General features: G+C 48.9%; 780 protein-coding genes, 5 tRNA genes, 11 pseudogenes, 2 riboswitches and 1 other annotated feature (2 of these 799 running past the window's edge). Of the genes and pseudogenes, 654 read left to right on the top strand and 142 right to left on the bottom strand.

The features are described 5' to 3' along the window. Positions 1-1,837: the 3' portion of an efflux RND transporter permease subunit gene (locus tag M1L66_RS25280; RefSeq protein WP_434694329.1), read on the top strand. Its footprint begins 473 nt before the window's first position; only the last 1,837 of its 2,310 coding nucleotides appear in the window; the start codon falls outside the window, past its left edge; the stop codon is at positions 1,835-1,837. Beyond that, complete coding sequence (locus M1L66_RS25275) at positions 1,827-3,956, top strand: hypothetical protein (protein ID WP_434688731.1); 2,130 nt, start codon at positions 1,827-1,829, stop codon at positions 3,954-3,956. Before M1L66_RS25280 ends, M1L66_RS25275 begins: the two co-directional genes overlap by 11 nt. A gap of 498 nt (positions 3,957-4,454) precedes the next feature. Here the strand turns inward: M1L66_RS25275 and M1L66_RS25270 are convergent. Beyond that, positions 4,455-4,526: transfer RNA gene (locus tag M1L66_RS25270), tRNA-Arg, on the bottom strand. Between the two features lie 115 nt (positions 4,527-4,641). Between M1L66_RS25270 and M1L66_RS25265 the strand changes: the two genes are divergently transcribed. The 32 genes from M1L66_RS25265 (at position 4,642) to M1L66_RS25110 (ending at position 35,398) form a co-directional block, all read left to right on the top strand. Next, a complete protein-coding gene (locus tag M1L66_RS25265) occupies positions 4,642-5,511 on the top strand; it encodes a hypothetical protein (RefSeq protein WP_434688730.1) in 870 nt (289 codons plus the stop codon). 76 nt (positions 5,512-5,587) lie between these two features. Beyond that, positions 5,588-6,721 carry a tRNA preQ1(34) S-adenosylmethionine ribosyltransferase-isomerase QueA gene (queA, locus tag M1L66_RS25260; RefSeq protein WP_434688729.1) on the top strand — a complete coding sequence of 378 codons (1,134 nt, stop codon included), beginning with the start codon at positions 5,588-5,590 and terminating at the stop codon, positions 6,719-6,721. After that, a complete protein-coding gene (locus tag M1L66_RS25255; protein ID WP_434688728.1) occupies positions 6,718-8,427 on the top strand; it encodes an ABC-ATPase domain-containing protein in 1,710 nt (569 codons plus the stop codon). The genes queA and M1L66_RS25255 overlap by 4 nt, the downstream gene beginning before the upstream one ends. Positions 8,428-8,465: 38 nt before the next feature. After that, entirely contained in the window at positions 8,466-9,140 is a 675-nt protein-coding gene (locus M1L66_RS25250; protein ID WP_187023124.1) for a redox-sensing transcriptional repressor Rex, read from the top strand. Continuing rightward, positions 9,137-10,057, top strand: a complete 921-nt coding sequence (locus M1L66_RS25245; protein ID WP_187023125.1) for a LysR family transcriptional regulator — start codon at positions 9,137-9,139, stop codon at positions 10,055-10,057. The genes M1L66_RS25250 and M1L66_RS25245 overlap by 4 nt, the downstream gene beginning before the upstream one ends. A gap of 115 nt (positions 10,058-10,172) precedes the next feature. Continuing rightward, entirely contained in the window at positions 10,173-11,363 is a 1,191-nt protein-coding gene (locus tag M1L66_RS25240) for an iron-containing alcohol dehydrogenase (protein ID WP_434688727.1), read from the top strand. Between the two features lie 249 nt (positions 11,364-11,612). Next, a complete protein-coding gene (locus M1L66_RS25235; protein WP_187023127.1) occupies positions 11,613-12,413 on the top strand; it encodes a sirohydrochlorin cobaltochelatase in 801 nt (266 codons plus the stop codon). A gap of 68 nt (positions 12,414-12,481) precedes the next feature. Then, entirely contained in the window at positions 12,482-13,480 is a 999-nt protein-coding gene (locus M1L66_RS25230; protein ID WP_434694327.1) for an FAD:protein FMN transferase, read from the top strand. An 87-nt stretch (positions 13,481-13,567) separates the two neighbouring features. Further along, positions 13,568-13,993, top strand: a complete 426-nt coding sequence (locus tag M1L66_RS25225; protein WP_002602416.1) for a GtrA family protein — start codon at positions 13,568-13,570, stop codon at positions 13,991-13,993. Positions 13,994-14,083: 90 nt separating this feature from the next. Continuing rightward, positions 14,084-17,020 (top strand): YfhO family protein, encoded by a 2,937-nt coding sequence (locus M1L66_RS25220; protein WP_434688726.1) that lies wholly within the window; start codon positions 14,084-14,086, stop codon positions 17,018-17,020. A gap of 13 nt (positions 17,021-17,033) precedes the next feature. Continuing rightward, the gene (gene argH / locus M1L66_RS25215) at positions 17,034-18,407 is read left to right on the top strand and encodes an argininosuccinate lyase (RefSeq protein WP_187023130.1); all 1,374 of its coding nucleotides are present in this window, start codon (positions 17,034-17,036) and stop codon (positions 18,405-18,407) included. Between the two features lie 135 nt (positions 18,408-18,542). Then, the gene (locus M1L66_RS25210) at positions 18,543-19,400 is read left to right on the top strand and encodes a MerR family transcriptional regulator (RefSeq protein ID WP_187023131.1); all 858 of its coding nucleotides are present in this window, start codon (positions 18,543-18,545) and stop codon (positions 19,398-19,400) included. Positions 19,401-19,783: 383 nt separating this feature from the next. After that, complete coding sequence (eutM, locus tag M1L66_RS25205; RefSeq protein WP_002602420.1) at positions 19,784-20,071, top strand: ethanolamine utilization microcompartment protein EutM; 288 nt, start codon at positions 19,784-19,786, stop codon at positions 20,069-20,071. Positions 20,072-20,086: 15 nt separating this feature from the next. Next, a complete protein-coding gene (locus M1L66_RS25200) occupies positions 20,087-20,383 on the top strand; it encodes a BMC domain-containing protein (protein WP_006773243.1) in 297 nt (98 codons plus the stop codon). Positions 20,384-20,414: 31 nt separating this feature from the next. Continuing rightward, a complete protein-coding gene (locus M1L66_RS25195) occupies positions 20,415-20,723 on the top strand; it encodes a BMC domain-containing protein (RefSeq protein WP_002602422.1) in 309 nt (102 codons plus the stop codon). Positions 20,724-20,741: 18 nt separating this feature from the next. Next, entirely contained in the window at positions 20,742-22,265 is a 1,524-nt protein-coding gene (locus tag M1L66_RS25190; RefSeq protein ID WP_434688725.1) for an aldehyde dehydrogenase family protein, read from the top strand. A 23-nt stretch (positions 22,266-22,288) separates the two neighbouring features. Continuing rightward, positions 22,289-24,829 carry a choline trimethylamine-lyase gene (gene cutC / locus M1L66_RS25185; protein ID WP_434688724.1) on the top strand — a complete coding sequence of 847 codons (2,541 nt, stop codon included), beginning with the start codon at positions 22,289-22,291 and terminating at the stop codon, positions 24,827-24,829. A 27-nt stretch (positions 24,830-24,856) separates the two neighbouring features. Beyond that, entirely contained in the window at positions 24,857-25,810 is a 954-nt protein-coding gene (cutD, locus tag M1L66_RS25180) for a choline TMA-lyase-activating enzyme (protein ID WP_434688723.1), read from the top strand. A 31-nt stretch (positions 25,811-25,841) separates the two neighbouring features. Further along, positions 25,842-26,195 (top strand): BMC domain-containing protein, encoded by a 354-nt coding sequence (locus M1L66_RS25175; protein ID WP_434688722.1) that lies wholly within the window; start codon positions 25,842-25,844, stop codon positions 26,193-26,195. After that, entirely contained in the window at positions 26,192-26,629 is a 438-nt protein-coding gene (locus M1L66_RS25170) for a EutP/PduV family microcompartment system protein (RefSeq protein WP_187023135.1), read from the top strand. Before M1L66_RS25175 ends, M1L66_RS25170 begins: the two co-directional genes overlap by 4 nt. A gap of 28 nt (positions 26,630-26,657) precedes the next feature. Then, a complete protein-coding gene (locus tag M1L66_RS25165) occupies positions 26,658-27,797 on the top strand; it encodes a 1-propanol dehydrogenase PduQ (RefSeq protein WP_187023136.1) in 1,140 nt (379 codons plus the stop codon). Continuing rightward, entirely contained in the window at positions 27,797-28,555 is a 759-nt protein-coding gene (locus M1L66_RS25160) for a hypothetical protein (RefSeq protein ID WP_434688721.1), read from the top strand. The genes M1L66_RS25165 and M1L66_RS25160 overlap by 1 nt, the downstream gene beginning before the upstream one ends. Then, positions 28,537-29,382, top strand: a complete 846-nt coding sequence (gene eutJ, locus M1L66_RS25155; protein WP_117632920.1) for an ethanolamine utilization protein EutJ — start codon at positions 28,537-28,539, stop codon at positions 29,380-29,382. Before M1L66_RS25160 ends, eutJ begins: the two co-directional genes overlap by 19 nt. Positions 29,383-29,398: 16 nt before the next feature. Then, positions 29,399-29,704: a BMC domain-containing protein gene (locus M1L66_RS25150; RefSeq protein WP_187023138.1), complete on the top strand. Its 306-nt coding sequence runs from the start codon at positions 29,399-29,401 to the stop codon at positions 29,702-29,704. After that, on the top strand, positions 29,698-29,961 hold the full coding sequence (locus M1L66_RS25145) for a EutN/CcmL family microcompartment protein (protein ID WP_002602432.1): 264 nt from the start codon (positions 29,698-29,700) through the stop codon (positions 29,959-29,961). The genes M1L66_RS25150 and M1L66_RS25145 overlap by 7 nt, the downstream gene beginning before the upstream one ends. An 87-nt stretch (positions 29,962-30,048) precedes the next feature. Then, entirely contained in the window at positions 30,049-30,684 is a 636-nt protein-coding gene (locus tag M1L66_RS25140; protein WP_434688720.1) for a cupin domain-containing protein, read from the top strand. 11 nt (positions 30,685-30,695) lie between these two features. Beyond that, positions 30,696-31,319 carry a BMC domain-containing protein gene (locus M1L66_RS25135; protein ID WP_434688719.1) on the top strand — a complete coding sequence of 208 codons (624 nt, stop codon included), beginning with the start codon at positions 30,696-30,698 and terminating at the stop codon, positions 31,317-31,319. Between the two features lie 46 nt (positions 31,320-31,365). After that, positions 31,366-32,952 (top strand): acetaldehyde dehydrogenase (acetylating), encoded by a 1,587-nt coding sequence (locus tag M1L66_RS25130; protein ID WP_187023141.1) that lies wholly within the window; start codon positions 31,366-31,368, stop codon positions 32,950-32,952. 21 nt (positions 32,953-32,973) lie between these two features. Then, positions 32,974-33,636: a phosphate propanoyltransferase gene (locus M1L66_RS25125; RefSeq protein ID WP_434688718.1), complete on the top strand. Its 663-nt coding sequence runs from the start codon at positions 32,974-32,976 to the stop codon at positions 33,634-33,636. A 61-nt stretch (positions 33,637-33,697) separates the two neighbouring features. Beyond that, entirely contained in the window at positions 33,698-33,985 is a 288-nt protein-coding gene (gene eutM / locus M1L66_RS25120) for an ethanolamine utilization microcompartment protein EutM (protein ID WP_002602437.1), read from the top strand. Positions 33,986-34,047: 62 nt separating this feature from the next. Further along, complete coding sequence (locus M1L66_RS25115; protein WP_002602438.1) at positions 34,048-35,127, top strand: hypothetical protein; 1,080 nt, start codon at positions 34,048-34,050, stop codon at positions 35,125-35,127. Between the two features lie 4 nt (positions 35,128-35,131). After that, positions 35,132-35,398 (top strand): hypothetical protein, encoded by a 267-nt coding sequence (locus tag M1L66_RS25110; RefSeq protein WP_055654029.1) that lies wholly within the window; start codon positions 35,132-35,134, stop codon positions 35,396-35,398. A gap of 144 nt (positions 35,399-35,542) precedes the next feature. On the opposite strand, the gene M1L66_RS25105 is transcribed toward M1L66_RS25110, so the two are convergent. Further along, the gene (locus tag M1L66_RS25105) at positions 35,543-36,340 is read right to left on the bottom strand and encodes a histidinol-phosphatase HisJ family protein (protein ID WP_187023143.1); all 798 of its coding nucleotides are present in this window, start codon (positions 36,338-36,340) and stop codon (positions 35,543-35,545) included. Positions 36,341-36,598: 258 nt separating this feature from the next. Here M1L66_RS25105 and M1L66_RS25100 point away from each other — a divergent pair, with 258 nt between their 5' ends. The 9 genes from M1L66_RS25100 to M1L66_RS25060 all read left to right on the top strand — a co-directional run bounded on the left by M1L66_RS25100 (position 36,599) and on the right by M1L66_RS25060 (position 45,988). Next, positions 36,599-38,266, top strand: a complete 1,668-nt coding sequence (locus M1L66_RS25100; RefSeq protein WP_434688717.1) for a Na/Pi cotransporter family protein — start codon at positions 36,599-36,601, stop codon at positions 38,264-38,266. A 193-nt stretch (positions 38,267-38,459) separates the two neighbouring features. Continuing rightward, the gene (gene gap, locus M1L66_RS25095; protein WP_187023145.1) at positions 38,460-39,491 is read left to right on the top strand and encodes a type I glyceraldehyde-3-phosphate dehydrogenase; all 1,032 of its coding nucleotides are present in this window, start codon (positions 38,460-38,462) and stop codon (positions 39,489-39,491) included. Between the two features lie 175 nt (positions 39,492-39,666). Then, positions 39,667-40,878: a phosphoglycerate kinase gene (locus M1L66_RS25090; RefSeq protein ID WP_434688716.1), complete on the top strand. Its 1,212-nt coding sequence runs from the start codon at positions 39,667-39,669 to the stop codon at positions 40,876-40,878. Positions 40,879-40,903: 25 nt separating this feature from the next. After that, entirely contained in the window at positions 40,904-41,656 is a 753-nt protein-coding gene (gene tpiA / locus M1L66_RS25085; RefSeq protein ID WP_434688715.1) for a triose-phosphate isomerase, read from the top strand. A gap of 265 nt (positions 41,657-41,921) precedes the next feature. Further along, positions 41,922-42,395 (top strand): hypothetical protein, encoded by a 474-nt coding sequence (locus M1L66_RS25080; RefSeq protein ID WP_110324035.1) that lies wholly within the window; start codon positions 41,922-41,924, stop codon positions 42,393-42,395. A gap of 124 nt (positions 42,396-42,519) precedes the next feature. Continuing rightward, a complete protein-coding gene (gpmI, locus tag M1L66_RS25075; RefSeq protein WP_055654022.1) occupies positions 42,520-44,058 on the top strand; it encodes a 2,3-bisphosphoglycerate-independent phosphoglycerate mutase in 1,539 nt (512 codons plus the stop codon). A 255-nt stretch (positions 44,059-44,313) separates the two neighbouring features. After that, complete coding sequence (locus M1L66_RS25070; RefSeq protein WP_002602447.1) at positions 44,314-44,826, top strand: ferritin; 513 nt, start codon at positions 44,314-44,316, stop codon at positions 44,824-44,826. Then, positions 44,826-45,023, top strand: a complete 198-nt coding sequence (locus M1L66_RS25065; RefSeq protein ID WP_187023148.1) for a (2Fe-2S)-binding protein — start codon at positions 44,826-44,828, stop codon at positions 45,021-45,023. The genes M1L66_RS25070 and M1L66_RS25065 overlap by 1 nt, the downstream gene beginning before the upstream one ends. 104 nt (positions 45,024-45,127) lie before the next feature. Next, complete coding sequence (locus tag M1L66_RS25060; RefSeq protein WP_110324039.1) at positions 45,128-45,988, top strand: SAM hydrolase/SAM-dependent halogenase family protein; 861 nt, start codon at positions 45,128-45,130, stop codon at positions 45,986-45,988. A 148-nt stretch (positions 45,989-46,136) separates the two neighbouring features. Here the strand turns inward: M1L66_RS25060 and M1L66_RS25055 are convergent, their stop codons facing one another. Next, a complete protein-coding gene (locus M1L66_RS25055; protein ID WP_434694325.1) occupies positions 46,137-47,177 on the bottom strand; it encodes an alcohol dehydrogenase in 1,041 nt (346 codons plus the stop codon). Between the two features lie 332 nt (positions 47,178-47,509). Here M1L66_RS25055 and M1L66_RS25050 point away from each other — a divergent pair, with 332 nt between their 5' ends. The 5 genes from M1L66_RS25050 (at position 47,510) to M1L66_RS25030 (ending at position 53,102) form a co-directional block, all read left to right on the top strand. Beyond that, positions 47,510-49,030, top strand: coding sequence for a GntR family transcriptional regulator (locus tag M1L66_RS25050; protein WP_434688714.1), 1,521 nt, complete (start codon positions 47,510-47,512; stop codon positions 49,028-49,030). A 30-nt stretch (positions 49,031-49,060) separates the two neighbouring features. Next, entirely contained in the window at positions 49,061-50,776 is a 1,716-nt protein-coding gene (locus M1L66_RS25045) for an ABC transporter ATP-binding protein (RefSeq protein ID WP_434688713.1), read from the top strand. Continuing rightward, positions 50,773-51,609: an energy-coupling factor transporter transmembrane component T family protein gene (locus M1L66_RS25040; protein ID WP_187023152.1), complete on the top strand. Its 837-nt coding sequence runs from the start codon at positions 50,773-50,775 to the stop codon at positions 51,607-51,609. The genes M1L66_RS25045 and M1L66_RS25040 overlap by 4 nt, the downstream gene beginning before the upstream one ends. A 22-nt stretch (positions 51,610-51,631) precedes the next feature. Continuing rightward, positions 51,632-52,474 carry an SAM hydrolase/SAM-dependent halogenase family protein gene (locus M1L66_RS25035; RefSeq protein WP_002602454.1) on the top strand — a complete coding sequence of 281 codons (843 nt, stop codon included), beginning with the start codon at positions 51,632-51,634 and terminating at the stop codon, positions 52,472-52,474. Positions 52,475-52,544: 70 nt separating this feature from the next. Continuing rightward, complete coding sequence (locus M1L66_RS25030) at positions 52,545-53,102, top strand: ECF-type riboflavin transporter substrate-binding protein (protein WP_002602455.1); 558 nt, start codon at positions 52,545-52,547, stop codon at positions 53,100-53,102. A 68-nt stretch (positions 53,103-53,170) separates the two neighbouring features. Here M1L66_RS25030 and M1L66_RS25025 read toward each other — a convergent pair whose 3' ends face one another. Further along, positions 53,171-53,866 carry a hypothetical protein gene (locus M1L66_RS25025; protein WP_187023153.1) on the bottom strand — a complete coding sequence of 232 codons (696 nt, stop codon included), beginning with the start codon at positions 53,864-53,866 and terminating at the stop codon, positions 53,171-53,173. Positions 53,867-54,026: 160 nt separating this feature from the next. On the opposite strand from M1L66_RS25025, the gene M1L66_RS25020 reads away from it, so the two are divergent. The 7 genes from M1L66_RS25020 to holA all read left to right on the top strand — a co-directional run bounded on the left by M1L66_RS25020 (position 54,027) and on the right by holA (position 63,997). Then, a complete protein-coding gene (locus tag M1L66_RS25020; protein WP_187023154.1) occupies positions 54,027-55,277 on the top strand; it encodes a hypothetical protein in 1,251 nt (416 codons plus the stop codon). 8 nt (positions 55,278-55,285) lie between these two features. Then, entirely contained in the window at positions 55,286-57,052 is a 1,767-nt protein-coding gene (locus M1L66_RS25015) for an ABC transporter ATP-binding protein (protein WP_187023155.1), read from the top strand. Between the two features lie 95 nt (positions 57,053-57,147). Beyond that, the gene (locus M1L66_RS25010) at positions 57,148-58,014 is read left to right on the top strand and encodes a DegV family protein (protein ID WP_187023156.1); all 867 of its coding nucleotides are present in this window, start codon (positions 57,148-57,150) and stop codon (positions 58,012-58,014) included. A 28-nt stretch (positions 58,015-58,042) separates the two neighbouring features. Beyond that, entirely contained in the window at positions 58,043-59,488 is a 1,446-nt protein-coding gene (locus tag M1L66_RS25005) for a sensor histidine kinase (RefSeq protein WP_002602460.1), read from the top strand. A gap of 19 nt (positions 59,489-59,507) precedes the next feature. Continuing rightward, entirely contained in the window at positions 59,508-60,467 is a 960-nt protein-coding gene (locus tag M1L66_RS25000) for a GerMN domain-containing protein (protein ID WP_434688712.1), read from the top strand. Positions 60,468-60,484: 17 nt separating this feature from the next. Then, positions 60,485-62,908 carry a DNA internalization-related competence protein ComEC/Rec2 gene (locus M1L66_RS24995; RefSeq protein WP_434694324.1) on the top strand — a complete coding sequence of 808 codons (2,424 nt, stop codon included), beginning with the start codon at positions 60,485-60,487 and terminating at the stop codon, positions 62,906-62,908. Positions 62,909-63,025: 117 nt separating this feature from the next. Next, the gene (holA, locus tag M1L66_RS24990) at positions 63,026-63,997 is read left to right on the top strand and encodes a DNA polymerase III subunit delta (RefSeq protein ID WP_187023158.1); all 972 of its coding nucleotides are present in this window, start codon (positions 63,026-63,028) and stop codon (positions 63,995-63,997) included. Positions 63,998-64,102: 105 nt separating this feature from the next. On the opposite strand, the gene M1L66_RS24985 is transcribed toward holA, so the two are convergent. Next, a complete protein-coding gene (locus tag M1L66_RS24985; protein ID WP_187023159.1) occupies positions 64,103-64,744 on the bottom strand; it encodes a superoxide dismutase in 642 nt (213 codons plus the stop codon). A 551-nt stretch (positions 64,745-65,295) separates the two neighbouring features. On the opposite strand from M1L66_RS24985, the gene M1L66_RS24980 reads away from it, so the two are divergent. Continuing rightward, a complete protein-coding gene (locus M1L66_RS24980; protein ID WP_434688711.1) occupies positions 65,296-65,577 on the top strand; it encodes a hypothetical protein in 282 nt (93 codons plus the stop codon). 426 nt (positions 65,578-66,003) lie between these two features. Here M1L66_RS24980 and rpsT read toward each other — a convergent pair whose 3' ends face one another. Next, on the bottom strand, positions 66,004-66,267 hold the full coding sequence (gene rpsT, locus M1L66_RS24975; RefSeq protein ID WP_055653999.1) for a 30S ribosomal protein S20: 264 nt from the start codon (positions 66,265-66,267) through the stop codon (positions 66,004-66,006). Positions 66,268-66,544: 277 nt separating this feature from the next. Here rpsT and gpr point away from each other — a divergent pair, with 277 nt between their 5' ends. From gpr to M1L66_RS24950, 5 genes are all read left to right on the top strand, one after another. After that, on the top strand, positions 66,545-67,522 hold the full coding sequence (gene gpr, locus M1L66_RS24970) for a GPR endopeptidase (protein ID WP_055653997.1): 978 nt from the start codon (positions 66,545-66,547) through the stop codon (positions 67,520-67,522). A gap of 88 nt (positions 67,523-67,610) precedes the next feature. Continuing rightward, entirely contained in the window at positions 67,611-69,044 is a 1,434-nt protein-coding gene (gene spoIIP / locus M1L66_RS24965) for a stage II sporulation protein P (protein ID WP_187023161.1), read from the top strand. A gap of 92 nt (positions 69,045-69,136) precedes the next feature. Next, entirely contained in the window at positions 69,137-70,951 is a 1,815-nt protein-coding gene (gene lepA / locus M1L66_RS24960; RefSeq protein WP_187023162.1) for a translation elongation factor 4, read from the top strand. Continuing rightward, positions 70,941-72,158 carry a radical SAM family heme chaperone HemW gene (gene hemW / locus M1L66_RS24955; RefSeq protein ID WP_187023163.1) on the top strand — a complete coding sequence of 406 codons (1,218 nt, stop codon included), beginning with the start codon at positions 70,941-70,943 and terminating at the stop codon, positions 72,156-72,158. The genes lepA and hemW overlap by 11 nt, the downstream gene beginning before the upstream one ends. Before the next feature lie 304 nt (positions 72,159-72,462). Beyond that, positions 72,463-77,244, top strand: coding sequence for a bacterial Ig-like domain-containing protein (locus tag M1L66_RS24950; RefSeq protein WP_434688710.1), 4,782 nt, complete (start codon positions 72,463-72,465; stop codon positions 77,242-77,244). A gap of 169 nt (positions 77,245-77,413) precedes the next feature. Here the strand turns inward: M1L66_RS24950 and M1L66_RS24945 are convergent, their stop codons facing one another. Together M1L66_RS24945 and M1L66_RS24940 are read right to left on the bottom strand one after the other, a co-directional pair. Continuing rightward, positions 77,414-78,142 carry a 3D domain-containing protein gene (locus M1L66_RS24945; protein WP_434688709.1) on the bottom strand — a complete coding sequence of 243 codons (729 nt, stop codon included), beginning with the start codon at positions 78,140-78,142 and terminating at the stop codon, positions 77,414-77,416. Positions 78,143-78,371: 229 nt separating this feature from the next. Next, positions 78,372-79,175, bottom strand: coding sequence for a 3D domain-containing protein (locus tag M1L66_RS24940; protein ID WP_187023166.1), 804 nt, complete (start codon positions 79,173-79,175; stop codon positions 78,372-78,374). A gap of 312 nt (positions 79,176-79,487) precedes the next feature. Here M1L66_RS24940 and hrcA point away from each other — a divergent pair, with 312 nt between their 5' ends. The 11 genes from hrcA to thiI all read left to right on the top strand — a co-directional run bounded on the left by hrcA (position 79,488) and on the right by thiI (position 93,604). Continuing rightward, positions 79,488-80,537 carry a heat-inducible transcriptional repressor HrcA gene (gene hrcA / locus M1L66_RS24935; RefSeq protein ID WP_187023167.1) on the top strand — a complete coding sequence of 350 codons (1,050 nt, stop codon included), beginning with the start codon at positions 79,488-79,490 and terminating at the stop codon, positions 80,535-80,537. Between the two features lie 59 nt (positions 80,538-80,596). Then, positions 80,597-81,217, top strand: coding sequence for a nucleotide exchange factor GrpE (grpE, locus tag M1L66_RS24930; RefSeq protein ID WP_187023188.1), 621 nt, complete (start codon positions 80,597-80,599; stop codon positions 81,215-81,217). A gap of 146 nt (positions 81,218-81,363) precedes the next feature. Beyond that, complete coding sequence (gene dnaK, locus M1L66_RS24925; RefSeq protein ID WP_055653986.1) at positions 81,364-83,235, top strand: molecular chaperone DnaK; 1,872 nt, start codon at positions 81,364-81,366, stop codon at positions 83,233-83,235. Between the two features lie 139 nt (positions 83,236-83,374). Beyond that, positions 83,375-84,514, top strand: coding sequence for a molecular chaperone DnaJ (gene dnaJ / locus M1L66_RS24920; protein ID WP_434688708.1), 1,140 nt, complete (start codon positions 83,375-83,377; stop codon positions 84,512-84,514). 217 nt (positions 84,515-84,731) lie between these two features. Beyond that, positions 84,732-87,440 (top strand): diguanylate cyclase domain-containing protein, encoded by a 2,709-nt coding sequence (locus tag M1L66_RS24915; protein ID WP_187023168.1) that lies wholly within the window; start codon positions 84,732-84,734, stop codon positions 87,438-87,440. After that, entirely contained in the window at positions 87,437-88,006 is a 570-nt protein-coding gene (locus M1L66_RS24910) for a glucan-binding protein (protein WP_187023169.1), read from the top strand. Before M1L66_RS24915 ends, M1L66_RS24910 begins: the two co-directional genes overlap by 4 nt. 673 nt (positions 88,007-88,679) lie before the next feature. Further along, positions 88,680-89,426 (top strand): sulfite exporter TauE/SafE family protein, encoded by a 747-nt coding sequence (locus M1L66_RS24905; RefSeq protein ID WP_187023170.1) that lies wholly within the window; start codon positions 88,680-88,682, stop codon positions 89,424-89,426. Positions 89,427-89,435: 9 nt separating this feature from the next. After that, a complete protein-coding gene (prmA, locus tag M1L66_RS24900; RefSeq protein ID WP_187023171.1) occupies positions 89,436-90,392 on the top strand; it encodes a 50S ribosomal protein L11 methyltransferase in 957 nt (318 codons plus the stop codon). 8 nt (positions 90,393-90,400) lie between these two features. Then, positions 90,401-91,138 (top strand): 16S rRNA (uracil(1498)-N(3))-methyltransferase, encoded by a 738-nt coding sequence (locus tag M1L66_RS24895; RefSeq protein ID WP_434688707.1) that lies wholly within the window; start codon positions 90,401-90,403, stop codon positions 91,136-91,138. 34 nt (positions 91,139-91,172) lie between these two features. Beyond that, complete coding sequence (locus M1L66_RS24890; RefSeq protein WP_434688706.1) at positions 91,173-92,327, top strand: cysteine desulfurase family protein; 1,155 nt, start codon at positions 91,173-91,175, stop codon at positions 92,325-92,327. 98 nt (positions 92,328-92,425) lie between these two features. Next, positions 92,426-93,604, top strand: a complete 1,179-nt coding sequence (gene thiI, locus M1L66_RS24885) for a tRNA uracil 4-sulfurtransferase ThiI (RefSeq protein WP_434688705.1) — start codon at positions 92,426-92,428, stop codon at positions 93,602-93,604. 98 nt (positions 93,605-93,702) lie between these two features. Here the strand turns inward: thiI and M1L66_RS24880 are convergent, their stop codons facing one another. Next, positions 93,703-93,936, bottom strand: a complete 234-nt coding sequence (locus M1L66_RS24880) for a hypothetical protein (protein ID WP_002602483.1) — start codon at positions 93,934-93,936, stop codon at positions 93,703-93,705. 151 nt (positions 93,937-94,087) lie between these two features. Here M1L66_RS24880 and mtaB point away from each other — a divergent pair, with 151 nt between their 5' ends. The 9 genes from mtaB (at position 94,088) to M1L66_RS24835 (ending at position 101,510) form a co-directional block, all read left to right on the top strand. Next, the gene (gene mtaB, locus M1L66_RS24875) at positions 94,088-95,407 is read left to right on the top strand and encodes a tRNA (N(6)-L-threonylcarbamoyladenosine(37)-C(2))-methylthiotransferase MtaB (RefSeq protein WP_434688704.1); all 1,320 of its coding nucleotides are present in this window, start codon (positions 94,088-94,090) and stop codon (positions 95,405-95,407) included. Between the two features lie 371 nt (positions 95,408-95,778). Further along, the gene (locus tag M1L66_RS24870) at positions 95,779-96,039 is read left to right on the top strand and encodes an IreB family regulatory phosphoprotein (protein WP_002602485.1); all 261 of its coding nucleotides are present in this window, start codon (positions 95,779-95,781) and stop codon (positions 96,037-96,039) included. A 249-nt stretch (positions 96,040-96,288) separates the two neighbouring features. After that, positions 96,289-96,729, top strand: a complete 441-nt coding sequence (gene ruvX, locus M1L66_RS24865; protein WP_029466884.1) for a Holliday junction resolvase RuvX — start codon at positions 96,289-96,291, stop codon at positions 96,727-96,729. Positions 96,730-96,735: 6 nt separating this feature from the next. Next, complete coding sequence (locus M1L66_RS24860) at positions 96,736-97,017, top strand: DUF1292 domain-containing protein (protein ID WP_025530574.1); 282 nt, start codon at positions 96,736-96,738, stop codon at positions 97,015-97,017. Positions 97,018-97,025: 8 nt separating this feature from the next. Then, complete coding sequence (locus tag M1L66_RS24855; protein ID WP_187023176.1) at positions 97,026-97,490, top strand: Fur family transcriptional regulator; 465 nt, start codon at positions 97,026-97,028, stop codon at positions 97,488-97,490. Between the two features lie 72 nt (positions 97,491-97,562). Then, positions 97,563-99,179 carry a ribonuclease J gene (locus tag M1L66_RS24850; protein ID WP_432764198.1) on the top strand — a complete coding sequence of 539 codons (1,617 nt, stop codon included), beginning with the start codon at positions 97,563-97,565 and terminating at the stop codon, positions 99,177-99,179. A gap of 47 nt (positions 99,180-99,226) precedes the next feature. Next, complete coding sequence (locus M1L66_RS24845; RefSeq protein WP_187023178.1) at positions 99,227-99,622, top strand: endolytic transglycosylase MltG; 396 nt, start codon at positions 99,227-99,229, stop codon at positions 99,620-99,622. Further along, positions 99,619-100,278, top strand: coding sequence for an O-methyltransferase (locus tag M1L66_RS24840; protein WP_187023179.1), 660 nt, complete (start codon positions 99,619-99,621; stop codon positions 100,276-100,278). Before M1L66_RS24845 ends, M1L66_RS24840 begins: the two co-directional genes overlap by 4 nt. Beyond that, on the top strand, positions 100,275-101,510 hold the full coding sequence (locus M1L66_RS24835; protein WP_434688703.1) for a peptidase U32 family protein: 1,236 nt from the start codon (positions 100,275-100,277) through the stop codon (positions 101,508-101,510). The genes M1L66_RS24840 and M1L66_RS24835 overlap by 4 nt, the downstream gene beginning before the upstream one ends. A 98-nt stretch (positions 101,511-101,608) precedes the next feature. Here M1L66_RS24835 and M1L66_RS24830 read toward each other — a convergent pair whose 3' ends face one another. Next, positions 101,609-103,498 carry a sensor histidine kinase gene (locus tag M1L66_RS24830; RefSeq protein ID WP_434688702.1) on the bottom strand — a complete coding sequence of 630 codons (1,890 nt, stop codon included), beginning with the start codon at positions 103,496-103,498 and terminating at the stop codon, positions 101,609-101,611. A gap of 247 nt (positions 103,499-103,745) precedes the next feature. On the opposite strand from M1L66_RS24830, the gene M1L66_RS24825 reads away from it, so the two are divergent. Continuing rightward, entirely contained in the window at positions 103,746-104,801 is a 1,056-nt protein-coding gene (locus M1L66_RS24825) for an RNA-guided endonuclease TnpB family protein (protein ID WP_434694321.1), read from the top strand. Positions 104,802-104,959: 158 nt separating this feature from the next. Here M1L66_RS24825 and M1L66_RS24820 read toward each other — a convergent pair whose 3' ends face one another. Beyond that, positions 104,960-107,341: a hypothetical protein gene (locus M1L66_RS24820; RefSeq protein WP_434688701.1), complete on the bottom strand. Its 2,382-nt coding sequence runs from the start codon at positions 107,339-107,341 to the stop codon at positions 104,960-104,962. Beyond that, positions 107,338-108,060, bottom strand: coding sequence for a LytR/AlgR family response regulator transcription factor (locus tag M1L66_RS24815; RefSeq protein WP_434688700.1), 723 nt, complete (start codon positions 108,058-108,060; stop codon positions 107,338-107,340). Before M1L66_RS24815 ends, M1L66_RS24820 begins: the two co-directional genes overlap by 4 nt. A 255-nt stretch (positions 108,061-108,315) precedes the next feature. Between M1L66_RS24815 and M1L66_RS24810 the strand changes: the two genes are divergently transcribed. The 12 genes from M1L66_RS24810 to M1L66_RS24755 all read left to right on the top strand — a co-directional run bounded on the left by M1L66_RS24810 (position 108,316) and on the right by M1L66_RS24755 (position 123,067). Further along, entirely contained in the window at positions 108,316-109,029 is a 714-nt protein-coding gene (locus M1L66_RS24810) for a LytR/AlgR family response regulator transcription factor (protein ID WP_434688699.1), read from the top strand. Between the two features lie 322 nt (positions 109,030-109,351). Beyond that, complete coding sequence (locus tag M1L66_RS24805) at positions 109,352-110,176, top strand: YdcF family protein (protein WP_187024013.1); 825 nt, start codon at positions 109,352-109,354, stop codon at positions 110,174-110,176. A gap of 2 nt (positions 110,177-110,178) precedes the next feature. Continuing rightward, entirely contained in the window at positions 110,179-110,325 is a 147-nt protein-coding gene (locus M1L66_RS24800; RefSeq protein WP_434688698.1) for a hypothetical protein, read from the top strand. A gap of 175 nt (positions 110,326-110,500) precedes the next feature. Further along, complete coding sequence (locus tag M1L66_RS24795) at positions 110,501-113,425, top strand: insulinase family protein (RefSeq protein ID WP_434694320.1); 2,925 nt, start codon at positions 110,501-110,503, stop codon at positions 113,423-113,425. 62 nt (positions 113,426-113,487) lie between these two features. Then, positions 113,488-114,393 carry a GTPase Era gene (gene era / locus M1L66_RS24790; RefSeq protein ID WP_187024014.1) on the top strand — a complete coding sequence of 302 codons (906 nt, stop codon included), beginning with the start codon at positions 113,488-113,490 and terminating at the stop codon, positions 114,391-114,393. Positions 114,394-114,408: 15 nt separating this feature from the next. Continuing rightward, on the top strand, positions 114,409-115,071 hold the full coding sequence (gene recO, locus M1L66_RS24785) for a DNA repair protein RecO (protein ID WP_434694318.1): 663 nt from the start codon (positions 114,409-114,411) through the stop codon (positions 115,069-115,071). Positions 115,072-115,152: 81 nt separating this feature from the next. After that, a complete protein-coding gene (locus M1L66_RS24780; protein WP_434688697.1) occupies positions 115,153-116,568 on the top strand; it encodes an ATP-binding protein in 1,416 nt (471 codons plus the stop codon). A 73-nt stretch (positions 116,569-116,641) separates the two neighbouring features. Next, complete coding sequence (locus M1L66_RS24775) at positions 116,642-117,268, top strand: hypothetical protein (protein ID WP_187024016.1); 627 nt, start codon at positions 116,642-116,644, stop codon at positions 117,266-117,268. A 44-nt stretch (positions 117,269-117,312) separates the two neighbouring features. After that, a complete protein-coding gene (locus M1L66_RS24770) occupies positions 117,313-118,701 on the top strand; it encodes a glycine--tRNA ligase (protein ID WP_434688696.1) in 1,389 nt (462 codons plus the stop codon). A gap of 15 nt (positions 118,702-118,716) precedes the next feature. After that, entirely contained in the window at positions 118,717-119,610 is an 894-nt protein-coding gene (locus M1L66_RS24765; protein WP_187024018.1) for a MurR/RpiR family transcriptional regulator, read from the top strand. Positions 119,611-119,771: 161 nt separating this feature from the next. Further along, positions 119,772-121,649: a beta-glucoside-specific PTS transporter subunit IIABC gene (locus M1L66_RS24760; protein ID WP_434688695.1), complete on the top strand. Its 1,878-nt coding sequence runs from the start codon at positions 119,772-119,774 to the stop codon at positions 121,647-121,649. An 11-nt stretch (positions 121,650-121,660) separates the two neighbouring features. Next, positions 121,661-123,067, top strand: a complete 1,407-nt coding sequence (locus M1L66_RS24755; RefSeq protein ID WP_434688694.1) for a glycoside hydrolase family 1 protein — start codon at positions 121,661-121,663, stop codon at positions 123,065-123,067. Positions 123,068-123,175: 108 nt separating this feature from the next. Here M1L66_RS24755 and M1L66_RS24750 read toward each other — a convergent pair whose 3' ends face one another. Beyond that, the gene (locus M1L66_RS24750) at positions 123,176-123,724 is read right to left on the bottom strand and encodes a Fic family protein (protein WP_187024021.1); all 549 of its coding nucleotides are present in this window, start codon (positions 123,722-123,724) and stop codon (positions 123,176-123,178) included. A gap of 263 nt (positions 123,725-123,987) precedes the next feature. On the opposite strand from M1L66_RS24750, the gene M1L66_RS24745 reads away from it, so the two are divergent. The 8 genes from M1L66_RS24745 to M1L66_RS24710 all read left to right on the top strand — a co-directional run bounded on the left by M1L66_RS24745 (position 123,988) and on the right by M1L66_RS24710 (position 134,129). Then, positions 123,988-125,346 carry an ABC transporter substrate-binding protein gene (locus tag M1L66_RS24745; RefSeq protein WP_434688693.1) on the top strand — a complete coding sequence of 453 codons (1,359 nt, stop codon included), beginning with the start codon at positions 123,988-123,990 and terminating at the stop codon, positions 125,344-125,346. 169 nt (positions 125,347-125,515) lie between these two features. Next, complete coding sequence (locus M1L66_RS24740) at positions 125,516-126,391, top strand: carbohydrate ABC transporter permease (protein WP_434688692.1); 876 nt, start codon at positions 125,516-125,518, stop codon at positions 126,389-126,391. 46 nt (positions 126,392-126,437) lie between these two features. Further along, positions 126,438-127,250 carry a carbohydrate ABC transporter permease gene (locus M1L66_RS24735; RefSeq protein ID WP_320928623.1) on the top strand — a complete coding sequence of 271 codons (813 nt, stop codon included), beginning with the start codon at positions 126,438-126,440 and terminating at the stop codon, positions 127,248-127,250. Positions 127,251-127,263: 13 nt separating this feature from the next. Beyond that, positions 127,264-127,983 (top strand): GntR family transcriptional regulator, encoded by a 720-nt coding sequence (locus M1L66_RS24730; protein WP_187024025.1) that lies wholly within the window; start codon positions 127,264-127,266, stop codon positions 127,981-127,983. 33 nt (positions 127,984-128,016) lie between these two features. Then, positions 128,017-129,549, top strand: a complete 1,533-nt coding sequence (locus tag M1L66_RS24725; RefSeq protein WP_434688691.1) for a sulfatase-like hydrolase/transferase — start codon at positions 128,017-128,019, stop codon at positions 129,547-129,549. A 34-nt stretch (positions 129,550-129,583) separates the two neighbouring features. Continuing rightward, on the top strand, positions 129,584-132,049 hold the full coding sequence (locus M1L66_RS24720) for a glycoside hydrolase family 38 C-terminal domain-containing protein (protein WP_434688690.1): 2,466 nt from the start codon (positions 129,584-129,586) through the stop codon (positions 132,047-132,049). A 12-nt stretch (positions 132,050-132,061) separates the two neighbouring features. Then, complete coding sequence (locus M1L66_RS24715; RefSeq protein ID WP_434688689.1) at positions 132,062-132,652, top strand: hypothetical protein; 591 nt, start codon at positions 132,062-132,064, stop codon at positions 132,650-132,652. Beyond that, complete coding sequence (locus tag M1L66_RS24710; protein WP_434688688.1) at positions 132,567-134,129, top strand: DUF5054 domain-containing protein; 1,563 nt, start codon at positions 132,567-132,569, stop codon at positions 134,127-134,129. Before M1L66_RS24715 ends, M1L66_RS24710 begins: the two co-directional genes overlap by 86 nt. A 111-nt stretch (positions 134,130-134,240) precedes the next feature. On the opposite strand, the gene M1L66_RS24705 is transcribed toward M1L66_RS24710, so the two are convergent. The 4 genes from M1L66_RS24705 to M1L66_RS24690 form a co-directional block, all read right to left on the bottom strand. Continuing rightward, complete coding sequence (locus tag M1L66_RS24705) at positions 134,241-135,194, bottom strand: ABC transporter permease (protein WP_029466867.1); 954 nt, start codon at positions 135,192-135,194, stop codon at positions 134,241-134,243. After that, complete coding sequence (locus tag M1L66_RS24700) at positions 135,191-136,336, bottom strand: ABC transporter permease (protein ID WP_243270466.1); 1,146 nt, start codon at positions 136,334-136,336, stop codon at positions 135,191-135,193. Before M1L66_RS24700 ends, M1L66_RS24705 begins: the two co-directional genes overlap by 4 nt. Next, positions 136,333-137,871, bottom strand: coding sequence for an ABC transporter ATP-binding protein (locus M1L66_RS24695; protein WP_434688687.1), 1,539 nt, complete (start codon positions 137,869-137,871; stop codon positions 136,333-136,335). The genes M1L66_RS24700 and M1L66_RS24695 overlap by 4 nt, the downstream gene beginning before the upstream one ends. Before the next feature lie 100 nt (positions 137,872-137,971). Continuing rightward, positions 137,972-139,156, bottom strand: a complete 1,185-nt coding sequence (locus M1L66_RS24690; protein WP_434688686.1) for a BMP family lipoprotein — start codon at positions 139,154-139,156, stop codon at positions 137,972-137,974. 178 nt (positions 139,157-139,334) lie between these two features. Between M1L66_RS24690 and M1L66_RS24685 the strand changes: the two genes are divergently transcribed. Further along, complete coding sequence (locus tag M1L66_RS24685; protein WP_187024031.1) at positions 139,335-140,678, top strand: MATE family efflux transporter; 1,344 nt, start codon at positions 139,335-139,337, stop codon at positions 140,676-140,678. Here M1L66_RS24685 and M1L66_RS24680 read toward each other — a convergent pair. Continuing rightward, positions 140,656-142,038: a B12-binding domain-containing radical SAM protein gene (locus tag M1L66_RS24680; protein WP_434688685.1), complete on the bottom strand. Its 1,383-nt coding sequence runs from the start codon at positions 142,036-142,038 to the stop codon at positions 140,656-140,658. The two genes, M1L66_RS24685 and M1L66_RS24680, sit on opposite strands and share 23 nt — an antisense overlap. 79 nt (positions 142,039-142,117) lie before the next feature. Here M1L66_RS24680 and M1L66_RS24675 point away from each other — a divergent pair, with 79 nt between their 5' ends. The 6 genes from M1L66_RS24675 (at position 142,118) to M1L66_RS24650 (ending at position 150,332) form a co-directional block, all read left to right on the top strand. Further along, the gene (locus M1L66_RS24675) at positions 142,118-142,798 is read left to right on the top strand and encodes a hypothetical protein (RefSeq protein WP_434688684.1); all 681 of its coding nucleotides are present in this window, start codon (positions 142,118-142,120) and stop codon (positions 142,796-142,798) included. A gap of 278 nt (positions 142,799-143,076) precedes the next feature. Beyond that, positions 143,077-145,701: a pyruvate, phosphate dikinase gene (ppdK, locus tag M1L66_RS24670; RefSeq protein ID WP_187024034.1), complete on the top strand. Its 2,625-nt coding sequence runs from the start codon at positions 143,077-143,079 to the stop codon at positions 145,699-145,701. 707 nt (positions 145,702-146,408) lie between these two features. Then, the gene (locus tag M1L66_RS24665; RefSeq protein WP_243270468.1) at positions 146,409-147,062 is read left to right on the top strand and encodes a hypothetical protein; all 654 of its coding nucleotides are present in this window, start codon (positions 146,409-146,411) and stop codon (positions 147,060-147,062) included. 178 nt (positions 147,063-147,240) lie between these two features. Then, the gene (locus tag M1L66_RS24660) at positions 147,241-148,305 is read left to right on the top strand and encodes an LCP family protein (protein WP_434688683.1); all 1,065 of its coding nucleotides are present in this window, start codon (positions 147,241-147,243) and stop codon (positions 148,303-148,305) included. A gap of 9 nt (positions 148,306-148,314) precedes the next feature. Further along, the gene (locus tag M1L66_RS24655) at positions 148,315-149,031 is read left to right on the top strand and encodes a LytR/AlgR family response regulator transcription factor (RefSeq protein WP_117631912.1); all 717 of its coding nucleotides are present in this window, start codon (positions 148,315-148,317) and stop codon (positions 149,029-149,031) included. Then, on the top strand, positions 149,028-150,332 hold the full coding sequence (locus M1L66_RS24650) for a sensor histidine kinase (protein WP_187024037.1): 1,305 nt from the start codon (positions 149,028-149,030) through the stop codon (positions 150,330-150,332). The genes M1L66_RS24655 and M1L66_RS24650 overlap by 4 nt, the downstream gene beginning before the upstream one ends. Here M1L66_RS24650 and M1L66_RS24645 read toward each other — a convergent pair. The 5 genes from M1L66_RS24645 to M1L66_RS24625 form a co-directional block, all read right to left on the bottom strand. Further along, positions 150,286-151,203, bottom strand: a complete 918-nt coding sequence (locus M1L66_RS24645; protein ID WP_187024038.1) for a PHP domain-containing protein — start codon at positions 151,201-151,203, stop codon at positions 150,286-150,288. The genes M1L66_RS24650 and M1L66_RS24645 overlap by 47 nt on opposite strands. 81 nt (positions 151,204-151,284) lie before the next feature. After that, on the bottom strand, positions 151,285-152,607 hold the full coding sequence (locus tag M1L66_RS24640; RefSeq protein ID WP_434688682.1) for an MFS transporter: 1,323 nt from the start codon (positions 152,605-152,607) through the stop codon (positions 151,285-151,287). Continuing rightward, a complete protein-coding gene (locus M1L66_RS24635) occupies positions 152,604-153,650 on the bottom strand; it encodes an ROK family transcriptional regulator (RefSeq protein WP_187024040.1) in 1,047 nt (348 codons plus the stop codon). Before M1L66_RS24635 ends, M1L66_RS24640 begins: the two co-directional genes overlap by 4 nt. A gap of 145 nt (positions 153,651-153,795) precedes the next feature. Next, positions 153,796-155,061: a Gfo/Idh/MocA family oxidoreductase gene (locus M1L66_RS24630; protein ID WP_434688681.1), complete on the bottom strand. Its 1,266-nt coding sequence runs from the start codon at positions 155,059-155,061 to the stop codon at positions 153,796-153,798. A gap of 16 nt (positions 155,062-155,077) precedes the next feature. Next, entirely contained in the window at positions 155,078-156,781 is a 1,704-nt protein-coding gene (locus M1L66_RS24625) for a sensor histidine kinase (protein WP_187024042.1), read from the bottom strand. A 188-nt stretch (positions 156,782-156,969) separates the two neighbouring features. On the opposite strand from M1L66_RS24625, the gene M1L66_RS24620 reads away from it, so the two are divergent. From M1L66_RS24620 to M1L66_RS24485, 28 genes are all read left to right on the top strand, one after another. Further along, positions 156,970-158,328, top strand: a complete 1,359-nt coding sequence (locus tag M1L66_RS24620; RefSeq protein ID WP_434688680.1) for an ABC transporter substrate-binding protein — start codon at positions 156,970-156,972, stop codon at positions 158,326-158,328. Positions 158,329-158,407: 79 nt separating this feature from the next. Beyond that, complete coding sequence (locus M1L66_RS24615) at positions 158,408-159,286, top strand: carbohydrate ABC transporter permease (protein WP_002602529.1); 879 nt, start codon at positions 158,408-158,410, stop codon at positions 159,284-159,286. A gap of 23 nt (positions 159,287-159,309) precedes the next feature. Next, positions 159,310-160,140, top strand: coding sequence for a carbohydrate ABC transporter permease (locus M1L66_RS24610; protein WP_055653908.1), 831 nt, complete (start codon positions 159,310-159,312; stop codon positions 160,138-160,140). A gap of 12 nt (positions 160,141-160,152) precedes the next feature. Beyond that, complete coding sequence (locus M1L66_RS24605) at positions 160,153-160,929, top strand: response regulator transcription factor (protein ID WP_187024044.1); 777 nt, start codon at positions 160,153-160,155, stop codon at positions 160,927-160,929. Positions 160,930-161,138: 209 nt separating this feature from the next. Continuing rightward, positions 161,139-162,743, top strand: coding sequence for a phosphoenolpyruvate carboxykinase (ATP) (pckA, locus tag M1L66_RS24600; protein WP_187024045.1), 1,605 nt, complete (start codon positions 161,139-161,141; stop codon positions 162,741-162,743). A gap of 392 nt (positions 162,744-163,135) precedes the next feature. Continuing rightward, positions 163,136-163,930, top strand: a complete 795-nt coding sequence (locus M1L66_RS24595) for a transketolase (RefSeq protein ID WP_434694317.1) — start codon at positions 163,136-163,138, stop codon at positions 163,928-163,930. Position 163,931: 1 nt separating this feature from the next. Then, positions 163,932-164,867 carry a transketolase family protein gene (locus tag M1L66_RS24590; RefSeq protein WP_434688679.1) on the top strand — a complete coding sequence of 312 codons (936 nt, stop codon included), beginning with the start codon at positions 163,932-163,934 and terminating at the stop codon, positions 164,865-164,867. Then, positions 164,864-165,847, top strand: coding sequence for a nucleoside hydrolase (locus M1L66_RS24585; RefSeq protein ID WP_187024048.1), 984 nt, complete (start codon positions 164,864-164,866; stop codon positions 165,845-165,847). The genes M1L66_RS24590 and M1L66_RS24585 overlap by 4 nt, the downstream gene beginning before the upstream one ends. Beyond that, the gene (locus M1L66_RS24580) at positions 165,840-166,796 is read left to right on the top strand and encodes a nucleoside hydrolase (RefSeq protein WP_187024049.1); all 957 of its coding nucleotides are present in this window, start codon (positions 165,840-165,842) and stop codon (positions 166,794-166,796) included. Before M1L66_RS24585 ends, M1L66_RS24580 begins: the two co-directional genes overlap by 8 nt. Before the next feature lie 64 nt (positions 166,797-166,860). Beyond that, complete coding sequence (locus M1L66_RS24575) at positions 166,861-167,916, top strand: BMP family lipoprotein (protein WP_187024050.1); 1,056 nt, start codon at positions 166,861-166,863, stop codon at positions 167,914-167,916. Positions 167,917-168,005: 89 nt separating this feature from the next. Beyond that, on the top strand, positions 168,006-169,538 hold the full coding sequence (locus M1L66_RS24570) for an ABC transporter ATP-binding protein (RefSeq protein ID WP_187024051.1): 1,533 nt from the start codon (positions 168,006-168,008) through the stop codon (positions 169,536-169,538). Continuing rightward, a complete protein-coding gene (locus tag M1L66_RS24565; RefSeq protein ID WP_187024052.1) occupies positions 169,535-170,620 on the top strand; it encodes an ABC transporter permease in 1,086 nt (361 codons plus the stop codon). Before M1L66_RS24570 ends, M1L66_RS24565 begins: the two co-directional genes overlap by 4 nt. Beyond that, positions 170,617-171,546, top strand: a complete 930-nt coding sequence (locus M1L66_RS24560) for an ABC transporter permease (protein WP_187024053.1) — start codon at positions 170,617-170,619, stop codon at positions 171,544-171,546. The genes M1L66_RS24565 and M1L66_RS24560 overlap by 4 nt, the downstream gene beginning before the upstream one ends. 152 nt (positions 171,547-171,698) lie before the next feature. Then, positions 171,699-172,400, top strand: a complete 702-nt coding sequence (locus M1L66_RS24555) for a ribulose-phosphate 3-epimerase (protein ID WP_187024054.1) — start codon at positions 171,699-171,701, stop codon at positions 172,398-172,400. A gap of 48 nt (positions 172,401-172,448) precedes the next feature. Continuing rightward, positions 172,449-173,480: a LacI family DNA-binding transcriptional regulator gene (locus M1L66_RS24550; protein WP_187024055.1), complete on the top strand. Its 1,032-nt coding sequence runs from the start codon at positions 172,449-172,451 to the stop codon at positions 173,478-173,480. Between the two features lie 37 nt (positions 173,481-173,517). Then, positions 173,518-173,964 (top strand): ribose 5-phosphate isomerase B, encoded by a 447-nt coding sequence (gene rpiB, locus M1L66_RS24545; RefSeq protein ID WP_187024056.1) that lies wholly within the window; start codon positions 173,518-173,520, stop codon positions 173,962-173,964. 278 nt (positions 173,965-174,242) lie between these two features. After that, positions 174,243-175,145, top strand: a complete 903-nt coding sequence (locus M1L66_RS24540) for a carbohydrate ABC transporter permease (RefSeq protein WP_434688678.1) — start codon at positions 174,243-174,245, stop codon at positions 175,143-175,145. Positions 175,146-175,160: 15 nt separating this feature from the next. Beyond that, positions 175,161-176,036 carry a carbohydrate ABC transporter permease gene (locus tag M1L66_RS24535; RefSeq protein ID WP_187024057.1) on the top strand — a complete coding sequence of 292 codons (876 nt, stop codon included), beginning with the start codon at positions 175,161-175,163 and terminating at the stop codon, positions 176,034-176,036. Positions 176,037-176,071: 35 nt separating this feature from the next. Next, positions 176,072-177,361 carry an ABC transporter substrate-binding protein gene (locus M1L66_RS24530; protein WP_187024058.1) on the top strand — a complete coding sequence of 430 codons (1,290 nt, stop codon included), beginning with the start codon at positions 176,072-176,074 and terminating at the stop codon, positions 177,359-177,361. A gap of 33 nt (positions 177,362-177,394) precedes the next feature. Further along, on the top strand, positions 177,395-178,408 hold the full coding sequence (locus M1L66_RS24525; RefSeq protein ID WP_187024059.1) for a glycoside hydrolase family 76 protein: 1,014 nt from the start codon (positions 177,395-177,397) through the stop codon (positions 178,406-178,408). 83 nt (positions 178,409-178,491) lie between these two features. Continuing rightward, positions 178,492-179,592, top strand: a complete 1,101-nt coding sequence (locus M1L66_RS24520; protein ID WP_002602559.1) for a GntR family transcriptional regulator — start codon at positions 178,492-178,494, stop codon at positions 179,590-179,592. 76 nt (positions 179,593-179,668) lie between these two features. Further along, on the top strand, positions 179,669-180,961 hold the full coding sequence (locus M1L66_RS24515) for a glycoside hydrolase family 125 protein (RefSeq protein WP_187024060.1): 1,293 nt from the start codon (positions 179,669-179,671) through the stop codon (positions 180,959-180,961). Positions 180,962-181,051: 90 nt separating this feature from the next. Further along, positions 181,052-181,231 (top strand): hypothetical protein, encoded by a 180-nt coding sequence (locus M1L66_RS24510; protein WP_434688677.1) that lies wholly within the window; start codon positions 181,052-181,054, stop codon positions 181,229-181,231. Positions 181,232-181,262: 31 nt separating this feature from the next. After that, the gene (locus M1L66_RS24505; RefSeq protein ID WP_187024061.1) at positions 181,263-182,660 is read left to right on the top strand and encodes a sulfatase-like hydrolase/transferase; all 1,398 of its coding nucleotides are present in this window, start codon (positions 181,263-181,265) and stop codon (positions 182,658-182,660) included. Between the two features lie 78 nt (positions 182,661-182,738). Next, the gene (locus M1L66_RS24500; protein WP_187024062.1) at positions 182,739-184,118 is read left to right on the top strand and encodes an MATE family efflux transporter; all 1,380 of its coding nucleotides are present in this window, start codon (positions 182,739-182,741) and stop codon (positions 184,116-184,118) included. Positions 184,119-184,159: 41 nt separating this feature from the next. Next, positions 184,160-185,908 (top strand): hypothetical protein, encoded by a 1,749-nt coding sequence (locus M1L66_RS24495; RefSeq protein WP_434688676.1) that lies wholly within the window; start codon positions 184,160-184,162, stop codon positions 185,906-185,908. Positions 185,909-186,163: 255 nt separating this feature from the next. Next, complete coding sequence (locus tag M1L66_RS24490) at positions 186,164-186,709, top strand: PadR family transcriptional regulator (RefSeq protein WP_434688675.1); 546 nt, start codon at positions 186,164-186,166, stop codon at positions 186,707-186,709. A 43-nt stretch (positions 186,710-186,752) separates the two neighbouring features. Then, positions 186,753-187,121 carry a DUF4180 domain-containing protein gene (locus M1L66_RS24485; RefSeq protein WP_187024065.1) on the top strand — a complete coding sequence of 123 codons (369 nt, stop codon included), beginning with the start codon at positions 186,753-186,755 and terminating at the stop codon, positions 187,119-187,121. 17 nt (positions 187,122-187,138) lie between these two features. Here the strand turns inward: M1L66_RS24485 and M1L66_RS24480 are convergent, their stop codons facing one another. Beyond that, positions 187,139-187,348 (bottom strand): hypothetical protein, encoded by a 210-nt coding sequence (locus M1L66_RS24480; protein ID WP_434688674.1) that lies wholly within the window; start codon positions 187,346-187,348, stop codon positions 187,139-187,141. A 63-nt stretch (positions 187,349-187,411) separates the two neighbouring features. Here M1L66_RS24480 and M1L66_RS24475 point away from each other — a divergent pair, with 63 nt between their 5' ends. Both M1L66_RS24475 and M1L66_RS24470 read left to right on the top strand, forming a co-directional pair. Continuing rightward, positions 187,412-187,543, top strand: coding sequence for a hypothetical protein (locus tag M1L66_RS24475; protein ID WP_279288726.1), 132 nt, complete (start codon positions 187,412-187,414; stop codon positions 187,541-187,543). A gap of 61 nt (positions 187,544-187,604) precedes the next feature. Further along, positions 187,605-188,000, top strand: a complete 396-nt coding sequence (locus M1L66_RS24470; RefSeq protein WP_434688673.1) for a hypothetical protein — start codon at positions 187,605-187,607, stop codon at positions 187,998-188,000. Between the two features lie 183 nt (positions 188,001-188,183). Here the strand turns inward: M1L66_RS24470 and M1L66_RS24465 are convergent, their stop codons facing one another. The 3 genes from M1L66_RS24465 to M1L66_RS24455 all read right to left on the bottom strand — a co-directional run bounded on the left by M1L66_RS24465 (position 188,184) and on the right by M1L66_RS24455 (position 190,343). Next, the gene (locus M1L66_RS24465) at positions 188,184-188,372 is read right to left on the bottom strand and encodes a cysteine-rich KTR domain-containing protein (protein WP_432764203.1); all 189 of its coding nucleotides are present in this window, start codon (positions 188,370-188,372) and stop codon (positions 188,184-188,186) included. A 38-nt stretch (positions 188,373-188,410) separates the two neighbouring features. Next, positions 188,411-189,391, bottom strand: a complete 981-nt coding sequence (locus tag M1L66_RS24460; protein ID WP_434688672.1) for a serine hydrolase domain-containing protein — start codon at positions 189,389-189,391, stop codon at positions 188,411-188,413. 901 nt (positions 189,392-190,292) lie between these two features. Next, positions 190,293-190,343 carry a hypothetical protein gene (locus M1L66_RS24455; RefSeq protein WP_235622266.1) on the bottom strand — a complete coding sequence of 17 codons (51 nt, stop codon included), beginning with the start codon at positions 190,341-190,343 and terminating at the stop codon, positions 190,293-190,295. A gap of 541 nt (positions 190,344-190,884) precedes the next feature. Here M1L66_RS24455 and M1L66_RS24450 point away from each other — a divergent pair. The 21 genes and pseudogenes from M1L66_RS24450 to M1L66_RS24350 all read left to right on the top strand — a co-directional run bounded on the left by M1L66_RS24450 (position 190,885) and on the right by M1L66_RS24350 (position 222,559). Beyond that, a complete protein-coding gene (locus tag M1L66_RS24450; protein WP_434688671.1) occupies positions 190,885-191,478 on the top strand; it encodes a type IV toxin-antitoxin system AbiEi family antitoxin domain-containing protein in 594 nt (197 codons plus the stop codon). Positions 191,479-191,572: 94 nt separating this feature from the next. Then, a complete protein-coding gene (locus tag M1L66_RS24445; protein WP_434688670.1) occupies positions 191,573-191,818 on the top strand; it encodes a nucleotidyl transferase AbiEii/AbiGii toxin family protein in 246 nt (81 codons plus the stop codon). 31 nt (positions 191,819-191,849) lie between these two features. Then, positions 191,850-197,729 (top strand): hypothetical protein, encoded by a 5,880-nt coding sequence (locus M1L66_RS24440; RefSeq protein ID WP_434688669.1) that lies wholly within the window; start codon positions 191,850-191,852, stop codon positions 197,727-197,729. 170 nt (positions 197,730-197,899) lie between these two features. After that, positions 197,900-198,370 (top strand): low molecular weight protein-tyrosine-phosphatase, encoded by a 471-nt coding sequence (locus M1L66_RS24435; RefSeq protein WP_434688668.1) that lies wholly within the window; start codon positions 197,900-197,902, stop codon positions 198,368-198,370. A 168-nt stretch (positions 198,371-198,538) separates the two neighbouring features. Beyond that, entirely contained in the window at positions 198,539-200,143 is a 1,605-nt protein-coding gene (locus tag M1L66_RS24430; protein WP_434688667.1) for an FAD-dependent oxidoreductase, read from the top strand. Between the two features lie 85 nt (positions 200,144-200,228). Beyond that, complete coding sequence (locus M1L66_RS24425; protein WP_187024073.1) at positions 200,229-201,590, top strand: ABC transporter substrate-binding protein; 1,362 nt, start codon at positions 200,229-200,231, stop codon at positions 201,588-201,590. A gap of 181 nt (positions 201,591-201,771) precedes the next feature. After that, positions 201,772-202,638: a carbohydrate ABC transporter permease gene (locus M1L66_RS24420; RefSeq protein ID WP_002602583.1), complete on the top strand. Its 867-nt coding sequence runs from the start codon at positions 201,772-201,774 to the stop codon at positions 202,636-202,638. 11 nt (positions 202,639-202,649) lie between these two features. Continuing rightward, positions 202,650-203,489: a carbohydrate ABC transporter permease gene (locus tag M1L66_RS24415; RefSeq protein WP_002602584.1), complete on the top strand. Its 840-nt coding sequence runs from the start codon at positions 202,650-202,652 to the stop codon at positions 203,487-203,489. Positions 203,490-203,531: 42 nt separating this feature from the next. After that, a complete protein-coding gene (locus M1L66_RS24410; RefSeq protein ID WP_434688666.1) occupies positions 203,532-205,271 on the top strand; it encodes a glycoside hydrolase family 9 protein in 1,740 nt (579 codons plus the stop codon). Position 205,272: 1 nt separating this feature from the next. After that, positions 205,273-207,738, top strand: a complete 2,466-nt coding sequence (locus tag M1L66_RS24405; protein ID WP_434688665.1) for a LuxR C-terminal-related transcriptional regulator — start codon at positions 205,273-205,275, stop codon at positions 207,736-207,738. Positions 207,739-207,755: 17 nt separating this feature from the next. After that, positions 207,756-208,832, top strand: coding sequence for an SIS domain-containing protein (locus M1L66_RS24400; RefSeq protein WP_320928677.1), 1,077 nt, complete (start codon positions 207,756-207,758; stop codon positions 208,830-208,832). Between the two features lie 9 nt (positions 208,833-208,841). Further along, entirely contained in the window at positions 208,842-209,792 is a 951-nt protein-coding gene (locus M1L66_RS24395) for a BadF/BadG/BcrA/BcrD ATPase family protein (protein ID WP_002602589.1), read from the top strand. A gap of 9 nt (positions 209,793-209,801) precedes the next feature. Beyond that, positions 209,802-211,001 (top strand): MFS transporter, encoded by a 1,200-nt coding sequence (locus M1L66_RS24390; RefSeq protein ID WP_434688664.1) that lies wholly within the window; start codon positions 209,802-209,804, stop codon positions 210,999-211,001. Between the two features lie 253 nt (positions 211,002-211,254). Beyond that, on the top strand, positions 211,255-212,682 hold the full coding sequence (locus M1L66_RS24385) for a deoxyguanosinetriphosphate triphosphohydrolase (protein WP_187024077.1): 1,428 nt from the start codon (positions 211,255-211,257) through the stop codon (positions 212,680-212,682). A 189-nt stretch (positions 212,683-212,871) separates the two neighbouring features. Next, a pseudogene (locus M1L66_RS24380) lies at positions 212,872-213,267 on the top strand (GNAT family N-acetyltransferase). Positions 213,268-213,280: 13 nt separating this feature from the next. Further along, on the top strand, positions 213,281-214,402 hold the full coding sequence (locus tag M1L66_RS24375) for a hypothetical protein (RefSeq protein WP_187024078.1): 1,122 nt from the start codon (positions 213,281-213,283) through the stop codon (positions 214,400-214,402). 431 nt (positions 214,403-214,833) lie between these two features. Next, a complete protein-coding gene (rsgA, locus tag M1L66_RS24370; protein ID WP_434688663.1) occupies positions 214,834-216,579 on the top strand; it encodes a ribosome small subunit-dependent GTPase A in 1,746 nt (581 codons plus the stop codon). A gap of 155 nt (positions 216,580-216,734) precedes the next feature. Then, positions 216,735-217,589, top strand: coding sequence for a MerR family transcriptional regulator (locus M1L66_RS24365; protein ID WP_172683608.1), 855 nt, complete (start codon positions 216,735-216,737; stop codon positions 217,587-217,589). A 157-nt stretch (positions 217,590-217,746) separates the two neighbouring features. Continuing rightward, positions 217,747-218,787, top strand: coding sequence for an NAD(P)H-dependent amine dehydrogenase family protein (locus M1L66_RS24360; RefSeq protein WP_029466830.1), 1,041 nt, complete (start codon positions 217,747-217,749; stop codon positions 218,785-218,787). 183 nt (positions 218,788-218,970) lie between these two features. Next, the gene (locus M1L66_RS24355; protein WP_187024080.1) at positions 218,971-219,966 is read left to right on the top strand and encodes a DMT family transporter; all 996 of its coding nucleotides are present in this window, start codon (positions 218,971-218,973) and stop codon (positions 219,964-219,966) included. A 79-nt stretch (positions 219,967-220,045) separates the two neighbouring features. Beyond that, positions 220,046-222,559, top strand: a complete 2,514-nt coding sequence (locus M1L66_RS24350; protein ID WP_434688662.1) for an FAD-dependent oxidoreductase — start codon at positions 220,046-220,048, stop codon at positions 222,557-222,559. A 117-nt stretch (positions 222,560-222,676) separates the two neighbouring features. On the opposite strand, the gene M1L66_RS24345 is transcribed toward M1L66_RS24350, so the two are convergent. Next, positions 222,677-223,045: a YkvA family protein gene (locus tag M1L66_RS24345; RefSeq protein ID WP_187024082.1), complete on the bottom strand. Its 369-nt coding sequence runs from the start codon at positions 223,043-223,045 to the stop codon at positions 222,677-222,679. A 232-nt stretch (positions 223,046-223,277) separates the two neighbouring features. Here M1L66_RS24345 and M1L66_RS24340 point away from each other — a divergent pair, with 232 nt between their 5' ends. From M1L66_RS24340 to M1L66_RS24290, 11 genes are all read left to right on the top strand, one after another. Then, on the top strand, positions 223,278-223,964 hold the full coding sequence (locus M1L66_RS24340; protein ID WP_434688661.1) for a rubredoxin: 687 nt from the start codon (positions 223,278-223,280) through the stop codon (positions 223,962-223,964). 4 nt (positions 223,965-223,968) lie between these two features. Next, on the top strand, positions 223,969-224,460 hold the full coding sequence (locus tag M1L66_RS24335) for a 4Fe-4S binding protein (RefSeq protein WP_187024734.1): 492 nt from the start codon (positions 223,969-223,971) through the stop codon (positions 224,458-224,460). A 96-nt stretch (positions 224,461-224,556) separates the two neighbouring features. Continuing rightward, positions 224,557-225,579 carry an aldo/keto reductase gene (locus tag M1L66_RS24330; protein ID WP_434688660.1) on the top strand — a complete coding sequence of 341 codons (1,023 nt, stop codon included), beginning with the start codon at positions 224,557-224,559 and terminating at the stop codon, positions 225,577-225,579. Positions 225,580-225,671: 92 nt separating this feature from the next. Next, the gene (locus tag M1L66_RS24325) at positions 225,672-226,319 is read left to right on the top strand and encodes a peptidylprolyl isomerase (RefSeq protein ID WP_187024732.1); all 648 of its coding nucleotides are present in this window, start codon (positions 225,672-225,674) and stop codon (positions 226,317-226,319) included. A 314-nt stretch (positions 226,320-226,633) separates the two neighbouring features. Then, complete coding sequence (locus M1L66_RS24320; RefSeq protein WP_434688659.1) at positions 226,634-228,181, top strand: helix-turn-helix domain-containing protein; 1,548 nt, start codon at positions 226,634-226,636, stop codon at positions 228,179-228,181. A 135-nt stretch (positions 228,182-228,316) separates the two neighbouring features. Continuing rightward, complete coding sequence (locus tag M1L66_RS24315) at positions 228,317-229,729, top strand: L,D-transpeptidase family protein (protein WP_434688658.1); 1,413 nt, start codon at positions 228,317-228,319, stop codon at positions 229,727-229,729. Between the two features lie 319 nt (positions 229,730-230,048). Next, positions 230,049-230,813, top strand: coding sequence for a nucleoside phosphorylase (locus M1L66_RS24310; protein ID WP_187024729.1), 765 nt, complete (start codon positions 230,049-230,051; stop codon positions 230,811-230,813). Next, positions 230,806-231,408, top strand: a complete 603-nt coding sequence (locus M1L66_RS24305) for an ECF transporter S component (protein WP_187024728.1) — start codon at positions 230,806-230,808, stop codon at positions 231,406-231,408. Before M1L66_RS24310 ends, M1L66_RS24305 begins: the two co-directional genes overlap by 8 nt. A 33-nt stretch (positions 231,409-231,441) precedes the next feature. Next, positions 231,442-232,215, top strand: coding sequence for an energy-coupling factor transporter transmembrane component T family protein (locus M1L66_RS24300; RefSeq protein WP_025529967.1), 774 nt, complete (start codon positions 231,442-231,444; stop codon positions 232,213-232,215). Next, the gene (locus M1L66_RS24295; protein WP_434688657.1) at positions 232,206-233,927 is read left to right on the top strand and encodes an ABC transporter ATP-binding protein; all 1,722 of its coding nucleotides are present in this window, start codon (positions 232,206-232,208) and stop codon (positions 233,925-233,927) included. Before M1L66_RS24300 ends, M1L66_RS24295 begins: the two co-directional genes overlap by 10 nt. Continuing rightward, positions 233,927-234,454 carry a transcription repressor NadR gene (locus M1L66_RS24290; RefSeq protein WP_117632029.1) on the top strand — a complete coding sequence of 176 codons (528 nt, stop codon included), beginning with the start codon at positions 233,927-233,929 and terminating at the stop codon, positions 234,452-234,454. Before M1L66_RS24295 ends, M1L66_RS24290 begins: the two co-directional genes overlap by 1 nt. Positions 234,455-234,660: 206 nt before the next feature. On the opposite strand, the gene M1L66_RS24285 is transcribed toward M1L66_RS24290, so the two are convergent. Further along, positions 234,661-235,155: a hypothetical protein gene (locus M1L66_RS24285; protein WP_434688656.1), complete on the bottom strand. Its 495-nt coding sequence runs from the start codon at positions 235,153-235,155 to the stop codon at positions 234,661-234,663. Positions 235,156-235,424: 269 nt separating this feature from the next. Here M1L66_RS24285 and M1L66_RS24280 point away from each other — a divergent pair, with 269 nt between their 5' ends. The 5 genes from M1L66_RS24280 to M1L66_RS24260 all read left to right on the top strand — a co-directional run bounded on the left by M1L66_RS24280 (position 235,425) and on the right by M1L66_RS24260 (position 243,431). After that, on the top strand, positions 235,425-236,345 hold the full coding sequence (locus M1L66_RS24280; protein ID WP_187024726.1) for a DegV family protein: 921 nt from the start codon (positions 235,425-235,427) through the stop codon (positions 236,343-236,345). Continuing rightward, a complete protein-coding gene (locus M1L66_RS24275) occupies positions 236,342-236,932 on the top strand; it encodes a hypothetical protein (protein WP_434688655.1) in 591 nt (196 codons plus the stop codon). The genes M1L66_RS24280 and M1L66_RS24275 overlap by 4 nt, the downstream gene beginning before the upstream one ends. Further along, complete coding sequence (locus M1L66_RS24270; RefSeq protein WP_434688654.1) at positions 236,922-238,580, top strand: GH3 family domain-containing protein; 1,659 nt, start codon at positions 236,922-236,924, stop codon at positions 238,578-238,580. Before M1L66_RS24275 ends, M1L66_RS24270 begins: the two co-directional genes overlap by 11 nt. Continuing rightward, a complete protein-coding gene (locus tag M1L66_RS24265; protein WP_187024723.1) occupies positions 238,573-241,092 on the top strand; it encodes an HD domain-containing phosphohydrolase in 2,520 nt (839 codons plus the stop codon). The genes M1L66_RS24270 and M1L66_RS24265 overlap by 8 nt, the downstream gene beginning before the upstream one ends. Before the next feature lie 602 nt (positions 241,093-241,694). Next, on the top strand, positions 241,695-243,431 hold the full coding sequence (locus M1L66_RS24260) for a L,D-transpeptidase family protein (protein WP_434688653.1): 1,737 nt from the start codon (positions 241,695-241,697) through the stop codon (positions 243,429-243,431). A 188-nt stretch (positions 243,432-243,619) separates the two neighbouring features. On the opposite strand, the gene M1L66_RS24255 is transcribed toward M1L66_RS24260, so the two are convergent. After that, complete coding sequence (locus tag M1L66_RS24255) at positions 243,620-243,853, bottom strand: hypothetical protein (protein WP_434688652.1); 234 nt, start codon at positions 243,851-243,853, stop codon at positions 243,620-243,622. Between the two features lie 309 nt (positions 243,854-244,162). Beyond that, positions 244,163-245,470: a glutamine-hydrolyzing GMP synthase gene (gene guaA / locus M1L66_RS24250; RefSeq protein WP_434688651.1), complete on the bottom strand. Its 1,308-nt coding sequence runs from the start codon at positions 245,468-245,470 to the stop codon at positions 244,163-244,165. A gap of 242 nt (positions 245,471-245,712) precedes the next feature. Here guaA (M1L66_RS24250) and M1L66_RS24245 point away from each other — a divergent pair, with 242 nt between their 5' ends. The 8 genes from M1L66_RS24245 (at position 245,713) to M1L66_RS24210 (ending at position 256,076) form a co-directional block, all read left to right on the top strand. Beyond that, positions 245,713-247,440: an ABC transporter ATP-binding protein gene (locus M1L66_RS24245; protein WP_187024719.1), complete on the top strand. Its 1,728-nt coding sequence runs from the start codon at positions 245,713-245,715 to the stop codon at positions 247,438-247,440. After that, entirely contained in the window at positions 247,440-249,302 is a 1,863-nt protein-coding gene (locus tag M1L66_RS24240; RefSeq protein ID WP_434688650.1) for an ABC transporter ATP-binding protein, read from the top strand. The genes M1L66_RS24245 and M1L66_RS24240 overlap by 1 nt, the downstream gene beginning before the upstream one ends. An 82-nt stretch (positions 249,303-249,384) precedes the next feature. Beyond that, positions 249,385-249,828, top strand: a complete 444-nt coding sequence (locus M1L66_RS24235) for a MarR family winged helix-turn-helix transcriptional regulator (protein WP_002602621.1) — start codon at positions 249,385-249,387, stop codon at positions 249,826-249,828. A 3-nt stretch (positions 249,829-249,831) separates the two neighbouring features. Beyond that, on the top strand, positions 249,832-250,113 hold the full coding sequence (locus M1L66_RS24230; protein WP_025529961.1) for a hypothetical protein: 282 nt from the start codon (positions 249,832-249,834) through the stop codon (positions 250,111-250,113). A 437-nt stretch (positions 250,114-250,550) separates the two neighbouring features. Further along, on the top strand, positions 250,551-252,248 hold the full coding sequence (locus M1L66_RS24225) for a glutamine--tRNA ligase/YqeY domain fusion protein (protein WP_055653778.1): 1,698 nt from the start codon (positions 250,551-250,553) through the stop codon (positions 252,246-252,248). Between the two features lie 407 nt (positions 252,249-252,655). Further along, on the top strand, positions 252,656-254,113 hold the full coding sequence (locus M1L66_RS24220) for a PLP-dependent aminotransferase family protein (protein ID WP_187024716.1): 1,458 nt from the start codon (positions 252,656-252,658) through the stop codon (positions 254,111-254,113). A 3-nt stretch (positions 254,114-254,116) separates the two neighbouring features. Continuing rightward, positions 254,117-255,046 (top strand): hypothetical protein, encoded by a 930-nt coding sequence (locus M1L66_RS24215; RefSeq protein WP_187024715.1) that lies wholly within the window; start codon positions 254,117-254,119, stop codon positions 255,044-255,046. A gap of 25 nt (positions 255,047-255,071) precedes the next feature. Next, the gene (locus M1L66_RS24210) at positions 255,072-256,076 is read left to right on the top strand and encodes an AraC family transcriptional regulator (protein WP_434694315.1); all 1,005 of its coding nucleotides are present in this window, start codon (positions 255,072-255,074) and stop codon (positions 256,074-256,076) included. A gap of 10 nt (positions 256,077-256,086) precedes the next feature. On the opposite strand, the gene M1L66_RS24205 is transcribed toward M1L66_RS24210, so the two are convergent. The 8 genes from M1L66_RS24205 to M1L66_RS24170 all read right to left on the bottom strand — a co-directional run bounded on the left by M1L66_RS24205 (position 256,087) and on the right by M1L66_RS24170 (position 264,633). After that, complete coding sequence (locus tag M1L66_RS24205; protein WP_187024714.1) at positions 256,087-256,758, bottom strand: hypothetical protein; 672 nt, start codon at positions 256,756-256,758, stop codon at positions 256,087-256,089. Continuing rightward, positions 256,751-257,467, bottom strand: coding sequence for an ATP-binding cassette domain-containing protein (locus tag M1L66_RS24200; RefSeq protein WP_207729255.1), 717 nt, complete (start codon positions 257,465-257,467; stop codon positions 256,751-256,753). Before M1L66_RS24200 ends, M1L66_RS24205 begins: the two co-directional genes overlap by 8 nt. A gap of 56 nt (positions 257,468-257,523) precedes the next feature. Further along, positions 257,524-257,883 (bottom strand): GntR family transcriptional regulator, encoded by a 360-nt coding sequence (locus M1L66_RS24195; RefSeq protein ID WP_434688649.1) that lies wholly within the window; start codon positions 257,881-257,883, stop codon positions 257,524-257,526. A 243-nt stretch (positions 257,884-258,126) separates the two neighbouring features. Then, positions 258,127-259,782: an ABC transporter permease gene (locus tag M1L66_RS24190; RefSeq protein ID WP_002602631.1), complete on the bottom strand. Its 1,656-nt coding sequence runs from the start codon at positions 259,780-259,782 to the stop codon at positions 258,127-258,129. Next, positions 259,772-260,863, bottom strand: a complete 1,092-nt coding sequence (locus tag M1L66_RS24185) for an ABC transporter ATP-binding protein (protein ID WP_434688648.1) — start codon at positions 260,861-260,863, stop codon at positions 259,772-259,774. The genes M1L66_RS24190 and M1L66_RS24185 overlap by 11 nt, the downstream gene beginning before the upstream one ends. Before the next feature lie 27 nt (positions 260,864-260,890). Next, on the bottom strand, positions 260,891-261,997 hold the full coding sequence (locus M1L66_RS24180; protein ID WP_187024710.1) for an ABC transporter substrate-binding protein: 1,107 nt from the start codon (positions 261,995-261,997) through the stop codon (positions 260,891-260,893). A gap of 159 nt (positions 261,998-262,156) precedes the next feature. Then, complete coding sequence (locus M1L66_RS24175) at positions 262,157-262,933, bottom strand: response regulator transcription factor (protein ID WP_055653760.1); 777 nt, start codon at positions 262,931-262,933, stop codon at positions 262,157-262,159. Beyond that, positions 262,921-264,633, bottom strand: a complete 1,713-nt coding sequence (locus M1L66_RS24170) for a sensor histidine kinase (protein WP_187023923.1) — start codon at positions 264,631-264,633, stop codon at positions 262,921-262,923. The genes M1L66_RS24175 and M1L66_RS24170 overlap by 13 nt, the downstream gene beginning before the upstream one ends. Positions 264,634-264,805: 172 nt before the next feature. On the opposite strand from M1L66_RS24170, the gene rhaB reads away from it, so the two are divergent. The 4 genes from rhaB to rhaD are packed head-to-tail and all read left to right on the top strand — an operon-like array spanning position 264,806 to position 268,738. Further along, positions 264,806-266,260: a rhamnulokinase gene (gene rhaB / locus M1L66_RS24165; RefSeq protein WP_434688647.1), complete on the top strand. Its 1,455-nt coding sequence runs from the start codon at positions 264,806-264,808 to the stop codon at positions 266,258-266,260. A 14-nt stretch (positions 266,261-266,274) separates the two neighbouring features. Beyond that, positions 266,275-266,589 carry an L-rhamnose mutarotase gene (gene rhaM, locus M1L66_RS24160; protein ID WP_434688646.1) on the top strand — a complete coding sequence of 105 codons (315 nt, stop codon included), beginning with the start codon at positions 266,275-266,277 and terminating at the stop codon, positions 266,587-266,589. 40 nt (positions 266,590-266,629) lie between these two features. Further along, a complete protein-coding gene (locus M1L66_RS24155) occupies positions 266,630-267,880 on the top strand; it encodes an L-rhamnose isomerase (RefSeq protein ID WP_055653753.1) in 1,251 nt (416 codons plus the stop codon). 30 nt (positions 267,881-267,910) lie between these two features. Continuing rightward, positions 267,911-268,738 carry a rhamnulose-1-phosphate aldolase gene (gene rhaD, locus M1L66_RS24150; RefSeq protein WP_187023926.1) on the top strand — a complete coding sequence of 276 codons (828 nt, stop codon included), beginning with the start codon at positions 267,911-267,913 and terminating at the stop codon, positions 268,736-268,738. On the opposite strand, the gene M1L66_RS24145 is transcribed toward rhaD, so the two are convergent. Then, positions 268,698-269,612 carry an aldose 1-epimerase family protein gene (locus tag M1L66_RS24145; RefSeq protein WP_187023927.1) on the bottom strand — a complete coding sequence of 305 codons (915 nt, stop codon included), beginning with the start codon at positions 269,610-269,612 and terminating at the stop codon, positions 268,698-268,700. The two genes, rhaD and M1L66_RS24145, sit on opposite strands and share 41 nt — an antisense overlap. A 130-nt stretch (positions 269,613-269,742) precedes the next feature. Between M1L66_RS24145 and M1L66_RS24140 the strand changes: the two genes are divergently transcribed. The 5 genes from M1L66_RS24140 (at position 269,743) to M1L66_RS24120 (ending at position 275,675) form a co-directional block, all read left to right on the top strand. Continuing rightward, positions 269,743-270,906 (top strand): ROK family transcriptional regulator, encoded by a 1,164-nt coding sequence (locus tag M1L66_RS24140; protein ID WP_187023928.1) that lies wholly within the window; start codon positions 269,743-269,745, stop codon positions 270,904-270,906. A 135-nt stretch (positions 270,907-271,041) separates the two neighbouring features. Beyond that, positions 271,042-272,127: a tripartite tricarboxylate transporter substrate binding protein gene (locus M1L66_RS24135; protein ID WP_434688645.1), complete on the top strand. Its 1,086-nt coding sequence runs from the start codon at positions 271,042-271,044 to the stop codon at positions 272,125-272,127. Positions 272,128-272,147: 20 nt separating this feature from the next. Further along, entirely contained in the window at positions 272,148-272,591 is a 444-nt protein-coding gene (locus M1L66_RS24130) for a tripartite tricarboxylate transporter TctB family protein (protein ID WP_187023930.1), read from the top strand. Positions 272,592-272,601: 10 nt separating this feature from the next. After that, on the top strand, positions 272,602-274,131 hold the full coding sequence (locus M1L66_RS24125) for a tripartite tricarboxylate transporter permease (protein ID WP_187023931.1): 1,530 nt from the start codon (positions 272,602-272,604) through the stop codon (positions 274,129-274,131). A 14-nt stretch (positions 274,132-274,145) separates the two neighbouring features. Then, entirely contained in the window at positions 274,146-275,675 is a 1,530-nt protein-coding gene (locus M1L66_RS24120; protein WP_187023932.1) for a hypothetical protein, read from the top strand. Between the two features lie 216 nt (positions 275,676-275,891). Here M1L66_RS24120 and M1L66_RS24115 read toward each other — a convergent pair whose 3' ends face one another. Then, positions 275,892-276,506 (bottom strand): hypothetical protein, encoded by a 615-nt coding sequence (locus M1L66_RS24115; RefSeq protein ID WP_187023933.1) that lies wholly within the window; start codon positions 276,504-276,506, stop codon positions 275,892-275,894. A gap of 264 nt (positions 276,507-276,770) precedes the next feature. Here M1L66_RS24115 and M1L66_RS24110 point away from each other — a divergent pair, with 264 nt between their 5' ends. From M1L66_RS24110 to guaB, 6 genes are all read left to right on the top strand, one after another. Next, positions 276,771-277,061 carry a co-chaperone GroES gene (locus tag M1L66_RS24110; protein ID WP_055653743.1) on the top strand — a complete coding sequence of 97 codons (291 nt, stop codon included), beginning with the start codon at positions 276,771-276,773 and terminating at the stop codon, positions 277,059-277,061. 71 nt (positions 277,062-277,132) lie between these two features. Continuing rightward, positions 277,133-278,752, top strand: coding sequence for a chaperonin GroEL (gene groL, locus M1L66_RS24105; protein WP_187023934.1), 1,620 nt, complete (start codon positions 277,133-277,135; stop codon positions 278,750-278,752). 173 nt (positions 278,753-278,925) lie between these two features. Then, positions 278,926-279,435: a DUF6106 family protein gene (locus M1L66_RS24100; protein ID WP_187023935.1), complete on the top strand. Its 510-nt coding sequence runs from the start codon at positions 278,926-278,928 to the stop codon at positions 279,433-279,435. Positions 279,436-279,891: 456 nt separating this feature from the next. Then, on the top strand, positions 279,892-280,596 hold the full coding sequence (locus M1L66_RS24095) for a hypothetical protein (protein ID WP_434688644.1): 705 nt from the start codon (positions 279,892-279,894) through the stop codon (positions 280,594-280,596). A 476-nt stretch (positions 280,597-281,072) separates the two neighbouring features. Continuing rightward, positions 281,073-281,930, top strand: coding sequence for a CPBP family intramembrane glutamic endopeptidase (locus tag M1L66_RS24090; protein ID WP_187023937.1), 858 nt, complete (start codon positions 281,073-281,075; stop codon positions 281,928-281,930). 302 nt (positions 281,931-282,232) lie between these two features. Further along, complete coding sequence (gene guaB / locus M1L66_RS24085) at positions 282,233-283,687, top strand: IMP dehydrogenase (RefSeq protein ID WP_187023938.1); 1,455 nt, start codon at positions 282,233-282,235, stop codon at positions 283,685-283,687. A gap of 198 nt (positions 283,688-283,885) precedes the next feature. Here guaB and M1L66_RS24080 read toward each other — a convergent pair whose 3' ends face one another. Further along, on the bottom strand, positions 283,886-284,197 hold the full coding sequence (locus M1L66_RS24080; RefSeq protein ID WP_434688643.1) for a hypothetical protein: 312 nt from the start codon (positions 284,195-284,197) through the stop codon (positions 283,886-283,888). Positions 284,198-284,904: 707 nt separating this feature from the next. On the opposite strand from M1L66_RS24080, the gene M1L66_RS24075 reads away from it, so the two are divergent. The 3 genes from M1L66_RS24075 to M1L66_RS24065 all read left to right on the top strand — a co-directional run bounded on the left by M1L66_RS24075 (position 284,905) and on the right by M1L66_RS24065 (position 296,817). Then, complete coding sequence (locus tag M1L66_RS24075; RefSeq protein WP_434688642.1) at positions 284,905-285,795, top strand: hypothetical protein; 891 nt, start codon at positions 284,905-284,907, stop codon at positions 285,793-285,795. Between the two features lie 15 nt (positions 285,796-285,810). After that, entirely contained in the window at positions 285,811-288,705 is a 2,895-nt protein-coding gene (locus M1L66_RS24070) for an InlB B-repeat-containing protein (protein ID WP_434688641.1), read from the top strand. Positions 288,706-288,999: 294 nt separating this feature from the next. Continuing rightward, positions 289,000-296,817, top strand: a complete 7,818-nt coding sequence (locus M1L66_RS24065) for a doubled motif LPXTG anchor domain-containing protein (RefSeq protein WP_434688640.1) — start codon at positions 289,000-289,002, stop codon at positions 296,815-296,817. A 346-nt stretch (positions 296,818-297,163) separates the two neighbouring features. Here the strand turns inward: M1L66_RS24065 and M1L66_RS24060 are convergent, their stop codons facing one another. Next, positions 297,164-297,469, bottom strand: a complete 306-nt coding sequence (locus M1L66_RS24060; protein ID WP_434688639.1) for a transposase — start codon at positions 297,467-297,469, stop codon at positions 297,164-297,166. A gap of 1,232 nt (positions 297,470-298,701) precedes the next feature. On the opposite strand from M1L66_RS24060, the gene M1L66_RS24055 reads away from it, so the two are divergent. Both M1L66_RS24055 and M1L66_RS24050 read left to right on the top strand, forming a co-directional pair. Further along, positions 298,702-299,433, top strand: a complete 732-nt coding sequence (locus M1L66_RS24055) for a hypothetical protein (protein ID WP_434688638.1) — start codon at positions 298,702-298,704, stop codon at positions 299,431-299,433. A 15-nt stretch (positions 299,434-299,448) separates the two neighbouring features. Further along, positions 299,449-308,367, top strand: a complete 8,919-nt coding sequence (locus M1L66_RS24050) for a doubled motif LPXTG anchor domain-containing protein (RefSeq protein WP_434688637.1) — start codon at positions 299,449-299,451, stop codon at positions 308,365-308,367. A gap of 101 nt (positions 308,368-308,468) precedes the next feature. Here the strand turns inward: M1L66_RS24050 and M1L66_RS24045 are convergent, their stop codons facing one another. Further along, positions 308,469-308,879 (bottom strand): DUF3842 family protein, encoded by a 411-nt coding sequence (locus M1L66_RS24045; RefSeq protein WP_187023943.1) that lies wholly within the window; start codon positions 308,877-308,879, stop codon positions 308,469-308,471. Positions 308,880-309,047: 168 nt separating this feature from the next. On the opposite strand from M1L66_RS24045, the gene M1L66_RS24040 reads away from it, so the two are divergent. Next, the gene (locus tag M1L66_RS24040) at positions 309,048-309,374 is read left to right on the top strand and encodes a cupin domain-containing protein (protein WP_110322517.1); all 327 of its coding nucleotides are present in this window, start codon (positions 309,048-309,050) and stop codon (positions 309,372-309,374) included. Positions 309,375-309,726: 352 nt separating this feature from the next. Here the strand turns inward: M1L66_RS24040 and M1L66_RS24035 are convergent, their stop codons facing one another. Then, the gene (locus M1L66_RS24035) at positions 309,727-311,136 is read right to left on the bottom strand and encodes a spore germination protein (RefSeq protein ID WP_434688636.1); all 1,410 of its coding nucleotides are present in this window, start codon (positions 311,134-311,136) and stop codon (positions 309,727-309,729) included. A gap of 468 nt (positions 311,137-311,604) precedes the next feature. Between M1L66_RS24035 and M1L66_RS24030 the strand changes: the two genes are divergently transcribed. Further along, a complete protein-coding gene (locus M1L66_RS24030; RefSeq protein WP_434688635.1) occupies positions 311,605-312,570 on the top strand; it encodes a helix-turn-helix transcriptional regulator in 966 nt (321 codons plus the stop codon). A gap of 114 nt (positions 312,571-312,684) precedes the next feature. Here M1L66_RS24030 and M1L66_RS24025 read toward each other — a convergent pair. Then, positions 312,685-312,757, bottom strand: a tRNA-Val gene (locus M1L66_RS24025). Positions 312,758-312,898: 141 nt separating this feature from the next. Between M1L66_RS24025 and M1L66_RS24020 the strand changes: the two genes are divergently transcribed. Together M1L66_RS24020 and M1L66_RS24015 are read left to right on the top strand one after the other, a co-directional pair. After that, positions 312,899-313,771, top strand: coding sequence for a YitT family protein (locus M1L66_RS24020; protein ID WP_187023946.1), 873 nt, complete (start codon positions 312,899-312,901; stop codon positions 313,769-313,771). A gap of 81 nt (positions 313,772-313,852) precedes the next feature. Beyond that, positions 313,853-314,002, top strand: a pseudogene (locus M1L66_RS24015) (DUF6783 domain-containing protein); the annotation flags it as partial. On the opposite strand, the gene M1L66_RS24010 reads toward M1L66_RS24015, so the two are convergent. Both M1L66_RS24010 and M1L66_RS24005 read right to left on the bottom strand, forming a co-directional pair. Beyond that, complete coding sequence (locus M1L66_RS24010; protein WP_187023947.1) at positions 313,941-315,335, bottom strand: MATE family efflux transporter; 1,395 nt, start codon at positions 315,333-315,335, stop codon at positions 313,941-313,943. The pseudogene M1L66_RS24015 and the gene M1L66_RS24010 sit on opposite strands and share 62 nt — an antisense overlap. 88 nt (positions 315,336-315,423) lie before the next feature. Then, positions 315,424-315,864: an FMN-binding protein gene (locus M1L66_RS24005; protein WP_187023948.1), complete on the bottom strand. Its 441-nt coding sequence runs from the start codon at positions 315,862-315,864 to the stop codon at positions 315,424-315,426. 187 nt (positions 315,865-316,051) lie between these two features. Here M1L66_RS24005 and M1L66_RS24000 point away from each other — a divergent pair, with 187 nt between their 5' ends. The 19 genes from M1L66_RS24000 to M1L66_RS23910 all read left to right on the top strand — a co-directional run bounded on the left by M1L66_RS24000 (position 316,052) and on the right by M1L66_RS23910 (position 343,043). Further along, a complete protein-coding gene (locus tag M1L66_RS24000) occupies positions 316,052-319,594 on the top strand; it encodes a PD-(D/E)XK nuclease family protein (RefSeq protein WP_434688634.1) in 3,543 nt (1,180 codons plus the stop codon). Continuing rightward, positions 319,584-323,312 (top strand): helicase-exonuclease AddAB subunit AddA, encoded by a 3,729-nt coding sequence (addA, locus tag M1L66_RS23995; protein ID WP_434688633.1) that lies wholly within the window; start codon positions 319,584-319,586, stop codon positions 323,310-323,312. The genes M1L66_RS24000 and addA overlap by 11 nt, the downstream gene beginning before the upstream one ends. Positions 323,313-323,705: 393 nt before the next feature. Next, the gene (locus M1L66_RS23990; RefSeq protein WP_434688632.1) at positions 323,706-324,362 is read left to right on the top strand and encodes a TetR/AcrR family transcriptional regulator; all 657 of its coding nucleotides are present in this window, start codon (positions 323,706-323,708) and stop codon (positions 324,360-324,362) included. Positions 324,363-324,393: 31 nt separating this feature from the next. Further along, entirely contained in the window at positions 324,394-325,635 is a 1,242-nt protein-coding gene (locus M1L66_RS23985) for an MFS transporter (protein ID WP_434688631.1), read from the top strand. Between the two features lie 140 nt (positions 325,636-325,775). Further along, the gene (gene selD / locus M1L66_RS23980) at positions 325,776-326,822 is read left to right on the top strand and encodes a selenide, water dikinase SelD (protein WP_187023952.1); all 1,047 of its coding nucleotides are present in this window, start codon (positions 325,776-325,778) and stop codon (positions 326,820-326,822) included. A gap of 4 nt (positions 326,823-326,826) precedes the next feature. Beyond that, on the top strand, positions 326,827-327,960 hold the full coding sequence (locus tag M1L66_RS23975; protein WP_187023953.1) for an aminotransferase class V-fold PLP-dependent enzyme: 1,134 nt from the start codon (positions 326,827-326,829) through the stop codon (positions 327,958-327,960). Positions 327,961-328,058: 98 nt separating this feature from the next. Then, complete coding sequence (locus M1L66_RS23970; RefSeq protein ID WP_434688630.1) at positions 328,059-328,964, top strand: selenium metabolism-associated LysR family transcriptional regulator; 906 nt, start codon at positions 328,059-328,061, stop codon at positions 328,962-328,964. A gap of 250 nt (positions 328,965-329,214) precedes the next feature. Continuing rightward, entirely contained in the window at positions 329,215-330,312 is a 1,098-nt protein-coding gene (gene yedE / locus M1L66_RS23965; protein WP_187023955.1) for a YedE family putative selenium transporter, read from the top strand. Between the two features lie 55 nt (positions 330,313-330,367). Next, positions 330,368-330,577: a sulfurtransferase TusA family protein gene (locus M1L66_RS23960; protein ID WP_187023956.1), complete on the top strand. Its 210-nt coding sequence runs from the start codon at positions 330,368-330,370 to the stop codon at positions 330,575-330,577. 6 nt (positions 330,578-330,583) lie between these two features. Then, the gene (locus tag M1L66_RS23955; protein WP_002602677.1) at positions 330,584-330,820 is read left to right on the top strand and encodes a DUF3343 domain-containing protein; all 237 of its coding nucleotides are present in this window, start codon (positions 330,584-330,586) and stop codon (positions 330,818-330,820) included. 338 nt (positions 330,821-331,158) lie between these two features. Then, positions 331,159-331,254, top strand: a riboswitch (purine riboswitch). Between the two features lie 142 nt (positions 331,255-331,396). After that, positions 331,397-332,677, top strand: a complete 1,281-nt coding sequence (locus tag M1L66_RS23950; RefSeq protein WP_187023957.1) for an amidohydrolase family protein — start codon at positions 331,397-331,399, stop codon at positions 332,675-332,677. A 146-nt stretch (positions 332,678-332,823) separates the two neighbouring features. After that, positions 332,824-334,218 (top strand): NCS2 family permease, encoded by a 1,395-nt coding sequence (locus M1L66_RS23945; protein WP_110322504.1) that lies wholly within the window; start codon positions 332,824-332,826, stop codon positions 334,216-334,218. 201 nt (positions 334,219-334,419) lie between these two features. Continuing rightward, positions 334,420-336,708, top strand: coding sequence for a xanthine dehydrogenase subunit XdhA (gene xdhA / locus M1L66_RS23940; protein ID WP_434688629.1), 2,289 nt, complete (start codon positions 334,420-334,422; stop codon positions 336,706-336,708). Positions 336,709-336,726: 18 nt separating this feature from the next. Further along, entirely contained in the window at positions 336,727-337,614 is an 888-nt protein-coding gene (gene xdhB, locus M1L66_RS23935) for a xanthine dehydrogenase subunit XdhB (RefSeq protein ID WP_187023959.1), read from the top strand. Next, positions 337,607-338,098 (top strand): xanthine dehydrogenase subunit XdhC, encoded by a 492-nt coding sequence (xdhC, locus tag M1L66_RS23930; protein WP_002602682.1) that lies wholly within the window; start codon positions 337,607-337,609, stop codon positions 338,096-338,098. Before xdhB ends, xdhC begins: the two co-directional genes overlap by 8 nt. A gap of 272 nt (positions 338,099-338,370) precedes the next feature. Then, positions 338,371-339,081: a DUF6896 domain-containing protein gene (locus M1L66_RS23925; protein ID WP_434688628.1), complete on the top strand. Its 711-nt coding sequence runs from the start codon at positions 338,371-338,373 to the stop codon at positions 339,079-339,081. After that, positions 339,078-340,031 carry a ketopantoate reductase family protein gene (locus M1L66_RS23920; protein ID WP_434688627.1) on the top strand — a complete coding sequence of 318 codons (954 nt, stop codon included), beginning with the start codon at positions 339,078-339,080 and terminating at the stop codon, positions 340,029-340,031. Before M1L66_RS23925 ends, M1L66_RS23920 begins: the two co-directional genes overlap by 4 nt. Positions 340,032-340,327: 296 nt before the next feature. After that, a complete protein-coding gene (locus M1L66_RS23915) occupies positions 340,328-341,689 on the top strand; it encodes an 8-oxoguanine deaminase (RefSeq protein WP_434688626.1) in 1,362 nt (453 codons plus the stop codon). Between the two features lie 10 nt (positions 341,690-341,699). Further along, positions 341,700-343,043 carry a uracil-xanthine permease family protein gene (locus M1L66_RS23910; protein WP_434688625.1) on the top strand — a complete coding sequence of 448 codons (1,344 nt, stop codon included), beginning with the start codon at positions 341,700-341,702 and terminating at the stop codon, positions 343,041-343,043. 220 nt (positions 343,044-343,263) lie between these two features. On the opposite strand, the gene M1L66_RS23905 is transcribed toward M1L66_RS23910, so the two are convergent. Both M1L66_RS23905 and M1L66_RS23900 read right to left on the bottom strand, forming a co-directional pair. Further along, the gene (locus M1L66_RS23905) at positions 343,264-344,289 is read right to left on the bottom strand and encodes a PD-(D/E)XK nuclease family transposase (protein WP_187023964.1); all 1,026 of its coding nucleotides are present in this window, start codon (positions 344,287-344,289) and stop codon (positions 343,264-343,266) included. A gap of 288 nt (positions 344,290-344,577) precedes the next feature. Then, positions 344,578-345,570: a LacI family DNA-binding transcriptional regulator gene (locus M1L66_RS23900; RefSeq protein WP_434688624.1), complete on the bottom strand. Its 993-nt coding sequence runs from the start codon at positions 345,568-345,570 to the stop codon at positions 344,578-344,580. Positions 345,571-345,970: 400 nt separating this feature from the next. On the opposite strand from M1L66_RS23900, the gene M1L66_RS23895 reads away from it, so the two are divergent. The 8 genes from M1L66_RS23895 (at position 345,971) to M1L66_RS23860 (ending at position 357,957) form a co-directional block, all read left to right on the top strand. Continuing rightward, entirely contained in the window at positions 345,971-347,212 is a 1,242-nt protein-coding gene (locus tag M1L66_RS23895) for an extracellular solute-binding protein (RefSeq protein ID WP_434688623.1), read from the top strand. Between the two features lie 12 nt (positions 347,213-347,224). Beyond that, positions 347,225-348,601: a carbohydrate ABC transporter permease gene (locus M1L66_RS23890; RefSeq protein WP_434688622.1), complete on the top strand. Its 1,377-nt coding sequence runs from the start codon at positions 347,225-347,227 to the stop codon at positions 348,599-348,601. 1 nt (position 348,602) lies between these two features. Further along, positions 348,603-349,469 carry a sugar ABC transporter permease gene (locus M1L66_RS23885; RefSeq protein ID WP_055659361.1) on the top strand — a complete coding sequence of 289 codons (867 nt, stop codon included), beginning with the start codon at positions 348,603-348,605 and terminating at the stop codon, positions 349,467-349,469. Between the two features lie 29 nt (positions 349,470-349,498). Further along, positions 349,499-351,535 (top strand): type I pullulanase, encoded by a 2,037-nt coding sequence (gene pulA, locus M1L66_RS23880; protein ID WP_187023999.1) that lies wholly within the window; start codon positions 349,499-349,501, stop codon positions 351,533-351,535. Further along, on the top strand, positions 351,532-353,523 hold the full coding sequence (locus M1L66_RS23875) for an amylo-alpha-1,6-glucosidase (RefSeq protein WP_434688621.1): 1,992 nt from the start codon (positions 351,532-351,534) through the stop codon (positions 353,521-353,523). The genes pulA and M1L66_RS23875 overlap by 4 nt, the downstream gene beginning before the upstream one ends. Positions 353,524-353,543: 20 nt before the next feature. After that, complete coding sequence (locus M1L66_RS23870; protein WP_187024000.1) at positions 353,544-355,802, top strand: glycogen/starch/alpha-glucan phosphorylase; 2,259 nt, start codon at positions 353,544-353,546, stop codon at positions 355,800-355,802. A 69-nt stretch (positions 355,803-355,871) separates the two neighbouring features. Next, on the top strand, positions 355,872-357,497 hold the full coding sequence (locus M1L66_RS23865; RefSeq protein WP_434688620.1) for a glycoside hydrolase family 13 protein: 1,626 nt from the start codon (positions 355,872-355,874) through the stop codon (positions 357,495-357,497). Positions 357,498-357,603: 106 nt separating this feature from the next. Next, a complete protein-coding gene (locus M1L66_RS23860; RefSeq protein WP_187023969.1) occupies positions 357,604-357,957 on the top strand; it encodes a DUF1801 domain-containing protein in 354 nt (117 codons plus the stop codon). A gap of 55 nt (positions 357,958-358,012) precedes the next feature. Here the strand turns inward: M1L66_RS23860 and M1L66_RS23855 are convergent, their stop codons facing one another. Continuing rightward, on the bottom strand, positions 358,013-358,786 hold the full coding sequence (locus M1L66_RS23855; RefSeq protein WP_187023970.1) for a GNAT family N-acetyltransferase: 774 nt from the start codon (positions 358,784-358,786) through the stop codon (positions 358,013-358,015). A gap of 263 nt (positions 358,787-359,049) precedes the next feature. Between M1L66_RS23855 and M1L66_RS23850 the strand changes: the two genes are divergently transcribed. Together M1L66_RS23850 and M1L66_RS23845 are read left to right on the top strand one after the other, a co-directional pair. Further along, the gene (locus M1L66_RS23850) at positions 359,050-360,045 is read left to right on the top strand and encodes a Gfo/Idh/MocA family protein (RefSeq protein ID WP_187023971.1); all 996 of its coding nucleotides are present in this window, start codon (positions 359,050-359,052) and stop codon (positions 360,043-360,045) included. 27 nt (positions 360,046-360,072) lie between these two features. Beyond that, a complete protein-coding gene (locus tag M1L66_RS23845; protein ID WP_434688619.1) occupies positions 360,073-360,612 on the top strand; it encodes a methylated-DNA--[protein]-cysteine S-methyltransferase in 540 nt (179 codons plus the stop codon). A 57-nt stretch (positions 360,613-360,669) separates the two neighbouring features. Here M1L66_RS23845 and M1L66_RS23840 read toward each other — a convergent pair whose 3' ends face one another. Beyond that, a complete protein-coding gene (locus M1L66_RS23840; RefSeq protein ID WP_187023973.1) occupies positions 360,670-362,061 on the bottom strand; it encodes an MFS transporter in 1,392 nt (463 codons plus the stop codon). Positions 362,062-362,208: 147 nt separating this feature from the next. Further along, entirely contained in the window at positions 362,209-363,534 is a 1,326-nt protein-coding gene (locus tag M1L66_RS23835; protein WP_434688618.1) for a hypothetical protein, read from the bottom strand. Positions 363,535-363,703: 169 nt separating this feature from the next. On the opposite strand from M1L66_RS23835, the gene M1L66_RS23830 reads away from it, so the two are divergent. After that, positions 363,704-364,894: a M20 metallopeptidase family protein gene (locus M1L66_RS23830; RefSeq protein ID WP_434688617.1), complete on the top strand. Its 1,191-nt coding sequence runs from the start codon at positions 363,704-363,706 to the stop codon at positions 364,892-364,894. After that, positions 364,895-366,163, top strand: a complete 1,269-nt coding sequence (locus tag M1L66_RS23825; protein WP_187023976.1) for an MFS transporter — start codon at positions 364,895-364,897, stop codon at positions 366,161-366,163. It abuts the gene before it with no gap. A gap of 118 nt (positions 366,164-366,281) precedes the next feature. On the opposite strand, the gene M1L66_RS23820 is transcribed toward M1L66_RS23825, so the two are convergent. The 7 genes from M1L66_RS23820 to M1L66_RS23790 form a co-directional block, all read right to left on the bottom strand. After that, positions 366,282-366,830 carry a DUF6144 family protein gene (locus tag M1L66_RS23820; RefSeq protein WP_434688616.1) on the bottom strand — a complete coding sequence of 183 codons (549 nt, stop codon included), beginning with the start codon at positions 366,828-366,830 and terminating at the stop codon, positions 366,282-366,284. 136 nt (positions 366,831-366,966) lie between these two features. Then, entirely contained in the window at positions 366,967-368,307 is a 1,341-nt protein-coding gene (locus M1L66_RS23815; protein ID WP_187023977.1) for a uracil-xanthine permease family protein, read from the bottom strand. Positions 368,308-368,376: 69 nt separating this feature from the next. Beyond that, positions 368,377-369,321: a carbamate kinase gene (gene arcC, locus M1L66_RS23810; RefSeq protein ID WP_187023978.1), complete on the bottom strand. Its 945-nt coding sequence runs from the start codon at positions 369,319-369,321 to the stop codon at positions 368,377-368,379. A gap of 91 nt (positions 369,322-369,412) precedes the next feature. Further along, positions 369,413-370,606, bottom strand: coding sequence for a knotted carbamoyltransferase YgeW (ygeW, locus tag M1L66_RS23805; protein WP_055659345.1), 1,194 nt, complete (start codon positions 370,604-370,606; stop codon positions 369,413-369,415). Between the two features lie 192 nt (positions 370,607-370,798). Then, positions 370,799-372,112 carry a YgeY family selenium metabolism-linked hydrolase gene (locus M1L66_RS23800; protein ID WP_187023979.1) on the bottom strand — a complete coding sequence of 438 codons (1,314 nt, stop codon included), beginning with the start codon at positions 372,110-372,112 and terminating at the stop codon, positions 370,799-370,801. A gap of 47 nt (positions 372,113-372,159) precedes the next feature. Beyond that, positions 372,160-373,365 (bottom strand): diaminopropionate ammonia-lyase, encoded by a 1,206-nt coding sequence (dpaL, locus tag M1L66_RS23795; protein ID WP_187023980.1) that lies wholly within the window; start codon positions 373,363-373,365, stop codon positions 372,160-372,162. A 60-nt stretch (positions 373,366-373,425) separates the two neighbouring features. Next, positions 373,426-374,073, bottom strand: coding sequence for a helix-turn-helix transcriptional regulator (locus M1L66_RS23790; protein WP_187023981.1), 648 nt, complete (start codon positions 374,071-374,073; stop codon positions 373,426-373,428). 325 nt (positions 374,074-374,398) lie between these two features. Here M1L66_RS23790 and ssnA point away from each other — a divergent pair, with 325 nt between their 5' ends. The 18 genes from ssnA (at position 374,399) to M1L66_RS23700 (ending at position 393,274) form a co-directional block, all read left to right on the top strand. After that, complete coding sequence (gene ssnA, locus M1L66_RS23785; protein ID WP_187023982.1) at positions 374,399-375,733, top strand: putative aminohydrolase SsnA; 1,335 nt, start codon at positions 374,399-374,401, stop codon at positions 375,731-375,733. Between the two features lie 516 nt (positions 375,734-376,249). Continuing rightward, complete coding sequence (ygfK, locus tag M1L66_RS23780; protein WP_434694313.1) at positions 376,250-379,240, top strand: putative selenate reductase subunit YgfK; 2,991 nt, start codon at positions 376,250-376,252, stop codon at positions 379,238-379,240. 17 nt (positions 379,241-379,257) lie between these two features. Beyond that, positions 379,258-381,825, top strand: coding sequence for a selenium-dependent xanthine dehydrogenase (xdh, locus tag M1L66_RS23775; protein WP_434688615.1), 2,568 nt, complete (start codon positions 379,258-379,260; stop codon positions 381,823-381,825). Positions 381,826-382,023: 198 nt separating this feature from the next. Then, positions 382,024-382,533 carry a pyridoxamine 5'-phosphate oxidase family protein gene (locus M1L66_RS23770; protein ID WP_187023984.1) on the top strand — a complete coding sequence of 170 codons (510 nt, stop codon included), beginning with the start codon at positions 382,024-382,026 and terminating at the stop codon, positions 382,531-382,533. Between the two features lie 48 nt (positions 382,534-382,581). Next, positions 382,582-383,958, top strand: coding sequence for a dihydropyrimidinase (gene hydA / locus M1L66_RS23765; RefSeq protein WP_187023985.1), 1,377 nt, complete (start codon positions 382,582-382,584; stop codon positions 383,956-383,958). Between the two features lie 45 nt (positions 383,959-384,003). After that, positions 384,004-384,780, top strand: coding sequence for a selenium cofactor biosynthesis protein YqeC (gene yqeC, locus M1L66_RS23760; RefSeq protein WP_434688614.1), 777 nt, complete (start codon positions 384,004-384,006; stop codon positions 384,778-384,780). A 21-nt stretch (positions 384,781-384,801) separates the two neighbouring features. Continuing rightward, on the top strand, positions 384,802-385,146 hold the full coding sequence (locus M1L66_RS23755) for a winged helix-turn-helix domain-containing protein (protein ID WP_187023987.1): 345 nt from the start codon (positions 384,802-384,804) through the stop codon (positions 385,144-385,146). Positions 385,147-385,296: 150 nt separating this feature from the next. Beyond that, complete coding sequence (locus tag M1L66_RS23750) at positions 385,297-386,331, top strand: molybdopterin-binding protein (protein WP_187023988.1); 1,035 nt, start codon at positions 385,297-385,299, stop codon at positions 386,329-386,331. 1 nt (position 386,332) lies between these two features. Then, positions 386,333-386,821, top strand: coding sequence for a cyclic pyranopterin monophosphate synthase MoaC (gene moaC / locus M1L66_RS23745; RefSeq protein WP_434688613.1), 489 nt, complete (start codon positions 386,333-386,335; stop codon positions 386,819-386,821). Further along, on the top strand, positions 386,818-387,822 hold the full coding sequence (gene moaA, locus M1L66_RS23740; RefSeq protein ID WP_434688612.1) for a GTP 3',8-cyclase MoaA: 1,005 nt from the start codon (positions 386,818-386,820) through the stop codon (positions 387,820-387,822). The genes moaC and moaA overlap by 4 nt, the downstream gene beginning before the upstream one ends. Before the next feature lie 4 nt (positions 387,823-387,826). Beyond that, on the top strand, positions 387,827-388,270 hold the full coding sequence (locus M1L66_RS23735) for an MOSC domain-containing protein (RefSeq protein WP_002602720.1): 444 nt from the start codon (positions 387,827-387,829) through the stop codon (positions 388,268-388,270). Beyond that, a complete protein-coding gene (locus M1L66_RS23730) occupies positions 388,249-388,740 on the top strand; it encodes a MogA/MoaB family molybdenum cofactor biosynthesis protein (protein WP_187023991.1) in 492 nt (163 codons plus the stop codon). The genes M1L66_RS23735 and M1L66_RS23730 overlap by 22 nt, the downstream gene beginning before the upstream one ends. A gap of 30 nt (positions 388,741-388,770) precedes the next feature. Then, positions 388,771-389,571: a selenium-dependent molybdenum cofactor biosynthesis protein YqeB gene (yqeB, locus tag M1L66_RS23725; RefSeq protein WP_434688611.1), complete on the top strand. Its 801-nt coding sequence runs from the start codon at positions 388,771-388,773 to the stop codon at positions 389,569-389,571. Then, positions 389,571-390,407: a molybdate ABC transporter substrate-binding protein gene (modA, locus tag M1L66_RS23720; RefSeq protein WP_187023993.1), complete on the top strand. Its 837-nt coding sequence runs from the start codon at positions 389,571-389,573 to the stop codon at positions 390,405-390,407. The genes yqeB and modA overlap by 1 nt, the downstream gene beginning before the upstream one ends. A gap of 45 nt (positions 390,408-390,452) precedes the next feature. After that, complete coding sequence (gene modB / locus M1L66_RS23715; RefSeq protein WP_187023994.1) at positions 390,453-391,121, top strand: molybdate ABC transporter permease subunit; 669 nt, start codon at positions 390,453-390,455, stop codon at positions 391,119-391,121. Between the two features lie 9 nt (positions 391,122-391,130). Continuing rightward, positions 391,131-392,177: a sulfate/molybdate ABC transporter ATP-binding protein gene (locus M1L66_RS23710; RefSeq protein WP_187023995.1), complete on the top strand. Its 1,047-nt coding sequence runs from the start codon at positions 391,131-391,133 to the stop codon at positions 392,175-392,177. 17 nt (positions 392,178-392,194) lie between these two features. Then, a complete protein-coding gene (locus M1L66_RS23705; RefSeq protein ID WP_187023996.1) occupies positions 392,195-392,770 on the top strand; it encodes a nucleotidyltransferase family protein in 576 nt (191 codons plus the stop codon). A gap of 9 nt (positions 392,771-392,779) precedes the next feature. Continuing rightward, entirely contained in the window at positions 392,780-393,274 is a 495-nt protein-coding gene (locus tag M1L66_RS23700) for a hypothetical protein (RefSeq protein ID WP_434688610.1), read from the top strand. Here M1L66_RS23700 and M1L66_RS23695 read toward each other — a convergent pair. After that, complete coding sequence (locus M1L66_RS23695; RefSeq protein WP_434688609.1) at positions 393,193-395,001, bottom strand: bifunctional 3'-5' exonuclease/DNA polymerase; 1,809 nt, start codon at positions 394,999-395,001, stop codon at positions 393,193-393,195. The two genes, M1L66_RS23700 and M1L66_RS23695, sit on opposite strands and share 82 nt — an antisense overlap. A 343-nt stretch (positions 395,002-395,344) precedes the next feature. Here M1L66_RS23695 and M1L66_RS23690 point away from each other — a divergent pair, with 343 nt between their 5' ends. The 31 genes from M1L66_RS23690 (at position 395,345) to dgoD (M1L66_RS23540) (ending at position 429,366) form a co-directional block, all read left to right on the top strand. Continuing rightward, complete coding sequence (locus M1L66_RS23690; protein ID WP_434688608.1) at positions 395,345-395,674, top strand: HPr family phosphocarrier protein; 330 nt, start codon at positions 395,345-395,347, stop codon at positions 395,672-395,674. A gap of 405 nt (positions 395,675-396,079) precedes the next feature. Then, the gene (locus M1L66_RS23685) at positions 396,080-397,345 is read left to right on the top strand and encodes an HlyC/CorC family transporter (protein WP_110322459.1); all 1,266 of its coding nucleotides are present in this window, start codon (positions 396,080-396,082) and stop codon (positions 397,343-397,345) included. 129 nt (positions 397,346-397,474) lie between these two features. Next, on the top strand, positions 397,475-399,700 hold the full coding sequence (locus M1L66_RS23680; RefSeq protein ID WP_434688607.1) for an extracellular solute-binding protein: 2,226 nt from the start codon (positions 397,475-397,477) through the stop codon (positions 399,698-399,700). A gap of 431 nt (positions 399,701-400,131) precedes the next feature. Further along, positions 400,132-400,971, top strand: a complete 840-nt coding sequence (locus M1L66_RS23675) for a glycerophosphodiester phosphodiesterase family protein (RefSeq protein ID WP_434688606.1) — start codon at positions 400,132-400,134, stop codon at positions 400,969-400,971. 10 nt (positions 400,972-400,981) lie between these two features. Next, positions 400,982-402,121: an extracellular solute-binding protein gene (locus M1L66_RS23670; protein WP_434688605.1), complete on the top strand. Its 1,140-nt coding sequence runs from the start codon at positions 400,982-400,984 to the stop codon at positions 402,119-402,121. Between the two features lie 65 nt (positions 402,122-402,186). Further along, on the top strand, positions 402,187-403,191 hold the full coding sequence (locus M1L66_RS23665; protein ID WP_187024093.1) for an ABC transporter ATP-binding protein: 1,005 nt from the start codon (positions 402,187-402,189) through the stop codon (positions 403,189-403,191). Positions 403,192-403,206: 15 nt separating this feature from the next. After that, positions 403,207-404,955 carry an ABC transporter permease gene (locus tag M1L66_RS23660; RefSeq protein WP_187024094.1) on the top strand — a complete coding sequence of 583 codons (1,749 nt, stop codon included), beginning with the start codon at positions 403,207-403,209 and terminating at the stop codon, positions 404,953-404,955. A gap of 129 nt (positions 404,956-405,084) precedes the next feature. Further along, entirely contained in the window at positions 405,085-405,762 is a 678-nt protein-coding gene (locus tag M1L66_RS23655) for an MgtC/SapB family protein (RefSeq protein ID WP_187024095.1), read from the top strand. A gap of 35 nt (positions 405,763-405,797) precedes the next feature. Then, positions 405,798-406,490: an MgtC/SapB family protein gene (locus M1L66_RS23650; protein ID WP_243270482.1), complete on the top strand. Its 693-nt coding sequence runs from the start codon at positions 405,798-405,800 to the stop codon at positions 406,488-406,490. Positions 406,491-406,731: 241 nt separating this feature from the next. Further along, complete coding sequence (locus M1L66_RS23645) at positions 406,732-407,520, top strand: DeoR/GlpR family DNA-binding transcription regulator (protein ID WP_434688604.1); 789 nt, start codon at positions 406,732-406,734, stop codon at positions 407,518-407,520. A gap of 27 nt (positions 407,521-407,547) precedes the next feature. Beyond that, complete coding sequence (locus M1L66_RS23640; protein WP_279288729.1) at positions 407,548-408,354, top strand: BtpA/SgcQ family protein; 807 nt, start codon at positions 407,548-407,550, stop codon at positions 408,352-408,354. Positions 408,355-408,373: 19 nt separating this feature from the next. After that, positions 408,374-409,555, top strand: coding sequence for an ABC transporter substrate-binding protein (locus tag M1L66_RS23635; RefSeq protein WP_434688601.1), 1,182 nt, complete (start codon positions 408,374-408,376; stop codon positions 409,553-409,555). A gap of 12 nt (positions 409,556-409,567) precedes the next feature. Continuing rightward, on the top strand, positions 409,568-410,344 hold the full coding sequence (locus M1L66_RS23630) for an ABC transporter permease (RefSeq protein WP_187024098.1): 777 nt from the start codon (positions 409,568-409,570) through the stop codon (positions 410,342-410,344). Further along, positions 410,344-411,144, top strand: coding sequence for an ABC transporter permease (locus M1L66_RS23625; protein ID WP_187024099.1), 801 nt, complete (start codon positions 410,344-410,346; stop codon positions 411,142-411,144). The genes M1L66_RS23630 and M1L66_RS23625 overlap by 1 nt, the downstream gene beginning before the upstream one ends. After that, positions 411,117-411,884 (top strand): ABC transporter ATP-binding protein, encoded by a 768-nt coding sequence (locus M1L66_RS23620; protein ID WP_117623199.1) that lies wholly within the window; start codon positions 411,117-411,119, stop codon positions 411,882-411,884. Before M1L66_RS23625 ends, M1L66_RS23620 begins: the two co-directional genes overlap by 28 nt. Positions 411,885-411,900: 16 nt before the next feature. Beyond that, entirely contained in the window at positions 411,901-412,644 is a 744-nt protein-coding gene (locus M1L66_RS23615; protein ID WP_055659290.1) for an ABC transporter ATP-binding protein, read from the top strand. Between the two features lie 35 nt (positions 412,645-412,679). Then, the gene (locus tag M1L66_RS23610; RefSeq protein ID WP_187024100.1) at positions 412,680-413,312 is read left to right on the top strand and encodes a ribulose-phosphate 3-epimerase; all 633 of its coding nucleotides are present in this window, start codon (positions 412,680-412,682) and stop codon (positions 413,310-413,312) included. A gap of 1 nt (position 413,313) precedes the next feature. Further along, entirely contained in the window at positions 413,314-414,426 is a 1,113-nt protein-coding gene (locus M1L66_RS23605) for a M42 family metallopeptidase (RefSeq protein WP_434688597.1), read from the top strand. Between the two features lie 33 nt (positions 414,427-414,459). Then, positions 414,460-415,365: a sugar phosphate isomerase/epimerase family protein gene (locus M1L66_RS23600; protein ID WP_434688595.1), complete on the top strand. Its 906-nt coding sequence runs from the start codon at positions 414,460-414,462 to the stop codon at positions 415,363-415,365. Beyond that, positions 415,358-416,221 (top strand): transketolase, encoded by an 864-nt coding sequence (locus M1L66_RS23595; protein WP_187024103.1) that lies wholly within the window; start codon positions 415,358-415,360, stop codon positions 416,219-416,221. Before M1L66_RS23600 ends, M1L66_RS23595 begins: the two co-directional genes overlap by 8 nt. 12 nt (positions 416,222-416,233) lie before the next feature. Continuing rightward, complete coding sequence (locus tag M1L66_RS23590) at positions 416,234-417,157, top strand: transketolase family protein (protein WP_434688593.1); 924 nt, start codon at positions 416,234-416,236, stop codon at positions 417,155-417,157. Between the two features lie 212 nt (positions 417,158-417,369). Then, complete coding sequence (locus M1L66_RS23585) at positions 417,370-419,121, top strand: cache domain-containing sensor histidine kinase (RefSeq protein ID WP_434688591.1); 1,752 nt, start codon at positions 417,370-417,372, stop codon at positions 419,119-419,121. Next, positions 419,096-420,610 (top strand): response regulator transcription factor, encoded by a 1,515-nt coding sequence (locus tag M1L66_RS23580; RefSeq protein ID WP_434688589.1) that lies wholly within the window; start codon positions 419,096-419,098, stop codon positions 420,608-420,610. Before M1L66_RS23585 ends, M1L66_RS23580 begins: the two co-directional genes overlap by 26 nt. Positions 420,611-420,692: 82 nt before the next feature. Continuing rightward, positions 420,693-422,600: a hypothetical protein gene (locus tag M1L66_RS23575; RefSeq protein WP_434688587.1), complete on the top strand. Its 1,908-nt coding sequence runs from the start codon at positions 420,693-420,695 to the stop codon at positions 422,598-422,600. 80 nt (positions 422,601-422,680) lie between these two features. Beyond that, complete coding sequence (locus tag M1L66_RS23570) at positions 422,681-424,012, top strand: ABC transporter substrate-binding protein (protein WP_187024108.1); 1,332 nt, start codon at positions 422,681-422,683, stop codon at positions 424,010-424,012. Positions 424,013-424,098: 86 nt separating this feature from the next. Then, positions 424,099-424,980, top strand: coding sequence for a carbohydrate ABC transporter permease (locus M1L66_RS23565; protein WP_187024109.1), 882 nt, complete (start codon positions 424,099-424,101; stop codon positions 424,978-424,980). Beyond that, a complete protein-coding gene (locus M1L66_RS23560) occupies positions 424,974-425,801 on the top strand; it encodes a carbohydrate ABC transporter permease (RefSeq protein ID WP_187024110.1) in 828 nt (275 codons plus the stop codon). Before M1L66_RS23565 ends, M1L66_RS23560 begins: the two co-directional genes overlap by 7 nt. A gap of 7 nt (positions 425,802-425,808) precedes the next feature. Next, on the top strand, positions 425,809-426,960 hold the full coding sequence (gene dgoD / locus M1L66_RS23555) for a galactonate dehydratase (protein WP_434688584.1): 1,152 nt from the start codon (positions 425,809-425,811) through the stop codon (positions 426,958-426,960). A gap of 11 nt (positions 426,961-426,971) precedes the next feature. Then, on the top strand, positions 426,972-427,922 hold the full coding sequence (locus M1L66_RS23550) for a sugar kinase (RefSeq protein ID WP_187024112.1): 951 nt from the start codon (positions 426,972-426,974) through the stop codon (positions 427,920-427,922). A 23-nt stretch (positions 427,923-427,945) separates the two neighbouring features. Then, positions 427,946-428,221, top strand: a complete 276-nt coding sequence (locus tag M1L66_RS23545; RefSeq protein ID WP_434688582.1) for a hypothetical protein — start codon at positions 427,946-427,948, stop codon at positions 428,219-428,221. Between the two features lie 5 nt (positions 428,222-428,226). Next, positions 428,227-429,366, top strand: coding sequence for a galactonate dehydratase (dgoD, locus tag M1L66_RS23540; protein ID WP_432764205.1), 1,140 nt, complete (start codon positions 428,227-428,229; stop codon positions 429,364-429,366). Between the two features lie 118 nt (positions 429,367-429,484). Here dgoD (M1L66_RS23540) and mgtA read toward each other — a convergent pair whose 3' ends face one another. Then, on the bottom strand, positions 429,485-431,287 hold the full coding sequence (gene mgtA, locus M1L66_RS23535) for a magnesium-translocating P-type ATPase (RefSeq protein WP_434688580.1): 1,803 nt from the start codon (positions 431,285-431,287) through the stop codon (positions 429,485-429,487). Between the two features lie 48 nt (positions 431,288-431,335). Next, on the bottom strand, positions 431,336-431,929 hold the full coding sequence (locus tag M1L66_RS23530; protein WP_434688578.1) for an HAD-IC family P-type ATPase: 594 nt from the start codon (positions 431,927-431,929) through the stop codon (positions 431,336-431,338). A 195-nt stretch (positions 431,930-432,124) separates the two neighbouring features. Between M1L66_RS23530 and tnpA the strand changes: the two genes are divergently transcribed. From tnpA to M1L66_RS23500, 6 genes and pseudogenes are all read left to right on the top strand, one after another. Next, the gene (gene tnpA, locus M1L66_RS23525) at positions 432,125-432,553 is read left to right on the top strand and encodes an IS200/IS605 family transposase (protein WP_187022461.1); all 429 of its coding nucleotides are present in this window, start codon (positions 432,125-432,127) and stop codon (positions 432,551-432,553) included. A 13-nt stretch (positions 432,554-432,566) separates the two neighbouring features. Beyond that, the gene (locus M1L66_RS23520) at positions 432,567-433,682 is read left to right on the top strand and encodes an RNA-guided endonuclease TnpB family protein (RefSeq protein WP_434688576.1); all 1,116 of its coding nucleotides are present in this window, start codon (positions 432,567-432,569) and stop codon (positions 433,680-433,682) included. Positions 433,683-434,016: 334 nt separating this feature from the next. Beyond that, positions 434,017-436,743, top strand: coding sequence for a DEAD/DEAH box helicase (locus M1L66_RS23515; protein WP_434688574.1), 2,727 nt, complete (start codon positions 434,017-434,019; stop codon positions 436,741-436,743). Beyond that, positions 436,744-438,936 (top strand): ATP-dependent helicase, encoded by a 2,193-nt coding sequence (locus M1L66_RS23510; RefSeq protein ID WP_434688572.1) that lies wholly within the window; start codon positions 436,744-436,746, stop codon positions 438,934-438,936. Between the two features lie 13 nt (positions 438,937-438,949). Beyond that, complete coding sequence (locus M1L66_RS23505; protein ID WP_434688570.1) at positions 438,950-439,894, top strand: N-acetylglucosamine kinase; 945 nt, start codon at positions 438,950-438,952, stop codon at positions 439,892-439,894. Positions 439,895-439,903: 9 nt separating this feature from the next. Further along, positions 439,904-440,191, top strand: a pseudogene (locus M1L66_RS23500) (PDDEXK nuclease domain-containing protein); the annotation flags it as partial. A gap of 116 nt (positions 440,192-440,307) precedes the next feature. Here M1L66_RS23500 and M1L66_RS23495 read toward each other — a convergent pair. After that, entirely contained in the window at positions 440,308-442,671 is a 2,364-nt protein-coding gene (locus tag M1L66_RS23495; protein WP_434688568.1) for a glycoside hydrolase, read from the bottom strand. A 328-nt stretch (positions 442,672-442,999) separates the two neighbouring features. Here M1L66_RS23495 and M1L66_RS23490 point away from each other — a divergent pair, with 328 nt between their 5' ends. Then, positions 443,000-443,635 carry a helix-turn-helix domain-containing protein gene (locus M1L66_RS23490; protein ID WP_187024120.1) on the top strand — a complete coding sequence of 212 codons (636 nt, stop codon included), beginning with the start codon at positions 443,000-443,002 and terminating at the stop codon, positions 443,633-443,635. Between the two features lie 151 nt (positions 443,636-443,786). Continuing rightward, a complete protein-coding gene (locus M1L66_RS23485) occupies positions 443,787-444,485 on the top strand; it encodes a phosphatase PAP2 family protein (protein WP_002602746.1) in 699 nt (232 codons plus the stop codon). Here the strand turns inward: M1L66_RS23485 and M1L66_RS23480 are convergent. The 5 genes from M1L66_RS23480 to M1L66_RS23460 form a co-directional block, all read right to left on the bottom strand. Then, positions 444,475-445,863 carry a sensor histidine kinase gene (locus tag M1L66_RS23480; RefSeq protein WP_434688565.1) on the bottom strand — a complete coding sequence of 463 codons (1,389 nt, stop codon included), beginning with the start codon at positions 445,861-445,863 and terminating at the stop codon, positions 444,475-444,477. The genes M1L66_RS23485 and M1L66_RS23480 overlap by 11 nt on opposite strands. Next, positions 445,856-446,506: a response regulator transcription factor gene (locus M1L66_RS23475; RefSeq protein WP_434688563.1), complete on the bottom strand. Its 651-nt coding sequence runs from the start codon at positions 446,504-446,506 to the stop codon at positions 445,856-445,858. Before M1L66_RS23475 ends, M1L66_RS23480 begins: the two co-directional genes overlap by 8 nt. A 73-nt stretch (positions 446,507-446,579) precedes the next feature. After that, complete coding sequence (locus M1L66_RS23470; RefSeq protein WP_434688561.1) at positions 446,580-447,410, bottom strand: class I SAM-dependent methyltransferase; 831 nt, start codon at positions 447,408-447,410, stop codon at positions 446,580-446,582. Between the two features lie 12 nt (positions 447,411-447,422). Beyond that, positions 447,423-448,007 carry a TetR/AcrR family transcriptional regulator gene (locus M1L66_RS23465; protein WP_434688559.1) on the bottom strand — a complete coding sequence of 195 codons (585 nt, stop codon included), beginning with the start codon at positions 448,005-448,007 and terminating at the stop codon, positions 447,423-447,425. A gap of 142 nt (positions 448,008-448,149) precedes the next feature. Further along, entirely contained in the window at positions 448,150-448,989 is an 840-nt protein-coding gene (locus M1L66_RS23460; protein ID WP_156833618.1) for an AraC family transcriptional regulator, read from the bottom strand. 308 nt (positions 448,990-449,297) lie between these two features. Between M1L66_RS23460 and M1L66_RS23455 the strand changes: the two genes are divergently transcribed. From M1L66_RS23455 to M1L66_RS23335, 25 genes are all read left to right on the top strand, one after another. Beyond that, positions 449,298-450,638: an ABC transporter substrate-binding protein gene (locus tag M1L66_RS23455; protein WP_434688557.1), complete on the top strand. Its 1,341-nt coding sequence runs from the start codon at positions 449,298-449,300 to the stop codon at positions 450,636-450,638. Positions 450,639-450,706: 68 nt separating this feature from the next. Next, on the top strand, positions 450,707-451,594 hold the full coding sequence (locus M1L66_RS23450; RefSeq protein ID WP_002602754.1) for a carbohydrate ABC transporter permease: 888 nt from the start codon (positions 450,707-450,709) through the stop codon (positions 451,592-451,594). A 12-nt stretch (positions 451,595-451,606) separates the two neighbouring features. Then, complete coding sequence (locus M1L66_RS23445) at positions 451,607-452,437, top strand: carbohydrate ABC transporter permease (RefSeq protein ID WP_002602755.1); 831 nt, start codon at positions 451,607-451,609, stop codon at positions 452,435-452,437. Between the two features lie 15 nt (positions 452,438-452,452). Next, a complete protein-coding gene (locus M1L66_RS23440) occupies positions 452,453-454,531 on the top strand; it encodes a glycoside hydrolase family 36 protein (protein WP_434688554.1) in 2,079 nt (692 codons plus the stop codon). Positions 454,532-454,639: 108 nt separating this feature from the next. Next, the gene (locus M1L66_RS23435) at positions 454,640-455,929 is read left to right on the top strand and encodes an MFS transporter (RefSeq protein WP_434688552.1); all 1,290 of its coding nucleotides are present in this window, start codon (positions 454,640-454,642) and stop codon (positions 455,927-455,929) included. 350 nt (positions 455,930-456,279) lie between these two features. Further along, positions 456,280-457,173: a hypothetical protein gene (locus M1L66_RS23430; RefSeq protein ID WP_434688550.1), complete on the top strand. Its 894-nt coding sequence runs from the start codon at positions 456,280-456,282 to the stop codon at positions 457,171-457,173. Between the two features lie 161 nt (positions 457,174-457,334). Next, positions 457,335-457,763 carry a zeta toxin family protein gene (locus tag M1L66_RS23425; RefSeq protein WP_434688548.1) on the top strand — a complete coding sequence of 143 codons (429 nt, stop codon included), beginning with the start codon at positions 457,335-457,337 and terminating at the stop codon, positions 457,761-457,763. A 34-nt stretch (positions 457,764-457,797) separates the two neighbouring features. Next, on the top strand, positions 457,798-458,373 hold the full coding sequence (locus tag M1L66_RS23420; protein WP_434688546.1) for an aminoglycoside 6-adenylyltransferase: 576 nt from the start codon (positions 457,798-457,800) through the stop codon (positions 458,371-458,373). 174 nt (positions 458,374-458,547) lie between these two features. Next, complete coding sequence (locus M1L66_RS23415; RefSeq protein ID WP_187024133.1) at positions 458,548-459,555, top strand: LacI family DNA-binding transcriptional regulator; 1,008 nt, start codon at positions 458,548-458,550, stop codon at positions 459,553-459,555. Positions 459,556-459,719: 164 nt separating this feature from the next. Further along, a complete protein-coding gene (locus M1L66_RS23410; protein ID WP_187024134.1) occupies positions 459,720-460,889 on the top strand; it encodes an ABC transporter substrate-binding protein in 1,170 nt (389 codons plus the stop codon). Positions 460,890-461,087: 198 nt separating this feature from the next. Next, positions 461,088-461,876 (top strand): ABC transporter permease, encoded by a 789-nt coding sequence (locus M1L66_RS23405; protein WP_002602762.1) that lies wholly within the window; start codon positions 461,088-461,090, stop codon positions 461,874-461,876. Continuing rightward, positions 461,873-462,658 (top strand): ABC transporter permease, encoded by a 786-nt coding sequence (locus M1L66_RS23400; protein ID WP_002602763.1) that lies wholly within the window; start codon positions 461,873-461,875, stop codon positions 462,656-462,658. Before M1L66_RS23405 ends, M1L66_RS23400 begins: the two co-directional genes overlap by 4 nt. Beyond that, on the top strand, positions 462,637-463,410 hold the full coding sequence (locus M1L66_RS23395; protein ID WP_187024135.1) for an ABC transporter ATP-binding protein: 774 nt from the start codon (positions 462,637-462,639) through the stop codon (positions 463,408-463,410). The genes M1L66_RS23400 and M1L66_RS23395 overlap by 22 nt, the downstream gene beginning before the upstream one ends. Positions 463,411-463,412: 2 nt before the next feature. After that, positions 463,413-464,156, top strand: a complete 744-nt coding sequence (locus tag M1L66_RS23390; protein WP_055659243.1) for an ABC transporter ATP-binding protein — start codon at positions 463,413-463,415, stop codon at positions 464,154-464,156. A gap of 2 nt (positions 464,157-464,158) precedes the next feature. Continuing rightward, positions 464,159-465,640, top strand: coding sequence for a sulfatase family protein (locus tag M1L66_RS23385; protein WP_187024136.1), 1,482 nt, complete (start codon positions 464,159-464,161; stop codon positions 465,638-465,640). A gap of 16 nt (positions 465,641-465,656) precedes the next feature. Next, on the top strand, positions 465,657-467,138 hold the full coding sequence (locus M1L66_RS23380; RefSeq protein ID WP_187024137.1) for a sulfatase family protein: 1,482 nt from the start codon (positions 465,657-465,659) through the stop codon (positions 467,136-467,138). Positions 467,139-467,166: 28 nt separating this feature from the next. Then, entirely contained in the window at positions 467,167-468,777 is a 1,611-nt protein-coding gene (locus tag M1L66_RS23375; RefSeq protein ID WP_434688541.1) for a mannitol dehydrogenase family protein, read from the top strand. 173 nt (positions 468,778-468,950) lie between these two features. Further along, positions 468,951-469,358 (top strand): flavodoxin, encoded by a 408-nt coding sequence (locus tag M1L66_RS23370; protein WP_434688539.1) that lies wholly within the window; start codon positions 468,951-468,953, stop codon positions 469,356-469,358. Next, the gene (locus tag M1L66_RS23365; protein WP_434694312.1) at positions 469,264-469,995 is read left to right on the top strand and encodes a DUF362 domain-containing protein; all 732 of its coding nucleotides are present in this window, start codon (positions 469,264-469,266) and stop codon (positions 469,993-469,995) included. Before M1L66_RS23370 ends, M1L66_RS23365 begins: the two co-directional genes overlap by 95 nt. 18 nt (positions 469,996-470,013) lie before the next feature. Then, entirely contained in the window at positions 470,014-470,394 is a 381-nt protein-coding gene (locus M1L66_RS23360) for a MerR family transcriptional regulator (protein WP_187024139.1), read from the top strand. Positions 470,395-470,570: 176 nt separating this feature from the next. Beyond that, the gene (hcp, locus tag M1L66_RS23355; RefSeq protein ID WP_434688536.1) at positions 470,571-472,229 is read left to right on the top strand and encodes a hydroxylamine reductase; all 1,659 of its coding nucleotides are present in this window, start codon (positions 470,571-470,573) and stop codon (positions 472,227-472,229) included. A 412-nt stretch (positions 472,230-472,641) separates the two neighbouring features. Continuing rightward, a complete protein-coding gene (locus M1L66_RS23350; RefSeq protein WP_187024141.1) occupies positions 472,642-472,923 on the top strand; it encodes a hypothetical protein in 282 nt (93 codons plus the stop codon). Next, positions 472,920-475,379, top strand: coding sequence for a DNA helicase RecQ (gene recQ, locus M1L66_RS23345; RefSeq protein WP_434688534.1), 2,460 nt, complete (start codon positions 472,920-472,922; stop codon positions 475,377-475,379). Before M1L66_RS23350 ends, recQ begins: the two co-directional genes overlap by 4 nt. Before the next feature lie 158 nt (positions 475,380-475,537). Further along, positions 475,538-476,938, top strand: a complete 1,401-nt coding sequence (gene nhaC / locus M1L66_RS23340) for a Na+/H+ antiporter NhaC (protein WP_434688532.1) — start codon at positions 475,538-475,540, stop codon at positions 476,936-476,938. A gap of 192 nt (positions 476,939-477,130) precedes the next feature. After that, positions 477,131-477,667: a flavodoxin family protein gene (locus tag M1L66_RS23335; protein ID WP_117623676.1), complete on the top strand. Its 537-nt coding sequence runs from the start codon at positions 477,131-477,133 to the stop codon at positions 477,665-477,667. A 16-nt stretch (positions 477,668-477,683) separates the two neighbouring features. On the opposite strand, the gene M1L66_RS23330 is transcribed toward M1L66_RS23335, so the two are convergent. Beyond that, the gene (locus M1L66_RS23330; protein WP_434688530.1) at positions 477,684-478,340 is read right to left on the bottom strand and encodes a Crp/Fnr family transcriptional regulator; all 657 of its coding nucleotides are present in this window, start codon (positions 478,338-478,340) and stop codon (positions 477,684-477,686) included. Between the two features lie 181 nt (positions 478,341-478,521). Here M1L66_RS23330 and M1L66_RS23325 point away from each other — a divergent pair, with 181 nt between their 5' ends. Both M1L66_RS23325 and M1L66_RS23320 read left to right on the top strand, forming a co-directional pair. Further along, on the top strand, positions 478,522-480,408 hold the full coding sequence (locus M1L66_RS23325) for an aryl-sulfate sulfotransferase (protein ID WP_434688528.1): 1,887 nt from the start codon (positions 478,522-478,524) through the stop codon (positions 480,406-480,408). A 99-nt stretch (positions 480,409-480,507) separates the two neighbouring features. Then, complete coding sequence (locus M1L66_RS23320; RefSeq protein WP_002602798.1) at positions 480,508-481,359, top strand: YitT family protein; 852 nt, start codon at positions 480,508-480,510, stop codon at positions 481,357-481,359. 119 nt (positions 481,360-481,478) lie between these two features. Here the strand turns inward: M1L66_RS23320 and M1L66_RS23315 are convergent, their stop codons facing one another. From M1L66_RS23315 to M1L66_RS23305, 3 genes are all read right to left on the bottom strand, one after another. Further along, the gene (locus M1L66_RS23315; protein WP_434688525.1) at positions 481,479-482,516 is read right to left on the bottom strand and encodes a hypothetical protein; all 1,038 of its coding nucleotides are present in this window, start codon (positions 482,514-482,516) and stop codon (positions 481,479-481,481) included. Positions 482,517-482,557: 41 nt separating this feature from the next. Beyond that, the gene (locus M1L66_RS23310) at positions 482,558-483,763 is read right to left on the bottom strand and encodes an ROK family transcriptional regulator (RefSeq protein ID WP_187024146.1); all 1,206 of its coding nucleotides are present in this window, start codon (positions 483,761-483,763) and stop codon (positions 482,558-482,560) included. A gap of 109 nt (positions 483,764-483,872) precedes the next feature. Then, the gene (locus M1L66_RS23305; RefSeq protein WP_434688523.1) at positions 483,873-485,789 is read right to left on the bottom strand and encodes a DUF4838 domain-containing protein; all 1,917 of its coding nucleotides are present in this window, start codon (positions 485,787-485,789) and stop codon (positions 483,873-483,875) included. A gap of 247 nt (positions 485,790-486,036) precedes the next feature. Here M1L66_RS23305 and M1L66_RS23300 point away from each other — a divergent pair, with 247 nt between their 5' ends. The 13 genes and pseudogenes from M1L66_RS23300 to M1L66_RS23240 all read left to right on the top strand — a co-directional run. After that, positions 486,037-486,984 (top strand): carbohydrate ABC transporter permease, encoded by a 948-nt coding sequence (locus tag M1L66_RS23300; protein ID WP_187024148.1) that lies wholly within the window; start codon positions 486,037-486,039, stop codon positions 486,982-486,984. Between the two features lie 9 nt (positions 486,985-486,993). Then, positions 486,994-487,836: a carbohydrate ABC transporter permease gene (locus M1L66_RS23295; RefSeq protein ID WP_187024149.1), complete on the top strand. Its 843-nt coding sequence runs from the start codon at positions 486,994-486,996 to the stop codon at positions 487,834-487,836. A 27-nt stretch (positions 487,837-487,863) separates the two neighbouring features. Beyond that, on the top strand, positions 487,864-489,378 hold the full coding sequence (locus tag M1L66_RS23290; RefSeq protein ID WP_434688520.1) for an ABC transporter substrate-binding protein: 1,515 nt from the start codon (positions 487,864-487,866) through the stop codon (positions 489,376-489,378). Positions 489,379-489,475: 97 nt separating this feature from the next. Then, a complete protein-coding gene (locus M1L66_RS23285) occupies positions 489,476-490,474 on the top strand; it encodes a radical SAM protein (RefSeq protein WP_434688518.1) in 999 nt (332 codons plus the stop codon). Positions 490,475-490,741: 267 nt separating this feature from the next. Beyond that, positions 490,742-491,872, top strand: a complete 1,131-nt coding sequence (locus M1L66_RS23280) for a hypothetical protein (protein WP_187024152.1) — start codon at positions 490,742-490,744, stop codon at positions 491,870-491,872. A 54-nt stretch (positions 491,873-491,926) separates the two neighbouring features. Continuing rightward, positions 491,927-492,976 (top strand): 16S rRNA (cytosine(1402)-N(4))-methyltransferase RsmH, encoded by a 1,050-nt coding sequence (rsmH, locus tag M1L66_RS23275; RefSeq protein ID WP_002602807.1) that lies wholly within the window; start codon positions 491,927-491,929, stop codon positions 492,974-492,976. A gap of 275 nt (positions 492,977-493,251) precedes the next feature. Next, entirely contained in the window at positions 493,252-493,836 is a 585-nt protein-coding gene (locus M1L66_RS23270; RefSeq protein WP_187024158.1) for a sce7726 family protein, read from the top strand. A gap of 10 nt (positions 493,837-493,846) precedes the next feature. Beyond that, positions 493,847-494,110 (top strand): DUF3781 domain-containing protein, encoded by a 264-nt coding sequence (locus tag M1L66_RS23265; protein WP_434688515.1) that lies wholly within the window; start codon positions 493,847-493,849, stop codon positions 494,108-494,110. A 432-nt stretch (positions 494,111-494,542) separates the two neighbouring features. After that, positions 494,543-494,809 (top strand): hypothetical protein, encoded by a 267-nt coding sequence (locus tag M1L66_RS23260; RefSeq protein ID WP_187024160.1) that lies wholly within the window; start codon positions 494,543-494,545, stop codon positions 494,807-494,809. After that, a complete protein-coding gene (locus M1L66_RS23255; RefSeq protein ID WP_434688513.1) occupies positions 494,782-495,279 on the top strand; it encodes a MarR family winged helix-turn-helix transcriptional regulator in 498 nt (165 codons plus the stop codon). The genes M1L66_RS23260 and M1L66_RS23255 overlap by 28 nt, the downstream gene beginning before the upstream one ends. A gap of 138 nt (positions 495,280-495,417) precedes the next feature. Continuing rightward, positions 495,418-495,633: a protein pyrBI gene (locus M1L66_RS23250; protein ID WP_434688511.1), complete on the top strand. Its 216-nt coding sequence runs from the start codon at positions 495,418-495,420 to the stop codon at positions 495,631-495,633. 68 nt (positions 495,634-495,701) lie between these two features. Beyond that, positions 495,702-496,214, top strand: coding sequence for a CarD family transcriptional regulator (locus tag M1L66_RS23245; RefSeq protein ID WP_434688509.1), 513 nt, complete (start codon positions 495,702-495,704; stop codon positions 496,212-496,214). A gap of 318 nt (positions 496,215-496,532) precedes the next feature. Continuing rightward, a pseudogene (locus M1L66_RS23240) lies at positions 496,533-496,742 on the top strand (sigma factor); the annotation flags it as partial. Between the two features lie 270 nt (positions 496,743-497,012). On the opposite strand, the gene M1L66_RS23235 reads toward M1L66_RS23240, so the two are convergent. Both M1L66_RS23235 and M1L66_RS23230 read right to left on the bottom strand, forming a co-directional pair. Further along, positions 497,013-497,636 carry an AAA family ATPase gene (locus M1L66_RS23235; protein ID WP_187024164.1) on the bottom strand — a complete coding sequence of 208 codons (624 nt, stop codon included), beginning with the start codon at positions 497,634-497,636 and terminating at the stop codon, positions 497,013-497,015. Continuing rightward, on the bottom strand, positions 497,629-499,011 hold the full coding sequence (locus tag M1L66_RS23230) for an MATE family efflux transporter (protein WP_434688506.1): 1,383 nt from the start codon (positions 499,009-499,011) through the stop codon (positions 497,629-497,631). Before M1L66_RS23230 ends, M1L66_RS23235 begins: the two co-directional genes overlap by 8 nt. A gap of 498 nt (positions 499,012-499,509) precedes the next feature. Between M1L66_RS23230 and M1L66_RS23225 the strand changes: the two genes are divergently transcribed. The 4 genes from M1L66_RS23225 to M1L66_RS23210 all read left to right on the top strand — a co-directional run bounded on the left by M1L66_RS23225 (position 499,510) and on the right by M1L66_RS23210 (position 503,355). Continuing rightward, positions 499,510-499,632: a hypothetical protein gene (locus M1L66_RS23225; protein WP_434688505.1), complete on the top strand. Its 123-nt coding sequence runs from the start codon at positions 499,510-499,512 to the stop codon at positions 499,630-499,632. 249 nt (positions 499,633-499,881) lie between these two features. Beyond that, on the top strand, positions 499,882-500,946 hold the full coding sequence (gene uxuA, locus M1L66_RS23220; RefSeq protein ID WP_117623658.1) for a mannonate dehydratase: 1,065 nt from the start codon (positions 499,882-499,884) through the stop codon (positions 500,944-500,946). Further along, positions 500,939-501,712, top strand: coding sequence for a GntR family transcriptional regulator (locus M1L66_RS23215; RefSeq protein ID WP_434688503.1), 774 nt, complete (start codon positions 500,939-500,941; stop codon positions 501,710-501,712). The genes uxuA and M1L66_RS23215 overlap by 8 nt, the downstream gene beginning before the upstream one ends. A gap of 32 nt (positions 501,713-501,744) precedes the next feature. After that, a complete protein-coding gene (locus M1L66_RS23210; protein WP_434688501.1) occupies positions 501,745-503,355 on the top strand; it encodes a mannitol dehydrogenase family protein in 1,611 nt (536 codons plus the stop codon). 133 nt (positions 503,356-503,488) lie between these two features. On the opposite strand, the gene M1L66_RS23205 is transcribed toward M1L66_RS23210, so the two are convergent. Further along, positions 503,489-505,300 (bottom strand): sensor histidine kinase, encoded by a 1,812-nt coding sequence (locus M1L66_RS23205; RefSeq protein ID WP_434688499.1) that lies wholly within the window; start codon positions 505,298-505,300, stop codon positions 503,489-503,491. 2 nt (positions 505,301-505,302) lie between these two features. Then, the gene (locus M1L66_RS23200; protein ID WP_434688497.1) at positions 505,303-506,910 is read right to left on the bottom strand and encodes a response regulator; all 1,608 of its coding nucleotides are present in this window, start codon (positions 506,908-506,910) and stop codon (positions 505,303-505,305) included. Between the two features lie 231 nt (positions 506,911-507,141). Here M1L66_RS23200 and M1L66_RS23195 point away from each other — a divergent pair, with 231 nt between their 5' ends. The 4 genes from M1L66_RS23195 (at position 507,142) to M1L66_RS23180 (ending at position 513,120) form a co-directional block, all read left to right on the top strand. Next, positions 507,142-508,584: an ABC transporter substrate-binding protein gene (locus tag M1L66_RS23195; protein WP_117624529.1), complete on the top strand. Its 1,443-nt coding sequence runs from the start codon at positions 507,142-507,144 to the stop codon at positions 508,582-508,584. 84 nt (positions 508,585-508,668) lie between these two features. Continuing rightward, positions 508,669-509,598, top strand: coding sequence for a carbohydrate ABC transporter permease (locus M1L66_RS23190; RefSeq protein WP_187024171.1), 930 nt, complete (start codon positions 508,669-508,671; stop codon positions 509,596-509,598). 14 nt (positions 509,599-509,612) lie between these two features. Then, the gene (locus M1L66_RS23185) at positions 509,613-510,488 is read left to right on the top strand and encodes a carbohydrate ABC transporter permease (RefSeq protein ID WP_434688494.1); all 876 of its coding nucleotides are present in this window, start codon (positions 509,613-509,615) and stop codon (positions 510,486-510,488) included. A gap of 199 nt (positions 510,489-510,687) precedes the next feature. After that, positions 510,688-513,120 carry a hypothetical protein gene (locus M1L66_RS23180; protein WP_434688492.1) on the top strand — a complete coding sequence of 811 codons (2,433 nt, stop codon included), beginning with the start codon at positions 510,688-510,690 and terminating at the stop codon, positions 513,118-513,120. Between the two features lie 142 nt (positions 513,121-513,262). On the opposite strand, the gene thyA is transcribed toward M1L66_RS23180, so the two are convergent. Continuing rightward, positions 513,263-514,093: a thymidylate synthase gene (thyA, locus tag M1L66_RS23175; protein ID WP_434688490.1), complete on the bottom strand. Its 831-nt coding sequence runs from the start codon at positions 514,091-514,093 to the stop codon at positions 513,263-513,265. A gap of 392 nt (positions 514,094-514,485) precedes the next feature. Here thyA and M1L66_RS23170 point away from each other — a divergent pair, with 392 nt between their 5' ends. Next, complete coding sequence (locus M1L66_RS23170) at positions 514,486-515,367, top strand: hypothetical protein (protein ID WP_434688488.1); 882 nt, start codon at positions 514,486-514,488, stop codon at positions 515,365-515,367. 226 nt (positions 515,368-515,593) lie between these two features. Here the strand turns inward: M1L66_RS23170 and M1L66_RS23165 are convergent. Beyond that, positions 515,594-516,592: pseudogene (locus M1L66_RS23165) on the bottom strand (IS91 family transposase); the annotation flags it as partial. 119 nt (positions 516,593-516,711) lie between these two features. On the opposite strand from M1L66_RS23165, the gene M1L66_RS23160 reads away from it, so the two are divergent. The 12 genes from M1L66_RS23160 to M1L66_RS23105 all read left to right on the top strand — a co-directional run bounded on the left by M1L66_RS23160 (position 516,712) and on the right by M1L66_RS23105 (position 530,613). After that, positions 516,712-517,215, top strand: a complete 504-nt coding sequence (locus M1L66_RS23160; RefSeq protein WP_187018320.1) for a dihydrofolate reductase — start codon at positions 516,712-516,714, stop codon at positions 517,213-517,215. A gap of 27 nt (positions 517,216-517,242) precedes the next feature. Continuing rightward, on the top strand, positions 517,243-517,875 hold the full coding sequence (locus tag M1L66_RS23155; RefSeq protein ID WP_117632336.1) for a hypothetical protein: 633 nt from the start codon (positions 517,243-517,245) through the stop codon (positions 517,873-517,875). Positions 517,876-517,909: 34 nt separating this feature from the next. Continuing rightward, a complete protein-coding gene (locus M1L66_RS23150) occupies positions 517,910-518,398 on the top strand; it encodes a dihydrofolate reductase (protein ID WP_434688486.1) in 489 nt (162 codons plus the stop codon). A 175-nt stretch (positions 518,399-518,573) separates the two neighbouring features. Next, positions 518,574-519,464 (top strand): sulfide/dihydroorotate dehydrogenase-like FAD/NAD-binding protein, encoded by an 891-nt coding sequence (locus M1L66_RS23145; RefSeq protein WP_434688484.1) that lies wholly within the window; start codon positions 518,574-518,576, stop codon positions 519,462-519,464. Next, positions 519,464-520,858 carry an NADPH-dependent glutamate synthase gene (gene gltA / locus M1L66_RS23140; RefSeq protein WP_187018328.1) on the top strand — a complete coding sequence of 465 codons (1,395 nt, stop codon included), beginning with the start codon at positions 519,464-519,466 and terminating at the stop codon, positions 520,856-520,858. Before M1L66_RS23145 ends, gltA begins: the two co-directional genes overlap by 1 nt. A gap of 108 nt (positions 520,859-520,966) precedes the next feature. Next, the gene (locus M1L66_RS23135; RefSeq protein WP_187018330.1) at positions 520,967-522,331 is read left to right on the top strand and encodes an MATE family efflux transporter; all 1,365 of its coding nucleotides are present in this window, start codon (positions 520,967-520,969) and stop codon (positions 522,329-522,331) included. 22 nt (positions 522,332-522,353) lie between these two features. Further along, positions 522,354-523,736 carry an MATE family efflux transporter gene (locus M1L66_RS23130; RefSeq protein ID WP_187018332.1) on the top strand — a complete coding sequence of 461 codons (1,383 nt, stop codon included), beginning with the start codon at positions 522,354-522,356 and terminating at the stop codon, positions 523,734-523,736. Positions 523,737-523,839: 103 nt separating this feature from the next. Next, entirely contained in the window at positions 523,840-525,090 is a 1,251-nt protein-coding gene (locus M1L66_RS23125; RefSeq protein ID WP_434688481.1) for an NlpC/P60 family protein, read from the top strand. Positions 525,091-525,108: 18 nt separating this feature from the next. After that, positions 525,109-526,314, top strand: a complete 1,206-nt coding sequence (locus M1L66_RS23120) for a helix-turn-helix transcriptional regulator (RefSeq protein ID WP_434688479.1) — start codon at positions 525,109-525,111, stop codon at positions 526,312-526,314. 89 nt (positions 526,315-526,403) lie between these two features. Next, entirely contained in the window at positions 526,404-528,335 is a 1,932-nt protein-coding gene (baiCD, locus tag M1L66_RS23115) for a bile acid Fe-S flavoenzyme BaiCD (protein WP_434688477.1), read from the top strand. Positions 528,336-528,356: 21 nt separating this feature from the next. Further along, complete coding sequence (locus M1L66_RS23110) at positions 528,357-530,297, top strand: FAD-dependent oxidoreductase (protein ID WP_434688475.1); 1,941 nt, start codon at positions 528,357-528,359, stop codon at positions 530,295-530,297. Between the two features lie 79 nt (positions 530,298-530,376). Continuing rightward, positions 530,377-530,613, top strand: a complete 237-nt coding sequence (locus tag M1L66_RS23105) for a hypothetical protein (protein WP_187018341.1) — start codon at positions 530,377-530,379, stop codon at positions 530,611-530,613. Between the two features lie 161 nt (positions 530,614-530,774). Here M1L66_RS23105 and M1L66_RS23100 read toward each other — a convergent pair. Further along, positions 530,775-531,235 (bottom strand): annotated as a pseudogene (locus tag M1L66_RS23100) (TspO/MBR family protein). Between the two features lie 213 nt (positions 531,236-531,448). On the opposite strand from M1L66_RS23100, the gene M1L66_RS23095 reads away from it, so the two are divergent. The 14 genes from M1L66_RS23095 to M1L66_RS23030 all read left to right on the top strand — a co-directional run bounded on the left by M1L66_RS23095 (position 531,449) and on the right by M1L66_RS23030 (position 544,389). Next, positions 531,449-532,141 (top strand): iron-sulfur cluster assembly scaffold protein, encoded by a 693-nt coding sequence (locus tag M1L66_RS23095; protein WP_002602846.1) that lies wholly within the window; start codon positions 531,449-531,451, stop codon positions 532,139-532,141. 85 nt (positions 532,142-532,226) lie between these two features. Continuing rightward, on the top strand, positions 532,227-533,237 hold the full coding sequence (locus M1L66_RS23090) for a GGGtGRT protein (RefSeq protein ID WP_110322364.1): 1,011 nt from the start codon (positions 532,227-532,229) through the stop codon (positions 533,235-533,237). Positions 533,238-533,709: 472 nt separating this feature from the next. Further along, complete coding sequence (locus M1L66_RS23085; RefSeq protein WP_434688472.1) at positions 533,710-534,051, top strand: MurR/RpiR family transcriptional regulator; 342 nt, start codon at positions 533,710-533,712, stop codon at positions 534,049-534,051. Positions 534,052-534,055: 4 nt separating this feature from the next. Further along, positions 534,056-534,571 carry a MurR/RpiR family transcriptional regulator gene (locus M1L66_RS23080; RefSeq protein ID WP_434688470.1) on the top strand — a complete coding sequence of 172 codons (516 nt, stop codon included), beginning with the start codon at positions 534,056-534,058 and terminating at the stop codon, positions 534,569-534,571. A gap of 26 nt (positions 534,572-534,597) precedes the next feature. Then, complete coding sequence (locus M1L66_RS23075; RefSeq protein ID WP_434688468.1) at positions 534,598-536,460, top strand: class I mannose-6-phosphate isomerase; 1,863 nt, start codon at positions 534,598-534,600, stop codon at positions 536,458-536,460. 2 nt (positions 536,461-536,462) lie between these two features. Then, complete coding sequence (locus tag M1L66_RS23070; protein WP_187018349.1) at positions 536,463-537,035, top strand: glucose-6-phosphate isomerase family protein; 573 nt, start codon at positions 536,463-536,465, stop codon at positions 537,033-537,035. After that, complete coding sequence (locus M1L66_RS23065; RefSeq protein WP_187018352.1) at positions 537,017-537,940, top strand: class I mannose-6-phosphate isomerase; 924 nt, start codon at positions 537,017-537,019, stop codon at positions 537,938-537,940. Before M1L66_RS23070 ends, M1L66_RS23065 begins: the two co-directional genes overlap by 19 nt. A 41-nt stretch (positions 537,941-537,981) precedes the next feature. After that, the gene (locus M1L66_RS23060) at positions 537,982-539,079 is read left to right on the top strand and encodes a MupG family TIM beta-alpha barrel fold protein (protein ID WP_187018354.1); all 1,098 of its coding nucleotides are present in this window, start codon (positions 537,982-537,984) and stop codon (positions 539,077-539,079) included. 22 nt (positions 539,080-539,101) lie between these two features. Then, positions 539,102-540,001, top strand: a complete 900-nt coding sequence (gene murQ / locus M1L66_RS23055) for an N-acetylmuramic acid 6-phosphate etherase (RefSeq protein WP_187018356.1) — start codon at positions 539,102-539,104, stop codon at positions 539,999-540,001. An 18-nt stretch (positions 540,002-540,019) separates the two neighbouring features. Continuing rightward, the gene (locus M1L66_RS23050) at positions 540,020-540,433 is read left to right on the top strand and encodes a PTS sugar transporter subunit IIA (RefSeq protein WP_187018358.1); all 414 of its coding nucleotides are present in this window, start codon (positions 540,020-540,022) and stop codon (positions 540,431-540,433) included. 14 nt (positions 540,434-540,447) lie between these two features. Then, positions 540,448-541,497, top strand: a complete 1,050-nt coding sequence (locus M1L66_RS23045) for a serine hydrolase domain-containing protein (protein WP_187018363.1) — start codon at positions 540,448-540,450, stop codon at positions 541,495-541,497. A gap of 29 nt (positions 541,498-541,526) precedes the next feature. Further along, complete coding sequence (locus M1L66_RS23040; protein ID WP_187018365.1) at positions 541,527-542,003, top strand: PTS sugar transporter subunit IIB; 477 nt, start codon at positions 541,527-541,529, stop codon at positions 542,001-542,003. 73 nt (positions 542,004-542,076) lie between these two features. Further along, a complete protein-coding gene (locus M1L66_RS23035; protein WP_187018367.1) occupies positions 542,077-543,657 on the top strand; it encodes a PTS system mannose/fructose/sorbose family transporter subunit IID in 1,581 nt (526 codons plus the stop codon). Between the two features lie 18 nt (positions 543,658-543,675). Next, positions 543,676-544,389, top strand: coding sequence for an N-acetylmannosamine-6-phosphate 2-epimerase (locus M1L66_RS23030; protein ID WP_434688463.1), 714 nt, complete (start codon positions 543,676-543,678; stop codon positions 544,387-544,389). A gap of 50 nt (positions 544,390-544,439) precedes the next feature. Here the strand turns inward: M1L66_RS23030 and M1L66_RS23025 are convergent, their stop codons facing one another. Both M1L66_RS23025 and M1L66_RS23020 read right to left on the bottom strand, forming a co-directional pair. Next, a complete protein-coding gene (locus tag M1L66_RS23025) occupies positions 544,440-545,375 on the bottom strand; it encodes a GNAT family N-acetyltransferase (RefSeq protein ID WP_434688461.1) in 936 nt (311 codons plus the stop codon). Between the two features lie 331 nt (positions 545,376-545,706). Continuing rightward, a tRNA-Glu gene (locus tag M1L66_RS23020) sits at positions 545,707-545,778 on the bottom strand. Positions 545,779-546,293: 515 nt separating this feature from the next. Here M1L66_RS23020 and M1L66_RS23015 point away from each other — a divergent pair. The 4 genes from M1L66_RS23015 to guaA (M1L66_RS23000) all read left to right on the top strand — a co-directional run bounded on the left by M1L66_RS23015 (position 546,294) and on the right by guaA (M1L66_RS23000) (position 551,196). After that, positions 546,294-547,160 carry a MerR family transcriptional regulator gene (locus M1L66_RS23015; protein WP_187018373.1) on the top strand — a complete coding sequence of 289 codons (867 nt, stop codon included), beginning with the start codon at positions 546,294-546,296 and terminating at the stop codon, positions 547,158-547,160. 198 nt (positions 547,161-547,358) lie between these two features. Beyond that, positions 547,359-548,069 (top strand): hypothetical protein, encoded by a 711-nt coding sequence (locus tag M1L66_RS23010; RefSeq protein WP_434688459.1) that lies wholly within the window; start codon positions 547,359-547,361, stop codon positions 548,067-548,069. Positions 548,070-548,139: 70 nt separating this feature from the next. After that, positions 548,140-549,288 (top strand): M42 family metallopeptidase, encoded by a 1,149-nt coding sequence (locus M1L66_RS23005; RefSeq protein WP_434688457.1) that lies wholly within the window; start codon positions 548,140-548,142, stop codon positions 549,286-549,288. A gap of 366 nt (positions 549,289-549,654) precedes the next feature. Continuing rightward, the gene (gene guaA / locus M1L66_RS23000; RefSeq protein WP_349768838.1) at positions 549,655-551,196 is read left to right on the top strand and encodes a glutamine-hydrolyzing GMP synthase; all 1,542 of its coding nucleotides are present in this window, start codon (positions 549,655-549,657) and stop codon (positions 551,194-551,196) included. A gap of 477 nt (positions 551,197-551,673) precedes the next feature. Here guaA (M1L66_RS23000) and M1L66_RS22995 read toward each other — a convergent pair whose 3' ends face one another. Both M1L66_RS22995 and M1L66_RS22990 read right to left on the bottom strand, forming a co-directional pair. After that, positions 551,674-552,462, bottom strand: coding sequence for a nucleoside phosphorylase (locus tag M1L66_RS22995; protein ID WP_434688455.1), 789 nt, complete (start codon positions 552,460-552,462; stop codon positions 551,674-551,676). Then, on the bottom strand, positions 552,443-553,057 hold the full coding sequence (locus M1L66_RS22990; RefSeq protein ID WP_187018381.1) for a TetR/AcrR family transcriptional regulator: 615 nt from the start codon (positions 553,055-553,057) through the stop codon (positions 552,443-552,445). The genes M1L66_RS22995 and M1L66_RS22990 overlap by 20 nt, the downstream gene beginning before the upstream one ends. A gap of 258 nt (positions 553,058-553,315) precedes the next feature. Continuing rightward, positions 553,316-553,568, top strand: a binding site (T-box leader). A gap of 189 nt (positions 553,569-553,757) precedes the next feature. On the opposite strand from M1L66_RS22990, the gene M1L66_RS22985 reads away from it, so the two are divergent. The 3 genes from M1L66_RS22985 to M1L66_RS22975 all read left to right on the top strand — a co-directional run bounded on the left by M1L66_RS22985 (position 553,758) and on the right by M1L66_RS22975 (position 556,792). Then, positions 553,758-555,464 carry a proline--tRNA ligase gene (locus tag M1L66_RS22985; protein ID WP_434688453.1) on the top strand — a complete coding sequence of 569 codons (1,707 nt, stop codon included), beginning with the start codon at positions 553,758-553,760 and terminating at the stop codon, positions 555,462-555,464. 114 nt (positions 555,465-555,578) lie between these two features. Then, on the top strand, positions 555,579-556,106 hold the full coding sequence (locus M1L66_RS22980) for a GNAT family N-acetyltransferase (RefSeq protein WP_002602870.1): 528 nt from the start codon (positions 555,579-555,581) through the stop codon (positions 556,104-556,106). Between the two features lie 203 nt (positions 556,107-556,309). Next, positions 556,310-556,792 (top strand): RNA polymerase sigma factor, encoded by a 483-nt coding sequence (locus M1L66_RS22975; RefSeq protein ID WP_349768839.1) that lies wholly within the window; start codon positions 556,310-556,312, stop codon positions 556,790-556,792. A 75-nt stretch (positions 556,793-556,867) separates the two neighbouring features. Here the strand turns inward: M1L66_RS22975 and M1L66_RS22970 are convergent, their stop codons facing one another. From M1L66_RS22970 to M1L66_RS22960, 3 genes are all read right to left on the bottom strand, one after another. Then, positions 556,868-558,865 (bottom strand): FUSC family protein, encoded by a 1,998-nt coding sequence (locus M1L66_RS22970; protein WP_434688450.1) that lies wholly within the window; start codon positions 558,863-558,865, stop codon positions 556,868-556,870. Positions 558,866-559,031: 166 nt separating this feature from the next. Next, positions 559,032-560,621: a helix-turn-helix domain-containing protein gene (locus M1L66_RS22965; protein ID WP_434688448.1), complete on the bottom strand. Its 1,590-nt coding sequence runs from the start codon at positions 560,619-560,621 to the stop codon at positions 559,032-559,034. Then, a complete protein-coding gene (locus M1L66_RS22960) occupies positions 560,596-562,365 on the bottom strand; it encodes a sensor histidine kinase (protein WP_187018391.1) in 1,770 nt (589 codons plus the stop codon). The genes M1L66_RS22965 and M1L66_RS22960 overlap by 26 nt, the downstream gene beginning before the upstream one ends. 171 nt (positions 562,366-562,536) lie before the next feature. On the opposite strand from M1L66_RS22960, the gene M1L66_RS22955 reads away from it, so the two are divergent. The 9 genes from M1L66_RS22955 to M1L66_RS22915 all read left to right on the top strand — a co-directional run bounded on the left by M1L66_RS22955 (position 562,537) and on the right by M1L66_RS22915 (position 572,977). Beyond that, positions 562,537-563,472: an ABC transporter permease gene (locus M1L66_RS22955; RefSeq protein WP_243007924.1), complete on the top strand. Its 936-nt coding sequence runs from the start codon at positions 562,537-562,539 to the stop codon at positions 563,470-563,472. A gap of 17 nt (positions 563,473-563,489) precedes the next feature. Further along, positions 563,490-564,368, top strand: a complete 879-nt coding sequence (locus M1L66_RS22950) for a carbohydrate ABC transporter permease (RefSeq protein ID WP_434688445.1) — start codon at positions 563,490-563,492, stop codon at positions 564,366-564,368. A 23-nt stretch (positions 564,369-564,391) separates the two neighbouring features. Then, positions 564,392-566,014 carry an extracellular solute-binding protein gene (locus M1L66_RS22945; protein ID WP_434688443.1) on the top strand — a complete coding sequence of 541 codons (1,623 nt, stop codon included), beginning with the start codon at positions 564,392-564,394 and terminating at the stop codon, positions 566,012-566,014. 2 nt (positions 566,015-566,016) lie between these two features. Beyond that, positions 566,017-567,546 carry a sulfatase-like hydrolase/transferase gene (locus tag M1L66_RS22940; protein WP_434688441.1) on the top strand — a complete coding sequence of 510 codons (1,530 nt, stop codon included), beginning with the start codon at positions 566,017-566,019 and terminating at the stop codon, positions 567,544-567,546. Between the two features lie 315 nt (positions 567,547-567,861). After that, a complete protein-coding gene (locus tag M1L66_RS22935) occupies positions 567,862-568,608 on the top strand; it encodes a polyphosphate polymerase domain-containing protein (protein WP_187018399.1) in 747 nt (248 codons plus the stop codon). Continuing rightward, positions 568,601-569,278 (top strand): DUF4956 domain-containing protein, encoded by a 678-nt coding sequence (locus M1L66_RS22930; RefSeq protein WP_187018401.1) that lies wholly within the window; start codon positions 568,601-568,603, stop codon positions 569,276-569,278. Before M1L66_RS22935 ends, M1L66_RS22930 begins: the two co-directional genes overlap by 8 nt. Before the next feature lie 71 nt (positions 569,279-569,349). Next, positions 569,350-571,140: a carbohydrate-binding domain-containing protein gene (locus M1L66_RS22925; protein WP_434688438.1), complete on the top strand. Its 1,791-nt coding sequence runs from the start codon at positions 569,350-569,352 to the stop codon at positions 571,138-571,140. Positions 571,141-571,226: 86 nt separating this feature from the next. Then, complete coding sequence (locus tag M1L66_RS22920) at positions 571,227-571,748, top strand: GNAT family N-acetyltransferase (protein ID WP_434688436.1); 522 nt, start codon at positions 571,227-571,229, stop codon at positions 571,746-571,748. Beyond that, complete coding sequence (locus M1L66_RS22915) at positions 571,745-572,977, top strand: DUF4272 domain-containing protein (protein ID WP_434688434.1); 1,233 nt, start codon at positions 571,745-571,747, stop codon at positions 572,975-572,977. Before M1L66_RS22920 ends, M1L66_RS22915 begins: the two co-directional genes overlap by 4 nt. Positions 572,978-573,244: 267 nt before the next feature. On the opposite strand, the gene M1L66_RS22910 is transcribed toward M1L66_RS22915, so the two are convergent. Beyond that, positions 573,245-573,691 carry a helix-turn-helix transcriptional regulator gene (locus M1L66_RS22910; RefSeq protein WP_434694311.1) on the bottom strand — a complete coding sequence of 149 codons (447 nt, stop codon included), beginning with the start codon at positions 573,689-573,691 and terminating at the stop codon, positions 573,245-573,247. On the opposite strand from M1L66_RS22910, the gene M1L66_RS22905 reads away from it, so the two are divergent. After that, on the top strand, positions 573,649-573,792 hold the full coding sequence (locus tag M1L66_RS22905) for a hypothetical protein (RefSeq protein ID WP_434694369.1): 144 nt from the start codon (positions 573,649-573,651) through the stop codon (positions 573,790-573,792). The two genes, M1L66_RS22910 and M1L66_RS22905, sit on opposite strands and share 43 nt — an antisense overlap. A gap of 106 nt (positions 573,793-573,898) precedes the next feature. Here the strand turns inward: M1L66_RS22905 and M1L66_RS22900 are convergent. Next, a pseudogene (locus tag M1L66_RS22900) lies at positions 573,899-574,096 on the bottom strand (hypothetical protein); the annotation flags it as partial. Positions 574,097-574,391: 295 nt separating this feature from the next. On the opposite strand from M1L66_RS22900, the gene M1L66_RS22895 reads away from it, so the two are divergent. The 14 genes from M1L66_RS22895 (at position 574,392) to M1L66_RS22830 (ending at position 591,344) form a co-directional block, all read left to right on the top strand. Then, on the top strand, positions 574,392-575,750 hold the full coding sequence (locus M1L66_RS22895; protein ID WP_187018411.1) for an ABC transporter substrate-binding protein: 1,359 nt from the start codon (positions 574,392-574,394) through the stop codon (positions 575,748-575,750). Positions 575,751-575,884: 134 nt separating this feature from the next. Next, positions 575,885-576,790: a carbohydrate ABC transporter permease gene (locus M1L66_RS22890; protein ID WP_434688431.1), complete on the top strand. Its 906-nt coding sequence runs from the start codon at positions 575,885-575,887 to the stop codon at positions 576,788-576,790. A 2-nt stretch (positions 576,791-576,792) separates the two neighbouring features. Beyond that, complete coding sequence (locus M1L66_RS22885) at positions 576,793-577,650, top strand: carbohydrate ABC transporter permease (protein WP_187018415.1); 858 nt, start codon at positions 576,793-576,795, stop codon at positions 577,648-577,650. A gap of 65 nt (positions 577,651-577,715) precedes the next feature. Continuing rightward, entirely contained in the window at positions 577,716-579,380 is a 1,665-nt protein-coding gene (locus tag M1L66_RS22880; RefSeq protein ID WP_434688429.1) for a hypothetical protein, read from the top strand. Positions 579,381-579,395: 15 nt separating this feature from the next. Beyond that, on the top strand, positions 579,396-581,333 hold the full coding sequence (locus M1L66_RS22875; protein ID WP_187018420.1) for a glycoside hydrolase family 127 protein: 1,938 nt from the start codon (positions 579,396-579,398) through the stop codon (positions 581,331-581,333). 371 nt (positions 581,334-581,704) lie between these two features. After that, positions 581,705-582,907: a molybdopterin-guanine dinucleotide biosynthesis protein B gene (mobB, locus tag M1L66_RS22870; RefSeq protein WP_434688427.1), complete on the top strand. Its 1,203-nt coding sequence runs from the start codon at positions 581,705-581,707 to the stop codon at positions 582,905-582,907. Continuing rightward, positions 582,904-583,254: a cyclic nucleotide-binding domain-containing protein gene (locus M1L66_RS22865; protein WP_434688425.1), complete on the top strand. Its 351-nt coding sequence runs from the start codon at positions 582,904-582,906 to the stop codon at positions 583,252-583,254. The genes mobB and M1L66_RS22865 overlap by 4 nt, the downstream gene beginning before the upstream one ends. Then, positions 583,233-583,580, top strand: coding sequence for a Crp/Fnr family transcriptional regulator (locus M1L66_RS22860; RefSeq protein ID WP_434688423.1), 348 nt, complete (start codon positions 583,233-583,235; stop codon positions 583,578-583,580). Before M1L66_RS22865 ends, M1L66_RS22860 begins: the two co-directional genes overlap by 22 nt. Positions 583,581-583,657: 77 nt before the next feature. After that, complete coding sequence (locus M1L66_RS22855) at positions 583,658-585,763, top strand: molybdopterin oxidoreductase family protein (RefSeq protein ID WP_434688421.1); 2,106 nt, start codon at positions 583,658-583,660, stop codon at positions 585,761-585,763. Continuing rightward, the gene (locus M1L66_RS22850; protein WP_434688419.1) at positions 585,744-586,166 is read left to right on the top strand and encodes a 4Fe-4S dicluster domain-containing protein; all 423 of its coding nucleotides are present in this window, start codon (positions 585,744-585,746) and stop codon (positions 586,164-586,166) included. Before M1L66_RS22855 ends, M1L66_RS22850 begins: the two co-directional genes overlap by 20 nt. After that, complete coding sequence (locus tag M1L66_RS22845) at positions 586,163-587,395, top strand: NAD(P)/FAD-dependent oxidoreductase (protein ID WP_434688417.1); 1,233 nt, start codon at positions 586,163-586,165, stop codon at positions 587,393-587,395. Before M1L66_RS22850 ends, M1L66_RS22845 begins: the two co-directional genes overlap by 4 nt. A gap of 3 nt (positions 587,396-587,398) precedes the next feature. After that, positions 587,399-588,337, top strand: a complete 939-nt coding sequence (locus tag M1L66_RS22840) for a TDT family transporter (RefSeq protein ID WP_434688415.1) — start codon at positions 587,399-587,401, stop codon at positions 588,335-588,337. Between the two features lie 88 nt (positions 588,338-588,425). Continuing rightward, positions 588,426-589,676 carry a molybdopterin molybdotransferase MoeA gene (locus M1L66_RS22835; protein WP_434688413.1) on the top strand — a complete coding sequence of 417 codons (1,251 nt, stop codon included), beginning with the start codon at positions 588,426-588,428 and terminating at the stop codon, positions 589,674-589,676. Positions 589,677-589,826: 150 nt separating this feature from the next. Next, entirely contained in the window at positions 589,827-591,344 is a 1,518-nt protein-coding gene (locus M1L66_RS22830) for a Na+/H+ antiporter NhaC family protein (RefSeq protein WP_434688411.1), read from the top strand. A 96-nt stretch (positions 591,345-591,440) separates the two neighbouring features. Here M1L66_RS22830 and M1L66_RS22825 read toward each other — a convergent pair whose 3' ends face one another. Then, positions 591,441-591,950 carry a topology modulation protein gene (locus tag M1L66_RS22825; RefSeq protein ID WP_187018433.1) on the bottom strand — a complete coding sequence of 170 codons (510 nt, stop codon included), beginning with the start codon at positions 591,948-591,950 and terminating at the stop codon, positions 591,441-591,443. Between the two features lie 105 nt (positions 591,951-592,055). Beyond that, positions 592,056-592,580, bottom strand: coding sequence for a DUF4865 family protein (locus M1L66_RS22820; protein WP_002602904.1), 525 nt, complete (start codon positions 592,578-592,580; stop codon positions 592,056-592,058). Positions 592,581-592,718: 138 nt separating this feature from the next. On the opposite strand from M1L66_RS22820, the gene M1L66_RS22815 reads away from it, so the two are divergent. The 19 genes from M1L66_RS22815 (at position 592,719) to M1L66_RS22725 (ending at position 606,860) form a co-directional block, all read left to right on the top strand. Then, positions 592,719-592,946, top strand: coding sequence for a LysR family transcriptional regulator (locus M1L66_RS22815; protein ID WP_434694309.1), 228 nt, complete (start codon positions 592,719-592,721; stop codon positions 592,944-592,946). Next, positions 592,916-593,467, top strand: a complete 552-nt coding sequence (locus M1L66_RS22810; RefSeq protein WP_434694307.1) for a LysR substrate-binding domain-containing protein — start codon at positions 592,916-592,918, stop codon at positions 593,465-593,467. The genes M1L66_RS22815 and M1L66_RS22810 overlap by 31 nt, the downstream gene beginning before the upstream one ends. 266 nt (positions 593,468-593,733) lie before the next feature. After that, a complete protein-coding gene (locus M1L66_RS22805) occupies positions 593,734-594,132 on the top strand; it encodes an SRPBCC family protein (RefSeq protein WP_187018437.1) in 399 nt (132 codons plus the stop codon). 45 nt (positions 594,133-594,177) lie between these two features. Further along, a complete protein-coding gene (locus tag M1L66_RS22800; RefSeq protein ID WP_187018438.1) occupies positions 594,178-595,083 on the top strand; it encodes a helix-turn-helix transcriptional regulator in 906 nt (301 codons plus the stop codon). Positions 595,084-595,170: 87 nt separating this feature from the next. Further along, the gene (locus M1L66_RS22795) at positions 595,171-595,632 is read left to right on the top strand and encodes a GyrI-like domain-containing protein (protein ID WP_187018440.1); all 462 of its coding nucleotides are present in this window, start codon (positions 595,171-595,173) and stop codon (positions 595,630-595,632) included. A gap of 24 nt (positions 595,633-595,656) precedes the next feature. After that, positions 595,657-596,409, top strand: a complete 753-nt coding sequence (locus M1L66_RS22790) for an N-acetyltransferase (RefSeq protein WP_187019581.1) — start codon at positions 595,657-595,659, stop codon at positions 596,407-596,409. A 69-nt stretch (positions 596,410-596,478) separates the two neighbouring features. Continuing rightward, positions 596,479-596,763, top strand: coding sequence for a hypothetical protein (locus M1L66_RS22785; RefSeq protein ID WP_434688408.1), 285 nt, complete (start codon positions 596,479-596,481; stop codon positions 596,761-596,763). A 113-nt stretch (positions 596,764-596,876) separates the two neighbouring features. Beyond that, entirely contained in the window at positions 596,877-597,416 is a 540-nt protein-coding gene (locus M1L66_RS22780) for a DUF6323 family protein (protein WP_025531463.1), read from the top strand. Between the two features lie 9 nt (positions 597,417-597,425). Beyond that, positions 597,426-598,274 carry a DUF6179 domain-containing protein gene (locus M1L66_RS22775; protein WP_187018446.1) on the top strand — a complete coding sequence of 283 codons (849 nt, stop codon included), beginning with the start codon at positions 597,426-597,428 and terminating at the stop codon, positions 598,272-598,274. 86 nt (positions 598,275-598,360) lie between these two features. Continuing rightward, positions 598,361-598,774, top strand: coding sequence for a DUF3795 domain-containing protein (locus tag M1L66_RS22770; protein ID WP_434688406.1), 414 nt, complete (start codon positions 598,361-598,363; stop codon positions 598,772-598,774). Positions 598,775-598,903: 129 nt separating this feature from the next. Beyond that, positions 598,904-599,000, top strand: a riboswitch (purine riboswitch). A 117-nt stretch (positions 599,001-599,117) separates the two neighbouring features. After that, a complete protein-coding gene (locus M1L66_RS22765) occupies positions 599,118-600,548 on the top strand; it encodes an NCS2 family permease (RefSeq protein ID WP_349768840.1) in 1,431 nt (476 codons plus the stop codon). A gap of 256 nt (positions 600,549-600,804) precedes the next feature. Further along, positions 600,805-601,320: a MarR family transcriptional regulator gene (locus M1L66_RS22760; protein ID WP_434688404.1), complete on the top strand. Its 516-nt coding sequence runs from the start codon at positions 600,805-600,807 to the stop codon at positions 601,318-601,320. A 42-nt stretch (positions 601,321-601,362) separates the two neighbouring features. Next, positions 601,363-602,652 carry a patatin-like phospholipase family protein gene (locus tag M1L66_RS22755; protein WP_187018451.1) on the top strand — a complete coding sequence of 430 codons (1,290 nt, stop codon included), beginning with the start codon at positions 601,363-601,365 and terminating at the stop codon, positions 602,650-602,652. A 405-nt stretch (positions 602,653-603,057) separates the two neighbouring features. Then, entirely contained in the window at positions 603,058-603,474 is a 417-nt protein-coding gene (locus M1L66_RS22750; protein WP_187018453.1) for a YjdF family protein, read from the top strand. A 167-nt stretch (positions 603,475-603,641) separates the two neighbouring features. Continuing rightward, positions 603,642-604,124: an amidase domain-containing protein gene (locus tag M1L66_RS22745; protein WP_373264044.1), complete on the top strand. Its 483-nt coding sequence runs from the start codon at positions 603,642-603,644 to the stop codon at positions 604,122-604,124. Positions 604,125-604,225: 101 nt separating this feature from the next. Next, positions 604,226-604,708 (top strand): GNAT family N-acetyltransferase, encoded by a 483-nt coding sequence (locus M1L66_RS22740; protein ID WP_187018456.1) that lies wholly within the window; start codon positions 604,226-604,228, stop codon positions 604,706-604,708. A 241-nt stretch (positions 604,709-604,949) separates the two neighbouring features. Next, positions 604,950-605,372, top strand: coding sequence for a hypothetical protein (locus M1L66_RS22735; RefSeq protein WP_187018457.1), 423 nt, complete (start codon positions 604,950-604,952; stop codon positions 605,370-605,372). 202 nt (positions 605,373-605,574) lie between these two features. Further along, entirely contained in the window at positions 605,575-606,621 is a 1,047-nt protein-coding gene (locus M1L66_RS22730; RefSeq protein WP_434688401.1) for an acyltransferase, read from the top strand. Positions 606,622-606,680: 59 nt separating this feature from the next. Next, the gene (locus M1L66_RS22725) at positions 606,681-606,860 is read left to right on the top strand and encodes a DUF6472 family protein (RefSeq protein ID WP_187018461.1); all 180 of its coding nucleotides are present in this window, start codon (positions 606,681-606,683) and stop codon (positions 606,858-606,860) included. 365 nt (positions 606,861-607,225) lie between these two features. On the opposite strand, the gene M1L66_RS22720 is transcribed toward M1L66_RS22725, so the two are convergent. Further along, complete coding sequence (locus M1L66_RS22720) at positions 607,226-607,945, bottom strand: hypothetical protein (protein WP_002602927.1); 720 nt, start codon at positions 607,943-607,945, stop codon at positions 607,226-607,228. A gap of 82 nt (positions 607,946-608,027) precedes the next feature. Next, entirely contained in the window at positions 608,028-609,488 is a 1,461-nt protein-coding gene (locus M1L66_RS22715; RefSeq protein WP_434688398.1) for a nicotinate phosphoribosyltransferase, read from the bottom strand. Between the two features lie 1,005 nt (positions 609,489-610,493). Here M1L66_RS22715 and M1L66_RS22710 point away from each other — a divergent pair. From M1L66_RS22710 to M1L66_RS22650, 13 genes are all read left to right on the top strand, one after another. Next, the gene (locus tag M1L66_RS22710; protein WP_434688396.1) at positions 610,494-610,967 is read left to right on the top strand and encodes a rhodanese-like domain-containing protein; all 474 of its coding nucleotides are present in this window, start codon (positions 610,494-610,496) and stop codon (positions 610,965-610,967) included. Between the two features lie 29 nt (positions 610,968-610,996). After that, a complete protein-coding gene (locus tag M1L66_RS22705) occupies positions 610,997-612,373 on the top strand; it encodes an FAD-dependent oxidoreductase (RefSeq protein WP_434688394.1) in 1,377 nt (458 codons plus the stop codon). A 189-nt stretch (positions 612,374-612,562) separates the two neighbouring features. Beyond that, on the top strand, positions 612,563-613,414 hold the full coding sequence (gene licT, locus M1L66_RS22700) for a BglG family transcription antiterminator LicT (RefSeq protein ID WP_187018468.1): 852 nt from the start codon (positions 612,563-612,565) through the stop codon (positions 613,412-613,414). Between the two features lie 126 nt (positions 613,415-613,540). Continuing rightward, on the top strand, positions 613,541-615,493 hold the full coding sequence (locus tag M1L66_RS22695; RefSeq protein ID WP_434688392.1) for a beta-glucoside-specific PTS transporter subunit IIABC: 1,953 nt from the start codon (positions 613,541-613,543) through the stop codon (positions 615,491-615,493). 19 nt (positions 615,494-615,512) lie between these two features. Next, complete coding sequence (locus M1L66_RS22690) at positions 615,513-616,949, top strand: 6-phospho-beta-glucosidase (protein ID WP_434688390.1); 1,437 nt, start codon at positions 615,513-615,515, stop codon at positions 616,947-616,949. Between the two features lie 138 nt (positions 616,950-617,087). Then, positions 617,088-617,243, top strand: a complete 156-nt coding sequence (locus M1L66_RS22685; protein WP_187018473.1) for a hypothetical protein — start codon at positions 617,088-617,090, stop codon at positions 617,241-617,243. Positions 617,244-617,329: 86 nt separating this feature from the next. Beyond that, positions 617,330-620,443 (top strand): isoleucine--tRNA ligase, encoded by a 3,114-nt coding sequence (ileS, locus tag M1L66_RS22680; protein ID WP_434688388.1) that lies wholly within the window; start codon positions 617,330-617,332, stop codon positions 620,441-620,443. Between the two features lie 53 nt (positions 620,444-620,496). Then, entirely contained in the window at positions 620,497-622,962 is a 2,466-nt protein-coding gene (locus M1L66_RS22675) for a glycogen/starch/alpha-glucan phosphorylase (RefSeq protein ID WP_434688386.1), read from the top strand. A 4-nt stretch (positions 622,963-622,966) separates the two neighbouring features. Continuing rightward, positions 622,967-623,398 carry a rod shape-determining protein gene (locus tag M1L66_RS22670; protein ID WP_187018478.1) on the top strand — a complete coding sequence of 144 codons (432 nt, stop codon included), beginning with the start codon at positions 622,967-622,969 and terminating at the stop codon, positions 623,396-623,398. A gap of 31 nt (positions 623,399-623,429) precedes the next feature. Then, positions 623,430-624,350 carry a SpoIID/LytB domain-containing protein gene (locus tag M1L66_RS22665; RefSeq protein ID WP_434688383.1) on the top strand — a complete coding sequence of 307 codons (921 nt, stop codon included), beginning with the start codon at positions 623,430-623,432 and terminating at the stop codon, positions 624,348-624,350. Positions 624,351-624,390: 40 nt separating this feature from the next. Continuing rightward, complete coding sequence (locus M1L66_RS22660) at positions 624,391-625,158, top strand: peptidoglycan DD-metalloendopeptidase family protein (protein ID WP_187018479.1); 768 nt, start codon at positions 624,391-624,393, stop codon at positions 625,156-625,158. Positions 625,159-625,330: 172 nt separating this feature from the next. Further along, on the top strand, positions 625,331-625,927 hold the full coding sequence (locus M1L66_RS22655) for a lactate utilization protein (protein WP_434688381.1): 597 nt from the start codon (positions 625,331-625,333) through the stop codon (positions 625,925-625,927). A gap of 386 nt (positions 625,928-626,313) precedes the next feature. After that, positions 626,314-626,778, top strand: a complete 465-nt coding sequence (locus tag M1L66_RS22650; protein WP_187018483.1) for a CBS domain-containing protein — start codon at positions 626,314-626,316, stop codon at positions 626,776-626,778. Between the two features lie 112 nt (positions 626,779-626,890). Here the strand turns inward: M1L66_RS22650 and M1L66_RS22645 are convergent, their stop codons facing one another. The 3 genes from M1L66_RS22645 to M1L66_RS22635 form a co-directional block, all read right to left on the bottom strand. Continuing rightward, positions 626,891-628,267, bottom strand: a complete 1,377-nt coding sequence (locus tag M1L66_RS22645; protein WP_434688379.1) for an EAL domain-containing protein — start codon at positions 628,265-628,267, stop codon at positions 626,891-626,893. An 88-nt stretch (positions 628,268-628,355) separates the two neighbouring features. Then, positions 628,356-629,117: a sulfite exporter TauE/SafE family protein gene (locus M1L66_RS22640; protein ID WP_434688377.1), complete on the bottom strand. Its 762-nt coding sequence runs from the start codon at positions 629,115-629,117 to the stop codon at positions 628,356-628,358. A 130-nt stretch (positions 629,118-629,247) separates the two neighbouring features. Beyond that, positions 629,248-629,673, bottom strand: a complete 426-nt coding sequence (locus tag M1L66_RS22635; protein ID WP_434688375.1) for a MarR family winged helix-turn-helix transcriptional regulator — start codon at positions 629,671-629,673, stop codon at positions 629,248-629,250. Positions 629,674-630,031: 358 nt separating this feature from the next. On the opposite strand from M1L66_RS22635, the gene M1L66_RS22630 reads away from it, so the two are divergent. The 15 genes from M1L66_RS22630 (at position 630,032) to M1L66_RS22560 (ending at position 644,480) form a co-directional block, all read left to right on the top strand. Further along, entirely contained in the window at positions 630,032-631,366 is a 1,335-nt protein-coding gene (locus M1L66_RS22630) for an FAD-dependent oxidoreductase (RefSeq protein WP_187018489.1), read from the top strand. 39 nt (positions 631,367-631,405) lie between these two features. Next, complete coding sequence (locus M1L66_RS22625; RefSeq protein WP_434688373.1) at positions 631,406-632,461, top strand: spore coat associated protein CotJA; 1,056 nt, start codon at positions 631,406-631,408, stop codon at positions 632,459-632,461. Beyond that, the gene (locus tag M1L66_RS22620; protein WP_187018491.1) at positions 632,461-632,727 is read left to right on the top strand and encodes a spore coat protein CotJB; all 267 of its coding nucleotides are present in this window, start codon (positions 632,461-632,463) and stop codon (positions 632,725-632,727) included. Before M1L66_RS22625 ends, M1L66_RS22620 begins: the two co-directional genes overlap by 1 nt. Next, a complete protein-coding gene (locus tag M1L66_RS22615; RefSeq protein WP_187018493.1) occupies positions 632,727-633,335 on the top strand; it encodes a manganese catalase family protein in 609 nt (202 codons plus the stop codon). The genes M1L66_RS22620 and M1L66_RS22615 overlap by 1 nt, the downstream gene beginning before the upstream one ends. A 305-nt stretch (positions 633,336-633,640) precedes the next feature. After that, positions 633,641-635,707 (top strand): ribonucleoside triphosphate reductase, encoded by a 2,067-nt coding sequence (locus M1L66_RS22610; RefSeq protein WP_434688371.1) that lies wholly within the window; start codon positions 633,641-633,643, stop codon positions 635,705-635,707. A gap of 106 nt (positions 635,708-635,813) precedes the next feature. Next, a complete protein-coding gene (locus tag M1L66_RS22605) occupies positions 635,814-636,101 on the top strand; it encodes a hypothetical protein (RefSeq protein WP_002603014.1) in 288 nt (95 codons plus the stop codon). 123 nt (positions 636,102-636,224) lie between these two features. After that, positions 636,225-636,539, top strand: a complete 315-nt coding sequence (locus tag M1L66_RS22600; protein WP_349768841.1) for a DUF6783 domain-containing protein — start codon at positions 636,225-636,227, stop codon at positions 636,537-636,539. Positions 636,540-636,668: 129 nt separating this feature from the next. Continuing rightward, a complete protein-coding gene (locus M1L66_RS22595; RefSeq protein WP_055658310.1) occupies positions 636,669-637,475 on the top strand; it encodes a gluconate 5-dehydrogenase in 807 nt (268 codons plus the stop codon). A gap of 192 nt (positions 637,476-637,667) precedes the next feature. Further along, positions 637,668-638,360 carry a GntR family transcriptional regulator gene (locus M1L66_RS22590; protein WP_187018497.1) on the top strand — a complete coding sequence of 231 codons (693 nt, stop codon included), beginning with the start codon at positions 637,668-637,670 and terminating at the stop codon, positions 638,358-638,360. 3 nt (positions 638,361-638,363) lie between these two features. After that, complete coding sequence (locus M1L66_RS22585; protein ID WP_187018498.1) at positions 638,364-639,149, top strand: carbohydrate-binding protein; 786 nt, start codon at positions 638,364-638,366, stop codon at positions 639,147-639,149. A gap of 23 nt (positions 639,150-639,172) precedes the next feature. Further along, positions 639,173-639,370 (top strand): hypothetical protein, encoded by a 198-nt coding sequence (locus M1L66_RS22580; RefSeq protein ID WP_434688368.1) that lies wholly within the window; start codon positions 639,173-639,175, stop codon positions 639,368-639,370. A 135-nt stretch (positions 639,371-639,505) separates the two neighbouring features. Then, positions 639,506-640,450 (top strand): mannose-6-phosphate isomerase, class I, encoded by a 945-nt coding sequence (manA, locus tag M1L66_RS22575; protein WP_002603018.1) that lies wholly within the window; start codon positions 639,506-639,508, stop codon positions 640,448-640,450. A gap of 59 nt (positions 640,451-640,509) precedes the next feature. Then, positions 640,510-641,388 (top strand): ROK family protein, encoded by an 879-nt coding sequence (locus M1L66_RS22570; protein WP_187018502.1) that lies wholly within the window; start codon positions 640,510-640,512, stop codon positions 641,386-641,388. Between the two features lie 107 nt (positions 641,389-641,495). Further along, positions 641,496-641,930, top strand: a complete 435-nt coding sequence (locus M1L66_RS22565; protein ID WP_434688366.1) for a surface protein — start codon at positions 641,496-641,498, stop codon at positions 641,928-641,930. 378 nt (positions 641,931-642,308) lie between these two features. After that, positions 642,309-644,480, top strand: coding sequence for a YhgE/Pip domain-containing protein (locus M1L66_RS22560; protein WP_187018505.1), 2,172 nt, complete (start codon positions 642,309-642,311; stop codon positions 644,478-644,480). 2 nt (positions 644,481-644,482) lie between these two features. Here M1L66_RS22560 and M1L66_RS22555 read toward each other — a convergent pair whose 3' ends face one another. The 4 genes from M1L66_RS22555 to M1L66_RS22540 form a co-directional block, all read right to left on the bottom strand. Continuing rightward, complete coding sequence (locus tag M1L66_RS22555) at positions 644,483-645,712, bottom strand: MFS transporter (protein WP_187018507.1); 1,230 nt, start codon at positions 645,710-645,712, stop codon at positions 644,483-644,485. Continuing rightward, a complete protein-coding gene (locus tag M1L66_RS22550; RefSeq protein WP_434688363.1) occupies positions 645,709-646,293 on the bottom strand; it encodes a helix-turn-helix domain-containing protein in 585 nt (194 codons plus the stop codon). Before M1L66_RS22550 ends, M1L66_RS22555 begins: the two co-directional genes overlap by 4 nt. Before the next feature lie 292 nt (positions 646,294-646,585). Further along, a complete protein-coding gene (locus M1L66_RS22545) occupies positions 646,586-646,732 on the bottom strand; it encodes a hypothetical protein (RefSeq protein ID WP_022031632.1) in 147 nt (48 codons plus the stop codon). 186 nt (positions 646,733-646,918) lie between these two features. Beyond that, positions 646,919-647,173, bottom strand: a complete 255-nt coding sequence (locus tag M1L66_RS22540) for a hypothetical protein (RefSeq protein WP_002603026.1) — start codon at positions 647,171-647,173, stop codon at positions 646,919-646,921. Positions 647,174-647,414: 241 nt separating this feature from the next. On the opposite strand from M1L66_RS22540, the gene M1L66_RS22535 reads away from it, so the two are divergent. The 5 genes from M1L66_RS22535 (at position 647,415) to M1L66_RS22515 (ending at position 651,136) form a co-directional block, all read left to right on the top strand. Continuing rightward, complete coding sequence (locus M1L66_RS22535) at positions 647,415-648,191, top strand: hypothetical protein (protein ID WP_002603027.1); 777 nt, start codon at positions 647,415-647,417, stop codon at positions 648,189-648,191. A gap of 304 nt (positions 648,192-648,495) precedes the next feature. Continuing rightward, on the top strand, positions 648,496-649,251 hold the full coding sequence (locus M1L66_RS22530) for a TatD family hydrolase (protein WP_434688360.1): 756 nt from the start codon (positions 648,496-648,498) through the stop codon (positions 649,249-649,251). Between the two features lie 51 nt (positions 649,252-649,302). Beyond that, positions 649,303-649,719 (top strand): hypothetical protein, encoded by a 417-nt coding sequence (locus M1L66_RS22525; protein ID WP_187018512.1) that lies wholly within the window; start codon positions 649,303-649,305, stop codon positions 649,717-649,719. 5 nt (positions 649,720-649,724) lie between these two features. Beyond that, positions 649,725-649,907, top strand: a complete 183-nt coding sequence (locus M1L66_RS22520; RefSeq protein ID WP_321009171.1) for a hypothetical protein — start codon at positions 649,725-649,727, stop codon at positions 649,905-649,907. Between the two features lie 392 nt (positions 649,908-650,299). Then, entirely contained in the window at positions 650,300-651,136 is an 837-nt protein-coding gene (locus M1L66_RS22515) for a GNAT family N-acetyltransferase (RefSeq protein ID WP_434688358.1), read from the top strand. Positions 651,137-651,428: 292 nt separating this feature from the next. On the opposite strand, the gene M1L66_RS22510 is transcribed toward M1L66_RS22515, so the two are convergent. Next, a tRNA-Pro gene (locus M1L66_RS22510) sits at positions 651,429-651,502 on the bottom strand. Between the two features lie 103 nt (positions 651,503-651,605). Here M1L66_RS22510 and M1L66_RS22505 point away from each other — a divergent pair. The 3 genes from M1L66_RS22505 to M1L66_RS22495 are packed head-to-tail and all read left to right on the top strand — an operon-like array spanning position 651,606 to position 655,687. After that, entirely contained in the window at positions 651,606-652,421 is an 816-nt protein-coding gene (locus tag M1L66_RS22505; RefSeq protein WP_434688356.1) for a Cof-type HAD-IIB family hydrolase, read from the top strand. A 51-nt stretch (positions 652,422-652,472) separates the two neighbouring features. Next, positions 652,473-653,903, top strand: a complete 1,431-nt coding sequence (gene lpdA, locus M1L66_RS22500) for a dihydrolipoyl dehydrogenase (protein ID WP_434688354.1) — start codon at positions 652,473-652,475, stop codon at positions 653,901-653,903. Beyond that, a complete protein-coding gene (locus M1L66_RS22495; RefSeq protein ID WP_434688352.1) occupies positions 653,900-655,687 on the top strand; it encodes an aminopeptidase P family protein in 1,788 nt (595 codons plus the stop codon). Before lpdA ends, M1L66_RS22495 begins: the two co-directional genes overlap by 4 nt. A gap of 116 nt (positions 655,688-655,803) precedes the next feature. Here the strand turns inward: M1L66_RS22495 and M1L66_RS22490 are convergent, their stop codons facing one another. Then, positions 655,804-656,139 (bottom strand): helix-turn-helix transcriptional regulator, encoded by a 336-nt coding sequence (locus M1L66_RS22490; protein WP_025531950.1) that lies wholly within the window; start codon positions 656,137-656,139, stop codon positions 655,804-655,806. Positions 656,140-656,317: 178 nt separating this feature from the next. Here M1L66_RS22490 and M1L66_RS22485 point away from each other — a divergent pair, with 178 nt between their 5' ends. Beyond that, the gene (locus M1L66_RS22485) at positions 656,318-657,385 is read left to right on the top strand and encodes a GGDEF domain-containing protein (RefSeq protein WP_434688350.1); all 1,068 of its coding nucleotides are present in this window, start codon (positions 656,318-656,320) and stop codon (positions 657,383-657,385) included. 121 nt (positions 657,386-657,506) lie between these two features. On the opposite strand, the gene M1L66_RS22480 is transcribed toward M1L66_RS22485, so the two are convergent. Further along, on the bottom strand, positions 657,507-658,112 hold the full coding sequence (locus M1L66_RS22480; RefSeq protein WP_434688348.1) for a prolyl-tRNA synthetase associated domain-containing protein: 606 nt from the start codon (positions 658,110-658,112) through the stop codon (positions 657,507-657,509). Positions 658,113-658,500: 388 nt separating this feature from the next. On the opposite strand from M1L66_RS22480, the gene rlmD reads away from it, so the two are divergent. From rlmD to M1L66_RS22465, 3 genes are all read left to right on the top strand, one after another. Next, complete coding sequence (gene rlmD / locus M1L66_RS22475) at positions 658,501-659,985, top strand: 23S rRNA (uracil(1939)-C(5))-methyltransferase RlmD (RefSeq protein WP_434694304.1); 1,485 nt, start codon at positions 658,501-658,503, stop codon at positions 659,983-659,985. Positions 659,986-660,153: 168 nt separating this feature from the next. After that, positions 660,154-660,729, top strand: a complete 576-nt coding sequence (locus M1L66_RS22470; protein WP_434688346.1) for a hypothetical protein — start codon at positions 660,154-660,156, stop codon at positions 660,727-660,729. 316 nt (positions 660,730-661,045) lie between these two features. Next, on the top strand, positions 661,046-662,170 hold the full coding sequence (locus tag M1L66_RS22465) for a Fic family protein (RefSeq protein WP_434688344.1): 1,125 nt from the start codon (positions 661,046-661,048) through the stop codon (positions 662,168-662,170). An 891-nt stretch (positions 662,171-663,061) separates the two neighbouring features. Here the strand turns inward: M1L66_RS22465 and M1L66_RS22460 are convergent. Beyond that, a complete protein-coding gene (locus M1L66_RS22460; protein ID WP_434688342.1) occupies positions 663,062-663,628 on the bottom strand; it encodes a hypothetical protein in 567 nt (188 codons plus the stop codon). 433 nt (positions 663,629-664,061) lie between these two features. Here M1L66_RS22460 and M1L66_RS22455 point away from each other — a divergent pair, with 433 nt between their 5' ends. The 3 genes from M1L66_RS22455 to M1L66_RS22445 are packed head-to-tail and all read left to right on the top strand — an operon-like array spanning position 664,062 to position 665,951. Then, the gene (locus M1L66_RS22455) at positions 664,062-664,445 is read left to right on the top strand and encodes a GntR family transcriptional regulator (protein WP_434688340.1); all 384 of its coding nucleotides are present in this window, start codon (positions 664,062-664,064) and stop codon (positions 664,443-664,445) included. Next, on the top strand, positions 664,438-665,304 hold the full coding sequence (locus M1L66_RS22450) for an ABC transporter ATP-binding protein (protein ID WP_187018547.1): 867 nt from the start codon (positions 664,438-664,440) through the stop codon (positions 665,302-665,304). The genes M1L66_RS22455 and M1L66_RS22450 overlap by 8 nt, the downstream gene beginning before the upstream one ends. Continuing rightward, on the top strand, positions 665,301-665,951 hold the full coding sequence (locus M1L66_RS22445) for an ABC-2 transporter permease (RefSeq protein ID WP_434688338.1): 651 nt from the start codon (positions 665,301-665,303) through the stop codon (positions 665,949-665,951). The genes M1L66_RS22450 and M1L66_RS22445 overlap by 4 nt, the downstream gene beginning before the upstream one ends. A gap of 154 nt (positions 665,952-666,105) precedes the next feature. On the opposite strand, the gene M1L66_RS22440 is transcribed toward M1L66_RS22445, so the two are convergent. Beyond that, positions 666,106-666,417: a hypothetical protein gene (locus tag M1L66_RS22440; RefSeq protein ID WP_243270141.1), complete on the bottom strand. Its 312-nt coding sequence runs from the start codon at positions 666,415-666,417 to the stop codon at positions 666,106-666,108. Positions 666,418-666,531: 114 nt separating this feature from the next. After that, positions 666,532-667,008, bottom strand: coding sequence for a pyridoxamine 5'-phosphate oxidase family protein (locus M1L66_RS22435; RefSeq protein WP_187018550.1), 477 nt, complete (start codon positions 667,006-667,008; stop codon positions 666,532-666,534). A gap of 348 nt (positions 667,009-667,356) precedes the next feature. Between M1L66_RS22435 and M1L66_RS22430 the strand changes: the two genes are divergently transcribed. The 51 genes and pseudogenes from M1L66_RS22430 to M1L66_RS22180 all read left to right on the top strand — a co-directional run bounded on the left by M1L66_RS22430 (position 667,357) and on the right by M1L66_RS22180 (position 722,999). Further along, a complete protein-coding gene (locus tag M1L66_RS22430) occupies positions 667,357-668,040 on the top strand; it encodes a response regulator transcription factor (protein WP_187018552.1) in 684 nt (227 codons plus the stop codon). Next, on the top strand, positions 668,037-669,068 hold the full coding sequence (locus M1L66_RS22425; protein ID WP_187018553.1) for a sensor histidine kinase: 1,032 nt from the start codon (positions 668,037-668,039) through the stop codon (positions 669,066-669,068). The genes M1L66_RS22430 and M1L66_RS22425 overlap by 4 nt, the downstream gene beginning before the upstream one ends. Positions 669,069-669,185: 117 nt before the next feature. Continuing rightward, positions 669,186-669,851, top strand: a complete 666-nt coding sequence (locus M1L66_RS22420) for an ABC transporter ATP-binding protein (protein ID WP_187018555.1) — start codon at positions 669,186-669,188, stop codon at positions 669,849-669,851. Between the two features lie 12 nt (positions 669,852-669,863). Further along, a complete protein-coding gene (locus M1L66_RS22415) occupies positions 669,864-672,434 on the top strand; it encodes an FtsX-like permease family protein (protein WP_434688334.1) in 2,571 nt (856 codons plus the stop codon). Positions 672,435-672,832: 398 nt separating this feature from the next. Continuing rightward, on the top strand, positions 672,833-672,982 hold the full coding sequence (locus tag M1L66_RS22410; protein WP_187018558.1) for a hypothetical protein: 150 nt from the start codon (positions 672,833-672,835) through the stop codon (positions 672,980-672,982). Between the two features lie 4 nt (positions 672,983-672,986). Beyond that, positions 672,987-673,307, top strand: a complete 321-nt coding sequence (locus M1L66_RS22405; protein ID WP_187018559.1) for a TfoX/Sxy family protein — start codon at positions 672,987-672,989, stop codon at positions 673,305-673,307. Between the two features lie 74 nt (positions 673,308-673,381). Further along, positions 673,382-674,104, top strand: coding sequence for a DUF5131 family protein (locus M1L66_RS22400; protein WP_187018561.1), 723 nt, complete (start codon positions 673,382-673,384; stop codon positions 674,102-674,104). A gap of 21 nt (positions 674,105-674,125) precedes the next feature. Further along, a complete protein-coding gene (locus tag M1L66_RS22395) occupies positions 674,126-674,644 on the top strand; it encodes a GNAT family N-acetyltransferase (RefSeq protein WP_434688331.1) in 519 nt (172 codons plus the stop codon). 146 nt (positions 674,645-674,790) lie between these two features. After that, the gene (locus M1L66_RS22390; RefSeq protein WP_434688329.1) at positions 674,791-675,522 is read left to right on the top strand and encodes a hypothetical protein; all 732 of its coding nucleotides are present in this window, start codon (positions 674,791-674,793) and stop codon (positions 675,520-675,522) included. 12 nt (positions 675,523-675,534) lie between these two features. Then, on the top strand, positions 675,535-675,804 hold the full coding sequence (locus M1L66_RS22385) for a hypothetical protein (RefSeq protein WP_434688327.1): 270 nt from the start codon (positions 675,535-675,537) through the stop codon (positions 675,802-675,804). A gap of 167 nt (positions 675,805-675,971) precedes the next feature. Beyond that, positions 675,972-676,505: a DUF6709 family protein gene (locus M1L66_RS22380; protein ID WP_434688326.1), complete on the top strand. Its 534-nt coding sequence runs from the start codon at positions 675,972-675,974 to the stop codon at positions 676,503-676,505. A gap of 43 nt (positions 676,506-676,548) precedes the next feature. Further along, positions 676,549-677,004: a hypothetical protein gene (locus M1L66_RS22375; protein ID WP_434688324.1), complete on the top strand. Its 456-nt coding sequence runs from the start codon at positions 676,549-676,551 to the stop codon at positions 677,002-677,004. A 145-nt stretch (positions 677,005-677,149) separates the two neighbouring features. Further along, complete coding sequence (locus M1L66_RS22370) at positions 677,150-677,524, top strand: hypothetical protein (RefSeq protein WP_434688322.1); 375 nt, start codon at positions 677,150-677,152, stop codon at positions 677,522-677,524. Between the two features lie 88 nt (positions 677,525-677,612). Continuing rightward, positions 677,613-678,107, top strand: a complete 495-nt coding sequence (locus M1L66_RS22365) for a hypothetical protein (protein WP_434688321.1) — start codon at positions 677,613-677,615, stop codon at positions 678,105-678,107. A gap of 135 nt (positions 678,108-678,242) precedes the next feature. Continuing rightward, the gene (locus M1L66_RS22360) at positions 678,243-678,938 is read left to right on the top strand and encodes a response regulator transcription factor (protein ID WP_434688319.1); all 696 of its coding nucleotides are present in this window, start codon (positions 678,243-678,245) and stop codon (positions 678,936-678,938) included. After that, positions 678,935-679,972 (top strand): sensor histidine kinase, encoded by a 1,038-nt coding sequence (locus tag M1L66_RS22355; RefSeq protein ID WP_434688317.1) that lies wholly within the window; start codon positions 678,935-678,937, stop codon positions 679,970-679,972. The genes M1L66_RS22360 and M1L66_RS22355 overlap by 4 nt, the downstream gene beginning before the upstream one ends. Positions 679,973-680,109: 137 nt before the next feature. Next, positions 680,110-682,305 carry an ABC transporter permease gene (locus M1L66_RS22350; protein ID WP_434688315.1) on the top strand — a complete coding sequence of 732 codons (2,196 nt, stop codon included), beginning with the start codon at positions 680,110-680,112 and terminating at the stop codon, positions 682,303-682,305. 20 nt (positions 682,306-682,325) lie between these two features. Next, positions 682,326-682,796, top strand: coding sequence for a GNAT family N-acetyltransferase (locus tag M1L66_RS22345; RefSeq protein WP_434688313.1), 471 nt, complete (start codon positions 682,326-682,328; stop codon positions 682,794-682,796). A gap of 51 nt (positions 682,797-682,847) precedes the next feature. Further along, on the top strand, positions 682,848-683,312 hold the full coding sequence (locus M1L66_RS22340) for a VOC family protein (RefSeq protein ID WP_434688311.1): 465 nt from the start codon (positions 682,848-682,850) through the stop codon (positions 683,310-683,312). A gap of 48 nt (positions 683,313-683,360) precedes the next feature. Further along, positions 683,361-683,681, top strand: coding sequence for a DUF3784 domain-containing protein (locus M1L66_RS22335; RefSeq protein WP_434688309.1), 321 nt, complete (start codon positions 683,361-683,363; stop codon positions 683,679-683,681). Next, entirely contained in the window at positions 683,678-684,421 is a 744-nt protein-coding gene (locus M1L66_RS22330; RefSeq protein ID WP_434688307.1) for a class I SAM-dependent methyltransferase, read from the top strand. Before M1L66_RS22335 ends, M1L66_RS22330 begins: the two co-directional genes overlap by 4 nt. Positions 684,422-684,449: 28 nt before the next feature. After that, positions 684,450-684,935: a DUF3795 domain-containing protein gene (locus M1L66_RS22325; protein ID WP_434688305.1), complete on the top strand. Its 486-nt coding sequence runs from the start codon at positions 684,450-684,452 to the stop codon at positions 684,933-684,935. A 52-nt stretch (positions 684,936-684,987) separates the two neighbouring features. Beyond that, positions 684,988-685,605 (top strand): class I SAM-dependent methyltransferase, encoded by a 618-nt coding sequence (locus M1L66_RS22320; protein ID WP_434688303.1) that lies wholly within the window; start codon positions 684,988-684,990, stop codon positions 685,603-685,605. A 105-nt stretch (positions 685,606-685,710) separates the two neighbouring features. Continuing rightward, positions 685,711-686,385, top strand: a complete 675-nt coding sequence (locus M1L66_RS22315) for a response regulator transcription factor (protein ID WP_187018623.1) — start codon at positions 685,711-685,713, stop codon at positions 686,383-686,385. Positions 686,386-686,402: 17 nt separating this feature from the next. Then, the gene (locus M1L66_RS22310; protein WP_434688301.1) at positions 686,403-687,656 is read left to right on the top strand and encodes a HAMP domain-containing sensor histidine kinase; all 1,254 of its coding nucleotides are present in this window, start codon (positions 686,403-686,405) and stop codon (positions 687,654-687,656) included. 81 nt (positions 687,657-687,737) lie between these two features. Further along, a complete protein-coding gene (locus tag M1L66_RS22305) occupies positions 687,738-688,805 on the top strand; it encodes a hypothetical protein (RefSeq protein ID WP_434688299.1) in 1,068 nt (355 codons plus the stop codon). Then, entirely contained in the window at positions 688,802-690,034 is a 1,233-nt protein-coding gene (locus tag M1L66_RS22300) for a hypothetical protein (protein WP_434688297.1), read from the top strand. Before M1L66_RS22305 ends, M1L66_RS22300 begins: the two co-directional genes overlap by 4 nt. 39 nt (positions 690,035-690,073) lie before the next feature. Then, positions 690,074-690,940 (top strand): ABC transporter ATP-binding protein, encoded by an 867-nt coding sequence (locus M1L66_RS22295; protein WP_434694302.1) that lies wholly within the window; start codon positions 690,074-690,076, stop codon positions 690,938-690,940. Then, complete coding sequence (locus tag M1L66_RS22290; protein WP_434688295.1) at positions 690,934-692,202, top strand: hypothetical protein; 1,269 nt, start codon at positions 690,934-690,936, stop codon at positions 692,200-692,202. The genes M1L66_RS22295 and M1L66_RS22290 overlap by 7 nt, the downstream gene beginning before the upstream one ends. Continuing rightward, positions 692,178-694,244 carry a TolB family protein gene (locus M1L66_RS22285; RefSeq protein WP_434688293.1) on the top strand — a complete coding sequence of 689 codons (2,067 nt, stop codon included), beginning with the start codon at positions 692,178-692,180 and terminating at the stop codon, positions 694,242-694,244. The genes M1L66_RS22290 and M1L66_RS22285 overlap by 25 nt, the downstream gene beginning before the upstream one ends. Positions 694,245-694,285: 41 nt before the next feature. Further along, complete coding sequence (locus M1L66_RS22280) at positions 694,286-694,669, top strand: hypothetical protein (protein WP_434688291.1); 384 nt, start codon at positions 694,286-694,288, stop codon at positions 694,667-694,669. Between the two features lie 16 nt (positions 694,670-694,685). Beyond that, the gene (locus M1L66_RS22275; protein WP_434688289.1) at positions 694,686-694,835 is read left to right on the top strand and encodes a hypothetical protein; all 150 of its coding nucleotides are present in this window, start codon (positions 694,686-694,688) and stop codon (positions 694,833-694,835) included. 42 nt (positions 694,836-694,877) lie between these two features. Continuing rightward, the gene (gene mtnN / locus M1L66_RS22270) at positions 694,878-695,612 is read left to right on the top strand and encodes a 5'-methylthioadenosine/S-adenosylhomocysteine nucleosidase (protein WP_434694301.1); all 735 of its coding nucleotides are present in this window, start codon (positions 694,878-694,880) and stop codon (positions 695,610-695,612) included. A 67-nt stretch (positions 695,613-695,679) separates the two neighbouring features. After that, positions 695,680-696,315 (top strand): CatA-like O-acetyltransferase, encoded by a 636-nt coding sequence (locus M1L66_RS22265; protein WP_434688287.1) that lies wholly within the window; start codon positions 695,680-695,682, stop codon positions 696,313-696,315. An 82-nt stretch (positions 696,316-696,397) separates the two neighbouring features. Next, complete coding sequence (locus tag M1L66_RS22260; RefSeq protein ID WP_434688285.1) at positions 696,398-697,141, top strand: DUF5131 family protein; 744 nt, start codon at positions 696,398-696,400, stop codon at positions 697,139-697,141. Between the two features lie 31 nt (positions 697,142-697,172). Beyond that, positions 697,173-697,981: pseudogene (locus M1L66_RS22255) on the top strand (phosphoadenosine phosphosulfate reductase family protein). Positions 697,982-698,643: 662 nt separating this feature from the next. Next, positions 698,644-699,372 (top strand): hypothetical protein, encoded by a 729-nt coding sequence (locus M1L66_RS22250; protein WP_434688283.1) that lies wholly within the window; start codon positions 698,644-698,646, stop codon positions 699,370-699,372. Positions 699,373-699,484: 112 nt separating this feature from the next. After that, positions 699,485-699,793: a DUF1905 domain-containing protein gene (locus tag M1L66_RS22245; protein ID WP_187018654.1), complete on the top strand. Its 309-nt coding sequence runs from the start codon at positions 699,485-699,487 to the stop codon at positions 699,791-699,793. Positions 699,794-699,827: 34 nt separating this feature from the next. Then, a complete protein-coding gene (locus tag M1L66_RS22240; RefSeq protein ID WP_187018656.1) occupies positions 699,828-700,331 on the top strand; it encodes a GNAT family N-acetyltransferase in 504 nt (167 codons plus the stop codon). A gap of 960 nt (positions 700,332-701,291) precedes the next feature. Further along, positions 701,292-702,173 carry a tyrosine-type recombinase/integrase gene (locus tag M1L66_RS22235; RefSeq protein ID WP_434688280.1) on the top strand — a complete coding sequence of 294 codons (882 nt, stop codon included), beginning with the start codon at positions 701,292-701,294 and terminating at the stop codon, positions 702,171-702,173. A gap of 257 nt (positions 702,174-702,430) precedes the next feature. Continuing rightward, complete coding sequence (locus M1L66_RS22230; protein WP_434688278.1) at positions 702,431-703,219, top strand: transglutaminase domain-containing protein; 789 nt, start codon at positions 702,431-702,433, stop codon at positions 703,217-703,219. A 50-nt stretch (positions 703,220-703,269) separates the two neighbouring features. Continuing rightward, positions 703,270-703,827 (top strand): 3D domain-containing protein, encoded by a 558-nt coding sequence (locus M1L66_RS22225; protein WP_187018661.1) that lies wholly within the window; start codon positions 703,270-703,272, stop codon positions 703,825-703,827. A gap of 52 nt (positions 703,828-703,879) precedes the next feature. After that, on the top strand, positions 703,880-705,520 hold the full coding sequence (locus M1L66_RS22220; RefSeq protein WP_434688276.1) for a cell surface protein: 1,641 nt from the start codon (positions 703,880-703,882) through the stop codon (positions 705,518-705,520). 16 nt (positions 705,521-705,536) lie between these two features. Further along, a complete protein-coding gene (locus M1L66_RS22215; RefSeq protein WP_434688274.1) occupies positions 705,537-711,839 on the top strand; it encodes an InlB B-repeat-containing protein in 6,303 nt (2,100 codons plus the stop codon). 10 nt (positions 711,840-711,849) lie between these two features. Next, complete coding sequence (locus tag M1L66_RS22210) at positions 711,850-716,274, top strand: InlB B-repeat-containing protein (protein ID WP_434688273.1); 4,425 nt, start codon at positions 711,850-711,852, stop codon at positions 716,272-716,274. Positions 716,275-716,442: 168 nt separating this feature from the next. Further along, positions 716,443-717,030, top strand: a complete 588-nt coding sequence (locus tag M1L66_RS22205) for a tungsten formylmethanofuran dehydrogenase (protein ID WP_187018668.1) — start codon at positions 716,443-716,445, stop codon at positions 717,028-717,030. Next, the gene (locus M1L66_RS22200; protein ID WP_434688271.1) at positions 717,027-717,182 is read left to right on the top strand and encodes a hypothetical protein; all 156 of its coding nucleotides are present in this window, start codon (positions 717,027-717,029) and stop codon (positions 717,180-717,182) included. The genes M1L66_RS22205 and M1L66_RS22200 overlap by 4 nt, the downstream gene beginning before the upstream one ends. After that, complete coding sequence (locus M1L66_RS22195; RefSeq protein WP_349768844.1) at positions 717,179-717,847, top strand: PAS domain-containing protein; 669 nt, start codon at positions 717,179-717,181, stop codon at positions 717,845-717,847. The genes M1L66_RS22200 and M1L66_RS22195 overlap by 4 nt, the downstream gene beginning before the upstream one ends. Then, entirely contained in the window at positions 717,837-718,166 is a 330-nt protein-coding gene (locus tag M1L66_RS22190; RefSeq protein ID WP_187018671.1) for a helix-turn-helix domain-containing protein, read from the top strand. Before M1L66_RS22195 ends, M1L66_RS22190 begins: the two co-directional genes overlap by 11 nt. A gap of 462 nt (positions 718,167-718,628) precedes the next feature. Next, positions 718,629-721,085, top strand: coding sequence for a response regulator (locus tag M1L66_RS22185; protein ID WP_434688268.1), 2,457 nt, complete (start codon positions 718,629-718,631; stop codon positions 721,083-721,085). A 21-nt stretch (positions 721,086-721,106) separates the two neighbouring features. Next, a complete protein-coding gene (locus tag M1L66_RS22180; RefSeq protein ID WP_434688266.1) occupies positions 721,107-722,999 on the top strand; it encodes an extracellular solute-binding protein in 1,893 nt (630 codons plus the stop codon). 98 nt (positions 723,000-723,097) lie between these two features. Here M1L66_RS22180 and M1L66_RS22175 read toward each other — a convergent pair whose 3' ends face one another. Further along, entirely contained in the window at positions 723,098-724,372 is a 1,275-nt protein-coding gene (locus M1L66_RS22175; protein WP_434688264.1) for an EAL domain-containing protein, read from the bottom strand. Between the two features lie 434 nt (positions 724,373-724,806). Continuing rightward, entirely contained in the window at positions 724,807-727,524 is a 2,718-nt protein-coding gene (locus M1L66_RS22170) for a sensor domain-containing phosphodiesterase (RefSeq protein ID WP_434688262.1), read from the bottom strand. 188 nt (positions 727,525-727,712) lie between these two features. Here M1L66_RS22170 and M1L66_RS22165 point away from each other — a divergent pair, with 188 nt between their 5' ends. The 5 genes from M1L66_RS22165 to M1L66_RS22145 all read left to right on the top strand — a co-directional run bounded on the left by M1L66_RS22165 (position 727,713) and on the right by M1L66_RS22145 (position 735,181). Continuing rightward, the gene (locus M1L66_RS22165) at positions 727,713-728,639 is read left to right on the top strand and encodes an AraC family transcriptional regulator (protein WP_434688259.1); all 927 of its coding nucleotides are present in this window, start codon (positions 727,713-727,715) and stop codon (positions 728,637-728,639) included. Positions 728,640-728,826: 187 nt separating this feature from the next. Then, complete coding sequence (locus M1L66_RS22160; protein WP_434688257.1) at positions 728,827-730,152, top strand: MFS transporter; 1,326 nt, start codon at positions 728,827-728,829, stop codon at positions 730,150-730,152. Beyond that, on the top strand, positions 730,152-732,431 hold the full coding sequence (locus tag M1L66_RS22155) for a glycoside hydrolase family 3 protein (protein WP_187018682.1): 2,280 nt from the start codon (positions 730,152-730,154) through the stop codon (positions 732,429-732,431). Before M1L66_RS22160 ends, M1L66_RS22155 begins: the two co-directional genes overlap by 1 nt. After that, the gene (locus tag M1L66_RS22150) at positions 732,431-733,993 is read left to right on the top strand and encodes a carboxylesterase/lipase family protein (RefSeq protein WP_434688255.1); all 1,563 of its coding nucleotides are present in this window, start codon (positions 732,431-732,433) and stop codon (positions 733,991-733,993) included. Before M1L66_RS22155 ends, M1L66_RS22150 begins: the two co-directional genes overlap by 1 nt. A 363-nt stretch (positions 733,994-734,356) precedes the next feature. After that, positions 734,357-735,181 (top strand): MBL fold metallo-hydrolase, encoded by an 825-nt coding sequence (locus tag M1L66_RS22145; protein ID WP_434688253.1) that lies wholly within the window; start codon positions 734,357-734,359, stop codon positions 735,179-735,181. Here the strand turns inward: M1L66_RS22145 and M1L66_RS22140 are convergent. After that, positions 735,178-736,062 (bottom strand): AraC family transcriptional regulator, encoded by an 885-nt coding sequence (locus tag M1L66_RS22140; protein WP_434688251.1) that lies wholly within the window; start codon positions 736,060-736,062, stop codon positions 735,178-735,180. The genes M1L66_RS22145 and M1L66_RS22140 overlap by 4 nt on opposite strands. A 140-nt stretch (positions 736,063-736,202) precedes the next feature. On the opposite strand from M1L66_RS22140, the gene M1L66_RS22135 reads away from it, so the two are divergent. From M1L66_RS22135 to M1L66_RS22100, 8 genes are read left to right on the top strand one after another with little or no spacing between them, the layout of a single operon-like run. After that, positions 736,203-737,924, top strand: coding sequence for an ABC transporter substrate-binding protein (locus M1L66_RS22135; RefSeq protein ID WP_434688249.1), 1,722 nt, complete (start codon positions 736,203-736,205; stop codon positions 737,922-737,924). 56 nt (positions 737,925-737,980) lie between these two features. After that, on the top strand, positions 737,981-738,937 hold the full coding sequence (locus M1L66_RS22130) for an ABC transporter permease (protein WP_434688247.1): 957 nt from the start codon (positions 737,981-737,983) through the stop codon (positions 738,935-738,937). A gap of 21 nt (positions 738,938-738,958) precedes the next feature. Beyond that, entirely contained in the window at positions 738,959-739,822 is an 864-nt protein-coding gene (locus M1L66_RS22125; protein ID WP_434688245.1) for an ABC transporter permease, read from the top strand. 11 nt (positions 739,823-739,833) lie between these two features. Next, a complete protein-coding gene (locus M1L66_RS22120) occupies positions 739,834-740,853 on the top strand; it encodes an ABC transporter ATP-binding protein (RefSeq protein ID WP_434688243.1) in 1,020 nt (339 codons plus the stop codon). After that, positions 740,854-741,861, top strand: coding sequence for an ABC transporter ATP-binding protein (locus M1L66_RS22115; protein WP_434688241.1), 1,008 nt, complete (start codon positions 740,854-740,856; stop codon positions 741,859-741,861). It begins immediately after the preceding gene. Beyond that, complete coding sequence (locus tag M1L66_RS22110) at positions 741,858-742,670, top strand: glycerophosphodiester phosphodiesterase family protein (protein ID WP_434688239.1); 813 nt, start codon at positions 741,858-741,860, stop codon at positions 742,668-742,670. Before M1L66_RS22115 ends, M1L66_RS22110 begins: the two co-directional genes overlap by 4 nt. A 30-nt stretch (positions 742,671-742,700) precedes the next feature. Next, complete coding sequence (locus tag M1L66_RS22105; RefSeq protein ID WP_434688237.1) at positions 742,701-743,618, top strand: dihydrodipicolinate synthase family protein; 918 nt, start codon at positions 742,701-742,703, stop codon at positions 743,616-743,618. A gap of 40 nt (positions 743,619-743,658) precedes the next feature. Beyond that, the gene (locus M1L66_RS22100) at positions 743,659-744,330 is read left to right on the top strand and encodes an MgtC/SapB family protein (RefSeq protein ID WP_434694299.1); all 672 of its coding nucleotides are present in this window, start codon (positions 743,659-743,661) and stop codon (positions 744,328-744,330) included. A 269-nt stretch (positions 744,331-744,599) separates the two neighbouring features. On the opposite strand, the gene M1L66_RS22095 is transcribed toward M1L66_RS22100, so the two are convergent. Both M1L66_RS22095 and M1L66_RS22090 read right to left on the bottom strand, forming a co-directional pair. Next, positions 744,600-745,589 carry a rhodanese-like domain-containing protein gene (locus M1L66_RS22095; protein ID WP_320934710.1) on the bottom strand — a complete coding sequence of 330 codons (990 nt, stop codon included), beginning with the start codon at positions 745,587-745,589 and terminating at the stop codon, positions 744,600-744,602. A 19-nt stretch (positions 745,590-745,608) separates the two neighbouring features. Beyond that, positions 745,609-746,523, bottom strand: coding sequence for a sulfurtransferase (locus M1L66_RS22090; protein WP_002603110.1), 915 nt, complete (start codon positions 746,521-746,523; stop codon positions 745,609-745,611). 241 nt (positions 746,524-746,764) lie between these two features. On the opposite strand from M1L66_RS22090, the gene M1L66_RS22085 reads away from it, so the two are divergent. After that, complete coding sequence (locus M1L66_RS22085) at positions 746,765-748,423, top strand: ArnT family glycosyltransferase (RefSeq protein ID WP_434688234.1); 1,659 nt, start codon at positions 746,765-746,767, stop codon at positions 748,421-748,423. Between the two features lie 52 nt (positions 748,424-748,475). On the opposite strand, the gene M1L66_RS22080 is transcribed toward M1L66_RS22085, so the two are convergent. From M1L66_RS22080 to M1L66_RS22060, 5 genes are read right to left on the bottom strand one after another with little or no spacing between them, the layout of a single operon-like run. After that, positions 748,476-749,195 carry an ABC transporter ATP-binding protein gene (locus M1L66_RS22080; protein WP_434688232.1) on the bottom strand — a complete coding sequence of 240 codons (720 nt, stop codon included), beginning with the start codon at positions 749,193-749,195 and terminating at the stop codon, positions 748,476-748,478. A 14-nt stretch (positions 749,196-749,209) separates the two neighbouring features. Beyond that, a complete protein-coding gene (locus tag M1L66_RS22075) occupies positions 749,210-750,010 on the bottom strand; it encodes an ABC transporter permease (protein ID WP_187018695.1) in 801 nt (266 codons plus the stop codon). 25 nt (positions 750,011-750,035) lie between these two features. Further along, on the bottom strand, positions 750,036-751,094 hold the full coding sequence (locus M1L66_RS22070; protein ID WP_434688230.1) for an ABC transporter substrate-binding protein: 1,059 nt from the start codon (positions 751,092-751,094) through the stop codon (positions 750,036-750,038). Position 751,095: 1 nt separating this feature from the next. Continuing rightward, positions 751,096-753,138 carry a glycosyltransferase gene (locus M1L66_RS22065; protein ID WP_434688228.1) on the bottom strand — a complete coding sequence of 681 codons (2,043 nt, stop codon included), beginning with the start codon at positions 753,136-753,138 and terminating at the stop codon, positions 751,096-751,098. Between the two features lie 18 nt (positions 753,139-753,156). Then, on the bottom strand, positions 753,157-754,281 hold the full coding sequence (locus tag M1L66_RS22060; RefSeq protein ID WP_434688226.1) for an aminotransferase class I/II-fold pyridoxal phosphate-dependent enzyme: 1,125 nt from the start codon (positions 754,279-754,281) through the stop codon (positions 753,157-753,159). Positions 754,282-754,357: 76 nt separating this feature from the next. On the opposite strand from M1L66_RS22060, the gene M1L66_RS22055 reads away from it, so the two are divergent. Further along, the gene (locus M1L66_RS22055; RefSeq protein ID WP_002603117.1) at positions 754,358-754,573 is read left to right on the top strand and encodes a sulfurtransferase TusA family protein; all 216 of its coding nucleotides are present in this window, start codon (positions 754,358-754,360) and stop codon (positions 754,571-754,573) included. On the opposite strand, the gene M1L66_RS22050 is transcribed toward M1L66_RS22055, so the two are convergent. After that, positions 754,570-755,469 carry a LysR family transcriptional regulator gene (locus M1L66_RS22050; protein ID WP_187018703.1) on the bottom strand — a complete coding sequence of 300 codons (900 nt, stop codon included), beginning with the start codon at positions 755,467-755,469 and terminating at the stop codon, positions 754,570-754,572. The two genes, M1L66_RS22055 and M1L66_RS22050, sit on opposite strands and share 4 nt — an antisense overlap. 228 nt (positions 755,470-755,697) lie before the next feature. Between M1L66_RS22050 and M1L66_RS22045 the strand changes: the two genes are divergently transcribed. From M1L66_RS22045 to M1L66_RS22015, 7 genes are all read left to right on the top strand, one after another. Then, positions 755,698-756,408: a YeeE/YedE thiosulfate transporter family protein gene (locus M1L66_RS22045; RefSeq protein ID WP_029466629.1), complete on the top strand. Its 711-nt coding sequence runs from the start codon at positions 755,698-755,700 to the stop codon at positions 756,406-756,408. Positions 756,409-756,423: 15 nt separating this feature from the next. Beyond that, a complete protein-coding gene (locus tag M1L66_RS22040; protein ID WP_002603120.1) occupies positions 756,424-756,651 on the top strand; it encodes a sulfurtransferase TusA family protein in 228 nt (75 codons plus the stop codon). A 39-nt stretch (positions 756,652-756,690) separates the two neighbouring features. Then, complete coding sequence (locus tag M1L66_RS22035) at positions 756,691-757,218, top strand: YeeE/YedE thiosulfate transporter family protein (protein ID WP_034533379.1); 528 nt, start codon at positions 756,691-756,693, stop codon at positions 757,216-757,218. An 83-nt stretch (positions 757,219-757,301) separates the two neighbouring features. Continuing rightward, a complete protein-coding gene (locus M1L66_RS22030; protein WP_434688222.1) occupies positions 757,302-758,603 on the top strand; it encodes an FAD-dependent oxidoreductase in 1,302 nt (433 codons plus the stop codon). 213 nt (positions 758,604-758,816) lie between these two features. Beyond that, on the top strand, positions 758,817-759,806 hold the full coding sequence (locus tag M1L66_RS22025) for a hypothetical protein (protein WP_434688221.1): 990 nt from the start codon (positions 758,817-758,819) through the stop codon (positions 759,804-759,806). Positions 759,807-759,903: 97 nt separating this feature from the next. Further along, entirely contained in the window at positions 759,904-761,397 is a 1,494-nt protein-coding gene (locus M1L66_RS22020; protein ID WP_434688219.1) for an IMP dehydrogenase, read from the top strand. A gap of 29 nt (positions 761,398-761,426) precedes the next feature. Next, entirely contained in the window at positions 761,427-761,894 is a 468-nt protein-coding gene (locus M1L66_RS22015; RefSeq protein WP_117632503.1) for a GNAT family N-acetyltransferase, read from the top strand. A gap of 79 nt (positions 761,895-761,973) precedes the next feature. Here M1L66_RS22015 and M1L66_RS22010 read toward each other — a convergent pair whose 3' ends face one another. Continuing rightward, the gene (locus M1L66_RS22010; RefSeq protein WP_434688216.1) at positions 761,974-762,465 is read right to left on the bottom strand and encodes a cysteine hydrolase family protein; all 492 of its coding nucleotides are present in this window, start codon (positions 762,463-762,465) and stop codon (positions 761,974-761,976) included. 455 nt (positions 762,466-762,920) lie between these two features. Between M1L66_RS22010 and M1L66_RS22005 the strand changes: the two genes are divergently transcribed. From M1L66_RS22005 to M1L66_RS21995, 3 genes are all read left to right on the top strand, one after another. Continuing rightward, positions 762,921-763,853 (top strand): helix-turn-helix transcriptional regulator, encoded by a 933-nt coding sequence (locus M1L66_RS22005; RefSeq protein WP_187018714.1) that lies wholly within the window; start codon positions 762,921-762,923, stop codon positions 763,851-763,853. Between the two features lie 129 nt (positions 763,854-763,982). Then, positions 763,983-765,713: an ABC transporter ATP-binding protein gene (locus M1L66_RS22000; RefSeq protein ID WP_434688213.1), complete on the top strand. Its 1,731-nt coding sequence runs from the start codon at positions 763,983-763,985 to the stop codon at positions 765,711-765,713. Continuing rightward, positions 765,706-767,499: an ABC transporter ATP-binding protein gene (locus tag M1L66_RS21995; protein ID WP_187018718.1), complete on the top strand. Its 1,794-nt coding sequence runs from the start codon at positions 765,706-765,708 to the stop codon at positions 767,497-767,499. Before M1L66_RS22000 ends, M1L66_RS21995 begins: the two co-directional genes overlap by 8 nt. A gap of 247 nt (positions 767,500-767,746) precedes the next feature. Here the strand turns inward: M1L66_RS21995 and M1L66_RS21990 are convergent, their stop codons facing one another. Continuing rightward, a complete protein-coding gene (locus M1L66_RS21990; protein WP_434688211.1) occupies positions 767,747-768,007 on the bottom strand; it encodes a DUF11 domain-containing protein in 261 nt (86 codons plus the stop codon). Between the two features lie 194 nt (positions 768,008-768,201). Between M1L66_RS21990 and M1L66_RS21985 the strand changes: the two genes are divergently transcribed. The 7 genes from M1L66_RS21985 to M1L66_RS21955 all read left to right on the top strand — a co-directional run bounded on the left by M1L66_RS21985 (position 768,202) and on the right by M1L66_RS21955 (position 779,150). Then, the gene (locus M1L66_RS21985; RefSeq protein ID WP_434688209.1) at positions 768,202-769,335 is read left to right on the top strand and encodes an aldo/keto reductase; all 1,134 of its coding nucleotides are present in this window, start codon (positions 768,202-768,204) and stop codon (positions 769,333-769,335) included. A gap of 316 nt (positions 769,336-769,651) precedes the next feature. After that, positions 769,652-771,607: a 5'-nucleotidase C-terminal domain-containing protein gene (locus tag M1L66_RS21980; RefSeq protein WP_434688207.1), complete on the top strand. Its 1,956-nt coding sequence runs from the start codon at positions 769,652-769,654 to the stop codon at positions 771,605-771,607. A 22-nt stretch (positions 771,608-771,629) separates the two neighbouring features. Continuing rightward, the gene (locus tag M1L66_RS21975) at positions 771,630-774,236 is read left to right on the top strand and encodes an ATP-binding protein (RefSeq protein WP_434688205.1); all 2,607 of its coding nucleotides are present in this window, start codon (positions 771,630-771,632) and stop codon (positions 774,234-774,236) included. Next, complete coding sequence (locus M1L66_RS21970) at positions 774,199-775,674, top strand: GntR family transcriptional regulator (protein WP_434688203.1); 1,476 nt, start codon at positions 774,199-774,201, stop codon at positions 775,672-775,674. Before M1L66_RS21975 ends, M1L66_RS21970 begins: the two co-directional genes overlap by 38 nt. 148 nt (positions 775,675-775,822) lie before the next feature. Continuing rightward, positions 775,823-777,361: a DUF1538 domain-containing protein gene (locus tag M1L66_RS21965; RefSeq protein WP_432764168.1), complete on the top strand. Its 1,539-nt coding sequence runs from the start codon at positions 775,823-775,825 to the stop codon at positions 777,359-777,361. A gap of 58 nt (positions 777,362-777,419) precedes the next feature. Next, a complete protein-coding gene (locus M1L66_RS21960; RefSeq protein WP_434688201.1) occupies positions 777,420-778,115 on the top strand; it encodes a P-II family nitrogen regulator in 696 nt (231 codons plus the stop codon). An 18-nt stretch (positions 778,116-778,133) separates the two neighbouring features. Continuing rightward, positions 778,134-779,150 carry a transglutaminase domain-containing protein gene (locus M1L66_RS21955; RefSeq protein WP_187018737.1) on the top strand — a complete coding sequence of 339 codons (1,017 nt, stop codon included), beginning with the start codon at positions 778,134-778,136 and terminating at the stop codon, positions 779,148-779,150. On the opposite strand, the gene M1L66_RS21950 is transcribed toward M1L66_RS21955, so the two are convergent. Then, positions 779,147-779,902, bottom strand: a complete 756-nt coding sequence (locus tag M1L66_RS21950; RefSeq protein WP_187018739.1) for a GntR family transcriptional regulator — start codon at positions 779,900-779,902, stop codon at positions 779,147-779,149. The two genes, M1L66_RS21955 and M1L66_RS21950, sit on opposite strands and share 4 nt — an antisense overlap. A gap of 130 nt (positions 779,903-780,032) precedes the next feature. Next, positions 780,033-780,809: a GntR family transcriptional regulator gene (locus tag M1L66_RS21945; protein WP_434688198.1), complete on the bottom strand. Its 777-nt coding sequence runs from the start codon at positions 780,807-780,809 to the stop codon at positions 780,033-780,035. Between the two features lie 329 nt (positions 780,810-781,138). On the opposite strand from M1L66_RS21945, the gene M1L66_RS21940 reads away from it, so the two are divergent. From M1L66_RS21940 to M1L66_RS21785, 32 genes and pseudogenes are all read left to right on the top strand, one after another. Then, positions 781,139-782,794 (top strand): ABC transporter substrate-binding protein, encoded by a 1,656-nt coding sequence (locus M1L66_RS21940; RefSeq protein WP_434688196.1) that lies wholly within the window; start codon positions 781,139-781,141, stop codon positions 782,792-782,794. Positions 782,795-782,804: 10 nt separating this feature from the next. Next, entirely contained in the window at positions 782,805-783,773 is a 969-nt protein-coding gene (locus M1L66_RS21935) for an ABC transporter permease (RefSeq protein ID WP_187018745.1), read from the top strand. Then, the gene (locus M1L66_RS21930; RefSeq protein WP_187018747.1) at positions 783,754-784,611 is read left to right on the top strand and encodes an ABC transporter permease; all 858 of its coding nucleotides are present in this window, start codon (positions 783,754-783,756) and stop codon (positions 784,609-784,611) included. Before M1L66_RS21935 ends, M1L66_RS21930 begins: the two co-directional genes overlap by 20 nt. Positions 784,612-784,633: 22 nt before the next feature. After that, positions 784,634-785,635: an ABC transporter ATP-binding protein gene (locus tag M1L66_RS21925; RefSeq protein ID WP_187018749.1), complete on the top strand. Its 1,002-nt coding sequence runs from the start codon at positions 784,634-784,636 to the stop codon at positions 785,633-785,635. Between the two features lies 1 nt (position 785,636). Further along, positions 785,637-786,596, top strand: a pseudogene (locus tag M1L66_RS21920) (ABC transporter ATP-binding protein). 76 nt (positions 786,597-786,672) lie between these two features. Then, positions 786,673-787,893, top strand: a complete 1,221-nt coding sequence (locus tag M1L66_RS21915) for an MFS transporter (protein ID WP_434688193.1) — start codon at positions 786,673-786,675, stop codon at positions 787,891-787,893. Beyond that, entirely contained in the window at positions 787,893-789,125 is a 1,233-nt protein-coding gene (locus tag M1L66_RS21910) for a hypothetical protein (RefSeq protein ID WP_434688191.1), read from the top strand. The genes M1L66_RS21915 and M1L66_RS21910 overlap by 1 nt, the downstream gene beginning before the upstream one ends. Positions 789,126-789,490: 365 nt before the next feature. Next, positions 789,491-790,492, top strand: a complete 1,002-nt coding sequence (locus M1L66_RS21905) for a LacI family DNA-binding transcriptional regulator (protein WP_187018758.1) — start codon at positions 789,491-789,493, stop codon at positions 790,490-790,492. 53 nt (positions 790,493-790,545) lie between these two features. After that, positions 790,546-791,001: a ribose 5-phosphate isomerase B gene (rpiB, locus tag M1L66_RS21900; protein ID WP_187018760.1), complete on the top strand. Its 456-nt coding sequence runs from the start codon at positions 790,546-790,548 to the stop codon at positions 790,999-791,001. Between the two features lie 42 nt (positions 791,002-791,043). Beyond that, positions 791,044-791,862, top strand: a complete 819-nt coding sequence (locus tag M1L66_RS21895) for a sugar phosphate isomerase/epimerase family protein (RefSeq protein ID WP_187019604.1) — start codon at positions 791,044-791,046, stop codon at positions 791,860-791,862. Between the two features lie 22 nt (positions 791,863-791,884). Beyond that, positions 791,885-792,742 (top strand): transketolase, encoded by an 858-nt coding sequence (locus M1L66_RS21890; RefSeq protein ID WP_434688188.1) that lies wholly within the window; start codon positions 791,885-791,887, stop codon positions 792,740-792,742. Beyond that, positions 792,723-793,652: a transketolase family protein gene (locus tag M1L66_RS21885; RefSeq protein ID WP_434688186.1), complete on the top strand. Its 930-nt coding sequence runs from the start codon at positions 792,723-792,725 to the stop codon at positions 793,650-793,652. Before M1L66_RS21890 ends, M1L66_RS21885 begins: the two co-directional genes overlap by 20 nt. Positions 793,653-793,671: 19 nt before the next feature. After that, the gene (locus M1L66_RS21880) at positions 793,672-795,015 is read left to right on the top strand and encodes an ABC transporter substrate-binding protein (protein ID WP_434688184.1); all 1,344 of its coding nucleotides are present in this window, start codon (positions 793,672-793,674) and stop codon (positions 795,013-795,015) included. Between the two features lie 168 nt (positions 795,016-795,183). Continuing rightward, the gene (locus M1L66_RS21875) at positions 795,184-795,936 is read left to right on the top strand and encodes a carbohydrate ABC transporter permease (RefSeq protein WP_187018769.1); all 753 of its coding nucleotides are present in this window, start codon (positions 795,184-795,186) and stop codon (positions 795,934-795,936) included. Between the two features lie 16 nt (positions 795,937-795,952). Beyond that, a complete protein-coding gene (locus tag M1L66_RS21870; RefSeq protein WP_187018771.1) occupies positions 795,953-796,780 on the top strand; it encodes a carbohydrate ABC transporter permease in 828 nt (275 codons plus the stop codon). A gap of 57 nt (positions 796,781-796,837) precedes the next feature. Beyond that, on the top strand, positions 796,838-797,731 hold the full coding sequence (locus tag M1L66_RS21865; protein ID WP_187018773.1) for a nucleoside hydrolase: 894 nt from the start codon (positions 796,838-796,840) through the stop codon (positions 797,729-797,731). Then, positions 797,728-798,630, top strand: a complete 903-nt coding sequence (locus tag M1L66_RS21860; RefSeq protein WP_187018775.1) for a TIM barrel protein — start codon at positions 797,728-797,730, stop codon at positions 798,628-798,630. The genes M1L66_RS21865 and M1L66_RS21860 overlap by 4 nt, the downstream gene beginning before the upstream one ends. 5 nt (positions 798,631-798,635) lie before the next feature. After that, positions 798,636-799,622 carry a D-2-hydroxyacid dehydrogenase gene (locus M1L66_RS21855; protein ID WP_187018777.1) on the top strand — a complete coding sequence of 329 codons (987 nt, stop codon included), beginning with the start codon at positions 798,636-798,638 and terminating at the stop codon, positions 799,620-799,622. A gap of 246 nt (positions 799,623-799,868) precedes the next feature. Continuing rightward, on the top strand, positions 799,869-800,600 hold the full coding sequence (locus M1L66_RS21850) for a class I SAM-dependent methyltransferase (RefSeq protein ID WP_187018779.1): 732 nt from the start codon (positions 799,869-799,871) through the stop codon (positions 800,598-800,600). 144 nt (positions 800,601-800,744) lie between these two features. Next, positions 800,745-802,427: a bifunctional diguanylate cyclase/phosphodiesterase gene (locus M1L66_RS21845; protein WP_187018782.1), complete on the top strand. Its 1,683-nt coding sequence runs from the start codon at positions 800,745-800,747 to the stop codon at positions 802,425-802,427. Between the two features lie 206 nt (positions 802,428-802,633). Beyond that, complete coding sequence (locus tag M1L66_RS21840; RefSeq protein WP_187018784.1) at positions 802,634-804,151, top strand: efflux RND transporter periplasmic adaptor subunit; 1,518 nt, start codon at positions 802,634-802,636, stop codon at positions 804,149-804,151. A 13-nt stretch (positions 804,152-804,164) separates the two neighbouring features. After that, positions 804,165-804,959 carry an ABC transporter ATP-binding protein gene (locus M1L66_RS21835; protein WP_187018786.1) on the top strand — a complete coding sequence of 265 codons (795 nt, stop codon included), beginning with the start codon at positions 804,165-804,167 and terminating at the stop codon, positions 804,957-804,959. Continuing rightward, positions 804,950-806,159: pseudogene (locus tag M1L66_RS21830) on the top strand (ABC transporter permease). The gene M1L66_RS21835 and the pseudogene M1L66_RS21830 overlap by 10 nt, the downstream one beginning before the upstream one ends. Positions 806,160-806,176: 17 nt before the next feature. Beyond that, positions 806,177-807,394, top strand: coding sequence for an ABC transporter permease (locus M1L66_RS21825; protein WP_187018789.1), 1,218 nt, complete (start codon positions 806,177-806,179; stop codon positions 807,392-807,394). A 176-nt stretch (positions 807,395-807,570) separates the two neighbouring features. Further along, complete coding sequence (locus M1L66_RS21820; RefSeq protein WP_187018791.1) at positions 807,571-807,999, top strand: hypothetical protein; 429 nt, start codon at positions 807,571-807,573, stop codon at positions 807,997-807,999. Then, entirely contained in the window at positions 807,996-808,943 is a 948-nt protein-coding gene (locus M1L66_RS21815) for an ABC transporter permease (RefSeq protein WP_187018793.1), read from the top strand. The genes M1L66_RS21820 and M1L66_RS21815 overlap by 4 nt, the downstream gene beginning before the upstream one ends. A gap of 30 nt (positions 808,944-808,973) precedes the next feature. Further along, positions 808,974-809,846, top strand: coding sequence for a diadenylate cyclase CdaA (cdaA, locus tag M1L66_RS21810; RefSeq protein ID WP_187018795.1), 873 nt, complete (start codon positions 808,974-808,976; stop codon positions 809,844-809,846). Beyond that, positions 809,824-811,164 carry a CdaR family protein gene (locus tag M1L66_RS21805; protein ID WP_434688178.1) on the top strand — a complete coding sequence of 447 codons (1,341 nt, stop codon included), beginning with the start codon at positions 809,824-809,826 and terminating at the stop codon, positions 811,162-811,164. Before cdaA ends, M1L66_RS21805 begins: the two co-directional genes overlap by 23 nt. 31 nt (positions 811,165-811,195) lie before the next feature. Beyond that, a complete protein-coding gene (locus M1L66_RS21800) occupies positions 811,196-811,459 on the top strand; it encodes an HPr family phosphocarrier protein (RefSeq protein ID WP_002603149.1) in 264 nt (87 codons plus the stop codon). A gap of 32 nt (positions 811,460-811,491) precedes the next feature. Next, the gene (ptsP, locus tag M1L66_RS21795; protein WP_434688176.1) at positions 811,492-813,198 is read left to right on the top strand and encodes a phosphoenolpyruvate--protein phosphotransferase; all 1,707 of its coding nucleotides are present in this window, start codon (positions 811,492-811,494) and stop codon (positions 813,196-813,198) included. Positions 813,199-813,350: 152 nt separating this feature from the next. After that, positions 813,351-814,643: an O-antigen polymerase gene (locus M1L66_RS21790; RefSeq protein WP_187018801.1), complete on the top strand. Its 1,293-nt coding sequence runs from the start codon at positions 813,351-813,353 to the stop codon at positions 814,641-814,643. A 102-nt stretch (positions 814,644-814,745) separates the two neighbouring features. After that, positions 814,746-815,759: a nucleoid-associated protein gene (locus M1L66_RS21785; protein WP_187018803.1), complete on the top strand. Its 1,014-nt coding sequence runs from the start codon at positions 814,746-814,748 to the stop codon at positions 815,757-815,759. 40 nt (positions 815,760-815,799) lie between these two features. Here M1L66_RS21785 and M1L66_RS21780 read toward each other — a convergent pair whose 3' ends face one another. After that, a complete protein-coding gene (locus tag M1L66_RS21780) occupies positions 815,800-816,852 on the bottom strand; it encodes a DUF4349 domain-containing protein (protein WP_187018805.1) in 1,053 nt (350 codons plus the stop codon). Positions 816,853-817,168: 316 nt separating this feature from the next. Here M1L66_RS21780 and M1L66_RS21775 point away from each other — a divergent pair, with 316 nt between their 5' ends. Beyond that, positions 817,169-817,954: a choline-binding protein gene (locus M1L66_RS21775; RefSeq protein WP_434688173.1), complete on the top strand. Its 786-nt coding sequence runs from the start codon at positions 817,169-817,171 to the stop codon at positions 817,952-817,954. Positions 817,955-818,059: 105 nt separating this feature from the next. On the opposite strand, the gene M1L66_RS21770 is transcribed toward M1L66_RS21775, so the two are convergent. Next, on the bottom strand, positions 818,060-818,899 hold the full coding sequence (locus M1L66_RS21770; protein ID WP_002603155.1) for a helix-turn-helix domain-containing protein: 840 nt from the start codon (positions 818,897-818,899) through the stop codon (positions 818,060-818,062). Between the two features lie 144 nt (positions 818,900-819,043). On the opposite strand from M1L66_RS21770, the gene M1L66_RS21765 reads away from it, so the two are divergent. The 9 genes from M1L66_RS21765 (at position 819,044) to M1L66_RS21725 (ending at position 831,809) form a co-directional block, all read left to right on the top strand. Next, positions 819,044-820,069, top strand: a complete 1,026-nt coding sequence (locus tag M1L66_RS21765; protein ID WP_187018809.1) for a D-alanine--D-alanine ligase family protein — start codon at positions 819,044-819,046, stop codon at positions 820,067-820,069. Then, positions 820,066-820,923, top strand: a complete 858-nt coding sequence (gene dapF, locus M1L66_RS21760) for a diaminopimelate epimerase (RefSeq protein ID WP_187018811.1) — start codon at positions 820,066-820,068, stop codon at positions 820,921-820,923. Before M1L66_RS21765 ends, dapF (M1L66_RS21760) begins: the two co-directional genes overlap by 4 nt. A gap of 224 nt (positions 820,924-821,147) precedes the next feature. Then, complete coding sequence (locus tag M1L66_RS21755; protein ID WP_434688170.1) at positions 821,148-824,621, top strand: EAL domain-containing protein; 3,474 nt, start codon at positions 821,148-821,150, stop codon at positions 824,619-824,621. A 183-nt stretch (positions 824,622-824,804) separates the two neighbouring features. Continuing rightward, positions 824,805-825,995: a pyridoxal phosphate-dependent aminotransferase gene (locus M1L66_RS21750; RefSeq protein WP_187018815.1), complete on the top strand. Its 1,191-nt coding sequence runs from the start codon at positions 824,805-824,807 to the stop codon at positions 825,993-825,995. A gap of 14 nt (positions 825,996-826,009) precedes the next feature. After that, on the top strand, positions 826,010-827,062 hold the full coding sequence (gene hisC, locus M1L66_RS21745; protein WP_434688168.1) for a histidinol-phosphate transaminase: 1,053 nt from the start codon (positions 826,010-826,012) through the stop codon (positions 827,060-827,062). Between the two features lie 98 nt (positions 827,063-827,160). Beyond that, entirely contained in the window at positions 827,161-828,294 is a 1,134-nt protein-coding gene (ytvI, locus tag M1L66_RS21740; RefSeq protein ID WP_187018819.1) for a sporulation integral membrane protein YtvI, read from the top strand. Between the two features lie 190 nt (positions 828,295-828,484). Beyond that, positions 828,485-829,438 carry a GH25 family lysozyme gene (locus M1L66_RS21735; RefSeq protein WP_434688165.1) on the top strand — a complete coding sequence of 318 codons (954 nt, stop codon included), beginning with the start codon at positions 828,485-828,487 and terminating at the stop codon, positions 829,436-829,438. 37 nt (positions 829,439-829,475) lie between these two features. Next, on the top strand, positions 829,476-830,849 hold the full coding sequence (locus M1L66_RS21730; protein WP_434688163.1) for an MATE family efflux transporter: 1,374 nt from the start codon (positions 829,476-829,478) through the stop codon (positions 830,847-830,849). Positions 830,850-830,984: 135 nt separating this feature from the next. Continuing rightward, positions 830,985-831,809 (top strand): hypothetical protein, encoded by an 825-nt coding sequence (locus M1L66_RS21725; protein ID WP_434688161.1) that lies wholly within the window; start codon positions 830,985-830,987, stop codon positions 831,807-831,809. Positions 831,810-831,891: 82 nt separating this feature from the next. Here the strand turns inward: M1L66_RS21725 and M1L66_RS21720 are convergent, their stop codons facing one another. Continuing rightward, positions 831,892-832,122, bottom strand: a complete 231-nt coding sequence (locus M1L66_RS21720; RefSeq protein WP_110322177.1) for an HPr family phosphocarrier protein — start codon at positions 832,120-832,122, stop codon at positions 831,892-831,894. A gap of 253 nt (positions 832,123-832,375) precedes the next feature. Here M1L66_RS21720 and M1L66_RS21715 point away from each other — a divergent pair, with 253 nt between their 5' ends. Together M1L66_RS21715 and M1L66_RS21710 are read left to right on the top strand one after the other, a co-directional pair. Further along, a complete protein-coding gene (locus M1L66_RS21715; protein ID WP_434688159.1) occupies positions 832,376-832,786 on the top strand; it encodes a DUF134 domain-containing protein in 411 nt (136 codons plus the stop codon). Positions 832,787-832,932: 146 nt separating this feature from the next. Continuing rightward, positions 832,933-833,319, top strand: a complete 387-nt coding sequence (locus M1L66_RS21710) for a NifB/NifX family molybdenum-iron cluster-binding protein (protein ID WP_187018827.1) — start codon at positions 832,933-832,935, stop codon at positions 833,317-833,319. 47 nt (positions 833,320-833,366) lie between these two features. Here the strand turns inward: M1L66_RS21710 and M1L66_RS21705 are convergent, their stop codons facing one another. Continuing rightward, positions 833,367-835,238 (bottom strand): sensor histidine kinase, encoded by a 1,872-nt coding sequence (locus M1L66_RS21705; RefSeq protein ID WP_434688157.1) that lies wholly within the window; start codon positions 835,236-835,238, stop codon positions 833,367-833,369. After that, positions 835,235-836,785, bottom strand: coding sequence for a response regulator (locus M1L66_RS21700; protein WP_187018832.1), 1,551 nt, complete (start codon positions 836,783-836,785; stop codon positions 835,235-835,237). Before M1L66_RS21700 ends, M1L66_RS21705 begins: the two co-directional genes overlap by 4 nt. A 183-nt stretch (positions 836,786-836,968) precedes the next feature. Between M1L66_RS21700 and M1L66_RS21695 the strand changes: the two genes are divergently transcribed. Together M1L66_RS21695 and M1L66_RS21690 are read left to right on the top strand one after the other, a co-directional pair. Continuing rightward, positions 836,969-837,976, top strand: a complete 1,008-nt coding sequence (locus tag M1L66_RS21695; protein WP_434688155.1) for a substrate-binding domain-containing protein — start codon at positions 836,969-836,971, stop codon at positions 837,974-837,976. Between the two features lie 118 nt (positions 837,977-838,094). Beyond that, positions 838,095-838,331 (top strand): HPr family phosphocarrier protein, encoded by a 237-nt coding sequence (locus M1L66_RS21690; RefSeq protein WP_002603170.1) that lies wholly within the window; start codon positions 838,095-838,097, stop codon positions 838,329-838,331. 127 nt (positions 838,332-838,458) lie between these two features. On the opposite strand, the gene M1L66_RS21685 is transcribed toward M1L66_RS21690, so the two are convergent. From M1L66_RS21685 to M1L66_RS21675, 3 genes are read right to left on the bottom strand one after another with little or no spacing between them, the layout of a single operon-like run. Further along, positions 838,459-839,244: an ABC transporter permease gene (locus M1L66_RS21685; RefSeq protein ID WP_434688152.1), complete on the bottom strand. Its 786-nt coding sequence runs from the start codon at positions 839,242-839,244 to the stop codon at positions 838,459-838,461. 19 nt (positions 839,245-839,263) lie between these two features. Next, positions 839,264-840,067, bottom strand: coding sequence for an ABC transporter permease (locus M1L66_RS21680; protein ID WP_187018838.1), 804 nt, complete (start codon positions 840,065-840,067; stop codon positions 839,264-839,266). A 10-nt stretch (positions 840,068-840,077) separates the two neighbouring features. Next, entirely contained in the window at positions 840,078-840,878 is an 801-nt protein-coding gene (locus tag M1L66_RS21675) for an ABC transporter ATP-binding protein (RefSeq protein ID WP_434688149.1), read from the bottom strand. Positions 840,879-841,277: 399 nt separating this feature from the next. On the opposite strand from M1L66_RS21675, the gene M1L66_RS21670 reads away from it, so the two are divergent. The 13 genes from M1L66_RS21670 to M1L66_RS21610 all read left to right on the top strand — a co-directional run bounded on the left by M1L66_RS21670 (position 841,278) and on the right by M1L66_RS21610 (position 854,474). Beyond that, on the top strand, positions 841,278-841,643 hold the full coding sequence (locus M1L66_RS21670) for an ArsR/SmtB family transcription factor (protein WP_025531196.1): 366 nt from the start codon (positions 841,278-841,280) through the stop codon (positions 841,641-841,643). 27 nt (positions 841,644-841,670) lie between these two features. After that, complete coding sequence (locus tag M1L66_RS21665; RefSeq protein ID WP_002603175.1) at positions 841,671-841,895, top strand: cation transporter; 225 nt, start codon at positions 841,671-841,673, stop codon at positions 841,893-841,895. Positions 841,896-841,911: 16 nt separating this feature from the next. Continuing rightward, entirely contained in the window at positions 841,912-843,816 is a 1,905-nt protein-coding gene (locus tag M1L66_RS21660) for a heavy metal translocating P-type ATPase (RefSeq protein WP_434688145.1), read from the top strand. Positions 843,817-844,049: 233 nt separating this feature from the next. Beyond that, entirely contained in the window at positions 844,050-845,387 is a 1,338-nt protein-coding gene (gene glnA, locus M1L66_RS21655) for a type I glutamate--ammonia ligase (protein ID WP_187018845.1), read from the top strand. 45 nt (positions 845,388-845,432) lie between these two features. Continuing rightward, positions 845,433-845,981 carry an ANTAR domain-containing response regulator gene (locus M1L66_RS21650; RefSeq protein WP_187018847.1) on the top strand — a complete coding sequence of 183 codons (549 nt, stop codon included), beginning with the start codon at positions 845,433-845,435 and terminating at the stop codon, positions 845,979-845,981. 10 nt (positions 845,982-845,991) lie between these two features. Next, positions 845,992-846,801: a diaminopimelate epimerase gene (dapF, locus tag M1L66_RS21645; protein ID WP_434688141.1), complete on the top strand. Its 810-nt coding sequence runs from the start codon at positions 845,992-845,994 to the stop codon at positions 846,799-846,801. 21 nt (positions 846,802-846,822) lie between these two features. Then, positions 846,823-848,052: an LL-diaminopimelate aminotransferase gene (locus M1L66_RS21640; protein WP_187018852.1), complete on the top strand. Its 1,230-nt coding sequence runs from the start codon at positions 846,823-846,825 to the stop codon at positions 848,050-848,052. Positions 848,053-848,227: 175 nt separating this feature from the next. Next, positions 848,228-848,683 (top strand): Lrp/AsnC family transcriptional regulator, encoded by a 456-nt coding sequence (locus M1L66_RS21635; protein ID WP_434688137.1) that lies wholly within the window; start codon positions 848,228-848,230, stop codon positions 848,681-848,683. Positions 848,684-848,817: 134 nt separating this feature from the next. After that, positions 848,818-851,022: a glycoside hydrolase family 2 TIM barrel-domain containing protein gene (locus M1L66_RS21630; protein ID WP_434688134.1), complete on the top strand. Its 2,205-nt coding sequence runs from the start codon at positions 848,818-848,820 to the stop codon at positions 851,020-851,022. Positions 851,023-851,094: 72 nt separating this feature from the next. Continuing rightward, positions 851,095-851,877: an N-acetylmuramoyl-L-alanine amidase gene (locus M1L66_RS21625; protein WP_187018859.1), complete on the top strand. Its 783-nt coding sequence runs from the start codon at positions 851,095-851,097 to the stop codon at positions 851,875-851,877. A gap of 177 nt (positions 851,878-852,054) precedes the next feature. Continuing rightward, a complete protein-coding gene (locus M1L66_RS21620) occupies positions 852,055-852,693 on the top strand; it encodes an AAA family ATPase (RefSeq protein WP_117623608.1) in 639 nt (212 codons plus the stop codon). Between the two features lie 198 nt (positions 852,694-852,891). Then, on the top strand, positions 852,892-853,536 hold the full coding sequence (locus tag M1L66_RS21615) for an HAD family hydrolase (RefSeq protein ID WP_187018862.1): 645 nt from the start codon (positions 852,892-852,894) through the stop codon (positions 853,534-853,536). Positions 853,537-853,568: 32 nt separating this feature from the next. Beyond that, positions 853,569-854,474, top strand: coding sequence for a DUF368 domain-containing protein (locus M1L66_RS21610; RefSeq protein ID WP_434688129.1), 906 nt, complete (start codon positions 853,569-853,571; stop codon positions 854,472-854,474). A 113-nt stretch (positions 854,475-854,587) separates the two neighbouring features. On the opposite strand, the gene M1L66_RS21605 is transcribed toward M1L66_RS21610, so the two are convergent. Both M1L66_RS21605 and M1L66_RS21600 read right to left on the bottom strand, forming a co-directional pair. Beyond that, positions 854,588-855,859, bottom strand: coding sequence for a peptidoglycan-binding protein (locus tag M1L66_RS21605; protein ID WP_187018866.1), 1,272 nt, complete (start codon positions 855,857-855,859; stop codon positions 854,588-854,590). Positions 855,860-856,028: 169 nt separating this feature from the next. After that, positions 856,029-856,205: a hypothetical protein gene (locus M1L66_RS21600; protein ID WP_434688126.1), complete on the bottom strand. Its 177-nt coding sequence runs from the start codon at positions 856,203-856,205 to the stop codon at positions 856,029-856,031. Positions 856,206-856,520: 315 nt separating this feature from the next. On the opposite strand from M1L66_RS21600, the gene M1L66_RS21595 reads away from it, so the two are divergent. The 4 genes from M1L66_RS21595 (at position 856,521) to M1L66_RS21580 (ending at position 861,511) form a co-directional block, all read left to right on the top strand. Beyond that, a complete protein-coding gene (locus M1L66_RS21595; protein ID WP_187018870.1) occupies positions 856,521-857,594 on the top strand; it encodes a carbamoyl phosphate synthase small subunit in 1,074 nt (357 codons plus the stop codon). After that, positions 857,594-860,788: a carbamoyl-phosphate synthase large subunit gene (gene carB, locus M1L66_RS21590; RefSeq protein WP_187018872.1), complete on the top strand. Its 3,195-nt coding sequence runs from the start codon at positions 857,594-857,596 to the stop codon at positions 860,786-860,788. The genes M1L66_RS21595 and carB overlap by 1 nt, the downstream gene beginning before the upstream one ends. Positions 860,789-860,967: 179 nt before the next feature. After that, complete coding sequence (locus M1L66_RS21585; protein WP_055658726.1) at positions 860,968-861,318, top strand: DUF3796 domain-containing protein; 351 nt, start codon at positions 860,968-860,970, stop codon at positions 861,316-861,318. Next, entirely contained in the window at positions 861,311-861,511 is a 201-nt protein-coding gene (locus M1L66_RS21580) for a helix-turn-helix transcriptional regulator (RefSeq protein WP_434688122.1), read from the top strand. Before M1L66_RS21585 ends, M1L66_RS21580 begins: the two co-directional genes overlap by 8 nt. Before the next feature lie 22 nt (positions 861,512-861,533). On the opposite strand, the gene M1L66_RS21575 is transcribed toward M1L66_RS21580, so the two are convergent. Then, a complete protein-coding gene (locus tag M1L66_RS21575) occupies positions 861,534-862,076 on the bottom strand; it encodes a DJ-1/PfpI family protein (protein WP_434688120.1) in 543 nt (180 codons plus the stop codon). 604 nt (positions 862,077-862,680) lie between these two features. Between M1L66_RS21575 and M1L66_RS21570 the strand changes: the two genes are divergently transcribed. The 3 genes from M1L66_RS21570 (at position 862,681) to M1L66_RS21560 (ending at position 865,003) form a co-directional block, all read left to right on the top strand. Continuing rightward, positions 862,681-863,493 (top strand): RNA ligase family protein, encoded by an 813-nt coding sequence (locus tag M1L66_RS21570; protein ID WP_434688117.1) that lies wholly within the window; start codon positions 862,681-862,683, stop codon positions 863,491-863,493. A 2-nt stretch (positions 863,494-863,495) separates the two neighbouring features. Further along, complete coding sequence (locus M1L66_RS21565; protein ID WP_434688115.1) at positions 863,496-864,632, top strand: AAA family ATPase; 1,137 nt, start codon at positions 863,496-863,498, stop codon at positions 864,630-864,632. A 62-nt stretch (positions 864,633-864,694) separates the two neighbouring features. Then, a complete protein-coding gene (locus M1L66_RS21560) occupies positions 864,695-865,003 on the top strand; it encodes a DUF3837 family protein (protein ID WP_055658733.1) in 309 nt (102 codons plus the stop codon). A 184-nt stretch (positions 865,004-865,187) separates the two neighbouring features. Here M1L66_RS21560 and M1L66_RS21555 read toward each other — a convergent pair. From M1L66_RS21555 to M1L66_RS21540, 4 genes are all read right to left on the bottom strand, one after another. Further along, positions 865,188-865,260: transfer RNA gene (locus tag M1L66_RS21555), tRNA-Val, on the bottom strand. A gap of 128 nt (positions 865,261-865,388) precedes the next feature. Next, positions 865,389-866,000, bottom strand: a complete 612-nt coding sequence (locus M1L66_RS21550) for a manganese catalase family protein (RefSeq protein ID WP_055658735.1) — start codon at positions 865,998-866,000, stop codon at positions 865,389-865,391. Beyond that, the gene (locus M1L66_RS21545; RefSeq protein ID WP_002603201.1) at positions 866,000-866,296 is read right to left on the bottom strand and encodes a spore coat protein CotJB; all 297 of its coding nucleotides are present in this window, start codon (positions 866,294-866,296) and stop codon (positions 866,000-866,002) included. The genes M1L66_RS21550 and M1L66_RS21545 overlap by 1 nt, the downstream gene beginning before the upstream one ends. After that, positions 866,296-866,499, bottom strand: coding sequence for a spore coat associated protein CotJA (locus tag M1L66_RS21540; RefSeq protein ID WP_055658737.1), 204 nt, complete (start codon positions 866,497-866,499; stop codon positions 866,296-866,298). The genes M1L66_RS21545 and M1L66_RS21540 overlap by 1 nt, the downstream gene beginning before the upstream one ends. 170 nt (positions 866,500-866,669) lie before the next feature. Here M1L66_RS21540 and M1L66_RS21535 point away from each other — a divergent pair, with 170 nt between their 5' ends. From M1L66_RS21535 to M1L66_RS21525, 3 genes are read left to right on the top strand one after another with little or no spacing between them, the layout of a single operon-like run. Then, positions 866,670-867,590 (top strand): NYN domain-containing protein, encoded by a 921-nt coding sequence (locus M1L66_RS21535; protein ID WP_187018878.1) that lies wholly within the window; start codon positions 866,670-866,672, stop codon positions 867,588-867,590. Between the two features lie 24 nt (positions 867,591-867,614). Next, positions 867,615-868,586, top strand: coding sequence for a magnesium transporter CorA family protein (locus M1L66_RS21530; protein WP_187018880.1), 972 nt, complete (start codon positions 867,615-867,617; stop codon positions 868,584-868,586). Positions 868,587-868,595: 9 nt separating this feature from the next. Continuing rightward, the gene (locus M1L66_RS21525; RefSeq protein WP_187018882.1) at positions 868,596-869,360 is read left to right on the top strand and encodes a DUF4261 domain-containing protein; all 765 of its coding nucleotides are present in this window, start codon (positions 868,596-868,598) and stop codon (positions 869,358-869,360) included. Between the two features lie 126 nt (positions 869,361-869,486). On the opposite strand, the gene M1L66_RS21520 is transcribed toward M1L66_RS21525, so the two are convergent. Next, positions 869,487-870,485, bottom strand: a complete 999-nt coding sequence (locus M1L66_RS21520) for a YeiH family protein (RefSeq protein WP_055658744.1) — start codon at positions 870,483-870,485, stop codon at positions 869,487-869,489. A gap of 190 nt (positions 870,486-870,675) precedes the next feature. Here M1L66_RS21520 and M1L66_RS21515 point away from each other — a divergent pair, with 190 nt between their 5' ends. The 15 genes and pseudogenes from M1L66_RS21515 (at position 870,676) to M1L66_RS21445 (ending at position 891,244) form a co-directional block, all read left to right on the top strand. Next, positions 870,676-871,557 carry a LysR substrate-binding domain-containing protein gene (locus M1L66_RS21515; protein ID WP_434688108.1) on the top strand — a complete coding sequence of 294 codons (882 nt, stop codon included), beginning with the start codon at positions 870,676-870,678 and terminating at the stop codon, positions 871,555-871,557. A 126-nt stretch (positions 871,558-871,683) separates the two neighbouring features. Beyond that, positions 871,684-873,240 (top strand): VanW family protein, encoded by a 1,557-nt coding sequence (locus M1L66_RS21510; protein WP_187018885.1) that lies wholly within the window; start codon positions 871,684-871,686, stop codon positions 873,238-873,240. Between the two features lie 303 nt (positions 873,241-873,543). Further along, positions 873,544-874,857 (top strand): ABC transporter substrate-binding protein, encoded by a 1,314-nt coding sequence (locus tag M1L66_RS21505; RefSeq protein ID WP_434688105.1) that lies wholly within the window; start codon positions 873,544-873,546, stop codon positions 874,855-874,857. A 64-nt stretch (positions 874,858-874,921) separates the two neighbouring features. Next, positions 874,922-875,821: a carbohydrate ABC transporter permease gene (locus M1L66_RS21500; RefSeq protein ID WP_110322141.1), complete on the top strand. Its 900-nt coding sequence runs from the start codon at positions 874,922-874,924 to the stop codon at positions 875,819-875,821. Positions 875,822-875,832: 11 nt separating this feature from the next. Next, on the top strand, positions 875,833-876,699 hold the full coding sequence (locus tag M1L66_RS21495) for a carbohydrate ABC transporter permease (protein ID WP_187018889.1): 867 nt from the start codon (positions 875,833-875,835) through the stop codon (positions 876,697-876,699). 35 nt (positions 876,700-876,734) lie between these two features. Further along, positions 876,735-877,976 carry an AGE family epimerase/isomerase gene (locus M1L66_RS21490; protein ID WP_187018891.1) on the top strand — a complete coding sequence of 414 codons (1,242 nt, stop codon included), beginning with the start codon at positions 876,735-876,737 and terminating at the stop codon, positions 877,974-877,976. Next, positions 877,963-879,381 (top strand): sulfatase-like hydrolase/transferase, encoded by a 1,419-nt coding sequence (locus tag M1L66_RS21485; RefSeq protein WP_187018893.1) that lies wholly within the window; start codon positions 877,963-877,965, stop codon positions 879,379-879,381. The genes M1L66_RS21490 and M1L66_RS21485 overlap by 14 nt, the downstream gene beginning before the upstream one ends. 38 nt (positions 879,382-879,419) lie before the next feature. Further along, positions 879,420-880,589 carry an ROK family protein gene (locus M1L66_RS21480; RefSeq protein WP_187018895.1) on the top strand — a complete coding sequence of 390 codons (1,170 nt, stop codon included), beginning with the start codon at positions 879,420-879,422 and terminating at the stop codon, positions 880,587-880,589. Between the two features lie 664 nt (positions 880,590-881,253). Continuing rightward, a pseudogene (locus M1L66_RS21475) lies at positions 881,254-882,639 on the top strand (ABC transporter substrate-binding protein). A 16-nt stretch (positions 882,640-882,655) separates the two neighbouring features. Beyond that, positions 882,656-883,585, top strand: coding sequence for a carbohydrate ABC transporter permease (locus M1L66_RS21470; protein WP_198292966.1), 930 nt, complete (start codon positions 882,656-882,658; stop codon positions 883,583-883,585). 10 nt (positions 883,586-883,595) lie between these two features. After that, positions 883,596-884,438 (top strand): carbohydrate ABC transporter permease, encoded by an 843-nt coding sequence (locus M1L66_RS21465; RefSeq protein WP_434688099.1) that lies wholly within the window; start codon positions 883,596-883,598, stop codon positions 884,436-884,438. A 38-nt stretch (positions 884,439-884,476) separates the two neighbouring features. Next, on the top strand, positions 884,477-885,979 hold the full coding sequence (locus M1L66_RS21460; protein WP_434688097.1) for an alpha-N-arabinofuranosidase: 1,503 nt from the start codon (positions 884,477-884,479) through the stop codon (positions 885,977-885,979). Positions 885,980-886,141: 162 nt separating this feature from the next. After that, the gene (locus M1L66_RS21455) at positions 886,142-887,125 is read left to right on the top strand and encodes a LacI family DNA-binding transcriptional regulator (RefSeq protein ID WP_434688095.1); all 984 of its coding nucleotides are present in this window, start codon (positions 886,142-886,144) and stop codon (positions 887,123-887,125) included. A 15-nt stretch (positions 887,126-887,140) separates the two neighbouring features. Continuing rightward, positions 887,141-889,543 carry a family 43 glycosylhydrolase gene (locus M1L66_RS21450; protein ID WP_434688093.1) on the top strand — a complete coding sequence of 801 codons (2,403 nt, stop codon included), beginning with the start codon at positions 887,141-887,143 and terminating at the stop codon, positions 889,541-889,543. 258 nt (positions 889,544-889,801) lie between these two features. After that, entirely contained in the window at positions 889,802-891,244 is a 1,443-nt protein-coding gene (locus tag M1L66_RS21445; protein WP_434688091.1) for a D-alanyl-D-alanine carboxypeptidase family protein, read from the top strand. 92 nt (positions 891,245-891,336) lie between these two features. Here M1L66_RS21445 and M1L66_RS21440 read toward each other — a convergent pair whose 3' ends face one another. Continuing rightward, positions 891,337-891,756, bottom strand: coding sequence for a hypothetical protein (locus M1L66_RS21440; protein WP_187018911.1), 420 nt, complete (start codon positions 891,754-891,756; stop codon positions 891,337-891,339). Positions 891,757-892,034: 278 nt separating this feature from the next. On the opposite strand from M1L66_RS21440, the gene M1L66_RS21435 reads away from it, so the two are divergent. Then, positions 892,035-894,230: a penicillin-binding transpeptidase domain-containing protein gene (locus M1L66_RS21435; protein ID WP_434688088.1), complete on the top strand. Its 2,196-nt coding sequence runs from the start codon at positions 892,035-892,037 to the stop codon at positions 894,228-894,230. A gap of 154 nt (positions 894,231-894,384) precedes the next feature. After that, positions 894,385-894,741, top strand: a complete 357-nt coding sequence (locus tag M1L66_RS21430) for a hypothetical protein (protein WP_055660741.1) — start codon at positions 894,385-894,387, stop codon at positions 894,739-894,741. Positions 894,742-894,827: 86 nt separating this feature from the next. On the opposite strand, the gene M1L66_RS21425 is transcribed toward M1L66_RS21430, so the two are convergent. Together M1L66_RS21425 and M1L66_RS21420 are read right to left on the bottom strand one after the other, a co-directional pair. After that, entirely contained in the window at positions 894,828-896,621 is a 1,794-nt protein-coding gene (locus M1L66_RS21425) for a BlaR1 family beta-lactam sensor/signal transducer (RefSeq protein WP_434688086.1), read from the bottom strand. A 3-nt stretch (positions 896,622-896,624) separates the two neighbouring features. Continuing rightward, entirely contained in the window at positions 896,625-897,005 is a 381-nt protein-coding gene (locus M1L66_RS21420) for a BlaI/MecI/CopY family transcriptional regulator (RefSeq protein ID WP_055660737.1), read from the bottom strand. Between the two features lie 241 nt (positions 897,006-897,246). Here M1L66_RS21420 and M1L66_RS21415 point away from each other — a divergent pair, with 241 nt between their 5' ends. The 19 genes from M1L66_RS21415 to M1L66_RS21325 all read left to right on the top strand — a co-directional run bounded on the left by M1L66_RS21415 (position 897,247) and on the right by M1L66_RS21325 (position 916,194). After that, a complete protein-coding gene (locus tag M1L66_RS21415) occupies positions 897,247-898,485 on the top strand; it encodes an ROK family protein (protein ID WP_187018918.1) in 1,239 nt (412 codons plus the stop codon). A 70-nt stretch (positions 898,486-898,555) separates the two neighbouring features. After that, positions 898,556-898,900: a GIY-YIG nuclease family protein gene (locus tag M1L66_RS21410; RefSeq protein ID WP_187018920.1), complete on the top strand. Its 345-nt coding sequence runs from the start codon at positions 898,556-898,558 to the stop codon at positions 898,898-898,900. A gap of 245 nt (positions 898,901-899,145) precedes the next feature. Further along, entirely contained in the window at positions 899,146-899,907 is a 762-nt protein-coding gene (locus M1L66_RS21405; protein WP_187018922.1) for a response regulator transcription factor, read from the top strand. After that, a complete protein-coding gene (locus tag M1L66_RS21400; protein WP_187018924.1) occupies positions 899,888-901,624 on the top strand; it encodes a sensor histidine kinase in 1,737 nt (578 codons plus the stop codon). The genes M1L66_RS21405 and M1L66_RS21400 overlap by 20 nt, the downstream gene beginning before the upstream one ends. A gap of 115 nt (positions 901,625-901,739) precedes the next feature. Next, entirely contained in the window at positions 901,740-903,128 is a 1,389-nt protein-coding gene (locus M1L66_RS21395) for an ABC transporter substrate-binding protein (protein WP_434688081.1), read from the top strand. A 69-nt stretch (positions 903,129-903,197) separates the two neighbouring features. Next, entirely contained in the window at positions 903,198-904,097 is a 900-nt protein-coding gene (locus M1L66_RS21390) for a carbohydrate ABC transporter permease (RefSeq protein ID WP_055660730.1), read from the top strand. Next, positions 904,094-904,933 carry a carbohydrate ABC transporter permease gene (locus M1L66_RS21385; protein ID WP_187018930.1) on the top strand — a complete coding sequence of 280 codons (840 nt, stop codon included), beginning with the start codon at positions 904,094-904,096 and terminating at the stop codon, positions 904,931-904,933. Before M1L66_RS21390 ends, M1L66_RS21385 begins: the two co-directional genes overlap by 4 nt. A 28-nt stretch (positions 904,934-904,961) precedes the next feature. Next, on the top strand, positions 904,962-906,413 hold the full coding sequence (locus M1L66_RS21380) for a Sapep family Mn(2+)-dependent dipeptidase (protein ID WP_434688078.1): 1,452 nt from the start codon (positions 904,962-904,964) through the stop codon (positions 906,411-906,413). A gap of 48 nt (positions 906,414-906,461) precedes the next feature. Further along, positions 906,462-907,433, top strand: coding sequence for a uroporphyrinogen decarboxylase family protein (locus M1L66_RS21375; protein WP_434688076.1), 972 nt, complete (start codon positions 906,462-906,464; stop codon positions 907,431-907,433). Beyond that, on the top strand, positions 907,433-908,422 hold the full coding sequence (gene mgrA, locus M1L66_RS21370; protein WP_279288616.1) for an L-glyceraldehyde 3-phosphate reductase: 990 nt from the start codon (positions 907,433-907,435) through the stop codon (positions 908,420-908,422). The genes M1L66_RS21375 and mgrA overlap by 1 nt, the downstream gene beginning before the upstream one ends. Further along, the gene (locus M1L66_RS21365; RefSeq protein WP_434688074.1) at positions 908,403-909,524 is read left to right on the top strand and encodes a M24 family metallopeptidase; all 1,122 of its coding nucleotides are present in this window, start codon (positions 908,403-908,405) and stop codon (positions 909,522-909,524) included. Before mgrA ends, M1L66_RS21365 begins: the two co-directional genes overlap by 20 nt. A 73-nt stretch (positions 909,525-909,597) precedes the next feature. Beyond that, the gene (locus M1L66_RS21360) at positions 909,598-910,221 is read left to right on the top strand and encodes a helix-turn-helix domain-containing protein (protein WP_187018936.1); all 624 of its coding nucleotides are present in this window, start codon (positions 909,598-909,600) and stop codon (positions 910,219-910,221) included. 182 nt (positions 910,222-910,403) lie between these two features. Continuing rightward, a complete protein-coding gene (gene fsa, locus M1L66_RS21355) occupies positions 910,404-911,057 on the top strand; it encodes a fructose-6-phosphate aldolase (RefSeq protein ID WP_055660720.1) in 654 nt (217 codons plus the stop codon). Between the two features lie 15 nt (positions 911,058-911,072). Beyond that, positions 911,073-911,912 carry a transketolase gene (locus tag M1L66_RS21350; protein ID WP_117623571.1) on the top strand — a complete coding sequence of 280 codons (840 nt, stop codon included), beginning with the start codon at positions 911,073-911,075 and terminating at the stop codon, positions 911,910-911,912. Continuing rightward, positions 911,900-912,856, top strand: coding sequence for a transketolase family protein (locus M1L66_RS21345; RefSeq protein WP_187018938.1), 957 nt, complete (start codon positions 911,900-911,902; stop codon positions 912,854-912,856). The genes M1L66_RS21350 and M1L66_RS21345 overlap by 13 nt, the downstream gene beginning before the upstream one ends. A gap of 477 nt (positions 912,857-913,333) precedes the next feature. Then, positions 913,334-914,407 (top strand): RNA ligase RtcB family protein, encoded by a 1,074-nt coding sequence (locus M1L66_RS21340; RefSeq protein WP_187018940.1) that lies wholly within the window; start codon positions 913,334-913,336, stop codon positions 914,405-914,407. Between the two features lie 10 nt (positions 914,408-914,417). After that, entirely contained in the window at positions 914,418-915,023 is a 606-nt protein-coding gene (prfH, locus tag M1L66_RS21335) for a peptide chain release factor H (RefSeq protein ID WP_434688068.1), read from the top strand. Positions 915,024-915,028: 5 nt separating this feature from the next. After that, a complete protein-coding gene (locus M1L66_RS21330; RefSeq protein ID WP_187018943.1) occupies positions 915,029-915,622 on the top strand; it encodes a DNA-3-methyladenine glycosylase I in 594 nt (197 codons plus the stop codon). A 71-nt stretch (positions 915,623-915,693) separates the two neighbouring features. After that, the gene (locus M1L66_RS21325; protein ID WP_187018945.1) at positions 915,694-916,194 is read left to right on the top strand and encodes a nucleotidyltransferase domain-containing protein; all 501 of its coding nucleotides are present in this window, start codon (positions 915,694-915,696) and stop codon (positions 916,192-916,194) included. Positions 916,195-916,365: 171 nt separating this feature from the next. Here the strand turns inward: M1L66_RS21325 and M1L66_RS21320 are convergent, their stop codons facing one another. Further along, positions 916,366-917,508, bottom strand: coding sequence for a GNAT family N-acetyltransferase (locus tag M1L66_RS21320; protein ID WP_434688065.1), 1,143 nt, complete (start codon positions 917,506-917,508; stop codon positions 916,366-916,368). 78 nt (positions 917,509-917,586) lie between these two features. After that, positions 917,587-918,168, bottom strand: coding sequence for a TetR/AcrR family transcriptional regulator (locus tag M1L66_RS21315; protein WP_187018946.1), 582 nt, complete (start codon positions 918,166-918,168; stop codon positions 917,587-917,589). A 192-nt stretch (positions 918,169-918,360) separates the two neighbouring features. Here M1L66_RS21315 and M1L66_RS21310 point away from each other — a divergent pair, with 192 nt between their 5' ends. Together M1L66_RS21310 and M1L66_RS21305 are read left to right on the top strand one after the other, a co-directional pair. Further along, positions 918,361-920,730 carry an efflux RND transporter permease subunit gene (locus tag M1L66_RS21310; RefSeq protein ID WP_434688063.1) on the top strand — a complete coding sequence of 790 codons (2,370 nt, stop codon included), beginning with the start codon at positions 918,361-918,363 and terminating at the stop codon, positions 920,728-920,730. Then, positions 920,717-922,746, top strand: the 5' portion of a protein-coding gene (locus M1L66_RS21305) for a hypothetical protein (RefSeq protein ID WP_243270149.1). 214 nt of this gene lie beyond the right edge of the window; only the first 2,030 of its 2,244 coding nucleotides appear in the window; the start codon lies at positions 920,717-920,719; its stop codon lies off the right edge, out of view. Before M1L66_RS21310 ends, M1L66_RS21305 begins: the two co-directional genes overlap by 14 nt.

The following is a 922,746-nucleotide window of genomic DNA, read 5'->3' as shown; positions in this document are numbered from 1 at the left end:
CAATGAAATGCAGACCCTCACAGGAGACAAGGGCTATTTCATGGGCTCCGCAGTACAGAATAAGTCTTTAAATGAGACGCTGATGCGGGAAATCAGCATTGCCATGGCTCTCGGTGTGGTGATGATCGCGGTTATTTTATGCCTCACGACCACTTCGTGGTTTGAGCCGGTCATGTTTTTGATGGTCATGGGAATTGCCATTATCATCAATATGGGAACGAATCTGATTCTGGGGACCATATCATTTCTGACCTTCAGCGTGGCCTCGATTCTGCAGCTGGCCGTCGCCATGGATTACTCGGTGTTCCTGCTCGACATGTTTACAAAGGAGCGGGCCAAAGGAAATGATCCCGTTACCGCCATTACCAACGCAATACATAAGTCACTGCCCTCTATTCTTGCAAGCGGCGCCACCACCATTATCGGGTTCGTCGTACTGATGCTGATGCGTTTCAGTATTGGTAAAGACCTGGGATTCGTTCTGGCGAAGGGAATCGTGGTCAGTCTGATTACCGTGCTGTTTCTGATGCCGTCGCTCCTGCTTCGCTGGGGAGACCGGATTAAACGGACGGAGCATAAGTCCTTTATGCCTTCCTTCCATGGTCTGGGACAGGTGGTCTACAGAGTGCGGTATGTGGTTCTGGGAGTTGTGCTTCTATTTGTGGTTCCCGCATTTACAGCCCAGAATATGAACTCATTTACGTTTGGAAACAGCGCTCTCGGGTCCAGCCCCGGAACGAAGGTGTATGAGGATGAGCAGCAGATCAACGGGCGCTTCGGCAAGAGCAATCTGATTCTGGCCGTGGTTCCGAACACCAGCATGGTGAAAGAGAAGGATTTGACGGATGCGCTGGATGATCTGTATTACGTAAAATCGGTGACTTCCCTGGCAGGCACCATTCCGGAGGGAATACCGGAAAAAATCATTCCAAAGAGCGCAACGAGCCTGCTGCACACAGACAACTACAGCCGAATTATGATCTATGTAAAGACTTCGGATGAGAGCGATTTTGCTTTCCAGTGTGCCAATGAGATCACGTCCATTGTACGGAGCTATTATCCGGAGGACTCCTATATAACGGGAGTGATCCCTTCCACGCAGGATATCAAATCAATTATTACGGCGGACTACAATTTCGTCAACCTGTTGTCAATTCTCGGCGTGGGGTTGGTGGTTCTGATATCATTTAAATCGCTGATAATCCCGATTGTCGTCCTGATTCCTATCGAGGTGGCAGTCTTCTTCAACATGGCGGTTCCGTATTTTACAGGAGAAAGTATGCTGTATATGGGATATATTATCGTCAGCTGCCTGCAGTTGGGGGCTACGGTGGATTACTCGATTCTGATGACGAATAATTATATGGATGCGAGAAGAACGTATCCCGAAAAGGCACGGGCGATCAAGCATACAGTATCGCGAAGCGCCCTTTCCATACTAACATCGGGGACGATTCTGACAATTGCGGGGTACGGCCTGTATTTCGTTTCCTCGGTGGCTGCAATCGGCGGTCTGGGTCATCTGATCGGACGCGGGGCATTGATCAGCGTCCTGATGGTACTGTTCCTGCTTCCCGTGCTCCTTACCATGGCGGATCCGCTGCTGATGAAGGAAGAAGCTAAGAAAATTAAGATAGAGGAAACGCGCCATGCGGTGAAGCAGAAAAAACGGGATTTGAAGAAACAGATGAAGCAAAAAACGGTGCAGATGATGCCGGGGCAGCCAAAGAAGAAAATGGAAGCGGAGCAGATGGGGCCGGTGAAGCAAGATAAGAAAATAGAAGTGGTTCAGCCGTCAAAGAATATTGAGGATGAGGTGAAGGAAAATGAGAAATAGAAGAAAAATCAGATATAAAATTACCGCCGCCGCATTGATCAGCTCGATGCTCGGCATGTCCATGGCGGGCAGCGCCCTTGCGGGACTGCCCGCTGTTGCTACGGATGAGGCGCTGTATGTGAATCTGGATTATTACGGAAATCAGGTGGACAGCAGTGTAGTGAAGGGAGTTTCCTTAAACGGCCTTCGAACATTTACGGATTATGGAAATTATACAGATGTAACGAATATGTCCAATTACGCGGAACCAGTGATCAGCGGGGATGGAGTCACCTGGCAGCTGCCGGAGGACTCAAAGGAACGGTTTTACTACGAGTGCCAGCTGAACAACGACGAGGTGATTCTCCCATGGAATTTTGACGTGTCCTATAAATTAAATGGTATTCCAAAGGAAGCAAAGGAACTGGTCCATGCCAATGGACTGGTGGAAATGGATGTACACTGCATTCCCAATGAGAATGCAAAGGAGTACTACCGCAACAACATGCTTCTTCAGGTGGCGACCATGGTTAATATGGAAGATGTAAACGCTGTGGAGGCGCCAGGCTCTCAAACACAGGCATTAGGAACGTATAAGGTTGTGATTTTTGCCGCTGTCCCAGGGGAAGAGAAGACCTTTCACATCGGGATCAGCACGACGAATTTCGAGTCGATGGGCCTGATCATGATGATGATTCCCGGAACGCTGGACCAGATGAGCGAGATTACCGATATCAAAGAGGTAAAGGACACGGTAGGGGATTCCACCGATAAGCTGCTGGATGGTATGAATGAAATTCTGGATACCTTGGACCGGATCAGCGGCGGCATGAATGTGGCACAGGCGGGTCTGGAGGATTTGCAGAAGGCGAGAGCGGGGCTGGACGCGTCGAAGGACGAAATCATAGCCAACGCGGATAACAGCCTGGACAGTCTGGAAGCTGTCAATGAAAAAATCAGCCAGCTGGCTCCGGATATTAATACGAATAAGCAGTCCCTGGATGAAATCAACACGAGAATCAACGCCATCGTGAAGACCCTGAGAAGCTCCGGCAATGACTTCTTTGATCTGGCAGGAAAACTCAGTGATCTGGAGGACTCTCTGGGGGATTTGCGGGATGATTTGAATAATTCCAACAGGGACGAGATTCTGGATCATCTGCAGATTGTAGACGATCAGCTGGAACAGATCAATGAAGTACTTCAGAATATCATACAGACGGCCGGAGGTATCCCTGCAGAACTGGATGAGGAAGATCTGGCGGAGCAGCAGGAGACGCTGAGCGATTTGCTGGAGGAGACGTACGGAATTTTGGATGACATGGAGTCCGTTGTCGGCTCCGATGCCGTGGACCGCCTGCGCAGCCAGCTGGATGCGATTAACGGAAACGGCCTGGGAGACGCGGCCAGCCTTTCGAAGCTGGCGGCAGCGGCCAGGGCGCTTCTCCCTGTGGTTAATGGTCTTCAGGGCATGGTGAGCGATCTGGAGCGCACACTGTCTGGAATCCGCCTGGACGACGGCCTTGAGAGCGGCCAGGATGCGGCAGGGGAGATCAGCTCCATCATGGGCCGTATCGAGACTTTGATCGGAGATGTCAATGATTTAAACAGGACCATCAATGAAGATAAAGCCGGTTTTGACCTGATGCTTGATGACATGGCCGCCTCCCTCGATCAGATGAGTTCCGGCACGAGCCAGGTGATCGCGCTCTTGAGAAGTGTGCAGAACACGGCCAGGACCAACCGGAGCGCGGTGGAAAACGGTACGAAGCAGACCCTTGACGGCCTGATTGATATTCTGGAAAAGGCTGCGGATACCAAGGGCACCAGCGACAAATTAAAGGATGCCAACGAGGACTTGAGAGCCAGTGTAAAGGATGAGCTGGATAAGATCGAGGATGACACGAATCTGCTGGAAATGGACCCGTCTCAGTCCATGATTTCCTTCACCTCGGATAAGAATCCGTCTCCGGCCAGCATTCAGATTATTCTGCGCACAGAGGAGATCAGCGAAGACGATGTGAATACGAACGCGGTTGATATCGAACCGGTTCCGCAGAATGTCGGGCTGTGGCAGAGAATTGTAAATGTGTTTGTGAAGATATGGGATACGGTAACAGGATTTTTTACTGGAAAATAGTAACAGATACTCATGGTAGGCCGGATCTTTAATGGGTATCCGGTCCTGGCCTCCGGCAGAATCCAGGTTCTCTTTTCTGTTCATGCTTTTGCAGGCTGGGTACCAATACCGTAATATGGAATACGTACACGATTTCTGAAATTGGTTTTTCCGTTCACATTCCTTCCGATGTAACAACAAATGCATTTGATGGAAATACAGAGACGTTTGATATTACAGCTTCTAACCTGTTAATTAGTTTTTATTTTGAGAAAATACCTGAGAATCTAAATCCGGAAACCTTTGTAGCGTATTTTGAATTGGGCTTTTCCGAGAGTATGAAAGATGAGTTGACTTATGTCGACAAGTTTGAAGTACAATCTGAGAAAAATAACTGTCTCAAAAATTTAAAAATCAAAAGAAAAGTTTGCTGCTGCAGCAGCAAAAACATGGCAGTAAAAAAGCCTTATTTTAAGCAAGAGAAATCAAAACCGCTTAAAATAAGGCTTTCATTAGGAATGCACCTGATAGGAATCGAACCTACGCACGCAGCTCCGGAGGCCACTGCTCTATCCACTGAGCTACAGATGCATCTTTCATATTCTACTATATTTTCTTATGAATTGCAAGACTATTTTTATTGATTTTTATATCATAGTTTGTTAGAATAAAACGGAGATTGAATCTCCAGGAGGTTAAGGCCCATATGAAGGACTTGTTAGAAAACTTAAAAAAACGTCTTGCAGATGAAGAAACCATCCGATATTTAAAGTTTATGGTGATTCCGCTTGTTGTGATTATCCTGATTATTATTATCGTTGTGGCGGACAGGCCGCAGGGGGAAGAGGGAGAATCGACGGAAGATGTATCACAGATCGAAATCGGGACGGCGGAAGCGACAGAAGAGAAGACAGGGGATACGGAGGATACCGCATATCATCTGGAAGAGGCAGGGGAAGAGATCCGCAGCCTGATGGAGGCTTATTTTAAGGCGAGAAGGACCTGCGATATCAATGGTCTTGCAGAGGTATACGGAGACAGCGCTTCACCGGAGGAGCTGAGAGAAGAAGGCCTTCGTATGGAGGAAGAAGTAAAATACTATCAGAGTTATAACGATATTGCCTGCTACAGCGTGAACGGCCCTGAGGAAAATACCCTGGTGGTCTATACCAGGTTTCAGATCAAGTTCCGTCAGTCGGATACCATGGCACCGAGCCTGTTTGCCTGCTTTGTGAAGCGGGGAGCGGACGGAAGCTGGCATATGATGGCGGAAGTCACTCCAGAGGATGGGGCGTACATGGCTAAAGTAAACGAGTCGGAGGCCGTGCAGAGTATGGCGGAAGAAGTCAATGTCGGCCTGCGCGCCGCACTGGAAACGGATTCCAACCTTCTGGCTGTCTATCAGGCACTGATGAGCGGTGAAGAGGCAGAAGGCGTTGGGGAAAACGGTGAGAGCAGAGAAACCGGAGAAACCGGAGAATCCGTTCAGAGCGAAGGCGCCGACGGCGGAGACGAAGGAGAAGCTTCCGAAAATGAAGTGACGGTAAACGGAGACGAAATGTCCGGAAACGAATGACAAAACATACATAACAACAGATGCTTCTCTGCGTAGCACCGTGCAGGGAAGCATTTTGAGATTAAGGAGAAGAGACATGAATGTAAAAGATTTTGATTTCGAGCTGCCGCAGGAGCTGATTGCGCAGGACCCACTGGAGGACCGTTCGTCTTCCAGGCTTCTGGTTCTCGATAAAAAGACGGGAGAAATCGAACACCGGACGTTCCGGGATATCCTCTCTTATTTGAGGAAGGGGGATTGCCTTGTCATCAACGACACGAAAGTCATCCCGGCCAGACTGTTCGGCGTGAAGGAAGGAACCGAGGCGAAGATCGAGATCCTGCTCTTAAAAAGACGGGAGAATGACATCTGGGAGACGCTGGTGAAGCCTGGAAAAAAGGCGAAGATCGGCACGGTGATTACCTTTGGCGACGGGCTGCTGACGGGTACGGTGGTGGATATTATAGAGGAAGGAAACCGGCTGATACAGTTTTCCTACGAGGGGATTTTCGAGGAGATTCTCGACAGGCTGGGCCAGATGCCGCTTCCGCCGTATATCACTCACCAGCTTAAGGACCAGACCCGCTATCAGACCGTTTACGCAAAGCATGAGGGCTCGGCAGCAGCCCCCACGGCGGGACTCCACTTCACAAAGGAGCTGCTGGCAGAGATCGAGGCTATGGGAGTCGCGATCGCCCATGTAACGCTTCATGTAGGGCTCGGCACATTCCGGCCGGTCAAAGTGGATGAGATCGAGGAGCACCACATGCATTCCGAATTCTATATTGTGGACGAGGCGGAAGCGAAGAAGGTGAACGATGCGAAGAAGAACGGAGGACGGATCGTCTGCGTAGGAACCACCAGCTGCCGTACCGTCGAGTCTGCTTCCACGGACGACGGTGTGCTGAAGGCGGGGAGCGGCTGGACGGAGATCTTTATCTATCCGGGATACCGTTTTAAGACGCTGGACTGTCTGATAACCAATTTCCATCTTCCGGAATCCACACTCGTCATGCTGGTTTCGGCTCTGGCAGGCAGGGAGCACGTGTTGAACGCATATGAGGAAGCCATCAGAGAGCGCTATCGTTTCTTTAGTTTTGGAGACGCCATGTTTATCACCGATCTTCACGAGAAAGCGGTTCCCGATGGCGGAGAGCAGAACGGTGATGGAGATCAGGTCGGTGATGGAGATCAGGTCGGTAACGAGGCCGGAGAAAGGACGGAAAAATGAAATCAGCAGAAGATCTGAGACAATTTCTCCGCTCCGTTGACCGGAAGGAATATCCCGCCTACAAGGGAGCAAAGGGTGTTTACCAGTTTCCGGACTTTACCTTAAGCATCGACCATGTGCAGGGCGACCCGTTTGCGTCGCCATCCAGGGTCAGCATCCGGGTGGAGGGAAAGAAAGCATGTTTTCCGGCAGAGTCCTATCACCTGAGTCATAAGCGGGTGGCGCTGCAGGACCTGCTGCTTCGTAAATTCGCCGCCAGGGTGGAACGGTACAATTTTAAGGCGAGAGGTTCGGGAAAGAGCGGTTTGATCGCAGTCAGCCGGTGCGGCCAGGAGATTCTGGAGAGAACCGCGTGTGTGGCAGATCCGAAGGATGGAGGCATTTTGATCCGCATAGAAGTCGGATTTCCGGCGAACGGAAGGACAATCAATTCCGGGGAACTGATTAAGATTCTGTTTGAATTTCTGCCGGAGTGCGTGGCGGGCACGTGTTTTTACAAAACCTATCCGGCCGCAGAGAAGGAGAAGGTGAAAAAAGTCTCTGAACTGGCGGAGGACCAGGAGGAAGCGAGACGGCTGCTTTCTGCCATGGGACTCGTAGCGTTTGTGGCGAACGGATCCATTTTGCCGAGGGAATCCGGGGTATCGGACCGGCCGATGGCGAAGGCGGTTCCATTTACGTCCCCATCTTCGATGGAAGTGGTGATGAAGCTTCCTTATGCAGGGGCGATTAAGGGGATGGGTATCCCCTGCGGTGTGACTCTGATCGTGGGCGGAGGCTACCACGGTAAATCCACGCTTCTCTCTGCCCTCGAGTCGGGCGTGTACAATCATATCGCCGGAGATGGCAGGGAGTACGTCGTCACGGAGGCGTCGGCGGTGAAGCTGCGCGCAGAGGATGGACGGAGTGTTAAAAACGTGGATATCTCACTGTTCATAAAGAATCTCCCGGATCTAAGGGATACGAAACGGTTCTGCACCGAGGACGCCAGCGGAAGTACGTCTCAGGCGGCCGGTGTGGTGGAAGCGATGGAGAGCGGAGCAAAGACATTTCTGGTGGACGAGGATACCAGCGCGACCAATTTCATGATACGGGACGAGCTGATGCAGATGGTGGTGCACCGGGATCAGGAACCGATCACTCCATTTGTGGAGCGGGTCCGGGCGCTTTATGACGAGCAGGGAATCTCCACGATTCTGGTAGCCGGAAGCTCGGGCGCCTATTTCCATGTGGCGGACCGTGTCATACAGATGGACTGCTATGTGCCGAAGGAAGTGACCAAAGAGGCGAAGGAGGCCGCTGCCGGGTTCGGAGAAGGCGTCCAGTCGCTTAAATTAACGCCGGTTTCCTTTGAACGGGTACCGAAGAAGTTTAAGACCGGAGGCAGGGACGAACGGTTTAAGATGAAGGTTCTGGGCCGTGACAGCCTGCAGTTTGACCGGGATGTGGTGGAGCTTCGTTTTGTGGAACAGATTGCGGATACGGAGCAGATCGCGGCTCTGGGATATCTGTTAAAATATGCGGGAACGCATTTCATAGATGGCAGGCGGAATCTGATTCAGATCGTGGACCTGCTGGAAAAGAAGGTTGCGGCGGAAGGCCTTGCGGCACTGGCGGACGACGGATATCTGCCGGTCAATTTATGTATGCCGAGGCGTCAGGAGATATTTGCCTGTATCAATCGCTGCCGCAGTCTGATGTTTTAGGGAACAGGCGGTTAGCTGGATTAGCAAAGGGGTCAGTCATGGAAGAAAAAAAACATCTGGTTGGGGGGATTTCCAGAAAGACGCTGGAACGCCTTCCTGTGTATCATCATTACCTGGAGCGCAGAGATTCTGAGGGACTTGTCAATATCTCCGCACCGGTGATTGCGCTGGATCTGCAGCTGAATGAGGTTCAGGTCCGAAAGGATATCGCTATGGTGGCGCGTTCGGCGGGGAAGCCGAAGACGGGGTACGTAGTTAAGGATTTGATTGATGACATTGAGGAATTTCTGGGGTACCATAATACGAATCAGGCCGTCCTGGTGGGCGCGGGTTCCCTTGGAAAGGCGCTTTTATCGTACCGCGGGTTTGAGCAGTATGGCGTGGAGATCGTCATGGCTTTTGACGGAGACGCCAAAAAGGCAGAGCAGAAGGTCGGGGAAAAGATGATTCTTCCCATGGAGAAACTGGAAAATCTCTGCCGGAGAATGAATATCCATATTGGCATTATCACAGTTCCGGCGGACTCCGCGCAGGAGGTGTGTGACAGGCTGGTGGACGGAGGTGTGAGAGCCATCTGGAATTTCGCGCCGATTCATCTGAACGTACCGGATCATGTGCTGGTTCAGAATGAGAATATGGCCGTGTCTCTGGCAGCACTGTCAAAATATCTCTACGAAACGGATAAGGATGCAGCGAGGGGGAATGGTGTTTGAATACTGTATTGCTGCAATATGCCGTGGAGGTTGAAAAAACCGGATCCATCACTCAGGCGGCCGGAAATCTCTACATGGACCAGCCGAATTTGAGCAAGGCCATAAAGACGCTGGAGGAAAGCCTGGGAGCACCCATTTTCAAGCGGACGTCCAAGGGGGTCGTTCCTACGGCCAGAGGCAGGATCTTTCTGGAATATGCGAGAAATGTACTGGCTCAGTTAGAGGAGATGGAGGCGCTTTATAAGCCTGCGAAGACAGGCGGTGTGGAGTTCGCCCTGTCCATGCCCCGGGCCAGCTATATCAGCTATGCGTTTTCCATGTTTGTGAGGCGGATTGACCGGAAGGAAGGCATGAATCTGTGGCTTCGGGAGACGAATTCCGCCGACACTCTGCGTGATGTGGACCGTGGGGAGTATAAGCTGGGGATCATCCGATATAAGCCTTCAGCAGAGGCATATTACACCAAGCAGGCCGCGGAATGCGGGCTGAAGACGGAGCTTCTGCTGGAATACGATGAACGCCTCCTGATGTCGCAGGCCCATCCCCTGGCCTTAGCCGGCCACATAGAGCCAGGCGATCTGCTGCCCTACATCGAGATCACCCATGGAGACGGCAGCACTTCCGGCCATCGGGAATTTAAGGCCGCGGACAGCCCGCCGGCCAACAGGATCTATATCTTCGAGAGGGGAACCCAGATGGGGCTTCTCCATGAGAACAGCGACACCTATATGTGGGTATCCCCCATGCCGCCGTCTGTCTTAAGGCAGCACGGACTGACCGAGAAGCCGTGTGCAGACGGAAATCACCGGTACCGCGATGTCCTCGTCTACAGAAATGGTTATAAGATGGGGAAATGGGAACGGCTGTTTCTGGAAGAGCTGGAGCAGGTAAAGGCAGGCCTGATGGGTGAATTTTAATCAGTATCTATATATCGATATTTATATACTGATATATGGGAATTTACATTTGTATTTTTTCCTCCCTGAGTCTACAATAAGATCAGCATAAAAATATGGCGAGGAGGATTTTACTATGGCAAGATTCACATTACCAAGAGATCTGTATCATGGAAAAGGAGCCCTTGAAGAGCTTAAGAATTTAAAGGGAAATAAGGCAATCGTGGTAGTAGGCGGCGGCTCTATGAAGCGTTTTGGCTTTCTCGATAGAGTAATCGACTATTTAAAAGAAGCCGGCCTGGAAGTGAAATTATTTGAAGGTGTGGAACCGGATCCCAGCGTGGATACCGTTATGAAGGGCGCTGAGATGATGCGTGAGTTCGGTCCGGACTGGATCGTGGCGATCGGCGGAGGTTCTCCGATTGATGCGGCCAAGGCGATGTGGGCATTCTATGAATATCCGGATACCACATTCGAAGATCTGTGCATTCCGTTTAACTTCCCGACACTCCGTACAAAAGCAAGATTCTGTGCGATTCCGTCAACCTCCGGTACTGCTACTGAGGTAACGGCATTCAGCGTAATTACGGATTACGACAAGGGTATCAAATATCCGCTGGCTGATTTCAACATCACTCCGGACGTAGCGATTGTTGATCCGGATCTGGCTGAGACGATGCCGGCCAAGCTGACCGCGTTTACCGGTATGGATGCCATGACACACGCTATCGAAGCGTATGTGTCCACGCTCCACTGTGATTATACCGATCCGCTGGCGCTTCATGCCATCAAGATGATACATAACGATTTAATCGATTCCTATAATGGAGACATGGCTGCCCGTGACCGCATGCATAATGCACAATGTCTGGCAGGAATGGCATTCTCCAACGCGCTTCTGGGCATTGTTCATTCCATGGCCCATAAGACGGGCGCCGCATATTCCGGCGGCCATATCGTACATGGATGTGCCAATGCCATGTACCTTCCTAAAGTAATCAAGTTTAACGCGAAAGAACCGGAAGCAGCAAAGCGTTACGCTGAGATTGCACGTTTCATTGACCTCAAGGGTTCCACCGATGAGGAGCTTGTGGATGCGCTGATCACAGAACTCCGAGGGATGAATGAGAAGCTGAATATTCCAACCTGCATCAAAGAGTACGAAGGCGGAATCATCGACGAGACAGAATTCAATGAAAAATTACCGTCAGTAGCAGAGCTGGCAGTCGGTGATGCATGCACCGGGTCCAATCCGAGACCGATTACACCGGCCGAAATGGAGAAGCTGTTAACCTGTTGTTACTATGATAAAGAAGTTGATTTTTAACCTTTTATTCCCGTGAGCAACGAGCCAAACGGACACGCTGGCGCGTCCATTTGGCGACTGCCGCGAGGGTCACCCCCCCGCTGTTCACAGCGAGGGGTTGACTTAGCAATGCAATGTGTGCCGGGGGCGCAGGATCGTATGGTCCTGCGCCTCTGGTGCGTGAACTGAAACCGAAAAAGCTGTTTGACACCGTTTTTTATCTGTGTTATGGTATCAGGGAATCAAAAAAGAAGGGACAGGACGGAACGGATGAAAAAAGAGGATGCAGTGCTGGTGGTCAGCTTCGGAACCAGTTATAATGACAGCCGTAAGAAGACCATCGAGGAGATCGAGAAGACGATTGCCGGACATTTTCATGGTTACGAGTTCCACCGGGCGTTTACCAGCCGGGTGATTATTAATATTTTAAAGAAACGGGATTCCATTTCGATCGACGGAGTGTCGGAGGCAATGGAAAGACTTTTAAATCAGGGCATAAAAAGGGTTCTGGTCCAGCCCACCCATGTCATGAGCGGCGAGGAATTCGACGCTATGATGGAGGAGATGAGTCCCTATGAGGCTTCCTTTGAGGCAGTGGCCGTAGGCGCCCCGCTGCTCACTTCGAATGAGGACTATGAGCGGCTCGTCCGCATTCTGGCAGAGGATACGAAGGAATTTGACCAGGAGGGAACGGAGATCATTCTCATGGGCCATGGGACAGAACATGCGGCGAATGAGGTCTATGTGCGTCTTGCCGCGGAATTTAAGAAACAGGGATACGGCCGGTACCATGTCGGGACTGTGGAGGCGACGCCCTCGCTGGAAGATATGAAGCGCGAGGCGGATCAGACAGGTGCGCGCCGGGTGGTGCTTCAGCCGCTGATGATCGTGGCGGGAGACCATGCCAATAACGATATGGCAGGCGACGAAGAGGACTCCTGGAAGAGTGTATTTAAGGCGGACGGATACGAGGTGGTGTGCCGGCTGAAGGGGCTGGGAGAGCTGGAAGGGATTCGCAGAATGATTGTTGATCACGCGAAAATGGCGGTGCGGTCCTTGACTTTGAAATAGCGCTTTGCTAGAATGACACTATTCGTTATATAAGGAAAAGGACAGGTTATATGCAAAAAAGAAAGAGAATGGCGGCTGCCGCGGTTTGTCTTGCGGCTGCCGCTTCCATCTGGCTGCTGTCGGGATGCGCCAGAAAGATCGAACCAATTACAAAGTCCAGTTTTATGCTGAATACGTTTGTAACCGTGACTCTGTATGATACAGATGATCCGGATATCTTAAACGGCAGCCTGGAACTGTGCCGTTCCTATGAGAATATATTCAGCAGAACCATCGAGGGAAGCGAGATTTACAAGCTGAACCACCGTTCTGCGGATGAGCAGACCGTGACCGTCTCAGACGATGTGACGGCTCTGCTGGAAAAGGGAATTCATTACAGTGAAGTCTCGGATGGGGATTTTGATATTACCGTCGAGCCCCTCAGTTCCCTGTGGAATTTTTCGTCGGATGAACATATAGTTCCTTCGGATAGCGAGATCAGGGAAGCCAGGGACAAGGTGAACTGGAAGAATCTGGAGCTGGCTGGGAATACCCTTACGTTCGGCTCGCCGGATACGGCCATTGATTTGGGGGCTATAGCCAAGGGCTATATTGCGGACCGCATGAAAGACTATCTCGTTGGGAAGGGTGTGAAGAGTGCCGTGATCAATTTGGGCGGCAATGTGCTCTGTATCGGGAAAAGGCCCGATGGAACGCCGTTTAAGGTCGGCCTTCAGAAACCTTATGCAGACCGGAATGAGACGATTGCGACGCTGAACATCGACGGAATGTCAGTCGTTTCCTCCGGTGTCTATGAACGCCATTTTGAAAAGGATGGGGTGAATTACCACCATATATTAAATCCCAGAGACGGATATCCGTATCAGAACGGACTTATATCGGTTACCATCATCTCCGATCTGTCCGTGGATGGGGACGGCCTTTCCACGACCTGCTTTTCCATGGGACTGGAGAAGGGAAAGGACCTGCTCGATTCCATCGACGGCGCCTACGGCGTGTTTATCACCGACGACTATGAGATTGTATATTCGGAGGGAGCGAAGCAGTTCCTGGATAAAGAATCTTAAGGATTCCTTTATTCATGGGGATTTGCTTTACATTTTTCCGGCACTATACTACAATAGAAGAAATGTAATTTTGACAGGAGCAGTGTTATGATTAAAAAAATATGGGACAAGGTTATGAATCGAGAGGTCATTTCTTATCTGATCTTCGGGGTGCTGACCACACTGGTGAACTGGGTGGTCTATGCGGCCATGGTAAAGGTTCATATCGATTACCGCATAGCGACAGCGGTGGCATGGGCTGTATCTGTCTTGTTTGCGTTTATTGTGAATAAGATTTTCGTATTTCAGAGCTATAATATGCGCCCGGCCTTTGTTATGAAGGAGATCACGTCGTTTGTGGCGTGCAGAGCCGTGTCGGGTGTGATGGAGATGGTCTTTATGATTGTCATGGTATCATGGATTCATATGGACGAGTATATCAGCAAGATTGCAGTTTCTGTGATTGTTGTAATTGTAAACTACGTATTCAGTAAACTTTTTATATTCAGGAAGAGCGAAGAAAAATCCCTGTGAAAGGTTGGCCGAAGTACGGCCAGGTAACTGCATATGGAACGCGATGACGAGATTGAAAAGATTTCTAAAGAACTAGAGGACATACTAAGAATGACATCAGAGAAAAAACGGAGCAGTGGGGAAACTGAGACGGAGAAGAAAAATTTGATACCTTCGGAGAATGAGACGGACGAAAAAGAACCGTCCGCTTCCCTGGAGGATTTTTCACTTATACTGGATCTGGGCGAGGGCTATACGGTGTCGTCGGATTCTGTCGAGGAGGCGTCTGACCTTGAACATGGGGAAGCGGAAGTGAAGGCCGATGACAGCCTGGATTCCTTTGACCTGCTGGGCGGTCAGACGGCGGCAGAAGGGGATTACGAGGATTCTCTGGAACTTTTTCTGGAACCCGTGGAAGAGGAAGAATACGAATACGATGAAGACGCAGAATTTCCGGATCGGGAAGATACCGGGTATGCAGCCCGTGATGAGGGCCTGTATCCGGATCCGGAAAATCAGGTCCGTGGTGACAGTACCCGGAAACGGAGACGGGACGGCAGAGAGAGCATCAGCCTGATACGGCCATCGGATGGACTTGTGGCTGCATTTTTTGTGCCGATTATTATTATGATCATTATCTTTGCCCAGCGCGGAATCTTTCCGTTTGGGGAGGAGAGCTTCTTAAGAACGGATATGTACCACCAGTATGCGCCGTTCTTCTCCGAGTTTCAGCACAAGCTGACCCATGGCGGCAGCTTCCTGTACAGCTGGGATGTGGGAATGGGCGTGAATTTCGCAGCCCTCTACGCCTACTATCTGGCCAGCCCCTTAAACTGGCTTCTGGTGCTCTGTCCCAAGGCGTATATCATCGAATTCATGACCTATATGATCGTGTTCAAGATCGGTCTCAGCGGGTTAAGCTTCGCCTACTATCTGCGGAAGCACTGCAGAACCTCGGATTTCGGTATCGCATTTTTCGGCATTTTTTATGCGCTTTCCGGTTATATGGCAGCTTACAGCTGGAATATCATGTGGCTGGACTGCATCCTTTTGTTCCCTCTGATCATGCTGGGGCTGGAGCGCCTCGTACGGGAAAAGAAATGTTTTCTCTATTGCATTACTCTGGGGTTATCTATTCTGTCAAACTATTACATATCCATTATGATATGTATTTTCATGGTGCTGTACTTCATCGCCCTGCTTGTGATGGATGGAAAGAAATCGTGGAAGGACTACATGGTAAATATCAGTTCCTTCACGGTGTTCTCCCTTCTGGCAGGCGGTCTGGCCGCGGCAGTGCTCCTTCCGGAGATCTACGCGCTGCAGATGACTGCGTCCGGAGATTTTAACTTTCCGAAGACGGTGACCTCCTATTTTCCGATCTTTGACATGCTGGCGAGACACTTGCCGGATGTGGAGACGGAGATCGGACTGGATCACTGGCCGAATATCTACTGCGGCGTGGCGGTCCTTATGCTGTTTTTGCTGTATCTTGTAAACCGGAAGATCAAACGGCGGGAAAAAGTGGTGTACTGCGGTCTGCTGCTGTTCTTTTTTGCCAGCTTCTCGTTCAATGTACTTAACTTTATCTGGCACGGGTTCCATTATCCTAACAGCCTTCCGTGCCGCCAGTCCTTCATCTATATTTTTCTGGTGCTTCTGATGTGTTATGAGGCGTACAGCCATTTGAAGGAGACGCCGTGGAAGCATGTGGTGCTGGCGTTCTTTGCGGCAATCGTATTTGTGCTGATGGCTCAGAAGCTGATCACGGATGAAGCGTACCATTTTTCTGTGTTCTATGTGGCGATTCTATTCCTTTCCGCCTATACGGGGCTGATCTGTCTGTATCAGAAGGGGGCGAGCCGGAATCTCGTCATCCTGCTGGCGCTGGGCGTCGTTTCGGTGGAAGCGGCGGTCAATACGACGGTGACGAGCGTTACCACGACCAGCCGGACCAGCTACGTAAAGGATAATGACGCCAGCGTGAGGCTGACGGAAGGGATCAGCGATCCCTCCTTTTACCGGGTGGAAAAGGTCACCAGGAAGACGAAAAATGACGGCGCGTGGATGAATTTCCCGTCGGTTTCCCTGTTCTCGTCCACAGCCAACGCGGACTTATCAAAGTTCTTTAAAAAGCTGGGATGCGAGAGTTCCACCAACGCTTACAGCATTACCGGCAGCACGCCGCTGGTGGATTCGCTGTTTTCCGTAAAGTACGCGCTGTATTCAGAGACACCGGCTGATACCGGTCTCCTCACCCCGATGGAGGTGGAGGACCATACGTATCTCTACCGCAATGAATTTACGCTGCCGCTCGGAGTCATGGTCCCTTACGATCTTGAGGACAACTGGCAGTTAGACATCACCAACCCGGCGGATGTACAGAACGATCTTGCCGTGGTGCTGGGAGCCAGCCCTGTGCTGGAGGAGGTGCCGAGCGAGATCCTCGGAACCAGCTTTACCTTTACACCGGAGGTATCGGGCGATTATTACGTCTATGTGAGCAACAAGAAGGTGGAAAAGGTAAGCGCCCTGATGGGGGAAAATACGAAGAGCTTCGACAACATTAACCGCGGATACATGCTGGAGCTGGGATGGATTTCCGCAGGCGAGGAAGTGACGCTCCGCAACGATGACAACGAGCAGGATCTGGTGGCTATGGCCTATCGATTTATACCGGAAGGTCTGGAATCGGTATACAATGTGTTAAACAGAAATTCCATGGAGCTGACGAAGAAGACAGATACGGAAATCTCCGGAAGAATCGACGTTGAAAAGGCAGGTCTCCTCTATTTGAGCATTCCTTACGACAAGGGATGGTCTATATTGGTGGATGGAGAAGAGACGGAGCCGTATAAGCTGTTTGACACCTTCTTAAGCGTGCGGCTCACGGCCGGAACGCATATCGTGGAACTGCGCTATATGCCGCAGGGCTTAAAGACAGGTGGAATGATCACTGCGGGCAGCATCGCTGTGCTGCTTCTCATTGCAGGAATCACCGCAGGCCGCAGAAAGAAACCGGTCATGCGCAGAAGAATAAAATGCTAAGGAGAAATGAAATATGAAATTATGGGGCGGACGCTTCACAAAAGAGACGAACCAACTGGTACACAATTTCAATGCTTCCCTTTCCTTTGACCAGAAGTTTTACCATCAGGACATCGAAGGCAGCATTGCCCATGTAAAAATGCTGGCAAAGCAGGGAATTCTGACGACAGAAGACAGAGATGCGATCATAGAGGGGCTGGAAGGAATCCGCAGGGATTTAGAGAGCGGAGCACTTGCATTTACGGCGGAACACGAGGATATTCATTCTTTCGTGGAGGCGGTCTTAACGGAGCGCATCGGTGAGGCCGGTAAACGCCTTCATACAGGCAGAAGCCGCAACGACCAGGTGGCCCTGGACATGAAGCTGTATACGAGAGACGAGATCGATGAGATGGACGGTCTGGTCAAATCTCTTCTGGAAGAGCTGTTAAAGCTGATGGAGGAGAATCTGGACACGTATATGCCGGGCTTTACTCATTTGCAGAAGGCTCAGCCCATCACGCTGGCTCACCATATGGGGGCCTACTTTGAGATGTTTGACCGCGACCGTTCCCGCCTTTCTGATATCAGAAAACGGATGAACTACTGTCCGCTGGGATCCGGAGCGCTTGCAGGCACCACCTATCCCCTGGACCGGGAGTATACGGCGGAGCTTCTTGGATTTGACGGACCAACGTTAAACAGCATGGATTCCGTGGCGGATCGTGATTACATCATCGAGCTGCTCAGCGCGCTGTCGACGATTGCCATGCATTTGAGCCGCTTCTGCGAGGAGATTATCATCTGGAATACGAATGAGTATCAGTTCGTGGAGATCGATGATTCCTACAGTACTGGAAGCAGTATCATGCCTCAGAAAAAGAACCCTGATATCGCGGAGCTGATCCGTGGAAAGACAGGCCGGGTCTATGGCGCTCTCGTTTCCATTCTGACGACCATGAAGGGGATTCCGCTGGCCTATAACAAGGACATGCAGGAGGACAAGGAGCTGACCTTTGACGCCATCGATACGGTAAAGGGCTGCCTTGCGCTCTTTACCGGCATGATCTCCTCCATGACTTTCAGGAAGGATGCCATGGAAGCGAGTGCGAAGAACGGCTTTACCAATGCGACGGATGCCGCGGATTATCTGGTGAACCACGGTGTGGCGTTCCGTGACGCCCATGGAATCGTGGGACAGCTGGTATTATACTGTATTGAGAAGGGAATTGCACTGGACGATATGTCCCTGGAAGAGTTCCAGGCGATCAGCCCCGTGTTTGAGGAAGACATTTACGATGCCATCAGCATGCAGACGTGTGTGAAAAAGCGTATGACCATCGGCGCCCCGGGACAGGATGCGATGAAGAAAGTGATAGAAGCGTGCAGAGAGAGGCTGGAAAAGTAAAATCCATATACTGGAAATTTCCTCAGAAAAACTATTGCATTCCTCTATAGGGGAAGGTTTATACTAAAGTATATACTAGATGATTTATACGGAAAGGTAAACAAAATCTGATCAGAGGAGGCTGTCTGGTTTGCTATGGGGGAAAGGCAAAACGCTAAAAAATTATATTCTATCGGTGAAGTAAGCCGTATCTGCAATGTGTCGAAAAAGGCACTTCGTTTTTATGACCAGATCGGAGTGATCTCTCCGGATATGGTAAGCGAAGAGAACAATTACCGCTATTACAGCGAGGAGACACTGCTTCTGGTTCCGGTCGTCAAGTATTATAAACAGATGGGGTTCAGTCTGGAACAGATGCAGAGTCTGGTGGAAGGCAGTACGTATCAATGCCTGGAGCGAAGCTTTTTAAGCAAGAGTGAGGAACTGCAGACCGAACGGCAGGAGCTGCTATACCGCTATACCGCCGTGAAGGACTGGTATGAGCTCGTCCGTGAGGCGGAGCTTGTTTCTCAGCGCAAAGAACACGATGTGACCATAAAATATGTGAATTCTACGGTGTATTGCAGTAAAGAACAGGATTTTTCGTACAATTACATGGAGTCGATCATCAATATTCCGTGGGTGAACTATCTGGAAAGCATACATAATGAGATCACAGGGCCGGTTATCTTAAATTTCCCGTCATTTCGTGAGAAGCGGGATGGGACGTGCAGGCGGGCCAGGATTATGCAGATGCCGCTCCGCCCTCTGGTAAAGGAGGCGGAATTAAAGACGCTGGGCGGGACCATGATGGCTTCGGTCTATCACGTGGGATCCCTGGATTCAATCGGACGGGAATACGGGAAGATTGAGGAATGGGCGTCGAGAAAAGGATATATCTGCGGCGAGGAATCGTTTGAACGGTATGTGGTGGATTACTGGACGACGCGGGTGCCGTCGGAGTTTGTGACTGAAATACTGGTGCCGGTTACCCGGATGGAAGAGTGCAGATAATTTGTGAAAATTGAATAATATGATGCCAAAACCTTCCCCTCGAGGGGAAGGTTTGAAAGAGACAACCATAGCTTCGCAGGGAGATGGTTGTCTTTTTTTATGCAAAATTACGCTGTATCATGGTTTGACGGTATTGTTATTGTTTTAACATTACCCTAAGGGGAAGGTACATTATGCAGATTTACCTACACTATGCTAAAAAATATTTAGAAAATTGAATAATAATAAGCATAATATAAAAATATTTTAGAAAAATAGCGTAAAAAATGAGGCTTGACATTCCACATAGGGGGAAGGACTATACTAAATGCATATAAAAAAGATGGATTGAAGATGAAAATTAGATAATGTATCTAATTTCGAATCCAGAAGGAGGATATTTCATGAAGTACGATGCATTGGGAATGATTGAAACAAAAGGGCTGGTAGGATCGATTGAAGCGGCGGACGCCATGGTAAAGGCGGCTAATGTCACCTTAATCGGCAAGGAACACGTAGGCGGCGGTCTCGTTACCGTTATGGTGAGAGGTGATGTGGGAGCGGTAAAGGCTGCGACGGATGCAGGAGCGGCGGCAGCACAGCGCGTAGGCGAGCTGGTATCCGTTCATGTAATCCCACGTCCTCATGCAGAGGTGGAGTGCATACTTCCGGTCTGCAGAAAACCTGAATAGGAGGAGGGCGCGCAGGTGAGATATTACGGAGAAGAGGCACTGGGCCTGGTGGAGACCATTGGCCTGACACCCGCGCTGGAAGCGGCGGATAAGATGTTAAAGGCAGCGGACGTGGAACTCATATCCTACGAAAACGTAGGTTCCACCCTTGTGACCATTATGGTCAAGGGAGATGTGGCAGCGGTACGGTCCTCTGTGGAGGCCGGAGCGGCAGCTGCGGCAGCCATCGGAAAGCTGACGGCTAAGAATGTAATGCCGAGACCGATTCAGGGAGTAGGCGATATTGTATCCGTACACGATGTTGATGCGTAAGAACAGATAAACGGCAGGAAGGAAAAATTTTATGGAAAGATATGAAGCCATTGGTTCCATTGAAACATTTGGCCTGGTATTCGTTCTGGAAGCCGCGGATGCGATGTGCAAGGCGGCCGATGTGGAACTGATTGGATATGAGAATGTAGCTTCCGGATACATTTCCGTGCTGGTGCGCGGTGATGTGGGAGCATGTAAGACGGCAGTAGATGCCGGAGTAAAGGCAGTGGAAGCTATGGGAGCCGAGGTTTACAGCTCTGTCGTAATCCCCAGGCCTCATCCCGATCTGGAGAAGATCATCACACGTTACTCCTTAAAGAATCTTCTTCCGGCGGAGTAAGGAAAGGAAGCGTAGGCAATGCGTTTTGTTGATAAAGACTTGCTTTCTGTCCAGGAAGCCAGAATCCTGATGGAAAATGCCGGAGAGGCGAGAAAAGTGCTGGCTGGTTTTGAACAGGAAAGGCTGGACCGCATTGTAGTACATATGGCGCAGGCGGCGGCAAAACACGCCAGGGAGCTGGCGGTCATGTCCTGCGAGGAGACGGAATACGGAAACTGGCAGGATAAATACAGGAAAAACCGGTATATCTGCGAATACCTGCCCGAGAAGCTTAAGACCATGCGTTTTGTGGGAATCATTTCGGAGGACCGGGAAGAGAAAATGATGAAGGTCGGCGTACCGTTAGGAATTATCGCAGCGCTGACACCGTCTGCCAATCCGGTATCCACGGCCATCTATCAGGCGCTCATCGCGGTGAAATCAGGCAATGCCATCGTCTTCGCTCCCCATGAGCGGGCCGCGAAGACCACGGGCAGAGCGTTGGATATTCTGATGGAAGCGGCTGCTGAGGCGGGACTTCCGGACGGCGCGCTCTCTTACTTAGGCACCGTGACGCGTCAGGGAACGGAAGCGCTCATCGGCCATCCGGCCGTATCGCTGGTGATCGGCACCGGCGTTCCGGAGATGACAGAGGCCGCGAAGGCCGCGGGAAAACCGTTCATCTATGGAGGAACCGTAGGTTCCCCCGCGTTTATCGAGAGGACGGCGGACATACCGAAGGCGGTGAAGGCCATCGTGGCCAGCCGGAATTTTGATTACGGAATCGTACCGGCGGCGGAACAGTATATCGTTGCAGACAGCTGCATCGCCGGTGAGGCAAAAAGGGAATTTGAGAGAAACGGCGCCTACTTCATGTCGGGGGACGAGGAAAAACAGCTGATCGGGCTGCTTTGTCCCGAAAACGGCAGTCAGGACCCTGAGCTGGTGGGTAAACCGGCGCGGGAGCTGGCCAGGAGGGCGGGATTTTCCGTTCCGGATACGGTAAAGGTACTGGTCTCCGAACAGAAGTATATTTCAGACAGAAATCCATACGCCAGGGCGCTGCTGTGTCCGGTTCTGGTGTATTACATAGAAAATGACTGGGTTCACGCCTGTGAGAAATGCATCGAACTGCTGGCAAATGAAAGCCATGGACACACACTTGTGATTCATTCGAAGGATGAAGAGGTCATTCGCCAGTTCGCACTGAAGAAACCGGTCGCCAGGATGCTGGTGAACACCCCGGCTGTGTTTGGGAGCATGGGCGTGACGACGAATCTGTTTCCGGCCATGACGCTTGGAAGCATTACCGCCGGCGTCGGAATCACCTCGGACAGCGTTTCCCCCATGAACCTGATTTACATCAGAAATGTGGGATACGGAGTGCGGGAGATCGAAGACCGGATGACCGGAGACGCAGAGGAGAGAAACGGCCGCGCCGACGCCGCGGTTTTAAACACAGCCCGGCAGACGGCGGTTCCGGAATGCAGGGATGACAGCCTGGATGACGAGCTGGAGCGGGCCATGAAGAAGCTCCTGGAGTGGATGGCCGAAGAAGAATAAGCAGGAAAGAGGGGTAATACAAATTGGATATTCGTGAGTTTACAGATAAATTTGCAGATGCGACCAGAAACATGTCGCCGGAACAGCGGGAGGCGCTGGTAAAGATGCTGGAATCCGTTTCCGGCGATCTGCCAAAGGGCGCTCCGGAGAAAACGGGAGTGTGCAGCGGCGAGGGCACAGAGATTCCCGATGGGATCACCGAGCGTCTTCAGCTTCTGAAGGATAACTACTTAAAGCAGGTTCCTTCCATCACGACTTACCGTGCAAGAGCCATTACAAAGATCGCAAAAGAGAATCCGGGCATGCCGAAGATTCTTCTGCGCGCAAAATGCTTCCGTTACTGCTGTGAGACGGCGCCTCTGGTGATTCAGGACCACGAGCTGATCGTCGGAGCACCATGCGGAGCACCGAGAGCCGGAGCATTTTCACCGGATATTGCCTGGAGATGGATGGAAGATGAGATCGACACCATCGGGACGCGTGCCCAGGATCCATTCTACATTTCCGAGGAAGACAAGAAGATCATGAGAGAGGAGCTGTTCCCGTTCTGGAAGGGCAAATCTGTCGATGAGTACTGCGAGGACCAGTACCGGGAAGCCGGCGTATGGGAGCTCTCAGGCGAGTCCTTCGTATCAGACTGTTCCTACCACGCGTTAAACGGCGGCGGAGATTCCAACCCCGGATACGACGTAATCCTGATGAAAAAAGGAATGCTGGATATCCAGAGAGAAGCGAAAGAGCATTTGGAGCATCTGGATTATGAGAACCCGGATGATATCGAAAAAATCTATTTCTATAAATCCATCATCGATACCACAGAGGGCGTTATGATTTACGCAAAGCGTCTGTCTGATTACGCGGCGGAGCTGGCGGCAAAGGAGACGAATCCGAAGAGGAAAGCGGAGCTCTTAAAGATTTCCGAGGTCAACGCCCGTGTACCGGCCCATAAGCCGGAAACCTTCTGGGAAGCAGTCCAGGCGGTATGGACCATCGAGTCCCTGCTGGTCGTGGAAGAGAACCAGACCGGTATGTCCATCGGACGTGTGGACCAGTATATGTATCCGTATTATAAGAGCGATATCGAATCCGGACGGTTAAATGATTTCCAGGCCTTCGAGCTTGCCGGATGTATGCTGATTAAGATGTCAGAGATGATGTGGATCACCAGCGAGGGCGGTTCCAAATTCTTCGCCGGCTACCAGCCATTCGTCAATATGTGCGTGGGCGGCGTGACGAGAGACGGCCGTGACGCAACCAATGAACTGACGTATCTGCTGATGGATGCTGTCCGCCACGTGAAGATTTACCAGCCGTCCCTGGCCTGCCGGATCCACAACAAATCTCCTAAAAAATATATGAAAAAGATCGTGGACGTGATCCGTTCCGGCATGGGCTTCCCGGCCTGCCATTTCGACGACGCCCACATCAAGATGATGCTGGCAAAGGGCGTGAGCATCGAGGACGCCAGAGACTACTGTCTGATGGGCTGCGTGGAGCCGCAGAAATCAGGCCGTCTCTATCAGTGGACCTCCACCGCCTATACCCAGTGGCCGGTCTGCATCGAGCTGGTGTTAAACCACGGTGTTCCGCTCTGGTACGGCAAGCAGGTCTGCCCGGATATGGGAGATTTGAGCCGGTTCAAGACTTTTGAGGAATTTGACGCGGCTGTTAAGGAAGAGATCAAATACGTGACAAAATGGACCGACGTGGCCACGGTTATTTCCCAGAGAGTCCACAGAGACCTTGCTCCGAAGCCTCTTATGTCCATCATGTACGAGGGCTGTATGGAAAAGGGAAAAGACGTTTCCTCCGGCGGCGCGATGTACAATTACGGCCCTGGCGTGGTCTGGTCCGGACTGGCAACTTATACGGACTCCATGGCAGCGATCAAAAAGCTGGTGTTTGATGATAAGAAATATACACTGGAGCAGATAAATGAGGCGCTGAAGGCCGATTTTGTTGGATATGAGCAGATAAAGGCTGACTGTCTGAACGCTCCGAAATATGGCAACGACGATGATTATGCGGATTTGATTGCTTCGGATTTAGTTGACTTTACTGAGGCAGAACATAGAAAATATAAGACCCTGTACTCCCATTTAAGCCACGGTACCCTGTCCATTTCCAACAATACTCCGTTCGGACAGATGACAGGCGCTTCCGCCAATGGCCGCGGTGCATGGCTGCCGTTATCCGACGGCATCAGCCCAACCCAGGGAGCCGACTACAAGGGGCCGACTGCGATCATCAAGTCCGTGTCCAAGATGGCCAATGACAGCATGAATATCGGCCTGGTACATAACTTCAAGATCATGGCGGGACTCTTAGACACTCCGGAAGGAGAGGAGAGCCTGATCACCCTGCTTCGGACCGCCAGTATCTTTGGAAACGGCGAGATGCAGTTTAACTATCTGGATAACAACACGCTCTTAGAAGCGCAGAAGCACCCGGAGAAATACCGCGACTTAATCGTCCGTGTAGCCGGATACAGCGCCTTCTTCGTAGAACTTTGCAAGGATGTTCAGGATGAGATTATCAGCAGAACCATGCTGACCCATTTATAAAGAACCGTAAATTGGAGATGAATAACGATGAATCAGACACATGCAGGTTCCATTGAGCGCAAGGCACTGATATTCAATGTTCAGAAGTATAACATGTACGACGGGCCGGGCATCCGCACCATTGTGTTTTTCAAGGGCTGTCCGCTGCGCTGCAAATGGTGTTCCAATCCGGAGGGAATGGACCGGAGTTTTCAGGTCATGTTTAAGAAACGTTCCTGCGTGGACTGCGGGGCATGTGTAAATGCCTGCCCTGCGGGGATTCACGTGCTCTCCCCGGAGACCGGAAAACACGAAATCCGCAGAGACAGAGACTGCACCGGATGCAGAAAATGCATGGAGGTGTGCCCCCAGGAAGCGCTGACGATCTCAGGTGAATGTAAGACCATCTCGGAGCTGTTAAAGATTATTTCCGAGGATGAGGCCTTCTACGAGCAGTCGGGAGGGGGCGTGACACTGGGCGGCGGAGAAGTAACCGCGCAGCCGGAGGCGGCCTTAAACCTTCTGATGGCCTGTAAGCAGGAAGGCTATAACACGGCGATCGAGACGTGCGGCTTCACGAAAACAGAAACCATTTTAAAAATCGCGGAGTATGTGGACTTATTTCTGTTCGATATCAAGCATATGGACCCGGAACGCCACAACGAGCTGGTCGGTGTAAACAATGAGCTGATCCTGGAAAACTTAAAGGAGCTTCTTCACCGCCGTTACAACGTCAAGGTGAGAATGCCCATGCTAAAGGGGATCAACGACAGCAGGGAAGAGATCGACCGGGTAATCCAGTTTTTGATGCCGTTTCGTGATTATAAGAATTTCAAGGGAATTGATCTGCTCCCATACCACAAGATGGGGGTAAATAAATACAATCAGCTGGACCGGCCCTATCCCATCGACAGAGATCCCAGCCTGAGCGACGAGGACTTATCGCGGATCGAGGGCTGGCTGAAGGAGTATCAGTTCCCTGTCACTGTGGTAAGACATTAGCGGAGCCGGTATACAGCAGGAAAGGAGAGCCATGGCGGGAAAGGAACTTACCAGTGTAAGCCGGGTGATTGAGGAATCCGTACCCGGCAAACAGGTCACGATCGCCCATGTGATCGCATCACCGGTGCCGGAGGTGTACGAGTGCCTTGGAATCGACGCGGCGGGAGCCATCGGTATCCTGACGCTCTCCCCGTTTGAGACGGCCATCATCGCGGCGGATATCGCGGCTAAGGCGGCCGATGTGGAGGTTGGATTTTTAGACCGCTTCACGGGATCGGTGGTCATAGCCGGAGATGTCCAGAGCGTGGAGACGGCTCTTGTCTCCGTCTGCCGGACGCTGGAGACCGTGCTTGGCTTTGCCGTGCCCCCGGTGACGAGAACATGAGAACAAAGAGAATTATGGTAATGGGGGCTGGCGGGAGCGGGAAAACGACTCTGGCCCATGCACTGAATGGGGATCACTCTCCGGTAAAACGGACGCCCTGTCTGGTCTACGGAGCACGGACGATCGATGCTCCCGCCGCCTACTTAGAATCTCCCTGGATGGTACAGCACCTGATCGCGGAGGCCCAGAATGCGTCTCATGTTCTGATGCTGGTGGATCAGACAAAGACGAGGGAGGTATATTCCCCCGGTTTTGCCCTGGCCTTCCGTGCTCCGGTCATCGGAGTCATAACGAAGGAAGGAAAGAGCCGGGAGCAGCTGGCCCGGTGTGAAAAAGAGCTTTTAAAGGCCGGAGTCCAGCCTCCGTTTTACCGGGTGGTATTTCCTTCCGGGGAGGGGCTCCGTGAACTGGAAAAACGGCTGAGCAATGACTAAAATTCAGGAGAAAGGAGGCGGAAATAAAATGGAACAGTTTATTATGAAAACAAAAGTGTATCTCGGGGAAGCTTCTCTGGAAACTCTCCGGGATATGGGGATAAAAAAGGCGTTCGTGATCTGCGATCCGTTTATGAAGAGTTCTCATAAAGTGGATATGGTGACGGATCTGCTGGAGGAAGCGGGAGCGGAATTTTCTGTTTTTGCTGAGGTTGTACCGGATCCCACCATTGCGGTGGTGACTAAGGCCATCGAGCAGATGCTGGTATGCAGGCCGGACGCCGTGATTGCGCTGGGCGGCGGCTCAGCCATTGATACGGCAAAGGCGGCAGGACTGCTTTATTCCGGCATGAGCCAGTCGGAGCGTCCGGAACTGATCGCGATTCCGACCACGAGCGGAACGGGAAGCGAGGTTACCTCCTTTGCTGTGATCTCGGACCCGGAAAAACAGGCAAAATATCCCCTGGTGGACGATTCCATGGTGCCGGATACGGCGCTGTTGGACCCGCGTTTTACCGTTTCGGTACCACCCCATATTACGGCGGATACCGGCATGGATGTGCTGACACATGCGCTGGAGGCGTACGTTTCCACAGACGCCGGTGACTTTACGGATGCCTGTGCGGAGAAAGCGATCCGGCTGGTATGGCGCTACTTAAAAACTGCGGTGGAAGACGGAAGCAGCATGGAAGCCAGGGAGAAGATGCATAATGCGTCGTGCCTGGCCGGCGTGGCATTTAACGGGGCATCCCTGGGAATCTGTCACAGCCTGGCTCACGCGCTTGGCGGAAGATTTCATATTCCGCACGGAAGAAGCAATGCGATGCTGCTCTGCCATGTGATCGCTTACAATGCGGGGCTGGAAACTCCGGGAGAGACGGCGGCCCTGAAACGGTACGTGGAAGTGGCCAATATGCTGGGAATCTCGGCAGGAACCGACAAGGCGACCGTACACGGACTGATCCGTCAGATCAGGATTCTGATGAACCAGATCCATATTCCCCAGTATATAACGGAATGCGGTGTGGACAGGGAGGAATTCCTGGAGGCCGCAGACGGTATGGCACAGCTTGCTTTGGATGACAACTGCACGGTGACGAATCCCAGGAAGCCGTCTAAAGAAGAGCTGGAGAACTTATACCGGTGTCTGTGCAAAGGGGGATATTGATGAAATACATAACCGAAGCGGATTTGAGAAATTTATACCGCACCACCCCTTTTACAACGTATGAAACGGAACCGGGGACACGGCTGACGCCGGGAGCGAGGCAGTTCCTGGGGGATCGTGGAATCAGGGTTCCGGATGAGATACCTTCAGCGAAGCGGTTTGGGGACAGTGGAACCGGAGGAAAGAAGCCGCTGTACTTCTGGAGACAGGAGGAAAATAAGGCGGGGCATGATACGGACCGTATTGGTGCAGATGCAGAAGAAAACGCAGCAGCGACGGACAGCCGGGAAGGTGAGGAGCGATGTAAGGAGGATTTGAATTTCACTCCGGAAAAAATGGCGCTCTTAAACCGCCTGAAATCGGCGCAGGCCTTATTTTTGGAAACTGGGCTTCAGTTTAAGGAGCACGACGTGCTTCTGGCCCAGCGAATCTTCGTCATGGAGCGCTGCCTTGCGGGGCTGGCCGCAGAGGAGGAAATATGTCTGCTGCCGTGCCAGGCGTGTACCGGAATCTGCCCGGATAATTTTTCCGAGGATATGGAGGACTGTTTCGAGATTACCTCCTTCCACGTCCAGTCAGACCGGGGGATGGATCTGATCCGGCTTCACCGGCTGCGCTGTCTTCTGCGGGAAGTGAGCCCTTTCGTGGAGCAGGAGCTGGGAGACGGCAAAAAACGGGAGCTTCATCAGGTGATTAATGGTTTATCCCAGTTAATATGCCAGTTATTTGGAGGAAATACATGTCAAAAGAAGGAATAACATTTGAGGAATGCGACAGCCTGGTAAAGGAGTTTGAGCGAGTCGTTAAAAATCCGGTAACAAACGGTTCTTCCGTCTATTACACCGGAGTGGATTTAGGAACGGCCTGTGTCGTAGTGGCGGTTCTGGATGAAAACTTTAAGCCTGCTGCCGGCGCTTACCGGTATGCCGACGTGGTGCGGGACGGTATGGTAGTGGATTATATCGGTGCCATCCGGATCGTCCGGGAGATGAAGGAGGAACTGGAGGAAAAGCTGGGCTGTGAGCTTTTATATGCGGCCGCCGCCATTCCTCCCGGGACCGACGAGCTGGATTCGGGAGCCATCAAAAATGTGGTTCAGGGCGCGGGCTTTGAGATCACGGCTCTTCTCGACGAGCCAACCGCAGCCAACGCCGTGTTAAAGATTAAGAACGGCGCGGTCGTGGATATCGGAGGCGGAACCACTGGAATCTCCATCTTAAAAGACGGAAAGGTGGTTTATGTGGCGGATGAGGCTACCGGCGGAACGCATTTTTCACTCGTTATTTCCGGGGCGTATGGGCTTCCCTTCGGGGAGGCGGAACGCTATAAGCGGGACCCCTCGCACCATAAGGAGCTGCTGCCGGTCTTAAAGCCGGTGGTGGAAAAGATATCTTCTATCATCAACCGCCATTTAGAAGGCCATCAGGTGGAAGGCATCTACCTGGTGGGCGGAACCTGCTGCCTGGCGGGGATTGAGGATATTATTGAAAAGAGGACGGGAATTCCGACGTATAAACCGGATAATCCCATGTTTGTAACACCGCTGGGAATTGCGCGAAGCTGTACCCAGGAAGCCTGTGAATGAAATGAGGTAATGTGACATGGAAATCAGAATCATAAAATCACCGGCGCCCGGTACGCTTGATATTCTGTTAAGAAGAAAGGGGTCGGGAGCATCGACGCCCATCGAGTCGGTGGATGCCATCGGGCTGGTTCAGGGCCGGATGATTGAGATGGTGTGCGCCGCCGATGTGGCGGAAAAGGCTGTCGGCGTTACCGTGGAAGACATTCGCGGCAATTGTCCTCAGAATATGGTGCTGCTGGCTATTTTCGGGGATACCGCCTCCGTGGAAGCGGCCCTTGAGGAAATTAAGCGGAAAGAGAAAGAGGGGACACCGGAATGGTAACTGCAAAGCTGATCGGCAATGTCTGGGCGACCAGAAAAGCGGAATCCTTAAACGGATTTAAGTTTATGATGGCGGAGATCATCAGCGGGACGAGGACGGGAGAACGAATGATCGTGGTGGACACAATCAGCGCCGGAATCGGTGACCGGGTGATCGTCACGACCGGTTCTTCCGCGCGCCGCATGCTGGGTGACGACGGGATTCCGGTGGACGCCGTGGTAGTAGGAATTATTGATGAAGATTGTGAATTTATATAGAAGAAACCGGTGCAGCGCTGCACCAGTGCCGCCCGGCACTTGTGTTTCCAAATGGATAGATTCGCAGAGAAGAAGGGATGTGGTACCATGAAAAAGTTAGTTTGCGCCAGGGATATTGAAGAGTGCAGCAAACAGGGAAAGACCGAGTACTGCGTGGACGGCGATACGATTATCACACCTTCCGCAAAGGACGCGGCCGAGGCGTACGGGATCCGGTTTACGGATCGTATAAGCCAGCCGGAAGCGGTGTGTGCCAATGCATTTGCGGGAATGGATAAGATGGATGCGGCCGGACTCTGCCAGCTGTTAAAGACCATACTGGAGCAGGGCGGTTTACAGGCGCCGTCTAAGCCTTATGAAGAGGAGCGCCACGGAAATGGCTTAAAGGTAGTTCGGGGCAGAACGGTGAAAATGGATGTGTTTGATACCGGAAACCCTGATGCAACGGCGTATTTCCAGGAACTGGTAAGCAAGGATGAATCCCATATCAGCGCCGGGTTCCTGATTATTGAAAACTCGAAATTTGACTGGGAACTGACCTATGAAGAGATCGATTACGTTATCGAAGGCACACTGACGATCACCATCGACGGAAAGACGTATACCGCTCACGCCGGAGACGTGCTGTTCGTACCATCGAATACCAAAGTCGTATGGGGATCTCCAGACAGGGCGAGAGTGTTCTATGCCACTTATCCGGCCAACTGGGCAGATTTGCTGTAAGGAGGTAAGCCATGAAGGCACTTGGACTGATAGAGACAAAGGGCACTCTGGCGGCGGTGGAAGCCGCAGATGCCATGGTAAAAGCCGCGGATGTCACACTGGTTGAGAAAACACGAGTCGGCGGCGGCCTGGTGACCATAACGGTGACCGGCGATGTGGCCGCGGTACAGGCGGCTGTGGACGCCGGTGTGGCAGCAGTGGAACGGATCGCAGCCTCCAGCCTGGCGGCAAAACTGGTCATTCCACGGCCTCATGAGGAACTGGAAATCCTGTTTACACCGAAGGGGCCTGGCGGAAAGACGGATCCTGGTGTGAGGGACGAGGAAGAGCCGGAAGCAGAAGACGCAGCGGTTGGAGAAGTGGTTGAAGAAGTAGTTGAAGAAGTGGAAGACGTGGAAGAATCCCCCCACCCTGCCCTCCCGGAGAAGCTGGACCGGCAGACCTTAGATTCCATCATTGAAAAATACGGCATTGCCGAAGGTATGGCGATGGCGGACGGACTGAAAGTAACAGCGTTAAGGACACTGGCCCGCGAATACGGAGAATTGAAGATTTCCGGCAGGGAAGTGTCCAAAGCCAATAAACAACTGCTGCTGGAGGAATTAAAGAGCTATTACGAAGCTCGAAATGATTGACGCGGTTCTTCGCGGGAACAAAATAATAGAAAAGGAGATCCTGACAATGGAAAACTTTGATTTTGATTTACGTTCCATCCAGGAAGCCAGAGATTTAGCCAGAAAAGGAGAAATCGCGGCGAAAAAGATGGCTACCTACTCCCAGGAGCAGATAGAGGTTATATTACAGAATATGGTAAGAGCAGCAGAGGAACACGCGGTCTGTCTGGGTAAAATGGCAGCAGAGGAAACCGGGTTCGGTAAGGCGGAGGATAAAGCCTATAAGAATCACGCAGCGTCCACTCTGTTATATGAAGAGATAAAAGATATGAAGACCGTGGGAATCATCGACGAGGACCCGGTAAAACATACGATGGATGTGGCGGCGCCTGTGGGCCTGGTAATGGGAATCGTTCCATCGACCAACCCGACTTCCACCACAATCTTTAAATCCATTATTGCAGTGAAATCAGGAAATGCCATCGTCTTTTCCCCCCATCCGTCTGCGGCGAAATGTACACTGAAAGCAGCAGAACTGATGCGGGATGCAGCGGTGGAGGCGGGGGCGCCGGAGGACATTATCGGCTGTGTCACCATGCCGACCATGGGAGCCACCAATGAACTGATGAAATGCAAAGAGGTAAACTTAATTATTGCCACCGGAGGCCCAGGCATGGTGAAAGCAGCGTACAGCGCCGGAAAACCGGCTCTGGGCGTAGGCGCGGGCAACTCCCCGGCATACATAGAGCGGACCGCCGATATCAAACAGGCCGTAAGCAACATCATGGCCAGCAAGACCTTCGATTACGGAACGATCTGCGCTTCCGAGCAGTCGATCGTTGTGGAAGAATGCAATAGGGACGCGGTTGTCGCAGAGTTAAAGAGCCAGGGAGCCTATTTTATGACTCCAGAGGAGACTGAGAAGGTGTGTGCCCTGCTTTTCAAGAGCGGCAGCCATAACATGAATGCCAAATTCGTGGGAAGAAGCCCGCAGGTCATCGCGGAAGCGGCGAAGATAACCATTCCGGCAGGAACGAGAGTTCTGATCGGAGAGCAGGGCGGCGTTGGTGAGGGATACCCTTTATCCTATGAAAAACTGACAACCGTGCTTGCCTTCTATACAGTAAGAGACTGGCAGGAAGCCTGTGAGCTCAGCATCCGCCTGCTTCAGAACGGTATCGGCCACACCATGAGCATCCACACGGAAGACAGGGAGATGGTGAGAAGATTTGCGGCGAAGCCGGCTTCCCGTATTCTGGTCAACACCGGAGGAAGCATGGGAGGTACCGGAATCAGCACGGGATTGGCAACCTCCTTTACCTTAGGCTGCGGAACGTGCGGCGGAAGCTCTGTTTCTGAAAATGTCAGCCCGAAGCATTTAATTAATATTAAAAAAGTTGCGTTCGGTGTGAAAAATTGTGCTACACTGGTGCAGGAAGATAAATCGTTCCGTCATCCGGAACTGGCTTCACAGTCCTGCTGTCAGGGATCCTGCGGTACGGCTTCCAGCCCGGCTGATTTCGTTGCCTCCTTTGAGGAAAAACACTCTGCATCCGGTACGGCGAAGGCTGACACTGCGGTTTCCGCAGACTGCGGCAGCGATAAGCTGGCGGCACTCGTAAGAGAGCTGGTTATCGCCATGAAGAACCAGTAAAGCGGCAGAAGGAGGAGACCCATGGATCAGTATGAGGCAATGATCAAGCTTCTTTTGGAAGCGGTAAAAAATGAGGATGGCACAGTGGCGGGTAACGCTTCCGCGAACACCCCGGCAAATGCGGTGCCGGTCGGCGTATCCAACCGGCACGTACATTTATCCCAGGCCGATTTAGATACCCTGTTCGGCCGCGGGTACGAATTGACGAAGACGAAAGACTTATCCCAGCCGGGCCAGTTTGCCTGCAAAGAGACCGTAACGGTCTGCGGACCGAAGGGGGCCATTGAAAAGGTAAGAATTCTGGGACCTGTAAGGAGCCGGACACAGGTGGAGATTCTCGCAGGTGACTGCTTTAAACTGGGCGCCAAGGCGGAACCCAGGCTGTCCGGTGATCTGGACGGTACGCCGGGAATCACTCTTGTGGGACCGAAGGGATCTGTACAGACGAAGGAAGGTCTGATGGTGGCGCAGCGCCATATCCATATGCATCCGGATGACGCGGCCAGGTTTGGCGTTCATGACGGCCAGTCTGTTTCTATTGAGACAGATGGATTACGCGGAGGCGTTTACCGCAATGTATTAATCCGTGTAACGCCGGAATCCGCACTGGAGTGTCATGTGGATACAGAGGAAGCAAATGCGATGGGAATCGGTTGTTCCGCGGCTGTCACTCTGATAAAGTAAAAAGTCTGTTTATAAAAAGTATAGCATTTAAAATTAAAATAAAATTCAGGAGGATTTCACAATGAAATACGATGCATTAGGAATGATTGAGACAAAAGGTTTAGTTGGATCCATTGAGGCTGCAGATGCCATGGTTAAGGCTGCTAATGTTACATTAATCGGCAAGGAATTCGTAGGCGGCGGTCTCGTTACCGTCATGGTAAGAGGCGATGTCGGTGCGGTAAAGGCAGCGACTGACGCAGGCGCGGCAGCAGCTCAGAGAGTAGGCGAGCTTGTATCCGTTCATGTGATTCCGCGTCCTCACGCAGAGGTAGAGACCATTCTTCCGGCAGCTGCAAGAGAAGAGTAATCAGTCAGGGAGTGCTCTCGTTTCGGAGAGTGCTCCTTAACCAATAAGGAGGGCTTACAAGAATGAATGAAGGTGCAGGCGCAGCAGCTGTTGCTGCAAAGAAAAAATTATCTGCTCAGTTTTTTAAGAAGGGTGTATTTGTTGCAATCATGTCCGGTATCTGTTACGGGCTCTATTCCGCGTTTATGACGCTGGGAATGACAAAGGGAATATGGGCGGACTGGTATGGTCCTAATACGGCGGCTTTGTCTGCTTTTGTCATTACGTATCTGCTCGGCTCACTGGGAAGCGCGATCAACGATACGTGCAGCGCGGTATGGGCCCTGCTGATTGCCGGAGCAAAGGGAAAGCTGGGCGACTTTTTCCGCTGTTTAAAGACGAAACCGGGCTGGATCATGATCGCTGCCGCTCTGGTGGGCGGCCCTATCTCCAGTGCGGCCTATGTGGTTGGACTTCAGATGGCTGGTTCCATCGTTATTCCGATTTCGGCTCTCTGTCCTGCAATCGGTGCAATCTTAGGAAGAGTGCTCTACAAGCAGGAACTGAATAAGCGCATGGTTGCCGGTATCGGTATCTGCGTTCTTTCCAGCTTTATGATCGGAAGCACAAGCCTGGGCGGCGATGCTCCCGAAGGCCGACTCCTGGGAATCTGTATCGCGTTTATCGCGGCTCTGGGCTGGGGAATAGAAGGGTGCGTAGCCGGTTATGGTACGACCCTGATCGACTATGAGATTGGCATTACCATACGCCAGTGTACCTCCGGACTTTCCAACCTGTTTATCCTGGTTCCGATTTTTGGTATCATTGCCGGCAACATCGGCATTGCTCCTCATTTAACGGTTCAGGCATTTACCAGCGGTCCGGCCATGATCTTTTTCGTGATCAGCGGATTCTTCGCCCTGTTTGCATATAGTCTGTGGTATAAAGGAAACAGCATGTGCGGCGCGGCTCTCGGTATGGCGTGTAACGGAGCGTTTTCCTTCTGGGGACCGTTCTTCTGCTGGATTATCCTCGGCGTCATCTGCGGCATCGACGGCTGGTCACTTCCGCCGATCGTCTGGGCGGCAGCGATTCTGATGATATTCGGTATCCTGATGATCGCCATGAATCCGCTGGATTTATTTAAGAAAAAGGAGGACTAGGCAGATGAAACCACTGAGTTATGCGATTATCAAACACTTTACGAAGGTCCCCGAGGCCTGTGCGGAAGATGTAATCGACGCCTTAAAGGGAGATTACGGTAAGTTCAGGGGATTGACCCTTAAGTCAGTGATCGAGACCCTGATGACGGACGAGGCCAATGGTCTTCTTGAGGAGTCCAGATTTGAACTGGATGAAGTCGGAAATTTAAGGATTTACTACCGGGCGAATGAGGAGCAGAAGGCGACCATCAACCGGTATATCAAAGACTGACGGCGGGATACGGTATAACCGCTGAACAGCCATCGATTGGAGGCGGGCCTGGCCCTTCCAGTCGATGGCTGTTTTGTGTAATAGGAAGGCGCTCCGCACCCTTTACTACTCTGTGTATGGAATTTACTGCAGTGTATGAATTCACTACAATGGAAGAAACTGCGCTTTCCGCTGGCGGAACACCGTATAATACGAGAACCCGCATTCCTTCAGCAGTTCCCTTGTCCGCTCGAAATCGGCCCCTAAATCTTCGGGGATATGGGCATCCGAACCGATCGTCAGGATTTCTCCGCCTAACTCCCGGTAGCGTTTCAGCACGTCTGCTGCCGGGTTGGGCTGGCTGATGCCCTTCCGCAGTCCAGCCGTGTTGCATTCGATCCCCTTGCCGTGTTCGATGACAGCCTTGAGAATTCTGTCGAGGATGTCCCTGTACGCCTCATAGCTGTAGAAGGCGGCCTTGTTGGGACCGTAACGGACGATGTAGTCGATGTGGCCCGCCACGTCGTAATCGTCCAAATGGCTGACATTATCCAGCGTAGTCTCAAAATACTGGAGGTAGGCATTGGCCTCCCCCCTCTCTTCGAAAAACTCCGGGTAAGCGGGATCCTTTCTGTCTATGAAATGGGTGGAACCGATGACGAAATCAAAGGGATATCTGCGGGTCACTTCCTTAAAATATTCCTTTAGATGGACCTGCAGTCCCAGTTCAATTCCGATCCTCACATCAATCCGGTCTTTATATTCTTCCTGAAGCCTGGTGAGAGAACTCATATAGGGGTCCAAATCCAGGTTGAAGTCGATGATGGATTCCACGTCATAGTCGTGGTGGTCCGTGATGCACAGCGAATCCATTCCCAGTTGTATGGCACGCTCGATCTGCGCCCTTGGGGGAGTCGTGGAGTCGCCGGAAAAATCCGTGTGCAGATGGTAATCTGGCAGCATGACTGTCTCCTCTCTCTCTGAATGAAAGCTAGTACTAGAACCATTATAATCAATATCGTTGGGAAAAGCAACGCAGGATTCGTCAGGTTTACACACATTTTACCAAAAGTTTACAGAATTTATAAAAAGCGTTGAAAAGACATTCCGGTCTATGATATCATTAGAGATGCGCGCGGAGGAGGGAATCCATGCGGGTATGACGCCGGCGCTTAAAAAGAAAATGAATGCAGTTGAAAAAGGGGTTACAAGGAGGTAACTATGTCTGTCAATGACATATCAAGTCTGTTCAGTTTTATCGGTGGACTGGGGATGTTCCTGTATGGCATGAACATCATGGCCGACGGTATGCAGAAGACCGCCGGAAGTAAGATGAGCCAGTTTTTGGGAATGTTAACGAACAATCGTCTGATGGCGGTCCTTCTGGGCGCGCTGATCACGGCAATTATTCAGAGCAGCGGCGCTACGACGGTTATGGTAGTCGGTTTTGTAAGTGCCGGGGTCCTGAATCTGACGCAGGCGGTAGGCGTGATCATGGGTGCCAATATCGGTACGACGATTACGGCCTGGATTGTATCTATGAACCAGCTGGGAGATGCGTTTGCCGTATTCCAGCCGGCATTTTTTGCTCCGCTGTTGATCGGGATCGGAGCGATTTTCATGTTATTTGGTAAAAAACAGAGGATGAAAACGGCGGGAGAGATTCTGGTCGGCCTTGGCCTTCTGTTCATTGGTCTTGATTTTATGTCGAGTTCCATATCGCCATATACCGACGCGCCTGTTTTCTCTGAGGCATTCCGCCTGCTGGGAAGCAATCCATTCCTGGGAATGATCATCGGTGCTCTGGTTACGGCTCTTCTTCAGAGCTCCTCCGCCTCAGTCGGTATCTTACAGACGCTGGCGATGAACGGTGTGGTAACGACGAACGCGGCGATTTTTATCACGCTGGGACAGAATATCGGTTCCTGTGTGACCGCCATGATATCCAGTATTGGCGGGTCCAGAACCGCTAAGAGAGCAGCAGTTATCCACCTGACATTTAATGTGATGGGCGCTGTAATATTTGGAGTGATTTCGTTTATCCTGTTTTCCCTTCATCCGGTGCTTGCGGCCCATAACATTACATCTGTGCAGATATCGATTTTCCATACGATCTTTAACCTGACGAACACGGCGCTTCTGTTCCCGTTTGCCAATCAGCTGGTGAAGCTCTCCGGAGTCTTCGTTCCGGAGGATAAGAAGGAACCGGCTGTTACTGACGAAGAGTCCGAGACGATGAAGCATCTGGATGAGAGAATCTTTGAATCTCCCGCATTTGCCCTGGAGACGGCGGCCATGGAAGTGGTTCATATGGGACAGATCACCATGGAGAATGTCAGACGGGCCATGGACGCGGTTCTGACTAAGAATGCAAATGAAGTCGAAGATGTGTATAAAACGGAGCAGACCATCAATAATATGGAGAAGATGCTGACCGAATATCTCGTCAAGGTCAACAACCTGTCGCTGACGGAAAGACAGAAGCTGATTGTGAATGACTTATTCTACAGCATCAATGACATTGAGCGTGTGGGAGACCATGCAGAAAACCTGGCCGAGCAGGCGGAATACATGGTTCAGCATAATATCAGCTTTTCAGAAACAGGAGAGTCGGACCTTCATGTTATTTGTGAGACCGCGTTTAACTCTTTCAAGCACTCCATCAACGCCCGGCAGAAGGGTGACATGGACGATGTCAGAAAGGTAAGCCAGTACGAGGACGAGGTGGATACGTTGGAGGAGGAGCTGAGGGAGAAGCACATCGAACGGCTGTCTGCCGGTAAATGCGACCCTTCGGCAGGGGTGGTATTCCTGGATCTTATCAGCAATCTGGAACGTATTTCTGATCACGCATACAATCTTGCCGGTTATGTGAAGGACGAGATGTAGAAAATGTTAAAAAAGTAACAAAAACCAAAAAATGAAAAAAAGGACTTGCTATTTAATGGATTATTAGGTAAAATAATGGGTAGTTGATTTTATTTTAACAAAATCACAAGAAATCCACTCTTCATTACAGATAGTGGATATGTGAATTAAAAGGTACAATTAAATTAATTTTATTCTTAGGAGGAATTGAATTATGGCAGTAAAAGTAGCGATTAACGGTTTTGGTCGTATCGGTCGTCTTGCATTCAGACAGATGTTTGGTGCAGAAGGTTATGATGTAGTAGCTATCAACGATTTAACAGATCCGAAGATGTTAGCTCATTTATTAAAATATGACACCGCTCAGGGTGGATACACAGGACGCATCGGTGAAGGCCTTCACACAGTAGAAGCTGGAGAGGACTCCATTACTGTAGACGGCAAGACCATCAAGATTTACGCAGAAAAAGATGCTGCTAATCTTCCTTGGGGAGAAATTGGCGTAGATGTAGTATTAGAGTGTACAGGCTTCTACTGCTCTAAAGATAAATCTCAGGCACATATCAATGCAGGCGCTAAGAAAGTTGTTATCTCCGCACCGGCAGGCAATGATCTGCCAACCATCGTTTACAGCGTAAACGAGAAGGAATTAACTGCAGAAGATACCATCATCTCCGCAGCTTCCTGTACAACAAACTGCTTAGCTCCTATGGCTAAGGCTCTGAACGATTACGCGACCATCCAGTCCGGTATCATGAGCACAATCCACGCTTACACAGGCGATCAGATGATCCTTGACGGACCGCACAGAAAAGGCGATTTAAGAAGAGCAAGAGCTGGCGCTGCCAACATCGTTCCGAACTCCACAGGCGCTGCAAAAGCAATCGGTCTTGTTATTCCGGAATTAAACGGCAAGTTAATCGGTTCCGCTCAGCGTGTTCCGGTTCCGACAGGTTCCACAACAATCTTAGTTGCCGTAGTTAAGGGCAAAGACGTTACAAAAGAAGGCATCAACGCAGCTATGAAGGCAGCAGCTTCCGAGTCCTTTGGCTACGAAGAAGATCCAATCGTTTCTTCTGACGTTATCGGCATGAGATACGGTTCTCTGTTCGATGCTACTCAGACCATGGTTTCCAGCCTTGGTGATGACTTATATCAGGTACAGGTTGTTTCCTGGTATGACAACGAGAACTCCTATACAAGCCAGATGGTTCGTACAATTAAGTACTTCGCTGAATTAGGCTAATTTTTTAAGATCCATGGAGGGTCCGGTCGTTTGGACCGGACCCTTTTATCGTTCAAAGGATGGGGCGTTCCGGCGTGTCCTTTGAATTATAAAACAGGTTCATATCCTGTATCCATAACCATTTTGTTATGAATACAGCATCAAGTAGCGAAAATATGGAAAGGAGCATGAAATTATGCTTAACAAGAAAACAGTTGATGATTTAACCGGATTACAGGGAAAGAAAGTGCTCGTAAGATGTGACTTCAACGTTCCGTTAAAGGAAGGCGTGATTCAGAACTACAACCGTATCGACGGTGCAATTCCAACCATTAAGAAATTACTCGATCAGGGTGCAAAAGTGATCCTTTGCTCTCATTTAGGAAAGCCGAAGGGAGAGCCGCTTCCAGAGCTGTCCTTAGCTCCGGTAGCTCCGGCACTGAGCGAGAGACTTGGCGTAGAAGTAAAATTCGTGGATGATCCGAAGGTAACAGGACCGGAGACACAGAAGGTTGCTGCCGAATTAAAGGATGGCGAAGTTTTATTACTTCAGAATACCCGTTACAGAATCGAAGAGACAAAGTACGGAAAAGATGAGAACGCAGAAAGCTATGCGAAAGAACTGGCTGATCTCTGCGACGGCATCTTTGTTAACGACGCGTTCGGTACGGCCCACAGAGCTCACTGCTCCAACGTAGGCGTTACAAAATACACCAATACCAATGTAGTTGGATACTTAATGGAAAAAGAAATCAAGTTCTTAGGACAGGCTGTTGAGAATCCGGTTCGTCCGTTCGTTGCCATCTTAGGCGGAGCGAAGGTTTCTGATAAGATCAACGTAATCAACAACCTGCTTGACAAGGTAGATACCCTGATCATCGGCGGCGGTATGGCTTATACATTTGAGAAGGCACAGGGCGAGGAGATCGGCAATTCCTTATGTGAGGAAGACAAGCTGGATTACGCTCTGGAGATGATCAAGAAGGCCGAAGAAAAAGGTGTGAAGTTATTACTTCCGGTTGACCATGTAGAAGGTAAGGAATTCTCCAACGATACAGAACGCAAGGTCGTTGATGTTATCGATGCCGGCTGTTCAGGATTCGATATCGGACCGAAGACCATCGCCCTTTACAAGGCTGCTCTGGAAGGTGCTAAGACTGTTGTATGGAACGGACCGATGGGCGTATTCGAATTCTCCAATTTTGCGGAAGGTACTCTGGAAGTATGCCGCGCCGTTGCTGATTTACAGGACGCAACAACCGTAATCGGCGGCGGAGATTCCGTTAACGCTGTGAAGAGACTTGGTTTCGCTGACAAGATGACTCATATCTCCACAGGCGGCGGTGCATCCTTAGAGTTCCTGGAAGGCAAAGAGCTGCCAGGCGTAGCTGCTGCAGATAATAAATAAGTAAGTAAGAGGAGAATAAGATAAAATGGCAAGGAAAAAAATTATTGCTGGTAACTGGAAGATGAACATGACACCAACAGAGGCTGTAGAGCTGGTTAATACCTTAAAGCCGCTGGTTGTTAATGAGGATGTAGATGTAGTATTCTGTGTACCGGCCATTGATATCATTCCGGTTATGGAAGCAGCAAAGGGAACCAACATCTGCGTTGGTGCCGAGAATATGTACTATGAGGACAAGGGCGCCTACACCGGCGAGATTTCCCCTGCCATGTTAGTAGATGCTGGCGTTAAATACGTAGTAATCGGCCATTCTGAGAGAAGAGAGTACTTCGCTGAGAGTGACGATACTGTAAATAAAAAGGTCTTAAAGGCATTCGAATACGGCATTACACCGATCGTATGCTGCGGAGAGTCCTTAACGCAGAGAGAGCAGGGAATCACCATCGACTGGATCCGTCAGCAGATCAAGATCGCCTTCTTAAACGTACCGGCAGACAAGGCTGCAGAAGCTGTTATCGCTTATGAGCCGATCTGGGCAATCGGTACCGGCAAGGTCGCTACGACTGAGCAGGCTCAGGAAGTATGCGGAGCGATCCGTGCATGCATCGCTGAGATATATGACGAAGCCACAGCAGAAGCGATCCGTATCCAGTACGGCGGTTCTGTATCCGCTGGAAGCGCACCGGAACTGTTCGCACAGCCGGACATCGACGGCGGCTTAGTAGGCGGAGCTTCCCTGAAGCCAGACTTCGGAAAGATCGTTTGCTATAACAAATAAGTAATGAATAATACAGGATTATGAAGTGTCCTGTAATGAAAAAAGGTGGAGACAGTCGCAAACGCGGCTTCTCTGCCTTTTTATTGTTCTGTACACGGCCGGTATTTCGCGAAGCGTACTGCCGGTCGCAGCGTGTGCAGTAACTTTTTATTCCGCTGAAAAGCCCGTTTATGCGCATACGGTTGACAAGTGATGAGAAAAAGTAAATAATAGTAATGAATATACCGATATCAGGGTGCGCAGAATGGGTAAAGGAGGAGGAGTTATGGATACAAAAGAGCCGGGACTGATGCAGAGGAGTATTGAGATCGACATGGAGCAAATCCGGAAGGAACTGAGTGAACAGGAGCTGCTTCCGGGAGCGTACTGCCAGGAATACGAGATATTCAAAGTGATATACCGGTTTGTGGCGCGGAGGCTGAAGCGTACGAATGAGAGCGCCTATATCATCCTGCTGACCCTGACGGACCGGAAGGGAGAACTGCCCTGTCTCGAGAGCAGAAACGGGCAGATGGAGATTTTGAGGGAACTGATCCAGTATTCGATCCGCTGCGGGGATGTTTATACGAAATACAGCAGCTGTCAGTTTCTCATTATGGTGACAGACTTATCAGAGGCGGATGCCGATATGGTTGCGAAGAGAATTGCGGATGCATTTTACCAGAGACTGGGCGAGGGAGCGGACCAGGTGCTGCTGCACCACTGCTATCCCATGAAAGCCGTGGAAGAGCGGCCTTAAACCAGGGTTTATGATAAAAATTTATCATTCAGCAGTTGCAAGATATCCGCAAATCATGTAGAATATAGAGTTGTGAGAAGATAATTACCATTATATAGAAAAAACAAGATAAGGAGATTAAGTTATGAGTAAGAAACCTGTTGTACTTATGATACTTGATGGATATGGACTGAATGATAACTGTGACCATAACGCAGTCTGCGAAGGCAGAACACCGGTTATGGATCAGCTGATGAGTCAGTGCCCGTTTGTAAAGGGCAACGCCAGCGGCCTTGCCGTAGGACTTCCGGATGGCCAGATGGGAAATTCCGAGGTTGGCCACTTAAATATGGGTGCCGGCCGTATCGTTTATCAGGAACTGACCAGAATTACAAAATCGATTCAGGACGGAGATTTCTTCGATGTTCCTGAGTTTTTACAGGCTGTAGAGAACTGCAGGAAGAATGATTCTGCCCTTCATTTATGGGGACTTGTCTCCGACGGAGGCGTTCACAGCCACAATACCCATATCTACGGACTCCTGGAACTTGCCAGGAGAAATGGCCTCGACAAGGTTTATGTACACTGCTTTTTAGATGGCCGAGACACACCGCCGGCTTCCGGCAAGGGCTACGTGGAAGAGCTGGAAGCGAAGATGAAGGAACTCGGAGTGGGCAAAGTGGCTTCTGTGATGGGCCGTTATTATGCGATGGACCGTGACAACCGCTGGGATCGTGTGGAGCGTGCTTACAACGCTCTGACCAGGGGAGAAGGCGGTACTGCTGTCAGCGCTGCGGCAGGAATCCAGGCTTCATATGACGCGGAAGTAAACGACGAGTTCGTGGAGCCATTTGTCGTAGTGGAAGATGGAAAACCGGTTGCTACCGTAAAAGATAACGATTCCGTTATTTTCTTCAATTTCCGTCCTGACCGTGCAAGAGAGATAACGAGAGCGTTCTGTGATGACGATTTCAAAGGATTTGCCAGAGACAGACGCCTGAACTTAACGTATGTATGCTTTACCGATTATGATGACACCATTGCAAATAAGCTGGTTGCATTTAAGAAGGAAGCCATTGTGAATACCTTTGGCCAGTTCCTTGCAGACCACGACATGACCCAGGCCAGAATTGCCGAGACAGAGAAGTACGCACATGTGACATTCTTCTTTAACGGCGGTGTCGAGGAGCCGAATAAGGGTGAGGACAGAATTCTGGTTCCTTCTCCGAAGGTGGCTACCTACGACCTTCAGCCAGAGATGAGCGCCCCGGCTGTTTGTGACAAGCTGGTGGAAGCGATTAAGTCTGGAAAATACGATGTTGTTATCATCAACTTCGCGAACCCGGATATGGTTGGCCATACGGGAATTGAGGATGCTGCGATCAAGGCGATCGAGACCGTAGACGCCTGTGTGGGAAGAGCCGTAGACGCAGTCAAGGAGATGGACGGCGTACTGTTCATCTGCGCTGACCACGGAAATGCAGAGCAGCTGGTAGATTACGAGACAGGAACACCGTTCACCGCTCATACTACAAACCCGGTTCCGTTCATTCTTGTGAACGCAGATCCGTCCTATAAGCTGCGCGAAGGCGGCTGTCTGGCAGATATCGCTCCGACATTAATTGAATTAATGGGCATGGAACAGCCGAAAGAGATGACTGGAAAGTCATTATTAGTGAAGTAAGATATGGGAAATATCCTGTAAAAACGACAAAAATATAAAAGAAAAGTCATGTTATAATCTTAGACATAAAAAAATAGTTATGAAAAGTCGAAAAAGGGCCGCATATTTGAACCTTAGGAACCGCAGTGATCACCGGCGGGGAAGAGGGAACAGAGTGACGGCCTTTTTCCGGCTTCCGCGGGAACGAAAGGTGGTTGTTCGTCTGACCGGCGGATGATATAATACGGGAAGAAAACAAAAGAAAGGGGAATTACCATGTTGGATCAAAAAGTTGCAGAACTTATTAATGTGCAGGTGAATAAGGAATTTTACTCGGCGTATCTGTATCTCGATTTTGCCAATTACTATCGCGAAGCGGAGCTGAATGGATTTGCAAACTGGTATCAGGTGCAGGCGCAGGAGGAGAGAGACCATGCCATGCTGTTTATCCAGTATCTGCAGAATAACAGCGGCAAAGTGACTCTTGAGGCCATTGACAAGCCAGATAAAAAGTTTGAGGACTACGTAGGACCGTTAAAGGCAGGGCTGGAGCATGAGGTCTATGTGACCGGACTAATCCATGCGATCTATGATGCGGCATACTCCGTAAAGGATTTCCGTACCATGCAGTTTCTCGACTGGTTTGTGAAGGAGCAGGGCGAGGAAGAGAAAAATGCAGATAACCTGGTGAAGCGTTTCGAGCTCTTTGGCCATGATCCGAAGGGGTTATACATGCTGGATTCTGAGATGGCGGCCCGCGTATACACCGCTCCGTCCCTGGTGCTGTAATGGGAAAGAATGAATATCTCTGTCCGTGCCTGAAGATCACGAAAAAGGATATCAAGGAGGCGATCGCAGACGGCGCGGATTCCTTTAAAAAAGTGAAAAAGAAGACGGGAGCTTCCCTGAAATGCGGCCATTGTGAGTGCCGGGTGAAGAAGTATGCGAAAAAGCAGTTGAAGAAACAGAGCGAGAAAAAGGCCTGAGCTTAACCAGCAGACAGAGCCGCTTGACAAGCGCAGCAAAGAAATCTATACTAAAAGTGCAAGGGTTTCTAAACAACTCCCTTAGCACTAAAGGAAAGATGAATATGAGAAAACCACTTATTATTCAAACAGATTTTGGCACTGCGGACGGAGCTGTCTGCGCGATGTATGGAGTATCCTATGGGGTAGACCCGGAACTTCGGATTACAGACTTGACACACGATATTCCCCAGTATGATATCTGGGAAGCATCCTACCGGCTGATACAGACGGTAAACTACTGGCCGGAGGGCTCGGTATTTGTCAGCGTTGTGGATCCGGGAGTGGGATCGACGAGACGAAGCATTGTGGCGAAGACCACCACGGGACAGTACATAGTGACACCTGACAATGGAACACTGACCCATGTGAAGCGGATGTGCGGAATCACGGAAGCACGTATCATCGATGAGAATGTGAACCGTCTGCCGGGATCAGGAGAGAGTTATACGTTCCATGGCCGTGACATTTACGCTTATACCGGAGCGAGGCTGGCTGCCGGTGTCATCACCTTCGAGGGAGTAGGCCCTTCCGTGGAAGCGGAAAGCGTCATCGAACTTCCTGTTGTGGAAGCGGCTTATAACGGAGACAGAGTGAGCGGTACCATCGATGTGCTCGACGTCAGATTCGGAAGCCTGTGGACCAATATCTCCAGAGACCTGTTTTTAAAGATTGGTGTAAAACACGGACAGCGTGTGGAAATCAGTATTGAGAATGAGACGAGAACCCTGTACAAGAATATTCTGGTTTATGCAAAGAGCTTTGCCGACGTTTATGTAGGCGAACCGCTCATCTATGTGAACAGCCTGGACTGTATGGCGGTTGCCATCAATCAGGGCAGCTTTGCAAAGGCCTATAACATTGGAACAGGGAATAAGTGGCAGATTACGATGCGTAAGGCGCCTAAGATTATATACGAAGACTAAACACTTTATATAACTGAATAAATAAATGAATAGACATTGAAGACGGCTGTCCCGCCGCTCCGGAAGAAGGAGCGGGCGGGACAGCCGTCTTTACCGTGCAAAGGAAGTATGGCCGCTGAAGCGGCCGCGCTCCGGCGCGTGAGTCCGGTCAGATGGTAATCGCGTATTTTATGACATGATCGGCCTGCTTTTCAAATATCTCGTAAGCCTCCAGGATATGGGCTAAATCTGTCCGGTGCGTGATGAGGCAGCCGGTATCCAGCTTTCCTTCCTCAATCAGTTTCAAAATTTCACTGCAGGAATTGGCATCCACGCCTCCTGTCTTGAAAATCAGATTTTTCCCATACATAGCAGGCAGAGGAAGTACCTGTGGTTCCTCATAGAGTGCGACGACGCAGACAACCGCGTTGGGACGGGCGATCTGCCAGGCCATCTGGAAGGTGTCCTTCCCTCCTGCCACCTCGAGAACGGAGTCGGCGCCCCGGCCGGATGTGAGTTCCAGCACTCTTTCCAGGACATTTTCATTGCGTGGGTTTAGGGTGTAATCGGCAAGACCGCGGCGTTTGGCAAGCTCCAGGCGCTCCTGGGAGGTATCGATGGCGATCAGCTTACCCGGATGGTAGAGGCGGGCGCACATCATGGTGCATAAGCCGGTAGGGCCGGCTCCGATGACGGCCGCCGTGCCGCCCTCCCCGATCTCAGCAAGCCCCGCGCCCCAGTAGCCGGTGGATAGGATGTCCCCCGTAAAAAGGGCGGCTTCATCGGTCACAGAATCGGGAATTGGCGTGAGGCCGTTGTCTGCAAATGGAATGCGGACGTACTCCGACTGACCTCCGTCGATCCGGCAGCCGAGAGCCCAGCCGCCATGCTCATCAGTACAGTTATTGACATAGCCGCGCTGGCAGTAAAAGCACTCCCCGCAAAAGGTCTCCACATTGACGGCAACCCTGTCGCCTGGTTTTACCCGTGTCACCTCACTTCCGGCTTCTTCTACGATCCCCACAAATTCATGGCCCAGTATGGTGCCTGGAACGGCCCTGGGAACCGCGCCGTGCAGGATATGGATATCGCTGGAGCAGATGGTGGTGAGAGTAACTCTCACGACGGCATCCCTGGGGGTCATGAGATGAGGGATTGGCCGTTCCTCTAAACGCAGGAATCCATTGCCTTCGTAGACGACGGCCTTCATGGTCTCCTTATGGGGAAGGTCTTGTGAGGTATGGTTCTGTGATACCTGATTTTGTGACATAAGTTTCTCCTCTCCATACTTTAAAAGCGGTAAAAATACCTCTTACCATACTCTGTATAATAGTCTAGTCAATGTCATACCAATTGTCAATGCGCATGCCTCGAAAAATATCCGGCAGCTCGCAGCAGAGGCTGAACTGTTATCCGAAAGCATATCCGAAAGACTGAATAAAAAGTAAATGATTTTACCTGTAAACTTTGTAGAAATCTGTTGACAGAAGGAAATCTCTGTACTAAACTTAACTTGTTGAACAAGTTGGACGGGAGGCGCCTATGGTTAAGAGATGTACCGGGGAAGATGAGAGCCGGCTGCTGGATTTTTTGCAGAATGATGCGGTCTATCACACATTTCTGCTGGCAGATATCGGCAATTACGGATTCGATCAGGAGTTTCAGACCGTATACGCGGGGATGGAAGAAGACCGGATTACTCATGTTTATCTGAAGTTTTACGGGAACTTAATTGTGGCAGGTGAGGCAGGGAACATCGACGGGGAGTTTTTAAGAACGCTCACCGAAGAATGGAAGCCGGATGTGATCATGGGAAAGGCGGAGCTGACGAAAGCGGCCGGCAGATGGCTTCCCGGATATGAGCTGGCGGAGAAGAACCTCTATCTCCTGGAGGACAGTGCGCACCTCATCGGCGAGACCGGACTGCCGGAGGGCGTGACCATGAAAAAGGGCGTGCCGGGAGACGAGGATAAGATTCATGCATTTCTCATGACGATTCCGGAGATACGCGCGCTTTATGCTTCAAAAGAGATGATTGCGGACCGGTTAAAGAGCGGAGACGGGACCCACCTCTATCTGGAGCGGAACGGGGAAATGATCGCCCATGTGAACAGCGCGGCGAAGAGCCCGTTTACCGTCATGCTAGGCGGCGCGGCTGTGAAGGAAAAGGAACGGGGAAAGAACTTAGAGGCCCTGCTGGTCAGCCGGATAAGCCGCGATATTCTGGCGGAGGGGAAGAAACCGTGTCTCTTCTGCGACAGAGGGGAAGAACATAATCTATTCGTGCAGATCGGCTTTTTAAAGGCCGGAATCTGGGGAACGCTGACCCCTAAGAAGCCGGAAGAGGGAAAGAGCCGGCTGCCATCCTACATACCGGTTTATAATCGGCTGTTTCAGGATTTAATGGATGGCGTCTATGAGAAGGACAGCCTTCTTCCCAGTGAAAATGTGCTGGCGGCGGCCTATAAGGTGAGCCGGAACACGCTGAGGCAGGCGCTGACCATTCTGACACAGGACGGATTTATCTATAAACGGCAGGGAAAGGGAACCTTCGTATCCTACGACTGCCGCAGAAATGAAAAGAAGAACCTGTATAATTTTTTGAGAGAGTGTGCCAAGGAACCGGTGAGCCGGGTGACTATGGATTACAATATCGGACTTCCGACGAATATTGCAAAACAGAAGTTAAAGCTTAAGGACGGCGACGAAGTCCTGGCGAGCAATAACGTATACTGGGGCGAAGAAGGTCCCATCGGCCAGTCCTTTCTGCAGATTCCCATGGAGGTGATCATGGGGAGCGGCATAGATGGAAAGGAACCCGACGAGGAACAGCTTCTTCATTTTATGGACAGTTTGATTTATCAGAAGGCGGCGAAAGCCCACATGACGATTCAGGTAGTGGCCGCCGATGAACAGGTGATCTCCTATATGGATATACCGGAGGGAACTGTGCTTCTTCATATGGAACAGATTTTATACGGGCCGGATTATACACCCGCCGCCCGGATTAAATATTATTTCATTCCTGACAAATATCAGGTTGACTGTCAGCTGCAGGCGTAACCGCCGAATGCTCATAACTAGGAGGCATATATGGATACGAATAAGAAACCAATTATTCAGTTCAATTCATTCCAGTTTCACTATTTCAGCCAGGCGGAACCAACCCTTCATGATATCAATTTAACGATCTATGAAGGGGAAAAGGTTCTCATCGTCGGCCCCAGCGGAAGCGGTAAGAGCACCCTGGGAAACTGTTTAAACGGTCTGATCCCTTTTGCCTATAAGGGGGAGATTGAAGGAAGCCTTAAAATCAACGGCAGGGAGACGAGGGAGATGAATATCTTCGAACTGTCGAAAATGGTGGGCACCGTGCTTCAGGACGCAGATGGCCAGTTCATCGGACTGACGGTGGGCGAGGACATCGCGTTTGCACTGGAAAACGACTGTGTGGACCAGGGCAAGATGAAGGAAGCCGTTCAGAAGGTGGCGGACATGGTGGACATGGGAAATCTTTTGAAATCTTCTCCTTTCGAGCTGTCCGGGGGACAGAAGCAGAGAGTATCCTTCGCAGGCGTCATGGTTGATGATGTGGATATCCTGCTCTTTGACGAACCGCTGGCCAATTTAGACCCGGCCACGGGAAAGACGGCCATCGATCTGATCGATCACGTGTGGAAGGAACTGGGGAAGACGGTTGTGATTATCGAGCACCGTCTGGAGGATGTGCTTTACCGCGATGTGGACCGGATCGTGGTGGTAAATGATGGCCGGATTGCAGCAGACATGTCGCCGGATGAGCTGATCGCGGCGGACATCCTTCCGAAAATGGGAATCCGGGAGCCCCTCTATGCCACTGCACTGAAGTACGCGGGAGTCAGGGTGACGGCGGATATGCGCCCCGGCCGTATGGAGACACTGCGGATCGACATGGTAAAGGACGCGGTGCAGAAATGGGCTCTGAGCCGTGTGCCGGACCGGGAAGTTAATAACAGGCCCGATATTCTGGCGGCGGAACATTTAAGCTTCCAGTATACGAAGAGACGGAGAATTCTGAAGGACATCAATTTCCACATCAGGGAAGGGGAGATGGTCAGCATCGTGGGCACCAACGGCGCCGGCAAGAGCACCCTGGCCAAGGTAATCTGCGGATTTGTCACGGAGGACGAGGGACGTCTTCTGTACGAGGGCGAAGATTTGAAGGGGAAGACGATCAAGGAGCGTTCCCGGATGATCGGTTTCGTGATGCAGAATCCCAATCAGATGATTTGTAAGCCCATGATTTACGATGAAGTGGCGCTTGGACTGAGAATTCGGGGGGTAGATGAGGCGGAGACGGAAAAACGTGTGGAAAAAGCGCTGAAGATCTGCGGCCTGGCTCCATTTAAGAAGTGGCCTATCTCCGCGCTGAGCTTTGGGCAGAAGAAGCGTGTTACCATTGCCTCCGCGCTGGTTCTGGATCCGAAGATCCTGATTCTGGATGAACCCACGGCGGGCCAGGATTTCCACCACTATACGGAGATCATGGAATTTTTAAAGAGCCTGAACAGCGAGGGGGTCACCATTATCATGATTACCCATGACATGCATCTGATGCTGGAGTATACGCCTCACGCCATTGTGATCTCCGACGGGCAGAAGATCGGGGATGCGACCTCGGCGGAGATACTGACCAATGAGGCGATAACGGAGCAGGCGAACTTAAAGATCACCTCCCTCTATGAGCTGGCCGTGGCATGCGGGGTGGAGAATCCGGAGGGCTTCGTTCAGAACTTCATTGATTACGAAAGGGGGCTTCGTCACGCATGAAAAGCAAATTGTTTGACTACATAGACCGGGATAATTTAATCTTTAATTTATCGGGGCTTACGAAGCTGGTATGCTTCATCGGTATGACCTTCGCGGTCATGTTTTCCTACGATATCCGCTACATCCTGTTTGTCATGGTGTTGTCCGTCATCTTTTTTGCCATGTCGGGCCTGCAGTTTAAACAGATCAAGCTGATGGCAATTTACGTTGTCGTATTTCTTGCCATCAACTTTGTGCTGACCTATATCTTCAGTCCGCAGTACGGAACGGAAATTTACGGGACGACCCACGAGCTGTTTCGGTTCAACAGCCGCTACACGGTGACGGAAGAGCAGCTGCTCTATCAGGTGACGAAGGTGGCCAAATACGCCTCCGTGGTACCTCTGGGAATGATTTTCTTACTGACGACCAACCCCAGTGAGTTTGCGGCCTCCTTAAATCGTGTGGGCTGTAATTACAAGGCGGCCTACGCGCTGTCTCTGACGCTTCGGTATTTTCCGGACACGATCCGGAATTACCAGGATATCGCTCTGGCACAGCAGAGCAGAGGACTGGATTTATCCAGAAAGGAAAAGCTCGGAACGAGGGTGAAAAACGTGATGAATATCTGTGTGCCCCTGATCTTTTCCACGCTGGACCGGATTGAGCTGATCAGCAACGCCATGGATTTACGCGGCTTTGGAAAGAAGAGAAAACGGACATGGTACGTGGCAAAGCCGTTAAAGACTGTGGACTGGTGCGCGATGGCGGCAGCATTGGCGATTTTCCTGGGATCTCTGGCTATGACATTTTTTGTCAATGGAGGTACCAGATTCTATAACCCATTCATTTAAACAATCATAAAGGAGAAAAACTATGAAACCAATTTTAGTATTTCAGACAGATTTTACTTACAAAGAAGGAGCAGTCAGTTCCATGTACGGCGTGGTGAAGTGTGTGGACCGTGAACTGGAGATCATGGACGGCACCCATGAACTTCCGCAGTATGACACCTGGAGCGCCAGCTACCGCTTATATCAGAGCCTTCAGTTCTGGCCGGAAGGAACCGTTTACGTGTCTGTCGTGGATCCTGGAGTAGGAACGAAGCGCCGCGCCTGTGTGGCAAAGACTGTTGACGGATACTATATCGTAACGCCGGATAATGGTTCTCTGACACATGTAAAGAAGATGATCGGCATCGAAGCGGTGCGTGAGATCGACGAGACAGTAAACCGTCTGAGAGGAAAAGGCACGGAAGGCGTTGCCATCTTCCACGGCCGTGATTTATTCGGCTATACAGCGGCTCGTCTGGCCAGCGGAATCATCGATTTTGAGGGCGTAGGACCGGAATACCCGGTGGAGGAGATCGTGGAGCACCCGATTTTGGAACCGGAGATTACAGAAGGAAAGGCCTGCGGCGTATTCGAAATCAATGATCCTAACTTTGGAAACTTATGGACGAACATCAGACTGGAAGACTTTAACCGCGCGGGATTTGCTTACGGTGACTATGTCAATGTAACGGTAAAGCATGACGGAGAGGTGGCTTTCCAGCAGAAGGTATTATTCCATCAGAGCTTTGGTTTCGCTGAAAAGGGCGATCCGATGATTTATAACAATGAGCTTATGAAGGTGTCTCTGGCCGTCAGCCAGGGAAGCTTCTGTGACAAGTATAATCTGGGTTACGGGCCAGAATGGACGGTTGAGTTTACAAAGTAGAATTTACTTGACAAATTATGGGAATTTGAGTAGTCTTAACTCGTAATCTACCAACCAAAGGAGGGTAATCATGAAAAAGTTATTTGAGTTCAAAACAAAGACCATCGTTGCAACCGGACTTGGCGCGGCTTTATTCACCCTGTTATTTATGTACGTGAAGATTCCGACCGGAATTCCGGAAACCGACATTCAGACCGCATACGGCATCGGCGCGTTTTTCGCCGCGCTGTTCGGACCGATCGCAGGCGGACTGATTGCATTCATCGGACATGCGCTGTCTGACGGTATTCAGTATGGGTCTATATGGTGGAGCTGGGTAGTTGCCAGCGGCATTTCCTGCTTCATTATCGGTCTCGTATATCCGAAGCTTCATGTGGAAGACGGTGAATTTGGAAAGAAGGATATCGTTCTTTTCAACATTTACCAGATTATCGGCAACTTTGTTGCGTGGGTTATCGTAGCTCCGCTTCTGGATGTTGTAGTCTATGCAGAGCCGGCAAACCTGGTCGTGACACAGGGCGTCGTAGCTGCTATCAGCAATGCGATTTCTGCAGGCGTCATCGGTTCGATCCTGCTGGTACTCTACAGCAAGACACGTTCCAAGAAGGGCAGCCTGACAAAGGAATAAATCAGTATATAAGGAACCGCCGCCGGCAGGCAAGACCTGCAGGCGGCGGTTCCTTCGTTATTCACGCATTACTCGTCAAACAGCTTTGAATAGATATCTTCACACAGCGCATCCACGTAAGACTGGTTGGGAAGGTCCTTCGAGGTAATGAGGAGGTCAGAAATAAGCTCGAACCGCTTGAGATTCCTCTCATCCTCGCCCAAATCAGAAAAATCAGCATCGAGCCGCCCGTCAATATCTTCTCTGCGGTAGGCAGAGAGGAACCAGGAGATCAGCTCCTCCGTCTGTTTTTCTTCTTCCTCAATCTCACTGGCCATGCCCTTGGCGGAACGGAATGTCAGGATGGCGATGACCAGACAGCCAATTCCCATGACGGTCAGTGTACCCTGAATCAGGTACTTGGAAAAGCCCGCCATCGGCATGTCGAAAATGCCTGCCCAGCATAAGACGGCAAAGACGGTGATGGCTCCTCCAACCAGTAAAAATGCGGAGGCGCTGGATTTACGGTCTTCGTATTTCTGAGATTTCTTCACGTAGGCAGCGGGCGGGCGCACCGGCTTTTCCGCCTTTGGCATCGCCCCGGATGCCTCTCCGGAGGCCTCGCTGTTCATGTCTTCCTGCATCAGGGCGTCCGGCGCTTCCTCCAGCGCCGCCTTCTGCATGGCGAGGGCTTCCTCCTTTGATTCAAACAGAGGACCGCCGCAGTCGGAACAGACGGTAACTCCTTTGATAAATTCCATGTCACATTTAGGACAGTATGGCATGACGTTCTCCTTTGCATATGGTAATATAGGTAAATTATACCTCTCAATCACAATTTCGTCTATGAAGAAATGAAAATAGAAAAAAGTAAGGGCGTTTTATGCTTCCCTTTCTGAGCAAAATACGATAGAATAGAGAAAGACATATTAGGAAGGGTTTCAGATGAGTATTAGGATCAGGTTTGCGTTAAGGCCAAAGAACCGGCTGACCGGCTACCGTGAATGGACGCCGGATGCAGCGGAGACGATGATTAGGGAACTGGCTGGAGAGCAGGGCTATACATGCGAGTCTCTATCCGGATGTCTGCTTTGCAGGCTCTGTCCAGAGGGCTATATATGGTTCCACTGGGATAAACGGGTCCTTAAGGGGGAGTCCCAGACCAACATCGTGGGGCCCGGCTTTCATGTGGCTGTCATAGCATTTTTAGAGCAGCTGGCCGGGCAAGGAAAATTAAAATTAAAAGTTGATGACAAGACGGGCTATTACTGGAGAAGAGATTTTCTGACTATGCGGAGAAAGTATTTCTATCAGTGGTTTATGGATCTGATGAAACTGGTGTCCGGATGGGAGAATGGGCCGGAATATACATTTTGCTGGCCTTCCAGCTACTATATACCGGAGAAGCAGGAAGGAAAGCTGATTACACATATCCGCCCTTTTTCGTTTATGGAAATTCGCGGAGTCGTGAATTCAGGACTCAGTATGGCATTTGCCAGGGATTTTTTTATTTGGAATGAGATTGAAAAGGATGCCGTTTACTACAGAAACTGCGCACTGGTGCTTTTAAATCAGAGCTGCTTTTTTATGCCCTCCAGCAGGTGTGAGACGGATAAGAAGGTCAATGACAGGATTATCGAGTGCCTGGAAAAGGCGCTGGCCATGGATTCCAGTCTGCCGTTTCCATTAAAAGAATATCTGGAGATATGCCGCCTTGCAGAGCATGAACCAGTGGATGTAAGCCATGCGGAGCCGCTTTCGAGAGAGCTTTTCGTGGGCTGCCGGAGACATCTCATTTACCGGAAGCTGGGCAATATGAAATTCTGCCTGCCGGGATCTTTCATGTTCGATGAAAACTGCCGCAACGGCATGGATCATTACTACGACGGCGTGGAATACGGCGGTCATGATCTCTACATTTACGCGGTGGTCTTAGGTACAGGCGGCACATCCAAATTTAAAAAAGCATGGTTCGAACAGGGGACGCCGGAAGAGGAGTTCCTGTTTGATGTGGATAAAGGAAAGGGAAAAGCGGTCTTTTATGCGCCCGAAGAGAAGGACGGAGAGATGGTTTACAACATGTCCGCCCAGGTTCTCTACAAAGAACAGAGAACCAATATCAACATAACCTGCAGGAAGCCCGGGGAGATGGAGTGGGCTCTTGATCTGGTGAAAAAGATTACAATAACGGAATAGAGGATTTTATGGAACAGAAAGAGATGAAAACGGGAACACTCTTAAAACGGTTTGTTCCCTATTATAAGAAATACACACGGATTATGGTGTTTGACCTGCTGTGCGCCTCGCTGACCACGGTCTGTGAGCTGATCCTGCCGCTGATCCTGCGCTATATCACCAATCAGGGACTGAAGGATCTGGCCTCACTGACCGTTCAGACGATTGTGGGCATCGGTGTACTCTACTTTGCCCTCCGGATTGTGGACGGTCTGGCCAGCTTCTATATGGCGTACACAGGCCATGTGATGGGTGCCGCCATTGAGACGGATATGCGTCAGGATGCATTTGAACATCTGCAGAAGTTGTCGGATAATTATTTCAACAATACGAAGGTGGGACAGATCATGGCCAGGATCACCAGCGATTTGTTCGATGTGACCGAGTTCGCCCACCATTGTCCGGAAGAGTTTTTTATCGCCTTTTTGAAGACCGTTGTGTCCTTTGTCATACTGGCGGGAATCAATCTTCCCCTGACGGTGATCATATTTGTGTTTATCCCCGTGATGGCGGTCTCCTGCTCCTACTTCAACATTCAGGTGAAGAGGGCATTCAAGAAACAGCGTAACCATATAGGTGAGCTGAACGCCAGAATCGAGGACAGCTTACTCGGCAACAAGGTGGTCCGCGCCTTTGCCAACGAGGGTGTCGAGATCGAGAAGTTCAATCGCGACAATCAGGAATTTTTAAATATCAAGCGCCAGACCTATAAGTATATGGCGGCGTTCCAGAATACCATCCGCATGTTTGACGGACTGATGTACGTGGTAGTCATCGTTGCGGGCGGCATCTTTATGATTAAGGGGCTTATCGATCCCGGCGATTTAGTGGCCTATACCATGTATGTGACGACGCTTCTGGCGACAATCCGCAGAATTATCGAATTTGCGGAGCAGTTTCAGAGGGGAATGACGGGAATCGAGCGTTTCACGGAGCTGATGGACGCGTCGGTGGATATTTTCGATGAGGAAGGGGCGGTTCCCTTACGGGATGTACACGGAAGCATTACCTTTGACCGTGTGTCCTTTGAATATCCGGATGATCATAATCCGGTCCTTTCGAATATCGATTTAAAGATCAGGCCGGGGGAGAAGGTTGCCCTGGTGGGGCCGTCGGGCGGCGGAAAGACGACGCTGTGCAATCTGATCCCGCGTTTTTACGATCCTACCGAGGGACGGATTCTGCTGGACGGACAGGATATTAAGAATGTAACGCTGCAGAGCCTTCGCGGAAGCGTCGGCGTCGTGCAGCAGGATGTGTACTTATTCTCGGGTACGGTTTATGAGAACATCGAGTACGGCCATCCGGGTGCCTCCAGGGAAGAAATCCTTGCGGCGGCGAAGATGGCGGGAGCCCATGAATTCATCATGGGGCTGAAGGACGGCTACGACACGTATGTGGGCGAGCGCGGTGTGAAGCTTTCAGGCGGCCAGAAGCAGCGGATCAGCATAGCGAGGGTATTTTTAAAGAATCCGCCCGTCCTGATTCTGGATGAGGCCACATCTGCCCTGGACAACGAGAGCGAACATCTGGTATCGCAGTCTCTGGAACGTCTGGCGGCGGGCAGGACAACCCTTACGATTGCACACAGGCTGACAACCATCCGGAATGCGGACAGAATCCTTGTCCTGTCCGGCAGTAATATTATAGAAGAAGGAAATCACGAGGAACTGATTAAGAAGCAGGGAATCTATTACCAGCTGTACACCTCCGCAGGCGAAGCGGAGCAGAATTAGTGCGGTCCAGCGTATTTACGCCGGAAGGCACCAGTGCAGAATTCATCGGAACTTATGCAATGCTGTACTAGATGGAAAATGAAGGAGAATAGCAGATGAGAGTAGCGATTGTTACGGACAGTAACAGCGGAATTACACAGGAGCAGGGAAGACAGGCGGGAATCAATGTGGTTCCGATGCCCTTTATGATGGCTGGAGAGACGTATTTTGAGGATATCAGCCTTACACAGAAATCCTTTTATGAGAGGCTGGCGGAGGGCGCGGATATCTCCACGTCACAGCCGTCACCCGCGTCTCTGATCGACTTATGGAACGAGTTGTTAAAGGATCACGACTCTGTGATTCACATTCCCATGTCCAGCGGCTTAAGCAGCTCCTGCGAGACGGCCCACGCGCTGGCTGCCGACTTCGGCGGAAAGGTGCTGGTGGTCAATAACCAGAGAATTTCTGTTACACAGCGGCAGTCCGTTCTCGAGGCGAAGGCCATGGCGGATCAGGGAATGAGCGCGGAAGAGATTAAGAAGGTGCTGGAAGAGACGGCCTTCGATTCTACCATCTACATTACGGTGGACACCCTGGAGTATTTAAAAAAGGGCGGCCGGATTACGCCGGCAGCGGCACTGCTGGGAACATTTTTGAAGATTAAGCCAGTTTTGACGATTCAGGGAGAAAAACTGGATGCATTTGCCAAGGCGAGAACCATGAAGCAGGCGAAGAGTATGATGGTTACAGCCATTAAGAAGGATTTGGAGGAGCGCTTTTCCGATCCGGAGGGCGCGGCTGTCCATATGGCGGTGGCCCATACGGATAATGAGACGGCAGCTCTTGAATTTAAAAAGGAACTGATGGAGCTGTTCCCGAAGACCGGCGATATCTACGTGGACCACTTATCCTTAAGCGTGTCCTGCCACATCGGACCGGGAGCGCTGGCCGTCGCCTGTACGAAGAAGCTGTCTCTATGAGCGGAACAGACCGGGAGGTGTGCTTAAGATGTTCTTCCAGGTAAAACCGATTAAACTGAAACACACCGTAAGCTTAAGGCTGGTGCTGATCCTGTTCTTCCTGATCATCGGTCTGGCTCCCATGCTGATCCAGAATAAGATCATGCTGGGAACCTACAGGCAGAACCAGATCGACGCGCGGATACAGGATATTCAGAACCAGTGCTCGATCCTGAGCAATAAGATGACGCGGGGCGGCTACCTGGTGAATGAACCCAGGGATACGCTGTTAGACAATGAGATGTCCGTGAAAGCAGACATGTTCAATGGAAGAATTGTCATTGTCAATAAGAATTTCCGGATTGTTTCCGATACATTTTCATTGTCTCTTGGCAAGCTGAACGTATCGGAGGAGGTGATCCGATGCTTCAACGGGGAGAACAGCAGCAAGTATAATTCGGATAAGAATTACGCGGCTCTGACGATCCCGGTTTACTCCAACAGCGAGGACAAGGTAATCGACGGTGTCATGATCGTGACGGCGTCCACCGAGGATCTGCTGACGCGGCTGTCCTCCGTGTCGGAAAAGGGCAGCTTCCTGCACCTCATGATATTTTCCATCCTGGCGATTCTCGTCGTGCTTCTCGTCAAGCTTCTGATGAACCCGTTTAAGGAGCTGCAGTGGAAGCTGAAACGGGTGGAGGAAGGCAACTTGGATGAGGAACTCTCCTCCAACGCATATACGGAGACGCGGCAGATCACGGAATCGATCAGCAAGACGCTGAAAAAACTAAAGGCGGTGGACCAGTCGAGGGAAGAATTCGTATCGAATGTATCCCATGAGCTGAAGACGCCCATCACCTCCATCCGTGTTCTGGCAGATTCCCTGATGAGTATGGATGACGTACCGGTGGAGCTGTACCGGGAATTTATGACGGATATCTCGGACGAGATTGACCGGGAGAGCAAGATTATCGACGACCTTCTGTCTCTGGTCCGCATGGACAAGACGGCGGGGGCCGAGTTAAACATTGCGCAGGTGAATGTCAACGGCCTGCTGGAGCTGATTTTAAAGAGACTCCGTCCGATCGCCGGAAAACGCAATGTGGAGCTGACCTTTGAGAGCATCCGTGAGGTGACGGCGGACGTGGACGAGGTAAAACTGTCCCTGGCTCTCAACAATCTGGTGGAAAACGCCATTAAATATAACGTGGAAGGCGGATGGGTGCGCGTCACTCTCGACGCGGATCACAAGTTTTTTTACGTCAAGGTGGCAGACTCCGGAATCGGCATATCGGAGGAATTCCAGGAGCACATATTTGAACGATTTTACCGCGTGGACAAGGCACGTTCCAGGGAGACCGGGGGTACCGGCCTGGGCCTCGCCATCACGAAGAATATTATCCTGATGCATCAGGGAGCGATCCGGCTTACCAGCAAGGAAGGCGAGGGAACCACGTTTACCGTGAGAATCCCGCTCACCTATATTCCATAGAAACAGGAGGACGTAATTTATGAAACGATGGATATACAGTCTGCTCCTCCTGGTGCTTCTTGTCGTTCTGGCAGGCTGCCAGAGGAGAGACGGGAATGAGGAACAGACGGAGGAAGTGTACCAGATCTACTATATGAATTCCTCCATGACGAGGCTGGAACCACAGGACTATACGATGCCGCAGATGCCGGCGGATGGGACGGCCACAGAGGCGGACTGGAAGATCACCAATCTGATGGAGCAGCTTAAGACGGTGCCGCAGGATTTAGACCGCCAGTCGGCTGTCCCGGATAAAGTGGGATTTGAACGGTATAAGCTGGAGGATACGGTACTCTACCTCTATTTTGACAACAATTACGCCATGATGAATCCGACGAGGGAGATCTTATGCAGGGCCGCTCTCGTGCGGACACTGACCCAGGCGGAGGGCGTGGACTACGTGGCTATCTATACGGCGGAGCAGCCTTTGATGGACAGCACCGGCGTGCCGGTGGGCGCCATGACAGGAGCCGATTTTATCGATAATATCAGTAATGTCAACGCGTTTGAAAAGACGGAGCTGACCCTGTATTTTGCAGACAGCACCGGAGAAAAGCTGGTGAAAGAGCAGCGGGAGGTCGTACATAACGTGACCACATCACTGGAGAAGCTGGTGGTGGAACAGCTGATCGCCGGGCCGGACAGGCCGGGAATAGGCGCGACGCTTCCAAAGGATACGAAGCTGTTAAATGTATCGGTCAATGAAAACGTCTGTTATTTGAATTTTGACGCATCATTTTTAAATAATTCGCTGGATGTTAAGGAATATATCCCAGTCTATTCCATTGTGAATTCTCTGGCTGCCGTTTCATCTGTCAATAAAGTGCAGATCGCGGTCAATGGTTCCCAGGAGGTGATGTTCCGGGATTCCATATCCTTAAACCAGCTGTTTGAACGCAACTTGGATTACAACGCGGAGAACGAAGACAGTCCGCAGTAAACAGGAGGAAAGTATTTATAAAACGTCCATTATGTCTGATAGCAGGGGGATTCGTACTTGGAGAGACCGTCGTTCTGCTTTCTCTGACATCGGGACTTCTGATTCCGGCGATTTCAGCGCTTCTGGCGCTTCTGGCGGCGGGAACAGGTGCAGTATGCAAAAAAAGGAGGAGCAAAGGTGCCGTGTGGCTGCCTGTGTTCCTCCTTTTTGTGCTGCTCGGAATGGGGCGGGCAGGGGATACGAAGCAGAAATGGGAGGCGCGGGAACGGGCCTGTATGGAGATGGCTGGCATTTATTCGGAACTGCATGGACGGGTGAGCGCAGTGGAGGAGTCTGAGGGAAAGGTACAGATTACGCTTGAGGAAAATGTGGTGCGGCCGCTGGCTGGGGGCGGAGAGGGCCGGTCCTTCAGCATGAGCCGGCAGATTCCTTGTGTACTGATATCGTGGAAAACGGATGCGACGGAAGATATGCCGGACGCCCGGGACTTTAAGATTGGCAGTAATGTTACTGTGAGAGGTAAGCTGGAGTTATTTGCACGCGCCAGGAATCCGGGAGAGTTTGATTCCAGGAGTTATTACCGCGGACAGGGAGTGGACTGCCGTATGTATGGGGAAGAAGTGGAGATTTCAGGAGGAGATGTCTCCCCGCTTCCGGAGCTTTTGCGGCAAATCCGGGAAAAGGCGAAGCAGAATATTATGAGATCTGCGGCGGCGGAAGACGCGGGTATCTTTTCTGCGGCCGTTTTGGGGGATAAGAAAGCGCTGGACAGCGAGATTAAGGATTTATATCAGAAGAATGGTATCGCTCATCTGCTGGCCATCAGCGGCCTTCACTTATCAATTATCGGAATGGGAGGATATAAGCTGTTAAGAAAAGCCGGTTTAGGCTATAAAGGAGCCGGACTGGCCGGAACTGCTTTTATCTTCTGCTACGGTGCGATGACCAGCGGGTCACCTTCCGTGGTGCGGGCCGTCGTCATGATGAGTACCGGTTTCCTGGCTTCTTATCTGGGAAGGACCTACGATCTCCTGTCGGCGCTGTCCCTGGCGCTTCTGATGCTGGTATGGGAAACGCCGGAGCTTTTGACGCAGGGAGGTGTTCAACTGTCGTTCGGCGCTGTCTTTGCCGTGGGAGGCATGCTTCCTGTTATTCAGGATTATCTGGGGAAGGAACGAAAGATTCTGGGCGCGCTGATGGTGAGTGCTGCAATTCAGCTGGTGACGCTCCCGGTAATTCTGTGGGATTTCTTTCAGTTCCCTGTTTACGGAATTTTCCTGAATCTGCTGGTGATCCCGCTGATGGGAGGCGTCATATGCTCCGGGATCGGGACGGCTCTGCTGGGCGGGATTTCCTGTAAGGCGGGTGCGCTGGCTGCGGGAACCGGTCACTATATACTGCAGTTTTATGAATGGCTCTGCCATGGGACGGAACGCCTCCCGTATCATACGCTGGTGATGGGAAGGCCGGCTGCTGCGGCTGTGATTCTTTACTATATGGTGCTGCTGGTGGCGCTGATCGGGATGAAGAGAGCGGTAGGGAAGAGAGCAGAGGTCGAAAAATCCCGCCCAATATGGCTGAGAACAGTCCTGTTTTTCTGTATCTGCGTATTTCTGCCCTGTATTCTGATGCCGCGCCCTGTTGACGGGATGGAGATTCTGTTTCTGGACGTGGGACAGGGGGATGGAATTCTGCTTCGTTCCGGCCGCGGCGCCATGCTGATAGATGGGGGGAGTACTTCGGAGAAGAAGCTGGGAGAGTACCGGCTGGAGCCGTGTCTGAAGAGCTGTGGGGTATCGGTGATTGAGTATGCCTTTGTCAGTCATGGCGACCTGGACCATATAAGCGGTGTTCGCTATCTTCTGGAGTCCTGTGAGGAGATCGAGATACGCAATTTGCTTCTGCCCTGCCAGGGAAGGGAAGATGATGCGCTCCTAAGCCTTGCTGAACTGGCCAGGGCCAGGGGGACAAAAGTATCATTGATTGAAGCTGGAGAAAGCTTTTATATGGAAGGGATCGGCGTGACCTGTCTCTATCCGGGAATTTCTGATCTGCCTGCGGATAAGAACGAGGAGTCCGAGGTATTGAAGGTGGACTATGGAAACTGCCATATTTTATTTACCGGAGATATGAGCGGCGAGGGAGAACTGCGGCTTTTGTCTGCCTTATCCGAAAAACCGGGCGTACTTTCGGAGATTCAGATATTGAAGACCGCTCACCATGGTTCCCGGTTTTCTTCCGGAGAGACATTTTTAGACGCCCTGGGCGTTAATTGGGCGGTGATTTCCTATGCGGAAGGGAATTCCTACGGCCATCCTCATAAGGAGGTGCTGGAACGTCTGGATGACCGAAGCGTGAAAATCTATGGAACGGCGGAAAGGGGAGCGATTACGATGAAGACGGATGGGAAAATGGTGAGGTGGAAGGCGTTTTTGGATTGAGAGCGGTTTTTGTTCGTTGACGCATCGGAATTCCCTTAGTATAATGGTATAGTGTCTCCCAGCGTATATATGCTGGGAGGCACTAGTGACGAAAGGCAGGTAGAGAGGAAAGACATCATGCAGAATCTCACTCAGGATATTAAAAATCATAGCTTCAAACCGGTGTATTTGCTGTACGGCGATGAGGCATTTTTAAAAAACAGCTATAAAAACCAGATGAGAACCGCCATATCCGGCGATGATACCATGAATTATAACTATTTCGAGGGGAAGGGACTGGATTTGAATGAACTCATCAGCCTTGCAGACACAATGCCTTTCTTCTCGGAAAAACGTCTGATTATGGTCGAGGATAGTGGATTCTTCAAGGGTGCATCAGATGAGCTGGTCGCTTATTTGCCCCAGATGCCGGATACGACCTGCATCATTTTTGTGGAATCTGAAGTGGACAAGCGCAGCCGGATGTTCAAAAAGGTGAAGGAAATCGGCTATGCGGCGGAGATGGCCAGACAGGATTTTGCGCAGCTTTCCAGGTGGGCAGGAGGAATTCTGGCCAGAGAGGGGAAGAAGATTACCGGGCGCACCATGGAGCTTCTTTTAAATATGACCGGAGATGATATGGAAAATATCCGGATGGAGCTGGAAAAACTGGTAAGCTTCACTATGGGGCGCGACGTGATTACGGACGAGGATGTGGAAGCGATCTGTACGGTTCGTGTGACCAATAAGATATTTGATATGGTGACAGCCATTGTGAACCGTCAAACGAAAAAGGCCATGGATTTGTACGAAGATTTACTTACGCTCAAGGAACCGCCGATGAGAATTATGTTTCTGATTGCCAGACAGTTTAATCAGATTCTGCAGGTGAAGGAACTGATGGCAAAGGGAATGGATAAAGGGGCCATTGCTTCCCGAATCAAGGTGCCGCCGTTTGTGGCAGGCAAGATGATGCCCCAGGCCAAGACATTTACGCGGGAGCAGATCCTGTCCTGTGTGACTCAGTGCGTGGAAGCGGAAGAAGCGGTGAAGACCGGGCGGCTGAATGACCGGATGGCGGTCGAACTGCTGATTACAAGAAAATTTTAAGACGTTGAGAAGTCTTTATGGCAGAGTAAAAAAGAAAAAAAGGAAGGAAGATACCGTTGATGGTAAGCTTCCTTCCTTTTTCTATACAAATTCAGATATTGAATTTTATTGTATCTGAAAACATGCCATATAACGCTGGCCTGCCTGTTCCCAATTTATTACATGGAATAAATCGTCGATATAGTCGGCTCTGAGATTATAGTGCTTTAAATAGTAGGCGTGCTCCCAGACATCGAGATTGAAGACGGGGCATAAGCCCAGTGGGAGCGGAGTATCCTGATTTTTCGTGGTAGTAATCATGAGAGAACCATCTGCGGCGACTACCAGCCAGGCGTATCCGGAGCCGAAGACGGATAACGCAGCCTCCTTAAACTTCTTTAAAAAGGCGTCGAGACTTCCGTATTCCCTGCGGATGGCATCGGCCAGTGCACCGGTTGGCATTTGGTTCGAAGCGGGAGCCAGGCCGGTAAAGTAGAGCAGGTGGTTGTAAACTCCGCCGCCGTTATTTCGTACCGCTGTCTGGATCTCCTCAGGAAGGCTGGCAATATTGTAAATAAGCTGTTCCAGCGTCCAATTATGAAAACGGGAGTAATCGGCCAGCGCCTTGTTGAGATTGTCAACGTAAGTCTGAAGATGACGGTCGTGGTGAAGCTTCATGGTCTTTTCATCAATATAGGGTTCGAGTGCCTGATAGGCGTATGGCAGCGGGGGATTGGTGAATGGATAATGATAAGTAAGATTGGTCAAGGGTAACTTCCTTATGCGCTTTTTCTATCATATGCTGTCGGGAAGCGTGCCGTGAGAAGTGCTTTTCTTTTTTAAAGGGCGGAGGAGGAGAAGGATAACCTCCGCCCCTGGGGGGATGAGCTGCAAAATACAACTCACTTTAATAACGTATATAGTTTCTATTTGTGATGCATTTTTTTGAAATAGACAAAATGTTTTAAAAGTAGAGCAAGATTGTGATAAAATAGATTGAACTATAAGATAAATAAGGCGTTATAAGCCCTTTTCTCATGAGAGTGACCATTTTACCCGTGGGACCGGGCCGTTGCTCATGCCAGGCGCACAAGAATGGGCAAGAAGGTGTACAGCCCGGAAGGATGATCTGGCAACATATGGGGGCATTACTGGTTACGAATAATTTAAGACAGGGGAATCTCGTGGTACAGTGGACAGAATAATCACGACTTGTCACCTTTGTCCCCTCTCTGCATATAATAAATTATAATTTAACATATATAAAAAGGGGAAATAAATTATGTGTAATATATGTAGATGTCTCTGTGGTAACTGGTGTGGTTGTAGAAATAATAGCTGTAATAATAGCTGTAATAATAGCTGTAATAATTGCTGCAGATGCGTATGCAACAATCCCTGTGAAAATAATTGTAATAACAATTGGAATTGCAACTGCAGCAATAACAACAATAATTGCTGTTTCGATCCATGTGCCAGAGAAAGAAAAGAAGCTTATGAGGCCGGATTTAGAGACGGCTGTAACAATGCCTCCTGCAGGCAGGATAACTGTGGTTGCTAATGATATCTATAAAAAGGGCGGTCCGTTTGGGCCGCCTTAAGTATTCTTATATTTGTATTTGTGTTTGTATCAACCGTTTTCATGATAGAATGGTCTTCCCGCAGCCACACGTTTCCTTATAACAGTATTTACATCTGTTGATATCCGCATCGGGTGTGCAGATATTAGATATAAGCCAACTTAAATAAAAAAATGCCGCTGGCTGGAGTCAGTGGTCATATCTTTTAAATCGTTTTTCAAGCAGTCTGGTATCCATTCTTACGTGCCGGGCTATTAAAATATCTTATGCGCTTAAAAATAGAACATATGGAATTATATATCCTGTTTCTTCCTATTATAATTATTAGAATCTTTTTATAAACAACAACAAAGTAATAACAAATCAAAATATAATAAAACAAAAAAATCCCCATCCAGTGGGTTAAGCCGAACGGGGAATTCCTTTATTATCAGGTTTTTCTATGAATTAAGCCATTGCGTTAACAGCCTTAGAGATACGGGATACTTTTCTGGAAGCAGTATTCTTATGATATACTCCCTTAGTAGCAGCCTTATCGATTTCAGCGATTGCGCTTGTTAAACATGCCTGTGCAGCAGCCTTGTCACCGGCAGTAATAGCAGCGTCAACCTTCTTAATCGATGTTTTCACTCTGGATCTGATCGCTTTGTTTCTAGCAGCTTTAGTCTCGTTAACTAAAATTCTTTTTTTCGCGGATTTAATGTTAGCCAAATCTGTACACCTCCAATTTTAATTGATATATGGTTATTCTTTGTTTTGCATCAAAGCCTGGACACGGACAGTTCAATGTAAACATACCTTAGTATTTTAACGAATAAAGCTTCTATTGTCAATACATAATTCCTGATTTTTTGCAGAAAATACCAGAGAAAAGAAAAAAAGTCGCAGTTTATGCCCCGTCGGCACCTGCTGTCCGGTCTGCCCCGGCCGGGGCAGACCGGACAGCAGGTGCCGACGGGGCGTGATCTGTTAAAGAAAGGTGAGAAATATGGAAAATACATTCGAAGTTCGGACAGATCTTGCAGTAGAGGAGAAGGAAAGCTTTCCGGGAAATGGCGGAGAAATAAGTGGGGTATCCTTAAGAGAGTGGCATCGGGCGGACAGCCGGATCAAGATGACGGAAGTGAAAATACTGGATAAGAAGGGCGAAAAGGCCATGGGGAAACCGATGGGCTCCTATATAACACTGGAGGCTGACCAGTTATCCAGAAAAGATGAAAACTACCACAGAGAGGTCTCGGAAGAACTGGCACGGCAGATTGGGCAGCTTCTGGAGGGAGAAGACTACCGGGCCTCCGGCTTCCATGTTCTGGTGGTCGGCCTCGGCAACAGCTCTGTGACACCGGACTCTCTGGGGCCAAGAGTGCTTAACAATCTTCAGGTCACGAGACATTTGAAGGTGCAGTATGGGGATGAGTTCTGGAATGGGCGCAGTATGCCGGTCATCAGCGGTATTGTTCCAGGCGTCATGGCTCAGACCGGGATGGAGAGCGCGGAAATTTTAAAGGGGATTATTCATGAGACGAAGCCGAATCTGATTATTGCAATCGACGCGCTGGCAGCAAGGAGCGTGAAAAGGCTGGGAACCACCATTCAGCTGACCGATACGGGAATTCATCCGGGTTCCGGCGTTGGCAACCACCGTCACAGCTTAACAAAGGAAAGTCTGGGGATTCCGGTTATGGCGATCGGTGTTCCTACCGTGGTTGGAGCGGCAGCTATCGTTCATGACACCGTATCCGCCATGATTGCCGCCCTGTCTAAGGGGATGGAGACGAAAGGAATGGGGGATTTTGTGGGAAGCATGAGCTCTGACGAGCAGTATGATCTGATCCGGGAACTGCTGGAGCCGGAATTCGGCCCACTTTATGTGACTCCTCCGGATATTGATGAGACGGTTAAGGAATTGAGCTATACCATTTCCGAGGGAATTCATCTCGCTTTTATGGGAGAGGAAGAGGAGTAAGGGGTAAATGGTGATTTTCCTGCATAGTATATAAGCGAGGGACTTTTTTCTTTCCGGGGCGCCGTGAAAGAAATGCAGGAAGGTGTTTATGAAGGAGAAGGGCGGAAGGATTAACTGGCTCATCAGACATATGATGCTTATCACCGGCCTGGTACTTGCCGTCCTCCTCTTGATCAGGGGAGCAGCTGGAACCGGACGGGCGTCAGGCAGAGAGCGGCTTACTGCCTTGATAATTGGCCAGGCGGATACCGGGCTTGAGTGGATCTGGCGTATGAATTATCCGGCAGCCGGACGGGCAGAAGAAAATGAGACGAAAATGGTGAAAGCGGAAGAGGAAAGCATCAGCGGTCTTATCTGCCGCTTCATATTTGGGCAGTCACCCCTGTACCGGTATCTGGGCAGGGAAGAGGGCGGTGAAATAAACTACAAGGAAGAAGATCCGGCATTTGCAGGGTATCTGGAAAGCGGAAAATTCTATGAGGAACACCAATACCTGATGTATGACGGCGGTGAAGAGACCGGAGCCGGTACCATGGAGCAGGCCGGCACGACGGTGCTGGCCGCTAATGGCGATGGAGCCGCGGGAGACAGCGGAAATACAGGTAGTGGTGGAAACGCGGGAGACAGCGGAAATACAGGAAATGGCGAAAACACAGGTGTCAGCGAAAACGCGGGAATCAATGGAAACGCCGCAGCTCTCCCGAAAAAGGATGATAATATGACGTGTGCTGCCAGTGTCCTGCCTCTCATCGGCAAAACCTACAGGAAAGAGCAGCTGGCCGACTACGACTACATGATGAAGCATTTTTACAGCGTGCACACCTCGGCGACAGCGGGGCGTGATCTTATGAAGGCGGATGAATTTCTGGCAAAAGACTTTACGCTGGAGGGAAGTAACGACAAGCCGCAGATTTTAATTTACCATACCCATTCCCAGGAGGAATTCTCCGATTACGGGCCTGATAATAAGGAAGCAACCGTGATTGGGATCGGAAATTATCTGACGGAGCTTCTGACGGCCAAGGGATATCATGTAATCCATGACAAATCAGTCTATGACCTCCAGAACGGAAAGCTGGACCGGAATAAAGCGTATACATATGCCCTGGACGGAGTCACGAGGATTCTTCAGGAGAATCCCTCCATAGAGGTCATCCTGGATCTGCACCGGGATGGGGTCAATGAAAGCCTTCACATGGTCAATGAGGTGAATGGAAAACCGACGGCTCCTATCATGTTTTTCAATGGCGTCAGCCAGACTCCGGAGGGACCGATCGAGTATCTGCCCAATCCGTACCGGAGTGATAATCTGGCATTCAGTTTCCAGATGCAGCTGGATGCGGCGGCCTATTTCCCGGGACTGACCAGGAAAATTTATATCAAGGGTCTCCGGTATAATCTCCATCTCCGTCCGAGGTCCGTGTTAATTGAGGTCGGCGCACAGACAAATACATACCAGGAAGCACGAAATGCCATGGAACCGCTTGCGGAAGTTCTGAATATGGTGTTGCAAGGAAATTAAAAAAATGGTATATTTTTAAAGCAGGAACATCATTGCCGTGTCATTTTGTATTTGTATCATCAACTGCAGAAAAATGGAAAAGAGGAAAGTAAATGGCAACTGTTGACCAGAGTAAAATACGCAATTTTTGCATTATCGCCCATATTGATCATGGGAAGTCAACCCTTGCGGACAGAATCATAGAGAAGACCGGACTTTTGACAAGCCGGGAAATGCAGGCCCAGGTTTTAGACAACATGGATTTGGAGCGGGAACGCGGAATCACCATCAAGGCCCAGACCGTCCGTACCGTATACAAGGCGGAAGACGGAGAGGAATACATTTTCAATATGATCGATACGCCGGGGCATGTAGATTTTAACTATGAGGTGTCCCGGAGCCTGGCGGCCTGTGACGGCGCTGTGCTCGTGGTGGATTCATCTCAGGGAATCGAGGCCCAGACGCTGGCCAATGTCTATCTGGCGCTGGATCATGACCTGGACGTATTTCCGGTTCTGAATAAGATCGATTTACCGAGTGCGGAGCCGGAACGTGTGGTGGGAGAGATTGAGGATGTGATCGGAATCGAAGCCCAAGACGCTCCAAGGATCTCGGCTAAGACAGGCGAGAACATTGAGGAGGTTTTAGAGGCCATCGTGAAGAAGATTCCCGCACCCAGGGGGAATCCGGACGCACCGCTCCAGGCTCTGATCTTTGACTCTCTGTACGATTCCTACAAAGGCGTCATCGTATTCTGCCGTATCATGGAAGGCCGTGTGAAAAAGGGCGTCAGAATCCGTATGATGGCTACCGGAGCTGTGGAAGAGGTTGTGGAGGTCGGCTATTTCGGCGCGGGTCAGTTTATCCCCTGTGACGAACTGAGCGCGGGTATGGTTGGCTACGTGACAGCCAGTATCAAGAATGTGAAGGACACCGCCGTGGGTGATACGATTACGGACGCGGACAATCCCTGTGATAAGCCGCTTCCGGGTTATAAGAAAGTCACCTCCATGGTGTACTGCGGTATGTACCCGGCGGATGGCGCCAGATACAACGATTTAAGGGACGCGCTGGAGAAGCTTCAGCTTAATGATGCCTCCCTGTTCTTCGAGCCGGAGACGTCTCTGGCACTGGGCTTCGGCTTCCGGTGCGGTTTTCTGGGACTTCTGCATCTCGAGGTTATCCAGGAACGTCTGGAGAGAGAGTATAACCTGGACCTGGTAACCACGGCGCCCAGTGTTATTTACCGGGTCTATAAGAAGACCGGTGAGATGATACAGCTGACGAATCCGTCAAACCTCCCTGATCCGTCCGAAATCGAATACATGGAAGAGCCGATTGTCAGCGCGGAGATCATGGTGACCACCGAGTTTGTGGGAGCGATCATGAAGCTGTGCCAGGAGAGACGCGGCGTCTATCTGGGAATGGAATATATGGAAGCAACCCGTGCCCTTTTGAAGTACGAGCTTCCGCTCAATGAGATCATTTATGACTTCTTTGACGCTTTGAAATCACGTTCCAGAGGTTACGCCTCCTTCGATTACGACTTAAAGGGATACGAGCGTTCCGAACTGGTGAAACTGGATATCCTGGTGAATAAGGAAGAGGTGGATGCGCTGTCCTTTATCGTACACGCGGAATCCGCTTACGACCGGGGACGCCGGATGTGCGAAAAGCTGAAGGAGGAGATCCCGAGACAGCTGTTTGAGATTCCTATTCAGGCGGCCGTTGGAGGAAAGATTATTGCAAGAGAGACCGTCAAGGCCATGCGCAAGGATGTACTTGCCAAGTGCTACGGCGGTGACATAACCCGTAAGAAAAAACTCCTTGAAAAGCAGAAGGAAGGTAAAAAACGTATGCGCCAGATTGGTAACGTAGAGATACCACAGAAGGCATTTATGAGCGTACTGAAGTTAGATGATGAATAAAAAGAAATTGGAAATCTATGTGCACATTCCTTTCTGTGCAAAGAAATGCGCCTATTGCGATTTCCTGTCGTTTCCGGGTAATATGCGGATGCGCCGGGAGTATACGGACAAGCTGCTGGAAGAGATACGCATTCAGAGCAGCTTTGTACGGGAGTATCAGGTTGATACCATTTTTCTGGGAGGGGGAACGCCTTCTGTCCTGGATGTGACCGATATGACTGCCATCATGGGGACGCTTAAGGAACACTACGACATTGCGCCCGATGCGGAGATAACGATCGAGGTCAATCCGGGGACGGTGAAGATGGAAGGTCTCGTCGCCTACCGGGAAGCTGGAATCAACCGCGTCAGCATGGGACTTCAGTCGGCGGATGACACGGAGCTTCGCTATCTTGGGAGAATCCACACCTACGACGAATTCTTAAAGAGTTTCCAGAGGGTGCGCATGGCAGGATTTACGAACGTCAATGTGGACCTGATTTCCGCCATTCCGGGACAGACTCCGGAATCGTGGAGGAATACGCTGAAAAAGACGGCTATGCTGAAGCCGGAACACATATCTGCCTACAGTCTGATTGTAGAGGAAGGAACGCCTTTTTACGACCGTTACGGCGGCCATGTGGAGATGGAGAGCTATGAGATGTCTCCGGAGGAACGCCGCCGCTTAATGGCGCTTCCGGATCTTCCGGACGAGGATACCGAGCGGGAAATGTATTACATGACCAGGAACTGTCTGGCCGAACAGGGGTATGAGCGGTATGAGATATCCAACTATGCCAGACCCGGCTTCGAATGCCGCCACAATGTGGGATACTGGACCGGAACCGGGTATCTGGGACTGGGACTGGGGGCCTCCTCCTATTTGGAGGGATGCCGTTTCCACAACACGTCCGATTTCCAAAGCTACGTATCGGCCCATCTCGACGACGAGGCAGAGTTTTGTCAGGCACTCAGACAGGATATGGAGCAGCTGAGCGTAAAGTCCAAGATGGAAGAGTTCATGTTCCTGGGGCTTCGCCTGACACGGGGCGTATCGGCAGAAGGCTTTATCACCCGGTTCGGACAGAGTATACGAAACGTCTATGGCGGTGTGATCGACAAACTGGAGCGGGAGGGCCTGCTGGAACATAAAAACGGCTACTACCATCTGACCGAGCGGGGACTTGATTTGAGCAACTATGCGATGAGTTTGTTCCTGCTGGATTGATATGATTTTAATAATTATATAGAAGAGAAGAAAAACGCATAATTCGTTTTTTCTTCTCTTTTGTTATGTAAAAGCAAAATAATCCACCTTAATACAAAAAATATAGAGTATTTAATGCTTTGCTTTTAATTGTATAATTAATACAAAATTATAAACTGTGAAGTGTATAAAATTATAGCTAAATACTGTGAAAGGATGTGAGGCGCTAAAAGCCAGTAACGATAAGTTCAGGTTGAAAAGTTAAAAAACGTAAAGAAACGATGTTGTGAAATAAAGAAGGAAGCAAAAACAGGGGGATTTAAACATGAAAAAACTTTTCGTTTCAGCAATCAGTGTTTTAACTGGTATTGCAGTGGTAAGCACGTCGGTTATGGCCCAGCCATTGGGGGAACCGGATTCAGGTGCAGCGCTTCAACCGTCACAGGAATTATCTGTGACACAGCAGTACAAGACGGTATTGCCTGGCTCTGATCCAACTAACACAAAGAATTGGATTCTGGACGAAGCTCTGTCAGATGATTTTGATGGTTCAGAACTTGACAAGGAAAAATGGCAGCCTATACCGTATACATGGGCTGGTGCATGGCGTTGGCAGGATGACAATGTAAGTGTTAGTGATGGCAGCCTTCATCTTACGGCAAGACATGATAAAAACGATCTTCTGGACGAATCACCTAATGGCTGGGAGAGCCATAACATGTATGACGGCGACTCTGTAAACGGTGAGTATGTGACATCGCTTTACGGATCGCGCTCTGGAAAGTCTGCACTTGTATATGGTAATTTCTTTCCTATTTGGGTGAGAACAGATACAGTGATTCATAATTTGAATCCGGATAAAATGTATTCCTTTACAGCATACGTTAAAAAAACCGGTAATCAGCCGATTGCACAGATGTATGCAACCGATCCTTCCGACAATGAGATTCCCTTAAGGGGGCCGATCATGGAGTTTGCCGAAAGCGATGACTTTGCTGTATATACTATAGAAGGCATCCGTCCTTCTGATGACGGAACATGTAAAATTGGATTTGAGGTGAAGGCAGATCCTTACGCTATGACAATCATTGATGATGTCACTTTCCGGGAGGAAGGGAGTACGACTAATCTGGCGCCTAATCCGGGCTTTGAAGATATTACCGATATGAATTACTCATCCGGCGGAATCATAAGCAGACAATCTATGAAATATGGATACATGGAAACACGTGCGAAGGGAGCGCCTGCTCTGCCTGGTGCCTGCAGTGCCATCTGGCTTTTGGGAAGAACGGAGAAATGGGGAACAGAGATTGATGTTCTTGAGATCGGGCAGACACAGACTGTGAATGAGCTTGATTTTGCAGTCCACACGTTCAAGACTCCCACTTCGGTACAAAAACCGGCACAGGACAAGAATCCCCATGGAAGTGCAGGAATATGGGGAAGCGGGAATTCCTTTAATCCGTCAAACGAATACCATACATACGGACTGGAATGGGGACCCGGTTACCAGAATTTTTATGTGGATGGCATTTTAAGAGGCCGTTTCTATGCAGGTTCAGCTGGTGCCGTGCAGTCTGACACTATCTGGAAGCAGACCTCAACACAGCACGCCTCCAATATGGATGCGATTCCTCAGAATCTATTGTTATCACTGGGCTTGCGGCCTCCATACCGGGATGGAAACGTTGAAAATTTTAATACCGTTTTTGATGTAGATTATATCCGTGTATGGCGCAGCAATAATACAGAGGCAACCGGTATCATAAAAGAGGTTAATACGAAGGAAGGGAACATAGTCGTTCCCTATGGGACCACCAGAGAAGAATTGGAGTCCAGGTTGGATTCTACTGTGGCAGTTATGCTGAACCAGGCGGTTTCTCTGGCAGATCAACGAGACATTGAAGTGAAATGGGATACGAACGGGTTCGACGGTACGGCAGAAGGAACGATTTATACCCTGGAGGGAAGTTTGATAAATCTTCCGGATGGTGTGACAAACACGAATAATGTTACGGCAGAACTCTATGTTTATATTCAGTCCAAACCATACCGGATCGACAGAGAAGAACTTCAGAAGCTGGTAAACCGTGTATATCACGAAAATGAATATAAGGCGTCGGCGTGGGGGAATTATCTGCTCAAAAGGAAAGAAGCACAGACGGTTTTAGATAAGTCTGATGCAGGAGATCAGGAAATCGTTGATGCATACGAAAATTTGAAAACGGCAATACAGAATTTAGAACTTCTGCCGGATTTAAACGGACTGGTTATGCAGGAATACTATGCCGGGAATTATACATCACAGAGCTGGTGGTTCTATACGCAGGCCCTGAAAGCAGCAAAAAAGGTTCTGGCTGATCCGGAAGCGGCCAGCGGAGATATTGAAAAAGCCTATGACCGGCTAAAAAACGCAATTGATACTCTTGAGGCCGTGCCGATGGGGAAGAATCTACTTTTTGGCAAAATACCGGCATCGAACACGGCAATCAGCAACAATAGGCAGGCTGCTACAGATGGCAGTGTGGATACTGACATTGGCTGGGGCCCGTCAACAGATAAGAGTATTTATACGACTGTTAACGCCGGAAATGAAAACGGTGATGCGGATAACGGCTACTCAACCTGGGAAGGGGCATATCTTCAGTATGATTTTGGAGATGAGAGGCCTGTGAAACAGGTTGTAATCAACCGCTTTTGGTATTTAACAGACTTACGGTCAGTAACCTGGAAAGATTGCATGGTCCAGCTTAGCACATCACCGGATTTTACATCGGATACAACTACGACGATCTTCGGGAAAGCGGATGTGGTGATGGAAAGTGATACCGATATATCGGGCAATTTGCGGAAAGCGCCTCAGATCATCTCTCTCAATGAGCCGGTGTCTGCACGGTATCTGCGTGTATTTGGAAGAGGACATAAGGGGGGCTGGGGAAATTACAGTGCTCGAATGAGTTATTCGGAAATTCAGGCTTTTGAGGCTGCCTCTGTGAATTCCTATGGGATAGCCGGGCGTGTAACAGGAGAAAAAGGCGAGTGCATGGAAGATGTTTCCGTAAATCTGTATGAGGGCAGTGATATCAGCATGGCAAGCCCCTCCGATGCAGCAAAAACAACTGAAGAAGGAGCCTACAGCTTCTGGAATTTACCAGAAGGTAGATACAGCGTAGAGATTCCCGCCAAAAACGGATATAAGCAGGAAGTAAAGACCATTGAAATCAATGGCAGTAATGCGGAAGCTGTAGATTTCCAGCTGGTAAAGATGGAGGAAGAGCACGCTGACAGGGAACTTAGGATAAAAACGCTGCCTGTGAAGATAAAATACTGGATCGGGCAGCAACTGGATTTGACTGGCCTGGAGGTTTCTATCTGCAAAAATGGGGTGGAGGAAAGACAATTAGAGGCTGAAGAGTATACGGTAGGAGAGCTGGATCCATTAAAAACGGGAGCACAAAAAATTACGGTTTCGTACACGGACAGAAGCATAGCCGAGCCAATTACTTATGAAACGTCATTCTCTGTTATGGTTTATGAAACGAAACTGAATCAATCTATTAAAGTGGTTAAAAAGCCGAATCAGCTCATTTATACTGTTGGAGATGAGATTAATCCGGAGGGATTGGAAGTACGCGGACTTAACTTAACGGATGAAAATGTTGTAGTGCTAAAGGATGGAGATTATACATTAGAGTACAATACTAAAAAAGCAGGAACATCTACGGTTACAGTTACAGCAGCCATCACAGAAGGCGATGAACCGGCAGCAGAATTAAAGGATTATTTTGATATCCGAGTATTGGACGGGGATGAATCCATACGATCTGTGGAAAAGATCAATGTAACCCGAAAACCGTATAAGTTGACGTATGAGCCGGAAGACGACTTTGATGCAGATGGTATGATCGTGGAAAAGACAGTAAAGGTGTATGCAACTTCCAGTAATGCAACGTATACGGAACGGGTGCCGATGGAGGAATTGGAAGTAGAAATATCAGATTTATCGAAAACAGGAAACCGGAAAGTAAAAGTTTTTTATTACGAAGAAGGCGAGGCTGGCGAAGAACTCGTATTTTCTGACAGCTTTACAGTAAAGGTGAGTAAGGACAGGGAGAAGTTGATAAGCGGGGCGCTGTCCGCAGCACAGAACCGGCTGGAACAGGCTTTACAGTACGGAGAATATATGATGGACAGTGAAAAAGAAGCTGCATTCAGCCAAGCTCTTGATGAGGCGAAGGAGTGCCTGGATACGTACGGTAAAAATGGCAGAATAAGCGATAAATTATATTCCAAGCTTTTATTTCTTGACAGGTTGCTGACAAAGGCGTATCCGGATATCAAAGTCGTCATCGATACAAACGGCTTCTTTAAAAAAGTTAATACACAGGGGCTTATCTTCAGTGCTGACATAAGCTTGAGTCACTCCCAGCAGGTCCGGCTTAGAATTGGTAATACTACGGCGGATGAGATGGTATCTGAAATCTCAGAGGTGTTAGACAACCCGATCGCAGTCAATACATTTCTTACCGCAAATGAGGAAGAGATTCAGCCAGTGCTTCCCATTCGTTTTCAGATGGAGATACCGGCCGGTCTTACTAAAAAGAATCTGATGATTTATGAGTATCGCAATAACGGATGGAATACTCTAATTCCTACGGTCAAAGGAGATCAGATAAGCTTCCTGATATCAGATTCATCATTGTTTGTGTTGGGGAATAAAAAAGAAGAGATAATTCCACCAAGTGGAACTGACAGCAGCGACAGCGGCAGTATAGGGGAATCAGTCAATACGATTCCGGGAGCATGGAAGAAAGATGATATTGGCTGGTGGTATCAGAAAATTGCAGGCGGATATATCACTTCTTCTTGGGCGCAGATTGACGGCCTCTGGTACTATTTTGATGGAATGGGATATATGAATACTGGTTGGATTTTAGTAGATGGCCTCTGGTATTTTATGAATCCGAATGGAAGCATGGCGGAATCCTGCTGGATAAGCTGGGAAAATAGTTGGTACTATTTGGGGTGGAACGGAGCTATGGCAGTAAATACTGTGACACCGGATGGATTTACTGTCGGTAAGGATGGCGCCTGGATACAACAGTAAGCTGTCATACAAATTTGCAGGGAATATTCTGAAAATATAATATGAGACCGTATACCGTAAGATATGCAGATGTACAGGCAGCAGGCAGCTGCATATGGCAAAATGCCGTGTACATCATGGCATATACGGTATACGGTCTTAATTCCCGTTTTAGGGAAGCCTTATTGATTTACTGAACCAGGAACACTTCCGCACTTCTGGTACCATATGCCCTCGTCTCTCCGTGTGTATTAAAGAAGATATCAACATGGTTTCCTTTTACTGCACCGCCGCGGTCCTCTGCGGTATAGATCACGCCGTTGATCATAATCTTGCTTCCGTAAGGAATCACTCTCGGGTCAACCGCGATCGTGTGGTTGGCGGAGGCGATGGCTCCTGTGCTGGTGTGGCGTCCCCATCCCTCGGAGCAGGCGGAACATGGGCAGTAGCCGGTGGTCTTAAAGATACCGAGGGAGCGAAGCGTTCCTGCGCTTCCGTCAGAGCTCATGACCTGCATGTCGCCAACACTGTGTACCTTCGGGCAGGAGAGCTTCATTCCTGATGCGTAGGCTTCAACGAGATAGGAACCGTCCTCATATGATTCCCACGGTACGATTACTTCAAATCCGTAATTGCCGGTTCCGGTGCCTTTCCTGACCAGGTCTTCCCGATAGTCATCGGCGGGAGCCGTGTACTCGGCTTCTGTCTGTCCTGTCGCCTGATTGGTGACTGTGACCTTGACTTCTACCGCGGAAGCGGGATCGGAGCTGTTCCAGGCCCAGCCCCGGACGCTGTCGCCTTCCACACAATCCAGAACTCCGGGTGTCTGCCCTGCGAGAGCCGGGACAGCGGTACCTAATAAAAATGTCATCATAAGTAAAGTTCCGAAGAACAGTTGATTTCGTTTCAATCGTTTCATGTAATAAATACATCCTTTCTTTTTTACTAACTGTAACATATTTTAATATATTATATATATATGTAACAGTTTTGTAATAAATGAGGTACAAATACACATTTTACACTATTTTCCAGATTTGTCAAGGATATGAATAAAAAAATAGAGATGCCCGATGTTTCATAAGGCGTCTCTATTCGTTCTGATGTGTTGATTGAAAGGCTTTTCTTCTTATATTATAATTCAGGATCTACTCCGCAATTGCCTGAAATACTTCCTGTTTTTTTACTCCATAATCCAGTGCTTCCTGGTGGCTTGAGAAGTAGAGATCTACGGTATGGCCGTCCACTCCGCTTCCGATGTCCTCTACCGTGTAAACAGTTTCACCGATTATTACCTTTGTTCCCAGGGGAAGTACGGTGATGTCTGCTGATATGGTGTGATTTGCCTGCGGCACGGTACCGGAATAGGTGAGGCCGCTGCCGCCGGAACATTTACTGCATCCACAGTATCCGGTGGTCTTGAAGATCCCGAGGGACTCTCCTTTTTTATATCCTCCGAAGGTTTCTTCCACTGGTTTCTCCTCTTTTTTCGGGATTCCAGGGCCGATCTCCTCGCTGGTGCTTTCAGTTTTCTTTAAGGCTTCTGGTGCCGGTTTGTATTCCAGGGAGCCGGTAAGAAGTGTTTTTTCATCTCCGGTTACCAGGCAGGCTTCTACTTTATAAGCGCTTCCGCCTATTTCTTCCCAGTTGATCTTATAGTCAAATGCACGACAGCCGTCTCCATAGGACTTTCCTGCCTCTTCGCTGTAGCTTTCTTCCGGTACTGTGATGACCTTTGCCGCTTTGGCGGCTCCGTCTTTGTAAATATGCAGTTCAACCGCTGCCGTCTCGCCGGATTCCGCGTTGTCCTTCAGCCACCCTGTAATATGGTTTCCATCCACGGCTGTGAGAGCGCCTTTTTCTTCGGCAGCCAGAGCTGTTATGGATAAAAACAGGGTACAGAGGAGCGTCACACACAGCATCAGAAGAAGCTTTCCTGATTTCTTTTTCATGATTTACCTCGCAATATTATGATTTTTCCGTGAAATATGATAGAAAAATGCGTTGTTATGGTGTATCAATTTTCATTATATTACAAAAATGTTAAATGTCAAGGAAATACTGGCAATACGTTTGTAACATTTGTCTTACTTCATTAAAATGCTTTATAATTTATAAAGAAGAAGTTCACAGAAAATTCTCAAAAAATTTTCAATCGAATGTATTGACAAATGAGGGAAAAAAGAATATATTATGAAATGAAGATGTTAGCACTCCCAAACGTTGAGTGCTAACAGAAAGACTCAGAAAGGAAGTGTGGCGGGTTGAACGATAAGGACCAGTTGGACGGCCGTAAGGTTACGATCTTGAAGGCTATTATTAAAACGTACTTAGAAACTGGCGAACCGGTTGGTTCCAGAACTATTTCCAAGTACACCGATCTGAATTTGAGTTCAGCCACGATCCGGAATGAGATGTCTGATCTGGAGGAGCTGGGATACATTGTACAGCCGCATACGTCGGCCGGGCGGATTCCCTCCGATAAGGGATACCGTTTTTATGTGGATCAGATCATGCAGGAGAAAGAAGAAGAGTTTACTGAAATCAAGGACCTGATGCTAAAGCGTGTGGACCGGGTCGAGCTTCTGCTGAAGCAGATGGCAAGAATCCTGGCGCAGAACACGAATTACGCGGCTTTGATCAGCGCTCCCCAGTATCACAGAAACAAGCTGAAATTCATCCAGCTGTCCAAGGTTGATGATGGAAAGCTTCTGGTGGTCATCGTTGTAGAGGGAAACATGATTAAGAACACCATGATCCCCGTCAGCCAGCAGCTAAGCGATGAAGGGCTTTTAAATCTTAACATTCTTCTTAATAATGCCTTAAACGGGCTGACCATAGAGGAAATCAATCTGGACGTGATCAGCAGATTAAAGGAGCAGGCCGGCATACACAGCGAGGTGGTCGACCGGGTTCTGGGCGAGGTTGCGGAAGCAATCCGGGCGGACGACGATGATTTGCAGATTTACACCAGCGGCGCCACGAACATTTTCAAGTATCCGGAGTTAAGCGACGGAGAGATGGCAAGCCGTCTGATCGGTACGCTGGAACAGAAAGAACTTCTTCAGGAGCTGGTCGATGATGTGAACAGTTCAGAAAGCAGTTCGGGAATTCAGGTCTATATCGGCGAGGAAGCGCCGGTGCAGACGATGAGGGACTGCAGTATCGTCACAGCGAATTACGAGCTGGGCGAGGGCTTGAGGGGAACGATCGGTATCATCGGTCCAAAGCGTATGGACTATGAAAAGGTTTTGAATACGCTGCGGAATCTCATGACGCAGCTGGATTCAATCCTGAAAAAAGATGAAAGGTGAAGGGAAGAACAGTGAGCAGCGAAGAGACGAGAATAGAAGAGGAACTGGTAGAAGAGGCCATGAAGGCTGAAGACGCCGGTTCCGTTGAAAAGGAAATAGAAAAAGGCGAAAAAGAGGCCGCAGAGACAGACGCGTGTGCCGAGGATGCCGCTGAGGAAAAAAACGGAGAAGAAGAGCCGGTAGAAGAAAAGCAGACAGAACCGGAGAAAAAAGGATTTTTTGGAAAGAAGAAAGAGAAGAAAGATCCGAGAGACATCAAGATAGAGGAACTGACCGACCGTCTGCAGCGGAATATGGCCGAGTTCGATAACTACAGAAAGAGGACAGAAAAAGAAAAATCTGCCATGTTTGAAATCGGTGCCAGAGATATCATTGAAAAGATACTTCCGGTGGTCGACAATTTCGAGAGAGGCCTTGCAGCCGTTCCGGAGGAGGATAAGGGCGCTCCGTTTGCAGAAGGAATGGAAAAAATATATAGACAGCTTATGAAGACGCTGGAAGATGCAGGTGTAAAACCGATCGAAGCAGTGGGTCAGCCATTTGACCCGAATTTCCACAACGCAGTGATGCATATTGATGACGAATCCCTTGGCGAGAACACGATCGCCATGGAACTTCAGAAGGGTTATACCTACCGGGATACCGTGGTGAGACACTCCATGGTTCAGGTAGCCAATTGACTGTGAGCATTTAACGAGGTCTTTTCGGGTTTAGTGCGAACGTCGTTCACGAATCTTAGCGAGGTTCTTTCGAGCTTAGATGAGCTGAACATACCTTTATTAAATGATAAAATTGAGAGTAAAGACAATTATAGGAGGAAAAAACTATGGGCAAGATTATTGGTATTGACTTAGGTACTACTAACAGCTGTGTGGCTGTTATGGAAGGTGGAAAACCGGTTGTTATTCCGAACAGTGAGGGGGTAAGAACAACACCATCTATCGTAGCATTTACAAAAAACGGTGAGAGACTGGTAGGTGAGCCTGCAAAGCGTCAGGCGGTTACCAATGCGGACAGAACCATCTCTTCCATTAAGAGACATATGGGTACAGACTACAAGGTAGCGATCGACGGAAAGAACTACACACCGCAGGAAATCTCCGCGATGATTCTGCAGAAGTTAAAAGCTGACGCAGAGGCTTATCTGGGTGAGAAGGTAACAGAGGCCGTTATCACGGTTCCTGCATACTTCAACGACGCACAGCGTCAGGCAACCAAGGACGCAGGCAAGATTGCCGGCCTTGATGTAAAGCGTATTATCAACGAGCCGACGGCAGCAGCGCTGGCATACGGCCTTGACAATGAAAAAGAGCAGAAGATCATGGTATACGATTTAGGCGGCGGTACATTCGATGTTTCCATCATCGAAATCGGCGACGGCGTAATCGAAGTGCTTTCCACAAACGGCGACACCCGTCTGGGCGGCGATGATTTCGACAACCGCATCACCCAGTGGATGGTAGACGAATTCAAGAAGACAGAGGGCGTAGACTTATCTGGTGACAAGATGGCTATGCAGAGATTAAAAGAAGCTGCAGAGAAGGCTAAGAAGGAATTATCCTCCTCCACAACCACCAACATCAACTTACCGTTCATCACTGCTACGGCAGAAGGCCCGAAGCATCTCGATATGAACTTAACGAGAGCGAAATTTGACGAGCTGACACTCGATCTGATCGAGCGTACAGCTGTTCCGGTACAGAACGCATTAAGAGATGCCGGAATCACAGCTTCCGAGCTTGGAAAAGTTCTGCTGGTAGGCGGTTCCACCCGTATGCTGGCAGCACAGGAAAAAGTAAAACAGCTGACAGGAAAAGAACCGTCCAAGACCTTAAATCCTGACGAGTGTGTGGCGATCGGCGCCAGCATCCAGGGCGGTAAGCTGGCAGGCGATGCCGGCGCAGGCGATATCCTTCTTCTGGATGTTACTCCACTGTCCTTATCCATCGAGACCATGGGCGGCGTAGCGACAAGACTGATTGAGAGAAACACCACAATCCCGACAAAGAAGAGCCAGATCTTCTCCACAGCGGCTGACAACCAGACAGCGGTTGATATCCACGTTGTACAGGGCGAGAGACAGTTTGCAAGAGACAACAAGACACTCGGCCAGTTCCGTTTAGACGGAATTCCGCCTGCAAGAAGAGGCGTTCCGCAGATCGAGGTTACCTTTGATATCGATGCCAACGGTATCGTAAACGTATCCGCTAAGGATCTTGGAACAGGCAAGGAACAGCATATCACCATCACCTCCGGCTCTAACATGTCCGATGATGATATCGATAAGGCTGTAAAAGAAGCGGCTGAATTCGAGGCTCAGGATAAGAAGCGCAAGGAAGGCATTGATGCGAGAAATGACGCCGACTCCATGGTATTCCAGACAGAGAAGGCTTTACAGGAAGTAGGCGACAAGATTGACGCCAATGATAAGGCTGCCGTAGAAGCTGATTTAAACGCTTTAAAAGAAGCCATCAACAGAGCTCCGATCGAAGAGATGACAGACGCGCAGATCGAAGACATCAAGGCTGGCAGAGAGAAGCTGATGAACAGCGCTCAGGCACTGTTTGCAAAAGTATATGAGGCTGCCCAGGGTTCTGCAGGTGCCGGCCCAGATATGGGCGCTGGTGCGGATAACGCAGGCGGCGGAGCTTCCTATCAGGACAGCGATGTAGTTGACGGAGACTACAAAGAGGTGTAAGATAGTCTGGTCAGTTGACTGGGCTTTGGAAAAAGTGTTGTAGTGATACAGCACTTTTTCCGCAGTTTTCATATCTGGCTGTCCGGCAGGCATGAAGGGCCGGAAACAGGTAAAGCGATAAGTGAAAGGTAGACCTAAGATGGCAGAAAAGAGAGATTATTATGAAGTCCTCGGCATTCCCAAAGACGCAGACGATGCGGCGATTAAGAAGGCCTACAGGGCATTAGCAAAAAAATACCATCCTGATACGAACCCCGGCGACGCTGCCGCAGCGGAGAAGTTTAAAGAGGCTTCGGAGGCGTACAGCGTGCTCAGTGATCCCGATAAGAGACGCCAGTACGACCAGTTTGGTTCCGCTGCGTTTGACGGAAACGGCGGACCGGGCGGATTCGGCGGTTTCGATTTTTCCGGCGCAGATATGGGAGATATCTTTGGCGATATCTTCGGCGATATTTTTGGCGGCGGACGATCCAGAAGCGGTGCCCGTTATAATGGACCATCGAGGGGCGCCAATGTCAGGACCAGTGTCCGGATCACATTTGAAGATGCGATTTTCGGATGCGAAAAAGAGATCGAGCTTAATTATAAAGAGGAATGTGCGTCGTGTCACGGAAGCGGGGCGAAAGCGGGAACCTCACCCGTTACCTGTCCGAAGTGTAACGGAAAAGGTAAGATCATGTATACCCAGCAGTCCTTCTTTGGTCAGGTACAGAATGTCCAGACTTGTCCGGACTGCGGCGGAACAGGCCGTATCATAAAAGAAAAATGTCCGGATTGTTATGGAACCAGATATATTACGAAGCGTAAGAAGTTTAAGGTCACGATTCCTGCGGGCATCGATAACGGACAGAGCGTGCGTCTGGCCGGAGCCGGTGAACCTGGAACCAATGGCGGAGAGCGGGGCGACTTACTGGTCGAGGCCGTAGTATCCGGCCATCCGATCTTCAAACGTCAGGATACCAGCATTTTCTCCACCGTGCCGATTTCCTTTACCAGGGCGGCGCTGGGCGGTCCGATCCGTATCAAGACGGTGGATGGAGACGTGGAATACGAGGTGAAGGCCGGAACCCAGACAGACACCAAGGTTCGCTTAAAGGGCAAGGGCGTTCCGTCTCTGAGAAACAAGGCAGTCCGCGGCGACCATTATGTCACACTGGTTGTACAGGTGCCAGAGCGTATGAATGAAGCTCAGAAGGAGGCGCTGCGCAGGTTCGATGAGGCGATGGGCGGCGACAGCTCCGAGGGCGAGAAGCATAAGAAAAAAGGAATTTTTAAATAGCAGTTATCGATAAGGCCGTCATCAGGCAGTAATCCCTGATGGCGGCCTTTTCATTTACTGAAAATTCATATAAAAATTTATGAATCCTTACAATTTTATACAATACACAAAATATAATTGGTTCTATCTTGTAAAAAACAGTAAAAACCAGTAAAATAGGAATCAGTAAAAGAAACGTATCAGTTTCGGTTTTGGGGAAATCCGGAAAGGGTAAGGGATGACAGAAGAAGAGCGGCAGGTTTTAGAGTTTGTCAGGCGGTTTCACCAGGTCTGTCTGGAAGAGCAGGATATGGAACAGGTCGGTCAGATGATTTCTGACGATATCGAATGGACTGGTGCAGGAAGATACAATACAGTAAAGGGACGTGAGAACATCTTAAACGTCTTTAAGGCGGATCAGAACGGAAAGAAGTACGATTATCAGATTCTGAATGCGGATTATGCGGTATCGCTTCTCGCCGGACATATTTATTCCTTTTCAGGAAGCTGTTACGTCAGAGGAATCCGGGGGGGTCTGGAGGACGGCGAGCATGTGGTGCGCGCAACGGGCATCTGCCGGTTTGAGGACGGCGTCGGATATATGATGAGACTTCATCACTCTCTTCCGAACCGTGCGTGGGAATCCGACCTGCAGCGAATGACACAGGAAGATGTGCGGGTGCTGCGGAGTCTGGTCGGTTTGCAGTCAAAGGAACTGGAGGAGAAAAACTCTAACTTGGACGCGCTGATTCAGAATATCCCCGGCGGCGTTATCTGCTGCAGGGACGATGAGGACCTGGAGCTTATATTTTACAGCGATGGCTTTTTAAAGATGTTCGGCTATACAAGAGATGAGATGGAGATGGTCCTTGAGAATAAGTTTAGCCGGATGATCGTGCCGGAAGATTTACAGAGCACGCGTCTGGACGTGATCCGTCAGATGAAGAACGGAAACACCAAGGAGATCGAATACCGTGTGATTTGCAAGGACGGAAGTTATCTTGTCATTCAGGATAATGGACAGCTGGTCATGCGGGACGGACAGCCCGTCTTTTACTGCATTCTGATCGACATTACAGAGCGCAGAAAGGCGGATGAGGAGCTGAAGATGAGTCTGGAACGGTACCAGATTATCTTAAATCAGGCGACAGACATTATTTTCGAGTGGGATATCAAGAGCGATACACTGACCTGCTCGCCGAACTGGATCAAAAAATTCGGATATCAGGTGGTCCGTAATCACATATCGGAAGAGGTATTGAGACGGGGCAATTTACATAACGATGATAAAAAGATCTTTGTGCAGATGCAGAAAGAAGTCCTCTTAGGATCCCCCTACGGGGAAAATGAGATCCGGATAGCCACAAAGGATGGGCGCTTTATCTGGTGCAGGGTGCGCTACACGCTTCAGACGGACCAGGACAAGCGGCCGGCACGGGCCATCGGACTGATCGCGGACATCGACAAGGAGAAGCGGGAAAAGGAGCGGCTGCTGGAGCTGGCGGAACAGGACTCGCTGACCGGCCTCTACAACCGGGGCGCGGTTCAGACGCTGATCCAGCGGTATGTGGTGAAGGCGCTGCCGTCGGACCACTGTGCGCTGATGATTCTTGACGTGGATAATTTTAAAAAGGTCAATGATATTTACGGCCATTTAAGCGGTGATGCGATGTTAAAAGACATTGCGGACATGCTCTGCAGGCTGTTTCCGGAAAATGCGGTTCTGGCAAGAGTCGGCGGAGATGAGTTCGCGGTCCTTTTGTACCATGTGAAAACTTTGGGTGAGGTGGAGGAGAAAGCGGACGGGATTCTTAAAAATTTCCGGTCGATTTTAAGGCAGCAAAAAGATATTATATCCTGTTCGATCGGTATCTCCATTGCTCCCGAGAACGGCGATAACTTCGCAAGCATCTACAAAAACGCCGATACGGCGCTCTATCAGGCCAAACGGCAGGGGAAAAACAGATATGCCCTCTATGCGGAATCGCTGGAGGATGTCATGTCACCGGAGGGACAGACGGACGTGGCCGGAGCGGCGGTTATGGATCAGAAACTCGCTGACCAGAACCTGACAGGCTATGTGCTGGATATCCTGAGCCGCTCCCACAGCATGGAAAAATCCATCAATCAGCTGCTGGAGATTGTCGGAAGACAGGTGGATGTGTGCCGTGTCTACATTTTCGAGGATGACGAAGACGGAATCAGATCCTCCAACACGTTCGAGTGGTGCAAGGAGGGAGTCCAGCCCGAAAAGGAGAATCTGCAGAGCATAAATATGGAGGAGCTCGATCATTACTACGATAACTTTAATGAGGAAGGAATCTTTTTCTGCCGGGATGTTAGTACGCTTCTGACGCATCAGCGCATGATTCTGGAAAATCAGGGGATTAAGTCCGTGCTGCAGTGCCGGATCATAGACCAGGGGAAGCCGAAGGGATTCATCGGTTTCGACGAATGCATGGAAAACCGTTACTGGACCGGCAATCAGATCCGGCTGCTTCAGACCATTTCCAGGATTCTTGGTATCTTTTTAATGAAGGGAAGGGCGCAGGAGCAGCTTGGCAGGGCTATGAACGGATTTTCCGCAGCATTGGAGGAGCAGAGAGACTGGTTCTATATTCTGGACATGGAAACGTGTCAGTTTCTCTACACCAGCAGAAAGGTGCAGGAACAAGATCCGGCGGTCGTCTGCGGCGGTGTCTGTTACCGTGTGTTCTTCGGGGCGGACCGGATGTGCGAGGGATGTCCCATGCTGATGCTGGATTCCGTCAGGACCAGTGCGTCGAGTCTCGTCTGGAACCGGAATAGGAAATGCTACGTGCATACCCGCGCCCAGGCTGTATTGTGGCCGGGAGGAAGAGAGGCATGCATGATCAGCTGCCGCATTGTGGAAGGGCTGGAAAAACAGAGAGAGGAACCAGAAAATAGCTTGGAGGAAGAAAAATGAAAAAAATAAGAAGATTTATACAGACGTCGGCACTGGCATTCTGCGCAATCCTGTGGTTTTCCATGGCAGCGTTTGCGGATAATACGCAGGAGGTACGGGATTTTCCGGGATTTAACGGTTCCGGATCGAAGCAGGTCGGACCGATCGAGGGCAGCGTCTCCTATGACTGCTGGTACGATGACGACGACAGCGATGATGACGACGGCGGACCGGGCGCCTATACGTATAAGAGAGGATGGCGCTACAGCCCGGGCGGCTGGTGGTTCCAGAACAGTGATGGGAGCTGGCCTTCCAGCGGTTGGAAGCACATCGACGGCAGATGGTATATGTTTGACAATGGCGGTCACATGATGACCGGATGGTACACCGATGGAAACGGCAATAAATTTTATTTAAATCCGACTGACGACGGCACTCTGGGTTCCATGAGAATTGGCTGGCAGATCGTCGACGGAAAGGCCTACTATTTTAATACAATGTCCGATGGTACGCTGGGACGTCTCCTTGTGAATACGACAACGCCGGATGGCTACCATGTGGGTACCGACGGCATCATGGCACAGTAGCCGGGACGGAAGGGCGGGAGCCCCGTATTCTGAACAGCCTGGATACATGGATGACAGATAAGAAATAACAGATAAGAAATAACAGATGAGGCATATTAAATGAAACAGAAAAAGGCTGAACCTGCTTGCCGCGGGTTCAGCCTTTTTCATTTCGATTACAAACTCTAATTGCCGTTAGATTGTAATATGTGAAAATGCGTTCTGTGTCCGGTCCCTCATGACTCAGGGCGAGTGTGATGTGGTGTAATGCATCAAGGAATTTCGTTTTTCTTGATATTTTTTGCCCCTTGTGATCGGTATGGAACAGAAGTGATTTTCATCCGTTCAATAGATTAATGCAGGAGGATCGTGTTTTATTGCATCTATTTCAAAAAAAAATAAAAAAAAATTGTTTTTCTTTTTCGCTTCCATGCGTTATGATGGAACAGACAGACGTACAGGTCGAAAAATGGCGTAAATCCGCCGTTTTTGAAAGAAGAAGGCCCCGGTAAATACAGTTGCTGTTGCAGCGATATCAAAACTATGCTATGATATCATGTGGTTTATTTCCGTGAGCAGCGAGCCATACAGACATGTCTGCATGTGCAGTGGGCGATTTTCGCAGGCCGCGGATCAGGTCGGATTATCTGAATGACTGGAGCCAGTCACAGATGAAAGAGAGGAAACGAATATAATGCACCAGTATCTGATTGTATGTCCGCTGGTATTCTTAGCCGGTTTCGTAGATTCCATTGCAGGCGGCGGCGGTCTGATTTCACTTCCCGCTTATTTGGCAGCAGGGGTTCCGCCTCATTTGGCGCTGGGAACGAATAAGATGGGATCGACCATGGGAACGGTCATCTCCACGGCGAGGTTTGCGAAGAGCGGCTACATCAAATGGAAGCTGTCCTTATTTGCGGCGGCCTGCGCGATCGTCGGTTCCATCATCGGTTCAAATTTATCCCTGCTTGCCAGTGAGAAGTTTTTAAAGGGAATGATGCTGTTCGCTCTGCCGATTGTGGCTTTCTATGTTTTGAAAAATAAGGATATGGGCGATAATAAGAATACGGGAAGTCTTACGGAGAAGCAGATGATGCTGATCAGCATGGCTGCCGCGCTGGTGATCGGTACATATGACGGCTTCTACGGCCCGGGAACGGGTACCTTCCTTCTGTTAGTTTTAACAGGGGCGGCGAAGATGGACTTGAGAACCGCATCGGGAACGACAAAGGTGATCAACCTGTCTTCCAATATTGCCGCGCTGGTGACATTTTTAATAAATGGAAAAGTATTGCTTCCGCTGGGAATTACAGCGGGCGTCTTCTGTATCGCGGGCCATTATATCGGCTCCGGTATGGTGGTAAAGAGCGGCCAGAAGGTCGTGCGTCCGGTTGTTCTGGCGGTGCTGTTGTGTCTTTTTGTGAAAATTGTGAAAGGGTAAGGGATTGCTATGAAATGGAAGAAATTTACGCTGAAGACCACGACGCAGGCCGTGGATTTAGTCAGCAGCATGTTTGATGAGATCGGAATCGAGGGAATCGAGATCGAGGACAATATTCCACTTACGGCGGAGGAGACGAAAGGGATGTTCATTGATATCCTTCCAGAGCTGCCGCCGGACGAGGGCGTGGCGTTTGTCAGCTTCTATCTCGACGACAGCCAGGACATCGCCGGCATCCTGAAAAGTGTGGATGAGGGACTTGATGACCTTTCCATGTTTACGGATCTGGGAGAGCGGACCATCACCGAGAGCGAAACAGAGGATAAGGACTGGATCAACAACTGGAAACAGTATTTCAAGCCGTTTACAGTGGATGATATCCTGATCAAGCCTACCTGGGAGGAGATTCCGGAGGAACATAAGGACAAGCTTCTCATTCAGATCGATCCGGGAACAGCGTTCGGCACGGGCCAGCATGAGACGACTCAGCTCTGTATTCGTCAGCTCCGCAAATACGTGACGCCGGAGACAGTTCTTCTCGATGTGGGAACGGGAAGCGGAATTTTGGGAATCACGGCCTTAAAGCTTGGGGCGAAGACTGTGTTCGGCACGGATCTCGACGAGAACGCCATCACGGCGGTCGGTGAGAACCTGGAGGCAAATGGAATTAATTCAGAGAAATTCGCAGTCCTTCAGGGCAATATTATCGATGATAAAGCTGTTCAGGACGCGGCGGGATACGAAAAGTATGACGTGGCGGTGGCTAATATTCTGGCGGATGTCATTATTCTGCTTCAGAAGGAAGTTCCGGTACATTTAAAAAAGGGCGGAATCTTCATCACCTCCGGTATCATTAATATGAAGGAAGAGGCAGTGAGGGCGGCATTTGCGGCCAACGATGCCTTTGAGGTGATCGGGGTAACGTATCAGGGTGAGTGGCTGTCGGTTACGGCCAGGAAGAAATAGGGAAGAGTATGTATCATTTTTTCGTAAACCAGGATCAGATCGGGCCGGAGACAGTCACAGTCACAGGTCCGGACGTGAACCATATAAAAAATGTGCTGCGCATGAAGCCAGGAGAAGAAGTCCTGATCAGCAACGGTGTGGACAGGGACTATTTATGTAAATTTGAGACGATCGCGGCGGACAGCGTGACCGCGGCGATCGTCTCGGTTACGGAGGGCGGTACGGAGCTGCCTGTGAAATTTTACTTATTTCAGGGGCTTCCGAAGAGCGACAAGATGGAGCTGATCATCCAGAAGGCAGTTGAACTGGGGGTCTATCAGGTGATTCCGGTAGAGACGAGGCGAACCGTCGTGAAGCTGGACGCGAAGAAGGAAGACGCGAAGGTGCGCAGATGGAACGCCGTCTCGGAGAGCGCGGCGAAACAGTCGAAACGCCTGATTATTCCGGAGGTGACCGGTGTGATGTCATTTCGGGAGGCGCTCCAGTACGCTGGTGGATTCGATAAGAACATCATTCCGTTTGAGCATGCGGAAGGGATGGCGGACACAAAGGCGTATTTTACAGGAATCAGGCCGGGTATGAGCTGCGGAATCTTCATCGGCCCGGAGGGCGGATTTGAGGATGACGAGATCGCGATGGCCTCGAAGGCCGGAGTGAAGCCGGTGACACTTGGAAAACGGATTCTGCGCACGGAGACGGCCGGACTGGCAGTGCTGTCCGTCTTAATGTTCCAGATGGAGAATTGACGAGCCAAAAGTGCTCATAACGAGGAGAATTTAAATGGAAGTTTATTTTGATAATTCGGCAACGACGAAGGTGCTTCCGGCGGTGGCCGATCTTGTGCTTAAGGTGATGACGGAGGATTATGGAAATCCGTCCGCGAAGCATGGAAAGGGCATGCGCGCGGAACAGTATATCAAAGAAGCCGCGGAGATCATCGCCGGGACACTGAAGGTATCTCCCAAGGAGATTATATTCACCTCCGGCGGCTCAGAATCCAACAATATGGCGCTGACCCGGACGGCCATAGCCAATAAACGGGCCGGTAAACATATCATCAGCACCTCCATCGAACACGCCTCGGTCTACAATCCGCTGGCGTATTTGGAGGAACAGGGCTTTGAGGTGACGTATCTGCCGGTGGATCATGACGGCCATATCAGCCTGGAGGATTTGGAAAACGCCATCCGCGAGGATACTATCCTTGTATCCATCATGTATGTGAACAATGAGATCGGCGCGGTGGAGCCGGTGGAAGAGATCGCAAAGCGGATCAAAAAAAAGAATCCGGCGATTCTGTTCCACGTAGATGGTATTCAGGCGTACGGAAAGTTTGTCATCCGGCCGAAACGGCAGGGAATCGATTTACTCTCGGTCAGCGGCCATAAGATTCATGCTCCGAAAGGAATCGGTTTTCTGTATGTGGACAGCCGGGTTAAGATAAAGCCTCTCATCTACGGCGGCGGCCAGCAGCGGGGCATGCGCTCCGGCACGGAAAACGTACCGGGGATCGCCGGACTCGGTGAGGCGGCCAGGGAGATGTATCAGAACCATGGCGAGAAGATGAAACAGCTCTATGAGTTAAAGGATTACATGATAAAACGGCTGGATGAGGTCGAGGGAACCACGGTCAACAGCCTTCCGGGAGAGTTGTCCGCGCCTCAGATCGTGAGCGCCAGCTTTTCCGGAGTGAGGAGCGAGGTGCTGCTTCACGCGCTCGAGGACAAGGGAATCTATGTTTCGTCCGGATCCGCGTGCTCCTCCAACCATCCGGCGGTCAGCGGAACCTTAAAGGGAATCGGTGTAAAACAGGAGCTGCTGGATTCCACACTGCGGTTCAGCTTCGGTGTATTTAATACGAAGGACGAGGTGGATATCTGTATCGCAGCGCTTAAGGAGCTGCTTCCAGTGCTCCGGAGGTATCAGAGAGGCTGACAGCCATGAACAATCAGAACGGCTGACCTGGCAGAAGGCCGCAATGCTTAACTGGGCTTTCAGAATGGAATGCCTGGCAGAGAAAAGAAAGGATCAATATGCAGTATAAATCATTTTTGATAAAGTATGCCGAGATCGGCGTAAAGGGAAAAAACCGTTTTATGTTTGAGGACGCTCTGGTGACACAGATCCGGCACGCGTTAAAGGATATCGATGGAGATTTTATGGTGGTGAAGGAGTCGGGAAGAATCTACGCCACAGCGGAATCTGAGTACGATTTTGACGAGGCAGCCCAGACGCTTAAGCGTATTTTCGGCATCGCCGCCATTTGTCCCATGGTTCAGGTGGACGACAATGGATATGAGGATTTAAAGAAACAGGTGCTCACCTATGTGGATGAGGTTTATGAGGATAAGAATTTTACCTTCAAGGTAAATGCAAGACGCGGCAATAAAAAATATCCGGTAAATTCCGACCAGATCAACAGGGATTTAGGGGAAGTGATTCTGGATGCATTTCCCGAGACGAAGGTGGATGTTCATCATCCCGAGGTCATGCTCCATGTGGAGGTGAGAAACCGGATCAACATTTACTCCATCGTCATTCCGGGACCGGGCGGTATGCCGGTGGGAACCAATGGAAAGGCCATGCTGCTCTTAAGCGGCGGTATCGACAGCCCGGTGGCCGGTTACATGATCTCAAAGCGCGGTGTGAAGATTGACGCCGTTTATTTCCATGCTCCGCCTTATACGAGTGAGCGCGCAAAGCAGAAGGTGGTCGATTTAGCGAAGCTGGTATCGAGGTATTCGGGACCAGTCCATCTTCATATCGTGAATTTTACGGATATCCAGCTCTATATCTATGATCAGTGTCCTCATGAGGAACTGACCATTATTATGAGACGTTACATGATGCGGATCGCCGAGAGACTGGCCGTGGATGCCGGAGCACAGGCTCTGATTACAGGGGAGAGCATCGGCCAGGTGGCTTCCCAGACAATGCAGTCCTTAGCCGCCACGGACGCGGCCTGTACGATGCCGGTATTCCGTCCGGTTATCGGATTTGATAAACAGGAAATTGTGGATGTTGCCGAGAAGATCGGAACGTACGAGACATCGATTCTGCCCTTTGAAGACTGCTGTACCATCTTTGTGGCAAAGCATCCGGCTACAAAGCCGAATTTGAAGATGATTGAGCGTTCGGAAGAAAAGTTGAAAGAAAAAATCGATGAAATGGTGGAGACGGCCATCAATACAGTGGAAGAGGTATGGTGCTGATTCAAGCACGCTGTCCTGCCCGGAGAGCTTTTTATGTAATAGGCTATTACATAAAAAGCTTCAACCGTGGGACACGGTTGAAGCGCTTACTTGTCCGATTAATCAACGATATATGGCTTTAAGATGTTTACGATCTCATCCACGCTGCTCTCAGAATGAATGTTTAAATCGATCGGCTTGGATAAGTCTAAACTGAAGATGCCCATAATGGACTTGGCATCAATAACGTATCTTCCAGATACCAGATCGAAATCGGTATCGAACTTGGTTAAGTCATTTACAAAAGATTTTACTTTGTCGATGGAGTTTAAAGATATACGCACTGTTTTCATGTGAAAAAACCTCCTTGAGATTGTTCTTTTTTTGATCAGGGAATCCCCGCTTGTTCAAGTTCAATACTACTGGCATATGGGTTAAAAGTCAATGGTAATTTTACATGAAAATAAACTTCGCATACTGTTTATTTAGATAGGAGAAAATAAAATGAGAAAGGCAGCCCTGCATAACCTTGGATGCAAGGTAAATTCATACGAAACGGAGGCTATGCAGCAGCTTCTGGAAGAGGCGGGATATGAGATTGTTCCATTTGCCGAAGGCGCGGATGTGTACATCATCAACACCTGTTCAGTAACCAATATAGCCGACCGCAAATCGCGGCAGATGCTTCACCGGGCAAAGAAGATGAACCCGCAGGCCGTGGTAGTGGCAGCAGGCTGCTACGTGCAGTCGGCAGGAGAGGCGCTTAAACTGGACGAAGCGGTGGACCTGGTCATAGGAAACAACAAGAAGACTGAGCTTGTGAGAATCCTGGATGACTACTTTGCAAGCGAAGATCACACCGTGGAAGAGACGGTAATCGATATCGGGGCGGCAAAGGATTACGAGGCCCTGACCATCAAACGGATCGCCGACCACACCAGGGCGTTCATCAAGGTCACAGACGGATGCAACCAGTTCTGCAGCTACTGCATCATCCCTTATACGAGAGGCCGGGTGCGTTCCAGAAAGCTGGAGGACGTGCGCGCCGAGGTAGAACGGCTGGTGGAAGCCGGATATAAGGAAATTGTGCTGACAGGGATTCATTTGAGTTCCTACGGCGTGGATTTTGAAGAAGGAGGGAAGAAGACGCTTCTCGACTTAATCGTGTGTCTCCATGAGGTAGAGGGACTCTTAAGAATCCGTCTGGGCTCTTTAGAACCGCGGATCATCACAAAAGAGTTCGCAGAAGCGCTGGCGTCCCTTTCCAAAATCTGTCCTCATTTCCATCTGTCCCTTCAGAGCGGCTGTGATGCGACGCTTGCGCGGATGAACCGCCACTACACGACAGAAGACTATTTAAGCCGCTGTGAGATCCTGCGTGCGGCGTTTGACTGTCCGGCGATCACCACCGATGTCATCGTAGGCTTCCCGGGGGAGACAGAAGAAGAGTTCCAGACAACAGAGGCGTTTTTAAAGAAGGTTCATTTTTACGAAATGCACGTCTTCAAATACTCCAAACGCGAAGGCACCCGCGCAGCCGTCATGCCCTCCCAGATCCCGGAGCTGGTAAAGACCGAACGAAGCGGAGTCCTCCTTTCGCTGGAAAAAGAAATGTCCTTGGAATACCGAAAGCAGCATCTCGGAAAAACCACCGAGGTACTGATGGAAGAAGAGTACGAGTGGGAAGGAAAGCGATACATGATCGGCCATACAAAAGAGTATATCAAGGCCGCAGTACCGTTTAGAGAAGACCTGAAAGGAAGAATGATTTCCGGTATACTTGAGACCCTGCTAAACGACGAAGTATTTCTCCTAAAAAACTAAGAAGATCCATTCAGCCTCCACCCTCCGCCGCTTTCCATCTTTTTTATCGCAGCGGAGCCAGTACACAGCCGAAATTCCGCAGGGGGTGAGGGCGCATGTGTATTCCGTGTCCGTCTTGCTTCCTACTCGCCATAAGAAAGTCCGGACCAGGCGAACACGCCCTGGTTTGGCGTGTACGCCTGGTCCGGACTTTCTTATGGCGAGTAGGAAGCAAGACGGACACGGAATACACATGCGCCCTCACCCCCTGCGGAATTTCGGCGTAACTTATCCCTAGAAAATTCAGGAAAATCAGGAATTTTTATTTTTTTCTTGCCGAAACAGCAAATATGGTTTAGAATAGAGAAGAACAGTTAAAGGACGTGAGCGTAATGGGCGATATTCATAATACACAATTTTTTGGTTCAGTACAGGAAAACAAGCTGGATGTAAGCCAGGTTCTGGAGCAGGTCTATATTGCCCTTTCAGAGAAAGGGTATAATCCGGTCAACCAGATCGTGGGTTATATCATGTCTGGAGATCCTACTTATATAACCAGTCATAAGAACGCCAGAAGTCTCATCATGAAGGTAGAACGGGATGAGATCCTGGAGGAGCTTATGAGGGTCTATATCGATACGATGCTTAAGTAATTTTACGTGGTAAAGAGAATCTGTAATTTGACTGTCAGATGAAGGAATAAACGGACTCTGGCAGTTGTTTTTTCGTGTTGAAAAAATACCGGTTTTATTTCCAGCGGCGGCGGTCAGAGAGACATGCGGGCTTTTATTTCCGCAGGCAATGAGTCAGGCGGACATGCCCGCATGTCTGTCCGGCGGCCGTGAGGGCCAGGGATTCTGCCGTCAGCGGCGGGAGGTTTGACAAATATGGAGAAAATAAATATGAGAATAATGGGCCTTGACTACGGTTCCAAGACTGTTGGCGTCGCTGTATCCGATTCCCTTGGCATTACTGCCCAGGCGGTGGAGACGATTACGAGAGAAGACGAGAACAAATTAAGAAAGACTTGCGCCCGAATTGAGGAATTGATTCGGGAATATGAGATTGAAACCATTGTTTTGGGTTATCCTAAGAATATGAACAATACTCTGGGAGACCGTGCAGAGAAAACAGAGAGCTTTAAAGCCATGCTGGAGCGCAGGACCGGACTGCCGGTGGTACTCTGGGATGAGAGGCTTACAACCGTTCAGTCGGAACGGATTTTACAGGAGAGCGGAGTCAGACGGGAAAACCGGAAGGCGGTCATCGACAAAGTGGCGGCTGGATTGATTCTGCAGGGCTATTTGGACAGTCTGCCAGGCGGCACGACCAGAGGAGAATGACGAACCATGAGCAACGAAGAAAAGAAAATAACATTGGTGACAGATGACGGCGGAGCCGTAGATTTTTACGTTCTGGAAGAGACCAGAATTAATGGAATGAGTTATCTGCTGGTGACAGATGCGGCGGATGATGACGAAGAGGGAGAATGTTACATTCTGAAGGACTTATCAGAGAGCGACGATGCGGATGCTCTTTACGAGTTCGTAGAGGATGATAACGAGATAGATTATTTATTTAAAATATTTTCCGAACTGCTGGAAGACGCGGACGTGGATATTGAAAAGTGATGAAGAATATGGAACAGGAAGTTTTTAAAGACATGCTTCGTAAAAAGGGACTCAAAGTGACAAATCAGCGCATGCTGGTACTGGAAATCATGGCGGAGCGCCCGGGTGAACATTTAACGGCGGAGGACATCTATGACCTCGCGAAAAAGAAATGCCCGGAGATCGGACTGGCCACGATATACAGGACCGTGCAGGTACTGGTGGATCTGTCGGTAATCGATAAGGTGAGCTTTGACGACGGTTTTGCCCGCTATGAATTAGGGGGCCTTGAAAGTGAGTCCAGACATCACCATCATCACGCAATATGCAGCCGCTGCGGCAGAGTATTTTCATTTGAAGGAGACCTCCTTGATACGCTGGAGCAGGCCATTTCCGATACCATGGGATTTAAGGTGACGGATCATGAGGTAAAGCTCTACGGGTACTGCAGGGATTGTCAGAAAATCATGGAAGAAGAACAGGACGGAAAATAATAGAAAGATGGAGGTAACAGATTGAAGAAACAGGACAGTAATGCAAAAATTAAGATCATTCCCCTTGGTGGAATGGAACAGATTGGTATGAATATTACCGCGTTTGAATACGAGGACAGCATTATCGTAGTGGACTGCGGACTTGCTTTCCCCAGCGACGACATGCTGGGCATCGACTTAGTCATTCCGGATGTAACATATTTAAAACAGAACATCGACAAGGTGAAGGGATTTGTGATCACCCACGGCCACGAGGACCATATCGGAGCCCTGCCGTACATTTTAAAAGAGGTCAACGTGCCGGTCTACGGTACGAAGCTGACCATTGCACTGATCGAGAATAAGTTAAAAGAGCACAATTTATTAAAGAATACGAAGAGGAAAGTAATCAAGCACGGACAGTCCATCAACCTTGGATGCTTCCGTATTGAATTTATAAAGACAAACCACAGTATCGCAGACGCTTCCGCACTGGCCATCTATTCACCGGCGGGCGTGATTCTGCACACCGGCGACTTTAAGATCGACTATACGCCGGTCTTCGGCGAACCGGCCGATTTAGAGCGTTTCGCAGAGCTGGGCAAGAAGGGCGTTCTGGCCCTGATGTGCGACAGCACCAACGCCATCCGCCCGGGATTTACCCCATCGGAAAAGACGGTGGGAAAGACATTTGACAATATCTTTGCAGATCATAAATTTAACCGTATCATCGTTGCCTCTTTTGCCTCCAATGTGGACCGGGTGCAGCAGGTGATCAACTCAGCGGCCAAGTACGGACGCAAGGTCGTGGTAGAGGGACGAAGCATGGTGAACGTCATCGGAACAGCCAGCGAACTGGGCTATATCGACATCCCGGAGGGAACCTTAATTGATATCGACCAGCTGAAGAATTATCCGGATGAGCAGACCGTGCTCATCACCACAGGAAGCCAGGGAGAATCCATGGCGGCCCTTTCCCGTATGGCGGGAAGCACCCACAAAAAGGTATCGATTAAACCGACTGATGTGATAGTGCTCAGCTCCACTCCGATTCCGGGCAATGAGAAGGCGGTGTCCAAGGTTATCAACGAACTGGCCATGAAGGGCGCCGAAGTAATCAATCAGGATACCCACGTATCCGGCCATGCGTGTCAGGAAGAGATCAAGCTGATCTACGCTCTGGTGCGTCCGAAATACGCGATCCCGGTTCATGGAGAGTACCGCCATTTAATGGCTCAGAAGAATCTGGTACAGGCTATGGGCATTCCGAAGGACAACATCGTTATCATGTCATCAGGAGACGTGGTGGAACTGGGACAGGAGTCCTGGGGCATCGTGGATCACGTTTCAGCAGGCGGAATCCTGGTAGACGGACTGGGCGTCGGCGACGTCGGCAATATCGTGCTGCGTGACAGACAGAATCTGGCTCAGAACGGAATCATCATCGTCGTGCTGACGCTGGAGAAATACAGCAATCAGCTGCTGGCAGGCCCGGACATCGTGTCCAGAGGCTTCGTCTATGTGAGAGAATCCGAGGATCTGATGGAGGACGCAAGAGCGGTCGTGAATGACGCTGTGCTGGACTGCCTCGACCGCCATGTCAACGACTGGGGCAAGATCAAGAATATTATCCGCGACAGCTTAAGCGATTTCTTATGGAAACGGATGAAGCGGAATCCGATGATTCTGCCGATTATTATGGAAGTATAGGATAAGCATCAAAGAATCAGGACTTTCGTGTTGAAAGGGATGACAGTATGAGCCGTGCTACAAAAGAGATCAACAGAATAACGGGAGCCATCATCGGGATATCCGGAAGGCTGATTGTCTGCGCATTGGTCGTGCTGCTTCTTTACGAAGGCGTGACAAAGGGCTATGAATTCGGCCATGAAATTTTTTACGCCACGTCTGTGGAAGCCGCGCCGGGAAGAGACAGGAGTATCACCGTGGAGGAGGGAACCTCCATCACGGATGCAGCGAAGCTCCTTAAGTCGTACGGGCTGATTGCGAATGAATATTCATTTGTCATACAGGCCATCTTCTTCGACTACGAAGTGAACCCCGGGACGTACACTGTGAACACCTCTATGACCTCCAGGGAGATTCTTCAGATGATGAACGAAAATACCGGAGAAGAGGAAGAGAAGGAATGACAGGGAACGACAGAGTCACGGACTACATTAATTCGCTGGAGAGAAGCCGGGGAACGCTCCTTTCGGAGATTGCGTCAAAGGCCCGGAAGGAACGGGTGCCGGTCATCCGCGAGGAGACCGCCTCATTCCTGATTTCTCTGGTGGCGGCGAAGCGGCCGGCGGCTATCCTGGAGGTTGGCACCGCAGTGGGCTACTCGACGCTTTTAATGGCGGGGGCCATGCCGGAGAACTGCCGCATAACAACGATTGAAAAATATGAAAAACGGATACCAGAAGCCCTGGAAAACTTCGAGAGAGCGGGGGAGAGTGAACGAATCACTCTGCTCCCCGGCGATGCCGGAGAGATCCTTAAGAAACTTACCGGTCCCTATGATTTTATATTCATGGACGCGGCGAAGGGCCAGTATCTTGTATGGCTTCCCGAAATCATGAGACTCATGGTTCCGGGAAGTATGCTTGTCTCGGACAATGTGCTGCAGGATGGCGATATCATCGAATCGCGCTATGCGGTGGAACGGCGCAACAGGACGATCCATGCGCGCATGCGGGAATATTTATACGAATTGAAACATACGGACAGCCTGGCCACGTCGATCATACCCATCGGGGACGGCGTTGCATTAAGCGTTTTTAGAGAAAGAGATGTAAAAAGATGAGAAAGACAGAACTGCTTATTCCGGCTGGAAGTCTCGAGGTGCTGAAGACCGCCGTGATTTACGGTGCGGATGCGGTCTATATCGGCGGTGAGGCCTTCGGTCTGAGAGCGAAAGCAAAGAATTTTACGAATGAAGAGATCAAAGAGGGAATCGCCTTTGCCCATGAACACGGTGTAAAGGTCTATATAACGGCCAATATTCTGGCTCACAACGATGATTTAGCGGGTGTGGAGGCGTATTTCGGAGAACTGAAGGAGATCGGTCCGGATGCGCTGATTATCTCAGATCCGGGAGTATTCGCCATTGCCAGGCGGGTGATACCCGATATGGAGATCCATATCAGCACCCAGGCTAATAATACGAACTACGGAACGTACCGTTTTTGGTATGATCTGGGGGCAAAGCGCGTGGTAACGGCGCGTGAGCTTTCTTTAAAGGAGATTAAGGAGATCAGAGACCACATTCCGGAGGATATGGAGATCGAGAGCTTCATTCACGGAGCCATGTGCATCTCCTACTCAGGGCGGTGTCTTCTGAGCAATTTTATGACGGGACGGGACGCCAACCAGGGGGCCTGTACCCATCCCTGCCGCTGGAAGTATTCCATCGTCGAGGAGAAGCGTCCGGGTGAGTACATGCCGGTTTATGAGAATGAGCGGGGCACGTTTATCTTTAACTCCAAGGATTTATGTATGGTCGATCACATACCGGAGATGATCGATGCCGGGATCGACAGCTTTAAGATCGAAGGGCGTATGAAGACGGCGCTCTATGTGGCGACAGTGGCAAGGGCTTACCGAAGGGCCATCGATGATTACCAGAAGGACCCGAAGCTTTATGAGGCGAATTTAGACTGGTATCGGGAAGAGATCGCCAAGTGTGTCAACCGGGAGTTTACCACAGGCTTCTATTTCGGAAAGCCGGACGCATCGTCCCAGATATACGAGAACAGCACGTATGTGAAGGATTACACGTATTTGGGAACGGTTGCTTCGGTGGATGACCGGGGCTATGCGAGAATCGAACAGAAGAATAAGTTTTCGGTGGGGGAAACCATCGAGGTGATGAAGCCGGACGGAACGAACAGCGAGGTAGTCGTCAAAGCGATTTACGCGGAAGACGGAGCCCCGCAGGAGAGCGCACCCCATGCGCGCCAGATGGTTGATGTGGATCTGGGGATTGCGATGGATCCGTATGATATACTCCGGCGTTGTGAGGTTGGAGGGGAATAGTCAGAAGCGGACAAAGCAATGGCAAAAGCGTATCAGTAAGATGTGACGCTTTTGCCATTTTTGCTGTCCAAGAAAGCGCATAAACCTGCTATATACTCTTAGACCTGCTTCCACAACACAAGAGAAACTTCAAATTCATCTTTATCAGGAGTCAGATAGAACTGGCCCCCGTTTGCCTCTGCCATGCTGCGGACACTGGAGAGGCCGATTCCGGCTCCTTCGTGTTTGGTAGAGTAAATCCGGTCTTCAAGGACGGTAAATTCTCCATTCCAGTGGTTTTTCACGGTGATCAGCAGGTTGCCCTTTGCAATCTTTGCGTATATTTTTACGGAGCGGAGCTCCTGGGGCAGCTTTTCAGAGGCTTCGAAGGCATTTTCCAGGAGATTGCCAAGCAGAACTCCGAGGTTCCAGGCTTCCAGCTTTAATTCCGCCGGGAGAGAAACATGAATGGAAAGTGGTATCTGCTTCTGTAATGCGCGCTGCCGGTAGTAGGTGAGAACCGCGTTAGCTGCGTGGTTATCGCAGAGAACCGGCCATTCGGTCTGCTCAGAACTGTTCTCGTAGCCTTCCAGATAGTCCTCCAGCGCATCATACTGCTTCTGGTTGGTAAGTTCCTTGATTGCCGTGATATGGTGGCGCAGGTCATGCCGCATCTTACGTGTCTCTTCTATGCTTTTTGACAGGATCCGATAGTTTTCTTCCTGGAGGGCGAACTGTCCCTTCATCAGCCGCATATTCTCAGCGAGTGCGGTACGTTCCGCATAGGCTCGGATCGTATCAAACCAGAGTCCGCCGGCCAGGAGAAGGATAAAGAGGAATCCTGCATTTTCTGTCTGCCATCCAAAACGCACTGGCTCAAAGACCGGAGCGGCCGCCTGAAGCAGAAGGGCGACGGCGATTGTACAGAGACCCGCCAGGAGCAGGCTTCGCATGGTCTCCGTCTGTTCTCTGTTAAAGAATGCAGTGGTAATGAGCCAGCTGAAAAGAACGAGTTTGAAGCCGTCCAAGAAGACTGAGTAGAGCAGCATAGCAGTTAAGCTTCCATTTAACAGCAGAGCGGGAACCACAAGAGAAGCCAGAGCTGCAGCTGCGCAGACGAAAACGGCAAATCGTTGTGGCCTGCCTTTGATACCGCAGAGACTGCAGTGCAGCGCACAGATTGCGGTAAGAAACAGGTAAAAGCTTAAATCCTCCAGATAATAGGTCCAGTATCCGGCGCCAAATAAATGAAAGAGCGGATACATGACATGCATGGTGAAGAACAGGCATACAAGAGAAAACAGTATCATGCGTCTCCGTTCCCCGCCGGTTTTGATGCCAATGAAAAGATACATGATTCCGATGGTCAGTGATGCAATGACCATAATACACGTGCGCAGAAATCGGAGGGAAATTAAATCGGATACTGCATCTGTTGATCCGAACGCCGGAGGATAGACCATGCCGCTGTAATAGTGACGTGTATCCGCGGCCTGTACGACCAGCTCTGCTTTTCCAGCCGCGGAGAAGGTAATCATACCTGTGCGGATGGAGGGGGACGGATTGACGGAGGTTACATCACCTAAGATGCTGACAGGCCGGCCATTTACCCAGATTCGTGAGGCGGAATAGATTTCAGGCAGTTCCAGCGCATATTCGTTTACTTCCGGAGGAAGCAGGATGGTCAGCCGATACGTGGCGCAGCCATGAGGATTGCCGTTTTGATCACCGGCTTCAAAACCTCCGTACTGTCCCAGATAGATAAAATGAGGCTTCTGCCCGTTAAATTCGCCGGGGGCAATCAGCTTTTGCGGATAGATTTCCCAGCCATAGGTCAGAACAGATAATGGCTGCCTGTCTGACCGCAGATCAAGAATCCCCTGCTCCCCCTGTATTCCGGGAAAATGGTATTTGTTGTCATACCGGTATTGCAGGAAAAACAGAAGGATCGTGCATAGTACGACGAGCAGAAGCAGGCAGAGCCGCTTAAGGTAAATGTTTTTCTTCATAAACTGCACATGGAGACTCGTGCCTTTAGACATGAGAGGAATTGTGCCCCTCCTGACTCTTTCGCAAGCTCCTTCTCCTTTTTGTTTTTTAACTTCTCGAACATTTGTTTGGTTTTTTGCTTCTGATTGTGGTAAAATATATTCAGTCCATAATCTATTATGAGGTATAAAATCTATGAAATCTATTACTATTACTATTACTATTACTATTACTGCTAAAGTTAAACTATACCCTACATCAGAGCAGATGATTATTTTGAATAAGACACTGTCCGTTATCCGGGATGTGCTGAACTTTGTCTCCGCATTCGTTTTTGGACAGGAAGGCATCCGCTATCTCGAATTAAACCATGCCTTATACTACCCGGTCAGACAACAGTTTGGACTCCGCTCTCAGATGACACAGAGTGTATTTAAGACCGTCCTTGCAAAATATAAATCCATGAAAAGCAATGGACACCCCTTTTCGAAAGTATCTTTTCGAAACTTCGAGTATGATCTGGTCTGGAACCGGGATTACTCCATATCGTATCAGTCCGTCAGCTTAAAACCCCTTTCCGGCAGATTACATATCCCCTTTGAATCGAAAGGGATGGAACACTGGTTTTGTTCCGGAGGACGCTTTGGCACTGCCAAACTGATTCGAAAAAACAGGAAATATTATCTGCATATACCGGTCACCCTGGAAGTTGAGAACAGGAATATCTTAAACCATATCGTTGGAATTGATCTCGGCGTGAACCATTTGGCAGTTTCCTTTGATGATGAAGGGAACACCAGATTCTTTCCCGGCCGCGCAATCAAGGAAAAACGTGCAAAAGCCCTTGCCCTGCGCAAGCGCCTGCAGACATGTGGAACAAAATCAGCAAAGCGTAAGCTTAAAAAGCTCCGTGAGAAAGAAAACCGTTACGTAACTGCGGTAAATCACGCGGTTACGAAGGCACTTATCTCACAGTATGGAGCAGGTACGCTTTTTATTATAGAAGATTTAACCGGGATTCGTACTGTCACGGAGCACGTCCGTTTCAAATCCAGATACGTAATAGTCTCCTGGGCGTTTTACCAGTTCCGAGAGATGCTGGAATACAAAGCAGCGCTGTCGTATTCAGAAGTCCTTGCGATAGACCCGAAGTACACCAGCCAGAGCTGTCCGGTCTGCGGTAATACAACAAAGGCTAACCGTAACAGAAAGAAGCATGAATTTTGCTGCACTGTCTGTGGTTACCGGAGTAATGACGACCGTACCGGAGCCATAAACATTTACCGTAAAGGATGTAACACTCTGTTCGCAGAGGCCTGTTAGGCAGAACCGAAGCAGGCGGGCTGCCGTCAATCAGCCTATTGTAGCCAATGTTTGAGGTAGGAGACATGAATCACATGTCGTACTACGTGTAGTTGAGTTACAAGCCCGTGCCTGGGCCTGCCCCGCTTTATCGGGCATTAGACATGGGTAATTGACGATTATCTTTTCCTTATCATTCGCAGGCCTGCGAATGCACCGCCTGAGACTGCCGCGATTCCCACGAGCAGACGCAGAGGGAGAAAGAGAGAACGCGGTGACGCGGTATGAATTTCATCTGTTTTGTCAGGAACCGTCTCTTTCACCGTGTTAGCCGGGGCATTAGCCGGTATATCGGAGACGGATTCAGTAGGATCAGACACGTTCTCCGACTGGGAAACTGGTGCTGGGGGCTTGAGTACGGCAGTTTGGTATGGATTGTCGTCATGTTTGTTTGGAACAGTGAAGATGGTGCCGGATTCTGAAGTATTATCTTTTCCGCCCCCGGATTTGGAGGCATTCCTTTCGGTAGTTTTCGTGGGTGGAACCGTCGGTGTTCCGTTAGGTGGATCAGGCGGTGTATTCGTGGGTGGAATCGTTGGTGCTTCAGTGGAAGGAGCAGCCGATGTATTCGTGGGTGGAACCGTCGGTGTTCCGTTGGGAGGAGCAGTCGGTGTATTCGTGGGAGGAGCAGTCGGTGCTTCCGTGGGTGGAATTGTCGGTGCTTCCGTGGGAGGAACCGTCGGTGCTTCCGTCGTCGGCTCTGTTGGATTGGAATCAGGTCTATCCCCCTCATCGTTCTTGTCAAACAATCCTTCCGGTGGTTTCTCAAACCGCTTTCCGCCGCCGCGGTCACCTCCAATATCGGTAGAGTATTCAAACCGCCCTGTTGCCGCATTGCGGGTAACCGTTACGTAAGCAGAGTAGCGCTCCAGATCGGAAGCCTCCGCCTGCTCAATTTGAAAGGAATAGCCCATATGATCCAAGGAGACGGACAAAGAATCGTTACGAAGCGCCGTGCTGCTGTTGTCTGTAATGTCATACCAATTTTCGCCCCAGTCGGTGGAACACCAGACAGTCAGACTGGTAAGATCGTCAAATGTCAGAGGGATTGTGTCTTTCTCAGTCACGGAGAAGAAATTCAGCTTCACCTGATTCTTTCCCTCGGGAGTATCTTCCGATGGGGATAAAACAAAATCACAGTTTTCCGAATAAATCGAAATCGTCAGCGTAAGTTCAGGCATGGATTCAAACTTCAGAAGATAACCGTACTCCTCTTTTATTTCGTCAGAGAACTCTCCATGTATGATCGTATCGCCTTTCCGATTCCAATCAACGGCGTCCAGCTCATCCTGATTCCATTCCACCGGAATCAATTTTTTTGCTTTCCACAGGCCGTTTGGTTTGTCCCCATAGAAAACCGAGATTGTATTATAAAAGCCCCAGGCGATATCTTCCTGGCAGCCGATGGCAGCCCGGGCGATGAGCGGCAGGGGATCGTAAACATAAGGGTTGCCAATCCGGTAATCCAGAATCTGGTAAGGACCGTTTTCGATGGGATCGTCCTCCCAGTTACTGTTTCCCCAGTCCGCTCCGCCCATTTCGCCGTCAGACGGAATGATGGAGACGGTTTCAATCAGTCCGTCGCCTCCGATATCGGCCTTCACAATGTCGGAATGGTATGACAAAACACCGCCAAGGCGAAGGTCCGTGACCTGGAATAAGCTGTCTTCCTCCACACCGGAAATCGTAAGATGGTCTTCCTCCGCCCATACCCGGATGTCTCTGGTAATATTGCGCCAGTTTGTTCCGCCGTCACGGCTTTCGTAAAGCTCATAGTTTAAATCTGATATGGTATAGGGATGTCCATTCATGACATAGGAGAGCGTCAGGATATTCCCGTCTGTTTCAGGAGTAAAGCTCAGCGTGCCTCCCTGGTCTACTTTGATGATAAACGAAAGGAGCGGCGCATGATCCCAGTCGACCGGAACTTCACAGGAAGCGGTATCCAGAATGCCCGTTACCCTGTATTCTCCCTCACTGTTAAAATCCACGCCAGACAGGTCCCAATCTACAGCCAGCCAGAGTGGATCATAAAGAAAACCGTCAGGCCCCTCTAAGTATACGTCGATACAGATTGGAAGCTGTTCTGCATCAGGATTAAATTCAGCCCCCATTTTGACAAGCATCGGCTGAGATAAGCACCAAAAATCATAGGAAGAGACGGTGTAGAGGATGTCGTCTGATTCTGCGGGTGATTCCGCTCCCTTTCCGTCTCCCCGGTCTGGGGCGGAGGCCGCGTTACCTGGAGTGGCCCGATTCTGGTCAGTACTGTCTCCGGTTTCCGTTTCCGTCCCTTTCTCTGTATCTGATGCGGTTTCTGTATCTGAGGAGGCGTTGCCTGTATCTGAGGAGGCGTTGCCTGGAGTAGCCGGATTACCGTTTACTGTAGTATGTTTGACTTCAGCCGAGTTGGCGAGAGCACTTACAAAAGTTCCCGCCATGGCGGAGAACAGTACGGTGGCGGTCATTACGGTGTATACTGCAAAACGATGCTTTCTCATGTTTTATCCCCTGTTATAGTAACGGTCAGGTAACGGCCGTATTCTCTCTCAAATGTTTTTTCACAGGTCCGGCTTAAGGGGACCTTATCACCTGAACTTAAGTACAGATCATTTCCATTCCTTTTTGTAATGTAATCCATGTTTACCAGATAACTGCGGTGGGTGCGCAGAAAACGGCTGTCAGAGAGCTGATGCATCACTGCATCCAGTGTGGAGCGGAGCGTGATGTCGGAATCAGCATGAATCACGGTTTGATTCCGGAATACTTCTACAAATCGGATTTCTCTGAGGGGGAGGCGAATTTCTTTCCCTCCCGCAGAAAAGAAGACAAATTTAGATGAAGCTGTCAGCACTTGGTGACACCGGTCCAGAGCCATTTTCACCCGGTCATAGGTGACCGGTTTTACCAGGTAATGCGCGGCATCGACCTCGTAGCTTCTGGCGTAATGGTCGGTACTGACAGTGACGAAGATAATAGCGCAGTCATTACCATTTGCCCTCAGAATTTCTGCTAAATCCATGCCGGACAGAGGAGACATATAGATATCCAGAAATAGTATTTTGATATCCGGATCCTGACTGGCCGCTTCCAAAAGCCTCTCACTTTTACTAAATTCTAAAATTGTATAATCGAAAAGATTATCAAGAGCATATTGATTGATGAATTTGCGCAATTGATTGAGAACAGGCTGCTCATCGTCACATATTGCTATTTTCATACAAAAATCCCCTCTCTGTTTCCACATATTACAGTCTATTTAATCATAGTAGCAGGATTGCCGCAAGATAAAAATTACCAATTGTCCCTTTTTCACGCCAATTATCCCATTTTTATTTCTAAAAAAGTAATTTGGATCTATTTTTAAAGAAATATTATAAAAATATGTTTAAAACAAGTATATAAAATATGTTTTAAACGATAAAACAAAGGAATTTGATAAGACCTGAAAACGGACAGGTATGGAGGGGCAGCTATGCAGGTGGCAATTTGCGATGATGATGTGACAGACCGCGTAAAGGTCGGGGAGTTGCTGGCACAAAAGATGAGGAAACGGGGAGAACCGTTGGAGATCACCTATTTTGACTGTGGAGAGGATTTGGTGGATCAGTTTGAGAGCGGAGAAAGGCGTTACGACCTGATATTTTTGGATATTTATATGAAATTTATGAATGGTATGGAGGCGGCACGGCAGATTCGGCGCTGGGACCAGCGGGTTGCACTTATATTTCTCACAGCCAGCCGGGAGTTTGCCGTTGAGGGGTATTCTGTCGGTGCCAGCGGCTATCTGCTCAAACCGGTCGAGCAGGAAACGTTTGAGGAAGCCCTCAACCGGTTCTTTGCAGAACGGTATCCCAGGCTGCGTAGGAGCCTTCTGGTGGTCAACGGAAGCGCAGGCAGACGAATTGCCTATGATGATATCATGTATATTGAAAGCCGGAGGATGAATGTACGGATAGTGTGCTGCCATGGTACAGAGCATTCAATACGGAAGAAACTGGATGAAGTGCAGGAAGAACTGTCCGGCTGCCGGTTTTTAAGATGCAACAGGAGTTATATAGTCAACATGGATTACATTACTGATGCCGATGAAGATTTTACGATGGAAAACGGGGACAGGATTCCGATTAAGGTGAGGGAGAAGAAGCAGATTAGAAAGCGGTATTTTGACTATATGATGAAAAATTGAAAAGGATTTTTCTGTTAATGGAGCCTGGAGCTACAGGCTCCATTGAGTTAAAAGAGGGCTGTGACATAACTATGGAAATGGTCGGAGGAATCTATGCAGCCATCCGTAAATAAAAGAAGGACTGAATCTGATGAGAAGTATTTTGTCGGGTTCGGTCCTTTTACTTTTCTGGTCTCTTACAATCAATTCTTTTTGCAGGAAGCCGAACATGAAACTGCTTTTTCTTGTAGAAAATCTTCGGTTATGGTATACTATGAGCACTTAGTGAGGTATTACACGAACTTAGCGGGTTCTGAACTCTGATGAAGCGGAGGTTTCAATCATGACATGGATTTTATGGCTTTTGGCGGCTGCCTGTGTCATATACTATGTAGTTATCGTCATTTATTCGGGTTTTACCACTTCATTTTCCTTTATCTGGATGGTATTTGCAGCAGCCTGTCTGCTGCTGGCGCTGGGCTGGGAATACTATATGAAGCATAAGGACCGGGTGCCGCTCTGGCTGCCCGTGTCGGTTATCACAGTCTGCTGTACGGGGATTCTGGTGTTTTCCATGGTGGAGATTCTGATCTTTACCGGTGTGGCCAGCCGGGATACGTCGCATCTCGACTATCTTATCGTGCTGGGAGCCAGAGTAAAAGAAGACGGGCTCAGCAGATCGTTAAAGAGCCGTCTCGATAAAGCGATTGATTATCTGGAGGAGAATCCGGGAACCGTGCTCGTACTCTCCGGCGGGCAGGGCGAGGATGAGCCGGTCAGCGAAGCGGCTGCGATGCGGGATTATCTCCTGTTTAACGGTGTGAACGAGCGTCAGATGATTCTGGAGTCGCGTTCCTTCAGTACGGTGGAGAATATTGCCTACAGCAGAGTCGCGATCGAGGAAGATCAGTTGAGGAGAAAAGCACGTCATGCCAGGTCAGACATCTCAATGGATCCGGGAACCTATGAGGTGATCGAGGATAAGCCATTGAAGATTGGCGTACTGACCAGTGATTTCCACGTATTCCGCGCCGAACAGATTGCAAAGAAATGGGGCATTCCGGATATCTATGGAATTTCCTGTGAATCCGACCCGGTTCTGCTGGTGCATTTCTGTGTCCGGGAATGTGCGGCGATATTAAAAGACAAACTGGTAGGCAACATGTAATTATGGAAAAAAGAACAGAAGAGTATGGAATTTGTACCGGGCGGAAGCACCGGCTGCCGCAGGCGGGGATATTTCCCCGCTGTTTTGCTACAGTTAAGGGGTGCACACCGCCCGTCATTTTATACGATATGGATGGAAAATTCTGGTAATATGTCTGCAGAACGCCATATTTCCATTCTGTTGTAGAACCGCCCTACTTGTGGTATGCTATATTGGACTGGAAAAGTAAAGTTCCGTTCTTCTTTTACACATAATAATGAAAACGCCAGAGAATGGGCAAGATGGTAATAAAGAGAATATGTTAAGGAAGGAATGAAGAAATATATGAGACAGTTAGAGAATTTGACAGCCTATGAGGTTGTGGAAGAAAGACAGTTGGACGAGATGAAAGCCATGGGAACCGTGCTGCGCCACAAGAAAAGCGGAGCGCGGATTTTTGCTGTATCATGTGACGATGAGAATAAGGTATTTTCCATTGGGTTCCGCACGCCGCCGGAGGACAGCACCGGCGTGGCCCATATTCTGGAGCACAGCACCTTATGCGGTTCTGAGAAGTTTCCGGTAAAGGATCCGTTTGTGGAACTGGTAAAGGGATCCTTAAACACGTTTTTAAATGCCATGACGTATCCCGATAAGACGGTTTATCCTGTGGCGAGCTGCAATGAAAAGGACTTCCAGAATCTGATGAATGTCTATATGGATGCCGTTTTTAATCCTAATATTTATAAGGAACCGAATATTTTCATGCAGGAGGGCTGGCATTACGAGCTGGAGAGTCCGGAGGCAGATTTAATCTATAACGGCGTCGTCTATAATGAGATGAAGGGAGCGTTCTCCTCACCGGAGGAGGTCCTGGACCGTTATACGAGAAAGGTTCTGTTCCCGGATAACTGTTATGGGCAGGAATCGGGCGGAGATCCCGCGTTTATTCCGGATCTGACGTACGATCAGTTCCTGAATTTTCATAAGAGATATTACCATCCTTCCAACAGCTATATCTATCTGTACGGTGACATGGATATGGCGGAGAAGCTGGAATGGCTGAATGACCAGTATCTCTCCAAATACGATATCGCTGAGATCGACTCTAGGATTCTGCCGCAGGAGCCGTTTGACCGGCCGGTGGAGGAAGAGACCCATTACTCTATTACTGACGGAGAGTCCGAGGAGCAGGCCACCTATCTTTCCATCAATACCGTGGTTGGCAATGACTTGGACCCGCAGCTTTACGTGGCGTTCCAGGTTCTGGAATACACTCTTCTGGATGCGCCGGGAGCACCGCTTAAGCAGGCGCTCATTGATGCCGGAATCGGCCAGGATATTCTGGGCGGATATCAGAACGGCATCCTTCAGCCCTATTTTTCCGTAATCGCAAAGAATGCGGATAAGGAGCAGAAAGGGGAGTTCCTCGCCGTAGTAAAGGGAACACTCCGCAAGCTGGCGGATCAGGGAATCAACAAAAAGAGCTTAAAGGCCGGATTGAATTTCTATGAATTCCGTTACCGTGAGGCAGACTACGGTTCCGCGCCCAAAGGGCTGATGTACGGCCTTCAGTGCATGGACAGCTGGCTCTATGACGGAGATCCGATGATGCACCTGACCTATCAGAAGACCTTCAGTTATTTGAAAACTGTGGTTGATGAGGGCTATTTCGAGCAGCTGATCCGCGATTATCTGCTGGATAATCCATTTGAAGCCGTATTGGTGGTCAGTCCGGAGAAGAATCTGACGGCAAAGGAAGACGAGAAGACGGCCAGACGCCTGGCTGCCTACAAGGCCTCGCTTTCGGAGGAAGAGATCGATGCTCTCGTCGAGCAGACCAGGGCGCTTCGGGAGTACCAGGAGACACCGTCTCCTCAGGAGGAACTAAAGAAGATACCCATGCTTTCCAGAGAGGACATCGGCAGAGAGCCGGAGGAGATTATCTGGGAAGAGAAAGAGGTCGAAGGCGTGAAGGTGATTCATCACGAGATGTTTACCTCGGGCATCGGCTATCTGAAACTTCTGTTTGACACCTCCCGTGTGCCGGAAGAAGACTTATGTTATGTCGGCCTGCTCAAATCCGTGCTGGGATTCGTAGACACAGAGCATTACACGTATGGGGATCTGACGAGTGAGATCCATTTAAACAGCGGCGGTATTAATTTAAGCGTTACGTCCTATCCGAATTTAAAGAACAGCGCTGATTTCAAAGGCGTATTTATCGCCAGCGTCAGAGTGCTGTATGACAAGCTGGACTTCGGTTTCTCCATTCTCGGTGAGATTCTGAAGAATTCCATTTTGGACGATGAGAAGCGGCTGGGAGAGGTAATCAGCGAGACCAGATCCAGAGGCAGGATGAAGCTGGAGGGAGCATGCCATTCGGCGGCTGTAGCCAGAGCAACCTCCTATTTCTCACCGACCTCCTATTATAATGACAACACCGGAGGAATCGGATATTACCAGTTCTTAGAACAGTTAGACCGGGATTACGCGGATCGTAAGAAGGAGATTATCGCCAGGTTAAAGCAGGTGATGGAGCGCCTTTTCACCGTGGAAAACCTGCTGGTCAGCTACACGGCTGATGAGGAAGGCTTCCGGCAGCTTCCCGCGGCGCTTCGGAAATTAAAGGAAATGCTTCCGGAAGGCAGCAAAGAGACGTATCCATTTACGTTTCCTGCCGGCAACCGTAACGAAGGCTTTAAGACGGCCTCCCAGGTCAATTACGTGGCCAGATGCGGAACCTTTGCCGGAAGCGGATACGCCTATACAGGCGCGCTGCGCATCTTAAAGGTCATCTTAAGCTATGATTACCTGTGGATCAATTTAAGGGTAAAGGGCGGTGCCTACGGCTGTATGAGCGGCTTCGGGCGTTCCGGTGAAGGGTATCTCACCTCCTACCGTGACCCGAACTTAAAAGAGACGAATGAGATCTATGAGGGCATTGTGGAGTATCTGGAGCATTTCGACGTAGATGACCGTGACATGACGAAGTATGTCATCGGCACCATCAGCGATATGGATGTACCGTATCCGCCTTCCACGAAGGGAAGCCGCGGCCTGTCCGCATACTTATCCGGCGTGGATGATGGTATGATGCAGCAGGAGCGGGATGAGATATTAAACGCAACAAAGGACGATATCCGTGCGCTGGCTCCGATCGTGAAGGCGGTTCTTGCCACCGGAAGCTTATGCGTGATCGGCAACGAGGAGAAGATAGAAGCGAATAAGGCGATGTTCTACGAGACAGAGACCTTGTTCCACTCATAAAGATGAGCCGTCTCAACTGTTGCAAAAGAATAAAAATTGACATCGACTACGAAGGAGAATGAATGGACAATCAATATAAATCGGGTTTTGTAACACTGATCGGACGCCCCAATGTGGGAAAATCCACGCTGATGAACCATCTGATCGGCCAGAAGATCGCCATCACGTCAGATAAGCCCCAGACCACCAGAAACCGCATTCAGACCGTCTTTACGGACGAGAGGGGACAGATCATCTTTCTGGACACTCCGGGGATCCACAAGGCCAAGAACAAGCTTGGCGAGTATATGGTGAGTGTGGCGGAGCATACCCTGAAGGAAGTGGATGTGGTGCTGTGGCTGGTGGAGCCGACCACGTTTATCGGAGCGGGAGAGCGCCATATCGCGGAGCAGCTTCAGAACGTGAAGACACCCGTGATCCTGGTTATCAACAAGATCGACACCATAAAGAATCAGGACGAGATTCTGGAATTTATCTCCGCCTACAAGGATGTATGCAGCTTTGCGGAGATCGTTCCGGTGTCGGCGCTGAAGGATAAAAACACGGATCTGATGCTGGATTTAATCTACAAGTATCTGCCCTGCGGACCTCAGTACTACGATGAGGACACCGTTACGGACCAGCCCATGCGCCAGATCGCTGCGGAGCTGATCCGTGAAAAAGCGCTGCGGCTGCTGAGTGACGAGATTCCCCATGGAATCGCCGTCACCATCGAGAAGATGACAGAGCGGAAAAACGGTATGATGGACATCGAGGCCACGATTATCTGTGAGCGCGACTCCCACAAGGGAATCATCATAGGCAAGGGCGGCGCCATGTTAAAGAGAATCGGCAGCGCGGCGCGCCGGGAGATCGAGGATCTGATGGACACCCAGGTGAACTTACAGATATGGGTCAAGGTCCGGAAGGAATGGCGTGACAGCGAACTGTATATGAAAAACTACGGATACAATGGAAAAGAAATTTAGAAACGGGTGATCGATGTGAGAGAGGCTGTCAGGCTTACAGGGATGGTGTTAAAGGCCGTTCCGTCCGGGGAGATGGACAAACGTCTGGTGATCCTTACGAAGGAGCGCGGTAAAATCACGGCGTTTGCCAGGGGTGCCAGAAGGCCGGGCAGCATGCTCATGGCCTGCGGCCGTCCCTTTGCCTTCGGGCAGTTTACGTTATATGAAGGGCGGGATTCCTATTCCCTGCAGTCGGCGGAAATCTCCAATTACTTTGATGAGCTTTCCATGGACGTGGAGGGAACGTGCTACGGCTCCTATTTCCTGGAATTTACGGACTACTACACCAGGGAGAATATGGACGGTACGGCCATGCTGAAGCTGTTATACCAGTCGGTGAGGGCCCTTTTAAAGCCGGCGGTTCCCAATGAGCTGGTCCGGCGCGTGTACGAACTGAAGGCCATGGCCATCAACGGGGAGTACACGGAAAAGCCCCCCAGGGAGGTCAGCGACTCGGCCAATTACGCATGGGAATTCGTCGTGCTGTCGCCGATCGAGCATCTCTATACCTTTGCGCTGACCGACGCCGTCTCCCAGGAATTCGGGAGGTGCGTGGAGATTAATAAGAAGCGCTTTATCGACCGGGAATTTCATTCCCTGGATATTCTGGAGGCGATGACGGGGCGGCGGCCTCTGTGAAAAGTGCTGTCTGATCTATTGGAAAGGTATGGCGGAGGGACTCGGCTGTGCCTTTTCTTTAAAAAGAAAAGGGGAATGCGGGTGAATATAAAAGAACTGATAGGTGAGACAAATGTTTATGATAAAAAGCAGGCATTAGAGGAACGCAGACCTAAAAGCTGGTGTAAAAGTGTCAGTGCATTTGCAAATGGAAATGGCGGTAAGCTGATTTTTGGTGTTGCAGATGATGACACTATTACAGGGCTTGGTGATGTGAGGCACGATTCGGAAGTAATCAGCGAACAAATAAAAAGCAGGATAGACCCAATCCCCAAGTTTGATCTGGTTATTCAAACTGTAGACAATAAAGAAATTATCATTCTGGAAATCAGCAGAGGACTGGAGACTCCTTATTATTATGTGAGTGAAGGGACCCGCACTGCGTATCAGAGGGTGGGAAATGAGAGTATACCGGTTGATGCCAGGGGTCTTAAGGAACTGATATTACGAGGAATTGATTCTACTTATGACAGCAGCATTTCACGATACGAATTTGAAAATTATTCGTTTACTAAACTGAAGGCGGCCTATAAACAAAGAACTGGAGAAAACTTTGACGAGGACGATTTTATTTCTTTTGGCATTGTTTCGGAGGATGGAAAATTGACAAATGCCGGGGCATTGCTGGCGGATGAATCCCCGATCAGACACTCTCGCTTATTCTGTACGAGATGGAACGGAGTGGATAAAGCGGCAGGAACTATGGATGCGCTGGATGATAAGGAATTTACAGGAAGTCTGGTGGTGCTCCTGGAAAATGGGCTGGACTTTGTAAGGACTAATTCAAAAGTGAAATGGAAAAAGACTGGGGAAGAGAGAATTGAACTGCCGGACTATCCAAGAAGAAGTGTTTTGGAGGGACTGGTAAACGCATTGATTCATCGCCAGTATTTGGATTTGGGGAGTGAAGTACACATTGATATTTTTGATGACCGGCTGGAAATTTACTCGCCGGGTGGAATGTGCGATGGTTCGTTTATACAGGAGCGGGATATTAATAAAATTCCATCAAAGCGCAGAAATCCGGTTATTGCAGATATTTTTAACCGTTTGAAGTATATGGAAAGAAGAGGAAGTGGATTTAAGAAAATCCAAAGTGTATATCAGTCTCAATATTTATATACGGATAGGCTGAGTCCCCAATTTTATTCAGATAAAGAAAATTTTATTCTGACGTTGAAGAATCTTAATTATGAAGGAGCCGAAAAAGGAGCCGAAAAAGGAGCCGAAAAAGGAGCCGAAAAAGGAGCCGAAAAAATGAAGATTCAAAAAATGGAGGAGCGAAAAGAAAAAATACTGTCATTGATAAAAGCAAATCCCAGTATCACACAGGGTGAAATTATGGAAAAATTAAATCTGTCCAGAAAGCAGGTACAAAGTTTAATGAAATTATTAAACAATCAGGGGCAGATCCGAAGGATTGGCTCTAACAGGAATGGTTATTGGGAGGTTTCTTGACTATAAACTATTGAAATGACGGAATGCATTTGGTATAATGCTTTCATATGCGCCAAATGCAGGAGGATGATGAATGAAAAAAATGAAAGCGGTCCTGGCGGTTCTCATCACAGCGGGGATACTCGCCGGATGTGCCGGAAGAGGGGGAACAAGTACCTTTGAGCCTAAGAGCAGCGGCATTTTCGTGACGGATGCGGGAACATTTTCGACGGCTACCGTTGAGACGTACGACAACCAGGATTATTATAATGAAGAGGAATGGAAGACCTTCCTTGAAGAAAACGTGGCGGCGTATAACGCGGAACACGGAGAGGGAGCGGTTACCTTACAGACATGCAGTTTAAAGGAAGGCACTGCCAGCATGATCTTTGATTATGCGACAGGAAGCGACTTAGCCCAGTTTACGGCCCTTTACGAGGACACAGCCAATTTAGTGAACTCCATCGATATCATTCCCGTGGCTCAGGCCCTGGAAGAAGCGGGGGCGGCCGGAACGATATTTGTCAAGACGGCGGACGGCAAGACGGCATCTACGGATGAGATTGCAAAGAAGACCGATTACCACGTCGTAGCCGTGGACGGCGGACCGATAAAGCTTCAGACAGAAGGAAAGATTATGTACACCTCCGACGGAGTAAAATTAAACAGCAGCTTCATCGCAGAGATCTCCGAAGGAAAGAATTACATCATATTCAAATAAAGAATCCGGATGCGGATGGAATAAAAGAAGAGAGGTTTGAGGACATGGAAAAGACAATGGAAAAAATTGTAGCGCTGGCAAAATCGAGAGGATTCGTTTATCCGGGTTCTGAGATTTACGGCGGCCTTGCAAATACCTGGGATTACGGCAACTTGGGTGTGGAACTGAAGAATAATGTAAAGAAGGCATGGTGGCAGAAATTTGTCCAGGAAAGCCCGTACAACGTGGGTGTGGACTGTGCGATCTTAATGAACTCACAGACCTGGGTGGCTTCCGGCCATTTAGGCGGCTTCTCCGATCCGTTAATGGACTGCAAGGCCTGCAAGGAGCGTTTCCGCGCAGATAAGCTGATTGAGGATTACATCGCCGAGCACGGCATCACGATCGAAGGCTCTGTAGATGCCTGGTCTCAGGAAGAGATGAAAAAGTACATTGATGACAACAACATCTGCTGTCCCAGCTGCGGAAAGCATGATTTCACCGACATCCGCCAGTTCAACTTAATGTTTAAGACCTTCCAGGGCGTTACGGAAGACGCCAAGAACACAGTTTACTTAAGACCTGAGACAGCACAGGGAATCTTTGTAAACTTTAAGAACGTTCAGAGAACCTCCAGAAAGAAAATTCCGTTCGGCATCGGACAGGTCGGTAAATCCTTCCGCAACGAGATTACGCCGGGCAACTTTACCTTCCGTACCAGAGAGTTTGAGCAGATGGAGCTGGAATTCTTCTGTGAGCCGGGTACCGACTTAGAGTGGTTCTCCTACTGGAAACAGTTCTGTATCGACTGGCTGAAGGCGCTGGGCATGAAGGAAGACGAGATGCGCGCCCGTGACCACGCTCCGGAAGAGCTCTGCTTCTACAGCAAGGCCACCACGGACATCGAGTTCCTGTTCCCATTTGGCTGGGGCGAGCTTTGGGGTGTTGCGGACAGAACGGATTACGACTTGACGCAGCATCAGAACACATCCGGCCAGGATATGTCCTATTTTGATGATGAGAAGAAAGAAAAATATATTCCATACGTAATCGAGCCGTCTCTCGGCGCCGACCGTGTGACACTGGCATTCTTATGTTCTGCATACGATGAGGAAGAGATTGGCGAGGGCGATGTGCGTACCGTTCTCCATTTCCACCCGGCTATCGCGCCGGTGAAGATCGGTGTGCTACCGCTTTCCAAGAAGCTGAACGAGGGCGCAGAGAAAATTTACGCCGAGCTTTCCAAGTACTACAACTGTGAATTCGACGACAGAGGAAACATCGGCAAGCGTTACAGAAGACAGGATGAGATCGGAACACCGTTCTGTGTAACGTACGATTTTGATTCCGAGGATGACCATGCGGTTACGGTCCGTGACCGCGATACCATGGAGCAGGTGAGAGTTCCGATCACCGAACTGAAGAACTATTTTGAGGATAAATTCCGTTTTTAATGCGGGAGTGATCGGATGATTCTGGAAAAATTAAAACGTATGGAAGGCTTTACCCACCAGGAGCAGGCGGTGGCGCGGTACATTCTGGACCACGTAGAGGAAATCCAGCAGATGTCCACCGAGGAGTTAGCCAGGGTATCCTTTACCAGCAAAGCCACGGTTGTCCGGCTGTGCAAAAAGCTGGAGGTGGAGGGCTATCAGGAACTGAAATTAAAGCTGGTCTCGGAGATGGTGCAGAACATCCGGGTCAATCAGCTCTTAAGCAAGGAGCCGATCACGGAGAAAAGCACATTTTCGGATATCCTCCATACGCTGCCGAAGCTGTATGACAAGGCCATCACCGACACGGAGCTGTGCATGGACAGGAACGTCATGATCCGCGTCTGCAACCGGATTAAGGCGGCGGACCGGATCGATATCTATGGCAGCGGGATCAGCTATATCCTGGCCCAATCGGCAGCATTTAAGTTCGCCACCCTCGGTATGGAGTGCGCGGCATATGAGAGCGTCAACGCGCATTATCTGTCCGCGGGAAAAAAGAAGAAAACGGTGTCCTTTGTGATCACATATACCGGAGCCAACAAGAACATGATCGAAGCCGCCCGGTATTTGAAGGAAACGACGGAAACGTTCGTTGTGGGGATCGTAGGCCGTCACAATGAAGAGATCCGTAAATGGTGTCACGAGATCGTGGAAATCCCTTCCAGAGATTCCCTGCTCAGCCTAAAGGTGATCACCTCCTTTACTGCGGCCACCTATGTGCTGGATATCTTCTTTTCTATGCTTCTGGCCCAGACGTATGAAAAGCATGTGAAATCCTCTCTTGAGATGGTTTGCCATGAGACGCTCCGGATCGGTGTGGACTACTGGAATCTGAAGGAACCGCCGGAGGACGGGGAAAGCTCTTGATGATAGGCACAATAAGAATCTGTTTTGAACCGCTGTTTCAAAAAAACAGCGGTTTTTTTGATGATTTTTGAAACGGTGAACCATTTCCCGTTTTCCGTAGTGAAGAAATGGGTATGATGTGTTACGATGAGTCCATCAAAAGAAAAGAGGGGACCGAGTAAATGGATTATAAAAAACTTGCAGAAGAAATCCTTATAAAAATCGGCGGAGAAGAGAATATCTCCGGGCTTACCCATTGTGCCACCAGACTCCGTTTTAATTTAAAAGACGAGGGAAAGGCGCAGACGGAGGCCTTAAAGAAAGTGAACGGCGTCATGGGCGTCATCAGCAAAGGCGGCCAGTATCAGGTGGTCATCGGCAGCGACGTGGCCAGCGTATACAAGCCGCTGACGGAGATGTGCGAGCACACAGCGGAAGACGAAAGCGGCTCAGGGAAAGACAAGAAGGATGACAGGAAGATCGTAGCGCGGATGGTGGACACACTTTCCGGCATCTTCACACCGATTCTTCCGGCTATTACCGCCGCCGGTATGATCAAGGCGATCCTGGCGCTTTTAACGGCGTTCAGCCTCGTGGACAAGACGGGCACCACCTACCAGACCCTGAATTTTATGGCGGACGCGGCGTTCTATTTCCTGCCGATTCTGCTGGCAAATTCCGCAGCTAAAAAGTTCAAATGCAATCCTTACCTGGCGATGATGCTGGGCGGTATGCTGCTCCATCCGGATTTTATCAATATGGTGGCGGCCTCGAAGGAGAGCGGGGAAGCGATCCGAATCTTCCTGCTTCCAATCACTAATGCGGGATATTCATCCTCCGTACTTCCGATTATCCTGATCGTATGGTTCATGTCCTATGTAGAGCCGATCGCAGACCGGATTTCTCCGAAACCTGTGAAATTCTTTACGAAGCCTCTGATCACAGCCATCGTGACGGGAATCGTTGGCCTGGTGGTCATCGGACCGATCGGGACCATTATCAGTAACTTAATCGCTTCCGGCGTACACAGCTTAAACAATTACTGCAGCTGGCTGGTACCGGCTCTGGTAGGTGCATTTACACCGCTTTTAGTCATGACAGGAACCCATTACGGACTGATCCCTATCGGCATCAACAACCGTATGACCATGGGCTACGATACCCTGATCTATCCGGGTATGCTTGGCTCCAATGTGGCGCAGGGCGGCGCGGCTCTGGCGGTAGCATTCAAGAGTAAAAAATCTGAGATCAAGCAGCTGGCATCCTCGGCCGGAATCACGGCAGTCTGCGGAATTACAGAGCCTGCACTTTACGGTATCAACATTCGCTTCAAGACACCACTGTACGCGTCCATGATCGGCGGCGGTGTGGGCGGCTTCCTGATGGGAATCTTAAATGTTAAGAACTATTCAGGCGGTTCCCCGGGATTTTTAACACTGCCCAGCTATTTAGGCGGCGACACACTCACCAGCTTTTACTTTGCCTGTGCAGGCGCGGCGGTCAGTGTCGTGATTGCGTTCATTATTTCCTATGTACTGTATAAGGATCCGCAGGACGAGGACGGTAAAATGAGTGCCAAAGACCAGCTTAAGGATTCCACAAATACGAAGACGATTTTTGTCGCTGCTCCGCTTACCGGCGAGGCCGTATCCCTGGAAACAGTCAATGATCCCACATTTGCGGAAGGCATTCTGGGAAAAGGCATTGCGATACAGCCGTCGGAGGGACGCGTGGTATCTCCGGTGAACGGAACCATTGCCACGATCTTTGAGACCGGCCACGCCATGGGGCTTGTGTCGGAGGACGGGGCGGAGATTCTGATCCACGTAGGCCTGGACACAGTAAATTTAAATGGAAAACATTTCCATGTAAAAATGAAGTCCGGCGACACGGTAAAAGTGGGAGACTGCATTCTGGAATTTGATTTAGAAGCGATAAAAGCAGAAGGATACGATGTGATCACACCTGTCATCATATCCAATCATTTTAACTACAGTTCTGTCGACGCGGCGGCTGAAGGCCATGTGAAGACAGGAGAACCGCTTTTGAGGCTGCATTGATGGAGGGACGAATGATGACATTTCCGGAAAACTTTTTATGGGGCGGCGCGGTTTCCGCCAATCAGTGTGAGGGAGCGTATAACGAAGACGGGAAAGGTCTTTCTGTCCAGGATGTTCTTCCCCACGGCCTGCGGGGAGAACGGACAGAGGGTCCCACCGCAGACAATCTGAAGCTGGAAGCGATCGATTTCTACCACAGCTACGAAGAAGACATCCGTCTTTTTGCAGAGATGGGATTCAAGGTATTCCGAACCTCTATCGCCTGGTCGAGAATCTTTCCTGAGGGAGACGAGGAGACGCCCAATGAGAAAGGGCTGGAATTTTATGACCGCCTGTTTGACGAATGCTTAAAATACGGGATAGAACCGCTGGTTACGATATCCCATTATGAGACTCCGCTGGGGCTGGCGGAAAAGTATGACGGCTGGAGAAGCCGGAAACTGATCGGATTTTTCGCGCGGTACTGCCGCACCATTTTCACCAGATATAAGGATAAGGTGAAGTACTGGCTGACATTTAACGAGATCAATTCCCTTCTTCACGCCCCGTTTATGAGCGGGGGCATTAAAACGCCGGCGGAACAGCTGACGGAACAGGATTTGTACCAGGCCATGCACCACGAGCTGGTAGCCAGCGCCCTGGCTGTAAAGCTGGGCCATGAGCTGATGCCCGGTGCGAAGATCGGCTGTATGATTCTGGGAATTACGGTCTATCCCCTGACTCCCGATCCGGACGATATCATTGCGACCATGGAGAAAGACAGGGAAACGCTCCTGTTCGCAGATATTCACGCCCGCGGAACGTATCCGAAGTATCTCTTAAACTATTTTAAGGATCATGGAATTGAGATCCGTATGGAGCCGGAGGATCAGGAAATCCTGAAAAACACAGTGGATTTCATCTCCTTCAGCTACTATTCCAGCATCTGCGCCACCACCCATAAAGAGCTTGGCGAGCCGACCGGCGGCAACTTGTCAAAGGGGTATAAGAATCCGTATTTAAAGGCTACCGCCTGGGGCTGGCAGATCGATCCCAAGGGGCTTCGCTACACGCTGAACCGGCTCTATGACAGGTATCAGCTTCCGCTGTTTATCGTGGAAAACGGCATCGGTGCAGAGGATCAGCTGGTGACTCTGGAAAATGGGGAAAAGACGGTGCTCGACGACTACCGGATCGACTATCTGCAGCAGCATCTGATCCAGGTGCGCGAAGCCATATGCGACGGTGTGGAGATTATGGGCTATACATCCTGGGGCTGTATCGACCTGGTGAGCGCCTCCACGGCGGAGATGAGAAAACGGTATGGCTACATCTACGTGGACCGGAATGATGACGGCACCGGAAGCTTGAAGCGGTACCGCAAGAAGTCATTCTGGTGGTATCGGGACGTGATCGCAGGCAACGGTGCCAGTTTATAGATCAGAGAAACAAAAAACGTACTATAGCAAGGAACCGGTTCGGGAATGACAGCATCGTATCATTTCCGAACCGGTTCCTTGTTTTTGTTTAAGCTGTGTGGTTATTTATTATCGTATTTCCTGACACGGCCTGTCGGGCTGTGGAACACGTTTCTGCCCTTCCTCCAGGACGCATTCTGCGATCAGACGGGAGAATGGCTCCATATTGTATTCTTTTCTGGATATAGTGAGTGCATGGTGATACGCTTCCTGACGCTCTGGGCCGATAGAGATGGGGAGGTAGCCGGCAGAAATCAGAATCTGGTTCATGAGCAGTAATGCAGTCTCTTCATTTGCATCGTCAAAGGGCTGAATATCAATCAGTCGTTTACCAGCCATGGCCGCCAGTTCAATGGGATGGAGCGAAGACTTTGAGGACTGGATCTGATCCGCCAGGTGACCTGTTAGTCTTTTAATATCTTCCGGATGAGGCGGATGATACCTGTCTGCGAAATTGGTGGGCATACCGGTACGGTATGCATCAGACGGCAGGGCACTGCTGCCCGCCATGGCCGTTCTGTGAAGTTCCTTAATAGTGTCTTCCGTAACTGTGAAAGCTTCAGGAGAGCTGCATTGACAGCTGTCTGCCTGCTGTAAAAGATCCTTTAATTGTATCATGATAGATTCCTCCTGAACTTATTATACCATAAGTTAATAAAAGGGGGCAATGGGGAACGGTCAATACATTTCCACCGGTGAGACGTATTAAAAACAGTTGAAATTCAATACAACCCTCACGAATGTTCTATACATAATATATGAAAAACTGCTTAAAAAAACAGCGTAATCATGAAAAATAAATACATAATAGACAATAAATATGAATTATGATATTATAATGTTATAACATTATACACCTTAAAGAGGGAGGTTCAATCATAATGAGGAAAAGAACATTAGCGGTATTATTGAGTGCAGCGATGATAGCATGTTCCATCACAGGCTGCGGCGGAAACGGTGGTAAGGAAACAGAAGGACCGACGGCACAACAGGAGGAAGCAGCGGGAAAGAAGACAGAGAATAAAGAAGCAGAAGCGGCAAAGACAGAGGCCGGGGGAGACGGCGGTATTACAGGTAAGACAGAGTTTGCCAATGACAAGCTTCTCAACCTTGATTTAAGTATCATTCAGGGATATGAAGAGAGTGCCAAAAATGTGACAGGAATTGATGTGACAATAGTAACATCACCTGATGTGGCCGCTTATAAAACATCGATTCAGCAAAGTATTCATGATAAGAGTGCACCGGGGTTATTTACCTGGTGGGGCGGCTATCAGCTGCAGACTCTGGTAGATAACGGGCTGGTAGAAGATTTGACGGATCTATGGAAGGACTATATTACGCCTGCAGGTGTTTCCGCTGATATTGCAGACGCATTTACATATGACGGTAAGATTTATGCAGCTCCTTACAGTATACTTTATAATGTGATTCTTTACAACAAAGAGGTATTTGATAAAGCGGGGGTGAAGGAACCGGAGACTTTCGATGAATTTCTGACAGTATGTGAAACGCTGAAAGCGGCTGGAGTAACCCCGATCGCGTTTAAGAATGACTCATGGGCGGGCTTTATCTGGTTTCAGTCTCTGATTGCGGCCTATGAACCGCAGCTGTATCAGGATCTGTGTGACGGAACCGCCAAATACACCGATGAGCGTGTTGTAGAGGTAATGAATATCTGGAAAGAAATGATAGATAAGGGGTATTTTACAAAACCGATCTCCATAACCGATATGGAGAAGCAGATAGCAGGTGGTGAGATTGCCATGATTCTGGAGCCAAACCGTGAAATTAGTCCGCTGGTAAAAGATTATGGTATGGTTTCCGGAGAAAATCTGGATTCGTTTGTACTGCCATCCATGAATGGAGGCAAAAAAATAATCTTCTTTGAGACTGCTCCGATCTGTGTTGCCAAAGCAAGTGCGGACAGGGGGTCTGCGATGAAGGCTCTGGAAAAATGGTACGATAAAGATCATCAGAACTATATTTATCAGAACATAGGTTTAGCCAATACCAGCACAGTAGATGTAACTGATCCCGCATATGCGAAGACGCTGGAATACTCTGCCAGGCCGGATGAAATCTCCCTGATGCTGAGATATTACGAGAATACGCCCGAGGATATCAGAAATGTTGCTTTAGATGAACTGATGCGTTTTGAACTCGGTAACGGCACGATCGAGGATGTACTGGCTGTTATTCAGGCCAAGGCAGATGAATACTGGACCAGCACAAAATAGGACATGACAGCAAATAAGGCTGCGGCAGTAAGACAGCGGCAGCGAGGCGGTAAAAAAGGGTCCGGCGCTGCAAAGGATATGCGGTGCCGGGCCAGAGCCACCTGGCCTGAATATATCGTTTACAGCACCGCTCTCTGCGTTGGAGAATGATTACAATTGGAGGTTTATCATGAAGGAGAGGAACAAAAACAGAAAGGTAAAAATCAATACCGACTATCTCTATCTGGCACCTGCGGTACTGTTTGTCGGCTGCTTTTTTATCAGTTCTATTCTTTTTACCATAAATTTGAGCTTTTTTGAGTGGGATGGCTTTTCGCCCATGGAATTCACTGGCTTTTCTAACTATATCAAACTGTTTCAGGATCCTAATTTCAGAATCTCCTGTATGAATACAATTATCTGGGTTGTTTGCTCTCTGGTGGTTTCTTTAGTGATTCCGCTTCTTTTTGCAATTCTGATAACCAACAGTTTCTGGCCGTCAGGCTTAAAGAATGTATTTTATTTTCCGACTGCGTTGTCGGGTACGGTTGGAGGTCTGGTGATTTTTACAATTCTTTCTCTGTCCGGCCTTCCCCAGATATTTAAGTATATGGGTATGGATGATCTGGTTTATGACTGGCTCTCCATTCCATATGTGAATACGTTTATTATGATTGCCACCGGATTGTGGCAGGGAATAGGGCTCAATATTCTTCTCTTCATATCTGGTTTACACAATATTGACAGAAGCCCCATCGAGGCGGCTCAAATCGAAGGCGCGGGAACTATAAAAATGTATCAGAAGGTAATTCTTCCGCTGCTTAAGCCTACGATCATCGTAGTACTTTTAATGTCATTGGTGAACAGCTTCAAGGTGTTTGACAGTATCTGGGTTATGACCAAGGGCGGTCCATACCGGACCAGTGAAACGCTGGCACTTACCATGTATCTGGAATCCTTTGCATACGGAAGACTGGGAGCAGGTGCAGCAGTAGCTGTGGTGCTTACCGTTGTAATTCTGATTGTTTCGTATTTTAATATCAGAAATACATTCCGGGAAGACTGAACCAGATTTATGGTATCACAACAGCGATACAGAAATGGAGGAAGACATGAAGAACAAAAAAAACTGGCTGATTAACGGTATTTTATGCCTGCTTACCTGCGTGTGGCTTGCACCGATAGTCTTCGTACTGTTAAATACATTAAAGGGTAAGCAGGAGTATAATCTGGGAAGTCTCTGGGAACTGCCGGAGGGGAATCAGCTGTTTGCCAATTTTAAATATATTATAGACAGTAAGGTTATTTTCAGCGGGATGACCAGCAGTTTTATTTATGCGGTATTAGGAGCAGGCGGGGCGCTTATTATGGCAATTCTGGCGGCATATGCAATCGCCCATTTACGAATCAGGCATCGGCTGTTCTGGTTCCTGTTTATCTACAGCGGAACTATTTTCCCATTTCAAATCTATTTAATTCCGATCTATAAGGCATATTCAAAGGTCGGGCTTTACGATACGAGATTTGGGATGATCCTATTTTATATGGCGATCTGCATCCCATTCTGTATGTTCGTTCTGCGCAATTTCTTCATGGGAATAGATAAGGAAATCAGTGAATCAGCCAGGGTAGACGGCGCTTCGAAATTTCAGGTTTTGACAAGAATTTTTCTTCCTATGGCTAAAGCGCCGATTGCGATTTTATTCATGTCTCAATTTAACTGGTCATGGAACGATCTGATGTTTGGCCTGACATTCACGAAGACCCAGGGGATCCGTACCGTTATGGCGACGGTATCTTTAATGGACAGGGGAAATGTACCGGTGCTGTTCCTGGCCTGTCTCATCGTTTCTCTGCCGACGATTATTCTATTTGTTCTGCTCCAGAAAAATTTTGACAGCGGCTTTGTCTATACGACAAAGTGAAGGAGGGACATCAATGCTTAATAGAGAAAAGGGTTCGCCGCCTCTGTACTATCAGTTGAAGGAGGTATTGAAACAGGAGATTGAAGAAGAAAAATACAAGAAGGGAGACACCTTTCTAACAGAGCGGCAGCTGCAGGAGAAGTTCGGAGTAAGCCGCGTTACAGTGCGCCAGGCAGTCAGTGAATTGACAAATGAAGGGTATCTTCAGTGTTCCAGAGGTATTGGAACTGTTGTGGTATTCAATAAGATTAACGAGAACTTAAAGCAGGTCATAAGCTTTTCCGAGGAAATGGCGCACCATGGTATTACTATGAAAACAAGCCACTGCGTTATGGGCCGGGAAAAGGCGGGGAAGACGGTGGCGCTGAATCTTGGAATCCCGGAGGGCAGTTACTGCTATAAGCTGGAGCGCGTACGCTGTGCACAGAATATTCCGATTGTATACTCCATTACCTGGCTGACCAACAAATACCGGCTCCCTATTGACGATGACCTGTATCGTAATTCCTTATATGAGCTGTTAAAAGAAGAGTATGGTATCGTAATAGCACGCGGGTGCGATTCCTTTGAGGCGGCGCTGGCAACAGCCGTGACAGGAAAGTTTTTAAACATAGAGCAGGGCCAGCCTGTGTTTAAGCGTATTCGCAATACCTATGACCAGGACGGAGATATTCTGGAATATACCATATGTTATTATGCGGGAGAGCGGTATAAATATACCATAGAACTCTGATGACCGGTTCCGGAAGACAGAATGGAGAACAGGATGGAAAAGAAGAAAAATATAGTATTTATCTGTACGGACCAGCACCGTACGGACACATTATCGGTATATCAGAAGGATACGGTGTGCCGTACACCCAATTTAGAAGCTCTCGCGTCAGAGTGCGTGGTGTTTGATAACGCCTACACCAGCAATCCGGTCTGCTCCCCGGCCAGGTGTTCTATGCAGACGGGGTTGTATCCCTCTAAGACAGGGATGGAGACAAATTTATACCAGACCGGAACCAGAACCCATGAACTGCAGGATACGGATTTTTTGCTTAGCAGAAGACTGACACGTGCCGGCTATGCTGCGGCTTATACAGGGAAATGGCATCTGGGATTTGGGAAAGAAAAGGCTTCTTCGACGGAGGGCAGAATTCTGCTGGACCGGATGAGACAGGGGTACATGGAAGGCGCCGCCTATGTGGGATATGGAACGCTTCCCACAGATATCGGATATATTGGAGACGATTTTCCGGGGCACGGCAACGGAGGGTGGGCCTATCCCCAGTTTCAAGAGTATCTGAGAAAAAACGGGCTGACACTGGAGATTGTCAACCAGGGACCACAACGGCGGGCAGGCGACCATTCGTATATGGGAGAGGTGGTTTCTCCAATCGAAACAACCATTGAATACTATGTTGCCGGGCGTGCCATGGAACTGACAGAGGAGATGGCAGAACAAGGAAAACCATTCTTTATGAATCTTAATTTCTGGGGCCCTCATGAGCCGTTTTTTGCACCTTCGGCCTTTTTGGACATGTACCGTAATATAGAGCTGAAGCCATGGCCCAGCTTTGAGGAGCCGGCCGAAAATATGCCGAGGATTTATGAGATGCTTCGCCGGCCGGAAGCAGAATGGCCGTTTTTCCAGGAGACGCTGCGCCACTATTATGCGTGTGTCAGCCATATTGATGCTCAGATTGGGAGATATATCACTTATTTAAAAGAGAAAGGATTGTATGAGAACACCGTCGTCATCGTGTCAGCCGATCACGGAGATAACCAGGGCTGTCATGGAAAGCTGGAAAATAAATCGTATGGCATGTATGATGACACGGCGAAGGTACCACTTATGATCAAGCCTGCGGCCTCCAAATATGAGGGGTATCATCAGCCTGCGCTGGTCGGTACCTGTGATATTTATGCTACGATTTTAAACCAGGCGGGTTTTGTGCCGGAGGATTCTCATGGCTTCGGGGATGGGCGTGATTTGAGTGGATTCTTTACAGATCAGACACTGCCCTGGCCTGATGAGATAGTGACGGAGGGGATGGGAGCCCTGGATATCGTGGCGACACAACGGATGTTCCGGAAAGGAAAGTATAAATACGTCTTCACCGCAGGGGATATGGATCAGCTGTTTGACTTGGAGTCAGATCCTGCTGAGATGGAGAATCTGGCATACAGGGAAGACTTTGATTCGGTTCTTGCAGAAATGAAAAACAGCTTCGCGGACTGGATGAGGCGGCATAAGGATCCGGCCCGAGCCGGCTTCTGCAAGATCAACAGGATCAAAGAATGGACGGTTTAACTGGCACAGCAGCATCGAGGACTGGAGGACTAACATGGCATTAAAGAAAACATGGACGGTATATCTCATTCATCACTCCCACACAGATATAGGTTATACGGAGCGTCAGGATAAAATTATGAGATACCATTGTGATTTTATCATTCAGGCTATTGATATCCTGAATAGGATTCATGCAGGAGAGGAGAAGAAGGCAGAAGGCTTCGTCTGGCAGTGTGAGAATTTCTGGCAGGTAAAAAACTTCTATGAAAATGCTTCAGAAGAGTACATACGGGATTTCGAGAGGTATGTGAGGACCGGAGAGATCGGGTTATCCGGCAATTACTTAAATATGACGGAGCTGGTATCCGCGGAGGTGCTGGACAGCAGAATCCGCATGGCAAAAGAGTATGGGGAACGAATCGGCCATCCTGTCACCAGTGGTATGTGTGCGGATGTCAATGGGATGGCATGGGGCTATGGCGATGCCTTGTATGAGAATGGCGTTACCAGTTTTTTTACCTGTATTCATCCGCATCACGGCATGTTTCCTCTGTATAAGAAGCAGCAGCCGTTCTATTGGGAGACACCGAAGGGAAAGCGGATTCTGGTCTGGAATGGAGATTACTACCATCTGGGCAATGAGCTGTTCATCGCTCCTCACGGCGGTAATACGTATCAAATCAGGGATGAGTATCATGAACCCTTTATCAGCCATATGATTTTAAACCGGTCATCTGAGAATACGGATCAAATGGAGTGGGAGATCGGGCAGAAGCGTCTGGAACGATATCTGGAAAATCTGCAAGAAGAATCGTATTCGTGGAATTTTATTCCGTTTATGGTATCGGGGTGTATTACGGATAACGCGCCGCCCAGCGCCGCGGTAGCAGAGCGGGTGAATGAGATGAACCAGAGGTACAATGGGCAAATCACATGTAAAATGGTGAATTTAGAGCAGTTCTTTGACTCTGTAAAGGAGCAGTGCAAAGAGATACCCTGTTATCGGGGTGACTGGAATGACTGGTGGGCTGACGGAGTCGGTTCTACACCTGCGGCAGTAAAAGTTTATCTCGATGGAAGGCGAAAGTATGACATCTGCGAGAAATTGGGGGAAGAGGAAGGCGAGCGTGAAAAGGCGCTGAAAGAAGAGGCTGCGGAAAATATGATGCTGTATGCGGAGCATACCTGGGGGTACTCCTCTTCCGTAATTGAGCCGTGGGAATCACTGGTGGGAAGCCTGGAATGGAAAAAGGCGTCGTATGCTGTGAATGGTAACAGCGCGGCATCTAAGTGGCTGGACCGCCTCCTGGCAAAAAAAGGGGAGATCAGTATCTGCAGGGACAAAGGGCAGCGATACCGGATCATAAATCCTCATAACGTAGCGGTGAAGGATGGAGTATGCCTGTATATTGAACTGTGGGAGTACGTGGAAGGTATCCGTTATGATACAGAGATTCCGATTGAGGTGAGGGACTGCGTAACGGGCCAAATCATTCCCAGCCAGATTCACATGACTGCCAGGGCGACAGCAGTGGAAATCATATTGACTATGAAGCCGAAAGAAGAGCGGATTGTGGAAATTCGCCTGGCCAGCCAGAGAAAAACCGTAACATATGAAAACAGAGCGCACGTGGGAGCCGAAGGCGTTGCCGACCTGCTGGAAGACGGAATGCGCAAGGATGATGGCTGTGTGGAAACACAGTATTACCAGGTTTTGTTTGATCAGGAAAAGGGTATTTGCTCTGTGAAAGATAAGCTATGGGGAAGAGAACTTTTAAGAAATGGTATGGAAGACGCTCCATTTTCCGGAATCTATGAGGTGACCGGAATGAATGGGGATGCCCGTGAAATCAGAAGAAGCATGGGAAGAAACCGTAAGTCGACTGCGACGAAGCGGTATCACAGTGTTTTAGAGAACATCGGGATCGTGGAACGGGGAGACGTCTATACTGCGGTCCAACTTAGCTACAGCCTTGAGGGTTGCCGCTTCTATACCGTTTACTTGAAAATCTATGAAGAAATGAGAAAGATAGAGGCCAGAATACGCATCCATAAGGACAGCGTGTGGGAACCTGAGAATCTCTATATTGCACTTCCGTTTACTGCCGGAGAAGCCAGTGTGAGCTATCTGGATAAGACTGGCTGCGTAATCCGTCCGGGAATCGACCAGCTTCCGGGAAGCTGCCAGGATTTCTATCTGCTGCAGAATGGTGTGGTATGGGAACAGGAGGGCAGAATTGTAACGGCTGCCTTTAAGGATGCGCCTATGGCGGTCTTTGGAGATTTGAAGGCTGCTCCGGTCAGGCTTTGCAGCGGAGAGAATGGAGACAGAAATCGTGCGCCTCTGTATTCCTGGGTGATGAATAACTTTTGGGAAACAAATTTTAAGGCGGATTTAGGCGGCTTTTATGAGTTCACTTATACGGTCAGAACTATGGAAGGAAAAAATCCGGCAGAGGCGCTTGAAATCTGTGAAGCAGATAATGAGGGGCTGCTGGCATTCTATATTGAAAAATAAGGAGTTGGAAGTATGGATTATCAGAAAATTAAAAAAGTTCATGTAGTATATAAGACGCATCTGGATATAGGATTCACGGATATGGGGCAGAACGTGCTGGACAGGTATATGAAGGAGCATATTCCACATTCCGTCCGTCTTGCGAGGGAGATGAATACCAGAGAACAAAAGAAGTTTATCTGGACAGTGGGATCCTATCTGATCGATTACTATTTCCGGCATGCGGATGCTGCTGCCCAAAAGGAGCTTAAGGAGGCGATTGAGGCCGGAGATATCTGCTGGCATGGCATAGCCGGTACGACCCACACCGAACTTCTGGATATGGATCTGTTTTGCTATGATTTAGAAATTGGCCGCAGACTGGATGACCAGTATGGAAAACACACGATTGCGGCGAAGATGACAGATGTTCCTGGTCACACGATTGCCGTTGTGGATGCACTTGCTGACCATGGAATCCATTTTCTGCATATCGGTGTTAACGCATCTTCCATGGTACCGGAGGTGCCGCAGACATTTGTATGGAAACATGGAAACAAACGGGGTGATCGTTCAGTATTCTGCCCAGTACGGGGCGCCTGGTTATGTGGAAGGTATGGATGAGGTTCTGGAGTTCGCCCACACCGGAGATAATTTGGGACCCCAGTCCGAGGGAGAGGTGGAGACTGAATTTGAGCGGATTCAGAGCTTGTATCCTAACGCAAAGGTAGAAGCCTCCACTTTGGATGCATATGCTGAGAGTCTTCTTTCCGTGGAAGAGAGGCTGCCCGTAATCGAGGAAGAGATAGGGGATACATGGATCCATGGAATCGCCTCAGACCCATGGAAGGTCAGCCGTTACCGGACGCTCATTCAGCTTAAGAATCAGTGGAAAAGGGAAGGCAGATTTTTTGAAGGTACCAGGGGATACGATGCGTTTATGATGAATCTGATGCTGATCGCGGAGCATACCTGGGGATTGGATTATAAAAAGTACCTGGCGGACTTTAAAAACTGGACTAAGGAAGATTTTCAGAAGGCAAGAGAGCAGGATACGACGACTCTGGAATTTTTAACGAACCGCAACGCACAGATGCGGGAAGTGTTGGATATTGATTTCAAACGGTACCGGGGCGGTGTCTTTACCGGATCTTACCGGCAGTACGAAAGCTCTCATGAGGAACAGAGAGAATATTTGAAAAAGGCGGTTGAGGAGCTTCCGGCGGAGCTGAAAGAAGAGGCCATGCGTGCCCTGGATGGCTGTGTCCCGGAAAAAGAGAAGCGAAACGGTCAAGCCGCCGGAGTAGGGGAAATGCTGCAGATTGGTGGCTGGAAAGTCTCCGTGGATGGGAGCGGAGCACTCCGAAAGCTGGAAAGAAACGGAAGGGACTGGGCCAGATATGGTGTTTTGGGACGTCTGGGTTATGAAACCTTTAACGCTTTAAACTGTGTACAGAATTATTACCGTTATAACCGGGCGTTTTATGAAAATGGCTGCTGGTCTGAGGGAGATTTCTCCAAGCCTGGTCTGGAGTTTGTAGAGGATTTAGAGAACCGGTATTATGAGTTTGGCGTCAGAGGAATACAGGCAGCAGGCAATGAACTTGTTCTGAATCTGGCAGGCGACGAAGAGGCATCAGAAAAATACGGATGTCCGAGGGCGGCACAGATAAAATATACATTTACGGAATCCATTACTTGCAGTCTGGCGTGGTTTGAAAAGGATGCGAACCGAATGCCGGAGGCGCTGTGGTTTGATTTTGTACCAAATGTGGAGAATCCAAACCGGTGGCTGTTGGAAAAGATGGGAACGCAGGTTTCACCACTTAATGTGTTAAGAGGAGGCAACCGTCTGCAGCACTGTGTGGAGAAGCTGGCTTATGAAGGCGCGGATGGAAGTATGGAAATAGAAAGCCTTCATGCGCCGCTGGTCAGCGTGGGAGGCAGAAATCTCTATGATGACTACCGGGAACTGCCTGATCTGAAAAAGGGGTTTGCCTTTAACTTATTCAATAATAAATGGGGAACTAACTTCAGAATGTGGTGTGAGGATGATTGTAAGTTTGAATTCAGAATTGCCATATCGGAAAAGTATTCATAAAATAGCCAATACTATTAACCATAAAAATGACCGGGAATGGCGAACACATGTATTTTGTGTCCGACACTCCCGGATATTTTTATGGCGGGCAGGATGCGGGGCGGTATGACTTTATCTCTGTCCCTTGTCGTAAGGCACGCCTTCCGCCTTCGGAGCCTGGGAATTCTTCGATGTGAATACCAGCACGATCAATGTGATGATATACGGCACCATCTTGTAAAAATAACTGGGAATTCCGAGGCTGCTTAAGAACGGGATTCCGGAGTAGGCAGCGGCCACTGCCTTCATCAGTCCGAAGAACAGGGAGGCCAGCATGATTTTCACCGGTTTCCACTGGCCGAAAATCAGAACGGCCAAAGCCAGGAAGCCGTATCCGGCCACATCGGCGTTAAAGTTGGTGGAGGTCGGAACGACGAATACCAGTCCGCCTAAGCCTCCGAGAGCTCCTGAGATCAGGACGCCCGCGTACTGCATATGGTAGACGTTGATGCCCGCCGCGTCGGCCGCCTGGGGATGCTCGCCGCAGGAGCGCAGGCGCAGTCCAAACCGCGTCTTGTAGAGTACAACGGTGGAAAGCACGAAGATTGCGATTCCAATGTAGGTGGTAATGTAGGCGTTCTGGAACAGCAGCGGTCCGATAAACGGTATTCTGCCAAGTATGGGAACCGAGGTGATCCGGAAGGTATTGGTAAACTGTACCTGCTGTACGCCCTGAATGACGCGGGCCACGAAGATGGCAAACGCGGGGGCGAACATGTTTAAGGCGGTACCGCTGATAACCTGGTTCGCCTTCATATTGATGGAGGCGTATCCATGGAACAGGGAGAAGAACATGCCCGTCGCCATGGAGATTAAGACTGCCAGAATCAGCTGCATCTGGCCGCTCATGGTGCCTCCCGTGAAATGGATAAACAGGATCCCTGTAAATGCGCCCATGGTCATGATTCCTTCCAGCGCGATATTGATAATACCGCTCCGTTCCGAGAACATGGCGCCCAGAGCCACGATCATAAGAGGAATCATGAAATACATGGTCTGCTGAAAGATAAAATAAATAACACTCATGCGTCTCCTCCCCCTTTCGTCTGTGCCTCTTCTTTTTCATGGCGCGCCTTCTGCACCTTTCCGATCAGCATCTTTACCATGAGGGCAAAGGCGCTGAAGTAGATGATAACCGCGACAATGATATCGATGATTTCTGTTGAAAATTCAAACAGCTGCAGATAAAATCCGCCCGCCGTTAAGTAAGCTATAAAGATGCCGGAGAACAGTACCCCGATCGGATTGCTTAAGCCCAGCAGGGCTACGGAGATACCGGTAAAGCCTTCGGAAGCCAGAACATCCTTGATCTCGATGTGCTTTCCGGTTCCGGCCAGATAGAGGAGGCCGCCGGCCAGTCCGGCGATGGCGCCTGCAATCATCATGGACATGATGATGCTTTTCTTTTCATTGATTCCGGCGTACTTGCTGGCATCGCGGTTGAAGCCAACCGCCTTCAGCTCATAACCGAAGGTGGTCTTGTTTAACAGCAGATAAATCAGGATAACGACGATAATGGCAATGATGATGCCTCCGTTGACGCTGGAGCCGGGGAAAATCTTATCCAGTCCCATCTTCGGGATATTTGCAGTAGCCGCCACGTTTCTCGATTCATTTCTCAGATTGTTAAACAGGGGCTTGCTGCTCTTTACGATCCAGTTGACGAGATACATGCCGATGTAATTCATCATGATGGAAGCGATAACCTCATTGACGTTATAGTATGCCTTTAAGAGGCCGGGAACGAGGCCCCATATGGCGCCCATGACGACGCTGGCCAGCAGCGCCACAAACCAGTGCGCCGGCCCCAGGGAGGTCCACAGGATCCCTACGTAGACGGCTCCGAAGCCGCCCATGATGAACTGTCCCGGTGTCCCGATGTTGAAGAGTCCCGTCTTAAAGGCGAAACCAACAGAGAGACCGGTTAATATGATGGGTGTTGCATAGTAGAATACCTGTCCGATGCCCTTTGCCCCGTGAGTAAATGCACCCGTCAGGATGGTTGCAAACCCGGGCAGAGCCTGGGCCGGATTACAGAGAAACAGGATGATCAGGCCGACGATCAGTCCCAGCACGATGGCAAAGACGGAAGACAGGATGCCATCATAGGAAAGTCCCGCTCTCTTACGCTCGGCGGAAAGTAAATCCCGTGGTTGTTTCTGTTTCATGATTTGCCACCTTCTTTCTTCGAACCGGCCATGTAAAGACCTAATTCCTGTACCGTAACTTTCTTGGGATCTAAATCAGCCACAATGGAGCCCTCGAACATGACGAGAATCCGGTCGCTTAAGTTCATGACCTCGTCCAGCTCCAGCGATACCAGCAGTATCGCGGCTCCCGCGTCACGCTGCTTGATTAACTCCCTGTGGATATATTCAATGGCGCCCACGTCGAGACCTCTCGTAGGCTGTACTGCCAGCAGGATGTCGTGATCTCTGGAAACTTCCCGGGCCACGATCGCCTTCTGCTGGTTGCCGCCGGACATGCTTCTGGCGCTGGTGTAAGCCCCCTCACTGCTTCGGATGTCGTAATCTTCAATCAGCTTATCCGAATAGTCGTAGATGCTGTCATTCTTTAAGAAGGAATACTTCTGGAAGTCCTTCTCAAAGTACTGCTGGAGCACCAGATTGTAGCCAAGATTATAGTCCAGCACCAGTCCGTGTTTGTGGCGGTCCTCCGGAATATGGGAGAGACCGTGGGTGTTTTTATAGCGGATGCTCTTTTTCGTCACATCCTCACCGTTTAACAGTACGGTTCCCTCACTCATCCCGGCCAGGCCGGTGATGGCGTGGATCAGCTCTGTCTGGCCGTTTCCGTCGATACCGGCGACACAGACGATCTCACCCTTCCGGACCTGGAAGGTGACATTGCTTACGAGATTCTTCGTGTGGCCCTCTTTGGTGGCCTTGACGGACAGATTCTTTACCTCCAGCACCACGTCCCTGGGGGTGGCGGGGCCTTTTTCCACGGTCAGATTCACCTTGCGGCCTACCATCATCTCGGACATTTCCTCCGGCGTGGTGTCCTTTACCTCTACGGTTCCGATATATTTTCCACGGCGCAGGACCGTACACCGGTCGGCGACCGCCTTGATTTCGTTAAGCTTATGCGTGATAAAGAGGATGGATTTCCCCTCCTTCACCAGATCCCTCATGATCTGCATCAGTTCGTCGATTTCCTGAGGCGTTAAGACGGCCGTGGGCTCATCGAAGATCATGATCTCATTGTCGCGGTAAAGCATCTTCAGAATCTCGACTCTCTGCTGCATGCCGACCGTGATGTCGGAGATGAGCGCGTCGGGATCGATGGTGAGCTGGTATTTCTCACTCAAATCCATGATTTTTTTCCGTGCGTCGTCCATTTTTAAAAAGCCGTGTTTTGTGGTCTCCATGCCGAGGACGATATTCTGGAGAACCGTAAAATTATGTACCAGTTTGAAATGCTGATGTACCATGCCGATGCCCAGCGCGTTGGCATCCAGCGGCCCGGTAATCTTTTCTTCTTTTCCTCTGACTTTAATGACGCCAGCTTCCGGCTGATAGAGGCCGAACAGCACGCTCATGAGCGTCGATTTCCCTGCGCCGTTTTCGCCGAGAAGGGCGTGAATCTCACCCTTTTTCAGCTGCAGAGTGACGTTGTCGTTAGCGATGATGCCGGGAAATTCCTTCGTAATATTCAGCATCTCGATAATATAATCATCCATGAGAACCCCCTTGCAGTGCAAAAAAGGAGATGCCGTAAGATACCCGTCTTCAGTTGTGACTGGGGAATCAAACGACATCTCCTTTCTTATGTAGATTCGATTATTCTACGAAGTTGATAGTTGTCTTTTCAAGCTTTAAATCCTTGGTGGGATCGTTGTTGTCTTCAGACGGCTGTACGAGAGTAATCTTGCCATCCTTTAACTGAGCATAGACAGCGTCGTAATCTGCCTGTGTGAATGTCGTAAACTTGGAGGTCTCCATCGGAAGGCCGATGCCGTCATTCTTCGCGGAGAAGATACTGGTCTTGCCGCCCGGGAAACTGCCTGCATAGAAATCTCTTACGCCGTCGTAAACAGATACGGAAAGCTGTTTCATAGCGGAGGTGACCACGGTGTCGGATTCGTAACTCTGGTCAACGTCCACGCCGATTACCTTGGCGCTCTTTTCTTCTGCCGCCGCCATAACGGAGTTTCCAACTGCGCCGCCGCATCCGAAGATGACTTCCGTACCGTTCTGATACCAGGATGCAGCCATGGACTGCGCTTCCGGTGTCGCGGCAAATGCGCCTGTGTAGTTGTACATAATCTCGATGCCGTCCACGCCCATCTCCTTGGCCGCGTAGTCAGCGCCTTCTGCAAAGCCGTAGCCGTAACGGATTACGGCCGGAACTGCCATACCGCCTAAGAATCCCAGCTTGGTATAGCCGTCTTTTACTGCCGCATACCCTGCGAGGAAACCAGGCTCATCTTCCTGGAACAGAATCGGCATTACATTGGCCTCGGTTCTGTATTCCGAGTAGTCGCCGCTGTGAGGCTCGCCATCCAGAAGAATGAAATGTACGTCCTTGTACTGGTCCTGTGCCAGATAAACAGGCTCTTCAAATAAGAATCCAGGGCATACGACCAGTTTTGCACCGCCTTCAATTGCCAGACCGATGGTCTCTAAATAAGAGTCCGTCGTTCCTTCCTGAGGCTGGTAGTACTTGTAGGAAATACCATTCTCTTCCGCGTATTTCTTCATGCCTTCCCATGCGCCCTGGTTGAAGGATTTGTCGTCGATAGTACCGAGGTCGGTAACAAGAGCCAGTTCATAACCATCGGAAGTTTCCGATTTCACTGCGGTACCGGCTGTAGTCTCGGCCTCTGCCGCTTTGGCTTCTGCGGCAGTTGTGGTCTCGGCGGGAGCGGCTGTCGTGCTGCCCGAACCGGAATTCGAAGAACCGCATGCACTTAAGGATGCAGCCATCATGACCGCCAGTGTTACTGCTAATGCTCTCTTTTTCATAATACGTAATTCCTCCTATCGTTTGAAAGATTGTTATTAGAGCTAATTCTACTTTACCATATTTTGGTATCAGAAACAATGTAAAGTAGGGCAATTTTACAGAATTATTATAAAGCAGCTTGTTATTTAAAGAAAAAATGGTAAACTGATAAAGGATTTCAACAGAAGGAGGAATATTGTGCAGAAACTAAATCTCTTGGAAGAACCGGTACAAAAGCTGTTTATCAAGTATCTGATGCCGTCCATCAGTGCTACGCTGGTTACTTCTATTTATATTTTGGCCGATACGCTGATGATCGGCCGGGGCGTGGGGCCTGTGGGAATCGCGGCCTTGAACCTGCTGCTTCCCTTATTCAGCCTGTTCTTTGGAACGGGCATGCTCTTCGGCGTCGGAGGAGGCGTCCTCCTCTCGATCTCGAAGGGACGCCGGGACGAGCAGGCGGCAAAGGAGTATTTTACGGTGGCTCTCTGGCTGGCCGTGGCCTTTGCGGTCTTCTACATTGCAGGCGGGCACCTGCTTTTTAAGCCTGTGACGGAATTTCTGGGCAGAAATGATACTATGGGAAATTATGTCGACGAGTACGGCCGCGTTCTGGTTACAGGCGCTCCGGTCTTCCTGTTCTCGGCCTTTTTACAGGCATTTGTCAGGAACGACAGGGCGCCAAAGGTATCCATGGCGGCGGTTGTGTCCGGCGGTGTGACCAATGTGGTACTGGATTATATATTTATATTTCCAATGAAAATGGGGATGGCCGGGGCAGCGATCGCCTCGGTGATCGGTTCCCTCCTGACGGTTGGAATCCTGCTGACCCATCTTTCCTCGCCGGACAACACGCTGAAGGTGGTGGCCCGCCCCGAGTGGAAGAAGGCGTGGGAGGTCGTGGTCAACGGATTTGCCAGCTTCCTGCTGGAGATGTGCAATGGCGTAGTGACATTCTTATTCAACCGCCAGCTCCTTGTCTACGTGGGCGATTTGGGTGTGGTCGTATACGGAATTATCTCCAACAGCGCGCTGATCGTGGCGTCCATCAGCAACGGCATCTCCCAGGCCGTACAGCCGATACTCGCTACCAATTACGGTGCGGGAAGAAAGTCCAGATTAAAAGAGACGCGCCATATGGGAGAGATGGCGGTGACCATATCGGGCATTCTGTTTACGGGAATCGGCCTTCTTCTGCCGGCCCTGGTGACCGCGGCCTTCGTGAAGCCGACGGCGGAGATCCTGGCCATGTCGGTCCCGGCCGTGCGGATCTATTTCCTGTCATTCTTCGCCATGGGCTTTAATATCCTTTACGGCACCTATTTCCAGTCCGTGATGAAGCCGGGATACTCCCTGTTCATCTGTATGATGAGAGGGATGGTGATAAATGGAATTCTCGTGTTCCTTCTGCCGGTCGCTTTCGGCGTTACCGGAATCTGGTCCGTCATGCCTGTGACGGAATTTGTAACGCTGATCATCTGCCGGTTTCTGCTGGCAGGCCAGAATAAAAAACTGCCGTCTACCGGCGTGTCCAGGGCTTAAAGCTGTCTGTAAAGAGCAGCTTCAGAAAAATATTCTTATAGTCTTCTAATCGCAGAAAGCTGTATATCCCGGCTCTCTGCGCAATTCGGAACAAATCCATAACGAGAAGATAGTATTCAAAATAAAAATGGAAGCGGCTCATGCATTCCGGTTTGACCACCAGATGCATGAAGTCCCATTTTTCACAGTTATCCGTGGTCAGTCTGTCCCGGTATTCGTTAAACAGCGCCGTGCCCGGTATGGGCGTGAAAATGGAGACTCCCGTATAGGTGATCCGGTGTGCGTGGATAAAACGCCGCATTTTCCGGAAATCCTCTTTCTTGAAACGGCTGTCGATGATGAAGAGCCCCACCAGATGAATGCTGTATTTTTGAAGCATCCGGATGGTCTTAATGTTGAGAGACTGGGAGGAATGCTTCTGATAGGAGTCCAGAAAGCTGTCGGAAACCGCCTCCAGGCCGACCATGATGTAACGGAAGCCGGCCTCCGCCAGTTCCCGGATTAAGTCCTCATGAACGGCGATAAAATCCGAGCGTCCGTAGCAGATAAAGGTCTTTCTGATATTCCGCTCCCGGAGCAGCCGCATAAATTCTTTCAGCCTTGGGACATCGAACAGGAAGTCGTCATCGGTGATCTGGATATTGCTGCAGGGGATGGTCTCCAGCTCCTCGATGATCTTTTCCAAGTCCCGCTGGCAGTAGGTGCCGCAGTTGAGCTCCCGGCCATAGCAGAAGGCACAGTGGTAGGGACAGGAAGATGAGGTCTTTAAAAGGGCTACAGGGGAGACGTCTAAGTAGCGGTAGTGGTCCTGATAGGTGGAAAAGGTGCTTCGGTCGGGGATTGGGAGTTTATTTAAATCAAACGGTTTCATGGGATTTTTGTGCCAGCCCCCATTTTCCGGATAACAAAGTCCGTCAATCACAGACAGCTCCGGCGGACAAAAACCATTTTCCGGCGGAATAAGCCCCTCCGCCCTCAGTGCCTCCGCAATCGCATAAATATTGTCGGAACGGCATATGTAGGACACGGCGGGATCGAAGAAACGCTCCGGGTTCAGCTGGGCATGGGAGCCGCCGATGATGGTGACGCAGCCGGGGAGAAGCGCCTTCGCACGCCGGGCGTAGGAGAGCATTAATTTTTCCTGCGTGATATAGCCGGTGACGGCCACCGCGACGGGGGTGTATTCGTTAAAAATCTCATCAAAACTGCGCCTGTCGAAGGAGGCTTCATAGATCATGCTTTCCACATCATATTCCTTCAGCATGGCTTTTATATACTCCAGTTCCAGCGGCTCCGTCTTAAGGGCCATATCCAGGCTGAAGCCGCTGTCTGCGGCCTCCGGTTTTACCAGCAGAATCATACCATTCCTCCTTTCAATTGCGCTGTCCTCTGATCAAATTATATGGTAGAATAGGGAAAAAGGCAAGAAAGGAACTACGATGGAATACATTTATATACTTCTGCTCTACCTCCCCTCCGGCTTCGGCCGCCTGACACAGCGGGCGACGGGCTACCGGTACACCCATGCGGCGGTGTCGCTGGACGATACGTACACCCATTTTTATGCATTTTCCAGGCTTCGGGCCAAGACGCCTCCCATCTCCGGATATATTGAGGAGAAGAGAATCTATTATACGCTGGGGGAGGATGTGCCCATTTACACGAAGATTTTCCGGGTACCGGTCACCAGGGAGGGATACCGGAACGCCATCCGATATATGGAAGACGTGAAAAATGATCCCGAGATCATGTACAACTTAATCCATATGCTTCTGATCCCGGTCTTCGGAGGTCATTCGCTCTATAAGGCGTTTCACTGCGGCGAGTTTGTCGCGAAGGTTCTGGAGGCGGCGGGAATCAAACTCCACCAGCCTTATTACCGTTATACGCCAAAGCTGTTTTCCGAACTGCTGGAGCCGTATTTCTTATACGAGGGGACTCTGGATAATTCCAGCCGTGAAGGAATGGAGGACGACTTTTTCCGGGAAACGCCGAAAAAGGAATACCTTGCGAAAACGCTGTATATTATAAAGGAACTGCTTTTCCGCCAGGTCTTTCACCGCGCCTCCGGACACTTCCGCCCTGAAAAGGTGCGTTTTCGTGTCACGGACAAAATGTGAGATAATATAAGAGGAAGAAATGGGATATCTGATAATAAGCAGAACCTGTCAGATAATGGAAAATCGTATATACGAACGAAAATCGCATATCAGAAAATGACAGAATTTGAAAGCACTTTCATAAAATTGTACTGAAAAAAGAGCGAATTTTTGCCGGTAAATCAAGAAAACCTCTTTACTAGAAATTGAATTATGATATAATATTGACAGGTCTTTTGCGCGTTTTTTTATTATGGCGCGAAAGCGAACCGATAACTTTATTTGAGGAGGAAATACTTATGGCAACAAAATGGGTTTATTTGTTCAAAGAAGGCAGTGCCGACATGAAGAACCTGTTAGGCGGTAAGGGAGCTAACTTAGCGGAGATGACTAATTTAGGTCTTCCGATTCCACAGGGCTTTACTGTAACGACAGAAGCTTGTACAGACTATTATACCAGCGGCAAGAAGATTACTGATGAGATTCAGGGACAGATTTTTGACGCTCTGAAGACATTAGAGGAAATTCAGGGTAAAAAATTCGGTGATACCGAAGATCCGTTATTAGTATCTGTACGTTCCGGTGCAAGAGCATCCATGCCTGGTATGATGGATACAATCTTAAACCTGGGACTTAACGACGTTGCAGTGGAAGGCTTTGCCAAGAAGACAGGCAACCCAAGATTTGCATACGATTCTTACAGAAGATTTATCCAGATGTTCTCCGACGTTGTTATGGAGATGAGCAAGACTTTCTTCGAAGGCATCCTTGATGAAGTAAAGGAAGCTAAGGGCGCTAAGTACGATACAGACTTAACTGCCGATGATTTAAAGGAAGTTATCGCAAAATACAAATCCATTTACAAAGAGAAAATGGGCGAAGAGTTCCCGCAGGATCCGAAGGTTCAGTTAATGGAAGCTGTTAAGGCTGTTTTCCGTTCCTGGGACAACCCTCGTGCGATCGTTTACAGACGTATGAACGATATTCCTGGCGACTGGGGCACCGCTGTCAACGTACAGGCCATGGTATTCGGTAACATGGGCAATACCTCCGGTACAGGCGTTGCATTTACACGTAACCCATCTACTGGTGAGAACGGCATCTACGGCGAGTATTTAATCAATGCTCAGGGTGAGGACGTTGTTGCAGGTATCCGTACACCACAGCCGATCACAAAGCTGGAGCAGGATTTACCGGAATGCTACAAAGAATTCATGGCAATCGCTCATAAGCTGGAAGACCATTACCGCGATATGCAGGATATGGAATTCACGATCCAGGAAGGCAAATTATACTTCTTACAGACACGTAACGGCAAGAGAACTGCTCCGGCAGCCATCAAGATTGCCTGTGATTTAGTAGACGAAGGAAAGATTACACCACAGGAAGCAGTTTTAAGAATCGAAGCAAAATCCCTCGATCAGTTACTGCATCCGACATTCGATACCGCTGCATTAAAGGCAGGCGAAGTAATCGGTTCCGCTCTTCCGGCATCTCCTGGTGCTGCAGCTGGTAAGGTTTACTTCACAGCTGAGGATGCAAAGGCTCATCATGAGGCAGGCGAGAGAGTGATTCTCGTTCGTCTTGAGACCTCTCCTGAGGACATCGAAGGAATGCACGCAGCAGAAGGTATCTTAACCGTTCGCGGCGGCATGACCTCTCACGCAGCAGTAGTTGCACGTGGTATGGGTACCGCTTGTGTATCCGGCTGCGGCGAGATCAAGATTGATGAAGCAGCTAAGTACTTCGAACTTGGCGGACATACCATCAAAGAAGGCGATTACATCTCCTTAGACGGTTCCACAGGTAAGATCTACCTTGGCGATATCGCTACAGTAGAAGCTACCGTAAGCGGTGACTTCGGCAGAATCATGGGATGGGCTGATGAGTTCAGAACACTCCATGTAAGAACAAACGCGGATACTCCTGCGGATACATTAAACGCAGTGAAGTTAGGCGCAGAAGGTATCGGCCTCTGCCGTACCGAGCATATGTTCTTCGAAGAAGACAGAATCCCGAAGATCAGAAAGATGATCCTTTCCGATACGGTTGAAGCAAGAGAAGAAGCATTAAATGAACTGATTCCGTTCCAGAAGGGTGACTTCAAGGCGATGTACAAGGCTCTGGAAGGCAGACCAATGACAGTTCGTTACTTAGATCCGCCGTTACATGAGTTCCTTCCGACAAAGGAAGAGGACATCGAAGCTTTAGCTGCTGATATGGGAATTACTGTAGAAGCAATTAAAGAAAAATGCGATGGCTTACATGAATTCAACCCAATGATGGGCCACAGAGGCTGCCGTCTGGCAGTTACTTATCCTGAGATTGCCAAGATGCAGACAAGAGCCGTTATGGAAGCTGCAATCGAAGTAAAGGCAGAAGAAGGATACGACATCATTCCTGAGATCATGATCCCGCTCGTAGGCGAGAAGAAGGAATTAAAGTTTGTAAAAGATATCGTAGTTGAGACTGCAGAAGCAGTTAAGGCAGAAAAAGGCTCTGACATCCAGTACCACATCGGTACCATGATCGAGATCCCGAGAGCTGCATTAACAGCAGACGCTGTTGCGGAAGAAGCAGAATTCTTCTCATTCGGTACAAACGACTTAACACAGATGACATTCGGATTCTCCCGTGATGACGCTGGCAAGTTCTTAGATTCTTACTACAAGGCTAAGATCTACGAGTCTGATCCATTCGCAAGACTTGACCAGACCGGTGTTGGACAGCTTGTTGCTATGGCTGCTGAAAAGGGCAGAAAGACAAGACCTGACATCAAGCTTGGTATCTGCGGCGAGCATGGCGGCGATCCGTCCTCCATCGAGTTCTGCCACAAGGTAGGCTTAAACTACGTATCCTGTTCTCCATTCCGTGTGCCGATCGCAAGACTGGCTGCGGCTCAGGCGGCGTTAAACAACAAATAATAGTTGAAACTGTTTTGAATATGTGATATATTTTCACTAAGCAAAAAGAGAGCAAATCTTTTATGTAGGCATCAAGAGAAAACCCCGGGAGTGCAAGTCCTGGGGTTTTCATTTGGGTTAATTGTCGCTGTTATCTCCTATCTGGCCATTTGCAAATAAAGTAAGCAACAATACTTGCTGCGATAGAGAGAATAAAAGTGAATATATCCATTATGTAAGCCCCCCCTTCCTGTTGCCAGAATGGGTGCGACAAGTTTTATTGTGCGTGATTAACAGTAGAATACGAGAGATTCTGATTGTTGAATATTAAATAAATTTAGGTTCTGAATAAAAGTGAAAACCTCAGAGGCGCTGATCTGAGGTTTTCTTTTAATACCGTTTTAAACTTGAAACATATCCGTATGATATTCAAGATCAGGAACAGGTATAAAATCAGAGAGAGTTCGAAAAATGTTACCGTAACAAGTTAAATGTATGGTAAATAGTGGAAAATATATTTGCTTACAGGAAGCAAAATAACGGAAAAGCTGCCTGAAACCATGGAAATACCGAAGGATGAAGGCCCATGGCATACCTTTTCAGCGATTGGACCGGGATACCGGGGACTGTGTTGGCGGTTGTGTAATACCATTTAATCGAGTATAATAGTTTAGAAGAAGCAGTATAACAAATGAGGCAGCGATGCCGGAAAACGGGGGATAAAGAGGATGAGGAGAAGAGTGGCAAGGCGTTTGGTATTGAGATATGGAATCGTTGGTCTTCTGGCTGCGGGGCTGCTTTCCGGGTGCTCCGGCACGGGGGAACTGGAGGCTCAGAACCAGGAGCTGAAGTCGCAGGTGGAGAGCCTGTCAGCGGTAATGGAGAGTCTCGAAGGCGAGAAGGAAAGCCTTTCTTCCGAACTGGCATCGGCGAAGGAGCAGAAGGAAGAGGCCGGGAAGAAAGCCGCGGCGCTGCAGGCGACGATCGATGAGATGGCTAAGGAAGCGGAAATCCAGGATGGAGATGTCGTCGTCAGACTGATTGGGAAAGAGGATGTGGAGAAAGACTCCTCCAAATGGATATTTAACAGCTACAGCAATTTGAAGTTTGAGATTACAAACAATACGGACAAAGATATACAGGGAATCGAGGGAAAATTAAAGATCATGGATCTGTTCGGCAAAGAGATTTTAACAGCCGGATGTGATTTTACCGGACATACCATACCGGCGGGGGAGACTGTGGTCAACGATGATCTGAGCTTTGAAATCAATGAGTTTATCAACGAGCATATGAAGCTGTATACGACAGCGTATGAAGACTTAAAATCAGAGTATAAGGTGACACAGATCGTATTTACAGACGGGACAGTAAAGGAATAAGTGAGCAGCTGCACTGGTGTCTGCGCGATTACATAGAAAACCTCGGGCTGGTCCTGAGGTTTTTCGCTGTCTGCATAAATTACGGCAAAAAAATGGTCATTCGCGGTCAGATCATACGGCCCGGGCCGGAAAAGACTATAATAAAACCATCAAATGACCCGGAAAGGAATGACAGTTTATGTATGAACTCAGAGAAAAGAAAGAAGAAGGAACGAAGAAACCCGTATGGAAGAAGGCGGCGGCATGTATTCTGGCGCTGTTGTTATTTTTTGCCTGCTCCGCGCTGCTTTATGTGACGAAGCTGGCGACATCCACACAGAAAATCCCGGATGCGGACATCAAGGCGATCAGCAATGATTATCTGAATGAAGCGACGGAGAAGCAGATGGACGATTACTGGACAGTGGCTATTTTCGGCGTGGACAGCCGCAACGGCAACATTGGAAAAGGAACCAGCGCGGACACGCAGATGCTTCTCACGCTTAACCGCGCCAATGGAGAAATCCGGCTGGTATCCGTTTACCGCGATACGCTGCTGATGAGCAATGTGAAGGAAGGAAAGTGCCGGAAGATAAACTCCAGTTATTCGGAAGGCGGGCCGGAGCAGGCCGTCACGGCATTAAATGAAAACCTGGATTTGAAAATCGGGGATTACGTTTCCTTTTCCTGGAAGGCGGCTGCCGACGCGGTCAACCTGCTGGGGGGAATCGATATGGATATCACAAAGGCGGAGTATGCGTATATCAATGCCTTTATCACAGAAACCGTGGATAGTACGGGAATCCCTTCGGTACATTTAACGGGCCCGGGGCCGACTCATCTCGATGGAGTCCAGGCCGTCGCCTACAGCCGGCTGCGTCTGATGGACACCGACATGAACCGGACGGAGAGACAGCGGAAGGTGATCGAGGCCGTATTGGAGAAGCTGAAGCAGGCGGATCTTCCGACGATCAACCGTCTTCTGGAGACGGTGCTGCCACAGGTTGCAACCAGCATAGACGCAGGCGACTTTCTGGAACTGGGAAAGAACGCCGGAAATTACCATATTGTAAAAACCGAAGGCTTTCCGACCGTATACAAGGCGGCCACGCTTGGAAAGCTGGGAAGCTGTCTGATTCCCAACACGCTGGAATCCAATGTGACGGCGCTTCATGAATTCCTGTACGAAGATCATGACTATCAGAACTCAGACCGGGTGAAAGAGATCGGGGGAGAAATTATTAAACAGGCATTGGGAGAGTGAGGTGACACTATGATTCGGATAGCAGTTTGTGATGATGAGCCTGCGTTTGCAGAGCGGGTGAAGACGCTCATTGAAGCAGAGTGCCGCGCGCTTTCCGTTTCGTCGGAGACGGTTCTCTATACCGACAGCGGCATGCTGGCCTATGACATCGGGGAGAAGCGGTATTTCGATATGCTTTTCCTCGATATCGAGATGCCTGGTTTCTCCGGCATGGAGCTGGCGGATTTAATAAAGGATTCGCTGCCCCAGGCGCTTGTCTCCTTTATAACCTCCCATACAAAGTACGCGGTCAAGTCCTTTGAGCTCTCCATCTTCCGCTATATACCGAAGGCGGAGGTGGAAAGCTGCTTATCTATGGCGGTTTCGGATGGGATCCGGCTGCTTTCCTGGAAGGTGAAGGAGTGTTACGTGGTGGAAACACCGCGCCAGATCATGAAGGTGGCGATGAGCGACATTCTCTATATCTATAAAAAACAGAAATACTCTTGTCTGGTTCTGCCTGGGGAGGAGGTGCCGGTCCGAAAGGCGCTGGGACAGGTAAAAGAGGAGCTTGGCAGAGAGGAGTTCCTGACGATTGAGAGAGGCTACATGATTAACCTTTACCATGTCAGAAAAATGGAAGGCACATCCGTGGTTATGGACGATGGGACTGTGCTGCCGGTGAGCCAGAGCCATGTAAAAGAAGTGAGAGAGACCATTACCGGTTTCTTCCGGAGGCATCTATGAATACCATATTTCAGCTTTGTGAACTTGCGGCCTATTTTTTGGAGGCATTGATCTGCTATTTTTTTATCCAGCTGTTTTTCCCTGAGAAAGCAAAGGGAAAACTCAGCTTTTTCCTGTTGTCAGGTGTTCTGCTTCTGACGCTGCAGCTTGCGGATTCTCTCCATGTGTATCCATTTCTGGTTACCCTGTGGTTTGTCTTTTATATCTGTATGACGACGGTTCTCATTTTCCACGTGGATGTGTTTTATGCCGTCTCCCTGGTGAGCTTCTATATTCTGTGTGTCTATATTATTGATTTCTTCTGTATATCGGTGATGGGGGTATTTTTGAAGAACCAGCAGTTCGCACAGATGGTCATCGCACAGCTGTCGCAGTGGCGTCTGGTGTATCAGGCTGCGGACAAGCTGCTGCTGACCGGAGCGTATTTTCTGGCGAGGAAAGCATTTCGCCGGGAACTGGCCTATAATCCCCGGATGATGTTCCTGACCTCGGGGCTGGGGCTGTGCGGCGTCGGATTTCTGTCTTGGCTCACGATTCAGGAGACGAGCCTTCATGCGCTGTTCGGGTGGAGCATGTGCATTATCTTGCTGTTTCTCATCTATTTCCTTCTGTTGTTTTACTCGAAATACGTGGGAGAGCAGAAGCAGCGGCTCGCCCTGGAAATGAAGGAGCAGATGATCGACAGGGAGTACGATCTGATGGTCCGGCAGCAGCAGGAGCAGGAAGAACTGTCACATGACATGAAAAATCATTTGCTTGTGCTTTCTTCCATGATCGGAGAGGGGAAAATGACAGAGGCGGAAACGTATCTGGAGCGAATGGGAGAGCCTCTGCGCCAGCTGGAGATGATGGTGTGGACAGGCAATCCGGTGCTGGATGTGCTGTTGAACAATGCCAGAAACAGCGCGGCAAAGAAAAAAATCCGCTTTACCATTCAGGCGGATGCGCTAACGCTGGGAGATATGGAAGACCGGGAGACGTGCAGCCTGTTTTCCAATCTTCTGGACAACGCCGTGGAGGCAGCAGACCGGGTCGAGAAGGGAGATCGCTGGATTACCGTTAAAATGCGAAAGGCGGGAGACATGATATTCATCGAACTGTCCAACTCCATGACCGGCAGGCCCTCCGTCAAGGACAACCGCCTGGTGACGACGAAACGGGAGGGAACCGGCCATGGGCTGGGACTTAAGAGCGCGGAGCGCGTGGTGGAAAAGTACGGCGGCAGTCTGGTCTGCGAATACGGAGACGGTGTTTTTACGGTTCTGGTGTCCTTCCTGGAAGGGCTGCGAGACCTCTCATAATCCGGCCGTCATCCCAGAAGGCGCCGTGGCCGCCGAGACGGATTGCAGGCTTGTGTCTGCCGTGAAAGTCACTGCCGCAGGTGATAAGAAGACGGTTTTTCTCAGCAACATCCACGTAATAGGCCGCTGTCTCCTCATCGTGATAGGAGGAAAATGCCTCGATTCCGTCAATTTCGCGAAAGAGCAGACTCTCCAGCAGCTCGGTTTCGCCGCGGTCGAGATTCTGACCGGGGTGGGCCAGGACGCTGATTCCTCCGGCATCGTGGATCAGAGACACGGCGTCGGCAAGGGAGATGTAGTGGACCGGTACATAGGCGGCCTTACCTTCTGAGAAGAAATCCCAATAAAACCGCACATTTGGCATGTCGCTTTTTGCTCCGCCCGGAAGATATGGGCGGAGTATTTCATATTGCGGGGCCTCTTTTTTGGCGAGGAGAATATCCGCGATCAATTCGCCTGGAACGACGCCGTCGCTGGAGGCTGCCAGGACCTCAGCCTCATCGACCGGGATTCCTGTGGCGCTCTGAAATAATCGGATTTTCTCTCTGGCCGCCATTTTCTCCTGCTCCAGAATATCCTGTTCAATCTGCGCGAACTCCTTTCGCGTATGGTCGAAGCAGTATCCAAGCAGGTGGAAGTTCCTGCCTTTATGGGTGCAGTCCAGCTCGACTCCGGAGATGACGCGAAGGCCGGAGGCGGCACAGGCCGAAAGGGCTTCTGACTGGGCCGCGGCGACGCTGCGTACCGAGTTGTGATCCGTTATGGCGATTAACTCCATGCCCTGTGCCCTGGACATTGCAACGATTTCCTGTGGTGTGTATTCTCCGTCGTCACTGGCGGCTGAATGGATGTGTAAATCAAGCTTTGACATTGAAGATCTCCCTTCTGTTTCTTTGATGGATGTATGATCTGGTATGGCTGGGACTCTGTGAAGGATGAAAACCAGGGCGGTTTAATGTTTCTGTGATTCCCGAATTTTCTGCCGCCTGCGGAAATAAAAGTAAGTAAACTGCAGGAGAAGAATTCCTGCGGTTGAAATCAGATAGAGAACCCGGATACCGGTAAATGCGGCGGAACCGGCCACTGCGGATCCAATCGCAGCAGAACCGGCCGCAGCGGTGCGGGCGTCGATCAATCCTTTGACTGCGCCTCCGGTCAGCGGGCCGAGGATGGAGCCAAGACCGATGGCGGCCGTATAAAAATTATCGTAGACAATCCGGTTATCTGCTGGCATCAGTTCGTATCTGCGATTAAATACGGAGATCACAAATCCGGCGTTGGCAGCCGAGGATATGAGAAACGTGGCCGGAATGAAAAGGTACCAGTTCTGAGCGGTGGCGAAGGACATGAACAGAGTCTCACCTGCAAAGAACCAGATGGACATTTTTAAGGTGAATTCATGGCCGCTACGGTCACTTAACCTTCCCCAAAAACTGAGCAGAACGATCTGCGGAAGAGAGATGATCATGTATAGTCCGGTCACGATCTGATAGGGAAGCGCCAGATATTTCATCATGTAAACCATGGTATAGCTGTCGGAAATGGTAAGCAGCAGGTAAAAGATAAAGATGTAAGCCACGAAGCCTGTAAAGCATCGGTTTTTGAGAGGCAGTCCGGCGATGTCACGGAAGCGGCAGCCTCTGCTGGAGGACTGGTACGGTTCTCCGTCGGGTGTTCCTGCCAGGAGAATCACTTCAAAGATTCCCATCAGGGCTGCGGCGGCAAACAGGATGGCGAAACCGATGTATTTCCCTCCCATGAGATCCATAAAACGGCCTCCAGCCAGCGACAGAACCACTGTGACCGTGAGTGTCAGCGTCTGTCTTAGGGAAATGTACCGGCCGCTCCTTTTTTCATCGATGAAACCCAGCATCCACTGGTTCAGCACCACTGTCGTCTGGGCCTGAAGTGCGAAGGCAGCGACGACGGTGGGAACGAATACGTAAAGCTGTATCCTGGCTGGAAACAGAACGGGTATGGTGACAAGGAAAAGTGTTGCCAGGCGGGAGAGGACCGTGAGTGCTACCGTCAATTTTTTGCGGCTGGTAAATCGCTCCAGAAATGCCGGGAATACGAGGATCAGCACGCCGCAGATATTGACGATGACGCTTAAATAACTGACCAGAATGTCACCGGCTCCCATAAGAATCGCGAGGCCGCTTAAAAAAACACCGCTGGTCAGATACGTGAACGCTGTGCCGAATCCGGCCTGGACGAGAAAGCAGGTACGGGGCCGGGAGTCCGGCAGGCCCTTACCTCCGGGCCGGGGGGTCATGGCTGCTCCTTTATAAACTGAACGTCGTCAAAGATTTTCCCGGCTGTTAAGTATGCCATGCCGTCGTGATAATCGTGCCAGAGATCGGCCGAATACAGAATCTCTGCGGACATGTGTCTCGGAAGAAGAGCGGAGAAGCCGTCGCTGATGGGACCGATACAGTCTTTGCGCAGATCGGGGCCGCCCAGAACGACATACTGGGGATTTAAAATGCCGCAGATCCAGCCGATGATACGGATCATCAGATTGGTGTAAGCTTTGTCATCCACTGCTTCCATCAGCCACTCGTCGAGAATCCGGCCATCCTCCATGGGAACCAGTCCCAGCTCCCCGGCGAAATTGCGAAAGCCGCGGACGACCCGCCCGCCGACGATGAAACCGGCGCTGACACACGTTTTTTCCAGGTGAAGATACGCCATATTCGTGAGATCCGGGGCCTCGCAGGGAAATTCCCTGGCATAGCAGCGGCCGAAGCCGATGGCTGTGGCATTTAAGTCATTCTCCATAACAATGGGAATGTGGTACCGCCCGGCGAGGCGGTCTCCTAAGTCATAGCGGCATAATTCGTCGCTGCAGCCACTCCCTTTCCAGAACGAACCGTCTTCGACGATGCCCGGAACGCCGATTCCGATGGACTTGATATCCTTTCGCGCCATGAGTTTATCGAGGTACGCGGTGATGGCCGGCTCGTAGTCCTCGCCCGTAAACTCCAGTCGGCAAGTCTCTAAAATCTCTCCACAGATTCCTACAAGCAGTCCGTGCATTTCACTGCCCGAGATGCAGATCGCCGCGCCGTAGTACTTATCCGGCTTGAAGCGGTACCGTTCCGCCTTTCGTCCACCGCTGGATTCGTCGTGTCCAATGCTTTCGATTTCCCCGTTTTCCATCATCTCGGCCAGGAGAGAGCGTACCGTCGTAGAGCTGATCTGCGTCTCACCGGCGATTTCCGCCCTGGTCGCAGTGCCTCTGTTTTTGATCACTCTGCGGATCAGTGAAAGATTCGCCTGTTTTAAAAGCCGTGGTCTGGCGGTTAATGTATCCATAAGAATGCCTCCTTAAAACTTTTGTTGGAAACTTTTATAAGTTTATAATAAAAGTATATGCGGGAACAAAAGAACTGTCAATAGAGAAATAATATTTTTCTCTGTTGACAGTTCTGGAGATCAGTAAAATACTGAGGTTATTCTTCTAAATTTCAATCACTTTCCCCTTGGAAAGTCTTGACTCCTCCGCCGCAAATGCGACGAGGTGGCTGTTGATAGACTGCTCCAGCGAGGTGATCCCCTCCGGTTCCTTTCCGGTCTGAAGCATGTCGAGGAATTCTTCCAGCATGCGGTTGTCGCCGCCGGCGTGGCCGCTGAAATCCTCGGCCAGCCGGGAGATGTCGATAATCTGACGCGGTTTTCCAAAGAGACCGATCTCGATGGTGTTTTTGTACATGTCGCCGGTGAGATCGCCTTTGGTGCCCATGATCTTGCAGTATCGGGAAGCGCCGTCGCTGGTAAAGCCGCTCATGGTGAAATTAATGGTGCTCCCGTCAGTGTTTTCGATGTTGGTCACCTGATGGTCCACCACATTGTTGTCACAGTGGTAGACACAGCGGCCGTAGGGGCCTGTCTTTATGGCTTCGTAGATCGTGTCTGTCGTCGGATGGAGGGCTAAAATGTCCACCGGCCATTCGGTGTGGCCGCAGGCGATTCCGGTCTTTTCGTTGGTAACGTAGATTTTTTCCGCATCAAAGGGACAGGAGTTTTTGGCAGCGCAGCCGTCGAGGCAGCGATGCGCAGCGCCTTCCGGAGCGCAGGATTCCTTGAATAAATAGGTGTTGCCCATGGACGTAACGCGGAGCGGCGTCTTGTCCGCCAGCCATAAGTAGAGGTCGAAATCGTGGCACGTCTTCTGAAGGCACATGGGACTGGTCGTCTCGCTGTTTCTCCAGTTTCCGCGGACAAAGCTGTGCGCCTGATGCCAGTAGCCCACGTTCTCGATGGCCTGGATGGTGACGACGTCGCCGATGATGCCGGAAGCAATCAGTTCCTTTATCTTCGAGAATAATGGCGTATAGCGGAGCACGTGACAGACAACAATTTTCCGGTCGTATTTTTTCGACGCTTCCAGGAGCTGACGGCACTCAGTGGGATCGGGGGAGATGGGTTTTTCCATCAAAATGTGGTATCCTCTTTCCAGAGCGGTAAGCGCCTGGGAGACGTGATCGCGGTCCTGGGTGCAGATAAAGACGGCATCGGCCATCTTGGGCTGGGCCAGCAGCAGCTCAGCACTGGCAAAGCAGCGCTCCTCCGGAATGTGGTACGTCTCGGCGGTCTCCCGAAGAGCGCCGGGATCGATATCCGCGGCTGCGGTAATCTCCATTTTGTCCGGGTGAAGCGAGGCAAATGGCGCATAGGTGATTCTTCCCCGGCTTCCAAGGCCGACGATGGCTACGGTTGTTTTCATGTGAATTCCTCCTGTTTTATGATAAATTGTTTGTATGAATACGCATGGTTACGGTGGTACGGCGGCTTCCCGGTTCAGACTCGATGGTGAGCTCCGACGACTTTTCAAAATAGAGCTTGATCCGCTTATAGAGGTTGGCCAGGCCGTAGCTCCCCGAGACCGAGCCTACCGGATTCGTCTTTTTAAAGGATTCCTGGATCCGCTCCATGGTCTCCTGATCGATGCCGGGGCCGTTGTCGGTGACAGATATGACACAGCCGTCGCCATTTTCCACAATGCGAATGACGATGTGAACCGGTGAAGAGGTGGTTTCTACCGCGTATTTCATGGAATTTTCTACTAACGGGTGAATAAGCAGCTTGGGAATCTGTATGGAGCGCACCTCCGGCTCCACCTGGTATTCCCAGGTCAGACGGTCCCCGAACCGGAACTTCTCCACCTGCAAGTACTGTTCCACAAATGTCAGCTCCTGATCGATGGTGATGCGGTCGCTCCCCTTTAAAATGTACTGGAACAGCTTGGCCATGGCCATGAGAATTCCGGCGTTGTCCATGTCATTTTTCTGGATCAGGCTCCAGTAGACCGATTCCAGGGCATTGATGATGAAATGAGGGTTGACCTGGGACTGCAGCGCGGTGATTTCCGCTTTGGTCCGCAAAAGCTCTTTTTCAAATACCTGCTCGATCAGACGGTTGTTCTTTTCCACCAGAGCATTGTAATGGATGTTCAGTTCGTTGATGTCAGAATTGGAGTAATGCCGGTCGTTGGCCTGCAGCTTTCCGTCGGCGATCACCATGGATTTTCTCATGTCCGACAATGGCTTTGAGATCATACGCGCAATGAAGAGACTGCAGATCAGGAATACGCCGGTTCCGATGAGAAAGCCGTAGATCACGATGCCGCTCATCCAGGAGATATCATTGGAGGTCAGTTCCTTCGGAATATAGATGGAAAATGTCCAGCCGGAGTACGAGGAAGTGGAATCGGCCAGCTGGTAATTCCGTTCGAAGGCTTCCGGGTTCATGTCCTTTAGCGTCTTTCCATAGGAAACACGGGCGCCGGCGCAGTCGGTCAGCTCCAGCGTGCAGTCGCCCAGCGCGTTTAAATCCTGGGCGATAGAGTCCATTAAATCCGGTTTCAAATGAACCACGACGTATCCGCCGTGTTCAAAGGCGTAGTCCGCCAGGAGAATCCGCTTGACCGCCATGATGGTATGGCCGCCTCCGGACTCCGATTCTGACAGCAGCCATACGGCCTTACCGTTGTATTCGTCGGCCAGGGCGAGGGCGGTCTCCGGGATGGCGTCAGAGAGCGGCTCCTTGGTGTAAGGATAGATCTGGGCCTTTTTACTGTAGAGTTCGATGGATTCTAAGTTGTCCGCGTAATTGATTGTATTCATGGTCTTTAACCGGAGAGTGGAAAAACTCTCCGAGGAAAATGACGCGTTCTGATTATAGTCGTTTAAAATGGTCTGGACCGCCAGGTCGTTGCAGAGACGCTGAAGAGATGAATCCATCTCGGTCAGCGAGGAGTTAAAACGCTCCTGAGCCTGCTTGACTGTGATTTCTATATATTTGGATGACTGCTGAAGGATATAGCCGGACATATTTTTATATAAGTAACCGCCGATGCAGAGAAAGGCGATGGCCATCACCAGCATGGAGGAGATGAATATCTGCCCCGACGTGGTGTTTCCCAATAATTTCAGTTTCTGTTTCATGGCACCTCCGGTTGCGTATGGACCATCGTATGTTTGTGTTACAGCATCATCATACCAAATTCATATGGTAAAATCAAAAGATATGCATCAAGAAGAAAAAATAGTGGAATTTTACAAAAAAATAGTGTGGTTTCTTTCTTTGTTGTCTATTATATACTAAATGTATCTTATAAAGGAGGGATTTACAGATGAAAAAAAGATTAGCAGCAATCGTCTGTGCAGCCGCGCTGGGAGTTACATCACTCACTGGCTGTGCATCAGGAAAGCAGGAGACTGCAGCAGGTACGGAGACGGCCGCAGCGGCGGCCACGGAGAAGGCGGCAGGCGAGGAGAGTAAGGCGGAGACGGGCGGGGAAACAGCGGCCAGCCAGGAAGCCGCGGAGATCACATACTGGGATACGGTTGGCAGCGTGTCGGATCGTGAGGCCAAGCTGGCCATGATCGAGCGGTTCGAAGCAGAAAACCCGGGAATCACGGTAAAATATGAGGGAATGGAAGGCGAGGCCTACAAGACTAAGATTAAGACTGTGGTAAGCGCCAACAATCTGCCGGATATTTTCGGATACTGGGTGGGAGAGCAGTTTAAGACGCTTGTAAACTCCGGAAATGTGGAAGATTTGTCTTCCGTCTTTGAGGAGGACACGGCATTTCGCGATACCTTTGTGCCGGGCAGCTTAGATGCGGTTTCCTATGACGGCAAGGTCTACGGCGCGCCGACCTCCATCACGTGTATGGCTGTCTGGTATAACAAGGCTATCTTCGAGGAGAACGGAGTGGAAGTGCCGAAGACATTTGAGGACTTAAAGGGCGTGATCAATACACTGTCCGATAAGGGCGTGACACCGATCATCGTGGGAGCCAAGGACCGCTGGCCGCTTCTCGGCTGGTATTCCTACCTGGCACAGAGAATCGGCGGTGTCGATCTGTACAATGAGGTGTGTTCCGGAGATAAGAATTTCACGGAAGACGCATATGTACAGGCTGGCGAGGAAATCAAGGCTCTGGCGAAGAAAGGTTTTATCAATGGATGCATGTCCGTAGATGCTACGACGGCGGAAGCCTTGTTCGCGGCAGGTAAGGGCGCAATCTTAATTACCGGTTCCTGGTCGATTCCGACCTTTACGGAAGACCCGGAGCGCGCAAAGGATTTCTCCTATTTCCCGTTCCCTGTGGTGGAGGGCAGAAAAGAGGACGAGGCCGGCTACTTATACGGCGGCGTTGCCAATACCCTGGCGATCAGCAGGTCAACGAAGAATAAAGACGCGGTTGTGAAGTTTTTAAAGTACATGATGAGTGAGGAAGAGCAGACCTTAAGTGTAGAGCGCACAGGAACCTTCTCGACCGTGAAGGTATCCCCGAAGGAAGAGAACATGGATCCGCTGGCATACCAGTTCAGCCAGTACGTATCCGACGGTGTGGAAGGCTTCATTCCGTATACGGATCAGGCCCTGCCTCCGGAACAGGCGGAGAACTTATTAAACGCTTTAACCGCTATCGTTGCGGAAGACGACGCCGACGTTAAGGCGGAGCTTGCAAAGATCAAATAAATTTCACTAATTGGTACAACATTGGGGCCGCGCACGGAACACCTCCGAATACGCGGCCCCGAAAGGAATAGGTAAGAGTATGAAAAAAATTCATCCCGCGGTGCGGTGCCTCTTCATATTGCCTGCGGTTCTGTGGTTTTTTGCGGCGGTGATCGTGCCGGTCCTGATGGCGGTCTATTACAGCTTCTTCAGCTGGGACGGGGTGACCGCCAAGGTGTTTATCCGCTTCGATAATTACAGGGAACTGTTTAAGGATCCGGTCGTCTGGAAGTCCCTTACCAATTCCCTGAAGATGGCATTCTGGTGCGTTCTGCTTCAGCTGCCCATCGGCATGGCGTTTTCCGTCATTCTTTTTAACCGGAAGTTGAAGGGACGGGGATTTTTCCGGACCGTGTACTTCCTTCCGGTGGTGCTGTCCTCCTCCATGATCGGTATCTTATGGGGGCAGATCTACGATCCCAACTTCGGACTGTTAAACGGTCTTCTGGAGGCGGTGGGATTAAAACAGCTGCAGCAGATCTGGCTGGGGGACATGAAGCTGGCGCTGGGCTGTATCATTGCGGTGGTGGTCTGGCAGTTTATCGGCAATTATATTTTGATCTACTATACGGCCCTGCATAACATTTCCGAGGATGTGCTGGAATCGGCCAGGCTGGATGGAGCCGGTGTTCTAAAGCTGTTCCGTTACATTGAACTGCCTCTGATGTGGCCGGTGATCCGTCTGACCCTGATACTGGCCACGGTCAACTCCTTAAAATACTTTGACTTAGTCTACATTATGTCAAACGGAGGACCGAACCATGCCAGCGAGGTTCTGGCTTCCTATGTGGTAAAGAATGCGTTCAATTCCATGAGGATCGGCTATGCGAACACGGTGGCGGTGCTTCTGCTGGTTCTGGGAATCTTCTTTATTGTTCTCTATAACAAGATACTGGCTCCGTCATCGGCCAGCGATTAAATATCACCGAAGGAGGTTTCCGAATGAAAAAACGCAGTATATCACCAGGTAAATGGATTCTGTATCTCATTCTGGCAATTCAGGCGGCAGTCACCACGTATCCGCTGATCTGGATGGTCGTGTCCTCTTTAAAGGACAATGTATCCTTTTTTGCAGATCCGTGGTCCATACCCAAGAATCCTCAGTTTGTCAATTACGTGACGGCCTGGAAAGAAGGAATCCAGGACTACATGATAAACAGCATTGTGATCACCATCGCAACGCTTTTTATCGTCATTATTCTAAGCTGTGCGTTCTCCTTCATGGTCGCCCGTTTTCCGTTTAAAGGGGGCGGACTTCTGGTTGGAATGTTTTTTGCAGGCATGATGATTCCGGTTCACTGTACTCTCGTTCCTCTATACAGCATGATGAACGGACTGGGATGGCTGGACAGCTTATGGGCCCTGCTCTTTCCCTATGTGGCGTCGGGACTGCCGCTGGCCATCTTCCTGACTTACGGCCACTACCAACAGATTCCCATGGAACTGGAGGAGGCGGCGAGAATGGATGGATGCGGTGTCATCCGGATGTTTCTCTACATCTTTCTGCCGCTGGCCAAGCCGGTGATTTCCACCATTGGGATACTGACGGCAATCAGTGTGTGGAACGAGTTCATATTTGCCAATATCATCATCTCTGACCCGCTTAAGAAGACACTGCCGGTAGGCCTTCTGGCGTTAAAGGGAACGTACAATACGAACTACGCTGCGGTCAGCGCGGCGTTGACTATTTCTGCGATACCGATTATCATAGTCTATATCCTGATGTCAGGAAAGATTCAGGCTGGTATGGTGTCGGGCGCGGTGAAGAGCTGAACGGGGGAAACCATGGAACGGACCTATACACTAATGCTGGTGGAGGATGAGCGGAATATTCTGTATGGCATGAAGAATGCCATCCTCTGCCACAAGCCCCAGGTTACTGATATTCTGACCGCTGAAAATGGACGGGAGGCGCTGGAGCTTTTGGAGGAACGGGTTCCGGATATCATCATTACGGATATCCGCATGCCGGAGGTAGACGGCACCGAGCTGGTCCGCCGGATTCGTGAACAGGGGTACGAGATGCCTGTGATCATTCTGACGGCCATGACGGACTTTGCCATTGCCAGGGATTTGATCCATTATCAGATTCAGAATTACATCGTGAAGCCATTTTCGATTGAGGAGATCTTAAAGGAGACGGAGGTGGCCATCGGAGAGCTGAAGAAGCGCAGCCAGATGAAGATGGCGCAGAAGATCGTGAAGGAGTTCCCGGAACTGGTGGAAACTCCGCCCTCCAGCGAGAACCAGCTGATATCCCAGGCCGTGGAATACATAAGCAGCCACTTGGACGGCGCGGCCTCTTTAAATGACATTTCAGGGGCGCTCCATGTGAGCAAGGCGTATCTGTCCACGCTGTTTAAGCGGGAGATGAATACGACCGTGACGGATTTTGTGACGAAGCAGCGGATGAAGGAGGCGAAAAAGCTTCTTCTGGAGACCGATATGCTGGTATCAGAGATCTATTTGAAGGTGGGCTACCAGAGCGATAAGTACTTTATCAAGGTGTTTAAGGAGATAGAGGGGGTGACGCCTCTGGCCTACCGGAAACGGTGGAAATGAAAATCACTATCAGATTCGTCTTATTTGTGCGGCTGAATCTGGAAGATTGTAAAAAAAATAACAAAAGAAATGAAATGGATTATTGACTATTTCGATTATTTGTAATAAAGTAAGTATTAGCCTATGGCGTGTAACTTACAAGGTATAGGTAATATCAAATAAACTATTTGGTTACTATACACTAATACAGAAAAGAGAGGTTGAATAAAATGGCAGAAATCGATTTAAGTCAGTATGGTATCAACGGAACAACAGAAATCGTCTACAACCCTTCATTTGAAACATTATTTGAAGAAGAGACGAAACCAGAACTGGAAGGCTATGAAAAAGGCCAGGTAAGTGAACTTGGTGCAGTTAATGTTATGACGGGTATTTATACAGGACGTTCACCTAAAGATAAGTACATTGTCATGGATGAGAATTCAAAGGACACTGTATGGTGGACTTCTGATGAATATAAGAATGATAATCACCCGGCCAGCCAGGAAGCCTGGGATACAGTAAAGAAAATTGCGCAGGAAGAACTTTCCGGCAAGAGACTTTTCGTTGTAGACGCATTCTGCGGAGCGAATAAAGATACCCGTATGGCAATCCGTTTCATCGTTGAGGTTGCATGGCAGGCTCATTTCGTAAAGAACATGTTCATCCAGCCTACAGCAGAAGAACTTGAGAACTTTACTCCGGATTTCGTTGTATACAATGCTTCCAAAGCAAAAGTAGAGAATTACAAAGAGTTAGGTCTGAACTCTGAGACAACTTCCATGTTCAACATCACCAGCCGCGAGCAGGTAATCGTAAATACATGGTACGGCGGAGAGATGAAGAAGGGTATGTTCTCCATGATGAACTACTATCTGCCGTTAAAGGGCATTGCTTCCATGCACTGTTCTGCCAACACAGATTTAAACGGCGAGAATACCGCTATCTTCTTCGGACTTTCCGGAACAGGCAAGACCACACTTTCCACAGACCCGAAGCGTCTCCTGATCGGTGATGACGAGCACGGCTGGGATGACAACGGCGTATTCAACTTCGAAGGCGGCTGCTACGCTAAGGTTATCAACCTGGATAAAGAATCCGAGCCGGATATCTACAATGCAATTAAGCGCAACGCTCTGTTAGAGAACGTTACCCTTGATTCTGAAGGCAAGATTGATTTCGACGATAAGAGCGTGACAGAGAATACACGTGTATCCTACCCGATCGACCATATCGAGAAGATCGTTCGCCCGGTTTCCGCAGCTCCTGCAGCAAAAGATGTAATCTTCCTGTCAGCAGATGCGTTCGGCGTACTTCCTCCAGTATCCATCCTGACACCAGAGCAGACTCAGTATTACTTCCTGTCTGGATTTACAGCAAAGCTTGCTGGTACAGAGCGTGGAATTACAGAGCCTACACCTACCTTCTCCGCTTGCTTCGGCCAGGCTTTCTTAGAGCTGCACCCGACAAAGTATGCAGAGGAGCTTGTTAAGAAGATGGAGAAGAGCGGCGCAAAGGCTTACCTTGTCAACACCGGATGGAACGGTACCGGCAAGCGTATCTCTATCAAGGATACCCGCGGCATCATCGACGCGATCCTGGATGGTTCTATTGCAAACGCACCGACAAAGCAGCTTCCGTACTTCAACTTTGAGATTCCGACAGAGCTTCCGGGCGTAGATCCTAAGATCCTTGATCCTCGCGATACATATGCTGAAGTTTCCGAGTGGGAGACAAAGGCAAAAGATCTGTCCCAGCGTTTCATTAAGAACTTTGCAAAATATGAGGGTAATGAAGCAGGAAAAGCTTTAGTTTCCGCAGGTCCTCAAGTTTAAGAATAAGATGTGTCAGATTGGCCCCCGGCAGTTGCTGCCGGGGGTTTTTGTGCATCAGAGAGGTGGTCAGACTACACAAAGAGCTTTTTGGACAGAAAGGCGTGCCCGCATTAGCGAAGCAGAAAATGGGTTTTACAGGTTTAAAAGAAAATATTGTCTGACGTAGCTGATTAGAAGCATATTAAAATAAAAATATACAAAGTGCATAAATAATACCCCTGTATACGCTTTAAAAAAGGGAATATATCTGTCATGATTTACAAAAAAAATATTACCTATTGATTTAAACGTATAAACAAACTATAATGTGTCCATAGGATAGCAGCAGTTAGATGAAAACAGATAATGCAGCATATTTTTGAGGAGGTCGTGATTTGAAATCTTATGAAGCAATGGAAGAAGAGGCTCTGGCAGTCCGCAGAGACATCATTGAGATGCTTTACCAGGCGGGAAGCGGTCATCCCGGCGGTTCCCTGTCAGTGACGGATATTCTGGTGTGTCTTTACAACAGGATCCGGGTGGATGAAAAGCAGCCGGACATGGAAGACCGGGACCGGGTGGTACTCAGCAAGGGACATGCAGCCCCCGCGTTGTATGCCGTGCTCGCGAAACACGGTTTTTTTTCAAAAGATGCATTTAAACGTTTAAGAAGACTGGGTGGCATGCTTCAGGGCCATCCGGATATGAATAAAACGCCGGGTGTCGATGTGTGCACCGGTTCTCTGGGACTTGGGATATCGACCGCCTGTGGGATCGCATTGGCCGGAAAAGTAAGAAAGAAGGACTACCATATTTATGCGGTTCTGGGAGACGGTGAGCTGCAGGAAGGAATTGTGTGGGAAGCTATGACTGCCGCGGTTCACCATAAACTGGATAACATGACGGTAATTGTGGATTTAAACGGACTGCAGATCGACGGTCCGGTGGAAAAAGTAATGGGGCTTGGCAATTTGAAGGGGAAACTCCTGGATTACGGTTTTAAAGTGGTGGAAGTGGATGGCCATGATTTTGAAGCGCTGGATGCGGCCATTGCGGTGAGAGAAGCAGGCGTTCCGATCTGCATACTGGCTAAGACGGTTAAGGGAAAAGGTGTTTCCTTTATGGAAAATCAGGCCGGATGGCATGGACAGAAGGTAAATGAAGAAGATTATAAGGCTGCTATGGAAGAACTGAAAGGAGGGAGATAAGATGACTGAACCAGCAATGAGAGAGGCTTACGGAGACGCCCTGCTTAAGATGGGAGAGGACGAAAGCGTTGTGGTTCTGGATGCGGATCTGGCGAAAGCGACATCCTCCGGCAAATTTGCCGCGAAGTATCCCGATCGGTTCTTCGATATGGGGATCGCGGAGCAGAATCTGATGGGAACGGCAGCAGGGATGGCGATAAGCGGGCTGAAGCCATTTGCATCGACCTTTGCCCTGTTTGCAGCGGGACGTGCCTATGAACCGATCCGCAATGCAATCTGCTATGCAAAGGCGCCGGTGAAGATCGTGGCTACACATGCGGGACTTTCTCCGAATTCTGATGGTGGAAGCCATGAGACAATCGAGGATATTGCCCTGATGCGGGTGCTTCCGGGCATGACGGTTTTAAGCCCCTGTGATTACAGGCAGGCTCTTGACATGGTGTTACAGATGAAAGATATGGATCAACCGGCTTATATCCGGATGTCGAGGCACCCGGTGGAGACGGTGACCAAAGAGGGAAGCCATACGGAGATCGGTAAGATCGACGTGCTCCGCGAAGGCGGAGATGTGTGCTTTACAGCCACGGGGGTTATGGTGGCACAAGCGCTGCATGCGGCAGAGGCTCTGGAAGAAAAGGGAATACACGCTGCGGTTTTAAATGTACATACCATCAAGCCTCTGGATAAGGAGACACTGATCCGCTACGGTAAATCATGCGGATGTATGGTGACGGCTGAGGAACACTCGGTAATCGGAGGATTGGGATCAGCGGTGGCGGAAGTTCTTTCAGAATGCGGCGGATGCCGTTTGAAACGCGTCGGTATTCAGGATAAATTCGGACAGTCCGGTGATCTGGGGGAATTGATGGAGAGCTATGGACTGACGGCAGAAAATCTTATTGAGACCGCATTAAAACTGATGGAGGAAGACAAATGAATAAGATCCCGGTAATCATTGACTGCGATACAGGAATCGACGATATGATCTCCTTTGCTGTGACACTCACTTCGGATAAGCTTAACATTCTGGGAATCACCACGGCAGCAGGAAATCAGGTAGTGGATATCACCACACAGAATACATTAAACGGAGTCACTATCATGGGAAGAACCGACATTCCGGTGGCAAGAGGTGCAGAAAAGCCGCTTTCGAGACCGCTTCGGGATGCCGGATACATACATGGCGAAAACGGTCTGGGAACGTACCGGTTCGCTGAAATGACGGCAAAACAGCCGGAAGATGTGGACGCAGTGGAACTGATGAGAAGCCTGCTGGCCGCATCAGAAGAAAAGGTTGTGATTCTTGCGATCGCACCGCTTACCAATGTGGCAAGGCTGCTGATGGATCATCCGGAGGCAGGAGAAAAGATAGATAAGATTGTGTTTATGGGAGGTTCTTTGAGAACCGGCAATCCGACTCCGGTATCCACCTTCAATGTGCTGGCGGATCCGGAAGCAGCAAGATATGTGATGAAGAGCGGCGTTCCTTTCCACATGTGTCCTCTGGATACAACCAGGGAGTTATATCTGACAGCAGAGGATATCGAATCCATCGGGAAAATCAGCAATCCGGTTGCTCAGATGAACTATGAGATGTGCCGTTTTTACAATGATGCTGTGAATAAGAACAACAACGCAGATAAGCGGTTTAAGGGCCTGTGTATCCACGATCTCTGTGCAGCAGCGTATGTAACGGATCCCCAGCTTTTCACGACCGTGAAATATCAGGGAGATGTGGAGACGGAGGGAGAACTGACTCTGGGATTTACAGTTCTGGATTATGAAAATATCAGACAGGTGCCGGAGGAAGAGAGGAATGTCACCTTTATCCGTTCCGTTGACAGGGAAGGTGTCTTGAAGATCTATTTCGAAGCACTGAAAAGCTTTGAAGAACAGGGGGAAGAAATCAATGGATAAAATACCGGTAATCATAGACTGCGATACAGGAATTGATGATATGATATCCTTTGTACTGACACTTTCGTCGAAGCAGCTGGATATCCGGGGAGTCACCACCGTGGCGGGAAATGTGTCTCTGCCGTACACAACGTATAATACCATCAATGGTCTGGCCTATATGGGCAGAGGCGAGATTCCGGTGGCGGCCGGAGAAGCAGCGCCCCTTGAGCGTTCGTACCGTGATGCCAGTGAGATTCACGGGGACAGCGGATTGGGAGAATTTACATTTGACAATCCCGTGGATTACGGCCCTGTGGAGACCGGAGGGGTGGAATTTTTATATGAGAAGCTGATGGAATCAAAAGAGAAGATCACGATACTGGCGCTGGCGCCGCTTACCAATATTGCAAAGCTTTATCTGGAGCACCCGGACTGTAAGGAAAAGATCGAGAAGATCGTATTTATGGGAGGATCTGTTTTCAGCGGAAATCCGACTCCGGTTGCGACATTCAACGTGTGGGTGGACCCTGAGGCGGCAAGGATCGTTATGAAGGGCGGCGTTCCGTTCTTTATGTGTCCGCTGGATACCACCAGGGAAGCTTATCTGACAGAGGAGGAGCTGGAAATCGTCGGAACCATCGAAAATCCAGTGGCAGAAATGGTCTATACCATGTGCAGCTTCTACTGGAGCCAGGAGAAAAAGAATGTAAACGGCCATAAGCGTTTTAAAGGGTTATGCATCCATGACCTGTGCACGGCGGCGTATGTGACGAATCCGGAACTGTTTCACTCCACGAGATACTACGGAGACGTGGAGACGAAGGGACCGCTTACGGAAGGCTTTACCATGATTGACTATGAGGATATCTTGAGTAAGAGCGAGGAAGAGAAGAACATCGACTATATTGATTCTGTTGACAGAGACGGAGTGATGAAGGTTTTCTTTGAGGCGCTTAAATCTTATTGAACATTCTGAAAGAGATTTCGCTGCCTTTAAGGCGGATGAACCTAGAGTAAAAGGAGAAGATAAAATGAAAAAAGTATTAGCAGCGGTACTGGCGGGAGTTATGGCATTTTCTTTGACAGCATGCGGAGGCGGAGCAGCGAATGACGCGGGAAGCAGTGGAAAGACGGAAGGAACAGGGGAGAAGACATACAAGGTCGCACTGATGGCGGACGGCGCCGGCTTCGGTTCCCAAAGCTTCAACGACGTTGCGCTGGAAGGACTGGAGAAGGCGAAGACAGATTTTGGGATCGAGCTGACGACACTGGAGGTTAAGGAAGTAGCAGACTTTGCAAACAGCTTGAGAAGCCTGGCACAGCAGGGCTGTGATCTGATCATTACACCGAGTTCCACGATCAAGGACGCGGTGACGGAAGTAGCCGCAGAGTATCCGGATACATTTTTCGGACTTCTGGATGTTCAGGTGGAGGGCGTATCAAATGTGGTTTCGTCCAGTTACCGTGAGCATGAGGCGGCATTTTTACTCGGCGCTCTTGGCGGATATTTGACAAAGACAAACCAGATCGGCTTTATCGGCGGTGTCAGCGGCGTGATTCAGGACCGTTTCCAGTATGGATATATGGCCGGGGCATGGTATTCCAACCCGGAGGTAAAGGTTACTTCCTCCTATACCGGAAGCTTCAGCGACGTGGGTAAGGGAAAAGAGATCGCTACCATGATGTTCAGCGATGGCTGCGACTATGTGGCGCCGTCCGCAGGCGCATGCAACTTAGGCGTGTTCCAGGCATCTAAGGAAGCCGGCGCCGACAAGTGGAGCTTTGGCGCAGCCAACGGACAGTTTAACCAGATGCCTGACAAGATCGTGGCTTCCCAGGTAAAGCGTGTGGACAATGTCGCTTATTCCATGGTGGAAAAAATGGTAAACGGAACGCTGAAGGGCGAGCAGAGCGAATACGGCTTAAAGGATGGCGGCGTGGATTTAATGTACTCCACTGAGGAGGCCATGAAGACGTCAGTTCCCGAGGATATCAGGGATAAAGTAGAAGAGATTAAAAAACAGATTGTAGATGGAACCATTAAAGTTCCGGCTACTCAGGACGAATATAACGCATATGTAAAATAGAACCCGTATCGAGATGAAATGACATGCATCGCACGTAAGCGTCTGATAGACGGGCGCTAAATGCTCATAGCCAGGAGAGGGGTAGCGATATGGAATATGCAATTGAATTAAAGGAACTGACGAAACGGTTCAACCAGTTTACGGCCAACGATAAGATTTCTTTTTCCGTAGAAAAGGGAGAGATCCATGCGCTGGCAGGGGAAAACGGCGCGGGTAAGACGACTCTGATGAATATGATCTACGGTCTCTATACGCCGACCTCAGGAGAATTACGGATCAACGGGGAGCAGGTTAAATTCACCAGCTCAAGAGATTCCATTGCCAAAGGCATTGGCATGGTGCATCAGCATTTCATGCTGGTTCCAAAGCTTACGGTGGCGGAAAACATCATCGCGGGCCAGGAGACCGGATCGGCGCTTAAGCTGGACCGGAAGACGGCGGAAAAGCAGATTGCCGAGCTGTCCGATCAGTACGGTCTGAAGATTGATCCGGCGGTGAAGGTCGGCGATCTGTCAGTGACCATGCAGCAGAGGGTGGAGATTTTGAAGGTATTATACCGCCGCGCGGAAATTCTCATCTTTGACGAGCCCACGGCCGTGCTGACACCACAGGAGATCGATGAGTTCTGCGATATTCTGTTAAAGCTCAAACAGCAGGGAAAGACGATTCTTTTCATCAGTCATAAGTTAAACGAGGTCATGAAGATATCGGATCAGGTAACAGTAATCCGGCTTGGCAAGGTGATCGGAACGGTGAAGACCAGTGAGACCACGCCGGAGGAACTGACCCGGATGATGGTGGGACGAGATATCTCCCTGGGAGGAGGCGCCCGCGAGGAGATGAAGGCACCGAGGGAGATATTAAAGATTGACCATGTGTCTTATAAGAACAGCAAAAACATTAAGAAGGTGGATAACTTAAGCCTTTCCGTGAAAGCTGGAGAGATTTTGGGAATCGCCGGAGTGGACGGCAACGGCCAGGAGGAACTGGTGGAGATGATCTGCGGACTGCGGAATATGGATGAAGGCGATATCCGCCTCGACGGAGAATCCATTAAAAACCGTCCTACGGGAATGGTTCAGGATATGGGAATCGGATATATCCCGGAGGACCGCCACAAAGACGGACTGGTACTGGATTTCTCCATTGCGGAAAATGTGATTCTCGGACAGCACAGGAAACCTTTGTTTGCGAAGCACGGGCTGATCATGAAGAAAAAGGAGATCGGGGAGACGGCGGAGAGTTTAAGGGAACAGTTTGATATCCGGTGCTCCGGTGTAGATTCGGCAGCGTCCACGCTGTCCGGCGGAAACCAGCAGAAGATCGTAATTGCAAGAGCTATTTTCCGAGGACCGAAGGCAATCCTGGCGGTTCAGCCCACCAGAGGCCTGGACGTAGGAGCGATAGAATACATACACAAGGCGCTGGTGGAGCAGAGAAACCAGGGAAAGGCCGTGCTGCTTTTATCATTGGAGCTGGATGAGATTCTGTCCTTAAGCGACCGGATTGCGGTTATTCATAAAGGAAAAATTGTGGGAATCGTAGATGCCCATAAGACAACGAGAGAAGAACTGGGGCTCATGATGCTGGGGCATGTGACCGGAAAGGAGGAGGAAGCATGACGAAGGAGAAGAAGAACGAAAAAAAGAAAGATGGCTTAAACGGTGTGCTGATGCAGGTCGCCATTTCCATTATTTCGATCGTATTTGCTTTTCTGGTAGGAGGAATTATCATAGCAGCCATGGGCGAGAACCCATTTAAAGCGTATTCTGTGCTGATTAAGGGCGCCGTGGGAACACCGGTGGCGCTGACGGTTTCCTTAACCAAGACAGTGCCGTTAATCTTAACCGGTCTCGCCGTGGCGGTAGCTCAGAAGAGCCGCGTGTTCAATATCGGTGCCGAGGGGCAGCTCCTGGTGGGCGCGTTTGCCGCCGGCTACGTAGGCTTCACCTTCCACCTGCCTGCGCCTCTTCACATTCTGCTCTGTCTGGCGGCAGCCGTGATTGCAGGCATGTTCTGGGCGTTTATTGCTGCATTTTTAAAGTATTCGAGAAATGTTCATGTGGTGATCGCAACCATAATGCTGAACTATATTGCGACTTCTCTGGTTCAGTATTTTGTCTGCGGACCGTTCAAGGAGCCGGGGGCTACCTTTAATGCGACATCGGCGATTGCCGAGACGGCGAAGCTGCCGCAGATTCTGCCGCGGCCGCTGTCTTTAAACCTGGGATTTGTCATTGCGCTGGTAATGATTGCCGCATGCTGGTTTTTGCTTAATAAGACGACTACCGGATATGAGATGAGAGCGGTCGGTTCCAATCCAAACGCCAGCCGCGTGGGTGGAATCAATATTAAGAAAAACATGTTCATGGCTCTGGTTTTAAGCGGCGCGCTGGCCGGACTGGCAGGCGGAATCGAGGTATCGGGAAGTTTATACCGTGTGATGGAGGGCTTTTCTCCGGGATACGGCTTCAATGGAATTCCCGTTGCCATGATGGCAAACGGCAATCCCATTGCAATTTTCTTCTCAGCCTTTCTCCTGGGAGCCATGAGAAACGGTGCGCTGGCTATGCAGATTCAGCTGGGAATCTCCCAGGATATCGTGGATATTATTCAGGGTCTGGTTATTATCTTCCTGGGCTGTGATTATATGATCCGTTACTACATAAACCATGTACGTCTCGAAAGGAGGAAACTGGCATGACAGGAATGATCTCGATTCTACTGTTGTCAACCCTTCGGATGGGGACGCCTCTCGCCCTTACTGCTCTCGGCGGTACGATGTCCGAGCGTTCCGGTGTTACCAACATTGGTCTGGAAGGAATTTTAACCGCCGGCGCCTTTGCCGCGGTCGTGGGCAGTTATTTCACCGGAAATCCCTGGATCGGCGTTCTCTGCGCGGTCGTTATGGGGATTGCCATTTCAGCGATTCACTCGTTTATCGCGGTAACAGCCGGCGGCGCCCAGAATATCAGCGCCATGGCCCTCGTCATGCTGGCCAACGGTTTTTCCGCAGTGGGATTAAATGCCATCTTTAAGAGTGCAGGCAACTCGGCCCAGGTAAACGCCCTGCCGACCACGCCGATCCTGGCGTACATACCGGTCGTGGGAGAGTTTTTAGCCAAGCTTTCACCTTTCGTTTATATTGCATTTATTATGCTGTTTGTGGTCTGGTATATTTTGAAGCACACGCCGCTGGGACTTCGCATCACCATGGTGGGCGAGCAGCCGAAGGCGGCGGAGACAGCGGGAATCAGCGTTGCGAAGATACGGTACTTCTCCGTACTGGCGTCAGGCTTCTTAGGCGGATTGGGCGGTGCTTACCTGTCTCTCGGGCAGATGAATCTCTATCAGGACGGAATGGTTTCTGGTCGTGGTTATCTGGCGCTGGGTGCAGTAATCATGGGGAAATGGAACCCGGTGGGAGCATTTTTCTCTGCTATGTTCTTCGGTTTATTTGAGGCAATCCAGATATATGTTCAGATGATACCGAATTTCCCGGTGCCTCACGAGTTTATTGAAATGATTCCGTATGTAGCCAGTCTTATCGTTCTGGCCGGCTTCATCGGAAAGGCGGAGGGACCGGCCGCCAACGGCAAACCGTATTCCCGGTTCGTAAATTTAAGGTAAAGAATCAGCCGTGCGGCAGTTTGCATGGAAAAGTGTGTTATCCGTGCTTCTTGTTTTCGTGTTGTTTGAAAACATGAAGATGCACGGCTGAACAGGTACGAAAGCGGGCCGGCAGTGCCCGCTTAAGTGCTTATAAGAAGGAGGGAAAAACAATGAGACAAGGGGATCTGATCGTTAATCCTACACTGGCCTGCGGGAATCCCTTGAATTTTAAGGAAGATTTAGATATACTTGAGAAAACAGGAATTAAGATTCTGCATATCGACATTATGGATGGCCATTACGTGCCGAATCTCTGCTTCGATACCGGGATGGTTGGGCGAATCCGGAAAAACTACTCGTTTCTTCTGGATGTCCACTTAATGGTGACGAATCCGGAGGCCTATATCCAGCCGCTTGCGGCGGCCGGAGCGGATTATGTAAGCTTTCATTTTGATGCGACCCATTTTCCGATCCGAATGCTGAATCAGATACGGGAAAACGGCATGAAGGGCGGCGTGGTGCTGAATCCTGCTCAGTCACCTGAGCTGCTTGCAGGGACGCTTCCTTACCTGGATTTTGTACTGGTGATGGGCGTGGAACCCGGATTTTCCGGTCAGAAGTTCCTGGAGGGAACCGTGGAAAAGGTGAGAAAGCTTAAGAGTATGCGGGAGCAAATGGGGCTTTCCTATCTGATCGAAGCCGACGGCGGCGTGGATCGGGAGAATACCGTTACCCTGTTAAAGCAGGGGGCGGATATCCTGGTGTCGGGGGCGTTTGGTGTGTTTGAAGGAAGAAATGGGCTCGAACAGGACTGCAGGGAGTACCAGGAACTGGCGCTTAGGGCAGCCGGAGAGAAGCAGATGGATTTATAAGTAACGGAATTTATCATAAGCAGCAGACAGACGAAGGGGGGAAATGGTGTGGCGACAATTAAAGATATTGCAAGAGTAGCGGGCGTGTCTACAGCGACCGTGTCCATGGTCTTAAACGGAAAGGACTGCATTACCAAAAAGACGAAAGAGAAGGTGATGGCGGCCGCCAGGGAAGTGGACTATATCCCGAGTATTGCGGCCAAATCGCTGAAGACGAATCGCAGCTATACCATAGCCCTTTTTGTAGGAGATATCGCAAACCCGTTTTTCCCGGAGATTATAAAGGGGGTGGAGGCGGCAGCCAAGGACCGGAATTACAGCGTCATAATCTATGACCTGTCCGGGCAGGATCAGGACTTTGTGGAGCAGATCGATAAGGCGGCCAGCCAGAAGGTGGATGGCTTTTTTATCACCGGCAGTACGCGGATCTCAGAGGAAGCAAAGAAGAGACTTTTAATGATCGCGGACTCGGGCATCAAGATGATATCCTGCAACCGGTTTATGGAATGGGGCGAATTCCCGTTAATCTATACCTCCGAGGGAGAACAGGTGGACGGCCTGCTGAGCAAGCTGGCGGCGCTGGGCCATAAGCATATTGGCTGTATCTCCGGCTATCCGGAATACTGGGTGGCGGAGCGAAGGGAAGATTTCTACCGGAAGACGCTGGAGCAGTACGGTTTATACCATCCGGAGTATATCGTGAACGGCGGTTTCTTCATAGAAGATGGTATCCGCAGCACAAAGAAGCTCTTAAAGGAACAGCCTCAGATTACGGCTGTGATGTGCGTAAATGATACCCTGGCAATTGGCTGTAATGCGGCCGCCAGAGAACTGGGACTTAAGGTTCCGGAGGACTTGTCCATATTCGGCGTGGATGGCGTGGAGTGTCTGAAATATTTTGCGCCGCAGATTACAACAGTGGATACCCATCGGTATGAGTATGGCTACAAGGGAACCGTCAGGCTGATCGAGCTGATCGAGGACGACGGGAGCAGGAAGCAGGAACTGCTGGAGACCATGGTATGTTCCTGTTCCATTCAGCAGGGAGATACGATTGCCCCTCCGAGAAAAGAAAATTAGAGAATCGTAAATCGATAAAGAAAGGCTGGATTAAAGCATGAGAATAGGAATTGGATGTGACCACGGCGGTTATGAGATGAAGGAAGAACTGAAAAAAAGGCTGACTGCCGCCGGCCACACAGTTGCAGATAAAGGAATTTACAGTGTCACCGAAGTGGATTATCCGGACATAGCCGTGGAGACGGCCAGGGGAGTTGTGGACAAGGAGTATGACTGCGCGGTTCTGGTGTGCGGAACAGGGATTGGTATGAGCATTGCGGCCAACAAGGTGGATGGTATCCGCGCCGCGCTTGTGACCGATACGTTTTCGGCCAGGATGGCGAAGGAGCATAACAATGCCAACATCATCACGCTGGGAGCCAGAACGGTGGGAATCGAGCTGGCGTGGGAGCTGGTAAACGCGTATCTGGGAGCGGAGTTCCTTGGGGGCAAGCATCTGGTGCGGGTTGAGAAGATTATGGGGCTGGAAGGAAAAGCAGAATAAAGAATAATTGTCTGAAAAATCAGGTAAAGAATGCACTGCAGGCCAGACTGCGGCAGCTTTTTTACCTGATTTTTTTTAATTTTAATTTTGGATAAAGTGCGAGGTCAGAATTCATAAATTTATTTTAAATGATATGAATGATATAAAAAATATAAACGATATAATAAATATTGACTTTGATATATGACAATGCTATATTATATTTAAATGAAACAGCTGCTGTATAGAAATATACCATCTATTTGGAACATTTTACCATGAGAGAAGGGGGAGGTATTTTGAATTACATAAAAAATGATGAAAGAAGAAGGAACAGGCACGGATTTGGAAATCAGAATGTTATGGGAAGAGTCTTTACTGCACCGCCGGTTCTTCTGTTTTTCTTATTCACCTTTATTCCGATTATTATGGCGGTGGTGATCAGCTTTACCGACTACGATATTGTGAACGCGCCCCGGTTTGTGGGGCTGTACAATTACAGGAAGATGATAAATGATGAATTTTTCTGGATTGCCCTCAAGAACACGTGCGTATATACGCTGCTGTATGTGCCGGGCGGCCTGCTCCTTTCTCTGGGAGCGGCCCTGTACTTAAATGTAAACCGGAAGTTCGTGAGTGTCTTCCGGACGTTTTTTTATCTGCCGGTGCTTTCCTCCACGGTGGCGACCGCCACACTGTGGTTCTGGATTCTGAATCCGCAGCTGGGCCTGTTGAACGGAGTTCTGGAGCTGTTTGGCATTTCGGGGCCTGCCTGGCGCTACGACAGCCGGTGGGCCATGCTGGCCGTGGTTATGATGAGTCTCTGGGCGGGATTCGGGACAAATATGATGATCTTCTTATCCGGTTTGAAAGGGGTATCCCAGTCTCTGTATGAGGCCGCCAGAGTAGAAGGCGCCAACCGGTGGCAGATTTTTACGCACATCACATGGCCGTCCATCTCCAAGACCACGTTTCTGGTGACGACGATGCTGATTATCTCCAGCTTTCAGGTGTTTGACCAGGCGTTTATCCTGACGAGAGGAGGCCCTGGCAACGCCACGATCACACTGGTCTATTACATTTATAACAATGGCTTCAATAATCTGAATATGGGCTACGCCTCCAGCATTTCCATGGTCCTGTTTCTGATTATCCTGGTGTTTTCCGTATTGAATACCAGGCTGAACAATGCGGATATTTAAGAGAGGAGGAAGAAGATGAACAGCCGTGAAGTGAAAAGACGTACAAAGAGTATTTTATGGTATACGGGAGCGGTCCTGATATCTCTTGCCACCGTGTATCCGTTCCTGTGGATGGTATCCACATCGTTTAAGCCGGAGGCGGAGATTTACTCCAACTCCCTGTCCCTGCTGTCCTCGAAATTTACACTGTCCAATTATGCGAAGGTATTCAGAACCATGCCGTTTGCCAGGTATTTTATGAATTCCTTTATCCTGGCGGCCAGCGGTGTGGCGACAAACTTATTCTTCGGTGCGCTGGCGGGATACGGGTTTGCAAAGCTTAAATTTCAGGGTAGAAAGGTGTCGTTTCTGATCCTGCTGTCGTCGATGATGATCCCGGCGGTCGCCACCATGATTCCTCAGTTCCTTGTTTTAAAATTCTTTCCTCTGGTGGGAGGCAACAACTTATTCGGACAAGGCGGAAACGGTTTTATCAACAGCTACTTTGCCATCATCATTCCGGGAGCGGTAGGGGCATTTGCAGTATTTTTTATGAAGCAGTTCTTCGAGACTCTGCCGGACGAGCTGGCCGAGGCTGCCAGAGTCGATGGCTGCGGAGAGTTTAAGATATTCACGAAGATTTACTTTCCGCTGATCAAGCCTGCGGCCATTACGCTGGCGATCATGACATTCCAGTCGGGCTGGAACAGCTTTATGTGGCCTCTCATCGTGCTGAACTCCGATAAGATGAAGACGGTTCAGGTGGGGCTGGCCACGTTTCAGTACCAGTATGATACCCAGTACGGCCCGCTGATGGCAGGCACGGTGATCGCCACCCTGCCCATGGTCCTGCTGTTCTTATTTGCGCAGAAATACTACGTGGAAGGAATTGCCTTCAGCGGAGGAAAATAAATAATATTCAAACCAGAAAAAAGGAGAAAACGAATATGAAAAAGTTAATGGCGGCCGTTTTGACGGCCACGGTAGCGACAGGTCTGCTGGCCGGATGCAGCACGGGCAACGGCGGAAATGGTGAGAAGGGCTCTGAGGCGGCTGGAAAGCAGGAAGTGACCATGTGGGGCTCCATGAGCGGCGACGCAGTGGAGTACATCAACCAGATGACTGAGAACTACAACAATTCCCAGGAGAAGTACCACGTGACATACGCAGTACAGGACAGTATGGAGGAGAAGTTAGTAACCGCCATCGCCGGAGGGGACGTGCCGGACATCGTTATGTGGGATCGTTTTACCACGGCAACATACGCCGCAAAGGGAGCGTTTATGCCGCTGGATGACTACATAGCCGGCGACAAGGTGGATATGGATCAGTTTTACCAGCCCACAGTCGAAGAAATGAAGGGAAACGACGGCAAACAGTATGGCGTTCCCCTGACGGTGGATACGAGAATTCTCTTCTATAATAAGGACCTCTTAAAGGAAGCCGGAGTGAATCCGGAGGAAATCAGTACGTGGGATGCCTTAAAGACCGCCGCAGCGGCACTTACAAAGAGAGATGCAGGCGGAAAGCTGGAGCAGTCCGGTTTTTCCCTGTCGGATCCGGGGCTTTTCAATAACTGGATTCTCCAGGCGGGCGGAAAGATGGTGGATGATACGGTGACGCCACCGGTTACCGCATTCAATTCCGAGGCGGGACTGGCTGTGCTGAATTACTGGGATGAACTGCTGAATCAGGAGAAGGTCTATGATCTGGGCTTCGAGGATGGCTTCGGGGGTAACGGCTTTAAGGCAGGCAAGGTAGCCATCTGCTTCAACGGGCCGTGGGCGCTCAAATCCTTAGATGAGTCGGGAATCTCCTACGGTGTACTGGAACAGCCCGAGGGACCCGGAGGAGTGCGGTCCGCGATTATGGGCGGATTCGGCCTGGTAATTCCGAGCAAGGCAAAGAATCCGGATGCCGCCTGGGACTTCATCAAATGGTGGACGACACAGCCGGAAAACGGCGTGGAATTTGCGAAGCTCAGTGCCAATCTTCCAGCCAATAAAAACGCGGCGGCAGACGATTACTTCATGAACGACGAGATTTTATCCGTATTTTCCAGGACCATGCTGTATGCTACGACGAGAATGCCGGTTCCGGGATACTCCGATGTGGAAGGTCTGGCACTTCGGCCGCAGCTGGATCTGTTTGTGGGCGGAACGCTCTCCGCAGAAGAGGCTCTGGCCACGGCTCAGAAACAGGGCGATAAGATTTTGGCGGAAGCAGCTTCTAAATAACGCTTCCCGCGAGAATAAAGAGGAGACAGAACGATGGCAAACTTAAACGATGCATTAAACCTGGCCCAGGAAGCGCTGGAGCGCTGTTACTGGGATGAAGAGAAGCAGTATTATGAGCACCATTTTCCGAGAAAAGAGGAGGAAGCCTTTGTATACTGGTGGCATGCCCATACGGTAGACGCCCTGCTGGACGGATACTTACGCACCGGGGATGGCGTATACATGGAACGGATCAGGAAGGAGCTGACCGGCACCTGGAACGCCAATCACCAGACCTTTCTCCACAACTGGTATGACGACATGGAGTGGATCGCCCTGGCGCTTCTGCGTCTCTGGGATGTGACAGAAAACGACGCATGCAGAGACCAGGTATTTACGATCTGGGAAGATGTGAAGACGGCCTGGAACGATCATATGGGCGGCGGACTGGCCTGGCAGAAAAAGCAGCTGGATTATAAAAATACGCCTGCCAACGCACCTGCGGCGATCCTGGCATTCCGTTTATATCAGAGATTTGGAAGGCCAGAGGATTTGGAGTGGGGCGAGCGGATATTTCAGTGGAATTTACGCCATCTGGTGGATCCTGACAATGGATTTGTCTGGGACGGAATCAACCGGCTGGGCGACGGAAAAGTAGATTATGAGTGGGAGTTTACGTACTGTCAGGGCGTATTTATGCAGGCAGCTTTGGAGTACTACCATATCACAAAGGATGAGGCGTATTACGAGATGGCGCTTGCCACCTTTCGGGAGGCAAAACGGAGGCTGGCCGACAGCCACGGCGGTTTAATCCCATATGAGGGACCGGATGACTGCGGGCTGTTCCGGGGGATTTTCTTCCGTTACTGCTGTGAACTCTATGGGGAGAAGAAAAATGAGCCTGAGATCCGGGAGATGATTCACTTCCACGCGGAGACCGTGGCGAGCCGGGGAATGAACCGGGAGGGGCTGGTCGGCGGCAGCTGGGATGAGCCGAAGACAGGAACTGTGGATCTGGCCCAGCATCTGAGCGGAATCATGGTGATGGAGATGGCGGCAAGGTGCTGACCAGGGAGCGGGAGCCGTTTGACTCCTGTAAGGACACATGGTATTATATAAATGATATATCATTGTGAAGAATGGAGGAAGTCATGAAGGGAAAGCCATTATATGAAAGAATTTATCTGGAGATATTAAATGACATACGGTCAGGGAAGTATGAGACCGGTGTGCGGCTCCCTTCTGAGAAAGAACTGTGTGGAATCTATAATGTGAGCAGGATAACAGGAAAAAAGGCGATGGATATGCTGGCGGAGCGGAACATTATCATTCGGATGCCGGGGAAGGGATCGTTTGTCAATGACTCCTGGGAGCAGGCGGCAGAGTCGCTTCCACAGGAGACAAAGACGGATTCTCCGGTGATCGGTGTGATCATGGACGGTTTTGGCGGCAGCTACGGGTATAAGCTGATTCTGGGAATTGAGAAGACCTGCAGGGAACTGGGATATTACATGGTGCTTCACTGTACCAATGGCAGCAGGGAAGAGGAGAGCCGGGCAGTGGACCGGATGCTTTCCCTGGGCGCACAGGGAATCATCATCATGTGTGTGCACGGAGAGAATTTTAACTCGACTGTGCTGAAACTGGCGGTGGAGGAGTACCCCATCGTACTTTTAGACCGGAGGCTGAAAGGCGTTCCGGTATCGTACGTGGGGACGGACAACCAGAAAGCGGCCAGGGAACTGACGGACTGGCTCCTGGACCAGGGCCATCGGAATATCTGCTTTGCGTCCCACTGCGGAGTGGACACCCCTACGATCGCAGACCGTCATCTGGGCTTTCTGGACAGCCATTTAGAACACGGTCTGACCACGAATGAGTCCATGTGGCTGACGGATTTAAAGGCGACGCTGCCGTCCCACCGCACGGAGGAATCGCTCCGCGAGGACTATGATAAGGTGAAGGCATTTATCGGAAGCCATCCGGATATCACGGCATTTTTCGCGGTGGAATACGATATTGCCAGAATCATCCGGAGTTCTCTCGTGCAGCTGGGCGTGGAGGAGAAGTATACGATTGTATGCTTCGACGGCTATGACAATATAACCGGGGAAGAGGAATTTACCCATATCAGCCAGGACGAGATCGCCATGGGACAGACGAGTGTATCCCTTGTGAGAGATCAGTTAAATGGCAGCCGGAATATCGAGCCGGTGCTGATTCCGTATAAGATTATACCCGCGAGCAATTAGACTGAGACAGTTTTGCAGCCACTAAGATGGGGGGAAGAAAATTTTCAAGAGCACTCACAGGCTGAATGGAGGAAAAATGATAGAGAGACCGGAAATACTGACAGAGACAGCTGACGAGCTGGAAAATTACTATAGTAAAGCGTACCCGCCGCTGGCGCCGCTTGTGAAACCATGTTTTTTAAATACCATTGATACGACAGTAAAGAAGCTGGGGGAAGAGGAGTATTTCGTAATCACCGGAGATATCGAGGCCATGTGGCTCCGCGACTCTTCTTTTCAGGTGATGCACTACGTGCCGTTTGCAGCAAAGGACGAGAAGCTGCGGGCAATTCTGCGTGGCATTATAGGAAAACAGGCGAGTCAGATTTTGACGGATCCGTATGCCAATGCGTTTAACGAGGTTCCGGACGGCAGAGGCCACCAGGATAAAACGCAGTTAAACGACTGGGTATGGGAGCGGAAATACGAGCTGGATTCCCTCTGTGCGCCCCTTTATCTGGCGCATGCCTACTGGAAGGAGACGGGCTGTGCCGATATCTTTACAGAAGAATTTGAACGGATGATGGCCGTACTACTGACGGTGGTAAAAACCGAGCAGGATCATGATAATTCAGCCTATACCTTTGAGCGGTCCGACTGCCCGGAGACCGACACACTTCCGTGCGGCGGACAGGGGAATCCGGTGGGGCGTACGGGAATGTCCTGGTCTGGCTTTCGCCCATCCGATGACTGCTGCACGTATGGCTATCTGATTCCTTCCAATATGATGGCAGTGGTTGCGCTGGGGTATGGTGAGGAGATACTCCGGAAGGTATTAAAGAACATTTCCCTGGCAGAGGAATATGCGAAGACGAGGAAGCAGATCCAGGAGGGAATTGAAGCGTTTGGAATGGTGGAGCATCCGCGCTGCGGGAAGATGTACGCCTACGAGACAGACGGACTGGGCCATTATAATCTGATGGATGACGCCAACTCTCCCAGCCTTTTAGCCATGCCGTACTTACATTACTGCGGCTGTGAGGATGAATTCTATGTCAATACGAGAAAATTCATACTGTCCGGGGATAACCCGTTTTACTATCGCGGCGCCTGTGCGGATGGTGTGGGAAGCCCCCATACGCCGCAGGATTACATATGGCATATCGCGATTGTCATGCGCGCGCTGACCTCGGCTGACCGGGAGGAGATACTGGCCTGCTTAGAGCAGCTGGCCGGAACGCACGCGGGGTTTTACTTCATGCATGAGAGCTTCCACAAAGATGATCCCACCCGGTTTACCCGCTCCTGGTTTGCCTGGGCCAACAGCCTGTTTTCCGCGTTGATGCTGAAACTGAAGGAAGAAGAGTTTTTCGTGTTTGGAGAGAAATAGGATGGTAATATCAACAGAGTTAGTTCGTAAATGAATTGACACGCAGTTTCCCCGGGGAATCTTCTGGTAAAGGACGGAAGCCTTTGCGGTGTGATTGATTTCGGTATAATAGGGACAGGCGATTCTGCCTGTGATTACGCAATGGCCTGGGAGGCAGAACAGAATTTTGCGGCGAAGGCGTACAGATTTCAGCAATGGCTGGAAACGAAATCTGTGCGCTTTTCTGATTGCCGCGGCGGCTTGTGCAGAGCGTGTGCGGGAGAGCGTTAAAACTGTTTGACACTATTTATGGAGGGGAAAGATGGGATTATCAGTTGGAGAGGAAACGAGATTCGGAATGAATCACGCGGCCGAAGAGGGGCCGAAGGAGAGACGGAAAAATGTTATCTGGTTCATCAGCGACCAGCACAGGGGGCAGGCGATGGGAATTCACGGTGATCCCAATGTGTCAACGCCCAACATGGACTGGCTGGCCCGCACCGGCTGTGACTTTGAAATGGCGTATTCCGGCATGCCGCTGTGCAGCCCGTTTCGGGGGTCCATGCTGACAAGCCGCTATCCGCACCACTGTGTGCCGGGCCATGAATATCCGCTGGATCCGAAGCTGCCGACGGTTGCCAGTGTATTCCGGGAACATGGTTACGAGACTCTTTACCTGGGGAAATGGCATCTGGATGGATTTCACGAGAGCGAGGGCAGGGCGGCATTCCATCTCATCCCGAAAGAGCGGAGAGGCGGTTTTGAAAAGTGGCTGGGATATGAGAATAACAACAGTCCATGGGATTCCTATGTACACGGAGCCATGGGTGAGGGCGAGGTGATGAAGAAGCTGGAGGGCTATGAGACCGACGCCCTTACGGCTCTTTTGCTCCAATATCTGGACGAAGACAGGGAACGGCCATTTTTTGCAGTGATCTCGGTTCAGCCGCCCCACGATCCGTTTATTGCGCCGCCTGAATTTATGGGAGGCAGGAGCAGAGGAAGCGTTGAATTCAGGCAGAATGTACCGTCGCTGCAAAAGGTCAGGGACCGGGCGGCCGAAGATCTGGCCGGGTACTATGGAATTATTGAAAATGTGGACTGGAATCTGGGACGGGTGATCGGTAAGCTTCGTGACAGGAAGCTGCTGGAACAGACACATGTCATGTACTTCAGCGATCACGGAGACATGATGGGTTCTCACGGACAGTTCCGAAAGATGACGCCTTACGAGGAAGCGGTGAGAATTCCGTTTTTGATTGGTGGAGAGATTCCGATGGATTACGGTGCAAGGGGCTGCAAGGCGGTGAAGCGGGTGATGATAAACCATGTGGATATCGCCCCGACCACGCTGGGATTGTGCGGCATTGAGAAGCCAGACTGGATGGAGGGCTTTGATTACTCCTTCTGCCGGTTAAACCGGAGCGAAACGCACGACGAAATTCCGGATTCCGTATATCTCCAGTCGGTGGCGCCCAACGGGGGACCGGACAGCGTGGATCAGCCGTGGCGTGGAATCGTGACCCTGGATGGCTGGAAGTATGTGAGATTTCACGGAATGCCGTGGCTTCTGTACCACTTAACGGAAGATCCGCTGGAAGAGGTGAACCTGGCACACAACGGGGAATTTCGGGAAAAACGTCTGGAGCTGGAGGCACGGCTCCGGGAGTGGGAGGAAAAAACCGGGGATTTCGAGAGCTCCCGCATTGTAAGAGATTAAAAAGTATGATATACTTTGGAGACAATTAAGAGACTGTTATAAGGGGGACTGCGGACTCGGATTCCGCAGCATATACAGATGAAAAAATATATTGGAAACAAGGCTTTTTATCGGATGATACTTGCGATCGCGGTGCCGATTATGGTTCAGAACGGCATCACGAACTTTGTGGGGCTTCTGGATAATATTATGGTCGGAATGGTGGGAACGGAGCAGATGTCCGGCGTGGCCATCGTGAATCAACTGATGTTTGTGTTTAATATCAGCATTTTCGGGGCGATTTCCGGCGCGGGTATTTTCAGCGCGCAGTTTTATGGCAGTGGAAATCATGAGGGCGTGCGCCATACGTTCCGTTTTAAGCTTATTTTCAGCGTCCTGATTATCGGCGTGGCGGGCCTTCTGTTTCTGGTATGGGGAGAAAGTTTTATATCTATGTATCTTCACGGTGAAGAGGATGCGGCGGGGCTGGCTCTGGCGCTGGATCAGGGGCGCAAGTACATGCTGGTCATGATTCTGGGGATGATTCCATTTGGCATCGAGCAGGTTTACACCAGCACCTTAAGGGAGTGCGGAGAGACGGTTATCCCCATGAAAGCGGGAATCGTGGCCGTTCTTGTGAATCTCGTCTTAAACTATATCCTTATTTTTGGAAAGTTCGGCGCACCGGTGCTGGGCGTAGTAGGCGCGGCGGTAGCTACCGTGATATCCAGATTTATCGAGGCAGGGATTGTCATTCGATGGACGCACTGCCATAAAAAGAAGAATCCATTTATCACAGGGGCGTATCGCAGCCTGTACATACCCGGAAGTCTGGTGAGGCAGATCGTTATCAAGGGGATGCCCCTGATGGTCAACGAGGTTCTGTGGGCCGGCGGCATGGCGACGTTAATGCAGTGTTACTCTGTGCGCGGACTGGCGGCAGTGGCGGGAATCAATATTTCCTCCACCATCGGAAATGTATTCAATGTGGTGTATCTCGCCTTAGGCAACTCGGTGGCCATCATCATCGGCCAGCTGCTGGGGGCAGGAAAGATGGACGAAGCACGGGATACGGATACGAAGCTGATTGCATTTTCCGTGTGTCTCTGCCTTGGAATCGGCGCTGTGCTGGCGCTTCTGGCCCCTCTGTTCCCGATGATTTACAATACGACGGATGAAGTGAAGGCGCTGGCGACGGCATTTATCCGGGTGATTGCGCTGTATATGCCGATGGGGGCATTTCTGCACGCGTCGTATTTTACCCTGCGTTCCGGCGGGAAGACGATTGTGACCTTTGTCTTTGACAGCGTGTTCATGTGGGTGGTCAGCATTCCGTGCGCCTACGTGCTGAGCCGCTACACGGCGGTGCCGATCGTTCCCCTCTATTTCGCATGCCAGATGATCGAGATTATTAAATGCGTGATCGGGTATGCGCTGGTGAAAAAGGGGATATGGCTGCAGAATATTGTGGAGGCGTAGTACTGCAGCCGGAAACAAGAGAATGGGAGGGGGGAGGTGAATTGAAAAAACTCAGGATCATATTTTCTATACTCATACTTTCAACAGTACTGTCAGCCAGCAGTCAAAATGTATTGGAAAAAGACGACTATTTTTGGAATAAAGCGGAAAAAAGCAGGGATGAATTTTATAATTCTTTAGAGGACAACGAAGAATGCCAATTGTGGGAAGATGCTGTGGCCAAGGTGCAGCAATATCTGGTCCCGGGCGAATCTCTGGAAATTGATTGGATCAAAGAGAGAGATGACACGTTTCCACAGTCCGGTTCTGCGGTTCTTGACTGCACCAGATGGACTCCCAACGGAAATTTCCTGATTTTTCAGGTCTGGGTTACCGTGAAAGAAGACCGGGAAATAGTCTGTTCCAATAACTATCTTAATGAGCTTTTTCGACAGTATGCCTATATGCAGGAGTTGGAAATCAGCAGCCCGGAAGTACGCAGCCCTTATGGTGCGTCTGATTATATCGACAGATATGCCAGTGATCTATTCATTACTTATAAGAATCAGGGAGATTTGCCCACATGTATGGAAGCGTTCTCATCTGCCTGCCTGGAGCTAAAAGAGTTTTTTACTGTTTTGCCGCAGGAGATCAGCCTGAATGTGAGGTTTGTGCAAGGGGACAATGAGACAGGGCTGTTTTATTTTTGTAATTATTATCCTGTTTATACGATTAATTTTTCATCTGTTACAAAAGAGTCGCTGCGGGAATTGTCTGATCAGGTTCAACGTGAGAATCTTAAGGTAATGAAAACTTTGCGGCCGAAGCTGTATCAGAGTGTTCAGACAGGCAGTGAGGCGGCCTGGGCGGATTATATTGAACCATACCGAACACCGGGATTTACATATTGTACCGTTTACATGGGCCTGCCGGAATCCTATTGGTCATGGTCTTACAGGGAAGCCCATCAGAACAGTGTGTTGGAATATGATGAATTTTATAAACAGTATAGAAAACAGCTTGAGGAGAATGGCGGGGCGGTTTCTGCGTTTACTTCAGAGAGTTACCAGAAATACAATTTTGTCAGTTCCGACTCAGTGAGAACGCGTTTTGCTGATCATATGTTCCAGGGCGGCAGGGCCATCAGCACGGATATGTACACGATCAGACAGCCTTATGGCTTTCTTTACGCATACGAGGAATCCGTATCGATGGATATGATTCTCCCGGATATTCGTAAGTCTCCCTGTCAGGATATGGAGATTCCGGAAATTCGGGAAGCGGACAGAGGCCGTTTTTATCTCCTGTTTCTCAGAAGGCCGGCAGGGGAAGAGGACTCGCTGGAAGAACTGTTAAAACAGGAGCGTGTAAAGGCACGTCTGGCGCCAATCCTGAGGGAGGATGTTCTCTGGGATGAAACCGGAAGCCATCAGAGTGATTATCACAAATTCAACTATGCAAAAGGAGAAACCAGGCTCCGCTACACTTCGGTTTACATGCCTCAGATGGAAAGGGATGAGAACTTTGTATATCTGCTGGTATTTGAGGAGTTTAAGGACAGCGAAGTTTCTCAGAGCCTTTATAAAATGGGGGAACAGATGGTGGACACCTTTGTGATGCTTCCTTACCGGTATCAATGCAGGAAGGGAGATACGCTGGAACGCATTTCCCGGCTTTATACGGGAAGCGGCAAACATGTTCTGGATTTATGTAATAATCCTCTGAATCAGATTACAGACCCGGATCTTATATTGGAGGATGCATATATAGAGATTCCGTTATATCTGCTTCTGAAGCGGAGCGTGTATTAATTAGGGAGCGGAGGGAAAGCAGCAGGACGGTTTTCTGTCATTAGGATGGAAGACGTTTGGCTGCTTTTTTCGTGATGCGTGTGGGGAGAGTAGGAGATAAAAATAAAAGGCGTTGACATACTAAGTAATTGTATGTTATAAATAACATATGAAAATAATAACATATAAAATCATTGATGTGTGAACCTAATCAATAATACTTAAAGGCAATAACACCTAAATGCCGTTTCATCATCAAAAAGGAGGATTATTATCATGGTAACAATCGATTACACAATTTTAGGAATGCTGAGCTGGAAGCCAATGACGGGTTACGACATGAAGCGCATGATGCAGGATTCGCCGGTCATGTACTGGTCGGGGAATAACAATCAGATATATAAAGCATTGGTACAGCTTCTTAATATGGGCTACGTTACAAACGAGGTACAGTACCAGGAAAGCGCGCCCAATAAGAAGGTTTATTCAATCACGGACAGTGGAAAGGCGGCACTGGAAGAATGGATTCTGGAGACAGAGCCGGAAATTCCGGAGTTTAAAAAAGCGTTTCTGATTCAGATTTCCTGGGCCGGACTGATGGAAAATGAAAAGATTGACCAACTGCTTGACCGGTATGAGGTCCAGGTCAGAAAGCAGATTGCAATGCGGCAGGAGGAGAAGAGGCGTCAGAAATATTTTCCAAACCGGTCTGAGCAGGAGAAGTATGTATGGGACCAGATCTATGATAATCTGTGCCAGTCCTATGAAGCCGAACTTCAATGGACTGTCCGGTTTCGCAAAGGACTGAAGGCATTGAAATGACGACTGAAAAATGCGTGAAAAGGTGGAAAGGGAGAAATATGGTATGCAGACAGAAATTATAACGATGAATCATGTAAAAGCCGCAGTTATTTACAGCGGGGAATGTATTCTCAGGGACTCACAGTCGGCGCTGGATTTCATTATGAGCATGAAATATGAGACTGGTTGTGAAAGGATTGCGCTAAATAAGAAGGCGATCGCAGAAGAATTTTTCATTCTCAGCACAGGGCTGGCAGGCGAAATCTTGCAGAAGTTTATAAATTATGGGATAAAGTTCGCGGTCTACGGAGATTTTTCCAGATATACAAGCAAGCCCCTGAAGGATTTCATCTACGAGAGTAATCATGGAAAGGATGTGTTCTTTACCACTGACCGGGAAGAGGCGGTAAAAAGGCTTACCGAAATACGGTAAGCCCAGAGAAGCCAGGTCTATCGGATTGCCTTTGCCGGAACGCCTGCGACAACCGCATGATCCGGAATATCCCGGATGACAACGGCGCCGGCCCCCACTATGGTTTCGGCCCCAACCCTGATATCGTCGATGATCGTACATCCGATCCCTAAATATGCTTTTCGGCCGATCTCTGTGTGGCCTGCCATGGCGGCCCTGGGACAGATATTGACAAAGTCTCCGATCACACAGTCACCCGGTATTTAAGCTATCTGCGCGAGCTGGAAGCCTTAGAGAAGAGCCTCAGTCATATGGATCATCTCGACAGCTGTTACTATAAAATGTCGACTCTTTATTACGGAATAAGTGTTACGGAGAAGACTATCGAGTGGTGCCGCCATATACGGGAAGGGAAAGTGCTGAAGGAACTGACTGCGAAATAGGAGCAGGCCAGTATGAATAAGCGAAAGTCCGGTGAGGCGGATCGGGAAATGGGGGAAACTTATGTCAGGAAAGTCACCGAGCGGTGCTTTAAGCCCTTACTATTACAAGGGCGGTTATTTTCACGGAATCCATTATGGAAGCTATTTTGATGATGCGGAGTCTCTGTATAGAATGATTGAGAAAGAGGAGCGTTTTATACTGGAATCTCCGGAACGGCGCAGAATTATGATCGATCTCTATGAGACTTCTTTAACGCCTGAAGTGCTGGAGGCTGTGATGCGGTACATAGGCCGGCTGAGTCCCAGAATCGTAAAACTATCCATTGCCGCGGACAGGAAAAGTCTGAGAGTCTTACGCTGTGCCATGAAAAAGGCGGGAGTATTGGACGACGGGCGATATTATCTGTGCACGGATATGGAAGAAGGGAAGACCTGGCTTGTCAGCGACCATTCATGAACAGAAGGATAGATGGAAGCACTGTGTAAAACGCCGGGGCAGCCATCTGAAGTTTGCAGTAAACTGCATGGATGATTTTGAGAAGGCAATAGGCTGGCTTTTATGATAACCAGATGGCCTGCTCCGGCGGCTGGAGTGCAAAATAGAAAGAGCCGGTAATTCGAAGTTTTATAAACTTCTGAATTATCGGCTCTGCGTCTTTGCGTCTGGCTCTTTTATGATTGTTATTTGAAGCTGTTTTAGATCAATCAGACTTTCCTGTCTGCATTTGGGGCAGTACAGGGGGAAATTCTTTAGTTCGGTGTCATCTCTTACTTTCATTCGTGTCTTGTTCCCACAAATCGGACACAGTAACCACATGGCGTTCGGCATTTACTATCACACTCCTAATCGGAAATTCCATGTCCGGATTATGCAAACATGGGTTCCACACATTCTTTTATGAAGTCCATTCTGTCACCGGTATTTTCTTTGAAAAGAGAAGCGATGGCGATGACAAGCTTTTTCTCCCGGTTGACGTAAATTGTATTACCGCTGTCTCCCATGGCTGCAAATGCATTCTCATCTGCGATCCACCACAGATATCCGTAGGGCAGATTTAACTCCTCCCACCGGCTGTGCTCCCTTGTACTTTCGGCAATCCACTGGGCAGAGACGATCTGCTTCCCCTCCCATTTGCCGCCGTCTAAGTAAAGCTGGCCGATTTTCGCCATGTCCCTGGCCGTGAGTGTCAGCCCCCATCCCGCCGCATGAATTCCCTTCGAGTCCATCACCCAGCCGCTTACGTCTCTGGCATTCATAAAGGCGTAGTGTGCTTCTTCATTTTCCAGGGTTACATTGCCTTTCACCGTAATACCGAGCGGGGCGAAGAGATGTTCCGACGCAAAATCGAGCACGGTTTGTCCGGTTGCCTTTACCAGAATGCCGGACAGGATATCCGGGCCAATAAAGGGTGTATAGCGGAATTTCCCTGCCTTCTCCGGCCCTCCCAATAATTCCAGCGCGGTGCTTACCCAGTCATCCCTTGTAAAATATTCCAGATACGGCTCTTTCTGATGTTTGTACGGGGCAGTCATTGTCATCAGATCCCGAAGCGTTATATCCCGTATCGTTGTTTCCCCTTTGTTGTAATTTTCAACCGGGAAATCCGGGAAAAAGTCCAGCACCTTCTGGTTGACGCTCTGAATTTCCCCTCTGTCGGCGGCGATGCCGATCAGGATAGAAATAATACTTTTTGTTACCGAAAAAATGTTGATGCAGCTGGCGACCGTGCATCCGTTAAAATAGCCCTCGTACTGTGTTTCTCCATTCGTTAGAACAATCATGCCGGCAGTATTACTGTAACGATTATCGATGATCTCTTCCAATGCAGCGATTTTTTCCTGATTCATATTGTTCGTCTCCTTTGTCATTAGGCGCCGTTGTCGGGCAGCCATGATTAAGCACCTTTTATTAGATACCCATTCGTTGTTGTCGTTTCAGCCTGGTTCTGCCTCCTCAAATGATGGGATTACCTCCTCATATCTATAGGGTAAATGCATTAAAAATGTTTTTCAACAACTTTTTTAAAAATTTTATGTTTAGTATCGTGAATAAAGAGGAAAAGGGCACACTTAGCTTTTTAACAGCAGGCATAAAGCCTGCTTCTAAAGAGGGCCGTTTCCCCCACCGTCTGATACCATTTGACACGTATTCCTTCAAATGTTCAGGAGGAAACTGCGTCCCTCAAACGCCGATGATATCCGGCTGGAGGTTCGAAAGAACCAGGGAGATATGCGTCTGCTCCATATTCCAGACCAGGAGAGAGTATGAAATCTATACAGACAAAATTTATTACATTAATATTCAAGCCCGGTAGATGAATTACGGCTGTAGCGAGCCGGCGTACGATGCGGAGGTCATGTTCTCCAGGATTGAACAGTCGGTCAAAACCCTGGCGGGCCGGAATTCACGGTTGTGGTGCTGGATATTAATAACCTGAAAATAATCAATGACCGCTAAGGCCATGAGGACGAAACGCGTCACGGTAGAACCGGAAAGAGAGATATGATTGTTATGGAAAATTTCAACATGAAAGAGATGTCCAAGCCGCTATTGTAGAAGGAGAGTGATTTTATGGCGAAGAAAGCCAATGAATTAAAAGTCAAGAAAAGCACTGAAAAATCGTGATTGACAGATAAATCAAAATTGGTTTATAATAAAGGTACAAAAAAGGCAGTTCACTCCAGCGAGTGGCTTCCAAAAAGTTATGTTTCTACAAAAATAGTCACATTTGCTTTGGACGGCGGGTGACTATTTTTTTGTACCTATAATCATAACGATAAGTACCCCAAACGCAATCATCAAAGAAAGTGTCTCGTCTCATATGTACTCATGTTATACCACCCCCTTTCGGAGATGGAAGTCACCCAGCAGTAGGAACTGCCTGCGTTTATTATACTAAATGGAAATCCGCTTGTAAATGGTATAAGTACAAAGCTATACTTGTTCATGCTATATATTTATAGTAAGATTAACATATCAAAATTAAACGGAGATTTTATCAATGACTAACAAAAATGTTAATACTATCAAAATACTTTTCGTCTGCCACGGCAATATCTTGAAAAGTCCCGGAAAAACCTGTAAAATCAATAGTTTCATGGCAGAGAAAGGCGTTTACTACACCACTACTACACCATTTTTGAAAGAGCCTTGAATGACAAAATAGCAAAAGATGAATGAATTTAATAATTTTGTAGAAATCTAAAATATACTGGATTATACTGCGAATTGGGTGGACATCGTCTACCCAATTTGACAAGAAGATGTATACTTGTTGACTTTCACGCTTTGAAAACGTATAATAATAAGCATAAAAGTCAATAGAAAGTAGAGGATTATTGTGGGAGCAACTGAAGAGATTATTAAGATGGCAAAAGGGAATAATGGAACAGTTACTACTGCAATGGTGGTTGCAGCAGGGTTTTCACGTGGGAATATTAAATACCTTGTTGATAAGGGAATGATAGAGAAATCCTCCCGAGGTATTTACATTTTGCCGGAAGTTTGGGATGATGAAATTTTTAATTTACAGAATCGTTTTAAAAGAGGAGTTTATTCCCACGAAACAGCATTGTTTCTATGGAATTTAACAGATCGAACACCGAACAAATATCACATGACTTTTCCAATGAATTACAATTTGACAAACCCAAAGAAAGAGAATATTCGCTGTGTGCAGTGTAAGAAAGAGATATATGATTTGGGAATACAAGAAGTGACTACACCGGGTGGAAATGCTGTAAGAGCGTATAGTGTAGAACGAACGCTCTGTGATATTTTAAAGCCTCATAGCCATGTGGACATTCAGGTGGTAACAGAAGCTTTTAAGCGTTATGCAGCTAATTCGGATAAAAATATTCCTGTTTTATCTCAACTAGCAAAACTTTTAAAGGTTGAAATAAAACTCAGGTCATATTTGGAGGTACTGTTGTGAAAAATGCAATGCAGTTAAAGGCAAGGTGATAGGATAACTCCAAAAGAAATAGAATATCGGTTTAAACTTCTTGTTAGAAGACAGAAGCATTTCAGTGCTTGCATATAACTTAGAAACAATAATTGCAGAGAAGTTGGAAACTGTGATATCCAGAGGCGATCAAAACACAAGGCCAAGGGATTATTATGATATATACATATTGGCTAAGCTGCAGTATTCCAATATAAAACTTGATCGATTAAAAGAGGCCTTAAGTGCAACAACGGAGAAACGCGGTTCATCAATAGTGGTTAAAGATTATCGTAGAATTGACAGATATTTAAATTGTTTCATTGTTTAAAAGGATTCTTTTTATAAAGGGGAATTAGGAAATGAATTATTCCGAGAAAACAAAGCCTGGAATGGGAGATCCATATTGGTATGAATGGTCTGTAGGACAGCAGTATATCATAGATATGCTTAATCCGGATAACAACATAAAATGCGTAGAGTTACAAGCTGACATAGGACTAGGCCTGGATGATGTGGTGGTAACATACGAGGCTGGAGAAAAATTGTTTATTCAGGTAAAGCATACAAGAGCTGATGATACATTGACCTTTGGAAATCTTATTGCGATTGATAATTCAAAAAAAGATGAGAAAAACAAGTATTCACTTCTGGGAGAACTTGCGAAATCCTGGATTGATGAAAAGGATAAGTATCAAAGAACAAGAGTCTGTTTATTTACAAACAGGAAAGCAGGAAATAGAGTATCTTTTGCTGGGCAGGGCAGAAGTGTTAAGCGTCCAGCATTAAAGACATTTTGGGAGGAACTAAAAGAGCAAATTATAGGTGCAAAAACATTTAATGAGATAGTATTTCCGGAATACGAATCAGCATGGAATGAATGGAAATCACAGCTGAAGTATATTGAAAAGGATGAGGATAAACTATCATTTTTGCGTTGCCTTGAAATAGAAACAAATCAAGTGGGCCTAATTGAAATAGAGGAAGATTTGTTAAAAAAATTGCAGATGGCATTTAATGCGAAGCCAGATGTGGCGAAAACCTTATTGATGAAACTGGATCACGCATTAAGAAATTGGACAACCTCTATAAGAATAGCTTCATGCATTACGGCAGAAGATGTTTATGCAGCTCTTGCTGTAGACGAAGATACAGTTTGTTACAACCATGATTTAATTCCGTCAGAACCATTTTTTCAAAGTCGAAATGATTTGGTAAATAAACTGGAAACAGAACTGTTAGATGGGAACAGTAGGGTTGTTTTCTTATCAGGAATTCCAGGTACTGGAAAGACAAATATTGTAAGTAAAATCAGTGGAAAAAGAAATAGTATAGTTGATATCAGGTATTATGCATATGAGCCTATAGATCCATCAAAGGAATATCTTCCTATGGATGTTTCAAAACGTGTTGACAAGACGAATTTCTGGAATGAACTTTTTAATCAGCTTAGAAAACTTTTAAAAGGCAAATTACAAAAGTATAATGTTCCTGTTGTTAATGGATTAATGACACTGGAAGAAATGAAAGAGCAATTTTTTAAAATAGCATCTAGGTATGCGGAAGATAATGAAAGAACATTTATTATTGCAATAGATGGAATAGATCATGCAGCAAGAGCTGGTTTTTTGGAAGAAACTTTTTTAGCTACGCTCCCAGATCCAGAATATATTCCGTCAAATGTGAAGATTCTTCTGGCAGGCCAGCCGAAGGAAGACTATAAGAATTATCCGCTGTGGCTATTTGAAGAATTAAAGAACGTAAAAGAAATAATTGTACCACCATTACAGGTATCGGATATTTTAACGCTTGTAGAAGATAAAATGCCAGAGAAAAATGCAGTTAATAAACAGCAGATATCAAATCTTATAGGAAAATATGCGCAGGGGAATACGCTTGCAGCAATTTTTGCAGTACATGAAGCTATGCAGCAGTCTGATCCGGTGAAACTCGAGGAACAGTTGAAAAATAGAAAATTAAGTGGAAACATTCAAGAGTATTATAAATCCATATGGGATGCGGCAAAGAAAAATATGCAAATTCCGTTTGTGGATTATAAAATGGCGGGAGTGTTTGCTTTTTTTAATGAACCTATTAATGCAGTAAAAATGCAGGCATTTTTTCCGGAAGAAAACATTTCTGTATCAGGATGGAAAAATGTGTTGATGGCACTAAGACCGCTGCTGATTGCAAATGGTGAAAATTATACGTTATTACATAATGATATAAGACTGTATTTATCTGGAATCATAGGACAGGATATAGATCACGTCAGGGAGGTATACACTGGGCTTTCGGATTATTACTTGAACTTGAAAGAGAAGAGTCTGGCTTATTATAGCGATATTTTACGCTTTCTAAAGCTGGCGGGGCGAGAAAAAGAATTTACAAAGGTCTATTCTGCAGATTACATTATTTCAGCATATGTTCATGGTGTTGAAATAAGTGAACTTAGAGAAATCTCCAAAGACATTTTAAAAGGTATAATTGCTCATAATCCGATTGATTGGACGAATATGAGATGTTTGGCTTTGGGATATATGACTATTGATCAAATTGAAAAAAGCAGTTATGAAATTGAAGGATCGAATTTTAGAAAAAGTTTGACATCAATAAATATTCACCCATATGAATGTTATGTACAGCCGGAATCTGTATGGAATTTTGATATACTGGATACAGTTATAAGTTTAGTAAAGCGTCTGTATGATGGGGGAGAATTAAATAGAGCCAAGAGCCTATTTAAAAATTGGTTTTCTGAAATAGACATTGCACAAATATACACGTACATGGTATCTGAGGATGATGACAAGGAATTCTTTTCTTCAGGATTTCAGAATGTCGCAGATAATTTGGCTGAATGTGTGTGTCGTTCAGGAGAATTTTCAATTTTGTATGGTATGAGAGAGTTAGCAGAAATTAATAATAGAGTTGCATATCATTTGGCAGAATCTGTTTTAAAAAATATTTTTTTATTTTTATCAGGCGAAGAACTTTCAAGTGCATTAGATACATTAGAATTGGTATATATAGATCCGCTTGTTGAAGGTGTAAAGAAGTTAATCGAGCAAAATCGATATGAAGATATCAAACATGTAGATAATGTTTTACGTGATAGGTTGTCACGAAATAGTATGGGAAAATTAATATCTACATTTATGCAGATTGTAGCGAATCCTCAACAGTGGTCTAATGTTTATAAAGAGGAAATATGGAATCAGATTAAAAATGTCGATTTACCAGACAACCATGTTGAAAATTTAATGACATATTATAGTATTTATGCAATTGTAGCAGCATATTTGCAGCCAAAAACAAGAAGTGAATTGGCGCCATCCATAACGGATACTTTCATGGAAAAGCATAGTCATTACAATCGTTCTTATTTTGGGATGTATTTTAATAATATTTGCTTTATAGGGAAATGGTTATCTGCAAAACATGCAGGAAAGAAGTTCTTTGAAAATGTAGTGGAAATGAAGCAGCTCATGACTACATTATTAATAAAACACTGGAATCCAAATGACAGAGATTTTGAGACCATTCATTTAAGACCATTTATACTTAAAGCGTATATTGTGTTGTCAAGAAATGAAGCTGAAGAGTTTAAAGGTACCGTGGATGATATATGTGAGACTGTATTTTCTATAAATCCGGTTAATCAATTATTGGATACTGGTATATTTTATTATCGAAATAATAAAAATCGGATACATGACTGGTTTAATGAATGGCTGGAAGAAGATGGCAAAGTTTGGAATGAAAGCATAGGGGATCGCAATCGAATTATTCAAGATTTTTGTACAGTTAAAGAGCGGTATGATATTGATACAATTGATATGAATAATGTGTTGGAAAAAGCTCGGTGGTCAGTTGTTGGATATGTATCTCATAAAGAGTACGCTGGAGATTATTTGCTAAGCTGGTATAATACACTTGTTGAATATAATGATAAGTTCATATATGAATATGCGGAAACAGTGAAAGAAATTTCGGATAAAATGGAATTAGTAGGAGATAATCGTCTTGAGTATACGTTAAATAGCAAAATATTTGCAGACATATTCAGTGGCGGATATCCGAAAATAGAAGGAATTTTGCAAAATAACCATTATCTTGCGCAGGGATTTAAGATGCCTTCTTATTTGGTGGATGGTCTGATTGGATATTTGAAAAATGTGAAATTGAAAGAAGCCGAGTTGCTTTCTATATGGGCAATAGGTATGGGACTCCTTGACTGGCGAAATGAAGATAATCATGCGACTATTCATTCGCTTCAGAGAGCAGTTGAATTGTGTGCGGAAAAAAGTGAAATTAAGTCTATATATCACAGACTTAAAGAATATGGAGCTGCATACATCAATTTATGTTCAGATCCTGTTAAATATATAATTCCGAACAGGTGGTGTGATTCCGTAAATTCAGTTTCCATTAGTGAGATATCAATTGAAACTATTGAGAAATACCTTTTAGGTGATGAAAGCACTGTAAAAAAGGCCGAATTAAAAGAAGTGATTCAGGAGTTGATAGATAGACATGAAATGCCAGAAGAAATTTTTAAAGAACTGTTAAGATATGAATTTGGAAAAGATTCTTATAGTATCAGCCATAATAGCATTTTAGAGTATTTAGTTGAGCAGTCCACACCAGATCTTTCTGATCAGGCAATTTGCGATTATCTGAATGATGTAGTACAACGGGAAAGTAATTATTTGGAATTAGATTTACCAGAAATAGTTCGATGGAAGATGCATCAACAGGGGGAACAATATTGCAAAGAAGGAATGGATGAAATTATAAAAATGCAGAGGAGCTGGATGACAGCAGCTGGACATTTTCAAGAACCGGAGATAGAGGAAGACAATGATTATTATAATCTGATTAACTGGGACTATGCAGATAAAATAGAGACGTTGTTTTATCAGATAATGAAGCTGCTGATTTTATCAGAGGATGCAGATGCCGCGCGGACAGCATTGACAGGGGTGTTTGCAATGTTAAGATGCGATAATAGGTATCTGAAAAATATCGAGATGGACTGGAATAGCTATCATTATCGAGCTAAAGAGTGGTTGCTGATGATATATGAGTTGTTATGGTGTTTTGATGAAAATAGTAGATCTGTGCTCTATGAGATTGTTCAAAAACACTGTAACGATGATGATTTCAATGTTGCACTATATTCAAATATTATGCTGGAAACATTGTGGCCAAAGCAGTTTGAAAAATATTTGAGGGAAGATAAAAAATTTTTTTCAATAATTCCAGAATGCGGAATAAAAAAGCTGATAAAAACAACAAGAGATACCCCATGGATCAATGGATATGATTGTGTCATAGAAATGAAGGAGAGAATTGAAAAAAGCCTGGAAATAAATTTGGATGATGTTGAAAGAAGAACAGCTGATTATGCGGAACAACTGCCAGAAATTCCAAAACTTATAAAACTAAATCGTTCCTCATCAAATTGCCGAGTTGTTTGTGATAAAGTAAATATTGCATTCTTCCGAGTATTGTATAAAGATTGGGTATCTGGTAGATGGGATGGAGTAGAGAATGAATTGGCACGTATTATTTTGTCAGCATCAGAGCCATATACATTGTTAGTTACGCCATCATATTGGTGTGAGAATAAAGGAATACTAATCAGTAATGTTGATAAATTTTCAGAACTTAGCAGAGAAAAACAGTTGTTACAAATTCGGGAAATATTGGAAACGAATGTACCAGATGAGAATGTAGTACTTGCGGGCGCTGTTGTTGATTACACTTATAAACAAGAAATATTTGGCTTTATGCTGACTTATTTAAATATTCCTGGTATGAAATCAAAATATGCAGCTTGTGCGTATGAGAGAAATTCAAAATTGGTATTGCAGAGAAGAGATGATTTCTATGAGGAGCCACATTATAATATTACCATGCATCATAATGGCATAGAGAGTTTTAAGCAAAGCAATATTATGTGTGGTTTTAGTAAAGAAGCATTGTTGGCTTTTGGATGGAACATATCAATTGATGCTGGTGGTGTTAAATTATTTGATGAAGATGGTTCCCAGATTGGAAAACTTGAATGTTATTATGGAAATAGAATTAGTCTTGGAAACCGGTATCATAGCAATCAACCATACATGCAAAGGTGGATTGTAGATAGAACTGAGTTGGAAAAGAAATTACTTCAAGCGGAAATTCCAAACGTATTAAAAGATGTAGTGGATGTAGTGATTCGAGAATATGAGTAAGAAGTTATATTGTGTGTGTCAGTTACTGATCCACTTACTACACCATTTGCCCGGTAATTTACGCAGATTTATGTAGATATGCGTAGAGAGAGGCAAAACCAAAAAATAAAAAAATGCTGGAAAGCCAGTAATTACAGGCATTTAAAGGCTTATGAAGGGATATAAAAGATATGATAAAAATACTTTTCGTCTGCCACGGCAACATCTGCCGCTCCCCCATGGCCGAGTTCGTCATGAAGGACATGGTAGAAAAACGCCGTCAGGCCGACCGTTTTTACATTGCGTCCGCGGCTACCAGCCGTGAGGAAATCGGCAATCCGGTTCATCACGGAACGAGGAACAAACTGCGCCAGTACGGTATTTCCACAGAGGGAAAACGGGCAGTGCAGATGACGAAGGCCGATTATGACAAGTACGATTATCTCATCGGGATGGAGCAGTGGAACATTACCAACATGATGAGAATTCTGGGAAGCGACCCGGAGAGAAAAGTCTCGAGGCTTTTGGATTTTGGGTCGAATCCGAGGGATATCGACGACCCGTGGTATACCGGAGATTTTGATTCTACCTACCGGGATATCTGTGAAGGATGTGAGGCGCTGCTTGACTATATTGACAGATGTGAGCCTTTAAACCGCTGAAAATAGCAAGCCTCCTGTTTTCCGGAACTAAGCGGAAGGGAGACTTTTTATGAAGAGGGGATGCAAAATACCCCTCTATTTTCTTGTGAAAATATACTATCAGTTGTGATAGTTGTGGATATAAATTGTGCATTATATAATAAGAAAAAAGAAACGGAGTGAACAGCCTTGAATCAATATAAAGGGGAAGCGTGGCTGGGAGAAGAGCCACGGATCAGGGAAGAAACCATAACCGAAACAGTGTCCGCGGATATCATTGTGGTAGGCGGCGGTCTGGCCGGAGTGGCGGCCGTCAGGCAGGCGGCGGAGATGGGACAAAAGGTTCTTCTCTTTGAAAAATGCAGATGCGTTCAGGCCAGATCCGGAGACTTCGCCGTCATGGACAGCAAGGTGGCGAAACGCTGGGGACGGGATGATCTGAATAAAACAGAGATTGTCAACAATCTGATGCACGACATGGCCTATAAGGCCAGTCAGAATATTTTGAAACGCTGGTCGGAGGAAGCTGGAAAGGCATTCGACTGGTATCTGGAGGGGCTGGAAGATATTGCGGTACTGGATCGTACCGATCAGGTCCCCCCAAAGGGTGTAAAATGCTATGTACAGCCGAGGCGTCTGCCTCTCCCGGAAGGTTTTGACAACGCCCGGGAGAATTTCAAATGCTACCAGGTGACTGCATGGATTCGTCCATCCCATATCGCCCTGTGCCGCGGTAATTTTGAACTGGCGGAGAAGACGGGAAATGTGACCTCCTTCTTCAATACACGGGTAAAAAAGCTATTGAAAAACGGTGACGGCCGGGTGAAAGGCGTGATCGCCGGGACCAGGGAAGGCGGCCTTATAAAGGCTTACGCCTCAAAGGGGGTCATTCTGGCCACGGGAGATTACATGAGCGATGAAGCAATGCTGAGACGGTTCCTGCCTGGAATGATGGAGACGCCGAAGCAGTGGACCAGCTACGACATGGACCGGCAGCCATCCAACACGGGTGACGGTCATAAGATGGCGCTCTGGGCGGGGGCGAAGCTCCAGGACAGCCCGCACGCGCCCTGCGCTCATCATATGGGGAGTGTGTTCGGCGTAGCGGATTTCCTGCTTCTAAATACCCGTGGAAAGCGGTTCGTCAATGAGGACGCGCCGGGACAGCAGTTGGGAAGCCAGATTGAGAACCTGCCGGATAAGACGGCGTGGCAGATCGTGGACGGGAACTGGAGAAGCTATATACCGAAGGAGTATCCGAACCACGGCTCTGTGTGCTCCGTCATGGAAGATGAGGAGCTGGAGAGCGGGATGGTTTATGATAAGCTTTGCTTTATCGACAACTACATCGCACCGAAGTATGTCCGGAAAGCGGTGGAGGATGGCGTTCTTCTGGAAGCGGAGACGCTGGAGGAGCTGATTGTGAAAACGGGTCTTCCTGCGGATACGGCGCTTGCGTCGGTGGAACAGTACAACCGTCTCTGTGAGAAGGGGGAGGACACGGACTACGGCAAGAGAAAGGACCGGCTGTTTGCAGTAAAACAGGGGCCATTTTATGCAGCAAAATTTACACCGGCAGTCATGATCGCGGCTATGGGAGGAATCCAGAGTGATGAGGAGGCCCACTGTTACGACACAGAAGGAGCGATCATTCCCGGTCTATACGTTGCGGGAAATGTGCAGGGAAACCGGGTAGCCGTGGATTATCCTCTGACCGTGCCTGGCCTGAGCCATTCGCTGGCTCTGGTATACGGAAGAATCGCTGTGGAAAGCGCAGTGAGGGAGAGCCGGTAAAGCTCCAAATAAATAAGGCAGACAATAAATCAATATAAATAGCAAAAACTGCGCAGCTGCGCATGAAAATGGAGGAAAAGAAATCATGAAAAAAGCAGGAAAAGCTGTGGTACTGATGACGGCTCTGGCGGTAACCGGAGCACTGCTGGGGGGCTGTGCGGGCGGCACGGCGGACAGCAGGACGGAAGCGGGGCAGACTGAAGCGGGAAAGACGGAAGCCGGTAAGGGCGCAGAGGATTCCGCAAAGACGGAAGCAGCCGGGGGAGATGCTTCAGAAGGGACTGTAAAAGAAGATATTCGTGTCGTAACATATTTCGCAGGTTCCGATGCCTACGCGCCGGTCTGGAAAGAGGTGTGTGCCGATTACATGAAGGACCATCCGGGCATCACCATCGTTGACGAGTCCCAGCCGACTTCTGGAAGCAACGATTTATTCAAGACGAAGGTTCAGGCCGATCTGGCAGCAGGCAATCCGGCGGACTTGGTTCTTTACTATACGGGCGAGGCTTATACGAAGACCTTCGAGGACTCAGGGCTGTTCGTGGATTTTGGAGACATTTTGAAGGCAGACCCGGAATGGGCAGGAAACTTCAAGGAGTCCCCGCTGGAAAATGTTCAGTATCAGGGAAAGCAGTACGCGCTCCCATTCATCGGATATTATGAAGGTTTGTTCTATAACAAAGCGCTGTTTGAACAGTACGGACTGGAAGAGCCGACCACATGGGAAAATATCATGAAGGCAAACGAAGTATTTTCCCAGAACGATATCGTAACGCTGTCCATGTCCCTTGGAATGCCGTATATCACCACGGAAAACTTCATTATGGGCGCTTCGGGCAAGGAAAACCACAGAAATTACTTTGATGACAGCTGGGGCATTGCCATCGACTGCATCGCAGAGCTTTACCAGAAAGGCGGACTGCCGAAGGACACCTTCACCATCTCAGAGGATGATGTAAGACTGCTCTTTTCAGAAGGAAAAGCGGCTATGATGATCAATGGTTCCTGGTGTACAGAGAGCCTTCAGGGCAATCCGGACATGAGAATCATCTCCATGCCGACGCTTCCGGGCGGTACAGGCGGCGAAAACTGTGCGATTGCAGGATTTTCCTCCGGATGGCATATGACAAAAGCGGCCAATGAGAGAAGCGGAGAGACTTTAAAATTCTTAAAATATATGACATCACCGGAGACCATGGCCAGATTCATCGCCTACGGCGGAAGCCCTGCCATCGTCTGCGACGCACCGGAGAATTCCAGCGAACTCTTAAAGAGCGCAGTAACCATGCTGGAGAAGGCGCAGTACCAGGATGCAGCTCTTGACTCTCAGGTGAATCATGAGGCGTATGAGACCTTAAACAATGGAATCCAGTACGTCTGCGAAGGCCAGATGACGAGCGCGGAGGTGCTCAAACAGGCCAAACAGCTGAATGAGTCCGGTCAGTAAGGCGGCCGGGAAAGACAGTGATGAAAGCCGGGGGTTGTGCTCGAACGGGTACAGCCTCCGTGTGCTCATAACAAGTCACTCCACTAAGCTCGTGAGAGACCTCGCTAAGTGGAGATGACATGTATCGCACGTAAGCGGCCAAAGGACGCCCGCTAAGTGCTCATAACAAGGAGGAAAAAACGTGGCACTGAAAGGTAAAAAATATGTTTGGATCTGTATCGCGCCGGCCATGATCCTGATTATGGCGTTTTTGATCTATCCACTCATAAAGACGGTAATATACAGCTTTTCTTCCTGGTATAATTTTGCGCTTACCAGTGAATGGATTGGTCTCGACAATTATAAGCGGATATTCTCGGACATGGTCATGCCCGTGGCATTTAAAAATACGGCGATTCTGATCGCGGGTGTGCTGATTTTCCAGGTGGGATTTGCGCTTTTGCTGGCGATCATGGTGGACAGCGCCCATCACGGATTTAAACTGTTCCGGACGGTTTACTTCTTCCCGATCGTCATTTCCGGTACGGCGATCGGCTTGATGTTCACTCTGATTTACAAGTATGAATACGGACTTTTAAATTACTTTGTCACACTTCTGGGATATGACAAGCAGGTGTGGATCACGCCGAAGACCGCGATCTATCTGGCCCTGATCCCTGTTTTGTGGCAGTATATCGGCTTCTATTTCGTTATTTTCTTAACCGGTATCTCCAAGATTCCGGAGGACATCTATGAATCCGCCATGCTGGATGGCATTACCCCGGTGAAGAAGATTTTCTATATTACGATCCCGATGTTGAAAGATGTGCTGGTTTCCACCGTAGTGCTCGTCGTATCCGGATGTTTCCGCGTATTTGACACCATCTACGTGATCACCAAGGGCGGCCCCATGAATTCCAGCCAGCTGCTAAGCACCTATATGTACCAGACTGCTTTTGAGAAATACAACGGCGGATACGCCAGCGCCATCGCGGTGGTGATGATCATCATCGGCGTATTGCTGACCATCGGGCTTCGGAAGCTTTTGAAGGCCGATGTCGAAGAGTAAGGAGAGACGGCATGGGAAATAAAAAACTAAAAATCAGCAGTATCCTGTTATACGCGGTTCTCATTTTCTGGCTTCTGATAACCGTGATTCCCATTCTGTGGGTATTTGAAAATTCGTTTAAGCCTTCGGAAGAAATTCTGTTAAATGGAGTAGCCTTTCCGAAAAGCCTGGATTTTTCCAATTACCGTTCCATCTTTTCGTATCCGGATGTGAACATGTTCCGCTCCTTCTTTAACAGCTTCCTGATATCCGGAGGCGTGGTGGCGGGAGTGGTCTGTTTCGGAGGCCTGGCTGCATTCGGTCTGGGACGGTTCGATTCGGGAGTCGGAAAGGTGGTGGAGGCCGGCATGGTAGCCTGTCTTCTGGTTCCGGCATTTGCAACTATGATCCCCAACTTCGTTACGGTAAGCCGCCTTCCGATCCGGGAAACGTACCTGGCGGTTATCGTCCCCCAGGTGGCGGGTAATCTCTGCTTCGCCATCATGCTTCTGTCGTCCTATATGCGCTCCCTTCCAAACGAACTGGATGAGGCGGCCATTATCGACGGCGCAGGACCGTTTCAGGTCTTAAAGCATATCACGGTGCCGCTGTCGAAGCCCATGTTTGCTACCGTAGGGATCATGGTATTTATCTGGTCCTACAATGATCTGATTACCTCCCTGGTCTACATATCCGATCAGAAGCTGAAGCCTGTCTGCGTAATACTGACCATGGTCAGCAACATGCACGGCACGGATTACGGCGCCATGATGGCGGCTATCTTTATCACGGTGATCCCGGTTCTCATCCTCTATATGATGTCCCAGGAAATGGTCATCAAGGGGCTGACCGCGGGAGCGGTGAAAGGTTAAGCTGGTACTGTGCTGCGGCAGTGAAAAAAAAGGAGAGTTTGGATGAGAGTATTTGTCAATCACATTGGATTCGACGGGACGGATTATAAAACAGCGGTTCTGGAGCTGGAACAGGAGGCGGCGGAGATAAGCGCCTGGCTGGAAGCGGATAACGGGGAACGATATCACGTGGCGGTGAGCAGTCCGGAACGGATTCCGGACTGGTCGGAGGGCTGCTACTACGTCCTGGACTTTTCCGATGTCAGACGGGAGGGGACGTACCGGCTTGCCGGATATGCCGATGGGAAGGCATTTCGATCGGAGATCATCACGGTCACCGGCGATTTCCTGAACCTTCGCATGGTGAATGCATCCAGAGCTTATCTAAAAGGGGAGCGGTCTTCCGGTGAGTGGCTGAAGGCCGACCGGAACGTGGCGTTTACGGGGGCGAGAGAGGGGACTCTGGATTTACACGGAGGCTGGTATGACGCCACCGGTGACTTTGGAATCCATCTGACCCAGCTGTCTCACACGGCTGTCTATAACCCCATGCAGTCCCTTCTGCCTTCCTATGTCTGTTTCGATATTGCGGACCGGATGGAAAAAGAGGAGTTAAGAGACTGCAGAATCTTAAAGAAGGAGCTTCTCGACGAGGCGTACTGGGGCGCGGATTATGCGATGAGACTTCACCGCGAAGGCGGCGGATTTATCCGATCGGTGGACCGGGGGGAGGCGTTTTCCGAGGAACAGTGCCGTTCGGTGGACTATGAGTATTTCCGGTTCAGCGGGCATGAGGAGGATGAAAGCTACTTAGCAGAGACCATTGAAGAGAAGCATTATGAGACGTGTATGCGAAGCGGAGCCGGACTGGCGGCCGCGGTATTGGCCTCCGCTGCCCGGCATAACGGTGCTTCGGGGGAGTATCCCTGCGGCCGGTATCTGCAGGCGGCGGAAGAGTCCTTTCAGTATATGACGGAGCACAACGAACAGTATTCCAGCGACGGAACCTGGAATTTCCTGGACCAGTACTGTGCCCTGGCGGCGGCAGCCGAGCTGTATGAGACTACGGGCTCTGAGAAATACTTAGAGGCGTGCAGACGATTTTTCCGCGGGATGAAGGACAGTGCTGTCGCTATGGAGCAGGGCGTCTGGTTCACGGCCAGGGAGGGAGAACTGTATTTCCATCCTTCCGATGAGGGATTTCCTCTCATTGCCATGATGAAATACGGCAGTCTGGAACCGGATGATATGCGGAGAAAAGAGGCGATGGACCTGGTGGCACAGGCGTTTGTCCATGTGCTTTCCATCAGCGGAAAACCGTTCGGATACGCGGCATTTACACAGAAGATGGGGGAGACAGAGACCAGCCGGTACTTCTTTCCTCATGATACGAAGGCGGCGCCCTGGTGGCAGGGGGAAAATGCCAGAATCGCATCTCTGGCCGCGGCGGCACTCCGTTTTTCCTGGCAGAAGGAAGCGGGGGAAATGTCGGGGGCGCTCCGTAAGTTTGCCGGGCACCAGCTGGACTGGATCATGGGATGCAATCCCTTTGACAGCTGTATGATCGACGGCTTCGGCAGAAACAACATTCAGTATTTCTTCCGGAACCAGTATGATTTCATGAACAGTCCGGGGGGAATCTGCAACGGAATCACGTCGCGGGAAGCGGATGACAAGGGGCTTGAATTTATCATGGTCCCCACCGCGGAATGTGACGACAACTGGAGATGGGCGGAGCAGTGGCTTCCCCATGCCTGCTGGTATTTAAATGCCATGGGCTGGAAACTGAAACGGGTGAAATGATATGGCTTCCAAATATATTGAACGCAAACGAATATTAGTGAAAATGGAGAATATCGAGCGGTATCCTCTTTCCATCGTTCACGCCCCCATGGGATATGGAAAGACTGTGGCGGTGCGGGAGTATTTAGACACCACTGAGGCGGACTGCGTCTGGGTCTCCCTGGCAGGCTCGGAGGGGGAAGCCGACTATTTGTGGGCGAGGCTGTGCGATGCCTTAAACGAGGTGAATGAGGACCTGGCGGCGCGGTTTTCTGCCATCGGATTTCCCTATGACTGCTTTAAAACCGACGCGCTCTTAGACGTTCTCATGGACTATGATTATAAAAACCATCTGATTCTCGTATTCGATGATTTTCACACGATTGAGGAAAACAACGTGTTTGAGCTGATAAAGGCTATCGTCCGGGAGCGGCTTTCCGGCCTTCATATCGTGCTTATCACCAGGGAACTGGCAAAACTGGATGCGGCGGATTTATACCAGAAGCAGCTGTGCTTCACTATCACGGAGAAATCCTTAAAATTCAACCGGGAAGAGGTGTTCCAGTACCTGGATTTCATGGAATGCCGGATGAGCGAGGAAGAACGGGAGCGGGTCTACCAGATCACCGACGGATGGGAATCCATGCTTTATATCACCGCAAAGGGAATCAAGCAGGGACTTCCCGTGGGCAAGAGTGCCACTGCCGATGACATCATTGAACAGAACTTCTACCATGACTTAAGCCCGGCGGAAAAGGAGGTTCTGTGGCGGCTGTCGGTCCTGTCATCCTTTACGAAGCGCATGGCGGCCGCAGTGTTGGATAATTCGGAGCTTTACGACGCCTTCGAAATTCTCATCAGCAAGAGTGTATTTTTCGTCTTTCATGAACCCGGCCACACGTACCGGCTGAGAAATATATTAAGAGACTACATCTACGAGCGCGCCCTGATCGACCGGGTGGATTTTACGGAGGTTTACAGAAAGAGCGGGCAGTGGCTGCTGGCCGACGGCCAGTACTCCAAAGCCTTTGAATGCCTGTACCGGGCGGGAGAACTGGAGGAGATTCTCTCCATTTTAAACCAGGATACCCAGAACGACAAGGGAATCTGGAGCAGCGGAAATATCCGCCAGGTGTTTGAAAAGGCCGGCAAGGAGCTGTGCTACCGGTATCCGTTCGCCTATTTAAAATACCTGCTGGCCTGTGCCATGGACAGGAAGCGCAACTATATTCCCCGGGTAAAGCTCTGCCTCGACCGGCTGGAGGAATACTGCCGCGGTTCTGAGTGCAGGGATGAGATGCGGGAAATGGTTTTGGGAGAAATCTGCATGGTGCGGAGCCGGATTTCCTTTAACGACATTGCGGTCATGGCGGAATATGCCAGAAAGGGCGCGGAATATTTCGGCGGCGGCTGTTCCTGCATCGTGACCAAGGAGACGGAATTTACCTACGGCCTTCCCTGTATGCTGATGGGATACGTGAAGGAGCAGGGAAGTGTGGCGGAGGTGCGGGACGCCTTTTGCACCCAGGGGATGAGCTTTGCGGAATCCACCGACGGCTGCGGAATTGGCTGCGACTCCCTGGCTGCGTCCGAAGCGGCGCTGGAGACGGGAGCATGGGAGCAGGCGGAGCTTCACGCCTATAAGGCGTATTTTAAGGCGAAGGCGGCGGAGCAGCTGGGCATCATGATTTCTTCCAAGCTGGTGCTGGACCGTCTGAATCTGATACAGGGGAGCAGCAGGGACCGGATCCTTTCGAACAGTACGTTAAAGGACGAGGTGATCGCGGCCAACAACCCGGTTTTAAACACCACCTTTGATTTGTGCGGCGCCTATATTAACGGATGCTTAGGAAGGGTGGACAGCATTCCGGAGTGGATCAGGAAAGGGGATATCGAAAAGGGAAATTTCCTCTTTCAGGGAACCGGATTTTTCTATGTGGTCTATGGAAAATGCCTCCTGCTGGGAAAAAAATACATTGAACTGGACTCCCTCTGCGAATCCTTTTCCACCTTCCTAAAGCCGTTCCAGTACCATCTGATCCGGATTTATTTCATGATTTATGAGTCTGTGACGAAGAGCTATTTAGAGAGCCGCCCCAGGGGCGGGGAGATCTTGAAAGAAGCGCTTAAGCTGGCGGAGAAAGACCATCTCATCATGCCTTTTGCCGAGAATACGGGCCATGTCAGGCTGATGCTGGAGGCGCTGTTAAAACGGGAAGAGAACCCCTATATCCGGGAGGTGCTGGAGGCCTGCAGGCGGTACAGCAGCCAGCTGAAGCTTTTTCACGCCTGCGAGGTATCGCTGACGGACCGGGAGCTGGAGATTTTAAAGCTGCTGGACGAGGGCTATACCCACGAGGAAATCGCCGGTGAGATCTATATTTCCATCGCCACGGTGCGGTACCACGTCAAAAATATCTACCAGAAAATGGATGTGAACAACAAAATACTGGCGTTAAGAAAAGCAAAAGATCTTAATCTTATTTAATAAAGGAGAAACCCATTATGGAGAGCAATGCGCATATTGTAGAATACTGGAAGACACAGCCGGAGGTCCTGGAGGCGTGTTTAAAGAACAGCCTGCCGCTTACGGAGAACTTCGTAAAGCTGTATAAGGAGGTCAGCCCGACCCACTTATATCTGGTGGGAAGCGGCACTTCCTTAAATGCGGAGGAAACGGCAGTCTCCTTTATGAAAGAGATGCTGGATATCGATGTGATTTCCATGCCGTCTTCCTACGTACATAATATCCGCGGAGAACGGCCGCTGCTGGTGTTTCTGTCTCAGGGCGGTTCCTCGACCAACACCTTAAAGGCGATGGAGGAGATGGCGGCATATCCGTATATTACGGTTACGGGGGAAGAGACGTGTGAGATCGCGGCGCGAAGCCCTCACCACATGATTATCGGATGCGGGGAAGAGCCGGTAGGACCGAAGACCGTGGGCTATACGGCGTCGGTCATGATCCTGTACTTGATGGCCATGGAGGCGGCGAGGGCCGTCGGGATCATCGGGGAAGAGAGATACGCTGCTGTCCGCGCCGGACTTTTAGCAGGGATATCCCATATGCGGTATAATATGGAGGCCATTTCCGGATGGGCGGCCGATCATAAGGAGAAGCTTAAGGAGATTGAAAAATACATCTTTATCGGCCATGGAACGGGAGCGGCCGCATTAAAGGAAGGCTGCTTAAAGGTTCTGGAAACCATTAAATATCCCGCATTCAGCTATGAGTTTGAGGAGTATTTACACGGCCCGATCCTCGCGGTGGACGATCACACGGGAGCATTTCTCTTTCTCTCAGGAAAGCTGGGAGAACGGGAGCGTTTCAAGCGGCTGGCAGAGTGTCAGAGCAAGTACTCCGAATACACCTTCCTGATTACCGACGAGGAGGGGGATTCAGACGAAAAGACGTTAAGGATCAGAAAGACGGGAGCCATGTATACGGAAGTCTTCGAAATCGTGGTGATTCCCCAGTACCTTGCCGCTGTGGTCCAGGGATATCTAGGCATCGTGGATGGGTCGCCCCTGTACGACGAGTATACAGCGCTCTGTCCAACAAAATACAGGAATGGTAAATAAGGTGACGATATGGATTACGTATTAGGAATTGACTCTGGGGGAACAAAATTTCTCGTGAAAGCGGTGGGAATGGACGGAAAGGAACTGGCGGAGTACGAAGGGCATCCGGCGGGGCTGTACCGTTTTTCCAGAAATGAGGCGGTTCGCACCATTCAGGACAATTTGGAATGGTGCATCGGTCAGGCCGGGCTGGCGAAAGCGGACTGCCGGGCGATCGTCTGCGGGACCACCGGCATTGACAGCGAAGAGGACCGGCAGGAGGTGGAGGAGATCTACCGGCTGCTTCCGGGATTTTCCTGTCCAGCCCTGTGTGTCAATGATGCCGAGGTGGCCCTCTATGCGGTGACCGGAGGAACGGGCGTCGTAGTGATCTCAGGAACCGGCTCCATCGCATTTGGGCGAAATGGCGGCGGCAGGACGGAGCGCAGCGGCGGATGGCCTCCCTGCATCTTCGGGGACGAGGGCTCCGGCGCATGGCTGAATCTGAAAGCGCTGGAGTACATGAGCCGCGTCCTGGATGGGAGGAAAGAGCGAACGCTGCTCTACGACCTGTTGAATCAGGAGCTTGGAATCAGCGGGCCCAAGGATTTAATCCGCATCTGCCAGAGAATCGAACGGGAGAACACCGGCTTTTTAAAACTGGGACCGGTCGTGATGAAGGCACTGCGGGAAGGCGATGAAAATGCCGGGGAAATCACCCGCACCGAGGCGGAGCTGACCTTTGAACTGGCGGATTCGGTGGTGCAGAAGCTTGAAATCTGGCGGGAACCGGAGTTCACAGTCGGAGCATGGGGGAGCGCTATCGTGAAAAATCCGTATCATTTTGAACTCTTTAAGGAACGGTTTCTGGAGAAATACTCTAATGTGACGGTGACTGTGGCGGTTCGGGACGCGGCATACGGGGCATGCAGGATCGCCCTTGATATTCTGGGCGGTGAAACCGGAATCTACCGGTTTTAGGAGGCGGCTATGAAGAAGAATCCATGGTTTCGTTTTCTGATCCTCCAGTGCTGCGCCGTGACCGTCAGCGTGTCCCAGCTAAAGGTCTCGGCAGTTATGGAGCAGGTGGCCCAGGGCTTTTCCATCTCCATGGGCGCTGCCGCCGGACTGATGTCATTTTTCACGGTCGCCGGCATCGTGCTGGCGATACCCGGAGCGGCTCTGATGGAGCGGATGGGAGCAAATCGTCTCCTGCTCCTTTTAATGGCCTGTCTGTTTGCCGGAAATGCAGTGGGGGCCGTGGCTGGGGCCTATCCCCTGCTGATGGCCGGAAGGCTGCTGGAAGGTGTGGCTTACGCCATGATTATCATGGTTGGCATCGATCTGATCAACACCTGGTTTCCCCACGGCGGCGCAGGAACCGCCACGGGAATTTTCAATACGTTTGCAGCAGTAGGTAATTTTATCACACTGAACGGCGCTCTGATAGTAGTTAAGAGATGGAATGTAAGGACGCTGTGGTGGATCGGCGCGGCGCTGGCGGCTGTGGATCTTATTCTGGTTTTGGCGTTTATGACTCCGGAGGAAAAGCCAATTCCGGACCGAAGCAGGAACCGGGAGAACGACGGTAATACGGCCGTGCCTTCCACGGGAGCTATGGTGCGTGAAGCGTTTCGGGACAAGCGTCTCATGAGCCTGGGTGCGGCTCAGATGCTTATGGCGTTTATCCTGTTTGGATTTATCACCTGTTATCCGCTGCTTTTTACCGGCTACTACCATCTGGCGCCGGAGAAGGCCAACTTCTATTCCAGCCTGAATGGCCTGTTTGGCATTCCGGCCTGTATCGTATGCGGAATTCTGGCGGAAAAGACCGGAAATCCCTGCCGTGCGGCCATGGTTGGAGCCGTGGGAACCGTTATTGCCGGACTCACCATGCTGATCCTGACACCCGGAACGTACGTGGTTCATGTGCTGGCCAGCGCTGTATTCCCGGGCGGACTTGTGATGACCTCCATCTTCTGCATGGTGCCCGCCATCGCAAAGCGAAAGGAGTCAGTTGGCTACTATATGGCGGTTGTAAACCTGCTGTACTACACGGGGGTGTTCTTTGCAACGCCGGTCATGGTGAAACTCATGGAAATATCATGGCCGGCGGCAGCCGGAACCGTTGCGGTCATGGCGGCGGCATCGCTCGTTTTTTTATTTCATAGTAAGGTACAGCCTGCGTAATAAAAATACTCCGGGGGAGGCGCACTCCGCGCTGTGCGGCGGAAGAAAGGGCGGCAGGAAAATCCTGAAATAGAGTTGACAGCTGATTCTGTATACGATTATAATAAGTGCAGAAAAAGGTTCATTTCGGAAACGTGAAATGAAGTTGGAAATTGTAACAGTTCAGACGGCGGATGTCTGAACTGTTACGGAAAATCAACAAAAATAGTCACTGAGCCTGCCGGCGGGTGGCTATTTTTTTAGGAGGTATACCATGGAATGGAGCACACTGTTATGTGAGGACAGAATCAGGAGCCTGGTGAAGAGACCGACGGGAACGGATTTAAGGACGGAGTTTGAAAAGGATTACCACCGTATCATTGGAAGCGCGTCATTTCGTCGCCTGCAGGATAAGACGCAGGTATTTCCGCTGGACCGCAGCGACTTTATCAGGACCAGACTGACACATTCGCTGGAGGTATCGTCATTTGCAAAGTCTTTGGGGCAGAACATATCCGCCAGCATCCGGACCGTGATTAAGGACGAGTCCTTTCTGCCGGAGCACGCACTGGCCATGTGCGATATTTTACAGTGTGCCGGGCTGATTCACGATATTGGAAATCCGCCTTTCGGTCACTTTGGAGAGACCGCCATTCAGGATTGGTTTAAGAGGAGACTTCCCGAGCTGCGCTTTCAGAGGAGCGGAGAGAGGGAGGCGCGGCCGCTTGATGAGGTGCTGAACCGCCAGATGGTGGAAGATTTCTATCATTTTGAGGGAAATACCCAGGCGCTCCGGGTGGTGACCAAGCTGCATTTCCTGGTGGACGAGCACGGCATGAATTTAACGAAGGCGCTTCTGGCTTCTATCATTAAGTATCCGGGATCGTCTCTGGAGGTGGATAAGCACAGCGGAAACATCAAGACGAAGAAGATGGGGTATTTCTATGCTGACCGGGAGGCATTTGACGATATTCAGGCTTCCTGCGGGACGAACGGGGCCAGACATCCGCTGGCATTTATTCTGGAGGCGGCCGACGATATCGCCTATGCCACCGCGGATATTGAGGATGCGGTGAAGAAGAACTGCCTGACCTTCGAGCAGCTGGTCCGGGAGCTGACGGAGTATAAAAAAGAGTGTCAGAATGAACGGTACCGCGATATGGTGTCATGGCTGACGGACAAATACAACCGTGCCGTGAGTAAGGGCTACAGCCGCCCGGATTTATATGCGGTCCAGAACTGGGTGGTCACCATGCAGGGGCAGATGATCGGCGGGGCCACGGAAGGCTTTACCAACAATTATCAAGAGATTATGGCGGGAACGTATAAGAAGGAGCTGACCGCGGGTACGGATGCGCAGCTTCTCATGGAGGCGCTGGGAGAGATCGCCTACCGGTATGCGTTCGTGTCCAAACCGATCCTGAAGCTGGAAATTGCGGCGGAGACTATTTTCAATTTCCTCCTGGATAAGTTCGTGGATGCAGTGCTTTATTTTGATACGGGAAGAAAGCAGAGCGCGGTACAGGAGAAACTGGTCTCGCTCATTTCCGATAATTACAAGAAGCTGTATTTTATCTGTTCGAAAGGGAAGAGCGAGGAGGAGAAGCTGTATCTGAGACTTCTGCTGGTTACCGATTATGTGTGCGGGATGACGGACAGTTATGCGAAGGACTTGTATCAGGAGTTGAATGGGATTGCCTGAGTATTTGATGGGAGCAGAACGGCAAATCGGGAAACCATATCAAAAAACATCACCGTTGAGAATTTGAAATTATAGAGCTTTTGCTTGAGAATGGAGCCAATCCAAATCGAAAAACAGGAAGAATGGCTTAATCAAAACTTTTGGGGAGTATCAAATAAAGTTCATTTCTTTCAGGAAAACATGTATATAATGGATTATAGAATTAGACCAATATTAGAGGGAGAAGATAGCTTGCTTGAAGATTTTTTATACGAAGCTGTCTTTGTGCCAGAGGGAATGTCTGCACCTCCCAAATCAATTATCAATCAGCCGGAATTGCAGATATATATAACTGATTTTGGAAAGAAAAAAGACGATATAGGTTTGGTTGCGGAAGTTGATAAAAAGGCTGTCGGCGCCGTCTGAGGATTTGGAATAGGTACTGCTTTGATGAAAGAAATGCTTCGTATTCTGAAAGACAGAGGGTATAAACAAGCGTCACTTGCTGTACAAAAAGCAAACTATGCTGTAAGAATGTATCAAAAAACAGGATTTGAAATTGTAGATCAAAACGAAGAAGAATATATTATGCTTTGCCGTTTGTGATGAAAGGAAACCCATGATGAACCTGTCCAAATCAATTGACTTCCTTCTTGAAAATGCCGGAGCGGTCATCCAGTACCGGCTGCGCAAGGAGATTTTATGTGGTTTAACTGCGGCGGAAGAAGAAAAACTGCTGGGGCAAATTTATCAGACATCGCATTTCAGGCTCGTGCAGGGCTATGCCAAACCGGACGGCTATATTGGAAGCGGTATGCACAGCTGGGATAACTGGCGCGGTGTTACGCTGCACGAAACGCCTTTGCAGGACGGCGAAGCAGCGGCGCGTCTTCTGTCTTATTACGCGGTTCCCAAAGACCACCCGCTTGTTAAAAACTTTGTCGCCGCCATGCGCGACGAGGACACTTTAAGAGAGGAGTTTTCCTATATCCCGCCGGAAGTCCACCGTTATGAAACCCGCTTTGACGGACTGAACAGCGGCTTTTGTCTGATGACATTGATTTTTGCCATGCAAGCCATGCTGGGATACGGTGACGACGAATACGTTAAGCCGTTTCAAAACACCTCGCTCGAAGCTTTTAAGAGAATACTGCCGCTCTCATCCATCAATGACATTACGAAAACGCGCAAAAGCAAGGCGAAATACAATTATCCGTATATTGAGGCTGATACCTGTTATCCGTGCCAGTATCACCTGGAAACTTTGGCATATACAAGCGCGTGGCGAACGCCGGAAAACAGAAAGCTGATGGCTGACGCGTTAAACCACTATAATGATATTACACAGGGGGTAAACCCGATACACGTTAAAATCGGGAACCGATATTACGTACCGTTTCCACTCCAAATGGAGAACAGCCCAATCAGACCGTTCCGCACGGATTTGATCGATACGATCACATATCGCCGTTTACTAACGGAAATCGCCATGCTCGGCGTGGGTGAAAGCGTCGGTGTGCTCTGTGAAACCGCAGTCAATATTGAGGAGGCGATGAGCCATGACGGAATACTGCGGATGCGGCTAGATTTGCCGCACAACAAGCGGTATTCGCCAAAAAGTATAGATTATCCGACGCCATATACCGATGTGCGGCTGGAGCCGGACTATAGACGCAAGTATGCACTTGAATGTGACTTGACGTTTTGGGCAGTACAGTTTTTACATTTGATGAACATTTGATGCACATCAAAAAAGTCCTTGCTTTTTCCCATTATATCATGTATGATAAAAAAATAATTCTTATGAAAGAAGATTAGAAGGAGTGTAGTGTATGTTATCGGTAGAAAAGGCAGCTTTCCTCTAAAACAGAATACTGCGGAGCGCAGCAGGAAACCGGAGAGAATACCGGTGTCTTTGTGGCGTGATCCACTACCTTTCGTGAATACTGTCGCGCTGTGCGCTTTGCAGGACACGTCTGGCGTGTCTTTTTTTGTACCCATTTTTAAACGGGCGGCATGACAGAATAATCCCGCGGAGACAGACTGGAAGGTTTGTTTCCGCGGGATTTTTGCGTCTGTTTTGAGGAAAGTTATGAGCATCAGAAGGAGAAAAAACAATGAGAGAGAATGGATTTTTTTATGAGAAACGAAGTAATACGGAGGCTGACAGAAATGAATATAGAAAAATATGGATACCAGAAAGCGGATACGATTGACTGCGGGACAGGAATTCCCGCCAGAGTGACGGCAGTTCACCGCTCCCATTTTGAAATCGTCTGTGACAGGGGAACGGGACTGGCTCGTTTAAAGACGGGAGAATACTACGGCGGTAATGAGAATGTCCCCGCCGCAGGGGATTTTGTGCTCGTAAACTGGCAGGAGGGCAGTGAAAGTCTGATATTAAAGACGCTTCCGCGAAAGACGTATTTTGCGCGTCTGGATCCGTCCTCGTCGGGATACGGGGAACAGGCCGTTGCAGCGAACTTTGATTATGTCTTTATCATGCAGGCTTTGGACCGGGATTTTAATCCGCGAAGGCTGGAGCGGTATTTGACACTGGCGTGGCAGTCGGGAGCGTCCCCTGCGGTGATTCTCACGAAGGCGGACGAAGTAAAAGACCCCGCTGCCCATGTACTTGCGGCTGAAAAAATAGCAGCCGGTGTCGATGTATATGCGGTCAGTGCGAAAACCGGCCAGGGGATTTCCGAACTTTCAAAATATATGAAGCCGGGCCGGACCACAGTCTTCCTTGGTTCCTCCGGGGTGGGAAAGTCGACGCTGGTCAATGCTCTTGCCGGAGAATCGATTATGGAGACGGGAGCGATCCGGGAAAAAGACGGGCGCGGCAGACATACGACCAGCCGCCGGCAGCTGGTCCTTTTAAAGAATGGAGCTATGATTATTGATACACCGGGGATGCGGGAACTTGGCATGTGGGATGTCAGCGAAGGGCTGGAGCAGAGCTTCGCCGATGTGGAACAGTATCTCGGGCGATGCAGATTCAATGACTGCCGCCATCAAAGGGAACCGGGCTGTGCTGTCAAGGCGGCCATCCAAAGCGGCGAGCTTCCTGCAAAACGGTGGGAAAGCTATTTGAAGCTGCTTACGGAAGCGAGGTTTGCCGACGATAAGGCCGGCTATCTGAAGGAAAAACGCCAGTGGCACAAGAGCATCTCGAAAATGCAGAAGTCAGGAAGAAACGCAGATTACAGAATCGAACCGTGCACGGAGACATTTACCTGCCGGGCCTGCGGAAGGCTGATCGCGCCGGAAGACGCGGGAAGCAGCCACCGCAACCACTGTCCGCACTGCCTGACCAGCATTCATGCCGATAACCTGCCGGGAGACAGGGCGTCGCTCTGTAAGGGAATGATGGAGCCAGTCAGTGTGTGGGTGAAAAAGAACGGCGAATGGGCGGTCATTCACAAATGCAAATCCTGCGGAACCCTAAGCTCGAACCGTATAGCCGCGGATGATAACATGTATCTGCTGATGGAGATTGCAATGAAGCCATTGCATGCGCCGCTCTGCCGGCCGGGCGAGGCGGAAGAAGAGGGAACGAGACGCGCAGAATCGGCAGCAAAGGCAAACAGCCGCTGTCAGGTATGCGGCTCCCCAGTGAACCTGGACGGAGAAAAACGCAGGCATTGTCCTGACTGCCTGTCCGGCGTTCACACCGATGAGGACCGGCAGGGAGATGGGACATCGCTATGCAGAGGTGTTCTGGAGCCAGTCGGTGTGTGGGCGAGAGAGGAGGGACAGTGGGAGATCATTCACCGCTGCCGATCCTGTGGAACCTTATCATCTGATCCGGTGGCCGCCGCCGATAACACAACGCTGCTCCTGTCCATCGCAATGCGGCCGCTGGCGTCGCCGCCGTTTCCTTTATGGCAGCTGAGAAAAGAACCGGCGGACTGACCGGAGGCTGAACTGTTACTAGGATTCCGATCCATGCAGATATAGATATGATTGAGATTGTCAGGAAAATATCAAAAACATTATTGCAGGTATAAGGTTTATTTTGTATAATAAAGATAGATTATGGCATAATTTTTAAATAAGGATTGTGAAAAATGATAAAACTGACAAATCTGGATGTGAAAAAAATGACGATTGGCCAGATGGCCAGAATGAACCATATTTCGGAGCAGACGCTGCGGCTTTACGACCGGGAGGGCCTGCTTTCCCCTCTGGGACGGGACGAAAAAAACGGCTACCGCTATTATGACATCCGCCAGAGCGCCCAGCTGGATATGATCCAGTATATGAAGGCTCTGGGGATGCCGCTGAAGGAAATCCGGGTCCATATGAAAAAATGGGACACCGGGCGATTAAAACAGCTGCTGGTGGAAAACAGGGATGCCATCGACCGCAGAATCGAGGAGCTGAATTTACAGAAAAGGGCGATCGAGCGGACTCTGGACAGTTACGAGCGGTATGAGGCGGCTCCGCCGGACGGTTCGATCGTGCTGGAATATATTCCAAAGCGCCAGATGTACGTAAAAAACACGAATGTGAACTTTTATGACTATGAAATTGACGAGTATGAGCGGATTCTTCGGGATTTGAAAGAGGATATGGCTGCACACGCCATCTCGCCGTTCTTCTTCGCCAACGCGGGTACCATCCTGCGGAGAGAAAATTTCATGAAGCGGCGTCTCTATTCCGCGGAGGTATTCGTGTTTGTAGACCGGGAGTACGTGGACGAGGAACTCATAACGGTGATCCCGCCCAGCCCCTATCTCTGCATCTACTGTGACCGGTTTGAGAAGGAAAAGGAGTACATCGACCGGCTGCTGGCGGAGATCGAAGAGAAGCATTATACCGTGACTGGAGACTATATCTGCGAGGTGATTGTGGAAATGCCTCTGGATTACACGGAGCGCGGGATGTTTCTGCGCCTCCAGGTGCCCATCCGTATGGGGTAAGACCGCGGAAACTGCGCATGAATCCGGCATTTCAGCCAGATCCGATTTGGTGATACTGCTCAATTGACCTGATACCGTATATAAGCTTTATAATAAAAACAGCAAATGGGGCATGGCCCTGAAACTGTCGACTTTTTATAAGAAAGGAAGCGTTTTTATGATGAATTATGAGAAGATTCGTGTAGTACAGTATGGCTGCGGCAAGATGGCAAAATACATCCTGCGTTATTTATACGAGAAGGGCGCGGAAATCGTAGGTGCTATCGACGTGAATCCGGCAGTAGTTGGAATGGATGTCGGCGAATTCGCAGAACTGGGATTTAAGATTGGTGTGACAATCAGAGACGATGCGGATGCGGTTTTAGACGAGTGCGACGCTGATATCGCGGTAGTGACGCTTTTCAGTTTCATGGATGACTGTTATTCTCATTTTGAAAAGTGTGTTTCCAGAGGCATTAACGTTGTGACTACGTGTGAAGAAGCGATCTATCCGTGGACAACCGCTTCCTCCATTACCAATAAACTGGACCTGCTTGCAAAAGAAAACGGCTGCACCATCGTAGGTGCCGGTATGCAGGATATTTACTGGATCAACATGATCGGCTGTGTAGCAGGCGGCGTGCACCGCATCGATAAGATCGAGGGCGCGGTAAGCTATAACGTAGAAGATTACGGTCTGGCCCTGGCGGAAGCTCACGGAGCAGGACTCACACCGGAAGAGTTTGAAGCCCAGATCGCACACCCGACGACTCTGGAACCGGCTTACGTATGGAACTCCAACGAGGCGCTGTGCAACAAGATGGGCTGGACCATCAAATCCCAGAGCCAGAAATGTGTACCGTATTTCTATGATACCGACCTTTATTCCGCAACACTTGGAAAGACGATTCCGAAGGGCAACTGCATCGGCATGAGCGCAGTCGTTACCACGGAAACCTTCCAGGGACCGGTGATCGAGACACAGTGTATCGGCAAGGTTTACGGACCAGATGACGGAGATATGTGTGACTGGAAGATCATCGGTGAGCCGGATACCACATTCTATGTAACAAAACCGGCAACTGTGGAGCATACGTGTGCAACTGTGGTCAACAGAATTCCTACTATATTAAATGCACCGGCTGGATATGTAACGGTGGAGAAGCTGGAAGAATTACGGTATCTTTCCTATCCGATGCAGATGTATCTTGATAATTAACATAGAAACCGTTTGCAGGTGTGGGGCTGAAATCTATTATTGATTTCAGCCCCTTTTATGTGAGCAGAAAAGCCACGGATTTGTTGACGGCAGACCAGCGAAAGACCATACAATACTTGACGAAATCATGAATTCCGTTTAAGGTAGTAAGAAGCATACGGTTTGATACAAAGGAGAATAAAAATGAAGTTTTTAGAGAAGCATCCCATGATTATGATTGTGATCGGCATCATCGGCATATCCCTGTCGGCGATCTTTGTAAAATATTCGGAGGCACCGTCGGTGGTGACAGCGGCTTACCGGCTGCTCTGGACGGTGGTGCTTATGACACCGGTGGTATTGGGAAAGAAGGAGATCAGGCGGGAACTGGCGGGATCGGATAAGAAGACGGTGGCACTCTGCGCGGTCAGCGGTATTTTCCTGGCACTGCATTTTACATCCTGGTTCGAGTCGTTAAACCAGACGTCGGTAGCCAGTTCCACGGCGATCGTCTGCACCGAGGTCATATGGGTGGCACTCGGCTTCTGCGTGTTCTTAAAAGGCCGGCTTTCAAAGACCGCGGTGGGAAGTATTGCGGTTACGGTAGCGGGAAGCCTGCTCATTGCACTGTCTGATTATTCCGCAGGCGGAAATCATTTGGCCGGCGACGGGCTGGCTCTGGCGGCGGCCGTGTTCTCCGCTGTCTATACACTGATCGGCAGAGAGGCGAGAAAGCATATGTCTACGACCGTTTATACGTATATTGTATACGTGTTCTGTGCGCTGGCGCTCTGCATTTCCACGGCGGTCAGCGGCCTTTCCTTTACGGGTTACGGCGCGGCTTCCGTGGTGGTGGGACTTTTACTGGCGGTATTTTCCACGCTTCTTGGGCACAGTATTTTCAGCTGGTGTCTAAAATTCCTGTCCCCGTCCTTCGTATCAGCCTCCAAGCTGTGTGAACCGGTGGTGGCGGCCGTATTTGCAGCGATTTTATTTGCCGAGATTCCGGCGATTCTGGCTGTGGCAGGCGGATTCGTGACGATTGGCGGTGTGCTGCTTTATTCCCGCGAGCAACGAGCCCAACGGACACGCTGGCGCCTCCATTTGGCGACTGCCGCGAGGGTCAAAAACCCCGCCGCTTGCGGCGGAGTTTTTGACTCGAGAGTTGAATCGCACAGTGAAGCACAGGAGAAAAGGTGATATGTGACTTTATCACGGAAATGATTTTTCATCCCCGCTATAATTACCTCATGATAAATACAGAGAGGTGAACCATGCGATGGGAAATAAAACAGTAATTATCGGAGGTGTGGCGGGCGGAGCCACGACGGCGGCCCGCTTAAGAAGGCGTGATGAAAAGCGGCAGATCATTCTGCTGGAGCGCGGGGAGTACATCTCTTACGCGAACTGCGGACTTCCTTACTATATAGGCGATGTGATAAAAAACAGGGATTCCCTTCTTTTACAGAAGCCGGAGGTCATGAAAGCCCGGTTCGATATCGATGTGAGGACTTCGAGCGAGGTGACGGCCATCCATACAGACAGAAAATCCGTTGAAATCAAGGATAAGAAGACAGGGGAGGCGTACGAGGAATCGTACGATGATCTTGTCATAGCCACAGGATCATCACCGCTGGTACCGTCTATTCCGGGGATTGACGGACCGGATATTCACACTCTGTGGACCATACCGGACACGGATCAGATCAAGCAGGTGCTGGTGGAAAAGAAGCCGCGGCGTGCCGCTGTCATCGGAGGAGGCTTTATCGGCCTGGAGATGGCGGAAAACCTGGTCCATGCAGGGGTGGAAGTGACGCTGATCGAGATGCAGAACCAGGTGATGGCGCCTCTCGACCCTGAGATGGCGGAACTGCTTCATGAGAATCTGACCGCAAACGGTGTCAGACTGGTTCTGGGAGACGGTGTGTCCTCGTTTGAGCGGGAAAACGGCCATACGGTCATCAGACTGGGAAGCGGCAAAACCGTAGAAGCGGATATGGTGCTTTTATCCATCGGTGTACGCCCCAACAGCAGCCTGGCGAAAGAGGCCGGGATTACCTTAAATCCGCGCGGCGGCATTGTGGTGGACTCTCATTTGAGAACTTCTGCGGATCATGTCTATGCAGTGGGAGATGTGATCGAGGTGGAGCACTACGTTCTCGGAACAAAGACGATGATTCCGTTAGCGGGGCCGGCCAACAAGGAAGCGAGAATCTGCGCCGATATTCTGGTGGGAGACGAGAAGGAATACAAAGGAACCATGGGAACCTCGGTCGCCAGAATCTTTGACTATACGGCGGCGCTCACCGGCGTGAACGAAAAGACGCTTAGATCCATGGGAAAGGTGAAAGGGACGGATTATGAAACCGTGCTGATTAACCAGAAATCTCATGCGGGCTACTATCCGGGAGCCGTTTCCCTGATCCTGAAGCTGATATTTGGCATGAACGGAGAGATTTACGGCGCGCAGATCGTGGGGCAGGATGGGGCCGACAAGCGGATTGATACCATTGCCTCGGTCATGAGGATGAAAGGATCTGTCAGCGATTTAGAGGAACTGGAGCTGGCCTACGCTCCGCCCTATTCTTCGGCCAAGGATCCAGTCAACATGCTGGGATTCACAGCAGAAAATGTTTTAAATCATTACGTATCATTTATGAGCTGTGACGATCTGGACCGCCTATCAGCCTCTGGGACGGAGGGAGATCGTCCGCTGGTCCTCGACGTAACCGAAGAGGTGGAGCGGATGGTGTACCATATACCGGGTTCGTACCACATTCCTCTGGGACAGCTTCGGAAACGCCTGGGAGAGCTGGACCGGGAGAAGCAGATTGTCGTATACTGCGCCATTGGAGTCAGATCGTATAACGCGGCAAGAATCCTTTCACAGAATGGATTTGAAAATGTGAAGGTTTTGGAAGGCGGTATTTCCTTCTATAAGTCCATGCATCACCGCGATTTCGAGGAAAAGGACCGGGTAGAACCGGATCAGGGAGCGCTGATGGGGAAACAGGTGGCAGAGCAGGTGGAAGAGAGGGAAGTGATGAGAAAATCCGTGAAAATTGTAGACTGCTGCGGCCTTCAATGCCCAGGCCCGATCATGAAGGTTCATGAATCGATCGGTAAAATGGAAGATGGCGATATTCTGGAGGTCTCCGCCACAGATATGGGATTTTCCCGCGATATCGCATCCTGGTGCAGACAGACCGGCAACACCCTGGTGGGGACAGAACGGAAGGGGCAGGAGAGCATCGTTCTGATCCGTAAGGGAATGGAGAACCGGGACGCCGAACAGGAGACGAATCCCGCCGCTTTTCCCGCACCTAAGGGAAAAACGATGGTAGTATTTGACGGCGATATGGATAAGGCGCTGGCTGCATTTATCATTGCCAACGGCGCAGTCGCCATGGGAAGTCCGGTCACCATGTTCTTTACCTTTTGGGGGCTCAATATCTTAAGAAAACCGGAGAAACGCAAAGTGGAGAAGTCTCTGATTGAAAAGATGTTCGGAGCCATGATGCCGCAGGGCGCCGGAAAGCTGAAGCTTTCTAAGATGAACATGGGAGGTATGGGAACCAGAATGATGAAGAAGGTCATGGCAGATAAAAACGTGGATTCCCTTGAAAAACTGATGAACCAGGCCATGAAAAACGGTGTAAAGCTGGTGGCGTGCACCATGTCCATGGATGTCATGGGAATCCGGAAGGAAGAAATCATCGACGGCGTGGAGTTTGCCGGTGTGGCGACGTATTTGGGGGATGCGGAAAATTCGAATGTAAACCTTTTTATTTAACCTGTTTATTCTCGCGGGGCAGCGGGCCAAACGGACACAATGGCGTGTCCGTTTGACCCGCTGTTCGGCGATCTTCTCAAATATATGTTTATTGTCTGTGAGTGACAGCTTATTGGCTTAAAGCCAAAATAATTGGATTATTAACCATAATATTATAATCCAAAGCAGAATAATAGGTATTGAATAATACCATTTTTCAGGCTTCCCATCTTTCCACATATCTTTTGCCATATCAGTATTTCTTTCCCACACATTTTGAGGAATTAGTTTAATCGTTAATAGAATCAATGCAGGCAAAATAATAATATCATCGAGATATCCAATCATTGGAATAAAATCGGGAATCAAATCAATGGGCGAAAGAGCGTATACAACTGTGATACCGGCAAAAATCTTTGCAAGTATAGGCGTCTCCTTATCTTTCAAACTCAAAAAAACAATTGGAATATCCTGTTTTAACTTCTTTGCCCGCTCTTTTAATGTCATATTATCTCCCATACCAATTCTAAACAACCGAATCTTTTTTGCTGCTTCAAATTTATAAGGTTGATTATACAACATTATGTCCATAGATGAAAGCAGGATATGAAAGAAAGTGTTGTAAATAGTAATAGTTACTAATATTGTGACAAAGTCACATACCACGCTGTAAAAAAATGGTATACTTATCCCATATAAGGCAGACAGCAAAGCCTGAAAAGAAAAGGGGGTCATGCGAATGAAGAAATTCATATGTAATGTGTGCGGCTACGTATACGACGAAGCCGCTGGTATTCCCGACCGGGGGATTGCGCCGGGGACGAGATGGGAGGAACTGCCATCGGACTGGGTCTGTCCGTTGTGCGGCGCTCCGAAATCCGCCTTCCGTGAAAAGAAAGAGGAAGAGCCAAAGGCAGCTGCACCGGAGCCGGCTGAGAAAACCGGCGATGACGATGGGGAAGGGGCCGATGAACTCAGGGAACTGTCGTTTGGAGAGCTGAGCGCGATTTGTTCGAATCTGGCAAAAGGCTGTGAGAAACAGTATCTTACCGAGGAAATGGAGCTCTTTTTAAAACTGGCCGGCTATTTCAGATTGAAGGCGGCGCCGGCAGATGCGGAGAATACGGGAGAGCTGCTGACAATGGTTTCAAAGGATCTGGAGACGGAATATCCTCACGCGGAAGCGGCCGCGGGGGAGAGTGGGGACCGCGGTGCCAAGAGGGCTCTTGTCTGGAGCGGGAAGGTCACCAGAATGCTGGAATCCCTGCTGGAGCGTTTTGAAAACGGGCAGGGAGCATTTTTAGAGCATACGAAAGTCTTTGTCTGCGATATCTGCGGATTTGTCTACATTGGCGACGAGGCTCCGGCGATATGTCCCGTGTGCAAGGTCCCGAGCTTAAAAATCATGGAAGTACAAAGGAGGTAAGTATATGCATGCAGTAAGAAATATCAGATTATGTACAAAAGACTGTCTCTGCCTTTACGTCTGTCCGACCGGGGCAACCGATACGGAGACCGGCCAGGTGGATGCCTCCAAATGCATCGGATGCGGAATCTGCGCCAATGCCTGTCCGTCGGGAGCCATTTCCATGGTGCCGGAGAAATATCCCCCTCAGCAGAAGAAAGAAGAGAGGACAAGAGAACAATTAAATAAGCTGGCGGTCAGCAAGGTGAAGCAGGAAGCTATGGCCGCGGCAATTGGCCGCAAGACACCGGATCCGATAGTGAAGCAGTTTGCCGCAGCTTTGGAGCGGTCCAACCGGCTGATGGCAGAGGACTTATACCGCGAGGCGGGATATATGCTTCCTCAGAGCCGGAATACCCATGAGCTGCTTTCGTCCATGGTGTCAGATAAGCTCCCGGCAGACTTCCCGAAGGACGCGGCGGAGAGGCTGCTGGAACTGCTTAATGTGAATGATTGAGATTTTATCCTGAAAAATGTACCCTTGGCCATAACAGTGTGATACAATTTATAGAAATGAAACAGAATCTATTTGTATACAAAGGAGAGAGTGGATATGGTGGAGGTAACACTGGGAAGAACCATGATTACGGTGAACAAGAACGGCTTCGGTGCGCTACCGGTTCAGAGGGTTTCGGTGGAAGAGGCGGGGAGGCTGTTAAAAAAGGCGTTTGATCATGGAATTACATTTTTCGATACGGCCAGGGCCTACAGTGACAGTGAGGAAAAGCTGGGACTGGCTTTTGAGGGGATTCGTGAAAAGATATTCATTGCCACGAAGACAGCGGCAAAAACGGCGGAGGAGTTCCGGCGGGATTTAGAGGAGAGTCTGCGGCTTCTGAAGACGGATTACATAGATCTTTACCAGTTTCATAATCCGGCAGTCTGTCCGAAGCCGGGAGACGGCAGCGGTCTTTACGAGGCGATGCTGGAGGCAAGGGAGAACGGGAAGATCCGTCACATCGGCATTACCAACCACAGGCTGAATGTGGCGGCCGAGGCTGTCGCATCGGGTCTTTATGAGACGCTGCAGTTTCCATTTTCCTATCTGGCGTCTGAAAAGGAACTGGAGCTGGTGGAAGCGTGCAGGAAGGCGGACATGGGATTTATCGCGATGAAGGCGCTGTCAGGAGGACTCATCACCAATTCCGCCGCGGCCTATGCCTATCTGGCAAAGTTCGATCATGTGCTGCCTATCTGGGGAATCCAGCGGGAAAATGAACTCGATGAATTTCTGTCCTACATCGGGAATCCGCCAGTAATGACAGCGGAACTGGAGGCGGTAATCGAACACGACAGAAAGGAACTGCTCGGGGAGTTCTGCCGCGGCTGCGGATACTGTATGCCGTGTCCCGCCGAGATCGAGATCAACACATGCGCCCGGATGTCGCTCCTGATCCGCCGGTCGCCTTCTGCGGGCCATTTAACGGAGGCGTCACAGAATATGATGATGAAGATCAAGGACTGCCTGCACTGCGGCCAATGCAGCAGCAAATGTCCCTATGGCCTGGATACGCCGTCCCTTCTGGAGCGGAATCTAAAGGATTATGAGGAGATTCTGGGCGGAAAGGCTTACTAGGACACAAGAAATTCATTTGATATTTTTCCTATACGGCTTTATAATATGATACGTTAGCAGAGAACACGATATTATGACAGGAGAGATGAATTATGAAAAAACGTATCATGCTGCTTATGGTTCTGGCAGCGGCCGTACTGGCCGGATGTTCCGGAAAAGCGGGCGCGGCAGACCAGACAAAATCCGCCGCCGCCGCAGAGACATCTGCGGAGGAGACAAAAACAGACGAAGGTACTGCGGAAGCAGCGAAGCATCATGTAAAGATTCAGGTAAAGGACTACGGTACCATTTCAGTGGAACTCGACCCGACGTACGCCCCGATTACCGTCGAGAATTTTCTGTCTCTGGCAAAGTCCGGCTTCTATGACGGACTTACGTTTCACCGCATCATCGACGGCTTTATGATTCAGGGAGGAGATCCGCTGGGTACAGGGCTGGGCGGTTCCGATACCACCATTAAGGGTGAATTTTCCAGCAATGGAGTGGATAACCCGCTTTCCCATACACGCGGAGCCATTTCCATGGCGCGTTCCCAGGATAAGAACAGCGCAAGCTCCCAGTTCTTTATCGTACATCAGGACAGCCCCCACCTCGACGGTGATTACGCGGTGTTCGGCTACGTGACGGACGGGATGGATATCGTTGATAAGATCTGTGAGGACACGAAAGTGACAGACAGCAACGGAACGGTGGCAAAGGAAAATCAGCCGGTGATTGAGAGCATTGAAGTCGTAGACTGAGACGTAATTGGCAGAGTGAGACTCAAGCAGCAGGGAAGCCTTAAATTTGATTGGCTAACCTGCTGCTTTTTCAGATGAATACTCCCTTTAGAGTCATTTAATTGTCTGGATTCCATGGTTTCATATCAAATTCGGGTACACAGCAGGCGAAAATCCGTAATTCTACTGACAGTCGGTTGCTATATTTCCCCAAATTTTGTACACTGCACTTGCTGAATCACGACTGGAAAATGGTTCAGGCCTGTTGCACTCCACGAATCTGGCGTACAGCATTGTTCAGGCATGTTCTGATAAAGCAGGAAAAGAGGGAATTTATGGATAATGAGAAATTTGGGCAGTTTGTACGGTCCATGCGAAAAGAGAGACAGATGACACAGCAGCAGTTAGCAGAACGCCTCCATCTGACGGATAAAGCGGTATCTAAATGGGAGCGGGGGCTGAGCCTTCCGGATATATCAATGCTGGAGCATCTGGCAAGGGAGCTTGACGTCAGCGTGGTGGAACTTCTATGCGGGGAGAGGAAGGAGGAGAATATCCGGAAAGACGCCGTGGAAGAGCTTCTGGTGGACACTATGAGCGATTCCCTGAGAAAAGAGAAAAGGGTGCGAAGGCGCTGTTTGATACTTTTAGCCACCGTGATGGTTCTGGCTGTTCTGACTGTTTTCTATGGAAGGACCGTGATTAACTTTGCGCTGGACCGGTTTTCAGAAAAATTCGAGACGTCGTACCATACCAGCGAGTTCGAGATTGTGAGGAAGAGAGACCAGAAACCGGAGGGCTGTTTCATTTATAAAGAGCCTGCCGGACAGTTCAGGAACAACTATCATGTGATGGAGATCACAAGCGACGGAAGTATCCGGGAGTTGTTTATATTGGAAGAGACGGGGATGGATTTGGACCGGTCGCCTCTTCTTAAAATGGAAGATGACTGCCTTTACGTCCTGTTTGACGGCATGGACAACGAGGACCGGACGGAGCGGGTCTATCAGGGGTCTATCGGGGCGGATCCCCAGGGATTTCTGCCGCGTCTGTTCCGGTACGATTTTCAGTCGGGGCAGGTGAAGGCGGTGCCTTTGCCCGATGAGAAGCACTCACTTCTCATAGATGCATTTACGTATCAAGGAGAACCTGCGGCCGTCACGCAGAAGTTCAAGGGGCTGCTGTTCGGCATCAATCTGGGATTTTATAAAGGAGACCGGCTCTGTATATCGGCAATGGATGCCGCGGATGGGCAGCAGGGGACTTCTGTGCAGTGGAACCGATACTTTGAAAATCTGACAAAGGACGGCGGGATCCGGTCAGCCGGATGGCTGGATGGGGACTCCTACTATCTCGCAGCTCCAGACGGAATCAGGGAGCTGGATCTCAAGTCAGGAGGCACAAAACTGGTGAAGGAGATGAATCTGCGGCTCTGCGGGCGCGCGGAGCTTAAGAAGACGGCGCTGCCGGAAGGCCCGGAATGGGCGGTAGTATGTTCCATGGCGGAAACGGTGGGGGAGTATGGCTATCCGCAGGAATGGAAGACGGTTGTCCTGGGGTTGGACGAGTCTTTTGAATCTATGGGCCAAGTGGAACTGCCTCTGTATGCGTCTGCCGTGGAATGGGGGAAAACCAGCGTTATGATATCCGACGGGGGAGAGGAGTTTCAGAGTATACTGGTGGACTTAAAGTCCATGACGGGCCAGGAGGCGGTCCGCGCCGGACGCGGGGAACTGAAGAGCAGCCTGTATGGAGCATCCTGGCAGCAGAGGAATCCGTACCGGACAGATGCGCTGGAGGAAAGTACCATTCAGTGGGTCTATTTGGAGGGCAGCGGGGAGTACCGTCTGTCCGGGACGGAAAAGGGAATAAAAGAGAAATAAAATATTAAGTAATTCTTACATTTAAAAAAGGGGTTGTACTTTTACCCCATATGGTGTTAAGGTATAGAAAGAGCAGACGGCGGTAGTTTTTAACCGGACGGCGCTCAATTCTTAAAAGGTTTTAAGGTAAGGTGAATGAGTATCAGAATGAAGAAAACAGGAATGCTTGTAAGAGGTGCCCTGCTGGCGGCAGTATTTATCGTAATGTCGGCACAGGCTGTACTGGCAGATGACACGACCAGATTCGTACCGGGAACAAAGGTAAACGGCATCGGGATCGGCGGACTTACCGTGGATGAAGCGAAAACACAGATAGAAGGCTTTTACAGTGCAGATTACAAGTTGACGATAAAGGAGAAGGATGGTAAGACTGAGACTTTAAAGGGCGGCGACGTCGGATACAAGGCGGCGGCCCCGGAAGGACTCTCGGACATTCTCGACGAACAGAACGCCTCGGGGCGTGTGTCCGGACCTTCGGCGGACAATTCCCACAGCGTGAATATGAGCGTACAGTTTGATGAAGGAACTCTGACGAATGCGGTGAATGGACTTTCCTGTATCAGCGGGTCAGATATCGTAGTGACGCAGAATGCCCATATTACGGCATATCAGGAGGGAACTCCCTTTACGATTATCCCGGAGGTGCAGGGGAACAACGTGGATAAGGAAAAGGTTCTGGCTCTTATCAGGGAAGCTGTGAAATCAGGCAGCAGTGAATTGGATTTAGTTGCAACCGGCTGTTATGTGACTGTCAGTGTAACCGCGGAGGACGCGGCGCTTAAGGATCTCTGCGACACCATGAACCGATGCAGGGACATGGTTATTACGTATCAGTTTGGAGAGCAGACAATAAAGCTCGAAGGTGAAACCATCTGTACCTGGATTCTCGGAAGCACCCAGGAGGGGCTTGTGGATGTGAATTACGATATGGCTGCGGCGTTTGTAAAATCCATGGCAGATCAGTTTGATACGGCCGGAAAGACGCGGGCATTCCATACGACAACGGGAAAAGATTTGAATCTTACCGGCCCCTATGGATGGCAGATTGACCAGGCGGGCGAGACGGCATCGCTGATCGCCATGATCCGGACCGGACAGAGCCAGTTAAGGGAACCATTATACAGCAAGAAGGCCCAGGACAGGACCACGGACTGGGGAAAGACGTATGTGGAGATTGATTTGACGAACCAGCATGTCTACATGTATCAGGATGGGAATCTGGCCTGGGATGCGCCCTGTGTGACGGGGAATGTATCCAAGAATTATACGACTCCGGAGGGGATCTACAGTCTGACCTATAAGCAGACGGACAGAGTGCTCCGCGGCGAGAAGAAGGCAGATGGCACATACGAGTATGAGAGCCATGTGGATTACTGGATGCCGTTTAACGGAGGCATCGGACTCCATGATGCCAGCTGGCGAAGCAAATTCGGCGGCACTATTTACCAGTACGGCGGAAGCCATGGCTGTATCAATCTGCCTTCGGGAAAGGCTAAGACTCTTTACGATATGGTTTACACCGGTATACCGGTTATCTGTTATAATTAGTTGAGTAGAATATTTTTTATAATATTAAAAAAAGTCCGGGCCTGCCGGACACGCTGACGGTCGGCGTGTTTGGCAGGCCCGGACTCTTTATTCTGCCTCGCGGCATTCCGCCGAACGCAGGTAAGAGAATCTCAAAGAATGAACTGTCTTGTCAGCTGCCATTTTGATTGACAAGACAGATGGATTATGGTAAATTTAAACAAAAGGGCAGTACTGTTTTTGGCGAAAGTGTCAGAGTGATGAAGGAAGTACAGCCATTTCCGAACGTGATAACAGATAACAGATAACAGAAATGAGAAATAAGAAGGGAGATGGGAACATGGATGAGATCATGCCTCATATCAGGCTGTCAAGGGAACAGGCCGCGGACTATGTGCTTCTGCCCGGGGACCCGCAGAGGCTGGACCGGATTGCGGAGTGCCTTGAAGAGGCGGAAGAACTGGCTTATAACAGGGAATACCGGAGCCTGAGAGGCGTCTACAAGGGCGTTTCGGTTATGGCGGTATCCACGGGGATCGGCGGAGCGTCCACCACCATAGCGGTGGAGGAGCTGGCGAGAATCGGTGCGAAGGCGATGATCAGGATCGGAAGCTGCGGTGCTTTAAAAAAGGGGATCCGGCTGGGGGACTTAATTCTCGTAAACGGCGCCGTGCGGGATGACGGTGCCTCGGTCACGTATGTGGACAGTATTTACCCGGCCATACCGGACACGGAACTGTTAGTGGCATGTATGGAGAGCGCAGAGGAGCTGGGAGCGAAGACCCATGTGGGAATCGCCAGGAGCCATGACAGCTTTTATATCGATGACGAGGAGGCGGTCAGCACCTACTGGGGAGAGAGGGGCGTGCTCGGCTCCGATATGGAGACGGCGGCGCTGTTTGTCGTCGGAAGGCTGCGGGGCGTGAGGACGGCCTCTATCTTAAACACGGTCGTGGAGTGGGAGGATTCTCTGGAGGAGAACATTAACAGCTATACAGGCGGAGAGTCCGCCATGATGCAGGGGGAACGGATGGAGATTCTTACAGCGCTTGAAGCGTTTGTACGAATAGATAAAAACAAACAGGGAGGCAATTCGTATGAGTAATATTTTTAAGACCAAATTGAATGCAGCATGTATCGTTCTGATTCCGGCCTGTATCGGAATCAACTATTTAGGGAAGCTGTTCGCGTCAGTCCTAAAGCTGCCGTTATGGCTGGATTCCATCGGAACCTGTATCGGCGCGGTGCTGGGAGGTCCGATCATCGGAGGAATCTGCGGCGCGGCGAACAACTTAATCTACGGCTTTACCACAGGCGATTCCATCACCCTGGTCTATGCGCTGACCAGCCTCGGTATCGGCGTTTCTGTCGGAATCATGGCAAGGCTCGGACGCATGAAGAAGCTTTCCGGCGCTGTTTTAACGGCATGCGTGGCCGGATTTGTGGCAGTTCTCATCTCCACACCGCTCAACATCCTGTTCTGGGGCGGTACTACCGGCAACCTCTGGGGCGACGCGGTATTCGCATGGTCTCAGGCTTCCGGCCTTCCGGTAGCTCTGGGCTCCTTCCTGGACGAGGTGATTGTCGATGTTCCGGATAAGCTGATCACACTGCTAATTGTGTTTGCCATTATCAAGGGACTGCCGAAGAAGCTGACCTCCCTCTATGAGATGGGCGATGAGGTGGAAAGCCTCGATTAATCATGAAATTTTAAATGAAGGATGGAGCGTTTTATGAAAAGTATCAGCCTTTTTGTGGACAAAGATACGTATTTGACCAGGCTGCATCCCTTTGCCAAGATGCTTTACATCGTGGCGGCCATCAGTGTGCCCTTAATCACGGGCACACTGTGGATGTTCGGCGTGTTTATCGCAGTCAGCCTGGGACTGCTCATCAGCGGAAAAATCATTAAAAAGGTCTTTCCGCTGATTGCTTTTTCGTTTACCATCATTATCACGGTCTTTCTGATCCACGGTCTGTTCAACCGGGAGAATCAGAATGTCCTGGCGGCCTTAGGGCCGCTTAAGTTCTATAAGGAAGGGCTTCTCTACGCTTCCAGGATCGGGCTTAACATCTTAAACATGCTTCTGGCGTTCGCCATGTTTGTGCTGACTACGAAGCCGGCCACCCTGGTGGATGATTTAGAGCAGGCGGGCTTTTCCCCGCGTTTCGGATATATGATCAGTTCCGTGTTTCAAATTATTCCGCAGATGATGGGAACGATGAATACCATCATGGATGCACAGCGGAGCAGAGGGATGGAGACGGAAGGAAGCCTGTTCGTGAGGGCGAAGGCATTTATCCCGCTGATCTCTCCGGTGGTAAGCAGCTCTCTCATCAATACCAGGGAGAGGGCCATCGCGCTGGAGGTGCGGGGCTTTGATTCGAAGACAAAGAAGACATTTTTAAGCGATCACAAGATCAAGGGGCGCGACAGGGCATTTATGGTTCTGATGGTCCTCCTGATTGCAGGTTCTATCGTATGGAGGGTGATAAGATGGCTCTGATTGAAGTGACAAATTTGAAATACCGTTACCCTCATACGGAAAAGCTGGCGCTGGACGGCCTTGAATTTCAGGTCGAAAAGGGCAGCTTTATCGGGATTGTCGGTGAAAACAAGGCTGGCAAGAGCACACTCTGTCAGGCTCTTGTTGGCCTTGTACCCACGATGTTCAAGGGCGCTTATGGCGGTAAGATCGTGATCGACGGGCAGGAAGCGGCCAAAACACCGGTGGCGCTGCTGTGTCAGAAGGTGGGACTGATCTTTCAGAATCCATTTAACCAGCTTTCCGGGGCGAAGGATACGGTATTTGGAGAAATTGCCTTCGGCCTGCAGAATTTAGGCGTGCCGCGGGAGGAGATCGTGTGCCGGGTGGAAGAGAATTTAAGGCTGCTCGACATCGAACAGTACCGCGACAGGAACCCCTTCGATTTATCGGGAGGACAGACGCAGAGAGTCGCGATCGCCAGCATTCTGGCCATGCAGCCGGAGATTATCGTGCTCGACGAACCGACCTCCCAGCTGGACCCTCAGGGAAGCGAGGAGGTGTTCCGGGTGGTGGATAAGCTGTCCAAAACCGGAATTACCATCATTATGGTGGAGCATAAGATGGAAAAACTGGCCTCCTACTGCGATAAAATCCTGCTTCTCCACGATGGGAAACAAGTTGCGTACGATACGCCGGAGAAGATATTCTCCAGAGATGACTTAGAAGAACTGGGCGTGGAAGCGCCGGTGTTTACAAGAGTCTGCCGGAAGCTTTCCGTGTGCAGAAAAGAGGAGGGAAAGCGCCTCTATCCGGTGACGATGGAGCAGACCATGGCCTTGCGGGATCAGTTTCCGGCGGGGTTAAGCGGAAAGAGAGTGGGGGCAGAAAGACTGCCGGCTGCCGCCGAAAGAATGTCCGGGGAAATCTTCCGTATAAAGGACCTGTCGTTCCACTATCTGGAGCATGTGCCTGTTTTGGAAGGCCTTGCCATGGAACTGGATACGAGACCCACGGCGGTGATTGGCCAGAACGGTGCCGGCAAGACGACGCTGGTCAAGTTGTTAAAGGGGCTTTTGAAGCCGGTTTCCGGGTCAATCCTGTTTGGTAATGAGGATATCTCGGAGCGGACGGTGGCGCAGCTGGCCAGCAGTGTGGGGTATGTATTCCAGAATCCGGATGACCAGATCTTTAAAAACCGTGTGAGGGACGAAGTCATGGTGGGCCCCCTTAATATCGGCATGAGCCGGGAGGCGGCGGAAAAGCGGGCCAGAGAAGCCCTTTCCATGGTAGGACTCTTAGATGCGGCGGAAGAAAATCCCTATGATCTGGATTTATCAGAGCGGAAGATGGTGGCAATCGCCTCGGTTGTGGCCATGGATACACAGGTCCTGATTCTGGATGAGCCGACCATTGCCCAGGATGCCAGAGGACGCGCAGTCATAGGATCAATTGTAAGAAAACTGAGTGATTCCGGAAAGTTTGTGCTGGCGATTCTCCATGATATGGATTTCGTGGCGGAGTATTTTGAGCGGGTTATCGTGATGGCACACGGAAAGGTGCTGGCCGATGGACCGAAGGAGTCCGTATTTTATGAGGTAGACGCCCTGGCGGCTGCAAAGCTGGAACAGCCCCACACAGCGGCCCTCTGCCGGAAACTGGGGTATGAGGGGGCATTTATGACAGTGAATGATATAAACGACAGAAAAGATGGGACTGCGGAACAGGAGTGATGGATCGAGTGGACGGAGATAAGAGAAGACAGCAGATCATGGAGATACTGAATCAGGAGACGTCTCCCGTGTCCGGAGCGGAGCTGGCGAAGCGGGCGGGAGTGAGCCGTCAGGTCGTGGTTCAGGATATCGCCCTTCTGCGGGCCGAGAATAAGGAGATCATGTCCACAAATAAGGGATATGTTCTCTATAAACCCCAGCAGGGGGCAGAGAAGGCGCGCGTCCGCGTCTTCCGGGTGAATCACGATACGGAGCATATGCTGGACGAGCTTCAGACGATCGTGGATTACGGAGGAAGAATTCTGGACGTATCTATTGAACACGCACTCTACGGCCAGATCAGTGTGGATTTAATTATCAACAACCGGCTGGATGCGCTGGAATTCGTGAATCAGATGGCGATGAGCAGGGATCAGCCGTTAAAGGCCCTGACCGGCGGCTGCCATTACCACACGGTGGCCGCGGATTCGGAAAAGAATCTGGATATGATAGAGATGGAGCTCCAAAGAAAGGGATATCTGGTCTAGACCGGATATCCCTTTTTGACAGCCGGCGGCAGCCTTCAGGCTACTAGTACAGCATTGCGCAATTAACAGTGAATATAGCACCCGCTATCTGCGTCAGGAGCACGCCCACGAAGCTAACCGTAGGGTCCACTACGCCGTCGCTTCGTGGACGCACACCTGACGCAGATATCAGGCACTCTATTCACCATTAATTACGCAATGCTGTACTAGCTGCAGAATACAATGATCTTTTCCGGCGTGGTCATGGCCGGGATACTGCGCGTGGTGGTACTGTAGAGTACCAGCAGGTAGTGATTCGCCGGTGTGCCGTAGTAGATCTGTCCGTTGGCCATAAGTACTTCGGTCCCGCCTCTTTCCGACAGGTTTAATTTGAGTGTCGCATCTGAATTAACCAGATTTTCGTCAAAATAGTCGAAGGCGGCAAAGAGGCCGTCATCCGTCTCTGCAATCAGGACTGCGTGATAGCGGGGCGGATAAATGAGTGGGGTGGGGACCGAACTGTCATAGAATGCGACAATGGGGTCTCCGGGCTTTAACGTCTCCTGGCCTTCCACATAGGTGAGGGGGGTGACAGTAAAGGTAACAGGGCCGATATCCTGCGTCATGACGAAAAATAAAAGGGTGCAGTCCTGCGTGCCGTCTGCTGTCTGCATGGGGGTGATGGAGGTGATGGTTCCATAAACCGGTGTAAACTGTGCCATGTGATATTCCTTATGCATACACTTTCTATTTATCATATGAAAGGGGACGGCGATGCGTGAAACGGAATAAATATGAAAAAATTTCAGGTTACAAAAATATTTAGAAAATATCTAAAAATAGCGAAATGTGACTAAAATTTTGTCAGATATCGAGTAAATTACAATGGACAGGTTGTGATAGGTTTAGTATAATGGAAGTGTCGCGTAAATATTTTCAGTCTTTTTGTGAGATGCGTGACAGCTGTATACGGAGGAGAGGAGAATCAGACATGGAAAACAGCAGGTTTGCAGTGATCAGTGACAGCTCCTGTGATTTACCCGATGAGCTGACTGCAGCGAAGGAGATCACGGTGGTGCCGTTCTATGTTTCTTTTGACGGAGAAACCTATAAAAAAGAGGGAACGGAAATCGGCATCCGCGAATTTTACCGGGAGATGGTGGAGCAGCCCGGTGTATATCCCAAATCTTCCATGCCGTCGATCCAGGATTATGTCGACGTATTTCAGCCGTTTGCACAGGCGCACATTCCTGTTCTGTGTATCTGCATCACGACGAAATTCAGCGGTTCCATGCAGTCCGCGCTGAATGCGAAGGAGATGGTGCTGAGCCAGTATGAGGATGCGCAGATTGAAGTGATAGACGCAACCGTGAACACCGTACTTCAGGGGCTTTTTGTGCTGGAGGCCGTCTCGATGAGAGAGGAAGGGATGACCCTTTCGGAGGCCGTGGCGGCACTCGACGAGATCAAGGAGAGCGGCCGGATTTTCTTTACGATCGGAAGCATGGATTATCTGCAGCACGGCGGAAGAATTGGGAAAGTGGCCGGAGCTGCGGCTTCTGTGCTGGGGATCAGGCCCATCATTACCCTGAAGCAGGGAGAGATATTTCCAAGCGGAATATCGAGGAGCAGGAGAAAATCGATCGATAAGGTGATCGTTCTTTTGCTCGATTATTTGAAGGAAAACGGGCGGCCCATAAGCAGCTACCGGTTTACCATAGGCTTTGGCTATGACCGTGAAGAGGCGGTTTTATTTAAGGAACAGGTGCTTTCAGCGCTCAGAACCGGGGGGTATGAGATGGAAGATGCCTGGATCAACCAGATTGGTGCGACGATTGCCGTTCACACGGGGCCGTATCCGCTGGGAATCGGAATTATCAGACGTCATAAAAAAGAAAGGCAGGGAGAATGAGTTATCTTGCAGCAGGCGTGATTGCTTTTGGTATGTTTTTACTCTATGATCTGAACAGCTTTACCTGGAAAAACCGCATTCTGCACACCTTTTTCCTGATCGGGAACGTGATTCTGCTGGCGTCTACGGCAGCCTGTTTCATCACACTGATCCGGGCGTACGGAGCGCCGGTCTGGAGAATTGTGATTTTTGGTGCGCTGGCCGTGAGCCAGGCAGCACTGCTGATCTACACACTGTTTTTTGCATTGCCGTTTGAGAAAACGTATACCAGGCTGGAAGAAAACCCGCCAGTGTACACAGAGGGCGTTTATTCCCTCTGCAGACACCCGGGGGTGGTGTGGTTTTTCTTTCTGTATCTCTTTCTCGCCCTCTTAACCGGGCAGAGACTGATGATGGCTGTGTGTATCTGTTACAGTGGGCTCAATGTTTTGTATGTCTGGTTTCAGGACCGGGTTACATTTAAAAGAACGCTTTCAGGCTATGAGGCGTATCAGAGGGAAACGCCATTTCTGATACCCACCGGAAAGAGTATCAGCAAATGTGCCGGGTACTTCCGGACAATGGAGGAGGACGGGGATGAAATTTGAAGAAAAACTGAAGGAGCGTAAGGATTGGGAGCTCTGGAAGGAATACTGCGGTTTTCTGGATTTAACCATAGATGAGTTTATGGCGATTCAGAACCGGCTTATGCTGGAACAAATTCGTAAATGGAGGACCAGCGGGATCGGTAAGACGATTTTGAAGGGCAGGAATCCGGAGACGATCGAAGAGTTCCGGAAAATGGTGCCATTAACCTCTTATGAAGACTATGCGGACAGTCTGTCCTTAAAGGACAAATCCATACTTCCGGACGATCCTGTGGTTTGGATTCAGACGACGTGGGAGGGCGGAAGGCATACGATCAAGCTGGCTCCCTATACCCGGAGCATGCTGGAGACGTACCAGAATAACATGCTTGGCTGTCTGATGCTGTCCACCAGCAGCGGGCGGGGAGACTTCGATGTCAATCCGAAGGATACCATTCTCTACGCGCTTGCACCACTTCCCTATGCGACGGGAATCTTCCCTCTGCTTCTCAACGATGCGATCAGCATCGAATTTCTTCCACCGGTCAAGGAAGCCCAGAAGATGTCGTTCAGTGAACGGAATAAAAAGGGCTTTAAAAAGGGCTTAAAGAAAGGGATTGACTTCTTTTTTGGCGTCGGAAGCGTCACGTATTACGTCAGTCTCAGCATCGCGTCTCTCGGTTCCGGTCATAAAAGCGGAAGCGGTTCGAGAGGCGGAGACGGAAAAAAGAAGATTTCCATCAGTCCTGCTATGGTGGTCCGGCTGCTTAAGGCGAAGCATCTATGCAGGAAAGAGGGGAGAGACTTACTTCCAAAGGATTTGTTCCGTCTGAAGGGTTTTATGTGCGCCGGAACGGACAACCGCCTCTACCGTGACGATTTGGAGAAGCTGTGGGGCGTGCGCCCCATGGAGATATTTGCCGGAACGGAGCCGACGTGTATCGGAACGGAGATCTGGAGCCGGGACGGCATGTACTTTTTCCCGGATGCCTGCTTTTATGAGTTCATCCCGGAAAAGGAGATGGAGCGGAGTCTGGCGGATCCCTCCTATGAACCGCGTACCTGCCTCATGAACGAGGTGGAGGAGGGCGAGAAGTACGAGCTTGTGATCTCGGTGCTGAAGGGCGGCGTCTTCATGCGTTACCGTGTGGGGGATGTCTATCGATGCATCGCCCTGGAAAATGAGCGGGATCAGGTTCGATTCCCCAGATTCGAATACATAGACCGGATTCCAACGGTGATTGATATCGCCGGATTTACAAGAATCACGGAGAATTCCATTGGCCGGGTCATCGGCCTGTCCGGACTGAAGGTGAAGGACTGGGCGGCGGCCAAGGAGATTACGGAGAATAAGCGGCCATTTCTGCACATGTATGTGGAGATGGAGCCGGAGTGCCTGTTTTCATCTGCCGTAACCGTCAACATATTAAAGGAGCACATGGGGGTCTATTTCAAATACGTCGACGAGGACTATAAGGACTTGAAGAAGATACTCGGAATCGACCCTCTGGAGATCACGATCCTGCGGTGCGGTACGTTTGATACGTATTACCGCGGGGGCAAGGAGAAGATGCGGCGGATCAATCCTACCCAGTATGAGATCGGAGAGCTTTTAAAGAGTCAGGAACTGGTTTCCGCTTTTGGAAGGAGGCCTGAGAGAAGTGTATAACTACTCATTTATCTCTGTGACGGCTCTGTTTTGCTACATGATCTTATTTGTGGCGTTCATGGCCGCGCAGAAGACGAAAATCATCCACTCATTTCTGGTAGTGCTGGCCGCGTTTTTACTGTGGACAGGCGGTTCTCTCGCCATGCGTATGGAGCTGTGGCCGGGAGTGGAATTCTGGTTCCATTTTTCCATAGTGGGCCTGATTATTCTGCCCTTTACGTTTTTTAACTTTATCTATGCGCTGGTGGATTCGGATGACACCATCCTGTGGTGGTCGTGGTTCATACTGGCGGTGATTAATAATGTGGCCAACATCAAATGGGGCTTCTATATTCCATGCCCGGAGGTGATAAGGCTGGCTAACGGATCTGCCGGATTCGTGTACCATATCGGCTGGCCCATTATTATCCTGTTTATCACCATGTCGTTTCCGATCATCCATATGTTTTACCTGGTGCATAAGTCGTACAGGAAGAACACGGTGGAACGAAATCAGCTGAAGCCAATCTTTGCAGGAATCGTAATTCTGTTTATCGGCCATGCCGGAACTCTGGTGCCGGTGTTCCGCGGATTCCCGACAGATGTCCTTTCAGGCATCATTAACGCAGGATTCATGTTCTATGCATTATATAAAAAGCATTTATTCCGGCTGACACTCCTGGTTTCCAGAGGAGTGGTTTACGGAATCAGTACGTTGCTGGTGGCACTGCTGTTTGCCAATTACATCAATCCGCTCCAGGAGTTTATTCAGAGGAAGATGCCAGTATTTGCGGGAAGCAGCCTTCTGATCGTGGCGGTGTGCTTCGCGCTGGTTACGTTCTTGCTTTCATCGGTGGTGAAGACATTTATCGATATTCTGTTTACTAAGGGGGAACTGGTCCAGACGGAGAATTTAAAGAAATTCAGCACAGCAGTGTCAAAGAGCCTTGAGGTGGCAGATATCGTGGAGGAGATTTCGACGGTTATCCAGGAGACGCTGGCGGTAGAGACTATCTATATCTGTCTGGCCGACCAGGCGGGAAAGGATTATGAGACGGCGCACCGGTCCCGTCCCATCAGCGGCGTAAACATTACCATACGGGGGGACAACCCGATGGTGGAGTGGATGCGCCAGAACAGGCGGTGTATCCAGATATCGGAATTCCGCAGGACCGTGCTTTTTAAGTCCATGTGGGAGGAGGAGAAGCAGCTGATCCGGGAACTGGGAATCCAGTGCATGCTTCCGCTGCAGGATGAGGAAAGCCTGGCTGGAATCGTGCTTCTGGCCTCTAAAAAGAAGGGGAAATCCTACGGCTACGATGATTTGAATTTCCTGGAATCAGTCAGTTCCATAGCGTCTATCGCGGTCCGCAACTCCAGGCTGTATGAGAAGGCCTGCATGGAAGCCCGGACGGATGAGCTGACCGGGCTTTTAAACAGGAAGTATTTCTATGAGCTTTTGAATCAGCAGTATGAGAAGAAGCCGAACAGGGAGCTGGCTCTGATCATCATTAACATCGATGATTTTAAGCTGTATAACCAGCTCTACGGCATGAAGGAGGGGGACGCTGCCCTTCAGAATGCGGCGAAGATTATCAGCGCCACAGTGGGAGAGCGCGGTTATGTGGCCCGCTACAGCGGAAAGGAATTCGCGGCTGCGCTGCCTGATTTCGATGTGCTGGCGGCCAGGAATATCGCAGAATCTATACGGATGCAGATTTTAAATATGAACAAGAGGGCCACGGATTACGCCTTAAAGGTGTTGACTGTGAGCTGCGGGATCTGTACCATCCCATATTCAGCCAGCAATATCAAGCAGCTGGTGGAGAACGCGGACATGGCTGTATTTTCCGTGAAGCGGAAGGGGAAAAACGGCGTCATGGTCTATGACATCGGATCCCACATCGACGGAAATGCAAAGGGCGGTGAACCGCTGGTGAGAGAGGAGGTCTATACCTCGTACCAGTCTACCATCTATGCGCTGACCGCCGCTATTGACGCCAAGGACCATTATACCTTCAGCCATTCAAGGCATGTGGCGGAGTACGCGGGGATTCTGGCGGAAGAGTACGGCATGAGTGAAGACTTTATCGAGCTGGTGAGGGAGGCCGGGCTTCTCCACGATATCGGAAAGATCGGGATCCCGGAACATATTTTAAACAAGCCCGGAAGGCTGGAGCCGGAGGAGTATGAGACCATGAAGGGACATGTGGAAGCGGCTATTGGCATCATCCGGAACCTTCCGTCTCTGGATTACGTAATACCGGCTGTTATCGGCCACCATGAGCGGTATGACGGCAAGGGTTATCCAAGGGGAATCGCGGGAGAAGATATACCGCTCTCCGCAAGAATTCTCTGCATTGCGGATTCTTTTGACGCCATGGTGTCAAAAAGGTCCTACAAGGACCGCTGCTCCCTGGAATTTGCCATGGAGGAGATATTGAAACAGGCCGGAAGGCAGTTTGATCCGCAGCTGGCGCCGCTGTTCGTGGAGGCGGTCCAGAAGGGGAAAATCAAACCCGAAGAGGAGTAAGGGTGGCTTCGCGCACAGAAAGGTTCTTCCCCGCCTCCAGGTGCGTCCTGGCACAGGGGGAGTTGATATCCCGCGTCTGCCTTGCTTCCTGCTTGCCATAAAAATGAACGTGACTGTCGGACACATAATGCGTGTGTTCGCCAGTCACGTTCATTTTTATGACTAGTGCCTCCCGGCGTAAATATGTCGGTATATAGCATCTGATATCCGCGTCAGGTGTGCGTCTGCGAAGCGACGGCGTAGTGGGCGCTGCGACTAGCTTCGCAGGCGTGCACCTGGCGTGGAGAGCGGGTGCTATATGCTGGCGTATTTACGTCGGGAGGCACTGGTATTCAGATGGCGGCACACTGGGATATCAACTCCCCCTGTGCCGGGACGCACCCGGAGGTGGGGAAGAACCTTTCTGTGCGCGATGCTTTGAATTTAGAAAAAGCGAAAAGGTAAAAGTTGTAAGCGGGGGATTGAAAAAAATTTGTTTTTATATGAGAGAGGATCGTAATAAAAATGTCATAAAATCTTATCAGAAAAGGGTTGGACATCATGCATGGCCATGCGTTATAATAAACACATTAACTAATTGCTAGTAAAGAGGTAGGAATTAAATGGAAAGAGAAAAACCACGCAGCAGAAAGAAAAAGCGGCTGGGCGTAAAGTTCTGGGCAGCTGTCTGCGGCGGTATCGCAGTGGCGGCGGCCGCCACGGTTACCGTGTTGTACATACAGACGGGAAAGCAGTATCGTACTGTGTTTTTCCCAAATACGACTATTAACGGCATTGATGCGTCGAAGAAGACTGTGGATGAAGTGAAGCAGCTGATCGCTTCGGGCATCGACGGATATACGTTGACCATCAAGGAGCGGGGCGGCGCAGAGGAAGTGATATCGGGCGATGAGATCGGCCTGGAATCGGTGTTTGACGGCAGCCTTGAGAGGCTTCTGGAGGAACAGGAGCCCAACGACTGGTTCCGCCATCGGAAGGCGACTCAGACTTTTGAGATCGATACTATGATCCAGTTTAGTGATGAGAAGCTTACGGGCGTGGTGGATGCGCTGAACTGCTTTGATGAGACGCAGGTGGTGAAACCACAGGATGCTGTGATGTCAGAGTATGTGTCAGGCCAGGGATATAGTGTGATTCCTGCAGTAGAGGGAAGCGAACTGGATAGAGACAAGGTGATGGCCGGTATCGCGGAGGCGGTAAACGGCTTACAGAGAGAGCTGTCCCTGGAGGAACTGGAGGCCTACGTGAAGCCGGGAGTTCCCAGTGACGACGCAGAGCTCCTCGCCCGCGTGCAGGCGCTTAATAAATTTGTGAATGTCAGAGTGACATATACCTTTGGAGACAGTCGGGAGGTGCTGAGCGGCGATACTATCAAGGACTGGATCGGCATCGGTGACGATGGAAACGCTTATGTCAGCAGCGGAGCGGTCACGGAGTATGTGAAGAGTCTGGCCTCCAAATACGATACCTATAATAAGGCAAAAACTCTTAATACCTCCTACGGAAAGACCGTTAGGATTACGGGTGGAAGCTATGGCTGGAGAATCGACCAGTCCGCGGAGGCGGATGAACTGGCAGCTATAATCCGTTCAGGCGAGAGTCAGACGAGAGAACCGGTCTACAAGCAGAAGGCGGTCAGCCATGGGGCCAATGATTATGGCAGCACCTATGTGGAGATCAACTTGACGGCGCAGCACCTTTTCTATTATAAGGACGGCAGTCTTGTGGTGGAATCTGACTTTGTGTCGGGTAATGAAGCCAAGGGCTGGGCGACTCCGGCGGGAGTTTATCCCCTGACCTATAAGCAGAAGGACGCGGTTTTAAAGGGCGAAGATTATAAGACGCCGGTGGATTACTGGATGCCGTTTAACGGCGGGATCGGTCTCCATGATGCGACATGGCGTTCCAGCTTTGGAGGCACGCTGTATAAGAACGGCGGATCTCACGGCTGCGTCAACCTGCCTCATTCCGTAGCACAGAAGATATTTGAGAACATCTCGGCGGGGACTCCGGTACTCTGTTACCATCTGGAGGGAACCGAGTCGAAGACCACCTCAACACCGGCGGGCAAGCCAATACAGCCGACGACCGCGGCCCCGGAGACAACGGCGGCCACCACTCCGGCGGCTACTACCCCGGCAGCTACAACGGCGTCTCCCGAGACCACGGCCCCGTCTGAAGCTCCTGCGCCCAAGCCAACAGAGAGCCAGACCGCGGCCCCTACAAAGGCCCCGGAGACGGAAGCTTCGACTACGGCGGCTTCACCGGAGAGCGGAGAGAAGGGACCTGGAGTACCAACTGGGAGTTCAGGGAATAAAGAGATTGGACCGGGCGTTTGATGACGCCTAGCGGAAGATGCGACAAAGGGATTTATGCTGTGAAAACTTTCAGAGCATGAAGAAAGGACCTGTCAAAATCTGTCTCAAATTGAGACAGATTCCGGCCGGTCCTTTCTTATGTTATCGATCGGTTCACATCATCAACAATAAAACCATTTCGATACATGTGATTACAGTCTTGGGCGTAATTATCCTGGAGTATAAAAAAGGTCTTGCAGCAGCTTTCCTCTGCGGTAAACGTGCTTACAATCTTTAATAAAATCGTGGTTTACAATCTCCATTGTATCAATATCAATGTTTTTGACTAGATGAAATATATTTTCGTTCGATTGCTGCTTCGGCATATAGGCGACTTCACCATCATATTTACGATAGCCCGACGGGTCTCCATTGCCATCTTTGAGAACACGAGCAAATCCCATTATCTCCTCCTAAGACGTATCCACTTTGGTGTTTTGATAAAGTATAGCACAAAACAGTACATAAATCTATTCGTTATACAAGGTATTATAGCTGAATGTGCAGGACTGCCATCCAATGGCGAAAAACAAAGTAAGGACAAACAAAAAGGCGCCCTGCTGAATTTGTCGTTCAGCAGGGCGCCTTTTTGTTTGTGCCTTTGCGATTATTCTCTTGAATACCAGGCGGACACAAATAGTATTATTCCATTGTCAAGAGGCAAAGCGGCAGGTAAAAAAACGGTATTCTTGCGGGGCGCGCCGTCTCCGGCATTACTCCCACTCAATCGTAGCCGTAGGCTTCGGACTCAGATCATAGCACACACGGTTTACATTCTTCACTTCTTTTAAGATCCTGTCTGTAATCTTTAACAGCACGGCGTAGTCGATCTGTTCAATCGATGCGCTCATGGCGTCGATGGTGTTGACGGCGCGGAGGATGACCGGATAATCGAAGCATCTGGCGTTGTCGCGGACACCGACGGATTTGAAATCAGGCACGACGGTGAAATACTGCCATACGGTCTTGTCCAGTCCGGCATTGGCAAATTCTTCGCGCAGGATGGCGTCGGATTCGCGGACTGCTTCCAGACGTTCTTTTGTGATGGCTCCGAGACAGCGCACACCCAGACCAGGACCCGGGAACGGCTGGCGGTATACCATCTCTGCTGGAAGTCCCAGTTCTACGCCGCAGGCGCGGACCTCATCCTTGAACAGCTGACGCAGCGGTTCTACCAGCTGGAACTGTAAATCTTCCGGGAGACCGCCTACGTTGTGATGGGATTTGACCATCTTCGCCGTCTTGGTTCCGCTCTCCACGATATCGGGATAGATCGTTCCCTGTGCCAGGAATTCGATTCCCTCCAGTTTTCTGGCTTCTTCCTCGAAAACGCGGATAAATTCCGCACCGATAATCTTTCTTTTCTGCTCCGGATCGGCAACACCGGCCAGCTTGCCAAGGAAACGATCGACAGCGTCCACGTAGACTAAATTAGCGTCAAGCTGATGCTTGAATACGTCGATAACGGACTCAGACTCTCCCTTGCGCATCAGGCCGTGATTGACATGGACGCAGGTGAGCTGTTTGCCGATGGCCTTGATTAAAAGGGCGGCTACAACGGAGCTGTCCACACCGCCGGAGAGTGCAAGAAGAACCTTCTTATCGCCTACCTGGCTGCGGATCAGTTCTACCTGGTCGGCAATGAAATTCGTCATGTTCCAGTTGGCCTGCGCATGGCAGGTATCAAATACAAATTCTCTTACCAGTGATACTCTTGTCTCTTCGTCCTCTGGCCATTCGGTTACGCTGTACTCACAGGCTGCCGGTTCGTGGCCGGCGGCCATGACTGGATAACCCGCCTCGTAGATCTCCGGCAGTACGTCGATCCGCACGCCGTCCACGATATGGTTAGGTCCTCCGTTTATGATCACGCCCTTGACATTGGGAAGTTTTTTGAGCTCTTCCGCGGTAATGTCATGGGGATAAATTTCGCTGTAGACGCCGACCGCACGGATTTCCCGCGCCAGCCTTGTATTATCTGTACTTCCCAAATCCAGAATGACTATCATATCCTGTTTCATAAGTGCCTCCTTTGACCTTCTCTGATGTATTCCTTTTCATAACATAACTTGTAATGCTGTGATTGTAATTCTGTAATTGCAACCCTGTAATATAGTGTAGCAGAAAATGAATCGAAGGTAAATGAATTTTTCATGATTTTGGCAGACTTTCAGTAGACAAATGCAGAAATTAGCCGTATAGTATATGATGGATTGTTGCGATTGCAACAGTTGAAACTGCAAGTGAAGAGATGGAGGCAGACATGTTTCGAAGATTCTACGGTTACATGAAGGATTACCGGAAATACGGGCTTTTCAGCTGTGCCTGTGTGGCGCTGGAGGTCATGTTCGAACTGGTGATTCCGCTCGTTATGGCGGATATCATCGACGTCGGCGTGGCAAACGGAGACAGAAGGTATATTATTACAAAGGGAATCGAGATGTGCATACTGGCGCTTATGGCGCTGGGGCTTGGCGCCGCGTATTCCAGATTTGCGGCGCTGTGCGGCCAGGGGCTGGGAGCGGAGCTTCGGAAGGCGGAATATCAGAAGATCCAGAGCTTCTCTTTTTCCAATACAGATCATTTCACCACATCGTCTCTCGTTACGAGGCTTACCAGCGATGTGACGGTGATTCAGAACGCGGTAACTACCGGCCTCCGGCCCATTGTGCGTGCACCTGTGATGATGGTGACGGCTCTCTGCCTGTCATTTTCCATCAATGCCAGGCTGGCGCTGATTTTCCTGGTGGCGGCTCCGCTTCTGGGGGTTATCCTGTTTCTTATCATCAGCCATGTGAGGCCCCTGTATTCCCGGCTGCAGAAGAGCATCGACCTGGTCAACCGGATCGTGCAGGAGAATTTAATGGCGGTCCGCGTGGTCAAGGCCTATGTCAGGGAAGGCCACGAGATGGAGAAATTCGACGCGGTCAACTCGGAACTGCAGACCGTATCGGAGAAGGCCTTCGGCCTGGCATGTATGAACATGCCCGCCATGCAGTACGTGATGTATGCGACCATCGTGTCCATTCTGTGGTTTGGCGGCAATCTGATTTTTATCGGAGGAATGCAGGTAGGGGAACTTACCGGATTCTTAAGCTATGTGCTTCAGGTCCTCAATTCCCTGATGATGATCTCCAATGTCTTCATGATGGTGACCCGGTCCATGGCCTCCGGAAAACGTATTCTGGAAGTCCTGGATGAGGAAATTGAGATTCAGGATGAGAGCAGAGAATCACTTACCGTGGAAGAAGGCGGAATTACCTTCGATCACGTGTCATTTAAATATAAGAAGAATGCGAAGGAGTACGTCCTGTCCGATGTCAGTCTCGACATCAAACCGGGGCAGACCGTGGGGATTATCGGCGGCACCGGTTCGGCCAAGACGACGCTGGTCCAGCTGATTCCGAGGCTTTATGAAGCCACGGAGGGGGAAGTACTCATCGATGGAAAGCCGGTGAAAGCGTATCCGCTGGAGCATCTGCGGGACGCGGTAGCCGTGGTATTGCAGAAAAACACCCTGTTTACCGGGACGATTGAAGATAATCTGCGATGGGGAAAAGAGGATGCCACGAAAGAGGAAATCGCGTGGGCGTGTGATATCGCAGGGGCGGCCGAGTTCGTGGAACGTTTCCCGGAGGGTTACGATACGTATCTCGATCAGGGCGGCGTGAACTTATCGGGAGGCCAGAAGCAGCGTCTCTGTATCGCAAGGGCTGTCTTAAAGCGGCCGAAGATCCTGATTCTCGACGATTCTACCAGCGCCGTGGACACGGCTACTGAGGCGGGAATCAGGAGCGGTCTTAAGGAGAGCCTTCCTGACATGACGAAGATCATCATAGCCCAGCGGATCACCTCCGTCTCGGGAGCAGATCAGATCATTATCATGGACGACGGAAAGGTACACGCATCAGGCAGTCACGAGGAGCTGCTGGCGAAAGATCCCATTTACCAGGAAATCTATTATTCTCAGCAGGAAGGGGTGGGCTTATAATGGCGAAATACATCGGTTACAAGAAACCGAGGAACACGAAAAGGACGCTGCTGCGGCTCATTTCCTATATGGGAAGACATAAATTTTCCATGTTTGTCGTGGGAATCCTGGTGATTGTCAGCAGTCTTGCCAGCGTATTCGGTACGTATATGCTGAAGCCGATTATCAACCAGTACATCATACCGAAGGATATTCCGGGACTTGTGAAGGCACTGCTCTTCATGGGGATCCTGTATGCGGTGGGAGCATCGGCCACGCTGGGGTATAACCGGCTGATGGTGAAAACGTCACAGAAGATTGTAAAGGAGATACGAAAGGATCTTTTCAATCACACGCAGACGCTGCCGCTGGCGTATTTTGATGCCCATACTCATGGAGAGCTGATGAGCCATTTCACCAACGATGTGGATACGATTGCCGAGGCGCTGAACAACAGCTTCACACTGCTGATCCAGAGTTTTATCACGACGGTCGGCACCATGGTGATGATCGTGATCTTAAGCTTCCGTCTGTCGCTTATCGTGCTGGGCTGTATGGCGCTCATGTTCCTGTTTATCCGGTTCAATGGGAAACGGAGCCGGAAATATTTCATGGAACAGCAGAAGTATTTGGGCGAGATCAACGGATTTATCGAGGAGATGGTGGCAGGACAGAAGGTGGAGAAGGTCTTCAACCATGAGAAGAAGGATTTTGAAGAATTCTGCAGGAGAAATGAGCGGCTTCGTCAGGCGTCCACCAATGCGATGGCGTATTCCGGCCTGATGGTGCCGGTAGTCGTCAGTATTTCCTATTTAAACTATGCTGTGTCGGCCTGCGTGGGCGGTTTATTCGCACTGGCAGGACTCATGGACATCGGAAGCCTGGCTTCCTACCTGGTCTATGTCCGGCAGAGCGCCATGCCGATCAATCAATGCACCCAGCAGGTGAATTTCATCCTGGCCGCATTGTCCGGCGCGGAGCGCATCTTTGAAATGATGGACGAAGAGCCGGAGGTGGATGAGGGAACCGTGACGCTGTGCCGTGTGGAGGAGAAGCCGGATGGCAGCCTCTGCGAATGCAGCCGGAAGAGCGGCCTCTGGGCCTGGAAGATGCCGGACGAAGAAGGAAGAGACAACACCCTTATCCCCTTGACGGGCGACGTTCGTTTTGAGCATGTGGTGTTCGGCTACAATTATAAGAAAAAGATTCTTGATGACATCAGCCTCTTTGCCAAGCCGGGGCAGAAGATCGCATTTGTGGGTTCCACGGGAGCCGGGAAGACGACCATTATCAATCTGATCAACCGGTTTTATGAGATTTCAGGTGGCGTGATCACCTATGACGGAATCGATATCACAAAGATCCGGAAGGCGGACCTGCGCCGCTCCCTGGGATTTGTCCTCCAGGATACCCACTTATTTACCGGGACCATCGAGGAGAATATCCGCTACGGAAACCTGGAAGCTGCAGAGGAGGACGTGATCAATGCGGCGAAGATTGCCAATGCGCATTCCTTTATCCGGCGTCTGCCCGAGGGGTACCAGACGGTTCTGGAAAGTGACGGCGCGAATCTGTCCCAGGGCCAGAGGCAGCTTCTGGCTATCGCCCGGGCCGCGGTGGCTTCTCCGCCTGTGCTGGTACTGGATGAGGCAACCAGCTCCATCGACACGAGGACGGAGCACCTGATTGAGAAGGGCATGGACGCGCTGATGGAAGACAGAACGGTGTTCGTCATCGCGCACCGCCTTTCCACGGTGCGTAATTCCAAGGCTATCATGGTTCTGGAGCACGGGCAGATCATGGAGCGCGGAAGCCACGAGGAGCTGTTGGAACAGGGCGGACGGTATTACCGGCTCTATACGGGCCAGTTTGAACTGGAATGAAAAACACTTGAAATCCGGCGAGAAAAAAGGCATAATAAGTGGCGTTGGATTGTGATCGATAAGAAAGGCGGTAACAGAGAAAATGGACCGAAAGCAGGAGGTCAGGGACTTAATGTTCCGTACCGAGATGGCCAGGAAGAGGCGGATCCATCCGGTATGGACCGATATGGGGCTGATCGCGGGACAGCCCAGGGTGTTAAGCCAGCTGTTCATCAAAGATAAAATCACACAGAAAGAGCTTGCAGAGGCGTGCTGTATCGAGCCGGCCACGCTGTCACGTGCGCTGGACCGTCTGGAAGCCATGGGATATATTATCAGAAACGACAATCCGCAGTGCCGTCGTTCCTTCTTAATTTCCCTGACAGAGGCTGGGAAGAAGATGGCGGTAAAGGTAAAAGAGACCTTCGAGGGACTGGAGGAAGAGATGATGGAAGGCATTTCCGATGAAGAGATGGATACGATCATCTCCCTGGTCTCCAGAATTTACGATAATCTGCGAAATGAAGAAGAAAGCGGGGGTATCTAACGTATGGGAGCATTAAAAAAGGAAACATTTGTGCCGATGGCCTTCTTCAAGAAAGAGGCCTACACAGGCAGCTTTAAGGGAATGCGTTACCGCGTAGTAAAAGCCGAAGACCAGTTCGAGGCAGTCGTCTACCCGGAACCCTACTGTTTCGAAGCAACCCCGGACGAGAACAAGGTAAAGAACACCTTCCCCTTTACCGAAGAAGGCAGAGAATCCGTCGTAAACTGGTTAAACGACCAATACGACTCCCGCAAATCAGAATGGGACGCTGCCGCCCGCTATTGATTAGAGGCAGTAGAACACGCTGCAGCCTTTCTCCCATATAAAGCCAGTACACAGCCCCAGTGATTGCGGAGAGGGCGAGGCGGCCGGGGAGGAGGCGCGTACAGCTTCCTTTTCCGAGGTTCGCAGGAACTTAAGCGGGAAGGCAGGAAAAATGGGTGGCGAAAGTTGGCCTCCAAGCCGACTTTCGAGGGCACACGGAGGAAAAATCCTTCAGGATTTCTTCCGTAGTTTGCCCGATCCGCCCATTTTTCCTGTCTTCCCGCTTTAGTTCCTGCCACCGAGGAAACAAGAAGCTGTACGCGCCTCCTCCCCGGCCTCCTCGCCCTCTCCGCAATCACTGGGGCGTACCCCCACAAAATTCTCATTCCCCCTTTCCTATTTCTCCCAAATATGATATGATACCATATTATTGGGACTATTTATATGGAGGAAACAAGATGGAAGAAAACAGAGAAGTATTAGAAACTGCGGAAAAAGAAGAAGTTGTTTCTAAAAACTTTATTGAGCAGGAGATAGATAAGGATCTGGCAGAGGGCGTTTATAATCATGTTCAGACCAGATTTCCACCGGAACCAAACGGATATCTGCATATCGGACATGCAAAGTCCATTCTTTTAAACTACGGACTGGCTAAAAAGTATGGCGGACAGTTTAACCTTCGTTTTGATGATACGAATCCGACGAAAGAGAAGACGGAATTCGTGGAGTCCATTATTGAGGATGTGAAGTGGCTGGGCGCTGATTTTGAGGACAGGCTGTTTTTTGCCTCCAATTACTTCGAGCAGATGTATGAGTGTGCGGTCTTCTTAATCAAGAAGGGCAAAGCATTTGTCTGTGATTTAACCGCAGATGAGATTCGGGAATACCGCGGCGATTTTAAAACACCGGGTAAGGAAAGCCCTTACCGGAACCGGAGCATTGAAGAGAACTTAAAGCTCTTTGAGGAGATGAAGGAAGGAAAGTATCAGGACGGAGAGAAGGTGCTCCGCGCCAAGATCGATATGGCTTCCCCGAATATCAACATGCGTGATCCGGTTATCTACCGGGTGGCCCGTATGAGCCATCACAACACAGGCGATAAGTGGTGCATCTATCCGATGTATGATTTTGCCCATCCGATCGAGGATGCGGTGGAGCACATCACACATTCGATCTGTACGCTGGAATTTGAGGATCACAGACCGCTGTATGACTGGGTAGTGAGAGAATGTGAATTTGAGAACCCGCCCCGCCAGATTGAGTTTGCCAAGCTGTACTTGACGAATGTGGTTACCGGCAAGCGCTATATCAAGAAGCTGGTGGAAGACAGGATTGTGGACGGCTGGGATGACCCGCGTCTCGTATCCATCGCCGCTCTGAGAAGAAGAGGCTATACACCGGAAGCCATCCGCATGTTTGTGGATCTGGTAGGTGTGTCCAAGGCGAACAGCTCCGTGGATTACGCCATGCTGGAATACTGTATCCGCGAGGACTTAAAGCTGAAGAAGCCGAGAATGATGGCTATTTTAGATCCGGTGAAGCTGGTAATCGATAACTATCCGGAAGACACGATAGAATATCTGGACGCTCCTAACAATTTAGAGAATCCGGAGCTGGGAGAGAGAAAACTGCCCTTTGGAAAAGAACTCTACATCGAGCGGGAAGATTTCATGGAAGAGCCGGTTAAGAAGTATTTCCGTCTGTTCCCGGGCAACGAGGTCCGTCTGATGAACGCCTATTTCGTGACCTGTACCGGATGCGAGAAGGATGAGAACGGTAATGTAACCGTGGTTCACTGTACGTACGACCCGGAGACGAAGAGCGGTTCCGGATTCACAGCCAGAAAGGTAAAGGGAACCATTCACTGGGTAGCCGCTAGGACTGCCGTTACAGTAGAGTGCCGTCTCTATGAGAACATCGTGGATGAGGAAAAAGGCAAGTTAAATGAGGACGGAAGTCTGAATCTGAATCCGAATTCTCTTACCATTATAAAGAACTGCTATGTGGAACCGGCGCTGGCCGAGGCGAAGCCGTACGACAGCTACCAGTTTGTGAGAAATGGCTTTTTCTGTGCCGACTGCAAGGACAGCACTCCGGAGCATCTGGTATTTAACCGGATCGTGTCCTTAAAGAGTTCTTTTAAGATTGCGAAATAAAAAGGTTTCGCCGTTTTGTACCATTTTGATAAACAGGCAATTAGAGATGCCGCGGGGGATATGATGTTTGACCTGGCCGGACCGTACTGCGGTGACGGGCTGGAAGAACCTGATCCTGCGGCACTTTTTTTACCTCGATATGCTTTACCAGTACGCTGGGGTGTGTTTGATCCTAGTGCAGAATTCACCGGAACTTATGCAACGCTGTACTAGTACTCCATCCAGCCAGTAATCATAGTTCCAGCACTGCCTATTTTGCCATCTGCCGCGTTGTCGTCGGTCAGCGGAGGAACCACTCCGCTTCCTTCCTCCGCCTTGCAGACTGACAAAATATTCAGCACTGGAATTATGATTACTGGCTGGATGGAGCACTAGTGTCCGCACACCAGTCTTAAGGAGGCGGAGATGTGGAACTGATGATCCCTCTGGACAGCCATTCAGAGATGCCTTATTATGAACAGATATACGAATATATCAGAGAAGAGATTAAGAAGGGGAATTTAAAGTCCTCCGCCCGTATTCCCTCGACCCGCCTTCTGGCGGAGCATTTAAAGGTCAGCAGGAGCACGACGCAGATGGCCTATGAGCAGCTGCTGTCGGAAGGGTATATCGAATCGGTACCGTGCAAAGGATACTTTGTGTCGCGCATCGAGGAGCTGGTGATCACGGGGCAGGAGAACGGGGGAGAAAGTCCATTTTTCGGCACGTATCCGTGGGAAGTACCGGGGGACAGTCGCCCGGCGGCCGGAGAGGCGGAATACAAGGTGGATTTCTCACCGCGCGGAGTCGATCTGGACAGTTTTCCCTTTAATACATGGAGAAAGATCACGAAGACTACGCTGGTGGACGACAACAAGGAGATGTTTGCGACCGGAGATCCCCAGGGGGAGCCGGCTTTCCGTGAGGCGATCCGGAGCTATCTCCATTCGGCCAGAGGCGTGAACTGCACTGCGGAGCAGATCGTCGTCGGTGCAGGAACGGAATACTTATTGATGCTGCTTTCACGTATTTTGGGGCCGGATCACACCATAGCCATGGAAAATCCCACATACAAGCAGGCGTACCGCGTCTTTAAGAGCCTGGGATATCCGGTAGTGCCCGTGGAGATGGATGGCTCCGGTCTGGAGACTTCCCTGCTCGAGAGAAGCGGGGCGGATATCGCCTATGTGATGCCGTCTCACCAGTATCCGACCGGAATCGTGATGCCGGTAAAACGGCGGCAGGAGCTGCTCTCCTGGGCCTGCAAAAAAGAGGGACGTTATCTGATTGAGGATGATTACGACAGTGAGTTCCGCTATAAGGGAAAACCGATTCCGGCCCTGCAGGGAATGGATGGAAGGGAACGGGTTATTTACAGCGGAACATTTTCAAAGTCCGTAGCGCCGGCTATCCGTGTCAGCTATTTGGTGCTGCCGAAACCGTTGCTGGCGGTCTACCGGGAGCGGGTGAATTTTTATACATCCACGGTTTCGAGAATCGACCAGAATATCCTGTACCAGTTTATGATGGGCGGTTATTATGAGCGCCATTTAAACCGGATGCGGGCCGTGTACAAGGCGAAGCACGATACGCTGATTGGGGCGCTGAAGCCATTTGAAAAACAATTTACGATAAAAGGAGAGTATGCAGGCCTCCATCTGCTTCTGACGGATAAGAAAAACAGGACGGAGGAGTGGCTGGTAGAGTCTGCGAAACAGGCGGGGGTAAAGGTCTACGGCCTGTCTTCCTATCTGATCAGGGAGGGGAAGGCCGTGGTGGTGCCTACTGTAATCCTGGGGTATGCGATGCTCAGTGAAGATGCGATTAAAGAGGGAATCCGGCTGCTTAAGACAGCCTGGTCATCAGATGGAGAACAGGAGGAGTAATATATGAAGAATAATAGGGACCTTCCGCTAAGGACCGCCGGAGTTGCCGCCGTAATTGCGGTGTTGCTGCTTGTTTTAAGCATTCTTGGAAATGTCCGGATATCCGGTTACTTAAAGGCCAGCATGGAGGAATCCATCCATCAGGTCGAAAGTGAGATTGCCAGCAAAGAGGTACAGGAATCCATCGAGGAATCGAAGATGGAAGAGACTGCGGTTCACGAGATTTCGCTCACTTATACAGAGGAGCAGCTTTTAAATCTGCTGGAGGGGAAGATGCACGCCAATGATTTGGAGGGCGCGGCGAGAGTACTGAACGAGAATGATACGGCATTTCAGGATTTGTTTTTTGGAAAGCTGGCGGATGAGACGTGTCTGTATTCCTCGCCGGTCGACGCCCAGGGGGCTGATCCGCATACCGGCGGTGTGATGAAGGACGAGGCGGATGGCCACGGCCTCGTGTTTCAGCGTGCGGGAACCATCTTCTACGGCGATTTTAAGGACGGTAAGCCGTCTGGCCAGTGTGTGGCCCTTCAGGCGATTACGCTGGATGAGGGAGTCCGCTACGATTATTCCGTCGGCACGTGGACGGATGGTGTCATGGACGGCGCCGGAGAGTGCGGATACGATTACTATGAAGGCGTGACCGGAGACGGGGCGAAAAAAACGGTGAAGAAAGGAAACTTTGCAGACGACCTGATGGAGGGAGAGATCTCCTATACCAGCGTCAACGGGGATGGGGAATCGACTTCGTGGACCATGACAGTGGAAAATGGGGTGATTGTTCCGGACGCAAGGTGGATTTCCGATACATCCGATGATGGAACGCCTGTCTTTCGGCTGATGGCCGATACGGACGATGTCCACGCCTATGTGGTGGAGGCCGATGCCATGGAGGAAGTGCGCTGGAAGAATATGATTGAGTGGGGAGAGTAGCGGAAGAGAAGAGAGGGGCGGTGCAGTGAATCAGGAAATGCTGGAACGTCTCAGTGTGATCACGGAAGAAGAGCGGGAAATCTTAAACGGGCGCACAGAGATTGACAGGACAAGGTACACAAAGGGCGATGAGCTTATTACATCCCGCCGAACGGAGGTGAGGGAGGCTTTCCATATTGACAGCGGGAAGATGCTGGAGCACGGCAAGCTGATCCGAATCCGGCCTCATACCCGGTTCGTTCACTTCCCGAAACACAAACACAACTACATTGAAGTGATCTATATGTGCAAGGGGGAGACGACCCACATGATCGACGAGGAGACGGTTATCTTAAGGACCGGCGAGCTGCTCTTTTTAAACCAGCATGCCACCCAGGAGATTCTGCCTGCCGGAGAGGGCGATGTCGCTGTAAACTTCATCATTTTGCCGGAGTTTTTTGATACCGCCTTTGAGATGATGGGGGAGGAGGAAAATCTGCTGCGGGATTTCCTGGTGGGCTGCTTGTGCAATGACACCCGGTACGCCAGCTTTCTGCATTTCAAGGTGGCAGATGTGCTCCCGGTACAGAATCTGGTGGAAAACATGGTCTGGACACTGCTCAATGACCAGCCTAATAAGCGGAGCATCAACCAGGTCACCATGGGGCTCCTGTTTCTTCAGCTGATGCACTATACAGATAAGATCAGCCACACCCGGGAGGGCTTCGATCAGAGGCTGATCTTCCAGGTGCTGGGATATATCGACGAGAACTACCGGGACGGAGAACTGACGGAGCTGTCCTCCATGCTGGGATATGATATCTACTGGCTGAGCCGGATGGTGAAACGGCTGACCGGAAGGACGTACAAGGAACTTTTGCAGATCAAACGGCTGAACCAGGCCGCGTTCCTGCTTTTAAATACGAGACTGGCAGTGGCGGATGTGGCTCTGGCGGTGGGATATGACAATACCAGTTATTTCTACCGGATTTTTAAGGTGCGGTACCAGATGTCGCCGAAGGAGTATCGGAAGAATAACAGGGCGCTTTGAGGATACGGTATTATGGCACATCTCTCTCCTCCTCCAGCTTACCGGACTGCCAGAGCAGGAAGAAAAGAAGCGCAATTCCTGCCGGGACACCGGCTATGACGGGGAGGCTCTTTAACGCATCGCTTACCATCTGGCCGATGAACAGTGCGGCGATCAGCGTAAGGGCTTTTCCGTGGCCATTCTGCCTCCTGCTGGAAAACAGTGTCAAAAAGAGATAAAGGAGCGGAAGCAGCAGCGCGAATTGCAGGAAAGCGCCGGGAATATCATCCTTCATCTGCATTCTGAAATAGGAATGATTTGCGTCCGCGAATTTCTGCATCAGGATGGTGCCGGCCTGCCCATTGAAAAAGGAAAACGCCATGACCGCCGCGACCGCGGTCAGGCGCGAGAATATCCGCAGCCACGGATTGGGCTCGGCCAGGCGCCAGAGCTCATTCTGCCGGACGTCCGGTTTTTCCAGCATATGGTTCATCCCGTAAAACAGTCCCAAAAGCAGGGAAGCTGCGTAACAGATACTGATGAGCAGGACGAGTAATCCCGCTTTTTTATCGATGACACGGCAGGCGGAAAGCGGGAGAATCAAAAGCAGCCCATTCAGAATGATGAAAAATGCCGCCGCTGTCCATATCTCATGAAATACTGCCTGAAGCTGCCATTTTATGGATTTCCATACTCTAATCATGTTTGATCTCCTCCAGATAATACTGTTCCACGGATTTGCGGTGCCTCGTTCTTATTTCTTCCGTTTCCATCTGCCAGACACGCCCTTCAGCGAGGAATATGACCTCATCGAACAGAGACTCCAGATCCTTCAGCAGATGAGTCGCCATGACGACGGAGCTGTTGTCTGCCATATTCTCCAGGAGGAAGCGCTTCATATCTTTCTTGAAATACGGGTCGATTCCATCAAATGGCTCGTCGAAAAGATAGAGGCGGCTTTTCCTGCACAGCCCCAGAATCATGCAGAGCCTTTCCTGGTTTCCTCTGGAAAGGCGGCAGAGCCGTGTCCTGCGGTCGATCTTCGACTGCTCCAGCAGCTTCAGGGCGCGTTCCCGATCAAAGTCGGGATAAAAATCCCGATAGAAGCCTGCACAGTCGTCCGCGGTCATCCATTCGTAAAAGTGGCTCCCTGAAAGAATGTAGGAAGGGGTTGCTTCCTCGCGGATGATCTGCCCGCCATCCGGCCGGAGCAGACCAGCCATCAATTTTAAAAGCGTGGACTTTCCGATTCCGTTGTCACCCACGACTCCGATAATCCGGTTCTCCCGGACCGTGACGGAGGCGTGATCCAAGACCCTCCAGCCATTTCGTTTTTTTATGACATTCTGCAAACGCAGCAGACAGGTAGATGCCGCTGTTATATCTTCAGTTCTTATATCATCTTTTCTCATATCCTCAGTCCTCATATCCCTAGTCCTCATATCCTCAGCCCTTCTATCCTCAGCCCTCATTTCGGGCCTCCCTCCAGTTCCTGTGAAACCGCGGCTTTGATCTGGTCATCTGTCAGCCCGCAGTTTCTCATGCGGCCTATAAAATCCTGTATCAATCCAGTTACCGTGTCTTCCGACAGCTTCTCCTGGATCTCAGCCCGGACAAAGCTGCCGATGCCCTTGCGGGTCACGATGATTCCCTCCGCCTCCAGATACTGGATAGTCCGGTGGATCGTGAGGGGGGAGACCTCGAAAAGCACTGCGTATTCCCTCACGGAAGGCAGTTTCTCTCCGGGCTGTATGGTTCCGTTTATGATTTGTTCTTTTATGAAGGTTCCAATCTGGATATAGATCGGCTGGTCATTTTGAAAATCCATGGAGAGGCCTCCTGTTATACTGTTATATATATGTATAACAGTATAACGAAAAAAGATGGAGCTGTCAAGTTTAGAACAGGTTCAAAGTTTGCAGGAAATATGGCGGAAGCAAAAATAATCCTTCTGTTTCCATAGCAGAGGGGCAAAAAAATAGTTCCCGGCCAGCGCATCACATTTTCGTGAGCCGGCCGGGAAACTATATGGTTTTGTCATGGTATTAGTTTTTTTACATCAGGTTGTTATCTACAGGCTCAGATCCTTTCCGCCATTTACCCGGTTGAAGATCAGCAATGAAACGACCGTCAGGACCGTCAGTATGGTGGACAGCGCTGCTGCTATGCCGTAGTTGCCTCGTACCACCTCCGTGTAAACGGCGACCGTCAGTGTCTTTGTCTTGCCTGTATACAGGATGATGGCCGTGGACAGCTCGCTGATCATGGTAACCCAGCTTAATATTGCGCCGGAGACGATTCCAGCCGTCATCATGGGTACGGTAACCTTGAAAAATGATTTCATCTTCGATGCGCCGAGGGAGATGGCCGCTTCCTCGATGCTCATCGGAATCTGCTGCAGGATGGCCACCGAGGAGCGGATCGTATATGGAAGCCGCCGGATTACGAGGGCGACGACCATGATCAGCATGGTACCGCTTAACATAACAGGCTTTTTATTGAAGCCGGTAAGAAGCGCAATACCGAGAACGGTGCCGGGCACGATATAAGGAATCATGGAGATGATATCCACCGTGCTGGTGAGCGCGTTCTTTCTGCGGACGACTAAGTAGGCGATCATGATCGCCAGAAGTACAATAATGACTAGCGCACAGATCGGTATGATGATGGTGTTCTGAATACTCCGTCCCAGCTTTCCAAACGCGGAAGCGTAGCTTTCCAGCGAGTAGCCGGGGACGAAGATCTTTCCTTCCGTTTTCTTGAAGGAGGTGTAGCTGACGTATATCTGGGGCAGAATCGCGATTCCCACGACCAGATAGGAGGCCGCGTGAGCCAGGAAGCCGGCCAGCCCTTTCGGCGCCTTCTCCTCGATGGGATGCAGGGCGTTTAAGGAAAATGCGTTCTTATTGGACACGTATTTCTGCGCCAGGAAGACGACAGTGGTGACGACGATGGCGATAACCGCGATGGCCGCCGCAAATCCGTCGTTGCCGCCCACCTCGTTGATGAACTCCGTATAGAGGACGACCGGGAAGGTCCGGTACCCTTCGCCGATCAGCATCGGTGTTCCGAAGTCCGCGAAGGAACGCATGAATACCAGCAGGGCCGCGGCCAGAAGCGTTGGCATGATTAACGGAATGACAACCTTAAAAAAGCACTTAATGCCGGAACAGCCCAGGTTGTTAGCCGCCTCCACCAGGGAATTGTCGATATTTTTGAGCGCGCCCTTGGCGTAGAGGAATACCAGCGGGAACAGCTGCAGCGTCATGACGAGCACGATCCCGCCGAAGCCGTAGATATCCGGTATGGTGATTCCGATATTCTTGAAAAATGTAGTGATGACACCGCTTCTGCCCAACAGTAGGATCCAGGAGTAAGCGCCGATAAACGGTGCGGACATGGATGCCACGATGATCAGGATGTTCAGCAGAGATTTTCCTTTTATCTTATAAATGGAGAAGATATAGGCTAACGGCGTTCCAATCGCAATGGAAAGAACCGTCGCCGCGATGGACACCTTAAAGCTGTTGAACAGGGTGTTGAAATAGTAACTCTTAGAAAAGAATTTGGTAAAGTTGGCCATGGAGAACTGGCCTGTTTCGGCATCTATGACAGACTGCTGAATTAAGTGGGCCATAGGATAAATCAGAAACAGGGCATAAACTGCGATGGTGCACAGCGTGATGATTCCCCATATGTCCAGCCGGAATTTGCTATTATCCTTCATAGAATGCCTCACTCCTTACGAGATTTACACTGCCTTCCTTGTTAAAGACATTGATTTTATGCTTTTTCACCTGGAGCAGTACCCTCTGTCCCGGTTTCAGTTCGTCTTCGATGGAAGACTCCTCGACGATCTCCACTGTCTTCTGCCCGTCGTCAGTCTCCACAAAATAGTGTGTATTTAAACCGAGATACGTATATTCCTTTACGACGCCGGAGATGCCCTCTGTTCCATTCGGGGAGATGACGAATTCTTCCGGGCGCACGGAGCATAAGACCTCCTGGCCGGCCGTCTGTTTTAAGCAGTCCATCTCCACCCGGTATCCGTTGCCGAAAACGATAGAGCCGTTCTCCACCCGGGCGGGAATGATGTTGGTTCTGCCGATAAAGGTGGCGACGAAGACATTCTTTGGTCTCTGGTATATGTCCTTGGGAGTGCCGACGTGCTGAATGACGCCGTCCTTCATGACTGCGATGGTATCGCTGATGGCCATCGCCTCCTCCTGATCATGGGTGACATAGACGGTAGTGATGCCGACATCCTTCTGGGTGTGGCGGATCACGCTTCTCATCTCCAGACGAAGCTTGGCATCCAGATTTGACAGTGGTTCATCCATCAGCAGAACGTCCGGGGTGATGACCAGCGCCCGGGCCAGCGCGACACGCTGCTGCTGGCCGCCGGAGAGCTGGTTGGGCATACGCTCGGCAAACTGCATGATCTGCATCAGATTTAAGTATTTATCTGTCTCAGTCTTAATCTTTTCTTTTTCAATCTTTCTGTTTTTTAAACCAAAAGCAACGTTGTCGCGTACCGTCATATTGGGGAATATGGCATAGTTCTGAAAAACCATGCCGATATTCCGCTTGCTGGGGTCCATATCATTGATACGGGTGTTATTGAAATAGATATCACCACCCTCAATGGAGTTGAATCCCGCGATCATACGAAGAAGTGTGGTCTTGCCGCAGCCGGAAGGCCCAAGGAGGGTAAAGAGTTCCCCGTCCCTGATGGTGGCATTTAAGTCAGGGATGACCGTGTTATTACCATACTTCTTAACTGCGTCTTTTATAATAATTTTACTCATCTTTAACCTCCGGCCCTCTCATTTGCTCTACTTGGATGACTCTATGCTTGTGAAAATATCGGTATACTTGTTCACGAGCTCTTTCTTATGAGCGCTCACATACGGGATATCCTCTTCGATTACATAGATGTCAGACATTGGTGTCATGAAATCACTGGTTTTCGCGTCTTTTAATACCGGACGGTTGGTCAGGGTTGTTCCCCAGATATTCTGAACTTCCTCGCTGATGATGAAGTCGATAAACAGCTTTGCATTATCCATGTTCTTCGCACCTTTTACGATGGTTGCGGATGCTGGAAGATAAACACTGCCTTCCTTTGGATAGATGATCTTGACCGGAGCGCCGTCCTTTACAAGCTGCGCGCACGGATCTTCATAGGAAAGGCCCACCAGATACTCGCCGTCCGCGACTCCCTTGTATACACCTGAGGAGCTCTCGATGATCTTTCCGTCGATATTGGTAAAGAGATCTTCCACGTATTTCCAGGCTGCGTCGTCCTCATATCCGCCCATAGCCAGCAGAATGTTGGTCAGCTGCGCAAATGCGGAGGAGGAGTTGGCCGGGTCAGCCGTTGCGATCTTGCCCTTTAATTCCGGATTTAACAGATCGGCATAGCCCTCGACCTTGATATCCCCGATTAAGTCGGTGTTGACGATTAAGCAGCTGCCGTCGAGTACGTTGCCGGTGATGAAGCCGCAGGTATTCTTGTAGGCGTCGAGTACGCCGGAATCGTTAGGAGATACGTATGGTTCCCAGAGGTCCTCATTGTCAAAGGCCAGGGACCAGGAGCCGCCGAAGAGTACGTCGGCGTACGGATCATTTTTCTCGGACTGGATTCTCTTGACCAGTTCTCCGGTGCCAGCCTGGATCACTTCCACGTCAACGCCGTACTTTTCTTCAAACAGCGGGATTGTCGCGTTCATGAGTCCTTCGGAGTTGGGAGAGTAAACCACCAGCTTGCCGCCGCCTTTTTTTGCTTCCGGCTCTGCCGTCTTTGTATCGCCCGCTGCCTCGGTGCCTGCCTCTGCCTTCGGAGCCGCCGTTGTCGCCGGTGTGGAAGAGGAAGAAGAACAGCCCGCCAGAGCCGCTGTTGTCATCGTGAGCGCCATTGCCAATGCAATTGTTTTTTTCATAGTAAATCCTCCTTCAATTGTTGTTTGTATCTCTATTTTAGTGAATATGCATAAAATATAATACCTGAATTTCCGAACAAACAGCAAAAATACCGAACACATCAGTGAGATTTGTTCGGTATTTTCGTATTTATCCGCTGTGTACAAGTTTAAAAGCCTTTATATAATCTTTGTACGGTATTCTTTTGGGGAACAACCCATATATTTCTTGAAGACGTAGCTGAAGTACTTATAGTCCCCGATCCCGCATTTCCATCCGATATCGGAAATGGCATTCCCCTCGTCCCTCAGCATGGCCAGGGCCTTCTGGATGCGGTACCGGTTCAGATACTCGATTACGGTGGTGCCTAACGCCTTCTGAAACCGCTGGTTTAAATAGCGCTCCGAGTAATGCAGCTCTTCTTCTAAGTCGGCCAGCGCGATCTTCTGATCGTAGTTTCTGGCGATGAAATCGAGAATCTGAGAGGCAACCGGGTCCATGCCGCCCATGGAGTCCGGCTCCGGTATCAGAACGGAATGCTTCAGCTTTTCCCGGTCCTCCATCTCCCGGCGGAGAATTCCGATGTTTTTCAGTTCCAGGGCAGCCCGTTCCAGCGCTTCCTTCATTTCCTCCATATCCAGGGGTTTTAAAACGTAGTAGGAGACGCCGTTTCGGATGGCTTCCCTGGCATACTCAAAGTCGGAGTAGCCGGTCAGGATGATGGCGACGTAATCATAGGCACATTTCGTCCTGGCGATCATCTGGAGTCCGTCCTCTACCGGCATGTTGATATCGGTTATGACGATGTCCGGGTTCCTCTCTGCGATCAGAGCGCCGCCCTCTTCCCCGTTTCGTGCCTCCCCGACGACACTGCAGTTAAATTCCTCCCACGGTACGGAGTTTTTGATTCCTCTTCGGATGATGTCCTCATCCTCTACCAATATTACACTGTACAAGGTTTCTTCTCCTTATTTTTTAATCTGATATCCACCCGGAAATATTCCCCTTCCCGGCTGTCTATGGTCATCTCGCTGTTGTCCCCGTATTCCAGCACAATGCGCCGGGCCAGATTCTGGAGGCCGTTGTGCTCGGTTTTCAATTCTTCCGATTTTAACATGGCCCGCAGGGTCTCCAGCGTGGAGCGGGGAACGCCTGGGCCGTCGTCCTCGACGCTCAGACAGAGGTAGTCTTCCTCACACCATCCGCGTATGGCGACACGGATTTCCATCTTCTTCTTAAAACCGTATTTAATGCTGTTCTCAATGAGGGGCTGTAAAAGCAGCTTCGGAACACGGTATCTCATGCACTCGTCCGTGAGGGCGGTCTCGCAGAGAAAACGGTCTCCGAACCGGGTACGCTGGATATAGAGGTAGTCTTCTATGTATCGCATATCCTCAAGCAATATGACATCCTGCTTCGTGTTATTGATGCTGTAGCGCAGAATATGCGTGAATTTCTCGATGAGGTGAGCGGCTTTATCGGGCTCCGACATGATCAGGTACTTGATGGTGTCCAGTGTGTTATAGATAAAATGAGGATTGATCTGGGTCTGTAGGTTGCTGATCTCGATCATGCTGTTTAAACGGATTAAATCGGTGTTGCGCGTGTTCAGATCGTTGATGCTCTTAACCATACGGTTGATCTGGCTGGCGATCTCCTCGAATTCATCTCCGGTATGGATTTCGATCACATGGCCGCTGTCGCCGTGGCGTATGATTCTCATCTCATCGGCCAGCATGCCGACCGACCGGGCATTCTTTTCCGCCATGAGTTTGGAGAGCCTCAAGGTCATGATAAACCAGATCACGCCCAGAAACACGATGGTCAGGATACCGATGGTAAGATAGAGCACATTTTTCGGGTAATAGATAAAGGAATAGAGAAACACGCCCTCGTCCTTCATAAAATGGGACGAAAGCAGATACCGGTTTCCGTGAAGGAAGACCATGCGCTCCTGTGATTCATTTCTGAATTTATTGGTATTCCGCTCCGGCAGAAATCCCTCGCGGGAGCAGAAGATGATATCCCCGTTTGCGGTGGTGATGATGTTGTCGTACTGATAATCGGAAAACAGCCGGGCCCAGTCATGGCCGTTTAAATAGGCGCCCACAAACCCGATAAGTTCGCCGCTGCGGTAAAGGGGCTTGGAGAAGACGTATTCCGAGGTGTCCCCGGTAAAATAGTAGACGGTGTGATAGAGGTCCGGGCCATTTTCGGCTGCGTTGTCACAGACAATGCCGTTAAATGCGATCCGGTGCAGGTTCATATCATCGGCGCCGTAGCTGGTATAGACGATATTCCGGTCCCGGTCTGCCAGAATTAAGTTCAGGCGGATCGGGCTGTCTACATTGTACTTACTTAAGGAGTAATGTACCTCGCTGCCATCCGTCCCATCCTCGATGCACCGCGTAAAAACGGAGTCATTTTCCGTGTCGTTTAAGTAGGAATCCGTGGCGTAATAAGCCGTTTGAAAGGTGCTGGTTAAAAATTCAATGTGTTCCTGCACATTAAACCTGGTGTTTAAATAGTTAATCCCGAAAATGGCGGCTGAAAAAAACAGGCATCCGATGAAAACCAGGAAAACAATATTTCTGGTTGCCGCTTTTTCCAGCTGTTTTTGAAAAATAGTCTGTTCCCGTTTCTGTTTTAATGCCATGACGGCCTCCCATCGAAGGGCCTGCGGACAGTAATGGTCCGCAGACAGATATTTATACATGCAGTATAGCACAAGACTGCAAATAAGGACACATTTTTTAATAAACCGAGACCTTTTTTTCTGCCTGATAATTCGATAAAATATGATTAGAAAATATCGGAGGGTGATACAAATGGAGAACTATTACCTTGCAGTGGACATCGGCGCCTCCAGCGGCCGCCATATCCTCGGCACAGTGAAGGACGGAACAATCAGCCTGGAAGAGATCTATCGTTTTGAAAACGGCATGGAGAAGAGAAACGGCCATCTCTGCTGGGATGTGGAATCCCTGTTTCACGAGATCAAGATGGGAATGAAGCAGTGTGCGGCGCTGGGAAAGATTCCGTGCAGTATGGGAATCGATACCTGGGCGGTGGATTTTGTCCTGCTGGACAGAGACGGACGGAGGCTGGGAGACGCGGTCGGCTACCGGGATGACAGGACGAAGGGCATGGACGAAAAAGTATACGAAGTCATTTCTCAGGAGGCCCTGTATGAAAGGACCGGAATCCAGAAGCAGATATTCAACACCATCTATCAGCTGATGGCGGTGAAAGAGGAACAGCCGGAGGCACTTTCCGGCGCGGAGTCCCTGCTGATGATCCCGGATTACTTCCATTACATGCTGACCGGCGTGAAGAGACAGGAATATACCAACGCGACGACCACCCAGCTGGTCAGTCCGGTGACGAAGACGTGGGACTATGAGCTGATTCGTCAGCTCGGATATCCTGAAAAACTGTTTACCGAGCTGTCCATGCCGGGAACCGTGGTAGGGACGCTGACGAAAGCCGTGCAGGATGAGGTCGGCTTTAACTGCAAGGTGGTTCTTCCTGCGACCCATGACACAGGCTCCGCGGTTATGGCGGTCCCGGTTCCGGAGAAAGGGGAAAGAAAAGGCCATGAGACTGAAAAAACACATGATACGGACGGCGATCTGTTATACATCAGTTCCGGCACCTGGTCCCTGATGGGCACCGAGTTAAGCGAGGCCGACTGTTCTGCAGAAAGCCGGAAGGCTAATCTGACAAACGAAGGCGGTTACGAGTATCGTTTCCGTTATTTGAAGAACATCATGGGCCTGTGGATGATTCAGTCTGTAAAAAAGGAGCTAGCCGCGGCCGGAGAAGAATATTCTTTCGCTGAACTTTGCCGCATGGCGTCCCATGAGACCATAAAGTCCATTGTGCCCTGCAACGACGATGTATTTCTCGCGCCGAAGAGCATGACGGAAGCGGTAAACGCGTATTTAAGAGAAGCCGGCCAGGAAGTACCGGAGACGGCCGGTGCGCTGGCGGCGGTTATCTACAACAGCCTGGCTCAGTGTTACAAGGAGACGGTGGAGGAACTGGAAGCCATCACAGGCAGAACGTATCAGGCTGTGAATATTGTGGGAGGCGGTTCCAACGCAGAGTATTTAAACCAGCTGACTGCAAAGGCCACGGGGAAAACGGTATACGCGGGTCCGGGCGAGGCAACCGCCATCGGCAATCTTCTGGCTCAGATGATCAGAGCCGGAGAATTTCAGGGGCTTACGGAAGCGAGAGCGGCCGTATACCATTCATTTGAGATCAGCACATACGAATAACGGAGGAACTGAGGATGATACATAAATCATTTAAAATGCATCTGTATGAAGGCATGGCCGAAGAGTATGAGAGGCGGCACAACCTTTTATGGCCGGAGATGAAGGACATGATCCATGAGTATGGCGGCCATAACTATTCTATTTTTCTGGACAGCGAGACGAATGTGCTCTATGGCTATATAGAGATTGAAGAGGAAGCAAAATGGGCGAAATCAGCAGACACGGCCATTAACCGCAAATGGTGGGATTATATGGCCGACATCATGGATACAAACCCGGACAACAGCCCGGTGAGTATGGATTTAAAGCCGGTATTCCATCTGGACTGACCGGCGGTACAGATAAAATCAGAAAGAGGAGAATGATATCATGACAGTAAAAGAGAGATATGAAGCCGCAAAGGAAATTTACCGTGCAGTCGGTGTGGATACGGACGCCGCCCTGGAGGCCCTGAAAAATATTCCGGTTTCCATGCACTGCTGGCAGGGAGACGATGTAATTGGATTTGACGGGGCAGGCGCACTTTCCGGCGGGATTCAGGCGACCGGAAACTACCCGGGACGCGCAAGAACACCGGAAGAGCTGATGGCCGATATGGACGAGGCGCTCAGCCTGATTCCGGGAACACACAGAATCAACCTTCATGCAAGCTATGCCGTATTTGAAGAGGGTGAATGGGCAGACAGAGACAAGCTGGAGCCGAAGCATTTTGCAAAATGGGTGGAATTTGCAAAGGAAAGGGGCCTCGGAATCGACTTTAACCCGACCTTATTCTCCCACGCGAAGGCGGAAAATGCCACATTATCCAGTGAAGTTTTAGAGATCCGCAAATTCTGGATCGACCATGTGAAGGCATGCATCCGCATTTCCGAGTATTTTGCAAAGGAGCTGGGGACGCCATGTACCATGAATATCTGGATTCCCGACGGATTCAAGGACATTCCGGCGGACCGTACGGCTCCGAGAGCGAGACTGAAGGATTCCCTGGATCAGATCCTTTCCATCGATTACGACAAGTCCAGCGTGTTTGTGGCGGTTGAGTCCAAGGTGTTCGGAATTGGTATGGAAAGCTGCACGGTCGGTTCCCATGAGTTCTATATGAATTACGCTTCCAAGAATGATATTTTATGCCTGCTGGACAGCGGTCACTATCACCCGACAGAGGTTGTTTCCGACAAGATTTCTTCCATGCTTCTGTTCTTTGACAAGGTGGCTCTTCACGTGACGAGACCGGTGCGCTGGGACAGCGACCATGTAGTCTTATTTGACGATGAGACGAGAGCGATCGCGGGGGAAATCATCCGCGGCGGCGCAGACCGCGTCTTACTGGCCCTCGATTTCTTTGATGCCAGCATCAACCGCATCAGTGCCTGGGTTGTAGGCATGCGCAATATGCAGAAAGCGCTGTTAAACGCATTGCTTCTTCCGAACGCCAGGATGGCGGAACTTCAGAACAACAGGCAGTTTACGGAATTAATGATGCTTTCCGAGGAAATGAAGACCTATCCGTTAGGCGATGTATGGGATTACTTCTGCGAGCAGAACGGCGCCCCGGTTAAGGAAGCGTGGTTTGAGGAAGTAAAGAGGTATGAGGCCGACGTTCTGGCAAAGAGAAGTTAAATAAAAACAGAAAGAACAGGTGTATATAAAATGAAAGTAACAGAAGCAGAATTTGTAAAAGGCTTTATCCGTCTCTGTGACGACGGTTTCAAACAGAACTGGCATGAAAGAAACGGCGGCAACTTGAGCTACCGCATCAAACCGGAAGAAGTGGAATCCGTGAAGGAAGAATTAACAGACACGAATCCATGGCAGCCGATCGGAACCAGCGTTCCGAAGCTGGCCGGCGAGTATTTTATGGTAACGGGAAGCGGAAAATACTTCCGCAATGTAATCCTTGATCCGGCGGCCAACAGCTGCATCATCGAGGTAGATGAGGCGGGAGAGAACTACCGCATCTGCTGGGGCCTGGTGAATGGCGGACGCCCAACCAGCGAGCTCCCATCCCATCTGATGAACCATGAAGTGAAGAAAGAAGTTACTAATGGAAAGCACCGCGTTATTTACCATGCGCATCCGACCAATGTCATCGCCCTGACCTTCGTTCTTCCGCTGGAAGACAAGGTATTTACGAGAGAATTATGGGAAATGGCTACCGAGTGTCCGGTCGTATTTCCGGATGGCGTCGGCGTAGTAGGCTGGATGGTTCCGGGCGGACGCGACATCGCCGTGGCTACCAGCGAACTGATGAAGAAGTATGACGTTGCCGTATGGGCTCACCACGGCCTGTTTGCCTCCGGCGAAGATTTTGATCTGACCTTCGGCCTGATGCATACTGTGGAGAAGTCTGCCGAAATTCTCGTGAAGGTGCTCTCCATCCGCCCCGACAAGCTTCGGACGATTACCCCGCAGAATTTTAGGGATCTGGCAAAGGATTTTAAGGTAACACTTCCGGAAGAGTTTCTGTACGAGAAATAAGAGGCCTTACTGCCATGGAGAGGTCGTGGGAGGCGCCTGGTTCCAGTCTTCGGACATGATTTTTATGAATCAGCTCGTCCCCTTCTCCTGTGCGGGCTCCGGAACCGTTCCAGGGCTCGATGCAGAGAAACGGCGCCCTGTCCGGGTACACGGTCCAAAATGCAATCGTCTCAAAGTCCGGATAGGAAACCTCGACGCCACGGCCGCTTTCCCGATGGACGAGAGAGACACGGCGTGAGGCGATTTCGGGAAAATAGAGGGCATTGTCCTGGAAGAGTTCCCTGGAAAGGGGAATGATACGGCCATGCAGTTCGTATCCGATTGCGCCGGAGAGATATTCTCCCAGGAAACGGTCAAAGGGCATGGCATAAGTGGACTCCTCTTTCTCAAATAAAAGACTGTAATCCTCGAAGACAGCGTCTTCCTCTATAGGACAGCAGAAGCCAGGATGGGCTCCGATGCAGTAATACAGGGCAGAGGAGTCCTTGTTGGCGACCCGGTATTTCAGGAGAAGGCTCTCATACTGCAGCTCATAAGTCAGCGACAGGCAGAAGGACCAGGGATACATGGTTTTTGTGTATTCACTGTCCTGAAGAAGGAAGGACACGCTGCAGTTAGTCCGTGTGGTCCTCTGAAACTCCATATCCTTGCAGAAACCGTGCTTTGGCAGGCTGTATTCGCTTCCGTCTATCACGATCCGGTTATCCCGGCAGCCTCCAACCACGGGAAAGAGGAGCGGAGAACAGCGGTCCCAGAAGCGCGGATCCCGCTGCCAGATGTATTCTTTCCCTCTGCGGTCTTTTAAAGAAACAAGCTGTGCTCCTGCGCTGTCAATCACCGCGGTCAATTCTGAATTTCTAATTGTAGTCAACATAAATCTTCCCCATTTCTGTAAATTGATACGGATACTATACCATCCTTTTTGCTTGCCGGAAACAGGAATATCGAGTATGATAGTGATAGTGCTCCGGGGAGTACTTTAGTCAGGAAAGGAGGCTTGTCCTATGCTTCGCATTGAAAACACCGGTAAATCTCAGATGAAATCCAGAAACAGGGTTCGCATATTTCGCGAAATTTTAAATCATGAAGGCATTTCCAGAAAACAGCTGGAGAAGCGCCTGGGCCTTTCTGCGCCGTCCGTCACGCGGGTAGTGGAGGAGCTGCTGCGGGAGGGGCTTATATGTGAGGAAGGCACTGAACAGACCCATATGGGACGCAGGCCGGTTATGCTCTGTGTCAAAAAGAATGCCTATTACAGCGTCGGAATGAATTTAAGCAGATCGAGGCTTTACTACTGTATCAGGAACCTGGGAGGAGAGCCGGTGCATTCCGGTGAGATAAGGCTTTTAGGGAAAACGAAGGGGGATCAGCTCTTAAGTCTGATGGAACATGCCGTCCAGGACTGCTTAGAGACTGCAGGCATTGAGAAGAAACACCTTCTTGCCATTGGTATTGCCTCCCGCGGAACGGTAAACGAAGGAAAGGGAAGCGTAATCTATTCACCCGACTCAGGAGAGGAGATCCATGTAAAGGAATACATGGGAGCGCGGTATGACTGTGAGATTCTCGTGGAAAACAACGTGATTGCCGACTTAAAAGGGCAGTATCTGGACTTGAGCGGTACCAACCGGAATCTGGTGTATCTTTACATTTCCGACGGCGTCGGAGGCAGCATTATCTGCAATGGCCAGGTGATCGACGGCGAGAACAGCATGGCAGGTAAGTTCGCCCACATCCTCGTGGAGAGCGGAGGAAGACGGTGCGCCTGCGGAAAAAGAGGACATTTGGAATCGTATGTGTCAAAGCCGGCCATGGAAGAGGCGTACTTTGAAGCCAGCGGGAAACGGCTGGAACTGCCGGAGATCTGCAGGCAGGCTAATGAGGGCGAGACGGCCGCGGCTGCAGTCCTGACGGATGTCATCGACAAGCTGGCGGTTGGAATCAATCAGATTCTTCTGGTTGTGAACCCCGGAACGCTTGTGTTGTATGGTGATCTGTTCGAGAGTGTCGATGGGATTCTGGAGCGTTTGAAGCAGAAGACGAAGGAACTGGCCTTTACGGAGGAGATTGCCGACAACTGCTGGATGGTGAGAGAGACGAAAAATGTCCGCATTGAGGATAGCATTGCCAGACTGTCTGTGGAACGGGCTCTGGAGATTATTGTCTAAACTTAATAAAAAAATATAATTTCATATTGAAATAATATAGAGATGTGATATAATGATAAAAAGACAACGGGGTGTGTCTTAAAAATTTAACTAATTAATTTCAAAATGAAATTATATGAAAAGGAGAGGCAGCAAATGAAAAGAAGAAATTTGATGGCATTGGTACTTGCGGGAGTTATGGCGGCGTCGGTTATGGGATGCGCCAGCCAGAGCGGAGCGAAGAATCCGTCTGAGACACAGAAGGAGGCCGCCAAAGAGGAAGCATCCAATGAGAGTGTGTCCAAGGACAATGAGAGTGGAGCCGCCGACAGCGCCGTCGTGCCGGCTGGCAGCTGGAAGCCGGACCATGACATTACGATCCGTGTTCCCAATGCAGCAGGGGGAACCATGGACACGATCACGAGGATTTTGGGACAGGGAATTCAGCAGAGCACGGGAACGACGGTTATGATTAATAATCTGACCGGAGCGTCCGGTGCCATTGCAGCCAATGATCTTCTTGCCAAGGACGCAGATCCCTGCGAGCTGATGACGTCTGGAATCGCGCTCTTTACACTGGCGCCTCTCTTTAATCAGGATATTAAGGTCAGCCTTGACGATTTCGCCATTGTATCCGGCATGGTATCTGAGGATTTTGTACTCTGTGTGAACCCGGAAAAGAGCGGCATCCATAACTGGGAGGAACTGAAGGCCTATGGAGAGAAGGAGCGGATTCTGTTCGGCTCCAATACACCTGGAGGAACGACTCATATGCTGGGCACTGCGCTGTTCGGAGAAGCGGGCTTAAACGCGGAGGCTGTAACATCGGACGGAACGAATAAGGATATGCTGGCCCTGACCTCCGGTGACGTAGTCTGCGCCATCGGCAATGCCAGCGCCTGTCAGCAGTTTATCGAAGAGGGAACGGCCGTTCCCATCGTGGTATTTTCAGCGGACGCCTATGAAGGATTCGAAGGTTTTACCGTTCCGTCCGTCGTGGATTTGGGATATGATATTCAGTTCAAATCCTGCAACTTCCTGATGGCGAAAAAGGGAGCGGACCAGGCGGCTCTGGATCAGATTCATGACATGATTCAGGCCTATACGGAAACCGAGGAATGTAAGAAACTGGCCGAGAGCGCAAAATACGTCCCGGATATTGCCGACGGCGAGACCGTCCGTGCCATGATTGAGGATTCCGCTAACATGTGTCAGGAAATCTACGAAAAATATTATCACTAATAAGGCAGGGAGAAAGCGATATGAAAGTGAAGTACAGGACAAATCTGTGGGCCGGAATCGTAAGCGTGATCTTCGGCCTGGCAGTCCTCTGGCTGATTCCGGCTCAGATAGGTACAGAATATTCGTCAGGAAACAGCCTGACTTCCAGGGCCGTTCCCGGTGGAGCAGCCATTCTGTTTATCGTATGCGGCGCGGCGCTGATCGTCCAGAGCCTTATTTTAAAGAAGGACACGGTCCGGGAACTGGATCTGGCAAAAGAAGGCAAGGCGTTCCTTTACATGGCGGTGTTTGGGATCTATGTGATCCTGTTTGAATACAGCTTTATTGTGGCTTCCATATTCCTGGGAGCCGCAACCCTGCTTTTTACAAAGAGTAAAAAGCAGCTGTATTATATGATCGTAATTATCACGGTTTTCGTCCTGTATCTGCTGTTTACGCAGGTACTTCACGTGAGACTGAAGTAGGAGGCCGCAAATGAAGGAAATTATATTTCAGGCACTGCCCCAGCTGTTTACTCTGGAGAACTTTGTATTTGTAAACCTGGGGATTTTTATCGGAATCATTTTCGGCTCCATACCAGGGCTGAATGGCAATCTGGCCATTACCGTTCTGATTCCATTTACGTTTAAATTAGGCAGTGTTCCAGCCCTGCTGATGCTGACTGCCATCTTTTTTGGCTCGAATTTCGGAGGCTCCATAACGGCGATTCTGATCAATACGCCGGGAACGAACGCAGCGGCAGCCACCCTGCTGGACGGATATCCCCTGTCGAAAAAGGGAAAGACCAGGAAGGCCCTGGACATGGCCCTGGCGGCGTCCACCTTTGGCGGACTGGTAAGTGCGTTGTGCCTCCTGTTTTTCGCACCCCAGATCAGCAAGATCGCCGTCTATTTCGGAGCCCCGGAGTATTTTGCCCTGGCGGTGTTCGGGCTGTCCGTAATCGCCTCAGTCAGCGGACGGAGCATTTTAAAGGGAGTGATCAGCGGGGCCTTCGGCGTACTGATCGCCACGGTGGGAATTGATGCTGTCAGCGGCGTTACCCGTTTTACCTTCGGTAGTCTTCAGATGTATAACGGAATCAAAATGCTGGCGGTTTTACTGGGCGTTTACGCGATTGCACAGATGATCAGCCGTGTAAACGGCACGGAAGAGGAGGAAGCGGGGACAGAGCTGAAGAAGGCAGATCCCTCGGACCGCCTGACGCTCGGCGAATTAAAGAGTACCGTTCCCACCATGCTGAAATCCTCCGCGATCGGAGCGTTTATCGGAGCCATTCCGGGCACAGGCGGGGCGATCGCCTCCTATATCGCTTATAACGAGGCCAAACGCTGCGCGAAACCGGGCGAGAAGTTCGGTGAGGGAGAATTAAAGGGAATCGCTGCGCCGGAGTCCGCCAACAATGGGGCGACCGCGGCCACGCTGATTCCGCTGCTTACACTGGGAATTCCGGGAGATGCGGTGGCGGCCACGCTGTTGGGCGCATTCACCATGCATGGGCTGGTGGTTGGTCCGAAGCTGTTTTCCACTTCGGGTCCGGTCGTTTATGCCATTTTGATCGGATGTGTGATTTCTCAGATTGTGATGTTTTTACAGGGAAAATATCTGCTTCCCCTGTTCGTAAAAATCACACACATTCCGCAGGAGCTTTTAACGGCGCTTCTGGTTGTTATCTGCTGTACGGGAGCATTTTCACTGGCGAATTCTTCCTTTGACGTGAGGGTCATGCTGATTTTCGGCTGTATCGCTTATTTCATGCAGAAGGTGGAGCTGCCTCCCGTTCCGATTATTCTCGGAATCGTTCTTGGCCCCATCGCAGAGGCCAACTTAAGAAATTCCCTGGTCCTTTCAGACGGCTCCTGGACCATATTCTTAAAACGCCCAATCTGTCTGGCGTTTATTATTCTGACCTTTGTTCTGATCTGGCTTTTAAAGAAGAACGACAAAAAGCAGCGGAGCATGGAAGCAGAATTTCTGAAAAAATACGGAGAAAATACGGAGAAGTAAGGAAAGGAACCACTATGCATTACAAAAAACTATGGACGGATTTACACAGCAATATTCATCATAATCAGATGGGAGAGCTGAACCAATGGATTGAACACGCAAAAAAGACTGTTGATTTCTGGCCGGTTGCCTACTATCCCTTTTATATGAAGCGTACCGAAACAGGGGCAGGCCTGGAGGATTTATATGACAGGGAACAGATCGAACAGGACTGGGAACAGCTTCGCGATGCGGTAAAACAGCAAAACGAAGCCGGTTATCCGATGTTTATGGGCTATGAGTGGCAGGGCTCCGGAGAGGACGGAGACCATAATGTGTTCTTTTTGGATAATGATCAGCCGATGCTCCATCCCATGCGGTACGAGGAACTCTACCAGGCGTATAAGGACAGGTCGGCGATAGCCATCCCCCACCACGTGGCCTACCAGCTGGGCAGCAGGGGAAAAAACTGGGAGACGCACCGGGAAGCTTTCTCTCCCTTTGCTGAGATATATTCCAGCCATGGCTGCAGTGAAAATGATACAGGCCCTTTTGATATGGAGCGCCATCTCCACATGGGGCCGAGAACCGGAGAGACCTGCTATGAGAGGGGTATCGAGAAGGGGTATCTGGTCGGCATGATTGCCTCTGGAGACAACCACAATGTACCGGCAGTTCACGATCATGGAACCATGTGCGTGCTGGCAGCGGACGGCTCAAAGGAGGCGATCTGGGAAGGCCTGTTAAACCGCCGGGTATATGGCGTCAGCAGAAGCCGTATGGATATTGATTTTACCATAAACGGAAGCCCGATGGGGTCTGTGGTGAAGCCGGGAGAGGGAACGCTTGCATTTGCCATTGAGGCGGCGGACGCCATTGACCGGGTAGAGATCCTTCGGGACAATGTTCTGGATACCATGGCGGTTCATGCGGGAACCTGGGAAGAGACTGAGTATACCGGAGTAAGAAATTATAAGTTTGCAGTGGAGTTTGGCTGGGGGCCGAATCCCAAGTTTTATAAGGACCGTCTGACGAAAACATGGGATGGGTCTCTGGAGGTTCCGGGCCGTCTCTGCTCGGTGCAGAAATGCTTTAACAGCTTTGGTCAGGAGCTTTGCAATGTGACGGAGAAATCCTGTGAATTCCATATGACTACCTATATGAGCACCACTACAGGCCACTGGATGGGACCAAGTACGGTCGTGAAGGAAGGCTTTGTGTTTGAAGTGGAGGGAAAGCCGGAGGACGAGATCGTGCTGAAGGTGGACCGCTACGTCTACCGCTTTACGCTTAAGGAATTGATGAAATCCTCGAGAATTCTCGCCCAGTATCAGGAGAGCATGGATTTGGCCGCAGAGGTCTTTGGAAATGTGGAACACTACCGCGATGATTTCTACTGGCACAACGCCTATAAGACCAGAATTCGTCAGGCAGTGCCGGAAGAGGCGTATACGATGAAGTATGAAAAGAAGGTGACACTGGAGGCGGGAAGCTGCTACCGGCTTCGGGTACACTTGAGAAATGGAGACACCGCCTGGGTTTCCCCGATTTTTGTGCGGGAATAACAGACAAAAAGAGTTCCGAAGAGTGAAGGCGTGTGCCTGGAAATGGAATCGTGAGAGCGGCATTCACTTTTCGGGACTCTTTCTTATTAATATGTAAACTTTAAAATGTAAACTTAAATTGTAATCCTAAAATGTAAACTTAAAATGTAAATTTAATGGCGCAGAATGGAATACCACTCTGCGCCGTCTGATTACCGGTTGGCTGATTCTAATTCATTATGGTTCGTCTGCCGTGTCTTCCACAATGGTAGTGGATTCCTCTGCGGCAAATTTCTTCAGTGCATCTCCGGTTCCCTCATATATCTCTTCGACTTCTTCTGAGTCTGCTTGTTTATCTTCTGTATCTGCGGCCTGCTCCGGTTCTTCTTTGAACCCTTCTGTGGCGCCGGCTGCGTAGTCGAGCCCGCCGTCTTCGGTAATATCTTCTTCTTCCTCGTCGTCCTCTGAACGGTCCATAGCGGAATCAAGCATATCCTTGGCAGTATCGGCAACTGCGGAAGCGGCTTCCCTGGCCGTACTGTTCACGATGCTGGCTGCGTCTTTCACGAGGTTCTTCGCGGCAGAAGCTGCATCCTTGGCTGCGTCGGCCATATCGGCGGCGGCTACCTTGAATTCATCTTTGTCTGCGTGAAGGGATACGTAGTTCCTGTTCATTGTGCTGTCAATCTTGGAAATGTCATCATTCCCGTCATCTTCAAAATCATGAAAATCTTCTTCCAGTTCTTTATGGAAAGATTTATATTTCGTAAAATAAGAGATACCGGCCGCAACGGCACCCGCGATGGTGGCGAAAGCCACTAACTTCCCAAAACCATTACCCTTTTTTGCCATGTGAAACACTCCTTTCATTTGATTCTTATTGTAATACTTATAAAGAAAAAAATAAAGGTATATAATAAGAAAATTTCTATAAACTATGTAGGAACGGGAAAATGCTCTCAGTTATGGAATGAAATTGTAAAAAAAATATAAAATTAGCACTCAACTATTGACAGTGCTAATAATGAGTGATATAACTTAGTATGTGAATAAAAGAAGTTTCCATTGCGAAACAAAAAGAAAGAATCAATAGAAACAGTATGAGGAGGAATTGCAATGAAATTAGTACCATTATTTGACAGGGTAGTATTAAAACCATTGGTTGCAGAGGAAACGACGAAATCCGGTATCGTTTTACCGGGTCAGGCAAAAGAAAAACCGCAGCAGGCGGAAGTAATCGCAGTTGGACCAGGCGGCCTGGTTGATGGCAAGGAAGTAACCATGCAGGTAAAGGTCGGCGATAAAGTAATCTTTTCCAAGTATTCAGGAACCGAAGTGGAAGGCGAAAGCGAAAATGACAAGCTGGTTATCGTAAAGCAGAACGATATCCTGGCTGTGATCGAATAAACCGTATCCCTAAGGCAATACCGAAATCATAACAAAAACGATAGATAGAAAGAAACTGGAGGAATGAAATCATGGCAAAGCAGATTAAATATGGTGTAGACGCCAGAAAAGCACTGGAAGCCGGCGTAAATCAGTTAGCAGACACAGTTCGTGTAACATTGGGACCGAAAGGAAGAAACGTTGTTCTTGACAAATCCTTTGGCGCTCCGCTGATCACCAACGATGGTGTGACCATTGCAAAAGAGATCGAGCTGGAAGATCCATATGAGAACATGGGCGCACAGCTTGTGAAAGAAGTAGCGACAAAGACCAACGACGTAGCAGGTGATGGTACCACTACAGCGACGGTACTGGCTCAGGCGATGATCAATGAAGGCATGAAGAACGTGGCTGCAGGCGCTAACCCGATTGAATTAAGAAAGGGTATGAGAAAAGCCACTGAGGCAGCGGTAGATGCAATCGCAAAGATGAGCGAGCCGATCAAGGGCAAAGCTTCCATCGCCAGAGTAGCGGCAATCTCTGCAGCAGATGACGGTGTCGGCGAGATGGTAGCCGATGCGATGGAGAAGGTTTCCAACAACGGTGTCATTACCATTGAAGAATCCAAGACCATGAAGACTGAGTTAGACTTAGTAGAAGGTATGCAGTTTGACAGAGGATACGTTTCCGCTTATATGTGCACCGACATGGAGAAGATGGAAGCCAACTTAGACGATCCGTATATCCTCATTACAGATAAGAAGATTTCCAACATTCAGGAGATCCTTCCTTTGTTAGAGCAGGTTGTACAGTCCGGCGCAAGACTCTTAATCATTGCAGAGGATATCGAGGGTGAGGCCCTGACCACTTTAATTGTAAACAAATTAAGAGGTACCTTTAATGTAGTAGCTGTTAAGGCTCCTGGCTACGGCGACAGAAGAAAAGAGATGCTTCAGGATATCGCTATCTTAACAGGCGGCAAGGTAATTTCTGAAGAATTAGGCTATGAATTAAAGAGCACCACAATGGATATGCTTGGACGCGCTAAATCCGTTAAAGTTCAGAAGGAAAATACGATCATCGTAGACGGCGAAGGCAGCAAAGATGAGATCGAAGCAAGAATCGGCCAGATCAAGGGGCAGATCGAAGAGACCACATCTGATTTTGATAAAGAAAAATTACAGGAAAGACTTGCGAAGTTATCCGGTGGTGTCGCTGTTATCCGCGTAGGCGCGGCTACTGAGACTGAAATGAAGGAAGCAAAGCTTCGAATGGAAGATGCTTTATCCGCGGCAAGAGCGGCCGTAGAAGAGGGCGTTATCGCCGGCGGCGGTTCCGCTTATATCCATGCTATGAAGGACGTTCAGAAGGTGATTGACAGTCTGGAAGGTGAAGAAAAGACAGGTGCTAAGATTATCTTAAAGGCTTTGGAGGCTCCGTTATACCACATTGTGGCAAACGCAGGTCTGGAAGGCGCCGTTATTATCAGCAAAGTAAAAGAGGCACCGGCTGGCACAGGCTTTGATGCTTATAAGGAAGAATATGTTGATATGATCGAGGCCGGTATCTTAGATCCGACCAAGGTTACAAGAAGCGCGTTACAGAATGCGAACAGTGTTGCATCTACCTTATTGACAACTGAATCAGTTGTTGCTAATATAAAAGAAAAAACACCTGCAGCTCCGGCTCCAGGCGGAATGGATATGATGTAATAACGGAAGCAAAAGCGACGCATGCGTAATGAAAAGAGGGTTTGCAGTGCTTGCATTGCAGATCCTCTTTATTTTGTCTCATAGGAGAGTTCATCCTGTGAAACAAAAAACCTCCGGGTGACGTGGACCGTGAATTATATCATCTCCCTTCACAGAAGAAAGGACATCAGTCTATGAATGAAATGTATGCAGAATGGCTCGTAAAACGAAAAGCACCAGCTTATATGATGCTTGTCAAGGTATTGATGGTTCTGGTATGTGTGGTGGCATTCTTTATTGCTGTATCCCCGCTGCTCGGAATTTTCGGAATCCTGGTTCTCTTTGCGGCAGCAGCGGCAGCCTACTTTGTCTTCCGCAACAGCGAAGTTGAATTTGAATACCTTTATGTAGGCAATCAGTTGACAATCGACCGGATTTACGGAAGGACCAAGAGAAAAAAGGCCTGGGAAGGTTCCATGGATGAGATTCAGATCGTCGCGCCTACCGGTTCCACGGAAGCGAAAGATCACGAGAGAAATAATATGAAGGTTTTGGATTTCTCTTCCCACACCCCGGACGCCAAGACATTTACATTGATCAGCCAGTCCGGCAGTGAATCCGTGAAGATTATTTTCGAGCCGAACGATAAGCTTCTTCACTGCATGAAGATGACGGCTCCACGAAAGATCGTGGACCGCGTTTAAGGAGATGCCTTGAACGTCGTTTGAGGATTTGTTTCAGGATAAGTTTTATAAGGGTAAAAGGAAAAGGACAGATACATGATGCGTATTAGGACGCGGCGTGTGTTTGGCCTTTTTTGTGCTCTTTGGGAATGGGGGAGGAGTGAAGCTAAAACGGCTGGATTGGTGGGGAGTGAACTGTTACGATTTTTATAGGAATTTTTGTAAAACCTAACATCGATGCTTGACAGGTGTGATTCGAATATAGTAAGATAGAAAACAAGTTCCACAGCATTTTCTTGCCTGTGAAATTCTAAAATTCTTTGTTTCAATGCGGTTTCCGCAAAAAAATCCTATGTTTAGCTTCAGGAGAGTTGGTGATGTGTATGAATGATTGAGAAAAAGTCTTGTAATGGCAAAGCTTTTACAGTATAATAAAAACATCTGAGAGACGTAAAAACCAAATTCAGGAGGAGTGAAATGACAATAGATGAAAAGTTGGATTTACTCTGTGGAAATGTTCAGAGTATAAATGATAATGTAATTGTGATGAAAAATGATATGGCTGTGATGAAGGGCGATATCGTGGAATTAAAAGGCGATGTAGCAGAGCTGAAGAGCGATATGGCTGAGGTAAAGAGCGATATCGTGGAGTTAAAGAGTGACGTAGCAGAGCTGAAGAGTGATATGGCTGAGGTAAAGAGCGATATCGTGGAGTTAAAGAGTGACGTAGCAGAGCTGAAGAGTGATATGGCTGAGGTAAAGAGCGATATCGTGGAGTTAAAGAGTGATGTAGCAGAGCTGAAAAGTGATATGGCTGTGGTAAAGAGCGATATCGTAGAATTAAAGAGCGATATGACCGTGGTAAAGACTGATATCGTAGAATTAAAGTACGATATGACCGTGGTAAAGACTGATATCATAGACCTGAGAAATAATATGAACACCATGGAAGGCAGAATTGATGCTAAGATGGAACAGTTAAATGAAAATGTGAAGGGGATTCGTTTTACCATTGAAAATGAAATCCGCCCGAGTATTGCTCTTATTGCAGAATCACATTTCATTCTGAACAGAAAACTGGATGAGGCGATAAGAGTAGCGGGAAGTATCGAAATGACAAGAATTCGAGTCAGCACACTGGAAGATGATGTAAAGAAGCTGAAAAGAGCAGTAAATATGTGATCTATATCATAAGATACGAGAAATTAGTAGATTTTGAAGAGAATATCAGTTATACAACAGAGCTTACTATAATTAGAAAAGAAAACAGTAAATAAATGAATGCAGCTTACTTCAGCAAATGTGCCGAAATAGGCTGCATTTTTGATTATAAGCTTCTATTTTTAATTTGGATCTTAAAGGCATAAAATAAAGACCAGCAATATACAATAACAGGAGATTTCTAAATAAATCAGATACAAATGATAAATAATAAAATGTTATTACGTGTTAACATTTACTGATATGTAAATAAGGGGGATGAAATATAGATCGAATGTGTTAACAGCATCTCCTGTAATTTCATAAATACAAACCAAGCGTTAGAAAGACCGCTTGACAGGCTCCATATTAACATATAAAGTATAAGAAACATATCGTTTTAAAATCAGGTGAGACGGCTAAATAAATCCAAAGTCGAACGACAGAAGGAGCTCTACATGAAAAAACTAAGAAGTCCCTTGTTATCGGTGCTCGCAATTTACATACTGTGTTTTATCTTTCGAATGATAGAATATTTTATCATTCGTACAGATCAGACCTTATTGGGAGAAGCGATTATACATAAGATTGCTGGCATCATAATTCTCTGGATTGCAATAAAAATGCTATCTACTGATTTCGAGTATATTGGATTTAAGCGTAAAGGTATATTCAAAAATTTTACTTTCGGTTTACTGTTTGGTATTTCTGTGTTTGCGGCCGCATATGGGGCGGAAATCCTGATTGCAGTTTCGCAGGGAAATTTCCAGTCCCTTCAATTTTATGTCAGCAGCTATGCTGTGGATAAAAATATAGGAAATCAGACCGGTATCCTGTTCTTCCTTATTTGTATAGTTGGTAACATCGTTAATGTACTGATGGAGGAAGGCGTATATCGAGGGCTTTTTCAAAAAATTCTTCAACAAAAATACAGATTTATTGCAGCGGCAATTATTTGTTCCATTTTATTCGGTGCGTGGCATGTCATAGGCCCGATTCGCAATTATTATGACGGTCTGAGCAGCATGGGAGGGATGGCGGCCAACATTTTCATGTTGGTAATCACAAGCGGTCTTGTTGGTTTTAAAGCGGCTATGATAACAAAATTGACTGGCTCACTTTACATGGCTATGGGGGATCATTTTGTCAATAATACAATCGTAAATATTTTACACGTTACTTCCTATACTGGCGCTGATGAATTGATGTTTGTGCGAATTACAATTGCTCAAAGTCTCTCATTTCTGTTGGTTCTTATTTTCTATATCTGGAAACAGAAGAAGACTGATTCAGACAGTTCTCCCTCCGGAAATTAGTCAGCCGTATCGAATCGGGAATGGCATCACTAAACGATAAATTTTGATTGCGGGCAGTGCATTTGTTTACATACTTATGCATTGCCCGCTTAATGATTATGCGCATTCGGACAGGAAGAATATGTACATTTATAAGCCACGATGAATATATTAAATACGCTGGAAATTATGTCTTTCACACACGGAAAACAGATTGAAATTGTCCGTTGACAAGTGACGCAAAATTTGTTAAACTATGTAACTAACAAGCAAAAATATATTAGTTACATTAATAAAAAGGACAAGAAAGAGAGGAAAATTTAATGGGTACAATTATTGGCGACGGCATTACTTTTGACGACGTACTTTTAGTTCCAGCTTATTCAGAAGTAATCCCCAATCAGGTTGATTTGACGACCTGCCTCACGAAAACCATCAAGCTGAACATTCCCCTGATGAGTGCTGGTATGGATACGGTTACCGAGCACCGTATGGCAATTGCCATGGCAAGACAGGGAGGTATCGGTATTATCCACAAGAACATGTCGATTCAGGCGCAGGCAGATGAGGTTGATAAGGTAAAGAGGTCGGAGAATGGCGTCATTACGGATCCATTTTATCTTTCCCCAGAACATACATTAAAGGATGCGGACGAGCTGATGGCGAAGTTCCGTATTTCCGGTGTGCCAATTACAGAAGGCAAAAAGCTGGTTGGTATCATTACCAACCGTGATTTAAAATTTGAGGAAGATTTTTCCCGCAAAATTAAAGAGTGTATGACTTCCAAAAACCTGGTGACGGCGAAGGAAGGCATTACCATGACAGAAGCGAAGAAGATTCTTGCCAAGGCGAGAGTAGAAAAGCTTCCGATCGTTGATGATGATTTTAATTTAAAGGGACTCATTACAATTAAGGATATTGAAAAGCAGATCAAATATCCGTTGTCTGCAAAAGACAGCCAGGGAAGACTTCTGTGTGGTGCTGCTATCGGAATTACTGCTAATGTTCTGGATCGTGTGGCCGCTTTGGTCGCTTCCAAGGTCGATGTGATTGTCCTGGATTCCGCTCATGGCCATTCCGCCAACGTTTTAAACTGTGTACGCATGATTAAGGAAGCATACCCGGATCTTCCGGTTATCGCTGGAAACATAGCGACCGGAGACGCGGCAAGGGCCCTGATTGAGGCCGGTGCAGATGCTATTAAGGTCGGTATCGGACCTGGTTCTATCTGTACAACCCGTGTGGTTGCCGGTATCGGTGTGCCGCAGATCACAGCGGTTATGGATTGCTATGCGGTAGCGAAAGAATATGGAATTCCGGTTATCGCAGATGGTGGTATCAAGTATTCCGGAGATTTAACAAAGGCTATCGCAGCGGGCGGTAATGTCTGCATGATGGGGAGTATGTTTGCCGGATGCGATGAGAGCCCGGGAACATTTGAACTGTATCAGGGAAGAAAGTATAAGGTATATCGTGGCATGGGCTCTATTGCAGCCATGGAGAACGGAAGCAAGGACCGTTACTTCCAGTCTGATGCCAAAAAACTGGTTCCGGAAGGCGTGGAAGGCCGTGTTGCATACAAAGGTCTCGTCGAAGATACCGTATTCCAGATGCTGGGCGGACTCAGAGCAGGAATGGGCTATTGTGGTGCTTCTGATATTAAGACACTTCAGGAAACAGCTAAATTTGTAAAGATTACCGCAGCATCCCTGAAGGAAAGTCACCCGCATGATATTCATATTACGAAAGAGGCTCCGAACTATAGTATTGATGAGTAGACGGGTCCGCAGATCTGGGATGCAGCAGAGTGATCGGTGGCTGAGGGCTGATTTTAGTAATAAATGTATTTGACGAGACGCTGAAGCAATGTCTGATGATCTTTATATAAGAGTTTTTATAAGCCGGTATAACCCGTAGTTTTGGGTTTTACCGGTTTTTTCTATACCGGAAGAGTTTCACAGATTCTCTCATGGCTTTTATCCCGCGGCAGCCACTAACGCCCGCATTGGCCGCATTGGAACCGAAATCACTGTACTCAGATAACATAAAATATTATTCGTCGGCAATAAATCGGTAATATTTGTCGCAGTCCTTTTTGGAAGCTGATTTCCAAAATAATTTTTATTATTATTCCAAAATTTTATAATTTGTCCATTTGGCAAAGCATATTCATTGTTGATGAGAAATTCTTTCAGTGCGTGAAATTCTGTGATTTCTTCCATATCTTCTATATTAAATGAATAAAATGCTGCCTTTAAATTTCTATTGAATTCACATAGCTCATTCATTACCTTTTCTAAGCATAGCGCAAATATGCACTCTGTGCCAAAAGGCCGGCCTTTCTTTCCATGCAACGGTTACGAATTATGTAGCCATTTTTGTTTTTTTCCTCCATAATTTAGATTTTATGCTTGCTCCATACGTTCGATACAACGAAGTGTCTTATACCTTTTGAACTGGTCCGATATACTCCCAAACCTTTTTTAATATAAAAAACCAGTTTTTTTTGCCGCAGATCTTCACTGAATTGCATCAAGCGGTGGCTTGATTTTACTTGCTGTTATTCTAAAGAGAGCAGGTTTTCTTTTTTTATTGGAATGGAGCGTGAATTTTGACTATTGATAAAATAGGAAATTGTAGTATTTGATTTATTGAAGAATGTAATAAAAAATGTAATATAAAGTATATAAACGATAATATAACTGTCTATAAACAAAAACATATTAAAAGAACTGATAAAATAGTTCTTATAATCTGCTTTATCTACCAATTTAAAAACAAAATCCAGCATTTTAAATAAAAAAAAGTAAAAAATTACAAAGAAAGAAATGGAAAAAAGTTGAAATGTAACCATTATGTTACCATGAAGATGTATAATGCATCTATAATTAATTTTTTTATAAGGAAAATAAAATGAATTGTAAATTTTTTTGAAGGAATAGGAAATTTAGATTAATGTGGATTACTTAAAGCAGATTATAAGAAGGTGAGAAAATTGTCGATAGCAAAAATGAGCATGCTTGATAACTCATATCGCTATTTTACCATAACAGTAGACCGGTACGAGAGGCAGTGTATGGAGGGAATTATCAGTCACGCGGGAGAAACACCCGGTATCCGTTATGGTAACTTTCTTGAATTAGTACTCCAGATGGACCAAATATTCAACCGGATGTTGTGTCCGAAACAGACCATGGAATTTCGGGGTTTTTCCGGTACTGAGTATCCGGCACCGAAAGTGAAAGAATGCAAGAAGGTATGTAATGGAAAATTAGCAACATTTCAGATATACGTAAAATTCCGATATGACGCCAGTTGGCAGGGAGATATTACCTGGCTGGAGGAAGAACGGACGGAGCAATTTGAAAGCATATTACAGATGATCCAGCTGATAGACGAAATTCTTACCGGAAGATATAGAATAAAAGATTCGGGAAAAGGCGCAAGAACATGTCAGGTAGCTGTAAACTCCTATGACAGCGGACTGTTGGAAGGAAGTGTTCAGAACGCATTTATCAATCATCTGGAGGATTTCAAAGGAACCATTGGCCTGGCTGATGCTATGGTCCATTTATTTGAGGTTGGAGTCAGCAGAAGTGCTTCCGGGATAGTACCGGGAGAATGCAAGATCATTTCAGAAGAGACCTGGGATACCTACCGGAAAGGCGGCAGAAAAGCCACCTTTGTAATAAAGATCCTGTACAGGGAACACTCAACCTGGCAGGGCGTGATATGCTGGCGGGAAACCGGCGAAAAACAGGCTTTCAGAAGCTTTCTGGAAATGATAATTCTGATGGCCTCCGCTTTGGAAATCGGAAGCGGGGAAAAAGAGTGTGAAGATAGATACTATACTGACAATAGACATAAGACCATAAAGGAAGGGTAAGGAAGGAGAGAAAGTATGAAAGGACTAAGAAGAAAGTTCAGGCGAGGGCTGGCAGGTTTTCTGGCATTCGTGCTGACGATGACATCATTTAATATGGTGTCGTGGGCGGATGTGGCGAATGCGTTTGAGACAGAAAAGGCCACATTTGTCATGAGTGGAGAGGAGATCAGGGAAACTGCTCAGGCTGCTGTTGATAGCGGCAGTACATTCCATTTTGAGGATTTAGGCATTGAAGAATCGGAAGATAATGCGAAAGATTATCAAAAATTATTCGGCAGTGGATCAGTGTATGAGATTGCTCCGTCATATAATATGTCCGATGATGAAGATGCAGATGGTGCTGATCTCAGAGTATTTGTCCGAATAAAGGATGATTATGAGGGGTATCGCCTGACTGGAAAAGAGGAGATTATTTTTCTCTATATTAATGACTCAGAAGGGAAAATATCATTTCGTACAATTGTTGATGGATATGCAACTGAAAGGATTGCAGTTAAAGGAAATTCGAAACTGGTAGAAGCAGAAGTACCAGGTAACGTAAATGGAACACTGGAAGGTGAAGTAACAACACCGGAAGAAAATGGAACGCCGGAAGGAGAAGTGACAACACCGGAGGAAAGCGGGACACCGGAAGGAGAAGTGACAACACCGGAGGAAAGCGAGACACCGGAAGGAGAAGTGACAACACCGGAAGAAAACGGAACCCCGGAAAGTGAAGTGGCAGTACCGGAAGAAAGTGGAACCCCGGAAAGTGAAGTGGCAGGACCGGAAGAAAGTGGAACCCCGGAAAGTGAAGTGACAACCCCGGAAGAAAACGGGACACCGGAAGAGAGTGGAAGGCCGGAAGGTGAAGTGATAACACCGGAAGAAAACGGGACACCGGAAAGTGAAGTGGCAGCACCGGAAGAAAGCGGAACGCCGGAAAGCGAAGTGACAACACCGGAAGAAAACGGAACACCGGAAGTAGAAGTGACAACACCAGAAGAAAACAGAACGCCGGAAGTTGAAGTGGTAACACCGGAAGAAAACGGAACATCAAAAGGTGAATCGGATAATGAAGACGCGGCAATGTCGGAAGAGAATACCGTAGTTTCAATTAGTCGTAATTCATCGGCTGTGTTGATGGCGGCAGATTCAACCGTGACAGTGTTAGAGTCAGCTAATGAGAAAAACGAAAAAATTACACTGGCAACTGCCAGTAACTCTGAATACAGCAATTCCGGGAAGTCAGATCCGAAGGAATCATCTTCCGTAGCCAATTTAGTAAACGGGAAAGTATATGGCAATGTAATTTTGGATGAATCTTCTTATGCCAGGGCATATGTTATTACACTGGATGCTTTAAATATTGAGCAACCACTGAATGAGTACCAAATTACAGTAACTCATCGGCTTCATGGTGATAACTGGATTGATTATGAAAAAATAGAGACTGTAACAATTACTGATAATGATTTTGACAACGGAGAATATAATACTGATAAACTGGAATTCAAGCGTGAGGGAATTGTATTAACTAGCCAGAGCTTAGTTTTGACAAAAGATGCTTTTAAATCAGGGACTGAAGCTGAAATTACTCTGGAGTATGCAGTTGCAGATGGATACAGGATTTATGATAACAGAGCGAATTTGAGATCTATTTTTGTCGGAGAGTTGGATGATGATGACCCAGTTATTAAACCTGTAGGCCAGGCAGTCGTCAATATTAAATATGTATATGAAAACGGAACGATTGCGAAGGATACAGAGAGTGTAGCTGCTTTATATGATGAAAACACAAAGAAGTATAAGTTAACCTATGAGTTAGGTGATTTAGATGGTTATAAGCCGGTACTGGATACGATGGATTCGGCATCTGGAATTACCCTTGATGGAAATATTTTGACAGCAAATCTCTCTGAAGATAAGGAATACCTGGCTGTAATTGTTTATATGGCAGATACAGTTGAATATGTGGTAAGGCATAATTATCAGAAATTGGATGGATCTTATGAGGTGAAAGAGTCTGAAACAAAATCAGGGAAAGCCGGAGAATTGAGTGCGGCAGTTGCCCAAAATGTTACAGGCTTTACTCCGAAGCAAATTAGCCAGAAAGAACTGTCTGCTACAGAAGAGAATATTGTTGATATTTTCTACGATCGAAATATATATGATCTGACATATAGTACTGATGGCGGAGAATATGTTGAACGACAGACTGGATTGTATGGAGAGAGTCTGACGGTAGCGAAGAGCACAACCAAGGCTGGGTATGTGTTTGATGGCTGGTATACAGATAAGAATTTCTCTCAGGGCACCAGGGTATCCGGTAATATAATATTAGAAGATAATACGATATTATATGCAAAATGGAATCCGGGAATAGTTGGGTATAAGGTGGTTTATCTGATTGAAAATGCAGATGATAATAATTATTCGCTGCTGTGTACAGATGCAAAAACTGGTAAAACAGGAGATAATGTGCAGATAACAGCAAAAACTGCTAATCCAACAAATTGGGGCGAACTGGAGAAAAATGCCTTTACTTTTAAGGATTCAACAAGTGAAGCTTTAAAGGCAGATGGGACATCAATCGTTACTGTAAGATATTCCAGAAATATTTATACGATTAGGTTCCAGGATAAATCTCCTACTTTATGCAGGAAGAATAATCACACGCATAAATTAAGCAATTGTTATGAACGTACATGTAATAGATGGCATAGTCATGACGAAAGTTGCTATGATATGTCACACACAATTTGTGGTTTAACTGAACATCAGCATGACAGTACTTGTTATACTCGAGATATAAGTGCTAAATATCAGGCTAATATCAGAGAACAGTGGTTGGAAAATTATGGCGGACATTATTGGCTGTGGAATCGTAGTGAAAGTAAGTACACAGGATTGCAGGATATCATGCCTTAAACTAAAGGTGGAGTAAAGGTACTTGATTATTATAAGGATGGGGATACAGAAAGAGTACTTGAATATTATGTAGAAGATCCATCTGGTAATATATCTGATCCTTTGCATAAAGGCTATAAATTTTCACTTTATACAAAAACCACTATATATGTTTCGTCAACTATGAGCCCAACTTTGGATGAAGAGTATTATGTTATTGATGGATATGAGCGGTATTATAGTAATATAGACTTTGATTATAATCGTAAATTTAAAAACCCATCTAAGTTTTATTACACACGAGCTAAATATGATTTGACACTTATAAATGGAACGAATGAAACCACAAAGAAAGATATTCCTTATAAATCTGATATAAGCAAATATCTTGGAGCTCCGACGGTTAAGCCTACGTCAGATGCAACTTTTGATGCATGGTATGTAGATTCCAGCTTTACAGAAAAGTATACATCGGGTTCCATGCCAAAAGGAAATCTCGTTCTATATGCACACTGGAACAATGCTGCTTATGATGTGACTTTTAAAGATGGTCAGGAGGTATTAGATACAGTAGAAGTAAACAGCGGGGAGCTGGTTTCGCCGATTTCCACACCAGAAAAAGCTGGTTATAGCTTTACTGGCTGGTATATAGATGAAACATGTACACAGCGATATGATTTCCAGAGAAAAGTGGAAGCAGATTTTGATCTTTATGCAGGTTGGAGCATGCATTCAACTACCAGCTATCAGATATTATACGTCACAAGCGAAGGTGATCCGGTAGCGGATTCTGTAACGGGCAATGGAGTCATAGGAGATACAATTCAGGCCAATGCGGTTGTTCCAACGATAGCCGGATATGAAGATTATATTGTTGATAAGGCTACAGCTTCCATAAGCTTAGATGCCGATCCCAATAAAAATGTTATAAGATTTATCTATTCAAGTCCGGAATCATTGAGGTATACAGTACAGTATTGGTATGAAGATAAAATGGTTGCCGAAGAAGCAAATATTGCATCGAAATTCAGTTCTTTCCGTTGTTATCCGAACACTGACTTAGAGCAGCTGACAGGATATAAAGTAAAGGAAGCGTACAAAAATGTTAAGTTAACTACAGGTGAAAATATAATTAAGTTTACTTTGACCTTAAATGAGTACACAATTACATATGAAAATGTAGATTATAATGATATTGTTTGGGAAAATGGCAATACAAATCCTACAAAATACAATATTTGTACCAATTCCTTTGCTCTTAAAAATCCAGGCCGTGTTGGATATACATTTATGGGCTGGAAATTGGTTAAAGGAAGCGTTGAAAGCGGAGAATATGACTCTAAAAATGTAGTAATTGAAACAGGTTCCCGTGGAAATCTTACCTTTAAGGCTGAGTGGACAGTAGATGTAAACCAGAAGTTAAATTATAGTATAAAATACTACAAGAGCGAACAGCCGGATAAGGAAATAGGGAATCTGAATAAGAGTGTTCTTGTTGCTTCTCCTACAGTTAAGTATGCAGATGTAAATAAAACATATAGTAAGCCAAGTGGTTATATTCTGGATAAGGTAGAGTTTGGCGGCCAGACTGTAAGCGATGGTGAAATGACAATCACAGATACAGATAATATTATTAAGGTGTATTATAAAGTAGATGAGACGCAAAAACTAAAATACAGCGTTGAGTACTATATAGATGGAAAAGATACACCTTTTGATAAACTGGATAATCAGGAAGTATTGGTTGCCGATCCGGTAGTCAGTGAGGTGGCGGACAGCAGTAAAGTGCCTGCCGGCTATACGAGAGACCGCGTATTACCGGAGCTGCCTGCAACGATCAGCGAGACAGCTAAGGTTATCAAGGTATATTACAAAGTAGATGAAACACAGAAGCTGAAATACAGTGTTGAGTACTATGTAAATGGAAATGACACACCATTCGATAAGCTTGAGAACCAGGAAGTGCTGGTAGCCGATCCAGTAGTCAGTGAGGTAGCGGACAGCAGTAAAGTGCCTGCCGGCTATACGAGAGACCGCGTATTGTCAGAACTTCCGACAACAATTAGCGTTTCTAACAACATCATCCAGGTATACTACAAAGTAGACGAGACGCAGAAGCTGAAATACAGTGTCGAGTACTATGTAACCGGAAATGACACAGCATTCGATAAGCTTGAGAACCAGGAAGTGCTGGTAGCGGATCCGGTAGTCAGAGCAGTAGCGGACAGCAGTAAGATGCCTGTCGGTTATACAAGAGACAGCGTATTACCGGAGCTGCCTGCAACGATCAGCGAGACAGCTAATGTCATTAAGGTATATTACAGAGTAGATGAAACACAGAAGCTGAAATACAGTGTCGAGTACTATGTAAATGGAAATGACACAGCATTCGATAAACTTGAGAATCAGGAAGTGCTGGTAGCGGATCCGGTAGTCAAAGCAGTAGCGGACAGCAGTAAAGTACCGGCTGGTTATACAAGAGATTATGTATCTCCGGAACTGCCGGCAACGATCACAGAAAGCAGTAATATCATAAAAGTATATTACCGTATTGATACTGCTCAAAAATTGAAGTTTGATGTAGAGTATTATCTTATTGGTGAGAAGGAAGCATTTGATGCAGTCAGAAATCAGACAGTTTTTGTGGCAAATCCTGTGATCAATGCAGTGGCAGACAGCGGTAAGGTGCCTGCAGGCTACGAGAGAGCCTATGTAACGCCGCAGCTGCCGACAATAATCAGCAAGACTAATAATGTAATCAGGGTATACTATAAAGTAGATGAGACACAGAAACTGAAATACAGCATCGAATACTATGTAAATGGAAATGACACAGCGTTTGATAAGCTTGAAAACCAGGAAGTGCTGGTAGCCGATCCGGTAGTCAAAGCAGTAGCGGACAGCAGTAAGGTACCGGCTGGTTATATGAGAGATTCTGTATCTCCGGGGCTGCCGGTAACGATCAGCAGTTCCAACAACGTCATCCGGGTATACTACAAAGTAGACGAGAAGCAGAAACTGAAATACAGTGTAGAATACTATGTAAATGGAAATGACACAGCATTCGATAAGCTTGAGAATCAGGAAGTGCTGGTAGCCGATCCAGTAGTCAAAGCAGTTGCGGACAGCGGTAAAGTACCTGTCGGCTATACGAGAGATTATGTATCTCCGGAGCTGCCGATGACGATCAGCAGTTCCAACAATGTAATCAAGGTATACTACAAAGTAGACGAGACGCAGAAGCTGAAATACAGTGTGGAATATTATGTAACCGGAAATGACACAGCATTCGATAAGCTTGAGAACCAGGAAGTACTGGTAGCGGATCCGGTAGTCAAAGCAGTAACAGACAGCAGCAAGGTGGCGGCCGGCTACGAGAGAGCTTCTGTAATACCGCAGCTGCCGACAATAATCAGCAAGACTAATAACGTCATCAGGGTATACTATAAAGTAGATGAGACACAGAAACTGAAATACAGCATCGAGTACTATGTAAATGGGAATGACACAGCGTTTGATAAGCTTGAGAACCAGGAAGTGCTGGTAGCCAATCCGGTAGTCAGTACAGTGGCAGACAGCAGTAAAGTGCCGGCCGGCTATACGAGAGACCGTGTATTGCCAGAACTGCCGACAACAATCAGCGAATCTAACAAAGTTATCCGTGTATATTATAAAGTAGACGAGATGCAGAAACTGAAATACAGTGTCGAGTATTACTTGAACGGAAATGACACAGCATTCGATAAGCTTGAGAACCAGGAAGTACTGGTAGCCGATCCAGTAGTCAAAACAGTAGGGGACAGCAGCAAGGTGCCAGTTGGCTATACAAGAGACCGTATATTACCGGAGCTGCCTGCAACGATCAGCGAGACATCTAATGTCATTAAGGTATACTACAGAGTAGATGAAACACAGAAGCTGAAATACAGTGTCGAGTACTATGTAACTGGAAATGATACAGCATTTGATAAGCTTGAGAACCAGGAAGTGCTGGTAGCGGATCCGGTAGTCAAAGCAGTAGCAGACAGCAGTAAAGTACCGGCTGGTCATACGAGAGATTCTGTATCTCCGAAGCTGCCGACAACGATCAGCAGTTCCAACAACGTTATCAGGGTATACTACAAAGTAGACGAGATGCAGAAGCTGAAATACAGTGTGGAGTACTATGTAACCGGAAATGACACAGCATTTGATAAGCTTGAGAACCAGGAAGTACTGGTAGCTGATCCGGTAGTCAAAGCAGTAGCGGACAGCAGCAAGGTGCCAGTTGGCTATACAAGAGACCGTATATTACCGGAACTGCCTGCAACGATCAGCGAGACGGCTAACGTCATTAAGGTATACTACAGAGTAGATGAAACACAGAAGCTGAAATATAGCGTTGAGTACTATGTAAATGGAAATGACACGGCATTCGATAAGCTTGAGAACCAGGAAGTGCTGGTAGCGGATCCGGTAGTTAAAGCAGTAGCGGACAGCAGTAAAGTACCAGTTGGTTATACAAGAGATTATGTATCTCCTAAGCTTCCAACAGCGATTAACAGTTCCAACAACGTGATCAAGGTATACTACAAAGTAGACGAGACGCAGAAGCTGAAATACAGTGTGGAGTACTATGTAACCGGAAATGACACAGCATTCGATAAGCTAGAGAACCAGGAAGTGCTGGTAGCGGATCCGGTAGTCAAAGCAGTAGCAGACAGCAATAAAGTACCGGCGGGTTATAGAAGAGATTCTGTATCTCCAGAGCTGCCGGCAACGATAACAGAAAGCAGTAATATCATAAAAGTATATTACCGTATTGATACTGCTCAAAAATTGAAGTTTGATGTAGAGTATTATCTTGTTGGTGAGATGGAAGCATTTGATGCAGTCAGAAACCAAACAGTCCTTGTAGCGAATCCTGTGATCAATGCAGTAGCAGACAGCAGTAAGGTGCCGGCCGGCTACGAGAGAGCTTCTGTAACACCGCAGCTGCCGACAATAATCAGCAAGACTAATAACGTCATCAGGGTATACTATAAAGTAGATGAGACACAGAAACTGAAATACAGCATCGAGTACTATGTAAATGGGAATGACACAGCGTTTGATAAGCTAGAGAACCAGGAAGTGCTGGTAGCCAATCCGGTAGTCAGTACAGTGGCAGACAGCAGTAAAGTGCCGGCCGGCTATACGAGAGACCGTGTATTGCCAGAACTGCCGACAACAATCAGCGAATCTAACAAAGTTATCCGTGTATATTATAAAGTAGACGAGATGCAGAAACTGAAATACAGTGTCGAGTATTACTTGAACGGAAATAACACGGCATTCGATAAGCTTGAGAACCAGGAAGTACTGGTAGCCGATCCAGTAGTCAAAGCAGTAGCGGACAGCAGCAAGGTGCCGGCCGGCTATACAAGAGACCGTGTATTACCGGAGCTGCCTGCAACGATCAGTGAGACATCTAAAGTCATTAAGGTGTACTACAGAGTAGATGAAACGCAGAAGCTGAAATACAGTGTCGAGTACTATGTAACTGGAAATGATACAGCATTTGATAAGCTTGGGAACCAGGAAGTGCTGGTAGCGGATCCGGTAGTCAAAGCAGTAGCAGACAGCAGTAAAGTACCGGCTGGTTATACGAGGGATTCTGTATCTCCGAAGCTGCCGACAACGATCAGCAGTTCCAACAACATTATCCGGGTATACTATAAAGTAGACGAGACGCAGAAACTGAAATACAGTGTTGAGTACTATGTAACTGGAAATGACACAGCATTCGATAAGCTTGATAACCAGGAAGTGCTGGTAGCGGATCCGGTAGTCAGAGCAGTAGCGGACAGCAGCAAGATGCCTGCCGGCTATACAAGAGACAGCATATTACCAGAGCTGCCTGCAACGATCAGCGAGACGGCTAACGTTATTAAGGTTTACTACAGAGTAGATGAAACTCAGAAGCTGAAATACAGTGTTGAGTACTATGTAACCGGAAATGACACAGCATTTGATAAGCTTGATAACCAGGAAGTACTGTTAGCGGATCCGGTAGTCAAAGCAGTAGTGGACAGTAGTAAAGTACCGGCCGGCTATACAAGAGACAGCGTATTACCGAAGCTGCCGACAATGATCAGTGAGACCGCTAACGTTATTAAGGTTTACTACAGAGTAGATGAAACACAGAAGCTGAAATACAGTGTCGAGTATTATGTAACCGGAAATGACACAGCATTCGATAAACTTGAGAATCAGGAAGTGTTGGTAGCGGATCCGGTAATCAAAGCAGTAGTGGACAGCAGTAAAGTACCGGCTGGTTATACGAGAGATTCTGTATCTCCGAAGCTTCCGACAGCGATCAGCAGTTCCAATAACATCATCAGGGTATACTACAAAGTTGACGAGACGCAGAATCTGAAATATAGTGTTGAGTACTATGTAACTGGAAATGACACAGCATTTGATAAGCTGGATAATCAGGAAGTACTCGTGGCGAATCCTGTAGTCAATACAGTGGCGGATAGCAGTAAAGTGCCGGCCGGCTACACAAGAAACCGTGTATTGCCGGAACTTCCGACAATGATCAGCGAGTCTAACAACATTATTAAAGTATATTACAGTGTAGATGAGACGCAGAAATTGAAATACAACGTAGAGTACTATATAAATGGCAGTGCTACGGCATTTGATAAGCTTGAGAATCAGGAAGTATTAGTAGCCGATCCTTACGTCTTATTTGTAAAAGATAGTACACTTGTTTCGGCGGGATATGTCAGGGATAGAGTAGAACCGTTATTACCGGCAAAAATAGTACATGATGGAGATATTATAAAAGTGTATTACAGAGCCAGAACTGATTTGTACTCAGAAATAAACTATTATTATGATGACAGAAAGACAGATACCCAAAAAGACAATAATGCAGTATTTGGTACTGGTATACTTGATGGTGTTAAGGTAGAGACGGAGGTCACTCATACTGATGGCAAACATTATGTTTTAGACAGAATCGAAGGCAAGGAGAAAAAAGTAACAGTTAACCCGGCTGAGAACATTGTTAATATTTACTATGCACTTGACGAGAAGGGAACTGGTACAGATCCAAATAAGCCGGATAATATTCCAGATAAATATCAGATAACTTTTACGTATGTTGCTGGTGAAAATGGTAATGTAGATGGCCTAAAAGAGGAAGTAATTACCAGAGAACTGGATGCTGATGGAAGTTTTAGTTCAATAAATCCTGCTTATCCAGGAGCACTAGTAAAAGCAAAAGCAAATAACGGTTATAGCTTCCAAAACTGGACATCGGATGAAGTGGGGCTGATGGCAGGAAAGCCAGTAAGTACATTTGCTGATGAAGCAGCTATTAGAGAGGCAGGGTTTATAACTGATACAGTGTTTACTGCACACTTCAATGCGAAAGAAGATACTTCATACAGAATTGAGTATTATTATGAAGTTCAGGGACAGTATCCAGCAACTACAAATAACTACGAAGTCAGAACAGGTAAGACTGATACAACCGTGTCTGCGACCGATAACGACAAAATAAAAGCTGGATATAAGTATGACACTGAGGCAGCTAACGTTGTGAGCGGGGTTGTTAAAGGTGATAATAGTCTGGTCTTAAGACTGTACTTTAAACAACAGTTTACAGTAACGTATCAGTCAGGTAATCATGATTTCTTTGAAGAACAGGTAATTGGCGAGAATTCTTATGGTGATAAGACACCAGTATTTACCGGAGAGATGAATATAAGAGGCAATTATGTATTCAATGGCTGGCTGCCAGTTATCGCTGAAAAAGTAACAGAAAATGCAATTTATGTAGCACAGTGGCGATATACGGGAAGTAGTGGCGGAGACACCGGCGGTGGTAATACTCCAAGCGATAACAAACCATATGTACCGAATGGACCTGGTGAAACAGTGACTATCGAACCAGGTGATGTACCATTAGCAAATGTGCCGGAAAGTGGTCCTGCAGATAATCTGATGCTGATTGATGATGGTAATGTACCGCTTGCAGGTTTGCCTAAGACTGGCGACCGTTTTGGAACAAATACAGGTTTAGTAGCTTTACTTACCGGGTTCTTGTTAGCAGCATTTACAGCGCTGAATAATAAGAGACGGGAAGAAGAAAGTAAGTAGGGTAATCAAAGTTTTTGAGGGTTTGGATTGAGGGTCTGGTACATGAACCAGGCCCTCTGTTATTAACCGTAGAGTTGATTTGAAAGGTCTTTGTAAGCCGCAAGTAGTACCTCGTTTTCTTGCTGTAGCTCAAAGATGGTTTTCTGATAATGCCAAATGGTTTCAATGGTATCATTGTATTTTAGGTTGTATTTGATATGGAATAAGGCATCTTCGTAATCGTATGTATTCATAAGGCAGCGAAAATGGGGATCGATGCGTGGATCACTGCGGTACTTGATATTAGACTGGTTGGAAAGAACCAGCCATCTGTGCTTCCATCGAAAGCTTATGCTGATATTCCCTGTCACGTTGCCGGATTTTTTAACAGCTGCCGTATGTAATTATTGATTATACGGACAATCCATCGAATAACATGGAAGGAATCAACAACAGGAACCGCATTCGGGAAATACTTCCCCACATAGGAAATGTAAGGATTGTACATATCCAGATGTACCTCATCGACAGATATGACATCGGTCAGAGGCAAATGGTCCAGTTTTACATAGCGATCGAAAACATCGTGGGCATATGAATCCGAAACGTGCAACCGTTTGGAAATCGATACAGAGGTCTCCAAAAAGTTTTTGCAGGCTTCGATGATCAGCATGTCGGTTGCGTTGGTGGGCCTGTTTTTTTACTTCTTTTGCATGCATCCGGAATCCGCAAGATGGACAGAAATGAGCGGTTGGCGAAGTCTCAAGAGTGAGGGGCTTGGTCTGACACTGAATCTGAATCCCGCTGCTGATGATATCTGCATCTTTAAAGCCTAACAAATCTGTGACATGATTTATATATCCTCCTTTAGTAGATTAGTTTGTGCAAAAAACATCATACGTAAAAGAGGATAGAAGGATAAGATAAAATCGCCTTCAAAAAAGAAAATTAGAGTCAATCAGGCCGAAAATCGAACCAATTGCTCTGGTTTCCTATTAAAATGTGAGCAGCCTCCAACCAGAACCCTCAAACCAACCCTTTATGAAAGCCCCTCAAATAAAACCCTCAAACTAGCTCCTCACAAAAACAGACCTTCAAAAACTTTGAATACCCAAAATGATTAAAAAGGCGAAGGCCCGGCAGAAGTAATAATCTGTCAGGCCTTCGCCTTTTCATGGTGAAAATCTTTTGAAAAGTCAAATATTCTATTATAAATAGGTAGATTTCTATAATTTACGCTATAACTAAGTCTCTAATTTCTACCATCTTAAGTATTTCGGTATACTTTCTTTCAGGCAAAGTTATGTCCGCTTAAATTTTTCGCGCAGTTAATTTATTACCTTTTTTTCGCTTATGTAATAAAAAATTATGAAAATTACGATAATTACACAAAATTGGACACAGTGAACAACAAAAATTTAAAAATATAAGGGTTAATATAGAAGATACAGATTAGAAAATAAAGACGATATTGTATAGACTAAAGCCTATCTATATGATATGAATACTAAACAAATAGAAAAAAGTAAAAAATAGTACATATAATTTATTTTATTATACAGTTTTTTTTATTTTTTTTATTTCTATATCTTACAAAAACATTAATTATAAAAGCATTATACAGCGTCATGGTCACAAAACGGTTACATTTCAAGATTTTTCCATAATTTATTTTTGTTCTTTTTACTTTTTTTATGCCAGGTTGGCTGAATTAAAACTCATAAAATAAATTATAGGAAGGTGAATAAATTGTCGATAGCAAAAATGAGCATGATTCATAATTCATATCGTTATTTTACCGTTTCCGTAGATAAATACGAAGATCGATGTATGAAGGGAGTTATCTATCATGCGGGAAAAACTCCGGGAATCCGATATGATAATTTTCTTGAAATGATAACTCAAATGAATCGTATTTTTGACAGCATGTCATGTCCCAAACAGGCTATGGAACTGCGGCGATTTACAGGAATAGAGTATCCGGAACCGGTAATACGGGAATGCAATCGCTATCAGAATGGCAGAATGGCGACGTTTCAGATTTATGTGAAATTTCGCTATAACGCCAGTTGGCAGGGAGATATTACCTGGCTGGAAGGTGAACAGACAGAAAGCTTTGAAAGTCTTTTGCAGATGCTTCAGATGATTGATCGAATCTTTACCGGTCAATCGGAGGAGAGAGGAACGAGGGTCACAAAGATCTGCCAGATTGCGATTAATTCCTGCGAAAAAGGATTGGTGACAGGAAGAGTACAAAACGCTTTTATCAATCATCTGGAGCGATTTAAAGGAACCATTGGTCTGGCTGATGCAATGGTGCGTCTGTTTGAAGCAGGCGTTGGAGAAAATGATTCCGGAAAATCTCTGGAAGGAAAAATTATTTCAGAGGAAACCTGGGATTCCTATCGTTTAGGCGGGAAGGAAGCGACCTTCCTGATCAAGATCCTGTTCAGGGAACACTCAACCTGGCAGGGAGTAATTTACTGGCGTGAAACCGGTGAAAAACAGGCTTTCAGAAGCTTTTTGGAAATGATCATGCTGATAGCCTCTGCATTGGAAAGCGGTAAGGAAGAGCGTGAGTTTGAAGATAGATTTACAACAACTAATAATAGAGAAAAAGCCCGGATGGAAGGGTAAGGAAGGAGAGAAAGTATGAAAGGACTTAGAAAAAAGTTCAGACGAGGGCTTGCCGCGTTCCTGGCATTTGTTCTGACCATGACCTCCGTGAACACGGTGTCACTGGCAGATGTATCAAATGCACTGGAAACAGAAAAAGCTACCTTTGTCATGAGCGGAGAAGATATAGTGGAATCCGCTCAGGCTGCTATTGATAATGGCAGTACCTTTACTTACGAGGATCTCGGAATCGAGGAGACAGGAAGTACAGCGAAAGAGTATCAGAAGTTATTTACAAATGGCACAGTATATGAAATCGCCCCTTCTTATGACCTGGACGAAGAGGAAAACGCAGACGGAGCGAATCTCCGGATGTTTATCCGAGTAAAAGGTGAAACAGAAGGATATCAGATAACTGGTGAGGAGGAAATTATTTTCCTTTATATCAATGATTCTGAATCCAAAATTGCATTTCGTTCCAGAGTTGATGATTATGTAACGGATAAGGTTACGGTTAAAGGAAATTCTTATTTGGCAGAAACCGAAAAGCCGGTACTCGACGAGAAGGGAAATGCAATAGAAGGCGATAAGCCGGCACAAACCCCGGAAGAATCCACTGTACCCAGTGGGGAAAACGGAAGCGTAGAAGAGACGAAGGAGCCGGAGACTGAGGCACCGGCACTGGTACCGGAAGAATCGATGCAGGAACCGGAGTCGGAGGTACCTACGCAGGAACCGGAAACAACAGCAGCGGCAGAAGAGCCAAAGACAGAGGCTCCTACGCAGGCAGAAACCGAAAAGCCAACACAGGCCCCGGTACAAGAACCGGAAACAGAGGCCCCAGTGCAGGAGCCAGAAACACAGGCACCGGAAACTGATGCGGCAACACAGGCACCGGAAGTGCAGGAACCAGATACAGAAGCTCCCGCACAGGAACCGGAACCAGAAGCACCGGCACAGGAACCAGAGGCGGCAGATACAGGAAATGAAACCGCGTCTATAATAAGAAACAACACCTACGTATTGACAACTGCAATTGAGCCGACTTCAGAAGAGTCAGACGTATCAATTGTAGATGAAGAGGTTCCGAAAGCAGATAGTCCGAAAGAGGATACAGAAGCAAATACGCCTGCCGATAATTCGGTTACAGTAAGCACAGGAAGTAATGCGGATAAAGGTGATCATGCCGATCATGAAGAGAGTAAACCTTCAGAGAAAATCGAAGGCAAGACCTATGGCCATGTATTACTCAATGAAGAAAGTTATGCGAAAGCATATGTAACGACCCTTGATAAAATGGGGATATCTGTTGAAGCAGCAGAAGGGTTAACTCTTACGATTCATCATAATGCATTTTATAATGATAAAGATATATCAGAGGATGAAGTGATTAGAGGTCTGAAGGAAGGGGATGTGATTAATCCGGCGGATTATGCCTGGGAAAAGGACACTCTTACTTACTTAGGCAGTATACCAGAGGAGATAACAATCAGTGCTGAGTCTGATAATAAAATTGAATTGTTTTATGATGAGACTCCGGTGGAAAGAGAAGAAGACGAAATACAAATTCTGAATGCAGTCACAAGAAATTATTATCGATCGAGACTAGCCGATGATAATACGACACCTGGTAAAGTATTTCCTACCAAAACAGCAGAATGGGTAGACGAAGAAAATGGTTTAGCCAAAATTAATTTTACCATTTATGGAAATCCGGTCCGTAGGGGCAGTGATGTAATATTAATTGTCGATAGTTCTGGTAGTATGTCAGGAACAAAATGGTCCACAGCTAAAAGTGGAGCAAAAGGATTCGTAGATAATTTATATGAATCAGTTGATGGTGTTCCATCAGACAATCGAATTGCTATCGTTGATTTTGATAGCAGTGCAACAGCTTATCCGGGTATCAATAATTCGACAGAAACATTTTTAAAAGCGGATGATACAGTTAGGGTTGGAAATAAAAGACCTGTAACCTATTCTGCGACAGATTATTTTAAGGACTATGTTATAGACAGCCAGATGAAAGATTCTGGAGGAACTAACTACGATTATGCTTTTCAGGCGGCTCAAAAAATAATAGATAATCGATCTGATGATACCAGGCCTGTATATATTGTATTTATGAGTGATGGTGAGCCTCGTAATAATTCCATTTCACCATATCATGACGGCCAGGCTGAGGCAGCTGAGTTAAGAGGTCAAGGGGTAACAATTTATTCAATCGGTTTAAATATAGGAGATAAAAAATTTAACGATTTTATCGTTCCGTTAGCCTCTTCCCCTAAATCAACCTATGCTATCAATATCGAAAAAACAAGCGATCTGGTAGGCATCTACGACGCCATCGCCAGCTCCATCAAAATCGCCGGAACAGAAGCGACAATTACAGATGTCATCAACACAGAAGCGTTTGAGATTGCAACGGATTACAACGATGGCATGTGGTATGAAGCAAGCACAGGCACCGTAAGCAAGAGTTCCGATAATAAGACAATTACATGGGATTTCGGTAATATTTCTGCCAATAAGGAAACCCTTACTATCTATATTAAAGTAAAGGATACCGTACAAGGCGGCACTGCACCGGATACCAACAAAGAAGCAAAAGTAGATTACACGGATCCGAATGAACAGTCCCAGACTCAGGATATACCGAGTCCCAACCTGGCAGTTGGAGATGTGGGTACCATCACATTAAACTATTACCTGGTTAATGAAGACGGCATTACAATCAACGGAACCGGCGAAGCGATTGATTTCGCGCGCCGCCAGCAGCTGGGAACCAAACTTTACGGGGATGCACCTCAGGAGTTTGGCAGCTATACCGTGAATGCACCATCGACCATTGAGTACAATGGTATCAAATATCAGTATGTAGCGGCAAGTGCATCGAAGGATGGAAGTGCAAATCCTGCAAATGTAGAGCTGAGCCCTGCCAAGAAGGCAGTCAATCTGTACTATGGCTATCAGGAAATCAAAGATGTAACAGTAACCTTTCATGGCAACGGAGGCACGCCAAGCGTTAGCAGCGTGACCGTGCCAAAGGATACCGCTTTAGGCGGCCAGATAGCAACCGCAGTAAGAGAGGATCATAATTTCCTTGGATGGAATACAGCGATGGATGGATCTGGCAGCGCGTTCACTTCCAACACGATCGTTACAGATAACATGACTGTATACGCACAGTGGCAGAAAAAACAGGCGCTGACCATCAAAGCAGCCGACACAGAAAAAGTTTATAATGGTGAAATACAGTATGCATCGGAAACAGGATACGAATCGACTGGTTTAAAAGCGGGTCACAGAATTACAAACATAAAAGCCAGTGGTTCCGGACGTGATGTTCAGGAAGATGGCTATCCAATCACCATTACAGGTAGTGTAAAAGTTGTAAATGAATCGGGTGTCGATGTAACACATGAATACACGATTACAAAAGAACCGGGAACTTTGACAATTAAACCAAAAGAAGTGACAATTACGGTAGATAACAGTTCAAAGGCTTATGGTTCCCCGGACCCGAAGTTCACCGGTAAAGTAGAAGGCCTTGTAAACGAAACAGACCTTGGCACCGTATCATTTGTGAGAACAAATGAGGCTGAGGAAGTCGATGTTTACAAGGAAGTACTCGCTGCAAAGTATAAAGCAAATAAAAACTATACTGTAACAGAGCACAGAGGCGACTTTGAAATCAAGGTAGCTACGATGCCGGGAGCGTCTTTATCGGCTAAGGGCGGCAGCTGGGAATACGATGGAAATGCACATTATGCAGCAGCAACTCTTAATAAGGCGGATGGCTATACCGTATATTACAAAGTAAATGACGGTGACTGGACAGTAAATCCGCCGAGTGTAACAGAGGTATCAGAAGGTATTGTAACGGTATCTGTAAAAGCAACGAAACATGGCTATGTAGACCTGGGGACTGAGAATGTCACGCTGCAAATAACACCGAAGCCAGCAACAATTACAGTAAAAAATGCAGAAAAGACCTTTGGGGAAAGCGATCCAACCTTTGAGGGAACCGTACAGGGACTTGTTAATAGTACAGATCTTGGAACGGTTACTTATAAACGATCGAATGATACCGAAAATGTAGGAACATATTTTGACGTACTGATTCCAGAATACACAGAAAACACCAATTATAAGGTAACTGTAAAACCAGGTGATTTCAAAATTAAACCGGCAAAGGATCCTGAGGCGGACTTAAAGATTGCCGGAGGCAGCTGGCCGTATGACGGAAAAGAGCATAAAGTAAAGCTGAATGTCATAGATTCTGCACTGGCTGCGCTGAAGAGATATACGATCGAATACAGTACGGACGGAGGCCAGACCTGGTCTAAAAATGTACCGGGAGTGACCAATGTATCCGACGGAACGCTCACAGTCATTGCAAGAGGTACTCGTGAAGGATATGAAACGCTGGAATCGAATGAAGCTACGATTTCAATTACTCCGGCGCCGGTAACGATTGTTGTTGACAATGCAGAAAAGTTCTATAATGACCCGGATCCGGCATTTACAGGAAAGATAAACGGACTTGTAAAAGCGGGAGATCTTGGAAACGTAACCTACAGCAGAACCAATGATGATGAAGAAGTAGGCGTATATCAGAACGTATTAACTGCAAACTTTTATATAAATAACAACTATACAGTAGAGATAGAAAAGGGCGATTTCCAAATTAAGAGCGCATCACTCGAAGGCGCAGTGCTGACCGCGAAAGGCGGAGAGTGGACTTATGATGGAAATGCACATGCCGCCACAGCTGCATTGGAAAATGCACCCGGCTATACAATCTATTATAAGACCGGAAACGGCGACTGGACTACAGAAGCACCAAGTGTGACAAACGTAGCAGATGGGCTTGTAACCGTATCGGTTAAAGCAGAACGCTATGGATACGAAGCCCTGGAGGCAGAAGATGTAACGCTCAAAATACTGCCGAAGGAAGTCATTATCCAGGTAAAGAATGCAGAGAAGTTCTTTGATGAGCCGGATCCAAAATTCGAAGGAACCGTGTCAGCGTTAGTAAACCAGGAAGACCTTGGTACGGTAACGTACACCAGAGAGAATACGGAAGAAGCTGTTGGTAAGTACACGCAAGTATTGACAGCAAACTATACTTCAAATGGTAACTATGAAGTTACCATTAAAAAGGGCGATTTTGAAATCAAGACAGCGACTTTGGAAGGTGCTTCTCTAAGTGCGACTGGCGGAAGCTGGCCGTATGATGGAAAAACGCATTACGCCAACGCAGAACTTACAAAAGCGGATAACTACACCATCTATTATCGTGTAGGAGATGGTGAATGGACGACGGAAAAACCAGGTGTCACCAATGTATCAGAAGGCGAATTGACGGTATCTGTGAAGGCAACGAGAACTGGCTACGTGGATCTTGTGACAGAAGATGTCAAACTTGTCATTACACCAAGAAAGGCGACTATCACTGTAAATGATGCAGAAAAATTCTACGACGAAAAAGATCCGTCATTTACAGGAACAGAGACTAATCTGGTAAAGGCGGGAGATCTGGGAACGGTTACTTACCGCAGGACTAACGATGCCGAGGAAGTAGGCATTTATACAGATGTATTAACGGCAGATTATACCGCCAACGACAACTACAATGTAACTGTAGTAAATGCAGACTTTACGATTAAAGTTGCATCTATCGCAGGTGCGAAATTGACTGCGGCAGGCGGAAGCTGGATCTACGATGGCGAGGCCCATGCGGCAGCCGGAAGAGTTGAGAACGCAGACGGCTACACTGTATACTACAAAGTCGGAGACGGCGGGTGGACCACAGAGGCCCCGAGTGTAACCAATGTACTGGACGGAACCGTGACAGTATCCGTAAAGGCAACAAGAACGGGTTATGAAGAACTGACGACTGACGCGGTTACTCTGGAGATCATTCCGAAAGACGCAGCCATTGTCGTAGACGATGCAGAGAAGTTCTTTGATGAAGCAGATCCGAAGTTTACAGGAACCGTGACAGGACTTGTAAAGGAAGGCGATTTAACAGGGCTGACCTACATCAGAACAAACTCTGACGAGGCAGTCGGCATTTATCCGGAAGTACTGGCAGCAGCCTATATTGAAAATCCGAACTACAATGTAACCGAGCACAAGGGAACGTTTGAAATCAAGACAGCGACCATGAAGGATGCCAAAGTGACGGCAGACGGCGGAAGCTGGGTATACGATGGAGCGGCACATGCGGCGACCGCATCTCTTAAGAACGCAGACGGCTATACCGTATATTACAAGGCTGGAGACGGCGAATGGACCACGACAGCACCGAGCGTTACCAACGTGGCAGAAGGGATCGTAACCGTATCCGTCAAGGCAACGAAAACCGGCTATATAGATTTAACGGCTGAAGACGTAACCATTCAGATTACAAAGAAGCCGGTAACGATCACGGTAAACAATGCGGAGAAGTTCTTTAACGAGGCAGATCCGGCATTTACCGGAACCGTAACAAAACTGGTAGCAGACGGCGATCTCGGAACGATAACCTATGTGAGAACCAATGACGCAGCAGGTGTGGGAACGTATGAGAAGGTGCTGGATGCAGTTTACACAGACAACACAAACTACGAAGTAACCGTAAAACGCGGCGACTTTAAGATTAAAGAAGCGAAGGACCCGGAGGCAGAGCTTAAGATTGTCGGAGGAAGCTGGGTATATGACGGAGATGAGCACAGAGTAAAACTGGATGTCATCGATTCCGTTCTGGCAGCACTGAAGAAGTATAAGATCGAATACAGTACGGACGGAGGAAATACCTGGTCTGAGACTGTACCGGGAGTCACCAATGTGGCAGATGGAACCGTAACTGTGATTGCAAGAGGTACCCGTGAAGCTTATGAGACCCTGGTATCCAATGAGACAACAATCCAGATCACAGCCAGAACCGCAGCGATCCGGGTACATGACGCGGAGAAGTTCTTCGATGAATCTGACCCGGCATTTACGGGAACAGAAGAGAACCTGGTAAAAGCAGGGGATCTCGGAACCGTAACCTACAGAAGAACAAACGCAGACGAAGCAGTAGGAACCTATCCGGAAGTACTGACCGCGGACTACACGGCAAACAGCAACTATATTGTAAATGTAGTAAACGGAGACTTCGAAATCAAGACCGCATCCATAAAAGATGCAAAGCTGGAAGCAGCCGGCGGAAGCTGGATCTATGACGGAGCAGCCCACGCGGCCTCCGGAAATGTAACGAACGCAGACGGCTACACAGTATACTACAAAGCAGGCAATGGCGAGTGGACCACCGAGGCCCCGAGCGTAACCAATGTACTGGAAGGAACCGTAACCGTATCCGTGAAGGCTGTGAGAAGCGGCTATGCAGATTTAACGACAGAGGATGTAACCCTTAAGATTACACCAAGGGAAGCAGCCATCACAGTGGATCATGCGGAGAAGTACTTTGATGAGCAGGATCCGGAGTTTACCGGAACGGCAGCAAACCTTGTGGCGTCCGGAGATCTTGGAACCATTACCTACAGAAGAACCAACACAGAAGAGGCAGTAGGAACCTATCCGAAGGTACTGACAGCGGATTATGAGTCAAACAGCAACTACATTGTAACCGTAGTGAAGGGAGACTTTGCTATTAAGACCGCGTTCCTTGAAGACGCAGTGCTGACAGCAGCCGGAGGAAGCTGGGTCTATGACGGAGCCGCCCACGAGGCAGCCGCTAAGCTTGAGCATGCACCTGGTTACACGATTTATTATAAGGCTGGAAACGGTGAATGGAGTACCGAAGCACCAAGCGTTACCAATGTAGCAGATGGAACCGTAACGGTATCTGTGAAGGCGACGAAAACCGGTTATGAGGACTTAACGGCTGAAGATGTAACGATTCGCATAACAGCAAGGCCGGCAACCATTGTTGTAGATAACAAATCCGAATCTTATAGTGACATTGACCCATTATTTACGGGTCAGATACAGGGATTGATATCCGACGGAGATTTAGGGACTGTAGTTTACCACAGACTTGACGCGGATAAGAACAAAGAGGCGGTTGGCGCTGACATTACACTGACTGCAGGCTACAGTGATAATTCCAACTATAAGGTAGAGGTGAAGAACGGTAAGCTGGATATCATTGCATTAAATACGAATACCGTTAATGTAACCGGAGAAACCGTAACGTATGATGGAAAGACACATGGACTGAGAGAAGTAACCGCACTGAAGGAAGGCTCCACGATTCTTTACTCCGTGGATAATCAGAACTTTAGTGAGACAGTGCCTGTCTTTACAGAAGCGGGCAACCACACCGTCTATGTGAAGGCTGTCAATCCGAATTATCACGACACAGCCGTTGTAACAGGTATTGTAGTCATTCAGAAACGTGCATTATCCATTACAGCAGCCAGTGCGGAAAGAAAATACAACGGAACAGAATTAACCGCACCGACCGCGTCGATCACAGATGGAACGCTTGCAGACGGCCAGACACTGACGGCAGTTAAAGTGACAGGTTCACAGACCTCAGTTGGCAGCAGCGAGAATATAGCCAGTGATGCAGTGATCATGGCAGATAATGCAGAAGTTACCTCCAACTATAATATCACTTATTTAGCAGGCACCCTTAGAGTAACCTCAGGCAGCAGCGGAGGCGGTGGAGGCGGAGGCGGCAATACTCCGAATCCTGATAAGCCATACGTGCCGGGGGGACCTGGAACTGATCCGGGAACAGTAACGATTGAACCGGGTGAGGTACCGTTGGCAAACTTACCGGAAAGCAGTTCGTCTGATAACTTAATACTGATTGATGACGGCAATGTACCACTTGCAGGTCTTCCGAAGACCGGTGATCGTGCAGGTGCACACGCAGGATTAGCAGCACTGCTGTCCGGATTCCTGCTGGCAGCATTTACAGCGCTGAGCAGCAAGAAGAGGGAAGAAGAGAAGTAAAGATTCGATACGAAATGTGTTATTACGCAAATGGCGGCGGCCTGGCAGATGTTATGATCTGTCAGGCCGCCGCCGTTTGTATGAAGGAATTGCCGAACTACTTATTTTCCCGTCAGAAACTCCACCTGCGCTACTACCTGTCCGATGTACACGCTCAGCGGCAGTTCCTCACAGCCAACTACGTAGTGATTGCATTTGTTCACCGGAATCAGGATTTTCTTAGCCTGGCTGGAGCCGATGGCTTCCGCCATGACCGGAGTGATCTCACCGAGCAGCGAGTTCGGGATTACGATGCCGATAGGTCCGATAATAATGTCCGCGCTGCGGCTGGCCACTACCACGGGATTTTCACCGGTTGCACCGGCGTCCGCACCGGCTTTCAGCATGGAGGAGGTGGCGATGGAGTTGGTTCCGATTGCGGTTATTTCAAGTTCCGGATGGGACTTTTTTAACTGGACAATAACGGCGTGTCCCATCTTGCCGCCCTGCCCGTCGATTACGATAATTTTCATTTGTAGGTTCCTTTTCAATGATATATAATTTTCTTATTTATTATAAAGCATTCCTGCCGGGTTTACAAGAAAAGGGTATGAATTTTGAAGTGGCTCCCTTTTCCCTGTTTACGGAAGGGCTTACTTTGTAGTATAATATGGAATTACAAAAAACAGGAGGAATACATCATGTATGTAGAAAACAAAAATGTTCCGCTTACAGACTTAGGCGGCGGTGTTGTGCGGAAGGTACTGGCCTACAGCGAGAATTTAATGAATGTGGAGCTGAAGTTTGAAAAGGGAGCGATCGGTGCAAAACACAGCCATCCTCATGAGCAGATCGGTTATATTATATCCGGTTCCCTGTTATTTCAGGAGGAAGGCAAGGAAGACAAAGTTCTGGTAACAGGAGACAGCTATTACGTTGAGCCGGATGTGGTGCACGGTGTGGTAGCGTTGGAAGAGACCATGCTGCTGGATATCTTTACACCAATGAGAAAAGATTTCGTGGAATAAAAGTAACAGTTCAGCCTTCGCTTCCGGCTGCCGCTGTCCGGCCCCGCGCTTTCGTTTCCCGGACCTTTCCAGTTCCGGTTTCGGGCATAAGCATTTCTAAATGTGCAGGATTTTTCTAAAAACCAGTGAAAATCCCCAAACTCGCTGCGCTCAGACAGGTGGGGATTTCCCCTGAACGAAAAATTCTGCACATTTAGAAATGCTAATGCCCTGCAAAGTCACAGTAAAGGTCCGGGAAACGAAAGCGCGGGGCCGGACAGCGGCAGCCGGAAGCGAAGGCTGAACTGTTACGAATAAAGAACCATAACAAGAGAGAAGTCCGGAAAACAGTTTTATTTCCCGGACTTCTTCCTTATTTCTCCTTATGAGGCAGTCTGCCGCGTAAGAAACGTTTCTTTAATTTACTCCAGTTAAACGGTATCACCGGATAGATATAGCTCTTGCCTGCGATCGTCTTGTTAAATACGACAGCGCAGACGGATAGTATGACTCCGATGGCAAATCCCCAGTAATTAAAGAGGGCGGTGAGCACAAGCAGGATCATTCGCATGAATTTGAATGCGTAGCCCAGCTCGAAGCTGGCCTGGGAGTAATTGGCAATAGTCACGAAGGCCATATAGAGCATGGTTTCACTGTTAAACCAGCCGGATTTTACGGAGTATTCACCCAGGACGATACCGGCGATAACACTGAGCGGTGTGGTCAGCATGCTGGGCGTATTAACAGCGGCCAGCCTCAGACCATCGATGGCAAATTCCAGTATGAGTAGCTGGAAGATGAGCGGTACATGAGGCGGTTCTGACAATTGAATGAACTCCAGCCAGGAAGGGATGACATTGGGATTCTGCATCAGCAGAAGCCACAGCGGCGTTAAATAAAGGGTCAGCACAGAGATTGCCATACGCGAAAGCCGCAGGTATGATCCCGTTACCGGCGGGAAATAGTAATCGTCGGCTTCTTCAATAATGTCGAAGACAGACGAAGGCAGAATCATGGCGGCAGGAGAGTTATCCACCAGAATGATGATGTTTCCCTCCAGGATCGAGGCGGCCGCAGTGTCGGGACGCTCGGAAAATTTAAACTTCGGAAATGGATTGTACCATTTATGTGGATAAAGGCACTCCGCAAGGCTTTCCTGGTTCATGGTCAAAGCGTCGACCTCCAGCTTGTTGATCCGGTCTTTGATCATGGCGAGGAGATTTTCATCGATCCGGCCCTGCATGTAGCAGAGGGCGATGTCCGTGTGGGAGCTTTCCCCGGCGCTGGTGATCTCCATGGTGAGCTTTGGATCACGGATTCGGCGGCGGATCAGGGCCGTGTTGAAAATAAGGGTTTCCACAAACCCGTCACGGGAACCGCGAAGTACCTTGTCTTTTTCAGGCTCAGACACGCCGCGGGCCGGATAGGTGCGGCAGTCGATGGTGAAGCAGCTGTCATACCCGTCGATGAACAGACACGACACGCCCATGAGGAGCTGGCCGATCATCTCGGTATCACTCTTTACCAGTCCAACCTCTCCGTAGGGAAGGTATTTCTTGGAAAATGCGTGAGCGTCTTCCGGCATGGAGTCTTCCTTCAGCGTTGAAAATGCCTGGAGTATTTTGAGCCATACCTCATCTTTGGTGAAGCCATCTATAAAATAGAGACAGGCCTCCCGCCCACCCACATGGATGACTCGGTAGACTACGTCGAAATTCGTGTCCACATTCAATTTTTCTTTCAGATAAGACATGTTATCAGAAAGTTTACTGGAAAAGTCCATATTATGGTCTCCTTTTTTACTGTTTTGGTAGTCCGCGGATTAAGCGGCAATGAAAGGGAATTAGCGATATAGAAAGTATGCGCATTTTTTGTGAAAATATGTTTCATGAAAGCATGTACGCATGACTAAGACGTTTTTGCATGCATTGTATAAAAAATTGCGATAATCATTCTTCCATTCCGGCCCATTTTTGGTGAAATACACTAAAATGATTGACTTTTTCCATTATTGATGTTATGATTGTCCATGTGAGAAGCACAAAGGGGTGCCTTGCGTGTATGATTTCAGGCATGGGGATGCCAGAATTATAAGAACTTAATAATGTGACGGTTTTAGATCGTGACGAAGAACTGCTTTCTGTGGGGGATAAGCAGTTCTTTTTTTATTTCACAGCAAGTAAAATCAAGCATAAAATTCTCCGTGGCTTTATAATAACGGCAGGGCGGTTGAAACAAGGAGAACAGACGAATGTACGAGTGGCAGAAACAGATCCAAATCTTTGTCGATGAAATTGACAAATGCATCAAAAATTATAACGATGAAGCTTTGACACTGAGCTTTCTTTCCCGCAGTCTCGGTTATTCCGAATTTTATACGACGAGAAAATTTAAAGAGATATCGGGTATGCAGTTTCGGGAATACTTAAGGCTGAGGAAATTAGCCTTTGCACTAAAAGAGGTCCGGGACAGTGATAAGAGCTTTTTGGATATTGCGCTGGATTATGGTTTTTCGTCAAATGAAGCCTTTACCAGGGCCTTTAAAGGGACTTATGGCATGACGCCCAGTGAATACCGCAAAAAACCGAAGCCAGTTGTTCTGCGTACAAAAATAAACCCTTTCGACCGCTACTTATTAGGATTAGGAGAAATTGGCATGATGAAATCTACCGATGATATTAAAATTTATTTTGTAACCATACCCGCACACAAATTTCTGCACATTAAAAATTATGAGAGTAATGGGTACTGGGATTTCTGGCAGAAACAGAATCTGATTCCGGGCCAGGATTACGAAACCATTTGCGGTTTACTGGACAGCATTAAGGGGAAATTAGACGATGAGGGCGGAAGTGAACCTAACTGTGGAAGCGGCCAGATCATGGCCTATATTAACGACCCGGAGGGCAGACTCTGCGACTGGGGAATCCCGCGCACCGAGTGTCACGGCGTACGGCTTCCTTATGATTATAAAGGTGAGATACCGTCGCAGATGCTGCTCATTGATGTCCCTGAAGCCGAGTATATCGTCTTTGAACACGGTCCCTTCGATTATGAACAGGAAAACCGCAGTGTTGAGGAAAAGATTGAAGCGGCAATGGCGGCCTTTGATTATTCCGGCACCGGCTACAGTTTTGATGCCACACCGGGCAGAATCACATACTTTTACTTCAATCCGGAACAGTATTTTAAGTATATCAGACCGGTGAAAAGGTAGAGGTACCTCCTCATTGTGCCTGCAGTGAAGTTCGCAGAGCCTAATGGCAGTGTGCCTTCAGAAATTGAAAAAAACCGCCGGAACCTAATCGATTAGGTTCCGGCGGTTTCGCCATGGAGACAACAGGGCTCGAACCTGCGACCTTCTACACGTCAAGCAGATGCTCTCCCAGCTGAGCTATATCTCCATATCGCTATTTTAATCGAAAGGAGCAAAAAAATCAATAGTTAGAATAAAATTTTTTAAGTTGTCTTAATTTGTATTGATGGAAGTGAGAATTTTACATATAATAGCATTAATGCGTACTTAAGGAGGGGAGTTTTTTACTATGTGGAGGAAGTTAAGAAAGAACAGGCATTTTCGGACATTTATAACGACAGTGGCGGTCATCGGTTCGGCGCTGCTTCAGACATTTGTTATTCAGGCGTTCATAAGGCCGGCTGGGCTGCTGTCCGGCGGATTTACCGGAATTGCGATCCTGATTGACCGCGTGACGTCCCTGTTCGGAATCAATCTGTCAACTTCCCTGGCCATGGTGATTTTGAATATTCCGGTGGCCTGGGCCTGCAGCAAGAGTATCAGCCGGCGGTTTACATTTTTCTCACTGCTCCAGGTATTACTGGCCAGTTTATTTTTGAAAATCTTTCATTTCTCACCGATCTTCGAGGACGTGATCCTGAATGTGATCTACGGAGGCGTTCTGTATGGTTTCTGCATCGTCCTGGCGCTGAGAGGCAATGCCTCCACAGGCGGAACGGACTTTATCGCCCTCTACGTATCCAATAAGACGGGAAATTCCATCTGGACGTCTGTATTTGTGGGAAATGTGGTGCTTTTATGTATCTTCGGAGCTATCTTCGGATGGGATTACGCGGGATATTCGATTCTGTTTCAATTTGTGTCCACGATGATCGTATCCACCTTCCATCACCGTTATGAGCGGGTGACACTGCAGATTACGACCTCCAAAGGCCTGGAGATGACGGACGCCTATGTAAAGACCTTCCGGCACGGCATATCCTGTGTGGATGCCATCGGCGGATACAGCAAAAAACACATGTATCTGCTTCACACCGTGGTGTCTTCCTACGAGGTGGCGGATATCATCACCCTGCTTCATGAGGTGGATGAGCATGTGATCGTCAATATGTTCCGGACCCAGCAGTTCTACGGTGGCTTTTACCGTGCTCCGATGGAGTAGGCGGAGCCTGGAGCGTGTTTGAGAATTCATTCCTGCCATCTGCACGCCCCACTTTGCGGTATATTTACCCCTCATTCGGTCAACGTAGCCCACTACGCTTTCCTCATTCGGGGCAAATCTCCCACAAAGTGTGACGCACATCTGTCAGAAAGCAATTTTCAAACACGCTCTAACGGTTCCGCCTCCGAAACCCATACCAGTGGTGTTTCTTCAGCTTGGAAAACCAGTTAAAATAGAAGAAGAACAGGATCGAAGTGATGACCCATGTCAGCGGATAGCTGAAAATAACGGTCTGAATCGTCGGACGGAGCGGTACTGCAGCCCAGATCCAGACGACACGGAGTGCACAGACGCCCAGACAGGTGATAATCATAGGAATCCAGCAGTCGCCGACGCCTCGCAGGGAACCGGAATAAATCTCGATGCAGACGTAGGTGAAGAAGGTCGGAACCAGATACTGCAAGATCTCGGTTCCTTTTTCGATAACCGCCGCGTCCGTGGTAAACAGCAGATAGATATAGCTGCCGCCGCAGTAGAGCAGGACGCTTAACAGGAAGGTGGCGGCAAAGCTCATGGCCAGACACACGCGAACCCCCTTGTGAACCCTGTCCTTTTTCCCGGCGCCGTAGTTCTGTCCAACAAATGTGGTAACGGAGATGCCGAAGGCGTTGATGATCATCCAGAACACGCTGTCGATCTTTCCGTATGCGGTCCAGGCAGCAATGGTATCGGTTCCCAGCGCATTGACGCTGGACTGGATAATCACGTTGGAAGCGGAGTACATGACGGACTGAAGACCCGCGGGGAATCCGATCTGGATAATCCGCTTCAGCATGTCCAGATCCAGCCGAACAGACCGGGGGATCAGATGGTACGACTCCTTTGTCTTCATCAGCACGATGATGACCAGTACGGCGCTGACCAGCTGGGAGATGATGGTAGCCAGCGCGGCTCCCATGACGCCCATATGCAGGTAGACGACGAAAACGATATCCAGTACAATGTTGGTAAAACAGCTGGCAATCAGGAAGTACAGCGGCCGTTTCGAGTCCCCGATCGCCCGCAGGATACCGGCTCCCATGTTATAGATCAGGTTGCCGATGACTCCCAGAAAATAGATTCGCATATACAAAACCGCGTGATTTAATATATCATCCGGTGTTCCCATGGCGGATAAGGCCCAAGGTGCGCCTGCCACACCGATGACCATGAGGACAATGCCTCCCACGATGGAAAATGCAATCGACGTATGTACTGCCCTGCTCACCCGGTCCGGCTGTTTCGCACCGTAAAACTGGGAGATAATTACGGTGGCACCGGAAGAAAGTCCTACGAAGAACCCCACAAGAAGATTGATCAGGGTTCCCGTAGGACCTCCTACGGCTGCCAGCGCTTCCTTTCCAACGAACCGCCCTACAATCACGGCATCGGCGGTGTTATAGAGCTGCTGGAAAAATGTTCCAAATAAAATTGGAAAGAAAAACAGAAGAAGCTGTTTCCAGATCACTCCTTCTGTAATTTGATTCTGCCCCATGACACTCTGTGTCCTGCTTTTCTGACTCATATCCCGTTCCTCTTACTGTAAAATAATTATGTATTCTGAACTCATTATACAGGGAGAAAAGAGAAAACACAATCCCCATACCATATTCTTATTTTGCAGTTTCGGCTTTGGTCAGCGCCGTGTCGACTGCTTTTAAGAGGACGGTGGATGTGTAGCGTGTCTCATCGGAGTAGGAGATGTTTTTGGTGGACTGATTTTTTACAATCTGCTCCGAGAGAGTGTCCATGGCCGGCTGCATCAGCGGATACATGGTTGTGACCGCTTCGCTTAAGGGAACGAGGGTGACCGATGTAATTTTATCCGCATCCACGGTTACCTGTACGTTGACATCCTGGTTATTCAGCGTGATCGCGGAAGAGTAAACTCCGGGCACATAAGTGGCCACTTCTCCGGAAGTGGGAACGGTATCTTTTTTCGGCCGGAACATGATGAGAAACAGGGTGATTAACAGTATTCCGAGGCCGACAAAGATGGCGGTGTAGATGATTTCTTTCATCCGCAGTACAACAATTTTTGTTTTAGAGCTCATATTAAAATAAGGTCCTCCGAACGGGTTTTGTTATAGTGTATTCTGCTTGGGGGCGGTTTATGAATAGACGGCAGAAGAGAACTGTTGTTCTGAAAACGATGGACTTGTACATCAACATATAGTAAAATATAGTTGGATAGCCATTAAAATGTGAAAGGCTTGAGAGGGAAGGAGCAACACGAAAGATATGTCCATACAGTTATTAACAGGCGGTTCCGGTTCCGGAAAGACACACCGCCTGTATACCGATTTGATCAGGGATTCCATTGAGAATCCGGACACGAAGTATTTTGCCATTGTTCCGGAGCAGTTTACCATGCAGACACAGAAGGAGATTGTGACGCTGCATCCGAACCACGGCGTGATGAATATTGATATTGTCAGCTTCCAGCGTCTGGCGTATCGTGTTTTCGAGGAGCTTGCCATCGTAAACCCGGACGTCCTGGACGATATGGGAAAATCCATGATTCTGAGAAAGGTGACAGGAGGTAAACAGAAGGAACTGCCGCTGTACCAGTCCCATCTGAATCAGAACGGCTTTATCGGCCAGTTAAAATCCATGCTTTCAGAGCTTTACCAGTACGGCATTACGCCGGAAATGCTGGACGCGAAGATCCCGGAGACCACCAGCCCCATGCTCCGCCAGAAGCTGGAGGATATTTCCGTCATTTACAAGGCGTTTAAGGAGTATATCAAGGACCGCTATATTACGACGGAGGAGATTCTGGATGTGCTTTGTAAGCACCTGCCGGAATCGAGGCTGATCAAAGACAGTGTGATCACTCTGGACGGCTACACGGGCTTTACTCCGGTCCAGTACCGCCTGCTGGACCTTTTTCTCCGTTACAGCCGCCGGGTGATCGTGACTGTGACCATCGATCCAACCGTGGCGGAACGGGGGAATAGGGGCGTGCAGGACTTATTTCACATGAGCAGTGAGATGATGGATAAGTTAAACGCACTGGCCCGCCAGAATCACGTAAAGCGGGAACCGGATATCGTTCTCGACGACCATCCGGCTGTCCGGTACCGCAGCGGAGTAAAGCAGCGGGTAGAGATGCCGGTAGAGCTGCAGAGGAGACAGCAGGGGAGACAGCAGGCAGAGAAGCTGGCAAAGCAGCAGGAAGAGCAGCAGATGGAGCAGCCGGCAGCGGACACGCCGTCCCATTCGGCGCTTGATTTTCTGGAGCAGAACTTATACCGCTACAGCGGCCGTGTGTATTCCGGCAAAGCGGAGGAGATCCGCCTGGTGCAGGCGGTGAATCCGGCCGGGGAGATCTCCCACGTGGTCCGTCAGATCGGAAAACTGCTGCGCGAGGGATACCGGTACCGTGACATGGCCGTTATCACCGGTGACATCGGAAGCTTTGCAGGAGAGCTGATCCATCAGTTTGATGCGTCGGAGATTCCGTACTTCCTGGATGACAAAAAGAGCATCCTGAAAAATCCCATGGTCGAGCTGGTGCGCGCGGCGCTGGAGACGATTCAGAAGGATTTTTCCTACGAAACCGTGTTCCGCTACTTAAGAACCGGTCTTGTGACGAAGCCGGAGGATGAGCGCAGGCTGGACCGCCTGGAGAACTACGTGATCGCCATGGGAATCCGGGGATTAAAGCGGTGGAATACCACCTGGGAGGGCTGGTACCGCGGTGGCAAGGACTTAAATTTAGAGGAATTAAACCAGCTCCGGGAAGAGATTATGGCGCCTCTCACGGCGTTTATCGAGGCGTTCCGGGAAGAGGGAAGGACGGTGCGCACCATGACGGAGGCCGTGGTCCGGCTTCTGGAGGCGCTCTCGGTGGAGGAGAAGATGCTGGCCAGAGAGGCCTCATTTCGGGAACAGGGAGAATTTGGGCTTGCCAAAGAATACGGTCAGGTGTACGGCCTCGTCGTCGATCTGATGGACCGTCTCGCCAGGCTCTTAGGGGACGAGAAGGTGAGCCGCAGGGAGTATGCGGAGATTCTGGACGCGGGCTTTTCCGAAATCAAGGTAGGTCTGATCCCGGCGGCTGTGGACCGGATCGTGGTGGGCGATATTACGAGAACGCGTCTCGACCATATCAAGATTCTGTTTTTTATCGGTGTAAACGATGGAATCGTGCCGCAGAAGAAGGAAAACAGCAGCCTGTTTACGGATAAGGAGCGGGAATTTTTAGGCAGCCATCACATTGAGCTGGCGCCCACCGTACGTGTGGAGAGCTTCCGTCAGCGGTTCTATCTGTATCTCGCTTTAACGAAGCCGGCGGAACGGCTTTATCTCTCCTTCTCGGCCATGGATGCGTCGGGAAAGAGCCTGCGGCCATCGATATTGCTGGGAGAGTTAAGAAAGCTGTTTCCGCAGCTGACCGTTGTGGCCGCATCGGATGAAGCGGCCGGCGTGCCGCTTTCCATCCGGGAAGCCAGGGATAAGTTGACCCACGGCCTTCGGAACTTCGAGATGACCCGGGAGGATTCGGAATTCTTGGAGCTGTTCCGCCATTTTATGATGGATGAGGGGCAGAGAGAGAACGTAAAAAGACTGGTAGATGCGGCATTTTACGCCTATGAGGAGCGTGGAATCGGGAAAATGGCGGCGAAGGCGCTGTACGGCACGGTGCTGGGCGGCAGTGTCACGAGGCTGGAACAGTACGCATCCTGTGCCTATGCCCATTTCCTGAATTACGGTCTGGAGCTGGCAGAGCGCCAGCAGTATGAGCTGGCGGCTATGGACATCGGTAATCTGTTTCACGATTCCATCGACCTCTGTTTTAAGAAGATGAAGGAACAGGGAGGCGACTGGAAGACGATCGGGGAAGACGAGAGAAAGGCCCTGGTGCATACCGCCGTGACCGAGGTGACCGAGGAATATGGGAATACGATTTTAAAGAGCTCCGCCAGAAATGCCTATCTGGCCCGCAAGGTAGAGAAGATCACGGACCGTACCATATGGGCGCTGGCGGAGCAGCTGAAGAAAGGCGATTTCACGCCGGTAGGATTCGAGGTGTCCTTCTCGGCCGCCGATAATCTGAAGGCCATGAAAATCGCTCTCTCCGAGGAGGAAGCGCTTCATTTGAGGGGCCGTATCGACCGTATGGACTTGTGCGAGGATGAGGAACACGTCTATGTGAAGATTATCGATTATAAATCCGGCGGGACTTCCTTCGATCTGACTGCGCTTTATTACGGTCTGCAGCTGCAGCTGGTGGTCTACATGGACGCGGCCCTGGAGATGGAGGAACGCCGTAATCCGGACAAGGCTGTGATCCCGGCCGGTATTTTCTATTATAATATCAACGACCCGGTGATCGACCGGGAAGGAGACATGACCCCGGAGGCCATCGACAGGCGGATTCTAAAGGAACTGCGCATGAACGGTCTGGTAAACAGCGAGCTGGAGGTCATCAGCCATCTGGACCACGAGATTGAGACGGAATCCGATGTCATCCCGGTGGCGATGAAGAACGGCCTGATCCAGGAGGCGAAGTCATCCGTAGCGGGAGGAAACCGGTTCTCGGCCTTAAAACGCTATGTCAATGAGAAGCTGAAGACCGAGGGACGCGAGATTCTGGAAGGGGCCGTGGCGGTGAACCCGTACAAGCAGGGAAATAAGACGGCCTGCGACTACTGCCCGTACCATGCGGTGTGCGGCTTCGATTTAAAAACCTCCGGGTTTGGCTTCCGCAAATTCAAACCACTGAAATCAGAAGAAATATGGCCGGAGATAGAAGGAGAGCAGCAGGATGGCGATTAACTGGACAAAAGAACAGAAGGCGGTCATTGAAAGCAGAAACCGCAATCTTCTCGTTTCCGCGGCAGCGGGCAGCGGAAAGACAGCGGTTCTGGTGGAGCGGATTATCCGCATGATCACGGAGGGAGAGAATCCCCTGGACATCGATCAGCTTCTGGTTATGACATTTACGAAGGCGGCGGCGGATGAGATGCGGGAGCGCGTACTTCTGGCCGTCGATGAAAAATTGAAGGAGGACCCTGAAAACGGTCATCTGCAGATGCAGGCGGCCATGATTCCTTACGCCCGGATTACGACCATTGACAGCTTCTGTCTGGGAATCATCCGGGAGCACTATAACCAGCTGGACATCGATCCGGCTTTTCGTGTGGGGGATGAAGGGGAACTCCTCCTGCTTCGCGGCTCCGTGATGGAACAGCTGCTGGAGGACTATTATGAGGCCGGGGATGAGGAATTTTCCCGGTTTGTGGAGACGTATGCCACCGGCAAATCGGACCGGGGCATCGAGGATCATATTATGGCTGTCTATAACTTTTCCGGAAGCAATCCGTGGCCGGAAAAATGGCTGGAGGCCTGCGAAAAGGAACTGGAGGACTACGAGGAGGGAAGCGGCGACAGGCTTATGGAGACGGAGTGGATGCGTTTCCTGATGTGGGATGTCGCCATGCAGACAGGGGAATTCTGCGCCCAGCTGAAGGAGGCGCTTGCCGTCTGTGACGAGGAAAACGGGCCTGCGGCCTATATCCCCATGCTGACATCGGATTTGCGCATGCTGCAGGCGATCGGGAACGCAAAGGATTACGGCTGCCTTAATGAACTGTTAGGCAGCGCCTCCTTCGACCGCCTGGCCTCCATCCGGAGCAAGGAGATCGACGCGGATAAAAAATCGTTTGTGACCGGATGCAGGGACCGGATAAAGAAGGCGGTCGGAAAACTCCGTGATTTATACTGCTTTGAATCCATTGAGACCGTGGTGCGTGACTTAAGGGGTACCGCGGGGGCGGTGCGGATGCTGCTGAGACTGGCCGGAGAATTTCACGACCGTTACCAGGAAGCCAAGCAGGAAAAGAACCTGGTGGATTTCGGGGATCTGGAGCATTACGCGCTGGAGGTGCTTTTGGAAGAGACGGATGAAGAGGATACGGGGAGTGTGGAGAATCCCGCCAAAGTACATGGCCGAAGACCGTCTGCCGCAGCCGACGAGCTGAGCCGCCAGTTTGAAGAAATTCTGGTGGATGAGTACCAGGACAGCAACGACGTGCAGGAGGCGCTGATCCACGCCATTTCCAGAGAGCGGTTCGGGACGCCCAACGTGTTTATGGTGGGCGACGTGAAACAGAGCATCTACAAATTCCGTCTGGCCAGGCCGGAATTGTTCTTAAAGAAATACGAATCTTATCCCAGAGAAGACGGTCTGTATCAGACCATTGAGCTGCACCAGAATTTCCGAAGCCGGGACAGCGTGCTTTCCGGCATCAATGAGGTATTCTATCAGATCATGACGAAAGGTCTGGGAGGTATTCTTTATACGGAAGACGCCGCTCTCCATCCCGGCGCGGTATTTGAACCGACGGAAGAGACGGTAGGAGGAAAACTGGAACTTCACATGGTCAACACGGGAGGCGGCCTGTTAAAACAGCTGGAGGCGGATCCTGCGGACGATTTTACGGCCCGCGAGATGGAGGCCAAGCTGATCGCTGCCCGGATGAAGGAACTGATAAACCCCGAGACCGGGTTAAAGGTCTGGGATAAGAAGGAAAAGCGCTACAGGACCGCCTGTTACGGCGATATGGTTATCCTTCTGCGCAGCTTAAGCGGATTTGCTGAGGATTTCGTCAACATCTTAATGAATGAGGGAATACCGGCCTATGCGGAGCGGAGAACCGGCTACTTTACGGCGATTGAGGTCGAAACGGTGCTGTGCTTCTTAAGCATTATCGATAATCCGATGCAGGATATTCCGCTGGCTGCGGTCTTAAAGTCCCCCATCGTGGGAGCCACGGACGAAGAATTGGCCCGCCTTATGGCCGTGTTCAAGAGAACGGCGAAAAAGGGACAGGACAGGGGAATCTACGGGGCGTGGATGTATTATCTGGAAAACTGTCCGGAGGGTGAACGAGATGGAGAGCTTTACGGAAAGCTTGCGGCGTTATCCGATGAACTGGCAGAGTACCGCCGCATAGCCGGCTATCTGTCCATTCATGAGCTTCTGTATACCATCTATGAAAATACCGGATATTACGATTACATCGCGGCCATGCCAGCGGGAGAGGCGAGACAGGCAAACTTAGACATGCTGGTGGAAAAGGCGTCAGCCTATGAAAAGACCAGCTATTCGGGGCTGTTTCATTTTATCCGCTATATCGAGAACTTAAAAAAATATGACACGGACTTCGGAGAGGCCGCCCTGGCCGGAGACGAGAATACCGTGCGGATTCTGAGCATTCATAAGAGCAAGGGACTGGAATTCCCGGTAGTCTTTCTGGCGGGCATGGGCAAGAAGTTTAATAAACAGGATTTATATGGAAAGATCCTCATTGACCCGGATCTGGGAATCGCAACGGATTACCTGGACTTAGAGCTGAGAGTCAAGACACCGACATTAAAGAAGAATGTCCTCAGACGCCGTCTGGAGCTGGAAGCATTGGGAGAAGAACTGCGTGTTCTCTACGTGGCTATGACCAGAGCGAAGGAAAAGCTGATTATGACGGGCACGGACCGCTATCTGGATAAGAAACTGGAGCGTTTTTCTGATATTAAGAGAACGGCCGGACAGATTCCGTTCACCATCCTGTCAACGGCGGATTCGTTTTTGGACTGGCTGCTCATGAGCCTTTCCGGAAAACTGTCGGAGTCAGCGCTTTTGTCTGACGCGGGAGCGGAAACTGGTCTGATGACGGTAAGGTCTTATTCCGTTGCCGATCTGGTAGGCGTGGAGATCGAACATCAGGCGGAAAAAAAGCTGTCTAAGGAAGAACTGCTGAACTTTGACTGCGCCCGTATTTACGATGAAGCGTATGCCGCAGGCATATCCGCGGCCTTTGCATACCGTTATCCCCATACCGCGGATATCGGCCTCCATACGAAGCTTTCCGTATCGGAGCTTAAGAAACAGGGCCAGCTGATCGATGAGGAGGAGAGCACCTTCCTGCCTACGATTCCGGCCTTTCTGCTGGAAGAAAGCGGGAAAAAGGATCAGGGCGGTGGCGCATTCCGCGGAACCGCCTATCACCGTGCACTGGAACTGTTAAACTTCCCAGGTATGAAAACCATTACCGATGTGGAGATGGCACTGGATACATTCCGCAGGGAGAAGTACATGGACGAAGAGAGCCTGTCCCTTCTGGATGCCGGGATTTTATGGAATTTTTTAAGTTCCCCCCTTGGCCGGCGCATGAGTGCCGCACAGGCCAAAGGCCTGCTTTACAAGGAGCAGCAATTCGTCATCGGAATTCCGGCCCGCGAGATGGAGGTCTGCAATTCCGATGAGCTCGTCCTGATCCAGGGAATTATCGATGCATATATGGAAGAGGAAGATGGCCTCGTCCTGATCGATTACAAGACCGACCACGTGGTGAGAGGCCGCGAATCCCTGCTGACAGAGCGGTACGGGATCCAGCTGGAGTACTATAAGCGTGCGCTGGAACAGATGACAGGGAAAAAGGTGACGGAGAAGATTATTTATTCGCTGACACTGCAGGAGGAGATTGTGCTTGAGTAGGGGAGGAATTTATGCAATGCTGTACTAGCGGCAGTCAGTCGATGGGAAGATCGAAAGGGAAAGCACTTTGTATAAACAGATCGATTTTATGGTGAAAAGGGCATAACAAAACAACTGAAAACACAGGGGCCAACCTACAACAAAACGCCGCCATTGGAGACAATGGGCGGTGTTTTTGCGTACATGGGAAAATTGTGGTTAATACGATATGGGAAAGGTAGGATTGTCCTGCCAATAGCTTAACCCCTGCTTGCCATTAGCGCGCAATCCAATATTTTAACCTGTATGCTGGTTTTTTAGACCCAGACCACCAAAAAATTGATAATTGACATGTGCGGATGTCTATGGTAATATAATTATACCGCGTTCGGTTTAAGAATAAGGAGGGTTATTATGTCACGTACTCGGAAAGACTTTGCGCCACGTAAAGAAAAACTGATTCAAATTGCTTTGGATCAGTTTCTCGAAAAAGGTTATGAAAATACAACCATCACCGACTTGCAAAAAGCGTTTGGGCTCACGAAAGGCGGTATGTATCATTACTTCTCTGGCAAAGAAGAAATACTTGATACTGTGATTGAAAAGGGGCTCGGTGATTTAATTGATGAATGGCGCAATCAGATTAAGAAGTTACCAGAGAAAGACAGATTGATGTTTGTATTTTTTACAAACTCAGCAAACAGTTTCTCAAGTCGTCTAATTCAATATGGCAAGTCGGGAGAAAGCTCAATCGTAACCTATAAGCTGCGGGAACAGCGTATGAAGATGCTGGTTCCTCTGGTGACAGAAATTATTAAACAGTACATGGACAGTGGGTTTTACACCTGTGAGTATCCTGAAGAAATCGCCGAAATCGCTTTGCTGCTGGCTATCTCCATCGGCGATCAATTATTTGGCATATCCACAGATTTGGCCAAGCGGAAGAGACGCATCGACACTATGATAACATTGTGGAGAAATTGCGTACACCCTCCTGAAAGCCATTTGGAGGAATTGCGGGATAACTTGAACCGTTTTTATGAGGACCGCATGACAGACAGTAACCCGTAAGAGTATTGCTCATAAAAAAGGAGAATGTCACATGAAACAAACGAAAGCAAAACTTTGGAACAAGGATTTTACACTGGTCATAATAGGACAAATTATCTCGCTGTTCGGTAACGCTGTTCTTCGCTTTGCGCTGCCGCTCTATATCTTGGAGCAAAGCGGTTCCCCCGCCCTGTTTGGGCAAGTTTCCGCACTGGCTTTTTTACCTATGATTCTGCTTTCGCCAGTGGGAGGCATTATCGCTGACCGTGTGAATAAACAACGTATCATGGTTGTCTTAGACTTTATTACCTCCGCTTTGGTTTTTGGCTATATTGCCATAAGTGGTTATTTTTCAGACATAGCCATTGTAGTCGTGCTGATGATGGCACTCTATGCCATTCAAGGGGCGTATAGCCCGGCGGTGCAAGCCAGCATCCCATTGCTGGTGCAAGATGAAAAGTTGATTTCAGCAAATGCCGCCGTAAACCTTGTAAATTCACTATCTAATATGCTGGGACCGGTCATAGGCGGCATACTTTATGGAACGTTTGGACTTCCCATAGTGCTTATTGTGAGCGCTATATGTTTTTTTCTATCCGCGGTCATGGAATTATTTATTAGAATACCGCACAAAAAGCAAGAGTCCACCGGAAATATGTGGACTACAGTGAAAAAGGATATAGGCAGCAGCCTTCACTTTATGTTCGAGACAAAACCAATTTTAGCAAAAATTATCTTTATCATGACATTGTTTGAACTGTTTGCCAGTTCAGTACTTATTATCGGTGTGCCAGTGTTGATTACACAAACATATGCGTTTTCCAGCCAATGGCTAGGTGTGACACAAGGCATTATGATGGGTGGGGGATTAGTAGGAGGAGTGCTGGCTGGAGTGCTGGCGAAAAAATTATCCATAAAAAAAATACACCGATTGCTGTTCCTGATAGCTCTGTGCTTTGTACCGATTGTGTTAGGGCTACTGTCAGGCGTTTCCGCCATAATTGGCTATGGTATCATTACTGCGGCTTGCTTTTTTGCGATGATTGCCGGTGTACTTATGCGCGTGCAGTTGTTTGCGTTCATCCAGCAGGCAGTTCCGGAAGAAATGATGGGCAAGGTATTTTCCTGTTTGATGGCAATTATTCTTTGTGCTCAACCCGTTGGTCAATGGCTTGCTGGCTGGTGTTTTGAGCGTTTTGCAGAGTTGCCGTGGATCGTGTTTTTGGTGGCTGTCGTACTATCCAGCTTAGTATCCGTCTATTCCCGCAGTTGTTTCCACAAAATCGAAGTATAGTGTATCTCATCCCACCGAAAGTCTCGGCTGGTGTGACAAGTTTCAGCTTATATTATCTAAAAACTATTTAGTATTGCTAAAATATTTTTATGTGCTACAATGATAATAGATAAAATCTATAAATAAGGGAGCGGGGAAACATGATACCAGACAACGAAGTAAGGCTGACACAAATGACAAAGACAGCGGGCTGTGCTGCCAAGATTGGTCCAGGGACTCTGGCGGGAGTACTGGAGAATCTTCCCAAGGCTGAGGATCCGAATCTGCTGGTGGGAATCGAGACCTCCGATGATGGAGCCGTATACCGGGTGAACGATGAGCTGGCGTTCATACAGACGCTGGATTTCTTTACACCGGTGGTGGACGACCCCTATACGTTCGGCCAGGTAGCGGCGGCCAACGCATTAAGCGATATTTATGCCATGGGCGGAGAACCGAAGGTGGCGCTCAATATCGTGGCCTGGCCCAACTGTGTCAATCCGGCATTTCTCGGTAAGATTCTGGAGGGCGGCGCCTCAAAGGTCGCGGAAGCGGGAGCGGTCCTGGCAGGCGGCCATTCCGTTCAGGATGATGAGCCGAAGTACGGTTTAAGCGTGACGGGATTTGTCCATCCGGACCGGATTTTTAAAAACTGCGGCGCAAGACCAGGCGATGTGCTGATTCTGACGAAGCCACTGGGAACAGGTATCGTCAATACGGCGGTGAAGGCGGATATGGCTTCCGAGGAGGCGAAGGCGGAGGTAATCCGGGTTATGACCTCCTTAAACAAGACGGCCAAGCGCGTGATCGAACTGTTTGACGTGCACAGCTGTACCGATGTGACCGGGTTCGGCTTAGCCGGTCACAGCGTCGAGATGGCGGAAGGAAGCGGTGTGACTCTGGAAATCCATATGTCGGATTTACCGCTTCAGAAGGAAGCTCCGGATCTGGCAAAGATGGGGCTGATACCGGCGGGAGCTTACAGAAACCGTTTGTTTGTTGAGAATAAGGTTGATTTCGGGGATACAGAGGAGTTTCTGTGTGATATTTTCTGTGATCCTCAGACCTCGGGGGGACTTTTAGTCAGCGTAACACCGGAGGATGGAGAAAAGATAACGGCCGGGCTGCGGGAAGCCGGTTTGGAGACTGCGTTTGCGGTGATTGGCTGTGTGAAGGAACTGGAAGATAAATTCGTGAAACTGAGGTGAGATTATGATCTATCTCGATAATGCCGCCACCTCGTACCAAAAGCCGGAGGCGGTATATCAGGCGGTACAGGAGGCCATGCACCATATGGGAAACTCCGGCAGAGGGGCTCACGGCGCATCCCTGGATGCGTCCAGGCAGATCTATTCTGCCAGAGAGCTGCTTGCGGAGCTGTTCCATGCGGGAGACCCATCCCGGGTGGCGTTTACGGCCAATTCCACCGAAAGCCTGAATATGGCAGTCTTCGGCCTGTTCGGACCGGGAGATCACGTAATCACCACAATGCTGGAACATAACTCCGTTCTGCGTCCGCTCTATCTTCTGGAAGAAGCCGGACTGGAGCTGACGATTCTTCCCGCCGATCAAAATGGCTGCATCTGCTACGAGAATATTGAAAAGGCAGTCAGGCCCAATACGAAAGGAATTATCTGTACCCATGCCTCCAACCTCACCGGAAATATGGTGGATATCGGACGGATTGGGCGCTTCTGCAGAAAGAAAGGCCTGCTTTTCGTTGTGGATGCTTCCCAGACCGCAGGCGTGTTCGACATTAATATGGAAGAAATGGGAATTGATGTTCTCTGCTTCACCGGACACAAAGGCCTGCTCGGCCCCCAGGGAACGGGAGGAATCTGCGTACGCCAGGGTGTTGCTGTGAGACCTCTCATCGTGGGCGGAAGCGGAGTCCACAGCTATTCAAAGGCTCATCCGGAGGATATGCCGACTGCATTGGAGGCCGGAACTTTAAACGGTCACGGAATTGCCGGACTTTACGCGGCTTTACGCTATATTAAGGAAACTGGCATGGAGCAGATCAGGGAAAGAGAGCTTTCTCTGATGAGGCAGTTTTACGATGGAGTGAGAACCATTCCGGGAGTGACCATTTACGGCGATTTTACGGGACAGAGGGCGCCTATTGTGTCACTGAATATCCGGGATTACGATTCCGGTGAGGTGGCGGACGAGCTGGCGTATCACTATGAGATTTATACCAGGGCAGGCGCCCACTGTGCGCCTCTGATGCATCGGGCGCTGGGGACGGAGGGCACCGGAGCCGTCCGTTTTTCCATGTCACACTTTAATACGGAAGCCGAGATCGACGAGGCCGTCCGGGCGGTACATGAAATTGCAGAAGGCTAGTACAGCGTTGCACTATTACCGCGTTATTCATGCAATGAAGTACTAGTACTGCTTTGCATAAATTCCTAAGTAATAGCACCTGCTAGGGGGAAATGTCTATGAATCTGAAACAACTGGAGGCCTTTGTCTGCGTGGCAGAGGTGAAAAGCTTTTCTCAGGCCGCCAAGAAACTGTATCTGACCCAGCCTACGGTCAGTGCCCATGTCCATTCGCTGGAAAAGGAGCTGGGGGCCAGGCTGTTTATCCGCACGACGAAGGACGTGGAATTATCGCCGTCCGGGGAACTCCTGTACGACAATGCCAGAAAAATGCTGCAGCTGGAAAAAAATATTCTCCGCAATTTTACGAGGACCGATACGCCGGGCGTTCAAAAGATAACGGTGGGAGCCTCCACTGTTCCAGGGCAGTACATTCTTCCCCAGATCCTTTCCCTGTTTTCCAGGACGTATCCCGGTAATAAGCTGGAATTAATGGAGGCGGACAGTCTGGAAGTAGTGCGCATGGTGTTGGATGGGAAGGTGGAGATCGGCTTTACCGGCACGCGGCTGGAGGATCCGACCTGTGTGTTTGAGCCATTTTATTACGACCGCCTTGTGGTGATTACGCCAAATGTGGAGACATACCGGCAATATGAGAAGACCGGCTTTCCCATGGAACGTTTCTATGAGGAGAAATGGATTGTCCGGGAGGACGGATCCGGAACGCGAAAGGAAACGGAACAGTATTTGAAGGAACACGGCGTAGATTTAAAACGCATGAACGTGGTGGCCACAATAAGCAATCAGGAGACCATTAAAAAATCGGTCAGCGCCGCCATGGGAATTGCCATTATCTCCAGTGCCGCGGTGGAAGATTATGTGGCTCAGGGGCAGCTTCTGCGTTTCCCTCTGGCAGAGGGCGATATTTACCGAAAACTTTACATGGTCTGGAGTAAGAGCAATAAGCCTGGTAAGGCGGCCCGGCTGTTCATACAGTTTGTTAGGGAACTGTATGCTTACTTATAGATGAAATCTATAAGCGTAATACGATTATCAATTAGACAGAGGCCCCTTTCTTTGCTACACTGATTTCATAAAATCTGTGACAGTTCAGCCATGCGGCAGTTTGTACAGAAAAGTGTGTTACAAGCTGGCTTGTATAAGCGCTTTTCTGTACAAACTGACATAGGGCGGAACGCCTGGGCTTCTTGTTTTCTGTTTTTGAAAACAAGAAGATGCATGGCTGAACTGTTATTTATGAAAAAAGGGGGACAACATGAATTTGACGGAATCAAAAAAAACACTGGCGTTATCAGGGGCAGCGCTGGGTATCGTTGCGGCGGCGCTGGCTTTCTTCGGAAACCCGAAGAACATGGCGATCTGCATCGCCTGCTTTATCCGTGACACGGCGGGGGCCATGAAATTACACCAGGCGGCGTTGGTGCAGTATGTACGGCCTGAGATTGTCGGAATTGTGGTGGGCGCGTTTTTCATATCTCTGATCACAAAAGAATACCGCTCCACGGCCGGCTCTTCACCGATGATACGGTTTGTGCTGGGGATGATCATGATGATCGGCGCCCTTGTATTTCTGGGATGTCCGCTGCGTATGCTGATCCGTATGTCGGCAGGTGATTTGAACGCCTACGTGGCTCTGATTGGTTTTGTGGGCGGCGTCTTTACCGGAACAGCCGCACTTAAGAAGGGCTTCAGTCTTGGAAGATCTTATGAATCAAAAAGCGTCAGCGGATACGTTCTGCCGGTCCTTTTGGTTATCGTACTGATCTTGAGCGTGACGACGACCCTGATGGCAGTCAGCGAGAAGGGGCCGGGAAGTATGCACGCGCCGGTTCTCATTGCACTCGTGGGCGGGCTGGTATTCGGAGCGGTCTCACAGAAATGCCGGACCTGCTTTGCCGGAAGCTTTCGAGATGTGATTTTAATGAAAAACTTTGATTTGATTACGATTATCGGAGCATTTTTCGTAGTAATGCTTATCTTTAATATTGCAACCGGAGGGTTTAAGCTTTCCTTTGATGGTCAGCCGGTAGCCCATGCACAGCATTTGTGGAATATACTCGGTATGTATGTGGTTGGATTTGCAGCTGTCCTTGCAGGCGGGTGTCCCTTAAGACAGATGGTGCTGGCGGGACAGGGATCTTCCGATTCCGCTGTTACCTTCCTGGGAATGTTCATAGGCGCGGCTCTCTGCCATAACTTTGGACTTGCCGGCGCGGCAGCTGCGGCAGCGACGGACGCTTCACCAGCGGTAGCCGGAGGCCCGGGAATGGCTGGAAAAGCAGCGGTTATCATCTGTATCGCAGCGCTGTTTGTGATTGGTTTTCTTCCGGGAATTCAGCGGGAGAAAAAATAGATGAACAGAGATTAGAGTTCAGAGTGTGCAGAGAACAGATCAGGAGGAAACCCACATGTACGAAGTAGACGCAAGAGGCTTATCGTGTCCGGAACCGTTAATACTGGTGTCGGATGCATTGAAATCCCATCCGGGAGAGAAATTGAAAGTTTTGGTGAGCGAGCCGCATTCCAGAACGAATATAGAGAAATTTGTTAAGAGCAGAGGACTCACCGTGCTGGTAAAAGAGACTGGTTCGGAGTTCGAACTGACAATAGAAGGATAGAAATTAATGAGGCAAAAGGAAAATAAAGTGATCGTGACTTTCCACACAACTGCGGAAGCGATTGCGATGGAGAAAGCATGTTTAAACGGCGGAATCCCGGGTCGTCTTATTCCGGTCCCGCGTCAGATTTCCTCCGGATGCGGATTGGCCTACTGTGCCGCCGCAGAACTGGAGGAAATGGTTTTAAAATATATGAAGCAAAACGATATGCATTATGAAGCGGTTGGAGTGTATTTGATCTGACCGCTTTTTTGTTTTTCATAGGAAAGTTCATCCCATGAAACAAAAACCCTCCGGGGGACAGCGTGCCCCGCTTTATCGGGTATGCGCACTCCGTGCTAAGGAAATATGGCCGCTGAAGCGACCGTGCTCCGGCGCGCGAGTCCGGCTCGCCGGACTCTTTATTACTAATAATTTTTTAGATTTATAGAAAAAAACTATAAGTATCCTCTCCGAATTGTATTCAAAATATCGACCAAGAAGACAGAAATAAAGAAAAATGCACAAAAATGAAAATGGTATTGACAAATAGTTGTACAATATGGTAGACTCAAACTGTCAGAGGTCAGAAAATTTAATAGAGATAAGTATTCAAAGAAACTTATATATGCTCATAATTGGTTGAGCGTTTCTACCAGCTACCGTAATAGTTGTCTATAAGTTTTTGCATGACTGTCAGCACGATCAGTAAAGACTGCAAAAGACACCAGTCATGTGAAAATTATAGGGGTGACGGTGGTTTTTTTTTGAGGTGGAAGTCGTCCGGACGCGATTTTACAGCTGTCTCTCCTATAACTGGAATACGGAATAGGAGGGAAAATGGCCGGAGATAAGAATTTTGTACTGAAGGGAAACATCTGTTACAGCGAAGATGCAAAGAACTTAAAACTGGTAGAAGCCGGATGGCTCGTCTGCAGGGAGGGGCTGTGTGCCGGAGTTTTTGAGACACTGCCGGAGGAATACGCATCGTATCCGGTGACGGACTGCGGTGATCAGATCATCACACCAGGACTGGTAGACTTACATGTCCACGCACCGCAGTATGCGTTCCGCGGTCTTGGAATGGATTTAGAGCTTCTGGACTGGCTGAATACCAACACATTTCCGGAGGAGTCCAAGTACCGGGATTTAGAGTACGCGAAGAGCGCCTATGGAATTTTTGCTGATTCCATGAGGAGCAGTGCGACAACGAGAGCCTGTATTTTCGCAACCATCCATAATCAGGCGACAAAGCTTCTCATGGATCTCATGGAGGAAACTGGATTAAAGACCATGATCGGCAAGGTCAACATGGACCGGAACTCACCGGAATACTTATGTGAAGAGAGTGCGGAGCAGTCCGTGGCCGACACGGTGAAGTGGCTGGAGGACACGGCGGATCAGTATAAGAATGTCCGTCCGATCCTGACACCAAGGTTCATTCCATCCTGTACGGATGAGCTGATGAGGAAGCTAAAAGAGGTTCAGAAAAAGTATGACCTTCCGGTCCAGTCTCATTTGTCGGAGAATCAGGGCGAGATCGCATGGGTACAGGAGTTGTGCCCGGAGTCACGCTTCTACGGAGATGCTTACGATCAGTTTGGCCTGTTCGGCGGAGATGTGAAGACCATTATGGCCCACTGTGTATCCTCGACTGAAGAGGAAATCGAATTAATGAGAGAACGCGGCGTATACGTCGCCCACTGCCCGGAATCCAATACGAACCTGTCATCCGGTGTTGCACCGGTGAGAACCTATCTGGACAAAGGCGTCAACGTGGGGCTTGGCTCTGACGTAGCCGGCGGAAGCAAGGAATCCATATTTTACGCCATGGCACACGCAGTCCAGGTATCCAAGCTGAGATGGAGATTACAGGATACCAGCTTAAAACCGCTTACCGTGGAAGAAGCATTCTATTTGGGAACCATGGGCGGCGGATCATTCTTCGGAAAGGTTGGAAGCTTCATGGAAGGTTATGAGTTTGACGCTTTGATTCTCGACGACAGTGATATCCGCCATCCGCAGCCGCTTTCCCTGAAGGAAAGACTGGAGCGTTTCATCTATTTGTCTGATGAGAGGCATATAAAAGGGAAGATCGTAGCGGGAAACAGAATTTTTTGATATAATGAAAGCAAAGTGTAAATTTAAAACTGAATATAGAATTTCGAGAAGTTACCATATACGAAAGAAACCCATATATACTGAGCTGCGTGGGGCTGCTCTGCTATATAAATGAAAATCATTCAACTATCAAGGAGGTAGGAAGTATGGAAACGAAGGGAAATGAGAACTTTTTTGAGAAAGTGTTCCACTTGTCGGAAAACCACACGGACGTCAAAACCGAAGTTGTAGCCGGTATTACCACATTTATGACCATGGCATACATACTTGCAGTAAACCCGAGCATCTTAAGTGCGACTGGTATGGACAGCGGCGCCATATTCACCGCGACTGCACTGGCAGCACTGGTAGCGACTCTGTTAATGGCAGCATTTGCAAACTATCCGTTTGTACTTGCACCAGGTATGGGATTAAATGCGTACTTTGCATACACCGTTGTTTTGAACATGGGTTACACCTGGGAGATGGCTCTGGCAGCTGTATTCGTAGAAGGTCTTATCTTCATTCTTCTGTCACTGACCAATGTGCGGGAAGCGATCTTTAACGCAATCCCGATGAACTTAAAACACGCGGTATCCGTAGGTATCGGTCTGTTCATCGCATTTATCGGCCTTCAGAACGCGAAAATCGTTGTGGACGGCGCCACACTTGTTTCTGTTTACTCCTTCAAGGGTGCTTTAACGGATGGAACCTTCAATTCCGTAGGAATTACAGTTTTATTAGCAATCATCGGTATTCTCATTACCGCAATTTTAGTTGTTAAGAATGTAAAGGGCAATATCTTATGGGGAATCCTGGCAACCTGGATTCTTGGCATGATCTGCCAGGCGGTCGGCTTATATCAGCCGAATCCGGAACTTGGCATGTACAGCGTATTCCCGGATTTATCTTCCGGTTTCGGTATCAAGAGCATGGCTCCGACGTTCTTCAAACTGGACTTCTCAAGAGTATTATCCCTTGACTTCCTGGTAGTTATGTTCGCTTTCTTATTCGTCGATATGTTCGATACGCTGGGAACGTTAATCGGTGTAGCTTCCAAGGCCGACATGCTTGATAAAGACGGAAAGCTTCCGCATATCAAGGGCGCTTTGATGGCAGACGCTGTTGGTACATCCGTAGGCGCATTATTCGGTACTTCCACCACCACCACCTTCGTAGAGAGCGCTTCCGGCGTTTCCGAAGGCGGCAGAACAGGTTTAACGGCAGTAGTAGCAGCCATTTTATTCGGCTTATCCTTATTCCTGTCCCCGATCTTCTTAGCGATTCCGTCCTTTGCAACGGCACCGGCTCTGGTAGTAGTAGGATTCTTAATGCTTACTTCCATTACGAAGATCGACTTCAACGATTTTACAGAAGCAATTCCATGCTACATTGCAATCATCGCCATGCCGTTTATGTACAGCATTTCTGAAGGTATTGCCATGGGCGTTATCTCCTATGTAGTCATCAATCTGGTTACAGGTCACGCAAAGGAGAAGAAGATCAGTACGCTGATGTATGTTCTGGCGGTACTGTTTGTACTAAAATATATATTGATTTAATAATATATAGAGCAACTGAAAATAGCAACCTGAGCAAATCAGGAGAACCGGTCAGGTAGACATTGTCAAACGGGCTGGCGGCGACATCACTTTGATGGATGAAATTGTCCTGAAAAAGTCTCGTCGCTGCCAGCCTTTCTTATTTTTTAAGAACCGGGGCCTGATTAGCAGGAGAATAAAAGAAACAGGAGGTAGGATACCATGGGAGTTGGTAATAACATGGTCCGCGTTGACGCCATCGAGAAAGTGACCGGCGGCGCCAAATATACGGCGGATTTGGAACCAAAAGGACTTCTTGTGGCTAAGGTCGTAAGAAGCACAATTGCCAATGGTGTAGTAAAAAGCTTTGATTTGGAGGCAGCTCTGGCTGTGCCGGGAGTCGTCAAGATCGTTACGTGTTTTGACGTTCCGGATATTCAGTTCCCGACACCGGGACATCCCTGGTCTGTGGAAACCGCGCACCAGGATATTGCAGACAGAAAGCTGTTAAATACCAGAGTCCGTGTCTACGGTGACGACATCGCTGCAGTAATCGCAGAGGATGAGATCGCGGCAAACCGTGCGGCGCGTCTGGTGAAGGTGGAGTATGAGGAGTACGAACCCATGCTTACCGTCGAGGCTGCCATGGCGGAAGGAGCCACGGTTCTTCACAAGGAGAAGCCGGGCAATGTAATCGCCCATTCCAGCTTTGTAGTAGGGGAAGGAACCTATCAGGAGGCTGTGGAAGGAGAGGACGTGGTAGAGATCGATCATGTCTATGCGACGCAGAGCGTTCAGCACTGCCATATCGAGACTCCGATTTCCTTTGCCTACATGGAAAAAGGAAGGATTGTTGTGACGACTTCTACACAGATTCCTCATATCGTACGCCGTGTCATCAGCCAGGCGCTGGGGATTCCGGCCGGTGAAATCCGCGTGATCAAGCCGTACATCGGCGGCGGATTCGGCAACAAGCAGGACGTCCTTTATGAACCGTTAAATGCGTTCCTCTGCACCCAGGTGGGCGGAAGAGGCGTCCGCATGGAGATTTCCAGGGAAGAGACGCTGGCCTGTACGAGAGTGCGCCATGCGATTAAGTGCCATGTTAAGGCGGCTGTCAAAAAGGATGGAACGTTGGTAGCGAGAAAATTTGAGGCGTATTCCAATCAGGGCGGTTACGCTTCTCACGCCCACGCCATTGTGGCAAACACATCCAATGAGTTCAAGCAGATTTACCACGATGAGAAGACGCTGGAATCCGACGCTTACACCGTCTATACGAATATTGCCACGGGCGGCGCCATGAGAGGTTACGGAATTCCGCAGGCTGCATTTGCGGCGGAGTGTATGGCCGATGATCTGGCGGTGGCCGTTCATATGGACCCGTTGGAATTCAGAATGAAAAACTGTATGCCGGAGGGCTATGTGGATCCCCATACCCACGTTGCATGTAATACATACGGCTTAAAGGAATGTATGGAAAAAGGCCGGAGCTATATTCATTGGGATGAAAAACGGAAAGAGTATGAGAACCAGACCGGTCCTGTCAGAAAAGGAATCGGTATGGCGATCTTCTGCTATAAGACAGGCGTTTACCCGATCTCTCTGGAGACCGCTTCCTGCCGTATGGTTTTAAATCAGGACGGCTCCATGCAGCTGCAGATGGGGGCTACGGAGATCGGACAGGGCGCGGATACCGTATTTACCCAGATGGCCGCGGAGACCACCGGTATTACGGAGGACAAAGTTCATATTCTCTCCACGCAGGATACCGATATTACACCGTTTGATACGGGCGCTTACGCATCCCGCCAGACGTATGTCAGCGGTATGGCCGTGAAGAAGGCCGGACTTATTTTCAAGGACAGAATCCTGGATTATGCGGCATATATGCTGGATAAAGAGAAAGACACCATGGATATCCAGAATAATGTGGTAGTCGATAAGGAGAGCAAGGAGAAGCTTCTTGATATGGCGGAGCTTGCGACGACGGCGTTCTACAGCCTCGACCGCTCGATCCACATCACTGCGGAGGCGACCAGCCACTGCAAGGATAATACATTTGCAACGGGCGCCTGTTTCGCAGAGGTGGAAGTGGATATGCCTCTCGGCAAGGTGAAGGTGACCAACATTGTCAATGTTCACGACAGCGGCAAGCTGATCAACCCGAAGCTGGCTGAAGCACAGGTTCACGGCGGCATGAGCATGGGACTTGGATACGCGCTCAGTGAAGAACTCCTCTTTGATAAGAGCGGCAGGCCGTTAAATGACAACCTGCTGGATTACAAACTGCCTACCTCCATGGACACGCCGGATCTCCACGTGCAATTTGTGGAACTGGACGATCCGACGGGTCCATTTGGAAATAAAGCGTTAGGTGAGCCGCCGGCTATTCCGGTCGCACCGGCCATCCGGAACGCAGTGTTAAACGCAACTGGTGTAGCGGTAGATTCCCTGCCTCTTGACCCGCAGAAGCTTGTGGCTCATTTTAAGGCAGCGGAACTGATTTAGAAGGGACGGTGATATTCCATGTATGATATTGAAAAATTATACCAGGCAAAAGATATAGGGGATGCGATCCGTGCCTTAAAGGAAGACCCCGAGGCCGTCGTCATTTCCGGCGGCAGCGACGTGCTCATTAAGGTCAGGGAAGGCAAGCTTGCCGGATGTTCCCTGGTCAGCATTCACGGAATCAAAGAACTGGAAGGTGTGAGAATGGAAGAGGACGGCACCATCGTCATCGGCCCGGCGACCACATTTTCCCATGTAACCAATAACAGGATTATTCAGAAATATATTCCGATTTTAGGGGATGCCGTGGACCAGGCAGGCGGACCGCAGCTGCGCAACATCGGTACGGTGGGCGGCAATGTCTGTAACGGTGTGACCAGTGCGGACAGCGCCTCATCCTTCTGCTGTCTCGACGCGATTTTAGTCGTCGAAGGACCAGAGGGAGTGCGGGAGATTCCGATCCGCGAGTGGTATACCGGCCCTGGAAAGACGGTAAGGCAGCACGACGAGATATTGACTGCCATCCGGATCCGCAAGGAGTCCTACGAGGGCTTTGGCGGCCATTACATCAAGTACGGCAAGAGAAACGCCATGGAGATCGCTACCATGGGCTGCGCGGTTACAGTAAAACTGACCGAAGATAAGAAGCACATCGAAGAAATGCACATCGGCTACGGCGTCGCCGCTCCGACCCCGATCCGCTGCTTTAAGGCAGAGGAAAAGGTGAAAGGCATGGAAATCGGAAATGAGCTGTTTGAGACGCTGGGCAAGAGCGTTCTGGAGGAAGTGAATCCGCGTACCAGCTGGAGAGCTTCCAAGGAATTCCGTTTACAGCTCATCGAAGAGATGGCAAAACGTGCCCTGAAACAGGCGATTATAAATGCAGGGGGTGAATGCGATGCTTAAGATTGTTCATATGATTGTCAACGATAAAGAGGTCGAGGTGGCGGTAGACGACAGGGAATCCTTACTGGAGACGCTGAGGGACCGTCTGGGCCTTACCAGCGTGAAGAAAGGCTGTGAGGTCGGAGAGTGCGGCGCCTGTACCGTCTTGGTGGACGGCGAGGCCATCGACAGCTGTATCTACTTAACCATGTGGGCGGAAGGACGCCGGATCATGACGGTAGAGGGCTTAAAAGGTCCTAACGGCGAACTGAGTACGATCCAGAAGGCGTTTGTGGAAGAAGCGGCCGTACAGTGCGGCTTCTGTACGCCGGGTCTGATCATGACCGCGGTGGAGATCGTGGGAACCGGAAAACGGTACAACCGCGAGGAATTGAGAAAGATGATATCCGGCCATCTCTGCCGGTGTACGGGATATGAAAATATCTTAAACGCCATGGAGAGAATCGTGGAAGAGACTTATAAGGTGGTTGGCAAAGAGGATTAAAGGGAGAAGCGTGTTACTGTTTTCATAGAGCTTCATTATGTTTTGGATTGTTTCGAAGAGAGAAAAAGCCGGAGCGGCGACATTTGGGAGAGTGTCGCCGCTCCAGCTTTTTTTGTGAGGTGCGGGGCGGAGAAGGGGAAAAATGGACGGCTGGTGTGATGTTTAGACTTGTTTCGGAAAAATGATGCGGAAGCATACTGTCAGACGCGGCATTTCTATGGTATGATAGATGAAACGTAAGTGACACATCTAAGAAAACGAGGACAGAGCGTATGGAAGACGGGCTGAGAACCGTGATGAAAGAATACATCGATCAGGTAAACGACGTTTGCCTCCGTTTGCTGGCTGGCCTCTGCCTGAAATCCAAAGCGGATTTTCTGTGCAGCAGAAAGCTGCGCTGGGGCATCGAGTATGAGATCAACGGAACGAAGTATCTGCTTCATGGGGCCGGATGCCGGGCCTGTGACGGGGAACGGTATCTGGACTGGAACTTTGGCTATGGAAGCAGATGGTGTGGAATAGACCCGTGGCTTCTCGCCAGGACGCTGGAATATAACCGGGATCCGCATACAGAATACTACGACGGAAACCGAGTGAAAGCGGAATGTGAACATGCGGTATCGCTTGGCGAAATGTATCAGAAGCACAATCTCTATTACTTCACAATTCCTGTCAGCGAAACCTTTGAACCACAGTTTCCCAAAGAATTTGATACTCTGATCGTGGAACATTTTGAGGACCGGTGGGTGATCCCGAGGAACCGGATGGTTGAGCGCTTCTTGAGAAAGAGCAGAAGGGTGTACAAGGAAATCGGCAGCAGCCTGAATAAATATACACTGAGATTCATGCTGGACGGGAAAGAGACCGGTACATTTCTGTACGATGATATCTGTTATCCGGAGCGTGCGGTGACGATTATGAGAGAAATTCTGATAAACCTCGGGAGCGGTACAGACAAACCACAGAAAATGGAGAACAGATGAAATACTTAATATATGGAGCAGGAACGATCGGAATAACCTATGGATGGCTGCTGTCTCAGAACCACGAGATCGACCTGCTGGTGAAGCCGGAGCACTATGAAGAACTGTCTGGAGGAGTGGTTTTATCCGTTAAGGACTTGAGGAAGAAGGCCTCCTCTTACGAGAACGTGACTTTTTATCCCAGCTGTGTGACGGAAGTGACAGACCATTACGACGGGATCCTGGTAACTGTTAACCGGTGTCAGCTGGCGGGCGTTCTGCCCCGGCTTTCAGAGCTGGCTGAATATACAAAATATTTTGCATTTATGCAGAATAACTGGAATATTCAGGCGGAGATCGAGGCGTACTTATCGGCGGATCAGTATCTGATTGCGTTCCCTTCCAGCATGGGAGGCGGCCGCGATGAAGCCGGTTTAAAGGTCATCCTCTTCGATGAGGCAGTAAGGCTGGGCGGAAAATGCCGGGCCGGGCTTGGCGACATACAGACAGCGCTGAATCAGTCCGGGATTCGTACGGTTTTCGATAAAAATATCTTTGACTGGATGAAGGTCCACTATTTGCAGCAGTCTGTTACGGCGGGCGCTGTGCTGGAGTGCGGGGGTTACGGCTCATTTGCGAGTGACTATCAGGCCGTCAAAAAGGTGGTCAAGGCGTTTCGGGAGGGGATCGGTGTGTGCCGGATGCAGGGAGTCGATACGAATAAGACATTTCCGGCCGGTCTGTTCAAGCTCCCGACGTTTGTGGCAGCCCATATCATGCAGAACATGTTTTTAGAGGCCAACACCAGGGAGATGGTGGAAAACCATATGAAGAAGGGGCTTCCGGAATGGGCGGCGGGCTATCAGGAGATCTTAAACGCCGGAACGTGCTGCGGCCTGCCTATGACGGTATGGAGATCGTACGATGAGGCGGTGGAAAAGTACTGCCTGGAACAGACATTGAAATGTTAAAAATGCACAAAAAACAGACGAATTTTTTATTAGTTTATACAGATTGCAGGAAATGAGACTGTCTGCTATACTAACACACAGTAAGAATTGCACCTTGATAAGTACATCTCTATATGGCTGTTTAAAACATAGCTGGGTTCACGCGGCATATTTTCTCCCAATTTATATTCGGTGACATTAGTCTTGACGATATGAAGGGACGAATCGTGAGCGTCCCTGTCCGCCAGCAGTATACCAGAAGTATAGTTGTATGAAACAATGCATATTTTTACGTAAAAAATTCAGGAGGAATTGAAATGGCAGAAACTCTATTGATGAAAAACGTAAAGTATCTTGTGACATGTGACGACAACGACAGGTTTATGACGGATATTAACATGCTGGTGACAGATGGGGTAATTACCTACATTGGAACAGAAGAAAAAACAGCTGATAAAATAATTGATGCGTCCCGGATGGTTGTCTATCCGGGACTTATTAATTCCCATCATCATTTATATCAAACCTTCACAAGAAATCTTCCACAGGTACAAAACATGGAACTCTTTCCATGGCTGAAAACTTTATATGAGATATGGAAGGGCATCGACGGCGACAGTGTCTATTACAGCTCCTTAACTGGAATGGGGGAGCTGTTAAAGACTGGCTGCACGACGTGCTTAGACCATCACTACGTGTTTCCGGAGCACAGCGCCGGAGCACTTCTTGACGCGCAGTTTGCGGCGGCGGACGCCCTGGGAATTCGGATGGCGGCCACGCGGGGCAGCATGGATTTGAGTGTGAAGGACGGGGGACTGCCTCCGGACAGCGTGGTTCAGACGATCGATGAGATTTTAAAGGATTCGCAGGCGGTGGTTGAGAAGTATCATGATTCTTCCAGGTATTCCATGCATACCGTTGCGCTGGCGCCTTGTTCGCCGTTCAGCGTGACCGGCGGTCTCTTAAGAGAATCAGCGGCCCTGGCCCGCAGCCTGGGAGTCCGCCTCCATACGCACCTGGCGGAGACGAAGGACGAGGAGGCGTTCACCCTGGAGCATTACGGCATGCGTCCGCTGGCCTATATGGAGAGCCTGGGATGGATCGGAGACGACGTCTGGTATGCTCATGGAATCCATTTTAACACAGAGGAACTGGAACTTCTGGCAGCGACGGGGACTGGAGTGGCCCACTGCCCTGTCTCCAACATGAAGCTTTCCTCAGGCATTGCCAGAATCCCGGAAATGCTGCGGATGGGAGTAAAAACCGGACTGGCCGTAGACGGAAGCGCCAGTAACGACGGCTCCAATATGCTGGAGGAGATGCGGGTGGCCTATCTGCTTCACCGCCTGAATTCCAGCAGTGGGGCTCCAGCCGGTTACGATATCTTAAAGATGGCTTCGAGAGGGAGCGCATCGATTCTCGGGCGAGAGGAACTGGGACATTTAGCCGAGGGGATGGCGGCGGATTTCTTTGCCATAGCCCTGGACCGCATCGAACTGGTCGGCGGACAATACGACCCGAAATCACTGCTGTCCTGCATCGGATTCAAAGGTGCTGTGGATTACACGGTTGTGAACGGGAAGGTCGTGGTAGAGCAGGGCCGTCTCGTCAATGTGGAAGAGGAAAAGATCGTATCGAAGGCCAACGCGGCTGTGGAAAAACTTCTGAATATAAAGTGAGGATCGTGAGATGAATGAGAAAAGAAATGCTTCGGTTTTTGATTTAAATGGAATACCCAAAATGTCCCAGACACTGCCCCTGGCGCTCCAGCATGTGGTTGCCATGATCGTAGGCTGTGTGACGCCGGCCATCATCGTCGCGGGAGTGACAGGCGCCAGCCGGGAGGACCAGATTATCCTGATCCAGGCGGCGCTGCTCATATCCGCGGTTGCGACGCTGATCCAGGTGTTTCCTGTCCATAAATACTGCGGCTCCGGCCTTCCCGTCATTATGGGCGCCAGCTTTGCATACATACCCATGCTGATATCGCTGGGAAGCAGGTTTGACCTGCCCACCATTTTCGGGGCGCAGCTGGTGGGCGGCGCGGTTGCGATCCTGGTCGGTGTCTTCTATAAGAAGATCAACGCGCTGTTTCCACCCATTGTGACGGGGACAGTGGTCTTTACGATTGGTCTTTCCCTGTATCCGACGGCGGTGAATTACATGGCCGGCGGCACGGGAGCGGCGGACTTTGGAAGCCCTCTTAACTGGGCAATCGCACTTTTTACGCTGGGCGTCGTACTTTTCTGCAATCACTTTACGAAAGGGATCACGAAAATGGCATCGATCCTGATCGGGATGGCCTGCGGCTACGTTCTGGCCCTTGTGCTGGGAAAGGTTTCCTTCGCCCCTGTAGCGGAGGCGGGATGGTTTCAGATTACGACACCGCTGCATTTTGGCATTAAATTTGAACTCACCTCGATCATATCGATGACAATCATGTGTATTGTGGGATCGGTAGAGGCAATCGGGGACTTTACCTCCACAGCGGGAGGCGGCCTGGACCGGGAGGCCACGGAGAATGAGATGTGCGGAGGGATAATCGGGAATGGAATCGCCTGCATACTGGGCGGTCTGTTTGGCGGAATCCCCACGGCGACATTCAGCCAGAATGTGGGAATTGTCATTATGACAAAGGTGGTAAACCGGTTTGTGATCGGTACGGCAGCTGTTATCATCCTTCTGGCCGGATTTATTCCGAAGTTCGCCTCGCTGCTGACGACCATCCCCTCCTGCGTGCTGGGCGGCGCGACGGTGTCCGTCTTCGCCATGATCGCCATGACAGGAATTAAGCTGATCGTGAAGGAAGAACTGACCGCCCGCACCATCTCGATCGTGGGCCTGTCCGTTGCCGTCGGTATCGGCGTGATCCAGGCTCCGGACTGTCTGGGACTGTTCCCGGACTGGGCCAGAACCATATTTGGGGAATCGGCGGTCGTGATGTCCAGTATCATGTCGATTGCACTGAATCTGATCCTTCCGAGGGAAGAGGCGGAAGCGGAAGAGATGGTGTATGAGGCGGAGCGTGTTTAAGGAGCTTTCGTTTTGCTTGGAAAATGTGATTTTTTTCTTTGAGTAGTGTGGTATAAAGACATAACGTATAAAGCCGTCTTGTATTGACAAGGCGGCTTTATACAGTTCTCATCGGCAGCAAACGTGGATTCGAGGGCCTGGAGCGTTGCATAATTCACCGAAACTTACGCCCTAGTATGCCCCAATGCAATAAGCTTGTATGCGATCGATAGAGATTCCTTTACTTCTCGATATTACCGTTCAGCCTGATGATTTCCTGACGCAGGCGCTCCAGCTCATCATCTTTCCGTTCCAGCTCATCATCTTTCCGTTCAAGTTCATTATCTTTCCGTTCCAACGCTTCTGCAAGTCTTCTGATCTCTTCCTGCTGTTCTTCAATCATCAGTTCCACTGTGTTCTTATCATACATGGCCAGCGTCTCATTGTACATCGCAATCAACTCCTCCGGTTCCCTCTGAAATGCAGCTATTTCTTTGTATAGTTCCAGAAAAGCGGGATACGTCTCAATCACTCGTTTTATGTCTTCTGGTTTATCCGTGCTCAAAAAATACAGCCACGCATCCAGCTCTTTATCTATATTGTGAGTGATTTCCTTAAAAATGTCAAGCGCTATAAAGATATATTCCTGCAGCAGATTCAGCTCCAGTCCTGTGTCAAATTTTTGACTGGAGCGATGGATGTACTGGTCCGGAACCTTATGAAATTCAGACGAACTGTTCTCCACCAATACGATCGTATAGACCTTCTGGAGGTCGCGGTATGAAAACTTTTTCTTTTTCCTGCTCTTTTGCCGGTCATATTGACGAATGACCAGATCCGAGGAATAGCAGGCGCTTCTCTGTCCAGGAAAGTGGTATCCCACCTTCTGAATCTCCACATTGGCCAACGCACCGTTTTCCAGTTCCACAACGATATCCATGATAATTAACGACGCCTCGGCCGCCAGACGCCTGGACTGAGAAGGCAGAACCTGTTTTACCGTTACTTTCTGTCCAATAATAACCGTCAGCAGGCGGGACAATCGTTCCCCGTGAAGTACGGGATCAAATATGTGTTTAAAAAACGGGTCATATGTGATCTTTACCCCTTTTGCGCCCCTGACAATGTCAAAAATCTCCCTTTTGTAGTCTTCGGTCAGGTTTAAATACTCTTCATAGGCCGGCGACGTCTCCAGAATTCTCCGAGCCTCCTTTTCGGGCAGCACAATACCGCCCATACCGTTAGACAGATACTCTGTGTTTTTCATACGCATGATCTCCTTTTTCAGGTGTGTTTGAGTGAATAGATTGGCGAAATGCCAGATAATCAGAATGAACGGAAGAGGTTCCGCTCATAAAGTGAATGTATTTATTATAGCAGAGTAACAGGGAAAATGGAACAGAAAGATTAGAAATAATGCCCCATACAATCCGGCTGTTACAATTCACAGCACCAGGCGGCAGAGGCTCGCGGTGGGGCCGTGAATTGTAACAGCCAGCTGCCCCGATAAAAAGGAGGAACAAATGGAATGCATGTGGCCTGCGTACTGCCTGCCTTATTTCCCTGCTCCGCATGAACTTCTCAAAATCAACTGCGGATGCAGCAGGATCGTGCCGATCGGAACGCCGTTTAACAGGCTGTCCAGCGCGTAGTATCCGCACTTTCCCAGCTGAGGGCGGTCCTGGCGGATTGTGGTTAAGGGGGGCGCCATGTAGGGACTCATCGGCAGATCATCGAAGCCGATGATGCTTAAGTCCTCGGGGATCTTCTTTCCCAGCTCCTGGCACTGGACCATGGCCGCGTTGGCCAGCTGGTCGTGGCTGCAGATGATGGCAGTCACGCCGCGTTCCAGAAGCCGCGGCAGATGCTTCTGAATGCATTCGGAAATGTAATAGGAGCTTCCTGACAGCTGAGGATCGGCTGGAAGGCCGTTTGCCTTAAGCGCTGCAAAGAAAGCCCGGTGGCGTACTAAAAAGACGTGGGAGCCCAGCGCCCCGCTTAAGTATCCAATCTTCTTGTGGCCCAGGCTCTTTAAATGGTTCACCGCCAGTTCCATCCCCTCATCGTTATCCACGGCGACGCTGGCGACGGAGGGATTCCCCATGACATAGTTGTCAAACAGAACCGCGGGAGTGCGGCTCGTCTTAAAATCCGCGATCCAGGGTTCGCTTAAGGAGATACCCATGACCAGGGAGCCGATGTAATCGTTTTCCAGCATGAACACGTCGTAGGGTGTGGTCTTCTGCAGGCTTTTGGTAATGGGAATCACGTCCACGGTTAAGCCGGCCGGCTCGGCCATCTGGCGAAATCCCATAATGATGTCGTAGCCGAAGTGCCCGGGCGAGGTGTATTCCATATTATAAATAAGGACGCAGACCTTCTTGGAAACATTTCTTTTTCTGCGAAGTTTTGTGTATCCCATCTCGACTGCTGTCTCTAAAATTGTTTTTCGTAAAGTTTCGCTTATGTCGGGGGCATCACTCAGGGCTTTGGATACCGTACCCTTGGAAATCCCCAATTTATCAGCAATATCCGCTATCGTTACCATATTCTTCTCCAGTTCTTTCCGATAATTCAGACAGTCATTCCGGCTGCTTTCCAGTCCATTATATATAAAATAATAAAAAAATGCAATAAAATATACAAAATCAAAATAAGAATTTTCGGCTTGTTTCGTCTGAATGTCAAAATGCAAAAACAAATAAATCGTTCTTTCGTTGAAAAAGAGAAGGATGAAGAGGAGAAAGTTAGATAAAATTCCTTAAAATAGTCTTGACGTACGGAAAAAGATGGAGTATGATACAAATATACGAAACTAAACGAAACTTTTTTGAGAAAGTCACTGCACCTCAGCTTGAAATAATCTCGACACACGCGGGTGACACGTATCGCATGCAGAAGACAGAAAGGCTGGTCTCTGCGAACTCATAACAAGGAGGAAGATGGGAATGAAGAGAGAGTTGGGATTAACGCTCACCCTGGCGGCGGCAGCCGTGATGACCGCCGGAATGCTTGGCGGCTGTGGAAAGGCATCATCGGGACAGGGAGGAAGGGAAGAGGTCAGACTGATGGTGTGGTCGCCTTCCGAGGATCAGTCGAAGGACAGCGGCCAGTGGCTGCAGACGAGCTGTGAACAGTTTGCCAAGCTGCATCCGGAATGGGATATCACGTTCGTGTATGGAGTCGCTGACGAGGCTACGGCCGCCAACCAGGTGGCGCAGGATGCGGAGGCCAGCGCAGACGTGTTCATGTATGCCAACGACACCTTGACGATCATGACAGACGCCGGTGCATTGGTGAAGTTCGGCGGAAAGTACCGGGAAGAGATCGAATCGACAAACTCGAAGGAAGTCATCGATTCTGTGACCATGGACGGTGAGTTGTACGGTGTTCCGTTTACTACCAACACCTGGTTTATGTATTACGACAAGAGCGTGTTTTCCGAGGATGACATTAAGAACCTGGATCAGATGCTGACTAAAGGCGTGGTTTCCTTTCCCTTTACCAACTCCTGGTATTTACCTTCCTTTTATATAGGAAACGGCTGCTCCCTGTTCGGGGACGGAACCGATGAGTCGCAGGGTGTCGATTTCGGCGGAGAGAAGGCACTGGAGGTCACCAACTACTTAGTTGATTTAATCGCCAATCCGAATTTCCGGGTGGACGCGGATGGATCGGGAATGGCCGGTCTCCGGGACGGAAGCATACAGGCCATCTTCTCCGGCTCCTGGGATATGGCGTCAGTGAAAGAGATCCTCGGCGACAACATGGGCGTGTCGGCCCTTCCTGCCTATACGTTAAACGGCGAAGAGCGGCAGATGACGGCGTATGCCGGTTCCAAGGCGATCGGAGTGAATCCGGAGTCGTCCAATATGGTCCCTGCGGTCCAGCTTGCCGTGTACTTAGGCTCTGCGGAGGCACAGAAGCTTCACTATGAACTGAGAAATGTGGTTCCGTGTAACTTAGAGCTGATGGAAGAACCGGACATTGCCAGCGATGCGCTGGTAGCGGCACAGAATGACACCTTCAACCGTACGTCAATCCTTCAGCCGTTCGTCGCAGCCATGAATAACTGCTGGGTTCCGGTGGAGAACATGGGCAAGGGAATCCGGAATGGGAACGTAACCCACGAGAATGCAGGGGAACAGACGGAAGCCATGAATGCTGCGATGAACAGCAATGGAATTTAGGGGGATGAATCTATGGGAAAGTTAACGGGTAAATTAGAATTTGCAGCAGCCTGGTCCTTCCGGGAGGCGCTTAAAAACGGCGGCGCAGAGACGAAGCTGTCCATGGTTTTGATGGGTCTGGGAAATATTGTACATAAACAGGTCGCCAAGGGCCTGATTTACATGGCAATCGAAGCGGCTTACGTGGTATTTATGATTATGACCGGCTTTCACTGCATCTCCATGCTGGGAAGTCTTGGAACCGTGGGGCAGCAGGTGGTCTGGGACGAGGTGAACCAGGTCTACTTATACACGAAGGGAGACCAGTCTGTGCTGATCCTGCTCTATGGAGTGGCGGTGCTGTTTCTGACCGTACTCATGGCGGCCGCATGGTACGGCGCAGTGAAGAGCGCCTATAAGGCGGAATGCCTCGATAAGGCGGGAAAGCATGTGAACAATTTCGCGGAAGATTTAAAGAGTCTGCTCCACGAAAATTTATACCGCCTCTTCATGACGCCGCCGCTGACCTTTATCTTCAGTTTTACCGTGCTGCCGCTGATCTTCATGATCTGCATGGCGTTTACCAATTACAGCAAAATCGACAACCATCTGGTCCTGTTTGACTGGGTCGGCCTCGATAATTTCCGGGCGCTGTTTGATTCCGGCAGTATCCTGGGAAGTACCTTCTGGTCAGTCCTGTCATGGACTCTGGTGTGGGCGTTTTTTGCCACCTTCACAAACTATATCTTCGGTATGATCCTTGCGATCGCCATCAACCGGAAGGAGACGAAGGCCAAAGGCTTCTGGCGGTTCTGTTTCGTCCTTTCCTGCGCGGTTCCCATGTTCGTATCGCTGCTGATTATGAGAACGATGCTGCAGCCTAACGGCGCCGTTAATGTGCTCCTGAGAAATATCGGGCTGATTGGAGCTGATGCCAGCCTGCCGTTTTTTACCAATCCAACCTGGGCCCGCGTAACCATTATCGTCATCAACATCTGGGTGGGAGTTCCCTATACGCTGCTTCAGCTGACCGGTGTCCTTCAGAGCATCCCGGCCGACGTATACGAGGCAGCGAGAGTGGACGGCGCCAATGCCTTCCAGACCTTCTTTAAGATCACGCTTCCATATATGCTTTACATCACCACGCCGTACCTGATTGCCACATTTACCGGCAATGTCAATAACTTCAATGTCATCTACTTATTATCCGGCGGCGATCCGGTGACGGATTTAGCCTCTACGGCGGGCAAGACGGACCTTCTCGTCACCTGGCTCTATAAGCTGACGATTGATAAACAGTATTACAACATCGGCGCAGTCATCGGTATCCTGACGTTTATCATTCTGGCCGTGGGAGCGCTGCTCACGTACCGCAACAGCAAATCCTATAAAGATGAGGAGGCATTCTAATATGAAGAAAATGAGATCGGCAAAGCAGGTTAAGACGGTAAATAATATCCTGGTTCACACGGCTCTTGCCATTCTGGCGGCAGTCTGGGTGTTTCCCATCATCTGGGTGGTGCTCACCAGCTTCCGTGCGGAAAAGGGCTCCTATGTGTCCACCTTCTTTCCCAAGGCGTATACGCTGGCAAACTATACCAGGCTTTTCACGGATACGACAATTTTAAACTTCCCGCGTATGTTCGCCAATACGCTGTTCATCGCGGTGTGTTCCTGCATTTTGTCCACGTTCTATGTGCTGGCGGTATCCTACTGTCTCTCCCGGCTTAAGTTCCGTATGAGAAAGCCGTACATGAACATGGCGATGATTCTGGGTCTGTTTCCTGGCTTCATGTCCATGGTGGCGGTGTATTTTATCCTGAAGGCTCTTGGACTGACGGAAGGTAATCTGATCCGCCTGGCGCTCATACTCTGTTACTCCGGAGGCGCGGGACTGACATTTCAGATTGCCAAGGGCTTCTTTGACACAGTACCGCGTGCCATTGACGAGGCGGCTTTAATCGACGGCTGCAACCGCTGGCAGATATTTTCAAAGATTACACTGCCATTAAGCAAACCGATTATCATCTACACGGTGCTGACCTCCTTTATCTCGCCGTGGGTGGATTTTATCTTTGCAAAGGTAATCTGCCGCGCCAATTCGGACCAGTATACGATAGCGATCGGCTTATGGAGAATGCTGGAAAAGGAATATATTGACAACTGGTACACCAGCTTTGCGGCCAGCGCGGTGCTGATATCCATACCGATTGCGATCCTGTTTCTGTGTATGCAGAAGTATTATGTGAATGGCATGTCCGGTGCAGTGAAAGGGTAACGCAGCATCAGGAAGGCTGAGGAATGACTATGACGAAGAAAATGACAGCAAGAGAGCTGAAACGCTTCTATGCAGACAGCACATTTAAGAAAAATTACATCTATGACGGCCATGATCTGGGCGCTGCCTGCGGCAGTGACGGGACTGTGTTTAAGCTGTGGAGTCCGGTCGCGGACCGGGTGGAGCTCCATCTCTACCCGGATGGGGACGAGAGCGGCTGTATTCGCTCCGTCTCCATGGAACGGGGAGAGAAAGGCGTATGGATGTACCGGACGGAGGAATGTCTTCACGGTACGTATTACGATTATGATGTGAGCATTGGCCATGAGACGCGCCGGACCGGGGACCCGTATGCAAGAGCCTGCGGAATCAACAGCAGGCGCAGTATGGCGGTAGAGCTTGGAAAGACAGACCCGGAAGGCTGGGAGTCGGACCAGGCTCCGAAAAGGCAGCGTGAGGACATTATCTACGAGCTTCATGTGAAGGAGTTTTCCTGGGACGGGAGCGCGGGATTTCCGGAGGAGTTGAGGGGAACGTACCGGGCGTTTACAGTGGAGGATACCACCCTGTTCGGGGATGGCGTCCACCCAACCGGAATCCGGTATTTAAAGGAGCTGGGCGTTACCCATATCCAGCTGATGCCGGTCTATGATTTCGGCTCCGTCGATGAGGCCGGAGACCGGGACCAGTTTAACTGGGGCTATGATCCGGTCTGCTACAATGTGCCGGAAGGCTCCTATTCTACCGATCCGGCCCGCGGGGAGGTGCGGATAAAGGAACTGAAGGAGCTGGTGCAGACGCTGCACCGGAACGGTTTTCGGGTCATCATGGACGTGGTTTATAACCACACCTACTCGGCGGATTCTTCCTTCCAGCGGGTTGTGCCATGGTATTACTACCGCCAGGAGGAAGACGGAACGCTTTCCGACGGCTCCGGATGCGGCAATGATTTTGCCGCCGAGAGGGAGATGGCTGCGTCATTTATCCTGGACTCGGTCCTTTACTGGACAGAGGAATACCATATGGACGGCTTTCGGTTTGATTTAATGGGGCTGCTCCCGACGGAACTGATGAACCGGATCCAGGAAGAGCTGGATAAGCGGTACGGCATGGGTGAGAAGCTGATCTACGGGGAGCCGTGGGCTGCGAACGAGACGCCCATGGAACCCGGCTTTCATCAGGCCTTGAAAGAAAATGAAAAGAGACTGAATCCCCGCGTCGCCATGTTCTGCGACAACACGAGGGATGCGGTTAAGGGCCACGTGTTCGAAGCCATGGAACCCGGTTTTGTAAATGGCGGGGAAGGACTGGAGCGGGAGATCATGCACGCGGCTTCAGCCTGGTGCGACAGGGGAGGGGCATTCCACGCTGGTTCGCCGGAACGTGTCTTAAGCTACGTTTCGGCCCACGATAACCTGACGCTCTGGGATAAACTGATCCTTTCCATGACCCGCAACGATCACTCGCTGGCACTGCACATGAGCCGCTGTGACAGGAAAGGCTTTTATGAAAGACCGGAGGAGGTCATGCGGGCGTATAAGCTGGCGGTTTCTGTGTATTTTACATGCCAGGGACGCTTATTCTTCCTTTCGGGCGAAGAGTTTGCGCGGACAAAAGAGGGAGATGACAACAGCTTTGAAGCTCCCATTTCCTTGAACCGCCTGGACTATAAACGGGCGTATGAATTCGAAGAACTGGTTCATTTTTATAAAGACCTGATTGCGCTGAGAAAATGCCTTCCGGGCCTCTGCGATAAATCGGAGGAAGCCGGAAAACGCATTTTTAAGAAGAATGCAAACCGAAAGGGCGTCGTCAGCTTCCAGGTGGATAACCGATACAGGGGAGAGGGGCTCTGTGACACGCTCTTTATCGCCTACAACAGCCGCCGCCGTCCGGTGAAGGTGACACTTCCGGAAGGGGAGTGGGAAGCATTTTTAAAGGATGGAGACAGCGGGATGTGGAGACGGCCGCAGAGAGAGACGTATTCGGGCCTTCTGATTCTGCCGCCGGTTTCCGCGGTTATCATGGGACGGAAAACAGAGATGAAACAGGAGGCAGCGCGATGAAGCTTGTATATGGAAAACAGGATTTTAAAACACTGGAGCGCGGCCAGGAGAACTGTTATCTGCTGACCAACGGGCTCGGCGGCTTTTCATCGGAAACCGTGATCGGCTCAGCTGCCCGCAACGACCATGCGTTTTTTATGGCCTGCACGAAGGCACCGAATCACAGGTATCACATGATTCACAGGCTGCGTGAGAGGCTGGTTACGGCAGAGGGCGCGGAATATCTCTCCAGCCAGGAGTTTGCAGACGGAAAGGAACCGGAAGACGGATACCTCCGCCTGTCCTCCTTTCAGTTTGAGGATTGCCCCGTGTGGATGTACCACACGGCCGGAGTCGAAGTTAGAAAGACCGCGGCCATGAAACAGGGGGAGAATACAATTGCCGTCCGGTATGAGATTCAGAATCACAGGAGAGAGGCGTGTACTCTTTTAGTAGTTCCTTTTCTGCAGTTTGTAAAGAAGGGGGACGATCTGGACATGGATCAGGCGTTTTCCTGTTCTGACGGCCGGGTCAGTTCGGCGGGATTGGACCTCTATTTTTCTACAGACGGCATTGTGACTGCCTTCGAACCGGTTTATGAGACGTACTACTACGCTTATGACGCCTGTGACGGACGGAGGGAGACCGGGAGGGCTCTGGCCAACCATGGGGTCAGCTTAACGGCTGGCGCCGGGGCGTGTTCCAGTCTGGAAATCGTTTACTCTCTCAAACCGGTGACGGAAACGGCGGAGGCCATACTGGAAGGCGCGGTCCGATATCGCCGGGAACTGGAGAGACAGGCCGGTTTTCAGTCTGAGGCAGCTTCCATGCTGGCTAAGAGCGCGGCACAGTTTATCGCCCGCCGGGAATCCACAGGGGGAGATACGATTCTGGCCGGATATCCTTTTTTCGAGGACTGGGGCCGGGATACCATGATCGCGCTGGGCGGATGCGCTCTGGCGACGGGGCGGTTCGAGACGGTAAAGAGCATTTTAAGGACATTTTTGAAGGCGGAGAAGAACGGGCTGATGCCGAATCTCTTCCCCGAAGGCGGCAGCGAGCCCATGTATAACACGGTGGATGCGGCGCTTCTTTTTATCAACAGCGTTTATCTGTATTTTGAGAGGACAAATGACATATCCTTTGTAAGAGAGTGCTATCCGGTCATGGAGCATATCGTGAAGCGGTATGAGGAAGGGACGGAGTTCGGTATTCACATGGATGAAGACGGGCTGATCGCAGCGGGAAAGGGCTTCGACCAGGTAACCTGGATGGATGTGCGGATTGGCGACATACTTCCCACACCACGCCACGGGAAACCGGTAGAGATTAACGCTTACTGGTATAATGCGCTGCGGATTATGGAGAGATTGGGCGGGATCGCCGCGTCGTCCGATGACACAGCGGCCGCCGGTACAGCCGCTTCCGCCGTTCGCTGCGGCCGTCTGGCGGAGCTTGTAAAACAGTCTTTTAATGAAAAATTCTGGCTGGAGGAAAAACACTGCTTAAAAGATGTGATCTCCGGGACAGAAGACGGCGGCAGAGCGGCCGCTGACAATCAAATCCGCTGTAACCAGATCTGGGCGGTCTCCATGACTTTTTCCATGCTTTCACCGGAAAAAGAGAAACAGGTGGTGGAAACTGTGGCGGAAAAGTTGTATACTCCTTATGGACTGAGAACTCTCTCTGAGGATGAGAAGGAGTTCAGACCATTTTACGGAGGCAGTCAGCTTGACAGGGATTTGGCGTATCATCAGGGTACGGTCTGGATGTTTCCGCTGGGCGGATACTACCTCGCATATCTGAAGGTACATGGGTACAGCAGGGAGGCGAAGGCGGAAGTATGCCGCCAGCTGGAGGTTTTGGAAGGCGCCATGCGGGAAGGATGCGCCGGGCAGCTTCCTGAGATTTATGACGGGAAAAATCCCGTTTCTTCGAAGGGCTGTTTTGCCCAGGCGTGGAGTGTGGGTGAAATCCTCCGTGTATATGAAGCTTTGGAAAAAGTATAAGTAAAGGAGAATCGATGATGATGGAACAGGAATTAAATAAAGTTCTGGGCGAAAGATTTGGAAAAACTCTTGAGGAAGCCTGTATGGAGGAAATCTACCATGCGCTTCTTACCATTGTAAAGGGCAGGATGAAGGATCTAAAAAAGAATGCGGGCAGCAGGAAGCTCTATTATATTTCGGCGGAATTTTTAATTGGAAAGCTGCTTTCCAACAACTTGATCAACCTCGGCCTGTTTGATGAGACGGCGGAAGTCTTAAAGAAGCACGGAATCGATATTGCGGATATCGAAGAGGCGGAGACAGAGCCATCGCTGGGAAATGGCGGCCTCGGAAGGCTGGCGGCCTGCTTCCTCGACTCGATTGCGACGCTTGAGCTGCCGGGCGACGGCGTGGGCTTAAATTACCATGACGGCCTCTTTAAACAGACCTTTGCAGACCATAAGCAGAGGGAAGAGAAGAACCCGTGGATGACCGGGGACGACTGGCTGACAAGGACGGATGTTCGGTTTGAAGTGCCGTTTAAGGATCTTACCGTGACCTCCACCATGTATGACATTGACGTGCCAGGCTACAAAGGCGGAAAGAATTCCCTCCATTTATTCGATTTAGACTCGGTGGACGAATCCATCATCCATGACGGAATCGAGTTCGATAAAGAAGATATCCGGCGGGGCTTAACCCTCTTCCTCTATCCGGACGACAGCGACGAGAAGGGACAGCTTCTGCGCATCTACCAGCAGTATTTCATGGTGAGCAACGCGGCTCAGCTGATTTTAAAAGAGACGGAAGAGCGCGGATTTGATCTCTACCATCTCCATGAGCATGTAGTTATTCAGATCAATGATACCCATCCGACCATGGTGATTCCGGAACTGGTCCGCCTCCTGATGGCAAGAGGCTTTAACATCGACACAGCCATCGATGTGGTGAGAAAGACGTGTGCGTACACCAACCACACCATCTTGGCAGAGGCTCTGGAAAAATGGCCGGCTTCCTATTTGGAAAAAGTGGTTCCGCAGCTGATGCCGATTATCCGGGAGCTGGATAAGAGGGTGAGACGCGATTTCCACGATGAGAAGGTCTATATCATCGACGAGCAGGAACGCGTTCATATGGCTCATATCGATATCCATTACGGGCAGAGCGTCAACGGCGTTGCGGCTCTTCATACACAGATTCTCGAGGAATCAGAGCTGAAGCCGTTTTACGATATTTACCCGGAAAAATTCAATAATAAGACGAACGGCATCACGTTCCGCAGATGGCTGCTGCACTGCAACCATGAGCTGGCTTCCTATGTTGAGGAGCTGATCGGATCCGGCTATAAGATTCACGCGGAGGAGCTGGAAAAACTCCTTGTGTATCAGGAGGACGAGGCAGTTCTGGACCGTCTCCGCCAGATTAAGCAGAATGCAAAGCTGGACTTAAAGAAGTATTTGAAGAGTACCCAGGGAGTCGAGATTGACGAAAATTCCATTTACGATATCCAGGTGAAGCGTCTCCACGAATACAAGCGCCAGCAGATGAACGCGCTTTACGCAATTTATAAGTATCTGGAGATTAAGAAGGGCAATCTGCCGAAGCGTCCCATTACCATGATTTTCGGAGCTAAGGCTGCCCCGGCCTATACGATTGCCAAGGATATTATCCATTTAATTCTCTGTCTGCAGGAGCTGATCGACAGCGATCCGGAAGTGAGCCCGTACTTAAAGGTCGTGATGGTGGAAAATTACAATGTGAGCAAAGCTGCGAAGCTGATTCCGGCCTGCGACATTTCCGAGCAGATTTCCCTGGCTTCCAAGGAGGCGTCCGGAACCGGCAACATGAAGTTTATGTTAAACGGCGCGGTGACTCTGGGAACCGAGGATGGCGCCAATGTGGAGATTCATCAGCTTGTGGGCGACGATAACATCTATATTTTCGGAAAATCCTCCGATGAGGTTATTAAGCTCTATGAAACCAGCGGTTACTGCTCCAGAAAGATTTATGAGAGCGACAGCCTCGTGGAGGAGCTGGTGGACTTTATCATCAGCAAAAAGATGATCTTAACCGGTGATCCGGTTAATTTAGGAAGGCTTTATAAAGAACTGGTTTCCAAAGACTGGTTTATGACACTTCTGGATTTGAGAGAATACATTGCGGTGAAAGAGCAGATGCTGGCGGATTACGAGGATGAGCGTTCCTGGGCCCGCAAGTCCCTGGTTAATATTGCGAAGGCCGGATACTTCTCTTCAGACAGAACCATCGAGGAGTACAATAAGGATATCTGGCACCTGTAAAACGGAGGGTTTACGCTGCAAAGTGAGTGTGAATGGAAGTAATGATACGCTGGAGGAAATGGAAAGACTATGGCAGACAGAAATGAGCAAAAATGGTGGAAAACATCGGTGATCTATCAGATATATCCCAGAAGCTTTAAGGACAGCGACGGGGACGGAATCGGAGACTTGAACGGAATCATAGAAAAACTGGATTACCTGGAGGAACTGGGGATCGATGCCGTCTGGCTTTCACCTGTGTGTAAGTCACCTCAGGACGACAACGGGTATGATATCTCAGATTATCAGGATATTGATCCGCTGTTCGGCAGCCTCCAGGACATGGAACGCCTGATTAAAGAGGCGGGAGAGCATGGGATTAAGATCATCATGGATCTGGTCTTAAACCATACATCGGATGAACACCGGTGGTTTTTAGAGGCGAAGAAGAGTAAGGATAATCCATACCATGACTACTACGTCTGGCGCGACGGTGAGGAGGGCGTTCTTCCCAATGACATGAGAGCCTGCTTCGGCGGTCCGGCATGGGAGTGGGTACCGGAACTGTCACAGTACTATTTTCATCAGTTCTCCGTCAAACAGCCGGATTTAAACTGGGAAAATGAAGCAGTACGGAGGGAAATCTACGAGATGATCCGCTGGTGGATGGACAAAGGCGTGGGCGGCTTCCGCTTAGACGTCATCGATCAGATCGCCAAGGAACCGGACTTAAAGATTACGGGCAATGGACCGCGCCTTCATGAATTTATCCGGGAATTGAGCCGGGAGACGTTCCAGAAAGGGGATTGTGTCACCGTAGGCGAGTGCTGGGGCGCCGATACGGAGCGTGCAAAGCTCTACAGTGCGCCGGATGGAAGCGAGTTCTCCATGGTGTTCCAGTTTGAGCACATTATGCTGGATTCCGTACCGGGCAGGGAGAAATGGGATCTGGCGCCCCTTCCTTTCGTAAAACTCAAGGAAGTTTTAAACAAATGGCAGTGTGAGCTGCAGGGGAGCGGCTGGAACAGCCTTTTCTGGGACAATCACGATCTGCCGCGGATCGTATCGCGGTGGGGTAATGACAAGGAGTACCGTGTGGAGTCGGCTAAGATGCTGGCCACGGTTCTCCACGGTATGCAGGGAACGCCCTATATCTACCAGGGAGAGGAACTGGGCATGACGAACACGGACTATGAGATCGGAGAGTATCGGGACATCGAGACGCTTCATATGTATGAGGAACGTCTGGAAGCCGGGTATTCCGAGGAGGAGATCATGCGGTCTATCCACGCCAAAGGGCGGGACAATGCCAGAACGCCGATGCAGTGGAACTGCGGCGAGGGAGCCGGATTTACAGATGGAACTCCCTGGATCCGGATCAATGGGAATTACGGGGAAATCAACGCGGAAGGAGAACTGGCGGATCCTCAATCGGTCTTCCATTATTATAAGAGACTGATTCGTTTAAGGAAAGAGTATCCTGTCTTTGTACATGGAAGCTTCCAACTGCTTCTGGAGGACGATCCGAATATATTTGCATACGTGAGAGAATGGGAAGGCGTCCGCCTGCTGGTACTCTGCAATTTCTTCGGCAGTGAAACCTGGTGCCCTTTAAAGGAGATGTGGGAAGGAAAAAAAAGGCTCCTGTGCAATTATCAGGATGGAGAGAATGACGAGATTTTAAGACCGTATGAGGCCCGGATGATTCTGCTTTAAGAAAGAAACGCTTTGGCCCGGCGGCTGAAACTGTGGAGGAAAACTGCGGGGGAGGCGCCGGGCTTTTGCATAATCATAAAATACATTCCAAAATGGAGGTCTGCCCATGAGCGCCAGTTCGGTAACAGAATACACAGATAACTTAAGTGAAAATGGAAAAAAGTATGTCAGCGATTTCATCGGATTCATGCGCGAACAGTATCCGCAGATCGATTCTAAAATATGCTTTTCAATGCCAATGTGGCTGGCGGGTGAAAAAATGAAGGACGGATATATTGCTGTCTCCGCAGCCAAAAATCATTTTTCTATCCATTTTTCAGAGGAAGGATATGTAACCAACATAGCCAGAATGGTACCTGCCTGTAAAACCGGAAGGCAGTGTATCAATATCAAATATGGAGATGACGAGTCCTATCAGATTGTGAAGGATCATGTCAGGGATTTTTTGCTGCGCCAGTAACGGCTCATGGGGACTGTGCCCGCCGGAGTGTTCCGGCGCACACGGTCCCCATGGTTTATTTCAGGCCATTTATGTTGTCCACGAATTCACTGTTTCTGGCAGTCAGTTCTACCCAGGCCGGCCGAAAACCGCATTTTATTGCGTTGCGGACGGACTTTAAGTTGGACCATGCGGCACAATAAAAGGGAACTTTCCCCAAAGCGATGATTTCCAGCGCCAGTTTGCTGGTCAATGCGGCCGCGATCCCTTTTCGTCTGTAAGCGGGAAGAACGTCGATCCCGATCTGGTACATGGTTTCACAGTCGGCAGAGCAGCCGGCGAGTCCGATTAGCCTGCCGTGATCGTAGGCTCCCACGCCAAGAACATCGAACCCTCTGTTTTCGCTGGATAGGGCGTTGCTCCATTCCTCCGTATACAGATCAGAAAAATCGCCTTTATGCAGGACTCTTGTCTCGAATTCACAGGGCAGCTCCTTCAGTTGTGTCAGATCAGGCAGAAAGTATTCTGCCATAAAGCATACCTTTAAATCGTAAGCGGCCAGAGAGTCGTTTAAAGCGTTTATATTAGGCGTCTCAAAACAATGCTCAACTGGATATTTTTCTATGTAGACGCTAACAATGCCGGCCAGCCGTTCACTCACCTGAGCTACAATGTTATTGCCGTAGGATACTAGGTCACATTCCAGCGGCAGAGGCAGATATTTTCTCGCGTTTCTGTGCGGTTTCGACAGTACAACCCGGTTTTCTGCCTGCAAAAAATCTTCCGCGCTGCAGCTGCAGTCGACTGCGGATTGTTCTAATGCTATTTCCAGTATTTCCTTATTTGTCATAAATAATCTCCTCAAAGTAAAGCATATCAATTGAATGAAAGTAACTTCTTCCCGCATTTATGCCACATGATATCCCTCCCTTTTTCTTTCAGACTTTATACAGCCGGACGAAGCTCTCCGGCCATAATCCTGTGAATCCATTGTACCATAGGCCAAAGATTCGTGAAAGACTTTGCCGTGCGGTTATTGTAATCCGTTCGCATTGCAATTGTCCCTCTCTTTCGCTATAATGGATGAATAGAAATGGCAGGAGGAATTGACATATGATACGATGTGCAACCATAGGAACAAATTTTGTGGCGGACTGGTTTATGAAGGCGGTCCAGGCGTGTGACGGGATCAACTGCAGCCTGGTTTATTCCAGAAACAGGGGGACGGCGGAGGCGTTTTGCATGAAACACGGAGCGGAGCGGTGGTGTACGGATTTAATGGAGGTTGCGGAAGCGGAGGATGTAGATGCAGTCTATATCGCCAGCCCTAACAGCCTTCATTACGAACAGGCGGCGCTGATGCTGTCCCATGGAAAACATGTGCTCTGTGAGAAGACCATAACCTCCAATGAGGCGGAGCTTAAGGAACTGGTCCGGATTGCGGGAGAGAACCGCGCAGTTCTTATGGAAGCCATGCGTTCGGTCCATGAGGAAGGATTTTTGCGGCTGAGAGAGGTGCTTCCGATGGTGGGGACGATCCGGAGGGCCAGCTTCCAGTATGCGAAATATTCCTCTCGATACGATAAGTTTAAGGAAGGAATCATTGAAAATGCATTCAACCCGGTGTTTTCCAACGGCGCTCTGATGGACATCGGAGTCTACTGCGTCCATCCGCTGGTACGGCTGTTTGGTATGCCGAAGAAGATTATCGCAGATTCCCTGCTTCTCTCCAACGGTGTGGAAGGAGCGGGTACCATCCTGGCCTCCTACGATGGCATGCAGGCGGAACTTCTCTACTCCAAAATAACCAATAACCGTCTTCCAAGTCAGATTCAGGGCGAAGACGGGACTCTGGTGATCGACAATATTACGAATATCTGCAGCGTGGTTTTCTATGACAGAAAAGGCAATGCGGAAACGGTTATTGATCTTCCTCCGGAGCACAGCCTGGATGGAGAAGTAAAGGACTGGCTCCGCATGATTGAGACCGGGGAAGGAGTTCGGGAAGACAACGAATGTTCCCTGATGGAACTGCGTGTGATGGATGAGGCGAGACGCCAGGCGGGAATCGTCTTCCCGGCCGATCTCCGTAAAATTACCGGATGTTGATTATATGAAAACAAAGGGGGATTACCTATGTATTATTCGACGGCCTGTCCGTCACCTGTGGGAGTGATAACCCTGGCCTCCGATGGAGAGAAGCTGACCGGTCTGTGGCTGGAGGGACAGAAGTATTATGGCGGTGCGATTGCAGGCAGCATGACAGAAAATGATGATGTGCCGGTGTTCAGCGCCGCGAAACAGTGGCTGAACCGGTATTTTTCAGGGGAGAAACCGTTGGCCTCGGAACTGCCCCTGGCGCCTGTGGGCAGCGAATTCCGGCAGAAGGTATGGGAGATTCTCTGCGAAATTCCGTATGGCAGCGTGATCACCTACGGAGATATCGCGAAACGAATGGCGGTGAAATTAAACAGGCCCACCATGTCGGGACAGGCGGTGGGCGGAGCGGTCGGGCACAATCCCATCTCGATTATCATCCCGTGCCACCGTGTCGTGGGATCGAACGGAAGTCTGACGGGATACGCAGGCGGAATTGATGCGAAGATAAAGCTGCTGGAGCTGGAAGGCGCAGACATGTCTTCGCTGTTTGTTCCATCTAAGGGGAGCGCACTCTGAACTTGACAGAATCAGTAAAAGAAGGGTTTTGCAGCAGCATCTGCAAAACCCTTCTTTTTATCCGCGTTGCTTGTTTTCGAGGCAGTGCTTTTTCTTCAGCACTTTTCTCATTTTGACGGCATATCCGGCTGTTATGGGGTAAAAACAGGACAAAACCAGGACTGCCAGCAGAGTCAGTATGGGAATGGCTATTTTTATGGCAAGAATCATATGGACGCTTTTTACTGAAACTGGAACGTTGGCGGCATATCCTGTGAACGCCAGCAGGCTGCCGACGATCAGAGTAGAGAAGGAACCGCAGAATTTCCGAACAAAGGTGCTGGAAGCATTGATAAAACCGGCCTGTGCACAGCCGAAATGGAGTTCGGTATAATCGGTGCAGTCAGGAATCATTGCAAAACAGCAGATATTGGAAAAGGTCAGCCCGGTTGTGGTGAAGAGGCTCATGATTACCACCTGCCATAAGACTGCGTTTTCACGCAGCACAAGCAGAATCACCGCGGAGATAAACTGGAGAAGCATACTGATTCTCAGCATGGCGATCTTCCCGAAGCGTCTCATGAGAGAGGGAAGAAATGGAACCAGAACCAGGTTGACGCATATCTGTATGGCGGAGATGACGGCCAGGATCGAAAGACTGCCAACCACATATTTTATGTAGTACAGACTGATTGTTGCATTGATCGAGATTCCGAGATTGACCATGCCCAGCATCAGGCTGTTGCAGAGAACAGCGGGATTTTTAAAGACAACGTTGGACTGTCTGCGCCAGCTGAGCTTTGGAGGCGTTGCAATGGACATGTAATAATCCTTCTTTTTTGCTGCATTCGCTGCGAGAAAAGCCGTAATGACGCACAGAATGGCCACGATGGCAGCGGAACAGAACCATCCAGCAGAGGCATTTTTAAAATGTGTAATAACGGGAATTGTGAAGAGTCCAACTGCGGAAGTGGCTACCGCTCCGGAAAGCTGTCTTGAGGTGAGGAGCAGATTCCGCTCATGAGCGTCATGGGACAGCACGCTGTTCAGTGCCTGCCACGGCACGGTAAACTGAGTAAAAAAGACGGAGAGCAGCATCATGACGGCGCAGTAATAGATGATTAGTCCGCGGGAGGACAGCGGAGGGACGGAAAACTGCAGCAGAATCATGACGGCCAGGCCGATGGCGCCGAAGATCATGTGAGGACGGTATTTGCCCCACCGTCTGGTGTTGGTGTTGTCCACAATTTTACCGATCAATGGATCGTTCACTGCATCCCATATGGACATTAACATGGAGCAGGTGCCCACCAGTCCAATCGGCAGGCCTGCCATGTCTGTCATAAAATTCATTCCGAACTGGGTGCGGAACTGGTTGGGAAGCGTGCTTGCAAAGCCGCCGACCCCATAGGCGATAATATCTTTCTTTTGCAGCTTCTCCTGATCAGCTCCTGTTTTTTCTGTAGCCATAATTGTTTCCCCCTTAGTACATTTGAAAATATTTTAATATATTTATTAAATAAAATCAAGGGTATTTTATAAAATAAATAATAAATATAAATAAAAAACCAGGAATCTCTATTTTTTAAACAGAGATTCCTGGTTAGAAGAAATGTTCTAAAGTTCGATACGGTAGACCCGGGTGGGACGTCCGCGCAGCGGCGCCTTCTTTTCTCCGACTACCTCCGCATAGCCTGCGGACAGAAGATGATTGACGAAACGGTTTGCATTGGCTACAGTGACCTGCAGGGTGCCTGCCAGGTTCTGCGTTGTGATGTCAGAATCTCCCTGGAGATTTATTGCAGAACGTATACGCTGCAGCGTCATCACGGACAGTCCTGTATCCTGAGACGCTTTTTTCAGCTTTTCGGAAACCTCCTCTTCGGCAGGAACGCCGGCATCTTCCAACGCTCTTGGCACACTGCCTGAGCAGCCGATCACATAGCTTTTTCCGCTTTTCACTGAGAGATTGTATGCCTCTAAAGCGTGGGTGCGGGCGCTCATGACGTCGCGGCCGATACCGTATCCTACGGACAGCTCCATTCCCAGCCTTCCAAGCATGTAGGTGCAGAGCCGGCACTGGGTGAAGTTATCGGTGATCCTCTGAAGCGTACGTCTGGTCGTGTAGAGTTCAAATCCTCCCAGGGCCTTTTTCATCATCAGTCCAGTCGTATATTCCTGATCGAAGTCCAACAGACACTTCTGAAGCTCAATGCTCTCCGGAATGATGTCCTCCGCGGAAGCAGACTGCATGGAGGGGCTGGTTAAATAGACGACGCCAGGCAGATTATCGTTCATCTGCATCAGGCTCAGCTCATCCTGTAAGTGAACCAGCGAATCGATCACATTATCCGGCGTGGGATACGCGAATTTACACGGGATGCCGTTATCCTTTAAAAATGCGTAGGCATAGCTGTGACGGCAGATGATAAGATCAAAGGCGCCGTCTGCCCACCGTGCCTTAGCATTTTCCACAATGATGCGGTCCACGTCCAGAAGCTCTTCGAGAGAAAAGCGGGCCAGAAATTCCATGCGCTTTTTATCGTCGAACCGCGCGCTGCCCTTTGCATAATCGAGGGCTGTAATGACCTCAAGCCCGGGAATCCAGAGAGAGTGGTCAAATACAATCCTGGAAAGATCACAGGTACGGTCTTCATATAGAAGATGAAACAGGATCTGATAGAATTCGGCGGGCGATTCGGAAATGCTGACGAAGGGCTTCTCTGCCGCGCCGTGTGTCCGCAGGATTGCTTCTCTCGCAAATGCTCCCGTCGTGCAGAATGCGTCATACTGATTCTGAATCTCTGCAAAAACCTTTGGCAGATCCTGAAAGGAAGGACATACTACGTAATCTAATTCATAATTCAATTCGATATTTTTCATAATTCCGCGGATGTAGTCACAGTGTTCCGCGGAAGAAATTAAGGCTGCTTTACAGCTCATGATTGATCACCACCTTGACCGCTTTATTATATCAGGCGGAGATTTTAAACGCAAGGATATTTATTCAATCATCATAATAAAATAATAAATATTAAAAATATTTACTTGACATTTAATAAATAATATGCATAATAAATATTAAAATATTGAATAAATGGAGGGGAAGAAAATGTCTTATATGGATAGAGCGAAAGAACTCGCTCCCGTTATTGTGAAAGACAGAAGAGTGCTGCATTCAAAGCCGGAAGTGGGGATGAATCAGGAGCATACGGTGGATTACGTGTATAACCGGCTGAAAGAGATGGGGTATGAGCCGCAGAGAATGGGCGGCGGCGTATGCGCGTTGGCAGGCATTCCGGGAAAGACGCTGCTTCTGCGGGCCGATATGGATGCGCTGCCCATGGAAGAGGAGAGCGGGCTGCCGTTTGCATCACAGAATCCGGGAGCAGCCCACTGCTGCGGCCATGACTTACATACTGCCATGCTGCTGGGAGCCGCACAGATCTTAAAGGAGCACGAGGACGAGTTAAAAGGTACGGTAAAACTTATGTTCCAGCCAGGGGAAGAGACCTTATGCGGGGCGCGGGCCATGATTGATGCCGGAATTCTTGAGAATCCCGGCGTGGGCGCGGCGCTGGCATTTCATGTGAATTCCGGGGTTCCGGCAGGCGCTGTTCTGGCATTTCAGGGACCGACGGCCGCTTCCAGCGATTCCTTCACTATCACGGTGACGGGGAAAGGCTGCCACGGAAGCCGTCCTGATGAAGGCGTTGATCCGATCGCCATTGCATGTCATATCCATACTGCTCTTCAGGAACTTCAGGCGCGTGAGCTGAAGGCAGGAGAGATTGGAGTCATGACCATCGGCAGCATTCATGGAGGAACTACCTTCAACGTGATTCCGGAAGAGGTGAAGATGCAGGGAACCATCAGAACTTTCGACAATGAGGTCAGAGAGAAGCTGCGCGCCAGAATGCAGGAAATCTGTGAAGGCGTTGCTGGCGCGTTCCGGGGCAGTGCAAAGGTCAGCTTTGAGCCGGCCTACGCTGTGCCCATGGTCTGTGACAGGGAACTGGCTGCAGAGATAAAGGACAGTCTTTGTCAGCTGTTTTCAGAGAAACAGGTTCGTTTTGTAGACAAATCTTTCCCCGGATCGGAAGATTTCTCGTTCATTGCACAGCAGGTTCCGGCGTCATTCCTTGTGCTGGGGGCAAGAATCGAGGAAAAAGAGGTGTACGGCCAGCACCATCCAAAGGTACAGTTTAATGAAAAATGTCTGCCTGTCGGTGCGGCGGCGTATGCGTATGCCGCTGTCAGCTGGCTGGAGAAACAGAGCAGAAAGACACAGGAGGAAGGGTAAATGGAAAATCAGGCTTCGAAGAAAAAGATTCATTACGCATGGTATATTTTAGTGGTTTGTTTTTTGATGAACATGACGGTGCATGTGCTGGTGATGCAGGTCGCCTCTCTCTATATGGTGCCCATGTATCAGGAACTGGAGGTTCCCCGTGTTATGCTTTCACTGCAGAGCGTTCTCATGGCGGTCGGAGCGGTGCTGACTGCTCCGTTCTGGGGAAAGATGTATAAGAAGTACGACGCCAGAGTCGTATTGACAATCTGTACCGCCATGACGGCGCTCTGCACCATCGGCCGCGGTTTCATGCCGAACATGGTATCTATTCTGGTTCTGGCGGCCGTAAAGGGCGTCTTCTTCACTGGAAATACAGTACTGCCAAACTCCATCCTGCTGACGGCCTGGTTTAAAAAACGCCGCGGATTTGCAGTCAGCACGGCTTCTCTCGGAATCAGCGTCGGCGGCGTTATATTCAGCCCGATCGTGGAACGCCTGATTTCCAGCATGGGATGGCGTATGTCGGACAAAATTGTAGGCCTTATTATGCTGGCTGTCATGATTCCGTGTACTATCTTCATCGTGCGTTCCACACCGGCGGACAAGAATCTCCAGCCACTGGGCGCTGACGAGCCGGTAGGGGAACAGGCCGCGGCAAAGAAGCCGGCGCCGGTCGGTTTTACTCTGGCGGAAGCACGCAGAAGTCCTGCTTTCTATATCTTTATGCTTTCCATATTTGCGATGACCTTTGCTACAGGCGCCGCATTACAGCTGCCGGCGTATTTAACTGATATCGGGTATGGAAGCGCAGTTGCCGCTAAAGTACTGTCCGCTTACATGGCGGTGGCTATTGGCGGTAAGCTTTTACTGGGATATATTATAGACCGGTTCGGTGAAAAAATCGGAAGCATTTATATCTGTGTCGTCGGGGTACTGGCCTTCCTGTGCTTCATTATGGCGGGCAATAAGACGTTCATCTACTTACTGATCGTTCTCTATGGACTGGCCTCCGGTATAACATCGGTTCTCCCGGCTCTGCTGACCAGTAAAATATTCGGAACCAGGGACTATGGCCCGATTTACGGAACGGTGGTTTCCGTCAACCGGTTCGGCGGAGTGATCGGTACGGTTTTAGTATCGCTCCTCTTTGATATCACAGGCGATTACAGTATCATCTGGCCTCTGTGCGCAATATGCATGGCCGCTACCCTTGTGGCGATTGTGTACTGCATGAACGATTCGGAAAAAAAGATGAAGGCTGCGAAAACAGCCGTTTAATTGAGAAAAATAATTGAAAACAGCGGTACGCCGGACGGAAACCAGCCAACTATTATACGGTGGGGCTTCCATTCGGCGTATCGTTATTTACATATCATAGGAAAGCGCGCCTGTGATATTAAAAGACAGGGTCATGGAGAATGATTTTCATAAGGCATATGCTATCGCCCATTTTAATACTTTTCAGTAATTCCACGTCAGCCTTACAGGCAAACGCTCGTTCAAAAAGGATTTTGCTGTACCCTGTCGTACACTGGCACCATGTATTTGTCTCTAACCTATCCACCTCCGCAAGCATGGGACAGGGACAGTAATGAAATTGCAGAAACAGTTCGCCGTGAACCGGTATGGACTGTTTAAATATCGTGGGGGAGGTATGAAGGCGCTTTTTAAATACCGTGCTGTAATTGGATGAACTGTATCCATAATCTAAGCCGATATCTGTAATTGCTTTCTTTGGATTCAATTTCATATCGACAGCACTCTGGTCCACCTTACAGCGTTTGATAAACGAGTAAACACTTTCACCGGTTTCTTCCTTGAATATCCGGCTGAAATGGTATTTTGACAGAAAGAAATGAGCTGCTACGGTATCAAGCGATAAATCCTCATCCAAATGCTGTATGATATAGTCAATGCTTTGATTGATAAATTTTTTTCTATCCATATGTCTCCGGTCTTTGTTTCAATCACATGGGGGATGGTGTGTTTGCCTTCGTAAAACTGCTTTCATACTGCGTGTTTCAGTGACGAAAACCCCCTGTGGCCATTTACTGGTCACAGGGGGGCTGATATCAATGATTTTATTTCTGGTTCGCTTTTTTCCCTTCTCTCGGAAGGATAATATTCAGCAGGACCGCCACGATGGTAGCGACTACGACCGGTGAACGGCCGAAGATGGTGACTACCCAGCTGGGGAATGTGGAAAGTGCTGCGGTGGCCTGGGAAATACCCATGCCGAGCGCTGCGGCAAGTCCTACGATAGAAGAGTTGCGGTAAGTCATCTCTTCTGACATAACGAGCTTCATACCGGTCATGGCGATAGAAGCAAAAACCGATACGGTTGCGCCGCCCAGAACACATTGGGGAATGGTGGTGAGCAATGCGGAGAACTTCGGAATTAAACCGGCTGCAAGGAGAATGACAGCGGTAAGACCCAGGACACAGCGGTTGACAACCTTTGTCGTCGTAACGATACCGACGTTCTGGCTGTAGGTTGCGGTGGGGAGGCCGCCGAGCAGGGCGCCGAGAATATTGGTGACGCCGTAGCCCATGATGCCGCCCTGAAGTTCCTTATCGGTTGGTTCACGGTCGATAGAACCGCTGGTAGTTGCCGTAAAGTCGCCGATCGCCTGTATGGAGTTGATGGCGAACAGGATTGCAATGGCAATACAGGAAGACGGTTCAAACATGATTCCAAAATGAAGAGGCTGGGGAACCTGGAAGGCTGCCGCGGAACCGATGCTGGCGAAATCGACCATGCCAAAGAAGAGTGAGACAACATAGCCGACGATGATGCCGATCAGGATCGAAGCGAGCTTAAAGATTCCTTTGCCGAAATGGTTCAGTATAGTAACCACGGCAAGTGTTAAAAATGCTATCGCCCAGTTCTGCCAGGAACCGTATGTAGGGCTGGAGGTACCTCCGGCCATGTAATTGATTGCCGTCGGATATAAGGATAAGCCGATGGTGAAGACCACGGTACCCGTAATAAGCGGCGGGAAAAACTTACGGATCTGCATGACAAAAGCACCCACAATGAAGGCGACAACGCCGCCGACGATCTGAGCGCCTAAAATAGCAGGAACGCCGTAGTCCGCTGCGATCGACTGCATGCTGGGCACGTAAGCGAAGCTGATGCCCATGATAACCGGCAGAGCGGCTCCGAGATGGATCCCGTTCTTTTTACCGATGGGGAAAAGCTGCAGTAATGTGGAAAGTGCGGATACGACAAGAGCAGCCTGGATTAAGATAACCCGGTCTGCGGTGGAAAGGTTTGCAACGTTGGATACGATAATGGCTGGAGTAACGCAGCCAACGATCATGGCTACCACGTGCTGAAGTGCTAACGGCAGTGCCTGGGAGAATTTTGGGATGCCGTCCAACTGAAATATAGAAGCGTATTCTTTACTTGACTGTTTCATAGAGAGAGTTCCTCCTTAGGTTATTGGAAGTACTCCGGGAAACCGGATCGCGGTTTCCCGGCAGAAAATTTACTGATGAATGCGAGTACCGGTTTTCCCCAGGATTCCCTCTTTTGCTTTTTCAAGCAGAGTGATGAGTGCGTTGCGCCCATCTTTGGAATCTGCGAATTTCACAGCAGCCTGCACTTTCGGAAGCATGGAGCCCGGCGCAAAATGGCCTTCGTCCATATATTTTCTGGCATCGTCTGTTGTGATATCGTCCAACCATTTCTCTTCCGGTTTTCCGAAGTTGATAGCGACCTTTTCTACTGCGGTTAAGATGATTAAGAAATCAGCGTCCAGTTCTTCCGCCAGCAGTTCACTTGCAAAGTCTTTGTCAATTACGGCGCTTGCGCCTTTTAAATGGTTTCCGATTAAAGTAACCGGGATACCGCCTCCGCCGCAGGCGATGACCAGCTGTCCGGAGTCCACGAGGGAGCGGATCGCACCGATCTCAATGATTTCGGCGGGCTTTGGAGATGCAACGACACGGCGGTAGCCGCGGCCTGCGTCTTCCTTCATGATATATCCGTACTTTTCTTCCGCAATCTTAGCCTGTTCCTCTGTCATGAAATGGCCGATCGGTTTGGAAGGTGCGTTAAATGCAGGATCCTCCGCATCTACACGGATCTGTGTGATCATGGTAGTGACCGGAATATCCGTTAGTTTTCTGTTTAACAGCTCTTCTCTCAGTGCGTTCTGCAGGTCATAGCCGATGTAAGCCTGGCTCATGGCAACACAGACGGAGAGAGGAGTATTAGGCTGAGACGGATCTTCACGGCTCAGCGCGCTCATAGCGTTGTTGATCATGCCGACCTGAGGTCCGTTGCCGTGTGCAACGACGACCTCGCAGCCTTCCTCGATCAGGTCTACGATCGCTTTCGCGGTGATTTTAACTGCCGTCATCTGTTCTGGCAGTGTGTTGCCTAAGGCGTTGCCGCCCAGGGCAATGACAATTCTTTTCTTCTTATCCATTGAATAAACCCTCCACCGGTTTTATATAAAATCCAAAAAAGGACGCACCTGCTACTCGCTGGCAGCGGGTGCGCCCGGATTCATATTCTTCTTATTTGAATACGCGTGGCGTGTTTCTTTCTTCCAGCTTCTTTAAGATTTCCTGTGGATTCTCAAACTTGGCAAGGAAGATCATAGCGGCGATTACGTATGGCTTGAAGCTTGCTTCTTTGTATAACGGATCGCGGTAACGATCGAATACGGAAGCTTCTACTTCACCATCTACACAGCTTACGTCGTTGATATCAGCCGGTAAGCAGTGTAAGTACAGGGCCTTGCCATCCTTTGTAGTCTTCATAAGCTCTTCTGTACAGCACCAGTCTTTGTGGTCTGCATTCTGGGCCAGTAATTCTTTCTCCAGAGCTTTGATGCCTTCTGTATCGCCTTCGCCGTAAAGGTTCGTTCTCTTTTCCATTGCTGCGAATGGAGCCCAGCTCTTCGGGTAAACGATATCAGCGTCTTTAAATGCGTCAGCCATGTCGTGAGATACACGGAAGGAACCGCCGGACTTCTCTGCGTTCTTTCTGGCAACTTCCTCAACCTCCGGCATTACTTCGTAGCCTTCCGGATGAGCCAGGACAACTTCCATGCCCATACGCGTCATCAGACCGATTACACCCTGAGGAACGGATAATGGCTTTCCGTAGGAAGGAGAGTAAGCCCATGTCATAGCCAGTTTTTTGCCCTTTAAGTTCTCAAGGCCGCCGAACTCATGGATAATATGTAACATATCAGCCATACACTGTGTCGGATGGTCGATATCGCACTGTAAGTTTACTAAGGTTGGCTTCTGCTCTAAGATTCCGTCCTTGTGGCCCTGTGTTACAGAGTCAACAACTTCGTGCATATAAGCGTTGCCCTTGCCGATGTACATGTCATCACGGATACCGATCACGTCAGCCATGAAGGAGATCATGTTGGCTGTTTCACGAACGGTCTCGCCGTGAGCAACCTGAGACTTGCCCTCATCTAAGTCCTGAACTTCCAGGCCGAGTAAGTTACATGCGGAAGCGAAGGAGAAACGGGTACGTGTGGAGTTGTCACGGAATAAGGAGATTCCGAGGCCGCTCTCGAATACCTTTGTGGAAATGTTGTTTTCTCTCATGAAACGGAGAGCGTCAGCTACGGTCCAGACAGCTTCCAGTTCTTCGTCTGTCTTTTCCCATGTTAAGAAGAAATCATTGTTGTACATTTCCTTGAAATTTAAAGCGTTTAACTTGTCGATGTAATCCTGTAAGGTTTTCATATTGGTATAAAGCCTCCTGAAATAAATGTAATGTTATTTGGTATCTATCCTGCATGCTGTCCAGCCCGTCATAGATTTGGGGAAGGAATGAGGGCCGACGGCAAGAGTGATTGTTTTAGGGGTGGCTGCAGGTTTTAAGGAGACCTGCAGCCGGCATATATGGTTACAAAATGGCAACTGATTGGCTAAGTATTATTTCTCGCAGTAGATAGAAGGCAGCGCTGCGTAAACTGCTGCACATGTTACTAAATCCTGCTTCCATGTCTTCTCGTTCGGAGCGTGAGCCTGAGCCTCTGCGCCAGGTCCGAAGCCGATACAAGGAATTCCGTTGCGTCCCATGATGGAAACGCCGTTGGTGGAGAATGTCCATTTGTCTGTCAATGGACGGGCAGTTCTCATGGCAAGTGTTTCTTCTGCGCCGATACGGGTATCGCCGTATAAGTTCTTGTAAGCTTCTTCCAGAGATGCGGTTACTTTGTGATCCTCCGGAATAACCCAGGTCGGGAAGTAGCACTCGATCGGATAGGTAAGTCCTTTATAGGAAGGACGGGAATATTCATACATGGATACGGTTACGTCTCCGCCGTACTTCTTTACACTCGGTAAGTTACGGATTTCCTCTAAGCAGCTTTCCCAGGTCTCACCGGCTGTCATACGACGGTCTAAGGATACCGCGCAGGAGTCAGCAACCGCACAGCGGCTCGGTGATGTGAAGAAGATTTCGGAAACAGTGACAGTGCCGCGGCCTAAGAAGTTTGCTTCTTTCCATTCTGCGTTGTAGCTCTCGTCTAACATCTTAACGAGACCTTTTACTTCTTTGTCATCGGCTGCGTCGTTTTCATTTAAGGCACGTACATCCTGAAGGATATCGGCCATCTTGTAGATCGCGTTGTCACCGCGCTCCGGAGCGGAGCCGTGACAGGAAACACCCTTTACGTCTACACGGATTTCCATACGTCCTCTCTGGCCGCGGTAGATTCCGCCGTCAGTAGGCTCTGTGGATACAACGAATTCCGGACGAACCTTATCTTCGTTGATGATGTACTGCCAGCAGAGACCGTCACAGTCCTCTTCCTGAACAGTACCGGTTACCAGAACGGTGTATTTGTCGCTTAAAAGTCCTAAATCCTTCATGATTCTGGCTCCGTAAACGGCTGATACAATACCGCCGCACTGATCGGAAACGCCGCGGCCGCCGATTTCGGTGTCATTCTCGTAGCCTTCGTATGGATCGAAGTTCCAGTTGTTCTTGTTGCCGATACCAACAGTATCGATATGAGCGTCAAAACCGATTAAGGTTGCGCCGGTTCCCATGTAACCAAGAACGTTGCCCATATCATCGATAACAACCTTGTCAAATTCAAGCTTTCTCATCTCTTCTGCGATGCGGTCGATATGAGCTTTCTCGTCACAGCTCTCGCCTGGGAATTTTACGATGTCTCTTAAAAATCTGGTCATGTCAGCTTCGTAATTTTTTGCTGCCTCTTTGATTTTTGCGTAATCCATGATTTTAATACCCTCCGTTTTTTTATTTTATAATGAAGTTCAATTGCCTAACGTTCTTTTCCTTCCCAAACAATCGCTTTGTAGCGTTCCGGGTCGGTGTCGCCCTCCGTAGAGAAGAGGAGAACTTTTGAATCCTGATTCAGTCCTAAATGCTCTCTTAAATCCTTGTACTCATCCATGGTCATGATGCAGGCTAGAATACCGAATGGAGCTGCACCGGACTCACCGGACGTGACTGATACGTCTCCCTTAATCGGAGCTGCCAGCATTCTCATGCCTTTTGCTGCTGCCCAGTCAGGAGCAGAGACGAAGGTGTCAACGTGGTTCTTTAAGATATCCCAGGAGATGGTGTTCGGCTCGCCGCAGGCTAAACCTGCCATGATGGTCTGCATATCGCCGTCCACGATCTGAATGCCGCCGTCGCCGGCTTTCGCACCCTTGTAGAGACAGGCTGCAACATCAGCTTCCACAACGACAACCTTTGGCGGGTTTTCTGGATAACGATTTGCGAAGTAGCCCTGTACAGCTCCGGCAAGAGAACCAACGCCTGCCTGAACGAATACGTGAGTCGGTCTGTCGCATCCGTATTCCTCTAACTGTTCGCCGGCTTCCATCGCCATGGTTCCGTATCCCTGCATGATCCATGCCGGAATCTCTTCGTAGCCGTCCCATGCGGTATCCTGTACGACAACGCCGTGCTCTGTCTTAGAAGCGGCATCGGCTGCCATGCGGACACATTCGTCGTAGTTGACTTCCTCGATGGTAACGTCAGCGCCTTCCGCCTTAATATTATTGAAACGGGTGATGGTGGAGCCCTTTGGCATGAAGACAACTGCCTTCTGTCCTAACCGGTTAGCCGCCCATGCAACACCTCGTCCATGGTTTCCGTCTGTGGCTGTAAAGAAGGTAGCCTGGCCGAATTCCTCGCGGAGTGCTTCGGAAGTCAGAACACTGTATGGAAGATCGGAGACGTCTTTACCTGTCTGCTGTGCTATGTACTTCGCAATCGCGAAGGAACCGCCCAAAACTTTGAAAGCGTTTAAACCGAAGCGGTAGGATTCGTCCTTCACATAAACCTGGCCGAGTCCTAAATATTCAGCCATATGGTCGAGCTTTGCAAGCGGTGTTTTGCTGTACTGCGGGAAGCTCTCATGGAATTTCCTTGCCTTTCCGATTTCTTCCAGCGCCATGACAGGTAAATTCTTGTCATCTGTCTTCGGCATGGTGTTAACCACCCATTCGATTGGATTCATGATGTTTGATTCTCCTTCTTATTTTAATAATAAATTTAAAATGGAAATTTTATTGAAAACTTATTTATTCTCTTTTCCGGCATCCATGTAGCTGTAAAGCGTGAACTTGGATATTCCGAAAAAGTTGGAAACCTTGTCGCCGGATTTTGTAATCAGGAATGCCCCGGCATCGTTTAAATACTGAATCGCTGTGATCTTGTCATCCTTGCTCATCAGTGCCACCGGTTTGCCGACCAGCTGTACGGACTGTTCGATGAGCGTATCTAAAAGGTCGTTGACGTTGTGCGTGATCTTTCTTGGCTGCCGGTCTTCACTGGACATCTCCGCGGTGGAGATGAGAGAGCGGATCGAGTTGTCAACAGTGAGCAATCCTGTGATGTCATAATTTAAGGAAAAGATATAATCAATGGTACCGTCCTTTCCTCTTATATACATGGTACTGGATTTTAAAATCCTTCCGTCATCTGTCTTCGTTAAATAAGACAGCCGGTCTTTTAAGCATTCAGGATTCCGGTTCAGCGTTTCAAGAACGATTTCCGAAGGTCCGTCTCCCAGTTTTCGGTTGCTTACGTGACCGTTTTCGATATAGACGATGGAGCTTTCTATATCCTGCTTTTTTAAGTCGTGGATGACTACCTCACAGGCGTTTCCAAAATGGGATGCCACACCGTGTGCAATCTGAGTCAGTTGTTCGAGCTTTGAATCCATCTTGTAACCCCCCTTACTTGAATTCTTATACTCCCATCATAACATAAAAAAATGAAAAATCAATACTTTTTCTAAAAATTTTTTAGGCAAACTAATTTTTTTTGTATTTTCATCTTGCATTTCTTACTTTTAGATGATACACTGTACCTATAAAGATATTTATGGTACAAACTGCATAAAAATGATGAGAAGGAAAAAGTTCTCAGGGACAATATGCAAGAACAACGCACGGGAGGCGGGGAAGGTCCCATGTGCACACTGTATACTCAAAATTTTTAAGATTTTGACGAAAAATTAGGAAAAAGAGAGAAAAGGAGATGGAGACATGCTGATTATCGGTAATGGAAGAATGATCACAAGAAACCCGGAGGCTCCGTTTTTGGAAGATGGAGCAGTGGCGATGGATGGATCCACTATTATGAAAGTAGGAACGACAAAAGAGATAAAAGAAGCATATCCCGATGCAGAATATATCGACGCCAAAGGCGGCGTCATCATGCCGGCGTTTATCAACGCGCATGAGCACATTTACAGCGCATTTGCAAGAGGCTTAAGCATCAATGGCTACGATCCCCACGGTTTCCTGGATATCCTGGACGGAATGTGGTGGACGATCGACCGCAATTTAACACTGGAGGAGACAAGGCTTTCCGCCATGGCAACCTATATCGATTCCATTAAGAATGGTATTACCACCACCTTCGATCACCATGCAAGCTTCGGCCACATACGCGATTCCCTGTTTAAAATAGAAGAAGCGGCTAAAGAGACCGGCGTTCGTTCCTGCTTATGTTATGAGATTTCCGACCGTGACGGCATGGATAAGGCCAGGGAAGCGGTAATGGAGAACGCGGCATTTATCAAACACGCCCTGGCGGACGACAGCGACATGATCGCCGGAATGATGGGTATGCACGCCCAGTTCACAATCTCCGACGAGACCATGGCCCTGGCGGCAGCCAACAAACCGGATGAAGTCGGCTACCACATTCACGTGGCCGAAGGCATCGAAGACCTTCACGACTGCTTAAAGAAATACGGCAAGCGCATCGTAGACCGTCTTATGGACTGCAATATCCTTGGCCCGAAGACACTGCTTGGCCACTGTATTTACGTAAATCCTCACGAGATGGAATTAATTAAGGAAACAGATACCATGGTCGTACATAATCCGGAATCCAACATGGGCAACGCCTGCGGATGTCCTCCAACCATGGAGATCGTTCACAGAGGAATCTTAACCGGTCTCGGCACCGACGGATACACACATGACATGACGGAATCCTACAAGGTTGCCAACGTACTTCACAAACACCATCTCTGCGATCCAAACGCCGCCTGGGGCGAGGTTCCGCAGATGCTGTTCGAAGGAAACGCAAAAATAGCCAACCGTTACTTTAAGAAGCCTCTCGGCGTATTAAAAGAAGGCGCCGCCGCCGATGTCATCGTAACCGATTACATCCCGCTGACCCCGATGAACGCAGGCAACGTAAACAGCCATATTCTTTTCGGCATGACCGGCAGAAGCGTGACAACGACAGTCGGAAACGGAAAAGTCCTGATGAAAGACAGAATTCTTACGAATATTGATGAAGAGAAAGTCATGGCTGACTGCAGGCAGGCGGCAAAGGAACTGGCTGACCGAATCAATAGTAGATAGAGGGAAATTTTGACGAGGGAGTGAGGGTGGCTGACGGTTACGTCCTTTCTGCGGGAGACGAAATTTTATATAAATCTAAAGCATGATTTAATAAAATTTGTTCCCGCAGAAAGGACTGTGTACGGGCAGGCTGAATACTCCCTCGCAAAAGTTGCTGGTGGAATAGAGGGGCTGGCCGATGGGATTGGCGGAATAAATGCAGAAAATGCAGGTAGAAGATTCCAGAGAGAAAGTCTTTTGTTTGATGTAAAATGAAGGCAGCAATTGTAATTTTAAAGAGATATCTAAATAGCAATCACAATACCAATAAAGCAGAAAGAAAATATTAGAAAATTCACAGCGAGGTGTTTTCTTTTTTCAGCGGCAGCCAGGGAAGCAGCGGGTTTTGGAGGGAAACAAATTTTATTAAATCATGCTTTAGATTTATATAAAATTTCGTCTTCCCTCCAAAAACCGCGGACCCGGCAGCCAACAAATTCAAAAAAAGATAAACACCCGCGAATCAGGAGGTTAATGATGGGAGACAGAATGACACCAATGCCATTTCCGCAGTTAGTGGAGTGGGTAATGAAGGAACATGACGATAAGGGGACTGTGTTTGGGGTTTACAGACCTTATCAGGCGAAGGCGGAGAATGACAGGAAAATCTTTGGAAGGACTCTGGAGACTCCGGTTGGTCCGGCGGCGGGTCCTCATACCCAGCTGACCCAGAATATTGCAGCAGCTTACTATGCGGGAAGCCGGTTCTTTGAGCTTAAGACGGTTCAGATCATCGACGGCGAGGATCTTCCGGTGAGTAAGCCCTGTATCAAGGCTGATGATGAGTGCTATAACTGTGAGTGGTCAACGGAGCTTTACGTTCCGCAGGCACAGGAAGAGTACATAAAGGCATGGTTTTTACTGAGCGTTATGGCGAAAGAGTATGGACTCGGCGCCATGGACGGATTCCAGTTCAATATGAGCGTGGGATACGATCTGGAGGGAATCAAGTCTCCGAAGATTGATTTGTTTATCGAGTCCATGAAGGATGCAAAGGATACGGAGACTTATAAGAACTGCAGAGAGTATCTGCTGGAAAACGTCTCCATGTTTAAGCATGTGACGAAGGAGGATATTGAAGGGATTTCTTCTAATATCTGTAATTCCGTTACTCTTTCCACGCTGCATGGATGCCCGCCTCAGGAGATCGAGCGGATCGCTACGTATTTGATCGAGGTGAAGGGACTTCATACCTTTATCAAGTGCAATCCGACACTTCTGGGATATGAATTTGCAAGAAAGACCATGGATGAGATGGGATACGATTACGTCGCTTTCGGCGATTTCCATTTCCTCGATGATTTACAGTATAAAGACGCGATTCCGATGCTTCAGAGGCTGATGAAGCTGGCCGGAGAGAAGAATCTGGAGTTTGGCGTGAAGATCACCAATACGTTCCCGGTTGATGTGAAGCAGAATGAACTTCCCAGCGAAGAGATGTACATGTCAGGAAAATCGTTGTATCCGCTGTCTATTTCACTGGCTGCGAAGCTGGCGAAGGAATTTGACGGACAGTTAAGAATCTCTTACTCGGGCGGTGCTGATTACCATAATATCAAGAGCATTGTAGATGCGGGAATCTGGCCGGTAACGGTGGCTACCACTCTGTTAAAGCCGGGCGGATATCAGAGACTGGATCAGATGGCGAGTGAACTGGAATGCGGAAGCGTGGAGTTTGCCGGAGTGGATGCAGAGAAGGCCGCGAAGCTGGCGGAAGCTGCGATTACGGACGAACACCATGTAAAGGCAGTAAAGCCGCTTCCATCCAGAAAGATGAACAAACCGGTTCCGCTTACCGACTGCTATGTGGCGCCGTGTAAGGAAGGATGTCCGATCCACCAGGATGTGACCACGTATTTACAGCTTTCCGGAGCAGGCAGGTATGAGGAAGCCATGAAGGTGATTGCAGAGAAGAATCCGCTTCCATTTATTACGGGTACTATCTGTGCACATAACTGTATGAGCAAATGTAACCGTAACTTCTATGAGGATCCGGTCAATATCCGCGGCGTCAAGCTGGTGTGTGCGGAAGGCGGCTACGACGCCCTGATGAAGGAAATCAAGGCTGGGGAGTTAAAAGGAAAAAAGACTGCTGTTGTAGGCGGCGGCCCGGCTGGTCTGGCGGCTGCGTATTTTCTGACAAAGAACGGCTGTCCGGCGACGATCTATGAGGCGGGCGACAGCCTTGGCGGCGTAGTAAAGCACGTGATTCCGGGATTCCGTATTTCTGATGAAGCGATTGCAAAGGATGTGGCTCTGGCTACGGCTTACGGCGCTGAGGTGAAGCTGAACACGAGAGTGGAGAGTCTGGAAGACTTAAAGAAGGCCGGATATGACTACATCATTCTGGCGACTGGCGCTTCAACGCCGGGAGTTTTAAAACTGGAAGCAGGAGAGGCTATGAATGCACTCGATTTCCTGGCACAGTTTAAGGCCAACGACGGAAATGTAAATATCGGCAAAAATGTCGTTGTCATCGGCGGCGGAAATACCGCCATGGATACGGCCAGAGCCGTAAAGAAAACAAAAGGGGTGGAACACTCCTATCTGGTATACAGAAGAACGAAACGCTTCATGCCGGCCGACGAGGAAGAACTCGTAATGGCAGTGGAAGACGGCGTGGAGTTCAAAGAACTCTTATCTCCTGTGAAGCTGGAAAATGGAAAGCTGATCTGCAGTGTGATGAAGCTTTCTGATTACGATGCTTCCGGCAGAAGAGGCGTGTCCGAGACAGGTGAGACGGTGGAAATCCCGGCGGATACCGTGATTGCAGCTGTCGGCGAGCAGGTTCCGACCGATTTCTTAAAGGCCAACGGAATCAATGTGAACGACAGAGGAAGAGCCATGGTAAACGAGGAGACACTGGAGACCAGCGTATCCGGCGTTTATGCAATCGGTGACGGTTTATACGGACCAAAGACAGTTGTAGAAGCTATGCGTGACGCCAGAATGGCTGCGGAGGCAATCATCGGTGCAAAGGCGGCAAGAGACTTTGATGATACGGTGGAGGATCTTGGAAAACTCTACGACAGACGCGGAGTGCTGGCTGAAACGAAGGAATTTAAGGAAGACAGCACACGCTGCCTCGGCTGCTCCAATATCTGCGAGAACTGTGCAGAGGTATGTCCGAACCGTGCCAACATTGCGATCCATGTACCTGGAATGGCGAAACACCAGATTATCCATGTGGATTATATGTGTAATGAGTGCGGTAACTGTAAGAGCTTCTGCCCATACGACAGCGCTCCGTACTTAGATAAATTTACCCTGTTTGCCAATGAAGCGGACATGGAAAACAGTAAGAATCAGGGCTTTGTCGTCCTCGATCGGGCTGTGGTTTCCTGTAAGGTGCGCTATCTTGGAAACATGTATACCTGGAATGCCGCGGACAGCGACAGCGTAATTCCGGAAGGCTTGCGCAACGTAATGGAAACTGTCTGCAAAGATTATGATTACCTATTAGCATAGGGAAAGCGGGTGAACTTATGTATACCTTACTGGTGAATGGAACGAACGTTACCGTGGAAGAGGACCGAAAGCTGATCGATGTGCTGAGAAATGATCTGGGGCTTAAATCCGTTAAGGATGGCTGCAGCGAAGGCGCCTGTGGAACGTGTACGGTTCTGATTGATGGAAAGGCCACCAAGGCCTGTGTCCAGAAGGTTTCAAAGATGGAAGGAAAATCCATCGTAACAGTAGAAGGGCTCAGTGAAAGAGAAAAAGAAGTATTTGTCTATGCCTTTGGAGAAGCGGGAGCCGTGCAGTGCGGCTTCTGCATCCCCGGCATGGTTATGTGTGCAAAGGGACTGATCGACCAGAATCCGGATCCAACCCGCGATGAGGCGGCCTTTGCAATCCGCGGCAATATCTGCCGCTGTACAGGATATAAGAAGATCATCGACGCGATTCTGCTTGCGGCAAAGCTGTTCCGTGAGGACGCGAAGGATTTAAAAGCCCCGGTGGTAGATCATATCGGACAACGCGCGCATCGCGTGGATGTACCGGAAAAGGTGCTCGGTTACGGGGAGTACGTGGATGATATGGAAGTGGAGGGTATGATATACGGAAGTGCCATCCGCACACCGTATCCGAGGGCAAGGGTCCTGTCCATCGATAAATCCGAAGCGCTTGCGCTGCCGGGAGTCCGTGCGGTCCTAACCGCCGATGACGTTCCGGGAGGCAATAAAGTAGGTCATTTAAAGAAGGACTGGGACACCATGATCCCGGTGGGTGAGATCACCCGTTACGTGGGAGATGCGGTCTGCCTGGTGGCGGCCGATACGCCGGAGATTCTGGAAGAAGCCAAAAAGCTGGTGAAAATCGAATATGAGGAGCTGCCGGGTGTGTTCAGCCCGCAGGAAGCCTTAAAACCGGATGCGCCGCTGGTTCACGAGACAGGCAACGTGCTGGCTCATGAGCATCTGGTACGGGGCGACGCGAAGAAGGCTATCGAGAACTCCAAATATGTGGTGACAAAGGAATACTATACTCCTTTTACAGAGCATGCGTTCCTGGAACCGGAATGTTCCATCGCTATCGTAGATCGGGAGAAGGAAGAGGCTCTGATCTATTCGTCAGACCAGGGAACGTATGATACACAGCATGAATGTTCCGGAATGCTGGGCTGGGAGCGTTCTAAAGTCCATGTCATCAACAAGCTTGTAGGCGGCGGATTCGGCGGCAAGGAAGATATGTCGGTACAGCATCATGCTGCTCTTCTTGCTTACCATACAGGAAAACCGGTCAAGGTGAAGCTGACGAGAAAAGAAAGCATTATGATTCATCCGAAACGCCATCCGGCGTGGATGGAATTCACCACGGCCTGTGATGAAAACGGATATTTAACCGGTATGACGGCAAAGGTGATCACGGATACAGGCGCCTACGCTTCCCTGGGAGGACCTGTGCTCCAGAGGCTCTGTACCCATGCGGCAGGCCCTTACAATTATCAGAATATCGATATCGACGGCACTGCCGTCTATACGAATAATCCGCCTGCGGGTGCGTTCCGCGGGTTCGGCGTAACCCAGAGCTGCTTTGCTACGGAGTGCAACTTAAACCTCCTGGCAGAGATGGTGGGGATTACCCCGTGGGAAATCCGCTACCGCAACGCCATACGGCCGGGGCAGGAACTTCCCAACGGTCAGATCGCCTCTCAGGGCACAGCCCTTGCAGAGACGCTGGAGGCGGTGAAAGAAATCTATGACAGCCACCCGTATGTGGGAATCGGCTGTGCCATGAAGAATGCCGGCGTCGGTGTCGGTCTCCCGGACTGGGGCCGCTGCCGTATGACTATCGAGGGCGGAAAGGTGCATGTCCGTTCTGGAGCTTCCTGTATCGGCCAGGGACTGGGAACCGTGCTGGAGCAGGTGGTCTGCGAGGCGTTGGGTGTCACAGGAGACCGTGTGGTCTATGTGGCAGCTGAGACGAACCTGGCGCCCGATTCCGGTACGACCTCCGGTTCACGCCAGACCCTGGTGACAGGCGAGGCGGCCAGAAGAGCCTGTATGGATATTCTGGAAGATTTAAAGGGCGGAAAGACCCTGGAGGATTTAAATGGAAAAGAGTATTACGGCGAATACTTAGCCGCTACTGATCCTATGGGATGCGGCAAGAAGAATCCGGTATCCCACGTGGCCTACGGCTATGCGACCCAGGTGGTGTGCCTGAATGAAGACGGCACCATTGAAAAAGTGGTTGCGGCCCACGACGTCGGAAAAGCCATTAATCCGCTGTCCGTAGAAGGGCAGATCGAGGGCGGCGTAGTGATGTCCCTGGGATACGCCCTGACAGAGGATTTCCCACTGGATCACGGAAAACCTCTGGCTAAGTTTGGTACGCTCGGCTTATTCCGCGCGGATAAGACTCCGCCGGTTGAGAGCATCATTGTAGAAGAAAACAAGGATCCGCTGGCATACGGAGCAGTGGGAATCGGAGAAATCACCTCCATCCCAACGGCGCCGGCAGTCCAGGGCGCCTACTACAAATTCGACGGAAAATTCCGTACTACACTGCCTCTGGAAGATACTGCATACAGAAAGAGTAAAAAGTAAAAAGCAAAACCTTGATAAGGGCGCAGAGGGCCGGGCAGTATGGTCCTGCGCCCTTAAAGTAAAAATACGTTTCTCCGCCTGAAACGGTTGTATGCAAAAGAAAAATAAGGTATACTGAAAATAAGTTATTTCATTGAACATTCACAGAAACTTATGCAGTGTTGTGCTTATGCATGCGAGCGGAGAATGGAGGCCGTCATGTTCAGAGAATTGAGAAGAAAAAATCAGCAGTTATCGGAAACGGAAGCCAGGAGTATTTTGAAGAACGGAACCCATGGAGTGCTGTCTGTCCAGGGAGACGACGGTTATCCGTATGGTGTTCCGATGAATTATGTGTACGGGGACGACGCAATCTATTTCCACTGTGCAAAGGAAGGCCATAAGATGGAGGGCTTTCGGCGCTCCGATAAGGTTTCTTTTTGTGTTGTGGGAGAAGATGAGGTGATACCGGAAGCATTTTCGACCGCTTATACCAGCGTGATTGTGTTTGGCAGAGCCGTGATTGTGACGGATGAGAAAGAGAAGCGGGAGGCATTAAAGCTTCTGGCGGAACGATTTTCCCCGGATTTCGGGGAAGAGGGCGAGGCAGCGATCCAAAGCGATTGGAACAATGTCTGCGTTGTACGGCTGAATATCGAACATTCGGTGGGAAAAGCAGGCGTGGAACGGATTAAGCAGGAGGAAGCCCGATACGCTTCTTTCCTTTAACTGACAGCGCTGCGGGTATTCAGACAGCAGAAAGGAAGGATTTATCCCATGAAAAAAGTATTAAAAGGCGGTACCGTGGTATCGGGTGATGGCTGTAAAAAAGCTGACGTTCTGGTAGAGGATGGGAAGATCGGAGCCGTGGCTCCGGAGATTACGGACGAGGAAGCGGAAGTGGTCGATGTGTCGGGGAAGCTTTTATTTCCGGGATTTATCGATGCTCATACCCATTTTGATCTGCATGTATCGGGAACGGTCACTGCGGATAATTTTGAGACTGGAACGAAGGCGGCCTTATCCGGCGGCACAACCATGATTATTGACTTCGCAACACAGTACAAGGGAGAAAGCTTACATAAGGCTCTGGAGCACTGGCATGAAAAGGCCGACGGCAACGCGTCCTGTGACTACGGCTTCCATCTGGCCATATCCGACTGGAATGCCGAAATCAGCGAGGAACTGAAACAGATCGTGGACGAGGGAGTGACTTCCTTTAAGATCTATATGACCTATGACGATATGGTGCTGGATGACAAGTCCATCTACCAGGTCTTAAAGCGGCTGAAGGAGGTCGGCGGAATCGCCGGCGTTCACTGCGAAAACAAGGGAATCATCGAAGCTTTGACAGAGGAAGAGAAGGCGAAAGGCCACCTCACCACCGACGCGCATCCGAAGACGAGACCGGCCGTGGTGGAGGCGGAGGCGATCAGCCGTCTGCTCAAAATCGCGGATCTGGTACATACGCCGGTTATCATCGTGCACTTAAGCTCGGGAGCCGGTTATCAGGAAGTGAAGTATGCGAGGGAACGGGGCCAGGAAGTGATACTGGAGACGTGCCCGCAGTACCTCGTTCTGAATGAAAGTGTCTACAGCTTACCGGATTTTGAGGGAAGCAAGTACGTGATCGCTCCTACCATCAAGAAGGAGACGGACAGCACAAGGCTGTGGAACGCCATCAGAAAAGACCATATTCAGACGATTTCGACCGATCACTGCAGCTTCACCACCGGCCAGAAGGCGGCGGGAAAAGACGACTTTACGAAGATCCCCTGCGGCATGCCCGGAGTGGAGTCGAGGCCGGCTCTGATCTACAGCTTCGGCGTTCTGGAACGCGATTTGAAGCTGGAGCAGATGTGCCGTCTGCTCTCCGAGAACCCGGCGAAGCTTTACGGGGTATACCCGCAGAAGGGAGCCATTGCTCCCGGAAGTGACGCGGATATCGTTGTCTGGAACCCGGATACCGAATGGACCATGTCCGTGGAGAATCAGGTAGCCAATGTAGACTACTGTCCGTTCGAGGGCATGAAGGTGAAGGGAAAGGCGGAGCAGGTTTACTTGAAAGGTGAACTGGCCGCCAGGGACGGAAACGTGGTACTGGAGAAGAAGGGAAGCTACGTTCCGAGACAGCGCCGGATGGAACTGGATTAGGGAAGCGAGGGCTGAACTGCTGCTGAATCGAAAGGAAAAAGAAGTATGATCGTTTACAGTTGGGAACATGACGGACTTCGGGAGCGCCCTACTCTGTGGGAGGCGTTAAAGCTTTCCGCGGAACGCCACAGGGGGATTGCCCTGACCGGCGGAGGCGGAAAGACGAGCGTCATGTTCCGGCTGGCGGACGAACTGGCGAATATGGGAAAGACGGTCATTGTGACGACGACGACCCATATTTTTCATCCGCCGGGCCGGAATGTGGTGGACACTGACTGCGCAGAGGACGCGGCGAAGCGGTTGGAGAGAAATGGTTCAATCCTCGTGGTCGGTGTTCCTGGGGCTGACGGTAAGCTTAAAAGCCTGCCCTTAGCCGAGGCTGCCAGGCTGAAGGAACTGGCCGACGTCCTGCTGTATGAAGCTGATGGGGCCAAGCAGCTTCCCATAAAGGTTCCAAAGGACGGAGAGCCTGTGATACTGGAGTGTACCGACGCCGTTATCGGCTGTATGGGACTGGACTGCATCGGCGGTGAGCTGGAGGAATTCTGTTTCCGCACAGAACAGGCTGCCGAACTGCTGGGTCTGCAGAAAGAACCGGATGGATATTGCAGTCACCGGATCACATGCGGCGACGCGGCGAAGATTCTCACCAGTGAATCCGGTACGAGAAAGCTGGTGGGAGAAAGAGACTACCGGGTAGTGATGAACAAGGCGGATAATGAGGAACTTATAGCGAAGGCAGTCAGGATAGCAGGAGATATGGAACGGCTGCATCCGGTACCATGCGCGGTGTCCTGTTTTCTGCGCGGGGACCATTTGTAGCAAAAGAGAAAGGCGGCGAAGATGGAGCAGGAGAAAATACTGCGTTTCCATATGAAACTCAGGCTTTACTATGAGGAACGGAACTTTGGGCCGGGAGTCGCGGGCCTGATGCAGCTTGTGCGGGAACGCGGTTCCTTATCGGCCGCGTGCCAGGAGATGCATATGGCATATTCCAAGGCCTGGAAGATCATACACAAGGCGGAGGAGGACTTAGGCTTCCCACTTATGGAAGGAAAACGCGGCGGCGAAAATGGCGGAACCACGGTTTTGACCGAAGAGGGAGAAGCGTTTTTAAATAAGTACTTACGGTTTGTGAACGAAGCAGAAAATGCGGTTGCAGAGTTGTTTGAAAAGTATTACAGTTAGACAGGAGTATGGGGACGGGCAATATCCCATTTTAATTTTATTATGGATATTCTCGCTTGAGAATATCGCTGCGGCATGGAGGGGCTGCCTGCAGCGATAAAGTAAGGATTAAACCGAGATTAAAAAATCAAGGATAAAGGAGCAGGAGTCATGAGAGAAATCAGGACAGAAGATGCGGTTGGTCACGTACTGTGCCACGACATAACGCAGATCATCCCGGGGGTGATCAAAGATGCGAAGTTTAGGAAGGGTCATGTGGTAAGGTCGGAAGATATTCCGGTGCTGCTCTCGCTGGGCAAGGAGCATTTATACGTCTGGGAAAAGGACGAGTCGAAATACCATGAAAATGAGGCGGCTGAGATACTTTGCGGCCTGTGCAGAGGCGATTATATGGAACGAAGCGGAGTGAAGGAAGGAAAGATTGAACTGACCTCCACGGTCCGCGGGCTTCTTAAGATCGATACAGAACTGCTGGACAGAATCAACGGACTGGGGGAGATGATGATCGCTTCCAGGCACAACAACACCCCGGTAGAGCCGGGAGACAAGCTGTGCGGAACCCGTATTATACCGCTGGTCATCGAAAAAGAGAAGATGGAGAAAGCCGTGGAGGTCTGCGGCGGAAAGAAGATATTTACCATACTTCCGTATCAGGACAAGAAGGTGGGAATCGTGACGACGGGAAGTGAAGTCTATCACGGACGGATCAAAGACGCGTTCGGCCCTGTCCTGAAGGAAAAGGTGAGGGAATTCGGCGGGGAAGTGATGGGACAGACGATTACGGATGACAATCCGGAGCATACGAGGAAGGCGACCCTGGAATTTATCGCACAGGGAGCCGACATGGTATTGGTGAGCGGCGGAATGAGTGTGGATCCTGACGATAAGACGCCACTCGCTATCCGCAGCACTGGAGCGCGTGTCGTATCGTACGGAGCGCCTGTGCTTCCGGGGGCCATGTTCCTGCTTGCCTACTATGAAAAGGATGGCCGCCAGATACCGGTGGCAGGCCTTCCGGGCTGCGTCATGTACGCCAGGCGCACGGTGTTTGACCTGGTGCTGCCGCGCCTCATGGCGGATGATCCCGTGACGAAGGCAGAGCTGGACAAACTGGGAAGAGGCGGACTCTGCCTGTCCTGCGAGGTCTGTCATTATCCCAACTGCGGATTTGGAAAGGGCTGGTAAGATGGAAGGACTGACACATTTTGATGAACAAGGCAACGCCCGCATGGTGGACGTAGGAGAGAAGGCCGTGACGGACAGAATCGCAGCGGCGCATGGCTTTATTCACGTAAACCGTGAGGTCTATGAGGCTATAAAACAGGGAACAGCCAAAAAGGGAGACGTGCTGGGCGTGGCGCGCGTGGCCGGAATCATGGGGGCGAAGAGAACTTCTGATCTTATACCGCTCTGCCACGTGCTGATGCTGACGAAGTGTACGGTGGATTTTATTCTCCATGATGACAGGTTGGCAGTGGAAGCCGTCTGTACCGTCAAGACCAGCGGAAAGACCGGCGTGGAAATGGAAGCCCTGACCGGTGTAAATGTGGCTCTGCTCACGATCTACGACATGTGCAAGGCCATGGACAGGGGCATGACCATGACGGATATCACTCTCCTGCTGAAGGATGGCGGGAAGAGCGGCCTCTACCGGAAAGATGGAGAGCGCCTATGAGAGACGGCAATGGAAGAAAGATCGATTATATCCGCATTTCTGTGACGGATCGGTGCAATTTGCGCTGCCGCTACTGTATGCCGGAGGAAGGCATCGACTTAATGCGCCACGAAGACATTCTCACCTACCAGGAGATTTTAAAGATCGCAGAGACTGGGGCAAGACTCGGGATCAGACGCGTGAAGGTGACAGGCGGGGAGCCGCTGGTGAGAAAGGGTGTCTCCCAGCTGATCCGGGAACTGAATGCGATCGAGGGAATGGAAGACGTGACGTTGACCACGAACGGCCTTCTGCTGGGGGACATGGCTCCGGAGCTTGCGGAGGCAGGACTTTCCAGCGTCAATGTCAGCCTGGATACGCTGGATCCGGAACGCTTCAGTCAGATTACCAGGCGGGACCGGTTCGCGGATGTCATGAAAGGGATTGAATCCGCTGTCAGGAGCGGACTGAAGGTGAAGATAAACTGTGCGGTGATGGAGCATTTGAGCAGGGAGGATGTGCTCGCCTTCACCGAATATTCGGTGAAAAGCGGGATTCCTGTCCGCTTTATCGAGATGATGCCCATCGGACAGGGAAGAAAGTACCACGCCATGGATAATGAGGAACTGCTCAAAATCCTTTCTGAGGAATACGGCGATTTAAGGGAAAGCACGGAGCCGAGGGGAAATGGACCGGCGGTCTATTACACCTATGCATCGGGAGCGGGCTGTATCGGACTGATCAGCGCCGTTCACCATAAATTCTGCGGAAGCTGCAACCGGGTGAGACTGACGTCGGATGGGTTTTTAAAGCTCTGCCTCGACAGTCCGGCCGGAGTCGATTTGAGGACACCGCTGCGCAGCGGCTTATCTAATGAGGAATTAAGATGCCTGATGGAACAGTGGATCAGAGTGAAGCCGGAAAGCCATCACTTCCTTTCCCCGGAGGGACGTGAGGGAGAACTGCCGCTTTCCGACGGTACAAGGGAAAAATGTTTAAATATGAATCAAATCGGAGGATAAAAACATGGGTCAGGTTATGGCTGTCTGCATCAGCGAGAAAAAAGGGACACAGAAAAAGGGAATTTCAGAGGGACATTTTATAGAGGAATTCGGTATTGAAAATGATGCACATGCGGGAAAATGGCACCGCCAGGTGAGTCTGCTGTCCTATGAGACCATCGAGGCATTTAAGGAGCGGGGAGCCGAGATCGGCGATGGCGCCTTCGGTGAAAATGTGATTGTGAAGGGGATCGATCTGGTCCGCCTTCCTGTGGGCACCAGGCTGTCCTGCGGCGATATCCTTCTGGAGGTGACGCAGATTGGCAAGGAGTGCCACAGCCACTGCGAGATTTTCAAGAAGATGGGAGAATGCATTATGCCTGCCAACGGAATTTTTACCCGGGTGCTGCATGGAGGCGTGATGAAGGAAGGGGATGAAATAAACGTATGTACAGAGCAGGAATCGTAACGCTCAGCGATAAAGGCGCGGCAGGCGAGAGAGAAGATAAGAGCGGAGCCGTGATAAAGGAAATTCTGGAGTCAGCGGGCTATGAGGTGGTGGCTCAGAGTCTGCTTCCAGATGAGGGAGAGGCGCTGAAGGCGGAGCTCATCCGCCTGAGTGACCAGGTGCAGTGTGATCTGGTGCTGACGACGGGCGGAACCGGATTTTCCAGGCGGGATGTGACGCCGGAGGCCACGATGGCGGTAGCAGAGCGGAATGCTCCGGGAATCGCGGAGGGGATTCGTGCCTACAGCATGACCGTGACGAAACGTGCCATGCTGAGCCGCGGTGTGAGCGTCATCCGCGGAGGCACGCTGATTGTCAATCTTCCGGGAAGCCCGAAGGCGGTTCGGGAGAGCCTGGAATACGTGCTGGATACGCTGCCGCATGGTTTGGACATCCTGTCGGGACGCGGCGGAGAGTGCGCCAGGAAGTAGAAAGAGATTGAGTGAAAGGAAGAGAGTGTTGTGGAAAAAGTCTTGATAAAAGGGGCCGGAGATCTGGCAACGGGAATAGCCTGCCGCCTGCATCGCTGTGGATTTTCCGTAGCGATGACTGAAATTGCGGTTCCCACAACCGTGCGGAGAACAGTCGCATTTTCCCGGGCGGTTTATGAAGGAAATGCCCTGGTGGAAGATATTGAAGGGGTACTTTGCCGAAATACGGAGGAAATAGATAACACTGTAAATCAGGACAAGGTAGCGGTAATTGTCGATCCGTCGTGTGAGACGTTAAAATCCTGGAGACCGGATATCGTGGTGGACGCTATCTTAGCCAAGGTGAATCTGGGATCAAAAATGTCGGATGCGGATATTGTCATCGGTGTCGGCCCTGGATTTACGGCAGGTGAGGACTGTCACGTGGTGGTGGAGACGAAACGCGGCCACAATCTGGGACGCTGTATCTGGGAAGGCAGTGCATTTCCGAATACGGGTGTCCCCGGAATGATTGGAGGATACGATAAGGAGCGCATTATTCGCGCCGAATCTGACGGTATATTTACGGGAGATGTGAAGATCGGAACGTTGGTTAAAAAGGGTGACGTGGTAGGACACAGCGGAGAAACTCCCATATACGCAGAGGTGGGAGGCGTTGTACGAGGACTGCTTCAGGATGGTGTGGCAGTGACAGAGGGAATGAAATCGGGAGATATCGATCCAAGGGGTGTCGTCGAACACTGCTGGACCATTTCCGATAAGGCAACCGCCATAGGGGGCGGAGTGCTGGAAGGCATCTTTCATATAAAGAAGAAAAGGGGAGTAAAATAGTGAAAAAAGCAATCTTATTAGCAGGTGCATTAACAGTGGCGATGGCGGCGCTTACCGCTTGTGGAGGAACAGGAAAGGCTGAACCGGAGACGACAACACAGGCAGCTTCAGAGGCAGCAACAAAAGCACAGACCGTGACCATCGCAGCGGCAGCAAGTCTGGAAACCTGTTTGAGAGATGAACTGATTCCATTATTTGAAAAGCAGAACCCTGGTTTTACAATCGAGGGAACGTATGACAGTTCAGGAAAACTTCAGACCCAAATTGAAGAGGGGGCCGGTATCGACGTATTCTTTTCGGCGGCGACGAAACAGATGGATGCTTTAGATGACGAAGGCATGATTCAGGGCGGAAGCGTCAGGAATCTTCTGGAAAACAAGATCGTTTTCATCGTACCAACCGGTGACGAAGGAAACTACTCCTCTTTCGAGGATATTGCAAAGGCCGAAAACGCAGCGCTCGGAGATCCGGACAGCGTGCCGGTAGGCCAGTATTCGAAGGAAGCGCTGACCAACCTGGGACTCTGGGATGAGGTGCTTGCTAAGGCCAGTCTGGGAACGAACGTAACCGAGGTTTTAAACTGGGTTGCAGAGGGAAGTGCAAAGGCCGGAATCGTATATGCAACAGACGCAGCGCAGACCGATAAAGTAACGATCGTGGCGGAAGCACCGGAAGGAAGCGTTAAGAAGGCGATTTATCCAGCAGGCATCATCAAAGACTGTGAAAATCCGGAGGGCGCAAAGAAATTTATCGATTTCCTGGCCAGCAGCGAAGCTATGGATATCTTTTTAAAGAACGGATTCGCAGCGGCAGACGGGGCCGTGAATGGTAACTAAAACGCCGAGGGTTCATAATGTGCCAGAGATAAGGAGGAGAAGCAAGTGGATTTGTCACCGGTTCTCATTTCACTAAAGACATCAGTTATATCGATTATTTTCACATTTTTTCTGGGAATATGGGCGGCCAGAGCGGTGATTGCCCTGAAATCAGAACGGGCAAAGGCTATACTGGACGGAGTACTCACACTCCCTCTCGTTCTTCCTCCAACAGTGGCCGGGTTCTTTCTGCTTTACATATTTGGAGTGAAGCGTCCGATCGGAAAGCTGCTTCTTGCTGTATTCAGCTATAAAATCGTGTTTACCTGGCAGGCAACGGTGCTTGCGGCGGTGGTGATATCATTTCCGCTTATGTACCGTTCTGCAAGGGGCGCGTTCGAACTGGTCGATGAAAATGTCTTAAATGCGGCGAGAACCCTGGGGATACCGGAACGGAAGGTTTTCTGGAAGATTCTTATGCCGATGGCCATGCCGGGAGTTCTCTCGGGCGGTGTTCTGGCTTTTGCCAGAGGACTGGGAGAATTTGGAGCAACGGCCATGATCGCCGGAAATATTGCGGGAAAGACGCGGACGCTGCCCCTTGCCATCTATTCAGAGGTGGCGGCGGGAGACATGGAGGGAGCGGGGAAATACGTGATTATTATTGTTGCCATATCCCTTCTCATCGTGGCAGGCATGAATACGGCCGCCGCAGGCAAAAAGAAATTTTCGTAGGAGTGAGCCATGAGCCTGAAGGTAGAGATCAAGAAAAAATTGAGGGATATGACTTTAAATGTCGCCTTCGACACGGAGAGAGATTCCGGAATCACAGGGATCTTAGGCGCTTCGGGATGCGGCAAGAGCATGACCTTAAAGTGCGTTGCGGGAATCTTCACACCGGACGAGGGAAGAATCGAGTTAAATGGCCGTGTGCTGTTTGATTCGGCAAAAGGGGTCAACGTAAAAATTCAGGACAGAGGAGTCGGTTATCTGTTTCAGAACTATGCATTGTTCCCCCACATGACCATACGGGAAAATGTGGAGATGGCCCTATCCTGCCCCAAGTCAGAGCGGCGCGAAGCCGCCATGCGGTATCTGGACATGTATCATATCGGAGAACTGGCGGACCGGTATCCTTCCAGACTATCGGGCGGCCAGCAGCAGAGAGCTGCCCTGGCCAGGATTATGGCATCGAAGCCGGAGGTGCTGATGCTGGACGAACCATTTTCCGCTCTGGACTACTATCTGAAGGAGAAGCTTCAGTTGGAACAGCTGGAGGAACTGAGAAACTATGACGGTGATGTACTCCTTGTTACGCACAGCAGAGATGAGATCTATCGTTTCTGCAGTACAATCCACGTGATCAACGAGGGTGAAATTGTGGTGTCGGGGGCCGTAAAGGATGTCTTTAAAGAGCCTGAGACCGTGTCGGCGGCCAAGCTGACCGGCTGTAAAAACATTCTGGACATCAAATATGTGGATGCCCACACATTTTACGTGCCAAATTGGGATATTCAGGTTATAATGAGAGACAGAGAAGTCCCAAAGGACAGGCCGTTTATCGGAATACGCGCCCATTACTTTACCGCCGCCCATGAAGCGGAAAAGGAAAATGTGATGGAGTGCCGCTTAAAGCAGATTCTGGATGACCCCTTTGAGGTTACACTTATTTTGGAAAATGATCTCTGGTGGAAAATACCGAAAGGGCGCTGGAAGGATGATATGAAAGAGCGGGTGCCGGAGCGCCTGGTAGTTCCGGAGGAGAGTATTTTCTTTTTAAAGGACAGGTAGAATGGAGGATTTGGCGGATGAAACTGACTCTTATACTGCTGGCAGCAGGAAACAGCAGGCGGTTTGATGGAAACAAGCTGCTTACCCCGTTTCACGGGAAGCCAATGTATCAGTATATCGTGGAGGAGGTGGAAAAACTGCCGGATGGCCTTTTCGATGATAAAATCGTAGTAACACAGTATCAGGAGATTATGGAAGACCTGGAAAAAAGGGGGTATGTGGTGGTAGAGAACGTACAGAGCAGTCTGGGAATCTCTCATTCGATCCACCTGGCCCTGGAAGCCGCGGCATCACCGGGCGGTGAAGAAGCCTCGTACTGCTTCGCGGTCTGTGACCAGCCGTATCTGAAGGCGGCCACCATAGAGGGCCTGATCGAAGGCTGGAAAAACAGCAAAAGAGGAATTGGCTGTCTGTGCAATATGGGTGAGTTCGGAAACCCCGCGATTTTTTCGGAGGCATACAGGAATGAGCTTCTGGCGCTGGAAGGCGATGTGGGAGGAAAACGGGTTCTGCGCAGGCATATAGACGACCTCTATCTGCATGAAGTGGATGATGGCCTGGAACTTGTGGATATTGATGTGAGACCTCTATAAGGAAGGGGCATGCTTCTTACGCTTCCGGGGCTTTTGGAAGCCGGAGGCAGGGACATCTGGGGGAAAATGAGAGAGAAGTATCTCCTCTCGTTCCGGTCACAGCAGGTTGCGGAATTCGGCAATGCGGTCTCGTGTGTCGGGAAGATTCTGAAGGTCTGTCCGGAAGAGGAAACGGCGATCATTCCCCTTCTTTTGAATATAGATGGTCATACGTTTCTCCATCACGGTGTGCCGTCTCCGGAATGCCGGAATGTTGCAAAGGGACATATTCTGGAATGCTTTCTGGAACAATTTCCAGGTTCTGCCTATAGAGAGGAAATGGCAGCCTTTGCAGAATGTAACCTGGAAAATGACAGAAAACAGGTGTGTGCCAGGGCGCGTCCATTTGGCGACTGCCGCGAGGGTCAAAACCCCGTAGCCTGCTACGGGGTTTTTGACTTGCCTGCCCAGGAATCAGCGGCCTTTGCATCCGCTTCACAGGGAACATCAGGGAGTATCGCATGAGCGGCTTCTTCCATCGTATTTTTTAACAGAACAACCGCATCGTCCACTTCCTCTTCCGGGACTTCCATCAGGATTTCGTCGTGGACGATGCCTACGATTTTCTTGTCACTTTCCCGGATCCGGGAGGCCAGAAGGCCGAGGGCAGATTTCAGAATATCGGCGGCCGTGCCCTGAACCGGAGTGTTGGCCAGATCGGCCAGACCTGTGTTTGGAGAAAACAGGAACCTGCGTCCTGTGAGCGTCCGGCCTTCCAGGGGATGGCTCTCTCTTAAGTCATGGTGCCACCAGTTGATCCCGTGGTAATTCTGAAAGAAGGCACTGCGAAACTGTTCTGCTTCTTCTAATGTCATATCTACGCCATAGGACTGACTCGAGTACTGTCTGAGTCCTTCCGCGCCCATACCGAATATCAGACCGAAATTCACAGCCTTTGCAGCCTGACGCTGCGCTTTTGTTACCTGACTGATCGGAACATTGGAAATCAGGGAAGCGGTGAGGGCATGGAGATCCTCGCCTTTCTGACAGGCACTTTTCATTCTGGAATCACCGGAAATCTGTGCCGCTACGCGCAGCTCGATTTGGGAGTAATCGGCAAGAACCAGTTTTCTTCCATGGGGTGCTGTAAAGCAGCTGCGAAAATCGGCTTCCCGCGGAATCTGCTGAATATTGGGATTGTAACAGCTCATTCTTCCGCTCCAGGCGCCGATCTGCATGTATTTCGGATGGAGCCGGCCTGTCTCGGGATGAATCTGGGCCGGAATGGGATGGAGGAAGGAAGAGAGGGATTTGGAGTGCCTTCTGTATTCGGTCAGCGCCTGTACCAAAGGCTGGTTATGGTAGAGAGCCAGGCTTCTTCGCGATGTGGAGTTGACCGGGATTCCGTACCGGTTCAGTAGTTTGAGCACATAGGGATTACTCTCAAAGTTTACGTCCAGGGCTTCCTCGCCGCCCCACAGGGTAAGCTGGTACGCGGGAGTGCCGCTGTAGGTATAGAGGGTTTCCAGAGCATCGTTATACTGTTTCTCGGTCTTCCTGCAAAGCGAATCCCACTGTTCCAGATCGAGATTGATTCCGTCATATTCTGTATGGGCGATGGCGGAAGCGCAGGCAAATTCAATGGAGGCAATCCGGTCGAGACCGTGATGAGCCAGGAGCGGCTTCATCACACCGTACAGCTTCAGCAGAATCCCTGCATCCAACGCGGCATAGGCCAGCTGGGATCTGGTCAGAGAAGTGCTGTCCCAGGGGCCTGTCTGCTCTGTCTTATCCATCCTGATGCCGAGATAGTGGTCCGCCACCGCCGCCAGGCCCGCCCGCAAAGGACCGCCGCACGGCCGGAGTAATTGAGCGGCCAGCATGGTATCGAAGACTGGAAAGCATTCGATTCCAATACCCATGAGAAACTGTAAGTCAAACTTGGCATTGTGGAACAGCTTTTCCGAAGGGGTGTCCAGAAGCTCTCTTAAACAGGAAATTCCATCAGGGAGAAATACCGCACAGTCAAAGATAAGCACAGGAATACCAGGAGCGCTTATCTGGATCAGACGGAGCCGGTCGCTGTGCGGGTCGAGCCCGGTAGTCTCTGTGTCTATGGCGAGGAGCGGCGCTTCTTTTATTGCCTTCTGGTAGGGAAGCGTGTCGGAGGGGGAAGAAATAACCAGGTAGTCAATGGATAATCCGGTATTATCTGTCGGTGTGGCTTCGGGTGGCGTGATTTTATTTTCCATTGACGGCTCCTCTCTGTTTCGTTATAATAGAACGTACGTTCTTGCTTCTTCCAGTATACTATATTGTGGGCGGAAATGCAATTAATAATGTGGTATTTTACTATATTAGGATTGTGAACGGTAACCGATGGAAAAAAATACAAATGCAGAAAGCCTGGATATAAGGTAAAATAGACAAAGTTTTAAAAGGCAGATCAAATTCGCTTACAAAAATATAATTTTAAAGATAAAATGGAAGAAGAAAGGCAGTATTGAACGAAACAGATTTGGAGAAAATGATCAGACGTAAAAGAAGTAGGACATTATATAGAATGATCACAGGGAAAGGACTGGATACAGATTAATGAAAAGCAGAGAGTACAATCTGGCGCCAGAAGAAAAAATGGCCAGGGAACAGATGATGGAACTGATTTTGATATCCAGCCGTTTTACAAGCAGTATTACGGTTGAAAATGAAGAGAAACATTTTAATGGAAAGAGCATACTGAAGGCGGGAGAGCTGAAAAAGGGAGAGCGTTTTTATGTGGTGGCAGACGGCAGTGACGCTAAGGAGGCGATCGAAGCGCTTGACCGGTTATTTCCGTGTGCAGTGAACCAGCCGGACGTGCAGCCCTATCCATCTGGTGACTTCCGTCAGGGAAAAATAACCGGTCGTAAGCGGCAGGGGACTTGACTGGCGAAAAAGGTACAGAAACAAAGGCGATAAGAAAGCGTTAAGGAATTCGAACGCTTCTTGACAATGACACTGGGGTTCTTTATAATTTCTTTCATATTAACGCTTTATGCAGAAAGGAATTTACTCATTTCATGGACGACGCCGACAGTGACGCTGAACCTGACACACACCGGGCAAACTCAAATACGACAGTTACATACCGGTTGATAAAAAAGAACATGATAATTGAAATGAAATGTTGATATAGGAGCATAACCTGCGTTTCCCTCGGGAAAGGCGGGCTATGCTTTTTTGCGTAGTAGAAAAGCATTTTTTTGCTGCAAAAGCAGCCGCGCCCTGGTATGAGAGTCCGTCAAGCCGGACTCTGTGTGTCAAAAAAGAAGAAAGAGGAAGGAAAAAATTATGGAAGAACAGAGTATCTCATTGATTATTATTATTGGATGTATCATTATGTCCGCGTATTTCTCGGCGACGGAAACGGCGTTTTCCTCGCTGAACCGGATTCGAATCAAGAATATGGCGGAAAAGGGAAATAAGAGGGCAGGGCTGGTGTTAAAGCTGTCCGAAAACTATGACGGGCTGCTGTCCACGATCCTGATTGGAAATAATATCGTCAACATTGCAAGTGCATCGCTGGCCACGGTCATATTTGTGAAGCTCCTGGGCGATGAGGCGGGCGCCAGTATATCAACCGTGGTGACGACGATTGTGGTGCTGATCTTCGGTGAAGTTTCCCCGAAGAGTATTGCCAAGGAGTCCCCAGAGCAGTTTGCCATGTTTTCAGCCCCGTTTTTAAATGCGTTTATGGTGCTGCTGACACCCGCTAATTACTTATTTAAACAGTGGAAAAAGCTGCTGTCAGTCCTGATCCGGACTTCGGGAGATTCCGGCATTACGGAGGAGGAGCTGCTTGCTATCGTGGAGGAGGCGAAACAGGATGGCGGGATTGATGAACAGGAAGGAAGCCTGATCAAGAGCGCCATTGAATTTACAGAGCTGGAAGCCATGGATATCGCAACCCCGCGTGTCGATGTGACAGGAATTCCCGTCGATGCGGATAAAGAGGAGATAGCGGCGGTGTTTGGCGAGACCGGATACTCCCGTCTCCCCGTCTATAAGGATAAGATCGACGACATTATAGGGATCATTTACCAGAAGGACTTTTATAATCAGGTGTATCGCGGTGTGTGCGGCGTGGAGGCCATTGTCCGACCGGCGCTGTATGTGGCTAAGAGTAAGAAAATCAACGTCCTCCTGAAGGAACTTCAGAAAAATAAGATGCATATTGCGGTGGTAATCGATGAGTTTGGAGGAACCATGGGCATTGTAACTCTGGAAGATATTCTGGAGGAGCTGGTGGGGGAAATCTGGGATGAACACGATGTGGTGGTTCAGGAAATTGAGAAGATATCTGATCAGGAATATCTGGTTTTAGGCAATACCAGCGTGGAAAAGCTGTTTGAGGAGCTGGGCGGTGAGGAAGAGTTTGAATCGTTTACCGTAAGCGGATGGGTGATGGAACTGGCGGAGCGGATACCGGAAGAAGGGGATGTGCTCTATTATGAAAATATGACCATAACTGTCATGAAGATGAAAGACAGGAGGGTGGAGCAGGTGAGGATCGTGCTGGAGGCGGAAGTCATGGAACCGTGTGCGGCCTCGTTTTAGAACCGCGTACGAAAGTCCCGCTCTAGTGTCCTGCACAAAGTCCTCGCAAAAAACAGATAGAAAACTCTCTGCCCTCGTGCTATAATGAAAATAATAAAATTTGAACGAACCAAAAACGAGGTGCAGCCTATGCCAACGATCAAAGATATTGCCGCCAAAGCAGGGGTATCCCACGGCACAGTTTCCAATGTGTTAAACAAAAGGGGGAACGTCAGCGCTGAAAAAATCCAGCTGGTGGAGCGGATTGCCAAAGAGATGGGATATAAAATGAACGTCCAGGCCCAGCAGCTGCGGGCCGGTACGGCACGGAGAGTCTGCGTCATTGTGCCTAAGATCAGCTTAAAATGCTATAACGATTTATATAACGGGCTGGAACAGTACCTGCGGGAGTACGAGATCAGCATAGAACTCATATCCACCAATAACTTAGAGTGCGACGAGGAAAAAGCGGTTAAGAAGGCTCTCTCCTTAAATCCCATGGCGGTGGTGGTGGTCAGCTCGCTTCTTAAGAACAGGGGATTATACACTTCAGATACCAGGTTTTTCTTTGCCGAAAGAAAGGTAAAGGGAATGCCGGACGCGTCTGTCTACGTATCCTTTGGATTTGAGCAGGCGGGACGGGATATCGCGGTTAAGTGTATCGAGGATGGCCATCAGAATGTGGCTTTGCTCTGTGAGAACAGCATCTATTCCAACAATAAAAGCTTTATTAACGGTGTGGTGGATGTGCTGGAGGACGATAATTGCTCCTGCAAAATATTTCCCAGCGACGACAGCATGTGGTTTAACAAGGCCTTTGATATTCTGGGTTCGAAAGAGGAATTCGACGCGGTGATTGCCATGAGCCAGGAGGACGCCGATTATTTGAGGATGGCCCATCAGTATAATCCGGATAAGAAAATGCCGGTTATATATGCGCTGACCAGCAAGAGCATTGGAATCGATCCGGCCGTGTGCAGATATGAGCTGAATTATAAGCTCATGGGAAGAAACATAGCGGATCAGATCGTAAATGCCGGCGGGGAAGAAGCGGAGACGGCTCCTGCGCAGAAACAGCAGATGATCATGGAAAATGACGGATTCTACGGTAATCCCCTTCCGGCCGCTGTTAAGAAAGACAGCATCTGCTTTTTGACCATCCAGAATTTGACCAGCAAGGCCATCGGCATGCTGCTTCCTTCCTTTACCAGGGAGACCGGAATCAAGGTCAATATGATCGAGGTTTCCTACGATGAGCATTACAAGATGGCGCAGGCCTGCGTGCAGAACAGTCCCTACGATCTGGTCCGCATCGACATGGCGTGGATGACGGAGCTGGGCGATAAGATTTATCAGCCCTTCGACAGCTCCAGCTCTTCGGTTAAGTGGCTGCGGCAGCAGATTCTTCCCTCCCTCTCGGAAAACTATTCCATGGTTCATGGTGTCCAGTACGCGTTTCCGTTGGATGCCTGCGTGCAGATGCTGTTCTATAGGAAGGATTTATTCGAGGATGAGCTGATCAAAAGGGAATTTTTTGAAAAATACAAACGACGTCTGGAGATTCCTATGACGTTTGAAGAATACAATGAAGTGGCCAGATTTTTTACGAGAAAAGAGAATCCCGATTCCAGAACCAGGTATGGAGCAGTTACCGCTTACGGAAGAACATTCCTGGCGGCGTGCGATTTTCTGCCGCGTTTCCGGGAACTGAAGAAGGATATCTTCGATGCACGGGGAAATGTAAATATCCTCATCCCCGAGATGAAACAGGCGATCCGCAATTATCTGGATACCTGCAAGTATGCGGGCAGTGATATCTATCAGTGGTGGGGGGAACCCACCCGCCAGTTTTCGGAGGGGAATACGGCGATGCATATCGTGTTTTCCAACTATGCCTCCGAGATGATTCACAATCCGGAATCGAAGGTGCTGGGACGAATCGCCTGCGACACCGTTCCGGGCGGGCAGCCATTGTCGGGCGGAGGCTCGGTGGGAATCTCCAGATTCAGCAAAAAGTATGACGCGTGCATGAGCTTCTTAAAGTGGCTGTACCGGAAGGATATCGCGGAGACCATCACGTATCTTGGCGGATACGTCTGTAACCGCCAGATCAGCAGGAATATGGATATCCTGGAACGCTATCCGTGGTTGGAGAACATGGAGAAATCCTTCGAACCCGGCTGGAGGCTTTATAAACATGACAGAAATCCTGATTTCAATGAGTTCCTGTTTGAGGATATCCTGGGGAAGGCGATCCGGTCCATCGCATCGGGAATCGAAGAGATGGATGACGCGCTTGAGAAGGCGCAGGAGGAATGTGATCGGGCATTTAACGAAACAAGCACTGACATGAAGTCAAACTGCGCATCGATATAAGAGGTAGCCGCACTCTGCGAAATTACGGAGCATGGATAAAAAGAAATAACCGCCAGCAATGGAAATAAAAAGTATGGAAGGCGCCGCGCAATAAGTTTTAGGTAAGTAATAAGACACCTGAAATTTGTTGCGCGACGTTTTTTTTTGCTTTTATGAGACAAGGATAGACTTTCGTTAAAAGGTGAAAGCTAAACAGAAGTAAAAACTTTTAAAGTCGAATGTAGCACAGAAAACAAATGTATTAATTTGAACGTGCCAAATAAAATGGGGATTTTAACTGCGAAAAACAAAAGGTAACATAATAAAATGCACAAAAAAATGTAAAATCCATGTTATAACTATGTAAAATAAACAAAATAATTCGGAAACACTATTGACACGTTCCAATAAATGGTGTATAAAATAGATATAGAGACAAGGAGGTACGGAAAATGTACACAAAGAATCAGTCAATCAGAGAACTCATCGATAAGAACCGGATTTTGATTGCGGCTCATCGCGGTACGTGCGGCGGGAACGTGGTGCAGAATACCTGTCTGGCATATAAGAACGCACTGCTTCATGGAGCGGATATGATCGAGGTGGATGCATCCATGACTACGGACAAAGTATTTTACGCATTCCATAATGGGGAAGAGCCTCTTGAGCTGGGAATTGACCGTGATATCCGAACCATGTCATCGGAGGAAGTGGAGAAGCTCTTTACGCTGAATTCCTTACGGCAGGTATGCGGACAGAAGCTGGAACATTTAGAAGATGTGCTGGAGCATTTTCGCGGAAAGTGCCTGATCAATATCGACAGGTCCTGGTTTTACTGGAAGGAGATTATCGCTCTTTTAGACCGCATGAATATGAAGGACCAGATTCTTTTAAAGTCCGGTGTGGAGGAGGAGCTCTTAAAGGAACTGGAAGAGAGCGGCACCGGCATCATGTATATGCCGATCATGAAGAGCCCGGAAGAATGGGATATCATTCAGAAGTACGATATCAATGTGGCCGCGGCAGAACTTATCTTTACCGATCTGGACAGTGAATTCTTAAGCCCGGAATTCATGGACCGTTTGAAAAAAGCGGGGATCGCTCCCTGGGTGAACGCGATTACCCTAAATGATGAGATCATTCTCTCAGGGCTGTTAGATGATAATAATGCCATTAAGATTGGTTTTGATGAGACATGGGGAAAGCTGATAGACTTGGGATTCGAGATTATCCAAACTGATTGGCCGGCGTTGTTAAAGGGATACATATCAAATAAATCAAATGAAAAGTAGGAGGAGAATTATGAAGAACTTAAAGAAATTTGCGGCACTCGGATTATCTGCAGCTATGGTACTGTCACTGGCAGCCTGCGGATCAGGAACAAAGAATACGACAACGGACACGACAGCCGCAGGGACGGAGGAAGCTGCGAAAACAGAAGCGGCAGGAGATACTGAGGCTGCGGGAGATAAGGCAGCGGCCGGCGGAGATGTGGACAAGAGCCAGAAGCTGATTATTTACACAAACTCCGGTTCCAACGGCAGAGATGCATGGCTGAAGGAGAAGGCGGGAACAGCCGGATATAATGTAGAGGTGGTACAGATTCAGGGCGGCGATCTGGCGAACAGAATTATCGCGGAGAAGAACAATCCGCAGGCAGATATGGTATTTGGACTGAACTCCATTGAGTATGAGAAACTGAAAGCGGAGAGCGTACTGGATCAATGGGAGCCTTCCTGGGCCGGCGACGTGGATATGACACTGGGCGACAAGGACGGATACTATTATCCGATCGTGATCCAGCCTCTTGTCAATATGATGAACGCCGATCTCCAGAATCCGCCAAAGGACTACACCGACCTGGTAAATCCGGAGTGGAAGGATAAATACACCATCTTAAACTTCGGCGGCGGCACCGGTAAGACCATACTTGCCAGCCTGCTTGTTCGGTACAGAGATGATAATGGGGAGTATGGCATATCCGATGAAGGATGGGATTTTGTGAAAAGCTGGATTCAGAACGGTCACATGGAAGTACAGGGCGAGGACTACGTAGGAAATGCAATCTCCGGTACAGTTCCGATCACAGAGATGTGGGGAAGCGGCGTTCTTCAGAATCAGACAGAGAGAGATTATAAGTTCCAGATTATGGTTCCGGAAGTTGGCGTTCCATACGTAACCGAGCAGGTAGCCATGATTACAGGTTCTAAGAAGCGTGATCTTGCCATTGATTTCGCCAACTGGTTCGGTTCCGCTGACGTTCAGGCAGAGTGGATGAAACAGTTCGGCACCATTCCGTGCCAGCCCAAGGCAGTGGAGGAAGCACCGGCCGATATCAAGGAATTCATGGATCAGGTACATCCGCAGGATATGGATTGGGGATTTGTAGCAGCAAATATAGATCAGTGGGTTGAAAAATGTGAGCTTGAGTTCTTACAGTAGGTGACGGAGGGCGGTATGGTTTATGAATATAAATGATACCGCCTCTTTGCAAGGAGAGGAAAAGGATGATTGAGTTTAAGAATATTGAGATTAAATATGGGGATTTTGTAGCCATCAAGGATCTGAATTTAACGGTTGGAGATGGGGAGTTCTTTACATTTCTGGGACCGTCGGGCTGCGGCAAGACGACGACACTGAGGGCTCTCGTGGGCTTTATCGAACCCAGTGCCGGACAGATATTAATCGATGGAAAGGATGTTACCCACACTCCGGTAGAGAAAAGAAATATCGGGATGGTATTTCAGAGCTACGCCCTGTTTCCGACGATGACCGTCTATGAGAACCTGGCTTTTGGCCTGAAGGTGAAGAAGCTTTCAGCGGCGGAGATCGACCGGAAGGTCAAGGATGTAGCGAAGGTCATCGAGATCAAGTCAGAGCAGCTGGTGAGAAATGTATCTGAATTATCCGGAGGGCAGCAGCAGAGAGTGGCGTTAGCCAGGGCGATCGTTCTGGAACCGAAGATCCTGTGCCTCGATGAGCCGCTTTCCAACCTGGATGCCAAGCTGAGAGTGGGCCTTCGGAGCGAGCTTAAAAAGCTGCAGAAGAACCTGGGGATCACTACCTTATACGTTACCCACGATCAGGAGGAGGCCCTTACCCTGTCTGACCGGATCGCTGTGTTTAACAACGGATTTGTGGAGCAGGTGGATAAGCCTTACAACATCTATAACCATTCCGGATCGGAATTTGTCTGCGATTTTATCGGTGAGATTAACCGGCTGAACGCTGCTGTCTTAAGCGAGGTCGAGACCCAGACCGGCCATGCGCTGGATGGGAATAAGAGCGGCTATGTGCGTTTGGAGAGAATCAGTTTAAAGGAAATTCCAGGCTATGCGAAGATGCATGGAGTGATCCGGGATTACGATTATAACGGAGTCATGACGAAATACCGCGTTGAAGTCTTGGGGTGTGAGGTCCGCGTGATCCACGTTAATGACGGACAGCCGTTCATGGAAATCGGCCGGGAACTGGATATCTATATGAATCCCAGGGATATCATGCAATTTTAAAAGGAGGGAGTTTGTGTGAAACAGAGAAGCAAAAGTAAGTCTTTCAGTATACAGACCCTGCTTTTAAAGATTGTTATTGTATGGGCCATTGTTGCATTTGTCATCTACCCGAACTTAAATCTGCTGGTCAGTGTCTTCTATAAAAATGGACAGTTTTCCACGGAAGTGTTCGGAAAGGTCTTCGGCTCCGCCAGAGCCATGAAGAGCCTGGTGAACAGCTTCATTCTGGCGTTCACCCTGGTGGTTACGGTCAATATCGTGGGGACGCTTAGCGTTCTTCTGACGGAATACTGGGATATCAAGGGTGCCAGGGTATTAAAACTTGCATATATGAGCTCGCTGATCTACGGCGGAGTCGTGCTGGTATCCGGCTATAAATACGTCTACGGCGCCAACGGACTGCTGACAAAGCTTTTGGTGTCACTATTCCCGGGCATGAACCCGAACTGGTTTGTGGGATACGGGGCAGTCGTGTTCGTTATGACATTTTCCTGTACACAGAATCATATGATGTTTTTAAAGAATGCAATTCATGGACTGGATTACCACACCATTGAGGCGGCGAAAAATATGGGGGCGTCAGGAAGCAGAATCTTCTTCCAGATCGTCATGCCGGTGTTAAAGCCTACGTTTTTTGCAATCACCATCCTGACGTTCCTTACCGGACTGGGAGCCATGTCCGCACCTCTGATTGTCGGCGGAGAGAATTTCCAGACCATCAACCCCATGATTATTACATTTGCAAAATCCAGCTTTTCCAGGGAGGTTGCGGCATTTCTTGCGGTTCTTTTAGGAATTGCCACGATGATTCTGCTGGCAGTATTCAGCAGGATTGAAAAGGGCGGAAACTACATATCCGTGTCGAAGACGAAGGCAAAGCTAAAGAAGCAGAAGATCAGCAATCCGGTATTCAACGTGGCAGCCCATGTGGTCGCTTACGCCATGTTTGCCATCTATGTGATACCGATTATCCTGGTTATCGTATACTCGTTCTGTGATTCACTGACTATTAAGACGGGCAATCTGACTCTGAATTCGTTCACTCTGGCGAATTACCAGAAGCTGTTTACGAGCGCAGAGGCGATCAAGCCGTATATCGTCAGCATTGTATACTCCCTGCTGGCTGCGGTTCTGGCTGTACTGATGGCTGTGATCTGCGCCCGGTTTGTGCGCACGGCAAAGCATAAATACGACGTATTCTTCGAATGGGGCATGCTGATTCCGTGGCTTCTTCCGGCAACCCTGATCGCGCTGGGACTGACCACGACTTACGGGGAGCGGCAGCCGATCCTGTTTAACTATGTTATGGTAGGAACGCTGGTACTGATGCTCGTGGGCTATACGGTCGTCAAACTGCCTTTCTCTTACCGGATGGTGAAGGCGGCGTTCTTCAGCATCGACAATGATCTGGAAGAAGCGGCGAAATGTATGGGTGCGGGTACGCTCTATACGATGATAAAAGTAATTCTTCCGGTTATTTTCCCGGCGATTATGTCCATCATCATCCTGAATTTCAACGGGATGTTATCAGACTACGATCTGTCTGTATTCCTGTACCATCCGCTGTTCCAGCCTCTCGGCATCGTCGTGAAGGCCGCTTCGGATGAGTCGGCATCTATCGATGCCAGGGCCATGGGCTTTGTATACACGGTCGTTCTGATGATTCTCTCTTCTGTCGCACTGTATTTTGGCCAGGGAGATGGAATGGAACGCATCAGAAGATGGAAGCAGAGACGGTTTGAGAAGAGAGTGGCGAAGGGATGAGGAAGAGATCAATAGGGTAAGAATAAGAGCAGAAGGTAAAAAAGAAATCAACAGGCAAAAAAGAGATCATTACAGGGCGCCGCATGAAAGATATCATGCGGTATTCCTGTTTTTCAGGAGGCGGATTAGTTGAATGAATTTATAATGGAACAATGGATTTTTGTAGCCCGGCTCCTTGGGGCGGCTGTATGCGGCGGGCTGATCGGTTATGAACGGCAGAGCAGGAAGAAGACGGCGGGCGTCAGAACACACGTTATCATTTCGGTTGCGGCCGCGACCATGATGATTATCTCCAAGTATGGCTTCAATGATGTTCTCGGCGAATACGTCCGACTTGACCCGTCCCGGGTTGCGGCCGGTATCGTGACAGCTGTCGGATTTATCGGCTCAGGAATTATCTTTTTCCGCAACAACAATGTGAGCGGAATCACCACCTCCGCCGGTATCTGGGCCACGGTGGGAGTGGGTATGGCCATGGGCTGCGGCATGTATGTGCTGGGCGCTGTGTCCACGATTATTGTGATGGTTTCCGAAGTGTTTTTAGGGAGAAGGGGATATTTTTCCAGAAAGGCTGGAGAAGAGCGGGAGCTGGAGATCGAGTATAAGGACACCGACAAAGAAGATATCTTCTACTATATTAATAAGACCATAGAGGACGCAGGCTGCAAAATGGAGAATATAAAGCTGGCTGACGAGGACTCCCTCTGTGTACTGAGTGCGGTTTTAAAAGCGCCTGATGAGCTGGATGCTGCCCTCCTGGTGGGGGAACTCAAAAAGAAAAAATCAGTGAAACGGGTATCTGTCTGAACAGGTTGTAAAACACAGGGATGAGAGGGGAATACATGGAGACAGTGACAGCGGCAGTGGAGTATCTGGAAGGCATCAATCTGGCTTCCATCACCATGCGGATCGTGATGTCCATGGTCTGCGGCGGTGTAATCGGAATTGAGCGGGGCAAAGCGCATCAGCCGGCTGGAATGCGGACGTACATGCTGGTCTGCATGGGCGCGGCCATGGTCATGCTGACCGGACAGTATATGTACTATCATTTCCAGACCGGTGATCCGGCGCGGCTGGGCGCACAGGTGGTCAGCGGAATCGGTTTTCTGGGCGCAGGGAGCATCATTATATCGGGCAAGACGAAGATTAAGGGGCTGACAACGGCAGCAGGCCTGTGGACTGCTGCGTGCATTGGTCTGAGCATTGGGATTGGTTTCTATGAGGCCGGGATCATTGCTACCCTGGCCGTATCGCTTATCATGACACAACTGAAGAAACTGGAATACCATCTGATTTTTGATGACGTTTGGCTCAGCGTGTATGTGGAACTGGACGACGCGGTCAAAATGACGGATCTGGTCCGGGAATTTTCACCTGCCGGCCTGGTGATCGGCGAGGTGCAGATTGAAAAGAAGAGAAAAGGCTTCCAGAAGGCGGTGATCAGCTTAAAGAATACGGAACATAAGAGTCGGGAGGCGGTGCTCCAGTTTCTGGAAGATGTGGAAGGGATTCAGTTTGTGAAGTATACGGCTTAAAAAAATCGATTTGTAAAAAAATACTAAAATCTTGGTTGTAGACTATATTGTCTGTAACCAAGATATTTTTTTTGATAGAATTTGCAAACTAAAATGTTAAAATGTCAATTTTGTAAAAATTATTGACATTATTCGACACATATGTGATAATAAAATGTGAAATATAGCAGAAAGTTACAAAATATTTCAAAAACAATCAAAAAATACAAAAGAGAAAAAAAGACCAGGAAAGGAAAGAAACATGGAACAAAAAACTTCTATTATTCCAGCCGGCCGGCTGCAAAAGATAATGGAATACATGAAGGAACATGGCAGCGTTCAAATTAAGGAACTGGCAGACTACCTCGACGTATCAGATGCGACGGTACGCCGGGACCTGGATGATTTAGACACTCAGGGGCTTTTAGTCAGGACTCATGGGGGAGCAGTCAGAAAGAATGATAACACTTCTTCATTTGAATGGCAGCATAATGAGAAACTGACAATCATGCTGCATGAAAAAAAGCAAATTGCTAAATTGGCGGCGTCCTTTGTGCACGAGGGCGACACTATTCTGTTGGATTCAGGAACGACAACCTATTACCTGGCAAGTGAATTATCCGATATTCCTAATTTGACAGTAATTACTTATGACTTGTTTATTGGAGGAAATTTAGTTCTCCACCCAACCTCCACTATGATTGTAACAGGAGGAATCCGTCGTCAGGGGTATAATAATGTGCTTTTGGGAAGTATGGTAGAAGATTACGTTCGTAATATTCGTGTGGACAAGGCTTTTCTGGGAGCAGATGCTATTGATGTGGATTTCGGCATTTCCAATACAAATGTGATGGAGGCCAGTATTAAGCGATTACTGGTTCAGGCTGGAAAGCAGGTAATATTGATTGGTGATCACAGTAAGATGGGAAGAATGGCGTTAATTAAAGTCTGTGATCTCACAGATATTGATGGAGTGATTATTGATAAGGCTATCGATGAAAACAGCCTGCACAGAATGAAAGAAAAAGTAAAGAATGTATATTTGGCATAATGCGTATGCCTGAAAAGAAAGGGGTTTATGATGAATTGGTTAAAAGAAGTATTCAAAACTGAAAAGCCTGTTATTGCAATGTGTCATCTTCAGGCAATGCCGGGAGACAGTGGCTATGATCAGGAAAAGGGAATGGAGTGGGTGATAGAGAAGGCTCGTGAAGATCTGCATGCGCTTCAGGATGGAGGGGTGGATGCAGTTATGTTTTCTAATGAATTCAGCCTTCCTTACCTTACTGATGTAAAGAAAGAAACACTTGCTGCAATGGGACGCGTAATCGGGGAGATAAAATCAGAAATTACAGTTCCTTTTGGGGTAAATGTTTTATGGGATGCCAAGGCATCTTTGGATCTGGCAGTCGCTACCGGGGCTTGTTTTGTGAGAGAGATTTTTACTGGCGTCTATGCCAGCGATTTTGGATTATGGAATACGAATTGTGGTGAGACGGTGCGCCACCAACATGCGGTTGGCGCACAGAATGTTAAGTTACTGTTTAATATAGTTCCGGAAGCGGCTGTTTACGTAGAGCAGCGCAATATCAGAGAAGTGGCAAAGACAACCGTGTTTAACTGCAGGCCGGATGCTTTATGTGTTTCCGGACTGACAGCAGGGGAAAGCACAGATACCCAGATTTTGAATGAAGTGAAATCGGCTGTGCCGGATACTGTGGTGCTGGCGAATACGGGGTGCAGAATAGAGAATATTACAACTCAGTTATCTGTGGCAGATGGCGCCATCGTAGGAACAACGTTTAAAAAAGATGGAAAATTTGAAAATGGAGTTGATTATAACCGAGTGAAGGCGTTTATGGATCTTGTTAAGGAATTTCGATAAGAAGGGGAAGGTGTATCTTATGAGGAGAAGGTTACGGAAATGGTTTTGTCTTATATTAAGTCTGTTATTAGTTTTGGGAACTCTTACTGCATGTAGTCAAAGTCCAGAGAAGACAGGTAATAATGGTGTTGCAGGAAATAGCGGGAAAGAAGAGGCAGGAATTTATGATGGAATTGAGCCCTTAGAAACAGAGACTGAGCTGAATTTCGGATATTTGACTGGCTCCCATCATGGAATGATTATCTATATGATTGATAAAATGGGGGGATATGAAAAGGCAGGAATACGAGCCAATATAGAGACATTTGGTAATGGACCGGTTATGGTGGAGGCGATGGCTTCTGATTCCTGGGACTGCGGAACGATAGGGTTAGGAGGGGTTCTGACAGGCGTAATCAGCCAGGATATGGTCGTGATCGGAGCTGCGGCAAGAGATTACGATTCCCTGCGCATTTTTGCAAAAAATGATTCAGATGTTGTTTCAGCAGGAAATACGCTAAAAGATTACCCAGGCATCTATGGGACGGCAGATACGTGGAAAGGAAAAGAAATTTTGATTCCGACAGGGTCTACACTTCATTATGTTTTATCTACAGGCCTAAGCAAATTCGGCTTGTCTGATACTGACGTAGCAATGACTCATATGGATGTTCCAGGCATCAATACGGCGCTTCGGGCAAATAAAGGGGAGATTGGAGCACTTTGGGGCAGTTTTACATATGCGGATGAAATGAAGGAAAACTACACTGTGGTTATGAGTGCAAATGATCTGGGAATTGAATTGCCTACGGTTATGTGTGCGAATCCCAGAAGTTATGAAGATCCGGCCAAATATAAAGCGATAAAAAAATGGATGGAACTTTATTTTGCCACCGTTGATTGGATTTACAGCAGTGAGGAACATTTTGACAAGGCGGTTGAAATGTTTACGGAAATTAATGAGGAAGCGGGAGCTACAGGTACATTGGAAGAGAACCGGACAGTTCTTGAAAACAATCGCCATTACAGCCTGTCAGACAACGTAAAACTTTTTAATGAAAAAACGGAAGATGGATCGATGTTGTTAATAGAAGCGATGCATAACGACCCATTGTTATTCTATATCAAGAACGGCAGCTATCAGAAAGGTGATGATACCAAATTGTTGGGCGGTTATTTTAAAGCAGATATCATCAATGAAATTGCGGCAATGAAGGAGTAAAGGTGGCAGATTATGAAAAAAATCTTAGACCGGTATGCGGTAATCTCCGTACTCAGCGTTCTGACTTTTCTGCTCATCTGGCAGGGCCTTGTTACTGCCGGGATACTATCAGATAAAATTCTGCCTGCGCCGACAAAGGTATTTGCGGCTTTGTTTGATAAACTGAATAATAAAAGCCCGGATGGTTCTCTGCTGCAGACGAATATCCTGGTCAGCTTAAAGGTTGCATGCAGTGGGCTGCTTCTCGCAATTGTGATTGGGGTTCCTTTGGGCTGGCTTATGGGCTGGTATAGGACAGTCAGCCGTTTTGTTCGCCCTATATTTGAGATAATGCGCCCAATCCCCCCAATTGCGTGGATTCCCCTGACCATTCTGTGGGTTGGGATTGGCCTTGAGGCCAAAGCGATGATTATATTTTTTGCATCTTTTGTCCCATGTGTAATTAATGCCACAGCGGGAATCAAAAGTACTAATCGGACTTTGATTAATGTTGCGAAAACGTATGGGGCATCAGACTTTACGATATTTCTGAAAATAGGGATTCCCTCTTCTCTGCCCATGACTTTTGCAGGAATACGAATTGCACTTAACTCCGCATGGAGCACATTGGTAGCGGCAGAGCTGCTGGCTGCTAATGCCGGACTTGGTTATATGATTAATATGGGACGGCAGTTTGGGAGAGTTGATATCATTGTATTAGGAATGGTTACAATTGGAATCCTGGGTTTTTCGTTCTCATGGATATTCACAAAGCTGGAGCATATTTTTGTGAAATGGAGGACTGTCTGATGAAAAAAGTTACAGGTTGGAAAAAGAGTTTCGGACATATTGTTTATACGATAGCGCCTGCATTGTCATTGGTTTTGTTATTTCTCTTATGGGTTCAGATTTCCAGAGGGAATTCGGATCTTGTACCTGGGCCAGATCTGGTAATGAAACGATTTGTTAAAACTTTCGAAAAGCCAATTAATGGATATCTGATCTTTGGGCATATTTTAGCGAGTTTAAAACGTATTTTTTTAGCATTGATATTTTCTCTGGGGATTGGGATACCGTTCGGTATATTAATCGGATGGAATAAAACCTTTAATGCTATTTTCGGTACTCTTTTTGAATTTATTCGCCCCATTCCGCCGATCGCATGGCTTCCTTTGATTGTTATGTGGTTTGGTATTGGGGAGTTTCCCAAAGTTATTATTGTATTTATTGGGACCTTTACACCGGTGGTAGTCAATACCGCGACCGGGATTCGTTTAGTGGAGCCATTATACCTTGACGTAGGAAGAATGTTCCATGCGAATGATAGAAAACTGCTTACCGAAATTGCGCTGCCATCGGCTATGCAGTCGATATTTGCAGGCTTTAGAACTGCTACAAGTGGCGGACTAATGGTCGTTCTTGCGGCTGAGATGATAGGGGCTAAGGCAGGACTGGGATTTTTGATTACCAGAGGACAGGATGCCTTTGATGTTCCGCTTATTATGGTTGGCATGATTGTTATCGCTATTGTTGGAACTGTAATTTCTATTTTCACGGATCTTCTTGAAAGGCGGATATGTCCATGGAGCGAGAATATAAAATCAGATTAGATATACAGAATATAAGCAAATGCTTTTCCATGGAAAACGGAAAGAACCATGAGGTGGTGAGGGAACTGTCACTTACGGTACGGGATAATGAGTTTCTGATCCTGCTGGGACCTGGTCACTGCGGGAAGACGGTCATTTTAAATATGATTGCCGGTCTAATGCAGCCCGATTACGGAAATATTTGTTTAGACGGTAAGAATGTGGTGGGACCAAATCCAGATATGGGAATGGTATTTCAAAAGATTGGGACACTTCCGTGGAAAACCGTTATGGAAAATGTAGAACTGGGACCTAAAATGCGTGGAATACCGAAGCGTGAACGACGGGAAAAGGCTCAGCATTACATTGATCTGGTGGGGCTGCATGGCTTTGAAGAGCATCTGCCAAAGCATTTATCCGGTGGTATGAAGCAGAGAGTCGGAATTGCGAGAGCTTATGCAAATGACCCACAGATATTGCTTTTAGATGAACCGTTTGGACAGTTGGATGCACAGACCCGATATAATATGGAAGAGGAAATTGCGCGAATCTGGGAGCAGGAGAAGAGAACTATTTTATTTGTCACAAATAATATTGAGGAGGCATTGATGCTGGGAGACCGGATTATCCTTCTTACGGAGTGTCCAGCAAGAGTGAAGCAGGTGTATCAAGTTGATTTACCGCGCCCCAGAGACATGATGGACTGTAGGTTTTTGCAGATGCGCCGTGAGATTTCAGAAAACACGGATTTGTCAATATAGAAAAAGGGTGCAGTATATGACAGAAAATTATAAAATTGAAGTGAAAGAGCTTACCAAAAACTTCGGAGATTTAAAGGTTCTGGATCATATTTCATTTAAAGTAAAGAAAGGAGAATTTATCTGTGTAGTAGGGCCTACAGGCTGCGGAAAGACAACATTTTTAAATTTACTAACACAGCTTATTGAACCAACATCGGGAGAAATTTTAATTGACGGGAAAACGGCGGATCCAAGGATACATAATATTTCCTTTGCATTTCAGGAGCCATCTGCTATTCCCTGGCTTACCGTGGAAGAGAATATCATGTTTGGTATGAAATTGAAAAAGCTCCCTAAAGAGGAAATCTATCGAAGAACAGAAGAAATTCTTTCATTGGTAGGGCTTACCAAGTTCCGAAAACAATATCCTCATCAATTATCTACCAGTAGTGAACAGCGAATCGTAATCGGGCGAAGTTTTGCCCTGTATCCGGATCTGCTCTTGATGGACGAGCCTTATGGACAGATGGATATTAAAATGCGCTATTATCTGGAAGATGAAGTGATCAGGTTATGGAAAAAATTTGAAAGTACGGTTCTTTTTATCACTCATAATATTGAAGAAGCGGTCTATCTTGCAGACAGGATTATTATCCTGACCAATAAGCCGGCTGCGATTAAAGAAGAACTGATTGTTGACTTAGCGAGGCCGAGAGACTTTACGGATCCCCAATTTGTTGAGTTAAGAAAATATGTGACTGAGCAGATCAGATGGTGGTAAGTGGGAAAAGGCATATCAATAAGGAGGACAAAGTAATGAAACTGATGCCATCAATTGCATCAGCCGATCCTTTGGCAGCAGGGGAGGTCTTAAAGAATCTGGAGGCATGGCCTTATCTGCATATAGATATCGAGGATGGAAACTTCGTTCCCAATATTACGTTTGGAATGAAGACTGTCAGGGCGATATGTAAAGAAGCAGGGAAAAGGTATATTCAGGTACATTTAATGGTCACTCATCCAGAATCGTATTTAGACGGTCTCGCCGCCTGCGGAGTGGATTCTGTGATAGCCCACTTGGAAGCGCTTGACTATCCACTTTATTTTCTCAATCACTGCCGTGCACTTGGATTGGAGACGGGGCTGGCTGTCAATATAAAAACGCCAGTAGAAGCAGTAAATCCCTTTCTGGAAAATATGGATCAGCTGCTCCTCATGACATCGGAGCCTGATTATTTAGAAGAAAAAGTATATGGACCTGCAGTGGAACGCTTAATCCGCTTAGCAGGAACTATTCCGGCAGGAGTAGAATTGTATGCAGATGGAGGCGTGACCAGGGAAACACTTCAGGAACTTGAAAGAGCAGGTGTTCATGGGGCAGTCTTAGGCCGCCTGGTATTTCAGAGCCCTGATCCGCTGGAAATGCTTAAGGAACTTAAGGAGGAATAGAATGAATGCAGAAGAGGTGTTAAAAGAACTTTGTCTGGCACCGGCTCCATCCGGTTACGAAAAACGAGCTGCAGAGGTATTTTCCAGTAAAATACGCCCGTTTGTTGACCGTATCATGTTAGACCGTATGGGGAATGTGATGGCCACGCTAGACGGTACAGATCCAGAATCACCTTCGGTGATGATGTACGCCCATTTAGACCAACTGGGATTTATTGTAAGAAGAATTGAACCGGATGGCTATATCCAGTTGGACAGATTAGGGGGGATACCGGAAAAGGTGTTGCCTGCACTGCGTTTATGGATACGTACGGTGCATGGTGATTTCATACCTGGTTTGATTGGAAACAAAGCACATCATGCGGCTTCAGCAGAAGAAAAATACAAGGTCGATATGGTGACGAATCTTTATGTCGATATTGGAGCCGCATCAGAGCAGGAGGTAAGGGCGCTGGGAGTGGATGTTGGTTGTCCTGCCATTTATGAACCGTCTTTTCAACCTCTTGCAGGAGATAAAGTAAGTGGTACTGCTTTAGATGACCGTGGCGGGCTGACCGCACTGGTTCTTGCCGCCGAGAGTTTATGGGAAGACAGGCCGTCCTCAACTGTGCATTTCGTCGGTACCGTTTGGGAGGAGTTTAATATTCGAGGCGCTGCATTTGCAGCCAGAAGGTTAAAACCGGAGGTGGCTATGGGGCTGGATGTGGTTCTTGCAGGAGATACTCCGGATTTAAAAACGAAATATCAGAATGCACTTGGCAAAGGGCCGACAATTAATTTTTATAATTTTCATGGGAGAGGAACTTTAAATGGGATGATTCCCCATGAAGGTCTGGCCAGAATTGCTGAGGAGTGTGCTTTGAGAGAAAATATCCCCCATCAGCGGTTTGCATCTCTTGGAATTATAACGGAATCAGCCTACGTACAGATGGAAAATGAGGGAGTGGCTTGTCTGGATCTCGGCTACCCAGCCAGATATACTCACTCACCTGTGGAGACGTGCTCCTTAAGCGATATTAAGAATCTTGGCTTGTTAGCAGCAGCCTCCGCAAAGGCGATAACGCCGGAGTTTTCAATAAATCGCTATTCTATTGATTGCTGCAGTGATTCGTGATTAAGTGTATTCATGGCTGATAGGGAGGGGCATATGAAAAAAGGCATCCATTACTGGGCGCTTCCACATACGTTGAATTTAAGGGAGAAGATGGAATTTGCAAAGAGATTGGGATTTGAGGGAATAGAACTTGTAATTGTTGAAAAAGGGGAACTGCAGCCGGATTGCAGGAAAGAAGAATTGATGACGATCCGGCAGGCGGCGAAGGAGACCGGGATAGGTATTATTTCAGTAAGCAGCAGTTTAAACTGGAAATGCTCTTTCACCAGCGATGATGCTCAGATACGAAAAAAAGCCGGAGAGATGCTGCGAAAACAGCTTTATATAGCAGCTGAGCTTAATTCCGAGGTGGCATTAGCCCTGCCGGGCTTCGTAACAGCAGACTTTATTTCTGACGAAATTCACCCTTCCTTCCGAACTCATAAAGAAGAGGACTATCATCCGGGTCTGGAAATCATTGATTATAATACAGCATATGAACGTTCCCTACGGGCATTTGAGGAGATTGCTCCTATCGCTGAGAGGGTGGGAGTGACGGTGGGAATTGAAAATGTCTGGAACCATTTTTTAATGTCACCGTTAGAAATGCGGCAGTTTATTGATGAGATAGGTTCCAACTATGTACAGGTGTATTTTGACGTTGGCAATGTACAGCCCTCCGGGTATCCGGAACAATGGATCCGGATTCTGGGGTCCCGCATTAAACGGGTTCACGTAAAAGATTTTAGAAAAGGCTGCTTCTCGGTTCAGGGGTTTGTGAATTTGCTTAGCGGAGACATTGATTTTGTGAAAGTGATGCAGGCCTTGCACGAGATTGGATATAATGGCTGGATTACCGCAGAGGTAAATGAAAAATGGGATTATCCGGAATTTGCTGCAAAAGCAAGTGCACTGGCTTTAGAGCAATTGCTGGAGGAAAGGAGTAACAGCGATGTATGATATGATGAAATTAAAAACAATTGCAAATCAGCTCAGAATAGAAACAATTGAATCTGTATACAGGGCGAAATCCGGTCATATTGGAGGCTGTCTATCTGCTGCCGAAATAATAGCAGTTCTCTATTTTTATAAAATGCGATTAGATCCAGAACGGCCTGGGTGGGAGGATCGGGATCGCTTTGTACTGAGTAAGGGGCACTCGGCACCGATCTTGTACGCTGCTTTGGCAAAAAGAGGATTTTTTTCCGTGGAAGAGATGAGTCATCTGCGCCAGGCAGACAGCCATCTTCAGGGAGCCCCCAATCCTAAGACGCCGGGAATTGATATGTCATCGGGGCCTTTGGGACAGGGACTGTCGGCCGCAGTAGGTATGGCTCTTGCTGCAAGGACGATGAAAAAAGATTTTTTTGTGTATTGTATGCTGGGAGACGGTGAAATTGAAGAAGGACAGATATGGGAAGCTGCTATGGCTGCTTCAAAGTACCGATTAAATCGTTTGATTACGATTCTGGACCATAATGAGGTGCAGATGAGCGGTACAAATGAAGAGATTATGCCCCTGGGGGATATAAAAGATAAGTTCGACTCGTTTGGCTGGAAAACCTACGAGATAAACGGTCATTCGATTTCCGAAATTATTGAGATACTGGATCATGTTACACAAGAAAGCCAAGTAGAGAAGAGTGAACCGGATAAACCGGTTATGATTATTGCCAATACGGTTAAGGGAAAAGGAGTTTCTTTTATGGAAGGAAAAGCGGAGTGGCACGGAGCTGTACCGACAGAAGAACAGTACGACGCTGCGTTGGCTGAACTGGGAAAGGGAGGAACTAATTTCAATAACTTACGCACTTAAGGAGGTGAAAATATGATAGCTAACAGAGTTGCTTATGGGAATATGGTACACAAGCTGGCGATGGAGGATGAACGGATTACGGTTGTAGATTCTGACTGCATAAATGTACTAAATTATGGTGAGTTCATTAAGGATTTTCCGGATCGTTTTTTTGAATGTGGGATTGCAGAGCAAAATATGGTATCCATAGCTGCTGGATTAGCGAGCTGCGGTATGATTCCGTTTGTGGCTTCCTTTGCAGTATTTACAAGTATGAGGGCGCTTGATCAGGTAAGAAATATGATTTGTTATAATGGTTATAGCGTAAAAATAGTGGGAACTCATGCAGGGCTCGAAACTGGTTTTGACGGCGCGACACATCAGGCTATAGAAGATATGGCGATTATGCGCGCAATACCAGGGCTTAGAGTTCTGGCTCCGTCCACTCCAAATATGACTGCAAAACTTACGCGTTTGATGGCGGAGACAGATGGGCCATTTTATATGAGATTCGGGCGGGAAATCAATCAGGAATATTACCCGGAGGATATGGAATTTACACTGGGAGGAAGCAGACTGCTTCGAGATGGGGACCGTTTGACTGTTATGGCTTGTGGCCGCATGGTGGATTTTGCAGTTCGCGCAGCAGATCAGCTAACAAAAGAGGGGATCAGGGTAAGGGTTGTTGATATGTATTCCATCAAACCGATTGACGGGAAAGCGATAGAGGCTGCGGTGTCAGATACAGCATGTATTCTTACTGTAGAGGATCATAACACGATAGGCGGCCTTGGCGGGGCGGTCAGCGAATACGTCACAGAACACTGTCCGTGCAAAGTTCTAAAGATGGGAATGAGAGATGAGTTTGGACGATCCGGCCCCAGCGCTGATTTATTTGAGATGTATGGCTTGACAGCAGATAGTATTGCTGCCAGGATTCGTGAATTCTTGGAGTGAGCAGAAATTGAATGGAATATGAATACAAATAGAGAAAAAGCTGTAATCCAGCCAAAACTCCAGGTCTATGGAATTTGGCTGAATTACAGCTTTTTTCGTATAACCGCTGGTTCTGTCAGATTATTATCAAGGAATAATATGGAAAATTATGTCTAGAAATTGCGAAACACATCAATTTGGTTTACAATGGAATGGAATTGGGGGTGTCACAAATGAAAAAAAACAGTCTGCAGTTTGAACTGAGTTTAAAAATCAGTCTGTTCTTTATCATGATTATGTTGGCTGTCAGCAGCGGAACGATCGCGTATTTGTCCAACCGTTATAATAAAATTATTATCGATGACATGAACAGTAACCTGGTAAATGCGGTAAATACCATCGATTATTACTTTGACGATGTAAAAACACCTATGGTCATGATTTCCAGAAACAGCAGTATTCAAAGGGTTTTGAAGAATTATCAGGGGATGACTAATCGGGAAAAGCTGGATACAGTAAACCAGCTGGAAGATTTTGTGCAGAATATTACGACTTTCAAATCTTTTATTAATGATATTATTGTGGTGGGAGTAAATGGTTATCTCTATAATATTTATAGGGAAAGTCCTGATAAGTATATTGGCGATTATGATTTCCTTAACAGCAGATATTTAGCAGACAGCAGTGCAGGACCAGTCGGACTTACCTTTACGGGGCAGCATCCTACGGATTATTATATGTCTGCTTCCTTTTCCGAGGTTTATTCCGTGGTGCTTCCGATTAGATCCGGACAGAACCGGATTGGTTATGTGATCTGTGATTTAAAATCTGAAACTATCAATAATATCTTGAATAACAATTTAAAGGAAGAACAGGCCAAGATACTCATACGGGACGAAAAGGGGGAAATTCTGTATGAGGAGGGAAATGAGAAGATTTTGGCAGGGGAGGTTGTGGACGATAAAAACAGATCCAGAGGAAATTATGTAACCAGTGTCACGTCTGAAGTGACAGGATGGACTTATTATTATGCAGAATCCTATGAAACCATTAACAGTTTTTTAAAAAAGGTATTTATGGTTCATATCGTAATTATCGCAGGAATGCTGGCCGTTATCACATTCTTTTCTAATCAGCTGTCCAGACTGATATTGAAACCTCTTAAAAACATTGCATTTATGATCAGAGAGATGAAGATCAACCAGGGAGATTACAGAAAGAACAGCTACAATGCAGGCGGACAGAATGTGAATGAACTCAGCATTGAGATTGAACAGATGATTACGCGCCTGGAATCTCTGATTAATGAAAATTATTTATATGAACTGAAAGCTAAGGATGCACAGATCCAGGTTTTGACAAATCAGCTGTCGCCGCATTTCCTGTATAATACACTACAGCTGATCGAGTACCAGTCTTATCATCATCAAACAGAAAATATTACGACGATTATCAATGGACTCAGCTATATCCTGCGATATTCTTTTCGAAGTGAGAGTACGGTGCGGCTTGGAGATGAGCTTCAATATATCAAATGTTACTTAGATATTTACAGTTTAAGATATGAGAACAGGCTGACCTATGAGATCGATGCCGATGAAGATAGTCTTCAGGCAGAGATTCCCAGAATGATTTTAGAACCGGTGGTAGAGAACTGCATTAAGCATGGATTTGCAGGAGAACTTATGAAGGCGGTCATCGGAATTCAAGCAGTAGTGGAGAACCAGGAACTGTATATTCGCGTGACGGATAACGGAAAGGGAATGAATGGAGCGCGTTTGGAGGAACTGCGAAGATGTCTGGAGCAGATGTCTGTAGTCAGTGAACATATAGGACTGAATAATGTGTACTCTATTCTGAAACTGCGTTACGGAGATCGTTATGGACTTGGCATAGACAGTGAACTGGGGCAGTTTACGACGGTGACGTTACATATGCCTAAAACGGGGGGAAGGAACTGTGACAAAGGTATTACTGGTAGATGATGAACGTTATATGATTGAAATGTTAAAGGAGATCATAGACTGGGAGTTTTATGGCTTTTCCATTGTAGGAACTGCGGAAAATGCCAGAGATGGTATGAACTTATATTACAGGGAACAGCCGGATATCATTATTACGGATATCTGTATGGATCAGATATCGGGGATTGAATTTATAACCAGAATCCGTCTGAACAACGCATCTGTGAAAATCATGATTCTCAGTGCATACGATAAGTTTGAATATGCACAAAAGGCTGTGAAGCTTGATGTGGATGGTTATTTACTGAAGCCTGTTAACAGGGATGAGCTGTTAAGCAGTTTGTTGGAACTGCAGAAAAAGCTGGAATCAGGAAGCCAGTATCAGGAACAGATCAGGGATTTAAAGCATTCACTTGACAGTCTTCAGCGGAAGTATGTTGAAGAACAGCTGATTCGGATCTATGAGCATGGAGGGGAAACGGCAAGAAAGGAGCTGGAAGAGGATTCTTACTGGGCGGTAGCCAGTATCCAGGCGGTAGTTCGTAATGAAATCGTGTTTTTGGAACAGGACATGAAGACTTATGATGATTTAGAGGTTTTTCTGCTGTTTGTAGGAGATGGACTGTTTGCCCTTTTTCTTTGCAGCGATCTGGGGAACAGGAAAACAGTGAAAAAGGCTTTAGAGCAAATACGCCAGAAGTACTGTGAACGCGACAGGACGCTGCTTTGTGGTGTCAGCACCGTGGAGGAGGCCGGGTCTCTGTCAGAAGCCTGCAGAGACAGTAAAGGTTTTCTGAATTTGTTGTTTTATACTGAAGAAGGGGTTTATCTTTCTCATGGAATTATGAGGGAATGCAGAGAAATTGCCCGGGGGATGGAGATAAACCAGGAACAGATTCTGTTATGGCTGGCAGCGCAGGAAACAGAACGTCTGAAGGAAATGTTCAGGGGATGGCTTGATTCCTGTGCAAAGAATAATGCTGACTGCAGTGAGGTTATACATATTTTTTTGCAGTGTATTTCTACGATGAAAACCTATGTTCAGGGAAGTCCTAAGGAAAAGCTGTTAGAAACGATAATAGAGGAGCAGAAACAGATCATCCGCAGCAGTCAGCTTTCAGCTCTTTTTGAAAGATGCTTAAGCGAACTGGATGAGGAGGAACTCCACAGAAATAAGGCGGCTCTTCTCATTGCGAATGCACAGAATTTGATCAGAAATAACTGCTTTGATGAATCATTTTCCATTGAGGTGCTGGCCGATTCTCTTAATATTTCGAAAAGTTATCTTTCCAGGCTGTACAAGGACGAGACAGGTGAGTCGGTATGGAACTATGTGATCCGTGTCAGGATTGCCAGGGCGAAGGAATTGTTGATACACACGGATAATACGAATTATGGTATCGCTAAGGCCATTGGCTATTCAAGTGAGTACCATTTTTCCAGGGCGTTCAGCAAGATTGTAGGTGTGTCTCCTTCCGCTTATAAAAAACTTTATATGGAAATACAATAAGATAAGGCAAGAAAAAGTTGTTTTCATCATTTCCTGCCGAAGGCTCATTTCTTATACTCTTCTTAAAAGGAGGAAGACAGAAATGAGCTTATTTTATGTAGAAAAACAGAAGATTTATTGTGAGGGAAGGGTAGTGGCTGTGGCAGAGCCGCTTTCCGGATTTCATTATCGGGATGACTGGGAAGAAAAGGAGGAGGGGGTCCTTTGCTGGACCAGAACAGTATTTAGCGGGGAATGCGACAGGGAGGATTTTGAAACCATACATATGGCTCTTAAGCTGGTGGAGCCGGTGGGATTTTATATGATACCAGGAGTCCTTTATCACGGTAATTCCTGGGGAGATGGTCTGGAACCAAAAGGACTGGTTCATGAAGGAGAGCCGTGGGTGTTTGCCTCGCATAGAGCCGGGATACCGGCGGGACTGTATTGTCAGAGCGAGAAGACTGCATTTGGAATGTGGGCAGAGCCTTCCAGTAATTTAACTGCCTCATGCTCCTTTACAGAAGAAAAAGGACAGATGACTGCCAGGCTGTTATTTCCGGAACAGGAGGGGCCGGTCATTTACTGTGCGAGAGATACTTATGAAGACCGGAACTATATCGATCCTTATGTAAATAAGAGTGGTAACATCAGAGTGAGTGCAGTAGTGGTACTGAAAAAACGTTCATCTGCAGAGGGGTATGATTATGATGTATATGTACAAAAAGCGTGGGAGTATTTTAAAAGAGAAAGCCAGATTGTAATGGACAGGCGAAGTGTGTGGGATCTGGGATTTTCCTTTATAAAGGACAGCGCTTATTTTGAAGAGAATGGATTGGCTGGTTTCGCTATGGGGCTGACCTGGCAAAATGGAGGCTGGAAGCAGAAACGAGATTATCTGGAGATTGGCTGGGTGGGACAGCATGCGTCACTGGCCGTATCCCTAATCTGCAAAGCTTTGATTGACGGAGACAACTCCGATCTTATAAAGGGGTTAAAGGTACTGGATTGCTGGGCTGATAAGGCTGTACTGCCAAATGGGCTGTTCCGATGCAGATATGACCGCGTTTTACAATATAAAGACGATACGGAAAACAGGGATGAAAGACATGATGCAGCTAATTTGTACAGTGTCATAGAGGAATATCTGGAAGCTTATCATGTACTTTTGGAAGCCGGAATTGACAGAAAAAGCTATCTGACAATAGTGCAGCGGCTCTGCGATTTCATTACGTCAGTTCAGCGAAAGGACGGAAAGCTGGGGAAGGCCTGGTATAATGATGGTACATGTTCAGATCAGGATGGAACCGTAGGATGTTATCTGGCAAGCGGGTTGTGCGGTGCTTACATGGAATTTAAGAAGCCGGAATATCTGGCAGCGGCAAGAAAGGCATTTGAGTTTTATTACAGGGAGTTTATGGAACATGGATATACTACAGCGGGGGCTTTGGATACCTGCTGTGTAGATAAGGAATCAGCGATACCGCTGCTGGAGACTGCGGTCCGGCTCTATGAAATAGAGGGAAATGAACTGGATTTGGAGCGTGCGGTGGTGGTGAGCCGTTATCTGGCCACCTGGCAGTACCATTATGATGTGGTATTTCCTGAAAATTCTATACTGGGGCAGTTGGGCTATCTTACAAGAGGTGGGACCGCAGTATCTGTACAGCACCACCATATTGACTGTTATGGGCTTGTTTTCTATGAAATATGGCTGAAATTAAGCAGCCTGACAGGAGATCTGGTATGGAGAGAGCGCGCAGAAGCTGTTTGGAATAACAGCTTATATAACATGTCGGACGGGCGAATGGTGATTAAAGGACAGAGAAGACCAAGGGGAGCGCAGGATGAGGGTTTTTTACAGACCAGATGGCATACGAAAAAGGGAGAATACTTTGGCGTATCAGAATGGCTGGTAGTATGGCATCATGCATTCAGGCTGAAAATATTGAGAAAAGAGTTTTTAGCAAAGAGAGTAGGATATGACAAAGAGGAAAAGAATATTTGCTAAAGAGTTAAAGTATCAGTCATGTTCATACAGAAATCGTTATGCTAAAATTTAATCAGAAAACAAAAGAAAGAAGGTATGTTATGAAAAAAAGATTTTTTGGTTTACTGCTGGCGGCATCCTTACTTGGCGGGTTGACAGGATGTGCAGGAAATCAGGGGGAAACAACCGCAACACAGGGGACAGAAGCGACACAGGCAGTGACAGAGGCTGTAAAGGAAAGTCAGAACACTGAGACTAAAAAGGCAGAAATGGACCCCTGTACCCTGACATTCTTATCCTGGTATCCACAGGAAAAGTTCCAGCCGATTTTAGACGCTTTTGAGAAGGAGTATCCTGATATTAAAGTGGAATTCCAATATGCGGCTCCTGTGGCCGATTATCTGGAAAAGATGCAGGTACTGACTTCTACAGGTGAGATTCCGGATGTGTTCTATATTGCAGCAGAGAACAAATCTGAGATGATTAAAAATGGGTATTGTGCTGATATATCTGGAACAGAGGCAGTATCCAAACTGGTAGAGGTTAATAAGAATACTTACGAAGAAGGCGGTAAGGTTTATGGTTTTGCGCCGACAACCTGGGTAGGTGGATATTTTTACAATAAGGATATTTTTGAGAAGCTTGGGTTAAAAGCTCCTGCAACATGGGATGAGTTTCTGACGGTATGCGAAGCTTTAAAGGCAGATGGTACAAGACCGATCATTGAACGGGGTGAGTGGTTCTGGGATAGCTTTCTCGGGCCGTTTATGAATGATTATCTGGCAAATGATTTGGATTATCATCAGGAAGTAATTGATGGAACGAAGACATTTGCTGACGGCTGGGGTCCCTACATCGAAAAATGGTATCAGGATCTGATTCTTCCAGGTTACATCGACGAAGATCTGGTCAGTGTCAGCTCTCAGGAGTTTTTCAGCGAGTTTGCTACTGGAAATGCCGGTATGCTGGCAGGACATGCAGGACATCTGAAGGAGGTACAGAAGTTAAATCCTGAATTTGAGATTGGATTCTTCCCTATGCCTGGAACTGGCACAGATATTTCAGTGGTGTACGGTGCAGTAGACTGTGCCATGGCCATCAGTTCAGAGACAAAGTATCAGAAGCAGTCGGAGTTGTTCTTAAATTTCATTTCAAGAGACGATATTGTACAGTTGTATCAGGACATGAATGGATATGTGATTGGCATGAATGGAGTAGAGTCAAATGTTGATCCGATTCTCAAGGATGTTGCTGGTTTATACTCTGATGGCAAGATCAATGTATATATTCCTCAGGGCAACTGGGATACCTATGGAACAGGACTTCAGCAGCAGCTGATTGCAGGAAGCCAGCAGTTGTTGTTAAAGGAAATTGACTGCAATACCTTTATTCAGGAAATGCAGGACAAGTTAAAAGAGTTGAAGGACGAATAAGCGCTGTAGTAATGCTGCGGATGGAGATAATCTTTGCAGTTTAAGATGCTCCGCCGCAGCATTATCTGCAATATGGAGGAATAGATATGCTTAATCCCAGATTTTTTAAGAAATTTACTTATTTTATTATCGGCGCATTTTTGCTGTATACTGTTATTCTCATCGTGCCCATTGTGCTGAGCTTTGCGTATTCTTTTACAAACTGGGATGGGTACTCAAAACAGATTGATTTTGTGGGTTTGAAAAATTATATCAGGATATTTCAGTCAGAGGCTATGATGGCAGCTCTTGGAAATTCCTTTGTATTCTGTTTCTTTAATGCGGTGATCATCACGGCGTTGGCTATACCGTTGTCACTGGTTTTTCATGCAGGATTTCGAATCCGAAATTTCCTGCGTTCTGCTTTTTTCTTTGCATCAGTTCCCAGTGTACTGATTATTGGTTATATCTTTCAGCTGTTTTTCGGTCCTACAAAAAACGGTGTACTGAATGCATTGTTGGGTAATTTGGGTTTAGAACCTGTAAAATGGCTTTCTAAGGGGCTTCTTCCTATGGTATCCATTATTATAGCCAATGTCTGGAGGCTTACCGGCTGGCACGCCTGCATTTATCTGGCCAGGCTTCAGGGGATTTCAGAAGAGTATTATGAGGCGGCAAAGATAGACGGTGCATCAGGCTTTGCTATATTCCGTTATGTAACATTTCCGCTTTTGGCCCCTGCGATGACCATCAGTATGATGCTGATTATTATAGATGGGCTGAAGATCTATGCGCTGCCTTATGCACTGACAGGAGGCGGTCCCGGTTACAGGACAACATTTATGACACAGCTCATTATCCAGACAGGAATTGGGGAAAAAATGGTAGGAAAATCTTCTGCCATGGCAGTTGTCTTTTTTGCAGTGATTCTTGTGGTTGCAGTAATTCAGCTGCGGGTTTCCAGAAAGAGAGAGGAAAATTTATGCTGAATAAGAAAAAATGGTCTTCGGCAGTTTGGCAGATCCTGCTTGTTCTCTTTACACTGGTGTTTTTGAGTCCCATGATTTATATGGTGCTTAACTCTTTTAAGCCATACAGCCAGATGCTAAAGGATCCCTGGGGACTTCCGGACACCTTGTTTTTAGATAATTACATAAAAGCTTTTACGCAAATGAAATTTTTTCAGTCCCTTTATAATTCGGCAGTTATTACAATCGTATCGGTTTTTTTAATCGTAGTTTTAGGGGGGCTTGCGGCTTATCCAATTACCAGATTCGATAATCGGCTCACCAGATTCTTATCGGTTTATTTTCTCATCGGTTATATGGTACCCACCCAGGTGCTTATTGTTCAGATATTTTCTGTTATGAAGAAAATGCATCTGATCAATACGAAGACGGGACTCATCCTGGTATATGCGGCAGGGGTATCCTTTGCAGTATTTATGTATCAGGGCTTCATCCGTTCCATGCCGGTAGATATGGAGGAATCAGCGCTGATCGACGGGGCAAGGCCGTGGCAGATGTTCTGGAAGGTGGTTTTTCCACTTTTGAAGCCTGCCAGCGCGACACTCATCATATTTCAGACCATGTGGATCTGGAATGATTTCGTGCTTTCCAGCCTGTTCTTAAGTTCCAGAAAGAATCTGACGCTGCTGTTGGAACTTCACCAGTGTATCGGGGAATTCAGCCTGGACTGGTCCGTGATGCTGGCCATTATGTGCATCGTTATGTTCCCTATGTTAGTATTCTATCTGCTGATGCAAAAACAGATTATAGCTGGTATGACAGCCGGAGCAGTGAAGGGATGAGTGAAGAATGAAAATTACAAATGTTGAGATTTATCAGGTTCGTCCGAGGTGGATGCTGGTGAAAATCAGTACGGATGAAGGGATCACCGGTTGGGGAGAGCCTACGCTGGAGGGGAAAGCAACTGTGGTGGAGGAAATGATCCATGTATTTTCCACATGGCTGATTGGAGAAGATCCAGACAATATCGAGGCGCTTTATAACAGGATGTACAGAGGCGGTTTCTATCGGGGAGGCGGTGTCTTATGCAGTGCCATCAGTGGGATCGAGCAGGCACTCTGGGATATAAAGGGGAAAAAACTGGGAGTGCCGATCTGGCAGCTTTTAGGCGGCAGATGCAGGGACCGAGTTCGAATGTATGCCCATGCAGTGCCGTTTAAGGACGATCCCTCAAGAGAGGAACTGCAGTATTGGGTGAAAAAAAGAGTAGATGACGGTTTTACAGCATTAAAAACATCTATGGTAAATCCTCCTATCAGACATGTAGATACCTGGAAGAAGGTGGAAGAGATCGTCAGCCGAATAGCAGTAATGAGAGAGACCGCCGGAAATTGTGTGGATATAGCCATTGATTTCCATGGCAGAGTCAGTCCTGCTATGGCTCCAGTGCTGATGAAGGAGCTGGAGCCATATCATCCTATGTTTGTGGAAGAACCTGTTCTTCCGGAAAATGTGGATGTAATGAAAGAAGTAAGCCAGAAAACCGTTATCCCTATCGCAGCAGGAGAACGGCTGTTTACCACTTTTGGTTTCCGGGAATTGATTGACAAAAGGGCAGTGCATATTATTCAGCCGGATCTCTGCCATTGCGGAGGAATCTTACAGGGGCTTAAGATTGCGGCCATGGCGGCTAATCAGTATATATCTGTAGCACCCCATAATCCCCTTGGACCGGTAGCTCTCGCAGCATGTCTTCAGCTGGACACAGCGATATCCAATTTTACAGCACAGGAGCACCCTACGCATGAAGAAAAGCTGGACTTAGGGGTAGGGCTGTTAAAAAATCCATTTGTGATACAGGAGGGGTATATCGATGTGCCGAAAGGTCCCGGACTTGGAATTGATGTGGATGAGTATGCTGTGAAAGAACTGCAGTATGATGGTAACTGGGCAAATCCGGTTCTTTATTTTGAGGATGACCATTCTATGGGAGAGTGGTAGAAGGAGGGGCTATGAGCCGATTTGTGACAGTTGGAGAGACTATGGTATCTCTGGTTCCAAAAGAGCAGGGACTTTTGCGCTATGGTCCCGATTTTTCTATGCGAATTGCAGGTGCGGAGAGTAATACTGCCATAGGGATAAGCCGCCTGGGACATTCCGCTTCTTTTATTACCAGAACGGGAGCTGACGGATTTGGAGAGTTTTTGATCCGTATGGTCAGGGCGGAAGGTGTGGATACATCTGGAGTTATTGTGGACGAGAATCATAGAACAGGGGTGATGTTTAAAGAAATGCGTCCTGGTTTGGAAACAGCAGTTCATTATTACCGGGATCGTTCTGCCGCCTCCTGTCTGTGCACCGAAGATGTGGATGAGACGGTGATCCAAACAGCAGATATCGTACATCTGACGGGTATCACGCCATTACTCAGCAAAACCTGCAGGCAGATGGTATATGATATCATGGATATGGCGGATGATGGAAAAGCTCTGATCTGTTTTGATCCTAATATCAGAAAGAAACTTTGGAAAGATGAAGAATTCAGGCCTATGATGAAAGACCTGATCAGTAAAAGTTCATGCGTGATGATGGGAATGGAAGAAGGAGCATTTTTATATGGAATCGAAGATGTGAAGCGGCTGGCTGATCTGCTTTTTAAAGGAGGAAAGCTTCGGTATCTGGCTGTGAAAAACGGAGCAGAAGGCGCCTGGGTTTGTGACGATAAACAACTGTCTCATATTTCGCCGTTTGCTTGCCGTCCTGTTGATCCGGTTGGGGCAGGAGATGCCTTTAATGCGGGATTTATCGCCGGAATTCTTCAACGGGAAGGTCTTGAACAATGTGGAAAAATGGGCGCTGTTGCAGGTGCCATGGCTACACAGACCCATGGAGATATTGAAGGACTTATATCTGCAAAGGATCTGGAACTGATATTAAATCATGAAACATGTATACTTAGATAGAGGAAGAGGATGAGGAAAAAAATATGGATATTATGAAAGCAATAGTATCGAAGCATAAAATCGTAGCAATCCTGCGCAATGTTCCTGAGAAAGAACTTCAGGCGGCGGGGGCAGATTTTGTTGCAGTGGGAGGTGTCAGTCTAAAAAATGCGGCTGAATATCTAAAAAATGGCTTTGTGGGTGTTGGAATAGGCAGTTCTTTGGTGAAGGAAGAGTTATTTCTGCAAAAGAAATGGGAGCTGATTTCCACTGATATAAAAGAGCAGCTTGATGTTTTGAAAAAGGAGGGACTGTTTTGAAGATTGTGGGGATACATACCTGGCTGGTAAGGCCAAGGTGGTGTTTTGTTGAAGTACTCACAGATGAAGGAATATCCGGCTGGGGGGAAGCTGTAATAGAGGGAAAAGCTGCCACAGTAAAGGCCTGCGTCGAGGAAATGGCAGAGTATATAACAGGATTGAATCCTCTGCATATAGAAGATATCTGGAATCTGCTATACCGTGGTGCATTCTACCGTGGAGGTCCTGTGCTTATGAGCGCCATAGCGGGTATAGACCAGGCTTTATGGGATATCAAAGGAAAATACCATGGAGTTCCTGCTTATGAACTTATGGGAGGTCCCTGCCGCCATAGCATGAAGGTGTATTCCTGGATTGGGGGAGACCGGCCTGCGGAGGTGGGAAAGGCGGCCAGAGAGCGTAAAGAAGCGGGATTTACAGCAGTGAAGATGAATGCGACTGAGGAACTGCAGTACATTGACAGCTATAAAAAAGTGGATGCAGTATTGGAGCGGGTAGCTTCAATCCGGGAACAGACCGATAAATATTTTGGTATTGCTATTGATTTTCATGGTAGAGTCCATAAACCTATGGCCAAGGTACTGGCAAAAAAACTGGAGGAATTCGATCCTATGTTTCTAGAGGAGCCAGTACTTTGTGAGCAGATGGAGGATTTCAAGGAAATTGCAGCCTGCTGCAGCATCCCTATCGCGACTGGTGAACGTCTCTATAGCAGATGGGATTACAAACGGTTGTTTAAGGCCGGCGGTATTTCTATCATTCAGCCGGATCTGTCACATGCTGGAGGGCTGACAGAGGTAAAAAAAGTAGCGTCCATGGCAGAAGCCTACGATGTGGCACTTGCCCCTCACTGTCCGCTTGGGCCTATTGCACTGTCTGCATGTCTGCAGGTGGATGCGGTATGTTATAATGCAGTGATTCAGGAGCAGAGCATAGGAATCCATTATAATGTGGGGAAAAGTGTTTTGGATTATGTGCATAATCGGGATGATTTTACATTTGATAACGGATATGTGAAGCTGCCACAAAAGCCTGGATTGGGAGTTGTGGTGAACCGGGAACTGGTTGTGGAAGAAAATGGGGCTCCTCATCATTGGAAAAATCCGGTGTGGCATCATCAGGATGGCAGTGTGGCAGAATGGTAACCGATACTGGGGACAAAGAGAAAACAGAGATGAAAAGGGAGTGCGGCTCTATTGGTAAATAAATAACCATAGAGCCGCACTTCTTATACGTTGCCTGTATAAAGATATGTCTTTCAATTTACAGCCACTCCCCAAACCTTCGAATATAAATTGCTTTAAAAAACTGCGTTGACAGACAGTAACCTGCAAGAAGGAGTAACAGCCATGGCAGGAATCCAAGCGGCAGGGGAGCCATATCCAGACCGGAGGCCAGAGCAGAGAATCCTACCAGAACGGCTGCCAAGGCGACGATCGTGGTTGACAGGAGCAGCGGCTTCGCGGCCATGCTCTGTACAAATGGTACTTTCCCGCTGCGGATCATGTGAATGACCAGGACCTGGGATACGGTGCCGAAAACGAACCAGCCGCACTGAAACAGAGGGGCCATAGCCGGCGTATTTGCTTTGATGATCCACCACATGACCGCAAAACAGAGGATGTCGAAGACCGAGCTCAGCGGCCCCATAAAGGCCATGAAGGATTTAATGGACCGGGTTTCCCATTTCCGCGGCTTTTGTAAGTATTCTAGGTCTACGTTGTCAAATGGAATACCCATCTGTGAAAAATCACAAAGCAGGTTTTGGGTCAGTATTTGAACTGGCAGCATGGGAAGGAAGGGGAGGAACAGGGAGGCGACAATCACCGATATCATATTTCCGAAATTGCCGGAAGCCGCCATTTTAATGTATTTGACGATATTCCCAAAGGTCCGCCGGCCGGCCGCCACGCCTTTCTCCAATACCATCAGGTCTTTCTTCAACAGGATAATATCCGCGGTTTCCTTCGCAATATCTACAGCGGTGTCCACGGAAATACCTACGTCCGCCTGGTGAAGCGGCGGGGCATCATTAATTCCGTCACCCATATAACCGACCGTGTGTCCATTGGTCTGAAGCGCTTTCACTACCCGCTCTTTTTGGGAAGGGGACAGCTTCGCAAAAATACTGCAGCGTTCCACAGACTCTGACAGTGCGGCATCATCCATGGACTCCACTTCTTTTCCCGTGAGATAGCAGGAAGTCTCCACGCCCACCTTACTGCATACTTTGACCGCAACGCCTTCACTGTCGCCTGTCAGAACAACAGTCCGCACGCCGTGGCTATCCAGGGCGGTGACTGCCGCCTTTGCACTTTCCTTGGGCGGGTCCAGAAAACCTACGAAACCAATCAGTACCAGGTCCCGCTCATCGTCCACGCTTAATTCCCCGCCTGCCACATCATTTTTCTGCGCCACCGCAATCATCCGGAGTCCGTCCCTGTTGTGCTGTTCGTAAACAGACCGAACCTTCTGTAAAAGTGTTTCATCCAGCTTAAGGATTTTGCCGTTCCATTCTGCGTAGGTGCAGATTGCCAGCATCTCCTCCACGGCTCCCTTGGTTACCAGCTGCTGCTTGCCGTTCTGATCTTCCAGGAGTACGCTCATCCTGCGCCGGGAGAAATCAAAGGGGATCTCATCCAACCGGGTGTAGCTGTTTAAGATGGCTTCAATGCCGTTTTCATGAGCACGGTTTATGATGGCCAGATCAAGCAGATTTTTAAGGCCCGTCTGGAAATAGCTGTTGAGAAATGCGTGACGCAGGGTCCGGTTATCGTCATCCCCCACTACGTTCATGTATTTTTCCAGAATAATTCTGTCTTCCGTTAAGGTGCCGGTTTTGTCGGTGCAGAGTACATCCATTTCGCCAAAGGTCTGTATGGCTCCCAGGGTTTTGACGATAACCTGATGCTTTGACATGAGAACAGCTCCTTTTGCCAGCGTGGAGGTCATGATGACCGGCAGCATCTCCGGAGTCAGGCCTACGGCGATCGTGATGGAGAACAGAAGCGCGTCGCCCCAATCTCCCTTTGTAAAGCCGTTAATGAGCAGTACGACTGGCACCATGACCAGCATGAGCCGGATTAAAAGGCTGCTGACAGAGTCGACACCCCGTTAAAAGCTTTTTTTTGCCCGGTCTCCGGACAGGGATTTCGCCATGGAGCCAAAATAGGTTTCGTTGTTTGTGGCCAGGACGATGCCGGTTGCACTGCCGCTTACCATGTTGGTACCCATAAAACCGATGTTTTGAAGGTCGGTCAGCGCGTCTTCCCTGTCTGAACGGATATCCGCATATTTTTCTACCGGATTCGATTCCCCGGTAAGGGAGCCTTGAGCGACAAATGCATCTTTCGTGAAAACAAAGCGGATATCGGCCGGAATCATATCGCCGGCGGAAAGCCGTACCATATCTCCGGGAACGACGTCTTCGATGGGAATTTCCGTCTGCACGCCATCACGCAGGACGTCGGCCTTGTTGGAAATCATCTTCGAAAGCTTTTCCGCCGCCGAGTTAGAGCGTTCTCCCTGGATAAATGCGACCAGGCTGGAGACGATTACCAAAAACAGGATAATGCATACCGTAACGTAATCCGGGTGCTGGGAGTAAATGACATCTGTAAACAGTGTGATAACGGCGATGATAAGCAGCACAATATTGAAAATTTTACCGGTGCATTCTCGTGATTTTAATCGTGAGTTAACCGGCAAGGTTTGTTCCGGATTCGCTTTTGCAACATGTAAATATATGTGTCTGTCGACACGGTTCTTAAAAAATCCATTGTCAGTTTTCTGACTGTAACATAGTAAATCATCTTAAATAGCCAGACATATTTTTACACAAAAACAGAACACACATTCGAGAATCCTGTTGCATAATTCACATACATATGGTATAATTGATTTATGGAAAAAGTATATGAAATATCAGAGAAAACAAAATTAACATATGGTCGTGGATATGTATATTCTTTACAGTACCATCTTATCTGGTGTACCAAATATCGGAAGAAGGTATTAACAGATGGAATCGATATTCAATGTAAGGAGATGCTGACAGAACTGGCGGACCAGTATTCTTTTCAGATCCTGGCGATGGAGGTTATGCCGGATCACATTCATCTGCTCCTGGACTGCCGCCCGCAGTTCATGATATCAGACATGGTCAAAATCATGAAGGGAAATCTGGCCAGAAGGCTGTTTTTAGACCATCCGGAATTAAAGAAACAGCTGTGGGGAGGACATCTCTGGAATCCATCTTACTGCGCAGTGACTGTCAGTGACCGAAGCCATGAACAGGTAAAGTGCTATATTGATTCACAAAAAGAACGGTAATAGGAGAAATAGGATGAACAGGGCTTATAAGTATCGTGTCTATCCGACCGCAGAGCAGGAACAGCTTTTGACAGATACGTTCGGAAGCTGCCGGTTTGTTTATAATCATTATCTCGCCCTGCAGTCGGAAAACCATCAGCAGGGTAAGGCTTATATGAATAAAACTGCCTGTAATAACGACTGCAATCGAATCCTTAAGCAGGAGCAGCCATGGCTTAAGCAGGTGGATAAATTTGCCCTGACCAATGCCATCTATGCGCTGGATGCTGCTTACCAGAGATTTTTCAGGAAACAGGGCGGCTATCCCAGATTCAAGAGCAGGCATCACAGCCGTATGTCCTACACTACGAACTATACGAATGGAAATATTGCCATACTGGATGGAGCAGTCAGGCTGCCAAAGCTCGGAAAGGTCAAAGCAATTGTCCACAGGGCAGCACCGGAAGACTGGCGTCTGAAACAGGCCACGGTATCAAGGGAAGGTGACGGCAGTTATTATGTGTCAGTCCTTTACGGGTATGAGGCCGTGATTATGCCGCAGGCAGTTAATCCGGAGCAGGTGATTGGTCTGGACTATAAATCGGACGGATTATATATGGATTCAGAAGGCAGGTGCTGCGGTATGCCTCATTATTATAGAAAGAACCAGAAGAAGCTGACAAAGGCGCAGAGGAAGCTGAAAGCGAAGCAGCTGCAGTCAGTAAATTACCGGAAACAGCAGAAAAAAATTGCCCGGGTTGCAAAAAAGGCAGCCAATCAGAGAAAGGATTATCTGCACAAAAAATCAACTGAGATAGCCAAACAGTACGATTTAGTGTGTGTGGAAGACTTAAATATGAGGGCGCTGGCAAATAGAAAGTTCGGAAACGGAAAAGCGACCATGGATAACGGGTATGGATCATTTCTTATCATGCTAAAGTACAAACTTGAGTCCAGAGGAAAGCGTCTGATCCGCATCGAAAAGTGGTATGCGTCCTCGAAGACCTGCAGCAGTTGTGGAAAGGTAAAGATGATGCCGTTATCGGTACGCCGTTATGAATGCAGCTGTGGAATGAGCATGGACAGAGATGTAAATGCAGCAATCAACATCAGAAACAGAGGGTATGAGATATATCGAAAAGCAGCATAGAAATAATCAAAAACTGTAGGGCCGGGACGGTCCGAACAGTATAATCAACGCCTGTGGAGCTGGCATAAGACCTGTTAATAGAAGGGCAATCGGCACTGAAACAGGAAGCTCGTGTATTTATACATGAGTAAGTTCACGACGTTTTTACGACTTCGAGGGTTGCCGTCCATTGTTTCACCTCCTTGTAACATAGACTGGACATTTTAAAGTGACTACGCCCATCATAGCATTCGTGGCGTGATGTGTCAACTGTAAGCATCCGATAAGAAAAATGATGCCAAACATCCGTTCTTGCGTTATAATGGTATTTAGGTAATGCAGGAGGAAGATAACTATGGATATCAATGATCTGATTATTTACAGAAGAACCATGCCGGAGCGGAGTGCCCGTTATGCCGGCTTCCCGGCGGAGCTTCCGGAGGAACTGCGGGAATATCTGCAGAAAAACGGGGTGAGAGGGCTTTATATCCATCAGGCGGAGATGTTTTTAAGGTCGTTGAAACGGGAGAACGTGGTGATTACCACATCTACGGCCAGCGGAAAGACGCTGGGCTTTCTGCTTCCTGTTATCGAGGAGATTTTAAGGAATCCGCTGGCGCGGGCGGTCTTCATCTATCCGACGAAGGCGCTGGCCAGTGATCAGTACCGCGCGATTCAGCCATTCATTGAATATTTCGGAAAGAGCCGCATTTCAGCGGGAGTTTACGACGGCGACACGCCTGCGGGCGAGAGGAGCCGGATCCGGAAAGAAGCGAATATTATTCTGACCAACCCGGAGATGGTGAATGGGGCATTTTTGCCGAATCACAGTAAATTCGGATTCGATTTTATTTTTACAAATCTGAAGTTTGTCGTCATTGATGAGCTTCACACCTATAGAGGTGTGTTTGGGTCCCATCTGGCCAATGTATTCCGCCGGCTTCACCGGGTGTGCCGCTACTACGGTTCATCACCGGTCTTTCTGTGCAGTTCGGCCACCATTGCCAATCCCGTCGAACTGGCGGAGGAGATCTGCGGAAGAAAATTCGTGCGGATCGAGCGGGATGGCTCTCCTGCGGCAGAGCGGACCTACCTTCTGATAAAGCCTCCGAAGATTCTGGGGCACGATAAAAAGTACTATGGACAGGTGCAGGCCACGGCGGTGGCGGCGGAGCTGATCCCGGAACTGGTGGAACAGAGAAAGAATTTTATCGCATTTGCCCGTTCCCGAAGAAATGTGGAGGTAATTCTAAAGGAGGCCAGGGACCGTCTCGAAGCGGAAAGTCCGGCCAGTGCGTCCCAGGCAGATAAAATATCCGGTTACCGGGGCGGTTACACGCCTGCGGAGCGTAAGGAGATCGAGCACAAGATGGTGACAGGAGCGCTGTGCGGGCTGGTGTCAACCAATGCGCTGGAGCTTGGTATCGATATTGGTAAGATTGATGCCGCTGTGCTGGCCGGATATCCGGGAACGAGGGCTTCCTTCTGGCAGCAGACGGGCCGGGCCGGAAGAAGCGGCCGGGCGTGCACCAACTATCTGATTCTTGACAGCCAGCCTTTCGATCAATACATCGGAACGAACCCGGGATGGCTGTTCGAAAACAGCAGTGAGAGCGCCGTCGTAGACAAGAACAACCTTTTAATTGAACTTTCCCACATCAGGGCGGCTGCGGCAGAGATTCCCCTGACGCTTGATGATGCCTCTGTCTTTCCGGATCTGGGCGAGACGATTCCGGTCCTGATGCGGGCAAAGGAGCTGACCGGACAGAACGGCAAATTCGTGTGGTCGGGCGGTTCCTTCCCGGCCGGAGATTACAGCCTGCGTAATATTGACCCCAACCGGTACAAGCTGCTCTTAAAGGACAGCGGAAAAGAGATTACGGAGATGGACGAAATGCAGGCGTTCCGCGAGATTCACCCCGGAGCTGTCTATTTACACAGCGGCGTTCAGTACCAGGTTGTGACGCTGGATCTGGAGACAAGGACAGCCCGTGCCGTGCCGTTTAATGGAAATTACTATACGACGCCCATGGGGAATACGGATATCACGATCATTCACGGCAGGAAAGAGAAGCCGTGGAAACGAATAGATGCGGTGTTCGGTGATGTAAATGTCAACGCGCAGGTTTCCTTGTACCGCAAGCTGCAGTTTCATAATCATCAGAATCTGGGGTATGAACAGATTAATCCTTCGTTATCCAGAGAATTTGAAACGGAGAGCGTCTGGCTGAAGCTTCCGGGTAATGTGGTAACGGCCTACCGCCGTCTGCTGCAGGAGAGTTCAAACGGGCAGATGATCCGAAACAATCATTTTGAGGGGCTGTGCTGCGCCATCCGAAACGCAGCGCGCCTGGTAACGATGACGGAGCAGGAGGACATCGGCACGACTGTCAGCACTAACGCCGTTTATGCAGAAAAAAGCGTTGAGGAGTCCGTATATCTCTTTCTCTACGATCAGTATACGGGCGGTCTTGGATATGCCGAGAAAGCGTACGAGCTGATTCCGGAGATTATAGAAAATGGTATCGCCATGGTGAGCGGCTGTCCCTGCGAGGACGGCTGTGCCGCCTGTGTCGGTGACTACCATCTCGATAAAAGTATGGTTTTGTGGGGGCTTAGGAATATGCTGGAGGAGTCTAAAGTGCCGAAACATGTGAAAATGGCACCGTACGGTCCTTCGACATTTATACAGAAGCCATTTCGGTTTGACGAGCTGGAAACGCAGTGGAAGGCATTTACCGCCATGCTGCTGAAAAACGGGGAGCCGTTTGCGTCCTTTTTAAATACGATGAATGCGGTCAGAACGGAGGGGAGGAGACTCGCTTTGATTACGGATCAGCCATTTTACCGTGAGTGGATCATGGAGGAGACAAACCGAAAGGCCCTTAATAATCTGGTTTCCTATTATACGGACGCACCGAAAGGATTTGAACTGGAGGTGGAGGTTCGAAAAAAAGGGGAAAACAGAGAGAACCGGGACGATGGCTGTGGTGAAAACAGCGGGGACAGAAGCGGAGACAACAGCGATATGCGGAAAAAGCTTGAACAGAGGCTTAATAAGCTTAAGAAAAAGGAGAATTAGGTGGACTGGGAAAGAGAATGGGAGAGGCTGAACCCCTATCAGAGGGAAGCGGTCACCGATGAAAATAAAGCCTGCCTCGTGAGTGCGAATGTGGGGAGCGGAAAAACGACGGTGCTGACCGCGAAGATTCTCTATCTCCATGAGGTGAAGCATGTGAGTTACCGGGATATGGTGGTGCTTACATTCACAAACAAGGCGGCTTCTGAAATACGGGAGCGGCTTGTGCGTGCAGACCCGTCAGTGACGCCGGAGGAGACGGAAAACTTCGGGACGTTTCATGGCGTGGCTCTGGGACTCCTGAAAAAAAGTCTCCCGGTGGAGACCCTGGGATATACGAAGGACTTTATGGTGATGGAGCCGGATGAGGAACTGGAACTGGAACTGGCCCATGCGCTGATAGCGGAGAAAAAGCTGAAGATAAAATACAAGAACCGGCTGAGAAAGCGGCTGGCGGAAGCGGAGCGCGTATCGGCAGCGGGCGATTTCGGAGTGGCCGGCGGCCAGGATGATCTGGAAATCCTGGCAGGGCTTCTCACGGAGGAAAAACTCAGGCGAAATAAGATGACATTTTCGGATCTGATGAAAAATGCCTGCCTCCTGATGGCGAAAGAGGAAGGGGAGGAAGAGAGAGCTGCGAATATTCAATGGGTAATTGTTGACGAAGTACAGGACTGCGATGGAAAACAGCTGGAATTTATCGATTGCTTTATGGCAGAGGGAGCGAAGCTGTTTGCGGTTGGAGATCCCAATCAGGTGATCTACAGCTGGCGTGGGAGCGCGTTTCATTTGTTTTATACTTTGAAGACGCGGTATCAGGCGGCAGAGCTTTCGCTCCCGGTCAATTACCGGTCCTGCAACGAGATTCTGGAGGCAGCCCGGTGTTTTCAGCAGAATGGCGGGGCTCTGGAAGGGATAAGAGGAAGCGGGGAAAAGATTGTGGTGAAGAACCACTACGATTCCTTTCAGGAAGCGTGTTATCTGACTGACCGGATCCGTGAACTGCAGAAACAGGGGATTCCTTTTGACGAGATCGCCATATTTTACCGCTTGCAGAGCCAGTCTAAGGTGCTGGAGGATGTATTTTCAAAGAATGGAATTCCATATGAGGTGGCCGTAAAGACGGGGATTCATGAAATCCCGGTGCTGGAATGGCTCCTGCGGCTTCTGCGATTCCTGGCGGACCCTGCTGACCGCGCTGCTGCGGTTTTCGTTTTGAGCAGCCGGGAATACGGCGTGGAAATTTCTGCGAAGAAGGCGGAAAAACTGGCAGAGGAAGGCTGGGCGGGAGTATGCGGCCGAAAGGAAGCTTCTGAGAGTGGATCAGAAAAAGCTGCGGTGCCCGGGCTTTTCGAAAGAATGGTTTCGTTTGAACGAAATAGCGCTGAGATAAAGGATACGAATGCATTTTATGAGTATTTTGATCTGGATTGTTCACTGAAACCCAATGCAGCATCTTATGGGGACGATAAGGCAAATGTCCGGCATTTTCTGGACCGCATGTTTGCATTTATGAATGCAAAAGACCTTAAGCTTCCGGAAGGGCTTCGGGAATTCTTGAATTCAGCGGCGCTTTATGGAACTTCTCGGGAATTGCTTCCTGAGGCGGACGGCGCCGGAGAGGCATGCGTGAAAATGATGACACTCCATGCTTCAAAGGGACTGGAGTTTTCCCATGTCTTTATCATTGGTGTGAATTATGGCCTGATTCCGCTGCGGACGAAAGGGATAGACGGGGAAGATGAGGAGAGGCGGCTGTTTTTCGTGGGAATTACACGGGCCAGAAATTATCTGGAGCTTTCCTGGTATACCAATCCCGACACCTTCGGTGTGATGGCCGGGGAAAGCCGTTATATCCGGATGATTCCGTCAGAACTGGTGCAGGTACAGGAGCCGGAGAGGCAGACGGGAACTGCCAGCTTACAGGAACTGCGGAGACAGGTACAGATGGCGAAGGAAAACGGGGAGAGGTTGGAAGAAAAGGATGTGGAGAAAGCAGATGGGATGAAGGAAATGGAGGAGAAAACGCCAAACATCGAATCTGCATCTGCCGAAATACTGGTTCGCCACGAAACATACGGATGCGGCAAAGTTGTTGAAGAAGATGACACGATGATTACCGTAGAATTTGATGGATACGGAAGAAAAGAATTTATCAAGGCATTTAGCTGCCTGGAAATATTGAATGGACAATAAGGGAGGAATTTTTATGAACTATTATGCTGGAATGGACATAGGCGGGACGAATGGAAGATTAAAACTGAAAGACGGAGACGGGAATATCCTCGGGGAATTCACTGGGCCGGGCTGCAGTATCAATACGGACGGATACGATAAGAGCCGGAGCCGCTGCCGGGAACTGGTGCTTCCGGCACTGAAGGAGCTGGAACTGAATCCATCGGACTGTATGGGGATTTGTGTGGCGGCAAGCGGAATTGATTCACCGGGATATGAGAAGATGTGCCGGGATATCTTCGAGGAAATGGGATTTAAGTCCGACTGTATCCGGGCAGTCAATGACTGTGAAGTCTTTCTGTATTTGAAGGAGGGGCCGTCGATGGTAGTGGTATCCGGTACCGGTTCCATCTGCTATGGAATCGATGCGAAGGGTACTAAATACAGGACTGGAGGCTGGAATCATATCTTAAGCGATGAGGGCAGCGCATTTTATCTGGGTATGCAGACTATGAGACTTGCAGCAGAGGATCTGGACGAGAGGACCAAATGCCCGTATCTTACCCGGAGGTTTATGGAAAAGAGCGGCCTGGATACGCTGGAAAAGATTGATTTGTTCGTGAATGAGCATTTGTTTGATAAGTCGGAAATCGCCCGCTTTTCCATGATTGCCTATGAGGCCGCCAAACAGGGAGATTTACAGGCGGAAGGAATCCTTAAGGACTGTGCGGAGAAAATATGGAAACTCATTGAAGATACTGCCCGTAAGGCCGGCTGGATTGAACAGAGCCAGGTATCCCCTGCGAGCGGGAAGGAGAAACCTCATCTGTGGCTGTGGGGCAGTGTTCTGGTTAAAAACGAGATAATCAGAGATGAAGTGGTAAAAAGGGTGGGACAGGTCATGCCGGAAATCGCTGTCGCTGTTCCGGAGACGAGTGCGCTTGATCTGGCTTTGATGCTTGCGGGAAAGATCAGATAAAAGAGCTTTGTGTTTTTTAACAGGCTTCTTCGCTGTTTTGTTCTATTTGATTTGAAAATAGGCGAATTAAAACATCAGGATATTGGTCAGATGCAGATGTATGTAAATTACTATGATCGAAAGGTTAAATTACCAGAGGAGAATCATACGATTGGCATAATACTATGCAAAAATAAGAAGCAATCTATTGTGGAAATGACTTTGCCGGAAAGTAATAATCAAATATTTGCAAGTAAATATGAGACAATATTACCGAGTAAAGAGGACTTAAAATTGTTATTGGAACAGCAATCGTAAATACAGCGAATAAAAAATCGGTTCCCTGCAGTAGTTTTGCAGGAAACCGATTTTTATGGTACTAACGAAAGACATTGAAAATGTGGTTCGCGATCATCAATATATCATTTGTATTCTCATACGTGCTCCGGATCCAGAGAAGGCGTGTAGACCTCCCGGCTCTCATTCATCTCTATAAGCACAGAGTGAGCCGGGATTTCAATATTCTCATACTGATAAGAGGAATCACCGAAATTAGCAACCGCAACCGCGGCTGCCTCCCCGCCGCCTCCGAATACGGTTTTCTGCACGCTGCCGTCCTCGCTCTTATATTCAAAACCGGTCATTTCCCGGGTGACAGCCGTTTGGCTGAAGTCCGACCAGACGGTTTGGTGGCGGAGAATGTCTTCTTTATACTTTGACCATTCCACCGCATCGAGGTGATAGAGCGGAGGGACGTTGTAAAGGATTTCCCGTATCATACGGTCTGCAGTCGCGCCCTTGATTTTGAAGGTCGACCAGTCCCAGTGGTAGCTTGTGATGACAGAATCATTGTAGACGAGCTTGAACAGCGGAATATCGTATTTCGGGTCCACAAAGGTGGTACGGTACTGTTCTTTTACCGGAATCCGATTGGAGAAATGTTCCGCGACGCCACCGTTAGGATTGTAGTACTTTCCGATATAATAGTCGCTGTCCTGATTTCTTTTCATGTCCTCATCCATCCAGGCAAATGTCTTCAGTTCTATTCCATGGGCGTATGCGATATCAGAGGCTGCGAAATCATTGCCGCCCTCCGAGCCGATGACGAGATGGTACTGGTCTCTGATGTAAGACATACGTTCCAGTCTGGCGGCAAGATCTTCCTCCTGTGTGGTAATGTGAGAAGGTGTGTAATCGTCATAGATCTCTCCGGTTGCGTCACAGTCGATAAACCAGGAGTTAAACGGGAGCTGGCTGGACATAATGGTTTCCATACGATTTTTGACGGCAGGAAGCGACAGGGCGGGATTTAATTTGCGGCCAACGTTCTGAAAGCCGCTTTCCGGTTTGCCGTTCTGATCCGTTATGACTGCGTTTTCATACAGGGATGGATCGTCAAACTGAGCGGTAATCCACTGCTCTCTGCCGGGCTCGTGAATCGAATGGTAGGAGTCGTAGCTGGCGATGAGATAATCCTGGCTGACCGCAGTTTCGACCAGCTCCGGTTTTCCATACGCCTGTTCCCAGCTGTTAAGGCCGATCCATGCGTGTTCGATTCCGCCTTCCTTCATTTCCTGAAGCAGAGTAACCGTCTGGAAATCCATCCACTGTCCGGCATCGGCAAATACTTCCGGTAAATTTGATGCGACGGCATATTTGTGAACCTGAATCCGGTCCGTTTCACTTAAGCTACCATATCCTTTTGCCAGGAGAACCTCTAACTCTGAAGAGCGCTGCGTAAAGACAGATGGTTCCCAGAAATCATCCCGTTTCAAAAGCTGGCTGATGTAGCTGCAGATTACATTTTTCTGATACTCTGCCACGTAGTCCTGACCCTGTATTTCTTTCAGGACAGATGTAAATTCCTGACCATTTTCCAGGCGTTCGGCAAATGACAGAAAATATTCCATAACCGGCGAGGAAAGAGACGTTCGAAATGCCTGCCAGTTGATATCATCCGCTGATACGGCGAAATCACCCCAAAGATAGATGAAAGGAGCTCCGTACAGCTTACGGATATTGGGATTTGCCTCTGCTTTCTGTTCCAGGGTGGTAAACTGTCCCTGCTCGATTACGTAATTGCGATACAGCTTGGCCGCGCTGACAGGATCTTTGTCTGTGATGTAAATTCGAAATTTATTTGTCCGGTTATCGTCGATCGCCGGAAACTGATGGGAGACAGAGAACGCGATGGGGGAATCTGAAGTAAAATTCATCTCTGTCCGGTAAGGATCTTCCATAACGAACAGGAGGTTGTAGCTTCCGGCAGATGAGATCCAGAACGGCATGGAAAGCTGCTCCATCACCTGGAATTCCTGGCCATTTAAATAATCGAACCAGGCCGGATCGTCCGCAGGTACCCGCTTGCCTTCGCCAAAGGGAAAATAGTAGGTATCTGCGGAGATAACGGGCCATGTAAAGGAATTGTCGTTCTCATTTTCCGAGGTAATCTCCACACTTAAATAGTCCTTTTCGGGAGACAGGGATACTGATATCTGCTCATCGGGATAGCGCCAGCTGATGGTATCGCCGACTTTTCCATAGTCCAGTACGGTTCTCCGTTCCCCCTTAGCAGCTGCCGTTATAAGCGTCTGTTCCACCTCGAAGGACAGGGTGAATTCTTCCGGCTCTACCTCAAAATCAAAGGGAAGTCCGGTATCATGAGATTCAGAGACCTCCATTTCCTCCGGGACGGCTGCAGATGACGGTTCCGGATTCTGGCTGTTGGACACACAGCCGGTTAAAGCCAGGGTCAATGGCAGAAGCAGGCCCAGCTTTTTAGATAGTAAATTTTTCATTATATACTCCTTTTCTGATTTTTCATTTTGCGCGCAGGGAATCGGGCGGACAGGAATGCGTATCCGGCCGATGACTGCTGTATATCGGGCATTTGATTCATACAAAAGGGATTATAAGGCTCGGTTGTTACATTCATGTGACAAAATAGACATGGATTGACAATTTACATGACTGGAATGATATGGAAAAAGGAAAGCAGGATGGCCGGTTGCTTTTCTTCCAGAGTCCGCTTATAATAAATCAGCAGGCCGTAAAGGCAAATGCCAACAGATACAGAAAGATTACGATACCAGACTAACAGACCAATTACCATATCAGGAGACCACAATGGAGTTTAACGAAAAGCTGCAGCAGCTCAGAAAAAAGAATAATCTCACCCAGGAACAGCTTGCAGAGCAGCTGTTCGTATCGAGGACAGCTGTATCGAAATGGGAGAGCGGTAAAGGATATCCCAACATAGAATCGCTGAAGAGCATTTCAAAATTATTTTCCGTTTCCATAGATGATCTGTTATCCGGTGACGAACTGATCAGTCTGGCAGAATGTGAAAATCGTTCCAATATAAAAAAGGTATACGGACTGATGGGCGGAATCATCGATGTAATGGCGGCCGCCTTCATTTTTTTACCGCTTTACGGAAAGCCGGAGGGCGGACATATCTACCATGTGAATCTATTGTCCTTTACGGATACAACAAAAATAAATTTCTGGATATACTGGGGTATTTTTTGCCTTTTGATAGTTTTAGGAATCATGAGGCTGATTTTGATTCATTATGATAAAGAGGCGTGGCTGAGCAGGGTCACCAACGGTTCGGTCGCATTGAGCGCGGCGGCAATCTGTCTTTTTGCTGTGGCGAGGGAACCATATGTGACAGTTCTGATGTTTCTGTTTTTTATATGGAAGATTACGTTGCTGTATTACATAATGAATCGTAAACAGCATCAGGCGAAAACTTCGTAAAAACGTGATAAAAAGGCCTCTGACACGATACGTGTCGGGGCCTTTTTACCATTGTGAGAGTAAGTTTCTTGTCTTTTCTCAGTGGAAAGCAGATAATCTCAATACAGCCTGCAGGCAGCAATCTCGTAATGAAAAGAAAGGATACATGATAATGCTTAAGAAATCAAAACAATCTCTCATCATGGCAGCAAGTCTGTTTTTACTCTTTATAATTTTTACGGTTATGGTTAAAACAATTGATGTAAGACCGATCGGACCGGAACAGTCGTCCGTCGGTTTCGCGTCAGTCAACAAATTCGTATTTGAACTGTTCGGTGTGAATCCGCTGTGGTATAACGTAAGCGAATGGATGGGCGCCGCCGCCATGGCGACTGCGTTCGGGTTTGCCATGGCGGGACTGTTCCAGCTTGTAACACGCAGAAGCATCCGGAAGGTCGATGTCCCGATTCTGGTGCTGGGTGCATTTTACGGCATCCTTGCGGCCTGTTATGTGTTCTTCGAGGTCGTTGTCATCAATTACAGACCCGTTATTCTCACACAGGGGTCAGTACTGGAGGCGTCTTTCCCATCTTCCCATACGATGGCCTCCATCTGCATTATGGCTACGGCGATGATCGAATTTCATGATTATCTGCGAAAGCGGCGAGGGTGGCTGATGGCAGCGGATACCGCGGCTGTTCTGATCCTTGTATTAACGGTAGTCGGGAGAATGCTCTCTGGCGTACACTGGTTTACTGATATTGTGGCCGGTGTGATCCTTTCGGCGGCGCTGATCGCTTTGTTCTGTCTGGCTCTGCAATATACAGAGGAACGATACGGCAGAGCAGGAACGGCAGATTCTAGAAAATGACTTCAAATGTAATAACATGGCCTTCCCGTATACAGCGGACCTGATATCCGAACGTATCAGCGATTTTTTTGACGATCGGCAGACCGAGTCCGGTACCGGACAGCGCCTTGTTGCGGGAGGGCTCTCCGACATAGAACGGTTCCCAGATCCGTTCCGTGTCCAGATCGTCATTTCCAAGTTCGTTTGTGATCCGAAAACAGCACTGCCCATCGTTTTTGCCGAGTACTGCATGTACGGTGCCGGAGGCGGCGTATTTTACCGCGTTGGAGAGCAGGTTGGAAAACAGTTCCGTGACCAGCTCTGCATTTCCCGTGATTTCCAGATTCGGTGTGACGGCTGTGTTTAGGCTAAGCCCCCGCTTGGAAAGAAAGAGCTTCTGCTCCCCGATGCATTCAGAAAGCAGCAGATCCAGCCTGATGGTGGTCAGCGGATGTTCTTTCCGCTCGATTCCCGACAGGTTCAGAAGCCGTTCTGCCATCTGCGACATCCGGTTGTTCTGCTGGATGATGGTTTCTAAAAAGGTGCCGTCATCCAGCCCATCCTGGATTCCGGAGGAATACATGCCGATCAGGGAGATGGGAGTCTTTAAGTCGTGGGCCACGTCGTTTAAAAGCTGTTCCATCTGCTGATTTTTGGCCTGAAGCATTTTCTGATACTGCTGTATGGAAATGCTCATCTGGTTCATGCTGTCCGCAACGTGCTCCAGCTCATCGCGGGTGCTGATATGCAGGGAACCGTACTCCTGACGGGCGATCTCCTGCGAGAAACGCTCTATGCGGCGCAGCGGATTGGTGATATGTTTTACCAGTAAATACAGCAGTACCACGGCGACAATCAGGGAAATGACATGAAGCAGGATGCTGAAACGGTTGATAATCCCGATGAAGTCCGCCGTATTGGGAACAATGGCGGCGACCGCATACAAATTGGAGCCCACCGGGATATACTCGACTAAAATACCGTAGTTTAACTTGTCCTGCTGGTAAAGGCGGAACTGGGAACCCTTCTGGACGGCGGACAGATAATCCTGATCCCATAGCCAGAATTTTTGAAAACCAAGACCCTTCTCGCGGAATTTGTCCCGCAGACTGGTGCTTAACGCATCGTAATCGGAAGTATTGGCGGCGTAAGTGATCAGCACATTATCAGAGCTTTCCAGGCTGGCGACAGCTTCGTCCGGTGACATTCCAGCGTCTAAATATTCCCTGATGCGGCTGCCGGCCTGGCTGACATACTCTGTCTGCTGACGCAGATAGTACCGCGCCGCCACCTTCGAGTTGACGAAAAGTGTGGCGGCCAGGATCAGGGCCAGAATCGCTGCCGTACCGCAGATGAACTTGGTGGACAGCCGGTGGAAGCGTCGCTTTCCATTAGTCATGGCCGCCTCCCATCACGTAGCCCATGCCGATACGCGTCCGGATGAGGTCCTCGCCGATCTTTTTTCGAAGACGGCGGATATTACTATCGACGGTGCGGGGGTCTCCCTCAAAATCCATCCCCCACACGTGGTTCAAAAGCTGTTCCCGTGACAATACGATGTTTGGATTGGAGAGAAAATATTTTAAAAGTTCAAACTCTGTTTTGGTGAGGACCATCTTCTGATGGTCTTTTGTCACTTCCATTGTGACCGGATTCAGGCGGATATCATGGAACTGCAGGACATCAGCCGCATTGCACAGTTTTTTTATGCGAAGTAAAAGAACCTGTATGTCAAACGGTTTTCGCAGGTAATCATCGGCGCCGCAGGAAAGTCCGGCTATCTCGCTTTCACTTTCTCCCTTTGCCGTCAGCATGAGAACCTTTACGGGGATGTTTAAAAGACGGATCTCTTTTAAGGTCTGAATTCCATCCTGAACCGGCATCATCCAGTCCAGCAGTACCAGATCAACCGGGTGCTCTGTCAGGAAATCAACGGCGGAACGGCCGTCGGAAACCACGTTTACCAGATAGCCTTCACGCTGGAGATAGAGCTTTAGGATTTTCTGCATTTCAGGATCGTCTTCTGCGATTAATAATTTCATGGAGGCCTCCTTTGCCGGTAATTGGCAGGCGTATCCGGAACGGAAGCCTGCCGTAGCCATGATGGCTGTTGTATCAGGATAATATAGATTGAGAATTTGTGCAAGGAGTGTCTGACTTTTTTACTATGTCAATGGCATGACTCGTAATGCCCGCTAAATCCTCGCGTTCACAGACCGCAAAATGGTATTTTAAATACAGTTCAAACGCGTCATGGTCCATGGCATCTACGGCTTCGCGCATAAATAAGGCACAGCCATCCGCTGCGACGTAATGCAGACGGGTTACAGGAAGGGCAGAGATCAGATCATCGATGTCCTCTTTTCTGACAAGCTCAAATAAATCCTTTGGCTCTGACTTAGCGGCGAATGTCCGGGAATCAAGCAGGCCCTTTTCTATATATTCGGCGACGTTAATGCTGCCGCGGTGGAAGCCCTCATCAAGGAGGCAGCCGTCGGATATCACATACGCAGCAAAGATCACGCCGCCTGGTTTTGTAACGCGAATCGCCTCGCGCAGAGCCTGCAGCTTATCCTCTTTAGTGTAAAGGTGATACAGCGGCCCCAACAGCAGTGTGATATCATATCCGTTGTCCGGAAATGCGGACAGGTCCATGGCGTTGCCCTGGGTGATCGTTATGTTTTCTCCTGCCTGGGTGTTTTTACGGAAAACATCTATGTTATGGCCGACCAGTTCCACCGCGTCCACGGCACAGCCCTGACGGGCCAGAGCGTGAGAATACCGGCCGGTTCCGGCTCCGATTTCAAGCACCCGGTCCCCTGGCTTTCTATATTTTTCAATGTAGCGCATCGTGGTGAGAAATTCAACCGATCCATGCTTTAAGGCCAGCCGGCTGTCTTCGTCATATTGATTGTAAAAATCGATTAAGTATTGGTTTTCTGTCATAGGGGACTCCTTCTAGCGCTGGGGTGCGTCTGGTTTTTCCTGATGAATGAGGGCGGATAACAGGTTCATCAACATCTTTTCCGCATGGTTCCTGTCAAATGAGATCTTTTTGGCCGCTGTCAGAACCGCTATGCCGTGAGTATAAAGAAACAGATCCAAAAAGATTACCTTTGCACGTTCTAACTCTACGCCGATGGTTTCGGAAAAGAGTGCAGCCCTTTTTTCATTATCGGCTTCGTGATAAAAATCCTTTGCCTCAGTCATATTCAAATCCATATCGTTGATAAATAACAGTTTAAATAAGTTTGTTTCTTCCTCGGCAAATGCAAGGTACGAAAGAGGCAGTACTAAGCAGGGATTTACATCTTCAGTATGACTGAAATCGATCACATACCGGTTATAGTATTCGTATGCAAAATCAAGAAATTCCTTTTTTAATTCCTCCATATTCTCGTGGCAGGTGAAGATCGGACGGGTAGAACACTGCAGTCTGCCGGCGATGCTCCTTGCGTTTACTGTTTCGAAGCCTGTTTCTTTCGTGATCTCGAGGACCGTGTTTAATATCATTTCTTTTGTGATCTTTGCTTTTGGCGGCATAAGCGACTGCCTTTCTGTTTTAGAATTGATGTATCACAAGCGTTGTGTAACTATTGTTACATATTGGAAAGACAATGTCAAGAGAGAAAATTATTTGTATCTTGCAACAGTTCAGGACGGCGGGAAAAACTGCTGCCGTATTTTATTTAAATCTCTTCCGATACTCCGAAGGCGACATCCCATACTGCTTCTTAAACAACAGATAAAAGTTCTGCCTGGAGTTTATCCCCACAAGCTCATCGATATCGCTGATCGGAGTATCGGAGTGGAGAAGAAAGTACACGGCCTTTTCCATGCGGTACTTAGTCAGATAATTCCAGATCGTAAGCCCCGTCTTTTCGCGAAAGATTTTTTGAAGATAGACCTTGTTAAGCGCTACATACGCTGCAATCTCATCGATATTCTCAATGGAAAAAAAGTGATAATTGATATAGTTTTTGATTTGTTCCACATAAGTATCGGTGGGGCTTTTTTCGGCGGAAAGAAGGCGGACGACCTCAATCAAAGCCTTATTGACAAGAATATTTAAGTAGTAAGGGTCTTTTTTGTTATTGGTCTCATTGCAGATCTCCTCCAGCAGGTGAAAGATATTTCGCGCATTCTGAATCACCAGGCCGGTATTCAAGTGCTGAAAAAATGTGCCGAGGCAGGGATAGGCTTTGACAAGGGCGGAAAGCGTGCCGATGGAAGGAGTAAGCTCAGACTGATAGTAATTAATACTCATATTGATGCAGGAATCAGGGGAAATCAGCTTGTGCGGCGTATTTCCGTTGACGATCATCAGGTTTCGTTTCTTCAGATTATAAATTTCACCTGCAATATCGTAATAGCAGGTTCCCTCTACAATGTAATTAAACTCAATGGATCCGGCCGGATGCTGATGGTAGTCCATATAGTATTTCTGCCAGTTCATATAGCAGATCTCTTCGGGCAGAAGGACGCAGTCCGGATTCGTAATTTGATAAGCGTTTTCGTATGCCATAGCAGTTTCTCCTTTTCATTTCGATTGTCCGTATAACCGTCTCTTCCTATCCTACCGCATAAAATCCCCACTGTCAAAAAAATGTAATAAATAATAGCTTCTTAATAAAAAAAGACCTTATTTTAAACGGTAGAAACATCTATGAAATCCGTGTATATTAATACATGTAAAGCAGTGAACCAAAGTAGTCAATCACCCGTTTGAAGCGGGGATTCTGACTCTCGCGGCCGCCGTTGGATGGACATGTGGGCATGTCTGACTGGCTCGTTGACCGCGGTAATAAATAAAAAAATTGGAGGGCAGTTACTATGAAGAAAAATTTGGCAGGACTTTTTGTTGCAGCGGCAATGGTGGTATCCTTATGCGCATGCGGGTCAGGGGGAAGCGGCAGTACAACTGCAGAGAAGACCAGCGAGGCGGCAGCGGGGGCAGCGACAGAGGCAGCGGCGGGGGCAGCGGCCGGCAGGGGAGATGCAGTTACACTCACCTATGTGACATGGAATGAGAATCAGCGGGGGCAGATTCAGGATACCATCGACGGATTTCAGAAGCTTTACCCGAATATCAAAGTAGATTTACAGATCACCCCATGGGGGGAGTACTGGACGAAACTGGAGGCCGCGGCAACCAGCGGAAATATGGCCGATATCGTGACCATGCATACCAACGTAGTCGCAAAGTATGTAAACGGCGGCAAGCTGGCGCAGCTCGATGATTTAACTCAGTACGATGATACCTTCAGCTACGATAATTATCCGGAGGGAGTAACGAAGCTGTATACATTCGGCGATGCCCATTACGGAGTGCCGAAGGACAAGGACTGTGTCGTGCTCGTATACAATAAAGAGCTGTTTGATAAAGCGGGCGTAGAGTATCCCAACGCGGACTGGAGCTGGAACGACGTGGAGGAAGCCGCGAAGAAGCTGACCGATAAGGAAAAGGGCGTCTATGGATTTGCCGCATACAATCACGATCAGGAAGGCTGGGGAAACTTCCTGTATGAAAACGGCGGCAGCATCATCGACGAGACAACACACCAGTCCGGGCTGGACAAGCCGGAATCCATTGAGGCGATGGAGTGGTATATGAATATGAATGCCAACTATTCACCTTCCAATGAAATGATGGCGGAAGTCAACTATATTGAGTTATTTGCAACGGGAACGGTTGCCATGCAGACCTTTGGCAACTGGGAACTGAGCTATTTCACGGAAAATGAGCTTGTAAAAGATAAGTTTGCCATTACAGAGCTTCCGGCAGGGCCTACCGGCATCAAGGCCACACAGATGAACGGCCTGGCGCTGTCTGTTCCCAGCGACTGTAAGAATATGGAAGCAGCAAAGAAGTTTGTTGCCTATGCAGGATCCAAACAGGGGATGCTGGATTCTGTTAACGGCCCGGCCATTCCGGCATTTACGGGGGTAGATGCCGACTGGGCAAAGGCACATGACGATTTATATGATACCGGCGCTATTTTGAAGAGCATGGATTACGGGGTACAGTTTGTAGGAACGGAGAGCAAGACAAAATGGTCCGAGGTCATGAATACTTACGTGGCGAAAATATTTAACGGGGAAGCGAGCGTAGAAGAGGCATTTACCCAGGCTGCGAAAGAGATCAATGAAATTCTGGCAACGGAGAAGAAATAACAGGAATCCGTGAACCAGGGGGCTGCTGCGAGTTTTTAGCAGCCCTTTCTTTCCCAGGGAGAGATAAGATGAACAAACGAAAATATAAAAACTATCTATGGGGCTACTTCTTTGTTGCGCCGACAATCATAGGGTTGCTGATTCTCAACATCTATCCGATCTTTAAAACACTTCTGCTGAGCTTTTCGGCCAGCACAGGCTTTGAAGAGTATGTGTTCAGCGGCCTGAATAATTTCACACGGGTCCTAAAGGACCGGGAGGTCTGGATCGGACTTAGAAATACGCTTATTTTCTCCGCTGTTTCCGTACCGGGAGGTATCTTTATCAGCCTGCTTCTGGCATGGCTCATGAGCAAGGAGATCAGGGGAAGAAGCGTTTACCGTGTTATTTATTTTACGCCCATGGTGGCTGCGCCTGCGGCCGTCACCATGGTATGGGCATGGCTTTACAACTCGGAATTCGGCTTTTTGAATTATGTGATCAAGAGTCTGGGCGGCGCGACGCATTCCTGGCTGCACGATCCGAAATACGCGCTGATGTCGGTGATTATTATCGCCATATGGGGCGGTCTGGGACAGCAGATTATCATACTGATCGTGGCCATCACTAATGTGCCGAGAGTCTACTATGAGGCGGCGGAGATCGACGGGGCGGGTGGCTTTGTGAAGCTGTTTAAGATAACCGTCCCGCTCATTTCTCCCAGCGTATTCTTCCTGACGATAACGGGCTTTATCGGCTCTCTGACGCAGTTTGACTTGATTTATATGCTTTATAACGCCAATACGTCAAAGGCCATGGACTCGGTCCGCACAATTATGTACCAGTACTACAGGCAGGCATTTGTCGTACAGGATAAGCCGTATGCCTCGGCAATTTCAATTGTCGCACTGTGTCTGATTCTGATTTTCACCGGACTTCAGTTTGTGGCGCAGAAGAAAATCGTCCATTACGAATAGGAGGGGAGTAAAGTGGAAGCAAACAATAGTAAAAAACACGTGGTAACCCATCTCCTTCTGATTCTGGGCAGTATTGTGATGCTGTTTCCGTTCCTGTGGATGATTTTATCTTCCTTCAAAACGGTTGGAGAGCAGATGTCCATTCCCATGAAGATTCTTCCCGGGAGCTTCGGATATCTGGAAAATTATAAGCAGGCACTGGAGGCAGTTCCGTTTCTGCGCCTGTATCTGAATACGATTCTGATGATTTTGGGGCGCGTGATCTGCGCGGTCATATTTTCCAGTATGGCCGGATATGGATTTGCCAGGATGGAATTTCCGTTTAAGAGGCTGCTGTTCACACTGGTATTGATGCAGATGATGGTACCGGGACAGATTTTTATTGTACCTCAGTATATGATGTTATCGAAGATCAAGCTGTTAAATACGGTATTTGCACTGATATTCCCGGCACTGGTCAGCGCATTTGGCACGTTCCTTCTGCGCCAGCAGTATATGGCGCTGCCGAAGGAGCTGGAGGAGGCTGCCGTGATTGACGGGTGTAATCCGTGGCAGGTGTTTACTAAGATCATGGTGCCGGTGACCCGGTCCAGCCTGGCTTCGCTGGCGATTTTTACCGCCCTGTTTGCATGGAAGGACCTGATGTGGCCGCTTATCGCCAACAATGATTTAAACCGGATGCCTCTGGCGCCCGGACTGACCGTCCTGCAGGGAATCTGCAACAACAATAAGGGCGCACTGATGGCAGGCAGTGTGATCGCTACGGTTCCCATGCTGCTGTTATATATTGCGTGCCAGAAGCAGTTTATTGAAGGAATTGCGCAGACCGGTATTAAAGGGTAAAGGAGAAAATTGGATATGAACATTGCTGAAAATGGAATTTACTTAAATCTGGGGTTGAAAAAGGGAGAAGCGGTCAGGCTGCTGCATTTTTCCTCTCATCCTCAGGAAATGGAGATTGGAGATGACGACGTCTCTGTGTACACTCTGGCGGAGCTTCAGGCCAGCGGTTTCAATCAGAATGACCACCATGGTCTGAAGCATACAGGCAGCAGCCCGTCCCTGCTCATGACGTATGAGGACCACCGGGATTACCGGAATGATTACGGAAGAAAACTGGAAGTAATTCAGAAATACAAAGGACTGGAGCTGATTACGCATATCCAGTTCTACGACGGAATTTCTGTTGTCAATTTTGTCAATGAGGTCGTAAACCATTCTGAGGATGAGTATGCGCTGGAGTATGTATCTTCGTTTGCCTTAACCGGGCTCACGGAACTGGCCAAGGGGGCGAGAGATAAAAACGGAATTCTCTATATTCCGCACAATACCTGGTTTGGCGAGGCCCAGTGGAAAAAGTACACCTTAAATGAACTGGGATATGACGCGGTAAATTCCTTTTCCATGAAACGGATCGCTGTCTCCAATACGGGAAGCTGGGCGTGTGTGGAACATCTGCCCATGGGCTGCTACTATAATACAGAGCTGGATCAGTCCCTGATGTGGCAGATCGAAACGAGCGGGTCGTGGCACTGGGAGGTCAGCGATATCCGCGGAACTCTTTATGTCCAGGCGGGGGGGCCGACTTACCAGGAAAATGGATTTTTGAAGCTTTTAAAACCGGATGAGCACTTTTTCTCAGTACCGTGTACGGTATCGGCGGCAGAGGGAGAATTTCAGAAGGCAGTCGCAGAGCTGACGAAGTACAGGCGCAGAATCCGCAGGAAAAATGAGGACAACGAGAAGCTGCCGGTCATCTTTAACGATTATATGAACTGTCTGATGGGTGATCCGACCACAGAGGTCTTAAAGCCGCTGATCGATTCGGCCGCGGAATCTGGCTGCGAATATTTCTGTGTGGACTGCGGCTGGTATTCCGACGGACACTGGTGGGATGGAGTCGGAGAGTGGCTGCCCAGCGACAGGCGTTTTCCGGGAGGAATCGAGGACGTGATCCGTTATATCCGGGATAAAGGTATGGTTCCGGGACTATGGCTGGAGCTGGAGGTGATGGGGATCAACTGTCCTATGGCCTCCAGAGTCAGCAGGGACTGGTTTTTCCAGAGAAATGGCAGGCCCATCATTGACCACTGCAGGTATCAGCTGGACTTCAGAAATAAAGAGGTGCGGGACTATGCCACCGGAGTCATCAAACGGCTGGTAGAGGAATACGGCGTTGGCTATATCAAGATGGATTACAATATTGATACCGGTGTTGGAACCGATTACCATGCGGATTCAGCGGGAGAGGGACTGCTTTCTCATACCAGGGCGTATTTGGGATGGCTGGATGAGATTTTCGAGGCGTATCCCGACCTGATTATTGAAAACTGCAGCAGCGGCGGCATGAGAATGGAGTATTCCATGCTGGCACGCCAGAGCATCCAGTCTGTAACCGACCAGACGGATTACATCAAAATGGCGGCGATCGCGGCAAACTGTGCGACGGCATGCGCCCCGGAGCAGGCGGCAATCTGGTCCTATCCGCTGGTGGAAGGAACCGAGGAGGAGACGATCTTTAACATGGTAAATGCCATGCTGTTCCGCATTCACCAGAGCGGTTATTTAGGGCAGATCGGAGAGCAGCGCATGCAGTATGTGCGGGAGGGTATCGCCTGCTATAAAAAGATTCGGGAAGATATCCGGGAAGGAATTCCCTGCTGGCCGACCGGTCTTGCCTCCATGTCTGACGAATACATAAGCTATGGTTTGATAAATGGCGGAAAACAGTATCTGGCAGTTTGGAGAACCGGCGGTGAAGGGGAGAAATCATTTGAGATCCCTCTGGAAGGAAAATCCGGTGCGGCAGCCGAAGTCTTCTGTATCTATCCGGAAAAGAAGGAGACCTCATTTACCGTCAATGGGAACTGTTTAACGGTCAGCCTGGCGCCCAAAAGCGCACGCCTGTTTTTGGTTGTCACGGAACCTCGTGAATAAAGTTAGTACAGCGTTGCGTAAGTGCAGTACTGGTGCTGCCCGGCGTATTTACGCCGGGCGGCAATAGTAAGCGGTCAATAACCGGAAAGGTTAAGTGAGGTTGAAGATGTGACTGAACAGACGGTAAATAGGAAAAGCGGTATCAAATGGAAAGTAAAGTGCATTCTCGGGGGAACGATGCTCAGCCATAATTACTATCTGTTTTTGCTGGTACATACGCTTTTCCTGGTATTTACGAGGATTCCTGCTATTTTTATCAATACCCTTCTGATGAACCAGACCGGAAATGTAAACTCCACCCTGTTTTATAATGGGGCGATCTTCGCGGCATGTGCGCTGACGATGTCCGTCTCGGCGCAGATTATGCACAAGACGGGATGCCGTGTGACGGCCACTGTCGGAATCATTGGTTATAATATCCTTTATCTCTGCTATATCCTGTTTCAGCCTTATGTGGGAACCTGCTATATGCTTTTCGGGCTGTTTAATGGAATGGCAGATGGCTTTTATTATATCAGCTATGGACATATGATTCTGGACTATACGGATGTCACCAACCGCGACAGCGGAATGGGAATCATCAGTACACTGAGCGCGGGAGTGAACTTAACCGTACCGTTTCTGGCAGGCAGCATTCTGTCTGCGATCGGCGGCGTGAAGGGGTATGTGGCAATCTTTGTACTGGCTTTTGCCATTGCGTTTCTTGCTATGGCCGCTGTATTTAAACTGCCGGGGGAGGTAAAAAAGGAAAAGAGAAATGTGCGGTATGGGGCATTTATCCGGCTGATGGGAGAGAACCGTCAGATTCTCTATGGACTGCTGGGAGAGACCTTAAAGGGAGTTCGGGAAGGAACCTTTATGTTCATTCTGAACATTATTCTGTATCAGCTCATTAAGAGCGAGTTTTTGATTGGGTGTAATTCTCTGCTGACGGGGCTTGTGTCGATCCTGTCCTTCTGGTTCATGAGCCATACCTTCCGGCCGGATAACCGGCGCAGGTTTATGCTTCTGGCCGTTACCGGACTGACTGGAATTACCATTGTCTGCTACTGGTTTTTGAATCCGGTTATGGTGATTCTGTTTGCGGCGGTAAATGCATTTCTGGCCGGTATGATTGAAATATCCTGCTATACCACATTTTTCGATGTTTCACAGAGTGTGAAGGAGATCGAAGATTTTTCACCGGAACTTCTGGCGTTTCACGAGATATTCGTGGTGACCGGGCGGTGTATCGGCCTTGGAGCGTTCGCGTTAATCAATACGGTGTCGGGGGCAACCTTAAAAGCCCAGATATTCAGTCTGCTGCTGTTGACGCTGGCGCAGTTTGGAACGGTGTTTATGTGCAGGACAGCGGTAAGGGCGGCTGTAAGGTTTAAAATGAGTGTGAAAATAGATTGATTTATATGAGCGAAAAAGGACTGATCGGTGTTTGGGTGAATGGCATTCAAATACAGTCGGTCCTTTTTGGTATGGAGTAAAACTTTCGTTTGAGTGTGTGGCGGAACTGTTACTGTGTGGTCGATAAATACGGTTTTTTATTGTTTTTTTGTAATAACCATGTTATACTCTTGTTACGCATTTTCTTATGCGTCACGATATCTTATGCCATATTAATGGCATCACGGCAAGTCTGCCAAAGCATTCACAATTGTTTGGAAATAGAAAGCGGGAGGAGTGGTCTGTCTATGGAATGAATGTAAAAATCTATTGTAAAGTACCAGCTATTTGAGTATAATGGAGGTAGAAACGTGGTAAAAGTTAATAAAAAGTATAAAGACAGATTATTTCGCATGGTATTTAACCGGAAAGAGGAGCTGCTTTCGCTGTATAATGCTGTCAGCCATTCCGAGTATACAAATCCTGAAGATTTGGAGATTCATACGCTTGATGATGTCATCTATATGAAAATGAAGAATGATCTCGCATTTTTAATTGACGACGTTCTGAATCTGTGGGAGCACCGGTCTACATGGAATCCAAACATGCCGGTCCGGGGAGCGTTTTATATCGTAGAGGAATACAGAAAGTATATTGAGCAGAAGGGGCTGAACCTGTATGGAAGCCGTTTGATTACGCTTCCCATTCCTCAATTCTATGTATTTTACAATGGCTTGAAGGAAGAGCCGGACAATGTAGAACTGAAGTTATCCAATGCATTTTCCACGCTTCATCCGGAACTGGAACCGTGTATGGAATTTAAAGCGGTCATGGTGAACATTAACCGGGGACATAATAAAAGCCTGATGGAGCAGTGTTCTGCATTAAGGGAGTATGCAGAATTCGTGGCGCGAATCAGAGAATGGATGAAAGCAGGGGCAGATCTTTTGGAGGCAATCGGAGAAGTGATCGATTCCTGCATCCGGGATGGAATACTGGCGGAATTTTTGTCATCACACAGAGTGGAGGTGTTCGAGGTGCTGCTGACAGAGTATGATGAGCAGAGGCATATAGCGAGTGAGAAGGAAGCGAGCAGGGAAGAGGGGATGCAGGCTGGCATAAGGAAAGGTCACCGCGAAGCGGCCATAAATTTATTTGAGAGAGGTTTGTGCATAAAAGATATCGCAGTGATTTGCAAGGAAACTTACTGTCTTATAGCAGAATGGTATGAGGAATGGAAAATTTCCAAAGGCGTTAGCCGTTAGGATCGAAGCAGAATGCAGCAACCGCGCAGAAAATCACTTATTTCTAATTGAAAGTCAGAAATAGGTGATTTTTTGCTATAATCCTAAACCGATAGCCAGCAAAGCATTTTGTTGAGTCCTTGCGGTTCCTTATAAGGAAAAGTATTATAACCAGAAAAAATATGGAGATGCTGCTGAATTATAATGAATTGAATAAGAATAGGGTTTATGATACACTTGATTTATGCAACGGCATTCATTTTAACGCAATTGGACAAGGTTATATTTTTGATTCGGAGGATAGAATGGCAGCGAGAATTGTGATTATTTCAGGGGCGTGTGGAACAGGCAAGTCCAGCAGCTCCAGGTTGCTGGCTGAAAAATCACCGTACGATTGTGCGGTTCATATTCACAGTGACGATTTCTATCAGTACATACGTAAGGGATATATTGCCCCCTGGCTGGAGGGCAGCGGGAAACAGAATGAAGTCATAAAAAATAGTAGGGGCAGATTCCACATTCGTCTGCACAGAAAATCGCCGATAAATCCCTCAAAATCCCGCCTGGAGCGCATAAAGAGCTTTAATAAATTATGGGACGTTTGGGCTTAACCCGTCAGACGAGTTTTCTGATCTTGATGTCATTATGATTGTCGATAATCCCGACCTTTTCCTGCAATCTAATCAATGGCTTGAGCAAATTGGGTGTTTCTATATTTCTTTTATTGAAAATACGATTGGTGGTGCGAAAGAAAGAAGAATACTTTTTGACGATGCGCTGGACGTTGATTTCGTTATTCTTTCAAAGGGAAATTTTGAAAATGCGGTAAAGAATGGCGGGATTGATATATTAAAACGAGGCTATCGCATTTTGGTTGACAAGATTGATCTTGAGCATACGTTGACGACGTTCTCCATAGGAAATTTGCCTTACTCGCTGTTATCAGAACACGAATTTATCAATATAGTAAACGATTTTTGGTATCATACTATTTGGACAGCAAAGAAAATAATGCGAGGCGAACTATGGGCGGAGGATTGGATTATTCAAAAACTATCGAATTGCTATGCTCATTACGAAAAAAATGACATTAAAAAAGCATTATCATCAACCATGGAGTTATTCAGACTGGTAGCTGTGGAGGTTGCAGGTAAGCTGAATTATAAATACCCAACAAAAGCTGATGAGTATTCGACCGAATGGATTAAAAAAAGCCTATAGTATAAAGCGTTACTTCCACCCTCTTAGTAAAATACACAGAAACAAATACAGGCCTATACAATAGTGGCAGGCAGTGTATGAGTGTACACACTCATACGTATGCATAAAGGGCTATGAAAAATAGTAAAACAGTGATATAATTCTATCAAAAATTATCATTAGGAGGTCAATCACGTGACATCAAAAGAATTCGCTGAAATTATAGGGGTATCACAGTCCACCATATCGAGAGCGTTAAACAACAGCAGCCAGATTTCTGTGGAGCGGCGCGAGTTTATTCAGAAGAAAGCGGAGGAGTACGGTTTCGTTTTGAACAGTCAGGCGAGAAGTCTAAAGACAAACCGCACAGGCACGGTGGGGATCCTGTTTCCGAAGCATTTTATCGGAATGAGCTCTAATCTTGGGCTTGCGCATTTATATGATCTGGTGCAGGCGGAGCTGAGTAAATATGATTATGATGTGATGGTCGTCTATGATGGGGAAAAACAGAATGGTCTCTCCACCTTTGAAAGAATGATTAAGATCGGGAAAGTGGACGGATTTATCATTTTTCGAATGGAATCCAGCAAAAAAGACCTGGAACTGATAAAAAAGTATAAGGTTCCCTGCGTTTATCTGCTTCATGCAGAAAAGGCCGGCTCCTATGGCAGCTGCCTCTCAGACTGTGAATACAGCGGATATCTGATCGGAAAACTGTTCGGAAAATATAAGGAATATAAAAGCTTTTACATCAACGTAAAAACCTCCGCGGAATCGAAAACGAGACTGGCCGGATTTAGACGCGGTCTGAAAGAACGCGGCGTTGTTATGGATAAGGATGCTGTATGGCAGAGCGAGTTGTCGGTAAAGTCCGCATACGAATGCATCATCGATAATCAGGAGACGATTAAATCGAGAAAATGTGCGATCCTGGCATTCAATGATACGGTTGCCCTCGGCGTTTTAAATGCATGCAGGGATTTGGGACTAAAAGTGCCGGAAGACGTGCAGATATCAGGCGTTGGAGGTCTGCCGATCATTGCTGAAATTGCGCCGGATCTTACCACTGTGAATGTGTTCCATGAGAGAATCGCCTCCATGGGGTGCGAGATGCTTCGCTCTGCGATTGTTCATGGTGTCCAGGAACCGATTCATACTGTGATCAGGCCGGAACTCGTACTGAGGGGAACTACTCTACGGTAATTCTTTGTGCTATTCGCATAAAACATCACAATAAAATGTATTAACTGTAACAAAAGTGAATAAAGGTATTGACAATGACTTTACCGGGAGCTATAATTTAACCATGCAACAAACGCATACGTATGCGTAAACTCACACAAACCCAAAGGAGAGGGAGGATTACAATGGTTAGATTCGGAAAGAAAGTATTGGCGGCAACATTATCGGCTTCTATGGTTCTGGCGATGACAGCTTGCGGTTCCGGCAGTTCAAGTAAGACCACAGAGAAGGCGGCGGAGACCACAGCCGCAGCTGAGAGTGCAAAAGAAACCACAGCAGAGGCTAAAGAGGAGTCAGCGGAGGAGACTGCGGGGGCGGTCATGCCGAAAGCGTCAGGCGAGAAGCTGGTGATCGGCACTCTGGCAAACTGGGTGGGACTTCCAGCATGGTATGCCTATGCGGAAGGATATTATGAAGAGGTAGGACTTGATGTTGAAATCGTAAACTTTGGTTCTCAGGGGACCCTCGTCAATGAAGCGATGGCAGCCGACGAATGTGATATTGCCGTATCCGGTATGGCTTCTGTATATGCTCTGTCTACCGGCATGTATAAGTATATCGGGGACGGATGTCTGACGATCAGCGGTGAGACGCTTTACGGCCGCCCGGATGATGCGATCTACAAGGCCGGCGCAGATGCGAATGGTGTCTATGGAAGTGCAGATGCATTAAAAGATGCGGTTATCCTTGGGCCGATGAATACAACTGCTCAGATGAACGCTATCGCATATATGCAGTATTTCGGCATTGATGCAAATTCCTTTACCTTTACGAACCTGGATTACTCCTCTGCACTGGCTGCATTTGAATCCGGTCAGGGCAATTTAATTGCGGTGAATCCTACTTATGCCGCTATTCTTGCAGCAGATGGTTATGTACAGGTCTCTGATTTTACACAGGTGTCGCCCCAGGATATTATTGACGCGGTTTATTGCCAGAATGAGGTGGCCGAGGAGCGCCCGGAGGATGTGGAGCTTTTCCTGTACTGCTACTATAAAGCATGTCAGGATATGTTAAACAATCAGGATAACAGAGTTGCGGTAGCTTATAAATGGTATGTAGATGAGGGGCTTGATTATAAAGAGCAGGATGTCATCGATGAGTGCAGTCTTAAGAGCTATTTTACTCTGGATACGGTGGACAGCGGCGACTATCTGCTGGGAAGCTTTATGAATTACGCTGCAGAGTTCCTTCTTACCAACGAAAAGGTAACAGAAGATGATGTGACTAATGTAAAGGCAAGTATTGATAACAGCTTCATTACTTCCATAAAAAAGTGGGCGGCAGCTGAGTAGTCAGGCAGCCCGCTGCTCGCGGAAATAATTATTGAGAATCCCGGTCCTTTTGTTTTGTAATATTTTTGCGATAACTAAATCTTACATTAAAAGGGCCGGGATTTCTTTGTAATATCGGCAGAGCCGATGGAGTACTGACGGGATAAAACCGCAGAAACTTGAGAAGTAATACGATTGATTTAAAATGGAGAAAGTTCAATGAAAACGAAGAAGAAAATCAGCAAATATACAATTATTTCCTGCTGCACGGTTCTGTTCGTGCTGGCAGCCTGGTATGTCTGCATTAATGTTCTGCATTTAAAACAGGAAACCGTCTTTCCAGGACCGCTCACTGTTGCCAAAACATTTGTGCAGAAAATGACTTCGAAAGTACCGGATGGGGCGACGCTTCCGACCCATCTGATGGGAAGCCTGAAAGTAGCGCTGTTCGGATACTCTCTGGGAGTGCTGTTCGGGGTTCCGATGGGGATCATGATGGCCTGGTTTAAGTGGGTAGACCGTCTTGCAAGACCGCTGTTTGACTTAATCCGGCCGGTTCCGGGCCTTGCCTGGATTCCGATGTTTATTCTACTTTTCGGTATCGGCATTTTACCAAAGGCCGCTGTTATTTTTCTCAGCACCTCGGTTGCATGCATCGTAAACAGCTACACCGGAATTAAACAGACGAAACAGGAACATCTCTGGGTTGGAGATGTCTTCGGATTTTCAAATTTGCAAAAGTTATTTAAAATAGCGATTCCCACTGCACTGCCGATGATCTTTACCGGGCTGAGAGTGGCGATGGGAGCGGCCTGGATGGCTCTCGTTGCGGCTGAACTCCTTGCCTCCTCCGTAGGCCTCGGATATATGATTCAGCAGGGCAGGTACGCTTCAAAACCGGCGCTTGTATTTGTCGGTATGATCATGATCGGAATTGTCGGATTACTATTCGATACAATTCTGCACTGGCTTGAAGTAAAAGTTGCGAAAGGAATGAATGCAGAATGAATGAAAATACAAAAGAAAAATTATTATCAGTCATATGTGCGGTTATTTCGATTGGAGCATTTTTGCTTCTCTGGTGGTTCGTGACGCATTACACAGACTTGTCGAAGCTTCTGCCGGACCCCGTAGTGGTGCTGAAGGCGACCTTCGAGTACTGTATCGGCGTGGTGGGCAAATACAGTCTTATCATTCACATGCTGAGCAGTCTGAGACGAGTACTGATCGGCTTCTGCCTGGGATCTCTGGCCGGTGTAATACTTGGCTTGCTGATGGGAAGATATCTCCTCGCCAGGGCAATTTTTAATCCGATTTTCAGATTTATACGTCCGATTCCTCCGATTGCCTGGATTCCGATTTCTATTATATGGTTTGGACTTGGAGAAGAAGCTAAAATATTCCTTATTTTCCTGGCGGCATTTGCCAATACCACATTGAATGCGATGACTGGGGCCATGAATGTCGATCCTGAAGTGATTCATGCAGCCCGGATGCTTGGGGCAAAGGAACGTCAGATTTTTACCACTGTCGTAATTCCAGCATCGGTTCCTGCTATTTTTGCAGGACTTCAGGTCGGAATATCGTCTGCGTGGGCAAGTGTGGTGGCAGCCGAGATGATCAAGGCAGAGAACGGCCTGGGATGGATTATTCAGGCCGGTATGGATAACAACAATATGACCCAGATTCTGGCCGGAATCATTATGATTGGCGTTGTTGGTTTTTTACTGGCTTATATTATGCGTAAAGCTGAAGAGGTGATGTGTCGATGGAACAAGAGCGGAAGATAAATACAGTAATAGAATGCAAAGGCGTCTGTAAGACATTTGATACGCCGGAGGGGAAACACGAAGTCGTGCGCGTGCTGAATTTTGCCGCCAGAGAAAATGAATTCCTGGTCCTTTTTGGCCCCGGCCAGTGCGGAAAAACAACCATTATCAACATGATTGCCGGTTTTGAACCGGCCACAGAGGGAAGCATAACCGCTTCCGGCAAGAAGGTTGACCGGCCGGATGTCTCCAGGGGAGTGGTGTTTCAGTCCATTTCACTTTTTCCCTGGATGACAACCATGGGCAATGTCGAATATGGACCTAAAATAGCCGGAGTGAATAAGGAAGAACGGAAAAAACGGGCGCAGAAATATATCGACCTGGTAGGGCTTCAGGGCTTTGAAAATTCCTATCCCGTTCAGCTCTCCGGAGGTATGAGGCAGCGTGTCGGCATCGCGAGAGCATACTGCAACGAGCCTGATGTAATGCTGATGGATGAGCCGTTTGGCGCGCTGGATGCGCAAACCAGATATTTAATGCAGGAGGAACTGCAGAGAATATGGAGCGCAGAGAAACGTACGGTTATTTTTGTAACCAATAATATTGAAGAAGCACTGTATCTTGCAGATCGAATTATTGTTCTTACCAATTGCCCTGCAACAGTAAAGAAGGAATATGTCATCGATCTTCCCAGACCCAGAAATTTGGTTTCGAAACAATTCCTGGCGCTTCGTAAGGAAATAACCGGCATCTTGGATAGATGGGAGGATTAGGTATGAGTGATCAGATAAAAGTACAGGTCAGACACCTGACGAAGAAATTTGGGGATCTGCTGGTTCTGAGCGATGTGTCTTTTGACGTAATGGATGGCGATTTACTTTGCGTCGTGGGTCCCACGGGCTGCGGAAAAACAACCTTTCTGAACAGTTTGGTAAATATTTACGATACTACCTCCGGCGAAATCCTGTTGGATGGACAGAAGGTGGATACGAAAAAGCAGAATATAGCGTATATCTTTCAGGGAAATTCAACCATGCCCTGGCTGACCGTAGAAGAAAATGTGGGCTTTGGACTGCTGTATAAGCCGCTTTCCGATGCAGAAAAGAAGGAGCGGACAGAGAAGTATCTGGAAATCGTGGGATTAACCAAATACAGGAAATACTATCCCAAACAGCTTTCTGCCAGTATGCTGCAGAGGGTGAGCATCGCAAGAGCATTCGCCACGGAGCCGGAACTGCTGCTGATGGATGAGCCGTATGGGCAGCTGGATATTGAGCTTCGCTTCCGGCTGGAGGATGAGCTGGTGAAGCTGTGGCAGATGACGAAAACTACGGTATTATTTATCACACATAATATCGAAGAGGCGGTCTACCTGGGCAATAAAATTATGATTCTGACGAACAAGCCGACAACAGTTAAAACAACATTGATCAACGAGCTTCCGCGTCCGCGTGATATTGCGGATCCGCAGTTTATTGAGCTTCGGAATAAAGTGACTGAACTTATTAAATGGTGGTAAATATGGAAAAGAAGAAAAAGAATATTGTCTGGTTCTGTACGGACCAGCAGAGGTGGGATACCATTCACAGCCTTGGCAATCCCTATATACATACGCCGAATATTGACCGGCTGGTGGAGGAAGGCGTTGCATTTACCAGGGCCTATACGCAGGCGCCGATCTGCACGCCCAGCCGCGCCTGCTTTTTAACGGGACGTTATCCCAGAACGACGAAGACGATCTTTAATGGAAATGAAGAGTTCTCAAAAGATGAAAAACTGGTGACGAAGCTGCTGGCTGATGAAGGGTATACGTGCGGCCTGGCAGGCAAGCTTCATCTGACATCTGCGGAAGGCAGAGTGGAGAAGCGGTGCGATGACGGGTATTCCTATTTCCAGTACAGTCACCACCCTCATAATGACTGGAAGGATGGAGGAAATGATTATCAAAACTGGCTGAATGAAAAAGGCGTCCACTGGGAAGAAATCTACGGCGGTAAGTTTATGACTATGGCTACGTGGCCGCCGCAGGCAAATCCCGCATTTTCGGGGAAGCAGGTGGGCGTTCCCGCACAGTACCACCAGACTACATGGTGTGTGGAGAAGACGATCGATTTTATTGAGAGCAGGAGAAATACCGGAGAACCGTGGCTGATCAGCGTGAATCCCTTCGATCCCCATCCGCCGCTGGATCCGCCGCAGGAATACAAAGACCAGCTGAGCATAGGAGATATGCCGCTGCCTCTCTGGGAAGACGGTGAGATGGAGGGGAAGCCCCCCCATCAGCAGAAGGATGTGATTCAAGGTGGACAGGATGGCCAGGCGGAGCCCATAGGCTCGCTTACAGATGAAGAAAAACGGGAGCATTTCAGAGATTACTATGCGGAAATAGAGCTGATCGATGACCAGTTTGGAAGACTGCTTACGTACCTTGACCGAACCGGGCAGCGTGAGGATACGATTGTTATTTTCATGAGTGATCACGGTGAAATGAGCGGCGATCATGGGTTGTATTGGAAGGGCGCCTATTTCTATGAGGGCCTCGTGCACGTACCCTTAATCATTTCCTGCCCGTCCGTCTTCAAACAGGGATTACAGTGCGACGCGCTGGTGGAACTCGTAGACATCGCTCCGACACTGATGGAAGCTGCAGGACTGGAAGTTCCTTATTTTATGCAGGGAAAGAGTTTTTATGGTATACTGACAGGAGAGGCGGATCCCCATCATTTCAAAGATGCAGTTTACAGTGAGTTTTATCACTGCCTGAGAGGAACTCATGAAGACATTAATGCAACAATGTATTATAATGGGAGATATAAGCTGGTAATTTACCATGGAAAAGAGTTCGGAGAGTTGTATGACCATGAGACGGATCCGAATGAATTCCATAATCTGTGGGATAAACCGGAATATGAGACGTTGAAAACAGAACTGGTGAGGAAGAGTTTCGATCATACCGTACTCTGCAATATGGATAATTCCATGCACCGAGTCTATGGTTTCTGATAAAGGAGATGGAGAGATGAGTCAGAAACCGGTAAATATTGTTTGGTTTTGTACGGATCAGCAGCGCTATGATACGATTCATGCGCTGGGAAATCCATATATTCATACACCAAACATCGATCAATTGATAGAAGAAGGGGTTGCATTTACCCGGGCCTATACCCAGGCGCCGGTTTGTACACCCAGCCGTTCCTGTTTTTTAACCGGAAGATATCCCCGAACTACAAAAGCATTTTATAATGGCAATGACAATTATTCAAAAGACGAAAAGCTGGTGACAAAGCTTCTGGCTGATTCCGGATACGTTTGCGGCTTATCCGGAAAGCTTCATTTGACTTCTGCACAGGGGCGGATGGAAAAGCGCACGGACGATGGCTACAGCTATGTTCAATGGAGTGAACATCCTAACGACGACTGGCCGGGCGGCGAAAATGATTATCAAAACTGGCTGAAAGAGAAAGGCCTTCGCTGGGAAGATATCTACGGGGGAAAATATACCAGTATGGCAACGTGGCCGCCGAAACCGAATCCTCATTTTACAGGTAAAACAGTTGGTGTGCCGGCCGAGTACCATCAAACAACCTGGTGTGTTGAAAAAGCGATTGAGTTTATCGAACAGAACCGCAGCAGCGGGAAACCGTGGCTGATCAGCATGAACCCTTACGATCCGCATCCACCCCTGGATCCGCCTCAGGCCTACAAGGACAGACTAAACATTGAGGATATGCCGCTGCCTTTGTGGAAGGCTGGGGAGCTGGACAGCAAACCTCCGCACCAGCAGAAGGATTATATGCAGGGCGGCCAGGATGGGCAGGCGGAACCGTATCCGACTCTGACGGAGGATGACAGAAGAGAACGTTTTCGTGATTATTATGCAGAGATAGAGTTGATTGACGATCAGTTTGGCCGTCTGATGAATTACCTGGAGGAGACGGGGCAAAGGGAGCAGACGCTCGTGATTTTTATGAGTGATCACGGCGAGATGAATGGAGACCATGGCCTTTATTGGAAAGGCGCCTATTTCTATGAGGCGCTGGTTCATGTTCCGCTTATTATGTCGTGTCCGTCCCTGTTTAAGAGCGGCCTAAAAAGTGATGCGCTGGTTGAACTTGTGGATCTGGCTCCGACCCTGATGGAGCTTACCGGACAGGAAGTTCCTTACTATATGCAGGGGAAGAGTCTCCTCCCTATTCTGACCGGACAGGCGGATCCCCATCATCATAAAGATTCGGTTTATTCAGAATTCTATCACTGTCTCCTGGGATCGCATGATAATATTTATGCGACCATGTATTATGACGGCAGATATAAGATTGTAAATTACCATGGAATGGAGTATGGAGAACTTTACGACCATGAAACGGATCCGGAGGAGTTCTGCAATCTGTGGGATAAGCCAGAGTACGCCTTGAAAAAAGCTGAGTTGATCAAGAAGAATTTTGACAGTGCCATTATAAAAAATATGGACCGGTCTATGCATATGATTAATGAATACTGACAGGATATGCAGACCAAAGGAGATGCTGATGAAACTTACTTTAGAAGGAATAAAAGACAAACAACTATGGAATCAGGCAGGAATCGAACTGCCATCCTATGATTTGGAAGAACTGGCACAGCGGACAAAAGAAGCGCCAGTCTGGGTTCATTTTGGTATTGGGAATATTTTTCGTATTTTTATTGGCAGCATTGCGGATCGTCTGATCACAGACGGATTGATGGACCGCGGGATTGTCTGTGTGGAGACATTTGACTATGAAACCATTGACCGGATCTATAAGCCCTACGACAATCTTTCCCTGTCGGTGATCTTAAATAACGATGGAACGACAGAAAAAAGGGTATTTGGCTGTTTCACGGAAGCACTAAAGGGGCTGCCTGACGGGACGGAAGACAGACAGCGCTTAAGAGAGATCTTTGCCAATCCGAGTCTGCAGATGGTTTCCTTTACGATCACGGAAAAGGGATATGCGCTGCGCGGTGCGGACGGACAGTATTACCGCTTTATTCTGGACGATATTGACTATGGCCCGGACCGGGCAGCAGGGGCTGTTGCGATCATAGCCGCCATGCTCCTTGAGCGGTATCAGGCGGGGGCGAAGCCGCTGGCGCTTGTCTCCATGGATAACTGCTCCCATAATGGGGAGAAGCTTCGCAGCGCAGTGCTGGAAATCGGACAGGAATGGAAAAAGAAGGGCTTTGTCGATGAGGAATTTTTAAGCTATATCAGTGACGAGGAGAAGATTGCATTTCCATGGTCCATGATAGATAAGATCACGCCGAGGCCGAGTGAAGCGGTGAGAGCGATGCTTCAGGACGCCGGAGTGGAGGACATGGATATTGTGGTCACCGATAAGCAGACGTACATAGCGCCCTTTGTAAATGCCGAAGAACCGCAGTATCTGGTGGTGGAGGACCATTTCCCCAATGGACGTCCGGCTCTCGAGAAGGCCGGGGTCTATATGACAAGCCGCGAAACCGTGAACAAGGCGGAGCGGATGAAGGTTACGGTCTGCTTAAACCCGATCCATACCGCTCTGGCGCCTTACGGGTGTATGCTGGGCTTCAACCTCTTTTCTGATCAGATGAGTGATCCAGAGCTGGTTAAGCTGGCTGAAAAGGTGGGGCTGCAGGAAGGCATGGAGTTTGTGGAGGATCCCGGTATTATTTCTCCGAAAGCGTTTATTGACGAATGCATCAATGTGCGTTTTTCCAATCCTTATCTTGGGGATACACCGCAGCGTATCGCAGTGGATACTTCACAGATGGTTGGAATCCGCTTTGGGGAAAATATCAAGGCCTGTGTTCTCAAATACGGTGACGCGAAAAAGCTGAAAGGGATTCAGCTGGCCATTGCCGGCTGGCTTCGGTATCTGCTTGCTGTCGATGACGACGGCAAAACGTTTGTGCTTTCCCCGGATCCCATGATCCTTAAGCTGCAGGAGCAGATGGCCGGAATCGCATGGGGCGATCCGGACAGCTTAAAAGACCAGCTCCGGCCGATTCTGGGAAACGCGAATATTTTCGGTATCGATCTGTATGAGGCGGGAATCGGAGACGATATTACGGAGATGGTACGGGAAGAGATCGCGGGTAAGGGGGCGGTCAGAGAGGTGCTGAGAAAGTATTTGAAATAAGAGTAAGTGAAGTGAGGAGGCAGTCAGATTAATTCTGGCTGCCTTTTTGATCTTCTTGGGGGTTTTGTAGTAACTGCTCATTTGACTTACAAAAATCTGCAAAAATCTTAAAAACCTCTTGACTTAGAGTTAACTCCAGGTAGTACAGTGGAAATACGAAAAAGATTGCGGAAATGGTACAGCGCGAGACGGGATTTAGGACGGCAGAGCTGAGAACCGTGGTGCCCTATTCAGAGAACTATGATGTGGTGGCGGATCAGGGGCAGGACGAAGTGAAGCGGGGATTTATGCCGGAGATCCTGCCGCTGGAAGTGGATCCTGAGGAGTATGGCACCGTATTTCTGGGAACGCCGGTATGGTGGTATACGTTTGCCCCGGCGGTAAAGACATTTTTGGCACAGTATAAGCTGGATGGAAAGACGATTCTGCCATTTGCCACAAACGGCGGTGAAGATATCCAGCGGAGAGCCGGGAGGCCATCATTTCCTGTCATTCAAGCTGATAGAGCCACTGGTAAAAGAGATAAACGGCACGATTGTGGAATGCAACACGGCATACGGCGGAAGAAGGGCCGATACTAAATCTCATTGTAAAGTAATGGAGGAGCATGGCTTTTCAACTATCGCGCCTTATGATATTATGGATACAGATGGTTCCATTGCTATTCCGGTGGCGGGCGGTGTTCATTTAAAAGAGGACATGGTGGGCTCGCATCTGGCAAACTATGATTTTATCGTAAATCTGGCTCATTTTAAGGGGCATGCCATGGGCGGCTTCGGCGGCGTGCTCAAAAATATGTCCATTGGTATTGCATCAGCTATGGGAAAGAGTCTGATTCACAGTGCGGGAAAGGAAACGACCGGATTTGGAATCGACACACTTCAGGATGATTTCCTGGAGTCCATGGCGGAAGCGGCCAAGGCGGTGGCCGATTACAGGAACGGTTCCATCCTCTATATCAATGTGATGAACCATCTCTCGGTGGACTGCGGCTGTGATTCCCACCCGGCTCCGCCGGAAATGAACGATATCGGAATCTTAGCTTCCTTAGACCCGGTGGCCTTAGACCAGGCCTGCGTGGACCAGGTCTATGATGCTCCCGACGGATCGGCACTCATTGAGCGAATCGAGTCACGCCACGGAATCCATACCGTGGAGCACGCGGAAGCAATCGGAGTCGGAACGAGGAACTATGTCTTGTATACACTGGATGAGTGAAACAGAAGGAGAGATAAAATGACCATAGCAGAGGTGAGCAAAAAATATGATATCACTGCGGATACACTGCGCTATTACGAGCGGATTGGTCTGATTCCGCCCGTTCCGCGGACGAAAAGCGGAATTCGTGATTATGACGACGTTTCTTGCGGATGGATTGAGCTAATGATCTGCATGAGGAAGGCGGGAGTTCAGATTGAGGCTCTGATCGAGTATGTAGCCCTGTTTCATCAGGGAGACTTAACAATTGATGCCAGGAAGAATCTTCTGATTGAACAGAGGGAACAGCTGGCCCAGCGGATGAAGGCCATGCAGGTCTCGTTAGACCGGTTGAACGACAAGATCGACCGCTACGAAAAGGGGCTTATGGTGACGGAGAAAAGGCTGCAAAAGCTGTGAAGTTTCATTTCAATTTCATAAATAAAGAAATAAAGAAATAAAAATATAAAAAAGGCCGCAGTCCGTTGCAATTGCAACATACTGCGGCCGCTTTTTATGATAAGCTGATTACGAATTCAAAAGAAACTGATTGTAGATATTAAAAAGCAGGAAATATAGAATGGAGGAAGTACAATATGGAGAACAAGATGTTTTGCTATCAGTGCCAGGAGACGGCGGGATGCGCCGGATGTACAAAATCAGGTGTCTGTGGAAAGGGGCCCCGTACGGCCGCTTTACAGGATATGCTGGTGTGGGTGACAAAAGGGCTTTCAGAAGTGGCGGTACGCATGCGGGAGGAGAATCAGAACGTTCCGGATGAGGTAAACAGCCAGGTGGTGGAAAACCTCTTTATCACGATTACCAATGCCAATTTTGACGATGAGGCGATTATCGGGAAAATAAAGGAAACGCTGGAAATGAAAAGAGAGTTAGCAAAAAGCCTGTCAGGAACGGAACCCATGTCTCCAGCGGCTCTCTGGGATGACGCAGAGCATATGGAAGAGAAGGCGAAAAGCGTCGGTGTGTTATCCACGGAAGATGAGGATATCCGCAGTCTCCGGGAACTGATTACCTATGGTCTTAAGGGAATGGCAGCCTACTTAAAGCATGCCGCGGCTCTGGAAGCAAAGGCGGAAAACAGGAACACGGCAGACGGCAAAAGAGACACGGCGGTATTTTTAGAGAAGGCGCTGGCGGCGACTCTGAATCCGGCGCTGACCGCGGAGGAACTGACAGCGCTCGCCCTTGAGACCGGAGAGTACGGAGTGACAGCCATGGCGCTTCTCGATGAGGCAAATACCTCCTCATATGGCCATCCGGAGATTACGGAGGTCAGCATCGGGGTCAGAAAGAATCCGGGAATTCTCGTATCCGGCCATGATTTATACGATCTGGAACAGCTTCTGGAGCAGACGGATGGAACCGGCATCGATGTGTACACTCATTCAGAGATGCTTCCGGCTCACTATTATCCGGCCTTTAAGAAATACTCTCATTTTGTGGGAAATTACGGGAATGCATGGTGGAAACAGAAGGAAGAGTTTGAGGCGTTCGGCGGGCCGATTCTGCTGACTACCAACTGCCTGGTTCCGCCGAGAGACAGCTATAAGGAACGGCTCTACACGACCGGAGCGGTTGGATATCCGGGATGCAGGCATATAGAAGCGGGCGAAGATGGAAAGAAAGATTTCTCGCAGATGATCAATCAGGCGAAACAATGTCCGTCGCCGGTGGAACTGGAAACGGGCAGTATTGTCGGCGGATTCGCCCATAATCAGGTTCTTGCTCTGGCAGAGCCGATTGTAGAAGCAGTGAAAAGCGGAGCCATTAAAAAATTCGTTGTGATGGCAGGCTGCGACGGCCGGGCGCCATCGAGAAATTATTATACGGATTTTGCCAAAGCGCTTCCAAAGGACGCGGTCATTTTAACCGCCGGATGTGCGAAGTATAAGTATAACAAGCTGAATCTCGGCGACATCGGAGGAATTCCCCGCGTGTTGGATGCCGGACAGTGCAACGACAGCTACTCCCTGGCCGTGATCGCTCTGAAGTTAAAGGAAGTATTCGGCCTGGAGGATATCAACGACCTGCCAATCATCTACAACATCGCATGGTATGAGCAGAAGGCGGTTATCGTTCTGCTGGCCCTGCTTTCCCTCGGCGTGAAGAATATCCACCTGGGACCGACGCTGCCGGCCTTCTTATCGCCGAATGTGGCGAAGGTTCTGGTTCAGCAGTTCGGAATTGCAGGAATTGGAACGGTGGAAGATGATATGAAGTTGTTTTTTAAGTAGCAAATAAAGTTTTCGATTAGCGAATAAAGTGTTGCAGTTGAAATATGGAATTGAGTGTGGGCGGAGCAAAGGCTTCGCCCATTGTTTTTAATATAGGAAGGTGAAGTGCAACGGCTGTGAACTGCAATTGATGCATAGGACACAGGAATATTTGCCGATAGTTTCAATTGCGTTTTCCAAACCTTTGTGGTAGAATTATCTCAGGTTTTTATGATATTCTGTTTCTAACTTCTATAGAGCAGGCAATTCAGAAATTTCTTTCATACATCCCATAGTGACAGGCGGCATTGGCTTCAAAATTGTGTTATGACAAAAAACAAAAACATTGAGGGCGGTTTGTAGGCGCATGTCATGCAGGGGCATGTGCTGAATGAGGGAGACGAAATTTACAAAAGGGGAAGTATAATTTAATATGGCATATAAAGCAGAGTTATGGGCAGAAGCAAAAAAGAAATGCAGACTGGGAGAAGAAGAAATTCGCATGGCGAAAGAAATGGGCCTTAATCCGAAAAGCCTGATAAAAAACATCCCGAGCCCAAAACAACAGTGGAAGGCGCCTGTAAAAGTCTGGATTCGTGAAATGTATGCGGAACGGCAGAGAAAAGCAGAGAACAAAAAGAGAATAAAAGCAGATAGATTAGCTGAAACGGTTGAGAACTGCAGGGAAGAGGAGCACGAGAAGAGGGACATATGAATAAACATCAAGTGTTAAAACAATACTTTGGTTACGACGAGTTCCGTGACGGACAGGAGACGCTGATCGACAGCATTTTAAGCGGCAGGGACACATTGGGGATTATGCCTACCGGGGCAGGTAAATCGCTGTGTTTTCAAATCCCGGCACTTATGATGGATGGAATTACACTGGTCATCTCTCCATTAATCTCACTGATGAAGGATCAGGTGGAGGCGTTAAACCAGGCGGGGGTTCACGCCGCCTATTTAAACAGTTCCCTGACGGCTTCCCAGTATTACAGGGCGCTGGCCTATGCCAGAGAGGGGCGTTATCCCATCATTTACGTCGCTCCGGAGCGGCTCGTGACGGAGGAATTCCTGGATTTTGCGCGAAATACGAAGATTTCCATGGTGGCGATCGATGAGGCCCACTGTGTATCCCAATGGGGACAGGATTTCCGTCCCAGCTACTTAAAGATTGTAGAGTTTATCGAACGGATGGAGGTACGCCCTGTGGTCAGTGCCTTTACTGCTACGGCCACAAAGGAGGTAAGGGATGATATCAGCGATATCCTGATGCTGCGGGAGCCGACAGTTCTGACCACGGGATTTGACCGGCCTAATCTATATTTCGGCGTCCAGGCGCCGAAAGACAAGTATGAGACGATGAAGAATTTTCTGGAGCTTCATCCGGGGCAGAGCGGAGTGATCTACTGCCTGACCAGGAAAAACGTGGAAGAGGTCTGCGAGAAGCTGCGGGCAGATGGATTCTCTGTTACCAGGTATCACGCGGGATTGAGCGATTCGGAGCGGCAGAAAAATCAGGAGGACTTCATTTACGACAGGGCGGCTATCGTTGTTGCGACCAACGCGTTCGGCATGGGAATTGATAAATCCAATGTCCGGTTTGTCATCCATTACAACATGCCGAAGAATATGGAGAGCTATTACCAGGAAGCGGGCAGAGCAGGCAGAGACGGGGAACCGGCGGAGTGTATCCTGTTGTACGGCGGCCAGGATGTGATTACAAATCAGCTGTTTATCGATAATAACCGGGATAATCAGGAACTGGATGCCGTGACCCGTGCCATCGTCCAGGAGAGAGACCGGGAACGGCTGCGTAAGATGACATTTTACTGCTTTACCAATGAGTGTCTGAGAGATTATATCCTTCGGTATTTCGGAGAATATGGAGAGAATTACTGCGGAAACTGTTCCAACTGTCTGAGTCAGTTCGAGACGGTGGACGTGACGGAGATTGCCGTGGAACTCATCGGATGCGTGGGGAGCAGCAGGCAGCGGTATGGGACCAACGTGATTATCGATACGGTCCACGGCGCCAATACGGCAAAGATCCGTCAGTACCGTATGGACGAAAATCCCCATTATGCAAAGCTTTCCAAAGTGCCGACCTATAAACTCCGCCAGGTGATGAATTACCTTCAGCTCAAGGAGTATCTGGGCGTGACCAATGACGAATACGCCATCGTAAAGCTGACGGAGAAGTCGAAGGCGGTTCTGGAAGAGGAAGAGCCGGTTGTCATGAAGATGGCGAAGGAGCAGGAACACCCGGCAAAGGTGAAGAGCGAAAAAGGAAAGAAGAGCCGGAAGGGGCTGGCGGCCGGCCTCGGCGGCGCTCAGTTTACAGAGCGCGAGGAAGCGCTGTTTGAGAAGCTGCGGACTCTGCGCGCGGAGATTGCGAAGGAGGAAAAAGTTCCGCCGTATATCGTATTCTCTGATAAGACACTGACCCACATGTGCGTGGTGAAGCCGGGGACGAAGGAAGAGATGCTTAAGGTAACCGGGGTAGGGGAATTTAAGTATTCGAAATACGGAGAGCGGTTCCTTGCATGTGTAAAGGAGGAGACCCCGGCAGAGGCTGGGGCAGAGACTGGTGTAACGGCCGGGACAGCGGCAGCGGTTCCCGATTACAGCGGATACGACGACGGTGATGATCTGTACTTTTTCAGCGAGGAAGAGGATTTGCCGGACTACTCGCTGGAGGCGGCTCTTACGGCGTGGGAAAACGGAAGTCCGGAAAAAGCGGATCTGCCGGGAGATACATTACCGAAGAAGGTGGCTTCGGCGGAGGGAAAGGGAACTAAGAAAAGGTCATCGAAAACGAAATCAGAATTTGTAATGACAGAGGAACTGGCAGACCAGATTCACTATTCGGACCGGGTAACGCTAAGTGATTTTGTGGGACAGATTAACGATTTAAGGGACGATGAGACCATGAAGCGTCTGACTATAAAATCCGTGGAGCAGAAGCTGATGGAGGAGAAGTGCTGGGAGATACAGTTTTTCAACGGAATGGGCAGAAAAAAGCTGACGGAAGAGGGCGGAAACTTTGGAATTGAGGCGGAGAAACGGCTCAGTGAAAAAGGGAATGAATATGAGGTCATGTACTATACGGAGAAGGCTCAGCGCGGAATCGTAACATGGCTTCTGGCTGGGGATCAGAACTTATCCTGAAATCAGAATTTGTCCTAAAATCAGACTTTCTTCCAGTATCAGTAAAAATATATCTTTTTCAACAAAATCCTAGCGTGAGTTATTTTTTTAACACAGTGTTTGAGCTATGATAGGATACGAGCTGTGTTAAAAAAATAACTATTGGAGGGTAACACTGTATGGGAACAAAAGAGAAGGAGCAAAAGACGCTTAACGGGATTCAGTCGGCGGTGCTTCTGCTGTTAATTGTGGCGGCAGTAGCGGTCTGTATTCGTTTTAAGGTCGGCGGACCGATGATCGGGCTGTTTTTCAGCTGGCTGATTATCTATGTATTCTGTATTGTATTGAAGATAGACTATGAGCATGTAAAAGAAGGAGCCTTCGACGCGTTGAAGGTGGTTCTGCCTACGATGACCATTTTGATGGCGATCGGCGTTCTGATCGGCACCTGGATGGCGTCAGGAACGATTCCTACCATCATTGTGTACGGTTTGAAATCCATCAATCCGGCATTTTTACTGACATTTACTCTCATTTTTACGGCGGTATTAAGCCTGGTGACAGGAACGTCATACGGCTCCGCGGGCAGCGCCGGTGTGGCCATGATGGCGATCGGCAATGCTATGGGAATCAATCCGGGAATGGTCGCTGGAGCGGTAATCTGCGGCGCCATGTTCGGTGATAAGTTAAGCCCGTTTTCCGACACGACCAATCTGGCTCCTGCCGTTGCGGGGGCGAAGCTGGGAGACCACATCAAGAGTATGCTGTGGACGACGCTTCCTCCGATGATTATCAGCATTATTTTCTTTACCATAGTGGGGATACAGCAGACAGGCGGCGGCTATGATCCGGGGGATTTGAATATTTACATTGATTACTTACAGGGCGCGTTTCACATCGGATGGACCACTCTGATCCCGGCTATTTTGATTATTGCACTCCTGATGTTCCGGGTAGGCGCGTTTGAAGCGCTGGGAATCGGTGCGATTGCGGGAGCGCTTGTGGCAATCTTCGTCCAGGGCGTTGATGTGCGGTCGATCCTTAAGGTCTGTTATGACGGATTTACCAGCGATACAGACATTGCTGTGCTGAAATCTATCTTAAACAGAGGCGGTATGGCGAGCATGCTTCAGTATGTGGCTATTATCACTTTTGCAGTAGGAATGGGCGGTATGCTGGACCGCCTGGGTGTTCTTAACAATATTCTTTCCGTCTTTATCAAGCGGATCAACAGCGACGGTTCCCTGGTGCTGGCAACGCTTTTAACCGGATATGTAACCAGTATTGTCAGCTGCTCCAGCCCGATGTCCCATGTACTGACCGGACGTCTGATGCAGCCCCTCTTTAAAGAGCGCGGTGTTGCGCCGAGAATTCTTTCCCGGTGTCTGGAGGACAGCGGCACACTGGCAGGACCTATGATTCCATGGCATGGCTATGGTATTTACATGGCGGGAACACTGGGGGTTACATGGGCGCAGTATATCGGATTCGTTCCGCTGTTGTGGCTGACGCCGGTATTCTCGATTCTGTATGGATTTACGGGAATTTCCATTAAGCATGTGAACGATGAAAAAAAATAGAACGCAGGCAGAATACGCCGGAGGAAAGAGGGTGCGGAGCAAACCGCGCCCTTTTCTTTTGGCGTATTCTGCTTTTTAAGGGGCAGGAATGACTGTGAACAGCTGACGGATATTTCTCAAAGGAGTTGCTGAATGATTCTCTGCGTGCTACAATCGAATCAACAATTATAAAATAGAATTGGAGTATGTGCAGTGAGTAAGATCGTAATATTGACAGGAAGTAAAAGAAAGGGCGGCAACACGGAGCTGCTGGCGCGCGCATTTGCAGACGGTGCGGGGGAGCACCATGAGGTGGAGATTATTCCGGCGGCTGATTATAAGGTCAATCCGTGTATTGGCTGTAATTCGTGTTTTACGAGGGAAGGGAATCAATGCTTTCAGGAAGACGATATGCAGCTGATTTACGAGAAATTGACAGATGCAGAGATTCTGGTAATCGCATCGCCGGTCTATTTTTACGGAATCAGTGCGCAGCTGAAGGCGGTCGTTGACCGCTTACATACACCGATGAGAAATAAGTTTAAAATCAAGAAGATGGTACTGCTTTTGGTCGCAGGTGCTGCTTTGCCCTCCGTTTTTGACGCGATAAAAGTACAGTATCAGCTGATCCTTGACTTCTTTAAATTGGAGAATGCGGGGATGGTTCTGGTAAGGGAAGTGAGAGAGAAAGGGGAAATCAAGGGGAATCCCGCACTGGAAGAGGCGCGCGAATTGGGCAGGTCGCTTTGATGGAAAGCGGCCGGTCTCAGCACCGCGCCTGTGCCATCGCCGTCAGCTGTTCCATGTCCTGGATTACCGTCTGATGCCCTCGTTTGCTCACGATCCCCATGTCCTTTAACTTTCCCATGAGCCGTGTTACCGTGATCGTATGGATTCCCAGGTAGCCCGCCAGCTCGCTGTAGGAAAAATCCTTATGTATGACGTAATGCGTGTCCTCGTAGATAGCCAGTTCGGTCAGGGCACAGCAGAGGCTGACGAAATTATCGCCATCCTGGAGCGCATAGCAATGCTTTAACGCGTTATCATAATGGGCGATCGCTGTCTCAAAAAGCCAGCGGTAGAAATCAGGATGCGCCTCTACAAATTCCCGGAAGGTAGAATAGGGGATCTGATAGAGTGTGCAGGCGGATTTGGCCGTAATGGAAAATGCGTAAAAGGTATCGTCGGGATAGGTACGGGCATAGGCCGGTATAAAGCCGACAAAATCACCAGGAAGAAAATACTGATGGATCCGTTCTCTGCCGCCTGGAGAGACGCTGTGCAGGGCGCAGAGTCCTTCTTCGAGGCAGTATACGTATTTGTCCATATGGGCACGATTGTACAGACAGTCGTGCTTTTTTTTATGGGTCAGAGTACCAAGGCCGCGCAGGGCGTTCATGTAATTCATATTGGATTCCATCATAAGGGATACCTTTCATAAGGACTACTAGTGCCGCCCGGCACTAGTTCGTGAAAAACTTCACTAAGTGTTCCTATTATACCACAGCACCAGGCAAATAAAAAGTAAAATCATAGCAACTGATATTTTTTTGACCGTGAAGACAGTGTTATAATTTTAACAAAATAACAGGAGGGGAATTACTATGGAACGAAAAACAATCGGCTATGAGCGAATCAGCCACTTAGTGGAGCGTCAGTACGAGCAGGAAACGGCTATGATAAAAGAACTCGAGGGAGGAAATTATACCGCAGAGCATCCGTATGTGGTGGTAAATCCTTATTTTGTCAATCCGCTGACAGCCCTGTTTTTATTCAATACAGAGAAGGAAGAGGCGGTAACACTGACCGTTAAGGGAAAGGAAGCTGCGGGCGATATCACCCACACATTTCCGAAGGCAAAGGAACAGATTCTCCCTGTGCTGGGGCTTTATCCCGAGTATGACAATACGGTTGTGGTCACGCTGGAAGACGGAACTGCTTATGACGTGACTGTGACAACAGAAAAAATTGAAAATATGCCGTATCAGGCAGATTACATCAATACGACGAGTGACTACATGAATGGGCAGCTCATGTTTGTGACACCGGCGGGGGACTCGCTGGCGGGCGGCTACGACTACCGCGGCGACTGCCGCTGGCATCTGGTGGAGCCGTTTATCTTCGATATGAAGCCCGCGGCAAACGGCCGCATTCTTATAGGCTCCAACCGGCTCTTGAACATGCCTTACTACACGGCGGGAGTCTGCGAAATGGACCTGGTCGGTAAAATATACACGGAGTACCGCATTCCCGGCGGATATCACCACGACCAGTTCGAGATGGAGGATGGAAATCTCCTGATTCTGACTCAGGAGAAAAATGCCGCCACAGCGGAAGATATGTGCGTGCTGGTGGACCGCGGAAGCGGGGAAATCATCAAGTCCTGGGATTACAAAAAAGTACTTCCGCAGGAAGCAGCGAAATCCGGAAGCTGGTCCGAACACGACTGGTTCCACAACAATGCGGTGTGGTATGACAAACGAACCAACTCTCTGACGCTGTCCGGCAGACACCAGGACGCGGTTATCAATATTGACTTCGAGACGGGAGCGCTCAACTGGATCATCGGAGATCCTGAAGGGTGGCCGGAAGACATGGTGAGCCGTTATTTCTTTACACCGGCAGGCGAAGGCGATTTCGACTGGCAGTATGAGCAGCACGCCTGTATGATGCTTCCGGATGGTGATATCATGATGTTTGATAATGGCCACTGGAGATCCAAAAATAAGGAACATTACAGACTCAACCGGGACAATTTTTCCAGGGGAGTCCGCTACCATATCGATACCGAGAAGATGACGATCGAGCAGGTATGGCAGTTTGGAAAGGAACGGAAAAATGATTTCTTCTCCTCCTACATTTCCAATGTAGAATACTACCGTGATGGTTACTATCTGGTACATTCTGGCGGAATGGGGTATAATCATGGTGTTACATGCGAGGAACTTCCGGTTTATATGAATCTGGAGGATCCGGAATGCGTATTAAAGAGCATTACTGTGGAGATCATGGACGGAGAGCTGATGTATGAAATGCATCTGCCATCCAATTATTACCGTGCCGAGAAGATGAGCCTTTACCGGGAGGGAAAGAGTCTCGATTTGGGAAAGGGAAGAGTCGTAGGAAAACTGGGCGTTACGGGCGAATTTGATACGGAGGTTCCGGCAGAAAGCACCGGAGAACTGCTTCCGGAATCCTGTGAGGCGGTGCTCACGGAAGAAGACGACCGCATCATTTTCAAGGCCAAGTTTAAGAAGGGGCAGCTTGTCATGTTCCAGCTGGAAAAAGAGGATGATCCGGCGGAAATCCACCGTTACTTCATCTCAACCAGCGCACAGAAATTCCTGGCCATGTGTTCCGGTACCTTCCTGCCAAAGGACGACAGGGAAGTGACCTTAAATGTGGACAAGGAAGGACTAAACGGCACATTTGATGTGCGCGTGATTATCGACGACGTCAAGTATGAGACCGGACTGAAGCTGGAATTCTAAAGGATAAAGGATAAAGGATAAAGGATGAGTCTGGAATACCGGCTTCCAATGACAGATCATATTAACGGACTATAATTACAAAGGGGAAGTGAGCTGACAATGAGTAAGAAAATAGGAAAGATACTTGGAATTGTGGTGGGAAATGGGATTTTTGCGCTGGGGCTCTCGGCGTTTTCCATGCCCAATCATTTCCTGGTGGGAGGCGCCACGGGAATTGCCAGAAGCGTGCAGCATTTTGCACATCTGGACGTATCGGTGACGGTGGCAGCCCTCAATGTGGTCATGTTTTTGCTGGGATTCTACATTCTGGGAAAGCGGTTTGCGCTGACCACTATTGTCAGCACACTTGTATTTCCCGTGTTTCTGAATCAGTTTCTGAAGATCGAGGCATTCAGCCATCTGACGAATGACCGCCTACTGGCGGCCCTGTTCGGCGGTATGCTGACCGGACTGGGCCTGGGGATCGTCATGCGTCTGGGCGGTTCCACCGGAGGTATGGATATTCCTCCGCTGATTCTCAACAAGAAGTTCCGGATTCCGGTGGCGGTGTCCATGTACTTCTTTGACATTTTCATTTTGCTGTCTCAGATGATATTTTCCAATACGGAAGAGATTCTTTACGGCATCATGTCTGTACTGCTGACCTCCATCGTATTAAACCAGGTGCTGGTATTCGGCGCGGGCGATGTGCAGGTGCTGATCATCAGCCGGGAGTATGAACGGATTAATGAGATTATCCAGAAGGATTTGGACCGGGGGTCCACCTTCCTGCCAATCCAGACTGGATTCGAGAAGCTGGACCAGAAGGCAGTTCTCTGTGTGCTCCCGAACCGGGAAATGAGCCACTTGAACCACTGTGTGCAGGAGATCGATCCGAAGGCATTTATCATTATCAACGGCGTGCGCGAGGTGAGAGGGCGGGGATTTACGCTGGATAAGCATCTGGTGTGATATTGCAGTGAGAACAGAGAGAGCAGAAGCAAAACGCATAAATCAAACAGAAAGCCGGGAGTTTAAGACGTTATCTTAAACTCCCGGCTTTCTGCCTTCTGTTTTCAATCTCTGTCATTCTACAGCCACCGGTTCCGAGATTCATAATCCGTATTTACTCCCGTCCCTGCCTCCTCGAAGAGAAGACGGTTTGCGAAGTGATACGTTACAGTGCCTTCGCCAAGATACGTCCCATCCTTCCTGCAGAGGTTAAAATAAGCCGGAATGGGAAGGTCCCTTGTTTTCATGGAAGGGCTGAAGAGCATGACCTCATAAACCATTTTTCCGGATATCATGTTTTCCAGAATGTCTGAGGCGATTGGGATCAGGTGAAATGGTACATCTCCCTCGGGAAGTATCATAACGGCCCTGTAATACTCGTGTTTGTCCGGTGTGAAATCTGCGTTTGTAAAAGTAAACTCTGCCTGAAAGAGACCGGCCCTCTGGTCCAACGGCCGCATGGTGACTCCATTTGTCTCGTAATCCCCGGCAAACAGCCGAAATTCGGTGCCGGGATTCTTAAGGCACTCCGGTGTGTTCTCATCGGTCTCAATAAAGACCTCGGTAACGTCTTCCCTCATATGAATAGTGACTTCCAGAACGTCAGAGGGAGAAAAGTCCTTCTGGTTTAGAAGCTGTATCTTCATTCTGCTGTGGTAGAAGGAGGGGGTGCCCCGGCCTTCCAGAAATATATAAGTCCCCTTCTGAGCTGCCCCAACGCTCTCCGCTTCTCCATTTCCCAGGTTCGCTTCATTTTCTGATACTCCGTACTCTTTTTCGGATTCGGCCTCCTTAAGTGAGACCTTAGCCAGATAGACCTTCGGCCGTCGAAACAGGAAAAACGTTCCGTAAAGGACGACAAATACGATGCTAATAAAATCAATACCGGATCTGCGTAGACTGTTTCTGACCGCAATGTACAAAAACATCAGGAACGTGATGATATAAAAGGCATATGCCTGCAGCAGAGGAACCTCGCTTCGCCGGGTACGGTACCGGTTATAGAGCAAAATGACCGGGCGGTACGGCTTGCTGCAGTGTTCGCAGGTTCCGCGGGTTAAATGAGGACTCTCTATTTCCTGCCCACACCAGGGACAGGGCTCAGATTTTATCAGCATGGCGCCTCCTTATAGATAAAACGCAAGGGAAAGGTCCACATTTATTCCCCCATAGCCGGCCGGATGAAGAACCGCAGAATGGCCAGCGCGCTGGCACCCACGGCCCCGTCCACGGCTGCATACGGCAGGATTTCCACGTTCCCTGCGTAGGTGCGGTCCACGAAGATCAGCTGGCGTTCGATGTAATCCATCAGTTCGTTCTGAATGTCCTGGTTGTCAAAGAGTTGGCCATGCAGAAAAATCTTACCAGGGTTGGTGATGATGGCGATATTGGAAATGGTGATGCCAAGGTATTTTAACGCCTCCGCGATATACATTCCGATTACAGGATCACCCATGGAATAGGCGGTGGTGATTGTCTCGATGGTGATCAGGGAATCGTCGGGGACGAGGCTTCTCAATATGGTGTTCGGCGTGTTTTTGTACAGCAGTCTTGCGTTGCGGATCAGGTGGTTTTCGCTGGCGTACGTCTGGAGACAGCCGTATTTGCCGCACTCACAGCGGCGGCCGCCCTCGCTGACGATGGTATGACCGATCTCGCCGGCCACGTAGTTCTCGCCGAGGAACATCTCACCATCCACGACGTTGGCGCAGAACATTCCCATGCCCACATGGAAAAAGGCGAAGCTGTCAGGGCTCTCCTGCGGGGAAAAAAGATATTCGCCAAGAGCCATGCAGCGTGCGTTGTTTTCATAGACAATGGGAAGCGGAAGCTCCTTCTCAATCCGTTTCGGGTCGAAATTCTGCCATGTCTTCCGGTTGGTCACGAGACTGGAGGCGCTCCCGTTCATATGGCCCGGAACCGCGGCTCCGATTCCAACGATTTCGTCCCAGGAAATACCGGACTCTGCGACCAGGCCCTTGACACCATCGATAATGGCGTCTGTGATCCGGCTGGCCAGCTCCTCGTTAAACGGTTCCGCGTGCTGAAAACGGATTCGGCCTTTTAAGTCCGTGATACAGATGACCAGGGCCTTCTGGGTAAACTCCAGACCGATACTGTAAGCCCTGTCGGGTATGATATCGATCAGAACCCGCTTGCGGCCCGAGGAGCCCTCGTCCGTGGAGGCTTCTCCCAGCTCCCTTACAAATCCTTCCGAAATCAGTGTGGTAACGTTCATGGTTACCGTTGCGGGTGTGATTTCGGTCTCTTCTGCGATATCGGTTCGGGCAATGGGCGCGTTCCGGTAAATACACTCCAATATCCGGCTCCGGTTGGAGGCTTTCTTCTTTTTTCCCTTATACATGGCTGCAGCAACCTCATTCTTCCATCGTTATAATATTACCAGAGCATGTGGAAAGCTAGTACAGCATTCACCAGAACTTATGCAATGCTGTACTAGTTTCAAACAAGCTCTAAAGTGTGCTGACGAGCGGTTCTTCCAGCCGGAAACCGGTGTATTTGGTGGAAACTTCGGTGACACGGTAAACATCGAGGCAATCCTGGAATTCCGTTTCCCGTTCGCAGACCATATTCTGGAACTGCCGCCAGCATTCCTGTGCCTCCGATTCGTTTCCCTCGGCCAGCTTCATCAGCGCTTTCCCTAATCGTAAACTATATTCTCGGTGGTAGTCAAGATATTTCCAAAATAAATTTTGCACGGCCGTGCGGCCCTTTGCACTGTCTGTCCCGGACACGAGACTACAATCCACGTATTTGATCAATTCCCTCATGGCTGCCGCCTCTTTCGGATCCTTTCGGTTTTCTTTTCCGTTGAAGTAGTCGCAGCTGCACAGGGAAGACAGTTTTGTTAAATAGGAAAGAACCCGTTCCCAGCCCGGCCCGTAGGCGGCGCTGAAGTACTCTTCCTTCAGCTCTTCAAACGTCACATCCTCATCAAAGAGCATACGGCCCATGACGTAGCCTGGAAATGCGTTAGGGAGACATTCCCGAAGCTCCTGGCAGCTGATATAACCGTCCATGCCCATCTGTTTCAGTTTCCGGATGTCCTGACCGATGATTTCGGCGATGTGGATATAGCCGAAATCACCGTAGTGTGCCCGGCCCAGCGGATAATCGTATACGAAGCTTTCCCCGTGGAAATAGTTCTGCCACGATCTCAAGAACACCATATTCTCATCGAGTCCCACTGGAAGGGTGATCCGGTTCCGCTCATAGGCCGGAATGGGACCGTAGCTGTCCCTCAGCTGGTAGGATTGCTCGAAGGTGCGGCTGATAGGGGCAAACATCAGGAGAAAACGGTCCGGATTGCGGAAGGCTTCCTCTGCTGGCGGCCACAGAAGCTCCTGATAGAGCAGAAAGACGATTTTTGTGTCGAGGTGCAGACTGGTCAGCTTCTCGTCGATCCGGTTCAGCAGCCGTATATACTGGTCTGTGGGAAGCTGGGCACGGCAGGCCTCACATTCACAGATATTGTTAAATTCATCCGCCAGCCACACGTGGAGGCAGGAAACGGCTGGATGCTGTACACAGTATTCCGCAACCCGGTCGGAAAACCTTTCGATAACGGTTTCATTGGAGTAGCAGAGGTTTGTGTTCATGGGCACTCCGTGAAATAATTCCCGCTTTCCATTCACGCAGGCGGCGAGGGAGCTGGTCTCCGGCAGCAGCGGTTCGGTAATGGCTTTCCAGTCTGCACAGGGGAAGCCGAGCACATCTCCGGTCCAGCCGTGGCCCGCCTGATGGAGCAGAAGACCACGCGTTTGAAGCGCCTCCTCGATCTTTTCCGTGAAGGAGGCGGCAGTCTCTCTCGTAAATTCCTCCGGTTTTAAGAGCGGGTTCATCTCGTGGTGATACCAGCGGGCCATAAAGGTATAGGGAAGCTGAAACTGTAGAAAGAAGCTGTTGTATCCCATTTTCGGCAGCCAGTCGATGAAGTCCAGAATATTCTCCAGTGAGTTGGCTCCCTCGATACAGACACCCCGGTGGCGCAGCGCGGCTTTCTTCCGGCAGCAGGCGGAGAGCTGTTCTTTCTTATATAAGGAAGGTATGTATTCATGCTTCTGACCGGGAGCGGGAAAACGGCAGCCAAGGAGCCATAAGTATTTGTAGACGCCGAGAAGGACACTGCGGTCATTGCTTCCCGAGATGATTCCTCCGGATGAGTTGACGTCAATGGAGTAAGCGTCCTCGCTGTTTTTCGGGTTTCCCAGCGATTCGAGCCGCAGCGTGACGTCAGCCGGTCTGCAATTCTGATTATTAAGTATAATTATTGAATCCGCAACTATTTCCGCCAGGCACCGGGACAGCTCCTGTGCTGCAAAGGCGACAGGCGAACCGGAATGTGAGGAATATAAAATGTTGATCGTCATGGAAATCCTCCTGTAATGTATCTGGTTAATTAATTATATTTTATAACTATTATATCAAAAAGAAAGAATAAAAATATATGTGTAAAATGCACAATAATATTTCTTGAAAAGTGATATAATAAACAAAAACACTTTATTTTTTGATTTTATATTGCACGACATGCGGAAAAGTGTTATATTGTAACCAACAAAAGCAATGCCAAATTAATTATAAAATATAATTAAAGGAAGAAAGAGAGGGCTTTCCATGAAAGGACAGTTTTCAGCCGCTTCGCCGGCCAGAACAGTGGACCGCAGAAAGAAGCAGAGAAGGCGCATAAACATGTGGTGCTGGATTTTTATGATTCCCACACTGATACTATACATATTGTTTCAGGGGTATCCGATACTCTCCAGTATTTTTTATTCGACTCTGGACTGGTCGGGAATGACATCAAGCGCCCTGTTCATCGGACTGGACAACTTTAAAGAGCTGTTACAGGACAAATACTTTTTTAATGCGGTGGCTAACAGCTTCAAGTACATGCTCATGGCCGTTCCGCTGCAGCTGGTGATTTCTCTGGCCCTGGCCTATATCTTTAACAGTATATTAAAGAAGGGCGCCACATTTTTCAGAACTGTGTTCTTCCTGCCAGTCATTACAACGGCTTCCATTGTGGGAATTATTATGATGTTCATCTTCGGCGGAACCGGCTCCATTAACCAGTTTCTGTCTCTCTTCGGAGTGAGGGGATTAAACTGGCTGGGCAATGCCAATACGGCGCTGATTGTGGTAGTGCTCATCGGTGTCTGGAAGGATTCCGGAACCTTTATGATCTACTGGCTGGCGGCGCTGCAGAGCGTATCCCAGGACGTATATGAGGCGGCGACCATCGACGGTGCGAACAAGTGGCAGACATTTCTCCATGTGGTATTTCCCCTGATCATTCCGATCGGCGGCGTGATTACCGTACTCTGTATCATCAGCTCCTTAAAGGTATTCGACCTGATTCAGACCATGACCAATGGCGGACCGTTTTACTCCACTGATGTGGCGGCTACCTTCGTATACCGGACGGCCTATGCCAGCAGCAGCGGAATGCCCCGGCTGGGTTACGCCAGTGCCGCAGCCATGACCTTTGGAATTATTGTCGTGGTGATCGGAACGGTGGGCAATGTGGTGAAGACGGCGTTTCAGAAGAAAAACGCGATATAGGAGGGGCATATGGAAAAAACATCGATTTTAAACAAGGTGGGGAAGATGGTCCTCTACGCAGTCCTGGCGGTGGCTTCATTTCTGTGGGTCTACCCATTTCTCTGGATGATTTCGGCTTCCTTCAAGACGCAGAATGAATTTTTCGCCAGCGGGTTGAATCTGATTCCCCAGTCCTTAAACCTGGACAATTTTATCCGCGCATGGAATAACGCGAATTTCGGCATATACTTTAAAAACTCCATCATCGTAACGGTATCGGTTGTGGTGATCGTACTTTTAAGCACCTCCCTGGCCGGATACGTCATGGGCCGTTACTCCTTTGTGGGAAAGGGCTTAATCATGAAGATATTCATGGCCAGCATCACCATCCCCCTGGTATTTACCGTGATCCCGATCTACGAGCTGTTAAAAAATATCGGCCTTTCCCAGAGCCTGGTGGGGCTGATCCTGGCGGAGTCGGGCGGCGGCCACGTCATCTTCCTGATGCTGTTTTCCAGCTTCTACGCCTCAATACCGAATGAGATGGAAGAGGCGGCCACCATTGACGGCGCAAATTTCGTTCAAACCTATGGAAGCGTCATGTTTCCGCTGGCCAAACCCATCATGGTAACCGTGGTGATCATGCAGTTTATCTGGACATGGAACTCCTTTTTACTGCCACTTATCATTACGCTTAACAATCCGTCCCTGCGTACGCTCGCTGTGGGACTCTACGCCTTACGAGGCGAAAATGTCGTTGACTGGACCGGCATCGCTGCCGGCGCCAGCATTGCAATCGTACCGGTTATCTGCGTGTTCATCGCACTGCAGAAGTATTTTGTAGATGGTATCGCCGGAGCTGTAAAGAGTTAAGAAAATCAAATAAAGGAGGATATATTTATGAGAAAAGTGAAGAGAGCCCTTGCGGCGGTGCTGGCGGTGCTTATGGCCGGATCCTTAAGCGCCTGCGGAGTCAAGGTGCAGACAAAGGATGACGCGAATACGACGGCAGCCGTGACAGAGGCAAAGGAAGAGTCTGAAGCCGTGGATACGCCGACAGACGAAAAGGTGACATTAAAGATCATCGACTGGAGTGACAGTACGAAAGAGCGCAGGGAGGCTTTCCACAAGAAATTTATGGAGGAGAACCCCAACGTCACGATCGAGTACACGGTTCTGACTGCGGATCAGTTCAAGGAGACCGTTATTTCCGCCATCAAGGCGGGGAACGCACCTGATTTATTCCCGCTTCCCTCTGGCATGAAGCTGAGCGCGGCCCTGAAGGAAAACTGGTTTATGCCAATGAACGATTACGTATCCGATGATTTCCTGAATACGTTCGCGGATGGCGCTCTGAATGAAGGAATAACGACCATTGACGGCAAGACGTATGTGCTTCCGGAATCGGCAAATATCATCAATACCCTTGTATTTTACAATAAGAATGTGTTAAAAGAGGCAGGCATCGATGAGAGCCAGCTCCCGAAGACTCGCAGCGAGTTTATCGACGTGTGCAAGAAGATAAGCGACGCTGGAAAGGGCAAGTATTTTGGAATCATCGACAGCGGCGCACAGGCGAACCGTCTGGAGCTGGCGCTTCGCTCCCTGGCCAGCTTAGATGGCGGCAAGTGCAGCGACATTTCCCAGATGATTCTGGTGGATGGGCAGAATACGCTGAATTCCGAGGCAATGCAGAGTGCCTTTGATTTCTATGATACACTGGTGAAAGAGGGATGCTTCCATCCGGATACCGTTTCCATCAAAGCACCGGAGGCCCGCGCACTGTTTGCACAGAATCAGGCGGCGTTTATCATTCAGGGCGCATGGTGTATCTCCACATGGCGCAAGGATAACCCGGATCTGGATTTCGGTGTCATGGCGCTTCCGGCACCGGACGATGGAATGAAGGGCAAGCTTCCTTATATCGGAGCGCAGCCGTGGATGGGAATTTCCGCAAATTGCAAGCATCCGGATGTGGCGGCCAAGTATTTAACCGCGCTCTATTCTGAGGATTATCAGGCGGGCCTCGTGGAAGACGGTGGATTTGTATCGGTAATCGACGCGGCCAACAAGGCTCATATGACTGACGACGTTATGCTTCAGTATTACAATTTAAACAACGAGGAAGCGGCGCTGGCACCAGATCCGATCGTGGGAAATCCGGCCACAGCTGACGTTTATGCAGAAGTTTCCGCGATCACTCCGGGACTCGGGGAAATCGCCCAGGGTATTCTGGCGCAGAACATCGATTATAAGACGGAGTTAAAGACACTTTCCGACAAGACACAGGAAGAGTGGCTGAGAGCCATCGATGCCGCTAAGGCGAAGGGCGCCGATGTGTCCGCCGATGACTTTGAATTCAAAAACTGGAATCCGATGGAGAATTATACGGCCGATCTTTATAAGAGCAGATAGAGGCCGGATGCCATAAAAAAAGAATAATTTTTTGCCATTGCTGCATACTGTTAGAAAACGTTCTGGTGGGAAGTGAGCCGGAGGAAACGGAGACGGTATGCAGCATTTTAATGAAGTTTATTATGAGCCGGAGATCTTGAATTACCAGTTGGGAAAGGAGTTAAAGGAACAGTTTAAAGAACTGCCGTGGATTCCCATAGAAAGCCACAACCGAATTCCCGAGATGCAGGAGAAGTCCAATAAGGAATTTGGGCGGATGAAGCGGAACCTGATTATTGGAATCAGGAAGACGCATAAGTATGTGGAGAACCATAAGGTATCCGACTATCTGGTTCCCTATACCTCTTCCGGATGCAGCGCCATGTGCCTGTACTGCTACCTGGTCTGCAATTACAATAAGTGCTCGTATCTGCGGCTTTTTGTCAACCGGGAGCAGATGATGGACCGGCTGATCAAGGTGTCCTTCATCAGCGATACTGAGAAAACCTTCGAGATCGGCAGCAACAGCGACCTTGTGCTGGAAAATACCATTACGGGGAATCTGGAGTGGACGATCACACAGTTTGCTGAAAGAGGACGCGGCCATATTACATTTCCGACGAAATTTCACATGGTGGACCCGCTGCTGAACCTGGATCACAGGGGAAAGGTGATTTTCCGCATGAGTGTGAATCCGCAGCCCATCATCAGCAGAATCGAGCTGGGGACATCATCTCTGATGCAGCGGATCGACGCGGTAAACCGGATGTGTGACGCCGGTTATCCCTGTGGCCTGCTGATCGCCCCGGTCATCATCATGGAAGGCTGGAAAGAGGAGTACCGGACGCTGCTTGAGACGCTGAGAGACCGCCTCTCGCCCAAAATGAAGCAGGAGATGTTTCTGGAGGTTATCCTGATGACATACAGCTTTGTGCATCGGGCGATCAACGGAGAGGCATTTCCGGCTGCGCCGGAGCTCTACGACAAGGAACTCATGACGGGACGCGGCCGGGGAAAGTACTGCTACCGTCCGGAGGTGAGGGCTGATGCGGAGAAATTCCTGCGGGAGGAGATAAAGAGAACGCTGGGCGATGCGGAGATTTTATATATTGCGTAAAATGAAACGTGTGAAATGGCGGAGGCGTGCTGGCCTCCGCTGTTTTTGTGCTGAGAAAGTTTCACTGCTGAGGCAACCGCAGACCGGACGGCAGGACGGACAAAGGGGCCGTGAACTGTAACGCGTTCCGGTACGGAGACAGGGGAAATTTCACAACAGGATTGCTGACATGGTTTGGCTGTGTTATACTACATGGGATAAAAGAAAGCCCGTTTTGGCGGGGGATCGAATGACAGGATGCAGGACTGGAAGGGAATTTTGATAAGGATGAAACGAAAAAATAAGATAAAATACGTGATTATGGCAGGTGCAGTGTCGGCAGTGGTTCTGTCGGCCTGCTCCCATGGCCAAACGGCAGATATCACTGCAGCGGAGCAGTCGGCCGCAGAGGAAACGCAGACCACGGAGCCGTTGACGGTCTCTGCGTCTGAGGCCGCTGCTGCCGGTGGAGAAGCGGAAGAGGGCGGAGAACATACGCTGGATGGCAGCCGGATTATTGCCGGACAGAGCTTTGATGTCACCTGGAAGAACTGGGGAGATGTCCGTTTCGTTTCCTATGCGCCGCCTGCCGGTCGTGTTCATGATGATGCCGCGTTCTATTTGACGAAAAATGATGAGATATTATATGAATTTCCTCAGGCATGGGATGAGGGCTGTGTACCGTGGACCTTCGAATCGGTGGATATGGTATCCTTTCGTGATATTGACGGTAATGGAAATGAAGATGTAATCGCTATTCTTTCGTATATAACGGGAGCGGGTCCGCAGGCGGCGGTTCCATTTCCCACTACGCGAATCTTTATGGGCGACGGAACGAAATTTGTGATTGACACCGAACTGTCCGAAGCGGTCGATGAGGCACACGCCAACGAGAATATCAGCACGATCATGGATTTTATAAAAAACCGGACATCACCCGTCAAGGGGGAAGGGGCCGATAAAACGGCGGAAGCCGGAACCGGCGCAAAAACGGACTCCGCCAGTCCGGAGAGCGGAGCCGGTGAGGACAAGATGTATGAGATAACCGGGATTCGGGAAAAGGACGCGAGGGCCTTTCTAAAGAAATTTGTAGGCCATGTAAAGGCGGGAGAGAAGGCGGAAGCCTCCCGGATGATCGCATTTCCGAGGAAAGTGATTCTGCCGGACCAGGAAGTGACGGTAGAGAGTCCGGAGGCATTTTTAACGTATTACGATGAGATTTTCACGGAAGACTTTAAGGAGCGCCTCAGTCAGTTTATGGATGAGGATTCTATCTGGTGGAACTATAGGGGAGTAGCCGTGGGAAATGGCGAGATCTGGCTGAATGAAAGCGATGGCGCCCTGTGGATTGTAACGTTAAACAGCGCGGAGGACCGGACGGTTCTGTATCCGGGAGAAACGGGGATTCAGGCCGGATAAGGGCGCTGGAGCGGCAGTTTTGATAAGAGAATATGAGGAGAGAGGAAGGAACAAATGGAGAATCAGGAGCAGACACATAAACGCAGGGTCCGGTATAAAGGGACTCATCCGAGAAATTATAAGGAAAAATATAAGGAGCTTCAGCCGGAGAAATACGCCGATACCGTGGCGAAGGTGGTGAGCAAGGGAAGTACGCCGGCTGGGATGCATATCTCGATATGTGTGCAGGAAATCCTCGATTTCCTTCAGATCAAGCCGGGGCAGAAGGGGCTTGACGCCACGCTTGGCTACGGCGGCCATACCCGGGAAATGTTAAAGTGCCTGCAGTCGGAGGGCCATCTCTACGCCCTTGATATCGATCCCATCGAGCTTGTAAAGACACGGGAACGCTTACAGAGCCAGGGCTTCGGCCCTGAAATACTGACGATAATTCAGGAGAATTTTGCGAATGTCGGCCGCGTGGGGGCCGAGGTGGGACCGTTCGATTTTGTGCTGGCGGATCTTGGCGTATCTTCCATGCAGATCGACAATCCCGACCGCGGATTTTCTTATAAAACCGAAGGCCCGCTGGATCTGCGGCTGAATCCGGAGAAGGGAATCACGGCCGCGGAGCGCCTGCGTACAATCGACGAGGAAGAGCTGCGGGGTATGCTTCTGGAAAATGCGGACGAGCCATACGCGGAGGAGATTGCCAGAGCGGTCGTCCTGGAGATTAAAAAGGGCAATCCGATCGATACGACGACGCATCTCCGCCAGGTCATTGAGAAGGCTCTCTCGGCAGTACCGGAAGCAGACCGGAAGGAAGCGGTGAAAAAATCGTGTCAGAGGACATTTCAGGCGCTGCGGATCGATGTGAACAGCGAGTTTGAAGTGCTCTACTCATTCTTAGAGGCGCTTCCGGGCGTGCTGGCGCCGGGAGGCCGTGTGGCGATCCTGACCTTCCACTCCGGCGAGGACAGGCTGGTGAAGAAGTCCTTTAAACGCCTGAAGAAGGAAGGCGTTTACAGTGAGATCGCGGATGAGGTGATACGGCCGTCGGCGGAGGAGTGCTTGAGGAACGGACGGGCACGGTCGACGAAGATGAGATGGGCTGTGAAGGCGTGAGGAAGGCAGTTGAATTCGAATCAGCAGCTAAAGTTTAAAAGTATGTTATAATACGCGCAGGGGTATCAGGGGATAGTCCTGCGCTTTTATTTTGTAACGGTTCACAGCCCATGGATTACGTCTGCCGCCCGGCCCGCTCTGCCGGAGGATGTGATTCGTGGGCTGCGAACCGTTATGCATTTTTCAGGAAAAAGAGGGGAGAAGCCGACTGTTCTTGACAGGGAAAGAGCCAGAACCTATAATTTCTGTAGGACAAAACGACGAGGTTATGGGATATGGAAAGAATGGATGCACTGCTGTACGACTGCGATATCAGGGAGCCCCTGTTTGACTACCTGGAAGAGCGGTTCGGGAAAGCAAGGATGTTTGAGGAGAAAATCATCGGAAAATCGAGGGCTGACGTCTTGATGGTGACGGAGGGCAGAATCACGGGGCTGGAGATTAAGAGTGATGCGGATACGTACGAGCGTCTGAAGAGGCAGATCCGTGACTACGACAAATACTGTGACGAGAATTACGTCGTGATCGGCAGATCGCACGCAAAACACGTAGAAGAGCATATTCCGGCCTATTGGGGAGTGCTGGTCGTGTCTGTGAACGGCAGAGAGATCGTGATTGAGGAAATGCGTCCCGCGCAGCAGAATCCTAAAATGAAGCGGGAATTGCAGCTTGCCATTCTGTGGCGGGCGGAGCTCCAGAACATTATCGAACAGAATCATTTGCCTCATTACAGGCAGAGGAGCAAACGGTTTGTGAGGGAAAAGCTGTTGGAGAAGTTGGAGTGGAACCGGCTGAAGCTGGAGGTCTGTGAGGAATTATTCGAACGGGATTATACGCTTCTGGAGGACGTGGAGGAATGAAAGAGGGAAGATGGATTGTGTTAATAGAAATGAACTGCTTGTGAACATACATAAACTGCATACCACAGATTTGGGGGTGGTGCGGATTAAGAAGAATCTGACATTGGATACGGATGATGTGGTGGCGTGGTGCAGAGCGGTGATTGAAAACGTAAACACTGGTATAACCAGAAAGGGAAAGAACTGGTATGCGGAGAATGAAGCCTGTATCATAACAGTCAATGCGTTCAGCTATACGATTATTACAGCTCATAAGCGCAGGAAAATGTTGTAATCTACACGATATTGGTTAGGAGCATTTATAGGGGAAATTGGGATGAAAACTGGAAACTCGGAGGAATAAACGGTTAGTCCTGATTTGATGTTGTGTTATAAAGCAAGGATATCGGATTTATTGGGAGAATCTGAAGCAGTTATGGTGGAAGAGACGGCAGCGATGCCTTGAGGACAGCGGATTTCGATGATTGTATGAAAGTCAGATGATACTTATCGTCAATTGCATGTATGTGATTGGCGGTATTTTTTTGCGGCAAAGAAGATTTATTTAAATAAATGTATTCTAAAAAAATAAATTACAAGGTACCTTGACAAATGGACGGCGGAGGTGTAAGATGAGATTACAAGGTACCTAGCTAATTGAAACATACCTAACAAATTAAAACGTAACGAACGAATAAACAAACAAAACAGGAGGATTTCTATATGGATGAAAATAAAACAACATGCCCATGCTGTCCAAATCAATGCGAGGCCGGAGCACTGCAGTGCGGAAAAGGGAGGGCGTACTTCCGTAATGAAGACAATGGCGGAAGCGAGCGAAGCAATCGAAACGAGAGTGAGCATAACCACCACCAGGGTGAGGGGCGGCAGAATCATGGCGGCAGGAGAGAACTGGGGGAACACAGAAGAGGCAGATCCATGGAAGCCCATGGAAGGAACTGTAAAATGGGAGTGCGCCGTCACGGCTTTGTAATAGAAGAAAAGCTTCAGGGCCAGCTGCGCGCCTGCGGCCACTTCCTTCATTATAATATGGGGCAGAAAGTGGGGCAGGCCAGAATCTTATCTGTGCTTTTAGAGCGTGGAACCATTACCCAGCGGGAGCTTCAGGATATTCTGGAGGTGCGGTCCGGATCACTGAGCGAGATTTTAAATAAAGTGGAAGACGACGGATTCATTGAGAGGAGCCAGAGTGAGAATGACCGGCGGCAGATGGAGGTAAAACTGACGGAAGCGGGAACGGAGGCTGCCTCCAGACTGGAAGAGGAACGCGTAGATATGACGTCCGGACTGTTTTCCTGTTTGAGCGGTGAGGAGAAGAAGACACTGGCGGAACTGCTGGATAAGCTGTTGGACGGCTGGGAAGGCCCGGAGCGTGAACGAGGCTGCAGAGGCAGGGGACACGGTCGGCGGATGCATGGCCGGGAAGCTGGCCAGCCACTGTAAAACCATAGTAAATCTGCATAATATACAGGCGATTGTGAATGGATAGTTTTTAACAAACTTTTCCCGGACAGTAAAAAAACGCTGACAATTTATTTCCCAAAATGTTAAAATAAACCTATAGGAAAGGGAGGTTTTAACATGAGACGAATTGTAAGCGCATGTTTACTGCAGACCATGAGATTTGATACGACGAAGGAGGCTGATCCGGAACAGGATTTTACCATCTTTTGCAAAAAGCTGGAAAAGAGCAGTGTCAAATATGTCATTGAAAAGAAGTCAAAGGAAGCGGACGGCTCCCTGGTGGTGAAGATCAGGAAGCAGTATAACTCCTACAGTACGGACGGATATCTGTAGTAACAAACGTTGATGCTTTGGAATCAATGAGATTCCAAAGCATCTATTTTAATTTCAGGAGGGAAACTATGTTTTCGGTAAATGATCATGTTGTATTTGGAAATCATGGAATCTGTGTGATAAAAGCGATCGGTCCTCTGGATCTCAGCATTGCGGAACGGGGACGGCTTTATTACACGCTGGAACCGCTCTATGCACAGAAAAATACCATTTATACGCCGGTGGATAACGAAAAAAGCTCCCTGCGCAGAGCGATTACAAGGGAAGATGCGCTGGAACTGATTGACAGGATTCCACAGGTGGAAACTGTTTGGGTCCTGGATGAAAAACAGCGTGAGGAAAAATACAAGGAAATCATGAAGCAGAATGACTGTATGGGCTGGATGCAGATTATCAAGACCCTGTATTTAAAGAAGCAGAAACGTTTGGCAGAGGGACGGAAGAATACAGCGCGCGACGACTTATATCTCAAACTGGCGGAAGACTTTTTATACGGCGAATTTGCCGCGGCTCTCGGAGTGGAAAAAGATCAGGTGGAAGAGCTGATCGGCCGGAGAGTAAGGGAAATGGAATCCGCTTAAAGACCAGGTACGACTGTATCAGAGAAGAGAGGAGGCGGCCGTAAATTGGATGGTCCTGAAAAACATGAAGCAGTAAATGCGGAGAAACACACAGAACATCCGGAAGAATGCACAGTAGAACACACAGCAGAACTCAGGGAAATACTCACGGAAGAACAGGCAGAGTCGTTAGACGACTGCTTTGCAGATGCTCTGGCAGACTGCCGGCTGGAAGAGGCGGAATCTTTCGATTTCGAAGACGAAGGATCGGAGCTGCCTGCGTTTAGCGAGGAAGACGAATATCTCCATGAGGACTCCGTCCATATCTATTTGAAAGAAATAGGAGGCGTGCGGCTTCTGAGCCCGGAGGAGGAGACGGAACTCGCCCTGAAGGTAGAGCAGGGAGACGACGACGCGAGAGACCGCATGGTGCGCGCCAATCTCCGTCTGGTGGTCAGCGTTGCCAGGCGATATGTGGAGGGCAGCGGTATGTCCTTCCTGGACCTGATTCAGGAAGGGAACATTGGCCTGGTGAAGGCGGTGGAGAAAGCCCTGGGCCATTTAAGCAAGCGGGAGCAGGAGATTTTAAAGCTGCGTTTTGGTTTTGTGGATGGGCGGATCTGGACGCTGGAAAAATGCGGGAAGTGTCCTGGCTCTCGGCTGCGGAAGCCGTGAGGAGATAAAGGAAAGCGAATATTTAAGCCAGGCAGAAGTGCTTGGAAGGTCAGTTTAACCGAAGAAGAAGCCGCTGTATCAGCAGATAAAAATACTGATACAGCGGCTTCTTCTGTTCTGTGCCGGTTGCAGTGCTCCGGTGTATTACCCTTTTGCGTCCTCCTGGCGGAGATTCGTGAGCCCGGTAATGAGCTCCACACACCGGTCCAGGCCCAGCTTTCCGCTGTCCAGGGAGATGGCGTAATTTTTTGCCATGCCCCATACCTGCCCGGTGTAGTATTTGTAATAGACTTCTCTCTTCTTATCCTTTTCCTCCAGGCGTTTCGCAGGACTTTTTTCCGTTTCCCCGTAAAGGCGGACAATGCGTTCGGCCCGTGTTTCGGCTTCGGCGTGAACGAAGACATTGAGGCAGTCTGTCCGTTCCTTTAAAATATAGTCTGCACACCTTCCAACGATGACGCAGGGGCCTTTTTCCGCCAGGTCCAGAATGACATTTCTCTGGATTACCCAAAGGAAATCGTCGGCCGACATCCCGTTCATGGCTCCATTCATTCCTCTGGCGGCGAAGGCGTATCCGAAGATGCTTTTCGAGGGAGCATCCTCGCCCTGTTTTTCGATATAGGATTCATCAAAGCCCGTTTCCACGGCCACTTTTTTGACCAGATCCTTGTCGTAGTAGGGGACTCCCAGTTTATCAGCTGTCATTTTTCCTATGGTACGTCCGCCGCTGCCGAATTCACGGCTGATGGTGATGATTCGATTATCCATGTGTTCTGACCTCCATTTGCTTTAAACATTTATATTCGTGAGAGACAAGAATAATTGTAAGAATCAGAGAAAGCACATCGGCAATGGGGGCCGCCCACAGCATTCCCGTGACGCCGAAAGCCATCGAGAGCAGGATGACGCCCGGAACTAAGAAGACGATGTCCCTGGACAGGGAAAGGATAGTTGCCTTCACCGGTTTTCCAATCGACTGCAGAAAAATACTGCTGGCCTTCTGTACGCAGCAGAGCAGGATGCCTCCCAGGAAAATACGGAAGCACATATTTGCGTATTCATTATACAGACTGCTCTCGCTGCCGAACAGGCTGACAATGACCTGCGGACAGAATTCAAAGAGCAGTGTGGCAATGATGCCGACTACCGCGGTGGCGGCAATAATATGACGATACGTATCGAAGACCCGTTTAAAATTACCGGCGCCGTAATTATATCCTGCGATAGGTTGGCCGCCGACAGCAATACCCACTGAAAATGCAATGACGATGCCGAAGACCTTCATAACGATTCCAACAACGGAAAGAGGAATATCAGCTCCGTAAATGGACTGGGAGCCCTTGATTACAATCATATTGTTGGACACACTCATGACGATGACAATGGCAATCTGTGTGATAAAGCTGGAGATGCCCAATTGGCCGATCTGCCTCAGCAGATGGCCATCCGGAAGAAAACTGGCCTTCGAGAGGCGAAAGGATTTCGGCTTCTGGAAATAAAGGATGGTGACGAAACAGGAAACAACCTGGCCGATGACTGTGGCAATGGCTGCACCCCGTACACCCATGTGAAATACGAAGATGGCGACCGGATCCAGAATCAGGTTCAGAACGGCCCCGATTACGTTGGAGAACATGGAATAAGCAGGGGAGCCGTCAGCCCGGATTGCCGCATTCATGCCGGAGGCGAAAATATAGAAGGGGATTCCCAGCAGAATGACCTCCATGTATTCTTTGGCATAGGGATAGCTGGCCTCCGTCACTCCAAACAAGCGGAGAATCTGATCCGTAAACAGAAATCCGATTACGGTCAGCAGGATGCCAATGAATACTGTAGCCAGGATTCCATTGCCGATACATTTGTGGCTGGTTTTTTTGTCGCCGCTTCCCAGGGAAAGGCTTAATTTGGAGGCGCTTCCGTCCCCGATCAGCAGGGCCATAGCCAGAGCAGCTACAGTGAACGGGTAGACGACGTTAGTTGCCGCGTTTCCTAGGTAACCGACACTCTGACCGATAAAGATCTGATCCACGATGTTATAGAGGGCGCTGACCAGCATGGAAAGTACGCAGGGAACTGAAAATTTCATCAGCAGCCTGCCGATGGGTTCTGATGCAAGATAGGCATTTTGTTTTGTTTCTGTCATAGATAAACACTCCTTATAAATAAAACCTGCGCGCAATCAATTCGGAAGGTTCCCGCTTATAGATTACACGCAGATATTGCTGGATTTACATCTATTCAGATTAACGCACACGGTTGAAACGGAAATGGTAAAATTTTTCCGCCGTGAATCATTATAACTGTTTGGACGGTGCTAATGTAAGAAGAAAATTTAATTTTTAGCATTTTTGTGTAAAATGCGCATATTAAAATAGAATGCAAACGCGTAAACCGGTAGGCACGAAAACCAGAACACAGTTTTATAATAGAATTTTCTCAAACCAGACACAGTCCGGCTGAGAAGGCAGCGGTTATCTCTTTTCTTTTGATATCGGCCGCATTTTTGATGGCGGAGATTGGACTGATGGATATTTCTTAACTAAAGGCCCCGGAACTGATCCAGTGGATCTATGATAAAGTAATACTGCCGGAGAATCTGCTTTTTATCAGCCATTTTAAGGGGCTGTTTGGATTTTTGGTGATGGTGATCAGTTGTCTGCCGGCACTGGCATTCATGGGGATCACAGGTATGGTGATGTCGAAGATTGCGGATAAACAGCAGGAGTCTGATAGAAGGCGGGAAAATGTGCATGGCAGACGGTAAATGCCGTGAGAGATAAGCAGCCCGTCTCCCGCATTGAGCGGCTTTTGCAGTAAAACGTATAAAATTCCTGAAAAACAAGCTTCTATACATATCCGGCGGGCAATTGGCGAAAGCTATTTAGACATATTTCATAAAAAAACAGATGGAATTCCGTTAAAAATCCTCTGTACAAACTGATATATTAGTACTAATATATTAGCATAGTGGAAGCTGTAAACCAATCTTATTTATCATCAGGAGGAAAATCATATGAATATGTCACTTCGCTGGTATGGACCAGGCTATGACACCGTAACTCTGGAACAGATCCGTCAGATTCCGGGCGTGAGAGGCGTCATAACGACACTCTACGGAACGCAGCCGGGAGAGGTCTGGGAAAGGGAAGAGATCAGAAGCTTAAAGAAGACCGTCGAGGATGCGGGGCTTTCCATTCTTGGAATCGAATCGGTCAACGTCCATGACGACATCAAGACAGGGGCAAAGGACAGAGACCGCTATATTGACAACTACATCACGACGCTGGAACGCCTGGGCGAGGAAGACATTCATATGGTGTGTTATAACTTTATGCCTGTGTTTGACTGGACCCGTTCCGAGCTGGCCAGAAAGAGGGCGGACGGCTCTACGGTTCTCGCTTACAATCAGGATATCATCGACAAGATTGACCCGGAGCATATGAGGGAATCCATCGAAGCCATGTCAGCCGGTTATGTCATGCCGGGATGGGAACCGGAGCGTATGGGCAGGCTGGCAGATTTATTTGCGATGTACCGGGAGGTCGATGAGGAGAAGCTGTTCTCCAATCTCGTTTATTTCCTGGAAGCCATCGGGCCGGTCTGCGAGAAATACGACATCCGCATGGGAATCCATCCGGACGATCCGGCGTGGCCGATATTTGGACTTCCGAGAATCATTACGGATAAGGCTCACATTGAAAAATTCTTAAAGGCAGTTGATAAGCCGTACAACGGTCTGACGCTCTGCACCGGATCCCTGGGTTCCAATCAGAACAATGATATTCCGGGCATCATCGAGGCAGCAAAGGGAAGAATAGCCTTTGCCCATGTCAGGAACTTAAAATACAATTCCGACCGGGACTTCGAGGAGGCCGCGCATCTGTCTTCCGACGGCTCCATGGATATGTATAAAATCATGAAGACGCTTTACGACACCGGCTTTGACGGCTGTATACGTCCGGATCACGGCCGTGCCATCTGGGGCGAGGATGCGATGCCTGGCTACGGCCTGTACGACCGTGCATTGGGCGCGATGTATTTACAGGGCTTATGGGAAGCGATCAGGAAGAATGGGTAGCCGGGAAGACCTCATGTATGACGTGCTCAGAACGGATATCCTGGATTTGAAGCTGAGACCCGGCCTGGTTTTCAGCATAAAAGACGTCTGTGATGCGTACGGGACGGGGCGAACCCCAGTCAGGGAAGCGCTGATCCGGCTTTCCAAGGAGGACCTCATCACATTTCTGCCGCAGAAGGGAACGATGGTATCGAAGATCGATTTCCAGAGGGCCGACAATGAACGCTTTCTGAGAAGCTGTGTGGAAGAACAGGTAATGCTGGAATTCATGGCTTTGAATGACCATGACCGGGCTTCGGAGGCTGCCGCGGCCTTAAAGGCGTCTCTGGACCGGCAGGAAAGAATCGTGAAGGACAGGGACTGTCGCGGATTTCTGGAGGAGGATATCGTGTTTCACTCCGTATTTTACCAGGCAGTAAACCGGGATACCTGCGCTCACATCATCCATGCGAACTCAGGCGATTACCGTCGTATCCGGCTGCTTTCCCTGACGGAGACCGGAATCAGCGACGGAGTGGTGCAGCAGCACAAAGAGCTGATGGAGGCCGTTCTGGAGCGTGACGAAGAACGGATGCACCGGCAGCTGGCCCTTCATTTAAATAAAATGGTGAACGAGGAGCGGTTCCTGGTAGAGAAATACGCAGAGCTGTTTACCAGCGGCGAGGTGGAGGAAAAACGGAAGAATGACGGCTTTGCCGAGGATTTTCTGGTCAGCACTGCATTGCGTGAGGGGGAAACACCCCGCCGCAGGCAACGGGGGATTTAACCCTTGCGGGAATAAATGAGAGAGGTGTAAAGATGAATTTAACAGATACAGGATTACAGGAAAGACAGGCATGGGAGAAGGCGGGGATTGAGATTCCTTCCTATGACAGGGCGGCAATGGTTAAAAAGACAAAGGAGGCGCCGGGCTGGGTACATTTCGGCGCGGGTAATATCTTCCGCGGCTTCATTGCGGGTCTTCAGGATATGCTTCTGGAGGAAGGTCTTGCCGACACGGGGATCATTGCGGCAGAAACCTTTGATTTTGACATCATGGACAAGATCTATGAGCCGTTCGACGATCTGGCTCTTTTAATTACCTTAAAGGCGGACGGGAGCACGGAGAAGAAGGTGATCGCCTCAATCGCGGAAGGCGTGAAGGCGGATTCTGCTGATGCACAGGAATGGGAACGCCTGCGCACCATCTTTATAAGCCCATCTCTTCAGATGGTATCCTTTACCATCACGGAAAAGGGCTATGCACTGAAGGGGGCGGATGGGGCGTATTTCCCATTCGTTCAGAGCGATATCGACAATGGACCGGAGCATCCGGCCGGCGCCATGGCTGTCGTCTGCTCCCTTTTACTGGAACGGTACAGACAGGGCGCCGCGCCGCTGGCCGTTGTCAGTATGGACAACTGCTCCCATAACGGAGAGAAGCTTCAAAATTCCATTCTCACCATGGCGGAGGAATGGAAGAAAAAAGGCTTTGCGGACGATGGTTTCCTGGAATATTTAAAGAACGAAGAAAAGATAGCGTTCCCCTGGTCCATGATCGATAAAATTACGCCAAGACCAAGCGTTTCCCTGGCAGAGCAGCTGGAGGCCGACGGAGTCGCCGCCATGCTGCCGGTGATCACGTCTAAGAGGACGTATATCGCACCGTTTGTCAATGCGGAGGGGCCGCAGTATCTGGTGATTGAGGATAAGTTCCCGGCAGGAAGGCCAGCGCTTGAAAAAGCGGGAGTCTATATGACAGACAGAGATACGGTAAACAGGGTGGAGCGCATGAAGGTAACCACCTGCTTAAATCCGCTGCACACGGCGCTGGCTGTATACGGCTGTATTCTCGGTTACACCTCGATCGCGGAGGAGATGAAGGATCCCGAGCTCAAGGCGCTGGTGGAGAAAATCGGTTTGACAGAAGGTATGCCGGTGGTGACCGATCCGAAGATTCTTTCCCCGGAGGCTTTTGTGAACGAAGTCATCTATGACAGGCTTCCGAATCCATTTATCCCGGACGCGCCGCAGAGAATCGCAAGTGACACCTCCCAGAAGGTGGGAATCCGGTACGGCGAGACGATCAAATCGTATGTGGAACGGTACGGCGACGCTAAGAAGCTGACCTTTATTCCGCTGGCGATAGCCGGATGGTGCCGTTATCTGCTGGCTGTAGATGATGAGCTGAACCCGTTTGAGCTCTCGGCTGATCCGATGGTTCCGGAACTGAAAGGCTGGCTGCATGGCGTTGAGGCGGGAAAGCCGGAGACGTATGCAGGGCAGCTGAAGCCGATTCTTTCCAATGAGAATATTTTTGGTGTTAATTTGTATGACGCCGGGATTGGCAGCCTGACAGAAGCGATGTTCCTGGAGGAAATAGCCGGAGCCGGTGCGGTGAGAGAGACACTTAGAAAATATCTGAATTAAATATTGAATAAAATGAATGGACAGAGCGGTTCCGAACTTTTGCAATATTTACAGCGTTTCACACGATCTTAGAATCAGGAACAGGCTTCTATATCCCCCCCGGTCTCGACAGACCCGGGGGGATTTTTGTGCATTAGGGTGAGTTTGAAAATTCATTCCTGTCATACGGAATAGTAACGATGACGCTGTTCTTCAAATACGGAATACTGACAAAGGAAATATTGGCTTCTGTGCCGTAGCACGCCATGAGTCTGCGATAAATATTGTTCAGACCAAAGTGATCTCTGCCTTCCGGCTGTTCCTCGGTCAGACAGGCTGTGGCCCTGGGGATATCAATCCCTTTCCCGTTGTCGGACACCTCGATGACCATGTGGGTGTGAGTCTGATCTAAGGTGATGGATATTGTGATCTGCGGTGCAACGGGCCATGTCTCCAGACTCATGTTTCCAAAGCCGTGCTTTAAGCAGTTCTCAGCAAGCGGCTGAAGAAGTACCTTCATAATTTTGCAGTTTTTCAGATGCGAATCGATATGACAGGTAAAATGAACGCCCTCTCTGGAATGACGGTTCATGATCTCCATATAGGAGGTAACGTGTTCTGCCTCCTTTTCGACAGAGATGAAGGTTTGTCCCACACTTAACGTGATCCGCAGATAGCGTCCCAGGCTTTCCAGCATACTTCCCGCCGTATCGGAGTGTCCGTTTAATATTTGAAAATGAATACATTCCAGTGTATTATACAGAAAGTGCGGATTGATCTGTTCCGACATCATCTGAATCTCCGCCCTGGCTTTTTTCTGTTCCTCTTCTTTAATCTGAAGTAACTGGAGCTGAATCGTATCATACATCTGGTTCAATTGTATTCCCAGCAGGCTGATCTCATCAGAGCGGGGAAATACGACCTTTGTCTGGTAGGAACGGCGGTTGATTTGAGCAATAATATCTCCCAGCGTTTTAATATCCCTTGTCAGGAAATGGGACAGGCCGAAGGCCAGCAGGGCTGCTGCGGCAGAACAGAACAGCCATACCATAAAAAAGAAAGAACGGAATTCCTGAATATCGCCGGTGAGTGCGGATTTTCTGCTGATATGGACTACCTTAAGATCACAAAAACGGATAGCAGCCGTTGAAACCACCAGCTCGTCCCGGTCTGTGGCCAGATGCTCTCCGCGGAGATTATCCGTCTGTGCTACCAATGCTTCCAGACTGGTCCCAAAGGCATCGGGATACATCTCTTCCTGTATATCCAGGGGAATTCCATTGGAGTCGGCCAGATACATGCAGTAAGTATAGCCGTTTGACATCTGGTCAAAGTATGACCGGATCTGTCCCGTATCCATCAAAATAATGACCCGCGCCTTATATTTGCCTTCTGTATCGCGATATGCAAAGGTGCCGGTTCCCCTGCTGTAGGAGACCGGATAGGAGACGGGGATAGCGCCTCCCTGTCGGAATAGTAAATTCTGACGGGTTGGAAATACGGTAATAAGAGGATATTCCCAGATGTTTTCTGTAAAAAGCGTTTCAAAGCTGCCGCCGAATCCGAGAGAATAGGGACTGAAGAGAAAGCCATTTTCTCCGCAGATCAGAATGTTGTTGACCTGGGCATGGTTTTGGAAGAAGGAAGCCATCTCATCGGAAGCCGCCTGATAATAACCGGAGTAACCGTCAAAGCTGTTATTGGCAATATCGGCAATCATATCGGGAAACGGCTTTCTTACCAGAAGATTGTTCGTAGCGGCGGAGAGGGACTGAAACTGGGAGGAAAGTACGGCGCCGGCAGTTTCCACCGATTGTTCTGCTTTTTTCAGAACCTCCCTGGTGTTTCGCTTGTAAAAATAGGAGTAGGACAGCTGACTGATCAGCAGCAGGGCTGCCGTGGTGATGGCGATCATGCCGATCAGCAGTTTGTACCGAAATTTTAGATTAGAAAACCAGTTTCTCATAGTCAGCGCCTTCCTTCTCCGGTATACTGCTTCTGATAATCGGAAGGCGTCAGGCCGGTACGTGTTTTAAATGCGCGGCTGAAAGACCGGTAATCCTCGTATCCGAGAAGGATTGCCACATCGCCTGCTGTAATATCAGGGTGTTTTAACTGTTCCTGGGCGTAGCTGATTTTTAAATCCAGCAGATAATCACGGAAATTTAAAGAGGTCTTATTTTTAAAATACGTGCTGAAGTAGCTTTTGCTTAATCCCAGATAACTGCAGACCTCCTCCGTATGCGGATTCTTAAGCAGATTGGCATGGAGGTAGGCGATGGCCTTTTCAATCAGAGGCTCGTTCTTGGTGGCCCGGCTGACGGCGAGTTCGTTGGCAAAACCGTTTAAAATCTCACACATCCAGCTTCTGACCTCTTCCAGGGAAGAGAGATTTGACAGCGCGGCATAGGAGTTGCCGGTAAAGCTGATCGGGTGGCCGCCCAGATAATCAGCCAGCTGGCTTTGAATTGTAATGATGATATAATTGCACATACTGTAGAGATAAGAGGGCGGCGGAAGCGGGGCGGTGATAAGGCTGTCAAAATAAGAGGTAAACTGCAGCCGGATGTCCTTCAGATCATTTCTTAAAACTGCCTGAAGGATATCATCGCCGGGCATGATGACCGGCGGCGGAAGGCAGTTTGTCACTTCCGGTTCTATGACAAGACCGGCTTCCGGATAGATATGCCATGTGATGGCCTGTCGGGCATTCTGGTACGAGGCGGGAATTTCGGACAGTGATGGTACCGGTTTTCCGATGGCGGCCGCCAGATTATCCCCTCGCCAGGAGGCCAGGCAGCGGTTCAGCAGTTTTGAAAGAGACTCCTGCGTGTGATGATGAAAAGGCAGATTGACAACGAGAATCAGTCCATCCGGTGGATATTCGGAGATGAGAACGGGACTGTCAGCCAGTTCATTCTCCAGGATTTTCTTTAATGCAACGAGACTTTGATTCAGCTCCACATTCTCATCCGGATCGAAGCGGGTTCGGAACGTCTGGATCAGTACCACGCAGGATTGTGTGTTCCGGATGAGCAGTCCGTATTTGGAAGAAATACTTCCCAGCTCTTCCTCTGCCAGCTCCCCTCTTAACAGCTGGGGAATCAGGTTCTGCCTGTGAAGCGATACTTCGGCTTTCCTCAATTTGTGAAGTGTTGACAATTGATCGGTATGAAGATTTCTTTTATCCACAATAGATTCTTTCAGCTTACAGATCAGATTGGTCAGTTCCTTTATGGAGATCGGTTTCAGAAGATAATCTTCAATGCCGTACCGGATGGCAGTTCTTGCGTACTCAAAATCATCGTAACCGCTTAAGATAATGAAGGAGCACTCAAACTGTTCCTCCCTGGCCCGGCGGACAAGCTCCAGTCCATTCATTCCAGGCATCTGAATGTCGGTAATTACAATATTCGGTTCATAATAACGTATCTTGTCAAGCGCCTCTGCACCGCTTGCAGCTGTCCCGATGACAGTGACAGAATAATCTTCCCAGGGAATGATGCTGCGAAGTCCGGTACGGATCTCGGCCTCGTCATCCACGATGAGAAGGGTGATAGCTGATATCGAATTCATAGGATTCTCCTCAAAACAAGGTTAAAATTTTAAAGCAAGGCCATTATAGCATTGTGAATAATGGAAAGCAATAAATTGGCGTGAGATTTGTACAGTTCGAAAAAAATGCCGCATAGACAGTAAAAAATGCCATGTGAGTTATGGGAAATATGCAGTAATATGTGAGCACAGACAAACAAAAACAGTACAAAACGAACAGATCACAAAGCAAACGGAAAGGGAGTAAAAACTATGAGAAAAGGAAAGAAGATAGCGGCGCTGAGTCTGGCGGGATTAATGGCTGTTTCAGCTCTTACGGCATGCTCACAGGGGGAAACGAAAGAGAATACAGCAGATCTTACATCTGGAGCCTTGGCGGCAGAGGGGACCGGGGCAAATGAGGCAGGAAGCAGTGCGGCTTCGGGAGACCGAGTTAAGATTACTGTATGGACAGAGAACCGCCATGACCTGGATTATATGAATAAGATAGTCGAGGAGTTCAACAACACGAATGACCATATTGAGATTGAGTATGTGGTGCAGACGGAAAACTACGTGAATTTACTGAGTATGGCTGCCAATTCCGGGCAGTCACCCGATATATTTACTCAGGTGAACATCACGGATTTTAAGAATTTCGTGGATAACGGAATCGTACAGCCCATCAATGATTTTATAACCGATGAATTCAGAACAATTAATGAAGTAGATGACCACTTATACGAAGGGGCCAATGTGATGGGAGATGAGATCTACTGGGTTCCATGCGGGAAGAGAAGCGGTTCCAGATTTATTTACAACAAGGAAATATTTGACGGGCTGGGTCTGGAAATTCCCAAATCTATCGGCGAGCTTCCTGAACTGGTTAAGAAGATCACAGAGGCGGGAAACGGAGAGTACTATGGAATCATATTCCCCGGTATGAGCGGTCCGTTTGAGCGCTGGCTGGAACACTCTGCGGAGATGAGCGGTGTCACACCCTACGACTATAAGACGGGGACCTTTGATTTTACAGGCTTTAAGCCATGGCTGGAAGTGACCCGCCAGATGTTTGAGGATAACAGTGTCTTCCCCGGATCGGCCTCCATGAAGATTGATCCGGCCCGTGTACAGTTCTCCGAGGGGCATGCGGCAATCCACGCAAATGCTTCCCAGGAAGCAACCGTGCTGACGGAGCAGTTTCCGGCACAGATTGAATGGGCGGTAGCAGACCTTCCCACATTAAACGGCAGGATCGAAGGCTGCGAATACGCCAACCCCAATACTGGCTGGCTGATGAGCGCGTTTACGGAGCATCCGCAGGAGGCTTGGGAGGTGATCGAATACTTTGGATCAGAGGAAGTTTTAAAGGGATACTTTGAGAACGGCTATTCTCTTCCGATTTCTCAGTATATGGACGAAAAAATCGATAAATCCAAGATCGGCCGCATGGCAGACTTTACCGGCGCAGATTATGAAGCGGTACTTCCGGTAGCACCGTCGGTAACACCGGAGGGAGAGAATTACCGCGATGCGTTGTGGAATGCTTGTCTGCAGGGCGGTCCAGACATCGATGAGACGATTGATAATTTAAATAAGACGTATAACGCTGCTCTCGATAAAGAAGTAAAGATGGGTAAGACAAAACGGCTCGTGATTAAGGATTACGATCCTCTTCATCCGGGAGACGGAACCATAGAGTATCTGGACAATTAATAAAAACTCAGTAAATTGAAAGGAACCGGCTGCTGCAAATAGACTGTTGCAGCAGCCGGTTTCCATTTGGAAGGAGTAAAGGTTATGAATACGAAAAAATCATTGGGGCAGCGGATGAAAAAGAGCTGGCAAAAAGGTGACATTACCATGTGGATTATGCTGCTTCCGACCATCTTTTTTATTCTGGTCATGTCCGTGTATCCATTTCTCTGGCTGATCCGGTACGTGTTTTATGATTATAACGGATTCAAGGCATATTTTGTCGGCCTGGACAATTTTAAACGGGTGCTTACGGATAAGATATACTGGAACAGCGTCCTGCATACTTTTGAATACGCGGTTATGAAGCTGCTGTTTGTGATTCCCCTGTCCCTGGTGACCGCCGTTTTGCTTCAGAGAAAGCGGTTTGGGAGCGGGTTGTTTCAGGGAATATTTTTCCTGCCGACGGTCATCAGTTCTGCGGTATACAGCCTGATCTGGTACTTCATATTTGCCACCTACAATGGGGTGCTAAACGGTTATCTTCAGGCAGCGGGTGTTATCGGTGCCCCTGTTGACTGGCTCGGAAGTTCCAGGACCGCCATGGCAGCGGTGGTTATCGTGGCTATCTGGGGGGCTTTCGGCAACTATATGATACTGTTGATCTCGGGATTGACCGGAATTCCTGCGGATGTCTATGAGAGTGCCCAGATCGATGGGGCAAATGGAGTGCAGACCTTCTTCCGTATCACGCTTCCCATGCTGGGGCCCGTGCTGAAGGTGGTTATTATGCTGGCCATCACCACGGCATTTAAGGATTACCAGTCCATTCTGGTACTCACAGGCGGCGGTCCCAATAACCGTACCCACGTGATGTTCTCTTACATATTTGAAATGGTATTCGGGACTTCCGGCAAGGCCTCTCAGCTCCAGATCGGCTATGGTTCTGTTTTAAGTATCATTTCCGCCGTGATCGTGGGCCTCATCACGATTGTTTACTTGAAATTCAGCAAAAAGATGGATGAAATATCATAGAGGGGGGAGCGGTGATGGCAAGAGAAAAAACAATTCATGCAGTGGAATCCAAAAAGACGAAGATGATCAATGCGGTGATTTTCATTCTGTTGTTGATTCTGGCCGTTTTGACGGTCTATCCGGTGGTTTATATTATTCTTGGATCTTTTAAGACAAACAGTGAGCTTGTAAGCGGCGGGTTAAATATTCTTCCTGAGAAATTCGTTCTTGATAACTACATTCAGGCGTGGAACATGGGGAATTTTTCCCGGTATACCGCAAACAGCCTCGTATTGAGCTTCGGTGTCATGTTCGTCTCTCTGGCAGTCAGCAGTATGGCGGGATACGTATTTTCAAGGCGGGATTTTCGTTTCAAAAGCCTGATCTACAATGCGATGGTCATGTTTATGTTTATTAATGTGGGCAGTGCTTCCCTGCGTCCGCTGTTTGAACTGGCAGTTAAGCTGAATATGAATAAATCCATGCTTTCCATAATCCTGATTTCGGCAGGAGGTGGTCAGGCCACCTATGTGTTCCTGATTCATGGTTTTATGAACAGCGTGCCGAAGGAGCTGGACGAAGCGGCCAAGATGGACGGCTGCAGCTTCTTCGGTATCTACAGCCGGGTTATTCTTCCGATATTAAAGCCGGCGCTGGCCAGCGTTGCGCTGCTGTCCTTCCGCGGAGGCTGGAATGAATATATTCTGCCCTTGATTTTTACCATGACCAATGAAAAACTGCGGCCCTTGACGGTAGGCGTCGTAGCTCTTCAGAATGCAGGAGACGGCGCGGCGGCATGGAACATTCTGTTTGCCGGATCTGCCATAGCGGTGATACCGATCATTCTGGTATATCTGTTTGCCAGCAGACAGTTTATGGGCGGCATGACCGCCGGAGCGGTGAAGGGATAAGCTAGTACAGCATTGCATAAATTCCTAAGTAATAGCACTCGCTATCTACGCCAGGAGCACGTCTGCGAAGCTAGCCGTAGGGTCCACTACGCCGTCGCTTCGCAGACGCACACCTGACGCAGATATCAAGCACTATTACTCAGTTATTTATGCAACGCTGTACTAGTACAGCGTTGGAGAGGAAAAGAGGAGAGAAAACATGAAATATCAGTTAAATGAATACGGCTTTATTACAAATTATCTGGTGAGCGGGAGAAAAGAGACGGACTTCTCAAGCAGTGCGGCGGATAAAAACCAGCTTGCCTGTGAAAAAATGATGCGGTCCGAGGCAGCGGATCACGATCCGGTTATGCCGGCTGGTCCCGTCGTTCTGGGGGCTTTGAGCGCCCTGGGACTGCCCTGGGAGTACGAGTACACGTATGGAAGCTGGTTTGTGGACCGGTCTTCCTTCTATCCGCTGCTGACCAGGGTGGAGCTTCACGCTGCTACGATACTGAATGCCCGGGAGGACATGGAGGCGGAGGTCTGGCTCTGGAGCTACGCTGCGGTGGATCTCTGGGTGAATGGGGTGTTTGTGGGGGGGATTGAGACTCCCGTATATAAACCCATCAGCCGGAAGATCATGAAGCTGCCTTTAAAAAAGGGGGACAATACCATCTATATAAGGCTGGTGAACTTAGGCGTCCGGGACACGAGAACCCTGTTTGGAATCCAGATTCCCGGGCAGGAAAGGGAAATGCTTTCAGTGATGCTGCCGGATGCAGAGAAGGCCGCGCTCTGTTCGAAAGCAGCAGACTGGCTGTCAGGAATCATGATCAGAGAAAAAACGATGGTATTTCCCGCTCCGGCGCCGGAAGGAAGCCGCCTGATCTACGATGCCAGGCCGGTGGATTTTACGGAGTACCGTAACCGTTATACCGGGATAACGCTGAGGGGAGAGACAGAGCTGGCTCTGGCACCGGATAAGCCCTATCTGAAGGTTGTGGTTACCGTATCAGGCCAGACCCTGTCAAGAAGCTTTGAACGACAGGAGCTGCTGACCATTCAAAAGGGAGAAACCATAGACCCGGAAGAGAACAAAAGGCGCGTCTTTGAGAGAATTGCCGGTGTGAAACAGATTCCAAGGGGAGATTCAGAAAGCTTTTCCATGTATCCGATTCTGGCACGTTTCGCCTTAGGCAGAGTGGATCCGGAAGATGAGCGGGAGATATATAAGTCTTTTGACCAGATTGAAAGCAGACGGGATTGTTCGGACTTTCTTACCTGCGCCATGGTCCGTTTTATGAAGCTGTATCCCATGGATGAAGCCATGGCAGCACGGTGCAAAGAAGTCATGATAAACTACCGTTACTGGATGGATGAGGCGGGCAGTGACGGCATGTGCTTCTGGAGTGAGAATCATTCTCTGATGTTTTTTGTCAGCGCTTATGTGGCAGGTGACATTTATCCGGAGGAATTATTTATCCGTTCCGGAAAGACCGGACGGGAGATGAAAGAGACTGCGCGGCAGAGAATCCGTGACTGGATGGTTCGAACAGAAAAAGAGGGCTTCGATGAATTCCACAGCGGCGGCTACACCCCTATCACCTTTGCCGCTATTTTAAATGTGGTTGATTTCTGCGATGGGGAGTTGTCGGCTCTTGCATGGAAGGCGGCGGACCGGCTATTAAAGGATCTGGCAGTCCAGACCTTTCAGGGCGTCTCCATTTCACCTATGGGACGGGTATACCGGGAGGTGCTGTACCCGTATACGCAGGATATTCAGTGTCTGATCAATTTAATAGATCCGGAGGCGCCGGACCAGTTCAGTGAGTGGATCATTTTCCTGGCTACCAGTAAGTACCGGCTGCCGGAAGGACTTAAGGAGATGATGTACAGCCCGGCGTCTCTCGTCTATGAGGAGAGCAATGCCAGAATCTGTGTGGAAAAACAGGAGGATTACATGCTGACCTCCGTGGAATCTCCAAGACGCGACGGCAGGGTGCGGAAATGGAAAAATATAAGTGAACAGCCGGATGCCGATACCGGAAGCTTCTCGTATGTGAAATCATTAAATGAATGTTTTCACGGAACAACCCAGTTTGAGCCTGGTGTATACGGCTATCAGCAGCATATGTGGTATGCCGCTCTCGATCCCGCTGCGGTGGTGTTCGTAAACCATCCGGGGGGAAGCTGCGAAAGCTGTACCACAAGGCCGGGGTACTGGTTTGGCAACGGAATCATGCCGGCTTTAAAACAGGTAAAAGAGGTTCTCTGTGCAATTTACCGGATTCCGGAGACCCATCCGATTCCATTTACCCATGTATATTGGCCATCCTCCAGATTTTCATATGAAATAATAGAAGATACGTGGCTGGCCGGCAGCGCCGGCGGCGGATACGTGGCTCTTTGGTGCAGCGACCCGTTTACGGCTTATGATGACCTGATGTTTCACTGTGAATACAGGGTGAAAAGCAGGGATGCGGCTTACGTCTGTATCTGCGGAAGCCGGAAAGATTATGGAAGTCTGGAAGAATTTCTGCTGGCATGTAAAGAGAGGAAGCCTGCCTATGATAGAGAGAAGGGACGGTTAAGGGCAGGGAATGAGGAGATTACTTATAGAAAATATGAAAATATGACCCAGTATATTTAAAAACAGAAGATCAGTATTCAGATGCCTGCCGTTTTTTGCTGTACAGACACCGCAATACTGATCTTCTTCCTGTATACTTCTTTCTGGTATTCTTTTTCTGCGATTCTAGTACAGCATTCACTGGAACTTATGCAACGCTGTACTAGATGGCAACCGGAATCTTATCCGTAAACGTATGGTATTGATAATCCTCCAGCCGGAAATGGTCTTTCGTAAACTGATAGAAATCCTTAACCTCCCGGTCCATAAGGAACGTCGGCGCCTCATAGGGCACTTTTTCAATCATTTCCTTAACAATCGGCACATGTCTGTCGTAAATATGGGCGTCTGCGATGACATGGACCAGTTCTCCGGCCTCTAAGCCGCTGACCTGGGCGAACATGTGAAGCAGAACCGCGTACTGGGTGACATTCCAGTTGTTTGCGGTCAGCATGTCCTGGGAGCGCTGGTTTAAAATCCCATTCAGCACATTCCCGGATACGTTGAATGTCATGCTGTAGGCGCAGGGATAGAGATTCATCTCGTGAAGATCCTGATGATTATACAGGCTGGTAATGATCCGGCGGCTTAGTGGGTTGTGCTTCAGATCATAGAGAACCCGGTCCACCTGATCGAACTCGCCCTCTTTGTATTTATGCTTAATTCCCAGCTGGTAGCCGTATGCCTTTCCGATGCTTCCGTTCTCATCGGCCCAGGAGTCCCAGATATGGCTGTTTAAGTCGTGAATGTTGCTGGTTTTTTTCTGCCAGATCCAAAGCAGCTCACCGACTGCGGATTTAAACGCGGTCCGGCGGAGCGTCAGGATGGGAAACTCCTTTGACAGATCGTAACGGTTGATGATGCCGAATTTCTTTATGGTATGGGCGGGAGCGCCGTCCTCCCAGACCGGACGCACCTCGCTGTCCGTATCCCATACGCCGTCTGATAAGATTTCTCTGCAATTCTGTATGAATAAAGTATCTGCGTAACTCATGATATTCCTCCATGATCCTGTAAGTAATTCAGTAACCGGCGGCAGGGCGCGTATATTTAATCCGCCTGCGGCCGTTTCAATTATACCAGATAGCGCTCGATTCGAACAGGTATCTCCTGAAAATAATCAGAATCCTGTTTGTAACGTGTGATAATTTTCTCACGCACCGTTTTTCATATTGACATACCGGCTGTGATCGGGTAATATGAAAGAGTTCCGCAGGGAGTTCTTTCCTGTGCGAAAATGATTCTTAATCTCTTTGTGGTCTCCACGAAAAACTCCGTTATGTTGTATTGCGAAAGAGAACAAATAAGGAAGCTGGTGATGCGGTTGTAGTCGTATTTTGTTGAAGTTACCCATTGATTAAAGTATAATAGAAGAAAGGAAGAAATATGGGAGATATTGCATACCAGAATAAGGATGTAACCGCTAAGGTTATGGCGGAGGCGCTTAAGGGAAAATCACTGGCTCCCTTTGGAATTCACCAGTTAAAAATCGTAGATATTCTGCCTACGAATTTACCGGTGATCGAAAGCAATGAGCTGCGGCTTGACAATTTATTTCTGCTGAGTGACGGCTCGATCGGGATCATGGATTATGAATCAGCCTATAATCAGGAAAATTTTGTGAAATACATAAATTATATTGCGAGAGTGATAAAGCGTTATGCAATAAACCATGAGCTGGATCGTATCAAACAGATAAAAATGATCGTTATCTACACGGCCGATGTGGACCATGCGGAAGCGGTTTATGATCTGGGAGGCATTGTGTTGAAGATTGAACCCACCTTTTTAGTGGAAGCAGACTCAAAGGCACAGTACGACAGGATCAGGAAGCGGATAGATGCAGGAGAACGTTTGACCGATGAGGAATTAATGGAGCTGATGATTCTGCCGCTAACCGTAAAGGGAAAGAAGGAAAAACAGCCGGTGATCATCTCGGCAGTAGAACTGGCGAAGAGAATTGCAGACCGAAAACAGGCTCTGGAAGCGCTTGCAGGTATTTTGACGTTTTCTGACAAGCTGATAGACGAAGCCTATAAAAGGCAGATCAAGGAGGAAATGCGGATGACACAGATTGGACAGATGCTGATTGATGAGGGCATGGAGAAAGGAATTGAAAAAGGAATGGAAAAAGGAATTCAGGCATTGATTGAGGATAACAGAGAAGGTGGTGTTTCAGATGAAAGAATCATCGAAAAGCTGCAGAAACGTTTTTCCATGGACAGAGGGAAAGCGGAATCGTATTTGGAGCGTTTTACACAGAAGTAGAACGGACCGTTGATTTACATGTAAAACCGGGGCTTGAGGGACCTGGTTTTATTTCTTTCTAGGAAACTTCGCAAATCGGCCAAGATAGTGTATAATGGACTTGAAATAAAAAATCACATAACAAAAGAGCGAATGTAGTGATTCGCCACGACGTTGATTATGTAGTTTTTTGTTTTTGGTTTAGACTGCGCTGTCTGACGGCAAAGAAAGAATAAGGGGCATGGAACTATCCATAACCCATTACCTTTCGGAATCGTTCAAACAGCGCAGTTTTTTTGTAGTAAACTTCTAAAACCAACATAGAAGTACCACACTTCGGACATTTGAGTGGGTCATATCCAAACGTCAGAATAATCGAGTTACGCCAATCCAGAAGACTGGAAAGATAGCGTTGTTTCTGAGGGGATAAACATTGCCGAAGATTTTTATCCTGTTTATGATGTTTTGCATAAATCCCATAGTAACGAACCATTTTGAAGTGCTTGTCAGGGATATGAATAATCAGGCGTTTTATAAAGTCAATGACGGGGAGGCATTCTGTAACCGTCTTGTGATCCTCATGCCTGGTGTAATGAAACGTCACGGAGTCACCATCGTAAGAATCAATTCTGGAGGCAGCAATAACCGGTCGTCCGAGATATCGGCTGATATACTTAATGGTGATATCTGGAGAGCAGAGATTGGGTTTGGCACGGACGTAAAAACCATCCGGGTGATCCTTATAAATCTGATTTTTAAGTTTAAGGAAAGAAGAACCGAGTTTATGCGCAAGTTTTTCTAAAAGAACCTTACGGAAAGCGAAGCGTAAAAATCTGAAATCAAAATGTTTGTTTGGACGCCAGGAGGTAATATTACCGGCACCGCCCTCGGAGATGAGCGCATGGATATGAGGGTTCCATTTGAGGTCTCTACCGAAAGAGTGAAGGACACAAATAAACCCAGGAGTAAAGTTTTCAGTTTTATTAAGTTTAGAAAACATACGAAGGACGACATCTCGGACGGCATGAAAAAGACAATTCAAAAGAGAATGATCCTTAAGAAAGTAGATGCGAAGTTCCTCTGGAATCGTAAAGACACAGTGTCTGTGGTTACAGGAAATGAGCTTGCAGGACATACGAAAAGCCCGTTTCTGATTATACATGTTACCACAAGATGGACAGAAACGGCTTTTGCAGGAAAAAGGTACAGATTTAAGTTTCCCACAATGGGGACAGCCGTAGACAGCTTGTTCTGGCTTAGACGGACGCCAATTGGAAAATGAGATTTACGAACCATCGAAAATAATTTGCAAAAAAGAAATATTTGTATATAATGATGTTTAGAAACAGGACAGGAGGATACTACATGAAAGCGATTGTTGCGGTAGACGAAGCGTGGGGGATCGGGAAAGACGGAAAATTATTGACCCATCTCCCCGAAGATATGAAATTTTTCAGAACGGTTACAAAAGGGAAAGTGGTCGTTATGGGCAGAAAAACGCTGCAGAGCTTTCCGGATGCGAAGCCATTGAAAAACAGGATTAACATCGTTTTGACATCGGACGATACCATGAACGGCGAGGGACTCATTGTCTGCCGCAGTGTGGCTGACGCCTTAAATCAGCTGAAGGAGTATGACAGCGACGATGTCTATATTATTGGAGGTCAGAGCGTCTATGAGCAGTTTCTTCCATATTGTGATACCGCGTATGTGACCAGGATGAAACGGGATTTCGGTGCTGACACCTGGTTTGTGAATCTCGACAGTCAGGAAGGCTGGGAAGAGACGGAAACAGGGGAAGAGAAAGAGTACGAGGGGCTGCATTTTGCTTTCTGTACTTACAAAAACAGGAATTGCCCGAATCGATAAAATCAGACCAGGACGGAGGACAAAAGAATGTTAAACTGCGAGAGAACAAGCGTAATGAATTTTGAAAATGCCATCCGGGGCGCGAGAAATCCCATGAACAGCTGGGGGCGTATGGACAGTGGCTACGACGAAGACGGTAATTTTGTGCTGGGACCCAATGATATGAGCCTGGCCAGACGGTTAAGAAATGCAGGCAGTGACCACCGCAAATACATCCGGCAGATTTTCGTATCCGTGGATATCACTGCACCGCTGTACTGGTGGAAGGAGTACGATACCTATAAAGTTTCCACCGTGGCAAACTCTACCAGCACGATGCACAAGATTCACAGCAAACCATTTTCCATAGATGATTTCAGCCACGACCACATGACTCCGGAGACCCTGGAATTCATGAATCAGATGGTGGAGTATTTAGAGAAGGTGCGGAACCGCTATCTGGAGACGAAGAGCAAGGACGACTGGTACGATATGATCCAGCTGCTCCCGTCCAGCTACAACCAGATGAGGACGTGTACCATGAATTATGAATCCTTAATTAATATGTACTTTGCGAGAAGAAACCACAAGCTTGCCGAGTGGCACACCTTCTGCGACTGGATCATGACGCTTCCTTATGCAAAGGAGCTGATAGCGGCGGAAGAAGACGAAGAAGCATGATCCGCTTCGCGGAAAAACAGGAAAAGAGGTTATCATGAACATATTAGTAACCGTTGACAAAAACTGGGCGATCGGAAACCAGGACCAACTCCTGGTCTCCATCCCGGAGGACCAGCGCCTTTTGCGGGAGGAGACTCAGGGGGGAATTATCGTGATGGGACGAAAAACCTTTGAGACCCTTCCGGGAAAGCAGCCGCTGTACGGCCGAATCAACGTGATTTTGTCAAAAGACCGGAATTACCAGGTAAAAGGCGCGGTCGTCTGCCACTCTCTGGAAGAGACGCTTGAATTTTTGAAGCAGTACTCCCAGGCCTCCGTATTCATCATCGGCGGCAGCAGTATCTATGATCAATTCCTGCCTTACTGTGACACCGTCCACGCAACCTTTATCGATTACGAATACAGCGCCGATACCCATTTTCCCGACTTAGACAAGTCCGGGGAGTGGAGCCTTACCGCTGAGAGTGATGAGCATACCTACTTTAATTTGTGTTACAGTTTCCGGATGTATCAGAGGAAATGAGCCAAACCAGGCCGCAGGAACAGCAGTAAGTTTATCCTTTATTTTTAAGAATTCATATTGTCAGGTTGGAAATTAGATGGTAAGATGGTAAGAGTACCATTTCTCCTGATTGTTGGGGAAGGCTATCAGGAAAGGCGTACAGGTATAATTCACCAAAAGAATTAGGAGGATGAAGATGTATAAGATTTTAAAAGCAGAGAAATTAGCTGACAAGATCTATCTGATGGACGTAGAAGCGCCCAGGATTGCTAAAGCCTGCCAGCCGGGAGAATTTGTAATTGTCAGGATGGACGAGAGGGGAGAGCGTATTCCTCTCACAATCTGTGACTATGATAGAGAAAAGGGAACCGTTACCATCGTGTTCCAGATCGTCGGAGCCAGCACAGAGAGAATGGCTGGTTTAAAGACGGGAGATTCCTTCATCGATGTCGTGGGACCTCTGGGTAATCCGTCGGAGTTCGTTCATGACGACTTGGAAGAAGTGAAAAACAGAAAGTATTTATTCGTAGCCGGCGGCGTTGGAACTGCTCCGGTATATCCACAGGTAAAATGGTTAAAAGAACACGGCGTTTCCGTTGATGTCATTATGGGTTCCAAAACAAAGGATTTACTGATTCTGGAAGACGAGATGCGGACGGTAGCCGGCAATTTGTACGTCACCACAGACGATGGTTCCTATGAGAGAAAAGGCATGGTTACAGAAGTGATTAAGGATCTGGTTGTAAATCAGGGCAAGAAGTACGATGTCTGCGTAGCCATCGGACCGATGATCATGATGAAATTCACCTGCCTGATGACAAAGGAACTGGGTATTCCGACAATCGTAAGCTTAAATCCGGTCATGGTGGATGGAACAGGCATGTGCGGTGCCTGCCGTGTATCCGTGGGCGGAGAAGTGAAGTTCGCCTGCGTAGATGGACCTGAATTTGACGGCCATCTCGTGAATTTCGACGAGGCGATGAAGAGACAGCAGATGTATAAGACGGAAGAAGGCCGTGCGCTGTTAAGACTTCATGAGGGTGCGACCCATCATGGCGGATGCGGCCATCGTGGAGGTGACGAGTAATGGATATGATGAAGAAAGTGCCTGTCAGAGAGCAGGATCCGAAGGTCAGAGCGACAAATTTCGAAGAGGTTTGTCTTGGATATAATGAAGAAGAGGCGAGAGCGGAAGCCAGCCGCTGTTTAAAGTGCAAGAATCCGAAGTGCGTGGGCGGATGTCCCGTTTCCATCGACATTCCGGGCTTTATCAAAGAGGTTCAGGAAGGCAACTACGAGGAAGCCGCAAAGGTAATAGCAAAATCCTCCGCACTTCCGGCGGTCTGCGGCCGTGTGTGCCCGCAGGAGAGCCAGTGTGAAGGCCAGTGTATCCGCGGAATCAAGGGCGAGCCGATCTCCATCGGTAAGCTGGAGCGTTTCGTTGCAGACTGGTCCAGAGAGAATGGCTTCGTTCCGGCGGCTCCGGAAAAGACCAACGGCAGGAAGGTAGCCGTGATCGGTTCCGGCCCCTCCGGCGTGACATGTGCAGGCGATTTGGCGAAGATGGGATATGAGGTGACGATTTTTGAAGCCCTCCACGAGCCGGGCGGCGTACTGACATACGGTATTCCGGAATTCCGTCTCCCGAAGGAAGGCGTCGTACAGCCGGAGATCGATAACGTGAGAAAGTTAGGCGTTAAGATCGAGACAGACGTCATCATCGGCAAATCGGTGACCATCGACGAGCTTCTGGATGAAGAAGGCTTCGAGGCCGTATTCATCGGTTCCGGCGCCGGACTTCCGATGTTCATGGGAATCCCTGGTGAGAACGCCAACGGCGTATTCTCAGCTAATGAGTATTTAACGAGAAGCAATTTAATGAAAGCGTTCCGTGATGATTACGATACGCCGATCGTTGCAGGTAAGAAGGTAGCGGTTGTCGGCGGCGGAAACGTGGCGATGGATGCTGCGAGAACGGCTCTTCGTCTCGGCGCAGATGTACATATTGTATACAGAAGAAGCGAGGCAGAACTTCCGGCCAGAGCGGAGGAAGTACACCACGCGAAGGAAGAGGGAATCATCTTTAATCTCCTGACAAATCCGATTGAGATTCTCACCGATGACAACGGATGGGTGAATGGTATGAAGTGTATCAAGATGGAACTGGGGGAACCGGATGCTTCCGGCAGAAGAAGACCGGTTGCCATTGAAGGTTCCGAATTTGTCATCGAAGTGGACACGGTTATCATGTCTCTCGGAACTTCACCGAACCCGCTGATCTCCGCCACTACCAAGGGTCTCGAAACTAACCGCAGAAAATGTATCGTAGCGGAAGAGTCAAACGGTAAGACTACAAAGGAAGGCGTATACGCAGGCGGCGACGCCGTTACGGGCGCTGCCACAGTAATTCTCGCCATGGAGGCGGGACGCGCCGGAGCGAGAGGAATCCACGAATACTTATCCGGACAGGAAGAAGCATAAGAAGTATTATAACAGACAGTATTATTCAGATAGTATCATAACAGGATGCAGAGGGGCTGCCAGCAAGGCAGCCCTTCCTGATGATATATCGTTTTGTTTGAGGTGTATATGAGTAAGAAGATAGATTTGCTGCATGGCCATATTTTTACGTCTCTGACGGGACTGGCCCTGCCGATTATGGCGACGGCGCTGGTCCAGACGGCATACAGCCTGACGGATATGGCGTGGATCGGCCTGGTGGGGTCTCCCGCAGTGGCGGCAGTGGGCGCGGCCAGCATGTATACATGGCTTTCCCAGGGAGTTGTGGCGCTGGCCAAGATGGGAGGCCAGGTGAAGGTGGCCCATTCTCTCGGCAGCGGGAGACCGGAGGAGGCCGCCAAGTATGCGGCCGGAGCGATCCAGATGGGCGTTCTGTTTGCCCTGGTATTTGCCGCTGTTACGGTGTTTGGAGCCCGTCCGCTCATCGGATTTTTCGGCTTGAGTGACGGCGCCATTATTCACAATGCCCAGGTGTATTTGAAGATTACCTGCGGCCTGATCTTGTTCTCCTTTTTAAATGCGATAATTACCGGAATACTGACGGCGATGGGGGACAGCAAAACACCGTTTATCGCCAATGTTATCGGGCTTATCATGAATATGATACTCGATCCGGTTTTAATATTCGGTGTCGGACCGTTTCCCGTAATGGGTGTCGCCGGTGCGGCGGTGGCCACGGTCACGGCCCAGATGATTGTAACGATTGTATTTCTCGTGGTAGTGAAAAAGGACAGACTGGTGTTCGATAAGGTCCGTTTCCTGGAGCGGATCCCCAGGGATTATTTCCGGGTGATGGTCCGCATCGGCCTTCCGGCTGCGGTCCAGAATCTGATCTATACCAGCATTTCCATGGTTCTGACCAGATTTGTGGCAGGCTTCGGCGACGCGGCCGTGGCGGTGCAGAGAGTGGGAAGCCAGATCGAATCCATCTCCTGGATGACGGCGGATGGGTTTGCGGCGGCCATCAATTCTTTTATCGGCCAGAACTACGGAGGACGCCAGTACCGACGGGTGAAGAAAGGCTATATGACGGCTATCGGCGTCATGTTCGTATGGGGGCTTTTCTGTTCGGGCGTGCTGATCGGATTTCCGAGGCAGATCTTCGGACTGTTTATCCATGAGGCAGATATTATTCCCCTGGGCATCAGCTATCTCGTCGTCCTCGGTTTCTCACAAATGTTCATGTGTGTGGAGCTGACGACGGTCGGCGCGCTGTCCGGTCTCGGAAAGACACTGCTCTGTTCCGTTATAAGCGTTGTGTTTACCTCGGCAAGAATACCGCTCGCCATGATTTTAAGCAGCACGCCGCTGGCGCTTGACGGTATCTGGTGGGCATATACGATATCCAGCGTGATCAAGGGAATCCTGTTCTTTATCTGTTTTCTGTATGTATCCGGGAAGCTTCCGGAGGATGGCGCGCAGGCGTCATGGTAAGTTTAGAAGGGGGAGTTTGCAAATGAAGAAACCGATGACACAGGAAGAACGTTTTGTACAGATGATCGAAACGCCGGTTTCCACACTGATTCCGCGGCTGGCGGTTCCAACGATTATCAGCATGCTGGTGACCGCTATCTATAATATGGCGGATACCTTTTTCGTCAGCCAGATCGGAACCAGCGCATCCGGCGCGGTGGGCGTCATGTTCTCCGCCATGGCCATGATACAGGCTATCGGCTTTACGCTGGGAATGGGGAGCGGGAATTACATCTCGCGTTCGCTGGGGGACAGAAACGGCGGGGAAGCGGAAAAATCGGCGGCGACCGCATTTTTCACGGCCCTGATCATTGGTGCCCTGATCTCGGTTTTCGGGCTCATCTGCCTGCGGCCGCTCGTATTTCTTTTAGGGGCTACGGAAACCATCGCTCCATACGCCATGGACTATGGCAAATATATTCTGATCGCAGCCCCCTTCATGATGTCTTCCTTTGTCATGAACAATATTCTGCGCGCCCAGGGAAATGCCATGTATTCCATGATCGGTATTACCACGGGCGGTGTCCTGAATATGATTCTCGATCCTATTCTTATCTTCGGTTTTGATATGGGGATTGCAGGAGCGGCCATTGCGACGATGATGAGTCAGATGATCAGCTTCGTAATCCTGTTTTACCAGTGTAATTTCAGAGAAGGAAGCATTCGGATGAGGCTGTCCAAATTTACGCCTACCGGGAAAATGTACGGAGAGATTCTGCACGCAGGACTTCCCTCCTTCTGCCGCCAGGGACTGGCCAGCGTGGCGACGGTGATCCTGAACTTTGCGGCCGGACCATTCGGCGATTCCGCTATTGCGGCCATGTCGATTGTCTCCAGGTTTATGATGTTTATTAACTCGGCGCTGATCGGCTTCGGCCAGGGCTTCCAGCCGGTATGCGGTTTTAATTTCGGGGCGAAGCGGTACGACCGTGTGCTGGAGGCGTTCTGGTTCTGCGTAAAGGTGGCGATTACGATGCTGACCTGTTTCGGCATCATCGCATTTGTGATCAGCCGTCCGATCATTACCGCATTCCGCCGGGAAGATTTAGAGGTGATCCGGATCGGTACGCTGGCGCTGCGGCTGCAGATCCTGACGCTGCCGCTTCAGGCGTGGGTGATCATGGTCAACATGCTGACCCAGTCCATCGGATACGGGTTCCGCGCTTCGCTGGTAGCCATGGGACGCCAGGGACTGTTCCTCATTCCCTCGCTCCTCATTCTGCCGAACATCTGCGGCATTCTGGGCGTACAGCTGGCCCAGCCGGTGGCCGATGTCTTTACCTTTGCGCTGGCGACCTTTATTGTGGTGAGAGTGCTGGAGGAATTGAAAACCATGCGGGAGGGGCAGAAAATAAAAAAATCATAAAAAATATAAAAAAGGGTTGAATTTTACCTATGGTTTCGGTTAACATAAGAGATAGAGTATTTCTACATAAAATTCCAGATGAAAATAGAGCGAAGGACCAGCGATGAATATAAAAATACAGTTAAGAAGCAATCATTTTCGGAAGTGGCTGAGGAGACTTGGCTGCAGCCTGTTAATCGGAAGTATGTTATGTACACAGACAGTTCCCGCGTGGGCCACATCCAAGGCGGAAAAAGAGAAGAAAGAGGCTCAGCAGAAGCTGGATGACGCCAAGAAGAAGGCGGAAGCGGCAGAAGCCAACAAGAACGCCGCCAACGCCCAGGTGTCAAAGCTGACCTCGGATTTAACGGCGCTTCTTACCGATATTCAGTTCCTCGAGACGGATATCGCCAACAAGGAGGCCGACATCAAGCAGGCGGAAATCGATTACGAGGCAGCAAAAAAAGAAGAAGAAAAGCAGTATGCTGCTATGAAAAAGCGGATTCAGTATATGTATGAAAAGGGTGATACGGAGTACCTTGATATCTTTCTTCAGGTAAAGAGTATGGCGGACCTGTTAAACAAAGCGGAGTATGTGGAGAGTATCTATTCCTATGACCGGAAGATGCTGGATACGTATCAGGAGACAAAGCAGCAGGTGGCTGACAACAAGGCGCAGCTGGAGAATGACAAGGCCGAGATGGAGGTAATGGAGCTGGAGCTTCAGGGCCAGAAATCCCAGTTGGAGACGACGATTGCCAAAAAGAAGAAGGAAGTCAGCAATTTTGACTCCCAGTTAGCCCAGGCAAAGAATGATGCGGCAGCCTATGCCAAGACCGTAGAGAAGAAGAACCAGGAGATTCAGAAGGCGAAAGAGGAAGAGGCCAGAAAGAAGAGGGAGGCCGAGGAAGCAAGAAAGAAAGCGGAAGCGGAAGCAGCAAAGAAAAAGAGTTCGGCTACGAGTACTTCGAAGAAGACATCGGCCAACGACAAGTACACCGGCCCGGCTGCGGTAAAGAGCAGCGGCGGATCGGCACAGGGCCGCGCGGTAGCGGATTATGGCCTTCAGTTTGTGGGTAATCCCTACGTTTACGGAGGGACAAGCTTAACGAACGGAGCCGACTGTTCCGGTTTCGTGCAGCAGGTATACAAGCATTTCGGCTACTCACTGCCGAGAAGCTCTTCGGAGCAGCGTTCCGCGGGACGTGAAGTCTCTTATTCGGAGGCGCAGCCAGGTGATTTAATCTGCTACGCCGGCCATGTTGCGATCTATATCGGAAACGGACAGATTGTTCACGCCAGCACGCCTACGACTGGTATCAAGGTAGGTACGGCTACATACAGGACGATTTTATCGGTCAGAAGAATCGTATAAGGTGAGATTATAAAAATTATGAAACAGCAGAATGACTGGTACACGGGGATCAACCATTACGACAACTATGTGGAGAAGGAGATCGGGATCGAGCGCAGAATCATCGACGGGCCCACCGATCCGTATCTCCACGAGCGTGTGGAGATATTCTATGTGTTGTCCGGAAAGGGCGCCATATCGGTAAACGGATATGCCTACGACGCGGTGCCGGGCAGTCTGTTCTGCATGTATTCCCACCACTTCCACCATGTGGAAGCGGTGGAGGAAAAGCTCGATGTGGCGGTGATCCGGTTCCACATCGGGCTTTTTATGTATATGAGCTGGGAGAAGCACCCGAAGCACGCCAATGCCAGGCTGGTGTACGATACGAAGCCCATGGTGAGACTTTCCGGGGAAGAGAAGGAAGAGGTGGAGGCGCTGGTGCGCAGCCTTCTTCGTGAGGCAAAGGAAGCGCGATTTGAGCGGCTTAACATGATCGAGTACAAGACGCTCGAGCTGCACGCCTATTACTGCCGGTATGCCTATGAGGAAATCGGTAAGGCGTCCCGGAAGGAACGGACGGTATGGAGCATCATCGAGAAAGTGATTCTGGCAACGGGAGAGGATATCACGCTGGAGGACATGACAGAGGAGGGGATAAGCCCTGAGACGATGAACCGGAGGATCAAGGAAGCCTGCGGATTCACATTTTTCCAGCTCAAGCAGTTTGGAAAGGTGATCAATGCCTGCGCGCTGCTGCATTTTCCGGAATTATCCATGGAGTATATCGGCGATCAGCTGAATTTCTCTTCTGCCGCGGCATTTTACAAGGTGTTCAAACAGTACTGCGGGGTGACTTCGCGGGAGTATCAGACGGAGTATATCGGAACCATGGTTCCGGGAAGCGGCGCCGGTTCGGCAATGCAGTTTCTTCAGTATATCCATATCCATTTTTCCGAGGATATACGGCTGGAGGATTTATGTGAGAAGTTCTGTATGAAGCCGTATACGGTGAAGCAGATCTTTAAGCAGGTCTTTGGAAATCCCTTTGAAGAGCTGCTGGCCCAGGTCCGCATCTCCTATGCCTGCTCATTTCTGCGGACAGGGGACAGGACGGTTCTGGAAATCGCCTCTCTGTGCGGCTTTAACTCACAGTCTACCTTTCAGCGGCATTTTAAACGGTGGATGAACCAGACGCCGGAGGAGTACCGGGAAGTGATGAGAGAAAAGCCTGACAAAAAATGATAATAAAACTTCATAATGTGAATATAAGGAGAAGCCCTTCTTTGCTATAATGAAAGTATCATGTTCAATATGCGAAGGAGGTTTTTTCTATGTATGACAGATTATTTTCTCCGATTCAAATCAGGGGTCTGGAGCTGAAAAACAGGGTGGTCCTGCCTGCAATGGGAACCCGTATGGCGGGGGAAAAGGGGGAGATCACTCCGAGGCTTGTGGCCTATCACGCGGCCAGAGCGGCCGGCGGCTGCGGCTTAAACATCGTGGAGGTGGCCGCGGTACATACGCCCAGCGCTCCCGCACACTTTGTATCCATCAGTGACGACAGCCTGATCGGGGGGCATAAGAAGCTGACGGATGCCATCCACCAGAACGGCGGAAAGGCGGCGATTCAGCTGTGGCAGGGCTCTATCGCCACGACGTTTGACCCCAGGGCAGAAATGCTGGTGGTTAATGATATGGAGTTTGCAGGTAAGAAGCTTAAGGCTATTACAACAGACAGGATACAGGAGATTGTGGAGTGTTACGGAAAGGCCGCGGCGCGCTGTGTCGAGGCTGGATACGACTGTCTGGAATTCCACTGCGCGCACAATTATCTGCCACATTCCTTCTTAAGCGGAGGATTAAATCACAGGACGGATGAGTACGGAGGAAGCTTTGAGAACCGGTCGAGATTCCCGCTTGAATGTATCCGGGCGATTCGGAATGCCATACCGGAGGAAATGCCGCTGTTCATGCGTATTGATGCTCACGATGATTATCTGCCGGGCGGGCTTACTATCGAAGAAATCATCGAATTCTGCCGCATAGCCGGGGAAAATGGAGTAGATGTACTGGATGTATCCAGGGGAAATATCATCACGGCCGGATCCGTTTATGAGGTTCCGCCCATCGATATTCCGAGAGGCTTTAATGTGGAGAACGCCGCACGGATCAGAAGAGAGACGAAGATGGCGACGATCGCCGTGGGAAGAATCAACACCGCGGAGCAGGCGGAAGCCATCCTCGAAGAGGATAAGGCCGATATGGTCGTCATGGGAAGAGCCCAGCTGGCTGATCCGGAGTTCTGCAATAAGGCGAGGGAGGGCAGGACAGAGGACATCATCCACTGTGTCGGCTGCAACCAGGGCTGCTACGACGGATTCTGCGATTTAAGGAACAGACCGTTTATCACATGTTTGAGAAATCCGTGTCTGGGTCACGAGGAGGAGTGGAAGCTTACAAAGGCGGAGACTCCGAAACAGGTCTATATCGCAGGCGGCGGAATGGCCGGCCTGGAGGCGGCCAGGGTGCTGCTCATGAGGGGCCATCATCCGGTGATCTTTGAGGCGGGAGACCGTCTGGGCGGCCAGTTTATCACGGCGGGCCAGGCTCCGGGCAAGGAAGAGATGAAACAGGCAGCCATTTCCTTTGGACGGCTGGTGGAGCGGTCGGGTGCGGAGGTGCGCTTCCATACGCCGCTTACACCGGAGATTATCACGGAGGAGAAACCGGACGCGGTGATCGCGGCCGTAGGCTCCGCGCCGATCGAGCTGAAGCTTCCGGGAAGCGGGAAGAAAATGGTCTGTCAGGCCCACGCCGTGCTGGAGCATGAAGTGGAGCCGGAGGGCAGCGTCTGTGTGATCGGAGGCGGGCTGGTCGGTCTCGAGGCCGCGGATGCGCTGGCGGCGGCCGGGCATCCGGTGAAGGTGCTGGAAATGAAGGATACGGCGGGAGAAGATCTGGGAATGCTACGGAAAATCGCCGTGATGCAGAAGCTGGTTGGTGAGTCGGTCGGGATCATCACAAGTGCCCGATGTCTCGAAATCTATGAGACCGGTGTGGTGGTTGAGACACCGGAAGGGAAGGAGACCGTGGCCTGTGACAGCGTGGTTCTGGCTGTGGGGTCTGCTTCGAGAGACAGCAGTGCGCTGAAAGAAGCCAGTGAGAAGGCTGGGGCGGATTTCTTTGTTATCGGAGATGCGAAGCGGGCAAGGCGTGCGATTGATGCGATTGCGGAAGGATTTGATACTGCAAGGCTGGTATAGGGGAAGGAGGAGGAATTATTAATGAAATCCAGATTATTAGAAGCGTTAAAGATCGGTTCCATGACCGTAAAAAACGGCGTTTTCATGGCGCCCATGTCCCTGGGATATGAGAGCCCGGACGGAACGGTCAATGAGACCATGCAGGAATACTGGCTGGCAAGGGCGAGAGGCGGCGTGGGCTGTATCATCACCGATGCGCTCTCGGTAGATTCCGATGTGCCGTATCTGGGCAACACGCTGTGTTTCAGAAATGAAGAGAGTATTGCGTCCTACCGCCGTTTCACGGACAAAATCCACGAGTGCGGCGCCAGGGTGATCCCGCAGATCACCCACCCGGGACCGGAGAGTGTCAGCGCGTTCCGCGGCATTCCGCCCATGGCCAGCAGCGTGTACTTAAATTCTATGGCTCAGAAGACCAGGGCTGTCACTCTGGAGGAAATTCCAGGGATCATACAGAAATACGCAAAAGGCGCATACGATGCCAAGCGCGCCGGCTTTGACGGAATCGAGCTGCACTGTGCCCACGCGTATATGCTGCTGGGATCATTTTTATCACCTATGAGGAACAAACGGACGGACCGTTACGGCGGCAGTCTCGACAATCGGGCACGCCTGCTGTGTGAAGTCCTGGATGCGATTCGGGAGTCCTGCGGCCCCGATTTCCCGATTATTCTTCGCATGTCGGGAAGTGAACGGGACGAACAGGGCAATACGCTGGAAGATATGAAGTACCTCGTTCCGATCCTGGAACGTCACGGCGTGGATGCATTTGAAATCAGCGGCGGTACCCAGTATGAGCGATGCAATAAGATTATTCCGTGCCACGGGGAGGTGCAGGGCGTCAACGTTCCGGAGGCGGAAGCGCTGAAGCAGGCGGCGGCAGTGCCGGTACTTGTGGTCGGGAAAATAGGCGAGCCGCGATATGCGGAATATCTGGTCGATTCGGGCAAGGTGGATGGCGTCGTGCTGGGCCGCGTCCTGATTGCGGATCCCGACTTCGTAAAGAAGATGGAAGCCGGAGATTACGACGGAATCGCACCGTGCGCGGCCTGCGCCATTGGATGTGTGGGAGAACAGACGAAACGTCATCCGGCCTCCTGCGTGATCAATCCGGCGGCAGGCAGGGAGAAAGAGCTGGAGCTTACGAAAACGGAAAGGCCGGAACGTGTGGTGATCGTGGGCGGCGGAATCGGCGGCATGGCCTGTGCCAGGGCCTGTGCGGTGCGCGGCCACAAAGTCGTTCTCCTGGAGCGGGAAAATGAACTGGGAGGCCAGATGCGGCTTGCCTGTATTCCGCCCCATAAGCAGGAACTGAGCAAATGGATTGTCTATCTGGAGCATGAACTGGAACGGCTGTCTGTAGACGTACGGCGGAACACGGCCGCGGACAGGGACGTTATTGACCGTCTTTCTCCTGATACGCTGGTTATCGCTACCGGAGCGGGAGAGATGCTCCCGCCAGTACCGGGAATCGATCCGGAGCAGGCGATAACCGCATGGAAGGTATTGAGAGGAGAGACAGCCATCCCAGGCGGAAATGTCCTGGTAGTCGGCGGCGGTATGGTTGGCTGTGAGGTCTGTGAGTACCTGATGCATCAGAAGCGCGGATTCTGTCATATTACCATGATCGAGATGGCAGATGAGATCGGCGCGGGAATGGTGGTGAACAACAGAGTGCCGGCCATGATACGGCTGAACCGGCCGGAGATTACCATGATGACAGGCACAAAGCTGGTATCCGTAAACGGCGGAGAGGTGACAGTGGAAAGGCGCGGCACACAGGAAGTTTTAAGCGGCTTTACCCATATCATCTATGCCTGCGGGGCACGCCCGGTCAGAGGTCTTTATGAGGAACTGAAAGAGGCTTATCCGGAGGCGGTTCTGATCGGAGACGCGCAGCAGCCCGCACAGGCGCTGGAAGCGGTAAGGCAGGCGGTGGAGACTGCGGTGCGGATCGGTTAATCCAGGAAAAAACATTGGATTATGGCTGTTCCTGATGATATAATGGAAATATAAGAAATACATGAAGGAGGACACGCTGATGAAACAATGGCTGGATACTGCGGACGAATATATAAAGTCCTGGAAAATCCGTGATGTGGCGTTCTTAAAGCTCTGCGTCTGTGCTGCCGGTTTTCTGTTTGGAATGGGAATCCCAAAACGGCACCGGAACAAAGCGTCAATCGCTGCAAGTATTATTTTCTCTGTGACCTATGTGCTGGTGATGCTCCCATTTTTAAAGCTGCTGGACAGAAACTTGAAAGAGGGAGCGGCCTGAATGTGGGCCTGAATGTGAGCCTGAACATTGACCTGACTGGAGATGCGGAAGCTTCGAAGGAAATGCTGCAGGAAGAAAGGGGAGCTGTCATACCTGTGATTTACCATCACTGGCGGGGCAGTTTCCCTTTTCTCACGTTTTCGTAACCGGCAAAACACGGGTCATCGATTCAGAAGGTAAATAGACAGATTCAGATATGCGGCGAACAGACACCATAACAGGTATGGAATCTGTAAGCAGGCTGCCAGAGGGGAGATTTTATAAAACTGGTAAATCATCGCGGCTATGAGGAGGATCAGTGCAATAAGCCAGATAAATGACAGCAGATATTGGGAGAGACCAAAAAACAGGATGCTCCATCCAAAATTGAAAAGAAGCTGTAATGCATAGTATTTAAGCGCTTTTCCTGTGTTTGGATCCCCCGAGACATAGATTATGTAGGAGGAGATCCCCATTAACAGGTACAGAATTGTCCAGACAACTGGAAACAGAAAGGCCGGCGGTGATAAGGGCGGCCTGATCAATGTCTGGTAGGCCATCGTATTACCGCTGATAAGAGCGGAAATAGAGCCGACAGGATCATGATTGAAATGAGCAGAGCGCTGATATTTTTCGATTTCATAGATGCTCCTTTGACAGGTGGTTAGTAATTATATGCGTAAGAGGGAAGGAAAAATGATAAATCAGGAGATTTCCCAACCCCCTTGAGTTTACAGGGAAACCCAAAAAATACTTGCGAAATTCGACATTCTGTGAGAGAATATAACTAAGTATGATGTGATATATTTAACAAAGTACTTTTCACAATTATTACTTATTCGAAAGGAGTTTTAACATGATTTATTCACAGGAAGTAGAAGAGATGTGCACAGTGGCACAGGGCGTTCATCACGGCGCTGCTCCAATCCCAGAAGAAGCAAAATGGGTAAAATCTAAAGAAGTTAAAGATATCTCCGGTTTAACACATGGCGTTGGCTGGTGTGCTCCTCAGCAGGGTGCATGTAAGCTGACTTTAAATGTCAAAGAAGGCATCATTCAGGAAGCACTGGTAGAGACCATCGGATGTTCCGGTATGACTCACTCCGCTGCCATGGCTGCAGAGATTCTGCCAGGTTTAACCGTTTTAGAAGCATTGAACACAGACCTTGTTTGTGACGCAATCAATACAGCAATGAGAGAATTATTCTTACAGATCGCATACGGCAGAACCCAGAGTGCGTTCTCAGAGGATGGACTTCCTGTCGGTGCGGGACTGGAAGACTTAGGAAAGGGACTTCGTTCTCAGGTTGGTACCATGTACGGAACCTTAAAGAAAGGTCCTCGTTACCTTGAAATGGCTGAAGGTTATGTAACCGGTATTGCACTGGATGCTGACGATCAGATCATCGGCTATCAGTTCGTAAGCCTTGGAAAGATGACAGATTTCATCAAGAAGGGCGACGATCCGAATACTGCATGGGAGAAAGCAAAAGGACAGTACGGCCGTGTTGCTGACGCTGTTAAGATCATCGACCCAAGACATGAATAATGGGACAGGACGATAAGTCTACATAGAAATATCGGATTTCCATTTGCAGAATTTGACATAGCCTAATAACAAGGAGGACAAGATAATGGCTTTATTTGAATCATATGAGAGAAGAATTGACAAAATCAATTCCGTATTAAACAGCTATGGCATCGCTTCGATCGAAGAAGCTGAGAAGATCACGAAAGATGCTGGTTTAGATGTATACAAGCAGGTAGAGGCAATTCAGCCGATCTGTTTTGAGAATGCAAAATGGGCTTACACGGTAGGCGCAGCCATTGCAATTAAAAAGGGCTGCAGGAAAGCTGCTGACGCTGCTGCAGCTATCGGCGAAGGCCTTCAGTCTTTCTGTATCCCGGGTTCCGTTGCTGATCAGCGTAAAGTTGGCTTAGGCCATGGTAACTTAGGAAAGATGTTACTGGAAGAGACCACAGACTGCTTCTGCTTCCTGGCAGGTCATGAGTCCTTCGCAGCAGCAGAAGGCGCAATCGGTATCGCAGAGAAGGCAAACAAGGTTCGTGAGAAACCATTAAGAGTTATCTTAAATGGTTTAGGAAAAGATGCCGCTCAGGTTATCTCCAGAATCAACGGCTTTACCTACGTAGAGACCGAGATGGATTACTACACAGGCGAAGTAAAAGAACTGTGGAGAAAGTCCTATTCTGAAGGCTTAAGAGCAAAAGTTAACTGCTATGGCTCCAACGATGTAACAGAAGGCGTTGCAATCATGTGGAAGGAAGGCGTTGACGTTTCCATCACTGGTAACTCCACCAACCCAACCAGATTCCAGCATCCGGTTGCAGGTACTTACAAGAAAGAATGTAATGAGAAGGGCAAAAAGTACTTCTCTGTTGCTTCCGGCGGTGGTACAGGACGTACACTTCACCCGGACAACATGGCAGCAGGTCCTGCTTCCTACGGTATGACAGATACTATGGGACGTATGCACTCTGACGCACAGTTCGCAGGTTCTTCCTCCGTTCCGGCTCACGTTGAGATGATGGGTCTGATCGGTGCAGGAAATAACCCGATGGTTGGTATGACTGTTGCTGTGGCTGTTTCGATCGAGGAAGCGGCGAAGGCAGGGAAGTTCTAAGAAAAGGCTTAATGCCAGCAAAGAAAAGCAGATGTGTCCATTGGGCACAAAGCGATCCCCCAAGGAGTTGCAACTCCTTGGGGGATCGCTTTTCCTTTTGAAGAAGAATAACTTATGCTGGCCGTTGGCTATTTTATCTCCATTCTATCATTTCTTGGAGCGTTCCTGTGATAGGGGGGGCTCGGTTTATTTTTATTATTTCCATCTCTGAGCGGAGCTATTTAAGAGCTCGTTCAGTGTATGTGTTTTCATCACTTTTTTCAAATAAACACTTATATAATAACTACTAACTATCAGTACGAAGTTGGTAGTTTTTTTATTACTATAAATTAGATAAAAGTTACAAAACTTATTCATGACTTTATAAAAACAAGTGCATAATATCCAAAATATGAAATAAAAAATCAATAAAAAGCAAAATAGTTGACAATAACATATCTCATGTTATTATGAAAATAAAGGGGGGAAGCAGATGAAAAGTGTACTGGTACGTTTGGAAGAATATCTGCCAAGAGCGAGTGGAGCGGAAAAAGGCGCCTTAAAGCTTCTGCTTGAAAGTCCGGAGACTGCAGTCAACTGCAGTATTCAGCAGCTTGCAAACAAATCCTTTACTTCGGCTTCCACAGTTATCCGGCTATGCCGTAAAATGGGATTTGACGGTTATAAGGAATTTCATAAGGCTCTTCTCTGTGAAGTAGCGGTGCGAAAGGATACGAGGGGAGAAGAAACACGTGAAATAGAGAGAGGATGGACTGGAGAACATAGTACAGAAGGTCACATACAGAAATATACAGTCTCTCGAAAACACATGTAAACTGATGGATTTAAATACGCTAAGCAACTGTGTGAATCTGATCAATTCCGCAGATAGCCTGCTTCTGTTTGGGATGGGAGCGTCTCTGTTGGTGGCCAGGGATGTATACTTGAAATTTACCCGTGTTAATAAAACGTGTTATTTCTGTGATGACTGGCATATGCAGCTCCTGCATGCCAAGAATTCAACACCAAAGGATGTAGCACTTGCGATCAGCTATTCTGGAGTAACGGAGGAAGTAGTTCGGTGTGCAAAAGAAGCTAAAAGCAATAAGACGCCAGTTATTGCTATCACCAGGTTTGAGGCGTCTATCCTTGCGAAGCTGGCAGACTATAACCTGTATGTTGCCACGACAGAGGTATTTTCCAGAATCGGAGCCATGTCCTCCAGAATATCGCAGTTTAATGTGGTGGATATCTTGTACAGCGCGTATGTGAACCAGAATTATGATGAGTGTGTTCCGAGAATTGTAAAAACGCGGTTTGCAAGAGAAGGGGAAGATATTACCTGGCGTATTTAATAGAAAAGATAGAAGGGAGGAAGCACATGAGCTTTATGTTTAAGCCTTTGGCTTATGATGATCCAAAAGCTGTCAATCACATCACATTGCCGGAATCACTTGTGAGTGATGTATCGTCAGAAATTGGAGAAATTGCAGGTCGCTTGGCAGCCGCCTGTATGGGGAGAGAGGGAAAGGCCCCTGTAGTTCTTGGTATTGACGGGTATGTCAGTGCAATATTTGATCCGTTGGTCTCAGCAGTCGAGGCAGAACTGGAAAGTAAGGGAAAGAAGGTACTCTGTCTGCCTATGGAAGCGCTTTATAAGACGGAGGAGGAGATTCATGCGGTAACGGCGGAGAGCCTGCCTCTCAACTATGAGGAAGATCCGGTACTGCTCTTTGGCAGGCTGTATTGCGGAACGATCGATGACTTGATCGATCAGGAGAAGGTCTGTTCCGCATTTTCAGAGAAAAATGACGATATTGTGCTTGTGTATGGACTGGGCAGCTTGAGCGCCACGCTGCGTTCTCATATTACCGTAAGTGCTTATGTAGACGTTACCCCGAAAACAGCGGCAATTCGCGCCAGAGAGAAAAAATTTGCTAATATTGGGGACAGGGAGCCTCAACCGTTTCCACTGCTGATGAGGAGAAATTACTACGTAGATTTTGAAGTGGTGGTAAAACTTAGAAAAGAGCTGCTTACAAAAAATCTGCTTGACTTTTATCTGCTTGGAAATGAAGAAGACAGTTATCTCATGATGTCAGGGAGCACCATGGAGGGAATTTTAGATACGTTGGTGCTGTATCCGTTTCGGGCTAAGCCTGTATATCTGGAGGGAATCTGGGGAGGTGAATTTATAAGAAAGGTGCGGGGGATCCCTCTGGAAATTGCAGATAATGTGGCCTGGATTTTCGATATGATCCCCATGGAAGTCAGTATTGTGGTGAAAGCGGGGGAGCGTCTGCTTGATTTTCCATTTTCCACATTTGTTCAGAAGAAGGGCCTGGAAATGATGGGAGAACGCTGTGTGAAGGAGTTTGAGGGCTATTTTCCAATCCGTTTTAACTATGATGATACATGGCACAGCAATGGCAATATGTCTGTTCAGGTCCATCCGGATGAAGATTTTACGATTAGCCAGTATGATGAATTTGGCCGTCAGGATGAAGCGTACTACGTGATTGCGACCGGACATGATGCGAAGACGTACTGTGGATTTAAGGGAGATGGGAGAAAATTCCTTGAACTGGCAAGAGAGTCTGAGCAGACGCATGAAAGTTTCCCTTATCAGGATTATATCAATGCCATAGACAGTGTACCGGGCCGTCAGATTATGCTTCCGGCTGGCACAATCCATGCGTCCGGAAGAAATCAGCTGATTCTTGAGCTGGGGAGCTTGACGATCGGTTCTTATACCTACAAAGTTTATGACTATAACCGGAGGGATAAGGAGGGGAAGCCCCGTCCCATTCATGTGGATAACGCAGCCAGTGTTCTGCACTTTGAGAGAAACTCAGAATGGGTTCAGAAACATGCAGCTATCCAGCCGGTGCTTCTGGAGAAGACGGAAGAGTATCAGGAACTGGTGGTGGGGAAAACTGAACTGATGTACTATGAGGCCCGACGCATTGAACTTAAGACGCACGGCAGATATGAGGGACGAAATCTCGGACAGTTTACTGTGGTCACAGTGGTAGATGGAGAACGAGCCAGGATCTATTCCAGGAGTAATCCGGAATTTTCCTTTACGGCGGAGTTCCTGGATATTGTGACGATTCCCGCCACCATTGAGGATTATGTGATTGAGGCTGGTGGCTATCAGCCGGTTGTCATTCATAAGGTTATTCTGAGAAGTGGGTATACGAGATATAAGAATCCTGTATATTATGACCGTAAGAGGGAGTGATCATGGAAAATTTTGTAAGGGAACCTAAGGGAATTCAGGAATTTACAGCCGGATGCCGGCTGATGGGGCGTGAGGTGGCCGACAGACAGAAGCTGGTAAAAGAATGTACCGGCGTCTATAAGAATGAAAATGCTTTAAAGGAGCACGGGGAGGAACTGGCCTACTGGGTTTCCAACCAAAATTTTAACAGAGAAAATTTTGTTAAGGGGAATTTACAGTGGGGGATTACATATATTAACCCATTTACTGTTGATGGGGAATGTGCCATGACGAGCGGACACTTTCATGGCGATCCGGACTGCGATGAATATTACTATGGTCTTAAGGGAAGCGGTTTTCTTCTGTTCTGGGATGGGGCTGATGATTTCTATGTGGAAAAGATCTATCCCGGTTCTCTTCATTATATTAATGGTCATTACGCTCACCGGATCATTAATTCAGGAGAAGAGATTCTGGCTGTAGCAGCCTGCAGCCTTCCAGCCAGTAGGCAGGACCATCAGTCGATTCGTGAACACGGTTTTCCATATCGTTGTTATAAAAGAAATGGAGAAATTATATGGGAGAAACAGGAATGAGCCTGATAAAGCTGGAACCGGTCTATAAAAAGAGTATCTGGGCTGGGGAGCGGTTAAGGAAAATCCGTGGACTCACAGCATCTGGAATTGGTATAAGCAGGGAAGTGTGCGCCTATCAGGGCTCGGAAAATGTGATTGCAGCAGGGCCGATGAAGGGGGAATCGGTCGGTCGGCTGATCGCAGATTACCACAGGGAACTGATGGGAGAGGATGACAGTAACCAGCTTGTCAGGGTGGCATTTATGGATACAGCTGAAGATTTGTCAATTCAGGTTCATCCGGATGAAGTACAGGCAGCCATAGTTGGAGATTACGAGAAGAGCGAGTCGTGGTATATTTTGGAGGCCGGAGAGGACGCGTATATAACGGCAGGTGTGAACTGCGGCGATTCGAGAGTGCTGCGTAAGGCAGCAGAAGAGAGTCATCTGGAAGAATATCTGATACGTCATCCAGTAAAAAAGGGTGACTTCGCCATGATTCCAGCGAAAATGATTCATGCGTGCGGAGGCGATATGCTGGTATTGGAAATCGGCAGCTTTGGAGGTATTACTTACCGGCTTTACGACTACGGACGGGGAAGGCCGCTTGATCTCGAGAGGAGCCTTGAAATTATGGATCCGACTCTGGCTTGCTTAATGGTTCACTGCCAGGAAAAACATGACAATGAGCTGTGGACGGTAGGAACCCATAGATTGTTCCAGGTGGATATTCTGGATGTAAGAGAGCATTATTATCTGAAAGGAAATGGAAAGTACCGTATTTTAACGTGTGTGGAAGGATTTTGCAGACTTCAGTGTGAAGGTGAAGTATTCATTCTGGGCTATACAGAGACAATTTTAGTTCCAGCGGCCAGTGAGCAGGTAGAAATTGCAGGAACATGCAGGCTTATTATAGCAGAACGTTAGCTGTTTCGTGTAGTTTACCGGAATACCGGAAGGAGCCAATTATGAAGCTGAGCATTGCCGTTTATCCGTCAAATAACCGACCCGGGGCGGGGGAGCAGGAAGACGCCTATTTGGATATGGCAGGACAGTATGGTTATACAGAAGTATTTACGTCACTTCATTTGCCGGAGATTCACGATAACCGGCAAATAGATAATCTGGAATCTCTGGCAAAGCGTGTGAAAAAGAGGGGGATGGAGCTGACTGTCGATGTGGGAGGCAGTGGAATTGCCAGACTTTTAGCCAGCGAGGAAGTCGGGAGCAGGATAAAGGAGGCGGAAATTGATTTTATCCGGCTGGATTATGGCTTTCTAGTATCTCAGGCAGCCGAAATGGTTCGTCAGTGGAATATACGCGGCCTGGTGGTGAATGCTTCTATTTACAGCGAGGAGGAGGTACACAGCCTCCTGGCTGAGTTGCGGTCCATTCGGCCGCAAATAGAGATACGGGCGTGTCATAATTTCTATCCGCGTCCGGAAACAGGAGAGGATGAGCAGTTTTTCGACAGGCAAAATTCGGCTTTTACAGGAGAAGGAGTTCCGGTATATGCCTGTCTGCCCTCCCTTACGAATCCGCGGCCGCCATTGAGGCTGGGGCTCCCCACACTGGAGAAGCATCGGTATATGGAACTCAGCCGGGCAGCCTGTGAGCTTAAGTGCAGTCTGGGTATCGGGGGTATTATGGCTGCAGACGAATTTTTTTCAGAAGTAGAACTGCAGACAATCACTTCTGTGGTAAACTTAGACCCCTGGAAAATAGAGGTGAAGAAGCGACGAGATATAACAATGCTGGAAGAGGAAATCTTAGAAGGAAGCAGCCATCATTTTCGTTATGACAGCAATTCCAGAATTCTCCGATCTGCTTCCTCCAGAGAGATGGCGGAGTATGCGAAGCGTGTACCGGCCAGAAACATGGAGCTGCGTCCGCGTGGTACCGTGACCATAGACAATGAAAACTATGTGAGATACAGCGGTGAACTGCAGGTGGTTCTGGAAGATATGCCGGCAGATGAGAGAGTGAATAGTATCGGACAAATTCAGGAAAAAGATATGTGGAAATTTGAGTATTTCAGAAAGGGATATGATTACTGTTTCCTGTAAGCGGAGAGAGGATTATTCTTATATGGTAAATTTGGAGCATCTAATAACGGAAAACAGAAATCCGGAGACGGTGGATTTAGATTCCATGACTCCTATGGAGATCGTGACAATCATGAACCGTGAGGACGAAGGCGTGATAAAGGCGGTTAAGAAGGTCTTGCCGGATGTGGCTCGTCTTATTGAGGTTTGTACGAAAAAGCTGGAGGAAGGAGGAAGGATGATCTATATCGGAGCAGGTACCAGCGGGAGAATTGGTGTCCTGGACGCGGTGGAGTGTCCCCCCACCTTTGGCGTATCCGACCAGGTTGTCATGGGACTCATCGCAGGGGGAGAAGGTGCATTTGTAAAGGCCGTCGAAGGGGCCGAGGATGATGGTTTGCTGGCGGAAAAGGAACTGAAAGAAAAGATGCTTTCACCAAGGGATATTGTAATCGGTCTTGCGGCCAGCGGCCGCACTCCGTATGTTGTTGGTGGACTGAATTATGCAAAGAAGCTGGGATGCGTTACCGCCTCGATTGCCTGTAACCACAATGCGGCTATTTCGAGGGAGGCGGATTATCCCATAGAAGTTGAAACAGGTCCCGAAATTCTTACGGGCTCAACGAGGCTGAAGGCTGGCACGGCCCAAAAGATGATTCTTAATATGGTGTCAACAGCTACGATGGTAGGAATTGGAAAGGTTTATGAGAACCTGATGGTCGATCTGGTTCGTACCAATGAAAAATTGGAAGCCAGGTTGTGCAACATTGTTATGGAGGCAGCCGGATGTGACAGGGCGCGGGCGGTGCAGGCGCTGAGTGAGGCCGAAGGCAATGGAAAAGTAGCAATTATCATGATTCTTTCTGAATGCGGCAGACTTAAGGCCGAAGAAAAACTAAAGGAAGCCAGGGGACATGTCAGAAGAGCGGTTATGCAGATGTAGAAAGGAGCAGTTGATTCCATGGTTGGGATTGTGATTACTGGGCATAACGGAATTGCCGGGGGGATGCAGGAGGCTCTGCGTCTGTTGGCGGGAGAGTATCCTTGGTTATGTGCCGTCGATTTTATGGCCGGTGAGGGAGAGGAGGAATTAAAACAGAAACTGATGAAGGCAAAAGAGGATATGAGAGATTGTAGTCAGTTTCTGATACTTTGCGATATTATGGGAGGATCACCATTTAAAAATGCATTTACCCTGTTTTACCGTGATCCTGCTGTTAAGCTTTTTTATGGGGTAAATCTCCCTATGGCGGTGGAACTGGTATTCAGGGCTATGGAGAATCAGGAGGAATGGGATCTTGAGGCAATATCGAAAGAGGTGCTTGATATGTTGAAAGAACAGCAGGGAAGCATTTTATGGCCGGAGTACGGATGAAGGAGGAAGGAGTGATGGAAGATTATTTAAAACCGGCTGTAAAGTTGTTGTCCAGGTATGCAGCCGAAGGAAAGATTCCAGGCGCAGCCCTTGCGCTGGTGACCAGGGAAGGAGTAACGTCAGCCTGCGTCGGCAATGCATCGCTTCTTCCGGAAAACGTTCCGCTTACGGCGGACCGGCTGTTTGATCTGGCAAGTGTTACGAAAGTTCTGGCTACGACAACACTGGCACTCCAGTGTCTCGAGGAGGGACTGTTTACTCTGTCAACGCCAGTGTCTGCTATACTTCCAGATTTTCCGCACCAGCAGGTTACCATTGGTCATTTACTGACCCATACCTCGGGAGTTTGTTCGGATGATAAGGCATATAAGAAACGGAAGGACAGAGCAGATCTGACTCGTTTTTTCTATGAGAAACCACTGGATTTTACACCTGGAAGCAGAGTTCTGTATTCTGATTTTGGTTATATTACTCTGGGGTATGCCATCGAAGCCGTTTATGGAAAATTAGACGAGCGTTTTCAGACGTGTATTGCCAAGCCATTGGAAATGAGGGACAGCGGATATCTTCCATCTGAACGTGGACTGGTGGGTCGCTGTGTTCCTACTGAACTGACGGAGGAGAGAGGCCTGATCTGTGGGACGGTCCATGATGGAAAGGCATTTCTGCTCGGAGGCGTCAGTGGAAATGCAGGACTCTTCAGTACGCTGGAGGATATGACACATTACGTGAGGATGATTCTGGATGACGGTGAGTATAGAGGGCGGAGCGTTTTAAAACGTGCGACAGTCAGACTGCTAAAGCACTGTTATACGGAAGGATTAAACGAACGGAGAACACTGGGCTGGTGGTCCAATGAGAGATCTATGAGTTTTGGTGACTATTACAGTGAAAGTTGTATCTATCATACGGGATTTACAGGAACATCTGTGTATATTGATTTTATGAGACAGTGCGGAATTATCCTTCTGACGAACCGTATTCATCCGGCCAGAGATAACCCTTGGATCGGCGAAATACGTAATACAGTTCATAACGTGATTTTATCACAAATTACCTGTTGAATGGGATTCTTATAAGGGGGCATAAAAATATGGGCGTTATACTGGGACGAATTGATGAGAGGCTGATTCATGGTCAGATGGCGCTGGCATGGCTGCGCCAGTATCCAGCGGAAGTAGTTATTGTGGTAGACGATCAGAGTGCGAAAGATCCGCTGCAGACTATGCTGCTGCAGATGGCGGTGTCGGGTACTGTGATATGTGAAGTAGTATCAGTCGCCGATGCAAAAGCAGCCGTAGAATTAAAGTCCAGCAAAAAAATCTTTCTCTGTGCCAGAACGCCTGATGTTTATGTAAGACTGCTTGAGATGGGGGTAAAAATTCCACAGATTAATGTCGGCGGTCTTTACAGTGCAGTGGGGAGGACTCAGTATTATAAAACTATTTTCCTCGATGAAAAGTTGAAAGAAGATATTTTAAAGCTGGGAGATTATCCAGTGAAGGTAGAGCACCGCATGGTACCCCAGGATGCAGAGACAGACATTATTGCCGAACTGAAAAAACAGTAATCTACCGTTAAAACTTAAAGTTGGCAGGCGCCGCCACACTGTAAGGTCGTATAAAAATGAAAGGGGTAACAGTATGGAAATGAATGTGATTCAGGTTTTACTACTCAGTTTGTTTATCGCATTTATGGCAGTAGAAACGTATTGGTGGGGCGGTGCAATCTACATAGCCCGTCCAGTTTTTGCAGGTCCTTTGATTGGACTTATCATGGGAGACTTACAGACAGGCCTATTAGTTGGCGGCAGCGTGGAAATGGTATTTTTAGGCGGTCTTGCTATGGGCGCCTATTCTCCGCCAAACTCATATATCGGAGGAATGGTGGGAACCGCGCTGGCAATCATGTCGGGCGGCAACATGGAGGTGGGAATCGCGCTGGCCTATCCGATCGGCGTTATGGTGCAGATGCTCAATTATGTTGTGACCAATATCAATATTGTATGGGTGGAACAGGCAGAAAAATCGTATAAAGCCGGTAATATAAAGGCAGCCGAAGGCTATCACTATGCGTCAATCATTACGCGTATGCTGATTCAGTATTTTCTGCCAACCTTCCTTGCACTGCTCATTGGTTCCAAGGCTATAGAAGGTCTGTATAATAGTATTCCTCTGTGGTTCTCCGGCGGACTAAAGATCTCCGCGGGTATCCTTCCAGCAGTTGGTATGGCTTCTATTTTAAGGACGCTTGGAATAAAGAAAGGCTGGCCTTATTTCCTGGCTGGTTTCGTTCTGGCAACATATTTAAAGATGGACATCATGTCGATCGCTCTGCTGGCTTTGGCCGGAGCTGTTATTGTCTGTACGCGCGGAGAGAACAGCATGTCTCTGGGATTTGACAAGAAAGAGATGCAAAGGGGGAAGTTGGATAATAAACTGCTCCGAAGGGTGTTCTTCCGTTCCTTTACCAGCATGGGAAGTTTTAACTATAAAGGGTACAATAATATTGGATATGTATATTCCATTACACCAGCCCTGAAGAAAATCTATGAAAATGATCCGGAAGGCTATGAAGAGGCATTGGTGCGAAATTGCGAATTCTTCAACAGCCATCCTTATTTCTCTAACCTGATCATGGGAGCCTCTCTGGCTTTGGAAGAGCAGAAGGAAAAAGACGGAAGTGTAGATGGTGCGGCGATAACAGCCACAAAGGCAGCCCTCATGGGACCACTTGCAGGTATTGGAGATTCCGTGTTCCAGGGGACATATCGAACGATCTTTTCTGCAATCGGAGCCGGTATGTGTATGAATGGAAATGTACTTGGCTGTTTCGTTTATTTGATTCCACAGATAGTGTTGTCCTGGGGAACGAGATGGGGATTCTTAAAGTATGCGTATATTTATGGAACCGAGCTGGTGGTGAAATTAAAAACCTCCAATCTTTTTGAGACGTTTGTAAAGGGTGCAAATATTGTTGGTATGATGGTAATTGCGGCTATGACCAGCAGCTTTGTGTCATTATCATTAAAACCAAGCTGGACAATTGGAGAAAGTACGATAGCGCTTCAGTCGGTCTTCGACGCAGTTATACCCAAATTCCTTCCGCTGCTCTGTGTACTCCTGTTTTATCAAATCATGGGAAAGAAGAAAAACGGAATATATATTTGTCTGGCAGGCAGTTTCATTGCCGGTTTCGCAGGTGTTTTGATTGGCCTTCTGTGAAAAGTATGGGAGGCATTCATGGGTGATAAAAAAGAAGTGCTGGAGAAAATCCATCATAAGTTGATTGTTTCCTGCCAGGCTCGAAAAGGCTGGGCTATGTATGGGTCAGAGATTATGGCGGCATTTGCAACCGCCGCTATGGAAGGGGGAGCTGGAGGTATCCGTGCAAATGGAGTTAAGGATATTACGGCAATTCGTAAAAAAGTGAAGCTTCCGATGATCGGAATACAGAAAATATGGACAGAGGGCTGCGAAGTCTATATCACGCCTACCTACGAAAGCGCTATCCCCATCCTGGAGACTGGTGTGGAGATTATTGCTCTTGACGGGACTGGCAGGAAGAGACCAAACGGAGAGACATATGATTCCATCGTGTATCAGATACGGGAGCATTTTCCCGATGTGCTGATTATGGGAGAGATATCCACGCCAAAGGAGGCGGAAGCGCTTCAAAAGAGCGGGACAGATATCATATCCACGACGCTGTCCGGTTATACCAGGGAAACTGCAGGTGTAACGGTCTTTAAACCGGAATTGGTACGGGAGATTACCTCTGCGACAGATTTACCGGTTATTGCCGAAGGTCGGATTCATACGGTAGAAGAGCTGACAGCGGCCTATGCCGCAGGCGCCCACGCGGTTGTGGTGGGAACAGCGATCACGAGGCCGGAGATTATTACGGAAAGATATGTCCGCGGCCTGGAAACTTATTTTGAAACTGTGAATCAGTAAAGCCATAGAAAAAAGACAACTGCCCAGTGGAATTAGTTGTCTTTTTTTCGTCAATATTCTTTTTCATAATGATAAAAAGTTCTTTTTACTGTCATAGCCTGGCGCTCATAAAAACGTCTGCCCGGTTCGTCGGTTGACTGAAAGAATATGTGATTGATTCCCTGCCTGTACATGGAGGACCACATCTCATAAAGAAGTACAGTTCCGACGCCGCCGTTCCGATGAGCGGCAGACACTCCAAAGGGGCCGAGGCGAGCTGGATTGCCATCCATAGCTCTCTGGATATAACCAACAAGAGTATTTTGAAAGAAGCAGAGGCAGATAAGAGATTCTGCTTGTCCATTCATCATGGCCTGTTTTAGATGGTGATACCAGCCGGGACTGAAAGAATGATGGGCAAATTCCAGAATTGCCGGTGCATCCGTCCATTGAAACGAACGGAAGCGATATCCGTCGGCCTCTTTTGCTGTCTTAAGCGCTTCTATGGATTCAGGAATGTAAAAGTCGGTCAGATACCGTTCCATAAAGAATGCAGGAGCAAGGCAATGATACTCGTGAAACTCGAAAAAGGAGATAGCCGCCTTATTTTTTTCATCGATTCCCGGAAAGAAATAATAAGGGCTGAACGAGGCTAAAATTATGTGTTTTACTCCCATTGTCCTCCAATGCGACTCTATAGTATGAAGGAGCCGGGTACCTATTTTCCTTTTCCGGAACCGGGGAGAAACTGCCATGGCAAGAATCCAGGCCTTATCCTTTTCCAGACCGCGGTCCAGATAGGGATAACTGCGTTTCATTCCAATGAGAAAGCCGCAGACCGTATTCCCCTCTTTGGCTACCAAAAGATTGGAAGCAGCAAAATTGTCGTTACAGAAAACAGTTTTTACCATAGTTTCTTCTGTAACAGGATCATCAGGAAAACATTCGCTCCACAGCGATAAAATCTGTGGAAGATCATGAGAATCAAAGTTCGCAATCTCGACCATACGGTACCTCCAGTCTGTGCCAGTCGCAAGGATATCTCTGTTTTCAGTATAGAGAACTTATGATAGAAAAACAAGAGAATTAATCAAAGATGGTATTTTGTTTCGGAGGATGGCAGGAATTGTGCGGAATCTTAATTTCTTACAGAATGAAGGGGGCCGGCAAGCCGTATTCGTGCGTCAAACCGCAGTCCCTTCAGCTGACACATTTCCTTAGGGAGGAGTGTGCATACCCGATTAAGCGGGGGAAGCTATCTGCCGAAGTTTTTTTGTATCATATTATAAACCTTTCTGAGAAACAAAAAAACCTTCCTGCTATTCAGGAAGGTTTTCATGACCTATCCGGGAATCGAACCCGGGTTTCCGCCGTGAGAGGGCGGCGTCTTAGCCGCTTGACCAATAGGCCGTATCTGTCGTTTCCGACAACTTCCTTATAATACCATAGGAAGTTGGATTTGTCCAGATAAATTTCAAAAAAATATAAAAAAATTTTAAACTATAAAAAATACCCCATAAATTAGGTTGAGCCGGCAAGGTGACATTACGTCAACCCCGCCGACTTAGTGGAAACATATGTAGGAAGCGCTCTGACTGCTTAATTCGATTTCCTATGTTTATAATATTATTATACTGAAAAAATGTAACAGAAATTTGGCCGCAACGTAAAAAGATTATGAAATTTATTAAGGGTTTCTAACGAATTATGAAGTTTGTATCTTTTTGGCATAAAACAGAGGGGGATATCGTCAATTTTCCCGCCGTCTGAACTGTTACAATTTAATAAGAAAATTTAAAAAAAGTATTGACTATCACGCATGGTGATAGTGTAAAGTGAGAGTCAGAGATGAGGTCCCCGGTTCCTTCCAACGCCGGCAGGAGGGGCAGGAGAACCGAACCGGGCGGTAAAGGAAGGTGAGAATTATGATGACTGTTAAACAGGTTTCCACATTGACGGGTGTCAGTGTTCGGACGCTCCAGTTTTACGACGAAATCGGCCTGTTTCAGCCGACGGAAATGACGGAAGCCGGATACAGGCTGTATGATGAACATGCATTGGAAGTACTGCAGCAGATCCTGTTTTTTAAGGAACTGGACTTTACGCTGAAGGAAATCAAAGCGATTATGGAAAACCCGCATTTTAATAAAGCAGCCGCATTCGAAAAGCAGAGGGAACTGATTCAGCTAAAACGCGACAGATTGAATGGTATGCTGGAGTTACTCGATAAATTAATTCATGGAGAAATGTGTATGGACTTTAAAGAGTTTGATATGAGCGAATATTTTCAGGCTTTAAGTGAGTTTAAAGCAACACATACGGATGAGATTATAAAACAGCTTGGAAGTATGGAGCAGTTTGACGAAATGCTAAGCACGCTGCAGTCGCATGAAGATGAGATTGCCAGCCAGGCAGTCAGGCAGTATGGCAGCATTGAGAATTATACAAAGGCAATGAAGGAAGGTTTTCAGAAATATTTGTCTGAAGGACCGGCTGTTTCAGAGACAGAAGTGAATGGAATTATGGAGCAAACGGAGCTGTTGACGAAATGCCTTACAGCCGACTTAAGCAGAGATACTGCATCTCCGGAAGTACAGGAGGCGGTAAGCAATTTAATTGCTTTTTGCGAAGAAACCAATAAAGGAATCGATATGGGAGAGAATTACTGGTCTTTTACGGCGGAATCCTATCAATCCAATCCCATATATATCGAGGTGAACGACCGGAAATACGGGGTGGGAGCCTCAAAATTTATCGGAAATGCAATTAAAGAGTATTTGGACAGAAGATAGATCAGAGGAATGTTAAAACAGATTAAACGTTATTTCAAATGCTGCCTTTGGAGGAGTTCGTCTCTGCCTGGGGTGGCATTTGTTCTGTATTTACATATACGGAGCAGCAGCTTTACGTGCAAGATAGGAAAATTATTCGTTTCATGTTATAATTTTTCCATAGATACAGACGAATTTTATGAGGAGAGAGGGAATTTAATGGAGACAATCATCTGCGGACATTGCGCTGCACCGGTGTTTTACGACGACGGGCTGGGGTATGGAGTTTGTGAATACTGCGGTTCTATCATAAAAGACAGGGAAGACGCGGGCGAAAACCGGACGAATCTGGACAGGGAAGTCAACTATATTATGGAAGTGAAGCCGTATGCATGGGAATACAAACTGCTTTTTGCAGTTCTGGACTCTGGTCTGCAGAAGGCCGGCAGCCTCAAACAGGAAATGTTCCGTCCTCTGTTCCTTACCGATGAGGCCGCAAAAGAGGAGATCCTGCGGTATGTGAAGTGGATCACTGGCAAGATGGAGAAGCTTCAGGAGTATACAGATCCGCTCCAACGCATTTTTAAGGTTGAATTACCGGAGGCAATGGGGCCGCCCGGACAGCCTGGCGATGAAACAAAGCTGGTAAATACCGCAAATCGTATCGGGAGCGTTTATACAGGCCTTATTTACTGGGGATTGGAATTCCAGACCGACGCAACACCCATTAATCTGAAGGGGTTAGCGTTGGAGGCGAGGGGCATGGCCGTATCAATTCTGGAAAATATCGAACAATTTTGCTACCAGGGCAGGAAGCATTTTGCTGGTCTTCAGCCTGGCATGAAGGTGCCGCAGGATACCAGTCTTGTCCTGCGGGAACTGAAGATGGATCAATTTATGGGTGAGCTTAAGAAACTGGGCGTTTTGTAGCAATGAGCTAATCAGATGGAAAGATAGAAAAATGGAAAGATAGAGTAATAGAGGAAAGAGGAGAAACAGCATGATTGATTTAAAGATTCTGGAAGAACTGTCCAATGCGTTCGGTCCCAGCGGTTTTGAGGAAGACGTGGTTAGAGTGATAAAAAAATATTGCAGTGGAATGGCCTTTCGAAATGATGCAATGCACAATGTATACACAGAGATGAAGCCAACGGCTCTCACGGCCGGGACTGGGGATAACAATGAGATTCATGAGAAGCCTGCATTTTCAGCCGACAGACGTCCGGTGCTGATGCTGGATGCCCATCTCGATGAATGCGGATTCATGATTCAGTCTATTATGGAAAATGGTCTTATGAGCATCGTAACACTCGGCGGTTTTCACCTTACCAGCCTTCCGGCCCACTCGGTTATTGTGAGAACGGCAGAGGGGAAAATGCACAGAGGTATTACCACGTCGAAACCGGTTCATTTTCTGACACCGGAGCAGAAGGCGGACAACAGCCTGAGGATCGAGGATATCCTGATTGATGTGGGCGCGTGCAGCCGGGAAGAGGTGCTCACTGTGTACGGAATCCGTCCGGGCGATCCCGTTGTTCCGGATGTGGCGTATGAATATCATGAGGAAAACGGCATCTGCTTTGGAAAGGCATTTGATAACCGCCTGGGATGCTTCTGTATTATAGAGACCATGAAGGCCCTGATGGCGGAGGAAGACCGCCTGACGGCCAGAGTCGTGGGTGCGTTTGCAGCCCAGGAAGAGGTGGGAACCAGGGGGGCTGTGGTGACTGCTCAGCAGGTGAGGCCTGATCTGGCAATCGTGTTTGAGGGCTCACCTGCCGATGATCCCTATTTCCAGGCGGGAATCGCGCAGGGAGTGATGAGAGGCGGTGTACAGATCCGCCATCTGGATAACAGCTACGTATCGAATCCGGCGTTTATCCGGTACGCGCATGAGATCGGAGAGAAATTTGGAATTCCCTGTCAGGATGCTGTTCGGAGAGGTGGCATCACAAACGCAGGGAAGATCAGTCTGACCGGTCAGGCGGTTCCGGTTCTGGTGCTGGGAATTCCTTCCCGATACGTGCACAGCCATTATAATTTCTGCGCGAAATCAGATATTGAGGCGGCCGTATCCATGGCAGTGGAAGTGATCCGCGGCCTGAATGTGGAAAATATGAAGCGGATTTTCAGACAGGACGTGATTTGATAGTATGGTGCCGTATGCGTACCTAATCGGGAAAATGTACGCCATGGGCGGAGAAAAGCGTGTCAAACGATTGGATTTTGTGTCAAAGAAACGGGATTTTGGGGAGTGAGAGTCGTTTATTTTTCACAGCTTTTTCTGAGGACACGAGAAAATACTTGTCAAGGCTTTTCCAATAGAATATAATATCATGGAAAGAGCTGTTGCAGAAATCGGTTAAGATGCATGCAACAGCCTTTCCTCTTCATTTGCAATTTTTGTTTTTTATTGCAGGAATGCGGGAATGCTAAAGATAAAGCGGCTTATGTCCGGTTTTTTTCATTTCCGGCATTCGTGATACCGTACATGATTATTATAGGAGGAATACCCGTGGAAAGAGAAATGATTATTGTTCTGGATTTCGGTGGTCAGTACAACCAGCTGATTGCCAGACGAGTCAGAGAATGCAATGTTTACTGTGAGGTTCATCCATACACACTGGGGCTGGATAAGATCAGGGAAATGAATCCGAAGGGAATCATTTTCACCGGAGGCCCTAATAGTGTATACAAGGAGGAGTCCCCGCATTGTGAAAAAGAAATCTTTGAGATGGGAATTCCGATCCTTGGAATCTGTTATGGTTCCCAGTTGATGGCTCATATGCTGGGCGGAAGCGTTGCGACGGCTCCAGTCAGCGAATATGGCAAGACGGAAGTGGATGCAGAGTCGGATAGCCGGATCCTCGATTCCGTGAGCCCGAAGACAGTCTGCTGGATGAGTCATACAGATTATATAGAAAAAGCCCCGGAAGGCTTCAAGGTTACCGCTCATACGCCGGTCTGCCCGGTGGCAGGCATGGAATGTGAGGAGCGCGGCCTCTATGCGGTTCAGTTCCATCCGGAGGTTATGCACACACAGGAAGGCATGAAGATGCTGTCCAATTTCGTATACAATGTCTGTAAATGTTCCGGGGACTGGAAAATGGATTCCTTCGTTGAATCTTCCATACAGTCTATCCGAGAAAAAGTCGGCAGCGGCAAGGTGCTCTGCGCTCTGTCCGGCGGAGTGGATTCTTCCGTAGCAGCTGTTATGCTGGCGAAAGCAGTTGGAAAACAGCTGACCTGTGTATTTGTAGACCACGGTCTTCTGCGCAAGGATGAAGGCGACGAGGTGGAGGCTGTCTTTGGTCCAAATGGTCCTTATGATTTGAATTTTATCCGTGTCAACGCCCAGGAACGTTTCTATGAGAAACTGAAAGGGGCGGAGGAGCCGGAGCAGAAGAGAAAGATCATAGGAGAAGAGTTTATCCGTGTATTTGAAGACGAAGCAAAGAAGATCGGCACGGTGGATTATTTCGTGCAGGGTACCATTTACCCGGATGTTATCGAGTCAGGACTTGGAAAGTCAGCCGTGATCAAGTCTCACCACAACGTGGGCGGACTTCCGGAGCATGTGGATTTTAAGGAGATCATCGAGCCGCTGCGCCTTCTGTTTAAGGATGAGGTGAGAAAGGCCGGTTTGGAACTTGGAATTCCGGAGTATTTGGTTTACCGCCAGCCGTTCCCGGGCCCGGGCCTGGGCGTGCGCATCATCGGCGAGATCACACCGGACAAGGTAAGAATCGTTCAGGAAGCTGATGCAATCTACCGCGAGGAGATTGCAAAAGCTGGAGTCGATAAGGGACTCGGCCAGTATTTCGCGGCGCTGACGAATATGCGGTCGGTTGGCTGCATGGGTGATGAGAGAACGTACGATTATGCCGTTGCACTGAGAGCTGTGCTTACATCAGATTTTATGACTGCGGAGTCGGCAGAACTTCCGTGGGAGGTCCTGGGAACTGTGACCAGGAGAATTGTCAATGAAGTGAAGGGCGTGAACCGGGTGCTGTATGATTGTACGGGGAAGCCGCCGGCTACGATTGAGTTTGAATAATAGATATGTTCCCGGGAACCCAGTAAAATCAAGGGCTCCCGGGATTTTTTTGCCCATCCGGTACGAAAACGGTACGCATTATTCCGGAAACTAATATAGTCTTAAAGAAGTCAGGCAGAGCAGAAAAAAGACGATATAATATGCCTATCTGCGCATTACCCCCATCAGTCTCTATCTAAGTTTGAGGAGCGCTCCCGGAAACGTTAATAGAATGACTATTCTAATATATTTTTAAACGTGTATCACTATTTTGCACCGTACAACTTCATAAATCTGAGTTTATGAAAATAGCATACCGGCATTAAAGTCTCAATATGTCGACGCGATCCATATGCCAGCATAATCCAGACACCAGATCAGTAAATCATAAACTTCCCCTATATCAAAGATTAACCAGAATTGGCACAACCTTATATCCCATTTCAGATAAATAGATAATTCTAAAAATAATTTTTTTCTGTCCTAAACCTCACACCATCATTTTACCATATCGCAATCCCCATAAAGTGCCAATCCGCACTCTAGAGCCAGCATAAAATATTTCTCAGCACTATCCACTCCATAGTCGGTCAAATCTCTTTCTTCCCATTCCCCATGATCCAGGCTGTCTGCACTATAAAAAAACTGAACAAACGGAATATGCCTGTATTTCGCAGCGGCCAATAAAGCCGAGTATTCCATATCAACAGCGATACAGCCAGCTTCTTTGCGCTCCGTAATTGTGTTCAAGGTTTCTCGGTAGATACCATCTGTTGTCCATATTTTTCCTGTAGTATAAGGACAGCCACACCTTTTCAGACTTTCTATTAAATGTTTTGTTATTTCCTGGTCCGGGGCTATTTCCTCGCTCGGTGCTAAATAATGGTAACTCGTTCCTTCATCTCGTACTGCCCCGGTAGGGACGATTAAATTGTGCTGGACGGTATCGTCATCCAATACACCACAGCAGCCGAAGAAAACAAATTTTTTTGCCCCGGAAGCAATTACTTCTTCAAAACAGCTTACACTGGCAGGTGCACCGACTAATGAAAGGTAGAATGCAAACTCCTTTCCTCCATACGTAATTTTATAGACTGGATTTTCTCCATTTGCAGTAATTAAATTGGTAATTACTTCAGCATTGCTCTGAGTAGAAACTCTGTTTATAATTCGCTTTGAAAATGTAGATATACAGACTTCCGGGAAATTTTCGATCGGCTTTACCGTATCAGTCGGATTTAAAATAGCACGATCCATTGTACGATTACTATAAAATACTGTTTTCATATGGTATCTCCTCACTTTCTGGTAATAATAAAAGCTTTATCTGCTCAATAATTCTTTTTGGAATATTTGTATCAATAGCCATCATGACACCATACATTCTCACTCCCTGGTAGGAAAATACAATCAAATCAAAGATTGCCTCCGGATTTACCGTCTTAAATTCCTTACGTTTCATACCGTACTGGATAAAGTCAACCCACATTTTTTTCGAATCGAGATATTGCTGAGTAATGGAATTATCACTTTTGGATATATTCGGATTGCTGAAGAATTCATAGATTGCAATACTTAAAGAGGAACTTTGGTCTAACATTTCTTTTTCGTATCTCGTTAAAACATCACAAAGAATTTCTGCTGCTGATGTACCTTTCTGCATTTTTTCGGAAAATTCGTTTTGCTGATTTCCCATAAGAAAATTTACAATTTCAAGAAAAATTTGTTCGGTACTTTCATAATGGCGATACAGTCCCCCACGGCTAAGTCCTGTTTTTTCGCAAATATCTTTCATAGTCACATCTTTGTAGCCTTTTTCAGTAAAAAGTTTAAATGCCTCCATACAGATGAGCTGCTTGGTTTGATCTCCCTTAATTCCCATTTTCAGTATTCTCCTTTGCGACATACATGTCTCTTTTTGTATTATGCGACATATGTGTCGCTTTGTCAATGAGAATTTGTTATAAATTTAAGAAGCAATTAACAGTTTGCCGCTTTTAAAATAGTAATCATACGATTCTAAATAGCAATGACATATCCTGAATAACAATCCGGAATACTTTCATTTCGTACAGAACATAAAACACCATCAGGTCTTGACACCTCCCTTCATTTGTGCTATTGTGCATATAATCAAATACAAAAAGCGATGATAAGAAATAGTAGGTATTCCGGACTTTACAGAGAGAAAGCGGTTGGTGCGAGCTTTCATTGAAGGAGTAGCGAACCGGTCTTTGAGCTGTGGGCTGAACGGAACGTAGATTTCCCAGTAGGTTTCGCCGGGTTCTCCCGTCACAGAGAAAGAGTATCAGGCAGTCTGCCCCGTACTCGCGAGCGCGGATTTATTCCGAATTTAGGTGGTACCACGGACTTTTGTACAGTTCGCCCTAAGCTGATGAGCGTCAGCTTGGGGCGTTTTTTATTTCATAGGAAAGTTCGTCCTATGAAATAAAAACCCTCCGGGAGGATGCGCACTCCGCGCTAAGGAAGTATGGCCGCTGAAGCGACCGCGCTCCGGCGCGAGAGTCCGGCTCGCCGGACTCTTTCCTGGTTTGTGGAAAATGAAAAAGGGAGGAAATCATATGAAACTGGAAAAACTTGTAGGGGATCGTTTTAAAGAACGTCCCGCGGACTGTGTCGTGGACAGCCATGCGCTGATGATCCGCGGTGGCTATATGAAGTATGTGGCAAATGGTATTTATTCGTCGTATACGCCTTTAAAGAGGATTACTCGTAAGATTGAACAGATTATGCGGGAAGAAATGGACGCAATCGATGGGCAGGAGGTACAGTTTCCTGTTGTGATGCCGGCCTCTTTATGGCAGGAGTCCGGCCGGTATGAGAGCATTGGAAAAGAACTGCTCCGGTTTGCCGACCGGGGCGGCAGCCCTCTGGTTCTCGGTATGACCCACGAGGAGGCGGCGGTTCAGCTTGTGAGGGAGTATGGACAGAGCTATTTGAAATATCCTTTTATGATTTATCAGATTCAGACAAAATTTCGTGATGAGGCGCGTCCGAGAGCGGGACTGATCCGGGTCCGCGAGTTTACAATGAAGGACGCCTACTCGTTCCACACAAGCCAGGAGGATTTAGAAGCGTATTATGACAGGTGTTATAAGGCCTATGAGCGGATTTATAAGAGGGTGGGAGTTCCTGAGGTCATATCCGTGGCATCGGATTCCGGCATGATGGGCGGCAGCATTTCCCATGAATTTATGCTTTTGATACCCATCGGAGAGGACTCCATCGCGATCTGCGGGGAGTGCGGATACCGGGCCAATATGGAAGCGGCGGAAACCATTGTGTGCAGTGCCAGGGATGAAATTTCAGATGAACTGACGCTGGTTCATACGCCGGATATACACACGATTGAGGATATCTGTCATTTCCTTGAAACCGGGAAGGAACACTCCTGTAAGGCAGTGGTTTACCAGCGGAATTCTGACGACAGGTATATTGTCCTGTTTATTCGGGGCGATCTGGAAGTAAATGAAACAAAGCTGACCAATTATCTGGGTTATGAGATTCACCCGGCAGTCATCACTGAGGAAAGCGGCCTGACGGCTGGATATATTGGTCCGTACAACTTAAAGGGGGATTTTACGGTTCTGTTTGACCGTTCGCTGGAAGAGGCAAATAATTTATCCTGCGGCGCCAATATCTGCGAATACCACTATACCGGGCTGGATATGAAACGGGATGCGGGCAGCGCAGAATACCATGACTTTGCGAAGATCACCGAAGGCGGAATCTGTCCTCACTGCGGGAAGGCGGCAATTAAGATTTCACGCGGTATTGAGGTCGGAAATATTTTCCAGTTAGGTACAAAGTATACAAAAGCCATGGATATGACGTATGTGGCAAAGGACGGAAGTATGCAGTATCCGGTGATGGGATGCTACGGGATCGGTGTGGGACGGCTTGCTGCCGCTGTATGTGAGGCGCACCATGATGAATTTGGACCGATTTGGCCAAAGGAAATTGCACCGTGGCAGATTCATTTATGTGCTGTCCGGCCGGACCATGAAGAAGTCAGAGCGTATGCGGACCGCCTGTATGAGGAATTGCAGAGCAGGGGGGTGGAGGTGATCTATGACGACCGCCAGGTAAGCGCCGGCATTATGTTTTCCGATGCGGATCTGCTGGGAGTTCCGCTGCGAGTCATTGTCAGCCCGAGGAATCTGAAACAGAATATTCTGGAGGTAGCTTCCAGGGATAAGCGCTTTTCAGAGAAAATAGCGATGGAGCATGCGGTGGAAACGTTACTGCAGCTCGTAAATGATCGCTAAAAGGCCTGGTGACTAATCAATACGCTTATAGAGATAGTAAAAAGGGCCTGCGTGTGTTAAAATGAGCGAAACGGTGAAAGGGCTTTATATGGAAGCCCAGGGGAGGAAAATAGGATGAAAACACCTGTATTAGAGACGGAAAGGCTGCTTTTGCGGCCATTTTGCGAAGCAGATGCACAGCGGGTCTTCGATTGCTGGGAAAGCGATCCGGATGTGGCGCGGTATATGTTTTGGAGCAGTCATAATGATGTTGAGAAGACCAGGCAGTGGACTGCCTTCGAAGTCTCTCAGATACCATCGGATCAGTGGTACCGCTGGGCCGTGGTGCTAAAAGCGACTGGAGACCTGATCGGAACCGGACTTGTTTATTACGAAGAGGAATACCATTTATTTGAAATAGGTTATAATTTCGGTAAAGAATACTGGGGACATGGATTTGCGACAGAAACGATGGAAGCAATTGTGGATTTTGCAAAGAATGTCCTGAAGGTAAAGGAGCTGGTGGGCAGGTACGCAAAGGAGAATCCGGCGTCGGGCCGTGTGATGGATAAACTGGGATTCCGGTATTTCAGAGAGATTCCTTATGAGGCGAACGAAGGAAAACACCGTTACAATGGGGTGGAGTGCAGGCTGAAGTTCTAAAAGGATATAAAATCATGAAAAAATATTTGTCCGCTGCAACATTTTATCAGGCTCATCTGTATAGAAGACAGAACGGCTAAGAAAGCTGTTAAAATTCCAAAAACAGAAAGGATAAATATTATGAAAAAGATGATGACTCTATCTATTACACAATGATTGCCAATCCTTTCGTGGATTGCCAGACTATGGAGGCTGCCGCCGAGGTGGCTGGATTTGAGTATCGCACGCCGGAACAGGTGGAAGTCTGCTCAGAAAATAAGATACAGGCCGTGGATCAGGAGATGATCCAGGTCATCTATTCAGCGGATGAAAATCAGATTTTGATCCGCAAGGCACTGGGAACAAGGAATATAAGTGGGGATTATAACAACTATCAGAAAGAAGAAACCATCACGGTGGATGAAATGCAGGTGACTTTAAAAGGAACTTTTGTATGGGAGGCGGTGAAAGCTCTGCCTGACAAATACCGTGAGGTCATACACCTGTTTCATTATGAAGGATACTCTACGGCACAGATTGGAAAAATGCTCAAAAGAAAAGAAGCAACCGTTCGGTCGGATCTGCGGCGTGGAAGGCAGAAATTAAAGGATATTTTGAAGGAGGCATACTCTTATTTCCTGCATTTTACAGAAACAGTGACAGAAGAAGCGGTTAAACAGATCGTAGAGGAGATAGACGCAAGATGACGTTCGGGGCGGAGATATTATTTTAACCTGGTGATAGATCCACCACTGCAGGCATCATCACCGCCCCTCATCGCCTCACCCGTTATGACTGCAGACACAACGATACATCTCAGACAATTGTTTGGAATACTGTTCCATCAACACAGATAACCGGGGTTCCCCTTCCATCGTCCGTTTATAGATGATCTCCGGGGATACGGTGCGATTCCTGTCAGCTTTCATATGAAGCATCTCCTGGATTTCGCTTAAAATACAGGCGGTAAAGGCCAGATAGTCTTCCATCTGTGCGGAATTAACCGCTCTGGCTTTTCTGTTGTTGATTAAGAAAAGTATTTGTTCTGCCTCGGATATCATGTGCCAGGAAATCCATAGAAGTTTTTTGATAAAGGCCGAATCCTCATTTCCCGCCTTTTTCAAATACTGGATAATCTGGTCGTGAATCAGATGGTAATGGATCTGGACATCGCAGATGACGCCATAATCCAGAGGCGCGGTCAGGCTGCTCTCCAGCAGGCGAAGGTAAACGTGGTGTGTGTGGAACAGCTGGTACAGGTTGTAGCGGTACTGTCCCTTCTGGTGTGTTGGAAATACAAAACGGTTTACGAGAAGTACCAGCACCATCGCAGCGACGACATATAGGATACGGAGCTCAGCGGCCAGCATCTGTGGGAGTGCCAGCGTGGTAAGGGTCAGGGCAAAGCAGGTGGAGAACAGAGCCTGCTGCCAGGTTCCGGCCGTTTCCATATAAAGCCCTGTTGCCATAACGGTCGCCAGTACAAAATGCCAGCCGGTTCCATGGAACAGCGGGAGGAGAAACTGCAGGATAAGACAGCCCGCCAGTGTGCCGATAAAGCGGGTCTTGATGCGCGTGGCGCTTTCCTCATACATGGGGCGGAGCAGCAGGAAGGCGTTCAGCACGAGCCAGTAACCATGATTTGCCTGGCTGATCGTACTGTAAGTAAAGCCAACTGTCAAAACTACGCTGAGACGAAGCGCAAAACGCGTCTCAAATGCATCCGCTTTTATCTGGCCAAACAGTTTTCTTAAGGGGCGGCGGTAGCTGGGGAGTCTCCAACAGGGAGGACTCTGTTTTTCACCTGTCTGTCGGATGTTTTCCAGGATCAGCAGGAAGAGACGGAGAAAATTCTGAACAAAAATGCAGGGGATTTCATCGCGTTCCTCCGCTTCGGCCAGAAGGTTATTTCCTGTACTGACCAGTTCTTTCCGTTCAAAACCGCCGTTTCCTGCGGCCTCCATATATCGGGCCAGGCGTTCCAACAAGTCATGGCAGGTCTGGTCAGAGAGCGTGGCTGCCTGGTACGGATTTGTCAGAAAATACACGGCACGCTGAAACAGCAGCGCAAACATATACTGAATTTTCCCCTGGGGGCTTACCACATAGGTGAGGCCCCTGCTTTTGTAGGCTTCTCCGTAAAGTCCCTGGAGGATTGGAAAGATGGTATCCATCTGTCCGGAAGCCAGACTGTCGGAGGGGGCTGTTTGTTCTGCGTTGGGGGACATCTGCTCAATCTGAGCGCGCAGCGCGGCTGCCAGGAGCAGGAGACCCTTTTTGGCAGCAGCAAAATGGTCATTTTTTCTATTCTGAAACGAACAGAAGAACAGTATGATGGTCAGAACCGCCAGACCGTAGGCCAGCGCCCCCATCTGCATGGCCAGTCCATCCCATCCGACAGGCCGCAGCTGAAGAAAGACAAAGCACATGGCATTCGCAAAATATCCCAGCGGATTAAACTGCGAGGTCTGGAGAAAAACCAGCAGAAAGGGAACGGTCAGATTGAGAAGAATGCAGAGCGCAACGTTGAGGGACGCGAAAAAGCTGAGAAGAGCCATCAAAAACTGCGTCCCCACCAGAACAATCAGCTGCCGGACTGTTAGATATTTCCGATAATTGACCTTGAACAGGATTGTAACCACCGATACGAGGATTGAATAGGAAATGCCGAATAATAGGATCGTAGAGTAAAATAAAAAAAGGAAAAAAAGGATAATTGGCAGGGCGGCCGCGAATTTGGAGCGGAAAGCTGCCAATACTGATTTTGTTTTGTTTTTCATGGGTGAAGTCATCTCCTTTAAGGAAATATTATAACTCTAATGGGGACGGCTGTCATCTTTTTTGTGAAGAGGGCATGAACCTGCCCTATATCAGAAGGATACTGTACTGCAGAACGGACGTTAAACAGTTTGCCTGATTAGCGTCCGTTCTGTGGCTTCATAAGTATTAGTCAGTGGAAGTATCCGGTGGTTTTTCCCGATACTGCACTGGCGTAACCCCCATATATGTCTTAAAAACAGTCAAAAAATAATTATAACTCTGAAATCCGGACTCTTCGGCTATCTTTTTAAGGGAATCATTGGACTGCCGGAGGAGGTGTGAGGCGATTCTGACCCGGTATGCGTTTAAATATTTCGTAAAAGGGAGGCCAAGCGCGTCTTTGAATGCCCTGGAAAAGTAGACCTCCGACACTCCGCAGTGGCGGCTGATATCCGACAGAGAGAGATCCAGATGATAGTTTTGATAGATGTAATTCAGCGCCTTCTGGATCAGCGGCGGGTATTGGGAGACCGAGGCGGACGCAAGCCGTTCCAGGCCCTGGCGGTAATAAAGGAGAAACTGTTTTTTCAGCGTCTCAATATCCAGGATATTGTTGACAGCCGGCGGCGGTACCGTGATGGTCTCACGATCCTGGGCGGCTGTTCGGAGAGCCAGCTGCATGATCTCCGTCAGACGCAGGATGAGGCGCTGAAGTCCAAGAAGAGAGACGTGCGTCTGTCCGACTGTATCAAAAATATGAGTGACGATTTCAGTCACTTTTTTTTCGTTCAGGTGAAGAAGAGATTCTGACAGCTCATTTTCCTCCTGCAGGGAGAGCAGCAGGACGGAATTACCTTCCTTTTCTACAGGACGTTCCGAATCGCTGTTAAAAGGCTTTACCTGAAGACGATGGTGAATTTTCAGGTAGTAGGGGCGCAAATGTTCCACGGAGTCGAAGACGGGCATGGACTCGGCAAAAGTATGGATAGAGAGATAACGCCGCAGGTTGTTCTTCAACAGGCTGATATCCTGGGAGGCCGTCTGAAGGATGGCAGCTTCGCTGGTGAGATCCGGAAAGGACAGCAGGACCAGGAATTCACCGTAGTTGATATGTGTGATAATTCCCCTCTGAAGCGAGGTGAAAAATGTATCACAAAAGTGGAGAACCGTATTGACAACCTTCTGATGGCGTTCATCCGGTATGCTCTGATAAATACTGGAGAAATTGGTGATCTGCAGGCAAGCCGCAACGTGCCGCCGGCCGCAGAGCAGCGGATCGGAGGCGAAAAAGTGACGGCTTTCATCCGGAATATCATAATTTAAGACGAGATTCCGGAGGTATTGCTGTTTTGACAGCTGGCACATCTGGTCCCACTGCTTCTGATGAAGCTGCTGTTTATCAATATAAAGCCGTATTTCGGACAATTTCGTTTCGAGAAGAGTCCGGGACAGCTCATGCTTTAGGAGGTAATCGTAAGCCCCGGCCTGGAGAATCGGTTTTACGTACTCGAAATTATCGTAATTGCTTATGACAAGGATTGTAATGGGAAGCTGATGTTTGCTGATAAACCTGGCGACCTCTAATCCGCTCGCCCCAGGCATCTCCATATCGAGGATCACGATGTCGATGGAATCGCCATGGGCGTTCAGATATTCGATGGCGCCTGTTCCGTCCAGCAACTGCCCGCAGACATGGATGAAATCGAGGTCTGCCAGAAAGGTCTGCATCTTATTTAAAGAAAGTATGTCGTCATCGACGAGAAGCGTCTGAAGCATGCGGGTCCTCCTTTACAGGATAGCTCAAAGAGATTCGGGTGAAGCTCTGTCCGTCGCTGTCGATGGAAAATGTGCAGCGGTTCCCATACTGGAGGCGAAGGCGTTCGATACAGGACCGTATTCCGATATTTGAATAGTCCTCCTCCGTTTGACAGGACAGATTAAGGATCTGTTCGATCTGATCGTTTCTGATTCCGGAACCGTTATCTTCAATGATGATATGGAGCTGTTCTTCTTCCAGATAGGCGTAGAGAAAGATGATTCCATCCTCTTCGAAATTGCGGAAACCATGCTTTATGCAGTTCTCAATAAATGGCTGCAGAAGAAGCTTTAAAACAGGCAGTTCCATGAGGGGGGCGGCAACGTCACACTGAAGCGTAAGGTTCTGGAAATTATTATATTTTTTAATGGAAATATAGTCTTTGATAAAACCGATTTCCTGGCGCAGCGTGACGAAATTCTCCGTATTTTTGGAGACGAGTTTCAGCATTCTTGTGAATGCCAGAGATACCTCCTCGATATTTTTAACGCCCTGAAGGCTGGCCAGCTGTGTAATGGTATTCAGAGCATTGTAAATCATATGGGGATTCAGCTGCTGCTGCAGCGTCTGCAGTTCAAGCCGGCGCTGTTTTTCTGCGTTTGCCTGAATTTCCTCCAGCATCTTGTCAATTTCATTTTCCAGATACACAATCCCGTCTGATATTTCCTTCAGTTCGTCGTTATTCTTATGGTGAAAGACACTCTTCTCCCTGGTAGTGATAAAACGGAGCAGCTCATTCTTAATCAGGAGGATCTTTCTGGAGAGCGATTTGGATATGATTCTGGAAAATGCGATGGTCTGCATGAAAACCAGAATCAGGATAATGACAAACAAAACTCTTATATTTCCGGAATCTTTGTAAATATACGTGTGCGGAACCAGCACATAGGTATGGTAGTTTGTTAAAAGGGAACTGGCGTGCGCCATCTCATAGCGTTCATTTTCCAGAATTACCGTTGTTCCCTGGGCGGAGAGGAGATGCTCCATAATTTCCGGTTTACTGAGGAGGTGAACCGCATTGGTGTAGATCAGTTCGTTATTGGGGTTAGCGATGAATACCTGATAGTTGTTCCCATCATAATCTCCCAGAATGGAATGAAGCAGCTCCGGGCTGATATCCACAAGAATGACAGCGAGTATTTCCCCCTCTTCCTTTAATACACGGCCGTAGGTCAGCGCCTTCTCACTATCGGTACTGTATAGATTCCGCTCCGTGTAGTAGGTGCCGGGGGAGGCCAGCTTCACACTCTCGCACAGCGGACTGTGAAAGCTTTGGAGCCGATTGATATTGGAGCCGTTGGTGTATATGCGGTTATAGCGGTCGATGATCGTGTAGGAACAGGCAAATTCGCCGTAATTAGAGATGGACTTCAGGAAATTCTCAATCAGGACATGCTTCTTATGCCCTTCGACCGTGATTTCATCGTAATCCTCCTTCAAATAACTGCGAATATCTTCATTGGAAAAAATGTGGGTAATATTCTGTTCAATATCAGTGGTCAGGGAATCCAGGGCCTGATTGATGGTGGAAATTCTGCTGTATGTAAAGGTGAGTTCCTTCGAACGCATGGTGCGGAACCAGAATGGATATGTGGTGAGGCTGATGAGTAAAACGGGAACAATCCCATTGAATAGAAAGATCAGAACAAGCCGGGCATTAAAATGGGATTTAAAGTAATGGATTAATTTCGGGTGTTTTTCCAACTTCTGTGCCTCCTGATTGAGTATACTCGAATTATACTATCAGAAAAATTCACTTACAATAAAAGATTAAAAATTTGTAGTAACTGGTAAAAAATACAAAGCTTTCCGCCGGATGTGAGTCAGTATAATAAAGTCATGAACAAGGTCACAGGACAGAAAGGAAAATGAATTGTGAAAAACAGTATAAGCAGGATTGAACAAAAACGAAGATTCATGAAAAACTTCAGGGCAACGAAAACACTGTATTTGTTTGTAATACCCGGGCTGGTGTATTACGCATTATTTAAATACTGGCCGATCTACGGGTCGCAGATTGCATTCCGGGATTACTCTCCATTCCTGGGATTTACGAAAAGCCCGTGGGTGGGACTTGAAAATTTCGAGAGATTTTTCCGGTCTCCGGATTTTTTCCTGATACTCAAAAATACATTGCTGATCAATGTGACGAACCTGATCCTGGGATTTCCTTTTCCGATTATACTCGCCATTCTGCTGAACCAGGTCAGAAACAAAGCATTTAAAAAGCTGGTTCAGACTGCGACGTATGCACCGTATTTTATCTCCGTTGTCGTTCTCGTCGGTATGATGTACACCATGCTTTCTCCGTACAGCGGTGTGGTAAATGCGGTAATCCGCTTTTTTGGCGGAGACCCTGTCCATTTCATGGGAAAACCCGGAATGTATGTCATGATCTATGTCTTATCGGGGATCTGGCAGACGTGCGGGTGGTCTGCAATTGTCTACATAGCGGCGCTGGCATCGGTTTCCCCTGATCTGCATGAGTCGGCAATCGTCGATGGGGCCGGAAGATTACAGAGAATCTGGCATATCGATCTGCCGGGAATCATGCCGACGATCATTACCATGCTGATTCTGACTGCGGGACAGCTTTTAACGATCGGCTTTGAAAAATCGTACTTAATGCAGAATTCCATGAATCTGGGGGTATCGGAGGTCATATCGACGTATACCTACAAGCGGGGACTGGTAGATGGTGATTTCAGTTACGCGTCTGCGGTCGAGATGATGCAGTCCGTGGTGAATTTCGTGATTTTGATTTCAGTCAATAAATTCAGTAAAAGGTTCAGTGATACTTCTTTATGGTAGAATGGGGGGATATGTGAATGAAAGCGGGAAAAAAAGACAGAGTCTTTGTAATTGTCACGACGGTGCTGCTGGTCATGATCTTAATCGTTGCGTTATATCCACTGTATTTCAGTCTGATTGCCTCCATCAGCAGCCCGAGAGCCGTTTATCAGGGAAGGGTTTTGTTTCTGCCGGCGGATGTCACCCTGGATGGCTACCGGAAGATATTTGCGGATGAATCGATATGGACAGGCTTTGGCAACGGTCTGCTCTATACGATAGTCGGAACCCTGTTAAATGTGGTATTTACCATTCCGCTCGCCTATGCCCTCTCCAGAAAAGAGTTTCCGTTTGGCGGCATATTCATGAAAGTAATGGTCTTTACCATGTATTTTTACGGAGGTATCATTCCGCTGTATTTCGTGGTAAAGCAGATGGGGATGCTGGATCGTCTCTGGTCAATTGTTCTGCCGACGCTGATCAGCACTTACAATATGATAATCGCCAGGTCTTACTTTATGGGAAGTATACCGGAAGAACTGAAGGAAGCAGCATTTTTAGACGGATGCGGATACGTGGGATTCTTCTTTCGTGTGGCTCTGCCTCTGTCAAAATCGCTGATTGCAGTCATGGTACTTTTTTATGCGGCGAAGCAGTGGAATTCCTATTTCGAGCCCATGATCTATTTGAGCTCCGAAAGCCGTTTCCCGCTGCAGCTGGTGCTTCGGACCATTCTGATCGACAGCCAGAATTCACTGGCCTCGGCGGATGCATCTACTGTGGCGGATATGCAGCAGCTGGTTGATTTGCTGAAATATGGCTGCGTTGTCGTCTCAAGTATTCCAATGCTGGTATTTTATCCCTTTGTTCAGAAGCATTTCGTAAAAGGCGTGATGCTGGGGGCGGTAAAGGGATGAGGATAAATGAAAGGAGAAGCAGAATGAAAAAAAGAAGATTTGCAGCACTGTGTACAGCAGCAGCCGTAGTGGCAGGCTGTGTGGCATGCGGAGGGACAGCACAGTCCAAGGGGCAGGACAGCAGTCAGGCCGGCGCGGGGGAAAAAGGGAAAGAGAAAATCAAGGTGACCTTTATCAAGAATGAGTGGCACGGTGACCCGAATGACATGGAAATCTATAAGATTCTGGAGGAAAAGACCGGAGTCGAGGTGGAATGGCAGGTTTACTCAGCGGCGACATGGGAGGATAAGAAGAATCTGATCTTATCCAGCGGGGATATTCCGGATGTCTTTTACATGAATGCCGTCAATGTCAACGATGTAACGAAATACGCTCCTCAGGGAATGTTTCTGGATCTGACGGATTACATCGAGGAATACTGCCCGAATCTCAAGAAAGCATTTGAGGAAATGCCGGGATATAAGAATATCTGTATCAATCCGGATGACGGGAAAATCTACAGCATCGGGCGTGCGGTGGAGAGAGAGGTAATGTATACGTCAGGCCTGCTCTACATCAACAAGAAGTGGCTGGATCAGCTGGGACTCCCTGTCCCGAAGACCGTTGATGAGTATTATGATGCACTGAAGGCATTTAAAGAAAATGATATGAACGGCAATGGCGATAAGGGGGATGAGATTCCATTCATTTTCCATTATAATTCGTCCGTGCCGGATACTGTATACAGCTACCATCAGCTGTTCGGCTCTTTTGGATATGTGGATCCGGTTTTGACCGTGGGCGCCCATTTCATAGAAGATGAGAACGGTGAGATCGTCTATACGGCAGAACAGGAGGAGTACAAGGATGCAATCCAGTATTACCATAAGTTTGTGAAAGAGGGGTTATGGGATTCTGAAGGCTTCACCACACCGGACACCTCAGTCATGAATGCCAAGGGAAATAACGATCCGGAAATTGTAGGCTCTTTTATGGCATATGATTCCACATTTGTCGTTCCTGAAAAATACAAAGAAGATTATGTGATTGTTGAGCCGCTGGAAGGTCCGACAGGCAAGCGAATCTGGCAGAACAGCGCCAACAGCAACGGTAATGTCAATGGAACCCAGTTTGTCATGACTGCATCGGCAAAGGGTAAGGAAGAGGCAATTATGAAATGGCTGGACGCCCATTTTGAACCGGAAATTTCGGCACAGCTGTTTTTAGGGCCGATTGGGACCACCCTGGAGAAGACAGACAGCGGAATGCTGGATTATGTACCTACTCCTGACGGGATGTCCTACAGTGAATTCCGGTATAAGAATGCCCCTGTACACGTACCCTGTAAGATTGCTTCCGAGGATTGGGGAAAGCTGGTCCAGGTCATGGATGAAGATATCAATAAGCTGCAGATCGCCAAAGAGCACTACGCTCCGTATGCCACGCAGTCCTCTCTGTTCCTGCTGCCGAATAAGGAGGAGAGTAAGTACTTTACCACGACAGCAAAGGATATCGACGACTATGTCAACAAGATGCAGGTAAAATGGCTAACGGAAGGCGGGATTGAAGCAGAATGGGATACCTATTTAGAGCAGCTGAATAAGCTGGGGATCGATAAATACAAAGAAACGGTAAAGGGGATACGGGAAAGGATGGCGAAGCAGTAGACGTGGACAGCGGAAAGAGAAAAAGTAATTTCCTGATATTTATGACAGACCAGCAGCTGGGGACGACCCAACAGAGTAAGGGACCGGCGTACATGCCGAATCTGGAGCGGCTAAAGCGCCATGGTGTGACTTTTCAGGAGGCGTATTGTCCATCTCCCCACTGCTGCCCCAGCCGTGCCAGCTTTTTTTCCGGGTTGTATCCCTCAGAGCACGGCATATGGAACAATATTGATCTGGCGGATGCATTTTCCCACGGTTTAAATGACGGGATCAAGCTGTTTTCAGAAGATTTGAAGGAAGCGGGATATCAGATGTATTTCAGTGGGAAATGGCATGTCAGCGCGGAAGAAGGGCCGGGCGATCGAGGATTTGGTCCCTGGATCTATCCGCCGCAGGAGGGCCGGTATAAGCCATGGAAGAGGACTCCCTTTATGGGAGACTGGGATTGGCTTTTAGAGGAAGACGACATTGCTCTAGAAGAGGGGCGCAGAGAAGGGGGAATCTCCAGAATTGGATTTCCTCAGTACAGCCAGTACGGTGTGACGGAAAATCCCTTCGGTGACGGTGATGTTGTATCCTGTGCAGAAGGCTGGCTGGAGAATGTGAGCAACGATGAGCCATTCTGTATGTATGTCGGAACACTGGGGCCTCACGATCCGTACTTTGTCCCACAGCAGTATCTGGATCTCTATCCGGATGAATCGATAGTGCTCCCGGAGTCCTGGAAGGACCAGATGCTCGATAAACCAAATCTCTACAGAAGGACGAGAGAAAGGTTTGACCAACTCGGCGAGGCGGAACAGAAACGTTCCCTGAAGCATTACCTGGCCTTCTGCTCCTATGAGGATGCGCTGTTTGGAAGACTTCTCGACGTGCTGGAGCGGAGAGAGCTTCTTGAAGATACTGTGATCCTATACGTATCGGATCACGGAGATTATGCCGGCGCCCATGGATTATGGACGAAAGGCCTTCCGTGTTTTAAGGAGGCGTACCACATCTGTTCTGTCATGGGGTATGGCGGTATTAAGGCGGAGGGGACCGTGATCAGCCAGAGGGTATCGCTTCTGGATTATGCGCCGACATTTTTAGAACTGGCCGGTATCCTGGAAGCGGATAATATGGAAACGGATAATGGGGAAGTGAAATGGCGGTTTTCAGGCCGCTCCTTAAAGCCGTTTCTGGAGGGGAGCATTCCGGAACGATGGCGCTCGGAGACTTATACACAGAGCAATGGAAACGAGTGCTATGGAATCCAGAGGAGTATTTTTACAGACGAATACCATCTCGTTTTTAATGGATTTGATTTCGATGAACTGTATGATTTGAAAAAAGACCCGGACTGCATGATAAATGTGATGGAGGAACCTGGATACGAGGCAGTTATCTATGACCTGTATAAGAAATTGTGGAAATTTGCATATCTGCATCGGGACGCATTGGGGGACCCCTATATTACGACCGCGCTGGCGCGGTATGGCCCTGGGATCATCAGGACGGCGAAACGGAAAATGAAAGGATTTCCTTCTGCTTAAAATCACACCGCCGGCACTGAGCCAGAGTATTTTCACTGTCACAGCCCTCCCGGTGACAGGCGCCCGACCAACGGCAGATGCTTGGCAGGATTAAGATTTACAGTGCTGCCTGATAGAAAAAAAGGAATCCGTACAGCCGGGAGTTGTGCGGGTTTCTTTTTTGATGCGCAAAATGTCCTGTATGACTATTTCACAGAAAAATCATCAAATCCTGTCTGTCCTTTCAGCTTTCTTTCAGCTTTACATGCTAGGATAAAAACACCTTAAGAAAACAAAGAACAGGTAATCACACAGAGAAAAGGAGGCAGGACCGATATGGCACAGGAAATTTTTGAACGTTATGAAAAGAAATATCTGCTGACAGAAGTACAGTACCTCGGTCTGAAACGGTTGTTTGAGGACAGGATGGCAGCCGATGCATATGGAGTACATACCATTTCCAATATTTATTTTGACACAAAGGATTTTGAACTGATCAGAACGTCCCTGGATGGGCCTGTATACAAAGAAAAACTTCGTCTGCGGGCTTATGGGGCGGTGAACGAAAAGAGTACGGTATTTCTGGAAATGAAGAAGAAATACAGCGGTGTGGTATATAAAAGACGTGTACCAATGGAACTTGTGTCTGCCATTTTATATTTAAATAACGGGATTCTTCCAGAGTCGGAAAATCAGATTTTCCGGGAAATACAGTACATGAAACAGAGGTATCATCTGGAACCGGCGGCATATGTGGCTTATGACCGCGTGGCGTGTTACTGTAAAACCGATGAAGAACTGCGGGTAACCTTTGACTGGAATATACGATGCAGAAACGAAGCGTTAGATCTGCGGGCCGGGGCATATGGGACTTCCCTGCTTGATGCAGGCTGTGTCCTGATGGAAGTAAAGATACCGGGAGCAATGCCGGTCTGGATGAGCCGGGCATTTTCGGAGCTTTCCATCTATCCCGTGTCATTCTCGAAGTATGGGCGTTACTACAGGGAGTATCTGCTGAGAGAGGAAGGGGCGGAACCCGAATACAAACAAAACACTATAAAAGGAGGGCGTGTCTGTGCTTAACAGTATTTTGACGGAAACAGTCAGCTCTGGGATTACATTGCCGCAGCTGGTTATATGTACCTTGACTTCACTGGGACTTGGGCTTGCTCTGGCATTCCTTCATACATATAGAAATACAAGCTCAAGAAATTTTGTGATGACGTTAGCGATTCTCCCGGCTGTGGTACAGGCGGTGATTATGCTGGTCAACGGAAATCTGGGAACAGGTGTCGCGGTAATGGGCGCGTTCGGGCTGGTGCGTTTCCGGTCTGCGCCGGGAAATGCCAGAGAAATTGGAAGCGTGTTTCTTGCCATGGCCATCGGCCTGGCGACAGGAATGGGGTATCTGGGAATCGCTGTTCTCCTGCTTATCATAATCGGGGCGGCAATTCTAGTTTTGGCGGCGGTTACTTTTGGCAGCCAGTCATATGCGCAGAAAGAACTGAAAGTCACCATACCGGAAAATCTGGATTATGCCGGAATTTTCGATGACTTATTCGAAACGTATACGAAGCGTGCGGTGCTCATGAAGGTACGCACAACAAATATGGGAAGTCTTTATGAGCTTTGCTACCGGATCGAACTGAAAAAGGAAGAGGAGGAGAAGGCGATGCTCGACGATATTCGGTGCAGAAATGGAAATCTGACGATTGTGTGCGGCCGAATAGCAGAGAACAGAGAGGAATTGTAAATGAGAAATATACATTTGAGGCTCCATTTTTTTACAGGGACTGATGTTACAAGCGTGAAAGGAGAGATGGGATGAATCAATTATTGAGACGCGGTCTGTTTCTCGTTATGACTGGAGCGATTCTGATGACCGGATGCCAGAGCAAAAACGGAGATCAGGCCTTCGAAGATACTGAGGCAGAAGGCAATGGAAGCGCCGTAGGAGCAGAAACCGTGATAACCGGAAAGGGAGATTCTGTCTCAGTGACCGGAACGGGAGCCGCGGTAGATCAACGTATCGTGACGATTACGGCGGCGGGAACGTACCGGCTCAGCGGAGAGATTACAGACGGCCAGATTGCAGTAAATGCAGGCAAGGAGGACGAGATCCGCCTGATTCTGGATGGCTTTACAATATCCAATGCCAGCTCGTCCGCTGTCTATGGAATAAAAAGCGGCAGTATCACAATTACCACGGAAGAGGGAACAGATAATTATATTTCCGATGGAACCCAGTACCAGTATGAGGAAGAAGGCGCCGATGAACCGGATGCAGCCGTATTCAGCAAGGACGATATCATTCTGGAGGGCAGCGGGACGCTGACGGTCACAGGAAATTACGGTTGTGGGATCCGAAGCAAGGACGATCTGACAGTGAAGTCGGGAACGTACGTGATTGACGCGGTTCAGGACGCCATGAAGGGAAAAGATTCAGTAGAAATAGAAGGAGGCACGTTTACCTTAAATGCTGGGGAAGACGGCATTCAGGCCAGCAATGACGAGGAAGAGGACAAGGGATATGTGAAGATTTCCGATGGTACGTTTTCCATTACGGCGGCCGCCAAGGGAATTAAGGCGGAGACGCTCCTGGAGGTAACAGGAGGTACCATTGAAATTGATTCGGAGGATGATGCAGTCCACTGCAACGGTGACGTGAACATCACCGGAGGAACTTTTACGATTGCCACCGGAGATTATGGAATCCATGCGGATAATCAGGTGGTGATCGACGATGGAACAATTACTATTATAGAGAGTTATGAGGGGATCGAAGGGCTGACGATTGATATCAATGGCGGCGTGATCGACGTTACCTCGGAAGATGACGGTTTAAACGCGGCCGGGGGAAATGACGGTTCTGGAAATGACGGTTCCGGAAATGACGGCTCCGGTAATCTGGAGTCCGGCATGGAAGGAAGGCCGGGAGGTCCAGGCGGCGCTTTTGGTTCAACGGAAGGCGCCTATATCAAAATTACCGGAGGTGAGATAAAGGTCAGCGCCTCTGGAGACGGCATTGACTCGAACGGTGATTTCTATATGGAAGGCGGCACCGTGATCGTAGAGGGCCCGACAGACAATGGAAATGGGACGCTGGATTACGATGGAACCGGAACGATCAGCGGAGGAACATTTATGGGAACCGGCAGTTCCGGGATGCTACAGTCATTTTCCAGTGACTCCACTCAAAATGTGATTGTCGTGTATTTTGCTGATATGAAAACAGCCGGCACGGAGTGGACGCTTACGAGCGGTGATGAAACGGTAATGCTGTCAGGGAATCCGGATAAGGAGTATTCTTCTCTGATTATAAGTTCCCCGGAATTAAAGGACGGGGAGATGTATCAGCTGGCTGCGGGAGAAGAATCTAAGGAAATCACTGTCTCGGGAATCATCACCCAGTCCGGCACACGGTCCGGAATGGAGGGCGGACCGGGATCCGGAATGGACGGTTTTAAGAACAACGGCCCTCGGAATCGTGGATCCGGTGATAATGCTCCAGAGAAAGGCGGAGAAAGTGGCATAACAGATAATCCTCAGCAGGGAGGCGGCATGCGTGGGAAACACGGCGCTGATGGCAGCGGAGGAGGGGAAGCGGAGAACTGAAGTAATAATTAAATGATATTGGATTCCAATTCTCACTTTTTATGGTAAAATAGCCATAGAGAGTGGAAATTGGAGGTTGAAAGACTTTGGAAAAGAAAATTTGGCTGGACAAATTAAGGGCAGAAGACAGGGATACGGTATTTTCCATGACTTCCGACCCGGAGATCGTAAAATATATGCGTTTTGATACCCATGAGAAGCCGGAGGAGGCAGAAGAACTCATCCGGCATTATACGGAAGGAGGAAATTACGGCTTTCTCATACGAATTGCAGACAGCAAAGAACCGGTAGGAGTCGCCGCCCTGAAACAGGATGAGGAGAACTGCGGAGAGTATTCGGTGTCTCTGTTCAGTTTTCAGAGATTCTGGAACAAGGGATACAATACCGCCGCGGTGGAACTGCTGAAGACATTTGCACAGGAACAGGGAATCAGAGCTCTGAAAGCTTATGTGGTGGAAGAAAATTACGGTTCACGAAAGGTGATGGAGAAATGCGGATTTCAGATACAGGAGATCCTTCATTTTGATGATTTTCCCTCTGGATTATACGTTTACGCTCTGCCAATGGAATCAAGCGTTGTACCGGATATAGAAAGGATAATACCATGAAACTGTTTGGAAAGAAGGCTCAGCCTAAAAAGGAAGAACCAAAGACGCAGGAAGCAGTCCTGACACTGTATGCCTGCAGAAAAGATGGGAAGGCCGTGCCGGATATTGCATGCCGTCTGTTTGCTGATGTGATGGACAAGATCTTTTATACGGACGAAGATGAATTTCAGATTCGTTTTAAGGATGGCACAACATCGGTTTTCCATCTGGTAACGGACGCCGGGGAGACAAAGGTGCAGTCCAATGGAATGGCCAATTTCTTTTCCCAGGCCCCTCTTGCGAATGAGGAGGTGAAGGAAGCGGCCCTCTGCCAGATGCGTCTGTTTAATTGTATCATAGGAATCCGGTTCGAAATCGACGGGGACAGCGACAGGACAAACGGTATCATACACTCCATTTATGGCATGGCGGAAGAACTCAGCGCCTTTGTGCTGTATCCCAATATGTATCTGTATCACTGGGATGGCCGCCTGCTGCTGTCGATTGACGGAAAGAGTGATTTTGAAGAGTTTTATCCGCAGGCCAGTACCACGATTCTGGATCGCGAGGTGAATGAGAAAGAGGCAGACAGAGAACGGAAAATGCGTTCCATCACCATTTTAAAGGAGAAGGGGATTCCCTTTCTTGAGCATTTAAAGGCGTCGGTGTTCGAATCGGAATGTAAAATTCCGGACAAGGAAGTGATCATTCATCGCCTTGCCTGTATTTTTACCGCTTGTGTCCAGTCTGAGATTTATGCCAGCGGGCAGTTTAAAAACTGCAGGGAAATGGCGGCGGAAGAGATCGCACAGATGGAGGAACGCTATCAGATCTCGGAGTGGCTCTCACCGGAAGAACGGGACTATCTCGAAAATCCGGACAAGGATCCGGCGCTCCATAACCGGTTTGGATGGCGGTACGAGTGCTGCTCTGTACTTTTGTGGGCACTGTCCATGATGGAGTTGAAGGAACCGACAGAAATATGCGATGCCTCTGAGCTTGGAGCAGTCATGTGGAACCATACTTTTGACAGTCTGATGGAAACTGCGGTTCTTCGCAGCAGGGACGAGATTCTCGACATGCAGGATCTGGTGCTGCGGTATGACTGGGCCTGCGTTGATGCGAGAGTCCACCACAAGGAGGTTCCGATGCTGAACAGTGATATTGTTTTCGAGTGGCATTATGCGCTCAACTGGCTAGTGCAGGCTGATGGAATCGCAGACTGGGACCGGGTGACAACGACGACGTAGGCGCAGAGAGACGGAGGTATTTATGGATTACTGTCTGAAACACAAGCCGGAGTATGAGTGCGAAGAAAGCATATTATCGGCAGCTGGTGGATTTTCCAGGAGATATGTAAAGAAAGAGGACAGGACACAGTATGTATAGAAGAAAATTGATGATAAATGGTAAGAGTGGGAGGCCAGCCGGAGCAGTTGGCCTTCCTTTTCTTTCTTTCAGATTCTGTCACCTAGACGTAACAGTGTCTTGGTATGTCTAAGGGTTATGAAGCCATTCTATTGGGACACCTCTTTCTTCTTAAAAAACGCTCCCTTAAACTCTGAAGGGGTCATATCTTCATATTGCCTGAACACTTTAAAAAAGTACTTTTCATCCGAAAATCCACAGTAAAACGCTATTTCTTTCAGATTAAAGTCTGTTGTAGTCAGCAAATTTTTTGCAGATTCTATCCTTACAGAATTAATATACTGTGTCAGCGTTTTCCCAGTCAGTTTTCTGTAATTGCTGGAAAGATAATCCGGATTATAATGAAAGATTTCTGCAATTTGTCCAACCGTAAGAGACTGCTGAAAATTTCTGCGTATCCAATCCTGGATTTTGTAAATATGAAGCGGATCTTCTTTAGAATCCAGAAGCCTGGAAGAGAATTCTCCGGCAAGTTCTAAAAGGAGGGCTGTTAGTGAATAGTGGAGCAGATATTCGGAAGCCGGATAACGACGCATGGAAATATCAAGCAGCTGTGAAAAAAGTACAGGGACCCGTTTCCCATGAGTTAGTGTTCCTGTTTCAGGAACAATGTATTTTTCCGGAAGCGCTTGACTGATATCTGTCGGATACTGTTCCTGGCTGATATAGACTGGGGAAACAGGAATGTGAAAGTGCACCCAGTAGTAGTGCACGTATTCAGAGGATTCCCGCCAGCCATAATGTTCAGTATCCGCGTGAAGCAGAATAAAATGAGTCGGATTCAATTCATACTGAATACCATACTGTGCAATATTCAGAGTGCCTTTTAAGACATAAATTAATACAAAAGAATCCAGACAACGTTTTGGATGTAGAAAATTCTTATTTTTCACCAGTTGTCCACTGGATAAAAACGTAAGTGGCTGGCTGCAAGGAAGCATGAGATGGCGCATAACAATCCTCCTGTTCGTGAAGTATTACTTATTTAGTATAACAGATTTTAGCTGAAATTTAAATGTAATGAAAGCATGATATAAGATATTTACACCTTATATAGAGTAAAAACGGTTGTGCATAAAGTATATAAAATATATAATTAAATCATAAAACTTGTGCATTAATTTAGTATAAACTGGAAAATATGCACGGGGGGAAAGGCTTCCAAATACGCGCGATTGGAAATTTATACCAGAACAACAGCCTGTGAGTGTTAAAAACAAAAAAGGAGAGAACGCTATGAAGAAAATGAAATGGATGTTTACGGCTGCATGTGTGTTTTTTGCATTAGCTGGATGCAGTGCAAAAACCACAGAAACAGAAGCTCCGAAAGAAGAGACAGCTGCGAAGAATTCTGTCGATCAAGCGACAGAGACCACAAAGTCGTCTCGGGGAGATCAGATCACTTTGCGATTCGCATGGTGGGGTGGGGATGACCGCCATACGGCCACATTAGAAGCGATTGAAGCGTATGAAAAACTAAATCCAAATGTAAAAATTGAAGCAGAATATCAGGGATATGATGGATACAATGATAAGTTATTAACTCAGCTGGCAGGAGGAACCCAGCCGGATATTATGCAGACCATAGCAACCGCGGCAGCAGAATATCAGGCGTCATTCCCGGAATCATTTGTACGATTGGATCAGCAGGATATTTTCCAGTTAAGTGTATTCGATCAGAATTTCCTGGACAGCTTCTGTAAATCCAATGATGGAAGTACTGTTGCAGTGCCTTCCGGTGTCAGCTCCTATAACTTTGTGGTGAATAAAACAGTTACTGATGCTGCGGGAGTGGAACTAAAGGACAATATGACATGGGACGAGTTCGTAGAGTATGGAAAAAAGGTACATGCAGCAAATCCGGATTACTACTTAGTTACATTGTCAGATGACGACTGTAATCATCTCATGCGCTCCTATGTTCGCCAGTTATGCGGAAAATGGACAATTTCTGATAAGTATGAAGTTATAACAGATAAAGATGCTCTGGTAAAGGCATTTACACTTCTTCAGAGCCTTTATAAAGAAGGAATTGCTGAGCCAATGGATACAGCATTTGCTTATAATGGAGACAAAGATGCCAATAAAAAACTTTTAAATAATGAAATTGCCTGTTCTTACAGAGCATCATCGTCAATTATTAATCTTGATACAAGCGGAGGTATGGCTCTTGATGTAGTCAATATACCGGTTGATCCGGAGGCAAAAGAAAGTGGTATCATTACTCAGCCGTCTCAGCTGTTTATGGTATCGGAAAGTCCGAACAAAGAAGAAGCTTTGAAATTTATGCAGTGGATGTATACTGATGAAGAAGCAATCCGCATCTTAAGCGATTGCCGTGGTGTTCCTCCGACAGAGATGGGACGTAACCAGCTGGAAAAAGAGAATTTGTTGAACCCGGTTGTCAATAAGGCTGTTTCACTGGCTCTGGAAAAGACTGATGGTGCGGTTCCACCGGTCAATGAAAATTCGGAGGTCTATGGTTATCTGTTTCCTCTCATGCAGGAACTTTGTTACGATACAATTACTCCAGAAAAGGCTGCAGACGAGCTGATTACTAATCTTGCAGAGATCGTAGAAACATTAAAGCCATAAATAAAGCAGGTAGAATTACTTCGTGATTCTCAGCAGTAAATTGGGCCGCCTGTTATGGCGGCCTGATTTGAAACGGACTGCTTGCGGAAACGGATTTTTCAGGATCCGGATTTATTAGGGGGAGAGGACAACGGATGAATAAAAAGAGACATACAACGAGGTTGGAGAAAAGAAATAATCTTGGGTATTTATATCTGCTGCCCTGGATCATTGGATTCCTTATTTTTCAATTGTATCCGATAGCCATGTCACTGTACTATTCGTTTACGGATTACAGCTTTGGCAGCCAGTATGACTTTGTCGGATTGGCCAATTATTTACAGATATTTACGAAAGACCGGGAAGTGAAAAATTCCCTTGCTGTCACTTTTAAATTTGTCTTCATGTCAGTGCCGATGAAACTGCTCAGCGCTCTCTTGATAGCAATGATCCTGAACCAGACTTTAAAGGGGATCGGGCTGTTTCGAACCATTTACTATCTTCCGTCTATTCTGGGAGGAAGCGTGGCGATAGCCATTCTTTGGAGACACCTGTTTGATTTAAATGGAGTAGTCAATGTCTTTTTAAACAAATTTGGGATCAAGAGCATTGGTTTTCTGACCGATCCCCAAATAGCCTTGACCACCATCAGTATGCTGTCAGTCTGGCAGTTTGGTTCTTCCATGCTGTTTTTCCTGGCTGCATTAAAACAGGTTCCTCAATCACTTTATGAAGCTGCAAAGATCGACGGGGCGGGCCCGGTTCGGTCCTTCTTTAAGATTACCATACCCATGATCAGTCCCATGACGCTGTTTAATATTATCATGCAGATGATCAACGCGTTTCAGGAGTATACAGCGCCGGCGGTAATCACAGGAGGCGGTCCTGTGAAAAAGACACAGGTACTGGCAATGACTCTTTATCAGAATGCCTTTACGTATAGGAAAATGGGATATGCGTCGGCTATTTCCTGGATCATGTTTATTATCATTATTATATTTACCATATTTATTTTTTCAACCAGTGCAAAATGGACGTTTTATGGGGACGAGGAGGGGTGATTATGAATAAAAAGAAAGAAAAGATTCGAAAAATAGTCTTGAAGTCTATGTCGTATCTAATATTGATCACGCTGGGAATTGTTTTTCTATATCCGCTTTTGTTTATGGTATCTGCATCATTTAAAACGAATCAGGAACTGATGACTTCTATGAGTCTTATTCCTAAGCGTATTTCTTTTGACAGTTATGTGTCAGGCTGGAATGGAGTTGGATCCTATACTTTTGGACATTTTATGAAAAACTCAGGACTTTTGGTGGTTCCGGTGGTGCTCTTTACCGTGATGTCCTCCTCTTTGGTGGCCTATGGGTTTGCGCGGTTTAAATTTAAAGGACACAGTCTTCTATTTGGTGCGATGCTGTCCACTATGATGCTTCCGAACGCGGTTGTTATTGTTCCACGCTATATTATGTTTCGACAAATGGGCTGGCTAAATACATACGTGCCGTTTTACGCACTGTCGCTGTTTGCCTGCTATCCCTTCTTTATCTTTTCAATGGTACAGTTTATCAGAGGGATACCAAAGGATATCGACGAGTCAGCATTTATGGATGGCTGTTCTACCTTTGGAATATTTGTTTATATGATACTTCCTTTGGCAAAGCCGTGTCTGTTTTCTATGGCAATATTCCAGTTTATCTGGACCTGGAATGATTACTTTAATCCTTTGATTTTTATAAATAGTGTAAATAAATATACGGTTATGCAGGGACTTCGGATGTGTATGGACAGTTCCAGCGGCATTTCATGGGGACCAATTATGGCACTGTCCCTGATTGCAATCCTGCCGTGTGTCATAATTTTCTTTGCTGCCCAGAAATATTTTGTGGAAGGTGTTGCGACCACAGGACTGAAAGGATGAGAACGATGAACGATACCATAACAAATAATATCTATCCTAAATGGAATTCCTTTGGAGACAGGTCAATGGAAAAAATGCTCCTGCTGTTTGCAGATACCAGAAAAGCGCATGCAGCAGCAGGCGATACAGAGGAACTGGAAAAATATTTTTCTTTCGCAGAAGCGGCGGGAAGCAGCTTTGATTGGGTGCAGCTTCACAGCGGTTACTTTTTTAACCATGCGCCATTTGAGAATTATCCGGACTCCGGGGTTGAAATAGATGAGAAAACGAATGTGTTTCTTGATAAGGCAATTAAAATTTGTAAGCGGAATGGTAAGAAAGTTTCCTATATGATGGGAGATTATTCCCCGTTGGATTGCTTGCTGGAAAGATATCCTCAGGTCCGTAATTTAAATAATGGTCTTTTCTGGGACCTTATGTACGATGCAGCATGTGGTATATTGAAACGTTTTCCCGATTTAGATGAACTGGCTATGTACTTTTTTGAATCTAAGAATCTGCTGCATTATAATAATTTTTTTGGCTGTATGAATTACGGACTGAATTTTAATGAAGATACACTAACCGGGCATCCAGAACTGGTTATGGAGCAGGAAGGAAAATCTTTCCCATATTTAAGCTTTGGAGACCATCTGCGAATGATGCTTCAGGCGGTGGCAAGAGCGTGCAGAGATTGCGGGAAGAGTTTTACACTGCTTACCCATGTCTGGTTTCCATATCAGGAAGAGGTACTCTATGAAGCACTGAGGGATTTTCCCGCTGATCTGCCTCTACTGCTGGAACATAATTACACGACAGGAGATTTTAATCCGGCACTGCCGGCACCAGGGCTGATTAAACGACTGCCACATTTGAAACATGGTATTTGTTTCTGTTGCGGAATGGAGTACCATGGACTGTCCCTGGTTCCGTGTTGTTTCCCGGAAGCAATGGAGGCCACGATTCATGATGCTATGGAATCAACTTTAAATCTGGAACGTATTACAGTAAGGCCCATTTGGGACGGCCAAAGCCTTCTTGGGTCACCCAACGAGATCAACCTGTATTATCTGCTTAAAATGGCGGATCAGCCGGATATTGATCCTGAAGAAATCTGGAAGGAATGGATTCAGGGCAAATACGATCTTTGTGATGAGGAGTCGGCGGAACTGTTGGCCTCTGCATTCCGAAAATCGTATAAGGTAGTACAGAATGTGTTTTTTGAATTTGGAGTGAGAACCAATGATCATTCTCATATACCTGATTTTGCACATTTGGAGTCCAGGTTCTTTAATTATGGAAAAGCATTGATCAAATGGTCCCCTACGCCGGAAAACAAACAGAATATTTATGACCTTTTGATTCATCCGGGAGATAAGATACTCAGGCTGCACAGGGAATTACATGAAGAATCGCTGGAACTAATTGAACATGCACTGGAACAGATAAAATCATTGGAAGGCTGTATGCGATGGAAAGACTACGAGGATGTAGTTCGCCGTTACGAAGATATGAGAATTTGGGTTCTGCTGCATCAGGATGAATATGAGTCTTATATCCGGCTTCTGATTCAAAGAAGAAATCCCACAGAGCGCAACCGGAAACTGGCGGAATGTGCACTGAGCAGTCTGGAAGAAAAGACGAAAAAAATCAGGAATGGAGAAATTCGAGACTGTTATCTGTTTTCGATAGATCATATTGAATCTTTTATAGAGGAATGCAGATCCAATTTCAGTATAAACAGACGATAAAGGATGGACAAAATTATGAATCAAAAACAATTTTCAGAAGCCGTATCATCGGTTACAGTAAAGGATAACTTTTGGGATCCGGTAATGGAGGTGACCAGAACTCAGATGATCCCATACCAGTGGAAGGCACTGAATGATGAACTTCCTGATATAGAGCCCAGCCACTGTATTCGGAATTTTAAGGTTGCAGCCGGACTTATGGAGGCAGAATTTGATGGGAGAGTCTTTCAGGACAGTGATGTGGCAAAATGGATTGAAGCAGCATCTTATTCGCTGAAATGGCATCCGGATGAAACTTTAGAAAAAGAAATCGATGATACGGTAGAATTAATTATACAGTCACAGCAGCCAGATGGTTATATTGGAACATATTATTCGATCAACGGACTGGAAAAACGGTGGACCAATATTATGAGGCATCATGAACTTTACTGTGCAGGACATATGCTGGAAGCGGCAGTAGCTTATTACAATGTTACTGGAAAAGACAAATTTTTACAGGCTATGATCCGCTTTATAGATTATATTGACAGTGTTTTTGGTCCGGAAGAAGGGAAAATTCATGCTTATCCTGGCCATGAAGTGATTGAAATGGCTTTGATGCGGTTATACGAAATTACAAAGGAGGAGAAGCATTTACGGCTGGCCAGGTATTTTATCGATGAGCGGGGGAAGCAACCCTGTTATTTTGAAAATGAGATAGAGACTTATCATAATGAATATCCCTGGAAGGACAGTTTTTTTCAATTTCACTATTATCAGGCGGGAGCTCCTGTAAGAGAGATGAAAGAGGCCGTTGGCCATGCAGTGCGCGCTGTTTATTTATACTCGGGAATGGCGGATGTCGCAAGGGAAACGCTGGACGATTCACTTTATGAAGCTTGTCAGGCTATGTGGGACAGTATCGTGGAAAGGCGCATGTACATTACGGGCTCCATCGGGGCTTCGGCCTATGGAGAAGCGTTTACCATTGATTACGACCTGCCGGGGGATCTGGTATATGGAGAAACGTGTGCCGCTGTAGGGATGGTGTTCTTCGCCCATCGAATGCTGAAATTAAGCCAGCGCGGCGAGTACGCGGATATTATGGAACGTCTGCTGTATAATGGTACAATCAGTGGTATGGCATTGGATGGAAAGAGCTTTTTTTATGTAAATCCACTGGAAGTTTATCCAAAAAAGAATGAAGAGATTCAGGCTTTCCGTCATGTAAAGGTAGAACGGCAAAAATGGTTTGCCTGTGCCTGTTGTCCACCGAATTTAGCGAGACTGGTGGAATCTGTAGGTTCCTATATTTACACACAGCGTGAGGACCAGCTTTTTATTAATCTGTTTATAGGGAGTGAGGCTCTAGTGTTTTCTGGAGAGAATTCTGTGTATATCACTCTGGAAACCGGATATCCATGGAATGGAAATGTAAAGCTGGTTATGGAATGTGAAAGCAGCAGAGAATGGGAGGTGGCTCTTCATTTGCCGGACTGGTGTCGGGAATTTGAACTGCATGTTGATGGAAAATCAGCCTGGTATATGCAGAGAGAAGGTTATCTTTATTTGAGGCAGTGCTGGAGAGGAAGGCACGAAATATCTTTCAACATGAAAATGGAAGTACGGGAAGTTCGTTCTAATCCTAAGGTACGGGATAACATCGGAAAGGTTGCAGTGATGAGGGGACCAGTGGTTTATTGCCTGGAGGAGGAAGACAATGGGGCTGATTTACACTGTATAGAAATTCCATCCCATGCGCAGTTTGAAGAAACGTACCGCCCCGATCTTTTGGGCGGTGTGGTTACAATTGAGTCTATTGGACGGAAGATGATGCCGGAGGAAGGGAGTGCACTTTATTTGGAAGACGGCTGGGAGCGTTACGAGGAGAAGAAACTTTTATGGATCCCTTATTATAGTTGGGCCAATCGTGAAGCAGGAGAGATGATAGTCTGGGTAAGGAAACGCTGACAGGTATCAAAAGCTAAATTTATTAACATTTTACAGGAATGAATTTCAGAGAGAGAACTTAGTGGTAATTTACCCCTGCGTTTTCTCTCTGATTCTTGCCATACTATGGATTGAGAGATTCTACCGCCCCTACAGGGGAGGTCTCCTGACATAACCCGCACCGGAGACAATGGTCTCCCGCAATCTGACAAGGCTCCCATGGCATGATGCATTGTTGCGGACATGCCTCCGCGCAAAGCTTGTATCTGATACAACCGTCAGTGATGGAAAATCCGCTCATTTCCTCATCCATCCACCTATTTCTCATTTGCAACCCGTTTTATTCTGTGATATGATAAAAAGATACGATTAAGCAAACGAGGTGGCAGCGGATGAAAGAGAACTGTGGTATCGTCATCCTCTCCGGCGGTTCCGGCCGCCGCATGGGGTACGTCAATAAGGCCGACCTGGACTATCACGGAAGGAGCTTTGCCGGGCAGATTATGGAGGAGCTGTCAGGCTTGGGGCTGCCATTCTTTCTGTCCACGGGAGTTTACGGGAATCCAACCGAAATTCCTGATAACTGCACTGCAATTTTGGATATTCCGGTCGATGGACAACAGGGACACATCGGTCCCATGGGCGGCATCCGCTCCTGCTTTTTAGAGACGGACGCGGACGGCCTTCTGTTTGTGCCGTGCGACATGCCTCTGATCCGGGCTGAGATGGGACGCCGCCTGATGGAACGGTGGACGCCGGAATACGATGCGGTGATCTGGAAGACGCGCGATGGCCGGATCCAGCCGCTTTGTGGTTTTTACTCCAGAACGTGTCTGACTGCGCTTGACGGATGCATCGGAGAAGGAAACTACCGCATGATGGAATTCCTGTCCCGAATCTCGTGCCTCGTTATGGAAACCGGCCGGGAGCACCTCCCGGACCGCTGGTTTTTAAACGTCAACGACCGTGATGACTACGGAAGACTGGAACGGACAGCCTGTCCCGTGCTGGCGGTGAGCGGAAGCAAGAATACAGGAAAGACAACGCTTCTCGAGCGGCTGGTTTCGGCACTGGCTTCCAGGGGAATCCGTGCTGCGGTAATCAAACACGATGGTCACGAGTTTGAGGCGGATGTGCCGGGAACGGACAGCTTTCGCATGAAGCAGGCCGGCGCGTATGGCACGGTGGTGTACTCCGGCAGTAAGTTTTCCATGGTAAAGGAACAGCCGGGTTTACAGGCAGACGCCTTCTTTTCCTTCTTTCCGGAGGCGGATTTAATTTTACTGGAGGGGCAGAAGCATTCGGATTATCCAAAGATCGAAGTGCTGCGGCAGGAGGTCTCGAGAAAGCCCGTCTGTGACTGTTCGACCGTGCTGGCCTATGTGACAGACGGCGGCTGGGAACCGGATATGGGTGAATCTGCGTCCAGGACAGAAACGCCAGAACATAGCAAAGTACCAGAAACGATCGCTTCAAACAATCTGGATGCTATATTAGAAGTAATCATTCATCTTCTCGATTCCGCAGACCCGGATAACAGCGGCAGCCCCAAAGCCGCAAAAGCCCATCACAACAGCGGAGGACATGCCGTATGACCATGGAAGAAGCATTTGAAATATCCAATATTTTGAGATGTGCCAGCCCGGTCAGCCGGACGGAGATCGCTTCCTTCGCTTATATGAAGCGGTATGAGAAAGGGCAGCACGTATTCTACGACCGTGAGGATCTGACCTGCTTCTATATCCTTCTGGAGGGAATGGTTTCGCTCTATAAGCTGAACACTCTGGGAGAGAAGAAAGTGATATTCGTCTACGGCCCGGGAAACCTTTTGAATGAAGTCCTGTTCGAGGATATTCCGGCTTCCATCAACTGCGAGGTCCGGGAGGACTCCAGTGTTCTCGTCCTTCCGAAGGACAGGCTGTGGCATGTGATGGCGAGCTGACAAAGGCCGCCTTCAATTCCATGGCCATAAGAATCCGCCGCCTGTACCGCCAGATGAAGAACACCACCAACGCGCTGAAGGGAGAAAAACGCCTCGCCGCCAAGCTCTACATGCTGGCCAGGGATTATGGAAAGGAGACGGAGAGAGGGATATCCATCGAAATGCAGTTAAGCATCACCTATCTTTCCGAAATGCTGGGCTCCAAGCGGGAAACGGTATCGAGGCAGGTGAAGAAACTCTGCGACTCGGGCCTGATCCTTATGGAAAAGAATCATTTCTGGATTCCCAACCTGGAGAATTTGAGCAATTATTTTAAACAGCCATGATGAAAATCACGGCGTTTTTTGTACATTTCTGCTATAGTTAAAATATTAACGAAAAGAGTACGGGAAGGAAGGAACGCATGAAAAAAGTACAATCAACCTGCAACTACTGTGCCCTGGACTGCAACCTGGATTTTTACGTGGAGGACGAGAAGATCGTCAGGGTGCTTCCGACAAAGGGGTACCCGGTCAACGACGGCTTCTGCTGCATCAAGGGACTGTCCCTGGATAAACAGCAGACTGTGGTGAAGACCTCGCCGCTTCCGAAGATCCGGCAGGCGGACGGTTCCATGAAGGAAGTTTCCTGGGACGAGGGATTTCAGTATGTGGCGGATCAGTTACAGGAGCTTCAGGCAAAATACGGCCGGGAAAGCGTGGCGGGCATCAGTACCGGACAGCTGACCATGGAGGAATTTGCCATTTTCGGCCACGTCATGAGAAATTACTTAAAGACCAATGTGGACGGCAATACCCGTCTCTGCATGGCGACCGCGGTCGTGGCCCACAAGCAGAGCTATGGCTTCGATGCCCCGGGATACACACTTAAGGATCTGGAGCTTTCCGATACGATTATCTTCATCGGAGCCAATCCGGTCGTTGCCCATCCCATCCTCTGGAAACGGGTGCGCCAGAATCCCGATAAAAAGGTGATTGTCATCGACCCGAGAAAATCGGAGACAGCCATGAACGCGGATTACTGGTACCCGGTAAAATGCAGGGGAGACTTATATCTTCTCTATACGCTGGCCAACGTTCTCATCGAAAAAGGCTGGATCGATCAGAACTACATCGAGGGACACACGGAAGGCTACGGGGAATTCAAAGAATTTGTGAAACCATTTACCCTGGACCAGGCTCAGGAGACCGCGGGACTTTCCCCAGAGCAGATTCTTAAGCTGGCGCAGCTGATTTACGAAGGAAAGCGGGTCTCCTTCTGGTGGACCATGGGCGTGAACCAGGGCTATGAGGCGGTCCGCACCGCGCAGGCCATCATCAATCTGGCGCTGATGACAGGCAATATCGGCCGTCCGGGAACCGGGGCCAATTCCATTACGGGCCAGTGCAACGCCATGGGCTCCAGGTCCTACAGCAATACGGCGGTTCTCTACGCCGGCGGTGATTTCACGAATCCGGCCAGACGGGCTAAGGTGGCGGAAGCGCTCGGCGTGGACGAGAGTGTGCTGGCTGAGAAGCCGACGGCGACCTATAACCAGATCATCGAGGGCATCAATGAAGGACGGATCAAGGGGCTGTGGATTCTCTGCACCAATCCGCGCCACAGCTGGACCAACAACGAGACATTTGCAAGCGCGGTGAAGAAGCTGGAGCTGTTTGTGGTTCAGGATATCTACGACACCATCGAGAGTGCCGAGGAGTGCACGGTCTTCTTCCCCGTAGTTTCGGGAATCAAGAAGGAAGGCACCTATATCAATCTGGAGCGCCGCCTTTCCGCCATGCGCCCCTGCCTTGCGAAGAAGGAGAATGAGATTACGGACTACGAAGCCATATTAGGCGTGGGTAAGGCGCTGGGAATGGGCGGTCTGCTGAAGGGCTGGGAGATGCCGAAGGACTGTTTTGAACTGATGAAGAAGTGTTCCAAAGGAATGCCGGGCGACATTACCGGCGTCACATGGGAGATGCTGGAGAATTCCAACGGAGTCCAGTGGCCGTTTCGGGAGGGAGAGACGCTGGAGGACGATGAACGACGCCTGTATGAGGACGGCAATTTCTTCACTCCCAGCAGGAGAGCCCAGTTCAAATTTGAGGCGCCCATGGAAAATCCTCTGCCGCTCACGGAGGAGTATCCGTACCTGTTCAACACCGGAAGAGGCTCGGTCGGCCAGTGGCATACCCAGTCGAGAACCAGTGAGGTTCAGTTCATCGGCGACGTATCGGCCAGGGAAGCGTATCTCTTTATGAATCCCGGGACGGCCGCCGCGTATGATCTGGAGGAAAATGACCGCATCCTGGTCCACTCCGTCAACGGAGAAAAGGCCGGTTTTCAGGTGCGGATCTCGGATCAGGTGCGGGAAAAAGAGCTGTACGCCCCGATCCACTATATTGAGTGCAATAAGCTGACGCCTTCCGTCTACGACCCGTATTCGAAGGAGCCATCCTACAAGGCGACGCCAGTCTGGTTTGAGAAAATGGAAGGAGGTAACGCGGATGTACCGGATAAAAATTGACAGAAGCCGCTGCATCGGCTGTCTGACGTGTGTGACAGCCTGTGTCGTCAGCCATGAGAGCTGCGACGCCAGAAACCGGGTGGTGATTGACAGCGAGTCAAAATGCGCACCCATTTTCTGCCGCCACTGCGAAAAGCCGGAATGTGTATACACCTGTATGACGGGAGCTATGCACAAGAATCCCGATACCGGGTTTGTGGAATACGATAAGGAAAAATGCGCCAGCTGTTACATGTGCATCATGGCCTGTCCCTACGGCGTGCTGAAGAGCGACCGGGTCGAGCATAAGGAAATTATGAAATGCAACACGTGTGTCCACCGTACCCAGGATGGTTCCCCCGCGCCGATGTGTGTGGAAATCTGTCCCATGGGAGCGATTACTCTGGAGGAGGTGAAGGGATGAGATACGTGGTATTAGGCGCTTCCGCAGCCGGAGTCAACGGCGTGCGGCAGCTTAGAAAACACTGTCCGGAGGCGGAGATCGTGCTGGTGTCAAAGGATGACGCCGTTTATTCCAGATGTATTCTTCACCATTATCTGGGAGGAATCAGGACGAAGGAGGAGCTTTGCTTCGCAGAGTCCGATTTTGAGACAAAGTACCGGGTGGACTGGAGAAAGGGCGTTGTCTGTTCTGCGCTTCGGGAAGCAGAAAAAAAGGTGGTTCTGTCCGACGGAACGGAGCTTTCCTACGACCGTCTTTTAATTGCGACCGGTTCCCATACCTTCTTTCCGCCTGTAGAAGGCTTGAGAGAGGCAAAGGGCGTCTTTGGATTTCATAATTTAGACGAGGTGGAGCAGATTCGGGACGAGGCGGCGAAGGCGGAGCACATCGTTGTCATGGGCGGCGGCCTGGCAGGCATCGACGCAGCGGTGGGATTTCTCCATAGCGGCAGACGGGTGACGCTGGTAGAGATGGAGGACCATATACTGGCGAAGCAGCTGGACCGCCGCAGTGCGAAAACGTACGAGGAGGCCATGGAGAAAGAAGGCATCCAGTTTTATCTGGGCCGGGGCGTAAAGGAAGTGCGCATGGGAGACGGCGGAGAAGTCACTTCCCTGCTGCTGACCGATGGGACGGAAATCCCCTGTGACATGGTTGTGGTCACCGCCGGCGTGCGTCCCAACGTCGAATTTCTAAAGGATCCCGGAGTGGAAATGGACCGGTTCGGACTGGTGATCGACCATCACGGTCAGACCAGCGTACCGGACATTTACGGCGCGGGCGACGTGACGGGGCGTTCCCCCATCTGGCCGGCTGCAGTGAAGCAGGGCATGACCGCAGCGGATAACATGGCAGGCGTTCAGACCTCCATGGATGATTTCTTTGCAAGCAAAGCCACGATGAATTTCCTGGGAATTCCCACCATGTCCCTGGGAGTTCCGGAGATACCGGATGAGACGTATACCGTGGTCATGGAGGACAACGGAGAGCAGTACCGGAAAATCATTCATAAAAATGGGAAAATATACGGCGCAATTCTTCAGGGAGACTTGTCCTACGGCGGCGTACTGACCCAGCTGATTGCCAAAAGAATTGATGTGTCACGGGTAAAGAAACCGCTGTTTGAGATTGACTATTCCGATTTCTTCCATACAAAGGAAAACTTTGAATTCTATTATGAGGAGACGTAATCTATGAAAGAACGTTTGAAAAATATGCCGATTCCGGTTGTAGCCACCATGCTCGGCGCCGCCACCTTAAGCAACATCTATCAGGGACTCGGATACGACTGGATCCGCCACGTGACCATGTGGGCCTCCACCGTTGTGCTTCTGTTTTACATTGCAAAGATTGTCCTCTATCCTTCCATAGTAAAAGGAGAGTATAAAAATACGGTCCCGGCCAGTCTCTATGCAGGTATCACTATGGTTACCATGATTCTGTGCAGCTACTATAAGGACTGGTTTCCCGGTGCGGCCAGAGTGGTTTTAATCGCCGCTGTCTGTATCCACGCGGTTCACATCGCCGTGTTCCTGTTTAACAATGTCTTCCATGGCGTGAAGCTGGATACCTTTGTTCCCAGCTGGTTTGTCACCTTTAACGGAATCATGGTTTCCACAGTGGTCGGAGCCGCCATGCTTCCGCCGGTTATGGCGAAAGCGGTATTAATCTGGGGACTCTGTATCTATACGGTAACTATCCCGTTTATGATCTGGAGACTGGCGGCGAAGGAAGTGAAACCGGCCGTCTGGCATACCCAGGCCATCGTGCTGGCCCCCTGCAGCCTCTGTCTTGCCAGCTATTTGAATCTGGCTGCGGAGCCGAGTATGATCCTGGTGAGCGTCCTTTTCCTCTGCGTATTTTTATCCCTGGCGTTCATTATCGTGAAGCTTCCGTCCTTCTTTGCCGTGCCGTTTGCACCGGGATTTGCGGGACTTACGTTCCCCATGGCAATCGGTATCGTAGCCTCCAATAAGGCAGCCGCGTTCTTCACGGGAGCGGGTCAGGAGACTCTGGGCTATGTGGTAAAACAGATTGCCGGAGTGCAGATTTACTTAACGACGGCCATCATCGGGATGGTGCTGTTCGGATTCATGAAATTGCTCTGCTCCCCTGCGAAGAAGCAGGCGTAACATGATTTGAGGCGCGCTTCCTGGCTCGCCTCTTTCGTCAGATCTAAGGGAAAACAAAAAGAAATCGAATGACAGGATGGGAAGAGAGATGGATACCAGGAAAACGGGAAGTGAAGGAGAAGAGCGGGTGACATTGGAACGGGCAGTCCGGCTGCTTTTGGACCACTGCAGTATCATAACGGAGACCGAACGATGTTCTGTGCTCGACTGTACAGGGAGGATTCTGGCGGATGATGTGTATGCAAAGGGGGATCAGCCGCCCTTTGACCGTTCGCCGGTAGATGGCTACGCCTGCCGCAGCTGTGATATCACGGATGCAACAAGGGAAAATCCGGTTTATTTAGAGGTGGTGGAGGAGATCGCCGCCGGCAGCTGGCCCACGCGCGCCGTAGGCTCCGGCCAGGCCGCCCGTATTATGACGGGCGCTCCGATTCCTGCGGGTGCGGACTGCTGTATTTATCAGGAAAAGACCGATTACGGGGAGACGTGCGTGGCGGTCTTTCAGGGCTGTCAGCAGCATGGCAATTACTGCTTTCGCGGTGAAGATATTCAGGCGGGCACTGCGGTCCTTAAGAGGGGCACACGCCTGACCTATGTGGAAGCGGGAATTCTGGCCGGGCTGGGGCTTTGCGAGGTAACGGTTTACCGGAAGATCCGGGCGGCTGTGCTGGCCTCCGGCGATGAACTGACGGAGCCGGGCCAGCCCTTACAGCCGGGGAAAATATACGACAGCAACTTATATTTCCTGGCTGTCCGTTTAAGAGAGCTGGGGATCGAGGTCCGCGTCTGCCGCCGTGTCCCGGACAGCGAGGCTGAGATGGCAGAAGCGCTTGGCGATGCGTGCCAAAAAGCGGATCTGGTCATAACGACAGGCGGTGTGTCTGTCGGAAAACGGGATATCATGCACCAGGCCCTCGCCATGGCCGGGGCCAGAAGGCTGTTCTGGAAAATCCTCATGAAGCCGGGAATGCCCACCATCGGCTCCGTATTAAACGGAACTCCGGTGATCAGCCTTTCCGGAAATCCCTTTGGAGCACTGGCAGACTTTGAACTCCTGTGCCGGCCTGCGTTTGAATCCATGACGGGGGATTCCTTCTATGCCCCCCGGATGAGGAAAGCCATCCTATCCCGGGGATTCTTAAAATCCAGCCCATCCCGCCGTTTTTTAAGGGGCCGTTTCGAGAACGGGGAGGTCTGGATTCCCGAGGTCAAAAAACACGCTTCCGGGATCCTCAGTTCCATGGCGGGCTGTAACTGTCTGGTGGACATTTCAGCCGGAACGGAGCGGATAGAGGCCGGAGAGAGCGTGACGATCTGCGATCTTTCCCTTGACAGATAAAAAATATACCTGTTCAGCAAGATAATGCTTGTAAAATTCCTCCGTATCGGATAATATTATCTGGTATTTATACATGGAAATGCATAATAATAAATTGAAGGCTCATCAGAAATCGGGTTAGGCCTTCGTAAGATACTCAGGAGGAAAGTAATGAATTACGGTATTTTAAGCCTGCTTCCGCCCATTATCGCGGTCATACTGGCAATTAAGAGCAAGAATGTAATCCTGTCCCTTTTTTGCGGCGGTTTTGCAGGCGTGATGATTTTCAGCCACGGGAATCCGTTTCTGGCTGTGAAATCGATGATTGGAGATTATTTATTCGTACAGCTGACGGACAGCTATAACGCGGGAGTGATTGTCCTGATCGTCTTTATCGGCGGTTTCATCAAGCTGATGGAGAAATCGGGAGGTGCCCAGGCATTCAGCCAGAGTGTTTACCGCTACGTGAATACGAAGCTGAAGGCCCAGCTCTGCGCCTGGGCGGGCGGCATCGTAATCTTTTTCTCAGATCTGGGCACACCGCTTCTGGTAGGACCGGTGTTTCGCCCCCTGTTTGACAAACTGAAGATTTCCAGAGAAAAGCTTGCCTGGATTCTGGATTCGACCTCCTCGCCGGTAGCCATTCTGATTCCGTTTATCGGATGGGGCGTCTATATTATGGGTCTGATCCAGTCCGAATTTGACAATCTGGGAGTAATGGATTCCGACTATACGACGTTTGTTCAGGCGATTCCATTTCAGATTTACGCAATTCTGGCAATTATCATGATTCCGCTGGTTGCCTTTACGAAGCTGGATTTTTCCCAGATGAAGAAGGCGGAACTCCGTGCCGGGAAGTCCAACGAGACGTTTTCCTTCATGCAGGAGGACGAGGAGAAGGGCAGCGCGGAAACGGGATATTCCCGGAAGAACGCAAAGCCGGTTATGGTGGTTCTGCCGATACTTGTGGTGTTTGTGACGCTGTTCGGCACGCTGGCCCCGGCCGGTTTCCCGTTTAAGAAGGTGGACGGCAATGAGTTCCGGGTTGCCCTGACTATGGGATACTTCTTCGGTGCAATTGTGCTGATGGCATTTATCTGTATTTTTAAGGTTATGCGGTTTAAGGATACCTTCAAGGTGTATGTGGAAGGCATGAAGGGCATGACGGATGTAGCGGTCACCCTGGTTCTGGCCTGGTCTCTGGGGAAAATGATCAGCGGTCTTGGCACCGCGGAATTTATCGTGGAATTCCTCCAGGCCATGCGCTTTTCCGCGGCTCTGGTACCAGCCTGCATCTTCCTGTTTGGCGCGTTTGTGTCATTCTCCACAGGGAGCTCCTGGGGAACCTTTGCGATCATGATGCCGCTGGCAATTCCCATGGCACAGGCGTTCGGTATACCGTTTGCCATCGCGGTGGGCGCGGTCTTATCCGGCGGACTGTTCGGCGACCACTGTTCCCCTATTTCAGACACTACGATTCTCTCCTCAACCGGCGCGGAGTGTGATCTGGTGGAACACATCAGGACGCAGCTGCCGTATGCGGTGGTGAACGGAATCATAGCATTTGCCGCCTATATTATCGCGGGAGTGACGAAGAGCCCTGCTGCGCTGCTCTTTGCGGTTGCCGCGCTGGTGGCGGTTATGATCGTCTTTAACCGCCTGCCTGATAAGATGGGAAAAAGGGCATAAAAAGAAGCTGTCAGTTATGCCGCGCAAGCCGCAAAACCCCCGTATTTCCATGTATAACCGGAAATACGGGGGTTTTAATTTATCATAACTAAACGTTTATAATTCCGACAGAAACTGATCTGTTTCCCGCCGGTTTTTTAATATGACGGTTTTCACATCATCCGCTTCGCTCATCATATCGTAGAAACGCCTGCGGGTTTCCTTGTGATGAGTCCAAACACTCTTGATAAAACGTATCTTTTCCGCATTCAGTTTTTCCGGGCAGTTTCCTCCCATATCCGTGCGGCTTTTACCATAGTTTTTCACAAATCGTCCAACCACTCCGCTCAGACATCTGATCCGGGAAAAATCCATGAAAATGACGGCGTCACAGTACTGCAGCCGGAGCGGGATTGTGCGCGAAATATTGCCGTCGATAATCCATCTGGGCTGAACCAGTTCCGACAACAAAAGCCGGTCAAATTCTTCATCGGACACAGGCTTCCAGTTATCGTTCCAATACAGTGCGTCCAGATGGATCAAAGGCAGGCTTAACTTATTCGCCAGCTTATTTGAAAGGGTGGTTTTTCCGCAGCCATTGCCGCCGATAATCAGTATTCTTTCCAATCGTAAATCCCCCGTGATCAATCAATGATTATCTAACAGTATAAGGCAGCGGACTTCCAGTTGTCAATGGCCGCGGCAGACTGTAAAAAAATAATAGCATTGCTGTCACACCGACAGATGGAGCACTTCATAAACCGTTCCTTCTACAGACGAGTCCGGTTTTTTGCCGAAAAAAGAATACTCCTTCTGCACCCATTGTTCCGGATCGCAGAGCAGCACCTTCCCGGTACAGCCATTTCCAACTGCGGAAAAATGCGGCCGCACCATTTTCCGGGACGCTGGAAGAACCTGTTCTGTTTCCAGCATAAACCGCGAAGTTAAAAATTCTTTTTCAAGTTCCACAAAAACGGGAATTCCCAGTTTTATGCGCTGTCTCCCAAACGAGGACACAATATTATCGTAGTACCCATCCCATATAAAATGGATCATTCCGGGACTGTCCTTCCAGAGATACAGCGGGGAATATTCGTTGCCGCCTTCTGATCCGCCTTGATTTTCCCGTATCAGATAAGCCTTAAACAGCAAATCTTCAAAACCATCTGTCTTCGTCCCGTTATGTCTTACGCGCTGGCGTATGAGATTCATGTCGTAATGATCCGGCAGCGCTATCTGATACTGCATTGCAATCATGGGAAGCTCCTTCTTTCTGTATCATTCAGTACCGGGCCCGGCGGTGATGTTTTTACTATTTAATTATACAGAACTGCCGCCGTCGTGTATAATAGTTGGTAATGATGTCTGGTATCATTTTAAATGATGGAGGGAACTATGGAAAGTCAGGAACTCAGAATATTCCGGGAGGTTGCCCGCGCAGGCTCCATCTCGAAGGCGGCCGGTCAGCTGGGATACGTACAGTCGAATGTGACGGCAAGAATCAAGAAACTGGAGGAAGAGTTAAACGCCGTTCTGCTAATCCGGCACAGCAAAGGGGTCACTCTGACCGCGGAAGGGGAGCGCCTCATACGCTGTCGATATCCAGACTGCCGCTGTGGCTGACCGCATTTCAGGAACAGCTTCCAGAAATGAATCTTTCTGTGGTCACGGACAGTCAGGATCATCTGGCCCAATATCTGGCCGAAGGAAAGGCTGACTGTGCCTTTCTGGAGGCGCAGTACGTGACAGAGGAGATGGAGACACTGGCTTCCTTTCAGGAAACACTCTGTATCATCGCCCCATTCGGCTGCGCGGAACGGGAGATGATTCAGATGCCGGCCATAGTAAATAAAATAGCTGCGTGCCCTTACCGTGCCCGTCTGCTTGCATGGTTTCAATCCCATGGTGTGCCTGCTCCACGGATCATCGAGATGGACACGGTCGAGGCCATACTCCGCTCCGTCGAACTGGGAATGGGGATTTCCCTTCTTCCCGCCAGCGTCCTGTCAGAACGGCAAAATATTGCGGTATCAGGTGAACTAAAAATGGACCCTGTCCGGATTTTTCTGTCCGTCTGCAAAGGCAGCTCCGGCAGGGCCGCCGAAATTCTCCGGGAAATTATCATAAATGGGGCGAAATCATAAAATAAAAAATATTTTCTTATCATTAATCACGACATACAGATGTCCTGTTTATTTGCTATAATAGAGAAAAAAGCATCGAAAAGAAGGCTAGTACAGCATTGCATAAGTTCCAGTGAATTCTGTACTCGCTATTCACGCCAGAACCACGCCCACGAAGCTAGACGTAGGGTCCACTACGCCGTCGCTTCGTGGACGCGCCCCTGACGCAAATATCAAGCACATAATTCACCGAAACTTACGCAACGATGTACTAGAAGGAGAAGGATATGACAGAATCAAAGAAAAAGGCAGTACTAAAGAGCAGGATCGAGCAGGTATGGGAGGTTGTGACAGATCTAAGCGACTGCAGCTGGCGCAGCGATCTTCAGAGAATCGATGTACTGGAGCCTGGGAAAACGTTTGTGGAATACACGAAGGAGGGCTTTCCGACCACGTTTGTGATCACCCGGTTCGAGCCGCCGTACCGGTATGAATTTACCATGGACAACGCCAATATGACAGGTACGTGGACCGGTCTGTTCCGCCGGACGGACGAAGGCTGTGAAGCGGATTTTACAGAGCGGGTGGACGTGAAGAAGTGGATTATGAAGCCGTTTGTCCCGGGTTACCTAAAGAAGCAGCAGGAGCAGTATTTTCATGATCTGAAGGCGGCGCTGGGCGAGTGAGCGCAATTGGGAAGATTGACCTATCATGAGTAACAGGAGGCGTTTATGAAAATTGACCGACTAATCGGAATCCTGTCCATTCTTTTGCAGCAGGAAAAGGTGACGGCGCCATACCTTGCCGGGAAGTTTGAAGTATCACGGAGAACGATCAACCGGGATATCGAAGATATCTGTAAAGCAGGCATTCCGCTCGTAACCACACAGGGACCCAATGGAGGGATTTCCATCATGGAGGGATACCGGATCGACCGGACTGTACTGACTTCATCGGAGATGCAGTCGATTCTGACCGGACTTCGCAGCCTGGACAGCGTATCCGGCACCAACAAATACCAGCAGCTTATGGACAAGCTGGCCATGGGGAATTCTTCGATTCTGACCTCAAACAGTCATATCCTGATTGATTTATCGTCCTGGTACAAATCCTGCCTTGCGCCGAAGATCGAACTGATACAGGCTGCGATCGGCGCCAGAGAATACATCACCTTTGCGTACTTTGGTCCTTCCGGCGAGAGCAGAAGGAAGCTGGAGCCGTATCTTCTGGTCTTTCAGTGGTCCTCCTGGTATGTGTGGGGATACTGTACCGATCGTGAGGATTACCGGCTGTTCAAGTTAAACCGGATGCTGGAGCTGAGGGCGCTGGATGAACGCTTTGAGGAGCGGAAGGTTCCTGCGTATGATATGTCACCGGACAAGGCATTTCCGCCGCGGATTTCCGTCACAGCGGTCTGCGAGGCAGATATGAAGTGGCGGCTGATTGAGGAGAGCGGGCGGGAGAGCTTTCAGGAGAGGGAAGACGGAAAACTGGTATTCAGCTCCTGCTTTTCCGATCCCGGAAGCGTATTTAGCTGGCTGCTCAGCATGGGAGACCGTGTGGAACTGGTGGAACCGGAAGAACTCCGGGTGGAATTTGCCGCCATGGCAGAGAAAATTTGTCGTATTTACCGTTAATGATGACATACAGTTGTCGTGATTAAAGTGTTATCCTGTAAGCGTACATGAGAAAACCACAGAAGTGGTGGAAAAGAGGACAACTGGATGAATTACGAAATCGTGACACTGCCTGAAAAGAAGGCGGCAGGAATAACAGCAAGGACGAATAACCATGCGTCTGATATGGGAAGCGTCATAGGCGGGCTATGGGAAAGCTTTTACGCGAAAGGGGTTTACGACAGTATCCCCGAAGACAGAAGAGGCTGCGTCCTCGGAATTTATTCAGACTACGAGAGTGATGAGAACGGCGATTATGATATGACGGCAGCCTGTGAGGTGGCGGATGATGCCGGGCTTTTAGAGAACTTAAGGATCCGCACGATCCCGGCAGGCAGATATGCGAAGTTTGTCGTCAGGGGAGATGTGCAGCAGGCCCTGGTTCAGTTCTGGATGGAACTGTGGAGTATGAACTTGAATCGTGCGTTTCAGGCTGATTTTGAAGAGTATCACGGGATGACCGGTGAAGAGGCGGAGATCCATGTCTATATAGGATTGAAAGAGGAGTGAACAACAGGAGAGGGAATGATGAGTATGGAATTCAAACGGGTAACTTTGGAGAATATCGAAGAAGAGCACATCTGCTGTGCCATATCGGATAAAAAGGGAGAGACCTGCGTGGCCTCCAAGAAGGCATGGATGAAGGAACGGCTGAAAGAGGGACTTGTGTTCGAAAAACTGGATGTGCGCGGAAAGGTATTTATCGAGTACCTGCCGGCGGAGTACGCCTGGGTGCCTGTCGATGCAGATGGATACTACTATATCGATTGTCTGTGGGTTTCCGGCCAGTATAAAGGACAGGGCTATAGCAGCCAGCTGCTGGAGCACTGTATCGCTGTGGCCAGGGCGAACGGGAAGAAGGGGCTTGTTATACTTTCCTCTAAGAAGAAGATGCCGTTTCTGTCGGATGGCTCCTACTTAAAGCATAAAGGATTTGTGACAGCCGATACTGCTGCGCCGTACTTTGAGCTTATGGCACTCCCATTTGAAGAAGGGACAGCCCTGCCGCGATTTTTAGAGTGTGCAAAGACCGGTGAGACCGATGAAAAGGGATGGGTTCTGTACTACACAGCGCAATGTCCCCACACGTCGAAATACGTTCCGATTCTGGCGGAATACGCCAGGACTCAGGGCATTGAGATCAAGACAGTAAAGCTGGAATCCCGGGAAGCTGCAAGGCGCGCGCCAAGCCCATTTACAACATACTCGTTATTCTATGACGGGAAATTTGTGACAAACGAGATTTTATCAGAGAAAAGCTTTGAGAAATACAGGAAGAAAGTGTAACGTGCTGCGCAAAACGCAGATCAATTCACACTTTCCCTAGTCTGAGAAAAGAAAAAGGAGACCGATGATATGTCTGATATTGCAGCAGATTATGAGCTTCAGGCAGACAGGCTGCGCAGATTACTAAAGGCGAAAAAGACCTTTGAACCGGCTATGGAATTGGCACTTGTCCTTCCTGCGGTCACACATACGGGGGTGGTTTCAGGAAGCAGCAGCCCCACGTTTTGCGATCATGTGCTGGAGGGTCTGGCAGAAGGGGATTACAGTGTGATGCTGACTGAGAAAGATGAAACCATAGCCTGGCATTTTTTCCATAAAAAGCAAAAAAATGTGGACTCCGGCGATCCTGACTGAAATCGCTTTTTCCACACCTATATCATACCATAAAAATCTCTTTTTTTCAAGACTTGTAATGAAAGTCTGAAAGGCGTAGAATCAGTACTTACCAAATACGGGGAGGAAAAGAGATGCAGGAGAACTGGTATGAACTGATGGAAACAGTACAGCGGAAGCAGGAACTGGAAAGAGTGCTGGCTTGCAACGAGAAGACAAAATCCTTCGGACTTACACTCACTGAGGAAGATGCTGGGAGACTGATGGCAGGCCGGCGTGATTCCTTAAGGACGCAGATGCGGGTCGAATTCGGAAAGGGGGTATTGCCGGAGATTATAGAGACTTTCTGTGATTCTCCCTATTTGCAGCAGGAAAACTATGCTGATGTGATTGCGGAGCTGCAGGAAATCTTCTATCTCTATAAGAACGAATCAGAGGACAACTTAACGGATGAGGAACTGCTGACATTTATGAAAGAACAGTTTGACGGCGTCTGTTACGGTTCCGTCGCCTATTTGGAGGAAACGTGCCTGGAACGTTTTGCGAGGGCGATTCGCGCCGGATACCGGGATTACGTGGAGGACGGTGGAAAAGGAGAGTACGAGAAATTTTCACAGGAAGCACGTTGGGACAGGGATCTCTTTTTGGAGACACTCTTTGACCTGCTCAGTTAGGAGGCGGACATGGACTATACGATGGAAGAACTGCTGCCTGTTGTCGGAAAACTTACGGAAAAGTATACCAGTCTTTCCAGCACCTCCGTCACCTATGAGACGGCACAGCAGCTGATGGGAGCGGTGCTTTACTGCCTGCGGGAAGCAGAATATGAAGCGGTGAAGACAGGAAAGAACAGCGTAGCCACCGCCTCAGACACGGATTTATGGAGGTTTTACCAGCAGGGGTATGAGGTGGTTCTGGAGAAGACCGCCAGGGCCAAGAAGGTCTACGATCAGGTCATTGCGAATTTTCGTTCCTTCGGAAACCGCTGTTATGAGGATACGGTTATCAAAGGGATGCCGGAATTCTTTGTCCATTACGATGCCAGATTCCGGCCCCAGGATCATCTGCTCACTCTGGATTACCCGATTTTACGGCCTGTCGGGAAGCGAAAGGGAATAGACGCCATCTACTTTTATTTATCCTGTGTTCTCCTGGAACAGAGATTCCTGGGCAAGATTCCGGAAGCGTACGGAAAGGCGGTCCTGGAACACTACCATGGGGATTATGAGGAGCTGGTTCTGAATGTGGCTTCTGTCATTATGAGGAATCTGGTGATTCATATGATGATGGGGAAAAAGCTGTCCGGGGATACGGTGACAGCAGACGATACGAAGCGGTTTTGCAGCCGTGTGAAGATCTGTGAACCACTGAAACTCGAGGAAGCCATAAATCAGCTGATGGAGCAGATGACAGGCGGCCCGGAGGGGGACAGAGCCATGCTTTCCTATCTGTCCTGCGACAGGAAGGATTTTGCAGCAGAACTTAGGAATGCCGCGGAGTATGGATGTATGGACCGTATGATTGTTTATTAGAATTACGCAGAGAACACATTTTAAGCATAGTTACGGCACTATAATAACACAGGAGTCTGCAGTTCAGGAAAAGGAGGCGGTTTTTATTGAAGATGCCTGAAGCAATTGGCAGTCAGATGTTTGCACCATGCGGAATGAACTGTATGGTGTGTTTTACACACTGCAGTACCAAGAAGGCCTGCGGAGGCTGCCTGGGAAACGATGAGAGCAAGCCCGGACACTGCCGGACTTGTCTGCGAAAAAACTGTGCAGCTGAAAGAGAGCTATCCTACTGCTATGAATGCAGCGATTTCCCATGCAGAAGGATACGGGATCTGGACAGAAGCTATCGCAAACGGTATGGCGTCAGCCTCATAGAACAGTCCCTGTTTGTGAAGGAAAACGGCATGGAATTATTTCTGAGAAATGAGCGGAAACGCTATACCTGTACGGCCTGCGGGGGTGTAATCTCTCTCCATGACCATCGGTGCAGTGAATGCGGGAGGGTAACTTCCGGATAATTATTTATACTGAGGAAAACGGTTTAAGAGAATAACAAAATATACATAATGCACAAAAAAATAAAGATTTATTGATAAAAAGGCGAATAGACTAAAAAACTTTTAGCGTATATAATAAATTTTGTGATTAAATATTGGTGCTATTCATTATGTATATCCTGAGAATTGGCTCAGAGTCTCTACCAACTACCGTAAAGAGTTGACTACATAGTTTATGTAGTTGACTCTTTTTTTGGTAAATTCATGTTTGTTGGTGGAAGGGAGCGACAATCGTAAACCTTTAAAGTATAGACTACAGGATAGCAAAGCAGGCAGTCTTAACAGGCAGTTTATTTAAAGGAAGATGGAGGACATATTATTGGAACGAAAAACAGGATTCGCAGACAGGTTTTTTGGGATATCCCAGAGTCATTCAAGCGTTAAAACGGAAGTACTTGCAGGAATCACAACATTTATCACAATAGCCTATATCCTTATTCTGAACCCACAGATTTTATCCGACCCATATTTGATTATGGGAGACGCAGCGATGGCGCAGAAGATTGCCAACGGCGTCTTTATCGGTACCTGTATCGGAGCGTTTATCGGTACAATCCTTTGTGCATTGTATGCAAGGGTTCCGTTTGCGCAGGCGCCAGGCATGGGGTTAAATGCATTTTTTGCATATACCGTGGTGTTGGGAATGGGATATACATATGGACAGGCACTGGTCATCGTATTTATATCCGGTATTTTTTTCATCGTTATCACCGCAATCGGTCTGCGAGAGGCGATAATCAGATCAATTCCGGACGCGGTTAAAACAGCGATTACCCCTGGTATCGGTCTGTTTATTACAATTATCGGACTGAAGAATGCAGGAATCGTCATTTCCAATCCTGCCACACTCGTAAGCCTGGTTGACTTTTCCAAATGGAGAAGCGGCGCGGATATGGTTTTGATCAATGGCGCGCTGGTGGCACTGGTTGGCCTGGTCATTATGGGAATTCTGCATGCGAGAAAGGTAAAAGGCTCGATTCTTCTGGGAATTATAGCGGCAACCCTGATCGGAATCCCGCTTGGTATAACGCATCTTTCAAATTTAGATATGAATCTTGGAGTGAAATTCCAGGATTTCGCGGAAGTATCATTTTTAAAGATGGATTTTGCCGGCCTGTTTGCCGGAACAAACTTTGTGGAAACTCTGTTTACGGTAACGATGCTGGTCATCAGCTTTTCCCTGGTTAATATGTTTGACTCCATTGGGACACTTCTCGGAGCAGCTAGGCAGTCTGGAATGATTGATGAAAACGGCGAAGTAATCCGGATGAAACAGGCGTTAATGTCAGATGCGGTTTCGACATTGGCAGGCGCAATGGTAGGAACCTCAACCGTTACCACTGTGGTGGAATCCAGCGCTGGAATCGCGGAAGGCGGAAGAACGGGTATGACGAGTCTTGTAACCGCTCTGATGTTCCTGGGAGCCATTCTGTTTGCACCGATTGTCAGCATTGTTCCGGCGGCGGCTACTGCCCCGGCACTGATTTTCGTGGGGATTCTGATGCTCGGTAACATCAGAGATGTGGATTTCAGCGATATGAGCAACGCACTGCCGGCCTTCTGTACAATCGTATTTATGCCATTTACATATTCGATCGCCAATGGTGTCGCATTCGGACTGATTACCTATTGTCTGATGAATATCATGACAGGGAAAAGACGGCAAGTTAGAGCTTTAACATTAATGATCTCCGTTGTATTTGTTGTGAGATATGCTTTTATGACGTTGGGATAAGACTGGTTTGCGGTTTAAAACGCATTTTACCAGGATCAGCAGTCAATACGCAGCAGGCTGGACTCTTTTTGAGGTCCAGCCTTTTGTCTTATACAGTAAAGATGGAATTTATCTATTGACAAGAGTCCGAAATCGGACTATACTTTATGTATCCGAAATCGGACACATAAAGCGCCTTAATTAATTTTCATGCCTGGAAAAATGGATTTTTCAGTCAGCATTTGGGCTCACTTAGCAGACAGGGGAAAAATTGTGTATGAATGAACAGATAAGACAAGAGACAGAGAAACAGATAGAACAGCAGACAGGATGGCAGCCGGAGCAGCAGATTAAGCAGCAGTTGGAAACTTTGAACCAGCAGATAAAAGAACTGACCGGAGTTTACCATCAGGCTGCCGCCAGGCTGGGAATTTCTGATAATGAATTTTGGGTGTGGTATACCCTGTTTGTGATGGGGGAGGAATATTCGCAGCAGGATATCTGTGAGATGTGGTCATTACCGAAGCAGACGGTTAATTCAGCTGTTGCAAATATGGTGAAAAAAAAGTTTGTCAAACTGGAAGCAGTTCCCGGGACACGGAACCGGAAGCTGTTACGATTAACGGACAGCGGTAAAAGTTATGTTGAAGGCATCGTACAGCCTGTATTTGCAGCGGAGTACCGGACCTTTGTCAGGCTGTCGGAGCAGGAACGTCAGATATGCATTTCTTTATTAGGCAAGTATATCGGATGCTTTAGGGAAGAACTTCGTGAGCTGGCGGCATTGGAATGAAACTGGAAGTATCGGCAGGAAATATCAGATGGAGGTGAGCGCTTGAGTGATAAAACGGCTTTCGTACTGGGGGGAGGAGGTTCCCGTGGTTCCTATGAAATGGGGGTATGGAAGGCCCTGCGGGAACTGGGGATTGATATACATGTGGTGACAGGTACATCTATCGGCGCAGTCAACGGCGCAATGATCGCACAGGGGGATTATGAGAAAGCAATTTTTCTGTGGAATCAGATTGAGACCGCTCAGGTCATGGATGTACCGGTCAACGATGAACATCCATTGAAGAAAAAAGTTTGGCAGACATATCAGACCTTTGTCTTAAACTTTGTAAAGAACGGCGGCACGGATACAAATCCTCTGAGGCAGACGCTTGGCTCGTTTATTGATGAAGAACGAATACGTAAGTCTGAGATCGAGTACGGACTTGTTACCATAGATATGGATAGAAATATTCCCTGCGAACTATTCAGAGAGGATATTCCCTGTGGGAAACTGATTGACTATATTATTGCCAGCGCCTCCATCTATCCTGCGTTTAAACCGCATCGAATTGATGACGTAAGGTATCTGGATGGCGCGTATCACGATAATCTTCCTGTGAAGATGGCATTGGAAAAGGGGGCATGTCACATCATAGCCGTAGATCTGGAAGCCTTTGGAGTGGTTAAGAAAGAGGCGCTGGCGCTTGCAAAACGCCTGACATATATCCGGTGTTATTGGAATCTCGGCCCTACACTGGTATTTGACCATACTGTAATGCAGCGAAATATCCGTCTTGGTTATCTGGATGCGTTAAAGAGTTTTCAGGTTTATGAAGGCTGTGCTTTCACTTTTATGCGCGGCTTTGGAAAATCTGCGGCAGAACAGATGGGCGGTTATCTTCCGCTTAGATCATTACTCGAAAAGGGCAGCGCAGGATTCGTTCTGGATCAATTGTACTTAAGACAGCTGGAAAAGATTTTCGAGGAGCATGGAGTTCTGGAACCGGATGAAGGAACAACCGCGCTGGTATGTGCCGAGGTGGCGGGGGAAGTATTCGGCCTTAGCAGTGAGACAATTTATTCATACGGAATCTGGCAGGAGCAGCTTCAAAGACAAGTGCAGGAGTTCCTGATTCCGGAACAGGAAGAGAAGGGAGAATTATGTTTCGCGGATACTCTGTATGAAAGCGCCAGGTCATTGGCTGACAGACGTTCCAGGGCAATTCTGGCAGGCCGTGTGATTGCGGATATGGTTCGGACACAGAAAGAACAGCCTTCCCCTGCAGGCTTCAGCATCCTTCCGGAGGCGTTTCTGGCAGGTGTTTATTTGGCGGCAGGCAGTTTTTTATAAAAAATTAAATAAAATACCTGATGTAAGGTCAAACAGGAGGATATTTATGCAGAGTAACAGGATTGGTACTTCCGGGCCAGGATGTGTTTAATTATCTTTAAGGGAGCCAGACTGCGCAGGTGGATGATGCCATATGGAATTATGATGCCAAACATCTGCTCCCAAACGTTTTGAAGCTCTTTATAAACATTATATGCAGTTGGCCGATCGTATTCTTTTAAACGGTCTGGAAATATCCGTACCAATATGGTAAAATGGTAATGTAAAGTAAATACAAAGATAAAAACACAGCCCGGTAGGTAGTCCGGGCGCAGCGGACAATATTCGTGAAACCGCTGTCAGTAACCTTCCTCCTTAGGTCGTCCGTTCTTTGTCTATTTTGAATCATATAAGGAGGATATCATTATGGACAAAGTATCGCTGACCTTTCGGGTATTTTTTGAGGACCCGTTCTGGATCGGAGTCGTGGAACGGATTTCGGGCGGAACGATGGAAGTATGCAAGATAACCTTCGGTATGGAGCCGAAGGATTACGAGGTATATGACTGGCTCCTTAAGAATTATTATCGGCTGCGATTCAGTCCGGCCGTGAAAGCTGAGGCTAAAAAAGAACATACCAACCCGAAGCGCAGGCAGCGGGAGGCCAGGATGCAGACGGCGGTCTCCGGCATCGGAACGAAGTCGCAGCAGGCCCTAAGCCTGCAGCATGAGCAGCTGAAGGAGGAACGGAAGATCCGGACCCGCGAGCAGAAAGAAGCGGAAAAGGAAGCCAGATTCGAATTAAAACAGCAGAAACGGAAGGAGAAGCACAGGGGCAGATGATTCTGCTTCCTGTGTTTCCTTTTTATATTTCATAATAACAGGCAATACCGTTATGGAAACACCCAGGTCCTCCGTATAATCGAATCCCCTGTTTGAGGACTTTTCGTTACTCGTTTCATATGATGTTTCATATTATATTGTAAAGATCAAAATCGGGTAAAAAGAATATGAAAGAAACAGGCTATCGGCGGGACGCGGCATTGGAATATGCAAAGAAATGGGCCATGGGCAGAAATCCACGGTATTTGGACTTTGAGCATTTTGGAGGAGACTGCACGAATTTCGCCTCACAGTGCATTTACGCGGGGAGCGGGGTCATGAACTATACGCCGGTGATGGGATGGTATTATAACAGCAGTACTGACAGGACGCCGAGCTGGACGGGAGTGCAGTATCTCTACAATTTTCTGGTTAATAACAAGTCGGTTGGTCCGTACGCGGCAGAAACCGGTCAGGACGGAGTACAGCCGGGAGATATTGTACAGTTGGGCAATGCCAACGGTTTTTATCACAGTCCGGTAATCGTCGCGGTCACGGGCGGCCGCATTTACGTGGCGGCGCACAGCTTTGACGCTTATATGCGCCCTCTTGATTCCTATTTATACGTGAAATCCCGCTTTCTGCATATACAGGGTGTACGCAGCTGGTAGATACCGAAGGCAGAAAAACAGGCAAAAGCTATTGACTATTGGGTTACCAGATAGTTTATGATAGGAAAAGGCAAAGTCAAAATAAAGAAAGAAGGGGAATCATGTATATCCATGTTGAGCCGGTAAATGACAAGAACCGTGAGGCAGTACTGGCTCTCAAAATTCACGAAACACAGAAGGGATTTGTGGAAAGTCCCGAACAATGCTTAAAGGAGGCGGCGGAAGAGAAATGCTGGCGTCCGGTAGGCATCTATGACGGAGAACAGCTGGTAGGCTTCTCCATGTACGGTTATTTCTGGCAGTATCTGCCATTTGGCCGTGTCTGGCTGGACCGGCTGCTGATCGACCGGGATTATCAGGGCCACGGCTATGGGCACATCGTACTCCCGATGATGATCGAGAAGCTGAGAAGCGAATACCACAGAAAGAAGATTTACTTAAGCGTAGTCGAAGAAAATCAGGGGGCAATCCATCTCTATGAGAAATTCGGATTCCGATTTAACGGAGAGACCGATGTTCATGGAGAGAAAGTGATGGTGCTGAAAGAAACGCTGAATAGAAGCGTTGAAAGAAACCTGAATTAGTTGACAAAATTGTAAAAATATGATATATTATCTTTCAATAAAAGGGAGTAGCGAACCATCATCCGATGGATTTTAAATCGTCTTCTTGGTGTTTTTATAAACACCCGTATAAAATGAAATGTGCAAGACTTTTATTGTGGCAGGAACTACCACGGTAAGAGTCTTTTTCTTTTCTTCATAAAGGAAGTTCCAGCCACGCACGAAAACTTTTAGTTGTCGTCAGACAGGAAGGAGAATCAGTATGGAAGAAGAGAGAAGAAAACAGGAAGTAGAAGAGGCGATCGCCGCCGCAAACCGGGTGCTCATGAATCTGAGGCAGGCCGAAACCGCGTTATCGAGCGCAGGCAGCTGGGGAATCTGGGATATGCTGGGAGGCGGAATGTTTACTACCTGGATCAAGCACTCCAGGATCGATGATGCGAGAACGTCTCTGGAGGAAGCCAGACGCAGCTTAAGAAGCCTGCGCAGGGAACTGATGGATATTGATATACCGGCAGATTTCAAAATCGATATTGGGGAATTCCTTAATTTTGCCGACTATTTCTTTGATGGATTGATCATAGACTGGATGGTCCAGGCAAAAATCAGGGAGGCATCGGACAACGTGAGTGAAGCCATACGCCGTGTGGAGATGCTGCGGACCAGACTTCACGAAATGCTGTGAGCAGAGGCAATTCCCTAAACAGGCAATACATTTACAGGAGAGGAGGGCTGAGCCGGTTCACGGCCTGGCCCTCGCCGGATACAGGAAACAATCTGATGAAGTCTTTCACGAAATTACTGTTTATGGTATACTAATACTGCATTGCGCAACGCAGTACTGGGAGCACTTGATGTTGACTTGATATTGAAATGGAGGAATCAGTTTGAAAGAACGCGAGATAAAATACGATTTTCTAAGGGCGGTGGCGGTGCTGGCGATCATTATGGTCCACGCCATACCGGCTGTCTCTGTCAATGATAAACAGTGGTGGTTTGCAGCAGTCATGCAGCCGCTTCTGCTCAGCTTTGTCGGAATATATTTTATGCTCAGCGGTCTGTTCCTTCTGGATTCGGCGACCGGAGACATCACGCAATTTTATAAGAAACGGGTAAAAGTCATCGTTATCCCGTTTTTCTTTTTCTCGGTCCTTTACTATCTGTTCTATGTCAGCCGCAGCCAGGAGATATTATCCTGGTGGGAGTATCCGGTGGAATTCCTGCGGGATTTTTTCAGCGGTACAGTGCCTATGGCGGACCATATGTGGTTTATGTATGTGATCATAGCGCTCTACCTCTGTACGCCGTTTTTGGCCCGTATGATGAAGGCAATGAATGATAAGGAACTGAAATATTTTATTCTGCTCATCCTTGGAGTCCAGACACTGACCAACTATGCCGGTGGATTTGACATCGGACTGGATCAGATTCTTGATTATATGGTGTTTAAAGGCTGGCTGATCTACTATGTCCTGGGATATGCGCTGAAGAGGCTGTTCAAACGGGAGGAATTTAAGTGGTTTGCCCTTGCAGGAATCGTAGGGCTGGCTCTGACACTGCTGCAAAAAAGGTTTACGCCTGGCTTTGTACCGGGAATTCACGATCTGGCGCCTACCATGATTGCCATGTCGGCGGCAGTGTTCTTACTGTTTGAGTGCTGTGGTAATTTAAAATGCAAGGCTGCCAGAACAGCCGCTGTCTGGATGAGCCGCCACAGCTATTCGGCCTACCTGGCCCACTATCTGATTCTGAAGGCCGCAGCTGAAATGCTGGTGGATCAAACCATAGTGAGACATTTTTACGTTCCGCGCATTGTCTGTGCAACGCTGCTGACCGCGGTTCTGTCCTTTGCAGCCGCATGGATCTTGGACAGTACGGTGATTCGATGGCTGCAAAATTTAATTAAGACGGATCAAATGGACCAACGAAAATGAATCAATAAAGACGACTCAATAAAAATAATTGGAATCAATATAAAGGGGAGATGCACGAGATGTCAGGAAAGAACTGTGAAAGCTGTATGTATTATACATACGACGAGGACTACGAATGCTACGTATGTGATATGGAATTGGACGAAGATGAGATGATCCGCTTTTTAAGGGGAGACAGCGGCGGCTGTTCTCATTATCAGTTCGCCGACGAATACAAAATCGTACGAAAGCAGATGTAAGACATAAAAAAGCCCCATAAAAGGGAGGAGCCGGTATCCTTCTGTAAGAATACCGGCGATTATGAAAAAAATTTTATCTGATGTAAGGCATAAGCATCTTTCTCTTATGTTATAAGTATATCCGGTAAATATGAAGATAGTTTGACCGGTATGTAAAAAGATTATGACCAGAATATGAACAGAACGCGCTGCACATTAATTCGATCCTAAGGGACAGGCAGTTCGATCAGGAGGCTGTATTGCCATCAAATCCATCAAATGTAACACTCTCCAAATGATAATTAAGACTCCACTCCATAAACACTCCGGGCCACGGCAGGTATTCCTGCCGTGGCCCGGGGCTATTTTAACTCATTTCACTTCTATTAATCCAGTTTTGTATAACCGTAGCTGTTTACAATCGCATCCAGCTTGATTCCGTTCTTACAATCCGGACAGTTCTCCGGCTCGGAGAGACGGAAGTCGGGAAGATCGGAAGAATCGAATACCGCATTAACCGGATATCCGTCGATCTCATTGACTGCGGCGAAGATAACGGAGATGCCTTCCAGAATGCCGCCGTAGGATTCGATGCAGCGAATGCTCTTTAAAATAGTACGGCCGGACATCGCGGTAGCGAGAACGACTAATACGTGTTTATCCTTCAGCATATGCTTGATGTTGTCACGAACGACCATCTGTCCGGCGGAATCGAATTCCGGAGTCACGATGTAAGTAGTCTTGTGGATATTCGTGGTGGTAACGCCGAGCTCGGATAATTCCTTTGCTACATAGGCGCCGATTACCTCACAGCCATCCATACAGATGATGGTATCGATTGGAGTCTTGGAAGCAAACGCTTTGGAATAATGCTTGAGCTCTTCCGCTCCTACGCCGATCAGCCCTGATAAATCAACACGGTTTACGTATCTTTTCACCATGGATTTGGCAACCTGCTCAGCTTCCTCCTGACGCATCTTCAATGTGGTCATGTCAATGTAGTAGTTAATGTGAAAACGGTCGGATGAAAAATGTCCTTTTGTTACTTTTAAAGCCAGCTTATCATTGTCTCTGGCGCGAATTTTGGTTTCCTGCCCCATACTCATAAAAAACAACCTCCTTTGTCATATTACTTCTATTATAACCGATGTCAACCACAGAAACTATAACAAAGGTTAACTTTTTTCGTTATTCTGAAAAATGATAGCTGTCCAGAAGCTGATTTTTCATGTGCCAAAGCTCATTGGAGAGGTCCACATGCACCTCGTGAGGGTTCACAAGACGGCGGGATTCATCCCAGAGCGTATCCAGTTCTTTCTTGCAGTACGCCTGAATGTCCATGACCGCGGGGGATTCGTAAACGCATTCTCCATCTTTAAATACCGGAACCATCAGATCACGGAGATGATAGGTGTTGGGAGCCAGGTGCGTCTTTTTCCAGGTCTCGATGGGATCGAAGAGCAGCAGTGAATTATTTTCATCGTATTTCTCGCCCTCCAGGCAGATCAAATCGGCAATGATTTTTCCGGTTTCCCTGCTGTAAATACGCTTGATACATTTATTGCCCGGGTTGGTAATCTTCTCGGCATTTTCGGATAACTTGATCTTTGGCACAAATTTTCCGCTCTTCCTATCTAAGATGGCAGCCAGCTTATATACGCCGCCGAAGGATGGGCAGTCCTTGGAGGTGATCAGATTCGTGCCGACTCCCCAGGAGTTGATGGCTGCGCCCTGAATCTTTAAGCTGTTGATCAGAGACTCGTCCAGATCGTTGGAGGCGGAAATAACTGCGTCTGGGAATCCGGCATCATCCAGCATCTTTTTCGCTTTCTTCGATAAATAGGCAAGATCGCCGCTGTCGAGACGAATTCCGTAGAAGGTCAGCGGGATTTTCGCTTCCTTCATTTCCTGAAATACCTTAATGGCGTTAGGAACACCGGATTTCAGCGTGTCATAGGTGTCCACCAGCAGGATACAGGCAGAAGGATACAGCCTGGCATAGGTGCGGAACGCGGTCAGCTCATCCGGAAAGCTCATGATCCAGCTGTGGGCGTGAGTTCCCTTGACAGGAACGTTGAACATCTTACCGCACAGAACGTTGGAGGTCCCGATACAGCCTGCAATCATGGCCGCCCTTGCGCCGTAGATACCGGCATCCGGTCCCTGAGCCCGGCGAAGTCCGAATTCCATGACACCGTCGCCGCCGGCTGCATATACGACGCGCGCTGCCTTTGTGGCGATCAGGCTCTGATGATTGATGATATTTAACAGCGCCGTCTCAATGAGCTGCGCCTCCATAATAGGAGCAATCACTTTTACCAGCGGTTCACGCGGAAAGACGACAGTGCCTTCCGGAATGGCATAAATGTCGCCTGAGAATTTAAAGTGGCGTAAATACTCCAGAAAGTCTTCGCCGAACAGTCCCGTGGAACGCAGATAGTCCACATCGTCCTCTTCGAAACGAAGATCCTTGATATATTCAATTACCTGCTCCAGACCGGCACAGATTGCATAACCGTTGCCACCCGGATTTGTGCGGTAAAATGCGTCGAAGATTACGGTCTCATTGGCATCCTTTTCTTTAAAATAGCCCTGCATCATGGTTAACTCGTATAGATCCGTTAATAAGGTTAAATTGCGCTGGCTCATATGTGTTCTCCTTCTGAACGTTTAATGTGGGGGCGGAGCAATTGGGACCGTAAGGCCCGGGGACTCTGTCCTTTTTGGACATTATACCATAACTTTACAAAAACGCAACGTGATTGATAAAAAAATAACAATCTATAATATCAGAATAATAGAGAAGAATAACTATAACAAATGGAGTAAGACAAAAAAAATAATGAATATTTCAAATAATTATATACAATTTGACAATTAAGAAATAATTTATTAATTTTTTCTAAAGAGTCTTGCAAAACAGAGAGAGATACTATATAATAAAGCTATCAAAGGAAAGAGATACAAGATATAGAGAAACCTCCCGGGAACAGGAAGCGGGAAGGATAAAAAATAGAAAGAAAAGGAGGTAGATTCCGCCGAAAACATAAGTCTCGTCTGATTTCCAAGTAGGAAGCGGACAATAGGAAAAACCTTTCGGCCACAGTGAAAAGCCATTCCTTCTATGATGAATAAATGCGAAAGCATGGATGAAGTAGCAGGAAAAAATCTATATATCTTTTACATATGCCTATATTTCGTTATAAACTGCAAAGGAAAATTCATCGTATGAGTCGTATGACGAGAAAGTATGATTCGTCCGAACAAAGGTTTCCACATATGTAGCTTACTAACATATAGAAGAATGAAAATGACGATGCAGAGATAAACCAGATGATAGATGAGGCCCGGTAATGGAGTGGCGAAGGTAAAAAAATTTAATATAGAGCATCCAGGTACACAAGTATCAGTGACAAAACAAAAAGTGAGGGTAAAGTCCAATGGATGAAGTAGTCTAGGAACGGGTATCGAAGTTCATGTAAATGAGTCGGTACCCGTTTCTATTTGCGTGCAGACGGCTTCCGCAGTGGGACTGCGCAGTTATGGAAAAAGATTGAAGAAAAATGTAAAAAACGCTTGACAGAACTAACTGTAACTGATATTATTACAGTATAAAAACTGAAACGAAAAAAGTTACAGAATGGAGCGGATGAGATGATAAAAGGGAAATATTGGATAACGGCGGGAATCGCCGCAGCGGTTTTAGTACTGACGGCGTGTTCGGGCGGCCAGGGGAGTGCTTCCGGCAAGGAGACACAGAAGACGGCGGCGCAGAAAGCGGAGGCCGGTGCGGAGGTCCAGGCTTCACAGTATGTTAAGTTTAAGCCGGAAGAGGCAAAGGAAGTTATGGATTCGGACGATGCGCTCATCGTGGTGGATGTAAGAACTCCGGAAGAGTATGCGGACAGCCGGATTGGCGATGCGATTAACATTCCGGTGGAAGACATCGGAGAGGAGATGCCGGAGGCGCTTCCGGATCTGGATGCGAAAATTATGGTCTACTGCCGAAGCGGCGTGAGAAGTAAAAACGCGGCGGAGAAGCTGTTGGGCCTTGGTTATAAGAATATTATTGATATAGGCGGTATTAAGGACTGGCCCTATGAGACCGTGTCTGGTGATGAAAAATAAAAAATGGTGATAAGAAAGGAAGTTTTGAGATGAAAAAGTATGATGCGGTTATTATAGGATTTGGCAAAGGCGGTAAGACTCTGGCGGGAAAGCTGGCCGGTGAGGGAAAAGCGGTAGCGCTGATTGAGAAATCAGATAAAATGTATGGCGGTACCTGCATCAATGTGGGATGTATTCCATCCAAGTCTCTGGTGAGAAGTTCCCAGATGACGGAAGCAAAGGGAGAGATCTCTTTTGAGGAAAAGGCGGAATTATACAGGACAGCTGTTGAGGAAAAGAGACGCGTTACTTCCCTGCTTCGAAAAAAGAATTTTGACAAGCTGAATCATCTGGAAGCGGTGACCATTTATAACGGAACTGCCAGCTTCCTTTCCAATACACAGGTAAATGTAGTGCCGGCAGACGGTTCGGAGGCGTTTACTTTAGAGGGAGATCAGATCTTTATCAATACGGGGAGCGCTCCGTTTGTGCCGCCGATTGAGGGAATAGAAGGCAATCCCCAGGTTTATTTAAGTGAGACATTTATGGATTTGGAGAAGCTTCCAAAGAAGCTGGTCATCATTGGCGGCGGCTATATCGGGCTGGAGTTTTCGTCCATGTATTCCGGATTTGGCTCTGAGGTGACGGTCATTCAGAACGAGGCACGCCTGATTCCGAGAGAGGATGAAGATATCGCGGCCGAGATTCAGAAGGTTTTGGAAGAAAAGGGCGTTAAATTTGTGGTTGGCGCGGCTATTTCCGGGATCCGGAAAGAAGGGGACTGGTCTTACGTCCATTACTCTGTCGATGGAAAAGAGGAAGATCTGGAGGCGGATGCGATTCTGGTCGCTACAGGAAGAAGGCCTAACACGGCGGGATTAAATCTGGAAGCGGCAGGCGTGGAATTGACGGCCCGCGGCGGCGTCAAGGTAGATGACGGCTATAAGACGACGGCTCCGAATATCTGGGCCATGGGAGATGTGGCCGGAGGACTTCAGTTCACCTACGTTTCCCTGGATGATTTCAGGATCGTGTGGTCCAGCCTTCACGGCGGGGCATATGATGCGAATGCGGGCAAGAGAAGCCATATTCCGTACAGCGTGTTCATTGAACCATCCTTCTCAAGAGTCGGTATGAATGAGCAGGAAGCGCGGGGGGCCGGTCTGGATGTGAAGATCGCCAAACTGCCGGCGGCCGCGATTCCGAAAGCTGCTGTCTTAAACAGAACCAAAGGTCTCTTAAAGGCAGTGATTGATGCGAAGACGAATAAGATATTAGGCACGATGCTGTTCTGTGAGGAATCTTATGAGATGATCAATATCGTGAAGCTGGCCATGGATCTCGATGCGGACTACACGGTATTGAGGGATCAGATTTATACGCATCCGACGATGAGCGAGGCGCTGGGTGACTTGTTTGCGGTCTGAAAAAAACGGTCTGATGAAACTGAAAAAAACGCTTGACAAATTATGCTTTTTCATATATCTTTGACTTAAGGATAGTTATTGCTTCGGGCAAGCTTGACCTTGTATGATCGTATTTGAGTGGCAGCAGCCATTCTTATTGATGATGCAAGGTCTTTTTTATTTCTAAAATGAATCGGAAGGGGGATTTCGATGATCTTTAAGAAGAGACTGAACAACAATGCAGTCATTGCGGAGGACGAAAAAGGGCGCGAGAAGATACTGGTGGGATGCGGGCTTGGGTTTCAGAAAAAGGAAGGCTCCGAGGTGGAGGAGCAGAAGATCGAAAAGATTTTTTCTCTGGAGGACGCCGGGCAGAGGGAGCAGCTGAAGGAGCTGCTTCAGGAGATTCCTGTGGAACACGTGAAGCTGGCGGACGATGTGCTCTCCTATGCCAGAGTTCATGTGAACAGTAAGATCAGCACGAATGTCATCATTCCGCTGTGCGACCATATATACATGGCGGTGGAGCGGAAGAAGCAGGGAATCGATGTGAAAAATGTGCTTTTGTGGGATATCAGGCGGTATTATCCCGCGGAGTATGATACGGGACTCTATGCGCTGCGCTGTGTGAAGGAGCGGTTTCATGTAAAGCTGGAGGAAGATGAAGCGGGCTTTATTGCCCTTCATATTGTGAACGCGCAGATGAATTTAAAGCAGAAGACGGTCCATGAGATCACCACCGTCATGCAGGAAATCGAGACAATCGTCCGCATGACCTGTAAAATCAGGCTGGACGCGGAATCTGTCTATTACCACCGCTTCATTACGCATTTGAAATTTTTCGCGGAGAGGATGTTTTCCGGAAAAACGTATGAAGATCAGGAGGTGGCGGCGCTGGCGGAGGTGATCCGGGCGCAGTATCAGGAAGCTTACCAGTGCGGCAGGAAGATTGCCGCTTTTATCGGGGATAAATACCAATATACGCTGAGTGAAGAAGAGATTCTTTATCTGAGTATTCACATTGCAAGGATCGTTTCTGTCTCGCGGAAACCACGGGCATGATTCAGAAAAGGAAGGAAAGGAGGAAAGCCCATAAGACATAGCGTGATATTTCATTAAGGACAGTTACATTCAGTTGGCTCGACCTTCAGATTTCAAACAAAAAAATAGAAAGATGGAGGAAATGAAATGGGAAAATATGAGGAACTGGCAAGAGAGATTGTCAAATACGTGGGAGGCAGGGACAATGTTACCGGACTTACCCACTGCATCACGAGACTGCGTTTTAAGCTGGCGGACGAAGCCGCGGCCAATGATGAAGCGTTAAAGAACATGGAAGGCGTGGTCACAGTCATGAAGAGCGGAGGCCAGTATCAGGTGGTGATCGGAAATCACGTGGGAGAGGTCTATGAGGATGTCTGCCCGCTTCTCGATCTGGAGAAAGGGGAGGAGACGGCAAAGCCGGAGAAGAAAGAGAAGGTGTTTGACCGGTTTGTGGATACGATTTCCGGTATTTTCCAGCCGATTCTGGGAATTATGGCGGCCTGTGGTATGGTGAAGGGGCTGAACACGCTGTTTGCGGTGCTGGGATTATATCCCGACACATGCGGCGGATACTTAATCATCAATGCGGTGGGGGACGCGCTGTTTACCTTTCTTCCGCTGTTCCTGGGCTATACCTCCGCGAAGAAGTTTGGTTTAAAGCCCATGCTGGGGCTGGCGATCGGCGCGATCATGTGCTATCCGGCGATTCAGGCGGGAAGTATTTCCGCTTCTATGGCTCCGCTCTACACGCTGTTTGAGGGGACGCTGTTTGAATCGCCTGTGTATATCACATTCTTCGGGCTTCCGGTAATCTCCATGGATTATACCTCCACGGTAATTCCTGTTATTTTTATCGTATACTTTGCGTCGAAATGCGAGAAGCTGTTCAATAAGTTTGTACCCGATCTGGTCAAGTTTTTCTTTGTGCCGATGCTGACGCTTTTAGCGGCGCTTCCGGCGGGATTTCTGGTTATCGGTCCGGTTGTCACCTTTGCATCCACGATTATCGCGGAGACAGTACTTACAATCAGAAGCTTTTCACCTATGCTGGCAGGAGCCATCGTTGGATTTACCTGGCAGATCCTGGTTATCTTCGGCCTGCACTGGGGATTTATTCCGGTTTATATCAACAATATCATGACCATGGGCTACGACAACGTGATGATGCCGTTCTTTGCCTGTACCTTTGCGACATCGGCTGTGGTTCTGGCTATCTTTATCAAGACAAAGGACAGAAAACTGAAGGAAATGGCACTGCCCAACTTTATTTCCGGTATTTTCGGGGTGACGGAGCCTGCGATCTACGGAATTACACTGCCGCTTAAGAAGCCCTTTATCATCAGCTGTATTGCAGGCGGAATCGGCGGAGGCTTCTACGGTTTCTTCAATTTTAGAAAATTTATGATGGGCGGAATGGGAATCTTCGAGTTTCCGGCGATGGTGGAGCCGGACGGTTCCATGGGCAACTTAATCGTGGCTGTGACCGGGGCCCTTCTGACCATGGTGATCGCGTTTGTTATGACGATGATTGTCTATAAAGATAAAAAGAAAGAGGATTCTGCTGAGGACGGCAGAATGGACAGTGGCAGTGCAGACCAGGGAACGGCTGACAACAACCCGGAATTCGCATCTCATGAGTTCCTGACCATCATGAGTCCCATGAAGGGCGCTGTTATTGATTTAAAAGACGTAAAAGACAGCGCATTCGCCTCCGGAATCCTTGGAAAGGGGATTGCTGTTCTTCCAGAGGAAGGTCTGGTGGTGTCACCGGTGGATGGAACGGTTGTGACCATTTTTCCGACGCTCCATGCGATTGGAATTCTGTCGGACGAAGGGACGGAGATTCTGATCCACATCGGACTGGATACGGTGCAGCTGGATGGAAAGGGCTTTGAGGCTGCAGCGAAGCAGGGCGATCATGTGAAAGCGGGGCAGCCGCTGATGCGGTTCGATATGGAGCTGATCCGGGAGGCAGGGTTCCTGCTGGAGACGCCGGTTCTGATCAGTAATTATGGGAATTACCAGTCGGTGGAAGCCGTTGTGAAGGCCGATGACGCGGTGGAGTATCAGAAACCGCTTTTGCGGATCGTTAAATAACCGGAAAGGAGATCAGAAAATGGGACTGAGTAAAGATTTCCTCTGGGGAGGCGCCACTGCTGCAAACCAGTGCGAGGGCGGCTGGCAGGAGGACGGAAGAGGACTCTCCAATGTGGACGTGTGTCCGGCAGGACCGGACCGTGAAGCAGTGATACGGGGAGAGCACGTATCGCTTGTCTGCGACGGGGAGCACCGGTATCCCTCTCACGAGGCCATTGACATGTTTCACCATTTCCGGGAGGACATACGCCTCTTCGGCGAGATGGGCTTTAAAGTCTACCGCATGAGCATCGCGTGGACGAGGATATTTCCCGGAGGAGAGGAAGAGGAGCCAAACGAGGCGGGACTGCGGTTCTATGAGGAGTTGTTCCGGACGTGTCACGAATACGGCATTGAGCCGCTGGTGACCATCTGCCACTTCGACTGTCCGGTGCATTTAATCGAAAAGTACGGCGGATGGCGGAGCAGGGAGATGATCGGCTTCTATTTGAAACTCTGCCGCACGCTGTTTGTCCGCTACCGGGAGCTGGTGCGGTACTGGCTGACCTTTAACGAGATCAATATGATTCTGCACGCTCCATTCCTGGGCGCGGGACTTCTGTTTCAGGACGGGGACGAGAGGGAAAAACTGAAATACCAGGCCGCTCATCATGAACTGATTGCCAGCGCCCTGGCGGTGCAGATGGCACACGAAATCAATCTGGAGAACAGAGTCGGCTGTATGTTTGCGGCGGGGAGCGTCTATCCGTACAGCTGCAGGCCGGAGGACGTGTGGGAAGCACTGAAAAAGGACCGCGAGAACTATTTTTTCGTCGATGTGCAGGCCAGAGGGGAGTATCCGGCCTATGCAGGGAGAGCGCTTGAGCGGGAGGGCCTTATGCCTGTGATGGAAGACGAGGACGAGAGGATATTGAAGAAGGGAACGGTGGACTTTATCTCCTTTTCCTATTATAACAGCCGCTGTGTCTCTACGGCAGACAGCGTGGAATCGGCGGAGGGCAATCTGTTTGCCTCTGCGAAAAATCCGTATCTGACGTACAGCGAATGGGGCTGGCCCATCGATCCCCTGGGACTTCGGATTACCTTAAACCAGATCTATGACAGGTATGAGAAACCGCTGTTTATTGTGGAAAATGGGCTGGGAGCACAGGATTTTCCCGACGAAAACGGAAACGTTGCAGACGACTGCCGGATCGATTATTTAAAGCGGCATATATGCGCCATGATGGATGCCGCAGAGCTGGACGGCGTGGATTTACTCGGCTACACGGCGTGGGCGCCCATCGATTTGGTGAGCGCAGGCAGCGGACAGATGAAGAAGCGATACGGCTTCATCCATGTGGATCTGGACGACGAAGGCAATGGAACGGGAAAGAGGATGAGGAAGAAGTCGTTCGGATGGTATCAAAAAGTAATAGGGACCAATGGGGAGTGGGCCCGTTACGGGGCAGAATGACGAAAATACGCGACAGATGCCCGAAATTTCGTCTTTTACTTGACATTTCCTCCCATAATATCTATAATGAGAGGACATATAAGGCATAACCTGCCATTATATTATAGGAAGAAAGACGATGAAAGAGACAGTAGGACCGTGGGAAATCCAAAGCGAGCCGGGGAGGGTGAAAGCCTGGTGAGAGTAGTCATGGGAACGAACATCACTCTGGAGTCTCCGGCTGAAAGCTGTATAAGCGGTAAGCCAGGACGTGGTTCCTACGTTACAGGGAACGCATATGTCAGTATGCTGTAATAGGTGGTTTAGCGAAGCACGGCCTTCGTCCTGATTACGGGACGAAGGCCTTCTTTTTTTACTATTTATAAAGGAGGTCAAAAGAGATGTATAACAAAGTTCCTACAGATTTAAATTTTGTAGCGAGAGAAAAAGAAGTTGAAAGATTCTGGGAAGATCACGAGATTTTCCAGAAGAGCATCGATAACAGAAAAAAGGCTGAAACCTATACCTTCTATGACGGCCCTCCAACCGCCAACGGAAAACCTCATATCGGCCATGTCCTCACCCGTGTTATCAAGGATATGATCCCGAGATACCGTACCATGAAGGGATGCGACGTGCCGAGAAAGGCCGGATGGGATACCCACGGACTTCCAGTCGAACTGGAAGTGGAGAAGATGCTGGGGCTGGACGGCAAGGAGCAGATCGAGGAATATGGTCTCGAGCCATTTATCAAGCACTGCAAGGAAAGCGTATGGAAGTACAAGGGCATGTGGGAGGATTTCTCCAAGACCGTCGGCTTCTGGGCTGATATGGATGATCCGTACGTTACCTATGAGAACTACTATATCGAGTCCGAGTGGTGGGCTCTTAAGCAGATCTGGGAAAAGGGCCTGTTATACAAAGGCTTTAAGATCGTTCCCTACTGTCCGCGCTGCGGAACGCCGCTGTCCAGCCACGAGGTGGCACAGGGCTACAAGGATGTGAAAGAACGCTCCGCTATCGCCAGATTCAAGGTGAAGGGCGAGGATGCTTATATACTGGCGTGGACGACCACACCGTGGACGCTTCCTTCCAACGTGGCGCTCTGTGTGAACCCTGACGAGTCCTATGTGAAGGTGAAAAACGGAGAATATACGTATTATCTTGCGGAAGCTTTGTGTGATACGGTTCTGAATAGTGAATACACTGTACTGGAGCGCTGCACCGGAAAGGATCTGGAGTTCAAGGAGTACGAACCGCTGTTTGATTTCGTGCATCCGGCGAAGAAGGCCTTCTATGTGACCTGCGATACGTACGTAACGCTGACAGACGGTACCGGAGTCGTTCATATCGCTCCGGCATTCGGTGAAGATGACTCCAAGGTTGGTAAAAAATACGATCTTCCTTTCGTTCAGCTGGTGGATTCCAAGGGCGAGATGACGAAGGAGACGAAATGGGCGGGCACCTTCTGTAAGAAGGCCGATCCGCTGGTTTTAAAGGATCTGGAAGAGCGGGGCTTACTGTTCTCCGCACCGGTATTTGAGCACAGCTATCCGCATTGCTGGAGATGTGACACGCCTCTCATCTATTATGCGAGAGAATCCTGGTTCATCAAGATGACCGAGGTGAAGGAAGACTTAATCCGCAACAACAACAACATCAACTGGATCCCGGAGAGCATCGGTAAGGGACGCTTCGGCGACTGGCTGGAGAATGTTCAGGACTGGGGCATCAGCCGGAACCGTTACTGGGGCACTCCTTTAAACGTATGGGAGTGTGAGTGCGGCCATCAGCATTCTATCGGAAGCATCGAGGAATTAAAGTCCATGTCTCCTGACTGCCCCGAGACAATCGAACTTCACCGCCCATACATCGACGCGGTGACCATCACCTGCCCGAAGTGCGGGAAGCAGATGAAGAGAGTTCCGGAGGTAATCGACTGCTGGTTTGATTCCGGTTCCATGCCATTTGCGCAGCACCACTATCCATTTGAGAATAAAGAGCTGTTTGAGCAGCAGTTCCCGGCGGATTTCATCTCCGAGGCTGTGGATCAGACGAGAGGCTGGTTCTATTCTCTGCTGGCTATCTCGACCCTGATCTTTAACAAGGCGCCATATAAGAACGTTATCGTTCTGGGCCACGTGCAGGATGAGAATGGACAGAAGATGTCGAAGTCCAAGGGCAACGCGGTTGATCCGTTCCAGGCTCTGGATGAATTCGGCGCAGACGCCATCCGCTGGTATTTCTATATCAACAGCGCGCCGTGGCTGCCGAACCGTTTCCATGGCAAGGCCGTCATGGAAGGCCAGCGCAAGTTCATGGGTACTTTATGGAATACGTACGCTTTCTTTGTTCTCTATGCAAATATTGACGAATTTGATGCAACAAAATACAAACTGGAATACGATAAGCTTCCGGTTATGGATAAATGGCTTCTGTCGAAGTTAAATACTTTAATCAAGACCGTGGACACCAATCTGGGCAATTACCAGATCCCGGAGGCGGCCAGAGCACTTCAGGAGTTTGTGGATGACATGAGCAACTGGTATGTGAGAAGAAGCCGTGAGCGTTTCTGGGCAAAGGGCATGGAACAGGATAAGATCAATGCCTATATGACCCTTTACACCGCGCTTGTGACCGTCAGCAAGGTGGCTGCGCCGCTGATTCCGTTTATGACGGAGCAGATATACCAGAACCTGGTGTGCAATATCGATAAGACGGCGCCTGAGAGCATCCATTTATGCGATTATCCGGAAGCGGATGAATCCTGCATCGATGAGAAGCTGGAAGACAACATGGACGAGGTCTTAAAGATCGTAGTCATGGGCCGTGCGGCCAGAAATACGGCGAATATCAAGAACCGCCAGCCGATCGGCCGGATGTTCGTGAAGGCGCCTCATGAGCTCTCCGTATTCTATCAGGAGATCATCGAGGATGAACTGAATGTAAAGACAGTTGTCTTTACAGACGATGTCCGCGATTTTACCAGCTACAGCTTTAAGCCGCAGTTAAAGACTGTCGGACCGAAATATGGAAAACAGTTAAACAACATCAGAAAGGCCCTTTCCGAGGTGGACGGCAACACCGCCATGGATACTTTGAATGAAAAGGGCGCCCTCACGTTCGACTTTGACGGCAGTGAGGTGGTTCTGACGAAGGAAGATTTACTGATTGATACGGCTCAGATGGAGGGCTACGTATCGGAAGGTGATAATACCGTTACGGTTGTGCTTGACACGAACCTGACACCAAAACTGATCGAGGAAGGCTTTGTCCGCGAGTTGATCAGCAAGATTCAGACGATGCGTAAGGAAGCCGGCTTTGAGGTTATGGACCATATCCTCATCACCAGCGAAGGCAATGAGAAGATTGCCGGAATCTTTGGCGCACACGGCGAAGAAATAAAGAGCGAGGTCCTCGCAGAGGGCATCACACCGGGTAAGGCAGCGGGATATACGAAGGAATGGAACATCAATGGTGAGAATGTCACTCTGGGCGTTGAAAAAGTTCAGTAATATGAAGCGAGGATTCTCTTCAGATGGAAATAACCAATAGGAGGTCATTCACAATGAGTATGGGATTTGATAAAGAAACCTTTAAGAAAAGCGTTATTTATAACGTAAAAAACGTATTCCGCAAGACGATCGATGAGGCTACTCCGGAGCAGGCGTTTCAGGCAGTTGCCTACGCGGTAAAGGATGTCATCATCGATGAGTGGATTGCAACCCACAAGGAGTATGAGAAGCAGGATGCGAAAACCCTGTACTATCTCTCCATGGAGTTTTTAATGGGCCGTGCCCTTGGAAACAATATCATCAATATCATGGCGCTGCCGGAAGTGAAGGAAGTTTTGGACGAACTCGGCTTCGATTTAAACGCCATCGAGGATCAGGAGCCGGATCCGGCTCTCGGAAACGGCGGCCTTGGCCGTCTTGCCGCCTGCTTCTTAGATTCCCTGGCGACGCTGGGCTATCCGGCATACGGCTGCGGCATCCGTTACCGTTACGGTATGTTCAAGCAGAAGATTGAAAACGGATATCAGATGGAAGTTCCGGATGACTGGTTAAAGAACGGCTATCCGTTCGAGGTACGCCGCGCCGAGTATGCGGCGGAGGTAAAATTCGGCGGTTACGTGAGAACTGTCTGGGAGGACGGCAGAGAGCATTTCGTTCAGGAGGGATATCAGTCCGTCCGCGCCGTTCCCTACGACATGCCGATCGTCGGCTATGGCAACAATGTGGTGAATACGCTGCGAATCTGGGATGCGGAGGCAATCAATACCTTCAGTCTGGATTCCTTCGACAAGGGAGACTACCAGAAGGCAGTGGAGCAGGAAAACCTGGCGAAAACCATTGTCGAGGTTCTGTATCCCAACGACAACCACTACGCTGGAAAGGAACTGCGTTTAAAACAGCAGTACTTCTTCATATCCGCCAGCGTTCAGAGAGCGGTTAAGAAGTATATGGAAAAGCATGAGGATATCCATAAATTCTTCGAGAAGACAGTGTTCCAGTTAAATGATACCCATCCGACCGTGGCTGTGCCGGAATTAATGCGTATCCTGTTGGATGAGTTTAACCTGACCTGGGATGAGGCATGGGCTGTGACGACGAAGACGTGTGCCTACACGAATCACACCATCATGTCCGAGGCTCTGGAAAAATGGCCGATCGAACTGTTTTCCAGACTGCTGCCGAGAATCTACCAGATCGTGGAGGAGATCAACCGCCGCTTTGTGGAGCAGATCCAGCAGATGTATCCGGGCAACCAGGATAAGATCCGCAAGATGGCCATCATTTACGACGGCCAGGTGCGCATGGCCAACTTAGCCATCGTCGGCGGATTCTCTGTCAACGGCGTCGCAAGGCTGCACACCGAGATATTAAAGAAGGAAGAGCTGCGTGACTTCTATGAGATGATGCCGCAGAAATTCAATAATAAGACCAACGGCATCACACAGAGGCGCTTCCTGCTTCACGGCAACCCGCTGTTAGCCGAATGGGTGACTGGAAAAATCGGAAGCGAATGGATCACAAACCTGCCTCATATCCACCGTTTGGCGGTATACGCGGATGATCCGAAGTGCCAGCAGGAGTTCATGGACATCAAGTACCAGAACAAGGTCCGTCTGGCCAAATACATCAAGGAACACAACGGAATCGACGTGGACCCGCGTTCGATCTTCGATGTTCAGGTAAAGCGTCTTCACGAGTATAAGCGCCAGCTGATGAATATTCTTCACGTGATCTATTTATACAACCAGCTGAAGGATAATCCCAACCTGGATATGATTCCGAGAACCTTTATCTTCGGCGCCAAGGCGGCGGCCGGATATAAGAGGGCGAAGCTGACCATTAAGCTGATCAATTCCGTGGCAGATGTAATCAATAACGACAAATCCATCGACGGAAAGATCAAGGTGGTGTTCATCGAGGACTATAAGGTATCCAACGCGGAGATTATTTTCGCGGCGGCCGATGTCAGCGAGCAGATTTCCACGGCCAGCAAGGAAGCATCCGGTACCGGAAATATGAAGTTTATGTTAAACGGTGCGCTGACGCTGGGAACTATGGACGGCGCCAATGTGGAGATCGTGGAAGAGGTTGGAGCCGAGAATGCCTTTATCTTCGGTATGACCTCCGACGAGGTGATCGGCTACGAGAACAAGGGCGGATATAATCCGATGGAGATTTTTAACAATAATTACCAGATCCGCCGCGTCCTGATGCAGCTGATCAACGGCTACTTCGCTCCGCAGGATCCGGAGCTGTTCCGTGACATTTATAATTCTCTGCTGAATACGCAGAGCAGCGACCGTGCAGATACGTACTTCATCTTAAAGGACTTCCCGTCCTACGCGGAAGCACAGCAGAGGATCGATCAGGCTTACCGCAATGAGACCTGGTGGGCAAAAGCGGCTATTCTGAATGTGGCCTGCAGCGGTAAATTCACCTCAGACCGTACGATCGAGGAGTATGTAAATGACATTTGGCATCTGGAAAAGGTGAAGGTAGAAATAGAAGCAAATCAGTAAAGCAGTGCAGAATAAGCGCTTAAGAGAATTACGGTGGGAAAATGCAGCGAGAAGCGCCGTCGGCAGGACGGAACAGCGGGCGGCATTTTCCCACCGTTCTGTTTTTGAGTGCTGCCTGCGGCGGGGATTTGAACCGTCGAAAATAACGATTTACGTGAAAAACAGCGGTATTGTGCTGGAGGAATCGTCCATGGCTCTTGTAAACAGGGACACCGGCCTGATTATAGCCATGGGAAATGAGGCGGAGGAGGCTATGGATGCTCCGCCGACTCCTGCTGTCCTTTTACCAGGCCGGGGCGAAAACGGTGTATCTCAGCAGTCTGCCTTTGGAAACTGCCGTAACCTCTCTGGGGGAACAGTGCTCCGTGTTCGTGGGAATTACGTGGAGTGGGAAGGAAAAGGAACGTTTCTGCATAAACGAGAATTGTCCGCATAGAATTTTTTAAAGGAACTTGCGGAGGTTTTTGGTGGCAAAAAAAGTTGTAATGATATGCGTCATGGCATTGCTGCTTCCATATATAATAACCCTGGCATGGACAGGCAGAATCGAGGAAAAGAAGCAGGTACCGCTCATTACCAGCGGAAAAAAAGTGATTCTGGACCGGAAAAACGGGGAATCCTATATGGATGTGGAAGAGTATCTGCCCGGAGTCGTGGCGAAGCAGATTCCGGCGGAGTATGGGAAGGAAGCGCTGCGGGCGCAGGCTGTGATCGCCAGGACGTTTATTTACCAGAAGATGAATGGTCAGGACGAGGTGAAGGAATCGGAGCTTCATATGGAATATCTGGAGGAGAAGCAGATGGAGGCCATGTGGGGAAGCGAGTCATTTGTGACGTATTTTCAGGCGGTGGAAGAGGCCGTGCGCTCGACGGCGGGCGAGGTGATCACCTATGACGGCAAGCTCATTGAACCGCTGTTTCACCGCGCCAGCACCGGGATGACGAGAACCGGAGATGAGAGCCATACGTATTTGCAGGCGGTGGCCAGCAAACGCGATGTGGAGGCAGAAGGCTACCTGACCATGATGACCTGGAGCAAGGAAGATTTTGCCGGCAGGATTAATCAGATCGCCGACAGCGTGCCTGTTGATGCAGGCCAGCTTCCCCAGTCCATTCAGATCATCGTCCGCGACGATGGCGGTTACGTGGGACAGATTCAAATCGGTACAAAGGTGTATACAGGAGAGGAGGTCCAGTATGCACTGGGGCTGCCGTCACCGTCTTATACGCTGGAGGAGTACGACGGCGGAATCCGGGCGGTCTGTCAGGGCGTGGGCCACGGTTACGGTCTCAGCCAGTACGGGGCGAAGTGCATGGCGGAGGAGGGAAAGACCGCGGAAGAGATTCTTGGATTTTTTTATAAAAATATTGTTCTGATTTCTGAATAACTCTTTCTCCTTTGGTAAGAATATTACCGAGGTGATAAACGTGAAAGAGAAAATGAGTCAATTGTTCAAGGATAAAGTATTCCTTGTCCTGTTGGTTTTAGGCCTGCTGACTATAGTTGCTGCGGCAGGAGTCATTACCATTCAAAGAGGAAACAATGACGGCCAGAGTCCATATCTTGAAGTTCCGGACCAGAAGGGTGTCATTGCAGAAGAGACGATACCACAGGAAAACCAGGTAGCAGTTGCCGGTGATTCCAACGCTGAGCAGAATCTGGATGCGGATACACAGGTTGCTGATTCCGCCAAGGCTACAGCGAAAGCAGAGACAGAAGCTAAAAACCCGGCGGTTAAGGCCGGAGCGGAAAAGGAGGCGGCCGCAGCGCTTGTCCTCAATTTTAACGATGCAACAAAGATGGCATGGCCGGTATCAGGAAATGTCATTCTGGATTACAGCATGGAGTCCACCATCTATTTCCCGACTCTTGATCAGTATAAATGTAATCCGGGCATCGTCATTCAGGGCGCCGTGAGCACACCGGTCGTAGCACCTGCAAACGCAAAAATCCAGGAGATCGGTTCTAATGAAGAACTGGGTAATTACGTCATTCTTAATATGGGAAATGACTATACGGCTGTCTGCGGCCAGTTAAAGGAACTGCAGGTAGTGGAAAATGAATATGTCGCTCAGGGCGACGTTCTGGGCTATGTGGCCGAACCTACGAAATATTATTCAATTGAAGGCGCGAACTTATACTTCGAGCTGGAGCACGAGAATCAGCCGGTAGATCCGCTGGATTACATGCAGTGAGAGCGTGCGGACCGGACTGTACCATACGGTGAAGAAAAGAAGGCAGGGCAGAAGGCTTATTGAAGTTTTCTGTTCTGTTTTTTTGTGTAAATGGAGATGGGGATGTGGTATAATATAAATGAGGTTTGTGAGCGGTATTTTTATGTGTGGCCGTCAGGAAAGGAGAAAAATAATGAATTACGATATACTGAAGAAGAATTTTGAAAAGCATGGATTTCATACGTCATATTTCGAGACAGGGGAGGAAGCGGCTTCCTACATAAAAGAGATGGTGAAGGGGAAGGCGGTGGCGCTGGGAGGCAGTGTGACGCTGCAGGAGATAAAACTGAATGAGGTTCTGGAGGGGGAGTGTGCGCTGACCTGGCACTGGCTGGAACCAGGGGCAGAGACGCTTAAGAAGGCGAAGCAGGCAGAGGTCTATATCTGCAGTGCCAACGGGGTATCCGAGACCGGAGAGATAGTCAATATCGACGGGACCGGCAACCGTGTTTCCATGACGATCTACGGGCCTCAGAAGGTGTACTATCTGGTAGGCAGAAATAAGATTTCGCCCGATATGCACAGTGCACTCATGCGTGCAAAGAACGTGGCGGCGCCGAAAAATGCGCTGCGTCTGAACCGGAAGACGCCCTGTGCGGCGAATGGAGGGGACCGCTGCTACGACTGCGACAGTCCGGAACGCATCTGCAGAGCAACCGTCATCCAGGATCGCCCCTGTAACGGTATGGAGGCAGAAGTCGTGTTTATCAACGAGGATCTGGGCTACTAAAAGTAACAGTTCAGCCCTCGCTTCTGGCTGTCGCGGTCCGTCCAGGTGCTTTCGTTTCCCGTACCTTTCCTGTGACTTTGCAGGGCATTAGCAGTTCTTAATGCGCAGAATTTTTCGTTCAGGGGAAATCCCCACCTGTCTGAGCGCAGCGAGTTTGGGGATTTTCACTGGTTTTTAGAAAAATTCTGCACATTTAGAACTGCTTATGCCCGAAACCGGAACAGGAAAGGTACGGGAAACGAAAGCACCTGGACGGACCGCGACAGCCGGAGGCGAGGGCGGAACTGTTACTACTAAAATGTTATAAAAAAATAATAATTTGTTCATATGTGAACTAAGGTAATATGCTATAATAAAGACGAAAATAATGTGACGGGAGTGCGGCTATGAACATATTGTTTTTTTTAACACCAAAGTGTGAAGTAGCATATATTTATGAGGACGAGACTCTGCGGCAGGCCCTTGAGAAGATGGAGTATCACAAGTACTCCGCGGTACCGATTATCAGCAGAACGGGAAGATACATTGGAACCATCACAGAGGGCGATATGCTCTGGGGAATCAAGAATAAGTTTAATTTAAGCTTAAAGGAGGCCGAGCGCGTAACCGTGGCGGCGATCGACCGGAGACTGGACAACCGTCCGGTATATGCAAACTCCAACATGGAAGATTTAATCGACAAGGCGCTGAACCAGAACTTTGTTCCCGTGGTAGATGACCAGAAGAACTTCATCGGAATCATCACCAGAAAGGACATTATTCGCTATTACTACGATAAGTCCCAGGAATGCAGTCAGGCGGCACAGGCCTGTCGGAACGCGGGAGATAAGGCACGGCTGGTGCTGGGATAGGAATTGTGAAAAGGAATCACGGATTAGGAAGCAAGGCTTTGTTAAAACGCCTGTCGACGGGAACGGTTACTTCTGTAACTGGTGTTTCCCGGCGGCAGGCGTTTTTTTGTGTTTATGCTCTTGTCATTTTTTCTTTCTCTTCGTTTAGCAGAGAGATGGAGTCGGCAAAGGTATTGTCGATCACTTTAAGCAGCGTGTCCTGCTCCAGAGTCGGGGAGTAGTAAAAACCCTGCTGGTAGTCGCATCCGGCGTTCGTCAGGATATTTACCTGATTCTCGGTTTCCACACCTTCTGCGATGATATTTAAATCCAGGTCCTTGGCGATGTGGATCAGTCCCTCGATCACGCAGCGTGACTTCGGGTTCGTCTCCAGCTGCCATACGAATAAACGCTCCAGCTTCAGCGTGTTGACCGGAAGCTCCAGGATTGTGGCTACGCCGGAATATCCGGAACCGAATTCGTTTAACACCAGCTCTACGCCCATGTCGGACAGTTCCTGCAGCATGATGTTAATGTTTAAGTATGCTGTGGTCAGGGCGCTTTCCTGGATCTCGATGGCAAGCTTGCCTTTGGGGATCTGGTAAGTATCGATGACGCGTCTGACCTCATCCAGAAAATCTTCCTGCAAAAAGAGGATAGAAGATATCGGGAGAGCGATGGAATCGAATTCCCTGCCTGCCTCGGTGAGCTTTGCGATACATTGGCCCACTTTATCCAGGGCGAAATATTCGAGGGAGCGGATCTGGCCGGAGTCTTCAGCGATCGGAAGAACCTCGCTGGCTCCAATGAGTCCCAGCCCCTTGATGAAGATGCGCATATAAAACTCTGCGCGGCTGAACTTTCCGGTTTCCATATTAAGTGTAGGGCGGTAACGGACCTCAATCTCTTCTTTTTCAATGGCGGTCTTTAAGTATAACGCGATGGTATGGCGGCGAAGCAGCTGCTTCTGAAGTGTACTGTCGAACATAATGGCCTGGTTCGGTCCGCCTTCTTCTGCTCTTAAGACTGCCAGGTCGAGACATTTTAACAGCTCGTCCGGCGTCACGGCGTGTCCCGGATAGGAACACATACCCATCTGAACGGAACAGAGGCAGTCCGTTCCGTTCACTTTCCAGGCGTGATCAAACTGTTCGGCGATCTCTTCTGCAAGATCGGATGCCTGTCCCTGTGAATACTGGTCGAGGATCATGATGTATTCCACGCCGATGTAGTGATAAACAGGTTTTCCTGTCTTTTCTTTTAAATAGGCGAGAATCTGGCTTAAAAGGTTCTCACAGTAATCGTAACCAAATACCTGATTTAATCGTTTGAAATTCTCTATGTATACTTTTAATACAACTCCGCGGTCTGAGGGTGTATCCATGACTTCCGACAGGTGCCGGTAGCATGCGTCACGTTCCAACTTGCTTTCTTCCGCCCTTTCAGTGATCACGGGCTCGGATTCTACCGGTGACGGAGTGGGGATTGTCTTCTTTTGAAACCAACTCATGTGGTCTGCCTCCTGTTTTTGCAATTATTAACTTTATTGTAGTATAAAACAGGCGTGAAATCAAGGAAGATTTCGGTAAATATTGAACCTACTTTACGAGAAGCATGACAGCTCCCAGCAGAAACAGAATCACGCCGGTCAACCGGTTTAAAAGTTTCGGATCTGCTTTGTTTGCGAAAACGGCGGCGATTCGGGCAAACAGGAAGGTAAACACGATACAGAGTACAAGCAGGAACAGATCCGGCATGCCGCCGATGGCAAAATGGGAGAGGGAGCCGGTCAAAGCCGTGAACGTCATGATAAATACGCTGGTTCCGACGGCGGTCTTTAATTCATATCCCAGTACGCTTGTCAGCAGCAGAAGCATCATCATACCGCCGCCTGCGCCGATAAATCCACAGATGAAACCGACCACAATGCCGCTCAGTATGGACTGGATCAGCTTTTGCCTTATGGTCTTGGATTCCTGTGCGTCTTTGGTTGTGAGGACCGGTCTCACTATGAATTTAATGCCCAGAAGCATGGTGAGGAAGACGGATGCGTTCCCCATGGCGTGATTGGGAACCAGGGATGAGATGTAGCTTCCAATCATGGTGAAGATTAAGACAGCGGCCATCATCACGATACCGTTTCGAATATCGAGGTTTTTGTGTTTTCCGTAGGTGTAGGCCGATACGGCGCTGGCGAGAACATCGCTGGCCAGAGCGATGCCGATCGCCTGATAAGCAGGGACTCCTAAAAATGTGATGAGCATGGGGCTGATGACGGCCGCCGCGCTCATTCCGGCAAAGCCTGTGCCGAAGCCGGCTCCGAGGCCTGCAAACAGACATACAATGATTTTTACTAACATGGTAAGACCTTCTTTTCTCTTGTTTTCTTGTTTATTCCCGCGGGTAACGAGCTATGTGCGATGGAGGCATGAGCTTTTGGCGACTGCTGTGAGGGGGTAAATACTCTGTTGCTTGCTGCGGGGGAGTTGATTACGTTTGTTTTAGATTATCCATCATCCGTTTTAATAGATCCGAGAACATATGCCGTTCTTCCTCTGAAATCCCGCGGTTCAGCCGTTCGAAGAAATCCTCCTGTGTCCGTTTTAAATCCCGGGCGACAGGGGCGGCGGCATCTGTCAGCTTTAAATGAATTTTTCTGCGGTCGGCGGTGTCCTCGTGACTCTCTAAGTATCCCAGACCCGTCAGCGACTCCACGGAAGCGGATACCCCTGATTTCGCCAGCATGCGGAAATAAGAGATGTCCTTTGCTGTGTCGTAATCCGGATTATTGTAGAGAAACAGAATGATGTCGGCATCCATCAGCGATAAATGGTGCCGTGCGGCCGCGGTCTGAATGACCTGATTGTAAATCTTGTGAAAGGACTTTGCTCCGGATAAAATATCGCGTGTCTCCATATGATTCACCTCTTTTTCTGTGGATTTCCGCGAGCAGCCAGCCGGGGGCCGAGCTTGTATGAACGAGCATATGGCTGTTAGCATAGGTATATGGCTGTTAGCATAGGTATATGGCTATTAGCATGGACATATGGCTGTTAGCTCGAGTATTTGGCGACTGCCGCGTGGGTCAAATACCCTGCCGCTTGGAACGGAGTATTTGACTGATAGAGTAACAGTTACAAATAGTTTTAAAATGAACTGTTCTTTTTAGAACTATATCAAATCGTTCCGGTTTTGTCAATAGAAATACCGGTGAAGAAGAAAAGGAAGAAGTAAATTTCAGGATATCGGGGAATGATAACCGTGAGGTGAAAATATGAAATCAATCTGGACACAGACAACGAAAATACCTGGAAGAAATCCGCTTCCCGGTAATAAGAAAACAGAGGTTGCAGTAATCGGAGCAGGACTCTTTGGTATTCTGGCGGCCCATTATCTGAAGGAACAGGGAAAAGAAGTGATTGTGCTGGAGGCCAACCGGATCGGAAGCGGCCAGTCGGGATATACGACCGCGAAGATTACATCCCAGCATAACCTCATTTACCAAAAGCTTGTAAACACCATGGGGGAGAAGCATGCCGCCGCTTACGCCATGGCGAACCAGCAGGCTATTCGGGATTATGAGAAGTTAATTGACAGATACCGCATTGCATGTCATTTTGAGAAGAAGGATGCCTATTTATTTTCGGTTAATGAGTCGGAAATTCTGAGGCAGGAGGCGGACTGTGCTGCACGATGCGGCATACCGGCTTCCTTTGTCCGGGAGACGGAGCTTCCGTTTCCGGTTCACGGGGCGGTGCGTTTTGCAGATCAGGCACAGTTTCACCCACTGGAGTTCATCGAAGCGCTCTCCGGGGATTTAACAGTCTATGAGCGGACGAATGTCCGTGAGGTGAAGGGGCATGAGATCATTACGAACAGAGGTGTGGTGAAGGCGGGTCACATTGTATTTGCGTGTCATTTTCCATTTGTAAATATACCGGGCTTTTACTTTCTGCGGATGTATCAGGAAAAGAGTTACGTGATGGCGCTGGGGCCTGTAAAGGAGCTGGAGGGAATGTATCTGGGGATTGATAAAAACTCCTATTCCTTCCGGAGCGCGGGGGATACGCTTCTTTTGGGCCATGGAAGCCATCGGACTGGAAAGTGTCCCAAAAAGAATCCTTACGAAGAGATGCGGCGGTTGAGAGAACATTTTTATCCGGACACGGAGGAATACGGAAGATGGTCGGCGGAAGACTGTATGAGTGTGGACAGTGTGCCTTACATCGGCCATTTCTCCGGCGTGCTTGCGGACTGGTACGTGGCAACGGGATTTGGAAAATGGGGCATGACAACGGCAATGGCCGCGGCCAGGATCGTGACAGCGCAGATTATGGGAAGAAGGACGCCGTACGACGAGGTATTTACTCCGCAGCGGTTCAGGCCAAAAGCGGCGGCGTCCACATTTCTTTCCCATGCCGGTTATTCTGCGGCCGGGCTTATGAGTGGCGCTATGCCAAAGGTTCCCCGGTGTCCTCATCTGGGCTGCAGGCTTGTATACAATCGGATGGACGGGCGCTACGAGTGCCCCTGCCACGGATCGCAATTTGAACAAAATGGAAAAATATGCGTTGGCCCTGCACAAGAAAGCCTTCCTTTCATAAATTGATATTAGAAACTTATCATATTGAAAGGAGTATTTCATCCTATGGATTGTTATACGAAACAAAGATGTCCTGGCTGCCAGGCGCCGCAGGGCGCTAAAGGCCGTCAGGATGTTCCAATGGGCCCAGGCCCGGTGATACGCCCGGATCTTCCTCTGGGATCTGGCCCGGCCGTTCACCACGATTCGGCGACACAGCCGAATATGCCGATGGGGCCAGGACCGGCGATGCCGCCGGAGATGCCGATGGGGCGCGGAGGCGCAACTCAGCCCAATATGCCGATGGGGCGCGGGGGAGCGACGCAGCCGAATATGCCGATGGGCCCGGGGCCAGCAATGCCGCCGGAGATGCCAATGGGGCGTGGGCCGGTAATGCCGCCAGAAATGTCAATGGGGCGTGGAGGAGCGACACAGCCGAATATGCCGATGGGACCAGGACCGGCGATGCCGCCGAATATCCCGGCAGGATGTGGACCTAACATGCGTTCGGAGATGCCGATGGGACCAGGGCCGGCGATACCGTCGAATATGCCCATGGGACGTGGATCTGCAATGCAGCCGAATATGCCGATGGGATCAGGGCCGGCGATACAGCCGGAAATGCCGGTGGGGCGCGGATCAATGATGCAGCCGGAAATGCCGATGGGTCGTGGATCAATGATGCAGCCGGAAATGCCGATGGGTCGTGGATCAATGATGCAGCCGGAAATGCCGATGGGGCGCGGATCGATGATGCAGCCGGAAATGCCGATGGGTCGTGGATCAATGATGCAGCCGGAAATGCCGATGGGGCGCGGATCGATGATGCAGCCGGAAATGCCGATGAGCCGTGGCGCAATGCCGCAGTCGAATGCACTGATGGACTCAGGTACGGTCGCTCGCCGGGAGGTAATGTCAGGCCGTGAATCAGCCGTTAGCCCAGAAATGCCGACGAATTCCGGTTCTATGAATTCATCCTGTGATATCGATCAGTTTCCAGTGGCTATGGCATACGTTCCGTGGCAGCGCTGGCAGCAGGTCTATCCGGTTGAAAAAGCAATGAGCAGAGGGACAATTTTCCCGGATCTGGATAAACCGTTTTCCATGGGGAGGTGCAGATAATGGCAAATACCGATATGAACTGCAGTGCTTTGCTTCAGGCAGTCTATGAGGCGAGCTTCGCTATGGACGATGTGATTCTCTATTTGGATACTCATCCCAGTGATCAGGATGCGCTGAATTACTACCAATATGTATCAGATTTACGGAAACAGGCAATGGATGCCTATGAGGCTCAGTGCGGCCCGCTGATGTTTGACGAAGTCCGGTCCGATAGTTACTGGACCTGGGTCAATAATCCGTGGCCTTGGGAAGGAGAGTGCGGCTGATGTGGAGATATGAAAAGAGATTACAGTATCCGGTAAATATTACTACACCGAATCCTAAGATGGCGACGTTTATTATGAGTCAGTATGGTGGACCAGATGGTGAAATGGGCGCTTCCATGCGCTACTTATCCCAGCGCTACGCCATGCCATATAAGGAGTGCAAGGGACTCCTCACGGATATCGGAACGGAGGAACTCGCTCACCTTGAGATTGTAGCGACGATTGTTCATCAGCTCACCAGGAACTTAACGCCGGAGCAGATTGTGGAATCTGGTTTTGGCCCTTATTACATTGATCACACCACGGGTATATGGCCGCAGGCCGCGGGCGGAATTCCGTTTAATGCCTGCGAGTTTCAGTCGAAAGGCGATCCGATCACCGATCTGGTAGAGGATATGGCGGCAGAACAAAAGGCCCGGAGCACCTATGATAACATTCTGCGTGTAGTGACGGATCCGGAGGTCTGTGACCCGATCCGTTACTTAAGGGAAAGAGAAGTGGTGCATTTCCAGAGATTCGGTGAGGCGCTGCGGATTACCCAGGATAATTTAGACAGTAAGAATTTTTATGCTTTTAATCCCAGCTTTGATGTAAAGAATAATTGCTGATAAAAAGGGAGGGGCCGGCAAGAGGGGGATTCTTGCCGGCCAGAGTATGAAAAAAAGTTTTGTTTGGTTTTTCTCTGTTACATGTATTACTATACATGAGATATGTGAAGAATTTTTGATGAAAATCTGAAAAAAATGTGTACATTTGAATTGGGACAAGTAACACCATAGCAGTTGAAACATTTACTCAAGATATTGTGTATACAGTATTTCAGCTTATTGTATGTTGTGACTTTACAGGAAATCTGGTATATTTGTAAGAGTATTGTAAGAGCAAATGAGACATAAGGAAAGAGGGGACAGGCATGATTTTAGTAGTAAAACGTGATGGGGCAATCGTAGAATTTCATCTGGAAAAGATCTCCGAAGCTATAAGGAAGGCGTTTAAGGCGACGGGGAAATTTTATACGGAAGATATTGTGGAACTGCTGTCGATCAGAGTGACGTCTGATTTTCAGGAAAAGATGAAGGGCGACCAGATTGCGGTCGAGGATATTCAGGACAGCGTGGAGAAGGTGCTGGAGGAAGCCGGCTATACGGACGTGGCGAAGGCATACATATTATACAGGAAGCAGCGGGAGAAGATCAGGAATCTCGGTAAGACAACGCTGGATTATAAAGATGTGGTGGACAACTATGTGAAGGTGGAAGACTGGCGGGTGAAGGAGAACTCTACGGTCACATACTCCGTGGGCGGTCTGATTTTAAATAACTCAGGCGCGGTTACGACTAATTACTGGCTGACGGAAATCTATGATAAGGAAATTTCCGAGGCTTATATGGATGGTGATCTTCATATTCATGACCTGTCCATGCTGACCGGTTACAGCTGTGGCTGGTCTTTAAAGAGGCTTCTGATGGACGGGCTCGGCGGAATTACAGGAAAGATTACGGCGGCTCCGGCGAAGCATCTGGCCACGCTCTGCAATCAGATGGTCAATTTTCTGGGAATAATGCAGAATGAATGGGCGGCCTCCCAGTCATTCTCTTCTTTTGATACGTATCTGGCGCCCTTTGTTAAGGCGGACAACCTCTCGTATGACCGGGTGAAAAAGTGTATGGAGGCATTTGTCTTTGGCGTAAATACGCCCAGCAGATGGGGGACTCAGGCACCATTTTCCCATATTTCCCTGGATTTGATGGTTCCGGAGGATATGGCATCGCAGAAGGCCATCGTGGGTGGACAGGAGATGGATTTCACCTATGGGGAGTGCCAGGCGGAACTGGATATGGTGGACCGGGCATTTCTGGAGACTATGCTGGAGGGTGATGCCAGCGGACTCGGTTTTCAGTATCCAATCCCGTCCTATGGGCTGACTCCGGACTTCGACTGGTCTGATAATGAGAGAAACCGGCTATTGTTTTCGCTGGCTTCCCATTACGGTACGCCGTATTTTACGAATTACGTCCGCAGCGGACTGAAACCGGGAGATGTGAGAATTTCCTATGATGGGGTAACTCCTGATTTACACGAGCTGCGCAGCAAAGCAGGCGGTTTCTTCGGATATGGGGAACATACAGGATCGATCGGCGTGGTTACGATCAATTTGCCGAGGATTGCGTATCAGTCGAAGAACGAGGCGGAGTTCTATGAGAAACTGGATAAGATGATGGATCTGGCGGCGCGTTCCTTGCGGACGAAGCGTGAGGTGATCTCCAATTTACTGAAGAACGGCCTGTACCCATATACGGCCTGCTATCTGTCTGATTTCAGCAACCATCTTTCGTCCATCGGCATTATCGGGATGAATGAGGCCGGCCTGAATGCACCGTGGCTGGGAGAGGGCATGGAATCGGAGAAGACGAGACAGTTTGCCGCTGCCATGTTAAATCATATGAAGGAAAAGATCGTGGGATACCAGCTGGAATACGGGGATCTCTACGGTCTTGAGGCGACGCCGGCTGAGTCGGCTACCTACCGTTTCGCCATGCTGGATAAGGAAAAATTTCCTGGTATCAAGACGGCGGGGCACGAAGGAGATGCACCGTATTATACGAACAGTACGAAGCTGCCTGCGGACTACGATGGTTCCCTGGAAGATGCTCTGGCGAATCAGGATCAGCTCCAGCCGCTTTATACGGCAGGAACCGTGTTCCATGTTTATATGGAACGCGAGTTTGACGACTGGAAGAAGGCGCGGGATCTGCTGCACGACATAACGACTGGTCATGATATTCCTTATTATACGCTGTCGCCGATTTACTCTATCTGCCAGTCCTGCGGATATCTGCCGGGAAGGCAGAATGTGTGTCCCAAATGCGGAGGGCGCGCCGCTGTCTACAGCAGAATTGCCGGTTATTACAGACCGGTTCACGACTGGAACGAGGGGAAGGCACAGGAGTTCAAAAACAGAATCATGTTCCGTGTCTGAGTTTTGGCTATCCTGTAAGCAGCAGTGAATTTTCCGATTATGCACATCTAAGGTATATTCGCATATGATATAGTACAAACCTGATAAATTAAAGGAGATCAATCATATGTGTTGTTGTAATAATAGATGTAATGTAAATTGTGGATGTAATTGTGGATGCGGTTCCTGGAGCTGTGGATGCGGAAATAACAATAATAACAATAATAATTCCTGCTCATGCAGACCGAATGACTGGGCTAACTGCCAGTTCCGCCGCGGCTATGCTGCAGGCTTTAACGCAGGTTATGAGACCGGCTTCAGAGATGGCTTCTGGGCAGGCAATAATAACAACGTAATGCCGATTACGGCTCCTGGCACCGCTGCTGAAGGCGGATGCGGATGTGGCTGCCGCTAATCACCTCGTAAAAATGGATATTCGTTGACACGATAAGATCCGCCGGCACATTGAGTGCCGGTGGAAACATTAAACAGTAAAAAGAAAAAAGAAAAGCCAAAAGCCAAAAACAGAAAAGCTTTTATGAAACGCAGAAATGAGCCGTTTCATAGAAGCTTTTTTCCTGCGTTTCCCCTGCGCATATCTGAAAACCCATTCCACCCGCTGCCCACTCCGCTTCGCAGCATATTAAGCCCCTATACAGTCAGCGCAGCCCGCTGCACCTCCTCCATTGGGACTCAATTTCCCACAACGTGTGACTTACAGCTGACGAAAAGCAATTTTCAAACACACGCAGGTTTTCAAGAGCCGATCATCCGAATAAGAAAAAATAATGACAAAAAAAGGGAATATAGTTTGGTGATATTGCACATTGTAAAACTGAATACATTATGCTAGTCTATATACAAGTCATTGAGGTTGTATACAAATTAAAAGATTTGAATACATTTAGAAAAACAGACCGGGATGACGGAATAACTGACCAGACCAATAAAGAAATAAGTAAAGGAGAAACAAATCATGAACATGGATTACTTAACAGACAAGTTTTCGCTGGACGGAAAAGTTGCACTGATTACAGGTGCTTCCTACGGAATTGGTTTTGCAATGGCAAAGGGAATGGCTGCAGCCGGCGCAACGATCGTGTTTAACGATATCAAGCAGGAATTAGTAGATAAGGGAATTGCTTCCTATAAAGAAGAGGGAATCGATGCTCACGGCTACGTATGTGACGTAACCAATGAGGCTGCTGTGAATGAGATGGTAGCCCGTATCGAGAGCGAAGTCGGCGTGATTGATATTCTTGTGAACAATGCCGGTATTATCAAGCGTATCCCGATGTGCGATATGACCGCTGAGCAGTTCAGACAGGTGATTGACGTTGATTTAAATGCTCCATTTATCGTTTCCAAGGCAGTTATTCCGTCTATGATCAAGAAGGGACACGGTAAGATCATCAACATCTGCTCCATGATGTCTGAACTTGGACGTGAGACTGTATCCGCTTATGCGGCGGCAAAGGGCGGCTTAAAGATGCTGACCAGGAATATTGCGTCTGAATACGGTGAATTCAACATTCAGTGTAACGGCATTGGACCTGGCTACATAGCGACTCCTCAGACTGCTCCGTTACGTGAGACACAGCCGGATGGCTCCAGACACCCATTTGACCAGTTTATCATTTCCAAGACACCGGCAGGACGCTGGGGAGAAGCGGAAGACCTTGCTGCACCGGCAGTATTCTTAGCTTCCGATGCATCTGATTTCATCAATGGACACGTTCTCTACGTAGACGGCGGTATCCTGGCTTATATCGGCAAGCAGCCGCAGTAAATGACTGGAAACAGGGACCGGCGGGAACGGTAATGCTGCATAGACGGCAATTGACCGTAAAGAAAGGTTATGCTATACTATGAGCACCCGGTGTACTTAAGCCTGGTTATAAAAGAACGAATATTCATGCCATGATTCTGTTTCCGGCAGAGCTCATGGCATGTTTTTTAGAAATGATGACGGAGAGGTGCCATGGAAGAGAAGACGAAAGCCTATAAAAACCGCGGGGAGCTCGTTTTTGAGACGTTAAAGCGGGAGATACTGGACCTGGAGCTGAAACCGGGGCAGATGATCAGTGAGAATGAGATCTGCGAGCGTTTCGGCGTTTCGAGGACGCCTGTGAGAGAAGCGGTCAGAAGACTGCAGGAGCAGGGGTTTGTCATTTCCGTGCCCTATTCCGGCACTCAGGTAACGCTTTTAAATTTGAACAATATCAAACAGATGATCTATATGCGCGTGGCGGTGGAGACCATGGTCATGCGGGATTTTGTGGACATTGCGACTCCGCTGTGGATGGAGGAGGTCCGCTACATGATCAGAAAGCAGCAGGCCCTTATTCAGGAGAAGGGATTCGAGCCGGAACAGTTCTACCGCATGGATGCGGAGATGCACGCTATCTGGTTCCGGGCTACGGACAAGATGAAGCTCTGGGATATGATTCAGGCGCAGCAGCTTCACTATACCCGGTTCCGTATGCTGGATTTCGTTACAGAGACGGATTTTACCAGGATCATACGGGAGCATACGGAGCTCTTTGAACTGTTGGAGAAAAAGGATATTGCCGGGCTGGAGCGTTCCCTGAAGGAACATCTCTATTACAGCATGAAACGCATGAAACACCAGATCGATGTGGAATATAAAGATTATTTTGAACAGGAGGAATAGACGATGGCGAAAGTATCGATTACCGTAAAAGATGAAAATGGCGCGGTAAAAAGCTCTGTCTGCGGTGAGGAACGGGCCGTTCTCGTTTACGAGGGCGCGTACGGCGAAGGAGATACCATCACATTTACGACAGACGCAGTGAACCAGCACTACGTGGTTCGTGTGGATGACACCATGGATGAGGCGCTTGTTTATATCACGAAGCCGGAAGTGGTTTATGGGATCCCATTTGATGAGAAGAAGGTTTCCTATAATCCAAAATCATTTGCCGGGGAGAAACACTATCTGACCATGAGAACAGCGGAGGCGTATGAGACCGCGGCTTACCGCAATCTTGCAAAGAACGTGATGGACCAGCATGGCGATCCGGGATGTTATCCCCATGTGTATGCGAATGTGGAGACACGCGGCGAAGCGGTGTTTGCAGCGCGCAATGCCATTGACGGCGTGGTTTCCAACGAATCTCACGGTGAATGGCCGTATGAGTCCTGGGGAATTAACCGTCAGGATGATGCGGAGATGACCCTGGAATTCGGTCGTCCCGTGGATTTTGACAGGATTGTTCTCGTTACGAGAGCCGATTTCCCTCATGATAACTGGTGGGTAAAGGCGACGTTTACCTTTTCCGACGGCACCACGGAAGTGGTGGATATGGAAAAGAGCGTGAAGCCTCATGAGTTCAGAATTGAGAAAAAGGGAATCACCTGGTTGAAACTCAGCGATTTGATCAAGGCAGATGATCCGTCTCCGTTCCCGGCGCTGACGCAGATTGAAGTTTACGGGAAGTAAGAGACTGCAGGAAGCAGGAGAAAATGAAGTGCAAATATAAGGTACGCAGCCCCGCCGAGGTCTGCGTACCTTATTTGTCAATTTCTTGTAACAGTTCAGACGGCGGAAAAATCAGTGCAAAGGCGGGCGTTAAGCTTGCTTATAAGACCGTTTTTGCACTGATTTTTACATCGGATGGATATCCGATGCTTCTTGACCGGATTTTTCGGTCAAGAAGATGAGCCGTCTGAACTGTTGCAATTCCTTCACGATATTTGAAATTTCCTCTTTCCCTTTTTCCTTTATTCGAGTAAAATGGTACTATGACAGACACCATTGAGGGGTGGTATAATGAGTCATAATAAGGAGGAAAACATATGGAACTGCTGTTTATGGAGCCTGTGTTCAAGGAAGCAATATGGGGAGGCACGAAGCTTCGCGACGTGTTCGGCTATGAGATTCCAAGTGATACGACAGGCGAATGCTGGGCTGTGAGCGCCCATAAGAATGGAGACTGCCGGATCGCCGGCGGTATGTATGACGGACGGCTGCTGAGCAGCCTGTGGGAAGAGAAACCGGAGCTTTTCGGGAATTATCCGGGAGATCAGTTCCCTCTTCTCGTCAAGATTATTGATGCTAAGGCGGATTTAAGCATTCAGGTTCATCCGGATGACGAGTATGCGAAGGTTCATGAGGACGGATCGCTGGGAAAGACAGAGTGCTGGTATATTCTGGACTGTGACCCGGGGACGGAGATTGTCATCGGCCACCATGCAGGGAGCCATGAGGAGATGGAAGCCATGATCCGCGGCCATCAGTGGGACGAATTTATCCGCAAGGTCCCGGTGAAGAAGGGCGACTTCTTCCAGATCAATCCGGGATGCGTCCATGCCATCAAGGGCGGGACTCTGATTCTGGAGACCCAGCAGAGCAGTGATATTACATACCGTGTCTACGACTATGACAGACTGTCCGATGGAAAACCGAGGCAGCTGCACGTGGAACAGAGCATTGCGACCATTGAGGCGCCGTTTAAAGAGGCCTCCTGTGACACCTTTACGGAAAAGATACCGGGGGCTGTGCACACGCACCTCATTACGTGTCCGTTCTATTCTGTGGACAAGTATGAGATTGACGGCGTGTTTACCAGGGAATTCAGCCGGTTTTTTGCCAATGTCAGCGTGATCAGCGGCAAAGGCTATGTAAACGGAATTCCGCTGGAAACGGGACAGCATTTTATCGTTCCGGCAGGAGCAGGAGAATTGAGATTTGAAGGAAAGATGTCGGTGATCTGTTCCAATCCGGAGTCAGGGACTCTGTAGGAAGCTGCGGCACATCGGGATTCAGATAAAGGAAGAATATAGACAGGAGGAGTAATGAGATGAGACTTGGAGCATTAGAGGCAGGCGGGACTAAGATGGTTTGCGCCATCGGCAACGAACAGGGTGATATTTTTGAGCGGGTTTCGATTCCGACGGAGACACCGGAGATTACGATGCCGAAGCTGATTGCATATTTTAAGGACAAGGAGATCGAAGCGCTGGGAATCGGCTGTTTCGGTCCCATCGATTTAAACAGAAAGTCGGAGACCTACGGATACATTACCACGACACCAAAGCTTAAATGGGCCAATTATAATATAGTAGGCGCGTTCCAGGAGGCGCTGGGTGTACCGGTTGGCTTCGACACGGATGTGAATGGTTCTGCGCTGGGTGAGGCGACCTGGGGCATCACAAAGGGGCTGGAAAACAGCGTGTACTTTACCATCGGAACCGGAGTGGGCGCCGGAATCATTTCCAACGGAAAGCTGCTCCACGGCATGCTTCATCCGGAAGGCGGCCATGTGCTTTTAGCGAAGCATCCGGACGACACGTATGCGGGAAAATGCCCGTATCACAGAAACTGTCTGGAAGGACTGGCTGCGGGACCAGCCATTGAAGAGCGCTGGGGCAAGAAAGGAATCGAGCTTGCAGACAGGAAGGAAGTATGGGAGATGGAGGCCTTCTACATCGGCCAGGCCATCGTGGATTATATCGTGATCCTGTCTCCTCAGAGAATCATTCTGGGCGGAGGCGTTATGCATCAGGAGCACATGATGCCGTTGGTGAGAGAAGAAGTGAAGCGCCAGCTAAACGGCTATATCCAGACAAAGGAACTGGAGGATTTGGACAGCTACATCGTTCTTCCAAGCCTGAATGACAATCAGGGAATCATGGGAGCCTTAAAGCTCGCCATGGATGAACTGGAGCTGGCAGAGTAAGCGGGTAATTGCCATTTTTCTCCTAGTGATAAAGCAATACTGGTATGTTATGATACGTTTTGTAACAGAAATGTAACGATTTTGTAATATACAAGGAGGACTTTATCATGAGAAAGTTACCATTATATGTTCTGGCAGCAGCAACCGCACTGAGCATCGCCAGTGTACCGATGACGGCTCACGCAGCGACCTTTCAGGTAGTTGGAGGCGGCAATGGTATGAATGGTTATATGACTAACTGCAGCGGACAGACCGGCAATTTGGCAAATATGTTAAGTCAGCTGGGCGCGGGTACGGGCAGCAGAACCAGCTTGGGCTGCGGTCTCGGTCAGAACTTAGCGGGTAACGGATCCTGCGGTTACGGCCAGGGCTGTGCGGACAACGGTTCCTGCGGCTACGGTCAGGGTTGTGCAGACAACGGATCCTGCGGCTTCGGTCAGAGCTGCTCCGGCAACCAGAACTGCACCAACAGTCAGAGCTGCGGCGGAAATCAGAACAGCGGCATGAATGGACAGAATTTTCCTTTCATGATGATGCGTTAGAGCACTTTTCAAACACGCTCTGATTCACGGTGCGACTACGGAAGAAAAACAGCGTTAGAACGAATAGAAAAAAAGAAAAATGATACATAAACAGAAATAAAAAGCAGATAAAAAAGCAGAGAAAAGAATCTCCGCTGCACAGATCGGAATGTGCGGCGGGGATTCTTTTTTTCTCCTGCGATTTTCTTCTGAAACAGGAATACGGTTACCATTCATAGCCCCGTCTGCCCTGTCCGGTCCGTGAATGGTAACGGAATACGACACATCCCCCAATCTGCCTATTGACTTTTAATTTCCACACCGCTATAATCCATTACGTTTAAAAAGATAAACACACTTCTAAACACACTTCAGGGCAAAACAAGGAGGCTTGGAAAGATGAAGCAGATATGGGCCATATTTCTCAGAGATATAAAGAACATAGGAAAAAATCCGGTGGCGGTTATCGTAGCGCTGGGAATTATGATACTGCCGTCGCTGTATGCCTGGTTCAACATCGCGGCGAACTGGGATCCTTACGGTAATACGAAGGGGCTCCGGGTGGCTGTGGCCAGTCTGGATCAGGGGACACGGATCGAACAGCTGGACACCACCGTAAATATCGGTGACATGATTATTTCCAATCTCCATGAAAATGATCAGATTGGATGGCAGTTTGTGGATGAGGAACAGGCGGTGGAGGGCGTGAAGGCGGGCCGTTATTACGCCTGTGTCATCATTCCGGAGGACTTCAGCGAGAAGACGGCCAGCATCTTTACATCGAACGTTCAGAAGCCGACGCTTCAGTACTATGTGAATGAAAAGAAAAATGCAATTGCCACGAAAATAACGGATAAGGGCGTCAGCACCATCCAGCAGCAGGTGAATGAATCCCTGATCAGCGCTTCCTCTGAAGCTCTGGGAAAGGCATTTCACGTCACCTACGGTACGGTGGAAGGGAAGAAGGAGGATCTGGCGGATGAGATGGTGTCCTCCATGAAGGATGCCAGAAATGACCTGGTTTTGATGGGCAGCTCGGTCGGCGCATTAAAGTCGTCTCTGACTGCAGGAAAAGGTCTTTTAAGCAGTGTTCAGGCAATGCTTCCGGATTCCAAAGAGCTGCTTAAGTCGGGGCAGGACACGGGAGCGGAGGCCAGCCGTCTCATCCGCACCTCAGAGGATTTGTCCGACACCATGACAGACAGCGTGGGAAATGTGCTGGACATCGAAGATGGCCTGATGGACTCTGTGGACCGCTCGGTCCGCGATGCCATTGACCGCTGGGACCGCGATACGAACGCGGCAGCAGGGGAATTAAACAAGGCCTCTGACGTATTAAATACACTGCTGAATGTGAACCAGAAGCTTTATGATCTGGTGAACAATTTAAAGGAGAAGATTCCCGGACCGGGAAAGGTTCTGGGCGTGCTGTCCGATATGATTACCAGCCAGATCGACAGGCAGAAAAATATGATACATATGATAGAGACGGCGGAGGACACGGCCTTAAGGACGGGGAAGCTTCCGGAGGACGCCAGACAGGAGATCAGGAAATCACTGGAGGAGATGATGGATCAGGGGGCGCGGATTACGGATCAGTATCACAGCCAGGTGAAACCGGCCCTGACGGCAGGACTGGACAGTCTTTATGACAGCATTTCCGCCGCGTCCGATTACGCCGTCGGTATTAACGGGCTTCTGCCGCAGATTGACGGCACCTTGACTCAGACCACGGGTTCCTTTGACAGTCTGATCGAGACGCTGGACCAGACTGCGTCCATGATCGCGGCCGGTGAGGAAAAACTGGACCGCATCATCGATGAGGTGGAATCCGTGGAGGAGAGCGAGCGGCTGGCCAAGATTGTGGAGATCATGAAAAATGATCCGGAGACCATGGGGGATTTCCTGTCATCCCCGGTGAATCTGGAGGAGAATCAGATATATCCCATTGAAAATTACGGTTCGGCCATGACTCCGTTTTACACGATTCTCGCCATATGGGTGGGCGGCCTGGTCCTGGTGGCTGTTTTGAAATGCCGCGTCGTGGAGGACGAGAAAATTCATGGCGGAAAGGCGTATGAAAAATACTTTGGAAGGTACTTCATCTTTATGGTGTTCGGTGTGGCGCAGGCGCTAATCGTGTCGCTGGGAGACCTCTACCTGCTGAAGATCCAGTGCCTGGAGCCGGCGAAATTCGTGCTGGCGGCGGTTCTGGCGAGCGTGGTGTTTGTCAATATCATCTACACGCTCACCATCTCCTTCGGCGATGTGGGGAAGGCCCTGGCGGTCGTCCTGCTCGTTATTCAGGTGGCCGGGGCAGGGGGTACCTTCCCGATCGAGGTGACGCCGCATTTCTTCCGTATGGTCAATCCGATGCTGCCGTTTACACACGCCATTAATGCCATGAGGGAGTGCGTCGGCGGTATCTACGGAAATGCCTACCGTGAGGATATGGCAAAGGTCCTCTTATATCTGCCCATCTCCCTGTTTGTGGGCGTGGTTCTGCGAAAACAGGTGATCAGGATGAACGATTTCTTCGAGCGCAAGCTGGAGGAAACCGGGGTGATGTAGGTTTAACAGCCAGCTTCGGCGGCGTGGCAGCGCGTTACGGCCCGGTAGTGGAAAATCATGATTCCGCCAATGGTGAGGGCTGAAAACAGAGGGAACAGAAGCCAGACATACGACAGGGAAAGGCCGCTTACGATCAGACTTCCCAGTACGGAGGCGGCCAGCCCTCCAGCCCGCAGGGACAGGGAGAGAACCGACATCATGCTTGCGCGCTGGTCATTGCCGACGGCCTCATGAAAGATTGTATTTTCAATCAGATTCCCGGCGCCCAACACAATGTAGACCAGGACGAAGAGGGCCAGAAACAGCCAGACCCGGTGGGTAAATCCCAGGGCGGCGACGCTTAACACGAGAAGAAAACGCAGGAACCAGTATGTACGCCAACTCTTTTGTGGTGTGAGCACTGCTTTTTTGGACTGCATGGCTGCCTCGGCCGCTTTACTGCCGATGGTGACGCCTAAGTAGCCCAGGCAGGTGACCACACCGAAGATCCATCCCAGTTGTTCAGGGAGAAATGTCTTGAGCGTCGGCTGCCAGTAGACTTCTACGGTACAGAGAAGCAGCCCGTAGGCGGCAGACATCAGAACAATGGTGATGACCGAAAGGCTGTTTCGGAGGGAGTGATACAGGCCCCGGAGCTGCTCCTTAAACTGGAGTGCTGGGGAAAGGGGACTCCTTTCACGGGCAGGCTCCTTCACAAAGCAGGCGGCCAGAAACAGGATGAGCGTCTGTATGGCCAGAGCCAGGATCAAGAGAAGATTATAGGAGCCGTCCAGAAATCCCAGGATACCGCCGGTAATGGATCCGAGAGCCAGGCCGACGCTGTCGATGACAGCCATGGTGCTGTTGATCTTTTCCAGATTCCGGCCCTCCTGCTCCCGGAGATACGCCTCGATCTCCAGTGCCTCGATGGAGCCGGAGCTGAAAGCACGGCCGATACCCTGCATGGCACACGCGGCGGCCAGCATGAAGAAATGGCTGCTGAACATAAGCAGGACGTAGTTTGCCATCATGAAACAGGCAGACAGTAAGAAAATTTGTTTCCTTCCGATCAAATCCGCCATAATTCCGCTGGGGAGTTCCAGCACGACGACCATGACGGCAAAGATTCCGATGCACAGCGACAGGTTTTCCAGGGTGGCGCCGTGACTTAACAGCACGAGGGAGAGTACCGGCGCGAGAAGTCCGGTACCGAAGGCATTGGCCCCAAATAACAGGATGTGGCTTCGTTTCATGATGGCTGCTCCTCCTTTTCTTCCGGAATTGGACTGTGGGGATATGCTACCAGGCCAAATTCCCAGGGAATCGTGTCTTCGCCCGGAACCGAGTGTGCATCGGTGAAATCCAGGATTAAGTGGTACAGCTCCTCCGCATCTTTTTTCGATAAATGGACGACTCCGCTGGTAAAATCTCCGGTCGTCATCACATCAGACTTATCTTTCGCCCGCTTTAGACGGTCTTTAAAACCATTCCAGAGTTCCGTCATGATATAATCCGACAGATAGAAGCGCTCTTCCCTTAAATCATCATCCAGATTCCCGCCTATGGAGACGGAGACCGGAAGCTTTTTGTAGTATTTCGCCTGGATTCCATGGATGGATTCCGTGTGGTCCAGCTCCAGCAGGCCCAGTTCCTCCAGCTTCCTGATATGGAGCGAGACGGAAGAGGCCGATATCTTTAAGACATTCGACAGCTGCTTGGGGGTCATGGGCTTACCGTTTACCTCCAGGGCCTTTAGAAGGCGCTGACGCTGCGGGTTCATATAGATATCCATTTGTTTCCGGGTAGCCAGTGTTATCATTTTCCGTTCTGACATAAGATTCTCCTTTACGGCAGACCGCTTTTTGCAGACCGAAAGAACAGAATCTTCCGATGGGGCGGTGCGGTGTCGTTTTTCCATCTGTATAGATGTTTTTTGTAGTATATATTACCATTATTATAACGTTACATATTATGTAATGTCAAGATGGATTTATAAAGCTTTTTGGCCTCCTGTTTTGTGCTGTTTTTGAGATGGATTTGACAGAACAGATGTATAAAAAAATCCGAACCGGAGCCGATAAATGCTTATCGGGTTCCGGTCCGGATTCTGGGTGCGGATCACATGATTACTGACCTTCGTTCACGATTTCCTGCAGAACGTTGATAAGATCGTAGATCGTGTTAATCTGCACGTTCCGTTCCAGGATTTCATTTTTCAAATCGATGGAAAGCGTCTCGAATTTGGCCTGGACGGCGGGAGCAATATAGGACATGTTCATCACCTCCTGGTTAGGATGTGTAGGGAGAGGATAAGATATACGGATTGTGAAAGAGAATTTGACTGAAATTGCAATGTAAAAAAATACCGGAAATCCTTTTTTAGAGGACTCCGGCATTTTTTATTCTGGTGGTTCTGAGTATACCATTCAGGATAAGAGGAATGCTCCAGTTATGAAAAACTAGAGCATGGTTATACTGGTCACATACGGTTCACCGTTTAGTGGCTGATAAATATCTACGACAGCAAACTGTGGGTTTAAATCTTCTGTCTGCGGTTCTGCGATTGTCATGAATTTGTAATTGGTTCCATTTACTACCTGCGTTGCTACGGCTATGGGAGTATAGAAGAAATCGTTATGTCTTCCGATTGCATTAAAAAATATGAAGGAGTCATATGGCGTAAGATATGACTGATAAGACCATCCGCCTGGCATGTGTCACCTCATGAACGTTAGTTAGTACAGTATATGCATTTTTTTTGAATTGTCGATTCCTATTTTACATAATTTGACGCTATATTTTCGTACAGGCGGCAGATAATATAGGGTGAGGGAACAGTTTCAGGGCGTAAAAATAACATTTGTGCACGCTTTTATACATTACCGCACATTTTTGTAACCATAAAATGGATATTTATGGTATAATTAACCATATGGTCCACAACAGGAGGATTCCATGCACGTTTTTAATCCGGTATTTTATGATGAATATAACCTGATGAACTATCTGGATTTTGCAGTTATGAAGACGGCGAAGCTGTATCCGGATGTGCTGAGGGAGGAAATTTATCTGCTGTTTTATTTAATAAAAGATAATTTCCAGGCAAATATGAAATATCTGAGAGAGAACAATGTAGACGTGGATTGCTTCGGCTTCCTGCCTGTCAGGAGAAATACCAGGAACTCCGTGGAAGCGTTTTTTGACATGTTTAATTTGATTAACGCTGAGAATTATATATCCGTTCTGCTGTACATGAATGATAAAAAGAATAACCGATACGACGATCTTTATAAGAAATATGCGTTTAAAGGTGATTTTACGATTATCAGCAAGAGGGATATCGCAAAAGATCATGGCTTAGGCCGGATTACTGATGATGAGAAGATGGCTAAAATCGACCAGGTGGAGAGCGGATCCAACAGTTATATTCATCCGAGTATCTTTATACCCCTTTATACGCCTGCGGATATTGAGGCAAAGGAGGAGATCCTGCGTGATTTGCTCCGGGTCAATACCTGGCTGTTAGGCGGCGCATACCATCAGCTGTGCTGCTTTATATTGAACAAATATGGCTCACTGAAATCCTTTGAATGCCTTCACTGCACGAAGAATGCGGCGTGTTTTGAATGCTTTGAAAATTATTATGTTTCATTTAAAGAGATGATTGAACAGGAACTGTTTCCGCTGAGCCAGGAATGCGGTAGTGATGAACCATTTAAAAATATGAGGTAAAAACTATATGAAATACAATTTCGCTCACTTGATTTGTGTGTGAATGAGATGGAACGGGCTTGTTGAAGTTTTACGAGAATTCCGGCTGGGATTATTTGCGTATAAAAAGATGGGGGCGGAACATACATATGGAAGTAACCGCCTGCCGAGTAGCGAAGTGGAAAGTATGGAGCTGCTGAATCAGAAGCTGGAGAGCCTGGAGCGTTGCTTTCCTCTGACGAAAAGATAAGGATTGGAATGATACCGCATCATTCCCGAAAGGAACGATATGGAGTTAAAATATATTGATATAGGATTAAATTTGATGGGAAAGCAGTTCGATTCAGACCGGGAAACGGTTGCAGCCGATTCGTTTGCAGCCGGTGTCGGCTTTATCGTGACGGGAACGGATCTAAAATCAGACCGCGCGGCGGTCGATTATCTGAAAAAAAGCAGATTTGAGCATGCATGGTGCACCTGCGGAATTCACCCGCACAATGCTGACCGATGGGACGAGAATTATAAGAAACAGCTGTTGGAGCTGATTCAGCGCAACCGCGGAATCGTGGCCGCTGTGGGGGAGGTTGGCCTGGATTACGACAGAATGTTCTCCACTAAGGAAAATCAGAAACGGTGTTTTTCGGATATTCTCGACATTGCCGAGAGCCTGGAACTGCCGCTTTTTCTTCACGAGCGGAGCGCGGAACAGGACTTTATAAAATTGATGAAACAGCATCAGGAGCTGTGCCGGAGAAGCGTTGTGCATTGTTTTACCGGTTCAAGTGGAACGGCATACCGGTATTTACAGCTGGGATGTTATATCGGAATCACAGGCTGGATCTGTGATGACAGGAGGAACAGGGAGGTAGTGGAGGCCGTCAAAAGCATCCCCCTCGACCGGCTGATGATCGAAACGGACGCGCCCTATTTGACACCGCTGAATATCAAGGGGCTGCCGCGGCGAAATGTTCCGGTAAATATAAAATATGTGGCAGAAAAGATTGCCGCAGTCAAAAATACAGACGTTGAAGCCGTGGAGCAGGCAGCGCTTAGAAATGCCAGGCAGTTTTTCAATCTATAAACTGGATAATGGATTGTCATATGCAGTGAAATAAAATGTGGGAGGAAACCAATGTCAACTACATATTATATAGCAAACAGAAAGAGAAAAAAAGAGTGCGGGGAGTTTAAGAAATTCTGGGAAGAAGAATGGTTTCCGGAGATTACAGATAAGCTTTACCAATTCTGTACTGGGACAAACGGTGAGATCGTAAATAAAGATCTGGCAGAGAGCATCACAGAAGATAAAATGTGCGGGTTTTCCTGCACGCCGCTCAGCAATACCTTATACGAGGAGGCGTTTCTTACGGTGAATAAGTCCGGCGTATTCTGGCATAAGTGTGAGGTGGAAGGCGTTCTGCTGAACAGCCTCGAGGAGCTGATTAAATTTTTCTCGAAGAAGGCCAACCAGGAGACGTATTCGCTGGAGGATCAAAATGGACGGGTATGCACCCTGAATGATTTGATCAGGGAGCTTAGCGGGAAATAAAACGTATGCAGGGTGCTGTTGGAACGATGGAGATGCTTCTGACGGACAAAGGGTTAAATGTGCTGCAGACTTTTGAAACCGGTATTTCTTCTAACAGGGAAATTTTTATGAGGGATGATGATATCTACTCTGTGGTCGTGACCTACAAGGACTTTGTCGGAAGTAATGATGTGAAAATAGAGAAGTGATCAGATCTGTATTTCCCCATTAGAAAATGCCGGGAGCCTTTATGAGAAAGGCCTTCCGGCATTTTGCGAAGAATTGGAGTAACAGGATTTAAAATGTTGTGCATTAATTATGATGGGGACAGGTGACGATTACTTATTAATTTAACTGCAGACTGTAGATGTATAATTAGGAAAGTGTCAGGTCGAAGAGTCTGTAATATAAAGTGTAAATTTATAATGTGATTATATGGGAGGGGTTATGGCAATTAATTGTTGTATTTGTAAAAAGAAACAAATAGGAAGATGTTTGAATATATACAACTTTATTCATTAGTATACCGGTGTTTGTGCCTGGAGTTAAAACGTTAATATAGCCGGAAGGTTGAACTGTTGCAAATAAAAAGGAAGGATTAATGATAATGTTTGATCTAAATAAAAAGTATTTTAAAGATATGCAGCATATTGTCTACAAGCAATGGGATAACATTGAAATTAATGCAGTATTAAATGGAATTAATCAAGGTTGGGTATTTGTGAATGAGCAAATCAATCCGAAAACAGCACTTCTCTGGTCGCGCGGGATAGAAGGATTCTATTTTATTGGAGAACCGTACAATGATCAGTTTAATCAAAGTGCATGTGATTTTGTTCTGAATATTCTTGATAAACGGATAAGGCAATCGGGACTTGATTATTTTGAATTTAGCGGTGATCGACCAGAGTGGGATTCTATATTAGAACAGATATTTGATAAACAAGAATTAATAAAATCAAGGCAGTGTGTCTATAAATTTGACTTGGAACGTTGGAAAGATCATGAAATGAGATCAGATCAAGAAGGTGTTACTGTCTATAGGATTGATAAGTCATTTTTTGAAAATAAAATAGAAAATTTTTCTTTTGTTGAAAATGAAATTTTACGATGGTGGAATTCGCTTGAGCATTTTTTTGAGTATGCTATTGGGTATTGTGTTGTTTGTGATGAGATAATTGTAAGCTATTGCCTGACAAATTTTGTTTATGGTAATACATATACATTAGGCATTGAGACGCTAAAAGACCATAGACGAAAGGGTTACTGCCAAATTGCCGTTGAAGCTTTTATTACAGACTTACTAGAGCATGATAGTGTTCCATACTGGGATTGTATGTATACTAAAGTGGCTTCAAGAAAACTTGCTGAAAAAATTGGCTTTTATTTAGACCATACATATGCTTTATATCGAATTTTACTGAGCGAAGAGGAGTGAAGTCCCTGTTCAAATTTTCAGTAGGCCATGTTCTCTAAAGTGCAGTTTTTTATTTTTCTATCCGATTTCTTATTAGAGATATGTAAAAACTCCTATTGTAAAATAAAAAGGGGATAGCCTTGGAATGGTCAGAAATCAATTTCATCAACGAAACTGTTTTATACAACGAATGAAAGGATCGTACTGGTATAAGGCGAACTGCCGCTTCAAAAATGGAAAATGAGGCGTCTTTTTACAACAAAAAAGTGCCAAAAGCCTTGTAAATACAAGGGATTCAGCACTTATGCAAGAATCGGAGTAACAGGATTTGAACCTGCGACCTCTCGGCCCCCAGCCGAGCGCGCTACCAAGCTACGCCATACTCCGTTTCTGGTCACTATGGTATTATAGCAGAAAGTTTGCGATTTGAAAAGTATATTTGTTGAAATATTTTATATTTTAAGATATGATGGTAAGGACGATATGATTCATGGAGAAAAGACAGGTGAGAAAGAATATGAAACCGATCGTGAGTTTTGATGTAGATATGACACTTTTGGACCATAAGGACTGGACGATACCGGACAGCGCCATGGAGACCCTGGAACGGCTCCGGGAGAATTACACCATTGTGCTGGCCACCGGCCGTGATATGGATTCCAGCTTCAGCGTTGTGTTAAAGGAACAGATCAGGCCGGATGCCATCATTCATTTGAATGGAACGAAGATTACGGTGGGGGACACGATTATTTACGAGCATCTGTTTGATAAGGAACTGATGAGGCAGATCATTGCCTATGCACAGAATGATGCAGCCTGCAGCGTGGGAGCCAGTGTGGGCGGGTATGATTACTACGTGCATCCGGAAGTGGTGAACCGTCACGATACGGATCTGTGGGGAGAATGCGGACGCCGGTTTGCGGACCCGTGGAAGCTTCCTGATTTGGATGTCAGGACAATGGCATACATTGGAGATGAAAAGGGCGCAAAAGCCATGGGGGCCCGGTTTCCCGAGGTAAATGTGCACATGTTCGCGGAAAAACGGGGCGCGGATGTGGTGGAGAAGACAGCCAGCAAGGCTATGGGGCTGATCCGCCTCTGCGACTATTTTAATATCCCTCTTTCCAGTACGGTGGCCTTTGGGGACAGCATGAACGATTACGATATCGTGAAGACGGCAGGCATCGGAATCGCCATGGGAAACGCCATGGAAGAGCTTAAGGAAGCCGCGGATTATGTGACTGATGCCGTGGATTCGGATGGAATCCGCAATGCCTGTGTGCATTTTGGGCTGATCCGGTTATAAGGGTGTGTGGCATTACTTTTATGATACTATACAGGGAAGGAAATAAGTAGCATGGCAAAACATTATGATATCTTTATCATAGGCGGCGGGCCCGGCGGTTATACGGCTGCGCTTAAGGCAGCAGGGCTGGGGCTTAAGACTGCAATTGCAGAGAAGGAAAAACTGGGCGGGACCTGTGTCAATAAGGGGTGTATTCCGACGAAGGCTCTGCTTCATGCCTCCAGTATGTTTGCGGCGTTTCAGAGCTGTGATGTATTTGGAGTATCGGCTGATTTCATTTCTTTTGACTTTAAGAAAATGCAGGACTATAAGAAACGTTCTGTAAAAGAGTACCGGAAGGAAGTTCGGGAATCGATTGAAAATGCGGGGGTCGACTATATCGAGGGAACGGCGACGATCCGCCGGGGACGGACCGTAGAGGTCAACAGTCCTTCAGGTAAAGATTATTACGAGGCAGATCACATCATCATTGCAACGGGGGCAAAACCGGTGATACCGGATATTCCGGGAGCGATGCAGCCGGGCGTTCTGACGAGTGACCGGCTGCTGGCTTCTGATACCTGGAATTACGATCGTCTCACGATTATTGGCGGCGGCGTGATCGGAGTGGAATTCGCAACGATATTCCAGGCGCTGTGCTCCCATGTGACGATTATCGAAAGCCGGGAGCATTTACTGGGACCTATGGACAATGAGGTTTCCGAGGTCCTGGAAAATGAACTGAGACGGAAAGGAATCGCTGTCCAGTGTGAGGCAAAGGTCCTGGAAATTCGCGAGGAGGAACAGGGACTCATCTGCGTTTACGAGGCGGATGGAGAGGTTCGGACGATCCGTTCCGGCCAGATTCTCCTGGCAGCAGGCCGAAAGCCGAATCTGGACGGACTTTTTGGACGGGATGTCAGCCTTGCCATGGAAGACGGATGTCTTAAAACGGATTCGGAGTTCCGCACCAGTGAACCCGGCATTTACGCCATCGGCGATGTGACGGCCGGCAAAATGCTGGCTCATGTGGCGGCGGCTGAGGGTACTTATGTGGTTGAAAAGATCGCGGGTGTGCATCACACCATACGGCTTTCCGTGGTTCCGAATGGCATGTTTGTGGAACTTCCGGTCGTGCCGGGATGCATTTATACCGAGCCGGAGATTGCTTCCGTCGGAATTACGGTGGAAGAAGCGAAGGCCCATAACATGAAGGTGCGCTGCGGGCGCTACTCCATGAGCGGTAATGGCAAATCCATCATTACCAGAGAACAGAGCGGATTTATTCATCTGATTTTTGAGGAATATTCCGGTACCATTGTCGGCGCTCAGATCGTCTGTCCGCGGGCCACTGATATGATCAGTGAGATGGCGACTGCTATCGCAAATGGCCTGACAGCGGATCAGCTCATGCTTGCCATGAGGGCCCATCCGACTTACAGCGAGGGCATAACGGCGGCAATCGAGAATTATTATGAAACAAAAGGAGACGAAAGGTTATGATTCAAGAGAGAATTGCAGCATTACGAAGCCTGATGGCGGAGCGCCAGATTGACGCTTACATGATTCCAACATCCGATTTTCATGAGTCGGAATACGTGGGCGATTATTTTAAATGCAGGAAATTTATAACTGGTTTTACAGGGTCCGCCGGTACGGCGATTATCACGCAGACAGAGGCGAGACTCTGGACCGACGGCAGGTATTTCGTACAGGCGGCGAAGCAGCTGGAAGGAACCGGCGTGCTCCTCATGAAATCCGGTCAGGAGGGCGTTCCGACCGAGGAAGAGTATCTGGCAGAGGTTATGCCTCAGAACGGAACACTGGGTTTCGACGGCCGTGTCGTCAACAGCCAGCTGGGAGAGAAGCTGGAAGAGCTTCTGGAAGACAAGCACGTGAAATTTTCCTGGAAGGAAGACCTGGTGGATTTCATCTGGGAAGACCGTCCGGCGTTATCCGCTGAACCGGTCTGGATTTTAAAAGAAAACTACGCGGGCAAATCAGCAGCGGATAAGATTGCTGATTTAAGGGAAGCGATGAAGAAGGAGAAAACCACGGTCCATGTCCTCACCACGCTTGATGATATCGTGTGGCTGTTAAATATCCGCGGAAATGACGTCGTCTGCAATCCCGTAGTTCTTTCCTATGCATTGGTGACGATGGAACGGTTCTATTTATTTATCAATGAGGCGGTTCTGGACAGCGAAGTGAAATCCTATTTAAAAGAGCTGGGCGTTACCGTACGGCCGTACAATGATATTTACGATGCGGTGAGCCAGTTAAAGGGCCAGAAGGTGCTTCTGGAGACAGCGAAGACCAACTATGCGATCATCAGCAATCTGGATGAATCCAATGCAGTTGTTGACCGTATGAATCCGACCGCTCCGGCCAAAGCAGTCAAAAATCCGGTTGAGATCGAAAATATGAAGAAGGCCCATATCAAAGATGGTGTGGCTATGGTAAAGTTTATCTGCTGGCTGAAAAAGAATATTGGAAAGCAGACGATCACCGAGCTTGACGCGGAGCATTACCTGGATAATCTGCGCGCAGAGCAGGAGGGGAATCTGGGGCTTTCGTTCCATACCATATCCGCTTATGGGGCAAATGCGGCGATGTGCCACTATTCCGCGACGCCGGAGAGCAATGCGACTCTGGAGCCAAAAGGACTCTATCTGGTAGATTCCGGCGGACAGTATTATGAGGGAACAACCGATGTGACGAGAACGATCTCCCTGGGGGAGACGACGGAAGCAGAACGGGAACATTTTACCCTGAGCGTCATCAGTATGCTGCGTCTGGCCGCTGTAAAGTTCTTATATGGGTGCAGAGGACTTACCCTGGATTATGTGGCGAGAGAGCCGCTCTGGAGCAGAGGGCTGAACTTTGACCACGGAACCGGCCATGGGGTAGGTTACCTGTTAAATGTTCACGAACGCCCCAACGGTATTCGCTGGCGTATGGTGCCGGAGCGCCAGGACAACTGTGTACTGGAAGAAGGCATGGTGACTTCAGACGAGCCGGGCATATATATTGAAGGCAGCCACGGCGTACGTACGGAAAATCTTATTGTCTGTAAGAAGGCAGAGAAGAACGAATACGGTCAGTTTATGGAATTTGAGTTTCTGACCTTTGTGCCGATTGATTTGGAAGCACTCGATAAATCCCTGATGAACGAGCGGGATGTGGAACTCTTAAACAGCTACCACAGCGCAGTATATGAGAAGATATCCCCGTATTTGACAGCGGAAGAGGCTGAATGGCTGAAGGAAAATACGAGGGCGGTATAAGCAGGCGTAAATAAAAAAGCATATAAACGATATAAGGCGGAGCCATGCGGTGTGGATCCTGTCAGGGGCGGTGAAAAATAGATTTTCATCGTCTTCCTGACGGGAATTCACGATCGCTATGGTTCCGCCTGTTTTTGGGTTATTTCTTTACGAAGCCGCATCAGAAGCGGAATAATCGCTTCCCAATCCTCTTGATCCAGTTCTTTCAGCAACTCCACGGCCCTGCGGAACTGTGGCGGTTCCGCCATTTCGGTATCAAAGAATTCCAGCGGCGTAATTTCCAGGTAATCGCATATTTCGAAGAATTGTTTCATGGAAGGCATGGAGCGGCCAGAGGAAATACCCTGAATGTAACTCTTATTTTTACCAAGATCCAGACTCATCTGGTATTCCGAGACATCCTTTTTCAAACGGAGCTCTGTAATTCTGTTTCTGACAAACTGTTCATTCATTCTTATCACCTCTATGGTTAATCATAAAGGATAATCTTTCCCAACATTCCGTTTTATATGCGTAATAATGGTAGAAAAATCGGTTGCATATACGGATAAAAAGCGTTATTATATAAGTTAGAAAAACGAAAGAGAATGATAAAAGAAAGTGCGTGCCTATAGGGCGAGAGGATGTCCGATGACAGAATATTTAAAAAAGAGGAAGGATAAATGGTCCTGGAAAAACTGGGCTTTTTTATGCGGCCTGATCTATATCCTGATTATGGCGGGAATGTTTGGCTTCTGCCGAATGCAGTCCAGAGGGGCGGCAGGCGGCTTGATTGCGGCTGTGTTTGTAGTATCTTTGGCGGCAATGGCCGTAATGATTGTGATTTCTTATCCGGTGAGAAGGGAAAAGGAGATAATGCAGGAGTGTGGCCAGGAGCAGGACGGGCAGGAGGTGCGGGATGCATTGTACCGGAGACTGGGGGAGTTTGCCGATACGATCCTGTTTGAGTATCGATACCGGGATGGAGCGATTCTATTTACACCGAACGCTTCCGGTCAGATAGAGATTCCACTCTTAAAGAGCGTGCTGGAGAAATACGTGAAGCGTCCGCCGGCGCAGGGCGAAAACAGATGCTTTGAGTTTCGTATGAAAGCGAATATGGAAGAATACCGCTGGTGTATCTGTCACGTCAGGGCAGAGTACGATGGGGCGGACACGCCTGTTTGTCTGATCGGAAAACTGGATGATATCACCAAACAGAAGGAGCGGGAGGAACAGCTTCTCTTCCAGTCCACCAGAGACGGTTTAACCGGCGTGTATAATAAGACGGCATTTGAATATATGATGGAAGAAACCTTAAAAAGAGGCAGCCGCGGCTGTTTATACATGATTGATATCGATAATTTCAAGGATGTGAATGACCAGTACGGCCATCCGGCCGGGGATAAGATTCTCGTTAAAATCGGAGAACTGCTGCGTGAAATTTTCCGGGATTCCGATTTGATTGGCCGGGTGGGAGGCGATGAATTCGTGGTCTATTCCGAGTGCGGCGAGACGAAAACGAGGGCGATGAAGCTTTTAAACGGCACAGCGGATTTTACGAAGGAAGGTGAACACCGGATTTCTGTGAGTATCGGAATCGCCGCAAGCACCGGGGAGCCGGACGAAGAGTATCAGGAACTGTTTTCCAAAGCCGATCAGGCCATGTACCGGGCGAAACAGGAGGGGAAAAATCGGATTGCCTGGTATGAGGAGTAGGCGAGAAGAAGAGAAATGAAAAGGGGATTGGAATAAGGATAAGAAAAAATGGCTGCGTTGAAAACGCGGCCATTTTTGATGCAGCAGGCAGTATGATGGGGGAAATTATAAGGAGGGATTTCTAATTCTGATCGTCGGGCAGATCTACCAGAGTGTAGGCATGATTGATGCAGGGTAAGAAAATTTCGATAATGTCCGAGGTGCGGATTTTTAAACTGGACGTATTGATACAAGGATGACAGCCGAGAAATTCCTGTTCAAGAATAGCCTTGTCAATCAGCAGGCGGACACGGTTTCCTTTATCATTCATCAGGCCCAGAACGGAGACGGAGCCAGGCGTTATGTTCAGATACTCTTCCATAAATTCCGGTTCTGCAAATGAGAGTCTGGCTGATCCAATTTGTTTTGACAGGACTGCCGTCCGAAATTTTTTATGTCCCGGGATCATGAGAAGATAAAAACTGTTTTTCTGTGCATTGCGCAGAAATAAATTTTTACAGATATTTGTGTTTAAAAGCGCATCGATATCATGGCATGCTTCTATCGTAGCGGTCGGATCATGATCCAGACGCTGATAGGTGATTCCCAGCTTGTCCAGGAGATCGTAAGTGTGTATCTCTTTATTAAGACGCCCGGCAGGATTTGCGGGCCGTCCGGTATATAGGGTGCGGTCTAAGTGAAAGTCTGGTATGGGGGTAACACATTCTACAGGAGTAATATTTGTCATATGGAGTGCCTCTTTCTGTTTGAAATCTGTCAAAGGAGTAATAAGAATCCTGGTGTTATTATACTAGAGTGTGGGAAAAATGCAAGTGTAAGCAGAGAGGTAAGCAGAACGGTAAGCAGAACGGACGGAGGAGACGGACAAATGGGCCGTGAACTGTAACTGATACAGGATTGACGGGGCAATGTTTTTTTCGATGGTTTTATACAGCGTCTTGTATTATAATAAGTTCTATAGAGGGAATGGTTATCGATTGATTGTAACGATAGAAAGGCTTTTGCTGAATACTATATTTAGGAAGTTATCATATTTGGCAGTTTAGCAGCGGAAAGTGTTGGAGGGAGCCAAATACGCCATGAACATAAAAGAAGAAAAAGGAAGGCAAAATCAAATGATTGAAAACCGGCTGAAAGCGGAAAGACCAAGAGTAGTGACAGAAAAGGCGACAAAAGGAAAGCGTGATGATAAAGCTGCAAAAGACAGCAGTTCAAGGCAGGAGAAGAATAAAGTGCCCAATACAGGCAGGAAGATGGGACGAAAGCCGGATTCGGGGGAGAAATCGTCGGATCAGAAAAAAGGGCCTAAAAAGGAGCAAAGAGCAGGCGGAAAAGGAAAATGGGGCAATGACAGCCAGAAACCGAAGTACGATACAGGCCGGAACAGAGCTTCTGGCGGGAACTCCAATTTACAGAGCAGGGAAGGAATAAAAGCGGACAGGCAGCCAGTCAGAAAGAATACTTCTGCATGTCCTGTGTTTTTGCGCTGCGGCGGATGTCAGCTTCTGGATATGCCTTATGAAAAACAGCTGAAGATCAAGCAGACAAAGCTGGAGGAACTGTTGAAGCCCTATTGTAAGGTGCAGCCAATTATTGGAATGAAGGATCCTTTCCATTACAGAAACAAGGTACACGCTGTTTTTGACCATGATAAAAAGGGAAATCCCGTTTCAGGGGTGTACGAGGCGAATACTCATCGTGTCGTTCCCGTAGAGTCCTGTCTGATTGAGGATCAAAAAGCGGATGAGATAATTGGAACCATCAGAGGAATGTTAAAATCATTTAAGATTAAAACGTATGATGAGGACACGGGATATGGTCTCCTTCGTCATGTCCTGATACGGCGGGGATTCACAACGGGTGAAATTATGGTCGTTCTGGTCACCGCTTCTCCTGTATTTCCTTCAAAGAATAATTTTGTACGGGCATTGAGAGAAAAGCATCCGGAAATTACGACGATTGTTCAGAATGTAAACGGCAGGGACACCAGTATGGTACTCGGTGACCGGGAGAATGTGCTGTACGGCAAAGGCTATATTGAGGATATCCTGTGCGGCTTCCGTTTCCGGATCTCTTCTAAATCATTTTATCAGGTAAATCCGGTACAGACAGAGGTGCTCTATCGGAAAGCGATGGAGCTGGCCGCACTTAAGGGGAAAGAAACGGTGATTGACGCGTACTGCGGTATTGGTACGATTGGGATCGTGGCAAGTCAGGAGGCAGGCCAGGTGATCGGCGTGGAATTAAACCGCGATGCAGTGCGGGACGCAGCTCAGAATGCTAAGATTAATGGGATTAAGAATGTGCAGTTCTATTGTAACGATGCCGGTGCGTTCATGAGCAGGATGGCGGACAATGGAGAACATGCTGATGTCGTTTTTATGGATCCGCCAAGGAGTGGAAGCACGGAAGAGTTTATTCAGGCGGTAGTTAAGATGAAACCGAAAAAAGTGGTCTATGTGTCATGCGGCCCGGATACGCTGGCCAGGGATTTGGCGGTGTTTAGGAAGATGGGGTATGAGGCGAAAGTGGCGTGGGGGGTGGATATGTTTCCGGGGACGGAGCACTGCGAGATTTGTGTCGAATTGTGTCGGAAATAGGGATATAAATACTTTAATAAGTATCAAATAAATATTTGGTATGAGAAGAACTATCAAGAGAAACTTATAAAGACTTCAGATACATTAAGTGATTTATCAGCTGCATATTCAATAAGTTTTCCTAAAGATTATTTCTTCGATGGTATACTCAGTAAATATCCGATTATTGTGAACAATTTTGATTTGACAGATAGTGATAAACTTATGCATCTCTTGTATCTATGCACCCCTTTTGCAGAATTAGAATATGATTATTTGCTTCTCTTATTTTGCAACAAACCTAATGTGTTAATTCCTAGTGGGCTTAAGATTCCAAAGAATTTTTTGGGGACACTAAAACAATGTGTCGAAAATGATGATGAGTCTTTAGTAGATGAATTGGGTCTGCCTTTTCCTATAGAGGTTACATCGCAGATTGTGGATTGTTTTGCCAATGTATATGATGTTGAAAAACCTGCTGTTACAGGATACGAAAATGTTGACCGTGTAGGCGAACTGTTATGGGCTTTCTCAAAATCTAGACAAGTGCTAACTAACTATCAGGATGAAGCGTATTTTATTAGTATTGAAAAGAAGTATAAAGACGAAATTTTTAAACTTCTTAGTGATATTAGCGACAAAATTGTAAATGAGCATTTTACTGAAATCTCAAATATTTGCAAGGCTGTATTTGAAGGAGATGAATTTTTGGATGTAGAACTAAATGCATTTTACAATAATCTCAACAGCCTTTGCTTGAATTAACTCCAATTAGCATATTTTTAGGGGAATTTTAGAAATGAGAACGCAGTGGCTGGAGAACGGAGAAAAATCTGAAAAATCAAATTAGGAGGCTCTAATTCACCCAAATGACAGGACAAATAATGAGTACTAAAATAATACGGTGTCCAGTAGGGCGCGAATTACAATGGCTTCTCAAAGGGCAACCTGCGCCTTTCGGGAATCTTTTTACAGCCTCAACACACTGCGAAGTCTGCGTGGAATTGCGCCGGAAAAATGAAAAAACGATTAAATAAACGAATATAAAATTCTTAAAAATAAATTGGCGGGAGGTATTATTGTGGATCAGGATCCTTTCAAAGAGTACCTTATACAAACAGAACCAAATAAAAGAGATAAGGGATATGCCTGGCACACTGCAATCGGATTGCAGGCGGTGGATGGATTAAAACCTTCTAAATATTTGTTGGATACTGCGATTCAAAATATTGAAGGGCAGATAACTCTTGATGAAGCTCAGAAATTATTGGATGCCTATTATGAAGAAAACCCAAGAACTGATGAGAATGTAAGAACAGAAGAGGCCGATAAAGTTTCTGTGAGAATTGCAAAGCTGCTTTCTGAAAAAGCATTTTCTTTCACACCGAATGAGTATCTATCTATTCACAGGAAATTGTTTGCTGGAATCTATGGACATGCAGGAAAAATCCGTGATTATAATATTACGAAAAAGGAATGGGTATTAGACGGAGAAACAGTTCTTTATGGAAGCGCATCGGAGCTTAGAGCAACATTAGAGTATGATTTTTCGCAGGAGAAGAATTACAGCTATAAAGGATTATCGATGGATGAGATTATTCATCACCTGGCTATTTTTGTTTCAAGATTATGGCAGAATCATATTTTTGGAGAGGGTAATACGAGAACAACAGCGGTATTCTTTATCAAATATCTGTGTACTTTAGGATTTGATGCAACGAATGACATTTTTGCGGAGAATGCATGGTATTTCAGAAATGCTCTTGTTCGAGCTAATTATAATAATCTGACAAAAGGAATTCATGAGACTACTGAGTATTTGGAATTGTTTTTAGAAAATTTGTTATGTGGTGAACATCATGAACTGCACAATCGGACTTTACATGTAAGTGGACGATATAAACATGATCAAAAATCGGACATTAAAACTAAAAAACCGGACATTGAAACTGAAAAACCGGATATTGATATATGGGAAATATATGGAGAATCGCTGGAGGCGTTTACATCAAAAACAGTGGTCCATATTCAAAGTATGTATAATTCCTTTGGAGTAAACGTTGTATTTGGCAGATCAGATATGCAGAAGATAACAAAGCTTGGTGCTAGCAGAGCCTCTGATTTGCTGAAAGATTTGGTTCATGCACAGATTATAGAAGCAGTTGCTGGATATGGTAAGGGGAAATACAGGTTTTGTAAGAAATAAAGAAGAAAGCGTGCATCGGATATCTATACAACCAGTACTGATTATGAATTGTATTAAGCAGTAAAATGTCATGATTTTACGCCAAGGACAGACTATGCTTTTTGCATATCCGAATCACCGCTTCCATCAATACGGAAAGTATTGTACTGTTGTCCAAACTATTGTCGATTGATAAATTAAAGGAAAGCTAAAACGGAATACACTGGAGAGTTGAACGTGATAATAGGATATTCGAGGCAGGAAGAGTTTTGTGGATTAGATAGTTAAATATAAGAATGAAGGAGGCAGAGCTATATGTTATGTAAAGTCCTTGTGGACAGCGAAATGAGTTCTGCTTCTCTTATAGAAAAGCGGAACTAGAGGTGGCGGTATATAAGCGGTAAAGTGAGGATTAATTATAAAGTACACGCCTTTATAACTTTATAAATGGTACCCTTGTTGCTGAATCAAGTGTTTTAAGGCCGTTACAATGACATTTGATTTTATGATGGTTTCGATGTTTTTTACGAAAGTGACATAAAATACCTGTTTGCGGATCTGCTCGCTGAGGGCAAACCGTAATTCCTGTACACTTTCTTTGTGATGGTTTGAAAATGATTATTCCTTATATGGAAGCAGCTTCATGGCACAGTAAGGATATATTATATTTTGATGACATTATAATCCATTCATCACATGTCGAGTCGGTAATAATGATGCGGAATTGTGGCTTTTGGCCTTTTCATAGATGTGAGACGAGTAAAAGAGGATATGGGGTAAAATTTCAGGTCAGCCAGATTAAAAATGGCTGGCCTTTTCAGATAGACTATAAGGACAGATGGTGGAACTCTATTTTGTTTATATATTTGATGAATCACACCACCAAAGTGTTGAATCTAATATAGGATTTAATCATGGATTATGGTTTTCCACAACTTTCACTAGTAAATAAGATTTAAACTCTGAACAAATTTTTCTTCTGTAAATACTGAGTTTAAGGAGGCGGAGGTATCCTTTAAAAATGCCGACTGATATAAAAGCATGATAAAAAACATCTGCGAAAAAAGAATAAAGAGGCAAAACAAGGGCAGCAGGAGCCGGATCAATGGGTTCAGGCTGTCCGTCAACGTAAATGGCAGAAACAGCAGTAAAAATAACAGAATCGCTTAACAGCACACTGTTCAATACCAGAACTGCCATACACACTGCCACAGCAGGGCTGCTGGTCAGCTCCCGGAAATATGTGCGCAGCGGCTCAACACCCTCCCTGTACAGGAACGCCGACAGCGAGAGGATGACGGAACGGTGGCTTTTCATAAAACCGCAGCCTAATAGCAGCAATGCATGTTCGATGGTGTCCCGCACTGTGATTTCCGACCCATCGAAGGTATGATAGCAGATGGAGTGCGGGACTGTTTTCATTGGGTCTACATAAGTGATTTGAGAAAGGGGGATTCTGACTTTTTCGTCCAGTCCCATGGACAGTTCGATACACTCAGTTTGCTCTGTGTTTACAGGCGCTGACGCCGCTTTTTAAAATGTCAATCCCCCTGTCAGCATGGTTGGTCACGAAGATGATTTTTGCCTGAGACCAAAGGGTGGCAGAAGCAGTTTGTTGTATACTGTTTTGAAATAATAAAGTGACGCCAGGGGGAAACTCTGTCCTTCTGGTGTCCTAAGGTATGTGACACGATGGCACTTGGAGAGAACATCCCATTACGAAAATATTATAAATACAGAGAAAAAATAGAGTTTTTCTTGCTTCACCAACTCCAGTTTGCCCTGCAGTCTAAAAAGCTATATGGTGACGTCATCCCAGTAATTCCCCCCTTGACATTGAGAAGACACGGTGTTATGCTGATGTACATAACAGTATAACACTGTATTATGTTACATAGAAGAAGGAGCAACCGTGAAGATTACCGTATCGAATAACTACGAAGGCCCTATCTATGAACAAATCAAGCGGCAGATCATTCACTCCATTTTAAATAGCGAGATTGTGCCGGGTGATACGTTGCCTTCCCTCCGGTCATTAGCAAAGGAACTTAAGGTTGGTGTTTTGACGATCAACCGTGCGTATACGGAACTTGAGAACGAGGGGTATTTGGAAACGGTTCAGGGAAAAGGCTGTTTTGTTGCCGAAAAAAGTTCGGAGATTATCAAGATGCACCTGCTGGATGAAGCAAAATCGCTTATGGGGCAGGCGGTTCAAAAGGCCCGGAAAGCAGGAGCTGATGATGAGGAGATGTCTTCTTTGTTTCAAGAAGAATTAAGGAGGAGTCAAAATGAATAAAATGCTGGAAGTGACAGCACTCTCAAAGTCCTATAGGGATTTTAAACTTGACAATCTTACCTTTTGTCTGCCGGAAGGGTTTATCATGGGGCTGATTGGCCCCAATGGGTCAGGTAAGACCACCACGATTAAGTCCATCCTCAATATGATTGAACCTGACAACGGCAGCATAACCGTGTTTGGAAAAGATCATATTGCCCAAGAGCAGGAGATTAAACGGGATATCGGCGTAGTATTTGACAACAGCTACTTTGTAGACGAGTGGAACATGACCGATGTGGAAACGGCATACTCTCTTTTTTATGATCAATGGAACAGCGAAACATATTGGTCCATGCTTTCGAAATCTCGTATTTCAAAAGAGAAGAGGGTAAAAGAACTGTCCAAAGGAATGCAGATGAAGCTTATGCTGGCCTGCGCCTTTTCTTATGACGCGAAGCTGTTAATTCTGGATGAACCGACCAGCGGCCTGGATCCGGTTTCCCGTGATGAGCTGCTGGAGATTCTATCAGGATATATTGAAGATGGACGGCACAGCGTTCTTTTTTCCACCCATATCACAAGCGACCTCGAAAAGATCGCGGATTATATCACCTGTATCAACCTTGGAAAGCTGATTTTCACAGGCAGCAAAGAGGATTTTGTCGAGGGATACCGCATTGTAAGCGGTGACAAAAAGACATTGACAGAGGATCTGGAGAACCGGCTGATTGGGGTCAGAACCTTTGCCACAGGCTACGAGGCGCTCATTCGGACGCAGGACTTACCGGAATACCTGCAGCCCGAGGCCATTCACGCAACGATTGATGACATAGTAGTATTTGTAAGCCGACAGGCGGAGAAGGAGGCGGGGCGATGAATCTTACCGTGAAATGTATGAAGCTGGATTATCTGCTTCTGAAACCCTATTTGAAATCCATTCTGCTGGTGCTGCTGGTGCCGCTGCTCATCACTTTTTTTACAGGCACCCTTTTTGAAGGGCTGTCTTTTGCAGCAACGGTAATGGCCATGACCACCGGCTACACCTTTTCCGTAGTGGAAAAGAACAACATGGAACGGTTTTATGGCTTCCTTCCAGCGAAAAAAAGCGCTTTGGTCATTGGAAGATACCTGGTTATATTTTTGATGGGGCTCCTGGCGCTGCTGGTTACGCTGGGAGTACAGGCGGTTATTCTGTATTTTAAGAATTGCGCCGTCACCCTGCCGGATATGGTCGGAACCTTCCTTCTTTGTACCATACTATTCTGCATCTATGCAGGTATCCAGATTCCGGGCTATTATTGCTACGGTTCCATCAAAGGCAAGATGTTCATGTTTATTCCGACAGTAGGTTTTTTACTGTTTTACTATATTGTACGTCTGTTTATGGGAGATATAGATAGCTTTAACCTGAGTTTTAACACAAACAACGCCATGCTTTTGTTGGGCGGCGCAGGCGTTATTATGCTCATTATGATTCTGTCGGCAGCTGCCTCCATTCATATTGTTCAAAAAAGAAGAGCGTGAGGTGAGATTTACAATGTGGGAAATGATTGGAATAATCGCCTTAGCGATTGGCGCTATTGTAGTACGAAACATACTGATTAAAAAATTCCGTACGCGGAATAAGAAATAAGTTTCAAGAAAACCATTATAAAACTTCATCAGTAAAAGCGTCGGTTTAAGATCCGGCGCTTTCAATTTTTAGTCGTGCTGTAATAGGTTTGACATCTGTTATGTGCTTCAAGTATTTATCAATGACTTCATCAATCTTATAATCTTTATCCCATTTTGCATTATAGGCAAATAATATAAGCCCTCTTGTGCGAATATAAGAATTATCACTGTCAAGCATATCGCTTAACCTATCCATATATGGATAAACACAATCCGTTTCTTCACTCTCTTTTTGCAAATCCTGTAAGGCTTTGTATGCAACATTATTATTTTTATCGAACAACAATTCGAATATTTCTGCTATATCTGCTGACACAATAATCCCCCTTTTAACTTCTGATTTCACGGCTTTGCAAACAGGAATTGTAAGTGCGCCTTATCACAATAGAGTGCTCAATAGATAACGCTTAATGCCTCATTTAATTGACAGTTATTCAACCTCCGTCTTATTTACAAAGTCCAAATTATAACGCAAAGCACCGTGGTCTCTAAATATCGTTGCACTTGTAATACGGATTGCCAAAATAACGCAGTTTTCATCCTGCTCATTATTTGCATCGTCGTACCAGTCGGCAAATACTTCACGAAGTTTCGTTCTTAGCGTAGCGTTTTGGGGATCTAAAACCCATCCGAGGTTTTCTCCAATACCGTGTCCGTATATCCCCTCAAAGCAAACTGAAAACGCAACCTCTTTGTTTTGAGCAATCTGCTGCATTTTATTTGATTTTGCTGATGTTGTAACATAAAACACGCCATCTTCATAATAAGCGCTCACATCACGGACACTGGGGCGGGGGAAACCATCAGCACTCAGTTCTGTCGCAATAGTTGAGAGCGCAAGGGCATTATCTTTCTTGTTTCCACAACTCTCTTCGATTAATTTCATTCCTTCTTCATACCTGTTCATTGTCACGTCCTCCATCAATTTCAATTTGTTGCTCTGATTATACCAAATTGGCCGTCGCGCTACAAGATTAAATGGCGAGATTGACGAAGTGCTTGCCACAGGCACTTAGGGTATTGGGATTTCGTACCTCATTCGCTTGCCGCCTGGCAACTCCATCGGCAAAATGGTGGTTTTAATTTGAACCATTGTTTTCCAGCTCCCCAAATGGCAGTTGACAACGCCGTGGGGGGGATATAGGAATTGTAAGAAACGGCCTTTCGCGGTAAAATAAAATGGAATTACGCATCCGTCGTGAGGTTTCTGTGACATTTTGCAGGTATTATATTAGAGAGTCGGGAGGAATTATATATGAGGATATTAGTGGTGGAGGATGACCGCCTTTTGAATCACACGCTTTGCTACAATCTTTCAGTTGTAGGATATAAAGTAGACGCCGCCATGACGAAAGCGGAGGCCGAGGCGCTTTACGAAAAGCAGGACTATGATCTGGCCGTGTTGGACGTGAACCTGCCGGACGGAAACGGGTTCGACTTTTGCCGGGAACTGAAGGAGCGCCGCCCCGACACCGCCGTAATCTTCCTGACGGCCCGCGACATGGAGAGCGACATGCTCCGGGGATTCGAGCTGGGAGCGGACGACTACGTGACAAAACCCTTTCCCATCAGCGTGTTCCGCAAAAAGGTGGCCGCCCTGCTGGCCCGGATGCAGAAGCATTCGGCCCGCGATTGTTTCGACGATGGAAACCTGCTGATCAACTTCACGGAGATGAGCGCCACCCTGGCGGGAGAGGCCATTTCCTTCACGCCGCTGGAATACCGGCTGCTGAAGGTGCTGACGAAAAATCCACAGATTGTACTCACGCGGCAGGTGTTATTGGAGAAGTTATGGGACGCGGACGAGAATTATGTGGACGAGCACGCTCTGACCTCCGCCGTCAGCCGCATCCGGGGAAAAATCGAGGGCAGTGGGTTTCAATATATCAAAACGGTATATGGCATGGGCTATCTGTGGATTGGAGGAATGAACAAATGACAGTTCAAAAAACCTCCGTCAATCAAATCTGCGCCTGGACAGGCGCCGTTCTTTTGCTGCTGTCCGGGATCTTTATCACAGTGCTGTACCGGATTACGGAAAATAGGGAGGCGGTCTGGTGTACCCTCGTGTACCTTCTTCTGGTTTTGTTGTGCGCGGCCATCTTTATCGCCGCCCTGCGCAGGAAGCTGACCGGATTCTCAAACAGGCTGTGCGGGCTGCTGGACGGGATGGCGGCAGGGAGCAGCGAACTGCCGGAGATAGAAGAGGAAGAGAGCCTGTTCTATAAAATCAATCACCGCCTGACCCGCCTCTATGAAATCATGGGAGAAAACCGGCGCGGCATCGCAAAGGAACGGGCCGAGCTGCAGGAACTGATTTCCGATATAGCCCATCAGGTGAAAACGCCCATTGCCAATTTGAAAATGGTGAACGCCACGCTTTTGGAAGAACCCGTCCCGGAGGAAAAGCAAAAGGAGTTTTTGCAGGCGGTGGGGGGCCAGCTGGACAAGCTGGATTTTCTCATGCAGGCTATGATCAAAACCTCCCGGCTGGAAACCGGCGTTATCTCCCTGGAGAAAAAGGAGCAGCCCATCTATGACACACTGGCGGCGGCACTGGGCGGAATCCTGCTGAGTGCGGAGAAAAAACAGATTGAGGTTCATGTGGATTGTGAAGAAGAGCTGTGCGTATCCCACGACCGGAAGTGGACGGTTGAGGCGCTGTTCAACCTTTTGGACAACGCCGTAAAATATACGCCCGCCGGGGGCAGAATCTGCGTCTCGGCCGAATACCGGGAAATGTATTTGAAGATTGATATTGCTGATACAGGAATAGGTATCGCAGAACAAAACCAGGGAGCCATTTTCAAGCGGTTTTACCGGGAGGAAGCGGTGCGCGATGTGGAGGGCATCGGAATCGGCCTGTACCTGGCCCGGGAGATTATCACCATGCAGGGCGGGTACATCCTTGTATCGTCCGGTCCTGACCATGGTTCCATTTTTTCCGTGTTCCTGCCCAGGCGGTGAAAGCTTAAATATTACGGGATTGTGACATTTGAGTGGACCGTAAAGGGTACTTCGTGACATTTCTGCGAGAATTACTCTTTATAATTACACCATCACCAGGAAAGGAGGGTAGTTTCCATGAGTATTTTACAGGTAACTGATTTGAAAAAATATTACGGCGCCGAACCGGGCGTCACAAGGGCGCTGGACGGCGTAACCCTCTCCATCGAACAGGGGGAGTTTGCTGCTATTGTGGGCACCTCCGGCAGCGGCAAATCCACGCTGCTGCATATGATGGGCGGGTTGGATGTCCCCACCTCGGGCAGCGTCGTGGTGCGGGGGAAAGAGCTGTCCAAAATGAAGGACGAGCAGCTGACTATCTTCCGCAGGCGCAACATCGGCTTTGTCTTTCAAAACTACAACCTGGTTCCCGTGCTGAATGTCTATGAAAATATCGTTCTGCCCGTGGAGCTGGACGGCGACCAGGCGGACAGGAAGTATATGGAGGAAATTGTGCAAATGCTGGCTCTGGAGGATAAGCTTCAGAGTATGCCGAACCACCTTTCCGGAGGCCAGCAGCAGCGGGTGGCCATTGCCCGGGCGCTCATTGCAAAACCGGCCATTATCCTGGCTGATGAGCCCACTGGAAACCTGGACAGCCGGACAAGCAGCGACGTTTTGGGCCTGCTGAAAACCACCAGCCATAAATTCCATCAAACCCTTGTGATGATTACCCATAACAATGAGATTGCCCAGCTTGCCGACCGTATTATCCGGATAGAAGATGGGAAAATTGCAGGATAAGGGGGCGTACACATGAAAGATATTTTATTCGGCAACAATAACGCCTCTGTCATCAAGCGGTTATCCAACCGCTGCTTTAAGGCCGGAAAGAGCCGGAATGTGATTGCAGGCGTTGCCATTGCACTGACAACCCTCCTGTTTACTGCGATTTTCACTCTGGGTTCCGGGCTGATGGACACCGTGCAGGACCAAAATATCCGCAGGCAGGGCGGCGACGGGCAGGCGGTTTTAAATTACATCAGCGACCAGATATATGAGGACGTTAAGGACCATCCGCTGATTGATAAAATCGCCTATACCAAGGCGGTTTCTTACCGGCTGCAGTATCCCGGTATGGAAAAATGGCCCTCTGATCTGTGGTATATGGACGATATGGCGCTGGAGTTTGCCCGTTATACCCCCACGACAGGACGCCGGCCCCAGGCGGAAAATGAAATCATAGCTGATACCAGAACGCTGGAGACCCTGGGCGTACCGGCAGAGGTCGGCCAGACGGTCACTCTTCAATATAATATCAAAGGTACGCAGTATACCACCGATTTTACCCTGTGCGGGTTCTGGGACACAGACATGTTAAGCAGCATCGGCCGTCTGATCGTGTCCAAAGCCTTTGTGGACGCCCAATCGGAGCTTTTGACCTATACCTACCCGGAGGACAACGACTATTCCGGTATTGTAGCTGCCTATGTGATGTTCCGTGGCGGCGGGGCGGTGGAGCCAAAGCTGCAGAAGCTTCTTTCGGAAACCGGGTATACCTGCGACATCATGGGCGGCAGCCCGTCCGACAGTAATTATGTCATTGCAAGGGTAAGCCCTGCCTATCAGGGCGGCGAATTACGGGGAAATCCCGCCCTGCTCTTGTCCGGACTTGCCGGAATCTTGCTGGTTATGGTGACGGGATATCTGATTATTTATAACATTTTTCAGATATCCGTGATTCAGGATATCCAGTCCTACGGCCAGCTGAAAACCCTGGGGACCACCGGCCGGCAGATCAGACGGCTCATTGGCAGGCAGTCCCTGCGGCTTTCGGCAATCGGTATTCCCATCGGCCTCCTGGCCGGGTTCCTGATTGGAAAGGCTCTGCTGCCCTTTTTGATGAATGGTACGGTTTACAGTGCTGAAGCCGGCGTGAAAGTGTCCGCCAATCCCTTTATCTTCCTCGGTGCGGCCGCCTTTGCCTTCTTGACGGTGTGGATCAGCGTGCGCAAGCCGGCAAAAATCGCGGGCTCCGTCTCCCCCATTGAGGCGGTCCGCTACACGGAAAGCGACTCCGGGGCATTTCGGAGAAAGGAGGCGGCGAGCAAAAAGTCCACCGGCGGCGCAAAAATCTACCGCATGGCCCTGTCTAATTTGGGGCGGAACCGGAAGCGCACCCTGCTGGTGATTCTCTCCATGACCCTGAGCCTGGTATTGTTTCATACCGTGTTCACTCTGTCAAGAGGCTTTGATATTGAAAAGTATGTGGCGAAGTTCGTCAACAAGGATTTTGTTATCTCTACTGCCGACTACTTCAATTATAAGTTTGAGACCAGCGAAATGGAACTGACAACCTCCTTTGTGGAGGCAGTCAGGCAGCACGAGGCCTTTTTAGACGGCGGCGGCCTGTACAGTACAAGAACGTTGGAGGAGGCCTTCTCCGCGGAGAGTGGGGCCGTGTCCAGTTATAACAAGGACGAAAAGGGAAATCCCTATGTCCAGTTTTTCGGTGCGGACGACTTCCTGCTGGAATCTGTGGAGGTAGTGGAGGGAACCATTGACTGGGAGGCTCTGAATAGGGGAGGCTATGTACTCTACGGACTGGCCTGCGACGATAAGGGAAACGTCATCGACAATCCAGCCATCCATCCGGGCGACACCCTCCGGTTCCATCATGTGGCGAAGGATGGGCTGAACAACACCATAGACGTCACCTTTGATTTAACGGTGATGGCCAAGGTGCGGATCAACGAAAACACCGATACGACCCGCAATACCGGCGAGGCACGTTTCTATCTGCCTACCGAACAATTTCTTCCCCTTTGCAGGACCCCCCACATGGTCAGCTATCCCTTTAACGTCAAAGACGGAGCTGAGGCGGACATGGAGGCATTCCTAAGGAGCTATGTGGAGGATGTGGAGCCCAGGATGAATTATGACTCGAAGGAGACCTATATCCGCTCCTTTCACGACCTGACCTCTCTGATTGTCACCATCGGAGGCGCGTTGAGCATGATCATCGGATTGATCGGGATTGCAAACTTTGTCAACTCGGTTCTGACCAGCATCATCACCCGCCGCAAGGAGTTTGCCATGCTGCAGAGCATCGGCATGACTGGAAAACAGCTTAAGCGGATGCTCGCCTGGGAGGGCGTATATTATGCCATTGGTACTATCATCGCCTCGGCTGTGATCGGCACTCTCTTTTCCGCCGTCGCCGTCCGGGCCATCGCTGGTGGGATTTGGTTTTTCACCTATCGGTTCATTTTCTGGCCGATGTTGGTTGTATACCCGTTTTTGATTCTGCTGACAATGATAATTCCCACGCTTCTGTACCGGGGGATCGCAAGGGACAGTATCATAGAACGGCTGCGGCAGGGTTAATACTCAACTGTCTCTTGCAACTTCCAGATTGTTGGGCTGATAAATTGGAAATGAACGGGGTAGACCGTCTGAGGCGTTGGTCTCCCAACTATTTAAAAACAATGTCGGATTTTTACTATATCAAAACAGAAATTTATTATATAATTCCCTCGGAAGAGGAATGGGCCTAAGGCGGTGTGCGTTGCAATGGATAAGACTTGACAAATTTTTGATTTTTATGAAGTATACTCAAAGAAAAACAGGCCCGACAGATAACGTCTCCAGTGCAGGGCTGTTGGCCGGATAACATTGTGCCAAGCCGCAATCGTCGTATCCGCTCATATGAATATAACAGAAAACATGACACTCAGATGACTTGTTTGATATGTTATTCTAAAGAGAAAATGGAGGTTTGTGCTATGATTGAATCGAAATGTGGGATCCTGTGCAGAGAGTGCGGATACAAGGAAGAAATGGGAGGCAAAGGCTGTATACATATTGAGAAGCCATTTTGGGGCGACGGCGGCAAACGGATTAAACAATGTGAATGTTGGGCGAAGGGCAGGTGATTTTATGGCTTCAAATCTGGAATTTGTAGAATATGTCTGTGATCAGATCGGCGGTGCCGGGAGCATAACCTATAAGAAAATGTTTGGGGAATACGGCGTTTACTGTGACGGCAAAGTGATTGGAGTAATTTGTGACAACCAGTTTTTCGTGAAGAAGACTGCGGCAGGCGCGGCCCTCTGTTCAGACTGCGAGGAGGCTGCGCCCTACACCGGCGCTAAGCCGCATTTTATCATCGATAACGTAGACAATCAGGAACGAATGGCGCGATTCATCCGAGCCACCTGTGACGAGCTGCCTGCGCCAAAGCCGAAAAAGAAGAAGTAACATCAGGGGGAGATTCAGCGTCGAACTGGATCGCCCCTGCTTCTTACCAATACAAAACATTTAGGAGGCTGCCTATGAATTGGGAACCGTGGACAGGCTGTTACCAGATAAGTGACGGCTGTGCAAACTGCTATTTTTATGGACCGTATGCCAAACGCTATGGTCAGAATACGATTCTGAAGACGGATAAATTCGACTGGCCTATCAGGAGAAATAAAAAGGGCGAATACAACATCAAAGGGGATAAGATCCTCGCCACCTGCTTTGCCACTGACTTTTTCCTGCCCGAAGCGGACGAATGGCGGGGAGAAGTCTGGGCCATGATCCGGGAACGGACGGACATTGATTTCTTGATTCTAACCAAGCGGATTGACCGGTTTCCGGTATCCCTTCCCTCTGACTGGGGCGAGGGCTATGACAATGTGAACATCGGCTGCACAGTGGAAAACCAGGCGCTGGCTGATTACCGGCTCCCCCTGTTTTTATCTTATCCGATGAAGCGGCGGTTCATTGCCTGCGCTCCGCTTCTGGAAGCAATCGACCTGGCCCCCTATCTTCATGGAGTGGATCATGTTACTGTTGGCGGCGAAACGGGGCGGGCAGCGAGAGAGTGCGATTACAAGTGGGTGTTGAACATCCGGGAGCAATGCGTGCAGGCGGGCGTGACTTTCTGGTTTAAGAACACAGGCTCACTTTTCCGGCATGACGGCATTGTAGAAAAAATCAATCCATATAAGCAGACCGGAATGGCAAAAGAACTTGGTATAGATATTTCAGACGGAAAAAGACTGTTTTAATGCCTTTGGCAGGAGGTGCTGATGTTAGAGCTAAGATTGTTAAACGATGAGGATATATCGCTGGTAGAAGTTTGGCTGAATAAGGAACATGTAAAAAAGTGGTATGAAATACCGCATCTTGGGGTTTCCATCAATGACTGGCTCTATGAACTGAAAGAGCGCAATGGGGAATTCAAATGGTTGACCCACCTCATCGTACTGTGGGAGGGTCGCCCGATTGGACTATGCCAATACTATAGATGTGAGGACAGCAGGGAGGAGGATTTTGGAACACTGCCAATAAAAGGTTCTTACGGCATTGACTACCTCATAGGAGAAGAAGCCTGTCTCGGAAAAGGTTTGGGTAAGGAAATGATTACATCACTTGTGAATGTGGTGTTTTCTTTTCCGGATGCCCAGCGGGTAACCGCGGACATAGATAAGACGAATAAGGCGTCTGAAAGGACACTGTTATCATGTGGCTTTGAGTTATTAGATACCGGAGGCAGCCGTTATGTTTTGAATCAAAAATTGGATAAAACTTTTCGTTCAGTATTGTAACGAAATCACAAATATACCATCAATTCCAGAAGATTTTAAATGTTTAGAAATTGTATGGGACTAACTCAAATGTTTCCGTTCAGCGAATAGATGGCTTGAGGGGGACACTTGAAATAAAGTCATATAAAATTATGAAGAGAGAGGGTATGAATATGATTACGCCAATGACAAAAGCATGGGAAACGGAACTGTTGTGGTCTGAGGAGGAACTGACCAAAAAGAGTAAAATGAAAAACGAGGGGGGCGGTCTTTTAATCCTGGGGATTGGGGTACTGGCTCTGGGAGTGCTTAACCATTTGCTGCTACATATTATCTATGAAAGCGATATGATATGGATAGCGGTTACCATCGGCTGTGTACTTCTGGGCATCGTCCTAACCGGATTCGGCATAAAACTAATAACCAAAACCGGCGCCTCCGTTGCAGAGATGACCGCCAAAGACAGCGGCTACAGTACAGAAGAAATTATGGAATTCTACAGGGAATGCCGTAGGTCAGATTCGCTTCTGCTGTCTTTGACTCCCCAGCCCACGAAAGAGAAGGACTTTATAAAAGTTGGCTTTTTGACTAAAAACTGGCTGCGGCTGCCAGACAGGCTTTATCATGGAGTCATGCGGATATCAGATATGGCTGTCATCTGGTATGAAGAGTCTGCGCTTCCCGGTTATGACCCTGGTGTTTTCGTCATTAAGAGTAATGGAAATATGCTGTATGTAAAATGCAAACCGGATATAGGAACAGAGTTCGTGGAGGCACTTACCAGCAGAAATCCTGAAAGTATTACTGCCCGGCGTTTTACGTTTGAGGGGAATAACTATGATGCATTTCAGAACCCGCAGAAGGCAGCAGACCTTTATCGGAGGATACATAAAGCTTAAGGTTAAGGGAAAATGAATATAATACAATACTCAAATAGAATGGATGAATATCTAAAGAATGATGATATAATTGATTATGATAACGAAGCGATTGCAGTGCTGGCTGTTACATTATTTCAAAAGGCAGATAATGAGTTGGCGTTTATTAAAGCAGCATATGAATTTGTCCGGGATAACATTTCGCATTCAGCAGATATAAATGATGATACCATTCCATGCACTGCGTCGGAAGTGCTAAAAGCTGGTCATGGCAGAGGCAGACAGTTTTACTGTATATCCTGATCCTGATGTAAAAGTATTGGAAAATTTAAGGAGGAGCAGGACAAGAGCAGAGCTTTGGGATAATCTCCCTGCTGAACTTGAGTATAATATAGTTTATTATTTTTTTCTTTGATCTGTTTCCCCTTGCCGATGAACTGGCGAAGGGCAGTTCCGTGGCGCCTGCGGACATGAAATTGTATGGGGAGATATTCAGCGTTTCTATCTTTATACTTACGCTTACCGCACTGGTGCGTAAAATCAAGGAGGATCCTGAAAAAGTATTTATTAAAAGCCTGAGAAGATATGCCAACACCACACAGAATCCGGAGGCCACGTTGGAGCGCCTCAAGACAACATGGGAAAGCGGCGAGCGGTTGCGCGACTGGTGCCGTATGGATGAACAATATATCATCGCATGTATCAACGGCCCCGGCTACGCGAATGTGATTCCCCTGCAAGAGGTGGTTTGGGCGTACAAAACAGTAACGCGGGTCAATGCCGTCATTAAAACAGATGCCAGCCTGATGGTTCGCTATGCAAACCAAAAAGGAGGAGACATCTCCATAAGCGAAAAGACAGTCGATTATATTTTGCAGCAGTTTATGGAGAAGCACCGCGATATTGTCGTGGGGCACAATCGAGAGGTAGAAAAGAGTTACTTGAAAAAGGATCTGGTGGGTCTCAGGGAATACGTCCGCCAGCAGCGTGCAGGCATTCTTTGATTGAAATTCGGAAAACAGTTGATAGAAGCAGGAGGATTTACATATGGAGCGTTTTTATCAGGCATTATCCAGCGGGGCAAAAAACGAAGCGTTACCCGAAGAATTTGATTATTTCGGGAAGTTGATCGGCAGTTGGGACATCGACTATGTTGACAACAGTACTTCCCAGGTACTCAAAGGCGAATGGCATTTCTCATGGGTGCTTGAGGGAATGGCGGTACAGGATGTGATCGTCCTGCCCGGCTTTGAATACGGAACAACCCTTCGGGTCTATAACCCGGACACACACGCCTGGGATGTGGCCTATTGCTACACAGGAAGGATCATGCGGCTGGAGGCGAGAAAGCAGGACGGAATCATCGTCCTTACAAACCTGGAGGACGAACGGAGAAAATGGGTCTTTGCCAAAATCGAGGACGATTGGTTCCATTGGCAGGATGTTACGGTGGAGGACGGCGAATGGCAGGTCAAATTTGATTTATATGCCCGGCGCATGTGATAAGAGTTTTGTTTATAGCGCAATCGTAGCGTAAGATACCCCGAGAAATCGGAATTGACCAAGCTGGAAGCGAGGGATGCTTCTTGAACGCAAGTTCAAGAAGACGGCTTTAGCAATAAATCATTAATTGTGGGGGCTTTACCTTATGATATACGTAGAATGCGGAAAAGAACAGGATTATTTTATTGCTTTTGTAGAAAATGCTTTAGGAATATTGGCTAAAGAGGATTATGCCTCTTTTATATCTCTATTTGATAGTAGTCGGTTGTCAGAACACGACCTGGTTTTGGCTCTTAGATATTTAGACATATCCTGTCCTATATTGAAAATTGATGACCCGAAATTAATAAAAAACAAGAAACAAAATACCTATTTATTTGCTTTTAATGAAAGCAGTGGGTATCACATGGACTATGACTTAACAACAGATGGTGCAATAAATGATTTGACGATTCAAATCGAATTTTTGAGAAAGGCAGACGGGTATATAGCGGTTCTTGACGATTTGCATACCCTATAATATTTTAAGAGTATAACTTCCAGTTTATAGAGGAATTGAACGGAGCGACAAAACGGGATTGATAAATACAAGTATAAGGAGAACAAAAATGGATATAGCAGATTTTAAAGAATTTAGTCAGAAATGTTCTGAAGAATTACCGAATGAAATTGGCAAAATACTCCAAAATGCAAAAAGGGAAAAATCTTGTTCGATTGGTTTTATCACTACCGATGACTTTTATGGTTTCTATTTGTCATGGGACTACAATACTGACATAGAAGAGTATTATGATTGGGAAAATGGAGCTAATCCAGATTTCTTATATCAGCCACTTGTTGATACTGTTGACGCTTGTAAAGAAATTGATTTTTGCAGTCCGTCAGATGAAAAGTGGAATTTTGCTGAAACCCTACTTTCTGTATTGGAAAAGAATATCAAGGAAATACCAGACGAAATATTTAAAAAGAATGGTTTTAAAAGAGAAGATGTCCTGTTTTTTGCTACAATGGGAGATGGAGATTATATTGAAGAAATGATTGAAACATCTGTAAAAATGTTCAATGCCAAAGAAACTCTTGAGGCATATGGATTGACACAGTAATCTGACAATTCCAGTTTGTCAATAGTATCGTATATGGTTTAATTGAGGAATAACAATTCCGGTTTGCCGGACGGATTCAAATTTGTCAGAAGAGGTAAAGATCACGGAGGACGCAGGACGGAAGGAGGCGGAGACATGAGCCGGTTACTATTGCTTGAAGATGATTTGAGTTTAATTGACGGTCTAACCTATTCGCTGAAAAAGTACGGCTTTGAGATAGCCGTTGCCCGGACGGTAAGTGAAGCGGATTCCCTTTGGAGCAGCGGGAGCTATGATCTTTTGATTTTAGATGTGTCTCTGCCTGACGGTTCAGGCTTTGACGTTTGCGAAAAAGTGCGTCAAACATCTAAGGTGCCCATTATGTTCCTGACAGCATCGGATGAAGAAGTGAGCATGATCATGGGGCTGGATATAGGTGGCGATGATTATATTACTAAGCCCTTCAAACTGGGCGTACTCATTTCCAGGATTAATGCGCTGCTGCGGCGCGCCCAAAATTTCAGCGCGGCGGAAACGGAAATCACATCCAATGGGATCACCGTATTTCCATTGCAGGGCCAGGCGCGGAAGGGAAAAACCACGCTTGAATTAACGGCTGCCGAATACCGCCTGCTCTGTCTGTTCATGCAGAACCCGGGGCGGATTCTCACGAAAGAACAAATCCTGGACAGGCTGTGGGACGGCAGCTATGTGGATGATAATACGCTGGCAGTCTATATCCGCAGATTAAGGACAAAGATCGAAACCGCCCCCGGAAATCCCCGGCTCCTTGTAACGGTAAGAGGGATGGGCTATAAATGGAATATCACGGACGGAGACCATGGGATATGACTATTTTTACGAACAAGGACATAAAAAGGCTGTTTCTCATACTTTCCTGTGTGCTGGCTTCTTTTATCATCCTGTCGCAGTTATATTTCTGGTTTACCGAGGGCACGCCTAATCGGGTATTGCTTTTGCTGTCTCTGCTTTTGTCAGCGGGCATTTCGATTTGCTGTCTCCTATATTTTCGCCGGCAGCAGCAGTTGATTGAAAACGCCATAACCCAAATCAACCGGTTTGCTTCAGGCGACGGAGATGCACGGATCGACAGCGGAAGCGAAGGCAGCTTGTTTAAGCTGTTCCACGAGGTCAACACACTGGCGACCACACTGGCTGCTCACGCGGCACGGGAACAAAGCACAAAGGATTTTTTAAGAAATACCATTTCGGATATTTCTCACCAGTTGAAAACACCCCTGGCTGCGCTTGACATTTACAATTCCCTGTTACAGGAGGAGTCCGGGGATAAAGAGGCGGTCATGGAGTTCGCCTTAAAATCCGAAAGGGAGCTAGAGCGGATCGAAACACTGGTCCGGAACCTCTTGAAAATCACAAGGCTCGATGCGGGCGCTATCGTGATGGACCGGCAGATGCAAAGCATTTTGGAAATGATGAACGCATTGAAAGCCTCTTTTGAAACACGCGCCAGGCAGGAAAATAAGGAGCTCCTGTTATCCGGCCCATTCGGCGCCGCACTTTTTTGCGACAGGGACTGGCTGATGGAAGCGGTGAGCAACCTTGTGAAAAACGCCCTGGACCATACAGATGAGACTGGCCATATTTGGATCGAGTGGAGCAGCCTGCCGACCATTACACAGATTATTGTAAAGGACAATGGAAGGGGGATCCATCCCCAGGATATCCACCATATTTTCAAGCGGTTTTACCGCAGCAAGTTTTCAAAGGATACTCAGGGGGCCGGACTGGGGCTTCCGCTTTCAAAAGCCATTGTGGAAGCCCATGGCGGCAGCATCGCGGTTGACAGTGCTCCCGGCAGCGGGAGCACCTTTGTATTAAATTTTTTGAACCTTACGAAACTGTAAGCCGGTTTTCATCGGAGTGTAAGGGCGGCATGTTATGCTGTCTGTAAGCAAGGAAAAAGCGGTATATAGAAAGTGAGGAAACGATATGAATTTGTTAGAAGTCAAAGGGGTTTGTAAGACCTATGGGGGCGGCGGACATGAATCTGCAGTCACAGCGGTCGGAAGCCATTCGGCGGTATGGAAACTGGCACGCTATTTTTTCTGGAATCAATGATCACATCGCTCAGGAAATATCGGCCAGGGGTGACGTGAACGTGTCTGGCTGGCTTGGTATGGCAGATGAAATCACATACCATGGGAAAGAGTTAATTGTGCAGGGCAGCAATGTAGCGCTGGCTGAACAGATGAACATGGTGGTCACCCAGGGGGATTATCCCGTGACGGCGGGGGAGGCTCTGCTTGATTGGCTGGCCCTTGACGAATATGGCTTTTCCATTGGGGATGAGATAGAAGTTCTCTTTCCCGACGGACAGGCTAGGCAGTATACAATTACCGGAACCTTTGGAGACTACTCCACCCTGAAAGGCTCCGATGCCCATGGGCTGCAGCTCTCCACAGAGGGGATGCGCGCCCTTCCCGCTGATTTATACAGGGAATATTATTACGTTCAGTTTGCCAATGGTGTGAATTTGAACCGCGCTATCAGGGAAATTCAGGAAAAATACCGATTGAGTGAGGAGCAGGTTTCCACAAATGTCATGCTTCTCGGACTGATGGGCCAGTCCAATGACAGCACTATGCTTGAGATTTACTTAACCGCCGGTATTCTGTTTATCCTTGTCACCATGGCAGGCTGCTTTATGATTGCCAGCAGCTTTAATATGAGCATATTGGAGCGTACCCGGTTTTTCGGGCTGCTCCGCTGTCTTGGCGCGACGAAACGGCAAATCAAACACTACATCAGACGGGAGGGTTTATTATACTGTGTGAAAGCGGTTCCCATGGGCCTGCTTATGGGAACTGCCGCCCAATGGATAACCATGTTTGTCCTGAACCGGTTAAATTCAAAGTATCTTCCCTCCATGCCATCGTATCAAATCAGCTGGGCCGGTGTTGGCGCCGGTATAGTAATTGGTTTCCTGGTGGTCCTGGCCGCATCTGGATCACCGGCAAAGCGGGCGGCAAGGGTATCTCCGCAGGCAGCCGTTACGGGCAACCTTGACCAGACAAATCACCAGGCGATCCGCAAAGCGTCCAATACTGCCTTGTTTCATGTGGATACGGCAATGGGACTGCGTCATGGGTTTTCCAATAAAAAGAGCATGGTACTGATTGCCGGCTCCCTTGCCACAAGCATCGTCCTGTTCCTCTGCTTTTCGGTTCTGCTGACCTTCATGAACCATGCATTAAGCCCTCTAAAATCCTATACGCCAGATTTGTCCATTGAGGGCGCAGGGGAAGATGTGCTGCTGAATCCTGGCCTGCTGGGGGAAATTGAAGCAATATCAGGCGTAGAGAATGTATATGGAAGAATGTACCTCTCGGGCATCCCAGCCAGTATTGGTCAAAATGAAAATACTGCTGCACTGATTTCCTATGATCGGACCCAGTTCACATGGGCAAAAGATGCCCTGATTGCCGGAGACATACAGGGAGTGGAAAACGGCGGCGGTGTTTTGATCTATTATGGCTATACGCAGGAAAATGACTGGCAGGTTGGGGATACACTTATTCTCACCATTGATGAAGAGGTTTGTGAAGTACCGATTGCCGGCATTATCTCTGATATTCCTGTTGACGCAGCGAATGGCGAATGGATTATCATTGCATCCGAAAACACCTTTACCGGCCTGACCGCTATTACGGATTACAAAGTAATTGATATACAGGTGGATTGCGATATATCCGGACAGGTCAGAAGCCTGCTCACTTCTGAAATGAAGCTGCTAGACCTGCAGCAGCAAAACACCGAGGTGCGGACCGGCTATTACGCAATGGCGGTTTTCGCATATGGTTTCCTGGTTATTATCGCTCTTGTTGCTCTAATCAACATCATTAACACAGTAGGGGCCAGCGTATCCATCCGCATGAACCATTACGGTGTGATGCGGGCGGTAGGGATGTCCGGAAGACAACTTAAAAAAATCATTGCAGCCGAAGCCGCCGCCTATGCGGTAAGCGGCTGTATTGCGGGCAGTGTGACAGGGCTTTTGCTGCACCGCTTCTTTTATGACCGTTTAATCACTTCAAACTGGGGCACTCCATGGCAGCCGCCTGCCGCCGTTTTAACTGCCACGGTTTTTGCAGTTCTTTTGACCTCGCTTGTCTCTGTCCGCTGCCTTGCAAGGAAGATAGAGAAGACGAGCATTATAAATGTAGTAAATGCTGGATAAGAAAGAAGGAGAATAACGATATGATTAGTCTTAGAAAAATGGAACAGACAGATTTGCCCGTTTTTAAGAAATGGCTGTATACGCCGCACGTTGCCATGTGGTACCACGATCCGCTGGATTGGATCAAAGAAGCCACGGCGCAGGACGGCGGGTTTTGCTGGATTCACCACTTCATTGTGGAGCATGAAGGACAACCCGTCGGCTTTTGCCAGTATTACGCCTGCCAGGACAGCGACGAGCCTTGGGGAGGCTACACGGCACTGGGCGGATCTTACAGCATCGACTACATGATTGGGGAACCCGGCTTCCTTCGCAAAGGCCTTGGAAAACTGATTGTGGCGGAATTGACAGACAGGATCGCCCTCCACCCTGACGCCAAAAGAATTGTGGTGCAGCCGGAGCCGGAAAACAAGGCGTCCTGCGGCTTGCTGCTATCCTGCGGCTTTGTGCTTGATACGGAAAAGGAGATCTATGTAAAACGCTTACCTTGAACCGTAGGCAAGGAAAGATTGTTCGACAAATCGGGATTTGAGGAGACGAATATGAAATATACAAGCACATTAATAGTAGTAAAGGATATGGAAAAGAGCAAACAATTTTATCACGATGTTTTAGGGCTTAATGTAGTTGCCGACTTTGGCGCAAATGTTACATTGAATGGCGGAGTTGTCTTGCAAACGCTTGATACATGGAAGTCCTTTATCAGAACGGATAAAGTTGTTTTACCCAACAACGCAGGCGAACTTTATTTTGAGGAAGATGATATGGACACTTTTTGCAATCATCTGAAATCTTTTAATATTAGTTATGTTCACGAATTGTTTGAACATTGCTGGGGGCAGCGAGTGGTTCGATTTTATGACCCTGACAAGCACATTGTTGAAGTTGGAGAAAAGTTAGATGCGGTTGTTATTCGCTTTGTTGAACAAGGTTTGTCAGCAGAGGAAACAGCGACCAGAATGGACATACCGATTGATTTTGTTGTATCTTGTCTTGATAATAAATAAACTTCCAGTTTGACGAGTTGAACAGATAATGATGAACAGGTGGTATCAATGAACACATCAATATGGGTGCCTTGGAGCATCGTTTTTATACTTGGCGTCATATCAATTGTTTTGCTGTCGGGGAAAGGCAGTTTTTTGATTGCCGGCTACAATTTGCTGCCAAAAGAGAGAAAGCAAAAATACAATGAAAAAAGATTTTGCCGTGTTGTAGGGGGCGGTACAAGCGTTATAGCTGTTATTTTGGGGATAGCGGCATTCTACCGGTTTGAAATGCCTGCAGTTATATCCTGGATTATTCCGTGGGGATTGTTTGGAACAATAGCGGTCGTGGCCATTTTAGCTGATACCATTTGCCGGAGGAAGTCATGAAAGATATTTATGAAAAATTCGCATTTGATTATGACGAATTTGGACCCATTGAAAGCTATTTAGGAGATGAGAAAAACTTTTTCCATAAGCTGTTCACTGAGCATAACATCAAGACCGTTTTAGACTGCGCCTGCGGAACGGGGCAGCATTTGTATATGCTATCGCAGCTGGGATATCAGACCTGGGGCTCCGATTATTCTCACTCCATGCTGAAAATTGCCGAAAAGAATTTGCATGAGCGTGGGTGCGATATCCCGTTAACACAATGCGACTTTCGTTACTTGGAAAGAAAGTTTGATGTCTGCTTTGACGCGGTAGTATGCCTCACTACGTCTTTGCCTCATTTACATACGGATGAAGATCTGCTGTTTGCAATAAAGTCCATGAAAAACAGGCTCAATAAGAACGGTCTGCTCGTCTTCACATCGGGAACCACGGATTACACGCTGACATTACCTTCTATTGAGGTAGTCGTAAACCGTGAGGACTTTTCAAGAATATTTGTGAAGGAGCATGACGGCCGTTTTCAGACAATTCATGTATTAGACTTATATCATAGCTTACAGCGCACGGAAGAAAATCAATATGACATTGTATATCGTATTTTACTGGATAACGACTATCGGATGCTACTGTCTAAGACTGGGTTCACCAATATTGAACTATATGGCGATTATGATAGGAGTCCCTATGATGCAGGCAGTCGGAGATTGATCGTCGTAGCGGAACTGACAACATAAACAAGTAAGATAGAAGGCTGTGAAACGGATGAATGACGATCAAATAAATACAAATAAAATGTTAATCGGTGCTTGCGGTATTTTTTGCAGAGCGTGTGATCACTATTTTGCCAATACAGAGGAAGGGGCGCATCTTCTTTATAAAAGCAATATAAAAAGGCGAGTAGAAGTACATCCGTGCATGGGATGCAAAGCAGAGGATGAAACTAAAATCTGCATCTATTGCGCTGGCTGTGAAGTAAGGTTATGCAGTATAGAGCAAAAGGCAGGGTTATGTACGGAATGTGTACGATATCCCTGTGATAAGTTAAAAAGGTTTCACACAGGATTAGCGCATCATAGGGAAGCGGAGAAAGCTCTTGAGGAAAGCAAAGGCAGCACACTTGAACAGTGGTATGCACTGTCCGAAAAAAGGTGGACATGCCCTTCCTGCGGACACCAATATAGTTATTATGAACAGAGATGCGTTCAGTGTAACGCCTTGCTGAATGGCCTGGAACCTGATTTAAGGTAGTGCCCTTATAGGAAGAATCAAAGAAATTACTTATACGGTAAGGGGTAACTAAATGAAAAATCCATGGGAGGGAATTCCACTGACTGATTATGAAAATCATATGAAGCTGGATTCTGTGATGCAGTTACAGACTATGAATGAAATGATGAAAGGCCAGTTTGACGCTTATTCCATCTCCAGCGTTATGATATTGGGGATTGCAGGCGGCAATGGCCTTGAGCACATTCAAAGAGACAAATTTAAGAAGGTATATGGGATAGACGTCAATGCCTCTTATCTAAAAGAAGCGGTTCTCAGATACCCGGAATTGGAAGGACTTCTGGAATGCCGATGCATCAATTTAACGGAGGAAACGAATCAGCTGCCAAAAGCAGACCTGGTGATTGCAAATCTGTTGATTGAGTACATTGGATATGAAAGATTCCAGAAGGTTATCAACCATGTAAGCCCGAAGTACGTTTCATGTATCATTCAACTGAACCTGGAAGGCAGCTGGGTGTCGGATTCACCATATCTGCATACGTTCGACGGGTTGGAACAAGTACATCAGCAGATAGAAGAGCACGCATTGGAAAAGGCAATGCTTGAAATTGAGTACCGCTCAATCAAGACCTTGGAGCGTATTCTGCCCAATGGGAAAAAATTAGTACAGATTGATTTTGAGAGATAACGTATATTCCTGTTCGTTTTGTGAAGTTCCGGCAGCCATAGGAAAATGAAACCTTGACTGATTTTTGATATTTATCATTTATGCTCAGAGAAAGGAGGCGGTTTTATGGCGTATAAAATAATGGTGGTCGATGATGAGAAAATGCTCACCGGCCTTCTCTCTGATCATCTGAGGGACAATGGATATCTGCCCTATGTGGCAAACAGCGCGCAGGAGGCATTAGAGCAGTTGGGGACAGAACCTGACCTGATTCTGCTGGATATCAAAATGCCCGGTATGAACGGCCTGGAACTGTGTAAAACGATCCGGGAGCATGTGGCGTGCCCCATCGTCTTTCTGACTGCCTTAGCCACAGAGCAGGACACCATCAACGGGCTTATGACGGGCGGGGACGACTATATCACAAAGCCGTTCAGCCTGCCTGCCCTGACAGCCCGGATTGCGGCCCATTTAAGGAGGGACGTCCGCAGAGCGAACCCGGCCAGGCTTCTTTCTTCTCATGAGCTGCTGATAAACCTTTCAGCACGGACCGTGCATTATCAAAAAAATGAAATCCCTTTTTCCAGACGGGAGTTTGACATCATCGAATGTCTTGCCACCAATGCCGGCCAGGTCTTTGACCGGGAGCGTTTATACGAAGCGGTCTGGGGGCTGGAGGCAGAAGGCGACAGCGGCGTGATCCGGGAGCATATCCGCAAAATCAGGCAGAAATTAAAGGAGCTGACGGGCAAAGAATATATTGAGACGATCTGGGGGGTGGGATACCGGTGGAACCGTTAGAAAGGAAGAGGACATCCATGCCTCTGCGCAAAGCATTCTGCACCTACGTGTGTGTGACCTTCCTCTGTGTCCTGTTACTGTCTGTTCTCACCATATGGCTGTGTATCTCGGTCCAAAACTATCTTCTGCCGGTATCGGATGAAGTGGTTTTAACCATATGGGAATCCTTTGATGATGACAGAACCAACAAATACGCTTTTAACATCAAGATGGGGGAATCCCCCAAAGAGCTACCCTTTCTGATTGGCGTTGGAGGCGTCAAAAAGACAGTACAGGACGCAGAATACGCGGTTACTGCAATAGAAAGAAACTGCAGTTCCTTATCCCCTAAGCGGCGGCTTCTGTATCAGACATGCGGGATCGTCATGATTGCAGGGCCAATCGGTCTTTCTTTTGGAGGAATCCTTCTGTGCGGAATCCTGTTTTACAAAAGGAAGCTGAAACGTCCCATCGAAATACTGACGGACGCTGCTGAGCGGATTTCCATGCAGGATCTTGATTTTAAAATACTTCCTGAGAGCGGAGATGAGCTGGGAAAGCTCTGCGGCTCCTTTGAGCAGATGCGCAGGGCGCTGCGGGAAAATTATCAGAAGCTGTGGGCCACAGTGGAGGAGCGCAAGAGGCTGCAGGCTTCCGTGGCCCACGACCTGCGCAATCCCATCGCCATCATAGAAGGCCATGCCGAGTATTTACAGATTAACCTGGCGAAAGGAACGCTTGGGGTGGAAAAGATGTCTGCGATTATTGGAAATATTCTGCAGGCGGCAAAGCGGCTGGAAAGCTACACGGAATCCATGCGTACCCTGGGCCGCTCGGAGGAGCATGAAGTACGGCGGAAAGAGGTATCCTTTGAGGAACTTTACAAAGACTTAACTGCGGATTTGTCTATCATCACCGCAGGGCGGGGCATTTCCCTTGTCTGCCAAAATGACATTGGGGAAGAGCAGGTAAATCTGGACGCAGATGTACTATACCGTATTTTGGAAAATCTCATTGGCAATGCGGTCCGTTTTGCCAAACGTGAGATCCGCCTTTCCTTTTCCAGTTCCGCAAAGGGCCTGGAGGTCAGGGTAGAGGATGACGGAAACGGTTTTCCGAAAGAGGTGCTGAACTCTCAAAACGGTTATTTTGTACCGAAGGGCGGAGACAGGGAGCATTCCGGACTGGGCCTTGCCATCTGCCGTATCTTGTGTGAAAAACACGGCGGCTCCCTGCGGCTTTCTAATGGAAGAGAGGACGGGGCAATAGTACGATTTTCTCTGGAATATTGACTGATTTTTGATATTTGCCGTTTATAATCTCCTTACAAACCGTTTCCCCAACCATGAGGATAGCGGGTAAGGAGGTTTTTTATGAGAAAATTTTTCTGTTTTGTACTTTGTGCCGCACTGCTGGGCTCCCTTGCTGCTTGCCGCGCGGGCAGTACTGGCGGTACGGGTGGTAAACCGGGCGGCGATGAGCAGCGAGGGGGAGCGCTCTCCCTGGACGATTCTTTCGTAATTGATAATCCATTTGCCGAGGAACAGCCTCAGAGCAGCAGCTTAAGCCATGGGATGCCGGTCACCGATCCTGAAAAAAAGCCGGAAATAGTGTATACCGGCGGTGAATGTACGGTGAATTACGCGGTCAGCGCCTCCGGGATTGGCCGGGACTTCGGCTTTCTCTTATATTTGGACGGCGTTCCCCAGCCATATAAACTGGAGCCGGACGGTGAATATGCTTACCTTCACTCCGTCAGTCTGCCGGAGGACACGGAAGATCTGCCATTTACATTCCTTTTTACCCCTGTGACCGGGACAGAAGGGGAATCATCTACACTGGCGGTGACGAGCCTGACCAATCCGCGGTTTCAGCCGGATATGGAACAGACCTCCTCCTATGGAGGGTATCACAGTCCGTTGACTGCCGAATACCCCGTCAACTTTACAGCTAGTCCTCCGCCTTTTCACCAACAGTTGGCTGTGAATCCTTGTATTTCCAATATGGTCCGTCAGACTCAGCTGGTCACAAGCGATTACCTGGAAACAAGAGGCTGGAGCCTCGCGCAGCTGAATGAAGGGATTTTTCAGTTCATCACCTATGACGGGGAGGTACGGTATGACAGCCTGGCAGTTTCCGGTGATGCTCCCGCAGCCATTCACTATGAACTGGCAGGGATACCCGGTATGCGCTCACAGACCACGTTCTATATTGACCATATGCCCATTGCGGATGACAGCGGAACACTGGTGTTTGAAAATACATTTACGTCCGGTGAAGTGCTTGCCTATGACTTCGGGATTGACGCCCGAAAGCTGGACGGCTTCCGTACTTTTTACGCGGTGACTGTGCCTCTTGACACAGATGACTACCCGGATTTTCCCATTAGTACCCTAAAGACAGATTCCATTTTATTCTATCAGGAGGCGCAAAACAAATGAAAAAACGGATTTCGATTCTTTCTCTTATTCTTTCTTTGATGCTTGTATTTACAGCCTGCACCGGACCCACAGCACTGCCGGATTCCTCACCGGACAGCAGCCCGGTGCCTGAATTCCAAACAGCGGCCGCTGAGCCTGAAGTCAGCATGAGTACCCTTACGCCGATGGTTTCCAAAACCACTGCAGGAAGCTTATCTTTTAAAGGCTTTACCACCGGCAATATCCCCGGAGACATCAAAAACGTGTACAATGGCGGTGGAAGCAATGTACTGGTGACCACCTCCAATACCCTTTACTTATATGATCTCTCCCAGGACGCCGTCACTGCGAAAACAGAAACCGGTACAAGCAGCCGCACCTACAGGGAAGAGCACTATAAGCCTGTCCGAAACGGCTTTGTGGGACTGCTTCTGGATTTGAACAGGCCAGGGAGCGAAAGCGGGCTTTTGGAAGGAAGCAGCGTCCCCGACGTTACCTGCATTTTCTATGACTTACAACTGAACAAGATACGGGAAATCAAGGTACTGGAAGTGCTGGCTGGTGTGATGAGCGAAGCTGACAAAAGCTTTGGTGTGCAGGAACTGCGGATGATTGATGTATCGGACGATGGTTCCAGGATTGCGGCGGGCAGCCTATCCGCGCTCTACTTGTATGACATGGAGACTAAAACCGCACGCCAGATTGTACCGGAAAGCAAAAATATGATACCAAACGACGTGCGTTTCGCCGGAAATTCCCGCGTTGCCTTCGGCGGCGCCTATCTGCCCGCCGGCGCTTCCGAATCAACCTACTCTTATGGAACCGTGAACATCGATGGCAGCAACCTCCAAATCCATACCCCGGAAAACTTTCGAGCAGGAGAACTTCCCGGAGCCAGGGATTCCTTTGTGCTGGTCGGTCAGGACATGCGGGCAGTATCAGGACAGCTGCTCATTCATCCCGCCGACGGAGCGGCCAGAACCATAAAGCTTGCCACCGCCAGGGAAGGCGATATGGCGTATCTGTCCGACGGCGGCAAGTATTTTGCCACATCGGTCAATGGGGATAAACTTGCAGTCCGTATTTATGAGATGGAAAGCGGCAGCCTGGTTACTGAAGCTTTCATTGCCGAGGATGATGTAACCTTGATTTCCCGCGTGCCGGACGTGCGCATTTTAGACAGCCTGCGCACCGCCATAATTATTTATGGTCAGCATGTGAACACACGGATAAAGGTTGTACAGTTTTAAGTTTTATAAAAAGACAGGGGAGGCGGCTGTGTTTTGATTGTGACAATGCGAGGACTGACCAAGCGGTATAAAGACAAATATGCCCTGCGGGATTTTTCAGCGGAACTTGAAAACGGCGTATATGGTTTGATGGGGGTCAACGGGGCGGGGAAAACCACGCTGCTCAGTATCTTTGTCGGTATCCTGCGGGCGGATGGCGGCCAGGTGCTGATCGACGGCAAAGAGGCGGGAAGCCTGGGCGCGTCATTTTATTCCCATATTGGCTTTTTACCCCAGACCACCCAGTTTTATAAGGATTTCACCGTGATGGAGTTCCTGCGCTATATGGCGGCGCTCAAGGGCATTGATTCCAGGGCAGGTGAAAAAAGGGCGGAGGAGCTGCTGGAAATTGTCAATCTCACTGATCAGGCTGAAAAAAAGATAGGGGCGCTCTCCGGCGGAATGCGCCAGCGCGTCGGCATCGTCCAGGCCATGCTGGGCGATCCCTCCATTCTGGTGCTTGACGAACCTACTGCCGGTTTAGATCCCCAGGAGCGCATCCGTTTTCGCAATCTCATCGGTAAGTTTGCCGCCGGGCGAATTGTGATCCTGGCTACCCATATCGTATCCGATGTGGAGTCTATTGCCAACCAGGTGATGATGATGAAGGACGGCCGCCTGCTTCGGCAGGATTCGCCTGCCCATTTAATCCGGGATATGGAGGGCAAAGTATGGCAGGTAAAAGCAGATGACGGGAATGCCGAAGCCTTTTTAAAGCAGTACAGGGTGAGCAACATCCTGCGGGAGGAGACGACAGTCAGGCTGCGGATCATCAGCGACAGGCAGCCCTCAGTTGACGCGGTGCAGCTGCAGCCCAATCTGGAGGACGTATTCCTCTATTATGCGGGAGGAAGCGAGACATGGTAAAGCTAATGGGCTATGAAATAAAAAAATGCTTCTTAAAAAAGTCAATTCTGCTTCTCTTGATGGCCTTTACCCTCGTGAATCTGGTTTCAATTTATGGGACCTATCGGGACGATTCCAACTTTGATGAGTTTCCCCGGTGGAAAGAGCTCTATCCTGCATTTTACAGGCAGTTTAAAGGGGAGATGACGGAAGAGAAGATCAGCAGCCTTCTCTCGCTTTACCGGCCTGTTGAAGCCAGGGTCGATGACCGGACGGCAAGCACTGCGATGGACGATCCGGATACCTATACAGGGAATATTTACAGTGACTACTATTTTTTGAACTGGAACTTTGTAAAGCCCATGGAGTATCTCTATACCTATCAGATGCAGGCGCGCGAGATCGCCCGGTCTGCCCGGTCCAATCTTTTGTTCTATTCTGCTGTTGGAAACGACTATGAGTACAGGAAAAACCAGATCATCGCCGGGCTGTATGAAAACCGGAGCGTCAGGGAGTTCGAGTTCACCGGCCTTTATCATTCATTCGTCCATTATGATTTCTCCATCCTGCTGGTACTGCTCCTGAGTCTATACGCACTTGCCGGCGTTTTTGTATCAGAAAAGGAGAGCGGGATGGAATATCTGCTGCTGACAACAAGACAGGGAGGCAGGAGAACAACGATGGCAAAGCTGATTGCCTCCACTTTGTTTGTGTCAGTTGTGAGTCTCTGGTTTATACTCACAGATTTTTTTGGATTTGCGGCTATTTATGGTACATTCGACGGCGGCTCTTTGCCGGTCTATGCTCTTGAAAATTTTGAACAGTCTGCTGTGGGGATGCCGCTTGCAGAATATGCCGTGGTTTCAACGGCGGTTAAAATACTGGGAGCGGTCATTGCAGGACTAATTTTCCTGTTTCTCTCCCGGTTTTTCCGAAGTGCACTGTTTCCCTATGTATTGGGGCTGCTTACAATCTTTGCACTGGCATGGTTCTTCGGACGGTATTCCGCCTCCAGCCATTTAATTTTGAAAATATGCAACCCGTTTACTCTCCTTCAGTGCCGGACGGTCTTCCGGGTAACAGAGTTTGTAAACTTCTTTGGCATTCCGGTACTGACTTATCAGGTGACGCTTCTCATCGGCGCTGTGTGGTGCGTGCTGCTTATGCTGGCCATAAGCGTATTTGCAGGAAAGAATGCGGCCGGGAAAAGTGGTGGGCTGAGTAACGGTGGGAGACTGGGGAAAGGTAGTGGAGTGCCATGGAACTTTTTACATTTGAATTAAAGAAAATGCTTATGAAACGCCGGGGCCTGCTGCTGATTACGCTGTTTTTCCTGTTCCGGCTTGGTTCCCTGGTTTTGCTGGATTCACCGGCCAATCGCGATCTGGAGCTTTACAGGGAGGACTATCGTTTTTACTTATCGAAAGTCGAAGGTCCGGTAACCAGGGATACTGCCGCCTTTTTAGATGAAATTTTTCAGAAGATTGCAGAAGCTGGAGTGGAGCTTCCAAAACTTTATAACAGCTTCTATGACGGAAATCTTACCCGGGAGGAATTGCTGGTGCAGGCGGCCCCCTATGAGGAGAGGCTGGAACACAAACATGGCTTCCAGCTGCTGTATGATCAGTTTATCTATGCCAGGGAAGACCCGGAGCGCCGGTATCTGCTCTATGACAACGGCTGGAACGGTCTGCTGGCGAAGGGCAGGCTGGACGTCATGTTTGTGAGTCTGCTCCTGCTCATCATTACCCTCATGCTCTGTTATGAATACCAGTGCAGTATGGATGTACTGAACCTGACAACACAGAAGGGGGGAAGACGGCTGACGATGATCAAGCTGCTGCTTGCGGCAGGTGTGGTGACAATCCTTAGTCTGCTGAACAGTACGCTGGAGTACGCTTTCTACGGGGTGCGTTATGGACTGCCGCATGGAGACTATCCGCTGCAAAGCCTCCCATGCTATTCCGGCACGTACAAAGCGCTGACGCTTACCAAAGCCTTCCTGTGGATGGCCGCAAGCCGGTGGTTTGGGAGCCTGCTTTTTGCGGCGCTGGTCCTGTTTCTGTCCGTTCTGATTCAAAAGTATGCACTGACCCTGATTATGTCCTCTGCCTTGCTGTTACTTCCGTATTATGCCATTCAAAACGAAACAGCCCGGTGCTTCCTGCCAGGCCCGCTGGCCTTTCTGCTGGGGACCGGATTTCTGCGTGGCGCCGGGAGGGCGGCAGATCCTTTGCCCCGGCAGGAAAGCGTGTTATTCTGCGAAATCACAGGAGAGGTGATTATACTTCTCACTGGCGCTGCACTGTTTCTTCTGGCAGTCATGCTCTATGTGATATTCCGAAGGAACTCTGCCGCATGGAATCATGGCAGGAAGGGTGGTAAAGGACGGGGAGCCGTGGCTGTGCTGTCCCTGTTGCTGCTTATAAACATGACAGGGTGTGCAGACGGGCACCGTAGCGACGCGGGGTATGATATTTACAATGCGGCGCACCGCAGCAGATTTGAAAATGAACGTTACATTGTCTGGTTTGATGAGACCGCAGAAACCCTTCTCTTCGAGGATAAGGGGACCGGGCGGCGGGACCGGCTTGTGCGTGATCCGCTGCTGCTGTCGTCAACCATAGGGCGGTGCATCTATGGCAATGGGAGATATGTCTACTATTTCCGCAATGACTACAATAAATCCGGCCGGTATGAATGGATTGAACGGATCCTGCTCATAGAAGTGGACTTGGAGACGTTTCAGGAACGTATTGTATACGAGGACGTCCAAAGCTCGTTTGAGCAGGTCTTTTTGGGCAGCGGAATCAACACCCTGTTTGATGCTGCGGCCCGGCAGGGTACACAGGCTTTTCTGGAAGACGTTTGGGCGTTCTTCCTCAGTGGCAATACGCTTTATCTCCTGGGAAACGATATCCGAACCATGGATTTGCTTACCGGGCGTATGGACACGATTGAAGGCCCCTGCCCCGTGAAGGGGAGTCTGGCTTTCGACGGGCAGAAGATTTATTACACCACGGACCGTCTTGAGGTGGCAGCCTATGATGTTCAGACCGGAGAAACCGGCGTCATCCCCGGCCTGATTACAGAATTTTTCTTTTTGACGGATCACCGATTCCTCTACATCAACCGTGCGGATGAATACCGGCTTTATGTGATGGACAGAGCGGATGGGACGGCTTACCCGCTTACCGACCAGCCTGTTTTGCAGTTTGAGGTGGAAGGAAAATCAATTGTTTACACAGGCCGGCTTGACAGAAGGGCGTATTGCATCAATGAAGAGGAAGCAGATGAGATGTCGGCGGCTGAGTCTGGTTTTTAGAAAGGACCTACAAGCTTGAAAAGATCTGTTTTTATTTCCCGATGATGGAGAAACAGCTGGAAGCCCTTGAGGAGAAGTGCAGAACATATGACGTTGATGAGGTAACAGATTATCACATCAATATCTGGGAATTGGATCAGTTTCTGCCACCGCGGCTCACATTTAGGGCGTTGAACCAGATTGTGATGGAAGAGTGGAAGGCGATGGCAGACAGCGGCTGGGGAGAAGAATTGTTTTACCGGCCTATTCAGACGGAAAAGGGTGAGATCTATATTGGATTCTGGGATACAGATAATAATGACAATCTGTTCATAAAAACGGAGTTAAATACGAAAAAGAACAAATGTTCTGAAAGTGTATTGCGATCTCATATCAGCTCCTGTATAATAGCAGTAGAAAGAGGAGTATTGGAGACAGCATTATGAGACAGTCTGCTCTGTTTTGCCAAATGCAGAGGTGTATGTGAATGCAGGCGCCGTGGCATTCTATAAGGCGGAAGGATTCCCCGTTGAAAACAGCATGACAGAGAAAGTAACTGGGGAACAGGAATACCTGATGGTGTTTCATGAGAGTGATGAAACAAAAGAATAATGCAGTAAATGATAATGAAGCCAGAAAGAGAGAGGTTTGAAAATGCTGATTCATTTTAAAGATATGGAAAAACGGGAAGTGCCAGGAATTAGGGTTGGAATTGTATGCGCAGGTGATGAAGAGTTAGCTCCTTTTTTACCTGTAATTAATAATTGCAAAATAACCGAAAGAGCCATGCTGAAGTTCTATGAAGGAGAGATTCAGGGCATAGAAATTGTCGCTCTGTACTCTGGAGTATGCAAGGTAAATGCTGCCATAGCGTCACAAATTCTGATCGATGTATTTGGAACCAATTTAATTATTAATTCAGGAACGGCAGGTGGAATGAATCCCAACCTCGAACTGTTTGACACGGTAATTTCTACAGAAGTCTGCTATCATGATGTTGCACCGGATATTTTAACCGAATTTCACCCATGGATGAAAACAGTGTTTTTTGAAGCAGACCGTGAATTGATAGAACGATCAAAAGCCGCTGTCAAAAAGATAGAGCCAGCAGGAAACGTATTTTGGGGACGAATGGTAACAGGAGAGTCATTTATAACTGATGAGGGACGGCAGAAGATTAATGACGAATATGCGCCTTTTACAGTAGATATGGAAACTGCAAGTATTGCCCATGTATGCTATGTAAACGGGATACCATTCATTTCAATTCGATGCGTTACTGACACCGATGTGTGTAGAGGAATATGTAATTTTGAAGAAAACTGCGCCAAAGCCTCGATGATTGCAAAGAATATTACAGTGGCTTTATTAAACGAATTTAGAGGTTAAAATGAGAAATTGTCTTGTTGGTGAGGAAACTTAATTAGGTGGATAACGGGATCTTAAGAGGAGCGATATGGAAAAGTATGAATTAATAGATATGCAAAAATTTGACAGAGCAGATTACTTTTATTATTTTATGGGCGTAGGAACTACGATTGAGTTTACCGCAAAAATAGATGTCACGAAAATGATTGAAAGGTGTATAAATGATAGCCTTAATTTTCAGGCAGTTATGTTGTACCAGCTCTATAAAGCGATAAACACTATTGAAAATTTTAAATATGACGTATTAGAGGGTAACTTGATTAAATGGGATAAGATAGTGCCCACATTCTCTTCGATGAATAAAAACAGCAAATTATTTTTTATACTTTATGCAGATATGCAGGAAACTTGTGTTGAGTATAATGAACAATATCGAAAGATCGTAGAGGAATATGCAAATTCTACCACGATAGTTCCGCAAGGAACCTTACCTGAAAATATATTTAATGTTTCGTGTATACCATGGCTGCATTTTGAGCATTTTTCTTCAAATTCAAAAACAATGGAAAACAAGGTTGCAAAGATGATTACCTTTGGTAAGTACGAAAAAATAGATGGATGTTTCGTATTGCCATTGACGATACAAATATCTCATGCGATTGCAGACGGATATCATGTAGCTTTGTTCTTTGAAAAATTGCAGGAAGAATTGAATTTAATGTAAGCGTTTTATAAAACAGAAAAATGTTCTTAGGACAGCAGATTTTGAACTATATCATAAAGTCTTTAGAAAAGGATGTGATATTATGGCAACCTGGAACCCATGGCATGGATGCAGGAGAATTAGCCCGGGCTGTCTGAACTGCTATGTATACCGCAGAGACGCTGAATTTGGAAAAGACAGCAGCATCATAGCCAGAACATCCAGTTTCGATCTGCCGGTCAAGCGGAATCGAAAAGGAATATATAAATTACAGCCGGATGAGGGAGCCGTGTATACTTGTATGACCTCGGATTTCTTTGTAGAAGAAGCGGATGAATGGCGGCCCGATACATGGAAGATGATCCAGGAGAGAGGTGATCTGCACTTTGTGATCATTACAAAACGAATCCAGCGCTTCCAGGTGGGGCTTCCAAAAGACTGGGGAATAGGATATGACAATGTAACAATCTGCTGTACGTGCGAGAATCAGAATAGGGCTGACTATCGACTCCCTGTCTTTCTGGATTTGCCAATCAAACACCGGACGCTCATTCATGAACCGATGCTGGAACGGATAGAAATTCGCAGGTATCTGGCAACCGGATTGATTGAACAGGTTACCTGTGGTGGGGAGTCCGGCCCAGAGGCCAGGATTTGTGATTACGCATGGATCCTAGATACCATGCAGCAATGTGTGGAGTATGATGTTCCTTTCTGGTTCAAACAGACAGGCGCTAAATTCAAAAAAGGAAACCGTGTCTATCAGATTGAGCGGAAAGACCAGATGAACCAAGCGGAAAAAGCTGGGGTGAATTACAGATACGAAAGAAAAAATATAATTAAATAAGAGATACAGGCTTGCAACTCAGGGGCCGTAAATGATAACAGACAGTGGAGGGAAAGACAGCGCAGTATGTAGGGAAATTGTAAAACGTGCTGGAATACCATTTTAGATTCATCATAACCTGATAACAGCAGATGCACCTCAGACCATTTACTATGTGAGAGATATTTTCCGGAAGTTGGAACTGGAGGGGATCACCTGTTGTGTGAATTATCCAATCTACAAAGGTCAGAGAGTCACCATGTGGTTTCTGATCCCTATGAAAAAATTCCGACCGACAAGGCTTTAGAGATATTGCTGCCAAATTTGTAAAGAGAACTCCTGCCAGGATCGCTTTATTACTACCGGTGTGCGATGGGCGGAGAGTGTAAAGCGAAAAATATTCGAGGTGTTTTTGAAAATTTTGTATCGGATCCCAGTAAGAAGATCATCCTGAATAATGACAATGATGAGCAGCGCATGTTGTTTGAGAGTTGCACATTAAAAGGGAAAAGAATCTGCAATCCGATTGTGGACTGGCGGGACTCAGATGTGTGAGAATATATACGCAGCGAGAGCTTGGCGCTTAATCCGCTTTATGATATGGGATTCTACTGAGTCGGCTGTTTGGGATGCCCCATGACAGGGCAGAACCGTTGGACAGAGTTTCGCCTATACCCAACCTACCAGAGGGCGTATATAAGATCCTTTGGGAAGATGTTGGACGCTATCCATGCTGGCGGAGGAAAGATGAAGTAGAAGACGGAGGAGGAGGTTTTTTCGTGGTGGATGGAGGAAGAGACCATCGAGGGGCAGATGAGTTTGTTTGATATGCCGGAGTGGAAAATTGAAAATGAAACATAGAAAAAGATAATAGGAGCTGCAGTGTCAGCCCATCGGAGTAACAGTAGTTTAGAATAGCAAGTCAAGCTCCGGTGGATACATAGAAAGTTTTGACTGGGTTTAGTAATTACTGCTAAGAATAAAGTCTTTAGAGAAGGTTCTGAGGGTTTTATTATTGGCACTAATTTTGCCAGCAATGCATTTCTTAGTCTGAGATACGAAAGGTATCTTCAAATCTATAAATCTATGATATAATTCTAATGCAGGGGAAGAGTGGGATGAAAGAATCAGTCATACACTCGGATCTGGCAGGGAGGACAGCGTGTCCGCCCGGGGCCAATTCTGTCCTGTGGACATCATTTTTATACACTCGAGACATGTAGATGTGGAGATAATACCCCAAAATATAGTAATATCTTTTTCTAAAGTGTGCACTCAAGGATAATGTTTTGCTTAAAATAAAATCAATGAGGGATATTATCAGGCTGTAGAAGTTATAAGAAAAAAATTTATTGACATAAAAATCAATAGAGATTTTTAAAACTCTGAATTTTAATGATTTGGGCTAGAACAATCGGTTTTTCAGCCCTGCTATGCTATTTTGAATTATTTAAAACAGACTCATTAATGAAAGTTGAAACTGAATTTCACCATAAAAATGTAAAGAACAGGAGATAAACAGTATGAAACAAGGTTTTTTAGAACAAGAATCAAAACGAGTAAATGAGGCTGCAAGGAAAACACTTTTTAGATTGTTCTTTGCATACGTCTGTATCATTGCTGTCCTTTATTTTCTTTTAAAGGATTCCTTTGATTTGAGTGATCCTTCCAGCAGAGAAGTGCTTTTTTATCTGGTTATTGGTTCAGGGATCATGCTGCTTGCGGTAATCGTGGGATTTTTTAAAACAAGACGAGCAGTCACGAATGGTAAAAATCTAATTATTCCTTATGGTGAAAATACAAAGGAGGCAGTGGCGGAGCTTATTGATCAGGAGGCCTCAGAGGGAAAGATACAGGTAGAGGAATACATTTATGAATTCGCGGAGGGGAAAAAGCCACATGGAGAGAAAATCGTACTGACGCCTTCTTATCTGCTGCTTTGCGGGAATAAAAATAAGATAACGGTAATTCCTCGTGATAAAATCTACTGGATCGTTGCCCAGGTTGGTCAAAAGGGAGGTTCTTTCCGTGTACAGCTGTTAATTTTTACAGAAAAGAAAATTTTCAATATGGTAGGAGTTGATATCGAGCACGTTGTGGGGATTGTGGATAAGATATATCAATACATACCAAATGTTTTTAGCGATTACGACCCCTTTATATTGTCATATGAACTGGAAGAAGTATTTGCGAAAGACCGGGCGGAGTTTTTAAAGTTCTATGAAAGTGAAAAGATGAAAATGAATAAATAAATAAATAAATGAATAAAAGCATAAACGAATATAAGTAAAAACAAATAAATACACAAACAATCACGAATCCATCCATAAAGATAGCCTGTTCATAATTTAAACGGAGGTAAGAATGAAACATACATTTACCGCACTAGTCGAACGTTTTGAAATGCAGGGAGGCTGGTACTATGTTTCTGTTCCAACGAAAATCAGCAAACCGCTTGAATTGCTTGGTGGTCACCGGTTTGGTTTTATTGCGGTTACTGCTAAAGCTGGTAATACAAGTTGGCCGACATCGTTAATGCCGAAAGGGGATGAAACGCATATTATCGCGCTGCCCGCGAAAGTGCGTTCAAAAGAGAAGATTACTCTGGGTATGGAGATTGAAATATCTTTTGAAACGAGGGTAAGAGAAAGTAAACGGGAGGAATTCACATAACTTATCAATGCTCAAAGTATGTGGGAATATTGCTATGAAAATCAGACTCATGAAACCATCCGATAATCGGTTTGCACTCAGCCAAATTTATGAGGAAAGTTGGAGATATGCATATAAAGGTATAATACCACAGGCATATTTGGATAGTATTCCAACAGGCCGGTGGGCCGCCAATTTTGATCAGGCAGAAATGAATACGATTGTCATGATTCAAAATGATATTTTTATCGGCACAACCAGTTTTTGTAAGTCCAGATTTCCGGAATTTAAGGAATTCGGAGAGATTGTATCACTATATTTGTTACCTGAGTACATGGGGAACGGGTATGGAAAGCATTTGCTTAATGCTGCGGTAGAGGGATTAATACGTCTTGGTTACCGTGACATATTTTTATGGGTACTGGAAGAAAATTATAGAGCAAGAAGCTTTTACGAAAAAGCTGGTTTTACACCAACCAATCGCTACTTAAATGACAGCATTGGAGGAAGAGATCTGCGGGAAGTTCAATACCGTTTTTGCACCGATTCGTGTGTGTAAAGTTTCAGACTGTAAAATGCATAATCTCAGTCCGAAGCAAAGGAACCGTCCACTCCTGGAACACATGCGCGAAGTGTGCAGGGAGATCGATCCGATAAGAAAAGATTAGTAGTTTACGTTACCGTTCACTCTCCACCAGGGGCACCGCAGTCCGGTTCGGCCGGGCATGCTTCCTCAGCCTTTCCAGTTCCGGTTTCGGGCATAAGAAGTTCTAAACGTGCAGAATTTTTCTAAAAACCAGGTGAAATTCCCAAACTCGCTGCGCTCAGACAAGTGGGAATTTTACCTGAACGAAAAATTTTGCGCGTTAAGAACTTCTAATACCCTGCAAAGTCACAGGAAAGGCTGAGGAAGCCTGCCCGGCCGAACCGGACTGCGGTGCCCCTGGTGGAGAGTGAACGGTAACTAGTTTACAGGCCTCCGCTATCTAGCCGAAATCCCAGCCTTGCATCCCCCATCAGAATATGCTATGCTGAGTATGCTCTAGCCAGACATACAATACCATGCCGCGCTGCGCCGTCAAGGCGCCGGGCATGCTTATAGGGGGTGTATAATACTGCAGCTGGTAATACCATATTCAGGAAACAGGAATGTATCCTGTTTTTTTTGTTCACATAGGAAGGAAACCATTTCCTCTGGCAGATTAGAGCGATGAAAGAATTTCACAGAACAGCAGCCATCTTGAAATATGATGATGAGACTGGAAAACTTAATAATATTCCTGTTCATAAACAAGATCACGAGAGCGGGAAGATTCCATTTACCCTTTTAGCGGAAGAATTGAATTGTGCCAAAACCCGGAATTGCGAGGACGAAGTATAATATCCAATAAAAGCGGATGGAAGGAAATCAGGTGTTTAAATATCCGGGCGCAATGGATATTTGAATGCCTTTTTTTTATTCGGGTAAAATAACGAAGACATCAATAATCATAATCGGAGACCATAATCGGAGGACATCATGAGGAAAATAGGAAAACAGCTTATTACGATACAACTGATTGACAATTATTGCGCGTGGCTTGCGGGCTGTGAAAAAAGTGAGAAGACCATTCAAAAATACCGGTATCACCTGATCCAGTTTATGAAATATCTGGATTGGAGGCCAGTGACAAAAGAACGGGTATTAATATGGAAGAAATATTTGAGGGGACATTACGCGCCAATCTCTGTAAACGGCGCGCTGACGGCGTTAAATGGCCTCTTTCAGTTTTGCAACTGGAAGGACTGTATGGTGCGCTTTTTAAAAATCGGAAAGGCTTCTTTCTGCCAGGAGAGCCGGGAGCTGTCTAAGGAAGAGTATGTGAGACTGGTCGAGGCGGCGGCCCAAAAGGGCAACGAGAGACTGGCGCTTGTGATTCAGACCATCTGTGCCAGCGGAATCAGAATATCGGAGCTTGCCTATATCTCAGTGGAGGCGGTTCAGAGAGGCAGAGCGGAGGTGGAGTGTAAGGGGAGAGTGAGAACCGTCCTTTTGACCAAAAATTTGTGCATCATTCTGCAGCAGTATGCGATTAGAAAAGGAATCACAGAGGGGGCAATATTCAGAACCAGAAACGGAAAGGCGCTGGACCGCAGCAATATATGGAGGGAGATGAAGGCACTGGGCGCAGCGGCATGCGTAGAACGCGACAAGATATTCCCGCATAACTTAAGGCACTTATTTGCAAGGACGTACTATGAGGCAGAGAAGGATCTGTCAAAATTAGCGGATATTCTGGGACATCAGGATATTAACACGACGCGGATCTATACGATGGAGAGCGGAAACAGACACAGACAGCAGTTGGAGAAATTAGGGCTGTTGGTTACATCATACAACCGACTATCTCTTTTGTTGTAAAATATAGAAATAAAAATAAGAATTCAACCTGATTATACTACATATTAATTTTAAAATCTATATTTTCCTACATTAATTTTTGTTTTTCGACACAAAAAGCAGACCGAACAAATTAAAAATTTCGATCTGTCTTATAATCATGCAATTTTTTGATCGTTTCTGCGGTTTTATCCGCGGAAACGATTTTTTTTCCTTCTTCTTCCAATATTTTACAACAAAAGAGATATTCGGTTGTAAACCGGGACGGAGAACGAAGGATGAGGAAAATCAGAGAACCGTGCGCCCTTTTGATTTTATTGCTGTTGATTTGTTTTCGCCCCTGTATGCCGGTGTATGGAATGGAGCTGCCGGCGCGGGAGGAGACTTCCGGGGTGAATCCTGAAACGGAAGGAAAAGATAACCGGGTGATGGGAAGCAGGATTCCAGTCTATGAAACTCTTGGAGAAGCATTGATCCGTAAGCTGAGTGAAGATCAGGGGGAAGCCGAGGGGAAAAATACAGGAATTACTTTTGATACGGTGGAAGAGGCCGTTTCATTTGGCCGTTATTTTTACCGGTACGTATATTGGGGGAAACAGGAAATACGGCTTGCGGCAGGAAGGGACGTGGAGGGCGTCACCATTTATGCGTGGTGTGATGATATCCAGGAGGCCGTCAGTCAGCACAGACAGGTAGCTGCAAAGCTGGAAGAGACCGCAGCCGGCGGTTTTGGACTATCAGATGGAGAGAAGGCGGCATTTTTTTACGATTGGGTATACGAAAATGTGGACTATGATGCGGCCATGCAAAATAAAACGATTTATGATGCTGTGATGAAGGGACAGTCTGTATGCTGGGGCTACGTTTCCACATACCTGGCGCTGTGCAGAATGGCGGGCTTGACCTGCGAACCGGTTTATCAGGGGAATCACGCGTGGAATCGGGTATGGATTGATGGGGGGTGGAAATATTGCGATATTACATGGGACAAGAGCCTGGGCGAACACAGGTGGAAGCTGATCCCGGAAGAAGAGATGGAGAGAGATTCCATGCACGAAACGCTGTGACCGGACACAGGACATGCCGTGGAACAACCTCGAACCGAAAGTGCCGCAGGATGACCGAATTCAGAAAAGCGGAGAGACGGCGGCGGGTTCAAAGACGGATGATGAAGCTTGTGACTGTGATGAGCACGGTGGCGGCTGTCCTGACAGCGGGATATTCCTTCGTTTCCGAAGGGGCGCTGGAACCGAAGGAAATTCTGGTACCGCCCCTCGTCATCACCGTGTCCGAGGAGGAGACTCCCGTAGGTTCGGGACCTCCGCCTGCAGCCATGAAGGAGCCCGCCCAGAGCACCTCTGAGGCCGCCGCCATTCCTGCACCTCCCACATACCTCGGAGAATTCGAGATCACCGGCTACTGCAGCTGTGATATCTGCTGCGGGAAAAAGGACATAAAGCTGACAAAGATGGAGACCGTCCCGAAGTCAGGCTATACCATAGCGGTGGATCCGCAGGTGATCCCGCTGGGGAGTTACCTCGAGATCGAAGGGGTAACCTACAGGGCGGAGGACATTGGACAGGCGATAAAAGACAGGAGCCTTGATATCTTTTTCTCCTCCCACGAGGAGGCAGTCGAGTTCGGGCGGCAGAAAAAGGATGTGTATTTAAAATAATCCCTTTCGAGGGTTTACATAGATAAACAAATGAAATTGGAAGGATAACAGGATGAAAAAAAGGAAGATTGCATTGACGGCGGTTGTACTTGTCACGGCTGCCATACTCCTTTCGGAAACTCAGACCGGAATTGCATATGCGGTGGAGGGCTGGGAGAGTGCCGGCGGAGAATGGAGGTATTTAGATGACCAGGACCAGCCGGTGACTGATGTATGGAAGCAGTCAAAGGAAGCCTGGTTTTACCTGGATTCGGCCGGACAGATGGTAAAGGACAGTTTTATTGACCGGGACAACGGCCTGTATTACGTGGACGCAGATGGAAGACGCGTTCAGGGCAGCTGGGTCTGGTCAGATGGAAAACGGCAGGAAGATTATGAGGAAGGCTGGTACTATTTTGGCAGCAATGGAAAGGCATACCGGAGAGACGGCGGTTTTAAACGTGAGATAGGCGGAAAAACATACGTGTTTGATGAGAGCGGAAAAATGCTCACCGGATGGCTGAATGAGGAAGGCCGCCCTCTGACAGAGGATGAGAGTCCATTAACAGAGGGCGTATACTACGCCGGTGAAGATGGAGCGCTGTGGAGCAGCACCTGGCTCGATTACGGTTCCATGGAGGTGGGGGCCGCCGATGAATTGGAAAGCAGCGTAACGGGACGGGATTACACCGAGTATAAAGAGCTGTGGCTGTATTTTGACAACAACTTTAAACGGATAAAAAGCAGCGGAGACAGGGTGAAGCAGAAGGTGATTAACGGCGCAACCTATGGTTTCGATGAATACGGAATTATGCTGCCGTGGTGGAGCCGGGTAGCCAGCGTCAGCGACGCGGACAGAAGCAATCCCACCAGCTCGGAATCTGCAAAATACTTTGCAGGCTATGACGGCGGGCGCCTGCTGCGAAACACCTGGTTCTGGATGTGCCCCTCCGAAAATCTTGACGAACAGGATTACAGCAACGGGGAATACAGCTGGTGGTATACCGATCAGGACGGAGAGGTTTACCGGAACCGGATCAGGAAGGTCAACGGCAGAAATTACGCGTTTGACGGACTCGGAAGAATGCGTACGGGATTCGTTCTGTTTGATGGAAAAGATACTTTTGTAGCCCAGTATGACACGGATGACTGGACTTCTGAAGATTTTAAAAACGGAGACCTTTACGGACTGGAAAAGGCGGATTTGTACCTGTTCGCGCCGGATGAACTGAATGACGGTTCCATGCAGACTGGCGGGGATATAAAGGTGGAGTTGTCCGATGGAGTCTTTACCTTTGGATTTGGAAGCAGCGGCATCGCTTACGGCAACCGGAATAAGATTCGCAAATGGAAAAATGCCTTCTATATTAATGGCCTGAAACTGGAAGCGGATAAAGAGTACGGGTATGGTGTCGTTCAGGAGGACGAGGACATTTACCGGGTAGTCGATACCAGGGGAAATGTGGTATCCGGACAGAAGAAGATTGTAAGAGACAGGGATGGAGGCTGGCTGATCATCCTGAACGGGCGTTTCGCCGCCAGGACAGACGACAGCTCAAAGCCGAAGTGGCATAACGGCGAGGAAGGCGAGGGATTTTACCACTACGACGGGAACGATAAGGACGATAAGTATTCCGGAGGTCTCATTGCCGGATACGATTCGGAGCCGGTTCTGGATCAGCTGCCCGCCGAGGAACGATTGAATTTTGAGTAGAAAGAGGTTGGAGACAATGAATGGATTTCGAAAAGGCAGATTGCCGGCAGTTATGGGAAGGCTGCTTCGGAACGTAAAGAGGGGCACCGCACTGCTGCTGGCAGTCACCCTGACCCTTTTGCCGTCGGTACCGGGCACGGCCATGACAGCCTGGGCCGCGGGCACAGAGCTTCAGCCTGCACAGGGGATGAAGACCAATGGCGGCGGATTGACGACCGCTTATAAGTGGAATCAGGGATCGGCCGGAAAATTTGACATAGAAGGCATCGAAAATGCTGCTTTAATCGGTTCTGATAATCCCTACACGGGAGACCGGTTGAAATCCGTTATCACCACGTATGCCCACCAGGGATATGAAACAGTGATACAGAAACAGGGCGGCACAGGAGGAAGAAAGAATGTAGCCATATCAACCAACGGCGGAGTGCAGACGTTTGACGACCTGGGGGTTGAAGTACAGATGAAGGTCTACCCCAGTCTGGATCAGAAATGGATTTTGGTGGACTACATTGTATATAACAAAACCAATGCGGATAACCCGATTCAGCTGGCCAGCGGTACGGACGTACAGGTGGGTGGAAGAAGCGGCGCGGGCGCGGGAGACCCGGCGGACGCCTCCACTCTGGAAGCCAATAGCCGTGGGTTTCACATGGTCAATGAACAGACGCAGCAGACCTTTGACTGTATCTACAATGACAGCAGTCTGGGGGTGACAGAGCCTACGACGAAATGGGTAGGACAGTACAGCGCCAGGTATAATTATTACTTTACGGATGGACCGCACAGCGTTTCGAATCAGGATTCGGGGCTTACCTATTCCTGGACTATCCCGCTCCGTCCGTATGAGACGGCAGTCCGTCGGGTGGCGTTTGGAGCCAAAGGGCCGTCCTACTATGTATCGGCCGCCCACGGAAACAACAGTAATGTAGGCGCTTACGATACACCGTTGCAGACGATTGAAGCCGCAATTAATAAGATTGGCAGCAATGTAGGCTATATCTATATACAGGATTACGGCGAACTGACGTCAACGGTCAACATTCCGTCAGGCGCCAATATCACGTTTATGAGCTCAGATTACAACCGCTCAGGAACGCCGATCGACGATATCATCACACTGCACAGAAGTTCCAGCCTGGTGTCGGGAGCGATGTTTGCTACCAACGGAGGCACCATGCGTTTCAGCAATCTTGTGCTGGACGGCAGCAAGGCCGGGGCAGCAGGCAATACCGCTCCGATCCTAACCGGAAACACCGGAACGATCGGTGTGATGAGCGGGGCGGTGCTGCAGAACAACAAGGTATCCGCACCCGGTGTGGGAAGCGCCATTCAGGCAGGCGGAAGCGTAAACCTGGAGATGAATTTCGGAACGATTACCGGTAATGTCACGAAGGACCGGGGGGCCGTGAATTTTGAAAGCACAGGGAAATTTACGGTACAGAACCGGATCGTGATTGAGGACAATACGAATGAGGGCGGCGCAAAGGCCAATGTCTATCTGGCCGCCGGCAAATACATGACGGTAGAGAGCGACTTGGATACCACGAGCATCGGCGTGACGACCGCCCAGCTGCCGGAAGCCTCGGCCGGTGGCCTTTCTACACAGGCCAATCAGGAAGTAAAGATAGCTGTGCCGCTGACGGGAAGCGCGGTGAATATATCGCCCAGTCCGTTTGTGGATAACTTTTTCGCAGATGGAGCAGGCAGTGACGGAACCGGACTCTACATAACCACCGGCACGGCCAATTTACCGGGAGCGGGAGCAAACTATGACAGAAACACGGTATTGAAGAAAAATGGCTATCAGATTACAGCCTTCATCAAAGATGTAAACACAGGCGGCGGCATTGCAGGAGCGCCTGCGATACCGGCGATTACCCGTGGATCGGGTGAGGCGGTAGAGATCGCCGCGCCGCCGCAAGTGACAGGATATGAATTAGAAGGCGTGACCATTGACCAGGGGGCATTTACCTCGCTTCAGGCTCAGCTCACACCGGGAAGCGATTTTGGAAAAGTAACAGGAACCATGCCGAACCAGGATGTGACGATTGACTACGAGTACAGAAAGGTGGATTCCAGCATTAATTTCGAGGCAAACGGCGGAACGCCGACACCGCCTTCCCTGACAGGAATGGCCGGCAACAGTGTCAACGCACTTCTGCCCAGTGTCAGCCGATATGGATATCGGTTCCGCGGCTGGAGTACGGTAAATGACTGGAATAATCCGAGCTTTATTACGGAACTGCCGGCAGTATTTCCGGATACACCGATTACGTATTACGCGATTTTTGAATCGGACCCTAATGTGAAATTTAACTATACTGTGGAATACTCCAATCAGAACGGATCGATTGTATTCCAGACCAATACTTCGGAAAGTGCATACAGTGTGGAAACGCCGATCCAGGCACAGAAGAAAACGATACACGGCTACGTATGGAACCTGGGAGACTCAGGAACGACGCCGGAGACGTATAACTTTAACGGGTCCAGCGTCCCGATTGGTACGTTTAACGGATCAGGCGGGCAGTTTGAAGGAAAGATGCCGGGGCAGGATGCCACGGTGCGTTACCGCTACCGGGTGGACTACGGCAATACGGCCGCGCAGTCGCAGCTTACGGTACGCCATCAGACTGTGAGAGGAGCCGTCGTCTCGGCCGACCAGACCAGCGGCCGCTATCCGGAGGAGGCGATTACCGCCGGTCCGGTGACGAAATACGGGTATCAGTGTGTGGAGGCACGGATTGACGCCGGGGATACGGCAGACGATGCCGATGGAAATCTGGTCAGCGCCCTCACCGGTGCATTTGACGGGAGCTTCCAGTACCAGGGCGTGATGCCGAATCAGCCGGTCACCATTACCTATATTTATGAACCGACAGAAGAAGGCTATCCCCTGACCGTGGAATATGTGGACAACCAGACACAGGATGACAGACTGAAAAATATCAGGGAACCGCTGCGCCACATGCATCAGGCGGAAGAACCGGTAGGACTTGCCTGTGCGCAGGGCGGAATGGAATACCAACAGCCTTACGGCTACACTCTGGCGGCCAGGGCCATCAGCCCGGTGACCAATAAGATCAGCTGGAGCGGAAATGATTTTACGGGAACTATGCCGAATGACAGTGTGACTGTGAAATACAGCCATAGCCGTACCGCATCCCTTTGGGCGGACATTACCTACCGCGCAGGAGCAGGCGGAATACTCTCCGCAGCGGACGGGATGTCTCCGGATGTACAGGCTGTTGGAAACGGCAGCTTCCGGACCAGTGCCCTGATCGATGACGGAAGTGACCAGGGAGCGGAAAACGGCTATACCCTGAAAACTTTGACAGACAAAAAGCTGATGCCGAAAGGCGATGCGAACAATTATTACCGTTTTGAAGGATGGTTTGTGGATGCAAACAACAATGGAATGCTTGACGGCGGTGAGACGCTGCTTGGAGAGGATTACCATATTACCGGTAATACGGTATTGACGGCTTATTTCGGAGAAGATCCGGATAAGTGGGTGGATATCCGTTTTGAGGCGGGCGCCCACGGCACCATTAATACGGGAGAACCGGTGAGCCTTCATACCACCTTTGACAAGAAGTGGGGAGACATCACAGGCAGCCTGCCGCAGTACACCCCGGAGGTAAATTACCTGACCGTGGGCTGGTATGCGGGATCAACGCCTGTAAATGGGGAACTCGGTCTCGTAAACGGGCAGACGTATACCATCCGTTTCCGTCCGGACCCCGATGTATTTGGAACGGAAGTGGCCCAGCCGGAAGTGCTAGCCGGTTTAAACAGCCAGGGAAAAGGCCGCGTCACCGTGTTCCACACAACGCAGGGATATCAGTATATTCTGACAGACACAGACGGTAAGATCCTTAAGGTGCTTCGCGGAAATGAGCTGTCCGGGCGCGTGGTGTTTGATGACCTGTATCCGGGCGCGTATTACCGGATCTATGAGGCCGATGAGAATACCCTGGTCCAGGCTGGCGGTCAGATCGACGAGATCACGGAGCCGTTAAGCGCGCCGGCAGAGGCGCTGACACCTGTACTGGAGACGAATTACCAGATTATCTACGATGAGAAAGAGGAAGGCAAAACCTGCCTGGTGATCAAACCCTCGGATCCTGATTCGGAATACGCGGTGCTCGACAGCAATGGTCATGTGGTGGAAGTGCCATCCGCGAGTGCAGGCGGCTGGAAGAAACCGGCCGGAAGCCCGGCTTCCCTGGAATTTGCGGGACTGGATTATAACCAGGAGTACACGGTGGTGGCCCGCCCTGTGGGACAGACGGACATTACGGCGGAGAGCCGGAGAGAGGCAGGAAGCGTTATAACAACCGATCCGGGCGCAGAACTGGAACTGCCTGAATATATCGTTGAGGCGGTAAACGGACAGATCCTGCAGGTGGCGGAGGAAACCGTCGGCGAAGAGCGGTACGAGAAAGCCCATAAGGGTGACCGGGTCAGGATTACGGCCGATGCGGCAGACAGTGCGGGAAATCCATTTTCCCACTGGGAGACGACCATCGGAACCGCCGGAAATCTGGGCGATAAGACAACCGCCCGGGAAACCAGCTTTACGATGCCTGGCGCCAATGTGGTGCTGACCGCAGTCTATAAAAAGCCGGTCGCATCACCGAGCAACGCTGCGGTCGTGGATGAGGTGAGAGGCGGGAGCCGGAAGGAAACAGCGCTGGATCCCAATGAGATTCCAAGGCTGGAGGAAGAACTGACGACGAACGCGGACCGGGAGCTGATCGATGTAAACCGCGCCGATGTGACGTATAAAATCGTGTACAGAAAGAACGCAGTCAAAGCGTCGGAATCCAATGCGGTAAAAGCCTCCGGCTACTACGACCAGAACCATGAGGAGGCCTATAAGGGCGCCTGGGGACTGGATGTGCTGGCGGAACGGTATGTCAATGGAAGAAAGGTGGCCGGTACCCCGGAACCTGAGGCTTCCTTCCGGACTTACATACAGATGGGAAAAGACGATATCGACATGATGGATTACCAGCTGTATGAAATAACAGAAAACCCGTCTACCGGTGAGACGGAAGCGAGTCTGGTTGATTTGGACTATGACCCGGAGACCACGGGAGGGCTCTTCACCTTCACGGCCCATATTGGAAGCCGGTATGTGATGGTATATAACCGGGCGTACCGCGTGTTCTTCATAAACAGCGTGGTCCTGCCGATTGAGAACCGGTACCGCTATTCCTTTAAGGTCCGCCGCGAGGAGGCGCCGGATGACATATATTACAGCGACGCGTACGGCCAGGTGGCGGATCAAGTGGAATACTTTGTGAGCCCCACCGGAGCGGAATACAGCTATGAAGGCTGGAGCTATGACCAGAACCGGTTTAAGGAGTTTGACCCCTCCGGAGCGATCCGAAGAAAGACGTACGTGTACGCCTATTATAAGGATAATGTAAAAGAAGTGGACGATATCAGAAAGAAGCTGGAGGAGGCGATCCAGGAGGCCATACGGATCAGCGATGACCACTTCCTGAAGCTGGAAGAGAGCGGAAAGCTGAAAGACGCAGTGGAGGAAGCGCTGGAGATTCTGGACCGTGAGAATCCAAGGGCAACGGCCGGTCAGCTGGAAGCGGCTCTGGAAAAACTGAAGGAGAAAACCGAGCCGTATGAAAAGATCCTGGATGACCGTTACAACCATTACGACGAGATTCAGGAAGGCGGAAACAAGGGCGGCAACAAAGGCGGCGGCGGTGGCGGACACGGAACAAAACAGAATCCTTTTAACACAAATACGCCGAAAAGCTACGTAGTTGGAACCAACGGAAACTGGGTGGAAGTCAGCGCGCCCGAGGGAGAAGAGAGGCAGATGGCCTTCGTTCTGACCGGAGGAATGCGGTTAAGCGGAATGTGGGCGTGGATCAAGTATCCCGCGGACGGAAGCGGCAATCCATCAGACAGGACCGGATGGTACTATTTTAGTGACAAGGGAATCATGCAGACCGGTTGGATCAGGGATAAGGCCGGAAACTGGTATTACTGCAACACGGAAAAAGAAGGCAGATTCGGCAGAATGCAGACCGGATGGCACCACGACACTGCAGATGGAAACTGGTATTACCTGATTCCGGAAGGCGGAATGATGGCTGTGGGCTGGCGAAAGATCGGAGACAAATGGTACTATTTCGAAACGGCCGGGGCCGGGGTATACACGTACAACCCGACTAAGGAAAACTGGAATTTTGGCGGAGGAAAAGGAAGGCCGCTGGGTTCCATGTATAAAAACGAAAAAACACCGGATGGCTTTGCAACGGACGCTGACGGTGCGTGGATTCAGTAGGAGGAACTCGATGAAAAAAAGATTTAACTTGAAAGCAAAGCTGGCGGAGCTTCTGGCGGCAGTCATGGTATTTTCCATGGCTGCCCCGGGTAATCCGGCGTATGCGGTCAACTATGGGGAGACGTCTGTCATTGAATTCGATCCCCAGGCGGGCCCGGGCCTGATCCATTCCAGCTACAGCGGCGTGCCCAGAAGGGCAGACGGGGTCTCCTTTGCTACGGGACAGGCAGGGCATCCGCTGACGGACTCTGCCGATTTTAACGGAATTCCCAGAGAAGATTTTGGGTCCGGACAGAGGCCGCAAATCCCGGAATTTAATGTTGCGTGGGACGGCTACACGTTTGATGGCTGGTATAACGAGGCGGGAAACAAGATTCTGTCCCTGCCGTACGCATTTCCCTATTCGCAGGTGAGCACCTACAAGGCTGTGTGGAAAGGAAATGCGACGAGTCCGTTTCAATTTACGGTGATGCACTACCGGGATTTAAATACCGGCAGAGACAACAACAATAACGGCGCCGATGAGAATGCATGGCCGGCGTCCGGAGCAGAGGATCTCTGGAAGTTTTATGAGTCGCCGGACTGGACGCGGTCGGTTATGGCCAATACCCCGATCTCTGCCACCTATAGGAGAGATATTCCGGGATACCGCTTAAAGTCCGTGCTGATAAAAAATAACCGGGTGCGGAAGTATGAGGAAGCCAGCGGCCAGGGAAGTCTGGATGGCGGGGCCTCCATCAACTCGGCGACAAACGCGGTGCGCGGCAATATGCCCAATGACAATCTGACGGTGGCGTACCGGTATGAACCCGATCCGACGAAGAAATTTGCGGTGAACGTTGAGTATGTGGATTTCTCAGGAACGCCCATCAAGACTCCGGACACCTTTACATTTCCGGCGGAGGCGGAGATCGATATCGCACCCGCGCAGATCAACGCTTATACGCTGCAGAGCAGCGAGATAAAACCGGGCTTTGAGGGGACGGATGACTTAGCAGGCCAGGGAATCTATTCGGCGGCGACTGCGGGCTGCCATTTTGACGGAAATAACCATTTTAAGGGAAAGATGGCGAATCAGCCTATAACAATTACTTATAAGTATGCAATTGATCCCAATTTCCATACGAGGCTTCAGGTAAAGAGGCTGGATAACCACGGGAATCCGCTGGAGGACGATGAGATACGGGATATCACCCCTGCGTCTCCGGTCGTGATCGATGTGGAACAGAAGACGGGCTATGATTATCCGCCCAACATTCGATGGGACGAGCATTTTACCGGAAATCAGAACAGTTTCGATCCCAATGCGGAAACGCTTACCCTAAACAGCGACATGCAGGGCGGGATCGTGACGATTACATATAATGAAAACCTGTCGGACGAATCGTACTGGGCAAAGCTTGAGTATTATAACGGCAGCAACGGATCCATCTCCGGGGCGACGGCTCCCCGTTTTAAGAAGCACGGGAATTATACCATCGAAGAACTGACGGATGGCATCGCGGCTTCTCCGGAGGCCCATTACGTGTTTGACGGCTGGTACAAGGCCAATGGAAATGGAAGTGATAAGACGGGAGAGCGGCTGGAAGGAAGTCTCTCCATAACCCAGGCGACGAAGCTGTTTGCAAATTTTGAGGAAGATCCCAATGAGTGGTTTGACTTAAGCTTTGAAGCCGGAAATCACGGATCGCTTACCGGAGTGACCTCGATTCACACAGAAAAAGGAGTGCTGTGGACCTCTTTGAATCTTCCGACTCCCGTGCCGGATACGTATTATACGTTTGCAGGATGGTTTGATGAGAGCGGAAACCGGGTACAGGACAGCCAGACGGTATTGGCTGACCAGCATTATACGGCAAGGTTTGTTCCGGTCAGCATGCCAGACGACGGAATCCTTGCAATGCCGGATGCGAGAGGTACTGTGGCTCAGGATGGGCGGGGAAAGGTCTCCGTATCCGGAGCAAATGAAGGGCGCAGATATGCGCTGACGGATGAGAATCACCGCGTGCTGGCTGTTAAGACTGGCGTTCAGCTGCAAAGCAGCGATTTTATCGGATTGTATCCGTGTACAGCCTACTACGCGTATGAGCTGGCCATGGAAGTGAATCCGGCCGTCGGAACGATCCTGCCGGACAGCGTGGATCCCCTCGATTTCGGACCGCCTACCCGGGTGACTGTACCGGCCCTGGGCGGCAATTATCAGGTGGGAGCAGACTCCTCAGAAGGAAAGATGCGAATTACCATCGACCCGGCCGCGCCGAATACCCTATACGGCATTCTGGATGCGGAAGGAAACGTGATACAGGTTCCGGGAACTGATGGAGACGGCTGGATTGGAGCCGCCGGTTCCGCGGGAGCAGTCTCCTTAGGAGGCCTGGAGCCGAATCAGCTGTACACGGTCACTGCTAAACACGCAGGAGAAACGGCTTCGGCTGCCGACAAACGGATAATGGGAACACAGGTAGCCGTTCTGGGCAGTGATCAGCAGGAGCAGACGTATACCGTATCCCTGACAAACGGCGGATACATCGATGAGATAGTAAGAAACGGCACAGCACTGGAAATAGAATCACACGCTGTGACCGCTGTCGTAAGAAAGGGAGACATAGTAAAGATTAATGCAGATACCACGGATGGAAACGGACAGGCGTTTAAGCAGTGGAATACCCTGATTGGAGCCCCGCAGCTCTTTGCGGCGAGAAGAAATCAGCCGGTGACCATGCCGGGACAGAATGTCGTGCTGCAGGCCGTTTACCAGTCGCCGCCAACGGCCACACCGGGCAATGCATCGGTGGAGTTTTCGCCGAAGGATGGTAAGACAGCTCTGGATTTATCCGGGAACTATCAGGAGAGCCTGATACAGGCGCTGACTGCCAACACCAGCGATCAGACAGCCATGACACAGGGAATCGATGTGGAATATACGGTGAAATTTAACAGAAGGCCGCCGAAGGCTTCGGAATCCAACGCAGTGAAGCAGGAGATGGGAGAGGACGGCGATCTCGTGAAAGTGCCGTGGACGCTGACCTCTTCCCTGACAAGAAAGGTGGGCGGAACCAATAAGGAGCTGCCGGAAGACGGAAACTCCCAGCCGGATATCCGGGTGTACGGTGTGATCGACAACAACCTGCTGGGATATTTAGACTACAGGCTCTGGAAGATCGATGACCCGGAGGGGGCGCCAAGCTGTACGCAGATACCGATGGAACCGGATCCCAACAGCGCCGGTGAGGCATTCCGGGGCACCATATCCTTCGATGCCGCGGTTGGATCCACCTACGTGCTGACGTATTTGAAGGCGCATGAAATAACAATTATAGACGGCAAGAGAGCGGCCGTTCACCGGGTGAAGGTGAAGTCAGGCACCGCGCTGGAAGACACAGAGGAATTTAACGACCTGGCTATTTTTGAAGACTACACAGACCCGGTTACCGGAATTGTATACGAGTATCAGGGACTGGGAGTATCCGAGTCTTCGGCAGCGTACGATGTTTCGGAACCGGTCACACGGTCATTGACCCTACATGTCCGGTACCAGGCCGCGGATGATACAGAGTGGCAGGCGGCCAGGCGGAAGCTGATGGATCAGATCGCTGTCGCACAGGCGCTGATGAACAATACGTCGGTCAGTGAGGAAAACAGACAGCTCTTAAGCGCCGCGGTGGATACGGCGCTGGAAGTGGTAAACAGAGTTTACCGGCCAACGCTGGAAGAGCTTTTACAGACCTATGAGGAATTAAAGGGAATCGTGGACACCATCAGTTCAGGCGGCGATAATCCCGATAACCCGGATAATCCCGATAACCCGGATAATCCAGACAATCCGGATAATCCAGACAATCCCGATAACCCGGACAACCCAGATAACCCGGATAACCCGGACAACCCGGGTGGAAATGGCTCCGGCGGTGGTTCCGGTTCCGGCAGATCGGGCAGAGTCCTGGGACCCGGCCAGTCCTTTAACCGTTACAGAACGTATTTTAACGGAACAGACGGTTCCTGGGTGCAGGGCGAAAGCAACCGATGGATGTTCGTCCTGAAAAGCGGCGCGAAAGTCAAAGACAGCTGGGTGAATGTGAGGTATGAAAATTCGCAGCAGCTTTATACGTATCACTTCGATTCGGAGGGCTGCATGGACACGGGCTGGTATCAGGATTCAGAGGGGCAGTGGTATTATCTGGTCCCTGATCCCGGAAGCGAGCAGGGACGTCTGAAGATCGGCTGGTATTTTGATCAGGACGCCGGCAAATGGTACTATTTGAACCAGTTTACCGGAGGAATGCTTACAGACTGGCAGGAGCTGGGTGACGGCTGGTATTTCTTTAACCCTGTGAGTCAGCCGGGGCGTCCATACGGATCGCTGTATGTGGGTGAAATCACTCCGGATGGGTATCCGGTAGATGAAAACGGCAGATGGATCAGAGAAACGCCGTAATGGTCCGCTGACGGCAGAAATGATTGTGGGAACACCGGAGAGCGGAAAACAGCAGAACGTGTTCCCACTTTTATTCCCGCGGACAATGAGTCGGGCGGGCGCGGGCACCTGCGGGTCCGTCTGATGACTGCCGCGAGGGTCAAAAACCGGTGGAGAGAGGATAGATGTATGGTAGAAAAACAGGAACTGGAGGCACGGTTTAAGGAGCTGACCGGCACGGACCGGGCGGGGATCATGCTGGTTCTGATTCACGGACAGAAGGAGGAGAAGCTCTTCGGGCAGATTATTAACCGCTATTTGAGAAAGCCGGTCTTATTTTACGGAATGGACCAGCTGATCCTGAAAACAGACGAAATTTGTGAACGGATTGGTACCCCCATGCTTTCCATGGCTCCCCGTTTTTTGCAGAGAGAGGAAAAGGAACGGTACCAGGAACTGTCCCAAAAGAAAAACGAACTGGAGAAAATGGCCGGAGACTGGCACAGAATGTCTGATCTGTTACAGGCCCAGGCGCCGGCGGCCAGGGAAATTCTTGAGATTCAGGTTCTGTTCCGAGGCAATGCCACGATGCAGGGAAGGTTCCGGTGTCCGATTACCGGCAGAAATTACATCAGTTTTCGCAGTGCCCTGGAGCTTCAGCGGATGCTCAGAGAGGTGGAAATCCAATTTTGTACCAATAACCAGTCAGACAGCAAAGTGTCCGGCCTGGCCGGATCAGGTAAGATCTTAAACAGAAAAAAAGGAAGGGTCCTATGATATGCAGTGAATGCAAACGAAAGAGAAGACAGCAGGACATAGTCTGCGAGATATGCGGCGCATTGGATAAAATGCGGGAATTCGAGCAGTTTCAGGAAGAGATGAACAGGAAGTTTTTTTCAGAAAGGAACGAAGTGGAGGCGGTAAGGTGAATGAATATGAAATGATTATAGATGGGATGCATTTTGGGGTCAGCAAGCATCTTTTTGACAAGCATTTTACCATCCTGTGGGCGAATGATTACGCATACGGTCTGACCGGTTATACAAAAGATGAGTTTTATTTAAAGTATCGTAACCGGGTTGATGAGTATTACAGGAAGGACAGCGAGACGTTTGACTACATGTCCAGTAAGATAGAGGAAGCGTGGAAAAAGCAAAAGGAAGGCTACTTATTCGAGTGTCCGGTAAAACCGAAAAGGGGGAAGACGGTATGGCTTGCCATGAACGGCCGGTTTTCCGGGGAAACCTATCGGGGAGTCCCATTGATCTGGAATGTGTTCTACGATATAACGGACATACGAAGGAGCCGGAAGGAGCTGGAAGAGAAATCGGAACTGTTAATCAGCGAGCTTCAGAAGGTGGAACAGATGAAACAGTGGCTGACCTGCTTTGTATCAGAGTTAAACGAGGATGTCCACTCCATGGCCAATATCATTGGCGGGCTGTCCGACGTGGCGGTCCTCTCTCTGAACAATCCGAAGCGGTGTGAAGCGTGTTTGAAAGAAATAACGGTGACCAGCAGACAGCTGAGGAAAAAAGTCTGCGGCGCCAGCCGGAATTTTCAGCAGGAGGCTGGTTTAGAATATGAAGTATAATCGTGTGGAGGCGGCCAGGCGGATTAGAAAAAGGCGGAAAGAGCTTGGGCTGACGAGTGCAGAGGTCGCGAATAAAATAGGAAGGGCGAACCACTATTACGGTGATATAGAGCGCGGCACCTGTGGAATGTCCATTGATACCCTGATTGAGCTGACGGAAATCCTGGAGATTTCCTCCGATTACATCCTCTTTGGAAAGAGGACCGGAAATGAAATATCGAACGCTGCCAGGGCCTGCCGCATCCTGAGGCAGTGGGATGAAAGAAAACAGGAGCGCGCGGTGGATTTAATGAAATATTACCTGGAGCTGGATAAATGATGGCAGCGGCTGCGGTATCTCATGTATCGTACCTCAGCCGGTTGGGAAAGGAATTCCTGTATTCCGACGGCGTCAGCCCGGTTTCAGAGGTTTTTAATAAATCCATATTGCGTATACTCTCTTTATTCGCTATAATAATTCTGTATAGGTACCAACTATGGCAGCGCAGATATTTTCACAGCTAAAACAGTTATTCCTGATTTATCATCTGACATACTATATAAAGTCATGATTTCATTCTGAAACAGCCTCGGTGATGTTTTAGGAAGTACATAAACTTGTCATTCGGGAGTGTACCCCCAGGGGGATCTGGAGATTGCCGGTCAGGTATACGACGGGACCGTGCTGTGGAAGGGAACAAATAGCAGAACTATATAATTCAAAAAACACGGACAGGACAATGATAGTATGAAAAAGTATTTTATAAAGTTGTGGAGAAAACTTCTAATTACAGGTTTTGGAATGCTTATAATTATCACCCTTATTTTCAATGCCATGCTGATCCGGCAGACTGCATATGAGGAAGGTTCCCGGCATTTGGACGAGTTATCCGCACAGATAGCCTCATCCATTGAAAAGCAGTCCCGTGGCCAGTGGAATATGCTGGATTTGTTTTACCGGTACTTTGCAGATCTGTCAAGTGATGACTGGACAGTATTGAACGGCTATATTAAGGATAAGAAGGAAGCTTTTGGATTTGACTCCTTATGTCTTGTGGATGAGGACGCAATGTATTACGATGGGGAGATGTCTTTTTCTCTGCTTTCGAACCGGGAAGTGACAACGACGCTGCTTACAGACCGGCAGCCGATTATACTCGATAATATGTTCTCGGCAGAGGGCAGGCTGATCTTTTTGATACCCATTGAAAAGCAGGTTGTCGGAGGAAAGACCGTCTGTGCATTGGGTGTGGTCTATAACAGCCGGAATCTGTTTGATATGCTGAATATTCAGGCATTTGACGGAGAATTAAGGATGTATATTATACATCAGGATGGCGTCGCGCTATTTCGCACCAGCCAGGAGAATATCTTAACGGGATATAATATAATTAACAGCCTGGGGGAGGCTGAGTTTAAGCGCGGCTCTCTTGACTCATTTCGGAATAATATACGGGGCGGCCGGCAGGAACTGATGACGGTACAACTGGAGAATCGGGAGTACTATCTGAACCATACGCCTGTGGAGGTGAATGACTGGCAGCTGGTCACGATGGTGCCGGTGAATGTGGTCAGCGGGCGTTTGATGCGCTCAACCATGATTACATTTCTATGCCTGTTTGTGGTAGGAACCCTGATTGTGCTTGCTTTTATCCTGCTCTATTCGGATTCCACGAGGAAGGTGCTCAAGGCAGAAGAGGTGGCGCGTAAAGCAGCGGAGAGTGCCAATGAATCGAAAAGCCGGTTCCTTTCTAATATGTCTCATGATATACGTACTCCCATGAACGCCATTATCGGAATGACAAGGATCGCACAGGATCATATAGAGGAACCTGTGAAGGTGAAGGACTGTTTGAAAAAGATTGATTTGTCCGGCCGTCTTCTGGTGGGACTGATTAATGATATTCTGGACATGTCCAAGATCGAAAGCGGTAAAATGTCTCTGAATAATGATACGGCGTCGCTGGTGGAATTGATGCAGAACCTGGTGAGCATTACCCAGCCCACAGTTTTTCGGAAAAATCAGATATTTAATATACGGCTTCATGATATCCGCCATGAGAGTCTGATATTTGATTCTCTCCGACTGAATCAGGTTATGATAAACTTATTGGGAAATGCAGTAAAATTTACACCTGAAGGGGGAAGCATCAGTCTGGATGTGACAGAAGAAGCTGCAGAGGATGAGAAGCTTGTCCATCTTGTGTTTAAGGTGGCGGATACAGGTATTGGTATATCCCGGGAGTTCCAGAAGAATCTGTTTACCTCATTTACCAGAGAGCGGGACAGCAAGATCGATAAAATTGAAGGAAGCGGTCTGGGACTGGCCATTACAAAGATGATCGTGACTATGATGGGCGGTACCATTACTGTCGAGAGTGAACCGGGCAGGGGGAGTGTATTTACGGTAGAAATGGATTTTCCCGTTGCAGGTGCACCGGAGGAGATGAGCCTTCCGGCTATTCATGTACTGGTGGCGGATGATGATCCGGACACCTGCCGTTCTGCAGCCGGCTATCTTCGTGAACTGGGGGCCAGGGCGGATGCTGCGTATGGGGGCAGGGAAGCAGTCAAAATGGTAAAGGAGGCTGTCTCTGATGGTGACGATTACCACATTATCTTTCTGGACTGGCGTATGCCGGATCTGGAAGGAACCGATACGGCAAGAGAGATCCGGGAGGTAGTAGGTGATGACGTTCCGATTTTGATTATCAGTGCCTATGACTGGAATGGGATAGAAGTGGAGGCAGGTGAAGCTGGTATTAATGGTTTTATCCAAAAGCCCTTCTTCAAATCAACGCTCTACCACAATATTCAGAAATATTACCTCCGTTGTGATCTGGAGCAGCCAAAGGAAGAGCTGGAACGAAATGCCCTGTCAGGCAAACGGCTTCTGCTGGTAGATGATAATGAAATAAATCTGGAGATTGCCCAGGAGATGCTGTCCTATACTGGTGCGGTGGTGGAGACGGCACGTGACGGGCAGGAGGCGGTGGAGCATTTCCGGAATTCACCGGTTGGTTATTATGCCATGATTTTTATGGATATACAGATGCCTGTTATGAATGGTTACGAGGCAACCAGAGCGATCCGGCAGATGGAACGTGCAGATGCCGGTCAGGTGCTGATCTTTGCTATGACAGCAGATGCCTTTGCAGATGATATTGAGCTGGCGAAACGTGTGGGAATGGATGCGCATTTTGCAAAACCGCTTGATATGTCCGCTATGTTGAAGGAAATTAGAAAAATACGCGGATAGCAGAGCAGAAACGGGGTCAAAATGATATTTGATAAAAAGAGTTTTAGTGTAGTGTTATGTATGCTGGCTATACTGGGAACGCTTGGGGGATGTTCAGCGCCTGGTGCGTCCGTTGTGGATGAGAATTTACTGGGAATGGCAGACTCCGGTACGGAACAGATGACCATCATTATCACATGTAATTCCAAACTGGATCATTTTGCGGCTGCTGTTAAGGAGCGGTTTCCTGATATCAGGCTGGTACAGGACTGCTATACGGGGCAGTACCGGATCAGCGAGCATATTGCCCGTATTGAGAATCATGATTTTGGAGATATCCTGATGGTGAAGGCAGGCCACATCCCCAAGACTGACATGTCGGACCATCTGATGGATCTGTCTACCCAGATTTTTCCGGCCCATTTTAACCCGAATGTACTTCAGGCAGATGAAGATGGCCATATTCGCCTGATTCCGGGGCCTTTAAGTTTTAACTGCAATATCTATAATAAAACATTGTTTGAGGAAAATAGCTGGGAGGTTCCGGGAGACTATGAGGAACTTTTGGCTTTGAGCCAAAAGATTGACAGGACCGGAATCCGTGGATTTCGGAACAGCTATTTTGACTCTGCCTCACAGAGCTACCAGATTTATCAGTACAGCGTCTTTTCCGCGCTGGACACATTGACACAGGTAGAAGGGCAGAACTGGCATAATAAACTTATGGCGGGAGAGAAGATTTCTCTGGAACCTATGGAAACTGCTTTTCAGGATATGCGGCGCATGATGGATACCGGGGCAGTCCGGGCCGAAGATATGGATGTTACGCTCAACGCCAATCTGGAGGCAATGGCGAACCGGGAGGTTGCCATCGGCAGCGGGGAGATCGACCATATCCGGAGGCTTAACTCAAACAGTAAGGATGAGTTTTGTTTCATGCCCCATTTCAGTATGACAGATGGGCAGGGCTGGCTTTTGAATCTGGGATTCTTTTTCGGAGTCAACAATGAGTTGAAGCAGCCGGGCAATGAGAAGAAGCGGAAGGCAGTGATGGAACTTATGGACTTTATCGCCTCAGAGGAAGGGCAGAATCTTTTGGTGGAGGATGGGCTCGGTATGATGCCTGCTACCATTGGAGCCGTCATTCCGGACGATCCGGTACTGGACCAGATCCACACACATATAGAAAGCGGACGCTATATCATGCGGCCAACCTATGATATGTTTTCCTCTGTATTGAGCACGGATATCGGAGGATTTATACGGGGAGAGATAGACAGCAGGGAGATTTTGGATAAATGCAGCCTGATTTTAGAACAGGGGTCTGCTCCGGTGCAGGTATTAGGAGAGGCGGAGGAGGATTTTACCATTCCTCAGGCAGGCTGCTTAAAAGCAGATGCTCTCCGCGCGGCAACCGGCACGGACATTGCCCTGATTGCCGTATCGGAGGTGAACGGTTATGACCCCGTAGGGGGAACCAGGGCAAAGCTGTACAAAGGATTTGTCACCGAAGATGATATCACCCGAATGACACAGATTCATATGGATACGCCTCTTATGAGTATGAGCGTTTCAATGATGGGCCATGAGCTCCTGTCTCTTCTGGAATACGGAGCCACATCAGGACAGGAGCAGCAGGAGGGAAAGGTGAGCCGGTTTCATCCCTTTGCTGTCTCCGGCGTAAATCTTACTTATCATCTGGATAGAGAAGAGGGGGAACGTGTTTCCGGGGTGATTCTGGAGGGCGGCGGAAAACTGCAGCCGGACGCATTGTATACGATCTCCTATATTAAGGGAGCGTTTACGGAGGGGACATTAGACGGGACGGAAACCGGTATTACGATGACAGATGCGCTGCGGAATTATGTAATGACAGAAAAGCGCGTTGCCCCGGATAAAGACCGAATCCGGTTCAAGGCTGCAAAACGACCTTGAATTCTTTTTTGAAAGGTGTATAAGAAAAACTTTGGCTCTCAACAAGCAGAGCCAAAGTTTTTTCATTTTTGGGACGAACATATTACCGGAAATCATAATTAAACCTCCGCCCGCTCACCATTCTGTAAAAACCGCTGTTCAAATTCATCTACAGGCATGGGTCTATAGAAAATAAACCCCTGTATATAATCACATCCCAGTTCCTTTAAAAATTCTACATAATCCTTTGTTTCAACACCTTCGGCAACTGTTTTTAAATTCAGTTCTTTGGCGGTCTCGACAATATGGCGGACCAGAATTCGTTCCCTGGGGTCTGAGTAATTCTGGAACAGAGAGCGGTCAATTTTCATGGTTTTCAGCTCTGTGTTTGTCAAAACGCTGAAAGAGGAATAGCCGCTACCGAAATCATCAAGAGAACAGGTAAAACCGTAATCCCGCAGATGTTTCACCACGGTCTGCACCAGGTCTATCTGATTTAATACAATGCTTTCAAGAAGCTCAAATTCTATACAGTCTTTGGGACAGGGGACTTTTTCATATACTTGCTTGTATTCGTCAAAAAAGTAGCGGTAATTAAACATATTACTGGAAAGATTGACGCTGATTTTAATTTTCTTGCCATAAAGATCAATCCAGCGGTTAATGACACGGCATACATGTTCAAACATGTATAAGTCCAGATCGCCGATCAGGCCGTTTTTTTCCAGCTCCGGCAAAAACTCTCCTACAGGTATCATCCCTTTTACCGGATCAATCCATCGTACCAGTGCTTCGGCTTCCTTGACCTCTCCCGTTTGCAGATCTACTTTCGGCTGAAGATAAAGCTTAAAGTCCTCGTGCTCCATCGCCGGACGGAAATCCTGTTCCAGATTGTAATTTCCCAGATTCGAATCACGGTAAGTCAGCCCATATACCTCCATATGTGAGTTGCGCAGACGGCTTTCCGCGCTTTCTGTACGGCAGATATCGGCATTGTACTGTGCGGTAAGGAAATCCGGGGGATTGTGCCCAAGCCGGAATATACCGTATCCCATATATATTTTTCCGTACTGCTCACCGTAGGGCCAGTCGCGTATTCTCGTATTAATATCGATAATATAATGAAAGATATCGTCATAATCCTCCGGTATATGAACCAGAAGAAGATAATATCCTGAATGGATATGTGCTATATATTCTTCGGGTTTCAACCAGGACTCAACGCAGTCATAAATCATGGCGGTCAGGCGATCCCCGGCTTCCCGTCCAAACAGCCGGTTAAAAATGCGAAAACGTTTGATTTTCATGCTGACCAGGGCGTATTCTTCGGAATTCCTTTTACATAGTTCTTCATAACGTGTTCTTATCCATTGTTCATTTTTTAAATCAGCCATCGCGTTATCCTCTGTTTTCCATTACTTTTTATCAAATGAATATCTGTTTGGTTTATGAGATAAAATTCTGTTAAAGCCGGTGATTGCGAATTATATGTCATATTAGAAAGTTATCTTAAAAACATACGAAAAAGTTATAAAATCAGCTAAGCTGTCTATAACTATATCACAATTGTAACTGCCGGGCAATGTTGCAGACTAAAATTTTGCAAAATCGTTATATGATACCGAAGTCGTGCAGCGTGATCTGATCATTCCATGGTGCCCTGATTCTGCTGCTCACCGACTGCTGCCTGTACATTTGCCTCCGACACGATCGGAAAGCTGGCGGCAGAGCAGCAGGGTGGAGGAAATAAAACCGAATGAAAAAGAGAAGGGGAGTCAGACTGTCGATACGGTCTGGTTCCTCTTCTCTTTTTTGTGAACGGCTGCTGTCATTCCGTTTCCTGTTTTCCTAAATATTCCTGTTCAAATTCTTCCACAGGAACCGGCTTGCTGAATAAGTAGCCCTGGAACAGATCGATTCCGCAGGCGCGCAGGACTGCAAACTGTTCCTCACTCTCGATTCCTTCCGCCACCATGCGGATTCCCAGCTTGAGACAGACCTCGGAGATGGATTCCACGATCGCCCGGTTCCTGGAATTCGTGGTGATGTGATCGACCATGCTCTTATCCAGATTTAACGCGTCGAAGCTCACCTCGGACATGAGAACGACATTGGCACATTCCGTGCCGAAATCATCGAGAGTAACCGTAAAACCTGCGTTCTGAAGCTCTGTGATTAACTGTTTGATGTTGAGGTTTTCCTCGTTATGAACTTTTTCCGTGATTTCGATCTCCAGATAGCCCGCCGGAATCCCAAACTGGTTACAGATGGCCAGGAGCCGTTCGGAAAGCGCCGCCTCCCGCAGAGTGCGGAGCGAAAAGTTGACGGATACAGGGAAAATCTGTCTTCCCTGATCCTGCCACGCCTTAAGTTTGGAGCACACGAATCGGAAAACGTAGAAATCGATCAGGCTGACCGTATCGAATTCCTCCAGCAGAGGAAGAAATTCGTTGGGAGTAATCAGGACGCCAGGCTGCGGTGTGTAGCGGATAAGCGCCTCACAGCCTACAATCAGGCGGTTTTCCGACGAAATCTTAGGCTGAAAATAAACAAGAAAATGGTTTTCAGCGAGCTCCCTTTTTAAGGTTTCAGAATCGGATAAATGCTGCAGCAGCCTGTCGTTGCAGCGGCGGTATCTGCGGGACACAGGATTGATCCGGTAGAATGCCTTTTTATTTTCATACATTTTCGCGTCGGCCGCCGCGATGATCCGGCTGATGTTCTCAATGCTTTCCATCCATTGGGAGCCGATGGCAGCCTGGCAGTCGGAGTCGTTCCGGAACCTGGCTTTCAGCTCACGCACCTGATTCAGGAAAACCTCCTGCGTGATGCCCGGACTGATGATGACAAACTCATCCCCGCCGATCCGATAGAAATCCGCCTGTGTGAAGGTGGATTTAATCCGTTTGGCACACTCGATCAGGACGCGGTCTCCGAATTCGTGACCGTAGTGGTCGTTGATGTCTTTGAGCCCGTTGACGTCCAGATAGACAATACCCACAGACTGCTTCGAATGAGCCAGAGCCCCGGTATCGACGATGTATTTATTTCTGTTGTAAAAATCGGTCAGTTTGTCGTAATAGCTTAAATGGGTCAGCAGCTGTTTGCTTTCCGAATGGCTTCGTGCCAGCATCAGGAAGTAGCACAGCGTCTGAAGCAGAGGAGCTATGTTCTGGATCCGGTCGGGCGGCGGATTATCGACTCCCAGATACCCGATCAGAGTGCCATCCTGCTCCAGAGGGGCGGCCACCAGGCTGGTAATTGACTGCGCATGGAGAATTCGGTATTCTTCAGGATCAGATTCCCGTATTTGCTCCATATCCTCGATAAACACGCACTCTTTTCTGCTAAAATAAGTCAGCCAGCGGGTGATCAGGTTTAGGGGAAGGTCTTGAAGATTCATCTTTTGCGATTCGACCCCGTGGCGGCACCATTCATAGTCATTGTACATTTTTCCGTCTCTTATGTAGAGGATGTAGGCCCGGTCGGCGGAAAGAAAACTTCCGAGGTGCTCCAGGACCTGGGCGATGGCGGTATCAATATCTTCAGTCTGATACAGTGTCTGGACACATTCCGTAATCATCTCATTGGTCTCCAGCGTCAATTTAAGCTGGAGCTTCTCCTTCTCTGATTCTGTGGTATCGAAGGCAAGCTCCATACGGGCAGCCCGCCCCTCCCATTGAATCAGCCGGTCTTTTAAAATGTAGTGGCGCCGGGTCAGCGGATTGGTGTATTCCCATGTGTAAATCTCACCCTCCTTCAGGATCGGAGAGGTACAGAATTCACACGGCGAATCGAAGCCCTGCAGGACTTTATAGCATTTCTGTCCGTCCATGGTATCGACGTGAAATGTTTCCTGGCCGGCTTTATTTACAAATAACAAGGTGTGATCTTCAAGGTCGGAGACGTAGACGAGTTCGGAAATCTCATTCATGGGACCGAGAAGGTTATCCACCATATGGGAGAGATGTTCCTTCCTTTTCCGGTCCTCCTCCTCAATCTCCTGAAGCTTCTTCTGACGTCTGGCCTGTTCGGAGCTGTACAGGTAGAAAAAGAAGATCATCAGAACGAAGAAACAGTTTAACAGAAGCAGGCTCTTTTCTGCAAGAAGTTCTCTTTTTTCGGAAAACTGCTCTGCGGCAAGAACCGCCTGGTCAGCCAGATCAAAGTAGGATTCACTGTTTTTGAACAGAAGTTCCGCATCGCCGCCGGACCGGACAAGATAGATTTCTTCCTTTAAAATGCTCCAGTCCGCTACCATCTGGAGAATCAGGTCCTGAAACTCCCTGCTGTCCATGCGGATCAGCCCGTGATCACCGTTTCCTGACTGCAGTTCATCGAGAATGCCGTCCAGCTTCGCAATCAGTAAGTCATTGGGAATGCCGTTCAGCTCCTCCTTGACGAGACGCTGGGTCGCACCGCGGACAATGCCGGCGTGGTTTATGACCATGGCATTGCCTTGAAGATTATGAAGGCATGAAACCGAAAAAATGCTGGAAAAAACCAGCGCTATAGTAAAAATGACAGGAAATATTCTCTTTTGCATGAGTGCCTCCGGGTCCGCTATCATGATAAATTATACTGCCTTTAAGAGTACCATATTTAGCAGGCTGTTGCAAGGAATAAAGAGAGGACGAAGCGATTTTAGCCCCATCTTCTATATTGTAGACGCAGGAGCTCTGTGCTAAAATAGGAACAGAAACAGAAGGCCGCCCGGGGAGAAGGGAGTATACCGTGGACTTATTTTATCATGAGACATTTATGCAGAGTGAGCAGATGCCGATGGAGCTTCGCCTGCACCGCGGACAGATTAATTACATGATTCTGGAGCACTGGCACCGGAGCATTGAGATCGATTATCTGCTGGACTGTGAAGCCGATTTTTATATGAACGGGAAGAAGAAAGCCGTGTCCGCCGGAAGCATCACGCTGATCAACAGCGGGGATATTCATGCCCTGGAGCCAAGAGAAGTACCGGAAGATCCGGGGGATGAGATTCACGGTATTTCGTTGTTTATTTCCTACGAATTTCTGAAAAAGATATGTCCTGAGATCGATCAGATTACCTTCGAACTGGAGGGAGCGGAAGAACGGCTGCATGAACTGAAGGGGATCTTCGATGACCTGATCCGTCTGGAGCTGAGCCCTGCGGAAGAGTACGGCTATTTAAAGAAGAATGCGCTGCTCCATCAGCTGATGTACCTTCTTCTCACGTATTTTAAAAGACCGAAAAACAGCTCGGCCGTAAAAAGCCAGAAGTATATCGACCGCCTGCGCGTGGTGCTGGACTACGTGGAAGAGAACTACCAGGAACCGCTGACGCTGCAGGGGGTGGCGGACCATTTTAACGTGTCCATGGAGTATCTGGCGAGAATATTAAAGAAGTATACGGGCAACACATTCAAGACGCATTTGAATCAGGTCCGCGTCAGCAAGGCGTTCCGGGATCTGCTCGAGACGGATTACTCCATCCTGGAGATTGCCATGCGCAGCGGATTTCCGGATACCCGGTCCTTTATCAATGTTTTTCGGGACACGTACGGCATGACGCCTTCCCAGTACCGGAAAAAGAACCCCAGGCGGGAGACCGTGAAGGAAACCGTCTCTGCCGAATATCCGCCCCATATCAGGGTGGTGGAACCACAGAGAGACAACAATTAGTATAGGCCATGGCCGGCAGAATACTGGAGCAGTTCCAGCGTCTGCCGGCCCTCTCTTAAGGAGCGTTTGAAAAAATGTCAAGAAACGTATCTGTTTTCAATAAATAATGTAAAGATTTCACAAAGTGAATCCGATACAATTAGAACATAAGACGCGTCCTTAACAAAAAAAGAGAGGTTATTTAAAAATGGAGAAAATTTCGTTAAAAGAACGGTTCAGTTATGGGTTGGGAGATTTGGCCTGCAATTTAATGTTTCAGCTGATTACAGCGTATCTGATGTTTTTCTATACCGATGTAGCGGGGATCGGACTGGGGGCCATCAGCCTGATTATGCTGGTCGCCAGAGTGGTGGACGCGGTCACGGATCCGATGATGGGGGTAGTCATCGACAAGACTCATACCAAATGGGGAAAAGCAAGGCCTTACGTGCTGTGGATGGCGGTTCCCTTCGGAATCATCAGCGCTTCCATGTTCCTGGTGCCGAATTTCGGCGGAACTGGCAAATTTATCTACGCACTGATCACCTATATTCTGTTCTGCATCGTGTATACAGCCCTCAATATTCCATACAGCACCATGCTGTCCTGCATGACGGATGACGTATCCGACCGGCTCTCCTTTAATATGTTTAAGTCTCTCGGAGCCAGTCTGGGCGGATTCATCGTCATGGGAGCGACCCTGACGCTGGTCGGCATGATCGGCCGGGGGGATCAGAAAAAAGGCTTCTTCGGTACGGTTGTTCTGTACGCGGCTGTAGGCATCATACTTCTGATGATCTGTTTTAAAAATACGAGAGAGCGGATCATACCGGAGACGGAAAAGGATTCCGTGGCAGGCGCTATAAAGGTTGCCGTCAAAAACAAATACTGGCTTCTGTTCTGCGGAATCACCTTCTTCACCTTTGCCGGCATGATTCTGAAAAATCAGTCCACCATGTATTATGCAAAATACTACCTAAACAACGAGGGAATTGCCTCCCTTCTGATGACGATTCCGACACTGCTCTCTTTCCTCATGGCATTTGTGATTCCGACTCTGGCAAAGAAGATCGGAAAACGCAACTGCATTCTGTCCGGCGGGCTGGCTACCATCGCAGGAAACCTTGTGGTGCTGATCTCCAGAACGAATCTGGCCGGGATTCTGGCGGGTACGGTCTTATGCGGAATTGGCCTGGGGCTGGGAATGGGAGTGACATTTGTCATGGGAGCGGAGACTGTGGATTACTCCGAGTGGCAGACGGGAAGGCGTCCGCAGGGAATCATGACCGCCCTCATGGGCTTCGGCGTAAAGCTGAGCATGGCAATGTCGGGCGTGGTAGGCGCCCAGATCCTAAAATTCGGCGGCTATGTGGAAAATTCGGAGCAGACAGAAGGCGCGCTTCGCGCGATTCAAATGAATTATATCTGGATTCCGGTCATTTTTTTCATCGTGGTGGTCATACTCAGCTTGTTCTATGATCTGGATAAGAAATATGAAAAAATTCTGGCTGTAATACATGAAAGGAGAAATTGATGGAGAAAAAATGGAACGAAGCAGAGAAGGAGGGCTACCGTCTCATTTACAATGAGGGGGGAAAGGATCTCGGAATCTCTTTCGGCAGTAAGGTGACGATTATAACAGAGGATGGCTTCGCCTTCAAGGATTTTCTTGGAACAGGAGAGCTGGCAGCCTATGAGGACTGGAGACTGCCCGCAGCAGAGCGGGCGGCGGACTTGGCTTCCAGGCTTTCGATCGAAGATATTGCCGGCCTGATGCTCTACAGCGCGCATCAGCTGATTCCGGCCAGGGGGCCGCTTTCAGCCGCTTTCGGGGGCACGTACGGCGGAAAATCCTTTGATGAGAGCGGAGCGGACCCGTGGGATTTAACGGATCAGCAGAAGGAGTTCATCGTAAAAGACAGGGTGCGCCACGTGCTGATTATGAAGCTGCAGGACACGGAGACTGCGGTCAAATGGAACAACCGGCTTCAGGCGCTGGCGGAAAACACCGGCTTTGGAATACCCGCCAACAACAGCTCGGACCCGAGGCACGGGGCGGGCGCTGCGGCGGAATACATGGGTGTGACCGGAGAACCCATATCCAAATGGGCGAATGGAATCGGCCTGACCGCTGCATTTGAGCCGGAGGCGGTAAGAGAATTCGGGGAGATCGGCGCGGCGGAATACCGGGCGCTGGGGATCACGACGGCATTGTCCCCGCAGATCGATCTGGCCACGGAACCGAGATGGATGCGGTTTGCGGATACATTTGGCGAACATACGGAGCTGACCGTGGAAATGACGCGGGCGTACTGCGACGGATTCCAGACTACAAAGGGCAGCGAGGATGGCTGGGGTGCGGACAGCGTCAATACCATGGTAAAGCATTTCCCGGGAGGGGGGCCCTGTGAGGCAGGACGCGACGGCCACTACGCATACGGAAAGTTCGCGGTCTATCCCGGCGGGAACTTTGAAGAGCATCTAAGGCCCTTTACGGAGGGCGCCTTCTCGCTGAACGGCGGTACGAAGACGGCCAGCGCCGTGATGCCTTACTACACGATTTCTTACGGCGCAGACCAGACCTGCGGTGAAAATGTAGGGAATTCCTTCAGCAAATATATCGTAAACGATCTGCTCCGCGAACGGTTTGGCTACGACGGCGTCGTGTGTACGGACTGGGGCATCACCCACGATATGGGAAAGACGGAAGAGGAGTTTGCCGGAAAATGCTGGGGTGTGGAGACACTCACTGAGGCGGAACGCCATTTAAAGGCTCTGGAGGCCGGTGTGGATCAGTTCGGCGGAAACAACGATGCCGGGCCGGTGCTGGAGGCTTACCGGATGGGGTGTGAAAAATACGGGGAAGAAGCCATGCGCAGCCGCTTTGAACGGTCCGCCTCCAGGCTGCTCCGAAACATATTCCAGACGGGTCTGTTTGAAAATCCGTACCTGGATTTGGAGCATTCCTGCCAGGTGGTGGGCTGCAGGGAATTTACGGAAAAGGGATACCTTTCCCAGCTGAAATCTGTGACGCTCTTGAAGAACCGGGCCGGGGTGCTTCCGCTTAAAGAGCACATAAGGGTATATATTCCACGGCGCCATATCCGCCCATACTTGGATTTTATGAGCTCCATGACGCCGGATATGCATGTGGAACCTGCCGGCAAGGGCGCGGCCGCCGATTACTTTGTGGTCGTGGATACGCCGGAAGAGGCTGACGCTGCCATCTGCTTCATCGAATCGCCAGTTTCCGTGGGCTACGATCCGGAAGACCGAAAGCAGGGCGGCAGCGGATACGTTCCGGTAACGCTTCAGTACAGGCCCTATGAGGCGAAGCAGGCGAGGCTTCACAGCCTGGCAGGAGGCGATCCGCTGGAGGATTTTGACGACAGGAGCTATCGCGGAAAATGGAATACTGCGGCAAATGAAGAAGATCTGGATCTTGTCCTTGATACGAAAAAACGCATGGGAGACCGCCCGGTGATCGTATCGGTAAACTTGAAAAATCCCATGGTGATGGCGGAGCTGGAGCCCTGCGCTGACGCGATCCTGGTGGATTACGGGGTATCCCCCCAGGCGGTGCTGGACGTTATCACAGGCAGATTTATCCCCTGCGGCCTCCTTCCGCTTCAGATGCCGGCCGATATGGATACCGTGGAACGGCAGGCAGAGGATGAGGCGTTCGACATGGAGTGCTACGTGGACAGCGAGGGCCATGTCTATGAATTCGGCTTTGGCATGAATTTCGACGGCGTGATTGAAGACGAGAGAACTGAAAAATATGGGAGACAGAACAGAAGGAGGACAAAATAATGGCAGGACAGTTTCAGTATGACAGCCTCCCGGTGGTGGAGACGAAGGCCGGGAAGCTCAGAGGATATCAGTGGAAAGGGACGTATATCTTCAAAGGAATCCGTTACGCAAGGGCGAAACGGTTTCAGCTCCCGGAGGAAGCAGAACCCTGGGAGGGAGTCCGGGAGGCGGCCTCCTATGGCTTCGTCTGCCCGATGCTGACAAGGGACAATCCGCAGGGCGAGCTTTTAGTTCCCCACCGCTACTGGCCTCAGGACGAGGACTGTCTGAGCTTAAACATCTGGAGCCAGTCTCTGGACCGGAGCGCGAAGAAGCCGGTGCTGTTCTGGATTCACGGCGGGGCGTTTTCCATGGGAAGCTCCATCGAGCAGAAGGCGTACAACGGAGAAAATATGAGCAAATACGGGGATGTGGTAGTCGTTACCGTAAACCACAGGCTGAACATCCTTGGATACTTCGACATGTCTCCTTACGGTGAAAAGTACGCTGGCTCCGCCAATGCGGGCCAGGCCGATCTGGTGGCCGCCCTGTTGTGGGTCAGGGACAACATCGAGGCATTTGGCGGAGATCCGGGCAACGTGACCATCTTCGGACAGTCGGGCGGCGGCATGAAGGTGAGCGGCCTGATGCAGACCCCGGAGGCCGACGGGCTGTTCCATAAGGGAATGATCATGAGCGGCGTGGCGGGCGATATTCTTCCCTATTCTACTGGCGATTCCAGGCCGTTAATCCGGGCGATGCTGGAAGAACTGGGACTTACGGAAGATGAGGCCGGGCGGCTGGAGACGATTCCCTACCACGACCTGGCAGCTGCGTATAACCGGGTGAGTCCTGCAGTCGCCAAAGCTGGCGGTTACATCGGATGCACGCCCAAACCGGCCGATTTCTACAAAGGAGAGGGTCCGGCGGTTGGATTTACGGAACATGCAAAGACCATACCGGTGATGGTCGGTACGGTTTTTGGCGAGTTTGCGATGGCGCCGCTGCCCTTTAACAAGGAGCAGATACCAGAGGCAGAATTAGAGGCGGTTCTTGACAAACGTTTCCAGGGCCGTGGGAAGGAGCTGAAGGCCGTCTTTGCCGAAGCGTATCCGGGAAAGAACCCGGCGGACTTACTCACGCTGGATACAATATTCCGCGGGCCGACCAGGGAATTTGTGCGGGCGCTGGCCGCCGCGGGCGGAAGCGTGTATTCCTATTTATTTGCGCTGGAGTTCCCGTACCAGAATCAAAAGACGGCGTGGCACTGTTCCGATATTCCTTTTGTTTTCCACAACACGGAGCTGGTTCCGGTTGCCAACATTCCGGAGGTGTCAGACCGTCTGCAAGAGCAGATCTTCGGCGCGGTTATGGCTTTCGCCAGAACCGGCAAGCCGGAGTATGAGGGGCTGCCCCAGTGGCCTGCTTCGCGGGAGGACGACGAGGCGACCATGATCTTCGACCGTGTCTGCGAGGTCCGCCATAACCACGACGACCGCCTGTTAAAGCTGCATGCGGAAGCGTCGCCGAAGTTTGACCTGGCGGCCATGATGGCGAAAATGGGGGATGAGATTCAGCACTGACTGCGGTGAAAAATACGAAAGATATATGGTGTAGCAAAAGGGGGAAGGCATTTATGCCTTCCCCCTTTTGCTGATATTCCCTGACAGTGTTAGTTCACAGCTTTTAATTGATAGCAAATTATAAATGCAACATTTCTTATATTTTGCGCAACATGGATACAAGAAATGAATGAGATAAAAGAGTATGATAAATTCATGAGTGGTGAAATTGCATATAAAATATGAAATAAATGCAAGATAAAATGTGTGTTATATATGAAAAAAGCAGTTTCACGAGGATAATTCTTTTATTATGTTAAAAGGAGATGATGAGACAGGACATAAAAATATTATAATATCTAAAATATAAGAGAGGTATTGGAAATGAAAATACATTTTTATGGAACAGGAGCTTCAGAGGGTTTTCCGGCGTTATTCTGTGAGTGCGAATCGTGTCAGCAGGCCAGACGATCTGGAGGTAAGGATATCAGGACTCGTTCATCACTACAAATTGATGACAGTGTGTTAATAGACTTTTCACCGGATACTTTTGCACATACAATACACGATGGTTTAAGGCTGACGGAAATAAATAACCTTCTTATAACACATTCTCATCCGGATCATTTTTATCCGATGGATGTTGCAAATGTGCTTATGCCTATGGCAAGAACACATGAAGGAAGGCGGCTACAGGTTTATGGAAACAGAAGAATAGGCGAGGTCTTAAATAGTATTTTATTAAATAACAGCGAATCAGAAAAAAAAATAATTTTTAATGAATTACATAGTTTTCAAAAGGTACAGATGGATGACTATGAAGTAACACCGCTTAGAGCAGATCATATGAGAAATGAAGAGTGCTTTATTTATTCCATTAGTAAGTCCGGTAAGCGGGTTCTGTGCAGTTTTGATACAGCAATGTTTTCGGAGGAAGTTTGGGCAGCAATTTCAGAAAGCTATTTTGATTGTGTGATTCTGGATTGCACGTCTATTGACAAAGACAGCTATTTCAGCGGACATATGGGATTTGGGGAAAATGTGAAAATAAAGGGACGGATGCTCAAGCAAAAAAATGCAGGAGAAAAGACAATTTTTATTGCAACACATTTTGCTCATTCATTTGCTCCGTTCCATGAGCGGTTATCAAAATTATTTATGTCGGATGGTTTCATTCCTGCATATGATGGCCTGGAAATTATGATTTAGTTGGAAGGCGGATTATTTCTGTATTGCCTGGGGGTGATATGGTAAAATTTTTTAAACATACTGGAAAAGTAGGACTGATCAGAAAAACCGCAGGAATGAGCAATATCTCCGATCCCGGCAGTGCTGTATTTCAATAAAGATGCGGCCTTTTTTAATCGAAAATCCAGGATGAATTCTTTTATAGACTGATGAGAAATCTGACTGAAAATGCGGTATAAGTGGGAGCGGTTAATGCCAATGTAACTGGCAATTTCAGTTACAGATAGATCCGGATTATCGTAATTACTCTGAATATACTTAATTGTATTATAGTAATAGTCGGCGTTTGTTGTATTTAACCGAATTTGATTTACAGAGATCAGGAGAGAAAATATCTGGTACAGATGTCCTGTTAGAGCGCATTCCAAAGCGGGTCCTGTTAAGGAGAGCTTTACAATAGAACTCATATTTTGAATGAGATTCCCATCATCATCGTAGTGGATGACAAGATTATCATCGGTGAATCCACAGAGTCCAAGTAAACGGCTCACATCCGTTCCGTTAAAACCTACCCAATAATATTTCCAGGGAGCAGAAAAATCGGCCTGATATCGAACTGTTTGATAGGGGAGAATCAGAAAGGCATCGCCCTGACTTATGTGATAAGTTTTGCTGCCGGTAGAGTAAGTACCGCCTCCATCTATAATATAATGAATAATATAGTGATCGTAGGTGGCAGGCCCACTGACATGCCCTGGGGCGCAATTGTTTTTATAGCCGCTTTGCCAGACGGAAAGAGACGCAGGAAGAGAGAGTCCAGCTGTATAATCCTTAAATTCGATGTACCATGTATCTTTTCTTTTGGTTATATCTTCAAGTTTATATTTTTTATCGTTAAGCACAGGACTGCCTCCTCCCGCTTGAATGCTGATATCATACTATCATAATTAAAGTCCTTTATCAAGATGTGAGAGGTGTTTACTCCTGACATATAATAAGAACAATATTAATAAGCAATATTTAATAAGAAAGGATGAGTGTAATGAAAAAAAGTTTGCGACAATTAAAAAAGGTATTGGCGGTATTGACCATTGCAGGAACCATAACGGCACTTTCCGCATGTGGAACTTCCAACGATAGTATGTCCTCTGAGTCAAAGATGTCTTCGGAAACAAGTGCAGCGGAAAGCACCAGCGCGGAAGGCAGTGCTGCAGAAGCAAAGTCATTAGAAGAGCCGGAGGGAAGTGATGAGACTTTTTATCTGACCTCCGGAAATAATGCGGAACTGACAGCCAGAATGCGCCATTGTTGGGTAGATAATGGATACCTTTACCAGCAGTTGACATTTCGTGCGCTGTTTCTTGCAGATCAGACGCTGCAGAATGTAAAGCCTGATCTGGCCTCTGGTTATGAAATGTCGGAAGACGGGATGACCTATACAATTACCATGAAAGATAATTTAAAGTGGTCAGATGGAGAGCCGCTGACAGCCGAAGATGTAGCATTCAGTATCAGAACGCTTCTTCATGCGTCACAGGCGAATGGGATCTACACCACGGCATTCAATAAACTAAAGGGAGCTGCTGCATGGGTAGACGGTACCAGTGACCAGTTGGAGGGACTGACTGTGCAGGGAAATGAGATTACATTGTCGCTGACAGAACCATTCTCCAATATGATTCCTGTGCTGGCTCAGTTTGCAATTTACCCGGAGCATTGTTTAAAGGATGCGGATCCGCTGGAAATTCACAATAATGTTTTCTGGGAAAAACCAGTTGGAAGCGGTATGTATTACGTTTCTGAATTTAATTCCGGAAATTATTTTGTACTGGAACCAAACCCATATTATGAAGGGACAGCACCGCAGATTAAAAAGGTGCAAATCAATTTTGTGGGTGATAATATTGCAGAGGCACAGGCAAATCACATGGACTATTATGATACAAATGCACCGAGTGATATCAGTGAACTGGACAAGCTTACTGCTTTTCAGAAATATCCGGTTGATATGATGTTTTACCGTTATTTTATCTGTAACTTAAAGGATATGGATGGGAATGAAAATAAACTGATCGCAGACAAACGTGTGCGTGAAGCATTTCTCTATGCGATTGACACCCAGAGTTTGATTGAAAATATTTTCCCGGATCTGGCAACACGTACCTGTACCGGAGTACCGTCTTACGATCAGCGGTATGACTCCTCTTTAGATCAGTATCCATATAATCCGGATAAGGCAAAAGAATTGCTGAAGGAGGCAGATTATGATTTTTCCACGCCTCTGAAAATTCGTTATTACTATAAAGACCAGTCTACGGTAGATTTTATGGAAGCGATTGCTTATTATTTAAGCCAGGTAGGAATTACCTGTGACGTTCAGATGTTCCAGGAGAGCGGAACTCAGGGAATGTTTGTGACAAGGGACTACGATCTCAGCTATAAGGGCCTTTCCGCTTTTGATATCAGTGAATGGTATTCCGAGTATACATCTACTAATAAAAATTTCAGCAATATTTTAGGGGGAAATACGGTATTTGATGATTTGACAAACAGGCTGATGACTGCAACCCGTGCAGAGGAGCAGGATGCCGTGCTTGACAAACTGCAATCGTTAGAACAGCAGGAACTCTTAAAGCTTCCGATTGCAACGTTCAAGAGCATTATCTATATCAATCGTGGCAGAGTCTGGCTTCCTGATGATGTGCAGTTTGGAAATCCCAGATATCGTTATGATATGAAGTTTGAACAATGGAAAATGTATTAATCCTTAATCCGGGCTGCTTTAGCAGCCCGTGATTTATAGAAGGAGGGGTATTTAAAATGCTGAAATACACAATGAAAAAATTTATGCTCATGATTCCTATGCTGCTGTTGATCAGCGCGCTTGTTTTTTTTGCGCTGGATTTAACTCCGCTAGACCCGGTCAGTTATATTATCTCGCCGGATGCGGCGGCTAATGCAGCTAATGTAGAGGCACTGAGAGACAAGTATGGCTTAAATGATCCGACGATTGTCCGGTATGTCCATTGGATTGGTGATATTCTCCATGGTGATTTTGGATACAGTATCGTGAGCGGAACTGCAATTTCCAAAATAATTGCGACCCGTCTGCCTGCAACACTGGAGCTCTCTGTATTTGCTCTGATCTTATCTACCATGATTGGCATTACAATCGGTATTTGTTCCGCCATTTGGCAGAATAGTTGGGTTGATTATCTGGGACGATTTCTGGCTGTAGTGGGACAGTCAATTCCGCAGTTCTTTTTTGGCATCTGTATGATACAGATATTTGCCATAAAAATGGGCTGGTTTCCTACCAGAGGACGAATGTCTCCTGGAGCAGAAGGCTTCTGGTCCAGGCTGCCACATCTGGTACTGCCTGTTCTCACACTTACGATTTCCATGTGTGCGGTTTTGATGAGGTATGCAAGAAATTCCATGTTGGATGTGCTGAACAGAGATTATATCAAGACGGCCAGGAGTAAGGGGATTCCGGAGTGGAAAGTATATTTAAAACATGGTTTCCGCAACGCATTGAAACCGGTATTAGTGGTGTTGTGTTTCCGCCTTCCCATGCTGATCGGTGGGTCCGTAGTAATTGAAAATGTGTTTTCTTGGCCGGGCATCGGTTCTATAATTACAAGCTCTGTAAACTCCGGTGATTATCCGGTAATTATGGTTACAACACTTATGGTTGCCGTGGCTATTTTATGTGCCAGCTTTCTGGTGGATGTATTAAATGCATTTCTGGACCCTAGAGTGCGGTTGGAAAAGTAGAGGCCGGAGGAGGTAGAAAGAATGAAAAGAAAACATAAAATTTCAGAAAGAACTTTGTTGAATATCAAAAAATTTATGAGAAACAGGCTGGCGATGGCGGGATTGGTGGTCAGCGTGCTCTATATTCTCCTGGCTATAGGAGCACCGCTGCTGACAAAAACAGGGCCGGCTGATATTAATATGGGCCAGATGACTGTTGCTCCCGGAATGAAACATATTCTGGGAACGGACAAACTGGGGCGTGAACTCTGGTCACGGGTGCTTTACGGGGGAAGGATGTCAATTTTAATAGGCGTGTGCGGTGCTTTAAGTGGTTCACTGATCGGAATGATTCTTGGAAGCATCGCGGGATATATAGGCGGAAAAGTTGACGGAATTCTGGTTCGTCTTTCGGAAATATTCCAGACATTTCCCAGCATGATACTGATACTGATTATGGTCTCCATGATAGGTCCGGGTGTGGGAAACCTGATACTGATTTTTTCTGTTACCGGTTGGATGACGACATTTCGTATGATACGCAACGAATTTTTTACATTGAGAGAGGAAACGTATGTTCAAGTCTGCGAGGCATTCGGTATGTCGAAAGCAGGAATTATGTTTGGTCAGATTCTTCCTAATGCCATCTCTCCAATTATTGTAGCAACAACTGTCAATGTGGCGGGATTTATTTTGCAGGAAGCCGGCTTAAGCTATCTGGGTCTGGGGGTCCCTTCGTCTGTTTGTACATGGGGAAATATCTTAAATGCAGCGAAATCCCTGGATATAATATCAAATTACTGGTGGCTCTGGGTGATTCCTGGAGTTGTAATCTCAGTATTTGTTCTGGCGGTAAATTTTCTCGGTGATGGTCTGAGGGATGTGCTTGACCCGAAACAGCAGTAAGGAGGGGAACGATGAATCATGATATTATTTTAGATGTTAAAAATTTGAATACCGGTTTCCTTTCAAACGGAAAGGTTGTACCGATTGTAAAAGACGTTTCCCTGCAATTGGAAAGGGGAAAATGTCTGGCGATTGTGGGGGAGTCCGGATGTGGAAAGAGTGTTACCGTTCATTCGATTGTTAAACTGCTTCCGAAAAATGCGAAAGTATCATCAGATGGAGTCATTTACCGCTCGGGAGTACAGAATGGTGGGAAAGAGTACCGCCTTGACCAATTGGAAGCTTATGGTATGGAAATGAGAAAAATCCGTGGAAGAGATATCGGTATGGTTTTTCAGGATCCGATGTCTTCTTTAAATCCGGTATACCGTGTGGGAGATCAGGTAGCAGAAGGGTTGATGGAGCATACCAAAATGAACAAAAAAGAAGCAATGGTCCGCGTCGTGGATATGTTCAAAAAACTGGGTATACCGGATTCGGAGCGTCGCGTAAGGGAGTATCCTCATCAGTTCAGCGGTGGAATGAAGCAGAGAGTCGTGATTGCCATTGCTATGATAGAAAATCCGGAAATTATAATAGCTGATGAGCCGACAACTGCACTGGATGTGACGATTCAGGCTCAGATTATGGAACTAATGAAGGGGCTTCAGATTCATGATAATAAATCAATTATCATGATTACCCACAACATGGGACTGGTTGCGGAAATGGCAGATGATGTAGCAGTTATGTATATGGGGCGTGTTGTAGAATCAGGTGCGGCGGAACGCATTTTTAATGCTCCGTCCCATCCGTATACGAAGGCTTTGCTCCGGTCTGTCCCGGTCCTTGGAATGGAAGACGGAAAAGAACTGGAGACAATTCCCGGAACGACACCGAATCCCGCAGATGCAGGAATCGGCTGTGAATTTGCAGACAGGTGCAGTGAATGTATGGCACAGTGCCGGACAGGGAAAATTCCGAACTTTTTAGTGGAAGATGGTCACCGGGTGCGCTGTTTGAAATATGCAGACTGTAAGGAGGTGGAATAGATGAATGGGGAAAAGGAAGTTTTGTTCCAGGTGAAAAATTTAAAAACTTATTTTCCGGTAAAAGAGGGACTCTTAAAGAAAGTGACAGGGAATGTCAAAGCGGTTGACGGAGTATCCTTTGAAGTCTATCGGGGGGAAACTCTGGGAGTAGTAGGAGAATCCGGTTGTGGAAAGTCTACTATGGGAAAAACAGTTATGCGTCTGCTGAATCCCACTGATGGTGAAATTCTCTACCGTATGGGTGGGGAAATGAAGGATGTGGCGAAGTTTAATAAAAAAGAGCTGTTTGATTTTCGAAAAGAAGTCCAGATGGTTTTTCAGGATCCGTATTCTGCACTGAATCCTTCAAAAAAGATCGGCGAGGCATTTGAGGAACCTCTAAAAATCCACGGAATCAAGGATCAGAAAAAACGGCAGGAGATCATGGATCGTGTGATTCAAATGGTGAATTTAAGAAAAGAATATTTACTGCGCTATCCGCATGAATTTTCGGGAGGTCAGCGTCAGCGTTTGTGCATTGCCAGAGCACTGGAAGTGAATCCTTCTGTGTTGATTTGTGATGAACCGGTTTCCGCTCTGGACGTATCAATCCAGGCTCAGGTACTGAATCTCATGAAAAAGATCCAGCATGAGTTAAAGCTTACCTATATTTTTATCGCCCATGATTTGTCGGTTGTACAGTATATGAGTGATAGGATTGCCGTCATGTATCTGGGGGAAATTGTAGAACTGGCGGATTCAAAATCATTATACCGCGAACCACTGCATCCTTATACTAAAGCGCTGCTTTCCGCAATTCCGGTTCCGGTTATTAATTCCGGAAAAAAGCGAATTGTAATTGAAGGTGATGTCCCAAGTCCGATTAATAAACCGCAGGGGTGTCCGTTTCATACAAGATGTCCTCAGTGTATGCAACAATGTAAAACAGAAAAACCGGTATTGTTGGACAGAAAGGGAGAGGGGCATTTCGCAGCTTGTCATCTCTATAGTCGAGAGGAAATATTATGAAAAATTCACTGAAATCTGCGGCAGAAAAAAAGCTGCTGATCGCAGCCCATCGTGGAGTATGGGGCGGAAATATTGCGCCTAATACAATCGAAGCTTTCGAGGCCGCCCTGGCACAGGGAGCGGATATTCTGGAAATGGATGTTTTACGGACTGTGGATAATCATCTGGTAGTCTTTCACACTGGCATGGAAAAATATCATCTGGGGCGTGATATCTGTTTAAACAATCTGACAGAAAAGGAAATTCTGTCAATCCCATATGTCAATATAGACGGTGTGGAAACGGAACAGCGGATTCAGAGTTTTGACAGCGTGCTGAAACGTTTTAAAGGACGATGTTTTTTGAATATTGACAGGGGATGGGAAGATCTGGAGCTTGTGACGAAAGCTGTGGAACGATATGGAATGCAGGACCAGATTCTGTTAAAGAGTCCGGCCAAAGTGCAGTATTTCCAGAACGTAGAACGGTTTGCACCAGATTATATGTATATGCCCATAATAACGGAGGAGGACCAATGCTCTGAGATTTTGGAGACCATGCGGATTAACTATGTTGGAGCGGAACTTGTATTTAAGGAAGAAACTTCGGCTGTGGCCGCTGATACATATATCTGTGCCATGCATGAGAAGGGACGGCTATTATGGGGGAATGGAATTGTATTTAACTATAGAACGAAACTGAGCGCTGGCCATAGCGATGATATCTCGATTTTGGGACATCCGAAGGACGGCTGGGGATTTTTGCGAACAAAGGGGTTTGATATCATTCAAACAGACTGGCCGTGTCTCCTGAAACAGTATCTTTTATAAATGACAGTAAAGTAAGAGAGGAAAAGTGTAATGTCAAAATATAATGTAAACAAATTTAAGCAGATTACTGTAGCATTAAATACTCCGTTTGACCAGAAGGGAAATGTTGATTTGGAAGCAGCCAGAAAGGTCGTGGACTATTTCTGCAATAAGGGAATTAAACAGATGTATGTCTGTGGAAGCACAGGAGAAGGTTTTCTTCTGGATACAGAGGAGCGAATGGCTGTCACAGAGGCAGTGGTCAGTCAGGCGGCCGGAAGAATGAATATTATCGTTCATGTTGGGTGTCCCGATACCAGACATTCGGCTTTGCTGGCCGAACATGCCTGTAAAACAGGAGCTGACGCAATTTCAGCGGTTCCGTGCGTATATTATCGCATGGGGGAGGAGAGTGTATATGCACACTGGACTGCAATTACCGAAGCCGCCGATTTGCCGTTTTTTATCTATAATATTCCTCAGCTCACAGGATTTCAGCTTTCCATGGGGCTGTTTAACCGAATGCTTAAAAACGAACGGGTGGCTGGCTTGAAATGTTCGTCCGATCCGGTTAAGGATATTATGAAGTTTAAAACTGCCGGAGGAAAAGATTTCCTGATATTTAACGGTTCCGACAGCCAGTTTATAGCCGGGCGATTGATGGGGGCAGAAGGAGGAATCGGAGGGACCTATGGCGCTATGCCGGAATTATATTTAAAGATGGATGAGCTGATTAAAAGAGAAGAATGGAAAAAGGCGCATCAGGTTCAGGAACAGGTGAATCAGTTTGTGAGCAGGCTTTCTTCGTTCCCTTCCATGTATGGGGCGGTGAAGAGTATAATTTCATTAGACGGATGTAAGATTGGAAACCCAAGACTTCCTTTTTTACCGGTATCATTAGATGATCCGGAACTGATTTTACTGTATCACGATATCAGAAATGCAATTGAGGAGACAAAGATACTGTAAAGTCCTTAAAGATTAAGTATGGGGTGATTATTTGACTGAAGTGGTCATAGAACAGATCATTTATTTAGTGAAACTTGTGTCCGCCGCTATTTGCGGCGGATTGATCGGTTATGAGAGGCAGAGCAGAAAAAAAACAGCTGGTACAAGAACTCATATTATCATTGCAGTTGCTGCCGCGGAGATGATGATTATATCCAAATATGGCTTTCAGGATGTAGTGGGTGAATATATCAAACTCGATCCATCACGTATAGCAGCAGGGATTGTAACAGCAATCGGTTTTATTGGATCGGGAATTATTATTTTTAAAAATAATAATGTAAATGGAATTACTACATCGGCTGGGATCTGGGCTACTGTTGGTGTTGGAATGGCTATGGGAGCAGGTATGTATGTCCTGGGAATTGTATCAACGGCCATCGTGATGACCGTTGAATTATTTCTTGGAAGAAAAGGATTTTTATCTAAAAAAGGTGGAGAAGAGAAAGAATTAAAAATAGAATTTCGTGAAAATCCGGAAAAAGAAGTTTTTCAATTTATAGAACAAATTATATTAGAGGAGGGCTGCAGGATAGAAAGCGTTCAATTGATAGAAGAAAGCATCTTGTATGTCATGAGTGCTCAAATAGCGATTCCATATAAGGGAAATGTGGTATCTCTGGTGGGAAGGCTAAAGGGAGTGGGCCCAATGGTACAAATTACGATTCAGTGAATCGTCAAAAAAACGTTAACTTTCTGATATTTTGGAAGGTTAACGTTTTTTTAATGATAGAATTCCATGGGAGTGTCCCATTGAGATACCGGAGTTTTTGAAAAAAGTGAGGGAGGATTATGAAGAGAGATCCGGAGCAATGAAGAAATAAGGCGGGCAGTGATCCGGAAGGACTTATTTGAGAAGAGAGGAATTAATGGGGCGTGAATCCATGAAAATGGATTCACGCCCCATCATATGACAGCAGATATGGAAGGATCAATCATTCATTATTCGGTCACAACCGGATAACCTGCTCCGAGCCAGCCGGCTCCGCCTTCTTTTCCCATGCCTCCGCTTAAGGAATAGGCCTCATAGCCGAGCAGTCGGAGAATAGCCATGGTCTGGGAAGAGGTCTGTCCGCTGTAGCAGTATACGACGACTGGTTTATCAGTCGGAATTTCGGAAAAATGTTCCTGCATTCCCTTGCCGAACGGAATGTTCATGGCGCCTGCGATGTGGCCCTGCTTATAGTCGTCCTCACGGCGGATGGAGAGAATCGTATAATCTTCGCTTTCCGCGTCAACCAGTTCTTTTAAGGCTTCCGCCTTGAAATTAAAGGAAGCGATGGTGTTGCTGGTCGCCTCTTTGTAGTAATCGGCGATAGCGGCGGCGATGGCCGGATCTACTTCATAGGTGTCATCAGGAATGACGGCTTCCTCGGTGTCGATATAGGCTTCGTAGCCTTCTTCCTGGGAAATGCCGTTGTTCCAGCCGCTCTGAATGTTCGTAGCAAATTTTCCGGCTGCGTTTAAGAGGGCTACCGTCTGAGAGGAGGTCTGACCGGTATAGCAGTTTACATATACTGGCGTGTCATCCGGGATTTTATCCAGTGATTCCGCTACAGCAGCACCGTAAGGGATGTTCCACGCTCCTTTTAAATGTCCCGCAGCGTAGTCATCAGGCTTTCTGATATCGATGATAACCATGTCTTCACCGGCGTCGATTTTTGCAAAGAGATCGGCTACAGACGCCATATGCTTATCTTCCGGGAAGTTTTTAAAATAGTCAGTAGCGGCCGCAGTGACGGTATCCTCTGTTTTTGCGGCTGCTTCTGTTTCTGCACCGGAGGTCTCCGCGGGCGCTTCCGTGGTTTCTTCCATAGCTGCGGCCGTCGTCTGAGGGGCAGCAGAAGGTGCTTCCTTTACGGTCTTGGTTGCACAGGCGGTCAGACTGGCTGCCAGGGTGAGCCCAAGTAATACAGGTACAATTTTCTTCATAATAATTCTCCTTTTGGTGTTAGGATGCGTTTTTCTTTAACGGAGCAGATTGACCGGCCGGCATCTCAACCGGATTATCAGAGTTGGAAGACCATTCTAAATAGGCGCCGTCATAGATCCGGATGTTCCGGTATCCAGCCTCGTACAGCTGAACAAAGACCGGAGCCGCCCGCATGGACGTCTGGCAGTAGAGAATGATTTCATCCTCCGGATAAATTTTTTCCTCCAGGTAGTTAATTCTGGTAATCTGCGTTGTCTTAAATGTTCCATCCGAGAAGAAATTGGTCTCATAGGGAATGATCAGGGATGTCGGAACCTTGCCGACCTCTGCGTATTCCTCAAAAGAACGAACGTCTAACAAAATGGTGTGCGGATCCGGGTTCTCAGCCTGTGCGCGGACCTCGTCCATCGTTGCGAGCCAGTTGGCTGACGGCTCCTTCGCAGTAAAAACAGCCTCGGCCGGAGCTTCGATATCAGTGCTCAGCTGGATCCCGGCTGTCTGGATGGCGTCAAAGCCTCCATCCACAACCTTAACTTTCTGGTGGCCAAACATGAACAGACTCCAGAGAAGGCGGGAGGCGCCCATTTTATTGGCATCGTACGCCAGGACTAATGTGTCATTGGAGATTCCGTTGCTGCCCATTACCTTTTCAATCTTTTTCTGGCTGGTCAGCATATTCTTTACCGGAACATTGATAACAATGTCGGCGGTGGGAATATTGACTGCACCTGCTACGTGTCCCGCGGCATATTCCTCCGGGGTACGGGTATCCACAACGACCACGTTGGACTGTTCGGCGTAGCCGGGCAGGTCCTTCGTGGAGACGATCAGGGACTCCCCTTCGACAAAAGTATGGGAGCTGCAGCCTGTAAGAGCCGCTGCCAGAATCGCCAAAAACGAAAAGATTGTTATTTTTTTGGCAAATAAGCCCATAAAACCCTCCTTTATAAAGCGAGTAATGGTAGTGTGTAGTAAACGCTGTTGTTTTGCGTGAAAATAAGGGCCTCAACCTTATTTCCATGTAATTCCAAGTTTTATTATACTGTAACAGGGTTGATTTCTGGTATAAGAATCCGTTATATTATATCTGTTAATCGGATAATGCTAAAACTTTAACGAAAATCGTGATAAAATAATAACGAAAAAATGCGAAGAAATCATAAGGAGGCAGGGAATGGACCGATGGAAGAAATGGGCGGTGTTTTGTGCCGCAGCCGCGTACCTGGCAGTCTACATATTTGTATCATACCGGAATCTTCTCGTATTTCCATTTGTTCATTCGGATGAGAGCTGGCTGGCCGGTTTGAGCCGCGATATGCTGGCGGCTGGAAATTTAGGAGTGACAGAAAGCTTTTTTGATGCGAAGCCCCGGGTGCCCCACGCGATGAAAAGCCTGTTTCATCTCATGCAGATGGGAGCGGTCGGGCTGGGTGGTTTTTCTGTTGGAAGTGTGAGAATGCTTTCTCTTCTGGCGGGGATTATCTGCCTCGTTCTGTTTTATCTCTGCGTGCGCCGTATGGGAAGCCGGTGGTTTGCTCTGGGGCTTACTGTTCTGCTGAGCCTGGATATTCAGTTTATTTATGCCTCCCATTTTGCGCGGCAGGAGATTTTTATTGCGCTGGAGCTGCTGGTGTGTCTGTGGATTCTGCTTGAAAAAAAAGGGCGGCCGGGGACAGGGACCGCGCTGATCCTGGGAGTGGTCACAGGACTTTTTGTCGGGATTCATCCAAACAGCTTTTTGTGCGCGGCGGTCTGCGGCGCCATTATGGTGTTTGAAATCGTGAGGCAGGCGGCGGGAAAGGATAAAAAGGGGGCAGTGAAGACATTGGGCAGTCTGGCCGCCTATACAGCAGCGGTGCTCGCGGTGACTGCCGTCTATGTTGGTATCAGTTTTCAGTTCAATCCTCATTTTCTGCCGGACTACTTTTTGTATGGGAAAGAGGAGTTTGAGCTGTCGTCCTCCGGATGGGCGAGAGTCGGGGAGCTATTTTCATTTTTCAGCGGCGTATACGGGCGGGATAACGGAACCTATTATCTTCCCGATGTGCGTCTGGAGATGATTGCCATGGCTCTGGCGGCAGGATTATCGGCCGCCGCGTGTCTGGTCATGAGAGGGGAGCCCATATCTGAGAGTGAAGCGTTGGGAGGGGAGCGCGTTCCTGACAGCGAAGAGGATCGGTGGATTCAAAATACCAGGGGGATTCTCGAGGGGGCCGCAGGGCTTGCGGCGGGTATGGTGGTGATTGGCCGGTATAATCAGACGGCTGTCCTGTTTTTCTTCCTGTTTGGCTGGCTCCTCGCAGGCCAGGTCCTGCAGCTCTTCGAGAAGGCCGGCCGTACGATCGGAATTCTGATACTTGCGGCCGGTCTTGCCGTGGGGAGTATCTGGCAGATACAGAACCAGCGGCCCGGGGAGGCGGAGAATTACGCTTCGTATCTCGATCAGCTGGCGGAACTGGTGCCTGCGGATGCCCCCACAATCGGAAACCTGAATATGGAGTTTTATTTTGACAGAGGGATGCTGAAGGATTACAGAAATCTTCCTTACGTGGAAGGCGGGGTGGAAACGTATATCAGGGAAAATCAGATCGAGTATATCTGCTATTCTGATGAGCTGGATTATCTCTATGAGCACAGGCCTTACTTCCATGCGATTTATGGAAATGCAGCGTTTGTGAGGGAGCTTAAGGCGTTTTGTGAGACGGCGTGCAGGGAGGTCGGGCGGATTCACAGCCTGGAGTATGCCTCGCGGGTGAATTCCCTGAGAGGTGCGGAGGAATGGGGAACGGTGAGAGTGTATCGGGTGAAACAGGAAAAACAGGAGGACACTTAAGTCCTCCCACGGTCTCAGCCCTCGCAGGCTTTTAAAACACTCCTTGATACATTCAGGTATTTTCCTCCAGCATTTTTTCCAGCGTTTCTGCCTCCGGCATCGCTTCTTTGGAAAAAACGGCGGATATGCCTTTTTTCTGTCTGGACATGACGGCGATATGGGAGCCGAGCGTGCGGGCTTCGCGGATATCGTGAGTTACCAGAAGGATGGTACAGTCGGTTTGGGCGGCCATGGCGGTGACGACGGGATATAAGGCCTTTTTGGTGGCGATGTCCAGGCTGGAAAAGGGCTCATCCATAAGGAGGACTTTGGGCTTTAAGGACAGTGCGCGGGCCAGCGCGGCGCGCTGCTTCATGCCTCCGGAGAGCTGGTGGGGATAGGCATTTTCAAAGCCGGACAGGCCTGCCATGGATAAATAGCTTCGGGCACACTCTTTTCTCTCGGCCAACGTGCGGAAGAGTCCGGCTTTCTTCATGGCATAGGTCAGGTTGCCGAGAACCGTGTACCAGGGAAAAAGCTGTTCGAAGCTTTGAAATACCATCATGATGTCTTTCGACGGAGCGGTGATTTCCGTTCCGTCTAGCAGGAGAGAACCGCTGTCCGGGCGGTCAAAACCTCCGATGAGCCTTAACAGCGTGCTTTTTCCGCAGCCGCTGGGACCGACGATGACAAAGAAATCATGATCGCATACCGTCAGGTTTAAATGGTCAATGACCGTATGAGTCTGGCTGCTTCCGGTGTAGGAGCGGCTGATGTTATGAATTTCCAGCATGGTTTCATTCCTTTCTAAACAGATTTCATCCCCCATTTGGTGAGCGTGCATTTCTCAATGACCGAGAACAGGCCGTCTTCAACCAGCATTCCAATGAAAATGACAAGAATAATTCCGGCGAACAGTCCCGCCGTGTTCATGAAGGTGCGCTGAGTCAGAATGTACCAGCCGATGCCGCCTTTGGCGCCTACTGCTCCAAAGACCATTTCGGCGCTGATGAAGGCCCTCCAGCCCCTGGCCCATCCGATGCGCAGGCCGGAGATTAGATAGCCCAGGGATGCGCGCAGGCGGATCTCTGCGGTGATAGCGGCGGAACTCATGGAAAGGCTGCGCCCCATATCCTCATAAATGCCGGGAACCGCGTTAAAACCGGCCAGGAGATTGACCAGAACCGGCCAGAGCGCAGAGTGAACCACAATGGCCGTTACCGCCCCGGTGCCGGTTCCGAACCACATGATAATTAACGGAAGAAGAGCCAGGCCCGGGAGCGGATGCGCCAGGGCGGTCAGGGTATCCACCAGACTGTATATCAGCCGGCTCTGTCTGGAAAACAGGGCCAGGACAACAGCCAGGACGGCAGAAATGATAAGGGAAAAGGCGATGATTCCCAGGGAGTACGCGGACTGCCAGATTAAGTCCCCCTGCGTGATGCCCTGAATCAGGGTGGCGCACACCTGTTCCGGGGAGGGAACCAGAAGCGGGGAAACGTTCGAGATCCGGCAGAATAGTTCCCACAGCAGAAGAAAGACCGAGATCCAGAACAGGCGCCCGGCCCATTTCTTTTTTGTTATAGTGTCTAAAAAACGTTCAGTCATAGTAAAAATTCCTCTTTTTTACACTCTAGTGGTGAACCACGTTATCAAAAAACAGACTGTCTGCCGGCAGCTCCTCTGAGAGAAAGCCCATCTCAGCCATCTGGCGGTTGAAGATCTCCACTCCGTTCAGTTCGCTGGAATAGATCGTGCCGTCCCGGCCCATCTGTCTGTAAAGTTCCTCCTGAGAAATTCCATAGAGAGGTGCGAGAAGCTGGGAGGCTTCCTCCATATTGCTGTTGATGTAATCGATTGCTTCCTGAAGGGCATCGATGACTGCGTCGTAATACTCCCGGCGGTTGTCGTGAAACTCCTCCATAGCAACGCCGGTGATAAATGTAAACGGCTGCCCGACAATCTCCTCCCCCGTGGCCATCACGTGCATACCGCCATCGGACTCCTGGGTGATATAGGGCGGTGTGGAAACGTGTGCCGTGATCTCGGTCGCGGAGAGAAGGGCGTTTACGGAATCGGGATGGCTCATGGAGACCAGCTGGTTGTCCAGGGCATGGGGATCTCCCAGCTGCTGGCCGGCCAGCATGCATAAAAGTACGTGCTGGGTACAGGCTGGGGACAGGATCGAGATCCGGTCTTTGGGCGTCAGCTCGGTCAAGGAGTGAATGTCGTTCCGTGTGACGATGGCGACCTCATTGGAACTGATTCCGGTGGCATAACGCCATTTCATGCCGTTGTCAATGCCGATTAGGACCGGAGATACCCCCATAAATCCGAAATCGATCTCTCCGTTCATCATTCCTTCGCGGATGCCGGTCGGGCCGCCGAACTGCTTCCAGTTGATTTCCACACCGGGAAGCCTCTTTTCAAGAAGCTTCTGCTCCTTCATGATCTGAAGCGGGGCATAGGCAATGCCGTACTGCTCGGCGATCCCCACAGACGGCGCCTTTTTCCCGCCGCATCCGGGCAGAATGAGGACCGCCGCTGCAGAGAGAATGAGCAGAGCGGATCGTATGAATGAGGGGCGGTGCCTTTTGCCGGTGTTTAAATCAGCTCTTATGTCAGCGATTATGTCAGCGATTATGTTAGAGTTCATGTCTGTGTACATGTCTGTATACATGTCTGTGTTCATGTCAGTCTCCTTTATGCAGTCCATAAAAATTCGTGATCATCTCTTCCCCCCGTGTGGAACGGACGGACAAACGATGATAAAAATCGTGGATATTGGCGGAAATATTTGCGTCATCTCCCCAGAGGACGGCGTGGCCGAAGCGGGCGGTGGCATTCTCCATGGCGGGGATGGTCTGGCCGGGGAGATAGTTGTAGCCGGCATCCAGCACGTAGGGCAGAGCCAGAAGTTCTTCTAAAGGTGTGATGCTTAAAATGTCGCCTGGCCGGCAGAATAAGAGCTGGACCGCGACACATCGTCCCTCCGCGGCCGCTTCCAGGCAGTCCATAGAGGGGGGCTCGGCCGGCATTCCGAGAGCGCTCCGTATCACGGCACCCAATATGTCAAAGCCTGTTAAGAACGGGATAAAGACATCCTCGAAAGCGCCTCCGATCCGGCTGGCCAGTTCGTTGACCTGAATTCCGTCTTTTCCGACCAGCACCTGAAGATAGAAGGGGCCATTGGCGATGCCGAATGCGGCTGCGGTTCTGCGGCTGATTGACTCAATTTCCGCGTACCGGTCCATGTGAACCGTGGGAAAACGATGCCCGACGCAGACTCCGATATGGACCGGATCCGGATAGAGAAGGCGGTCCGTGACGGTCAGGATATGGAGTCTGCCCTCATGGAGCCATCCGCTGACCGTAATTTCCGTGCTCTCGCAGAATTCTTCCACCAGTGCCTCCTGTTCCCGGGAATAGGAGAGTGTGTCCTCCAGATGGGAGAAGACCTCCTCCGGCGTATTGAGGCGGTAGATTCCGCGCTGCCCCTGGGAATCCAGAGGCTTTATGACATAGGGAGACTGAAGTCCGTCCAGAGAGCCTGCTTCCATGCCCTGATGGATAAAACGAAAACGGGCGGCAGGAATACCGGCCTCTTTCAGGATTGGTTTCATATGCTTTTTGTTGGTTACGGACAGCGCTTCCCCGACCGACAGAAGCGAAGGCAGATTTAGGGCGCTGCTGACAGAAGCGGCCGTGTACACCGGCTGGTCCGTTCCCATGGTCATTACCGCGTCTGCGTGGTGCTCTCTGGCCGCACGGATGCAGCCTTCTATATCGAAGGTGCTCACCGGTTCATGGAGTCCCGCATACCGTGCTCCGCTGGGCGATCTGGTGTAATCGGCCAGAATCGTGTCCATCCCCAGCGTCTTTGCCCGCTGGAACGCATGAACCTGGCAGTTGGAGCCGCCGAGGATCATGAGCCGTGGGGCGCGGATTCGCCGGGATATGCGGTAGAGCGGTTTTGCGCCGCGGCTGCAATTCCGTTTTACGGCGGGGAAGCATGTATAATTTAGAAACAGCTTTGTGTACAGCCGCAGCAGTGAGAGCGCGCTGTAGCCGCTGATGTTTTTTTTCGCAGATTTCTTTTGAAAAAGAGCATGATTCCAATCCTCTTCACCGTTAGATTCTCTCCTGTAAGGAATGGATACGGCCCTCACCGGTCTTGTGCTCCCTTTAAAAACAGAGGCGGACAGATAAAAGAATCCGTTGGGTTTCAGGCGGCAGGCTTCCTTCACTAAATCGGCTGTCATGATCCTAAGGCTGCTGACGCGAACCCCTTCCGGCACGCCCAGAAACAGGGAGAACAGCCCGTCGCGCATGAGGCTTCCTGCTCTTCGGTAAAGAGAACGGCGGGAGACGGCGGGGACTCCGTATACGATGTCATATCCCTGCTGGATGGTGTCGTAAAGGGCCGCCAGCATTTCCGGAGGCTGTTCTAAGTCGTCGTCAATGGTGGCGTAATACCGGCACGGATCTAAGTGCTCCAGGCCGCAGAGTGTGGCGGCCTGCTGTCCGTAATTGCGGTCCAGAACCAGAATCGCGGTCTCCGGAGAACGGCATATCCCGGCCAGGAAAGCCGCGGTTTCCGGCCTGCCGCTGTCATCTACGATGCAGATGCGCAGAGTGAGTTTTTCAGAAAATAATTCCCGTATACGGTCCGTTAAAATCCCGATGGATTCCCGGGGCCGGTATACGGGGATGATGATGCCGAGATCGTAAATCATGGTAAAACTCCTTATCCGTTACACGAACCGCAGGATTGCTTCCGTTGTCCGTGCGATATCTTCATCTGTCAGGGCCGTGTGGACCGGAAGGCGGAGAAGCGTCTGATAACAGGACAGCGATTCGGGTAAATCTTCTTTGTGGTATCCCAGTTTTTCCCCCATGGGGGAGGCGTGGAGAGGGACGTAGTGCGTTTTGCAGTCGATTCCATGGGCCGCCAGGGCGGGGATGAGAGAATTCAGCAGGGCGGGGTCCTGAAAACGGAGATAGAAAATATGGCCGTTGGGCCGGGCATAGGCGGGAATCTGCATACGCATGGCGATTCCCCTCTCCTCCAAGGGAGCCAGCTGCTTCCAATACTGTTCTGTCACGTGGAGGCGGCTTCGGGTAATCTGGGAAAGACACTGAAGCTGCGCCAACAAAAGGGCTGCCTGCGGTTCGCTTAAGGCGGTGCAGGAGCCGGGAAGATTCCAGGTATAGCGGGCAGCTTCCCCGTCTAAATATCCCGCCCGGTTCGTTCCGTGAAGGCGGTACTGGCGCGCATACTGCCAATGGCCACGGTTTTTGGTGATCATCAGGCCGCCTTCTCCGCAGACGGCATTTTTGGTGTGATGGAAGCTGACGCAGCCCATATCGCCGACGGTCCCAAGGGGCTGATCCTCATAATAGGCGTCCACACATTGGGCGGCGTCCTCGATCAGGACGATACCCGCCTCTTCGGCCAGTCTTTTTAAGCCGCCGAGAGGAGCGGAGACACCTGCGTAATGCATGGCGATCACGGCCCTGGTGCGGCTGGTTAAGCGATTGGACGCGTCCCGGACCGAGATGTTCTGGGTGTCGGGCGTGATATCGCACAGAACGGGCCGGCCGCCGTGGCGCAGCACGGCATTGGCGGCAGACGGGAAGTTAAAGGAAGGAAGCAGGACCTCATCACCCGGAAGCAGGCGCAAGCAGGCCAGAGCGGTCTCCAGGGCCAGCGTGCAGCTCGGGGTAAAGAGAAAACGGCAGCCTGGATAGAGGCTGTCCGCGCAGTCAAGCAGCCGTTTCATGAATAAGCCATCCGTCTCCAGGCCGGAAGCCAGGACTTCTTCTAAATAGGCGGATTCAAGAGGCGCATGAAAGCGGCTGTAAAATGAAATATCCATAATAATCCCTTTCCTCTACCGCGGCCGCCTGAATTATGATACACTATAGCCATCAAAGAAATGGAGGCGCTGCGTGATGCATGAAATCGATTGTCTGGGAGATATGTGTCCGATTCCCATCATGAAACTGAAACAATGCAGGGAGATTAAGGAACACGGCGGCCAGATCAAGCTGGTCACAGACCACAGCTGTGTGGTGGAATCCATAGGCAGCTACTGCCGGAAAATGCACTTGAAAATGGAGACAGTAGAGCCGATGAACGGAATCTGGGAGCTGTATATTACAGTCTAGCAGATGCTTTTCGTAACAATGGAGATAAAATACAGGATTATTTTTTCCAGAGCAGGATTGTTTTTGACCAGATGTGGATTGTATATGGAATACACATCGTAATTCAAATCGAAATCCATAACGGAGATGATCTTTATCTGCTTCTGGTATACTTCCTTCTTTACGGTTATGTAGGGAAGAAACGCGGCTCCATGTCCGGCAAGAACTGTGCTCTTTACAGATTCTGTGGAGTCGAGATGGTACATCACCCGCAGGGTGTCCAGGGGATGCCCTGCCTGCTTTAGGTACTGATGAAGCAGACGGTAGGAGCTGAACTGCTCGTTCAGCATGACCAGGGTGAATTTTTTAAGCTCAGACAGTGTAATGCTGTCCGGGCACCGGTAGTCTTCGCTCGCCACCAGACAGATCTTATCGCTGAAGGCCAGGTTGCAGACGAATTCAGGATTATCTGTGGCGCCCACGATAAATCCCATGTCCGCCTGCCCGTGCCCCACGCGGTGAATGACCTCGGTGGAGGGGACGGAATTTAAACTGAAGGAGTAGCTGGGATATTTGTGATTCACCTTGAACAGGGAGCAGGGAAGCGCGTAGTTGCAGGCCACGGGAGTGGCCGCGATACGAAACGTCCCGTTGTAGGATTCAAGGCTGGCGAGTTCCTCCTTTAAATTGGAGTAGGTCTCTAAAAATTGTTCCGAGTATTTCTGCATGACCTCTCCGGATCTGGTAAGTATGATCCCGCGGTTGGAACGTTCGAAAAGTTTTACGCCCAGTTCCTCCTCCAGCCGCTGCATCTGCTGGCTTAAGGCCGGCTGAGAGATGTGGATCGCCTGGGCTGCCTTGGATATACTCTGTTCTTTTGCAATTCTGGAAAACATGGAAATCTGTTCTAAAAGCATTTGATCCCCCCCCTCATTATTTCATTTCTATTTACCCCGGTATTATTTCTATCATTCATTATACAAGAACGTTAAAAAAAACACAATATCGCCATAAGGATTGTTTATAGCAAAAAATTATACAGTATAAGCAACTTGGATAGTGAAAAAAATGACAATGTGCTATACTGTAGAAGTGTAGTAACGCGTTCAAATCCTCAAAAAACAAGAAAAAAGGAGGTGCAATGAATGCAGGAAAACGGAACAGAAACGACAGGAAGTATCCGCAGAAGCCAGACCTCAGGAGGCTCGTCAAGACCACGGAAGAAGAAAAAGAATCAGCTTCCCATTGGATTTGGAGTCTTTTTGGCTATCATAGTGATCGGAATACTCTTAGGATTTAAAAACGGCACGCTGGCTCTTTTCTGGGCGTTTGGGTGCTGCTTCGGTTTTATTTTGCAGAAGTCCCGCTTTTGCTTTACCGCATCCTTAAGAGACCCGTGTATTACCGGATCAACGTCGATTACCCGTGCGGTTCTGATTGCATTCGCCATAACCACCATCGGCTTCGCCGCAATTAAATACGGCGCATTTGTAAACGGACAGGAGATTCCGGGCCAGAGTTATATCATGCCCATCAGCCTTGCCACGGCAGTAGGCGGAATCATGTTTGGTATCGGTATGGTAATCGCAGGCGGCTGTGCTTCCGGCACGCTGATGCGGGTTGGCGAAGGCTTTGCAATGCAGATGCTGAGTCTGCTGTTCTTTGTAATCGGATCCCTTATCGGCGCCAGCCATATGGGATGGTGGACAGAGAACTTTATCGCAACCGCTCCAAGAATTTTCCTTCCGGATGTGTTTGGATGGGCGGGAGCAGTGATTTTACAGTTAGCAACGATCGGCCTGCTCTATATAGCGGCTGATTTATATGAAAAGAAAAAAATGGGAATTGAAGAGTAGAAAGGAGATATTATCATGGCAGAATTTACAATTGATTGTTTAGGCGAGGCTTGCCCGGTACCGTTAATGAAGGTTCAGAAGCAGTGTGAGAAGATGGCGGTAGGTGACGTACTGATTGCGTCGATTGACCACAGCTGTGCGATGAAAAATGTTCCGGAATGGGCCAGAAATCAGGGATATAACGTAGAGATCGAGGAAGTGGACGACGGAGAATGGGAAATCGTCATTGAAAAAACAAAATAGAAAGGCGTGGGTGACACTTTGAAGGCTTTTTGGGATAAAGTGAGTAAAAATCCATATTATAAAAAGATTTTCAAAAATCCATTTACATATGTCACAGGAGCGGTGCTGCTGGCCGTCTTCCAGATCGCCATGTTTGCGTCTACCGGTTCCCCCTGGGGAGTGTCCGGCATCTTTGCCAACTGGGGCGCATGGCTGTACCGTCTCGTGGGCGGTAATGTGGATAAGTGGTATTACTTTTCTTCAGAAGGCGCACAGAACACCTTAAACAGCGGAATCCTGAATCATCCAGGATCCTGGCAGAACTTCGGTATCATCGCAGGAGCGCTGCTGGCTGCTCTGCTGGCCTCTCAGTTTAAATTCAAAAAGATTAAATCCTTAAAGCAGGTAGTGGCCGCCACGTTGGGCGGACTGCTGATGGGATACGGCGCAAGGCTTGCCGGCGGCTGCAACATCGGAGCTCTTTTTTCAGCGATCGGCTCCATGTCGTTATCCGGATGGGTATTTGCATTCTTTTTGTTTATCGGGGCTTTCATTGGGAGCAAGCTGTTGGCCAGGTTCTTCATGTAGCGTCGCAATATCGGAAATGAATCTTTGACCGCTGCAACTCTTTGACAGAATTGCGGCGGTTTTTGCGTCACGGGAAACTGTTTATGAAGCAGATGAGAATCATAAAACATATTTCCTATAGAACAGATGACAATCAGTACAGAAAGGCAGGAATCATTTTGGAAAAGAAAATAGAGCAATACGATGTGGTAATTATTGGCGGCGGCGCAGCAGGTCTGACGGCCGCCATCTACTGCGGCCGTGCGAGGCTGAAAACCCTGGTGATCGAGAAGGCGCTGGTAGGCGGACTGGCTACCTATACGAACGAGATTGAAAATTACCCGGGATTTCCGGAAGGCAGTACAGGTCTGGGCCTGATGGAGCTGTTCCACAAACAGGCCAAGAAATTCGGCGTAAAGTTCAAACTGACCGATGTGCGCGCGGTGCAGCTTAAGGGAGACAAAAAAGTAGTGGAGACCTTCCGGACAGATTATGAGTGCCGTTCCGTCATCATTGCCAGCGGCGGCAAGCCCAGACTCACCGGGGCGCCGGGGGAGGACAAATTCTTATACGACAAGGGTATTTCTTTCTGCGCCACCTGTGATGCGGCGGCGAACACGGGAAAGACCGTCATGGTCATCGGCTCCGGAGACGCGGCCATCGAGGAGGGAATGTTCCTCACAAAGTTTGCGAGCAGAGTCATTGTCAGCGTCATGCACGAGGAAGGGAAGATGGACTGCAACGAGATTGCCAGGGAAGAAGCCCTGGCCAATCCGAAGATGGAGTTTATCTGGAACACGCTTCCGGCAGAATTCAGAGGAGATGAGGAACATCTCCGCAGTGTGGCATTGCGGAATTTAAAGAACAACGAGATCATCGATGTGCCGGTGGATACGTGTTTCTTATTTATCGGTTACCTGCCAAATACCGAGATATTCAAGGATATCATCGATTTAAGCCGCGCAGGCTACGTGATCACCAATGAAAAGATGGAGACAAACATGCCGGGCGTCTTTGCAGCAGGGGACGTAAGGGATAAATTCTTAAAGCAGGTAGCTACCGCGGTCGGAGACGGCGCGATCGCTGGCTATGCGGCGGAGAAATACCTGGCTGAGAGCGAAGTATTCGAAAAACAGATTATGGACCCGACTGTGCCGGGTGTGGTGTACATCTGGAATGCCGTGGAGACGGCCAGCCGTGAGCTGCTTCCTGTCATCGAAGCCTTTGAAGAAAAGCATGCGGGCAGCGTGAAGGTGACGAAGGCGGATATCTATAAGTCTACAGGCATCGCCAGCCGTCTGGGCATCAGCGGAGCACCGGCAGTGGCATTTATAAAAGACGGAAAGCTTGCGGGAGTGTTGACAGAAGGGATTACAGAAGATGCGCTTGAGGAGGGGATTAAGTAAGCGTAACTGATCAGAATGTTATAGCCTGGCAGAGGCAAAGGCAGATAAAAAACTGCTTTTGCCTCTGTCCATTTTTTTACATCAGGGAACTGGATCGTAACCACCATTCTGTAAGATAGACAATACAGATGCTTTGATTAATGAATTGACATCATTTCCGCAGGATAATAGAATAAAGATAAGCCATAAAGATAAAGTCATAAAGGAGATGTCATGAGCGAAGATAAAATCAGATCCAAAGCACTGGCCCTTGTAATCATTCTGCTGGCCGTCGCCCTGTACAACAATTACCGCATGAAGCAGGAACTGAACAATCTGCGAAGTGAGATGAGCAGTATGGAAGCCATTTTGCGCAATGAAATCAACGGAGTCAGGAGCGATGCGGATCATAAATATGAAAGTGTGACAAAGAAGATGGAGCAGGATGCCAGCCTGTTTTCCGATACTTCCATAAATATGGGGATGCAGGACGGAAAGCTGGTGGTGACGATGCGGGCGGTTCCCAAAGCGCTGGAGAAGAATGAAACTGTGACTGCCAGTCTGACTGCGGAAGGAACCGTATACCGGCAGGCGCTTGACGCAGAGAACCAGGCACAGTTTATGCTGGAACCGGCAGAATGGCTGGAACCGGCCTTTGTAATTGAGTCAGAGACCGGATACCGTCAGGAAATTCTGAAGCCTGTGTATACCGTCAATACCATGATGGCGCGGGCGGAATGTGATTTTTATGATTCCGAGGCAAACGATGAGGGGATGTTTCATTTCTGGATTACGGGAAATGCAGGTGGAAATCCCTTTGAAGAGGACGAGATCGCAATGGCAGAAGCAAAGATTGCGGCAAACGGTATGGTAGAAAGCCCGGGTGGAAATGGCGGCTCACACCAGAAATCCGGTTATAGTCAGGCAGTCACGGAGGCGCAGGCCGTAGAAGTACAGCCTGCCGCATACGACCAATTGGCAGGGGAAGACCTTACCCTTACAAAGCTTTCAGGTGAGACCGGTAAAATAGTGGGCTACCGGATCGACGTGTCCGATTATATAGGAAGAAAAGACAACGTGAATTACGAAGTTTATCTGCGGATTACGTTGAAAAATGGGCTCCAGTATGTGACCGGAGGTCCCCTGGTTTCATTTGCTTCTACGGAGAACAGCACTTCCAGGAGCGGGGGGAGTGAGAATCTGGTGCCGGTATTGGATTTTTAGTAATCCGACAAATAAACAGATATAACAAAAAAAGATTACCAATTTGTGGGAAAATGTAGTAGAATATGAGAAAAGCAGTCAGAAAAGGAGAATTAAAATGGCATTCTATTATGAGGAACCGTCCAGAACATTCAGCGAGTACCTTCTGGTTCCGGGCTATTCATCGACAAAGTGTGTTCCATCGGAAGTAAGTTTAAAGACCCCTCTGGTCAGATACAAAAAGGGAGAGGAACCGGCGCTGCATATTAATATTCCTATGGTTTCCGCAATCATGCAGTCGGTGTCGGACGACAGATTGGCTATCGCTCTCGCGCAGGAAGGCGGCCTGTCTTTTATTTATGGATCTCAGACCATTGCCGAGCAGGCAGCGATGGTGAACCGGGTGAAACGGTACCGTGCCGGTTTTGTAGTAAGCGATTCCAATGTATCTCCTGAGATGACGCTGGAGGACGTGCTTTCCCTGACTGAGCGGACAGGCCATTCAACGATCGCCGTAACGGAAGACGGCGGACCAAACGGCAGGCTTCTGGGAATCGTAACCAATAAGGATTACCGTGTGAGCCGTATGACCCCTGACACGAAGGTAAAGGAATTTATGACACAGATCGGCGACCTCGTCTACGCGGACGAAGACACCACTTTAAAGGAAGCCAACGACATTATCTGGGAACACAAGATCAATTGTCTTCCTCTGGTTAATAAAGAAGGACAGCTGGTCTATCTCGTGTTCCGCAAGGATTACGACAGCCATAAGAAAAATGAAAACGAGCTGATTGACAGTTCCAAGCGCTACATGGTGGGGGCGGGTATCAATACGAGAGACTATGAGGAACGTGTTCCAGCGCTTTTGGAAGCAGGCGCCGATGTGCTCTGCATCGACAGCTCGGAGGGCTTTTCCGAGTGGCAGAAGATCACCATAGACTATATCCGGAAGAATTACGGACAGAGTGTGAAGGTGGGCGCAGGCAATGTAGTGGATGCGGAAGGATTCCGTTTCCTGGCGGAGGCCGGAGCTGATTTCATTAAAGTCGGGATCGGCGGAGGCGCAATCTGCATCACACGTGAACAGAAGGGAATCGGAAGAGGCCAGGCAACTTCTCTGATCGAGGTGGCAAGAGCAAGAGACGACTATTACGAAGAGACCGGCATCTATGTTCCGATCTGCTCTGACGGCGGAATTGTCCACGATTACCACGTAACCCTGGCGTTGGCCATGGGCGCTGACTTTGTGATGCTGGGCAGATACTTCGCCAGATTTGACGAGAGCCCGACAAAGAGAGTCAATGTCAACGGAAGCTACATGAAAGAGTACTGGGGCGAAGGAAGTGCGAGAGCGAGAAACTGGCAGCGGTATGATATGGGCGGAGAGAAAAAGCTTTCATTCGAAGAAGGTGTGGATTCCTTCGTACCGTACGCGGGCAGCTTAAAGGATAACGTGGGTCTCATCCTGAGCAAGGTGCGCTCAACCATGTGCAACTGCGGCGCGCTCACCATTCCGGAGCTGCAGAGCAAAGCAAAAATTACGCTGGTTTCATCGACCAGTATTGTCGAGGGCGGGGCACATGATGTCATGCTGAGAGATTCAAAATAAAGTTTTTTGCCGGAAAGGGAGCGGATTGTATGGAATATTTCAAAGCATCCGAAGACCACGCAGAGCAGATTTATAATCTGGTACAGAACACCATTACCGCGGTCTATCCCCGGTACTATCCGGAGGCGGTGGTGGATTTCTTTTGCAGCCTTCACAACAGAACCAATATCAGCCGGGATATAGAAGACGGCTGTGTGCGTGTTCTGTGGAGCGACGGCCGGATGGTGGGAACCGGAAGCTGCAAAGGCAGCCATATCACCAGGGTCTTCGTTGCCCCGGAATTTCAGGGACAGGGGTATGGCAGGCGGATCATGGAGAACCTGGAACGTGAAATTGCACGGGAATATCCATCTATATGTCTGGATGCGTCCCTTCCAGCGGCTCACTTTTACGAAAGCAGGGGATACAAGACCGTGAGACATGGGAAAACAGAGGTTGAGAACAACGCCATACTGGTCTATGAAGTGATGGAAAAGCAAATGACTAAGAACTTATAAGAGAAAAATTAGAAGAGCGGTTAGCTGCGCGGCGGATAATACAATGTCCGCCGCGCTAAACTGTTAATATAGAAAGTGTTTAACTTAACAGATCATTCACGCTAATAATGTTACATCCCTTGCTTTCATAATAATGCAGCATCTCATCAATCTTTCTTTTGTCATAACTGGTAATGCAGTCTGACAGCACACTCACGCCATACTCTGCCTTGCGCAGGTTGTAGCAGGTCGATTTGACACAGATGGCGGCATCTGCTCCTGCAATGTAGAAATCACACAGTTCATTCTTTCTGATATAATCTGTAAATTCTTCAGAGCTTAACGCATTTCCTTTATATTTTGTAAAAATATTGTCTGATACTATTTTCAAGTCTGAAGCTAATTCAGATCCACAGGTATTCGGTTTAAATGTCCTCGTGCCTGCGGATAAATTTTCATGTCTGATATAAATAACATGAATTTGATGATTGGCCGCCCAATCGATCGCTTGATTGATATTGTCAATCACGTCCTTGTAATTCTTTGTTATATCATTTTGAATATCGATTATGACCAGGGCTTTCTTCTGCATGGTGTCTCCTCCTGACAGGTAGTGTATTTTGTTTGCTTTTTTATTATAGCCTGTAATTGTTGACAGCTATATGGCAACAATCTATAATGAAAAAAGAAATTCTACCTGTGCGGTTGGGACTGCTTCGGCATACGTCCTGCCACAGGCTCCTGCTGCCTGCTCTGGCCCGGTGGTTCATCTCCATTTCCTGTTCCGGTTTCGGGCATAAGCAGTTCTAAACGTGCAGGATTTTTCTAAAAACCAGAGGAAATCCCCAAACTCGCGTTGCTCAAACAAGTGGGGATTTCCTCTGAACGAAAAATTCTGCGCATTAAGAACTGCTAATACCCTGCAAAGTCACAGGAAATGGAGATGAACCACCGGGCCAGAGCAGGCAGCAGGAGCCTGTGGCAGGACGTATGCCGAAGCAGTCCCAACCACACAGGTGGAAGAAATTTTGGAAGGCGGATGATCTGATGAAAGTTGACAGGCTTGTAAGCATTATTATGATACTCCTTGATAAAAAGCGTATAGGCGCGCAGGAGTTAGCCGATCTTTTTGAAGTTTCACCCCGCACCATCTACCGCGACATAGATGCGGTCAACATGGCGGGGATTCCTGTTTGTTCGATACCGGGAGTGGGCGGCGGCTTTGAAATCATGCAGGAATACAAAATGGATAAAAAGGTATTTTCTGCTGACGATCTTTCCGCTCTCTTAATGGGGCTGTCCAGTCTTTCCAACATCGTGCGGGGAGACGAACTGGTACACGCTCTTGCGAAAGTCAGGAGCTTTATCCCGGCTGACAGAGCGAAGGATATCGAATTAAAGGTAAATCAGATATGTATCGATTTAAGTCCGTGGACAGGAAACAGCAGCATACAGCCATATTTAGAAATTATCAAATCAGCTTTGCAGGAAAACAGGCTGCTTTCGTTTGAATATACAGCCCACCATGGAAATAAAACCGCACGAACAGTCGAGCCGTATCAGCTTGTATTGAAAAGCAGCCATTGGTATTTACAGGGGTATTGCCAAAAAAGACATGATTTCCGCCTGTTCAGACTGTCCCGTATGGCGGACCTGCAAATGCAGGAGGAGGCTTTTGTACCGCGGGATTATCAAAAACCGGTTTTAGACTTTGCAGAAATGCTGGAAACGATGCAGACAAAAATCAAAATCCGTATTCATCAATCGGTGATGGACCGGGTGCTTGATTATTGCTCTTATGAAGATTTCTCGCCGGACGGTGATGATTATTACCTTGTCAGTTTTCCTTTCATAGAGAACGAGTACCACTACGATATTCTTCTCAGCTTTGGGGATAAATGCGAATGCTTGGAGCCGCTGCATATCCGCACGGAAATGAAGCGAAGAATACATGATATAGCTTCCTTATACGAAAAATGATATTACATTTTACCACAATTTTTATTGTCTGCTAAAGTTTTACTTGACTATAGGGTTACCTTATAGTTTATGCTAGGGGGACGCGAGTAAATCGTTAAGATATTTTCATCAGGAGGAAACGGGTTTTATATGAAATTAATTATCCACTACTTAAAAAACTACAAGAAAATGTTTCTGCTCAATGTAGTATCCGTACTGGGGTTTGCGCTTGTGGAGCTGGGTATTCCGACAATCGTGGCTCAGATGATCGATAACGGAGTAAACCGCGGGGATCCGGCCTACATATGGAAGATGGGGGTTCTGATAGCCGCTATTTCTTTTGCCGGAGTTGCAGGCACGATTTTGCTGGGGTACTGCTGTGCCTATCTTTCGACCTCTGTCACCAGAGATATCCGAAATGATATTTTCAAGAAAACTCAGGAATTCTCACACAGTGAGTTCCACGAATTCGGCATCGCCTCCCTGATTACCAGGACGGGCAATGATGCATTTCAGATTCAGATGTTTATGAATATTCTGCTGAGAACCGCGCTCATGACGCCGGTGATGATGATCGGAAGCATTTTCCTGGTTTTACGGGCTTCTTTAAGCCTGTCCGTCGTTATTCTGGCGACGATTCCGCTGATTGTGGGCGGAGTGATTCTGGTGGCAAGGATTTCGGAGCCGATCAGTGAGAGCCAGCAGTCCTCCCTGGAAGACATCAACCGGATTTCCAAGGAGAACTTAAGCGGTATCCGGGTAATCCGTGCATTTACCAACGATGAGTATGAGAAGAAGCGCTTCGACGGCGCCAATTCAAGCTATATGGGGAACTCGAAGAAACTGTTTAAGCTGATGTCTGTGACTCAGCCGGTCTTCTTCCTTCTTATGAACTTAGCCGGTATGGTAATCTACTGGATTGCCAGCATTATGCTCAGCGAGGGAACTCTGCAGATCGGTGAGCTGGTGGCGTTTATGGACTACTTATTCCATGTGATGTTCTCCATTATGCTGTTCTGCCTGGTCTTTATGATGTATCCGAAGGCAGCGGTCAGCGCCGGACGTATCCAGAAAATATTTGACGCAGAGCCGTCGATTAAAAATCCTGAAACCAATGTGCAGTCGTTAGACCACATCGATGATATCGTTTTTGACCATGTAGATTTCGTTTATCCGGATGGAGAGGAAGCGGTGCTTAAGGATGTGTCATTTTCGGTGAAGCGGGGAGAGACGATCGCCTTTATCGGAAGTACCGGGTCAGGAAAGAGTACGCTGATTAACTTAATTCCCAGGGCTTACGATGTCAGTGCGGGCCGTGTTCTGATGAACGGGAAGGATATCCGGACGTATGATTTGGAGAGCCTGCGGCGCGCCATCGGTTTTATTTCCCAGAAAGCAATGCTGTTTTCCGGAACCATTGCAGATAATCTGCGTTTCGGTAAGAAGGACGCCACGATGGAGGAACTGGTACAGGCGGCAAAGACCGCGCAGGCGTACGATTTTATCGTGGAAAAAGGCGGGTTTGAAGAACATATCACGGAGAGCGCAACCAATGTTTCCGGCGGCCAGCGCCAGCGTCTGTCCATCGCAAGGGCGCTGATTCGAAGGCCGGATGTCTATGTTTTTGACGATTCCTTTTCTGCCCTGGATTTTAAGACGGATGCGAAGCTTCGCCGGATGCTTAAGAAGGAGACGGGTAACGCCATCGTCATGGTGGTGGCTCAGCGTATTTCCAGCATCATGGAGGCCGACCAGATCATTGTATTGAACGAGGGCAGTATCGTGGGGACAGGAACCCATAAGGAGCTGCTGGAGAACTGCCGCATTTACCGTGAGATTGCATTATCCCAGTTAAGTGAGGAGGAATTATCCCATGCATAAAAAAATCAAAGAAATCGGAAGGATGCTGGGAAAACTGAAACCCTTTCTGGCGCCTTATGCTTTTCAGTTATTTGTATCTGTTTTTATGATCGTTATCAGTATTGGGGCGATTACAGCCGCGCCGCGGATTGAAGGAATGATTACCAGCAGGCTGGCCGCAGACCTGGCGGATATGGCCTCCGGCGCAGAGGGCGCCGGCATTAATTTTGAAGTGATTCGCAATATATTGCTGGTGCTTCTGGCTATTTATCTTACGAAGACGGTTTCCCAGATCGTAGGCTCGTTCTGCCTGACCAACTCGATTCAGAACGCCATGCACGATTTGCGGAACGAGGTTCAGAACAAGATACGCCGCCTGCCTGTCCGGTATTTTGACACCAACAGCTTCGGCGACGTACTGAGCCGTGTCACCAACGACGTGGAGGCGGTATCCAACGCGCTCCAGCAGAGCTTTTCCCAGGTGATCAGCGGTATCCTTACCCTGATTCTGGCCCTGTGGATGATGTTTTCCATCAACAAACTGATGGCCTGCATCGCTTTTTTGATCATCCCGGTGGGGGCCCTCATCACCCGCGGTATTGTGCGGATCAGCCAGAGCCAGTTTAAGGCTCAGCAGGACTCACTCGGTGATATGAACGGAGCGATTACGGAGCTGTATACCGGTTACAATGAAATACTGCTGTTCGGACAGCAGGAGCAGTCCAGGGAACAGTTCGAGGCGGTTAATGACAGCCTGCAGAAACACGCTTTTAAGGCGCAGTTTCTCTCGTCACTCATGAGCCCTCTCATTTCCCTGACGACGTATTTAAGCATCGGCGTTATTGCGGTGATCGGCTGCTTTGCCATCCTGGCCGGTACGTTGTCGGTGGGAAACTTACAGGCATTTATCCGTTATATCTGGCAGGTCAACGACCCGCTGACCCAGGTTTCCCAGCTGTCTGCCCAGATTCAGGCGGCCTTTGCAGGCATGAAACGTATTTTTGAGATTCTCGATGAACCGGAGGAGACAGAAAAGTCTCCAGCGGGACTCCTTCCAGGACCGGCAAAGGGCGAGGTTACCTTTGAGCATGTCAGCTTTTCCTATGGGGACACACCGGTAATCAGGGACTTTAACGTCACGGTTAAGAGCGGTCAGATGGTTGCCATCGTAGGACCAACCGGAGCGGGAAAGACCACGCTTATCAATCTGCTGCTTCGCTTCTATGATGTAAACGGCGGACGGATTCTCGTTGACGGTGTGGATATCCGCGATATGAACCGGGAGGACTTACGGTCCATGTTTGGTATGGTGCTGCAGGATACCTGGCTGTTCTCCGGAACGATTTTTGACAATATCCGATACGGTAATCTGTCGGCCAGAAAGGATGAGGTAATCGATGCGGCCAAGATGGCCAATGTCCATCACTTTATCCGTACTCTGCCCCAGGGCTATAACATGGTAATTAACGAGGAGGGAAGCAATATCTCCCAGGGAGAGAAGCAGCTCCTGACGATTGCCAGGGCTATTTTAAAGAATCCGCAGATCATGATTCTCGATGAGGCTACCTCCTCGGTAGATACCCGTCTGGAGAAGATGCTGCAGAGCGCCATGAACAAGGTACTGAAAGGAAGGACCAGTTTCGTCATCGCCCACCGTCTGTCCACCATTAAAAACGCAGATTTAATTCTCGTTCTCAGGGATGGAGATATTGCGGAAATGGGGAACCATGAGAGCCTGATGGCGCAGAGCGGTTTCTACAGTCAGCTTTACAATTCCCAGTTTGCGTGGGGATCGGAGGAAGCGTAAAAACAGTGTTTGCAAAAAGCAGTGTCGAAGTTCAGACACTGCTTTTTTTGATCATAAAAAGGTTATGAAAGTCCGCTGCCGATGCTGCGGCTCAAGGGTGTTTGCAGAAGTATAAACGGCAGGTATTAAGTGGTACCGCCCACAACTTTAGCCTGAAACTGGAGACTGGCTGTACCAAGCGCCGCAATATTGGGTATGGTATAAGTCAGTGTACTGCTGGTCAGGGTTGGTGTGGCAGCAGTGCCGTTTACCGTAAAAGAACCAGTAAAACATACGTAGCGCCGGCAGGAATTGTATCGCTGAAGGGCAGATTGGTTAAGGCACTTAAGCCAAGGTTTGTTATGGTTACGGTGTAAGTCAGAGTTTCGCCAATACTGGCTGTTAACTTATCTACCGCTTTCACAACTGTGGGCGCGATAAGCAGAACTGTAGATACCGTGTTGCTGTTGATCGGACTTCCGCCATAGGTTACACTGGCAGTGTTGTCTAATTTGTTGATAATTGCCATGGAATTCACCTCACAAAGCTGGTTTGATTTATCATATGCATTAACAGAAGGACATGACATCAATATGTAATCGTTCACACGGAAAGCTGAACTGTTACAAAAAAACTGCAAGACTGCAAAAACTTCTTGACTTGGAGTTCACTCCAGCAAGTATAATAAAAGAAATGTCTATGACTGAAAAGGAGAGTGCGAATATGATTTACAAAGATTTTCAGGACTTAAAGCTGTCTGCCCTTGGAATGGGGGCTATGCGTCTTCCGGTAACGGCAGGAGATGATTCTGCCATTGATGAGGCGGCCACTGCAGAAATGGTCGCATACGCAATAGAAAAGGGTATCAACTACTTTGATACGGCCTGGGGCTATCACGGCGGCCATTCCGAAGAAGTGTTGGGCAGAGTGCTTGGCAAGTATCCGAGGGAGAGCTTTTATCTGGCAACAAAATTTCCGGGATATGACCTTTCCAACATGGATAAGGCAGAGGGGATTTTTGAGAAACAGCTTGAGAAGTGCGGGGTGGAATACTTTGATTTCTATCTGTTCCACAATGTATGCGAGATGAATATTGATGCTTATCTGGACGAAGGGTATGGGATTTTTGAGTATCTGCTGAAACAGAAGGAGGCGGGGAGAATCCGTCATCTTGGTTTTTCGGCCCACGGCAGCTATGAGGTGATGAAGCGTTTTTTGGAGGCGTACGGCAGTGAGATGGAGTTCTGCCAGATTCAGCTAAATTATCTGGACTGGTCATTCCAGGGCGCTGAGGATAAAGCAGAACTGCTGCACAGCTATGGACTGCCTGTATGGGTCATGGAACCGCTGCGGGGAGGAAAGCTGGCTGTTTTATCCGAAAAACACATGGAAAGGCTGAGAAAATTCCGCCCTGAAGAAAAGGCGCCGGCATGGGCGTTTCGATTCCTGCAGTCTGTTCCGGATGTCACGATGATCCTGTCGGGCATGTCTGATTTTGGACAGCTTCAGGAAAATATACATACCTTTGAAGAAGATAAGCCGCTTCAAAAAGAGGAAATGGAGACGGTACTGGCGATTGCGGATGAGATGCTTAAAAAGTCCTCTCTGCCCTGCACGGCCTGCCACTACTGTGTAAGCCACTGTCCAAAGGGACTGGATATTCCATCTCTGCTGGAGCTTTACAACGAACACTGCTTTACCGGCGGCGGTTTTCTTGCGCCCATGGCGTTGATGGCAGTGCCGGGAGACAGGCATCCTGACGCCTGTATCGGATGCCGAAGCTGCGAGGCCGTATGTCCGCAGCAGATTAAAATCTCAGAGGCTATGGCGGATTTTGCCGCAAAATTAAAAGCATAATTATAAAAGTTGAGGCCTGCGCCGAATTACGCAGGCCTTTTGCTGTTTTGATTATTAACTTACTGCTCCTATCTATGAGCCGGTTGATTTTCTGCAATTGTAATGATATAATGTATCAAATATGTTTATGTTTGCTGAATATATGGTATTAGATCCTAGTTTTTGGCTATAATATATGGCAAGTGTACCAAGTAAAAGGTGCGACGGATGGTCTGGCTGTCTTTAACAGCAAATTGTATAAAGTGAGAAAAAGAAAAGGGTGAATTCTTCCGCTGGGATCCGCGGTACCAGTCTGTTTTCGGAGGAGATGACGACTATGGGAGTCAAAATAGAGAGATTAAAAAAATATACTGCTGTTATAGTGATTTTGGTACTGACAGCAAGTGTTTTAAGTGGCTGCGGTTTGCTGGAATCGAAGAAAAAGACGGTTGTAACGGTACTTTTTAATACAAAATTTGATCTTTTGGAGCAATTGATTGAGAAGGTGTATCCCGATATTGACCTGCAGGCAGAGCAGAGTTTTAACCCCGGCGAACAGCTTCGGAGGCTGGAGAATGGAGTCGGCCCGGATCTGGTCATTACGACGCAGCCTTTGACCGGCGAAAGCCTGGATTATGTATTAGATATCAGTGATATGTCCGTTACCGTGGCTTACGATGGCGCTGTTATGAAAAATTTAAAGCAGGATGGAAAGATATACCAGCTGCCGCTGCCGGGACAGTATACGGGTTACATAGTAAACGAGACTCTTTTCGAACTGGAAGAAATTTCTGTGCCAAATACCAATGAAGAGTTGCGTGAAGCACTGATTACACTAAAAGAGCGGGGAATTGCAGGGGAGGACGGGAGCAATTTTGCTGTATTCAGCGACTATAATGCGAATATAGCCATGTTTTATACGGGATATACGGTTCCTGATTTTTTAGGAACGATGGAAGGGGTTAACTGGCTTGCTGCTCTCTGGACACAGAACGCTTCTTTTAGTGGCGTCTGGGAAGAGAGCTTCACAGCGATAGGGAAACTGGCAGAAGCCGGTGTGATAGATGCGGCTGCGATCGGCCGGCAGCGCAATTCTATTAAGTATAGTGCACGAATGGGACGTGGTACCCTGGCGGTACTGTGTGGAGACAGTGCTTTATTTTCTGAATGTGTGGCCGAAAATCTGAATGCTGTGGAAGCAGGGGAAGCCCCTGTTTATTCATACCGAATGCTTCCGTTTCTCAGTAATGGGGAGAACTCCCCCTGGGTGCTTTTTTCTCCGGCTGCCTACATTGGAATTAACAGCTCTTCCGGCAAAGAAAAGCAGGAAGCATGCAGACGTGTGCTGGAACTGCTTTCCACCCAGGAAGGGCAGGAAGCACTTATTCAAGAGTTAAACACAGGGATTTCCTGTCTGCAGAATTACGAAGCCGGTGAAGACACAGTTCCAAAGGGAATTGAATCATGTATAGAAAATGGTTACGTATACCATGTGCTGTTTCCGGAACGGACGCTGGAGTATTTAGGAAGTAACGCCAGGAAGGTGATGGGGAATAAAATTACGATTTCTGAAGCATTGGCCTCGTTGGACTATTATGTAAGAGAAGGAGCAGATTCGGTGGATGACGCCATGGAGGTGGTGGGAGTTATGGAAGAGGACCTGCTGCTTCATGACTTTAATGTGCGCCGGGGAGAAAGTGAAATAGGTAATTTTCTGGCTGATAGTGTGGCAGATGCCTCCGGGGCACCGATAGCGGTGATCAACGGAGGGGGAATCAGAAGCAGTTTTTATAAGGGCGAGGTATTGGGCGAGGATTTGGAAGCTGTCTGCCCCTTTGACAATCTGATTGTGGTTTTAGAGATGGATGGGCAAACGATGTGGGATATGATTGAAAATGGTTTGACTGTATGTACGGATGAGTTACCCGGAGGCCGTTTTCTTTCTGTTTCAGGATTGACATATGTATTTGACAGTTCCAGGCCGGCTGGAGAGCGTCTTATGGAACTTACCCTTAGAGATGGAACGCCTGTCGATCGGAAGACAGTCTACCAGGTGGCAATCAATGACTATATGGCCGGAAAACGGGGATATGTGGAAGGAAACGGAGATAATTATACTATGCTTAACTGGTATGATGATGAAACTGAGAAGGGATCTGTCTCCATGGTCAAAGAAACGGGGTTGACGTATCGCGACGCTATGGTTCTGTATTTTGATAATCATCAGGGCAGTCCTGTTCGCGCACAGATAGAAGGCCGTATTACAGATTTGGCTGACAATAAGATGAAATAAGACCAGGAAAGAAGGAAGTGCAATGAAAAAGATCATTCCCCGACAATTGGAGAGGAGAAAAATACTAGCCTTTCTGCTGGCTGTACTGATTACTCTGCTGTCTGGTTTTATCTGCTGGGGGGCTTACCAGCGTGAGGCGCGGCAGACAGTATCGGGAATCAGCGAAGTTTATTTACGGGAAATGACGGCACAGATGAATGAACAATTTAAAAATAATATTGATGGACAGTTTGCACAGCTGCGGACTGTGGCCAATTCCCTGTCGGATACAGAATTGTCGGATAAGGCCAATCTGGTAGATTTTCTGGCTAGGATTCAACATGATAACGATTTTACCCATGTAGCCCTTTTGAATGATAAAGGAGTCGGTTATTCACCAGATGGAACACTTCAGGTGATATCCAAGCTATCAGGACTGGACCAGCTTTTTACGGGAACGGAACGGCTGGTATCATATAATGAAACGATATGGGACAGCAATATAATTCTTCTCGGCACCTCCATGGATCCCAGAAGCCTTGGAGATGAGAAACTGGTGGCGGTTATGGCGGGGATTGATACGGAAGTGGTTGGCGAAAAACTGGCATTGAGTAAGGAAGGAATGGATGCCTATGCCAATGTTATTACGCGAAACGGAGATTTTGTAATCAAAAGTAAGTATTCCAATGATTTGATAAAGGGTTCCAACCTGTTTACCGTTATGAGCAGGGAGGCTGATTTTGATGAGGGGTATGATCTGAAAACACTGCAAATGCAAGTGATCAGTGGAGAAGAGGGGATGGTATCCCTAAAACTTGGCCCCAGGCACGAGTATCTCTATTACGCACCTGTACCGGGCACAGAGTGGTATATATTTACCAGTATGGCCTATGCCACCGTTAATTCCAAAGTATCTGCCCTGAGCCGGTTTTTGATAGTTCTCTCACTTGGAATTTTAGCCGCTATCCTGTTGATGCTCTTCTTTTTATTTACCATGTATCAGAAAAATGAGCGCCTCCATCAACGTCTGCTAATGGAGGCAAAGGAAAAGGCTGAACAGGCCAGTCAGGCGAAGAGCAGTTTCCTTTCTCAAATGTCCCATGAGATTCGCACGCCGATGAACGGCATCATTGGAATGGCGGAAGTGGGAAAGCGGCATATTGGGGATCCGGAGCGTATGAAAAGCTGCCTTGAAAAAATCAGTCTGTCTTCCCGCCATTTACTGTCTTTGCTCAACGATATTCTGGATATGTCAAAGATTGAGAGCGGGAGGATCGAACTGCACAGGGAGATATTTGAACTGGGGCATCTGTTAAAGGTCCTGTCTGTCATATTTTACAATCAGGCCAAGGAACGGAAGATAGAATACGACACGTTATTATCCGGCAGGCTGGAGGAGAACTTAACGGGAGACAGTATGCGCTTAAATCAGATTCTGACTAATCTGCTTTCCAATGCCATGAAATTTACACCAGACGGAGGTCGTGTAGTGCTGTCAGTGGAGGAACTGAGACGGGAAAACGATAAAATATGGATACGTTTTGAGGTACGTGACAACGGCTGTGGGATTGCTGAAGAGAACAGAGACCGAATTTTTGAGGCTTTTACTCAGGAACATAGCGGAATTGCGCGCCAGTACGGAGGAACGGGTCTGGGGCTTCCAATTACAAAGAACTTTGTCGAATTGATGGGGGGAACCATTGAGGTGGAGAGTCGGGCTGGCGCCGGCAGCATCTTCCGTGCCGATATACCCTTTGATACGGTTTTGGACGGAGGCGTCGGCAACAGAGAACAGTGGGGAGAGGACCGGCGCATTCTGGTGGTGAATCCGGTGATGAATCGGCAGTCCCATATAGTTTATGTACTGGAGAGCGCGGGATATACCGTAGATTTTGCTGTATCAGAATCCGAAGTTATGGAAAAAGTAGTGGCTGCCGCTGGTGACGGCAATCCTTATCACATGTGCCTCGTCAGGTGGAATGTTTTGCCCGGATTAGAACTTTTTGCAGCAGAAGTCCGTCGCACAGCCGGTTGTACGGGGCTTAAGATAGTTGTAACCGGATACGACCGGGACGATTTAGATGAGGCTGTCCGTTTGTGTGGTGCCTCTGGCTTACTGTGCCAGCCGGCTTTTCGCAGTGATGTGGAGGAACTGCTTCGGAATGTAGAGGCGGGGCAAGATACGAAAGCCGAAGAGATTCAGTCCCGACATTTAGAGGGTAGACGGATATTGATTGTAGATGATAATGAGCTGAATCTGGAGATTGCTGTGGAATTGTTAGAGATTTCCGGCGCGCAGATTATAACCGCTGTGGATGGCAGAGATGCTGTTGAACATTTTTCTTCCTCACCGGAGGGATTTTATGATATTATATTAATGGATGTACAGATGCCTGTACTGGATGGACTGAGCGCTTCGAGGGAGATCCGGGGGCTGCCAAGGAAGGATTCCGCATCGGTGTCAATCATTGCAATGACAGCCAATTCATTTCAGGAGGATATTAAACAGTGCCTGGACAGTGGAATGGATGGCCATATTGCAAAACCGTTTATGTTGGATGATGTTTACCGGTGCTGTGATGAAGTGTTAATGAAGAAAAGCGGGGAAAAGGATGAAGAACGGCGTAGTAAAATACGAACGAGTCTATGAAATTTTGAAAAACAAAATAATATGCGGCCTGCTGTCCCCGGGTACGACGCTGCCTGGGAGGGCCAATTTATGCAGGGAATTTGATACCTCTGAACGGACCGTGAGACGGGCGGTGGAGATGTTGGAGCAGGAAGGTTTTTTGGAGGTAGTTCCAAAGAAGCGGCCTGTAGTTGCTGCTGATTATATGAACAGATGGCAGGAGGGGAAGGAAGAACGGAAACAGGTCGATGCCGTTGCAGCCAACGATATCTTAAAATCGGGTATTCTTCTATGCTATCCGGTTAACCGCCGTGGAATGTTCCTGTGTAAAGGCGATGACTGGAAAATTCCCGAGACGATAGTGGAAAACATGGATGTAGATGACCCAATTGGATTCTGGCGTTTGTCCAACCGCTTATGGCGCTTCTTTATTTCCAGAAATGAAAATGAGCTGGCACTGCGTGCTGTGGACAGTCTTGGGCTGGGAGAAGTCGATCCTCTGCCGGCTGCAAGGAAAAACAGGGTTGATTATCTGGAAGGCTTAAAAAAATTGATAGAGACAGTAAAGTGTGGCGGCAGACCGGAGGAAGTTCATTTTGATGCGCTTTTTTCGATTTATGGTATTGTTTTAGATCGAATTGAGGGAGAACCGGTCTGCCGTGTCACTCCGGATTCTCCTTTAAGAGTGGGAACGAAGAATTTTGAACGTCAGTTCAGAAAATCACAGGAACGGTATTCCAGCGTCTATTTAGACATTTTAGGCCAGATATCCATAGGGCGCTGCCAGCCAGGCGACAGGCTTCCGACACATGAGGAACTTCAGAAGATATATGGTGTCAGTATTGATACGACTATCAAAGCAATCAGAATTTTACAGGACTGGGGAGTGGTGACTGCATCACCAAGAAACGGAATTTTTGTGGCAAAAGATTTAGAGGGGCTGCAGAAAATCTGTATTGAACCGGAACAGATCGCCAGCCACGTAAGACGTTATTTCGACAGCCTGGAGCTTGTGGCGATGACTGTTGAGGGAGTGGCAGAGCATGCGGCGGAAAACGCCAGTCCTGATGACGCGCGCAGGCTGTGGTCGGTTATGAACAGTCAGTGGAACGATCCTTTTTATCATCAGCTTATTCCACTTACACTGTTAGAATTTATTACAGACCATATTCACTACAATGCTCTTAAGGCTGTTTATGATTTGCTGCTTAAAAATTACAGCATAGGGAGAGGGATTCCCAAGCTTGTACAAAAAGATAAAACCCCTGTAAACAGTGAACTGTACCGACAGTGTATGGAAGTGACCAGAATGCTGGCAAAAGGTGATAAGAAGCTTTTTGCTGCTCATGCATCCGCTGTATTTCAGAAGATTCATTGGCTGGTTATTCAGGAATGCAAAAGGCTGGGGTATTGGGACAGTGCGATGAACGTGTATGACGGAACCGCATTATGGAAGTGATTTAACTGGTCTGTTTCGGGACTGCTGTTAAAAAAATGTTAAAAAATGCTTCAAAAAAGCGATGGCTGTAATAAAAGGTTACGGCAGAAGCTGTTTCATGTTATACTGTAACAGTCAATTTATTATAGAAAGGACTGAGGTTTACCTATTGAAAAATTCCCTGCTAAAATTGAGAGAGAAACTGACGGAAGCGCTTAATTCCGTACTCCCGATCATCGGAATTGTCATGATTCTGTGCTTCACGATCGCTCCCATTTCCCCCAGTATTTTACTGTGCTTTCTGATGGGTGCTGCCATGATCATCGTAGGCACCATGTTCTTCACGCTCGGGGCGGAGATCAGTATGACTCCCATGGGCGAAAGGCTGGGCACGGCCATTACGAGGAGTAAAAAACTGAGCATTATCGTTATACTGGGATTCGTACTGGGATTCATCATCACGATTTCGGAACCGGATCTTCAGGTGCTGGCGGAACAGGTGCCGTCCATACCGAACCGGACTCTGATCCTGTCGGTGGCGCTGGGCGTTGGTGTATTTCTCGTCATTGCACTTCTGCGTATGCTGTTTAGCATTGCGCTGCCTCACATGCTGATTGTATTTTACATTCTGGCATTTGTTCTTACACTGTTTGTTCCGCAGAGCTTTCTGGCAGTGGCCTTTGATTCCGGCGGCGTGACGACGGGCCCTATGACGGTGCCGTTTATCATGGCTTTTGGTATCGGTATTTCCGCCATACGTAATGACCGGCATGCGTCGGACGACAGCTTTGGCCTGGTGGCACTCTGCTCCATAGGCCCGATTCTTGCAGTACTTATCCTTGGAATGATTTACAGGCCCAATGAAAGTGCCTATATTCCGCCGGTCCTTCCGGAGATCAGCAATTCCGTAGAATTATGGGAGCTGTTCCGCGTCGGACTTCCTGCCTATATTAGAGAAATTGCCGTATCGCTTTTTCCCATAATCCTGTTTTTCGGTATTTTCCAGATCGCAGTTCTCAAACTTTCAAAGAGAAATTTAAGAAAAATCATTGTAGGTCTCGTCTATACGTACATCGGCCTCGTGCTGTTTCTGACTGGTGCCAATGTGGGCTTTATGCCGGCCGGTAATTACCTTGGACAGGTGATCGCCTCCCTGGATTACAACTGGATTATTGTTCTGATCGGTATGCTGATTGGATTCTTTATCGTCAAGGCGGAACCGGCTGTTTACGTATTGAACAAACAGGTGGAAGAGATCACGGATGGCGCCATTCCGGCCAGAGCGATGAGTATCAGCCTTTCCGTTGGCGTGGCCGTATCCATCGGAATCGCCATGCTGCGGGTGTTGACGGGAATCTCCATCCTGTGGTTCATCATCCCGGGATATGCGATTGCGCTGGGACTTTCCTTCTTTGTGCCGAAGATATTTACGGCCATCGCCTTTGACTCCGGCGGGGTGGCTTCCGGCCCGATGACCGCCACATTTCTTCTGCCGTTTGCGCAGGGAGCCTGTACCTCGGTGGGCGGAAACATTGTCACTGACGCCTTCGGCGTGGTCGCTATGGTTGCCATGACTCCGCTGATTACCATACAGATTCTGGGCATGATCTATCAGATGCGGCAGAGATCCGCACCGAAAGACCAGACATTTTCCGAGCCGGCGCTGGACTTCGACCAGCTTGACGATGATGCGATCATCGAACTTTAATGGCAGTATAGCTGCAATAAAGCAGCACAGATAAGATTCCGAAAGAAAGGACTGCAGTATGAGCGAACTGTATTTAATGGTTACAATCACGGAAAGAACCGCGGTAAAAAAGTTTCATACTCTGTACGGCCATCACGGGGCGGATGTCGCCTTTATAACCGTGGGTAACGGGACCGCGGTCAGCGATACCCTGGACTATTTAGGGCTGGAGGAGACGGAGAAGGCTGTCATGCTGTCTGTGGTGACTGGCTCCGTATGGAAAGAAATAAAATCAGATCTACAGAAGCATTTAAAAATTGACGTTCCGGGCACGGGCATAGCCTTTATTATTCCGCTCAGCAGCATAGGAGGCAAGAAGCCTCTGCTGTTCCTGACGGAGAATCAGAATTTTGAAAAAGGGGAGGAAAGCTCATTGAAAGACACGAAATACGAACTCCTGATTGTGATTGCCAACCAGGGATATACCAACATGGTTATGGACGCAGCCCGGGAGGTGGAGGAAGTCGGAGGAACCGTGATCCACGCCAGAGGCACAGGCTTAGAGCGTGCGGAGAAGTATCTCGGCGTCTCCCTCGTGGCGGAAAAGGAGATGGTGTTCATCGTCGTAAAGAGCGGCATGAAGAGCCTTGTCATGAAAAATATCATGGAAAAAGCCGGTCCGGCAAGCAAAGCACGGGCCGTAGCGTTTTCGCTCCCCGTGACGAGCACGGCGGGCATGCGCCTCATGGAAGAGGCAGAGGACGATAACGATTAGGCAGGAGAGCGAAAGACCATGGAACCATACTATTACAGCCAGATGAACAAGACAGAGCAGAGCGCATATCACGCCATGAAAACCGGTCTGACGGCGCTCGCTCCGTCCTTTGCGGTTCCGCGGCTGGAAAACCGGGAACTGGCGGATATCTTTTTCAAGCTCCGCCTGGACCGCCCCGAACTGTTTTACGGTACCGGATTCCACTACCGTTTTTACCAGAATTCCGGCAGCGTGGAGATGATACCGGAATACTTATTTGACAAGGGAAAGGTGAAAGAACATCAGAAGGCGATGAACGCCAGAACGGCCAAGCTGGTTCGCCCGGCCGAATCTATGACAGAGTGGGAGAAAGAACGGTATATTCATGATTTTATCTGTACCAGCGTCCGCTACGACAAGCTGAAGAAGCCGTATTCCCATGAGATCATCGGCCCCCTGGGTCAGGGCGTGGGCGTCTGTGAGGGGATCGCCAAGACGGTGAAGATTCTCTGTGATGCCCTGGGAATCTGGTGCATGATAGCTATATCCGAAGCCAATCCGGAAAAGGGTATCAAATACCGCCATGCCTGGAATATCGTGAAAATCGGCGGCCGGTATTACCATCTGGATGCCACCTTTGACAACAGCCTGGGCCATGGAGAGACCATCCGCTACGACTACTTTAACCTGGGGGATAAGCAGCTGTTCCGCGACCACGAGCCGGTGCTTTATCAGGCCCCGCCATGCGGCGACGGAGACCATTTCTATTACAGGGAAAATAAGCTTTCCTTTACAAAGACGGAGGACGTGGCCAAACGCGCCGCGCAGGCAGTCAAAAAAGGAAAGCCGCTTATTTTCCACTGGAGAGGCGGTTATCTGACACGGGACACGGTGACGGAACTCTTAAATCTGATGGAGGAGGCCGCAAGGCAAAAGGGGAAACACGTCCGGGCGGGACTCAACTGGCCCCAGGCGGTTTTTTTTGCTGAATTCACCGAGGTATTGCCGGAAGAAGAACTGCTGATGGAGAATGCGAATGAAGGGGAGGTACTCTAATAATAAGAATTCGGCGAAGACGCAAAGCTGTCTACCACCAGCTCCAGAAGATCTCCGCGGTTGATACTTTCCGAGTATTCGAATGGTATGCCGCGCTGGTACGTCGTTCTGTTAAAGATCAGCAGAGGGGCTCCCGGATTGACATTCAGCAGCCGTGACTCCATGAAGCCGGCGATTCCGGCGGAGATGATGTCTTTGCCGTTTTCAAAATTGATATCATATTGTTCCTTCAGAAACCGATATAAAAAGTAGATTTCCCCGTTGTGCCGCTCCAGGCCGGGCGCGATCTCCGGCAGCACGTAGCTGACCACATAGGCGAAAATCGTATCGTTTACCATCTTGACGCGCTGGAGACGGTACACGTCGCTTCCGTTCTCGATGTTTAAGGCCCTGGCCACTTTCAGTTCGGCCGGAATCATGTCGATCACGGCGCCCTGGGCGCTGACGGAACAGTCGCCTTCCAGACGGAACTGCGTGGTCACGGAGGCCTGGTTTTTAACGCTGAGAAACTTATAGGGTGTGATGGATTTTGCCGCCTGGAGTACCTTTGTGCCTCTCCCCTGATGAACTTCCACGATATGCTCGTCCCTGAGCAGGTTGACGGCGTTCCGTATGGTGGTCCGGCTGACGCCGTAGATCTCCATCAGTTCATTTTCCGGAGGAAGAAAGGAATCCGTCGGATATTTTGACGACAAGATATCTGCCTTGATCGCATTGTAAACCGATACATATTTTGGTGCGTTTTTATCCAAGATCATTGCCTCCTGTCTGTGTTTTCTACCGAACAAAAAAGCTGTCCATCAGGCCATTATAAAAGACGTACCAGGGAAAGTCAATAGATTACGGGAATAAAAGATATGTTTTGAATACCTTTGCAGCGCTCTAAGAAAGCTGATCTGCGCTTGTCCATTCAAACGGTCCCTCCATGGTCACCGCGATTTGATAGACGTCCGGCCGGAAGCTGGACTCGGAATACTCCATAATCCCACCTTCCCAGTAGGCGGTCCGCTGAAACGTAAGGAGCGGAGACCCGGGAGCGACTCCCAGCAGACGCGATTCCAGAAAGCCGGAACCAGCCGAGGATATCGTTTCCTCCACCTTCGCAACAGTGAGTCCGTAATTTTCCTGCAGACAGCGGTACAGAATGAAGAATTTCCCACTGTGCTGCTCCAGGCCCGGGGCCAGAGGGCACGGCACATAGCTGGTGACGTAGGCAAACACCATATCATTTAAGCTTTTTATACGCTGAATCCTGTAGACTTCGGAGCCGACGGCTACGGAGAGGACCCCGGCGATCTTTATTTCCGCAGGTACCACATCAACGAGGGCTTCCTGAGTGATGATCTCCCCCTCCACCAGCGGAGCTCCCCGAAAATCGGTTATGTGATTAAAATTTCTGAATTCCTGGAAGGGATAAGGCCGCGACCATTTCTTGGGACTGATCACCTCAGTACCCTTTCCCTGCACGGATTTTACAAGCCCATCCTCCTGAAGGAGGGCGATCGCTTTTCTTATCGTAGTGCGGCTCGCCGAATACAGCTGCGTGAGCTCACCCTCCGTGGGAAGAAGACTGCCTGCACCATAGTTTTCGGAAGCAATCCTTTCTTTTATATCACTGTAAATTTCCATATATTTTAATTTGTTCTTAGTCTGTATCATCAAACAATACCTCCATAAAATAAAACATGATGAATTACATGGAAACAAAAAGGTATGATTTTAATACCTTTTATAATCCTATACATATCACAAAATAAATACAAATACAAGAAATAAGAGGAGAAAACCGTGACAAAATCGATAAAATAGCAAATTACATAAAAATAAACCGGCATAATTGTGAAAAAATACCATTGAAAAATGGCGTTAATATGGTAATCTTGTGTAAGATGAATTAGATATGAATTTGTATTTGAAATGTATCTTGAACATCGGAGAAGCCAAACACAGGCGGTCACAATCGTGATCAGAACAAGGAGGAAGGTATAATGAAGCTGAAAAAAGTATTGGCAGCGGCTATGGCGGTGACTATGCTGGGCAGTCTGACAGCATGCGGAGGCAATGGGGGGAGTGGTGAAGCAGCGGCGGCAAAGGCTCCGGCGGGGAAGGAAGCTTCCACAGATGGATCTAAAACCGTCAACATTGCAATGACAACTACAATGGGGGACTTAGACCCGTTTGCACCGCCCACACAGGGGCGCAATTTCCTGCGGTATGCAGTCTATGACAATATCGCCATATTTAAGGATTTCGGAACCAGTTGGGATCAGATGCAGTGGGTTTTGGCAAAGAACATCGAGCAGAAGGATGATGTAACCTTCGAGATCGAGCTTTACGACTACATACACGATGCGTTGGGGAATCCGATTCATGCGAGTGATGTGGTGTTCTGTTTAAACAGCATTTCCGAATCGGGCAACTTCACGAGGTTTACAAACTACATGGAATCGGCCACTGTGATCGACGACAATCATCTGGAGGTCAAGCTAAAGACAACTACCGTTGGCGCCTTTGAATATATGCTGGCCCAGTGCTGTATCGTGAGCCAGAAGACGTATGAGGAACATAAAGATCAGTTTTCCACAAAGCCTATCACCTCAGGAGCCTACCAGGTGACAGAATGTGTCTCTGGTTCCTATTACGTGCTGGAGAAAAATCCGGATTACTGGCAGACGGATAAGAACTTAAGGAGCTATACAGCCAACGCGTATGACCAGGGCGTGGACAAGCTTGTTTACAATGTTGTCACAGAGGCCAGCCAGGCGACCATTGCCCTTCAAATGGGAGAGAACGACATCATTACCGTCTGCAATAACGCGGAGATCGGTTACTTCATGAACCAGGACGGCACGCCAACCGATGGCTATAGTGTAAACAAGGTATTATCCTCAGCCCCTATGCTTCTCGCGTTCAACATGGATGAAGGCCAGATGTTTGACGGTAACCTGGCGCTGCGTCAGGCCATCTGCTACGCCATCAATCAGGAAGATATCATTGCCGGCGGCTTAAGAGGTAACGGCGAGGCAATCAAGGATTTAGGGGATAAGCTGTGCGGCGATTACAATCCGGAATGGAATGAGGAAGATTACTATGATTTCGATCTGGACAAAGCGAAAGCCATGCTTGAAGAGGCGGGATATCCGGGAGGAATTGATCCGGCGACGGGAGCGCCTCTCCATATCCGCCTTATGATCGACCAGCAGTACAAGGACACCGCTGTGGTGATCCAGAGCCAGTTAATCGCAGCAGGACTGGATGCAGAAATCAATGCCTACGATAACTCTCTGCTGGCAGCGTATCAGTATGACCCGGCCCAGTGGGATTTATACGTATTCATTCAGGGAACCGAGTGCTACGTAACGAGTATTTACGATGGAATTTTTGACGCGGGCGCGGATGGGAAAGCTCCGAAGTGCTTCGTAAAGGATGAAACACTGCAGGGGCTGGTAGAAGCGGCCCATGAAATCAGCACGCACGGCGACGAGACGGTAGAAGCGCTCCATGATTACGTCCGTGACAATGCATACGCATATGGACTCTATCAATCCTATACCTTCTCCGTAGGACGCGATACCATCGGTCTCGTCAATCACCCGTGGGGACAGCTGGTAGGACCGGCGTGCGACTATACGAATTTTAAGTGAGGTCTATTCTATGGGTAAATATATTGCAAAAAGAATTCTGTGGCTGATTCCGGTTGTTGTGGGCGTGACCTTCCTGATCTTCACGATTATGTTCTTCATTCCCGGCGATCCGGTGGCCATCATGCTTGGGTCCAGTGCAACACAGGCGGAGATTGAACAGGCGAGGGAGATGCTGGGCTTAAACGGCTCGTATCTCCACCGGTTCTGGAATTACGCCAGCGGAGTATTTTTACGCTTTGACCTGGGAACGTCCTTTCAGTACGGAACCAGCGTGACAGCCGATATGCTGACGCGCTTTCCCAGAACATTTACGCTGGCCGTGGCCAGTATGCTGATTTCCGTCTGTGTGGGGGTGCCGCTTGGGGTTATCGCGGCAACCCACCAGAATACGGTTTCCGACCGTGCTTCCATGATCGTCGCTATGTTTGGCGTATCCATGCCATCCTTCTGGCTGGCGATTCTGCTGGTACTTTTATTTTCCATGAAGCTGGGGCTGCTCCCCTCTTATGGAATCGGAGGATTGAAATTCTATATCCTTCCGGCTATCGCCAACTCCTTCGGCGGAATCGCCGGATTCGCCAGACAGACGCGGTCCAGCGTGCTGGAGTGCATCCGGGCGGATTATGTAACGACGGCGAGGGCCAAGGGAGTAAGTGAGAAGAAGGTCCTTATGGGGCATATTCTTCCGAACTCCATGATTCCGATTATCACCTACGCAGGCACACAGTTCTCCGGACTTTTAGGAGGTGCTATTGTCATTGAAAACGTATTTACAATTCCCGGAATCGGCACCTATATGGTGCAGGCAATCAATTACCGCGATTACGGGGCGGTACAGGGATCCGTCATCTTCTCGGCGATCACCTTCAGTGTGGTCATGCTGATCGTGGATGTCATCTACGCCTATGTCGACCCCAGAATCAAAGCCCAGTATGAGAATAAGCAGAGGAGTACAAAGAATGGGAAAAATAAAGAGTGAATCCATGTTTTCGATCTTTTTGAGAAGAATGGTAAAGCGGAAAGAAGCCATGTTCGGCCTGTCCATTCTGATTATCCTGGCGGTCCTGGCTATCCTGGCCCCCTATATCTGCCGCTATAACTACGCGGAAATGAATCTGCAGAATGCCTTTGCCCCGCCTTCAAGGGATCACTGGCTGGGAACGGATTCCATGGGCAGAGATATGCTTTCGAGAATTTTATACGGCGGACGCTTCTCCCTTTCTGTCGGTATTGTATCCGTGGCCATCTCGGGAACCGGCGGCCTGATTCTGGGCTCCATTGCCGGGTTCTTCGGAGGAAAGGTGGATAACTTAATTATGCGTTTCCTGGATATATTCCACTCCATTCCCCAGGTGCTCATGGCTATCTGCGTGTCCTCCGTTCTGGGAGCTGGGTTCTTTAAGACGGTTCTGGCAGTGGGAATCGCGGGAATCCCCAACTTTGCCCGGACGATCCGCGCCAATATCTTAGCCATCCGCGGACTGGAATACATAGAGGCGGCGGAGTCCATCAACTGCGGAAATGCGAGAATCATCTTCCGGCACGTCATCCCCAATGCTATCACGCCGTTCATCGTCCACTGCACCCTGGCGATTGCCGGCGGCCTGATCGTCTCAGCGACCTTAAGCTATATCGGTCTTGGCGTTCAGCCGCCGCTTCCGGAATGGGGAGCCATGCTGTCCGATGCCAGATCCTACGTGCGGCAGTACCCGTATCTGATGATCTGTCCCGGCGTGTTTATTATGATTGTCGTCATGTCGTTTAACCTGATCGGGGACGCGGTCCGTGATGCACTTGATCCGAAGCTGAATAAGTAACTCATAACAAAGAGGTGTTTATATGAAAAATGAAAAGATCGAAACAGATTCCTTCCTGTCGGTAAAGGATCTGGTCGTGGAATATACGATGGAGGGAGAAGTCGTACATGCGGTGAGCAGCGTCTCCTTTCATTTGGAAAGGGGGAAGACGCTGGCGCTGGTCGGAGAGACGGGAGCCGGCAAGACTTCCATTGCAAAGGCAATCCTGCGCGTCCTTCCCGATCCGCCTGCCAGAGTGCCGTCCGGAAGCGTGTATTTAGACGGCGTGGATTTGCTGCAGTTGAAAGAGGACGAGATGCGGAAGGTCAGGGGAAATAAGATATCCATGATCTTTCAGGACCCGATGACAGCGCTTAACCCGGTCAAACGGGTGGGAGAGCAGATCGCCGAGGGAATCCGGCAGCATCAGAAGATAAGCCGGGCGGAAGCTTTAAACCGTGCTTGTGACATGCTGAACATGGTAGGTATCTCAGATGACCGCGTAAACGATTACCCGCACCAGTTTTCAGGCGGAATGAAGCAGCGGGTGGTCATAGCCATGGCGCTGGCCTGCAGTCCAGACCTGCTGCTGGCGGACGAGCCGACAACGGCTCTGGATGTGACGATTCAGGCCCAGGTTCTGGAGATGATCAAGGCGCTGAGAGACAAGATGAATACGGCCATGATCATGATCACCCACGACCTGGGAGTCGTCGCCGATGTGGCGGACGACGTAGCGGTGGTCTATGCGGGGGAGATCATTGAGTACGGATCGAAGGAAGCTGTTTACGACAATCCTTCCCATCCCTATACGCAGGGGCTATTTGGCGCGCTGCCGGATTTGAGCAAGGAGGTCCGCAGGCTGAATCCCATCGAGGGCCTGCCGCCGGATCCCGTCCATCTGCCCGAAGGCTGTTCGTTTAACCCAAGATGCCCCCATGCCACAGAAGAATGCAGTAAGCATGCGGTTCCCCTGAAAGAAATGGAACCTGGCCATTTGACGCGCTGTTTAATAGCGGGTGCAGTTCAGAAAAAGGAGGATTGACATGGAAGCATTGATCGAAGCACGAAATTTAAAAAAACATTTTGATTCTCCAAAAGGAAAAGTACACGCGGTGGACGATATATCCTTCAAAATTATGCCGGGCCGTACCATGGGGGTGGTCGGTGAGTCAGGCTGTGGTAAATCCACTCTGGGGCGGACGATGATCCATCTTCTGCAGAGCACGGAGGGCTCGATTTACTTCGAGGGAAAAGACGTGACAAAGGTGAAGGATAAGGCGCTGATGCAGCTCAGAGAGAAAATGCAGATCATTTTTCAGGATCCGTATGCTTCCTTAAACCCGCGTATGACAGTAAAAACCATTATCCAGGAACCATTGATTCTGTCGAAACGTTTCTCGGACAGAGGCTCCTTAGAGGCGGAGACCGTCCGGCTCATGGATCTGGTGGGAATCGAAGAGCGTCTTAGAAATGCATATCCCCATGAATTGGACGGCGGACGCCGCCAGCGTGTGGGAATCGGCCGGGCGCTGGCCCTAAATCCGAAGTTTGTGGTATGTGACGAGCCGGTATCCGCCCTGGATGTGTCCATCCAGGCGCAGATTCTGAATCTGCTCATGGATTTACAGGATGAATACCATCTAACCTACATGTTTATTACTCATGACTTGTCGGTCGTACGCCATATTTCCCATGATATCTGCGTCATGTATTTAGGCCAGCTGGTAGAGACGGCACCGTCGAAAGAGCTGTTTAAAAAGCAGCTGCACCCATATTCCAAGGCGCTGCTCTCCGCGATTCCGTCGGTGGATATCCATGCGAAGAGAGAGCGGATCATCTAAAAAGGGGAGATCACCTCCCCGGTTAATCCGAAACCAGGTTGCAGATTCGCTTCCCGATGCCCCTACGTGTGCGGCAAATGCCACGAGCCGCAGCATCTGGAGGAACTGCTGCCAAACCATTTCGTTTCCTGCTGCCGCGCCGGAGAAATCAATGGTCTTTAACGTTACTGGCAGAAGGGACGGTAACCTTTTCGGATCAGTATCAGCAGAACAATATCAGCAGAACAGGAGACTTGAAATGAGCGGTAGTATAGCACTGAAAACAGGCAAAACAGAAGAAAAGGTCCCTGATAAAATATGGAACGCCTCCTTTATCAGCGTATTTATCGCCAATATGCTGATGTTCATGGGGCAGCAGATGATGAATACCCTGGTGGCGAAGTACGCCAACCATCTGGGAGCCGCGCCCATTATCGTGGGTCTGGTGACCAGCGCGTTTGCTTACACGGCGCTGATATTCAAGATCTTTGCAGCGCCTGCCATTGATACGTTCAACAAACGGTATATTCTGGTATGCGCCATGCTGGTCATGGCGGCGTCCTATGCCGGATATAGCTTTTCCGGGTCCATCCCGGTGCTTCTGGCCAGCAGGCTGCTTCAGGGGGCCGGGCAGGCGTTTTCGGCCACGTGTTGTCTGGCGCTGGCTACGGACACGCTGCCTCCGGATCGTCTGGGAACCGGTATATCCTATTTTTCCCTGGCCCAGGTGATCTGCCAGTCCATAGGGCCCACCATCGGTTTGTCGCTGTCCAGAACGATCGGCTACCATTACACGTTTATGATCGGCGCGGTTACCATGTGCCTGGCGGCGGTGGCGGCCAGCCGGATCCGCAACAAGCATGTCAAAGCCGTGAAACGGTACAGTATTTCCCTGGACAGCATTATCGCCAAGGAGGCCATACTCCCCGCCGTGCTGATGTTTTTGCTCTGTATGGTTTATTACAACATCACAACCTTTCTCGTTATTTACGCGGAGGAAAGGGGATGCGGCATGAACATCGGGTATTTCTTCACTGTCTATGCCGTAACGCTCCTGGTGACCAGACCGGTGATCGGCAGATTCGGCGATAAACACGGTCTGGTAAAGATATTTATTCCCGCCATGTTCTTCTTTGCGCTGGCATTTTTACTGATCAGCTTTGCAACCAACATCTGGATGTTTTTGCTGGCGGCCTTTGTCTCGGCGTTCGGATACGGCGCCTGCCAGCCGTCGGTACAGACGCTGTGCATGAAATGTGTACCAAAGGAAAAGCGGGGAGCCGGCAGTTCCACCAACTACATCGGCCAGGACCTCGGAAACCTGGTGGGACCGCTGATTGCAGGATCTCTTGCAGGCCGTTTCGGCTATGCGGCCATGTGGAGAATCATGATCATCCCGGTAGCATTGGCACTGCTTATCGTGCTCGTGTTCCGAAACAGTATTCATTCAGCCGGTCAGGCGAAAGAGGAGGCAGTTTGATGAATCGAAAAGATTACTGGTCTCCGGAGACGAATCCGGAGACAGGGGAGAAGTTTGCCAGAGTGCTGGAATATTTCCATACAGCCCATAATGGCAGCGCGGATATCGACAGTATGATTAACAGTCCGTACGGGGAAGAATGTGCCAGACGGATGCAGCTCCGTTTTAAATACGAACACGACGCCATGGGCGAGGCCGCAATGGAGTATTACAGGGCCTGCGGCCTGAAGAAAGAGATGTACGACGGTGATGATTACTACGCCCGCTGGGTGATCCTGACACCTCTGGAAATGGAGACAGAGGAAGGCAGAAAGAAGAAATATCCGATTGTCTTCTATAACCACGGCGGCGGCAATTCCATTGAGTGTGAGGAATTTTCCCTTGGCTTTGCCGAGCTGGCGGGAAGAGATAAATTCATGGTGGCCTATTTGCAGAATACCAACTGGGAGAATTTTGAACGCGTGCTGGATTTCATCGGCGGGAAATACCCCCTGGACCGGGAGCGTGTCTATCTCTGCGGCTATTCCCAGGGCGGTTACCAGGTTACCTCCACCTATTTTCGGATTCCTCAGAAGCTGACGGCAGTGGGACCATGCGGCAATGATATCTACAGGGAATATGATAATTTCAACGTCCCCTACACACCGGAGGAAATACAGAACTTAAAGGACGCCCTGGTACCCCTCATGCAGGTGGTAGGCGTGTGCGAGGCCTCCAGCTTCGTTCCGGTCAATGACTGGAGGCCGAGAAAGGACTGGGGAAGAGAATGCAGCGGGGAAACGTATCTGGATGACCGCCGCGACGACTCCAAGGACCCGACCCGGATTCACGGCGGCCGCCGCAGATTCAGCGACATGCCGGTTCCGCCTGAGGGCGAGGACAAGCACGAATGGATGATACGCCGGCTGAACATGCGCATGGATACCCTGAACTGCGAACCAAGAGACGCCGGGACGTGCCTCTCTTATCTAAATACGCCGGAGGATGAACTCCACCACGTCCTGGGATTCTACGGAGATGAAGAGGAGATCACCTGGCACTACGGCTATAAATACTACACACTGAATATCTGGAACCGGGATAACTTAAACGCGTTCCGTTATGTTGCGGTGGAAAACAATCCCCACTGGCCGCCTGTTCTCATGGCGGAGCTGCTGTGGGACTTCTTCAGACAGTTCCGGAGAGACAGTGGGACGGGGAGGATTGTGGAGGAGGAGTATTGCTGCTCCTGAAGTGAACTGTACGGTGCTGCAGCTTGTTAATAAGTAGAAAAAGGAACGGAGGTTGTGCAACTGCCGTTCCTTTTAGATATTGTTCTAGTATCTGCTCTCGTCTGAAAATCTGTAATATCTCTGGCATTTCCCAAATGAACAAGCCGAAATAATATTAGAAATGAAACATTTCATATCTGTAAGCGAAAAATGTCAAAAAAACAGGTAATACTGCACAAAATAAGGTCGATATAATGACCTTAATATAGAAAAAATAATGCAGTATTGACTGCAAAATCAGAGTGAGTTACACTTATTTCATAAATAAATGAAACGTTTTAAAAATACATTGTATTGGATAGTTTGTCAGTCCAGAGGTGGAGTTTATGTCTACGATAAAGGATGTAGCAAGAGAAGCTGGTGTATCGTTAGGAACGGTCTCCAACGTTTTAAACGGCAAGCCCAATGTGAAAAAAGAAAACAAGGAGAAAGTTCAAAAAGCAATTCGGAAAGTAGGGTTTCAGTATAATATGGCTGCGAGCTTCCTTCGAACGAAGACGTCGAAAAATATTGGACTGATTATTCCCAGTATAACGAATCCATACTATCCGGAGCTGGCGCGGGGAGTGTCGGATTCGGCACGGATCGCATCTTTAACAGTTTTTTTGTGCAACGATGACAGAGATGTCAGCAAGGAACATCGGTATGTGGACGAACTTTTGAGCAAAGGGGTTGACGGTATTATTCTGGTGAAGCCTCAGATGAACCTGACGGAGCTGCAGGAATTAAACAGACACACAGCCCTGGTTCTGGTCGATGTAGGAGAAGACATAGGCACAGAGTTTCATGTGATTAATGTCTGCGACGAACAGGGGATTATTCAGGGAATGACTTTGCTTCGACAGTATGGACATAAAAAAATTGCATTTGTCAGCGGACTTCTGGAATCCTATTCCAGCAAATGCAGGGTGCAGACTTATCGAAGATGTCTTGCGGATTATGGGTTTGATTATCGGCCTGAATATGTGATCAGCGGGAACTATGACTGGCAGAGCGGATATACAGCGGCCAGGCAGCTGATGCAGTTGGATGATCCGCCCACCGCAATTTTTACTTCCAATGATTTGATGGCCTTGGGAGCAATCAAGTCTACTCTGGAAAAAGGGATTCGTATACCGGAGGAACTCTCAATTCTTGGGTTTGATGATATAGACATGAGTAATTTGTGCACACCGGCACTCACCACAATTCATCAGCCCAAGTATGAAATTGGAATCGAAAGCATGAATATGCTGCTTGCCTGTATGAATGGAGAAACACCGAAAAATGGAATGAAAACAATTTTGGAGACGAGACTGGTTTTCAGGGATAGTGTGGGATATGCATAAAAGATTTTATTTAACTTTAAAATGAAACGTTTCATTTTAAGAAGGAGGGTGTCATGCAAAAAGAATTAATTTACATTGGTAGTGATCATGGCGGTTATCTTCTAAAGCAGGCGATTAAAGACTGCCTTGATCATAAAGGGATTCCATATAAGGATGTGGGATCAAATTCCGCGGAGATCGTGAGATATCCCACATATGCAGAAGCGGTGGCTGTGGCGGTATCGGAACACCGTGCATCAAAAGGAATACTGATCTGCTCTACTGGAATTGGCATGAGTATTGTGGCAAACCGTTTTAAAGGGGTTCGGGCTTCACTTTGTACTGACAGTTATATGGGGAGAATAACCAGGGCACATAATGATTCCAATATACTGTGCTTAGGAGGAAAAATAACCGGAGAATTGGAAGCACTGGATATTCTGGAGAACTGGCTGAGTACAGAATTTGAAGGGGGACGTCACTCGATTTCTCTGGGTATGATTGAAGCGCTTGATAACGACAGAATTTAAGAAGAAATGGAGGAAGCGAAAAGAAGAAATGGAGGAAGCGGTGTGAAGATTGCAGTAACCGTTGGCAGTGATCAGGCAGGAGATTCTGCGTTTGTAGTTTGGCGTGGATTTGAAAAGTCGATACGAAAGGCCGCAGAATTTGGTTATGATGGGGTAGAGTTGGCAATGCGGTCCGCGATGGATGTGGCCGCCGGTGATTTAAAAAGATGGTTGGCTGAAAGCAGGATGGAGGTAAGCTGTATTACCACCGGTCGGATGTTTGCAGAAGATCATCTGTATTTTACACATTCCGACCCGGATATCAGGAAAAAGGCTGTTTCTGCTTATCAGCAGCTTATCGATATGGCATCTGATTACTGTGAGTTAATCAACATCGGACGGGTCAGAGGGGGGGTGGGGGAAGGACAATCAGAAGAGGAGGCAGAAAAACTCTTTTCAGATGCTTTTCAGCAGTTATGCAGCTATGCTGAAAGAAAGAAAATTCAGGTTCTGATAGAACCGGTGAATCGGTACGAGATGAATTTTATTAATAACCTGGATCAGGGGGCGGCGTTTTTGTCTCGTTCTGGCTACTCAAATGGGGGGCTCCATGCGGATGTCTTCCATATGAATATTGAAGATGACCGGATTGGTGAAAGTTTTATAAGAAACAGAAAATGGCTGAAGTATGTACATATAGCCGATTCAAACAGGCTTGCTCCCGGTTTTGGTCATCTGGATTTTGAAGAGATATTCGGAGCACTGAAAGCGGCGGATTACAATGGGTGGATATCGATGGAAATACTGCCGGGAAATGATCCGGACATGGCGGTTAAGAAGGCGATAGAATACGTTTTGCCATGGTGTGTTCCAGTAAATTGAGAGAAAGGGGGATATAAAAACAATGGAGAGGGTCCGTAGTGTAGCGGATTTGGACCAACTGTGCAGGCATTTCCGCAGGGAGTTAATTGAACTTCTGCACAGCAAAGGAACTGGGCATCCGGGGGGATCCCTATCCTGTGTGGAACTGTTGACAGCCCTGTACTATAAGATCATGAGAGTGGATCCAAAGAATCCCGAACGAGAAGGGAGAGACCGTCTAATACTTTCCAAAGGACATGCGGCACCGATTCTGTACTGTGTTCTGGCAGAAAAAGGGTTCTTTCCTGCTGCGGAGCTGACCACATTTCGTCAAACCGGAAGCCGTCTGCAGGGGCACCCGTGCCGTCATAAGACTCCAGGTATTGAATGCTCTTCCGGACCGTTAGGGCTGGGACTGGGAGCAGGTCTTGGGATGGCACTGGCAGAAAAATTGAAGAAGAGTGATGCCAGAATTTATGTAGTCATGGGGGATGGGGAAATACAGGAAGGTGCTGTCTGGGAATCAGCAGCGGCGGCAGCCAAGTACAGACTTGATAATCTAACCGCTATTCTCGATTTTAATGGTGTTCAGCTGGATGGCACATTGGAAGAAATTATGCCGCCTGGAGATTTAACGAAACGGTGGGAGGCGGCCGGATGGAATGTGGTAAACTGTGATGGTCATCAGATTTCTCAAATTATTGAGGCCATTCGGATTGCAGGAGAGTGCAAAGAGAAGCCAACAATTGTCATTGCAAAAACCATAAAAGGAAAAGGGATATCCTTCATGGAAGGCAGGCACCAGTGGCATGGAAAAGCAATCAATGATGAAGAATTCGAACGGGCGATGCAGGAACTGGGGATAGAGAGGGGGGAGTGGAATGGGGGATTCCATTCGTGATGCTTATGGAAATGCACTGGCAGAACTGGGAAGAACAAATGAAAGAGTAGTTGCTCTGGAAGCTGATGTGGGAGGCTCTACAAAATCCTCTGTTTTTGGAGGCGAATTCCCGGAACGATATTTTAATATGGGGATTTGTGAACTGGGGATGGTTAATGCTGCTGCAGGACTGGCGATAGAAGGATTTGTTCCATTTGTGAATACGTTTGCGGTTTTTATGACCTCCAGAGCACTGGATCCGATTCAGAGTATGTTGGCGTATGACAGCTTGAATGTCAAACTGGCTGGAGCATACTGTGGCTTATCTGATTCTTTTGATGGAGCCAGTCACCAGGCAATTACGGATCTTGCTGTTATGAGAGCGATACCAGGCATGACGGTGGTATCTGTCTGCGATGCGGCAGAGACGAAGGCAGCAGTTCAAATACTGGCGGAATATCAGGGGCCTGTCTATTTAAGACTCAGCAGGGCCGAGGCGCCTGTAATCTATAAAGATGGCTGCAATTTTCAGCTTGGTAAAGGGATTGTATGCCAGGAGGGCTGTGATGTGACTTTGATCGGAACCGGAACCGTTGTATCACGCTGCTTAGAGGCGGCAGAAAGACTGAAGGAACAGGGAATCAGTGCTGCTGTGATCGATCTGCATACAATAAAACCGATTGATGAAGCATTAATTCTTAAGTATGCAGAAAAGACGAAAGCCATTGTTACAGTAGAAGAACATTCTGTTTTTGGGGGGCTGGGCAGTGCAGTGGCAGAAGTCATAGTAAGAAAATATCCCGTTCCCATGGATTTTATCGGAATTGAGACATTTGCCGAATCGGGAGCCTATGAGGAATTACTGGATAAGTTTGGATTAGGAATAGCTAAGATAACAGGAGTGTGTAAACAGATAATTCACAGAAAGTGAGAAGGAAAGAGGTTTCGTTATGAGAAAAAGCGGAAAAATGAAAATCGTGGCAGTTGCATTATCACTATGCTGTACGGCCGTTTTGGGAGCATGTGGTTCGGGAAGCAGTCAGACAAAGGCGAGCGGGGAGACGACTTCTGGCAGTCAGGTTGTGACAGAGTCAGAAAATAAGACAGTAGGAGCCAAAAAGCAGGAAGAAGGGCTTACCGGAGAACTGAATATTTTTGTGCATGTTGGATCAATGGATATAAATCCTGTCGTAGAAAAGATGAAGGAAGAAAATCCAAATTTGAAGATTAATGTAGAACTGGGTTCGGCAACCCAATACGAGACTGTACTTAAAACAAAACTTTCAGCCGGAGAAGCGCCGGATATTATGACGGTCTGGCCGGGAAGCCGTACGTCTGACTATGCACAAAAAGGTTATTTGGAAAAATTGACGGATGAGCCATGGGTTTCCAGAATACCAGGAACCATTAATTCTGAATTCTCTTATGAAAACGACCTGTACGCCATGTGTTTTAACGTAGGCGGAGAAGGACTTCTTTATAACCAGGACCTGTTTGATCAGTTGGGGTTATCCGTGCCGCAGAATTTTGATGAGCTGCTTGCAGTCTGCGAGACATTCCAGAAAAATGGAGTGCAGCCATTCGCATCAGGTTTCAAAGATGACTGGGTAATTATGAGATATACGAATTCAGCTTTTGCAACACTGGGATATGGCAGAGAACCAGATTTTGATAAAAAGCTTGCTTCTGGAGAACTGGACTTCTCTTATCCGGGCTGGGTTGACCTGTTTGATAAATATGGTACTCTACTGGACAAAAAATATTTTGGAGATGCAATTCTGTCGACAGACAGTTCCCAGGCAATTGCCGATTTTGCAACGGGAAAAACGGCAATGATGATTCACACATCTTCCACAATATCGGAAATCAGAAAGGTTGCTCCGGACATGAATCTGGGGTTGACAGCTACACCCGTTAATAATGCAGGTGAAGAACTGTATGCCAACTGGAAGAGTGGTCTTGGATTTGCAGTGAGCAGCAAATCGAAAAACAAGGAGGCGGCGAGGCGATTCATGGAAATATGGTCTGATCCGGAAGTCAATGAGGCTTTGTATCGCGACAATGCGCAGCCTACAATTTTGACGGATGTGCCTGCAACTGGAACGGATCCTGCTTTACAGGATTTCTACAGTAAATTTGTGAGTACGGAAAAATTTGCGCTGGGCGCTCATGACCGGTGGCCGGCGGGAATGTCTAACAACTGGAAAAAGAAACTTCAGGAATTTGTAGGCCGTCAGATTGACACAAAACAGATGATTGACTGGCTTAATGAAGAGTATCAGAGCATGAAATAAATCTGAAGAGAAGGAGTATGAATATCTATGGTCAGGCGAAAAAGAATTTTTTATCAATCACTGCTGTTTATGTTGCCTGCCATCCTGCTTGTTGTTTGCGTGGACATTATTCCTATTTTTCAAAATTTTTACTATTCGCTGTTTTCATGGGACATTCTGGAGCCGTCCATGAAGTTTGTCGGGTTTGATAACTTCATAAACTTTTTTAAAATGGACGGCGCCAGAGGCGCCCTGAAAAATACGCTCATTTATGCGGTGCTGGCTGCAGTGTTCAAGAACGTTGTGGGTCTTGCTCTTGCCCTCGCTTTAAATTCCGGATTGAAGACTCAGAAGCTGTTAAGAACCTGTATTTTAAGCACGACGATGATTAGTCTTGTAATCAGCGGATATACATGGACATATCTGTACCACCCGGAATATGGCGTAGGATATTTAATTGAAAAATATACAGGAATCTCCTTTTTAAATCAGGATTGGCTTGGAAATCCAAATCTGGCTCTTTATGCGGTACTTGTCGTATCAATCTGGCAGATAGCAGGAAAATATATGGTTATCTATTTAGCCGGTCTGCAGACGGTACCAAAGGATTTATATGAAGCCGGAGATATTGACGGTGCATCAGGCTTCAGCAAATTTAAATATATAACAGCGCCTCTGATTATCCCGTCTTTTACTGTCGGCATCTTAAATGCGATAATTCAGGGACTCAAAGTATTCGATGAAATCTATTCCATGACGAGGGGAGGTCCCGGTTTTGCTTCAGAGACACTTACCACACTGATGTATTCACAGACTTTCTTCTATAGTGGAAAAGCCGGTTTTGGATCCGCGATCTCAGTTATTTTATTTGGAATTGTATTGGTTGTCTCTTTGCTCATCTCTTCTTATTTAAGAAAGAAGGAAGACGCGGTATATCAGTAGGACGGAGAGGAGTATTATGCAAAAGCTTAGGCTGCGAAAAATTTTATTAGAACTGGTTATGATTCTTTTTACCGTTATTTATATGTTTCCGGTGATGAATCTGGTGTTCTCGTCGCTAAAGTCGACCGGTGATCTGATGCGCAATCCGGTTGGACTACCCTCTGTACTGGAATTTGGAAATTACGTGGTAGCATGGACAAAAATGGATTATCCCAGAGCATTTTTTAATACGGTGGTAATATGCGGCGGATCGATTTTGTTTATTGTCATAATTGGCTCTATGGCAGCATATCCCATAGCCAGATACCGCACTCACTTTAATCAGGCAATGTATCTTTTTTTTCTGGCTACGATTATGATTCCGGGACAGGCAATTATGATTCCGCTGGTACGGCTGTTCTATAAAACCGGACTAGTAAATACTCACATCAGCCTGATTGTATATTATACGGCTGCAGCAGTCCCGTTTGCTGTGTTTCTGTTTACTGGTTTTATAAAAACAATTCCTGCAGAACTGGAAGAAGCAGCCGCTATAGACGGAAGCGGAGCATTTCGAACATTTTGGAAAGTTATTTTTCCCTTGATGAAATCTTCTGTTACGACTGTCATTATTTTAAACATTATGTGGATATGGAATGATTTTATGATGCCGATGGTGCTGCTGCAGAGTGAAAAAATGAGGACCTTGACTCCATCTATCTTTAATTTCTTTGAAGAATTTGTCACACAGTGGAATTATGCGTTTGCAGCCTCGGTGCTGGTTATGGTACCGGGAATACTGGCGTTTCTCCTGCTTCAGAAGCATTTTATTGAAGGAATGGTTGCAGGAGGTGTAAAATCGTGACAGGCTGTGTATGTTTAAGACTTTGTCCTCAAAGGACAGGAAAGGATATTGATTATTATGAATTATCGTATTATACCGCAGATCCCTCCCAGAGGAGAGATCGTGAGAATCCTGATTGACTCAGATGTAGCAAACGAAATTGATGATCTCTACGCTCTGGCAATTGTTTTCGGCCATCCGGAGCGATTTAAAATTGAGGGTATTGTTGCAGCTCATTTTTCCGGAAATGGCCCTTCCGATTCCAAGGAACAATCTTTTAAACTGTTGAAAGAGCTGCTTGAAAAGGCCGGTATGGAAAATAAATTTCCAATAGCCGAAGGTTCTCACCCAATGCAGTATCGTAATACACCGGTTGATAGTGAAGGCGTTAATCTGATTATCCGGAAGGCCATGGAATCAACACCGCAGGATCCGTTATGGGTTGTTGGGATCGGAGCTGCCACAGATCTGGCCTGTGCACTGTTAAAGGCACCGGAAATTATATCCAGAGTTCGTTATGTGTTTCATGCAAGAAGCGAACATACATGGCCGGAGCGAAATGAACAGTTTAATGTATATGGAGATATCATAGCAACACAGACTCTGCTTGAATCAGAAGTCCCTCTTATCTGGTTTGATACGGGAACCTTTATTTGTGCCTCTTATGAGGAGACAAAAGAAAAACTTGCACCGTTGGGAGAATTGGGTAAATTTTTGCATGAGTTCAGGGACAGGAAGAAATGGTTTGGCCAAAGCGACAAAGGATTCTTTGATATGGGAGATTTCTCTTTCCTTTACCAGCCCGCCTGGGCGATGTATGAGATTACAGACGTGCCGGAGATGACTAGATTTATGTATTTTCAGCATACTCACAAACATGGACAGATGGTGAGGGTATATGACATTGATGTAAAGAAAACATGGGATTTGTTTTACGAAGGTATGGAATATTTAACAGGAGGCAGTGTATGAAAGATCCAATACAAAAGTATTTTGACGTTGGAACAATAGCGTGGATGTCATATCCGCCCCAGTCATATCCGCTTTTAGAAGCAGTGAAAAAGATTGCATGTGACGAATATTTGAGCGCCATTGAAATTACACACATAGAAGATGCAAAAGTGCGCGGGCAAGTACGTGATATGCTTGCACAATCCCATATGAAAGTCTGCTACGGAGCGCAGCCAGGACTTCTGGGAGCAGGGAAAAATCCTAATGACATAGATGAGGAGAAGCGCCTGGAGGCTCAGAAAATTCTAATGGATGCTGTCGATGAGGCACAGTATATGGGGGCTGGGGGTATTGCTTTTCTGGCTGGAAAGTGGGAGGAAGAGACGAAAGGGGAGGCTTTTGGGCAGCTTATAAAAACCTGTGAGAATGTCTGTCTTTATGCTGCGGAAAAAAAGATGACAGTGGAATTGGAAGTGTTCGATTACAACATGGATAAGGCAGCTCTGATTGGACCGGCACCTCTTGCGGCAGAATTTGCTGCTGAAATGAGGAAACGCTGCAGCAATTTTGGCTTGTTGGTAGATTTGTCCCATTTTCCGACTACATATGAGACCTCAGAGTTTGTGATTCGTACTTTGCGCCCGTATATTACGCATTTCCATATTGGGAACGCGGTTGTGAAGGAATCATTGGAAGCCTATGGAGACCAGCATCCACGATTTGGCTTTCCAGGCAGTGCCAATGACACGCCGGAACTTCTGGATTTCTTCCGGATTTTGAAAAGTGAGGGATTTTTCAACTCCAGGAAGCCGTATGTTCTGTCATTGGAAGTAAAACCATGGAATAACGAGGACGGAGAGATTATTCTGGCGAACACGAAACGAGTGATTAACCGTGCGTGGGCATTGTTGGAGGAATAATACTTATGAAAATTGTAGTATTGGATGGTTATACAGAAAATCCCGGTGATTTATCCTGGGAAGACTTAGCTGCATATGGTGAACTGACAATATATGACAGAACACCGGTTTCGGAAATTGAGGAGCGGATAAAGGACGCGGAAGCAGTATTTACAAATAAGACACCAATATCACGCAAAACGATTCAGTCCTGTTCGTCTCTTAGGTATATTGGTGTACTTGCGACAGGATATGATGTTGTTGATACAGCGGCTGCATGGGAAGCAGGAGTCACAGTTACAAATGTTCCAGCCTACGGAACCGATGCAGTTGCTCAATATACCATAGCGCTTCTGCTGGAATTATGCCATCATGTAGGAGATCACTCTGACTGTGTAAAATCAGGCGCATGGGCACGAAGTGAGGACTGGTGTTTCTGGAATTATCCCCTCATCGAGCTGGCGGGCAAAACTATGGGCATTATAGGATTTGGCCGGATTGGACAGAAAACGGCCAGAATAGCAGAAGCGCTCGGTATGGAAGTGAAAGTATTTGATGCAGTCCATAGAAAAGAACTGGAGACAGAACATTGCCGTTATGCGGAGTTTGAAGAAATGCTGGCGAAAGCAGATGTAATTTGTCTGCACTGCCCTTTGAACTCCGGCACCAGAGGAATCATTAATCGCGATACGATTTCCAGGATGAAGGACGGTGTCATGATTATCAATGATTCCAGAGGTCCTTTGATTGTGGAACAGGATTTAAAAGACGCTCTTTTAAGCGGTAAAGTGGCAGGAGCAGCGGTAGATGTGGTGTCTGAGGAACCGGTCAGAGAGGATAACCCTTTGATGACAGCACCAAACACTATTATCACGCCGCATATTGCGTGGGCTTCCAGAGATTCGAGAAAAAGGCTGATGGATATTGCGGTAGATAATTTAAAGCATTTCCTGGAGGGGGCGCCTCAAAATGTGGTAGCAGCGGCATTAAATGGGGCTGGCAGTAAAAAGTAAAATAAAACAGAGCCGCCATTAGTACAGAAGATAATTGAATAAAATGCAGCCTTGGAGATTTGCAGTGTCAATCTCTGGAGCTGCATTTTTATTATTTCAATATATCTTATCAGCCGGGCAGAAAAATCTTTTGATAGTAAAATTATTACAAATATGGTAAAATAGAGCAACCATAGAATGTCCCGGATCCCTATAACAGACCAGGACAAAGAAGGACAGCATGGCAGAAAGGCAGGAAACCGGACTGTGAAGGAAAATAAATACGATGATGAGTTATTTTTTAAGAAGTACAGCGAGATGGACCGCTCGAAGCAGGGCTTAAAAGGGGCCGGTGAGTGGTCTGAGTTACAGAAAGTTCTCCCTGAATTTAACGGCAAACGGGTCCTGGATCTGGGCTGTGGTTATGGCTGGCACTGTCTGTATGCCGCTCAGAATGGAGCACAATACGTCCTGGGAACAGACATTTCCGAGAAGATGCTGGCCGCCGCGAAGCAGAAAAACAGCCATGAGGCGATTGAATACCGCTGCAGTGCCATGGAGGATCTGGATTTTCCGGCCGGATCCTTTGACGTCGTGATCAGCTCATTGGCGTTTCATTACGTCAGAGACTTCAAGCAGCTTGTCCGAAAGATAAACGGCTGGCTGGCTCCGGAGGGAGCATTTGTATTTTCCGTGGAGCATCCGGTGTTCACTTCGCGCGGGGATCAGGATTGGTGCTATGATGAAGAGGGCAGGATTCTTCATTTCCCAGTGGACCGCTACTATTATGAAGGTGAGCGGGAGGCAGTATTCCTTGGCGAGCACGTGACCAAATACCACCGGACACTGACCACATATTTGAATACACTGCTTTTCAACGGATTTGCGTTTAAGAATATTATCGAACCGCAGCCGCCGGAAGAGATGATGGACATTCCGGGGATGGAGGACGAGATGAGGCGGCCAATGATGCTGATTATAGCAGTGCAGAAAAAGTAAAACAGCCTGTATAGTACAATGTATTAAAGAACGCGGGAAGAATTCCACAGAAAACATCATATAGAAAACATCATAGAGAACACCACACAGTATAGACATAAAGAAATCATATAAGGAAACCGTACACAGGAAGAAGGGGAAACAATGGCTTCAGAGGATGAACTTTTTGCCGAGTTTGGCGCAGATGCCGGTATGTTTTACGGCGCTCTGGTCAGAAGCACGGATAATTATATTTATATTATTAACATGAAGACTGATGTCGCACTGGTATCCCCGAATATGCAGAAAGATTTCGAGCTGGAAGGAAGACTTGTTCCGGGACTCGTTTCTGTTTGGGGGGATCTGATCAACCCCAAAGACTTCAAACGGTATTCCAGATCGATCGAGGTGATGCTGAATGGTGAGACCGATGTGCACGACGTGGAATACCAGGTGCTTAACCGAAAGGGAGAGTACGTCTGGGTATGCTGCCGCGGTGTGCTGAAGAGAAATGATGAGGGCGAGCCTGTTATTTTTGCCGGAGTGGTCACAGATCTCGGCAGCAAAGGCAAGATTGACTATACGACAGGGCTGTTTACCAACCGGGAGTGTGAGAAGGAAGTCGGCCGGATATTTGAAAATGAGGAAAACGCAGAAGGCGGTATCCTTCTTTTGGGACTGGACGATTTCGTGAGAATTAATGATTTAAACAGCCACATCTTTGGTGATGCTGTACTGCGCCAGTTTGCACAGAGCGTTCAGCAGCTTCTGCCCTCTGAGGCGGCCATGTACCGGTTTGACGGCGATGAGTTTGCCATCGTTTATCCCGGCGCGGGGGAAGAGGAACTGCGGGCGTTGTATCAGAAGATACATGCATACTGCAACAGGCCCCATAAGATCGATGACAGTTCGTATTTTCTTACGGTGTCTGTCGGCGTAGCTATAATGGGAAAAGATGGCAGTGGCTATCAGGAACTTCTGACCTGCGCGTTAAGCGCTCTTGAGGTGTCCAAACAGAATGGAAAAAATACGGTCACATTTTTTTCTCAGGATATGATGCGCATCAGAAGACGCGCGCTGGAGCTTTCCAGCCGTCTTCAGCTCAGTGTGATGAACGGGATGGAAGCATTTCACCTCGTCTATCAGCCGTTTGTGCATTCGGAGACGCTGCGGGTCTCTGGCGCCGAGGCGTTGCTTCGATGGTCCTGCGAGTCTTACGGAGTAGTTTCGCCGGTTGAATTCATACCGCTTCTGGAAGCCTGCGGCCTGATTGTGCCGGTCGGAAAATGGGTTCTGGAGGAGGCGGTGCGAACCTGCAAAAAGTGGCTCCGCTATCAGCCTGATTTTATTATGAATGTAAATATTTCCTATCTGCAGATGCTCGACGAGTCATTTATCGATTTCGTGAGACAGATTCTGAATCAATATGATCTTCCGCCCGCCCACATCGTGCTGGAACTGACGGAGAGCTGTTTCGTCACGGATATGGAGGCGCTAAAAGAAGCCTTTAAGCTTCTGCGGAATTTGAATATACAGATTGCCATGGACGATTTCGGAACCGGATACTCTTCTCTGGGTATGCTGTCCCAGTCGCCGGCTGATATCGTGAAGATAGACCGCCTGTTTATCACCGCCATCGGGGATGAAGAGAATGAATTTAACCGGTCATTTATCGGTTCGGTCATCCAGCTCTGTCACAGAGTGGGGATTTCCGTATGCGTGGAAGGCGTAGAACGAAAGAATGAACTGGACACGGTCTGTTCCCTGGAGGCCGACTGCATTCAGGGATATTACATATCAAAACCGCTGCTTCTGGAGGACTTTGAAAAGAAATTCTGGGATGTGTGATTTATTTAACGAACGGTAAGAAAGAGGGGGCCGCTGGCAGGTCTCTTCTTTTTTTATCGGATCAATAAAAATTTATTTTACAAAAATAATGGTAAATTTGGTAAAAACTTTAGAAAATTATAAGAATTTATTGTTGTAAAAGATTATGAGATGCCATTATAATGGGGGAGAATGGAGCGAGATATTAATCAGGAGGAAAGAGACGTATGAAAGACGAATTCAACCACGTGGAAATAGACGGTAAAGAGGCGGACGATATCCAGGTAAAGATGGATGATGTCGTGGCCGATGCTGAGGCCTTTGCAGCGGAAGAGAAAACCGTTCAGCCGGAGCGCAGCCGGAGGGGCGGGGCGAAGCCTGTACCGGTGATGGAAGATCCGATGAGCGACGAGGATTTTAACGAAGAACTGAAAGAGCTCATGGAAGAAGACACTTCCGGCAAGAAGAAAAAAAAGAAGAAGAAAAACGGAGAAAGAGGACGCCGTAAAAAATGGAGCGGCAAGAAAAAAGTCCTCGCTGGTGTCGCCATCGCGGTGGTGGTTATTTTCGGAGCCTCCAAGGTGATGGGCGGAGGCAAGGCGCCCCAGATGATGGCATCCACATTCCCTCTGACCAGGGGCGAAGTGGTGGAGATGCTTTCCGTCAGCGGTCCCGTCGAGGGAACGGACAGTGTGGAGGTGGTATCCAATTTACACGCAGAGATTCTGGAGATCCCGGTAAAAGAGGGAGACCGTGTGGAAAAGGACCAGCTGCTGGCCACTCTGGATGAGAAGGATGCGAAAAAAGAGGTTGATATCGCTCAGAATGCCTATGACCTTGCAGTTACTACATATAATGAGAAACAGATCGAGGCTGAGAACGGCTATGCCAAGGCAAAGCAGGATTACGATGCCGCCAAGGCCAATTACGACAGAACAAATGTACTGTTCCAGTCGGGAAGTGCCTCCCAGCTGGAGCTGGAGACCGCTTCCGACGCACTGAACAATGCACAGCGCGATTTAAAGACATTTACATTAAAAGATGGCAGACCAGTGGCCAATGAATCGTATTCCCTTCAGATTGAGAACGCGGCTTTCGAACTGGACCAGAAGAAGGAACTGCTGGAAAATACGCGTGTGACCAGCCCGATCGCCGGTACGGTGGTACGGGTCAACTGTAAGGTAGGCCGTTTTGCGGATAAGACAGATGACGACAAGCCGATGTTCATTATCGAGAATCTGGACGTACTGGAGATGAAGATCAATGTCAGTGAGTATTCCATCGGTAAAGTCCAGATTGGCCAGCCGGTAGAGATCAGCGCGGATATCTTAAACGGCGAGGTTGTGAAGGGCGAGGTGACAGCCATTTCCCCGACCGGTGAGGAAAAAGGAAACGGTTCCACGGAGCGCGTGATCCCGACGACGGTCCGCATTATTGACCAGAATACACGGTTGATTGCAGGCATTACTGCGAAGGCAAAGATCGAACTGCAGAAGGCGGAGGATGCGTGGGTCGTTCCGGTTTCCGCTCTGCTTCAGCAGCCGGATGGCAGCACCGCAATCGTAACGATAGAAGATAACATCGCCCATATGATCCCTGTGACCACTGGAGTTGAGAGTGATATTCAGGTGGAAGTGATCCCGGCGGAAGAAGGAAAACTGACCGAGGGAATGCAGATCGTTGAGACACCGGCGGCAAATCTTACAGACGGCATGACCGTTGTAGCTGTTCCGGCCGCACAGTAAAGGAGGAAGCAATATGTGGAAAAGGGAAAAAAGGCTTCCTTCCTACATGACCGAGAATGTATCGGATGACCTGATCCGGCTGGTGGATATGGTGAAGATATACGATACTGGATCCATCAAGGTTCTGGGCCTGAAACGAATCAATCTGACCATTAAGCGGGGAGAATTTGTGGCGATCATGGGACAGTCCGGATCCGGAAAATCCACCCTGATGAACATTCTGGGGTGCCTGGACCGTCCGACTATGGGCCATTACTATCTGGATGGAATCGATACGGCCGACATGAGTCCCGACGCGCTGTCTGCGATCAGGAACAGAAAGATCGGCTTTGTATTTCAGTCCTTCAACCTGATTTCGAGAACATCGGCACTGAAGAACGTAGAACTGCCCATGACGTATGCCCATAAATCCAAGAAAATGCGGGAACAGCGCGCGCTGGAGCTTCTGGAGCGCGTGGGCCTGGGAGAGCGGTATGAACACATGCCGAACGAACTCTCCGGCGGACAGCGGCAGAGAGTCGCCATCGCCAGGGCGCTGGCTAATGAACCGCCGCTGATTCTGGCAGATGAGCCAACCGGTAACTTAGACACCGCGTCTTCCGTGGAGATCATGGAACTGTTTTCCAGGCTGCACAAGGAAGGCGCCACGGTCGTTGTGGTTACCCATGAGGAAGACATCGCCGCATTCACGGAGCGGATTATCCGGTTCCGGGATGGCCAGGTGGTGAGTGATAAGAGAAATATTCCGAAGGAGCTTACGGAAGAGGAAGCAGTGAAAATGCAGAAAGAAGGGACGCCATGCTGCTAGAAAATATGACCATGGCGCTCCACGCCATCCGGTCTAACAAGATGCGCTCTTTCCTTACCATGCTGGGAATCATCATCGGTATCGCGTCGGTGATCGCCATCGTTTCTGTCGGTGACAGCATGCGGTCCCTCTACGCGGATGCCTATAAAAACATAGGTGTGAACCGGGCGATCGTGATGGTATCCTGGCGTGTCGATGATTTTCGAATGAGCGATTATTTCACCCTGGACGAACTGGACCGGGCGAAGGAAGTGTTTCATGACAAGATATCCTATATGGACAGCGACGCCTATGCCAGCACCGAGGCAGTTTATGGAAGAAACAAGGTAAAATACGAGTTTCAGGGGATTGATTACAATTATACGAAGGTGCAGCCCACGAACATTATTTACGGCCGTGAATTGAGCGAGGCCGATGTAAGAGGGCGCAGGAATAACGTGGTGCTGGAAGATAAGGGTGCGGAGCAGCTGTTCGGGACAGCCAATTGTGTCGGCAAAACATTCCGTATGACAATCAATAAAACCACCGAGGAATATACAGTGGTAGGCGTCTACCGCAAGGATTTGTCGCCTCTGGAGGCGATGATGATGGGGAACGGCCAGACGCAGTCGGGCTTTATGCCCTATACGATTCTCACCCGCCCCAGCGATTATTTTCAGGATTTGAACTTCTATGTGAAGGACGGCGTGGACATGAAGACATTTCTGCCTGAGATTGCCCGCTACGTTGCAAAGATAAAAGGAAGGCCGGTAACGGATATCATGACCCAGTCTGTCGTGGAACAGATGGGAAGCGTGGACAGCGTGCTCGGCGGTATGTCTGCCGCGGTAGGCGGCATTGCAGCGATTTCCCTGCTGGTAGGCGGTATCGGTATCATGAATATCATGATGGTATCCGTGACGGAGCGTACCAGGGAGATCGGAATCAGGAAGGCTCTGGGGGCCCGTACCGGCGATATCATGATGCAGTTTTTAACAGAGTCGGCGCTTATGTCGGCCTGTGGGAGGCGTGATCGGAATTCTGCTGGGAGTGGGGATTGTCATGATCGGCGGAAGCGCCATGGGGATGGTCCCTGTTGTGAAGGTGTCCGTAATCATTGTGGCGGTCGGATTTTCCGCCCTAGTTGGAATCTTCTTTGGCCTGTATCCGGCATCAAAGGCGGCAAAGGCCGATCCTATCGATGCGCTGCGCTATGAATAGGGAAGGGAGAGACCATCATGCTGCTTGAAAATATGTTTATGGCACTGCATGCCATCAAAGCGAATAAGATGCGTTCCTTTCTCACCATGCTGGGAATCATCATCGGTATCGGTTCGGTGATTGCGATCGTGTCCATCGGCGACACCATGCGTTCCATGGTAGCCGATTTATATGCCAATGTGGGTATGACGCGGGCGATCATCTATATCTGGCCATCCGACGGCGGAGATATGCGGGACAGCGATTACTTTAATTTAGAGCAAATGGAACGGATTAAAGAAGTATTTCATGACGATATTGAGTATATGGATACCAACGCCTACTACAGTAGTGAAGCGCTGTTTGGCCGGAAAAAAGTGAAATTCCAGTTCCAGGGTATCGATTACAATTATCCTGACGTACAGAAGATCAACATTCTATACGGAAGGAATTTAAATGAGGCTGATATTAAGGGGCGCAAAAAGAATGTGGTTCTGGAAGCGCAGGGCGCGCTGGAGCTCTTCGGAACGGAAAATGCCGTTGGCAAGACGCTGCGGACCACGGTCTATGGCGAGACGGACGATTATAATGTAGTCGGAGTATATAAAAAAGAGATGACACCGTTCGAAGCGATGATGATGTCCATGATGCCGGGGCAGACGAAGGAGGGATTTATCCCGTACACAATCCTTTCGTGGCCCAATGATTATCTGTTCCAGCTGAACTTTTATGCGAAAGAAGGGACGGATATGAACGAACTGTCCGGGCGTATGGTCCCTTATCTTGCAAGGCTTAAGGACCGGCAGCCGGCGGATGTGACATTTTATTCTGCACTCGATGAGATGAAGGGGAACGACAGCATGATGAGCAGCCTGTCCGCCGCTGTAGGCGGGATAGCGGCCATTTCTCTGCTGGTCGGAGGAATCGGAATCATGAATATCATGCTGGTGTCTGTAACGGAAAGAACCAGGGAAATCGGAATCAGAAAGGCCCTTGGGGCGAAGACTCGGGATGTTATGATACAGTTTTTGACGGAATCCGCGATTCTGTCCGCATTGGGAGGCATTCTCGGCGTGATGATCGGCGCGGGGCTGGTCATGGGCGGCGGCGCGATGTTCGGAATTTCTGTGGTAGTGAAACCCCAGGTCGTCGTCGTGGCGGTTGGCTTTTCCGCTCTGGTCGGCCTGTTCTTTGGCCTGTATCCGGCGTCAAAGGCGGCGAAAAAAGACCCGATCGACGCGCTGCGGTACGAATAAAAGTTTTCGAAATCATGAAGAAATAAGTGTATGTGGCCGGGGATTTTCCTGTATTTTACAGGGGTGTCCCCGGTTTTGAACTTTACAAAATTATAAAAATCTCCAGATGGGTCTCGCCAAGTAAAAAGTTCTATGCTATAATAAGATGATATGTTATGGTGTATTGAGGAGAGCCTATGCTGAGTGAAGAAAAAATCAAAATCATGACGAACCTCGCCATGTTCGAGAAAAAAGAGGGGAACAGGATATTTCCCGTAAACCGGTATTTTAAAAGTGATTATATCAGCAGCAAACTGCTGCGTTCCTTTTTCAGTTATACCCTGAGTTTTCTGTTGGGCCTTGTCTTGTGGGTGCTCTGTGATATTGAAAAGTGGCTGAATGTCATGCGGATCGAGAGTCTCATTGAACTGGGTATGAAGGTGGGCTTGATCTATCTGGCCGGACTGGTGGTCTACCTCATCATAAGCCTGTGCATTTATGCGAGGCGATACGACTACGCGAGCCGTGGGATGAAGGTCTATATGGCAAAACTTAAGAGGCTGGACAAACGTTATGAAGGTAATTCCAGACCCGGAGCGCGGACTAAAGGAGGACGGACCCAATGATGAGTCTTCTTGTTTTCAAGGAACGATTAAAGGAATTTTATGCAAAGTTTGACATTTATATTACGCCGGTAATTAAGTTTGTATACAGTTACCTTGCGTTCTGGCTGATGAACCGGAATATCGGTTTCATGACAAAGCTAACGAATCCGCTCGTTCCTCTGGTGCTGGCGCTGGCGTGTTCGTTTCTGCCATACAGTGCGATCAGCTTTCTGGCGGCGGCGTTTATGCTGGCTCACTTATGGGCGGTATCCTTTGAGGTTACACTGGTTATGGCGGTGTTTGTCCTGGTGGTTGCACTTTTATACTACGGCTTCCATCCCGGTGACAGCTGTCTTCTGATCCTCACACCGATCTTTTTCGTACTGAAGATTCCGTACGCGATTCCACTGATTGTCGGCCTTTCAGGCGGCATGATTTCCGTGATTCCGGTGGGGTGCGGCATTTTTATCTATTATACGCTTCTGTATGTCAAACAGAACGCGGGGGTTCTGACCAATGAGATATCAGCCGATATGATGCAGCGCTTTTCCCAGATCGTGAAGAGCCTCTTCGGGAATAAGCTGATGTTAGTGCTGATTGCGGCTTTTGCGGCTGCGATCATTGTAGTGTTCATTCTTAAGAATATGTCTTTCGACTACTCCTGGATCATCGCTATTGTGGCGGGTACCATCGCCCAGCTGGTGGTGATTTTTATCGGAGATATTACCATGGATGTATCAGTTCCGGTAAGTGAGCTCATTATAGGAGTGGTGGTTTCTTTAATCTTGTCGGGGATTTATACGTTTTTCGTCTTCGCAGTGGATTATTCGCGGACCGAATACGTTCAGTTTGAGGATGACGATTATTATTATTACGTGAAGGCGGTGCCGAAGATGACGGTGAGCACGCCCGACGTAAAGGTTCAAAAAATAAATGCCAGAAAACTCCAGAGACCACAGCGTTAGGCGAAACTGGAAAAAGGGAGGTGGACTTTCGTGGCAGATATTATAGATGGATTATATTCCTGGGTTTCTTTCTTACCAAGGATAACCAAGACGAATCTCGTTGAGATTATTATCATAGCGATACTGCTTTATGAGCTGCTTGTCTGGATTATGAATACGAGAGCCTGGACTCTCTTAAAAGGAATTCTGTTAATACTGTTTTTCTATGTGCTGACCTATATCTTCCGTCTTGATAATATCAAGTGGATTTTAAATACGATAGCGACGCCGGCAGTGACGATGGCGATCGTGATCTTCCAGCCGGAGCTTCGAAAGGCGCTGGAACAGCTGGGAAGCAGAAACCCGCTTACAGGAATTCTTACCTTTGATGACGGAAAGGACAATTCCGCATTTACCGACCGGACGATCAACGAGCTGGTGAAAGCTACTTTTGAGATGGCCAAGGTAAAGACGGGAGCACTCATGGTGATAGAGCGCGGCGACTCCTTAAAGGAGATCGAACGAACCGGCATTGAGATTAACGGTCTGGTGTCAAGCCAGCTTCTGATTAATATATTCGAACACAACACACCACTCCACGATGGGGCGGTGGTCATACACGGTAACCGGGTGGCGGCTGCGACATGCTATTTACCGCTGTCCGACAACATGTCCATCAGCAAGGAACTGGGAACGAGGCACCGTGCCGCGGTTGGCGTCAGCGAGGTAACAGACAGTCTGACCATCGTGGTCTCTGAGGAGACGGGGCGTGTCTCTGTCGCTTCGGAAGGCGGATTAAAGCGCGCGGTTGACGCGGATGCGCTGCGGGAGCTGCTTATGGATATCAAACACGTGGAAGGAGAAGGCAGCAGATTTAAGATATTGAAGGGAAGGCGGAAAAATGAAGGAAAAATTGCTAAATAATCTCGGCCTGAAAGTCGTTTCTCTCGTTCTTGCCTTTGTTATCTGGATGGCGATTGTCAACATTTCTAATCCCGTTGTTTCCGGACAGCCGTTTACAATCCCGGTGGATGTCCGTAATAAGGAAATCCTGGATAATGCCAATCTGACGTATGAAATTATCGGCAAGGACAGCGTTACAGTAAGTTACCAGGTAAACACGAGAAACAGCTCGCTGTTCCGGGAATCCGATTTCAGCGCGTATATTGATTTAAAGGACTATAACGATGTGACAGGCGCGGTGCCGGTCACCATAGAGGTGAATAAAAACAAGGTATCCCTGATCAGAAACGGGGAAGTGACGGCGAAGCCAATGGTTCTCCATGTGAAAACGGAAGCCATGCAGAATAAGAAGTTTGACTTAAAGGTGAATTACGTAGGAGAGGTGGAAGACGGCTACGCGTCAGGAATTACCACCCTGTCCTCCGATTACGTGGTGGCGCGCGCGCCGGAATCCGTGATTGGCAAGATTGCGTCGATCGGTATTGAGATTAACCGGGAAGGAGCCAACGCGGACTTAGATGGCTACGTAACGCCCAAGTGCTATGACGCGAACGATAAAGAACTGACGGATCTCGGAGATGAACTGACGATTACTCCGGAAAACATCCATTATAACATGGCGATCCTGAAGGCCAAGGAACTGACACTGAATTTCGAAGTGAAAGGAACTGTGGCCCCCGGCTACCGGTTCACAGAAGTGGAGAGCGACTTGAAAGTTGTTCCTGTGGTTGCGACGAAGTCAGTGCTGGCGTCTGTCAATGCGCTTTCTGTTGTCGATGACAAGCTTACCATCGACGGAGCGACTACAGACAAGGTGATCCATCTTGATCTGAACGATTATCTGCCTCCGAGCACGACGATCGCACCGAATGCCCAGAGCCAGGTGACGGTTACCTTAAAGGTAGAACCGCTGACGACAAAGTCCTACACTCTTAAGCTGGCCGATTTAGCCAGCAGTGGTTCAGACCCTGATTATGAGTATACCTTCAGCAAGGACAGCGTGGATGTGACGGTCAGGGGGCTGAAGGAAGATTTGGATACACTGGATATTAAGGATTTGAATGCCGCGCTCGATATGACCGGACTGGAGCCTGGAACCCATGCAGGTAAGCTTACCTTCGAGGTGGGAGAAGGGTTTGAAGTGGTGAATTATTCTGACTTTGAAGTGACGGTTGTCTCTGATAACGAGGATGAGAGTGAAGGTCCTGGACAGACGACAGCTGACCAGGAGACGGATGAACCAGCAACCGCCGGTACTTCAAAAAAAGCAGCAGAATAAGAATCAGTAACGATGTGTGGAGGGATAGAATATGGTCAGTGCTAAAGTTGTCATAAAGAATCCTACCGGCCTTCATTTACGGCCGGCGGGGATTCTTTGTAAGGAAGCTATGAACTTCAAGTCTTCGGTGAATTTTCGTTTTAAAAATACCACCGCCAATGCAAAGAGCGTGCTCAGCGTATTGGGCGCCTGCGTAAAAAGCGGCGATGAGATTGAATTCGTCTGTGAGGGAGTGGACGAAAAAGAGGCTCTGGCTGCCATGGTTCAGGCTGTCGAAGACGGACTGGGCGAATAAATTTATTTTATAATTAATAAGGAGGTCTTGTTATGATGAAAGGAACAAGCGCATCTGCGGGTATCGGCATTGGGAAAGCCGCTATCGTGGAAGAGACAGAACTGGTGATTAAGAAGGAGACGATCTCCGATGCAGCGGCTGAGAAGGAACGTTTCCATGCGGCCCTAAATCAGGCGATGGAGGAGACGGATGCTCTGGCTAAGGATCTGGCTACGAGAGTGGGAGAGAAGGAGGCCGAGATTTTAAACGGTCATTTAATGCTTCTTTCTGATCCGATGCTGACAGGCGAGATAGAGAACACGATCGCAGGGGAGAATGCGTGCAGTGAATACGCGATCGAGAACGTCTGCAACATGTATGCCGATATGTTCGCGTCCATGGGAGACGAGCTGATGCAGCAGAGAGCAACCGATATGCGTGATATCAAGACACGTATGCAGAAGATATTACTCGGTGTCAGTTCCGTGGATATCGCCTCACTGCCGGCTGGCAGCATCATCGTTGCAAAGGATTTAACCCCATCCATGACGGCCGGTATCAATCCGGACAATGTATGTGGTATTGTAACGGAATTAGGTGGAAAGACCTCTCACAGCGCGATTCTGGCAAGAGCCCTGGAGATCCCGGCGGTGGTTGCGGTAGAGGGGTTCATAAACAATGTAAAGGACGGAGATACTGTGGTTCTGGACGGATCGGAAGGAATCGTATTCGTGAATCCGGAGGAAACGGTCACTGCGGAATATGAGACAAAGAGAACCGCTTATTTAAAAGAAAAGAAGGAACTGGACCAGTACATCGGCAAGCCAACCGTAACGAAGGATGGAGTGACCATCGAACTGGTTGCCAACATCGGCAAACCGGAAGATGTGGACAAGGTTCTTCAGTACGACGCAGAAGGCATTGGCCTGTTCCGTACGGAATTCCTGTTTATGGACCGGAATTCCATGCCGACTGAGGACGAGCAGTTTGAGGCGTATCAGAAGGTAGCCATTGCCATGAACGGCAAGCCTGTGATTATCCGTACACTGGATATCGGCGGCGACAAAGAGATTCCATATATGGGATTAAAGAAAGATGAAAATCCATTCCTGGGCTACCGGGCCATCCGTTTCTGCCTGGACCGCAGGGAAGATGTATACAGACCGCAGCTTCGTGCGCTTCTGCGCGCAAGTGCGTTCGGCAATATAAAGATTATGGTTCCGATGGTAACATGCCTGGAGGAATTCCGGGAAGCGAAGGCTATGATCGAAGAAGTGAAAGCAGAGCTGGATTTAAAGGGAATCGCCTATAAGAAGGATATCCAGGTGGGTATCATGGTGGAGACCGCAGCCGCGTCCTTAATGGCCGATGCGTTCGCGAAGGAAGTGGATTTCTTCAGCATCGGAACAAACGACTTAACACAGTACACCATGTCGGTAGACAGAGGAAATGACAAGGTATCCTACCTTTACTCCCCGTTAAACCCGGCTGTACTCCGCAGCATCCGCCACATCATCCAGTGCGGCCGCAAGGAGGGCATCATGGTAGGCATGTGCGGCGAAGCGGCCAGCGATCCGCTGATGATTCCGCTGCTGCTGGCCTTTGGCTTAAATGAGTTCAGTATGAGCGCTTCCGCGGTCTTAAACGCAAGAAAGCTGATCACAGGCTACAGCATCGCAGAACTGCAGGCAATTGCAGATAAGGCAATGTCGTTTGTGACAACCAAAGAAGTTGAGGCATACATGCGCGAACTGCAATGAGCGGAGCGTAGTCGAGGTGCACTGCGGGGTTGAACGAAGCGCTCATAGGCTGCACTGCAATCTCAAGCTGAATTTACGAATTATAAAATCCTGAAAGGAAGGCAGCTGTCGCATTGGCGGCTGCCTTCCTGTGATGAAGGAGACAAACTAATATGGGTGTATATCTGATTTGTTACGCAGCCAGTTATCTGTTTGCGAGGGCGGGGTATTACTGGCTTTCGGGCCTTGTTCTTATCCTGGCGGCTGTCTGGCTGTACTGGTACGATTATAAGAGGACGGAGAATATCATTCATCTTCGCGGGCTTTTCTCCCTGTTCTGGGTTGGAGGACAGGGGATTGCGTGTCTGAAGCTGTCTGAGCTGTCGTCGGACTGGAATATAGTCACATGGCTCTGTTTCCTGGTGGCGCTTTTAGGCTTCTGGGTGACGTATGAGTTCCTGATGAGGGCTCAGGGAGAGTCGGGAGGCCAGCGTTCCAGATGGTTTAATTTTCAGGGCTATGAGAGGCCGCTGTTCTGGTCCATGGTCATCGTTACCGCGGTGTCCCTGGGGGCGTTTCTGGCAGAGGCCCTGATCCTGGGATTCGTTCCGTTTTTCGTACGGGGCGTGCCGCATGCGTATTCGACCTTCCATATCACGGGAGTTCACTATTTTACGGTTTCATGCGTCCTGGTGCCGGCGCTGTCCGTGCTCTATTTCTGTATCGAGCAGGGGCGGAACGGCGTGCGTATGATGCTGGTGATCCTCATGGATCTGATCGCCTGTGCGATTCCGGTTCTCTGTGTGTCCCGTTTCCAGCTGATTCTGGCTGTAGGGCTGGCAGTACTTACGTATATCGCCATGGACAACCGGCTGAAGATATCTTACGCTATAGGCCTCGTGCTGGGAATGATTCCCATCTATGTGCTGCTGACCTATGCGAGAGGCCATGACGTTTCGTATTTAAATGGAATCTTCCAGATGAAGAACAGCGAGATGCCGATCTTTGTCACACAGCCTTATATGTATATTGCCAATAACTACGATAACTTTAACTGTATGGTGGAATGGCTACCATCCCATACCTTCGGCCTTCGGATGCTGTTCCCCCTGTGGGCGCTGACCGGACTGAAGTTCCTGGTTCCCTCCCTGGTGGATTTTCCAATCTATGTGACGAAGGAGGAGTTGACGACGGTCACGCTGTTTTACGATTCCTTCTATGATTTTGGAATCATCGGCGTTGTTCTGTTTGCCTGCATTCTGGGCGCGGTTGCATTTCTGCTGGTCCGAATGATGAAGCGGATACGCAATCCGGTGGGCTATCTGTTTTATGCCCAGTTTGCGATGTATCTGGTGCTGTCCTTCTTCACCACATGGTTCAGCAATCCGGCCACCTGGTTTTATTTGATTATTACAGGCCTGCTATGGGGCTTCTGCTCCTGGCGTAATGACGGAAGACACGGGTAATCCTGAGAGGCGGGATAACCCCGTGTCTTTCGCCTGTTCTCCGGCACTAAGTGCCTTCGAACAATTTTGTATTGCAGATATTTACAGAAAGAGGAGTAAGCAATGGAAAAAGAAGATATCAGAGTAACACACGTCATCATACATATTCTGGATTCCACCGTGGGGACGGCGGTGATGTCAGGGGGCCTTTTGGAGCACGGATCCGATTTTTCCGATTTTGTGAGAAGCCATATTTACCGGGTCATGACCAGCGACGAGGGAAAATCCTGCCAGTTTGACGGGGATTCCCCGGTTTACCAGATGGTCTCGGAGATGGATGAGGACACGTTTATCCAGAAGTCTCAGGAGATCGCCCAGAAGCTGTTTGACATCATGTATTCCAACATTGAGATTCCGTCCGCGGATTTGATGGTAGTGCGGTACGACGCGGGACAGCAGTGCGGAATCGCCCTGCTTAAGATGAACTATAAGTCCTCCTATACTCATATGACGAACTATACGGAAAATGGAAACTGCAACGACATTATCCGCCAGAACGCCATTCTTCCGGCGGAAAATCAGAAGCTGACAGAGGCGTGCCTGATCGACTTAAATGATTACTCACTGCGTGTGATGGAAAAAAAGTATGAGGTCAACGGGGTGAAGACCAATTACTTCTCCCAGATGTTTTTGCAGTGCCACGGCAGCATGTCTCCGAAAACGGAGCTCTCGATCGTAACCAAGGCAGTGGAACAGGTGCAGAAGGGATATTATGATGAGTCTGAGCAGTGGGAAGCCCACATGGAGGCGAAGAGCATCTTAAGCCAGGAGCTGGCGGAGCAGGGCAGCATCGACATTCCAACCGTAGCGGAAAAGATTTTCCACGAAAAACCGGAACTGAAGGAAGAATTTACGGAGAAGATGGAAAAATACAATCTTTCGGAAAAACAGGTGACACCTCAGAACCCATCCACCACCAAAAAATTCGAAAAACAGTATCTGACCACCGATACCGGTATCGAGATTAAGATTCCCATGGAGGAATATCAGAACAGAAACTCTGTGGAATTTATTACGAACGCGGATGGGAGCATATCCGTGCTGATTAAAAACATCGGGAGCATTACCAGCAGGTAATGTTCCCGACGTTTTATAATGTCATTTATGTATTTATTGTTTACGAATCCATATTCTCGTCCGATCCCTTACCCGATTTGCGATCTTCCTTATCCGATCCCTGATCCGTCAAATCCCCGGTCTTCTGCGCGGTGGCTCTCTTTGCCTTTTCTTCCGCATAGATCCTGTCGACCTTCCGGTTATGGCGCCGGACGATGGAAATAACAATAGCCGTGAGTAGGGCTAACGGAATCCAGAAAGGACATGTGGTGATGAAGAGGATCAGTAGATTCGTCAGGGCTGTGACGATGGACTCGAAATTCTTTGCGAGCCCGTTTTTAATTCGTGCTCCGGTTGTCTCCGGTGTGACAGGCGTGTAGGCCGTCACTTCTGAAATGCTTAAATAGACGGTACTGTAATCCACCTGATTGTCGTAGAGGCGAAGCTGGGACTCCATGGATTCCAGCTGGTAGCGGATATCAGAGAGCCGCTGTTCCAGCGTGATGACCGTATCGATGGACTCGGCCTTCTCCAAAAACTGCCAGATGCGTTCCTGCTCGATCTCCAGTGACTTTTTCCGGCTTTCCACGTCACTGTACTGGAGTGTTACGTCCTGCGTGGACTCTGATTTGTTGGTGACGTTACCGCTGTCACTGACTGCTCCCACGAAACGGTCCAGTTTATCGTTGGGGATGCGCGCGGTGATGTTGCCGTACCGGGGAACAGGCTCTCCGCGATAGTTCAAGCTGGTGCCGGAGATATCGGACTGTTCGATGTAGCCGCCTGCTTCAGACAGTTTGGCATTGATGCCGGAGATCATCTTGTCGAATTCTTCCGTCTCCACCTGCATCGTGATGTTGCGGATCAGTTTGCGCCCTTCTGGCAGGAGCGGAGTACCTGACGCATCCATCTCCAGTTCGCCGCCAGAACCGCTTTCGGATTTTTGAGATGCAGAGTCATAGGTCACAGAGGTGTTTGACACGGTTTCGGCGGCTGCCTCTGTGTATGCCGCTGTCGCTTCTGCTACCATTGAAGATTTGCTGCCCGAGCCGCATGCGGTGATTCCGATCACAGCGGCAAAGAGCGGAATCATAAGTGAAACCACTTTTTTCATAATAATTCTCCTCCCTGAGAATGGATTAAATTTGGTTTCAGGGCGTACAGATGACAGAAAGTAATTTTCCGCTACGCCCTAGTAAGAGAATACCATGGCAGAAAATGGATTGCAACGAAAGTAATAAAGGATTAAGAAAACATTAGATGTTTGGAAACAATATTAAGAAAAAATGAAAAACAAATCTGCAAAGACGAAATAAAAGAGAAAGAAAGCATACTTGACAGTCTATATAAAAGGCGGTACCATAGACTTATAGAAAAAGGAATCGCGCTGGGATTATCGGAAGGTTCCGGTGCGGGGAAGGGAGTAATATATGGGGAAGAAGTGGAGGACCGCTGTTGTTGCCGCGGCGCTCAGTGCGGTAATGGCATCATCGGCATTTGCCGGAACCTGGGAGAATCAGGAGGGAAGATGGAAGTATCACAACGATGACGGCAGCTATGCGGCAGCCCAGTGGGTAGAGGACCAGGGAAGCTGGTATTACGTGGAGCAGGACGGCTTTATGAAGACCGGCTGGTTCCAGGACGGCGCCGGAGTATGGTACTATTTTGATGAGAATACGGGGGCCATGGTTTCTGGCACAACCCGGAATATCGGGGGAACCGATTATACGTTTGACGGTTCCGGAGCGTGGGTACAGCCTCAGGTACGGCTGAATGACGGCTGGAACGGGACGACCTACGTGAACCGGCTGGTTGGATACCAGATTACACTGCCGGATTCCTATCAGGCTGTTTCGGGGAATACCGTCTCTCTGCCGGAGGAGGCACAGTATGACATGGTGGCGTCAGCGCCCGACGGCAACAGTATCATCGTCACCGCCATTATCAATATGTCTGAGCTGGACGGGGAAAACTGGTCGGATGAGGAACTGGCCTATTACTTTAAATATATTTATAGAAGCGAAAGCGATGTCATCGGCGCTTCCTTCAACGATCTGGGGTTCGCAAAGATCACATTAATACAGAGTGAAGAGGGAATTGCTGATGTCTATTTCAAACGCTGCGGCTCCTATGTACTGATGATTGAGACCGTGTTTATTCCATCGAGATGGCAGGAGATTGACGATATTCTTCACACAATGAAGATTCCAAACTGATGGATTCCAAACGGCTGGATTCCAAACAGAAGACAGGATAAGAATTACGCACGGGCGAAGCGGTATGCCCTTTTGGCAGGCAGCCTGTTATCCAGGCTGCCTGTTTTACGTCTTTTTCGCATCGGAGGGGGTGGATTCAAAGTATTTTTTGTACGCCCTGGAAAATGTAGAATAGTTTTTAAAGCCGCAGTCAAAGCATACACTGGTAACGGGCGTCCCACTGCGAAGCAGATCCCGCGCCAGTAAAAGGCGCTTTTCGGTTATGTAATTACCAAGGGTATAGCCTGTGGCCTGTTTGAACAGGTGCATCAGATGGTAGCGGCTCAAATAAGCGGCGTCGGCGATCTGATCTACGGTCAGATCCTCTGTCAGATGCCCGGCTATGTATTCCATGACTGCGGAGATTCTGCGGTCGCCGGTGCCGGGGGAGATGTATTCCACCCGTCCAGTCAGGGCGGCGCGGTTTAATTTGATCATGAACTCCAGAAATACCACCTGGCAGTACAGCTCTTTGGCGTATCCATCGTGGGCGCAGGCGTATTCTAAATCGGTGATAGTCTTAAAGAGTCCGCTCTTCTCCAGCGAATGAATCCGCAGCACGTTGGAACGCAGCTCCTTCGCTTTATGGAAGCAGTCGCTTAAGTCGTAGGTGTCGGAACGGTAGGAGGTGATGAAGCGGGGGGAGAGATAGACGATGATCCGTTCATAGGGAACCGACGGGTCGATGTCCGGCCTGTGAATATCGTTATGGCTTACAAGTACGATATCGTAAGGCTGCAGCTCATACGCCTGGCCTTCGATCCGGTATGTCACACGGCCCCGGATGAAGATGATAATTTTATCGAAATCGTGGTAGTGGTATTCAAAATCCTGTTTTTTTGTATCGGTCAAATGGAACAGCCGAAAGTCGCTGTTTAAGTACCCTCTTTTTTCGTAGCCGGTCATAAGTTCTTGTTTCCTTTCCTCAACGGTTCTATTATACAGCAATAGACACAATATGCAATAAAAACAGCATAATATCGATAGAATTGATAAATAATGCTGGCTATAATAGAGAAAAAGAATGAATGACAAAAGAGGGAATTAATCATGAAGATTATTGTTTTAGCAGGCGGATACAGTCCGGAGCGGGATGTGTCCCTGTCCTCGGGCTCTTTAATTGCCAATGCGCTGATGGAGCAGGGCCATGAAGTCTTTTTCCTGGATCCCTGGCTGGGAATCAAGGCAGGGGAGCGGGTTCATTACAGGACCAGGGAAGAAGGGCTGGGCTTTGCTTACGAAATCGGCGGGGAAGCCCCTGACTTAGAGCTGCTCGGAACAGAGACCGGTGCGAAAAAATCACTGATTGGCCCTGGCGTTCTGGAGGCATGTCGGGAGGCGGACATGGTGTTTATCGCGCTCCACGGCAGCACAGGAGAGAACGGACAGATCCAGGCAGTACTGGAGGCGTACGGAATTCCCCATACGGGCAGCGGTTATATGGGAAGTTTACTGGCAATGGATAAGAATATTTCCAAGATTTTGATGCGGGCGGCCGGAGTGGCTACTCCTGACTGGTATCTTGCAGAAAAGGGAAAATGCAGTCAGCCGGAATTTCTGCCCTGTGTCGTAAAGCCTCTGGACTGCGGTTCCAGTGTGGGAGTCACAATCGTAGACAAGGAAGAAGAATGGCATACGGCGCTGGAAGCAGCATTTTCCTATGGCGACCGCGTACTGGTGGAGAAAAAGATTACGGGACGGGAGTTCTCTGTAGGCGTACTGGGCGGAAGAGCCCTGCCTGCTATCGAGATCATACCGGAAAAAGGATTTTACGATTATAAAAACAAGTACCAGCCCGGCATGACCAGAGAGATCTGTCCGGCCGGGATCGATGAAAAGCAGGAGTCAAGGCTGGAAGCCGCCGCTCTGACGGTCCATCGTATTCTGGAACTGGGATACTATTCCAGAGTCGATTTTCTGATGGCTGGAGACGGCGCCATCTACTGTCTGGAAGCCAACACACTTCCGGGTATGACGCCTTTCAGCCTTCTTCCGCAGGAGGCGAAGGCAGCCGGAATCACATATCAGGAATTATGCGAAGCAATTGTCAAAAATGGGAAAGGAGCCGCATTATGAAGATTACATTAGAGAAATACCATGGACTCGGAAACGATTACCTGATCTTCGATCCGAATAAAAATGAATTAAAGCTCACAAAGGAGGCGGTACGGCTGATCTGCAACCGCAATTTCGGCGTCGGATCGGACGGCCTTCTCGTCGGCCCGATTCTGGGGGAAGACAAGATGACGTTGAAGATATTGAACCCGGATGGCAGCGAGGCGGAGTTAAGCGGAAACGGTGTCCGGATATTCGGCAAATACTTAAAGGACGCGGGCTATGTGCAGAAAAATCATTTTTCGGTCAACACCTTAAGCGGGGAACAGCAGATCCACTACCTGAATGAGGAAGGAACGAGAATCAAGGTTTCCATGGGGCATTTAAGCTTCTGGAGCGACGAAATCCCGATGACGGGGCCGAGGCGTGAAGTCTTAAATGAGACGATGATGTTCGGCAGCATTCCGTACCGGGTGACCTGTGTCTCCATCGGCAATCCTCACTGCGTGATCTGGCTGAGTGATATATCAAAGGATCTGGCCTGCCGCATCGGCCGCCACTCCGAAGCGGCTGAGTGTTTTCCGGAAAAGGTAAACACCGAACTCCTCAGAGTGGTGGACAGAACCAACATCGAAATTGAGATCTATGAGAGAGGCGCAGGCTATACCCTCGCATCCGGAACCAGCGGCTGCGCCGCCGCCGGAGCAGCCTACAAGATGGGCCTCACCGATCCCAAGATGTACGTCCATATGCCGGGCGGAGTGCTTGAAGTGGAAATCGAGGAGGACGGTTCCGTCCTGATGACCGGAGACGTGGGCTACGTCGGAAAATTTACCTTATCCCACGAAATGGTGGAGCAGCTGCGCAGCCTGTGAGTCCTGGTATTGACAGCTTGAAAAGCGGGTGAAACTTGCCGCAAGGATGTATCCTGTATACACCTTTATGCGGGCAAATTTCACCCGCTTTTTCGTTATGTACCGCAATTTTCCCCGCCCAACATCAATTTCGTTTTGTTGACGTACCTCCTCCCATAGCTTATAATAGATAATAATTGCGATAGAATGCCGGCGGTATTAACTGCGGCAGAGAGGCGGAACGTATGGATCAATTGCCAGTGGCTGGAGAAGGTACCGGCATTTATGTTATAGACGAAGATTACAGGATTGTCTACTTCAATGAAACAGCAAAGATTGTCTGCCCTAATTTAAGAACAGGGAACACCTGTTATCAGGGAGTTTGTAATGGAGATTCTCCTTGCAGCGGCTGTCCTGCTATGAAAGAAGACTGCAGCCGTATTCTGTTTTACGACGCGGTGAACCGGCAGTGGCTTGAATTGTCGTCGGGACAGATTGAGTGGCCTGGGCGCGGACGGTGCTGGCTGATGCTCTTTAAGGTTGTGGACAGGCAGAGCAGAAGTCTGTTTTACGATTTGACGGAGACCAGTGTCTATGAAGAGCTGTTCGAGTTAAACCTGGCAGAGAATACCTATAAGATACTCTTCCATCAGAATGGGAAATACGTGATTCCCGCCATGGAGGGAAGCCTGGATACCATGTGTATGGAGGTTGCGGACCATATGATTGATCCGGAGGACCGGGAGCGTTTCCTGGAGTTCTGGAATTTTGATACGCTGTCGCAGCGCCTGAGCGGAAATAACCACACCATAAGAGGGGAATTCCGGAAGCTTCTTGTGTCCGGGGAGTACTGCTGGGTGGCCCAGACTGCCGTGCTGCTGCGGACGGGGGAGCAGGAGAAGACGGTTATCATGGTTTTTATCCAGGACATCGATCAGCAGAAGAAGCAGGAGACTGCGGCCCCGGACAGAGGCGGAAGCAGGCTGGAAGAGAAGGATTCCATGATGGGGCTGTACCGGTACGGCCCGTTTCTGGAGAGAGCGGAACAGTTTCTCCGGGAAAAGCGCGGCACAAAGTTCAGCATGGTCGCCATCGATATTGAGCATTTCAAGCTGTTTAACGAATGGTTCGGGGAGGAAGCCGGGGACCGGTTCCTGATCAGTATTGCAGAGCAGTTAAAAGAAGTCGAAAAGCAGTGCGATTCCATGGCCGGCTATATGGGCGGCGATGATTTTGCCATCATCATTCCGAGAGATGAGTCGGTTCTTGGGAATCTGGAGTGGGGAATTAAGCATTTTGTGAAGCAGTACGGGGGAAGCGCCGGCTTCCTTCCGGCCTTCGGTGTATACGAGATAGAGGATTGGAATCTATCCATCAGCATGATGTACGACAGAGCCTCCATCGCCCTTTCCACGGTCAAGGGAAATTACTTAAACCGTATGGGGCGGTACGACGCGGGAATGAAAAAGAAGATGGAGGACGACCAGGTGCTTCTGTCGGAGGTTCAGAGGGCCCTGGATAACCGGGAGTTTATCTTCTATGCCCAGCCCCAGTGCAATATGCTGACGGGAAAGATTATCGGACTGGAATCGCTGGTCAGATGGAACCATCCCGTAAGGGGCATCGTACAGCCGGGAGAATTTATTCCCCTTCTGGAGAGCAACGGCTTTATTACCAATCTGGACCTTTACGTCTGGGATATGGTGTGCGGAAAGCTTCATGACTGGATCGCGGCGGGGCATAAGCCGATTCCGATCGCGGTCAATGTCTCCAGAATCGATATCTATTCCATGAACGTTACGAATACGTTTGCAGAGCTTACGAGCCGATATGAGATCGATCCGGCGCTCCTGGCCATTGAGATCACGGAAAGCGCCTACGCCGAGGATTACAATCTCATTCGCCAGGTGGTGATCGATCTGCGGAATGCGGGCTTTACCGTCTTTATGGACGATTTTGGAAGCGGATACTCCTCGCTCAACATGTTAAAGGATGTAAATGTGGATGTCATCAAGATCGACACTAAATTTCTGGATATGAACGAGTACAGCCAGAACCGCGGCATGGGAATCCTGGAGACCATCGTCCGCATGGCAAGACTGACGCAGCTGCGGGTGATTGCGGAGGGCGTGGAGAAAAAAGAACAGGTGGATTTCCTGAGAAATGTAGGCTGTATTTACGGGCAGGGCTATTACTACTACCGTCCGATGCCGATCGAACAGTTTGAACCGCTGCTTCTCCATGAAGAGAATGTGGATTACCGCGGCATTCAGGCCCATCAGCTGGAGGAACTCCGCCTGGAGGACCTGGTCAATAAGGATGTGACCAGCGAGGCAATCCTCAATAATATGCTGGGCGGAATGGCCCTTTACGATGTCTGCGGGGAAAAGATCGAGCTGCTTCAGGTGAACGAGGGGTATTACCGGGTGACCGGCTGTAATCCCATCGATCTGGAGGAACGCAGAAAATTTATTATGGCGCAGATACACGAGGATGACCGGGGCAAGGTGCTGGAACTGTTCGAAGCGGCCTACAGAAATCCGCTGAAGGGATCGGAAGGCATCATACGGCGCTACAGACTGAGCGGAGAGCTGATGTGGATTTCCCTGCACATCTTTTTCTTAAAGGAAAGGGATGACCACAGGCTGTTCTATGGATCGGTCAGCGACGTGACAAAGGTAAAACGGCAGGAAGAGAGGCTGGCTTCCTCCCAGCGGATTCTTGCGGATGTCCTGAATATCAATGGAGATGAAGGTGCATTTGAGCCTCAGACGCTTAAGACGGCCGGAGAACCCATTGAGCTGCAGAACGACGAACTGGACTTTCTGGATTCCGGCGTTCCAGGCGGTTTTCATTGCTGCCGGTGGACGGAGGACATGGAGCTTCTCTACGTGAGCGGGCGTTTCCTGGAAATTCTCGGAATTACCGGTCGTGAGCTGGAGGAGAAGTATCAGAATCAGATGGTTTCGCTTATCCATCCCGGCGACCGGGACCGGGTGCTGTCCGCTGTTATGGCAGAGGAACAGACGGTATACAGCCTGGAATTCCGTATGCGGGCGAAGGCGGGATATGTATGGATCCGCTATCAGGCGAGGCGAAAACATTGGAATGGCAGCACATTTTTATATGGAGTCATCCTGGATATCGATGAGGTCATGGCATTGCGCCAGGAGATAAAAGAATGCAGAAAACTATTGGAAGAACTGGAGCGGAGCAGGCCTGCACAGACGGATCTGCTGACGGGTCTCCATAACCGGGAGACAGGGATTCCCCTGATGAAGGAGTGGATATCCAGGCGCAGAGGCCAGCCGTCTGCGCTGGCACTGTTTCGGTTTTACGGGTTTCCAGAGGTGAATGAGGCGCTGGGACAGATGAGCGGGGAACGGATCCTGGTGAACAGCGTGGAGAAGCTGAAGAGCTTTTTCCGTGAGGAGGATATCGTCTGCCGGATCAGCAGATATGAGATCCTGGTGCTCTGTAAAAATATCGGGAGCAGGGATATGTGCAGGAAGCTGGAACAGCTGATGGCGGATATGAAGATGGAGTTGTCCCTGGAGCCGGCAAAGATCCGGCCTTCCATCAACGCGGGATATGTGATGGCCGCGGACGGAAGCGCAGACTTTGCTGATCTTTACAAAAAGGCGGAGCAGGCGCTTGAAATGGCGTCTTCCCAAGGGAAAGGCATCTGCCTGCGATGCGGAGAAGAAATCGTGGATTAGTCGGAAATGAGACCGGGAGCCAGGGAATTGTCAGGTGTGAAAAGCCGCCTGAAGCTGTCCCTGGCTCTTCATTTTTGTTATAGACCTTAAGTTCCTGGTATGGTATACTATGAGCACTTGGCGAGGTAGTTTACGCAATGCAGTACCAGCCATAAATTCAGAAAAAAGTGAGGGAATGAGGATATGATAGCTGAGAAGATGAGGCCCCTTGTTGAGAATAATTCTGCCATTCGGGCCATGTTTGAAGAAGGAAAACGCCTGGCCGCCATCTACGGACCGGAGAATGTCTATGATTTCAGCCTTGGCAATCCCAATGTGCCGGCGCCGGAGGCGGTGAACCGGGCGATTACGGATATTGTGGCGGAAGAAGCGTCTACCATGGTCCATGGTTACATGAGCAACGCGGGCTTCGAGGATGTCCGGGATACGGTTGCACAGTCGCTGAACCGGAGATTCGGCACACAGTTTCATCTGGAGAATATTCTGATGACAGTGGGCGCAGCCAGCGGTATGAACGTTATTTTAAAGACGGTTCTGGATCCGGGAGACGAAGTGATCGTATTTGCCCCTTATTTTATGGAGTACGGTGCCTATGTGAGAAATTACGACGGAGTGCTGATGGCGGTATCCCCGGATACCTCCTCATTTCAGCCGAATATCTCGGAGCTGAAAGAGAAGATTACGAAACGGACGAAGGCGGTTATCATAAATACACCGAACAATCCTACCGGAGTGGTCTATTCGTCGGAGACGTTGGAACAGATTGCGGCAGTTATGAAGGCAAAGGAGGAGGAGTACAGGACTTCTATCGTGCTGATATCGGACGAGCCCTACCGGGAGCTGGCGTATGACGGGGTGGAGGTGCCTTATGTGACGCCGTTCTACCATAACACCGTTGTCTGCTACTCTTACAGCAAGTCCCTGTCGCTTCCGGGAGAGCGGATCGGGTATCTGGTGATTCCGGATGAACTGGAGGATTCGAAGGCAGTTATCGCTGCAGCGACCATTGCCAACCGTGTTCTCGGCTGCGTGAACGCCCCTTCTCTGATGCAGCGGGTGATCATGCGCTGTATAGACGAGAAGGTAAACGTGGAGGCCTATGACAGTAACCGGAATCTCCTTTACAACGGCCTCACGGGACTCGGCTTCGAGTGTATCCGTCCGGAAGGCGCATTCTATCTGTTTGTAAAATCTCCGGAAGCGGATGACAGGGCTTTCTGTGAGGTATGCAAGAAGCACCGCCTGCTGGTGGTGCCGGGAACCTCATTTGCCTGTCCGGGTTATGTGAGAATTTCCTATTGTGTGTCTTATGAGCAGATTGAGCGGTCTCTGCCGGCCTTTGAAGCGGTTGCCGGAGAGTACGGACTTTCATGACGGGAGGAAGAGCGATGAAACCATGGGAGGCAAATATCAGAAAAGTAGTCCCTTACGTGCCGGGAGACCAGCCGAGGGGCAGCCATTTAGTCAAGTTAAATACGAATGAGAATCCCTATCCGCCAGCGCCGGGCGTAAGCGCAGCGCTTAAGGAGATGGATTACGATCTGTTCAGAAAATATCCGGATCCTGCATCCTCGGTTCTTGTAGACGCACTTTCCGAATATTATAAAGTGGATAGAGATGAAATCTTTGTAGGGGTGGGATCTGACGACGTGATCGCCATGGCGTTCATGACCTTTTTCAACTCCGATAAGCCGGTGCTTTTCCCGGACATCTCCTATTCCTTCTATCCGGTTTGGGCGGAGCTTTTCGGCGTACCCTATGAGAAACCGGCTCTGGATGAGAATTTCAAGATTGTGAAGGAAGAGTATTACCGTGAGAACGGCGGAATTATTTTCCCTAATCCCAACGCGCCTACCGGGCTTTATATGCCGCTTTCGGAGGTGGAGGATATCGTTTCCCATAACCAGGACTCTGTGGTGATTGTGGACGAGGCCTACATTGATTTTGGCGGAACCAGCGCGCTTAAGCTGACGAGGAAGTATGAAAATCTTCTGGTTGTGCAGACTTTCAGTAAGTCGAGATCCATGGCGGGCATGAGAATCGGCTATGCCATCGGAAATCCGGCCTTAATCCGCGCCTTAAATGAGGTGAAATATTCTTACAACTCCTATACCATGAATATGCCGTCCCAGATTCTGGGGGCGAAGGCCGTGGAAGACCAGGCGTATTTTCAGGATACGGTGGAGAAGATTATCCGTACGAGAGAACAGGCGAAGCTAAGGCTTCAGGAACTTGGCTTTACCTTCCCTGAATCCATGGCAAACTTTATCTTTGCTACCCATGAGACCGCTATGGCGAAAGACATCTATGAGGCACTCCGGCAGAACAGCATCTTTGTGCGGTACTTTAATCAGCCGCGGATTGACAACTATCTGCGCATTACCATCGGAACAGATGAGGAGATGGATGCCCTGTACCGCTTTTTGAAAAAATATCTTTAGATTTTCTTCATTCCCGCGGGCAACGAGCCAAACGGACACGCTGGCGCGTCCATTTGACTTGTAATGGTTCCGGCCGGGGAGTATAATGAGGACAGGTGATGATTATGAATAATTGGAAGAAGTACTGCAGGTTAATTCTCAATATTGTCATACCCCTGCTTGTTATCTGGCTGGTCTGTTTTATAGGACCGCGTTTTTTGAAGTTTTTCCTGCCGTTTGTCATCGGCTGGATTATTGCGATGATAGCCAATCCGTTGGTGAAGTTTCTGGAAAAACGGGTGAAGATCGTGAGAAAGCACAGCTCCATGCTGATTGTGGTGGCGGTTTTGGCGCTTATTATCACGCTTCTTTACTTTGTAATTACGAAGCTGGTATCGGAAGCTGTCGGTTTCGTGGGCGACATCCCGAAGTATTATGAATCGGCTTCCGTGGAAGTCCAGAAGATGCTGATTCAAGTAGAACGGCTCCTGCAGTTCCTGCCCCAGAGTGTTTCAGACTCCGTAAACCAGTTCTTCGGACATATCGGGGAGTATTTGAACCTGGCAGTGCAGAAGATCGCAAGCCCTACCGTGACCGTCGCCGGCAACGTGGTTAAGAGTATTCCTGCGGCGCTGGTATATACGATTGTCACGATCTTTTCGTCCTACTTATTTATCGTGGACCGCGATAAAATACTGGAATTCTTTAAGAAATACATGCCGGAGGGCGGATCGAAGTATTATAAGTATTTGAAAAAAGATGTAAAGCATCTGGTGGGAGGCTATTTTCTTGCACAGTTCAAGATCATGTTTGTGATCGCAGTGGTGCTTGCTGTCGGCCTTCTGGTTCTGAGAGTCGATTACGCTCTTCTGATCGCCGTTATTGTGGCTTTTCTGGACTTCCTTCCGGTGCTGGGAACCGGGACGATCCTGATTCCCTGGGCGGTGATCAGGCTCTTTTCAGGAGATACTGCCTTTGCAGTGGGGATGCTTGCACTCTATGTGCTCACACAGGTACTGAGGCGTGTTATAGAACCGAAGATTGTAGGCGATACCATGGGGCTGGATCCTCTTGCAACGCTGTTGTTTCTGTATCTGGGCTTTAAGATCAGCGGAGTCGCAGGTATGATCCTGGCGGTGCCCATCGGCATGCTGTTTCTGAATCTGTATGAGTTCGGGGCCTTTGATTCCCTGATCTACAGTGTGAAGACACTGCTTCACGATATCAATGTGTTCCGCAGGGAATCGGACTGACGGAAAGCTAGTACAGCATTGCATAAATTCCTAAGTAATAGCACCCGCTATCTACGCCAGGAGCACGCCTGTGAAGCTAGCCGTAGGTCCACTAAGCCGTCGCTTCGCAGACGCACACCTGACGCAGATATCAGGCACTATTACTCAGTTATTTATGCAATGCTGTGCTAGTAACGAATTGGAGGAAGGAATGAGTAAAATCAGGAATGAGAAAAAAGGAATCCGTCTGGCGGCGGGACTGATGGCCGTCATGATGATGGCTGCTGTGCCGTTTACGGCGGCAGCGGCAGAGCCGTGGGATAAGGAAAACGGTCAGTATGTGGACGCGTCGGGGGCGCCCATAGCGGGAGCGCTGGAGAAAGGTATTACCGTGACGAAGTATCAGAACCGGGCGAATGCGGACAAGGGAGGCATCGACTGGGCAAAGGTCGCGGCCGACGGCGTGAATTTCGCCATGATCAGAATCGGATACTATAAGGACATGGATCCCTACTATTCCATGAACATGCAGGGCGCGTCGGAAAACGGGATTAAGACCGGTGTATTTTTCTACACACAGGCACTCGACACCCAGAGCGCCATAGACGAGGCGAATTACGTGCTAAAGATGGTGCGGGACTATCCGGTGTCGTACCCGATCGCGTACGATGTGGAATCGCAGCACCTTCTGGACAACGGTCTGACGAAGCAGCAGATTACCGACAATATTAACGCATTCTGCAAAGTGATATCCGATGCGGGATATCGGCCAGTCGTCTATGCGAACAACGAGTGGCTGACCAATCACATGGATATCAGCCAGATTCCGTACGATATCTGGTATGCGAGGTACGGAACCATCAACAACTGCCAGAACAGAACCATATGGCAGTGCACGGATAAGGGAAAGGTAGATGGAATCACCGGTGACGTGACTATCGAATTTTCCTTTGTGGATTACGGAACACTGATTCCGGCGGAAGGCTGGAAGCATGTGGACGGTAACTGGTATTATACGAAGAATTACGTGAAACAGACCGGCTGGGTCTCAGTAGACGGTAAGTGGTACTACTTAGATTCCAATGGCGCCATGATTCACAACACGACTATGACCATCGACGGGGCATCTTATACCTTTGGCCCTGACGGAGCGATGGCAGAATAAGCGAAAGAAAATTGGGATACAGGATGGATAACAGAAGGTGAAGGCAGAGAATAATTTAGATTCAGATGATATGAGAGGACTGGTATGGAGGCTTGCGTTTCCCTCCATGCTGGCCCAGTTTGTGAGTGTGTTTTACAGTATTGTGGATAGAATGTATATCGGTAATATCGCCGGAACAGGCGAAATCGCATTGGCAGGAGTAGGAATCTGCGGCCCGATTGTGACCCTTATTTCTTCTGTTGCTTTTTTAGTGGGTGTCGGCGGCTCCCCCCTCATGAGTATACGGCTGGGGGAGAAGAATGAGCGGGCGGCCAGACAGATTCTGGCAAACTGTTTTCTGCTTCTGACCGTGCTGTCAGCGGCGATTACAGTGATCGCTCTGCTGATGAAGAACCATCTGCTCATGTGGTTCGGAGCCAGCGAGGCCACGTTTCCTTATGCAAACGCATACATAACGATTTATCTGCTGGGGACGGTATTTGCGCTCCTGGCAACGGGGATGAACCAGTTTATCATCTGCCAGGGCTATGCCAAGGTGGGCATGAAGTCGGTCTTAATCGGCGCGGTGTGCAATATTATATTGGACCCCGTGTTTATCTTTGTGTTTCACATGGGAGTGCGCGGCGCGGCCGTGGCTACGGTGCTGTCCCAGATGGCTTCCTGTGCTTACGTGCTTAAGTTTCTTTTCAGCGAGCGGGCGCCGGTGCGGATTACCTTCGGGGAATACGACTGGCAGATCATGAAGAGAGTCCTTTTAATCGGCTTAAGTCCGTTTCTGATCATCGCGTTTGACAATATTCTGATCATCGCATTGAATACTGTGATTCAGAAGTACGGCGGCGCGGAGCAGGGAGATATGCTGTTGACCTGTATGACGATCGTTCAGAGCTTCATGCTGATGGTCACCATGCCGCTTGGCGGGATTACCAGCGGGACCCAGACGATCCTGGGCTATAATTACGGTGCGAGAAGGCCGGAACGAATCAAGAAAGCGGAGGTTCATATCGCGGTTCTGGGGCTTGTGTTTACCACGGTCATGTTCCTGATCGCCCACACCATTCCCCAGTTTTTCGTCCGGATCTTCACACAGAATGAGACGTATGTGGAACTGACTGTCTGGGCCATTAAAATCTATACATTAGGCATAATTCCTCTGGCTGCGCAATATACTGTAGTGGACGGGTTTACCGGTATGGGGATCGCACGGGTGGCGATTACACTGTCCATGTTCCGGAAGATAATCTTCCTCGGCGGCGCGTTTCTGATTCCTGCAACCATGGGAATCAAATACATATTTTACACGGAACCTATTTCCGATTTTGTCAGCGCAGCCGTATCGGTGACTATCTATTTCCTGGTCATTGACAAGATCATCAACCGGAGACCGGTATTTAGTAAGCAGAAAGCCTAGTGCCACCTGACGCGGATATCAGGCACTATATACCGGCGTATTTACGCCGGGAGGCACTAGTACTGCATTACTTTACTCAGAAACTTATGCAGCGCTGTACCAGGAGCACGTCCGGATAGGAGGAACAAAGCAGTGATGCGAAAATGGATTGCCGCAGCCGCTGTGCTTTTGTTTGGCACATTGGGTACGGGACAGGCCTGGGCAGGGACATGGCAGTATCAGGCCGCAGAACAGCCGGGCCCCGGTACGAAGGAAATCGGCTGGCAGTACCAGGAGGATGACGGAACATTTGCCCCGGAAGGCTGGATTACGGATCAGGGCCGATGGTATTACATAGGAGCCGATGGATTTATGAAAACCGGCTGGATAGAGCTTCAGGGGATCTGGTATTATCTGGAGGATTCCGGAGCGATGGTCTGTGGGACTACCCGTGTGATCGACGGGAAGGAGTATACCTTTGACGATAACGGCGCCATGGTGGAAGGACCCGGCGTCACACCGGCGGCGGGGAGCTGGAACGGAATGACGTTTACCAGCCCCCGGCTGGGCTATCAGGTGACAGTACCGGAAGGTTTCGTGCCGCTGGAATCGTATATGGATTTATACGTGGATGATACCATGACTCTGGATCTGTCGGTGGCGGCGCCGGATATGACGGTGTCCATGGTGGTGGTGACGTATGACCAGATGGACGAGGAGTTTAAGGGAATGAATGCCGGACAGCTGGCCGCGGTGATGGGGCAGGGACTCGGCGGATACGACGAGTATATGCAGATCGGAGCGGTGGAGATGGTCACCCTTGGCGGCCTGGAATACGCGAAGCTGCCGGTAATCTATACGGGACTTCTCAACCAGGATCTGTATTTCCGGTGGTCGGGAGAGTCCATTATGATGATCGAGATCGTCTACGATCCATACCGGAAAGATATGGCGGACGGAATTATCGGATCGATCCGATGAAGGAACGAAAGCAGAAAAGGTGTGTCAGGAGAACCATCGTTTTGATGATTCTGCGGCACACCTTTTTGAACTGTTCCGATTATTATCCGCGGCAGCAGAATTCAATCTTTTTAATCAGCTCTTCGTAATTATCGGAATAAATCTGAAGATTGAGCAGGCGGTTGACTCCAAGACTCAAAATGCCAAGCAGGGACTTTCCGTCAACAATCATATGATCACATTGTAAATCAAGATCACCGGAATACCCTTCAAGCGCTTTTAAATAATCCATCACTTCATCGACGGACTGGAATACAACCTTTACTTCTCCCATGTGAAGTACCTCCTTTATACATTGATAAGTATGTTGTATTTTAGTGGAAATGAAAAGAAAAGTCAAATAAGAAGTTGTTAAGAAACAGCAGATTCATGCTAAAATACCGTTAATATGCGGCCCTGATGAGGAGTGAACTGTAACTGAAGCAGAGAGTAGCACAGAAATACAGAGATAATAATTGACATATGTCAAAAATTGCCTTATAATAAATGACATATGTCAATAACATCTGCACAAGGGAGGAAACGATATGGCACGGCCCGTTAAGGCGAGACGGATATGCGGAATACCGGGAAGAATGCGGTTTGGACCGTTGGAAGCAGGGACAGGCCCGGAGTCGGACCAGATGATTTCCCTGACGCTGGAAGAGTATGAGACGATTCGCCTCATCGACTACCTGGGCTGTACTCAGGAGGAATGCGCAGATCAGATGGGGGTGGCCAGGACGACGGTTCAGGCCGTATACCAGTCCGCGAGGTTGAAGATAGCGGCCATGCTGGTGGAGGGAAGCGCTCTTTCCATCTGCGGAGGGAACTATGAGGTATGCCCCAGGGCGGGCGGCTGCTGTAAAAAGGACTGCAGAAAGCGTCTCTGCCCCGGACGCAGATGTGATGGACAAGAGCACTCTCGGAAACTCCCTTGCGCCCATCTTTGTGGCTGATTTTCCGCCATATGCACACAAATTTATTCAACGTACACGCCGTGTACGCCTCGTAAATTTGTGCACATCTGACGAAAAATCATCTCACAAATCTGAGCACAAGGAGTTTCCGAGAGTACTCGAATATCATAATGGAGGATGGAATCATGAAAATTGCGGTAACGTATGAGAACGGCGGTGTGTTTCAGCATTTTGGACACAGCGAACAGTTTAAGATTTATCAGGTAGAAGAGGGAAACGTTGTATCTTCAGAGGTCGTGGAAACCGATGGAAACGGTCACGGCGCGCTGGCTGGATTCTTAAAAGGGATGGGAGTGGAGACTCTGATCTGCGGAGGTATCGGCGGAGGAGCGAGAAATGCGCTGAGTGAGGCCGGAATCCAACTGTATCCGGGTGTGAGCGGAGATGCGGACCAGGCTGTGGAGGCGCTCTTAAAGGGAACGCTCTCCTACAATCCTGATACCATGTGCAGCCACCACCATGAAGGCGAAGAGCATGACTGCAATCATGGCGGCGGAAGCTGTCATCACTAGAGTGTGTCAGAAAGCAATTTTCAAACACGCTCTAAAGCTCTGTTGGTTTAAACAGGGCTGTCTTCGCGGCGTTTCGCGGGAATCTTTATGGTCACCTCCGTTCCTGTTCCGGGAGAACTCTGGAAGGTAAGGCCGTAGGAATCTCCGTAGAGACGCTTCAGGCGGAGGTTGGTGTTATAGACACCGATGTGTACAGAATCGGAGGTTCCATTTGCCATGGAATCTCCTTTTCCTTCTGCCAGAATAGATTCCAGCTTTTCGGGAGAAATTCCGATGCCGTCATCGGAGATGAGGAAGACAATGTCCCCGTCCTGCCGCCAGCCCGTCAGAAGGATGTTGCCGCTTTTTTCTTCTTTGTCCATGATTCCGTGGAGCCATGCATTCTCCACAATGGGCTGGAAGGTCAGCTTTGGAATGGTATATTCGGACAGTTCATCCGGCACATCCACGACGAAACTGACACAGTCGTCGTAACGCATGTTCTGGAGCTCCACGTATAGCTCGGTGTGTTCCAGTTCTTCCTCGATGGTGTTCATAAGCCCCCGCTTGCTGAGCGTCAGCTTATAGAAACGGGAGAGTGTCTGGACCGCCTTCGTAACGTCTTCTTTTCGTCCGGTTCTGGACAGCCAGTTAATCATATCCAGTGTATTATAGAGAAAATGCGGATTAATCTGCGCCTGTAAGGCCCGGAACTCCGCCAGCCTTAAGTCTTCGGAGGCCTTCTCCTGACTGTTCATCAGATCGTTGATCTCTTCCGTCATATAGTTGTACGTGTCGGTGAGGACGCCGATCTCGTCACAACCGGTCTCTTCGGCCTCCATCGGCCTGGGGCGGCCTGTACGGACGGATTCCATCTGATAGGCCACCGCGATGATACGGTCCGCGATGGAGACGGAAAGCTTCAGGGCGATGAAGAGGGCGGCGGCGGTGAAGAGAAGGTAGGCCATAATCAGCTGAAGAATCAGCTTCCTACCTGCGTCGGTGATGTGGCTGGAGGGCAGCAGGGAAACCATGTACCAGTCCGTGTTCCTGACTGGGAAGTAGGCCGTATATGCGTCGCCATCCGGATACTCCACCAGGGAAAATGTCTTTTCCGGACCGATCCTGGTAAAGAGTTCGTCCGCGGGAATATAGTAGATCCCCGCAAGGGCCATGTCGGAGGCGGATACCATCACGTCACGGCTGTTGATGATGTAAGCTGCCTCTCCCTTGACTGAGGCGTTGTTAATAAGCGCGGAATCGAAGGGCTCACCGTTAAAATACACCGCCAGATAGGCGGAGGCCTGCACAAGCTCCTGATCGGAGCCTACAGGCGGCAGATAGGTGATCTTGGAAATATAGGCCAGGCGGCCGAATTCCCCTGCTTCGGACGGACTTAAGTAGAGCTCCGGGCAGAGCAGCTCCCTATCATGCATGGTGCTGAAGATTCCGTACCAGTAGCTGCTGCTGATAGAGGAGACAGGAGCAAACAGCCGGTTGCCCTCGGTATTGTATTTCATCAGATCAGGGTAAACGGAATCATCGTAGTAGATGCGGATTCCCGTGATCATGGTGTTGTCGGTCAGGCTGTCCGTCAAATGAAACAGGCTGTCCATCCGGTTCTGCTCCGGCTCAAACGCCGCTGCATCGCTCTCCGAGAGATAGAAGAGGCGGTGGATGGAGGAAGACTCCTTGAGTGCGTCAGATACATAGGTCACATGGGACACCAGATTCTCGATCGACGCCGCCGTCTGTGCAGATAAGGCCTGTTCCGAGCGAATGGAGTCGTCCATGACGATGCCGTAAAGCTTTACGAAAATAAAGCCTGATAAGACCGCCGTGGGCAGCAGAATTAAAAGAGCATGGGAGATAACAAGCTTATTCTTTAATTTCAGGTCATACGTATAGTGACGCATCATTCGTTTGAAGAAGTTTCTCATGAAAGTATTTTCTCCCTGTATTCAGAAGGGGACAGGCCCACCAGCTTTCGAAAGGTCTTGCTGTAATAGTTGCCGTCGCTGTAGCCCACCTTGGAGGAAATATCGGCGATCTTATAACGGGGATCGCCCAAAAACTGCTTGGACTTCTTGATCCGGTAATTGGTCAGATACTGGTTCAGTGTCTGACCCGTCTCATTTTTAAACAGCGTGCAGATATAGCTGGAAGACCGGTTCACATATTCGCTGACATCCAGCACAGAGAGCGAGGAGATGGCATAGTTCTGGTGAAGGTATTCCTTGACCTGAAAGACCAGGGGATTCTCCCCCGTGTCCCGGCTTAAATGGTCAAAATACTGTTCGATTTTCTCTGCCAGCAGGCTGTGCAGCTCAGAAAATGTGCGGCAGCGGAGTACGCTGTCCCAGATGGACTGAGGATTTACTCCCTCGCTGCTCCACAGGGAAACATAGTTCATGATGCCGTTTTCGTCCAGCTTGACAAGGTATTTGTAATAGATATCCTTCACCTGGCTGGGCAGAAGCGGCTGGCCGTTCAAGATGGAATCATGGAGCTGTTTCACCAGTTCCAGCGCCTTCTCCTTCTGCTTTTCCGAGAGGGCCAGGCCAAAGTCCATCAGTACATCGGCGGGCGGGCAGAGGGCGGCCGGTTTATCGTAATCGGTCAAAATGGAATTGAACTCGTGAAAAAAACTGTTTTCCAGGAGATGCTTCGCCTTTTCATAAGAGAGATGGACAGAGGCGGTGCCCGTGACGATAGGGCCTACTGCGAGGAAAAAGCGGCAGTATTTGTCGAAGCTCTCCTGTAAGAACAGGGCGCATCGTTTAACAGCCTCCTTATCCGGCTTTTTCTCAGAATATATATGTACGATTACATAGCGGTCGGAGCGGAAGGCATAGACCTGCTTTAATCCCAGCTCCTTTAACAGAATCAGGAAATTCTCCCGCGCCTCATCCATCGGGATCTCCGGAAGCTCGGAGAGCGGCGTCATGCTGTCTACGATGATTGTGAAAAATGAGGTAGCGGGACCGATGGTAAGCTCCAACTGGCCGCTCAGCTCCAGCGCCGCCGCTTCGCTGTCCGGAAGCGACAGAAGGTGGGCCAGATGGCCTTTCTGCTCCTTTTCCTGTATCATGACGGCGCTCCGCGTGTGGCTGCGCACCTGGCAGTTTAACAGGGCCTCGGCCAGGGCGTCGTCGAGCTCGGAGAGGCTCAGTGGTTTCTCTACGTAACGGACAGCCTTCAGTTTGATGGCTGCCTTTAAATACTCTTTATCAGAATAGGCGCTCATGAAAATAATAGCGGTATCAGGATTCTTTTCTAAAATGGCTTCTGCCATCTCAACACCTGTCATCCGGGGCATCCTCACATCGGTTAAGACAATGTCCGGCTGTTCGGAGACCGCAGTCTCCAGGCCATGTACTCCGTCGTCGGCGAGAAGTATGGAGTCAAAAGGCAGAGAAAGCCTGGCGATGCTGTCACGGATTCCTTCGCGGGTCAGTTTTTCGTCGTCTACAATCAGCAGTTTCATCGTATCTTTCTCCTTCCAAAAATGCGGGATCGCCAGAACGTTCCCGGTTTCATGTTTTGTAAACATGGTATATAAATATTGTAACAGGAAATAGGAAATATGCAACGAAAATAGACAAATTACCCCATGGGTATTATACTGGTATATGATGGAAACAAAAGAGGAGACAGCGGAGGGAAGACGGTGAAACGGTTCTGGCTGATAATAGGACTTCTGACCATTTTAAGTCTTGCGGCGTGCAGTGCTGCGGGGCTGGTGGAGGAGAATCCGGAATATGCAGTAATCATGAAATCGAAGGATAACCAGTATAATGAAGAAGTGGCGGAATCGTTCCGCCAGGTGACAGAGGAAGCGGGATATCGCTGCGAGGTGCTGTATCCGGAATCGGCGAGGGCCCAGGATCAGGTGATTCTTGTGCGCCGTATGATGCGGGAGCGGGTGAAAGCCATCGCTATCGCGGTCAGTGACGAACATGCGCTCGCTCCCGTGTTAAAGGAGGCGATGGCAAAAGGAATCGTGGTCACTACTTTAGATTCTGACACGGAAAAGGACAGCCGCAGCATTTATGTGAGCCCGGCCGATCCGAAGGAGACAGGCGCCAGTCTGGTGCACGCGGTCAGGGACTGTATGGCTGGGGAGGGCCAGTGGGCAATCCTTTCGGCCCAGGCCCGTTCTGCTAATCAGAGCCAGTGGATTCGCGCCATGATGGAGGAACTGGAACAGCCGGAGTATCAGAATATGCGTCTCGTGGATATTGTATATGGGGAGGATGATTATAAGGCATCCGAAGCCAGGACGAGAGAGCTGATAGAGAGGTACCCGGCACTTAAGGCGATCTGTGCGCCCACCACGGTAGGGATTAAGGCCGCTGCGGATGTTGTAAAAGAGCAGGGACTTGAGGGACAGATCAGGGTGACAGGTCTTGGGGTTCCACCCATGTCTGAGGAAGACGCTGTTTCTGACTACGCCTGCGTGTGTCCGGAGTTAAATCTCTGGAATCCGGCTGCTTTAGGAAAGCTGTCTGCCCAGGTGTCCATGGCACTGGTTAATCAGGAACTTACAGTGAGAGAAGGAGCGGTATTTAAAACGGAAGACGGCAGGGATTATCCGATTCATGAGGGAGCCGGCGGCGGCCTGGAAGTGACGGCGGGCGGTCCCGCATCACCGGATGAGGGCGGCAGCGGCCTGTGAAACAGGGATAAATGGCAAAAACGAAATATTTTCCAGTATTTAGAAAAATATTACCGTAGAAATGTCGAATCGTGTCGTGGTATGATATAAACTGTCAGAAAACAAAGGGGTGATAAAAATGAAGCATATTTTCGTAACGTTTGACCAGGCAGAACAGATCTTTTCATTTGTAAAAATTATGAGCAAATGTGATTTTGATGCGGACGTAAAACTGGGAAGCCGTATAGTAGATGCGAAGTCGATTGTTGGAGTGCTGTCCCTTGCTAAATCGAGAACAGTAGAAGTTATCTTCCATACAGATAACTGTGATAATATAATTGATCAGATAGCAGCTATCGTTCCCATCGCTGCGTGAAGAAAAAGCAAAATCAGGCCGAATAAGCCATAGAGTTTTGACTGCCGGAAGGCAGAGAAAGTAAAAGGTAGAACCGTTTACTTTCTCTGCCTTCTTTTTGTGTAACAGCTGCTTCAGAGGGGCTCTCTCATGAGCCTGTGGACTGGTAATGGGACAATCCGAAACGCCACAGGCAGGCCGCCGGAATTAAGAAGAGGCAGGCGGGCAGCGGAAGAAGGGCGTACCAGTCCCTGGCAGTTTTGCCGGTCAGATAGAGGAAGGGGTAGTACTGGAACAGGGAAAACGGCACCAGGAAGGTGCAGATCGTGAGCACCGTCTTTCCGTAAATGGCGATCGGATATTTACCGTACTCCCGCGCGCCGTCCGTGAACACGTTCATGAACTCCAGCCCCTCCAGGGTGAAGAAACAGATGGAGGCGAAGATGATATAGACAGCGGCAAACACGAGGGTCCCGCCTCCGATCATGAGGACCAGCGTGAGCACCCGCATCGGTGTCCAGAGAATACCGCTTTTCGCCACTCCGTAAGCCAGCATGACGACAGCCTGGAGAAGCCGTCCGATCCTTGTAAGCTCGATCTTGCTGCACAGCACCAGGAAGACGCAGCTGCCCGGCCGCAGCAGGATCCGGTCGAATTCACCGTTTCCAATCATCAGGTTGAAAGTATCGAAGCTGCGGAAAAATGTCTCCGCCAGCGTGTACGCCATCAGCGTGATGGAAAAACATAAGAGCACCTCCGGATAGATGAAGCCGGAAACCTCATGAAAACGCGTCATCATGAAGTAGACGCCCAGAAACGCGTTAAAAGAGACGAGAAACTGTCCCAGCATGGTGAAAAAGAACGAAGCCTTGTGCTGCATCATGCTTTTTAACTGCATTTCAAAAAAACGAAAATAAAGCCGTACTGCTTTCATAAAAGATTCCTCCTTTTTCTCAACCGCCCTGTATGACAACGTGTTTCAATGCATGGCGTTCCATGGCCCGGCCGGCGGCCAGCATCACAAGCAGCCAGAAGACCTGCAGAGAAAGGCTTAAGTATATCTCACGGCCGCTCAAATCACCGCCGAAGATGCGGAACGGCACATTCTGTATGGAGGCAAAGGGCAGAAGGCTGACGACAGCTCCTATATTTCCCGGCAAAAAGGGCAGTGGGATGACGGCGCCGCTGAAAAAATCGAAGAGCGACGAGACGATCAGCCGGATTCCCTGAGAGGAGATAGTATAAAAAACAGACATATAGACCACCATGTTAAGCGCAGTGACGATGAACAGCGCCAGAACCATGGAAAGTACGGTAAAAAACCAGGTTCCCGCATGGGAGGGAAGTGTGAGGCCGTAGGGCTTCGGAAGGAGAAGGGCTGCGATGAGAATCGGCATACAGCGCAGCACCGCCTTTGACAGACGGACGGCGAGACTCCGGACATACCACATATTATAGAGGCGCACGGGACGGCAGAGCTCGTAGGCTACATTGCCCGTGGTGATGGAATCAAACAGCTCCATCTCCCAGAACCAGGCCATGTAGAGGGCCAGAAATGCCTGCTGAAGCCAGACGTAGGTCGACAGCGCCTGAAAGGTCATGGGAAATGACGAGGAATCCGCCTGGTAGAAGGCCCGGAACAGTAAAATCTCCATGGCGCCCCAGACAAACTGGGTGACCATGCCTGACACCGCGGCAGTCCGGTACTGCAGCCCGTGTAGGAAGCGAATCCGGAAAAATGAGAGGTATTTTTTCATAAGCGGCCTCCTAAATCCGATAATCGCGGTACAGATCCGCGACCATCTCATCCAAAGTTTCCCCTTCTTCCCGGCAGTGATTTTTCAGTGACCCGAAGGTGCCGTCTAAAAGCAGACGGCCTCTTCCGATCAGCATGACCCGGTCTGCCATGGCTTCTATGTCCTGCATGTCATGGGTGGTCAGGAGGACCGTGGTGCCGTGAATTCTGTTCTGTCTGCGGATAAAGTCACGGACTGCCAGCTTGGAGACGGCATCCAGGCCGATGGTCGGCTCATCCAAAAATAAGATTTTCGGCCGGTGCAGCAGGGAGGCGGCGATTTCACAGCGCATCCGCTGGCCGAGGGACAGCTGTCTGGCAGGCGTCCGCATGATTTCACTCAAGGACAGTAAATCTACAAGCTCGTCGAGTGCGTCTTCGTAATGTGTCTGGGGAATTTCATAGATGTCGCGGAGAAGCTCGAAGGAATCAATGACGGGCACGTCCCACCAGAGCTGTGAGCGCTGGCCGAATACGACGCCGATCTCTTTTACGTGTTCCCTCCGTTCCTTCCAGGGTATCCGGCCGTCAATGAGGCAGGTTCCGCTGTCGGGAGTCAGAATTCCGCTTAAGATTTTGATGGTGGAGCTTTTTCCTGCGCCGTTGGGGCCTATGTAGCCAACCATCTCACCGTCTCCGATGGTGAAGGTGATGTCGTTCAGCGCATGGACATAGTCCACTTCTCTGTGAAAAAGCGCCCTGACCGCTTCAGAAAAGCCGGCGCTCCTTCTTGCGACTTTAAAAGTCTTGTTCACATGTTCCACTTGAATCATAATGGTTCCTCCTGGTAGTAATATTATGGAACGTGGACTTTCTGACAGAGGACAGCCGGTTGCAGATCTGTCGTAACAGTGAGTGCGTTCTAATATCTTGCCAAGCGGTGGAATGCCTCAAAAACCGCATTCCTCTCCGGGAGGTGACTGTGCAGCAGGAAATGACGCCTGCTTTCCGGGGACTCTACCGTGGTATCAATATTCTCTTTTCCCGATTCCCGGAATGGGATGAAGGCGGGAGAAAGGAACTTCATTTTAGCACCGGAGAGGGCAAAAGTCAACGGAAAAAGGGTATTGACTTATTCATAAAATGTGATAATATAAACATATGAACAGTTATTCATATGATGGAATAAAATAAGAACAAGAAGGAGGTAAATCATGGAGGATGGAAACAGAATGGATCTGCAGGACAGCGAGGCACCTCACTGTGATTTTATATCGGTCCACGAGGACATTGTAAACCGTGTCATGCAGGTGATGCCGGCTGACCAGCAGCTTCTGGATCTGGCCGAATTCTTCCGGGTATTCGGAGATTCCACCAGAATCAGGATCCTGTATGTACTCAGCCAGTCAGAGATGTGCGTTTGTGATATTGCAGGCCTTTTGAAGATGGGGCAGTCAGCGATATCCCATCAGCTGCGCGTCCTAAAGCAGATGCGTCTGGTAAAGTTCAGGCGGGACGGAAAAACCGTATTTTATTCCCTCGCAGACGGCCATATCGAGACGATTCTGGCCCAGGGCATGGAACATATCTGCGAATAAGAGAAAAGAAAAAGGAGAGAGTAAGGTATGAGAAAGATTATTAAATTAGAAGGTTTATGCTGTGCAAACTGTGCTTCAAAGATCGAGACTGAGGTTTCGAAGCTGGCAGGCGTGAAGTCTGCGGCACTCAGCTTTATGACGCAGAGACTGACCATGGAGGTCGAGGACGACCGTGCAGACGCGATTGTGGAAGAAAGCAGAAAAATTGCATATAAGATAGAACCGGAAGCAGAATTTAAGGTACTCCGGTAAACGTTAAGGAGCAGCGATGACGAAAAAACAGAAAACGATGGTAGTAAGGCTGGCGGTCAGCGCGGTATTTCTGATCGCAGGAGCCCTGATGGAAGGGAAGACGGCTTATGCCTGGATTCCGTTTGTAATTTCCTATCTGTCTGCCGGATATGACATTCCGCTCAAGGCGGTGCGCAACATTTCCCATGGCCAGGTATTTGATGAGAATTTCCTGATGACAGTGGCAACCTTCGGAGCGATTGGGTGTGGAGCCCTGGAAGAAGCGGTTGCGGTCATGCTGTTTTATCAGGTAGGAGAGTTATTCAGCGATTATGCTGTCAACAAGTCGAGAAAGTCCATCACCGAGCTGATGGATATCAACCCGGAGTATGCCAACCTGGTCCGGGATGGAAAAGAAGAGAAGGTCGATCCGTATGAAGTCGAAATCGGAGATACGATCGTCGTTAAGCCAGGGGAAAAGGTGCCGCTCGACGGCGTGATTATAAAAGGAAACTCCAGCCTCGATACGAAGGCGCTGACCGGAGAGTCCATGCCGGTGGAGGTAAAGGATCATGATCCGATCATCAGCGGCTCTATCAATCTAAACGGAGTTCTGGAGGTCCGGGTGACGAAGCTGTTCGATGACTCCACCGTGGCAAAGATCCTGGAACTGGTGGAAAATGCCAGCTCCAGAAAGGCAAAGGCCGAGAACTTCATCACCAAATTTGCCAGAGTGTATACCCCAGTGGTCGTCTGTCTGGCGCTGGCTCTGGCTATTATTCCGCCTTTGCTCTTGGCCGGAAACTGGGGAATCTGGATTTACCGCGCGTGCAGTTTCCTGGTAGTGTCCTGCCCATGCGCACTGGTTATCTCCGTCCCGCTCAGCTTCTTCGGAGGCCTGGGAGCGGCTTCGAAGCAGGGGATCCTGATGAAGGGAAGCAACTATCTGGAAGCGGTGGCGTCACTCGATACGGTGGTATTTGATAAGACAGGAACACTGACCACTGGAAAGTTCCAGGTGACACGGGTAAAACCGGTGGAGGGAACGAAGGACGAACTGCTTGAACTGGCGGCCTACGGAGAGTTTCATTCCAACCATCCGATTGCCCTGTCGGTGAAGGACGCATATGGAAAGAGCGTGGAGGAATCCAGGATTATCACGGCGGAAGAGATTGCCGGACACGGAATCCACGCGGTACTGGATCTGGAGAACGGCAGAAAAGACTTATTTATCGGTAACGAAAGGCTGATGAAGGCACAGGGAATCACCATTACCGATGTGCCGGAGATTATGGGAACATCCCTTTACATCGCAGAAGGCGGCGTGTTCCTCGGTTCCATCATCATTTCCGATACGGTGCGCGAGGATGTGCCGGAAGCGCTGCACGGACTGAGAAGAGCCGGCGTCAGACGCCTCATAATGCTGACCGGAGACAAACCGGAAGTGGGCAGGGCGGTTGCAGATAAGCTGAGCCTCGATGAAGCGTACGGCGGCCTCCTGCCGGGGGATAAAGTGGGGAAGGTAGAAGAACTCCTCACTACGAAGCCGGAAGGCAGCACACTGGGATTCGTGGGCGACGGCATCAATGACGCCCCTGTTCTTGCCAGAGCGGATATCGGTATCGCCATGGGCGGAATCGGTTCCGACGCGGCAGTGGAAGCCGCGGATGTGGTGATTATGACAGACGAACCTTCCAAACTCGTGGATGCCATCGTTATCGCCAGAAAAACCATGCGGATTGTAAAACAGAATATTATATTTGCAATCGGTGTCAAGGTACTGGTTTTGATTCTGACGGCACTCGGATTTGCAACCATGTGGGCGGCGGTATTCGCCGATGTGGGTGTTTCGGTACTGGCGATTTTAAATGCCATCAGGGCGCTGAATTATAAGAAGGCGCGGGAGAAGGCGTTTGAGGGCAGCGCAGGTACGGAAGTTTAAGGGAAATGGCCCCATACCTTTGCGGGAAAACCGGATGACTGGATTGTTTTCCAAATATGAATAAAATGCTTCCAGAATAAGAATAAAAATACATTGACAAACTTTTTTCAAGCTGTTATATTTTATGCATATAACGGGGGTGATGTAAGAGAATTTCATCGGGGCGGAAGCTCCGGTCAGGGGTTCTGGCACATCACGCCCCTTTTTGTGTCATAGGGAAGGGAGAAGCTATTATGAGCAAATACAGTAAGGAAGATATCTTCCGAATCGTGGAAGAGGAAGATGTGGAGTTTATCCGACTTCAATTCACTGACATTTTTGGCATGTTGAAAAATGTTGCCATCACATCGAGCCAGCTGAAGAAGGCGCTCGATAACCGCTGTATGTTTGACGGGTCCTCGATCGAGGGCTTTGTGCGGATCGAGGAATCCGATATGTATTTATATCCGGATCTGGATACCTTTGAGATTTTTCCGTGGCGCCCGCAGCAGGGAAAGGTGGCGCGGCTGATGTGTGACGTCTACCGTCCCAATAAGACTCCGTTTGAGGGGGATCCGCGGTATGTGCTGAGAAGCGTGCTAAAGGAAGCGGCCGATATGGGTTTTGTCTTTAACGCCGGACCGGAATGCGAATTTTTTATTTTTCAGACAGACGAGGAGGGACGACCGACGACGGAGACCCACGAAATGGCCGGGTACTTCGACGTGGCTCCTATTGATCAGGGAGAGAATGTCCGCCGGGATATCGTGCTCAATCTGGAGGATATGGGATTTATGATAGAGGCATCTCACCATGAGATGGCGCCGGGACAGCATGAAATCGACTTTGAATACGCGGAAGGGCTGGTGACGGCTGACAATGTCATGACGTTTAAGATGGCAGTAAAAGCGATTGCGAAACGCCACGGCCTTCATGCCACGTTTATGCCGAAGCCGAAGGCGGGAGTCAATGGATCGGGTATGCACTTAAATATGTCCCTGTCTGATTTAAATGGAAAGAACTTATTTGAGGATGAGGCGGATCCATTGGGGCTCAGCCAGCTCGCCTACCAGTTTATGGCCGGCATCCTCTGCCATATGAAGGAGATGACCATTTTAACGAATCCGCTGGTGAATTCCTACAAGCGGCTCGTACCCGGGTACGACGCGCCCATCTATATCGCGTGGTCCGCAAAGGCAAACCGCAGTCCGCTGATTCGGATTCCGTCGTCGAGAGGAGAGAGCACCCGGATCGAGCTGCGCTGCCCGGACCCTTCCGTCAATCCATATCTGGCGCTGGCGGCCTGCCTGGCGGCTGGCCTGGACGGAATTAAAAAAGGTATGGTTCCGCCCGACAGTGTGGATACTAATATTTATACCATGGCGCCGGAGGAGGTTCTTGCGCGCGGTATTTCCAGGCTTCCTGAGACGCTCGGAGAGGCCATCGAGGAATTTAAGAGCAGCGAATTTATGAAAGAGGTTCTGGGAGAGCATATTTATACCAAGTATCTGGAGGCCAAGGAAGCCGAATGGAGGATGTTTCGGGCGTACGTAACGGATTGGGAGACAAAGGAGTACTTGTATAAGTATTAATTTTTTTGTTTCTCAGCTGATTCGATACCCTGGAGGTGAGTGCGCTTGGCCAATGTGATTGTGGCGTTCTCCAAACCGGAGGACGCGAAAAATATTAGGAATATCCTTGCAAAAAATGGCTTTTCGGTCGCGGCGGTCTGTACTTCCGGCGCACAGGCCATTAACAGCGCCGATGAACTGGGAAGTGGGATTGTGGTATGCGGGGCCAGATTTGCAGACATGGTGTACGACGAACTCTACGACTGTCTGCCTCCGGGAGTCCGGATGCTTTTGGTGGCATCGCCGGGACACTGGAACGGAAGAGCGCCGGAGGATGTAGTCTGTCTCGGGCTGCCCCTGAAGGTTCACGATCTGATCAGCACTCTGGAGATGATGATGGAATCGCTGGTCAGGAGAAGGAGAAAACAGAGACTGAAGCCCCTGGAACGGAGCAGGGAAGAACAGGAATTAATCAAACAGGCGAAGGAACTTCTGATGGACAGAAACCATATGACCGAGGCGGATGCCCACCGCTATCTGCAGAAATGCAGCATGGACAGCGGCACCAACATGGTGGAAACCGCGCAGATGATCATGAGCCTGATTAACAGATAAGGGGGATACCATGAAGTTTACAAAGATGCAGGGAACGGGGAACGACTACGTGTATATCAACTGTTTTGAGGAGACGGTGGAGAGACCGGAGGAGCTGGCGGTAAAGGTCAGTGACCGCCATTTTGGAATCGGTTCGGATGGCCTGATTCTGATCTGTCCTTCCGGGCAGGCGGACTGCCGCATGAAGATGTTTAATGCCGACGGCTCCGAGAGCGAGATGTGCGGAAACGGAATCCGGTGTGTGGGGAAATACGTGTACGACCACCATATCGTGGAAAAGGATGAATTCGATGTGGAGACGAAGGCGGGAATCAAGCATTTAAAGGTCACTGACGAGGGCGGTAAGGCCTCACTAATCACCGTGGATATGGGGATTCCGGAGGTGACGGGAGAGGTGCCGGAGCCGATCATGATCGACGGCCGGTCCTATGAGTTCATTGGAATCTCCATGGGAAATCCTCACGCCATCTATTATATGGATGAGATTGACGGATTGGATTTAGAGGCCATGGGACCGGCGTTTGAGACACATAAACGTTTTCCGGAACGGACCAACTCAGAGTTTATCCAGGTGATCGACAGAAGCCATCTACGCATGCGTGTGTGGGAGCGCGGAAGCGGAGAGACGTGGGCCTGCGGCACAGGAGCGACGGCGAGCGCTGTAGCCTCCATCTTAAGCGGCAGGACGGAGAATACCGTGGAGGTGGAACTGAAGGGGGGAACATTAAGCATAACCTGGGACCGGGAGAGCGGCCATGTGTATATGACCGGACCGGCTGTGGAAGTATTTCAGGGGGGATTTGATCCAGAAAATTTATAATTTGCTCACAGGAGGACATCGATGGTAAAAGTAAATGACAACTATCTGAAACTGCCGGGAAGCTACCTGTTTTCCGCTATTGCGAAAAAGGTGAATGCCTATACCGCTGCAAATCCGGATAAGAAGATTATCCGTTTGGGAATCGGCGACGTCACGCAGCCCATTGCGCCGGCTCTCATAAAGGCGCTTCACGATGCCGTGGAGGAGATGGGCAGTGTAGAGACATTTCATGGTTACGCGCCGGATCTTGGCTATGGCTTTTTGCGGGAGGCCATCGCGGCTGGCGATTACGCCGCCCGTGGATGTAAGATCGAGGCGGATGAAATCTTCATCTCCGACGGTGCGAAATGCGACTGCGGCAATATCCAGGAGATTTTCAGCGAGGACGCGGTAATTGCAGTCTGCGATCCGGTCTATCCGGTTTACGTGGATTCCAACGTCATGGCCGGCAGAACCGGAGAGTATGATGAGAAGACGGGAAAATGGAGCAGAGTCATTTACATGCCGTGCACGGCGGAAAACCAGTTTGTCCCGGAACTCCCGGAGGAGACTCCCGATCTGATCTATCTGTGCGTTCCAAACAATCCGACCGGAACGACGCTTACGAGAGACCAGCTTAAGGTGTGGGTCGACTATGCCAACAGAACGGGAGCCGTGATCCTTTACGATGCGGCTTATGAGGCGTATATCGCAGAGCCGTCGGTTCCGCACTCCATCTTCGAGATCGAAGGGGCCAGAACATGTGCCATAGAGTTCCGTTCCTTCTCGAAAAACGCCGGCTTTACCGGCGTGCGTCTGGGATTTACCGTGATTCCGAAGGAGTTGGTCCGTGGAGGTGTCATGCTCCATTCCCTGTGGGCGAGGCGCCACGGAACGAAGTTCAACGGCGCCCCCTATATCGTTCAGAAGGCCGGTGAGGCGGTATACTCTCCGGAAGGCAGAGAGCAGCTAAAGGAACAGGTAGCCTATTATATGAGAAATGCGAAGGTGATCTATGAGGGGCTGAAGGAAATCGGATGCGAGGTGTACGGCGGTGTCAACGCCCCCTATATCTGGCTTTTAGTCCCTGGCGGAATGACCTCCTGGGAGTTCTTCGACTGCCTCTTAAATGAGGCCGGCGTGGTGGGAACTCCTGGAAGCGGATTCGGGCCCAGCGGCGAGGGATATTTTCGTTTAACGGCATTTGGCACGTATGAGAATACGGTGGAGGCCGTGGAACGCATGAAAAATATGGTTTCCCTAAGAAAATAACGTTGACAACCGCCCTTTCTGTGGTTATGCTAGATGAGAAATAAGAAAATAAAGATAATGGTTGTGAATAAAAAGGACAAAAGCGTTCGTACCCTGGTGGTACTGACGCTTTTTTTGTTTCACAGGGGACTCCGCTTGCCGGAATTTTTATTCTATAAAAGGAGAGAAAAATCAGATGGATGAGATCGATAAGAAAATATTGCAGATGCTGCAGGAAAATGCAAGGTATTCCCTCAAGAAGATTGCTGAGAGTACCTTTCTGTCTTCGCCGGCGGTTTCCTCCAGGATTGGAAAACTGGAACGGGAGGACATCATCACCGGGTACCACGCGGCGGTGGATCCGGTTAAGCTGGGATATCACATCACGGCATATGTAAATCTGGATGTTGTGCCTGGAGAGAAGCTGGGATTTTACGAACGGATGGCGGAGATTCCCAATGTGCTGGAGTGCAGCTGCGTGACGGGAGATTACTCCATGCTGTTGAAGGTGACCTTCCGGAGCACCATGGAGCTGGACGCTTTTATCGGTGAAGTGCAGAAATACGGGAAGACGAACACACAGATCGTACTGTCAACTCCGGTCGGTCCCAGGGGGGCGGATGTCATGGAGGCTGGTAGCTTTCACGATTAATATCTTCGATCGATTAACTAATTATTAATTATAGTGCAATTTTATAAATAGTATTGTGCATTTTCTGAAATTTTTGTATAATATATCTAAAGTGTATCAGACTGACAAGTGCATTTTCAGCAGGGAGGAGCAGAATGAAAAGATACAATATTAATTCTGACTGGAAATTCAGAAAAGGCGATGGAAGCCCTGCCTCCGTGGTTACGCTGCCTCACATCTGGGATATCAGGGGAGGTCAGAATGGAAACGGCGGTTATGTGGGAGCGTGCGTCTATGAAAAGCAGATTGTGATGTCGGATGACTGGAAAGGCAGGGATATCTATCTGGAGATAGGCGCTGCGGGCAGTGTCGCCGAGGTTGTGATCAATGGTCAGCCAGTGGGGACGCATAAAGGCGGCTACTCCTTATTCCGGTTTAACATTACGGAATGGATGAGACCGGGGCATTACAACCGGATTGAAGTGCGGGTGGACAATTCCGTGCGCGACGATGTGTATCCGATCGCGGCGGATTACACGTTTTTCGGCGGTATTTACCGGGATGTCAATCTTGTGGTGGCGGATTCGTCGAGATTCAGCCTGGATGACGACGGCTCTGAGGGTGTTTATATCATTCCGGAGATTACGGGCGGCGGAAGAGGACGGGTCCGCGTGTACAGTGTGGTGGACGAGCCGGAAGGGTGCGAGGTCTGCTGCCAGGTGCTGGATCAGGACGGGGAGCTGTGTACGAAAGCGACGGTCAAGGCAGGAAAGGAGCCGGCAGAGCTTTTTATCGAGCAGCCTGTTTTGTGGAATGGACGTAGTGGTGCTTATCAGTACACGCTGTCCGCAGATTTGCTGAAAAACGGAAAGTGGATGGAGAAGCGGATTATCCGATTCGGCTTTCGAAGTATCAGCCTTTCCGCAGAAAGCGGTTTTCAGCTGAACGGAGAGAGGCTGTTTCTCCACGGCGTAGGGCGTCATCAGGACAGAGAGGACTGCGGATGGGCCATTTCCCGGGAGGACATGGAGGAGGACATGGCCCTCTTAAAGGAAATCGGCGCCAATACCGTAAGGCTGGCCCACTATCAGCATGCTCCTTATTTTTATGAGCTGTGCGACCGGGAGGGGCTGGCAGTATGGGCGGAGATTCCGTTTATTTCCAGGCTTTCAGACAGTGCGGCGGCCAGAGACAACGCTCTTTTGCAGCTGACGGAGCTGATAAAACAGAACTACAACCATCCGTCCATCTGCTTCTGGGGAATCGGCAACGATGTGACCATGTTCGGCGCAGAGGACTGGGTGGAGGAGGCGCTTCGGGAGATGAATGCATTGGCGAAACGCCTTGATCCCGGACGAATCACGGTCTGCTCCCACATGATGACGCTTGCGGAGGACAGCCCTTTGAGCGTTATTACTGACGGAATCGGCTATAACGTCTATTACGGATGGTATGTGGGCGAATGCAGTGACATGGGAGTCTGGCTGGATGAACTGCAGCAGAAGCAGGTGCCCGTTCCGATCGCCATATCGGAATACGGCGCGGATGGAATTCTGACTTACCAGACCGGTTCGCCGACGAAAGGCGATTACTCCGAAAGCTACCAGTCTCTGTACCACGAAGAGATGCTGGCAATCATAAGGGAGCATCCGCTGGTGTGGGCGTCCTATGTGTGGAATCTGTGTGATTTCGCCTCCGTCAACCGAAAGGAAGGCGGTGTGAGCGGGAGAAATAACAAGGGACTGGTCACGTATGACCGAAAGACGAGAAAGGACGCATTTTACCTGTATAAGGCGGAGTGGTCCGGGGAGCCGGTGGTTCATATTACCGGAAAGCGTTATAAGAGGCGGGCGGAAAGCAGTAATACTATCCGTGTTTATTCTAACGCGGAGGACGTGGAACTGTTTGTGAACAGCAAATCCATGGGAGCCATGTGCAAGGACTGCCATATCTTCTGGCTGGACGGAGTGGTGCTGCTTCCGGGGAAGAATGATATTTTGGTGAAGACGGAGCGCGGAGATTACGATGATGTGATCCTGTATGGAGAACAGGCGGATGAACCTTCCTATTTATTCAGACAGGACAGGAATGCGGAGATGCGGGAGGTGGCGACCGAATACCGTGTGAGGAACGGGTATCATTCCGTATACGATACACTGGATGAGATTTTGGACAATCCGGAGGCGAAAAAGGTTTTGGAGGAGGAGGCGGGAGCCGATGTGTTGAGCCAGCCCCTGCTGCATACGCTGGGAGAACTTCCGTTAGAAAGCATTGCAAGGAAATCGGGAGGACTCATACGCAGGGAATGGGTCGTCCGGCTGAACGAACGCCTTACAAAAGTGAAGAAACTGCAGGAATAGATCAAAAATGGTACATTCAGGGCTCTTTTCACATACTTTACATCATAGAGGTATGTGAAAGGAGTTTTTCTTTTGGCTGAAAGAAAGATAGTAGTGATAGATGCCGGTCACGGCGGCGCTGATCCGGGCGCAAAATTTGAAGGAAGACAGGAAAAGGACGATGCATTGAGGCTTGCCCTGGCGGTAGGAAAAATTCTGTCGGAGAATGGAGTAGACGTCAGATATACAAGAACAGATGATACGTATAATACGCCTCTGGAAAAGGCCACGATGGCGAATGAGGCGGGAGCGGACTATTTCGTATCGATTCACCGGAATGCCATGCCAATACCGGGCAGCGCCTCCGGAGTTATGAGTCTCGTATTTGAGAATAAGGGAGTTCCGGCACAGCTTGCGAACAATATCAACGAAGAACTGGCCAATACGGGGTTTGCCAACCTGGGTATCATCGAGAGGCCGGGGCTGGTCGTGCTTCGCAGAACCGAGATGCCGGCCGTCCTGGTGGAGGTGGGATTCATCGACAATGAGGCCGACAACCAGCTCTTTGATGATAATATTGATGCCATCGCAAGAGCGATTGCCGACGGAATTCTGACAACGATCCGGGAAGGGGAAGCGGCGCAGCCGGAGTACTACCAGATTCAGACGGGAGCTTACCGCATCCGCTCTCTGGCAGAACAGCAGATGAATACGCTGCGGTCCCAGGGATTCCCGGCGTTTATCGTCAATGAGGATGGTTTATTCAAGGTACGTGCCGGCGCTTTCCGTGAGCTGGATAACGCCGTGCGCATGGAGCAGGAGCTGAGACGGTATGGATACAATACATTTCTTGTCAGAAGACCGGCCGTTTCTTAAGAGACCGGACCGGGACCATTTTCCAACGGTGAAAATGGTCCCGCCGGGGAACTCCATATTCCGGAAAAATAGTGTCCGCAACAGAAAATGTGTGTTATAATAGAGACAGAAAAACAACAAAACAACAAAACAACAAAACAACAAATCAACGGTCACGCATGCACAGGAGGGATTCACATGGGAGATAAGAAACTTGTTATTACCATTGGCCGTCAGTATGGCAGCGGCGGCAATGAAATCGGTCGGAAGTTGGCGGGAGAACTGGGAATTGATTTTTACGACAAGAATATCCTGCGTATGAATTCCGACGAGAGCGGCATCAAGGAGAGTTACTTTCATCTGGCGGATGAGAAAGCGGGGAACCGGCTTCTGTACCGGATTATCAGCAGTATGACACCGGAGATGAGAGGCCCAAGCTTCGGTTCGGACTTAATCTCGGCGGACAACTTATTCCGTTTTCAGTCTGAGGTGATCCGGAAGCTGGCAGAGGAGCAGTCCTGCGTCATTGTGGGCCGTTGCGCGGATTACGTGCTGGAGGACGCGGACAACATCGAACTGGTACGGATATTCATTTATTCGGATATGGACGCGAGAATCCGCAGGATTAAGGAGAAAGAACTCTATGCGCCGGAGGACATTAAGAAGAATGTAAAGCGGATAGACAAGGAACGACGGAATTACTACCGTTATTATACCGGGAGAGGATGGGCGGACCCGGAGAACTACGATCTTCTGATCAATACATCAACGGCCGGGATCAAGGGGAGTGTCAGAATGATCGAGGAGTACATAAAGATCAGAGGCTATAAAATATGAGTTTGGGCGGCACAGTCAGGTTTGGCTGTGCCGTTTTTTTTGGGGCGGCTGAACAGGATAAAAATGATATATTGTGAAAACCGGCAGTAGTGTGATATGATAGAGCCATCCGGGCAGGCCGGACTTGTGAAAAGGCGCCTGGGAATGGTAAACGGAAATACTGGTAACGCAGGATAAGGGACAGGAGAGAGGAAACACATGGTTAAGGCAGTGATTTTTGACATGGATGGCGTGATCATCGACAGCGAGGGAACGTATTTGGAATTTCAGTTGGAATTTGCCAGGAAGAAGAACCCGAACGTGCGCATTGAACAACTTTATCCGATGGTTGGCGCGACAAAAAAAGAGGCGTGGGAGGTACTGGAGCGTGCGGTCGATAACGGACAGCCGTGGGAGGAATTGAGAGATGAGTGCCGCCAGCGTGATATTTACAGTGAGGTGGACTATAGAGAGATTTACCGCCCGGAAGTTACAGAGGTCTTAAGAACTTTGAAGGAAAAGGGATACCGGCTCGCACTGGCTTCTTCCACTCAGATGGATTTGGTGGAACGGGTTCTTCGTGAAAATGAGATAAGGGAATATTTTGAAGTGGTGGTCAGCGGCAGCCAGTTTAAACGGAGCAAACCGGACCCTGAAATCTATCAGTATACAGCGTCTCAGCTGGGCGTAAGGACGGAAGAGTGTCTGGCGGTGGAGGATTCCACCATCGGGATTACAGCGGCCAGCAGAGCCGGGATGAAGATCGCGGCGGTGATCGATAACCGCTACAATTTCGACCAGAGTCTGGCGGATTATCACATTGCCAGGGTGAAAGAGGTATTAGAAGTGGTGGCTGAAGCATAAAATACGATATACAACCTTGAAGGAGGAATGATTTGGAGTATATCGGTGAATTGCTGAAAGGCGTGGTCATAGGAATTGCCAATATCCTTCCCGGCATCAGCGGCGGGATGCTGGCCATATCCATGGGCGTGTACGACACGATCATCCATGCGGTGAACCGGCTCTTTAAGGAACCGGTGGAAAGCATAAAAACGCTGTTTCCCTACGGTCTGGGGGCGGTGGCTGGGATCATCAGCCTGTCTCTGGTGTTCGAATACTTATTTGGGACGTTTCCTTTACAGACGAAGCTGGCGTTTATCGGGCTGATCGGCGGCGGCCTTCCTGCTCTGTTTGAGAAGACAAAGGCGAAGGCGGAGCCTGGGGAGAAGAGACTGGGGGCTGTTACGATCTGCATCACAGCCGCCGTGGTGATCTTTATCACCGTAGCGGGCGGAATGTCTCTCGCCTCCGGTTCCCAGGCTGGAGGCGAGTCAGTGAAGACCGGAGCGGCCTATCTCTCTTCCGGCCGGTTCTGGATTATCTCCATGTTCTTCGTGGGCATACTGGCTGCGGGAACCATGGTGGTTCCGGGCGTGAGCGGCTCCATGATCATGATGATGATCGGTGTGTACGAGCCGCTGCTGCAGACGACAAACGGCTGTATCAGGGCGGCGGCCGCGTTTGATTTTCCAGCGCTTCTGTCAGATGGACTGGTCCTGCTTCCGTATTTTACAGGGCTGGGACTCGGAATTTTTCTGTTTGCCAAAATTGTGGAACATCTTCTGGTCAATCATGAGCGCCAGATGTACCGCGTGATCATCGGCCTGGTATTTTCTTCGCCGGTGGTGATCCTGTGGGATGTGGCCTGGAAACAGATCGAACTTTACCAGCTGCTTGGCGGGATTTCCCTGTGTCTGCTGGGATACGCAGCAGCGGTTCGGTGCGGCGGAGAAGGATGAGCCGGCGGTTGAGAAACGGGAATACAAAAAACAGAAATACAAAAAGCCAGATGCATCGTCTGATCAGCAGAAACGATGCATCTGGCTTTTTTCTTCTTAATTAATTATATGAATTAATTTAACTCGGCAATTCTTGTGACTCCCACATAAATATGGGATATTTTATACCAGGTGCGGAAATCGATAACTCCCGTCACAGGGAGGCCGAATATGGACTGGAATTCCCGTACAGCGGCTGCGGTTGCCGGTCCGAAGATCCCATCCGGCGTAATGTGCGGGATGGCGCTGTAAACGGTGGCGATGGCGTCCAGCTGTTCCTGCACCTGCTGTACCTTCTGGCCGCTGGAGCCGATGGTTAAATCGTAGCCGGGCCAGGAAGCGGGGATGCCGGAAATCTGCTCGGCGGTATTGATGTACATGTCATCACCGTAGAAATAGCGCAGAATTTCAATGGGGCTGTATCCGCGTTCGCCTAAGTCGGCGGAGCCCCACTGCGTCATCCAGCCTTTGTGCTGGCAGGACACCCGGTTGCCGTCACAGTACTGGGTTAAGATCGGCTGTTTGACCTCAGGACGCGATAAGTAGTTGTCGAAGATCTCATCCACAACCTCGGAGATGGACTGGAAGATATTTCTGCCGTAGATCCATTTATGGTCAAAAGCGGTGGAAGAGGTAATGGTGAAATCATAGCCCTGGTTGCGGTACCACTCCGTGTAGACACGGTTCAGTGTGAAGCTCATGATGGCCAGAACGTTTGCCGTGATGGAGGAACGGGGCCAGGTTGCGTAAATTTCACTGGAGGCTACATTCTTGATATAGTCCCGGTATGGAACGTAGTAATTGGGGGCGGTTGAGTCGGTAGGAACTCCGTCATGAACCACGACGGTCTGAGGAACTACCACGCGGCTTAAGACGATCTCACCGGTTTCAGCCACCGGCTTTACTTCAGCTTCAGCAATTTTTGGTGGATAGTAACCATAGAGCGTGTGATCCGGAATGACGATGGGAGTGTCCGGTGATACCTCGTCGGCCAGCGGCGTCATACGGACCGGCTGGATTGCAAGAGAGTCCGGAAGGATTTCCGTTCCGGAGATGGCGACTTCCGCAAAGCCCCGCGCCCGGATGGTGATGGTATATTCGGAATAGGGCTGGGTTAAGCCGGGCGACAGGCTGTATTCCAGCGGAGGAGCGGCTAAGCGGATCTCCCCGGTCTGGCCGGAAGAATTGGTGTTCGTCGATTCTACAGTGCTTTCAGGATCTCCTTTGTAAGCGATGGAAACTTCGGCATCGCGGATAGGAAAATTGTTTTCGGCAGAAACTACATTTACCTGGAGTGAGCCGGTATCAGTAGGTTCCAGTGCGGCAGCGGTCATATATTTTCTCATAGATTGCCCCTTTATTGGATGATTACTGACAGTATATGACGGCTGTTTCGCAAATGTTCCGGTTTTTCCGGAAAACGGGCTGCGGCGGAGAATGTTTCTGCCGGGAGGGGGCAGGCGCCGCAGTCCGGGAATCCTGGCTGACTGAAGGGATTCCGAATTTCCGGACGTTTTACCGGAACATGGACTCTACGTAGTTACGCATTTCATTCCGGCTCTCAACGTTTCTGGCTCCGTCTACGATTTCGTTCCGTCTGGATTCCGGAAGTTCCGCAAAACGGGTCAGAATGTCGGAATGCTGTGCCAGCTCCATGGTAAAACCGATGGGCATTTCACTGTTATCTATCATAAACATCACCTCGGAGATAGTCTCTGCAGTTTTGAACCCGGCTATTCGCGGATACGGTTTTTTCACCAGGATGTGAAAGCCAAGGCCGGAAGATCTATCCATCTCAAACGGAAGATCCATCCAACGTAATATGAAAAAAAGGAAATTGTATATTATGTTTAAAATAGTCTATAAAAAATACAAAAAGATAGTCAGGCAATCGTGCAGAAAACAGTTGAAAAATGTCGTGAAATCATGTATAATCTATTCAATTTGGGCTGATTTTCAGAGCGCTCAAACAACGCATAGCATTAAGAAAGGATTGGGACTTTACGTATGAAAGCTTTTTTAATACTGGAAGACGGAACCGTATTCACAGGAACCAGCATTGGTTCGAAAAGGGAAGTAATCAGCGAAATCGTATTTAATACTTCCATGACCGGTTATTTAGAAGTCCTCACCGACCCCTCGTACGCGGGGCAGGCCGTGGTGATGACGTATCCGCTGATTGGTAATTACGGAATTTGTCGTGAAGATATGGAATCGTATAAAGCATGGCCGGACGGCTACATTGTCAGAGAATTATCTAGAATCCCCAGCAACTTCAGAAGCGGGGATACCATTCAGCATTTCTTAGAGGAACAAGATATTCCAGGTATCAGTGGTATCGATACGAGAGCCCTAACAAAAATCTTAAGAGAAAAAGGTACGATGAACGGCATGATTACAACCAATGAAAATTTTGATTGTGATGAGGCTGTTGCCCGTATGAAAAATTATTCGGTTACCGGTGTGGTGAAGAAAACCACCTGCGCCGAAAAATACATGCTTCCGGGAGACGGAAAGAAGGTGGCGCTTCTCGATTTAGGCGCAAAGATGAACATTGCCCGTTCTTTGAATGAGAGAGGCTGCCAGGTTACCGTATATCCGGCGACGACGGCAGCGGAAGAGATTCTGGCGGAAAATCCTGACGGAATCATGCTTTCCAACGGCCCTGGAGATCCAAAGGAGTGTACGGATATTATCACCGAGATCCGCAAATTATATGAATCAGAGGTACCGATCTTTGCCATCTGCCTCGGCCATCAGCTGATGGCGCTGGCCACAGGCGCGGATACCCACAAGTTAAAATACGGTCACCGCGGCGGAAACCATCCGGTAAAGGACTTAGAGACAGGACGCGTCTACATCTCGTCACAGAACCACGGCTATGTGGTGGACATGGATACAATTAAATCTGAGACGGCCGTTCCGGCATTTGTCAATGTCAACGATGGCACTAACGAGGGATTAAAATACGTAAATAAGAACATTTTCACGGTTCAGTACCATCCGGAGGCATGTCCGGGACCGCTGGACTCCGGCTACTTATTTGACAGATTTTTGAAAATGATGGAGGAGGGAAAGTAATGCCGAAGAATCCTGATATTAAAAAAGTACTTGTTCTCGGCTCCGGCCCGATCATCATCGGCCAGGCGGCGGAATTCGACTATGCGGGAACCCAGGCATGCCGTTCTTTAAAAGAGGAAGGCATCGAGGTGGTTCTCTTAAACTCCAATCCGGCCACCATCATGACGGATAAGGATATTGCGGACAGGGTTTATATCGAACCTCTGACGGTAGAAGTGGTGGAACAGCTGATCCTGAAGGAGAAACCGGACAGCGTACTCCCGACTCTGGGCGGCCAGGCGGGACTGAATCTTGCCATGGAATTAGAGGACGCCGGATTTTTTAAGGATCACAATGTGCGTCTGATCGGAACCACAGCTCTTACCATTAAGAAGGCGGAAGACCGCGAGATGTTCAAGGAGACTATGGAGAAGATCGGCGAGCCGGTAGCTCCCTCCGATATCGTGGAGGATGTCAAACACGGTCTGGAAATCGCGGAAAAGATCGGTTATCCCGTAGTCCTTCGTCCGGCTTACACACTGGGCGGTTCCGGCGGCGGTATCGCTGAGAACCCGGAGAAATGTGCGGAGATTCTGGAAAACGGCCTTCGTCTGTCCCGTGTGGGACAGGTTTTGGTGGAGCGGTGCATCGCAGGATGGAAGGAAGTCGAATACGAAGTGATGCGCGACGGTGCGGGCAATGTGATCACCGTTTGTAATATGGAAAATATCGATCCGGTCGGCGTTCACACCGGCGACAGCATCGTTGTGGCTCCCTCCCAGACTCTGGGTGATAAGGAGTACCAGATGCTTCGTACATCAGCACTTAAAATTATCAGCGAACTGGGAATCACCGGCGGCTGTAACGTACAGTACGCCTTAAACCCGGACAGCTTTGAATACTGTGTCATCGAGGTAAACCCGCGCGTGAGCCGTTCCTCCGCGCTGGCTTCCAAGGCCACCGGATATCCCATTGCCAAGGTTGCGGCCAAAATCGCACTTGGTTATACCCTGGACGAGATTAAGAACGCGGTTACGAAGAAGACGTACGCCAGCTTCGAGCCGATGCTGGATTACTGCGTGGTCAAGATGCCGCGTCTCCCGTTTGACAAGTTCATCAGCGCCAAGAGAACGCTGGGAACCCAGATGAAGGCGACCGGAGAGGTCATGAGTATCTGTACGAACTTTGAAGGCGGCTTAATGAAGGCGATCCGTTCCTTAGAGCAGCATGTGGACAGCCTGATGTCCTATGATTTTACAGAGCTTTCCGACGAGGAATTAAAGGACACGCTGGCCCTCGTGGACGACAGGAGAATCTGGGTGATCGCGGAGGCGTTAAGACGCGGCTTCACCTATGAGACGATCCATGCGATCACGAAGATCGACGTCTGGTTTATCGATAAGCTGGCGATCATCGTGGAGATGGAAGAGGCGCTTAAGAAGGGACCGCTGACGGTGGATCTGCTGAGAGAAGCCAAGAGAATCGAGTTCCCGGACAACGTCATCGCCAGACTGACAGGAAGCTCCGAACAGGAGATTCATCAGATGCGTAAGGACAACAACATTGTGGCCGCGTTTAAGATGGTGGATACGTGCGCGGCTGAATTTGCGGCGGAGACGCCTTACTACTATTCCTGCTTTGGCAGCGAGAATGAAGCCGCATATACCAGCGGGCGGAAGAAAGTGCTTGTCCTCGGTTCCGGTCCGATCCGTATCGGCCAGGGGATCGAGTTTGACTTCTGTTCGGTTCACAGCACCTGGGCGTTCAGCAAAGAGGGCTATGAGACGATTATTGTAAATAATAACCCGGAGACGGTAAGTACCGACTTCGATATTGCGGATAAGCTGTATTTCGAGCCGTTGACACCGGAGGATGTGGAGAGCATTGTGGACATCGAAAAGCCGGATGGGGCAGTGGTTCAGTTCGGCGGCCAGACGGCCATCAAGCTGACGGAAAGTCTGATGAAGATGGGGGTGACCATTCTCGGTACGGCCGCGGAAGATGTGGATGCGGCGGAGGACCGGGAGCTGTTCGATAAGATTCTGGAGGAATGCAGTATTCCGAGACCTGCGGGCCATACGGTTTACACTGCCGAAGAGGCTAAAGAAGCGGCCCATAAGCTGGGATATCCGGTGCTGGTCCGTCCATCCTATGTTTTAGGCGGCCAGGGCATGCAGATCGCCATCAGCGACCAGGATGTGGACGAATTTATCGGAATCATCAACCAGATTGCCCAGGAGCATCCGATACTCGTAGATAAGTATATCATGGGAAAAGAGATCGAGGTTGATGCCATCTGTGACGGCACCGACATTCTGATTCCGGGAATCATGCAGCATATCGAGAGGACCGGTATTCATTCCGGCGACAGTATTTCCGTCTATCCGGCTCAGGATCTGACAGAGAAGAATATCGAGACTTTAGTAGAGTATACGGAGAAGCTGGCGAGAGCCCTTCACGTGAAAGGCATGATCAACATTCAGTTTATTGTAGACGGAGATGACGTGTACATCATCGAGGTGAATCCGCGTTCTTCCCGTACCGTGCCGTATATCAGCAAAGTTACCGGAATCCCTATCGTGCCGCTGGCGACGCAGATCATCTGCGGCCGGACAATCCGGGAGCTGGGCTATACGCCGGGACTTCAGCCTTCCGCGGACTATATTGCCATCAAGATGCCGGTATTCTCCTTTGAAAAAATCCGCGGCGCCGATATCAGCCTCGGGCCGGAGATGAAGTCTACCGGAGAGTGTCTGGGAATTGCGAAGACCTTCAATGAGGCGCTTTATAAGGCATTTGAGGGAGCAGGCGTGCGCCTTCCAAAGTATAAAAATATGATTATCACGGTCCGCGATTCCGAGAAGGAAGAGGCCGTGGACATAGCAAGAAGATTCCAGGCACAGGGATACCGGATTTTCTCCACCGCGGGAACTGCGAAGTTTTTAAACAGCCATGGAGTAAAGGCGCTGGCAGTAAGAAAGCTGGAACAGGAGTCCCCGAACCTGCTGGATCTGATTCTGGGACACGAGATCGATCTGGTTATCGATATCCCGCCGCAGGGGGCGGATAAGAGCCGTGACGGTTTCATAATCAGAAGAAATGCCATCGAGACAGGCGTAAACGTGCTGACCTCACTCGATACGGCGGCGGCTCTTGTGACCAGTATGGAAAACAGGGCGAATGAATTGACGTTGATTGATATTGCAACGGTTTAAAGGGCAGACGGGCGGCAGTTACAGGTTTAAATATCTGTGACTGCCGCCTGTTTATATTGTTAGAAGAAAACACTGTTTTACTATAATAATCGAAATAACTGGCTGTTGACAGCTTGAAAAATACGTGGTATATTTATAACATAAAGTTATAAATATACCACGTAGAAAGGGGGAAGAATATGAAATATGGCTATGGTTGTCTGGGATTTCTATCGCTGCTGGGTATCCTGGGAATTGTCACGGAGGAGCGTACCTTCCTCGCATTTTTTGGATTTGCGGTGGATTTTCAGTACTTTTTCAGAAAGACAGATGAGATGATGATCGAGTATATGAATAAGTCCGCTGCCAGGGCATTTATGTGCGGCATGGTTTTAACTGCCGTAGTGACGCTGATTTACGCGGCGCTTTATGGGATCAGCAAGGCGCTTGTCATCGGGATCGCCTGGGGGTGGAGCGCATCGGTGCTGGTCTATGCGTTATCAACTGCCTATTATGGAATAAAAGAAAGCTGGTGGTCGGGAGATGATTAAAAACCGGATCAAAGAATACCGGGCCAGGTATGATATGAAGCAGGAAGAACTGGCGGCCAGGGTGGGAGTCCGCCGTGAGACGATCGGTAACCTGGAAAAGGGGAAGTACAATCCTTCCCTTGTTCTGGCCTGGAATATCGCAAAGGTCTTCGGCGTCACGATTGAGGAACTGTTTACCATGGATGAATCGTGACGCCGTTTGCGGCAGCATCGAGTCAGATCTCTGATTTGTGGTATTTAAAGAAGTCCAGTGTCTCGGCAATGTCGGCCTCGTCTGAAAACAGGCCGATGGCCTTTCCCGCTTCGACTGCAAAATCCACATATCCGTTTGGTCTGGCTGTGATGAGACGTCCGTCGCTCACAGCCAGATTTTTGCTTGTCCGAATGGTGTTCTTTCCTTCCAGAAAACCGTATTCTTCCAGAAGATCGACGCCGGCGCAGATGGCGCAGATACAGGATTTGTCCCGGTTAAGTCTGTGAAGGAAGGCACTCAGCTCGTCTCCTCTGACATGGGCGATATCGCCGCCCGGAATGATGAAGGATGTAACTTCGTCCGGATCGATATCTTTTAAAAATGTGTCTGCCTGAACGCAGAAGCCTTCCGATGTGCGGATCGTTCCGCCGCCTGTGTCATCGGCGGAGCCAGCCATGCAGTAAGCACAGGGCTGTTCACCAAGAGAGGAGTATTTCATGAAATATCCCAACAGTACGATCTCAAAGAAACAGCAGCCGTCATAAATAAGAAAATAGTTACGCATAGTTCTGCCTCCGTAATAAAATTGATATCCTTATTATAGGTGACGGCACGTTATTTGTATAGATAAATTGACATTCTATTTATTTGATGGTAAGATTACCCTAGATTTATAAAGAAAGGGTGAGAACGATGTAATGGTTTGTTTATAAGTAAATCAATGGAACCAGGGATGGAACGCAGGGTGCGGGCTGTCTTGTTTTGATACCCTTATAAACGATACTTTTACACCGTATACAAGCCCGAAAAAGAATTTCTTTTTCGTCTGTTTTCGTGAGCGGCTGGTCGTGAGGATACGTATGGATATTCCGGAAGCTGCCGCAGGACTTAACTTGTGTTGTGGTGATGTATGGGCCACAGCTTTTTTTTATTTCATAGGAAAGTTCGTCCTATGAAATAAAAACCCTCCAGGAGGAGGCGCACTCCGCGCTAAGGAAATATGGCCGCTGAAGCGACCGCGCTCCGGCGCGAGAGTCCGGCTTGCCGAACTCTTTATTCAATGGAAGAGGGCTCCTGCTGCGTAAAAATGGAAACGTGCGCTTTGGCGGATGGCTGAAAGGTCTGTGGCATATAACGGGAACATGAAGAGAGAAAGAAGTGAAATGAATATGGAAATGATTTATAAATATCCGAGAACCCGCCATATCGAAGGCTCCAGAATCCAGGCGGGCGACGAGAATTTGAAAAATGTGAGATTCGAGGAGATCAGGGGAAAATTCGTGGTTCTGGAGGAAAAGGTGGATGGCGCCAACTGCGGCGTCAGCTTTGGGGAGAACGGCAAACTGATGCTCCAGAGCAGGGGCCATTTCTTAAACGGCGGCTATGGAGAGCGCCAGTTTGATCTTTTTAAGACGTGGGCCAGCTGCCATCAGGCGGATTTATATGAGATGCTGGGGACGCGCTATGTGATGTACGGGGAATGGCTGTATGCTAAACACACGGTGTACTATGACAGGCTTACCCATTATTTTATGGAATTTGACATTTTTGATAAGGAAACGAAAAGCTTTTTAAGTACGGCTGCGAGAAGGAAGCTGCTCTTACAGTGCCCGTTTATTGTGTCGGTCCTCGTTCTGTTTGAGGGCAGGCTGAATTCTCTGGAAGAGCTGGTTTCCTGGCTTGGCAGGTCACATTTTAAGTCGGAGCGGTATGAGCAGTCCCTGCGGGAGCAGTGTGAAGGACAGGGGCTTTATTGGGAACTGGTAAAAAGGCAAACAGATATGTCCGATCTCATGGAGGGTATCTACATCAAGGCAGAGGACGACGGTCTGGTGAAGGAACGGTTTAAATATGTGAGAAGCACATTTTTAAACACGATTCTCGATTCGGAGACACATTGGCTCAACCGGCCCGTCATTCCGAACCAGCTGGCGCCGGGGACGGATTTATTCTCGGATATTCCCCTTCGGGAGGAGGTGTGAGTATGGCAGATCAGCAGAGACTTGAAGATTTCTTAGAGCAGAAGGGATACTGCTTTGACACACTCCTCGTGGAATTTCCATGGCTGGAGGAGTTGGAAGACGTCATGCAGGACAGCACATGGCACCGCGAGGGAAATGTGCTGGAGCATACGAGGCACGTCTGCCGTGCGGTCGTGTCAGGTGAAGAGTGGAAGGATTTAAACAGAGAGGAACGGGCGGTCCTTTATATGGCCGCCATGTTCCACGATATCGGAAAGAAGAGCTGCACAATGCCCTCGGCCGAAGAAGAGGGCAGAATCATTTCACCCGGGCACAGCATTGCGGGGATGAAGCGGTTTCGGGAGCTGTGCTATAAGGAATTGGAGGAACGTTTTTCGATTCCGTTTACGGTCAGGGAGGAGATCGCCTGGCTGATCCGTTACCATGGGCTGCCGCTTTTGTTTATGGAGAAGGAGTCGCCTTCCGTTAGCCTTGTGAGAGCAAGGGAGAGCGTCAGGCTGAAGCTGCTCTATCTTCTTGGGCGCGCAGATGTGCTGGGAAGGGAGTGCAGCGATAAGACGGCGGCTCTGGAGACGGTGGAATATTTCAGGGCTTATGCCGGGGAAACAGGCTGTTATGATGAGCGGATTCATTTTGCCAATGAGTATACGCGTTTCTGTTACTTTGAGAAACAGACCATATGGCCGGAGGAATGCCTCTATGATACGACGAAGTTCGATGTCTATGTGATGGCGGGGCTTCCTCTGGCAGGTAAGGATACGTATATTCAGGAGAATTTTTCACATCTCCCGGTAATCTCCCTGGATGACATCCGGGAGGAGATGGGAGTGCGGCCGAGTGAGCCTTCTGGGCCTGTGGCGGCCGTTGCGAGAGAGCGGGCAAAGGGATTTCTGCGCACGCAGACCCCATTTGTGTGGAATGCAACCAATCTGGTGCTGGACAACAGACAGAAGATATGCCGGCTGTGCAGCAATTACGGTGCAAGAGTGAATATCAGATATTTGGAGGTGTCTTACCGGGAAGTGCTGCGGCGCAATACGATTCGGGAGCGGAGTGTACCGTTGGAGGTGATTAACCGGATGATTCGCCGCCTGGATATGGTAGAGCGTACCGAGGGCTTCCGGGTAAGCTTCCAGTAAAATGACGGCCGCCTGATAAAATAGAGCCGGAAGGCCGATCTGAGAAAAAGGAGTGGAGAGAGATGGTGTTTTATATTAACAAACAGGCAGTGGAGATCAAGACGAGATTCGAAAACGCACCTTTGACCTCGCCGAATGAAGCGTGTGCGGCGATCGGCATGCTGTGCAAGATATACGGGCTTCCCATACCGGAAAAGCGGGAGATGGTCAGCGAGATGAAGCAGGATCTCCACACCGCCATAGATGGGAAACCGATCCCGTCGGAATTCGCGGAGAAAGTCTTAAGCCTTTTAGAAGGGTATTTTAAAGATGATCCGGTGACAGATGAGATTTATGAGCTGCTGAAGTACAGCTATGATGAGCAGAAATAGTGTTAAAATATAAGCGGAGCGCTGATTTTTGGGGAATAGGATCGGCGGTGCGGTAACGGTGGAACTGCCCCTAAGGCCTCAGTCCCGTTTGCCTCCTGCTTTACCACATTTGCTTTTACAAAGAAAGTTTTTTATAACAAAAAAGTGCTGACCTCCCATTCAGGAAATCAGCAATCTCTTCTAATGGAGATGACAGGGCTCGAACCTGCGACTTCTTGCGTGTGATGCAAGCGCTCTCCCAGCTGAGCTACACCTCCATAGCAACTATTTTACCACGTTGACGGAAAAATGCAAGAAAAAAATGGAAAATTAATCATAATTTATCCTGTAAAAACACAATTGAGCGGCGGAATCGTTCCCGCCGCTCTGTGTTATTGCGCAGTCTTTATTTCTTTACAAACTGCTTATCAAATTCCGGATTGAAATAGTAGAAATTCTTGGAATCCAGATTGGACTTAATCTTCTCCAGCGCCTCGCCGAATCTCTGGAAATGAACCACTTCACGTTCACGCAGGAACTTGAGCGGTTCCCTGACTTCCGGATTGTCGATGATACGGATCAGGTTGTCGTAGGTGGTTCTGGCCTTCTGCTCGGCTGCTAAGTCTTCCGTTAAGTCGGTGATGGCGTCGCCCTTGGACTGGAACTCACAGGCATTAAACGGGACGCCTGCTGCGGCGGTCGGCCACAGGGCTGTGGTGTGATCGACATAGTAGGCGTCAAAGCCTGCAGTCTTTGCCTGCTCCGGCGTTAAATTCTTTGTAAGCTGATAGACGATGGCGCAGATCATCTCCAGATGTGCCAGCTCTTCCGTACCGATATCCGTTAAAAGTCCGCCAACTTCTTTGCATGGCATGGAGTAACGTTGGGAAAGATATCTCATGGAAGCAGCCAGCTCTCCATCAGGACCACCAAACTGGGTGATGATGAGAGATGCCGTCTTCGGGCATGGCGTCGAAATTTTTACTGGAAACTGAAGCCGTTTTTCATAATTCCACATTAGACAGTACCTCCTTCCCACGGAAGCGGACCGTCAGACCAGGTAAAATGCTTCTGTCCCGGATACTTCGTATGGGTTTCTGATTTGTTGTTGGTATCGGGGCAGACACAGTCAACCGTCAGCGGTTCAAAATTCTCCGCGTACGTCTGCATCAGCTGTTTTCTCTGCTTCATGGCGTCGCTGAATGCCTTTAAAGCGTTGTCGTCAAGAGGATGGGTGTCAAGGAACAGGGTCAGATCATTGACTGTGAAGCTGATTTCATTAATCTGTTTTAACATTGTTTCGCGGTCTGCCATTATTTACCACCTCCAGTCACATAAAACGGTAAGTCGAGACAAGGGAAGATCGTTCCGTGCTGTAAAGCGGCAGCAGGCTCATATGGCTGTTCCCAGGGCTGCATCGGTACTGTCGCGATAGCCAGTGTTAAAGCGGCGGCAGGTGTACTCTTGTCACTGTCGGATTTTCCGCAGCCACATGAACTGTTTGAATTCAAATTCATAAGAACACTCCTTTCATGTTGCGTTGTAAAGTATCTTCTTTTCTAGTATCTGCACAGAAGATAAAAATACGATGCAAAAAATATGCCAGAATAACCATTTGCCTTATTGTATAATGGACCAGAATAAAATATAATGGTAGATATCACTAGGATAACAGGAGATCAGAACATTGAATGACAAGAAATTTGCAGTATTAATCGATTCGGATAACATTTCAGCAAAGTACATCAGCTATATTCTGGCTGAGATGACAAAGTATGGTGTCATTACATACAAAAGGATATATGGAGACTGGACAAGCTCTCAGATGGGAAAGTGGAAACAGGAACTCCTGGAAAATTCTATTACACCGATTCAGCAGTTTTCCAATACCGTGGGAAAGAATGCCACCGACTCTGCGCTGATTATCGATGCCATGGATTTGCTGTATACCGATAACGTGGATGGATTCTGTATTGTTTCGAGTGACAGCGATTTTACGAAGCTGGCCAGCCGGCTGAGGGAATCGGGAAAGGAAGTCATCGGCATGGGTGAGGAGAAGACTCCAAAGTCATTCCGCGCCGCATGTACTGTGTTTACCAATTTAGAGATCCTGCTTGACCAGGATGAGGAGAGCGTCAGCGGAGTAACGGTAGGACGGGAAGTCATCGAACAGGATATCGCTTCAATTATCCTGGAGAACGACGATATGAATAAGGCTACTGGTCTGGGAGAAATTGGGAATCGTCTTGTAAAAAAATATTCTGATTTCGACGTCAGAAGCTATGGTTACAGCTCTCTTTCGAAATTTCTGGAGGAAATGGATAGTTTTGAACTGAAGAAATCAAATAATGTAGTAACGGTTCGCATAAAGGACAACCGAACCAGGAAACAGGAGCTGGATGATTACGCCATAAAGCTGGTAAGAAACAGCGGAAGGAACGGCCTGGAGCTGGCCGCTCTGGGCAACGGCATGCACAGGAAGTATGGGGATTTCAAGGTCAAGGATTACGGCTACTCCACATTTTCCAAGTTTGTGCAGAGTATCAGCCAGTTAGAGGTCCGGGAAAATAAGATAAACAACAAAGTCGTCTTCATCAGACAGGAGTAATACGGAAGGAAAGAGGGAATAACGATGGTAAGTTACAGCTTTGGTACAAGGCTGACCAGACTTTCCGACGGAGAGAGACGAGAGAGTGATGACGCCTGTATTACAGTCATGACGCTGGAAGAATTCCGGGATGCGAAGGAGACGTACCTTCACCGGAAGGTACTGGTGCATTCCATGGAGAATATCCATTACTGCAAGGCGGAGGCGTACGGCGGCTGCACGATGGGGACTTTTATGATTCCCAATAAAAATAATCTTTTAGGCGAGAAGTTCTCCTTTGGCTTCTATGTGACGGACAGTGAGCTGATTCTGCTCGATGAAGGGGATATGCTGACTGAGATCATCAAACGGATGGAGGACATTGCGTCGAAAGAAGGGACTGCCCATTCCCATGCTGGAGAGGAGAGGGCGAAGGAAAAAGGAACGTCTGCCGCTCCCGCGGAGTTTCTGATCCTCTTAATGGATTATCTGATCCGCAACGATGTGCTTTTCCTGCAGAAGTATGAGGCGAAGCTGGAGGACATGGAGGACGAGCTGCTGGATCATCAGCCGAAGAATTTTTATGAGACGGTGATCGTGAGCAGAAAGGAACTGCTTGCACTGCACACCTACTATGAACAGCTGATATCTCTGGGAGAGGAACTGGAGTCCAATGACAACCACCTGTTTTCCGAAGGGGAATGCGTAGGTTTCGGCATGTTCGCCAGCCGGGCCAGCCGCCTTCACGATCATGTGGAGATGCTGCGGGAGTATGTATTTCAGATTCGGGAGATGTACCAGTCTCAGATTGCCTCCAATCAGAACCAGATCATGAGCTGGCTGACCGTAGTGACGACGATCTTTCTGCCCCTCAGCCTGTTGGTAGGCTGGTATGGAATGAATTTTGCCAATATGCCGGAGCTTCGATGGAAATATGGCTACGCAGGGATGATTCTTCTGAGCGTCGTAATTGTAGCGGTCGAGATTTGGTTTTTTAAGAAAAAGAAGATACTATAGGAGAACGCGATGGAAAACAAGGAAAAAGGCTCGTTTGTCGGCAGTGTGCTTCTGTCTTCCCCGGTGTGGGATGCAGAAAAGTTAAAAAAGGATTTGCTGGATGAGTGGAATATCAGCGTACCGGATGAGGAGGAGGCGGATAACGACACCATCGTATTCGAGGTTGATAATTATATGGTAGCCATCAGCCTGATGCCGGCACCTGTGCCTGCGGGAGAGGCGGAGTATTACGCCAAGTCCAATTATTTTTGGAAAGGCGCTGTGGACGCGGCCAGTGAGCACCGGGCCCATATTCTGGCTGCCGTGGTCGGGGGAAGGGAAAATGATCCGGTTGCAGCCGGTAAGCTTTACGTAAAGATTTCTTCGGCCTGCTTAAAGCAGGAGAATGCGCTCGGAATTTATACCAGCGGAACCGTGTTTGCGCCGGAGATGTACTGCGCCGTGGCGGAAGATATGAAAGAGGAAGAAGAGACTTATCCGATTTTAGACTGGATTTATTTTGGCCTGTATCAGACGGAAAAAGGGATGAACGGGTATACATACGGCATGACTGCTTTTGGGAAGGATGAGATCGAGGTGTTGGAAAGCGCGGCTACGCCAGCCGAGCTTCACGAATTCCTCTTTGATATTGCGAGCTATGTACTCTGTGATGATGTACTTTTAAAGGATGGGGAGACCATCGGCTTCACGGAAGACGAGAAGCTTCCGATTACCAGGTCGAAAGGCGAGGCGGTGGAAGGCGACAGCATAAAGATCGCCTTCATGCTAGTATAACCCACACCAAATACCTTACTGCTTCGCTGGTCTGATTTTCCGATAGTACAGACGCAAAAAATCATCCTCACCGAACCAGCAAGGCATTTAGTGTGGGTCATACTAGCTTAAGAAATCAGGAACCGATTACCAGATGCCCAGAAAATTCTGCATGGACAGGCTGACCAGGGAAATTCCGATCCAGCAGCACAGGCCCAGAAGAATCGGTTTCATTCCTGTTTTTACGAGGGTGACCAGGTTGGTATTGGTCCCGATGGCGGCCATGGCCATGATGATGAAGAACTTGCTTAAATCTTTAAGCGGTCCCGTAACCGTGGCGGGGAGATGAAATACGGTGGTCAGTACGGATGCGAGAAGGAAGAACAGAACGAAAAACGGAAATATTTTTGCGATTTGAAAGGTATTTCCGGAGCCGCTCTGTTCTTTTTTTGTGCGGTAAAATGCCAGGAACAGGGTGATTGGTATAATCGCCAGGGTTCTGGTTAGTTTAACAATGGCGGCGGCCTCCAGTGTATTGCTTCCGTAGATGCCATCCCATGCAGCAGCGGCGGCCGTGACGGAGGAGGTATCATTGATGGCGGTGCCGGCAAACAGACCGAAGCCCTCGTTGGAAAGCCCTAAAGCGGCGCCGAGCGCGGGGAAAATTAATGCAGCGGCAATGTTGAACAGGAAGATAACGGAGATAGACTGTGCGATCTCCTCGTCGTCCGCCTCAATGACCGGCGCAGTTGCCGCTATGGCAGAACCGCCGCAAATGGAAGAACCGACGCCGATTAAGATGGCGCTCTTCGTCGGTATCTTCAAAAGCCGGAAGAGCAGAACCGCTATGAGAATCGATGTGGTGATGGTGGCCAGGATAATGGGGAGAGACTGCCTTCCCTTTTCCAGAACCACGGATAAGTTCATGCCGAAGCCGAGTAAAACGACGGCGTACTGGAGAATCTTCTTAGATGTAAACGCGATCCCGGGGCGGAAAAGCTCCTTTCCCTTTATAAATGGAGCAATAGCCATTCCGATTAAGATGGCACAAACGGGGCCGCCCACTACCGGAAAGAGTCTGCCTAAAAACCAGGCCGGTATGGAGATGGCGAGACAGATCAGAAGCCCTGCGGTATATTTTTTCATAGTTAAAAATTCCTTTCTTGTTCGATATCATTATGAGATCATGGGGATAAATTTATTCCAGAGGCCATGGAAACTGTTACCATTATACAGAAGGATAACCATAAAATAAAATTCTAAATATTTATTTATTGATAAATATATGTTATGATATTGAGAAAGGAACGTATTTTACAAAAGGAGGAAAGTTCAGATGCTGGATTTTCGGATGGATACATTTCTCGCCGTATGCAGATGCATGAATTTTACAAAGGCGGCGGAGGAACTCAACATTACACAGCCTGCTGTGTCGCACCATATTCACTATCTGGAGGAGCACTATCAGGTAAAGCTGTTTAAGTACAGCGGTAAGAAGATCGGACTTACGGAGGCGGGGAGGATGCTTTTGTCGGCGGCGACGACGATGCAGCACGATGAGCTTCATTTAAAGCAGGCACTCAAGATGTCGGATGGCGGCGGGCGGCGTCTCGTGTTCGGGGCAACCATGACTGTGGGAGAGTATGTTCTTCCGGAAGCGCTGATGCGGCTTATGGACGCCCAGCCGGATATTTCTGTGAAAATGGTGGTGGCCGACACCCAGGATCTGCTTAAGAGCCTTGACGAGGGGGAGATCGAATTTGCAGTGGTAGAGGGCTTTTTTCAAAAAAAGGAATACGATTTTCTCGTATACGACAGAGGGAAATTTGTGATTGTGGCTTCGCCGGAATATCAGTTTCACAGCGAGGGTAAGGTGATCGAGGATCTGACGCAGGAACGGTTCTTTATCCGGGAGCCGGGATCCGGTACAAGATATGTGTTCGAGCGGTATCTGGAAGGCAAGAACCTTCTGATTCACGATTTTGAGGACCTGATGGAGATCAGCAACATTGGCGCTATCAAGAGCCTGGTTGCAGATGGACGGGGAATCACATTTTTATATGAGGCTGCTGTGAAGAAGGAACTGGAAGATGGCCGGTTGAGGCGCGTGGAGCTGGAAGACTTCGAACTAAGCCACGATTTTACTTTTATATGGAGAAAAGACAGCATTTACTCCGAATATTACCGTGAACTGTACCGTCTGCTCCGGGGAGAATAACGGAGAACCTCGAAAATACTCTTGACAGAATTAACTGTATCTGCTATTGTTACAGTGTAAACTGAAATAATAAAAGTTACAGTTTGTTGCGGAATGCAGTAAAGTGTGTGAAATGGAGTGATAAAGATGAAGAGGGGAAGATCGAGGAGACGCCGCCGTCAGGCAAGGCTGGTGATGTACGGTGGAACGGTCATTTTACTGGCTGCGGTTCTTGGAACGGCAGGTCTGGCTGTTGGGCGGAGAACCGGCGGCAGAAGACCGGAATCCGCAGTGGAAGAGAGCAGCACGGCTTCTGTGGCGGAACATCTGGCAGGGACGGTAACGGCTTACGAAAGCACAGTCGTCGAGGGGATTGATATTACCGGAAAGAGCCGGAGCGACGCCGAGAAGCTTCTTTTGGAGAAGACGAAGGGTCTGTCTGTGGTCTGGCAGGATGGGACCGTGACAGCGGAGGAGGAAACCGGCGGAGCAGTCAGGAGAATTCTGGATGAGATTTACGGAAACGGGCAGATGAAAACCGGAACATTCGGTTTCGACATGGATTCTCTGGAGGAGTCCTTCCGTGCGCTGGCTAAGGAGCTTGCCGGTAAATGGAACCGTGCGGCGGCCGATTCCCAGCTGGTCTCCTTTGATAAGGAAACAGGCGTCTATACCTATTCGGAGGCGAAATCTGGAAGAACGCTGAATGAAGATGCGCTGGTACAGGGCCTGATGGAGGCGGTAAAAGCTGGAAATTATGCTGCGGTGGAACCGGAATTTTCGGAGAACTCCCCGAAACGCAGCGCGGCGCAGGCAAAGGAGCAGTATCAGGTTATTGGAAGCTTTACGACTAAGACGACAAGCAACAAAAACCGGAATGAGAATATTCGTCTGGCGGTGGAAGCGATCGACGGCAGGATTCTGAAGCCGGGTGAGGAATTTTCTTTTAATCTCGCCACAGGAAACAGGACGAAGGAGAAAGGATACCAGCCTGCCGGCGCATACCGGAACGGTGTGTTGATTGAAGAACCGGGCGGCGGTGTGTGTCAGGTGTCTACCACACTTTATAATGCCATTGTGAGTTCGGGGCTTTCGGCGACGGAACGCCATTCCCACAGCTTTACTCCGAGTTACATACAGCCGGGAGAGGATGCTATGGTAAGCTTTGACGGCTATGCCGGGCCGGACCTTAAGTTTGTAAATTCAGAGCCGACAACGGTGGCAGTCCGTGCCTCTCTGAAGGATAACACACTGAAGATATCCATAGTCGGCCTTCCAATTCTGGAAGATGGCGTGAAGGTGACCATGCGTTCCGAAAAGGTAAGGGACGTAGAACCACCGGCTCCGGTGTACGAAGTCAATGACGGGCTTCCGGCAGGTACGGAGAAGGTTGTGGATCAGGGGCAGAAAGGCGGAGTCTGGAAGACCTTCCGCGTAGTGACCAAAGACGGCAATGTCTTGGAAGAGACTCCGCTTCACAATACGACATACCGTGGAAAGGCATCGGTAATTCAAAAGAACGAGAACGCGGCAGAAACCGGTGAGTCTTCGGCAGAGGCGGGAGAAAACGAGAGCGCGGCCGGCGGACAGACGCAGGGGATTGCAGGGCAGGAGACGGCGCAGCAGCAGGCAGTTCCCCAGCAGACACCGGCAGCGGGCGCAGATGCAGACGCAGTCGTGGTACCGGCTTTTCCAGGTACATGAATTAAGATATATTGAAAATAAACAATAGAATAAAACCATTAAATGTCATTTGGAATAAGAAAAGCCTTTTATAGACTGATCTTATCCCGAATGGCATTTTTTTGTTTCCTTTGCTGAAAGTTATCTTGATTTGGTTATAAGATTTTACTAATCAGACAAATATGCGTATAATAATTATTGTTATAATAAAAAATAATGCGCAATATAAATAAAAATATAATATTAAATTAATATATATTGACATATTCTACAAAATATAGTATTTTATTATTATAAAAATAATAATTAAGAGGAGGAAGCAAAATGAAAAAAAGTATTTTTATGATCTCGATGATATTAATACTTTGTCTTACAGCATGTGGACAGCAGAGGGATGTTCCAAAAGAGAGTGGCACTACAAGTGAAACTGCAAAATCAGGTAAACTGAATGTATTGTTCATGTCGGGTGTTTATGCAGATTCAGCACGATCCATGACAGATGAGTTCAAAGAAAAAACAGGGTTCGACGTAGAAGTTAATGATGTTCCGTTTGCCTCATTCCATGAAACTGCCATGCTGGACTTTGCCAGTCAGGCGGGAAGCTACGATGTCGTTGCGGTAAATTTATCATGGCTGGGAGAATTTGCTCCTCATCTTGAACCTTTAGATGACCGGGTAAAGGAGAGCGGCATGGAGGTAGATAAGTTTATACCCAGTGTCTACGATGCCTGTAAATGGAATGATGTGCTGTACGGCTTTCCGAAGGCACCGACACCAAACATGATGGCATATCGCACGGATCTGATTGATACGCCGCCAAAGACATACGAAGAGTATATGCAGATGGCGGAGAAATTCAATGATCCGGACAATGGAATGTACGGGATCTCCATACCGGGAAAGAAAGAACAGTATGCGGTTCTCTACCTTGTACGTTCATGGGCCATGGGAGCAGACGTTGCGGACAAGGACTGGAACGTTGTGGTAAACGGTGAAGTCGGACGCAGTGCCATGGAGCAGTTGGGAGAAGTTACGAAATATTCCGATCCGGCTGGTTTGTCATGGGGACTGGAGGAATCCATCAATGCCTTTCTTCAGGGAAAAGCAGCATTCTGTGAGGCATGGCCGACTTTGGGAATCGTACAGGCGGCGGATGATCCGGAAAAATCCAAGATTGTGGATAACTGGGCTATCGCACCATTCCCACAGGAAAAGACAGGAATCAACCAGATGAGTATCTGGTGTGTGGCTGTTTCCAAGTATTCAAAGAATAAAGATGCGGCATTCCAGTGGATCAGGGAATACTCCAGTCTGGAAAAGCAGGAAAAGTTTTTCGATGAATTCGGAATTTTACCTTCTTACACAAGTTTCTGGGAAAAGGATGAAGTGAAGAATTCCAAGATGGGCCCACTGGGAGAGGGGCTAAAGACGAGTCTTCCCAAGTGGCGCATCCCTGTATCGGCAGAACTGGATTCTATTATGGCAAATGCAGTCAGCTCTTATATGTCGAAGCAGATGACACTGGATCAGGCAATGGAATTTTTCGATTCCGAACTGAACCGTGCAATTAAGAATAATCCACCGCCTGCTGACAGCAAAAATGACAATGCGATCGCGATAGAAGAAGCTTTGAAATAAGGGCGTGGGGGGAGCGCAGCGGTTGCCGGTGCCTCCCCTTTTTGCTTTACGATCGGAGGAACCTATGAGAAAAGAGGAGAAAAAGAAGAGGATATCGGAGGACCAGCTGACGACATGGCTGTTTTTAATGCCGGCGCTAATCATTGTGCTGGTGGCAGTGATTATCCCTCTCTGTAATTCGTTTGTGCTGAGCTTTGAAAAAGTAAGAATTAATGTTCCGGGATTCATACCTCAGTTTGTAGGGCTGGAGAACTACCTGCGTATGCTTGATGATCCGGTTTTTATCCGCAGTGTCCAGAATACAGCCCTTTTTGCCTTTGCGTCAGTTCCTGTGGAGCTGGTACTTGGCATGATGCTGGCGATGATGCTGTCCGGGGATGGGACGGGCGCACGTATCATGCGGTCGATTATGCTGATTCCGATGATTATGGCCCCGGTAGCGGCCGGAACCATGTGGAGAATGATGCTGGACAAAAATACAGGTATTATTAATTATCTGCTGACGTGTATCGGCATGCCCGCAGTTGACTGGCTCGGTAATCCGAAGCTGGCTATATTTTCCGTTATCATGGTGGATGTCTGGAGAATGACTCCGTGGTTTGCCCTGCTTCTGATTTCGGGGATCAAATCGATTCCCGGCGATACCATAGAAGCTGCTCTCGTGGACGGGGCCACGAAGTGGAAATGTTTCCGTTATGTAATCCTGCCCCAGCTTTACAGGGTTCTGACACTGGTGCTGATGCTGCGCGTCATAGATGCTTTTAAGGTTTTCGATATTGTCTTTGTTATGACGGGGGGAGGCCCGGGAATGGCGACTGAGATGCTTCCGAGCTATATCTACGCCCAGGGACTGCGCTATTTCGATGCAGGGTATGCGGCGGCGCTGGCCCTTGTCTTCATCGCAGCCATGGCAGTTCTTTCATCTGTATTTGTATTCTTAAGATCCAGGGTTCGGGATGAGTAAAGGAGGAAATCATGAGACGGAAAGAAAATGACAGAATCAGCAGTACGATCACAGACTTTCTCGGAAAGCCAACGAAATGGATTTTTATTACCCTGTTTGCAGTATCTGTGATTCTGCCTCTGTATTGGCTTGCTACAAATGCCATAAAAGTGGAGGCAGATTATCTCGCAAGCCCTCCGGTTATCATACCGACGCGGATAACGACAGAAAATTTTATAAAGATCTTTGTAAATGACGGCGTGGGAAAGGGATTGTACAATTCGGCTGTTATCACAGCTGTGTCGACCTTTTTGGCTGCATCCTTCGGAAGTCTGGCGGCCTACGCGCTGACAAAAGGAAAACTGGGAAAAAGGACGCGGAGTATCTTTGCCGGCTGGTTTCTTTTACAGAAGATGTATCCGGCGGTGGCAACGGCGATACCGATCTATCTGGTTATGCGCAGCCTGCATCTGATTGATACAAAGACGGCCATGATTATATTAAATACCAGCTTTAATTTTCCTATGGTAATCTGGCTGATGATGGGATTCTTTCAGGAGGTGCCGGAAAGTATCGAAGAATCTGGGAAAATTGATGGATGCAGCATGGCGCAGCGATTTTTCTATCTTGTGCTTCCGATCGTGAAACCGGGGCTAGTGGCTTCCGCAATCCTTACATTTGTCAGTACCTGGAATGAATTTTTATTCGCTGTAATTCTGAGTGTCAGAAATGCGAAGACGCTGCCGGTTATTATATCCGGTTTTATTACGGACCGTGGACTGGAATGGGGGCCGATGGCTGCTACCGGTGTAGTAATTATCATACCGGTCTTTATCATTGTATGGCTACTGCAGAAGGATTTTGTGCAGGGGATGACGATGGGAGCAGTAAAGGGATAGAGCATAATAGCATTATCCGGGAAGGAGGAACAGGATTGCAGAAAACAGGGGTTTTAGCGGAAGAGGCGACAGTCTGGTATGAGATCGTAAGAAATTGTCTTCTTAACGACATTTTGGGCTTTTGGAAGGAGAGGACTGCGGATCAGGAACATGGGGGGTATATAACTTCCTTCGACCGTGAGGGAAACTGTACCGGAAAAGAGAAAAATATCTGGCTTCAGGCCAGACAGGTCTGGATGTTTGCAACAATATACAGTAATGTGGAAAAAGATCCGGCCTGGCTCAATCTGGCAAAGACAGGAAGAGATTATCTGATATCCCATGCATACGCAGGAAACGGGAGATGGTATTATCTGCTTGATGAGAATGGGACCGTTCAGCAGGGTGCCATATCCCTGTTTACAGATATGTTCGTTTTAATGGCACTCAGCGCATACGCCGCGGCCTCAGATTCGACGGAGGATGAGAACGTAATCCGAGAGACATTTGACAGGCTGGATCAGAATATACGAAATGAGGACTGCCGTGACACATTTCCTCAGAAATACAAGGCGGGAGCAGTCAGTCATGGGAGATATATGATCTGCCTGAATTCTGTGGCTTGTGCACGGGGATATTTAGATGGAGATAAGGCGGATGCGTTGATTCGTTTCTGTATGGACAGAATTTTCGGCGTGCTGGGGCATGGTGATGATGGGACCATTCATGAGATGAGAACGCTTCAGGGCGGATATATCGACAGCGAGGATGGACATCGGATTAATCCGGGACATATTTTTGAATCCATGTGGTTTGTTCTGGAACAGGCTGAACGAGTCGGACGGCCGGAATATGCGGAGCGTGCGCTCCATACGATTTCAGTTACGTATCAGAGAAGCCATGACGAAAAATTCGGCGGGATTCTTCACATGCTAAGCGATAATGGAACCGACGAACAGTATAAAGACTGGAATGCGGCTCGTCAGTTAAAATGGGATGAAAAGGTCTGGTGGACACAGGCGGAGGCGCTGTGTGCATTGCTGACGTCTGCTGACAGAACCGGTGACAGCGCAGCATGGGAAGAATTTAAAACCCTCTTTCTCTGGTGCAGGGAGCACTTCTTTGATCCGGATTATGGGGAGTGGTATGCGGTATTAAACCGGGATGGATCACCTCGAATGAAGCTCAAGGGCGGAATTCAAAAGGCAGCATTTCATATACCAAGAGCGTTGTACCAGTGCAGCTGTATACTGAAAAAATATGTAGCGGAAACGGGAGATTGTGATGCGCAGACCTAATATAGTATTTATTTTAGCCGATGATATGGGGTTCTGGACACTGGGAAGTGCGGGCAACAGGGACGCAGTTACGCCGAACCTGGATGATATGGCGCGAAATGGCTGTACTGCGGAAAACTTCTTCTGTTCCTCGCCGGTGTGCTCGCCGGCCAGAGCAACCCTTCTGACAGGAAGGATGCCGTCTATGCATGGTATTCTGGACTGGATCTTACAGGGGAACATGGAAAATGAGGGAGAGAAGCCTATTGAATATCTGGAAGAGTTTAAAGGGTATACAGATTATCTGAGTGAAGCCGGATATGTCTGCGGGGTAAGCGGAAAATGGCATCTGGGAGACAGTGAAAAAAGGCAGAAGGGGTTCTCGCACTGGTATGTACATCAGTCAGGAGGCGGTAACTATTATGATGCCCCCATGATACGGGAGGGGAAAAGAGTCCGTGAACCGGGGTATGTTACCGAACTGATTACCCAGGATGCAGTCCGGTTCCTGCGGGAGCGGGAGGGGAAAGACGAACCGTTTTATTTGAGCGTTAATTTTACTGCACCCCACACGCCCTGGATTCATAATCATCCGCAGAAGTATCTGGATTTGTACCGTGACTGCGCATTTACCAGTTGTCCGGTGGAAAAACGCCACCCATGGCAGATCGATTTTTCCGAGTTCAATTATGACAGGAAGGAAATGCTGAAGGGGTATTTTGCGGCAACCTCCGCTCTGGACTTGGGGGTAGGTGAGATCAGAGAAGAACTGAGGCGGCTGAATCTGGACCGCGATACTCTGATTCTGTTTTCCAGCGATAACGGATTTAACTGCGGTCATCATGGAATATGGGGAAAGGGAAATGGAACCTCCCCTTTTAACATGTACGATACTTCGGTAAAGGTGCCGTTTATAGCATGTATGCCGGGAAAGATCCGGCCGGGAATACGTTTAAAGGGACTATACAGCGCTTACGATTTCTTTCCAACGATCATGGAGATTGCGGGACTGGCGTATAAAGAAAAGGATCTTCCGGGAAAAAGCTTTGCAAAAGCCATTTTTACGGGAGAAGAACGGGAGATCAATGACTGTGTGGTTGTCTACAGCGAATATGGCGCAGTCCGGATGGTTCGCCAAAGGGAGTGGAAATATATCCGCAGGTATCCGGAAGGCCCGGATGAGCTCTACAATCTTAAAACTGATCCGGGGGAAATGCTCAACATGATTGACAAGGCGGCTCCTGAATTGATAGAATTATTAAATAAACGTCTGGAAAGCTGGTTTTCGGAATATGCAAGACCGGAGACAGACGGACGGCAGGCGAACGTGACAGGAGCCGGACAGAACAAGAGGCATACTGCAAAAGGATTTGAACCTGGTTCTTTTCAGATGGGATACGAAACGCTGCCGGTCCGACAGGCATAGAGCGCAGGAGTATTTGTGCGGCGCCGGAAAGAGGGACTATGACTGAACTTAGTGCAAAGGAAGAGAAAATTTTATGGTACATCTATGCGATGAAGCATGTATCAAGAAAGAGTCTGTTGGAGTTGAGTCATTACAAGGCGCCTACCCTTTACCGGGTGATAGAGGCCCTGGTGCAGAATGGATACGCAGAGGTATCCGGCAGTGAGGAATACGGGAGCAAAGGAAGGCCCGGTGAGCTTTTGTCCATGAACAGCAGGCATGCTTATGTGTTTTCAATCTGTATATTGCGGGAAACATTTTACTGTGCGGTAGTGGATTTCAGTAATGATATACTTACAATGGAGGAGCACAGACTGATTCCGGGCATGACGCCGGAGCAGCTGGCAGATATTGCCAGACAGGATTTTTCAGAAGCCTGTGAACGGCTGGGACTGGCGGAGGACTTGTTTTTAGAGATTGGTCTCTCCGCTGTCGGTCCCCTCGACTATGCGAACGGGCAGATGCTGAGGCCGTTATATTTTTTAGCCGGAGAATGGAAAAATATTCCAATTGTGAAGGTGCTTCAGACCAGATTTAACCGGAAGGTCTACTTGGACTGCAACGCGAGGGCGGCACTTATGGGAAATTATCTTCCCAATTACTTTGAAAGACATCAGAATGTGGTTTATGTGACAGTCGGAAATGGAATCGGCTCAGGATTAGTTATCAACCGGAAACTAATGCTGAACCACAATATCATACTGGATGGATTCGCTCACATGACGATTGACATGGATGGCCGCAAATGCACCTGCGGAGAATATGGCTGCGTGGAAGCTTACGTATCGGTTCCGGCAATCCTGGCTCAGTGCGTGGAAGAGATGAGACTGGGCATCGACAGCAGCATGAAAAGTCAGATGGATCATCTGACACTTCAGGATTTACAGAGAGCAGTGAGGACAAAAGACGCCCTGGCTGTTATCCAGATCAATAAGGCGGCGAATATTTTTGCAAAATGTATATTGAATTATCTTCGGATGGTTGAACTGGAGGCCGTTGTGTTGGGGGGGAGTTTAATTGAGGCGGTTCCAGAGTTTTATGACAGGGTAGAGCAGTATGCCAGAGAGCGGAATTCGTCTGTTATGTTTTACCGTTCCACAGAAAAAGAGAAGAATATTTTAAGGGGAATCGCGTCTGAAATTGTAATGAGATATATTTTCGGAGAATAAATATGAGGTTTTACATGAAAGGGGAACACGCATGAGAAAAGTTTTTCAATCATAAGAATATCCATATCGTATACGACTTCCGCAGATGGACATGTTCATGAGTTTCAGGTGGCATCTTTGATTGATAATCCAATCGAATAGTATGGAATGCTGGCATAGGAGGAAAATCCTGTGCCAGTTTTTTTGAGTTGGAATTTTACTGTAGGGAACTGGCGAGGGATATCAGCGGTGTTTCTGTTTTATCTATAAGGTTACGCCAATCATACAAAATGGTAACAGTTCAGACGGCGGAAAAAAATAAAGAAGGGTATTGACAATAAATTGTGCAAGGAATATAATAATCGACATAGAGTACACGTGTACGCAAATAAAAAGTGCATATACAAAAACCTCGATTACAAATAACAGAAATAAATTTAATGAAATATAACCAAATAAATGAATGAGTATTTGGGAAAATTAACGAATGCCGGTGAAGGAAGAGAAAGGAGAGGGCAAAAAAATACCCTGAGAGTTTATCGGTCTGCCGCGAAACATACGGATAAACAGTCAGGATACCTTATTCAGTACCATTCTAAATGATTTAAGTAAAAAAGTAAAGGTTTCTTTTCATTAAAATTTATATATTACAGTTGTTAAACAACCATATTTCAGGAGGTTCTATATGAAAAGAAGATTTGTTGCTGCGATGCTGGCCGGAGTCATGGCGTGTTCACTGGCAGGATGCAATACGAAGTCACCGATGGCAGGAAAAGAAGAGACGACAACGGCCGCCGATACCCAGGCAGGCTCGGATACCCAGGCTGCTTTAGCAGAAGGAGAGACAGATAAGCAGGCGGAAGCCGCAGGCCCGATCACCATTCAGTTCTGGAATGCATTTACAGGAACGGACGGCGATGTGCTGAGGGAGATTGTGGACCGCTATAATAAAGAGAATACCAGAGGAATTACGATTGAGATGGATATCATGCCGGCCAGCAGCTTAGAGGAAAAACTTCCGGCAGCCATCGCTTCCAAGACAGCGCCCGCCCTTATTATCAGAGGTAATTTTGATACGGCAACTTATACGGATAATGGAATTTTGACGCCGCTTGATGATTTCTTCGAACAGACCGGAGTGGATGCCTCGAATTTCAGTGATGCATCTCTTTAGGCGCTTCAGTATTTTCCGCCGAACGAAGGTGAGGGGGACTCTCCGCGTCAGAAGGTACAGATGATGATTCCGATGCAGGTTCATTCCACGTTCCTTTACTGGAATAAAGACCTGTTTGAAGCGGCGGGACTTGATCCTGAGACACCGCCGGCAACATGGGAAGAGGCGGCCGAGTATGCGCTGAAGATCTCTGATCCGTCCAGAAAGCTTTATGGAATCGGTTTCCCAATCAGCGGCGCGCCCTGCTATTTTGATGCAATGTTCAAGTCCAACGGAGGTGACGTCTTCTCTGCAGACGGTAAGAGTTCTGTTCTGGACAGCCCTGAGAACTTAAAGACCCTTCAGTATATTCAGAATCTCGTCAATCAGGGGGCTGCGCCGGTTGGATCTACAGGAGCCGATACGGATAACTTAATGCTTGCCGGACAGATGGGAATCTACTGCGGCGGTCCATGGCTGATCAGCGGACTGAAGGAAGCGGAGATCAATTTTGGTGTTACGGGAATGCCCGCAGGGGACAAGGAAGCTGCCGGTGTCATCGAGGTCCAGGGCTTTGGAGTCACCTCCACGGCCAGTGAAGAAGAAAAGGCGGCGGCTTACGACTTTATCGCCTACTGGAATTCAGACACGACTTGTAAAGAGTGGTCCCTGCGCAACGGCTATCCGCCATATTTAAAGTCTCTGGCAGAGGATGCAGACATCAAAGCGGATGCAACAGTCAATGCGCTGTCCTCTATCTCTGAGTTTGGATTTTCCTTTGCACCGGGAATTAAATCTGTAAAACAGGTCAATAACGACATTTTATTCCCCATGATCGAAAATGTAGTGGCCGGCAACGACCCGCAGGAGGAACTGAGCAAGGCGTCGGAGAGCATCAACAAGCTGCTTTCTGAGTAGACAGCAGTACATAGAGGTGATTTCATTGAATAATATAAAAACCAGAAAGTCCCCTTCACGTTCATTCGGCAGAAAATACTGGAATAAACCGGATCGGGTAGCATATTTATTTATGCTGCCCTCCATCCTGGTACTGTTCGTATTTGCGATTATTCCGCTGATGGCATGTCTCGTAATCAGTCTGTTTGACATGAATATCTTCTTTACGGACACCAGTTTTACAGGGGCCCACAACTTTATCACGGCATTTCAGGATACACGGTTCTGGAACGCACTGCTGAACACGGTTATATTCGTCCTGTTTGAAGTGCCTCTTCAGATTGTGATCGGACTTTTGACGGCCAATGCGCTGGTAAAGACCAGCCTCTTTAACAAGGCGGCCAGATCCATCTTCTTCCTGCCGGTAGTCTGCTCCATGGCGGCGGTAGGCATTATCTGGTCCATTCTTTTAGATACCAATATCGGATTCATACCGTACTTACTGGAACAGATCGGTATTCATAACGCCACCTTTTTCCGAAATGCGAAGACGGCCATGCCGACCGTGATCGCCATGACGGTGTGGAAAAATTTCGGCTACACCATGTCCATTCTGGTAGTGGGAATCCAGGGGATATCCCAGAGCTACTATGAGGCGTCGGAGATCGATGGGGCAGGGAAGACGGCACAGTTCTTTAAGATTACACTGCCGCTTTTGAAGCCCACGCTGGGGTTCTGCCTTATTACCAATACCATCGGCTCTCTTCAGGTGTTTGACCAGGTGTACGTCACGACACAGGGCGGTCCGCAGTTTAAGACCGAGACGCTGGTACAGTATATTTATAAAACCGGTTTTAATCAGCCCTACAATCTGGGATACGCCTGCGCCCTTTCTGTGCTTCTGCTGGTGGTGATACTGGCTGTCTCCCTTCCGATGTACAAGAACATGTTTATTAACCAGAATTAGGAGGCCGGGGATGAACGAAAAGAAGAGAAGACGTGTGACACTTTTAAGTGTGGTTAAGATCGTATTTACGGTGTTCCTGATTGTGATTGTCCTGTTTCCGCTTATCTGGATGGCAGTTGGGTCCTATAAACTGGAAAAGGAGATCCTGGGATATCCGCCCACTGTTTTTGGAACGAAATATACACTGAAGTCCTTCCAGAGGATTTTTAGGACAATCCCTATGGCATCATATATTAAAAATACCGTGATATTTGCAGGTGGTTCAACGATTCTGGCAGTGCTGTTTGACTCATTAACGGGCTATGCGTTCGCGCGGCTGGATTTTAAGGGGAAAGATATCCTGTTCATGCTGGTGCTGCTTACCATGATGGTACCATTCCAGGTTATGATGATTCCGCTGTTTCTGGAATCGAATCTGCTGGGGCTTTTGGACACCTACGGCGGACTGATTCTGCCGAAGGCCACCTCGGCATTCGGCATCTTTATGATGCGGTCCTACTTCGCGGCTCTTCCGAAGGATCTGGAGGAAGCGGCAAGAGTGGACGGCATGAGCGAATTCGGTATATTTGCAAAGATTATGTTCCCGCTGGTAATACCGGGAGTACTGACTCTGGCTATTTTCCATCTGATGCAGAACTGGAATGATTTGCTGTATCCGTTAATGATGACCAGCAGCACGAGGATGAGGACGCTCTCCGCAGGACTTGCCCTTTTCGTGGGAGAACACGCGACCACTTATTATGGACCGCAGCTGGCCGGTGCTCTTCTGTCGGTGCTGCCGCTGCTCGTCATTTATATCTTTTTCCAGAAATATTTTATCGCCAGTGTCGCGACCAGCGGAATGAAGGACTAGTACTGCTAAGCTGCTGAAACAGAGGAGAGAAAAAAACAATGCAGAAAGCCAGAATTACGATCAATCGAGAGTTTAAAAAGGGTTCCGTTGATGACCGGATCTATGGAAGCTTTGTGGAACATATGGGCCGGGTGGTCTATTCCGGAATCTATGAGCCGGATCACCCGCTGGCTGATGAGGATGGATTCCGAAAGGATGTGCTGGAGGCGGTTAGAAACGCCGGCATTACCACCATCCGGTATCCGGGCGGTAATTTCGTCTCCTGCTATAACTGGGAAGACGGAATCGGCCCGAAGGAGGAGCGGCCGCGCAGGCCGGAACTGGCCTGGAAGGCAGTCGAGACGAATGAGTTCGGAACCGATGAATTTATGAAATGGTGTGAAAAGGCCGGGGTGTCACCGATGCTGGCGGTCAATCTGGGAACCGGCAGTATCCGGGAAGCGTTGCATTACCTGGAATACTGTAATTTTAAGGAGGGCACCACTTACAGCGAAAAGCGGAAAAGGAACGGGCGGGAAGAACCGTACCGGGTCCGCACCTGGTGTCTCGGCAATGAGATGGACGGGGAATGGCAGCTGGGCCACAAAGGCGCTTCTGAATATGGAAGGCTGGTGAGAGAGACCGCCAAGGCCATGAAGATCCTGGATCCCGGTGTGGAACTGGTTTCCTGCGGAAGCTCCTTAAATACCATGGCCACATTCCCGGAATGGGAGGCGCAGTCGCTGGATGAGACGTATGAGTATGTGGATTACATATCCCTGCATCAGTATTTTGACGGCCATGAAAAGCCTGTGGAAAGCTTCCTGGCACAGGCGGATGAGATGAGTGATTACATCCGGACGGTGACATCAGTCTGTGATTATATCAAAGCGAAAAAACGCTCTTCCAGACAGCTTTCTATCAGTTTTGATGAATGGGGCGTGTGGACCAGGGCGTCAAAGGAGACGGTAAGAGAGTGCGACGAGAGGCCCTGGCAGAAGGCAATGCCGATCAGCGAGATGGTTTACAGCTTTCAGGACGCTCTGCTCTTTGGAGGAATGCTTCTGGCAATCCTGAAACATGCGGACCGCGTCAAGATCGCGTGCCAGTCCCTTTTGACTAATGTCAGCGCGATGATCATGACGGAAAAGGGCGGCGGGGTGTGGCTGCAGCCGATCTATTATCCATTTGCGGATACTGCCGCCTACGGTCACGGCAACGTCATGGACTGCCGCGTAACCTCAGACTCAGTTTTTTATGAGAAGAAAGAAATCCCACTTCTGGATACGGCCGCGGTGGAGAACGGAGATGAGATGGTTGTATTTATGATCAACCGTTCTCCTTCGGAGGAGATGGAGGTGTCACTGGATTTACAGGGATATGAGGCGGTAGCTGTGCTGGAGCACCGCGTTCTTGCTTCGGACGATCCGGAAGCCGTGAATTCACCGGGCCATCAGCCAGTGAGACCGGAACAAAAGGATGACGCTGCCATAAAAGACGGAAAAGTTGCGGTTGTGCTTGACAGGCTGTCATGGAATGTGTTACGAATAAAAGTTAAGTGACAGCTGCCGGAACAGGTACAGAGAATTCCGGCGCAAGTCAAAAACCCCGCTGCAAGCAACGGGGCATTTGACCCTCGCGGCAGTCGCCAAATGGACGCGCCAGCGTGTCCTTTTGGCTCGTTGCTCGCGGGAATAATGAAGAAACCGGAGGCATGGTGCAAAATGGGTGTTACGACGAATGATATAGCGAGAATCTGTCAGGTTTCGAGAACGACCGTGATCCGGGCCCTGAACAATCAGGGAAGGATCAGCAAAGAGACGAAAGACAGGATCGTGAAGACAGCGGAAGAACTGGGATATCGGCCGGATCTTCTGGCAAGAGGACTGGTAAAGGGAAAGACGATGTATATCGGCGTCGTGGTATTTGATGTCAAGAACCAGTATTTTGCCCAGATGTTAAGCGCAATCGAGACGGAGGCCCAGACAAGAGGCTACTGTGTAAACATCACGCTCCATGGAAAGAACAGGGAAAAAGAGGTGGATCTAATCCGAAAGCTGGTGGATTACCACGTGGATGGCCTGATTCTTTCCCCGGTAAATAAAGGAGAACATTTTAATAAGTTTCTGAAAAGTCTGGACACACCGCTCATCGTCATTGGAAACAAGGTTTCGGATGAGATTCCGTTTGTGGGAATTGATGAGCGGAGGGCGGCAAGGGAAGCGACGGATAAGATTCTGGATTCCGACTATGAGCGGGTGGTGTTTGTCTGCCCGCCTCTGGGCGAGTCTAAGGAAGGGAACAACTATACTCATGAGCAGCGTCTGGAGGGCTTTCGGGATGCGATAGGGAGCCGGTTCACGAGGGTGCAGATCATAAGCTCGGAATCGTACGGGGAGGAAGCGGCTTCCATTCTGGAAGAGGGAGGCGGCAGGACTGCATTTTTCTGTTCCGGCGATATCTATGCGATGGATATTATGAAGTATTTGAAGGCCCGCGGCAAACGGGCGCCGAAGGACTACGGAATCATGGGTTTTGATGATATTGAGCTTCTGGAATATTTATCTCCGCGCCTGTCCACCATCTATAATTCGGTGGAGGAAGTGGCGAAAAGGGCAGTGGAGCTTCTGTTCGACGAGATGGAAGGCCGGGAAATTGCCATGGAAACCTATGAGCGCTACCGCCTTGTCCAGGGAGAGACTCTGTAAACAGAGAGGACAGACATGGACAGAGATCATTATGCATCAACGGAATACAATATTCCGCTGATTGAAAACAGGGCCGATCCGTACATCTGTAAGCATGAAGATGGTACGTATTACTTTACCGCGTCGGTCCTTGAATATGACAGGATTATACTGAGAAAAGCCGCGACCATATCCGGTTTAAAATGCGCGGAGGAAAAGACACTTTGGGTCAGACACGACAGCGGACCGATGAGCTGTCACATATGGGCGCCTGAAATTCATTATATATCCGGCGCCTGGTACATTTATTTTGCTGCCGGAGAGAAGGACGATATCTGGAAAATCCGCCCTTATGTGCTGGTAAACAGGGGAGACCCGATGGAAGATGAGTGGGAGGAACTGGGACAGATGAAGGCGGCGGAAACCCCGGAGCCTGACAAATTCTCATTTCAGGATTTTTCCCTTGATATGACGGTATTTCCGTACCGGGAAAAATGGTACTGCGTTTGGGCGGAAAAGGTGAATATAGGCAAAAAGATATCCAATTTATACATCGCTGAGATGGAGGCGCCGGACCGGCTTTTGACGGCGCAGGTGCTCTTAAGCGCCCCCGATTACGACTGGGAGCGCCGCGGATTCTGGGTGAATGAAGGGGCGGCTGTCTTAGAGAGAGACGGCAGGCTGTTTCTGACGTATTCGGCCAGCTCGACGGGTGCCGATTACTGCATGGGAATGCTGCGCTTACGGAGAGGAGGAAACCCCCTCGATCCGGCTGACTGGTCAAAATCCAGAGAACCGGTGGTGAAGACCGATGTGGAAAAGGGGATATTTGGCCCCGGCCACAATTCCTTCGTGAAATCTGAGGACGGTCTCACGGATATTATGGTATTCCATGCCAGGCAGTATGACGAGATTCTGGGCGATCCTCTGTATGATGAGAATCGGCATGCCTACACACTTCCCGTGGAGTGGGATGAAAATGAGGAGCCGGTGTTTCATTTTAGGAAGAACCGGCGCCCCAATATTTTGATGATGGTAGTGGACCATCAGGCATTTTACGGTCATTCCAGGGTGAAGACGCCGTATTTTGACCGGCTGAAGGCGGAGGGAGTATTCTTTGAACACGCCTACTGCTCCTCGCCTCTCAGTATGCCTTCCAGAAAAACGATGATGACGGGGCTGTATCCCCACCATCACGGCCAGACGGACAATTCCTTTGAAACGCCCTGGGACAGCCACGAAACGTATGTGGATGTCCTTAAGGAAGCCGGATACCGGAATTATTACTTTGGAAAATGGCACGCCTGCGCCGGAAAACCGTCGGATCTGGGCTGCCTTGGGGTGTCCTACCCGGATTATTCCAATCCATACCATCAGCCGGAGTACGAAGAGTACCGGAAGCGGAAAGAACTTCCGCCGGCCAGAATGCGCGTGGAAATGAATATGTGCGAGAAGGGCTGGATTGATGATGTGAAGGAGGGAGATCTCTATGATTTCCCGGGGGATCTCACGAATGAGGCGCTCTCCGGCATCCTGGAGGGACCGAAAGAGTGCCATGAGGCGTACTATGTCGCGGATATGGCCTGCCGCCAGCTGGAGGAGCTGAAACGGGAGGAGGCTCCGTTCATGATGCGGGTGGATTTCTGGGGACCGCACCAGCCGTACAGCCCGACAGAAGAATTTGCGGCGCTCTATCCGCCGGAATCCATAGAAGAATATCCGAGTTTTTTCGATGATCTGGCAGGAAAGCCAAGATCCTACCTGTTCGATACGGGAAGGGAAACGAGCCGTGACAGAGAGCTGATCCGGCCGAATCCCATGGAATGGTCCCGATGGCAGATGCTCCTTTCCAGATGCTACGGCCAGATCACTATGGTGGACGAGGCTGTGGGAAGCGTGATTGAGAAGCTGCGGGAGCTTCAGATGGATGAGAATACGCTGATTATCTGGACCGCGGATCACGGTGATGCCCTGGCCTGCCACGGCGGCCATTTTGACAAAGCCTTTTATTTGCCGGAGGAGGTGCTGCGGATTCCGCTTGCGATGGCCTGCCCCGGCGTGCTCCCAAAGAACCGGATCTGCAGGGAGCTGGTAACCAACTGTGATTTGGCTCCTACTATCGTGAGCGCTGCGGGAAGCGCCTTCCGCTCACCCGTGGATGGAGAGGATATATTACGGCTGTTCACGGAGCAGAGGCCGGGCTGGAGGACAGCGCTCCTGGCCGAGACCTACGGACACCTTGCGCCGTGGAGGGCGGAAGCAGTCGTATGGCAGCAGTATAAATATGTGGATAATCATGGGGATGCGGAGGAACTTTACGATCTGGAGGCCGACCCGTATGAGCTTCATAATCTGGCTAAGGAGAAAGAATATCAGGCCTTGCTTATGAAGATGCGCATGAAGCGGATGGAACTGAAGCCGCACATCTATAAGATATAGTCGCACTCTGTGAAATGATCGAGCGTTGATTGAAACAAAGTTGAAATGCCGGAAATGGCCGAGAGGCTGACTTTCCGGCATTTTTCTTTGCCGGGGGGAGAGAAGTGAGGGATCTTAAGGTACTGCGGCCCCGGATTTTCCGGTTCATTCTAAAATTTACGAAGTCTGTTTACACACCGGATAATCCAGTGTATAATTAAAAAATGCTCTTACGAATGTAATAACAGGGCGTGTATACATAATTGAGGGGAACAAAGCATGAAACGTTTTTTGAAGAAATTACTCTGCTGGACACTGATCAGCAACTGTTTTCTCATGACTGCCTACGCTGCTCCGGCATGGCCGGCCGGACCAGATATACAGGCGGAGGCAGGAGTCGTCATCGACATGGATTCCGGCGCCATTTTAGGTGGAAAAGCGTATGATACGCCATACCCGCCAGCCAGTATTACGAAGCTTCTTACGGCTCTTCTGGTGATGGAGCACAGCAAACTCGACGATGTGGTGACATTTTCAAGCAGCGCGATCAATAACGTGGAGTCCGACAGCGGTAATAAGCTGAATGTGGCAGAAGGAGACAAGCTGTCCGTGGAGGACTGCCTCTATTCCTTGCTGGTTCATTCCTGTAATCAGGCGGCTAACGCGCTGGCAGAGCATGTGGCCGGGTCTCAGGAAGCGTTCGTGAAGATGATGAACGACAAGGCCGCGGCGCTGGGATGCAAGGACAGCCATTTCGATAATCCCTCCGGCCTCAACGGAGACACACAGTACGTGACGGCCAGAGACATGGCGGCGATCTCCAGAGCGGCATTTGCAGAGCCGGATATTATCAGAATCAGCGCGGCGCTGACACATACGTTTCCGCCTACGATCAACAATCCGGATGGCCTGACGATTTATGCGGAGAATAAGCTGATCCTGAATACGAATGACTCTTCAAGCCAGTACTATTATCCGCCGGTGAAGGGCGGCAAGACGGGATACCTCTTAAAAGCCGGCAACACGCTGGTTACCTATGCGGAGAAGGACGGGAAGCGTATGATTTCCGTGATTCTGAAGGGGAGTCCCGGACAGTATTATCTGGACAGCAAGGCGCTTCTGGAATATGGATTTGCGCATTTTACCAATTTTAATGTAGCGGAAAACGAAACTGCCTATACCGAAGGCGAGACAGCCGTGGAGGTGGCCGGAAAAAGTTATCTGCCGGTGGATCTTAAGATCGATCCGTCCGGAGCGGTGACACTCCCGGAGGGCGCGGTATTTGCAGATACGGAGCACACGCTGACAACCGATTTTCCGGACGAGCATCCGGAGAGAAGCGTGGCGTTTATACAGTATACATACGACGGACGGAAGGTGGGCGGCGCCTATTTGACGCAGAAAGAAGTGCAGGAACCGGTCACGGAGCCGGCAACACAGGAAGAGTCAAAGCCGGAAGCGGATGACAAGAAAGAGGAGGTGAAGAAGAAGTTTTCCATCAATCCCTTTCTGATTATCGCACTGGTGGTGATTGCCGCCGCTGCCGGCGGTGGAGCGTATCTGTCATACTCCAGAAAGAAAGAGGAACAGCAGCGCGCTCTCCGCAGGGAGCAGAGGCGCAGGCGGCTTCGGGAAGAAGGCGTGACGGAAGAGGAATTCGACCGTTTGCTGAAAGAGCGTCTGGGAGACCGTAGTAAAGGGAATAATCGAAAGAAGAGATAGAAAAAAGGCTGTACCGCTCACCCGGGAACCGGGAGACGGTACAGCCTTTTTTTGCTTAATTCCAGCGACTGCCGCGGGAGTTTTTTCAGTGACTAACGATTCCTGGCCACCTGTGTGATATAGTTGCCAGTAAATGCGAGGCCCGCCAGAACCAGAGCGGTTCCCAGCCCTGAGTAAAAGACTGCGATAAAGATATCCGGGCAGAGGCCGGAGGTGCGCAGGCCGATCCCAAAGGTCATCATAAAAGCCATGATGCAGAAGGACTTGCGGTCAAAGAACTTCAGAATGAACTGCATCTCTTCCTCATAGCGTACAATCCGGTCGGTGTGCCTGCGTACCAGTTTGCCAAACACCATAAACCAGAAAAGGAAAAATACTGCTGCGGAAAGGGCCAGATTGATCAGTGTCACATAGCTTTTATAGGAAATGATCCCGATACGCAGAATATTAAAGCCGGCTGCGAGCCAGACAATGCCTGCAAGCAGCAGTAGATAATTTTTTTTGATTTTCATGTGAATACCTCCTTAAATGAACAATGTTCATTATATGCCGGTTTTGGAGATATGTCAAGTGATGGCGGCGCAGTTTTTGAAGGAAAATAAATGTTACATTTTTCTTAACAATAGAAATGATATATTGACTTTAAATCTTACATATGTAATAATTTATAAAAACTCGGTGCAGAATGCGAAGTCTGCGGGAGCAGGTGTGAGATTTGACGGAAATGTGCGTGAAATGTCATCATCAGGAAAAGGTATGAGATCGAAGCTGTAAAGAGAGGAACCATATTATGAGACGTAGAAAAAGTAAACGTGGACTGATGATCGGTGGTATAGCTGCAGGGATCCTGATAGCTGCGGTGATTGTGGCAGGGGGGGTCTGGTTTCGGAGAGGAGGGGAGACGGAGAAGGAGAAGACCCCGGAAGAGCTCCTGATGGAGTACACGGATTATATCAGGACCGGTAACTACGAGGCGATGTATGGAATGCTGAACGAACAGAGCCGGAAGAATATCGGTCTGGAGGACTTTACAGCGAGAAATAAAAACATCTATGAGGGAATCGGCGCCGCCGATATTCGCGTGGAGATCCAGAGTGTGGAGGAACGGACGGAAGGTTTGAAGACGGTCAGCTACCAGACTTCGCTCAACAGCTCCGCCGGCGAGATCAATTTCCTGAATCAGGTTGATTTTATCTGGGAGCAGGCGGCTGAGGACCAGGGAACGAAGAAGAAAAAGGCGGCGGGCGACTATCGGATGATCTGGAATGATCAGGTTATATTCCCGAATCTGGGCCGCACCGATAAAGTGCGTGTCTCCACCGACCGGTCTGTGAGAGGGGAGGTTCTGGACCGGGACGGCGGTCTGCTTGCCGGAAAAGGGAACGCTTCTCTGGTGGGCCTTGTTCCCGGGAAAATGGCCGGTTATACCGCGGGAACGGAGGGAGAGACTTCCGGCACGAGCCCTGATCTGGAGCGGCTTTCTGAGCTTCTCGGTGTCTCCGTGGAGAGTATAGAGAAGAAGCTGGCGGCAAAATGGGTGAAGGAAGACTCCCTGGTTCCGGTCAAGACGCTGAAAAAGGTAGATGAGTTTGATCTCCAGTCAGCGAGTCCAAGAGAGGATAATGTGGAGAATAAGGCGCTCCAGGACGCGCTTCTGGCCATACCGGGCGTGATGATTACCGATACACCGGTGAGATCCTATCCGCTGGGAGAGGCGGCGGCCCATCTGGTGGGATATGTCCAGAATGTGACGGCTGAGGATTTGGAGAAGCATCCGGGCGAGGGATACTTATCGGACAGCGTCATAGGGAGAAGCGGAATCGAAACTCTGTATGAAAAAGAACTGAAGGGACAGAACGGAGAAAAGATTTCGATCGTCACCTCCGAGGGCGCGGAAAAGCTGGTTCTGGCCGCCATACCGCGGGTAGACGGCACCAATATCACGCTGACCATAGACAGCAGCCTTCAGAGGACCATCTACGAGAAGTTCAAAGACGTCAAGAGCTGCACGGTTGCCATGAATCCTTACACGGGGGAGGTCCTGGCACTGGTGAATACGCCGTCGTATGACGACAATGATTTCATACTCGGCATGTCAGAGGAGAAATGGGCCTCGTTAAATGAAGATGAGAGAAAGCCGATGTTTAACCGTTTCCGACAGCGCTTTGCGCCCGGCTCCTCATTTAAGCCGATAACGGGAGTCATCGGGCTTTCCACGGGAGCGCTGACTCCGGGCGAAAGCTTTGGCACGGACCGCGCGGGACTTAGCTGGCAGAAGGATGCCAGCTGGGGAAAGTATCAGGTGACGACACTCCACGACTACAGCCCGGTCAATCTGGAAAATGCCTATATTTACTCCGACAACATTTACTTTGCGAAAGCCGCGCTGAAGATCGGGTATGACGACTTCATGGCCGGGCTCGACCGCCTGGGCTTCAATCAGGATCTGCCCTTCGAGATATCCGTTTCCCAGTCCCAGTATTCCAACACGGAACGGATCGAGACGGAAATCCAGCTGGCGGACAGCGGATACGGTCAGGGGCAGGTGCTGATGAATCCGATTCACCTGGCGGCCCTTTATACCATGTTCCCCAACCGGGGCGATGTCATAAAGCCATACATTACGTACAGGAAGGAGCCGGCATCGGAAGTATGGCTGAAGGGTGCCTGTACTCCTGAGATTGCGGAAACAATCGATACCGCGCTGAAAAAGGTAATCAGCTCGGAACACGGAACCGGCCACGCCGCGATGCGGGGGGATATTACGCTGGCAGGCAAGACGGGAACGGCCGAGATAAAAGCGTCGAAAGGAGATACCTCCGGAACGGAGCTGGGCTGGTTTGCAGTCTATACGGCCGACGGCCCGAACCGCGCGCCGATACTCATGGTCAGTATGGTGGAGGATGTCAAGAATGCCGGAGGAAGCGGGCTGGTAGTGAGAAAGGCGAAGGCCGTGCTGGATTCTTATATTCCGCCGGTGCAGTAGTGAACTTACCGGATCCATGGTAGAAATTTCCTTGTAATGATGTACCACTGAATTTGACAGATACACACGGATATAGTAGAATTGTGAAGGCATAGCGCGTATTTATCTGTAGTGGATATATGCATTTTAACAAATTCGATTTGAGGAGAGAATCATGGATTACAGGACAAAAGCAATAAAATGTGTAAAGGATACCGTGTTACCTGTTCAGATGCAGTGGTTTCAGGACTGCGGCTTCAATATGGATACATATTGCCAGAAATATGGAGATACAGAGCATTCCTTTGCAAAAGAAATTGAAAAGGGCCATATTTATGAAATGGGTTATCCCAAATGCGTATGTGAGGAAGCACTGGCAGGAGGAAAAGACGCTTCCTTCTGCGAATGCTCCAGACAGAGTATGATATACGTTTTGGAAAATATGATGCCGGAAAAGCACATAGAGGTGGAGATAATCGAAACGGTTTTGAGCGGAGCTGAAAAGTGTCGGTTTAAGGTTACGATCGAATAAGCGGTTTTAAACCGTTTTTTCCAAATTTAAAGCAATGAAAATGTCATCTGACGGGAACGCAGTGGTTTCGTCTGATGACATTTTTATTACCCATAAAGCTGCTTCTCTTTCAGGATACGCAGTGCGATATCCCCTGCCTTTGCACCGGTTGCCCCGTCGTCTCCATTAATATGGACCGCAAAGGAAAAGGCGCCGTTTTTAGATTCTATGAAGCCGATAAACCAGCCGTTGGTGTTTTTTCCATCGACTGTGCCAGTGCCGGTTTTTCCGTACAGTGACGATGTGCCGTCGGAGGAGAGGAAAAGCGCGTCCTTAACGGTCTCCATGTCACGCTCCGAGTACGGAAGCGTGTGGCCGGATAATGCAGCCAGCAGCTTCACCTGTTCCAGAGGAGATATTTTCAAGGAGGATTCCAGCCAGAACCGGGAGAGGCCTCCTGAAAAGTCCAGATTTCCATAGGAGAGGGCGGTAAGCTCCCGTTTGATCGAGTCTTGGCCGCCCTGGCGGTCCAGATTCATAAAATACCAGTTGACGGAGTTCGTCATGGCGGTGTTTAAGTTCTGGTCCCTGTTCCAGGAATCGAAGGGACAAGTTTCTCCGTTCCAGGCCATGGCAGATTCCTCCGCAGTGATGATACCCGCGTCGAGGGCCATCAGGGCGCTGTAGATCTTGTAGGTGGAGTTTGGCGAAATCCTTGTGCGGGCGTCGTCCTCATTGGATATCAGATAACGGTTTTCGGAACTGTCATACAGGACGAAGCTGCCGTCAAAGTTTCCGAAATAGCTGCTCAAATCTTCTAAAGACGCCTGGGGCAGAGCCGCACGATAGCGGTCTGAGGAAAATGCGATAGCGGAGGCGGACGGCGTGGTACAGATCACCAGCGCTGCGGTCAAAAGATACAGCAGCCGGCTCTTTAACCGTCTGTTGCCGGTTTCCCGGCGGTAGGAGGCAATGTGCAGAATCCGCTTCCGGATCTCTTTGCGGCTTCCGCCGATGCCGGCTGTCTGCCCAAAGGTCAGATGGGAGAGACTGGCTGCAAAATGAAGCAGGGCATTTCCATAATCACAGGACGCTTTTTCACCAAGAAGCGCCAATACCGCCGTATCGCAGGCAATTTCCCGGTCGCTGTCCATCTCCTTTAAGGCCAGCCAGACCAGAGGATGGAACCAGTAAAAAATCAGGAGGAGGCGGAAAAGAACGCCGCTCATGATATCCTTATGCTTGTAATGCAAAAGCTCATGCAGCAGAATGCAGCGGATCTCGTCTTCCGAGAGACCGGAGAGCCGGGATGCCGGAAGCAGCACACAAGGCGCGGCGATTCCCGCCGTAACCGGGGAGCGCAGCCGGGAGGAAGAACGAAGCGGAATGTCTCTCCGGATTCCAAGCTGCCTCTTACAGTCCTCAAATATGTCCCGCAGGATTGCATCCCGAACGGGAAGGGCAGTCTTCTTTAAAAAATTGACCCGGACCGCGGAAATAAGGGTGAGGACTGCAAGTAAGACCGCTCCTCCAATCCAGAGGGAGAGAAGGGCGAATGCCAGATAACCAGGCATTTCCCGGCTAACCGAAACGGAAAAATCATGGAGCAGTCCCGTGGCTGTAAAAATATTACCGGCAGCCTCCGGGCCCCCGCCCTGCCACGAATCCCCGGCCGGGGCCATCCACAGATCGGCAAGGCGGGAAGTCAGCCTGCCCAGCCATGGAAATGCTTCAGCCAGGAACGGCGCGGCCGCAAGGATCAGGAGAAGAAACCACAGGCGGTAACGGGTTTCCGCTGTCAAGTACCGGTCAAACGCTTTTCGTATGAACATTATGATGCCGCCGGAAACTGCAATGGCGGCACTGCTTTGCAGCAGATAAAGAAGCAGAGATTCTGCCATCTGCTATTCTCCTTCCCCGCTATGCGATAGGAGGCCGCGAAGCTCTTCCAGTTCTTCCTGGGAGATCCGTTCGTCCTTCATATAATTGGCTACCAGTGAGGTCAGATTTCCATTGTAGAACCGATTAAGAAAATGCTCGCTCTCCTGGCTTAAATAGTCTTCCTTTGCTACCAGCGGGGTATATACAAAGACCCTGCTTTTCTTTTCATATGTAATGGCCCCCTTCTGCACGAGGCGCTTAAGAAGCGTCTGGATCGTCTTGGGACTCCACTCCGTAGCCTCTGAAAGGCAGTCCGTCACCTCGTTGGTGCTAATAGGGGCTTTGCTCCAGATGACTTTCATAACTTCATATTCGGCTTCTGATATCTGCGGCAGCCTGCTCATGATAACCTCCCTGTTCTTACAAATGTAATAGATATATTATACGCGAGCGGAACTCCGCTGTAAAGGGGGCGGGATCAAATATTTGAGCGGGTTTTCTTATGGTTTTCTCAAAGTTTTCTCATTTGACGGATCCGGCAGGACCATGATATACTAGTGCTGGTACTACGGACAGTTAGCAGAAAAACTGGCCCCGGCCGGAGACTGTCCGGCCAATCATACAAGAGGTGCGAGGTAAGACAACATGGTCCAAAACAGGGGAATTAACCAGGACGTGACACAGGAGATGAACCGTTCTCTCCTTTTAAAAAATTTAAGAAGAGAAGGCATGTGTTCCAGGGCATATCTGGCTTCCCTGACAGGGCTGAAACAGGCGACCGTGACCAATATTATGAAGGATTTTTTAAACTGGGGAATCGTCACGGAGGTGGGCTTCCTGAATGGAAGCAAGGGCCGCCGTTCCATCGGCGTATCTATTAATCCGGACCGTTACCGGGTCATCGGCGTGCGCCTTGCGAGAAAGCATTACAGCGTCGGCCTGTTTGATTTGACAGGGACGCAGATAACGAAGAAACGAGTGGATTTTAAACCGGAAGAGCAGCCGGATGCGGAAGATATATTGAACCAGATCGCAGCCGAGATGCGTATTCTGATGAAAAAATACGGAAAGGATACCATACTGGCGGCAGGCATGGCGGTGCCAGGGCCGTTTATAGCGAAGAAAAACCGAATTGCTCTGATCACGGGGGCCGATATCTGGAAGGATGTTGATTTAAAGAAATTCTTTGACAGAGAACTGGACATCCCCGTATTTTTAGAGCACAACGCCAACGCCGGCGCCTATGCCCATATGTGGGACTTAAAGGACGCCTACCGCGATGATATTCTGGTCTACATTGCGGCCGGTCAGGGAATCGGCGCGGGAATTGTGATGGACGGAAAGATTTATAAGGGTGCTCTGGGAACTTCGGGGGAGATTGGTCACATGACTATCGACCGGAACGGAAAGCCTTGCGCCTGCGGCAATAAGGGCTGTCTGGAGCGGTATGCCTCTTCCCTGGAATTAGTGAAGGCGGTATACGGTGACCAGGCGGGCCGGGCAGGATGCAATTTTGAAGATGTGGAACGGCGCATACGCGAAGGCGACCAGTTCTGTATGGACTGCTACCAGCGCGCCTGCGAGAGCCTTGGAATCGGAATTATTAATATTGTCAATGTCATCAATCCGGATATCATCATCATCGGGGATGATATGGCGAGACCGGATCCGGAGCGAATGGAAGCCGTGATCCGTGAAACCGTGCGGGAAGGCATTCTGGCCGACGTGTGGGAGGGACTGACACTGTCGATCAGCACCTATCAGGGCGACCCGATCCTGACGGGAGCGGCAATCGTCGCCATCGACCGGATTTTCGACAGTCCGGGCCAGTTTATCCCGACAACGAGTCAGGCGGGGGCGCCTGCGAGCCCGTCTGACGAATGACGCAAAGTCTACGGAGCGTAGATTGTACCCGCAGGCTTTATGGGGTACAATGGAATACGAGGTGATAAACATGAATACAGAACGCAAAAAGCAGCTTATTATGGAATACAAAAACCGCCATCCGGAGATGGGCGTGATTTCTCTGAAATGCAGGGCTACCGGCGAATCATTTCTGGGAATATCGGGAGATACGAGAACCGCTTTCAACAGCGTCTGCGCCAGATTATCGGGCTCTTCCCATCCGAACCGGCATCTGCAGGAGCTGTGGAATGAGTATGGGGAGGAAGGCTTTGAGCAGTCCGTGATTAAGGTGCTGAAGTATGAAGACCCATGCGAGGACCATACGGAGGAACTGGAGCTGCTCCGGGAGGAATGCTTGGAGGCGGATAAGAAGGCTGTCAAGATCTGGAAATAAAAGAACTGGTACAAGAGCCGGTTGTTGTTTAGAAGAGACCCTAAACTGCGGGGTCTCTTTTGTTTTGCCCGGAATCTGTTACAATGCACGGCCCGCAGTGGGGCCATGAATTGTAACCGGAATCTCCGGCCCGGGAGTTTGAGGTTGAGAATTTTCTGAGAAACGTTTATGATGGTGTAGCAGGGCGTGTTTGAAAAATCACTCCCTGGGGGAAAAAGAAAAAATTGGAGGAGGTATGATATCAAATGTATCGTTTATTAATCGTAGATGATGAACGGGCAACCCTGAATGGACTTTGCAATTATATTCCATGGGATCAAATGGGGTTCATCGTGGAGGGAAGCGCAGCCAATGGAAAGGCTGCTCTTGCATATCTGGAGAATCATACGGTGGATGTGCTTTTATCCGATATCCGTATGCCGGTGATGGATGGCATAGAGCTGGTCGCAAGGGTCCGGGAGCTGGGGTATGACATGGAATGCGTGTTTTTAAGCGCACACAGAGATTTTGAGTATGCAAAGAAGGGGCTGCAGTATGGGGTCCTGGATTATATTTTAAAACCAACCAAATTTGGTGATATCAGGGAAGTGTTCGGGCATGTCAGGGAAAAGCTGGATGAAAAGCGGAAGCGTGAAGAGTTCCGGGAAGAGAATATGGGAAAGGATGTGATCTCCCTGGTAAAGAAGTATGTAGAGACCCATGTTCGCACCGCCAGCTTAGAGGAGGCTGCGGATTACGTCAATATGAATGCCCAATATTTAAGCAGGCTGTATAAGAAAAAAAGCGGACAGAACTTCTCCGATTATGTCATGGAGGTGAAGATGAAGGAATCCCAGCGGCTTCTTGGGGACTCCCGTTATCGGATCAGGGAGGTCAGCGAGATGGTTGGATATACCAATGAAAAAAACTTTGCCCGCGCGTTCCATCTGTTCTGTCAAATGAGTCCCAGAGAGTACCGCGACAGTCAGGCGAATGGAGGAAAAAATCATGAGGCAGAGATTTTATAAGCATAAATACTTTTACAATATGCTGATCAAATTCCTTCTCCCGGTTCTCCTTTCCATCACGGTGGTGGGCGGAGTGGGAACGGCTGTGGGATACTCCTATTTAAAAACCGAGCTGGATCAGACGAACCAGAAGCTTCTGCAGTCTACCCTGTACAGTACGGAGCTGATGTTAAGCGAACTGGATTCCCTGATGCTGGCCTTTGATATTAACCCGGGGATTATCAATAAATGCTATCACGTATTGAATACAGAGTCCCTCGGCTACCAGGAGCATCAGGATTTAACTACCATAGAAACGTTTATCAATGCCCCGGTCAACGCCAGGCAGTACATAGACAGTATTTATATCTATTATCCCAACCCCTATAACCGGTTTATCCGGTCTAACAACAGAGGGGGAATGCTGGGAATCGGGATAGACGAGGGATGGCTTGAAAGCTATCAGGTGCATAAGGATAAAGATAAGACCTGGAGTGAACGCCGCAGGTTGGGAACCACAGGCCGGGATTTAATTACCGTATACCAGATGATGGACTACGATGGTGTGATCCTTCTCAATCTGGATGCACGGTATATGAAAGAACTGCTGGATTCCGCAAAGGTATTTTCCAACCAGTCTGTCTTTATCTGCAGCCAGAACGGAGATGTCCTCCTTCAGACAGGCCCTGTCAGTCTGGAGGAAGCACATGGAAAGGATTCTGTTGTCTATAGCATGGATTCAGAACGGTATCAGTGGTCTTACCAGTCGGCCATTCCCAAGATTGAATTTTACAGGCTTCCGCTTCTGATTGTCAGATACACCTTTGTATGTATTTTGCTGGTTACGTTTTTAGGCATTCTTCTGGCTTATGCGGCCACCCGTCTCAGCTATCGTAATTTTGAGACGCTTCAGGAACTGATGGAGGCGGCCAGAGAAGGCAAGGATATTCACGAATATGAAGTAAAAGAGTCCTCTGACTATTTCGCTTACATCACCAGACAGATGATACAGAATTTCATTGAGCAGGATTTCTTAAGGGTCCAGTTATCGGAGCGGAAATACAAACTCCGCGCTACGGAGCTGTTGGCGATGCAGTCACAGATGAATCCTCATTTTCTGTATAATACGCTGGAAACCGTCAACTGGAAGATCATGGAACAGACGGGGAAGCGCACGGCGGCCAATGATATGCTGGAAGATCTGTCCGAGATTCTGGTTTATTCGCTGGATGAAAGAGAGCAGGCCACCCTTGAGCAGGAGATTCACGTAACGGAATGCTATATCAAGATCTTAAAGGAGCGGTATGGCGAATTATTTCTGGTGGAATGGAGCTATGAAGAGGAGGTGCTTGCAATTCCCGTCGTAAAGTTTGTCCTTCAGCCGCTTTTAGAGAATGCGGTGAATCATGGGATCAGGGAAAAAGAAGGCGGAACAGGCAGAATACGGATAAAGATATTTGTGAAGGGGGAAAAACTGCATATTCATGTGGTGGACAATGGAGCCGGTATAGAGAAAGAAAAGCTTACCCGTCTGCGAAAAGGGCTGGAAGAAGGACGGCTGGGTGACAGCCATATCGGAATATTCAATACGAATAAAAGGCTGCAGCTTGCATATGGAGAAAGCTGCCAGATGAAGATTACCAGCAGAAAGGGCGAAGGAACTGTGGTTATGCTGGTGATACCAATGTCAAGAAATGAGGTAGAAACAGCAAAGAATGATACGTTCTCTTTAAATTAGTCAATCGATGATGTAGTTATCTCGACTTGGACAGGTTGTATAAAAAAAGAGATTTATTTATACTTTTCTTATGAACATTTCCAAGATGAAACGCTAATGAAAAGGAGGAAAAGGAATGAAACGATGGGGGAAACGGGTTACAGCGTTATGTCTGACAGCCGGAATGGTGATGCTTACCGGATGCAGCGCGGCACAGCCGGAAAAGGCCGCAGATACGACGACGGCGGCGACAACGGGGGATACGGCAGCGCCAGCCACAGAGAAAGGGGCGGCTGAAAACACGGACGCAGCAGGGCAGGAGGTGTCTTTCCGGTATGAATGGTGGGGAGGCAGCGCTACCCATGAGGCCTATACGAATCTTCAGGCAGCTTATAAGGAGCTCCATCCGGAGGTCACGATCGAGCCGGAGTATTCCGCCTTTGACGGATACCAGGAGAAGGTAGTTACCCAGTTAGCCGGCGGCACGGTGGCGGATTTATTCCATATCGATGCGCCCTGGATGATGGAGTGGGTCGGCAGAGGAGATTACTTTACAGACCTTTACCAGCAGGATATTCTGGATTACAGCAGCATCGGTAAAGAACTCCTGGACCAGTACTGTGTTTTTGACGGGAAGCTGCTGGCTGTTCCCATGGGGGTTCAGTGTTCCGGTATGCTGCTGAATACGGTGGCTGCTGAAAAATACGGATTAAAGATAGATCATCAGCTGACATGGGAAGAGATCATTGAACTGGGAAAAGAGCTTCATGAGAAGGATCCTGACGCCTATTTCTTTTCCGCAGACCATGGACATGTGCTGAATGCTTTGCTGGCGATGATAAAGCAGCGGACCGGCGGTCAGGTGATCAATGATGACTTTACGATTGCATTTACCAAAGAAGATTTACTGTATGTGTATAATCTTATCAAACAGGCCTATGAATCGGGTGTTTTCGAGCCTATGGGGGAGGCGGATCTCTATTACGGTTCTTCCACACCTAATCCCAAGTGGATCAATGGGGAGGAGATTGCCTGTCTGGTGTGGAACAGTGAGTTTACTAAGGTCGATGATTTGCTGGAGGGAAAGGATGAGGCGACTATGATCCTCTGGCCAACCATAGGCGAAGGAGCAAAGCAGGGGTCTTCCCAGATTCGTCCCACCTATCTGGTCGGATTGAGCAATTCTTCTAAGGTACCGGATACTGCGCTGACGTATTTAAACTGGCAGCTCAATGATCCGGAAGCGGCTAAGATTCTCGGGTCTGTCCGTGCAGTCCCGACCACGGAGGCCCAGCAAAAAGCAGCTGTGGAAAATGGAGTGCTGAGACAGCCGGTTATCGATGCTCTGGATGAAGCTTATGGCAATGTCCAGGCCAGGGACAATGGTCCGTCGCAAAACAGTGAGTTAAGAGATACCCTTACCGACGAATTCTCCAAGGTTGCCTATGGGATGGCGACTCCGGAAGAAGCGGTAGAGTCAACTTTTACTGCTCTGGAAGAGGTTCTGCAGAGAATTAAAAAGTAAAGAATAAGCTGCCGCACGGAAGAACGCAAACCGTGCGGCAGCGGCTTTACCGGCGAAAGGAGAATTGCAATGGGCAAAAAAATAAAAAGCTTAAGCCGTATTGAGGGGCTTATTTACATATCGCCATGGCTCATAGGCTTTCTGGCGCTTCAGCTCTATCCGTTCCTGGCATCACTATACTATTCCTTCACGGATTATGCCATGGTGGGGACCCCCAATTGGGTCGGATTAGAGAACTTTATAACTATTTTTAAGAAGGACAGAGAAATCTGGCATTCTCTAAAGATTACACTCATTTACGTTGCCATAGCAGTTCCGCTAAAGCTGGCGTTTGCGCTGTTTATCGCCATGCTGCTGAATTTGCGGGTAAAGGGAATCGGCATCTTCCGTACGGTATATTATCTGCCGTCCATACTGGGAGGCAGTGTGGCAATCGCTGTACTGTGGCGCTTCCTGTTCTCGGGAAACGGTACCATCAATACCATGCTTTCCTGGTTCGGCATCAAACCGGTGGGCTGGCTCAGTAACCCCAGGATCGCCCTGTTTACGCTGAGCCTTCTGGCAGTCTGGCAGTTCGGGTCTTCTATGGTGGTATTCTTATCCGCCCTTAAAAATGTACCTGCCGAGCTTTATGAATCGGCCAGAGTGGACGGAGCAGGCAGTGTCAGGTGCTTCTGGTCTGTCACGATCCCCCTGATTACCCCTACGATCCTTTTTAATCTGGTTATGCAGCTGGTCTCCGCATTTCAGGAGTTTACGGGAGCGTTTGTCATCACTAACGGCGGCCCCATGAAGTCCACATATCTTTATATTTTGAAGGTGTATGATGAAGCCTTTAAGTATTACAAAATGGGGTATGCCTGTGCCTTATCCTGGATTCTGTTTGTGATTATGATCACAGTTACCCTGGTGATTTTCAAATCATCCAACTTATGGGTATTTTACAACGATGGAGGTGGAGCCAGATGAAAAAGAAAATAAGGCGGGGCGTGATGTACGTGTTTCTTATAACCGTGGGAATCATCCTCATTTATCCGCTGGTATGGATGTTCTTTGCCACATTTAAAACGAACGCTGAAATCTTTGGCTCTTCCGCCCTTCTGCCTGCCCATATAAGTCTGAATGCCTATATCGAGGGCTGGAAGTCGGGCGGAGGCGTATACAGTATGGGACATTTTATGAAAAATACGTTCCTGCTGGTGGTACCCAGCGTGCTGCTGACCGTTATATCCAGCACTTTGGTAGGATATGGATTTGCCAGATTTGATTTCCCGTTCAAGGGATTTTTGTTCGCCATGATGCTGTCGACCCTGATGCTTCCAGGTACTGTGACCATGATTCCCAAATATCTTATTTTCAATAAGATGGGCTGGCTCAATACCTACCTGCCTTTTATCGTACCCGCTGCCCTGGGAAGCTCGGCATTTTTGATCTATATGGTACTGCAGTTTATACGGGGAATTCCAACGGAACTGGATGAGTCGGCAAAGCTGGATGGCTGCGGTTCTTTGCGAATCCTGATCTATTTAATCGTGCCGCTGGCAAAGCCGGCGCTGGTATCCTGCGTGATTTTCCAGTCACTATGGAGCTGGAACGATTATTTCAATCCCCTTATTTACATCAACAGTACGAAGAAATTTCCGATTTCCCTGGGACTGCGGCTGATGCTGGACAGTGCCGGAAAGAATGCCTGGGATCAGATCATGGCCATGTCGGTCGTGGCGATTCTTCCCTGTCTGATCCTGTTTGCCGTTGCGCAGAAGACATTTGTGGAAGGCGTGTCCACGGCTGGACTGAAGGGGTAGCGAAGAAGACATGTTAAGGAGCGGAGCGATGGAGTGTAAGTTCAATCAACAGGAATTAGAGAAGATCAGAGAATGGGTATACGGCCATAAAGAGGAATTAAAAGAAGATTTAAGACGGCTGGTGGCTGTCCCAAGCGTCTCCGAACCGGACAGCGGTGAGAATCCGTATGGGAAGGAATGCAAAAAGGTTTTGGAGGAAATGATGGCGATCGCTGTCTCATACGGCCTAACAGCGACCAACTATGAATATCACTTTGCCGGAATGGGACTGCGCCCTTACGTCTATGGGGAGAATGCGATCTCTGTATGGAACCATCTGGACGTAGTGGCGGCGGGAGACGGCTGGACCTTTCCGGCTTATGAGATGAGCGAGAAAGACGGTTTCCTGATCGGAAGAGGAATCCAGGACAATAAGGGACCGGCCGCGGGCGCACTGTACGCGCTGCGGTATCTGAAGGAAGAAGAGGAGCGCCTGGGACTCCGTCATAATTTTGTACTCTTTACAGGCTGCAGCGAAGAGCGGGGCATGGAGGATATGGAGTACTTTATGAGCCATTACAAAATGGATGGCTTTCAGCTGGTGGCAGACTGTGCCTTTCCGCTGGGACATGGGGAAAAGGGGATTTTAAATCTTACTTATGAAAAACAGCTGGAGCCGGACAGCCTGATTCTGGGGCTGTCCGCCGGGAGCAGTGTAAATTCTATTCCGGGTGAAGCGCACATCCGGCTCAAAAAGGTTGCCGGGCTTATGGAAGCTCTGCAGCATTTGGAAAAGAATAGGATTACCGTGGAGGAAGAACCGGAGAGTGTGAAGGTGAAGGCGCTTGGAATCGGGTGCCATGTCGGATTTCCGGAAGGAAGCGTCCATGCGCTGTATGTCCTGACGGAAGCGCTGCAGGATCTGGAATTCTTTCAGGAAGAAGACAGAAGGCTGTTTCAGTTCCTGTGCAGGATGAACGGTGATTTCTATGGAAACGGTGCTGGAATTGCGTGTGAGGATGAGCTTTCAGGAGCGCTTTGCGGAGCGCTGAACATAGCGCGGTATCAAGAGGACGGATCGAAAAAGTACGTATGGATGCAGTCGGATCACCGTTATCCGATTACCGGGGCTGCGGGGGCAGAGATTGGAGAGCGGCTGGTGCATCTGGCCGGACTTTACGGCTGTAAGGCTGTCATTAAAAAGGATGAGAAGCCTTATTATCTGGACCCGGAGAGCGATACGGTGAAAACGGTGATGAGCGCTTACCGCGCGGTAACTGGAAAGGACAGCAGGCCGTTTACCATGAGTGGGGGAACCTATGCCAGAAAACTGCCGAACGCCGTATCGTATGGCATGTCAATGGAAACGAAGAGAATCTATCAGGATCCGAAAAGACCGGGCGCTTCGGGCGACTGTCACCAGCCTGACGAGTCTCTGGACTTTTCCCAGCTTTTGGAGGCTGTTGTCATTTATATTGCCACCCTGCTTGCACTGGATTAAAGAAAACACACGCAAGCATTGGTTGGGGGATAATCAGGAGGAATTGTGATGAATAAGAGAGAACGTGTATTAGCGGTACCGAATAACGAGGAAGTGGACTATGTTCCGGGCTGTTTTTGGCGGCATTTCCCGCCGGAACAGAGCCATGGAGAGATTTTTATCAGAGAGCAGATCAAATTTTACAGGGATATGGATCTGGACTTCTTAAAAATATCCTGTGACGGATATTTTGGCTGGCCGGAAAAGACACTTATAAACTTGGAGAGCGCCAGGCAGCTTTACGGGATGAAGCCGATCGGAAAGGATCACCCCTTTATACGGGAGCAGGTCGAGCGGGCGAGAGCCATTGTCAGGGAATTAAAGGGAGAATGCTGTATTTTTTACACCATGTTCTGTCCGCTGTCTTATCTGCGGCTGGAGGTGGGCTGGGATAAAATGATGGAATGCATGAGAGAAGATCCGGATGCGGTCCGCTACGCCTGTGATATCATAGCGGAGGATGTATGCAGCCTGGTGGAGGGGTTACTGGAGGAGGCCGGATGCGACGGAGTATTCTATAGTGTTCAGAACGCAGAGATCACCAGATTCACCTACGATGAGTACCGCAGCTGGGTAACGCCAAGCGACAAAAAAGTGCTGGCGCAGGCCAATACGCCCGGGCATTATACGATTCTCCACTGCTGTGGCTGGGACGCGGATGAGGCAGGAACCACCAACCGGATGGAGGTATGGAAGGATTATGAGTCGGCTTTAGTCAGCTGGGCCATGTATGTAGACCACCTGGATCCGGTACAGATCCGGGAATTCTTCGGAGGGAGAGCAGCGTGGGGCGGTTTTGACAACCGCAGATGCGGAGTGCTCTACAAGGGAGACAAAGAGGCGATAGAGGAAGAGACCAGGCGGATCATCGCGCTGGGCGGCAAAAAAGGGTTTATATTGGGGCCGGACTGCAGCCTGCCGGACGATATCGATCCGGAACATATCAAATGGGTGCTGGAAACAGCAAGGAGGTGCATCTGATGTATCAGGCAAACGAAAATCGTTACGGACAGATGAAGTATTTTCACTGCGGGAACAGTGGGCTTAAGCTTCCGGCCGTATCGCTGGGATTGTGGCATAATTTTGGAAGCAGGGATAATTTTGACAATATGAAGGCAATGTGTTACACTGCATTTGACCATGGAATCACCCATTTTGATCTGGCCAATAATTACGGTCCTGTGTATGGAAGCGCGGAAGAAAATTTCGGCAGAATCATGGAGCAGGAGCTGCATCCGTACCGGGATGAGCTGGTAATCAGTACAAAAGCAGGGTACGATATGTGGCCGGGGCCGTATGGGGATGGAGGAAGCAGAAAATACCTGATCTCCAGCCTGGATGCCAGCCTGAAACGGATGAAGCTGGACTATGTGGATATTTTCTACCATCACCGCATGGACCCGGATACGCCTCTCATGGAAACCATGATGGCGCTGGATCAGATCGTCAGGAGCGGAAAAGCTCTGTATGCGGGCATTTCCAATTACGATCAGGAGCATACGAAAGAGGCAATGGCGATACTGTCAGATTTAAAGTGTCCATTTATCATCAATCAGAGCAGCTATAATATATTCGACCGCCATATCGAGACAGACGGATTAAAGACGTATGCAAAAACTCACGGCTGCGGCATTATCGCATTCAGCCCTCTGGCCCAGGGGATGCTGACTGAGAAGTATCTTCATGGAATCCCTGAGGACAGCCGGATCAGACGAGACGGACGTTTCTTAAAGGAGAGTGCGCTGACTGAAAAACGGTTGTCCCAGATCCGTGCTCTTCATGAAATAGCGGAAGGAAGAGGGCAAAAGCTTGCCCAGATGGCATTGTCCTGGGTATTAAGAGACGGTGACGTGACGAGCGTGTTAATCGGTGCTTCGAGGCCGGAGCAGATTGTGGAGAATATAAAAATAATCGACAGGACAGAATTTTCAAAAGAGGAGTTGGAGGCAATTGAAGAAATCTGTAAATGAGAGAGTAAAAGAGGCCATGAAGGAGCAGGGCGTTGACCTGCTCCTCATAACGCCATCCTCAGATATGGTTTATCTGCTGGGAAATTGTATGATGTCGGATGAGCGTCTGAATGTTTACGTGGTACCGGCGGAAGGGAGAGACTTCCTGTTTGTCAACGACATATACGGACAGGAGGCGGCCGGATGGGGCATTCCGGAAACAGAAGTGGTTACGTGGAAGGACGGTGAAAATGCGGTCTCCTTACTTCTGGAGCAGCTAAAGAAAAAGAGACTTCCATGCGGAAAAATAGGTGTCGGCGCATCAATGCCGGCTGGATTTCTGGTTCCGCTTCAGGAAGCATTTTTTCAGACACGCTTTGTCCTCCATCGTGAGATCCTGGGCCGGATGAGACGATATAAAAATGAACAGGAACAGAGCCTCATGGAGGAAGCCTGCAGCAGATGCACGGAAGCGTTAAAGGCGGTTATGAAGGCCGGCAGCGGCTGGATTGGTAAAACGGAGGGAGCGTTTGCCGATGCCCTTTGCAGGGAGATGGAGCAGCGGGGGATATCAGAGGCAGGAGCCCTTGTCTGTGCGGGAACCCATGCGGCGGTGCCTCATTATACGGGAAAAGATGGCGTCATTTCAGCGGATGCGTGTCTCCTGGTGGATTTTGGAGGCAAATACATGGGATACTGCTCAGATATGTCGAGAACCTTTTATTTCTATGGCGGCAGCGGAGAGAACGATAAGAGACGGGAGTTCGAGGCCGTGTATGGAATCGTGCTGGCGGCGCTGGAGGCCGGGCAGGGGGCGGCAGTCCTGGGCGGACGGATGGAGGATGTTGACAACGCGGCGAGAAGTGTGATCGCTGGAGCCGGCTACGGGGAGTATTTCACCCACAGGACAGGGCACGGGATCGGAATCGATACCCACGAGGAACCGTGCGCTGCTTCCGGTGATAAAAGTGTAATTGTGCCCGGACTCGCGTTCTCCGTGGAACCGGGCATATACCTGCCCGGAAAATTCGGAATCCGAATTGAGGACCAGATATTTATGACGGCGGACGGCGCCAAAGTTCTCCATGACTATCCACGAAATGAGTGGCTGGTGTGCGGGTGACGGGCTGTGTTCTGCAATAAAATGCGATATGGGCAGTATTTATATGCAGTATTTATGGCGTGGAGGAAATACAATGGATTGTGCAAAAGTGGGCCGCTTGATTATGCAGTTCCGAAAAGAAAAAGGAATGACGCAGCAGCAGGTCGCAGACCTTTTAGGAATCAGCAACAAGACTGTCTCCAAGTGGGAGCGTGGTCTGGGCTGTCCGGATGTATCGCTGTGGGATGATCTGTCCACGGTGCTGGGCGCCGACATATTAAAACTGCTTCAGGGAGAATTGAGTCCCAACCGTCCGGATGTGGGCAAGCTGGAAAAAACACTCTTCTATGTATGTCCCACCTGCGGCAATATTCTTGTAAGCACGGGAACCGCGTCGATTTCCTGCTGCGGGAGAAAGTTAAAACCGTTAATTCCGGTTACGTGCTCGGAGGAGCATAAGGCTGTCCTGAGGGAAATTGACTTGGAGTATTATGTGACCGTGAATCATGATATGCGCAAGGATCATTATATTTCTTTTGCTGCCCTTGTCTACCATGACCGTATCTATTTAAACCGGCTGTATCCGGAGCAGAACCCGGAATTCCGACTGCCGATGGTAAGGAAGGGCGGGTATTTATATCTTTACTGTACACAGCATGGGCTGCAGAAGTGCCCGATCGCGCAGATCACCAGGGAACATGAAAGGATCACGGACTGAAAGAGCTGTTATCAGAGACGGCGGTTTTGAGTAAAATCAAAATCGCCGTTTTTTTTCTATTTTTCTGTTGACATTTTCCTAAAATGTGGTATTGTTTAACTAGAAATATTAATTAATTGAATTAATACATAAACCGAAGGAAGAAATTAATTCAAAAATAAAAAAAGAAGAGGAGAACAGCGATGAAATTTTTTGTTGACACAGCGAAAGTGGAGGATATCAGAAAGGCAAATGATATGGGAGTTATCTGTGGAGTAACCACAAACCCATCTCTGATTGCAAAAGAAGGAAGAGACTTTAACGAGGTTATCAGAGAGATCGCTTCCATCGTAGACGGACCGATCAGCGGCGAAGTGAAGGCTACCACGACAGACGCAGAAGGCATGATTAAAGAGGGACGTGAGATTGCTGCGATCCATCCGAACATGGTAGTTAAAATCCCGATGACAGTAGAAGGCTTAAAGGCCGTTAAGGTGCTGACCGCGGAAGGCATTAAGACAAACGTAACGCTCGTATTCAGCGCGAACCAGGCACTGCTGGCAGCCAGAGCCGGTGCGACCTATGTATCTCCATTCTTAGGACGTCTCGATGATATTTCCATGCCAGGCATCGATTTAATCGAAACCATTGCAGAAATGTTCAATGTGGCGGGAATCACAACTGAGATCATCGCAGCAAGTGTCCGCAATCCGATCCATGTCATTGACTGTGCCCTTGCCGGAGCCGATATCGCCACCGTTCCTTACAGCGTAATTGAGCAGATGACAAAGCATCCGCTGACAGATCAGGGAATCGCAAAATTCCAGGCTGATTATAAGGCAGTATTCGGAGAGTAAGAGGAGGACACGGGATTGAGCGACTATCTGGAACTAGAAAAAACAGCCAATGAGATACGAAAAGGCATCGTGACGGCGGTTCACAGCGCAAAGTCCGGCCATCCGGGCGGATCACTGTCGGCAGCGGACTTATTTACCTGGCTCTATTATAAAGAAATGAACATCGATCCGGAACAGCCTTTAAAGGACGACCGTGACCGTTTTGTATTATCGAAGGGCCATGTGGCGCCCGGATACTACTCCACACTGGCACACCGTGGATTCTTTCCGGTAGAGGATTTGAAGACACTGCGTCATACCGGTTCCTATTTACAGGGACATCCGGACAGAAAGCATATTCCAGGCGTGGATATGTCCAGCGGTTCTCTGGGACAGGGAATCTCCGCCGCGGTCGGTATGGCACTCTCTGCGAAACTGCAGAAGAAAGATTACCGTGTTTATACACTTCTTGGCGACGGGGAGATCGAGGAAGGACAGGTTTGGGAAGCTGCTATGTTCGCAGGTCACAGAAAGCTGGATAATCTGGTTGTGATTGTGGATAACAACGGACTCCAGATCGACGGCCCGGTGGATGAGGTTTGCTCCCCCTATCCGATTGACAAGAAATTTGAGGCATTTAATTTCCACGTAATCTGCATTGACGGCCATGACTTTGCCCAGATCGAGCAGGCATTTGCAGAGGCAAGAAATACAAAGGGAATGCCGACCGCCATTATCGCAAAAACCTTAAAGGGCAAGGGAGTTTCCTTCATGGAAGGAGCTGTAGCCTGGCATGGTGCCGCTCCAAACGACGAGCAGTATCAGGTGGCAATGGCAGATTTGGAGAAAGCAGGTGAAGCGTTATGCCAGAGATGAAAGAACAATCCGTAAAGAAGATCGCTACGAGAGAAAGCTATGGCAGCGCTCTTGCGGAGCTGGGAAAGCTTAATGACAAAATCGTGGTCCTGGATGCCGATCTGGCAGCCGCGACAAAGACGGGAGTTTTCAAGAAGGTATTTCCGGAACGCCATATCGACTGTGGTATTGCAGAATGCAACATGATGGGCATTGCCGCCGGCCTTGCTGCAACAGGCATGGTTCCATTTGCAAGCACCTTCGCCATGTTCGCAGCCGGCAGAGCGTTCGAACAGGTTAGAAACTCCATCGGATACCCGCATTTAAATGTAAAGATTGGTGCGACTCATGCAGGAATCTCCGTCGGTGAGGACGGCGCGACACATCAGTGCAACGAGGACATCGCTCTGATGAGAACGATCCCCGGCATGGTAGTGATCTGCCCGGCCGATGACGTGGAAGCGAGAGCCGCCGTCAAGGCCGCGGCCGAGTATGAGGGCCCGGTTTATATGAGGTTCGGCCGTCTGGCTGTGCCGGTGATCAATGATAATCCGGAGTATGAATTTAAGATCGGAAAGGGCGTAGTCTTAAAAGAAGGCAGCGACTTGACCATCGTGGCTACCGGTCTGGAAGTTGGCCACGCACTGGAAGCTGCAAAGCTTCTGGCCGCAGACGGAATTGACGCCGAAGTGATCAACATTCATACCATTAAGCCTTTGGACGAAGAGCTTATCATTAAATCCGCGAAGAAAACTGGACGCGTGGTGACTGTGGAAGAGCATTCCGTCATAGGCGGACTTGGAAGCGCTGTCTGCGATGCCCTGTCGGAGAATGCTCCGGTACCGGTCTTTAAGATTGGCGTCCGTGACGTATTCGGTGAGTCTGGCCCGGCTGCGGAGCTGATTCATAAGTATGAATTGGATGCAGAGGGAATATATAAGCAGATTAAGAGTAAGTGGTATTAATAGAAACAGAAGCAGGAGCAGTAATAGGAAATGAGCAGCAGGCCGTGATATGGAAGAGTTGGTTCCCGTATCACGGCTTTTTTGCGTGAAAGGAGAGTGAAGATTTTACGCAAAAACGATTAAGCAAGACGGCTTTTTCTGTATCGTAGATCAAGTTCATAGATTTGTAAGAAATTATAAAACGGTATGCAAGTCAGAAAGTTAAGGAAATAGTCATTGACATTTTTAGAAATCCGTTTTATAGTATCCATAGAATAAAGAGGGCGTACAGTCCTTTATGAGCAAAGGAGTGGTTGTTATGTTGGCAAACGGAATGAAAAGGGTGAAAACAAGATAATGATAGAATAGACAGGGACTGGCGTATAATAGCTTTATTTTGCTGCGCACGGCTTGTTGTCGTGTTTTTTTTGTACCATTTTTCGGGATTCCGGGGAAATGGGACGTATGGCCCTGTCGGCTCATAAAGGAGATTATGATTTGGAAAGAGAAAATTGCATATTGATCAGCAACGGTAAAAACTGGATTGAACAGGCGGCGGTCGACCAGCTTCATGGAGTCGCGAATCTGCCGGGAGTGGTGAGGACGGTAGGGCTGCCGGATCTGCATCCGGGAAAGACTCCAGTAGGAATGGCGGTGTTAAGCAGGGAGCGGTTCTATCCCCATTTAATCGGCAACGATATCGGATGCGGGATGAGTCTGTTTTCCACAGGTGTGAAGCAGAAGAAATTCCGTATGGATAAATGGGAATCGAGGCTTAACCAGGTTCGGGAGCTGAGCGATATTCCGTGCGATAACCCTTATGAAGAAGTTTGCCCCATCAGGGATTTGGGAACCATCGGCACAGGAAACCATTTTGCAGAGTTTCAGTGTCTGGAACACGTTTACAGAGAAGAGGAGGCCAATCGCCTGGGACTGCTTCATGGGCGCCTTATGTTACTGATCCACAGTGGTTCCCGGGGATATGGGCAGGAGATTTTAAACCGGTATTATTCGCCGGAAGGACTGGCGGAAGGCTCGAAGGAGGCGGAGGACTATTTGAAGGAACACGACTCGGCGATTCTGTGGGCCGGAAGGAATCGCATAGTGACTGCGGAAAAGCTGCTGGCATGGCTGGGTGTGGAGAGGGAGGTAACTCCGCTTTTGGAGAGCTGTCATAACTATCTGGAACGGACGGAGGATGGCTGGCTTCACCGGAAGGGAAGTGTATCGACGAAGCAGGGAGCCGTGGTTATTCCGGGATCCAGGGGAAGTCTGACCTATGTATGTGTACCGGCGGCGGACACGTCCGTTTCCCTGGACTCTGTGTCCCATGGCGCGGGCAGAAAATGGGCCAGAAGTATCTGCAGGAGCAGAATTGACCAGAAATACGACAGGGATTCCATCAGGAGCACAAAGCTCAAGAGCCGCGTAGTCTGCCATGATACCAATTTACTGTTTGCCGAGGCGCCGGAGGCCTATAAAAATGTGGAGCAGGTGATTGCTTCCCTTGAGGATTACGGACTGATTACTGTTGTTGCGACGCTGCGGCCGCTTATTACATTTAAGGGTTAGGGGGCTGCGCATGAGAATACAGATAAGTTCCGGCCAAGGGCCGGCAGAATGTGAACTGGCGGCAGGCCTGCTCTATGAGGAATTAAAGAAGGAGGCTTCCGATATCCGGCTGATTTCCTTCACGCAGGGAAAGAAACGGGAGGGATTTTCCTCGATTGTGTTTGAGACAGAACACGATTTTACCGGCCTGGAGGGCAGTGTACTGTGGATTTGCAGGAGTCCGTACCGTCCGGAGCATAAACGGAAGAACTGGTATGTGGATGTGAGTATTTTAGAGGCGGTGCCGCGGGTGACAGAGGAGAAACTGGTCCGTTTTGAGACCTTTCGAAGCGGCGGAAAAGGCGGCCAGAATGTGAATAAGGTGGAGACTGGTGTCCGTGCCATCCACATTCCTACAGGAACCGCAGTGGTATCCACGGAGGCCCGGAGCCAGCATATGAATAAACAGATTGCATTGAACCGCCTGTGCGAAATTCTGGCGGAAATGAACATGGAGAGCGGACGAAGGGAAAGGAACCTGGCCTGGATGGAACATGCCAGACTGGAGCGTGGAAATCCGGTTCGGGTATATGAGGGAAGATCGTTCCGGCTTAAGACTGAGAAAAATGGGGGATAAGACAGATGGAACAGGAGACAAGATGCGGCTGGTGCCTGATTAATGAACCGATGATCCAGTATCATGACAGCGAATGGGGCGTACCGTCTCATGACGACGGAAAGCATTTTGAGTTTATGCTTATGGAGGTCATGCAGTGCGGGCTTAACTGGAACATGATGATACAGAAGAGGGAAATATTCAGGAAATGCTTCTATGGCTATGATTTTAAGCGGATTGCAGAGTTTGGCGAGGAGGAGATCGCTGAAATCCTTCTCGTCCCCGGCATGATCCGTTCCAGAAGAAAAATCATGGCAGTCATAGACAATGCCAGACAATTTATGAAGGTAGAGGAGGAGTTTGGCAGCTTCGACCGGTATCTTTGGGGCTTTACGGATTATAAGACGTACGTTTACCGCAGGCACCAGGAGGGCGAGGCGGAAGCGAGGAACGAATTATCGGATCAGGTGAGCGCGGATTTGAAAAAGCGAGGCTTTAAGTATATGGGGTCCATCACGGTATTTTCTCATCTGCAGGCCTGCGGCATCATCAATGACCACCATCCGGATTGTTTTAGGTATGAAGCGCTTCTGAAAGAGACGGAATGGGAGTATCGGTAAGAGAGACGGCAGAAGGGCTTTTGAGATGCAGACCGATAGAAGGAATAAAAAATGAAAAGCGAGGTGCTGGAATGGCAAAAAAGGAAACTGTAACACAGGGAGACTTATTTGAAGTACTTGATATGATAGAACAGCTGGGAATCCGTTACTGGCTGGATGGAGGCTGGGGCGTGGACGCGCTTGTTGGCAGGCAGACGAGAGAACACAGGGATGTGGACATCGATTTCGATGCCGCATGCACCGAGAAATTACGGCAGAAGCTGGAAGAAAAAGGGTATAAAGTAGTAACAGACTGGACTCCTGTCCGTATAGAGCTGTACCATCCCCAATTGAGCTATATCGACATTCACCCATTCGTCGTAAATGAAGACGGAACAGCAAAACAGGCTGACCTAGAAGGAGGATGGTATGAATTTGAGGCCGATTATTTTGGCAGTGCCGTTTTAGACGGAAGAGAGATACCGTGCATCTCAGTGAAGGGGCAAAAGATTTTTCATACCGGCTATGAGCCGCGGGAAGTGGATAAACATGATATGAAAAACATTGAAGAACTGATGGGCGGCGTTTCGTAAAGCGGGCTTGATGCAGGAATTTAAAAGATAAAAAACAGCAGGGAGCGACAATATCGATCGTCGCTCGCCTGCTGCTTCGTTATGATGCAGATGTACGGCACAACGTACAAAATGCACTACACCTCAGGAAAACACCTGAAGATAATCAAATTACCGTCAGGATCCCGGTTTTTACCGGGAAACCAGTCCCCTCTCTTCGTTTTCCAGAAATTCCTTAGTCCGGCTCCAGTAACGGATGCCCCAGTTTTCAAAATTCCATTCTTCCATATAATCGTTGCACTCATAATCAATATAATACAGTGCGTCGTTCTGTACCACAAAATTGGCAGGAAAATAATCGATATTCGTGTTTGCCGGGTAGAGCCTGCCGCACATATCCTCGATCTGGCGGAAATAATCCGGCTTCACCTGATCGCAAAGAACCAGATCGTAGATGGTATTTCCTTCTATGTACTCCTTCAAAATCCGTTCATTTTCCCGATCGACATCGTACAGTTCCGGAATCAGGATTCCGATATCGAGAAGCCTTTTGTAATCTCGCAGCTCCGATTCCAGCTTATCGCCGAACTGGTAATAGTCGCAGGGCTCGTGATGAATCTGCTTTAATACGAAGGAACGGGCGCCGTCTGTGACGAGATAGGAGTAGCCGCCTTTTCCCTTTCCAAGGAGGCGGATAACCCGGTATTCCTTCTGATTGACTGTCAATGTCTCAGGCATGCCACCGTCTTCTAGCTTCTCGATGAAGTGGACCGGATACTTGTTCCAGTATTTTTTGTAGACGCGGTTCTGGTCTCCGTCAAAATTAAGCTGGTACATCCGAAATATCACCAGAATATCTTTGGGCTGCCACTGTTCCTCATAAGAGTACTGATAGATCATGCCGATCTTCTCCATGACCCGGCCGCTTCCCGGATTCTCACGGTCATGAGTGGCGGTAATGTAGGGTAAATCTGTGGTTTTTAGTTTCCGGATCAGCGCCCGGCCGGCTTCGGTCATGATTCCCATCTTCCAGAACTCTTTTTTCAGACCGTATCCCAGGTCGTGGCTGTCGTCATCGCTGACGTTGATATATCCGATGGGGATATCATCTGTTTTGAGGCAGACCGCGTAGTGGTAACCGCTGGGCTGCTCGTAAGTACTTAAATAGTGTTCTTTGAGATACTGCCCGGCCTCCTCCAGCGATGTCAGCGGGAACATGGGCAGAAAATGATTGACTTCGGGATCGCTGAGTATGGCGAACAGCGCATCGGCGTCACGCTCTGTAAATCGGCGCAGCCGCAGGCGTTCGGTTTCAATGACAGGAGTATTATCCATGTGTGTCTCCTTTTTCTGTTGTTTTTTGTATTCGTGTAAGGGTCAATTTTTCTTTACCCCGTTTTAATGCCCTAATGCTTAATGCCCCCAGAGATTCTGCGCCACCTGCACGGCAGATTTATCTGCGATTTCCGCGATCTTTTCTTTTGACTCTTTCATGCCGTTGTTGATCCAGCAGCGCAGGACTCCGGTCAGGCCGAAGGTGATGAACTCGATGAAATAGGTGAGTGTCACATCGTCGATTTCGGGATACTGTTTCTTGAAAACGGCGGTTCCGTTGTCAGAAATGAGCTGGTGGAAGCGGTTGACGAAATCACTGGACGCACTGTTTTCAAACAGAATTCTGGCAATTTTTACGTTTTCTTCAATATATTGTATAACAGGCAGCAGGATGGGCATCAGCGATCCGTTCTTTGAACTGCACAGGAAATTATCTATCATATCCTGGAAATCAGCCAGTACGTCGGATTCCATCTTCTGCAGCAGATCGTAAGTATCGGTGTAATGATTGTAGAAGGTTCCCCTGTTTAGATCAGCCCGTTCCGTGATGTCCTTGACGGAAATATTTTTAAAATCTCTCTCGGTCATCAGCTCGATCAGGCTGTCTTTTAACATTTTCTGGGTCCTGCGGATTCTCCGGTCCTCTTTCTGTGATTCCATATTCTTCTCCTCACAATCCTGTTTAAAAACAAAATTTATCAGTTTCGATTGATATTAAACACAAATGCAAATAAGTGATGCTTAACGTACAAAGCAGCGAATCGTTGCTTATTGAAATATACCAACAAGTGAATTATAATACACATGTGTTCAAAAGTCAATGATTGTACAATAATCAAAAGGTGGGCAATAATGAAAAGAAACAGCGATATTTTCAATCAGGTGATTCGGTTTATTGTGTATCACGGGAAGATCATTGAGAAGGTTTTCCTGGTAACCACGATTCTCTGTGCCATTTGTTTTCCGTTTGTAGGGGTGAATTATGATCTGAGCAAATATCTGCCGGATTTTGCACCGACCAAACAGGCGCTGGATGTGATGGAAGCGGAGTTTGGTTATCCCGGTATGGCGCGGATCATGGTTAAGGACGTATCTTTACAGGAGGCGAAACGCATCCGGGAAGAGATATCCGCGGTCGATGGGGTGGATCTGGTACTGGGCTCCGACGTCTCGACCGACGTCTATATGGGAGCGCCGTTCCTTAATGAAAGCATGACGGAGTTCATCGGCGTCGATCTGCTGGCAATCGATGATTACTATAAAGATGGGAATGCCCTGATGGACATCGTCTTTGAAGATAAAGACGGAGAACCGCGCACCAATGCGGCCATCGAGGAGATCTACCGGATCGTCGGAAAGGACCGGGGCTGTTTTGCAGGAAGCGCAGTGTCCAGCAAGGAGCGTGAGGCCTCGATTACCAGGGAGATCACCATGGCGATTGCCATGTCAATCGTTATCATATGGCTGATCCTGACACTGACGACCACGTCGTGGATGGAGCCGTTCCTCTTTATCTTCGTAATGATCGTGGCGATCGTTTTGAATATGGGATCGAACATCGTCTTCGGAACGATATCCTTCTTTACCTTCTCCACGGCGGCTATTCTGCAGCTGGCGGTGTCGATGGACTACTCCATTTTCCTGCTGCATACCTTTACGGCCCTGAAAAACAGGGGCATGGAGATCCATGAGGCCATGGTGGAGGCGATCAGGGAATCCTGCAGTTCCATTCTCGCCAGCGGAGCGACGACGATCGTGGGATTCATCGTCATTGCATTTATGCGTTTTACCATTGGTAAGGACGTCGGATTCGTCCTGGCAAAGGGTATCATATGCAGCCTTCTTACCGTACTTCTGCTGATGCCGACGCTTATTCTCCGGTTTGACGACAAGATCGTGAAGACGGCGCATAAGCCGCTTATTGCCTCATTTGATGGATTTGCACGGGCCATGTACAAGATCCGGGTTCCGGTGTTCCTGTTAGCGGCCCTGTTAGCGGTTCCCTGTTATTTCGGCCAGAGTATGAATAAGTTCCTGTACGGCGACGACGCCATCGGCGCGGGGCCGGGAACGCGGGTCTATGAGGACACGCAGGAGATTAACAGCCTGTTTAAAAAGTCCAATATGACAATCTGTATCGTGCCGAACGGTTCCAGTGTGACGGAAAAAGAACTGGCGGAGGAACTGGAGAATCTGGATTTCGTCAACTATGTGATTTCCATGTCGGGCACCATGCCGAACGGGATTCCGGAAAGCTTTCTTCCCGAGGATTTAACCAGCCAGCTTCGCAATGAGGATTACGCCAGAATGCTGATCTCCATGGATACGCTGCAGGAGAGTGACTATGCCTTCGAGTGCAGTGCCAGACTGGAGGAGGTCGTACATAAGCATTATCCCGAGCATTCCTACGTAATTGGAATGACGCCTACAACCATTGATATCAGGGATATTCTGACGGAAGATTATAATAATGTATCGCTGCTGTCTCTGGCCGGTGTGGCGCTGGTAGTATTCATTACCTTCCGGTCGATCCTGGTTCCGATCCTCGTGATCGTACCCATCGAAGTTGCCATCTATTTAAATATGACGCTGCCCTACGTGATGGGGGACAGCATGATCTATATCGGCTACATTATCGTCAGCTGCCTGCAGCTGGGGGCCACCATCGATTACTCGATTTTGATGACAAACAACTATCTGGCATTTCGTAAGGAAAAAGGCCGCCGGGAGGCTGCGGTCGCCGCTGTCAACAAGAGCACGCTGTCTATCATGACATCGGGCGGTATTTTGATGGTAGTTGGCTATCTTTTGTACTTTACTTCGTCCATACAGGCGATCTCCCAGGTAGGGCGTCTGGTAGGGCGCGGGGCATTTTTGAGCGTGACACTGGTTCTGTCCCTGCTTCCGGCCCTCCTGTCCGCATTTGATAAGCAGATTAAGCGGCAGCAGGAGAAAGCGGATGCGCGGAAAGAGAGAAGACGGAAACGTCTGGCGGCGGCTAAAAATCTGACGGGGGCGAGGAATGTGACGTCGAACAAGAGTGCGGTGTCGGAGAAGAACCTGGCGCTGGCGGAAGGTGTGACATCCGAGAATAGTCTGACACCAGCAGAGCGTCCGGCTCCCGCGGCAGGAAAAGGCAGTTCAGAGGAAAACATAACTCCAGCGCAGACCGGAGAGTCAGATCAGAAGGAAAAGGGAGATGACAGCCATGAGGAAGAGTAAACGGATTTCAGCGTTTGTTTTAGCAGCAGTGCTTGCATGCGGCCCGACCATGGAGGCGGGAGCGGCGGCAGACACCCCGGTCTGCGATGAGACGCTTTATATCACCATGGACCCCTATGGGGAGATAAAAGAGAGCAGTGTCGTAAAAAGCTACACCACGAATGGAAGCAGCCAGATTGTCGATTACGGCACGTACAACAGAATTACCAATATGACAGATCACGCCGAACCGGTGACGGACTCGGAGGGTAAGCTTACTTTCAACCTGGAAAATTCGGAGGATCGCTTCTATTTTGAAGGCGGCACGGATACCACCAGGGAAGAACTCCCCTGGAATATCCAGGTGAGCTACCGTTTAAACGGACTGGAGAAGAAGGCGGAAGAGCTTTACGGCGCGGCCGGCCTGGTGGAAGTGAATGTGGATCTGACACCGAATAAGCAGGTATCGGATTATTACCGCAATAACATGGTTCTCATGGCTGGAACCGTTGTGGATATGGATAAAAACCTGAGTCTGGAGGCAGAAGGCGCTCAGGTCCAATCGATGGGCAATTTAAACGCGGTTATATTTTTCGCGCTTCCGGGAGAAGAGCAGCACTACTCTATCCGAATCGGAACGAATGATTTCTCTTTCAGCGGTGTCGTGTTTACCATTGTTCCGCTGACCGCGGCCCAGCTCGATAAGGTGGGGGATTTGCGCGAGGCGAAGACGACCCTTGAGGACTCGGCGGATGCCATCAGCGGCAGCCTGGACACAGTGTTTGATGCGTTTAACAGTATGCAGAAGAGTGTGGAAGATACGGCCGACGGCCTGCGCGGACTCGATCACAGCCGCCAGCTTTTCGCAGACTCCAAGGGTAAGGTATACGCCGACGCTGACGAGGCTCTGGCTGGCCTAAATGAATTGTCCCAGCAGTTTGAACCATTTTCCGGGCATATGAAGGAGGCAGAAAAATTCCTCGATACCATGAATTCCCATGTAAATGAGTTGACCGGCCATCTCGACGACCTGTCGCCGGATCTGGAGGACATGAAGGCCACCATGCGGGATTTAAGAGATGATTTACGGGGAATCAGTTCCATGTTAAACAGTCCCCAGGTGGATCTGGGAGCACAGGCATTTCTGCAGCTGATGGAAAAGACAAAAGCAGATTTAGAGACCTTCAAACAGTCGCAGGCAAAGCTGGATGGCGGCGTGAGTGCGCTGGCGCCTGCACTTGCCGGACTGGTCGCATCGACCGGCGGGCTGAGCGGTAAAAAAGCGGAATATTTCAGTGAGGACAGCCTGGAAGATTTAATCGGCGAGATGGAGAGCGCAGGCGTGAATCTGGGAGATGAGGATGAGGTCGCTTCCTATTTAAGAAATGAGGTTGGCATGGCCACCGATGAGATCGATGCGCTCATGAGATATGCGTCTCAGGCACTATATGAGACCGCTACTGCATCCCAGCCAAACACGGGTAATATCGCCGCTGCGGTTCGCGCAATCGTCGAAGGCTTCCATGGCACTGCGGGAAACACCGGACTGATTACGGATATACAGACCATGATCGGACAGACAGAGGTCCTTTTGCAGGCAGCCGCTTCCCAGAAAGGAAATGCGGTGGGATTGCTGCAGAATACGGCGGATATGTCCCATCTGGCAGCCAGTATGTGCAACACGCTGGACGATATCATTTCCGATGCAGACAGCCTGACCAAGACGGTCAACTACTATCACGAGGATACGCTGGATACTCTGAGGGATCTGGGGAAAATGACAGACACCGCCGCCAGGAGTTTAAAATCCCTGACCGTGTTCTGCACCTCCTTTGAAAACCAGATGAAAACGGTGGGCGATTCCTTAAACGCCAGCACTCAAAAGACACTAAACGGTCTGGCAGGAACCCTGGATGGAATGGGAAACGGGCTGGATCAGACAGATGTGCTTAAAAATGCAAAGGATACAATCAAAACGCTGATCGACGATAAATGGGATGAGTATACGACAAAGGATACCACCATTTTGAATATCGA

The sequence above is a fragment of the Hungatella sp. SB206 genome, from assembly GCF_051132295.1.
Taxonomy (GTDB): Bacteria; Bacillota; Clostridia; order Lachnospirales; family Lachnospiraceae; genus Hungatella; species Hungatella effluvii.
The sequence above is the reverse complement of the archived record's forward strand: the minus strand, read 5'-3'. Positions and strand labels throughout refer to the sequence as shown.

Excerpts from the sequence above, each read along its gene's own strand:
- M1L66_RS21540 (WP_055658737.1), bottom strand. The coding sequence starts at position 866,499 with ATGAATTTGAATTCAAACAGTTCATGTGGCTGCGGAAAATCCGACAGT.
- M1L66_RS24325 (WP_187024732.1), top strand. The coding sequence starts at position 225,672 with ATGAAAAAACGTATCATGCTGCTTATGGTTCTGGCAGCGGCCGTACTG.
- M1L66_RS21955 (WP_187018737.1), top strand. The coding sequence starts at position 778,134 with ATGGAACCATACTATTACAGCCAGATGAACAAGACAGAGCAGAGCGCA.
- M1L66_RS22425 (WP_187018553.1), top strand. The coding sequence starts at position 668,037 with ATGACAGTTCAAAAAACCTCCGTCAATCAAATCTGCGCCTGGACAGGC.
- M1L66_RS24335 (WP_187024734.1), top strand. The coding sequence starts at position 223,969 with ATGCATGCAGTAAGAAATATCAGATTATGTACAAAAGACTGTCTCTGC.
- M1L66_RS23245 (WP_434688509.1), top strand. The coding sequence starts at position 495,702 with ATGTTTTCGGTAAATGATCATGTTGTATTTGGAAATCATGGAATCTGT.
- M1L66_RS22215 (WP_434688274.1), top strand. The coding sequence starts at position 705,537 with ATGAATGGATTTCGAAAAGGCAGATTGCCGGCAGTTATGGGAAGGCTG.
- M1L66_RS24775 (WP_187024016.1), top strand. The coding sequence starts at position 116,642 with ATGAAAAAAATGAAAGCGGTCCTGGCGGTTCTCATCACAGCGGGGATA.
- M1L66_RS23950 (WP_187023957.1), top strand. The coding sequence starts at position 331,397 with ATGGCCGGAGATAAGAATTTTGTACTGAAGGGAAACATCTGTTACAGC.
- M1L66_RS24730 (WP_187024025.1), top strand. The coding sequence starts at position 127,264 with ATGCTTAATAGAGAAAAGGGTTCGCCGCCTCTGTACTATCAGTTGAAG.
- M1L66_RS22250 (WP_434688283.1), top strand. The coding sequence starts at position 698,644 with ATGAAACAAGGTTTTTTAGAACAAGAATCAAAACGAGTAAATGAGGCT.
- M1L66_RS24315 (WP_434688658.1), top strand. The coding sequence starts at position 228,317 with ATGAGTATCAGAATGAAGAAAACAGGAATGCTTGTAAGAGGTGCCCTG.
- M1L66_RS23205 (WP_434688499.1), bottom strand. The coding sequence starts at position 505,300 with ATGAGAAACTGGTTTTCTAATCTAAAATTTCGGTACAAACTGCTGATC.
- M1L66_RS23360 (WP_187024139.1), top strand. The coding sequence starts at position 470,014 with ATGACCATAGCAGAGGTGAGCAAAAAATATGATATCACTGCGGATACA.
- thyA (WP_434688490.1), bottom strand. The coding sequence starts at position 514,093 with ATGAGTTACGCAGATACTTTATTCATACAGAATTGCAGAGAAATCTTA.
- M1L66_RS22330 (WP_434688307.1), top strand. The coding sequence starts at position 683,678 with ATGAAAGATATTTATGAAAAATTCGCATTTGATTATGACGAATTTGGA.
- M1L66_RS24340 (WP_434688661.1), top strand. The coding sequence starts at position 223,278 with ATGAAGAAATTCATATGTAATGTGTGCGGCTACGTATACGACGAAGCC.
- M1L66_RS22105 (WP_434688237.1), top strand. The coding sequence starts at position 742,701 with ATGTCAAAATATAATGTAAACAAATTTAAGCAGATTACTGTAGCATTA.
- M1L66_RS21800 (WP_002603149.1), top strand. The coding sequence starts at position 811,196 with ATGGTCAGTGCTAAAGTTGTCATAAAGAATCCTACCGGCCTTCATTTA.
- M1L66_RS22400 (WP_187018561.1), top strand. The coding sequence starts at position 673,382 with ATGAATTGGGAACCGTGGACAGGCTGTTACCAGATAAGTGACGGCTGT.
- M1L66_RS24500 (WP_187024062.1), top strand. The coding sequence starts at position 182,739 with ATGAAAAAATATATTGGAAACAAGGCTTTTTATCGGATGATACTTGCG.
- M1L66_RS23250 (WP_434688511.1), top strand. The coding sequence starts at position 495,418 with ATGAGACGAATTGTAAGCGCATGTTTACTGCAGACCATGAGATTTGAT.
- M1L66_RS23600 (WP_434688595.1), top strand. The coding sequence starts at position 414,460 with ATGAAAAAAGGCATCCATTACTGGGCGCTTCCACATACGTTGAATTTA.
- M1L66_RS22855 (WP_434688421.1), top strand. The coding sequence starts at position 583,658 with ATGAAAAAAGTACAATCAACCTGCAACTACTGTGCCCTGGACTGCAAC.
- M1L66_RS22405 (WP_187018559.1), top strand. The coding sequence starts at position 672,987 with ATGGCTTCAAATCTGGAATTTGTAGAATATGTCTGTGATCAGATCGGC.
- M1L66_RS24525 (WP_187024059.1), top strand. The coding sequence starts at position 177,395 with ATGGCAAACTTAAACGATGCATTAAACCTGGCCCAGGAAGCGCTGGAG.
- M1L66_RS22260 (WP_434688285.1), top strand. The coding sequence starts at position 696,398 with ATGGCAACCTGGAACCCATGGCATGGATGCAGGAGAATTAGCCCGGGC.
- M1L66_RS24395 (WP_002602589.1), top strand. The coding sequence starts at position 208,842 with ATGGATTACGTATTAGGAATTGACTCTGGGGGAACAAAATTTCTCGTG.
- M1L66_RS22695 (WP_434688392.1), top strand. The coding sequence starts at position 613,541 with ATGGGAAAATATGAGGAACTGGCAAGAGAGATTGTCAAATACGTGGGA.
- M1L66_RS23105 (WP_187018341.1), top strand. The coding sequence starts at position 530,377 with ATGAAACAATGGCTGGATACTGCGGACGAATATATAAAGTCCTGGAAA.
- M1L66_RS22360 (WP_434688319.1), top strand. The coding sequence starts at position 678,243 with ATGAGCCGGTTACTATTGCTTGAAGATGATTTGAGTTTAATTGACGGT.
- guaA (WP_434688651.1), bottom strand. The coding sequence starts at position 245,470 with ATGAAACAGGATATGATAGTCATTCTGGATTTGGGAAGTACAGATAAT.
- M1L66_RS21960 (WP_434688201.1), top strand. The coding sequence starts at position 777,420 with ATGAGCGAACTGTATTTAATGGTTACAATCACGGAAAGAACCGCGGTA.
- M1L66_RS24520 (WP_002602559.1), top strand. The coding sequence starts at position 178,492 with ATGAAGGGAAAGCCATTATATGAAAGAATTTATCTGGAGATATTAAAT.
- M1L66_RS23310 (WP_187024146.1), bottom strand. The coding sequence starts at position 483,763 with ATGTATAAGGGAAAAAAGAAGAAAGCCTCCAACCGGAGCCGGATATTG.
- M1L66_RS21935 (WP_187018745.1), top strand. The coding sequence starts at position 782,805 with ATGGGTAAATATATTGCAAAAAGAATTCTGTGGCTGATTCCGGTTGTT.
- M1L66_RS24855 (WP_187023176.1), top strand. The coding sequence starts at position 97,026 with ATGGAACAGGAAGTTTTTAAAGACATGCTTCGTAAAAAGGGACTCAAA.
- M1L66_RS24890 (WP_434688706.1), top strand. The coding sequence starts at position 91,173 with ATGGAAGTTTATTTTGATAATTCGGCAACGACGAAGGTGCTTCCGGCG.
- M1L66_RS22050 (WP_187018703.1), bottom strand. The coding sequence starts at position 755,469 with ATGCTTTTAGAACAGATTTCCATGTTTTCCAGAATTGCAAAAGAACAG.
- M1L66_RS21580 (WP_434688122.1), top strand. The coding sequence starts at position 861,311 with ATGATTAAAAACCGGATCAAAGAATACCGGGCCAGGTATGATATGAAG.
- M1L66_RS24285 (WP_434688656.1), bottom strand. The coding sequence starts at position 235,155 with ATGGCACAGTTTACACCGGTTTATGGAACCATCACCTCCATCACCCCC.
- M1L66_RS25225 (WP_002602416.1), top strand. The coding sequence starts at position 13,568 with ATGATTAAAAAAATATGGGACAAGGTTATGAATCGAGAGGTCATTTCT.
- M1L66_RS23590 (WP_434688593.1), top strand. The coding sequence starts at position 416,234 with ATGATAGCTAACAGAGTTGCTTATGGGAATATGGTACACAAGCTGGCG.
- hydA (WP_187023985.1), top strand. The coding sequence starts at position 382,582 with ATGAAAAAAGTATTAAAAGGCGGTACCGTGGTATCGGGTGATGGCTGT.
- M1L66_RS24030 (WP_434688635.1), top strand. The coding sequence starts at position 311,605 with ATGTACGAGTGGCAGAAACAGATCCAAATCTTTGTCGATGAAATTGAC.
- M1L66_RS24280 (WP_187024726.1), top strand. The coding sequence starts at position 235,425 with ATGGAAAACAGCAGGTTTGCAGTGATCAGTGACAGCTCCTGTGATTTA.
- M1L66_RS22435 (WP_187018550.1), bottom strand. The coding sequence starts at position 667,008 with ATGAACAGGTATGAAGAAGGAATGAAATTAATCGAAGAGAGTTGTGGA.
- M1L66_RS25145 (WP_002602432.1), top strand. The coding sequence starts at position 29,698 with ATGGTAACTGCAAAGCTGATCGGCAATGTCTGGGCGACCAGAAAAGCG.
- M1L66_RS25115 (WP_002602438.1), top strand. The coding sequence starts at position 34,048 with ATGAATGAAGGTGCAGGCGCAGCAGCTGTTGCTGCAAAGAAAAAATTA.
- mtnN (WP_434694301.1), top strand. The coding sequence starts at position 694,878 with ATGCTGATTCATTTTAAAGATATGGAAAAACGGGAAGTGCCAGGAATT.
- rhaM (WP_434688646.1), top strand. The coding sequence starts at position 266,275 with ATGATACATAAATCATTTAAAATGCATCTGTATGAAGGCATGGCCGAA.
- M1L66_RS24880 (WP_002602483.1), bottom strand. The coding sequence starts at position 93,936 with ATGAAAACAGTGCGTATATCTTTAAACTCCATCGACAAAGTAAAATCT.
- M1L66_RS21975 (WP_434688205.1), top strand. The coding sequence starts at position 771,630 with ATGAAAAAGATCATTCCCCGACAATTGGAGAGGAGAAAAATACTAGCC.
- M1L66_RS23315 (WP_434688525.1), bottom strand. The coding sequence starts at position 482,516 with ATGCTGATAAAATCTGAGCCCTGTCCCTGGTGTGGGCAGGAAATAGAG.
- M1L66_RS24125 (WP_187023931.1), top strand. The coding sequence starts at position 272,602 with ATGAAGGAAATTATATTTCAGGCACTGCCCCAGCTGTTTACTCTGGAG.
- M1L66_RS23870 (WP_187024000.1), top strand. The coding sequence starts at position 353,544 with ATGGAACAGGAATTAAATAAAGTTCTGGGCGAAAGATTTGGAAAAACT.
- M1L66_RS25010 (WP_187023156.1), top strand. The coding sequence starts at position 57,148 with ATGAGAGTAGCGATTGTTACGGACAGTAACAGCGGAATTACACAGGAG.
- M1L66_RS24675 (WP_434688684.1), top strand. The coding sequence starts at position 142,118 with ATGGAATACATTTATATACTTCTGCTCTACCTCCCCTCCGGCTTCGGC.
- M1L66_RS25045 (WP_434688713.1), top strand. The coding sequence starts at position 49,061 with ATGGATACGAATAAGAAACCAATTATTCAGTTCAATTCATTCCAGTTT.
- M1L66_RS24905 (WP_187023170.1), top strand. The coding sequence starts at position 88,680 with ATGCACCAGTATCTGATTGTATGTCCGCTGGTATTCTTAGCCGGTTTC.
- M1L66_RS22830 (WP_434688411.1), top strand. The coding sequence starts at position 589,827 with ATGAATTACGGTATTTTAAGCCTGCTTCCGCCCATTATCGCGGTCATA.
- M1L66_RS24070 (WP_434688641.1), top strand. The coding sequence starts at position 285,811 with ATGAAAGGACTAAGAAGAAAGTTCAGGCGAGGGCTGGCAGGTTTTCTG.
- M1L66_RS25040 (WP_187023152.1), top strand. The coding sequence starts at position 50,773 with ATGAAAAGCAAATTGTTTGACTACATAGACCGGGATAATTTAATCTTT.
- M1L66_RS25000 (WP_434688712.1), top strand. The coding sequence starts at position 59,508 with ATGAAACGATGGATATACAGTCTGCTCCTCCTGGTGCTTCTTGTCGTT.
- yqeC (WP_434688614.1), top strand. The coding sequence starts at position 384,004 with ATGATCGTTTACAGTTGGGAACATGACGGACTTCGGGAGCGCCCTACT.
- M1L66_RS23390 (WP_055659243.1), top strand. The coding sequence starts at position 463,413 with ATGAGTGATCAGATAAAAGTACAGGTCAGACACCTGACGAAGAAATTT.
- M1L66_RS24795 (WP_434694320.1), top strand. The coding sequence starts at position 110,501 with ATGAGACAGTTAGAGAATTTGACAGCCTATGAGGTTGTGGAAGAAAGA.
- M1L66_RS23380 (WP_187024137.1), top strand. The coding sequence starts at position 465,657 with ATGAGTCAGAAACCGGTAAATATTGTTTGGTTTTGTACGGATCAGCAG.
- M1L66_RS25060 (WP_110324039.1), top strand. The coding sequence starts at position 45,128 with ATGAGAAAACCACTTATTATTCAAACAGATTTTGGCACTGCGGACGGA.
- M1L66_RS23705 (WP_187023996.1), top strand. The coding sequence starts at position 392,195 with ATGAAACTGACTCTTATACTGCTGGCAGCAGGAAACAGCAGGCGGTTT.
- M1L66_RS24735 (WP_320928623.1), top strand. The coding sequence starts at position 126,438 with ATGAAGAACAAAAAAAACTGGCTGATTAACGGTATTTTATGCCTGCTT.
- M1L66_RS22325 (WP_434688305.1), top strand. The coding sequence starts at position 684,450 with ATGAATGACGATCAAATAAATACAAATAAAATGTTAATCGGTGCTTGC.
- M1L66_RS22090 (WP_002603110.1), bottom strand. The coding sequence starts at position 746,523 with ATGGGCTTATTTGCCAAAAAAATAACAATCTTTTCGTTTTTGGCGATT.
- M1L66_RS22445 (WP_434688338.1), top strand. The coding sequence starts at position 665,301 with ATGAATCTTACCGTGAAATGTATGAAGCTGGATTATCTGCTTCTGAAA.
- M1L66_RS24205 (WP_187024714.1), bottom strand. The coding sequence starts at position 256,758 with ATGATTAGAGTATGGAAATCCATAAAATGGCAGCTTCAGGCAGTATTT.
- M1L66_RS23270 (WP_187024158.1), top strand. The coding sequence starts at position 493,252 with ATGGAAAGAATGGATGCACTGCTGTACGACTGCGATATCAGGGAGCCC.
- M1L66_RS23755 (WP_187023987.1), top strand. The coding sequence starts at position 384,802 with ATGGAGCAGGAGAAAATACTGCGTTTCCATATGAAACTCAGGCTTTAC.
- M1L66_RS23200 (WP_434688497.1), bottom strand. The coding sequence starts at position 506,910 with ATGAATTCGATATCAGCTATCACCCTTCTCATCGTGGATGACGAGGCC.
- M1L66_RS24750 (WP_187024021.1), bottom strand. The coding sequence starts at position 123,724 with ATGATACAATTAAAGGATCTTTTACAGCAGGCAGACAGCTGTCAATGC.
- M1L66_RS24240 (WP_434688650.1), top strand. The coding sequence starts at position 247,440 with ATGGCGAAATACATCGGTTACAAGAAACCGAGGAACACGAAAAGGACG.
- M1L66_RS22530 (WP_434688360.1), top strand. The coding sequence starts at position 648,496 with ATGGGAAAGCAGTTCGATTCAGACCGGGAAACGGTTGCAGCCGATTCG.
- M1L66_RS22560 (WP_187018505.1), top strand. The coding sequence starts at position 642,309 with ATGAAGCAGATATGGGCCATATTTCTCAGAGATATAAAGAACATAGGA.
- M1L66_RS22555 (WP_187018507.1), bottom strand. The coding sequence starts at position 645,712 with ATGAAACGAAGCCACATCCTGTTATTTGGGGCCAATGCCTTCGGTACC.
- M1L66_RS21615 (WP_187018862.1), top strand. The coding sequence starts at position 852,892 with ATGGTTAAGGCAGTGATTTTTGACATGGATGGCGTGATCATCGACAGC.
- M1L66_RS22080 (WP_434688232.1), bottom strand. The coding sequence starts at position 749,195 with ATGCTGGAAATTCATAACATCAGCCGCTCCTACACCGGAAGCAGCCAG.
- M1L66_RS23065 (WP_187018352.1), top strand. The coding sequence starts at position 537,017 with ATGGGAGAAACAGGAATGAGCCTGATAAAGCTGGAACCGGTCTATAAA.
- M1L66_RS24915 (WP_187023168.1), top strand. The coding sequence starts at position 84,732 with ATGACAGAAGAAGAGCGGCAGGTTTTAGAGTTTGTCAGGCGGTTTCAC.
- M1L66_RS22970 (WP_434688450.1), bottom strand. The coding sequence starts at position 558,865 with ATGAAAAACAAAACAAAATCAGTATTGGCAGCTTTCCGCTCCAAATTC.
- M1L66_RS22505 (WP_434688356.1), top strand. The coding sequence starts at position 651,606 with ATGGAGAAAAGACAGGTGAGAAAGAATATGAAACCGATCGTGAGTTTT.
- yedE (WP_187023955.1), top strand. The coding sequence starts at position 329,215 with ATGAATTTGACGGAATCAAAAAAAACACTGGCGTTATCAGGGGCAGCG.
- M1L66_RS22795 (WP_187018440.1), top strand. The coding sequence starts at position 595,171 with ATGAATTACGAAATCGTGACACTGCCTGAAAAGAAGGCGGCAGGAATA.
- M1L66_RS22610 (WP_434688371.1), top strand. The coding sequence starts at position 633,641 with ATGATTTTAGTAGTAAAACGTGATGGGGCAATCGTAGAATTTCATCTG.
- M1L66_RS24040 (WP_110322517.1), top strand. The coding sequence starts at position 309,048 with ATGTATGTAGAAAACAAAAATGTTCCGCTTACAGACTTAGGCGGCGGT.
- spoIIP (WP_187023161.1), top strand. The coding sequence starts at position 67,611 with ATGAAGGAGAAGGGCGGAAGGATTAACTGGCTCATCAGACATATGATG.
- groL (WP_187023934.1), top strand. The coding sequence starts at position 277,133 with ATGGCAAAGCAGATTAAATATGGTGTAGACGCCAGAAAAGCACTGGAA.
- M1L66_RS23955 (WP_002602677.1), top strand. The coding sequence starts at position 330,584 with ATGAGGCAAAAGGAAAATAAAGTGATCGTGACTTTCCACACAACTGCG.
- M1L66_RS21845 (WP_187018782.1), top strand. The coding sequence starts at position 800,745 with ATGGCTTCAGAGGATGAACTTTTTGCCGAGTTTGGCGCAGATGCCGGT.
- M1L66_RS22915 (WP_434688434.1), top strand. The coding sequence starts at position 571,745 with ATGAAACTGTTTGGAAAGAAGGCTCAGCCTAAAAAGGAAGAACCAAAG.
- murQ (WP_187018356.1), top strand. The coding sequence starts at position 539,102 with ATGGTAAATTTGGAGCATCTAATAACGGAAAACAGAAATCCGGAGACG.
- rlmD (WP_434694304.1), top strand. The coding sequence starts at position 658,501 with ATGATTGAAAACCGGCTGAAAGCGGAAAGACCAAGAGTAGTGACAGAA.
- rsmH (WP_002602807.1), top strand. The coding sequence starts at position 491,927 with ATGGAGAATCAGGAGCAGACACATAAACGCAGGGTCCGGTATAAAGGG.
- M1L66_RS22740 (WP_187018456.1), top strand. The coding sequence starts at position 604,226 with ATGTATATCCATGTTGAGCCGGTAAATGACAAGAACCGTGAGGCAGTA.
- M1L66_RS24400 (WP_320928677.1), top strand. The coding sequence starts at position 207,756 with ATGGAGAGCAATGCGCATATTGTAGAATACTGGAAGACACAGCCGGAG.
- M1L66_RS22540 (WP_002603026.1), bottom strand. The coding sequence starts at position 647,173 with ATGCCAGGCGGATGGTCTTATCAGTCATATCTTACGCCATATGACTCC.
- M1L66_RS24330 (WP_434688660.1), top strand. The coding sequence starts at position 224,557 with ATGGTGGAGGTAACACTGGGAAGAACCATGATTACGGTGAACAAGAAC.
- M1L66_RS21325 (WP_187018945.1), top strand. The coding sequence starts at position 915,694 with ATGGCAAAAAAGGAAACTGTAACACAGGGAGACTTATTTGAAGTACTT.
- M1L66_RS24255 (WP_434688652.1), bottom strand. The coding sequence starts at position 243,853 with ATGGGATTTGCTCGTGTTCTCAAAGATGGCAATGGAGACCCGTCGGGC.
- M1L66_RS24405 (WP_434688665.1), top strand. The coding sequence starts at position 205,273 with ATGGCTTCCAAATATATTGAACGCAAACGAATATTAGTGAAAATGGAG.
- M1L66_RS23790 (WP_187023981.1), bottom strand. The coding sequence starts at position 374,073 with ATGGATTCAAAGCTCGAACAACTGACTCAGATTGCACACGGTGTGGCA.
- M1L66_RS23425 (WP_434688548.1), top strand. The coding sequence starts at position 457,335 with ATGGAGATGCTGCTGAATTATAATGAATTGAATAAGAATAGGGTTTAT.
- M1L66_RS21710 (WP_187018827.1), top strand. The coding sequence starts at position 832,933 with ATGAAAATTGCGGTAACGTATGAGAACGGCGGTGTGTTTCAGCATTTT.
- M1L66_RS22315 (WP_187018623.1), top strand. The coding sequence starts at position 685,711 with ATGGCGTATAAAATAATGGTGGTCGATGATGAGAAAATGCTCACCGGC.
- M1L66_RS23400 (WP_002602763.1), top strand. The coding sequence starts at position 461,873 with ATGAATGAAAATACAAAAGAAAAATTATTATCAGTCATATGTGCGGTT.
- M1L66_RS22135 (WP_434688249.1), top strand. The coding sequence starts at position 736,203 with ATGAAAAAAAGTTTGCGACAATTAAAAAAGGTATTGGCGGTATTGACC.
- M1L66_RS25165 (WP_187023136.1), top strand. The coding sequence starts at position 26,658 with ATGGAACAGTTTATTATGAAAACAAAAGTGTATCTCGGGGAAGCTTCT.
- M1L66_RS24195 (WP_434688649.1), bottom strand. The coding sequence starts at position 257,883 with ATGGATTTTCAAAATGACCAGCCGATCTATATCCAGATTGGAACCTTC.
- M1L66_RS24115 (WP_187023933.1), bottom strand. The coding sequence starts at position 276,506 with ATGGCAAAAAAGGGTAATGGTTTTGGGAAGTTAGTGGCTTTCGCCACC.
- M1L66_RS21440 (WP_187018911.1), bottom strand. The coding sequence starts at position 891,756 with ATGAAAATCAAAAAAAATTATCTACTGCTGCTTGCAGGCATTGTCTGG.
- M1L66_RS25135 (WP_434688719.1), top strand. The coding sequence starts at position 30,696 with ATGAAGGCACTTGGACTGATAGAGACAAAGGGCACTCTGGCGGCGGTG.
- M1L66_RS23325 (WP_434688528.1), top strand. The coding sequence starts at position 478,522 with ATGGAACGAAAAACAATCGGCTATGAGCGAATCAGCCACTTAGTGGAG.
- M1L66_RS24005 (WP_187023948.1), bottom strand. The coding sequence starts at position 315,864 with ATGAGCTCTAAAACAAAAATTGTTGTACTGCGGATGAAAGAAATCATC.
- M1L66_RS25070 (WP_002602447.1), top strand. The coding sequence starts at position 44,314 with ATGTTGGATCAAAAAGTTGCAGAACTTATTAATGTGCAGGTGAATAAG.
- M1L66_RS21860 (WP_187018775.1), top strand. The coding sequence starts at position 797,728 with ATGAAAGATCCAATACAAAAGTATTTTGACGTTGGAACAATAGCGTGG.
- M1L66_RS23855 (WP_187023970.1), bottom strand. The coding sequence starts at position 358,786 with ATGACAAATAAGGAAATACTGGAAATAGCATTAGAACAATCCGCAGTC.
- M1L66_RS24700 (WP_243270466.1), bottom strand. The coding sequence starts at position 136,336 with ATGAAACAGAAACAACCACGGGATTTACTTTCCGCCGAGCGTAAGAGA.
- M1L66_RS23640 (WP_279288729.1), top strand. The coding sequence starts at position 407,548 with ATGATGAATTGGTTAAAAGAAGTATTCAAAACTGAAAAGCCTGTTATT.
- M1L66_RS23985 (WP_434688631.1), top strand. The coding sequence starts at position 324,394 with ATGAAACAAACGAAAGCAAAACTTTGGAACAAGGATTTTACACTGGTC.
- M1L66_RS22420 (WP_187018555.1), top strand. The coding sequence starts at position 669,186 with ATGAGTATTTTACAGGTAACTGATTTGAAAAAATATTACGGCGCCGAA.
- M1L66_RS21425 (WP_434688086.1), bottom strand. The coding sequence starts at position 896,621 with ATGGCAGAATCTCTGCTTCTTTATCTGCTGCAAAGCAGTGCCGCCATT.
- M1L66_RS24090 (WP_187023937.1), top strand. The coding sequence starts at position 281,073 with ATGAAAAAACTAAGAAGTCCCTTGTTATCGGTGCTCGCAATTTACATA.
- M1L66_RS23665 (WP_187024093.1), top strand. The coding sequence starts at position 402,187 with ATGATTGAGTTTAAGAATATTGAGATTAAATATGGGGATTTTGTAGCC.
- M1L66_RS24815 (WP_434688700.1), bottom strand. The coding sequence starts at position 108,060 with ATGAAAATAGCAATATGTGACGATGAGCAGCCTGTTCTCAATCAATTG.
- M1L66_RS22205 (WP_187018668.1), top strand. The coding sequence starts at position 716,443 with ATGGTAGAAAAACAGGAACTGGAGGCACGGTTTAAGGAGCTGACCGGC.
- mobB (WP_434688427.1), top strand. The coding sequence starts at position 581,705 with ATGAAAGAGAACTGTGGTATCGTCATCCTCTCCGGCGGTTCCGGCCGC.
- M1L66_RS23085 (WP_434688472.1), top strand. The coding sequence starts at position 533,710 with ATGAAAAGTGTACTGGTACGTTTGGAAGAATATCTGCCAAGAGCGAGT.
- M1L66_RS23005 (WP_434688457.1), top strand. The coding sequence starts at position 548,140 with ATGATTGATTTAAAGATTCTGGAAGAACTGTCCAATGCGTTCGGTCCC.
- M1L66_RS22655 (WP_434688381.1), top strand. The coding sequence starts at position 625,331 with ATGAATTACGATATACTGAAGAAGAATTTTGAAAAGCATGGATTTCAT.
- M1L66_RS24305 (WP_187024728.1), top strand. The coding sequence starts at position 230,806 with ATGAGTAATATTTTTAAGACCAAATTGAATGCAGCATGTATCGTTCTG.
- M1L66_RS24505 (WP_187024061.1), top strand. The coding sequence starts at position 181,263 with ATGGGATTATCAGTTGGAGAGGAAACGAGATTCGGAATGAATCACGCG.
- M1L66_RS22635 (WP_434688375.1), bottom strand. The coding sequence starts at position 629,673 with ATGGAGACACGCGATATTTTATCCGGAGCAAAGTCCTTTCACAAGATT.
- cutD (WP_434688723.1), top strand. The coding sequence starts at position 24,857 with ATGAATCAGACACATGCAGGTTCCATTGAGCGCAAGGCACTGATATTC.
- M1L66_RS23330 (WP_434688530.1), bottom strand. The coding sequence starts at position 478,340 with ATGATGGAATCCAATATGAATTACATGAACGCCCTGCGCGGCCTTGGT.
- M1L66_RS24145 (WP_187023927.1), bottom strand. The coding sequence starts at position 269,612 with ATGTTGACTACAATTAGAAATTCAGAATTGACCGCGGTGATTGACAGC.
- M1L66_RS21640 (WP_187018852.1), top strand. The coding sequence starts at position 846,823 with ATGGTAAAAGTAAATGACAACTATCTGAAACTGCCGGGAAGCTACCTG.
- M1L66_RS24650 (WP_187024037.1), top strand. The coding sequence starts at position 149,028 with ATGAATACCATATTTCAGCTTTGTGAACTTGCGGCCTATTTTTTGGAG.
- M1L66_RS23150 (WP_434688486.1), top strand. The coding sequence starts at position 517,910 with ATGAACATATTAGTAACCGTTGACAAAAACTGGGCGATCGGAAACCAG.
- M1L66_RS24770 (WP_434688696.1), top strand. The coding sequence starts at position 117,313 with ATGGAAAAGACAATGGAAAAAATTGTAGCGCTGGCAAAATCGAGAGGA.
- M1L66_RS22220 (WP_434688276.1), top strand. The coding sequence starts at position 703,880 with ATGAAAAAAAGGAAGATTGCATTGACGGCGGTTGTACTTGTCACGGCT.
- M1L66_RS21520 (WP_055658744.1), bottom strand. The coding sequence starts at position 870,485 with ATGAAAAAATATACCGCAGGGCTTCTGATCTGTCTCGCCATCTCCATA.
- M1L66_RS21980 (WP_434688207.1), top strand. The coding sequence starts at position 769,652 with ATGGGAGTCAAAATAGAGAGATTAAAAAAATATACTGCTGTTATAGTG.
- M1L66_RS22345 (WP_434688313.1), top strand. The coding sequence starts at position 682,326 with ATGATTAGTCTTAGAAAAATGGAACAGACAGATTTGCCCGTTTTTAAG.
- tnpA (WP_187022461.1), top strand. The coding sequence starts at position 432,125 with ATGGAAAAAGTATATGAAATATCAGAGAAAACAAAATTAACATATGGT.
- M1L66_RS23970 (WP_434688630.1), top strand. The coding sequence starts at position 328,059 with ATGAATCTGAAACAACTGGAGGCCTTTGTCTGCGTGGCAGAGGTGAAA.
- M1L66_RS24365 (WP_172683608.1), top strand. The coding sequence starts at position 216,735 with ATGATAAAACTGACAAATCTGGATGTGAAAAAAATGACGATTGGCCAG.
- M1L66_RS24605 (WP_187024044.1), top strand. The coding sequence starts at position 160,153 with ATGGAACGGACCTATACACTAATGCTGGTGGAGGATGAGCGGAATATT.
- M1L66_RS23155 (WP_117632336.1), top strand. The coding sequence starts at position 517,243 with ATGTTAAACTGCGAGAGAACAAGCGTAATGAATTTTGAAAATGCCATC.
- gpr (WP_055653997.1), top strand. The coding sequence starts at position 66,545 with ATGGAAAATACATTCGAAGTTCGGACAGATCTTGCAGTAGAGGAGAAG.
- M1L66_RS24560 (WP_187024053.1), top strand. The coding sequence starts at position 170,617 with ATGACAGGAATGATCTCGATTCTACTGTTGTCAACCCTTCGGATGGGG.
- M1L66_RS23015 (WP_187018373.1), top strand. The coding sequence starts at position 546,294 with ATGATGACTGTTAAACAGGTTTCCACATTGACGGGTGTCAGTGTTCGG.
- M1L66_RS22030 (WP_434688222.1), top strand. The coding sequence starts at position 757,302 with ATGAAGCAGATGAGAATCATAAAACATATTTCCTATAGAACAGATGAC.
- M1L66_RS21600 (WP_434688126.1), bottom strand. The coding sequence starts at position 856,205 with ATGATAGATAACAGTGAAATGCCCATCGGTTTTACCATGGAGCTGGCA.
- hcp (WP_434688536.1), top strand. The coding sequence starts at position 470,571 with ATGGAGAACAAGATGTTTTGCTATCAGTGCCAGGAGACGGCGGGATGC.
- M1L66_RS23185 (WP_434688494.1), top strand. The coding sequence starts at position 509,613 with ATGGCAAGAGAAAAAACAATTCATGCAGTGGAATCCAAAAAGACGAAG.
- M1L66_RS23095 (WP_002602846.1), top strand. The coding sequence starts at position 531,449 with ATGATTTATTCACAGGAAGTAGAAGAGATGTGCACAGTGGCACAGGGC.
- M1L66_RS22620 (WP_187018491.1), top strand. The coding sequence starts at position 632,461 with ATGGCAAATACCGATATGAACTGCAGTGCTTTGCTTCAGGCAGTCTAT.
- M1L66_RS21785 (WP_187018803.1), top strand. The coding sequence starts at position 814,746 with ATGGAAAAAGAAGATATCAGAGTAACACACGTCATCATACATATTCTG.
- M1L66_RS23395 (WP_187024135.1), top strand. The coding sequence starts at position 462,637 with ATGGAACAAGAGCGGAAGATAAATACAGTAATAGAATGCAAAGGCGTC.
- M1L66_RS22480 (WP_434688348.1), bottom strand. The coding sequence starts at position 658,112 with ATGACAAATATTACTCCTGTAGAATGTGTTACCCCCATACCAGACTTT.
- M1L66_RS22625 (WP_434688373.1), top strand. The coding sequence starts at position 631,406 with ATGGATTGTTATACGAAACAAAGATGTCCTGGCTGCCAGGCGCCGCAG.
- M1L66_RS22785 (WP_434688408.1), top strand. The coding sequence starts at position 596,479 with ATGTCTGATATTGCAGCAGATTATGAGCTTCAGGCAGACAGGCTGCGC.
- M1L66_RS24870 (WP_002602485.1), top strand. The coding sequence starts at position 95,779 with ATGGGCGATATTCATAATACACAATTTTTTGGTTCAGTACAGGAAAAC.
- M1L66_RS23975 (WP_187023953.1), top strand. The coding sequence starts at position 326,827 with ATGATCTATCTCGATAATGCCGCCACCTCGTACCAAAAGCCGGAGGCG.
- M1L66_RS24625 (WP_187024042.1), bottom strand. The coding sequence starts at position 156,781 with ATGAAACAGAAACTGAAATTATTGGGAAACACCACGTCGGGGCAGATA.
- M1L66_RS21875 (WP_187018769.1), top strand. The coding sequence starts at position 795,184 with ATGAAGTTTGTCGGGTTTGATAACTTCATAAACTTTTTTAAAATGGAC.
- M1L66_RS24140 (WP_187023928.1), top strand. The coding sequence starts at position 269,743 with ATGCTTCGCATTGAAAACACCGGTAAATCTCAGATGAAATCCAGAAAC.
- M1L66_RS24460 (WP_434688672.1), bottom strand. The coding sequence starts at position 189,391 with ATGAATCAGGAAAAAATCGCTGCATTGGAAGAGATCATCGATAATCGT.
- M1L66_RS22925 (WP_434688438.1), top strand. The coding sequence starts at position 569,350 with ATGAATCAATTATTGAGACGCGGTCTGTTTCTCGTTATGACTGGAGCG.
- M1L66_RS21400 (WP_187018924.1), top strand. The coding sequence starts at position 899,888 with ATGAGGCAGAGATTTTATAAGCATAAATACTTTTACAATATGCTGATC.
- M1L66_RS21430 (WP_055660741.1), top strand. The coding sequence starts at position 894,385 with ATGGATTACAGGACAAAAGCAATAAAATGTGTAAAGGATACCGTGTTA.
- M1L66_RS21780 (WP_187018805.1), bottom strand. The coding sequence starts at position 816,852 with ATGAAAAAAGTGGTTTCACTTATGATTCCGCTCTTTGCCGCTGTGATC.
- M1L66_RS25175 (WP_434688722.1), top strand. The coding sequence starts at position 25,842 with ATGGCGGGAAAGGAACTTACCAGTGTAAGCCGGGTGATTGAGGAATCC.
- M1L66_RS23695 (WP_434688609.1), bottom strand. The coding sequence starts at position 395,001 with ATGGAAAATAAAATCACGCCACCCGAAGCCACACCGACAGATAATACC.
- M1L66_RS21380 (WP_434688078.1), top strand. The coding sequence starts at position 904,962 with ATGGAGTGTAAGTTCAATCAACAGGAATTAGAGAAGATCAGAGAATGG.
- rhaB (WP_434688647.1), top strand. The coding sequence starts at position 264,806 with ATGGAGAACTATTACCTTGCAGTGGACATCGGCGCCTCCAGCGGCCGC.
- M1L66_RS24375 (WP_187024078.1), top strand. The coding sequence starts at position 213,281 with ATGATGAACCTGTCCAAATCAATTGACTTCCTTCTTGAAAATGCCGGA.
- M1L66_RS24355 (WP_187024080.1), top strand. The coding sequence starts at position 218,971 with ATGAAGTTTTTAGAGAAGCATCCCATGATTATGATTGTGATCGGCATC.
- mgrA (WP_279288616.1), top strand. The coding sequence starts at position 907,433 with ATGTATCAGGCAAACGAAAATCGTTACGGACAGATGAAGTATTTTCAC.
- M1L66_RS22950 (WP_434688445.1), top strand. The coding sequence starts at position 563,490 with ATGAAAGCGGGAAAAAAAGACAGAGTCTTTGTAATTGTCACGACGGTG.
- M1L66_RS21755 (WP_434688170.1), top strand. The coding sequence starts at position 821,148 with ATGGATCAATTGCCAGTGGCTGGAGAAGGTACCGGCATTTATGTTATA.
- dnaJ (WP_434688708.1), top strand. The coding sequence starts at position 83,375 with ATGGCAGAAAAGAGAGATTATTATGAAGTCCTCGGCATTCCCAAAGAC.
- M1L66_RS23030 (WP_434688463.1), top strand. The coding sequence starts at position 543,676 with ATGGGTGATAAAAAAGAAGTGCTGGAGAAAATCCATCATAAGTTGATT.
- M1L66_RS23675 (WP_434688606.1), top strand. The coding sequence starts at position 400,132 with ATGTACACAAAGAATCAGTCAATCAGAGAACTCATCGATAAGAACCGG.
- tpiA (WP_434688715.1), top strand. The coding sequence starts at position 40,904 with ATGGCAAGGAAAAAAATTATTGCTGGTAACTGGAAGATGAACATGACA.
- thiI (WP_434688705.1), top strand. The coding sequence starts at position 92,426 with ATGCAGTATAAATCATTTTTGATAAAGTATGCCGAGATCGGCGTAAAG.
- M1L66_RS21570 (WP_434688117.1), top strand. The coding sequence starts at position 862,681 with ATGGAAATGATTTATAAATATCCGAGAACCCGCCATATCGAAGGCTCC.
- M1L66_RS23080 (WP_434688470.1), top strand. The coding sequence starts at position 534,056 with ATGGATTTAAATACGCTAAGCAACTGTGTGAATCTGATCAATTCCGCA.
- rpiB (WP_187018760.1), top strand. The coding sequence starts at position 790,546 with ATGCAAAAAGAATTAATTTACATTGGTAGTGATCATGGCGGTTATCTT.
- M1L66_RS22310 (WP_434688301.1), top strand. The coding sequence starts at position 686,403 with ATGCCTCTGCGCAAAGCATTCTGCACCTACGTGTGTGTGACCTTCCTC.
- M1L66_RS24010 (WP_187023947.1), bottom strand. The coding sequence starts at position 315,335 with ATGAGTCAGAAAAGCAGGACACAGAGTGTCATGGGGCAGAATCAAATT.
- M1L66_RS22495 (WP_434688352.1), top strand. The coding sequence starts at position 653,900 with ATGATTCAAGAGAGAATTGCAGCATTACGAAGCCTGATGGCGGAGCGC.
- M1L66_RS23690 (WP_434688608.1), top strand. The coding sequence starts at position 395,345 with ATGAAAAGCAGAGAGTACAATCTGGCGCCAGAAGAAAAAATGGCCAGG.
- M1L66_RS23280 (WP_187024152.1), top strand. The coding sequence starts at position 490,742 with ATGAAACGAAAAAATAAGATAAAATACGTGATTATGGCAGGTGCAGTG.
- M1L66_RS25210 (WP_187023131.1), top strand. The coding sequence starts at position 18,543 with ATGGGGGAAAGGCAAAACGCTAAAAAATTATATTCTATCGGTGAAGTA.
- M1L66_RS22170 (WP_434688262.1), bottom strand. The coding sequence starts at position 727,524 with ATGCAAAAGAGAATATTTCCTGTCATTTTTACTATAGCGCTGGTTTTT.
- M1L66_RS23170 (WP_434688488.1), top strand. The coding sequence starts at position 514,486 with ATGGGAGATATTGCATACCAGAATAAGGATGTAACCGCTAAGGTTATG.
- xdh (WP_434688615.1), top strand. The coding sequence starts at position 379,258 with ATGTATACCTTACTGGTGAATGGAACGAACGTTACCGTGGAAGAGGAC.
- addA (WP_434688633.1), top strand. The coding sequence starts at position 319,584 with ATGGCGATTAACTGGACAAAAGAACAGAAGGCGGTCATTGAAAGCAGA.
- M1L66_RS24320 (WP_434688659.1), top strand. The coding sequence starts at position 226,634 with ATGGATAATGAGAAATTTGGGCAGTTTGTACGGTCCATGCGAAAAGAG.
- M1L66_RS22720 (WP_002602927.1), bottom strand. The coding sequence starts at position 607,945 with ATGAGTATGGGGCAGGAAACCAAAATTCGCGCCAGAGACAATGATAAG.
- M1L66_RS22390 (WP_434688329.1), top strand. The coding sequence starts at position 674,791 with ATGAATATGATTACGCCAATGACAAAAGCATGGGAAACGGAACTGTTG.
- M1L66_RS25125 (WP_434688718.1), top strand. The coding sequence starts at position 32,974 with ATGGATCAGTATGAGGCAATGATCAAGCTTCTTTTGGAAGCGGTAAAA.
- M1L66_RS22725 (WP_187018461.1), top strand. The coding sequence starts at position 606,681 with ATGTCAGGAAAGAACTGTGAAAGCTGTATGTATTATACATACGACGAG.
- M1L66_RS23750 (WP_187023988.1), top strand. The coding sequence starts at position 385,297 with ATGAGAGAAATCAGGACAGAAGATGCGGTTGGTCACGTACTGTGCCAC.
- M1L66_RS21735 (WP_434688165.1), top strand. The coding sequence starts at position 828,485 with ATGAGTAAAATCAGGAATGAGAAAAAAGGAATCCGTCTGGCGGCGGGA.
- M1L66_RS25080 (WP_110324035.1), top strand. The coding sequence starts at position 41,922 with ATGGATACAAAAGAGCCGGGACTGATGCAGAGGAGTATTGAGATCGAC.
- M1L66_RS25015 (WP_187023155.1), top strand. The coding sequence starts at position 55,286 with ATGGAACAGAAAGAGATGAAAACGGGAACACTCTTAAAACGGTTTGTT.
- M1L66_RS25130 (WP_187023141.1), top strand. The coding sequence starts at position 31,366 with ATGGAAAACTTTGATTTTGATTTACGTTCCATCCAGGAAGCCAGAGAT.
- M1L66_RS24665 (WP_243270468.1), top strand. The coding sequence starts at position 146,409 with ATGAGGAGAAGAGTGGCAAGGCGTTTGGTATTGAGATATGGAATCGTT.
- M1L66_RS24660 (WP_434688683.1), top strand. The coding sequence starts at position 147,241 with ATGTATGAACTCAGAGAAAAGAAAGAAGAAGGAACGAAGAAACCCGTA.
- M1L66_RS21915 (WP_434688193.1), top strand. The coding sequence starts at position 786,673 with ATGAGCGGTAGTATAGCACTGAAAACAGGCAAAACAGAAGAAAAGGTC.
- M1L66_RS23850 (WP_187023971.1), top strand. The coding sequence starts at position 359,050 with ATGATACGATGTGCAACCATAGGAACAAATTTTGTGGCGGACTGGTTT.
- M1L66_RS21620 (WP_117623608.1), top strand. The coding sequence starts at position 852,055 with ATGGGAGATAAGAAACTTGTTATTACCATTGGCCGTCAGTATGGCAGC.
- M1L66_RS25160 (WP_434688721.1), top strand. The coding sequence starts at position 27,797 with ATGAAATACATAACCGAAGCGGATTTGAGAAATTTATACCGCACCACC.
- M1L66_RS21605 (WP_187018866.1), bottom strand. The coding sequence starts at position 855,859 with ATGAGAAAATATATGACCGCTGCCGCACTGGAACCTACTGATACCGGC.
- M1L66_RS21415 (WP_187018918.1), top strand. The coding sequence starts at position 897,247 with ATGGTCCAAAACAGGGGAATTAACCAGGACGTGACACAGGAGATGAAC.
- M1L66_RS23480 (WP_434688565.1), bottom strand. The coding sequence starts at position 445,863 with ATGACTAATGGAAAGCGACGCTTCCACCGGCTGTCCACCAAGTTCATC.
- M1L66_RS22850 (WP_434688419.1), top strand. The coding sequence starts at position 585,744 with ATGTACCGGATAAAAATTGACAGAAGCCGCTGCATCGGCTGTCTGACG.
- M1L66_RS24745 (WP_434688693.1), top strand. The coding sequence starts at position 123,988 with ATGAGGAAAAGAACATTAGCGGTATTATTGAGTGCAGCGATGATAGCA.
- M1L66_RS23070 (WP_187018349.1), top strand. The coding sequence starts at position 536,463 with ATGGAAAATTTTGTAAGGGAACCTAAGGGAATTCAGGAATTTACAGCC.
- M1L66_RS22025 (WP_434688221.1), top strand. The coding sequence starts at position 758,817 with ATGAGCGAAGATAAAATCAGATCCAAAGCACTGGCCCTTGTAATCATT.
- M1L66_RS24485 (WP_187024065.1), top strand. The coding sequence starts at position 186,753 with ATGCAGACAGAAATTATAACGATGAATCATGTAAAAGCCGCAGTTATT.
- M1L66_RS23290 (WP_434688520.1), top strand. The coding sequence starts at position 487,864 with ATGAGAAAAGTGAAGAGAGCCCTTGCGGCGGTGCTGGCGGTGCTTATG.
- M1L66_RS24830 (WP_434688702.1), bottom strand. The coding sequence starts at position 103,498 with ATGAAGAAAAACATTTACCTTAAGCGGCTCTGCCTGCTTCTGCTCGTC.
- carB (WP_187018872.1), top strand. The coding sequence starts at position 857,594 with ATGCCGAAGAATCCTGATATTAAAAAAGTACTTGTTCTCGGCTCCGGC.
- M1L66_RS24845 (WP_187023178.1), top strand. The coding sequence starts at position 99,227 with ATGAGCCGTGCTACAAAAGAGATCAACAGAATAACGGGAGCCATCATC.
- M1L66_RS23925 (WP_434688628.1), top strand. The coding sequence starts at position 338,371 with ATGGAAGACGGGCTGAGAACCGTGATGAAAGAATACATCGATCAGGTA.
- M1L66_RS24465 (WP_432764203.1), bottom strand. The coding sequence starts at position 188,372 with ATGCCGAACGCCATGTGGTTACTGTGTCCGATTTGTGGGAACAAGACA.
- M1L66_RS23610 (WP_187024100.1), top strand. The coding sequence starts at position 412,680 with ATGAAACTGATGCCATCAATTGCATCAGCCGATCCTTTGGCAGCAGGG.
- dnaK (WP_055653986.1), top strand. The coding sequence starts at position 81,364 with ATGGGCAAGATTATTGGTATTGACTTAGGTACTACTAACAGCTGTGTG.
- ygeW (WP_055659345.1), bottom strand. The coding sequence starts at position 370,606 with ATGAAAACCTTACAGGATTACATCGACAAGTTAAACGCTTTAAATTTC.
- M1L66_RS24215 (WP_187024715.1), top strand. The coding sequence starts at position 254,117 with ATGAAGAATAATAGGGACCTTCCGCTAAGGACCGCCGGAGTTGCCGCC.
- M1L66_RS23890 (WP_434688622.1), top strand. The coding sequence starts at position 347,225 with ATGGGAAAGTTAACGGGTAAATTAGAATTTGCAGCAGCCTGGTCCTTC.
- M1L66_RS23010 (WP_434688459.1), top strand. The coding sequence starts at position 547,359 with ATGGAGACAATCATCTGCGGACATTGCGCTGCACCGGTGTTTTACGAC.
- dpaL (WP_187023980.1), bottom strand. The coding sequence starts at position 373,365 with ATGAATCCAATCGAATGGGTGGTTAACACCATGCCGAAGACAGATGAC.
- M1L66_RS22185 (WP_434688268.1), top strand. The coding sequence starts at position 718,629 with ATGCTTATAATTATCACCCTTATTTTCAATGCCATGCTGATCCGGCAG.
- ygfK (WP_434694313.1), top strand. The coding sequence starts at position 376,250 with ATGGGAGACAGAATGACACCAATGCCATTTCCGCAGTTAGTGGAGTGG.
- M1L66_RS24645 (WP_187024038.1), bottom strand. The coding sequence starts at position 151,203 with ATGTCAAAGCTTGATTTACACATCCATTCAGCCGCCAGTGACGACGGA.
- M1L66_RS24635 (WP_187024040.1), bottom strand. The coding sequence starts at position 153,650 with ATGGATACATTAACCGCCAGACCACGGCTTTTAAAACAGGCGAATCTT.
- M1L66_RS23265 (WP_434688515.1), top strand. The coding sequence starts at position 493,847 with ATGGATTGTGTTAATAGAAATGAACTGCTTGTGAACATACATAAACTG.
- M1L66_RS25195 (WP_002602422.1), top strand. The coding sequence starts at position 20,415 with ATGGAAAGATATGAAGCCATTGGTTCCATTGAAACATTTGGCCTGGTA.
- M1L66_RS24760 (WP_434688695.1), top strand. The coding sequence starts at position 119,772 with ATGGATTATAAAAAACTTGCAGAAGAAATCCTTATAAAAATCGGCGGA.
- ssnA (WP_187023982.1), top strand. The coding sequence starts at position 374,399 with ATGCTGATTATCGGTAATGGAAGAATGATCACAAGAAACCCGGAGGCT.
- M1L66_RS25265 (WP_434688730.1), top strand. The coding sequence starts at position 4,642 with ATGAAGGACTTGTTAGAAAACTTAAAAAAACGTCTTGCAGATGAAGAA.
- M1L66_RS22240 (WP_187018656.1), top strand. The coding sequence starts at position 699,828 with ATGAAAATCAGACTCATGAAACCATCCGATAATCGGTTTGCACTCAGC.
- M1L66_RS21485 (WP_187018893.1), top strand. The coding sequence starts at position 877,963 with ATGCGCAGACCTAATATAGTATTTATTTTAGCCGATGATATGGGGTTC.
- M1L66_RS23235 (WP_187024164.1), bottom strand. The coding sequence starts at position 497,636 with ATGGATAATCGAATCATCACCATCAGCCGTGAATTCGGCAGCGGCGGA.
- M1L66_RS21990 (WP_434688211.1), bottom strand. The coding sequence starts at position 768,007 with ATGGCAATTATCAACAAATTAGACAACACTGCCAGTGTAACCTATGGC.
- M1L66_RS21455 (WP_434688095.1), top strand. The coding sequence starts at position 886,142 with ATGGGTGTTACGACGAATGATATAGCGAGAATCTGTCAGGTTTCGAGA.
- M1L66_RS22990 (WP_187018381.1), bottom strand. The coding sequence starts at position 553,057 with ATGGGAATTAAGGGAGATCAAACCAAGCAGCTCATCTGTATGGAGGCA.
- M1L66_RS23585 (WP_434688591.1), top strand. The coding sequence starts at position 417,370 with ATGAAAAAAAACAGTCTGCAGTTTGAACTGAGTTTAAAAATCAGTCTG.
- selD (WP_187023952.1), top strand. The coding sequence starts at position 325,776 with ATGATACCAGACAACGAAGTAAGGCTGACACAAATGACAAAGACAGCG.
- moaA (WP_434688612.1), top strand. The coding sequence starts at position 386,818 with ATGAGAGACGGCAATGGAAGAAAGATCGATTATATCCGCATTTCTGTG.
- M1L66_RS22885 (WP_187018415.1), top strand. The coding sequence starts at position 576,793 with ATGAATAAAAAGAAAGAAAAGATTCGAAAAATAGTCTTGAAGTCTATG.
- M1L66_RS23820 (WP_434688616.1), bottom strand. The coding sequence starts at position 366,830 with ATGGATAGAAAAAAATTTATCAATCAAAGCATTGACTATATCATACAG.
- M1L66_RS23350 (WP_187024141.1), top strand. The coding sequence starts at position 472,642 with ATGGCATATAAAGCAGAGTTATGGGCAGAAGCAAAAAAGAAATGCAGA.
- M1L66_RS22200 (WP_434688271.1), top strand. The coding sequence starts at position 717,027 with ATGATATGCAGTGAATGCAAACGAAAGAGAAGACAGCAGGACATAGTC.
- M1L66_RS21790 (WP_187018801.1), top strand. The coding sequence starts at position 813,351 with ATGGGTGTATATCTGATTTGTTACGCAGCCAGTTATCTGTTTGCGAGG.
- M1L66_RS25025 (WP_187023153.1), bottom strand. The coding sequence starts at position 53,866 with ATGCCATACTGTCCTAAATGTGACATGGAATTTATCAAAGGAGTTACC.
- xdhA (WP_434688629.1), top strand. The coding sequence starts at position 334,420 with ATGGGAGTTGGTAATAACATGGTCCGCGTTGACGCCATCGAGAAAGTG.
- M1L66_RS24515 (WP_187024060.1), top strand. The coding sequence starts at position 179,669 with ATGATAGAGAGACCGGAAATACTGACAGAGACAGCTGACGAGCTGGAA.
- M1L66_RS22190 (WP_187018671.1), top strand. The coding sequence starts at position 717,837 with ATGAAGTATAATCGTGTGGAGGCGGCCAGGCGGATTAGAAAAAGGCGG.
- M1L66_RS23370 (WP_434688539.1), top strand. The coding sequence starts at position 468,951 with ATGGTACAGCGCGAGACGGGATTTAGGACGGCAGAGCTGAGAACCGTG.
- M1L66_RS25030 (WP_002602455.1), top strand. The coding sequence starts at position 52,545 with ATGAAAAAGTTATTTGAGTTCAAAACAAAGACCATCGTTGCAACCGGA.
- M1L66_RS22550 (WP_434688363.1), bottom strand. The coding sequence starts at position 646,293 with ATGTCAGAACGGAAAATGATAACACTGGCTACCCGGAAACAAATGGAT.
- M1L66_RS23255 (WP_434688513.1), top strand. The coding sequence starts at position 494,782 with ATGGGAGTGCGCCGTCACGGCTTTGTAATAGAAGAAAAGCTTCAGGGC.
- M1L66_RS23050 (WP_187018358.1), top strand. The coding sequence starts at position 540,020 with ATGGTTGGGATTGTGATTACTGGGCATAACGGAATTGCCGGGGGGATG.
- holA (WP_187023158.1), top strand. The coding sequence starts at position 63,026 with ATGCAGAATCTCACTCAGGATATTAAAAATCATAGCTTCAAACCGGTG.
- M1L66_RS22365 (WP_434688321.1), top strand. The coding sequence starts at position 677,613 with ATGGATATAGCAGATTTTAAAGAATTTAGTCAGAAATGTTCTGAAGAA.
- M1L66_RS25170 (WP_187023135.1), top strand. The coding sequence starts at position 26,192 with ATGAGAACAAAGAGAATTATGGTAATGGGGGCTGGCGGGAGCGGGAAA.
- M1L66_RS23375 (WP_434688541.1), top strand. The coding sequence starts at position 467,167 with ATGAAACTTACTTTAGAAGGAATAAAAGACAAACAACTATGGAATCAG.
- M1L66_RS21390 (WP_055660730.1), top strand. The coding sequence starts at position 903,198 with ATGGGCAAAAAAATAAAAAGCTTAAGCCGTATTGAGGGGCTTATTTAC.
- M1L66_RS22430 (WP_187018552.1), top strand. The coding sequence starts at position 667,357 with ATGAGGATATTAGTGGTGGAGGATGACCGCCTTTTGAATCACACGCTT.
- M1L66_RS24020 (WP_187023946.1), top strand. The coding sequence starts at position 312,899 with ATGTGGAGGAAGTTAAGAAAGAACAGGCATTTTCGGACATTTATAACG.
- M1L66_RS21750 (WP_187018815.1), top strand. The coding sequence starts at position 824,805 with ATGATAGCTGAGAAGATGAGGCCCCTTGTTGAGAATAATTCTGCCATT.
- M1L66_RS21385 (WP_187018930.1), top strand. The coding sequence starts at position 904,094 with ATGAAAAAGAAAATAAGGCGGGGCGTGATGTACGTGTTTCTTATAACC.
- M1L66_RS22640 (WP_434688377.1), bottom strand. The coding sequence starts at position 629,117 with ATGTTAGTAAAAATCATTGTATGTCTGTTTGCAGGCCTCGGAGCCGGC.
- M1L66_RS23515 (WP_434688574.1), top strand. The coding sequence starts at position 434,017 with ATGGATATCAATGATCTGATTATTTACAGAAGAACCATGCCGGAGCGG.
- rsgA (WP_434688663.1), top strand. The coding sequence starts at position 214,834 with ATGAATATAGAAAAATATGGATACCAGAAAGCGGATACGATTGACTGC.
- M1L66_RS24575 (WP_187024050.1), top strand. The coding sequence starts at position 166,861 with ATGAAAAAAGTATTAGCAGCGGTACTGGCGGGAGTTATGGCATTTTCT.
- M1L66_RS22735 (WP_187018457.1), top strand. The coding sequence starts at position 604,950 with ATGGAAGAAGAGAGAAGAAAACAGGAAGTAGAAGAGGCGATCGCCGCC.
- M1L66_RS22875 (WP_187018420.1), top strand. The coding sequence starts at position 579,396 with ATGAATCAAAAACAATTTTCAGAAGCCGTATCATCGGTTACAGTAAAG.
- M1L66_RS22800 (WP_187018438.1), top strand. The coding sequence starts at position 594,178 with ATGAAAATTGACCGACTAATCGGAATCCTGTCCATTCTTTTGCAGCAG.
- M1L66_RS22745 (WP_373264044.1), top strand. The coding sequence starts at position 603,642 with ATGAAAGAAACAGGCTATCGGCGGGACGCGGCATTGGAATATGCAAAG.
- M1L66_RS21870 (WP_187018771.1), top strand. The coding sequence starts at position 795,953 with ATGCAAAAGCTTAGGCTGCGAAAAATTTTATTAGAACTGGTTATGATT.
- gltA (WP_187018328.1), top strand. The coding sequence starts at position 519,464 with ATGGATATGATGAAGAAAGTGCCTGTCAGAGAGCAGGATCCGAAGGTC.
- M1L66_RS21320 (WP_434688065.1), bottom strand. The coding sequence starts at position 917,508 with ATGGATAATACTCCTGTCATTGAAACCGAACGCCTGCGGCTGCGCCGA.
- M1L66_RS23905 (WP_187023964.1), bottom strand. The coding sequence starts at position 344,289 with ATGAAAAACACAGAGTATCTGTCTAACGGTATGGGCGGTATTGTGCTG.
- M1L66_RS24470 (WP_434688673.1), top strand. The coding sequence starts at position 187,605 with ATGTCAGGAAAGTCACCGAGCGGTGCTTTAAGCCCTTACTATTACAAG.
- M1L66_RS24055 (WP_434688638.1), top strand. The coding sequence starts at position 298,702 with ATGAATCGTATTTTTGACAGCATGTCATGTCCCAAACAGGCTATGGAA.
- lepA (WP_187023162.1), top strand. The coding sequence starts at position 69,137 with ATGGCAACTGTTGACCAGAGTAAAATACGCAATTTTTGCATTATCGCC.
- M1L66_RS24940 (WP_187023166.1), bottom strand. The coding sequence starts at position 79,175 with ATGAAAAAGAAATCAGGAAAGCTTCTTCTGATGCTGTGTGTGACGCTC.
- nhaC (WP_434688532.1), top strand. The coding sequence starts at position 475,538 with ATGGGAACAAAAGAGAAGGAGCAAAAGACGCTTAACGGGATTCAGTCG.
- xdhB (WP_187023959.1), top strand. The coding sequence starts at position 336,727 with ATGTATGATATTGAAAAATTATACCAGGCAAAAGATATAGGGGATGCG.
- M1L66_RS22290 (WP_434688295.1), top strand. The coding sequence starts at position 690,934 with ATGGTAAAGCTAATGGGCTATGAAATAAAAAAATGCTTCTTAAAAAAG.
- M1L66_RS23770 (WP_187023984.1), top strand. The coding sequence starts at position 382,024 with ATGTTCAGAGAATTGAGAAGAAAAAATCAGCAGTTATCGGAAACGGAA.
- M1L66_RS23625 (WP_187024099.1), top strand. The coding sequence starts at position 410,344 with ATGAAAAAAGTTACAGGTTGGAAAAAGAGTTTCGGACATATTGTTTAT.
- M1L66_RS21495 (WP_187018889.1), top strand. The coding sequence starts at position 875,833 with ATGAGACGGAAAGAAAATGACAGAATCAGCAGTACGATCACAGACTTT.
- M1L66_RS23605 (WP_434688597.1), top strand. The coding sequence starts at position 413,314 with ATGAATGCAGAAGAGGTGTTAAAAGAACTTTGTCTGGCACCGGCTCCA.
- M1L66_RS23830 (WP_434688617.1), top strand. The coding sequence starts at position 363,704 with ATGTCTTATATGGATAGAGCGAAAGAACTCGCTCCCGTTATTGTGAAA.
- M1L66_RS23320 (WP_002602798.1), top strand. The coding sequence starts at position 480,508 with ATGAGTAAGAAAATAGGAAAGATACTTGGAATTGTGGTGGGAAATGGG.
- M1L66_RS22340 (WP_434688311.1), top strand. The coding sequence starts at position 682,848 with ATGAAATATACAAGCACATTAATAGTAGTAAAGGATATGGAAAAGAGC.
- M1L66_RS22380 (WP_434688326.1), top strand. The coding sequence starts at position 675,972 with ATGAAATTGTATGGGGAGATATTCAGCGTTTCTATCTTTATACTTACG.
- pulA (WP_187023999.1), top strand. The coding sequence starts at position 349,499 with ATGACGAAGAAAATGACAGCAAGAGAGCTGAAACGCTTCTATGCAGAC.
- M1L66_RS23075 (WP_434688468.1), top strand. The coding sequence starts at position 534,598 with ATGAGCTTTATGTTTAAGCCTTTGGCTTATGATGATCCAAAAGCTGTC.
- M1L66_RS25005 (WP_002602460.1), top strand. The coding sequence starts at position 58,043 with ATGTTCTTCCAGGTAAAACCGATTAAACTGAAACACACCGTAAGCTTA.
- M1L66_RS21840 (WP_187018784.1), top strand. The coding sequence starts at position 802,634 with ATGAAAGACGAATTCAACCACGTGGAAATAGACGGTAAAGAGGCGGAC.
- M1L66_RS21565 (WP_434688115.1), top strand. The coding sequence starts at position 863,496 with ATGGCAGATCAGCAGAGACTTGAAGATTTCTTAGAGCAGAAGGGATAC.
- M1L66_RS23125 (WP_434688481.1), top strand. The coding sequence starts at position 523,840 with ATGAATATAAAAATACAGTTAAGAAGCAATCATTTTCGGAAGTGGCTG.
- M1L66_RS23285 (WP_434688518.1), top strand. The coding sequence starts at position 489,476 with ATGCAGCATTTTAATGAAGTTTATTATGAGCCGGAGATCTTGAATTAC.
- mtaB (WP_434688704.1), top strand. The coding sequence starts at position 94,088 with ATGAGAAAGGCAGCCCTGCATAACCTTGGATGCAAGGTAAATTCATAC.
- M1L66_RS24895 (WP_434688707.1), top strand. The coding sequence starts at position 90,401 with ATGTATCATTTTTTCGTAAACCAGGATCAGATCGGGCCGGAGACAGTC.
- M1L66_RS23800 (WP_187023979.1), bottom strand. The coding sequence starts at position 372,112 with ATGGATTACGCAAAAATCAAAGAGGCAGCAAAAAATTACGAAGCTGAC.
- M1L66_RS21720 (WP_110322177.1), bottom strand. The coding sequence starts at position 832,122 with ATGGGAGAAGTAAAGGTTGTATTCCAGTCCGTCGATGAAGTGATGGAT.
- M1L66_RS22585 (WP_187018498.1), top strand. The coding sequence starts at position 638,364 with ATGGCGAAAGTATCGATTACCGTAAAAGATGAAAATGGCGCGGTAAAA.
- M1L66_RS22815 (WP_434694309.1), top strand. The coding sequence starts at position 592,719 with ATGGAAAGTCAGGAACTCAGAATATTCCGGGAGGTTGCCCGCGCAGGC.
- M1L66_RS23460 (WP_156833618.1), bottom strand. The coding sequence starts at position 448,989 with ATGGCATACGAAAACGCTTATCAAATTACGAATCCGGACTGCGTCCTT.
- M1L66_RS24270 (WP_434688654.1), top strand. The coding sequence starts at position 236,922 with ATGAAATTTGAAGAAAAACTGAAGGAGCGTAAGGATTGGGAGCTCTGG.
- M1L66_RS23565 (WP_187024109.1), top strand. The coding sequence starts at position 424,099 with ATGCTTAATCCCAGATTTTTTAAGAAATTTACTTATTTTATTATCGGC.
- M1L66_RS24440 (WP_434688669.1), top strand. The coding sequence starts at position 191,850 with ATGAATTATTCCGAGAAAACAAAGCCTGGAATGGGAGATCCATATTGG.
- M1L66_RS24110 (WP_055653743.1), top strand. The coding sequence starts at position 276,771 with ATGAAATTAGTACCATTATTTGACAGGGTAGTATTAAAACCATTGGTT.
- grpE (WP_187023188.1), top strand. The coding sequence starts at position 80,597 with ATGAAGGCTGAAGACGCCGGTTCCGTTGAAAAGGAAATAGAAAAAGGC.
- M1L66_RS21395 (WP_434688081.1), top strand. The coding sequence starts at position 901,740 with ATGAAACGATGGGGGAAACGGGTTACAGCGTTATGTCTGACAGCCGGA.
- M1L66_RS25275 (WP_434688731.1), top strand. The coding sequence starts at position 1,827 with ATGAGAAATAGAAGAAAAATCAGATATAAAATTACCGCCGCCGCATTG.
- M1L66_RS24060 (WP_434688639.1), bottom strand. The coding sequence starts at position 297,469 with ATGCTGATCATCGAAGCCTGCAAAAACTTTTTGGAGACCTCTGTATCG.
- M1L66_RS23160 (WP_187018320.1), top strand. The coding sequence starts at position 516,712 with ATGAAAGCGATTGTTGCGGTAGACGAAGCGTGGGGGATCGGGAAAGAC.
- M1L66_RS23735 (WP_002602720.1), top strand. The coding sequence starts at position 387,827 with ATGGGTCAGGTTATGGCTGTCTGCATCAGCGAGAAAAAAGGGACACAG.
- M1L66_RS22225 (WP_187018661.1), top strand. The coding sequence starts at position 703,270 with ATGACCGAATTCAGAAAAGCGGAGAGACGGCGGCGGGTTCAAAGACGG.
- M1L66_RS25235 (WP_187023127.1), top strand. The coding sequence starts at position 11,613 with ATGAAAAAAGAGGATGCAGTGCTGGTGGTCAGCTTCGGAACCAGTTAT.
- M1L66_RS21820 (WP_187018791.1), top strand. The coding sequence starts at position 807,571 with ATGCTGAGTGAAGAAAAAATCAAAATCATGACGAACCTCGCCATGTTC.
- M1L66_RS25110 (WP_055654029.1), top strand. The coding sequence starts at position 35,132 with ATGAAACCACTGAGTTATGCGATTATCAAACACTTTACGAAGGTCCCC.
- M1L66_RS23420 (WP_434688546.1), top strand. The coding sequence starts at position 457,798 with ATGATTGTCGATAATCCCGACCTTTTCCTGCAATCTAATCAATGGCTT.
- M1L66_RS21480 (WP_187018895.1), top strand. The coding sequence starts at position 879,420 with ATGACTGAACTTAGTGCAAAGGAAGAGAAAATTTTATGGTACATCTAT.
- M1L66_RS24825 (WP_434694321.1), top strand. The coding sequence starts at position 103,746 with ATGATTATTTTGAATAAGACACTGTCCGTTATCCGGGATGTGCTGAAC.
- M1L66_RS23650 (WP_243270482.1), top strand. The coding sequence starts at position 405,798 with ATGGAGACAGTGACAGCGGCAGTGGAGTATCTGGAAGGCATCAATCTG.
- M1L66_RS22545 (WP_022031632.1), bottom strand. The coding sequence starts at position 646,732 with ATGTCCTATATTGCTCCCGCCGTCCAGGCCAAATTCGAGACGCTTTCC.
- M1L66_RS22490 (WP_025531950.1), bottom strand. The coding sequence starts at position 656,139 with ATGAATGAACAGTTTGTCAGAAACAGAATTACAGAGCTCCGTTTGAAA.
- M1L66_RS24720 (WP_434688690.1), top strand. The coding sequence starts at position 129,584 with ATGGCATTAAAGAAAACATGGACGGTATATCTCATTCATCACTCCCAC.
- M1L66_RS24050 (WP_434688637.1), top strand. The coding sequence starts at position 299,449 with ATGAAAGGACTTAGAAAAAAGTTCAGACGAGGGCTTGCCGCGTTCCTG.
- M1L66_RS24655 (WP_117631912.1), top strand. The coding sequence starts at position 148,315 with ATGATTCGGATAGCAGTTTGTGATGATGAGCCTGCGTTTGCAGAGCGG.
- M1L66_RS24000 (WP_434688634.1), top strand. The coding sequence starts at position 316,052 with ATGTCCATACAGTTATTAACAGGCGGTTCCGGTTCCGGAAAGACACAC.
- M1L66_RS23110 (WP_434688475.1), top strand. The coding sequence starts at position 528,357 with ATGAAATCCAGATTATTAGAAGCGTTAAAGATCGGTTCCATGACCGTA.
- M1L66_RS23645 (WP_434688604.1), top strand. The coding sequence starts at position 406,732 with ATGGAACAAAAAACTTCTATTATTCCAGCCGGCCGGCTGCAAAAGATA.
- M1L66_RS22245 (WP_187018654.1), top strand. The coding sequence starts at position 699,485 with ATGAAACATACATTTACCGCACTAGTCGAACGTTTTGAAATGCAGGGA.
- M1L66_RS21805 (WP_434688178.1), top strand. The coding sequence starts at position 809,824 with ATGAAGGAAAAATTGCTAAATAATCTCGGCCTGAAAGTCGTTTCTCTC.
- M1L66_RS22690 (WP_434688390.1), top strand. The coding sequence starts at position 615,513 with ATGGGACTGAGTAAAGATTTCCTCTGGGGAGGCGCCACTGCTGCAAAC.
- M1L66_RS22460 (WP_434688342.1), bottom strand. The coding sequence starts at position 663,628 with ATGGGACTGGACGAAAAAGTCAGAATCCCCCTTTCTCAAATCACTTAT.
- M1L66_RS22130 (WP_434688247.1), top strand. The coding sequence starts at position 737,981 with ATGCTGAAATACACAATGAAAAAATTTATGCTCATGATTCCTATGCTG.
- M1L66_RS22450 (WP_187018547.1), top strand. The coding sequence starts at position 664,438 with ATGAATAAAATGCTGGAAGTGACAGCACTCTCAAAGTCCTATAGGGAT.
- M1L66_RS21970 (WP_434688203.1), top strand. The coding sequence starts at position 774,199 with ATGAAGAACGGCGTAGTAAAATACGAACGAGTCTATGAAATTTTGAAA.
- M1L66_RS24225 (WP_055653778.1), top strand. The coding sequence starts at position 250,551 with ATGGAAGAAAACAGAGAAGTATTAGAAACTGCGGAAAAAGAAGAAGTT.
- M1L66_RS23215 (WP_434688503.1), top strand. The coding sequence starts at position 500,939 with ATGGGTAGCCGGGAAGACCTCATGTATGACGTGCTCAGAACGGATATC.
- M1L66_RS24680 (WP_434688685.1), bottom strand. The coding sequence starts at position 142,038 with ATGATTCTGCTGGTAAAACCGGAGGCCGCAGACAGCGGCTTCAGCCTG.
- M1L66_RS24180 (WP_187024710.1), bottom strand. The coding sequence starts at position 261,997 with ATGAAAAAAACAATTGCATTGGCAATGGCGCTCACGATGACAACAGCG.
- M1L66_RS22230 (WP_434688278.1), top strand. The coding sequence starts at position 702,431 with ATGAGGAAAATCAGAGAACCGTGCGCCCTTTTGATTTTATTGCTGTTG.
- M1L66_RS21705 (WP_434688157.1), bottom strand. The coding sequence starts at position 835,238 with ATGAGAAACTTCTTCAAACGAATGATGCGTCACTATACGTATGACCTG.
- M1L66_RS22350 (WP_434688315.1), top strand. The coding sequence starts at position 680,110 with ATGAATCTGCAGTCACAGCGGTCGGAAGCCATTCGGCGGTATGGAAAC.
- M1L66_RS22535 (WP_002603027.1), top strand. The coding sequence starts at position 647,415 with ATGCACGTTTTTAATCCGGTATTTTATGATGAATATAACCTGATGAAC.
- M1L66_RS22820 (WP_002602904.1), bottom strand. The coding sequence starts at position 592,580 with ATGATTGCAATGCAGTATCAGATAGCGCTGCCGGATCATTACGACATG.
- manA (WP_002603018.1), top strand. The coding sequence starts at position 639,506 with ATGGAACTGCTGTTTATGGAGCCTGTGTTCAAGGAAGCAATATGGGGA.
- M1L66_RS21330 (WP_187018943.1), top strand. The coding sequence starts at position 915,029 with ATGGAACAGGAGACAAGATGCGGCTGGTGCCTGATTAATGAACCGATG.
- M1L66_RS23025 (WP_434688461.1), bottom strand. The coding sequence starts at position 545,375 with ATGGTCGAGATTGCGAACTTTGATTCTCATGATCTTCCACAGATTTTA.
- M1L66_RS25150 (WP_187023138.1), top strand. The coding sequence starts at position 29,399 with ATGGAAATCAGAATCATAAAATCACCGGCGCCCGGTACGCTTGATATT.
- M1L66_RS22630 (WP_187018489.1), top strand. The coding sequence starts at position 630,032 with ATGAAATCAATCTGGACACAGACAACGAAAATACCTGGAAGAAATCCG.
- M1L66_RS23815 (WP_187023977.1), bottom strand. The coding sequence starts at position 368,307 with ATGAAACAGTCAAGTAAAGAATACGCTTCTATATTTCAGTTGGACGGC.
- M1L66_RS24570 (WP_187024051.1), top strand. The coding sequence starts at position 168,006 with ATGGAATATGCAATTGAATTAAAGGAACTGACGAAACGGTTCAACCAG.
- M1L66_RS22570 (WP_187018502.1), top strand. The coding sequence starts at position 640,510 with ATGAGACTTGGAGCATTAGAGGCAGGCGGGACTAAGATGGTTTGCGCC.
- M1L66_RS22895 (WP_187018411.1), top strand. The coding sequence starts at position 574,392 with ATGAAGAAAATGAAATGGATGTTTACGGCTGCATGTGTGTTTTTTGCA.
- M1L66_RS24820 (WP_434688701.1), bottom strand. The coding sequence starts at position 107,341 with ATGAGAAAGCATCGTTTTGCAGTATACACCGTAATGACCGCCACCGTA.
- M1L66_RS25230 (WP_434694327.1), top strand. The coding sequence starts at position 12,482 with ATGGCGGCTGCCGCGGTTTGTCTTGCGGCTGCCGCTTCCATCTGGCTG.
- M1L66_RS25250 (WP_187023124.1), top strand. The coding sequence starts at position 8,466 with ATGGAAGAAAAAAAACATCTGGTTGGGGGGATTTCCAGAAAGACGCTG.
- M1L66_RS21375 (WP_434688076.1), top strand. The coding sequence starts at position 906,462 with ATGAATAAGAGAGAACGTGTATTAGCGGTACCGAATAACGAGGAAGTG.
- M1L66_RS24755 (WP_434688694.1), top strand. The coding sequence starts at position 121,661 with ATGATGACATTTCCGGAAAACTTTTTATGGGGCGGCGCGGTTTCCGCC.
- M1L66_RS23090 (WP_110322364.1), top strand. The coding sequence starts at position 532,227 with ATGGCTTTATTTGAATCATATGAGAGAAGAATTGACAAAATCAATTCC.
- M1L66_RS21315 (WP_187018946.1), bottom strand. The coding sequence starts at position 918,168 with ATGGAATCACAGAAAGAGGACCGGAGAATCCGCAGGACCCAGAAAATG.
- M1L66_RS24945 (WP_434688709.1), bottom strand. The coding sequence starts at position 78,142 with ATGAAACGATTGAAACGAAATCAACTGTTCTTCGGAACTTTACTTATG.
- M1L66_RS23035 (WP_187018367.1), top strand. The coding sequence starts at position 542,077 with ATGGAAATGAATGTGATTCAGGTTTTACTACTCAGTTTGTTTATCGCA.
- M1L66_RS24580 (WP_187024049.1), top strand. The coding sequence starts at position 165,840 with ATGGATAAAATACCGGTAATCATAGACTGCGATACAGGAATTGATGAT.
- M1L66_RS25140 (WP_434688720.1), top strand. The coding sequence starts at position 30,049 with ATGAAAAAGTTAGTTTGCGCCAGGGATATTGAAGAGTGCAGCAAACAG.
- M1L66_RS24100 (WP_187023935.1), top strand. The coding sequence starts at position 278,926 with ATGAATGAAATGTATGCAGAATGGCTCGTAAAACGAAAAGCACCAGCT.
- ytvI (WP_187018819.1), top strand. The coding sequence starts at position 827,161 with ATGATTATGAATAATTGGAAGAAGTACTGCAGGTTAATTCTCAATATT.
- M1L66_RS23190 (WP_187024171.1), top strand. The coding sequence starts at position 508,669 with ATGAATACGAAAAAATCATTGGGGCAGCGGATGAAAAAGAGCTGGCAA.
- M1L66_RS23990 (WP_434688632.1), top strand. The coding sequence starts at position 323,706 with ATGTCACGTACTCGGAAAGACTTTGCGCCACGTAAAGAAAAACTGATT.
- M1L66_RS24425 (WP_187024073.1), top strand. The coding sequence starts at position 200,229 with ATGAAAAAAGCAGGAAAAGCTGTGGTACTGATGACGGCTCTGGCGGTA.
- M1L66_RS23385 (WP_187024136.1), top strand. The coding sequence starts at position 464,159 with ATGGAAAAGAAGAAAAAGAATATTGTCTGGTTCTGTACGGACCAGCAG.
- M1L66_RS24765 (WP_187024018.1), top strand. The coding sequence starts at position 118,717 with ATGATTCTGGAAAAATTAAAACGTATGGAAGGCTTTACCCACCAGGAG.
- M1L66_RS22705 (WP_434688394.1), top strand. The coding sequence starts at position 610,997 with ATGAAAAAGTATGATGCGGTTATTATAGGATTTGGCAAAGGCGGTAAG.
- M1L66_RS24475 (WP_279288726.1), top strand. The coding sequence starts at position 187,412 with ATGGATCATCTCGACAGCTGTTACTATAAAATGTCGACTCTTTATTAC.
- M1L66_RS21660 (WP_434688145.1), top strand. The coding sequence starts at position 841,912 with ATGACGAAAAAACAGAAAACGATGGTAGTAAGGCTGGCGGTCAGCGCG.
- M1L66_RS21905 (WP_187018758.1), top strand. The coding sequence starts at position 789,491 with ATGTCTACGATAAAGGATGTAGCAAGAGAAGCTGGTGTATCGTTAGGA.
- M1L66_RS23620 (WP_117623199.1), top strand. The coding sequence starts at position 411,117 with ATGGAGCGAGAATATAAAATCAGATTAGATATACAGAATATAAGCAAA.
- mgtA (WP_434688580.1), bottom strand. The coding sequence starts at position 431,287 with ATGGTGCCAGTCGTACTGCTCATTAACGGCTTTACAAAGGGAGATTGG.
- M1L66_RS21360 (WP_187018936.1), top strand. The coding sequence starts at position 909,598 with ATGGATTGTGCAAAAGTGGGCCGCTTGATTATGCAGTTCCGAAAAGAA.
- M1L66_RS23465 (WP_434688559.1), bottom strand. The coding sequence starts at position 448,007 with ATGCCGCCAAAAGCAAAGATCACAAAAGAAATGATATTAAACACGGTC.
- M1L66_RS24615 (WP_002602529.1), top strand. The coding sequence starts at position 158,408 with ATGAAAAAAATTCATCCCGCGGTGCGGTGCCTCTTCATATTGCCTGCG.
- M1L66_RS23700 (WP_434688610.1), top strand. The coding sequence starts at position 392,780 with ATGCTTCTTACGCTTCCGGGGCTTTTGGAAGCCGGAGGCAGGGACATC.
- M1L66_RS22155 (WP_187018682.1), top strand. The coding sequence starts at position 730,152 with ATGGAGAAAAAATGGAACGAAGCAGAGAAGGAGGGCTACCGTCTCATT.
- M1L66_RS22805 (WP_187018437.1), top strand. The coding sequence starts at position 593,734 with ATGACAGAATCAAAGAAAAAGGCAGTACTAAAGAGCAGGATCGAGCAG.
- M1L66_RS21550 (WP_055658735.1), bottom strand. The coding sequence starts at position 866,000 with ATGTGGAATTATGAAAAACGGCTTCAGTTTCCAGTAAAAATTTCGACG.
- M1L66_RS24415 (WP_002602584.1), top strand. The coding sequence starts at position 202,650 with ATGGGAAATAAAAAACTAAAAATCAGCAGTATCCTGTTATACGCGGTT.
- M1L66_RS24295 (WP_434688657.1), top strand. The coding sequence starts at position 232,206 with ATGGCTCTGATTGAAGTGACAAATTTGAAATACCGTTACCCTCATACG.
- M1L66_RS23210 (WP_434688501.1), top strand. The coding sequence starts at position 501,745 with ATGAATTTAACAGATACAGGATTACAGGAAAGACAGGCATGGGAGAAG.
- M1L66_RS21945 (WP_434688198.1), bottom strand. The coding sequence starts at position 780,809 with ATGATACAGACTAAGAACAAATTAAAATATATGGAAATTTACAGTGAT.
- M1L66_RS21635 (WP_434688137.1), top strand. The coding sequence starts at position 848,228 with ATGGATGAGATCGATAAGAAAATATTGCAGATGCTGCAGGAAAATGCA.
- M1L66_RS22945 (WP_434688443.1), top strand. The coding sequence starts at position 564,392 with ATGAAAAAAAGAAGATTTGCAGCACTGTGTACAGCAGCAGCCGTAGTG.
- eutM (WP_002602420.1), top strand. The coding sequence starts at position 19,784 with ATGAAGTACGATGCATTGGGAATGATTGAAACAAAAGGGCTGGTAGGA.
- M1L66_RS21825 (WP_187018789.1), top strand. The coding sequence starts at position 806,177 with ATGCTGCTTGAAAATATGTTTATGGCACTGCATGCCATCAAAGCGAAT.
- M1L66_RS24035 (WP_434688636.1), bottom strand. The coding sequence starts at position 311,136 with ATGGACTTTTCCAGTAAACTTTCTGATAACATGTCTTATCTGAAAGAA.
- queA (WP_434688729.1), top strand. The coding sequence starts at position 5,588 with ATGAATGTAAAAGATTTTGATTTCGAGCTGCCGCAGGAGCTGATTGCG.
- M1L66_RS23485 (WP_002602746.1), top strand. The coding sequence starts at position 443,787 with ATGCTTAAGAAATCAAAACAATCTCTCATCATGGCAGCAAGTCTGTTT.
- M1L66_RS22605 (WP_002603014.1), top strand. The coding sequence starts at position 635,814 with ATGTGTTGTTGTAATAATAGATGTAATGTAAATTGTGGATGTAATTGT.
- M1L66_RS22595 (WP_055658310.1), top strand. The coding sequence starts at position 636,669 with ATGGATTACTTAACAGACAAGTTTTCGCTGGACGGAAAAGTTGCACTG.
- gap (WP_187023145.1), top strand. The coding sequence starts at position 38,460 with ATGGCAGTAAAAGTAGCGATTAACGGTTTTGGTCGTATCGGTCGTCTT.
- M1L66_RS22865 (WP_434688425.1), top strand. The coding sequence starts at position 582,904 with ATGACCATGGAAGAAGCATTTGAAATATCCAATATTTTGAGATGTGCC.
- M1L66_RS24345 (WP_187024082.1), bottom strand. The coding sequence starts at position 223,045 with ATGACATTAAAAGAGCGGGCAAAGAAGTTAAAACAGGATATTCCAATT.
- M1L66_RS24590 (WP_434688679.1), top strand. The coding sequence starts at position 163,932 with ATGACTGAACCAGCAATGAGAGAGGCTTACGGAGACGCCCTGCTTAAG.
- ppdK (WP_187024034.1), top strand. The coding sequence starts at position 143,077 with ATGGCAACAAAATGGGTTTATTTGTTCAAAGAAGGCAGTGCCGACATG.
- M1L66_RS22335 (WP_434688309.1), top strand. The coding sequence starts at position 683,361 with ATGAACACATCAATATGGGTGCCTTGGAGCATCGTTTTTATACTTGGC.
- M1L66_RS22285 (WP_434688293.1), top strand. The coding sequence starts at position 692,178 with ATGGAACTTTTTACATTTGAATTAAAGAAAATGCTTATGAAACGCCGG.
- M1L66_RS24245 (WP_187024719.1), top strand. The coding sequence starts at position 245,713 with ATGTTTCGAAGATTCTACGGTTACATGAAGGATTACCGGAAATACGGG.
- M1L66_RS24800 (WP_434688698.1), top strand. The coding sequence starts at position 110,179 with ATGGAAAAAAGAACAGAAGAGTATGGAATTTGTACCGGGCGGAAGCAC.
- ileS (WP_434688388.1), top strand. The coding sequence starts at position 617,330 with ATGTATAACAAAGTTCCTACAGATTTAAATTTTGTAGCGAGAGAAAAA.
- glnA (WP_187018845.1), top strand. The coding sequence starts at position 844,050 with ATGAGCAAATACAGTAAGGAAGATATCTTCCGAATCGTGGAAGAGGAA.
- M1L66_RS22615 (WP_187018493.1), top strand. The coding sequence starts at position 632,727 with ATGTGGAGATATGAAAAGAGATTACAGTATCCGGTAAATATTACTACA.
- M1L66_RS21630 (WP_434688134.1), top strand. The coding sequence starts at position 848,818 with ATGAAAAGATACAATATTAATTCTGACTGGAAATTCAGAAAAGGCGAT.
- M1L66_RS23910 (WP_434688625.1), top strand. The coding sequence starts at position 341,700 with ATGAATGAGAAAAGAAATGCTTCGGTTTTTGATTTAAATGGAATACCC.
- M1L66_RS22175 (WP_434688264.1), bottom strand. The coding sequence starts at position 724,372 with ATGGCTGATTTAAAAAATGAACAATGGATAAGAACACGTTATGAAGAA.
- M1L66_RS22880 (WP_434688429.1), top strand. The coding sequence starts at position 577,716 with ATGGAAAAAATGCTCCTGCTGTTTGCAGATACCAGAAAAGCGCATGCA.
- M1L66_RS21505 (WP_434688105.1), top strand. The coding sequence starts at position 873,544 with ATGAAAAAAAGTATTTTTATGATCTCGATGATATTAATACTTTGTCTT.
- M1L66_RS23405 (WP_002602762.1), top strand. The coding sequence starts at position 461,088 with ATGAAAACGAAGAAGAAAATCAGCAAATATACAATTATTTCCTGCTGC.
- M1L66_RS22525 (WP_187018512.1), top strand. The coding sequence starts at position 649,303 with ATGTCAACTACATATTATATAGCAAACAGAAAGAGAAAAAAAGAGTGC.
- M1L66_RS23180 (WP_434688492.1), top strand. The coding sequence starts at position 510,688 with ATGAAATATCAGTTAAATGAATACGGCTTTATTACAAATTATCTGGTG.
- M1L66_RS23595 (WP_187024103.1), top strand. The coding sequence starts at position 415,358 with ATGTATGATATGATGAAATTAAAAACAATTGCAAATCAGCTCAGAATA.
- M1L66_RS21450 (WP_434688093.1), top strand. The coding sequence starts at position 887,141 with ATGGACAGAGATCATTATGCATCAACGGAATACAATATTCCGCTGATT.
- M1L66_RS22980 (WP_002602870.1), top strand. The coding sequence starts at position 555,579 with ATGAAAACACCTGTATTAGAGACGGAAAGGCTGCTTTTGCGGCCATTT.
- M1L66_RS21410 (WP_187018920.1), top strand. The coding sequence starts at position 898,556 with ATGAATACAGAACGCAAAAAGCAGCTTATTATGGAATACAAAAACCGC.
- M1L66_RS21835 (WP_187018786.1), top strand. The coding sequence starts at position 804,165 with ATGTGGAAAAGGGAAAAAAGGCTTCCTTCCTACATGACCGAGAATGTA.
- M1L66_RS23900 (WP_434688624.1), bottom strand. The coding sequence starts at position 345,570 with ATGGTAACGATAGCGGATATTGCTGATAAATTGGGGATTTCCAAGGGT.
- M1L66_RS24235 (WP_002602621.1), top strand. The coding sequence starts at position 249,385 with ATGGACCGAAAGCAGGAGGTCAGGGACTTAATGTTCCGTACCGAGATG.
- M1L66_RS24120 (WP_187023932.1), top strand. The coding sequence starts at position 274,146 with ATGCATTACAAAAAACTATGGACGGATTTACACAGCAATATTCATCAT.
- M1L66_RS22515 (WP_434688358.1), top strand. The coding sequence starts at position 650,300 with ATGATAATGTTTGATCTAAATAAAAAGTATTTTAAAGATATGCAGCAT.
- M1L66_RS21545 (WP_002603201.1), bottom strand. The coding sequence starts at position 866,296 with ATGGCAGACCGCGAAACAATGTTAAAACAGATTAATGAAATCAGCTTC.
- M1L66_RS22005 (WP_187018714.1), top strand. The coding sequence starts at position 762,921 with ATGAAAGTTGACAGGCTTGTAAGCATTATTATGATACTCCTTGATAAA.
- M1L66_RS23120 (WP_434688479.1), top strand. The coding sequence starts at position 525,109 with ATGAAACAGCAGAATGACTGGTACACGGGGATCAACCATTACGACAAC.
- M1L66_RS22320 (WP_434688303.1), top strand. The coding sequence starts at position 684,988 with ATGAAAAATCCATGGGAGGGAATTCCACTGACTGATTATGAAAATCAT.
- fsa (WP_055660720.1), top strand. The coding sequence starts at position 910,404 with ATGAAATTTTTTGTTGACACAGCGAAAGTGGAGGATATCAGAAAGGCA.
- M1L66_RS24840 (WP_187023179.1), top strand. The coding sequence starts at position 99,619 with ATGACAGGGAACGACAGAGTCACGGACTACATTAATTCGCTGGAGAGA.
- M1L66_RS22600 (WP_349768841.1), top strand. The coding sequence starts at position 636,225 with ATGAAACGCAGAAATGAGCCGTTTCATAGAAGCTTTTTTCCTGCGTTT.
- M1L66_RS22120 (WP_434688243.1), top strand. The coding sequence starts at position 739,834 with ATGAATCATGATATTATTTTAGATGTTAAAAATTTGAATACCGGTTTC.
- M1L66_RS24310 (WP_187024729.1), top strand. The coding sequence starts at position 230,049 with ATGGATGAGATCATGCCTCATATCAGGCTGTCAAGGGAACAGGCCGCG.
- M1L66_RS24095 (WP_434688644.1), top strand. The coding sequence starts at position 279,892 with ATGACAATAGATGAAAAGTTGGATTTACTCTGTGGAAATGTTCAGAGT.
- M1L66_RS24860 (WP_025530574.1), top strand. The coding sequence starts at position 96,736 with ATGAGCAACGAAGAAAAGAAAATAACATTGGTGACAGATGACGGCGGA.
- ruvX (WP_029466884.1), top strand. The coding sequence starts at position 96,289 with ATGAGAATAATGGGCCTTGACTACGGTTCCAAGACTGTTGGCGTCGCT.
- M1L66_RS24630 (WP_434688681.1), bottom strand. The coding sequence starts at position 155,061 with ATGAAAACAACCGTAGCCATCGTCGGCCTTGGAAGCCGGGGAAGAATC.
- M1L66_RS22835 (WP_434688413.1), top strand. The coding sequence starts at position 588,426 with ATGGATACCAGGAAAACGGGAAGTGAAGGAGAAGAGCGGGTGACATTG.
- M1L66_RS21465 (WP_434688099.1), top strand. The coding sequence starts at position 883,596 with ATGAACGAAAAGAAGAGAAGACGTGTGACACTTTTAAGTGTGGTTAAG.
- M1L66_RS21940 (WP_434688196.1), top strand. The coding sequence starts at position 781,139 with ATGAAGCTGAAAAAAGTATTGGCAGCGGCTATGGCGGTGACTATGCTG.
- dapF (WP_187018811.1), top strand. The coding sequence starts at position 820,066 with ATGAAGATTACATTAGAGAAATACCATGGACTCGGAAACGATTACCTG.
- M1L66_RS24805 (WP_187024013.1), top strand. The coding sequence starts at position 109,352 with ATGACATGGATTTTATGGCTTTTGGCGGCTGCCTGTGTCATATACTAT.
- M1L66_RS21925 (WP_187018749.1), top strand. The coding sequence starts at position 784,634 with ATGAAAAATGAAAAGATCGAAACAGATTCCTTCCTGTCGGTAAAGGAT.
- M1L66_RS23570 (WP_187024108.1), top strand. The coding sequence starts at position 422,681 with ATGAAAAAAAGATTTTTTGGTTTACTGCTGGCGGCATCCTTACTTGGC.
- M1L66_RS21530 (WP_187018880.1), top strand. The coding sequence starts at position 867,615 with ATGGTAAGTTACAGCTTTGGTACAAGGCTGACCAGACTTTCCGACGGA.
- M1L66_RS21770 (WP_002603155.1), bottom strand. The coding sequence starts at position 818,899 with ATGACCGGCTACGAAAAAAGAGGGTACTTAAACAGCGACTTTCGGCTG.
- licT (WP_187018468.1), top strand. The coding sequence starts at position 612,563 with ATGATCTTTAAGAAGAGACTGAACAACAATGCAGTCATTGCGGAGGAC.
- M1L66_RS21405 (WP_187018922.1), top strand. The coding sequence starts at position 899,146 with ATGTATCGTTTATTAATCGTAGATGATGAACGGGCAACCCTGAATGGA.
- M1L66_RS21865 (WP_187018773.1), top strand. The coding sequence starts at position 796,838 with ATGAATTATCGTATTATACCGCAGATCCCTCCCAGAGGAGAGATCGTG.
- M1L66_RS21700 (WP_187018832.1), bottom strand. The coding sequence starts at position 836,785 with ATGAAACTGCTGATTGTAGACGACGAAAAACTGACCCGCGAAGGAATC.
- M1L66_RS25020 (WP_187023154.1), top strand. The coding sequence starts at position 54,027 with ATGAGTATTAGGATCAGGTTTGCGTTAAGGCCAAAGAACCGGCTGACC.
- M1L66_RS22210 (WP_434688273.1), top strand. The coding sequence starts at position 711,850 with ATGAAAAAAAGATTTAACTTGAAAGCAAAGCTGGCGGAGCTTCTGGCG.
- M1L66_RS21855 (WP_187018777.1), top strand. The coding sequence starts at position 798,636 with ATGAAAATTGTAGTATTGGATGGTTATACAGAAAATCCCGGTGATTTA.
- M1L66_RS23135 (WP_187018330.1), top strand. The coding sequence starts at position 520,967 with ATGAGTAAGAAGATAGATTTGCTGCATGGCCATATTTTTACGTCTCTG.
- M1L66_RS22235 (WP_434688280.1), top strand. The coding sequence starts at position 701,292 with ATGAGGAAAATAGGAAAACAGCTTATTACGATACAACTGATTGACAAT.
- M1L66_RS21885 (WP_434688186.1), top strand. The coding sequence starts at position 792,723 with ATGGGGGATTCCATTCGTGATGCTTATGGAAATGCACTGGCAGAACTG.
- M1L66_RS22145 (WP_434688253.1), top strand. The coding sequence starts at position 734,357 with ATGAAAATACATTTTTATGGAACAGGAGCTTCAGAGGGTTTTCCGGCG.
- M1L66_RS22280 (WP_434688291.1), top strand. The coding sequence starts at position 694,286 with ATGATGGAGAAACAGCTGGAAGCCCTTGAGGAGAAGTGCAGAACATAT.
- M1L66_RS24435 (WP_434688668.1), top strand. The coding sequence starts at position 197,900 with ATGATAAAAATACTTTTCGTCTGCCACGGCAACATCTGCCGCTCCCCC.
- M1L66_RS23825 (WP_187023976.1), top strand. The coding sequence starts at position 364,895 with ATGGAAAATCAGGCTTCGAAGAAAAAGATTCATTACGCATGGTATATT.
- M1L66_RS24620 (WP_434688680.1), top strand. The coding sequence starts at position 156,970 with ATGAAAAAAAGATTAGCAGCAATCGTCTGTGCAGCCGCGCTGGGAGTT.
- M1L66_RS24810 (WP_434688699.1), top strand. The coding sequence starts at position 108,316 with ATGCAGGTGGCAATTTGCGATGATGATGTGACAGACCGCGTAAAGGTC.
- eutJ (WP_117632920.1), top strand. The coding sequence starts at position 28,537 with ATGTCAAAAGAAGGAATAACATTTGAGGAATGCGACAGCCTGGTAAAG.
- M1L66_RS23840 (WP_187023973.1), bottom strand. The coding sequence starts at position 362,061 with ATGGCTACAGAAAAAACAGGAGCTGATCAGGAGAAGCTGCAAAAGAAA.
- M1L66_RS23680 (WP_434688607.1), top strand. The coding sequence starts at position 397,475 with ATGCCAACGATCAAAGATATTGCCGCCAAAGCAGGGGTATCCCACGGC.
- M1L66_RS24565 (WP_187024052.1), top strand. The coding sequence starts at position 169,535 with ATGACGAAGGAGAAGAAGAACGAAAAAAAGAAAGATGGCTTAAACGGT.
- argH (WP_187023130.1), top strand. The coding sequence starts at position 17,034 with ATGAAATTATGGGGCGGACGCTTCACAAAAGAGACGAACCAACTGGTA.
- M1L66_RS22180 (WP_434688266.1), top strand. The coding sequence starts at position 721,107 with ATGATATTTGATAAAAAGAGTTTTAGTGTAGTGTTATGTATGCTGGCT.
- M1L66_RS23450 (WP_002602754.1), top strand. The coding sequence starts at position 450,707 with ATGAACAAACGAAAATATAAAAACTATCTATGGGGCTACTTCTTTGTT.
- M1L66_RS22010 (WP_434688216.1), bottom strand. The coding sequence starts at position 762,465 with ATGCAGAAGAAAGCCCTGGTCATAATCGATATTCAAAATGATATAACA.
- M1L66_RS22840 (WP_434688415.1), top strand. The coding sequence starts at position 587,399 with ATGAAAGAACGTTTGAAAAATATGCCGATTCCGGTTGTAGCCACCATG.
- M1L66_RS22935 (WP_187018399.1), top strand. The coding sequence starts at position 567,862 with ATGGCACAGGAAATTTTTGAACGTTATGAAAAGAAATATCTGCTGACA.
- M1L66_RS24610 (WP_055653908.1), top strand. The coding sequence starts at position 159,310 with ATGAAAAAACGCAGTATATCACCAGGTAAATGGATTCTGTATCTCATT.
- M1L66_RS21420 (WP_055660737.1), bottom strand. The coding sequence starts at position 897,005 with ATGAGCAGGCTGCCGCAGATATCAGAAGCCGAATATGAAGTTATGAAA.
- M1L66_RS23060 (WP_187018354.1), top strand. The coding sequence starts at position 537,982 with ATGAAGCTGAGCATTGCCGTTTATCCGTCAAATAACCGACCCGGGGCG.
- M1L66_RS23835 (WP_434688618.1), bottom strand. The coding sequence starts at position 363,534 with ATGAGCTGTAAAGCAGCCTTAATTTCTTCCGCGGAACACTGTGACTAC.
- era (WP_187024014.1), top strand. The coding sequence starts at position 113,488 with ATGGACAATCAATATAAATCGGGTTTTGTAACACTGATCGGACGCCCC.
- M1L66_RS24275 (WP_434688655.1), top strand. The coding sequence starts at position 236,342 with ATGAGTTATCTTGCAGCAGGCGTGATTGCTTTTGGTATGTTTTTACTC.
- M1L66_RS21685 (WP_434688152.1), bottom strand. The coding sequence starts at position 839,244 with ATGAAAGCAGTACGGCTTTATTTTCGTTTTTTTGAAATGCAGTTAAAA.
- M1L66_RS23895 (WP_434688623.1), top strand. The coding sequence starts at position 345,971 with ATGAAGAGAGAGTTGGGATTAACGCTCACCCTGGCGGCGGCAGCCGTG.
- hemW (WP_187023163.1), top strand. The coding sequence starts at position 70,941 with ATGATGAATAAAAAGAAATTGGAAATCTATGTGCACATTCCTTTCTGT.
- M1L66_RS23575 (WP_434688587.1), top strand. The coding sequence starts at position 420,693 with ATGAGCTTATTTTATGTAGAAAAACAGAAGATTTATTGTGAGGGAAGG.
- M1L66_RS24740 (WP_434688692.1), top strand. The coding sequence starts at position 125,516 with ATGAAGGAGAGGAACAAAAACAGAAAGGTAAAAATCAATACCGACTAT.
- M1L66_RS22020 (WP_434688219.1), top strand. The coding sequence starts at position 759,904 with ATGGCATTCTATTATGAGGAACCGTCCAGAACATTCAGCGAGTACCTT.
- M1L66_RS22395 (WP_434688331.1), top strand. The coding sequence starts at position 674,126 with ATGTTAGAGCTAAGATTGTTAAACGATGAGGATATATCGCTGGTAGAA.
- M1L66_RS22125 (WP_434688245.1), top strand. The coding sequence starts at position 738,959 with ATGAAAAGAAAACATAAAATTTCAGAAAGAACTTTGTTGAATATCAAA.
- M1L66_RS23195 (WP_117624529.1), top strand. The coding sequence starts at position 507,142 with ATGAGAAAAGGAAAGAAGATAGCGGCGCTGAGTCTGGCGGGATTAATG.
- moaC (WP_434688613.1), top strand. The coding sequence starts at position 386,333 with ATGGAAGGACTGACACATTTTGATGAACAAGGCAACGCCCGCATGGTG.
- eutM (WP_002602437.1), top strand. The coding sequence starts at position 33,698 with ATGAAATACGATGCATTAGGAATGATTGAGACAAAAGGTTTAGTTGGA.
- M1L66_RS23560 (WP_187024110.1), top strand. The coding sequence starts at position 424,974 with ATGCTGAATAAGAAAAAATGGTCTTCGGCAGTTTGGCAGATCCTGCTT.
- M1L66_RS21715 (WP_434688159.1), top strand. The coding sequence starts at position 832,376 with ATGGCACGGCCCGTTAAGGCGAGACGGATATGCGGAATACCGGGAAGA.
- M1L66_RS24190 (WP_002602631.1), bottom strand. The coding sequence starts at position 259,782 with ATGAAGGATAATAGCAAATTCCGGCTGGACATATGGGGAATCATCACG.
- M1L66_RS22000 (WP_434688213.1), top strand. The coding sequence starts at position 763,983 with ATGAAATTAATTATCCACTACTTAAAAAACTACAAGAAAATGTTTCTG.
- M1L66_RS22580 (WP_434688368.1), top strand. The coding sequence starts at position 639,173 with ATGAAGTGCAAATATAAGGTACGCAGCCCCGCCGAGGTCTGCGTACCT.
- recQ (WP_434688534.1), top strand. The coding sequence starts at position 472,920 with ATGAATAAACATCAAGTGTTAAAACAATACTTTGGTTACGACGAGTTC.
- M1L66_RS25190 (WP_434688725.1), top strand. The coding sequence starts at position 20,742 with ATGCGTTTTGTTGATAAAGACTTGCTTTCTGTCCAGGAAGCCAGAATC.
- M1L66_RS24200 (WP_207729255.1), bottom strand. The coding sequence starts at position 257,467 with ATGAGAAAAGATGATATAAGAACTGAAGATATAACAGCGGCATCTACC.
- M1L66_RS22645 (WP_434688379.1), bottom strand. The coding sequence starts at position 628,267 with ATGAGTTGGTTTCAAAAGAAGACAATCCCCACTCCGTCACCGGTAGAA.
- M1L66_RS23945 (WP_110322504.1), top strand. The coding sequence starts at position 332,824 with ATGGAAACGAAGGGAAATGAGAACTTTTTTGAGAAAGTGTTCCACTTG.
- M1L66_RS25050 (WP_434688714.1), top strand. The coding sequence starts at position 47,510 with ATGGTTAAGAGATGTACCGGGGAAGATGAGAGCCGGCTGCTGGATTTT.
- M1L66_RS22710 (WP_434688396.1), top strand. The coding sequence starts at position 610,494 with ATGATAAAAGGGAAATATTGGATAACGGCGGGAATCGCCGCAGCGGTT.
- M1L66_RS25065 (WP_187023148.1), top strand. The coding sequence starts at position 44,826 with ATGGGAAAGAATGAATATCTCTGTCCGTGCCTGAAGATCACGAAAAAG.
- M1L66_RS25255 (WP_434688728.1), top strand. The coding sequence starts at position 6,718 with ATGAAATCAGCAGAAGATCTGAGACAATTTCTCCGCTCCGTTGACCGG.
- M1L66_RS22115 (WP_434688241.1), top strand. The coding sequence starts at position 740,854 with ATGAATGGGGAAAAGGAAGTTTTGTTCCAGGTGAAAAATTTAAAAACT.
- xdhC (WP_002602682.1), top strand. The coding sequence starts at position 337,607 with ATGCTTAAGATTGTTCATATGATTGTCAACGATAAAGAGGTCGAGGTG.
- M1L66_RS22415 (WP_434688334.1), top strand. The coding sequence starts at position 669,864 with ATGAAAGATATTTTATTCGGCAACAATAACGCCTCTGTCATCAAGCGG.
- M1L66_RS21670 (WP_025531196.1), top strand. The coding sequence starts at position 841,278 with ATGGATCTGCAGGACAGCGAGGCACCTCACTGTGATTTTATATCGGTC.
- M1L66_RS22305 (WP_434688299.1), top strand. The coding sequence starts at position 687,738 with ATGAGAAAATTTTTCTGTTTTGTACTTTGTGCCGCACTGCTGGGCTCC.
- M1L66_RS23455 (WP_434688557.1), top strand. The coding sequence starts at position 449,298 with ATGAAGAAAAATTTGGCAGGACTTTTTGTTGCAGCGGCAATGGTGGTA.
- ptsP (WP_434688176.1), top strand. The coding sequence starts at position 811,492 with ATGATGAAAGGAACAAGCGCATCTGCGGGTATCGGCATTGGGAAAGCC.
- M1L66_RS22110 (WP_434688239.1), top strand. The coding sequence starts at position 741,858 with ATGAAAAATTCACTGAAATCTGCGGCAGAAAAAAAGCTGCTGATCGCA.
- M1L66_RS23470 (WP_434688561.1), bottom strand. The coding sequence starts at position 447,410 with ATGACAGAAAACCAATACTTAATCGATTTTTACAATCAATATGACGAA.
- M1L66_RS22095 (WP_320934710.1), bottom strand. The coding sequence starts at position 745,589 with ATGAAGAAAATTGTACCTGTATTACTTGGGCTCACCCTGGCAGCCAGT.
- M1L66_RS21445 (WP_434688091.1), top strand. The coding sequence starts at position 889,802 with ATGAAACGTTTTTTGAAGAAATTACTCTGCTGGACACTGATCAGCAAC.
- M1L66_RS24690 (WP_434688686.1), bottom strand. The coding sequence starts at position 139,156 with ATGAAAAAGAGAGCATTAGCAGTAACACTGGCGGTCATGATGGCTGCA.
- M1L66_RS23730 (WP_187023991.1), top strand. The coding sequence starts at position 388,249 with ATGTACAGAGCAGGAATCGTAACGCTCAGCGATAAAGGCGCGGCAGGC.
- M1L66_RS23505 (WP_434688570.1), top strand. The coding sequence starts at position 438,950 with ATGAACTATTATGCTGGAATGGACATAGGCGGGACGAATGGAAGATTA.
- M1L66_RS23710 (WP_187023995.1), top strand. The coding sequence starts at position 391,131 with ATGAGCCTGAAGGTAGAGATCAAGAAAAAATTGAGGGATATGACTTTA.
- M1L66_RS24385 (WP_187024077.1), top strand. The coding sequence starts at position 211,255 with ATGGAATGGAGCACACTGTTATGTGAGGACAGAATCAGGAGCCTGGTG.
- M1L66_RS24715 (WP_434688689.1), top strand. The coding sequence starts at position 132,062 with ATGGATTATCAGAAAATTAAAAAAGTTCATGTAGTATATAAGACGCAT.
- M1L66_RS24530 (WP_187024058.1), top strand. The coding sequence starts at position 176,072 with ATGAAAAAGTTAATGGCGGCCGTTTTGACGGCCACGGTAGCGACAGGT.
- M1L66_RS22890 (WP_434688431.1), top strand. The coding sequence starts at position 575,885 with ATGAATAAAAAGAGACATACAACGAGGTTGGAGAAAAGAAATAATCTT.
- M1L66_RS24290 (WP_117632029.1), top strand. The coding sequence starts at position 233,927 with ATGGATCGAGTGGACGGAGATAAGAGAAGACAGCAGATCATGGAGATA.
- prmA (WP_187023171.1), top strand. The coding sequence starts at position 89,436 with ATGAAATGGAAGAAATTTACGCTGAAGACCACGACGCAGGCCGTGGAT.
- M1L66_RS24910 (WP_187023169.1), top strand. The coding sequence starts at position 87,437 with ATGAAAAAAATAAGAAGATTTATACAGACGTCGGCACTGGCATTCTGC.
- M1L66_RS24230 (WP_025529961.1), top strand. The coding sequence starts at position 249,832 with ATGGGAGCATTAAAAAAGGAAACATTTGTGCCGATGGCCTTCTTCAAG.
- M1L66_RS21345 (WP_187018938.1), top strand. The coding sequence starts at position 911,900 with ATGCCAGAGATGAAAGAACAATCCGTAAAGAAGATCGCTACGAGAGAA.
- M1L66_RS23845 (WP_434688619.1), top strand. The coding sequence starts at position 360,073 with ATGTATTATTCGACGGCCTGTCCGTCACCTGTGGGAGTGATAACCCTG.
- M1L66_RS22070 (WP_434688230.1), bottom strand. The coding sequence starts at position 751,094 with ATGAACACAGACATGTATACAGACATGTACACAGACATGAACTCTAAC.
- M1L66_RS21680 (WP_187018838.1), bottom strand. The coding sequence starts at position 840,067 with ATGAAAAAATACCTCTCATTTTTCCGGATTCGCTTCCTACACGGGCTG.
- M1L66_RS22065 (WP_434688228.1), bottom strand. The coding sequence starts at position 753,138 with ATGATTTACGATCTCGGCATCATCATCCCCGTATACCGGCCCCGGGAA.
- M1L66_RS21930 (WP_187018747.1), top strand. The coding sequence starts at position 783,754 with ATGGGAAAAATAAAGAGTGAATCCATGTTTTCGATCTTTTTGAGAAGA.
- M1L66_RS22265 (WP_434688287.1), top strand. The coding sequence starts at position 695,680 with ATGGAAAAGTATGAATTAATAGATATGCAAAAATTTGACAGAGCAGAT.
- M1L66_RS21985 (WP_434688209.1), top strand. The coding sequence starts at position 768,202 with ATGATTTACAAAGATTTTCAGGACTTAAAGCTGTCTGCCCTTGGAATG.
- M1L66_RS23960 (WP_187023956.1), top strand. The coding sequence starts at position 330,368 with ATGTACGAAGTAGACGCAAGAGGCTTATCGTGTCCGGAACCGTTAATA.
- M1L66_RS23145 (WP_434688484.1), top strand. The coding sequence starts at position 518,574 with ATGTATAAGATTTTAAAAGCAGAGAAATTAGCTGACAAGATCTATCTG.
- rhaD (WP_187023926.1), top strand. The coding sequence starts at position 267,911 with ATGAAAGTAACAGAAGCAGAATTTGTAAAAGGCTTTATCCGTCTCTGT.
- M1L66_RS22650 (WP_187018483.1), top strand. The coding sequence starts at position 626,314 with ATGAACATATTGTTTTTTTTAACACCAAAGTGTGAAGTAGCATATATT.
- M1L66_RS23915 (WP_434688626.1), top strand. The coding sequence starts at position 340,328 with ATGGCAGAAACTCTATTGATGAAAAACGTAAAGTATCTTGTGACATGT.
- M1L66_RS21725 (WP_434688161.1), top strand. The coding sequence starts at position 830,985 with ATGCGAAAATGGATTGCCGCAGCCGCTGTGCTTTTGTTTGGCACATTG.
- M1L66_RS22085 (WP_434688234.1), top strand. The coding sequence starts at position 746,765 with ATGGACCGATGGAAGAAATGGGCGGTGTTTTGTGCCGCAGCCGCGTAC.
- M1L66_RS21525 (WP_187018882.1), top strand. The coding sequence starts at position 868,596 with ATGGAAAACAAGGAAAAAGGCTCGTTTGTCGGCAGTGTGCTTCTGTCT.
- M1L66_RS24535 (WP_187024057.1), top strand. The coding sequence starts at position 175,161 with ATGAACAGCCGTGAAGTGAAAAGACGTACAAAGAGTATTTTATGGTAT.
- M1L66_RS24360 (WP_029466830.1), top strand. The coding sequence starts at position 217,747 with ATGATGAATTATGAGAAGATTCGTGTAGTACAGTATGGCTGCGGCAAG.
- M1L66_RS24705 (WP_029466867.1), bottom strand. The coding sequence starts at position 135,194 with ATGAGTGTTATTTATTTTATCTTTCAGCAGACCATGTATTTCATGATT.
- M1L66_RS23865 (WP_434688620.1), top strand. The coding sequence starts at position 355,872 with ATGGCAGACAGAAATGAGCAAAAATGGTGGAAAACATCGGTGATCTAT.
- M1L66_RS21560 (WP_055658733.1), top strand. The coding sequence starts at position 864,695 with ATGGTGTTTTATATTAACAAACAGGCAGTGGAGATCAAGACGAGATTC.
- M1L66_RS23520 (WP_434688576.1), top strand. The coding sequence starts at position 432,567 with ATGAACAGGGCTTATAAGTATCGTGTCTATCCGACCGCAGAGCAGGAA.
- M1L66_RS22765 (WP_349768840.1), top strand. The coding sequence starts at position 599,118 with ATGGAGGACATATTATTGGAACGAAAAACAGGATTCGCAGACAGGTTT.
- M1L66_RS22790 (WP_187019581.1), top strand. The coding sequence starts at position 595,657 with ATGGAATTCAAACGGGTAACTTTGGAGAATATCGAAGAAGAGCACATC.
- M1L66_RS24135 (WP_434688645.1), top strand. The coding sequence starts at position 271,042 with ATGAAAAGAAGAAATTTGATGGCATTGGTACTTGCGGGAGTTATGGCG.
- M1L66_RS22995 (WP_434688455.1), bottom strand. The coding sequence starts at position 552,462 with ATGAAAACAGTATTTTATAGTAATCGTACAATGGATCGTGCTATTTTA.
- M1L66_RS25090 (WP_434688716.1), top strand. The coding sequence starts at position 39,667 with ATGCTTAACAAGAAAACAGTTGATGATTTAACCGGATTACAGGGAAAG.
- baiCD (WP_434688477.1), top strand. The coding sequence starts at position 526,404 with ATGTATGACAGATTATTTTCTCCGATTCAAATCAGGGGTCTGGAGCTG.
- M1L66_RS23875 (WP_434688621.1), top strand. The coding sequence starts at position 351,532 with ATGAAGCTTGTATATGGAAAACAGGATTTTAAAACACTGGAGCGCGGC.
- pckA (WP_187024045.1), top strand. The coding sequence starts at position 161,139 with ATGGCAGAAATCGATTTAAGTCAGTATGGTATCAACGGAACAACAGAA.
- M1L66_RS22060 (WP_434688226.1), bottom strand. The coding sequence starts at position 754,281 with ATGGATATTTCATTTTACAGCCGCTTTCATGCGCCTCTTGAATCCGCC.
- lpdA (WP_434688354.1), top strand. The coding sequence starts at position 652,473 with ATGGCAAAACATTATGATATCTTTATCATAGGCGGCGGGCCCGGCGGT.
- M1L66_RS24155 (WP_055653753.1), top strand. The coding sequence starts at position 266,630 with ATGACAGTAAAAGAGAGATATGAAGCCGCAAAGGAAATTTACCGTGCA.
- M1L66_RS22015 (WP_117632503.1), top strand. The coding sequence starts at position 761,427 with ATGGAATATTTCAAAGCATCCGAAGACCACGCAGAGCAGATTTATAAT.
- M1L66_RS23670 (WP_434688605.1), top strand. The coding sequence starts at position 400,982 with ATGAAGAACTTAAAGAAATTTGCGGCACTCGGATTATCTGCAGCTATG.
- M1L66_RS25240 (WP_434688727.1), top strand. The coding sequence starts at position 10,173 with ATGGCAAGATTCACATTACCAAGAGATCTGTATCATGGAAAAGGAGCC.
- M1L66_RS23490 (WP_187024120.1), top strand. The coding sequence starts at position 443,000 with ATGGAGTTTAACGAAAAGCTGCAGCAGCTCAGAAAAAAGAATAATCTC.
- M1L66_RS22075 (WP_187018695.1), bottom strand. The coding sequence starts at position 750,010 with ATGACTGAACGTTTTTTAGACACTATAACAAAAAAGAAATGGGCCGGG.
- M1L66_RS23885 (WP_055659361.1), top strand. The coding sequence starts at position 348,603 with ATGAAGAAAATGAGATCGGCAAAGCAGGTTAAGACGGTAAATAATATC.
- M1L66_RS23920 (WP_434688627.1), top strand. The coding sequence starts at position 339,078 with ATGAAATACTTAATATATGGAGCAGGAACGATCGGAATAACCTATGGA.
- M1L66_RS22565 (WP_434688366.1), top strand. The coding sequence starts at position 641,496 with ATGAGAAAGTTACCATTATATGTTCTGGCAGCAGCAACCGCACTGAGC.
- M1L66_RS23440 (WP_434688554.1), top strand. The coding sequence starts at position 452,453 with ATGAACATTGCTGAAAATGGAATTTACTTAAATCTGGGGTTGAAAAAG.
- M1L66_RS25105 (WP_187023143.1), bottom strand. The coding sequence starts at position 36,340 with ATGCTGCCAGATTACCATCTGCACACGGATTTTTCCGGCGACTCCACG.
- rpiB (WP_187024056.1), top strand. The coding sequence starts at position 173,518 with ATGAGAATAGGAATTGGATGTGACCACGGCGGTTATGAGATGAAGGAA.
- M1L66_RS22485 (WP_434688350.1), top strand. The coding sequence starts at position 656,318 with ATGACAGAATATTTAAAAAAGAGGAAGGATAAATGGTCCTGGAAAAAC.
- M1L66_RS21575 (WP_434688120.1), bottom strand. The coding sequence starts at position 862,076 with ATGCGTAACTATTTTCTTATTTATGACGGCTGCTGTTTCTTTGAGATC.
- M1L66_RS22150 (WP_434688255.1), top strand. The coding sequence starts at position 732,431 with ATGGCAGGACAGTTTCAGTATGACAGCCTCCCGGTGGTGGAGACGAAG.
- M1L66_RS23550 (WP_187024112.1), top strand. The coding sequence starts at position 426,972 with ATGAGCCGATTTGTGACAGTTGGAGAGACTATGGTATCTCTGGTTCCA.
- M1L66_RS22375 (WP_434688324.1), top strand. The coding sequence starts at position 676,549 with ATGGAGCGTTTTTATCAGGCATTATCCAGCGGGGCAAAAAACGAAGCG.
- dgoD (WP_434688584.1), top strand. The coding sequence starts at position 425,809 with ATGAAAATTACAAATGTTGAGATTTATCAGGTTCGTCCGAGGTGGATG.
- M1L66_RS23300 (WP_187024148.1), top strand. The coding sequence starts at position 486,037 with ATGAAAGGACAGTTTTCAGCCGCTTCGCCGGCCAGAACAGTGGACCGC.
- M1L66_RS25100 (WP_434688717.1), top strand. The coding sequence starts at position 36,599 with ATGTCTGTCAATGACATATCAAGTCTGTTCAGTTTTATCGGTGGACTG.
- M1L66_RS23305 (WP_434688523.1), bottom strand. The coding sequence starts at position 485,789 with ATGACGATCAACATTTTATATTCCTCACATTCCGGTTCGCCTGTCGCC.
- M1L66_RS21910 (WP_434688191.1), top strand. The coding sequence starts at position 787,893 with ATGAATCGAAAAGATTACTGGTCTCCGGAGACGAATCCGGAGACAGGG.
- M1L66_RS25035 (WP_002602454.1), top strand. The coding sequence starts at position 51,632 with ATGAAACCAATTTTAGTATTTCAGACAGATTTTACTTACAAAGAAGGA.
- M1L66_RS22780 (WP_025531463.1), top strand. The coding sequence starts at position 596,877 with ATGCAGGAGAACTGGTATGAACTGATGGAAACAGTACAGCGGAAGCAG.
- arcC (WP_187023978.1), bottom strand. The coding sequence starts at position 369,321 with ATGGATAAGAAGAAAAGAATTGTCATTGCCCTGGGCGGCAACGCCTTA.
- M1L66_RS21460 (WP_434688097.1), top strand. The coding sequence starts at position 884,477 with ATGCAGAAAGCCAGAATTACGATCAATCGAGAGTTTAAAAAGGGTTCC.
- M1L66_RS24725 (WP_434688691.1), top strand. The coding sequence starts at position 128,017 with ATGGAAAAGAAGAAAAATATAGTATTTATCTGTACGGACCAGCACCGT.
- M1L66_RS22750 (WP_187018453.1), top strand. The coding sequence starts at position 603,058 with ATGGACAAAGTATCGCTGACCTTTCGGGTATTTTTTGAGGACCCGTTC.
- M1L66_RS25055 (WP_434694325.1), bottom strand. The coding sequence starts at position 47,177 with ATGAAGGCCGTCGTCTACGAAGGCAATGGATTCCTGCGTTTAGAGGAA.
- M1L66_RS24640 (WP_434688682.1), bottom strand. The coding sequence starts at position 152,607 with ATGACCCCCCGGCCCGGAGGTAAGGGCCTGCCGGACTCCCGGCCCCGT.
- M1L66_RS21510 (WP_187018885.1), top strand. The coding sequence starts at position 871,684 with ATGAAGAGGGGAAGATCGAGGAGACGCCGCCGTCAGGCAAGGCTGGTG.
- M1L66_RS22845 (WP_434688417.1), top strand. The coding sequence starts at position 586,163 with ATGAGATACGTGGTATTAGGCGCTTCCGCAGCCGGAGTCAACGGCGTG.
- M1L66_RS22760 (WP_434688404.1), top strand. The coding sequence starts at position 600,805 with ATGAATGAACAGATAAGACAAGAGACAGAGAAACAGATAGAACAGCAG.
- prfH (WP_434688068.1), top strand. The coding sequence starts at position 914,418 with ATGAGAATACAGATAAGTTCCGGCCAAGGGCCGGCAGAATGTGAACTG.
- M1L66_RS23230 (WP_434688506.1), bottom strand. The coding sequence starts at position 499,011 with ATGACAGAAACAAAACAAAATGCCTATCTTGCATCAGAACCCATCGGC.
- M1L66_RS23630 (WP_187024098.1), top strand. The coding sequence starts at position 409,568 with ATGAAAAAAATCTTAGACCGGTATGCGGTAATCTCCGTACTCAGCGTT.
- M1L66_RS24350 (WP_434688662.1), top strand. The coding sequence starts at position 220,046 with ATGGGAAATAAAACAGTAATTATCGGAGGTGTGGCGGGCGGAGCCACG.
- M1L66_RS22045 (WP_029466629.1), top strand. The coding sequence starts at position 755,698 with ATGCAGGAAAACGGAACAGAAACGACAGGAAGTATCCGCAGAAGCCAG.
- M1L66_RS23615 (WP_055659290.1), top strand. The coding sequence starts at position 411,901 with ATGACAGAAAATTATAAAATTGAAGTGAAAGAGCTTACCAAAAACTTC.
- M1L66_RS22355 (WP_434688317.1), top strand. The coding sequence starts at position 678,935 with ATGACTATTTTTACGAACAAGGACATAAAAAGGCTGTTTCTCATACTT.
- M1L66_RS24695 (WP_434688687.1), bottom strand. The coding sequence starts at position 137,871 with ATGGATGATTATATTATCGAGATGCTGAATATTACGAAGGAATTTCCC.
- M1L66_RS21815 (WP_187018793.1), top strand. The coding sequence starts at position 807,996 with ATGATGAGTCTTCTTGTTTTCAAGGAACGATTAAAGGAATTTTATGCA.
- M1L66_RS21690 (WP_002603170.1), top strand. The coding sequence starts at position 838,095 with ATGAAGCATATTTTCGTAACGTTTGACCAGGCAGAACAGATCTTTTCA.
- M1L66_RS22300 (WP_434688297.1), top strand. The coding sequence starts at position 688,802 with ATGAAAAAACGGATTTCGATTCTTTCTCTTATTCTTTCTTTGATGCTT.
- M1L66_RS24555 (WP_187024054.1), top strand. The coding sequence starts at position 171,699 with ATGAGACAAGGGGATCTGATCGTTAATCCTACACTGGCCTGCGGGAAT.
- M1L66_RS21500 (WP_110322141.1), top strand. The coding sequence starts at position 874,922 with ATGAGAAAAGAGGAGAAAAAGAAGAGGATATCGGAGGACCAGCTGACG.
- M1L66_RS21595 (WP_187018870.1), top strand. The coding sequence starts at position 856,521 with ATGAAAGCTTTTTTAATACTGGAAGACGGAACCGTATTCACAGGAACC.
- M1L66_RS22520 (WP_321009171.1), top strand. The coding sequence starts at position 649,725 with ATGCAGGGTGCTGTTGGAACGATGGAGATGCTTCTGACGGACAAAGGG.
- M1L66_RS24490 (WP_434688675.1), top strand. The coding sequence starts at position 186,164 with ATGGTAACAATCGATTACACAATTTTAGGAATGCTGAGCTGGAAGCCA.
- M1L66_RS23045 (WP_187018363.1), top strand. The coding sequence starts at position 540,448 with ATGGAAGATTATTTAAAACCGGCTGTAAAGTTGTTGTCCAGGTATGCA.
- M1L66_RS21515 (WP_434688108.1), top strand. The coding sequence starts at position 870,676 with ATGCTGGATTTTCGGATGGATACATTTCTCGCCGTATGCAGATGCATG.
- M1L66_RS21775 (WP_434688173.1), top strand. The coding sequence starts at position 817,169 with ATGGGGAAGAAGTGGAGGACCGCTGTTGTTGCCGCGGCGCTCAGTGCG.
- M1L66_RS21435 (WP_434688088.1), top strand. The coding sequence starts at position 892,035 with ATGAGACGTAGAAAAAGTAAACGTGGACTGATGATCGGTGGTATAGCT.
- M1L66_RS23260 (WP_187024160.1), top strand. The coding sequence starts at position 494,543 with ATGAAAATAAAACAACATGCCCATGCTGTCCAAATCAATGCGAGGCCG.
- M1L66_RS22385 (WP_434688327.1), top strand. The coding sequence starts at position 675,535 with ATGAATATAATACAATACTCAAATAGAATGGATGAATATCTAAAGAAT.
- M1L66_RS21765 (WP_187018809.1), top strand. The coding sequence starts at position 819,044 with ATGAAGATTATTGTTTTAGCAGGCGGATACAGTCCGGAGCGGGATGTG.
- gpmI (WP_055654022.1), top strand. The coding sequence starts at position 42,520 with ATGAGTAAGAAACCTGTTGTACTTATGATACTTGATGGATATGGACTG.
- hisC (WP_434688168.1), top strand. The coding sequence starts at position 826,010 with ATGAAACCATGGGAGGCAAATATCAGAAAAGTAGTCCCTTACGTGCCG.
- M1L66_RS23495 (WP_434688568.1), bottom strand. The coding sequence starts at position 442,671 with ATGAAAAATTTACTATCTAAAAAGCTGGGCCTGCTTCTGCCATTGACC.
- M1L66_RS24390 (WP_434688664.1), top strand. The coding sequence starts at position 209,802 with ATGAAGAAGAATCCATGGTTTCGTTTTCTGATCCTCCAGTGCTGCGCC.
- M1L66_RS22715 (WP_434688398.1), bottom strand. The coding sequence starts at position 609,488 with ATGAGCCAGCGCAATTTAACCTTATTAACGGATCTATACGAGTTAACC.
- M1L66_RS22370 (WP_434688322.1), top strand. The coding sequence starts at position 677,150 with ATGATATACGTAGAATGCGGAAAAGAACAGGATTATTTTATTGCTTTT.
- M1L66_RS23410 (WP_187024134.1), top strand. The coding sequence starts at position 459,720 with ATGGTTAGATTCGGAAAGAAAGTATTGGCGGCAACATTATCGGCTTCT.
- M1L66_RS22910 (WP_434694311.1), bottom strand. The coding sequence starts at position 573,691 with ATGCGTCGTTATCCGGCTTCCGAATATCTGCTCCACTATTCACTAACA.
- M1L66_RS22160 (WP_434688257.1), top strand. The coding sequence starts at position 728,827 with ATGGAGAAAATTTCGTTAAAAGAACGGTTCAGTTATGGGTTGGGAGAT.
- M1L66_RS21995 (WP_187018718.1), top strand. The coding sequence starts at position 765,706 with ATGCATAAAAAAATCAAAGAAATCGGAAGGATGCTGGGAAAACTGAAA.
- M1L66_RS23295 (WP_187024149.1), top strand. The coding sequence starts at position 486,994 with ATGGAAAAAACATCGATTTTAAACAAGGTGGGGAAGATGGTCCTCTAC.
- M1L66_RS24850 (WP_432764198.1), top strand. The coding sequence starts at position 97,563 with ATGGAACAGATTGGTATGAATATTACCGCGTTTGAATACGAGGACAGC.
- M1L66_RS22985 (WP_434688453.1), top strand. The coding sequence starts at position 553,758 with ATGAAACTGGAAAAACTTGTAGGGGATCGTTTTAAAGAACGTCCCGCG.
- M1L66_RS22590 (WP_187018497.1), top strand. The coding sequence starts at position 637,668 with ATGGAAGAGAAGACGAAAGCCTATAAAAACCGCGGGGAGCTCGTTTTT.
- M1L66_RS22965 (WP_434688448.1), bottom strand. The coding sequence starts at position 560,621 with ATGCTTCAGACGCTTCTCGTCGATGACGACATACTTTCTTTAAATAAG.
- M1L66_RS23685 (WP_110322459.1), top strand. The coding sequence starts at position 396,080 with ATGGAAGAACAGAGTATCTCATTGATTATTATTATTGGATGTATCATT.
- M1L66_RS24835 (WP_434688703.1), top strand. The coding sequence starts at position 100,275 with ATGAGAAAGACAGAACTGCTTATTCCGGCTGGAAGTCTCGAGGTGCTG.
- M1L66_RS21880 (WP_434688184.1), top strand. The coding sequence starts at position 793,672 with ATGAGAAAAAGCGGAAAAATGAAAATCGTGGCAGTTGCATTATCACTA.
- M1L66_RS24260 (WP_434688653.1), top strand. The coding sequence starts at position 241,695 with ATGGAAAGAGAAAAACCACGCAGCAGAAAGAAAAAGCGGCTGGGCGTA.
- M1L66_RS25220 (WP_434688726.1), top strand. The coding sequence starts at position 14,084 with ATGACATCAGAGAAAAAACGGAGCAGTGGGGAAACTGAGACGGAGAAG.
- M1L66_RS23225 (WP_434688505.1), top strand. The coding sequence starts at position 499,510 with ATGGTGATCAGTTGTCTGCCGGCACTGGCATTCATGGGGATCACAGGT.
- M1L66_RS24300 (WP_025529967.1), top strand. The coding sequence starts at position 231,442 with ATGAAAAGTATCAGCCTTTTTGTGGACAAAGATACGTATTTGACCAGG.
- M1L66_RS21890 (WP_434688188.1), top strand. The coding sequence starts at position 791,885 with ATGGAGAGGGTCCGTAGTGTAGCGGATTTGGACCAACTGTGCAGGCAT.
- M1L66_RS21665 (WP_002603175.1), top strand. The coding sequence starts at position 841,671 with ATGAGAAAGATTATTAAATTAGAAGGTTTATGCTGTGCAAACTGTGCT.
- M1L66_RS24080 (WP_434688643.1), bottom strand. The coding sequence starts at position 284,197 with ATGAATGAGCTATGTGAATTCAATAGAAATTTAAAGGCAGCATTTTAT.
- M1L66_RS23545 (WP_434688582.1), top strand. The coding sequence starts at position 427,946 with ATGGATATTATGAAAGCAATAGTATCGAAGCATAAAATCGTAGCAATC.
- M1L66_RS24045 (WP_187023943.1), bottom strand. The coding sequence starts at position 308,879 with ATGAAAATTATCGTAATCGACGGGCAGGGCGGCAAGATGGGACACGCC.
- M1L66_RS22775 (WP_187018446.1), top strand. The coding sequence starts at position 597,426 with ATGGACTATACGATGGAAGAACTGCTGCCTGTTGTCGGAAAACTTACG.
- M1L66_RS24410 (WP_434688666.1), top strand. The coding sequence starts at position 203,532 with ATGAGAGTATTTGTCAATCACATTGGATTCGACGGGACGGATTATAAA.
- uxuA (WP_117623658.1), top strand. The coding sequence starts at position 499,882 with ATGAATATGTCACTTCGCTGGTATGGACCAGGCTATGACACCGTAACT.
- M1L66_RS24595 (WP_434694317.1), top strand. The coding sequence starts at position 163,136 with ATGGAAGAAGAGGCTCTGGCAGTCCGCAGAGACATCATTGAGATGCTT.
- guaB (WP_187023938.1), top strand. The coding sequence starts at position 282,233 with ATGGGTACAATTATTGGCGACGGCATTACTTTTGACGACGTACTTTTA.
- M1L66_RS21310 (WP_434688063.1), top strand. The coding sequence starts at position 918,361 with ATGAAAAGAAACAGCGATATTTTCAATCAGGTGATTCGGTTTATTGTG.
- M1L66_RS22055 (WP_002603117.1), top strand. The coding sequence starts at position 754,358 with ATGCATGAAATCGATTGTCTGGGAGATATGTGTCCGATTCCCATCATG.
- M1L66_RS24585 (WP_187024048.1), top strand. The coding sequence starts at position 164,864 with ATGAATAAGATCCCGGTAATCATTGACTGCGATACAGGAATCGACGAT.
- M1L66_RS23130 (WP_187018332.1), top strand. The coding sequence starts at position 522,354 with ATGAAGAAACCGATGACACAGGAAGAACGTTTTGTACAGATGATCGAA.
- M1L66_RS23635 (WP_434688601.1), top strand. The coding sequence starts at position 408,374 with ATGAGGAGAAGGTTACGGAAATGGTTTTGTCTTATATTAAGTCTGTTA.
- M1L66_RS22675 (WP_434688386.1), top strand. The coding sequence starts at position 620,497 with ATGAGTATGGGATTTGATAAAGAAACCTTTAAGAAAAGCGTTATTTAT.
- M1L66_RS23475 (WP_434688563.1), bottom strand. The coding sequence starts at position 446,506 with ATGAAATTATTAATCGCAGAAGACGATCCTGAAATGCAGAAAATCCTA.
- M1L66_RS22410 (WP_187018558.1), top strand. The coding sequence starts at position 672,833 with ATGATTGAATCGAAATGTGGGATCCTGTGCAGAGAGTGCGGATACAAG.
- M1L66_RS24950 (WP_434688710.1), top strand. The coding sequence starts at position 72,463 with ATGAAAAAACTTTTCGTTTCAGCAATCAGTGTTTTAACTGGTATTGCA.
- M1L66_RS24130 (WP_187023930.1), top strand. The coding sequence starts at position 272,148 with ATGAAAGTGAAGTACAGGACAAATCTGTGGGCCGGAATCGTAAGCGTG.
- M1L66_RS24185 (WP_434688648.1), bottom strand. The coding sequence starts at position 260,863 with ATGAGTAAAATTATTATAAAAGACGCAGTTAAGAAGTATGGTAATAAC.
- dapF (WP_434688141.1), top strand. The coding sequence starts at position 845,992 with ATGAAGTTTACAAAGATGCAGGGAACGGGGAACGACTACGTGTATATC.
- M1L66_RS24170 (WP_187023923.1), bottom strand. The coding sequence starts at position 264,633 with ATGGCATTAAAACAGAAACGGGAACAGACTATTTTTCAAAAACAGCTG.
- M1L66_RS23040 (WP_187018365.1), top strand. The coding sequence starts at position 541,527 with ATGGGCGTTATACTGGGACGAATTGATGAGAGGCTGATTCATGGTCAG.
- M1L66_RS22040 (WP_002603120.1), top strand. The coding sequence starts at position 756,424 with ATGGCAGAATTTACAATTGATTGTTTAGGCGAGGCTTGCCCGGTACCG.
- M1L66_RS21675 (WP_434688149.1), bottom strand. The coding sequence starts at position 840,878 with ATGATTCAAGTGGAACATGTGAACAAGACTTTTAAAGTCGCAAGAAGG.
- M1L66_RS23860 (WP_187023969.1), top strand. The coding sequence starts at position 357,604 with ATGAGCGCCAGTTCGGTAACAGAATACACAGATAACTTAAGTGAAAAT.
- M1L66_RS21585 (WP_055658726.1), top strand. The coding sequence starts at position 860,968 with ATGAAATATGGCTATGGTTGTCTGGGATTTCTATCGCTGCTGGGTATC.